This window comes from Micromonospora sp. NBC_00898 (assembly GCF_045207895.1).
Taxonomy (GTDB): domain Bacteria; phylum Actinomycetota; class Actinomycetes; order Mycobacteriales; family Micromonosporaceae; genus Micromonospora.
The window spans coordinates 2,215,657-3,125,751 of the sequence record NZ_CP108775.1 but is presented as its reverse complement, the minus strand read 5'-3'; the positions used below and the strand labels follow the sequence as shown (position 1 = coordinate 3,125,751).

The following is a 910,095-nucleotide window of genomic DNA, read 5'->3' as shown; positions in this document are numbered from 1 at the left end:
GTCCGCGCCAGCCCGCGAGTGACGGCCATCCGGGTGTCGCCGGTACGCTCGTACTCCTCACGGACCCGCGAGATCAGGAAGACCTCATAGTCCATGGACAGGCCGAACAGAACCGGGAAGATCATCATCGGCACCCAGGTCGTGATCGGCATGTCGGTGGGAAAACCGAGGGCCGAGCCCAACCATCCCCACTGCACGATCGCGACGATCACGCCGTAGGCGGCGCCGATCGACAACAGGTTCATCACGGCGGCCTGCAGCGCGATCGTGACCGACCGGACCAGCGCGATCAGCAGCACCAGGGACATCGCGATGACGACCGCGATCATCAGGGGCAGGTGGGAGTTGACCTGGTCGGCGTTGTCGATCGTGCTGGCGTTCGGGCCGCCGATGTAGACTCCTTCGCCGCCGGGTGCCTTGGGCAGCACGTCGTCGCGGAGCTGGTGCACCAGGTCCGCGGTCGCCTCGTCCTGGTATCCGGTCGTGGGGAAGGCCATGAAGGTGGCGGCCTGCCCGTCCTCGCTGATCCGGGGCTGGGTGACGTAGGCGATGCCCTCGGTATTCCTGACCGCTTCGACAACGGGACGCAGATCGGCGTCCTTGGAGTCGACCTCGGTGGCGAAGATCAGGGGTGCCCCGTAGCCGGGACCGAAGCCCTCGGAGAGGATCTTGTATGAGGTGTAGCTGCTCCTGTCATGGGGCTGGACGCTGGCGTCGGGCAGGCTCAGCCGCATCGACAGCGCGGGGGCGGCCAGCACCAGCAGGACCGCGCCGGCCAGAATCGCGGCGACCAGCGGCCTGCGCTGCACCACGCCGGCCCAGCGCTCGGCGAGGGTACGGCGCCGTTGGGACGCGGCACTGACGGGCTCGTACCGGCGGGATGTGCGACGGGGCAGGCGCAGCGAGTTGATCCTGTGGCCGGTGAAGCCCAGGAATGCCGGCAGCAGGGTCACCGCAGCGATCATCGTGACCAGTACGATCACCGACGTGGCGACGGCCACCCCGGTCATCAGCCTCTGTTCCATGACAACCAGGCCCAGCAACGCGATCACGACGGTCGTGCCCGCGAACAGCACCGCGTGACCCGCGGTGGTGATGGCCTTGACCGTCGCGCTCTCGGGCTCGTCGCCATCCTGCAGGCTTTCCTTGTAGCGGGTCACGATGAACAGTGCGTAGTCGATGCCGACGCCGAGCCCGATCATCGCGGCGAGGATCACCGTGAAATCCGGCGCGGGGACCATGTACCCCACCAGCTTCATCAGGGCGATGCCGCCGAGGATCGCCACCAGTGCGGTCACGATCGGCAGGCCCATCGCCACCAGTGAGCCGAAGGCGATGAACAAGATCACCGCTGCCGCCAGGATGCCCACGCTCTCGGCCGGACCCTGCTTGGGTGTCTCGGCCTTTTCTGCCTGACTCCCGCCCAGTCCCAGCGTCACGCCGTCGCCGGAGGCGTCCTTGACCGTGTCCACCAGGGGCTTGACCTCGGTCTTCTCCACATCCTTGTCGGTCAGCGGGATGATCGTACGGGCGATACGACGGTCCTGCGTCACCAGATTTTTGTCCTGATAGGGCGAGGTCACCGGTCCGGTAATGGGTGAGGCGTCGAGATCGGCGATGACCTTTTCGATCTTTTGCCGGGTGGCGGGGTCGTCGATCCCCTTTTCTGCCTTGATCGCGAGAGTCAGCGTGTCCCCTTGCTGCTCGGGGAAGTGTTTCTGGATCAGCGCCTGCGCCTTGGCGGACGAGGAATTTCCGCCGGAGAAGTCGTTGTCGGAGGCGGCGCCGAAGCCGAAGCCGGCGAACGCCACGGCGATCACGCCGACGATCCAGGTCAGGAGGACCAGGCGGCGGCGCCGGTAACAGAACCGGGCTAGTCCCGCCAGAGCTCCATCCGTACGGGGAGTCTCAGTTGTCATCATCGTCTCCTCAAGTCGTTGGGCCTTGCACTCAATCTCCTTGATCCGTTGCCTGTGTTACGAAGCTAGGGATCAAGGAAGCGCGCATCATCCCCGCATCAGTGAACTCGCCGCGCAGCGCCTCGATCTCGAATCGGTAAGCGATGGGCTGAGGGTCGCTCATCGTTCTCCGTCCTTGTCGTTTTCACCGCGGGTCCGCCACGTATCTGTGACGCCAGCATTTCCATTCTCTTGTCATCGGTATTCATTCCGGCACCGAAAATGCGCGTTAGCAGAAGCGCTGTGTCCCGTGGTGCGTTTCTCAGCGGGGCCCGAATCACCGACTCGGCGAGCTCTTCCAGCACCGTGTCGATGACGGCCAGGTCGGCAGGGGAGAGGGACGGGGCTCGACGGGCCAGCCGATGCAGTTCGGCGTCGATGACGGCCCGGGTGTGCCGGTGGACCAGGGCAAGGAGGTTCGACCTGAGATCGCCTGCGCACCCGGCGGGCTGACGAGCGGCGCCGGCTGGATCAGTGGCCATGGTCCGGGCTTCCGCCGTGCGATCCGCCGAATGGCGTCGCGACGCCGTCGTAGTGGAGGCGCAGCATCATGCCCTGATGCGCGTGGGGCAGGTTGTGGCAATGGTTCATCCAGATTCCGGGATTCGTGGCGCGGAATGCGACCTCCCATGTCTCGCCCGGCCGGACGTCGAACGTGTCCACCCACAGCGGACTGCCCGTTGACGGCGTCCCGTCCCTCGACAGGATCAGCACGGGGTGACCGTGCAGGTGCCAGGGATGCGTTTCCAGGCTTCGATTGACGACGGTGAACCGGACGATGTCGCCGTTGGCGACGAGCTGGTCGGGGATGGCGGGGTGGCCTCGGCCGTTGACGGTCTGCGCATACGCCGGCTGGCCGTCGACCATGGCCACCCCGCGGTCGAGGACCATGGTGAAATGCCGGTCGGCATTGCGGGTGTCGAAGGGCACGGCGGCCGGAGCTCCGTACCGCAGCAGGTCGAGCTCCGGCAAGTCGGACGTGTCCTCGACGCGCGCCTCGGGGGCATCGCCATGCGGGCGCAGGCGCAGTCCGCCGTCACGATCGTCGTCGACAACGAGTGCCACGGACCTGTCCGGCATGACGAACACCAGGTCGTATCGCCCGCCTGCGGGCAGGTGCAGTCCGACGTCGCTGACCTCGCCGGGCTGGTTGAGGTCTCGGCCGTCGACGGCCGCAATCCGGAACGGGTTTCCGGCGAGCACGATCCGGTGCGGATCCGAGTCGGTGTTGATCAATCGCAGCCGCACGGGAGTACCGGGTGGTGCGGGGTGTTCGGTTCGGCCGTCGCTGCCCGCGATCACGACGGTGCCGTCGAAGGTGTGCACGGGCAGGGTCAGGTCCACCTGCTCCGCCGCGGAGTGCTCGTCGGCTCGCTGTCCGTCGCGCGGCCGTACGACGAGGGTTCCGTACAGCCCCTTGTGGACGCCGACGTGGGACGCGTGATGGGTGTGGTACCAGTAGGTGCCCACCTGGTCGGCGCGGAACCGGTAGACGAAGTCCTCGCCGGGTCCGACGGCCGTCTGGGTCACACCCGGCACGCCGTCCTCGCCGCACGGTACGTCGTAGCCGTGCCAGTGCAGGGTCACGCCGTCCTCGATGTCGGCGTTGCGCAGCCGCACTTCGATCAGGTCACCCTCGGTCGCGGTGATCTCCGGACCCGGGACCTCGCCGTTGTAGGTCCACGCGTCGATCTCTCGTCCGGACGGGAGCCGTACGGTGGCCTTCTTCGCGGTGAGCACGTGCCGCCGCACCGTGCCACCCGACGCCGGTGAGCCGGAGCCCCGTAGGTCAGCCACCGACACGGCCGCTCGGGACGAGCGTCCGGGGCCGCCTCCCATGGTCACCGATTCGGCGGGGAGGAACGACAGCCCGGTGCCGGCGCCGGCCGCGGTCACCACGACCGCGCCACCGGTCCAGCCGAGGAACCGGCGGCGCGAGATCGCGCGTCGACCCTCCGGCGCCTGCGCGACACCCGCATCAGCGGTGTTCTCGGCGGGAGGCGCGACCACTCGCGCGGTCAGCAGCGCGCCGGCGCACACGAGCGAGATCGTGATGAAGGCCGTGCTCACGGTGAGCGGGTACCCGACCAGGAAGGTCACCACCAGACCGGCCAGCGCCGCGTACGCCGCGGTGAGCACCGAGACCACGCCGCCTGCCGAGCCACCGTCGCCTCGGCCCCGCCTCGCCGCGAGCAGTTGCGGGCCAGCGAGCAGCACGGCAGCGGCCCCGGCGGCCCCCAGCATCGGCAGCCCCAGTAGCACCTTCTCCTGTACGAACCACCAGCCCCGGTCGGCCAGTATCGCCACGGTGACCACTCGGACAAGCGTTACGAGCACCGCCGCGACGAGGACGGCGAGCGCCAGCCGGGTGCGCCGGAGCGCCAGTGTGACGCCGGCCGCGAACCACGTGGCGATGGTCAGCAGCGCGACGCCGTGGTCCAGGATGATCCAGAGTCCGGTGGTCATGGCGCCTGTCGCGCGGTGGTGGCTGGCCTGGCCAGCTGCCTGGCCTGGCGGATGATCCTCCCGGTCACAGCCACGATGGCGAGACCGTTGACCGCGTGCAGACCGAAGACGAGCTCGCCGGCGGTCGTGCTGCCGCCAGTGCCGTCGAGCGCGCCGGCGATCGCCTTGATCACGAACTGGACAACCGCGAGCCCGGCGACCAGGCCGCTCATCCCGATGAGCCGTCCGGGCATCCGGGCTGTCGCGGCGACGACGGTCACCAGGACCGCGATCAGGACGACCCCGGCGCCCAGCATGCGGTGTGCCTGGAAGGACTCATCGTTGGGTGCCGTGTCGAAGGCACCGCTGGCAGCCAGGAAGAACTGCGCGACGACGGCCAGCATCTGCAGGGCCGCCAGGCCGGCGAAAAATCTACGCATGGCGCGCTCCTCGGGGTGGGTGAGGGTGATCATTCATAGCGATGATCGTCGCGCCGGTGCGGCTGCCATCGCCTCTGACAGCGGATGGCAGCGGCTACGCAATCGGGCGTAGCCGGTCCGTGTCTCGCTACGCCTGTCGACGTAGCAGGTCGCGCGCCTGCGCGGAGCCGTCGCCTGTGCGCGAGGAACTAGGATCACGGCATGGAACATCGCGCCGTGTCGTTCCCCCTGCGTGTGGTGGCGCAAGACGTGGCGCTCGCGCTCTTCGTCACCGTGATGCAGGTGCAGGGCACGGTCGCCCGCGTGGCCGCCGAGGGGGCCCAGCATCCACTCACGGACTTCGGAAACCTCGGATTCGCGCTGCTGTTGGTGAGTGGCCTGGTCCTGACCGTCCGCCGCCGGTGGCCGGTTCCGGTGTTTGTCACCGCCGCACTCGCCAGCTTGGTGTACTACAGCCTCGACTTCCCGGACGGGCCCGGCTGGCTCGGGCTCTTCGTCGCCCTGTACACCCTCGCCGCGTACGGTGACGGGCGCCGGTCGCTGGTGGTTGCTGGCGTGGGCACCACGGTGCTCGCCGTCGGGTGGCTGGTGGCCGCTTCCGACATCGAGCCGCGCGCCGCCATCGGCTGGGTGTTCTTCCGGATCGGTGCGTCGGTCATGAGCGCAGCCCTTGGCGAGTCCGTCCGGTCTCGACGGGTCATCGCTGCCGAAGCTCAGGAGCGTGCTGAGCTGGCTGAACGGACTCGCGAGGAGGAAGCGCGGGCGCGGGTCGACGCCGAACGGCTCCGGATCGCGCGCGAGGTCCACGACACCGTCGCGCACGCCATAGCAATCATCAACGTCCAATCCGGTGTCACCGCGCACGTGCTCGACAAGAGGCCGGACGTGGCACGCGAGGCGCTGCAAGCCATCGAGCAGACCAGTTCTCGGGCGCTGCGAGAGATGCGGGCCATCCTCGGGGTACTCCGTGACGACAACAACGGGCGCGTGCCGTACCCCGGGCTCGGGCAGATCGACGAACTCGCCGCCAAGGCACGCGATGCCGGACTCGACATCAACCTCGAGGAGACCTCGCCCGCGACGCCGTTGCCGAGCGCGGTGGGGAGTGCTGCCTACCGAATCCTGCAGGAGTCGATCACCAACGTGATCCGCCACGTCGGCCCGACTCGGGTGACGGTAGCGCTGAACCCAGGGGTCGACGTCTTGGAGATCCGCGTGACCGATGAGGGCCGCCGTGCCGCCTCAGGTGATGACCCCGCGGACCCGCACCTACCGGCCCAGCATCCGACCAGCACCGGCAGCTCGGCCAAGCCCGGCCGCGGGATCCTCGGAATGCGCGAGCGCTGTCAACTGCTGGGCGGAGAACTCGACGCCAAGCCGACTCCGGGCGGAGGGTTCGAAGTCACGGCCCGGCTGCCCCTCGCGCCGACCGGGTCGCGCCTGTGAACGCAGCGGCCGCGTCACCGTTGACCAACGCTCCGATCAAGGTGCTGCTCGCCGACGATGAGGGTCTCGTGCGATCCGGGTTCAAGGTCCTGCTCGACCTCGAGGACGAGATCACGGTGGTGGGAGAAGCCACGAACGGCGCCGAAGCCGTCGAGCGGGCCCGCGCCACCCGCCCCGACGTCGTCCTCATGGACATCCGCATGCCAAAGCTGGACGGGATTCAAGCCACCACCCAGATCGCCGAGACGCACGGGTTGGAGCAGGTCCGAGTCCTCATCCTCACCACCTACGACACCGACGAGTACGTCTTCGAGGCATTACAAGCCGGCGCCAGCGGCTTCCTGCTCAAAGACGCCGGACCGGCGGAGCTCCTGCATGCCATCCGGGTGGTCGCCGCCGGAGACGCGCTGCTCGCGCCGCGGATCACCCGACGCCTCATCGGCCAGTTCACCGCGCAACGAACAGCTACCCAGGCTGCGGAGGACCGGCTCGCGGTGCTGACCCAGCGCGAGCGCGAAGTGCTAGCCCTGGTGGGACAGGGCCTGAGCAACAACGAGATCGGTACCGAGTTGTTTCTCAGCCCGGCCACCGCGCGCACCCATGTCAGCCACGCGATGGCGAAACTGGGTGCGCGCGACCGCGCGCAACTGGTTGTCATCGCTTACCAAACAGGACTGGTCAGCCCTAACAAGGCATGAATGCATAGCGCGCTACGACGCAGCGCGTTCGCGGCTGCCCGCAGCCGTTCGTGCTCGCCGTCGGTCTCCGGCGGAGGCCGACATCGCCTCGCGCGTCTACCCCTGCTCGACAATCGCGGTATCGCCGTCGTTCGGGAGCCAGGTGCGGATGCTGGCGAGCGCGGTAGGGCCGTAGTCCTCGTCGACGCTGCTGGCGAGGTCCGCGATGGATATCGCTTGCAGGGCGGCGCGCCAGGCGGCGTCAGCGCCGGCCATAGCGCGGGCGATGGGGCACGGCCGGGTGCAGGCCTCCTGCGGTGTCGCCAGGGGACCGCGCTGGCGGATCTCGGTGCACACGAACGCGGGCTGAGCGCCATCGACGGCGGCGACGACGTCGAGGATGGTGATCAGTTCGGGTGCCCGGGTCAGGACATACCCGCCCGCCTTGCCTTGGACGGAGGTCACGAGGCCGGCGCGGGAGAGTGCCTGCAGCTGTTTGGCCAGGTAGCTGCCGGAGACGTCATGTAGTTCCGCGAGCCGGGCGGCCGGCACCGGTTCCGTCGCCGTGGTCAGCACCACGCAGCAGTGCAGTGCCCACTCGACGCCACCTGACAGCTTCATACGCCCCCCGCTTGACTCGGACAAAGTCTATCCGGTTATTGTCTCGGACATAAAGTGTCCGAGTTCGGGGCCGCGTCCTCGACAAAGTCGGCGTGCCCTGCGGCACGCCGTGGAAGGGTGAGAGCCATGAAGCTCACAGTCATCGGCGGTACCGGACTGATCGGCTCGCAGGTGGTCCAGAAGCTGACCGCAGCCGGACACGAGGCCGTCCCCGCGGCGCGGTCGACCGGCGTCGACCTGCTCACAGGAGAGGGCCTGGACCAGGCGCTGAAGGGCGCCGATGTCGTTGTCAACGTCGCTAACTCGCCGACCTTCGACGAGGCCTCCCTGGGCTTCTTCCGTACCTCCATGACCAACCTGCTGGCCGCGGGGGAGCGTGCCGGGGTCCGTCACCAGGTGATCCTCTCGATCGTCGGGGTGGACCAGGTGCCCCAGCTTGACTACTACCGCGCCAAGACCCTGCAGGAAGACCTGCTCCGGCAGGGGCCTACGCCGTACTCCATCGTGCGTGCGACCCAGTTCTTTGAGTTCGTGAACGCGATCTTGTCCTGGACCTCCGACGACACCACCGTTCGCCTGCCCGCTACCCGTGTTCAGCCGATGGCCGCCACGGACGTCGTCGACGCGGTCGTCGACGTCGCCACCGGCACGCCGCTGAACGGCATCCGCAACGTCGCCGGCCCGGACGTCTTCGCCCTCGACGACCTCGGCCGGGTCACCCTGGCCGCACAGCAGGACGACCGGAACGTCGTCATTGACGACGGGGCGGGCATGTTCGCGGTCGTCGCCGGCGACGTGCTCATCGCGGGCCCGGACGCACACCTGGCACCCACGCACTACCAGGACTGGATCCAAGCGGCCCGCTAACCCGGGCACTCGGCCCTTCCGCGGATGAAGTCCATCGGACGGCGGCCGGCACGCGGAGCTGCTGCGACCGGCCCTGGCCGAGGTCCAGCACGCCCACCGAGATCCCCTACGCGCGGAGCAGTTTGGCCGCCGCCAGCGTCGGGTGGACCGGCGCGCTGGCTCTTCGCCCCTTCAAGGAGGCCCTCCTTGTAGGCGGACTCGCATTTTGCCCGCATCGTCGCGTCGGCCGCCGGGTCCCGCAGCGCCCTCTGGCAGGCTGCGGCGAAGTCGGCGGGGACCGTTCTGTTCGGCTGCGCGGTGGTGTCGTGCTGGCCGAGGGCCTTGTCGTCCTGGACGGTGACCTTGTCGGGCTTCGTCGCTGCCGGGTCGGGTAGGTTGGCGGCCAGCAGGCCGTAGGTGATCGCCACGACGATCGCGCCGCACGCCGCGAACAGGCCGGTGTACAGCAGCGTGAGCCGGACCCGGACGGTGAAGTGCGGCCGGGGTCGCCTCACAGCCGGTACCCCCGGCCGACGACCGTCTCGATCAGCGGTGGCGTGCCGAGCTTGCGCCGCCGCCGGGTGAGCGTCACCGACACGATGTTGCTGAACGGGTCGGCGTTGGCGTCCCACACGTGCTCCAGCAGCTCCTCCGCGCTGACCACGGCGCCGTCGGCGGCCGTCAGCATCTCCAGGACGCCGAACTCCTTACGGGTCAGCGACAGGACCCGCCCGGCCCGGCTGACCCGGTGCCGCGCCCGGTCCACGGTGAGATCGCCACGGCGGACCACCGGCGGTGCCGACGGCGCGGCGGGCCAGTGTCCGCACCCGCGCGATCAGCTCCTGCAACGCGAAGGGCTTGCCGAGGCAGTCGTCGGCGCCCAGCTCCAGGCCGTCGACCCGGTCGTCCACCGTGGCCGCCGCGGTGAGCATGAGGATCCGGGCGCCGTCGGCGGCCGCGAGCGACCGGCACACGTGGTCGCCGTGCACCACCTGCAGGTCCCGGTCCAGCACGACCACGTCGTACGCCGTGTCGTCGGCTGCGGTGAGCGCCGCCGCGCCGTCGTGGACGACGTCGACCGCCATCCCCGCGTCGCGGAGCCCCTCGCCGATCCGGGCGGCCAACGTCACATGGACCTCGACCACCAACACCCGCATGCCGCCCATTGTGCGCCGGTCGAGATGACATCCGTCCGACACGATGCGTAGCGCTGATGTCACCGCCACCTCGGTACACCTGTCGATGTTGTCGCACGTACGCATGACCGGGGGTGCGGAGTGAAGCTCAGACTGATGGCCGTCGCGGCCGTCGTGATCACGCTTACCGCGTGCAGCGGGGGACCGTCGACGCCCAGCGTGCCCAGCCTGCCGCAGGGCAGCGGTGGGGCCGGCGTCGATCCCAGCGGCAATCCCAGCACGAATCCCAACGGGGTCACCGGTGACGGCAGTGCGGCGCGCCGGACGGCTGCACAACGCCGCCGAGTGCATCCGCCAGCACGGTGTGCCGCGGTACCAGGATCCCATCCTGACCGCGGACGGCCAGGTGTACACCGACGCCCGTGCGCTGCAGGACACCGCCGACGACACGATCATGGCGGCCATCGAGACGGCGTGCGGCGAGCTGATCCGGGCGGCCAAGTTCGCCCCGGACGACCAGGCGCCGGCACCGCCGAAGCTGGTCCAGGCCGGGGTCAAGGTGGCCGAGTGCCTGCGGGCGCACGGGCTGCCTGGCGTCAAGGACCCGACGGCCGACAGCCGCTTCACCCCCGGGCACGGCTTCGGACTTTCACCCGACGAGGTGCCGGGCGGCAAGGACGACACGTTCCTGCGGGCCACGGAGCCGTGCAAAGGCCTCATAAACGAGGAAATCCGCCTGTCCAGCCTGGGGAACCTCGGTGGGTAGGCGGCCATGGACGTCCACCCGGCTCGATCACGCCGCGACCGAGAGGTTCACGATGAAGCTCAGACTGGTAGCCGTCGCGGCCTTCGCGATCACGCTCAGCGCGTGCACCGCGGAACCGTCGACGCCGAGCGTGCCCAGCGTGCCGCAGGCCAGCGACGGGCCCAGCCCCGATCCCACCGGCCGTCCCGGCCCGAATCCCAACGGGGCCACCGGCGACGGCAGTGCGGCGCGCCGGACCGCGCTGCACAACGCCGCCGAGTGCATCCGCCAGCACGGTGTGCCGCGCTACCAGGACCCGGTCCTGACCGCCGACGGTCAGGTGTACACCGACGGCCCCTCGCTCAAGGGCGGCGCGAGCGACACGGTCCTGGAGGCCATCGAGACGGCGTGCGGCGAGTTGATCCGGGCGGCCAAGTTCAACCCGGGCGACCAGGCGCCCCCGCCACCGAGGCTGGTCCAGGCCGGGGTCAAGTGGGCCGAGTGTATGCGGGCGCACGGGGTGGCCACCGTCAAGGACCCGACGGTTACCAGCGAGTTCAACCCCGGGCAGGGCTTCAACCACAGCGCCGACGAGTTCCCCGCCGGCAAGGACGACACGTTCAACCGGGCCCGGGAGGCGTGCTTGAGCCTCGAGGACGAGGAAGACCGGCTGTCCAGCCTGGGAAACCTCGACGGGTAGGCGGACGTCGATGTGCACACGACTCGATCACGATGCGACCGAGAGGTTCACGATGAAACTCCACCCGGTGGCCGTCGCGGCCACCATGATCACGCTCAGCGCGTGCAGCAAGGCGTCGTCCTCACCCGGTGTGCCCAGCCTGCCGGCGGGCAGCGGCAGGCCCAGCACCGGGTCCAGCGCCAATCCCAACGCCGTCACCGGTGACGGCAGTGCGGCGCGCCGGACCGCGCTGCACAACGCCGCCGAGTGCATCCGCCAGCACGGCGCACCGCGGTACCAGGATCCGGTCCTGACCGCGGACGGCCGCGTCTACACCGACGAGTTCGCTGTGTTCTCGTCCCTCAACGAGACGCAGCTCGACGCCCTCGAGACCGCCTGCGGCGAGCTGATCCGGGCGGCCGAGTTCGCCCCGGGCGACCAGGCACCCCCGCCACCGAAGCTGGTCCAGGCCGGGGTCAAGTCCGCCGAGTGCTTCCGGGCGCACGGGCTGCCCGACTACAAGGACCCGACGGTCAACAGCCACTTCATACCCGGCAAGGGCTTCGGTCTCGACGCCAGCGGGATTCCCGGCGCCGGTCAGGGCGACGCCAAGCAGAACCCGACCGTGCGGGACGCCATCACGGCATGCCGGAGCGTTCTCGACGAGGAAGCCCGGCTGTCCAGCCTCGGAAGTCTCGCCGATGCGTAGGCGGGCCGTACTGGCCGGGGCGGCCCTCACGGTCGCCGGGACCGCCGGGGCTGGGTGGTGGGTCCGGGGCCGTCCGGCGACGGTGCCCGCCGCCGTCCAGGTGACGACCGGTACCGCCACCGTGACCCGGACCGACCTGTCGACGACCGTCCAGGTCCCCGGCACCCTCGGCTACGCCGGGGCATACACCGTGTACCTGCAGGGCGAGGGCGGCACGGTGACCGCGGTCCCGCAGCCGGGGCAACTGATCACCCGGGGCAAGCCGGTGTTCGCCGTCGACAACCGACCGGTCCGGCTGTTCTACGCCGACCGACCCGCGTGGCGGCCGCTCGCCCTCGACGTCACCGCCGGCCCTGACGTGTACGCCGTGGAGAAGAACCTCGTCGCGCTCGGCCACGCCACCACGGCCAACCTGACCGTCGACGGGAAGTTCACCCGGGCGACCGCGGCGGCACTGCGGCGCTGGCAGCGCGCGACCGGCCAGCCGGTCACCGGCCGGCTCGAGCTGGGTGCCGTCACGTTCCAACCCGGCCCGCTGCGGGTGACCACCGTCACCGCGAGGGTCGGCGCGCCGGCCGGGGGCGGCGGGGCCGCCGGGGGTGCCGGCGAGCCGCTCCTGTCGGGCACGTCGACGACGATCGCGGTGACCCTCGCCGTGCCGGTGAACCGGACCCATCTGGTCCACCTCGGTGACGCCGTCACCGTCGTCCTCCCCGGCGGCGACGCCGCGCCCGGGAAGGTGACCACACTGTCGACCGTCGCGACCGCGCCCAACGAGAACGACCCCGGTCGGGGTCCGGGCCAGGCGAGTGTGCCGGCCACGGTCACGCTCGACAACCAGGTGGCCGCGGCCGCGTTCGACCAGGCGCCGGTCCAGGTCAACGTCACCGGCCAGACCGCCAAAGGGGTCCTCGTTGTACCGATCACGGCGCTGGTCGCGCTCGCCGGCGGCGGGTACGGCCTGTACCTGCGGGACGGCGACGCCCGCCGGCTGGTCGGCGTGACCCCCGGCCTGTTCTCCGACACCCTGGTCGAGGTCCGCGGCGACGACCTGCGCGAGGGCGCGACGGTGGAGGTGCCGGCCACATGAGCGAGCCGACCAGGGGCCCCGGCGACGCCGGAGACGACACCCGAGGCGACCTCGCGCCGGCGCTGGAGCTGCACGGCGTCAACAAGGTCTATCCGCCGCCGACCACGGTGACTGCGCTGGCCGACATCGACCTCGTCGTCGACGCCGCCGAGACGGTGGCCATCACCGGGGCGTCCGGCGCCGGCAAGTCCACGCTGTTGAGCATCCTCGGCACCCTCGACCGGCCGACCAGTGGCATGGTCCGCATCGCCGGGACCGACACCTCGGCGATGGCCGACCCGCAGCTGTCCGCGGTCCGCGCGACCCGCCTCGGCTTCGTCTTCCAGCAGTTCTACCTCCTCGAACACCTCAGCGTGCTCGACAACGTCGCAACCGGCCTGCTGTACCGCGGGGTGCCGGCAGGCGTCCGGCGGGAGCGGGCCGCCGAGGTGCTGCGCCAGGTGGGGCTCGCCGAGCGGATGCGGCACCGGGCCGGCCAGCTCTCCGGCGGCGAGCGGCAGCGGGTCGCGATCGCCCGGGCGATCGTCGGCCGGCCCGCGGTCCTGCTGGCCGACGAGCCGACCGGCAACCTCGACTCGGCCACCGGTACGGAGATCACCCAGCTGTTGGCCGGGCTCGCCGACGACCGCACCACCGTCGTGCTGATCACCCACAACGCCGACGTGGCCGCGGCGATGGGGCGGCAGATCCACCTGCGCGACGGCCGGATCGTCGAGGACTCCCACCCGTACCCGGCCGGAAGGGACCGTGTCCGATGACCTCACGGCTGCGTCTGCCCGACGCGATCGCCCTGGCCTCCGTCGGCCTGCGCGCCCGGCGGGACCGCTCGGCGCTGTCGGCGCTCGGCATCGCCATCGCCATCGCGGCCGTGGTCGCCGTGCTCGGCATCGCCGAGTCGTCCAAGGCCGACCTGCTCACCCAGCTCGGCGAGCAGGGCAACCTGCTCACCGTGGCCTCGGCGCAGGCGACCAACGGCCGCACAATCCCGCTGCCGGTCACCGCCGAGCCGATGATCGCGCGGATCCCGCCGGTCCGCACCGTCACCGCGGTCCGCAACATCGACGACGTGACCGTACGGCGCAGCGCGGCCATCCCGGCGGTGCGGACCAGCGGCATAAACGTCCTCGCCGCCCAGCCGTCCCTGCCGGGCACCCTGTCGGCGCGGGTGCTGCGCGGCCGGTACCTCGACGCGACCGCCGAGCACTACCCGGTGACGGTGCTGGGCTACGAGGCGGCCCGGGTCCTCGGCATCGGCACGCTGACCGAGCCCACCCAGGTGTTCCTCGGCGAGCGATACTTCACCGTCGTCGGGATCCTCGCCCCCGTGGCGGTCGCACCGGAGATCGACATGGCGGCGCTGGTCAGCTTCGGGACCGCTGACGGGGTGTTCGGGTTGGGGAGCAACCCCAGCCGCATCTACCTGCGGGTCGATCCGAACCAGGTGGCGGCGGTCGCGTCGGTGCTCGCGGCCACCGCCTCAGGAGCCCGGGACGGCGACGTGCAGGTGCGCCGGCCGTCCGACCTCCTGGTGGCCGGATCCAGGCGAAGGGCGCGTTCGTCGGGCTGTTCCTCGGCCTGGGCGCCATCGCGCTGCTCATCGCCGGGGTCGGCATCGCCAACATCATGGTGATCTCGGTCCTGGAACGGCGCGGCGAGATCGGGCTGCGTCGCGCGCTCGGTGCCCGCCGCCGCCACGTCGCCGTCCAGTTCCTCTTGGAGTCCACGCTCCTGGCCTTGATCGGCGGGGTGCTCGGCATCGGCCTGGGCGTCCTGGCGACGGCGGTCGCCGCGCGGCTGGCCGGCAACCCGGTGACCGTCCCGCCGCTCGCGCTGGCGGCGGGCCTCGGCGCCGCGCTGCTGGTCGGCGCGCTCGCCGGGGTGTATCCGGCGGCGCGGGCCGCCCGGTTGTCGCCCACCGAGGCGCTGCGCACCCTGTGAGGCGATGCGGTCGTGACGGTACCCGCCAGGGTGTGGCGGCACATCCCGCACACCCTCTGCCATTCGCGTCCTCTCCCACGCACCGTCATGCATCTGCGGTCCGACAAATCGGCCGGGACGAGGTCAGGGCGCGGTTCAGGAAAGTAAGGGCTCCTATCCTGATCCTCCGCGGTCCGACAGCCGCTGCCGGTCGGGTGTGAGCGCCCCCGGGGTGCTCGTCGCGCCGCGCTCCGGGCGACGGCATGGCCTTTGAGAGGCGGTGGACTGCGGCGCGACTCGGCGCTCCGCGAGCACCAAGATCGCCCATCTCGGGATGGTCGCTAAGGACTGGCGGCTGACGGGCAGCACAGGCTCGCGGCCACGGTTCGCGGCCCGGGGTTACCTGTTATCCTCTCGTGACATGCAGACAGGAAACCGCATTGATCGCGGTTCGCCGCTGCCCATGTACCACCAGCTCAAGCAGTTGCTGGTCAAGGACATCGAGCGACGACGACTCCAGCCGGGTGACCGCATCCTTGGCGATCACGAACTCTGTTCCCGCTACGACGTCTCGCGCACCGTCGTGCGCCAGGCGCTCGCCGAACTCGAGAACGAGGGCGTCATCGAGCGGGTGAAGGGCCGAGGCACCTTCGTGGCGCATCCTAAGACCGCGGAGGGACTGGTCCAGTCGTTGACGGGACTGTTCGAGGATGTGGCCGCCCGCGGCGGTCATCTGCGCAGTGAGGTGCGTCGCCTCGAGGTGGTGCCGGCCGACGATGCCGTCGCCGCCGATCTCCGGCTCCCCACCGGGACCCCGGTCATCCACCTCGAGCGGCTGCGTTTCGTAAACGACGAGCCGTGGGTCTGGACCGTGACCCACATTCCGGAGAGCATCGCTCCCGGTCTGATCGGCGAGGACCTGACCGACAGGTCGCTCTATGAGGTGCTGGAGTCGTCGTACGGTGTGCGGCTCGTCCGGGGCGTCCGCTCGGTCGAGGCCGCGGTGGCCAATGCCGGGCAGGCGCGACTGCTCGGGATTCATCGAGGTGACCCCGTGCTGGCGCTGCGCAGCGTGAGCTTCGGCGAGTCGGAGCGGCCCGTGGAGAGCTTCCTCGCGCTGCACCGTGGTGACCGCAGCCGGTTCCAGGTGGAGCTGAACCGGGCTGCGGATCGACGCGCGGGCACGCCGCTGCTTCTTGTCACCTCCTGACCGTCCGCCGACCCGACCTTTGTTTCGACGGGGTTTCCGGATCATCTCTTGACATCCTGTCATTACAGGACGACAGTGATCGGGACGCGAACGAAACGGAGCCCCTGTGACCAGCTACGCCACCCCGCCGATCTCACCCTTCGTGCTCACGCTCGACACGTCGAACGAGACGTTGGAACCGCAGGGACCGACCCTTGAGCGGCGGATGTCAGACCTCAGCGGGCTGTTCGCGGACGTGCAGGCGTGGGAGCGGGCGGTCGCCGACGGAGACCCCGTCGTCTACACGGTCGTCTCCTCTCCGGTGCCGGAGGTCCCGCGGGAGTTGCCCCAGTCGGTAACGACGATCTACCCGGGAGCGACCGGCGGCGAGTTCTGGATGACCAAGGGCCACCAGCACCCGGATCCGCAGGGTGAGATCTACCTGGGGCTCAGCGGCCGCGGTGGTCTGCTGCTCTTCGACGGCGAGCGGACCGAGTGGCTGGAGATCAGCCCTGGCGTCGTCGGCTACATCCCGCCGGGCTGGGCCCACCGGAGCGTCAACATCGGCGACGAGCCGTACCGGTTCCTCGCGGTCTACCCGGGCAGCGCCGGCCACGACTACGGCTGGGTGCTCGAACACGGAATGGGCCTGCGCGCGCGCAAGAGTGACGGGCAGGTCGAACTCGTCCCCTTCACCGCCACCGAGCTGGGCTGAGCCCGCTCCCATCCCTAGGAGAAACTGCATGGCATCGAAGAGTGTCTCGATCGGCGCCGCCGGGCTCGCTGCCGCCGTTGCCCTCGCTGCCGGCGTCGTCGGCGGCCGGCTTTCCGCCTCGGGCTCAACCTCGGGCAGCTCCGGCGACAGCGCCGGGGCGTCGACGATCTCCGGCACGAAGATCGACGTAATCGTCAAGGCGACCGAATCCGAGTTCTGGCAGTCCATGCTCGCGGGCTCGAAGAAGGCCGGCGCGGACCTCGGCGTGAACCTGACCCTGTTCGGGCCGACAGCGGAAGCCGACATCGAGCCGCAGGTGCGGCTGGTGGAAGACTCGATCTCCCGGGGGGCGAAGGCGATCGTACTGGCGCCGAACTCCTCCACGGCGCTCAACGGGGTGATCGACCGGGCCCGCGCGGCCGGCATCAAGGTCATCATTGTGGACAACGCGGTGAAGACCAAGAGCGACGGCTTCATCGGTACCGACAACGTGAAGGCCGGCGAGCAGGCGGGGCGGCGGCTCTGCCAGCTGATGACCGACGCGGGCAAGGCGAACGGCAAGGTTCTGCACGAGTCCGCCGTCTCCGGCATTCAGGTGCTCATCGACCGGTTCGACGGGTTCAAGCAGGGTCTCTCCGAGAAGTGCCCGCAGGCCCAAATCGTGCAGACCCTGGTCAATGACAACGACCTCAACAAGGCTGTCGGTCAGGTGAACGACGCGCTGACCCGGGTGCCCGACCTCGCGGGGATCTTCGCCGACAACAACACCTCTGGCGTCGGCGCGGCCAAGGCCGTGCAGGAGAAGGGCGCGGGCGACAAGGTCGCCGTGGTGGCGTTCGACTCCGACCCCGCCGAGGTGGATGCCGTCAAGTCCGGCGCGATCGACGCCATCGTGGTACAGAACCCGTTCTTCTTCGGGTACCAGGGGGTCGTCGAAGCGGCGATGGCCGCCGTCGGCAGTGACGCCCCGCAGAACCTCGACCCGGGCGCGGTGATCGTGGACCAGACCAACGTCAATGCCGACGAGCTGAAGGCGCTGCTCAACCCCCCGAAGGTCAAGGGCTGACCGGATCCGGTAGGCGGTCGAGGAGGCATGTCATGAGCGAACAGGACCCATCATCCGCCGTGCCCGTCGTGCGGCTACGAGGAGTGGGCAAGACGTACGGGCCGGTGACTGCGCTCGCGGACGTGGACCTCGACCTGCTCCCCGGCGAGGTGCACTGCCTCGCCGGGGAGAACGGGGCCGGCAAGTCGACTCTGATCAAGATCTTGACCGGCGCGGTGGCCCGCGACGGTGGTGCGTACGAGATCGGCGGCACGGAGATCGGTTCGCACCCGTCGCCGGTGGAGGCGCGCGACGCCGGCGTCGGCGCGGTCTACCAGGAACTCAGCCTTCTGCCGGATCTCAGCGTCCTGGACAACCTGACGATGGGCCGCTTCCCGCGTACGTTCTTCGGCGTCGTCAATCGCGCGGCGCAGCGACGTGCCGCGACGGAGCACCTGAAGCGGGTTGGCCTGGCCGACCTCGATCTGGACCAGCCTGTGTGGTCCCTGCCGACGGCCACCCGGCAACTCGTCGAGATCGCCCGGGTGCTCAGCAGCGACGCCAAACTCGTCATCTTCGACGAGCCGACGACGGCGCTGTCCGAGAAGGAGGCGCAGGCTCTGCTCGACCGCATCGCCGTGTTGCGCGACGCGGGCCACGCGGTCCTGTACGTGACGCACCGCTTGGAGGAGATGTTCGCGGTCGGCGACCGGGTCACTGTGCTGCGGGACGGACGCGTCGTCGAGACCCGACCGATCGGTGAGTACGACCACGACTCGCTCATCCAGTCGATGGTCGGGCGCCCCGTCGAGAACCTCTACCCGGGCGTCCGGCACGAGGTCGGCCCCCCACGGCTGGAGGTCCGCCACCTGCGCATCCCGGGGTTCGCCGCCCCGGTCGACCTGACCGTCCGTCGCGGCGAGATCGTCGGGCTGGCCGGGCTGCTCGGCGCCGGTCGGTCGGAGATCGTGCAGGCGATCTTCGGCGCCGACCGGACCGAGGGTGGAAAGGTTCTCGTCGATGGGAGCCGAGTGCCGCCCGGCTCGCCCCGGGTCGCCGCCCGGCACGGCATCGCACTGCTGACCGAGGACCGCAAGGAATCCGGCCTGCTGTTGGAGCTCTCCATCGAGGCGAACGTCTCCATCGCCAGCCTCGGACAGGTGTCGAGCGGGTCGTTGGTACGCACCGGTCTCGAGCGCCGGCACGTGGGGCGCGCCGTGCAGGGCCTGCGCCTCAAATATGGGTCCTTCGACGACCCGGTGACCTCGCTGTCCGGCGGCAACCAGCAGAAGGTGCTCCTGGCCCGCTGGCTCGCGACCGGCGCGAAGGTGCTGCTGCTCGACGAGCCGACCAAGGGCGTCGACGTGGGCGCGAAGGCCGATATCTACCAGGTGATCGTGGAGATGGCCCGCGAGGGCCTCGCCGTGGTCATCGTCTCCTCCTACCTGCCCGAACTGCTCGGCCTGTGCGACCGCATCGTCGTCGTACGCGACCGGGAGGTGGTCGGTGAGCTGCCCGCGGCGCACGCCACCGAGGAGGAGATCCTCCGACTGACCAGCCCCCTGGTGCCGCACGCGGACCTGTCGGCCCCGATTTCCGCCGAAGCAAACCTGGAGTCCTGATGGCCCTCGACAAGAATGTGCTCCGGTCCACGGCGCAGCCGGCGACCGGCAACGTGCCGCAGAAGGCCGAGAAACCGGCGACCGAAGAGCAGGAGGTCCTCGGGCTGGGCTCGCTGCTCGGTCGCGGGTTCGGCGGCCTGCCCGTACTGCTGGCCCTGGCCGTGGGGCTGAGCCTGGCGACGGACACGTTCCTGACCGGCACGAACCTCGAAAACCTCGGCCGTCAGGTGTCGATCTACGCGATCATCGCGATTGGTCAGCTTTTGGTGATCCTCACGGCCGGCATCGACCTCTCCGTCGGCTCGGTCGTCGGCCTCTCGGGCGTGATCGCCGCCAAGACGGTCTTCGAGACGGCGGGTACCGGGTCCGTGCTGCTGGCCGTCCTGCTCGCCCTGGTCGCCGGGGCGGCCGTGGGCGCGGTGAACGGCGTACTCGTCGCGATCATGAAGATGCCGCCGTTCATCGTCACGCTCGGTACCCTTGGCATGGCGCGCGGGCTCACCCTCCTCTACACGAGCGGTCGCACCATCCAGCCGCTGCCCCAGGGGTTCACGGAAATCGCTGGCGGCAGGCTGCTCGGCGTCGCCAACCTCATCTGGCTCACCGCCGCCATCGCCCTGATCGTCGGCTTCATGCTGCGGCGTACGGTGTGGGGTCGCTACATCTACGCGGTCGGCTCCAACCAGGAATCCGCGCGGCTCACCGGAGTGCCCGTCAAGGGCGTTCTGATCAGCGTATACGCCCTGTCCGGGACGCTCGCCGCGCTCGGCGGTGTGCTGCTGGCCTCGCGGCTCGGCAATGGTGTACCCACCGCCGGCACGGGCTACGAGCTGCAGGCGATCGCGGCGTGCGTGATCGGCGGGGCGAGCCTGTTCGGTGCCCGTGGCACGGCGTTCGGCGCGCTGGTCGGTGCGCTCATCGTCGGGCTGCTCAACAACGGCGGAACCCTGCTGGGTATCGACCCGTTCTGGCTGCAGGTCGCGATCGGCGCGCTCATCCTCGTCGCGGTCGGCATCGACCAGCTTCAGGGCAAGCGGCTCGCGCGCAGGGGAGCGTGAGCAATGCTCATCGCACATGATCTCGGCACGACCGGGAACAAGGCGTCGCTGCACGAGGACGACGGACGGCTGATCGGCTCGGTCACCGTGCCCTACCCGACCCGGTTCGCACCCGGTGGCGTGGCGGAACAGGACCCCTACGACTGGTGGGAGGCCCTGGCCACGGCCACCCGCTCGCTGCTGGTCCGGCACGGCGTCAGTGCGTCGGCGGTGCGGGGGCTGGCCGTCTCGGGGCAGATGATGGGGGCTGTCCTGCTCGACGCGCAGTACCGGCCGGTGCGGCCGTCGATCATCTGGGCGGACCGGCGCAGCACCGAGCAATGCGACGCGCTGACGAAGCGGGTCGGCGCGCAGCGGGCGTACGCCACGCTCGGTCACCAGCTCAACCCGACGTACTCGCTCACGAAGGTGATGTGGGTGCGCGACCACGAGCCGCAGGTCTTCGCCGCCGTGCGCCACGTCTGCCTCGCCAAGGACTACGTGGTGTTCCGGCTCACCGGAAGACTCGTGACCGACCCCTCCGACGCCTCGTCCACCAACGCCTACGACCAGACCCGCGGGACGTGGTCGAGCGAGATTCTCGCCGCCGCGGAGATCGACGCTGCGCTGCTGCCCGAGATCGTCCCTTCCACGTCGGTGGTCGGGACCCTGACGGCGCAGGCGGCGGGTGCGATCGGGCTGCTGCCTGGCACACCGGTCGTCATGGGCGGCGGCGACGGGCCGCTCGCCGCCGTCGGCGCGGGCGTGGTGTCCGAGAACGACGGTGCCTACTGTTATCTCGGCTCCTCGTCGTGGGTGTCGCTCGCCGCGCGGCGGCCGCTGCACGACCCGGCAATGCGCACGATGACCTTCGACCACGTGGTCCCGGGTCACTACGTGCCGACCGCGACGATGCAGGCCGGCGGAGCCTCCCTGCAGTGGATCACGGAGATCCTCGAGCCGGGGGAGGCTGGTGACCGGTTCCGGCGGGTGGTTGAGGCGGCGCGGACCGCGACCGCCGCCGAGGACGGGCTCTACTTCCTGCCGCACCTGCTCGGCGAGCGCTCGCCGTACTGGAACCCGGACGCCGCGGGCGCGTTCCTCGGGATCGGCCGCCACCACAACCGCGAGCACCTCACTCGCGCCGTGCTCGAAGGCGTCGCCTTCAACCTGCTGACCTGCATCGACGCCTTCCGGGAGAACGGCGCGGAGGTACGCAGGGTAGACGCGATCGGCGGCGGCGCGGCCAGCGACGTCTGGCTGCAGATCCTCGCGGACGTGTGGGGCTGCACGGTGCGGCGGCGCTCCATCGTTGAGGAGGCCAACAGCCTCGGCGCCGCGGTCACCGCCGCAGTCGGGCTCGGCCTCGTCGACGACTTCGGCGTCGTACGAGGTCTGTCCGAAGTCACGGCCGAGTTCACGCCGGAGCCGGGGCGCCACGCCGCCTATCAGGAAAGGCACACGGTGTTCCTCGACGCCTACCAGCGGCTCGAGCCGTGGTTCGAGGGACGGGGAAGTGCGCGATGAGCGGCACCCAGGTGCTCGTCACCTCCCGTTCCTTCTCCTCCGGCTCGCGGGACCTGGTATGCGAGCTGGAAGCGGCCGGCGCGACCGTGGTGCGGGGCCCGGCCGACCACGACCTGTGGGCGCTGCGGCCCCTGCTGCACGAATCCGTCGGGTGGATCGCCGGCACCGGACCGGTGACCGATGCTCATCTCGACGCCGCTCCGCGCCTGCGGGTGGTGGCACGGTACGGCGTGGGCGTCGACGCGGTCGACCTCGTGGCCGCGACGGCCCGCGGTGTCGTCGTCACCAACACCCCCGGAGCCAACAGTGACGCCGTCGCAGACCACACCGTCGGACTCCTGCTCGCGGCGCTGCGCGGCATCGCCGCCGGTGACCGGCGGGTCCGCGCCGGCGCGTGGACGGTGTCGCGGGGGCGGGAGCTGGGTTCACTGACGGTCGGGGTGGTCGGCTTCGGCCGGATCGGCCGCGGGGTCGCACACCGCCTGCAGGGGTTCGGCACCCGGATCCTCGCGTACGACCCGGCGGTGGACGACGCGCAGGTCCGGGCGGCGGGAGCCGAACCGGCCGCGCTGGCCGACCTGCCGGCGCGGTGTGACGCCGTCTCCCTGCACGCGCCGGGCGGCCGCACCCTGGTCGACGCCGCGTGGCTGCGGGATTGCCGGGCAGGTCTGATTCTGGTCAACACCGCGCGCGCCGATCTCGTCGACGAGCCGGTGCTCGCCGACGCGATGCGCGGCAACCGGGTCGGCGCGTACGCCGCGGACACGCTCGCCGGGGAGTCGGGTGGCGCCCCCTCCCCGCTGCTCGCCGTGGACCTCGCCGACCGGGTGGTCGTGACGCCGCACCTCGGTGCGCAGACCGTGGAGGCCGTGGACCGGATGGGGTCGCTCGCGGTGGCGGACGTCCTCGCCGTCCTCGCCGGGACCTCCCCGACGCATCCCGTTCTGTCGAAGAGCTGAAGGAGAAGACTGTGTTGTCCGCCCTTGAGACCGCCGCGGTGATCGCCGTGGTCCGCGCACCCGACCGGGACAGCGCGCTGCACGGTGTGGCCGCGCTCGTCGCGGGTGGCGTCACCGGAATCGAGATCACCTACTCCACGCCGGACGCTCCCGGAGTCATTGCGGAGCTCGACCGCCGCTTCGGAGACGAGATCTGTCTCGGCGCGGGCACCGTGCGCAGCGGCGAGGACGCCCGGCGCGCCGCGGCGGCGGGAGCGCGTTTCCTCGTCGCTCCCGGCACTACGCCCACCGTGGTAGCGGCCATGCGCGACACGGGATGCGCCGTGCTGTCCGGGGCGCTCACCCCGAGCGAGGTGATGCTCGCCGTCGACCTGGGGGTCGACGTGGTCAAGGTGTTCCCGGCTTCGCTCGGCGGACCCGGATACCTCAAGTCGCTGCGTGCGCCGTTCCCGGACGTCCCGTTCATGCCGACGGGCGGCGTGAACCCGGAGAACCTGCACGAGTGGTTCGCGGCGGGCGCGGTGGCCGTGGGTGCCGGGAGCGAGCTTTGCTCCGCCGCCGACCTCGGTCGTGGCGATTTCGCCGCCGTCGAGGCGAAGGCCCGAAGGTTCACCGCCGCGCATTCCGCCCTCACCACGGCGCGGCCGGCATGACGGGCAGCCGCGGCATCTCCTCGGCCGACGCGGCGAGCACGGCCGGCGGAGGGGCGGCCCGCGCCGGCGACCTGGGCTTCGTCGGGGTGACCACCGGCAACTCCTCGATCAACCGGGTGTTTCCGGCGTGGGCGAACATCCTCGGTCTGCCGACCGACCGGTTGGTCGGGCACGACCTTCCCCTCGACGCAGACGACGCGCAGTACCGGGCGCTGGTGCTTCAGATCCGGGACGACCCGGCGTACCGGGGCGCCCTTGTCACCACGCACAAGTTGCGCCTGTACGAGGCCAGCCGCGACCTGTTCGACGAGCTGGACGACTTCGCGCGGTTGTGCGGCGAGATTTCCAGCATCTCTAAGCGGGACGGCCGCCTGTACGGCCACGCGAAGGACCCGCTCACGGTGGGGCTGGCCCTCGAGGAATTCCTGCCCGCCGACCACTTCGCGGCGACCGGCGCGCAGGTCGTCTGCCTGGGTGCGGGCGGCGCCGGGACCGCGCTGGTCTGGCATTTGGCCCAGCGCGCGGACCGCCCGCAGCGCATCATGTGCACCGACACCGACCCGCGCCGCCTCGCCCACCTGCGGGACGTGGCTGGCCGGGGTGACATGCCCGACGGTCTCGTGGAGTACGTGTCGGTCAACGACCCGCAGGACGTGGCCGACCTGCTCGAGGCGGCGCCAGCCGGCAGCCTCGTGGTCAACGCCACGGGTCTGGGTAAGGACCGTCCCGGTTCGCCCCTCCCCGCCGCTGCCACGCTGCCCCAGCAGGGCTACGTCTGGGAGTTCAACTACCGGGGCAGCCTGGAGTTCCTGCATCAGGCGCGCGCGCAGCGCGAGGCGCGCGCGTTGACCGTCGTGGACGGCTGGCGCTACTTCATCCACGGCTGGAGCCAGGTCATCGCCGAGGTCTTCGACCTCGACCTGGACGCGCCGACGATCGAACGCCTCGCCGAAGCCGCCGAGGCCGCCCGGTGAGCCTTGTCCGCACCGTCCTCGGTGACGTCGACCCCGCGCTCCTCGGCCCGACCGACTACCACGAGCACCTTTTCCAGGTCACGTCTCTGCTCCCCGGGGACGACCTGGACGACGAGCCGGCGAGTCGGGAGGAGACGGCGCTGTTACGGGCGGCGGGCATGACGGCAATGGTGGAGGCGACTCCGGTCGGGCTCGGCCGCGACCCCGCCGCCATCGCCCGGATCAGCGCGGCGACCGGCATGCACATCGTGGCGACGACCGGCGCGCACCGTGCCGCCCACTACCCGGACAACCCCAGGCTCACCTCGTACGACGAGGCCACGCTGGCCGCGCGGTTCCTCGCCGACCTGGTGGACGGGTGCCCGCGCAGCGACGACGGGGACGGCTCGATCGCCCGCGGCCCGGACGGGAGGCCGGTCCGCGCCGGTCTACTCAAGGCTGGCATCGGCTACTGGTCCATCGGCCCCTTCGAGCGCCGGGTCCTGGCCGCGGTGGCAGCCGCCCATCGCGAGACGGGCGCGCCGGTGATGGTCCACCTGGAGCACGGCAGCGCGGGCCATGAGGTACTCGACGTGCTGCGCGACGCGGGGGTCGGGTCACGCCGGGTCGTGCTCGCGCACGCCGACCGCAACCCCGACCCTGGGCTGCACGTGGAACTCGCCCAACGGGGCGCGTACCTGGGCTACGACGGGATGTCCCGACACCGGGAGCGGCCGGACAGCGCGCTTCTCGACCTGATCGAGGCGGTGTGCGCGGGCGGGGCGGCCGATCACCTGCTGCTCGGCGGGGATGTCGCCCGGCGCAGCCGCTACCTGGCGTACGGCGGCATGCCCGGTCTCGCGTACCTGCCCACCCGCTTCCTCCCGCGACTTCGGACGCGCCTGGGCGACGACCTCGTACGGCGGCTGCTCGTCGACAACGCCGCCCGGTTGCTCGCGTGGCGGACGACGTGAGCGTCGGTTCCGTGGCACCAGCCGTCGGTGCCGTCGTGTTCGACTGTGACGGGGTGCTCGCCGACACCGACGACGCGTGGGCGGAGGCGGAGCGGCTGCTGTGTGAGCGGCACGGCGGACTCTTCAGCGACGAGCTGCGGGCATCCACTCACGGCCTCTCCATGCGCGACACCGTCCTCCGCCTGGCCGCGCACATGGCCGATCCGCCGGCGATTGCGCAGCTGGAAGCCGAGCTGATCGCCCTCGCCGCGCAGCGGATCCAGGCACACCTGGTCCCCCTGCCCGGGGCGGTCGACCTCGTCACCGCCGTCGCCGCAGCGCTGCCGGTCGCGGTCGCGTCGAACACGCCGAGGGCGATCCTGGACGTGATCCTCACGTCCATCGGGCTGCTGGAACTGCTGGACGCCTCGCTGGCCGGAGATGAAGTTTCCCATCCGAAGCCCGCGTCCGACATCTACCTCGCGGCAGCGGCGAGCCTCGGTGTGAGACCCGCCGAGGTCGTCGTGATCGAGGACTCGCCCACCGGCGCTCGGGCCGCGCGGCTCGCCGGCTGCCGGGTGCTCGGTGTCGAAGCGCCGGGCCGGTCACGGTTGACGGACGTCGAGGCCAGCTTCCCAGACCTGCCGGCGCTCGCCGTTCATCTGGAGGCCCTATTGCGGTCTGGTCGGACAACACGACAGGAAGTGGCGACCCAGGCTGGTGCGGTGTCCACCAACGTTCGCCGGGTCGGTCGCCGATGAGAAAGTGTCGTACCGGTGGTGTTGGCTTCGGTTCGTGCCTCGCCGTCGGGATCCCGCCGCGCCCTCGGGTTGTGCACCGCACCGCGCGTATCGCGTTGCGGGTGACGCCGGGGCAGCGGCGGCGGTGTTTCGGGCTGCTGCGCTCGGCCGGTGATGTGTGGGCGTGTGTGTTGGAGGTCAACGCGTGGCGGCGGCGCCGCCACGACGCGCCGCGCCGGGTGGTCAGGCATCGCGCTCCCCCGTCGGGGACGCCCGGCTGGTCCATGCGGCCGTCGACGACGCCCGCCTGCCACTCGTGAAAGCGGGTCGGGTCGATGGCGTAGGCGAACACGTCCTCCGCCGGCCGGTCGACCTCGGTGCTGACGGTGATCGGCGGCACCTCAGCTGCCCTGGGTGAACAGAGCGGCGTATCGAGTCAGGTAGAGGGGCCAGCCTTCGTCGTGGGCGACGCCGTCGCTGACGGATTGCCAGCCGGGGCCGTGGCGATCGAGGTGGCGGTGTTCCAGCTCCACCCGGGTGCGTTGCGGGGTTTCGGCGACGAAGCGGACCTCGACCTCGCTGGTGTTGTCCGGGTCGTTCTCGATCTGCCACTGCGGGCTGATGTCCCAGCTGAACACAACCCGGTCCGGTGGTTCGTAGGCGAGCACGCGGGCCCAGCGGCACTCGCTGCCGTCGACGGCCCGGTCGTAGATGTGGCCGCCGACCTTCGGTTCGAACACGGTCTCGGCGATCGTCGCGCCGAGCAGGTTGTGTTCCGGCGGCTTGAAATCGCCGAACCGCTCGGTGAACACGGTGAACGCCCGTTCGAGCGGCGCCTGCACGACGATCTGCCTGCGGACCACGGCGGTTGTTGTTTCGGTCATGGGATCTCCTCGGTCGGTTGTTCGGCGACGTCTTGATAGCTGTCCAGTGCTCGGTTCCAGAACGTCTCCAGCTGGTCGCGCAGCGCGGCCACGCCCGCCGGGTTGAGCCGGTAGACCCGGCGGGTGCCGGCCGCTTGGTCGGTGACCAGTCCGGCGTCCTTGAGGACCTTCAGGTGCTGGGATACCGCGGGCCGGCTGATCGGCAGCTCCTCGGCGAGCTCGCCGACAGCCCGGGGGCGCTCGGCCAGGCACGCGACGATGGCGCGCCTGCTGGGATCTCCCAGAGCGTCCCAGCCATCGTCAGCTTGGTAAGTAGCCACGAACGGTAAGCTACGACGTACGGATGCGGTGAGTCAAGAGCGCCGAGCTCGCGAAGGAAGCACCATGGTCAGGGGATCGGACCACCAGCCCGTCGAGCTGAGAGCCGTCGAGCGGGCCTGACGCGCGAGGTCGACAACGCCGTCACGACCAGCTTTGGCGGCATTGCTCAGCCGCCCGGACGGGGGTGAGTTTTGTACATGCGCGCCCAAGCCAGCAGGCCGGACACTGCGGTGAGGGCGGCCGCCACCCAGATGGCGGCGCGGATGCCGGCGACCTCGGCGACGACGGCAGGCGCGACCGGGGTGTAGGGGAGCGGTTGCGGCCGAGTACCGGGACGTATGGAGAGACAGCGGAGTCGCCGTGGCCTGGCTCCGGAAGGTGCGGGTACCTTCGCAGGTGGCCTTTGCGGTTTGCCGGATTCCACTCCGTGGGCGTGGTACGAGTGCTCAGTGAGTGCTGACGACCGCCGACCCGGCGTCAATCGGTCAACGCCTGATCGTGTGGCCGAGAACGTGAAGGGCACTGCGGCCAGGATCCGAAGTCAAAGTGGCCAGGCGGGCCGACTGCGCCTGCATCAGCTGGAGGTCGCTTTCGTGATCTCCGTGCAGGCTGGACTCGCCGCAGCTCTGGCCTGGTCGATCGGACACGATGTGCTGGGCAACCCGTCGCCGGTCTTCGCGCCCTCCGCCGCGGTGGGCACGATCGTCGCCGCGCTCGGCCAACGTGCCCGCCGCACCGCCGAACTGCTCCTCGGAGTCGGACTGGGTATCGCCACCACCGATTTCCTGCTGAAGCTCCTGGGCACCGGCTTCTGGCAGACCGGAGTCATCGTCGGAGCTGCGATCCTGGCCACGCTCGTGCTGTTCGGCAGCAGCGGGGCGGCCGTCGGACAGGCCGGCGGCACGGCGGTGCTCCTCGCGACCCTGGCTCCGGCCCAAAAGGACCTTGAGGTGCCGCGGATCGTCGAGGCGACGGTCGGCGCCGTCGTCGGCCTCGTGGTGGTGGCGTTGCTGCTACCGATCAACCCGATGCGGATCCTCGACCGCGACGCGGCCCCCATCTACCAATGCCTCGCCGGTCAGCTGAGGGAGGTCTCCGCCGCGCTGGCGACACGCGATCAGCAACGGGCGGTGCGAGCGCTGGACACGCTACGCGGCATGGGACCCGACCTCGACAGGATGCACCAGGCGCTCAGTGGCGCCGAGGAGGTCGTCAGCCTGGCGCCGGCCCGATGGCGACGCCGCCAGGACGTGGAACGTTTCGCCCGCGCGACCGTGTACATGGAACGAGTCATCGAACACAGCCGAGGGCTGGCCCGTCGGTCAGCGATGGCGCTGCAGTACAACGAGCGGATTCCCTCCGACCTGTCCGTCGGCGTCGGCCACCTCGCCGATGCGGTCGAGCTCCTGCGCGGTGAGCACCGTGCCGGGCGACCCACCGCAAGAACCCACCAGAAGATACGTGAGGCCGTGCAGAAGGCCGGCCGAGCCCGAGCGCTGGGAGTCAGCGACTTCGGAGATGCGGTGGTGACCCAGCTACGCACCGCCGCGAGCGACCTGCTCCGAGCTACCGGCTGCGACCCGACGTCGGCGAATGAGGAGGTACGGAGTGCGATGCGAGACGGCGAGGAATCCGTTCAGGCAGGCGGCGCGCCCGAATGAGTAGGCGCCGCCGGAATCGGCCCCGGTTGCCGGCCCGGAGCCCATACAGCCAGGCAGAGTGGCTGTCAGCCGAGCGGGAAGGCGCCGAGAAGGCGCAACCCGGGTGCGGATCTCATCGGTGGTCATGTGGCGGCGTTCGCCGAGGCGTCGGAGGGTGGCTGCGGCGCTGGCCGACGCCGGCGCGCTGCGTCCACGACTGGACCCGCACCCGGTTACGCTCGACACGGTCATGGACGCCCACCGGGTGATGACATCGTCGCTGGGCAGCGTGAACCGCTGCAGGCTCGACGTCGTGTCGTGGGTGCCGTGCCCGGCGCTGTTGGTGGGGCGGCGGGCGTCGATGCCACGGGTGTTGGAGACCAGCACGTCGTTGCCGACGGTGGTGATCTCGGCGGGGAAGTAGTCCGTCGGGAGCAGGCCGACGTAGCTGACCGGCTCCAGCGGGGTCGTGTACCGGTAGACGGCTACCGCGTTGGCGCGGCCGAGCGTCACCAGCAGGTGACCGTCGTCGGTGAGCGTCACCGCGTCGGGCTCGTAGCCCACCGTCGCCTCCGGCCACGGCTGGGTGGCGATGGTCTGGACCACCTTGTTGCTCGCCGTGTCGATGACCGACACGTCGTTGGTGGCGGTGTTGGCGACGAACAGCGCCCCGTTCTTGGCGTACAGGGCGGTCGGGTGCAGGCCGACGTCGATGCTCGTGACGGCGGCAGCCGGGTTCGCCAGGTCGATGACGCTGACCGTGCCGGTGGTGGTGGCAGCGGTCACCGGGTCGGCCGGCACCTGGGTGTTGTAGGAGTTGATCGTGGTGTCGCCGGACCTCGCCGGACGCCCGCCCTCGTTGCTGACGTAGAGCTTGGTGCCGACCTTGATCATGTCGCGGGGGGCGTTGTCCACGGCCCAGCTCTGCTGGATGGCCCCGGTCGCCGCGTTGATGGCGACCACCCGGTTCTGGCCGTTGACCGCGGAGTACACGGTGGAGCCGTCGGGCGAGAACACCGCCTCAGCCACCAGCGCGCGCTTGGGCCCGTCCTGCGGGACCCGGATGAAGGTCGGGTTGGCGAGCGTACCGTCCGGGTTCACGGTGAACTTGCGGTAGCCGTCGGCCTGGCCTAGCCACAGCTGCGAACCGTCGGGGGAGTACGTGGGGCCTTCCTGGCCCACGTCGTTGCCGCTGATGCGCAGATTCGCCGCCGCGTTGTTGCCGACGAGCTGCTGCACCTTCCAGTTTTTCAGGTCCACGATGGCGAGCGCCATCCCACCGTCGGCGACCGAGGCCGCGACGTGGGTGCCGTCCGGGCTGACCGAGGACGACATGATCTTGCCGTTGTTGATGACGAGGCGCTCGCCGATCGGGTTGAGGTACTGGTCGCTGGACACGACCAGGCCCTTGTCGGTGGTCTGGCCGACCTGGTCGGTGCCGAACTGGTGCGTTTGAGCGAAAGCGATGCCGGTGCCGGCGGCGACGACGACAGCGGTGGTGCCTGCCGTTACGAGGGGTATCCGGCGGCCGATGCGTCGACCGAGAAGGCCGGAATGGTCCTTCTCGACACGCCGGCGGCGGCGTGTTACCTGCATGGAGTTATCCCTTCGTGGTGGGGAGCAGTTCGACGTTGCCGTTGAACTGCCAGAGCGGGTTCGGTGCGTCCCCGGTCGGGGTCCGCACCAGGAAGTAGCCGTTCACTTCCTTCGGTCCGTCGCCATCGGCCACGAACCGCCCGTCTGCGGTGACGTCGAGCTGGTAGATGGCCGTCCCCGCGGCCTCGACGTCGGGGAGATGCCAGGAGATGACGCAACGCCAGTCGTTGCCGGGCCCCCGGGCGGCGACCTTGCCGCCGCCCTTGTTGCACGTCGCCGTGGCCTTCAGCTGCGCTTCGGTGACGTCGGGGCGGTTGAGCTGCCTGGTCTGGATGCGGTAGAGGTGGGCGAATGCCGTGGCGACCGAGCGCTGCACCTTGTCCTGTTCGATCCCGGAGCCCGTGGCCGGGGTCGCCGCGGCGATGACCGCGACCGTCACGGCGACCAGCCCGACGAGCGGCAGGACTCCGGCGGTGACCGCGTGGCGCCCCGAGCCGTCGTAGGTCAGGTTGGTGAAGTCGCGCCGCAGGAAAAGCAGGTAGGCCAGCGCTGTCGCGGTCACGGCCCACACCAGGCTGACCACGATGCCGATCAGGAGCGGGCCGAGCTGTGCCGGGCTGGTGAACAGACCGTTCCAGGCGATGAAGGCATAGCTGGGCAGGGCGAGACGTACGGCGACGGGGAGCGGCAGCAGCTGGGCGAGCTGCATCGCGAGCGCGACGAGCGCGGGCAGCAGCAGTCCCATCGGGGACCGCCCCAGCGCGACGGACCCGAGTAGCCCGATCGCGGCGAGGGCCAGAGTCGGGGCGAGTACGCAGACCCAGGCGAGGAGGACCTTCCCGGCGGCGTCCGCTGACGTCAGCAGGTGGCCGTCGAGGCCGACCAGCGGCTGGTTGCCGACCGCCACGACCCCGCCGGCCGCGCTGGAACAGGCGAGCCCGGCCACGAGCAGCAGGATGACGGTGAGGCTGGCCAGTGCCTTCGCTGCGAAGATCCGTCGAGGCGACCGGACCGCCACGAGCAGGTGGCGCCAGGTGCCGAGCCGGTCCTCGGAGGCGAACACGTCGCCGGCGACCAGCGAGGTCAGCAGCGGGAGCGCCCAGGTGCCCGCGAAACCGAGCATCACCAGCGGTCCGGCCCACCCCGTGGCATGCATCCAGCGACCGAAGAGGGTGTCGACGGGGAGCGAGCTCTGCTGGCTCACCGCGGCGACGAAGAGCGCCGGCGTGATCCAGCAGGCGAGGACCAGCAAGCGGATCCGCCATTGCGAGACCAGCTTGACCAGCTCGAACCGGTAGCCGCGCGCCACCGAGACGCGGCGGGCACCGGCGGCAGGGTCGCCGGCGATGGTCGCGGTCATCGGCTGGCCTCCTGCTGCTCGGTGAGGGCGAGGAACGCGGCCTCGAGCGGCGACACCAGGGGTGCGAGCTCGCGCACCGCGACGCCCGCGTGCACGAGCCGCACCACCAGTTCGTCGAGGGCGGGCACCAGCGCGCGTACGACGAGCACCTCGGCGTCGTGCCATGCCCCGGCGTCGACGACGCGGATCCCGGCCGTGTCGACAGCCAGCCGGCGGGCCGCCTGCGGGTCGGAGGTGAGCAACCGGTAGTCGAGTTCACGGTTCTCGGCGGCCAGCTTGCTCAGCGGGCCGGAGAAGACGACCCGTCCGGTGGCGACGATGGTGACCTCGGAGCACAGTGCCTCGAGGTCGTCCATGCGGTGGCTCGAGAGCACGACGCTGGTTCCGTCCGTCGCGAGCCGGGTGAGGACACCGTGTACGTGTTTCTTGCCAGCCGGGTCGAGGCCGTTGGAAGGTTCGTCGAGCACGAGCAGCCGCGGCATGGTGAGCAGGGCGGCGGCGAGCCCGAGCCGCTGACGCATGCCGAGGGAGAAGCCGTGGGCCCGGTCGTCGGCGACATCGGTGAGCCCGACCTGGTCGAGCACGTCGTCGATCCCCGCTGTCCGCGCGTCGCGGCCGCGGAGAGCGGCCAGTGCGGCGAGGTTCTGCCTGGCGGTGAGCGAGGGGTAGAGGCCAGGCCCGTCCACGAAGCCGGCGACACCGTCGGGAGCGGCGAGCGCCCGCCCGACCGGCGTACCCAGGATCTCGAGGCGGCCGCTGTCGGCGGAACGGTGCCCCGGCGAGTGCCAGCAGACCCAGGTCGGCGTGTCCCCGTCGGAACCGTCGCCACGCGCCGACGGCCGCCAGCCCCCAGACCGCCACGGTGAGGACGAGTCGCAGCAGCACCACCATCTGGTGCCCCGCGTCGCCCCGCACCCGTTCGACCGCGCCGTGGTTGATGGCGCCGCCGACGTTCCCGACGGAGCCGAACATGTCGTGCAGGTGCCCCGCCAAGTACGTGACGGCGCCGTAGCTGATGTAGGCCATCAGCACGACGGCGAGCAGGACCGGCAGCGTTCGGAGCGTGCAGCGGCGGACCAGCACCAGCGCGCCGACGCTCACCACGATCGCGATCGGGGTGAGCTGGTGGCTCACGGTGCTGGCCGCGAGCCTCGCCGTCAAGCGTGGATCGTGCGCGCCCTGAGGGAGTGGTCGTCGCCATAACCTCCGGCCGACCGGGTCGGCGACGGGAGCCGTGCCAGGAAGCGCGGCCGGGTGCGACACCCGTCGGTCACATGGTCTCGAGGTGCCCGATGACGTGGTCGCCGAGGCCGGCGATGAACCCGACCGGGTCGGTGCCGAAGGGCATCACGTGCACCTCGGTGATGCCGACCTCGGCGTACCCGGCCAGCTGGTCGGCGAACACCTTGCCGTTCTCGGCGTCGGGGGTCAACGGGCCGGCCCACAGCACCGTCTTGCGGATCCGGCCGAAGTCGGTGCCCTCGCGTTCGCAGTGCGCGGCGAGGACGTCGAGCTTCGCCTTCACCTGCGCCGGGCTGGACTGCGGCCCGGCGAACAGGTTGCTCGCGTCGGCGTAGCGGGCGAGCAGGCGCAGGGTCTTCTTCTCCCCGCCCCCGCCGACCATGATCGGCGGGTGGGGGCGGCGCAGCGGCTGCGGTGAGTTGACGGTTTCGGCGAGCCGGTAGTGCCTGCCCTCGAACGGGCCGTTGTCGTCGCTCCACATCTGGCGCACGATCCGCAGGGTCTCCTCCAGCCGCTCGAAGCGCTCCTTCAACGGCGGAAACGGCACGCCGAGCGCGGCGTGTTCGCGTTCGTACCAGGCGGCGCCCAGGCCGAGCGCCGCGCGGCCACCGGACAGCACGTCCAGGGTGGAGACGATCTTCGCCAGCAGGCCGGGGTGGCGGTACGTGACCCCGGTGACCAGCAGTTGCAGCTCGACGGTGCTGGTGTGCGCGGCGAGGAAGCCGAGCGTCGTGTAGCCCTCGAGCATGGGCGCGTCGGCATCGCCGAGGCCCATGCCCTCGATCTGAAGGTAGTGGTCCATCGCCGACAGGTTCGCCACTCCCGCGGCTTCGGCGGCGGCGCCGACCCGGGCCAGCGTCGGCCCGACCGACGCGGGGCCGCCCGGGAAGTCGAAGTTGATCAGGTGTACACCGAGCTTCATCGTTCTGCTCACTCCGACTGGGCGTGGATGGGGCCGGGACCCTACGGTCCCGGGCCTGACGCTAGTGCCGTGTTGGCCGGGTTGGTCGGGGTTGGGAAATGTCGTAGGGCTGGTGTTGGCTTCGGTTCGTGCCTCGCCGTCGGGATCCCGCCGCCCCGCGGGTCGTGCATCGCACCGCACGTGTCGCGCTGCGGGTCACGCCCGGCCAGCGGCGGCGGTGTTTCGGGCTGCTGCGCTCGGCCGGTGACGTGTGGGCGTGCGTGCTGGCGGTGAATGCGTGGCGGCGCCGCCGCCGGGACGTACCGCTGTCCGGTTATCAGGAGTTGTGCCGGGAGTTGGCGGCGTCCGGGCCGGGCACGTTCGCCGAACTGGATTCCACGGGTGCTCGGTCGGTGTTGCGCCGGTTTTCCGATGCGTGGTTCGCGGCGGCGAAACGCCGCAAGGACGGTGACCTGTCGGCGCGGTTCCCGCGTCGGCGGCGGGGTTTGGTGCCGGTGCGCTGGTATCACGGCACGTTCACCCTCGACGGGCGTCGGTTGCGGATCCCGACCGCGAAGGGCACGTCGCGGTTGTGGGTGCGTCTGGCGCGGGAGGTGCCGTATCCGGTTGAGCAGGTCCGGTCGGTCACGCTGCTGTGTGAGGGTGGTCGGCTGTTCCTCGACGTGACCGCTGAGGTGCCGGTGGCGGTCTATCCGCCCGGTGGACAACCGGATCCGGGCAGGGTGGCCGGGGTGGATCTGGGGATCATCCACCCGTACGCGGTGGCCGGCCCCGACGGGGAGAGGTTGTTGGTGTCGGGGCGGGCGATCCGCGCCGAGCATCGCATGCACCTGGCCGACACGAAGGCCGTCGCCGTGCCGTGGCACGGCGGGCGCCGAAACGTGGTGAGCGGGGTCGCGGCGGTGGCGGCAGTACCGCCGCCGGGCACGCCTGGTGGAGGGCCGGCACCGGCGGCGGGTCCGTCAGGCCCAACACGAAGCCGCCCGCACCGTCGTCTCGTGGGCGGTGGAGCAGCGGGTCGGTGTGCTGCACGTCGGGGATCCACGCGGGGTGCTCGACATTGCGGCGGGGCGGCGGCACCACCTGCGGTTGCGGCAGTGGCAGATCGGCCGGCTCCTGCAAGTTCTCACCGACAAGGCCACCCTCGCCGGCATCAGTGTTCGGCTGGTCGACGAACGCGGCACGTCGTCGACCTGTCCGGCCTGCAGAAGGCGGGTGCCGAAGCCTCGTGGGCGGACCTTGTCCTGTCGGCACTGCGCGTTCTCCGGGCACCGTGACCTCGTTGCGGCGGCCAGCATCGCCACTCGTGTTCCGGGCGGCGGATCCACCACCCCGGTGGCGGTCGTGCTGCCGGAGGTGGTCACGCACCGTCGAGCCGGCCGGCACCTGCCCGGTGCCGGGCGGTCCCGACGTGACCCCCGCCGTCCACCCGGGCCGGCGCGAGGGTCGGTTGGCCCGCGGAGGCCCGCCCCACCACCAGGTGGGGAGTCGCTCGCCCCCAAGGCGAGGATCCACAACACCCACCGCAAACCCGGTGAACGTTAGTGGACACCGCACTAGACGATCTATTCCAAGGGGTGCGGGGCAGCGAACAAGAGCGAGGGTGTCCATGATCGACGTTGCTGAGCAACGATGACCATGGAGGCCACGTGCACGTCGATCGGGACACCCTCGCCACCGCACTCTACGTGAAGATCGACGATGAGTTGAAGGCGTCACCCCAGCTCAACCGGTGGCGGCCAGCGGTCGGTATCGGTCCGAAGATCACCGACGCGGAGTTGATCACCCTTGCGGTGTTGCAGTCCGTGCTGGGGTACCACAAGGAAGCCCGGTGGATCCGCTACGCCCGCAACAACCTGCTCCACCTGTTTCCCGACCTGCCCAAACAGCCCGGATACAACAAGCGACTACGTACCCTGACCTCGCAGATCACCCACTTCATCCGGCTGCTGACCTTGGACACCGACCTGTGGCAGCACCCGGTGCGCATCGCCGACTCCACCCCGGTGGAGTGCGGACGCTCCCGCGAGACCGTGAAACGCTCTGACCTGGCCGGCTGGGCCAGCTACGGCTACTGCGCCTCCCACTCCCGCCGCTTCTGGGGACTGCGCCTACACCTGGTCACCACCGTGCACGGCCTGCCCGTCGCGTTCGCCCTGACCACCGCCAAGACCGACGAACGCGAGGTCCTGGTCGACCTGTTCGACCTGGACAACGGCCTGTTGACCCACCCCGACGGGCTGATCCTGATCGTCGACAAGGGCTACCGCGACGCCGCCAGCGAACAGCAGCTGACCGAACGCGGCGTCACCATGATCCGCCCCGCCTACCGCACCGAACCGCCACGCCCCGGACGGGCACTGCTACGCGCCCTGCGCCAGAGCATCGAGTCGGTCAACCAAACCTTCAAAGGCCAACTCGACCTCGAACGACACGGCGGACGGACCCCCGCCGGCGTGGCCGTACGCGTCTTGCAACGCATCCTCGCACTCACCGCCGTGATCTGGCACAACTGGCACACCGGCCAGCCAGTCCTACGGTCCCTGACCGCATACGACCACTGACCCCTTGGAATAGATCGTCTAGAGGGTGATCAGGGCCGCGGGGCGGGATTCGCCGACGGCGACCGCGATCAGGGCTGCACGTGGGCGTTCAGACCGACGAGGTCGGCGCTGGCCTGCCACAGCCGGGCCGCGGCCGCCGTGTCGTACGAGGACCTGTTCGAGGTCTTCGGTTTCCGGTTGGCGAAGTACCGACCGGTGACGCCCTCGACGTCGGGGGACGACGCGAGGTGGATCGCGGTGGCTGCACCCCGTTCGGGAGTCTTCATGAACGGGCGGGCGGCGAAGGTGAGGGCGCCCATCATCGCCGTGGGGTCCTCGGCGCCGAAGGCCGTGCGCACGACGCCGGGGTGCAGCACCGTGGCGGTGACGCCGGTGCCGTCCAGCCGTCGGGCCAGTTCGTAGGTGAACATGACGTTGGCCAGCTTCGACTGGTTGTAGGCCCGCTGGCCCGAGTACTTCCGCTCACTCATCAGGTCGTCGAAGTCGATCTTTCCCATGGCCTGCGCGCCCGAAGAGACCGTGACGATCCGCGCGGGGGCGCTCTGCTTCACCCGGTCCAGCAGCAGGTTGGTCAGGAGGAACGGGGCGAGGTGGTTGAGCGCGAACGTGCGCTCCAGCCCGTCGGCGGTCAGATGCCGGTGGGCCCAGAACCCGCCGACGTTGTTGACCAGCACATCCAGCCGCGGATACGCCTGGAGGACGTCGGCGGCCAGCCGCCGGACCTCGGCCTGTGACGACAGTTCGGCGATGAACACGTCGACCGCGTCGTTGCCCGACGCCGCGCGGATGTCCGCGGCGGCCCGCTCGGCGCGGGCTCGGTCGCGGCCGGTGACGCCGACTCGGGCGCCCAGCGCGGCAAGGCCGACGGCGGTGGCCTTGCCGATGCCGCCGGTGCCGCCGGTGACCAGGACGGTCTTGCCGCTCATGAGATCGGCCATCGTGGCTCCTTGACTGGGTCGGATTGTGCGACGGGGGTCGGCGCGGTCGCCGACCCCCGTGCCACTATCGAACGATCTTGAAGTTGAACATCGGGGTGTTCAGCGCGCCCATCAGCCGCAGCCACACCGGCAGCAGCATCTCGGTGCCGCGGGCGGTGGTGATGTCGCCGAGGTCGATGATGTCGGTGTGGCCGAACGACTCCAGCAGGCCGACCACGGTCTTCTTGGCGTCCGCGTCGTTGCCGGACACGAACACGCTGTGCTCGCCGCCGGCGAGCTGCGCCGGGATCACCATCAGCGCGGCGGTCAGCGTGTTGAGCGTCTTGACGACCTTCAGCTGCGGGAACGCGGCCTGGATCTGCTCCCCGAGCGAGTCGGTGTCCTTGACGAACAGGGTGGGCGGGAAACCACGGGAGAAGTCCAGCGGGTTGGCGATGTCGATCAGGATCTTGCCGGCGAGGTTGTCGGCGCCGGCCGCCTCCAGGGCGGCGATCGACACGTCGCCCGAGGTGGCGTTGACCAGCAGCTCGGCACCCTCAGCGGCCTCGGCGAAGGTGGCGAGCCGTACCGCCGGACGGGCGGCGGCCCACGCGGAGTAGGGCGGGTTGCCCATGCCGTCCGGTTCGGTGCGCGCCATCGTCGCCGCGATGTCGCGGGTACCGACGGTGACGTCGTGGCCCAGTTCCGCCAGGCGGCCGGCGAGGGCCTGACCGACCATGCCGGTTCCCAGGACTGCGATCTTCATTGCGAGCGCTCCTTGACTTTGTTCGGTGCGAGACATCCCGCCTCCAGGACAACCTAACAGACAGGTCTGTCTACCACAAGCGGCGGGCTGCACGAGATGGCCGCGATTGTCGGGTGACGCTAAACAGACTTGTCTGTAGCCTGGAGGTGCAGCGGCGGAAACTCACGACGTTCAACGAGCCGTAAGGAGCGAGGAGGCGGACCGATGGCCCAGGCAGCTGTGCCCCGGCAGTCGGCCCGCGAGCGCATCCTCGACACCGCGTTCCGGCTGTTCTACGCGTACGGCCCCCGCGGTGTCGGTGTCGACACCGTGACCGCCGAATCCGGCGTCGCCAAGGCCACCCTCTACAAACATTTCCCGCGCAAGGACGACCTGATCCTGGCGTATCTGGACACGGTCGACCAGGTCTGGTTCGGGCAGCTGCGCGCCGCGGCGCTCGCCGCGGGCGAGGACCCGCGCGAGCAGTTGGTCGGCATGTTCGACGCACTGCGTTCGGCGTGTCGGCGTGAGGGCTACCGGGGCTGCGCGTTCATCAACACCGCCGCGGAGTCGGCGGCCGGCCGGGATGTGCACGCGCGTACCGTCGAGCACAAGACGGCGGTACGCGCCTGGCTGACCGACCTGGCCCGCCGCGCCGCAGCCACCGACCCCGACCGGATCGCCTGTCAGCTAACCCTGCTCCTCGACGGTGGCCTGTCCGCGGGCGTCCTCGACGCCGATCCGGCCACCGCCGACGCGGCAAAGGCCGCCGCACGCGCCCTGGTCGACGCCGCCTGCCCCGCCCGGGGCTGACCGCCTCGGACCCGTAGCACTCTCAGAAGCTGTAGCCGCCTGCGCACAACAGCACCTCGCCGGTGATGTAGTCCGCTTCCGGCGTGCACAGCAGGTAGGCCGCCCCGGCGGCCTCCTCGACGGTCCCGGCGCGCCCCAGCGGGATCGACCGGTCCAGCGACGCCGCGATGTCGGGGTTGAGGCCGACGGCGAGCTGCCGCCCCTCGACGTCGATGCTGCCCGGCCCTGCCGGGTCGGTCAGCCGGGTGCGGATGACGCCGTACGCGACAGCGTTGACGTTGACCGCGTACCGGCCCCATTCCTTGGCCAGGGTCTTGGTGAGGCCCACGACCCCGGCCTTGGCGGCGGAGTAGTTGACCTGGCCGGGGTTGCCGGCCAGGCCGGAGATCGACGAGATGTTGACGACCTTGCGGTGACGTGTCGTACCGGCGGATCGGTCCCGGGCGGCGAGTTTCTTGATCACCGGCTGGGCGGCGCGCAACAGGCGAAACGGGGCGGTGAGGTGCACGTCGAGGATGTCTGCCCACTGCGCGTCGGTGGTCTTCTGGATGACCGCGTCCCAGGTGTAGCCGGCGTTGTTGACGATGATGTCGAGGCCGCCGAACGTGGACATGGCGGTGTCGACGAACCGTCCGGCGAAGTCGGGATCGGTGACGCTGCCGGCGACCGCGACCGCCTGCCCGCCGGCCTCCTCGATCAGCTCGACGGTTTCCGCCGCCGGATCGGGATCGAGGTCGTTGACGACGACCCGGGCACCGTGAGAGGCGAGCTTGCGGGCGATGGCCTGGCCGATTCCGCGGCCGGAGCCGGTGACCAGGGCGACTCTCCCACGCAGGTTGTTCATGCGGTCCGCTCCAGGAGGGTGACGACGCAGGCGCCGCCGAGGCCGACGTTGTGCGCGAGGGCCAGGTTCGCGCCCTCGACCTGCCGCGCGCCGGCGGTACCGCGCAGCTGCCAGGTCAACTCCGCGCACTGGGCGAGCCCGGTCGCGCCGAGTGGGTGGCCCTTGGCGAGCAGGCCGCCGGAGGGGTTCACGACCACCCGCCCGCCGTAGGTGTTGTCGGCATCGGCGATGAACTTCTCGGCCGTGCCTTCCGGGGTCAGGCCGAGGGCCTCGTAGCTGATGAGTTCGTTGGCGGTGAAGCAGTCGTGCAGCTCCACCACCGGCACGTCCAGCGGGTCGACTCCGGCTTCGGCGTAGACGCGACCGGCGGCGGTGCGGGTCATGTCGTAGCCGACCAGTCGCATCATGTCGGTGTCGTCGAACGTGCCCGGTGTGTCCGTGACCAGCGCCTGGGCGCGGATGGTCACGGTGGTGTCGAGGCCGTGCCGGCGGGCGAAGGCGGCGCTGCACAGCACGGCCGCGGCGGCGCCACAGGTGGGTGGGCAGCACTGCAGCCGGGTCAGCGGCCCGTACATCGGGGGCGAGGCCAGCACCTCCTCGACCGTGACGGGGTCGCGGAAGACCGCGTTCGGATTGTGGGCGGCGTGCCGGCGGGCCTTGACCGCGATCGCCGCGAACGTCTCCGGGGCGGTGCCGTGGCGGCGGGCGTACTCGGCGCCGGCGCCGCCGAAGTAGGCCACCGCGAACGGCACCCCCTCGTCGTCCTGAAGCCGGGAACGGGTGGCGTCACCGCGGGCCAGCGGGCTGTCGCGGTCACCGAAGGCCATACCGAGGGCGCCGCGGGTCATCTGCTCGAATCCGAGGGCCAGGACGCAGTCGGCGGCGCCGGTGGCGACAGCCTGCCGGGCCAGCCACAGGGCGCTGGATCCGGTGGCGCAGTTGTTGTTGACGTTGACGATCGGGATCCCGGTGGTACCCAGGCCGTACAGCGCGGCCTGCCCGCAGGTGGAGTCGCCGTAGACGTAGCCGACGTAGGCCTGCTGCACCAGCGCGTGGTCCACGCCCGCGTCGACCAGGGCGGTCCGCGCGGCCGTCTCGCCCATCACGTGGTACGGCAGGCTCTGCGACGGCCTGCGGAACGGGATCATGCCCACGCCCGCGACCAGGACCGGCCTCACGTCAGCCGCCCGATGTGGTCGGCGACGGTGCCGGCGCCCTTGTCGGACAGCAGGATCGTGTAGTGGTTGACGTCGGACACCTTCTCCACGGCGAGGCGACCGCGGTCGACCCCGGCGGCCTGGAGGTGGGTCTCGTCGTACAGGCCCTGCGGTTCGTCGAGGATGCCGCGTTCGCACCACAGCAGCGTCGCCGGGCAGTCGATCCGGTGCGCGGCGGTGGTCGTCTGCTCGTCCAGGAGGGTGTCGGTGGCGTCCTGGCGTACCGCCTCGAGGGAGCAGGAGGAGCGCAGCGCCGGCGGCTCGCCGACCAGATCGCGCAGCGCGTAGTCCCGGACCGCGGGCGACCAGGCCGCGGCGAGCGCGGGATGGACGCGCCAGAAATCGAGGTACGCCTGCTCGCTGTCGAACGTCATCTGCAGGCGGCGCATCGCCGGGCCGATGACCGCCTGCAGGATGGCGTCGATGTCCGCGCCGTCGGGCACCTGCAGCGTGATGCCGCCGTCGACGAGCAACACCGACGAGACCCGGTCCGGGTGGCGCAGCGCGGTGACGGCGGCGACGAACGCGCCCATCGAGTGTCCGACGATCGGCGCCCGGTCGAGGCCGAGGTGGTCGAGGACGGCGATGAGGTCGTCGGCGTGCTGGGCGAGCCCGTACGGGCCGGGCAGGGCGGCGCTCTTCGCGCGTCCGCGCAGGTCCGCGGCGATCAGCGTGGCGCGGCCGGCCAGGGCGTCGGCGACCGGCGCCCAGGACAGGGCGTTGGCGGTGATGCCGTGCGCGGCCAGCACGTTCGGGCCGGTCGCGCCGGGCCAGCGGCGCACCCGCAGGGTGCCGCCGGTGACGGGGACGTCGAGTTCTTCGGGGTTCACGGCTGCTCCTCGGAGGCGACCTTGGGACGGCGGAATGCGGCGTCGCGGTATGCGGCGAGTTCGGCGGCGAGGCGGTTCTTCAGTTCGAGGCGCTTGGCTTTGCCGGTCGCCGTGTAGGGCACGTCGTCGCCGAAGACGACCACCTTGGGCTGGTGGGCGAAGTCGAGGCGGCCCGCGCAGTGGTCGAGGAGCTCCTGCTCGGTCAGCGTCCCGTCGGCGACGACGTACGCGGCGATCTCGTCGCCGTAGACCCGGTGTTCGAACGGCACGGCGAGGGCGAACGCCACCCGCGGATGGGCGCGCAGCACCTCGTCGATCTCGAAGGGGGAGATGTTGTGCCCACCCCGGATGATCAGTTCCTTCATCCGTCCGGTGATGAAGAAGACCGGCCGCCCGTCCGGGCCGGGACGCCAGAAGCCCTCGTCGCCGGTGTGGAACCACCCGCCGCGGAAGGCCTCGGCGGTGGCGTCGGGGCGCCCGGCGTACCCGCGCATGATGATCGCTCCACGGACCGCGAGCTCACCGCGGACCTCGGCGGGCAGCTCCGCTCCGGTGACCGGGTGCAGCACGGCCATCCGCGCGTGCGGCAGCGCGCTGCCGATGCTGGGGAAGCCGGCGTCGGCGTGCCAGTGCCGGCGCTGCTCGTCGGGGAGAGCGGGCATGGCGGAGGCGACGCAGGTGGTCTCCGACAGGCCGTAGATGTGCCGGATCGGGACGGCGAAGCGATTCTCGAAGTCGAGGGCGGTCTCCACCAGCAGCGGTCCCGCGCCGCACAGCACCTCGGCGAAGCAGTCAGGCGCCTCGCCCTCGCCGGCGAGCAGGAACTCCAGCAGGGTGGGCACCAGGCTGGCGGTGGTCGCCCGCTCGGCGGCCACGTCCGCCCAGAAGCGCTCCGTGCGGAACCGGTCGGTCAGGACCGTGGAGGCGCCGGTGTGCCAGGGCAGCAGGCTGGAGATGACCAGGGCGTTGGCGTGGTGCACCGGCAGCACCGTGTGGACCCGGGTGGCGGAGTCCCAGCCAAAGGTGCTCGCGAGGGCGTCCAGGTCGGTCAGCAGGTTGCCGACCGTGGTGATGATGCCCTTCGGCTCTCCGGTGGTGCCGCTGGTGTAGAGCCGCAACGCCGCGACGTCGAGGCCGGCTGCGGTGTCCTCGACGGGTGCCGCGCTCCCGGTCGGCAGGTCGTCGGTGTGCAACGGCAGGGCGGTCGCCTCGGCGAGTGCGGTGGCCCGGTCGGCGTGCTCCGGTGCGTGGACCAGCAGGCGCGCCGCGGAGTCGCGCAGCACGAACACCTGCCGGTCGCTGGCCTCCTGCGCGTTCAGCGGGACGCAGCATGCCCCGACCAGCCAGCATCCGTACGCCACCGCGAGGGCCTCGGCGGTGTTGCCGGCGAGGGTCGCCACCGCGTCCCCCGGGCCGATGCCCTGCCCGCGCAGCCAGGCCGCCGTCGCCTCGACCTGGGACCGCCACTCGCCGACGGTCCAGGCGCGCCGGGTGTCCCGCGCGTGGTGCAGCTCGGTCAGGTACGGGGCGTGGAGGTCGGTGCGGTCCCGGAAGAACGCGGCGAACCCGGACCACCGCGGACGGAAGTCGTCGACGGGCGTGCGAGGGTCGGATGAGCGGGGCTCCATGTGCGAAAACCTAGGACGCGTTCAGCTCGCGGAGCGATGGATGATCCCCACACCCTTGGATCAGTCTGACGGAGGAACCCGCCACTAGGCGGAGTGCTGGTCGGTGAAGCTGACGATCCGGTGCAGCTTGACGGCCAGCCGGATCTGCAGTGCCTTCTCGCCGGTCCGCCACCCCTCACCGAGCAGTGCGGTGATGCGTTCGATGCGCTGGTAGAGCGTGTTGACGTGGATGAACAGCGCCGCGGCGGCGCGAACGTGGCTGCCGTCGGCGTCGAAGTAGGCCTCCACCGTCCGCAACAGCTCCGATCCGCGCTGCGCGTCGTAGTCGACCACCGCGCCGAGGGTGCGCTGCACGAACGCCGCCACCCGCTCACGCCCGGCCGGACCGAACAGCAGCCCGAACGCGCCGAGGTCGGCGGGACTGGCCGCCACGCCGGTTTTCCCGAGCGCGCACAGGACGTCGACGCAGTGCCGCGCGTCGCGGTGGGCGTCGCGCAGCCCCGCCGGCCCCGCACCGGGGCCGGCGGCACCGACGGTGACCGGCGCGGCGACGGCACGGCCGAGGCGTTCCACGGCCGCCGGCCCAGCCTGGGCCGGGTCAGTGCCGGGCAGCAGCACGACGACGGTGCGGCCGTGCTCGCCGCACAATCCACCGCACTGCGCCGCCCAGCTGCCCAGGGCGCTCGCCACGATCCGGCGGTCCTCGGCCCGTTCGGGGTGGGCCACGATCAGCGCGTGCGGCCGGTCCAGGTCCCAGCCGAGCAGCCGGGCCCGCCGCCGCAGCCCGTCCGGTTCCGGCTGCGCCTCGGCCAGCAGGTCGGTCAGCAGATCCCCGCGTACCCGGTGCTCAGCCTCGGTCAGCTGCCGCTCGGTCAGCAGCAGGATGGCCGCCACCAGGGCCGCCCGCTCGACCGTGCGCTGATCGGCGACGTCGAGACCTCGGCAGGCCACCAGGACCGCCAGGACCTGGGACCCGGCGACGACCGGTGCGGCGCATCCCGCCGGCGTGGCCGCGGTGGCCCGCGTGGCGATCGCCGACCGGCACGCCTTCGCCAGGTCACCGGTGACCGGACCGCCCGGAGCCGGCGTGACCGGGCCGGCCGAGGCGAGGACCCGCAGGGCGGGATCGGCCACGAAGACGCCGGCGCCGAGCACCTCCGCGACCACGGCCGCGACCTCGGGCAACTGACCGCCCTGGGCTGCGACGGTGGTGAGCCGCTCGTGCACGTTGGCGGCCCGCTCCATCAGGTCGCTGTGCGCGCGTACGTCGGCGAAGAGCGAGGCGGTCTCGATCGCGATCGCCGCGTGGGTGGCCAGGGAGATCAGCAGGGCGACCTCGGCGTCGGCGAACGGCCGCTCCCGCCGGTTGGCGGCGAAGAGCACTCCGATCACCCTCTCCCGCAGCAGGAGCGGTACGCCCAGCACCGCGATCAGCCCTTCGCCGACGACGACCTCGTCGACGGTGTGCCGGAACCGCCTGTCGTGCGGGTAGTCCGGGGTCGCGTACGGCTGACGCGTCTGTGCCACCAGTCCGCCCAGCCCCGCCCCCATCGCCAGCCGGGCCGCCTTGAACGCGTCGGTGTGGATGCCGTCGGTGACCCGCACATACGTGTCCCCGCGCTGCTCGTCGATGAGCATCAGATAGGCCGCCTCGGTGCCCAGCAGCCCTCGCGCGCGGGCGACGATCGCCTGCAGCACCTCCTGGACGTCCCGCAGCGACGACAGGTCACCGGCCGTCTCGTACAGCGCGGTCAGCTCGCGCTCGCGCCGGTCGCGCTCGGCCAGCCGCTCACTCACCGTCAGCGCCAGCTCGACGGACTCGCGTGCCCGCGCGTCGCCGGCCACCTCGGCGCGTAACCGGGCCAGCGGCTCGGCCGACCCGTTCCCGGGGCCGGCGAGCAGCCGCAGGGCGCGGCGAGCCACATCATCGTCGACCGCCGTCATGACCCTCCCGCTCCCGCGCCTGTGGTGGTGGCGGACGGTAACACGCCGTGAACGGAAACGCCGCCCGTCGCTCTGCCCGACCGAGCCGCCCGGCATGCTCGCGCACCGTTTCCCTCTCCGGGTGACGCGGACGGCGCCCCGCGGTCGGGTCGCGCCGAACGCCTCGCCACCGCGCCCGAGCCCGTTTGGACGGGGTGCACACGGGTAGGGCCGACACCGGCGTCGGACATGGAAGGCGGTACCGCGAATGAACGGTGGTCGACTGGGTGACGCGCTCGTCGGCGCGGCGGGCAACGTGGCCGGCACGGTCGTCGACCCGCGTCAGGGGCTGAGCCACCTCCGCGCGGCGCTCTCCGGGCGGACCCTGGTCACGGTGGCGGCGGGCCTGGTCGTCGGCTACCTGCTGGCGCGGTCCCGACGCCGGAGGTGACGCCGCGCGGATCGGGCGGCGGCGTGGTCAGGGGTGGCTGGCCAGCAGCCGGGTGATCTCCGGGGCGGCCGGGTGCGCCGGCGCGACGGTCAGGAAGCGGCGCAGGGTGCGCGGCGCCTCGGCGGGGCGGGTACGCCGCTGGGCGAGGCCCAGCACGAGCAGGCCGTCCGGCGAGTCCGGGGCGTGCGCCAGCACCTCCTGCGCGGCCTGCCCCGCGCCGGCCGCGTCCCCGGCCCGCAGCAGAGCGAAGGCGAGTCGCAGCCGGATCGTGTCGTCGGGCCGGTCGCGCAGCGCCTCCCGGTACAGCTGCGCGGCGGCGTCGTACCGGTCCTGTGCCTCCAGGTCGCGCGCCAGCCCGACCGCCACCGCGACCGGATCCGTCGGCGCCCGGTCGGGTGCGGGCCGTTCGAGGCCGCGGGCGGCCACGGCCACCGACACCACGACGGCGATCAGCCCGAGCGCGGACCACCGCCAGGCCCGCCGGGCCGCAACGCCGGGCGCCGGGCCGGCGGTCGGTGGTGCGGCAAGGTCGTCGGCGCGCCGGGGCCGGGGCCGCAGCGTGCGTCGGGCCGCGTAGCCGGCGGCCAGCAGGGTCAGCGCGGGTACGGCCCAGAGCAGCAGTTCCACGCCGTTGGCCGGCGGGTCGGTCAGCACGTCGCGGCCGTAGCGTTGGACGAACCAGCGGCGGATCTCGTCGCGGCTGCGCCCCTGGGCCACCTGGTCCGCCGCGGCCTGTCGCATCGCCGCGGCGATCGGTGACCGGGAGTCCGCCACCGACTCGCCCTGGCAGGCCGGGCAGCGCAGGCCGGCGGTGACCGCACGGACCGGGTCGTCCCGGCCGGTGCCGACGACCGACCGGGCCAGCCCCGCGCCGGCCGCGGCGAGCAGGGCCGCGAGGACGAGCGTCACCGCGGCCGGGCGCCACCTCATCCGGCCAGCAGCGGCGCCACCCGCTGCTCCAGCCACTGCCCGGTGACCACGCCCCGTCGCCGGTCGACGATGCGGCCGTCCCGGTCCAGCACGAAGGTCTCCGGCACGCCTCGGACGCCCCAGTCGACCGCCCGGGTGCCGTCCGGGTCCGGCAGCACGGTGAGCCCGGTCGCGCCGGTCTCGTCCAGCAGCGCGCGGACGGCGTCGGCGCCGTCCCGGACGTTCAGCCCGACCACCCGCAGCCCCTGCGGGGACCAGCGCCGCCCGGCGTCGACGAGCAGCGGCAGTTCGTCCCGGCACGGCCCGCACCAGGAGGCGAAGACGTTGACCAGCAGCACGTGGCCGTGGGCGTCGGCCAGGTCGAACCGGCCGCCGTCCAGCGTGGGGCCGGAGAGTGCCGGCGCCGGGACGGGTGGTCCCGGGGTGCCGGCGGCGCTGTCCGGGGGCGGCGGCCCCGACCGCAGGCCGAGGGCCACGACCACGCCGACCGCGACGGTGACCGCCAGGACCAGCGCCGGCCAGACCCGTGGCCGCCAACCTGGGAGGTGGCTCATCCCGCGGCTCCGGCGGGGACGGGGGCCGCCCGGGTCCCCTCGCCTGGCGTCCCGGGCCGTCGTCGCGGGCGGGCGGCGCCGAGCGCCGCGGCGAGTCCGCCGGCGGCGGTCAGCGCGCCGCCGGCCCAGAGCAGGCCGACCAGCGGGTTGACCGCGAGCCGCAGCGTGGCGCTGCCGTCGTCGGGGGAGACCGCGATCAGGGTGACGTAGGTGTCCCGCAGCGGCGCGGTGTCGATCGCCGGCACCGTGACGGCGGTGTCCCGGGCCGGGTGGTAGCGCAGGGCCGGGGTGACGGTCCGCTCCGCGCCGCCGGATCCGGAGAGCCGGAGCCGCGCGCGTACCGCCATGCCGTCGCGGTCGCCGGTCCGGTCCACGCCGACCAGCCGGACGCGCACGTCACCCACCCGCAGGCTCTCGCCGGTCCGGACGGTCCGCTCGGCGTCCCGACCGTACGCCGACGACCCGGCCACCCCCACCGCGACCAGGGCGATCCCGGTGTGCGCGACCAGCCCGGCGAGCCGGCGCCGACCCGGCGGGCGGAGCCGGTCCGGCAGTTCCCCGGCCAGGCCGGTGAGCACGAACGCGGCGGCGCCGAAGGCGGTCAGCGCGGGCAGGCCGGGCCGGCTGAGCAGACCCACCACGGCGACCGTGGCCAGCGCCACGCCACCCGGTACGACGAGCCGCCGCAGCGCCCGGGCCGGGTCGCGGACCCGCAGGGCCGGCGTCACCCCCATGGCCAGCAGCACCACGACCGCCAGCGGCACCGCCGTGCGCTGGTAGTAGTCCGGGCCGACGGAGGCGCGGACGCCGCCGAGCGGGCCGGACAGCAGCGGGAAGATCGTGCCGATCAGCACCACCGCCGCGATCGCCACCAGCAGCACCGCGTTGACCAGGACTGCGGTGGTGCGGGACAGCAGCGGCGGCGCGGTGCCGCCGGCCGGCTCGGGGGCCCGCCGACCGGTCAGCACCGTCGACGCGACGACCGCGAGCAGCACGAAGCCGAGCAGCATGGGGCCCAGCGGTGAGTCGGTGAACGCGTGCACGCTGGCCACCGCGCCAGAGCGGGTGAGGAAGGTGCCGAGCAGCACCAGCACGAAACTCGCGCAGGCCAGCACCCGGTTCCACCCGGCCCGGCGGCCGTTGCGGCCGGGGGCGGTGTGCAGGAACGCGGTGGCGGTCAGCCAGGGCAGCAGGGAGGCGTTCTCCACCGGGTCCCACGCCCAGTAGCCGCCCCAGCCCAGCACCGCGTACGACCACCAGGCGCCGAGCCCGATGCCGGCGGTCAGCGCCGCCCAGGCGGCCAGGGTCCAGGGCCGGGCCGCCCGCAGCCAGCCGCGTCCCTCCGGTCCGGCCAGCGGCGCGGCGAGCGCGAAGGCGAACGGCACGACCAGGCCGATGTAGCCGGCGTAGAGCAGGGGCGGGTGTACCCCCATCGCCGGGTGCTGCTGCAGCAGCGGGTTCGGGCCGGGCCCGTCGGCGGGCACCGGGTCCACGGTGCGGAACGGGTCCGCGGCGAAGCGGGACAGCGCGAAGAAGAACACGGTCACCGCGCTGACCACCACCATCGCGTACGCGCGCAGCCGGTCCGGGCGCCGCCGGCCGGCGAGCAGGGCCGCGTACCCGCCGAGGACCAGCAGCCAGAGCTGCAGCGAGCCGTCCAGGGCGGACCAGAGGCTGGTCACCGTGTAGTACAGCGGCACCCGGCGCCCGCCGTTCTCCGCCACGAACCGGACGCTGAAGTCGTGCCGGAGCAGCGCCGCCTCCAGGATGCCGCAGGCGACGGCGGCGGTGCCCAGGGTCGCGGCGGTCGCGAGGCGGGCCGCCCGGGCGGGCGTGCCGAACAGGGCCACCCGCAGCCAGAGCAGCGCGGTCAGGGTGGCGCAGAGCACCCCGACGGTGAGGCTCGACGTGCCGAGCTCACCGAGCATCGACTGGCTCCACGGGGGCGGTGGACGGGCGGTACTCGTTGCCGTGCCGGACCACGACGCGGTCGGAGCGGAACATCCCGTCCGCCGACAGGGTGCCCTCGACGACCGCCCCCTCGCCCTCCCGGAACGTCCCCGGCGGTGCACCGCGCTGCTCGACGGTGATCTCCTGTCCCCCCTCGGCGAGGCGGAACACCACCAGGTCGCCGTCGCGGTGCAGCGACCCGGGCACGACGTCACCGCCGAGGCGTACCCGTTCCCGGGCCGCGTCCGGGTCGCGCAGCACCTCGCCCGGGGTGCGGTAGTAGGTGAGGGTGCCGCGCAGCGCGCCGGTCACCAGCAGCGCGCCGGCGGCGAGCAGCACGACGACGAGGGTGGCGCGGCCGGCGCGGCGGCGGGTCATCCGACCCGGGCCGGGACGCGGTCGGGCGTGCGGGGGGCGACGGCGGCGAGCCGGCGTTCCAGCCGGACCACCCGGTGCAGCAGGACGCAGAGCGCGGCGAGGGTCGCGGCGGCCACCGCGAGCAGCAGGGCGGCACCCATCCGGGGGTCGATCGGCGGGCGCTGCGGGGCGAACACGGTGGCCTGCTGGTGCAGCGACCGCCACCAGACGACGGAGAAGTGCACCACGGGTACGAGCAGGAACCCCGCGACGCCGACCAGGGCCGCCGGTCGCGCCACCCGGTGGTCGCCCCCGTCGCGCCCGCCGGTCCGTTCGGCGACCGCGCGGCGCAGGGCCAGATAGCCGGCGTACGCGAGCAGCAGCAGCGCGGTGCCGACCAGCCGGGGGTCCCACGCCCACCAGGTGCCCCAGACCAGGCGCCCCCAGAGCGATCCGGTGGCGATGGCGACGGCGGTCAGCGTCACCCCGATCTCGGCGGCGGCCCGGGCGAACCGGTCCCAGCGCAGGTCGCCGCCGGCGAGGTAGGCGCCGCTGGCGGCCAGCACCACGGCGAACGCGGCGTAGGCGACCCAGGCGGCGGGCACGTGCAGGTACATCAGTCGCTGCGCGGTGCCCTGGACCGCGTCGGGCGGGGCGAGCCAGCCGCCGGCCACGGTCGCCGCCGTACCGAGCCCTACGGCGGTCCAGGCCATCGTCCGGCGGCCGGCGGTCGCTCTGGCGGTGTCCGCGACGAGGTCCACGGTGGAGGCTCGCATGATCTCCCTGTCCGCGCCCGGGCGCTTGCCGGCTGGGTTCGCTGCGCCTTCACCATAGGTCGCCGGAGCTCCCTTATACCCCCAAATGCCGTAAAAGCGGGCTAACCGACCGGAAGCGTCTAGTGTCGCTCCCGGTGGAGAAGACAGCGGACCCGATCGTGAGCGCCGCCCGGCACGCCCGGCGACGTGGATCGCCACGCCGTCTGCCGGTGCTGACCCCGCTGTCGGGCCTGCTCCTGCTCGCCGGCTGCGCCGGCGACTCACCGTCCGCGCTGAACCCCGGCGGGGCGGGAGCGTCCCGCGTCGCCGGCCTCTGGTGGGTGCTCTTCTGGATCTCGGTGGCCGTCTTCGCCGAGGTCATGGCGCTGTTGGTCTGGGCGCTGGTGTTCCGGCGGGGCAACGCCCGCGTCCGCCACGGCCAGCCGCTGCGCTTCGTCGCGGTCGCCGGCGCCGGCCTGCCCTTCGTCATCCTCGTCGCCGTCTACGGCGTGGGCCTGCGCGACCTCGCCGCGTTGGGCGACGGCCCCGGTCCGGACGCCCCCACCGTCGAGGTGACGGGCCACAAGTGGTGGTGGGAGGTGCGCTACCAGGGCGGGTCGGGGGCCACCGCCAACGAGATCCACATCCCCGTCGGGGAGCAGGTGCGCGTCCGACTGCGCACCGACGACGTGCTGCACAGCTTCTGGGTGCCGCAGCTGATGCCCAAGATGGACCTGATCGCCGGGGAGACCCGGGAGACCTGGCTGCGGGCGGAGCGGGCCGGCAGCTACCGGGGCCAGTGCGCCGAGTACTGCGGCACCCAGCACGCCCACATGGCCTTCCTGGTGGTGGCGCAACCCCGCGCCGACTTCGACGCCTGGCTGGCCCGGCTCGACGCACCGGCGCGGGAGCCACGCACCGACGCCGAGCGGCGGGGACAGCAGGCCTTCGCGCAGGGCACCTGCGGCGCCTGCCACGCGGTACGCGGCACCGGCGCGGAGGGCCGGGTCGGGCCCGACCTGTCGAACGTGGGCTCCCGGTGGAGCATCGGCGCCGGCGCGGTGCCCAACGACGCCGGTCACCTCGGCGGGTGGATCGCCAACTCCCAGACGGTCAAGCCGGGCAACGCCATGCCCCCGCAGCCGGTCGACGCGGCGCGACTGCCCGACCTCATCGCCTACCTGCGGTCGCTGGAGTAGGCGGGGGAGGGAAAGTCATGTCCACGACCACCACACCGCCGCCCGGGCTCAGCGCGCGGGACCTCGCGCGGCTGGCGGAGCACTGGGGCGAGCGCCCCTCGCTGCGGGGCTGGTTCAGCACCGTCGACCACAAGCGGATCGGCCGGCGCTACCTGGTCACCGCCGGGTTCTTCTTCGTCCTCGCCGGCCTCAGCGCGCTGGTGATGCGCACCCAGCTCGCCCGGCCCGAGTCGGGCGTGGTGTCGCCGCAGGAGTACAACCAGCTCTTCACCATGCACGGCACGGCGATGATCTTCCTGTTCGCCACCCCGATGCTCTTCGGCTTCGGCAACTTCCTGGTGCCCCTGATGATCGGCTCCCGGGACATGGCCTTCCCGAGACTGAACGCCTTCGGCTACTGGGTCTTCCTCTTCGCCGGGTTGTTCATGTGGGCCAGCCTGCCGTTCGGCGCCGCCCCCAACAACGGTTGGTTCGCCTACGCCCCGCTGAGCGAACAGCAGCACAATCCCGGCCTGCACATGGACGTCTACGCGTTGGGGCTGCTCTTCCTCGGCATCTCCACCACCGCCGGGGCGATCAACTTCATCGTCACCGCGCTCAAGCTGCGCGCCCCCGGCATGTCGCTCAACCGGGTGCCGCTGTTCGTCTGGGCGATCGTCGCCACCGCGTTCATGGTGATCTTCGCGCTGCCGGCGCTGAACGCCGACAACGCGATGCTCTTCCTCGACCGGCGGTTCGGCACCCACTTCCTCGACCCGTCCGCCGGGGGGAGCGTGCTGCTCTGGCAGCACCTCTTCTGGATCTTCGGCCACCCCGACGTCTACATCATCGTCATGCCGGCGCTCGGCATCGTCTCCGCCGTGCTGCCCGCCTTCACCCGTCGCGGCGTGGTCGGCTACCCGCTGATCGTGTTGTCCATCGTGTCGATCGCGATCATCTCGTTCGGGGTCTGGGTGCACCACATGTTCGCCACCGGGCTGCCCCAGCTGTCGTACAGCTTCTTCAGCGCGGCCAGCACGATCATCACCATACCGTCGGGCATCCAGATCTTCGCCTGGCTGGCCACCATGCTGCTCGGCCGGATCGTCCCGAAGGTGCCGCTGCTGTTCGTGATCGGCTTCGTGGTGACCTTCGTGCTGGGCGGGCTCACCGGCGCGATGTTCGCGCTGACCGCGTTCGACCAGCAGGTCACCGACTCCTACTTCGTGGTGGCGCACTTCCACTATGTGCTGATCGGCGGGGCGGTCTTCCCGATGCTCGCCGGCATCTACTACTGGCTGCCGAAGATCACCGGGCGGATGTACCACGAGCGGTTGGGCCGCTGGGCGTTCTGGCTGGTCTTCGCCGGCATGCACGTGACGTTCTTCCCGATGCACCTCTACGGCCTGTTCGGCATGCCGCGGCGGGTCTACACCTACCGCAGCGAGCCGGGCTGGGACGGGTGGAACCTGGTCAGCACCGTCGGGTCGTACCTGCTCGCCGTCGGGCTGCTGCTCGTGCTCGTCGGAGTGGTGCACGCGCTGCGCCGGGGCCGGCCGGCGCCGCCGGACCCGTGGGACGGCGACAGCCTGGAGTGGGCCACCGCGTCGCCGCCCGAGCCGTACAACTTCCCGGTCCTGCCCCGCGTGCACAGCCTGCACCCGGTCTGGGACGAGCGCACCGCCGAGTCCGTCGGCGCCGGCGCCACCGCGGACCGCATCCTCAGCGACGGACGCACCACCCTGGTCACCAGTGAACTCGACGCGCACCCCGAACGGGCGGTGCGGATGCCGGAGTCGACCCTCAAGCCGCTCCTGCTGGCCGGCGCGCTGCTGGTCTTCTTCACCGCGATGCTCCTCGCCTGGTACCCGGTGGCGGCGCTCGCCGCCCTGGCGGTGGCGGCGACGATCGCGGTCTGGCTCTGGCCGCCCCGCCGCCCCGACGAGGAACTGGGGGTGGCCCGGTGAGCGACCGTGGCGGGGTCGTCGCGGCGGCCACCAGCGCCGAGGCGCTGACCACCGAGCTGCCGGTCGGCCGGTCCGCCGGCTGGTGGGGCATGGTGATGTTCGTGGCCACCGAGGCCACCCTCTTCGCCTGCCTGCTCGGCAGCTACTTCTACCTCCGCTTCCAGTACGGCCCGACGTGGCCACCCGACGGCATCGACGACCCGAAGCTGCTCACGCCCCTGGTGATGACCGCGGTCCTGCTGCCCAGCAGCCTGCCGGTGGTGTGGGCGGAGCGCGGTATCCGGCAGGGCCAGCGCTGGCGGCTGCGGTCCGGGCTGGCCGCCACCATGGTGCTCGGGGTGACCTTCCTGGCCCTGCTGGCCGGCGAGTACGCCGAGACGCTGACGCAGTTCACCATGACCACCGACGTGTACGGCTCACTGTTCTACCTGATCACCGGCTTCCACGGGCTGCACGTCCTGGTCGGGCTGACCATGATCGGTTGGCTGCTGGCCGCCTCCCTGCGCGACGGCAGCTTCGGCTCCCACCGGCACGAACGGGTCCGCAACGCCGCGATCTACTGGCACTTCGTCGACCTGGTCTGGGTCGCCATCCTGTTCACCATCTACCTCTCGCCGCGGTTGTGATGAGCACCCGACCCGGTCCGCACGCGCGCCTGACCGGCGGGCTGCTGCTCTGGTACGGCGTGCTCGGCGGCGCGGTGGCATGGGCGGTGCACCTGCTCGCCGCCTGGAGCCTGGACGAACTCGCCTGCGCCGCCGGCTCCCAGCGGGTCGCCGCCGTACCGCTCTGGCAGGCCGTCGGGCTCGCGGTGGTGGTCCCGGCCCTGGTCACCATGGGGGCGCTGCTGGTCGCCGCGCTGGTGTGGCGGCGCACCGGGCGGGCCGGCGAGGAGGGGGTGGCGTTCGGCCGGTCCCGGCTGCTCGCTGTGATCGGGGTCTGGGCCAACCTGCTGTTCCTCGCCATCATCGTGCTCGGCGGGGTCGCCGTGCTGGTGCTGCCGCCATGTCAGCGCTGAGCGCGTACCGGGCCCACCCGCCCGGTGGAGACCCGGTGGCCGAGGGCCTGCTGACCATCCTCGCGGTCGCCACGCTCTGCCTGCTGGTGGCCGGCTACGGGCGGGGCGTGCAGGAGTTGTGGGCCCGGCGCGGGGTCGGCCGGGTCGTGCCGGGCTGGCGGGTGGCCGCGTTCGGCGCCGGGGTGCTGACGGTGCTCGCCGCCGTGCAGGGCCCGGTGCACGAGCTGGCCGAATCCTCGTTCGCCGGGCACATGGCGCAGCACATGCTGCTCGTGCTGGTGGCGGGGCCACTGTTGGCGGCCGGCGCGGCCGGGTTGCCGCTGGGCCTGGCCGCCCCGGTGCCGCTGCGCCGGCTGCTGGCCCGGTGGCGGGTGGCGCCGACCGTGCGCCGGCTGCGCCGCCCCACCACGTACGCCCTGCTGGCCGGCGGCGGGCAGACCGTCGTGCTGTGGTGCTGGCACCTGCCGGGGCCGTACGCCGCCGCGGTGGACCGGCCCGCCGTGCACGCCGCCGAGCACCTCAGCCTCCTGGCGGCGGCCTGGCTGTTCTGGGCGCCGGTGCTCGGCCCGCCGCGCCACCGCCCGCCCGCCCCGGTGACGGTGCTGCTGCTGGTCGGCGCCATGCTGCCAGCCTCGGCGCTCGGCGCGGTGCTCACCTTCGCCCCGGCCCCGGTCTACCCCCACCGGCTGCTCGGCGCCGACCCGCTGGCCGACCAGCAGCTCGCCGGCCTGCTGATGTGGGCGCCGATGGACGTGGTCGTCCTGGTGGTGGCGCTGACCGTGTTCCTGCGCTGGCTGTTGCGGATGGAGCGGGACCGGCCGGACGCCCTGAGCGGTGGCCCGAAGCGCGGCGGCGGCCCGGTGGCGACCGGGGCCGGAACTGAAGGGATGCTGCGATGAACCTGCCCGGTCGGGTCTGGGCGCTCGGGGCGGCCCTGGCGGTGCTGCCGGCGGCCGCGGTCACCGGATGCGCCTCGACCGCGCCACCGCCGCCGCCGGAGGTGCGGACCGGCCGGCCGGACCGGGGCGAGGCGCTGATCGCCCAGTACGGCTGCGGGTCGTGCCACACCATCCCCGGCGTCAGCCGCGCCGACGGCCTGGTCGGGCCGCCGCTGACCCGGTTCGGCGCCCGCTCGTACATCGCCGGTCAGTTGCCCAACAACGCCGACAACCTTCGCCGCTGGATCGCCGACCCGCAGGCGGTCGAACCGGGCACCGCCATGCCGAAGCTGGGCGTCAGCGCCATCGACGCGCAGGACATCGCCGCCTACCTGTACACCCTGGACTGACCGATGCGGCGACCACGAGCGGCGATCCACCTGCCCGGCCCGCACCCGCGCCGGGCCCTCGCGGTGGGCGCGGCGCTGCTGCTCGCCGCGGGACCGGTGGTGCTCGCCCCCGCCCGCTCACCGGCGGCCCCGACCGCCCCGACCCCGATGGCCGCGTCCGACCCCGCCGACCGCGGCACGCAGCTCTACCTGGAGCACTGCGCGAGCTGTCACGGCGAGCGGGGACAGGGCGCCCAGCGGGGGCCCTCCCTGATCGGCGTCGGCGCCGCCGCGGTGGACTTCCAGGTCTCCACCGGACGGATGCCGGTGTCGCAGGAGGTGCAGCAGGCCCACCGCGGGGAACCGGTGTTCTCGGCCGCGGACATCTCGGCGCTGGTCGACCACGTCGCCAGCTTCGGCGGTGGGGGGCCGGGGATCCCCCGCGTCGGGCCGGGCGAGGTGGGCTCCGGCCGGGAGATCTTCGCCGCGAACTGCGCGCCCTGCCACGGGGCGACCGGTGCGGGCGCCGCGCTGACCAACGGCTGGATCGCGCCGCCGCTGTACGACAGCACCGCCGTGCAGGTGGCGGAGGCGGTCCGGGTCGGTCCCGGGCTGATGCCGGTCTTCCCCAGCCAGGTGCTCGACGACCGGCAGGTCGACGACCTGGCCGCCTACGTGCAGCGGTTGCGCGGCGAGCGGCTGGACCGGGGCGGCGACCCGCTCGGGCGGCTGGGCCCGCTCGCGGAGGGACTGGTCGCCTGGCTGGCCGCGCTGGCGCTGCTGGTGGCCGCCGCCCGGTGGTTGGGCCGGAGGGCGGGGGAATGACCGCCCGGGGTCCGACGGCGGGCGAACGGGCGGCGAGCCGCCGGATCGTCGCCGCGTTCGGGGTCAGCGCCGCCGGGGCGGTGGGCTTCGCCGTGGCGTACGTGCTGGGCGGGAACACCCGGTGGGAGGGGGTCTGCCTCGCGGTGGCGTTCGCCGGGCTGGCCGTGGGCCTGGCCGTCTGGGGGCGACGGTTCGTGCCGGTCGGCGGGTACGTCGAGGAACACGAGGGTTTCCCGCCGACGCCGCGGGAGCAGGCGATGACGGCCGCCGTGCTGACCGCGCCGGACAGCCCGGTACGCCGGCGCGGCCTGCTCGCCGCACTCGGGCTGGCGTTGACCGCGCTCGGCGCCGCGGCGCTGTTCCCGCTGCGCTCCCTGCTGCCATCCGGCCGGGCCAACCCGGTACGGGCGCGCAAGGACACTCCGTGGGGGCCGGGCGTACGGCTGGTCGACGACGGCGGGCGGCCGGTGCGGCCGGCGGACGTGCCCGCGAACACGGCGCTCGCGGTCTTCCCCGAGGGCCACGTCGACGCCGGGGACGGCCCGGCCTTCGCGGTGCGCCTCGAACCGGAACGCTTCTCCCGGCCGCCCGCCGGTGGCCACCTCGACGGTCTGGTCGTCTGGTCGCTGCTCTGCACGCACGCCGGCTGTCCCGTCCGGCTCTACCTCAAGGGCACCGGGCGGGTGCTCTGCCCCTGCCACCAGTCCTCGTTCGACCTGCTGGCGGGCGCCCGGCCGGTGGCCGGTCCGGCGGCCCGCGCGCTGCCCGGCCTGCCGATCGAGGTCGGCCCGGACGGCTTCCTGCACGCCACCGGCGACTTCACCGCCCCGCCCGGCGCCGGCTTCTGGGGCTCGCCGTGATCACCGACCGGCTGGCCCGGGCGCTGGACGACCGGCTGCGGCTCTCCCCGGTCACCCGCCGGGCGCTGGCGAAGGTCTTCCCCGACCACTGGTCGTTCATGCTGGGCGAGCTCGCGCTCTACTCGTTCGTGGCGCTGCTGCTCACCGGGGTCTACCTGACCTTCTTCTTCGACGCCAGCAGTGCCGACCGGGTCTACCACGGCGCGTACGCGCCGCTGGACGGTCAGACCACGTCCGCCGCGTACGCCTCGACGGTGCGGCTGAGCTGGGACGTCCGGGCCGGCCTGCTGATCCGGCAGGTCCACCACTGGGCCGCGCTGGTCTTCGTCGCCGCGATCGTCCTGCATCTGGCCCGGATCTTCTTCACCGGGGCGTTCCGCAAACCCCGCGAGCTGAACTGGCTGGTCGGCGTGACCATGCTGACCCTGGCCCTGGCCAACGGCTTCACCGGCTACTCCCTGCCGGACGACCTGCTCTCCGGCGTGGGCCTGCGGATCATCACCTCGGTGGTGGAGTCGATCCCCCTGGTCGGGGCGTGGCTGGCCGCCCTTGCCCTGGGCGGGGAGTTCCCCTCCGACGCGATGATCCCCCGGATGTTCGTCACCCATGTGCTGCTCGTGCCGGCCGTGCTCGTCGCTCTGATCTCCGTGCACCTGGGCATCCTGGTGCGGCAGAAGCACAGCCAGTTCCCCGGGCCGGGGCGTACCGAGCACAACGTGGTGGGCTCCCGGCTGTGGCCGAGCTACACGCTGCGCTCGCTCGCCCTCTTCGCCTGGCTGCTGGCGGTGCTGTTCGCGCTCGGCGGGCTGGTCCAGATCAACCCGGTCTGGCTCTACGGCCCGTTCGCGCCGGCCCAGTCCACCTCGCCCGCCCAGCCGGACTGGTACGTGGCCTGGGGCGACGGGGCCCTGCGCCTCTTCCCGCCGTGGGAGTTCCGGATCGCCGGGCACCTGGTGCCGGCCCCGTTCCTCCCCGGCGTGGTGCTCGGCGGGGTGACCTTCCTGGCCCTCTACGCCTGGCCGTTCGCCGAGCGGCTCCGCACCGGGGACCGACGGCCGCACCACCTGCTCGACCGGCCCCGCGACCACCCGGTCCGGCTCGGCGTCGGGGTCGGCGCGCTGACCTTCTTCGGGGTGCTGACGGTCGCGGCGGGGGACGACATCATCGCCCGGCTGGCCCGGGTGCCCGTCTACGACCTGCTGGTGCTGTTCCGGGTGCTGGTGCTGGTCCTGCCGCTGCTGGCCGGACTGCTGGCGTTCCTGGTCGCGCGGGCGCTGCGGCGCGGCGAGGCCGCCGGTCTCGGCGAGCTCACCCGGGCGGACCTGCGTCGGGCCGCGCACCGCTCGGCACCCCCGTCCGACGTCGACTCCGGTGAGTCGGCGACGCCCGCCCGGGACCGGCCGGGGGAGCGGGTCGAGCTGTGGCCGGAGGGGGACCTGTGGCGGTGGCGCTACCGGGACGAGGACCGGCACCTCGTGATCACCGCCAACCGGGCGGTGCTCTCCGAGGAGGAGGCCGCCGAGGCCGCCCGGCTCGCGTACCCCGGGGTGGACCGGGTCGTGGTGCCCGGCCCGCCGCCGGCCGCGCCGCCCGGTCCGGTCCGCGCCGCGCTGCGCCGGTGGGGCCGGGCGGCGGCCGCCGGGTCGCTGCTGCTCGCGGCCCTGCTGGACCGCCGCCGGGACCGGCGGCGACAGGAGCGCGAGCACGCGGAGCACGCGGAGAAGACGCCGACCGGCGGCGGGCGGACATGAGACCTCGGTACGACCGCCTGGCCGGTCCGAGTCGCGGCCCGGGCGGTGTTCCGGTACGGCACGGGACGTTTACGGCGAAAAGGCGCGGGTAGCCGCCCGCCGTCGCGCCGCCCGACGGGCGGCGCAGTGCGGGCCGGGAACGTGGACCTCGCGGATCAGGAGGAGTGGCGTGCAGGAGATCGTGGGCGAGAGCCTGGCCCGGCGGCTGGTGGAGTGGGGCGTCGACACCGTCTTCGGGCTGCCCGGTGACGGCATCAACGGCCTGATGGAGGGCTTCCGGCGGCAGCGGGAGAAGCTGACGTTCGTGCTGGTGCACCACGAGGAGGCGGCGGCCTTCATGGCCACCGGCTACGCCAAGGCCACCGGGCGGCTCGGCGTCTGCGTCGCCACCTCCGGCCCGGGCGCCATCCACCTGCTCAACGGGCTGTACGACGCCAAGCTCGACCACGTGCCGGTGCTGGCGATCACCGGCATGCAGGAGACCTCGGTGCTCGGCCAGCACTACCAGCAGGAGGTGCACACCGAGCTGCTCTACCAGGACGTGGCGGACTACAACCTGATGGTCACCAACCCGCAGCAGCTGCCGGGGGTGGTCGACATCGCCATCCGCCACGCCCTGGCCAACCGGACCGTCGCGCACCTGTCCTTCCCCAACGACGTGCAGGTCGCCGCGGCGGGCGACGACCCGTACCGGCACGTCAGCCCGGGGGAGCCGCCGACGAGCAGCCCGGTGCTGTCGTTGCCCCCGGTGCCGGCGGCGCAGGCCGACCTGGCCCGGGCGGCGGAGGTGCTCAACGCCGGGCAGAAGATCGCCATGCTGGTCGGGGTGGGGGCGCGCGGCGCCCGCGACGAGGTGCTGGCGGTGGCCGAGGCGCTGGCCAGCCCCATCGTCAAGACCCTGCCCGGCAAGCTGGTGGTGCCGGACGACCACCCGCTCACCACCGGCGGCCTCGGTCTGCTCGGCACCCGGCCGAGCGAGGAGCTGATGGAGGAGTGCGACACCCTGCTGATGGTCGGCACCTCCTTCCCGTACGGGAAGTACCTGCCGTCACCGGGGCAGGCGCGGGTGGTGCAGATCGACATTGACGCCAGCCTGATCGGGATGCGGCTGCCGGTGGACGCGGCGGTGACCGCCGACGCCCGGCTCGCGCTCCAGCAGCTGCTGCCGCTGCTGACGGCCCGCACCGACCGGTCGTTTCTCACGAAGTACCAGCAGGAGCGGGACAGGTGGCGCTCGGAGATGGTCGCCCTGCAGGATCCGAGCCGCGACCCGATCGCACCGCAGTACCTGATGAGCTGCGTGGACGAGGCGGCCACCTCGGACGCCATCCTGACCTGCGACTCCGGCACCATCGCCACCTGGGCGGCCCGGCACTGGACGATCTGCGGCGGCCGGGAGTTCTACCTTTCCGGCAACCTCGCCACCATGGCGCCCGGGCTGCCGTACGCGATCGCCATGCAGCACGCGTACCCGGGCCGGCAGGTGATCGCCTTCGTCGGCGACGGCGGGTTCGCCATGCTGATGGCCGAGTTCCTCACCGCCGTGCGGCACCAACTCCCGATCAAGGTCGTCGTCAACAACAACAACTCGTACGGCCAGATCCTCTGGGAGCAGATCGTCCTCGGCTATCCCGAGTACGCGGTCCGGCACCGGCAGCCGGAGGCGGACTTCGCCGCGTGGGCGCGGGCCTGCGGCGGGCACGGCGCCAAGGTCACCGACTCGAAGGCGCTGCCCGGGGCGATCCGGGAGGCCCTCGCGCACCCCGGCCCGGCGCTAGTGGACTGCGACGTCAACCCGAACGAGCCGCCGATGCCCGGCAAGGTCAAGTACGAACAGGCGAAATACTTCACCGAGGCGTTCCTGCGCGGGCAGCCGCACAAGGCGGCGACCCTGGCGACCGTGGCCCGCGACAAGATCAACGAGCTGCGGTCATGAGCCGCCGCGGCAGCGGCACGGCACGAACGGCGGCGCCGACCACGAGCCGGGTGTCCCTGCCCGAGCCCGTCCTGCGCCCGCCCGAGCCGGCGCAGGGCATCGACCTGGCCGCGCTCGCCGCGGACCTGCGGGCCGAGGTGGACGGTGAGGTGCGCTTCGACGCCGGCTCCCGGGCGGCGTACGCCAGTGGTGGCTCCAACTACCGCGAGGTGCCGCTCGGCCTGGTGGTGCCACGTACCGTCGAGGCGGCGGTGGCCGCCGTCGCCACCTGCCGGCGGCACGGGGCGCCGGTGCTCTCCCGGGGCGGTGGTACCAGCCTCGGTGGGCAGGTCACCAACGTGGCGGTGATCATCGACTGGTCGAAGTACTGCAACAGGTTGCTGGAGGTCGACCGGGAGGCGCGCACCTGCCTGGTCGAGCCGGGCATCGTGCTCGACACGCTCAACGAACTACTGGCACCGGAGGGACTGGAGTTCGTCCCACGGCCGTCCACCCACAGCCACTGCACCGTCGGCGGGATGATCGGCAACAACTCGTGTGGATCGTCCGCGCAGCGCGGCGGCAAGGTGGTTGACAACATCGTCGACCTCGAGGTGCTGCTCTATGACGGCACCCGGATGTGGGTCGGCGAGACCACCGAGGAGCGGTACGCCGAGATCCAGCGGCGCGGTGGCCGCCAGGCCGAGATCTACCGCCAGTTGCGGACGCTGCGGGACGAGTACCTGGCGGAGATCCGCGCCCGCTATCCCGACATCCCGCGCCGGGTGTCCGGCTACAACCTGGACAGCCTGCTGCCGGAGAAGAACTTTCACGTGGCGCAGGCGCTGATCGGTTCCGAGGGCACCCTCGTCACCGTGCTGCGGGCGCGGCTGAAGCTGCTGCCGGTGCTCCGGGCCACGTCACTCGTGTTCCTGTCCTACCCGGACATCGCCGCCGCGGCCGACGACGTACCCCGGATCCTGCCGCACGACCCGATCGCGATCGAGGGCATCGACGACAAACTGATCAACTTTGAGAAGCGCAAGCACCTGCATCCGGAGGCCCTGCACAAGCTGCCGGAGCGCGGCGCCTGGCTGATGGTGCAGATGGGCGGCGGCACCATCGAGGAGGCGGGCGCCGCCGTCGAGCGGCTGGTGACCGCGCTGCGCGGCGACGACGCCCCCGGCGTGCACCGGTTCGACGACGAGGCCGACGAGGAGCAGATGTGGCTGGTGCGCGAGTCCGGGCTCGGTGCCACGGCGCGCGTACCGGATGTGCCCGACACCTGGGAGGGCTGGGAGGACTCGGCGGTCGCCCTGGACCGGCTGGGCGACTACCTGCGGGACCTGGACCGCCTGTTGCGGGAGTACGACTTCGGGCAGGCGTCGCTCTACGGGCACTTCGGGCAGGGCTGCGTACACACCAGGATCCCGTTCCGGCTGACGACCGCGGACGGGGTACGCCAGTTCCGCTCGTTCGTGGAGCGGGCCGCCGACCTGGTGCTGTCCTACGGTGGCTCTTTCTCGGGCGAGCACGGCGACGGGCAGGCCCGCGGCGAACTGTTGGTGAAGATGTTCGGCGACCGGCTCATCCGCGCGTTCGGGCAGTTCAAGGCGATCTTCGATCCGGACGACCGGATGAATCCGGGCAAGAAGGTCGCCCCCTACCCGCTGGACAGCCACCTCCGACTCGGCGTCGACTTCAACCACGGCGAGGTGGAAACCCACTTTCGCTACCCGGACGACTCCGGCAGCTTCGGTCGGGCCGTGCTGCGCTGCGTCGGGGTCGGCATGTGCCGTCGGCAACACGGCGGGGTGATGTGCCCGTCCTACATGGTCACCCGGGAGGAGGAGCACTCCACCCGGGGTCGGGCCCGGTTGCTCTTCGAGATGCTCGACGGCACGGCCCGGGGCGGCACCATCGGCGACGGCTGGCGGTCCGAGGCGGTCCGCGACGCCCTCGACCTCTGTCTGGGGTGCAAGGGCTGCAGGGCGGACTGCCCGGTCAACGTGGACATGGCGACGTACAAGGCGGAGTTCCTGTCCCACCACTACCAGGGTCGGTTGCGGCCCCGCGCGCACTACTCGATGGGCTGGCTGCCGGCGGTGGCCGCCGTGGCCGGCCGCGCGCCCGGGGCGGTGAACGCGCTGGCCCACGCCCCCGGCCTGACCCGGCTGGTCAGGCTCGCCGGCGGGATCGACCAGCGCCGGGACATCCCGGTCTTCGCCACCGAGTCCTTCCAGCGGTGGTTCAGCCGGCGGACGCCCGGCGGGGACGGCACCCGCGGTGACGTCCTGCTCTGGCCGGACACCTTCACCAACCACTTCCACCCCGGCGTGGCGCAGGCCGCCGTCGAGGTGCTGGAGGCGGCCGGCTGGCGGGTACGCGTGCCGGACCAGCCGGTCTGCTGCGGGCTGACCTGGATCTCCACCGGCCAGCTCGGCATCGCCAAGAAGGTGCTGAAGCGGACCGTCGACGTGCTGCGACCCCACGTGCGGGCCGGCACCCGGGTGGTGGGTCTGGAACCCTCCTGCACCGCCGTGTTCCGCAGCGACGCCCACGAGCTGTTCCCCGCCGACGAGGACGTCACCAGGCTGCGCGAGCAGGCCGTCACCCTGGCCGAGCTGCTGCACGACCACAGCCCGGGGTGGCGCCCGCCGTCGCTTCCGGCGCACGCGCTGATCCAGACCCACTGCCACCAGCACGCGATCCTCGGCACCGCGGCCGACCAGTCGGTGCTGCGCGACGCCGGGGTGCGGGCGGACTTCCTCGACTCCGGCTGCTGCGGCCTGGCCGGCAACTTCGGCTTCGAGCAGGGGCACTACGAGGTCTCCGAGGCCTGTGCCGAGCGGGTGCTGCTGCCGGCCCTGCGGGACGCCGCCGACACCGACGTCATCCTCGCCGACGGCTTCAGCTGCCGTACCCAGGTCGAGCAGGGCGCGTCCGGCGGCCGGGCGGCGATCCACCTCGCCGAGCTGCTCCGCGCCGGCCTGCGCTCCAGCGAGGTGCCGGCCCGGCCGGAACGCCGGTGGGCGCAGCGCCCGGCGCGGCCGTCCCGGGCCGCGCGGGTGCTCGCCGCCGGGGTGGTCGGTCTGGCCGCCCTCGGCCCGGTGGCCGCGCTCGCCGGGTGGGCCGCGCGGAAGGCGCGGTGACCGACGATGCGCCTGACCGCGGCGGCCTACCGGGTGCCGACCGACGCGCCGGAGGGCGACGGCACCCTCGGCTGGGACAGCACCACGCTGGTGCTGGTCCGGGCGGAGGCCGACGCGCAGGCCGGGGTCGGTTGGAGCTACGGGCCGGCGGCGGCGGTCCCGGTCGTGACCGACCTGCTCGCCCCGGTGGTCGCCGACCTCGACCCGGACGACGTGCCGACCATCTGGTCGACCATGCAGCGCCAGCTGCGCAACGCCGGCCGGCCCGGGGTCGCCGGGCTGGCGCTCTCCGCCGTCGACTGCGCGGTCTGGGACCTGAAGGCCCGCCGGCACGGCCTGCCGCTGGCCCGGCTGCTGGGCACCGCCCGCCGGCAGGTCCCGGTGTACGGCAGCGGCGGCTTCACCACGTACGACGCCGACCGGCAGCACCGGCAGTTGGCCGGCTGGGTGCACGACGAGGGCATCCCCCGGGTGAAGATCAAGATTGGTGAGTCGGGGGGCAGCGAGGTCTCCCGCGACCTCGCCCGGATGGCCGCTGCCCGGCGCAGCATCGGCGACGCCGAGCTGTACGTCGACGCCAACGGCGGCTACCAGCGCAAGCAGGCCGTGCGGGTGATGCGGTCCGCCGCCGACCTGGACGTGCGCTGGTACGAGGAGCCGGTCAGCTCCGACGACCTGCCGGGGCTCGGCCTGGTCCGCGACCGGGTGCTGCCCGACGTGGCGGCCGGGGAGTACGGCTACGACCTGGCCTACTTCCACCGGATGGCGCCCTACGTCGACTGCCTCCAGATCGACGTCACCCGGTGCGGCGGGATCAGCGAGTTCCTCCGCGCCGCGGCGGTGGCCGCCGCCGCCGGGCTGGAGGTGTCCGCGCACTGCGCGCCGCACCAGCACCTGCCGGTCGCCGCCGCGGTGCCGAACCTGCGGCACGTGGAGTGGTTCCACGACCACGTGCGCATCGAGTCGATGCTGTTCGACGGCGCCGTCGGGGCGACCGGCGGCGTCGCCCCGGTGAACCTCGACGCCCCGGGCACCGGGCTGGAGTTGCGGACCACGCTGGCCGAGCCGTACCGGGTGGCCTGACGGGGTCGGCGGGATCGCACAGGAGGAGACGGATGAGGGTTCAGGAGGTGCACCACCAGACCCGGCGGGTGCTGGTGGTGGTCTGCGACAAGGGCGAGGAGGCGGTGGCCACGATCGGCCGGGCCCTGACCGCGCAGGGCGTACGGTCCGGCCAGGTGACCGCCGTCGGCGGGTTCGCCGGCGGCGAGGTCGGCTACTTCGACCGGGACCGGGGCGACTACCTCCGGATTCCGATCGGCGGGCAGGTGGAGGTGCTGTCGCTGCTCGGTGACGTGGCCGAGTCCGACGGCGAGCCGGTGCTGCACGCGCACACGGTGCTCGGTCGACGCGACGGCAGCACCCTGGGCGGGCATCTGCTGCGCGGCGAGGTGTGGCCCACCCTGGAGGTCGTCATCACCGAGGTCGCGCCGGAACTGGCCAAGCGGGTGGACCCGGAGACCGGCCTCGCGCTGATCGCCGGCGCCCCGCCGCGCTGACCAGTCGATCAGCCGACGCGCTTGGCGAGGCCGCTCATCTTCACCCCGGTGAACACGGCGGCGGCCAGGGCGACGTCGGAGAGCAGCATCAGGCCGATGGCGTAGGAGCCCTGCGACCCGTACACCCAGCCCATCACCAGCGGGGGGACGAAACCGCCGAGGCCGCCGGCGGCGCCGACCAGGCCGGTGACCGCACCCACCTGGTCGGCGGGGGCGACCTTGCCGACGAGGGCGAACACCGCGCCGCTCGCCGCGCCCAGCAGCAGCGCCATGCCGAGCAGGGCGACGGTCGCCACCGGCATCAGGGTGGGCTGGAACGCCTGCACCACCGCGAAGGCGGCCACCCCGCCGAAGCACCACACCAGCACCGGCACCGGGTGCAGCCGGTCGGAGAGCCAGCCGCCCACCGGCCGGGCGGCCACGGCCAGGACCACGAACCCGGCCGTACGCAGCGCGCCGTCGGCGGCGCTCAGGCCGTAGGCGGTACGCAGGTAGGCCGGCAGGTACACGCTGAACGCCACGAACCCGCCGAAGCCGACCGCGTACAGGAAGCACAGCTGCCAGGTGACGGTCAGCCGGCCGACCGTGGCGAGGCGCTGCCAGGCCGACCCGGTCGGCCGGGCCCGTCCCGGCGCGTCCCGCAGCAGCAGGAACGACAGGACCGCGTACCCGGCGAGGATCGCGGCGACCAGCAGGAACGGCGTTCGCGCGCCGTAGGCGTCGGCGAGTCGCACGGTGGTGAAGTTGGCGATCGCCGTGCCGCCCATGCCGACGCCGAACACGCCGATCGCGAAGCCGCGCCGCGCGGGCGGGTACCAGCCGGAGACCAGGGGCACCCCGACGGCGAAGGCGGTGCCGCCGATGCCGAGGAAGAACCCGGTGACGATCAGCGCCGGGTAGGAGGAGACCACGCTCAGGGTCAGCACCGGCCCGATCGTGGCGACGGTGACCAGCGGGAACACCACGCGAGCGCCGTACCGGTCGGTGAGGGCGCCGACCGGGATCCGGCCCAGCGAGCCCACTACCACCGGCACGGCCACCAGCAGGGACTGTGCGGCGAAGCTGAGGTCGAGCCGCTCCTTGACGCCCGGCCCGAGCGGGCCCAGCAACGCCCACGCCCAGAAGTTGACCAGGAAGCCGAGTGTGGCCAGGGCGAGCTGGAGCGTGGCCCCGGACCGGTCCGGGCTCGACGGGCCGGGGGCCACGTCGGCGACGCCACCCGGCGTCGACTGGGTGTCCGTGTCCTGTCCGTCACGGGCGATGGTCATCGCTGCCCTCCGTCTGGTCGTCGTGGTGCCGGCTGAAGGTCGTCCGAACAGGAGTCCGGACATCCGCTTCACCGTTACGAGACTCGGCCCGCCGAGCCGCCCGGGGCAGGGTCGTAGGTCCCGCATCCGGGAGGCCGCCGGACCGGCGGTCGAGGACGCTCGCGCAGCTGCCCGGTGGTCACCGGCGCGAGCGGGTCCGGCCGCCGCGGGGGGTGGGCAGCCGCGGCGGTCCCTCCCAGCCCGGCCGGGTCGGCCGCAGTCCGGGCCGGTCGTCGCGGCTGCGGTAGACCACGTACGGGCGGGTGGCGTAGCCGACCGGTGCGCTGAAGGCGTGGACCAGCCGGGTGAACGGCCAGAATGCGAAGAGCGCGAAGGCGGCCAGGACGTGGATCTGGAAGCCCGCCGGGACCTCGGCCATCAGGTCCGGATCCGGGCTGAGGTAGAACAGCGACCGGAACCACGGGGAGACCGTCTCCCGGTAGTCGTAGCCGTCCCCGATCACGTTGGCCCGGACGGTGGCCAGCAGCCCCAGCACGATCACCCCGGCGAGCACCACGTACATCGCCTTGTCGTTGCGGGAGGTGGCGGCGAAGACCGGCCCGGTCAACCGGCGGCGGGCGATCAGGATGGCCAGCCCGATCAGGGTGCACAGGCCGGCCACTGTGCCGATGAACACGGCCATCAGGTGGTAGGTGTGCTCGGTGACGCCGACCGCCTCGGTCCAGGACTTCGGCACCACCAGGCCGCCGACGTGTCCGACCAGGACCATCAGCACGCCGAAGTGGAACAGCGGGCTGCCCCAGCGCAGCACGGCGCTCTCGTAGAGCTGCGACGACCGGGTCGTCCAGCCGAGCTTGTCGTACCGGTAGCGCCACATCAGCCCCCCGACCAGCACCGCCAGGGCCAGATACGGGTACACCACCCACAACAGCGTCTTCATCGACGGCCTCCGGTCGTGTCGACGAGTCCGAACGGTTCCAGGCCGACCTGCTCCACCGGTGGACCGGTGCGGGCCAGCCGGGCCGCGGCGGCGAGATCGCCCGGTTGGGCGGGCGGGAGCATCTCGCGGACGGCCGCCACCGCGTGCCGGTACGGCGACTTCTCCCGCCCCAGCGCCTCGACCAGTAGGTCGAGGCCGACCCGGTTGTCCCGCAGCAGACGCCAGCCGCCGTCGTCGACGGCGGCCAGGTCGAGCACCGCGGGCAGGAAGTCGGGCAGCTCGCCGTCGACGACGGCCAGCCCGGCCCGCCGGTACGCGCCGGCGAAGCCCACCAGCGCCTCCCCGCGGCGGCGGGTGTCGCCGCAGGTGTAGTACGTCAGGTGCAGGCAGCAGCGGCGCCGGAAGTCGAACAGCTGCACGTACGCGGTCCGCAGCTCGACCGGTTCGGTGCCCTCCCGGTGGGTGACCACCTCGCGCAGCGGGCCGGCCACCTCGGCCGGCAGGCCGTCGAGGGCGGCGCGCACGGTGGGCAGCGCCGCGAGCACCTCCTCGTCGGGGTAGCGCAGCAGCAGCGACGCCGCGCGGGCGGCCACCGCCCGCCAGGTCGGCTGGCTCACGGGTTACCTCCGTCGACGTGCTCGGGTTCGGGGCGACGGGGCGGGAAGAGACCCTTCGGGGTGCCCTTGCCGTCCCAGTTGAGCAGGTTGACCCGGCGCGGTTCGTCGCCCGGGTCGGTGAAACTCTCGGCGGTCTGCCGGTCGCGCAGCATGTGGAAGGTCTCCACCTGCACGGGCACCGGCGTGCCGGACGACTCCCCGAACGGCCCCTGCCCGTACGGGCCGCCACCGCCCATCCCGGGGCCGCCCTCGTAGTCCAGGCTGCACTCGGTGGCGATCTTCTCCAGCCGGTGGGCGTCCTCGGCGTGCGCGGCGGGGATGACGTAGCGCTGCTCGTACTTGGCGATGGCGAGCAGCCGGTACATCTCGTCCATCTCCGCGCCGGTCATCCCGACGACGGCGGCGATGGACTCGTCCCGCGTCTCGCCCAGGTTGATCCGGCGCTGGTACGCCCGCATCGCGGCGAGCCGGTTCAGCACCCCGCGCACCGGCTCCGGGTCGCCGGCGGTGAAGAGCTCGGCCAGGTACTCCACCGGGATGCGCAGCGCGTCGATGGCGCCGAAGAGGTTGCCGGCCTCCTCCGCGTCGTGGCCGGTGTCGCGCAGCACGTCGGCCACCGGCGACAGCGGCGGGATGTACCAGACCATCGGCATGGTGCGGTACTCCGGGTGCAGCGGCAGCGCCACCTCGTACCGCATGATCAGGTCCCAGACCGGGGAGCGTTGCGCCGCCTCGATCCAGTCGTCGGCGATGCCCGCCTCCCGTGCGGCGGCGACCACCTCCGGGTCGTGCGGGTCGAGGAAGACCGAGCGCTGCGCGTCGTACAGGTCGTGCTCGTCGGAGCTGGCCGCCGCATCGGCGACCCGGTCGACGTCGTAGAGCATCAGCCCGAGGTAGCGCAGCCGCCCCACGCAGGTCTCGGAGCAGATGGTGGGCTGGCCGATCTCGATGCGCGGGAAGCAGAAGGTGCACTTCTCCGCCTTGCCGGTGCGGTGGTTGAAGTACACCTTCTTGTACGGGCAGCCGGTGACGCACATCCGCCAGCCCCGGCAGCGGTCCTGGTCAACCAGGACGATGCCGTCCTCGGCCCGCTTGTAGATCGCCCCGGACGGGCAGGAGGCGGCGCAGGACGGGTTGAGGCAGTGTTCGCAGATCCGCGGCAGGAAGAACATGAAGGTCTTCTCGAACTCCTGCTTCACCTGGTCGGAGACCTTCGCCAGCACCGGGTCGCCGGCGGCGATCTCATTGCCGCCGGCGAGCGAGTCGTCCCAGTTCGCGCTCCAGGTGATCTTCGTGTCCTCGCCGGTGAGCAGGGACTTCGGCCGGGCCACCGGGGTGTCCTCGCCGGCCGGGGCGTTGATCAGGTGCTCGTAGTCGTACGTCCACGGCTCGTAGTAGTCCTTCATGGACGGCAGCTTCGGGTTGGCGAAGATGCTGAACAGCTTCTTCACCCGGCCGCCGGCGCGCGGCTTGAGCTTGCCGGAGCGGGTCCGCACCCAGCCGCCCTGCCAGCGCTCCTGGTCCTCGTACGTGCGCGGGTAGCCCTGCCCGGGGCGGGTCTCCACGTTGTTGAACCAGACGTACTCGACCCCGGACCGGTTGGTCCACGCCTGCTTGCAGGTCACCGAGCAGGTGTGACACCCGATGCACTTGTCGAGGTTCATCACCATCGCCATCTGCGCCATCACCCGCATCAGTACTGCACCTCCTGGGAGCGGCGGCGGATCACGGTGACCTCGTCGCGCTGGTTGCCGGTGGGGCCGAGGTAGTTGAAGGCGAACGACAGCTGCGCGTACCCGCCGATCAAGTGGGTGGGCTTGACCAGCAGCCGGGTCAGCGAGTTGTGGATGCCGCCGCGCCGGCCGTTGGTCTCCGACTTCGGCACGTCGATCACCCGCTCCTGGGCGTGGTACATGTAGACCGTGCCCTCGGGCATCTTGTGGCTCACCACGGCCCGGCAGACCACCACGCCGTTGCGGTTGACCGCCTCGATCCACTCGTTGTCCCGGACGCCGATCTTCTCCGCGTCGGCCTCGCTCATCCACATCGTCGGGCCGCCTCGGGAGAGCGTGAGCATGATCAGGTTGTCCTGGTACTCGGAGTGGATGGACCACTTCGAGTGCGGAGTGAGGTACCGGACGGTGATCTCCAGCTCCCCGTTGCGGCCGAGCCTCGGCTCACCGAAGAGCTTGTGCATGTCCAACGGGGGCCGGAAGATCGGCAGCGCCTCACCCGCCTCGTGCATCCAGTCGTGGTCGAGGAAGAAGTGCTGTCGCCCGGTGAGCGTGTGCCAGGGCTTGAGCCGTTCGGTGTTGATGGTGAACGGCGAGTAGCGCCGCCCGCCGTGCTCGCTGCCCGACCACTCCGGGCTGGTGATCACCGGCACCGGGCGGGACTGGGTGTCGGCGAAGGTGATCTGCTTGCCCTCGTGCTCGGCGGCGAGGTCGGCCAGGCGTACCCCGGTGCGTTTCTCCAGGTCGTGGAAGCCGGCGGTGGCGACGCGGCCGTTGGTGGTGCCGGACAGCGCCAGGATCGCCTCGCAGGCGTGCGTGTCCCGGGCCAGTGACGGCCGTCCGTCCGCGACCCCGCCGCGGACCGCGCCGTTCTTGTGGCGCAGGTACTCCACCTCGGGGCGGACGTCGACGGACACGCCCTTGCCGGTGGTGCCGAGGGTGTCCATCAGCGGTCCGAGCGCGGCCAGCTTGTCGGCGATCGCGCCGTAGTCCCGCTCGACGACCACCAGCTTCGGCATGGTCCGGCCCGGCACCGGCGTCTCGCCCTCGGCCGCCCAGTCGCGGACCCGGCCGTGCGGGGTCGCCATCGCGTCCGGCGTGTCGTGCAGCAGCGGCGCCGCGACCAGATCCTTGCGTACGCCGAGACGCGGCCCGGCGAGCGCCGAGAACGCCTTCGCGATGCCGTGGAACGCGTCGAAGTCGGTGCGGGTCTGCCACGGCGGGTTGATCGCCGGGGTGAAGGCGTGCACGAACGGGTGCATGTCGGTGCTGCTCAGGTCGTGCTTCTCGTACCAGGTGGCGGCCGGCAGCACGATGTCGGAGAAGAGCGTCGTGGAGGTCATCCGGAAGTCGAGGCTCAGCAGCAGGTCGAGCTTGCCCTCCGGCGCCTCCTCCCGCCACGTCACGTCCTTCGGCCGCAGCTCCTCCGGCGCCTCGTCGGCGCGCAGGTTGGCGTCGGTGCCGAGCAGGTGCCGCAGGAAGTACTCGTTGCCCTTGGCCGACGAGCCGAGCAGGTTGGCCCGCCACACCGTCAGCACCCGGGGCCAGTTCTCCGGCGCGTCCGGGTCGGTGCAGGCGAACTTCACGTCGCCCCGGCCGAGTTGCTCGGCGACCCAGCCGGCCGGGTCGTCCGGCGACGCGGCGAGGGCCTCGTCGGCCAGGTCGAGCGGGCTGCGGTCGAAGGTCGGCATCGACGGCATCCAGCCGGCCCGCGCCGACTGGGCCAGCAGGTCCATGGTGTGCTTGCCGGCGAAGGCGCCCGTGCCGGTGGGGGAGGAGACCACGTCGGCGGAGTACGTGTCGTAGCGCCACTGGTCGGTGTGGACGTACCAGAAGGCGGTGCCGATCATCTGTCGCGGCGGGCGGACCCAGTCCAGGCCGAAGGCGAGCTGCGCCCAGCCGGTCACCGGCCGGCACTTCTCCTGCCCCACGTAGTGCGCCCAGCCGCCGCCGTTGACGCCCTGGCAGCCGGTGAGCGTCACCAGCGCCAGGATCGCCCGGTAGGTGGCGTCGGAGTGGAACCAGTGGTTGGTGCCGGCGCCGAGCAGGATCATCGACCGGCCGCCGGACCGCTCGGCGTTGTCGGCGAACTCCCGCGCCACCCGGGCGACCTGCGCCGCCGGCACCCCGGTGATCGGCTCCTGCCAGGCCGGCGTGTAGGGCGCCTCGACGTCGTCGTAGCCGGTCGGCCACCGGCCGGGCAGGTCGTCGCGGCCGACCCCGTACTGGGCCAGCAGCAGGTCGAACACGCTCGTCACGAGCTGACCGGCGACCGTCCGGGTCGGTACGCCCCGGCGCAGCACCTGCGGGGTGTCGGTGTCGAACCGGGGCAGCTCCACCTCGACCGCGTCGCCGGCCCCGAGGCAGGTCAGCGCCGGCTCCAGGTCGCCCAGGTCGAGGTTCCACTGCCCCGGCTGCTCGCCCCAGCGATGGCCGAGGCTGCCGCGCGGCACGGCGGGGGCGTCGGTGGCCGAGTCCCAGAGCACCGTCTTGAACGCGGCCTCCTTGTCCGTCTCGCCGAGGTCCGCCGCGGTGAGGAACTTGCCCGGCCGCTGCGCCCCGTCGGCGCCCGGCTCCAGGGTCACCAGGAACGGCAGGTCGGTGAAGCGGCGGACGTAGTCGACGAAGCGCGGGGTGCGCCGGTCGACGAAGAACTCCTTGAGGATCACGTGCCCCATCGCCATGGCCAGCGCGCCGTCGGTGCCGGGCTGGGCGGGCATCCACTCGTCGGCGAACTTGACGTTGTCGGCGAAGTCGGGGCTGACCACCACGACCTTCTGGCCCCGGTAGCGCGCCTCGGCCATCCAGTGGGCGTCCGGGGTGCGGGTCACCGGGACGTTGGAGCCCCACATGACGAAGTAGGAGGCGTCCCACCAGTCCCCGGACTCGGGCACGTCGGTCTGGTCGCCGAAGACCTGCGGGGAGGCCACCGGCAGGTCGGCGTACCAGTCGTAGAACGACAGCATCGAGCCACCGAGCAGGGACATGAAGCGAGCGCCGATCGCGTGCGACACCATCGACATCGCGGGGATCGGGGAGAAGCCGGCGACCCGGTCCGGGCCGTACTCGGCGATGGTGTGCACGTGGGCGGCGGCGATCATTTCCTGCGCCTCGTCCCAGCCGATCCGCACCAGGCCGCCCTTGCCGCGCGCCTTCTGGTAACGGCGGCGGCGCTCCGGGTCGGCCTGGATGTCCGCCCAGGCGGCCACCGGGTCACCGCGGCGGGCCCTGGCCTCCCGGTACATCTCCACCAGCACGCCCCGGGCGTACGGGTAGCGCACCCGGGTGGGGGAGTAGGTGTACCAGGAGAAGGCGGCGCCCCGGGGACAGCCGCGCGGCTCGTACTCCGGCCGGTCGGGCCCGACGCTCGGGTAGTCGGTCTGCTGCTGCTCCCAGGTGATGATGCCGTCGGAGACATACACCTTCCAGGAACACGAGCCGGTGCAGTTCACCCCGTGGGTGGAGCGGACCACCTTGTCGTAGGACCAGCGGTCCCGGTAGAAGGCGTCCGCCTCCCGGCCGCCGATCTGGTGCAGCGTCCGGCCGTCGGCGGACACCTCCGCCCGGCGCAACAGGCCGCCCACCGCGAGCAGCGCCCGCCCCGCACCTTCGGTCGCTCGCGACATACGCCTCATTCCCTCGAATAGATCGCCGTGCTGCCCACGCTCCCGTCCGGCCCGCCGGAACGCAATCGCTGGCGGGGGGCGTCCCGGTCATCGTGCCGGCGCGCCACCTCGCGCAACCGGGCCGAAGGTCCCGAGATCATCCGGCGATGGTCGGGGTGATCCGATCCCAGACCGGGATCGGCAGCGCGATCACCGCGGCCGGGAAGAGCCCGTGCTCCTCGTTGTCGATGTGCCGGTGCAGCCGGTCGAGGGCGGCCAGCACCGCCGGCCAGTCCGGAGCCGCCCGGTCGACCCCACCGAGCACACCGTGGATGTCGTCGTGCTCGGCGCACAGCTGCTCCACCGCCTCGGCCAGACTGCCCTCGGCCCGCAGCTCCGCGAAGAGCCCCTGCTCCTCGACGGTGGTGTGCGGGATCAGCAGGGCGACCAGGGTGTCGAGCGCCGGCAGCGCGTCCGCGCCGCCGGCCCGTACGGCGGTGCGGAGCCGGCCGGCGGCGTTCGCGATCGCCTCGTGTTCGGCGGTGAGCCGGCCGACCAGTGGAAACTCCCGGCAGCCGCAGTAGTTGCACATGAGCGTTCATCTCCCAAGCAGCAATGGGTGTCCACCGTCATCGTGGGTACGGCGCCATCGCCGCCGGCAGGGCCGAACGGCCCGGCACGAGCGGGGACGGCGACCTGACCGGCCGGCCCCGAGGTTTTGACGACAAATGACGTTGTAATGTCGTGTGTCGTGGAAACCCCGAGAACGGGGCCGACCGGCGAGACGATCGACCCCCACCGGCACCGGGCCCTCGGCACCGCCAGTCGGGCCTCGATCCTGGAGATGGTGCGCGCCGCCGACACCGGCATGACCATCGCCGAGGTGGGGGAGCGGACCGGGCTGCATCTCTCCACCGCCCGCACCCACCTCGACCGCCTCGTCGACGCCGGGCTGCTGGTCAAGGCGCGGGCCAGCGGCGGCCAGCCCGGGCGGCCGGCGTGGCGGTACCGGGTGGCCGTGACGGAGGCGCCCGCCCCGGCGCCGTACCGGGCGCTCGCCGCCGCCCTGCTCGACCACCTGTCCCGGCGTGGCCGCGGCGACGTCCGGGCCGAGGCCATCCGCGCCGGCCGCGACTGGGGACGGCACCTCGCCGCCGCCACCGCGCCCGGTGACGAGCCGGTCGACACCCTGCTGGACGTCCTGCGCGGACTGGGCTTCAGCCCCCGTCGGCACCGCACGGCCGCCGGGACCACCGAGGTCCACCTGCACACCTGCCCCTTCTTGGAGCTGGTCAACCGCAACCCCGACGCGATCTGCGCCCTGCACGTCGGCGTGGTCCGCGGCGTGCTCGAACACGCCGGCGCGCCGCCGGCCGGGGCGGTGCTGGAACCCTTCGGCGCGTCCGACGCCTGCGTGGTGCGGCTGACCCTGCCCGCCGCCCGCGAAGCGGCGGAGTGAGGCCATGTCCACCGCCGTCAGCACCGCGCGAACGACGAACCCCCGCCGCCGCGTGCGCCGTTTCCTGCCGCCGCAGCACGGCGCCTGGGCGATGCTCCTGCTGCCGTACGCCGTCGGCATCATGCTGGTCGGCCCGCGCTGGCCGGACGTCCCGCTGCTCGGCGCCTGGTTGGCCGGCTAACTGCTGTCGTACTACGCCTTCCAGGCCGTCAAGTCCCGTCGACCGCGCCGCTTCGCCGACCAACTGCTGGTCTACGGGCTGGTCACGGCGCCGCTCGCGGCGACCGTGCTGATCGCCCGGCCGGCGGTGCTCGGGTACGCCCCGATCTACGCCGTGCTGCTGGCGGTCAACTGCCGGGCACGCCTGGCGGCGGCGGGAGCGGGCCCTGCTCAACGACCTCGCCTCCGTGGCGCAGAGCTGCCTGCTAGTCTTCGTCCTGGCCACCATCTCCCGGGTGCCGCTCGCCGAGGTCGTGCCCGCGTTCCTGGCGCTGGTGCTGTACCTCGTCGGCACCGTCCTGTACGTCAAGACCATGATCCGGGAACGGGGGGACGCCGGGTACCGCCGCCTCTCCGTCGGCTTCCACGCGGCCGCCCTGCTCGCGGCGGCCTGACTCGACGTGCTGCTCGTACCGGTCTTCGTGCTGCTCCTGGCCCGGGCGGTACTCCTGCCGGGCCGGCGGCTCCGGCCGGTCCAGGTCGGGCTGATCGAGCTGGCCTGCTGCCTGCTCGTCTACGTCACGGTGCTGCTCGCGCACTGAGCGGCCACCGCACCCGGGGCGGCCTCCGCCGCCCGCCGCCGGGCGGGGTCCACGACGCCCCCCGCGCCATGCGGGGTGTCAACCGAGCGTCACCGGACGCCTGCGGCTTTTGCCGCCCGGTGACGCTGCGGTGACGCCGGCACAGCAGACTCTCAGCTAGACGAGCGGTCCTTGGCCAGCTCAAGCCCCATCTCACCGGTCCAGGCGGCGGTCGGCGGGCCGACCGCGTACCGACGCGGTGTGGCAACGACGTTGGCCACCCTTCGCCGGGCCCTGACGCGGTGCGGTCGGGGTCGCCCGACGGCGACGTCGCGGACCGGCCACTCCATCAGGGCGGCGTTCGCCGACCAGGTCCCGGTGCAGGGGGTGCGATCGTGACCGCTGAGGAGAGCACGGGGTCGTCCACGACCGACGGGACCGGGCCACGGCCGCTGTCCGCCGCCGAGCCGAAGGTCCGCCTCCTGCTGCTCGGTGGCTTCCGGCTGCTGCACGACGGGCGGCCCGTGGTGGTGCCGCGCGGTCTGCAACGCGGCCTCGCCCTGATCGGCCTGCGCCCTGGGGCCACCCGCGCCATGCTGGCCGGCCTGCTGTGGCCGGAGGTGTCGGAGGAGCGCGCGCTGTCCTCGTTGCGGACGGCGCTGTGGCGGCTGCGCCGCGATCCGCTCTGCCCGGTGGTCACCGTCGGGGACACGGTCCGGCTGCACCCGGTGGTCGACCTGGACGTCGACGAGCTGACCAGGATCGCCGCCCGGGTCAACCAGGGCGGCGACCCGCGGCCGGCGGCGGCCGTGCTCGCCGCCGGGCGGCACGACCTGCTGCCCGGCTGGTACGACGACTGGGTGCTGGTGGAGCGGGAAGGGCTCAGGCAACTGCGGCTGCACCTGCTCGACGAGCTGGCCCGGGCCCACCTGCGCGCCGGCGAGCACGGCGAGGCGTTGCAGGCCGCGCTCGAGGCGATGGCGGCCGATCCGTTGCGGGAGACACCGCACCGCCTGGTGGTCGAGACGCACCTGGCGGAGGGCAACGCGTACGAGGCGCTGCACGCCTTCTCCGGCTATCGCGACCTGCTGCTGCGCGAGCTGCAACTGGAGCCGTCCGCGGCGATGTGCGCGCTGATCGGTGACGTGCTGACCCCGGTACCCGCGTCGGCGTAGCCGCACTCCTTCCCGCCCGGCCGCTGCGGCGGCGCACGCTCCACTGTGTCCGGGCCCCGTCCCGGCGGCGTCAACGGCCGTGGACTCGCCACCGGCCGCCGGTGACGGCGGCGTGACGCGACCTCCGGCAGGGTCGCAGCACGACATCGTCGTGGCCCGGGCGGCACCGGTCGGGACCTGGCCGGACAAGGAGAAGGAACCGCCATGGGGATCAGGAAGGAACTCGTCATGATCCGCAATCTGCTGCTCGTCGTCCGGGAGTCCTGCCGGATGGCTGTCGACGTCTTCCTGGTCGCGTCGCGCGGCTACGGCGGGCTCATCAGCCCGCTCGTCTCCCGCAGGCGTTCGAAGGGGAATTCATGATCAGGACGATGGTCCGGCTGCGGGCGCTGCCGGGGTCCGAGCACGCCGTGGAATCCGCGTGGCGAACAACCGCCGGCCAGCTCGGCCGGCTGGCCGGCAACCTGCGGCAGGAGCTGCTGCTCGACGCCACCGATCCGCGCTCGTTCGTCCTCGTCACCGAGTGGACCGACGAGTCCGCGCTGCGCGACTTCGAGAACGGGCCGGTCGCCGCGCGCCTCGCCGAGGCCGTGCGGGCGCTGTGCGAGACCTCCGGGGCGCAGAGCTACCGGGTGATGCGGGACGCCGCCGGTGCCAGGTCGAAGATCTTTGTGGACGTCGAGATGACCGTGCCGGCCGCCCGGCTCGCGGAGTTCGAGCGCGGGTACGTCGAGGTCGCCGCGAGGGTGGCCGGCGTGCCTGGATACCTGCGCGAGGAGCTGCTGCGCGAGCCCGGCACGGACATCTTCCACATCTTCGCCGAGTGGCGCAGCGAGGCGGAGTTCTACCGCTGGATCGGCAACCCGGCACACGCGCAGGAGGAGGCCGGGCCGATCGCGCCGTTCCTCCTCCGCGACTTCCGGCGCCGCCTCTTCCACGACGCGGCCCATCCCGAGAGCAGGCGAGAACCGAGTACGGGCAAGGAGATCACCGTGCACACGACAACGGACGTCCTCATCGTCGGAGCGGGGCCCACCGGGCTGACCGTCGCCGTCGAGCTGGCCCGGCGCGGCATCGACTGCCGGGTGATCGAGAAGCGGGCCACCCCGCCCACCCAGGCCGACAAGGCGATCGGCATCCACTGCCGCACGATGGAGATCTGGGCGGAGCAGGGCATCGTGCGGGAGGCGATGGACGCCGGCAGCTGGCTGACCGGGAACATGGTGTTCATCAACGGCGCAGAGGTCCACCGGATGAGCTGGGAGCTGCCGGAGCTGCCGTACGCGCACCTCGGCCTGCCCCAGTACGAGACCGAGCGGATCCTCACCGAACGGCTGGCCACCCTCGGGGTGCGCCCGCGACGCGGCGCCGAGCTGGTCGCGTTCACCCAGGACGACGACGGCGGGCTGGCCACGATCGCGACCGCCGACGGCGGCGAGGAGACGGTACGCGCGAAGTACCTGGTCGGCTGCGACGGCGCGCACAGCAAGGTCCGCGAGCTGCTCGGGTTGACGTTCTCGGGTGGGCTGGGCCGGTTCCCGCAGCTGTTCATGCTCGGTGACGTGGACGTGGACTGGGACATGCCGGAGGGCCACCTGCTCCGGTTCATGCACGAGACCGACGGCCGGATGGACGGGATGCTGGTGTGCGTCCCGCTGCGCGGCGAGTCCCGGTACCGGATCGCGACGCTGGCGCCGCCCCGGTTCTTCGCCCAGACCGGCGGGCAGGACGTCCCGCCGGGGTTCAGCGAGGAACTCGCCGAGCCGACCCTCGCCGACGTCCAGGCCGCGATCGACCACCTCGCCCCGCCCGGCACCCGCGCGTCGAACCTGCGCTGGTCGTCGGTGTTCCGGATCAGCCACGGCATCGTCGACCGGTACGGCGAGGGCCGGGTGTTCGTGGCCGGCGACGCGGCGCACCTGCACCCGCCCGCCGGCGGTCAGGGCATGAACACCGGCATCCAGGACGCCTGGAACCTGGCGTGGAAGCTGGCGCTGGCGGTGCGGGGGATCGCCGCGCCCGGGCTGCTGGACAGCTACGAGACCGAGCGGCGCCCCGAGGGCGAGGAGATCGTCGGCCGCGCGGTGCGGATGGCCTTCACCGACGAGCTGGACCGCAACGACCTGAAGCGGCAGTTCCTGCAGGAGATGTCCATGCTGCTCAGCTATTCGGACAGTCCGCTCGTCGGCGAGTCGCTGTCCGCGCCGGACGCTCTGCGGGACGGCCCCGGGCCCGGCGACCGCGCCCCCGACGTCGGTGGCCTGCACCGGCGGGGCGTCGGGCATCCGCTGCGACTGCACGACCTGACCCGCGGCACCCGGCACACGTTGCTGGTCTACGCGGACGGGTCGGCCGACCCGGGGACCCTGACCGCGCCGGGGAGCCTGTGCGCCGACGTCCGCCGCCAGACGTCCGGGCAGGTCGACGTGTACCTCCTGCTCAGCCCGGACGCCCCCGCGCCGGCGCTGCTCGACCCGCCGGTGGTGCGGGACGCCGGGGGCGAGTTCCGCGCCGCGTACGGCGTGACCGGGACCGCCCTGTACCTGGTCCGCCCGGACGGGCACGTCGGGTTCCGCAGCCAGCCGATCGACGCCGACGCGCTGGCCAAGAACCTGCAACTGGTGTTCGGAGGCGGGCGATGACGACCGTCCGCACCGTGCTCGCGATGCGTACCCGGGAGGGCTGCGAGGAACGGTTCGAGGCGGAGTGGCTCTCGGCGGCCGAGCAGATCCGCACGCTGGACGGATGCCTGCACCAGGACCTGGTCCGCGACGCCGACGACCCGCGCAGCTATCTGATCATCAGCGACTGGGCGGACCGGGAACGGCTGGACGCCTTCGGGCGCAGCGAGCACCGGGACCGGCTGCTGCGCCTGATCCGCGAGCTGCGCGAATCCGCCCAGCGGCACACCTACCAGGTGCTGCACAGCGTCCGCAGCGAGCCCGAGGAGTCCCGATGACCGAGGACGCCGTACCCGCGTCGGAGCTCTACACCGACGAATTCGCCGCCGATCCCTATCCCGCCTTCGCCCGGCTGCGGGCCGACAAGCCCGTGTGCCCGGTCAGTTCGCCGCGGTTCGACTCCTACCTGATCACCCGGTTCGACGACGCCAAGGCGGCGCTGACCGACCCCCGGCTCTCCAAGGACCTGTACGGCCCGGAGCAGCACTACCTGCGGATCTTCGGGCCGAACTCCGAGGGCTTGAACAAGAACATGCTCAACTCGGACCCGCCGGAGCACACCAGGCTGCGCCGGATCGTGTCGCAGGCGTTCGCGCCGCGCCGCATCGAGGCGCTGCGACCCCGGGTGGCCCGGATCGTGGACGACCTGCTCGACAAGATCGTGCCGCAGGGTCAGTCCGAGCTGATGCACGAGTTCGCGATCCCGCTGCCGATGCGGGTGATCAGCGAACTGCTCGGGATACCGGCGGCCGACCACGATCGGGTCCTCGACTGGACCCAGGTGATCAGAACGTCCGGGTCGTCCGGCCGCAGTCCCCAGGAGGATCGGGCGGCCGTGCAGGCGGCGCAGCTGCGGCTGCACCACTACTTCGCCGACCTGGTGCAGGCCAAGCGCGCGCACCGAGCCGACGACATGATCAGTGCGCTGATCGAGGCGTGCGACCAGGACGGGAAGCTCTCCGAGGCGGAGCTCGTCACCACCTCGTTCCTGCTGCTCTTCGCCGGGCACCAGACCACCGCGGACTTCATCGGCAACGCGACGGTGGCCCTGCTGACCAACCCCGACCAGCTCGCACTGCTGCGCGCCACGCCGGAGCTGCTGCCCGCGGCGATCGAGGAGCTGCTCCGGTTCGACGGCCCGTTGCCGGTGGCCAGCCCCCGGATCGCCACCGAGGACGTCGAGTACGAGGGGGTGTGCATACCCCGCGGGTCGATCGTCGGCGTGGTGATCAACTCGGCGAACCACGACCCGGCGCAGTTCGCCGACCCGGACCGGCTGGACCTCAGCCGCGAGCGCGGCCCGCACATCGGCTTCGGCCACGGCGTGCACTACTGCCTCGGGGTCTCGCTGGCCCGGATGGAGGCGCAGATCGGCATCGGGGCGCTGCTGCGCCGGCTACCGGAGCTGCAGCTCGGGGTGCCGGTCGCCGAGCTGCGCCGGCTGCCGGCGGCGTCGCCGTTCCGCGGCCTGCTGGAGCTCCCGGTCCGGTTCACCGCGTGGCGCGCCGAACCGCCCGCACCGATCGGCGCCCAGAGATCACCGTCCACTCCATCGCACGTCCACTCAGCTGAGGAGCAGTCATGGTCTTCCGAAACGTGATCGTCTGTCACATGGTGCCCGGTAGCGACGGCATCGTCGGTGACGTCTTCGGCTACTACGACAGGACGACCCGGCCGCAGGACCTCGGCGTGATCGGCCGGCGGCTGCTCAACCTGGACGACCTCTACATTCACGTGATCGAGCGCGTCGCCGACCCCAAGTTGACCGGCCAGACCCGGGGGCTGCCCGCGTTCCAGAAGATCGCCGAAGCCATCGCCCCGTACGTCACGCCGTACCCGAAGAACTGGCAGAACCCGTCCGACTCGGTCGCGAAGGAGTTCTACCGCTGGGTTCCGGAGGAGGACGCGCCGCCGGAGTCGGCCGGCCGGCATCTCAAGGTGATCGTGCAGCACCTCAAGCCCGGCGCGGAGGCCGACGTGGCGCGCATCTTCGGCGAATCCGACGCCGGGGAGCTGCCGGTGCGGCTGGGCGTCACCGGGCGCTGGCTCTACTCGATCGACGACGTCTTCGTGCACCTGTTGGAGCGCACCGACGAGGCGTTCGCCGACCGCGTGGGGCAGGACCACCACCACCCGGCCTTCGCCAGGATCATGGCGGACCTGAGCCCGTTCGTCAGCCCGTACCACCCGGAGACCTGGCGTGGTCCGGGAGACGCGGTGGCCAGGGAGTTCTACCGCTGGCAGGCCGAGGACTGAGGCCGGCCACCAGGCGCCGGGATCGGCGGGCCAGCCGACCGCGCCGGGCGCGCTGCCGGCCCACGCGTACCTGCTGCTCGCCGCCGTCACCGCGCTGATCGCCCTCATCGCCGCGTGGACGGTGGCCGCGGCGGCCCGGGACACTCTGCTGCCGCCACCCCCGACCCACTGATCGAACCGACACGCGATTCCGCGACGCGGAACCGGCCCGCCGCTCCGGCACCCTGGCCGGGGGCGACGGACAACTCGGGTCACCGCTACCTGCGAGAACCTTCCGGAGAGCGCGGGCTCCCGAGGTCGGATCGCGGGACGTCCGGCGTGACCGGCGTCCGCTGCTGGTGCGGTCGGTTGCGGATGACCGTGAGCGCGAGGACGGCGGTGACCAGGAAGACGAGGCCGTTGACCCGGAGGCCCGCCTGCACGCCGGCGGTGAGGGCCTCGGCGAGCGCGGTCCGGACCGGGGTCGGCAGCGGCGTGCTGCCGCTGGTGCCGGCGGCGACGGCTGCCCGGACGGTCGAGCGGGCGGGCTCGGGCACGCCGTGGGCGGCGAGCCGGTCGGGCAGTTCGGCGAGCAGCGTGCTGGTGAGCAGGGTCCCCAGCAACGACGTGCCCATGACCGCGCCCACCTGGCGGGCGGTGTTGACCGCGCCGGATGCCATGCCGGCCTGGGCGGGCAGGACGCTGGCGAGCGCGGCCGCGGTGGCCGGCGCGACGACGAGGCCGCAGGCGGCGCCGAACAGCGCGACGAGGGCCCAGCTGTGGCTGAGCGGGGTGCTCGGGTCCTGGGTGGACAGGCCCAGGCAGGCGGCGCCGCCGAGGACGAGGCCGACGGTGAGCGGCGCCTTGAAGCCGGTGCGGCGGATCGCCCGGCCCGCCGCGAAGGCGGCGACCGCGTAGACGCCGAACAGCACCAGCATCCGCCAGCCCGTCTCGAGCGGGCTGAGCGCCTGGGCCCGCTCGTGGAACAGCACGAGCAGGATCGCCACACCGGTGAAGCCGAACAGCGACACCGCGGCGACGACCATGACGGCGCTGAAGGACGCGGACCGGAACAGCCGGACGTCGAGCATCGGCGTGCGGGCGCGCAGCTCGACGAGGACGAAGCCGACGAGTCCGGCGGCGGAGGCCAGCCACGCGGTCGCCGCCAGCGGGCTGGTGTAGCCCGCGCGTCCGCCCTGGATCAGGGCGTAGACGGCGGCGGCGATGGTCAGCGTGCCGAGCAGCAGGCCGGGGATGTCGAGGCGGCTCGCGGGCTGCCGTGACTCGGTGACCCACAGCGCGGTGACCAGCAGCGTGACCACGCCGAGCGGGATGTGGGTCAGGAAGACGCTGTGCCAGGGGAAGTGCTGCAACAGCGTGCCGGCGATGAGCGGCCCGGCGGCCAGGCCGATGCCGGACGCGGCCGACCACGCGGTGATGACCTCGGTGCGGCGGTGCGGGTCGGTGAACGTCGCCCCGAGGATCGCCAGGCTGTTCGCCAGGATCAACGCCCCGCCGGCGCCGGCCAGCAGCTGTCCGGCGATCACCCAGCCGGGGGTGGCGGCCAGGGCGACGAGGGCGCCGCCGGCGACCATGGTGGCCACGCCGGTGCTGAACATCCGCTTGCGGCCGTAGCGGTTGCCGAGCGTGGCAGCGGTGAGCACCAGGCTCGCCACCACGAGGGTGTAGGCGCTCGGGATCCAGATGAGGGTGCCCGGGTCGACCCGCAGATCCCGCTGGATCGTGGTGAGCGCGGAAACGGTCGCGGTGATCTGCAGGAACGTCATCATCGCTCCCAGGCACATCGCAGCGAGGGTCGCCGCATGCGCGCGGTGTGCCCGGCCGTCCTGCCGGTGCGTCGCGGCAGCGGCGGCGGTCCGACGACGCGGCGCGGTGGGCGCGCCCTGGACGGGCTCATGGATCCCGGTCTGCTGGTCGATCACGAAATCTCCGAGGGGTGAGGGTGGGCGGGCCTCGCGGGAGGGCCACGCCTCGGCTGGCGAAGAACGTTGACTTTTGTCAAGGAAAGCCAGCATCACAGTGAAGCACGCTGACTAGCCTTGATGCAAGTCAGGGGGTAGCCTGGGGGCATGCAGGATCTACGGGAGGATCGGAGCGCCTGGTCGACGGCGAACTGCTCGATCGCGCGCGCCATGGACGTCGTGGGCAGCAGGTCCGCCATGCTCGTCATGCGAGAGGCAATGCTCGGTACGCGCCGTTTCGACGATTTCGTCCGCCATGTCGGCATCGGCGAGCCGGCGATGGCGGCCCGGCTTAAGGAACTCGTCGCCGCCGGGCTGTTCGAGCGGTTCCCCTACCGCGAGCAGGGGCAGCGCACCCGATACGAATACCGCCTCACCCGCAAGGGTCAGGAGCTGCTGCCCGTGATCACCGCGCTGCGCCAGTGGGGTGACAACTGGGCGGCGGACGAGGCCGGCCCGTCCGTGGTGGCCACCCACCGTGGCTGCGGCCACCCGGTACGCGCGGTGCTGCGCTGCGAGCAGGGCCACGACATCGCCGACGGTGAGATCGACATCGTCGCCGGGCCCGGCCTGATCCGTCGGGCGTGACCGGCGGCACCGCCACGGTGCTCGTGGTGTTCGGGCGAGGAGTCCGCTGCGACGGTTGATGCGCCCCGATCGGGGCGCGGCGGTGCGCCCGTCCGGTGACGTCCGGAGCCGGTGACGACACCCGGAGCCGGTGCCGCGGAAGACGCGCCGATGTACGTCGCCGACCCGTACCCCGGGCAGGACGTCTGGGTGGCGAACATGGTCGGCCAGCGCGGGACGAGGCGGGGCGGCGCGGGCCCGCCGATCCGCTACGACGCGGCGGTCAGGCCCGGTACGCCAGGTTGACCATCATGCCCGTCTCGGCGTGGTAGGCGTTGTGGCAGTGGGTCATCCACTGTCCAGGGTTGTCGGCGTCGAGGTCGACCGCGACGGTCCGCCCGGGCGGCACGATGACGGTGTCCTTGCGGGCGCCGCCGCCCGCCACCCCGAAGGTGTGTCCGTGCACGTGCATCGGGTGGAACATGGTCGTGGTGTTGACGAACTCCAGCCGTACCCGCTCGCCGCGGCTCACCAGCAGGGGATCGGCGTGGTCGAAGGTGGCGCCGTTGATGGTCCACCGGTAGGGCATCATCCCGCCGCCCAGCACCACCCGGTGCACCCGGTCCGGCCGGCGGTCGGTCAGGGCGACCTGCGGGGCGGCCCGGAGCGTGCCGGTGGTCAGTAGCCGGCGGTCCAGCTCCGCCGCGCGGACCGTCCCGTCGGGCGGGTCGCCGGCCCCGGTCCGCACCATGGCCAGCCCCTGCCCGGTCTTGCCCTCGGCGGCGGCGAACAGCGGGAACGCCCCGTCGCCCAGGGTGATCAGCAGGTCCGCGCGTTCGCCCATGCCGAGCAGCAGCGCGTCGGTGGTGGCGGGCACGACCGGGAAGCCGTCGGTGTGCGTCACGGTGAGCCGGTGCCCGCCGAGTGCCACCCGGTAGGCCGTGTCGGAGGCGGCGTTGACCAGCCGGATCCGGGCCCGCTGGCCGGGCCGGCCGGCCAGGGTGACCGGTGCGCCCGGCACCCGCCCGTTGACCAGGTGGTACGGGTGGGCGACGTCACCGGCGCCGCCGAGCAGCGGCGACGTCATCGGCGCCATGCCGCCCGACGACGGGCCGGGCATGCCGCCCATGCCGCCGTGGTCCATGCCGCCCATCGACCGCAGCGCCGCGAGCACGTCCTCGGGGGTACGGCCGGTGCCGTCGACCCAGTCGTCGAGCACCACGACCCACTCCTGGTCGTGGTCGCCGGCCTCGTGCGGGTCGTCGACCAGGAGCACCCCGTACAGCGCCCGGTCGAGCTGCACCCCGGAGTGCGGGTGGTAGAAGTAGGCGCCCGGGTCGGGGACGGTGAACTCGTAGGTGTGCCGGCCGCCGGCCGGGATCGGCCGCTGGGTCAGCCCGGGCACCCCGTCCATGTCGTTGCGCAGCGCGACGCCGTGCCAGTGCACGCTCGTCGACATCGGCAGGTCGTTGGCCACCTCGACGCGGAGCAGGTCGCCGGCCCGGGCCCGGATCAGCGGGCCGGGTCCGCTGTCGGCGTACCCCCAGGTGGCGACGGTGGGGCCGCCCAGGTCGTGGGTGACCGGCCGGGGGTGCAGCCACGCGGTGACGGTCGACGCTCCGGCCCGACGGCGGGCGGCCTCGGTCCGCGCGACCAGCGGGCCGTCTGGGGTGACCAGTCGCGGGTCGAAGGCTCCGCCCACCCACGCCGCGGCACCGGCCGACGCGGCCAGGCCGACGGCGCCGGCGAGACCGGCGAGCAGGCGGCGCCGGCGGACGCCGGCTGATCCGGGTACGGGCAGCTCCGGGAATCCCATCGCGGTCTCCTTCCGACCTCCCCGACCTCGACGATGCTCCGGTCGAGGGCTGGCGGACACGGAAAGATGACCGGTGAGCACGGGCCGAAGGTCGTGATCCGGATGGTGCGGTTGCCGCATACCCCCCGGGGGTATATGGTGGCGGCGGAGGTGGAGTTCGATGCAACACGGACACCAGATGCACGGGCAGCACGACGCCGCGGCGACGGGCGACCCCGGACACCACGGTCACGGCGGCGGGCACGACAAGCACGCCGGGCACGACCCCGAGCAGTTCCGCCGCAAGTTCTGGCTCAGCCTCGCGCTGACCATCCCGATCGTGCTCACCAGCCACCTGGTGATGGACTGGTTCGGCTACTCCCTGGACTTCCCGGGCATCAGCTGGGTCGGCCCGGTCCTCGGCTCGATCGTCTTCTTCTACGGCGGCTGGCCCTTTCTCGTCGGCGGCGTACGGGAGGTCCGGGACCGCGCGCCCGGGATGATGCTGCTGATTTCGACGGCGATCGTGGTCGCCTACGTGGCCTCCGTCGCCACCAGCCTGGGCGTCTTCGACCTGGACTTCTGGTGGGAGCTGGCGGCGCTGGTGACCATCATGCTGCTGGGGCACTGGCAGGAGATGAAGGCCATCGGTCAGGCGCAGGGCGCCCTGGCCGCCCTTGCGGCCCTGCTGCCCGACGACGCCGAGCGCCTCGACGACTCCGGCGGGGTCCACCGGGTGCCGGTCGCCGAGCTGCGCGTCGGTGACGTGGTGCTCGTTCGGTCCGGCGGCCGGGTCCCCGCCGACGGGCGGATCGTCGACGGGGCCGCCGAGCTGGACGAGTCGATGATCACGGGGGAGTCCCGGCCGGTGCCGCGCGCCGTCGGGGACCGGGTGGTCGCCGGCACCGTCGCCACCGACTCCGCCCTGCGGGTACGCGTCGACGCCGTGGGCGAGGACACCGCGCTCGCCGGCATCGGACGACTCGTCGCGCAGGCCCAGGCCTCCAGCGGACGCGCGCAGGTGCTCGCCGACCGGTTCGCCGCCCTGCTCTTCTACGTGGCCGCCGCCGCCGCCCTGGCCACCTTCGTCGCCTGGTGGGCACTGGGCAACGGCGACCAGGCGGTGGTGCGTACGGTGACGGTTCTGGTGATCGCCTGCCCGCACGCCCTCGGGCTGGCCATCCCGTTGGTGATCGCGCTCTCCACGGCGTTGTCGGCCCGGGCCGGCATCCTGGTCAAGGACCGCCTCGCCCTGGAACGGATGCGCACGGTCGACACCGTGCTGTTCGACAAGACCGGCACCCTGACCAAGGGCGCGCACACGGTCACCGGCCTGGCCGCGACCGGTGGGTTCGGCGAGGACGAGGCGCTGCGGCTCGCGGCCGCGGTCGAGGCCGACAGCGAACACCCGCTCGCCAAGGCCCTGGTGCGGGCCGCACAGGATCGCGGCCTGCGGGCCGGGGCCCGGGACTTCCGGTCGCTGACCGGCCGGGGCGTCCAGGCGGTCGTTGACGACACCACCTGGGCGGTCGGCGGCCCCGCCCTGCTGCGGGAGCTCGGGGTGGCGGTTCCCGACGAGCTGACCAGAGCCGCGGACGGCTGGTCGGCCCGGGGCGCGTCGGTGCTGCACCTGGTCCGGTTGCCGCAGGGCGGAAAACCGGAGGTGGTCGCCGGCTTCGCCTTGGAGGACGAGGTCCGGCCGGAGGCCCGGGCCGCGATCGCGGAACTGCGCGAGCAGGGGGTGAAGAAGCTCGTGATGATCACCGGGGACGCCCGGCCGGTCGCCGAGGCGGTCGCCGCCGACCTGGGCTTCCGTCCCGGTGTGGACGAGGTCTTCGCCGAGGTGCTCCCCGCCGACAAGGACAAGGCGGTCGCCGACCTGCAGGCCCGGGGCCTCACCGTGGCCATGGTCGGCGACGGCGTGAACGACGCCCCGGCGCTGGCCCGCGCCGACGTCGGACTGGCCATCGGCGCCGGCACCGACGTGGCGATCGAGTCGGCCGGGGTGATCCTGGCCTCCTCCGACCCGCGCGGCGTCACCAGCGTGATCCGGCTGTCCCGGGCGTCGTACCGGAAGATGCTCCAGAACCTCGGCTGGGCCGCCGGTTACAACGTGGTGGCCATCCCGCTCGCCGCCGGCGTGCTGGCCTGGGCCGGGATCGCGCTCAGCCCGGCGATCGCCGCGGTGCTCATGTCCGCCTCCACCATCGTGGTCGCGCTCAACGCGCAACTGCTCCGCCGGGTACGCCTGACCCCCGACTCGCACTGACCCGGGCACCGCGGGGCCGGCCGGTACGGCGGACCTGCCGGCCCCGGCGTCGCCGGGCGCACCCGGGCCCGCGGGCCGCCAGCCGCAGAGGCGGTCCGCATCAGGCTTCCCAGCCTGAAGATGCCAGGGCTCGGCCGTCTTCCCCATCGCAGGTGCGGGCCGTTAAGGTGATCGCGTGACGGTGTTCCGGATCGGCGAGGCCGCCGAGCTGCTCGGGGTCAGCGCCGACACGGTGCGCCGCTGGATCGACGCCGGTCGGCTGGCCGCCAGCCGGGACGACCACGGCCACCGGGTGGTCGACGGGCTGGACCTGGCCGCGTTCGTCCGCGCCCCGGGACACCCGGAGCTGTCGTCCGCCCGCAACCGGCTGCGCGGCATCGTCACCGCGGTCGTCAAGGACACGGTGATGGCGCAGGTCGACATCCAGGCCGGGCCGTTCCGCATCGTGTCGCTGATGAGCCGCGAAGCCGTCGACGACCTCGACCTGACCGTCGGGTCGGTGGCCGTGGCCGTGATCAAGTCGACGACCGTCGTGGTGGAACGCGCCACCGCCGCCAGGGGAAGGACCAACCCGTGACCGTACGGTGGATCCGCGCCGCCCTCGCCGGGGTCGCCGCCCTGACCCTCGGCCTGGCCGGCTGCGGTGGTGACGGCGGCGCGCCCGCCGGTGGACGGGTCACCGTCTTCGCCGCCGCCTCGCTGACCGAGACGTTCACCCGGCTCGGCCGGGACTTCGAGGCCGCCCACCCCGGCACGACGGTGGCCTTCAACTTCGCCGGCAGCTCGGCGCTGGCCACCCAGATCACCCAGGGCGCCCCGGCCGACGTCTTCGCCGCCGCCTCACCCGCCACCATGAGGACGGTGACCGACGCCGGTGAGGCCGCCGACACCCCGGTCACCCTCGCCCGCAACCAGCTCGTCATCGCGGTGCCGAAGGGCAACCCCCACCGGGTCGCCGGCCTGGCCGACCTGACCCGGCCCGGGGTGAAGGTCGCGCTCTGCGCCGAGCAGGTGCCCTGCGGGTCGGCGGCGCGCACGGCGCTCGACGCGGCCGGCGCCCGGCTCACCCCGGCCACCCTGGAACAGGACGTCAAGGGCGCACTGGCCAAGGTGAAGCTCGGCGAGGTCGACGCCGCGCTGGTCTACCGCACCGACGCCCGCGCCGGCGCGTCCGACCTGGACGCGGTCGAGTTCCCGGAGTCGGCCGGCGCGGTCAACGACTATCCGATCGTCGTGCTCAAGCGGGCGGGCGACCCGGCCGCAGCCCGCGCCTTCCTCGATTTCGTCCGCTCCGAGGCCGGCCGCGCGGTGCTCACCGCCGCCGGGTTCCAGGCCCCGCAGGCGTAGTGCCGGCCCGCGACACCGCCGCGAGGGCCGCCCGACCGCGACCCCGGCACCGGGTGCCCCTGGCGCTGCTCCTGCCCGCCGGGCTCGGGCTGGTCTTCCTCGTCCTGCCGCTGGTCGGGCTGCTCGCCCGCGCCCCGTGGACCACCCTGCCGCAGCGGCTGGCCCAGCCCGGCGTGCTCACCGCGCTGCGGCTGTCCCTGCAGACCGCCACCGGAGCCACGATGCTCTGCGTCGTCCTCGGCGTACCCCTGGCGTGGCTGCTGGCCCGGGTCGAGTTCCCCGGCCGGCGGCTGGTCCGGGCGCTGGTCACCGTCCCGCTGGTGCTGCCGCCGGTGGTCGGCGGGGTGGCGCTGCTGCTGGTCTTCGGCCGCCGCGGGCTGCTCGGGTCCTGGCTGGACGCCACCTTCGGGGTGACCCTGCCGTTCACCACCGCCGGGGTGGTGCTCGCCGAGGCGTTCGTCGCCATGCCGTTCCTGGTCATCGCCGTCGAGGGCGCGCTACGCGGCGCGGACCCGCGCTACGAGGAGGCCGCCGCCACCCTCGGCGCCGGCCGCTGGACCACGTTCACCCACGTCACCCTGCCGCTGGTCGCCCCCGGCGTCGCGGCCGGGGCGGTACTCTGCTGGGCCCGGGCCCTCGGCGAGTTCGGCGCCACCATCACCTTCGCCGGCAACTACCCCGGCCGGACGCAGACCATGCCGCTCGCCGTCTACCTCGCCCTGGAGACCGACCTGCCGGCCGCGATCGTGCTCAGCCTCATCCTGCTCGCCGTCTCCGTCGCCATCCTGGCCGGGCTGCGGGACCGCTGGGTCGGCGCCCCGTGACCGCTCCGCCCCTGCTCGACGCGCACCTGGTCGCCGATCGGGACGGCTTCCACCTCGACCTGCGGTTGCGGATCGCGGCCGGCGAGGTCGTCGCGCTGCTCGGCCCGAACGGCGCCGGCAAGACCACCGCGCTGCGGGCGCTCGCCGGCCTGCACCCGCTCACCGCCGGCCACCTCACCCTCGACGGCGTCGACCTCGACCACCCCGACCGGCGGCGCTGGGTGCCGCCCGAACGGCGCCCGGTGGGTGTCGTGTTCCAGGACTACCTGCTCTTCCCGCACCTCAGCGCCCTGGACAATGTCGCGTTCGGACCCCGCCGCCGCGGCGTCGACCGGCGGGCCGCCCGCGACCGGGCGCGGGGCTGGCTGGAGCGGGTCGGCCTGGCCGAGCAGGCCCGCCGCCGGCCCCGGCAGCTCTCCGGCGGGCAGGCCCAGCGGGTCGCCCTCGCCCGGGCCCTCGCCGTCGACCCGACCCTGCTGCTGCTCGACGAGCCGCTCGCCGCCCTGGACGCGGGCACCCGGCTGGACACCCGGGCCGAACTCCAGCGGCACCTCGGCGGCCACTCCGGCGCCACGCTGCTGGTCACCCACGACCCGCTGGACGCCTTCGTGCTCGCCGACCGGCTGCTCATCGTCGAGCACGGGCGGGTCGTCCAGGAAGGCGACGCGGCCAGCGTCACCGCCCGACCGCGCACCGACTACGTGGCCCGGCTGGTCGGGCTCAACCTGCACCGAGGCCGCGCCGACGGGCGCACCGTCCAGGTCGGCGAGCTGACCCTCACCGCGGCGGACCGGGTCGCCGGGGACGCCTTCGTCGCCTTCCCGCCCGCCGCCGTCGCCCTGCACCCGACCCGGCCCGACGGCAGCCCCCGCAACGTCTGGCCGGCCACCGTCGCCGGGGTGCAGCGGCACGGCGACAACCTGCGGGTCCAGCTCGACGGCCCGATCACCGTCGCCGCGGACGTCACCCCCGCCGCGGCGGCGCACCTGCGGCTCGCCCCCGGGCAGCCGGTCTGGGCGGCGGTCAAGGCCGCCGAGACGCACGCCTACCCGGCCTGACCGAGGGGCGGCGGCCCGACGTGACCGTCGTCTCGTGGACGCCGCCGCCCGCCTGAGGGAGGTTTGACCTGGTCCTGACGGGTCAGTCAGACCGAGAGCGACGACGAGAGGGGTGCGGCGTGCCCGACACGACACCCACCCGGTCCAGCCGCGACGCCGTCCTGCCGGACGACGTGACGGACCCGCTGCTGTGGCGGGCGGCGTACGACGTAGCCGCCGCGCACGAGCCGGACGAGGAGGGCCGGTGTCCCAGCCTGCTCTGCGGCCACCAGAGCGCCCCGTGCGAGCCGATGGTCAACGCCCGGCGGGCGATGCGCCTGGCTCGCGCCGGCACGTCGGCCGGCCGGGGGTCCGAACCCCGGGAGACGCCGGTGCCGCGGGCGCGGGACCGCCGCGCGGCGGCCTGACCGGCGCCGGACCGGTCACCGGGCGCCCTGCGGGCCGAACGCGGTGAGGAAGCGGTCCCGGAAGGTGTCCATCCGCCACACCGGGGCCTGCGCCCCGGGGCGCAGCCCGTCCTGCCAGCCCCAGCTCGCGATCCGGTCGAACACCGTCGGGTCGTGCGCCACGACGGTGATCGGCACGTCCCGGCTGGCGCCCGCACCGGTGACCGCCGTCGCCGGCTGGTGGTCGCCGAGGAAGACCAGCACCAGATTGTCCCCGCCGTACGTCAGCACGTAGGAGACCAGGGTGTCGAGCGTGTACTCGATGGAACGCCGGTAGTCGGCGCGGATCTGCGTGGCGCCGCGCTGCACCACGTCCCGGCCGCCGCCGGTGCTGGTGGACGCCTGGTGGAAGATCGAGCCGTCGCCGACCGCGTTCCAGCCGACCGGCTCGGGGATCGCCGACCAGGGGGAGTGGCTGGAGACCAGCGGGATCTCCGCCATCAGCGGGGCGTGCGGCCGGTCCCGCTCCAGCCGCTGGAAGGTGGCGAGCGTGTACTGGTCGGGCATCGGCGCGTAGCTGAACTTCGGGCCGCGGTAGGCCAGCTTCTCGGCGTCGTAGTAGCGGTCGTACCCGAAGAACCTCCCCTCCGGCCAGGGCTGGGTGGCCGCCGGCAGGACGCCCACCGTCTGCCAGCCGGCCCGGTGGAACGCGCCGTTGAGGGTCAGCCGGTTCCCGGCCAGCAGGTCCCGGTGGCGCTGGTCGTTGTCGATCCAGAGCCCGGACAGCAGCGTGGCGTGGGCCAGCCAGCTCCCACCACCGAAGGTGGGGGAGGTGAGGAAGCCGCTGCGCGCGTCGTACCCGGCCGCCCGCAGCCGGCGGTAGCCGTCATCGAGCACCGCGTCGACGTGCGGCGCGAACTCGGGGTCCTCGACCGCGTCCCGGCCGTAGCTCTCCACGAACGCGACGAGGACGTCCTTGCCGCGCAGCCCGGTGAGCAGCCGGTCGCCGGGGACGTTCCGGAAGGCGTCGGTGGCGGCCTGGCCGGCGAACACCTCCCGGTCCCGCAGCCCGGCCCGCACCTGGCCGGCGTGCGCGGCGACCAGCGTGGTCGCCTGCCGGTCCGCGACCGGGACGCCGGGGTCGAGCCGCACCCCGAACAGGGCGCAGCCCAGCCAGAGCACCGCCAGGGCCGCGACGGCGCGGACCGTGCCGGTGCGGTGCCGGACCACGAGCCGGGTCAGCCGCAGCACCGACAGGGTGAGCAGGGCGAGCAGCGCGACGGCGAGGAGCAGCACCCCGACCGCGGCGGCGACCGCGCCGCCCCGGCCGACCGAGTCGGTGAGGAAGCCGAAGCCGTCGTCGAAGAGTCCCCAGTCGAGCAGCACGTCGAAGGGTCGGTCCCGGGCCACGAAGAAGCCCATGTCGAGGAGCTTGAGCACGGTCAGCAGGCCGAGCGCCACACCGAGCGCCACCGCCACCGGGCGGCGGGCCCGGGCCGGCAGGACGAGCAGCAGCGCGACGGCGACCAGTCCCTCCACCGGGATCCGCAGGAACGCGCCGGGGCGGAGTCGGCCCACCTGGTCCGGCGCCACGAGCGCGGCCAGCACCAGCGCGGCGGCGAGTCCGGTGAGGGCACCCGCCAGGGCGCGACGGCTCCGGGGCGTGGGCACCGTGGGGGCGGCGTCGTCCGGCGGTTCCGCCGCCGGTCGACGGAAGCGGGTGATGAGTGACAATGCTCGGTCCTTCCCTCGCGGTGCCCGGAGCGGTCGGTTTCCGTTGGCTCAGACCGGCTGGTGGGCCGTCCACCGGGCCGCGACCGGCTCGCCGGCGGCCGCGACGGGCGTGGCCCGGGTGACGGTGACCCGCATGACGCGGGGCACGGCGACGCGCCGGCCGGCGATGTGCGGGACGGCGACGTGCGGAATGGTGACGTGCGAGACGGCCGCGCGCGGGACGGTGACCTGCGGGGCGCTGACCTGCGGCACGGCCGCGCGCGGGGCGGTGACCTGCGGGGCCGGCCCGGCGGTCGGGCGGTGCCGCCACAGCCAGGCGACGTCGTGGCCGAACGACTCGACCAGCATCGCCAGCGCGCCCACCACCAGCACGGTCGCCGCGGCCGGTGGCAGCGCGGCGGCGGACGCGGCGGCCAGCACGACGCCCTGCGCGGCCGCGACGACCTTGCGCCAGTACCGCGGCGGCAGGGTGCCCCGCATCCAGGGCAGCAGCCAGCTCGCGACGACGAAGGCGTACCGCATCCCGCCGATGGCCAGCACCCAGCCGCCGACCGTGGGCGCCAGGTGGACGCTGAGCACCAGGATCAGGAACGCGTCGACCTCCATGTCGAACCGCGCGCCGAGGTCGCTGGCGGTCCCGGTACGCCGGGCCACCCGACCGTCGACCGCGTCGAGCGCCAGCGCCACGGCGGTGAGCGGGAGCAGCACCGCCACCGGCGCCGGCCGCCCCCAGGCGTCCACCGCCAGGGCCAGCACGCCGCCGACCAGGACCGCCCGGGTCAGGGTCACCCGGTCCGCCGGGCCGAGCGCGTCCGCCCCGGCCGCCCGCAGGCCGCGCCGCAGCAGACCGCACAGGGCCACGCCGTACGCGAGGCCGGCCAGCCAGCCCGCCGCGCCGAGACCGACCGTGCCGGTGAGCCCGGCCAGCAGGACGAACTGGGCGATCAGCCCGAGTACCGAGCCATTTCGAACCGTGGACACCCTGCCTCCGTGTCTATGATCGACAACCCTGCCACTGAACACGGGAAATCCGGCCGTCCGGTTCGGTCCGGATGCGGAAAGAGGGAATTTCGTGACCCGCGACACCCGCGCCTTCTGGCTCCGCGCCCCCGGCGCGGGCGAGATCCGGTCGGTGACCCTGCCCGCTCCCAGCGCCGACGAGGTGCTGGTCCGCACCCGGTACTCGGGCGTCAGCCGGGGCACCGAGACCCTGGTCTTCGCCGGTCGGGTCCCCGCCGACCAGTACGCCACCATGCGCGCCCCGTTCCAGGAGGGCGACTTCCCGGCCCCGGTCAAGTACGGCTACCTCAACGTCGGGGTCGTCGAGGAGGGGCCTGACGCGTTGCGCGGCCGGACGGTCTTCTGCCTGTACCCGCACCAGACCGCGTACGTCGTGCCGGCGGACGCGGTGGTGGTCGTACCGGAACGGGTGCCGGGGGCCCGGGCGGTCCTCGCCGGCACGGTGGAGACGGCGGTGAACGCGCTCTGGGACGCCGCGCCGCTGGTCGGCGACCGGGTCACCGTGGTCGGCGGCGGCATGGTCGGCTGCTGCGTCGCCGCCCTGCTGGCCCGCTTCCCCGGGGTACGGGCCGAGCTGGTTGACGCCGACCCGGCGCGGGCCGCGGTGGCCGCCGCGCTCGGGGTCGACTTCGCCCTCCCCGCCGACGCGGCCGGCGGCCGGGACCTGGTGGTGCACGCCAGCGCCAGCGCCGCCGGCCTGCAACGGTCCCTGGAACTGCTCCGCCCGGAGGGCACCGTGCTGGAGCTGAGCTGGTACGGCGACCGCCCGGTCACGCTGTCCCTCGGTGGGGCGTTCCATTCGCGTCGGCTGCGCATCCACAGCAGCCAGGTGGGTACGGTGTCGCCGCGGCGGACCGACCGCAGCTATCGCGACCGGCTGGCGCTGGCCCTGGACCTGCTCGCCGACCCGGCCTTCGACGCGCTGCTCACCGGCCGCTCCCGCTTCGCGGACCTGCCCGACGTGCTCGACCGGCTCGGCTCGGGCCGGCTGCCCGCGCTGTGCCAGCTCATCACCTACGACGAGGAGTGATCCGTGTTCAGCGTGACCGTCCGTGACCACATGATGGTCGCCCACAGCTTCACCGGCGAGGTCTTCGGGCCCGCCCAGCGGTTGCACGGGGCGACCTTCGTCGTCGACGCCACCTTCCGCCGCCCCGACCTCGACGCCGACGGCATCGTCGTCGACATCGGCCTGGCGACCGAGCAGCTCAAGGCCGTCCTCGGCGAGCTGACCTACCGCAACCTGGACGACGAGCCCGCCTTCGCCGGGGTGAACACCACCACCGAGGTGCTGGCCCGCACGATCGCCGACCGGCTCGCCGAGCGGGTGCACGCCGGCCGGCTCGGCGCCGGCGCGCGCGACCTGGCCGGCATCACCGTCACGCTGCACGAGTCGCACGTCGCCTGGGCCAGCTACGAGCGGTCGCTGTAGCGGATGACCACGGTGCACGTGGTGCTGCCGGGCGACATCGACGACCCGGCCAGCCCCAGCGGCGGCAACGGCTACGACCGCCGGGTCTGCCGGGGGCTCGCCGCGACCGGCTGGACCGTCCGGGAGCATCCCGTGCCCGGCGACTGGCCGCGACCGGGGGCGGGGGAGCGGGCCGCCCTCGCCGGGGTGCTCGCGGGGCTGCCCGACGGCGCGCTGGTGTTGCTCGACGGGCTGGTCGCCTCGACCGTGCCGGAGCTGCTGGCGCCGCAGGCCCGCCGGCTGCGCCAGGTGGTGCTCGTGCACCTGCCGCTGGAGACCGACGCCGAGGCCGGGGCGCTGGCCGCCGCCACCGCCGTGGTCACCACCAGCGAGTGGACCCGCCGCCGGCTGCTCGACCGGTACGCGCTGCCCGCCGACCGGGTCCGGGCCGCCCCGCCCGGGGCGGACCCCGCGCCCCGGCCACCCGCACGGCGGACGGCGCGGCGCTGCTCTGCGTCGCGGCGGTCACCCCGCACAAGGGCCACGACGTGCTCGCCGCGGCCCTGGCCGCGGTCACCGACCTGCCCTGGAGCTGCGACTGCGTGGGCGGGCTGACCCGGGACCCCGACTTCGTCGACCGGCTGCGCCGGCAGCTCACCGCCGTCGGCCTCGACGACCGGGTCCGGCTGGTCGGCCCCCGCACCGGGCCGGCGCTGGACGCGGCGTACGCCGCCGCCGACCTGCTGGTGCTGCCGTCGCGGGGGGAGACGTACGGGATGGTGGTCACCGAGGCGCTGGCCCGGGGCGTACCGGTGCTGGGCACCGACGTCGGCGGGCTGCCCGAGGCGCTCGGGCGCGCTCCGGACGGCAGCCGACCCGGCCTGCTCGTGCCGCCCGACGACCCGGACGCGCTGGCCGGCGCGCTGCGCCGCTGGCTCACCGACCCCGTCCTGCGGGCCCGGCTGCGCCGGTCCGCCCGGGACCGGCGCGACACCCTCACCGACTGGGCGGTCACCTCGACCCGCCTGGCGGCCGTACTGATGGAGGCGACGGCGGCATGACCACGCAACTCCCGCCCGAATTCGCGGACTGGCTGCGGCTGCGCGAGCCCGCCGACGCCGCGGCCCGCGCCACCGACCTGGTGGACGCGGTCCGCCGCCGGCTGACCGGTGACCGGCCGCTGGTCGTGCACGATCTGGGTACCGGTACCGGTTCGATGGGACGGTGGCTGGCGCCGCTGCTGCCCGGGCCGCAGCACTGGATCCTGTACGACCGGGACGCCGGCCTGCTGGACCGGGCCGCCGCCGACCTGGTGCACGCCGCCGCCGACGGCAGCCCGGTCACCGTGGCGACCCGGTGCGCCGACATCACCCGGCTGGCCGCCGCCGACCTTGCCGGCGCCGGCCTGGTCACCGCGTCGGCGCTGCTGGACATGCTCACCGCCGAGGAGGTCGAGCGGGTGGTGGCGGCCTGCGCCGGGCACCCCACGCTGTTCATGCTGACCGTGGTCGGCCGGGTCGAGTTCACCCCGGCCGACCCGCTGGACGGGGAGTTCGCCGCCGCGTTCAACGCCCACCAGCGCCGTACCGTCGACGACCGCGCCCTGCTCGGGCCGGACGCGGTCGAGGCCACCCGGGCGGCGTTCGCCCGGCGGGGGGTCGAGGTGCTGGTCCGGCCCAGCCCGTGGCGGCTCGGCCCGGAGCAGGCGGCGCTGACCGGCGAGTGGCTGACCGGCTGGCTCGACGCGGCCGTGGAGCAGCGGCCGGAACTGGCCGGGCCGGCCGGCGCGTACCGGCGGCGGAGGCTGGCCGAGGCGGCCCAGGGCCGGCTGCGGGTGCTGCTGCACCACGCCGACCTGCTGGCCGACGGGTGAACCGGACGGCCGCCCGCTACGTGACACGGGGTGGACTGAGGGAGGACCACGTGTCGCACGGGACCATCGCCGCGTCCGCGCCGGCCACCACCGGCGGGCCGGCGTCGGCCCCGGCGGCACGGTCGCCGTGGCCCTGGATCCGCGCCCTCGCCGGGCTCGGGGTGCTGGCCGCCCTCGTCGGGTCCGTGGGCGCCGGGCCGTTCCTCGCCGGGCTGCGGCTGATCGACGCCCCGGCGCTCGGCGCGGCCCTCGCCATCGGCCTGGTCACCACCGTCTGCTGCGCCTGGCGGTGGGCGCTGGTCGCGGGGGGCCTCGGCGTACGGCTGCCGATGGGCGCCGCGGTGGCCCACTGCTACCGCGCGGTCTTCCTCAACTCGACCCTGCCCGGCGGGGTGCTCGGCGACGTGCACCGCGCGGTCCGGCACGGCCGGGATGCCGGCGACGCCAGCCGGGGTATCCGCGCGGTGGTCTGGGAACGCACCGCCGGGCAGGTCGTCCAGCTCGTCATCGCGGTGGTCGTGCTGGCGGCGCTGCCCTCGCCGGTCCGCCGCTACCTGCCCGCGGCAGCCGGTGCGCTGCTGGCCGTCGGGCTGGGTCTGGTCCTGCTCGCCCGGGCGGCGCCCCGCTCCGGCCCGTCCAGGTGGGGGCGGGCGCTGCGCACCGCGGCGGCCGACGTCCGGTCCGGGCTGCTCGCCCGGCGTACCTGGGCGGGCGTGGTCGTCGCCTCCGCCGTGGTGGTGGCCGGCCACCTGGCCACCTTCGTCGTCGCGGCGCGCACCGCGGGCGCCGACGCGCCGCTGGCCCGGCTGGTGCCGTTGACGCTGCTGGCCCTGCTGGCGATGGGGCTGCCCGCCAACGTGGGCGGGTTCGGCCCGCGCGAGGGGGTCGCCGCGTGGGCGTTCGCCGCCGCCGGCCTGACCGCCGCGCAGGGCGTCGCCGCGGCGACGGTGTACGGCGCGCTGGTGCTCGTCGCGAGCCTGCCCGGCGCGGCCGTGCCGCTGCTGCGCCGGTTCCCCGCACCGACGGCCAGCACCGGTCGCTGACCGCGCCTACGGTGGACCTTGGTGTGCGCTGCCGGCGCGTCCGGCGGCACCGGACGAAGGAGAGCAATGGACGAAGCGCTGCCGGTGGCGACGGTCCGGGCCCAGGTGACGGTGCCACTGCGGTTCCCCGACGGGTACGTCACGTCCGCCCGGGTCTTCTCGTTCGACGGCCTGGTGGACGGCCGGGAACATCTCGCGTTCGGCCTCGGTGACTGGGCGGCGACCGTGGACGGGCAGGCCACGGACGGGGCGCCGCCGCTGGTCCGGCCGCACAGCGAGTGCCTGACCGGGGACGTCTTCGGCAGCCAGCGCTGCGACTGCGGCCCGCAGCTGCGGGAGGCGGTCGAGCGGATCGCCGAGGCCGACGGTTTCCTGCTCTACCTGCGGCAGGAGGGGCGCGGCATCGGCCTGTACGCCAAGCTCGACGCGTACGCCCTGCAGGACGCCGGCCTGGACACGTACGAGGCGAACCTGGCGCTGGGTCGGGGCGCGGACGAGCGCGACTACACGGCGGCCGCGCAGATGCTGGCCGCGCTGGGCGTGTCCCGGGTCGCCCTGCTCAGCAACAACCCGGACAAGGCCGACCAGCTCGACCGGCTCGGCGTGACGGTGGCCGAGCGGGTCCCGACGGGTGTGCACCTGTCCCCGGCCAACGCCGGCTACCTGGCGGCGAAGGTCACCCGCGGCGAGCACGCCCTCGACCTGCCGTTCGTGCCGTGACCGGCCGGCCGTACGTGCTGCTCAGCTGCGCGATGTCGATCGACGGGTACATCGACGACGCCTCGGCCGAGCGGCTGCTGCTCTCCAACGCCGACGATCTGGACCGGATCGACGCGGTCCGGGCCGGCTGCGACGCCATCCTGGTCGGCGCGGGCACCGTCCGGCGGGACGACCCGCGGCTGCTGGTGCGCTCCGACCGGCGCCGCGCCGAGCGGGTGGCCCGGGGTCTGCCGCCGTCCCCGGTGAAGGTCACCGTCACCGCCAGCGGGGACCTCGACCCGGCGGCCCGCTTCTTCACCATGGGTGAGGCGACGAAGCTGGTGTACTGCCCGAGCGGCGCGCTGGAGAAGACCCGGGAGCGGCTGGGCGCGGTGGCGACCGTGGTCGACGCCGGCGAGCCGGCCAGCCCGGCCGCGCTGCTCGCCGACCTGGCCGCCCGGGGCGTGAGCCGGCTGATGGTGGAGGGCGGCGGCATCGTGCACGCCCAGTTCCTCGGCGACGGCCTCGCCGACGAGTTGCACCTGGTGGTCGCGCCGTTCTTCGTCGGCGACGGCCGGGCGCCGCGCTTCGTCGGGGACGGCCGCTTCCCCTGGCACCCGGGCCGGCGCGCCCGGGTGCTGGAGGTTCGCCAGATCGACGACGTGGTGCTGACCCGGTACGCCCTCTCCGACCGCTGCCCGGAGGCCTGAGCTCTGGGTTCGGACGCCGTGCGCTTGTCCGGACGGCGTCGTCCTGCTGAGCGATATGCCTGAGAGTCATAGATGTGCCTGTCAGGCATATCGCTCGCCAGGCACAGGCCGGGTCGGTGCGACATGCCGGGAAGCGACGCATGCGCCCCTGACCGGCCCGGGTCAGCAGGCCTGGGCCGGGCCGACGGGCGAGGTGGCCGAGGCTCAGACCGCCGGCATGCCGAGCGCCTCGTCGACCCGGGTCAGCACCGCCACGTCGTCCTTGCCCACGCCGCGCAGCAGGTCGATGGCGGTGGCCCGGATCTGACCGACGATCATCACCACTGGCAGCGACGGGTCGGACTCGAGCAGCTCGGCGCCGATGCGGACGGCCTCCAGAGCCGCCTCGTCGGCCCGGCGGACGTGCCGGTCGGCGTCGTCGCGGCCGGTCAGGTCGGTGGCCAGCGCCGCGCCGGCGGCGCGTACCGCCTGGGCGAGCGCGCGGATCGCGGCGCCCAGCTCCGGCGGCGTCGCCGTGTGCAGCCGGGCCAGGGCGACCCCGTTGCGGGCCAGCACCCGGATGTTGCGTACGGCGTAGTCGAGCTGCCGGGCGGTGGCCTCGACCTCCTCGATCTGGCCCAGGTGCCGGCGGCGGCGGACCCGTAGCCGCAGCGTCTCGCCGCAGGCCTGGACGGCCTCGCGCAGCCGTTCCACGCAGCCGTCCACCTGGCGGGCCCGGGCCAGCGCCGCGCGGGCGGCCGTCTCGTCGCACCGGCCGAGCGCCTCGTCGATCCGGTCGAGCAGCTCGGCCAGGTCGGTGAAGGTCTGCCGGGCCTCGGCGACCAGCGGGGCGAGCGGGTCGCGGGCCGTCACGAGCTGGCTCGCGGCGAGCGCCACCGCCCCGCCGATCAGCGCGTCGACGAAGCGGAACGGCGCGAACTCACCCTTCGGGGCGGCCACCACGACCAGGTAGAGCGCGGAGACCGCGGTCTGGATGATCAGCGTGCTGCTCGCCCCGGCGGCCACCGTGATGACGAGGGTCAGCAGCAGCACGATCAGCATGGTCCCGGTGCCCGGCCCGAGCGCGTGCACCATCAGGTCGGCGATGAGCACGCCGCCGGCCACCCCGAGGATCAGCTCGACGGTCTGCCGGACCCGCTGTCCCCGGGACTCGCCCAGGACGATCAGCGCGGCGCTGGGCGCGAAGAACGGGTCCGGGTGGCCGATGAGCCGCGCGGCGATCAGCCACGCGACGGTCGCGGCGAGCGCGGCCTCGACGACCGGGATCCAGCCGTCCCGCAGCCGCCCGACGGCGGCCTTCCACCAACCTCGCACTGTCCGCACCCTCCCTAGGCGGACCGGCGCACCACCGGACCGACGATTCCGGTCGCACGGGCTTGTACCCGGGACGTTGATCGTCGTAACGAGACCGTTCTCGCACCTGGCGGTGCGGCGGGCGGGTCAGAGCACCTGGGCGAGGAAGCGGCGCAGCCGGGGGTGCTCGGGGGATTCGAAGATGGCGGCGGGTCCGCCGGCCTCGAGGACCACGCCACCGTCCATGAAGGCCACCGTGTCGGCGACCTCGCGGGCGAAGCCCATCTCATGGGTCACCACCACCATGGTCATGCCGTCGGCGGAGAGGTCGGCCATCACCGCGAGGACACCCTTGACCAGCTCCGGGTCGAGCGCCGAGGTGGCCTCGTCGAAGAGCATCACCTGTGGTTGCAGGGCCAGGGCGCGGGCGATGGCCACCCGCTGCTGCTGACCGCCGGACAGGTGCGCCGGCCGGGAGTCGGCCTTGCCGGCCAGCCCGACCAGGTCGAGCTGGGCCCGGGCCAGCTGCGCGGCCTCGTCCGCGGAGAGCTTCTTGATCTTCCGCAGGGCGAGGGTGATGTTGCGCAGCACCGTCATGTGCGGGAAGAGGTTGAACTGTTGGAACACCATCCCGACCCGCTGCCGCAGCGCGTCCGGGTCGTCGCGCAGCACGCTGCGGCCGTCCAACAGCACGTCGCCGGCGTCCGGCTCGATCAGCCGGTTGATGGTGCGCAGCAAAGTGGACTTGCCGGAGCCGGACGGGCCGATCACGCAGGCGGTGGCGCCCCGGGCCACGTCCAGTGCCGCGCCGCGCAGCACCTTGTGCGTGCCGAAGGCGAGGTGCACGTCGCGGACGCCGAGGCTGACCGAGGTGGTGGTGGCGGTGCTGGTCGCGGTCATCGCTGGTCCTTCCGTCCGGTCGTGGGCGGCGCGGTCTCGCCGGCCAGGGCCAGGTGGTCGTCGGGATCGACGGTGACCGCCCGGCCCTGCCGCAGCCGCCGGTCGATGGCGTTGACCGCGTGGGTCAGCGGCACGGTCAGCGCCAGGTAGCACAGGCCGGCCAGTAGCAGGGCGGACTGGTTGCCGGTGTTCGCCGCGTAGTCCTGCCCGATCCGGAACAGCTCCCGCTGGCTGGCCAGCAGGCCGAGGAAGTAGACCAGGCTGGAGTCCTTGATCAGGGCGATCAACTGGTTCACCCAGGCCGGCAGCACCCGGCGGACGCCCTGCGGGACGATCACCAGGCGCATCGCCTCGCCCCAGGAGAAGCCGAGCGCCCGGGCCCCCTCCAGCTGCGCCACCTCGACGCTCTGGATGCCGGCCCGGAAGATCTCCCCGATGTACGCGGCGGCGATCAGCGACAGCGCGAGGATGCCCAGCGGGTACGGGTTGGGCCCCCAGACGTCCATGCCCAGCGGCGCCAGGCCGACGCCGATGAGCAGGATGGTCGCGGCGGCGGGCAGGCCGCGGAAGATGTCCGTGTAGACCCGGGCCGGCCAGCGCAGCCAGCGGGTACGGGAGATGCCGGCGATGGCCAGCAGGATGCCCAGCAGCGAGCCGAGCAGGGCGGCGGAGACCGCCAGGATCAGCGTGTTGGGCAACCCGACGGTCAGCATGTCCGGTAGCGCCTCGCGCATGGAGTCCCAGTCGAAGAAGGTCTCCCACAGGGTGCTCAACGGATCCATCGAAATCTCCTACCCGCCACGCTCGCTCGTGTCCGCGTACGTCAGGAAGCCGCCGACGCCGACGGCGCCGGAACGGTGCCGCTGCCCGGCTTGAAGTCGGCCGGGATCGGCCGGCCCGGGTAGTACTGCGCCTGGAGCTTCGTCCAGGTGCCGTCCGCGATCACCTCGTCCAGGCCCTTGTTCAGCGCCTCGCGCAGCGGGTCGTTCCCCTTCGCCACCGCGTACGCGGTCGGGGCGGGGCTGAGCTGCTTGGCCGCCACGGTGATCTTGCCGGTGCTGTCCGCGGCCGACTTCTCCCCGATCTCGGCGGGGGCGATCCACGCGTCGGCGGTGCCCGCCTTGAGCTGGTTGATCGCGCCGTTGTAGTCGGGCACCCGCACCGGGTTCAGGTCCTTGCCGGTGGCGTAGTCGTCCTGCACGGTGCCCTGCACGACCACCACCCGCTTGCCGGCGAGCTGGTCGAAACCGGTGATCGGCGAGCCGGCCGGCACGTCGAGTCCGAAGTAGCCGAAGTCGTAGCCGTTGCCGAAGTCGACGGTCTTCTTCCGCGCCTCGGTGATGGTGATCGACGAGCTGCCCACGTCGAACTTGTGGTTGTTGACCTGCGACAGCAGCGCCGAGAAGTCGGTGCCGACGAACTCCACCTTCAGGCCCACCTTGGCGGCGACCGCGGTGAGCAGGTCGTTGTCGAAGCCGGTGAACTTCCCGTCCTTCAGGTAGACGTTCGGCGGGGCGTCGGTGAGCGTGCCGGCCCGCAGCACGCCGGGCTGGAGCAGGCCGTACGGGTTGGCGGCCTTGCTGGTGGTGGCGTCGTCGCCGCAGGCGGTGAGCGTGGTCGCGGCGAGGACGGCGGCGGCGCCGAGCGCGGCGACGCGGGACAGGGCGGGAAGGAATCGCACGGGTGTCTCCAGGGTCCGGGGGCGGCGTGGGCGCACGCCGCCGACGGCACGCCCGGGGCGGGCGAGCCGGAGTGGGTGGTTCGAGGAAGGGAGTGGTGGCGCTCAGCGCGCGTCGGCGCGGCGACAGCCGTCGCTGCACACCCGCATCAGGTCGACGTGCCGGCGCTTGACCAGGGTGAAGTCGGCCGGGTACGCGGCATCGTCGGCGATCGGGGCGCGAAAGTGAGCAGACATGGTTCCCTCGGGTCGGTAATGACCTGGGTACCAGGCCACGCTTGCACCGGCGTGCTGCCGGTGCCCGGTCTTCACCCGGGGCACCCCACCGCGGAGGAGGGTTGCCGGCCAGCGAGCCGGGGCTTGACGCTGGCGCTCATGACCTGCCGAGAAGGCTAGCAGCAGCCCCGCAGTGATCGTCCAGTCGTTATGACCACGCTCACGTACCGGCCCTTACTGCGCTGTCATCTCCGGCGGCGGTGGGACAAGCGCACCTCCGGCGGCGGTGGGACAAGCGCCGTCGTGCGGCTCATGGTCGGCGCGCCGCCGCCGTCGGGGTGGCCGTACGGACCTTCCCGATCCGCCGGTGCGGGTCCGGGCGGGCCGGCATGATCGGCGCGTCCCGCCCGGTGCCGTGCCGGCCGTCGCCGCGCCCGTCGGCGGCCGGCGACGACCTCCGCTCGTGGTAGTCCTGCTCCACGTTGACCGTCCACACGTCGTGGCCGGCGGCGTGGGCGATGTTCTCGGCGGTCAGCATCGCGGTCAGCATCGAGTGGTCCTGGTTGTTGTAGCGGTGCATGCCGTTACGCCCGACCGGGTGCACGTTCGGCACCTCGCGGCCCAGCCAGTCCCGGATCACGTCCACGTTGTGCTGGTACCGCTCGTCGTACACCGGGTACGCCTTCGGCATCCGGACGACATGGCCGGCCTCCACGCAGCCCGGCCGGACCAGACCGAGCCGCTCCAGCTCCGCGGTGGCGAGCGCGACCAGATCCTCGTCCGACTTGCGCCACATCTCGTCGTCCTCGAAGACGAAGTACTCCAGCCCCAGGCAGGTGCGCCCGTCCTTGACCAGGTACGGCGACCAGGAGCCGAAGTTCTGGATCCGCCCCACCTTCGCCGCCGGGTCGTGCACGTAGATCCAGTTGTCCGGGAACGAGAACTCCTCGGGCACGACCAGCGCGACGGTCAGGAAGTCGCGGTAGCGCAGGTCGTCGGCGGCGGCGCGCACCTCGGGCGGGGCCGCCGGGCTCATCGCGTGCACCAGCGCGGAGATCGGCATGGACGAGATCACGTGATCGGCCGGCTCGATCCGGTCCCCGGCCGCGTCGGCGACGGTCACGCCGGTGGCGCGGTGGGCCCGCGGGTTCCGGTGCACCGTCGTCACCCAGCTGCCGGTACGCACCGAGCCGCCGAGCTTCGCCACCCGCTCGGTGCAGCGCTCCCACATCATCCCGGGGCCGAACTTCGGGTACTGGAACTCCTCGATCAGGCTAATCACGTCCTTGCGGTTGCGCCGGGGCAGCAGCGCGTTGAGCACCGCCTTGGACAGCGACAGGTTCTTGATCCGCTGCGCCGCCCAGTCGGCCTGCAGCTGGTCGGCGGGCATCCCCCAGACCTTCTCGGTGTAGGTCTTGAAGAACTTGGAGTAGAGCCGCCAGCCGAACCGGGCCGACACCCAGCCCTCGAAGTGCGACTGGTCCTTCGGCGGCCGCAGCCGCGCCCGCCCGTACGAGCCGAGGCAGCGCACCGCCTCCACGATGCCCAGGTTGCGCAGCGCGTTGCCGGCGTTGAGCGGGTAGTCGTAGAGCGCGCCCCGGTAGTAGATGCGGCTCATCCGCGGCCGGAGCAGAAAGTCCTCGTCGGGCAGGATCTCGTGCCAGAACGCCTCCACCCGGGAGACCTTGGTGAAGAACCGGTGCCCGCCGATGTCGAAGCGCCAGCCGTCCCGCTCCACGGTGCGGCTGATCCCGCCGACCACGTCGTCGCCCTCGAAGACCCGGACCAGCTCGCCGTGCCGGAGCAGTTCGTACGCGGCGGTCAGCCCCGCCGGACCCGCGCCGATGACGACGGTGCCGCTCTTCTCGCCCATGCTGTTCGAGCCCTTCGCCGCCGTCCGGTCAGTTGCGGCAGCGCGGATACCCGGTCCGCCCCCGATCTCACCTGCCCGTGCGGCGCGAATGTCCCCGGCGCGCCCGGCCTCCCAGGGACGCCGGACGATCAATCCGAGGCAGGTGTCAGCGGCCGCGAAACGGGGATCCCGGGCGACGGTTCGCGGTCCGGCGCGGCCGTGGGCGGGGCGACGCGTGGGGGACGGATGGTGGACGGGTGGCGGGCCGGCGTGACCGGCGCTCCCGCCACGGACCGGCCGGGACCGGGGGCCCGGCCCCGCCGCGCCGGCCGGGGGTTGTCCCGGCTCGCCGCCCGGGTGCCCGCCCCGTGGGGCTTCGTGCTGGCGGTCTTCGTCGGCTCGAAGGTCGTGCTCAGCCTGGTCGGCGTGCTGGCGTTGAGCGCCTGGGACGGCGTGCCCGGCGCGCCGCCGGCGGACGAGACGATGGCGCGTACGCAGCAGCACGCGATCTCGCCGCACCGGTGGATCTCGCTCTGGTTCGCCTGGGACTCGTTCCTCTACGACCACCTGGCCCGGCTCCCGCTGGACCGACCCTGGCCGGACTTCGGCTTCCCGCTGCTCTATCCGTTCCTGGCCCGGCCGGTCGCGCCGCTGCTCGGCGGGCACACCGCCTGGGCCCTGCTGCTGGTCAGCAACGTGGCCCTGGTGTTCCAGCTCTACTACGCCCACCAGCTCGGCGCCCGCCTGCTCGGAGCGGGCGGCGCGGCGGACGGCGGTCCCGGTGGCGCGGCGGACGGCGACGACCCGGCGGCGGGTCGCCGGTTCGTCCGCTACCTGCTGCTCCTGCCGACGGCCTTCCTGTTCCAGGCGGCGCTCACCGAGTCGCTCTTCCTCTGCCTCGCCCTGGCCGCCTTCTGGTATGCCGAGCGGCGTCGCTGGCTGCTGGTGGGGATCGTCGGCTACTTCCTGGCGCTGAGCCGCTCGGTCGGTTTCCTGGTGGTGATCCCGCTCGCCCTGGTCCTGCTGCGCCAGCACGGGTACCGGCTCAACCGCCGCACGCTCGGGCGGTACCTGCGGCGGGGCTGGCCGCTGGTGCTGGTACCGGCCGGCTGGCTGACCTTCATGGCATTCTGCCGCTGGCAGTCCGGTGACTGGTTCGCGTACAAGCACGCCCAGGAGCAGGGCTGGGGGATCACCGTGCAGAACCCGTTGGCGGTGGCGTGGCACGCGTTGACCGGTCACAACTCGGCCGACGCGTTGCGGGTCTGGTTCGCCGTCGCGGTGCTGGTCGTGGCCGTCGTCGGGCTGCGCCGGGCCGAGCTGCCGTACCTGGTCTACACGGTGATCGTGGTGCTGGTTCCGCTGTCGATGGGCCCGCCGGTGCACAAGAGCCTGCTGCGCTACCTGCTGGCTGCGTTCCCGGTCGGCCTGGTGCTGGCCCGCTGGGCCCGCCGGGTCACCCTCGACACCTGGCTGACCGCCGCGCTGGCGCTGCTCCAGGGGGCGCTCTTCGTGGTCTGGCTGACCTACTGGACGCACTTCATCATCTGAGGCCGGTCTTGTTATGCAACGAGTTGCATAGCAAGATGCTGGCATGTCGCTGGAGCACGCCATCCTGGTCTCGCTGCTGGAGCGCCCGGCCTCCGGGTACGAGCTGGCCCGGCGCTTCGACCGCTCGATCGGCCGCTTCTGGACCGCCACCCACCAGCAGATCTACCGGGTGCTCAAGCGGATGGACACGGACGCCTGGATCAGCGGCGAGCAGGTCGGCCAGGACGGGCTGCCCGACAAGAAGGTCTGGTCCGTCACCCCCGCCGGCCGGGCGGCGCTGGCCACCTGGCTGCGTGCCCCGGTGCAGCCCGAGGCGGTCCGGCACGAGCTGGCCGTCAAGATCCGCGGCGCGGCGTTCGCCGACCCGGCCGGCCGCGCCGCGCTGGTCGCCGAGGTCGAGCGGTACCGCGCCGACCACCAGGCCACCCTCGCCGGCTACCTGGCCGGCGACCGCCGCGACTTCCCGGACCCCGACGCGCTGGCCGCCCGCGAGTCGCTCCAGCACGTCGTGCTGCGCGGCGGCATCGCGTACGAGCGGATGGTGCTGGCCTGGCTCGACGACGTCCTCGCCACCCTCCGCGACCTCGACCCCCCACCAGAAAGGCGACCGGCGTGACCGACCCGCTGCTGCTCAACCCGCACACCTACGACCCCACCCACCTCGACGAGGCCTCCCGCCGGCTGTTGCGGGCCACCGTCGACTGGTTCGAGTCTCGCGGCAAGCAGGCGCTCGTGGACAGCTACAACCGCCGCGACTGGTACGGCGACTTCCTCGACTTCGCCGCCAAGTCCGGCCTGTTCGCCACCTTCCTCACCCCGGCGGCGGACGGCGGCGGCGACCCGGACAAGCGCTGGGACACCGCGCGCAACGCGGCGCTCAGCGAGATCCTCGGCTTCTACGGCCTCGGCTACTGGTACACCTGGCAGGTCACCGTCCTCGGGCTCGGCCCGGTCTGGCAGAGCGACAACGCCGCCGCCCGGGCCCGCGCCGCCGAACTGCTCGACGCCGGGCACGTGATGGCCTTCGGCCTCTCCGAGCGGCCGCACGGCGCCGACATCTACTCCACGGACATGCTGCTCACCCCCGACGGCGCGGGCGGCTTCCGGGCCACCGGCGGCAAGTACTACATCGGCAACGGCAACGTCGCCGGCCTGGTCTCCGTCTTCGGCCGCCGCGCCGACGTCGAGGGCCCCGAGGGGTACGTCTTCTTCGCCGCCGACAGCCGGCACCCCGCGTACCGGCTGGTCCGCAATGTGGTCAACGCGCAGATGTACGTCAGCGAGTTCCGGCTGGCGGACTACCCGGTGCGCGCCGAGGACGTGCTGCACACCGGGAAGGCCGCCTTCGACGCCGCGCTGAACACCGTCAACGTCGGCAAGTTCAACCTCTGCACCGCCTCCATCGGCATCTGTGAGCACGCCATGTACGAGGCGGTCACCCATGCCCACGACCGGGTCCTCTACGGCAGGCGGGTCACCGACTTCCCGCACGTCCGCCGGGAGCTCACCGACGCGTACGCCCGCCTGGTCGCGATGAAGCTGTTCAGCGGTCGGGCCGTCGACTACTTCCGCTCGGCCGGCCCCGACGACCGGCGGTACCTGCTGTTCAACCCGATGACCAAGATGAAGGTCACCACCGAGGGCGAGAAGGTCGTCGACCTGCTCTGGGACGTGATCGCCGCCAAGGGCTTCGAGGCCGACACCTACTTCGACAAGGCCGCCCGGGACATCCGGGGCCTGCCGAAGCTGGAGGGGACGGTGCATGTCAACCTGGCGCTGATCCTCAAGTTCATGGCCAACTACCTGTTCCAGCCGACCGACCACCCGTCGGTGCCGACCCGCCACGACCCGGCCGACGACGAGTTCCTGTTCCGGCAGGGCCCGGCCCGCGGCCTCGGCGCGATCCGCTTCCACGACTGGCGCGCCACGTACGACGCGCACGCCGCGGTGCCGAACGTGGCCCGGTTCCGGGAGCAGGCCGACGGGCTCTGCGCGCTGCTCGCCAGCCACGCCCCGGACGAGACTCAGCAACGGGACCTGGACTTCCTGCTCGCCGTCGGCCAGCTCTTCGCGCTGGTCGTCTACGGCCACCTCATCCTGGAGCAGGCGGAGCTGACCGGGCTGGACGGCGACGTGCTGGACGAGATTTTCGACCTCCTGGTCCGCGACTTCTCCGCGCACGCCACCGAGCTGCACGGCAAGGCGGCCACCACGCAGGAGCAGGCCGCGTGGGCGCTGGCGCACGTCCGCCGCCCGGTCCAGGACGCCGACCGCACCGCCCGGGTCTGGGAGCGGGTCGTCGCCCTCGCCGGTGCGTACGAGATGCACCCCTGACCGATCCGCCGGGTTCCTGTTCTTCCCGCCGGCGCACGCCGGGTCCGGCCCGCGTCGCGGCCCGTCAGGCCAGCGCGGTGGTGAGCCGGCGGGCCTCCGTCACCAGCCGGCTCCCGCCGCCCCGCGCCACCACGTCGGCCAGGCCCGGCACCTCGATCCGCACCCCGGTGGCGGTGGCGGTCTCCGCGGCCAGGGTGAGCAGGTCCGGGGTGCCCCGGGGCGGCGTCGGCGCGGCCAGCAGCGCCGGCAGCGCCGCGGCGAGCAGCCGCCAGGTGCTCAGCCGGGCACCGGCCGCGACCGCGTCGCGCAGCGGGGTCGCCGCCCGGGCGAGCGTCACCTGGCCGTCCGCCGCCAGCGCACCGAGCTGCACGCCCACGGCCGGCGCGTCCAGGTCCCTGGCCGCCGCCAGCATCAGCAGGGCGTCGAGCGTGGCGACCCGGTCCACCTCGTGCCGAGCGCACAGCCCGTACGCCAGCGCCAGGTCGAGCGCCGGGCCGCCCGCGCCCGTGCACTCGGCCAGCACCGGCAGGACCGTGGCACCCTCCCGCAGGTCCTCCTGCGCCGCCTTCGCGACCCCGGCCAGCAGGTGCGCGGCGACCAGCCCTCGGTGCCCGGGCAGCAGGGCCGGCCACAGGTCGCCCCAGCCGCCGTGCCCCCGTCCGACCAGGTGCGCCGGCACGGTGAGCAGCCCGAGCGGGTCGGCCACGCCGTCGGGTGGGGTGGTGGCGACCACGGTCCGCCGTTCCGGCATGCGGTCGTACCGGAAGTCGTAGTCGCCCATCCGCTCCCGCCGGCCGACTGTAACCACCCGGTGGACCGGTGCCGGGAGGACGTCCCCCCGCAGCCAGCCGGCCAGCTCGGCGCCGGCCGGCGTACCGAGCGCCGCCGCCCGCGCCGCCAGCGCCTCGTCCACGCCGGCAGGCAGCCGCAGCAGCGCCTGGGTGAGGTCCCACCGCCAGACCGGGCGGCCGCCGAGGGCGGCCAGCCGGTCGTACAGCGCAGTCGGGTCGACCGCGCCGGTGGCCGAGGTGGGCGCGGCGAGCAGGCCGGGATCGTCCCGCCTGTCCAACCGCTGCCCGATCTCGGCGAGCCGGGCGCAGTACAGCTGCGCCAACGCGGACCGGCGGGGCGGCTCGCCGGCCGCCCGGCCCCGGAACGGGCGCAGCGTCCGAGGGCGGGAGTCGGTGAGGATTCCGGCCCACTGGTCGCGGCGGGTGGCCGCCTCGGCCGGGGCGGCGGCGGCCAGCAGCACCCCGTGCAACTGGGCCGACAGGTTGAACACCGCCCACGGGTGGTCGAAGGCGCCGACCTGGTGGCGTTGCAGCACCGGCAGCAGCGCGGCCTCCAACCGGTCCCGGTCGGTGGTGCCCAACCGGACCAGCCCGTCGAGGACCCGCTCGACCGCCAGCGCCGGCCAACGCCGGCCGAGCAACGCCGACACCTCCTCGACCAACTCGTCCACCTCGACGATCGGGGGCGGGACGGCCGCCGCCGGCGCCGGGGGAGGCAGCTCGTCGCCGGCCAGCGTCACCGCGACGGCGGGGACCGGCCGGTGCCCGTGCCGCTGCGCCAGCGCCACCGCCCGGTCCCGCAGGTCCGCCGCCGGGTGTTCGGCGGCCACCACGAGCGCGGTGGCGATCTCCGCCGCCCGGTTCGGCTGCTGCCGGGCGAGCTTGTCCAGCCAGGACAGCTGCGCCCGCACCAGCGCCTTCTCCGGCCGGGTCAGCACCGCCCGGGCGGCGTCCAGCAGGGACTCCAGCTCCACCGCGTCACCCGGGTCGCGCAGCGCCCGCAGCGCCGTCGTGGCGACCGGCCCCGGCCCGTCGGCGAGCAACCGCAGGTACGCGCTCGCCCGCGCCGCCACCTCCTCCGGGGTCGGCGTCAGCAGGTCGTGCAGGGCCAGGAACGGGCGCAGCGCGACCGGCCGGTCCCCGCGCAGCAGCCGACCGAGGACCCCGTCCAGCAGGACCGCCCGGTCGACCCGCCCCTCCGCCGCCAGCGCGGCCAGGGCCCGGGGCGCCGCCTGCCGGTCGCCGCCGAACGTCAGGTCGGCTCCGACGCCGTCCACCTCGAACAGCCGGGGCAGCAGCACGTCCAGGAACGGGTCGGCGCGCAGCCGGTCGAGCAGGGGTGGCTGCTGCTGGCCGGAGGGCCGCTGCCACCACATCGCGTACGCCCAGCCGGCGACGAACGCGTCCCCGGTCGGCGGCGGCACCTTCTCCGCCAGCAGGAGCCCCGCCGTGAAGTGCCAGCCTTGCCACGGCTCGCTGCGGCGCATCCGGTCGGCCAGCTTGTACGCCAGGTCGGCCAGCCAGGTCACGCCCCGCTGCCGGGCCATGGCGACCACCGGCTCCGGGTCGGCGTCCCGCAGCATGACCGACCGCCGGCCGAGCAGCGCCGCCGCCTTCGTCGCGGTGCTGAGCGTGCCGACGGCCGCCAGCGCCAGCGCGGTCGCCTCCTTCCCCCACCACCAGTTGTCGCGCCGCCGCCGGACGTGGGCGACCAGCTCGTCGCCGAGCGCCCGGCGGGCCGGCTCGTCCAGCCCGTTCAGCACCGACCGGACGGCGCGCACGTCGCCCCGGATCAGGGACTCGAAGAAGTCCGTCACGCCCCCACCTCCGCCGGCGCCGCCACCATCGACACGGCCAGGGCGTGCTTGCAGGGCCCGCGCTGCCCGCGGTGCCGCCCCCACCACCGGCAGGAGCAGGTGTACGCCCCGTCCGGCAGCCGCCGCACCCGGTAGACCTCGTCGCCGCTGCGTACCGTGGCGTGCTCGCCCTCCCGGTGCACCGCGCCGCGCTCGACCAGCACCCGCGCCCCGACCAGGCGCGGGTTGTCCCGCTCGGCCCGCCCGGCGTCGTAGGGCATGACGCGGTGGAAGTACCCGCCCTCGGCCACGTCGTAGCCGACCCGCCCGGCGGTGCCGAGCTGCGCCAGCGTGGCACGGACCCGGTCGTCGGGCAGACCGGCCGCGTCGGCGAGCGCCGCGACGTCGATCGTCGGGTCCCAGGAGAGCAGGGCGGCCACCAGTTCCGCGTCGTCAACCACCTCGTCAGCGGCGAGTGCGAGCAGGGCCGCGCCCTCGCCGGAGAACCCCCGGTACGGCTCGGGGGAGAGGGTCAGCGACAGCCGCAGCGCCCCGGTGTCGAGCTCCCAGGTGCTCGGCACGGCGGGGGAGCCGGCTCGCACCGGTGGCCCGTACACCCGCAGGGTGCGCGCGTGCCGGAGCAGGCCGCGCAGCGCGGCGAGCCGGCCCGCACCGGCCAGGCAGACGGCGCCCGGCGCGGGCCGCGAGGTCAGCCGGAGCGTACGCCCGGCGGGCACCGCCCAGAGCACCGAACGGTCGGCACCCCCGGGGAGCCGGCGCAGGAACGCCGCCGCCTCGGCGGCGGGAATCTCGGCGCGTGGCTCGAACGCCGCGGTGAGCACCTGCACCTCGGCGAAGCCGCGTAGCCACCGTCCCGGCAGCGGGACCTTCCGCTCCACCACCGCGGCGTCCATCGTAGAGACCGTCAGGTCGTCCGGGCCGACGGCCACGTGCAGCGGCTCGATGCCGCCGACCCGGGCCAGCGCCTCCCGCAACGGCGGGTTGACGTCGACGTTGGTGGTGCCGTGCCCGACAATCTCGCCGTCGAAGCCGGCCGGCACGATGTCCATCCGGGCGTACACCCCGCAGCAGCCGGAGAACGACTCGAAGCGCAGGCGGTCCCGGCTGCCCGTCACCACCGGGTCCAGGCTCGCCGGGCTGACCGGCTGGTGGTAGCGGGTACGGGCCACCTCGGCGACGGCGAGCAGCCCCGTGGCCGCCGCCGCGGGGGTGGTCAGGTACCCGGAGAAGAACCGTGGGTTGGCCGCCGGGCCGCCGCAGGTCTGCAGGTCGAGACCGGCGGGGTGCAGCGCGGACGGCTGGCGGTATCGGTACGTCTGGACGGCGTTCACGGCGCACACCGTAGGGCGACGGACCGACATCCCCGCCCCCGGCCTGCTAGGTTGCTCCCCGTGTTCGCCCTTCCCCTGACCGACGACGCCGAGCTGCGGCCGCTCGAACCGTGGCACTCCGACGAGTTCCTCGCCAACCTCGACCGGTGCCGGGAGCACATCTCGCCCTGGGTGGGGGCGTCCTTCGTGGCCACCGACGCCGCCTCGGCCCGCAAGGTCCTGCAGAACTACGCCGACCGGTGGGCGCGCGACGACGGCGGCATCTGGGGCATCTGGCGGCGCGGCACCCTGGTCGGCGGCGTGCTGTTCGTGTCGCTCAACACCACCACGGGCGTCTGCGAGGCCGGGTGCTGGCTGGAGCCCGCCGCCGAGGGGCAGGGCCTGGTCACCCGCGCGGCCCGCGTGATCATCGACTGGGCGATCCGGGAACGCGGCATCCACCGGGTCGAGTGGGTGACCAAAGCCGGCAACGAGCGCAGCATCGCCGTCGCCCAGCGGCTGGGCATGCGCCGCGACGGTGTCCTCCGTGCGGCGGCCCCGACCTCCACCGGCCGGGCCGACATGGAGGTCTGGTCGGTGCTGGCCCCAGAGTGGACGGCCTGACGTTCTGTCGTACCCGGGCATCACCATGTGTCCATGGCTGCCCCTGCACTGGCCGACCGGTCTCCCCAGCCGCGTGCCCTGCCGCTCCGTGAGGTCCGCACCCGGCTCACCCAACTCGTCGCCCTCGCCGAACTGACCGACACCGTCACCGTCGTCACCCGCGACGGCGACCCGCGTCCGGTCGCCGCGATCGTGCCCGCGCCGGCCGCCCGGACGGCGGCACAGGCCCGGGCCGACTCCGAACGCATCGCCGCGATCAGCGCCGGCTGGTCCCGTCGCCTGGAGGAGCTGCACCGGCAGAGCGGCCGGCGGCACGCGGCCGAGCTGTGCGCGCTCACCGACGCCCTCGCCGAGGTCTGGGCGGAGCTGGACCGCCGGGCACCCGTCGGCGATCCGGTGCTGGCCCGGTTGCGCGCTGTCCACGCCGACCTGCTGCGTGACTGACCCGGCCCGGTTGGTCGGTCACCGACCACGATATTCACCGTCCGGCGCTGCTGAGCGGCTGATTGACTGAGGTTCTGATGATCGACTGGCGCACTGAGATCGACGAGATGTCGCTGGCGAGGCGGCTCGTGCAGGACGTCGACTCGGACGGGCTGTGGCGGTACGAGGTGGCTCGACCTCCAGCGGATCCTGGCACTCTGCGGGCCGTGGCGGAACGATCGGGTCATCCCCTCGACAGCGAACTTGAGTCGTTTCTGCGTCACGCCGACGGTTGGCCGGCGGTGTTTCAGAATGTCGATCTCTTCGGAACGCCTGAGCTGCTCGGCGCGGAGTTCGACGCCGCCCTTGAGCTCGTGTCGTACCTGGAACCGGAAGTGCTGGAGGAGGCAGCGGTAGAGCGGGATCGGCTGTTCCCGATCGCCATGTCAGCCGCCAGCATCGATGTCCATGTGATGCCGAGGGTGGGCAGCGAGTCGTCCGCACCGGTCATCTGGTTCGCGGGCGGGGAGGTGGAGCGCTACGACGGCTTCGTCGCGTTCTTCCGCGCCCTGCGGGCGCGCAATCTGAAGCAGGCTGAGCGTCTGCGGCGGAGAAGCTCGGAGACCTGAGTCGGTCAACGAACGGCCTGTCCGGAGTGACACCGCCGATGGCGACGACCCTCAGCGGGCCGCCGCCACCGGCACGTACGTCGTCAGTCCCGGCCGCGCTGGGCGCGGTAGCGGCGGATCAGCGCGGCGGTGGAGGAGTCCACGTCGCCCAGGTCCGGGCCGGTGCCGGTGAGCTTCGGCGCGAGCTGGTTGGCCATCACCTTGCCCAGTTCGACGCCCCACTGGTCGAACGGGTTGATGTTCCAGACGGTGCCCTCGGTGAAGACGATGTGCTCGTAGAGGGCGATCAGCTGGCCCAGCGTCGCCGGGGTGAGCTTCGGCGCGATGATCGAGGTGGTCGGGTGGTTGCCCGGCATCACCCTGTGCGGCACCACGTCGGCCGCGGTGCCCTCCGCCTCGACCTGCTCCTTCGTCCGGCCAAAGGCCAGCGCGGCGGTCTGCGCGAAGAAGTTCGACATGAACAGGTCGTGCATGTCGCCCAGGTCGTGGTTGGGCCGGCTGAACGCGATGAAGTCGGCCGGGATGAGCAGCGTTCCCTGGTGGATGAGCTGGTAGAAGGCGTGCTGGCCGTTGGTGCCGGGCTCGCCCCAGAAGATCTCCCCGGTCGGACAGGTCACCGGGGTGCCGTCGACGGTCACCGACTTGCCGTTGCTCTCCATCGTCAGCTGCTGCAGGTACGCCGGGAACCGGTGCAGGTACTGCGAGTACGGCAGCACGGCGTGGGTCTGCGCGCCGAGGAAGTCGGTGTACCAGACGTTGAGCAGACCCAGCAGCGCCGGCAGGTTCCGCTCGACCGGTGTGCTCCGGAAGTGCTCGTCGACGGCGTGGTAGCCGGCCAGCATCTCCCGGAATCGCTCCGGCCCGATGGCCAGCATGACCGAAAGGCCGACGGCCGAGGGCAGCGAGTACCGGCCGCCCACCCAGTCCCAGAAGCCGAACATGTTCTCCGGGTCGATGCCGAAGTCGCGGACCCGCTGCTCGTTGGTGCTGACCGCGACGAAGTGCCGGGCGATCGCCGAGTCGTCGGCGTCCAGCCCGGCGAGCAGCCAGCGGCGTGCCTGGTTGGCGTTGGCCAGCGTCTCCTGAGTGGAGAACGTCTTGGAGACCACGATGAACAGGGTGGTTGCCGGGTCCAGGTCGGTGGTCTTGTCGTGGATGTCGGTGGGGTCGATGTTGGAGACGAACCGGCAGCTGATGCCGGCGTCGCGGTAGGCCTTCAGCGCCTCGTACGCCATCACCGGCCCGAGGTCCGACCCGCCGATGCCGATGTTGACCACGGTGGTGATGCGCTCGCCGGTGTGCCCGCGCCAGGTGCCGGAGCGGACCCGCTCGGCGAAGGCGGACATCCGGTCCAGTACGGCGTGCACGTCGGCGACCACGTCCTGCCCGTCCACGACCAGCGAGGCGTCGCGCGGCAGGCGCAGCGCGGTGTGCAGGACGGCCCGGTCCTCGGTGGCGTTGATGTGCGCGCCGGAGAACATGGCGGCGATCCGGTCGGTCAGCCGGACCCGCGCGGCGAGGGCGGTGAGCAGCATCAGCGTCTCGTCGGTGACGAGGTTCTTGCTGTAGTCGACGTGCAGGTCGGCGACGTCGCCGGTGAGCCGTTCACCCCGCTGCCCGTCGACGGCGAACAGTTCCCGCAGGTGGGTGCCGCGCACCGCCTCGGCGTGCTTGCGCAGGGCCTGCCATTCGTCGGTGGTGGTGATGTCCACAGCCATCGGGTCGATCTTCTCCTTCACGACGGGTCTGTCAGCGGGGCGTCGGCGCGCCCGCTGCCGGCGACTCCACCAGCCTGCCACCCGGGACGGGCGGGCGCGACGGGACCCGACATCGCCCACGCCGTGGAACGACTCCCTGGACCGTTCACGGGCGACACGGACTTGGGACACCTGTTCGACATGCCCGTCACCCGGAGACAGCGTGCCGACGAGGACGACCCGTGTGACTACCAGAGTTAGTTGGCCACCACAGGAGTTAGTTGGCCACTGGTCGCGGCGGCGGGTTCGGCGGGTGGCCCGACCAACGTCGAACCACCGCCATTCAAGAACCACTCTCCGTAGTCAGTGCCTGAGACTGGGAGGTGCCGAGCCGCCCAAGCCCGCCCGTTATCTGCGGCAAGAGAGGAACGTTCAACTCCTGCCCCGCTCAGCCAACGGGAAGGTGGTATGCCTGGTCCAAGTGCCGCTGTCATCGGTCTGAACCATGAGCGTCACCTTCCGGGCACGTCCCGGGAGCGGCAGATGCTGTTCGAGGGACCGTTCTGCAGCTTGCATGTCCGCCAGGTCGCAGCCATCAGCCACCGTCAGGTGAGGCACGACGTCGTCAAACTGCCCCTCGTACGGCGGGAAAGCCGGGAAGGCTGTGTGCACGAGCTCGGTGAGGATCCGGAACGGCTGGGGATCCTCTGGCGCGAGCCACAGAACCTCGTCGCCAAACCATGCGGTGCGGGTCAGCCGAAAGTCGAACGCTGCGGTACCGGCGAGGATCCGTTGCAGCTCAGCTGCGACCACCGGGTCGATCTGAGCTGGAGGCACAAACGGAAACAGCACGGTGACATGTGCCGGGACCCCTAACTTGGCGCTGGCGTCGGGGACATCACGGTGGCGTCCCACTGCCGCTTCCGCCTCGGGGACCTCGAGGACTAGGGCACTTCGACGGAGTACCGGACCCATGGCACAAGCCTAGGTCTTGGCGTAACCGGGGAAGCACTGGACCCGGGACGAACTCGCGGATAGCGGCTATGAGCGGATGCGTAGGGGCTCGGCCGCCCCCCATCGACGCATCCTCCGGCGAGCAGGTACGGCTCTCCCGGGCCGGCAACCGACAGATCAACCGGGTGCTGCACATCATGGCCACAGTCCAGCTACGCAACCCCACCGAGGGACGCGCCTACTTCGACCGGAAGAAGGCCTCCGGCAAGACGTCAATGGAAGCGATGCGTGCGCTGAAACGACGCCTGTCCGACATCGTCTACCGACACATGATCAACGACGCCGTGGCCGCCGCGGCGGCGGGTCCGGAAGGACACCGGGGAACGACAACTGACTCCACCGTGACCAGCTCACATCCCCAAGCCGGCTCTTCGGAGAAGTCACTTCCCGGACCCGCCAAGACTCAGCTTAGAACCCCGCTCCCAGCGTTGTCTTGACACAGAGGGAGCCAGATCCGGATGTCGATTACGCCGAGCACGGTCAGCTGCCGATCATCGTCTCTGTGTCGGCATTGATGCACCACCATGACCCTTGAGGTCGGACAAAAATTCCCGACTACGCGGCGGCGTTACGGCTAACCTTGCGGCCGTGACGGGACATGACGTGCGACTGGAGCAGGAACACGATCACGCGGCGGTGCGGGAAGTTCACGCCCGCGCGTTCGGCCATCCAGACCGGGTGCCGGGCCTGGTTGACGACCTGCGGACCGCCCGAGCGCCGTTGCCACCACTGTCACTGGTGGCCACCGTCGACGACTCGGAAGGCGATCGGGTCGTCGGGCACGTGATGCTCAGCGGTTGCCGGTTGGACGCGTCGGAGCGGTTGGTGGCCGTGTACGCGCTGTCGCCGCTGGGCGTACTGCCGGAGTTCCAGCGATCCGGGATCGGCACCGCGTTGATCGGCCACGCCTTGTCCGCCGCCGACGCCCAGGGCATACCGCTGGTGTTCTTGGAGGGCGCGCCCGGCTACTACGGTGCGCGTGGCTTCGACGACGCCGAGCGGCTGGGCTTCCGGCCGCCGACGCTGCGGTACCCGCCGGGCGCGTACCAGGTCGCCCGGCTGTCGGCGTACGAGGACTGGATGCACGGCACCCTTGTCTACTCCGACGTCTTCTGGGCCCACGACTGCGTCGGCCTGCGCGGCGAACGGCTGCGTGCGCTCCAACGAGCCGGAGGCCGATGACCCATGGTGTCAGCGGTCCGGTGGCGCCGCGGTACGGCCGTCGCCAACTTGACCACTGATCGATGGTCAACAGCACGAGCCGGTAAAGATCAGCGCCGGGGCGGGCCGTCGGCCGTTCCCTATCGGGCACTCGACACCCGGATCTCGGCAGAGTCGGACGTGGCCCACCCGCCGAGCTGCCAACGCCCGACCAGCGGCATGAGAGTGTGGCTGGTCGTCATCGCGGGCAGGTCCCGCCCTCAACCGGGAGAACACCTTCGCATGAGTAGGTCACTGGTCCGGTCTCCGGGCGGCGTGTGCGGACACTCCCGCCTGACGTGGCGGTCTCCGGCCCCGCGGTCAGTCGTCGACCGCTTGGTAGACAGCGGTCCAGAAGTCGTGCGACCTCGGCAGCCTCTGGTCGCCTGCGTGCGCCCGCTGCATGATGAAGATCGTCGTCATGTCCTCGGCGGGATCGTTGTACCAGGCGGTGCCGTAGAAGCCGGGCCATCCGTAGCTCCCGACCGATGGGCCGAGGTGCGTACGGCGGGTGCGGACCGACATCCCGAAACCCCAGCCCATGGTGTCGAAGTACCCCGGCCAGAACCCGGAGACCGCCTTCTGCGCCGGGGTCAGGTGGTCGCTGGTCATCAGGGTCACCGATGGCCGCGAGAGCACCCGCTCGCCGCGGTGGGTGCCGCCGGCGAGCAGAGCCGTGGCGAAGGCGAGGTAGTCGTCGGCGGTGGAGACGAGCCCGCCGCCACCTGATTCGAACGCCGGCGGCCGACTCCACCGCCCGTCGGGGGCGTCTTCGACAACCGGCTCACCGGTGGCGGCATTGTCGCGCTCGTACGCCGTCGCCAACCGGCCGATGCTCTCGCCGCTCACGCTGAAGGCGGTGTCCTTCATCGCGAGCGGATCGCAGATCCGCTCGCGCAAGGCATCTGCGAAAGACATGCCGGTGGCCCGGGCGATGAGCACGCCCGTCACGTCGGCGGCGGTGTCGTACATCCAGCGCTCACCTGTCTGGTGGACGAGCGGAAGCGTGCCGAGCCGGCGGATCCACTCGTTCGGCGGCGGCTTGCCGAGTGCGTTCAGCGCGTCGGCGATCGGGACCGTTCCCGGCTCGGCAGGGACCATGCCGGTGCCGAGGGTGTAGGTCAGCAGATCCCGCAGCGTTATCGGGCGTTTCGCCGCAACGGTGTCTTCCAGTGGCCCGTTGGGATCGGTGAGCACGGTCATGTCCGCCAGCTCCGGGAGGAGGTCGTCGACCGGGTCATCGAGGCGGAAGGTGCAGTCCTCGATGAGCGTCATCGCACACGCGGCGACGATCGGCTTCGTCATCGAGGCCATGCGACAGATCGTGTCGCCTGCCATCGGTGTCCTCGACCCTGCGCCCTCGAACGCGAGATTGCCCGTTGCTTCGATGTGCACCTCGCCGTGGCGGGCGAGGACGGCCACCACACCCGGGACAAAGCCGGAGTCGACGTGACGCTCGAGCAGCTCTCGCACCCGAGCCAGCCGTTTCGACGAGAAGCCACCAGTAGCCACCTGTCTCCTCCTCATCTCGTCCGTCCGCGAGTTACATGTTGCGCGACGACCACACGTTCCGCGAGGACGTTGAGGAAGAGACCCCGTCGAGCAGTACCGGTCATCGGCAGAAGCGCTTGTCCTGGTCGCTACGTTCCAGAGGCCATGTAGGCGGCGAGGATGTAGTTGGGGTGGCGGTCGAGGTTCTTGCGGGCGCGGTCGTAGCGCATGGTGGTGCGGGGATCGGCGTGGCGGGCGGCGATCTGCACGTCGCGCAGGCTCACGCCGGCGTCGAGCATGTGGTGACGAAGGTGTGGCGCTGATGTGCGGGTGCATCCTCGGCATCCGGATCCCGGCGCTGGCGGCCAGGTGCTTGAGCCGGCGGGTTGCCGCGTGCCGGTCCATCCGCGATCCGAGGTTGTTGCGGAGGATCGGGCCGTCGATGCGGTCGTCGACCGCACGGTCCACGGCCCTGGCCACCGCGGGTGGCAGCGGGATGAGGACGACCTTGCCGCCTTTGCCGCGTACCCGCACGACGCGGTGTCCGTGTTCCTCGCCGAGGTCGCCGATGTTGGCGCCGCAGGCGTCGAAGATCCGCAACCCGAGCAGGCCGAGCATGGCGATCAGCGCGAAGTCGTTCGGGTTGGCCGATCGCCGCGCGGTGGTGATCCGGGCCTCGAACTGGAGGTGGCCCAGCCCGAGGGTGGGTGATTCGGGGGGGCACCACCGGTCTGCGGACGTAGTCGGCCGGTGAGTGCGGCAGGATGCCATCGATGACGCAGACACGGTAGAAGCCGACCATGACCGACAGGCGGCGGGAGACGGTTGAGGGCTGGAAGCGGCGGACGTCCTGGAGCCAGCGCACGTACCGCTCGATGTCCACGCGTGCGGCCGACAGCGGATCCAGATTCTGGCCGGTGCACCAGGTCAGGAAGACTCGCAGGTCGGACTCGGTGTGCAGCCGCGAGTCACCCCGGTACCGACCGAGATAGGCCGATACCGCCGCACGGAGAACGACACGATCAGGAGAGATGACACCGAGACCAGAAGTAAGAGAGGGTCATACCTCACGGTTCGTCACCAACCAAGTCGGCTCCAACGCCCTACAGGCGGCAGACGAGATAGTTGCGCCTGCGTCGGCTTTAGGGGCGATGTCTAGACTTCGCGTCGTGGCAGACACGGGAGCCTACGCCGACGAGTGTGTTGCCGCCGCGTGGGCGCGGATCGAGGTTGGCCTGAGTCGCGTCCTGCCGGCTTCCCTGCGGCAGTTCGCGGTGCCGGCCGAAGTACCGGCAATCGATGTGGTGGAGGCCGCCTTGGCGGTGGCGCTGCCACAGGATTTTCGCGCCAGTCTCCGCATCCACAACGGGACGAAGTGGATTTCCCCCGGCTCGGGTCAGCCCAGCCCGGTACCGCTGGATTACCTCTACGACACCGACCAGATCGTCGAGGTGACCCGGACGTGGCGCGACAACTATGCCGCGGACCCGGTCTTTGACGATCCTCGGGTCTGGGCGTACCTGGTCGACCAGGCGGACATCTGCCTGAACGGGCCGGTGCGGCCGATTGTGGGTTCGGCGGGCGCGGTGGTGGTGGGTGACATGAACGGCGACGTGCATTGGTTTCTCGACTTCGATCCGGCACCGGGGGGAACGCCCGGACAGGTGGTTCGGGTTGATGTCGAGTGCTCCTCGTGGGACGTGCTGGCCCCGTCCTGGACGCAGCTTCTCGTTCGCTATGCCGAGGATCTGGAACTGTTCGCGGCAGATCCTGACAGCTCGAGCCTCGTGATCGATCAGGACTTCGGACCGGAGTGCGAATGGGGCAGCACGCCGACGGACTCTTGGGGGACACGTCCCGCATGGCTTCGAGACGTTCAGGCTCGAAATCCGTACTCGTAGTGACCTGTGACCCTGCAGGCCAGCCGTCCTCACGGTCGAGTGTGCCGCCCACCGCCTACGTGATCCTCAAGAGAAGCGAATGCCCTGTCATCGGCAAGACCGAGCCCCGAGTTGATCGACCTACCGGTCACGCTGCGCGACGCGCGGCCAGCAGCGGAAGAGGCGCGCATCGCGGCAGATCCGGATACGTGACCTTGGCAAATCCGCACGGCGGCGGTGGTAACAGCCGTGACGGTGACAATCGGGTCGTGGATTCAGGCCGGTCAGGCGGCCGGTTCGCTAGTGGGCGACCGGTGGCCTCCGTGGCACGCGACCAACGCGTCTGCCACGATTTCAGCGTCAGCTTCTGCGACGTCCGCTGGGTACTCCGGTAGCAGGTCGTCCCAGACGACCAGCCACGACCCGTACAATTGGGCCTGCCCCTCGGGCCGAGCGAAGAACCAGACGTGCAGGTGGGCGCCACCATCTCCGATGCGGTAGACGTGGGCCCGCGAGATGTGCGGCAGTGCCTGCATGTGGCGGACGATGCGAGTGCTCAATAGCCCCAGTTCGGCGGCCAGTTCGTCAGGTAGATCCGCCATGTCGTAGTGATCGCGCGGATACAGCATGAGCACCAGCGGGACGCCCACTCCCGGAATCCGGACCAGGCGCCAGTGATCGTTGAACCAGATCCCTTCGTCCCGGTCGCGGCAGGCGTTGCAGTCCGACGGATCCTCGCCGTGCCGCGCGGGCTCCGGGAGCACCGGCGGGCGCAACGGCGCTACGCGCAGTCCGTCCGGCTCGAACGGGCTGATCTCCCATCCCGTCATGCGCGCCAACGGGAGCCGGCGTTCGCTGTCCGCGACGGCGACTGCGTGGTCATAGAACTCGTCCGGTCGCAAGGCCATGCGGCGAAGACTAGTACGACAAGATTCCAAGTGATCGACAGCCCCGTTGTGGCTGCCAGGCACCGCCCGATGGTCTCGTACTCGATGGTCCGGATGAACTCGAAGCATCCGCTCGTCGGCACGACAGCGCACTGCGCCGGGCGGGGCCAACGCGCGGACAGCGGCAGATCCGTGCAGGGGTTTGGTGCGAGAGACTTGGACTCGTGAGCGTTGACGACGTCGTTGCCCAGGTGCGTGACTTGTTGAGGCGGGTCCCGCGACCGCCGGACATGCCTGGCGCTGGCGGCGCTGACGAGGCGTCGATCGCCGATCTGACTCGCCGATTGGGTCACGAACTGCCGGCACCACTGCTGGAGTGGCTCCGTCTGTGCCGGGGCGATGCGGGCCACCTGGAACAACAGCCCGGCCGCCCGGGCCGGGTAGTCATCGGTTGGAACGTGCATCACCAACTCTTGGTGCAAGGCCCCGTCACTCGGCAGGTTGAGATGACGCCGCGACAGCCCGACGGTCACCAGGGTCGTGACCCCGCCGAACGGGACGTCGGGGCCAAACCATGCCACCTGAACGCCCTCCGGCGTCGTACCGTCGCCTCGGCTACCACCCGCGATGAGCCCGAGGAACGACTCCAGGTGTTCAATCAATCCAGCCACTCGGTGATCATCTCCGATCGAGCCACGTCAGGGTTGGCTGGTCAGGTGGTGCACAGACAGTTGGCCGGTATCGCCACCACAGGCAAGCAGGGTGCCGTCGGCGGAGAAGGCGATTCGGTGGGTGCGGCCGGTGTGCGATGGCGCCAGCGTCAGTGGTGAGGGTTCGCCGGTCGGCAGGTGCAGGGTGGCACCGAGTCGGCCGCCGATGGCAAGGAGGTCCCCATCTGGGGAGTACTGCCAGCTGAAGCAGGTGCCGTAGCGGTCGGTGCGGTGCGGGTCGGCCACGGCCCAGGCGAGGGTGTCGCCCTCGATGGGCAGGGCGAACGGTCCCTCGGCGAAGCCGCCGGTGGCGAGGACGAGCCGCTCGGTGGGGTCGAAGCCCAGGTGCCTGATCCCGGTGCGGCCGGTCGTGCTGGCGAACGGGAACGGGAACCGGGTGCTATGCAGCAGCCGACCGGTGTCGACGTGCCACAGCTGCACGGTGGCGTCGTGCACGCCATAGGTGAGGGCAAGCAGCCGCCCGGAGGGCGACAGGGCTCCAGCGCGACACTCGGGTTGGTCGGCGACGTGCAGGACCAGTACGTCATCGCCGGTGCTGGTGGCACGGACACGGACCCGGTCATCGGTGTCGAACAGCAGCAGCCGATGCCGGGTGGCGTCCTGGACCGGCCGGGCGCAGAAGGGGTTGAACCGGGCAGTGCTGAACTGTTCGTAGGCTGCGAGGATGCGGGTGGCGCCGGTGGTGAGGTCGAGGTGACGGGTCTCGTCGTTGAGCGCGTAGACCAGGCCGGTGCCGTCGGCGTCGAACAGCACGGTGTGGATGAACGTCTGCTTCGCTGGGCCGCTGCCGGGTGTCTCGGTGTGCACGAGTCGGCGCCGGCCGGTCGAGACATCGATGAGCTGTAGGTCTGCACCGTAGGCGCCACGGTGCAGCGAGGCAACGGCGAGGGTGTGGCCTTGCGGATGCAGGTCGAAGGTCTGTGGGCCGTCGCTGTTCGGCGGGGCGCAGCGCAGGACGGGCTCACCAGGTGGGGTGCCGGCTGAGTCGCGGACAAAGACGAAACCCTCGCGCATGCGAGCGGCGGCCTCACGTGCGAGGGCGTCGCGGGCGGCCTGCGGGTTGGGAAGATCGCGGCTACTGTGCCGCTCCTTGGCGGTGCCTCTCCACGAGCGGCGCAGCAGGCGGGCACCGTCGACCGCGAGGTGCAGGTGTCTGGGTGCGGGCGGGTCGGGATGGGTAAGCAGCACCTCGTCGGTCGGCACGGACGGACTGTAGCGAACCACCGGCCGCGTTCGAGGCCAGGACCGGTAGGCCGTCGAAGCGGGGTAACGCGCTCGCACATCGAACATCCGCTTCTCGGCAGATCCCCCCACACTCAGCGGCAGAAGCGTGCACCCGCCCATAAGCGCGGGCTCAAAAGACGGCCGGAAAGTTAGGAACGAGTGGTCTGCGATGCGGTTCGGCTGAAGCAGCGTTTACCGGGCGTTCGAGGGGCGCGACGCGGGGTCGTCAAGGTGGAGAGCCCAGGGGCAAAGCAAAGTCAGGTGATCATGTGGACGTGCTGCTGAGCGGCGGTTTCGCTGTCTGAGGCCGGTTCATAGACGCGGCCTTCCTAAGTGGATGATGAAGGTTCTCTACGCCAGCATCGTCTGCAAAGAAAGGCCGCTCGTGGCAGTCTCCCATGCCTTGACCGCTTGCGTCACTGACAGCGGCGCTGACATCGACGTTTCCGACGTGACCGCGTTGTACGAGGTGTTCTCCCAGGTCAGCGACCCACGCAAGCCTCGGGGAGTGCGTCACGGGCTGCCGGCGGCGTTGACCATGTTGGCGTTGGCGGTGCTCTGCGGAGCCCGCAACTTCCGCCAGGCCGCCGACCGGGTCGCCGAGCTGCCCGCGCTGCTGCTGGCCGCCGCGGGCGCCCGCGTGGACCCCCGCCACGGCCGGCGGATACCGCCCAGTCGGGACACCCTGCGCCGTGTGGCCGAGACGATCGACGCCGCCGCCACCGACCGCCTGCTGTGTCAGTGGATCGCCACCCGCATCCCACCCACCGACGGCGGGCGGCCTGGCCTGGCCTTGGACGGCAAGACCGTACGGGCCTCCCACGACGGCGACCCCGCCAACAACGTGAGACTGTTCTCCGCGATGCGCCACGACACCGCCGTCGTGATCGCTCAACTCCGGGTGCCCGACGACACCACCGAGGTCACCCAGGTCCAAGCGTTGCTGGACCCGGTCGAGATCGCCGGCGCGGTGATCACCGCCGACGCCGCGCACCCCTCGACCGACACCGCCACCTACCTGCACCACCGCGGCGCCGGTTACGTGTTCACCGTCAAGGGCAACAGACCCGCCCTCCTCGCGGCGATCTGGCAGCGCCTACCCGCCGCGACCAGCGACAGCGCCGCCCACACTCACCGCGAACACCGCTCGGGACTCATCATCGAGCGTCGGATCTGGACCGCCGACGCCGCCGGCATCGAGTTCCCCGCCGCCGCGCAGGTCTTCCGGATCCGCCGCGACACCTACGACCTGACCGGCCAACGCCTGCACAAGGACATCGTCCACGGGATCACCAACCTGGACGCCCAGGCCACCACAGCCGCGGACATCGCCGACTACACCCGCCGACACTGGGGCATCGAGAACAAGATCCACTGGGTCCGGGACGTCCTCTTCGCCGAAGACCACCACCATGCCTGGCTCGGTGCCGCCGCCCACACCATGGCCCTGTTCCGCAACCTCGCCATCGGACTGATCCGCCTCGCCGGCCACTCCAAGATCAAACAGGTCCTGGAGCGACTCCACGGCAACAAACTGCTGATCCTGCCACTACTCGCCGCATCCCGAACATGATCAACTGACTTTGCTTTACCTCTGGTGGAGAGCCAGAGCCGTCACTCATATCCCATGGCCGGGATGACCTTGCCGAGTGCTTCTTCGATGAACTCGCGGGTTTCGTCGTCGAATTGGTCGTTGCGGTTCGTCAGCTTGTGCGACTGAAACGTTGAAGGGGTGGCGAAGTCGTCGACGTCGAGCCGTTCGAACAGGGCGCGGCGCTGCCCGGGCCAGTCGGCTGCGAGATCTTCTGCTTTCACCTCGATGTATCGCCTGCCCGTCAGGTCGACCGTGTTCTTCCAGGTGAGCCATCGGTGGTAGACCGGCTTGAGGTAGGCGAGCGCGCCGTCGACGGTGGGCGGTGCCCATGGCTGGGCCAGGTGGGATGCGAGCACTGAGACCGGGTGACGCTTGATGTGCACGATGGTCGCTTCGGGGACCAGTTCCCAGAGGAACTCCATGCACAGCAGGTTGAACGGTGTCTTCTCGCACCAGGTCGGCTTGCCGGCGTCGGCGGCTGCTCCGCCGAACATGGTGTCGATCAGGCCCCGCAAGATTCCGAGCAGTTCGCCCCGGTCGCTGAAATACCTGGGAAGTACCCGCCGGCGGCTCAGCGGCTCGAACGGCCCGGCAGGCCGGTCGGCGTTCCCGAAGCCTTCCGCGGGCGCAGGTTCGTCGTATGTGTACGCGATCAACTGCGGCCAGAGCTGTTGCACCGCGTCCCGGTAGCGCCGCTCGCCGACCAGCTCGGGAACGGTTTTGCCGCGATCGTCGCGCCGGCCGGGCACTCGTACGGTGAGGAAGTCGCTCAGCCGGTGCAGGGCGTCCTCACCGACGGTGGGGTCGTATCGATCGGTGAGCGCGTCGGCCAGGTCCCGCAGGCCACCCGGGTCGATGAGAAACCGGGTCTCCATGGGAATCCGATGGATCAGCGGATGTTCGCCGATGATGTCGGCGATCCGTGACGTTCCCGAACGCCCCGTACCCGCAACGAAGATCGGTGAGGGGAAAGGCATGGCGAGCAGTCAAACTCTCAGCCCGGCGCCTGTGCAAGCCATTTATCCCCTTCACCCGCTGCTACGGGCCGGACCCGCACCCGCCGCGCCGAGTGCGTGCCGGACGGCCGCCTCCAACAAGCGAGCAACGAATTATCGACGCTTCCCAACGCGCCGCATCCCTCACACACTGATGCACTGATCTCGGCAGTTCAGGATGCCCGCTCGACTCAGTAGCCAGCTACCAACCGTGGCCGCTCCTGAACGGTCGGCACGCACGGGCAGCGGCAGAAGCGGATGTTGCTCATGGCGTGGATGAGCTGGGTCGCGGTTGTGGTACGACTTGCTCCGCGTGATCGGCTTGGTCGCGGCGGCTGCAGTTAGGGATGGTGGGCATGTTCAAGTGGCGCCGCGACGAGGTGCCGGATCCCGAGATCGAAATAGGGCCGGACGGGCTGCCGACGCCGCAGTCGGTGGCGGCCATCGAGCGGGCTGCACGAGCAGGGCACGTGGTGTCGATGGCCAACCTCGGTCTTGGGTTGTACCAGCGCGGCGAACACCGCGACGGGCTGCGGTGGTTGGAGAAGGCATGGCGATCAGGCAACGCTCCCGCAGGCTTCAATCTCGGCACCATCTATGCCCAGCAGGGTGACACCAACCGCGCCGACGTGATCTGGCAGAAGGCCGCAGACCTGGGCGACCCTGATGCCATGGTGGGCCTGGCGCGGCTCGCACTCGGGCGGGGCGACCACACGAGCGCCACGCGGTGGGTTCACCCGGTGCTCAACCAGGATGAGATGTTCCCCATCACGGCGTTGGGCGTCGCGTTCCGCGACTACGGCGACGAGAGCACTGCGCTGCGGGCGTTCACCCGCGCGATCAATCTCGGCGACCCGTACGCGATGGAGTACACGGCGCACATACTTGAGGCCCGAGGCCGCACCGGCGACGCTGCTCGGTTACGCGCACGCGCCGAAGCGGTCCGCGACGCCGCAGGCGGCGACGACGCTCCCTTCCGGTGAGCCGGCATCGCAGCCGACGCGCAGCCCCAGATAGGCAAACTGGCCGCCGACGCGATCAAGCGTGGACGTTCTCACTGACGCCTGAGTGCATCTAGAAGCCCCGTACCACTGGCCAATCCTGCCGGCCAGCGTGAACGTCCGGCTCTCGCCAAAGTCACGCGACTTGCGGCAATTGCGGATGTTGCTCTGGCGTCCGTCGGCGTCGCTTGTCAAGATTCCGTGTGTGCATGGCCACGACTGGCTGAACACGGCGGATCGCTTCGCCCCAGGCCGCGAGCTGTTCCGGTCATACCGTGGGTTCCATCTGTTGGCCCAGACGGTCAGCCATGGCCAGCTCCTACTCCGCTCGCCGCGATCCGCGGGGCAGCCGACCCGCATCGACGTGTTGTTCAAGCCCGTGTCGACGCAGAAGATCCGCCATAGCTACGACCGCCTGGTGATCCGCTGCGCCAGCAGCGAGGAGCAGGCCCGCATCCAGGAGCAGTTGCCCGACGGCACGCCCGGCCAGGACGAGCACCTATTCGTGCTGGAAACGGCGGACTCGCTGGACTGGGTCGTGGCGATGGCTGTCGGGTGGCACGAGGATGACGAGCCCGGCGACATCAGCCGTTTCGTCTGGCTCGACGAAGGCAGGAAGCCGGTGGTGCAGAGGCCACTCGATGGAGCCGACGGCGGCCTCAGTCACGGCCTCGCCTCCTTGGATGAGGTCGTCGCCGCGCTGCGAGCGGGCGAGCGACCACCCGACATTGCGGATCCACGTCACGCCTACCTGCATGTCGTCATGGTCAGGATCAGTTGGCCTGGTCAAGATGGCACTGTTGCGCCGGTCGGGGCGTTCCTGACGCGAGAAGCCGCCAACGACTACCTAACATCGCGGCATCCGTTCGAGGGTGCCGAGTTCTACGTGGAGACCGTGCCACTCAGCTTCTAGCGCCGTTCGCAGCTTGACCCGCGACTCCAGCAGGGGCGGCCGGCCGATCGCGCGCTCAGCGGCAGATCAGGATGTCGGCGGTGGTCGGCGGTGACGACAAGGCCCAAAGTCGGGTTGGCACATGTACGGCTGGGATGATCGTGGCCATGTGGTTGGAGTCGCGGTGGACGGCTACGTCGGATCGTGGAGTGGTGCCGGTACACGGTTCGTTGGCGGTCTATCCCGGTACGTTCGATCCGTTCACCCCGGGGCACCGCGACCTGGTGGCCCGTGCCCGGGTGATGTTCGACCAGGTCATCGTGTTGCTGGCGGTGAACGCCGACAAGCGACCAACCGCCGAGGCCACGACCAGGGCCGTACACGTGCGCGACGCCATGCCGGCAGCCTGGGGCAATGTCGAGGTGGACACCTGGACCGGCCTGACCACCGCCTACTGCCTGCGCCGCGGCGCCACGGTCATCGTCCGCGGCCTACGTACGGCCGCGGACCTTCGCCACGAGTACCAGCTCGCTGCGATGAACGAGCAACTCGGCATTCAGACCGTCTGGTTGCCGTCCCGTCCGCAGCTGGCCGCCACTTCGTCCACGGTCGCACGCGCATACCGCTCGGCACAGTCGGCCCGTCCGTCCTTGAACGCTGAAGAGTGACCCCCAGGGGTACCGGAATGTTGGCAACGCCTCGAGGTGGGATGCACTCTTCTCGGCATGTCCGCAAGGGAACCGCACCGAGGCTGACCGACGCAGCGTGACCGGTGTGCCGAGGCCCCAGCGCGCACGATCGGCGGCATGAGCGTGCGTCGCGGCGCGCTGTCACAAGCCGATGGGTCGGTAGGTCAATGCCGCGTCGACGATGGTCTCGGGTGGCGCGTTGACCAGCTCCGGTGGCGGCCAGAAGATCAAATCGGTGACTCGTGGGTGCAGGACGTTGGTCTCCAGCAGCAGAACGTAGTAGTCGGTGTCGTCGTCGGCTGCCTGTATCCGGCGGACGATCTCGATCAGCTCGTCGCGGGTGACGTTGGCGACCTTCGGCCTTGCGGGTCGGGCGGCCTCGAGCGCGAAGTCCTCGAGTTGCGAGACTTCCAGTAGGTGAGGAAGTAATCGGCGGTGTAGTCATGGCCGGTTTCGGCGTTGAACCCGGCGATCGCTGCGTCGGCCGACTCGCCGCGTTCAAGCAGCCCCGCGATGGTCGCGATGGCGGTACACAGCTCTGCGATGCGCTGTGGTCCGACCACCGGCGGGCAGAGCTCGGGGCGCGACTCCATCCGAACATTGTCCACGGGCCGGCCGGCGTCTTCTTCTGAGCACAAGCCCCACGCTCATCGGCCACGACCGAGCGCGACGCTTGACCAGCGGCAGTTGAGGATGTCGGCGGGGACGGCGAACATCATGGTGTGCCGATCGCACGCCGTGACCAGAGCCGTCTGGGCGCGTCGGGCAGAGACCCACGACTCGCGGGAGAAGAATGTGACTTCCGAGCTGTCGTTGATCGGTCTTTGGGCGGTCGCTGGGTGCAGCACACTGACCCTATGAACCGTCCGGCTGCGTTCCTCGCCGATCCGCCGCAAAGCCCGGCGGTGACTGCCGCCTACGAGGCTGATCTCACCTCCGACGGCTACGTCAACAACCTCACTCGTGTCTGGTGCTGGCGTCCTGATGTGCTGGCGTCTTTCCAGGCCCTGCGTGCTGATCTCCTGGCCGATTCAGGCCTGTCGCTCAGGGAAGTAGCCGTGATGGTCGCCGCCACCGCCGCTGCCCGCAGCGACGCTTACTGTGCGCTGGCGTGGGGTTCCAGGCTGGCCGAACTCAGTGACGAGGCGACCGCCGCAAGGGTGCTGCAAGGCGTTGATAGTGACCTGTCCGAGCGGGAGGCCGCACTGGCCGGTTGGTCTCGTCAGGTCGTCCGGGATCCGAATGCCACGACCGAGGCCCACGTGGAGCGCTTACGCGACGCGGGTCTCAATGACCAGGAAATCTTCGAGGCGACGACCTGGATCGCGTTCCGGCTAGCGTTCTCCACCGTCAACGACGCGCTGGGAGCACGGCCAGATCCGCAGCTTGCTGAGAAGGCACCTCGGCTCGTCCGGGAAGCCGTCACCTACGGCCGCCAAGTCTAGGCGCGACTGCTATGGCTACCTGATGCGCCGGCTCGCCGAGCGCGCCTCGAACGTGGTCTTCTTCGCCCGCGCCCTGATCCTCAGCGGTAGTCGGCTGGCTTGGGAGAGGGGTTGAGCGGAGCGGCACCAGCCGGGATGATCCATTAATGGATCTCGTCGCCTCGCTACCTGCCTTCGTTGTGGCCGTTGTGCTGATCTCGGCATCTCCAGGTCCTGCGATGGCGCTGATCATGCGTCGGGCCGCGTTGCGCGGATTCGCCGGAGCGGTGCCGACCGTACTGGGCCTGGAGGCCGGTCTCTACCTCTGGGCGTTGTTCGCCGCCGGTAACTGGATAGGTCCCTGAATCGAGGCGCGTTGGAGCCGGTGGTCAGGCGGTGGTGGGGATCCAGGGGTTGCCGGCGGCGGCGGTGATGAGGGCGTCGAGCATGCCGAGGCCGTTTCGGGTGGCGGTGGCTGTGTAGCTGCGGATCGCAGCGAAGTGTTCGGCTCCCGTGAGGGTGCGCATGCTGCCGGAGACTTTGATCCTCAGTTTCGGCATGCGGATGGTCCGCTCGGCCGGGTTGTTGTCGAACGGGACGGCGGGGTTGGTGACGAAGCGCAGGTAGTCGTCGCGGCGGTCACGCAGCCGGACGAACAGGGCGTGATGCTTGCGTTCGAGCTTGCTCGCGCGTTCGGCGGTGGCTTGGGCGCCGAGCACGACCGCGCTGCGCAACAGGTGCAGGTGGTAGGCGAGGTCGGCCTGATCAGGTGTGGCGTCGGCGGTGTGCGCGGTGCCGACGAGCTGGTTCAGCTGCCGCAGGGCGCTGATGGCCTGGCCGGCGAGGTCGGCGACCAGGCCGGTGGCGGTGTCGGTGACATAGATCAACTCGCGGAGCGCGTGGGCGTTGCACAGCGCGTGGACCGCGTCGGTGTAGGTGTCGTACGGCGCCCACGCGTCATGCACCGCGACCCCGCGGAACCGCGGGAGGATCCCGATCTCGTCCATCGCGATGGTGCCGCGTTTCGGGTGCACGGCGAGGAGCACGTCGGTGGGTGTGGAGGCGGAGTGCAGCCACGCGAGACGGCCTGCGGTGCGCATCCCGGTCTCGCCGAAATGGGCTACCGGTGCGGCGGCGACGCGTCCGGCGATCACCGGCAGCACGCGGTCGATGATGCCCAGGGCGGTGCGTTTCACCCAGCCGGCCACGGTGCCCGCCGCGACCGGCACCCCGAACAGGTCCTTGATCGCCGCCGCCGTGCGTGACACCGACAGGAACTGCCCGTGCAGCAGGTAGACGCCGATCCCGGCCAGACGCGGCCCGTACACGACCGGCGCGGACGCCTCTGGCGGCGCGGGCGCGGTGGTGTGATGCCCACACGCACAGGCCAAAGTGATCAGCTGATGCTCGGTCACCTGAGGCTTCGGCTCCGGAAGGTCGATCACCTGCCGCCGGGTCACCTCGATCTCGGTAGCCGCCGCCAGGCTCTTCCCGCACCCGGCGCAAACCGCGGGCCGGTGCCGGAGCACCACGTCCGGGTCCGCCACCCGTTCCAAGGTGACACCGTCCTGACCCTTCGGCCGTCCCGGACCCCGACCCGACCGCCCGCGCAACGACTTCGGCGCCGGCTTGGCCAACCCGTCCGACGAGGGAGGCTTCGACGAGTTCGACGACGACAACTTCAACCGGGCTTCCAGATCCGCAACCCGCGCGAGAGCCTGCTCCAACCGGGCGGTCAACTCCACGACGTGCGCAACCAGCTCGTCATACGACGGCAACGACTCGGCAGGCACAACCCGCCAAGCTACCAGCCTCCACAACAGACACCACAACCGCCTGACGACCTATCCAGTCACCGCCGCCGCAGGTCTGGCAGCCATGGTTGCCGCTTCGGAAGCAGCCTTCATTGTCCTCCGGGTGATCGGCGCGGGATTCCTGATCTACCTTGGAATCAAGGCGTGGCGGACCGCCTGGCAGAGCCGGAAGCTGGGGTCGGTCCAGGAGCCGACCGAGGACCTGCTGTCCAACCCGAAGCGGGGCTGGTGGAAGGCCTTCGGCGAGGGTGCGTTGGTGATGCTCGCCAACCCGAAGGCCGCCGTGTTCATGATCGCGTTCTACCCCCAGTTCGTGCCGGCCGACCGGCCGTTGTTCGCGACCACCGCCCTCCTTGCACTGCTCCAGGTAGCTGTCGAGATCGTCCTGTACCTCGGTCTGGCGGCCGTGGTCGGGCGAGCGGGCGCGTGGTTCCGCAGACCGGTGATCCGCCGTCGACTGGAAGCGGTCAGCGGCACCGTGCTCGTCGTCCTAGGGCTACGGGTAGCCGCCGCGACCCGCTGACCGCCGCGACCCGCCCAAATCCCCCATTGGCGGTGGCGCCGAGTCGGGCGTGTCGGCGGAAGAGGCCATGCTCGGTCGGGTGCCAGATGAGTGCGTTCTTCGCGTGCTCAGACGCCTTGGTGCACCCAGGTTGAGCGGTTCCACCGCGTGATCGGTGACCTTCTGGCCGAAGAGAACGCGGGGGCGGGCACTACCGCCAGCCGGCGGCGTAGACCCCGCCCGGCACGTCGGCATCGGGGTCGTAGGGCGTCCGAGTGAAGCGGAACGAGGCGAGGTCGAGGTGCGACACGGCCCCGTCGGTCCGGCGGACGACACGCAGCGGCTCGCCTGCGTAGTAGCCGTCGAGCCCGACCCACGCGTCGGCGCCGACCGGGCGGAAGCGGGAGCCGCGGGCGACCCCCGGCTCGCCGAGGACGAGGTGGCCGCCCTCGACCCGGGCCACCGTGACGGATGGTCCCCAGTGCCACGTGCCCACGAGCTCCAGGAGGGACGCGTCACCCGACGCGGACCACGGCTCGACGGATGCGGGCTCGTGCTGCTCGAGCCCGGCGAGCAGCGCGGTGACCAGGCGCCGGGGCGCCGGGCTGCTCGCCGTGTTGGTCAGCACGACGACGCTGTCTCCGGTGTCGCGGGCGACGCGCAGCTCGGCGACGAAGCCCGGCATCGACCCGCCGTGGCCGGCGTACCGGCGTCCGTCGACGTTGAACACCTGCCAGCCGAGCCCGTGCGCACCCGTCCAAGGGACACCCTGGTCGTCGACGACGAGGTGCGGCTCGCACATCTCCTCGAGCGTGTCGGCGGCGAGCAGCTCGCCGGTGTCGCCGGCGAGGAAAGCGGCCCACCGCGCGAGGTCCTCGATCGTGGTCCACAGCTGGCCCGCGGGGCCCATCGCGCCGGCGTCGTGCTCGGGCTCGGGCAGGAGGACGTCGGCAAAGGGGTGCACGGCGAGACCGCGCGCCGCGCGCCCGGTGGGCCGCGTCGTCGTGCGGCCCATGCCGAGCGGCTCGAGCAGGTCGCGGCGCAAGACCTCGAACCAGTCGACGCCGTGGGCCCGGGCGACGAGTTGACCCAACGCGCCGTAGCCGACGTTCGTGTAGTGGAAGCGACGCCCGGAGCGGAAACGCTGCCCGACGCCCGACGCGACGAGCTCGTCCCACGTGCCGCCCGGCGTCCGTTCCCACCACGGGCCGTTAGTCTCGGCCTGCAGGCCGGCCGCGTGGACGAGCAGCTGTTCGACGGTGACGTCGCCGAAGGACGTCCCCGGCACGTGGTCGTCGAACCGATCGGACAGGTGGAGCAGCCCAGCGTCGCGCAGCCGCATGACGGCGACCGCGACGAACGTCTTGGTGATCGAGCCCATCCGGTACTGGGTGTCGGTGTCAGCCGAGTCTCCCCCGGCGCGGCCGTCGAGCGTCCCCACCGCACCGGACCAGGCGAGCCGCCCGTCGCGCACCACACCAGCGGCCACCGACGGGAGGCGACCGGCCCGCTGCTCTGTCGACAGCAGGTGGTCGAGGTGGCGGGCGGTCGAAGCGGTGGTGGCCGAGCGGTCGGGGTTCGTGGTCACGGCCTCACCATAGGACCCGCGGTCTGGCGTGGCGCAGACCGGGCGTTACCGGATCTCGGGACGTCCGGACGCCGGCGACCGGCGCCGACGTCACTGTCGGTGACGAGCGCTTCGCGGCAGATGAGTGCACATGATCATGAAGATGCCGATTACGGCGAGTTCGAAGGCTTGGCCTTCTGCGGGTAAATCGTCTCGTGACGGGCCAGCATGGCAACGAACTCGCTGATCTTCCGCTCGCGGGTCTGCGCCCGTTTGACGGCATTGACGCGGTGGATGAGAGCGAACCGGTTGGTCTTGGTGAGTACGTCGAACATGGCCTGGGCGGCGGCGTCGGCGGCGATGGCGGCGAGGAGGTCGGCCGGCACCTCGGCTTCCGACGGCGGGGCGTAGGCGGCCGCCCACCGCCCGTCCGCCTTCGCGGCTTCCACCGCGACGCGGCCTGCGGGCAGCATTCGCCCCTGCGCCTGCAGCCGGGCCACGTGGGCGACGTTGCGTTGTGACCAGGAACTGCGGGGCCTGCGAGGGGTGAACCGGATCCAGGAGGTCTCCTGATCCCGTTTACGGGCCTGCCCGTCGATCCAGCCGAAACACAGGGCCTCGTCGACCGCCTGCTGCCAGGTCACCGTCGTGACTGTGCCGCCCTTCTTGGTCAGGGCGAGCCAGACGCCGGGCGACGTGGCGTGGTTGGCCGACAACCACGCGCGCAGCGCGTCGGCGTCCGCGACGATCAACTCATCCAGTTCGGCACTCGCCATGACGGCAGGCTATCGCTGCGCCGTGGCCGCAGCCTCTGCCTGTTCGACCGCCCGACTCGTCGGGCTGCCGGCGCGCCGGTCGCTCGGCGGACCGTCCGGGGCAGGACCTCGATGCTCAGGACGGTCTCGACGTCGGGCCGGCATGTCGGACTCCTCGTGCACGTGCCGGTTGCGGCGAGCGTCGTCCACGACCACGGGCCTCTGCCAATCGCCAGCGCCATCCACGGTGGCCGCCAGACGCCGTACGAGCCGGCGACGCCCGGCGATCCAGCCGCGACCTCAACCGCTCGGTCTGCGGCATAGAAAGACGTTCTGCGTGTCGATGCAGGACGTAGGAACGTCCCCCTGATGCGCTTGTCGGGCTTGGTGTCCCATCGCAGGAGGAGGACGTTCATGGGTAACGGTAGCGGTGTGTCCCGGGGTGATCGCAACCGCAACGCCCGGCTTGCTCGGCTGCGGGCGTTGGTGCCGGTGACCAACGCGATCGTGGGGATCGACTTGGCCGACGCGAAGCAGATGGTCGTGTCACCGATCACGACTCGAAAGTGTTGGCCCGTAAGACATTCCGCTGCCGGGCCTGGAATCTCGGGGCAGCGTTGGACTGGGCCGCCGAGCGGGCCGCGGCGAGGGGGTGGGCGGGGGTGACGGTGGCGTGCGAGCCGACCGGGCACCGCTGGCGGGTCCTCGGCCAGCTCGCTGCGGACCGGGCGATGCCGTTCGTGTGTGTGCAGCCGATGCTGACGTCGTGGGCGCGGCGCAGTGAGGACCTGACTTCGGACAAGACCGACGAGAAGGATGCGGTGCTCATCGCTCGGCTGACCGCGCAGCTGCGCTGCTACGTGCCGGAGCCGGTCGATGAGACCTGGGGCCGGTTGCGGCATCTGGGCGCCCGCCGCGAACAGCTCATCATCGAGATGGTCAGCCAAATCCAGCAGATACGCGCCCTGCTCGAGTGCGTGTGGCCCGCCGCGCTCGACACCGCCAAGCAGCCGTTCCGGTCCCGCACCTGGGCGGCGGCGATGACGGTGATCTGCGATCGTGACGGCGGTGACCTTGCCCGCACCCGACGCCTCGGCGCGGCCCGGTTCGAGCAGGCGGTGCGCCGTGAGATCACCCGCCGGGGTGGGTGCAAGCCCTCGCTGCGCATCCTGCGGCACCTGTTCACCGCGTTGGCCAACCCCACCGGGGTGACCGCCCACCGGCCCGGTGCGCTGGAGCGGGTCGCGTTCCTGCTGCAGGACTGGCGCACCGCCGCCGACAAGCTCACCGACACCGAGACCCGGATGACAGACGTCCTCGACGAGCTCAAGCTGACCGATCTGGTCACCTCCATCCCCGGCCTATCCGCGGTTGGCGCGGCGGCGATCCTCGCCGAGACCGGTGACCCGAACCGGTTCGCCACCGCCCGCGCCCTGGTCAAGCACGCCGGCCTCGCGCCGCGGGAGAAGCTGTCGGGCACGTTCGTTGGTCGCACCAAACTCACCGGCCAGGGCCGGCCCGCGCTGCGTCTGGCCGCCTGGCGGGCGGTCTGGGGCGCCCAACGCGGCAACGCCGTCTATGCCGCCCGCTACCAGCATCTGACGACGCGGGAGACCAACAAACTCACCGCAACCCAAGCCCAGACTGTGGTCGCCGCGGCGATCCTGCGCCAGTTGCACGCCGTGATCACCACCGGCCAGGCCTGGGATCCCCACATCGCAACTCACGGTGCCAACGGCCGTCGGCAGGTGGCTCTGGCCGCCTGACTCTGCCTTGCGGCGTTCAAGCTGACGGTCGGGGCGAGCCCTACGCGGCATTGAGACACAACGTGATCTCGACGCACATCATGGGCAGCCCCGGCCCGTCGTCTCATCAACCCGATTACACGTTGCTGGGGACCAACCCCATCACCGCTATGCAGGGACAGACGACGGCCGAGGCACCGACCAAAAGCTTGACACAAAACGACTTACGCTGATGTGCGGACGACTAGTCAGGATCTTCGTGATCGGTCGATCTGGTCCAGGAGCTTGTCCGCGCTGGGCGTGCTTGAGGAGGCGGAGCGCAGTCGCTGCGAAACTGTCGTGTTGTCGGAGCGATGACGTCCGGCGTCCCGGAAAATTCTTCAAAGAAGTCCGGGAGGCGGTGTCGGATCGGGGCGGCGGTGTTCGTAGCAGGGGTGAGGCCGCCCACAAGGGGCGGCGCCAAGGCAAAGGAACCGCGATCATGAAGCTGACGACCATGACCCAGGTCACCCTCGATGGAGTGATGCAGGGAAACGGCGCCGCGTCGGATGACCGCAGGAACGGATTCGAGCGCGGCGGATGGGCCCGGGGGGCGGGCGACGACGAGACCAGGACGTTCATCACGCAGACCTACCAGCGCGCCGACGCGTTCCTGTTCGGCCGGCGCACCTACGAGTTGTTCGCCGGCTCCTGGGGATCAATCGACCAGATGCGCGCACATCCCATCGGCGTGGCCTTGAACGAGGCCCCCAAGTACGTTGCCTCGACCACGCTCACCGCGCCGCGTTGGGAGGACACGACCGTTCTCCGCGGTGACCTCGCGGCGGCCACCAGTGAGCTGAAGGCCAAGCCCGGGGGTGAGCTGCAGGTGCACGGCAGTGGCGCCCTGACCCGGTGGCTGCTGGAGAACGATCTGGTCGACGAGATGACTCTGATCGTGATCCCGGTGATCCTCGGCCAGGGCGCGAGACTGTTCCCGGAGACCGGTCCGGATCTTGCGCTCGACCTGGTCGAGTCGCGGGTCGACTCGAAGGGCGTGACGATCCAGGTCTACCGGCCGGCCGGGCGCCCGCGGTATGCAACGGCCTGAAGTCCCTGACCACCGAACCACGCTGTCTTGACACCACAGGAGATGATCTTCAGATGCAATACCTGGTTTCCGTGATCGATGACAAGAGCAATCCCGGCAGCACGGACAGGCGGCCTGCCATCAGCGCGTTCAACGAACGACTGATCGCCGAGGGCTACTGGGTTTTCGCGGGCGGACTCGCGGACACCGACGCGGCCACGGTCATCGACAACCGGGGCGAGCAGGCGGTGTTCAGCGACGGGCCTTTCGTGGAGTCGAAGGAGTACCTCGCCGGCGTCTGGGTGTGGGAGGTCCCCGATCTGGATGTGGCGCTCAAGCTCGCCACCGAGGCGTCGAAGGTCTGCGATCGGAAGATCGAGGTGCGGCCGTTCCAGTGATCGACGTCGAGGAGGCGGTCACCCGGGCCCACCACGAGGAGTGGGCCCGGGTGGTTGCCTCGCTGACCCGGCGTTTCGGTGACCTGGACATCGCCGAGGAGGCGGCGGCAGAGGCATTCGCGACCGCCGTCGAGCGGTGGCCGGCCGACGGCGTGCCCCCCAACCCCGGCGCGTGGCTGACCACCACCGCCAACCGCAAGGCCATCGACCGGATCCGGCGCGAGAACAAGCGCGACGACAGGCACAAGGAGGCTCAGATGCTGCACGACAACACCCCACCCGAGCCGCTGGGCGCCATCGACGACGACCGGCTCCGGCTGATCTTCACCTGCTGTCACCCGGCGCTGGCGATGGAAGCCCGCGTGGCGCTGACGCTGCGCATGCTCGGCGGTCTGACCGTGCCCGAGATCGCCCGCGCCTTCCTGGTGCGGGAGACCACCTTGGAGCAGCGGATCACCCGCGCGAAGGCCAAGATCAAGGCGGCGCGCATCCCCTATCGCGTGCCGGCCGCCGAGGATCTCCCGGCACGCGTCTCCGGCGTACTCGCCGTGCTGTATCTCGTCTTCAACGAGGGCTACCTGGCGACCGGCCCCGACACCGATCCCGTACGTCACGACCTGACCGCCGAGGCGATCCGGCTCACCCGCCTGATCCGCGCGCTGCTGCCGGAGGACGGTGAGGTGGCCGGGCTGCTGGCGCTGATGCTGCTCACCGAGGCCCGCCGCACCGCTCGGGTTTCGGCCAGCGGCGAACTGGTCACCCTCGACGAGCAGGACCGTGGGGCCTGGGACAAGGCGCTGATCGCCGAGGGTCACCGGCTCGTGCGCGAGCGCCTCGCCGCTGCCGCCGCCGGGGTGGCTCCGGGCCGCTACCAGATCCTCGCCGCGATCAACGCCGTGCACACCTCCGCCCGCGACATCCGCGACACCGACTGGTCGCAGGTCGTCGCCCTCTACGACCAACTCGTCCACCTCGACTCCTCGCCGATCGTCGCCCTCAACCGGGCCATCGCGGTCGCCGAGCTCGACGGACCGGAGGTGGCGCTGGCGGCCGTCGACCGTCTTGAGGACAAGCTGGCCGGCTATCACGCCTACCACGCGACCCGCGCCGACCTGCTGCGCCGGCTGGGCCAAAGTCAGCAGTCGCGCGCGGCCTACGACAAAGCCATCGAGTTGGCCGGCAACACCGCCCAGACCGCCAACCTGATCCGCCGCCGCGACCAACTGCGGTAGCGCCCACGAATCCCGATCGAAACCCCGCGCGCAGCGGCGGCCGGCCCCGACGCAATCAGATCGGCCCGATACCCGCCTGAGATCGTCAGCTTCGACGGTCGGCACTGCACTGTCATCGGCAATTGAGGACGACGCAATCATCGGTCCGCTCGCCGTCACAGCCGGTTAACCGCGGCAAGGTCGGAGAATGTAGGTCTGGCCGGGATCGAGCGGTGAGCCGAGGCTGTGTCAATGTTCTCGACTCCGTTCCGGCCTCATCAGCGCCCGGGGGCGATGGCTACATCCGGGAACGGAGGCCATTGATGATCTTCTCTGCCGTAGTTCGGTCGTCGGCGGGCGTGGTCGCGAGGACCGCCACATAGAGGGCCTGTGCCGCCGATCCCGGCCCGAACGCACCCGCCGGCGCCGCCCAGACGTGCTCCATCATCAGCTCGACGAACCTGTCGCCGAAGAGGTTCGGCTCGGTCGTGCGGTCGGCGAGCCACGTCGTGTCGTCAACGGCCCGTACGGGCCCGAACACGAATGGCGGCCGCAGCCGAGACATGGCGTCGGAGTCGCACGGCTGCGCGCAGGCTGCCAGCAACACGCGGAGGCTGACCTTCCGTAAGTAGTCGGCGGAGTCCTCGGTGCATTCCCACTCGGCGGCCGACGCGGCGCCCACGCCGGGCAGGCTGAACACCACACAGTGCCACGAGGAGGCCCACGGCAGCATGAACGTGATCGGCAGCCCCGGCTGGCTGAAGGAGGTCGCCTCGTCCGAGGCGAAGCGCGCTCCGGTGCCGGTGCCCGAACCGAAAAGGGACGGCAGTGGCATCGGCGTCGATAGTGGATAGTGGGGGGCCGGTGGCATGGGGGGCATTGAGACCGGCGCGGCCGCCCGGTCCACGGCCGCGGCCTGAACCCGCCCCACCGGCGTCGCGGCGGCCTTACCCAGGGTGCAGCCGCCCCACGAGAGGGTGCCGACGATGAGGAGCACCGCAATCCAGGACCACTTCTTCCACCGGCGCAGCGACAGTTCGGCTTCCAGCCAGTTGCCGGGCGCCTCCTCATCCGGGCGGACCAGCCCGCTTAGCACCTTGCATAGCATCGCGCGGCGACCTCCTGCGCCACGATTCGCGTCGCCTCGAACATGACGTCCCGGGCCGCGTACGGCGTGTCCAGGTGTGCCTCGACCGTCACCGTGCCGATACGGACATGCACCTGCGCGAACTGCCGGACGTCCTCGTACGTCCAGCCGTACTCGAAGGACTCGTCGCCGATCCGGACGGGTGTCGGCTTCATGCGACAGTTGATGCAACTACCGCCGCGGACCTCGTACCGGGCCCAATCCTCCGCCGATGCCCCCCGCGATCGCGTCGACCGGACGTAACCGAACCACAAGTGCACCTCGGCCCGGCCGTCGCCCTCGCCCACCCAACCTGAGAAATCGCACCAGCTCTTCGTGGGATCGATCTCGGCCTGTGCTTTCGACGCATCCGGCAGCAGTCGGGCGATCGTCTCCGGGCGGACGAAACCGCACACGTCGATCGAGCGGTCCCGGCCTGGCACATCGGCGGTCACAGCCTGCCGGCCGAAGAGGCCCACACCGAGTGCACAGCCAGCTATCAGCGCGTTACGCAACCAGATACGGATCTGCCGCGGCATACCACCAAAGTGTAGGACCTCCCCGCACTCGTCCCCACCGCAAAGGCACCGACCCGACAAGCCGGAGGTGTAGCAACTTGCTTCGCCGATAGGAGCAGCATCCAAACGCTTGCCCCGGCCCGAAGCACGCTCATCGGCATGAGTGCGCACCCCGCCCGGCAGCACAAGTCCGCCTAGACCGCTACGCACCGTAAGGCCGGGCGACCGGGACGCCGGCCCGGTACTGCCCGAGATGGAGGACGGGGAAGCCACCGGCTGGCCGGCGCCGCCTTGACCTCGAGCGCACTCGAATTCCTAGGGTGGCCGGACCGGCCCCGCCGCCCGGCCAGCGCGGCGCACACCCTCGGGGAGGACCCATGCGTTACCGCGTGCTCGGCGGCACCGGCATCGAGGTCAGCGTCCACTGTCTCGGCACGATGATGTTCGGCGCGGTCGGCAACCCCGACCACGACGACTGCGTCCGGATCGTCCACGCCGCCCTCGACCAGGGCATCAACTTCGTGGACACCGCCGACATGTACTCCGCAGGCGAGTCGGAGACGATCGTCGGCAAGGCGCTGCGGGGCCGGCGGGACGACGTGGTGCTCGCGACCAAGGTGCACTTCCCGATGGGGGAGGGGCCCAATCGGGGCGGCAACTCCCGGCGCTGGATCGTCCGCGCGGTGGAGGAGAGCCTGCGCCGGCTGGGCACCGACTGGATCGACCTCTACCAGGTGCACCGGCCGGACCACACGACGGACGTGGAGGAGACCCTGGGCGCGCTCAGCGACCTGGTCCGGGCCGGCAAGATCCGGGCCTTCGGCTGCTCGACCTTCCCGGCTGAGGAGATCGTCGAGTCGCACCACGTCGCCGAGCGGCGGGCGCTCGGCCGGCTCCGCACCGAGCAGCCGCCGTACTCGATCCTGGCCCGGGGGGTGGAGACCGCGGTGCTGCCGGTCTGCCAGCGGTACGGCATGGGGGTGCTGGTGTGGAGCCCGCTCGCCTCGGGGTTCCTCTCCGGCCGGTACCGCCCCGGCCGGGCGGTCGACCTCACCGCCGGACGGGCCGCGCTCACCCCGGCCCGGTTCGACCCGGCGATCGCCGGCAACGCCGCGAAGTACGCCGCGGTCGAGGAGCTGCTCGCGCTCGCCGACGAGGTCGGCTGCACCCTGCCCGAACTGGCCGTGGCGTTCACCGTGGCACACCCGGCGGTCACCTCGGCGATCATCGGCCCGCGCACCATGGAGCAGCTGGAGGGGCTGCTCAAGGGCGCGGCGCTCACCCTCGACGACGCCGTCCTCGACCGGATCGACGAGATCGTCCCGCCGGGGGTGAATCTCTACCACCCGGACGGGGCGTGGTCGCCGCCGGTGCTCACCGACGCGGCCCGCCGGCGGCGTCCACTGTCGGACCGCGCCGCCGCCTGAGCCGGCCGGACGCGCCGGCCCGGCCGTCGAACGCGCTCGGGACGCTGGACGCCGCCGCCGGTCCTCGGGCAGGATCCCCGGGATGCCCCAGCCGACGATCCGCCGCGCCGGCCTCGCCCTGGCCGCCCTGGCCGTGCTCGCCGCCGGCTGCACGACGCCGGACCGTACGCCCGTCGCCGCGCCCGAGCCGGCCGCCACCGCCGCGGCCGGGGCGGCGGTCGGCGCGTCCGCCGCGCCGACCCCGGCCGCCTCCGGGCGGGCCGGCTTCGGCGGGCGGCCGCGTCCGGTGGCGCGGGCCTGTCCGGTGCTGCCGGCGGACAACGTCTGGCACGCCGACGTCTCCCGGCTGCCCGCGCACCCGCGGTCCGCGGCGATGGTCGGCGCGATCGGCGCCGGCGCCACCGTCCATCCCGACTTCGGCTCGGGCACCTGGGACGGGGCGCCGATCGGCATCCCGGTCACCGTCGTGGCCGCCGGGCAGCGGCGGGTGCCGGTCACCTTCTCCTACGCCGCCGAGAGCGACCCGGGGCCGTACCCGATCCCGTCGGACGCGGCGGTCGAGGGTGGACCGCGCGGCGACGGCGACCGGCACGTCATCGTCTGGGACCGGGCCGCCTGCCGGGCGTACGAGCTCTTCGACGCCCACCCGGCCGGCGGCGGCTGGCGGGCCGGCTCCGGGGCGGTCTTCGACCTCCGGTCGAACCGGCTGCGCCGGGCGGGCTGGACCTCCGCCGACGCGGCCGGGCTGTCGATCCTCGCCGGGCTGGTCCGGTACGACGAGGTCGCCGCCGGCCGGATCGACCACGCCATCCGGGTCACCGTGCCGCGTACTCGCACCGGCTGGACGTGGCCGGCCAGCCACTCCGCCTCGGACGCGGCCGATCCGGCGCTGCCGCAGCTCGGCCAGCGGCTGCGGCTCAAGCGGTCGGTGGACGTCTCCCGGTTGCCCCGGCAGGCCCGGATCGTCGCCGAGGCCATGCAGCGGTACGGCCTGATCGTCGCCGACCACGGCTCGGCGTGGTTCCTCTCCGGCGCGCCGGATCAGCGGTGGGACAACGACGCGCTGCGGACGCTGGGCGGCCTGCGCGGCAGCGACTTCGAGGTGGTCGACGCGTCCGGGCTGATGGTGAGCGCCGCCTCCGGCGCCACCCGCTGACCGTCGATATCCGTCGACGCTGCCGCCGCCCTGGGCGACACTGTCACCGTGGATCGTCGCGACCTGGTCCGGGTGAGCAAGAAGATGTCCCTGGCCCTGCGGCACCGGCCGGACCGGTTCGGGCTGACGCCGGATTCGGCCGGCTGGGTGCCGGTCGCCGACCTGCTCGCCGCGCTGCGGATCAGCCGCGGCGCCCTCGACGAGGTGGTCGCCGGCAACGACAAGCAGCGCTTCGCCGTCGAACGGGGGACCGACGGGGTCGACCGCGTGCGGGCCAGCCAGGGGCATTCCATCCCGGTCGACCTCGGGCTGGCCCCGACGCCGCCGCCGGACCGGCTCTATCACGGCACGAGCGCCGCGGTCGTACCGGCCATCCTGGCCGAGGGTTTGCGTCGCGGCGGCCGGCACCACGTCCACCTGTCGCCCGACCTGGAGACCGCCCGGCGGGTGGGCGCCCGGCGGGGCGGCCAGGTGGCGATCCTCACCGTCGACGCGGCGGCGATGGCCCGCGACGGCCACCTCTTCTACCGCAGCGCGAACGGCGTCTGGCTCGCCGACGCCGTCCCCGCCGCCTACCTGACCGCCTAATGGGAGCTACCGCGTCGGTCAGACTCGGTGCCGTAGCCGCCAGCAGGTGAGCACTCATGCCGCCGGAAGCGTTCGACTTCTGAGGTCAGACCGTGCCCTTGCTGGTCGGCCGGGAGGCCAGACCGCTGATGGGGTGGCGTGCCCGCCCCTGGGGGCGTGAGCACTGGATCCATTAGGCCGCGTGCCGCGCCTTCCGCAGGCTGCTGAACGAAGTGAATGACGTTACAGGGGAGGGCATGTTGCTGCTGATCGGCGACGATTGGGCGGAAGATCATCACGACGTCGAGATCCAGGACGAGGCTGGCTGCAAGCTTGCCGCCGCGCGACTGCCGGAGGGCGTGGAGGGCATCGCGAAGCTACACGAGCTCCTCGCGCGCCACGGCGGTGAGGACCTGGACGCGGCCCGGGTGATCGTCGGGATCGAGACCGACCGCGGCTCGTGGGTGCAGGCCCTGATCGCCTCCGGCTACCAGGTGTACGCGATCAACCCCCGCCAGGTCGCGCGGTTCAAGGAACGTTACGCCACCTCCGGCGCCAAGAGCGACAAGGGCGACGCGCACGCACTGGCCGACATGGTCCGCATCGACCGGGCCCAGCTGCGGCAGGTGGCCGGCGACAGCGACCAGGCCCAGGCCGTCAAGGTCGTCGCCCGCGCCCACCAGACTCTGATCTGGGAACGCACCCGCACCTTCCAGCGGCTGCGCAGCACCCTGCGCGAGTACTTCCCTGGCGCGCTGGGCGCCTACGCCGAGCTGGCGCTGACCAGCACGGACGCGCTGGAGTTGCTGATCAAGGCACCCACACCCGCAGCGGCGGCGAAGCTGACCCGCACGCAGATCACCGCGGTCCTGGCCCGGGCCCGGCGCCGCAACCGGGACGAGAAGGCGGCCGCGATCCAGGCCGCGCTGCGCGAGCGGCAACTGGGCCTGCCCGAGCAGGTCACGACCGCCTACGCGGCGGCCGCCGCCGCCCACGCCCGCGTGCTGATCGCGCTGAACGAGCAGATCGCGGAGATGGAAGGGCAGGTGAAGGCATATTTTCTCGCGCACCCGGACGCTGAGATCTACCTCTCGATGCCAGGCATCGCGGAGATCACCGGCGCCCGGGTGATCGCTGAGTTCGGAGACGATCCCGCCCGCTATGCCTCCGCCAAAGCCCGCAAGAACTACGCGGGCACCAGCCCCGTCACCCGGGCCTCCGGCAAAAGCCACACCGTCCAAGCCCGTTACGTCCGCAACAACCGGCTCGCCGACGCCTTGCAGACCCAGGCGTTCTCCGCCCTGCGGGCCTCACCCGGCGCCCGCGCCTACTACGACAAGCAGCGCGCACGCGAGGTCGGCTACAACCCGGCCCTGAGGCAGGTCGGCAACCGCCTGGTCGGCATACTCCACGGCTGCCTCAAGACCCGCACCCTCTACGACGAAGCGACCGCCTGGTCGCACCATGCCCAACCCCATGCCGCTTGACACTCAACGACATGGGGTGTCTGACCTCGACTCGCCGCTGTTCTCCCCGGCGCGGCGGGCGCCGGGTCAGACCACGGTCACCGGGTGCCGGACGACGCCGTCGAAGAGGTACCCGAGCTCGTTGTGCCGGGTCGTGTCGGGCTGGCCGGCCCCGGTCACGTCGGTGGCCCGGGCGCGCAGCGTCCACCGACCGGGGGCGGGCGGCCGCCAGACGGCCGTCCAGCGCTGCCACGCCCCGCCCCGGTCGGCGGCGACCAGCTCGGCGGGGTGCCACTCGTCGCCCGTGCTGACCTCGACCCGCGCGATCGGCCCGTGGCCGGACCAGGACCGGCCGCGCAGCAGCACCTCGGCGCCGGCCGGGATGCGGGCGTCCCAGGGCAGCTCGAAGGCGCTCTTCACCGACTGGGCGGCCAGCTCCCCGCCGCCGGCCGGCTGCCCAGGGCCGAACATCCGGTAGAGCTCGGTGTTCCAGGGCGAGAAGAGGGGAGTGGCGGAGACCTCGATCGCGCCCACCCACTTGATCGAGGAGATGCCGATCCAGCCGGGCACCACCACCCGCACGGGGAAGCCATGGTCGGCGGGGAGCGGCTCGCCGTTCATCTCGTACGCCAGCAGCACGTCGTCGAGGGCCTTGCCGACCGGCATCGGCCGGCGGACCCGGCCGAGGTTCACCCCGCCGGTCACGTAGTCCGGGTCCAGGCCCTCCGGCATCACATCGACCGCCGCGTCGGTGAGGCCGGCGAGCCGGAGCACGGTCGCCAGTCGTACGCCCCGCCAGCGCGCGACGCCGACTCCGCCGAGGCCCCAGGCCACCCCGGGGAAGTCGTCGCCCTGCTGCTCGGCGAAGTGGCGGCGTCCGTTGCCCGCGCACTCGACCAGCGCGGTGCGCTCCTCGGCGGGCAGCTGCCGCAGGTCGCGCAGGTCGAACTCGACCGGGTTGTCCCGGGTCGGCGCGCCGCGCAGGCCGGTGCCGAAGAGCCGCAGCCGCCAGGTCTCGGCGTCCAACCGGGGTGTCACGGTGTGGTTGCGGACGAAGAACCGGTCGTTGGGGACGACTTGCCCCTGCCCGGCCATCGCCTCCCACCGCATCTCCGCGTTGGTCTCCAACGGCTCGAGCAGCTCCGGCGGCAGCGGCTTGGCGATGGGCGCCGCGTCGGCACCGGCCGCGCCGGGGTCGACGCCGACGGGGGCGGGGGCGACGGCGACCGGTTCCCGTTCGGCGGCGGCGGCGGTGACGGCGGCCATGGCCGCGCCCAGCTCCAGCAGCTCCTGGCGAACGACCCCGTCGCAGCGGGCCTCCCCGGCGAGCCACTGCCGGGTCCGGCGGGCGTCGTGCTCGACTTCGTCCTGGGAATGCGGGCGTGACACGGGTGACCTCCGGGCTGGGCGACGCTGCATTCCTATTCAATCAGTGGAAATAGCCGTCGATCAGAGCCGGTGGTGACCCCCTCCGGTCGCGCCGGCTCGGCGAGCAGCACCGGCAGCAGCATCAGGCCCGCTCGCCGGCACGGACCGGGTCGCGGTGCTTGACGGGGATCAGACCGGGGGCTGACCGGCGAGGAAGTCGGCCAGCGCCCGGGTGTGCGTGGAGAAGGCCAGCTCGACCGGCTCGGTGAGGACCAGCCACTCGGTGGCCTCCTCGGTCGGCGCGGACGGGGGCAACTCCTCGGCCGCCCGCTCCGGCAGCACCCCGAAGACCATCATGGTGCCGCCGGCCGGCGCCCCGTGCACCGCGAAGAGCCGCGCCTGCTCCGGCTCGGCCAGCAGGCCGGTCTCCTCGCGCAGCTCCCGGACCAGCGCCTCCGACCATTCCTCGCCGTGCTCGATGAACCCGCCGGGCAGCGCGAGCTGGCCCCGGGCCGGCTCGATGTCCCGGCGGACCACCACCACCCCCAGGCCGATCGGCGTGCGTACCGGCAGCAGCGCCACCGCGACCGGCAGCGGGTTGCGCCAGACGGTCTGGCCGCAGACCGCGCAGACGCGCGGCCAGCTGGCTCGGGCCGGGTAGGCCGTGCCGCAGTACGAGCAGTGCGAGTACGGTGCGCCGGTCACGCCGCAGCACGCTACCCGCCGGGCCGGCGGAACGCTCCCGTCACCCGGCCCGCGGGTCGCTCAGGAGAGTGCGGGCCTCCATCAGCGCGAAGCCGAGCAGGTTCGCGCCCCGCCACCGGGTCGGGTCGTCGGCCCGGGGGTCGTCGGCGGCCAGGCCGATGCCCCAGATCCGGTCCACCGGGCTGGCCTCGACCAGCACCCGCTCCCCGGTGCCGAGCAGGTACGCCGCCAGCTCGTCGTACTGCCCGAACTTGGCAACGCTGCCGGCCACCACGATGTCGTAGCGGTGGGCCACCCAGGTCGCTTCGTCGAAGCCGCGCACCTGCCGGCCGAGGGATTTGACCCGGTGCGGGTGCGCGGTGGTGAGGATCCGCTCGGCGATCCCGGTGTCCCCGAGAGGGTCGCCTTGTGCCACATCATCCAGTGCTCGGCGGTCGCGTACGTCCGGCCGTCCACGGTGAACGGCGCCGGCCACCACTGGCTGAGGCAGCCGGCGCCGACGCTGCCGTCGCGCTGCGGCCGGTGCCCCCAGAAGTGCAGGTACTTCACCCGCTCCCCGCCTTGGACGGTGTCGACGAGATCGGCGACGGATCGTGGCGACATGGCCGACAGTCTGCCCGAGGCACCGACAACCCGCCGCCGTGTTTCCCGGCCGGCGAAACGGTTGGTGGGGCGGAGATCCCAGCCGACATCCTCGAACTCTGGGTGCCCGCCGAGGAGCTGGAGCTGTTCAACCGGCACATCGTGGGCCGGATCGAGGTCGTCCACGAGTTCCGCGCCGACCCGGCCACGGCCGGCTGAGCGGGGCGCCCGGGTCTCGGGGCGCCCCACGTCGCGGGGTCAGGAGGCCGGCACCCCGGTGTACGCGGCGGTGGTCCGTGCCGCGGCGGCCCGGGCCTCGTCGGCCGGGGTGCCGGCCGCCACGCTCGCCTCGCCCCAGCGCTCGCTGCTCAGCGTCATGAACCGGCGGCCCTCGTCGGAGCCCATCCAGGCGGCGGCATCCGCCGGGGCGACCCCGCTGCCGTCGGCCGCCAGGTGTGAGGCCAGCCCGAGCAGGCCCATGTCCCAGCCGACGCCGACGGCGCCCGGTCCGAACTCGGCCCAGCGCTGGTCGTCCACGTGCGCGACGTGCTCCAGCTCGAACCGGGTACGTCCCTCGCCCGCCGGGCTGAGCCGCACCTCGATCCAGCTCACCTCGTCGCCGTACTCCCAGGTGGCGGTGAAGCCGTGCGGCGGGTCGCAGCGCTCGATCGTGCCGCCCGCGTTCCCCTCCAGCTGGTAGCGGCCGCCCAGCCGCAGGTCGCCGGAGATCGGCAGGAACCAGCGGGGGATCCGCTCGGCGCTGGTGCAGGCGTCCCAGACGTCCTCCACCGGCGCGTCGTACGTCTGGCTGATGATGCTCACGCGCGCCTGTCCGGCGGGCAGCGTACGGCTGCCGACGGTGCGTTCGACGGCGCTGATCTGCCCGATCACGTCGATCATGGTGCTGTCCTCTCATCGGGGCCGCCCTCGCGCAGCCGCCGCTCCCGCCGCCCGCGGGCCAGCTCGGTGGCGAGCGCCTCCAGCGGAGGCGTCCAGAACCTGCGGAAGTGGTCCAGCCAGGCGTCGACCTGGCGCAGCGGTTGCGGGTCCACCGCGTAGAGGCGGCGGGTGCCCTCGGGTCGTACGGTCGCGAAGCCGTTGTCGCGCAGCACCCGCAGGTGCTGCGACACGGCCGGTTGGGAGATGCCGAACTCCCGCTGGACCGCCGCGCAGAGGGTGCCGGCGGTCTGCTCGCCCTCGGCCAGCAGTTCGAGGATCCGGCGGCGGATCGGGTCCCCGAGGACGTCGAAGGCGTGCACCCACCCTTCCTATCAGATCGCGCTTATATAAGCTAGCGGTGGTGTTGCCTGCGCCGGCGTGCCGCCCGGCGCAGCTCGTCGGCGCCCCAGACGATCGGCGGGAACGCCGGCAGCAGCGCCAGCATGGCCGGCTCCGGCGGCCGGGTGCCGAAGACGGCCCGCAACGGGGGCACGCCGACGATCAGCGCGGCGACCGCGAGCTCGAAGACGATCCCCCACAGCAGCAGCCGATTGCTGAACACGCCCACCGAACGCAGCGAGACGTGCTCGGTCCGCGCCGCGAAGGCGGTGCCGATCTGGCAGGACACGATGCCCAGGAAGGTCATCGTGGTGGCCTCCCGGTACGCGTCGTGCAGCGCGCTGCCCGGCCCGGTGGGCGCCCCCGGCCGCCAGCCGGCCCGCAGCAGCACGGCGAAGAACCCCGCCAGCACCAGTGCCGCCGAGATCAGCCCGAGGAAGCCGTAGCCCCGGGCCACCATCGGCCCGTTCACCACCTTGTCGCTTCGCCGCCGGGGTGGCCGCTCCATCAGCCCGGGTTCGGCGGGCTCCCGGCCCAGCGCGAGCGCGGGCAGCGTCTCGGTGCCCAGGTCGATGGCGAGGATCTGCATCACGGTCAGCGGCAGCGGCACCGCCCCGGCGGAGAGCGCGAAGATCAGGAACGGCACGACCTCCGGGGTCAGGTGGGCGAAGATGTAGAGGATGAATTTTCGGACGTTGTCGTAGACCCGGCGGCCCGCCGCCACGGCGGCGACGATCGTGGCGAAGTTGTCGTCGGTGAGGATCATCGTGGCGGCCTCGCGGGTCACGTCCGTGCCGGTCCGGCCCATCGCCACCCCGATGTCCGCCCGCCGCAGCGCCGGCGCGTCGTTGACCCCGTCGCCGGTCATCGCCACCACCTGGTGGTTGGCCCGCAGCGCCTCGGCGATGTGCAGCTTCGCCTCCGGGGAGACCCGGGCGAAGACCACCTCCCGGTGTTCGGCGAGCAGGTCCCGCAGCCGATCCGGGGACATCCCGTCCAGTTGATCGCCGGTCAGCACGGTGGGTTCGCCCCGGGTGATGCCGACCTGCCGGGCGATCGCGGCGGCGGTCAACCCGTGGTCGCCGGTGACCATGATGATCCGGATGCCCGCGGTGTGGCAGCGGGCGACCGCCTCCGGCACCTCCGGTCGGGGCGGGTCGACCATCGCGACGAAACCGAGGAAGGTGAGGTCCCGCTCGGCGTCCGCGCGGCCCGCCGGCGCCGTCGGCAGCGGGCGCCGGGCCACGCCGAGGACCCGCCGGCCCTGCCCGGCCTGCGCGGTCACCGCCGCGTCCAGCTCCTTCCGGTACGCCTCGTCGAGCGGCCGGTCCGTGCCGTCCGCCCCGACGACCCGGGTGCAGCGGCGCAGCACCTCCTCCGGCGCGCCCTTGGTGTGCAGCCAGAGTTGCCCGGCGTCGGAGTCGACGGTGGACATCAGCCGCAGCTTCGGGTCGAACGCGAACTGTGTCCGCCGCCCGGCGTGGTCGTCGGTGACGCCGAGGTCCGCGGCGAGCCGCAGCGGTGCCACCTCGGTGGGGTCGCCGCTGTCCAGGTCGGCGTTGTTGCAGGCCGCCACCGCGACGGCCAGCGCACGCAGCGCCGCGTCGGGTCGGGCGCCCCGCCCCGGGGCCGGGTCCAGCAGGGTGTCGGCGGCGCGGACCGCCACCACCCGCATCCGGTTCTCGGTCAGCGTGCCGGTCTTGTCGGTGCAGATCACGTCCGTCGAGCCGAGCGTCTCGACCGCGCTGAGCCGCTTCACCACCGCGCCCACCCGGGCCAGGCCGCGTACGCCGACGGCCAGGGCGAGGGTGATGGTGGGCAGCAACCCCTCCGGCACGTTCGCGACCAGCAGACCGATGGCGAAGGTGAAGGCGTCGGAGATCGGCATTCCGGCGACAAACACGCCGAGCGGGAAGAAGACCAGCCCGGCGCCGACCGCCACCCCCGCGATCAGCCAGGCGACCCGGCGGACCTGCTTCTCCAGCGGGCTCTCCTCGCGCCCCACCCGCTGCGACAGGGCGGCGATCCGGCCCAGCTCGGTCCGCATCCCGGTGGCGTGCACCAGGGCCCGGGCCTCGCCGCTCAGGCAGTTGGTGCCGCTGAAGACCAGGTTGGCGGCCTCGGTCGGGCCGCCTCGCGACGGTGGCGCGTCGGCCGAGCGGTAGACCGGCTGGGACTCGCCGGTGAGGGCGGAGAGGTCCACCTCGACGGTGCCCTCGATCAGCCGGGCGTCGGCGGAGACCCGGTCCCCCTCGGCCACCGCCAGCACGTCGCCGGGGACCAGCTCCGCCGCCGGGATCTCCTGCCAGCGTCCGTCCCGGCGGACCCGGGCGTGCCGGGGCAGGTAGCGGGTGAGCGCCTCGACCGCCCGCTCGGCCTGCCGCTCCTGCGCGGAGGCGAAGAGCGCGTTCAACGCGATCACCACCAGGATCGCCACGGCCAGCACGACGGTGCCGGCCACCCAGGCCAGCGCCGCGGCCACCCAGAGCAGCAGCGCCAACGGGTGGACGACCTGCCGGCCCAGCTCCCGCCACCAGCCACGCCGCCGCTGCCGCCGCAGCTCGTTCGGCCCGTACGCGGCCAGCCGCCGCCGGGCCTCGGCGGTGTCCAGGCCGTCGGGGCCCGCCGAGAGGGCGCGGCACAGCTCGGCCAGCGGCGCCCGCGGGTCCGGCCCGCCGGTCGTCGCCTGCTGCTCCACCACGGTCCCAGGCTGCGGTACGGGCCGGCCCCGGCGGGCCCGGTTCCGGGTTTCCGGCGGGCCGGCTCAGCCGAGCCGGGCGGCGACCGCGCTGCGCAGCTCGGGCAGCCGGTCGTGGAGGAGCCCGGGGCACTGCGTGTTGTTGAAGTCCTTGTGCCCGTAGATCTCGGTGGCCGGGATGGCGTACTGCTGGCAGGTGAACGCGCAGAACAGCACCAGGCTGTCCCAGAGCGCCTGCGGCGGCTGGACGTCGAGGTAGATGCCCTCGTTCTCGATGCCGATGGCCTGGCTGTTCTGCCCGACGCAGTGCGCGCCCTGCACCATGGTCTGCCCGTGCAGCAGCGCGTAGAGGCTGCCGTGCCGGCCCTCGGTCAGGTATCCGCCCCGGCTGTTGGTGAAGTGCTGCCCGGAGTCCAGCCAACCGTTGGTGTCCATGTGCAGGTCCTGGATGTCGCGGGAGTTCTGGTACGCGTGGGCCAGGCTGTAGTCGGTCGAGTTGGGGAACGCCGTGTGGTGGATGATGATCTTGTTGGGGCGGTTCTGCACCACGGTCACCGCCGACGACGGCGGGCGGGCGCCCCAGGTGGCGCAGTTGGCGATCGTCGGCTGGTCGACCCGGGTGGCGACCGCCCGGGCGCCGCGGTCGCCGGTGAGCTGGCCGAGCGCGGTGACGCCGGCGGCGGCGCCGAGCAGGACGGCGCCGCGCAGCACGGCCCGCCGAGGTACGGGGGCGGACATCGGAACCTCCTCGTCTCAGGGCTCCTCCGGTGGCGGGCCGGGCAGGCCCGCCACCGGTGCGGGATCAGCAGGGTCCGTTGCAGGCCGGCACCTTGAGCCGGTCCAGGGTGCCGTTCCAGACGTTCTGGTCGCCGGGGAAGACGCCGGAGGACGACCACTGCCAGAACGAGTACGTCGACCAGCCGGCCGGCAGGGTGCCCACGGAGCTGGAGTAGCGGGCGATCCAGAGCGGGTCGTTGGCGGCGAAGCCGCTGTAGTTGCCGGTGCAGGTGGTCCACCAGTCGGTGGTGGTGTAGATCGTCGCCCACCGGCCGGTGCGGGAGTGGTACTGGTTGACGAAGGAGGCGATCCAGCTGCGCATCGAGCTCTGGCTCAGCCCGTAGCAGGTCGAGCCGTACGGGTTGTACTCGATGTCGAGCGCGCCGGGCAGGGTCTTGCCGTCCTTGGACCAGCCGCCGCCGTGGTCGACGAAGTAGTTGGCCTGGGTGGCGCCGCTGGTGGTGTCCGGCCGGGCGAAGTGGTAGGAGCCCCGGATCATCCCGACGTTGTACGAGCCGTTGTACTGCTGGGCGAAGTACGGGTTGGTGTAGTACGTGCCCTCGGTGGCCTTGACATACGCGAACCGGGCGCCGTTGTTCCAGGCGGCGGACCAGTTGACGTTGCCCTGGTAGCTGGAGACGTCCATGCCGGGCAGCCCGGCCGGGGCGGCGCTGGCCGGCGTGGCGCCGAGGACGGTCGAGGCGGCCAGGGTGACCGTGGTGAGCAGGGCGGCGCCGGCGGTGCGCAGCGCCGTTCGGAGGGGACGGTTCATCTTTCCTCCCGGGGGGATGCCGCGTCGGCGGCGGGAGTGGGGGCGAAAGGAACTGTCAGTATTAGGTCACAGGATGAAGATTAACTTCAATAGATACATGGAAGATTTTCTTTATGTCTGAATCGGGTGGGCGAACGCGCTTGCCCGTGCCCGCGGAAATCATCCGGGCCGGCGTGTCGATCCGGCGGCGGCCCGTTCGTGTGGAGGGTGAAGGGGCCGGCAACGGACCGGCCGCCGGGCGAGGAGGAGACCGTGAAGCAGTACCTGATCAGCATGTACCAGCCGACGGGCGAGGGGATGCCCGACCCGGAGTTCCTGGCCGGGGTGATGCGCAAGGTCGACGCCATCCACGACGAGCTGGTCGAGGCCGGGTCGTGGGTCTTCGGCAACGGGCTGCACGCCCCGGAGACCGCCACCGTGCTCCGGCCGAAGGGCGACGAGGTGCTGGTCACCGACGGGCCCTACGTCGAGGGCAAGGAATACCTGGGCGGCTTCACCATCATCACCGCGCCGGACCTGGACACCGCCCTCGAGTGGGGCCGCCGGTACGCCCTGGCGACCACCCTGCCCATCGAGGTGCGTCCGTTCCAGGGTGAGGTCTGACCGTCGCCCACGCCCGACGACGTCGAACGGGTGTTCTGCGGCTTGAGCATGTCAACGGCGCGCGTGACAGTGCGCCGGGCCGACCCGTACTCGGCGGCAAGCTGGTCATAGGTCGGCAGGCGTTGCCCACGAGGAAATTCACCAGCGGCTATCCGCCGTTGGAGATCGTCCGCGACCTTCGCCGACGTCGGGCCGCGCATATCCCGCGTATCGCCCAAAGGACTGCCCTTTCGCGTTGATCTAGGGCGAATTCGCCTGCCTGGAGATCCACTCACGCGATTTCGCCCTAGATCGACGGCAGTGGAAGCGGCGGGGCCGTGACGGGCGGCAGGGCGGGGCGGCGAAGCAGCAAGGAGCCCGAAGGAAGTGCGGGTTTAAGAAAATTAAGATCAACTTCTTGAAAGTTGAGGGTGCGGCGAGTAAAACTTTAGATATGACAGAGCAGGCGATGGACTGGCAGGAACTCACGAACCTGACCCGGGGCCAGCCGTTCGTCGTCGAGCGGGTGCGCCTGGCAGGCGGCGGCGTCGCGATCGAGGGCGAGTTCGAGCTACCGCAACTGGCTCAGCTCAACGTCGAGGATCAGGTCTTCGTCACGGCGTTCGTGCGGTGCCACGGTTCCATCAAGGAGATGGAGCGGATCTTCGGGGTGAGCTACCCGACGATCAAATCACGACTGAACCGGATCACGCAGATGCTCGACTTCGTCGAGACCGATCCGGCGCCGTCGCGGGCCGACGTCATCGATCGGTTGCGCCGCGGCGAGATCACCGCACAGCAGGCACTGTCCGAATTGGAGGGTCGCACATGATGCCGCAGTTGTTGACCGTACGGGTCAAACGCCCGGACGGTCGTCCCATCCGGATCTGGGTCCCGGTACTCCCCGTAGTGCTCGTGTTCTCACCGGTCGTGGTCCTGGCCGTACTGGTGGCGGCCGTGGCCTGCCTCGTGTACCGCGTCAGTGTGGTGCGGGCACTCGGCACCGGTTGGCGCATCGTCTCCGCGTTGCCCGGCACCCGGGTCGACGTCGAGCAGGGCCGTACGGCTGTGCTCGTAACTATCCGATAGGAGAGGTTCCAATGAACGAACAGCGCAAGGACATCCTCGACATGCTGGCCGAGGGCAAGATCACCGCAGAGGAGGCGGAGCAGCTCATCGCCGCGCTCGAACGGGACCAGCCGCCGGCGGCGTCGAGTCTCGACGCCCGGCCGAAGGGCAAGGCGAAGTACCTGCGGGTGGTGGTGGACGCCCTTGAGAACGGCGAGCCGGCGCGGGTCAACGTGCGGGTGCCGCTGCAGCTGCTGCGGGCCGGCGTACGGCTGGCGGCCCTGATCCCGCCGCAGGCACTGGGTCAGGCCAACGCCGAACTGAACAAGTCGGGCGTGCCGTTCGACCTGACGCAGCTCAAGCCCGAACAGCTCGAGGCGCTCGTGGAGCACCTCGACGAGATGACCGTGGAGGTCGACCAGCCCGATGCCAAAGTACGTGTCTTCTGCGAGTAGGCGCCGTCCAGTTGGACGGACCCCCGAGAGGTGCTGGAACACCCTCCCGAGGCCGCGCCCGCTACAGCAGAGCACGGTTGAACTGCCAACCTGAAGTCTAGCCGCTCATCGGCGCGTAGCGGAGGGGCCACTCGGACGAGTGGCCCCTCCTTCCATTCAAACATCCACAGCGGTCAATGAAAGTCCGCGGGGCTCAGCTCGTCGATGAGGTCCCGGTAGGTGTGCTCGCGGAACCCGGTGACCACGCCGGTGATCGCCGCGGTGAGGTCCGGAACCGGTCGGAACACGTCAGGGAAACGGACTGGCTTCGGGGAGTCGCCGCGCTGGCACGACGGGCGGCTCTGGCTGGCCGACTGGGGCGCCGGGGAAGTGCTCAGCGTCGACGCCTACGGCCGGACCGAGGTGGTGGCCCGGGTCTACGGCCTGCCGATCTGCCTGGACTGGCTGCCCGACGGCCGGCTGCTGGTCGTCGCCGGCGGGGCCGGGCGGCCGCTGCGCCGGGAGACCGACGGCACCCTGGTCGGCCACGCCGACCTGCGGTCGCTGGTGGCGCACCCGTGGATCGAGGTGGTCACGGACGTCCGGGGCAACGCGTACGTCAACACCATCGGGTTCGACTTCCCCGGGGGCGAGTTCGCGCCGGGCGCGATCGCCCTGGTCCCGCCCGACGGCCCACCCCGCCTCACCGCGTACGACGTCGGCGCCGACGGCTCGCTGACCGGCCGGCGGGTCTGGGCCGAGGTGCCGGGCTCCGCCCCGGACGGCATCTGCCTCGACGCCTCCGGCGCCGTCTGGTACGGCGACGTGCCGAACCGCTGCGCCGTGCGGGTGGCCGAGGGCGGCCGGGTGCGGGACCGGATCGACCTGGACCGGGGCTGCTTCGCCTGCGCCCTCGGCGGGCCGGACGGCCGGACGCTGTTCCTGGTGGTCACCGAGTGGTCCCCGCGGGCGCTGGCCGGCGGCCCCCGTACCGGTCAGGTCCTGACGATCGGCGCGCCCGCGCCGGGCGCCGCCCGTCCGGTCAGCGCGGCGCCGCGATGAGCCGGTCCCGCGGCTCGGGGGAGTGCGGCGCCACCGGATCCGGTCCCGGCGGGCGCAGGCCGCCGAGGAACAGCGCGACGAGTTGATGGCCGACCTCCGCGAAGGTCAGCGGCCCGTCGGGATGGAACCAGGTGTGCGTGTTGCCCAGGGCGCTGAGGAACGCGTGGGTGATCACGGTGGCGGAGAGGTCGCCGCGCACCACGCCGCTGTCCTGCCCCTCGCGGACCAGGTCGCGGAACAGGTCGTGGTAGCGCCGCCGCTCCCGGCGGGTCGCCTCGGCCTGCTCGTCGTCGAGCAGGTGCGCCGAGCGGGCCCAGACGGTGAGCTCGGCGGCGTGCTCGGCGGTGTGCTCCACCACGTCGAGGGCCGCGGCGCGCAGCCGCTCCTCGACCGGCCCGGGGCCGTCCGCGATCTGTCGCAGCCGCTGGGTCTGCTCGGCGAGCAGCTCCCGGTAGATGCTGGTGAGCAGCTCGGACTTCGACCCGAACCAGTGGTACAGGGCGCCCTTGGTGACCTCGGCCGCGGCCACGATCTCCTGCACGCTGGTCGCCTCGTAGCCGCGCCGGGCGAAGAGTTCGGTGGCGGCGGCGACGATGCTGCGCCGGGCCGAGCCGCGCGGCGCCCGCCGCCGCCCGGCCGGTGCGGTCGTCACGGTCACCGCGACTCCAGCTGCCGGCGGATCTCGCGCCGGGCGACGTCGCGGACGTGCACCTCGTCGGGGCCGTCGGCGATGCGCAGCGTACGGGCGCCGGCGTACATCGAGGCGAGCGGCACGTCGTCGGAGACGCCGGCGCCGCCGTGCACCTGGATCGCCCGGTCGAGCACCTCGAGGGCGACCCGGGGGGCGATCACCTTGATGGCGGCGATCTCGGTGCGCGCGCCCTTGGCGCCGTACTTGTCGATCATCCAGGCGGCCTTGAGGGTGAGCAGCCGGGCCTGCTCGATCGCCATCCGGGACTCGGCGATCTGCTGCTGCACCACGCCCTGTTCGGCCAGCGTCCGGCCGAAGGCGACCCGCCCGGCGGCGCGGTGCACCATCAGGCTGAGCGCGCGCTCGGCCAGGCCGATGGCGCGCATGCAGTGGTGGATGCGGCCCGGTCCGAGTCGGGCCTGGGCGAGGGCGAAGCCGCCGCCCTCCTCGCCGAGCAGGTGCGACGCCGGCACCCGTACGTCGGTGAAGACGACCTCGCCGTGGCCGTGCTGGTCGTGGTAGCCGAAGACGGGCAGCGAACGGACCACCTGGACGCCGGGGGTGTCCACCGGCACCAGGATCATCGACTGCTGCCGGTGGGTGTCGGCCGACGGGTCGGTCTTGCCCATCACGATCATGATCTGGCAGCGCGGGTCGGCGATGCCGGTGGTCCACCACTTGCGGCCGTTGATGACGTACGAGTCGCCGTCGCGTTCGATCCGGGTGGCGATGTTGGTGGCGTCGCTGGAGGCGACGTCCGGCTCGGTCATCGCGAAGGCCGACCGGATCTCGCCGTCGAGCAGCGGGCGAAGCCAGCGCTCCTGGTGCTCGGCGGTGCCGAACATGTGCAGGATCTCCATGTTGCCGGTGTCCGGTGCCGCGCAGTTGGTCGCCTCGGGGGCGAGCTCGATGGAGCGGCCCATCAGCTCGGCGAGCGGGGCGTACTCCAGGTTGGTCAGGCCGGAAACGGCGGGCAGGAAGAGGTTCCACAGCCCGCGGCGGCGGGCCTCGGCCTTGAGGTCCTCGACGACGGCGGGCAGGTGGTGACGGTTGCCGGCCGCGGTGAGCTCGGCCCGCCGCGCGGCGTACACCGGCTCGGCCGGGTAGACGTGGTCGTCCATGAACTCCTGGAGCCGCTTCAGCAACTCGGCGCCGCGTGCTGTCGGTTCGAAGTCCATGGCTGCCTCCCCATTGACGCGCGTGTCGGCGGCTCGCTACCGTCGCCGGACGCCGAACATACCGTCTGGTCGGTATGCCGTCCAGGGTGCGGCGCCGCGACCGTGAGGAGTCCCAGGGTGAGCGTGATGGACCGGTTCCGCCTCGACGGGAAGGTCGCCGTGGTGACCGGCGCCTCGTCCGGCCTGGGGGTGTCGTTCGCCCGCGCGCTCGCCGAGGCCGGCGCCGACGTGGTGCTCGGCGCCCGCCGCGTCGAGCGGCTGCCGGACACGGGCGCGCTCGTCGAGGCGGCCGGCCGCCGGTACGCGGCCCGCGCCACCGACGTCAGCCGGCCGGAGGACTGCGAGGCGCTGATCGCCACCGCCGTCGAGCACTTCGGACGGGTGGACGTGCTGGTCAACAACGCCGGCGTCGGCACCGCCGTCCCCGCCACCCGGGAGACGCCCGACCAGTTCCGCTCCGTCGTCGACGTCAACCTGATGGGCAGCTACTGGATGGCGCAGGCCTTCGCCCGGGCCGCCACGAGCGGCGGTGCCATCGTCAACATCTCCAGCGTCATCGGCCTGCGCCCCGGCGGCATCCCGCAGGCGGCGTACGCCTCCAGCAAGGCCGGCGTGATCGGGCTGACCCGCGATCTGGCCGCACAGTGGACCGGCCGCAAGGGCATCCGGGTCAACTGCATCGCCCCCGGCTTCTTCCGCTCGGAGATGAGCGACCAACTGGAGCCGGCCACCTTCGAGATGGTCAGGGCGCTGGCGCCGGCCGGTCGCCTCGGCGAGCACGAGGAGCTCGCCGCCACCCTGATCTGGCTGGCCAGCGACGCCTCGTCGTACGTGACCGGTGCGACCGTGCCCGTCGACGGCGGCCTGGTCATGCCGTGACGTCGTCCACGGCGGAAACCCTTGCACCGTAAGTGCAACAGCCGCGCCTCCGTCGATCTCATTTGCGCCGATTGATCCCGCCGATGTCACAGCGTCGTAACGAAACATCGACGCCAACCGCTTGATCGATACACTCCCGGTGTAACAACCAGCCCCATGCTTCGCCCGAGTCGCCCCGCGCATCCCCCGCCGCCGCGTCCTCGCAAGAGGTGAACATGAGCCCTCCACCCACCGCCGGAATCGATCTGGCCCTCCACCACGTCGGCGTGCGGTTCGGTGGGCTGGTCGCCCTCGACGACGTCTCCCTGCGGGTGCCACCCGGCCGGATCGTCGGCGTGATCGGCCCCAACGGCGCCGGAAAGACCACCCTGTTCAACGTCGTCTGCGGGTTCGTCCCGCCGACCAGCGGCACGCTCACCCTCGACGGCCGGCCGTTCCGGCCCCGCCCGCACCGGCTCACCCGGCTCGGCATCGCCCGCACCCTCCAGGGGGTCGGCCTCTTCCCCGGCCTCAGCGTCGTCGAGAACGTGCTGGCCGGCGCCAGCCACGCCGCCCGCGCCGGCTTCGCCGCCGCCCTGTTCGGCCTGCCCCGCAGCGACCGCGACGAACGGCGGCTGCGGGACGAGGCCCACGACCTGCTGGCCGAGCTGGGCGTCGCGCAGCACGCCGCGGCCGCCCCCGCCACCCTGCCGTACGCCGTCCGCAAACGGGTCGCCCTCGCCCGCGCCCTGATCGCCCGGCCCCGCCTGCTCCTGCTCGACGAGCCGGCCGGCGGCCTCGGCACGGAGGACATCGCCGAGCTGGCCGCGCTCGTCACGGCGCTGCCCGCCCGGGCCGGCGGAGCCTGCTCGATCATGCTCGTCGAGCACCACATGGACCTGGTGATGTCCGTCTGCCACGAGATCGTGGTGCTCGACTTCGGCCGGGTCATCGCCACCGGCACTCCCGACCAGGTGCGGGACGACCCGCTGGTCACCGAGGCGTACCTCGGCGCCGACGTCCCGGCCGGGGCGGCGGCGCCGGGCCCGGGGGGCGACTCGTGAGCGCCCTGCTGGAGGTGGCGGCGCTCAGCTCCGGCTACGGCCCGGTGCCGGTGCTGCGCGACGTCACGCTCAGCGTGCCCACCGGGACCGTCACCGCCGTGCTCGGCGCCAACGGCGCGGGTAAGACCACCCTGCTGCGGACCCTGTCCGGCCTGCTCCGACCCACCGGCGGGCGGGTCCGCTTCGACGGCGCCGACCTGCGCGGCGTCCGCGTGGAACGCCTGGTGCGCCGCGGCCTGGCGCACGTGCCCGAGGGGCGCGGCATCGTCGCCGAGCTGACCGTCGAGGAGAATCTGCGCCTCGGCGGCCTGTGGCGCCGGGACCGGGCCGACGCCCGCCGGGCGCAGGACGAGGTGTACCAGCTCTTCGAGCCGCTGGCCCGGCGCCGGCGGCACGCCGGCCACCAGCTCTCCGGCGGGGAACGGCAGATGCTCGCCCTCGGCCGGGCGCTGATCGCGCGCCCCCGGCTGCTGCTGCTCGACGAGCCGTCGCTCGGGCTCGCCCCCCGGGTGGCCGCGCAGATCATGGCGCTGCTGCGCCAGCTCTGCGACAGCGGCGGGCTGACCGTCCTGCTCGTCGAGCAGAACGTGCGCAGCGCCCTGTCCGTCGCCGACCAGGGTGTGGTGATGTCCCTCGGCCGGGTCGTGACGGCCACCCCGGCGGCGCAGCTGCGCGACGACGCCACCCTCCGCCACGCGTACCTCGGGTTCTGACCGCCGCCCGGCACGTAGGAAGGATCCGCGCTTGGACCGGTTCTTGTTCCTCACCTTCGACGGACTGTCCACCGGCGCCGTCTACGCGGCGTTCGCCCTCGCCCTGGTGCTCATCTGGCGGGCGGCCCGTCTGGTCAACTTCGCGCAGGGCGCGATGGCGGTGGCGACCGCCTACGTCGGCTACGCCGTCGCCTCCGCCACCGGCTCGTACTGGCTCGGCCTCGGCGCCGCCGTCCTCGCCGGCCTCGCGCTGGGCGCGCTCGTCGAACGGGTGCTGATGCGCTTCGTCGGCCACGCCAACCCGCTCAACGACGTCATCGTCGCCCTCGGCCTGGTGCTGCTGATCCAGGCGGTGCTCGGCATGGTCTTCGGCAACGAGTACCGGCCGGCGGCCGCACCGTTCGACACCGACGCGCTCACCGTCGGCGGGGTCGCCGCGCTGTCCCCGTACGACCTGTGGGTCCTCGGCGCGGTCCTCGCGGTCGTGGTGCTGCTCGGGCTGCTGTTCACCCGGACGCCGATCGGCCTGCGGATGCGGGCGTCCGCCTTCGCGCCCGAGGTGTCCCGGCTGCTCGGCGTCGACGTCGGCCGGATGCTCACGCTGGGCTGGGCGCTGGCCGCCGCGGTCGGCGCCCTCGCCGGCATGCTGGTCGTCCCCACCGGGCTGGGACTGCACCCGCACGCGATGGACCTGGTCTTCGTCGTCGCGTTCACCGCCGCCGTCGTCGGCGGCCTGGACAGCCCGGCCGGCGCCGTGGTCGGCGGCCTGCTGGTCGGCCTGATCCTGTCGTACGTCACCGGCTACCTCGGCCCCGACACCACGCCGCTGGCCATCCTCGTCCTGCTGCTGGCGGTCCTGCTGGTCCGTCCCGGCGGGCTCCTGTCCAGCGCGAAAGCGAGGCACGTGTGACCGCCACCCGGCCATCCGACGTGTCCACGGCACCGTCGCCGCTGCGCCGGCTGCTGCCCGGCCCGCCCGGCGCCGGGCCGCGCGGGTCGACGCTGCTGCGCCACCTGGTCCTGGCCGTGCTCGCCGGGACGGCGGTCGTGCTGCTGACCAACCAGTTGCCGCCGTACCAGAACCTCCAGGTCGCCCGGGTCTGCGCGTTCCTCTGCGTGACCGCCGGCTACACCGTCCTGGTCGGGCTCAACGGCCAGCTCTCCCTCGGGCACGGGGCGCTGATGGCGACCGGCGCGTACACCGTCGCCCTGATGCAGCAGGGCTTCGACGAGCGGGCGGTGCAGGGCCGGTGGATCCTGCCGCTGTCGCTGCTGCTCGCCGTCGGGGTGACCGCGCTGGCGGGCCTGATCATCGGGCTGGCCGCCGCCCGGCTGCGCGGGCCGTACCTGGCCGGCGTCACCCTCGCCGTGGCGACCCTGGTCCCGGCGATCACCACGATCTTCACCGACGTGTTCAACGGTGAGCAGGGGTTGCGCTTCCCGGCGGAGACGCCGCCGGCGTTCCTCGGCGCGTACTTCCAGCCGGAGCGCTGGCTGGCCTGGGTCGCGCTGCTCGCCGCGCTGCTGACCATGCTGCTGATGGCGAACCTGGTCCGCAGCCGGTTCGGTCGGTCGCTGCGCGCCGTCCGCGACGACGAGGTGGCCGCCCAGCTGGCCGGCATCCACGTCGCCCGTACCCAGGTGCTCGCCTTCGTGGTGAGCGCCGCCTGCGCCGGCCTGGGCGGCGGGGTGTACGCGGTGCTCACCGCCACCGTCGCCCCGGGCAAGTTCTCCCTCGACCTGTCGCTGTTCCTGCTCATGGCGATCGTGATCGGCGGCCTGGGCAGCCTCGCCGGCGCGGTCTGGGGCGCGGTCCTGCTGGTGGCGCTGCAGGACCTGCCGAGCCTCATCACCGAGACCTTCACCCTGCCGTCGGGCCTGGCCCGGCGGCTGGAGGGCAACCTGGCCCTCGCCGTGTTCGGCCTGATCCTCATCGTCGTCATGCTCGCGGCCCCGGGCGGCCTCCAGGGCGCCGCCCGCACGCTCAACGCACGTCTGCGGGCACGTCTCCGGGCCGCGCGCCGCTGACCCACCCCGGTTCCACCCACCCGTTCGCCCCCGTCGCACCGGAATGGAGAACCATGCAACCCACCGCACGCCGCGCACTCGCGGCCGCTGCCGGCCTCGCGCTGCTGGTCGGCGCGTCAGCCTGCGCCAACGACGAGAAGCAGGCGGCCGAGAACGTCCCGGGCGTCACCGACACCGAGATCGTGATCGGCACCCACCAGCCGCTCACCGGCCCCGCCGCCCCCGGCTACTCCAAGATCTCCGCCGCCACCAAGGCGTACTTCGACCACGTCAACAGCAAGGGCGGGGTGAACGGCCGGAAGATCGTCTACAAGGTGATGGACGACGGCTACAACCCCGCGAACACCGACAACGTGGTCCGCAAGCTCGTCCTCGACGACAAGGTCTTCGCGCTCCTCGGCGGCCTCGGCACCCCCACCCACACCAACGTGCTGGAGTTCATCAAGGCGCAGAAGGTGCCCGACCTCTTCGTCTCCTCCGGCAGCCGCAACTGGAACCAGCCCGACAAGTACCCGACCACCTTCGGCTGGCAGCCCGACTACACCGTCGAGGGCAAGATCCTGGCCACCTTCGTGAAGCAGCAGTTCCCCGGTCAGAAGGTCTGCCACTTCGGGCAGAACGACGACTTCGGCCGCGACTCCCTGGTCGGGGTCGAAAAGGTCCTCGGACCGATGGCGGCCAAACAGACCTACACCCCCACCAACCAGCAGGTCGGCCCGGCGATCGGGGCACTGAAGGCGGCCGGTTGCCAGGTGGTGATCTCGGCGAGCATCCCCGGCTTCACCGCGCTGGCCATGGGCCAAGCCGCCGGCCAGGGATTCAAGGCGCAGTGGGTGGTGTCCAACGTGGGCGCGGACTACACCACGCTGTCCAAGCAGCTCGGTGACAAGAAGGTGATCCTGGAGGGGATGCTCGCCGACAACTACCTGCCGATGGCGGGCGACGCGGGCAACCCGTGGATCCAGGCGTTCACGAAGATCCACCAGCAGTACAACGCGGCCAACCCGATCGACGGCAACGCCGTCTACGGCTACTCGATGGCGTACACGTTCGTGCAGGCGCTGCTGGCGGCCGGCAAGGACCTGACCCGGGAGAAGCTGGTCGACGCGGTGCGCAAGGGCGGCTTCAAGGGGCCGGGCCTCACCCCGTTCCGGTACAGCGAGGACGTGCACGCCGGCTACAGCGGCGTACGGATGAACAAGGTCTCGGGCGGCGTACAGAGCTACTTCGGCCCGACCTGGACCACCGACGACGGTGACGGCGAGGTCAAGGAGTTCACCGAGACGCCGACCGCGCCACCGGCGGACACCATCCCGACGACCTGACCGGCGCGACCGCCGGCCACCGGCCGCGAACGGGTCGCCACGGCGCTGTGGCGACCCGGTTCCGGCGAGTCGCCGCGGCTCCGGAGCACCCGGCGGGCGTCGTTACGCTTCCGGTGCAGCTCTTCCCGGCGCCGCCGGCCGTACCGACAGGGGACCGTCAGATGATCGACGTGGACACCGACGCGCCAACGCGGGTGGACGGGCGGGCCGCGCGGGCCGAACGCACCCGCGGCGCCATCGTCGAGGCGCACCTGGCACTGATCGACGAGGGGGACCTCAAGCCCACCGGGGAGCGCATCGCCGAACGCGCGGGGGTGTCGCTGCGCACCCTGTGGACCAACTTCAAGGACATGGAGGCCCTGTACGCCGCCACCGGACAGCGGGTCAGCGAGCGGCAGCAGGAGTTGCTCCGTCCGGTCCCGCCGGAGTTGCCGCTCACCCGGCGGATCGAGGAGTTTTGCGCCCAGCGCGTCCAGATGCTGGAGGTGCTGGCGCCCTCGGCCCGCGCCTCCGCGCTGCGCGAGCCCTTTTCGCCCCAGCTGCGGCGCAACCGGGAGGGCAACATCGCCCGGGTACGCAGCGGGATCGAGAAGGTGTTCGGCCAGGAGCTGGCGTACGCGGGGGAGGGGCGCGAGCAGTTGCTCGACGCCTTGACCGTGGCGAGCACCTGGTCGGCCTGGTCGATGATGCGCGACGCGATGGGCCTCGACGTCGAGGCGGCCCGGGCCACCCTGGCGCGGATCCTCGGCGCGCTGCTGGTCGACGCCATCGCCGCCGGCCTGCGGTGACCCACGACGCTGCCGGACGTCTCAGCGCCCGGCGAGCTGCTTGATGGTGTCCAGCATCTTCGCCCAGTTGGCCTCGGAGTGCTCGCGTTCCTCCGCGCTGCCGGCGTTGCTCTGGCTGATCGTCAGCTCGGTGCGACGATCGGCGGGAGTCAGGTCGAACGTGAGCGTGTGGTAGTTCTCGGGCACGTCGGGCTGGCCGCTCAGCGGGCTGAAGTGCGTGAACCGCAGCATCCGCCCGGGTTCGACGGCCAGAATCTCGCCCTTGTCCTGAAAGGTCTTCCCGTCCCACTCACCGGTGAAGGTGATCGGGCTGCCGACCCGCCAGTCGGTCTCGACCTTCGCACCGAAGAACGCCCGGCTCAGCCGCTCCGGATCGGTCAGCACCTGCCAGACGGCAGCCGGCTCGGCGTTGATGACAGCGGTGCTCGTCGCCATCGCTTCCTGCGTCACGGCTCTCTCCTTCCGCTCCGCCGAGGACTTCACCGCCATGGTGCCCACTCGTCATCCGTTGAAACGGAGCAGCGCTGACCGGTGCGGAACGCCGTCGGATCCGTTGATGAAGGCAGGACGGTCATCCGTCCGCGCGTTGATCCGACCGGAGGGCCAAGTGCATTACGCCTCGTTCACGCCGGACACCAGACACACGGCCGGCATCCTGCTGCTGGCCGTGCTGGCGATCGAGTACGGCGGCACGTACGTGCTGCGTCTGGTGCGCGGCTCCGCGCCGGCGACCCCGTTCCAGCTCCGCTTCGCGCGAGCCGGCCACGCCCACGCCGGAATCCTGGTCGTCCTGGCACTGGTGACGTTGCCCTACGCCGACGTCGCACGCCTGTCGGGCGGGTGGGAGCTGATCGCCCGGAGCGGCGTCTGGTTGGCGGCGATTCTGATGCCAGCCGGGTTCTTCCTCGCCTCCGCCGGTCGCGCCGTGCAACGGCCCAATCGGTTCGTCGTGCTCGTCTACGCCGGGGCGGTGGTGCTCGCCGCCGCCGTCACCACACTCGGCGTCGGGCTGCTGCGTTCCTGACCGGTCGACGCCGGTCAGTCGCGCAGGGTCCGCAGGATGCGGGCCAGGTCGGCGCGGTCGGCCTCGCCGAGGTCGCCGAAGAACCGTTCCGCCTCGGCGTCCCGGGCGGCCCGGATGGCGGTGCCGACCCGGGTGCCCTCGGCGGTCGGTGCGACCAGGGTGGCGCGCCGGTCCTCCGGGTCGGGCCGGCGCTCGACGAGGCCGCGCTCCTCCAGGCCGTCGACCACCTCAGTGGTGGAGCGGGGCGCGATGTGCAGGTGCTCGGCGAGCGTGCTCAGCCGTACCGGGCCGTGCCGCATCAGCACGGCCAGCGCCCGGGCGTGACCGGGGTTGATCTCCCACGGTTCGAGGGTGCGGCGGGACTGGTGGCGCAGCCGCCGGGCCACCGCCCAGAACAGGTCGGCCAGGCTCTCCTCGTCGTTCCCGGTCACCGGAATACCGTAGCAGCGCTTCTTGTTGCCACCTCATGATGAGGTAACCTCAGGATTCCCTGAACAGGAAGCGAGCACCCCTTGGAAGCACCCCGTGAAGGCCGCGGTGGCGGCCCCCGCGCCGTCAGCGCCGCTGAGAAGGCGCAGGCCCGACAGGTGTCGCTGCGCCGGGTCGGCGGGCTGTTCTCGGCGCACCGCGGTCCGCTGGCCGTCGTCGTGGCGATCATCGTGGCGTCGTCCGTCATCGCGATGGCGTCGCCGTTCCTGCTCCGTACCGTGATCGACCGGGCCCTGCCGGAGCGCGACCTGACCCTGCTGGTCTGGCTGGTCCTGGGCATGGTCGCCGTCGCGGCCGTGACCTCGGTGCTCGGCGTCGTGCAGACCTGGATCTCCACCCGGGTCGGGCAGGAGGTCATGCACCGGCTGCGCACCGACGTCTTCGCCCACCTGCACCGCCAGTCGATCGCGTTCTTCACCCGCACCCGCACCGGCGAGGTGCAGTCCCGGATCACCAACGACATCGGCGGCATGCAGACCGTCGTCACCTCCACCGCCACGTCGATCGCGGCGAACCTCACCACCGTCGTCGCCACCGCGGTCGCCATGGTGGCGCTGAGCTGGCGGCTGTCCCTGGTGTCGCTGGTCGTGCTGCCCCCGGCGATCTGGCTGACCCGCCGGGTGGCCCGGATGCGCCGCGAGATCACCGCGCAGCGGCAGCGGGAACTGGCCGACCTCAACGTGACCATCGAGGAAGGGCTGTCGATCAGCGGCGTGCAGCTCAGCAAGACCCTCGGCGCCGGCCCCAAGCTGGTCGAGCGGTTCACCGCCTCCTCGGCCCGCCTCGTGGACCTGGAACTCCGCTCCGAGCTGGCCGGCCGGTGGCGGATGGCCGCGATGAGCGTCATCTTCGCCGCCATACCGGCGGTCATCTACCTCAGCGCCGGCCTGCCGGCGACCGCCGGCACGCTGAGCATCGGCACGCTGGTCGCCTTCACCGCCCTGCAGGGCGGCCTGTTCCGGCCGCTGATGGGGCTGCTCAACGTCGGTGTCTCGCTGACCGCCTCGCTGGCGCTGTTCGCCCGGATCTTCGAATACCTGGACCTGCCCGTCGAGGTGGACGACCCCGCCCGGCCGGTCGCCGTCGACCCGGCCCGGGTCCGCGGGCACCTGCGCTTCGAGGACGTGACCTTCAGCTACCCGGGCAGCGACACCGCCGCCGTCGCCGGCGTCAGCCTGGACGTCCCGGCCGGCACCAGCCTCGCGCTGGTGGGGGAGACCGGCTCCGGCAAGAGCACCCTCGCCGCGCTGATCACCCGGTTCCACGACCCGGCCGCCGGCCGGGTCACCATCGACGGCGTCGACCTGCGCGACCTGCGCCTGGCCGACCTGGCCGCCGTCGTGGGCGTGGTCAGCCAGGAGACCTACCTGCTGCACACCACGGTGCGCGAAAATCTGCGGTACGCCCGGCCGGACGCCATCGACGCGGAGATCGAGGACGCGGCCCGCGCCGCGCAGATCCACGACCTCATCGCCGCCCTCCCCGACGGGTACGACACGGTCGTCGGCTCCCGCGGGCACCGCTTCTCCGGCGGCGAGAAGCAGCGCCTCGCCATCGCCCGTACGCTGCTGCGCGACCCGCGCATCCTGGTGCTCGACGAGGCGACCAGCGCGCTGGACACCGAGACGGAACGCGCCGTGCAGCGGGCCTTCGACGCGCTGTCGGCGGGCCGCACCGTGGTCACCATCGCGCACCGGCTCTCCACCGTCCGCGACGCCGACCAGATCGCGGTGATCGACCACGGCCGGATCGTCGAGTCCGGCACCCACCAGAGCCTGCTCGACCGCGCCGGCCGGTACGCGGCGCTCGCCGCGTGACCGGCCACGGCCCGACGGGGCGTCCCTCGTGACCGCGCACGCCCCGACCCCGCGCCGATCCGGCCGCCGGGGCGGGCCGTCCGCGGGCTACCGGCCGGCTGCGGCGCGCACGCGCGGGTCCGCCAGGGCCCGCGCCATCGCGGCCAGCAGGCCGCTCGCGCAGAGGCCGGGCGCGCCGACCAGGAACTCCTCGCGCTCCATCCACTCGACCCGCTCGACGCCCGGCCGATTCAGCAGCGCCTGGTCCAGCGAATGCGCGGCGTCGTCGTCGTAGCACAGCCGGGCCTCGTCGCCGAGCCACAGCCCCCAGTGGAACGGGCCGATCAGCTCCGGTCCGCTGTCGGTCTCGTCGTAGATCTCCAGCCACCGGTCGCGCGACTGCGCCGGCGTGACGCCGAGCGCACTCGCCTCGACGAGGTCCTGGACCGTCAGCGGCTCCATGCCGCGTTCGGTGACCGGCAACACCAGGCCGGTCAGCTCGTCGTCGTGCTCCGGACACGAGCAGTCGGGCCGCTGCGGCGGCGTCCAGTCGTCTGTTCCATGTCGGTCGATGAAGGGCATGGCGGGATCGTACGGGTGGTGCGTGCTCCCGTGGGGTCCCCGGAACGCCCGGCGGCCGACGGGCCGGCGAACATCCGGCGGCCGCCCTGGCGCGGCCGCTCCACCGCCCGGCCGTGCCGGTTCAGAGGCCGTCGGGTAACCGGATGGTTACGTTGTGAAAAGTTGTTCGGCGTTGATGCGTCGAGCGGCTGCACGTTCGGCGGTGTTGGCCCATCGGGTCGGTTGACGGGCCAGGCGTATCGCCATGAGTCGAATCATTGCGACTTTGATCATGGTCTCGGAGTTGGTGGTGAGGCGTTCGTAGTCGCGGGCCAGGCGTCGGTTGCGGATCAGCCAGCCGAAGGTGCGTTCCACGACCCAGCGGCGGGGTAGGACCTGGAAGCCTTTGACGTCGTCGGTGCGTTTGACGATCTGCAGCAGGATGCCGAGTTGGGTCTTGGCCCAGGTCAGCAGACTGGTGTCGACGCTGTTGGCGTAGCCACCGTCGGCCCAGACGACGGCGATGGTGGTGAAGGTGGCGGCGAGGCGGTGCAGCAGCGCCCGTCCGCCGGGTCGGTCCTGTACCGAGGCGGAGGTGACCGCGACGACGAGCAGGAGTCCCATCGTGTCGACGATCAGGTGTCGTTTCCGGCCGGTGGTGCGCTTACCCATGTCGAATCCACGAGACTCACCTCCCTCACTGGATTTGATCGACTGGGCGTCCAGAACCGCCGCCGTGGGCTCGGGTTCCCGCCCGGCCTGCACGCGCACCTGCCGCCGCAGTTCGTCGTGGATGGCATCCCACGTGCCGTCTCGGCGCCAGGTGGTGAACCACCGATGCGCCGCGTCCGGCGGGGCCAGATCGTGAGGCATCAACCGCCACGCACAGCCCGACCGCAGCACATAGAAGATCGAGTTCAGAATCAACCGATCGTCGTACACCCGCGGACGTCCGCCTTTGCGCAGGTCACGCACCGGCATCAACGGAGCCAGGACAGCCCACATCGCGTCGGTCAGGCTGGATGAGTAGCATCTACGGGCGTCGTCCCCGCCAAGATCCCTGGTGACTGGATAGGTCGTCAGGCGGTTGTGGTGTCTGTTGTGGAGGCTGGTAGCTTGGCGGGTTGTGCCTGCCGAGTCGTTGCCGTCGTATGACGAGCTGGTTGCGCACGTCGTGGAGTTGACCGCCCGGTTGGAGCAGGCTCTCGCGCGGGTTGCGGATCTGGAAGCCCGGTTGAAGTTGTCGTCGTCGAACTCGTCGAAGCCTCCCTCGTCGGACGGGTTGGCCAAGCCGGCGCCGAAGTCGTTGCGCGGGCGGTCGGGTCGGGGTCCGGGACGGCCGAAGGGTCAGGACGGTGTCACCTTGGAACGGGTGGCGGACCCGGACGTGGTGCTCCGGCACCGGCCCGCGGTTTGCGCCGGGTGCGGGAAGAGCCTGGCGGCGGCTACCGAGATCGAGGTGACCCGGCGGCAGGTGATCGACCTTCCGGAGCCGAAGCCTCAGGTGACCGAGCATCAGCTGATCACTTTGGCCTGTGCGTGTGGGCATCACACCACCGCGCCCGCGCCGCCAGAGGCGTCCGCGCCGGTCGTGTACGGGCCGCGTCTGGCCGGGATCGGCGTCTACCTGCTGCACGGGCAGTTCCTGTCGGTGTCACGCACGGCGGCGGCGATCAAGGACCTGTTCGGGGTGCCGGTCGCGGCGGGCACCGTGGCCGGCTGGGTGAAACGCACCGCCCTGGGCATCATCGACCGCGTGCTGCCGGTGATCGCCGGACGCGTCGCCGCCGCACCGGTAGCCCATTTCGACGAGACCGGGATGCGCACCGCAGGCCGTCTCGCGTGGCTGCACTCCGCCTCCACACCCACCGACGTGCTCCTCGCCGTGCACCCGAAACGCGGCACCATCGCGATGGACGAGATCGGGATCCTCCCGCGGTTCCGCGGGGTCGCGGTGCATGACGCGTGGGCGCCGTACGACACCTACACCGACGCGGTCCACGCGCTGTGCAACGCCCACGCGCTCCGCGAGTTGATCTATGTCACCGACACCGCCACCGGCCTGGTCGCCGACCTCGCCGGCCAGGCCATCAGCGCCCTGCGGCAGCTGAACCAGCTCGTCGGCACCGCGCACACCGCCGACGCCACACCTGATCAGGCCGACCTCGCCTACCACCTGCACCTGTTGCGCAGCGCGGTCGTGCTCGGCGCCCAAGCCACCGCCGAACGCGCGAGCAAGCTCGAACGCAAGCATCACGCCCTGTTCGTCCGGCTGCGTGACCGCCGCGACGACTACCTGCGCTTCGTCACCAACCCCGCCGTCCCGTTCGACAACAACCCGGCCGAGCGGACCATCCGCATGCCGAAACTGAGGATCAAAGTCTCCGGCAGCATGCGCACCCTCACGGGAGCCGAACACTTCGCTGCGATCCGCAGCTACACAGCCACCGCCACCCGAAACGGCCTCGGCATGCTCGACGCCCTCATCACCGCCGCCGCCGGCAACCCCTGGATCCCCACCACCGCCTGACCACCGGCTCCAACACGCCTCGATTCAGGGACCTATCCAGTTACGATCCCTGTTGCACACACATCAAGATCATGGCGGGGATGACGCATTTGTCGAGCACCCGACATCGACGTTTCTCGCCGTAACAGCCCGCCCTCAATCGGTTACCCGACGGTCTCTCAGGCGCGGCGCACGTGGCGCCAGGGCCGGCCCTCGTCGTCGGTACGCAGGAAGCTGCCGTCGCCGAGCGGCTCCAGGTCGTACGAGTCCCGGGTCGGGGCGTCGAGGACGCCCCGGATCTCGCCGGTGCGGACGTCGACCAGGTGGTGCCGGTGCCACTCCTCCTCGGTCTCCTCGTCCTCACCGACGATCGTGACGACCACGGTGTCCGGGTCGAGATAGCCGCCGGCCCACTCCACCATGGCCTCGGGCCACTCCTGACCGAACGCCGCCACCGGGATCCGGACCACCTCCTCGCCGTCCGGCCAGGTGTGGAAGGCGACGTCCTCCTGCTCCTGCTGCACGGTCATCAGGTGCCGGCCGTCCGGGGCCAGGCCGACCACCACGCGGTCCTCCCATGGGTAGTCGGTCAGCTCGATGCCCGCCTCGGTGAGGTGGCCCCGGAACACCCGCGAGCCGTCCTGACCCTCGCCGACGTCGAGCAGCATGTGCACGCCGTCCGGGTGGGGGAAGTGTTCCCCGCCGTGGCCGACGCTCTGCAACTCGACGTCCGACCGGACGGCGCCCGTGTCCGCGTCGAGCGCCAGCCACCGGTCCAGCCCGTTGCCCCGCCCCGCCATCCCGTCCGGCCGGTAGACCCACACCAGCCGTTCGTCGAGGGAAAATTCGCAGGAGACCCGGGCGTTGACGGGCGCGGCCCGCTGCGAACCGAACTCCCGCCGCCAGCGCGCGCGGCCGTCGCGGTCCACGCACACCACGGCGTCGGTGGTCGCGTACACCGCCTGGCTCAGGTCCCGGCGTACCGCGCGGCCCTCGATCCGGGCAGTCTCGCCGCTCAGGTCGAAGGCGGCGTCGGGGGAGAGCGGCCCCGTCGCGGCCGGCGATCCGGAGAGGTCGTACGCGAGCAGCCGCCCGTCGACCAGGCGGGTGTGCACCGGGAGGATCACCGTCATGGCCGGTGACGTTAGCCGACCCGGGTGACACGACGAACTTCCGGAAAACCCGATCTCTAATACGCGAGTTGCAGGTTCTTCGTGGGTAGAGTGGCGCGGTGCATAACGGAGTGCAGGCTCAGGTGCCGGTGCTGTACGTCGCGGACGCCGACGCCGCGCGGCGGTTCTACGCGGTCTTCGGCTACTCCGAGCAGCGCTCCGGCGGCGAGGGCGAGTCGCGCTGGTCGTACCTGCAGTGCGGCGAGCTGACCCTGCTGCTGGCCGCGGTGAAGCCCCGTCTGGTCACCGTCGAGCTGCCGCGAGGTTGCACTGCGCTGACGCCCCGCGATCAGCCCTTTGGGGCTGCTTGTAGTTATGGCGACAACTGCTGAGCGCATTGAGGGCGTGGCATTCGAACATGTTGCGGTGCTCTCGCCTGGCTGGGTCCGCGCGGCTCTCTCTGGATATCCGGGGCGGTGGTAGGCGGCATCCCCAGCCGAAGAACTCGCCGAGGCGCTCCTATTCGGCGTTGCCGACAATCGAGAAAAGCGTGCGGACTATCTCTGAGCCCTGCTCCACCATTGCCGCCTGGGTCGTACTCCCATGGGGACAGTCTCCTTCGTCTCAATCGGTATCGTCCCGTTGAGATTTGCCAGGGTTAGATGCCTGCGCGGCCGCTGCGCCGCCCGGAGATCATTGAACCACCGCACGAAGGTGCCGACAAGTATGCCGTCCGGATCGTTGACGATGTAGATGCCGGTCAGCTCGACGATGTCCTTGCGCTCTTGGCCGTCGACGTGCTGGTGCATCTGCCAGATCAGCCGACCGCCGTATTTGCCGTCTGAGGGATTCTGCACCAGCACGAACGAGGTGGGGTACTTGGCGAGCACCGCCTCCAGTACGGCTTCCTTGCCTTGTTGGCCGGCTTTCACGATCTCCCGGTAGTGTGCCAGGTAGTTCTCGGCGACGAGTTTCGCGATGGATTCGTCGGCCTGGCGCTCCAGCCGGTTCATGTCATCTTCCGACAGCTGCACGATGCGGTGATAGGTTACTTTTCCGAGCTTTCGGTTGAGTGAGTCGAGGTAGCGGACACTGTGGTCTTTGACGTGAGCGTCGCCCGGCTGCATTCCAATCTCCACAAACGAGTTGACCGCGTAGATCCGGGTGTCACCGTCCTCGCGCGCCGACTCGATGACCATCCGCGCGGCCGCGTACAGGGCTCGTGCCTTCTCGTCCCTCTCTGGTGAGTGCTGGCCGGGGTCCAACGGGTAGTACCGGACGGACAGGCCGGCGCGCCTCGTCAGTTCTTCGACGCTACCTCGGAGCGAGACGAGGATGGCGATCGCCACGATGAGGCTGAAGATGAGGATCACCGTCAGCCATGTCGTCTGAGTGGCGGCCTTGTCGGCGACGCTCTGGCCCAGTTCGCCCAGCAACGTCTGACCGAGCACCGCGAGCGCGAACGCGATACCGGCGGTGAGGACGGCGACAAGAGGGTTATTTCGGAATACCAGCCAGGTTTTGCGCATCTGACCACCCGTTCTGGAGTTTTTATTGCGCGCGGTGTCGAATACAGGGCTCCACGGTGTCGCATCGTGATATTTGCATGCCGATCAAGGCGCCGAAAGTGACAAAGATCCGACAGTGGAGCCGTTCTCGGTGGCGGCAGCTAGTGTCGCCTGTCGTAAGTGCTTTGTGGACAGGTGGCGGCGTGTCTGGTGTAGCGGGCGAGGATGGTGTTGCTGGCCGCGGAGGGATGCCGAAGGGTGGTCAGCTTCTACCGGTCATTCACGCCGGTCTACGAGAGCGAATTCGAGTTCCACCGTCCGGACGGAAGGACACACGAAGGCCTGCTCCGGTTCGCCGACACCCACGGCTGCGATCTCTGACCGCAGCGGCCTCGGGACGCGATCCGGTCTCACCGTCGACTGCAGGCGAGGCCGAGCCAACTGGGCCATCCGCTGGAAGCCTGTCCTCAGCGGCTTCCCGACCACCTTCGAAGGCCGCATCGTCCCCAGCACCACCAACTGAACCTGCCGGACCGGTTACCCCGAAGTCGGGCACTCCCGGATCCGCGAAGCGCCACGGCCGGACGGAGCCGTTTCGTACGATCGACAGCGACCACCTGGACGCCGAGCCCGTTCGGTAACCCGGGCCCCGGCGCTCGTCGCCGCGCGGATCCCACCGCCGCTGCTCGCGGCCGCCGAGCCGCGTCACACCGCCGGGCCGATCGCCCCGGACCCGGGACGGGCCGCCCGACGGAGAGGAACAGGCGAGTGGACACCTCGTTCGAGACTCTGCGTGCGGAGCTGACCGACGGCGTCCTGACGGCGACGCTGGACGCGCCGCCGATCAACATGATCGGCCCGGAGTTGGTACGGGACCTGGTCACCCTGCTCGGCCGACTGACCAGGACCACCGAGGTGCGGGTAGTCGTCTTCGACAGCGCCGACCCGGACTTTTTCATCTCTCACGTCGATCTGACCAAGGTCGCCGAGTACTCGGCCGAGGCGGCCAAGGCGGGCGGGGGTCCGCAGGACGCCTTTCTCGGCATGGTGCTATGCAAGCTGAGCGAGGTGCCGGTCGTCACGATCGCGAAGCTGCGCGGACGGGCTCGGGGAGCGGGCAGCGAGTTCGTGCTCGCCTGCGACATGTGCTTCGCGGCGCGGGAGAACGCGCTGCTCGGCCAGCCCGAGTGCGGTTTCGGCGTGGCACCCGGGGCTGGTGGCGTACAGCACCTGGCGCGCCTGCTCGGCCGGGGGCGGGCCATGGAGATGATCCTCGGCGCGCAGGACGCGGACGCTGACCTCGCCGAGCGGTACGGGTGGATCAATCGGGCGCTGCCCGATGCCGAGCTCGATGAGTTCGTGGCCAGGCTGGCCCGACGGATCGCGTCCTTTCCCCGGGCGGCGATCCAGTCCACGAAGCGGGCCATCAACGAGCTGACGCTCCCGCCGGCTGACGCGGTGCGCGCTGACGGCCGCCGATTCCAGGAGCTGGTCGCCGCCCCGGAGGTACAGGACCGGGCAAAGGAGCTGTTCGGCCAGGGCTTCCAGACCCGGGGCCCGCTGGAGTTGGACCTCGGCGCACGGGTCGCCGAGTTGCCGGCCGCCGGGTGAGGATCCGCTGACCCTGCTGCTGGCGGCGGTGAAGCCGCACCTGGTCACCGTCGAGCTGCCCCTGCTGATCTACCTCTACGTCGACAACCTGGCGGTGACCATCGTCCGGCTGACCGCCGCCGGGCATCCCGTCGAGCGGGCCGGCTACCCCGAACAGGCGCCCGGCGGGGAGTGCCGGACCGCCGACCCGGACGGCAACGTCGTGGTCTTCGGGCAGCGCCGGGCCGTCCCCGGGCAGGCCCGGGTGGAGCAGTCCGGGGGCGAGGCACGCTTCTCGCTGATCCGCCAAGCGGCGGAGGCGGTCAGCCGGAGGGCGGCGCGCCGGCCGTTCCTCCAGGCCCGTCGCTTTCAGCGGAAGCGAGCCGTTAAGGGATGACGTCCGACCAACTGCGGTTTGCGCAGCTCGGTCGCCGGTGTCATGTCGTTGAACTCGTGCGCTTGCTGCAACTGCGGGTTGTGTGTCGACCGATCGAGGACCACTTCCGGCGGAGGCTGGCTGCCAGCATCGGCTAATCGGGTCAGGTCATTTAGCGGAGCCGCTCACCAGCTGGGCGACGGTACTCTCCTCCTGCCCGTCTTGATCAACGACAGAGTTAGGAAAGGCGCGATGGCGTTGCGTTTCAACACTCCTCCGGGCTGGCCCCCGGCTCCGCACGGCTGGCTACCGCCGGCCGGATGGCAGCCGGACCCCTCGTGGCCGGCACCTCCCGTGGGATGGCAGCTCTTCGTCGACGACGCCGCTCCTGCCGCACCGGCGAACCTGCCGGCCGTGCTAACCCCGGCAGAGGTCTCCGCACCGGAGACGCGTCCGCAGACCCTTGAGCTGCAGCCGGTCAGCCCCGCGCCCGTCTCACCGCCGGCCACGGCTGCGGTTCCGCCGCCGCCCGTGACGCCCAGCCCGGAGCCGGGAGTGCTGTGGGCGGCCACGGGCCAGCCACTCACCGGTATCGGTGCTGGTCGGTACAAGCTGACAGCGACAATGCTCTACTTCGAGCGGGGCGTCCTCTCGACGAACGCACAGCAGGTCCCGATCGGCGACGTGGTTGACGTGGATCTCCGGCAGTCGATCACACAGAAGGCTCGGGGCGTCGGCAACGTCATGGTCAAGGTGCAGCGCACCAATGGCTTCGAACTCGTGGTCCTCGAAGACATTCCGGAGCCGCGCAACGCGGTGTCGATCATCAACGAGACGGCTCACGTGGCCAGGCTGGCTCAGCAGGAGCGGGTGAACACCCGGCACTACTCGGGACTGCCCGCCATGGCTACGCCGCCGCACGCGGCCCCGGCCGCTGCGCCAGCGCCGGCACCGGTCGATCCGATCGCGCAACTCCGGCAGCTCGGCGAGCTTCGTGACGCGGGAATCCTCACGGAAGAGGAGTTCGCGGCGAAGAAGGCGGAGATCCTGTCGCGGCTCTGACCCCACCGCTCGGTCCGCGCCGGGTCCTGACGGCCTGGCAGGGCTCCGATGACCTGGTCACCTGGGCTTAGGATCTTCCGCATGCAGGAGGGCCGGTGGACGACGATCACGCCGTCGCAGTTCGCGCACGAGCGGGAGGCGCTGGCGCACGTCCAGGCGCTGTTGCCGGACACCGAGCCCTACCGGGCGTGGTCGAACTTCACCTTCACCGCCCAGACCGGTCACCCCTACGAGGTCGACCTGCTGGTGGCGGGACCGGGCGGGCTCTACCTGATCGAGATCAAGAGCCTGACCGGCCGGCTGGTCTCCAGCGGCTCCAACTGGATCCTGAACGGGCCCAACAGCACCCGGACCTTCGAAAACCCCCTGCACCTGGCGGACATGAAGGCCAAGAAGCTCAAGTCCCTGCTCCAGGTCGCCGCTACTCAGCGCAAGGGCCCGCCGGTCAAAATCCCGTTCGTGCAGGCGGCGGTGTTCCTGTCCAAGCCCGGCCTGCACATCGGCCTCTCCGACCACCATCTGCACGGCATCTACGGCCCGGAGCCGGCGGCCGGTCACCAGCCGGGCCCGCTGCCGGCGATCACCTCCCTGTTGCAGCGCCCGCCGCAGGACGAGCGGCAGCGGGTCACCAAAGAGATGTCCGCGGCGCTGCCGGACCTCCTCAAGGCGGTCGGCATCGCCCGGAGCCGCAAGCACTACGAGATCGGGTCGTGGCAGCTGGAGCCGCGCCCGTTCGACCTCGGCCCCACCTGGCAGGACCACCAGGCCCGGCACCGCGACCTGGAGCGGGAGCGCCGGCGGGTCCGGATCTACCTGGTCGAGCGCAACGCGGTGCAGGCCGAGCGGGCCAGCATCGAACGCGCCGCCAAGCGCGAGATGCAGGTGCTGCACGGCATCAACCACCCCGGCATCGTCCAGGTGGACTCGATGGAGTCGCACGAGGCCGGCCCGGCGCTGATCTTCCGGTACGACCCCCGCTCGATCCGCCTCGATCACTACATGGCCCAGTACGGCGACCGCCTCGACGCGCTGAGCCGCCTCGCGATGATCCGCCAGCTCGCCGAGACGGTCGCGTACGCGCACCGTCGCCGGCTGCACCACCGCGCCCTGTCGGCGCGCAGCGTGCTGGTCAGCCCGGGACGCCGGCGGCGGGGTGGCAGCGAGGACGAGGCGTGGCTGACTCCTCAGCTGCAGCTCAGCGACTGGCAGGCGGCGACCCGTGGTGTCGACGGGAGCGGCGGGGGCAGCAGCGGCGACCCGGTCACGCTCTCCACGCACGCGGCCTCGCACATCGAGCGCTCGGCCGAGGCGTATCTCGCGCCGGAGCTGACCGCGCCGAAGCCGGACGCGGTCGCGATGGACATCTTCGGTCTCGGCGCGTTGAGCTACCTGATCCTGACCGGCCAGCCGCCGGCGGCGAAGCGGGCCGAGCTGCTCACCCGGCTGGCCCGGGACAACGGGCTGCGCGCCTCCGCGATCGCCGACGGGATCACCGAGTTCGCCGACGAGCTGATCCAGGCGGCCACCGCCCCGGTGCCGACCCAGCGCCTCACCACCGTGGCCGAGTTCGTCGAGATGCTCCAGGTGGTCGAGGAGGAGCTGACCGCCCCGCCGCCGACGTCGGTGCACCCGGAGGAGCCGGAGCCCGAGCAGGTCGACCCCCTTGAGGCGCGCGGCGGCGACCGGGTCGGCGAGTGGAAGATCGTCCGCAGTCTCGGCACCGGCTCGACCTGCCGGGCGTTCCTCGGCTTCAACGAGCGCACCCGCCGGGAGGAGGTGCTCAAGGTCGGGCTCTCCGACGAGAAGGGCGCCCGGCTGGCACACGAGGCGAGGGTGCTCGGCCCGCTCACCGACTCGCGGGTGATCCGGCTGGCCCGGCCGGAGCCGCTGCAGATCGGCACCCGCACGGTCGTCGTGCTGGAGCACGCCGGTGACCGCACCCTGGCCCGCAAGCTGCGCGACGACGGCCGGCTCACCGTCGACGAGCTGGAGACCTACAGCGACTACCTCTTCGGCGCCCTGGACTACCTGGAGGGGGAGGGCGTCTACCACCGGGACATCAAGCCGGACAACATCGCCATCCGGGTACGCCCCAACCGCACCAAGCAGCTCGTGCTCTTCGACTTCTCCCTGGCCGGCGTCTCCGTCAAGGAGATCACCGCCGGCACCCCGCGCTACCTCGACCCGTTCCTCGGCACCGCGAACCGGCCCGGCTACGACAAGCAGGCCGAGTGGTACGCCCTCGGGGTCACCCTGCACGAGATGGCCTCCGGCGAGCTTCCCGTCTGGGGTGACGGCGGCACCGAGCCGCAGCTGACCGAGGGCCCGCCGGTGCTCGCCGTCGAAGCGTTCGACCCGGCGGTCCGCGACGGCCTGGTGGAGTTCTTCCAGCAGGCCCTGCACCGGGACCACCGCCGCCGGTTCGCCTCGCTCAAGGACATGCGCGACGCCTGGCAGCAGGTGTTCCGCCGCTCCGACGCGAGCGCCCCGGTCGGCACCGACCACCCCGAGATCGAGGCCGACGAGCCGGACGAGAAGGCCGCCGAGGCTGCCCGCGACGAGGCCGCCACCAAGGCGACCCGGGCCACCGCACTGGAGGCCGCCGGGCTCACCCCACGCGCCGTCTCCGCCGCCCACCGCCTCGACGCCACCACCGTCGGCGAGCTGCTCACCGTCGCCAACAAGCTCGCCCACCTGCCCGGCCTGGGCGCCAAGACCCGCCAGGAGTTGCAGCGTCGGGTGAAGGAGTGGCGCGGCCGGCTGGGGGAGCGGGAGACCATCCCCACCACGCCCGCCGCCCGCAAGGCCGCGACGGAGGAGGTGGCCTCCGAGGCCGCCGCCGGGGACGGCGACCCCGATCTGGTACGCGTCGGGCTGGACGCGATCGCCACCCTGCTCGTCCCGGCCAGCCGCAACCCCAACGACGTCGAGGCCACTCGGCTGGCGCTGCACCTGCCCGACGCCATCGGCGCCCTGCCGGACCTGCCGCTGTGGCCGCAGCACCCGCAGGTGGCCAAGCCGCTCGGTGTCACTCCCGCCCGGATCGCGCAGATCCTCGGCAAGCAACGCAAACGCTGGCACGACATCCCGGTGGTCGGCAGCGTGCGTACCCAGATCATCGAGCTGTTGCGCGACGGCGGCCGGGTGATGGGCGTCGCCGAGCTGGCCGCGGCGCTGCTCGGCAGCCGCGGCTCGGTGCGTACCGGGGATGCGCTGCGTCTCGCGGTGGCGGTCGCCGCGGTGCGGGCGGCCGTGGAGGTCGACGCGCTCGCCGACGAGCCGCGCCTGCTGCTGCGCCGGCACGCCCGCGCCGACATCAACGGCAAGCCGCACCCGCGCGGTGACCGGCTGCTGGTGGCCCTCGAAGCCGGCGAGGACGACGCGCCGGACACCCCGGCCGCGCCGGCGCTGCTCGACTACGCCGACGCGCTCGGCAAGGCCGCCGACAAGCTCGCCGCCAGCGAGGTGCTGCCCAGCCCGGCGACGGTGCTGCGTACCCTCGCGGCGGTGACCGCGCCCGGCGGGGCGGCCGACGCGATCGACGAGCGGCGGCGGGTGCTGCTCGCCGCGGTGGCCTCGGAGCGGGCGGCCGCGACCGCGCGGCTGGAGCTCTACCCGCGCGACCTCGATCCGGTACGCGCGCTGCGGCTGGTCCAGGCCGGCGTGGTGCCGCCGGCGACCTCGCCGGAGGCGGGTCGCGGGCTGACGCCGGAGCAGGTTACCCAACGGGTGCGGACGCGCTTCCCGGAGCTGGATCCGCTGCCGCCGCACCCGAAACTGGACCGGCTGCTCGCCGAGGCCGGCTTCGAGCTGCGCTGGGACCGCGACAAGTACGTCCCGCCGCCGCCCCGCGCCGGCTCGTCCTCCATGTCGATCATGCAGCGGCGCCCGTCGGTGACCGTCGCGCCGAGCCGGTGGACGGCCGAGTCGCCGGAGCTGGCGGCGGCGATGCGGGCCGAGGAACGGCTGACCGGCGCGCGGTCCGCCGGAGGGTTCCGCGCGCTGACGGTACGACTGTCGCGGTACGGCCTGGCGCGCGAGGAGCTGGCCCGGCGCTTCGACGCCCGGCCGGTCAACGTGGCGGCCCGCTTCCTGAACCACCTGCACGCCCTGGTCGACGCGCACCCCAAGCCGACGTGGGAGACGGTGGTCGGCGCGGACATCGCTCCGCCCGGCTCCCGGGGGGCCATCAAGCTGGGGGAGTACGTCGAGCGGGCGTGGCAGTTGGCCGCGCCGGAGCTGCGGGCCGAGCTGTCCGCCGAGGCGGGGCCGGTGCTGCTGCACGACGCGGCGGTGCTGGCGCGGTACCGGGCGATGAACCGGCTCTACGAGCTGGCCGATGCGGCGCGCGGCGGTGGGGGCGGCGTGTGGGTGCTCTGCCCGATGGAGGATCCGGCGCTACTGCCCAAGCTGGACGGGGCGGTGGTGCGGGTGGGCGACAACGAGTGGATCGCCCTACCGGACGCCTGGGTGGTCAACGCTCACCGCAGCACTGTCCCTGCCTGACACGGAACCCGCGCCGGGGGCCGAGGTCGGTCGTCCCGAAGCCGGTGGCACACTGGTCCCTCCCTCCGACCGCCCAGGTCGGAGGGTTGAACGACCAAGAGGGGCGGACTGGTGGCGAAGAACGCGGGGGGCGGAGGGGCGGCCGTTGTCGGAGTAGTGGTCGCCTTGGTGTTGGGCCTCTTCCTGTTGCCGGTCGTCGGAACGATCTGGGGCCTCTGGGTGATCCTCTGCTGGCTGGTCCGCAGGGGTGGCGAGCAGGCTCCCACGACGGGTAAGGCGGTCCTTGGAGCGTGCGTGGTCGTGGTGTCCGTCGCTCTCGGCGCAGCCATCTACCCTGCTGCGTTCAAGCAAGATGCGCCCGTATCCGCTGCCTCGGCGGGAACCACACCGACTCCGCTGGTTTCGATCTCTGCTGCTCCGGTTTCCGCCTCGCCTTCTCCGACGGTGCCCTACGTGGTCGGGAGCAACCTCTCCAGGGCTACCGGCATGCTCGTGCGTGATTTCGATTTACGAGCGGACTGGAAGGACCACTCACCGCTCGGACGGAACATCGTCAGCGACACCGACTGGACGGTCGTCGCGACGGACCCGCCGGTCGGCACTGCCGTCCCGCCGAAGACCCAGGTCACGCTGTTCGCCCTCAAGGAGAGTGAGGTGTTCTGGTTCTCGGCACATCCGGTGATGCCGCCGCTGCCGAAGAATGCACCGACCGACAGCCTGCTTGAGGGCAATGGTCTGCTGGCCGGGGTCCGCGAACTAGTCCTCGTTCGCTACGCGAAGGGCAAGGCGCCGGCAGGTGCTAAGGCCGCGGTCGACGCCCGCGTCGTAAAGGGCTCGGAGCCGGCTCAGGAGGTGAAGGCGCGGGCCGGTTTGAAGGTGGCGCACCCGTCCGATTCCGTCGTTGTCAGTAGCATCCCGAGCGCAGCGCAGCCCGTACGGCAGGGGCGACTGATCGTCGTGACGGTCAAGGACATGGAGCGGACGACCTCGTCGGGCGGTAACGGTGACGGCAACCTCCCGTACATTCCCGGCAATGATGATGACGACGACGACTTCAACGTGCCGGGGTGGCTCTGCCCGACCAGGTTCTGTTGATCAGAACCGCCTTCTGCTTCCGATGACAGCGAAGGTCGCCTTGGCTCGACGCGGTTGACCTGGATCCATTGCGGGCTGCGCTACCGTCCGGACATGACCTCGTCATGTCGCGCCCTCACTCCGACCTCGGCGGAGCAACCGTCGCCATGATCCTCACAAGCGACACCGACGTCACCGCCGGGCGTATCGCCGAACTCCGGCAGTACATGGCTGAGCACGTTCTGGGACCGTCGGGAGGATGCATCTGCCGAAGGCTCGGCAGCTGTCGACAGAGCGTTCTGAGCCGCCGACGTGGGGGGTCACGTCCGGAGGCTGCGTTCGCCGCAGGGCAGCTGTCCCATGTCGGCCACCACTACGACCTGGCAATCGGCGGGGTACCAACGCGTGTCCTGGTCATCGCGATGGAGACCGGACGAGCGCGAGAGAGCGTGACACTCGAGATGCGCCACGCCGAACTGATGCAGTCAGCGAGTGAGACGTTCACGAAGCGGAACGCGCACATGCAGGGTGTGACGAGCGCCCTCCGGCCCGTCCTCGGCCGGCAGCCCGGCCCCGATCGTGGAGGCGAACTGCTTCGTCTGAACGCCGTGCCTTCGCCCGTGCATCTCTTCGATGCTTTCGCCATGGCGAACATGCGGCTCTGCTCGGCGACTGACCAGGGCACGACGAAATCGCGAGGCAACGCGACGATGAGCCGCAACTGCGCCCCGCGCATGGCGGCGACCATCAAGGTCCTCGAGCCGACCCTGTGCATCGTTCAGGGAGCCCCGGTCCACACGGCGCTCGCCGCGCTGATGAGCCGCCGCCGGGAGCTTGGCCCGCGACTGGAGCAGGCGCGAATCGCCGGCGTCGACACGCTCATTGCCGCCTTCACCGACCCGTCGGCATGGGGCGTTCACCGCTGGGCGGGCCTCACGAATGTTCCATATCTTTATGAGACGGTCGTGCCGACGATCATGGAGGCGCGCCGGTTCATGAATCAACAACGAACCTCAACCGGCAACACCACGTTGCCGTCCCAGCGGAACCGGTGGGTCACCGGCCGTCAGCCGCCGGGGTAGCGGCTCCACCAGTATGGGTTGATCGCGGGGACGTACTCGCCACCAGATGGGCTGTCCTCGACCTGGGTTACAAGATCCCGGGCCAGGGTGTCGGCCGTCCAGGCCAACTCCAGCCGGGACAGCCAGTCGACCGGAAGGGCGTCGGTCCGTGCACCGTTCCTAGCAGGGCGCCAGCCACCCTCACGGCGTGGCCGCCGTCGCCAGCCGAGGCGGCGAACAGGAGTGCCTCTCGGACGGTCTCCGGCCCAGGAAAGGATGCGGCGGTGTACGCGCCACCGGCCAGCGCGGAAACCGCCCTCGCGTCGGGAGCGAGGCGGATGAGCTCGTGGAGCATACCCGGGCGCGACCGGGCCGCAGTCAGCGCTGGAGCCAGCGACCGCTCCGCGGCCTGGAACCAGCCCGCAGCGTGCAGCCGTGCACTCTCCAGGGCGTCGTTCAGGCGATTTCCTGCGGCGAGGAGGCGAACCACCGTGGCACCGAGCCAGGCGGCGCCCAGCGCTTCACCTGTGTGCGTGAGCGCGGCGATTTCAGCCGGGTTGCAGCTTGGGTATAGGCCGACCGGCAGGGTCCGCGAGAGGGCGTGTGCCCCGGTGCTCGTGCCGGCGGGCTTGTCGATCGTCCCCATCGTTTGCCGCTGCAATGCCGCCACCGTCGCTGGTGCTGAGCCGCGTCGCTCCGCCAACGCCGGCACCCTGGACAGCCAACCGGTGGGCGAATCCTCATCCGGCAACGGCTTCACGCCGGAGATGCCCTGGATCGTGGCCCAGCGATGGTACGAGCGCCAAACAACGCTGGGTGGGTGGCAGATTCCTCGGTGGGCGGCGCGTACGTCAGCGCGGATAAGGCCTTCGAGGGTGAAGCAGGCGAGCTGGCCGGCACTGGTGGCCCGAAGCGTCCCGCTGGCCGGTACGTTGCCGCCGGTCGCGCCGATCGCGTCACCGAGCATCAGCCCGAGCACGCAGCCCCGAGCGGTCGTGAGCTGCGCTGCCGTCACCTTGGTCATTCCGCGAAGCATAGGGGCGGGTCCAGCGGGAGCGGCTCGGGGCCGGGGTGCCGGTGGCGGGGCGGAGGCCGGCGAGCTGTACGTACACCTCGCGCTTGGCGGTCGCCTGGCCGCGCCGGTTGATGACGTAGCCGGTCAGCCAGACCCAGCCGGCGTACGTCGGGCGGTCGCAGACTGAGACGACCCGGAATGTGAGGGAGCGGTTCCCGGCGAACTGCACCGAGGCGCGGCCGTCGATCCGCAGCAGGTCGCCGGTTTGTGGGCGCACCGCTACCAGTGGCCCTCGTTCGGCGGCCGGCACTCGCGGGCGTGCATGGTCTGCCAGTCGCGCAGTGCTCGCTTGAGCCGGTCGTTCTCCTGGCTGAGCATGCGTACCTGCTGGTGGAGGTCGTTCAGCTCGTGGGCGACCAGGGTCTGGAACTCGCGTACCTGATCGGGGTCGGCGCCGCGACGGCGCGGGTCGAACGTGCGGGTCCGCACCTCGTGCGGGGTCAACCGGTCCGGGCGGCCGGTCCCGTAGAGCTGGCCACCTCGATACACCTGGGCCACGTCGGTCCTTTCCTGATCAGGCGGGAGCGGGGGAGGTCCTTGCGGTGGGTCTGGAAGGGCGGGCCGTCCGCACGCCGGCCGCGGGCGGCCCGCCCGCTCCGCCGCCGCAGCTCTGATCAGCGGTACGACGGCGGAGCAGTCCGGTGGGTCGGGACGGGCATGCGCACCCGCCCCGACCAGGGGGATGAGCCGTACTCGTTGCCACGCGAGGAGCGGCCCGGAATCAACATATCTAGACATGTCAGATGAGTCAACGCTGCTTGTTGGGCGCGTCGCGGTGTGATCGAATCGGATTGCCACGCGAGGAGTGCCATGCGAGAAGTGCCGGATTACTGGCGCATCGCCGATGATGTGATCGCCGACGTCAGGTCCAAGAAGCTCAAGCCGGGGGACAGGCTGCCTTCAATCAGCGAGCTGCGCGAGAAGTACGGCGTCAGTCACGGGACCGTGCAAATGTCCTACGCGCGGCTGGAGGCGCTGCGGGTGATCCGTCGGCAGCAGGGCAAGGGTGTCTTCGTCACCGACCCGAAGACCTGGATGCGGGAGCCGTAGGTAGCGACCCGTCGGCCAGAACGGGCCTTACGGGTACCTCCGTCCCGTGGGCGGGACGACTAGAGTCGTCGCGTGATCGACCGGAAGCTGCTCTTGTCCGACCTGCAGAAGCAGGTCAAGAACCTGGAAAAGGACCTGCGGGAGCAGGCCGAGTCGGTCGAGGAGGTGCGCTTCAGGCTGCGTGGCGAGTACGACCACGCCTTCAAGGTCGGGCGTACCGCCGCCACCTGGGTGGCCTGGCGGGACGAGCGGGTGACCCAGGTCGCCGTCGCCTGGGTGCTCGGCACCGTGTTCGTACGCTTCTGCGAGGACAACGGGCTGCTGGCCGAGCCGTACCTGGCCGGGCCGGGGGACCGGCTGGTGTTGGCCGAGGAGGCCGAGGCGCAGTTCTTCCGTGACCGGCCCGAGGAGACGCTGCGTGGCTGGCTCGAGAAGGGCTTCGACGCCATCGCCAGCACTCAGGCCGGCAAGTCGCTGTTCGAGGAGCGGCACAACCCGCTCTACCAGATCCCGCTGTCGCACGACGCGGCCAAGGAGTTGATCGGCTTCTGGCGCCGGCGCGGCGAGAGTGGCGGACTGGTGCACGACTTCACCGACCCGGAGTGGGACACCCGCTTCCTCGGCGACCTCTACCAGGACCTCTCCGAGGCGGCCCGCAAGACCTATGCCCTGCTGCAGACGCCGGAGTTCGTCGAGGAGTTCATCCTCGACCTGACCCTAACCCCGGCGATTGAAGAGTTCGGCCACGACGTGGTCAAGATGATCGATCCGACCTGCGGCTCGGGCCACTTCGTCCTCGGCGCCTTCCACCGGATGCTCGAGGAGTGGGAGCAGGCTGCCCCCAACCGTGACCCCCACGAGCGTGTGCGCCTTGCCCTCGACGCCGTCCACGGCGTCGACATCAACCCCTTCGCCGTATCGATCGCCCGCTTCCGCCTCCTAGTCGCCGCCCTGCGCTCCTGCCGTTTCAAGACTTTCGACGACGCGGCAGGGTACGCGTTCCCCCTGCACCTGGCGGTCGGGGACTCGCTCATCAAGGCTCGGCAACTCGACCTTTTCGGTGGCGTGGATCAACTGGCCGACTTCCACTACGCCACGGAGGACGTGCACGAGCATCCCGGCATCCTCGAAGAGCGCCGCTACCACGTCGTCGTGGGCAATCCGCCATACATCACCGTCAAGGACAAGGGTCTCAACGACCTGTACCGCCTGATCTACAGCGCGTGCGCGGGCACCTACGCTCTGTCAGTTCCCTTTTCCCAGCGCTTCTTCCAGTTGGCGAAGTCGGCCGATGCCGATGGCAGGAGTGCGGGTCACGTCGGTCAGATCACGGCGAACTCGTTCGCGAAGCGGGAGTTTGGCAAGAAGCTGATCGAGGACTTTTTCGCGCACGAGATCGACCTGACCCACGTGGTCGATACGTCCGGCGCCTACATCCCCGGGCACGGAACGCCGACAATAATCCTCGTAGGCAGGCACCGTAGGCGGTACCGAGCCGAGACGGTTCGAGCGGTGATGGGTATCCGAGGCGAGCCAACTGCGCCTGCCGATCCGAGTCGGGGGCTTGTGTGGCGAGCAATCGTCGATCAGGTTGGCAGGCCGGGATCAGAGAGCAGTTGGGTCAGCGTCGATGACATCGACCGGCCCCGACTTGGCAGCCATCCGTGGAGCCTTGGTGGCGGTGGGGCTGCAGCCCTAGCGGAAGCCATTCAGACCGCTACTAGCGAGGGTCTAACCCGAGAGATTGAAGCGCCGGTCGGACGGGCGATCCGAGCGGGTGCCGACGAAGCCTTCACGCGACCACTCAATCGCGGCCTGCGGACGAGGGTAAGCGCAATCGCGCTCCGGCCCCTGCTGACCGGCGATGCGGTGCGAGATTGGTACGCCAACCCCGAGGATGCGATTTGGTATCCCTACGAGCCTGCGCTCGGCGCGGACGGTCTTGCCGACGAACTGTGGCCGTGGCGGCATCTTCTCGAGGAGCGGCGCACCTTCCAAGGCAGCATGGCGGACGCCGGGCTCCGCTGGTGGGAATACATGCAACACACCGCCTCCGCCTATCGGACACCGCTGTCGATTTCGTTTGGGGAGGTGGCGACGCATAACCATTTCGTCCTGGATCGGGGAGGGAAGGTCTTCAAGCAGACCGCTCCCGTGATCAAGTTGCCGGGAGGGGCGTCGGAGGACGATCACCTGCGGTTGCTCGGGCTGCTCAACAGTTCGACCGCCTGCTTTTGGCTGAAGCAGGTTTGCCATAACAAGGGGAACGAGGGCTACCAGTCTGGGTTCAAAGCGGAAATGTGGGAGCGGTTTTACCAGTTCAACGGCACGAAGATTGAACGGTTTCCGCTGCCGTCGGCGTACCCGTTGGAACTTGCTCGTGGGATGGACGAGCTATCGCAGCGGTTCGCGACGGTGAGCCCGGCGGCGGTCGCGGCCTCCGGCGTGCCGACCCGCGAGCGGCTGGCTGCCGCCTACGGCGACTGGCACTCGGTCCGGGCGCGGATGATTGCGTTGCAGGAGGAGTTGGACTGGCAGGTCTACTCGCTCTACGGGCTGCTGGATGAGGAGTTGACCGTCCCGGCCGGCTCGGTGCCGGAGTTGAGGCTGGGGGAGCGGGCGTTCGAGATCGTCCTTGCCCGCAAGGTCGCCGCCGGTGAGGCGGAGACGCAGTGGTTCGCCCGGCACGGGTCGACGCCGATCACCGAGCTGCCGGCGCACTGGTCGGACGAGTATCGGTCCATGGTGGAGCGGCGGATCGCGGTCATCGTGGGCAACCGCAACATCGGGCTGATCGAGCGACCGGAGTGCAAGCGGCGCTGGGCCAGCGAGGGCTGGGACGCGATGCAGGCCAAGGCGCTGCGTGACTGGCTGCTCGACCGGTGCGAGGCGCGGGAGCTGTGGTACCAGCACGTCGACGGTCTGGAGCAGCCGCGCCCACTGACCACCGCCCAGCTCGCCGACGAGCTGCGCCGCGACGACGATGTGCTCACCGTCGCCAACCTCTACGCGCCTGGTCAGGATCTCGGCAAGGTGATCGCCGACCTGGTCGCCGACGAGCACGTGCCGCACCTGGCCGCGTTGCGCTACAAGGACTCCGGGCTGGCCAGGCGCGCGGACTGGGAGCAGGTGTGGGACCTGCAGTGGCAGGAGGACGCGTTGCCCGACGAGGCGGCGAAGCGGGAGTTCCGCAAGCAGATCCCGGTGCCGCCGAAGTACACCTCGGCGGACTTCCTCAAGACCAGCTACTGGCGGCACCGGGGCAAGCTCGACGTGCCCAAGGAGCGGTTCGTCTCGTACCCGGGTGCCAGCCGCGACGGTGACCCGTCGCTGCTGGTCGGCTGGGCCGGCTGGGACCACCGTGAGCAGGCCCAGGCCCTGGCCACCCTGATCGTCGCCCGCGAGCAGGAGGACGGCTGGGCCGCCGACCGGCTGCTCCCGCTGGTCGCGGGGTTGCGCGAGATCCTGCCCTGGGTACGCCAGTGGCACGGCGAGTTCGACCCCGAGTGGGGCGCCTCGCCGGCGGACATCTACGCCGGCTTCCTCGCCGAGACCACCAACCGCCTCCACCTCACCGACGCGGCGCTCACGTCGTGGCGCCCGACCAAGGCCACCCGTGGCCGCAGAGCTAAGCAGTGAACAGAGCAGAGATCGTCGCTGTGTACCCGTGCCCGCACGTCAGGAGTCGATAATGGATAACGAGATTCAGCTGATCAGTGACGGCGATGGGCTGGCGGTCATCGGGCATCCGGCGGCTGTCGAACGCTTCCTCGTCTCTGAGGGACTGCCGTCGAAGGACCTCGGACTGCACCGGCTCGGACCTGCCCTCGGTAAGGCCGCGGGAGTCGCACAGGCAGGTTCCGAATTCGCCGCCAACTCAGGTCGCTGGATGAAACTGACCGAGGAGTCCGCGAGGGTCGCGACGAAGTTCCCGCTAGTCAAAAACTCGTCCTCCGGCAACTTGCATGCCACGTTGAGGGCGCAGAATGGCCAATTCGTCAAGAACCTCCAGTTCGTGAAGGGACATGGATCGGTTGTGACCAACCCTGCGCTCCTGGCCGGCGCAGCGGGGCTCATGGCACAGCTTGCGATGCAACAGAGCATGAAGGAGATCACCGACTATCTCGCCACGATCGACGAGAAGGTCGACGATGTGCTCCGCGCCCAGAAGGACGCCGTGTTGGCCCGCATGATCGGGGTGGGCTTCGTCATCGAGGAGGCCATGACCATCCGAGAGGCGAGGGGCCGGGTCGACGAGGTCACGTGGTCGAAGGTGCAGGGCTCGCCGGCGACGATCGCGGAAACCCAGGCGTACGCGTTGCGTCAACTCGACGCGCTCGCGGAGAAGCTGGAGCGCAAGACCGCGATCGGTGATCTCGCCAAGGCGGCCAGGGAAGCAGAGTCCAAGGCACAGGAGTGGCTCGCTGTCCTGGCTCGCTGCTTCCAGCTGCAGGACGCGATCGCCGTGCTCGAACTCGACCGGGTGCTGGACGCGTCACCGGGGGAGTTGGACGGGCATCGCCTCGGACTGAAGGCTGCCCGGCAGAACCGGCTGGAACTCATCTGCCGGTGCACCGAGCGCCTGATGGCCCGCATGGACGCGGCTGCGGGCACGGCCAACACGAAGGTGCTGTTCCATCCGATGGACTCCCCGGCTGTGGTGCAGGCGAGCAACCATGTCTCGATCGCCGTCGTCGACTTCCACGGGCGGCTCGGGATCGAGGGCGCTCGCCAGTCGTCGGAGGCAAGGCGATGGATGGACGCGGCCATGGAGGCGAGGGATAAGGCGCTCGAGACAGGAGCAGACGGCGTTGGTACCGCCAAGCGCCTCGGCAACGAGACCTTCGACCGAGCCAAATCGGTGACGGGCAAGCTCTCCGGCCGGTTCGCCGAGCGAGCGCTCCGCTGGCGCGGGGACGACGAGAAACGCGACGAGAAAGACTGAGTGGGCGTCGACCGTCAGCCACGCGGGCTCTCCGATGGGACTGGACACGGCCAGCCGGTTGCTGCTGGAAGCCAACGGAATCAGGCCCCACCCACACCCTCGATTGCGGTGAGCCTGACAACTGAACCACTGGCTCCTGGCCCCTGACCCGCCCTGCTCTTGAGGGCGGGTCAGGGAGACCCGTACGTGAGAAGTCTCGTTGCCGAGGAAGGCAGGATGGCATCACGACCCCCCTCGGGGTACCAGATCAGGAAAGTGCACGCCACGCTGGGGAAGCTGCAGCGGTACACACTCAACAAGCCGCTGACGTTCCGCTGCGCGACCTGCCGTCGCACCAACGTGTCCAGCTCCGTCGTGACGGTCTCGGGCGACTGGTCCCAGCTGCTCTGTGGCGGATGTTACGGACGACAGGCAGCACCGCAGGTCAGCACGGCACGGACGCCGGCGCCCCGAGAACCCACCGGGCGGCCGCAGCCCGAGACGCATCGGACCGCCAGCCCGCTGCCCCGGGACATGGTCTGGCTCGCCGCCCTGCACCGTTCGGTTGTCGAGGGCAAGCAGCTCTCCCCGTCCGAGCGGGAGCTTCACCGCCGACGTGCCGGTGAGCCTTCCTCCATCGCCGCGATCAGGTACGCGGAGTTGCTTGTCGATCTCGAGATCCGGATCGCCGGACTGAACGGCAGTGCCGCCGAGGAACTGACGGTGACCCGCGAAGAACTCGGGCTCCGCCGGGAAGAAGCGGTCGACACCTTCCGTGCCGCCTCTCATGCCCGGAGTCAGGCGACATCCGATGGTTCGATCGAGGAACCGGTGGAGGCCCGGGTCATTCGTGAGGTCGCACCGCACACCTTCGACAAGGCGTTCGCGAAGGCGCTGCGTCGCAGGGGTGTACGGGTCGGTGCGCTTGAACCTCCGACTGCCGATGTGTGGACGTGGCTGCAGGCGTATGACGAGCACCCCGTCGAGCTGCCCGCCGAAGTGAAGCGGCTGAGGAAGCTGAGCCCGGAGGACTTCGCGCGCGAAGCCGTGGCAGAGGTCAACCGTTGGGAGTGCGACCAGGCAATGGCGCACCCCGCGGTGGCGGAGCAGTGGGCGGAATGCACGGAAGAGATCGTGACGGAACTTGTGCGCGCCCGCCGGTCGCTGGAGGCCGATCTGTCCGGTGGGGTAGGTCAGGGCGTCGTGCCGCGCCTGCGCCGCGCCGGTGAGGCGTACGCCCGGGGCAGCGCCCGCTGCCTGGAAGCTCAGCTTGTGATGGCGGAACTACGGGCACAGGCGAGCCGCCTTCACCGGGCGCGGAAAGTGCCTATGGCGCGCGCCGGCTCCGTGGCCGAGGCGACGATGGCCGTGCGGCAGGCCGATCCCGCCCTGGCACGACAGGTCGACCGGGCGTTGGAGGAGCACCGGAAGAGCTGCCCAAAGCGGACGCCTGGGGAGCGCCACGCCGGCTGCGCGTCGTCGATCGCACGAGTTGTGCGCTCGCGTCTGCAGCCGGTGGACCTACCCCGGAGTGCCCAACCCGAGACTCGCGAGCCCGAGGCTAGAGAGCATGCCACCGACGAGGCACGATCGAGTCTGCCGCCGCAGGGTGGGCATGAGCAGGCGGCCTTTCTCTGTCCCGAACTGCTCAAGCAGGTGCCGACCGATGTGGCACGCGTCGTCGGCGCGGTGGACGTCTCATACAACGACGCAGGACAGTTTGGCTTCGCCTGGGTGACCGAGCACGGTGAACTGGGCACCGGCACAGACCGGGCCGTCAACGACCATGACGCGTGCCTTCATGCGGTCTGCCGGGCTGTTCTCGACCTGGGCGGCGAGCTGTCGAGTGTGCATGTCGTCTGTCGGGACGAGCGGGCGGCGTCCGTGGTGCGGTACGTGGTGCGCAATCGGCTCGTACCCGAGGCCCTGGGGTTCCCCGTCTCGGAGCGCACCCGTGATCTGCTGCGGTCACTGATCTCGCGCTCCGGCAAGGCGTTCGTCACTGCCGACAACTGCCCGCAGCCCCATCGAGGCCCGGCGGCGGCGCGACGGCTCGCAACGGTTGCCCTTCAGTCGACGCGAGACTCTCGTGGCGCCCAGACGGTGAAGTCACTAGCGGACGAGATCTCCGATGAACTCCGCAGGGTGGCGGAGTCGCAAGCCTCGCGGCTGCCGAAGCAGACGGGCACAGCACAGAGGATCGCGGGCGACTTCGACGCTGGGCAACTCCGGTGGACGGTTGCGGTTGGGAGGGCGCAGATCGGCGGTGGGTGGTGTGCTCTCCCCGACGGGTTGACAGCGTTACCAACCGACCGAAAGCACATCCGGATAGGCGTCAACCATCCCGGCCAGACGAAACAGGGCCGGATCGTGGAGAGCGACGTCGAAGTCCGGCGGCTCGGCGGCCAGTGGGAGCTGCACGGAGTGGCATGGCCGCGAGGACTCCTGCCTGGGACCGTGGTCACCTTCCAGTGGCGTCCGAACGATGAACTGGTCCTGGCCACCACTGATCTACTGCCTCGACCGCAGCGGGTCGACGACCTGACCTACCGACACCGCTACGACATCCGGGTTGTCGTCAGGGAGAACGCGCCGGGCGCTGACGACGAGGGCGGGACGCCTGACCTCTCCGATACCGGGTGGGTCCTGCGCACGCTGCGGAAGCTGGGCCATCTCAGCCCCGACGGCAGCGCAATTCTGGCAGAAGCGGCGCTGTTGACTAACTGTCTCCAGCTTGGCCTGCCGCCGAGCCGCGCGAACCGGATCCAGCCTGCCCTGGAAGACCTGATCCGCGATCGACGTCTCGGACGTGTACGAGGAAGCCTGGACCAGGACGGGCTGCCCAGCTATCCGCCCCGAGCCGGTCAAAAACCGGCCGGACTCCTCCGCTTCGCCCCGAAGGTGGTGAGCCTTGCCCCGCATCCTGATCATCGGAAAGAGGAGCCAGTGCCACGCCGCGATCATTGGGTGGACGGCTTCGTACGGCGGCTTCCGGCAGGAGCGCACGCCTCACCGGAGCAGATCGAGGCGCATCGTGAGGCGGTACGCACCGCGAAGATCGTCGATCGCGCTCTTCCTGATGGCTTCACGTACGTCCGGCGCCACCGCCGTCGGGCCCGCTGACCAGGCGACGTTGAGAGGTGTAACAGTGATGGAAACAAAGGGAAAGTCGAATGTGGCCGAGTGGTGGGGTGTTTGCGGACGCTCATGAAGTGAGCTCAGTTCAGGCGCTCCGCCGGCAGCGCCGGTGCGACGGCACCGGCAGCTTTGCGCTGAGCTGCGTCGCGCGGTCGTACGTTTTCGGTACGGCGCGATGCTGCGCGGGACGCCGCCGGTCGCCATTTCATCGCCGAGGTGAAGAGCGTGGTCGCCGGCAACGAGGTCGAGCAGCTCCGGCTCGGTCTCGGGCAGGTCCTCGAGTACCGGTACCGACTCGCCGCACACGGCGTATCCGCCACACCTGTCCTGCTCACGCAGTGTACGGATCCGGCCTGGCTGGCGATCTGTGCCGACAGCGGCGTTCTGCTGTTGGCCGGTGACGAAGAGCCGACCTGGGCGCCAAGACTCACCTCGGCGGTCGTACAGCCGACGGCAGGTACGGTATTCCCGGCTGATCTATCCCGGACATGACGGGTATCTGACTCTCCACCCAGATCATCAGATGAAAAATATTCGATAGTGTCACCTAAAGCGCTGCTCTGACTCCTCGCTGTAGTGGCGGAGCGGATCACCTTTGGGGGTTCTGATGGCGCCGAGCAGGCGGTGGGCGGTCCTCATCGGAGTGAATCACGGCGGGCACGACGTGCAGCTGCCCGCTCTCCGCTATGCAGAGAGCGACGCCCAGGCGATGCGGAGTGTGCTGCTGGACCAGCGGATCGGCACCTTCGACGACAGCGACGTGGACCTCTACGTCGGTCCCAATGCCACCTGGGCTGAAATCAAGACCCGGTTACGGGAGATCGCACTCGACTCGAACCCGTCCGATGTCTTGCTCGTCTACTTCGCCGGTCACGCGCTGGTGCCCGAATGGAGCACTCAGCTCGACGCGTACCTCGTCACGGCCGACCTGGATCCGGACGGGCTGCGCCGCGAGCCGGATAACGGCCTCCGGATGGCGTTCCTCAAGCGGGACGTCTTCGAGGCCTTTGCCGGCACGTCGTTCCTCATCCTCGACTGCTGCCATGCCGGGATCTACCTCGACGCCGACCTGCGTCATGCCGAGGCCATGCAGACCTACCGCACTCAGGTTGACCGCCACAGCGCGCTGCTGGCCTGCCCGAACGGCTCTGCGGCGCGGGAGAGCGACGAGCATCGGCAGGGAGTGCTGACCCATCATCTGCTTCGCGCGCTTCGCGGCGAGGCCGCCGACGACAGCGGCCGGGTGTCGTTCGGACAGATGGCCACCTTCGTGGCCGAACAGGGGATCGAACCGCCGCCCGTTCAGCTCGTGCACATGTGGGGACCGACCACGGTGTTGACCCAGCCGCCGGTCTCAAGGCATGACCGACAGGCGCTGAGCTCGCCCGCCAACCCCGGCATTACCCGGCCGTGCAAGAGCCCGCTCGAGGAGCTCTCCAGCTCGATCGTGCAGCTGCTCGGTCGGGTATTCCGCTCGAAGGCACACCCGATGCAGCAGTCGCACCAGCAGGGTCAGGCCGAGCGCGTGGAGATCATCCGGTACGCCCTCGACGCCGACTCGGTTGCCGTGGTGGAGTTCTCCGGCCGGAGGATCGGCGTGGTCAACTCGACAGCCCGGTTCAACAAGGAGGAGCTGCGGCCGCTTCTCGAGCTGAGCGCCGCCGATGCCATCCAGTACCGGACCTCGATGCCCGGACACATCGTCTCGAACGATGCCGGCCGACGCCTGCTCTGCGTACCTCTCTCGTACGAGGACGACCGGACCCTCACGCTGACCGTGGTGGACCCCGCGCTCGCGCCACTCGACATGGGCGAACCATTGGCCGTCATGCTGCGGACGATCTGGGATTCCAACCCGCTCGCCGACCCGCTCGAAGCGGAGATGCGGGTGATGACCGCCCTGCGTACGAACTTCGGACGGCTGCCGCTGAACCTCTACCAGTACGCCTTCAGCCTCTACCAGAAGCTGATCGGCTCAATGATCATGGTGTTCCAGCCCGTCGTGGAACTCGACCTGCGAGCGGCCGGCGTGAGCATCCAGAGCTACGAAGCGCTGGCTCGCCGCGGAGATCAGGAGGTACGGGCGCCGCTGGTGGCCTTGCAGATGGCGCACGCCTGGGGCGATCGCTTCATCATCGAACGCGACGCCCTCCTCTTGGCCAAGGCGGTCCACTCGTACGCCGCCGCCGATGCCGAGGCACCCTGGCAGGGCACGAAGCCACTCTCGGTCAACGTCGCGGTCCGCTCGTTGCTCAGCGACTCCTACCTCACGCAGGTGAGCAAGGCCCTCGCCGAGGCCGATCTCAATCCGCGCACACTTACCCTCGAGATCTCGGAGCAGGATGCCATCCAGCCCGGGCCGGGTGAGCGATGGCCGCAGGAACCTCTTGCCTACTTCCACCGCCGGCTCACCGAGCTGGCCCGGGAGCTTCGCATCAGCTTCGCGGTGGACGACTTCGGCGTCGGCTACGCGTCGCTCGCACGCATGGCGGAGTTGCCACTGACCCAGATCAAGGTCGACCGGGCCGTCCTCCACCACCCCCTCGCGGTGGAGGAGCTCGAGCTCGTCGCCCGGGTTGCTCGTGACGGGCTCCACCGTGGGCACGCGCCCAACGCCCGCGCAGTGATCGTGGAGGGCTACGACGACGAGGCGCCGGTAGGTCTCAAGCAGATCTACGACCTGGGGATCCACCACGTCCAGGGCTACTTCTGCGGTGAGGTTGCGTCCACCTCACTGCGTCCGCTGAATCAATCAGTCCGGGAACGCATTGCAGCCCTGGTGAGAGGTGAGGTATGACCAGCGTCAAGCTGCTACTGCCGGCAGACGTCATCGAGGAACTGGACCTGCCGTACGAGGGCGTCCGGGGCGTCTCCGCCATCACCCTCGCCGTTGAGGGGGTGAGCGTGATGGCCAACCTCGCCACACTGGCCACCCTGCAGCCGCAGGTAAATGCTCTCGTGACGGCGATACGCAACTGGCGGCTGCGCGACCCGCGGCCATCAGTGACCTTGACGGTGAAGGGCCCCGACCTGGACCTGAAGGTCGATCTGCCGCGCAACGTCAGCAAGGCCCAGCTTCTCGATCAGCTTCGGCCGCTTTTCGCCGAGGAGGACTGATCCGGCCGGTACTCGACGACCTGGCGCACGAGGTCGGGGTGTGCCGTGAAGCCGGCGTCCCTCCATGCCCAGCACTGCACGTGTGTGCGGTCGCCGTTCGACCACCAGGCCTCGTATCGGTATGCGGACACTGGTAGGCCGCCGGGTACGACGGCCGCCAGCTCAGCGAGGGTGTACTGCATCTCGCGGGTCTGCCCCCGCAGTAGGTCGCGCAGTGTGTTGTACTTTGACAAGTCCCTACCTTTCCGGTCTTGTCTCGGCCCGACTCAGACGGTCCGCCACTCGTCTCTCGTCTGCCGCTGGTTGGGGGTGATCGGTCGTGACTGGCGTAGATCAACTTCGAACACGAAGGGCGTGGCGGCCCTAAGGGCGGCGTCCTTGCCGAAGAACTGCAGGGTCGGCTCGACCAGCGCCTTGGTGACGACGGCGAGCCGCCAACCCGGGTCCTCCCGCGCGGAGCGCTCCTCGTTGCGGGTCAGCAGCACCTTCGGGGCCAGGCCGCTGACCCCTTTGACCTCGACCCGGTGTACATCTCCGTCCGGGGATGTACAGGTCAGGTCCCAGCCCTCGTTCTGCTTGCTCACGTCCTGCACACGCCAGCCGGCGCGCTTGTAGTGCTTCGTCACCGCCTTCATCCCCGCTGCTTCCACCAGAGCATTGGTGCTCGGGTTGCCGAAGCCCGCGCCGGAGGCTGTCACCGTGATCTTCTGCGGGCGAGGAGGCAGGAGCTTGTCCAGTATGGCGAGTTCGGTCTTGGTAACGGCCAGCGGGTTGCCCATCTGCGGCTGCCGGAATACTTCCAGATCAACCAACCGGCGATTGCCCTTCAGCGTCTCGCGGGGAATCGGCTTGTCGAAGAGTTGGATGTCAACAGGCACGAAGTGTTTGGCCTGCCGCCGTTGGTGCTCGTCGCGCCAGTACCCCCGGTCCTCGTGCACGATGTCGATGTAGCCAGCTGGCCCGAGGACGGTCCCCCGCCCCCACAACCCGGGTCCTGGATAGGCCCGGCCCGGCCCGGTCACCCAGAACAGAACCTGCTGCCCTTCGGCCATGAGCGCACTGCGGTAGTTCGCGACGACCGACCATCGGTCCATGGTCTCCCCACCGTGCTCGATGAAGGCTGCCAGATCCCAGACCTCGGGGTTGCACTTCAGCATCCAGGCGCCCAGGTTCTCCACCGTCACCAGGCGATTCACGTTCCGGCCCCGGTGCTGAGCTGCCTCAAGAACCTCGCTGGATGTCGCGTCTCCGACTCTCATTGACCCATCCTCCTAAGGCTGTGGGCACGCTTCATCACCGGATCGGTCCAGGCTCTCTGGCTTCGGGACTTCTGCAGCAGCATGGGGGGGTGCCGTATGTCCTGCCAGAGCAAAGCCTCGTGTTACGAAGGCGTAGGCCTCAACAGCATTGGCTGAGTCGGCATTACCTGAGTCGGCGCGAGATCAGGCTGCGGGTGGCCTCACTGAGTTGGGTGCCGATGAAGTCGTTCAGCTTCTCGGGGTCCGGTGCGATCCGCTGGGCCTCTTCGAGCTCTTCCCAGGTGTCATAGTCGTATGGATTGCCGGCTGTCACCACCCCGATGCCGTGCATCCGGGCCGCCGTCGCCACCTCCTCGACGTCATGCTTGAGCACCGAAGCCTTCTCCGGCGGGATGTAGAACAGCACGTACGAGCGGGTCGCCGCGCGACGATGGGCCAGCGCCTCATAAACCGCCTGAACGTTGACCGCGCTCGGTGACTTGACCTCGAAGGTGTTCACGTCGAGATGCTTTCCGGGCACGTACTCGAACGTCCGCACCTCGACCGTCGTGATGTCCGGCCGCGTCCAGATGCCGTCAGGTCGGCCGCCGCCCAGAGCGGTGATCTCCACCGCGAGCAGGTCCTGGCGATGCTCCTGCGCCCAGCCGTGCTCGATCACCCCCCGCATCGGCCCGTACAGCTCTAGCTCGTTGGTGATGACCGCTTCGATCGTCTCGGTGTCCGGCGTGCCGCGCTGGACGACGACGGCGACCCGGTCAGCGTCGGCCGATGGCTCGGGATGAGAGCGGCGGACCACCCCGCCCCGGCCTCGGCCCCGGACGACCAGGCCCTTATCGACGAGCCCGTCACGCGCCAGGAAGTATCGATTTCTGTTCCACTTCAGATACTGACGGAGTGACGGATTGCTGACCGCTGACCCGTCCGTGGGCAGTGCGTTGAACAGGGCGCACTCGTCTTCCGGGAGCGCCGACAGGTCCACCGTCATCCTTCGACGGTATCGATGCCGCCCCATAGCAGGCAATGGGGCGGCGGTACGCCGGGCGGGATACCGAGGTGGGACGCCTCGACGCCGGCCAGGCGAGAATCGAACTACCCAGCGGCTGCGGTGGAATACCTGTCCACCTGCTTGCCGAGCAGATCAGCCACCACGTCTGCATCCGCGCTCATCACGCCAGCGGTGCCGGTGGTGACGAGGGTCGGTCCGACGAGGGCGAAGCCTTGCAGCGCGGTACCGCCCTGCAGTTCGATGCGTACGCCAAGGCTCTTCTCGCCGACATCGGGAAGGTTCATCAGGGCGTAGCTGACCTTCTGACCATCGGATGTGTCCTTGCGGCAGGTCTCGAGGGTCTTCGCCATCTTGTCGAAGGACGCCTTCGCCTGCGCGGGGCTGGCGTACTGCCGCAGGCTGACCAGGATCAGCTGGGCGCTCAATCCGCCACCCTTCTGGTACGACTTCGAGACCTTGACCTTGGCGACGTACGGCTGTCGGTAGTTGCAGAAGGTCTTGTCGGAGCTATCCGAGCTGTCGGACTCATCTTCGCTGTAACCGGTCGGAATGGCGTTGAGCGGCAGTAGCGCCTTCGTGAGTGCGGCCTTGCCGAGGATCTTGTACGTCGGTGCGGCAGGCGAGGGCTCGGGGGCCGGCGCTGTGGTCGGTGCGGACGCTCCCGATGCGGCTGGTTCCGGGCGCGGGGATTCGGCGCCACAGCCGGTAAGTGCGAGAGACGCCGCCATCACAACGGCCATCGAACGAGACATCAGCTTTCGGGGCATCGGTTTCCTTGCTCGGTATCGCCGACGAAGGTGGGAGCCGATCCGGGCGGGTCGGCAGGACCCTGGGCTCGGATGTCTTCACACCGTAGGGTCAGGCACCGACATTCTCCGGGTTGCCAGGTCACCTGACCGAGCGGGCACTGCGATCAGGCCGGCCGTCGGCCGTTGTTGTCGTACCCATGCCCTTCTCTTGAGCGCGAGTTGTCATCCAATCCGCTACGGAGCGGAGACCGGGATAACGAACAGCGGGCAGAAGGAGAAGGCATGGACAGAGTGGACTACGCGGCGGCCGACGCCGAGCGACTGGCTGCCTGTGTGCGAGAGGTGCTCGGCCCTCCCTCGACCTGGCGGCCGGCGCCGCCGGGCTACCCCGGCAGCCTGGCACTGTGCGTCATCGACTCCATCTGGTCCATGGGTGTTCGGTACAGGGCAGTCGAGAACGTCGTCGACTGCTTTCGGACATCACGGCGCGAGGAAGGCGGGGACCCGGGTCGGGACGGGGTCTCCGACCTGCTTCAGCACTACAAGCAGGTCGGAGGGCCGGAGCAGTTCGCGACGCAGGTGAACAATCGGCAGCGGGTGTCGACGCATCCGGCCGCGGTGCTGAAGGCCGAGGCGGTGTATCGGGCGGCCGTGGCACTGCACGAGGCCGGGATCGAGACCTGCGAGGACCTGCGCGCCGCCGCGACCGGCGCGGACGAGGCCCGGGTGAAGAGCGTCTGGCGGGCGGTGCCGGGGCAGGGCTCGGGCATCTCGTGGCGCTACCTGCTCATGCTGGCCCGCCTGCCCGGCGTGAAGCCGGACCGGATGATCCGCCGATTCGTCGCCCGCGCACTGCAGCAGGCGAGCATCGCTCCGGACGCTGCCGTTTGTCTGGTGGAGACGGCCGCTGAACTCCTCGACGTGTCGCCGACCTCGCTAGATCACGAGATCTGGCGACACGAACGCGGGATACGGTGATACGCCCGTCCTGACGTTCCGGGGCGACTCCGGGAAGCTGTCGCGACCCGCGACCAGCGGGCAACGCAGGGGCCAGGGCGATCGGTACGGTATGCAGCATGTCTTCGCCCACCCCTGCGCCGCTGCTCCGGGACTACATCGAGATCCCGGAGCGCACGAGCACGAGTGACTTCGTGCTCAAGCTCGCCGACAGTGTCGCCGACGCCGATGCCACCCTCCGCGACTACGTCGTCACGGACCGGCTGCTCGGCAACTTCGACGAGGCGCTCGGGCTGATCCGCTCCGCGGTCGAGGGGCACGCCTCCAAGGCCGCCTACCTGCACGGCTCCTTCGGCTCCGGCAAGTCGCACTTCATGGCCGTGCTGCACGCGCTGCTGCGCGGTGAGGCGGCCGCCCGTGGCCGCGACGAGCTGGCCCCGCTGGTCGCCAAGCACAGCGTCTGGCTGGACGGCCGCAAGTTCCTCCTCATCCCGTACCACCTGCTCGACGCCCGCTCGCTGGAGCAGCGGGTCCTCGGTGGCTACGTCGACCGGGTACGCGCGCTGCACCCCGACGCCCCCATCCCGGCGGTGCACCGCACCGACGCGCTGCTTGAGCAGGCCGCCTCGCTGCGCGAGAAGATCGGCGATGCTCAGTTCATCGACGGGCTGCCCGGCGGAGACGTCGAGGACGAGTGGGGTGAGAGCGAGACCTTCTGGACGTCGGAGCGGCTGAACCAGGCGTTCGCCGGCGCGTACTCCGACGAGCTGCGACGCAAGCTGGTCAACGACCTGCTGACCAGCTGGAACGTCGGCTTCTTCAGCAACGCCCGGGAGGACGCCGAGGCGTTCGTCTCGCTCGACCGGGGCCTGACCGAGATCAGCCGGCACGCCAAGGAGCTCGGCTATCACGGCCTGATCCTCTTCCTCGACGAGCTGATCCTCTGGCTGGCCAACTCGATCGGCGACCAGCAGTTCGTCTCCCGCGAGATCCAAAAGATCACCAACTTCGTCGAGGGCGGCGACACCCGCCGGCCGATCCCGGTGGTCAGCTTCATTGCCCGCCAGCGTGACCTGCGCGAACTCGTCGGCGAGGAGGTCACCGGCGCCAACGAGCTGAGCTACCAGGACACCCTCAACCTGGCCAGCGGCCGGTTCGACGTGATCAAGCTGGAGGACCGCAACCTCCCCGAGATCGCCCGCCGCCGGCTGCTCAAACCCCGCGACACCACGGCCGCCGCGGCGATCGGCAAGGCCTTCGACGCCACCACCAAGGTACGGCGGGAGGTGTTCGACACCCTGCTCGGCACCGACTCGGGCAGCGGCGCCGACATCGACGCCTTCCGGTCGACGTACCCGTTCAGCCCGGCCTTCCTCTCCACCCTCGTGCACGTCTCCAGCGCGCTGCAGCGCTCCCGGACCGCGCTGAAGCTGATGCGCCAGCTCCTGGTCGACCGCCGCGACACACTGCGCCTCGGCCAGCTCGTTCCGCTCGGCGACCTCTACGACGTGATCAGCAGCGGCGGCGACCAGCCGTTCACCGAGAAGCTCAAGGCCGAGTTCGAGATGGCCCAGAAGCTCTACGACCTGAAGCTGCGCCCCTACCTGCTCGGCCAGTACGACCTCACCGACGACGACCTGGAGGCCGCCCGTCGGGGCACCGCGCTGCCGGGCGACGTGGCCGGGCGGGTCCGCGCCTTCACCGGCGATGACCGGCTGGTGAAGACGCTGCTGCTCGCCGCGCTCGCGCCCAGCGTGCCGGCCTTGCGGAACCTGACCGCCCGGCGGCTCTCCGCGCTCAACCACGGCAGCATCACCAGCCCGATCCCCGGCGGTGAGGTTGCCCAGGTCAACCGCAAGCTCACCGACTGGGCCGGCCGGTTCGCCGAGATCCGCATCGGCGAGGGCGACGACCCGATCGTCTCGCTGGAGCTGGTCGGCGTGGACGTCGACAGCGTCCTCGCCACCGCCAAGCACTACGACAACGAGGGTGCCCGCAAGCACATCGTCCAGCGGCTGCTCTGGCAGCAGCTCGGGGTGCCGTGGAGCGACTCGTTCTTCGCCGAGGCCGGGCTGAGCTGGCGGGGCAGCCGCCGCGTCGTCGAGCTGGTCTACGGCAACGTGCGCGACGTCAACGACATCCGGGACGAGGCGTTCCACCCGAACGACCCGACCGGCTGGCGGATGATCATCGACTATCCGTTCGACGACGGCAGCCACGGCCCCGCGGACGACCGGCAGCGGGTCCAGGACCTGATCAGCCGGACCACCTCCCGCACGGTCTGCTGGATCCCCGCCGCGCTCACCGTGGAGCGCCTCACTGAGCTGGGCAAGCTCGTCATCATCGACAAGCTGCTCGAGGGGCAGCGCTTCGACAGCCACGCCGAGCACCTCAACCCGGACGACCGGCGCCGCGCACACGGCGCGCTGACCAACCAGCGCAGTGCGTTGCTCGCAAAGATGCAGGCCGTGCTCCGCCAGGCGTACGGGCTGGCCGGCAAGCTGGCCACCGACGTCGTGCTCGGTTTCGATGACCACCTCCAGTCGCTGACCCGGGCGCTCGAGCCGAAACTGCCGATGGGCGCCACCTTCAACGACGCGCTGCGCAGCATCGGCGACCAGATGCTCAGCCAGCAGTACCCGGCCCACCCGGACTTCGACCCCGACCGCAAGGGCGACCCGATCCGGCTCGCGGACGTCAAGGTGGTGCTCGACCACGTCCGCCGGGCCGTCGAGTCGCCCGAGGGACGCGTCGAGGTCGACCGTACGCACCGGCAGACCGTGCGCCGGATCGCCAACCCGCTCGGCCTGGGCACCATGCACGAGGCGGCCTTCGTCATCGAGGGGGAGTGGGTCCAGCACTTCCAGCGCAAGGCGTCCAGCGAGGGCATCACGGGTGAGCTGCGGGTTGGCGACCTGCTCCGCTGGATCGACGATCCGAGTCCGCGCGGCCTCGATCCGATGGTCGCGCAGCTCGTCGTCGCGACGTTCGCCGAGCAGACCGACCGCGCCTTCTACTTCCACGGCAGCGAGGTGATCCCGGCCCCCGAGCTGGGGAAGATCACCGCGGATCACACGCTCCGCGAGGAGCGGCTGCCCAGCGAGGAGGATTGGCAGGCGGCGCGGGCCCGCTCCGCGGCCATCTTCGGCGTCCAGCCGCTCGACCTGCGGCGGGGCCGGCTGGTGGCGCTGTTCGGCCGCGACCTGACAACCCATGCGAACCGCCATCGGGAAGCCGCTCACGGGCTGGTCGCCCGTCTGGACCAGCACGCCACCTGGCTCGGAATCGACAAGGAGTCCGGCAGCGGACGGCTGGCCACCGCCCGCGCCGCCGCCGACCTGCTGGAGGCGCTGGCCAACGGACGGTCGGCGGTGGAGGCCGTCGAACGGCTCGCACGCGCCGAACTCGCCGGCCCGGCCGACCGGACCGGTAAGAGCATCAGTAGTGCCGTGCAGGTATCTGCGGCGCTCGCAGCCGCGGCATGGGATAACTTCGAGACGATCGCTGGCCTGAAGGAGCCGCACGCGGCGGAAGCGGCGACGATCCTTGCCGAACTCCGCCGAGTGGCTCAGGCTGACGAATTGACCGCGCCACTCGCTCCGGCTCTGCAGCGCCTTCAGGCTGACGCGATCAGGCTTATACGTCGCGTCGTCGGACCGGGCCCAACGCCTCCACCCCCGCCTCCGCCCCCTCCGCTGCCCCGGGTTGACGGAAAGAAGCGCGTTCCGGTGAAGGCCCTCGACGACGCGGTGAAAGACCTGCGGGCCTTCGCCGCTGACCATCCCGACGCCACCCTCGAGGTGACCTGGAGAATCGTGCCGTGACTCAGGCACCCGCGCCGTCCCAGGCGCTGCGGATCAACCCGGTGGCGCTGCGGCAGAAGGTGACGCAGCAGCTCGACCGGCACCGCAACGGTGACGCGTACCCGGTGATGGTCGTGCGCGCCGAGCCGTCCTGGCCGCACGACCCGGCGATGCTGCTGCCCGGCGGGCGCCCGGCCCGGGTCGTGCCGTGCGTGTCGCCGCTGGCCATCTGGGAGCACCTCGCCGCCGACCGCGGCGACGAGGTGCTGGTCCTGCTCACCGACATCCCGGAGTCCAGCCTCGGGCACGGGGTGCGGAGCCGGATCTTCCGGCAGCGGGTGATCACCGTCGAGCCGTGGGACCTGGTCGTGGACGCCTTCGGTGCGCAACTGCCCGACAGCGCCCTCGAGCGGGAAAGCTGGGCCGGTGAGGCGCTGCTCGACGCGATGCCGCCCGCCGGTTGGCCGAAGCTCACCACCGCCGTGCTCACCCGCGACGTGGCGCTGCGGCACCTCGCCGCCGTACGCCTCGGTCTCGACCGCCGAGGTGACAGCCCCGACGACCTGGACGTGACAACGCTGCTGCGGTGGAGTGCCGAGCCGGGAGCGGTCGAGGCGTTCGGGCTGCTCCGGGAGGGGGAGCGCGACGGCCTGGCCGGGTGGCTCATCGAGCAGTTCGGGCGGCCCGCCAAGGCGCTCTTCGCGCTCATCGCCGCCGGGCATGGCGCCGACGCGCTTCCGCTCGGTCTGGTCTGCGACGCGCTCTGGACCACCGACACCGCCGAGGCGGTACGGGCGCAGGGGCGCATCGACCAGTACTTCGGCAACCTCAACGACGACACCACGCTCCGTGGGTTCGCCGACGCCGCGGTGCAGGTGGTCGGCGCGCTGCTGGCGGCCCGGGAGCCAGGTGTCCACCGGCAGGGCCAGGCCGTTCTGGACCGGGCCGAGGAACTGCTGATCCAGTTCGGCGCCGTCGGCAGCGCAGGACACAGCCCGATCCTGCGTACCGGCTTCACCCAGCGGATCAGCGCCGCCGCCGAGGCGCTGCTGGGTGGGCTGGGCAAGCCGGGGGACCCGGCGCTCGATGCGGCGGTCGAGAGTCTGGCCGGCCATCGGCTGGCCGATGCGGAAGCCGGACGGATCCGCCGGATCCGGATGGCCCACCGGCTCGTCCGCTGGCTCGGCGCCGAGGTGACCCCGCCCGTCAGCGTCGCCGACGGCGTGGACCGGCAGATCGCCGAATGGGGCTGGGTCGACCTCGCGCTCAACCACGCCTGGGCCGGCGAGGACGTCCACCCGCGACTGCAGCAGGCGTTCCGGGAAATCCACGAGCGGGTGCAGCGGCGGCGCCGGGACCTCGACAGCGCGTTCGCGAACCGGCTCGCCGCCTGGGCCACCGCCGGCCCCGGCAATGACGGCGAACTGCTCACCGTCGAGAACGTCCTCCCGCGCGTCATCGACCCGCTGGTCCGCGCCGACCGGCCCGTGCTGCTCGTCGTGCTCGACGGGATGAGCGCTGCCGTCGCCGTCGAACTCGCCGACGAGCTCACCCAGCACTGGGTCGAGTACGACCCGATCGCCGGCTCCGGCTCCGGCCCCGGCCGTCGGCGCGGCGTGGCGGCCGCGCTGCCCACCCTGACTGCCGTCTCGCGGACGTCGCTCTTCGCCGGCGCCCTGCGCAGCGGCACCCAGGAGAACGAAAAGCGGATCTTCGCCGAGGGCCGGTGGGGCAAGGGAGCCCGGATCTTCCACAAGGGACCCGCTCGCGGCGGGGCCGGCGAGGTCCTCGCCGCGGATCTCGCCGCCGCGATGTCCGACCGGACGTACCTGGTGGCCGTCGTCATCAACACCGTCGACGACTCGCTCGCCCACGGTCGCGAAGGTGACGAACCGGGATGGCAGCTCGGCGACGTCGGGTTCCTGCGCAGCCTGCTCGACCTCGCCCGGTCCAACGGGCGGGCGGTCGTCATCACCAGCGACCACGGGCACGTGCTGGAGCGCGGTGGCGAGCTGGTCAAGGCGACCGACGCCGCCTCCGCCCGACACCGCACCGGACGCGGCCCGGCGGGCCCCGGAGAGGTCGAGCTGAGCGGTCCGCGAGTGGTGGCACCGGGAAACCGGATCATCGCCCTCTGGGACCCGCTGCTGCGATACCGCCCCAGCAAGGCGGGCTATCACGGCGGTGCGTCGCTGGCCGAGGTGACCATCCCGCTGCTGGCCTTCCTGCTGCCGAACGTGACCGACATTCCGACCGGCTGGATGCCGGTGGAGGCACGCCAGCCCGACTGGTGGCAGGCGGAAGCGCCGGTCCCCGTCGTGGCGGCTGTGCCTCCGTCGGCGCCCCCGGCACCGAAGTCGCGCCGCAAAGCGCCCGTCGTCGCCGGAGACGCGCTCTTCGACGTACCGGAGGCGGCGCCGGTGTCCGCTCCCGCTCCCGCCCCAACCGGCGGTGACCTGGTCACCGCGCTGCTGGACACCGAGCTCTTCAAGGCCCAGCACGGTCTGACCCCGCGTCGCGTAGAGCTCAAGAAGATCGAGGCCGCGCTCCGAGCCCTGGTGGAGGCCAAGGGCGTGCTGGCCGTGGCCGTGCTGGCGCAGCGGGCCGGCGAAATGCCGGGCCGTGCGGTCGGGTTCGTCAGGACGCTCCAGCGGATCTTCAACGTGGACAACTATGCGGTGCTGTCGTTGATCGACAACTCCCGGTCCGCCCGGCTGGACATCGCGCTGCTCCGGGAGCAGTTCCAGCTGCCCGGAGCGGCCTCGTGAGCAGCGTCAGTCCGGCCCGACGGCGGGAGGTCATCGACGCGCTGCGCCGGGGCGCGGTGCCCTCCGCCGGGCTGGACCTCTTCGCCGTCGGCCTCGGCCGGTTCGTCACGGCCGTCGGCGAGGACCTCGACACGGTCGCCGCCGGTGGCTCGGTATTCAAGGCCGTCCGCGGTGAATACGGCTCCGGTAAGACGTTCTTCGCCCGTTGGATCGCCGAACGGGCCAAACAAGCCAACCTCGCGACCGCCGAGGTGCAGATCTCGGAGAATGAGACGCCGCTGCACAAGCTGGAGACCGTCTACCGGCGGCTCACCGAGCGGCTGACCACCTCGACGTTCCCGCCCAGCGCCATCCGACCCGTGGTGGACGGCTGGTTCTACGCCCTGGAGGAGGACGTCCTCGCTGCCGGGGAGGTCAGTCCCGACGACGCGGAAGCCCTCGACCGGGCCGTCACCGCGCTGCTCGACCAGCGGCTCACCGCGGTCAGCCGCAGCGCACCAGCCTTCGCCGCCGCGCTGCGCGGCTACCGCGCGGCCACCACCGCCGGTGATCCCGCCACCGCCGACGCCGTGCTGGCCTGGCTCGGCGGCCAACCGCACGTCGCCGCCTCCGCCCGCCGGGTCGCCGGCGTACGCGGCGACCTCGACCACTTCGCCGCGCTGAGCTTCCTGCAGGGCCTGCTGGCGGTGCTGCGCGACAGCGGCCACCCGGGTCTGCTGCTGGTGCTCGACGAGGTGGAGACGCTGCAGCGGGTCCGCTCCGATGCCCGGGACAAGGCGCTCAACGCGCTGCGCCAACTCATCGACGAGGTGCACTCCGGCCGCTTTCCCGGGCTCTATCTCGTCATCACCGGCACGCCCGCCTTCTACGAGGGGCCGCAGGGCGTGCAGCGGCTCGCACCACTCGCCCAGCGGCTCGCGGTGGACTTCACCACCGACCCGCGCTTCGACAACCCTCGGGCGGTGCAGATCCGGCTTGCCGGATTCACGGTCGACTCGCTGGTCGAACTCGGCGGCCGGGTACGGGATCTCTACGCCGACGGGTCCGCTGCCCCCGACCGGGTGCGGGCCCTGGTCGACGACGCGTACCTGGGGGATCTGGCCCGGGCGGTCGCCGGCGGGCTGGGCGGCAAGGTTGGCGTGGCGCCACGGCTGTTCCTCAAGAAGCTGGTGGGGGAGGTGCTCGACCGGGTCGACCAGTTCCCGGCATTCGACCCGCGGCGGGACTACGCGCTCACGCTTGCTGCGAACGAGATGACTGAAATCGAGCGCAACGCGACCAGGGCTGACGAGATTTCACTCGACCTGTAGGAAAGAATCAGATCATGAGCACCGACCTCGCCTTGCTCCTCGGCATCCAGGAGACCGCTGCCCTCGAGTTCAAGCGGGAGGCGACGGACCGGAACGCCATTCGTAAGGCGATCTGCGCCCTCGCCAACGACCTGACCGGCCAGGGCGGCGGTGATCTGCTCATCGGGGTCGACGACAAGGGTCGGCCGGTCGGTGGCATCGACACCTCCGACGCCGCGCTCTTGAAGATCACTGAGTATCGTGACCAGGGCCTGATCCTCGACCGGCCGTCGATGGTAGCGACCGCCGGGGTCTACCAGGGGGAGCAGGTCATCCGGGTACGGGTGAACGCGTCCCACACGCCGCCGGTGCGGTTCGAGAACGTGGTGTACGTCCGGCCGGGCCCCTCTACCCGACGTGCGAACCGCGACGACGAGCGGGTGCTGTCCGAACGGCGCCGATCTTTCGAAGTGCCTTTCGATGTCAGGCCGGCTACCGGGAGCACACTCGGGGACCTTGATATCGATCTGTTTCGCACCGAGTATCTCCGCCAGGCTGTGGCTTCCTCCGTGCTGGAGGAAAATCATCGCTCGACCGAACAGCAGCTTGCCTCCCTTCGTCTCGCCGACCTGGACGGCACGCCGACCGTTCTTGGCCTCCTGCTTGTCGGGGTCGATCCGACAAGCCGGATCCCCGGTGCCTATGTGCAGTTCGTGCGTTACGAGGGCGCGGATGTCGGTGGCTCGGTCCTGGACGAGCAGGAACTTCGGCTCAACGTCATCAACGCGGCCGAGCGGTTGGAAGCCCTGGTCAAGGGGCATCTGCGGACCCGCCTCGTCGAGGTGAGCGGCTTCCGCGAGGAGTCGCGCCCGAACTACCCGTTCGAGGCGCTCCGGGAGGTGTGCATGAACGCCCTCATGCACCGCAACTATGAGTCGTCGAACGCCCCCGTACGGATTGCCTGGTTTGACGACCGGATCGAGGTGACCAACCCCGGCGGACCGTTCGGCCAGGTGCGGGCGGACAACTTCGACCGGGTCAACGACTATCGCAACCCATCCCTGGCCGCAGCGATGAAATCGCTCGGATACGTCAATCAGTTCGGCCGGGGGATCGGCCGGATCAGGGCGTCGCTGGACCGCAACGGTAACCCGTCGCCTGATTTCCTGGTTGACGACGCGTCCTGGACCGTGACGTTGAGGAGTGCATCATGATCTCCGTCGCGCTGTTCAACAACAAGGGCGGCGTCGGCAAGACCACGCTCACCTATCATCTGGCCCATATGCTCCAGCGGCTTGGCCACCGCGTGCTCGCGGTCGACCTGGACCCGCAGTCGAATCTGACGGCAGCCTTTCTCGATGAAGATGCCCTCGGTGAGCTCTGGAACGAACCGGCTACGCCTGCCTGGGGCGGACCTCACCAACACCGGCTATGGTCCCCCTTAGAGCAGGGGCTTGGGACAGTAGTCACCGCCATCCGGCCAATCATGGAGGGCGTCGGCGATATCGAGGACGTCCGGCCGGTGACCATCACGCAGGATCTCTGGCTTGTGCCAGGTGATCTGGACCTGAGCGCCTTCGAGGATCGACTGTCCGACGCATGGCCACGCGGTTTCACCAAGGACCCGGCCGCGATCCGGGTAACGACCGCATTTCATCGAATCATCCGTCAGGCGGCCGAGGAGGTCGACGCGGAAATCGTCCTGGTCGACGTCGGCCCCAACCTCGGCGCCATTAACCGGGCTGCGCTGTTGGCGGCTGACACAGTGCTCATGCCCCTCGCGGCGGATCTCTTCTCACTGCGAGGGCTCAAGAACCTGGGTCCGACGTTGCGGAGTTGGCGCGCGATCTGGAGTGACGTGGTGCTGCCCAATGTACCGCCCTCCATCGCTGCACCGCAGGGCACGATGACGCCTCTGGGCTACGTCATCATGCAGCCGACCATGCGTCTGGATCGGCCTGTTCGTGCCTACCAGCGGTGGCTCGACCGGATCCCCAACGTCTTCGCCACCGCCGTACTGGACCGTCCGGACGCGGCGGACATTGGGCGGACGTACGAGATAGCCACGCTTCGTAACTATCAGAGTCTGATGCCTCTGGCGCACGATGCCCGCAAGCCGATGTTCGATCTCCGGTCGGCGGACGGCGCGCTGGGCAGCACCCAAACCCTTGTGCAGCGCTGCTACCAGGACTTCAGGGCACTGAGCGAAGAGTTGCTGCGCAGGCTTGCCGGCGTACCGACCGACAAATGATGAACGGCGCCGAACTGCTGCACCCCGTCGTCCTGCACCACGTGGTGAACTCGCTTCAGTGGCCGGCACTGCGGCCCCTGCAGGAGGCGGCCGTGCAGCCGCTGCTCGACGGCGACGACGCGCTGCTGCTCGCGCCGACCGCCGGTGGCAAGACCGAAGCGGCCATGTTTCCCCTGCTGTCCCGGATGGCGCAGGAGAACTGGTCCGGCACGTCCGTGCTCTACGTCTGCCCGCTGAAGGCACTGCTCAACAACCTGCTTCCCCGGGTGGAGAACTACACCGGGTGGTTGGGGCGGCGGGCGGCACTGTGGCACGGCGACGTGACCATGGGTCGCCGTCGAACCATCCTCCGGGAACGGCCGGACGTCCTGCTGACCACTCCCGAGTCGTTGGAGTCGATGCTGGTCAGCGCCACCGTCGACCACGACGAGTTCTTCCGGCACCTGCGGACGATCGTGGTGGACGAGGTGCACGCCTTCGCCGGCGACGACCGAGGGTGGCACCTGCTGGCGGTGCTGGAACGGCTCAGCCGGGTGGCGGGTCGGCCCGTCCAGCGGATCGGGCTTTCCGCGACGGTGGGCAACCCCGACGAGTTGCTGAGCTGGTTGCAGGGTTCCGGGCGAGGACAGCGACCCGCGCGGGTGGTCGCACCCGATCTGGCCGTCACGGTCACCTCACCGGTGCCCGCCGCCCCACCGCCCGGCGAGGTGGAGCTGGATTACGTGGGATCGGTGCACAACGCGGCGAAGGTGATCGCGGCGCTGCACCGGGGCGAGAAGCGGCTGGTGTTCTGCGACTCCCGAGCCCTGGTCGAGGAACTCGGCCAGAAGCTGCGGGCGCTGGAGGTGAAGACCTTCCTCTCCCACGCGTCGCTCTCCGTCGACGAGCGGCGCCGGGCCGAGGAAGCGTTCGCGCAGGAACGTGACTGCGTCATCGTGGCCACCAGCACCCTGGAGCTGGGCATCGACGTCGGCGACCTCGACCGGGTCATCCAGATCGACGCCCCGCGCAGCGTCGCCGCCTTCCTGCAGCGGATCGGCCGGACCGGCCGGCGACCCGGCAGCAGCCGGAACTGTCTCTTCCTGGCGTTGGACGGCGACGGCCTGCTGCATGCGGCGGGTCTGCTCAAGCTCTGGAGCGAGGGGTGGGTCGAAGCCGTCGTCCCACCGCCCGAGCCGCGCCACATCGTCGCCCAGCAGGTGCTGGCGCTCACGCTCCAGCAGCACCGGGTCGGTGATCAGTTGTGGCCGGAGGAGTGGAACGGCCTGGCGCCATTCGACAAGAGCGCCGACGTCATCGTGCGGCACCTCGTCGAACAGGGGTACCTCGACTCGGACTCCGGCATGCTGTTCATCGGTCCGGAGGCCGAGCTGCGGTTCGGTCGCCGGCACTTCATGGACATGCTCGCCGTCTTCACCGCTCCGCCGCAGTTCACCGTGCTGTCGGGGCGTACCGAGATCGGCCGTACCGACCCGGCGCTGTTGACGGCGAAGGTGGAGGGCCCTCGTCTGCTCCTGCTGGCCGGGCGGAGTTGGCGGGTCACCTACATCGACTGGAAGCGGCGGCGCTGTTTCGTCGAGCCGGCGGACGGCGGTGGGAAGGCGCTCTGGATGACCGGTGGCTCGCCGCAGGGGCTGTCGCACCGGATGGTCCGGGCGATGCGCGACGTGCTGGTCGGCGCGGACCCTCCCGTCGCGCTCACCGCTCGGGCGACCACGAGACTGGCCGCGCTCCGCGACGACGCCACCGCCACGGTGCATCCCGGCGGCCCGGTGGTGGTTCGCGACAAGGACGGCGAGGTGCGCTGGTGGACCTGGGCGGGCTTCCGCGCCAACGCCACCCTGATCGCCACCTTGGGAGAGCTGGCCGACCCGACGCAGCGCTACGACGACGCGAGCATCCGGCTGCGTCCGGACCTCGACCGGGAGATGTGGCGGGCGGCGACGGCGGACGCGGCGGAACGGATCTGCCTGCCGGACGTCTCCGAGAAGGCGCTCGCCGGGCTCAAGTTCAGCGACGCACTCCCTCAGCGCCTGGCCACAGCGACCCTCGCCGCCCGGCTGGCTGACATCGAGGGGGCCGCTGGTGTCCTCCGGGAACCGGTCAGGTTCGCCTATCTCTGAGATTCGCGATCGGCGACGTGACGTACGGCCAGCGCATGCTTGATGCCTCCGTCGGCTCCCGCCAACGCTAGATCGTGTCGCCGTCGCGCGGCGTCCGGCTGAGCAGGTCTTCGAGTCGCTGGGCGGTAGCCCTCAGCTCCGCCACCACCGGCCGCATTTCGTCGGCCAGGTTCTCACTGGTCGTCGGGGCGGCGGCGCCGGCGGCGGCGCCATCGGTGAGGTTCTCGTCGCTGGGCGCCCGCTGTCGACCTAGCCGGTCGGCGTACTCGGCCCGCCGCAGGTCCACGTCGAACTCGCAGTCGAGCTTGACCAACTCTTCCCAGTACGGCAGGACGACCTTGCGTACACGTTCGTCGACGTCCACCAAGACGTGGGGCTCACACGTGAACACCGTGTCACCCCGCCGGTAGCGCCACGGGCCGGCCTCCGACAACGCCCGCTCCAGGGCGACCTCCAGTTCCGCGGCCCGGTGCGCGGCGAAGTTGGCGGCGTGCTGGGCGGCGAGCGGCGTCAGCCTCCGGATGACGTCCGCCATGTAGTAGTGCGCGTGGCTGACCAGCGCCTCCCGGCGGAGGTCCTCTGATGACCAGACGCACCGGGCGTGGATGTGGAAGTTGAACGTCCGACCCTGACCCGACACCCGGATCGGCGCCGGCGCGTCCAGTCGTTCGATCAGCGGGCCGGCGGGGGCCGCGGGGGCCCAGGTCGCCCCCGAGACGGGTGCCGTCTCCTGGAAGGCGTCGATTATGCGCCGCCAGCGCTCCTTCGCCTTCCGGCGGAGCGGGGCGGCCCGTCGCCAGAGCGCCAGTGCCACCTGGACCAGGTGCTGCCGAAAGTCCTGGGACCTGGACCTGGACCGGGCGCCGGAGGCGTCGGTCATGTCGCTGTCCGCTCCGCGCGGACCCGCTCCACTTCGACCGTTCGGCTCTTCCACCTCGGGTGACGACGGGGCCGGCCCCCGGCCGGGGGAGCCGCGCGCAGGCGCTTCGTCCCCGTCCTCGGTGGGCGCTGCCAGACCGCCGTCCATGCCTCACGGTAGCCATTGCCTGACCGATTTGTCCGCCACGGTTGTCGGTGCCGCGCGGTGGCATCCGGATATTCCGACAAAATGACCTTTCATCGCTTCAGTTGGCCATCGACCTCGGCGCATGTGTGGATGTTCGGCCCATCCACAGGTCCACTGTGAGCTGGTCGGATGGCAGGACGGACATCGCCGTTCGACGACAGGAGGGACCGTGCGCACACCATCCCGTGCGTTGACGGGGACCACCGCGCTGCTACTCGCGGCCGGGCTGGTCCTGACTGCAGGAGCTGGCAGCCAGGCGGCACCCCGGGAACAGATCCCCACCCAGGCCCGCCCCGGCGACCTGCCGGGCGACCGCCACGACACCAAGACCAAGGACAACCGCCAGGGGCGGATCGCCCCGACCGACCGGCAGCGCGACCGCGCCGCCGCGCTCGGCGCGCGGGCCCGCTGGAGCACCTTCGGCACCCCCGCCACCCTCGCCGCCACCGACAGGCCGCTCGCCACCGGGCTGGCCGCCGACCCGGCCGCCGCGGCCAGGGCCTACGTGGCCGCCAACCGCGACGTGCTGGGGCTGACCGCCAGCGGCGCCGACGCCCTGGAGCAGCTGACCGTCGCCCCGATGGGTGACGGCGCCACCGTCCTGTTCCGTCAGCGCTTCGGTGAGTTGCCGGCCGCGGTGGACGGCGTCCTCGCGGTCGGTGTCCGCGACGGCGCGGTGTGGCACGTCAGCTCCTCCCTCGCCCGGGACGGCGGCGCGCCGGCACCGGCCACGCTCACCGCCGAGCAGGCGCAGCGGGCGGCGGCCGCCGACGCCGGCCTCACCGACCCGAAGATCCTGCGTACCTCGCTGGTCGCGGTGCCGACCGCCGACCGGGGCGCGCGGGCCGCGTACGAGGTGATCCTCGGCGCGGACCTCAGCGGGGCCGACCCGGCCGCCTTCTCCACCTACGTGGACGCCCGGGACGGCGCCGTGCTGGTCCGCGAGGACCTGGTCGACCACGACGCGGACAACCCGCAGTGGGAGGTCTTCCCGAACTCCCCGTCCGTCGACCACTCGTCGACCGACACCCGGGTGCGCTGGTGCGTCCAGGCCGGTGCCGGGTGCGACGAGGTCGTCGGCACCGCCGCCTCGCCGCTGCCCTGGGACGTCGACCCGGCGACCGGTGCGTCCACCCAGACGACCAAGGGCAACAACTCGATCGCGGTGCAGAACTGGAACAGCAACGACCCGTTCAGCGTGGGCACCGAGACGGCCACGCCGCGGCCGGACCGCAACTACGCCTACCCCTGGGCGAACCAGTGGTACGAGCAGAAGTGCAGCCCGGACACCTTCACCTCGCCGCAGGCCAACGACATCGACGCCGCCCGGGCCAACCTGTTCGGGATGCACAACCGGATGCACGACTGGTCGTACCACCTGGGCTTCACCGAGGCGACCTGGAACCTGCAGCGGGACAACTTCGGCCGCGGCGGGCTCGGCACCGACGCCGAGCAGGGCAACGCCCAGGCTGGCGGGATCAGCGGCGGCCCCCCGAACTTCGCCGCCCGGGACAACGCCAACCAGATCACCCCGGCCGACGGGGTCGCGCCGATCACCAACATGTACCTGTGGCAGCCGATCGCCGGCTCGTTCTACGCGCCCTGCGTGGACGGCGACTTCGACATGTCGGTCATCGCCCACGAGTACGGCCACGCCATCAGCAACCGCATGATCGCCGGCCCGAACGCCGGGGTCAGCTCCCCGCAGGGAATGAGCGAGAGCTGGTCGGACCAGCTCGCCATGGAGTACCTGTACGAGCACGGGTACGCCGCGCCCGGCCGGCGCGGGTTCACCATCGGCGAGTACACCACCGGCGACCCGGACGCCGGCATCCGCAACTACAACATGAGCGCCAGCCCGCTCAACTACAGCGCGATCGACTACGACTTCGTCGGCCTGCAGGTGCACGCCTCCGGGGAGGTGTGGAGCGCCACCAACGCCGACATCCGGGCCGCGATGATGCGCCGGTACGGCGCGGGCGACGCGGCGCTGCAGAAGTCCTGCGCCAATGGCGCGACGCCGGTCACCGCCTGCCCGGGCAACCGGCGCTGGATCCAGCTCGTCTTCGACTCGTTCCTGCTGATGGCCGTCAGCCAGGTGAGCATGGTCGACGCCCGGGATGCGATGCTCGCCGCCAACCGGATCCGCTTCGGCGGGGCGAACCAGGACCTGCTCTGGAACGCCTTCGCCGCCCGCGGCCTCGGCGAGGCCGCGGCCAGCGTCGGCAACGGCGACGTCAACCCGACGCCGGGCTTCACCTCCCCGTACGCGGACGAGGCCACCCTGACGTTCAAGCCGGTCGACGACGACGCGGTCGTCGCGGGGGCGCAGCTGTACGTGGGCCGTTACCAGGCGCGGGCGGTGCCGGTCGCCGACACCGACCCGGCCACCCCGCTCACCGACCAGGTGCGGCTGGTTCCCGGTACGTACGAGTTCGTGGTCCGCGCGCCCGGGCACGGGCACGTCCGGGTCGGTCCGGTCACCGTGCCGGCCGGTCAGGTCCGCGACCTGCCGGTCCAGGTACGCCTCAACCTGGCCTCCACCACGGCCGGGGCGACGGTCAGCGGCGACGGGGTCAACCTGGCCCGGATCGCCGACGACGACGAGGCCACCAACTGGGCCTCGCTGGGCAGCCCGGTCGCCGGCCGGCAGGTCACCGTCGACCTGGCCGGCGACGTCCGGCAGGTACGCCGGGTGCAGGTCAGCGCGATGCTCCGGCCGCCGGTCACCGGCGACCCGGACGCCGGTACGCAGAGCCGGTTCTCGGCGCTGCGGCAGTTCCGGGTGCTGGCGTGCACGGCCGACGGCGCGGTCACCTGTGCCGACGCCGCCGACTTCCACACCGTCTACACCAGCCCGGCGGACGCCTTCCCGTCGGTGGCGCCCCGGCCCCGGGCACCGGAGCTGATCATCCGGTCGTTCGACATCCCCCGGACGAAGGCGACCCACCTGCGCGTCGAGGTGGTGACGAACCAGTGCACCGGGGCGCCGGACTACGCCGGTGAGCAGGACGCCGACCCGCGGGCGGCGACCGACTGCGCGACCGCCAGCGTCCAGGCGAACAACGTCCGGATCGCGGAGTTCCAGGCGTTCGCCCAGTAGGCGACCGACCCGGGTGCGGGTGGGCGGGTCCGCCGCCCACCCGCACCGGCCCCGGTCGTCGCGGCTGATTCGACGACGTCGCGCCGCGGGCGGGCACCGAGGCGCCAGGTGAGAGCGCCTACTCGGCTGAGTGCCCGCGCCGAATCGGTCAGTTCGCCTGGTCGAGGATGGCGCTGAACCGCTCCTCGGCCAGGTCGAGCTGGGCGAAGATGTGCCGCTTCACCGGCGCGGACAGCGGCGTGTCCGGCCGGGCGATCAGGTCCCGGAAGACCGGCACCAGGGGGCGGTACTTGGCCGCGGAGCGGGCCACCTTCGGCCCCACCGTGTGGATCACGCCGACGCCGTTGTCGGTGAAGTCGGACATCTTGATCACCCGGGCCCAGGGCTCCCGGTCCAGGCTGGCCGCCACGTGCTCCCGGTACTGGACGTGCCGGTCCCGCTCCGGGTCGTACGCCGGGTTGGTGACCGCGGCGACCAGGCGGGCGACGCGCGGGCCGAACCGCGCGGCCAGCGCGGCCAGCGCCGCCTGGCTCGGGTCACCGGACGCGTCGGGGCCGGCCAGCTCCGCCGGGTGGTCCTCCACGGCGTCGTGCAGCAGGCCGGCGACGATCACGTCGACGTCACGCACCTGGTAGTGGTGCATCATCCGGATCGCCACCCGCAGCAGGTGGTTGAGGTAGGGCTCGCGTACCCGCCGGTCGTCGCGGTGCAGCTCGGCGGCCAGGTCGAGCGCCTCGGTGAGCCGCTGCCGGGCGGCGGCGTCGAACGCCCGGATCTCCAGCCGGAACCGCTCCAGCAACCCCGGTTCGCCGTGGATCTCGGTGATCGCGTGCATCGGCATGGTGGCCAGGTACGCCGGGAAGTCCATGCGTCACTTATAGCTGATCTTCACCGTCCGCCGTGCCCCGGCGTCGGCCTTGCGACGGGAGCTGGACACGCCCCCGCCGGCCCGTCCGAGGGGCCGGGCCGGCGATCGCGCAGGTGGCCGGCCCTCAGGACCCGCCGGAGAGCCGTTTCACCAGGCGGACCGTCGTTCCCTCGGGCGTGCCGACGATGGTCGCCTCGTCCATCACCCGCGCCATGATCAGCCGTCCCCGACCCCGGTCCGCGCCGTCGTCCCGCTCGCTCGCCCGCCAGCCGCCGCGATCGCGTACCTCGATCTCCAGCCGGTCCCCGCGCAGCTCTGCCCGGACGGTGGTGATCGCGCCGGGGGTGAAACGGTAGCCGTGCTCGATCGCGTTCGCGCACGCCTCGCCGGTGGCGATCAGCACCGTCTCGACGTCCCACTCGCCCACGCCGAGGTCGTGCAGCCAGGCCCGCAGCCGCTCCCGGGTGGGGGCGAGCTGGGCCGGGTCCGCGGGCACCTCGGCGGTGAAGACCGTCGGCGCCCGGTGCCGGTAGACCAGCACGGCGGCGTCGTCGCTGCCGGAGGCCGGCAGCAGGTCGCGGACCAGCCGGTCGACCAGCTCACCCTCGGAGCTGTCCCGACCAGCGGCGAGCACGTCCACCGCCCGGGAGATGCCCGCGTCGATCAGCTCCCGGCGCCGCTCCACCAGGCCGTCGGTGTAGAGCAGCAGCGTCGAGCCGGGCCGCACCCGGGCGACCGTCTCCGGACGCCGGTCGACCGCCACGCTGGCCAGCGGCACCGAAAGCGCCCCGGCCAGCAGCTCGGTGCCGCCGTCCCGGTGCATGAGGATGCCCGGCGGATGGCCGGCGGAGGAGTAGCGCACCTCGCCCCGGACGCGGTTGATGATCGCGCAGAAGAGCGTGGTGCAGGCGCCGCCGGGGATCAGCCGGGCGAAGCCGTCCAGCGCGGAGAGCACCTCGGCCGGGCTCTTGGCCTGGAGCAGCATGGCCCGGCAGGCGCTGCGCAGCTGACCCATCACCGTGGCCGCCGACAGCCCCCGCCCGACGCAGTCGCCGACCACCACGCCGACCAGGTCGCCGGGGAGCGGCACCACGTCGTACCAGTCGCCGCCGACCTCCAGCGGGCGGACCGCCGGCTCGTAGCGGACCGCGAAGCCGGCCGGCAGGTCGGTCGGCCCGAGCATGGCCCGCTGCATGGCCAGCGCCACGGCCCGCTGCGTCTCGTAGGCGTGGGCCCGGACCAGCGCCTGGGCCAGCGCCACGCAGAGCTGGCGGATCAGCGGCCCGTCCACCGCCGGCATTTGCCGGGGCTCGTCCGGCTCCAGCCAGATCCCGCCCGTGCCGACGCCCACCCCGATCCCGGCCCCGACGGCCGTCACCCGCCCGGCGTCGTCCCGGGCCAGGTACGGGTCGGCCTCCGGTCCGGTCGCGTCGAGGATCCGCCGGATCTCCGGGGTCAGCTCCAGCCCGGCGCGGACCACCACCGGTGTTCCGGCCGGGTCGGGGCTGACCGCCACCCCGCGCGCCCCGCCGAGCAGCTCGCCCAGCTCGGCGAGGCCACCTTCGAGTACCTCGGTGATGTCGCTGGCGCTGGCCAGCCGGGTGGCCAGCGCGGCCACCGTGGCCTGCCGGGCGGCGGCGCGCACCTCGGCGGTGACATCGCGCATGGTGGCCACGTGCAGCCGCCGCCCGGTGACCGGCTCCCGGAGCGCGTTGTAGACCGCCTCCACCCAGATCCGGTGCCCGTCCGCGTGCCGCAGCGGCACGGTCGCCCGGCCGCCGTCGGCGGTCCGCATCTCCCGCGCCGACGCCTCGAACCCGCGCCACTCCGCCGGCTCGGTCTCCGGGTCCGGCCACCACGAATGCGGGGCGGGCGCCGGCAGTTCCAGCCGGTCGAGGCCGAGCAGCCGGCAGAAGGCGTGGTTGGCCTCGACGAGGGTGAAGCTGGCGTCGTAGACGACGAAGGCGTCCTGCAACGAGTCGATCAGGGCGCTGCGCCAGGTCGCCTCCCGGTTGCGCAGCTGGGACAGCTCCAGGTGCGCCCGGACCCGGGCGAGCAGTTCGAGCGAGGAGAACGGCTTGGGCAGGTAGTCGTCCGCGCCGGCCCGCAGCCCCTCCACCGCGGCCTCGTCGCCGGCCCGGGCGGAGAGCAGGATGACCGGCACGCCGGCCGTGCGCCGGTCCTCGCGCAGCGCGGCCAGCAGGGCGAAGCCGTCCATCCGCGGCATCATCACGTCGGTGAGGACCAGGTCCGGCGGCTCGGTCGCGACCAGGTCCAGCGCCGCCCGGCCGTCCGCCGCCGCGAGCACCCGGTAGCTGGGCGCCAGCAGGCCGACCAGGAACGTCCGCAGGTCCCGGTTGTCCTCCACCACCAGCACGGTCGGGGCGTCCGCCGGCGGGGCCTGGCCGCCGGCCCGGTCGGTCGCCGCCGGGCCCGTCAGCGCCTCCGGCACCCAGCGCAGGGCCTGCTCACCGTACGCCCCGGGCCCGGCCTCCTCCGCGCCCGCCCGGCCGGCGGTGGGCCGCCCGTACGGGATCCGCGCGGTGAACGTGGAGCCCTCGCCCTCGACCGAGCGCACGCCGACCTCGCCGCCGTGCAGCCGGACCAGCTCCTGGACCAGGGCCAGCCCGATGCCGGCGCCCTCGTGGAACCGCCCGCCGCCGCCGCGTACCCGGTGGAAGCGGCGGAACAGCAGCGGCTGCTGGTCGGCCGGGATGCCGACGCCGGTGTCGCTGACCGAGAGGGTGACGGTCTCCTCGTCGCCCTCCAACCGCAGCCGCACGCTGCCTTCGAGGGTGTACTTCAGCGCGTTGGAGAGCAGGTTGACCACGACCTTCTCCCACATGTCCCGGTCCACGTACCCGGTGCGGGGCAGCGGCCGCACGTCCACCTCGAAGGCCAGGCCGGCCGCCTCCATCGCGTACCCGAAGGACTCGGCGATGCCCCGGGTGAGGGCCGCCAGGTCGGTGGGCACCCGCTCCGCCTCCAGCCGACCGCCCTCGATCCGGGCGAAGTCGAGCATGTCGTTGACCAGGTTGCGCAGCCGGCCCGCATTGCGGTGCACCAGCTCCAGCCGCTCCCGCTGGGCCGGCGGCAGCGGCTCCCGCTCGTCGGCCAGGCTCTCCTGCACCGGGCCGGTGATCAGCGTCAGCGGGGTGCGCAGCTCATGGCTGACGTCGGTGAAGAAGTCGGTCTTGGCCGCGTCCAGCTCGGCCAGCGCGGCGGCCCGTCGCCGCTGCGCCTCGTACGCCAGCACGTCGGTCAGCGCGGTGGCGACCCGGCTGGTCACCAGGTCGAGGAAGTGCCGGTACGGCTCGTCGAACGGCAGGTAGGGGCTGACCCCGAGGACCAGCACCCCGACCGGCCCGCTGCGCCCGGTGGCCAGCAGCGGCAGCGCCACCACCTCGTCGACCGGAGCCGAGTCCCCGACGCCGTCCGTGCGCACCATTGGCCAGGTCGTCCCGGCCAGGCCCGTGATCCGCACCGGCCGTCCCGTCCTGACCGCCTCCGCGACCTCGGGCGGCGGGGTGCCGGCGGCGGCCGGCTCGACGAGGCCGAACGACGCCACCAGGCGCACGTCATCGCCCTCCCGGCCGTCGACGTCGTCCAGCTGGTCTTCCCGCAGGTAGAACATGCCGGCGGGGAGATCGGCGGGCCCGTCGGCGAGGATCCGGGCGGCCGCCCGGACGGCGTCCGTCGCAGTGTCCGCCTCGGCGATCGACAGTTCACCGAGGCGCCGCAGCAGCGCCAGTCGACGATCGCCGACGACCCGGCCGGTCACCTCGCTGGTGGCCACGAAGACGCCGCCGACCCGTCCGTTGCTGTCGTCGATCGGGCTGTAGGAGAAGGTCCAGTAGGTCTCCTCCAGGAAGCCGTGCCGGAGCATGAAGAGCAACTGATCGTGGGAGTAGGTGGACTCTCCGCTCAGCGCCCGCTCGGCCAGCGGACCGACGATGTCCCAGATCTCGGCCCAGCAGTCCGCCGCCCGCTGCCCGACGGCCGCCGGAAACTTCTCCCCCAGCACGCTCGTGTACGGGTCGTTGAAGATCTGCACCAGCTCGTGGCTCCACCAGAGCAGCATCGGGATCCGGGACGGCATGACGGTGCGGACCGCGGAGCGCAGCTCGACCGGCCACGACTCGACGGGCCCCAGCGGGGTCGCCGCCCAGTCCGTCGCCCGGTGCGCCGCGCTGGTCGGGTCGTCGCCGGGAAACAGCTCGTTGGCGGTTGTCGCACCCCTCACGTCCGGCCCCCGTCCCGTCCACGTCCCGGGCCTGGGCGCTCGTTCGCGCTGTCACCGTCCCGTCCCGGGCCATTCTTCCCGGCACGCCCGCGATTCATTCCCCCGACCCGACCGGTTCCGGCCGTCTCGCATGATCATCTATCGTCCGGCACCAGCGGGCACGCGGGCAGTCCAGCAGCCAGCCCGCCCCCCCGGGTTCGTCGTCCGCCCCGCGTGACGCGTGTGCGGGCCCTCGGCGGCCGGGTGACAATCGCCGGATGGACCGGCTGGTGAATCTGCTGGTGGCGCTGCCGCCCGCCCTGGTGCTGGCGCTGGTCTTCCTGCTCCCGGCGCTGGAGGCGTCGACCTTCCTCGGCCTGCTCGTGCCGGGCGAGGTGGCCGTGCTGGTCGGCGGGGTCCTCGCGCACGAGGGGCGGCTGCCGCTCTGGGCGGTGGTGGTCGCGGCGGTGGTCGGGGCGGCCCTCGGCGACCAGATCGGCTACCTGGTCGGTCGCCGCTACGGTCGCCGGCTGCTGGAGCGGACCCCTCGCCGGTTCGTCCGCTCCGGGCAGGTGGGGCGGGCGTTCGCGCTGATCCGCCGGCGCGGTGCCATGGCGGTGGTGGTCGGCCGCTGGGCGGCAGCGCTACGAGCGCTGGTGCCGGCTCTCGCGGGCATGAGCGGGATACCGCAGCGCACCTTCACCCTGGCCAACGTCACCGGCGGGGCCCTCTGGGCGCTGACCGTGGCCGTCCTCGGCTACCTGGCCGGTGCCTCGTACCGGATGCTGGAGCGGCGACTCGGCCTGGGCGGGGAGGCGCTGTTCGCGGTGGTGCTGGTGGCGGTCGCGGTGCGGATCTGGTGGCGCCGGCGAGCGGCCCGGCGGGAGCGCGCTGCCGCGGCCCGGGCGGAGTGACGGCGGTCGGCGCGGGACCGCGGGCGCGCGTGGTCGGGCCGCCGCCACGCGGACGGTCCTGCCGGGGGCCCGACCGTCAGTCGGCGAACCGCCTGCCCGCGCTGCTCGTGCCGACGGATCACCGAGACCCGCCCGCCGGCCGGAGGCCGCTCCGCATGCCCTCCGGGCCGGTCAGTCGGGGGCCGGGCGACCGGCCAGTTGATCGCCGAGCGGGCTGCGGCGGTAGAGCACGTGTCGTCCGTCGCGGGCGCGGGTGAGCAGGCCGGTCGCGTGGAGCACGCGGAAATGCTGGGACACGGCGCTGGGCGTCACCGTGAGCCGGCGGGCGATCTCCACCGTCGGCAGTGGCTCGTCCAGCAGGCCGAGCAGACGTGCCCTGGGCGCGCCGAGGAGCGAGGTGAGCGCGGTCGGGTCAGCGTCCGGCGTCGGGGCCCACAGCGTCGCCACGCCACGGCTGGGGTACGGCAGCAGCGGCGGTTCCTCCGGGCTGAGCGGCGGGGCGGGCTTGTGGGAGAAGACGGACGGCACCAGCAGCAGACCTCGGCCGGACGCCACGACCTGGTGCCGGCCGATCATCTTGTCGATGTGCAGCACGCCGTCGTGCCAGCGCAGGTTCGGGTGCATGTCGGCGAAGAGCAGTCGCGCCCCGCCCACGGCGAGTTGCCGGGCCCGGTAGGTCATGTCGGCCTCCAGCACGAGTCGCAGCTGTGGCCAGGCAGGCCGGATCGCCACCTCCCAGTAACGCTGCAGTTCGTCGCAGATGGCGTCGCGAAGCGCGAGGACGGGCCCGTCGTCGTCCGCTTCGACCCCCCGCAGCACCTCGGGCGGCCGGACCCGTGGGTGGACCGCGAGCACGTCCCGGCGCACCAGCTCCGCTGGCGTCCGGCGGACCGCGGCCAGTTCCTCCTCGAAGGTCGCGGCGAACTTCGTCGGCCGGGGTGTGAGGAAGTCCGGAACGGCGCGGTCCGGCCCGACCAGGGAGATCAGCAGGTCGGCTGGCTGGGGGTGTGCGCGATGCTGGCGTTGCTGGCCGCGACAGCTCTGGTCCGCCACCTGACGGCGACCTCGGCGGCCCGGGCCCGGCTGGTCCGGATCGGCGACCGGGCGTCCGAGACGCGGTCCGGCAGGGATCTTGCGCCGACTATCCTGGATATGTAATATCCAGGATGTGAAGTTGACCGAGGGGGTCGAGTGGGCCCTGCACAGCTGCCTCAACCTGACCTGGCTGCCGCCCGGGCAGGCGGTGTCGGCGACCCGGCTGGCGGCCTTCTACGAGCTGCCCGCCGCGTACCTGAACAAGCAGTTGCAGGCCCTGGTCCGGGCCGGGCTGGTCACCTCCACCCCCGGGCCGCGCGGCGGATTCCGGCTGGCCCGCGCCCCCGAGGAGATCACCCTGCTCGACGTGGTCACCGCGATCGAGGGCCCGGAGGAGGCGTTCCGCTGCGAGCAGATCCTCCGCCAGGGGCCGGGCGGCAGCCCGGACGTCGACTACCGCCAGACCTGCCTGATTTCCCAGTCCATGCGCCGGGCCGACCTGGCCTGGCGGCGGGAGCTCGCCGGGCAGACGCTCGCCGAGCTGAAGGCGGCGGTCGAGCGGCGCTACCCGGACACCCCCGGCAACACCCGCGGCCGCTTCGCCGAACTGCTCTCCTGACTGCCGAAGCCACAACGAAGGGCGAGATCATGACCGCTACCACCGCACCCCTGCACGTCCGGGCGACCGAGGCCACCGTCCTCGCCGACGGGCCGACCAGCCTGATCACCCTGCTCGCCGACGCCGACGTGACCGGCGGCGCGCTCACCGCCAACCGGGCCACGCTGCACCGCGGCTCCCCGGGCGCCCCGCCGCACCTGCACACCAGCGCGGCCGAGAACTTCTTCGTCCTCGACGGCGTGCTCGACGTGCTGGTCGGCGAGGAGATCACCACCCTGCACCGCGGCGACCTGCTGGTCGTGCCGGCGGGCACGCCGCACGCCTTCGCCCCGGCTGCCGGTGAGTCCGCCGACGTGCTGGTGCTCTTCACGCCGGGCATCGTGCGCTTCGACTACTACCGCCTGCTGGAGCGGGTGTACCGGGGCGAGGCCGACCCGGCCGAGATCGCGGCGAGCGGCGAACGCTACGACAACCACTACGTCGACAGCCCCGTCTGGCGCGCCCGAGGCTGACCGTGGCCGCCCCGGCCGGGCTCAGTCGGCCCGGCCCGGGGCGGGCGGGATGTCCGGCAGGATCCGGAGGACCGGGAAACCGGCGGCGATCCGGGCGAAGTCGGCGGCCGGGGCGTGCCGGTCCACCGGCACGTGCGGCCGGGCACCGGGGGCGAGGGCCAGGTGCCGGCGCAGGATCGGCGCCCGGTCGGCCACCGGCACCTCCACCAGCCGGACCGGCTCCCGCCGGCCGTGGCGCAGCACCGCCCGGCCGCCGGCCGCTCGCACGTTGGCCACCCAGTTGGCGCGCTCGCCGAGCATCGCCACCAGGTACCGCCCACCGTCGTGGTCGGCGACCACCAGCGGCACGGAGACGAGCCGACCGGTACGCCGGCCCGGCACCTCCAGCGTCACCCAGTGCCCGGGCCCCAGCCCGGCCGCGTACTGCTGGGCGGAGAGGCCGTTGAGCAGCCGGGCCAGGGCGTTCGGCCGGGCGCCCCGGTACATCCACCGCACGTGCCGGTACCAGATCCCGGTGCGGTGCGGATCAGCTGTCGCGGGCATCGGAACCTCCTCGTGGCCGGGTGCCACCTTCCATTGGGGACCGCGGACCGGTCGCCCGGAAGGGCCGACCGACCCGGTCCGGCCGGGACCGCCGCGGCGGGCGCGGGGGCGTAGGTTGGCCCGATGCACCCGATCGCCTGTGTTCTGCTGGTCGACCGTGCCGGACGGTTGCTGCTCCAGCTCCGCGACGCGCACGCCCCGCGCCACCCGAACGTCTGGGGCCTGCCCGGCGGGCACTGGGAGCCCGGGGAGACCATCGACGAGACCGCCCTCCGGGAGCTGTGGGAGGAGACCGGGCTGCGCCCCGACGGGGAGCTGCGGCACTTCGCCACCCAGGAGCTGCCCGAGATCGACCGGGTCAAGCACTACTTCTGCGGCGCGACCCGGGCCGGGCAGCGGGACGTGGTGCTCGGCGAGGGCGCGGCGATCGTCTTCACCACCCCGGACGAGCTCCTCGACGGCCGGCCGTACACCCCGGGCACGGCGGAACTGCTCACCCGCTTCCTGACCTCCCCGGAGTACGCCCGCCTCGCCGCCGCCGACTGACCGTGGCCGCCCACCCGGTCCGCGTGGGCGGCCGGGCCGCGTGGGTCAGTCCACCGCCGACCGGGCACGGAAGGCGCGCGGGCTCACTCCGCGCTCCCGCCGGAACGCCGTGCTCAGCGCGAACGGGCTGCCGTAACCGACCCGGCGGGCCACCGCGGCGAGCGTCGCGTCCGGCTCGCGGAGCAGGTCCGCGGCGAGCGCCAGCCGCCAGCCGGTCAGGAACGTCATCGGTGGCTCGCCGACCAGCTCGGTGAAGCGGCGGGCCAGCGCGGCCCGGGACACCCCGACCTCGGCGGCCAGCCGGGCCACCGTCCCGGTCAGCAGCACGGTCGAGCCCCGGCCACCCCGGCCCGCGTGAGCCACGCCCGGTGGTACCCGGGAGGTGACCGGTGCCACCGGCGTGGGGCCGCCCCGGGCGCTGCCGTCCGGGTCGGTCCGGCGCACCATGGGTGGGTCGGTGCGGCGGAGGAGGCGGCAATGGCACGGAGGAGCTGGTTCCCGGAGGCGGCGGGGCGGCTGCGGCGGGGCTGGCTGCCGGTGGTGGAGGCCACCCTCGCGGCGACCGTCGCGTGGGTCCTGGCCACCCGGCTGGTCGGCCACCCGCAGCCGTTCTTCGCCCCGGCCGCCGCGCTGATCGTCCTCGGCCAGGCCCGCGGCCAGCGGATGCGCCGGGCCGTGGAGGTGCTGCTCGGGGTGGCCGCCGGGGTGCTCGTCGCGGACCTGGTCGTCCAGGCGCTCGGCCCGCGGACCACCTGGACGGTCTTCACCGTCATCCTGCTGACCGTCGCCCTGGCGGTGGCGATCGGCGCCAGCTCGGTCTCCGTCGTGCAGGCCGCCGTCTCGGCGCTCTACCTGGTGGTGGTCGCGCCGCCGGCCGAGTCGCTGATCCCGTTCCGGTTCGTCGACGCGCTGATCGGCGGCGCGGTGGCCGTCGTGGCGAGCCAGCTCATCGACGCCCGGCGGCCGCTCGCGCCGCTGGTCGCCGAGTTCCGGCACACCTTCCAGGAACTGGCCGGGCTGCTCGACGAGATCGCGACGGCCCTCGACCGGGGCGACGAGGCGGCCGCCCTGGCGGCGCTGGAGCGGGCCCGGCACGCGGACGCCGGGGTGGAACGGCTGCGCGGCGCGGTGCTCGCCGCCGGTGAGGCGCTGCGGCTCAACGTGCGGCGGCGCCGCCACATCGGGCGGCTGCGCTCGGTGGAGGGCTCGATCCGGCAGATCGACTACGCGGTGCGCAACGTGCGGGTGCTCGCCCGGGCCGCGGTCACCCTGGTCCGCGGGCCGGCGCCGGCGCCGCCCGACCTGGGCGCGGCCGTCCGCACCCTGGCCGAGGCGGTCCGCGCGGCCGGCGACGCGCTCGCCGCCGACCTGAGCGGGCAGGACGAGGTCGCCGACCGGCACGCCGAGCGGGCCGACGCGGCGGCGCTGGCGGCGGTCCGGGTCGCCGGCCGGCTCTTCACCCCGGGGCAGACCCTCCCACTCGCCATGATCATCGGTCAGCTCCGGGCCACCGCGATCGACCTGCTCCGCGGGGTGGGCGTGGACGACGACGCCACCGTGCTGGACCGGGTGGACGCGGCCGTCACCGGACCCGCCTGACCGACATCAACCGGCGAGCCAGGCCACTGCCCGCTGCCGGATCTCCGCCGGCACCTCGTGGCCGCCGGCGAACTCGGCGTACTCCACCGGGTAGCCGAGGGCGTGCAGCCGGGGCACCAGCCGCCGGCTGCACACGTCCACCGGCAGCACCCGGTCGTCGGTGCCGTGCGAGACGAAGGCGCGCGGCCGGCCGTGCGGCACCAGCGGCGCGGCGAAGCCGGGGGAGAAGGCCAGCACCGCGTCGACCAGGTCGCCGTTGGTCAGGCCCAGGGAGAGGGCGTACGACGCGCCGTCGGAGAATCCGCCGAAAGCCACCTCCGCCACCGGGTACGCCCCGAACACCGTGCCGAGCAGGCCGTCGATCCGGGTCACGTCCGTGCCGAACGCCTCGACGATCAGGTCCCAACTGCTCGCCGTGGCCTTCGGGGCGAGCAGCAGCAGCCGGTGCGCGTCGGCCAGCGGCAGCAGCAGGTCCAACCCCTGTTGCGCGGTCCCGCCGGCCCCGTGCAGCAGCACCACCAGCCGGTACGGCCCGTCGCCGGGCGGCGCGTACGCCAGCGCGGGCGGCCCGCCGTCCGGCGCGGTCACCGGCACCAGGCCGGTGGCGCCCCGGGTCGTCGGCGCGGCCGGCCGGGCGCTCAGCCGGCCGTGCCGCGGGCCCTCCTCGGGCTGCCGGTGCGGCGACGCGGGCTCGGTCACCTCGTCTCGCCCCCTCCCGTCGGCGGATCCCGGGCCGGTTACCCCGCTTCCCGCCGGCCAACCGCCCACCCGGCGGGGCGCTCCGGCCGGTCAGGCGCTCTCGCGGGCGACGAGCGTCGACGGGAACGCGGTGACCGGTGGCACCCGGCGGCCGTCCAGCACGGCCGTGGCCGCCGCCGTGGCGATCCGCCGGACCGGGTGGGTCGCGGTGGTGAGGGCGGGCGTGCTGACCGCCGCGTACGGGATGTCGTCGAAGCCGGCCACCGCGACGTCGCCGGGCACCCGGACGCCGGGCCCGCGCAGCGCGGAGATCGCGCCCAGCGCGGTGGCGTCGCTGGCCGCGAAGATCGCGTCGGTGTCCGGCCAGCAGGTCAGCACCTCCAGCGCCGCCCGGCCGCCCCGCGCGGCGGTGAAGTCGCCGGCCACCAGCCGCACCGGCAGGCCGGCCCCGCGCATCAGCGCCCGGTACGCGGCCACCGACCGCCCGGCGCAGGTGAGCCAGCGAGGGCCGGTGACCATGGCGATCCGCCGGCGGCCCGAGTCGTACAGGTGGCGCAGCACCGCGTCGGCGCCGCCGCCGTTGTCGACGTCGAAGGAGGGCACGGCCGGCGAGCCGATGCCGATCGAGGCGACCCGGCCGCGCAGGCCGGCCGGCACCGCGTCCAGCACAGCCTGGGTGGTGTTGACCAGCACCACCCCGCAGACGCCGCGGTCCTCGCCGAGCCGCCGCAGGCCCGTCGGTCCGCGCAGGGGCAGCCACTCCAGGGCCACCCCGATCCCGTGCGGCGCGCAGACCCGGGCGGCGGCGCCCACCACCCGGTCGACGTACGGGTCGTCGAGGACCGTGCCGTCGGCGCCGGACACGGCGATCACCAGCCGGACCCCGGCCCCGCGTACCAGGGCGCGGGCTGCCTGGTTCGGCACGTAGCCGAGCCGGTCGGCGGCGGCGACCACCCGGTCCCGGGCGTCCGGCGAGGCGAACCCGGTGCCGGCGATCACCCGCGAGGCGGTCGACCGGGACACCCCGGCCGCCCGGGCGACGTCGTCGAGGGTGGCCGGGCGTGCCGTCGGCGTGCTCATGTCGTCCTCCACCCGTCCCGGCCGCGCCCCCGTGCCCGGCCCACCACCGCATCATGCCGGTTCGGGGTGGTCGCCGGTAAGGGGCGGATCCGGCTTGTGGTGGTAGCGCTCTCAGGTGTGCGATCGTCGGCGAGGCAGTCCGCCCGGGGAGAGGAAGACAGCGCTGTGAGCAGCACCACCGACACACCGACCGCCGACCGGCAAGCGGTACCGCGACCGGTCCTCGCCGCCCGTACCGGGGTGGCGGTCGTGTTCGCCCTCAACGGGCTGGCGGTGGCCACCTGGTTCTCCCGCGTCCCGGCGGTGAAGGAATCCCTGGAGCTGAGCGCCGGCCGGCTGGGCCTGCTGCTGCTCGCGATGTCCGTCGGCGCGCTGCTGGCGATGCCGACCGCCGGCCTGGTCACCCAGCGTCTCGGGCCGGCCCGGACGGTGGCGACGTCGACCCTGCTCGTCGCCGTCGGCATGACGGTGGTGGGGCTCTCCGCCGGCCTGGCCGGCTCGCTGGCCGGCGTCGCCGTCGGGCTGTTCGCCCTCGGCTACGGCTCCGGCGCCTGCGACGTGGCGATGAACATCGAGGGCGCGGCCGTCGAGAAGCGGCTGGGCCGGACCATCCTGCCCCGGTTCCACGCCGCGTGGAGCCTCGGCTCGGTGGCCGGGGCGGGCATCGGCGCGGGGGCGGCCCGGGTGGGCGTACCGGTCGGGGTGCACCTGACCGTGCTGGCGACGGTGGTGCTGGTCGGCACGTTGCTCGGCGCCCGGTCCTTCCTGCCGGCCACCGCCGAGGCCGACAGCCCGGCGGAGCCGGCGGCCCGGCGGCGGGCGCTGCTGGCCGCCTGGCGGGAGCCGCGCACCCTGCTCGTCGGCCTGCTGGTGCTGGTGATGGCGTTCACCGAGGGCAGCGCGAACGACTGGCTGGCGGTCGCCTTCGTCGACGGGCACGGCGTCAGCGAGGCGGTCGGCGCGACCGTCTTCGGGGTCTTCGTCGTCGGCATGACGCTCGGCCGTACCGCCGGCACGGTGGCCATCGACCGCTGGGGGCGGGTGCCGGTGCTGCTCGGCACCATCGGCCTCGCCGCCGCCGGGGCCGCCCTGGCGGTGCTGGCCGGCTCCGGGCCGCTGGCGGTCGTCGGCGTGGCGCTCTGGGGACTCGGCGCCTCGCTCGGCTTCCCGGTCGGGATGAGCGCCGCCGCGGACGACGAGGACCGGGCGCCGGCCCGGGTCAGCGTGGTGGCGGTGATCGGCTACACCGCGTTCCTGGGCGGGCCGCCGCTGCTCGGCCTGCTCGGCGACCACGTCGGCACGCTGCGCGCCTTGCTGGTCGTGCCGATCCTGCTGCTGCCCACCCTCGCGCTGGTCCCGGTGCTGCGCCCACCGGCCCGCTGACCCCGGCGGGCCGGGCCGGGTGCCGCCGGGCCGGTCCGCCGGCGTGCTCGATTCGAGGTGCGGGACAGCGCGGTGACCGGACGACCGGACACCGCGCTGTCCGGTAGCCGGTGTCGATCGCCCAGCGCACACCCACCTGGCTCGCAGCCGATTTTCAGGCAGGGGTGCTGCACTGGGCGGGACGCCGAGGAGAGGAGCCGACATGGGCTGGTTCAGCCGGCGGCCCCGGGCCGCCGACCCGACGACCCCGACGAAGCTCGACCGCGAGGCGACCGGGGAGGACCTGGCCGCGCTGGAGGCGTTCGCCGCCAGCCGCCGGGGCGTCGAGTTCTACCTGGAGCCGGAGACCACGGCGACGGACACCACGGTGGTCGCGATCGCCCACGACGGCGAGTGGATCCGCCGCCGCACCGGCTCGCCGCGGGCCGCCGGGAAGATCGCCCAGAAGCACGCCATCCCGCTGTACGAGGCCGCCCGCACCGGCTACCCCGAGCGGATGCGGGCCTGGAACCGGGCCCACCCGGAGCGCCGCGCCCGCTGAGCGCCGGCCGGTCAGCCGGCCAGGGCCGCCCGCGTCTCGGCCCGGGTCAGCGGCTCGTCGTGGCCGGAGACGTACCACTCGACGTCGTCGTCGAGCAGCCCGTGCGCCATCGCCAGGTCGGGGCCGTCGGCCGGGCTCCTGAGGTGGGCCGGAGGCGGATACCAGCAGTCGCCGAGCAGCAGCACCCCCGAGTCGGGCACCAGCACGACGGACGAGTCCGGGGCGTGTCGACCCCCGACGTGCCGCACCCGTACGCCGGTCGGCAGGGTCAGCTCGTCGGTGAAGGTGCGGGTCGGGGGCCGCACCTCGAAGTCCGCCCAGGAGTCCATGGCCAGCGCCCGGGCCCGGAAGCTCGGCCCGAGCCGCGGGTTCGCGCGGACCTGCTCGCGCAGGTAGCGGTGGCTCCACGGGCGGGCCGCCTCGGCGCGCAGCGGCTCGACGCCGGCGACGTGACCGACGATCTCGACGTCCGGCCAGGCGCAGGCGCCCCAGACGTGGTCCCAGTGGTGGTGGGTGTAGACGAGCCACCGCGCCGCGGGCAGGCCGGCCGCGGCGAGCGCGCCCTGGATCTCCCGGGCGTGCGCCGGGCTCTGCCCCGCGTCGACGATCACACTTCCGCCGTCGTCGGCGACGACCGCCACGCCGGGCCGGATGTTGCCCGGGTCGGGATCGCCGGGGAACAGCCACACCCGGCCGGCGACATGTCGGAGGGTCACGGTGTCGATGGCGGCAAATTCCTCACTGGGCAGGCGGGCCGATGTTCCACTGTTGACGCCGATGCTAGCCGCTCCGGGCGCCCCGGACCGTCCCGCCAGGCGCGCTGCCGCCGGCGGCCGGCGGGAAAACCGCGCGGCGGGAATGGCGGACGCGGGGCGGCGGCTCAGCCGGTCAGGGCGCGGGCGAGGGCGTAGCCGAGCGACGCCGCGCCCAGGCCGGCGACGACGCTGGCCAGCGCGTTGGCCACGGCGTGGAAGCGGGCGCCCTCCCGGGTCAGCCGCAGCGTCTCGTAGCTGAGCGTGGACCAGGTGGTCAGCGCCCCGCAGAACCCGGTGCCGACCAGCGCGGTCACCGCCGGCGCGGCCGGCACCGCCGCCACCGCGCCGAGCAGCAGCGACCCGACCACGTTGACGGTCAGCGTCCCCCACGGAAACGGGGAGTCGTGCCGCGCCTGCACCGCCCGGTCGGTCAGGTAGCGCAGCGGCGCGCCGAGCGCCGCCCCGAGGGCGATCAGCAGGACGGTCACCGCGCCGCCCGCCTCGTCAGCAGGCGGGAGACCGCCGCGTCCCCGACCCCGACGGCGAGCAGCGCGCCGATCAGCGTCGCCGCGAGGTACGCCAGCGCGGTGCCCGCCGCGCCGGCGGTCACCGCCCGCTGCACGTCCACCACGTACGTGGAGAAGGTGGTGAAACCGCCGAGCACCCCCACGCTGAGGAACGGTCGGACCAGTGGGTGTGTCGGTCGGGCCCCGATCACCGCCATCAGCGCGCCGATCAGCAGGCAGCCGGCGAGGTTGATGCCGAAGGTGGCCCAGGGGAAGCCGGTCGGTCCGTGCGGGAACGCGCCCTGGATGCCGGCCCGGGCCAGCGCCCCGAGCACACCCCCGGCGGCGATCGTGCCGAGCACCGCCGCCGGGTGGGCGGCCAGCTCCGCCCGGTCGCCGGGTACGTGCAGGTCGACGTCGGGGTCGACGCGGAACTCGGGTGGTCGTGTCACGGTGCCTCCCCACCAGGACGGGCATCACTGGCAGGGACCGTTGGCGAGCGTGTCGCGGTTCTCCCGGCGTGACCCGGGACGGCGGGCCCCACCGCCGGTCTCCAGCCGAGGATAACCCCGCGCCCTACCCGGTTGTCCGCGGTGCCGGTCTGCCTGCCCGTGGGGTGGTGTGCCGACGGCTGATATGACTGCCAGGCATATTTATGACTGGCAGTCATATCGCTCACCGACGGGTCGGCCGTCGGCGTCGGTCACGGTGAGTGAACAGCCCGCAGTCCGACGGGTCAGGCCGCGGCCTCGACCAGCTCGGCGGGGGCTGCCGGGCGGGCCGGCGCGTGTCGGGCGAGCCGCTCGGCGACCAGGAGCACGCCGAGCCCGAGCAGGGTGAGGCCGGCGCCGGCCCAGATCGGCGCGGTGTAGCCGAGCCCGGCGCTGATGGTCACTCCGCCGATCCAGGCGCCCAGGGCGTTGCCGAGGTTGAAGGCGGCGATGTTGGCGCCGGAGGCGAGGGTGGGGGCCTGGTGGGCGTACTTCATGATCCTCATCTGCAGCGGCGGCACGGTGGCGAAACCGAACGCGCCCATCAGCAGCAGGGCAGCGACGGTCAGCACCGGGCTGGCGGCGGTCAGCGCGAAGCCGACCAGGACCAGGGTGAGCACCGCCAGCACGGTGACCAGGGTGCGGGACAGCGACACGTCGGCCGCCCGGCCGCCGGCCAGGTTGCCCGCGAAGAGCCCCACCCCGAAGAGCACCAGCAGCCACGGCACGGTCGCGGTGGCGAAGCCGCTCACCTCGGTCAGGGTGTACGCGATGTAGGTGAAGGCGCCGAACATGCCGCCGAAGCCGAGGATGGTGATCACCAGCGAGAACCACACCTGGCGGTGGGTGAAGGCGCGCAGCTCGCCGCGGAGCCCACCGGCGGGCGCGGCGTCGGTGGCCGGCCCGCGACCGGGCACCAGCAGGGCCAGCCCGATCAGCGCGACCACGCCGACGCCGGTGATCGCCCAGAAGGTGGCGCGCCAGCCGAAGTGCTGGCCGAGGAACGTGCCGAACGGCACGCCGAGCACGTTGGCGGTGGTCAGACCGGCGAACATCATCGCGATCGCGCCGGCCCGCCGGGCCGGCGCGACCAGGCCGGCCGCCACCACCGCGCCGATGCCGAAGAACGCGCCGTGGCAGAGGGCGGCGACGATCCGGCCGGCCAGCATCGTGGCGTAGTCGCCGGCCAGGGCGGAGAGCAGGTTACCGGCGATGAAGAGCACCATCAGGCCGAGCAGGACGTTCTTGCGGCGCAGCCGGGTGACCGCGGCGGTGAGGGCGACCCCGCCGACGGCGACGCTGAGCGCGTAGCCGGAGATCAACCAGCCGGCCACCGGCTCGGTGACCGCGAAGTCCGCCGCGACCTGGGGGAGCAGCCCCATGATCACGAACTCGGTCAACCCGATGCCGAACGCCCCGATCGCGAGGGCGATCAGGCCGCCGGGGAGGGCGGAGGTGCGCTGAGACATGACGTTCCCATCCGTGTGTCGGAATCCGTGCCCAGGAAGACAAGAAGCGCGTGCAATTACCCGCGCTAACAAGCAAATAGTTGCACGCGCCTGCTATCGGCGCAAGCGTGCTAGCCTGGAAGGCGTCCACGTCACATCGGAGGGGGCGTCATGGGCATCGGCGACGACGCGGTCGAGATCCGCGCCCAGGGCTGGCGTACGCTCGCCGCCCTGCACGGCCTGATCGAGACGGCGCTGGAGCGCGCCCTCCAGGCCGAGCACGACCTCTCGGTCGTGGAGTACACGGTGCTGGACGCCCTGTCCCGCCAGGACGGCTGGCACATGCGGATGCGGCAGCTGGCCCGGGCCGCCGCCCTCTCCGGCAGCGCCACCACCCGCCTGGTCACCCGCCTCGAGGACCGCGGCCTGCTGACCCGGATCCTCTGCGAGGACGACCGCCGCGGCATCTACACCGAGCTGACCCCGGCCGGCTCCGAGCTGCTCGCCCGGGCTCGACCCACCCACGACCGGGTGCTGGCCGACGCCCTGACCGAGGGGGAGCGGACCCCGGAGCTGGCGCCGCTGGTGGACGCGCTGCACCGGCTCCCCGCCGCCCGCTGACCCCGCCGTCGCTTCCGGGCCCGCCCCCTGACCTGGCACGACAACCCGGTACGGGCGTACGGTACGCAGCATCGCCCGGCGCCGCAGCCGCGTCGGGGACGCGTCGCGCAGGAGGCAACCGTGCAGGACCGCACCCCTCGTCCGGAGGAGCTGGAGCCCGTGGAGCGGGCCGGCGTCGACGAGCTGCGGGCGCTGCAACTGGACCGGCTGCGCCGGTCGCTGCGGCACGCGTACGACAATGTGCCGCACTACCGCCGCGCCTTCGAGGCGGCGGACGTCCACCCCGACGACTGCCGGGAGCTGGCCGACCTGGCCCGCTTCCCGTTCACCGGCAAGGCCGAGCTGCGCGAGAACTACCCGTTCGGCATGTTCGCCGTGCCCCGGGAGCGGATCGCCCGGCTGCACGCCTCCTCCGGCACCACCGGCCGGCCCACCGTCGTCGGGTACACGAAGGACGATGTGGCCACCTGGGCCCGGCTGATGGCCCGGTCCATCCGCGCCGCCGGCGGTCGCCCCGGCGACCGGGTGCACGTGGCGTACGGCTACGGCCTGTTTACCGGCGGGCTCGGCGCCCACTACGGCGCCGAGGAGCTGGGCTGCACGGTCATCCCGGTCTCCGGGGGCATGACCGAGCGGCAGGTGATGCTGATCCGCGACTTCGAGCCGGACGTCATCATGGTCACGCCCAGCTACATGCTGGCCATCGTGGACGAGATGGAACGCCAGGGTGTCGACCCGAAGTCCACCTCGCTGCGGGTCGGCATCTTCGGTGCCGAGCCGTGGACCGAGGACATGCGCCGGGAGATGGAAAAGCGGCTCGACATCCACGCGGTGGACATCTACGGGCTCTCGGAGGTGATGGGCCCCGGCGTGGCCGTCGAGTGCGTGGAGACCAAGGACGGCCTGCACCTGTGGGAGGACCACTTCTACCCGGAGGTCATCGACCCGGTCACCGGCGCGGTGCTGCCCGACGGCGAACAGGGCGAGCTGGTGCTCACCTCGCTGACCAAGGAGGCCATGCCGGTGGTCCGCTACCGCACCCGGGACCTGACCCGGTTGCTGCCCGGCACGGCCCGGACCATGCGCCGGATCGAGAAGATCACCGGCCGGACCGACGACATGATGATCGTGCGCGGGGTGAACGTCTTCCCCACCCAGATCGAGGAGCTGATCCTGCGTACTCCGGCGTTGTCGCCGCATTTCCAGTGCGTGCTGGACCGGCAGGGCCGGATGGACACCCTCACCGTCAAGGTGGAGCGCCGGGTCGGGGTGGCCGCCGACGAGGCCGCGCGGGCCGGGGCGGCGCTGGTGGAGCAGGTCAAGAACACCATCGGGGTCAGCGTCGCGGTGCAGGTGATCGAGCCGGACGGGGTGGAACGGTCGATGGGCAAGATGCGCCGGATCGTGGACCAGCGGCGGGGGCGCTGAAATGGCCGAGCGCGGCGACCGTACGGCGGCGCACGACATGTTCGACGCCGACGTGGCCTCCAAGGGGCTCGGCATCGAGCTGGTCTCCGCCGCCGACGGCGCGGCCGTGGCCCGGATGCGCGTCACCGCGGCCATGCTCAACGGCCACGCCATCGGCCACGGCGGCTTCGTCTTCCTGCTCGCCGACACCGCGTTCGCGCTGGCCTGCAACACCCACGGGCCGGTGACCGTCGCCGCCGGCGGCGAGATCAGCTTCCTCCGTCCGGTGCGCGAGGGTGACCTGCTGGAGGCCCGGGCCACCGAACGCACCCGGTACGGCCGCAGCGGCATCTACGACGTCACCGTCTGGCGGGACGACGAGGTGGTCGCCGAGTTCCGGGGCCGCAGCCGGACCCTGGCGTCCCGCGACGCCGGCCCGACGGGCAGCTGAGCCCCGGCAGCGGCCGGGCGGCCCTCCGGCCCGGCGCGGCCGGAGTGTCGGTGCCCTGCGGCACGATGACCCAATGGGACAGATCCTGCTCTTGCATTCCGTCTACGGGCTGCGGCCCGCCGTGCTCGCCGCCGCGGCCCGGTTGCGCGCCGCCGGGCACGAGGTGGTCACCCCCGATTTGTACGGCCTGCCGGCCGCGGACACCGTCGAGGAGGGCTTCGCCCTGCTCGACAAGGTCGGCCGGGACGTGGTGCTCGACCGGGCCCGCGTCGCGGCGCGGGACCTGCCGGCGGAGGCGGTGCTGGCCGGATTCTCGATGGGCGCCGGGGTGGCCGGGGCGCTGCTCGCCGAGCGGCCCGCCGCGGCGGCCCTGCTCCTGCTGCACGGCACCGCGGGCGGGCCCGAGGCGGTGCGTCCGGGGCTGCCGGTGCAGCTGCACCTCGCCGACCCGGACGAGTACGACCCGCAGGACGAGGTGGAGGAGTGGCAGCGGGCGATGACCGCCGCTGGGGCCGACCTGTCGGTGTACCGCTATCCGGGGCCCGGGCACCTCTACACCGACCCGGACCTGCCCGACCACGACCCGGTGGCCACGGGGCTCACCTGGGATCGGGCGCTGGCGTTCCTCGCCGCCCACTGACCTGCGCCGCCGGCCCGCGCCCGGCCCGCCGGCCCGTGCCGGCCGCCGCGTGGCTGCGCCGTCGGCGCGGGTGCGCTCCCCTGGGACCGGACCGCCCCCCGGTTCAGGCGGCGAGCGGGATCGGTCCGGCTGCGGCGAACCCGGTTCGACGGTGCCGGGTCGGGGCCTCGGACAACAGGATCGGTGAACCGGCCGGTGTGGACGGTGCCGCACCGGGGGCCGCGCTCGCGAACGGGGCGACCGGCCGGGGCCGACGGGGTGTCGGCCGCGGTGATCCGACGAGCGGGACGACGACCGCTCGGCCGGGGAGTCCGGCACCGTGGTCGCCCTGGTCCGCACCGAGCCCCGCCGGCCCGTCGTCGGCCGCGCCGCCGGTGGCCCGACGGTCGCCAGGCCGGGCGGGGTCACGGCGCCCAGCGCCCGGACCCGGGCCGGCGTGGACGAGCCCCACCGGGGTCGGCCGATCGGGGCGGGCGGGGCGAGGCCCGCGCGTCCCCCGGCCGCGCCCGCCCCCACCCGCTCCCGTTCAGTGCGACGCGGCGCGATGGCTCCGGACCCGGAGGGCCGGTCCCGCGGCGCCGACCGGACGCCGGCGCCGATGAGCGTTGTCCGCCGGGGCGTGACCGCAGCCGGGTGCCGCCGGTGCCCGACTGCCGCCGGCCGGGCGGCCTCGGCGCGGCCGTCCTGGCCCGCCGCACCGGAGACGCCGTCCGGGCGCGCGGAACCGGGGACGCCCGCCAGCGCTGCGGAACCGGGGACGCCGTCCAGCCGGGTGCCGGCGCCGACCGCGCACGCCGCGCCGACCTGCGCCCCGGCCCGCCGGGGAGAATCGGCACCGGGCTGCGCGCCGACCCGCCGGGTGGCTTCCGCACCGAGCCGCGCGCCGGCCCGCCGGGCGAACTCCGCCCGGATTGCGCGGGGCAGCCGGTGCCGCGCCACCTGGGCCACCGCCGGCTCGGCCACCGCGTACCCGCCGCGGCTCGGCCGGCGCAGCAGGCCGCCCGCGACCAGGTGACGCAGCATCGGCTCGGCGCGGCCCGGCGTCCAGCCGAGCAGTCGTTCGACCGTGGTGGCGGCGAAGCGCGGGCCGAGCGTCGCGCCGGCCATCAGCACCGCCCGGTGGTCGCCGTCCAGCCGGTCCAGCCGGCGGTCGACGATCCGGCGTACCGGGTCGGGCACCGGCCCGGCCGACGCGCCGCCGTCCGCGTCGAGCGCCCGCACGTACGCCTCGGCGACGGCCGGGTTGCCGCCGACCAGTGGAAGCAGGTCCCGGGCCAGCGCGGCGGGTCGGCCGGCCCGGCCGAGCAGGTGCCGCAGCAGCCGTCCGGTGTCGACCGTGCCGAGCGGGGGCAGCGGTACCCGGCGGCGCCGGTCGCCGGCGCCGGGCAGCACGTCCGCCCAGCCGGGACCGTGGGTGGCGACCACCGCCAGCGGCAGGCACCGCTCGGTCGCCGCGGCGAAGAGTTGATGCAGGAAGCGGTTCAGCGCCGGCGCCGCCCGGTCCAGGTCGTCCACCGCGACCACCACCGGCTGACCGGCGGCCAGCGCCAGCAGGACCTCCCGCCAGGCGTCGGCCCCCCGGCCCGCCGCGCCGTCGTCCTCGGGCGCGGCGAGCAGTTCGGCCAGCGCGTGCGCCACGGGACCGAGGCGGGCCGGTGCGAGCAGCCCCTCGAGCGCCGTGGCCAGCCGCCGGCGTACGACCGGGGGCAGGTCGGTGTCGCGGACCCCGGCGAACTTGCGGACCATGTCGGCCAGCGGCGCCAGGCCGCCCTGCGCGTACGGCGGGCAGTGCGTGACGCACCAGCGCACCGGCGTACCGTCCACCGTCGACACCGCGCGGGCCAGCTCGTGCAGCAGCCGGCTGCGGCCGCTGCCAGCCGGGCCGGTCAGCGACAGCCAGCGGGGCCGGCGGTCCCGGACCGCCCGGACGATCTCGTCGCCGGCGGTGGCCAGTTCCCGGCACCGGCCGACCAGCGGACCGTGGTGTCGGCCGGTGCGCGGCCGGCCCGTCCCGGTCACCCGCCACACGTCCAGCGGCAGCGCCTTGCCGGCGACCGTCATGGACGCCAGCGGCCGCTGCTCGATCAGGCCGGCGGTGGCCCGCCGGGTGGCGGCGCAGACCACCACGGCGCCGGGCGGGGCGTACTCCTGGAGGCGGGCCGCGGTGGTGATCACCGCGCCGCTGGCCGTGCCGTGCCCGCCGTCCCGGGTGGCGGCCAGGTCGACCAGCACCTCGCCGGTGGCCACCCCGACCCGGACCCGCAGCCGGGTGCCGGCCGGCACCCGGCGGTCGACGGCCCGCTGGATCTCCAGCCCGGCCCGCACCGCCCGGTACGCGTCGAAGCCGTCTGAGGCGTGCGCGCCGAAGAGCGCCATGACCGCGTCGCCGATGTACTTCTCCACCACGCCGTTCCACCGCCGCAGCACCCCGGCGACGGTGTCGAAGTACGCGCGCTGCAGGGCCCGCACGTCCTCCGGGTCGAGCCGCTCGGTCAGGCCGGTCGAGCCGACGATGTCGGCGAAGAGCACGGTGACCGTGCGTCTCTCCTCCGGCACCGGCCATCGTGCTGAACTGACGACCTCGCGACTTCCCAGCATCATGGACATTGGCATCGCACCCACCCTTCCCCCCGCTCCGGTGCCTGACGACCTCCGGAGACTCGCACCACCGGGTTCTCGGGGGATCGGCAGAACGACGTATGTCGGCCACCCGCAACCTTTAGTCGCAATGTCGACGCGAGGAGTACCACATGCGCCCTGAGCCCGTAGAAGGGTTCGGGAGTCTGTGATTAGGCTGCGAGCCATGGCCAGCGATGTGGACACCGCACCGCTCGTCGGCCGTGCCGACCAGCTCGCGGCGCTGCGGTCGGCGCTGCTCGACGACGTCCCGCAGGGGCACACCGCGGCGGTCTTCCTCACCGGCGAGAGCGGGGTGGGCAAGACCCGGCTGCTGGCTGAGGTCAGCGCGCGACTGCGGGACGCGGGCGCGCTGGTGCTCACCGGCACCTGCCTGGACATCGGCGACGCCTCCCCGCTGCACCCGCTGCGGCAGGCGCTGCGCCGGTTCGACGCCGAGCTGCCCGCCGCGCAGGCCCGCACCTCCTCGGCGGTGCGTGGGCTGCTGCAGATGTTCGACGACGAGACCCCGGACCCCGACGGCGCCGGCGCGCTGCTGGAGCGGGTCGCCCGCGGCCTGCACCTGGTCGCCGCCGGCCGCCCGCTGGTGATCGTGCTGGACGACCTCCAGTGGGTCGACCGGACCACCCGTCAACTGCTGCTCTACCTCCTCGCCGGCCTCGGTGACCTGCAACTGTCGGTGCTCGCCGCGATCCGGGCGGAGGCCCTGCAGGGCGCGCACCCGCTGCGCCGCGTCCTCACCGAGCTGCGCCGGCTGCGGTCGGTCCGGGTGGTCGACCTGGCGCCGCTGGACCGGGCGGACACCGACCGGCTGGCCGCGGCCGTCGTCGGCCGGCCGCTGACCGCCGAGTCCGCCGAGCTGGTCTGGCAGCGCAGCGGCGGCAACCCGTTCGTGGCCGAGGAACTCGCCCGGGACCTGCGCGACGGCCGCGACGGCCTCTCCGACACCCTCCGGGAGATCTTCCTGGCCCGGGTCGACGCCCTGCCGCAGCACGCCCACGCGGTGGTGCACGCGGTCGCCGCCGGCGTCGAGCCGGTCGAACACTGGCTGCTGGCCCAGGTCGTCCGGCTGCCCGAGGAGGAGCTGATCGACGCGGTCCGGGCCGCGGTGGCGCACCGGCTGCTGGTCGGCGCCGACGACGGCTACCGGCTGCGCCACCGGCTGGTCGCCGAGGTGCTGGCGCACGAGCTGCTGCCCGCCGAGCGGTCCGCCCTGCACCGGCGCTACGCCGAGGCGCTGACCTCGGCCACCGCGGAGCTGCACCAGGCCCGGCTGGCGCACCACTGGCGACTGGCCGGCGAGCCGGCCCGCGCGTTGCCGGCCGCGATGGCCGCCGCCCGGGAGGCCGAGCGGTTGCACGGTTACGCCGAGGCGCACCGGCACTGGTCGGCGGCGCTGCAACTGGCCGACGCCCCGGCCGTGGCCCCGCCCGACTCCGACCGGGCCATCCCCGTCGAGGTGGACCGCGCCGAGCTGCTGGAACACGCCGCGGAGGCGGCGCACCACTGCGGCGAGCACGCCCGCGCGCTGGCCCTGCTGGAGGAGCTGGCTCGGCACCCGGCCGGCCCACCGGCCTGCGCCCTGCACATCCGGCGGGCCCGTTACCTGGCCGCCGCCGGGCGGTCCGCCCCCGCCGAGGCGGAGTACCGGCAGGCGCTGGACGCCGCCGAGTGCACGGCCCGGGAGCGGGCCACCGCCGCCGCCCACCTGGCCGAGCTGCTCCTGCACCTGGGCCGGTACGCCGAGGCCGGCGCGCAGGCCCGGGAGGCGTTGCAGCTCGCCGGCGCGGTCGAGGGCTCCACCTCGGAGGTGGTGCTGGCCAGCGCCGCACTCGGCTTCAGCGAGGCCTTCCTGGAGGATCCCGACGCGGGGCTGGCGGTCATGCGGGAGGCGGTCGAGATCGCCGAGCGGTCCGGCCGCCCGGAGGACGTGGCCTGCGCGTACCTGCACCTGGCGGAGCTGTTGACCGGTCCGCTGAACATCCTCGAGGAGGGTGTGGTGGTGGCCCGCCGGGGCGCGGAGCGGGTCGCCGAGCTGGGGTTGGGCCGCACCTGGGAGACCCGGCTGCTGGCCATCGCCACCAACGGCCTGTTCCGGGTGGGGCAGTGGTCGGAGGCGGAGAAGGTGGTCGCGGCGGCCCTGCGGCACCGCCCGTCCGGCGCGGACGCGGTCGAGCTGCTGCTGGCCCGCTGCCGGCTCTCCGTCGGGTACGGCGACATCGAGGCCTCCGACCGGGACCTGGAGGCGGTGGCGACCGTGCTGGCCGGCGGCGGCGCCCGGCACGTGCTGCCGATGCTGATCCTGCGCGCCGGGCTGGCGATGTGGGAGGGGCGGCACGACCTGGCCCGGCAGGCCGTCCAACGTGGCCTCACCGAGAGCCGCTCCGACGACGTGATCGTGCTGGCCACGCTGGCCTGGCACGGCCTGCGGGCGGAGGCGGAGGCGCACGCCAGCCGCACCATCGCGGTGGACGAGACGGCGGTCCGCCGGCTGCGCGAGGTGGTCGACCGGGTGGGCCGCAAGAGCGAGCACGCCGGCCGCCCGGTGCGCTACATCGTCGACGGCTTCCTCGCGCTCTGCGCCGCCGAGCTGAGCCGGCTCGACGGCCGGGGCGACCCGGAGCTGTGGGCCCGGTCGGCGGCCGAGTGGGACCGCCGCAACCACCCGTACCCGGCGGCGTACTCGCGGCTGCGGCAGGCCGAGGCGCTGCTGGCCCGGCGCAGCCGGGTGGCGACCGCCGGCAAGCTGCTGCGCCAGGCGTACCAGATGGCGCAGGGCCTCGGCGCGTCGCCGCTGAGCCTCGGAGATCCGTACCCTGGCCGGCCGGGCGCGGGTGGTGCTCGAGGAGTGGCCGGTACCCGCCGGCGGCCCGCCGGCCCCGGCCCCCCGCCGGCCCGCCGTGGCGCCGCCCGCCGAGCCGGCCGTCGACGAGCTGGCCGTGCTGACCGCCCGGGAGCGGGAGGTGCTGGCCGCGGTCGCCGAGGGGCTGACCAACAAGGAGATCGGCCAGCGGCTGTTCATCAGCGAGCGCACCATCGGGGTGCACGTGTCGCACATCTTCGACAAGCTCCAGGTGCGCACCCGGGTGCAGGCGAGCGCGATATTCCTCCGCAGCCGCGCCGAACAGTCGTAGGACCGGCCACCCGACATACGTCGTTCTACTGATCCCGCCGACCGGCGCGGCTGGAAGGCTGTCCCACGTCACCGGCGGCACGGGGGTGACCGGCCACAGTGGAGGAGAGATGACCGAACCGGTCTGGGGCCCAGTGCACCAGGACATCGTCGGGCTGCTCGCCGACCACCCGGCCGACGTGCCGGCGGTCGTCGACCATCTGACCAAGCTGCAGGACATGCTGGTCCGGCTGCCGCCGTTGGAGGCGAGCTGTCCGCTCGCGGACTTCAACAAGCTCTACCTGACCATCACCAGCACCGTGCTGGACGGCCTCTACGACGACCGCTTCGTCGATCCGGCCTTCCTGGCCCGGCTGGACGTCGAGTTCGCCACCCGCTACTTCGACGCGCTGCGGTTCTGGACGGAGTCCAGCCCGAGCACGCCGAAGGCCTGGGCCTGCCTGTTCCAGCGGATGCGCGGCCCGGACGCCCGGCCGCTGCCGTCGGCCGCCGCCGGGGTGAACGCGCACATCAACTTCGACCTGCCGTTCGCGGTGGTGACCACCCTCGAGAGCCTGGAGTCCGAGCCGGTCGACGACAGCGACCAGCACCGCGACTACCTGGAGATCAACAAGATCTTCGCCGAGCGGATCCCCGAGCTGCGCCGGGGCTACCTGGACCACTGGCAGCTCATGATCGACATGGTGAACGGCGACATCGACGACTGGTACCAGGGCGAACTGGTGGAGTACACCCGGAACGTCGCCTGGCGCAACGCGCAGAAGATCTGGCGCTGCCGGCACGATCCGGAGGCCCGCGAGTGTGAGCGGACGCGGTTGGACGACAACGCCGCGCTGCTCGGTCGGCTACTGCTCTCGCCCCTCGGGGCGTTCCTGCAGTAGTCGGGACGGGGGGTCCCCGCGTTCCGTCGTCACGGCGGGACGCGGGGACGTCGACACGCGGGGACGTCGTCGTGCCGCCGCGTGGTGCGAGGATGGCCGGATGGTGGGGACCGAGCTGCCGCTCGCCGGCAACGTCACCGCGGGGGTGGTCCGGGTCGGGGACACCGTGCGGCGGCCGGTCGGCCCGTGGACCGACGGCGTCGACGCGCTGCTGGCCCACCTGCACGAGGTGGGATTCCCCGGCGCGCCCCGACCGCTCGGCCGGGACACCCAGGGCCGCCAGGTGCTGGAGTACGTGCCGGGGGAGCTCGGCGACCCCGCCGGCGCGTACGCGCCCCGGCCGAGCTGGCGTCGATCGGCGCACTCCTGGCCGATCTGCACCGCGCTATGGCCGGTTTCGTGCCGCCGGCCTCGGCGGTGTGGCAGCGGGTCATCCCGCCCGACGGCGAGGACTTGGTCTGCCACCACGACGCGGCGCCGTGGAACCTGGTCCGCTCGCCGCGCGGCTGGGTGCTGATCGACTGGGACGCCGCCGGGCCGGGCACCCGGCTGTGGGAGCTGGCGTACGCGGCACAGAGCATGGCCGGGCTGCGGCCGGACCGGCCGGTGCGGGAGTCGGCGCAGCGGCTGCGGGTCTTCGTGGACGGCTACGGCCTGTCCGGGGCGGACCGTCCGGCGCTGGCCGGGCTGCTGGGCCGGCGGGCTCGGGCGATGTGCGACCTGCTCCGCCGGGGCGCCCGGGACGGCGTGCAGCCCTGGGCCCGGATCCACGCCGAGGACGGCGCCTACTGGCGGGCCACTGCCGGGTACCTCGACGCGCACGCGGCGACCTGGGCCGCCGCGCTGTCCTGACGGGTCAGGACCGCCGGGTCCGGCTCCGGTACGCCGCCGCGGCGGCCCGGTTGTTGCACAGTTCGCAGCAGTACCGCTGCCGACCGGCGCGGGTCCGGTCGAGGTAGGGGGCCCGGCATCCGTCGGCCGCGCAGACCCCGAACCACTGATGGAGGTGGCTCGTGCGACGTCTGCCCGCACTGCTGTCCACGGCACTGCTCCTGGTCACCGGCGCGCTCGCCGCCGCGGGCGGGGCGCGCGCCGAGGTGTCCGCCGGCCCCGCGTCGACCCGCCGGGACGCGGTCCTGGTCCGGGACATCGAGATCCCGGTGCCGGGCCAGCCGGCCGTCCGGGCGTACCTGGTCCGGCCGGTGCACCCCGGCCGGCCGGACCGGCTCGCCGGCGTGCTGGCCCTGCACTGGTTCGAACCGGGGCGGGTCAACCAGGACCGCACCGAGTTCCTGGCCGAGGCGACCGCCCTCGCGGGGCGCGGCGTGGTGTCGGTGCTGCCTCAGCTGAGCTTCCCGTGGGCCGCCGACCCGGTGGGCGACGCCCGGGACCGGGCCGCGGTGAGCGCCCAGCTCGACGCCGTCCGGCAGGCCTGGCGCCGGCTGCTCGCCGAGCCCGGCGTGGACCCGGCCCGCACCGCGGTGGTCGGGCACGACTACGGCGCCATGTACGCCGCCGACCTGGCCGCCGTCGAGCCGGGCGTGCGGACCGCCGTGCTGCTCGCGCCGGACGCCACCTGGGCGAACTGGTTCGACCTGTACTGGCTGCAACTGCCGGCCGGCGAGCAGGCCGCCTACCGCGCGGTCTTCGCCGGGCTGGACCCGGTGGACCTGGTGGGGCGGCTGGGCGCCGGGGCGTACCTCCAGTTCGCGGCCGAGGACCGGTTCGTCGGCCCGGAGACGAGGGCGGCCTTCGCCGCCGCCGCGCCCGAGGCCCGGGTGTCGCTCTACCCCCGCGAGGAGCATGACCTGGCCGGCACGCGGGTCCGCGACGATCGGGTCGCCTGGCTCACCGACCGACTCGCCCTCGCCGGCTGAGCCCGGGGGAGCGGACCGGCCGGCCCGGGGGGTGCCGGCCGATCCGCGATCGCCGGGAAGGGGCGGGCGACCGGTGGGGGTGTCGGGCGTACCGGGCCGGGTACGCCAGGCGCATGACGACCAGCCAACCGGGCCGGCCCGCGCCGGCCCGCCCGACGACCGGCGCCACCGCCCGCCGGTACGAGTTCCGTTTCGACCCGGTGTTCCGGGTGCCGCTGGCGCTGCTCGGGGTCCGGCCGCGCACGGCCGTGGTCGAGCTGGACGACGACGCGCTGATGGTCCGGTTCGGCCCGTGGCGGCTGCGGACCCCCCGGAGCAACATCACGGGGGCGGAGCGAGCCGGGCCGTACCGCTGGTGGCGGGCTATTGGGCCGCGCCTCTCGCAGGCCGACCGCGGGGTGACCTTCGGCACCACCGTCGTCGCGGGCGTCTGTGTCCGCTTCGCCACCCCGGTGCCGGGCCTGCTGCCCGGCAACTGGCTGCGCCACCCCGGGCTCACGGTGACCGTCGCCGACCCCGACGGGCTGCTCCGCGCGCTGGGCACCCCAGGCTGACCCGGTTCGCCGCCGCCCCGGCGGTGCGATCCCTCGCGCCCTGATGATCTTCCCGGCTCGCCGGTTTCCGACGGGTGACGCCGTGGGTAACGCCTACGGTCGGGTCAGGGCCTGAAGGGGTGCACATGTCGGAGGGGCAGGACGGGGCGCAGCCCCGGCGTACGCGGGCGCGGCGCGACCAGGCGCGGTCAGGTTCCGGCCGCGCGCCGCGCGCGGCCCGTGATCGGGAGCACGGCGAGCGGGCCGGCCGCGGGCCGCTGGCCGTCCCGGAGTGCGTGGACACGCCCGTCCGGCTGGCCGAGCCGGCCAGCCCGCTGAGCCGGTGGCTGTTCGAGCACCGGGTGCAGCCGGTCGGCCCGGAAACGCGGGAGCCGGAGTCGAAGGCACACCCCTGGTGGCAGGTGATGTGCCTGACCGGCGTGGACTACTTCTCCACCCTGTCCTATCTGCCCGGCATCGCCGCGTTGGCGGCCGGCGCGCTCTCCCCGCTGGCCACCCTGCTGATCGTGGCGCTGACCCTGTTCGGGATGCTGCCGATGTACCGGCGGGTGGCCCGGGAGAGCCCGCACGGGCAGGGCTCGGTGGCCATGCTGGAACGGCTGCTGCCGTTCTGGCGGGGCAAGATCTTCGTGCTGGTGCTGCTGGGCTTCGTGGCGACCTCGTGGATCATCACGATCACGCTCTCCGCCGCCGACGCCACCGTGCACCTGCTGGAGAACCCGATCCTGCCGGCGTCGTTCCCGCATGGCACCACGGCCGCGGTCGTGGTGACCGTGCTGCTGCTGCTCGTTCTCGGCGGCGTGTTCCTGATGGGCTTCAGCGAGGCGGTGCAGGTCGCCATCCCCCTCGTCGCGGTCTTCCTCGGGCTCAACGCGGTGATCGTGGTGGTCGGGCTGGGTGAGGTGGCCGCCAACCCGGAGGTGCTGGGCGGCTGGACCGACGCGCTCACCGCCCGGGGCACCGGCCTGGGCGACCTGGCCGGGCCGGCGGTGCTGGCCTTCCCGCTACTGGTGCTGGGGCTGTCCGGTTTCGAGACCGGGGTCAGCATGATGCCGCTGGTCAAGGGCGACGCCGCCGACCCGCGGCAGCGGCTGGAGGCACGGATCCGCAACACCCGCAAGCTGCTCACCACGGCGGCGCTGATCATGTCCGTCTACCTGATCGCGACCACCTTCGTCACCACCGTGCTGATCCCGGCGAAGGAGTTCCAGCCCGGCGGGGCGGCCAGCGGGCGGGCGCTGGCGTTCCTGGCCCACGAGCACCTGGGCGAGGCGTTCGGCACCGTCTACGACATCAGCAGCGTGCTGATCCTCTGGTTCGCCGGGGCCTCGGCGATGGCCGGCCTGATCAACATCGTGCCGCGTTACCTGCCGGAGTACGGCATGGCGCCCGAGTGGGGACGAGCGGTCCGCCCGGTGGTGCTCGTCTACACATTGATCAGCATCGCCATCACCGTCGCCTTCCGGGCGGACGTCAACGCGCAGGCCGGGGCGTACGCGACCGGGATCCTGGCGATGATGGTCTCCGGCGCGATCGCGGTGACCATCTCCGCGTACCGGTCGCGGCGCCCGTTCGCCGGGGCCGGATTCACGGTGCTGAGCCTGGTGCTGCTCTACGCCCTCACCAAGAACGTGATAGAGAAGCCGGACGGCATCACCATCTCCGGCATGTTCATCGCCGGCATCATCGTCGTCTCGCTGATCTCCCGGGTCACCCGGACCACCGAGCTGCGGGCCGAGCGGATCGAGTTCGACGAGCCGGCCCGCCGCTTCATCGCCGAGAACCTGGCGCACGACGGTCGGCTGGACCTCATCGCCAACAAGCGGGACAGCGGCGCGGTGAAGGAGTACCGGGTCAAGGAGCGGATGCAGCGCGTGATGAATCCGGTGCCCAGCGTCGCCGACGTGCTCTTCCTCGAGATCGACGTGGTCGACCCGTCCGAGTTCAGCCAGGTGTTGCGGGTGCACGGGGTGGAGGTCGACGGGTTCCGGGTGCTGCGGGCCAGCAGCCCGGCGGTGCCGAACGCCATCGCGGCGATCCTGCTGGCGCTGCGTGACGGCACCGGGGTCCGCCCGCACGCCCACTTCGAGTGGTCGGAGGGGAACCCGATCGCGCACCTGCTGCGTTACCTGATCCTCGGCCGCGGCGACACCCCGCCGGTGGTCCGGGAGATCATCCGCAAGTCCGAGCCGGACTCCACCCGCCGCCCCGGCATCCACGTCGGCGGCTGAGGCCCGCGCCGGGCCGCCGGCTTCGGTCCCGGTCCGGCCCTCCGCCGGTACGCGCACCCCGCCGCCCACCGGGCTGCGCCCGGCTCCCGGCAGGCCGGTCGACAGACGCACCGATGGCCCAGCCTCCTAGGACGCCCTACGGGTGGTGACGCGGCCGGACCAGGACACGGAGCGGCCCGCGCCGCGGGGGAGCGGGCGCGGGCCGGGAGGTGCGGGGGTTACTTGGACGGCTCGGGGAGCTTGCAGTCCACCTTGGGGTTGGCGCCGATGTAGTTCAGCGGGCCGGCCACGATGGTCACCAGGATGGTGCCCGCCTCCGCGCAGTTGGTGTCGTCGTTGCTGTAGTAGCCGCGCTGACCGGCAGCGATCGCGCCGATGATCAGCCAGATCACGACCAGGACTCCGAGTATCGAGGTGCCGCGCATGGGTTGCCTCCACGGGGGTTGTGGTGGATTCGAGGTGCAACCCCTGTACCCAATCCCGGCGAACGGCTAACGGTGGCGGGGACCGGGCGGACGGCCGTTTGCGACCATGCCGGCGGATTCGGCGCAGGATGTCGGACGGCCCGGCGCGGCCGCCGGCTCAGTGCGGCGGTGACGGCATCTCCGGCGGTTTGCCCTGGCTGCGCCGGAAGTCGGCGACCGCCACCCCGGCGAGGACCAGCATGGCCCCGCTCGCGGCGACCAGGGGAGGCAGGAAGAGCACGGCCGGGGCGATGGTGAGCAGCGCCAGCAGCCCGCCGGGGCGGGACAGCGAGACCCGACTGAAGACCTCGTACTCGAAGAAGGCCCGGCCGAACAGGAACAGCGCGGGCCCACCCAGGATGACCGCCATCCAGGCCGGCTGGGTACGCCCCGTCGGCTCGTGCAGCACCAGGTCGAAACCGGCGGCGGTGGTCACCACCCCGGCCACCATCAGCAGGTGGGTGTACGGAGCGGTGTTCAGGAACCGGCTCGGCTGCTTCGAACTGGAGATCGCGTGCGGCAGCAGTTCCCCGGACTTGTGCACGTAGATCCGCCAGAGCAGCAGGGTGGTGACGAAGGCGGTCGCGAAGGCGGCGAGGTTCTCGGCCTCGGAGTGGTAGAGGCTGAACATGGTGCCGATGGACAGGATGGCGTCGCCCAGGGCGATGATGAAGAACTGCTGGTAGCGCTCGGAGAGATGTTCCGCGGTGACGGTGCGCTGGGCGTCCGGCACCGCGCCGAGGCCGGGCACCGGATAGGCGAGCCGGAAGCCGACGTAGTCGGTGGCCAGCGCCAGCGCCCAGAGCGCCTCCCGGGCATGGCCGTGGCCCAACCCGCCCGCGATCCACGGCACGGCGGAGACGGCGAACCAGATGAAGATCCGCGCCGCCCGGCGCTGGGACTGCCGGTGGCGCCGGACCGCCGGCATGAGGAACAGGCCGCGACCGAGATGGATCGCGACGTACGTCGCGGCGAAGACCAGCCCCCGGCCGGCGAACGCCTCCGGGATGGTGGTGGTCATCAGCAGCGCCCCGAACATCACCGCGACGATCAACAGCTTGATCTCGGGCCGCTCGGGGTCGTACAGGTCGGTGACCAGGGTGGTGATCGCCCAGGTCCACCAGAGCGCCATCAGGATGAGCAGGGCCTGCAGGGCGCGTTCCCAGTTGAGATCGACGACCATGCCGCGCGAGACGAGCGCCAGCGCGACCACGTAGACCAGGTCGAAGAAGAGCTCCAGCAGCGTCACACGACGGGGTGACTCCGGATCACGGACCGGAGGCTTGTTCCGCTTCGCGGGCTGCTCCGGCGTGGCCATGGGCACGAGCTGCTCCTGCGGTGCGGGATCGGCACGACGGGCCGGTGGTCCTCACCGACGGTAGCGACGACTGCGAAAGTCTGTGTCGGGTTTCGGGCTATCGGGGTGGCCTGGCCGACGGACCGCTGCCGCCGGAAACCGTTTGCGCGGCGGCGGGCGCCCGGGAACGCTGACCGGGATGACGTCCCAGGACGACAGCCCCCCCCCCCCGCCCCGGGTCCCGCCGATCGACGTGCCGCTGGTGCGCCGGCTGATCGCCGCGCAGTTCCCGCACTGGGCCGACCTTCCGGTCCGACCGGTCGCGGTCGGTGGCTGGGACAACCGCACCTTCCACCTCGGCGACGCGATGACCGTGCGGCTGCCCAGCGCTGCCGGGTACGTGCCGCAGGTCGACAAGGAGCACCGCTGGCTGCCGCTCCTTGCGCCGCGCCTGCCGTTGACCGTGCCGACGCCGCTGGCCCGGGGCGAGCCCGGCGAGAGCTACCCGTTCCCCTGGTCGGTGTACCGCTGGATCGACGGGGAGACCGCGCGCGTCGAGCGGATCGCGGACCTGACCGGGTTCGCCCGTACGCTCGCCGGCTTTTTGGCCGCCCTGCACCGGGCGGAGCCCGCGGGCGGGCCGCCGGCCGGGGCGCACAGCGCCTTCCGGGGCGCGTCGTTGACGACGTACGACGGGGAGACCCGGCGGGCGGTCGAGGCGCTCGGCGACCGGATCCCGGTCGGTACGGTCACCGAGATCTGGGCGAGGGCCGTGCTCGCCACCTGGGCGGGCCCGCCGGTCTGGTTCCACGGTGACGTGGCGTGGGGCAATCTGTTGGTGCGGGACGGACGACTGGCCGCCGTCATCGACTTCGGCTGCTGCGGGACGGGCGACCCGGCCTGCGACCTGGCGGTCGCCTGGACGATGCTGTCCGGCGCGAGCCGCGCGGCGTTCCGCGCCGCGCTCGCCGTCGACGACGACACCTGGGCGCGGGGGCGGGGCTGGGTGCTGTGGAAGGCCCTGATCACGCTCGACCATCCCGACCCGGTGCGCGCGGCCGAGGCCCGCCACACGCTCGACGCGGTCCTTGGCGAGTATGCGGAGTCCGTCACGCGGTGACCCCGGGCCGGTGGCGACGGATCGTCACCGGCCCGGGTGGGACCTCAGGCGTCCTCGCCGACCCCCGCCGGGAGCACCCGGTCGGCCTCCGCGCCGGCGCCGGCCAGCACCCTGGCCTGCTGCGGCCAGGTGGCCAGGCTCGCCGCGGCGCGCAGGCCGGCGGCGCGGACGCTCTCCCGCAGCGACGCCTCGTCCAGGTCGCCCAGCTGCCGGTACGTGCGGATGCCGGCGGCCTGGAGGGCGGCGGCCAGCTTCGGCCCGATGCCCTGGATCCGCCGGAAGTCGTCCGCGGTCTCGGCGGCGGCGGTGCCGTTCGTCGCCGCCACGGCGACCGTCTCCGACTCGACCGGGGTGGCCGCGGCGTCCGGCGTGAAACCGTTCTCGGCGGCGGCCCGGGGGGCCGGGACGACCGGTGCGGTCTCCTCGACCGCCGGCGCCGGCTGCTCGGCCGGGGCGGCCGGCTCGGCGTCGGCGACCACGGTGGCCGGACGCACGGTCTCGTCGTCCCCGGTCGACTCGACCTCGGCGGCCACCGGCGTCGCCGGCTCGTCGTCCGCCGGGACGGCCACGGCCGGCTCGGCCTCGACCTCGGCCGGCGCGGCCTCGGTGTGGTCGACCCGCTCGGTGTCGGCGTCGGCCGACGGCAGGGTGGTGGCGTCGGCGGCCAGGGTGGCGGCGGCCGGGGGAGCGTCGTACTCGGCCGGGGCCGGCTCCTCGGTGACCGCGGCGGGCGGGGGAACCTCGTCCACGACGGCCGCCGGCCGCTCGTGGTCGACGGTGGCGGTGGCGGGGGCGCTGACCTCGGCGGCTGCGGCCACCGGGTCACCCTCCACGATGGGCGCCGTCGGGCTGGCGGCCGCCTGGCGACCGCGCAGCACCCACCCGCCCGCGAGGCCCACCAACAGGGCCAGGATCAGGATCAGCCATTGCCCGAAAGTCGACGGCACGGCAAACCTCCCTCTTATGTACGTGAACGACAGTCGCGAGAAAAACCGGGGGCAGCTTCGCACACGTACGTCCTGGACGACAGAGAGGTCGGCGGCTTGCGTCCCTGCTGGGATGCGCCGTGCCGGCACGTGGTGACGGGATGACCGAGCGTGCGCCGCGGGACCGGCGCGGAAGGCGTCCCGGGCGGCGGTGCCGTTGCGGGTCCGGGACGCCGGTCTCAGCCCACCGGGCCCGACGCCGGCGCGTCGGCGGCGTCCCAGCTGTAGAAGCAGCAGGCGACGGCGTCCCGGGGGGAGCCCCAGGTCGGCAGGTATGGCGCGGTGTGCGCGGAGAGCCGCTCGTTGACCTGCCGGTAGAGCGGGTGGTTGCGTACCCCGGCCATCGCGTCCGGGTCGACGTCCACGGTCTCCATCACGTGTACGCACAGGTCGTGCAGGCAGTACAGCGACCGGTGCCGGACGCCCGTGAGGCCGGGCAGTTCCGTCGCGTCGGACTCGGCGAAGATCTGCGCGACCCGCCCCTCCGCTCCCGGGACGATGCGGCTGACGATCAGCAGACGACTCATCGGGGACCCCTCTCGCCGGTGGTGCCCCCTGATCCAGTCCGCGGACGTCGGACACCGTGTCGGCCACCATGCCCGGCCGCTGTCACCTGCCCGTCACGCCGGGAGTCCGGCCGGTGACGCCGGGGCGGGGCGAGCCGGGGCGGGGCGGGGTCGGGTGGGTGGCGTGCCGGATCGGAGCGAGGGTCTCGTCGAGCAGCGCGCACATCGCCCGGGAGGGCTCCAGGCGCAACTCCCGCAGCAGCAGGTCGCGGTAGACGTAGAAGGCGTGCACCGCCTCGAAGGCGTTGCCCTCGGCCAGGTGGATGCGCACGACCAGGCGGTGTGGCGTCTCGCGGAGCGGCTCGGCGGCCATCGCCTCCAGCGCCGCCTCCAGCGCTTCGCCGTGCCGCCCCGCCGCGAGATGGTTGCCGGCGAGCTGTTCGAGCATGTGCAGCCGGAGCTGGCGCAGCCGTTCGCGTTCCAGCAGGACCCAGTCGTCGTACCAGCCGGGGAGCAGGTCGTGGCGGCCGGCGGCGCCGACGGCGTCCGGCACGTCCCCGTCGCGGACCCGGGCCGCGACGTCGACCAGCTCGTCGGTGTCCAGGTGGACGGCAGGGTCGAGGCGAACGGTGTCACCGTCGGTCACCAGCGGACAGCACGGGTCCTGGCGCAGCCGCCACAGCGCGGTACGCAGCGACGACAGTGCCCGCTCCTCGGAGGTCTCCGGCCAGAGCAGTCCGGCCAGGTGACTGCGGGTCGCGCCGGGTCGCAGGCCGATCAGCGCGATGACCCGTTGCAGTCCCCGGGGCACCACCACCGGCACGTCGTCGTGCAGCAGCCGGAAACCGCCGAGCAGGTGGAGCGACACCCGCGGGTCGGGCCCGACGCCCGCCGTCGGCATCCTGGCATGACCGGTCATGGGCGCACCCCCAGCCCCGGAATCCTCGTCCCGACCGTCCTCGTGGCCCGGGTGCGCGGCTGCCCGCGACGCCGGTGTCGGAACGGCTCCGCCGCGGCGGCGGTGTCGGATACCGGCGCCGTCCGGGCTGACCGAGACGGAGATTATCAACGATGGTTACACTCAGTCAACCTATTCGTCGTTAATGTGACCGTCCAGTACGGTCGGTAACAGCGGTCCTGAACTGCGAATATTTGTCGCTATATGGCGGGCGTCGTAAGTGGGCGCATAGCCCGTGCACAGTTTCCGTCAACGCAGCGTCACGACTCCTCTACGGGCGGCGGCGCCAGGTGACGCTGCGGTGACGTCCCCGGCGGGATCGTGTCGGCAGTCGTCCGGCCGGACCGGAACCCGCCCTAGGGGAGACTCTTCATGGACCGTTCGCTCATCGTCGCGAAGGTGGTGCCCACCGCCGAGGACCAGGTCGCCGAGATCTTCGCCGAGTCCGACGCGACGGAGCTGCCGCGCCTGGTCGGCGTCCGGCACCGCTCGCTGTACCGGCTGCACGACCTCTACGTCCATCTGCTGGAGACGGAGCTGCCGGCCGAGGGCGCGGTGGAGGACGCCCGCGGGCATCCCGAGTTCGTCCGGGTGAGCGCCCGGCTGCGACCGTTCATCTCGCCGTACCTGCCGGACTGGCGCTCGCCCCGCGACGCGATGGCCCACTGCTTCTACCGGTACGACGCGCCCGGGCGGCGGCTGTGACCACCACCGCGCCCCGCGACGAGCAACTGTGGTCCCGCTGCGCCGGCTGCTCGTCGCTGCTGTACCGCAAGCGGCTGCTCCGCAACCTCGACGTCTGCCCCGAGTGCGGCACCCACTCCCGACTGGACGCGCCGACGCGCGTCGCGCAGCTGGTCGACCCGGACTCGTTCACCGCGCTGCCCGACCGGGCGGTCGAGGTGGACCCCATCGGCTTCGTCGACGCGCTGCCGTACCCGCACCGGCTGGCCGCGGCGCGGGCCGGCACCGGCCTGGACGAGGCCGTCGTCTGCGGCACCGCCGCCATCGGCGGGCACCGGATCGCCCTGGCGGTGATGGACTTCCGCTTCCTCGGCGGCAGCCTCGGCTGCGCGGTCGGCGAGCTGATCACCCGGACCGCCGAGCGGGCCCTCGCGGACGAGGTCCCCCTGGTGCTTGTCACGGCCTCCGGCGGCGCGCGAATGCAGGAGGGCGCGCTGTCGCTGATGCAGATGGCCACGGTCAGCCAGGCCGTCGCCGGGTTGCGCGAGGCGGGACTGCTCACGGTCAGCGTGATCACCGATCCGACGTACGGCGGGGTCGCGGCCTCGTTCGCGACGAACACCGACGTGGTGCTCGCGGAGAGCGGCGCGCGGATGGGCTTCGCCGGCCCGCGGGTGATCCGGCAGGTCACCGGAGCCGCGCTGCCGGAGGGCTTCCAGCGGGCCGAGTTCCTGCTGCGGCACGGCCAAGTCGACATGGTGGTGCCCCGGCACGCGCTGCGGGGGCGGCTGGCCGCGCTGCTCGCCGCCGCCCGGGACAGTCGCCGGGCCCGCGCGCGCCCACCCGTACCCCGGCAGGAGCCGGCGCCGCGACCCGCGTCGCCGGCCGACGCGTCGCTCCCGGCGACGGCCGCCGGCCCCGGGCCGTCCCCGGCGGACGGCGCCGGGGGGGACGCCTGGGAGACGGTGCGCACCGCCCGGCACCCGGGCCGGCCCACCACCGTGGACTACCTGGAGAGCGCCTTCGACGGCTTCGTCGAGCTGCACGGCGACCGGCTCGGCGCGGACTGCCCGGCGATCGTCGGCGGGCTGGCCCGGCTCGACGGCCGGCCGGTGATGGTGATCGGCCACCAGAAGGGACACACCACCGCCGAGCTGGTGGCCCGCAACTTCGGCATGGCCAGCCCGGCCGGGCACCGCAAGGCGCTGCGGCTGATGCGGCTGGCCGCCCGGCTCGGCCTGCCCGTGGTGACCCTGGTGGACACCCCGGGAGCGGACCCGGGGGTGGGCGCGGAGGAGCAGGGCCAGGCGGCGGCGATCGCCGAGAACATCCTGGCACTCAGCATGCTGCCCACCCCGGTCGTCGCGGTCGTCACCGGGGAGGGCGGCAGTGGCGGCGCGCTGGCACTGGCCGTCGCCGACCGGGTGCTGATGCTCGAACACGCCGTCTACTCGGTGATCAGCCCGGAGGGCTGCGCCGCCATTCTCTGGCCGGACAGCTCCGCCGCCCCGCAGGCCGCCCGCGCGCTCCGGCTCACCGCGCCGGACCTGTGGAGGCTCGGTGTGGTCGACGAGGTGGTGCCCGAGCCGGCGCCCGCCGCCCAGCACGACCCGGCCGGCGCCGCCGAGTTGCTGGCCCGGGCGGTCGCGGCGAACCTCGGCCCGCTGCTCGACGTGCCGCCGGCCACCCTGGTCCGCCGCCGGCGGCAACGCTACCGCCGGTATGGCGCGGCGCGCGCCGGCGCCCCGGCGGTACGGCGATGACCGCCGGCCAGGGCCCCGACGCCGTCCTCGACGGGCTGCGCCGGCACGCGCGCCGGCTCGTCGCCGAGCTGGCCGGCCCGGTCCGCCGGGTTCGGCTGCGCAGCGGCGAGACCGTCCTCGAGGTGGAATGGCACGTGCCGGCCCAGGCCGCGCCCGGGACCGCGGCCGAACCCGAGCGGGTGCCGGCCGCCGTCCCGCCGCCGCCCGAGCCCGACCGGCTCGCCGTGCGGGCGCCCGTCGTCGGCACCTTCTACCGGGCCCCGGAACCTGGCGCGCCGCCCTTCCTCGCGGTCGGCGACCTGGTCCGACCCGGGCAGGTGGTCGGCATCGTCGAGGCGATGAAGCTGATGAACGAGGTGACCGCCGACCAGGCCGGGCGGGTGGTCGAGGTGCTCGTGGACGACGGCCAGCCGGTCGAGTACGACCAGCCGCTGATCGCCCTGGAGCCAGCCGGGCAGCGGGGCTGATGATGTTCGAGAAGGTGCTGATCGCCAACCGGGGCGAGATCGCGCTGCGGGTGCTGCGGGCCTGCCGGGAACTGGGCGTGCGCACGGTGGTGGTGCACTCCAGTGCCGACGCCGACTCGCTGCCGGTACGGCTGGCCGACGAGACCGTCCGGATCGGACCGGCGGCGAGCCGGCAGAGCTACCTCAATGCGGCGGCGATCGTCGAGGCGGCCCGGCAGACCGGCGCGCAGGCCGTGCACCCCGGCTACGGCTTCCTCTCCGAGGACGCCGACTTCGCCGAGATCTGCGCCGAGAACGGGCTCGTCTTCGTCGGGCCGCCGCCGCAGGTGATGTCCGCGCTTTCCGACAAGTCCACCGCGCGGGCGCTGATGAGCCGGGCCGGGCTGCCGCTGCCACCGGGCAGCGTACGGACCCTGCCGACCGTCGCCGAAGCCCTCGGGGTGGCCGCCGAGGTGGGCTACCCGGTGATCGTGAAGGCCGCGGCCGGCGGTGGCGGGCGTGGCATGACGGTGGTCCGCTCGGCCGCCGCGCTGCCCCGGGCGTACGCCCGCACCCGGGCCGCCGCACAGGTCGCCTTCGGTGACGACCGGGTGTACGTCGAGCGGTACCTGACCGACGCCCGGCACGTCGAGGTGCAGGTGCTCTGCGACGGCCACGGCAACGGGGTGCACCTGGGCACCCGGGACTGCTCGGTGCAGCGCCGGCACCAGAAACTGGTCGAGGAGGCGCCCGCCCCGGCGCTCTCCGCGGCCACCGTGGACACCCTGACGGAGACGGCGCTGCGCGGCGTCCTGTCGGTCGGCTTCACCGGCGCGGGGACCGTGGAGTTCCTCGTCGACGAGGCGGAACGCTGCCACTTCCTGGAGATCAACTGCCGGATCCAGGTGGAGCACCCGGTCACCGAAATGATCACCGGCGTCGACCTGGTCCACGAGCAGCTGCACATCGCCGCCGGGGTGCCGCTGCGGCTGCGGCAGGAGGAGATCCGGCTGCACGGGGTGGCGGTGGAGTGCCGGGTCAACGTGGAGGACCCGGACCACGACTTCGCGCCCACGCCGGGGCGGCTGGACCGGTTCCGGCCGCCGGGCGGTCCGTTCACCCGGGTCGACACCCACGGCCACCCCGGCTACCTGGTCAGCCCGCACTACGACTCGCTGCTGGCCAAGGTGGCGGTCTGGGCGCCCGACCGGGCGTCCGCCCTGGACCGGCTCGAACGCGCGCTCGGCGAGTTCGACATCGCCGGCGCGGGCGTGCGGACCACCATCCCGTTCGTCCGGCGGGTGCTCGACGACGCCGCCTTCCGCAAGGCGCGCCACACCACCGCCCTGGTCGACCGGCTGCTCGCCGACCGCGCCCCGGCCGGCGCCCCCGTACCGGCGCCCGCCGCCCCCGCCGCCGTTCCCGGCGCGACCCCGGCCGCCAACCCGCCCGGCACATCCGTCAGGAGGAACCGATGACCGTCGCCCCCGACCGACCGCTCACCACGGAGATCACCGACATCCTGATCACGCACTGCGGCCTGGACGCCGCGACCGCCGTGCGGAGCCCCGCCGCGAGCCTGGAGGAGCTGGGCATGGACTCCCTGGCCCTGCTGGAACTCTCCGCCGTCGTCGCCGACCGGTGGCGGGTACGCATCCCGGAACAGGCCGGTCAGCTCAGCATCGCGGGCGTCGCCGACCTGGTGGCCCGGCGGGCCGACCCGCCCGGGCACACCGAGAACAGCGTGGTCATCGACGCGCCGTTGCCGCTGGTCTGGCGGGTCACCAACGACGTCGCCCGGTGGACCGAGCTGTTCACCGAGTACGCCGCGGTGGAGATCCTGGAATCCACCGGCGACACCGTCCGGTTCCGGCTCACCATGCACCCCGACGAGAACGGGATCTCCTGGAGCTGGGTCAGCGAACGCGCCGCCGAGCCGACGACCCGGCAGGTGCGGGCGTACCGGGTGGAGACCGGCCCGTTCGAGTACATGCGCATCCACTGGCGCTACGACGAGGTGCCCGACGGCACCCGGATGACCTGGGTGCAGGACTTCGCGATGAAGCCCACCGCGCCGGTCGACAACGCCGGGATGACCGACCGGATCAACACCAACAGCCGGGTCCAGCTCGCCGTCATCAAGGAGCGCATCGAGCGCCTGCACGCCGGAGGCGACGATGAGTGAGGTGGTCGCCGGTGTCATCGCCGCCCGCGACGTCGCCGCCGACCGGCGGCGTGGCGGGGAACTGCGGGTACTGCTCGGGCCCAAGACCGTCGGCAGCACCTCCGGCTTCATGGGGGTCGCGGCGCTCGCGCCGGGGGAGCGGATCGCCGAGCACTACCACCCCTACAGCGAGGAGTTCCTGTACGTCGCCCGGGGCGCCATCACCGTGGACCTGGACGACGAGCCGGTGCCGCTGGCGGCCGGGGAGGCGCTGTTCGTGCCGCGGCTGGTCCGGCACCGGCTGCGCAACACCGGCGACGAGCCCGCCGAGGTGGTCTTCCACCTCGGACCCCTCGCACCCCGGCCGGAACTCGGCCACGTCGACACCGAGCTGGTCGAACAGCGGGGACCGTCGTGACCGGCCGCCGCACCGTGGTCACCGGCGTCGGTGTGGTCGCGCCCGGCGGCGCCACCCGGGACCGGTTCTGGAAGGCCATCACCGAGGGGCGTACCGCCACCCGGCGGATCAGCTTCTTCGACCCGGCGCCGTTTCGCTCCCAGATCGCCGCCGAATGCGATTTCGACCCCGACGCGGCGGGGATCACCCTGGCCGAGCGGCAGCGCGCCGACCGGTACGTGCAGTTCGCCCTAGCCTGCTCGGCGGAGGCGCTTGCCGACAGCGGCCTGACCCTCACCGACGCCGAACGGGAGCGCGCCGGGGTGGTCCTCGGCAGCGCCGTCGGCGGGACCATGGCGCTGGAGAAGGAGTACGTCCGGGTCAGCGACAGCGGCCGGCACTGGCTGGTCGACCACACCCTCGGCGGGCCGCACCTGTACCAGGCGCTGATCCCGAGCAGCCTGGCCGCCGACGTGGCCTGCCGACACGGCCTGCACGGCCCCGCCCAGGTGGTCTCCACCGGCTGCACCTCCGGCATCGACGCCATCGGCTACGCCCACCAGCTCATCGCCGACGGCGAGGCCGACGTGCTGCTCGCCGGGGCCGCCGACTCGCCCATCTCGCCGGTCACCGTCGCCTCGTTCGACGCGATCGGGGCGACCAGCCCGGACAACGACGACCCGGAACACGCGTCCCGCCCGTTCGACGCCGACCGGCACGGCTTCGTCCTCGCCGAGGGCGCCGCGGTGCTGGTGCTGGAGGAGGCCGAACACGCCCGCCGCCGGGGCGCGCACGTCTACTGCGAGGTGGCCGGCTACGCCAGCCGCAGCAACGGCTTCCACATGACCGGGCTGCGCCCCGACGGGGTGGAGATGGCCCTCGCCATCGGGGACACCCTGCGGCAGGCCCGGATCGCCGCGTCGGACGTCTCGTACATCAGCGCGCACGGCTCCGGCACCCGGCAGAACGACCGGCACGAGACCGCGGCGTTCAAGCGGGCGCTCGGCCCGGCCGCGTACCGGGTGCCGATCAGCTCGATCAAGTCGATGGTGGGGCACTCGCTCGGCGCCATCGGCTCGATCGAGATGGCCGCCTGCGCCCTCGCCATCGAGTACGGCGTGGTGCCGCCGACGGCGAACTGGACCACCCGTGACCCGGAGTGCGACCTGGACTACGTGCCCAACGAGGCCCGGGAGCTGCCGGTGGACGTGGCGCTCTCGGTCGGCAGCGGCTTCGGGGGCTTCCAGTCCGCGATGGTCTTCCGCCGCCTGGCGGTGGCGTCGTGAGCGCGAGCGCACCCGCCGGTGGATGGTGCCGGACGGTGACGGGGTGACCGCGCGGGCGGTGGTGACCGGGATCGGGGTGGTGGCACCGAGCGGCGTCGGCGCCGACACGCACTGGGCGACCGTGCTGGCCGGCACCCGGCGCACCGGGCCGATCACCCTGTTCGACCCGGCGAGCTATCCCACCCGGATCGGCGGGGAGGTGCCCGGCTTCGACCCCACCGGGTACGCCGACGGCCGGCAGCGGGTGCAGACCGACCGGTGGACGCACCTCGGGTTCGCCGCCACCCGGCTGGCACTGGCCGACGCCGGCCTGCCCGAGCGGGCCCCCGACCCGTACGGCTGGGCGGTCACCCTGGCCAGCTCCTCCGGGGGGAACCTGTTCGGGCAGCGGGAGCTGCAACGGCTCTGGGGTGGCCCGACCCGGACGGTGGGGGCGTACCAGTCGATCGCCTGGTTCTACGCGGCGAGCGTCGGGCAGCTCTCCATCCACCACCAGTTCAAGGGTCCGTGCGGGGTGCTGGTCGCCGAGTCCGCCGGCGGGCTGGACAGCCTCGCCCACGCCGTCCGGACCGTCCGCCGGGGCACCCCGGTGGTGATCGCCGGGGCGACCGAGTGCCCGTTGAGCCCGTACGCGCTGGCCTGTCAGCTCCGCTCCGGCCTGCTCAGCGACGTGGCCGACCCGGAGCGGGCGTACCGGCCGTTCGACGTCGCGGCCACCGGGTACGTCCCCGCCGAGGGCGGCGCGGTCTTCGTGGTGGAGGAGCTCGGGCACGCGCTGGCCCGCGGCGCCCGGATCTACGGCGAGGTGACCGGGTGGGCGGCCACCCACGACGCCGCCGCCACCGACCCGCACGCCGGCCCCGATCCGACCCACTACGCGCGGGCGCTGCGGCTGGCCATGGACCGGGCCGGCGTGCGCCCGCACGACGTGGACGTGGTCTGGCCGGACGCGCTCGGCGTGCCCGCCCACGACCGGGCCGAGGCGGCGGCGCTGCGCGCGGTGTTCGGCGACCGGACCCCGCCGGTGACCACCCAGAAGCCGCTGACCGGCCGGGCCCACCAGGGCGGGTCGGCCCTGGACGCGGCGACCGCGCTGCTCGCCTTCCGGCACAACCTGCTGCCCGCCTCGGCCGGTCCCGAGCAGCCCGCCGACGGCTGCGAGTTGAACTTCCTGCGGGCGCCGCGCCGGCCGCGCAGCCGCATCGCGCTGGTCGGTGCCCGCGGGTTCGACGGTTTCAACAGCGCACTGGTGCTGCGCGGCGCCGCGCCTCCACCACCGTCGGGAGACGGGATCTGACCGGGCCGAGCGATGGGCTTATTGCTCCCGCCACATGAACTCGGTCATGAGTCGCGGCACGTCGTGGGCCAGCCGCAGCGCAGCCAGCCCGGTCTCGGGCCGCGCCATTGCGCCGGCCGGGACCGACGCCCCTTGCCCGCACAACCGCACACCCGCCTCCGTTGACCATGAAGTTGTTGTCACCAGCCGCGGCGTGTCGCGGGGACAACTTCATGATCAACGTGAGAAATGGGGGCGGGGGTGGACAACTGCTGGCGGTTGATATTGCAGTATGGATGTGTGAGTGAACTTGAAGCAGTGGGCGGAGCGGGAGGGTGTGCATCACGTCACTGCATACCGGTGGTTCCGGGAAGGCCGGTTACCGGTGCCCGCTCGCAAGGTCGGGCGGCTGATCCTGGTCGACGTGACGGCCGCCGGGAAGCCCCCGATTGAGTCGGTCGTGGTGTACGCGCGGGTGTCCTCGGCGGATCAGCGCGCCGACCTGGACCGCCAGGTGGCCCGAGTGACCGCATGGGCCACCGGCCAAGGGCTGACTGTGTCGCGCGTGGTGACCGAGGTCGGGTCCGCACTGAACGGACACCGCAAGGAGTTCCTCGCCCTGCTGCGCGACGCGGCCGTGACCACGATCGTGGTGGAGCACCGCGACAGGTTCGCCCGGTTCGGTGCGGAGTACGTCGAGGCGGCGCTCGCCGCGCAGGGCCGGCGACTGCTCGTGGTCGACCCGGCCGAGGTGGACGACGACCTGGTCCGCGACGTGACCGAGATCCTCACATCCTTGTGCGCCCGGCTGTACGGTCGGCGCGCGGCGGCGGATCGGGCACGGCGGGCCGTGGCCGCGGCGACCGGGTCGGGTGTCGAATGAGGCGCTACGAGCCGCCGCCGGGCTGGACGGTGCAGGCGTACAAGTTCGCGCTGGACGCGACACCGGCGCAGGTTCAGAATCTGCGTCGGTATGCCGGCGCGGCCCGGTTCGCCTACAACCACATGCTCAGGCGGCTGTCCGCGGTCAAGGCGCAGCGCGCGTCTGAGGCGTCGTACGGGGTCGCCGAGACCGACCTGACACCCTGGCAGAGTTGGTCGCTACCGAGCCTGCGGCGCACCTGGAACGACACCAAGCCGTGGGTGGCCCCGTGGTGGCAGGAGTGCTCCAAGGAAGCGTTCAACACCGGCCTGGACAACCTGTCCCGAGCGTTGACCAACTGGTCGGACTCCCGCAACGGCAAGCGCAAGGGCCGCAAGATGGGCTGGCCCACACTCAAGCGCAAGCACGCTGCCCGCTCTGTCCGGTTCACCACCGGAGCGATCCGGGTGGAGCCCGATCGACGCCACGTGGTCCTGCCTCGACTGGGGCGCGTCCGCACCGACGAATCGACCCGCAAGCTGGCCAGGCGGCTGGAAGCCGGCACCGCGAAGATCCTGTCCGCGACCGTGACTGAAACCTCCGGCCGGTGGTTCTGCTCCTTCCAGGTGGCCGTGCGGCGTGCCACCGGTCGACCCGCGCACGCACCCCGAACGGGCCGCGTCGTCGGGGTCGACGCCGGCGTGAAGCACCTCGCGGTGCTATCCACCGGCGAGATGGTGGAGAATCCGGCCCCGTTCAAGGCCGCGCTCAAGCGGCTCGGTAAGGCGCGCCGCGCCAACCGGCGGGTCGGCCCGTTCGATCCGGCGACCCGCGAGCGCCGTGACCCGTCGAACCGCTGGCGGCGGGCGCAGGACCGGGTTGCCCGGATCCAGGCGACAGTGGCCGCGGTACGCGAAGATTCGTGGCATCAGCTGACCACCCGGCTGGCCCAGCGTTACGACCTGGTCGTGGTGGAGGACCTGCACGTCGCCGGGATGAAGCGCAACCGCAGGCTGGCCCGCGCCCTGTCCGACGCGGCGCCGGCCACCCTGCGGCGGCATCTGGCCTACAAGACCAGTTGGTACGGCAGTGCGCTGCACGTCGCCGACCGGTGGTATCCCAGCTCCAAGACCTGCTCTGGCTGCAAAACAGTGAAACCCAAGCTGTCCCTGGCAGAGCGCACATTCACCTGCGTCGCGTGTGGCCTGTCCCTGGACCGGGACGTCAACGCCGCACGAAACCTTGCCGACCTGGCTCGGCATGTCGACCCGGAGTTGCCGGGCGACGGAAAAACAGGACGTGGAGCCTACGTAAGACCCGTAAGACCCGCACCCGTGCGGGCTGGGCAGTCGGGCGTGGAAGCGTCAAGACCGCTTGCGGTCAACGCCGTCAGGCAACTGACGGCTGCCGATCATGAGCTATCTATCGCTTCATGAGAGGTAACGGTGATGCCAGGTGGTGCAGGTGGCGGTGTGTGGGCCGGCGGACGCCACCCAGGTCGAGGTCGGCCACGCCCGGCGGGTGGGGGAGCTGCTGGCCGCGCGGGGCGCCACCGTGTTGTGCGGAGGCGGCGGCGGGGTGATGGCCGCGGTCGCCGCCGGCGCCCGCTCCCGGGGCGGCCTGGTGATCGGGGTACGCCCCGACGACGGCTCCGCGCCCGGGCCCACCGACGTGTCCGCGTCCGTGGTGACCAACATGGGTCAGGCGCGCAACGCGATCCTGGTCTGGAGCGCCGACGCGGTGATCGCCGTCGGCGGCTCGTGGGGGACGCTCAGCGAAGTGGCCCTGGCGATGCGGCGCGGCGGCATCCCGGTGGTGGTGCTGGGCGGCTGGCACGTCCTCGACGCACACGGCGTGCCGGTCTCCGGCCCGTGCCACGTCGACAACCCGGAGGAGGCCGTCCGCGCCGCGCTCCGCCGGGCGGGATGACCCGGCGTCAGGCCGTCAGCGCCAACAGGTCGGCCGGGATGTCGGCGGTCACGTCCGCCGGCGCAGCCGGGTCGTACTGGTGACCCCAGGCGGCGGCCACCGCCAGGGCACCGCTGTCCCGCGCGGCCCGCAGGTCGAGCGGCGAGTCACCCACGTACGCGGCCCGGCGCGGCGCGACTCCCAGCAACTCGCAGGCGAGGTCGACGCCGGCCGGGTCCGGTTTCGGGCGGGCCACCTCGTCCCCGCCGACCACGACCGCGAAGTGTCCGAGCAGGCCCACCCGGTCGAGCAGGATCTCCGCCGCCCGGCGGCTCGCCCCGGTGAACAGGGCGACCGGCATCGCCCCGGCGAGCCGCCCGAGCAGTTCGCTCACCCCGGGGTAGACCGTGACCTGCCCCGCGAGCGTCGCCAGATGGGTGTGGTAGCCCTCGAGATCCCGGTCGGTGGCCGGCCGCCCGAGCAGGTGGGTCAGCAGCGCCCCGGGCGGGCCGAGCGGGTACCCGGCGATGACCTCCGCATCCGTCAGCGGCCGTCCACCGCCGCCCAGGACGGCCGCCCGGTAGGCCGCCGGCACCACCGAGTGAGACTCGATCAGCGTCCCGTCCATGTCGAAGACGATCGCGTCCACCCGCTGCCCTGCGTGCACCATGGGTCGAGGCTATGGCAGCCGCCCCGCGCGGTGGTCGCAGCTCAGCCCTGCCGCGCCCGCAGTTCGGCCGCGAGCCGCTTCGGGGCGCGGGCGAACCACGCCTCGGTGACCAACTCGCTCAGCTCGTCGACGTCGATCCGGTCGAGCCGAACCAGCACCGCCGGGTACCCGTCGAAATGCGGGGTGGTGAAGTAGACCTGGGGATCGTCGGCGAGCAGCGCCTCCTTGGCGCCCAGGTCGGGCACCCGGGCACCCAGGACCGGGCCGTCCGGCGCGGCGTCGCCCAGCGCCGCCAGGTCACCCTTGCGCAGCGGTCGGTCCCACACGAACATCTTGTCCCGGACCCGCCACGCGGGCAGGTCGTCGTGGGAGCCGCGCTCGGTGGTCTCCGGCAGGGCGAGCGCGATCCGTCGTACGTCGTCCCAGGTCGCCATGGGCCGACCGTACCTCCGACCACCGACATCGGGGACCCGGTAGATTTCCGCCGTGGATCTCGCCGAGTTGCAGGCCCGGCCGTCGCCGAGCAATACGACCGGCACCACGTCGCCGCCGGCCGGACCCCGTGGAGCACCGGTGACCTGGCGCTGGGCTTCGTGGGCGACGTTGGCGACCTCGCCAAGCTGGTCATGGCGGTCGACGGGCGGCGTGAGATCGCGGACGCGCGGGAGCGGCTCGGTCACGAGCTGGCCGACTGCCTCTGGTCGGTCCTCGTCCTCGCCGACCGCTACGGCGTCGACCTGGTCGCCGAGTTCGACAAGATGACCGCGGGGATCGAACGGCACCTGGGCGCGGCGGCGGCAGCCAGCTAGGCCCGGCGCAGCAGGGCGATATCGTGGTGGTCCACTTCGCGCAGCGGGTAGCCCTCTCGGAAGCGGAGCTGCTGGGCCACCGACAGGCAGGGCGCCGGCCGGCCCGCGATGACGCCCTCGGCGAAGCCGTCCGCGGCGTACGCGAACGTCGCGCCGTCCAGGCCGGACTGGACGCCGCTGCCGTCCGGGCGGAACGCCACCGGGTGCAGGTCGACCTTCCGGCCGTCCGGCGCGGTCAGCTCGACGCGGACGGGCAGCCAGTCCACCGTGGTCACGAAGCCGAGCCGGCCGAGCAGCGCGAGCAGCTCCGCCTGCTGGCTCGCGTCGATCGCCAGGTCGAGGTCGGCGTGCGGCCGGGTCTGCCGGCCCACCACCGCGTCCACCGCCCAGCCCCCGGCCACCCAGCCCCGCAGCCCGCACGCGGCGAACTCGCGCAGCAGCGCGCTCACCTGATCCCCGTTCATTCCCGGATCTTGGCAGACTGACGGTCTGCCCCGCCAACGGGAAGGACCGTGATGAGCAGGATCATCGTCTGGATGTCGATCTCCCTCGACGGTTTCATCGAGGGACCGGACCGGGAGCTCGACTGGCACCGGGTCGATGAGGAGCTGCACCAGCACTTCAACGACGAGCTGCGGACCAAGGGAGCCTTCCTGGACGGCCGCCGCACCTACGAGCTGATGGCCGGCTTCTGGCCGACCGCCGACCAGGACCCGGCGGCCAGCGCGGCGACCCGTGAGTTCGCCCGGATCTGGCGGGACATGCCCAAGGTCGTCTACTCCCGGACGCTGGCGCACGCCGACTGGAACGCCACCGTCGTCCGGGAGGTCGTCCCTGAGGAGGTCATGGCCCTCAAGGCGCAGCCCGGCGGGGACCTGGTGCTCGGCGGCGCGGACCTCGCGTCCGCCTTCCGTCGCCACGGGCTGGTCGATGAGTACCGGCTCTACCTCCACCCGGTCGCGATCGGTCGGGGCAAGCCGCTCTTCCCGCCCTCGGACACGCCGGTCGACCTGCGGCTGGTCGAGTCCCAGCCGTTCGGCAACGGGGTGGTGCTGCTGCGCTACCGCTGAAGCGCTGTCAGGCGGGCGACGACACCGCCGGCTCGGGCGCAGGCCGGTCGACCCGCGGTCGACCGACCAGCAGCGGCCCGACGGTGAGCACCAGGCAGGCCACCGACATCACCAGCAACGCCGGGGTCAGCCCGAGCGCCGTAACCGACCAGCCGCCGAGCAGTGCCCCGACCGGCAGGCCGACTGCCTCGGCTCGGCGGTGTCCAGGCTGGGGGGACGGCTCGCCCTGCCCGGGAACGGGCCGCGTACGCCCGCAACCTGCGGCACCTGGTCGACGGGCGACGTCGTGCTGCCGGCCGAGCTGCCGCAGGGCCCGGATCGCCGCGATGGTGACGAGGTTCTGCGAGGTGAAGAGCGCGGAGGGCGGGGAGTCGGCGGACAGCAGCCGGTGGGCCGCCTGCTCCGATTCCCGCTCGGTGTGCAGGTCGTGGACGGCGGCGGACGGTCGGAGCCCGTGGTCGGCGAGGGCCTGCCGAAAACCCTGGAACCGTTGTCGGGCCGTGGGGATCGTCTGCAGATCGCCGAGGTAGGCGATGTTCCGGTGGCCGTGGGCGACGAGGTGGTGGACGGCGGACGCGGCGCCGTCGTGGTTGTCGGCGAGTACGGCGTCGACCGGCAGCCCGACCGGCGGCCGGTCGACGAAGACCACCGGGGTGCCGGCGTTGACCTCGCCGGCCAGGTAGCTCTGGTCGTCGCTGGCGGGCGCGACGACCAGGGCGTCGGCCTGCCGCATGGTGAAGGCGTGGATGAGGTCCCGTTCCCGGTCCGGGTTCTCGTCCACGCTGCCGGCGAAGATGAGCACGCCCCGCTCCCGTGCCGCGTCCTCCAAGGCGCGGTGCAGGGCGGCCGAGAAGGGGTTGGCCAGGTCCTCCAGCACGGCCGCGATCGCCGCGCTGCGGCCGCTGGACCGCCGGAGGCTGCTCGCGGTGAAGTTGGGTCGGTAGTCGAGCTGGGCGATCGCCCGCTGCACGGCGGCGGTCTTCGGGGCGGAGACGCCCGCCTCGCCGTTGACCACCCGCGAGACGGTCTTCGGGCTCACGCCGGCCAGCAGCGCGACGTCGCGGAGCGTCGGTCGGGCCTTGGCGCCGGCCGACGTGGCGGGGGCGCCAGCGTGCATGGGGCTCCTACCGGGCGGAATGCTGCGGGGGCGGTCGGGGTCGGACCGATGGTGATCGACCGCCAGGTTAATCCACCGTCCTCGAACCGGGCGCCGACGACGTGCTGGCGCTGGTCCTGGGACCGGCGGGCCAGGACGATGATCAGCTAGGACCCGAACTGTCGAGCCGCGCTGATGGGCGACCGGACCACGGCCCGGCAGCGGGTCGAGGAACTGGTGGCGGCCAGCGACGTCGTCAAGGTCAGCCTGGAGGACCTGGCCTGGCTGTACGCGGGCCGCGGGTACGAGGAGCTGGGGCGGGAGTGGCTGGTGTCGGGCGCCTCCGTCGTGGCCGGCGACCTGAGGCAGGGTCACGGTTCCGGCGCCGTGCCGCGGTCCGTCACAATGGACGGATGGTTGCCTGGGAGTACGCGTTGCTGGTCCGCCGCTATCAGGGGCAGGGCCGCAATTTCCACGTCTCGTTCGTCTGGTACGGCCCCGACGGCTCGCGTACCGACATCACCGCGTACGGCGACACGGCAGTCGCGCACCTCAACCGGGCCGGCCGGGAGGGCTGGGAGCTGGTGTCGGCCGCCGAGGACGTGAACAACGTCCAGGGCAGCACGGAGGTGCACCGCTACCACCTGAAGCGCCCACTCGCCTGACCGATTAGCGTCTTCTCCCACCACCGCCGCGGGGCCGGCGGTGGTGGGAGGAGGAACCGTGGGCCGGTACGTGGTCGGCGTGGACTTCGGCACGCTCTCCGGCCGGGCCGTGGTGGTCGGCGTGGCCGACGGCACCGAGCGGGGCAGCGCGGTGCACGCGTACCGACACGGGGTGCTCACCGACCGGCTGCCGGACGGGCCGGCGCTGCCGCCGGACTGGGCGCTGCAGGACCCGGCGGACCACCGCGAGGTCCTCCGGACCGCCGTGCCCGCCGCGGTCCGCGCGGCCGGCGTCGACCCCGCCGACGTGATCGGCATCGGTCTGGACGCGACCTCCTGCACGATGCTGCCCACCCTGGCCGACGGGACCCCGCTCGCCGAGCTGCCCGAGTTGCGCGACCGGCCCCACGCGTGGCCGAAGCTGTGGAAGCACCACGCCGCGCAACGGCAGGCCGACCGGATCAACGTCCTCGCCGCCGAGCGCGCCGAACCCTGGCTGGCCCGCTACGGCGGCCGGGTCTCCGCCGAGTGGCAGCTCGCCAAGGCCCTGGAGGTGCTGGAGGACGACCCGGCGGTCTTCCGCCGCGCGGAGCGCTGGATCGAGACGGCCGACTGGCTCGTCTGGCAGCTCTGCGGGCGGGAGACTCGCAACGTCTCCGCCGCCGGCTTCAAGGGGCTGCGCCAGGACAGCGCCTACCCGTCCGCCGGGTTCCTCGCCGCCCTCCACCCCGAGCTGCCCGACCTGCTGCCGAAGGTGGACGGGCCGCTCGTCGCGCTCGGCACCCGGGCCGGCGGGCTCACCGCCGAGGCGGCCCGGTGGACCGGCCTGCCGGCCGGCGTCGCCGTGGCCGCCGGCACCATCGACGCGCACGTCACCGCCGCCGCGGCCCGGTCCGTCGAGCCGGGCCGGATGCTCGCCGTCCTCGGCACCTCCACCTGCCTGATCATGAACTCGGACACCTGTCACGAGGTGCCCGGCGTCTGCGGCGTCGTCGCGGGCGGAGTCACCGCCCGCGGCTGGGGCTACGAGGCCGGGCAGAGCGGCGTGGGCGACATCTTCGCCTGGTACGTCGAGCGGGCCCTGCCCGCGTCGCACGCGGACGAGGCGCGGCGGCGCGGCATCTCGCCGTACGAGCTGCTGGATGCTCTCGCCGCCGACCAGCCGGTGGGCGGGCACGGACTGCTGGCGCTGGACTGGCACAGCGGCAACCGCTCGGTGCTGATGGACCACGAGCTCAGCGGCGTGCTGGTCGGGCTGACGCTGGCCACCCGGCCGGAGGAGATCTGGCGGGCGCTGTTGGAGGCGACCGCGTTCGGCGCGCGGACGGTCGTCGAGGCGTTCACCGCGGCCGGGGTGCCGGTGCACGAGTTGACGGCCGCCGGTGGGCTGACCGCGAACCAGCTGCTGCTGCGGATCTACGCCGACGTGCTGCGCCGGCCGCTGCACGTGCTGGACACCGACCACCCGGCGGCGCTGGGCGCGGCGATCCACGCGGCGGTGGCGGCGGGGGCGTACCCGGACGTGGAGACCGCCTCGGCGGCGATGGGCGCGCCGCACCGCGAGACCTGGCACCCCGACCCGGCCCGCGCCGCCGCCTACGACGACCTGTACGCGGAGTACCGCGCCCTGCACGACCACTTCGGCCTCGGCGGCACAGATGTTCTGCACCGCCTCCGCGCCCTGCGCAACCGCGCCCGGCACCCCGCTGACCCAACCGGCCGGCTCAGGCCGATGTCTTGGTGAGGAGGTCCTTGTGCTGGCGCCATAGCCACCGCAGGTACTCCTGTAGCTCCTCGAGCGTGGCAACCCACTGGTTGTTCATGTAGGTGAGGATGCGTTCCGCTTCGCCGGGCAGCAGATCGTAGGCGGTCGCTTGCGTTTCCGGGCTGGCGGTGTCGGGAGAGACGGTGACCGGGTCCGGGACGAGGGGGATGCGGATCCCACCCTGGCTGAGCGCTTTGAGGACTGTGAGGTAGACGCGGGGCAGGTGGTATGAGGAGACGGTGAGCGCGAGGCTTGTGATGCCGAAGTCTTCGACCTGGTCGGCAATCCAGGCGCCTTGTAGGCCGGTGTTGGGGGCCGGCTCGGCCTGGAGGAACACCCCGGAAAGGCGGCGGAGGCCGAGGCTGCGCAGGTAGGCAGGGGTGATTTCGAGGTACGTGTCTTCCGCCGGGTTGCCATTTGCCACCAGCAGGTAGCTGATGTGTCGGTTGGCCTCCCAACGACGGATCGCATGGGTGAGACGCCACTCCTCGCCCTGGCCGGTGGGTACGACGAGTGCGTCGACGTGGTCAGCGGCTGACTGAGGCAGGGCCAGGATCACCATGAACGCCTTCATCACGTCCATGACCTGACCGGCTGTGAGGGCAGCGAGATCTTCTGCCCGCACGACCCGAGGGGTGGGCCTGTTCGGATGAACCGGATGCACTGCTCTCGAATCTGATCTTGCTGGAGTCTGGGGCGTCACCGCTACTCCGCCTCCCCGCGTCGGTGGGACAACGCCGCGAAGTGAGCTTAGCCTCGATCCGTGGATCAGTATCAGGATGGTCCTTTGACTTTGCCGTGATGATCTTGGTTGGTGGAGGGCGCGTCTGACCGGCTGGCCCGGTGTCCAGCCTGCTCGGGTTCCCGCTCGTCGGGTGGTGTGTGGGTGCGGTGCTGGTGGGTGGTGCGTGCCGGGTGGTCGTTGGTCAGGTCGTGAAGACGGCTTTCCAGAAGGTGAGCCAGGCGGCGGCGCGGGGCCAGTGCGTGGGTAGGTGCAGCACGGGGCGGCGTTGCGGGCGGGCGAGCCGGGCCGCGACGTTGATCAGGTGGGTGCGCAGGGTGGCGCCGCGGGCCACCGCGTAGCGGCGTGTGGCGGTGAGGGTGCCAGCGGCGCGCAGCAGGTTGTGGGTGATCGCGGCCAGGATGTTCCAGGCGGCGTTGGCGGGAAACGACCCTGAGGGCTGGTGGGCCCAGGGGCCGTCGATGAGGTCGGACCAGACGGTTTCGCAGACGGCGTGGCGGCGGTGGGTGATGTCGGCCTCGGGGGCCGGTTCGGTGTTGTTGGTGAAGAACGGGTGGTAGCGCCAGACCGGGAACAGAGGGTCCTGGGTGTTGGCGTCGAGCACCCGGCGCACGACGAGCCAGCCGGTGATCTCGTGGCGGGTGCCGGCAAACGCGGTGAACTCCACTTCGGACACCTGGGCGTCGGAGATCAGCTCACCGGTGTCGGGATCGGTGACCGCGCCGGGGTAGTGCACCGGCGTGTACGCCTCGTCGGGGATGGTGGCGATCGCGGCGTCAACGGCGGGATTGCGGGCGATGGCGAACGAGAAGTTCGCTCCGGCTTTGACTACCGCAGCGATGACCTTGCCGCTGCAGTACGCGGAGTCGCCGCGTACCAGGATGTTCCCGGCCTGCGCGCCAGCGTCGGTGGCGGTATTGATCGCCTCGGTGACCATGCTGGCCGCGCCCTTGGCGGAGCCGGCGCGTCCGGCCCGTAACCGCACCCCGGCCACCACCGGCGCCGCGGTCTCGGTCGAGATGGTCACCGCGAGCGGCGACAGGCCCCGGCGCAGGATGCTCTTGCCCGCGACCTTCGTGTGCCCGAACGACGCGCCCTGCTTGGCGTGCCCGTACACCGGGCGCAGCAACGAGTCGATGTCGATGAAGACGCGGTCGCCGATGCCGGCCAGCACCGGGGTGCGCTTGGCCAGAGCGACCAGGTGCCGGCGCAGCACCGCCGACAGTTGCCGGGTGTGGCCATGGGTGAACTCCCGCAGGAAGATCCCCAACGTGGCGTTGGCGTAGACCCCGCCGAACAGCTCCTTCATCCCGCCGGAGCGGATTACGTCCAGGTCGTCGATGCTGTCCGCCCCGGCAGCCATCCCCGCGATGATCGAGGTCAGCTTCGGCGTCGAGTTGGCCGCGCCGGACTTCACCCGCTCATCGACGAACCGGACATGCTCATCCAACAGTCGCGACAGCCCGGCCTGCTCGGCCAACTCCAGCAGCGGCACCAGACCCGCATGCGACACGAGATTGTCATCATCGAACACCGCGCCGTCGCCGCGCCACGCATGAGATCCTTGCACCGAGAGTGTCCTTCCGAGCTGGTGTGATTCGAGTCCTAGACAAACCCGATCATCCCAGCTCAGAGGGCACTCTCGTCACATCTCCACGCCGCTTCCGCTCAGTAGTGCACCGATCCAGTCCACGGATCGAGGCTTAGACGGCGCCCCGCCCGGCCGGAGGCAGGGCGGGGCGCCGAGGGAGTCGCGGGTCAGCCGAGGTCGACGGCGGGGTAGAGGGGGAAGGTGGTGAGCAGGTCGCTGGCCTGCTTGCTGACCTTGTCGGCCAGGGCCGGGTCGAGGACGTACTTGGCCTTGGACTCGCCGGACGTGGTCTGCGTGAGCACGGTGTGGATCAGCTCGGCGGTGGCGTCCATCTCGGCCGTGCCGAGGCCCCGGCTGGTCAGCGCCGGGGTGCCGATCCGGATGCCCGAGGTGTACCAGGCGCCGTTCGGGTCCTGCGGGACCGCGTTGCGGTTGGTGACGATGCCGGAGTCGAGCAGCGCCTGCTCGGCCTGCCGGCCGGTCAGGCCGTAGCCGGTCACGTCGATGAGCACCAGGTGGTTGTCGGTGCCACCGGTGACCAGCTTCGCGCCCCGGCGGGTGAGCCCTTCGGCGAGCGCCCGGGCGTTGTCGACGATCCGCTGGGCGTAGTCGGCGAAGTCGGGGCGGCGGGCCTCGGCCAGGGCGACCGCCTTGGCGGCCATCACGTGCGGCAGCGGGCCGCCGAGCACCATCGGGCAGCCCCGGTCGACCTGGTCGGCGAGCTCTGGCCCGCAGAGCACCATGCCGCCGCGCGGGCCGCGCAGCGACTTGTGGGTGGTGGTGGTGACGATGTGCGCGTGCGGCACCGGGTCGAAGTCGCCGGTGAAGACCTTGCCGGCGACCAGGCCGGCGAAGTGCGCCATGTCGACCATGAAGGTGGCGCCCACCGAGTCGGCGATCTCCCGCATGATCCGGAAGTTGACCTTCCGCGGGTACGCAGAGTAGCCGGCCACCAGGATCAGCGGCTTGAACTCGCGGGCCGCCTCGGCGACGTTGTCGTAGTCGATCAGGCCGGTGGCCGGGTCGGTGCCGTAGCTGCGCTGGTCGAACATCTTGCCGGAGATGTTCGGCCGGAAGCCGTGGGTGAGGTGACCGCCGGCGTCCAGCGACATGCCGAGCATCCGCTGGTTGCCCAGCTCGCGGCGCAGCGCGAACCAGTCCGCCTCGGTGAGGTCGTTGACCTGGCGTACCTGGGCCTTCTTCAGCGCGGGGGACTCGACCCGGTCGGCCAGGATCGCCCAGAACGCGACCAGGTTGGCGTCGATGCCGGAGTGCGGCTGCACGTACGCGTGGGCGGCGCCGAACAGCTCCCTCGCGTGTTCGGCGGCGAGCGCCTCGACGGTGTCGACGTTCTGGCAGCCGGCGTAGAAGCGCCGGCCGATGGTGCCCTCGGCGTACTTGTCGCTGAACCAGTTGCCCATGGCCAGCAGGGTGGCCGGAGAGGCGTAGTTCTCGCTCGCGATGAGCTTGAGGGACTCGCGCTGGTCGGCCAGCTCCGCCCCGATGGCGTCGGCCACCCGCGGCTCGACGGCCCGGATCACCTCGAGCGCGCTGCGGAAGGCGGTGGATTCGGCGTTCAGCGACATGCGACCTCCTGGTGACGTGCGGAAGGCCCAGGCGCTCGGCATGCGTCCTCATGACGGGACCGCTTCCCGATGGTTCTCCATCCCCACGCGCCAGTCACGGCCCGCGCCGATCCTACCGGGTCGACCCCGGCCTGCTCTCGTAGGATCGGCTGGTGGGGGAGGACGGGGCGCTGCTCGCCATCAGCGACCTGCACGTCGGGCACGCCGACAACCGGGCGATCGTCGAGGCGCTGCGCCCGGAGTCACCGCGGGACTGGCTGCTGGTGGCCGGCGACGTCGGCGACACCGTGGCCCAGGTGGAGTGGGCGCTCGACCTGCTCAGCCGGCGCTTCGCCACGGTGGTCTGGGCACCGGGCAACCACGAGCTCTGGACGCCGCCGGCCGACCCGGTCCAGCTCCGCGGTGTCGCGCGCTACCGCCACCTGGTCGACCTCTGCCGCCAGCTCGGCGTGCTCACCCCGGAGGACCCGTACCCGGTGTGGCGCGGTCCGGCCGGGCCCGCGCTGGTGGCGCCGCTCTTCCTGCTCTACGACCACAGCTGGCGCCCGGACGGCCTGGACACCCCGGAGGCGGCGCTGGCCGAGGCGTACCGGACCGGGGTGGTCTGCACCGACGAGTTCCTGCTGCATCCCGACCCGTACCCGAGCCGGGCGGCCTGGTGCGCGGACCGGGTGGCGACGACGGCGGCCCGGCTCGCCGCGCGCGACCCGGCGCTGCCGACGGTGCTGGTCAACCACTTCCCGCTGGTCCGCGACCCGACCCGGATCCTGCGTCACCCGATCTTCGCGCAGTGGTGCGGCACCGAGGCGACCGCCGACTGGCACCGGCGCTTCGCCGCCGCCGCGGTGGTCTACGGCCACCTGCACATCCCCCGGACGACCTGGCACGACGGGGTGCGGTTCGAGGAGGTGTCGGTGGGCTACCCGCGTGAGTGGCGGCAGCGGTCGGCGCCGGCGGGCACCCCGCGCCGCATTCTGCCCGCGCCGGAGGGGACGCCGCCGACGGCCTGGTGAACACTCGCCGGGGCCCGACCGGCGGCCGGGCCCCGGGGGAGTCGCGGGGGTCAAGCGGTGGCGGCGTCGACCTGGCTCTTGCGGGCCTTCGGGTCGTCGAGGGTGCGCGGGGCGTCCTTGCGCATTGCGATCATCCGCTCGCCGATCTCCTGGAGCTGGTTGCGGCCGAGCGCCTCCCGCACCTTGGGGAACCACTCCTGCTCCTCCTCCCCGACGTGGTGCTCGACGTTCTCGATCAGCACCGTGGTCTTGGCGATGAAGCGTTCGTCGGACGCGTTCATGGCGGCCAGCTCGGCGCAGAGCAGATCCGCCACGTGGTGTTCCTCGTACGACTCGAGGATGTCGTCCTCCAGGTCCGGTACCTCCTAGGGTCTGGGCTGAGGCCTGAACCCCTACCCCGGCATGAGCTGGAAAAACGGATGGGCCCGGCGATGTTCCGCCGGGCCCCACCACTGGTCGTGCCGTGCTTGCTACTTCACCACGTTGTACGCGTCCACCATGCCGGCGCCGTAGAACCCGTTGCGCTCCCCGCCGGAGCAGGTCGCGTCGTAGGCGTGCGGGCCGGTCGAAATCAGCGGCACCGGGTTGTAGACGCCCTCCGGGCAGGACTGCGCCACCGCCGTGGTCCCGAGGAATGCCGCCAGCTGGCCGGGGGTCATCCCCGGGTGCGCCGACAGCGCCAGCGCCGCGACGCCGGTGGCGTGCGGGCCGGACATCGAGGTGCCCTGCTTGTAGCCCCACCCGTTGGTCCGGGTGACGGTGTTGAAGGTCGTCGACAGGATGCCGTCGGTGAGGGTCGACTTCACGCCCTGCGTACGGAACCGGGTGTCACCACCCGGGGCCGTCACGTCGATGACGCCCTGGCCGTACGAGGAGTAGTAGCTCTTCGCACCGGTCGGGCCGACCGCCCCGACGGTCACCACGCCCGGAGCCTCCGCGGGGAGGTCCATGCAGGCGTTGGTGAGGTTCTCCCGCGCCTCCGGCGTCCCGTCGTCCGGGCTGCCGTAGTCGGAGAGCTTGTGCGCCAGGTCGTAGTTCGAGTTGCCGGCGGACGCCACGTTGAGCACGCCCTGGCTGTTCGAGTAACGGATGGCGCGCTGCACGGCCTGCCACACCGGACGCTGACGGGCGTCGTTGCGGCAGTTCAGCTCCCACGGGTCGATGTAGTAGCTGTTGTTGGTGACCCGCATGCCGTGCGTGGCGGCCCACATGAACCCGCAGACCGCGGCCTCCGGGTAGATGTAGCCGGCGTCGTTGACCACCTTGACGGCGGCGACCTTGACGCCCGGCGCGATGCCGGTCACGCCGACGCCGTTGATGGCGGCGGCGATGGTGCCGGCGACGTGGGTGCCGTGGTCGCTGGTGGTCGGGTTCCACGCCGCTTCGGTGGTGTCGACGACACCGCCCAGGCAGGACGTGGACTTGTCCTTGGCGATCTGGGTCGCCAGGTCGGGGTGGGTGCTGGAGATGCCGCTGTCCAGCACGCCGACGACGACGTTCGGGCTGCCGGTGGTGACCGCGTGGGCCTGCGGGACGTGGATCATGTCCATGTCCCACTGGTTGGCGTACTCGGGCTCGTTGGTCGGGTCGCCGGTGGCGCTGGCGACGTCGGCCGCGGAGACCTCGACGGTCTCGCCCTCGTCGAGGGCGGTGCCCAGCCCGGCGGTGGACGCGACCGACTCGACGCCCGCCCCCGCCACCTGCGTGGCGAAGTCCGGGTTGGTCGACCGGACGACGAGCACGCCGATCTGGTCGTAGTTGGCCACCACGGTGCCCTTGGCGGCCGCCACGCGGGCGGCGGCCTTGTTGGTGTTGGCGCCCTGCGGGGCGAGGACCAGGAACGTGGTGTCCGTTCCGGCGGCCGCCGCCGGTGCCAGTCCGCCGGTGACGGCGAGACCGACGCCGAGCGTCACGACGGACGCGGCGGCCAGTGTCTTGCGACGGAGGTTCTTCACACAGACTCCCAGGGGGCCGTTCCGGCCGGGTCGCACTCCCTGGCGGGGAGCGGACCGGCGGGAAGCGGGCCGGCTGCCCGCTTCCGAGGGTTCAGCGTAGGGAGGCAATGTGTTGTTACACACACCCGAACGGACGAACAACAACCGTCAGACGGTGGCCAACGTGTGGGGGATCTCGTCGAGCAGCTCACGGGCCAGGAAGCCGATCCGGCCGTAGCGGGGGACCAGCCGTTGGCCGCTCACCGCGTGCGCCCAGTCCCGCAGCAGCGCGGGGGTGATGACCAGGGTTTCAGACCGGTTCGGCATGGACTTCGTCCTCCCTGGTCGATCGCGCGCCCTGCTGGTGCAGGTGGGCGACGTCGTTGAACCCGTCCGGGCTCAGCCGGCCGTCGGCGTCGGCGGACCAGCCGGTGATCGAGCAGTTCGCGATGACGTGCTCCCGGGTGAGCGCCATCAGCTCCGCCTCGGTGAGCCCCTCCACCAGGTAGCGCAGCAGGAAGACCAGCGCGTCGTGGCCGAACAGCAGCACCCGTCGCCCCTCGTGGTCACGGCGCAGGTCGCCGAGGAGGGCGCGCAGCCGCAGCGCCACGTCCGTCCACGACTCGCCGCCCGGCGGGCGGTAGTAGAACTTGCCCAGCCGGGCCCGGCGGTCCGCCTCCGCCGGGAACCGCCGGCGCACCCCCGGCCCGGTCAGCCCGTCGAGGATGCCGAGTTCCCGGTCGCGCAGCCGCTCGTCCCGGCTGACCGGGATGCCGGTGCCGGCGAGGGCCAGCTCGGCCGTCTGCACCGCGCGCAGGTACGGCGACACCACCGCCACGTCGGGCCGGCGCGCCGCGGGCAGGCCGGCCAGCCAGCGGCCGGTGGCCCGGGCCTGCTCCTCCCCGGTGGCCGACAGCGGTACGTCCGCGTCCCGGTGGGTCAGGTCGATCAGCTCGGCCCCCGACGCCTCCGCCGCGGTCGCCGCGACGTTCGCCGTGCTCTCGCCGTGCCGCGCGATCCAGAGCGTTGCCAGTTCCGCCATGGCGCACCCGGTACCCGGGCGCCGTGCCGGGTAACCGCTCCGGCCGACGGCCGGCCCCTGCCGGCCGGGCGTGAACGCGCCGACGCCGGGTAAGCGCGGGGCTGCACGCGAAGCCGACACATGGGGAGGTGTGCCGTGGCCACGATGGTCAGGCAACCGGTCAGTCCGGTCAAGGACAAGAACTACGACCTGATCCACGCGGTCCAGATGTCGCTGAAGCACATCTGGCAGATGGAGACGTACATCGCGGACGCGGAGGATCGGGGCGATACCGAACTGGCCACCTGGTTCCGCAAGATCCAGGAGAACAACCGCAAGGCCGGCGAGCAGGGCAAGAAGATGCTCATGGAGCGGATGCAGCGCGAGAACGGCTGACCCTGAGCGCGGTGGCCGGGTGGGTTTCGCGCTCACCCGGCCACGCCGCCGTGGCCGGGTGACGGCGCGGCGAGTCCCCGCGCGGCGTGGACGGGCGTCGTACGGTGTGGGGCGTGGCGACCACGGCGGCCGAGGAGATTCGGGTGGGGGAGCGGCTGGTCCGCGTCTCCAGCCCCGACAAGCCGTACTTCCCGGAGCGCGGACTGACCAAGCTGGACGTGGTCCGCTACTTCCTCGCCGTCGGCGACGGCATCCTGCGGGCGCTGCGGGATCGTCCGACCATGCTGGAGCGCTGGCCGCGCGGCGTGTTCGAGGGGGCGAAGATCGCCACCCGGCAGACCAACCGGGGCGACGCCTTCTATCAGAAGCGGCTGCCGGCGGGCGCGCCCGACTGGGTGCGCACCGCGCACCTCACCTTCCCCAGCGGGCGGACCGCCGACGAGGTGGCCCCGAGCGAGCTGGCGGTGGTGATCTGGGCGGCGAACCTCGGCACCCTGCGGTTCCACCCGTGGCCGGTCTCGGCGACCGACGTGGACCACCCCGACCAGCTGCGCATCGACCTGGACCCGATGCCGGGCGTCGACTTCGCGCAGGTGGTCCCGGTCGCGCGCGAGGTGCGGGCGTTCCTCGACGAGCTGGGGCTGGTCGGCTACCCGAAGACCACCGGCGGGCGGGGCCTGCACGTCTACCTGTCGATCGAGCCGAGGTGGAGCTTCGGCGAGTGCCGGCGGGCGGTGCTGGCGCTGGGCCGGGAGATGCAGCGCCGGCTGCCCGACCTGGTCACCACCACCTGGTGGCGGGAGCAGCGGGACCGGCCGGTCTTCGTGGACTACAACCAGATGGCCCGGGACCACACCATGACCTCGGCGTACTCGATCCGACCCACGCCGGCGGCGCTGGTCTCCGCGCCGCTGGACTGGGCGGAGCTGGACGACGCGCGCCCGGAGGACTTCGACGTGCTCAGCACGCCGGGCCGGTTCGCCGAGCGGGGCGATCCGCACGCGGGCCTGGACGGGCGCCGCTTCTCCCTGGAACCGCTGCTGGAGCTGGCCGACCGGGAAGGGCTGGCCGCCCCGCCGGAGCGTTGAGCCTCACTGCCACGGGCTCTGCGTGCCGGCGAACTCCTCGAAGACCAGCCAGGTCCGGGTCGACAGCACCCCGGCGATGCTCTGCACCCGGTCCAGCACCACGTCCCGCAGGGTGGCGTTGTCCGGCGCCCGGACCAGCGCGAGCACGTCGTGCTCGCCGCTGAGCAGCGCGACGTGCTCGACGTAGCGGACCTGGGCCAGCTCGGCGGAGACCTCCCGCCAGGTGTTCTGCTCGATGGTCAGCGCGATGTACGCCGACGTGCCCAGCCCGGCCGGCTCCGGCGCGACCAGCGCCCGGAACCCGGTGACCACCCCGTCCCGCAGCAGCCGCTCCACCCGGGCGTACGCGTTGGTCCGCGAGACGTGCACCCGTTCGGCCAGCGTACGGATGGAGAGGCGGCCGTCGCGGACCAGCTCGTCGAGGATCCGCCGGTCCACCTCGTCGAGCGGCCCGGCCGAACGTCCCGTTCCGCCCGCCCCGCCCGGTGTCGGGGTGAGCTCCTGGCTCATGAATCGCTCCTTGGCTCGCCATTCGTCCCACGTTCACCGGGGATCTTGAGTCAATCATCCAACAGCAGGAGCATAGGGCCACCACACGTCCAGGAGGTCCCCGCCGTGACGACCACACCCCAGGCGGTCCGCAGGGCATCCCCGCGCACCCGCCGGCCGGCCACCCCGGCCGCACCCGACCCGACGGCCGGCCTGCTGCCGACGACCGAGCCGGTCCGACTGCTGAACCCCGACGGCACCCCGCTGCCGGCCCGTGACGACTACCCCGAGCCGCCCGTCGAGGCGCTCCGCGAGATGTACCGGCGGATGGTCGTCGGCCGCCGCTTCGACGTCCAGGCCACCGCGCTGACCAAGCAGGGCCGGCTCGCCGTCTACCCGTCCTCGCGCGGGCAGGAGGCCTGCCAGGTCGGCGGCGTGCTCGCCGTCCGCGACACCGACTGGGTCTTCCCCACCTACCGCGAGTCGATGGCGCTGACCGCCCGCGGCATCGACCCGGTCGAGGTGCTCACCCTGCTGCGCGGCGACTGGCACTGCGGGTACGACCCGACACGGGTGCACACCGCGCCGCAGTGCACCCCGCTCGCCACCCAGTGCGTGCACGCCGCCGGGCTCGCCTACGGCGAGTCGTACCAGGGCCGGGACACCGTCGCGCTGGCCTTCATCGGCGACGGCGCCACCAGCGAGGGCGACTTCCACGAGGGGGTCAACTTCGCCGCCGTGTTCAAGGCCCCGGTCGTGTACTTCGTGCAGAACAACAAGTACGCGATCAGCGTGCCGCTGTCCCGGCAGACCGCCGCGCCGAGCCTCGCGTACAAGGGCGTCGGCTACGGCGTGCCCAGCGAGCAGGTCGACGGCAACGACCCGGTGGCCGTCCTGGCGGTGCTCACCCGCGCGGTCGAGCACGCCCGCGCAGGCTTGGGGCCGTACCTGGTGGAGGCGCACACCTACCGGATGGAGGCGCACACCAACGCCGACGACGCCAGCCGCTACCGGGACCCGGACGAGGTGGAGGCGTGGCGCGACCGGGACCCGGTGGCCCGCCTGGAGACCTACCTGCGGGCCCGCGGCGTGCTCGACGACGCCGCCGTCGCGGCTATCGCCGAGGAGGCCGAGGCGTACGCCGCGGACCTGCGCGAGCGGATGAACGCCCAGCCCACCGTCGACCCGCTCAGCCTCTTCGACCACGTCTACGCCGAGCCGACCCCGCAGCTGGTCGAGCAGCGCGAGCAGGTCCGCGCCGAGCTGGCCGCCGCCCGCGACTCCGAGGGGGACGCCTGATGGCCACCATGACCATGGCGAAGGCGCTCAACGCCGCGCTCGCCGACGCGATGCTCGACGACGACCGGGTGGTCGTCTTCGGCGAGGACGTCGGGCAGCTCGGCGGGGTCTTCCGGATCACCGACGGGCTGCAGGCCCGGTTCGGCGACAAGCGCTGCTTCGACACCCCGCTCGCCGAGGCCGGCATCGTCGGCTTCGCGGTCGGCCTGGCGATGTCCGGGCTGCGCCCGGTGGTCGAGATGCAGTTCGACGCGTTCGCGTACCCGGCGTTCGAGCAGATCGCCTCGCACGTGGCGAAGCTGCGCAACCGCACCCGCGGCGCGCTCAGCGTGCCGATCGTCATCCGGGTGCCGTACGCCGGCGGGATCGGCGGCGTGGAGCACCACTGCGACTCCTCCGAGGCGTACTACGCGCACACCCCCGGGCTGAAGGTGGTCACCCCGGCCACGGTCGAGGACGCGTACTCGCTGCTGCGCGAGGCGATCGACGACCCGGACCCGGTCGTGTTCATGGAGCCGAAGAAGCTCTACTTCTCCAGCGCCGAGGCGGACCTGCCGGCGCGCACCGCGCCGTTCGGCAAGGCCGTCATCCGCCGTGCCGGTACCGACGCCACCCTGGTCGCGTACGGGCCGGCGGTGCCGGTCGCGCTGGAGGCCGCCGAGGCCGCCCGTGAGGAGGGCTGGGACCTGGAGGTCGTCGACGTGCGCACCATCGTGCCGTTCGACGACGCCACGGTCGCCGCCTCGGTACGGAAGACCGGCCGTTGCGTGGTGATCCAGGAGGCGCAGGGCTTCGCCGGGGTCGGCGCGGAGATCGCCGCCCGGGTGCAGGAGCGCTGCTTCCACGCCCTGCACGCCCCGGTGCTGCGGGTGTCCGGCCTGGACATCCCGTACCCGGCGCCGATGCTGGAGCACACCCACCTGCCCTCGGTGGACCGGGTGCTCGACACCGTGGCCCGGCTGCAGTGGGACGACCAGCCCGACCCGCGCTGGCTGGCGGAAGGCAGCGCGGCATGAGCACGACCGTGGGTACCCGCGACTTCCTCCTGCCCGACCTGGGCGAGGGGCTGAGCGAGGCGGAGATCGTCGAGTGGCGGGTCGCCATCGGCGACGTGGTGACGGTGGACCAGAGCGTGGTCGAGGTGGAGACCGCCAAGGCGGTCGTGGACGTGCCCTGCCCGTACGCCGGGCGGGTCGTCGCGCTGCACGGCGCGCCGGGTGAGGTACGCCCGGTCGGCCAGCCGCTGATCACCATCGCGCCGGTGGACGGCGCCGGCGGCGACGAGCCCGCCGGGCACGCCACCTACCGCGAGGAGGAGCGCGCCGGCTCCGGCAACGTGCTGATCGGGTACGGCACCGGCCACGGCGGCTCCGGCCGGCGCCGCCGCCGGCCCCGCCTGGCCCTCGCGCCGGACGCCGCGACCGGCTCCCCGGCGGCCGGCGGACCCGGACCGGCCTCCGTCCCGGGTCCGGTCGCCACGGCGGTGCCCGCCGACACGAGCACCCCGACGGACGTTACCGGCCCGGCGGCCGACGGCCGTCCGGCCGCGAGCGGGCCCCGGCCGGCCGTCGCCGCGCTGGTCATCTCGCCGATCGTCCGACGGCTCGCCCGGGAGCGTGGGGTCGACCTCACGGCGGTGCACGGCACCGGGCCGGGTGGCGTGATCCGCCGGGCCGACGTGGAGGCCGCCGTGGCCGCCCCCGCCCCCCGGCTGGCCGCCGTGCCGGCCCAGCCGGCCCCGGCCGCGCACGTCGGGCTCGCCGACGGCGACGTGGTCATCCCGCTCACCGGCATCCGCAAGGCCATCGCCGACAAGCTCTCCCGCAGCCGGCGGGAGATCCCCGAGGTGACCATCTGGGTCGACGTGGACGCCACCGGCCTGCTGGCGACCCGGGCGGCGATCAACGCGGCCACCCCGGACGCCCCGGTCAGCATCCTGGCCCTGCTGGCCCGGATCTGCCTCAGCGGGCTGCGGAGGTATCCGCAGCTCAACGCCCACGTCGACACCGAGGGCCAGCGGATCGTCCAGTCCGCGGGGGTGCACCTGGGCATCGCCGCGCAGACCGACCGGGGCCTGCTGGTGCCGGTGCTGCGCGACGCCCAGCGGCTGACCACCCGGGAGCTGGCCGCCGAGCTGGCCGCCACCACCGCCGCCGCCCGGGCCGGCACGCTGGCTCCGGCGCGGCTCACCGGCGGCACCTTCACCCTGAACAACTACGGGGTGTTCGGTGTGGACGGTTCCACGCCGATCATCAACCACCCGGAGGCGGCGCTGCTCGGCGTCGGCCGGATCGTGGACAAGCCCTGGGTGGTCGACGGGCAGCTCGCGGTCCGCAAGGTCACGCAGCTCAGCCTCACCTTCGACCACCGGGTGTGCGACGGCGGGGTGGCCGGCGGCTTCCTGCGGCACGTCGCGGACTGCGTCGAGCAGCCCGCGCTGCTGGTCGCGAACGTCTGACGGCGCGGGGCCGGTCGCTCCTGCGGGCGACCGGCCCGGCTGCCGTCCGTCGGCTGCCCACCTCGGTGTCGCGGCGACCGGTCCCGCGCTGACCGGCCGGCGCGCCCCGCGAGGGCGAGGCGTTCCGCCGTCGTCCGGTCTGTCGCATCCTCTCCCCGTGGCCGTCCGGCGGTGTTAGCCGCCCGGGAGGCCGGGAATCCGAGGCCGTCGTCGCCCGGAGTCCCAGAGGAGCAGCCGTGTCATACCACGAACTGCCGTCCACCGTGCGGAGCCGCCGCCCGGCCGTCGCGGGCGCGCCGCTGTGGTGCGACGCCCGCCAGTACGGCCTCACCGGCGACGGGGTGACCAACGACCAGCCGGCGCTGGCCGCGCTGGTGGACCGGCTCGGCGACGGCTACGCCGCCGACGGGCGGGCGCGGGTGATCTACTGCCCGCCGGGGATCTACTCCGTCCGCGACGCCGGGACCGTCTGGCGCAGCGGGGTGTCGCTGATCGGCGCCGGCCCGGCGGCGACGCGGTTCCTGCTGAGCAACGAGGGCAACCGGGCCGACCCGACGCCGCTGGCCTTCTGGACCACCGTGCAGCACGGCGCGAACCGGGACCGGCACATCGCCGACTGCACCTTCGCCGACTTCGAGATCGACGGTTCGGGGGTGGCGATGGCCGAGTACAGCTACCTTGCCAAGGGGCTGGGCCTGCAGTACGTGGTCCGTGGGATCTTCCGCAACCTCTACATCCACCACACCGCCGCCACCGGGCTGGGCTGCGACTTCCTCCAGGACAGCAGCATCGACGGCGTGGTGGTGATCGGCTGCGGCCGGCTGGACAACGGGGAGGAGTTGGGTGGCGCCGGCATCGGCGTCGGCATCGGCGGCTGGGGGACGATCGAGCGGCTCACCATCACCAACTGCACCACCCTCGGCAACGGCACCAACGGCATCTTCCTGGAGCTGCAGAAGGCGTACTGGCCACCGCCGCGCGGGTACCGGATCGTCGGCTGCCACAGCCAGGGCAACCGGTTCGGCATCTCCGACTGGGGGGTCGACGGCCTGATCGTCACGGCCTGCACGATGACCGGCAACCTGGAGGCCGGCTACGACGTCTCGGCCAACGGCACCGCCGGGGTGGCCGGCCGGGGCGGGCTGCTCACCGACTGCGTGATCGACGGCAACATGGCCGACGGCGTCAGCATGGGCAACACGCCCGGCCCGTACACGGTGCGGGGCAACCGGATCAGCGGCAACGGCCGGTACGGCTATCACGAGCACAACCTCGGCCACGGATACCAGGACCCGGCGCTGGACGTGGTGATCGAGAGCAACGAGTTCTGGGGCAACGGCCTGGACGCGATCCGGGTGGACCGCCCGATGACCGACACCGTGCTGCTCAACAACCGCGTCCGCAACAACGGCCGACAGTGCGCCGGGGCGTACACCGGCGGCGGCGAGACCGTCCGCTACGGCGACACGAAGCTGGTCGACCGGTCGGCGGACTGGCCGCACGACGGCCACCGCGGCAAGGTGCTCCGGGTCGGCAAGAGCACCGCCACGGTCGCCGCGAACACCGGCACCGAACTCACCCTCGCCCCGGTACGCCCCGACGCCTGCACCGCGTGGAGCGGCGACACGCCGCCGCCCGGGACCCCGTACGAGCTGCCGGCCGCGCCGGACACCCGGGCCGGCATCGCCATCAACGCGGCCTTCGACGCGGCGACCGTCCGAGGAAACCGGGTCTGGGACAACCACGACGTGCGGACGCAGACCCACGGGCTGTGGATCACCGACCGGGGCAGCTGGGTGGACTGCCGGGTGGAGGACAACGACTTCGCCGGCAACGCCTCGGCGGCGACCCGGCTGGACACCCCGCCGCTCGGCGGGCGGTGGGACCGCAACCACGGCGACGAGGACTGGGACTGACCGGCCCGGTCCGGCACGTCCGGTACGCCGCCCCCCAGGGCCGCCGATCCCGGACGTCACGCCCGGCCGTCACCTGTCGGGCACACCCGACACCAAATTGCCGCCCCTTCGCCCACCATTTCCCCTAAAAGTGCGACCCGGCCCGAGAAGTGCCGTACAGAATGAGGCCAAGGGGACTGGAAAAGGGGTGCGGAATATGGACGTGAGGCGGCGATTGACGCTATTCGCGGTAACCATCGCAGCCACACCGTTGGTCATTGGCGCCTGCACCGCAGGCCAGCGGGAGGCGGCGAAGCCGGGGCACGGGAAGAAGGCGGCCGCCGGGCCGTCGGTGACCCTGACACCGGCCGACCGGACCAAGGGTGTGCCGATCAGCGCCGAGGTGGGCGCGACGGTCGCGGGCGGGAAGATCACTGCTGTCCGGCTGACCGACGACAAGGGTGCGCAGGTGCCGGCGGAGCCGCGGGAGGACCGGTCGAGCTGGGTGCCGACCCGGCCGTTGAAGAATTCGCGGACGTACACGGCGGAGGTGACCGCGACCGGCGATTCCGGGCGGACCACCACGCAGAAGACGACGTTCACCACGATGGCGAAATCGACCAAGCAGGCCATCACCAGCGTTTTGTATTTCGCCGGTAATCAGACGTACGGGACGGCGATGCCGGTGACCGTCGCGTTCGAGCCCGCAATTCCCAAAGAGGCCAGGGCGGCCGTGCAACGCCGATTGTTCGTGAAGACCGATCCGCCGCAGCCGGGCGCCTGGTCGTGGCTGGACGACGGCAGCCAGGTCTACTACCGGGCCCCCGACTACTGGAAGCCGGGCACCAAGATCAGCGTCCGGACCGGGCTGGAGGGGCTGCCGATCGGCAAGGACGCCGTCGGCGACGCCGACCACACCTCGGTCTCCAAGATCGGCCGGCAGGTCTCGCTCGACATCGACAACGCCACGAAGCAGATGTCGGTCTTCCAGGAAGGCAAGCTGATCAAGAAGATCCCGGTGAGCCTCGGCAAGGCGAGCACGCCGAGCTCCAGCGGCAAGATGGTGATCATGGAGAAGTTCGATCGGACCACCTTCGACACCCGGGGCGACCCGAACGGGGGCTACGTGGTCGACGTCGACGACGCTCAGCGGCTCACCTGGGGCGGGGAGTTCATCCACTCGGCCCCGTGGTCGGAGGGGGAGCAGGGCAACACCAACGTCTCCCACGGGTGCGCCAACGTCTCCGCCACCGCGGCGGACTGGCTGATGGGCATCACCAAGGTCGGCGACCTGGTCACCGTCAAGGGCACCGAGGTGCAGCTGCAGGCGGGCAACGGCTGGACGGCCTGGAACGTGAGCTGGGACGAGTTCGTCAAGGGCAGCGCGCTGCCCGTCCCGGTCGGGCTGAAGCCCACCCCCAGCAGCGTGCCGCACCCGGGCGCGGTGGCCGGCGGCTCGGCGCCCGCGCCGGCCCCCTCCGCCAGCGGGGGCTGATCGACCGGGGAGGAACGACCGGGCCGGCCCGCCACCCTGGTGGCGGGCCGACCCGGTCGTCACGCCGCGTTCAGCCGAGGCCCACCCGGGCCACGCCCGTCGCGGTCAGGCTGCCCAGCCAGAGCCGGTCGCCGTGCTGCCGCACGCCGGTGATCATCGAGTACGCGCCGGTCGGTCCGTGCAGCGTGCGGAGCACCCGCCCCTCGCCGTCGACCAGCGCGACCAGGCCGTACCGGCGGGGCTGCGGCTGCACCACGCCCGGCAGCAGGGCCACCAACTGTCGTACCCGGGGATGCGGCAGCAGCCGCTCCATGATCGGCAGCCGAGGGCTGGGCAGGGCGATCCAGTACGTCCCGTCGCCCACCGCGGCCACGTTGTCCGGGTACGCCGGCAGGTCGGTCAGCACGGTGGCCCGGCCGTCCGGCAGGTCGACCCGGAGCAGCCGGTGGGTGGCCGTCTCCACCAGCATCAGCGCCGACTCGTCCGGGGTGAGGGCGACCCCGTTGGGGAAGTAGAGCCCGCTCGTCACCACCTCGGTCCGCCCGGTCCGCCGGTCGTACGCGAGCACCCGGCCGTTGGGCCGGTGCTCCAGCAGGTCCCGCTTCCAGTGCGACAGCGGGAACCGGTCGCTGGAGTCGGTGAAGTAGATCGTGCCGTCCCGGGCCACCGTGGCGTTGTCGGCGAGGTGCACCGGCGGCGCCGTGCCGGTCAGCTCCTGCACCACGCCGTCCGGGGTGACCCGCAAAAGCCCCCGGTAGGCGTCGCAGACCACGAGGCCGCCGTCGACCGGGTCGAGCTCGATGCCCAGCGGCCGGCCGCCGGTCTCGGCGAGCAGCCGGGGTCGGCTGCCCGCCGGCGCGTGCGCCGGCCACCACCACAACCGGCCGTCCTCGTCCCCGCTGATCACCCGGCCGTCCGGGTCGATCAGCACGTCCTCCGGCCCGTGCGCGCCGTCGGGCAGCGGAAGCAGGTCGGCGTGGTCCAGCCGGAGGTCGGTGGGGGCCCACGGTCCCTCCAGCGGCGGGGGCACGGTGGCCGGCTCGCGGACCGGTCGGATCAGCAGGGGTGGACGCGTGCGGGGAACGACCATCCGGCCATTCTTCCCCGCCGATGTCGTCCGGGGCAGCCCTCGGCGGCGTGTCGTCGAGGGCCGCCCGCGGCGACGGTTCAGCTGACCCGGCGGCGGATCCGCCAGCGGCCGAAGCCGGCCAGCAGCCCACTGAGCGCCAGGTAGATCCCGGACTCCAGCCACTGGAACGTCCAGTAGCGGTGGTTCGGCTGGTACGACAGCCGCACGTGCAGGTCGAGCCGGCCCAGGCAGACCGCCGTGTCGCCGAACGTGCCGGTCGCCCCGGTGCGCGGCGGGTCCCGGAAGCAGCGGTCGAACCGGTCCGCCGCGAGCGGCCGGCCGTCCGCGGTGCGCAGCTCGCTGACGTCGCTGACCCAGGCATCGGGGACGCTCAGCCCCTTGACCACCGGAGCACCGGTGATGCTGCCCAGCGCCCGTGCCTCGTTGATCGCCTCGGCGGTCATCGGCCGGGAGACCGTGACCGGGGCCATCAGGTGCGGCCGGACCACGTTCGGCATGACGAACTGCACCACGGCGAACACGACCGCGGTCAACGCCATCGCCGGCAGCGTCCGGCGGACCAGCACCCCGACCACCGTGCCGAGGGTGAACGCGAAGGCGGCGTACGCGACCGGCGCGATGTTCCGCGCGCCGAACACGAGGGTGCCGAACCGGTCCCCGGCGAGCCGGTCGACCGGGCTCGCGGCCCAGGTGAGCAGGAGGCTGGCCAGGCCCGCGAGGGCCATCGCGGCCAGCCCGACGACCAGCAGCTTGACGGCGAACCACCGGGTCCGGGTGACGCTCTGGTTCCACACCAGCCGGTGCGTGCCCGCCTCCAGCTCACGGCCGACCAGCGGCGCGCCCCAGAACATGCCGAGCACGGCGGGCACCAGGGCGAGCAGCCCGGCGACGTACAGCAGAGTGTTCTGGTACTCGCCGAGGAACTGGGCGAGGGCGCTTCCGCAGTCACCGCCGGCCCGGCACCGGGACAGGTAGGTGTCCTCGTCGTGCCGGACGGCCAGCCCCAGGCGCACCAGGTACGCGGCGAGCAGGGCCAGCCCGGCCAGGCCGGCGAGGGCCTGGGCCCGGAACTGCCGCCAGGTCAACCGGATCACCGCCGCACCTCCAGGCTCGGCGCCGGCCCGGTCGGGTCGCCGGCCGCGCGGCTCAGGTACGCCAGCACCAGTTCCTCCAGCCCCACCGGCGCCACCGTCCCCGGCAGTGCCGGCGGGACGGTGCCGGTGCGCACCATGATCCGGTCGTAGCCGCCGGCCGACTCCCGCCGGACCGGCTCCACCCCGGCCGGGAGCCGGTCCAGCTCCCCGCGCGACGCGGTCAGCCGGTGGTGGCGGGACAGCAGGTCGGCCACGTCCCCGGCGAGCTGGACCCGGCCGCCGGCCAGCACCACCAGGTGGTCGCACACGCGGGCCACGTCCCCGAGCAGGTGCGAGGAGAGCAGCGCGCTGGCCCCGAGTTCGTCGACGAACTCCAGCAGGTGGTGCAGGAACCCGTCCCGGGCCAGGGGGTCCAGGGCGGCGGCCGGCTCGTCGAGGATCAGCAGCTCGGGACGCTTCGCGGCGGCGACGGTCAGGGCGAGCTGGGCGCGCTGGCCGCCGGAGAGCCCGCCCGCCTTCTGCGACCGGTTCAGCCCGACCTGGGCGATCCGCCGCTCGGCCAGGGCCCGGTCCCAGGACGGGTTGAGCCAGGCCCCCATCCGCAGGTGGTCGGCGACGGTCAGGGACGCGTACACCGGGGTGTCCTGGGCGACGTAGCCGACCCGGGCCAGGTGGGCCGCGTCGGCGGCGGGGCGGGAGCCGAGCACCCGCAGGGTGCCCTCGGTGGGGGTGATCAGCCCGCAGGCGAGCTGGAGCAGCGTGGACTTGCCGGCACCGTTCGGCCCGACCAGGCCGATCACCCGGCCGCGCGGGATCCGCAGGTCGCAGTGCGACAGCGCGACCCGGTTGCCGTACCGCTTGGTCAGACCCTCGGCGTGCAGCACCGGTGGGGAGTTCTCGTCGGTCATGCCCCGAGCCTTCGCCACCGGGGGACGCCCGCCATCGGTCCACGGCACGGTTCCCGGCCGCCGCGACCGTACTTTTGACCGGTTCGACCCGCGCCGCGATTCCCTAGCCTGGGCGGCATGGGAGATCCGGACCGGTGGGGCGTGGCGACCGACGTCGGGCTCGGGCTCGGCTGCGCCGCCGCGATCGCCGTCCAGGCGGCGGCGCTCGCGGGCAGCTGGGGCGGGACGTACTGGGTGTTCGACTGTGCGGTCGGCGTGGTGGTCACGCTGCTCGCCCTGGTCCGGCGGCGGCATCGGGGGTGGACGGCGGCCGTGGGCCTGGTGGTCGCGGCGGTCGCCGTCCTCGTCGCCGACCTGGCCGGGCTGCCGCACGAGCCGGGTCCGGCCACCGCGCTGCCGCTGGCCGTGGTGGTCGCCTCGGCGGTCGGTGCGCTGCCGCTCCGCCCGGCCGCGGCGATCGCCACCGGCGGCCTCGCCGTGGTGGTGGCCGCGATGGTCTCCGCCGGCCCGACCGCGGTGCCCGTCTGGAACGCGGTGGCCTGGCTGGTCGCCGTCGCGGCCGGCGCCGCGCTGCGGCTGCTCGACGCCCGCCGCCGGGCCACCGCCGAGCAGGTACGCCGGGACGAGCGCCTGGAGCTGGCCCGGGAACTGCACGACGTGGTCGCCCACCACATCACCGGCATCGTCGTCCAGGCCCAGGCCGCGCAACTGGTCAGCGGAGGGCAGCCGGAGCGGGCGCGGCAGTCCCTGGCCGGCATCGAGTCGGCCGGCTCCGACGCGCTCGCGGCGATGCGACGCCTGGTCGGGATCCTGCGGGACAGCGCAGACGCGGCCCCGGCCTCGGCCGGCCCGGAACAGCTCGCCGAGCTGGTCGCCCGCTTCGAGCGGCAGGGCGTGACCGTGCGGCTGGCCGTTCCGGACGACGATCCGGGCTGGCCGCCGGAGGTGACCGCGACCGTCTACCGGGTCGTCCGGGAGGCGCTGACCAACGTGGCCCGGCACGCGCCCGGCGCGGGCACGGTGACGGTCACGGTGGCCGACCGGGCCGGTACGGTGACCGTCGAGGTCGTCGACGACGGCCCGGCCGCGCCGACCCGGCATCCCCGGCGGCACGGCTACGGTCTGGTCGGGATGCGGGAGCGCGTCGAGGCCCTCGGCGGGACACTCGCCGCCGTCCCCCGCCCGGGCGGCGGCTGGTCGGTCTCGGCCGTCCTGCCCGCGTCGACCAGGGAGCGTCGTTGACCATCCGGGTGCTGCTCGCCGACGACCAGGCGATGGTCCGGGGTGGCCTGCGGATGATCCTGGAGGACCAGCCCGACATCGAGGTGGTGGCCGAGGCCGTCGACGGGGTCGACGCGGTGGAGCAGGCCCGGCGGCTGCGCCCCGACGTCTGTGTGGTCGACATCCGGATGCCCCGGCTCGACGGTCTCCAGGTCACCCGGGCGCTGGCCGGGCCGGGCGTGGCCGACCCGCTGCGCGTCGTCGTGGTGACCACCTTCGACCTGGACGAGTACGTCTACGGCGCGCTGCGGGGCGGCGCGGTCGGGTTCATCCTCAAGGACGCCGGTCCGACCCTGCTGGTGGAGGCGGTACGCGCCGCCGACAACGGCGACGCGCTGGTCTCACCCTCGCTGACCTTGCGGCTGCTGCGGCATCTGAACCCGCCCGCGCCCCCGGCCGACGGGCGGTTCCGCCCGGCGCTGTCCCACCGGGAGACCGAGGTGGTCCGGGCGATCGCGCGCGGCCGGACCAACCAGGAGATCGCGGCCGAGCTGTTCATCTCGCTGAGCACGGTGAAGAGTCACCTCTCCGGGATCCAGCGCAAGTTGGGCGCGCGCAACCGGGTGGAGATCGCCGCGTGGGCCTGGGAGAACCGCCTCGGGGAGAGCGGCTGAGGGATCACCCGGAGGCCCTCGGGGTCGCACCCGGGACCTTCCCGGATCCCGCGTTCCGAGCGGCCGGAAGTGTCGGTGCCGCGGGATAGGTTCGTCGACATGAGGCAGCACAGCGACCGGTTCCACGTGGAGATCGACGTGGCCGACCACGTGGTGGACGTCCGGGCGGTCGGCGAGATCGACATCGCCACCGTGGGGTCGTTCCGGGCGGCGCTCTGGGACGCCCCAGCGCGGCCGGTGCTGCGGGTGGACCTGTCCGGCGTGCGGGTGCTCTCCGCGGCCGGGGTGCGCGCCCTGGTCGCCGCGCACCTGCGGGCCCGCGCCCGCGGCGGCGAGCTGGTGCTGGTCGACCCGGACCCGGTGGTGACCCGGGTGCTGCGGGCCACCGGGCTGCACCGGGTCGTGCGGGTGGTGGCCGGTTCGGCGCCCGCCGGCTGGGAACCGGCGGCCGCGCGCGAGCTGGTCGCGGCCTGACCGGCCCCGGCACGCCAGGGCCGCCGGCGGTACCGCCGACGGCCCTGGGTAAGTCCGGACGGGTCAGCGGACGCCGAGCAGGTCGACCACGAAGACCAGGGTCTCGTTCGGCTTGATGACCCCGCCGGCGCCCCGGCTGCCGTAGCCCAGGTGCGGCGGGATGGTCAGCCGGCGACGGCCGCCGACCTTCATGCCCACCACGCCCTGGTCCCAGCCGGCGATGACCTGGCCGCCGCCGAGCGGAAACTCGAAGGTCTCGCCGCGGTTCCACGACGCGTCGAACTCGCGGCCCGTCGAGTGGGCCACCCCGACGTAGTGCACGCTGGCCAGCTGACCCGGCTGGGCCTCCTGGCCCTCGCCGACGGTGATGTCCTCGATGACGAGATCGGCGGGCGGCGCGCCCTCGATCGGGCCTACCTCGGGCTTGTCCATTCGCAAATCTCCTACCTCGGCGGGTGATGTGTCCGTTCCCGGTCGATCCTGCCGGATCGCGGCCCGCCGATACGCGGCGGTCCCCGACGCGGGGTGCGCCGGGGACCGGTGGGCGTACGAGATGGCGGGCGTCACCGCCGGTGACGCCCGCCCTGTGGGGTTACTGTCGGTTTCCTTCACTTCACTTGAGCCAGTCGAACCGGCGGACGATGGGGAGCTTCGCCCAGGCCCGGCCGAGCCCGAGGGTGTTGCCGGCGCCGACCAGGGCCAGCGCGGCGAGCAGACCCGCGTAGATCAGGTGGTCGTCCATGAACGGGTTGTTCTCGGGGGGCAGCACGACCGTCCACATCATGACCAGCAGGATCCCGCCGGCGACCGCGGCGATCCGGGTGCCGATGCCGAGCAGCAGGGCGACACCGAGGGCCGCGAGGCCGATCATGAACAGCCAGTCCGCCCAGGCCGCGCCCGCGATGTCGTTGTAGAGACCCTTGAACGGGCCGGCGGCCCCGAAGGTGAGGAAGCCCTTGGTGGGGCTGCCCCCGTTGATCCAGGCGTTCTTCGCGGCGGTCTCGTGACCGAGGCCGAACATCTTGTCCAGGAAGGCCCAGAGGAAGGTCCAGCCCAGCGCGATCCGGAGACCGGCGAAGACGTACCGGGCGGCCTTCTGGCCGGTGGTCTCGACGTCACGGGTGGTCCCGGCCGCCGGAGCGATGGTGTTGGCGGTGATCCGCTCGATTGTCGCGGTCATGGTTTCCACGTCCCTTCTGGTGCCTCGCACCGCGCTTCCCGGTGGCACCTTCATTCCACCTCCGTCCGGGCATCGCGAGCAGGGCCGACCGGGCCGCTCCTGACCGGGACCTTGGTCCCCTGTCCGCCCGGTCCGGACGGCCTTCCCGGTCCGGGCCAGCGCCTCTGACCGGGGCCGTCGCCGCGGTCCTACCGTCGCTGGTGGGAGTACCGGACCGAGGAGGCCGTGATGCGTACGTGGCAGGTGGGCGACGTGATGACCAGGGACGTCGCGACGGTCGGGGCGGAGACCCCGTACCGGCAGATCGTCGACGTGCTGATCCGGCGGGGCATCAGTGCCGTGCCGGTGGTGGACGGCTTCCGCCGGGTGCTGGGGGTGGTGTCCGAGGCCGACCTGCTGCACAAGGTGGAGCGGGCCGGGCACCCGGACGAGCGGCGGGTCTTCGAGGGGCGGCGCCGGCGTACCGCCCGGGAGAAGGCGGACGCGCTGCTGGCCGCGGATCTGATGACCGCGCCGGCGGTGACCACCGTCCCGGGGTCAGCGCTCCCGGCGGCGGCCCGACTGATGGACCGCGAGGCGGTCAAGCGGCTCCCGGTGCTGGACGACCTCGGTCGGCTGGTCGGCATCGTGACCCGCAGCGACCTGCTGCGGGTGCACCTGCGCAGCGACGCGGAGATCCGGGAGGACGTGGTGCAGGAGGTGCTGCGCCGGGTGCTCGCCGTGCGGGACGGCCTGGTGACCGTCCAGGTCCGCGACGGCGCGGTCACCCTGGACGGCCGGCTGGACCGGCGGTCCGCCGTCGACCTCGCCGGCCGGCTCGCCGCGCAGGTGAGCGGCGTGGTCACCGTGCACAACGCGATCGGGTACGACGTGGACGACACCACCCCGGTCGAGCTGGACCCGGTGCACCCGACCCCGATCGCCTGACCGTCGCCCTGCTGCGGGCCCCGCCCCCGTCCGGGGTCGGGGCCCGCGGTCGCGGAACTGGCCGCCCCGGACGGGGGCGGCCAGTTCCCGGTACGCCGGTCAGCCCCGCAGGGCCGGCTCGGTGGACGTACGCGTCGTCGGCGCGGGCACCGGCACGACCACGACCGGGCAGTTCGCCTTGCGGACGCACTCCTCGCTCACCGACCCGAGCACCGTGTGCCGCAGCCGGCTGTGCCCGTGACTGCCGAGCACCAGCAGGTCGGCGGTGCGCGCGGCGGCGGTGAGCACGTCCGCCGCCGGCCCCTCGACCACCTCGCCGGCCACCGGGCAGGCCGCTCCCTTGCGGAGGAACAGCCCGCGGATCTCGTCGTCGAGCAGCGTACGGGCGCGCTGCTCCTCATCGACCGGACCGGTAGCCTGCGTCATCGGTCCCACCTCGATCCGGTCCCACCGCCACGCGGCCACGGCCTGCACCGCGCCGCCGCGGACCGCCGCCTCGTCGGCCGCCCAGTCCAGCGCCCGCCGGCCACCGTCGGAGCCGTCGACGCCCACCACGATCAGACGATTGCTCTCCATCGCTGCGCTCCTCTCCTCCTGCCCGCAGTCCACACCGCCCGGCCGCAGGCGAACAGGCGCGAAGGGCCCGGCAGGGTGGGGTCGTTCGCCCCGGTTCAGCCCGCGTCGTCGAGCTGGGCGGCGAGCAGCGCGGGCGCCTCGGCGAGGGACGGGCCGTACCAGGTCAGGTGCCGGCCGGAGACCAGCGCGCAGGGCACGCCGGGAAAGGACTCCGGTCCGTCGTCGGCGGTGAACCGGTACGGCTCGTCCGGCAGCACCACCAGCTCCGGCCGGCGCTTCTTCATCTCGGCCAGGTCGGGGCGGGGGTAGCGCTCGGCGTGCTCGGCGTACAGGTTGGCCACGCCGAGCCGGCGCAGCACGTCACCGGCGAACGTGCCGCTGCCGAGCACCACCCACGGCCGGCGCCACACCGGCACCACCGCCCGGCGGAGCTCCCCGGGCTCGGGCAGGGCGGACCAGGCCCGGCGGGCCGCCACGAGCCAGTCCGGCTCGGTGGTCACCCCCAGCGCGCCGGCCAGCCCGGCCAGCTCGGTCAGCGCCTCGGGCACGGTACGCGGGAAGGTGACCCGTACCGGTACGCCGGCCGCGACCAGGGCGTCGGCGTCGGCCCGACGGTTCTCCTCCTCGTTGAGCAGCACCAGGTCTGGCCGGAGCGCGAGCACCCGGGCCAGGTCCGGGTACTTGCTGCCACCGACCCGGGTGACCTCCAGTCCGGCGGGGTGGGTGCACCAGTCGGTCGCCCCGACCAGCACCTCGGGGCGGGTCAACGCCACCGCCTCGGTCAGCGACGGCACCAGGGACACCACCCGCACGTCCGCTCCTCTCCGCCGCCGACTGACCCCGATCATGCCCCACGGCACCCGGACGCTCGTCGCGCCGGCCAACGGCTACCCGTCGAGCAGCGCGGTGACGTCCAGGTGGGCGGGGCGGCAGTCGACCGTCGCGGCGTACCGGCGGACGGCGGCGTCGACGTGTGCGCGGACGGCGGCGGTGCGGGCGCGCGGGTCGAGGTGCACCTCCACCCAGAAGTCGGGCCGCCCCGTCGGGCCGGTGAGCACCACCCGGGCCCGCCGTACGCCAGGTTCCCGGAGCAGGTCCCGCTCCAGCGCGCCGGTCAGCACCCCGCTGTCCACCCGGGTCCGCCCACCCCCGTCGCCGTGCACCAGGGTGCCCGCCAGCCGGCCCGGCACCCGCAGCTCCCGGGCGAGCAGCCGCTGGCCGAGCAGGGCCAGCAGCACCCCGCCGACCACCACCGCCAGGGCGCTCCACGGCGCGCCGGCCCGCCACCAGCCCAGCAGGCCCGCGCCGAGCAGCGGAGTGTCGGCGCCCGGCAGCCGGCCCAGGCTCACCGCCAGGCCGGTGCCGCCCAGAGCGGTCAGCAGCAGGGCGACGACCGTCCAGAGCAGCCGGTGCGCGGCGTTGCTCATGCCGGCCGCCGGGCGGGAACCAGCCGGACCTCGACCCGGCCGCGCGTCGGCGCGGCCAACCGGTCCAGCTCCCGGCGCACGGCGAACTCGACGTCGGAGCGGGCCGCCGGATCGCCGGTGGCGGTCACCCGGGGCCGCCAGGCGTCCCCACGCCGGCGGATCCGCACCCGGGCCCGCCGTACGCTCGGCACCGAGCGGACCGCGCGGGCCAGGCGTCGTTCGACCGAACGCCGGTGCAGGTGCCAGCCGTCGTTCCCGTCGAGCCGCAGCCGGGTCGGCCGCCACCGGCGCAGCTCGGCGGCGAGGACGACCAGGCCGAGCAGGGTGACGGCGGCGGCCACGCTCCGGGCCGGGGCGTCCTGCCAGCGGGTGCCGGTCAGGGCGGCGTGGCCGCGGGGGAGCAGCAGGCCGGGGCGGCCGAGCGCCGCGAGCGCCGCCTCCACCGCGACGAGGACACCGCCGGTGAGCAGGGTGACGGCGAGCAGCAGAGTGGCAACCCGGTTGACGGTCCGCACGTCAGCCTCCGCTCCCCGGCGGCGTGCTGCCGTGCCCCTCCGGCAGGAGCAGGTCCACCACGGTGACGGTGACGGCGGCCACGGCCAGGCCGGTGTGCGCCTCGACCTCGGCGGTCACCCGGCGGCGTACCGCCTCGGCGACCGTCGGAAGGTGCTCGCCGTGGTCGACGGCGAGGTCGAGGTCGACGCGGGCGGCTCGGCCGTCGGCGCGGACGGTCGCCGCCGGGGCGGAGACCCCCCGGACGTACCGGGCGGCGTCCTCGGCGAGCCGGGCGATCCGCTCCTCGGGCCAGCGGTCCGGGGTGGCGGGAGGCGCGGCGCGGCGCTCTTCGGGCCGGTGGTCCGGGGTGGTAGGGCCGGCGGGCGCGGTGCGGCCGCGGCGGGGCAGGGTGCCGGTCATCGGGGCTCCGTCAGCGCCGGCGTGGTGGGGCGGCCCGGTCGGCGAGCCCGGCCACGGTGACCTCGCCGTCGAGGACCCGGACCAGGAGCCAGCCCACGAGGCCGGCCAGGGTCGCGGCCGCGGCGGCGCCCGGCCCGCCGAGCGCCCAGACCGCCACCAGGAGGAATCCGGCGAGGAATCCGAACTGCTGCCGCGTCATGTCCACCTCCGCTCGCGCCGGTCGGCTCATGTGCGCGGCGTACCCGGCACCGCTCCTGCCAGTCATCTACAACGTTGCAATACTCGAATCGTCCGCGGGAGGGCCGATGATCAGTGTCCCGCCGGCGACGGGGAAGTGGCCGGCCGGCCAGCCCGCCACTGCTGCCGGGTCAGCGCGTACTCCACCTCGCCGTGCTCGGCCCCCGCGATCGCCTCCGGCCAGTCCTGGTGGAAGGTCCGCACGTAGCTCAGTCCGGCCTTCTCCAGCACCCGCCGCGACCCCCGGTTGACCGCCATGGTGGTGGCGACGACCCGGGCCACGCCCAGCTCGGCGAAGCCCTTGTCGACCAGCGCCCGGGCCCCCTCGGTGGCGTAGCCGTCGCCCCAGGCGGCCCGGCGCAGCCGGTAGCCCAGCTCGACCTCCCGGTGGTCGCCCTCCGTGGTCGGCCGGAACTCGAACCAGCCCAGGAACGCGCCGTCGTCCCGCCGCTGCGCCGCCCACCAGCCCCAGCCCGGCGGTCGCCGGTACGCGGCCAGCATCCGGGGCAGCACCCGCTCGCGGATCTCCGCCGCCGGGGTGGGGCGGCCCCCGGTCAGGTACCGCATCACGTCCGGGTCGCCGTCCAGCTCGGTGAGCAGCGGCGCGTCGGCGGCGGTGAACTCGCGCAGCGCCAGCCGGGTGGTGGTGAGGAAGACCGACACGGTCCCATCCCAGCGGCGCCGGCCGGTCCGGGCAACCGGATTCGGCCGCACCGGCGACGCGCTCACCATGATCGACGTCCTAGACTCGGCCCGGTCGACCGACCGACGGATGGATCTGGCGAAGATGACGAGCACAGGCAGCGTGGACGTGCCCTGGCTGCGTCCGGTCACGGCCGGGGGCGGGCCGCTGCTCACCCGGGCCGGGCAGGTCGTGTACGCGTCGCGCCGGCTCAGCGAGCTGGTGCACGGGCGGCCGCCGGGCATCACCGGGCACCAGTGGAGCACCGCCATCCGGGAGGGCTTCGACCAGGTGGTCTGCGCCGCGGACACCGGCCGGCCGCTGTTCGCCCTGGACATCGCCGCGCCGCCGGCCGCCGGCTCGCCGGAGCAGCGCGCCGAACGGATGAAGAGCGCGGTCTGCGCGGCGATCGGCCTGGCGGTGCTGCGGATCGAGTCGCCGACGTTGCGCGGCGCCGCCCACGGCCGCCGGATCGTCGAGTACGTCATCGACGCACGCGGCTACGCGGAAGCCACCGCGGCCGGGCCGGAGGGCGTCGAGCCGGTGGGCTTCCGGGACATCATCGGCCGGCTGCCCGACGGCCGCAGCGGGCACGTCAACGACCTCGGCGCGCTGACCCGGGCCGCCGCCGTCGAGGCGTACGTGGAGCGGCGGCTGGCCGACCCCATCGTCCGGGGCCTGCACGCCAGGTGGAAGGACGGGGCCGCCGAGGGGTGGAGCTGGGTCGAGGTGCGGTCCGGCCGGTGCCTGGTCGAGCGGATCCGGGTCGTCCCGCAGCGGTTCTCCTGCGGGGTCGATCCGGCGCGTCTCGCGGAGGACCTGTCCGCCTTGGCGGTGGGGGAGCGGCTGCGCGGCCTGGACGCCGGTGAGCCGCCGCTGGTGGGCCGCGACCAGCTCCGCGTCGACATCCGCCGGCTGGCGTCCCGCCGGGACGAGCTGGACGGCGACTTCGCCTTCGCGCACCTCTGCGCCGACTGACACCGCGCACCGCCGCGCCGGCATCCGCGCGAACGTTCGCCCCGCCCACCCACGCCGGCGTGCCGAATCGCCGGCCGTGACGACCCGCCACCCGTGACGCGCTGCCGCCCCCGAGTCGCCGTGGGCCGGGACGCGCCGCCGGTCGGAACGCCGTCGCTGGAATTTCCCGATCCGGGGTTGAACCTTCGCCGTCGCCGTTCCGTAACTAAGCGGGAATGGACCCAGATCTTCCAGCCGCGCCGGCAGGCGCGGGAGACGGTGCGGAAAGGGCATCGTCGGTAATCGACGTGCGACCGGAACGTCGCAGTGATCCTCACCCCGAATTCCGTCGGTCCGCCGGGGTCACGAGTCAGCCACCGGATCGAGAAGGAGAGCAATTCGATGCGCAGGTCCACACGGGCGCGCCGGCCATCCGGTAACGCGCGGAGCAAGCGACTGCTGGCCGTTGTCGGCACGCTCGCGGTCTTCGGCGGAATCGTCGCCGTGACCCAGATCTCGTCGGCCCAGGACCGGCGGACGTACACCCGCACCGCCTCGGCGTCCTGCCTCCCGCCCAGCCCGGGCGCCACCCCGCCGAGCGGCCGGGGCAGCACCACCCGGACGTGGCAGAACGGTCGCTGGGTGCGTAACCACTGGGGTGACGGGCAGATGTCCGTCGCCGAGTGCCAGGCGGTCAAGGCCGGCGGCGGCGCCGCGGCCGGCCCGCCCACCGTGGCCTGCCCGGACGTGAAGAGCAAGCTTCCGCCAATCCCCGACCAGGCGCGCAACGAGGTGGACCGCAACCTCGCCCTGTTGGACGCCCAGATCGCCGAGGCCAACCGGCGGCTCGCCGCCGACGGCGGCCGCAACGGCCAGGACTTCATCAACAACGCGATCCTGCGGCCGCTGGCCGACAAGCGGAAGGCGACGTTGAACCGGATCGCGACCGCGATCGGGCGGGTGGCGCAGCGGCCGCAGGGGCTCGACCAGTTCGCCCAGTGCGCCCTCGCCGACGCCGGCCAGAATGCCGGTGGCCAGAACGGCGGTGGCCAGAACGGCGGTGGCCAGAACGGCGGCCAGAACAACGGCGGCCAGAACGGCGGTCAGAACAACAATGGCGGCCAGAACGGCGGTAACAACAACGGCGGCAACAACGGGAACGGGCTGGGCGTCCTGGCCAAGGACTGCACCAACAGCAAGCTCCAGCCGCACGACGGTTTCCAGAACGGAAACCGCTGCGTGAGCACCGCTTTCGGTGAGGTGGGCGCGGCCGCGAACAATCCCTCGCTGCTCATCACGCAATTCCCGAACCAGGTCGGCCGGAACCAGCCGTTCACCCTCCGGGTCACCACGAAGAACCTGGTCCGGGACCGCTTCCTCGCGGCCGGCCAGGGCGGTTACTACCTGGAGAGCTCGCTGCTGAACGACCAGGGCCTGGTGCGGGGGCACTTCCACACCGCCTGCCGGATGCTCAACGACACCCGGCAGCCCCCGAACCCGCAGGACGTGCCGGCGTTCTTCGTGGCCACGGAGGACGGCCGGGGTGGCGCCCAGCCGGACGACGTGCAGATCCAGATCCCCGGGCTGCCCCAGTCGGGTCTCGCGCAGTGCGCGGTCTGGGCCGGTGACGGGTCGCACCGCATCCCGATGATGGAGCGGGCCAACCAGACCCCCGCCTTCGACGTGGTGCGGATCCAGGTCAACTGAGACCGGGTCGGTCGACGGCCGGAGCCGTCCGGGGGGTACGCCCCGGGCGGCTCCGCCGTTTCAGTCAGACCAGCGCGGGCGCCGGTCGGGCGGGTTCGTCGACCGGGGCCCGCAGCGCGCCGATCCGCCGGGTCCGGGCCGGCGCGGCGAGCAGGTTGCCGACCGCCACCAGCAGGGCCAGGCCGAACAGGCCCAGCCAGAGCGCGGTGTCGCCGAACCGGTCGGTGACCAGCCCACCGACGGTTGGGCCGCCGAAGGTGGCGAAGGCGTACCCGAGGGAGTAGACCCCCTGGTAGCGGCCCCGCTGGGCGGCGGGGGAGAGGTCGGCGGTCAGCGCCGAGTTGGCCGGCGTCATCATCATCTCGCCGAGCGTCCAGACCAGCACGGCGAGGCCGTAGAACCAGACGCTCTCCGCCAGCGCGGTCAGCGCGAAGCCGGTGCCGACCACCACCGCCGCCACCGCGATGGTGCGGGACCGGTCGAAGCGGCCGATCAGCCGCGGCACGAAGAGCTGCCCCACCACGATCATCACTCCGTTCACCGCGATGATCGGCCCGTACGCGGCCGCGGGCAGCCCGTCGGCCTGCAACGCCACCGGCAGCATCACGTTCGCCTGGATGCAGAGCCAGACCAGCCCGGTGAGCGCGGTGAAGGTCAGGAAGACCGGGTCCCGCAGCACCACGCCGAGCCCGCCCCGGTCCGGGCGGGCGAACTGTCCGACGGTGACCGGCGCCGGCCGGGACTCGGGCACCTTGACCGCGATCAGCGTGGCCGTGCCGAGCAGCACGGCGGCGTTGACCAGGAAGAGCAGCAGCGGGTCCACCCGGACCAGCAGGCCGGCCACGGTCGCGGCCACCGAGAAGCCGATGTTGATGGCCCAATAGTTGAGCGTCATCGCCCGCAGCCGGTCGCGTTCGCCGACCACGTCGATGATGGTGGCGGTGAAGGCCGGCCGGGCGACGCCGAGGAAGAGCCCGAGCAGCAGCGTCAGCAGCGCGATGGCGACCGGCTGGGTGCTGAGCCCGAGGGCGCTCGCGGTGGCCGCGGCAGTGACGTTGCCGGCCAGCATCGCCGGCCGCCGCCCCCACCGGTCCGCGACGATCCCGCCGAGCAGCGTGCCGGCCGCGCTGCCGGCGCCGTGCAACCCGATCACCATCCCGGCGTACGACGCGTCGAAGTGTCGTACCGAGATCAGGTAGACGCCGAGGTAGATGGCGACGAAGCTGCCCAGCCGGTTGATCAGGGTGGCGGTCCAGAGATACCAGAACGTGCGCGGGAGTCCGCCCGCCGTCTGCCGCCACCAGGTCGCCATGCGCCACTCCCGAGAGTCGTCTTGTGTAATGCGTGCTAACCACTCCGGTCATTACAGTCCAGGGGTACGACACTCGTGCGGCCCGGCGTCGATCATGGTGGCGCGGCTCACCTTCCGGGCCGTACCGTCGACGGATGTCGACCGAGCGCTTCCCGGCGCTGCTGGACGGGCCGGGCAACCACGTCAGCGACCCGCGCGAGCTGCTGCTCGGCTACCTCGACTGGTACCGCCGGGCGCTGGAGCGCAAGACCGCCGGGCTCTCCGAGGCCGCGCTGCGGACGCCGGTCGACGGCCTCGGTTGGGCGCCGCTGGGGTTGGTCCGCCACCTCGGCTGGGTGGAGCGGAGCTGGGTGGTCGGTTCCGCGCGCCGGAGGAGGCGCCCAGCCTCGGCCGGATCCTCTTCCACCTGCTCCAGGAGTACGCCCGGCACGTGGGTCAGCTCGACGTGGCCCGCCAGCTCCTCGACGGGAAGACCGGGGAGTGATCAGCCCGGCGGCGTGGACACGCAGGGCGGGAAATTGTGAACGGTTGAAAAAGCGGACCGGGGCCACGCCGATTTCTCAGCGTGACCCCGGCGTGCCCGAAGGTGATGCCGGACCGCTCAGCGGTTCTTGTACGCCTCCACCACGGAGACCGGGATGCGGCCCCGCTCGGAAATCTCGTAGCCGTTCTTGGCGGCCCATTCCCGGATGGCCCGGTTCTGCTCGCGGTCCATTCCGGAGGTGGCCGGGCGCCCCGGGCGGCGCGCGGCGCGGGCGGCCTCGACCGGTCCGCGGCCGATTCGCCGGCCAGCGCTGATGTACGGGTCCAGCGCCTTACGCAGCACACCCGCGTTCTCGTCGGAGACGTCGATGGTGTACGCCACGCCGTCCAGGCTGAACTCGACGGTCCGATCGGCCTTTCCGCCGTCCAGGTCGTCGGTCAGAACGGTGATTACTTTCCTTGCCATCGCCATTGCTCCCTGTGTCGGGCGGGGTGTGGCTAAGAGTTTGACGTATGGCGCGGCGAATTCGCAACAATACCCGCGGTTTGCCATTCGGCGGGTCGCCTAATCCGGTCGCGAAATCGTCCACCCCGGCCGGTGGCGGCGGACGGGACGGCCGCCGGTCGGTTCCGGGGACGTGGCGTGGGTCACAGCCCGGAACAAGGGGAACGCTTTGTTACTTGAGCCTGACACGCTCAATCTCAACGTGATAGCAGGTGTTCGATGGCAACTCTTCCGGTACTTCCGCTGACCGACGCCGTCCTGCTGCCCGGCATGGTCATCCCGGTGACCCTCGACCCGACGACCCAGGCCGCGGTCGACGCGGCCCGCGCCACCGGCGACAAGAAGCTCCTCGCCGTGCCCCGCATCGACGGCGAGTACGGCTCCGTCGGCACGGTCGCCATGATCGAGAAGGTCGGCCGCCTGCCCGACGGCGAACCCGCCGCCGTGGTCCGCGGCCTGTCCCGCGCCCGGATCGGCTCCGGCGTCCCCGGACCCGGCGCCGCCCTCTGGGTCGAGGCGACCGAACTCGACGAACCCGCCCCGGCCGGCAAGGCCCGGGAACTCGCCCGCGAGTACCGCGCGCTGATGACCTCGGTCCTCCAGCAGCGCGGCGCCTGGCAGGTCATCGACGCCATGGAGCGGATGACCGACCTCTCCGAGCTGGCCGACGCGGCCGGCTACGCGCCCTGGCTCAGCCTGGCGCAGAAGACCGAACTGCTCGCCGCGCCGGACGTCACCGCCCGGCTGGAGCTCCTCGTCGGCTGGGTGAAGGACCACCTCGCCGAGCAGGAGGTCACCGAGCAGATCAACAGCGACGTCCGCGAGGGGCTGGAGAAGTCCCAACGCGAGTTCCTGCTCCGCCAGCAGCTCGCCGCGATCCGCAAGGAGCTCGGCGAGGACGAGCCGGACGGCTCCGCCGACTACCGCAGCCGGGTGGAGTCCGCCGACCTGCCGGAGAAGGTCCGCGAGGCGGCCCTGCGCGAGGTCGGCAAGCTGGAGCGGGCCAGCGACGCCTCCCCGGAGGCCGGCTGGATCCGTACCTGGCTCGACACGGTCCTCGAGATGCCGTGGAACACGCGTACCGACGACAACACCGACCTGGCCGCGGCCCGCGCGGTGCTCGACGCCGACCACGCCGGCCTGGCCGACGTGAAGGACCGCATCCTGGAGTACCTGGCGGTGCGCAACCGGCGGGCCGAGCGCAACCTCGGCGTCGTCGGCGGTCGCGGCTCGGGCGCGGTGCTCGCCCTCGCCGGCCCGCCCGGCGTCGGCAAGACCAGCCTCGGCGAGTCCGTCGCCCGGGCGCTCGGCCGCAACTTCGTCCGGGTCTCCCTCGGCGGCGTCCGCGACGAGGCGGAGATCCGCGGCCACCGGCGCACCTACGTCGGCGCGCTGCCCGGCCGGATCGTCCGCGCCCTGCGCGAGGCCGGCTCGATGAACCCGGTCGTGCTCCTCGACGAGGTCGACAAGTTGGCCGCCGGCTACTCCGGCGACCCGGCCGCCGCCCTGCTCGAGGTGCTCGACCCGGCGCAGAACCACACCTTCCGGGACCACTATCTGGAGGTCGACCTCGACCTGTCCGACGTGCTCTTCCTGGCCACCGCCAACGTGGTGGAGACCATCCCCGGCCCGCTGCTGGACCGGATGGAGCTGGTCACCCTGGACGGCTACACCGAGGACGAGAAGGTGGCCATCGCCCGGGACCACCTGCTGCCCCGGCAGCGGGAGCGGGCCGGGCTGACCGCCGACGAGGTCACCGTGGCCGACGAGGCGCTGGCCCGGATCGCGGGGGAGTACACCCGGGAGGCGGGCGTCCGGCAGCTCGAACGCGGACTGGCGAAGATCCTGCGCAAGGTCGCCGTCGAACTCGCCACCGACCCGGGCCCGGTCCGGGTGGACACCGACGACCTGGCCCGCTACCTGGGCCGGCCCAGGTTCACCCCGGAGTCGGCCGAGCGGACGGCGGTGCCCGGCGTGGCCACCGGCCTGGCGGTCACCGGCGCCGGCGGGGACGTGCTCTTCATCGAGGCCACCAGCATGGAGGGCGAGCCGGGGCTGACCCTGACCGGTCAGCTCGGTGACGTGATGAAGGAGTCGGCGCACATCGCGCTGTCGTACCTGCGCTCCAACGGGCGACGGCTCGGGCTGGACCCGAACGCCCTCGCCGGGCGGCGGATCCACGTGCACTTCCCGGCGGGCGCGGTGCCCAAGGACGGCCCCAGCGCCGGCATCACCATGGTGACCGCGCTGGCCTCCCTGGTGACCGGCCGGCCGGTCCGCCCGGAGTTCGGGATGACCGGCGAGGTGACCCTCTCCGGCCGGGTGCTGCCCATCGGCGGGGTGAAGCAGAAGCTGCTCGCCGCGCACCGGGCCGGCCTGACCGAGGTGATCATCCCGAAGCGCAACGAGCCGGACCTGGACGACCTGCCCACCGAGGTTCGCGAGGCGCTGACCATCCACACCCTCGCCGACGTCGCCGACGTGCTCGCCCTGGCGCTGCGCCCGGCCGACGTCGACGCGGAGACCCTCGGCGGCCAGACGCTCAGCGCGGCCTGACCGCCACCCGCCCCGGCGGGACGCACCGAGGCCCCCGGTCCACCGACCGGGGGCCTCGGCGTGCGTACCTCAGCGCCGGTCGCGCCGGTCCCCGCCGAACTGTCGGTCGCGCCGCTCGCCGCCGAAGTCCCGGTCGCGGCGCTCGCCGCCCCCCTCGCCGTCCCGATCCCGCCGTACGGTGGTCTTGCGGCCCTTGATCGTGCTGCCGCGCAGCCCGGCGATCACCTCGTCGGCCACCCCGACCGGCACCTCCACCAGGGAGAACCGGTCGGCGATCTCGATCGAGCCGATGTCCCGGCCGTTCAGGCCGGTCTCCCCGGTGATCGCCCCCACCAGGTCCTGCGGGCGGACCCCGGCCCGCCGGCCCAGCCCGATGAACACCTGCGTGGTGTTGCCACCCGTACGCGGCCGGGCACCCCCGCCACGACGCTCACCGCCACGGCCCTCGAACCCGGGCCGGGTCTCCCGCTGCGGCCGGACCGCGACCTGCGGGATCTCCTCCTCGTCGGGGGCGCCGGGCAGGGTCGCCTCGTGGGCCAGCTTCACCGCGGCGAGGGCGACCTCCATCATGTCGAACTCGTCCGTCAGCGACTCCACGATCACCCGGAACGGGTCGAGGTCGTCCTCCAGCAGGCTCTCCCGCAGTGCGGCCTGGGTCAGCTCCAGCCGGCGGGTCCGCAGGTCGGCGACCGTGGGGATCTTGTCGATGGCGATCCGCTGGCCGGTGACCCGCTCGATGGTCTTGAGCATCCGGTGCTCGCGCGGCTCGGCGAGGGTGATGGCCACGCCCTCCCGGCCGGCCCGACCGACCCGGCCGATCCGGTGCACGTACGACTCGGGCGCCGACGGCACGTCGTAGTTGACCACGTGGGTGAGCTGCTCGACGTCCAGCCCGCGGGCCGCCACGTCGGTGGCCACCAGCAGGTCGGCGGTGCCCGACCGGAGCCGGCCCATCACCCGGTCCCGTTGCTCCTGGCTCATCCCGCCGTGCAGGGCCTCCGCCCGGTAGCCCCGGCCGTTCATCGTCTCGGTGAGCCGGTCCACCTCCTCGCGGCTGCGGCAGAAGACGATCGCCGCGGTCGGCGACTCCACGTCCAGCACCCGGCCCAGGGCAGCCGGCTTGTGCCCCCGGGCGACGATGTACGCGCTCTGCCGCACCCGGGGCGCCTCGCCGGCCACCGCCCGCTCACGCTCGATCTGGATGCGCTGCGGGTCGGTCAGGTGCTTGCGGGCCAGCCCGTCGATCCGGGACGGCATGGTCGCCGAGAAGAGCACCGTCTGCCGCTGCGCCGGGGCGTGCTCCAGGATCGCCTCGATGTCCTCGGCGAAGCCCATGTCGAGCATCTCGTCCGCCTCGTCGAGCACCACGGTGGCCACCGAACCCAGCCGCAGGGTGCCTCGGGCGATGTGGTCCAGCGCCCGGCCGGGGGTGGCGACCACCACGTCCACGCCCATGTCCAGGGCGCGCAGCTGCCGGCCGATCGGCTGGCCGCCGTAGATCGGCAGCACCCGGGTGCCGAGGTCCTTGCCGTAGCGGTGGAACGCCTCGGAGACCTGGACGGCCAGCTCCCGGGTGGGCACCAGCACCAGCGACACCGGGTCACCGGCGCTCCGGTCGTCCGGCATCCGCTGCAGCAGCGGGAGGGCGAACGCGGCGGTCTTGCCCGTACCGGTCGCCGCCTGCCCCAGCAGGTCCCGGCCGGCCAGCAGCGGCGGGATCGCCTCGCGCTGGATCGGGGTCGGCTCCTCGTAGCCGAGCGCGGAGAGCGCGCCCAGCAGCTCGGCGCGCAGCCCGAGATCCGCGAAGGCGGTCGCCTCGTCGGTGTCGGCGGTGGAGGTGGGGTCGGTCGGTGTTGGTGCGGAACTCATGCGTCAAGCCTTTCATCACCCCCGCCGGCCCGTCGCGGCGACCGGCACAACGGTCGCCCCCGACACGTTCAGCCGACGATGGCCAGCACCATGGTGAGCCCGACGACGGCGTCCAGGACGGCGCACCACTCGGCGTACCCGCGCGGCACCACCGCGCCGCGCCGGTGGTGCGCCACGTCCCAGCCGGCGTGCCCGAGCCAGCCGGCGGCCACCAGCCACCGCGCCGGCCCGTCGTCGGCGACGGCGGCCAGCACGGCCAGGGCCGTCCAGCCCGCCAGGCCGGCCAGCTGCGCCGGCAGCGCGCCCGGGGTACGCCACTGCCGGCGCAGCGTGCCGATCAGCAGGTAGCCGGCCGGCAGCACCAGCAGGCTCCACGGCGGTAGGACCACCGGGGCGACCCAGTTGTCGACCGTCATCAGCAGCGCCAGCCAGGTCGGCCAGCGGGCCGCCAGCGCGGCGACCACCGGGTGCCGGGGCGCCGGGGTCGGGTGCTGGCGCCGGTGCCGCAGGGCGACCAGGACCATCGCCGGCACCATCAGCAGGTGGCCGCCGAGCAGCAGGGCGTCCCCGCCGACCAGCCCGGCGGCGAAGGGCACGAGCAGCAGCAGGAACGGCACGTACATGGCGGCGACCATCTCGGCGGTGGCGCGGGCCCCGTGCCCCCGGTGCCACATCCACACCGCCATCCCGATCGACATGTCGGTCGCCATCACGAGGGCGGCGACCGCCGGGCGGGCCAGCCCGGCGGAGAAGCCCAGCGCCGCGCCGGCCGCACGCCAGAGCGGACCGAGCAGCAGCATCCCGACCACCATGGCGACGGTCATCTCGGCCAGGTGCCGCAGCAGGCGGAGGCCGGGGCGGTCCGCGGGGGTCGGCGGGGAAGCGGGTACGGCGAGCGTCTCGGACATGTCTCGACCCTGCGGCCCACCCGCGCCCGGGAACAGGCGCGAACGTCACGGGAAAGCCGGGTGGAACGCACGGGCGGTCCGTGACATTCCACCGAGGTGGACGGCACCGACCGGGGCCCTAGGATCGGCGGACATGACGGTCGGGACGGCGGGGGCGGACCGGCGGCTGCGCCGCGCCCGTCACGTCACCCTGGCGTCGCTGGCCACCAGCCTCTGGACCAGCCTGCTGCTGCCCGGCGTCGGCCTGACCCGGGAGCCCGATCCGCTGCGGCTGGCCCTCGGCGCGGTGGGCGTTGCCGCGTTCGCGGTCGCCCAGGCCGGCGTGCTCTACGCCGCGGTCACGCCCTGGCTGGCCCAGCGGTGGCGGCACCGGTCCGAGGTCGCGTTCGCCCTGGTCGCGGTGCTGAGCGTGCCGCTGGTCGGCCCGGTGGCGGCCGGCGGGTGGCCGACCTGGGCCTGGCTGGGCGCCTCGCTGGTCGGGATGACGCCGCTGCTGCTGCCGCCCGGCGCCGCGCTCGCCGCCGCCGCGCTGACCGTGGTGACCTCGCTGGCGGTGGCCGCCCGGACCGGTGGGCCGGTCGGCTCCGGGCTGGCGATCACCGGGGGCGTCGGGGCCGGGATCGCGGCGGTCAACTGGGTGCAGGTGTGGTTCTGGGACCTGCTCGTGGAGGCCCGGCAGGGGCACGACGCCCGGGCCCGGCTGGCCGCCGCCGAGGAGCGGCTGCGCTTCGCCCGGGACGTGCACGACCTGCTCGGGCACGACCTCACGGTGATCGCGCTGAAGGCGGAGCTCGCCGCCCGGCTCGCGCCGGTCGACGCCGGGCGGGCCGGTCGGGAGGCGGCCGAGGTGCAGCGCCTCGCCGGTTCGGCGCTGCACCGGGTCCGCGAGGCGGTGCACGGGTACCGGACGGTCGACCTGTCCGAGCAGCTCGCCGCGGTGCGGGAGGTGCTGCGCTCGTGCGGGGTGCGCTGCGACGTCGTACGGCCGCCGGGGGAGCTGCCGGCCGGCGCCGCCGTCGAGCTGGGGGCGGTGCTCCGGGAGGCCGCCACCAACGTGCTGCGGCACAGCCGGGCGGCCTGGTGCCGGATCGAGATCAGCTGGGACGGCGACGTGGCCACGGTGACGGTGAGCAACGACGGCGTCGACCCGCACGTCGGCCCGGACGGTCACAGCCACGGGCTGCGCGGCCTGGCCGAGCGGCTGGCGCCCACCGGCGGGCGGGTCGTCGCCCGCCGGGAGGGCGGTGTCTTCACCCTCCGGGCGACCGTGCCGGTGACCTCGTGATCCGCGTGCTGCTCGCCGACGACGAGGAGCTGATCCGGCACGCCCTCGCCGCCCTGCTCGGCCTGGAGGGCGACATCGAGGTGGTGGCCCAGGCCCACGACGGGCGTACCGCGCTCGGCGTCGCCCGGTCCCACCGGCCGGACGTCGCCGTGGTCGACCTGGAGATGCCGCCGCCGGGCGGGATCGAGGTCGCGGCGGAGCTCGGCCGGGCGCTGCCCGACTGCGCGGTGGTGATCCTGACCGGGCACGGCCGTCCCGGCCACCTGCGCCGGGCGCTGACCGCCGGGGCCCGCGGCTTCCTGGCCAAGGGCGCCCCCGGCGGCGCGCTCGCCGAGGTGATCCGCCGGGTCCATGCCGGCGAGCGCTACGTCGACCCGGCGCTGGCCGCCGACGCGCTGGCCCTGCCGCCCTGCCCGCTCACCCCGCGGGAGCTGGAGACGCTGCGGCTGGCCGAGTACGGCACCCCGGTCGCGGTGATCGCCCGGCGTACCCACCTGGCCGCCGGCACGGTCCGCAACCACCTGGCGGCCAGCGTGCAGAAGCTCGGTGCGGCCGACCGGGCGGAGGCGGTCCGGATCGCCCGCGAGGCGGGGTGGCTCTAGGACGACCCCTCGACCGGGGCGTCCATGCGGCCCCGCATTCCCGGGGGACATCCCCGCACAGCGGCGGCGACTAGCCTGACCGGGTGCGCACGGTCGAACTGGTCTGCTCCCCGCCGCTGGAGGAGACGGTCCGGGGGGTGTGGGACCGGCTCGCCGCCGCCGGGCTGCCCAGCCTGGCCCGCAACACCCACCCCACCAACCGGCCGCACCTGACCCTCGCCTCGGTCGACGAGTTCCCGCCCGGTGCCGAACAGCGCCTCGCCGACCTCTGCGCCGCCGCGCTGCCCCTGCCGGCCCGCCTCCAGCGGGTCGAGGTGCTCGACGGCAGCGCCCCGCTGGTCTGGCTGGTCCGGCCCGTGCCGGAGCTGGTCGCCCTGCACGGCGCGGTCTGGGACGTCCTCGCGGGCGCGCCGGGGAAGAACCCGTGGCACCTGCCGGGGCGGTGGATCCCGCACCTGAGCCTGGCGCTGCGGTTCCGGGACGCCGACCGGCGGCTGGCCCGGGCGCTGGCCGGCGCCGACCGGCCGAGCGGGGAGTTCGTCGGCGCGCGCAGCTACGAGGGCGACACCCGGACGGTCCGCGAGCTGGCCGCTGCCTGATCGTGGGCCAACGGCACGGGCCGCACCCGGGGCTGAGTCGGCCGGTGGGGGCCGTCCGCACGACGGCGGACGGCCCCCACCCGGCTCAGCGGTGGAACCGCAGGTAGTCGAACTCGGCGGTCACCGGCGGGTTGGCGCCGCCGTGCGCGACCAGGCCGATCCGGGGCGTGGTGTCGGCCGGGAAGGTCCACACCCCGCCCCAGGTCCAGTGCGTGCCGTCCCGGCTGGAACCGGCCCGGAACTCGTGTTGCCCGGTGGCCGGGTCGACGTGGTGGGCCAGCCGCAGCCAGGTGGTGGTGGCCGGGGTGCCGACGATGCTGCCGCCGTACACCGGGTGGCCGGCGAAGGGCAGCTCGTAGCCGTACTCGACCTGCCGGGTGTTCCAGATCGCCACCTGGGACAGCCGGGCGAACCGGTCGTCGTCCACGTACGCCACCAGGCCGGCCTGCTGGTAGTTGCGGACGGTTCCCTCGCCGAGGTCGAGGGTCACCTTCGTCTCCGCCACGTAGTCCCCGGTGGGGGCGTCGCGCAGCAGCACGCCCGCGGTGTTGCCGGTGCCGACCAGGTCGGTCGACTCCACCGGCCAGCGCAGCGCGCCGTCGGTGACGGTGGCCGCCGGGTTGCGCCGGATCCACTGCCAGGCCGGGTCGAGCCCGTCGTCGAACTCGTCGGACCAGCCGGTCAGTAACGGGCCGACACCCGGCGGCGCCACCGCGTGCCGCGCAGGCCGGCACAGCCTGGTCGCGCTGACGTTGTCGAACTCGCCGGTCCCGCCCTCGGCGACCAGGGTGAGCGGGCCGGCGACCGGGTGGGTCAGCCGCAGCGCGACCACGGCGAGCTGGTCGCCGAGGCGGGCCGGGCTCAGCTCGGCGACGAGCTGAGCGCCGCGGACCTCGACGGCCAGGTTGTGCCGGTCGGCGGGGTCGACACCGGCCGGCAGCGGGACGCTCGCCGTGGCGCCGCCGGCTTCGCGCGCGGTGAGCTGCCCGCCGCCCACCTGGACCTCCACCCGGCCGAGCCGCAGCCCGGCGGCGTCCGCCCCGGTCAGCCGCAGGTCGGCCTCCGCGCGCAGGTCGCCGCCCACCGCGGTACGACTCGTCAGCGCGCCGGTGCCGGTGAGCCGCCCGTCGGCCACCTGCCAGGCGCCGTCGCCGGCCCGCCAGCCGATCAGGGCGGGGGAGTCGAAGCGTTCGTCGAGCCGGGCGGTGGTGACCGGCGCGGGCCGCGGCTGCTCCGACGGGCCGGCGCCGGCGTTCACGGTCGGCCAGCCGTCGATCCAGTCGAGCCGGTCCAGCAGCATCGGCCGCTCGTTGATGCCGAACGGCTCGTCCAGGTACGGGTCGGCGCGGTCGATCGCGTGGTAGACGATCCAGTCCTGGCCGGACAGGTCGGTGAGGAAGCCGTTGTGGCCGGTGCCGATCCAGCGGTTGCCGTTCTGGGTGAGCACCGGGGTGCCGCCGGCCCGGGAGGCGTCCAGCCGCAGCCCGTCCCGGTCCACGAACGGCCCGCGCGGGCCGCGCGAGCGCCCGACCTGGACGGAGTAGCCGGTGGCCGGGCCGGCGCAGCAGTTCGCGGTGGAGGCGAAGAGGTAGTACCAGTCGTCGTGGCGCAGCACGTAGCTGCCCTCGAACTTGTTGTCGACGGCGACCAGGGTCGGCGCGCCGACCGCGCGCAGTCCGTCGGCGGTCAGCTCGGTGACCGAGACGCCGCCGTAGTAGCTGCCGAAGTAGAGGTAGGTGCGGCCGTCGACGTCGGTGAACTGGCTGGGGTCGATGGTCCACAGGTAGCCGCCGCCCCCGCCGGGGCGCGGGGCGACCACCGGCTGATCGGCGAAGGTCCACGGGCCGGTCGGGGTGGGCGCGGTGGCGGCACCGATGGCGGTGTCGAAGGTGTCGGCGGAGACCCCTGTGTCGGTGACCGTCACGTACATGACCCAGTGATCACCGACGCGGCGCACGTCGGGCGCCCAGAACGCCGCGCCGGGGGCGGCCCAGGACGGACGCTGGTCGGGGGCGAAGGCGTCGCCGACGTACGTCCAGTCGACCAGGTCCGCCGAGCGGGCGGTGGGTACCCGGTGGGCCTGCTTCTCGCCCTCGCGCAGCGGGTCGGAGGTGCCGTAGGCGTACCAGAGGCCGTCGTCGCCGCGGATGACGACCGGGTCGGCGAAGGTGTCGGCGAACCCGGCGGAGACCGGGTTGTGGTAGCGGTCGGGCCCGGAACCGGCGGCGGCCGGCGGGGACGCCGTCGTCGCCAGCACCAGACCGAGCACGGCGGCGAGCACGCCGCCACGGTGGAGATTTCCCATCAGACCTGCCTCGGGTCGGTGTCGACAGAGGTCACTGCGGTCCACCGTTTCTACAACGTTGGATACAACGATGTAAAGAGTGTCGACACCGTTCGATGGGCGCCGAACCGTGCCCGTGCCAGCATGGGGGCCATGACCACCACCAGCACCGACGGCGGTGCGGTCGCCGGCCTCGCCGCCCTGCTCGCCGACCGCACCCGGGCCAGCTTCTGCCTTGCCCTGCTCGACGGGCGGGCCTGGACGGCGGGGGAGCTGGCCCGCGCCGCGGGGGTGGCCGCCTCCACCGCCAGCGACCACCTCACCCGGCTGGTCCGCGGCGGCCTGCTCGTCGAGGAACGGCAGGGCCGGCACCGGTACGTCCGGCTGGCCGGCCCGTCGGTGGCCCAGCTCATCGAGGACCTGGCCGGCCACGCACCCGCCCCGGCCGCCCCACCCCGCACCCTGCGCGCCGCGTCGGCCGGCGCCGCCCTGGCATACGCCCGGACCTGCTACGACCACCTCGCCGGGCGGCTCGGCGTGCGGCTGTACGACGCGCTGCTGGCCCAGCGGGTGCTGGACCGGTCCGGCGGTCTTGCCCTCACCCCCGCCGGTCTGGACTGGCTGACCGGCATCGGGGTGCCGGTCGAGCCGCTGCGGGTTGCCCGACGGCCAATGGTGCGCGACTGTCTCGACTGGACCGAGCGCCGCCCCCACCTGGCCGGCGCGCTCGGGGCGGCACTCTGCCACCGCTTCCTCGATCTCGGCTGGACCGTACGCGGCACCGGCCGCGCGATCCGCCTCACCCCGGCCGGCGCCCCGGCCCTCGCTGCCGCCCTCGGTCTCGACCCCGCCGACCTGGCCCCCGCCCCACCCCGCGACGCCGGTGCCGGCCGCGCCTGACCCACCCACCCCACCCGTCCCGTCTCGCCCCCGCCCGCGACGGTTCGGCGGGGGCCGAAGGGTTCGGGGCCTAGCGTGCCGGTCATGAACTGGTCGACAATCGCCGCCACGGCCGTGTGCGGGCCGCCCGTCCCCGACGCCGAGGGCGGCTGGTCCGTCACCCGGCACGCCGACGTGACCGCCGTGCTGACCCACCCCGACTGCGTGGTGCCGGCAGCCCCGGGCGGGCCACCGGGCACCCTGGCCTGGCTGCGCGGCGCGGTGAGCCGGTTCAGCGGCCCGGAGCACCACCCGGCCCGGCGCGCGATCGGCGTGACCGCCCTCGTCGGGCTCGACCCGGACGAGCTGCGGACCGCCGCCGCCCGACTGACGGGCGACGAGATCGACCGGGCCGGCGGGCGGCTCGACGTGATGGCGCGGCTGGCGCGGCGCGTACCCGTGGTGGTGCTGGCCGACCGGCTCGGCCTGGCCGACCCGCCGGCGGCGGTGCCGGCGGTGGTCGCGGTGGCCGCCGCCTACCATCCGGGCGTGACCCCGGCGGCGGTGGCGCGCGCCGACCGGGCGGTCGGCACCCTGCTGGGGCTGTCGCCGCCCGCTCCGCCGGAGGTCACCGCGAACCGGCTCGGGCTGCTCGTGCAGGCCTGCGACGCCACCGCCGGCTTGATCGGCGCTGCCGCGTGGCAGGTCCTGCCAGGGCCGCAGGCCGCCGCGGACCGACTCGGTCCGTCGGCGCCGGCCGACACCGTCGGACGGGACGTCCGGTCGGTGCCCACTGGCGACCTGCTCGCCGAGGTGCTCCGGCTCGACCCGCCCGTCCGCGCCACCCGCCGGGTCGCCGGCGCCGCGCTGCGGCTCGGCGGGCGGGAGATCGCCGCCGGCGCCCCGCTGCTGCTCCGCTTCGACGCGGCCAACCGCGATCCGGCGGTCTTCGCCGAGCCGGACCGGTTCGTCCCGGGCCGGCCGGGCCGCGCGCTGACCTTCGGCGCCGGGCCCCGAGGCTGCCCGGGCGAGCGGCACGCCCTGGCCCTGGCCACCGGGGTGGTCGACGTGCTGCGCCGCCGCTGCCGCGCCACCGACGCCGAGATCCGCCACGACCCGCACCCGACGCTGCGCGTCCCCACCAGACTCGAGGTCATCACGAGATGAACGACCGGTACGCCGCCTTCCGCGCCCTGCACCGGCCGGGCCGTCCACTGCTGCTCCCCAACGCCTGGGACGCCGCCTCCGCCGCCGCGCTCGCCGCCCGGGGCCACCCCGCGATCGGCACCACCAGCCTCGGGGTGGCCGCGGCCGGCGGGAAGCCGGACGCGGCAGCGGCCACCCGAACCGAGAACCTCGACCTCGCCCGCCGGCTGCGCGGGCTTCCGGTGCTGCTCACCGTCGACGTCGAGGGCGGCTTCAGCGACGAGCTGGCGGAGGTCGCCGGGTACGTCGCCGAGCTGGCCGAGCTGGGCGTGGTGGGCGTCAACCTGGAGGACGGCCGCCCCGACGGCACCCTGGCCCCGGTGGAGCTGCTGGCGGCCAAGCTCACCGCGGTGCGGGCGGCGGCGCCCGGGGTCTTCCTCAACGCCCGCACCGACGCCTGGTGGCTGGGTGTGCCGGAGCCGCGGGAGCAGGCCCTGCACCGGGCCCGGGCGTACCGGGACGCGGGCGCCGACGGGGTGTTCGTCCCCGGTGCCCCGGACGACACGGTCGGGCTGCTCGCCGCGGAGGTGGGTGTGCCGCTGAACGTGCTGCACCGGCCCGGCGGCCCGGGCCTGGAGGAGCTGGGCCGGCTCGGGGTGGCCCGGGTGAGCACCGGGTCGCTGCTGTTCCGAGCCGCCCTCGGCGCGGCGCTCGACCTCGCCGACGCCGTCCGGGCCGGGCGGGACGGTGCCCCCGGCGGGGTCCCGTCGTACGGGTGGGTGCAGGAGCTGTCCGGGCGGTTCGGGGCGAACCTGAGCCGATAGGGCGTCGTTCGGGGGAGATAGGAGGATTGTTCGGGGATCCACGGGTTGCGGTGCTTACGGTGTGTTTCAGGTTCATCCACACCGTGTCCTGCCCGGAGAGAGGACCCGACCATGCGAGTGCCCAGCCGAAGCCCTGGCCAGCAGCCCGGGCCCGCCGTCGCGTCCGCCGCTCCCGTCCGCCGCCTGCCCACCTCGCCCCCGGGCCGCCGGTCCGCACCCGCCGAGCCCGACCTGGCCGCGTACCGGGCCGCGGTGGCGGAACTGCTCGTCGAGGTGGGCGCCCTGGCGGACGCCCCGTCAACGGCGGCCCGTCAGGTGCTGCTGGACCAGCGGCTGCGCGAGCCGGCGATCGCCGCGGTGCTCGACGCCACTCCGCAGGGGTTCGTCGGCGCCCGGGAGACGCTGCTGCTCGAGATGGCCCGTTACCAGCCGAACGCCCGCAGCTCGGCCGCCGACCTGAGCGCGCTGGTCCGGATCTACCTGCTCTCCCGGATCGACGTGATGTGGTGGCGGGACGCGCCCGTCTTCGCCACCGACGCGCAGGTCAACGGCAGCGTCGACCTGGTTGACCTGGAATGGTTGCGCCGCCGGGGCCTGCTCGGCTTCCGGTACCAGGAGCAGCCGGCCACCGTCCTCGGGCGGGGCCTGCGCGCGGTGCGCCGCCAGCTCCTCCCGGACGCCACCCCGCGCACCGCGGGCCTGATGTTCCGCCGGGCCCGCCGCGAGATCGTGGCCCTGCTCAACGACATCGCCCGGGAGTTCGCCCTGGCCACCCCGCCGGGAACCCCGCCGCTCTGGGTGACCAGCCTGGCCCGCAGCGCCGAGCACCAGTACCGGCTGCGCCGCCTCGGGTACGCCGCCATGGTGCCCAGCGGCCACTGCCTCGGCTACGCCGCCGACGTGGAGTTGGCCTGGTTCCGGCGCTTCGGCGTCCGGGACACCCTGGCCGGGCTGCTGCTGGCCCGGCAGGACGCCGGCGAGCTCAACGTGGTCGACGAGGGACAGGCCTGGCACCTCTGTCTCGCGCCCACCGCCCACCGCCGGCTGCGCCGGGCGTACGAGGCCGAGATGGGGGTCTGAGCGGGATGTGCGGCATCGCGCTCAGCGTCGGTCCGGAGGCCGATCCGGCCACCTTCCGCCGGATGCTCGCCGTCCTCGCCCCGCGCGGCGAGGTCACCGAGACGCGGCAGGAGAACGGCCTGCTGGCCGGCGTACGCCGGCTGCGGATCGTCGAGCGGGAGGGCGCGGCGCAGCCCTGGGTGTCGCCCGACGAGCGGTACCTGCTCTGCTACAACGGAGAGGTCTTCAACCACCGTGAGCTGCGCGGGGAGCTGACGCGGCTCGGGTACGCCTTTCGGGGCGGGAGCGACACCGAGGCGGTGCTGGCCGCCTTCCTGTGCTGGGGCGAGGACGCGGTGTCGCGGCTGCGCGGGGAGTTCGCCCTCGCCGTCGTGGAGCGGGCCACCGGCCGGGCCTACCTGGCCCGCGACCCGCTCGGGGTGAAGCCGCTCTACTGGTCCCGGGCCCCCGGCTGCCTGCACGTCAGCTCCGAGGTCAAGGCGCTGGTCGGGCACGCCGCGCCGATCAGCGAGGTGCCGCCCGGGCATCACGGCTGGGCCGAGCCGGACGGTCCGGTCCGGCTGCGCCCGCACGTCGACCTGCTCACGCTCGGCGTGGGGCTACCGGTGATCGACGACCCGGACGAGGCCGCCCTGCTCGTCCGGGTCGCGCTCACCGACAGCATCCGGATGCGGGTGGACACCGATCTGACGGTGGGTGTGGTCCTCTCCGGCGGGCTGGACAGCTCGCTGGCGCTGCTGCACGTCAAGGAGATGCACCCGGACTGCGTGGCGGTCACCGTCGGCGTCCCGGACAGCCCCGACGTGGCGTACGCCCGGCGGCTCGCCGCCGACCTCGGCGTGCCGCACGAGGTGGTCGAGCTGCGCCCGCGGGACATCCGGCTGGCCGACGTCCGGGAGGCGATCCGGATCTGCGAGCTGACCGAGTACGGCGACATCATCAACGCCGTGGTCACGGTGCCGATCTTCCGCCGGCTGCGCGAGCTGGGGGTGAAGGTGGTCCTCACCGGGGACGGCTCGGACGAGCTGTTCGGCGGCTACCCGATGTACCACCAGGTCGGCCCCGAGCCGTCCCGCCAGCTCTCCCTGCACAAGATCCGCAACCTGTGTCGTACGGAGTTGCAGCGGGTCGACCGGGCCAGCATGGGCCACGGGGTGGAGGCCCGGGTGCCCTTCCTCGACCTGAGCGTGGTGGAGCTGGCCATGCGGCTGCCGCTGGAGCTGAAGATGCGCGACGGGCAGGAGAAGTGGATCGTCCGGCGGGCGTTCGCCGATGTGCTGCCCGAGTACGTCCGGCGGCGGCCGAAGAACCCGATGTCGTACTCGTCCGGGCTGCACGAGCGGGCCCGGTTGTACAAGCCGTTCTTCGCCCGGCTGCACCGGTCGTTCGGCTACGACCTGCTCGAACCCGTGCGCCGGGACTTCGACAGCGTGCTCACCCGCTGCGGCAACGACCTGGACGCCGCGATCGCCGACGGGCTGGCCCGCCCCGACTACACGGTGCTGGAACACGCCCGGGACCTGGTCGGCGCGGCGAAGTGGAACGCCGCTCCGGTGGTCCGCCGGCTGGTCGGCCCGCGCCGGACTCCGGGCGGCGACGAGGCGGCGCTGCCCGGCTGAGCACTGGAACCCGGCGCTTGACTCTGACACCGTGTCAGGGCCGACCGTGAGGAGACCATGTTCACCATCGGAGATTTCGCCGCGCTCGGCCGGGTGTCGGTCCGGATGCTGCGCCACTACGACGGCATCGGGCAAGCGACGCCGGACATCAGCCCGGTGATCCAGCCGCTCTACCCGGAGCTGTTCCGCCAGCTGGAGGCCGCCCACATCTGCCCGACCGGGCCGGGGCTCGCCTGGTACGAGCCCGCCGGGGAGGGTGAGGCGGTCCGTGACGCGAGGTCCGATCGCCGCCAGCATCCCGGGCCGGACCGCGCCAGGGTGGGGTCATGACGACAGCCATCCACACCACCTTCCTCGTCCGCCCCCTGCCGGCCGGCGCGCTGGCCGCCGTCCGGGCCGCCGGCCGGGACGCGGCGGGGCAGCCGGTGGAGCGCTTCACCGCCGAGGGCGGGGAGCCGCTGCGCTGCTGCCTGCGCGACGCGACCCCGGACGAGCCGCTGCTGCTGTTCGGCTACCCGCCGCCCCCGGCGGCCGGGCCGTACCGGGAGGTGGGGCCGATCTTCGCCCACGACACGGACTGCCCGGGCGTGGACCCCGCCGGCGGCTACCCGGCCGGGTGGCGGGGGCGTCCGCAGGTGCTGCGGGCGTACGACCGGCGGGGGCGCATCCACGGCGGCCGGCTGCACGACGGCAACGACCCCGAGGCGGTCATCGCCGAGCTGCTCGCCGATCCGGCGGTGGTCGCGCTGCACAGCCGCAACGTGGTGTACGGCTGCTACATGTTCACGGTCGAGCGGGCAGACGACTGAGCCATCCCTTCGCGGGGCGTGACCGGCGGCGGCCGGGGTATCAGCCCGGCATGGCGGGACTGGACGCGATCGCGGTCGGGCAGGTGGCGCGGGACCTCGTGCTGCTGGTGGACGAGGTTCCCGGCGCCGCCCGGACGGCCCCGGTGCGGCGTCGCCGGGAGCTGCTCGGCGGCAAGGGCGCCAACCAGGCCGTGGGCCTCGCCCAGCTCGGCGCGCGGGTCGGCCTCCTCGGGGTGGTGGGGCTGGACGAGGTCGGGGACCGGCTGCTCGGCCAGGCGCGCAGCGACGGCATCGACGTCGCCCCGGTGCTTCGCCGGGAGGGCACGGCGAGCGCGCTCATCGTCGACGTGGTGGACGCCCACGGCGGCTGGCGCTACCTGGAGGACATCCCCGAGGAGACCCTGCTGACCGAGGCGGACGTGGCCGGCGCGGCGGATGTGGTGCAGGCGTCGCGGGCGGTGCTCGTACAGCTGCAGCAGCCGCTGCCGGCGGCGCTCGCGGCGGCGCGGTGTGCCCGGGCGGCCGACCGGCTGGTGCTGCTCGACGGCGCGCCGGACGACCCGCATGCGGCGGCGGAGCTGCTCGCCCTCGCCGACGTGCTGCGTGCCGACGCGCGGGAGGCCGGGCTGATCGTCGGTGAGCCGCCGAAGGACGCCGAGGCCGGCCTGCGGGCCGGCCGGGAGCTGCTCGGGCGGGGGCCGTCGCTGGTGGCTGTCGAGGTGGCGGGGGAGGGGAACGCCTTCGCCTGGCCGGGCGGGGAGCTGTTCGTGCCGCTCAGCGAGACGCCCACGGTGGACACTACCGGCGCCGGCGACGCGTTCGTCGCCGCGCTCACTGTCGGCCTGCTCCGCGGCGACCCGCCCGAGCGCACCGCCCGGTACGCGGTCGCGGCGGCCGGAGCCACCGTCGGTCATCCCGGCGGCCGGCCGGCACTCACCGGCGCGGTGATCGAGGGGCAGCTGGGCCGGATCCCGCCGCACTGAGGGCGGCCGCAGGCGGCCGGTGGTGCCGGTCGAGCTATGGACATCCGTCGCTGCCGTCCCTAGCGTCGGTGGCATGCGCAGGAGCCTGCTCGCCGCCACTGCCGCCCTGCTGCTCGCCGCCACCGGCTGCACGGGCCCCGAGTCCGCGACCTCGCCGGCCGCCCCGACCTCGCCGGCCGCCCCGCCTGGCGCGGCCGGCGTGCCGACCGCCTCCCGGCAGGACGCCGGGCAGGCCGAGCGGACCCTGGCCAGCCTGCGCAAGGTCGACGAGCTGCCGCTGTACGAGATGACCTACGTCGGTGACTACGACCCCACGCTCGGCACCTCCGCCACGACCGGGGCGACCCCCTTCGGCTGTTCCCTGTTCGTCGCGGCCGGCGACCGGAGCCGCCCGCTGTTCGCCCGCAACTTCGACTGGGAGGCCCATCCCGCCCTGGTGCTGCGCACCGACCCGCCGGACGGCTACGCCTCGATCTCCCTGGTGGACATCGCCTACCTCGGCGTCGGCGTCGGCGCCGACCCGGCCGGCGACCGCCGGCTGCTCAACGCGCCGCTGCTGCCCTTCGACGGGATGAACGAGCGGGGCCTCGCCGTCGGACTGGCCGCCGACGACACGGCGACCGCGCGCCCGGTGCCGGGCCGGCCGACGGTGGGCTCGGTCCGTATCCTCCGGCTGGTGCTGGACACCGCTGCCACCGTGGACGAGGCGATCGCGGTGTTCGAGCGGTACAACCTGGACTTCGGCGGCGACGCGCCGCTGCACTATCTGCTCGCCGACGCCAGCGGCGCGTCGGCCGTGGTGGAGTTCGTCGACGGCACCATGCGGACCGCGCGGGAGGGCGGCCCCTGGCGGGCGCTGACCAACGTGCCCGTCATCGGTGTGCCCGACCGGGAGCTGCGCGGGGACCGGCGCTACGGGATGATCGCCGCCGCGCTGGACCGGTCCGGCGGCGCGGTCGACGCCCCGGCCGCGCTGCGGATCCTCGACGCGGTACGGCAGCCGCACACCCGCTGGTCGGTGACGTACGGCCTGCGGACCGGGGAGGTCCGGCTGGTGACCGCGACCGGTGAGGGCGAGCGGCGCTACCAGCTGCCGATGAGCTGAACCGGCTCGGGCCCGGCCCCCGGGTGCGGGGACCGGGCCCGAGCCCGGCTGACCGTCAGTCCCGGTAGTCGGGCTGGGTCTGCACGTTGAGTCGGGTCAGGTGCCTCGTGTTCGCTCCCGGGATGGACTCCTGGTCGATCTCCAGCACGTCCAGACCCTTCTGGATGTCGCTGGAGAAGATGTTGCCGTTGTAGTAGTACGCCGACCAGGTGCCGCCGAGCACCAACTGGGTGTCGGAGATCGGGCCCCGCTCCCAGTAGCCGATCTCCCGCGGGGCCGCCGAGTCGGTGAAGTCCCAGACGGAGATGCCGCCCTGGTACCAGGCCTGGACCATGACGTCGCGCCCGGGCACCGGGATCAGCGAGCCGTTGTGGGCCACGCAGTTCTCGGTGCTGGAGTTGGCCCGGGGGATCTTGAAGTAGCTGCGGAACACCATCGTCCGGGCGTCACCGCTGCCGGTGATGTCGTAGATGGCGTCCGCGCCGCGGTTCGGCCCGACGGCCGTGTTGCAGGTCGCCGCGCCACCGCCACCCAGCTCATCGGTGAAGATGACCTTGGTGCCGGTGTTGTTGAACGTGGCCGAGTGCCAGAAGGCGAAGTTGGTCGTGTCCCGGACCTGGTTGATCACCCGGGGCGCCTCCCGGTCGGAGATGTCCATCAGGATGCCGTCGCCCATGCAGGCGCCGGCGGCCAGGTCCTTCTGCGGGTACGCGGTGATGTCGTGGCAGCCGGTGGTGGCCGAGCCGCCCGGGCGGCCCGGGTACCCGCCGTCGGCGAAGAGGTTCGGCGTGGCGACGACCGCCGCCTCGGTGGGCCGGTCCAGTGGCACCTTCACGATCGAGATCGAGTCGTGTGGCGGCTGGCAGTCGGGGAAGGCCGACGCCGGGCTGTACGAGGAGACGTACAGGTAGACGGATGTGCCGTCCTTTCCGGGCACCAGCGTGTGCGTGTGCGAGCCGCAGTCGGTCTCCACCGACTTGATGTAGCGCGGGTTGGTCTTGTCGCTGATGTCGAAGACCTTGATGCCCTCCCAGGACTCCTTGATCGACGCCGACTGGGAGACGCTGTTGCAGGAGTCGTCGCTGCGCGAGGAGTCGGTGGAGAGGAAGAGTAGGTCACCGTAGACGGAGACGTCGTTCTGGGAGCCTGGGCAGAGCACCTGCGACATGATCTTCGGCTTCGACGCGTTCGCGATGTTGTAGATGGTGAATCCGTTGTAGTTGCCGACGTACGCGAACGGCCCCTGGAAGGCCATGTCGGTGCCGAAGGAGCTCTCGGTGTCGAACGGCGCCTGCTTCGGCAGGTTGGCGATCTGCCGGAGGTTGGGGCTGCTGGAGATCTCGTCGACACCGAGCCCGGCGGTGTCCACCGTGGCGGGTTCGGCGGCGAGTCGTGGTGTCGCCTGAGCGCCTGGGGCGACGGCCGCACCGGCGACGAGGAGGCCGGCGGCGGCCAGGCTGACGATCCGGAGACGGCGGGCGGGAGGCGTACGGAATCTGATCATCGGCGAGGCCCTTCGAAAGGGGATGACGATTGCCCACACCTTACCGATGGATCACCGTCATCAATGTGATCTGGGTCACATCTAGCGCGGTTGGTCTATGGATAGGATCGCTCTCACCTCGATCGGAGGGAGTGGCGCATGACCGGCCGACGTGGACGCGTACTGATCGCCGTCACAGCAGCGGCCCTGATGCTCGTCGCCCTCGGCGTGGCACTGCGGAGCCGGGACGATCCCGCGCCGACGGCGGCCCGGCCGGTCGCGGCGGCGAGCCCGTCGTCCACCGTCGACGTACCGCCGGTCATCGTCCCCGGGCGGCCCGGTGAGTCGGCGGTGGCCCGCCCGGCGCAGGAGGTCCGCGACGCCGCGCCACCCCGCTTCAACAGCCTCGACGTCTGGTTCGTCCGGATGATGATCCCGCACCACCAGCAGGCCCTGGAGATGGCCGCGCTCGCCCCGGAACGGGCCGCCGACCCGCGGGTACGCGCCGTCGCCGACCGCATCCGGGCCGCCCAGGGGCCGGAGATCGGCCTGATGCGCGGCTGGCTCGCCGCCCGGGACCTGCCCGCCGAGGTGCCCGGCCACGACCACGGCACCATGCGGGGCATGCAGTCCCCGGAGGCCATGCGACGGCTCGCCGCCGCCCGGGGCGCGGACTTCGACCGGCTCTTCGTCCAGATGATGACCGAGCACCACCAGGGCGCCGTCGCGATGGCGACCGACCTGCTCAAGGTCGGCGCGGACCTGACCATGTCCGAGTTCGCCAACTCCGTCGCCACCGAACAGGGCGTCGAGATCACCCGGATGCGCGAACTGCTCGCCTCCTGAGCCCTCCCGTTTCGCGGACGAGAGGGACGCACGCCCCTGGCTGGCGACCGGGGCCGACGACACGATCGGGCCGGTGCTGCACGAACTCACCGCCGCCCTGCGCCGGGAGGGGCTGATCCCGGTGACCATCGAAAGGTTCGCCTGACGGCTCACCGGGGCCGCCCCTGGTAGGTCCCGCACTGCCTTTGGAGCTGACTCGTCTGCGATATCACGCCTCCGCGTCGCTGATACTGGTAGGAAGCGCCTCCGCTACGGGCCCCTCCGTGCCAAGGTCCTCCATCCCCACTCCGCAAGGTCCACCGTGGTCCACCGTCAGCGCGGGCGCGATGGCCGTGGTCGCCCGGATCGGCGGGGACTTCACCCTGGTCCTGCCGTGGGGGAGGCTCGGCCTGATCCTCGCGGTGGCGGTGCTGGCCGCGCTCGCCGCCTCCGTCCTGCCGGCCCGGCGGGCGCTGGCCCGGCCGGTGGTCGAGGCGCTCGGTGCGGAGTGACGCCGACCCCCGCAACGGCAACGCTCCGGCCCGCGGTCGCGGGCCGGAGCGTGGTCGGCTCAGCTCAGGTGGTGCCCTCGGCCGGCGGGTTCGGCGGGGTGCTCTCCGTCGTCGGCGGCGGGTTCGGCGGGGTGCTCTCCGTCGTCGGCGGCGGGTTCGGCGGGGTGCTCGTCGTGGTCGGCGGCGGGTCGACGGGCGCGGAGCTCGACGGGCTGCCCGACGGTGCCGGGTCGGCGGTCGCGCTCGGCACCGCGCTCGGCGTCGCCGAGGGCGAGACGGACGGCCGCGTGCCCGGGCCGATCGGGCGGTAGGTCCGGCCGTTCTGGTCGGTGGGCGTGACCTCGTTGACCACGGGTTCCTCGCCGGCGCCCCCACTGGGCGCGACCCCGGACGACGTGGGCGGGATGGTGGTGGCCGGGTTGTTGTTTACCGACTTCGCCGCGCCGAGCGCCGCGCCGAGGGCGGTCAGCGCCACCAGCACCGCGGCGAGCGCGCCGACCAGGGTGCCGCGTCGGCCCCGGCGGCCCACCGGGGGGACCGTGGCCAGCGGCGCCGCGGCCGTCAGGTCGTTCCGGGTGTTGGTCGGGCCGGTCGGCCGGCGCAGCGCGACCGGCACCGTGGCGGTGGGCGAATCGGAAACCGTGGCGCGGGCCGCCGCCGCCATCGCGGCGCCGGTCGGGAAACGGTCGGCCGGGTCTTTCGCCAGCGCCCGGGCGACCAGCTCGCGGACCGGCGCCGGGATGTCGGGCGACAGCTCCGGCGGCGCGTCGTCGAGATGGCGCACGGCGACCTGGAGCGGGTTGTCGCCGGTGAACGGCGGGCCGCCGGTCAGGCAGCAGTACGCGACCGCGCCGAGCGCGTAGATGTCGGTGGCGCCGGAGACCGGGCGGCCGGCGGCCTGCTCGGGAGCCATGTAGAGGGCGGTGCCGGGCACCGCGTTGGTGCTGGTGATGCTGGTGACGTTGGTCGACCGGGCCACGCCGAAGTCGACCAGCACCACGCTGCCGTTGTCCTGCACCAGCAGGTTGCTCGGCTTGACGTCCCGGTGCACGATGCCGCGGGCGTGCGCCGCGTGCAGGGACTGGGCCACCTGCGCCACGATCGACATCGTCTCGGCGACCTCGAGCTGCCCGGCGGCTTCGATCCGGCGGGAGAGTGGCTCGCCCTCGACGAACTCCATGACCAGGTAGTCGGCGCGGCTGCCGTCGGGCAGCTCGTCCATGCCGGAGTCGAAGACCTGCACGATGCCGGGGTTGCGCAGCGAGGCCATGATCCGGGCCTCGGCCCGGAACCGGGCGATGAAGTCGGGGTCGGACACCAGCGCCGGAAGCAGGACCTTCACTGCGACCTGACGGCCCAGCACCAGGTCCGTGGCACGCCAGACGTCGCCCATGCCGCCGGTGGCGACACGTTCGTCCAGGCGGTACCGACCGCTGAGTACGACTTCCGATGACAACACCCCAATACCGTACCCAGAGCGATCGCGGAGTATTTCCCGCGATCTCCCCGGTCGCGGGCGGCGGCCGGCCCCGGGTCGATCCGCCGAACGGTCACCGACACCCGCGCCTTTCGGTTGACCGTGACGGCACCGGTACGATCGGCCAGGAATGGGGGCCGAAGGGTTCGTATGTCCGACTTCCAGACACCTCCTTCGCTCGTTCGCCCCCTGATCCGAGCGCCGGAGCGTCCGGCGGGCGTCTGTCGTTACGCCGACTCGCCGTTGTCGACCGTAGATAAATCTCACTCTCTCCCGGTTGAACGGCAACTTGTCCCACCCCCGATCGACTCCTAGCGTTAGCCCGGCTCCGGGCCGCCCCAGGACGCCGGTACGGTATGTCCGCCGACGGCCGTGCTCCGCGGCGTTGTCCACATGTGCCGTCCGCCGCTGCGGCGTCGGACGCGATCAGGTCAGCGGGGGGCTGATGGTGCGGGTGGTGGTCCGATTGGCGGACAGGGCGGGCGTCGGCCACGCCGGCTCCGGCACGGGTCGACCCGCGGATTCGGGACGGCGGGCCCATGACGGCTGAGCTGAGCGAGGCGGTCGTCGCCGCGCAGGCCGGGGACGAGGAAGCCTTCCGCTTCCTCTACCGCAGCCTGCAGCCCGGCCTGCTGCGCTATCTCACCGCACTGGTCGGCGCGGACGCCGAGGACGTCGCCTCGGAGACCTGGCTGCAGATCTCCCGGGACCTGCCCAGCTTCACCGGCGGCGAGTTCCGGGCCTGGACGGTGACGATCGCCCGCAACCGCGCCATGGACCACCTGCGCCGGCAGCGCCGCAGGCCGTCGCTGCCGGTGCCCGTGCAGGCGCTCAGCGAGCTGGCCGGGGACGCGGACACCGCCGAACGGGCCGGCGAGACCATCGGCACCGAGGCGGCGCTCGCGCTGATCGCCACCCTGCCACCCAGGGAGGCCGAGGCGGTGCTGCTCCGGGCCGTGATCGGGCTCGACGCGGAGACCGCCGGGCGGGTCCTCGGCCGGCGCCCCGGCGCGGTCCGCACCGCCGCCCACCGGGGCCTGCGCCGGCTCGCCGCGTTGCTCGAACGCGCCGAACCGGACCAGCCGTCAAGCCCACCCCGCCCCCGTACCGGCCGGGGACGGCAGGCGCCCAGTGCGCCGCACGCCGAGCCGGCGGACGGATGACGTGAGGGGATTCCGATGAGCTTTCGCCGGTCCGACGGACCCGCCGACCGGGCGGAGTCCGAGCGTCTCCTCGACGCGGCCCGCGACCGCCGACCCGCGGCCGACGCCGACCCGCTGCGGCACCTGCTCGCCGCCGCCGCCGCTCCCGCGAACCCGGGCGAGCTGTCCGGGGAGGAACAGGCCCTGGCCGCGTTCCGGGCGGCCCGTACGGCGCCCGCGCCGGTGCCGGCGCGAGCACCCCGACCCCGGAGGTTGCGGGCCCACGCGGCGGCCTGGGTCGCCGGGCTCGCCGCCACCGCCACCGCCGGCGTCGCCTTCGCCGCGGTCAGCCTCGAGCGCCCCGAGGAGCCGACGCTCCCACCCGCACCCAGCTCGCCGGGCTGGTCCGGCTCCGGCGTCGACAGCTCGCCGCCGCGCACTCGGGACGCCGACCCGACCGGGAGCGAGCCCGGCGCTTCGGCCACCACGACCCCGAGCGCCACCGGCGCCGGGCCGGGCGAATCGGCGGGTACGCCGAGTCTGACCGGGCATTGCCGGGCGTACCTCGCCAAGTCTGCCCCGCAGCGCGCCAAGGCGCTGGAGACGCCCGGCTTCGCCGACCTGGTGACCGCCGCCGGGGGCGCCGACAACGTCGAGGACTACTGCCTGCGGCTGGTGCCGGAGGCGAGCCCTAAGGCCTCGACCAGCGCTGGTGCCGCCAAGTCGACCCGACCCACTCCCGCCGCGCCGACCGGGAAGCCGAGCACCGGCGGCGACGGCTGAGTCGCCGATCCGGACAAAAATTCATCTCTACGGGCGCGCGGAATCCGTCTGCTAGACAGAAGATGGTGGGACCGCGGGGAGCCGGTCGGGCACGGTCGGTGACGGTGTGGTCGACGCAGCGGTCGGGACCCGCACGGAGAAGGGAGCCGTCTCTTGGTGATGTCACCGGAGCTGGACCGGATCACCGTCCTGCGGGACACGGCCGGGGCGGTCGGGCACATCGCCAGGATCTGCTTCAAGACCGGCCCACCCCGGTTCACCGGCGTCGAACTGGAATGGACCGTGCACGACGCGGCGGATCCGGCCCGCCCCGTCGACCGTGAACGACTGCGCCGGGCCCTGGGGCGGCACAGCCCCGCCACCATCGGCGGGACGAGCCCCGCCGAGCCGCTCCCCGGCGGCGGCAGCGTGACCGTGGAGCCGGGCGGGCAGGTGGAGATCTCCACCCCGCCGCGATCGTCGGTCGCCGCGCTGATCGCGGCCACCGAGGCCGACATCGCCGGGCTGACCGCCGTGCTGGACGCCGCCGGCCTGGTCCTGGGCCACACCGGCATCGACCCCTGGCGAGCCCCCCGCCCGGTCGTGGAAACCCCGCGCTACCAGGCCATGCGCTGCGTCTTCGACCGGCGCGGGCCGGCCGGTCGGACCATGATGTACAGCACCGCCGGGCTCCAGGTCTGCCTGGACGCCGGCGAGCCGGAGCGGCTGGCCGAGCGGTGGGCGGCGGTGCACGCGGTGGGGCCGCCGCTACTGGCCGCGTTCGCCACCGCCGACCGGCACGCCGGCCGCCGTACCGGCTGGGCCTCGGCCCGGATGGCCGCCTGGCTGGCCATCGACCCGCCCCGGACCCGACCCGTCTGGTCCCCCGCCCGGCCCGACCGGGACCCGATCGCCGCCTGGACGGAGTACGTCCTCGCCGCGCCGCTGCTCTGCCTGCGCGACGACGGTCCGGACTGGACGCCGCCGGCCGGGGTCACCTTCGCCGACTGGCTCGCCGGGGCGCTGCCCCGGCCACCCACCACCGACGACCTGGAATACCACGTCAGCACGCTCTTCCCGCCGGTCCGCCCCCGCGGCTACCTGGAGGTCCGCTACCTGGACGCCCAGCCCGGTCGGGAGTGGACGCTGCCGGTCGCGGTGCTGGCCGCCCTGTTCACCGATCCGGGCACCACCCGGACCGCGCTGACCGTCGCCGCGCCGGTCGCCGACCGCTGGCACGCGGCCGCCCGGTACGGCCTGGCCGACCGGCCGCTCGCCGAGGCGGCGGCGGCCCTGTTCGACCTGGCCCTGGCGGCCCTGCCACGGCTGGAGCTGCCGGCGGGCCGGCACGAGGAGACGAGCCGAGGGATCCGGCGGCGCCGCGCCGCCGCGGAGAGGGGGTACCGGTGACGACGACCGAGCGGCCGGACACGGAGGCGGAGCGGCTGCGCACCCGGATCGCGGCGGAGCTGGAGCGGACCCGCGCCCGCACCGCCCGGCTCACCGAGGCGGTGGACGACGACGACCTGATGCGGCAGCACTCGCCGCTGATGTCTCCGCTGGTCTGGGACCTGGCCCACGTCGGCAACCAGGAGGAGCTCTGGCTGGTCCGCGACGTCGGCGGCCGCCCACCGGTCCGGCAGGACATCGACGACCTGTACGACGCGTTCAAGCAGCCCCGCAAGGACCGTCCGTCGCTGCCGCTGCTGCCGCCCGCCGAGGCGCGGGCCTACGTGAGCACGGTCCGGGACAAGGTGTACGACCTGCTCGACGGCATCCGCTTCGCCGAACGGGAGCTCGTCGCCGAGGGGTTCGCGTTCGGGATGATCGTGCAGCACGAGCAGCAGCACGACGAGACCATGCTGGCCACCCACCAGCTGCGCTCCGGGCCGCCGGTGCTGGACGCGCCACCGCCGCCGCCGCCGCGGGCCCGGGTGGCCGGCGAGGTGCTGGTGCCGGCCGGCCCGTTCACCATGGGCACCTCCACCGACCCGTGGGCGCTGGACAACGAGCGCCCCGCGCACACCGTCGAGCTGCCCGCCTACGCCATCGACGCCGCGCCGGTCACCAACGGCTGGTACCGCCAGTTCATCGCCGACGGCGGGTACGACGAGCCGCGCTGGTGGAGCGAGGCCGGCTGGCGGCACCGCACCGAGGCGGGGCTGACCGCGCCGATGCACTGGCGGCGCGACGGCGACGGCTGGGCGTACCGGCGGTTCGGCCGCTGGTCGCCGGTCCGCGACGACGAGCCGGTGGTGCACGTCTGCTTCTTCGAGGCGGAGGCGTACGCGGCCTGGGCCGGCCGGCGGCTGCCCACCGAGGCGGAGTGGGAGAAGGCGGCCCGCTGGGACCCGGCGACCGGCTGGTCCCGCCGCTATCCGTGGGGAGACGAGGACCCCACCGCCGAGCACGCCAACCTGGGGCAGCGGCACCTGTGGCCGGCGCCGGTCGGCGCGTACCCGGCGGGAGCCTCGCCGCTCGGCGTGCACCAGCTGATCGGCGACGTCTGGGAGTGGACCTCGGCGACCTTCCGGGGGCACCCGGGCTTCGCCGCGTTCCCGTACCGGGAGTACTCGGAGGTCTTCTTCGGCGACGACCACCGGGTGCTGCGGGGCGGTTCGTTCGGCACCGACAAGGCGGCCTGCCGGGGCACCTTCCGCAACTGGGACTACCCGATCCGGCGGCAGATCTTCAGCGGGTTCCGCTGCGCCCGTGACGCCCGGCCCGAGGAGGCGCACGGGTGAGCGGCGGTGCCGCCTGATGTGTCGCCACCTCGCGTACCTCGGGCCGCCGGTCAGCCTGCGGTCGCTGCTGTACGACCCGCCGTACTCGCTGCTGCGGCAGTCCTGGGCGCCCCGGGACATGCGCGGCGGCGGCACGATCAACGCCGACGGCTTCGGCGTCGGCTGGTACCCGGGCGAGGGCGAGCCGGTCCGCTATCGGCGCGCCCAGCCGCTCTGGGCCGACACCACCCTGCCCGAGCTGGCCGCCGCGACGGTGACCGGCGCGGTGCTGGCCGCCGTCCGCTCGGCCACCGTCGGGATGCCGGTGCAGGAGAGCGCTGCCGCGCCCTTCGCCGAGGGGCGCTGGCTGTTCAGCCACAACGGGGTGGTCCGGGGCTGGCCGGACGCGGTGGTCCCGCTCGCCGCCGAGCTGCCGGTCCGTGACCTGCTCACGCTGGACGCGCCGACCGACGCCGCGCTGCTCTGGGCGCTGGTCCGGCAGCGGCTGCGGGCCGGCGACGATCCGGCTGTGGCGGTGGCCGCGACGGTGGCGGCGGTCGCGGTCGCCGCCCCGGGCTCCCGGCTGAACCTGTTGCTGACCGACGGCCGGACGGTGGTGGCCAGCGCCGCCGGGCACGCGCTGTCGGTCCGGACCGCCGGGGATTCGGTGCTGGTGGCCTCCGAGCCCCTCGACGACGACCCCGACTGGCGGCCGGTGCCGGACGGGCAGCTGGTGGTTGCCACCCGGGCCAAGGTGCGCACGCGCGCGCTCACGGGCGGGTGATGGCGGAGTTTTTCGCAGGTGGGACAGGGACGTTCGCCAACCGAAGGGACACCTCATGAGCGCGGAGCCACTGGAGATCTACCTGGAGGAGCAGGACCTCGGCCGCAGTCTGCGGGAGGATGTGCGGTTCGGGCTGACCGCCGAACCGAAGTGGCTGCCACCGAAGTGGTTCTACGACGCCAGGGGCAGCCATCTCTTCGAGGAGATCACCCGGCTGCCGGAGTACTACCCGACCCGGGCCGAGCGGGCGGTGCTGGCCGAGCGGGCCGGCGAGATCGCCGAACGCACCGGCGCGAAGACGCTGATCGAGCTGGGGTCCGGCTCGTCGGAGAAGACCCGGCTGCTGCTGGACGCCTTCACCCGCCGCGGCGGGCTGGGCACCTTCGTGCCGCTGGACGTGTCGATCAGCGCGCTGCGGCAGTCCACCGCGGAGATCGCCGCCGACTATCCGGGGCTGCGGGTACGCGGGATCGTCGGCGACTTCACCCGGCAGCTGGACCGGCTGCCCACCGGCGGCCGGCGGCTGGTGGTCTTCCTCGGTGGGACGATCGGCAACCTGCTGCCGGTCGAGCGGGCGGAGTTCCTGACCTCGATGCGCGCGGCGCTGGAGGCCGGCGACTGGCTGCTGATCGGCACCGACCTGGTCAAGGACCCGAAGGTGATGGTGCCGGCCTACGACGACACGGCCGGGGTGACCGCGGACTTCAACCGCAACGTGCTCCGGGTGATCAACCGGGAGCTGGGCGCGAACTTCGACCCGGAGGCGTTCGCCCACGTGGCCGTCTGGGATCGGGAGCACGAGTGGATCGAGATGCGGCTGCGCGCGGAGCGCCCGATGCGGGTGCGGGTGCTCGACCTGGACGTCGAGTTCGCCGCGGGGGAGGAGCTGCGGACCGAGATTTCGGCGAAGTTCCGGCCCGAGGGGCTCGCGACCGAGCTGACCGGCGCCGGCTTCGCCACGGAGGCATTCTGGACCGACCCGGACGGCCTGTTCGGGGTCACGCTCGCCCGGGCCGACTGAACGGCGGCGCGGCCGGGCGCCGTCGCGGGTGACCCTGTTCACCCGCGACGGCCGGTGGCGGGCGGGGTGGGCTAGGCTGTCCGCCGCGAAGGGGAGTAGCCCCCAATGACGTGGTCGACATACTGGTGCGTTCCGCATCCGGCCACGCGGCCCCGGTTTCCGGGGCGGGCGAGACCTTCGACTCAGGCTGTCGCAGCCGGGTCGAGGGCGCCCCCGTACCTCCTCCCGGCTTGATCGGGAAGGTTCACATGGACGGTTTCCTCGTCGCGCTGGTGATCAGCTTCGGCGTCATCTTCGTCGCCGAGCTGGGTGACAAGTCCCAGCTCATGGCCCTGACGTTCGCCACGCGGTTCAAACCCGTGCCGGTGCTGATCGGCATCACCGTGGCCACCGCGGTCGTGCACCTGGCGTCGGTGGCGATCGGGTACGGACTCAACGCCGCCCTGCCCACCGCCTGGATCTCGCTGATCGCCGGCCTGGCGTTCCTCGCCTTCGGCGCGTGGACCCTGCGGGGCGACAAGCTCACCGAGGAGGAGAAGCGCAAGGCCGAGAAGACCGGCAAGTCGGCGATCGTCGCCGTCGGTGTCGCGTTCTTCCTGGCCGAGCTGGGCGACAAGACGATGCTCGCCACCATCACCCTGGCCACCAAGTACGGCTGGTTCGGCACCTGGCTCGGCTCCACGCTCGGCATGGTGGCCGCCGACGCGCTGGCCATCCTGGTCGGCCGGCTGCTCGGCCGGCACCTGCCGGAGAAGGCCATCCGGTACGGCGCCGCGGTGCTCTTCGCCATCTGCGGCCTCTGGCTGATCTTCGAGGCGGTCGCCGAGCTGCCCTGATCGCCCGGGCGGGTCGGGCTCCGCGCCGGCCGACTACTGCCGGCCGCGCCGGGTAACGCCCCGGGGTGCGGTGGTCGGAGGTCCTGCGCCACGGCGACGAGATCGTGGTCGCCGTGGTGGAGGTCGCCGGCGCGTTGATCATCTTCATCGGGGCGCTCTGGGCGGCGTCGCGGTTCGTGGCCATGGGCCTGCGGCACCGCGACGCCGCCCTGTTCACCCCGATCCGGCTCTCCCTGGGCCGGTTCCTCACCCTCGGGCTGGAGTTCCAGCTGGCCGCGGACATCCTGCGTACCGCGGTGTCGCCGACCTTCACCCAGATCGGGCAGCTCGCAGCGATCGCCACCATCCGGACCGCGCTGAACTTCTTCCTCCGCAGGGAGATCACCCAGGAGCAGCGGCAGGTTGGCCAGGCGGGCGGCGGGCCGGCGCCGTGACCGGCGCGCTGCCGGACCTGACCACCGGGCTGGCCTTCCTCGCCGGGTTCGCCGCGCTGGTCACCACCGGTTCCTGGCGGGCCGCGCTGCGGGTCCTGCTGGACCTGCTGGTGGCCGCCGGGCTGCTGCGCCTCTCCCTCGCGGGCGGCTGGTCGGCGCTGGCGGTGGCGGCGGCCGTCGTGGCGCTGCGGCACGTCCTCTGGGCGGTCCTGGCCGCCGGCGCGCCGGGCCCGGCCGCAACATCGCCGCCGCGCTGCGGGGGAGACGATCAGCGCCTAGCGTTGGCGGCGAGAGGCGAACACGGAGCAGACCGGAGGTCAACCGCATGAGCAGGCACGACGAGCCCAACGAGTACGGCTTCGCCGGTGACCCCACCGCCCCCGAGCCGCCGGCCGGCGGGCGTCCCGACGAGCAGGACCGGGCCGAGGAGATCGCGGTGCCGGGCGACGACTTCACGGAGCCGTTCGCCGACGCGCTGGAGGAGACCGAGGAGACCGAGGAGGAGCGTGCGGCCGAACGCCGGCGCTGAGCCGTGGCGTCCGGCCGGGTGCGGACCGGACGCGGTGGGACGCCCGGACGGCTGGGCCGTCCCACCGCGGGAGCCGGTCAGCGCGGGCCGTGGGTGACCGTGATCGGCACCCCGGCCTCGATCTGCGCCTGGAACGCGGTCAGCACCGATCCGCGGCTGCCGAGCACGTTGCCGAACCGGACACTGAGGTACGCCCCGTCGAGCTGGGCCGAGTGGGCGGTGAGTCGCTCGGTGATCCGCTTGGAGTAGCCGAGCACGCTGACCGGATTGGCCGCCTTGCCGGTGGAGATGTTGACGAACTTGGCCACCTCCCGGCAGGCCTCCAGGACGTTCAGGTGCCCCACACGTTGGTCTTGATCGCCTCGCCGGGCGTGCAGCGCCGACTCGTCCCGGTCCAGCATGATCAGCTCACCGGGCTCGCAGCGGGCGATCTGCCGGCACAGCTCCGAGCCGATGGAGCCACCCGCCCCGGTGACGAGGACCCGCCGACCGGCCAACCCGTTGCGTTCCACCGCCAGGTCGGCCACCCGCTCCCCCCGGCCGAGCAGGTCGGTGATCTGCATGTCCCGTACGTCGGTCACCGCCACCGGCCGGTCCAGCAGCTCGCGTACCGGGGGGAGCACCTTGAACGCGGCGTCCGCCTGGAGGGTCCGGCTGCGCACGTCGCGCAGCAACCTGGCGTCCGAGCCCCCATCGAGAAGATCACGGTACGCGCCCGGGCCCGGCGGACGGCCTCGGCGATCTCCTTCCGGCCACCCAGCACGCGTAGCCCCGCCAGGCGCAGGCGGTGGTGTCCGGAGTGGTCGTCGAGCAGTCCGACCGGGACGTACCGGCTGCGCGGGTCGCCGAGGAGCACCCGGGCGAGCCGTTCGCTGGCCTCGTCCACGCCGTAGACGAGACACCGTTCCGTGCCACGGACCGGGCGCCGCCTGGCGCTCCCGTTGGGCGCGCCAGGCGGCCCGGGCCGCCCCATCAGGAGCAGGGCGACGGCGGTGCCCACCAGCGGAGTGCTGGCCGGCGCGCATCGATCGGGTGCCGCGCGCCGACCCGGGAGCGGACCACGTTGATCGCGACGGGGACCGCCGCGCAGGCGAGCGCGGCGGACAGCACCCGGACGGACTGGGCCGGGTCAGGCCGAATTCGAAGCGGGTCTACGCGGCACCCAGGAAACCGGCGCACCAGGCGACCGTGTCCAGCGTTAACAGAGGCGGGGTGGCGCGCGGTGGGTGGCTCCGGCGCGGGGTGCTGCGGCTGCCTCGGCGGTGGTGGCTTCGCGATCCATGGTCTGCCCTCTACGTCTGATCCGAGAATGGGAGGATTTGGTACTTATATGCCGGTCTGATCGTCTACATTCGTTGAGTCGTTCACCGAGAAGGATGAGTGCTTTAGATCCTGGCACGTGTGCTGGTCGTCTTAGGGAGGTTTCGTGCGGTTTTTCCGGATAGCTGGCTCGACGCGAGGGGAGTTGTGATGGACGTTCGCAGCCACCTGCGCCTGATCCGACGCCACTGGTGGATCGTTCTGGTCACCCTGATGGTGGCGCTGGGTTCGGCCGCCCTCGTGACGGTCCGGACCCCACCCCGGTACGTGGCCTCGGTGACCTTCTTCGTCACCACGCCCAGCCAGGGCGTAGCCGACGCCTACCAGGGCGGGCTCTTTCTCCAGCAGCGCGTGAAGTCGTACGTCGACCTGCTCACCAGCGACCGGCTGGCGCAGAGCGTGGTGGCCGAGAACCCGGTCGGTCTCACCGCCGGCCAGGTGCAGCGGCGGGTCACCACTTCCACCGAGGCGGGCACGGTGCTGCTGAAGGCGACGGTCACCGACACCGACCAGACCCGCGCGCTGAAGATCACCGAGACCCTCGCCGCCAAGTTCGTGGAGCTGGTCCAGAAGGTGGAGACGCCACCGAACGCCACGGCCTCCCCGATCAAGCTGGAGGTGGTCAGCGGACCCCGGGTGAGCTCCAGCCCGGTCTCCCCCCAGCCGGTGCGCAACCTGGCCGTCGGGGGCGTGCTCGGCCTGCTGCTCGGCATGGCGCTCGCCGTGCTCCGCGGGCTGGCCGACGTGCGGATGCGGGACGCCGCCGCGCTCCAGCGGGTGACCGGCAGCCCGCTGCTGGGAGAGATCCCGTTCGAGAGCGACGCCCGGAGCGCCCCGCTGATCGTCGGCGAGGCGGCGAACTCGGCGCGCGCGGAGGCGGTCCGCAAGCTCCGCACCAACCTGCGCTTCGTCGACGTGCACGAGCCGGCCCGGGTCATCGCGGTGACCAGCGCCCTCCAGGGCGAGGGCAAGACCACCATGGCCTGCAACACGGCCATCGCGCTGGCCGAGGCGGGCTGGCGGGTGCTGCTCATCGACGCTGACCTACGCCGGCCCAAGGTCGCCGACTATCTCGCCCTCGACGGTGGCGTCGGCCTCACCGACGTCCTCGTCGGCGACGTCCAGGTCGGCGACGTCGTCCAGCGCTGGGGCGACAAGTCCCTGCTGGTGCTCCCCAGCGGGTCCACGCCGCCCAACCCGAGCGAGCTGCTCGGTTCCAAGGCGATGGCGGACCTGCTGCTCACCCTGCGGGAGTCCGCGGACATCGTGGTCATCGACACCGCGCCGCTGCTGGCCGTGACCGACGGGGTCGTGGTGGCGGTGCAGGCCGATGGTGCCCTGCTGATCACCCAGCAGGGGCGGACCTCGCGCCGCCAGGTGGCCGCCGCCGCCCGGTCGCTGCACTCGGTCTCGGTCCGGCTGCTCGGCTGCGTGCTGAACATGGCGAAGATGCCGAAGGCGGACGCCTACCAGTACGAGGCGTACCGGGTGACCTTGCCGCCCGCGCCGTCCGGGCCCGCCGACCGGGCGCCCGCCGCCCGGCGGGGCGAGCGCCGCGGGACGGGCCGGGGCAGCGATCCGACTCAGGAACTCACCCGGCTGTCCCGATGAGCGCCAGCACGGGTCTGATCGACTGCTCGATCTCCTCGGCGCAGCGCCGGAAGTCCGCCGGCGTGCCACCGATCGGGTCACGCAGATCGTCCGCGCCGGGGGCGGCGGGTTGCAGCCGCCCCCGGGCGCGGGCCGCCGCCTCGACCGCCGCCCGCAGCGGTCGGCCGGCCGGGTCCGTCGGCGGTTCCGCCGCGGCGGCCAGCCGGGCGAACTGGCGGAGCGTGAAGGTCCGGTGCAGCACCTCCGGGGCCAGCGCCGTGCAGAGCGAGCGCTGGCGCCGGGTCGCGGTCAGCACCACCGTGGCCGCCGTCAGGTGTTCCGGGCGCAGTTTTCGGGCGCGGAAACCGGTGGGGTCGGCGCCGGTCCCGGCCGCGACGTCGATCGCGTACGGGTGCATGGGCGTCCCGTCGACGGCGTCGGTGCCCGCGCTGGCCACCGTGACCGGGTGTGCGGCGAGCAGCCGGCGCGCGATGTACTCCGCCATCGGTGACCGGCACATGTTGGCGTGGCAGACGAAGAGCACTTCGTCGACCATCGGCACCCCTCTCGTCGACGCGGTCGCGGGACGGTTCGCCGCGACGGTGGTGCTCCGGCGGTCGCGGCCGGACGCGGAGGGGTTGTCGGCATCGTACGGGGTGCCCATGGCTCGGTGGCGGGCCGCCGCGCCGGGGGCCGGCGCATGAAGATCGGCATCCTGTCGTACCACTTCCCGCCGGAGCCGGCGTTCATCCCCGGCAGCCTGGCGGAGGAGCTCGCCGCCCGCGGCCACGAGGTCCGCGTGCTCACCGGCTTCCCGGACTACCCCGGCGGGCACGTCTATCCCGGCTGGCGGCAGCGCTGGCGGCACCAGACGCGCAGCGAGCGGCTGACCGTCCGCCGGGTGCCCCGGTACGCCGGGGGCGACGGGTCCGCCCGAGCGCGGATGGCCAGCTGGCTGTCGTTCGCCGGCAGCGTCGCGCTCACCGGCCGGCGTTACCTCGGTGACATCGACGCCCTGTACGTCTTCCAGCTCCCGGCGGTAACCTTCGCCGCCGCCGGCCTGCTGCGGCTGCTCGGCCGGGTGCCGACCGTGCTGCACGTGCAGGACGTGTGGCCGGAGGACGACGAGTCCCGCAGCGCCGACACCCGGCGCTGGTCGGGGCGGGTCGGCGCCACCCTGCGCCGGCTCTACTCGGAGGCCGACGGCATCGCGGTCAGCGCGCCGTCCATGCGGGACCTCGTCTCCGACGGCGGCGCCGACCCGGGTCGGGTCCGGATCGTGCTCAACTGGACCGACGAGCGGATCTTCCAGCCGACCCAGCCGAGTCGGGCCGCCAGGCGGCTGATCCGCCGGGACGGCCGGTGCGTGGTCATGCACGCCGGGACGATCGGCGTACGGCAGGGTCTGGAGACCGCGGTGCGCGCGGCGGCGGCCCTGGACGACCGGCTGGACCTCGTCCTGGTCGGCTCCGGCGCGGAGGAGCGGCGGGTGCGGGGGCTCGCCGCCGAGCTGCGGGCGGACAACGTCCGCTTCGTGGATCGGCGCTCACCGATCGACATGCCGGAGCTGTACGCGGCGGCCGACTACCAGCTGGTGATGCTGCGAGACCTGCCCGAGCTGCGCGGCATGGTGCCCGGGAAGCTGCAGGCCGCCCTCTCCTGCGCCTCGCCGGTGGTGGCCTCGGCCGGCGGTGACACCGTCGCGCTGGTCGAACGGGCCCGGGCGGGACTCTCCTGCCCGCCGGAGGACTGGGCCGCGCTGGCGGACCGGTTCTGGCTGGCCTCCGCGATTCCGCCGCCGGCCCGCGCGGACATGGGCCGCCGGGGACGCGAGGCGTACCTACGGGAGATGTCACTGCGGGCCGGGGTCGACCGGATCGAGCAGATGCTCTACGACGTCTCGGCGCGGGCCGCCCGGGCGGATCGGCGAGGCGAACAAACCTCGTAAAAAGCACTACACCCGTAAAGAGCGTTGATACGCCACTTGACCACCGGTAATATGTGGCAGAAATCGACCGAACGTCACTTCTATCCGTTTTTTGGAGTGGAGAGTGGTGTGGCGGAGCGCGGGGTGTCGCGTCGTCGACGGAGCGGTTCCCGCCGACGGACCAGGGCGCGGATACGCCGGGCCCTGCTCACCTGCCTGGTGGTCGGCTCGCTGCTGCTGCTGACCGGCGGGTGGGTCGGCTTCCGGGGCTGGCAGGCGCGGGCGCACCTGCTCAACGCCGCCGGCCTGGCCCGGGAGCTCAGCTCCGAGGTGGTCGGTGGGGACGCGGGTCGGGCCCAGCGCACCCTCGCCGCGCTCCAGGAGCAGGCCGGCGCCGCCCGCGGTGCGACCGGCGACCCGGGCTGGTGGCTCGGCCAGCGGAGCCCGTACGCCGGGGAAGACCTGACGGCGGTGCGCCAGATCGCGGTGGCGACCGACGACCTCGCCCGGCGGGCCTTCCCGACCCTGCTCCGGATCGACCTCGCCTCCCTGGTGCCCCGCGAGGGTCGTCTCGACCTGGCCCGGCTCCGTTCCGTCGCCACCGAGCTGTCGGCGGCCGACCAGGCGGTCCGGGAGACCGGGGAGCGGCTGCGCGCGGTACCCGTCGACGACCTCGTCGGGCAGGTGCGGGACACGCTCACCGGCCTGCGCGCGGAGATCGACCGGCTCGTGGAGCTCACCGCCGCCGCGGACCAGGGCGCCCGGCTGCTGCCGCCGCTGCTCGGCGCCGACGGCCCCCGGCGTTACCTGCTCGTCTCCCAGAATCTCGCGGAGCTGCGCGCCACCGGCGGCATGATCGGCGCGTACTCGGTGATCCAGGCCGAGGGCGGGCGGGTTCGGATGACGGCCCCGGGCTCCAGCGCCGGGCTGCGCCCCTTCGACCCGCCACTGCGCATCGACCCGCAGGTGCGGCAGCTCTGGACCGACCTGCCGGGCAGGTATCCGGCGGACGTGAATCTCGTCCCGGACTTCCCGACCGCGGCCAGCCTCTACCGGGAGATGGTCCGACGGCGTAGCGGGACCACGGTGGACGGTGTCCTCGCGGTGGATCCGGTGGTGTTGTCGTACCTGCTGACGGTGACCGGGCCGGTGCCCATGCCGGGCAACGCGCCCCTCGCGGGGAGCACGGTGGTCCGGGCGTTGCTCAGCGACGCCTACCGGGACCTCGACTCCCAAGCGCAGGACGCCTACTTCGCCGCCGCGGCGTCGGCGGTCTTCGACACGTTCCTCAACAGGAGCGTCAACCCCCGACAACTTCTGACCGTTTTCAACCGGTCTATTACCGAACGCCGGATGTTGTTCTGGAGTGCCCATCCCGAGGAGCAGCGCGTCCTGGGCGACAGCCGGTTGACCGGGACGCTCCCCGGGAAGGACACCGTGCCGACGGTCGGCGTGTTCCTCAACGACGGCAGCGGCGCGAAGCTCGGCTACTACCTGCGGTTCTCGGCGCATCTGACGGTCGGTGACTGCCAGTCCGACGGCCGGCGGGAGCTCCGGCTCCGGGTCGCCGTGCACTCCACCGCGCCGCGTTCGGGCCTGTCCAAGTCGGTCACCGGTCTGGCCCGCTCCAGCGATCCGTACACCGCCCGCACCCTGCTGTCGGTGTACAGCCCGGCCGGTGGGGCGGTGCTCGGCGGCCGCCTCGACGGGAGGACCGCCGCGATGAGCAGCGGGACCGACCGCCGGCGGCAGGTGGCGGTCGCGACGGTCGAGGTACGGCCCGGGGCCACCCGGACCCTCGACCTCGCGCTGCTCACCGGGAAGACCGGCGCCGGCACCGCCGAGTTGCAACTCACCCCAACCGCCACCCCGTGGACCACCCAAGTTATTACCGCAACAAGCTGTGATCAGTAGGAGGGGAGTATCACCGGCCAGGTCCTGCCGCCCTGCGCCACGCCGCCGTGAGCGCCTCGGGCTGGGTGGTCGCTGACCGATCGCACCGGGCAGGGCCCGGATCTGAACGCGGTGCCCGCCGGACAACCGTCCGGCGGGCATCCCGGCATTCGCGATGGCGGCACAATGGGAACGATGGCGGCGGAGTCCTGGGAGGACCGGGCCGGGCTGGTGACGCTGCCCGGTGGCGCCGTCGTGCGCGGACGGCGAATCGGTGACCGCGCCTCGCCGGCCGACTTCGCCCTGCTGCTCGCCCCCGGGCCGCTCCCCGCCTGGCCGCACCGGCGGATCCGCTGGCCGGACTTCTGGCTGCCGCTGGACCGCGCCGACGCGCTCGACGCGCTGTGCGAGGCACGGCGGCGGGCGTACGCCGGGCAGCGGGTGGAGATCGCCTGCCGGGGCGGTGTCGGCCGGACCGGCACCGCGCTGGCCGCGCTCGCCGTCCTCGACGGGCTGCCCGCGGACCGGGCGGTGGCCTGGGTCCGCGCCCGCCACCACCCGCGCGCCGTGGAGACGCCATGGCAGCGGCGCTGGCTCCGGCGGGTCGACCCGTCCCGCGACCGCACCGCCCGCTGACCAGGCTGCGGGACGGCCGGTCAGCCGGAGAAGTACCGGCGCAGGTGGCGGGCGGTGACGGTGTCGCCGTGCGCGACCAGGTCGGCGGGGGTGCCGGTGAAGACCACCCGGCCGCCGTCGTGGCCGGCGCCCGGGCCGAGGTCGACGATCCAGTCGGCGTGCGCCATCACCGCCTGGTGGTGCTCGATCACGATCACCGTGTTGCCGGCGTCGACCAGCCGGTCCAGCAGCGCGAGCAGCTGGTCCACGTCGGCCAGGTGCAGCCCGGTGGTCGGCTCGTCCAGCACGTAGATGCCGGCCTTCTCCGCCATCCGGGCGGCCAGCTTCAGCCGCTGCCGCTCACCGCCGGAGAGCGTGGTGAGCGGTTGGCCGAGACCAAGGTAACCGAGGCCGACGTCGGCGAGCCGGTCGAACACCGCGCGGGCCGCGCCCGTGGCAAAGAACTCCCGGGCCTCGGTGACCGACATGGCCAGCACCTCGCTGATGTTCTTCCCGCGCAGCCGGTACGCCAGCACCTCGTCGGTGTAGCGGCGCCCCTCGCAGCGCTCGCAGACCGTGGCCACGCCGGCCATCATCGCCAGGTCGGTGTAGACCAGCCCGATGCCCCTGCAGGTCGGGCAGGCGCCCTCGGAGTTGGCGCTGAACAGCGCAGCCTTGACTCCGTTGGCCTTGGCGAAGGCGGTCCGGATCGGGTCGAGCAGGCCGGTCCAGGTCGCCGGGTTGCTGCGCCGGGAGCCGCGGATCGCGGGACTGGTCCACCACGACCACGCCGTCCCGGCGCGGCAGCGAGCCGTGGATCAGCGAGCTCTTGCCCGAGCCGGCCACCCCGGTCACCACGGTCAGCACCCCCAGTGGCAGGTCCACACTGACCTCCCGCAGGTTGTGCAGGTCGGCGTTGCGGATCGGCAGGTGTCCGGTCGGGCGGCGGACCGGGTCGCGCAGCGCCGCCCGGTGGTCGAGGTGGCGGCCGGTCAGGGTGTCCGAGCGCCGCAGGCCGGCGACGTCACCGGCGTAGCAGATCCGGCCGCCGGCCGAGCCGGCGCTCGGCCCGAGGTCGACCACGTGGTCGGCGATCGCGATGGTCTCCGGTTTGTGTTCGACCACCAGCACCGTGTTGCCCTTGTCGCGCAGCCGCAGCAGCAGGTCGTTCATCCGGGCGATGTCGTGCGGGTGCAGCCCGACCGTCGGCTCGTCGAAGACGTACGTCACGTCGGAGAGGCTCGAGCCGAGGTGGCGGACCATCTTGACCCGCTGCGCCTCGCCACCGGAGAGCGTCGCGGACTCCCGGTCCAGACTGAGATAGCCCAGCCCGATCTCCACCAGCGAGTCCAGCGTCTCGCGGAGGTTGCCCACCAGCGGGGCCACCGCCGGGTCGCCGATGCCCCGGACGAACTCGGCCAGGTCGCTGATCTGCATCGCGGCGCACTCGGCGATGTTGCGCCCGGCGATCCGGGCGGAGCGGGCCGCGGCGTTGAGCCGGGCGCCGCCGCAGTCGGCACAGGTGGTGAAGGTGACCGCCCGGTCGACGAAGGCGCGGATGTGCGGCTGCATCGACTCGCGGTCCTTGGCCAGGAACAGCCGGCGCACCTTGACCGCGAGGCCCTCGTACGTCCAGTTGTTGCTGCCCATCTTGATCTTCGTGGCCGGCTTGTGCAGGAAGTCCTGCCACTGCTGCTCGGTGTAGTCCTGGAGCTTGACGTCGGGGTCGAACAGGCCGGAGCCGACGATCGTCTGCCAGTACCACGAGTCGACGGCGAAGTTGGGCACCAGGATCGCGCCGTCGTTGAGCGAGCGTTCCACGTCGACCATCGCGTGCACGTCCAGGTCGGAGACCCGGCCCAGCCCCTCACAGGTGGGGCACATGCCCTCGGCGAGGTTGAAGCTGAACGCGCCCGCCCCGCCGACGTGCGGGGTGCCGAGCCGGCTGAACACGATGCGGAGCATGGCGTACGCGTCGGTGGCGGTGCCCACGGTGGAGCGGGAGTTCGCGCCCATCCGCTCCTGGTCGACCACGATCGCCGGGGTGAGGTTGCGCAGCGAGTCCACCTCCGGTCGGGACAGGCTCGGCATGAACGACTGGAGAAAGGCGCTGTAGGTCTCGTTGATCAGGCGCTGCGACTCGGCCGCGATGGTCCCGAAGACCAGCGAGGACTTGCCGGAGCCGGAGACCCCGGTGAAGACGGTGAGCCGGCGCTTGGGGATGTCCACGGAGACGGCGGCGAGATTGTTTTCCCGGGCCCCGCGTACCTCGATCATGTCGTGGCTGTCGGCGGTGGACGGTGCTGGCTGCTGCATGCGGACCCTTCAGCGATCGGGGGCAGGGCGGAGCCCGACCCGGTTCCTGGGGTGGCCTGGCCGGTTTCAATTGTCCCATTCATGTCCTTAGGGAGACTTTCGTCGCTCACGCCGTGCGGGCCGAGGCGGTTGATGACGGGAAGTCTCAAACGGTGGTGAAGCAGTAGGGTGCTCCGGGTGCGGGTCGGAGCGGACGGCCGGCTGCGGGCGGTGGACCTGGCCGCCGGCGCCGGCATCTCGGTACAGCAGGTGCGCAACTACGTCGACCTCGGCGTGCTGCCGCCGGTCGAGCGGACCGCGAGCGGGTACCGGATCTTCACTGCCGGGCACGCCCGGGCGCTGGGGGTGGCCCGCCGGCTGGCCGAAGGGCACGGCTGGGCCCGGACCCGCGAGGTGATGGCCGCCGTCCACCGCGGCGACCTGGCGACGGCGCTGGCGGCGCTGGACGCCGGCCACGCCGAGCTGGACCGGGAGCGCGCAGAGATCGGGCGGGCGCTCGGCGCCTTCGAGACGGTGCTGGCGGCGCCGGCGTCCGGCGGGCCGGCGCCGCGCCGCCCGGTCCGGGTGGGGGAGGTGGCCGCCCTGGTCGGCGTCCGCACCTCCCGGGTGCGGCTCTGGGAGGAGCGCGGCCTGCTCCGGCCGACCCGGCAGCGGGGGACCGGCTACCGGCTGTACGACCCCGCCGAGCTACGCGCCGCACAGGTCGTCGCGCTGCTGCGCCGGGGCGGTTACCCCTACGAGATCGTCGGCGCGGTGCTCGACGAACTGCGGAGCACCGGCAGCGCGCAGCGGGTCCGGGCCGAGCTGGCCCGGCGCGAGCAGGAGCTGCACCGGCGCAGCCTGCGCCGGCTGCGCGCGTCGGCCGCCCTGCACGACTATCTCGTCGAGCGCGGGGCGACGCTGCCCTGACCGGCCCCCGCTCCCGGTCAGGCGGCGGTCGCCCGCAGCCGGGCGCGGACCACGGCCGGGTCCACGCCCAGTTCCTGGACGACCTCGGCCGCCGGGTCGGGCGGCGCGCACTCCAGGATGGCGAGCAGCAGGTGCGCCGGCCTGATCCGCCGGCTGCCCTGCTCGCGGGTCACGCCGACGGCCCGCCGCAGGGCGGTCCGCGCCGCGGAGGTGAACGGCGTCCGCTTGGCCGACAGCGGAGTGGGCGCCCGCTCGACGCCGTGGACGTCGATGCCGATCGCGGCGAGGGCGGCCACGTCCAGCGCCGCCAGGGCGGCCCGGGCCCGGGGCAGGTCCAGGCCCAGCTCGCCCAGTGGGTCGAGCTCGCGGGCGTGCAGCACGCCGAGGAGCAGGTGCTCGGTGCCGAGCCGACGGTCGCCGCGGTGCCGGGCCTCCTCGAGGGCGGCGGTCACGGCCGTCCGGGCGCCGGCGGCGAAGTGTTCGAACATCTCGGCCTCACTTTCCGTGCTTGCTGTGCACCGACTGGCGGGACACGCCGAGCGCGTCCCCGATCTGCTCCCAGGACCAGCCGTCCTGGCGGGCGCGCGCCACGGCCGCGGCCTCGACCTGTTCGGCCAGCCGGTGCAGCGCGCCGACCGCGCGCAGCCCGACGGCCGGATCCTGCGAGCGCAGCCGCGCGGCGAGCTCGGTCTCTTCCATGCCTGTCAGTCTGGCTTGACAGCTGCTGATTGTCAATCCAGACTGACGCCTAGCGTGGTTGTCAGGCCAGACTGACAACCCAGTCCGGAGGAGGACCGGAATGACCCTCGACGTGGTGATCGTCGGTGCGGGCCCGAACGGGCTGCTGCTCGCCTGCGAACTCCGACTGGCCGGCGTGCCCGTGCTGCTGCTGGAACGCGCCCCGACGCTCGGCGGCGAGCCGCGCGCGAACGGCCTGATGGGTCGGGTGGTCCAGGCGATGGACCTGCGCGGCCTGTACGAACCCCTGGCCGGGCGGCCCGGACCGCCGGCACCCACGCCCTGGTTCCAGTTCGGCGGCCTGCCGCTCGACCTCTCCGCCCTGCCCGACAACCCGCTCTTCGCGCTGCCCGTGCCGCAGGCCCGCATTCAGCAGGTGCTGGCCGAACGCGCCCGCGACCTCGGCGCGGAGATCCGGTGCGGGCACGAGGTGACCGGGTTTGCGCAGGACGACGACGGGGTGCTGGTCACCGTCCGGGCGGCGGAGGGCGAACAGCGGCTGCGGACCCGCTGGCTGGTCGGCGCCGACGGCGGCCACAGCCTGGTCCGCAGGCACGCCGGCATCGACTTCCCGGGCAGCACCGACGACCGGTTCGTCTCGCACCTGGGGCACGCCGTCCTCCCCGCCGACCGGCTCGGCCCCGACGGCGTCCTGGCCCTGCCCGACGGCCGGCGACTCCGGCCGTACGCCCACCACCGGCTTCCCGGCGGGGTGTTCACCTTCGCCCGGCTCGGCGACACCGGCGCGGCGCACCTGGTCGCCGCCATGGAGTGGATCGGCCCGCGCCCCGAGGACGCGCCCACCTTCGCCGACCTGCGGGACGCCGTCGACCGGGTGCTCGGCGGGGCGCTTCCGCTGGCCCCGCCGACCGGGCCGGCGCCGCTGCTGCGCCGCCTGACCGGCGTCAACCTGCGGCAGGCCGCCAGCTACCGGGCCGGACGCGTCCTGCTGCTCGGCGACGCCGCGCACGTGCACCCCGCGGTCGGCGGCCCGGGCCTCAACCTCGGGCTGCAGGACGCGCTGAACCTCGGCTGGAAGCTGGCCGCCGAGGTGCGCGGCTGGGCGCCGCCCGGGCTGCTCGACACGTACCAGGCCGAACGGGCGCCGGTCGGTCGACGCGTCGCGCTCCAGTCCCGCGCCCAGCTCGCGCTCCTCGCCCCCGGCGACGACGTGACCGCCGTCCGCGACCTGCTCACCGAGCTGCTGCGGCCGGAGCACACCCGGCGGGACGTGGCCGCCCTGCTGGCCGGCGGCGACCAGCCGTACGACATGGGCCAGGCCGACCCGCACCCGGCGACCGGCGCCTGGCTGCCCGACCTGCTGCCCACCCTGACGCGCGGGCGGGCGGCCGTGCTGGACCGGGTGCGGGCCGGCCGGCCGGTCGTGGTGGAGCTGTCCGACGGCGCCGGGACGGTGGCGGCCGGGTGGCACGACCGGGTCGACGTCGTGCCGGCCCGGGGCGACCTGGCCGCGAGCGCCCTGCTGGTCCGCCCGGACGGCCACCTGGCCTGGGCCGGCGACTCGGCCGACGGGCTGGCCGGGGCGCTGCGCCGGTGGTTCGGCTCGCCCCGGTAGCCCGTACCGTGCGGGAGACCCGGCGCGGCCGCCCCTCCGTCCGGGCCCGTCCCGGCGTGTCACAAGGAGGAGGTGGCCCGTGGATGCCGACCGGCAGTCGTTCGAGGCGTACGCGCGGGCGCGCGCGGCGGCGTTGTCCCGACACGCGTACCTGCTCACCGGCGACCACCACCTCGCCGAGGACCTGGTGCAGCAGACCCTGCTGCTGGTCGCCGGGCGGTGGCGTCGGGTGGTGGCCGGCGGCGACCCCGACCCGTACGTCCGCCGGGTGCTCTACCACCAGCACGTCTCCTGGTGGCGGCGGCGGACCCGGCGGGTGGTCGAGGCACCCCTGGACGCCGCCGACCGGCCGGTCGCCGACCCGGCCGACGAGGTGGCGGTGACCCTCGCGGTGCGAAACGCCCTGGCGCGGCTGGCGCCCCGGCAGCGGGCGGCCCTGGTGCTGCGCTACTTCGAGGACCTGTCCGAGGCCCAGATCGCGGACACCCTCGGCTGCCGGGTCGGCACGGTGAAGAGCCAGCTCCGCGACGGGCTGGCGCGGCTGCGGGTGCTCGCCCCCGAGCTGGCGGAGCTGCTGGAGGTGCGGTCGTGAGCGAGGGACGCCTGAGCGAAGTGCTGCACCGGATCGCGGCGGAGTCCCGCCCGCCCCGGCTCGCCGCCGACACCTGGGACCGGGGCCGCCGGCGGCGGCGGGTCACCGTCGCCGCGGCGGTGGTGGCGGTGACCGCACTGCTGGCCGGGGTGCCGCTGGCAGCGCCCCGGCTGCACGCCGCCCCGGCTCCGGCCGACGGTGGCGGCCGGCGGGTCGTGCCGGCCCGGGTCTACCCGCCGCTGCCCGGTCAGGACACCATCGGTGAGGATCCGCCCGGCCCGGCCGCCCTGGTCGTCTCCGGCGACCGCGAGTTGCAGGGCAGCGATCTCTGGACGTGGGAGGGACGCAGCCTGCTCGTCGGTCAGGACGGCGGCTACCGGCTGGCCCGTACGGTCAACCAGACCAGCGCGGGCCTGGATGACCTGCTGCTCTCGCCCGACGGCCGGTATCTGGCCGCCGAGCCGATGATCGAGGGCACCAACTGGCCCGACGATCCGGTCGGACAGACCGCGGTGGTCGACCTGACCACCGGCCGGATCCGCCAGTACACCGGCGGCCTGCCGGTCGCCTGGTCGCCGGACGGCCGCTCGCTGCTGCTCCGCCCGATGACGGTCGATGATCCGCGACTGGGCCGGCTCAACCTGCTCGACGTCACCACGGGCACACTGCGGGCGTTGCCCGAGATCAAGGAGAGGTTCCACAGTAACCTCGCCGCTTTCGCCCCGGACGGCACCCGGATCGCGCTGGCCACCACCGACGCCCTCTACGTGGTGGAGACCGCCGGGATGACGCTGCGCCGGCTCGCCCCCCTGACGCCTCGGGACCGACTCGCCGGCCCGGGCGCCTGGCTGCCTGACGGGGACCGGATCACCATGTGGACGTTGGCCGACTGCGAGGCGGGGGAGACCTGCGACGAGGACCGGCTCGCCCGCCGGCCCATCCGGTTCGGCTACCGGGACGCGACGACCGGGGCGGCTGCTCCCGGGCCGGCCCTGCCGGCCGCGCGGGGGCTGGCCGCCCGGCTGCTCGGCTGGCAGCGCGACGGCGACGCGGTGGTCGCCGAGTACCAGCCGGAGGCCGGCCTGACGAAGCAGCCCGACGATCCGCACTGGTCGGAGACCGACTGGTACGCCGTGGGGTCGGTCACGGTCAGCGAGTTCCGGCCGGACGGCTCCCGGCGTCGGGTGGTCGACCTGCCGCAGAGCGCGCTCTTCGTCGACGTGCCGGCGGACCTGCTGGACTCCTTCGGCGGCCCCGCGCCCTCCCGGGTGGAGGGTGCGGTGCGGTGGCTGCTCGCGCTCTGGTGGCCGCTGGGCCAGTTCGCCGTCGCCCTGGTGGTGTTGTCGGCGCTCGGCGTGCTCGGCGGGCGCTGGCTGCGCCGCCGCCGGGCCCGCCGCCGGGCCGCCCGGCTCGGGTGACCCGCCCGGCCCCCGGGCGCGCTCAGCTCAGCCGTCGGGTGCTGCGCCGGACGACCAGCGGGGTGGCCAGCTCGTCACCACCTGAGCTCCATTCCACCACTACCACCACCCGCCTGCGTCGCCGCCGGAGCCGGTACGACTCCGTGACCGGAGGACATTGGTCATGACATCCCGATCCCCGAACCGGCTCGGTCGTGCCGCGCCGGCCGTGGCCGCCGCCGGTCTCGCCCCGGCGCCCGTCGCCGGGGCCGACCAGGCGACCGCAGCCGCCGCTCGCCGCTCCCCGAACGCGTGATCGGCCCCGGCGAAGACGCCCGGCAGGGTCGGCCGTCGCCAAGTGATCTTGCGGGTTAGTCTGCGTGGTCATGAGAGCTCTGGTCCTGGCCATCGCCACCGCCGCCGCACTCGTGACCGTCGGGCCGACCGCGCCGGCACACGCCGCCACAGCCGCGCAGGCCGCTCAAGCCGCGCAGGCCGCCCCGGTCGGCCAGGCCGCGCCGGTCGCGTCGGCCGCCCGGGCGCCGCTGCCCTGCCCGAAGGCGCCGGCCCCGAAGGTGTCCCGGCCGCCCCGGCCGGTGCCGCCACCGGCCGTGCCACAGGACCGGGTGGTCGGCGGCGAGCAGCTCGACACGCCCGGACTGGTCGCGCCGGCCGGCGCGCCGGCCCCGCCGGCGGTCACCGCGACCTCCTGGCTCGTCGCCGACCTGGACACCGGCGCGGTGCTCGGCGCCTGTGGCCCGCACGAGTACGGCACCCCGGCCAGCACCCAGAAGCTGCTGCTGGCGGCGACCATGCTGCCGAAGCTCGACCCGAAGCAGGTGGTCACCGTGACCCGGGGTGACCTGGCCATCGCCCCGGGCAGCTCTGCCGTCGGCCTGCTCGTCGGCGGCCGCTACCCCGTGGAGACGGTCTGGTTGGGGCTGCTGCTCAACTCCGGGAACGAGGCGGCGAACGTGCTGGCCCGGCTCGGCGGTGGCAGCGAGGGCGTGACCGGCGGCGTCCGGGCGATGAACGAGGAGGCCCGCCGGCTCGGCGCCCGGCAGACCCACGCGGTCACCCCCTCCGGGCTGGACGGCAAGGGGCAGTTCACCAGCGCGTACGACCTCGCCCTGATCGCCCGGGCCTGCTTCGCCAACCCGCTGTTCCGCCGGTACACGCTCACTGAGCGGACCCAGATCCCGGCTCAGCCCGCGCTGAAGAAGGGCGGGTTCCAGATCCAGAACGAGAACCAGCTCATCTACCGCTACCCGGGCGCGCTCGGCGGCAAGACCGGCTTCACCGAGCTGGCCCGGCACAGCTACGTCGGCGCCGCCCAGCGCGGCGGTCGACGGCTCGTGGTCACCCTGCTCGGCGCGGAGGGCCGCCCGGCACGCGGCTGGCAGCAGGGCGCCCAACTGTTGGACTGGGGCTTCGCGCTGCCCCGGGACGCCTCCGTCGGCCGGCTGGTCGCACCGGGCGAGCTGGACGCGGCGGAGGCCGCCCCGACCGGCTCCCCGTCCCCGCCGACCGCGACCGCCCCCTGGCACGGCCCCGCCGCGACCGCCGTACGCCGGATGGTCGAGGGGGACTGGCGGGTCATCGGGCCGGTCGCCGGCGGCGGCGCCACCCTCGTCGGGCTGCTGGTGGCGGTGCTGGTGGCGCGCCGCCGTCCCCGCTCCATCGGCCGCCGCCGGGCCTAGGTGTCCTGCCGATCATGGGAGCCACATGACCGCACCGATCAGAACCAGGCTGGCGTGGTAGATCGCGGCGCGTTTCGCGAAGCGGGTCGCGAGATCACGCCATTGCTTGAACCGGTTGAAGCAGCGTTCCACGACGTTACGCCGCTTGTAGAGGACCTTGTCGAAGGTCGGCGGTCGCGTGTCCGGCCGCTTGCGTGGCGCGCCAGGCCCGGGCCGGCCGATCCGGATCCGATCCAGCACCGGCAGCAGCTGCGGGTTGTCGCCGGCCTGTCCGGGGGGTGAGCAGGATCGACAGCGGCCGGCCAGGCCCGTCGACAGCGAGATGGATCTTCGTACTCAACCCGCCGCGGGACCGGCCGATCGCCTCACCGATCTGCGCACCCACCGCCGGATCGGCGCCCCGCCCGATGCCGGTAGATCCCTTTTTGCGGGCTCCAGCCGAATGCTGATGCGCCCGCACGATCGAGGAGTCCACGCTGATCACCCACTCCACCGGCTGGGCGTCGTCATAGACCTGCGCCGCAGCCAGGATCCCGTCCCACGTGCCGTCGGCAGTCCACCGCCGCAACCGCTCATGACAGGTCTTCCACGGCCCATACCGCTCCGACACGTCCCGCCACGGCGCTCCGGTCCGGAGTTTCCATAGGATCCCGTTGAAGACCTGCCGATGATCACGCCACCGCCCCGACCGCGACCCGGGCTCCGGCAGCAACGGCGCGATCACCGCGCACGCCGCATCGATCAGCTCACCACGACGAACCACCGGCCAAGCCCACAGTCCCTGCCGCAGTGGCGTACCAACCGTCGGCTGTCGCTCAGTAACTGGTCTCAGACGCGACCTCTCCGGTACGTGACCTGCTCGACCCTCGCGTCGTCGCGGCCCTGCTCGCGCGTACGGACTTCGCAGCCGATCGTGCCATTGCCTACCTGGTCGGCCTGGACGCGTGGTTGCGTCTGCATCCGCTTGCCTACTCGAAGTCGTAGGGCGTAGCCCACCACGCCCGCGGAATCCACAGTCCGGCATCTGCGCCGCCATTACAATTGGGACTAGCGCCAATTGGTTTGTTATGGAAACCTGTTGGTATGACTACTCCCTCGATGGCCGCGGGGGGCGACCCTCGCCGGCTGCTCGCGCACGTGCGACACCTCACGCGCCGGGTCCGGGTCGCCCAGCGGGTGACCTGGCTGCCGCTGCTGGTGCTGGCCGTGGTGACGTTCGCGGCGATCCCGATCCACCGCTACGGCACCCAGGTCTACGGCTGCAAGGCGATCGCCGAAGAGGCCGACCTGCACGGCGAGGTGTGCCACGTGCGCAACGTCGCCGCGACCGTCTACTGGCCGGTGGCCCTAACCGTGTCGTACGTGGCGATCGCCTACGGCTACCTGCGGGCCGCCCGAACCCGGGGGCTGGGCGGCCGGGTGGTGCCGTACGTCGTCACGGGCATCGCGCTGACCGTCCTGTCCACCGCAGTGGTGCTGCTCGTCGTGCACGAGGGCTGGGGGCTGCCCGAGCCGCCCAACCGGCCGGACGGGCTGACGCTGTTCCTGTTCCGCGTCATCGACGTGGGCTCCGCGATCGGCGTGGCGCTGCTGGTGCTGGCCTGGCTGGAGCGCCACCTCGCGCTGCTGCTGTTCACCGCCGGATACCTGGCGGTGGTGCTGGTGCCGGTCGACGGCGGCTGGGGCGCCCACCGGGGCAACTGGGGGTTCCTGCCACCACTGGTCATCCAGGGCGGCGTGCTCCTGCTCGGCGGGCTCGGCTTCGCCCTGGCGCAACGACCGTGGCGGCACCGATGAGCGCCCCGCTCGACGAGCCGGAGCCGACCGCCGCCACGCACCCGACCACCGGGCTCGACGACGTGGTGCACCAGCGGGTCCGGCTGGGCATCCTCGCCATCGCCCACGAGGCGCGGCGGGTCGAGTTCGGCTTCCTGCGCACCCAGCTGGAGCTGACCGGCGGCAACCTGTCCCAGCACCTGGGCGTCCTCGAGTCGGCCGGGCTGATCGAGGTCGAAAAGGGGTACGCCGGCCGGCGCGCCCGCACCTGGATCACGCTCACCCCCGCCGGGGACGCCGCGCTCGCCGAGGAGATCGCCCGGCTCAAGCAGCTCATCGTCCGGGTCGAGACGGCTGACGGCCGGTAGCGACCACCAGCACCCCAGCACCCAGCACAGCAACCAGCACCCCAATACCGACACCGGCCTTCGCCCCGCGCCGAACGGCGCAGCGGCGCGCCCGATGCTGCCCACCTCACCTCGGGAGGACTCATGACCACCACGACGGGCGAGACCCGCCTCACGCGCCGGCGGCTCATCGGGGCCGCGCTGGCCGTCGGGGTCGCCGCGCCGATCGGCCTCACCGGCCGCGCGTCGGCGGCGCCGGCGGCCCCCGGTTCGGTGCGACTCACCCTGCCGCCGCCCACCGGCCCGTTCCCGGTCGGCACGGTGTCGCTGCACCTCGTCGACCGTTCCCGCCCCGATCCCCTGGCCGGCCCGGGGCGGCACCGCGAGCTGATGGCCAGTGTCTGGTACCCGGCCCGGGACGTCGGGCGGCATCCGCGGGCGCCGTGGCTGCCGGCCGCCGCGATGCGGGCGCTGCTGGCGTCCGGCGAGTTCGACAGCGACGCCGCGGTGGCGCCGCTCACGGCCGGCCGCGAGGGCGCCCCGGTACGGCACACGACCGGACGACTGCCCGTCGTCGTGTTCTCGCACGGCGCGCACGGCCACCGGGCCGAAGCCACCATCGTGGTGCAGGAGCTGGCCAGCCACGGGTACGCGGTGGTCACGGTGGACCACACGTACGACGCGTTCAGCGTGTTCCCCGACGGCCGGCTCACCGTCCCGGTCATCGGCGGCGAGCACTCGTTGGGCGCCCCGGACTTTGCCAGGGACATCCCGTTCGTCCTCGACCGCATCGAGGACCTCGCCGCCGGGCGCAACCCCGACGCCGAGCATCGGCCGCTGCCGGCCGGCCTGCGCGGCGCGCTCGACCCGCAACGCATCGGCATGTTCGGCTGGTCGAAAGGTGGCACGGCGACGGCCCTCGTCATGCGCGACGACCCACGCGTCCGCGCCGGCCTGAGCCTCGACGCCCCGCTGGAACCGATCATCACCACCGACCAGGCGCGGCCGTTCATGCTGATGACCGCCGAGTACACGCGGGCCGAGTTCCCGGTCGCCCAGTTCTGGTCGCACCTGACCGGCTGGCGGCTGAACGTGCAGGTCCAGGGCGCGGTCCACTCGTCGCTCGGCGACTACCAGGTGCTGGTCCCGCAGCTGGCGACGGCCGTCGGGATGAGCGACGAGGAGCTGCGCGGCTGGATCGGCACCCTCGACCCGGCCCGGGCGGTGCGGATCCAGCAGGCGTACCCGCTCGCGTTCTTCGACCGGCACCTGCGCGACTGGGGGCACCTGCTCGACGGCCCGAGCCCGGCGTTCCCGGAGGTGGTCTTCGTGCCGTGAGTTCCCGCCCTCGGTCCTCGCCCTCAGTCCCGGTGGAAGTCGTCCACCAGGGTCCAGATGTAGGCGTGCCAGAACGTGCCCTCGGCCAACGCCTCGGGATCCACCACGCCAGCCTTGTTCTGATCGCTGCGGTCATGTGGCTCCCATGATCGGCAGAACACCTAGCCCACGCCCGGACCGGCGGTGGTCGGACCGGCCGGACCGATCGCCCCCGTTGCGGCCCGCCGCGCACCGCCGTCGCCCTATGGTCGACTCATGCGGGACAGCGCGGCAGCCGGGCGGACGGGGTCGCAGCCGGACCCGGCCCCGCGTACGGGTGGCCCGCGCCGGCCGGGCGTCCGCTAGGGCCGGGGGTGCCCCGGGTTCACCGGCCGTCGCCGGCGCTGGTGTTCAGCCTGGCGGTCTCCGGGGGGCTGCTCGCCGTGGTCAGCCTCTGGGTCCGGAACCGGCCGCCCGGCCGCTGGGAACGGGACCTCTTCTCGCTGGTCAACCAGATCCCGGGGCCGGCCGGGCCGGCCTTGGCGCTGGTCATGCAGCTCGGCGCGTACCCGGCGGTGCTGGTGGCGGCGGCGGGGGCGGTCGCGGCCCGGCGGATCGGCCTGGCCCGGGACCTGCTGATCGCCGGCAATCTCGCGTACTGGTCGGCCGTCCTCTGCAAGGCCCTGGTCGCCCGGGAGCGACCGGCCGCGTTCCTGGCCGACATCCGGTTCCACGAGACGATCAGCGGGCGGTTCGGGTATCCCTCCGGGCACGTTTCGGTGGCGACCGCGCTCGGCGTGGTGCTCGCCCCGGCCCTGCCCCCTCGGCTACGCGGTCTGGTCTGGCTCGCGGTGGCCGCGGTCGGTACCGCCCGGATCTACGTCGGCGCCCACCTGCCGGTCGACGTGCTGGGCGGCTTCCTGGTCGGCTGGTTCGCCGCCAGCGTCACCCGGTTGATCGTCGGCGACGTGGGCCCCGGCGAATCGGCCGGGCGGCTCCGCCAGGTCCTCTTCGGCCGGGGCGTCGAGGTGGCCGAGCTGACGCCCGTCCCTGGTGACGCCCGCGGCTCCCGGCCCTGGCAGGTGACCACCACCGACGGGCGCCGCCTCTTCGTCAAGGTCACCGGTGGCCGCCAGCGGGACGCCGACTGGCTCTACAAGCTCTACCGCCGAATGCGCTACCGCGACATCGCCGACGAGCCGCCGTACGTGACGGCGAAGCAGAAGAACGAGCACGAGGCGTACCTGCTGCTGCTCGCCGAACGGGCCGGGGTGCGTACCCCGGGCCTGGTCACGACCGTCACCGACGCGGTCGGCGACGCGCTGCTGGTCCAGGAGTTCGTGCCGGGCCGGACGCTCGACGAGCTGGACCCGGCCGAGCTCGGGCCGGACGTCCTCGACGACGTCTGCCGGCAGGTGGCCCGGCTGCACCGGGCCGGCCTGGCCCACCGGGATCTGCGGGCGGCCAACGTGCTGGTCGCCGACTCCTCGGCCTGGCTGGTCGACCTCGGCTTCGGCACCGAGGGCGCCACCGCCGACCAGCAGGCCCGCGACCTGGTGGAACTCCTGGTCACGCTGGCCGCGCTGGCCGGCGTGCGGCCGACCGTCGACGCCGCGACCCGGCAGCTCGGCGCCGACCCGGTCGCCGACACGCTGCGCTGGTTGCAACCGGCGCTGCTGTCCCGGGCCGGTCGGGCCCTGGCCGAGACCCGCCCCGGCCTGCTGGCGGACCTCCGCGACGAGATCGCCCGCCGGTGCCCGGGCCGGCAGGACCGGCTGGCCCGGGTCCTCCGGATCACCCGTCGGGACGTGTTCCTGCTGGTCATGCTCGGCCTGCTGGTGCACTTCCTGCTGCCGCAGCTCGGCCAGGTGCGGGCCGCGCTGCACGCTGTGCTGCACGCCGACCCGCTGGCCGCGGCCGGCGCCCTGCTGGCCTCGGCCGCCACCTACCTGCTGAGCGCGCTGGTGCTGCGCCTCGCCGCCGCCGGCCGGGTGCCGCTCGGCCGGACGGTCGCGGTGCAGGTGGCCGCGTCGTTCGTCAACCGGCTCGCCCCGGGCGCCCTCGGCGGGGCCGCGCTGAGCATCCGCTACCTGCGCCAGCAGGGCCTGCCGGTCCCGGCGGCGGCCCCCGCCGTCGCCGTGGACCGGATCTCCGGCATCGTCTCTGTCGGCCTGCTGCTGCCCGTCCTGCTGCCGTTCGCCCGCGGCGCGCGCCGACACCTGGTGAGCGCCGCCACCGGTCGGGGCCTGGCCGTGCTGCTGACCGTGCTGGCGGTGCTGCTGCTCGCCGCCGCCGCGCTGGCCGTACCCCGGCTGCGCGCCCGGGTCGGCGCGGCCCGCCGCCAGGCGGCGCAGGCCGTACGTTCGCTGGCCCGCAGCGGACGGATCACCCGGCTGCTGGCGGCGAGCCTGGGGCTCACCCTGGCCTACGGCGCCGCGCTGTACCTGTCGCTCCTCGCCGTCGGCCTGCCGGTCGAGCCCGTGCTCGTCGCGCCGGTGCTGCTGGTCTGCGTCGTCGGGGAGGGGGTGTCGTCGGCAGCCCCCACCCCCGGCGGGCTGGGCGCCACCGAGGCGGCGCTGGTCTCCGGCCTGCTGTTGTACGGGATCGGGGTGGACACGGCGGTGGCCGGGGTGCTGGTCTACCGGCTGGCCACCTTCTGGCTGCCGGTGCTGCCCGGCTACGTGGCGCTGCGGCTGCTGGTCCGCCGGCACGTCGTCTGAGCGCCCGAGGGCGGCGGAGTGGATCCGTCGACGGGGGGTAAGCGCCGCGGCATGGAGGGCCCGGGCCGGATCGTCGTGGTCTCCGCCGACGTCGGCGCCGGCCACGACACGGCGGCCGCCGAGCTGACCCGGCGCCTGCGGGGCCGGGGTTTCGTGGTGGACCGGCTCAACCTGCTGGAGATGCTGCCGCGCCCGCTGCACTGGGCCGTCCGGGAGGCGTACCGGGGTCTGCTGCGGTGGGTGCCGTGGAGTTATGAGCTGCTCTTCGCCGTCACCAGCCGGTCCCGGATGTCCGTTTCGATGCTCCGGGCGCTGCTCCGCCCGGTCCGTCGCCGGATGCGCCGGTCCATCCCCCCGGACACCCGGGCGGTGGTGACCACCTATCCCTTCGCGAACCAGCTCCTCGGGCCGCTGCGCCGGCAGGGGCGACTGGCCGTCCCGGTCATCACCTACGTCACCGACTTCGTGGTCCACCCCACCTGGCTGGCCCCGGGAGTGGACCGCTACTGCGCGGTCCGGCACGCCGAGGTGCAGCCCGCCGGCGCGGGCGCCGGCATCGACGTCACCGTGGTGCAGCCGCTGGTGTCCCGAGCCTTCTCCACCGCCTCGCCGATCGGCCGCCGGCAGGCCCGGCAGCGGTTCGGCCTGCCACCGCAGGGCCGGCTGGCCCTGATCGTGGCCGGCGGCTGGGGCGCCGGCGACGTGGAGGGCACGGTGGCGGAGGTGGCCGGCACCGGCTGCGTGCTGCCGGTGGTGGTCTGCGGCCGCAACGAGGCGCTGCGCCACCGGTTGCGGGACAGCGGCGCGCACGTGTTCGGCTGGGTCGACGACATGCCGACGCTGATGCGGGCGGTGGACGTGCTGGTGGAGAACGCCGGCGGGTTGACCTGCCAGGAGGCGCTGGCCTGCGGGGTGCCGGTGGTGACGTACCGGCCGCTGCCCGGCCACGGCCGGGCGAACGCCTCGATCCTGGCCCGCTCCGGCCTCACCCGGTGGGTCCCGACGTCCGAGCAACTGCGGCCGGCCCTGGACGACCTCGCCGGCCAGGAGCCGGCGGCCGCCCGCACTGGACCCACGCCCCGGATCGACCCGGCGGGTCTCGTCGCCGAGGCCGCCGCCGGGACCGGGGGCGGCGCTGCCCACGACCGGTCGCGCCGATCCTTCGCCGACTCGCTGGGCGACGCGGTGGCTGTGGTCGCGGCGTTGCTCCAGGCGACCGGCGGTCCCCGGTGAGCCGCGGGCGGGCAAGGCGAGCCGGACTGGTCGCCGGCGCGCTGGCGCTGCCGGCGTTGCAGGTGGCGCCCGCGGTCGCCGCGGTGCCGGCCGTCCGGGCGCGGTTCCTCCCGGGCCTGCGGGGCGCCGGCCCGCCGGACCGGGTCGCGCTGACCTTCGACGACGGCCCGGACCCGGAGTCGACCCCGCAGTTCCTGGAGGTGCTGGCGGGCCACCGGGTGCGGGCCACCTTCTTCCTGCTGGGCGCGATGCTCCGGCGGGCGCCGGACCTCGGGCGGGAGATCGTGTCCGCCGGTCACGAGGTGGCGGTGCACGGTTGGGAGCACGACAACCTGCTGCTGCGGGGGCCGGTGGGCACGGCGCGGGACCTGGCCCGGGCGCGGGCGCTGATCGCCGCCGTGACCGGGCGTACGCCCCGGTTCTTCCGCCCGCCGTACGGGGTGCTGACCGGCGCCGCCCTGCTGGCCGCCCGCCGGCTGCGGCTGGAACCGGTGCTGTGGAGCTGCTGGGGGCGGGACTGGCGCGCGACGGCCACCGGAGAATCGGTGTTCGACACCGTCCGCCGCGGCCTCTCCGGTGGGGGCACCGTCCTGCTGCACGACTCCTCCCACGCCGCCGTGCCCGGCGCCTGGCGGGCCGGCCTGGCCGCCCTGCCCCGCCTGCTGGCGGAGTGCCGCCGCCACGGATGGACGGTGGGCCCGCTCGCCGAGCACCGGAAGCCGGCGCGGTGACCCTCGCGGTGACGGCCGCGCTCACCGCGGTGGCGGGTGGGTGGCTGGCCGCCAGTTCGCCGCGCGCCGCCGCCCGCTGACGCTCAGCGGGCGGGATCGGGCAGCCGGGTGTCGACGGGCTGCGCGCGGACCGGCTCCGGCCTGGGCGCGGCCGGCGCGGCGACGGGGGTCCGTTTCGGGCACGCGCAGACCGACGCGGGCGCCGCCGCCCGGCGCGGCGCCGACGACGACCCGGCCGCCGAGCGAGCCGGCGACCGCCCGGACGATGGCCAGCCCCAGCCCGGTGCCCGTCCGGGCCCGGTGTCCCGGCCGCTCGGCACCTTCAACCCGCAGACCGCGGCGGTCACCCTCTACCAGGCCCGCAACGCCTCCGGCGGGGCCTTGCCGGTGGTGCAGTACCGGCGCAGCAATGGCGTCAACCAGTTCCGGCTGGGGCTGCTGCGGCCGGCCGGCTGGGCGTACACCGGCTGGGTGGCGGCCTCCGGCGGGACGGTCCGCCTGGACTGGGCCTCGGCCACCGCGGGCTCGGCCACGCTGAAGGTCGGCGCGATCACCGTGGGGACGCTGACCGGCGACACCAGCGGCTACACGGGTGGGGTCGGCGGCCCTGGGCCTGGTGGCCCGGACCGCCACCACCAGCGGCTCGCTGAGCTTCGACAACTACGCCTCCACCCGCTACACCGCACCCTGACGTCGGACGGCCGCCCTGCTCGCGCTGCTCGTCGCCGCTGCCGCCGGGGCGCTGGCCGTACGGCGCCGGCGGCGGCGTCGGGCCGGCCCGGCCGTCGTGGGAGCGCCCCTGGTGCCCTCGCCCGAGCCGGAGGCCGGTGATCCGGAGCCGATGGGCGCGGGGGCAGGGTCCGGCCCGGGGCCGGCCGAACGTCCGTGAGCATCCGGCGCGGGCGGGGTCCCCTCCCGTCCGCGCCGGTCAACCAGTGCGGGTGAAGTCCGCGGTCCAGTTGGGTTCCCAGGTGCCGCCGCCGTCGACGGAGAAGGCCTGCTCCCACCGCGCGGTGATGGCGGTGATGTCGGACCACAGGAACCGCACCACGGTCGGGGTGCCTTCGTAGGTCTCCTCGGCGGTGAAGACGCCGCGGCCGTCCGGGCCGAACCGGCCGACGACCGGGGGCAGCGACAGGCCGCTGCGGGTGCTGGCCCAGTACAGCGACCATTCGTCGCGGGCCGGGTCGCGCAGGCGCAGCGTCACCCCGCTGAACCGTTGCTGATCCCATCGTCAGGTCTCAGCAATCCGTGCGTTTCCGCACGGAAGGTCCGTAACGGTGTCACCGCAACGTGAGGGTCGCGGTGTCCTGATGACGGTCTCTCGCTTCTGCCTGCCGCTGTCGTGGCAGGGTTGCGCCACCTGCCCGCCCCGCCCCGGCCATTCGGCTGGGGAGGGTGACGCGGGTCTTCTGGTCGGCTCCACGAGGCTTCGGCGCTTTCGCGCCCCGGTCTCCGGCCACTCCGGTACCGGTGGTGCTGGCCGCCGCAAGGGCGGCGAGGTTGCAGGCGGCGTTAGCGTCCCGGTCCATCACCAGGCCGCATACATCACAGCAGAAAGTGCGCGCGTGCAGCGGCAGTTTGGCTTTCACCGCGCCGCACCCGCAGCAGGTCTTCGAGGAAGGGAACCAGCGATCGGCGACATGGACCCGTCCACCGTTCCAGCCGGTCTTGTAGGTCAGTTGTCGCCGGATCTCTCCGAATCCGGCGTCGGCGATCTTCCTTGCCAGGCGCCGATTGCGGAGCATCCCAGCGACATTCAGGTCTTCGACCACCACCGTGCCGTACTCGGCGCTGATCGCGGTGGTGAGTTTGTGCAGCGCGTCGGTACGCAGGTTCGCCACCTGGTGGTGTACCCGGTTACGTTCCGCGTTGGCTTTCAGCCACCGTTTCGAGGGCGTCTGGCCGGTGCGCCGGTCCGGCCCTTGACGGCGGGAAACCCGCCGCGACAGGCGTTTGAGGGCCTTCAGGGCGGTGTCGTAGTGCGCCGGGTTGGGCACGTGGCGGATCTCGCCTTGACTGTCGGCGAGGACGGCGAGGCATTTCACGCCCAGGTCCACCCCGACCGCGACGTCCGGGCGGGCCGGGGTGCGCTCGGCGCGTTCGACCTCAACTTGGAAGGAGACGAACCAGCGCCCGCGCTCGAACCTCACAGTGGCGGAGAGGATGCGGGCGCTGCCGGCCGCGATACGGCGCTCAAGCTTGCGTATGGATTCGTGGGTGCGGATCGTGCCCAGTCTGGGCAGGGTGACATGACGGCGGTCCGGCTCCACGCGGATCGTGCCGGTGGTGAATCGGCAGGCCAAGCGCGCCTTGTGTTTCGACTTCCGGCGGGGCATACCCATCCGCCCGCCCTTGCGCTGCCCACGCTTGGACTTGGCGTAGTGGTCAAACGCCGCGGCGGCGTTGGCGAGGCCGGTGTTGTAGGCCTCCTTGGAGTTCTCCTCCCACCAGTCGGCAAACCGCGAATCGGTGCACTTGACCTGATTGAACGCCTTACGCAGGGCCGGCAGCGACCACGGCCGCCACTCAGTCAACTCCGGCCCGGCGAGCCCGTAGGACTCTTCGGCACGGCGCTGCCACCACGACGCCGACACCCAGCCCACCGCCCAGTTGTAGGCCGCGCGGGCTGCGCCGCAGTGCGAGCGCAGCGCCTGCTCCTGCGCGGCGTTGGGGTCCAGAGCGAACCGGTACGCCAGCACCACGAAGCCCGGCTGCGGCTGGAACTTCTTCACTCGGCCTCCGCTGCGGCGCGCAGTGCGGCGTCGGCCCGGTGTCTGGCCGACCGGCGCCCGTACAGGCGGGCGCACATCGAGGTCAGCACCTCGATCATGTCCCGCACCAGATCATCGCTGGCCTCCTGTGCATCGAGGATGATCAGGCGACGACCCGAGGCGGCCAGGGCGGCCTCCAGGTACTCCACACCGAAGCGGGCCAGGCGATCGCGGTGCTCGACCACGATCACCGCCGCTTCGGGGTCGGCGAGGACACGGGCGAGTCTGCGACGCCGGCCGTTCAGTCCGGAGCCGACCTCCGTGACGACTTCACCCACCGCACGCCCGACCCTGGTCGCTCCGGCGACCACCCGGGCAACCTGCCGATCCAGGTCAGGCTTCTGGTCAGACGAGGACACCCGGCAGTACGCCACCACCCGGCCAGCCGCAGGGTCGTCAGGCTCCTGCACCAGCCAAGTCCCGGTAGCGGTACGCACCACTGGCACGGGCATCTTGCCGTCCCAAGCCCACCGCCAAGCGGTCTGGTAGTGCACACCGTTGCGTGCCGCCCACTCGCCCAACCTCACACGACTATCCTATAAGGACACTGATAGAAGATGAAACAACGCGCAACAGCTAACAACCCCTGGGTGGGAAAGGTGACCTCGTCGACGTTCCCGGCGCCGCCCAGGACGCTCCAGCACCGGGTGACGCCGGGGAACTCGTACCACTCGTCGCAGCCGGTGAGCACGGTCCGCAGCCGGGACTGGGTGGACGTCCAGGTGCCGACGAACCAGTCGAAGGTGTTCTCCATGGCGGCACGCTAGGCCGCGCCCACTGACACCTGCTGTCAGTGGGCGCGGCCGGCGCGGGCGCGCAGCCCGGGGCGGTCCCGGCGGGCGGAGGCGCGCAGCGTACCGCCCGGTCCGTCCCGTCGGGCGCGAACGCCGGAGGAGACGACCCGATCGTGGCGGCGTGGCTAGCGTCCGTGGACATGAGAGGCCTGCCAGCCGCGCTGACCGCCGCCCTGCTCGTGCCGACGTTGGGCATGCCCGCGGCCGCCGCCGCGGCCCCCCGCGCCGGGACGCCGGCCGGCCGGAGCGCCCGTGCCGGGACGTCGGTCGCCGCGCCGTCGGTGCACTGCCCGAACGTGACCGCCCCGGCGACCCGGCCACCGCAGCCACCGCCGCCGGCGGACCCCGCCGCCCGGGCCGTCGGCGGGACCGCGCTGGCCACCGCCGGCCTGGTGGTGCCACCGTCGGTGCCCGCGCCGCCCGCGGTGACCGCCACGTCGTGGCTGGTCGCCGACCTGGACAGCGGCGCGGTGCTGGGCGGCTGCGGCCCGCACGAGTACGGCGTCCCGGCCAGCGTGCAGAAGCTGCTGCTGGCGGCCACGATGCTGCCCCGGCTGGACCCGCGGCGGGAGGTCACCGTGACGGCGGAGGACCTGGCCATCGAGCCGGGCAGCTCCGCGGTGGGCCTGGCCGAGGACGGCCGGTACCGGATCGAGACGATCTGGCTGGGCCTGCTGCTCAAGTCCGGCAACGAGGCGGCCAACGCGCTGGCCCGGCTCGGCGGCGGCGCGGCCGGCCAGGCCGGCGGGATCCGCGCGATGAACGACGAGGCGCGGCAACTCGGCGCCCTGCAGACCCACGCGGTGACCCCGTCGGGCCTGGACGGCCCGGGCCAGTTCACCAGCGCGTACGACCTGGCGCTGATCTTCCGGGCCTGCTTCGCCGACCCGGCCTTCCGCCGGTACACGGCGACCCGCACCGCCGAGATCCCCGGGCAGCCGGCGCTGCACGAGAAGCCGTTCCAGATCCAGAACGACAACCAGCTCCTGTACCAGTACCCGGGCGCGCTGGGCGGCAAGACCGGGTACACCGACCTCGCCCGACACACCTACGTGGGCGCGGCCGAGCGCAACGGCCGGCGACTCGTGGTGACCCTGCTCGGCGCCGACATCCCCACCCAGCGCGGTTGGCAGCAGGGCGCCGCGTTGCTCGACTGGGGCTTCGGGCTCCGGCGGGACGCCGCCGTCGGCCGGCTCGTCCGCCCCGGCGAGCTGACCGCCGCCAGCGCGTCGCCGGCCGGCACGACGCCACCGTCGGCCCTCGCCGGTGGCGCCGGACTGCACGGCGCCGCGGGCGGCGGCCCCGCGCCCTGGCCCTCGACCGGGCCGCTGCTCGGGATCGGCGCGCTGCTGGTGGCGGGCGGGGCGGTGCTGATCACGCGGCGCCGCCGGCACGCCGTGCGGGCCGTCAGCTCGGGCACGACCGGTCCGGGCCGGTAGCTCCGCCCGGCCCGGCCGGACCAGGCCGGGTCTGCGCATAGGCCCGTCGCCGCCGCGGTCGGTCCGGTAGACAGGGCAGCGTGAGCAACGGCGGACGACTGCCTGGCGCCACCCGGCGCGCCCGCGCCCGGCGCCTGGTGGTCGTGCTCGTCGCCGTGACCGCCGTCGCCGCGGGCTGCCAGCGACCCGGGCCGCACCCGCCACCGGCGACCCCGTCCGCCACCGCCACCGGGCCGCGGGCTCCGGCGGACTTCGTGCTGCTTCGCGATGTCGAGCCGAGTATCCGGACCGACATCCGGTACGCCACCGCGCACAACTTCGTCGGCCGGCCGATCACCGGCTACCCGGAACCGCTCTGCCTGCTCACCCGTCCGGCGGCGGAGGCGCTGCGCCGGGTCCAGGCCGCCGCGCTCGCCGAGGGCCGCAGCCTCAAGGTGTACGACTGCTACCGCCCGCAGCGCGCCGTCGACGACTTCGTGGCCTGGGCGAAGCTCCCCGGGGAGCAGCAGATGAAGGCCGAGTTCTATCCCGATGTGGCCAAGTCGAAGCTCTTCGCCGACGGGTACGTCGGCGCGCCGACCGCGCACAGCCGGGGCAGCACCCTGGACCTCACCCTGGTCCCCGTCCCCCCGTCCGATCAGCCGGCGTACCAGCCGGGGCTGCCGCTGGTCGCCTGCACCGCGCCGGCGGGGCGGCGCTTCCCCGACAACTCGGTCGACATGGGCACCGGGTTCGACTGCTTCGACCCCCTCGCGCACACCGCCGACCCCCGGGTCACCGGGGCGGCCCGGGACAACCGGGAGTTGCTCAAGCGGCTGATGACCGCGCAGGGGTTCGAGAACTACCCGAACGAGTGGTGGCACTACCGCTTCACCGCCGAGCCGTACCTGAAGACGTACTTCGACTTCCCGGTGGCCCGCTCATCGCTGCGGTGAGCGCCGTCCCGGCCGGCGTCCGGCCGGGACGGCGCCGCCGGTCAGAGGATGCCGCGGGCGACGAACGCCGCCTGGGTCGCCGACGCCGCGGCCGACCCGTAGCGCCGCTGCGCGGCGGCCACCGTGGCCAGCGCGGCCTGGTGGAACGAGGTGTCCGGGGCGAAGTCGAACTGCGCCTCCACGATCAGCGTGGTGGCCTCCTTGTCGCCGAGGGCGGTACGGATGTCCCACAGCGCGCGGGACCAGATCTCCCCGTCGGCGTGCACCTCGCCCCGCAGGTCCTGCGGGTACATCTTGTTGCCGTCGAGCCGGCGCAGGCAGTGCGGGGCGGTGCGGGTGTAGGAGACCGAGTCCCAGTCGGCCACGCAGGCCTCCGGGGTCTTCGTCGGCGTGCCGGTGGCCCAACTGGTCACCGCGACGGCCAGGTAGTCGCCGAAGGCCTCGCCGATCGACCCGGACTCCAGGTTGGTGCCGAAGCCGGGCACCTGCCCGTCCTGCACCGAGTGGCCGTACTCGTGGATGATCACCTCGGCGTCCTCGGCGTCGTCCACGCCGCCCTTGCCGAGGGTGATGTTGGCCTTGTCCTCGCGGAAGAACGAGTTGTCCCCGCCGTACTGGTCGATGCGCAGCTCGATCTGCCGCTGGTTGACCGGCCGCAGGGTGCTGCCGAAGCCGAGCGACTGCAGGTACGCCTGGGCGGTGTTCACCCAGTGGTAGCCCATCACCTGCTCGAACTGGTCGGCGTCGCGGTGCCACGCCGGGTAGGCGCCGTCCACCAGCCGGGCCGGGGTGCCGGTCTTGCTCTTGACCACCACGTACCGGCCGGTGAGGGTGCCGGAGCCGTCCAGGTTGGTCAGCAGCACCGAGCGGTACGCCCCGGCCAGCGCCGGGTAGTCGGCGTCCTTCTGGTCGGTCAGCGTCTGGTCGCCGAGCTGCTGCACCGGGCTCGGGGCGAAGACCGTCGCGGTGGCGGTGTGGTCGTAGGTGTCGCCGGCCGCCTGGACGGTCGTGCCGCCGGCGACCAGCGCCGCGGTGACCGCAGAGGCGACCAGCGCGGAACGTCTGATGTGGGGGTGCATTCCATGATCCCTTCGAGGGTGGATCCGTGGGGTGAGACTAGGCTCCCCGTCGACCCGTGCCAACCCTCGACGGGCAGGCCAGCGGCCCTCCCGTCAGCCGAGGAAGGACCCCTCGTGGACACCGAACGGATCGGCCCGCCCCTGCTGGCGGGGGAGCGGGAGACGCTGCGCGCCTTCCTCGACTTCCACCGCGCCACCCTCGCCATGAAGTGTGCGGGCCTCAGCGACGAGGAGCTGCGCCGGCAGTCCTCCCCGCCCTCCACCCTGTCGCTGCTCGGCCTGGTCCGGCACATGGCCGAGGTGGAGCGCGCCTGGTTCCGCCGCGTGATCAACGGCGAGGACATCCCGCTGGTCTGGTCGGAGACCGGTGACTACCAGGAGGCGTACGACGCGCGCACCGCCGACCGGTCCGAGGCGTTCGAGGCGTGGCAGCGCGAGGTCGAGCACGCCCGCCGCATCGAGCGGGAGGCGGAATCGCTCGACGTGACCGGCCACCAGGTGCGCTGGGGTGAGGACGTGTCGCTGCGCCTGGTGATGCTGCACATGATGCACGAGTACGCCCGGCACAACGGCCACGCCGACTTCCTCCGCGAGGCCATCGACGGCGCCGTCGGCGTCTGAGACCCCGTCGGCCGGGACCGACGTCCCCGCCGACGGGCCCTCCGGCCCTGCCTGCCGCCCACTCCCCGGAGAAACGTGGGAGGTGACAACGGCATAAGGAGGAGCCATGAAGGCACTCGTGTACGGCGGGCCGGGCGAGAAGACCTGGTCCGAGATCCCGGACCCCACCATCGCGGGCCCCCGCGACGCGATCATCCGCGTCGACGCGGTGACCATCTGCGGCACCGACCTGCACATCCTCGGCGGCGACGTGCCCGAGGTCCAGCCCGGTCGGGTGCTCGGTCACGAGGCGGTCGGCACCGTGACGGCGGTCGGCGACGGCGTCGCCAACCTCAAGGCGGGCGACCGGGTGCTCGCCTCCTGCATTTCCGCGTGTGGCGTCTGCCGCTACTGCCGGGAGGGCGCCTGCGGGCAGTGCCTCGGCGGCGGTGGCTGGATCCTCGGCCACCTGGTCGACGGCGTGCAGGCCGAGTACGCGCGGATCCCGTTCGCGGACCTGTCCACGTACAAGCTGCCGGAGACGGTCTCCGACGAGGCAGCCGTGCTGCTGGCCGACATCCTGCCCACCTCGTACGAGGTCGGCGTGCTCAACGGCCAGGTCCGCCCCGGCGACACCGTCGTGGTGGTCGGCGCCGGCCCGATCGGGCTGGCCGCCATCCTGACGGCGAAGCTCTACTCGCCGACGCACATCGTGGCGGTCGACAAGGCGCAGAGCCGGCTCGACGCGGCCAAGCAGTTCGGCGCGGACCTCACCGTCCTCGCCGACGACGACCCGCTGGAGGTCGTCCGCTCCCTCACCGGTGGGCTCGGCGCGGACGTGGTGATCGAGGCGGTCGGCACGCCGGCCACCTTCGAGCTCTGCACCGCGCTGGTGCGTCCCGGCGGCCGGGTGGCCAACATCGGCGTGCACGGCAAGCCGGCCACGCTGCACCTGGAGCAGCTCTGGATCCGCGACGTCACCATCACCACCGGCCTGGTCGACACCCGCACCACGCCGACGCTGCTGGACATGCTGGTCGCCGGTCAGCTCGACACGGCCCACATGGTGACCCACCGGTTCGGGCTCGACCAGATCCTGGAGGCGTACGACGTCTTCGCCCGCCCGGCGGAGACCGGCGCCCTCAAGGTCGTGCTGACCCGCCGCTGAGGAGGCCCGTGATGACCGGACGAACCGCGCGGACCGCCGGCGGGCTGGCGGTCATGGCGGTGGCCGCCGTGGTCGCGTACCCGGTGCCGCTGCGCCGCTGGTACCGGGCCTGGCGGGCCCGCGACGGCCAGCCGGCCGCCCGATCCTGAACCCCACGCCGCACCTCCGGTCCCGTCCGGAGGTGCGGCGCCCGCGTCCCCGGGGGCCTGCTCCACAATGGGGGCGACCGGAAGGGGCGTGGGCGCGGTGGGGGAGCGGAAGGTCGTCGTGTACGGCCCGTCCCGGGTGCCGTGGCTGCGTCCCCTGGCCCGCCCGCCGGTGCCCCGCCGGACCTACCTCGGTGCCGCCGCCGGCGGCTCCGTCGCCGGCGCCTTCCTGTTCGGCGGTCACCCCCATACCGCACTCGTGCTGTTCGGGGCGACCGCGCTGGCGACCACGCCGGTGCTGGCGGCGCTGGGCACCCGCCGGCACGTCACGCTGACCGGGACGTACGGCCGGCGCACCTGGACCCCGATCGGCGCGGCGTACGCGAGCCTGCTCCGGTCGCTGCCGGAGCTGCACCCGATGATCGAGCTGCGGCCGACCCGGCTCGCCCTGGAGCGGGCCCGCCTGGACCTCGCGGACCTGGTCGCCCGCCGGCAGCGGGCGCACGCCGCCCGGGACCTGGTGCGCCGCGCCGGGCACGGGCTCGCCCCCGACGACCCGGTCTGCGACGACCTGTCCCGGCGGGACCGGCTGCTCGAGGCCACCCTCGGCGGACTGGACGCCGAGCCTCGCGGGGCGGACGGAGTCGCTGACCATGCTGGCCGCCCGGTGGGCCGAGTTCGCCTACCGCCGGGGGGCCGGGCGCCGCGCCGCGCGGGCCAGCCGCCGGGCCCTCGGCACCCTCGCCACCGTCGACGCCGCGCTGGGCGCCGGCCGCCCGGCCACCGCCGGTGACCCGGTCCCCGAGCTGGTCGAACGGACGACGGCGGTGCTGACGGCGTACCGGGAGCTGACCGCGCCCGACGCCCCGCTCAGCGACCGCTGACGTCGTCGTCCCCGCCGCGCCGCAGCGGCAGCCAGGCCAGCACGTCCTGGATCTTCGCGTCCCAGTACGCCCAGTCGTGCGTGCCGGGGGAGAAGTCCACGGTGAGCGGCACGCCGCGCCGCCGGGCGGTCTCGACGAACCGGGTGTTGTCCTCGTACAGGAAGTCCTCGGTGCCGCAGGCGACGTAGAGCGCGGGCAGGTCGTCGCCGGCGCGTTCCAGCAGCGCGACCGTGTCGTCGTCGGTGCCGGGCACCTGCCGGTCGCCCCAGACGGTGTGCCAGACTGCCGGGTCCACCGGGCTGGTCGGGTGGTCCCGCCGTCGCGCCACGTCGAGCGCGCCGGAGAGGCTGGCCGCTGCGGCGAAGCGGCCCGGGTCGCGCAGCGCCCACTTCATCGCCCCGTAGCCGCCCATCGACAGCCCGGCGACGAAGGTGTCCTCCGGGCGGTCGGAGAGCCGGAAGAACGACCGGCAGACCTCGGGCAGCTCGGTGCTGAGGAAGGTCCAGTACCGGTTGCCGTGCTCCTCGTCGGTGTAGAAGCTGCGGCCGCCGTTCGGCATCACCACGGCCAGGCCGAGTGGCGCGACGTACCGCTCGATCGCGGTGCGGCGCTGCCAGATGGTGTGGTCGTCGGTGAGCCCGTGCAGCAGGTAGAGCACCGGCGGGTCACCCGCCGGGGCGCTGCCGGCCATGCCGATCTGCGCGGTGGTGCGTTCGGGCAGGATCACGGTCACCGACGTGTTGAGGCCGAGCGCCTCGGAGAAGAAGTCACACTGCACCAGCGCCATGGACGCCGATGTTATGCGACGTGGGCAGCGGTCGCGCCCGCCGGCGGGGCGGGCGCGACCACCGCCGGTCAGCGCGCGTACCGGAGCTGCCTGAGCCCGACCGCGACGGCCGCCACGGCGACCACGGCCGCGACCACGCCCGCGGTCAGGTTGGCCTCGATCCCGGCCGGGTCGCCGAGCGCGGCCTGGGCCAGCACCGGGAGCATGAGCAGCGCCGCCGCCAGCCCGAACACGGTCGTGGCGACCAGGGCCAGCGGCCCGGTCGGGGGCGCCCAGCGCGGCCCGCGCAGCGGCCCCCGCCGGCGTGCGGCAAGGTAGAGGGCGAGCGCGAGCAGCCCGAGCAGGCCGGCCGCCACCCGGTATTCCACCACCTCGCCCCAGTGGTGCAGCTCGGCGGCGCGAGCGCAGGTCGGCGCGCTGGGCGACAGCCGCAGGAAGTCGGCGCCGCGGTGTAGGTGACCGTTGCCTTTCAGTGAGCGAACGTGAGTTCGCGATCGGCAGTCGGCCGTTGCCGGCCGACGGTCCCCGGTCGGGGTGGACGCTTCACGGCCACCTGCCCCGCAAGCGGGGTCCTACGGTCGGCTTCACGTCCGTTGAAGCCTTGCGGCTCCGGGTCTCCGGCCACTCCGGTACCCGTCTCACGCTCAACCAGTCGCGCGAGATTCCTGGCCGCGTTCAAGTCCCGATCCAGGACCATCCCGCAGGCGTCACACTCGAACGTCCGGACTCGCAGCGGCAGCTTGGCTTTCACTACGCCGCAGTCCGAACAGGTCTTGCTCGATGGGAACCAGCGGCCGGCGGTGACCAGCCGACCACCGCTCCACGTTGTCTTGTGACCCAGCAAGCCGCGGATCGTGGCGAACCCGCAGTCGGAGATGGCCTTGGCTAGCTTGCGGTTGCGGACCATCCCGGCAACGTTCAGGTCTTCCACCACGATCGTGGCATAGTCGGCGGTCAGCGCGGAGGTGAGCTTGTGTAGGCCGTCGCGGCGCAGGTTCGCCACCCGGGCGTATGCCCGGGACCGGTCCGCGTTGGTCTTCTGCCAGCGCTTGGATGCCTCCTGGCCGGTGCGTCGGTCCGGGCCGACCCGGCGGGACACCCGCCGTGACAGCCGCCGCAGGTGCTTGGCCCCGCCCGCCAGATGCCGCGGGTTGTCGATCACGTCGCCGGTCGACAACACGGCCAGGTGCGTGATGCCGACGTCCACGCCGAGCACGGCATCCGACCGGGCGTGGTCGGCGATCTGCCGGTCGACCTCGCAGGAAAACGACACGTACCACCGGCCGCCGTCCAGTTTCACCGTCGCGGACAGGATCCGGGCGGTGCCCGCTTCCAGACGCCGGGCCAACTTGCGGGCCGACTCGTGCAGCCTGATCGTGTCCAGGCGCGGCAGAGTGACGTGCTCGCGGTCCGGCTCGACCCGGATGACGCCGGTCGTGAACGTGCACGACTTCGTCTCCGACCGCTTGTTCTTGAAACGCGGGAAGTTGACCTTCGCCCCTTTACGTTTGCCGGACTTGGAGTCGCGCCAAGCGTCCAGGCCACGGACCAGGTTGCGGATCCCGGCGGCGTCTTTGGAGTTCTCCGCCCACCACGGCGCTACGTCGCCCTTGGCCTCGTTCCATGCCTTACGCAGCGACGGCAGCGTCCACGGCACGGAAGCAGTGAGCCGGTCGCCGGTAAGGCCGTAGGTCTTCTCCGCGGCGCGCTGGTCCATCTGCGCCTTGACCAACCCAAGCGCCCAGTTGAACGCCTTGCGGCTGGCCCCGGCGTGCGATGCCAGCGCGGCCATCTGGGTAGCGTTCGGGTCCAGCGCGAACCGGTACGCCTGGTTGACGATCACGAGTCGTCCTCGGTGATTGCCGCGGCGACGGCCCGGTTGGCCCGGTTCGCGGCGGCCCGGCGGCCGTACAGCCGCGCGCACAGCGAGGTCAGGATCTCCGTGACGTCCCGCACGAGATCATCGTCGACCTCGGCCGGGTCCACCACCAGCAGCCGGCGGCCCTGCGCGGCAAGTGCCGCCTCGACGTACTCGGCGCCGAACCGGGCGAACCGGTCCCGGTGCTCGACCACGACCGTCACCACGGCCGGATCGCGGAGCAGGGCCAGGAACTTCTCGCGACGCCCGTTCAGCGCCGACCCTACCTCGGTCACCACCCGGGACACGCTCAGATGCTGGGCGGTGGCCCAGGCGGTCACCCGCGCGACCTGCCGGTCCAGGTCGGCCTTCTGGTCCGCCGAGGAGACCCGGGCGTACACGACGACCTGGTCCTGCGGGGCGGTGTCGGCAACGTCCACCAGGATCGTGCCGGACGGGAGCCGCCGAGCGGGCACCGGCATGGTTCCCTCACGGAACCACCGGTACGCGGTCTGCGGGTGCACCCCGTTGCGGCGCGCCCACTCGGCAAGCTTCACGGCCCCATCATAACAATTGCTCACAGATATGCACGGCTATGCACGAAAAAGTGAGCTGTCGTCACCCCCCGCCGTGTCGCCGGCGATCAGGTGTGGACCGAAGAGCCGGCCCAGCGCCTCGGCGAGCAGCCCACTCACGCCGATCGCCAGCAGGCCGACGGCGCCGAGCAGCCACCCGCCGGTGAAGGCCCGGCGCAGCACGTCGGCGGTGGTGGTGTGGGCGCGTCGCAGCCGGGCCGCGATGTCGGTGGCGTCGCCGAAGCGGGCCACGGCGAGCCGTTCGGCCTCGGCCGGGCCGGCCCCCTCGGCGACGGTCCGCTCCGCCGCGCTGCGCAGGTGGCCCTCGGCCTCCACCAGGGCCCGCCGCCCAGCGGCGCCGGTGCCGGCCAGTCGGTCGAAGAGCTGGTCGAGGTACGCGTCGATCGGAGAGTCGTTCATGCCGGTGCTCCCTGGGCCGGTGCGAGGATCGCGGCGACGCCGCGGACGAGGCTGTGCCACTCGGACTGTTTCGCCGCCAGTGCCGCGTGGCCCTGGTCGGTCAGCTCGTAGCACCGGCGGCGGCGGCCGGTGTCGTCGTTCCAGGCGCTGGCCACCAGGCCGGCGCGTTCCAGCCGGTGCAGCGCGGGGTAGACGGTGCCCTCCGGCAGGTCGAAGGTGCCCTCGGAGCGGTCCCGGAGGGCCTGGATCAGGGCGTAGCCGTGTGTCGGCCCGGTGTGCCGCAGCGCGCCCAGGATCAGCAGGTCCAGGTGCCCGCGCAGGTCCATGCTCATACCAAGGCACGCTATGCCTAGCCTTTCTGGGCGTCAAGGGTTTCGCCCCGATGGCGGCCGAGTCGCCGGTTCCTATTGCCCTGGCCGTCCAGGAGGGACAGGATGGCCACACGCGCGCCGGAAACCTCCGCGTAACCTGCGCGCCGCTGGTCTCTGTCACGAGGAAGTGGGAGTCAGTCATGAGCGACGTGTCGACGGCGCTGGGTGTGCGCCTCTATCCCGACCTGGTCGAACGGGGCGGGCTGGCGTCCGGGCTCACCGCGTGCGCCGCCCAGCACCAGCTCGACGTCGGCCGGGTGACCGCCCCTGAGCAGGGCCGCAGCCGCTTCACCTGCGCCGAGCTGACCTCCGAGCACGGGACGGTCTGCGTCGGGCTCGGCTCCCAGGCGCGATACTTCATGATCGACATCAGGGTGGCCGGGGAGGTCCAGGCCCGGGGCGACAGCACCGACCTGCTGCAGGTGGTCCAGGTGGCCGCCGCCTGGCGGGCCGGCGCGAGCCTCGCCGACCTCACCACCCGCTTCCGTTTCATGGAGCGGATCACGGTCCGCCCGACGGTCACTCAGGTCCAGTAGCGGACGCGCCAGGCCGACCGGCCGGGCGGGGCGATCGCCTGGGGGGCACGTCGACGACTGCACCACAGCCCTCGACCGCCTGCTGGCCGCCGGGGCCGCGGTGCACGACCCGCCGCGCGACCGGGGTCACGGCCTCGTCACCGCCTCGGTCGTCGACCCGTTCGGCAACGTGCTCGACGTGATGACCAACCCGCACCACATCGAGACGCACCGCCTGACGAAATGGCGGCGACAATGGACGGGCTCGTCCGCTAGCGTCCCCGCCGTCGACAGGTCAGCCGGGACGGGGAGTTGGATGAAGGACCGCGCCTCCGCCGCCGCCCTCACCACCCGGCTGCTGCTGCACCGGCGCGAGTGGCGCCACGCCGGCCGGGCGTACCAGGTGATCACCCTGCGTCCGACCGACCCGGTCCGGTACGCCGTCCGGGTGGAGCGCCACTACACCGTGGTCAGCTCCGACCTGACCGGCGCCCGGCTGCTCGGCCGGCTGCTCTGGGGCCTGGCGTACCAGCGCCGGCCGGACACCCTGCTCGTGCTGGAACCGGGCCGGATGGTGCCCGACCCCGAGGACGGGCGGCCAAGCCCGCCGGTGGTCTTCTCGGTGGCCGCCCGGACCGTGCTCACCCCGGCGGTGGCCCGAGGGCTGCGGGCCGCCCACCTGTGGCGATCCCGGCCGACCGGCGCCGTCACCTGGAACACCGCGGGGTTCCCCATCGCCATGGCCGACCTCCAGCGCTGGCACGACGCCCGTCGGGCCGGTCTGCTGCCGGACGGGTACGTTCCGACCTGGCCGACGCCCCACCTGCACGTCGACGCCTCCGTGGTGACCCTCTCGGCCGTGCCGGGGTTGCTGCGCCAGTGGGCGACCACGATCGGCCAGGCGGGCGGCTGGTGGTACGGCGACGAGTCGTGCACCGAAGCGGATCGGGCGGTCGGCTTCGACGTGCACGCGGTCCGACACTTCGACCGCCGGGTGTCGGCGGCCCGCCGGGCCCGGGCCGAGGTGCTCGCCGCCCCGGGCCTGCCGACCGAACCCGGCCTCGTGGCCGAGCGGGTCCGCGCACACGTCGACGTGGTGGCCGCCCGTCGCCCGGGGCCCTGGGACTTCGCCCCACCGTCCCGACCGGGCTGACCGCCGCGACCCCACCGGAAGCAGTTAATCGGTTGCCGGCCGCCGGGCCGGCTGCTGCAATCCGACCAGGAAGCCCCGAGCAGAGGAGCCAGGAAATGCGCGCACCGTCGATGTCCGACCAGAAGGGAATCGCCACCTACCCAGAGGACACGACGCTGCGTGAAAACTTTGAACTTGGGAATCCTGGCACATGTCGACGCCGGTAAGACGAGCCTGACGGAGCGGCTGCTGCACAGCGCCGGCGTCATCGACGAGCTCGGCAGCGTCGACGACGGCAGCACCCGCACCGACACGATGGCCCTGGAACGGCAGCGCGGCATCACCATCCGCTCCGCCGTGGTCTCCTTCGTCGTCGACGGGGTCACCGTCAACCTGATCGACACCCCTGGCCACCCCGACTTCATCGCCGAGGTCGAACGGGTGCTCGGGGTGCTCGACGGCGCGGTGCTGGTCGTCTCCGCGGTCGAGGGGGTCCAGGCCCAGACGCGGGTGCTGATGCGGACCCTGCACCGGCTGGGCATCCCCACCCTGATCTTCGTCAACAAGGTCGACCGCGCCGGCGCCGACCCGGAACGGGTGCTGCGCCAGCTCGCCGACAAGCTCACCCCGGCCGTCATCGCCACCGGACGGGTCGAGGCCCCGGGCACCGCGGCGGCCCGCTGCCACCCCTTCGACGCCGACGACCCGGAGCACACCGAGCGCCTCGTCGACCTGCTCTCCGCGCACGACGACGCGCTGCTCGCCGCGTACGTCGAGGACCCGCGCGCGCTGAGCCGGCGGCGGCTGCGCCGGGCGCTCGCCGCGCAGACCGGGCGGGCACGGGTGCACCCGGTCTTCGCCGGCTCGGCGATCACCGGGGCCGGCGTCGAGGCGCTCGTCGCCGGCCTCGGCGAGCTGCTGCCGGCGGCCGAGGGCGACGAGGACGCCCCGCTGCGCGGCACGGTCTTCAAGGTCGAACGCGGGCCGGCCGGCGAGAAGGTCGCGTACGCCCGGATCTTCGCCGGCACCCTGCGGGTCCGCGACCGGGTCCCGTTCAGGCGGGGCGCGGCGGCCAAGGTCACCGCGATCAGCGTCTTCGAGGGCGGCACGGCCGTACCGGCCCCGGCGGTGGGCGCCGGGCGGATCGCCCGGCTGTGGGGCCTGGCCGACGTCCGGATCGGCGACTTCCTCGGTGCGCCGCCCGACCGGCCGGTCGGCCGCCACCACTTCTCACCGCCGACGCTGGAAACGGTGGTGGTGCCGTGCCGAACCGCCGACCGGGCCGCCCTGCACCCGGCTCTGGCCCAGCTCGCCGAGCAGGACCCGCTGATCAACCTGCGGCAGGACGACCTCCGGCAGGAGATCGCCGTGTCGCTCTACGGCGAGGTGCAGAAGGAGGTCATCCAGGCCACCCTCGCCGACGAGTACGGCGTGCGGGTCGACTTCCGGGAGACCACGACCGTCTGCGTGGAGCGGGTCGTGGGGGTGGGCGCCGCAGTCGAGTGGATCGGCCGGGAGCCGAACCCCTTCCTCGGCACGGTCGGGCTGCGGGTCGAACCGGGCCCGGTGGACAGCGGGTTGGAGTTCCGCCTCGGCATCGAACTCGGCTCGATGCCGCTGGCCTTCCTCAAGGCCATCGAGGAGACGGTCCGGGAGACCCTGCGGCAGGGCCTGCGCGGCTGGGAGGTGATCGACTGCGTGGTCACCCTGACCCACGGCGGGTACTGGGCCCGGCAGAGCCACTCGCACGGCGTGTTCGACAAGAGCATGTCCAGCACCGCCGGGGACTTCCGCAACCTGACCCCGCTGGTCCTGATGGACGCCCTCGCCCGGGCCGGCGCCCGGGTGCATGAGCCGATGCACCGGTTCCGCCTGGAGGTGCCGGCGGACCTGTTCGGCGCGGTGCTGCCGGTGCTGGCCGGGCTCGGCGCGGTGCCCCGCGACGCCACGGCGCGCGGCCCGTCGTACCTGGTCGAGGGGGAGGTGCCGGCCGGCCGGGTGCACGCGCTGGAGCAGCGCCTGCCGTCGCTGACCCGGGGCGAGGGGATGCTGGAGTCGGAGTTCGACCACTACCGCCCGGTGCCCGGGCCGGCGCCGAGCCGGCCCCGCTGGGACCACAACCCGCTGCACCGCAAGGAGTACCTGCTGGCGGTGGCGCGCCGGGTCACCGGGGCGGCGCAGGACCGGTGACCCGGTGCGGCGCCGCACCGGGTCACCGACCGGTGGCCCCCGGCGGGGTCCGCCCCTGGCCGGCGGTGGCGCCGGCGACGAGGGAATCGGGCGTCGGGGGCTCGGCGGTGACCAGCGGGCGCACCGGGGTGCGGCCCAGCGCGGTGACCAGCCGGGTGGTGAGCGGGCGGGCGAGCAGCACGACGACGACCGCCACCACCGCGCCGAGGATCAGGCCGGCGAGGACGTCGTGCGGGTAGTGCGCGGCGATGTAGATCCGGGAGAAGCCCATGGCCAGGGCAGCGACCGCGGTGACCAGGCCGAGCCGTCGGGACACGAACCACAGCGCGGCGGCCGCCGCGCCGGCCATCACCGAGTGGTCGGAGGGGAACGAGAAGTCGGTGCTGCGGGTGGCCAGGACGAGGATGCCCGGGTGGCTGCTGTACGGCCGGGCCTCGTGGAACGCCGACACGAACGGCTGGTTCACGGCCACGGCCAGCAGGGTCGCCACCGGGGCCAGGACGGCCGCGGCCACCCGGGCCGGGTCGCTCGTGCCCCGGGCGTACCACCAGCCGGCCAGCATGAGGGCGGCGAAGAGCGCCACGCCGTACGCGGCGTAGCCGGTCACCGCGGCGTGCAGCCAGGGCGTGGCCACCGCGAACCGGTTGACCTCGTCGAACAGTCCGCCGTCCATCGCGCTCCCCGTCGTCGAGTGGTACCTACAATGTTTGTAGTTCGCAGCCTACTACTACAAACTTTGTAGTTCCTGGGGGACGGGTGGAGAGCAGACGTCGCGGGCACGGCGACCTGGAACACGAGATCCTGGCGGTGCTCGCCGCCGCCGACGCCCCACTCACCCCCGCGGCGGTCCGCGAGCGGCTCGGCGCCGGGCTGGCCTACAACACGGTCACCACGGTGCTGGCCCGGCTGCACGACAAGGGGCGGGTCACCCGCCACCCGGCCGGCCGCGCCTACGCCTACCAGGCGGTACGCGACCGCGCGCAGGTGACCGCCCACCAGATGCGCCGGCTGCTCGACGACGACACCGACCGCTCGGCCGTCCTGACCCGGTTCGTCGGCTCGCTCACCCCGGAGGACGAGGCGCTCCTGGTCACCCTGCTCCAGCGGACCGACCCCGACTCATGATCATCGCCCTGGTGGTGGTGCTGACGTCCGCCGTGGCCTGTGCCTGCTGCGGGCCCTGGCTGAGCCGTACCCTCCGACCGGCCCTCGCCGTCCGGCTCCTCACCCCGAGCGGCCTCCTCGTCACCGCGGCGGTGTGGTTCACCGCCGCGGTCGCCGCCTTCACCTGGATCGGCCAGGACGCCGAGATCGCCGCGCTCGGCGCCTGGTCGGCCCAGGCGCTGCGGTCGCAGGCGCCCGTGCCCTGGCCCGTCTCGGCCGCCGCCCTGCTCGCCCTCGCCGCCGCCGGGTCCCGCACCACCGTCTTCCTCATCCGGCGGGTGCGGGCGATGCGCGCCGCGCACCGCGACTGCGGCCGACTCGGTGAGCCCGGCTCCCTGGTGGTGCTCGACACCGAGACCCCCGACGCCTTCACCACCCCGGAGGCCACCGGACGCATCGTGGTCACCCGCGGCATGCTGCGCGCCCTGGCCGCCGACGAACGCTCCGCGCTCCTCGCCCACGAGGGCTCCCACCTGTCCCACCGGCACGCCTGGTGGACCGTCGCTGTCGACCTGGCCGCGACGGCCAACCCGTCGCTCACCCCCACCGCCCGGACGCTGCGCAACGCCGTCGAGCGGTGGGCCGACGAGGACGCCGCCGCCCGACTGGGGGACCGGCGGCTGATCGCCCGTGCGCTGGCCCGGGCCGCCCTGGCCCGGCAGCGGTACCCCCGCGACGTGCTGCCCGCCGCGACCGGCGGCGACGTGCCCGACCGGGTACGCGCCCTGCTCGACCCGCCCACCCCGCGACGCGGCCCGGCCGTGGTGGTGCTCGCCCTGCTCGTCGCCGCGCTGACCCTCGGCGCCGCGACCGTCCAGCACCAGGGCGAACGCCTCTTCGAACGCGCGGAGATCGCTCACTCGCAGCGCGGGTAGCGGGCCCGCACCGCGTCGACGCAGGTGTCCCGGGAGGTCAGCCCGCCGAACCGGAGCCGGTCGTACCCGGTGAACGCCGGCTCCAGCGCGTCCAGTTCGTCGACCAGCGCGTGCAGCCGCGCCGACCAGGCCACCGACCCGGCGTCCGGCGCCTCCGGCGCGGACCGGATCGCCGCCACCAACTCGTCCTTGCGCCGGATGGTGTCCGGGGTGACCGAGCGCAGGCAGACGTACCGGCCGCTGAGGTAGCCGTCCCACTCCGCCGCGCCCCGCGCCGGGTCCGCCCAGTGCCCGATGAACCAGGCCGCCAGCCGCTCCGGGCCGCCCGCCCGCTCGGCCAGCGCGAACAGGTCCGCCGGGACCATCTCCGCGCCGTCCGAGCGCAGATAGCCCGGCAGCGGCAGTCGCCGGTCCAGCATCAGCCGCCGTACGCCGTCCGGGTCCCGCCCGGTCGCCGCGCACAGCTCCTCCAGCACCACGAACTGCCGACTGACGTACCCGTCGTCCGCCGCCGTCATCGGATGCTCCCCGTTGACCTCGCGGAACCGCTCCGCCACCCGCTTCCTCAGCTCCATGCGCTTCCTTCCGGCCAACGGACCGGCCTCCGCGCGGTCGTCTCCGGCACGGTAGCCGCCGGACGGTTCGGCCCGCACCGAACCGTCACCGGTCGTCGAGCCGGGCGAGCGCGCTGCCGACCAGCTCGTCGGCGGCCGCCTGCCACCGGGCCCGGTTGCCGGGGGAGTCCCGTCGCCGACGCCATCGTCGTCGCGCCTCGGCACGGGGCGTCGCGATCAGCTCGAACAGCCCTGGTTCCCGGTACACGGAGACCGGAGGGTCCACCTCGGGATCGTCCGGCGGTTGCGCGTACCGCAGGAGGGTGTTCGCCGCGTGGTACCGCACCAGGTACTCGCTGTCGCGGACGGCCCGGCCGAGCGCGTGGACAAGGTCCGGGTTGGGCGCGAAGCGGGCCAGCGCGATCGCGGCATCCATCCGGTCGGTCCAGTGCCGCGCGCCGAGGACCGCCACGATCGCCGCCGCCCACGACTCCTCGGCGGTCAACCGGTGCAGGGCGGTGGCGACGCTGACCAGAAAGGTGTTCGACGCGGTGGGGACGGCGGCGCGCAGCAGCTCCCGAGCCCGAACCGGCGCGAACCCGGCCTCGCCGAGCACCGCCACGGACTCCGCGGCGACCGGGTCCCGGTCGTCGAGGCCGGCCGCCAGCATCCGCTCCACCATGACGGGATCAGACCGCGCCGCCCGCAGCAGCCTGGAGAACTCCGGCCCGTCGTGCCACACCAGGTACGGGTCGCCGAACACCGTCCGCCGCCACGCGCGCCATTCGTCCACGGTGGCCGGCCGCGGCGCCTCGTCGGAGGTCATGTCCGCATCGTGCACCCCGGCGGCGACCGCCGCAGTCCTCAACTCGGCGGGGGCGGACAACACCGGTTCAGGCCCACCCCTCGTCTCCCGGTTCGGATGCCACCAGACGCCGCCGGGCGTCCGCCAGGCCCTTGTCGTTCTCGGCGGGCCCATCGATGCCGGTGCGGTCGTCCGCGACGATCCGCCGCGCGAAGTAGTCCGCCTGGACCGCCCACCGGAATCGCAGCATCGGCCGCAGACCCCGGTCCACCTCGGCGCGGTCGAGCGCGCCTTCGCGCAGGTACGCCTCGACCAGCTCGCCGCCGCGATCCGGCCCGCCGACGTACATCACGGCCGAGGCCAGGTCGTACAGCAGCGGACCGTTCAGCGCGACGCTCCAGTCGATCACCCCGCACACGCCCGCCATGCGATCCCACCGGAACGCCTCCGGCGCCGGATCGGCGTGGAGCAGACCCCACGACAGCGTTTCCGGCGCCAACTCATCCAGCTCGCGCACCGCCGCGGTCACCGCCGGACGAACCCAGTCGCGTACCCCCAGGTGGCCCGCCGTGGGGTCGACCCAGTGGAACCGATCCGCGTCGCGGACCCGGACCTTCGCGAGCGCCCGATGGACCCGGCCGAGAGTCGACCCGATGACCCGCTGCTCCACCGGACCCTCGCCGGTCAGCGCCACCCCCGGCACCCAGTTCAACAACGCCAGCGGCCGGCCGCCCACCGTCACCACCGTCCGCCCGTCGACGGTGGGCACCGGCGCTCCCGCCGGTACGCCGGCCCCCTGCAACCGGTCGGCGATCGCCAACCCGCCCGTGAACCGCGCACCCGCCGTCGGCGCCACCGACTTCAAGACCCAGCGCCGCGCGTCCCGGTCGACGAACCAGGTCTCCGAGTTCATCCCGCCACCGTGATGGCTGAGCTGCGCGTCACCGAGCCGCCAGTGCCGTTCCAGCCAGGACCGCAGCGTCGCCTCGGGGACCATGGCCGCAGTCAACCAGCCACACGCCGGCATCGACCAGCCGAATAACAATTGCGGTCACCGTGCACTGGACCTACCTTGAACGGGCAACGTCAACCGGATCAACCCAGGGAGTACGCCGTGACGCAGTACCTGCGCACCAAAGCCACGCGGCCCATGCCGCGCGGTGGTGCCTTGCTGCCCACCGGCGAGCGAGGCCTGGGCCGCTGCCAGCGTCAGCGGTGGCAATCGGGGTGGCGGCGCGACTAGCGCCAGCGCGACACGCGCAGCCGCCCGCCCCGTGAAGGGACCGGGCGGCTTTTTCGTCACCCACTCCCGCTCAGGGGGCGTAGCTCAACCCGGTGGAGCACCGGATTCCAAACCCGACGGTTGCAGGTTCGAATCCTGCCGCCCCTGCTCGCCCTGTCCCGGCCCCGGCCGGCGACGCCGCATCTTCTCAACTCCACAGTGGATGAAAAGAGCACAATCCCGGCCGGCGCCCCGACGCGCCGGCCGGGGCGACACATCCGGGACGGTTCCCCGTCCCACGGGCCGTTGGAGCAATGGGCAGCTCACCCGGTTCTCAGCCGGGCGGTTACGGGTTCGAGTCCCGTACGGCCTACGTCCGTCCCACCTGGGACGACCACGCGGTTGTAGCGCAGTCAGGCAGCGCGTCACCTCGCCATGGTGAAGATCGCCGGTTCGAATCCGGCCAGCCGCTCGAACACACCCCCCGACACGAGGAGACGACGATGGGTTTCACCCCGCTGGCCGGCACCCGGGCGCCGGTACGGGTCTGGACCGACCCGTACGGCATCGAACCGCAGGCCGCGCAGCAGCTGCGCAACATCGGCGCACTGCCCTGGGTGCAGGGCGTCGCCGTCATGCCGGACGTGCACTTCGGCAAGGGCGCCACCGTCGGGTCGGTCATCGCGATGCGGCAGGCCGTCTCGCCGGCGGCGGTCGGCGTCGACATCGGCTGCGGCATGTCCGCCGTGCGGACCTCGCTCACCGCGGCCGACCTGCCCGACGACCTCGCCCCGCTGCGTTCGGCCATCGAGGCGACCATCCCGGTCGGGTTCGCCAAGCGCGACGACCCGGTCGACCCGCGCCGGGTCCGGGGCCTGCCGCACGCCGGTTGGGACGCGTTCTGGCGGCGCTTCGGTGAGCTGGACCGGAAGGTGGCACAGCTGGAGCACCGGGCCCAGCACCAGATGGGCACCCTCGGCGGCGGCAACCACTTCATCGAGGTCTGCGTCGAGCAGGGCGGTCCGGACGACGGGCAGGTCTGGCTGATGCTGCACTCCGGTTCCCGCAACATCGGCAAGGAGCTGGCCGAGCGGCACATGGCGGTGGCCCGCGGGCTGCCGCACAACGTCGACCTGCCCGACCGCGATCTCGCGGTGTTCCTCGCCGGCACGCCGGAGATGGACGCCTACCGCCGGGACCTGTGGTGGGCCCAGGAGTACGCCCGGCGCAACCGGGAGGTCATGCTCGCCCTGCTCTGCGGCGTGGTCCGGGACGAGTTCCCGCACGTCTCGTACGGCGAGCCGATCTCTTGTCATCACAACTACGTGGCGGAGGAGACGTACGACGGCGTGGACGTGCTGGTGACCCGGAAGGGCGCGATCCGGGCCGGCTGGGGGGACCTGGGCATCATCCCGGGGTCGATGGGTACCGGCTCGTACATCGTGCGCGGCAAGGGCAACCAGGACGCGTACTGCTCGGCCTCGCACGGGGCCGGGCGGCGGATGTCGCGGGGCCAGGCGAAGCGGACGTACAGCACCGCGGACCTGGTCCGGCAGACCGCCGGGGTGGAGTGCCGTAAGGACGCCGGGGTGGTCGACGAGATCCCCGGCGCGTACAAGGACATCACCAAGGTGATGGCGCAGCAGGACGACCTGGTCGAGGTGGTCGCGCACCTCAAGCAGGTGGTCTGCGTGAAGGGTTAGACCGACCGGCGCCCGAGGGGGGCGCCGGTCGTACGCCCCGGTGGCTCAGCGGAGAGAGCGTCGGCCTACGAAGCCGAAGAGCCCAGGTTCGAATCCTGGTCGGGGCACGGTCCGCATCCGCGAAGGCGGAGCGGAACCCTTGCGAGCTGGTGCAGTCGGCAGCACACCCGTCTCTGGAACGGGGAGAGGGAAGTTCGAGTCTTCCGCTCGCAGCACGAGCCCTCGTAGCCCAACTGGTAGAGGCAGCGGTCTGAGGGGCCGCGGGTTGCGCGTTCGAATCGCGCCGAGGGTACGCAGTGTTCACGCCCGGGTAGCCCAACTGGCAGGAGGCGCGGCTTTCAGGAAGCCGACAGTGTGCGTTCGAATCGCACCCCGGGTACGCGGATGGCGCGGTGGACGAAGTGGGAGAGTCGCCCGGCTTTCACCCGGGACACCTTGCGGGTTCGAATCCCGTCCGTGCCGCTCATGCCCCCGTGGCGCAGTGGAGAGCGCACCAGGTCCCGAACCTGGGGGTCGCTGGTTCGAATCCAGCCGGGGGCACGGTTTCCACCCTCCGACCGAGTGCCCGAGTGCCCGAGTGGCCGAAGAACGGTCTGCAAAACCGTCGACGCTGGTGTGACAGCCAGGTTCCCTTGTAGCCATGTGACCCGGCCTGCACAGGCAACATTGATGACCGAATGTCGGGAAGCGCAGAAGGGGGCCGTTGCGCGGGCGTCCGGTCACTCTGATCCCACGCACACCACGCTCGGCGACGCGACCGCGACGACATCACTGTTCCAACCCGCCCTGCGCCTCGCCGCCCCGCCGGACCTCGCATCACTGGGCTGCCGGCCAACCGAACTTCCGACACCATGGATCTCCAACAACGCTGGCATTCTCGCAGCGGCTTTTCCGCCCGGATTCGACCCCGCGAAGCAGGACCGACCGCATCCGGCGCCGCTGGCGAGGAACACGGCGCCCAGCACGTCGGCGAGCACCCTCGCCTGTCGTCCGACCGCTGCTCACGCTCCCGGCACCGGGCGCAGCCCGGGGGAGCGCCCGCTTGCGCACCTGGGCCGCCAAAGCGCGATGGCACGCAGCGCCGGCCCGCTTCCCGTACGCGGGCGGCGGAAACTCGACCTCCGGCGGCGGGGGACCGGGCAATTCGCTCACCGGCTCGACTATCCGGCACGGCGGCGGAGCTGGCGAGCGTTGGTAGCCCTTCCGGGATGGGCCAAGCCGATCCCTCTACGCTCGGTGCGTATGACGACTTCGCGCTCGCGTAACGCGAACCGCACTTCGCCCGACCGGGTGACCCCGGCGGAGATCTTCTTCGATGTGGTCTTCGTCTTCACGCTGACCCAGCTCACCCGGATCCTCGAGGCGGAGCTGTCCCCGGCCAGCGTCGGCCGGGTCCTGCTGCTCTTCGGAATGCTGTGGATGGTGTACAGCGGGTACGTGTGGCTGCCCAATCAGGTGTCGCCCCGGTCGGCCGCGCAGAAGCTGCTGCTGTTCGTGGGGATGGCGGGTTTCCTGATCGCCGCGGTCGGGACGCCGCGCGCGTTCACCGACACCGGTGTCGCCTTCGGCGTGGGCTACGCCGTGGTGACCTGCGTCCACCTGCTCATGTTCACCCAGGCCGACCGCCGGGCCCTGTGGCAGTTGTGGCCGTACAACATCGGCGCCGTGCTGGTGCTCGGCGGCGGGCTCGCCGGCGGCACCGCTCAGTACGTGCTGTGGCTGGCCGCGTTCGCGCTGCAGGCCGTCAGCCCGTATCTGGTGCCGGTCCACTCGCGGATCGGCGGTTTGTCCGCTGTCAACCTCGCCACAGCGCATTTCGTCGAGCGGCACGGGCTCCTGGTGATCATCGCGCTCGGCGAGTCGGTCGTGGCGATCGGCATGGGCGTCGACGTCGACCATCTCACGGCCGGCACCATCGCCGTCACGGTGTTGGCGCTGGCGCTGCCGGCCGGCCTGTGGTGGGCGTACTTCACCGACACCAGGGCCACGGAGGCCGTGCTGGACGGCGCCGAGGTCGGGCCGCGGGTCCGGCTGGGCGTTTGGATGGGCTTCGCGCACACCCCGCTGCTGCTCGGCATCGTGGTCGCCGCCGTCGGCATCCACGCCGCGGTTGCCCATCCCGGCGATCCGGCGCCGTGGCCGTCAGCACTGGCGCTGGCCGGTGGCGTCGCCATGTTTCTGGCCGGGATAGCAGCCGCCCGGCGTGCGCTCCGCACCGCTCCAGCGCGGAGCAGGCTGGTCACCGCCGCCGTCGTGCTCGCCACCGTGCCGATCGGCACGTTCACCAACAGCGGGCTGCACCTCGCCGTGCTGATCGTGGTGGTCGTGGCGATGCTGGTGCTGGACGCCCGGGCCCGCACGGCGGCGCGTCGCGAGCCGGAGGTCGGGTAACCGCCGTATGGACACGTGGTGATCCACCATCGAGCGTCAGCGATCATCAAGTTCGCGCCAGAGCGGGACTGTCGAACGAACGGTGGGTTTCCTCGCGCAGTACGACGATGTAGTCGAGGTCCAACTCGGGCCTCGGTCTCGAACCGGTACACGATCGCCGGCCTCCCCGGGGCGGGGAGGCCGGCGATCGGCAGTCATGAGCGGGCTCAGCCCATCTGCACGGCGTTGGCCGTGGACAGGTCCTCCTTGCGCACCTTGATCAGCAGCAGGGTGGCCAGCCCGGAGAGCACGATCAGCGCCGCACCCCAGGCGAACGCCACGGTGTAGCCGTGCACCAGCGCCTTCATCTGGGTCATCGGGTCGGGGACCCGGCCGACCAGGTACGCGGCGACCGCGCTGGTGTACATGGTGTTCAGCAGGGCTGTGCCGAGCGAGCCGCCGACCTGCTGGGTGGCGTTGAGCGTGGCGCTGGCGGCGCCCGCGTCGTGCTCCGGCACCCCGACCAGGGCGAGGCTGGACAGCGGCACGAAGGTGAAGCCGAGGCCGAGGCCGAGGACGACCTGCGCCGGCAGCAGGTGCGTGATGAACGAGGTGTCCACGTCGATCTGGGTCAGCGAGAGCATCGCCACGGCTGCGAGCACCGCGCCGGCCACCATCAGCGGCTTCGCGCCGAGGCGGGGCATCAGCTGGCTGGCCACGCCCGCGGCGACCAGGACACCGGCGGTGACCGGCAGCGAGGCGAGGCCCGCCTTGACCGGCGTGTACCGCAGCACCACCTGGAAGTAGAAGGTCAGGAAGAGGAACGCGCCGAAGAGGCCGGCGCCGATCAGGGTGGAGGCGATGTACGCCCCGCCCCGGTTGCGGTCGAGCAGGATGCGCAGCGGCAGCAGCGGGTGGCTGGAGCGCAGCTCGATCACCACGAACGCGGCGAGCAGGACCAGTCCGGCGGCGATGAAACCGATGGTGGCGGCGGCGTCCCAGCCGTCCTCGGCGGCCTTGGTGAAGCCGTACACGAGGGAGACCAGACCGGCGGTGACCACGACGGCGCCGGGGATGTCGTAGCGGGTGTTGCCGTGGGCACGGCTCTCCGGCACCAGCGGGATCGCGGCGAACAGGGCGACGGCGGCGATCGGGATGTTCACCAGCAGGCACCAGCGCCAGTTGGCGTACTCGGTGAGCACGCCGCCGAGGACCAGCCCGACGGCGGAGCCGCCACCGGCGATGGCGCCGTACACGGCGAACGCCTTGGCGCGTTCCTTCGCCTCGGTGAACAGCACGGTGAGCAGGGCCAGGGCGGCCGGGGCGAGCAGTGCGCCGAAGGCCCCCTGCAGGGCGCGGGCGGCGAAGAGCAGGCCGCCGGTGGTGGCGAGACCGCCGATGGCGGAGGCGAGGGCGAAGCCGACCATGCCCACGAGGAAGGTGCGCTTGCGTCCCCAGTAGTCGGCGATCCGGCCGCCGAGCAGGAGCAGGCCGCCGAAGGTGAGGGTGTAGGCGGTCACCACCCACTGCCGGTCGGCGTCGGAGATGCCGAGGCTGAGCTGGGCCTGGGGAAGGGCGATGTTCACGATGGTGGCGTCGAGCACGACCATCAGCTGGGAGATCGCGATGACCGCGAGCGCCAGCCAGCGCCGCGGGTGCGCCGCCGGCGCCATGGCGTCGGGTGCGCCGGGCGCGGTCAGGGTGTTTCCGGGCATGGTGAAGCCTTCCGTGTGACGAGAGCCGTGCGGTGCGGTTGACGGGCGGGACACCCGCGTCGTGACGGGCGCCGGTGGTGACGGTCAGTCGGAGCGGTGGCGGAGCACCGGGATGAGGACCTGGTCGACGAGCTGGGTGAGGAACGCGTCGTCCGCGGGGAGACCGTGGGCGACGATCCGGGACATCACCATCGCGGGGGCGATGTCATGGAAGAGGTGCCGCTCGCCCGCCTCGGCGGGGATCTCGCCGCGGGCGGCGGCGCGGACCACCACGGCGACGGTGCCGACCTGGTCGGCGGGCAGCACGTGCTGCCGGACCAGCTGGGCGAGCTCGGGGTTGGTCCGCATGGCGAAGATCAACGCCTGCATGAGGTCGCCGTCGGTTATGCAGATGGTGGCGGTGGCGCGGAGCAGCTCCAGCAGGTCACCGCGGAGTGAGCCGGTGTCGGCGGGGGTCTGCACGGCGACCTGCCGGTGCCGCAGCGCGGCGGCCACCAGCTCCGCCTTGCCGGGCCAGTGCCGGTAGATGGTGGCCTTGCTGACTCGGGCCCGGGCGGCGATGGCGTCGATGGTCATCCGCTCGTAGCCGGCCTCACGGAGCAGGTCGATGACGGTGGCCATCAACTCCGGGTTGCGCGCGGCCGGGTCGGTCTGGTCGAGGCCGCCCCGCCGTTCAGTCTGCACGCCACCCCCCGCGAAACGATGTCGTACTGATCTTAGTCCGCGCACTCAGATTCGCCTTGCAAATATGAGCCAGGTCGCAGCAAGCGGCGAAACGGGTCCGTTCTGGGGAGTCCGCGAAGATCCGCCGGGCCCCGCCTATGACCGCATCTCGGGCACAGCAGGCATCCGACTTCGCTACCGTCGGGGCGTGGCCGAGGTGAATCTGCGCCTGCGCGGCGGGCCGTACGACAGGCAGAACGTGAAGTGGGACGTGCCGGACGCGGACGACCCGCCGATGGCGTACGAGCTGAGACTCCACGGACCGCACGAGGCCGCGGAGACGTTCGAGTACCGCCGGGCGGAGCGCGCGCCGGACGGCGCCTGGATCTACGAGGCGCCCGACGTCGGGACGCGGTAGGACAGCGGCCGCCGTGACCGAGGTGCTGGAGGACGGCGACATCTACTTCCTCTACCGGCCGCGGGTGGGTGAGCGGCACGTGGAGTCGCTGGGCGAGGTGCAGCGGTTGCTGGTGGTGTTGCATCCGTGGCACGGACGGCGGCGGCTGCGGCTGCTGATCGTGGGCCGCAAGCGGCTACCCGAGATCGACGAGCACGACCGCTTCTGGGCGTTCGTCGACGCGGTGGTGAGCCGGCCGGCGGAGCTGTACGAAGCGCTCAGACCGCACCTGTACGGGACGAAGACCCGTGGTGAGCGGTTCCAACCCCCGGCTCGGCCGGTGGCCGAGGGGGCGTACTGCGTCACCCGGCACGACGACCACACCCATCTGGCGTATCAGCTCGAGCTGCCCCACCGTCCCGGTCCGCCGCAGCACGAGCTCCGGATCGAGCCGGAGGCGAGCTACGTCGTCACGGTGAAGAATCCCCGGGCGCCGTCGCCGCCCGGGGTGGGGCTGCCCGGCCCGGGCCGGGCGGAGCTCCCCGCCGACCTGCAGGAGCGCTTCGGCACCCGCCGGTTCGCGCCACTCGATCCGCCCCGGTTCCTCGACCACGCCGGCCTGGAGATGGTGCTGATCGGGGCGGCCCACGACGCGTCGGCGGAGCTCGGGATCGACCTCGATGCCGAGGTCGAGCGGGCGGCCCGGAACACGATCTTCGAGGATCTGCGCATCGGACGCGCGGAGCGGTCAGCCGCTCCGCTGCTCACCGCCCGGTGGCAGTGACGGCGTCGCGTGCCTCTCACCTGCCGGCGGCGACGAGGACCACCGGGATCGCCACCACGTTGACCCGGCTCCCGTCGCGCGGGGAGACCTCGTACACCTCGACGGTGCCGGGACCGGTGGCGGCCACCCGGTAGCCGACGGTGGCCCGGTAGTCGCCCCGGCAGCCGGAGCCGCAGGCGGCCGTGGTGAACGAGGTGCCGACCTCCCGACCGGCCGCGTCGAGCACCCGGACGCTCACCGTCGCCTCGAAGACCTCCGCGCTCCCGGTCACCGTCACCGGGCTGGTGACCCGGTCGCCGACTGTCGGGGTGGTCACCACGATCGCCGGCAGCAGGTCGGCGTAGTCGGCCCGGCCGGCCGGCGGGTCGTCGGCGAACGCCACCCGGCGCACGGTGGGGAACTGGGTCAGCGTCCAGACCACCTGGGCCCGGCGGAGCCGGGTGGTCGCCGCGCCGCCGTCGCCGAACCCGGCCGGCGGGGCCAGCGTGGCGACCCCGTCGGCGATGCGGACCACCTGCACGTCGGTGGGTACCCGGGTGGTCAGGCCGGCCGCCGCCTCGGCACGGGTCGGCCCGGCGGCCAGCTCGGTGAGCGCCAGCCGGGACGTGGCCAGGGTGGCCGGGAGCGTCCGCCGGGTCGGCGCCAGCCGGCCGTCCCGGGTGAACCAGAGCTGCAGGGTGATCGTCCCGCCGCCGCCCGACTCGTCGGGCGCCACCGGGGTCGTGCTGGTGGGGGAGGCCGGCGGGGGGCGCCGGCTCGACGGGATCGTCGCCGGTGTCGTGGCGGGCGGCGCGGTGGTGGCGCCGGTGGTCGGGGACACGCCGGCCGGCGCCGGCCCGAGCGTGCCCGTCCGGGCCGGGGCGCAGCCGGCGGCGAGCACGACGAACGCCACCAGCGGAGCGAGCAGGCGTCTCATGAGTCACCCCCCGGAGGGTGAACGGGCAGGTCGAGGCGGAACCGGGTGCCCCGGCCGACCTCGCTGCGCACGCCCAGCCGTCCGCCGAGCAGCCGGGCGTTCTCCCGGGCGATGGCCAGGCCCAGCCCGCTGCCCGGGCCGGTGCGGGAGGGGTCGACCTTGTAGAACCGGTCGAAGACGTACGGCAGGTGGCCGGCGGGGATGCCCGGCCCCTCGTCGCTGACCTCGACGGTGACCGACTCGCCGGGGTGCCGCACCTCGACCCGGACGGCGGCACCGCCGTGCTCGACGGCGTTGGCGACCAGGTTCGCCAGGACCCGTTCCAGCCGGCGCGGGTCGGTGTCGACCGGCGTCGCGTCCCCGGCCACGGTCACCCGGCCGGTCCAGCCGCGGGCGTCGACGATGCCGCCCAGCAGCGCGACGACGTCCACCGGCCGCACCGACAGGGCCTCCCGCCCGGCGTCCAGCCGGGAGATCTCCATCAGCTCCTCCACCAGCCGGCGCAGTCGGACCACGTCGGTGACGAGCAGCTCGGCGGCCCGGCGGGCGTCGCCGGGCAGCGCGTCCAGCTGCTCGTCGAGCAGCGACGCCGCCGCCACCAGCGCGGTCACCGGGGTACGCAGCTCGTGCGCGACGTCCGCGGTGAACCGCCGCTCCCGGGCCCGGGCCGCCGACAGCGCCTCGATCTTCGTCTCCAGTGCCTCGGCCATCTCGTTGAACGACGCGGCCCAGGCGCTGAACTCGTCCCGGCCGCGTACCGGCAGCCGGGTGTCCAGCAGGCCCTCGGCGACCGCCCGGGCGGCCCGGCTGGCCCGCCCCACCGGCTCCAGGGTCCGCCGGGCCAGGGCGTTGCCCACCCCGGCGGCGAGCAGCAGCACCGCCGCCCAGCCCACGAGCAACGCCGTGCGGAGCTGGCGCAGGCCGTCGACCAGGTCGTCCTCGACGGTCACCACGTACAGCTCGGCGGTGGAGCCGGGGATCCGGCCGCCCACCACGAGCAGGTGCGGCCGGGCGCCGTCGGGGGAGCGCTGGTAGCCGAGCTGCCCGGCGGCGACCGCGGCCCGCAGCTCCCGCCCGGGCGCCGGCGCGTAGCGCGGGTTCGACGCCGCGGTGTCCCCGGCGACGAGCAGGACGTGCCGCCCGTTGCCCTCGAAGCTGGCCAGCAGGTCCGCCCGCCGCGCGTCGGTCAGCGGCAGGAACTGCCCGGCGAGGACCAGCTGGTAGCGGGCGTCGGCCGCCGCGCGTTGCAGCGACCCGTCGAGCCGGGCCTGCCGCAGCATCAGGTACGACCCGCCGGCCAGCACCCCGGCGGAGACCCCGGCGACCAGCACGAACGCGATGACGAGCCGGCGCCGCAGGCGCCCCTGGGGTACGCGGCCGGCCATCGGAGTCACCCCGTCGACAGCTTGTAGCCGGCGCCGCGGACCGTCCGGATCAGCGCCGGCCGGCCGGGATCGTCCTCCACCTTGGCCCGCAGTCGCTGCACCGCCACGTCCACCAGCCGGGAGTCGCCGAGGTAGTTGTGCCCCCACACCCGGTCGAGCAGCAGCTCGCGGGTGAACACCTGCCCGGGCCGGCGGGCCAGCTCCAGCAGCAGCCGGAACTCGGTCGCGGTGAGGGTCAGCTCCCGGCCGGCCTTGCGGGCCACGAAGCGCGCCGGGTCGATCTCCAACGGGCCGGCCGTCACCGTGGACTCCTCGACCGGGGCGACCGCCCGGCGCAGCACCGCGCGGACCCGGGCGACCAGTTCCGGCAGGTCGAACGGCTTGCGGAGGTAGTCGTCGGCGCCGCACTCCAGTCCCACCACCACGTCGATGGTGTCGGTGCGCGCGGTGAGCATCAGGATGGGCACCTGGCTGGTCCGGCGGATCTCCCGGCACACCTCGAAGCCGTCCAGGCCGGGCAGCATGACGTCGAGCACGATCAGGTCGACCGGCCGGGCCCGCCAGCCGGCGAGGGCGGTCGGCCCGTCCACCGCGGTGTCCACCCGGAACCCGGCCCGGCGCAGCCCGAGGGCGGTGACCTCCCGAATGGAGGCATCGTCCTCGACGACCAGCACGCGACCCTCCATGACGACCTCAGGGTAAGCCCGGCGCGACAATGCGGGACCCTGGCGCAACGGTCGGCGATGAGGGCCGACCGGCCCTCATCACCGGTGTGGTCAGGCCTGCCACTTGTGCGCCACGTCGAGCACGATCCGGCTGTGCGTGCCCGGGCCGGCGAGCACGAACACCCGGTACGGCAGTTGCGCCCGGACGCCCACGGCGAAGGTGGTGTACCCCTCGAAGCTGCCGCCGAAGACCACGTCCCGCAGCGTCCGGTAGCCCAGCGCGTTGACGGCGTGGTCGCCGGTGCGGTACGGCACGGTGGCGACGCGGCTCGCGTCGTACGCCGGCGCCCGCAGGGAGACCCGCAGCAGCGCCCCGCCCGCGGTGTACGGCGACAGCGCCAGCCCCTGCCCCTCGGTGTACGTCTCGCCGTACGCGACGGAGAAACCGTTCGCCGGGCCGGCGAACTCGAACACCACCCGGTCCCAGCAGTCGTGCTGCCCGGCCCGGACCTCCACCAGCGGGGCACTGCTCAGCGCGCCGCCCGACTTCGCCGTGCTGCCCCAGGTGATCCCGCAGTACGGCGCGGTCGCCGCAGCCGCGCCGCCGGCGCCGGCGAGCAGGCCGCCGAGCAGCACGGTCAGCGCCACCAGTGCTCTCCTCAGTCTCATCGTGTCCTCCCTGTCGACTGTCGCGGGACCGGTGGTCCCGGCTCGACAGTCGGCGCGTCGTGCCACAGTGGCTTCGCCGCCGGGTAACCGTCGGGTAACAGCGGGCCGCCGACCGTCAGTGGTCGGCCGCCGGGAGCGCGGCCGGGTCGGCCAACGTCCGCACCGGCGACCCGAACAGCGGCAGCCAGGTCAGCGCCGCGCCGGCCGCGCCGACCCAGAGGGAGGTACGCGGGCCGACGTACTGGCCGAGCAGGCCGGCCAGCCCGGCGCCGACCGCGATCGCGCCGGTGAGCAGGAACCGGAAGGTGGCGTTCATCCGCCCGAGCAGCACGTCCGGGGTGACCCGCTGGCGCAGGCTGACCCCGATCACGTTGCCGATCCCGGTCCGCCAGGCCAGCGCCAGCCAGCCGAAGCCGGCCAGCCACAGCCACGCCCCGGTGTCGACCAGCGCGACCAGCGCCCCGGCCGGCGCCACCAGCAACCCGGGCAGCCACAGCGCGCGACCGTGCCCGATCCGGGCGGCCAGCGGCCGGGCCGTCACCGCGCCCAGCAGCGCGCCGACCCCGCCGGCGCCGAGGAAGAGCCCGAGCACGCCGGCGCCGAGCCCGAGCTCCCGCAGGAAGACCACCGGCAGCATGGTGGTCATCAGGTTGACCGTCAGGTTGATGCCGGCCAGCGAGACGGCGAGCGGGCGCAGCAGCGGGTTGCCCAGCACGTGCCGGAGCCCCTCGGCGAGCTGCCGGCCGAAGCCGCCGGCCGGCCGGTCCCGGCGCACGGCGGCCACGGCGGTGGGGCGGGCCCGGGTGAGGGCGAGCGCGGAGAGCAGGTGGGTGACCGCGTTGAGGGCCAGCGCGACCGGCGCGCCGACCCACTGCACGAGCAGCCCGCCGAGGCCTCGGCCGCCGATCTGGATGGTGGCGTTGGTGGTCATCAGCAGCGAGTTCGCCGCCACCAACCGGTCCCGGCCGACCAGCTCCGGCAGGAAGCTCTGCGCGGCCACGTCGCCGAAGACCGTGCCGACGCCGGTGAGCAGCACCACCGCGTACAACTGGCCGATGGTGAGCGTGTCCGCCCACCAGGCCAGCGGGATCGACGCGTACAGCACGGCGCGGGACAGGTCGGCGGCGACCATCACGGTGCGCCGGGGTGACCGGTCGACCCACACCCCGGCGGGCAGCCCGATCAGCAGGAACGCGGCGGTGCTGAGCACCGCGAGCAGGCCGACCTGCCCGGGGGTGGCGGCGAGCACCGACACTGCCAGCACCGGTACGGCCAGGTAGCCCACCTGGAAGCCCAGGCCCTCGGCCAGGCTCGCGGCGTAGACATAGCGGAACGGGCGGGGCCAGCGGGTCGACGCCGGCGGGGAGGCGGTGGTGGTCATGGCGTCGAGCCTGTCCGCCGCCGTCGTCCCGGGTCGATAAGTTTGAGCTGCGTCGAATCCATCGGGAGGTGTCGGATGCTGAGCGTGGCGCTGGGGGTACGGGACCTGGCCAACATCCGGTTCGCGGTGTCGCCGCTGTGGGAGGCGGTCGCCAGCGTCATGGTGGTCAAGAGTCCGGACTGGTTCCCGGCCCACCAGCCGTGGCTCCGCCAGGTCCGGCCGCGGCTCGCCACCGTCGACTGGCGGCTCTTCGCAGACCTGGTGCCGGTGCCCACGGTGGTGATCCCGGGGTTCGTCTGCCCGCCTCCGCTGACCTCCCAGCCCACCCTCGAGCTGGAACTGGCCGCGCTCGCCGCCACCCCGCCGGAGGTGGTCCGGGCGGGGCTGGACGAGCTGCCCGGGCCCCGCCCGCCCCAACTCGCCACCCTGTACGCCGACCCGTCGGCGGGACTGGCCGGCCTCGCGGAGGTGATCGCCGACTATGCCGACGCGGCGATCGCCCCGTACTGGCCCCGAATGCGCACCCTGCTGGAGCGGGAGGTGCTGGTCGGGGCCGGCCGGATGGCCGCCGACGGGGTGCGGGGCCTGCTCAACCGGATCGACCCGTACGTCTCCTGGGACGACGGGACCCTGCACGTCGACCACCTGACCCGAGCGGGCTCCGTCGCCGGAGACGGTCGAGGCCTGCTGCTGGTCCCATCGGTCTTCGCCGGGGCGCGGGTCTGGTCCAACCTCACCGAAGGCGCCGCGCAGCCGGTCCTGCGCTACCCGGCCCGGGCGATCGGCACGCTCTGGGAGCGCAGCACCGCACCGGCCAGTGCCGCCCTCGCCCGGGTGCTGGGGCGGACCCGGGCGACGCTGCTGCACGAGCTGGCCGTGCCGACCGCCACCACCGAGCTGGCCCGGCGTTGCGGGCTGAGCGCCGGCACCGTCTCGCACCACCTCACCGGCCTGCGCGACGCCGGACTGGTCGGCACCCACCGGGTCGGCAGGTTTCTGCTCTACGCCCGGACCAGCTCAGCGGAGGCACTGATCACCGGCGCCGGAGCGCCACCCGATGGCGCAGAATGACCTGATGTCCGACGGCTCCCCGCGTACCCCCTCGGTGTCCTGCGTCTTCGTCTGCCACGACGGCGCGGGACGGTTGCTGCTGGCCCGGCGAGGCGCCGGCGCCCGCGACGAACCCGGCACCTGGGACTCCGGCGCGGGCGCGCTGGAGTACGGCGAGACCTTCGAGGACGCCGTCACCCGGGAGGTCCGCGAGGAGTACGGGACGGCGCCGCTGGCGATCTCCCTGCTCGGGGTCCGCAACGTGCTGCGGGACGACCCGCCCTCGCACTGGGTGGCGGTGGTCTTCGCGGTCCGGGTCGACCCGGCCGGGGCGGTCATCGGCGAGCCGCACAAGTTCGACCAGCTCGGCTGGTACCCCCGGGGCGCGTTGCCCACGCCGCTGCACTCCCAGCTCCCGTCGACTTTGGCGCTGCTGCCGGACCAGCTGGACTGACCGCGGCGGCTACGGTTACCGGATGCTGATCACCCGACGTCGCCTCCTGCAGTCCCTCGGCGCCGCCGCCGGCGTCACCGGACTCGGCGCGGGCGGTGTCGCCCTGGTCGACGCCGAGGTGCTGCCCGGCCGGTCGGTGCTCAACCGCGCGCTGGGTCGCTGCGACGCCGGGCAGCCCGACGCGCCGCGCGGCGCCGCGCAGCCGCCGGTCACCGGCAGCTTCCGCTCCGCGGCGCGCCGCCGGGAGGTCGCCTTCGCCATCTCCTACCCGCCCGGGTACGCCCCCGGCGCGCAGCTCCCCGTCTGCCTGGCCCTGCACGGGTACGCCGCCGACGCCGGCACCGCGATCGCCGCCGCCCGGTACCCGGAGTTCCTGGCCGGTGCGCTGCGCGACGGCGTGGCCCCGTTCGCGCTCGCCGCGCCGGACGGCGGGAACGGGTACTGGCATCCGCACGCCGGCGACGACCCGCTCGGCATGCTGGTCGGCGAGTTCCTGCCGCTGCTCGCCGCGCGCGGCCTGCGTACCGACCGGGTCGCGGTGGCCGGTTGGTCGATGGGCGGGTACGGGGCGCTGCTGGCCGCGCTGACCCACCGCGACCGGTTCCGGGCGGTCGTCGCCACCTCACCAGCGATCTTCCACTCGTACGACGACGCCTGCGGCGTCAACGCCGGCGCGTTCGACAGCGCCGACGAGTGGGCCCGCTACGACGTGACGGCCCGGGCCCGGGAGTTCGCCGGGCTGCCGGTGCGGATCGCGATCGGCGCGGCCGACCCGTTCGCCCCGGCGGTTCGGACGCTGCGGGACCGGCTGCCCGATCCGGGTGTGGTGGCGATCGGCATGGGCTGCCACGACAACGACTACTGGGCCTCGGTCGCCCCCGACCAGGTGCGGGCGATCAGCGCGGCGCTCGCCGGCTGACCGCCTCACGTCCGGCGTCTTGAGCAGGGCCCGCTCCTCCGCGCTGCCCCAGTGGCACTCGCAGTTGCCGTCGTCGGGTCAGGACAGGCTCCGGCCCTGGTGGGTGCGCGACGCCTCGTCGCGCAGGGCGGTGCAGAGCCGGTGGTACTCGGTCTCGGTGCCGATCGCCGCCCGGTGTTCCGGGTGCGCCACGTAGTGTCGGATGACGTCGCTGAGGAACCACGGGTGCACCCACCCGACGGGGAAGCGGTCGAGGCGCCACGCTGGCCCGCGCCGCTGGACCAGCTCCGGGTGGGCGTAGGCGAGCCGCAGCGAGGTGTCGCTCAGCTTCGGCCGGGGCGGGCCGCCCGGTGACAGCGCCGCCCAGGGCACGACCACCGACTGGGCCGGGGTCCGCCACCACAGGCCGTCTGGCCCCAGCCGCGTCCGTAGTCCCTGCCACGCCACCACCAGGCACAGCGTCGCTACCGCTGCGAGGAGGACGGTCAGTGCTACGGCGATGATCTGCAGGTCCAAGGGCTTGTTCCGGTCGAACAGCGAGCCCGCCTGTCCGCCGGTCAGGAGCGTGACCGCCAAGGCGAGAGCGACGCTCGGCAGGCTGAGCGGAGACTCGAAGGACGGCACGTCAGGGCGTACCACGAGGGTCGGCGGCCTTTTCCGTCCCGTGGTCGCAAGCGTGAGCAGCACCGCGACCAGCACGGCGACCACGAGCCCGTCATACAGCAGCGCGAGGAGGAGTGCGTCGCGGGGGGCCGTGAGCCACCGCGACCCCGGGTAGGCGACGGCCACGGCCACGGCGGCGGCGAGGACGATGCGGCGCCGCCGGATCAGGGCGGCGGAGAGGGCGGACACGGGCGTCAGACTACGACCGGACCGCTGGCGGCCGGATTCGGTACCGGATGCGTGGCCTGGCAGGCGAGCCGGCGGTCCGCGTCGGCGGCGATCCGGTCGAGGATGTCGTCCAGTTCGAGGAACACCGCCCACCGCTCGCGGCCGGTGGCGTCGGCCAGCCGGTCCATGAGCAGCTCTTCCAGGTCGGTGACCCGCTTCCCCTTCCAGGCCTTGTCGGCCAGGCTCACCAGCAGGTCGTCGACCTCGATCCGGTCGCCCTGCCAGGCGGCGCGTGCAGCGTCTCCAACCGGGTCGCGACCTGGTCGGGCAGGGGCCGCAGCGGCGGGTCGCCGGGCGCGGTGAGGGCGTCGAGATCGACGCTGCGCTCGGGCAGGTGCCGGCTGGTGGCTTCGGCGAGGTCGGCTCCGGTGTGCGGAGTGACCGTCAGGAGCGCGGCGCCTCCGGCACCGACGGGCAGCGCGGGGTCGGCAGTCAGCAGAGGCAGCAGTTGTCTCTTCGTGGAAGCGGTTTCGTCCTAGCCAGGGAGGCGGCGCGGCCGGACCGCGGTGACCTGAGCCCTGCCAACTCACTGAATCGCCCGTAGCGCCTCGCGGAACTCGGCGGTGGCCGGCTCGTGCGGGTAGCGCCGGTGCAGCTCCGCGTCCACCTCACCGGCGACCAGGAGCAGCGAAGGCAGCGACCGTCGACCGGCGGCGAAGGCCGCCAGCCCTGTACCGACCGCCTTCTCCAGGTCACCGGCTCGCGCAGCGGTGGCGGCCAGGGTGAGCCGCGCCTCGGCCGTCCGCATGGGCGATCGGTCCGTGCCGCCCGGGGCGGTGGCCTCCCGGATGACCTCCGTGGCGAAATGCTCGGCGAGCCGGTCGTCCTTGGCGAACCGGTAGGCGTCCATGGCGTAGAACAGCCACTTGGCGGGATCGACCTCGAAACGGTGGATTCTGCACGATCTCGCCGTACGGCGTCGACTATGTGCGCAAGCAGTTGTATCTGCCCGGCACGCCGATCCTGATCACCCGGTTTCTCAGCGCGGACGGGGTCGGTGAGGTCGTCGACTTCATGCCGGTAACGGGCGAGGAGGCCACCGACCGGCACTGCATCGTGCGGATTATCCGGGTGGTGCGGGGGAGCATGCGCTTCCGGATGGACTGCCAGCCGCGGTTCGACTACGGCCGCGAGCCGCACACGGTGGAGTTCAGCCTCCAGGGCACGGCCTTCCGCAGCCGGGACCTCACCCTCACCGTGGACCCCATCCACCACGGCGACACCCCGCTCAACCCCCAGGACTTCCGGCAGGACGAGCAGGGCGGAAGCACTATCCTCGGCGTTCTCCACGAGGGCCACTCCGGTGGATTGGTCATCCACACCGCGTCGTCCGAGCCGCCCCGCGTCGTCTCGCCGGCGGAGGCAACGGAGATGTATGAGCGGACCCGGGACTTCTGGCGGCGCTGGCTCGACTGCTCCCGGTACACCGGGCGGTGGCGGGAGATGGTCGAGCGCTCGGCGATGACGTTGAAGCTCATGACGTACGCGCCGACCGGTGGGCTGGTCGCCGCCCCGACGGCCGGGCTGCCCGAGCAGATCGGTGGCGAGCGCAACTGGGACTACCGGTACACCTGGATCCGTGACGCGTCGTTCTCGGTCCGGGCGTTGCTCGGGCTCGGCTTCACCCACGAGGCCCGGCAGTATCTGGACTGGCTCAGCGCGCGGATCCAGGACGCCGAACGGGACGGTGTGCTTCCGCAGGTCGTGTACCGGGTGGACGGCTCCCGGGACCTCGCCGAGGAGAGGTTGGACCACCTGGAGGGCTATCGCGGCTCCAGCCCGGTGCGGGTCGGCAACGACGCCGCAGGCCAGCTGCAGTTGGACAGCTACGGCGAGGCACTGAGCTGCCTGCACCTGGCCGACGTTGAGGGCCTGCCCGGGTCTCACGCGGTGTGGCGGGACACGGTCGCGGTGCTGGACTGGCTCTGCGACCACTGGGATCAGCCGGAGGACGGCATCTGGGAGACCCGCGGCGGTCGGCAGGACTTCACGTACGGCAGGCTGATGTCCTGGGTGGCGTTCGACCGGGGGATCCGGCTCGCCCACCGGCGCGGCCGGCCGGCCGACATCGCCCGCTGGGCGCGCGCCCGGGACGCGGCGTACGACCAGATCATGACCCGAGGCTTCCACTCCGGACGGCAGGCGTTCGTCCAGCACTACGCCAGCGACATCCTGGACGCGTCCCTGCTCGCCATGCCAGGGGTCGGCTTCGTGACCCCGACCGACCCGATGTGGCAGTCGACGCTGCGGGCGATGGACGCGGAGTTGGTCTCGGACAGCCTCGTGTACCGCTACGACCCGGGGGCCTCGCCCGACGGGCTGCGGGGCAGCGAGGGCACCTTCACCATGTGCACCTTCTGGTACGTCCAGGCGCTCGCCCAGTCCGGCCGGCTCGACGACGCCCAGCTCACCTTCGAAAAGATGCTCACCTACAGCACCAGCCTCGGTCTCTACTCAGAGGAGATCGCGCCGACGGGCGTGCAGATCGGCAACCTCCCGCAGGCGTTCAGCCACCTCTCCCTGATCAGCACCGCGATGGCCCTCGACGAGTTGCTCGACGCCCGCCGGTGAGGGCGCCGGTGGAGAGCCCGCCGGCGCCCACGACGTCACTCCTCGGCGTCGTGGACGGCGCTGAGGTCGACGAACCGGCGGACCACCACGCCCTGTCCGACCGGCCCACCCGGCTCAGGCTGGTCGTCCGATGGAGGTGGAACCCTCCCTTCTAGAGGGTGGAGCGAAGTCTCTTCACACGGGGGTCCACATCATGGAAATGAAACGACGGACGATGCTGCGCGGCGCGGCCCTGGCGGGAGCTGCGGCGGCGACCGGGCTGGCCGGCGGACTGGCCGGAGCGGCGTCGGCGAGCGCAGCCGACACCACCGACGTGGTCAACGGGCCGTGGCTGGTCAGCGTCGGCTGGGGCGTCCTCCAGGTCAACCCGGGGCGCACCACCCCGCAGCAGCTGCTCACCGAGGGCAACGACGCCACCACCTCGCCCGACGGCCGGTACGTGGCCTTCGTCAACAACGCCTGGTCGAGCGACGGTCGGCTCACGCCGTACGTGTCGCTGCTCGACCGGGTCACCGGCGGGATCCGGCGGCTGCTCGCCGACCCGCCCGGCGTCATCTACGGCGCCCCGACCTGGTCCCCGGACGGCACACAGCTCGCCCTGGTCATCGGGAACGACACCCTGATCGCCGTCGACGTGGCCACCGGCGGCCGGCGGGTGCTCGTCCAGGGGCATTCAATGTCCGGTCCCAACTGGTCCCGGGACGGCTCCATGATCGTTGTGCGCTGGGTCAGCCGCTCCGAGGGCCCACAGTTGCGCATCCTGGAGGTTTCCACCGGCAAGCTACGGCGGATCTACCTGCCCGAGGCGGCCGGCGAGATGTTCGACGGGCCGGTCTTCATGCCCAACTCCGAGAGGGTGGTGTTCTGCACCAACCGCTGGACCCGCGACACCGAGGTCCCGAGCGGCCGGGCGCTCGGGTCGGTGCGGATCGACGGCACCGGGCTGAAGCGGCTCACCGACACCCCGCGGCTCTACCTGTCGCCGGTGTTCTCCCCCGACGGCCGCTACTGCGCGGCGCTGTCCGTGCCGCCCACCAACGAGTACCCGGACGGCGGCAACATCATCGTCTCCACCAGCGGCTTCGGCGAGCCGTGGTGGATCCCGGGCGACGAGTACGTCGACAGCAGCCGGCTGGACTGGGCCCGCGCCATCTGATCCCACCCATCCTCCGAAGCGGCGGCCCGCCGGCCGCCGCTTCGGCGTCTGCCGACACCGTCGCGCCGTCCGCGCCGGTGCTGGCCTGGACCCAGGGTCACGAGGTACGCCGGGACGACAGCACCGCCCGGGCGTTGAAGGCTGTCAGGCAGGGGGGCTTCATCAGTTCTCACGTCGCTGATCGGTGGATGCGTTGACCCGCATTCCGAGCTCAGCGGCCAGCTGCCTGTTCCGTTGGGTCGGTGCGGGCCGGTGGGTCCGGGGCATCCGGCGAATCGCCGGCACGGCCAGGCCGACCAGCACCAGCCCGACGCCGGCCCATACCCCGAAGGCGAACGGGGTGGACCGGTTGTCCGCCAGCACTCCGAGCGCGGGGCGGGCCACGGCGATGCCGGCCCCGCCCAGGCACGCGGTAAGCCCGAAGACCATGGCGCGTACCGCCCGTGGGGCGACCTCGTTGGTGAAGACCTCCAGCACCGTGGTGCCCAGGGCGTACCCGAGCCCCATCACCGGCAGGAACAGGAACGGGCCGAGCCACTGCGCCTGACTGGTGGCCACCAGGGTGGCGAAGACGAGCACGAACGCCGTGGTCACGGCAACCCGACGGCGTCGCGCGTCCACGTATCCGGCCACCAGCCCACCCAGCACCGAGGCGGCCGCGAACGCCGCGTACATCCACCCGGTGACCCGCGGGGTCAGGTCAAGTTCCAGCGCCAGCGGCTGGAACAGGATGCGTGGGCTCCAGCCGAAGAAGAGCAGCAGGGCGCCCAGCCACACGGCCCGGCGGACTCGAGCGTCGGCCGCCGCCCACCGGATGTCCGCCACCACGGAGGAGAACGTGGAGACCACCCGCGACTCCCTGATCTCCGGCAGCGTCAGCGCGAGCAGGAACGCCACGCCGCCCATGGCGGCGGTGACGGCGAACGGTAACCGCGGGTCCACCTCGTACAGGTAACCCGCGGCCAGCAGTGAGAGCAGTACGGAGACGTTGCCCACCGCTCGCACCAGACCGAACGCCTTGGCCGGGCTGAGGTCCGGCTCGGCGGCGCACAGTTCGTACAGGTAGGTGCTGGCCGCCCCGGACGCCAGCGCCCACAGCACCCCCCACAGCACCCATGCGCCGAACAGCACCGTCCCGGATCGGATCTGGGTGATCGCCGCGAAGGTCAGCACCGTCCCGCCGGCCAGGGCCAGGTACGTGCGCCGCCGCCCGATGAGGTCCGCGACCACCCCCAGCGGGAATTCGCAGACCACCGAGACAATCCGGAACACCCCGTCCGCGAGCACCGCCGTCGTCAACGGGAAACCCAGGTCCAGGAGGTAGATCAGCCAGACCGGGAACCAGAACTGCACCTCGAGCAGGAACTGGGTGATCGCGAATGTGCGTATCGCACGGCTGCGGAGCGCTGCCCTCATCAGCTGTTGTCGCGGCGGAAGAAGAGGTAAACGACCACCAGCAGCACCGACACCACCCCCGAGGTGACGAGGATTGCGTCCGCCGGCTGCGAGGCGACCCACTCCACGATGGAGGAGCGCCCCAGGTCGTAGATCGCCATGTCGGGATCATTGGCGATCGACCGGCCGAACTCGGTCACCGACAAGGCGGTGCCGAGAATCGACGTCACGGCGATGCCCAGCAGGATGAGGTCGGTGAACATCACCGACCGAGCCGTACGTCTCGCGGCGAGTTCGGCCAGCCGCCGGTCGCAGACACCGACCTTGAACCGCACCGGCTGCGCCAGAAGGTCCTCGTAGTCCCAGAACTCGAGGATCGCATCCATCTCCACGCGTACGGCTCGCTTCAGGTACTTCGACAGGTTCTGGCGCTCCATGATGATCAGCTCGGCCCGCTGGCTCAGGCTCACCAGCTGTCCCTTCAGCTGCTCGAGTTCCCACCGCGAACCCGCCGCCGCCGCGGAGTCCGCAAGGATCTTCGACAGCCGGGTGTCGATCCGGTCGAGAACCCCGTAGAAGACCTGGGCGTAGCGCAGGGCGTCCCACTGGTCGCGGAACGGGTCACCGGGCAGCATCCGCCCGCCCGCGCCCGTCCGGTCGACGAAGATGTAGTTCAGCCACCGGACCAGGTGGTTGATCTCGCCGTCCAGTAGCCGCTCCGCGGGCGCCCGGCTGTCCCCGGCCATCACCACGTCCTTGATCCAGTGCCGCACCACGTGCTCGGCACCCGGTTCCGACGGGTCCACCACGAGGCTGCGGGTGACCCACAACGGCTCGCCGAACTCCGCTGTCACCGGGTCGTCCTCAGGTGTTGCGGCGACCAGTATCCGCTCGTCCCTGTCCGCCGCACGCAGTAGCCGCAGGATCGGATCCAGGTACCGGTGTGCGGTCTCCCGCGCGACCCGCTCACCCATTGCCACGGCCTGGGCCTGGAGGTCGTCGAGGCGGGCATCGAGGCCGTCGGTGTGCTCGGTGAGTGACGGTGCCACGTCCGCCAGCATCTCCAGCAGCATCAGGCCGTGGTCGTAGAGACGGAAACTGATCTCGACGACGCCACGGTGCAGGGCATCGGTGGCCCCGTCGAACTCGTCCGGCAGGTGCCGCGGTCGCAGCACGCCGGTGAGCACGTGCAACGGGCGTTCCACCGCGTGGTCGCTGATGGTGCGGTAGAGGTTCAACGAGCTGGTGGCTCGCGCGTGCTCCAGCACGACGGTCGAGGGCGGCCCGGGCCCGTCGGTCCCCGGCCCGGGGGCCAAGCCTTCCAGCAGCGCGTCCAAGGCCGGCTGCTGCTCGGCCCAGAACTGCGCGTACGCGGTGGGATCGCGCAGCGACGCTCCAGGGACGGCGTAGTAGTCCACCACCACCGGGGCGAGGATCCGCAGTTGGGTCATGACCCTCCCGCCCCGAGTTGCAGGGCGCGCGCGTCGACGTGGAGCACCCGGCCCTGCGCCGGTCCGTTTGCGACCTTCACCTTCACGAGGATCCGTCTGGATGGCACCGTCCCGAGGCCCTGGCTTGACCGTGCGCCGGCGGAGCCGACGAACTCCTCGGGCCAGGCGAGCACCCGTGCCCGGGTACCCTGCGGGGCGAGAAGCACCAGCCTCCCGCTGCTGTCCAGCAGCTCCACCAGGCCTGTCTCGCCCACGGGAGCGAGCGTGACCTCCTGGTACGCGGACGGCGTGAGCTCCGCGACGATCGTCTCGTACTCGTCGCTCTGACGCATGCTCGCCAGCATCTTGTTGAACTTCTTCATCACGGCGGCGGCCTCGGCGGTCTCCGGCATCATGAAGTAGAGACCTTCCACCGAGTGCACCAGCGGGCTGTCGCCCGGCAGGTGGCCGAAGTCCGCCGCGTCTCCGGCGAAGGATGGGTCGGTCAGCACCGCTCGGCCTGAGAGCAGCCCCTCGGCGAGTAGGTCGATGCGGCCGTCGGCCAGGGCCCGGAAGCCCTCCTGCGCCGTGTCGAACTCCACGAAGTTCCCGACCGCGGACTCCAACTCGTCCCAGTACTCGTACCCGGCTATGCCGCCTACCCGCAGGGCGCCCAGATCGGACGCGGAGGAGACCCTCGGCTCGCCGCCACGACGGTTGTAGAACAGCACGTATTCGAAGTCGATGAGCCGGTCGGAGAGCAGGAAGTGGGCGCGCCGCGACTTGCTGCTGACCAGTGGGAACACCCCGACTGAGGCCCCGGAGGTGACCTGGTTCTCGGCCAGGGACCACGACGTGTAGCTGACCTGGGGGGCGTATCCGGACCGCTTGAGGACCTCGACGACCAACTTGGTGATCGGTCCGCCATCGGGCAGCGTCTGGCCCACGAAAGGCGCCCAGGAGCCGCTCGAGACCAGTACCGGCCGGGCCGGTGCGATGGGGGAGGTGCGCAGTCCGGCCGACACGATCACCGCCGACACGACCACCACCAGCGACAGGACCAGCACCGGTCCCCAGGCGTGGAGCGGCTTCATCAGGGCGGCTAGCCGGCGTGACGTCGGAGGCATGGTTGATCATCCTATCCGGACGACACAAGCCACGATCCACTGTCGCGACGCGGGGAGCGTGCTCGTCGGGAGGATGACACCGCACCGCGGAAGGCCGCCCGCCAAGCCGCCGAAGGCGCCCGCTACCCGATGAAATAGGGCTCACCGGTCGGGCCCCGCCCGCACGCGTCCTCCGGGGTCACTCCCGCCCAGCGCCGCCACGCTGACGTTTCGCCCTGGCGATCTCGCCCGGGATCGGCAGCCGGTACAAGGGGATCAACGCGGTGATCACGGCCACGCCGAGGACGGGGAGCAGGGCGCCCAGCAGGGTTCCGGCGGCGATCCAGAAGGGTGCGAGCAGGAAGCGCCTGCTGATGGCTCTCGTGCCGACGGGATCGACGGTGGTGCCGAGCAGCCGGTGACCACGGCGCGCGTACGCCCAGATGGCGTTGAACACACAGGCTGCCAGTAGACCTCGGCCACCGACGATTTGATTCCGACCCTGTGCAGGATGTCCACCACTTTCGGTTCTTCCTTCCAGGTTGGTTCTCGTCTGGCCTTCATGAATTCACTGCTGTGTGCCGCGCTGGTCTTTCCTGCGCTGAACCGTCTCGGCGATCCGCTTGATGCGCCGGAGCCTGGCGTCCCACGCTGCCCCCACCGAGGACAGCTGCGCGACCGCGCGAGCAAGTTGCGTCTCGTCCACCCGGTACCTCCTCTCTCGCCCGGCAGGCGTGGTGTGCACCAAGCCGACGCGGTCGAGCACGCCGAGATGTTTCGAGATGGCCTGCCGTGACACGGGCAGTTGCTCACTGAGGCTGGTGGCCGTGCCATCGCCATCCGTCAGGGGCAGGTCGAGCATCCGCCGACGAATCGGATCCCGACCGCGGACCACAGGTCGTCGTCGACGGCGGCGGTCATGGGGTTGACACCAGCCGCGCGAGGTACTCCCCGAGTCGGGGAACGAAGGTGTCCCAGCCGATGCTGTGTTCGCGGTACTGCTCCGCCAACTTCGCGGCCTCCCAGCCCATCTCCCGGAACCCGGTCTCGGTGAGCCGGATCCTGGTGCCCGTGGCCATCGGGCTGCCCGCGTACGTGGTCGGCATCGCGTTCTGCGAGCGGGGCTCGCCGGTGCTCGGCGTGGTCCACGACCCGGTCGCCGGCCGCACCTGGCCGGCGGTGCGCGGGCAGGGCGGCTTCGTGCATGCCGCCGGGCCGTCCGGTCGGCCGCTGCGGGCGCCGCGCCGGCCGGTGCCGTCCGCGCCGGTGCTGGCCTGGACCCAGGGTCACGAGGTACGCCGGGACGACAGCACCGCCCGGGCGTTGAAGGTGGTGCTGGACTCCACCGCCCGCCGGGTGTTGCAACTGTGGGCGCCGCTGCTGTCCTGGGTGATGCTGGCCCGCGGCGACATCGACGGCATCGTCGGCTACCGCCCGGAGGCGGTCGACCTGCCTGCCGGGATGCTCCTCGCCGCTGAGGCCGGCACGGTCGTGCGGGCGCTCGACGGGGGGTGTTTTCGACGACCGGTACGGCTGCCCGGCCGAGCGGCGCAGCTTCGTCGCCGGCCCGCCGGAGAGTATCGACCGGCTGGTCAAGCTGGTCACCGCGGCGCAGTGGATCGAGCCGCAGGTCCGCCACCTCACCCCGATCAGCCTCACCACCGTCGGCTGGTGAACCTTTGTCGCACCGAAGAGGGCTCTGGCTCGGTGCCGTTGTCGCCCGCCGTGAATATTTGCGGGTAAGAGGCTCGTTGCCGGAGTTGCCGATGACGGGCTTCTGCGCTCGGCTGGAGCGGGTTCCGCCGCATGGCGCGCCGGCACTGGCGCACCGGCGCACGGGAGATTCTCGGGTCCCTGAGCCGGCGGTACTTCCTCGAGCAGGCCAGGCGCTACCTGCCGGAGCTCGCGCGCCGAGATCTCGTGGCCGCGCCCGCCGGGGTCCGCGCCCAGGCGCTGCGCCGCCGAGGGTCGCTTGTGGACGACTGCTGCATCACGACGCGTCAGCGTGTGACGCTGGTCCGCAACGCTCCGTCACCCGCAGCGACATCGTCGCTCGCCATCGCTGAGCACATCTGCCACGGGGCGCTCGCGGCGTCGGTGTCAAGACCTCGCGTAGACCCAGGTTGCTGACGATCGGCTACCAGGCCGTACCGCGAACGAGCTGATCGCCGAACTGAGTGCGGCGGCGGTGACGGAAAATTTCGCCGCGATCGACGAGTGGCTCTGAGCGACTTTGAGAACTCCTCCCACCCGGCGACGTCACTGGTCGGACTCGGTCACCGGAGTCGGCGGGCGGCCGTTGTTGGTGATCCCGATGCCGCTGAGGACCGGTGTCCTGCCGGCCGCGGTCGTCGACATCTCGACCCGGTACTGGATGTACCGCGAGCTAGCGTCGACACGTCCGCCCTGGTCAACCGTCACCCAGCCGGTCCAGGACCCGTCCGGTGTGGCGGTGTTCCCGGTGCGCACGCTGATCCGCAACGACGTTCCCCGCGGAACGTCCGCCCGGTAGATCAGGCGATCCCACGTCACCATCTGCCGAGCATCCAAGACCCGCGAGAACTGACTGCCGCGCTTGGTGTAACCCGACAGGCGCACCCAGTCGATGAGGAGCTGCCTTCCGTCGGCTTCCGTGTCCCGGGTCACGGCGCGCATCGACGACGCGGGTGCCGCCTTCGAGCCCACCAACTTGCCGTCGACGTAGAACGAGAACCCGGTGCTCGTCCAGTCGATGCGGTAAACGTGCGGAGTCCCGATCAGGCTGGCGGGTAGCTGGATGGTCTGCCGCCCGGAGGCATTGACGCCGGCGTACAGGGTCCCGTTCCGGACGCCGAACGTCGCCCACGGGTCGCTCCGGGTACCGGCGGCCAGACCGGCCCACTGCCCATCGTGACCCGTGAAGGTGGCCCGGAAGACCAGCGATCGACCGGGGCCGAAGGTGGCGCGCGTTGCGGCGGATCGGCCGTCGAGGACGAGGTTGCCCCGGACGAATGTCGCCGCACCGCCGGGCGCCTCGACCCCCTCTTGCCAACCCGACGACAGGGTCGAGGTGGTGAACTCGGCCCCAGCGGCGGGTGCCAACGACAACTCGCCCAGGTCGTCCTGTTGGACGTACGTGGCGTTCGCGCCGTTGGTCGTCCGGAACTGCGCCGCCGTCCGGTCCGCGACGCCGTTGCCTGCGGAGACGAATGCGGCCGGCGACTTGCCTGCGGCAGGCCACTCCGAGACGTTGCCCGCCGCGTCGACGCTCCTCACGCGGTAGTAGTAGGTCGTGCCCGTCTTGAGCCCGCTGGCCACCACGGTGTGCGTGGTGTCGCGCCGGTCGCTGTAGAGCCTGACGAGAGCCTCCGGAGTCTCGCCGACCAGCAGAGCGGCGTCCGCATTCTCGTCCGTGCGCCAAGTCACCGCGGCTGTCCCGTCGGGAAGCGGGAAGGCGTCCACGCCGGACAGCAGGGGAGCCTTCCTGTCGAGCGCCGTCGTGGTGAGGCTCTCGACACCCGAAGTCGCCGTTCCGGTCGGCCCGTGGACCTTAACCCGGTAGTAGTAGGTCGTAGACGGCTTGAGTCCCTCCAGGGTGAAGGTGCGACGCCCACCCTGCGTCCCGTCCAGGACGCGTCCCGTCAGCTCGACCGGTGAGATGCCGTAGACGACCTCGGCCGCGCTCGCCGTGCTGCCGGCCACGTCGAGCGTCGCCGTGCTCGCCGTGACCGTCCGCACGGCGGTCGTCGCCATGGTAGACCCCGAGTTGCCGTAGTTGGCGACGTAGGTGCCGGGCGCGGCGAGGAACATCGCGTACTCCACGCCCTTGATGGTGGTCTTCGTGTACGCCACGGCGCTGCCACCGCGCGTCAGCCCGGTCAACGTGCTGCCGTTGGGGCCGAGTGTCGGCACCATGCCGGTGAGTCCGTTCGCCCCCGAACCGACGTTCACGGTGAATGACAGCGTGTTGGCAGCCCACGAGACGCCGCTGTACGACGAGCCGTTCCGGCCGTTCAACCACGTCAACATCTGTCGGGCGGTCACCACCGGCACGCCGTGCGCGGTGGCCGAGGCCAGCAACTGGTCGCTTTGGAAGGTCGTGGCGTTGTCGGTATGCATGTTGGCGGTGAAGGCACCGTAGTAGCCGAGCGGGCCGATCGCGTTCTCGAGCAAGGTGTCGGGTGTGAACGGGTAACTCTGGTCGGACTCGTCTGTCATCTGCGTGGCGACCTGGTAGACGTCGATGAAGCTGCCGGTCTTGTCGGTGAAGCGCATCGGCATCCCGGATCCGGTCATGAAGCCCGGCCGGTCGCTGATCCAACTGCCCGGCCAGTAGTAGTAGTTCGTGTCCAATCGGATCCCGTGGGCCAGCTCCGTGGCCGGTTGGCTGGACCAGTCGGACCAGACGATGCAGTGGTAACGGTTGGTGATCGGCGTCGGCAGGCTCGAGTACTTCTGCGACCAGGCGCTGAGCTGGTCGGCGTAGTCCGACTCGAGCGAGGCGGGGGTGAAGTTGTTGCAGTTGTTCCCCACGTGCAGGCCGACCTCGAACCCGGCGCTGTTGTACGCGGCGGCCTGGGAGTTGCTCAACGGGGTGTTCGTGTAGACGTACGACGTGAAGCGCAGGCACTGCCAGTCGTCAACCACGCAGCCCGGCGCGCTGTTCGCCAGGTACTGGTCGAACCGGCCCGCCGTGCCTCCGTTCGCATGGTCGTCACCGGTGGCCACGACCACCGCCTTGGCGCTGCGCGGGAAGTACCAGAAGCGCGGCAGCGGCTTGCGGTCCAGGTTCATCATTCCGATCAGGTTGGCCAGGAGCCGTTGCTGCTCGTCGGCCTGAGGGATCGCGGCCTTGGCGAGGTTGACCCAGTCGGTGCTGTTGCCGCCGAAGTACAGGTCGTCCGATCGGATCGGCGACTGGCCGTCGCGTTCCTGCTTCTCCCACGCTGGATTGCCCTGCCGGGTGTAGACGATCGACCGAGGCAGCTCGTACGTGAACGAGGCCGCCTGCCCTCCGCCGGTGCCGACGTTGACCAGCGACACGGCGGGGTTGCTCGTCGCTGTGCTGGCGTTGGAATACAGCGTCGCCACCGCCCGGGCGCCGTTGAGGGTGTAGCGGTCGGCGGTGCCGTGGAACTGGATCGTCTGGTTGGTGATCCCCGCACCCGGAGCGACGGTCGAATCGACCTTGAGATAGCCCTCGGCCAGCGTGTTCGTCGTGGTGGCCAGCCCCAGGAGCGGGGCGAGCTGCTTGTCGGGCCGGAAGGCGATCAGGTTGCCGCCGGCGGTCACCCAGTTCGCGAACATGGTGACCTGGGCGGCGGTCAGCGGCATCGACCCGAGCAGCACGACGTCGTACTGGTTGAGCGTGGTCGCGGAGACGGTGGACAGATCGGCGGTGGCGAACTGGTTCAGACCTTCGGCGCGCAGGATCTCCGCCGTGTAGGGGCTGAACTGGCTGGCCGACGTCGAGGAGTTGGTGATCACGAGCAGTGACCCGCCGGGGCCCTGTCCGGGCCCGGGTGGTGGCGGCGCCGCCGTGGTGAAGGACCAGCTGACCGGCGACATGACGTTACCCGCCGCGTCCCGCGCTCCGCTGACGGTCGCGGTGTACGACGTCGAGCTGGACAGGGCCGAGGAGGGGGTGAACGTGGCCGTGGTGGTCGCGGGGTCGTAGCCGACGGTGCCCGACACCGCCCCGCCGGGACCGGTCAACGTCATGGCGATGGATGATGCCGTGACCGCCTCGCTGAACGTGGCGGTGACCTTTGCCGAGGTGGGCACGCCGATCGCGTCGGGCGCGGGGGCGCGCGAGGTGACTGTCGGCGCGGTCCCGTCGGCGGCCGTGGTGTCGAAGACGACATCCACCCAGTAGTTGCTCGCCTGGTACGTGTTGGTCGGGAAGCCGCCGCCGCCGTACAGGTAGACGCCGTTCCCACCGTCGACCCCGTTCGCCAGGGCCGTGAGTGGGCCGCGGGACACCGCGGACGCCAACCCGTTGTTGGTGGCCGAGTAAAAGCCGACGTTGGTGTGATACGAGGCGACGTAGGTCGTGTTGGCGGCGATCTGGACGGGCGCGGGCAGGGTCGCCGTCTGCCAGCCGGAGGCGCTCTCGCCGCTGAAGGTCACGGTCGCCAGCCGGGTGCCGGTGCGACTCCACAGCGAGCCGGTGTGCGCGCCGGTATTGCTCGATCCCTTGTAGAACCGCAGGCCGGTGATGTATCCGGCGGTGGAAGTGCGGAACTTGACCCCCAGCTCCACCGCCGAGCTGTCGTTGACGTTGACCACCGCCGGGACCGTGGAGTTCGGCCAGATCGTGCACGGGCAGGCGGACCCGGACGCCGCCGTCGTGAACGACCAGGAATAGGGGGCCATGGCGTTGCCGCTGGCGTCGGTGGCACCGCTGACTCGGGCGGTATGGCTCGTCGAGGGCGACAGGGCGGCGCCGGGTGTGAAGGTCACGATGCGACTGGTGGCGTCGTACGCCGTGCTGCCGGGCACCGCGCTGCCGTTGGCGGTCACGTCGAGCCGCACGCTGCCGGCCTGCACCGGCTCACTCAGCGTTGCGGTGACCGTCGTGGTCAGCGGAACGCCGGTGGCGTTGCTCGCCGGGCTCGTGCCGGTGACGGTCGGCGCCGTGGTGTCCGCTGCCGCCGAGTCGAAAACGACATCCACCCAGTAGTTGGCCGACTCCCACGAGTTGGTCGGGAAGCCGCCGCCGGTGCCGTACCGGTAGACGCCATTGAAGCCGTCGACGCCGTCCCGCAGCGCGTGCAGCGGCGCGTTGTCGACGCCCGACGTCGCGAAGTATCCGCTGTCGGCGGCGTAGCGACCGTTCGGGGCGTAGTACGAGATCACGTACGTGGTGTTGCCGTTGATCGGGATCGGGGCGGGGAACAGCGCCTGCTGCCACCCGGTGGCGGTCTCACCGGTGAACGTGACGGCGCCGAGGTTCGTGCCGGTGCTGGTCCACAGATGTCCAACGTGCGTGCCGGTGTTGCCGCTGCCCTTGTAGAAGCGGACGCCGGTGACGAAGCCGTCGACGTCGGACCGGAACTTTGTGCCGATCTCCACCGCCGCGGTGTCGGGATCCGACGGGGTGCCCGGAGTCGTCGTGGCGCTCCAGATCGAGCAGGGGCAGGTGGCGGCGGCGACCGGGCTTGCCGGGGCCAGGACGACCGGCGTCCCGAGGGCCAGTACCAGCGCCAGCACCGCCGCGACGCGGTTGCGTACCCGAACGGCGCCGCCGGCGCGCGAGCGCCCGAACCCGGCGGTGAACGCACTCTTCAGCATGAGAATCGCCTATCAGCTCGCCGTGGTGAACACCACGTCCACCCAGTAGTTGCTCGACCGCCAGGAGTCGGTGGGGAACCCGCCTCCGTAGCGGTACACGCCGTTCGGGCCGCCCTGCCCGTCGGCCAGGGCGTGCAGCGGCGCGTTGTCCACGCCAGAGGTTGCGAAGTAGCCGCTGTCCCCGGCGTAGCGACCGTTCGGCGCGTAGTACGAGACGACGTACGTCGTGCCCGCGGTGACGGACACCGGCGTCGCCAACGTCGCCTGCTGCCAGCCGCCGGCGGTCTCGCCGCTGAACGTCACGGTTCCGAGGAGCTGTCCCGCGCTGCTCCACACGTGGCCGACGTGGGTGCCGGTGTTACCGGTCCCCTTGTAGAACCGGATCGCGGTGATCTGGCCCGCGACGTCCGACCGGAACCTGACCCCGAGCTCCACCGCGGCGGTATCCGGATCGGACGCCGTCGTCGGCGTCGACGAACTGCTCCAGATACTGCACGGGCACGCCGGGTTCGGCGTCCCAGCGGCGGTGGTGAACGACCACGACACCGCGGACATGACGTTTCCGCTCGGGTCGGCCGCGCCGCTCACCGTCGCCGTGTAGGTCGTTCCCGCTGCCAGGGCAGCCGACGGCGTGAACGTGGCGCGCCGCGCGGTGGCGTCGTAGGAGAGGCTACCCGTCAGGCTGCTGCCGTTCGGGCCCCTGAGCGACATCGAGATGGTGCTGCTCTGAACCGGCTCGCTGAAGGTGGCAACTACCGTCGTGTTGGTCGGGACCCCCGTCGCGCCCGCGGCAGGCGAGCGCGCCGTTACCGTCGGGGCCGTCGTGTCCGGCCCGGACGGGGTCGTCGTGAACACGACGTCCACCCAGTAGTTGGCCGACTGCCACGCCAGGGTGGGGAAACCGCCGCTGGCGAAGTAGCCGTAGACGCCGTTCGGCCCGTTCGAGCCGTCCTTGAGCGCGTGCAACGGCGCGGCGTCTCTCCCCGAATTCGCAAAATAGCCGGTGTCAGCGGAGTAGCGCCCGCTCGGGGCGAAGTAGGAAACGACATATGTTGCGCCGGCCGTCAACGGCACCGGCGTCGACAGGTTCGCCTGCTGCCACCCGGTGGCCGACTCTCCGGTGAAGGTGACGCTCGCCAGCAGTTGCCCGCTGGCGGTCCACAGGTGACCCACGTGGGTGCCGGTGTTGCCGGCCTGCTTGTAGAAGCGGACCGCGGTCACCTGCCCGGCCACGTCGGAGCGGAACTTGACCCCCACTTCGGTACCGGCGGTGTCGGGGTCCGGTCCTGAAGCAGGGGCTTCACCAGTGCCCCAGATGCTGCACGGGCACGTACGCGCCTCGACCGTGACCGACACGGACGCCGGGCTGCCCATGTTCGCGCTGTCATCGGTGGCCCGCGCCATGACTGTCGCGGTCCCCGTTCCACCCGGAGTCCACGAGTAGCTCCACGCTGACCGGCCGTTCGCCGGGTGCCAGCTCGCTCCGCCGTCCGTCGACACCTCCACGCCGCCGACGATGCCGCCGCCAGAGTCGGTCGCCGTCCCCGAGACGGTGACCGTCGAGCCGGCCGGCACCGAGGAGCCGCCGGCCGGAGCCGTGATCGTGGTGACCGGAGCGGTCGCGTCGGTGGACGGGCTCGCCGCGGTGAGCCCGGACTGAAGCGTGGCCGGCTGCACCCCCATGTCCGCCAGGAGGTTGACGGTGACCTGCCGCATCGGGGTGCTGGCGGCACCGGAGCCCCGGTCGTGGTTGCTGTCCAGACCCCAGGACCATTGGATGGTGCCGGCTCCGAAGACGAGGGCGCCGCTGGGTGCGCGGTAGAGGGTCAGGTGGTGGGTGGCGTTGCCGGTGCCGTACGTGGACCCGTAGTCGAGCAGCACCTGAACGCCGGTCGCCGTGGTCGTGGACAGGCGGATCAGGCCGTCTGGCCGGAACCCGTTGTCGGCGTCCTGGTCCCACTCGTATCCCACGGTGCCCGAGCCGAGGGTGGCCGTGGTCCCGGGCGCGAGCGAGGCTACGGACGTGCCACGCCAGAACCGCAGCTTGCCGTCGGCGGCGGGAACCTGCAGGGGGACCGTACCCGAGTTGACCTTGAACATGGTCCCGGTCAGCGCATTCTCGGGGCGACCGCCGTCGGCCGGTGGGCTGAACCGAGGGTCGCGCCAGGTTCCCGTCCAGGTCGGCGGATCCGCTGGGTCGATGGCGGCGTTGGCGTGGGTCTCCTTGTAGGAGACGAGGGTGCGGTAAGGCGTGCTCGAGCCGTCGATGCTGTTTTCCCAGCGCGTCTTCCAGAACACCTCGTTACCGCTGAAGAAGGCCAGGTGCACGCCCGCGTCCCGAGCTGCCTCGACGTTGGCCCGCTGCGGGCCCGACCAGTATTCGTCGTGGCCTACCGACAGGAACACCTTGTGGTTCTTGAGCAGCGCGCCGCGGGCATCGGTGTCGGCGCCGGACAGGTAACTGACGTCGTAGCCGTTGGCCTCCAGGAACCGGACCATCGGGTATTCCGCGTTGAACACGAAATCCTCGGGGGCATTGCCGCGGGTCGCGAACGGCCGGTTGTAGCTGACCTTGTAGGCGCGACCCGCGGGCGAACCGGCATAGAGGCTGTTCCCGCCGTACTGGTTGTAGGCCTGCCAGGTGGTGTCGGACGTCTGGAAGAGCACGTCCGAGCGGCTGTTGTCGTTTCGGACGACGAAGAACACGTGGCTCGCGCCGCTGGTGCCATCGGTGCGGACGAGTTTCGCGAAGTAGATGCCCGAGACGGCGTCGGTCGGCACCGTCCAGGAGGCGGAGACGGCCCAGTTCCCGCAGTCGATGAGACCCGTTGTGGCGGCGGTCAGACAGGCCGGCTGGGACTGGCGGCCGACCGGGCTGACGGAGGTGATCAGCCGTGCCCCGTTGCCGGCGTAGTAGCCCATGCGGTAGATGTCGAGCCGGTACGACATCGCGCTGGTTTTGACCTTGAAGCTCTCGGTCTCTCCGACGTTGACACTCATTCGGGTCGCGAAGCCCTGGATGGACGAGCTACCGGAGCCGGAGATGCCCCAGGTGCCGCTCGGCGTGCCCGGCTTGCTGTTCTCGCAGGCCACCGGATTGACGAGCGGGGCGCAGGGATCCGCTGCCACGGCGGGCCCGGCGTTGACCGGCAGCGCGAGGGTAACCAGCAACAGCGTCACGACGATGGCGGAGCGAGCCCTGAGCGCAGGGAAACTGGTCATTTCGGTCGCCTCTCGGCCGGCCCCGCGACGGGTATCGTCGTCTGGATTCAGTTGCTCTGGCAACGGCCAGGCCATAGCGCTTGCCCAGACCCGACCTGGGGCCACGCCCGTCGATCGAGCCTGGGGTGGACGATGCGCTCACCGCCTAGATGGGATGCATAGAGGCTGCTACCAGGCCTGTCGGGTGTCAATCGTTGATCTGACAGACCGGTGTCGAAGACGATCATTGACACAAAACTGGCATGCGGTACTTTCCGTGCACCCAGACCGCGTCAGTGGCGACAGCATCGACTGGATCCGATCGGAGGTGGTGGAGGACCTGTGGCCCCGCAGCGGGGCCAGTTCGGCCGGCATTGACGTACGGCGGAGCTGTCAGCGGGCCACCGCGATCAGCGACTTGGGCAGGCCCATCAGCCGCTCGGTCCCGATCTGCGACTTCGGGAAGAGGTGCTGCATCTGCGTGTAACCCACCAGCTCCGTCCACAACACCTCGACCACCGCATCCTCGCGGCTGGCCGCGGCCGAGTGCGTGAGCGGCCACCGGTAGGCCAGCGCGGCACGGGCTCACACCGGCAGGAACTGCATGCCCGGTGCCAGCCAGTGCGGCTTGATCGGAAAGTAGCGGTAGGGGGTCTGCACCCGGTGCCGGTCGGCGAGCGCGTGCACCGACTCCGCGAAACGCAGCCGCCGTTCATGCCCCCCCCCGACGTGCTCGAGCGGGGAGTTGGGGGAAAGCGAGATCGTGACCGCGGGCCGCAATGTGGGCGGGCAGGTTGCATGCGTCGCCGTGATCCACCTCGGCCCACGCGGGAAGGTCGGCGGGCGGCGGCTCCAGGTTGACCACGTGTATGTGCGCGGGCCGGACGGCTGCTCTGGTCCAGGTGTCCACGCGACCGCCGAGGTCGATGACGGACATCTCCGCGAGGTTCGGGAACGTCTCTGACAGCCAGCCGGCGCGGGCTTGTCGACGCCTGGCCCCCCAGGATTCCTCGCCGTCTACGAGGCGGTTGCGCAGCGCGTTGACATCCGACGGGTCCTATCGGCGGGGCGGGTTGGTCATTGCCAGATTCGCTGCCTTGAGGTTGCCCTCTTGACTTGACGATCGCGCTGACTGTGACGGAGGCGAGGTTTCGCTGTCCATGTGGGACGCAGAGGGCGCCAGTGCCTGGGCCAGGGCTGCGTGCCAGTCCGGCAGGGGTTGCAGGCCGGCGGCGGTCCAGCGTTGGTGGGCCAGGACGCTGTAGGCCGGGCGGGGTGCTGGGCGGGGGTACCGGTCGCTGGTGGTGGGCCGGATGCGGTCGGGGTTGAGGCCGCGCAGGTTGAACGCGGCGCGGGCGAGGTCGTACCAGGTGGTCTGTCCCGAGCAGGTGCCGTGGTAGATGCCTGGTGGGGCGTGGTCGGCGAGGGCCGTGCCGGTCAGCGCGAGGAGTTGTTCGGCCAGATGGTAGGTCCAGGTGGGTTGGCCTCGCTGGTCGTTGACCACGTCGAGCCACTGGCGTTCGTGGGCCAGCCGGAGGATGGTGGTGATGAAGTTGGGTCCGTGTTGGCCGTAGAGCCAGGCGGTGCGCACGATGTAGCCGGTGTGGGGGAGGAGTTGGGTGATGGCGAGTTCGCCGGCGAGTTTGCTGCGTCCGTAGGCGTTGATGGGGGAGGTGGGGGCGTCTTCGGGGTATGGCTGGGTGGCGTCGCCGGGGAAGACGTAGTCGGTGGAGATGTGGATCATCCGCGCGTTGGTGGTGGCGCAGGCTGTGGCGAGGTGGGCGACGGCGTTGCCGTTGACGGCGGTGGCGGCCTCTTCCTGGGTCTCGGCGGCGTCGACGTTGGTCCATGCTGCGGTGTTGATGACGAGGTCGTGGCCGGTGACGGCGGCGCGGACGGCGTCGGGGTTGGTGATGTCGAGTTCGGTGCGGGTGGTGGCGGTGACGGACAGGTCGTCTCGGGTGCGTAGGACGGCGAGGAGGTCTCGTCCGAGCATGCCGCCGGCGCCGGTGATGAGCAGCCGGCTCATGCAGTGATGCCCAGCTTGGCGCCGGCTTTGAGTGGTTCCCACCAGGCTCGGTTGTCTCGGTACCACTGCATGGTCTGCGCGAGGCCGTGGTCGAGGTCGATGCTCGGCGTGTACCCGAGTTCGTTTCTGGTTTTGGTGATGTCGAGGGAGTAGCGGCGGTCGTGGCCCTTGCGGTCGGCGACCGGCACGACCCGGTCCCAGCCGGCGTCGCAGGCTTCGAGGAGCCGGGCGGTGAGTTCTTTGTTGGTGAGTTCGGTGCCGCCGCCGATGTGGTAGACCTCCCCGGCGCGGCCCTTCTGGAGGGCTAGTGCGATGCCGATGCAGTGGTCGTGGACGTGCAGCCAGTCTCGGGTGTTGCCGCCGTCGCCGTAGAGGGGCACGGTGGCGCCGTCGAGCAGGTTGGTGACGAACAGGGGGATGACTTTTTCGGGGTACTGGTAGGGCCCGTAGTTGTTGGAGCAGCGGGTGATCACGACGTTCATGCCGTGGGTGCGGTGGTAGGCCAGGGCGAGTAGGTCGGAGCTGGCTTTGGAGGCGGAGTAGGGGGAGTTCGGTGACAGCGGCCAGGTCTCTGTCCAGGAGCCTTCGTCGATGGATCCGTACACCTCGTCGGTGGAGACGTGCACGAACCGGTGGGTTCCGTGGCGCAGGGCGGCGTCGAGCAGGGTCTGGGTGCCGAGCACGTTGGTGGTGACGAACGGGGCGGCCCCGGCGATGGAGCGGTCCACGTGGGACTCGGCGGCGAAGTGCACGATCACGTCATGACCGGCAACGACCTCGTCGACGAGCGCCGGGTCGCAGATGTCGCCCCGCACGAACCGCAGCCGCGGATCGTCGCGCACCGGTGCGAGGTTTTGCAGGTTTCCGGAGTAGGTCAGCTTGTCCAGCACGGTGACCGCGGTGGGTTCGAGGTGCGGGTCGGCCGGGAAGCTCCCCGGCGCATTCAGCAGCATCCGCACGTACTCAGACCCGATAAACCCGGCTCCGCCGGTGACGAGGATCCTCACGGGTACTGGAGTCTACGCGACGTTCGGTAGCCATATCGCCGCATTGCGACACCAACCGGGTGTTTCCGCAGGTAGCCTCCCGCCATGCGCGGAATTCTTCTTGCTGGCGGTACTGGGACTCGCTTGTGGCCGCTGACTCGTGCGGTGTCCAAGCAGCTGATGCCGGTCTTCGACAAGCCGATGATCTACTACCCGCTGTCCACCCTGGTCATGGCGGGGGTGCGGGAGATCCTGGTCGTCACCACGCCGGAGGATCAGGACCAGTTTCGCCGCCTGCTCGGTGACGGCGGCCAGTTCGGGCTGCGGCTGGAATACGCCGTGCAGGCCCGGCCGGAGGGGATCGCGCAGGTCTTCCTCGTCGGCGCGGACTTCATCGGCGCCGAGTCCGTGGCACTGATCCTGGGCGACAACATCTTCCACGGCGTCGGCCTGGGCCGGCAGCTCGCCGGCCACGGCGGGCTGGTGGGTGGGCGGATCTTCGCCTACCCGGTGGCCAACCCCGCCGCGTACGGGGTGGTGGACTTCGACGCGGCCGGTCGGGTGCTGTCGATCGAGGAGAAACCTGCCCGCCCCCGCTCCCGCTACGCGGTGCCCGGTCTCTACTTCTACGACAACCGGGTGGTCGACATCGCCGGCAAACTCACCCCCAGTGGCCGGGGCGAGCTGGAGATCACCGCGGTCAACGAGCACTACCGGGAACTGGGTGAGCTGTCCGTGACCGTGCTGGACCGGGGCACCGCCTGGCTGGACACCGGCACCGTCACCTCCATGATGCAGGCCGCCGAGTTCGTCCGGGTCATCGAGGAACGCCAGGGCCTGAAGATCGGATGCATCGAAGAGGTGGTCTGGCGGGCCGGCCTCATCACCGACGAGCAACTACGCACCCTGGCCGAACCGCTGACCAGGAGCGGATACGGCACCTACCTGCTCGGCCTGCTCGACCAGCAGCAGGACGGGGATGTGCGGGGATGAAGATCCGGCCGCTGAGCATCGACGGGGGCTGGGAGATCACCCCCCAGCAACACGGCGACCCACGCGGACTGTTCACCGAGTGGTACCGCTTCGACCGGCTCGCCGCCGCGGTCGGACACCCGCTGCGGCTCGCCCAGGCCAACCTCTCCGTCTCGGCCCGCGGCGTGGTCCGTGGCATCCACTTCGCCGACGTGCCACCCGGCCAAGCCAAATACGTCACCTGCGTACGCGGAGCGGTCATCGACATGGTCGTCGACCTCCGGACGGGCTCACCGACCTTCGCCCAGTGGGAGTCCATCCGCCTCGACGACGTCGACCGCCGCGCCGTCTACCTCGCCGAAGGCCTCGGGCACGGCTTCTGCGCGCTCACCGACGACGCCACTCTCAGCTACCTCTGCTCCACCACCTACAACCCTGGGGCCGAGCACGCCGTGCACCCCCTCGACCCGCAACTAGAGATCGACTGGCCGACGGAGGCGCCGCTGCTGTCCACCCGCGACGCCGCCGCGCCGAGCCTCGCTCAGGCAGCCGAATCCGGACTGCTGCCCGACTACGAAACCTGCCGGTCATTCGTGGCCAGCCTGGATTCAGGCACAGCACCCTTCCTCGAGCGAAGGTAGTTTTCCGTGCCGCTGCTACGGGTGGAGCCTCACGCGCCCGGCACCGGCACTTTCTGACACCTCCTGCAACCCGGGTGCACGACCGCCGCCAAGGATGGTAGGCGGCAGCTGGGGGGCCCACTGGGTAAACCAGGACAATCTCCCTATCCGGCGCGTTTAGCCGCCAACGTTGTCGATTGGGACGCAGAGCTCAAAACCGGGAACTATGCTGGCGGAGCGGGCCTGGAGCGACATCCTCGTCGAGCCCCGGTCTGTCTCGCACGCGCTTCCTGGAGCCTTCCTCCAGGAAGCGCAGTTTTCGCGTGTACCACATCATCTCGATCCGAGATCACCATCCGTACGACGGGTGGTTTATCGACGTGCGCAAATGGAGGACGGAGTGCAGTCGGTTGACCTCACAGCGGTTCTCGACCGTACAGCCATCCGAAACGGCTCGACAACGCCGACGGATCCAGCTGGGCGGCCGCGGAGTGGCTGGCAGTTCCGTTACGTCGTCACACTGTGTCTGGTCGACCTTCTGGTGGGACTTACGTCGGCGGCCGCAGCCATGGGCCTTCGATTCGGTCCCCAGACCGCCGCGCCGTACAACCGCGTCCATCTCTGGCTCACCGTTGCTCTGCCATTCGCCTGGATGGTCGCTCTGACCCTGAACCGCGCATATGAACGACGCCATCTTTTCGTCGGGAATGATGAGTACGCTCGGGTGTTTCGATCGGGTCTCGCTCTTACCGCCACCGTGGCAATTGTTTCGTATGCGTTCGAATTCCGACTCGCCAGAGGCTACGTGATCATGGCGATGCCACTGGTCATCCTCGCCGGCGTCGGGTTGCGGTACCTCCTCCGTCAGCGCCTGCACCGCTCGTGGGCACGCGGTCAACGCTTGCACCGGGTGATTCTGGTCGGGCACGAGTTCGCCGTCGCCGAAATGGCCAGAAGGTTGCGCCGCGAGCGCTTCCACGGACTCGGCGTGGTCGGCGCCTGCCTGCCGCGCCGCCCGGACGAGTCGCCTCGCGATGGCTCGCTGCCGCCGGTCCTCGGCACGTTCGAGGACGTGTCGAATGCCGTCAGTAGGGCAGGCGCTGACACCATCGTCGTACTCTCCTGCCCTGAGATCGCGGGGACCGCCCTGCGTCGGTTGGCGTGGCAACTGGAACGCGACGACGTCGATCTCGTCGTCGCCAGCAGTCTCGTCGATGTGGCCGGCGACCGCACCACCGTCCGGCCGGTGGACGGGTTGCCGATGCTGCACGTCGAGCACCCTCGTCTCAAGGGCGGCCGGCGGGTCGTGAAGACGGTCTTCGACCATGTGTCGGCGCTGCTGCTGCTGATTCTCGCCGCCCCGCTGCTGCTGGCGATCGCCCTGCTGATCCGGCTGAGCCCGGGTGCCGGTGGTCCCGTGATCTTCCGGCAGGAACGGGTGGGCAGGAACGGCCAACCGTTCGTCATCTACAAGTTCCGGACGATGTACGTGGACGCCGAAGACCGCATGGTGGAGCTGCTCGACCGCAACGAGACCGACGGCGAGCTGTTCAAGATGCGCCACGATCCTCGGGTGACCCCGGTCGGGCGCTGGCTGCGCCGGCTGTCGCTGGACGAGCTGCCGCAGCTCGTCAACGTACTCAAGAGCGACATGTCGTTGGTCGGACCTCGGCCGCCGCTGGAGCGCGAGGTCGCCAACTATCCGTCGGACATGCGCCGCCGCCTGGTGGTCAAGCCCGGCCTGACCGGGCTGTGGCAGGTCTCCGGCCGCTCCGACCTGTCGTGGGAGGAGTCCATCCGGCTCGACCTGTCGTACGTGGAGAACTGGTCGTTGACGATGGACATGGTGATCTTGTTCCGCACTTTGAGCGCCGTCGTCAGAAGTTCCGGAGCCTACTGACAGCGCCGCCTCTGTCATCCACAACAGATGCGCGGGCGTTAGCGGTTGGTCCAGATCCGTTTGGAGGAAGTCATGGAAACCGGATTCACCGAACCGGTCGATGTCAGTGGCCCCAAGCTCACCGTCATCGGCACCGGCTACCTGGGGGCCACGCACGCGGTGTGCATGGCCGCGCTCGGCTACGAGGTGCTCGGAGCCGATGTCGACGCCGGAAAGATCGAGCGCTTGGCCGCGGGTGAGGTGCCGTTCTTCGAGCCTGGGCTGCCCGAGTTGCTCGTCAAGGCGTTGGACTCGGGTCGGTTGCGCTTCACGACGTCGTTGGAAGAGGTGGCCGAGTTCGGCGACGTCCACTTCGTCTGTGTGGGAACGCCGCAACTGCCCGGCTCGTTTGCCGCCGACCTGAGCTATGTCGACGCCGCGGTGACCACGCTCGCCCGTAACCTTCGGCGCCGAGCGCTGGTTGTAGGCAAGTCGACGGTGCCAGTGGGCACGGCGGCGCGACTTGCCGAAGTGATGAAGTCTGTGGCACCGGCTGGAGACAGGGTGGAGTTGGCCTGGAACCCGGAGTTCCTCCGCGAGGGGTTCGCCGTCGATGACACGATGCGCCCGGACCGATTGGTGTTCGGCGTTGCCTCGCGGTGGGCCGAGCAGCGGTTGCGCGAGGTGTTCGCCCCCATGATCGGCCAGGGCAGCCCGGTACTGGTGACGGATCCGCAGACCGCAGAGCTGGTCAAGGTTGCCGCAAACGGCTTCCTGGCCACCAAGATCTCGTACATCAACGCAATGGCCGAAGTGTGTGAGGCCAGCGGCGCGGACGTCCAGGACCTGGCCTTGGCGCTCGGTCTCGACGATCGGATCGGCAGCCGGTTCCTTCGACCCGGCTTGGGCTTCGGTGGCGGATGCCTGCCCAAGGACATCCGCTCATTCGTGCATCGGGCCGAACAACTGGGGGTGGGGCAGGCAGTGGCCTTCCTTCGGGAGATGGACGCAATCAACCAGCGCCGGCGGGAGCGCATGGTGGATCTGGTACGTGAGGTCGCCGGTGACCTTCGCGGTGTTCGGGTGGCGGCGCTGGGTGCGGCATTCAAGCCTGACTCCGATGACATTCGGGACGCGCCCGCTCTCGATGTCGCGAGCACCCTGCACCAGGCGGGGGCACGGGTGCGGGTTTTCGACCCGGCCGCCATGGATAATGCCCGGCGGGCATATCCGGCACTCGAATACGGTGAAAGTGCACTCGATGTGGCAACGGATGCGGATGTGGTTGTGCTGCTGACCGAGTGGTCGCAATTCCGGGAGATCGACCCGGTGGCGCTGGGCTCCGTGGTGGCGAAGCGGCGGATCGTCGACGGCCGGCACGCCCTAAACCCGGCACAATGGCGCGCGGCGGGTTGGGAGTACCGGGCCCTGGGCCGCCCGCGAGGCACCTGCGAAGACAGCTGATCTGATGCAGATCTCCATTGTCCGTCCGAGCGAGCTCGGTCCGGCTGAGGTCGCCGAGTGGCGCCAGATGCAGGAGTCCCTGCCGAGGCTGCGCAATCCCTTCCTCGCACCGGAATTCACCCTCGCGGTCGGTCGTAACCGCCCCACCGCGCGGGTGGCGGTTCTGGAGGATGGCTCGGAAATCGTCGGCTTCTTTCCCTACGAGGTGCGGCATGGAGTCGTCGGTGTGCCGATCGGCTTCGGTGTATCCGACTGTCAGGGCCTTGTACACCGTCCCGGCCTGGACTGGGATCCGGTCGGGCTGTTGAAGGCGTGCCGGCTTGCCGTGTGGGAGTTCGATCATCTGATGGCTGACCAGGTGCCCTTCACGCCGTACCACGCTCGTCTGGCCGGATCGCCCATCATCGACGTGTCGAAGAGCTACCAGAGCTACGTCGACGACCGCATGACCGACGGCAATCTGATCCGCCAGGCGCTGCGCAAACAGCGCCGGCTAGCGCGCGAGGTGGGGGAGGAACGGTTCGAGTGGGAGGACCGCGGTGACGGCGCGATGCTCGCGCTCCGGCGCTGGAAGTCGGCTCAATACCGCAGGACGCAGCAGTACGACCGGTTCAGCACGCCGTGGATCCAGGCGGTGCTGGAGGAACTGCGCCATTCGTCCTCGCCCGACTGTCGGACCGTTGTCTCGACGATCTACGCGGGTGACCGGCTCGTCGCGGGGCACCTGGGGCTGCGGAGCCGCTCCGTCCTCGCGTACTGGTTCCCGTCGTACGACGTGGACCTTTCGCGGTACTCGGCCGGCATTCTGCTCTGTCTGCGGATGGCGGAAGCCGGCGCAGCCGACGGCATCGAGCACATCGATCTTGGCAAGTCCGAGGCGCACTACAAGCACCGGCTGAAGAACGACGAGTTGCCGGTGGCCGAGGGGCGCGTCGGCAGGTCGCGCGCCGTGGCGACCGCGCGCCGGGCACAGTCTGCGCTGGCGCGCTCCGTGCGCACAGGTGCCGTCGGTGATCGGCTCCGCACCGGTCACACGGGCCGATTCCTTCGCGGTCTGCGCTCCCGACTGCAGGAGCGGTGACATGCGGAATCTCACGGTTGGGAGCATGTGATGAGCGTTTCCGAGGTAACGGTTGCCGTTGTCGTGGTGACCTACAACAGTGAGCGCCTGCTACCCGAGTTCCTTACCGCGCTGGGCCCGGGGCTGCGCGGGCTGTCCTGGCACCTGACGATCGCAGACAACGCGTCCGCCGACGGGACCGTTGCCACCCTGCGCCGTCTGGCCTCCGACGCGACCGTGGTCGAGATGGGGCGCAACGCTGGCTACGCCGCCGGTATCAACGCGGCAGTAGCCGCCGCACCGCCGTTCACCGCGGTGCTGGTGCTCAACCCCGACGTCCGGCTGGAACCGCGCTGCGTCGAGACGTTGCTGGCCGCCCTGGACACCACCGGCACCGGCATCGCGGTCCCGCATATCGTCGACGGCGCCGGCACACTCATTCCGACGTTGCGGCGCGAGCCCACCATCCTCCGCACACTCGGCGACGCTTTTCTCGGTGCCCGGCGAGCCGGTCGGTACCCGTCCCTAGGCGAAGTGGTCACGGACGAGGGGCGCTACCTGACCGAGGCCGTCACGGACTGGGCCGAAGGTTCCACGATGCTGATCAGCGCCGAGTGTTGGCGGCGCTGCGCACCGTGGGAAGAGAGCTTTTTCCTCTACTCTGAGGAAACGGACTTCGCCTTGCGCGCTCGGGACGCCGGCTTCGCGACCCGGTACACCCCGGCGGCCCGCGCGGTGCACCTGGAAGGCGACTCACGGCAGTCACCCAAGCTGTGGGCGCTACTCACCCTCAACCGGGTGCGCCTCTACCGGCGGCGCCACGGCGTGCTGCCGGCAATCGGTTTCTGGGGAGCATTGCTGCTTCGCGAGACCACCAGGGCGGCGCTTGGCCGGCAACCCAGCGTCATGGCCACCCGAGCCCTGCTCAGCCCGGCAAGGCTCCGCGAGGTTCCGGGACCGCACACCGTCCACCCGGTCGGGTAGCGGCTTCGCCGACGAACCAGCTCGGTGCAGCCCTTCACGATGCCGACGGCGGCCAGCTTTGCGCGCTGCGCGAACCGGCCCTGCCTGGGCTCCGAGGTCAGAACCCGATCTCGGTACCGTTACCGGTGAGGTTGTCCCTCCACTCGAGGAAAGCGCCGGGTCTCGCCCGGTCTCTGGACGCGGGCCACGATCCATACCCCGTGATGATGTTGCCCGTGACACGGTAGGTGGCGGATTCGTGGAGGCGCAGGGTATATTCGCCACCTGCCAGCCAGTTGTCACGTATCGTCAGCTCTCCGCGCGAGTCGTCCGCGATGAATATGGCGGCGTTGCCCAGAGTTCGTGGCGCATTGACAGGCCTTGAGTCAATGTTGGATCGCAGGATCACACCACCCTCGCTTGCCCGGTACGCCTGGACGCCGTCGTTGTGGTCGGCTGAGCTTTCTTGCCGCACCCGGATGTACGACTCGACGATGGATGTGCCGTTGAGGCGAACCCCGTCGCTGCCGTTGATCAACTGACAGCGATAGGCCTTGACGTGGCCTCCGATCGCGTAGTCCCCGTCGGTGGCATCTACCGTGGACCAGTTCAGGGTGAGCAGTGCTCCGCTGGACTCAACCTGAGCGTCGATGCGCGTCGCGGTCAGCGTGATGGGGGTGTCCACGGCAAGGCCGCCTTTCAGCCACACGCAGGAGGCGTTGCCCAGTTGGCTGGCGCTGACCCTGGTCGAATACACCTTCAGCGTCGCATCGGTGCAGCGCTCGCCAGTTGCGCCGGTCCAGGAGAGGTGCCCGGTGTTTGCCGGGCTGATGTCCTTGCCGTTCACGACGGCTGGGCTGGAATCATCGGAGCCGGGTGCGACAACTTGTTTGAAGATCAGGATTGCCGTCCCGCTGACGACAAGCAAGCTCAGGATCACTCCCCCGATCGCGCGACGCCGGATCCATTGAATCACCGCATGTGGTGCCGTCATCGTCCTCCTGTCGGGGTCCGCTGACCGATTCATCCATCACCAAGTGCCGCAATGAGAAGCCTGGCGGCGCGCAATGGCGCATCTCCCGGGACGTGCGCTCGCCCGCTACGCCACAAACGGTCGACGAGCGGCATTGTCGCCGCTCGTCGATCCATGGCAGCACGCGTTCGCGCTCACCGCCAACGCTTGATGCTGGCGGCGAGACGGCGCCGTGTGCGGGTGGCGAGGTCGGGGCCGGTCAGGGCTTCGGCTCGCAGATTCTCCGGCGTGTCCTGATTGCGCACACTGAACCTGGGCTGAAACCAGGCCCCGGCGCGAGCCCGCCGTCTGTCGCTGGTGTACACCCGACGATAGCCCAGCGTCCGCAAGGAGTTCAAAGCACGGCGATCGTAGCGGCCGAGCGGGCAAGCGGCGATCTCCACGGCCGTCCTCGACGCCTCGGCGAGTCGCTGGCGGGCCGTCACGAACTCCTCGAACCGTCTGGCGGCGCTCAGACCACGCCAGGATCGATGCCACATACCGTGAGTCCCGATGCCCATGCCGTGTCGGCGCAATTCCCGGACATCGTTGCTGCTGAGGCTACCGGCGGTGTCGAGCCGTCCGGCGAGCACGAAAAAGTCGGCCGTCAGCTCCCGTTCGAGCAGCGCTGGTAGGCCCAGCTCGATATCGGACGCGTTGCCATCGTCGAAGCTGATCTGTACCGAGGGCCACGTTGCTATCTCGTCGAGGATCCGAAGGTACTGGTCCGCGCCGATCCAGTAGGCGTCCTCACCGGGTTCCAGGTCGCGTTTCGGCGTACCGATGCCGTGGAAGCAGATGTTGACCAGCGGCTTACCCGGCATCGCCGTCACCGGAGATCGATGCCGCCACGACCTGACGCGACGATTCATCCCGGCCCCATGACGTCGGGGCGTCATTCACCTGTCGCGCCAGGTGACTCGCGACCAGCGTAAGCGTGACGTAGCACAAGGCGGCGGGCAGCAGCCAAGGACGTGGTAGGACCACGTCGGCCAGCCACGACAGCCGCGCTGCCCGACGGACAGTCGCTGGTGCGTTGGCCGAACCTGCTGCGGCGCGCATCGCGGCGTTGCCGGCTCGAACCCGGATGAGTCGCCGGAGAAGATCGCGCGTGGTTCGGGGCGTGCAAATTGTTGCGGTCACCTGGTCCACCTGGCACTTCTCCGTGGCGGCGAACAGCGAGTCGAGGAAGAGGTCGTCGGCAACCATGTTCGGGAACTGTGTGAACCGGGCGCGTCCCTGTTCCGCCAGCGCGATCACACCGCGTCCGAACAGTCCGTCCCGGTAGACGGGCAGCCTCGAGTTGATTGCGTAGAAGGCGCGTACTGCCAGCGGCGATCCCTTGAGGTCGAGCTCGCGCCGCGGCGCCGCTGCGAGCAATCCCGCTCCACCGGCCGTGGGAGCCCTGACCGCACCTGCCATCTCGCGCAGATCCGCAGAGGTCAGGGCCACATCGGCATCCAAATAGAAGCGCGGGAACCCCCGGGCGGCGGCATCTCCGGCGTTCAGCGCGCCCGCCTTCCCCGGCTCGACGCGATCGATGACGCGCACGTCGCGGCGCGAAGCCGCAATGCGGGCAGTGTCGTCCGTGCAGCCGTTCGCCACCACGACAATGTCGAACTCCCCAAGCTCGGCGTTCGCCAACAGCGAGTCGAGGCAGCGGCCGAGGACGGCAGCCTCGTTGCGGGCCGCGATCACGACGCTCGTCACGATGCTTTGCCTGCCGTTCGTTCGGCGGGTGCGGGGACAGTCCCGGTTGCGGCGTGAGACGAAATGTGAGCCCTGCGGCGACGCTTGGCCAGTACACGATCCCATACCCGAACGTATGCGGTCGCCTGGTGTTCCCAGGACAGCAGTTCATTGAACCGAGCCAGGGCGATCGTTCGCATGCGTCGCCGGGCCGGGGCGTCGTCGAGGAGAGTGTCGAGGACCGCGGCGAACTCGGCGGGCGTACCGGTGGGAACGAAGGCCGCTGCGTCTCCGGTTGTGCGTCGAGTTTCGATGAGGTCGACGGCCACAACCGGCACACCGCGGGCCAGATACTCGACCGTCTTGGCCATCGTGGACAGCTGGTTCATCCTGGTCGCCAAATCCGGCTGGATCGCCACGGTAGCGCCGCGCAGGACCTCGTCAACCGCGGCAGCCTCCAGCCAGCCAGTGAACGTCACGAGGTCGTTCAGCCCCTTCTCGGCGACGAGCTTCTCGAGCGCGGGCAGCTGCTCGCCGTCGCCGGCTATCACCATCTGCCAGCCGGTTCGACCGCGCAGTCGCGCCAGATGCTCCGCCGCCAGGACGGCGCCCTCGACGTTGTCCTGGGGACCGAGCACGCCCAGGTAGACGATGCGCTGGCCGCGGTCGCCGGGGTCATCGTGGCCCCCGACCGTTACCTCGGCAGCGGCGGGCCCGTTGCGCACGACCGTGATCCTCTCCGGGAGGACGCCTCGCTTCAGCGCGTTCTCCCGGTATGACTCGTTGGTGGCGACGACCTCGGTCGCGGTGCGCAACGTCAACCACTCAAGCGCCACCAATGTGCGGTAGACAAGCGGATTGGGCCGGCCGCCCATGCGGGTCGCGTAGACCTCTGGGCTGAGGTCGTGATGGTCGAACACCCACGGCCTGCCCAGGGCACGCAGTACCAGAGCCATCGGCCAGTAGATGTCAGGCGGGTTGCAGACCTGTACGGCCTGCGCGCGGCCGCGTAGCACCTCGCCGAACAGACGCGTCGAGATCCACGCGAAGGACCAGGCGAACTCGATCGCGAACGAGGCGAATCCGCCACCCTGCACGAAGACCGGGTATGGCTTCAGGCGAGTGTTCCGACTGCCCGGAAGGATCTTGAGCCTCTTGTCGCCGCGAGGAGCGATCACCGTGACGTCGCAGCCGTGGGCTTCGAGGGTGAGGCACTCCCGGATCACCCGGCGATCCCGCTCGGCGGGCAGGTTGGCGACAAGGATCGTGATCTGTGGTCGAGCCGATTTCATGGTCAATTACCCGTTCCACGAGCGCAGCCCGTTGAGGTTGCGCGGCCGCTAGCTTCCCCCAAGCTACCGTCTTGCACTCTTTGTCGGGTTTGTTCCACGGACAAACCGATCGCCTTGCCGACCAGCTCGGCCCGCTGACACCACGAATGGTCGGCTGCGAACTGGCGCCGGCGAACCAGCATCTCGGGCGTTCGAGCCTCAAGCGTGGCCTGCCGGACGGCGGTGCCGAACTCGCCGGCGGCGGCGACCCGGATGAGGTCGGTGCCGAGCCAGCGCACCGCAGGAAGATCTGTGCTCACTACCGGTCGGCCCGCCGCGAGGTACTCGAGCGTCTTAAGTGGGAACGAGGCGCGGTTGAATGCGGTGTCGACATAGGGCGTCAACCCCACATCGATAAGACGAAGGTATGAGGGCAGCTCGGCGAAGGGACGATGTCCGACGTGCCGGACCCTCGGGTGCTTCAGTAGCCGGTCGAACCGCACGGGCTCCCACTGTGGATCCACTGTCCCGACGAGCAGCAGCGAGCAGCCGGCAGCGACAACTTCCTCGAGGAGGCCGATGTCGATGCGCTCGGAGATGTGACCGACGACGCCCGCGACGGGTCCCGCCAGATCAATGTCGGGCGGTCGCGGTGCTGAATCGACATCGGAGTACGCCTCGCTCAGCACGCCACCGGGCACGAGCAGGGGGTCTGCGCCGAGCCCACGCCACTTGTCAGCGAGCACGGGGGAAACGGTGATGACGAGATCGGCGCGGGCCAGCGCCGTGGCTTCTTCCCGGGCAACCTCCGCCGCCTTGATGTCCATCAGGTCGGCGCCGGCGAGATAGTCATCGGTGACGTAGAGGACGTCGAGCACGTTGTCGCCCCACCGACCGAGCAGATCACCGGCGGAGAACGACAGCGCCGCCACCGGACGGATCTGCCGTGCCCGCAGGGCGTGACGGACTTGGGCGCGGACGAGCATCGGCGTCACGCGTCGAATGCCGGGCCTGGTATGGAACGGCGGTGCGACCGTCATGAGCCTCGTCACCCTTGGCGCAACCGTGACCAGCCGCGGCAGCACTCGGCGAGGCTCACCAAACCGGTTTGACGCCGGCGTCACCATCGAGGCCGGCGGATCGACCCAGAGGATCCGCGCGTGGCTCGTGAGGTGAGTGGCGATGTGATGATCCGTGCGAGCCGTGCCGTTCCAGCTGTTGACCGCGAGGAACAAAAGCCAAGGCAGACCCTGGTCGTCAGGCGCGGTCATCGCTTGAACCAAGCCCATTGCTCGATCCGGCCGCCGCGTGCCACCTCACCTAGCGAACGGCCCGACAGGCCGCGCTCGCGTAGCCCGGTCAGCAGGAGCGTGGCGAGCCGCCCCCGGTCGAACGTCGGGGCTGGCCCGGATTCGCCGCCGTCGGCCGCGTCCACGAAGCTGTCGTGGCAGAGGATGATCTCCCCCGGCGCTGCCCGAAGCAGGCCTTCTTCAGCAAGCTCCGGCTCTGGGACGTCTCGCCAGTCGGCCGGCGTCGGGCCCCAGGCGACGGGAATGAGCCCGATCCGGCGGATCTCCAACCAGTGCGGGAAGAGCATTGCTCCATAAGGCGCTCTGAACCACTTCACTCGTCGGCCGGTCCGCTGCTCGAGTTCGGTACGGGCGTCGCGCGTGCGTCGCCGCGTGTCCTCTGCAGTGAGCCTGGTGAGTCGAGTGTGATCAAAGCCATGAAGCGCGATCTCATGCCCGCCGGCCAAAATTTCGCCGAGCAGTGACGGGTAGCGGCGCGCCCGTTTCACCAGCACGAAGAATGTCGCCGTCGCGTTGAAATCGGCGAGGGCCTGCAGCACCGCCGGTGTTCCCACCGGGTCCGGTCCGTCATCGTACGTGAGTGCAACTTCAGGTCGGCTGGTCGCGACTCGACGCACCGTCCCAACCGGACCGGTCGCCCAGCGGCCGGCGGCTCGCACCGCTCTGGTCGCGGATGTTGTCGTTTGCATTCAAGATCCTCCTATCTGCCAAGAGCGGTCGAGATCGCGCCAACGGTCTGCCGCGCGGCGTGCTCCCACGAAAACCAGGAAACGACGTCTGGGATGCGCGAGCGGCATGCCGCGTAAAGGTCGTCGTCCGCCAGTACGCCGGCGATGAGGCGGGCGAGCTCCTCGGGGTCGTCCTTGCTCAGTAACGCGCCATTAAGCCCGGGCCTGATCATTTCGGGCATGGCGAAGTCATCCCGGCCGATGCAGGGCAGGCCACGCGAGAGCGCCTCGAGGAACACAAAGCCAAAACCCTCGACGCGGGTGGGCATGACCAGCAGGTCATGGCAGTCGTACAGCGATGCAACCTCCGCCAGCGGCAGCTGCCCGAGAAAGTTGACGCCGTCCGGGATGGCACCGCTCAGGGGCCACCTCGGTAGACCCGCGATGGTGACGGTGATGTTCGGGTCCATCTCTCGCCGTAGGATCGACAATGCATCCAGCACCAGGTCGCCCCCCTTGGCCCGAAAGTTCCGGCCGACAAAGAGAAGCCTGCGGCGCGGAGCGGGCCGCTCCCGAAGCGCGGCAGCCCACGCGACGCCCTGTTCGACATGCAGGCCTGGGTGCACAACATGGACCTTCGAGGCAGCCAGACCGGAAAGCTGCACCAGACTTCGAGCGAGCCAATGGCTCATGGTCAGGACGCCCGTTGCGTTTTCATAGATCTCCCGCTGACGCTCCTGACGCCGGCGCAACTCGCTCATAGAAATCTTGCGGAAGATCGGCTGGCCGGCCTCAAGCATTTTGATCAAGGCGTCCCAGCTCATGTCCTGGTACAGGAAGTAGGGCCGATCTATCGCGGCGATGTCCTGGATCTCGAGTACCGCGTCGCACTCGAGTCGTTGCACGTTGCGGGTGATGACTCGCCGGCAATACGCGTCGGTAATTCTCGACTCATCCCACGACGAACGCAAACGTCCGTCATGCCAGCGCGGGTGCAGGCCCCGCAGAAACATTCTCGTCATCGTCGGCATCTCTACGCCGACATCGACCACCGACGCATGGCGTCGCATGGCGGAGCGTAGTTGCCAGGGCGTGCGCGACCAGGTCTGTGCGGGTGCGGGATCCCAGAAGCATGCGAATCCGATTCGCATCAACACCATCTCTCGTCAGGGCGTGCCGGCTTTGGGCATCACCTCGCGCCAGAGGGGGAGGCGCAATCCTTTCCATTTTCGCGACTGTAACCGTCCGAGCCGCGCTACGTTGTGTGTTCCGAGCGGACACGACGCTGAGTCGGCAGCCATTGGAGGGGCGGATGGATCTCTGGGACGTAGTCAAACTGTTGTGGAGGCGCTGGTGGATCTCCCTGCCACTGATGCTCCTGACCTTGGCCATGGCGTCCTACGTTGCCACCGCCATGAAGCCGAATTACAAGGCGACCGGACACGTGACACTGCTGCCCCCTACGACGACCAATCCCGACGGGCCCGATCGCCCTTCGACGGTAAGTCCATGGAACGTGTGGTCGGCTTTGGATGCTCTCGTGATCTACGCTGGCCGCGCGGACGTCAAGAAGGAGTTCGCCCAGGCGGGCCTGTCGGAGGCGTTCACCGTCGAGGTGTTCCCGGACAGCGTCACAAGGGGCAGCAGCCTGCCCATCATTGAAATTGAGGTCGTGGCGTCGACCCGACCGGCTGCTGATGCCACTCTGAGGCGGCTGGTGGACGTACTGACGAGCCAGCTCGCCGATCTGCAGGCGCCCTACGAGACGCGGAACCAGGGGGCGATCACGACCAAGGTCTTGGACGTGGGTCAGAACGGCGAGCTGGTCACGTTGAGCATCAAGCGTGCGGTCATCGCCGTCGTCGGGGTAGGCCTCATCGTCACCGCCGCCGCGAGCATCTTGGTCGACGCGATCGCACGGCGCCGCACCCGCCGGGCAGAGCGCGAGGAGTTCAAGCCGCTGGAGTCCGCACCGAAGTCCCCGCCTGTCGGTCGGGCGGCGTCCGCCACCGTCGTGCCGGCAGGTCTGTCCACGCGCCGCCCGACCTCGCTGTTCCCGGCCCTGCCCGACGAGGCGGAGACGCGCGAGCCGATAACAGTGGTCATGCGGCGGGGACCGTTCACTGAGGCCGGCGCCGAGCAGAGGCTCGATACCGCGACCGACAACAGCCCGCTCGCCGGGAGCGAAGCGACGGTCGCTGTACCCGTTACGCGTGCGAGTTGGTCGAACGGGAACGGATACCCGAAGAAATCGGATGAGTCTTGAGCGCTCTCCTGTCTGCCGATTTGGATCCAACTCTCGTCGACACCCGCACTTACGCGACGAGGCAACGACGTCATTTTTTTGATACCGCCTACCTGCTCAGCTTGGTAGCCGTGTTCGCGTGCGTCATCCCTGCTGGGCAGTTCGTCCCCCAACTGACGGATCTCGGCCGGCCGAGTACGTTGGTGGCGCTGTTGCTTGCCGTTATCTGGTCGGTGTCCCGGCTTCATCCGGAGATGACGACGAGAGGGCCGCAGCCGATGCGCTGGGCCGTCATCTTCTACCTCGTCGCGGTGCTGTTGTCGTACGTCGCCGCGGTTTGCCGGGGCTTGCCCATCATCGAGGCCAATGGCGCGAACCGCGCGCTGCTGTTCACTGCGGCGCTGGTCGGTCCGATGCTGGCGTTCGCCGACGGGGTGCCAAACCGGAGTCGGCTGGACGCGGTGTTGCGTGCCTTGGTCTACTCGGCTGCGATCATGGCGTTCATTGCCATCGTCCAGTCGAGCCTGCGCTTCGATCTCACGCAGTACATGAAAATGCCGGGACTGAGCAGCCGGCACTCCGGCACCGGCATTCCCGACGCGGGGGCGGCGCGTGACGGGGTCGCCAGCACCGCGGCACACTACATCGAATTCGGCACGATCATGGCCTTGGCGTTGCCCTTCGCGGTGCACGTCGCGCGATTTTCTGCCAAGAGAGTCGAACGTCAGTTAGGGTCGGTGTCAGCTGCGCTCATCTTTGTGGCGATTCCGATGGCGGTGTCGCGTACTGCTGTTCTGGCACTCTTCATAGTGTTTCTGGTAATGATACCTACGCTTCCCTGGCGAATGCGATTCAATCTCGGCATACCGATGCTGGCTCTTGTAGCGTTGCTATTTATCATCCGTCCTGGCTTGCTCAGTTCTGTCCAGCGTCTGTTTACAAGCTGGGACCACGACAACAGCATCAAGGGCCGAACCGACGACTACGGCGTCATCGAGTACCTATTTGAACAGCGGCCTTGGCTTGGCCGTGGCCAGGGAACATTCATACCGACAGAATATATCTTTCTCGACAACCAGTGGCTTGGCCACGCGGTGAGCGGTGGGATTATCGGCGTGACCTCACTGCTTGCCCTGCACGTGACGGCCATCGTGCTCGCCGCCGCCGCGATGCGTCGATCTTCGATGGCCGCCGACCGTAGCCTTTGTGTCTGCCTGATCACGGTCCAGTTGGTCGCCATCGCCGTCGAGTTCACCTTCGACGCGCTCGCCTTCACCACGTTCGTCGCGGTGTTTTCGCTGCTGACGGGGTGCGCTGGTGCGGCTTGGCGATTGATGCACCGCGAGCGAGACATCCGCACCATCGCCGTCGGGCGGGCCGAGTAGCCGCCGCGTGCGCTAGCCCCGCCACGAAACCTTCGCCATCTCGCCGATCAGATTCGGCGGAGGTCGTGGCGGATACCGAGGAACAGGGGAGAGCATTGAAAGCGAGCCACGAGGGCACCATTGCCACTCAGCCGGACAGCATCACGCAGGATGCCGCTGAGTCAGGCGGCACAACGGCAGCCGCGACGTTTCCCTCGAACTCCCTGTCCCGGAAGGCCGGCCGCGCCCTCGGGTGGAGTTTCGCCAGCAACATCCTCGGGCGCCTGAGCACGCTGGTCATCGGTATTGCGATCGCGCGACTGCTCGGCCCGGGCGACTTCGGGACGTTCGCGGTCGCCGGTGTGGCGCTGACCGCGGTGTTGAGCTTCAACGAGCTCGGCGTGAGCCTCGCGATCGTCCGCTGGCCGGGAGACCCACGTGAGATCGCCCCGACCGTCATGACCATCTCGATGGTCTCCAGCTCGATCATCTACGTCGGCTGTTTCCTCGCCGCTCCTGCGTTCGCGGTGGCGATGGGGGAACCCGGAGCGACTGGCGTCGTCCGGCTGTTGACGTTGAGCATCCTCATCGACGCGCTCGTCGCGACCCCGGTGGCGATGCTCCAACGCCAGTTCAAGCAGGGCCGAAAGACGATCGCCGACCAGACCAACCACTGGCTCGGATCGCTGACCTCGATCGGGTTGGCCATGCTGGGTATGGGCGCAATGAGCCTCGCCATAGGGCGCCTGGCCGGTTCGGCCGCCGGCGCTACGCTCTTCATCTGCTTCGAACCGCGTTCAGTGCGGTTCGCCTTCGACCCGCACAGGGCGAAGGCGCTGCTCAGGTACGGCCTGCCGCTTGCCGGGTCGAGCATTGTGACGTTCGCGGTATACAACGTGGACAAGATAATTGTCGGCGCCGCGCTGGGCCCGGTCGCGCTTGGCTACTACGTCCTGGCGTCGAACTTGTCGGCATGGCCGATCAATTCCTTCTCTCAGCCTGTCCGAGCGGTGGCCCCCGCCGCGTTCTCCCGGCTCCAGGACCGGGCCGGGCTGCTGCGGGACACCTTCACGTCCGCCGTCGCTCTGCTTGCGGGCGTGTCGCTCCCGGCCTGTGTGCTGCTCGCCATGGCAGCCGAGCCACTGATCCGCTTCGTCTACGGTTCGGAGTGGTCATCGACGTCGTCCATCCTGCCGTGGCTCGGCCTACTGGCGGCGGTGCGAATCCTGTTCTCGCTCGTCTACGACTACTTTGTCGTGCTGGCGAACAGCCGCGCAGTGCTGACCGTCCAGGTCGTCTGGTTCACTGCGCTGGTGCCAGCGCTGGCCCTGGCCTGCCAGCGGTTCGGGCTGAGCGGGGCAGGCGCGTCGCAGCTCGCCGTTGCGCTCCTGGTGGTGCTCCCGCTGTATGTGATCGAATTGAACCGCGCTGGTATCCCGCCCCGCGCGCTCATCGCGAAGTTGTGGTCGCCGCTGGTTGCGGCTGTGGCAGTGGCCGCGCTTGTCTTCGTCGTGACACAGATCGTCACGATGGACCTACTCGCACTCGCCATCGCCGGTGTCATCGGTCTCGCCGGCATGGCAGCCGTGACCTACGGCAAGCGGCGGACCCTGGGGGAGCTGCGCACGGTCGGCGTCGATTAGGGCCTGTCCTGTCGATCATGGATGCCAGAGGACGGCGGCGATCAGGACGAGGCTGACCCGGTACAGGGATGCGCGTTTGGCATAGCGGGTGACCAGGTCACGCCACTGTGCGCTGGGCGTCACGCCTGCCCGGGGGTTGACTGCCGTCTCGTCCGGAACCGCGTTCGCGGCGATTGTCCTGGCAGCCGGCCAACGCCTTCGCCTGCCGCAGCAATTTCCGTCCGCGCAATTTCTGTCAGTCAGCCTTGCAGTCCGCCGACACTCTCTAGAATGGGCCTGGCCGAGTTTTCACGGCTATGAATCCGATAAACGTTCATGATCCGATTCAACGGGGGCGTCCGTGTGCAAGATGGACTGGTGCGGAGCGGTTGGGAAAGTCGATGGCGGCGGTGATCTCTGGTCGGACATCGCCCTCCAGAATGAATTGGCGACCGACCTTTCCGAGACAGGCTCGCTCAGCGGGACACTGACGGCTACCTGGAACGGTAGGTCGTGACGGACGCCCGTTACCAGTCGGCGAGCGACTGGCGCTTCGATCGACTCGAGGGCGAGCGGCCCCTTCTCGGTGCACACCTGCTGGCCGTTAGCGTGGCGCCTGGTCGTCCCGGCCCCGTCATGTCGGCCGGGAGTCCGTTTGGGCCAGATACGACGGCGCTACGGTTCGCGGGAGGGACACTGTGGCTCCGGCCTGCAGAGTCAACGGCGCAGCTGGACTCACCATCCGTGGATCAACCGCTGGTCGTCGCTCTCTCGCGGGGCGTACGAGACCACGACGGGACGCCCCTCGATGCGCTCGATTTGGCGCGTCGAATAAGCAGCGGCGTGGGCATGGACACCGTCGCCGCGCCCTTCGCAGCGGCGCTCGTCGGTGACGATCTTCTCGTTGGTGCGGACCATTTGGGTCTGCGCCACATATATGCCGTACAGGGCACGGGCTGGGCGGCCATTTCTACGTCTTCCATGCTGTTGGCCCAACTCGGGCAAGCCTCACTCGACAGTTCGGCGCTAGGGTCGTACTGCATCACCGGCCAGTACCTCGGCCTCGCGACGCCATTCGAGGGCGTCGCGAAACTGGCGCCGGGGCACCGGTGGCGGCTCGCGGACGGGCGGGTTACATCTCACGTCGACTCCGTCTCGACCGACCCGACCACGGCTCACCACTGGTCCCCGAGGGCCGGCGCCCAGCTTCTGCGTGACCTCGTGGAGGCCCACCTGGCCCGGCATCCCGAGACGGTCCTCGAGCTTTCGGGTGGGATGGACAGTCGCCTGATCCTGGCCGCGGCGCCTCACGTCCGCCGCGGCGGGATCACCGCACTCACGCTCTCGAGTCCAGGCAGCGCAGACGTTCCGCTGGCCCGAGAGATCGCTTCCCTCAACCGTCTCCGTCACAAGGTCGTCGATCTGAGCCCCTTGGCCGAGCTCGACCCCGCCGAGGCGCATCAGCGGGTGCTCGACAGCGCGACGCGGCATGACTGCAGCGGCAACCCGGTTACTCTCGGTGTCCTCGACTGGGCGGAACAGCAGGTCGAGCCGGGCGTACGGCTCACCGGTCAGGCGGGCGAGATGATTCGCGGCTTGTACTTTCTGGAACCGCGCAGCTCGCAGATCAAGCCGGCCCACGTGGACCGGTTCGCTCGTTGGTGGTTCACCAGCAACGAGGCCGTACCGGCAGCGTGCCTGGTGCCACACTTCGCCGCGCAGTCACGTGCGGCCCTTCGCGCCCAGCTCCAAGCGAGCTTCGGCTCGTATGACCTGGACTGGCGATCGGCGCGCGACCAGTTCCTCCTGCGTGAACGGGTGCACAGGTGGTCTGGGATCAATTACTCCGACGCCTGCCTCCGCCGAACAATCGGCTCGCCCTATTTCGACACCCGATTTCTGCGCATGTGCCAGGACCTGCCGGCTCAGGCCAAGTCGTCGTCCAGGTTCGCGGCGCGCATGCTCGAGGTGCTCGATCCCGAACTCGCCAATATGCCGCTCGCCTCCGGGCTTCGCCCGGTCGACTTCCCGCGGCCGCTCGCCGAGTACACCTTCTCCAAGGTCGTCACGTCGATAACACGCAAGCTCGTCCAACGGGTCAGGCCCGTCAGCCGAGCGCCCATCGGCGCAGATGCACTTGCCGAGCAGGTGGTGAAACATTGGCGGGCGCACCCCGACGTTCTCGCACCAGCGGCGATCTCGGGCGTCGTACGGGAGGAATGGCTGGCCGGCCTCCTGACGGGAGCGCATACCGCAGGACCGGCAACCGTGGGCCTCCTGGCCAATCTCTTGGCGATCGGCGAGGCCAAGGTGGCAACCGGTTTGTCGGACGCCGGGGTGATGGGACGGTGACCCGCCCCGAGCTGACGGGGCAGGCTGCTGGGGGTTCCGGCGCGGCTGGGACGGAGGTCAGCGTGGAGGCGCCGACGCGGCGCACGGTGATAGCGGAGCCGCGCGCCGGGTGGGTGGAGGCAGAGATTCCACCGACGGATGTGGTACCTGTGGCCCACGGCGTGTTCACCGTCCAAGGGCGCCGGTTGTGCAGGGTCACCGACGGCCGCCCCGCCCACCCACGCACCCGACTGCTTCATGACAAGTTTCGAGCCGCGGTCCTGAGCAGTGCGTACCCTTGCGTGATGGGGGCATCAGTGATGCGCGCCGACAACTGCGCCTTCGCTGTCTACGACGAGCTGGGGGCAGAAGAATCGGCCCGTCGCCTTGCCATGGATCTCGAGTGGTTCGTGCAGAGCTACGCGATCCGTCGCACGCCTCAGGAACCTTTTGTAACGTTCATCTCGATGTATGAACGCCCGATGGTCGACGATGAGGCCGACTTCGAACGCTTGCTGTGGCGTCACTTGAGTTTCGTTCACGAGTGGGACAGGCGGAAGTGGCCCTGGGATCCAACTGTGTCGAGGGATCCGGACGACCCGCGGTTTTCCTTCAGCGTCTCCGGTCAGGCTTTCTTTGTGGTCGGTATGCATCCAAAGGCATCCCGCATCGCGCGGATCGCTCCAGTCCCCACGCTGGTCTTCAACCTACACGCACAGTTCGACGCCCTGCGACAGCAGGGGCAGATGGATCGGGTCAGCCGAACTATTCGCGCCAAGGACGGACGTCTGCAGGGCCGCCCCAACCCCATGCTCATGCAGTTCGGCGAGGGCTCCGAAGTGCGACAGTACGCGGGGCGCGAGGTCGAAGCCGACTGGCAATGTCCCTTCGCTGCAACCACCACGAGCACCGGCGGCGCCTCTTATCCGAATGGAGCAGACTGATGACGGATACCACCACCACCCAGCGTCTCGCGCCCCAGACCGGCACAGCGTTTGAGCTACCGGCCGGGGCATATCTCCGTGTCATCGATCCGAGCGGAGAACAGGTCAGCGACCTGTACGCCGTATCGGCCCATGATCGAGCGGAGCATCTCTCGTCCGGCCGCAGCCTGGACTACGCCGGGCAGCTATGGCTTACCACCGGTGACGTGCTCTACAGCAATCGCAGCCGGCCAATGCTACGGATCATCGAAGACACTGTGGGCAGGCACGACTTCACCCTCACTCCCTGTTCTCAGCAGACCTTCGACCTCCTCTATCCCGACCATGAGGGCTATCACCCGAGCTGCGAACAGAACATCGCTGACGCCTTGGCTCCGTACGAGGTCGCCGTTGACCACATCGGCGTGACCTTCAACATCTTCATGAATGTGGTCTACGATTGCAGTACTGGGAAAATTCTGCTCGGGCCCCCGATGAGTCGACCGGGGGATCATATCCTTCTGCGCGCCGAGTCCGATCTCATTGTTGCACTGACGGCATGCTCGGCCGAGAACTCCAACAACGGAACCCTGAAGCCTATAGATTTCACAGTGGACCATTAGACGAACGGCGGTGAACGGGGGAGTGTCATCCCTGAATGAGCGGGGCCGGTCAAGGGATAGGTCTTGGGTGTTGTGCGGCTTTTTGTGGCCCGGTCCGGCCGGTTTCTGGCGCGCGTCGTCTCGCTGCCGGGGTCAGGGCCGGCCGTAGGCCATCCCCCGCAGGGGGGCTTGGCCTTGACGCCGGCGAGAACGACGCGACACTGGGCGGCGCCGGAGCGGGCTGAAGTTGTGGGGGTCGTCGTCTCCATATCCCACGACACTGGTGGGGTGGGCAGGCCACGGGTTGGGCTGCCGGTCATCCCTTCGCCGCGCGGGTTGGCGGGCATGGAGCGGTGCGCGGTGGTCGGTCGCCGGTCGGTGCCGCCGTCGGTGGTGGCCACGGTGATGGTGCTGCAACGCCTCGAGGGGTTGTCGGACCGGGAGGCGGTGGACCGGTTCATGTTCGATGCCCGTTGGCGTTACGCCGCGGGGGTGGGCGGCTGGGACGGCGCGGGTCGGGTCGGGTTCGCCCACACGGTGCTGGTCGACATGCGCGAACGACTGCGTCGCTCGGACCGCCCGGACCGCATCTTCGAGGTGGCGTTGGCCGCCGCCCGGGCGGCTGGGCTGCTGGGCCGGCGGCGGGTCCTTGATTCCACACCGTTGTATGACGCGTCGCGACGATGGACACGATCACGCTGATCCGCTCCGCGGTCCGGAGTCTGCTCGTCGCCGCCGACGGCGAGTTTCACACCAGTCACCTAGTCACTGCCTGGCGCGGAGGGCGTTTGCAGCCGACCCCCAGATGTTGTCTCTATCGACACCTGGGCCAGGTGCGCCGCATTGAAGTCATCCCGAGCTGCCTTGCCGTTCAACCGCTTCACTCGTTCACGAACCTCGTGTTTCACAAGGCCACTAGCGCTGCGCAGCCCTTCCCACACGACCCGGGCGCGGTGTGCGCCGGCAACGCGACGCTGCTCTATCGCGGTCAGGTAAATCTGTTCCTGCAGCGCTGCGGCGCTCTGCAGACTGAACCGTTCTACTGCCAGGCGGCGGCCGAAGGCGCCAAGCTCGGCGCGGCGAGTCGGGTCGCCAACGAGCGGCCGGAGGATGCCCGTCAGAAGTTGGGCGCCATCACCGCCGTCGCCGAGGCCGTACCAGCCCTGCCGCAGGAACGTTGGGCAGCTCTCGGGCGTGAGTAGTCGCCAGAAGCCTCGCTCTCCCTGTACGACGAGGGGCCGGCCGAAGGCGATGGCCCGCAGCGCAGAACCGCCCATGCCGAGCATGATGTCAGCAGATCCGTACGCTGACCGCGGATCGAACAGCTCTCCAGTGAGCACGACGGCGCGGCGGCCGACGCTCGCGTTCACCTTCGCTGCGCGCTCCTCGACCGTTGCCCGGGCAACGCCGTCGCCTGTGATGATGAGCCGGATCGGCAGGTCCGCCAGCAGCTCAACGGCGTCGATCGCGCTGAGCACTCCTTCGAGCTTCAGCTCGGTCGCGAGCCGAGTCACCATGACGATGTTGACCGGGTTTGCCAGGCCACCGTCGTTGAGCCCAAACCTGGCCACGAAGTCGGCAACCGGGTACCCGGGAGCGTTCGCGGCTACGTCAACCGGAGGTTCGATCAGCCAGACCGGGCCAGGACGGCGCGCCGCGGCATGCGCCTGGATCGCCTCGGTTCCCACCACGAGGGGCATTGAGGCCGGCAGAAATGGCGCTACCGCCATCGACATGATGGTGCAGACCGCAACGGCTGAGCTTCCCGGCATTGCGCTCGCCGCAGCCGCTTCCAGCGCTGGCGGCCACTCGTACCCGTGCAGAACATGGAGCCCACGCCGGCGGGACAGGTCCTGAAGGCGGCGCGCGACCACCGGCGACGGACGGTGGCGACGAGCGTTGATGGCGATGTGTTCGAGGCCCATCGCCCGCACCCGCTCTACCAGTGGCCCGGGCTCGCCCACCACCACGACCTCGTGCCCGCGATCGGAGAGCGCACCGGCCAGCTCAACCGCGTTGAGCTGGCTGCCGCCAATGTGCATGGCGTGCGGATAGACGGCGACTCGTAGTGTGGCCATTACCAATCCAGCGCCGATGCGAGTGCAGCGACCACCCGCTCCTGATGAACTGCGGTGATCTGCGGGTAGAGCGGCAGCGACAGGATCTCGGCGGCGGCCCGCTCGGCGTGCGGGAAGCTGCCGGGGCCGCGGTCCAGGCCGGCGAACGCGGGCGTCAGGTGCACCGGCACCGGATAGTGGATGCCGGCACCGATGCCCTGCGCGTTCAGGGCGGCGAGGATCTCGTCGCGGCGGGCGGCCGGCACCCGCACCACGTACAGGTGCCACACGTGCACGTTGCCCGGCGCGGTCACCGGGCGCACGACGTCGATCCCGGCGAGCAACCCGTCGTACCGGCCGGCCGCTGCCCGGCGGGCGGCGTTCCAGCTGTCCAGCCGGGCGAGCTTGGCCCGCAGCACGACCGCCTGCAGCGCGTCGAGGCGACTGTTGACTCCGATCACGTCGTGCACGTACTTGCGCAAGCCACCGTGGCTGCCCAGGGTGCGCACCTTCGAGGCGAGCGCCTCGTCGTCGGTGACGACGGCGCCGGCGTCACCGTACGCCCCGAGATTCTTCCCTGGGTAGAAGCTGGTGGCCGCGATGCCGCCGGCACCGGCCGGGACGCCGAGCCGGGTGGCGCCCTGGCTCTGCGCGGCGTCCTCCACGATCGCGATGTCGCGCCCGTCGAGTGCGGCGCGGAGCTGCTCGACCGGCGCGTGCTGGCCGTACAGGTGCACCGGCACGACGGCCCGCGTGGCAGGGGTGACGGCGGCGCACGCCGCGTCGACGTCGATCAGGTAGGTCCCGGCGTCGATGTCGACCAGCACCGGCCGCCCACCGGCCCGCGCCACCGCCTCGGCCGTGGCGATGAACGTGTTGGCCGGGAGGATCACCTCGTCACCGGGTCCCACGCCAACCGCGCGCAGCGCCAACTCCAGCGCGTCGGTGCCGTTGGCGACCCCGACGCAGTGGCCCACGCCGGCGAACGCCGCGTACTCGCGTTCGAAGGCGGTCACCTCGGAACCGCCGATGAAGGCGGTCTCCGCGAGGACCCGCTTGAAGCCGGTCGAGACCTCCTCGGCCACTTCGACGTGTGCGGCCTGCAGATCCACCAACGGAATCGCGATCATCGTGGGAGCACTCCCTGTAGAGCTGGCTGACGGACAGGACGGAGGAACCGGGCCGGGTTGCCGGCCCACACCTCACCGGGGGGTACGTCGCGGAGCACGACCGAACCCATGCCGACGATCGACTTCCCCCCGACGGTGAGCGACTCGCGGATCAGCACACCCGTCCCGAGATAGGCGCCCGGCCCGATCCGCACGGAACCGGCGACCCGCACGCCGGAGGCGATCGTGGCATGGTCGGAGACGACGTCGTCGTGGGTCAGCACGGTCTGCGGCATGATGGCCACGTGTGCGCCGACCGTGACGTCGGCGGTCAGGACGACCTGGGCCAGCAGCACCGAGCCGGGTCCGACCGTGCAGCCAGCGGGCACCTCGGCCGACGGGTGGACGAGGGTCGCGTACCGTGTGGGCGGCAGGCCCAGCCGGTGCACCACCTGTTCGCGGGCGGCGGGGTTGCGTGGGTTGGCGACGCACACCACCACGGCGGCATCGGGCAGGTCGGCGATCGCGTCCAGCGGGCCCAGCACCGGCAGCCCGGCACGGATCACCCCGTGCAGGGCCGGGTCGTCGTCGAGAAAGCCGCGCAGCCGCCAGGTCGGCGCCACCGCGTTGATCGCCGCGACGGTGGTCGCCGTCTCCCGGGCCAGTCCGCCGGCGCCGGCGATGATGAGATTCATGGTCATCGGCGGGCCAGTCGACGGAGGGTTCCGACGATGTGGTCCTGGTCGTCCTCGATGAGCGCATGGTGCAGGGGCAGGATCAGCGAGTCGCGGGTGATCCGCTCGGTCACCGGCAGCGGGGCGGGGCTGACGTCGGCGTACGCCGGCTCCAGGTGCGCCGCCATGATGCCGCGCCGGGCGGACACCCCGGCGGCGGCGAGCGCGGCGAGGGTCTCGTCCCGCCCGACGCCGAACTCGTCGGTCAGCAGCACCCAGAAGGTCTGGAAGTTGGTGCGGCCGTGGGCCGGGTCGCGGACCGGGACCGCACCCGCCACGTCGGCCAGCAACTCGTGGTACCGGGCGGCGAGGCGGCGGCGCTGCGCCACGATCTCCCCGAGCCTGCCGAGCTGGACCAGACCGATGGCGGCCTGGATGTCGGTCATCCGGTAGTTGTAGCCCGTCTCCAGGTACGCCTCGAGGATCGGTTGGCCGCTGGCGTGGCGGTCCGCGGCCGACACGTTCATCCCGTGCTCGCGGAGCCGGCGCAGCCGCGCCGCCCACTCGGCGTTGTCGGTGGTGATCATCCCGCCTTCGCCGGTGGTGAGGAGCTTTCGCGGGTGGAACGACCACGCCGCGAGCAAAGCCCCGGCACCGACCGGTCGGCCGTCCATCACTGATCCTGCCGCGCACGCCGCGTCCTCGACCAGCGCGACGCCCCAGCGGTCGGCGGCGGCCCGCAGCGCGGAGACCTCGGCCGGCACGCCGCCCTGGTGCACCGCGATGACGGCCCGGGTGCGCGGCGTGCGCACCGCGTCGATCGTCGTCACCGTCAGGTTGCCCGTGCTGAGCTCGACATCGGCGAAGACCGGGGTGGCTCCGACGTAGCGCACGGCGTTGGCGGTCGCGATGAACGACAGCGACGGGACGATCACCTCGTCACCGGGCCTCACCCCGACCGCGATGAGCGCGAGGTGCAGCGCCGTGGTGCACGAGCTGACCGCGACACCGTGCGCCGCGCCGACACTGGCGGCGAACGCGGCCTCGAACGCCGCGACCCGAGGGCCCTGAGCAACCCACCCCGAGCGGACTGCCTCCGCGGCGGCGAGGGCCTCCTGCTCGCCGAGCGCGGGCAGCATCACCGGAATGCGGCGCGGCGCCGCCTCGATGGTCACCGCGCCCCCTGCGACTCGCCGCGGGCGGGCTGCTCGGCGCGCCACCACTCGACCAGCTCCTGCAGGCCGTCCCGGAGACCGATCTCGGCCCGGAAGCCGAGTGCCTGCGCGGCGGCGAAGGTGTCCGCTAGCCGTCGGGTGACCGCGTTGACCTTCCGCGCCGGGCCGTACTCCAGGGACAGGTCGCTCTTCATCACCGCCAGAAGCGTGCGGGCAAGCTCCTCGAGGCTGGTCTCGACCCCGCTGGCGACGTTGAGCACCTCGTCGGTACGGGCGGACTCGGCGGCCAGGATGTTGGCCCGGGCGATGTCGACCACGTGTACGAAGTCCATCGTCTGTTGGCCGTCGCCGAGGATCAGCGGGGGGACACCCGCGTCGATGCGCTCCATCCAGCGGATGAGGACCTCGGTGTACAGGCCGTGGACGTCCATCCGCTGGCCGTACACGTTGAAGTAGCGCAGCGCCAGGTAGTCCAACCCGCACATGCTGTGGAAGCTGCGCAACATGCCCTCGTTGAATGCCTTCGCCGCGCCGTAGAACGTGTCGTTGTTGTACGGGTGGTGTCGCTCGGTGGTGGGGAACACCTCGGCGAGCCCGTACACGGACGCCGAAGAGGACGCGATCACCTTGCGGACGCCCGCGGCGGCCGCGGCTTCCAGGACGTTGAAGGTGCCGTCGACGAGCACCTCGTTGGCGAGACGGGGCTCCTCGGCGCACTGGGTAATGCGGATCGCCGCCAGGTGGAAGACCAGATCCTTGCCGGCGCTCAGCTCATGGACCAGGGCCGCGTCGCGGATGTCGCCCTCCACCAGGCGTACGGGCCCGTCCCGCAAGGCCGCGTCGAGGTTGGCGATTCTGCCACGCACGAGGTTGTCCAGCACCAGGACCTCGGCGGCGCCGCGGCGGACCAGCAGGTCGACCACGTGCGATCCGATCGTGCCGGCGCCGCCGGTCACGAGAATCCGGCTGCCCTTGATCGGAACGGCGGCGTTCATACTGTCTCCTCCAAGTTCGTCAGTGGGATCGTCGCGCCGCCGGCGGCCAGGCTGGCCGACGCTGCCTGCAGGATTTCCAGTACGCGCAGGCCCGAACGCCCGTCGGTGAGCGCCGCCGTCCGGGTCCGGATCGCGCGCGCGAACTCCTCCACCATCGCCCGCAGTGCCTCCCGTTCGGGGAGCGCCGGCGCGACCATGTCACCGGAACGGTAGGACACGAGCATGTCGCGGCGTTCCTCGAGCCCCAGCTCGTCGGGGGCCGTCACATCGACGCCGCGGTCGTACACCGCCAGGCGCTGCGACGGGTTGAGGTCGTCCCACACCAGAGTGCGCTTGGAGCCGGCCACCATGGTCGTGCGCACCTTGATCGGCGACAACCAGTTGACGTGCACGTGTGCGATGGCGCCGCCGGTGAGCTGGAGCGTGAGGTATCCGACGCAGGGCCGGCCGGCGCCGATCGGGTCGACGCCGTGCGCGCTCACCGCGACCGGCCGTACCCCGGGGGGAAGGATGGAGTCGAGGATCGACAGGTCGTGCGGCGCCAGGTCCCAGATCACGTCGATGTCGCGCTGGACCAGGCCCAGGTTGATCCGCACCGAGTCGAAGTAGTGCACGTCGCCGAGGTCGCCGGCGTGCAACATCTCCCGGATGCGCGTCACGGCTGGTGTGTAGCAGTAGGTGTGGTCGCACATCAGCGTGAGGCCCCGGCGTGCGGCCTCCGCGGTCAGTTGCCGGCCTTCGGCGCACGTCGAGGCGAGCGGCTTCTCCACCAGCACGTGTTTGCCCGCGCGCAGCGCCGCCATCGCCAGTTGCGCGTGGGTGCCGGCCGGCGTGGCGATCGCCACGGCATGCACCTCGGGATCGTCGAGCAACACAGTGAAATCGTCGGTCGCGCGCACCGTGGAGTAACGCCCCAGCAGTCCCTGAGCGCGGTCGAGGTCGAGATCACACAGCCAGCGGAGGTGGAAATTCGGTGGGCCCTGGAAATTGCGGACCAGGTTGGGCCCCCAGTATCCAGCGCCAACGACGGCGACTCCGATCGGCTGGCCGGCGTCTATTGTGACAGCGGTTGACGTCACCCGGATCCTCGTTTCGTCGAGACGCTCACGTTCGGTGGGCATGCATATCTCGGGTGAGACCCCACGACCCCCTGTGCGAACTACAGCCCGCACATGGGATGGGCATTTGGCCAGCCGACCGATGCTCGCCTAAACGCGAGCCACCGTTTCCTGTGCCAACGGTCCAGATCGTCTCCGTACGGACGATCGCGGCAGCCGAACCGGCTTTCACCGGTGTCCTATCCCAGACAGCATTACATGCGCGATGATAGTCGGCCCCGGGCGGCTCCGAATGCGAACGTCCACAACGGCGTCGCCTTTTTTGTCATCTCCTCCGAAATCTGAACTGCTCTCGCCACCAGTGGAATGGTGCCCGCCCTCGCCGCCTTCGTGATCGCCGGGTCCGTCCGTCGCGGCTGCCCCGGCGGTCATCGGCGTGACATACCAGGGTTACGGGCCGGGCGGTTTGATTACCGCTAGCCTCTGCGTCGGCGCCTTCTTCGGTCTCGTCGATGGGCTCGGCCTCACTACACCGGGGCCCGCAGCCCTTCAGCCTGGCCGCACTCGCCGAGGCCACGCATGTCGGCGACCTGTCGAGCGTGTGCGCACACCCGTAAGACCCGGGAGGAGATCACCGCATGAGTTCCAACATCGAGCACTTCATCGGCGGTCGGTGGACCTGCGCCGACGCCACCGTTCGGACTGAGGACCCCAACCCCGCCGACCAGCGCGACGTCAACGGCACCAGGGCCGGGTCATGAGGGTAGCGGTCGTCGGCGCGGGCATTGTGGGTTTGGCGGTGGCCAGGCAGCTGTACCTGCAACGACCTGACTGGGACGTCGTCGTGGTGGACAAGGAGCCGGATGTCGCGCGGCACCAGACCGGCCACAACAGCGGCGTCATCCACGCGGGGATCTACTACCCGCCGGGATCGTTGAAGGCGCGGCTGTGCCGGCGCGGTGTCCGGCTGCTTGAGGACTTCTGCGACGAGCAGGGCGTCCCGTACGCGAAGCTGGGCAAGCTGGTGGTGGCCCTCGACGACCGCGAGTCGGTGCGGCTGCGCGACATCCACGAACGGGCGCTGGCCAACGGCATCTCCGACGTGACGATGCTCGGCCCGGCCGGCATGAGAGACATCGAACCGAATGTCGCCGGTGTCGGCGCGCTGCACTCGCCGTCGACGGCCGTCGTGGACTTCGTGGCCGTCGCGCGTGCGCTCGCCGACGACCTGCGCCGGCGCGGCGGCACGGTCCGCCTGTCGTCGGAGGTGACGGCCATGCGGGAGACCGCGTCCGGGGTCGTTCTGGAAACGACATCCGGCGATCTGCGGGCCGACCGCGTCATCGTCTGCGCGGGCCTGCAATCCAGTCGGATGGCCGCGCTGGCCGGCGACGACGAGGATCCGAGGATCGTGCCGTTCCGCGGCGAGTACTACCGACTCACCGAGCGAAGCTCCGGGCTGGTGCGGGGGCTGGTGTATCCGGTTCCCGACCCGCGGTACCCATTTCTCGGCATCCACCTGACCCGGCGCATCAACGGGTCGGTGGACGTCGGCCCCAACGCGGTTCTCGCCTTCGCGCTGCAGGGGTACAGCCGCACGGACGCGTCCCTGCGTGATCTCGCCGAGGTGCTCGGCTGGAGCGGGTTCCGCCGCATGGCGCGCCGGCACTGGCGTACCGGGGCACGGGAAATGCTCGGGTCCCTGAGCCGCCGGTACTTCCTCGCGCAGGCCAGGCGCTACCTGCCGGAACTCGCACGTCGGGATCTCGTGGCCGCGCCCGCTGGGGTCCGCGCCCAGGCTCTGCGCCGCGACGGGTCGCTCGTGGACGACTTCCGCATCACGACGCGGCAGCGCGTGACGCTGGTCCGCAACGCCCCGTCACCCGCAGCGACATCGTCACTCGCCATCGCCGAGCACATCTGCCACGAGGCGCTCGCGGCATCGGCGTCATGATCTCGCGCAGACCCGGGTTGCTGACGATCGCTACAAGGGCCTTCCCGCGGAGGAGCTGATCGGATCGCCTGCGACACTCCTCGATGTCGCGCAGCGACGAAAGGACCCCAGCCGTCTCGTACAGCGCGGTCAGCTCGCGTTCCCGCCGGTCGCGCTCGGCCAGCCGCTCACTCACCGCCAGCGCGAGGTCGACGCTCTCGCGTGCCCGCGGGTCGTCGCCGACTTCGGCGCGCACCGGGTCAACCGCTCGGCCGACGCTTTCCGGGCTCGGCGAGCAGCCGCAGGGCTGGCCGTTCCCGCTCCCGTATTCGTGGTGGCGGACGGCAGCAAGGCGGAAGCGGAGGCTCGGTCAGGCCGACCTACATCAGTTGCAGGATTCCGACCGGGACCTGCGGCGGCGGGGGAATGGTTCGTGTTGCCCCGCCTAGCTGAGCCCCCACGGGTGTCCAACGATGATCGGGGAGCGGGTCGGGAGCAGCGGGTGCGCCGAATGGCGTCGAACTGCATCGAAATGCCCTTAACTGTACTCAACGGCACCCGTCCTCACCTGCCGGTCCACGTTCTTCCCCGGTCAGAAGCGGTGCGCGTCCCGGTTCACATCGAAGGGGTCAGGTGGATGGTCGATGTCGCGTACCTATCCGGAATCGATCTTTCCATGAGCAGAAAGTTGGCCGTCGAGGCGGCGAAAGAGCTCCTCCGTTCATGAAGTCGGTCGAGCCGGGCGAGCGGTTACCCCTCCGGAACTCAAGCGATCGCCGGGGGAGGTCGATACTGGCCGGGTGGCGGAGGAACAGGCAACTGAGCTGACCCGGTGGACGATCCACGGCGAGCGGGTCGTCGACGACTGCCGACGGGCTCGGTTGAGCATCGCCGAGGTGGAGTTGCCGGACGGCGTCCGGTGGCTGCGTCGCGCCCTGGCCGTGCCCGATCCGACGGCGTGAGCTGCGCGCGGAGTTCGACGGCGCGCCGGTGTCGCTGGCCCTCTACGTGGGTGCGCAACTGGCCCGAGCCGCCGAGGATCTGACCTGGCTGCCGGCCGGCGCGCTGCGCCGGCGCTTCCTCGGCTGGGTGCGGTGAGCATCGGGGTGCCGGGGACGAGAAGGTCCACCACTGCGACGGGTAGCGGTGTTGCGGCCGCTGACCGGCTGCCGGGACAAGACCTCCGCCACTGACAGCCGGCTCCGCCGCCGTGCGGCCTGGCCGCCGGCGCCCGGGCGGCTGTCCGTCAGATTCACGTCCTACTGTTCGTGCTGGGACAGGTGGACCTTGGCGTCCTCGTAGCCGGCGGTGCCGGCCGACTCGGCGGGGGCGTAGACGAGGTTCAGCACACCGGTCTTGAAGGGCTGCGCCGAGACCAGGGTGAGCGGGATCGAGTGCTCTCCCTCGTCGAACAGCCGCATGCCCTTACGGACGGCGATCGGATGCACCAGCAGGTGCAGCTCGTCCAGCAGCCCGGCGGCCAGCAACTGGCGGACCACGGAGACCGAGCCGCTCATGCCGATCGTGCCGTCACCCGGTTCCTTCTTCAGCGCGGTGACGGCCTCGACGAGGTCGCCCCGCAGCTGTTCGGAGTTCCGCCAGGTGAAGTCGAGTTGCTGGTTCGACACCACGATCTTGCGGGCGTCGCCGAGCTTCTTGGCGAAGTGGGCGTCCTCCCCGCCGGCCGCTTCCCGCTCGGGCCAGGCCCCGGCGAAGCTGTCGTAGGTCTTGCGACCGAACAGCATGATGTCGGCCGCGCCGAGGGTGGCGTCCACCGCAGCACCCATCTCCTCGTTGAAGTACGGGAAATGCCACTGGTCGGGCGCCTCGACCACGCCGTCGAGCGAGATGAACAGTCCTGCGATGATCTTCTTCATGATGCTTCTCCTACTCGGTCGCTGAACGTTTCGTCTTCAGTCAGGACGACGCGAGCCCGATGAACTCATCGGTCGCATCTGGAGCGGCTGCGGCCAAGCCTAAGGGACGTCGGGCAGCCCGACGTTCGTGTTGCCCGCAGCGCGGGCCGGCTGCCGGTGGGGCCAGGCGGCCAGCGATCCGTACGGACGCTCCGGCGACGGCCGTCCGGCATGGTTAGACGTCGTCGGTCAGCACGGACACCCCGGCGTAGGCATTCGGCGAGACGAACGGCGACTCGTCCGTCCGGATCGAGGCGGGGGTTGAAGATCGTCCCGTCGAGGCCGACCGCTTGGCCGCTGGACAGGGCCACGCGCAGCACGGTCTCCAGTTCGGCCCAGCTCAGGCCGCCGGGCAGGCGGTAGTCGACGGTGGGCAGGACGGCGTCGTCGAGCACGTCGACATCGAGATGCACCCAGTAACCAGCGGTTCCACCGCCGCCCAGCCAGTCGACCGCCTGCCGGGCAGCCGCCGCTGCGCCGGCTTCGCGCACAGCATCCAGGTCGATCGTCATCATGGACCTCGGCCTCGGCCTTCCCATCAGCAACCCGGGCCGCCTGCTCGACGGGGCCCGCCGGGCGGAAGCCGCCCGCTTCGACACCCTCGCCCTGCTCGACCGGCTCGCCTTCGACAATCCCGAGCCGCTCGTGGCGCTCGCCGTCCTCGCCGGCGCCACCAGCCGCATCCGCCTCCAGACGGAGGTGCTGCTCGGCCCGCTGCGCGCCACCGCGCAACTCGCCAAGCAGGTGGCCACCCTGGACCGGATGTCCGGTGGGCGGTTCCTGCTCGGCATCGGCGTGGGCGGGCGTGAGGACGACCACGCCGCCGCCGGTCTGCCGATCGGGCGGCGGGGCCGGCTTCTCGACGAGCAGCTCGCCGCACTGCGGGCGATCTGGCGCGGAGAGCCGTACGCCACCGCGCTCATCGGTCCGCGACCGACCGCGCCCGACGGCCCGCCGATCCTCATCGGTGGCTTCGCGCCCGTGGCGCTGCGACGCGTCGCGACGCACGGTGACGGCTTCATCTGCGCGGCGCCGCTGGACTGGGCCGGGCTGCTGCTGCGAACGGTGCACGAGCAGTGGGACGCCGCGGGTCGTACCGGCCGGTCCTGCCTGGTCTGCCAGGTCAACGTGGCGGTCGGGCCGCCCGAGACGGTCGAACGAGCCCGGCGGGCCGTCGCCGACTACTACGCGTTCACCGGCCGGACCGGCTGGGGCGCGCCGTTGAGCGATCCAGCGCAGCTCGCGGACACCGTCGCCGCGTACCGGGACTTCGGCGCCGACGAGCTGTGGCTGTACTGCTACGCCGACGATCCGGCGCAGGTCGAGGAGCTGGCCGCGATCCTGCGCTGAGCCCCAGCCTCGCGAACGGGGGACTGGCGGCCGGACGTCTGGCCGCCGGCCCCCGACCTGCTCCGGGGCGCCTCCTCAGCTCCACCGGCCGCGTCGCTCGGAAGTGAGCTGTCCGATAACGTCCGCTTTGAACAGGACATCATTCGCGTGCCTGGCTCGGCGACTATCGCGGCACATGGGGAATGTCTACACAGGAACCTCTGCGGTGGTGACCTCCCCCGGTGCGTCGCGGCGCGACTGGCGTCGGCGGATGTGGGCCGGCCTGGCGTCGGCGAGGGCCCTGCTGGCCGCCACCGTCATGCCGGCGAGCCCGGCGCAGGCGTACGGCACCGTGGACTATCGGGCGGCGGTCGTCGACACCGACGACTGTCACCGCATCTCCGGAGTGCTGACGGTCTACGCGGAGTCGGGCGGCTGCCGGCTCTACGACTCGGCGGACGACACGTACTTCGTCAAGGATGCGGGCGGGGCTTAAGCCTCGATCCGTGGATCAGTATCAGGATGGTCCTTTGACTTTGCCGTGATGATCTTGGTTGGTGGAGGGCGCGTCTGACCGGCTGGCCCGGTGTCCAGCCTGCTCGGGTTCCCGCTCGTCGGGTGGTGTGTGGGTGCGGTGCTGGTGGGTGGTGCGTGCCGGGTGGTCGTTGGTCAGGTCGTGAAGACGGCTTTCCAGAAGGTGAGCCAGGCGGCGGCGCGGGGCCAGTGCGTGGGTAGGTGCAGCACGGGGCGGCGTTGCGGGCGGGCGAGCCGGGCCGCGACGTTGATCAGGTGGGTGCGCAGGGTGGCGCCGCGGGCCACCGCGTAGCGGCGTGTGGCGGTGAGGGTGCCAGCGGCGCGCAGCAGGTTGTGGGTGATCGCGGCCAGGATGTTCCAGGCGGCGTTGGCGGGAAACGACCCTGAGGGCTGGTGGGCCCAGGGGCCGTCGATGAGGTCGGACCAGACGGTTTCGCAGACGGCGTGGCGGCGGTGGGTGATGTCGGCCTCGGGGGCCGGTTCGGTGTTGTTGGTGAAGAACGGGTGGTAGCGCCAGACCGGGAACAGAGGGTCCTGGGTGTTGGCGTCGAGCACCCGGCGCACGACGAGCCAGCCGGTGATCTCGTGGCGGGTGCCGGCAAACGCGGTGAACTCCACTTCGGACACCTGGGCGTCGGAGATCAGCTCACCGGTGTCGGGATCGGTGACCGCGCCGGGGTAGTGCACCGGCGTGTACGCCTCGTCGGGGATGGTGGCGATCGCGGCGTCAACGGCGGGATTGCGGGCGATGGCGAACGAGAAGTTCGCTCCGGCTTTGACTACCGCAGCGATGACCTTGCCGCTGCAGTACGCGGAGTCGCCGCGTACCAGGATGTTCCCGGCCTGCGCGCCAGCGTCGGTGGCGGTATTGATCGCCTCGGTGACCATGCTGGCCGCGCCCTTGGCGGAGCCGGCGCGTCCGGCCCGTAACCGCACCCCGGCCACCACCGGCGCCGCGGTCTCGGTCGAGATGGTCACCGCGAGCGGCGACAGGCCCCGGCGCAGGATGCTCTTGCCCGCGACCTTCGTGTGCCCGAACGACGCGCCCTGCTTGGCGTGCCCGTACACCGGGCGCAGCAACGAGTCGATGTCGATGAAGACGCGGTCGCCGATGCCGGCCAGCACCGGGGTGCGCTTGGCCAGAGCGACCAGGTGCCGGCGCAGCACCGCCGACAGTTGCCGGGTGTGGCCATGGGTGAACTCCCGCAGGAAGATCCCCAACGTGGCGTTGGCGTAGACCCCGCCGAACAGCTCCTTCATCCCGCCGGAGCGGATTACGTCCAGGTCGTCGATGCTGTCCGCCCCGGCAGCCATCCCCGCGATGATCGAGGTCAGCTTCGGCGTCGAGTTGGCCGCGCCGGACTTCACCCGCTCATCGACGAACCGGACATGCTCATCCAACAGTCGCGACAGCCCGGCCTGCTCGGCCAACTCCAGCAGCGGCACCAGACCCGCATGCGACACGAGATTGTCATCATCGAACACCGCGCCGTCGCCGCGCCACGCATGAGATCCTTGCACCGAGAGTGTCCTTCCGAGCTGGTGTGATTCGAGTCCTAGACAAACCCGATCATCCCAGCTCAGAGGGCACTCTCGTCACATCTCCACGCCGCTTCCGCTCAGTAGTGCACCGATCCAGTCCACGGATCGAGGTTAAGGTCGAGCTCGTGGTCTCGGGCGTGATGGTGGGGAAGGCGGAGTTCCACCCGTACGGGGAGAAGTTCTGGTACTACGACACCCGCAATGACGGCGACGGCCTGTACTACGAGCTGTGCACCGGGATCAGCCAGGACGTCTGCTACGGGCCGTACAGCCCGCCGGGGACCGACAACGTCATCGACTACGGCACCAGGAGCTTCTCGTTCGCCGAGGGCACCCGCGTCACGGTGCGGGTCTATGAGGGCAGCGGTCGAACCGACCTGATCGGCTCGTTCGGCTGGGCGTACGCCTGATCGGCGCCGGATCGGCGGCAGGCCCGATCCCGACCTGCCGGTGCGGCCAGGATGAGGCGGCTTGTCACGGGGTGAGCAGCAGCGCGGCGACGGTGGCGGTGGTGGCCAGGGCGGCCAGGGCCGCGCTGGTGGCGATGAAACGCCCCAGCGGCACCGCCACCCCGGCCGCCCGGCAGCGCTCGTACCAGATCAAGGTCGCCAGCGAGGCCCACGGCGTGGCCAGGGGGCCGACGTTGGTGCCGACCAGCAGCGCGAGCAGTTGGGTGTGGTTGGCCGGGGCGATGACCGCCTCGCCGGCGACGTACGCGGGCAGGTTGTTGACCACGTTGGCGAAGAGCGCGCCGACGGCGCCGGCCCGCAGTGAGCCCTCGGTGCCCGGGTCGCCGCCGACGAGGGCGCCCATCACGCGGTCCAGGCCGTGTTCGCCGATGGTCTGTACCACCAGGAACAGCCCGGTGACGAAGACCAGCAGCCGCCACGGGATCAGCGCGGGCCGCAGGCTGGATCGGGCCCGGACGGCGAAGCCGGCAACCAGGATCGCGGCGGCCACCCCGGAGGCGAGGCCGATCTCGACGCCAGCCAGGATGCCGGCGACGAAGAGCAGTCACGCGACCAGCGCGGTGCGATAGAGCAACGGGTCGGGCGGCACGTGCGGGGGTGGCGGGACGAACGGGTCGGCTCCGGCCCGGGCCGGCCGCCAGTACCACCACCAGAGCAGCAGCATGGTGATGGCGATCGCCACCAGTTGCGGCCACCACATCCGGGCCGCCCAGGGCAGCGGGTCCAGCCCGATCCGGTCGCTGGCCAGAATTTTGGTCAGATTGGACACCGGCAGCAGCAGACTCGCCGTGTTAGCCAGCCACACCGTGGTCATCGACCGGCGGGTGGACCTGCTGCACGACACCGACGGCGACGCGTGGATCGGCGGCGCCACCTCGGCGCCCATGCCGTACGCCGGGCTGACCGCCGGCGCGGGTGACTACATCCGCGGGGGCGCCAGCGCCGACAACATCCACGGCGGCTTCGGCGACGACGTCGCCAACGGCGACAGCGGCGGCGACGAGCTGTTCGGTGCGGAGGGCTCCGACGTGCTCTGGGGCGGCAGGGGCTGCGACCCGGTGCTCGACGCGACCAACCCGCAGTGCCTGGTCGACGGCGTCTTCAGCGCCGCCGCCCGGGGCGACCACGACCAGTACGTGGACCACCTCTTCGGCGGCGCCGGCGCGACCGGGGGCCCGGCGGTGAGCGCGGTGCTCGGCTCCGACCTGCTGGACTTCCGCCCGCGCGGGTCGTACCCGGACAACTGCGCGGCGGGAGCCTGGCCGGTGACCACGGCGTCGGGGACGGTCGACCCGTGCCGCTGGTTCGAGATGACGAACCTGGACAACGACGTCCTGGCCGACAACCAACACCACCACGGCACCGACTGGGTGTACGGGGGCTGGGACCGGGACGTGTTGCAGGGTGACGTCACGGCGAACGGGCCGAACAACGGTGACCGGCTCTTCGACTGGAACGGCGCGTACAACCTGTTCACCCACTGCAACGCGGCGTACGGCGGGTTCAACGACATCCGCCAGCACAGCCCGGCGCTGCAGGACTTCCTCACCAGGCTGGCCTGGGCCACCGGCGCGGGTCGCAGCCCGTCCGACGTGACCACCGCGGGCACCTCGGCCTTCCTGGAATTGTCCTACGTCTACCCGCGCGACAACGCCGAGCAGGGGGCCGGCTCGGCGTTCCCCACCACCCCGGGCCACTTCGACGAACCGTCCTGCACCGACTGACGATCCACCGGCCGAGGCCCGGTTCCCCCTGGTGGGGGGCCGGGCCTCGGCGTGCCGGGCCTCACCGGGTGGGCCGGCGGGCCCCCTTGAGGCGTCGGCCCAGCTCGCGGGCGATCTCCCGGTTGGCGTCCCGCTCGGCCATGGCCTGCCGCTTGTCGTACGACTTCCTGCCGCGGGCCAGGCCCAGCTCGACCTTGGCCCAGCCGTTGGCGAAGTACATCGACAGCGGCACCAGGGTCAGCCCGCCGCCGCCCTCGCGCAGCTTCTCCAGGATCCGGGCGATCTCCACCCGGTGCAGCAGCAGCTTGCGGGTACGCCGGGGCTGGTGGTTGGTCCAGGTGCCGAATCCGTACTCGGCGATGTGCAGGCCGTACAGCATGAGCTCGCCGTCACGTTCCTGGGCGAACGCGTCGACCAGCGACACCCGCCCCTCGCGTAGCGACTTGACCTCGGTGCCGGCCAGCACGATCCCCGCCTCGTAGGTCTTGAGGATCGTGTAGTCGTGACGGGCCTTCTTGTTCGAGGCGACGAGCTTGCGCCCGGTCTCCCTGGCCACGCCCACCTCCCCGCTCCCGCGACCGACCCGGTGCAGGATACCCGCCGGTGTCGGTTCGAGCCGACGCCGGCGGGTGTCAGGGGGTCAGGCCCGGCCACTGGTCGGCCCAGCGGGTGTCGTCGGGGGTGATGTCGGGACGCAACCGGGTCTCCGGCGCGGCCCAGGTGACATCCACGCGTTCGCGCAGCCGGGTGAGCACCGCGTCGCATCCGCAGCGAGAATGGCATCCGCTGGGGAGGCCGCCCCATTACCCAGGCGGCGTGATCAATCCAGATGAAGTCGGTGGGGCAGCCCCGTAGTCTCCGCGGTATGACCGATCGTGCTCTTGTCCCCGACGACTTCCTTGTTCCCCATCACCTGGTCACCCCCCTGTTCCACCTGGAGCCACTGGGGCCGCAGCACAACCCTGCCGATCATGCCGCATGGACGTCCAGCATCGAGCACATCCGTGCGACGCCTGGCTTTCAGGACTGGGGGTGGCCACCTCCTGCGAGCATGCCCTTGGCCGACAACCTTGCCGACCTGAAGCGTCACGCCGAGGACTTCTCCCGTCGTATCGGTTTCACCTACACCGTTATCGAGACTGCCAGCGGCGAGGTCATCGGCTGCGTCTACATCTATCCCTCCCGCAGCGACGATCATGTCACCGATGTGCGCTCCTGGGTGCGGGCGGACCGGGCCGAACTCGACACGCCGTTGTACGAAGCCGTGACTGCCTGGCTGACCGCAGACTGGCCTTTGGGAACCCTCAACTATCAGCCCCGCCCAGCACCCGACGCGACTCACCGCGACAAGTCCCGCTGGCCCCGCGAGCTGCCCTGATCGCGGGAATTTCGCAATGCACGGGCAGCACGGCCGGGCCGCGCATCGGTTACGGCCGCGTGCCCTGCCGGAGCAGCGCTCCGATGACCCCGAGGACCAGCCCGAACCCGGCCGCCAGGAGCCCGAAGAAGCGGCCCGAGGCGGCGATGGTGTCGTCACCGTCGACCAGCAGCTACTGCGTCGTCCCGGCGCGGTCGGTGCCGCCCGGGAAGTCAACCGTCGCCTGGTGCTGCTGGCCGTCCTTCGTCCAGACGACCGCGCAGTGCTGGGTACGCGTGACGGTGCTGCCGCTCACCTTCGACGTCATCTTGCGTCGGCGACGGTGGTCGTGGCCAGGACCCAGCCGGTGGTGATGAACAGCAGCGCGGCGATGTACGTCGTCATCACCAGCAGGCCCTGGCCGGGCAGGTCGACCCCGGCCGCGCCCACCCCGATCAGCAGGTCGGAGACGAGGAAGAGCGCCCCGCCGGTCGCCGTACGCCGGGACACCCCGGTCGCGGCGGCGGCCATCAGGGACAGCGCCAGGCTGTAGCCGAGCACCGGCAGCCGCAGCGGACCCAGCGCCTCCCACAGCAGCGCGTTGGCCACCGCCCATAGCGCGAGGTACGCCACCACGGCCGGGACGGGCGGCCGGCGGTACCGGACGAAGGCGGTCAGGAACGCGAGCTGGGTGACCAGGAAGCAGCCCATCCCGACCAGGAACGCCGTCCGCCCGTCCGCCAGCAGCGCCACGTCCCCGGCGGTGGCGAAGGCCAGCCCGACCGCCACCGGATCGACCCGCCGCCCGGCACTCCACAGATATCCCAGCACCAGCGGCGCCAGCAGCGGCTTGGCCAGCCACTGCAGCGGGGTCGAGGCGATCCCGACCCCGACCAGTTCGACCGCGGCGGCGACGCCGAACAGCGGAAGCCAGGGGCGCCTCACCGGGCGGGCTGCCAGCCGGGCCGGCCGAAGACGTAGCCGAGCCAGTGCCGCCAGGACGGGGCCGCCCGCGCGTCCGCCCAGATCGCCGCGTACTCGTGGGTGGCGACCCGCAGCGGGTTGTAGGTGGTGATGTTCTTGGTGAGCCCGTACCGGACGGTGGCGCGCTCCGGCTCGAAGGAGCCGAAGAGCCGGTCCCAGATGATCAGGATGCCGGCGTAGTTGCGGTCCAGGTACTCGGCGTTGGAGCCGTGGTGCACGCGGTGGTGCGACGGCGTGTTGAAGATCCATTCGATCGGCCGGGGCAGCACGCTGACCCGCTCGGTGTGCAGGAAGAACTGGTAGAGCAGGCTGATCGACTGCTGGAGGAAGATCATCCACGGCGGGATGCCGAGCAGGGCGAGGGGCAGCCAGAACGGCAGCGAGGTCATCGGCGTCCAGCTCTGCCGCAGCGCGGTGGAGAGGTTGAAGAAGACGCTGGAGTGGTGCACCACGTGGCTGGCCCAGAGCACGCGTACCTCGTGGTGCAGCCGGTGGAACCAGTAGTAGGCCAGGTCGTCGGCGAAGAACAGCAGCACCCAGGTCCACCAGTGGCCGGGGGAGAGGTGGATCGGGGCGAGCGTCCACAGCCCGGCGTAGAGGCCGACGGTGGCCAGCTTCCACGGGAAGCCGATCACCTGGCTGCCCAGGCCCATGGAGAGGCTGGTGGTGGTGTCGCGCAGCTCGTAGCCGCGCTCGTCGTCGTCCGGCGCGAACCGGTAGGACAGGGCCTCGACGATGATGAGCAGCAGGAACGCCGGGACGGCGTAGAGCACGGCGGGAATCACGTTCGGGCTTCCCTTCCGGACGGGGTGGTGGGGGTGGTGACCGCGGCGGTGAGCAGGGCCCGGGCGTGCCGGGCGGCGGCGGCGCCCTGCCCGGCGGCGATGGCCGCGGCGAGCCGGCGGTGGCCGGCGATGTCGAGCAGTTCGGCGGCCCGGCCGTCGGGCGGCACGTCGCCCACCGCGAGCGTGCCGGCCACCAGGCTGTTGAAGGACAGCAGGTAGGCGGTGTTGCCGGAGCCGCGTACGATCAGCCGCCACATGGCGATGTTGGCCTCGGCCATCCGCGGCAGGTCGGGGGCGAGCGCCGCGTACTCCTCGGCGGCCCGGACCACCGCGGCCGTGACCGCCGGGTCGCCGCGCTCGGCGCAGAGCCGGGCCGCGTCGGTCCCGACGCAGGCCCGCATCTCCAGCATGTCGCGGACCAGCGTCTCCACCGGGAGTACGTCGCCCGACTGGGTCAGCGACAGCGCCAGGTCCAGCCCGGCGTGCACCCGCCAGTCGAGCACCCGGGTCGCGCCGCCCTGGCTGACCCGGACCAGGCCCAGCTGCTGGAGCCGGCGCAGCGCCTCCCGGACGGCGTGCCGGTTGACCTCGAACGCGGCGGCCAGCTCCCGCTCGCCGGGCAGCGTCTCGTCCGGCTGGTAGCGGCCGCTGACGATGGCGTCGCGGAGCTGGCCGAAGACGTGGTCGGAGACCGAGGCGCGGGGGACGGGGGCGAAGGCCATGGGCAGCAGTGTGGCCCCGGCCACATCAACCCGTCAACTGGTTGGACCAGATCCGACGGTGGCCACCCTTCGCTGCCCGCGCCGGCACGGCTCGTATCCTTTCGCCGAAGCCCCGCACGGAGGAAGGGAGTCGGTGTGAGCGACCGGGTCGAGACGTTGGAGTTCCAGGCCGAGGCCCGTCAGCTGCTCCAGCTGATGGTCCACTCGATCTACTCGAACAAGGACGTCTTCCTGCGCGAACTCATCTCGAACGCGTCGGACGCGCTGGACAAGGTCCGGCTGGAGTCGCTGGTCGACAAGGATCTCGCGGTCGACACCGCCGACCTGCACATCGAACTCGAGGTCGACAAGGACGCCCGCACGCTCACCGTGCGGGACAACGGCATCGGCATGTCTCGCGACGAGGTGGTCGGGCTGATCGGCACCATTGCCAAGTCCGGCACCGCCGAGCTGCTGCGCAGGCTGCGCGAGTCGAAGGATGCCGGCGCCTCGCAGGAGCTGATCGGCCAGTTCGGCGTCGGCTTCTACGCCACCTTCATGGTCGCCGACAAGGTCACCCTGCTGACCCGGCGGGCCGGACAGCGCGGCGGCACCCGGTGGGAGTCCACCGGCGAGGGCACCTACTCGGTCGAGGCGGTCGACGACGCCCCGCAGGGCACCTCGGTCACCCTGCACCTGAAGCCGGCCGACACCGAGGACAACCTGCACGACTACACCGCGGAGTGGACGGTCCGGGAGATCGTCAAGCGGTACTCCGACTTCATCGCCTGGCCGATCCGGATGACCGTCGAGCGCCCCGGCGAGGACGGCGCGACCAGCCGTGAGACGCAGACCCTCAACTCGATGAAGGCCCTGTGGGCCCGCTCCCGCGACGAGGTCGACGAGGTCGAGTACAAGGAGTTCTACAAGCACGTCGCCCACGACTGGGCCGACCCGCTGGAGACCATCCACATGCGCGGCGAGGGCACCTTCGAGTACGAGGCGCTGCTCTTCCTCCCCTCGCACGCGCCGCTGGACCTGTTCTCCCCGCAGGGTCGCCGGGGCGTGCAGCTCTACGTCAAGCGCGTGTTCATCATGGACGACTGCGACGCGCTCATGCCCAACTACCTGCGCTTCGTCAAGGGCGTGGTGGACGCGCACGACCTGTCGCTGAACATCTCCCGGGAGATCCTCCAGCAGGACCGGCAGATCCGCGCCGTGCGCCGTCGGCTGGTCAAGAAGGTCCTCGCCACCCTCAAGGAGATGTCGGCCGAGTCGTACCGCACCTTCTGGGGCGAGTTCGGCGCGGTGGTCAAGGAAGGTCTGCTCGAGGACCCGGACAACACCGAGGCGCTGCTGGACCTGGTGCGGGTCGCCTCCACCCACGACCCGGCCGAGCTGACCACGCTGCGCGACTACGTCGGGCGGATGAAGGACGGCCAGTCGGAGATCTACCTCGCCACCGGCGAGTCCCGGAGCACCATCGAGAACTCGCCGCACCTGGAGGCGTTCCGCGCCAAGGGCTACGAGGTGCTGATCCTCACCGACCCGGTCGACGAGGTGTGGGTCGAGCGGGTCGGCCAGTACGACGGCAAGGCCCTGCGCTCGGTCGCCAAGGGCCAGGTCGACCTGGAGACCGACGAGGAGAAGGCGAAGGCCGAGGCGGAGCGGAAGGACTACGCCGAGCTGCTGACCTGGCTGACCGGCGCGCTAGCCGACAGCGTCAAGGAGGTCCGGCTCTCCTCCCGGCTGACCACCTCGCCGGCCTGCGTGGTCGGGGACGCGCACGACATGACCCCGACGCTGGAGAAGATGTACCGGGCGATGGGGCAGGAGGTGCCGAAGGTGAAGCGGATCCTGGAGCTGAACCCCGGCCACCCGCTGGTGACCGGGCTGCGCGGGGCCCACGAGCAGGGCGCCGACCCCGAGGCCCTGACCGAGACCGCGGAGCTGCTGTACGGGATGGCGCTGCTCGCCGAGGGTGGGGAGCTGGCCGACCCGTCCCGGTTCACCCGGATCCTCGCCGACCGGCTCGCCCGTACGCTGTAGCGCCGGCCGGGCCGCCCGGCGTCCCACCGGACGCCGGGTGGCCCGGCTTCAGGGCAGCTGCGGGTAGAGGGCGGCCACGCCCCCGGCCAGGCCGGCCTGGACCTGCCGGGAGGTGTCGTCGGTGACGATCTCGTACCGGTCGGCCTCGATCCCGTCGACGGCGATCCGGGCGATCTCGGCGGGGTCGGACTTCGGCGCGGTCACCCCGGCGGTCATGTCGGTGTCCATGTAGCCGACGTGCAGGCCGGCCACCCGGACGCCCCGGTCGGCGAGCTGCGTGCGCAGCGCGTTCGTCATCGACCACTCGGCGGACTTGGCCGCGCTGTACGCCCCGGTCTGCGGGAAACTCACCCAGGACAGGGCGGACAGGATGTTCAGGATGGTCCCGCCGCCGTTCGCCGCGATCGTCGGCGCGAACGCGCGCACCACCGACAGCGTGCCGAAGTAGTGGGTCTCCATCTCCAGCCGGATCGTCGCCAGGTCGGCGTCGAGCAGGTCCGCCCCGGTGCTGATGCCGGCGTTGTTGACCAGCAGCGTCACGTCGCCGGCCAGCCGTGCCGCCGCGGCCACCGAGGCGGGATCGGTGATGTCCAGCCGGACCGGGGTGACGCCCGGCAGGTCGACGCTGTCGGGATTGCGGGCGCCCGCGTAGACGGTGGCGCCGCGGGCCACCAGTTCGGCGGCGAGGTGGCGGCCGAAGCCGCGGTTGGCCCCGGTGACCAGGGCGGTACGTCCAGCGATCTTCATGTCCTGCTCCTGCGTGTGGTGAGGGGTGTCGGCCGGTCACGCGCGCCGCACCGCAGACGCTACCCCTCTGACTTCGGGAAACAAAAGTCAGCTAGGTCACGCGGGTCCTCGGGAATGCCTCGGCCGGTGCCTCACACCTGCCCGGCGTAGAAGCCGTACCGGGCCAGGGGCTCGACGATGACCCGCTCCTCGTACGACAGGTGCGACAGCAGCGTGTCGGTGAGCAGGTCCACCGCCTCCCGCACCGCGCTGAAGTCACCCGGCTCCCGGATCAGCTCGACCAGCGCCCGGTCCACCCCCTCGACCACCCCGTGGATCGCCACGTGCTCCTCCTCGAGGCGGTCCAGCACCGGGCCCAGCCCGGCGTCGACGCGCCGCAGGTGCGGGAAGATCGAATTGTCCTCCAGCCCGTGATGCTGGCTCACCACCGTGCAGTACGCCGCGCAGTACGCCCCCAGCGTCCAGTTGTTCTGCCGCATGGTCATTTCGTTGAGCGCCGCGCGGGCGTCGTCCGCCGACACCGCGCCCCGCCGGACCTGCTGGAGCAGATCCCGCAGCTGCCCCAGCTCCTGCCGTAGGTGGTCGTGCACGTCGACCAGGTGCGCGCCGACGGCCTGGGCGTGCGGGGTGTAGACGTGCCCGGCCGGCGCGGCCGGCGCCACCGGGCGGGTGGTCTCGTCCCAGAGGCGGCGCCCGCTCAGCCGTACCCCCGGATCCGGGGTGGCGGTGACGGCGAGGGCGGTCGCGCCGCCGGCCTCGACCACCTCGCGCTGTTCCTCGAGGGCCCGGGCCCGGCTGCCGGGCTCGGCGCGTTCGGCGGCGACCAACTCCCGCACCGCGGGCGCCACCTCCTGCGCGAAGAGCTGGATCGCGGTGGGGTCGTCGGCGCCGAGGATGAACCCGGACGTGCCGTGGTCGAGGGCGAGCCCGGTCAGCTCCTCGACCCACTGTTCCGGTGGCCCGTCCAGGAAGTCGGACCGGGACCGGCCGAACCGGCCGGAGACGTTGAGCAGCCGCCGCACCGACCGCGGCTCCCGCCCGGCCGCCTCGGCGCCCTCGTCGACGAGCGCGTTCAGCTCGGCCAGTTCCCCGGGCCCCTTGGCCAGGTACGCCAGTGACGGCAGCCAACCGTCCGCCACCCGACCGACCAGCCGGAGCATCCGCGGCTTGTACGCGCCGACCCAGATGCCCACGTCGTGTGCCGGGGCGGGCCCGCGCTTCGCGCCGACCACCCGGTAGTGCTCGCCCTCGACCCGCACCATGCCGCGCCGGTCCGCCGCCCACACCTCGCGGATCACCCGGACCGCCTCGTCCAGCGCGTCCACCGCCTGGCTGGGCGTGAGCCGGCGGCCGCCGGCGGCCTCGATCGCCTCCCAGAACGCGCCGGCGCCGAGGCCCAGCTCCACCCGGCCGCCGCTGAGCAGGTCCAGACTGGCCACGCTGCGGGCCAGCACCACCGGCTGGCGCAGCGGCAGGTTGAGCACGTTACCGGCGAGGCGGATCCGGCTGGTCGCCGCCGCCAGGTACGACATCAGCGTCCAGGTGTCCAGGTGGCCCGGCTGGTAGGGATGGTCCTGGAAGGTGACGAGGTCCAGCCCGACCTGCTCGCAGAGCTTGGCGAGAGCCACCACCTGCTCGGGTTGGCCGGCGGTGGGGGTGAGGAAGCCGCCGAAGATCAACTCGTGCCCGTAGTCGGTCATGTTCCCGCCGCCACCTCGCCCGCTCCGCCGTCCGTCGCCGCCGGGGAGCGCCCGGTGCGTCGTGCCGGCGGCCCCCGCCACCGTAGCCCGGACCGGATCCCCGGGGCTCAGCGGTCCCGAGGAATCGACCGGACCGTTCACTGCTCACGCTGGACCATCTCCTGGCAGGGCTCCTCCGGCAACATCACCCCGGGCACCACTATCCTGCAGGGCATCCGGGCCGCGGCGGGTCCGACCACGACAGTCACCTACAACCAGCGCGGCACCGGCATCGACCGCACCTACCGGGCCGCGATCGCGGTGGTGGGCGAGACTCCGTACGCGGAGGGCCCATCAACGCGGGTGACGGGCAGGTGCCGCTGTTTGCACAGGGTTACGGCCTGACGTACTGACCGCCACTGAGGAGGCCGCCGGGCAACCATCCGGCGGCCTCCCTATTGCACGCTCGGGAGTGTCGCAACTCGAAATTCCGCGCCTTCGCCCGGCCGGGTGAAGAACTTCACAAGAAGTGGGCGATCACCCGAAACCGTTCCTAACGTCGTATCCGTTCGCGATCGCGGACACCACGGGCCGGCAACGCCTAATCCCGCCGCCGGCCAGGTGGTACCTGGACCTCAGGCGGGAGCGGGGGACCCACACGTTCCTCGGTGCTCGACACCTCGGGGTGAAGCCGCCGACCGGCGGCCGGGCTCCTCGGCCCGAACCCGACAGCTCACCTCGTCGGCGTGGAGGAAACCATGGCAACTGAATACACCGCACGCCACCGCCGGACCGGCCCGCGTCGGATCGCCGCCGGGGCGCTCGTCGTCGGCGCGGCCACCGGCGCCGCCGCGATCCTCGGCCCGGCCGAACCGGCCAGCGCGGCCAGCGTCAACTGGGACGCCATCGCCCAGTGCGAGTCCGGCGGCAACTGGCACATCAACACCGGCAACGGCTACTACGGCGGCCTGCAGTTCTCCAAGGGCACCTGGAACGGCTACGGCGGCCAGAAGTACGCCAGCCGGGCCGACCTGGCCAGCCGCGGCGAGCAGATCGCCATCGCCGAGAAGGTCCTCGACGGGCAGGGCATCGGCGCCTGGCCGGTCTGCGGCAAGGAGGGCGGCTCGACCAAGCACTACTCGTCCAAGTCGGACTCCGGGTCGGCGAAGAAGTCCCGCTCGGACTCCGGGTCGAAGTCGACGGCCGGCTCCTCGCGCGGCGACCAGCCGGCGACCCGCAGCCACCGGCGTACCGCGCCGGCCTCGGGCGGCTCCGGCAGCTACGTGGTGAAGCCGGGCGACACGCTGTCGGTGATCGCCGACGTGCAGGACCTGGCCGGCGGCTGGCACGCGCTGTACGAGCGCAACAAGCGCGTGGTCGGCGACGACCCGGGCCTGATCTTCCCGGGTCAGCAGCTTCGCCTGCGCTGACGTACCTCCGGTCGCGGCCCGTCCCCGGCAGGCCGCGACCGCACCACGCGACGAGCGCCCGGCCGGCATCCCGGCCGGGCGTTCCGCGTCTTCCCGCAGTGGATGCCGCTGCGGGAGCCTGCGGAGGTCGATGACGACCTGGCTGTGTTCGCCCAGGCTCAGCCGCGCCTGCACCAGGTCCTCGAGGACCGCGAGTCGCTGCTGCTCCAGGCCGACCCGGCCCCGCGCGGCTTGCGGTACGGTCGACCGATGATCTCCTGATGGGGGCGGACGGTGGACGACGTCTCGGGCGGGTTGGCCGCGTTGGGAATCAACGTGCCCGAGCTGGCGCCGCTGCCGCTGGCCGACGGCGTACGGGTGCTGGGTTTCCCGGCCGAAGGCGACGACGCGCTGGCCTGGTGGCGGCGGCTGCGCGCGGTGCACGAGCGCACCGGCTGGCGGCCGGTGCTGATCCCGTCGGTGGACGAGGCGTACGCCTCGCACGGCCTGGTGGAGCCCGACCCGGCGGCGCGAGTCGCCCGCTCCGCCGGCCTGGACGCCGTCGCGCTGCTGAACCCGCAGGGCACGTTCGAGTCGCAGCCGGACGGAACACGCGCCGACATGCTCGACCGGTGGCCCGACGAGCCGCTGCGGCTCGACGAGTTCAGCCTGCCCTACGAGCCGGACGGGCGACCGGCGTCGGTGCTGGTGGCCCTGGTCGAGGCGGCGCGCGGATGGCAGGTGCTGACGCTGCTGGACTATGGATACTGGAACGACTGCCCGGAGCCGGCGGTGCACGGTGCGGTGCTGCGGTACTGGGGTGAGCGCTGGGGTGCCGAGCTGGTGAGCCTGACCCGGTCGGGTCTGGAGTTGGCGATGACCCGTCCTCCCCGCACCAGGCCGGACGCACTCGCGTTCGCCTGTGAGTACCCGGTCTACTGCCTGGACGGGATGAGCGTGTACGACGCCGACGATGTTCCGGACCTGGCCGGCTGCGTCATCGACGCCGAGGTCGTCCGGTTCTGGTGGGACTGACCGGTCGGCCGGCCGGCTGGCCGGGACTGAGCGACATGGCGGAGCGGATCGTCCTCGCGCTGTGGTGAGCTGGGCGACGGTGTCCAACATGCCGCTCGCGCAGATCGAGGCGTACAAGGAGCGCAAGGGGTGGACGCTGCCGTTCGTCTCCTCGCACGGCACGTCGTTCTCGGACGACTGCGGGGCGGGTCGGGGATTCATGCTGAGCGTGTTCCTGCGGGGCGGCGAGGACGTCTACCGCACCTACTACACCCAGGCGCGGGGGGTGGACCGGCTGCTGTTCATCAACAGCTTCCTCGACCTCACCCCGTACGGCCGGCAGGAGGACTGGGAGGACTCGCCGCCCGGCTGGCCGCAGCGCCCCACCTACGGCTGACATGGCGCAGCGGCCGGCCGTCGGGAGGACGACGACCGGCCGCTGCGTCTTCGATCAGCTCAGGTTGAGCGCGGTGTCGTCGACGACGAAGGAGGTCTGCAGGGAGCTGTCCTCCACGCCGCTGAACGAGATGGTGGCGGTGGTGCCGGCCAGCGACGAGACGTCGAAGGACCGCAGGACGTAGCCTGCGGCGGCGTTGACGTTGGAGTACGTCGCCAGGGTGGTGCTGCCGGCCTTGACGGTCAGCTTGTCGTACACCGTGCTGCCCGACTCGGCCGTGTCGATGTGCAGGTAGAAGGAGAGCGTCGCGCGGCATCCGGCCGGGATGCTCACCGACTGCGACAGGGTGTCGGTGTGGGTCGAGCCGTACCCGTCGAGCCACGCCTTGTACGAACCGCCGTGCGCGGGCTGGCTGGACGAGTTGGTGATGACGCCCGAGGTGGCGCTCCAGCTCACCGCGCCGGACTCGAAGCCGGGGTTGGCCAGCTTCTGGCCGGAGCAGCTGCCGGTGGGCGGCGGGGTGGTGGTGCCGCTGCAGGTCGGGTCGCCGGACTGGGCCGGCACGCTGACCGCGTCCCAGGCGGCCTTGACCGTGTTGAACTCGGTGCAGCCGGTGCTGCCGTAGAGGTTCTTCGCCGCCTGCAGCGTCCAGGTGCGGTACTTCAGGTACGACGAGGACGACGTCTTCAGCAGCATCGCGTTGTACATGATCTTGATGGCCTTCTGGATGCCCAGGCCGGTCACGGCGCTGCCGTTGCAGGTCGAGCTGGTCGGCTGGCCGTTGGTCGGGTTGCTGCCCATGGCCAGCAGGTAGAACCAGTGGTTGCCCGGGCCGGCCGCGGCGTGCACCTCGGTGCTCGGGATGCTGCTGGAGTAGCAGTTCGGGTCACCCAGCGCCGACGGGTTGTACATGTTGCGGATCGGGCCGCTGCCGACCAGGTTGATCTTCTCACCGACCAGGAAGTCGGGGGCGTCGTAGGTGGACGGCTCGTTGGCGAACCACTCGGTCGCGGCGCCGAAGGTGTCGGCGACGAACTCCTGGGTCCCGCTGCCGGAGATGCCACCCGGGGTGTGGTCGTCGATGCCGTGGCCGATCTCGTGGGCGACCACGTCCATCGAACCGATCCACTGGCCGGAGGTGTTCTTGCCGATCTGGACCTGGGTGCCGTCGTAGTAGGCGTTCTGGTCGTTCAGGCCCACCCGGATCGGCCAGGCGCCGCCGGCGCCGTCGGCGCCGTTGCGGCCCAGCCACTGGGAGAGCATTTTGTGCTCGGTCTGCGCGCCGAACAGCGCGTCGACGCAGCCGGTCTCCTTGTTGGTGGCCGTGCCGTTGCCCCAGACGTCGTCCGAGCCGGAGAACGTCGTGTTGGTCGCGGCGTCCTGGCAGCTCTGGTTGGTGACGCCCGGGTCCTTCATCGAGTACGTGCTGCCCGACAGTGTGGTGTTGAGGGTCAGCGGGCTCGGCCCGTTCCACGCGCCGGTGCCGCTGCCGCGCACGACATGCTCCTGCTTGCGCAGCACCTTGCCGGTGAGGGCGTCGACGTCCACGGTGAGCCGGCTCGGGCCGTCCGCGGTGGTGCCCCGGACGGTGGTCTCCCACGCCAGGGCCGGCGTGCTGTCGAGGGTGTAGACGACCAGCGTGGTGCCCTCGACGGTGGTCACCGTCTTCAGTTGGGCGCGGGCGGTCTTCTCCGCGGCCGTGGCCTTGAGCTTCGGCGTCGTGGCGAGGCTGCCGATGCTCTGCTGCTGGGCGACGGAGGCGTACTTCAGGTTGCCGGCGGAGTCGGTCGCCAGAACGAAGTCGCCGCCGGTCACCGGCAGGCCCTTGTAGGTGCGCTCGTAGGGCACGTACTGGGTGCCCTCGGAGCTGATGACGGGCTGCTGGACGAACGCCTCGTCCGAGCTGGCGTGCAGGTACTGGGGGCGGCTGGCGACCAGCGCGCTGGCCGAGCTGGCGGCGAGCGCGCGGGCCTGGGCCGCGTCGGGGGCGGGGCTGGAGGGCGCGGCCTGTACGGCCGCGGCGGTGCCGGCGGCGACCAGACCGGCCGCTGCCGCGCCGGAGAGCGCGACGAGGCGGGGTGAGAGCTTCAAGGGGGTGTGCTCCTGTTCTCAGGCGGCGCACGGAGCCCGGTAGGGGCGCGCGCCGCGGTCAAGCTGCGGGGCGGGCGATGGTGGTCTTCCAGGGCTGCCGGCGTTGCCCCGGATCGACTGACCGATCATCCCGAGCCACCGGGGGCGGTGACTCGTGGCAGCACGATCACACGGGCAGCGGTGCAGATCAATGGGTGACCGGGGCAACCGTCTTCTTCCGGTCGCCTCGCCGACATCGATGACTCAGGAAGCCATGATCTTCAATAGCCCCTGATCAGCCCTTATGTTCGCGGCACCGAGAGAAGGCGTACCCGATCTGCGGCTAATGCCGCTGTGTGCTGATGGCGCGTCTTCGTATTCCTGCGAGGTGCCCGCCGCTCCGGCCCGTACCGGTCGTCGTTGCCTGCCGAACGAACCGTGATCATCCGCCGTGCCGCCGGCGCGGACCCGCCGTTCGGGCGACGCCGACTTCGAGGGCGTAGCTCCCGGGCCACGCCGGCGTCCCGGTCAGGCCGGTTCCAGGTGGGCCCGGCTCAGCGCGGTGACCAGCGCCGCCGGGTCGACGGTGGCCGGGCGGTCGCTGACCTGGCCGTCGCCGAGCTCGACCACCCGCCACCGTCCGTCGGCGTGCCGGACCAGGTCCACCGTCACGAACCGCAGGTCGAGCGGAGCGACCAACGGGATGAGGAAGCCGAGATCGACCTCGCCCGTCGGGGTGGCGCCCGGGGTGTCCGGATGCGGGCCGACGAGGGCGCAGCGGCCGTCGACCCACCAGGTGCGCACCTCGGCGCCGGTGAACCGCTCGAACCGGCGCAGCACGAAGCCGCCGGTGAAGTCGTCCTCGCGCAGCTCGCGGAGCCGGGTGGCGACGCGCCACGCGGCGTCGCCGTCGGCGAGATCAGGGATGAACGCCGCCTCGTGCCAGTGGTGCTTGGCCGATTTCGACCAGTCCCGCAGGACCGCCGGCCCGCCGCCGAGTGCCTGCCGGGCCGTGTCGAACGCGGGCCGGTCCGCCCCGGTGGTCCAGGCCGAGTCCGGCGTGACGCTTCGCAACGACTCGTACCAGCCGGGCAGCTCGTGGGCCCGGCGGTACTGCTCCGGCGTCGTTTTCAGCCGGACGTCGCGGGCGGCCAGGGCGACCGCGAGGTCGGCGTACCGGTCGGCGCGCAGCATCCAGCCGCGGTAGACGGCGACCCCGCAGGTCGGTACGGCCGCCACCGCGCGGGCCGGGTCCTGACCGGAAGCGAGCAGGTCGTGGTCGACCAGGGCGACCGGGACGCCGGCCGCCCGGGCGGCCGCGGCCTCCGCGGCGAAGTGGTCGTCCGGGCGGCGCGGGCGCAGCGGATCGGCGGGGAACAGCAGCATCACGTCGCCCATCCTGCCGGATCGACGTGCCGGCGTCCGTCCCTTGTGGCGTGACCGTCCGACACTTTCGTCCGCGCAAGGGAAAAGTACCTGCGGGATGAACGAAAGCTATGGACACCCTGAGAGGAAGTTAGTAGGGTCGGTCACTGTCAATATGTTTCGTCGAGCACCACCGGCACGGTAGTTCTCGACGACGGCCTTCAGGCGGCGCAACCCGTCCGGAGGCCATGACCGGCCAGGAATGGCCGTCCCCGGGTCAACGCCGCACCACGGCGACCCGGCGCGGGCACGCGCCGACGGTCGACCGATGTCCGCCCGTACCCGACGAGACCCCGTCAGCTCCGACGCGAAACCGCGTCCGATGCCGCGTGCGATCCGGCTCGCCGCCGACACCGGACCACCACCCCAGAAGGACGACCGTGGCGAGCCGCCACGGCCGGGGATCCCGCGCGGCCAGGGAGGGGCCACCGGGCAGCTGCGACAACTCCTGACACGACGGGCCGACGCACGCTCCGCCCGGTGTTCCCCCCGGACCGTGAAAGAGGCATCCATGAACTCACACCCACCGCGCGGCCGGCTCGCCGTGAGCCGGCTCAGGAGACCGCTGGCGGCCATCGCCACGATGGTCCTCCTGCTGACCGCCGCCGTGGCTGCGTCCCCGGCGAACGCGCGTCCGATCGACCCGGAACGGCGGGCGACGGCCTCGTCGTCGCAACTGCAGGCCCAGGTCCTCACCTGGACCGCCGGCGACAACTTCCTGTCGTACCGGTCCGCGCCGACGACCGCCACGGCCGGACCGACCACCCTCGTGTTCGAGAACAGCGCGGCCACCGGCAACACCACCGGCATGCAGCACACTCTCACCTTCGAGACCGGGAACCCGGCGTACAACAGCGACGTCGACGTGAACATCCTGGCCGACCCATCGGACAGCAACGGGGGCCGGTGGACGGTCGACGTGGTTCTCACTCCCGGCACCTACCGGTACTTCTGCTCGATCCCCGGCCACGGCGGCATGACCGGGCTCCTGGTCGTGAGCGACGGCGGGTCGGACACCACGGCCCCGACGGTGACGGCCGCGGTGACCGGGCAGAAGGACGCCAATGGCGCGTACGTGGGCAGCGCGACGGTGACGCTGTCGGCGACGGACAGCGGTTCCGGGGTGTCCCGCGTCGAGTACTCCCTCGACGGCGGCACCTACGGCACCTACTCCACCCCGGTGACGGTGAACCAGCCGGGCCAGCACACGGTCAGCTACCGGGCGACGGACAAGGCGGGTAACACGTCGTCGGCGCAGTCGGTGTCGTTCACGGTGGTGCAGACGCCGCCGGCGGACACCACGCCGCCGACGGTGACGGCGGCGGTGACCGGGCAGAAGGACGCCACCGGCGCGTACGTGGGCAGCGCCACTGTCACGCTCTCGGCGACGGACACCGGTTCGGGCGTGGACCGGGTCGAGTACTCCCTCGACGGGGGCGCGTACGCCGCCTATGCCGCGCCGGTGACGGTGAACCAGCCGGGTCAGCACACGGCGTCGTACCGGGCGACGGACAAGGCGGGTAACACGTCGTCGGCGCAGTCGGTGTCGTTCACGGTGGTGCAGACGCCACCGGCGGACACCACGCCGCCGACGGTGACCGCCGCGGTGACCGGGCAGAAGGACGCCACCGGCGCGTACGTGGACAGTGCCACGGTCACCCTGACCGCGACGGACGCCGGTTCGGGCGTGGATCGGGTCGAGTACTCCCTCGACGGGCAACCCTACGCCGGCTACTCGGCGCCGGTGACGGTGAACCAGCCGGGTCAGCACACGGTCAGCTACCGAGCGACCGACAAGGCGGGTAACACCTCGTCGGCGCAGTCGGTGTCGTTCACGGTGGTGCAGACGCCACCGGCGGACACCACGCCGCCGACGGTGACGGCGGCCGTGACCGGACAGCGGGACGCCACCGGTGCCTATGTCGGCAGCGCCACGGTGACCGTGTCGGCCACGGACACCGGCTCGGGCGTGGACCGGATCGAGTACTCCCTCGACGGCGGTGCCTACGCCGGCTACTCCGCGCCGGTGACGGTGAACCAGCCGGGCCAGCACACGGCGTCGTACCGGGCCACCGACAAGGCGGGTAACACCTCGCCGGCGCAGTCCGTGTCGTTCACGGTGGTGCAGACCCCGCCGGCGGACACCACGCCGCCGACGGTGACGGCGGCGGTGACCGGGCAGAAGGACGCCACCGGCGCGTACGTCGGCAGTGCCACGGTCACCCTGACCGCGACGGACAGCGGCTCGGGCGTGGACCGGGTCGAGTTCTCCCTCGACGGGCAGCCCTACGCCGGTTATTCGGCGCCGGTGACGGTGAACCAGACCGGCCAGCACACGGTCAGCTACCGGGCCACGGACAAGGCCGGTAACACCTCTTCGGCGCAGTCGGTGTCGTTCACGGTGGTGCAGACCCCGCCCGCCGACACCACCCCGCCCACCGCGACCGCCGCCGTTACCGGCCAGCTCAACGACGACGGCGCCTACCTGGGCAGCGCCACGGTGACCCTGTCGGCCGCCGACGCCGGCTCCGGCGTCGACCGCATCGAGTACTCCCTCGACGGGCAGCCCTACAGCCGGTACTCGGCGCCGGTGACCGTGGACCGGCCCGGCCAGCACACGCTCAGCTACCGGGCCACCGACAAGGCCGGCAACACCTCCGGCACCGCGTCGGTCACGTTCACGGTGGTGGCGAGCGGACCGGGGCCGGACTGCCCGGTGAAGGACACCCGCCCGACCGTGTGGCTCGGCACCGTGGACAGCGGCGTACCCAACCGGGTCGTCGAGGGCGACTGCACGATCAACAACGTCATCCCCGACGAGCGGGCCTGGCCCAACCACGGCGAGTTCGTCTCCTACGTGACGGCGGTCGCCGAGCACCTGCACCACCTGGGCGTCATCACCCACCAGGAGCACGGGCGCCTGGTGAGCGCCGCCGGCCGCTCCGGCGTCGGCAAACCGGACGAGAAGAACGACTACCAGCCGATCCTCGACTCCACCGCCGCGTCGTTCGGCCGCTGGCAGCACGTGGGCGCGGGCGGCTTCACCCGCAACGCCGACGGGTCGATCAGCAGCCGGCCGGAGCCCGGACTGGGCATGCTGTGGTTCCCGGTCACCGCGTACGGCGACTTCTCCCTGAAGCTGCGGTGGCGCGACGACGCCCCCGGCGACGGCCGGGCCAACAGCGGGGTCTTCGTCCGCTTCCCGGACGTGCGCCAGCACCCCACCGAGTCCCGCCCGGAATGGGTGGCCATCAAGTACGGCCACGAGCTCCAGATCCTCGACCGGCCCGACGGCGACCAGTACAAGAGCGGATCGGTGTACGGCTTCGACCGGGTCGACCTGGCCGGCGCCCACGCCAGCCCGAAGGGCACCTGGAACGACTACGAGATCCGGGTGGTCGGCCAGCACTACTCCGTCTTCCGCAACGGAGAGCTGATCAACGACTACGTGAACAGCCCGGACGCGGTCTTCAGCCCGCCCCGGTCGGACGACCCCGGCGGGGCCGGACGGCAGAACGCGCGCGGATACATCGGCCTGCAGAACCACGGCACCGCCGACGTCATGAGCTTCCGCGACGTGCGGATCGCACCGCTGAACCCGTGCTGCCCCGACGGAGCGGCGGCCGGCAACTCGACCACCTGCTGCTGATCGAGCGAAGGGAACCACCACCATGGCAAGGAACAGAATCGACCGCCGTACGCTGCTGCGCGGGCTCGCCGGTTCGACGGTCGCGGTCAGCGCGGCCAGCCTGACCGGCGCCCTGCCCGCCGCGGCGGACGACTCGAACGGCCGGCTCGTCCCGCGCGGCCACCTGGGCATCCAGCTCTACAGCGTCCGGGACAAGATCGCGCAGGTCGGCTTCGCGGCGGTCTTCGAGGAGCTCTCCCGCATCGGCTACCGGGAGGTGGAGTTCGCCGGCTACACCCAGGGCGCCGTCGGCCCGATCACGCCGGAGCAGATTCGGCGGCTGCTGGACGACAACGGCCTGAAGGCGGCCGGCAGCCACCGCGGGCTGAACGACTTCCGGACCAACCTGGAGTGGGAGCTCGACGTCGCCGAGACTTTGGGCATGCCGGCGCTCGGCACCGCCCAGGCGCCCACCGGAGACCGCACGATCGCCGGGTACCAGGCGGCCGCCGCGGAGTTCAACGCCTGGGGCGCCGCCGCCGCGGCCCGGGGAATCAAGCTCTACCAGCACAACCACACCATCGAGTTCAGCTTCGCGGTCGACCGCCCCGACGTCCGGCTGTACGACCTGTTCCTGGAACTCACCGATCCGCGGTACGTGTACCTGGAGATGGACATCCTCTGGGCGTACGGCGGGGCCCGCAAGTACCCCGGCTTCCGGCCGGTCGACTACGTCAACGCCCAGCCGCACCGGTACCCGCTGTTCCACGTGAAGGACGGCGTCCCGCTGCCCGACCCGCAGCAGGGCAACTCCTACCTGGACGTCGAGTTCGGCGCCGGGGTCATCCCGTTCGCCGACTTCTTCACCGAGCTGAACGGCGGCGGCCGCTTCGAGTACCTGTGGGAGCAGGACTCCGGGCCGAACGCCCAGCCGAACCCGCCGGGCTCCCTGGGCGCCGCCGAGCGCAGCTACCAGCGCATCATCGAGCTGCGGGGTGCCCGGTGAGCGCCTGGCGGCTGGTGGAGGACGACCCGGCGCCGGAGCCCGGGCCGGTGACCCGTGCCGACCGCCCCCGTACCGGGGCGCGGCGGATGCTGGTCGTCGCGGCGGTGGTGCTGCTCAGCCTGGTCGGTGCCGGCGGGCTGGCGGCCGCCGGCACCGGGATGTTCGCCGAACGCCCGGACGGCTGCAGCAAACCGGACCGCAGCCTCCAGCTGTACGCGGTGGAGCTGCCGCGCGACGGCACCCAGATCCGGCTCGGCTACGGCCTCACCCCGGAGACGGCCTCCTACCCGGGGCCGACGATGGAGATGATGGAGGGGGAGTGCCTGGCGATCACCCTGCACAACCAGGTCCCCGTCGAGACCCTGACGGCGCTGCGCACCAACCCGGCCCACCCGCTGGGCGTCTCGCTGCACGTGCACGGGGTCAAGTACACCCAGCAGTCCGACGGCACGGTGCAGAGCGCGTCGTACGTCCCGCCGGGTGAGTCGCGCACCTACACCTGGTACGCCGCGCCCCGCAACAACCGGACCGGATCGCCGGGCACCGCCGGCTACTGGTGGTACCACGACCACGTGGTGGGCGGCCCGCACGGCACGCAGGGGCTCTCCGCCGGGCTCTTCGGCGGGGTGGTCGTCCGCCGGCCGGGCGACCCGAAGCCGGACCGGACCTACGTGACCGCCTTCGGTGACCGGCAGAGCATCAACCTGCGCCGCGGCGAGGCCACCGACACCTGCGACGCGGTGAACCCGCAGCCCGGCCCGACCTGCCTGGTCGCCCGGAAGGGTGAGCGGGTCGAGTTCGTCGTCATCGGCATCGGCAACGACATGCACACCTTCCACCTGCACGGCCACTCCTGGGCGGACACCCGCACGGGCATGGTGAGCAACGGGCAGCCGTTCGCCGACTCCGTACCGATCATCGACAACAAGACGCTCGGCCCCGGCGACTCCTTCGGAGTCCAGGTGGTGGCCGGTGACTCGGTCGGACCGGGGCACTGGATGCTGCACTGCCACATGCAGTTCCACTCCGACGCCGGCATGTCGACGATGCTGCACGTCCTCGACGAGAACGGGCAGATGCCGCCGGGGATGGACCACGAGCACCCGGCAGCCGCGCCGGCCACCGCCGATACCGCCTCCGCGCCGGCCACCGACGGCGCCGCGCACCAGCACAACTGACCTGCGGTCCGGTCCGCGGTCACCGACGCCCGCGGACCGGGTGGCTGCTGGTCCCAACCTGCTCCGGTGAGCGCCTCACCCCACCGGCAGCGGGACGACCCGGAAGATCCTGTCCCTCAAATCAGGAGGAGTCGAGATGGCTCACAGACGCCATTTCCGGTTCTCCCGCTGGGTCGGACGCCTTCGCGCCGACTCGACGGGTCCCACCACACCCACCACGTTCACCCTCACCACTCCGCGTCGCGTCCCCGCGCCGCGCCGCATCGGCGCCCTGGCGTCGAGCGCCGCGCTGGCGCTCGGCGTGCTGGCCCTGCCCGCCCAGGCCGTCAGCCCCACCCCGGCCGCCGCCGCCGAGGCCGCGGCGGCGGTGAAGGTGCTGGTCTTCCACGGGCCGACGGACAAGCAGGACGACCCGGTCGCCAAGGCCACCGCCACCATCCGGCAGCTGGGCGAGCAGCACGGCTTCACCGTCGACGACTCCGCCGACCCGGCGGTGTTCACCTTCGGCAACCTGGCCCGGTACCGCGCGGTGGTGTTCCTCTCCGCCAACGGGGTCACCCTCGACGACGCCCAGGAAGCGGCCTTCCAGGCGTACGTCAAGGGCGGCGGTGGTTTCGTCGGCGTCCACGACGCGGCGCGCGCCCAGCCGGAGTCCTCCTGGTTCACCGGGCTGATCGGCAGCCGGCCGGCCGCCGGCCTGCCCAACGCCGAGAAGCCGGTCTCGGCCACGGCGAGCGCCGACAACCCGCCGAACGAGACCGCCGCGAAGGCGATCGACGGGTCGACGGGCACCAAGTGGCTGACGTTCTCCCCGACCGGCTGGCTGGCCGCGAAGCTGGCAAATCCGGTCGTGGTGAGCCGCTACGCGTTGACCTCGGCCAACGACTTCCCGGGCCGGGACCCGAAGAACTGGACCCTGCAGGGCTCCCAGGACGGCACCACCTGGACCGACCTGGACACCCGGACCGGGGAGACCTTCCCGCAGCGGTTCCAGACCAAGCAGTACAGCTTCACCAACAGCACCGCGTACCAGCATTACCGGCTCAACGTCACCGCGAACAGCGGCGAGCCGCTGATCCAGCTGGCCGAGCTGTGGCTGATCGGCCCCGACAGCGGACCCGCCCCGGACAGCACGGTGCAGAAGGCCACCGTCGACGTCACCGACCGGCAGCACCCGGCCAACAAGGGGCTCCCGCTCACCTGGACCCGCTCCGACCAGTGGATCAACTGGGACCCGAGCCCGACCGGCAAGGTCCACACCATCGCGCAGGTCGAGGAGGGCACCTACAACGCGGGGCTGAGCGGCAACGGGGCGTTCCACCCGATCTCCTGGTGCCAGGACTACGACGGCGGCCGATCGTTCTACACCGGCATGGGCCGCACCGAGGAGAGCTGGACCGCCGACAAGCAGTTCCAGGGCCACCTCGCCGGCGCCATCAAGTGGACCACCGGCATGGTGCGCGGGGACTGCCAGGCCACCATCGCCTCGAACTACCGGATCGAGCGGCTCACCGCCACCAACCAGGCGGGCCAGCTCGACCAGATCGGTGAGCCGCACGGCCTGACCGTCGCGCCCGACGGCGCGGTCTACTACATCGGCAAGGCCGCCTGCCCGACCGGGCCGATCGCCAACTGGGACGACCCGAAGGTCGGTCTCGGCTGCGGCACGATCCACCGGTGGGACCCGAAGACCAAGCAGGTCAAGCTGCTCACCACCCTCGAGGTGATGGGCAACCGGGGCAGCGGCAGCGAGCTGGTGAAGAACGAGGAGGGCCTGGTCGGCATCACCCTCGACCCGAAGTTCGCGCAGAACGGCTGGGTGTACGTCTACTGGATGCCGCACGAGTCCATCGACCGGGACCGGCGGATCGGCCAGCGGACCGTCTCCCGGTTCACCTACGACGCCGCGAAGCAGACCATCGACCAGGGCACCCGCAAAGACCTGCTGCACTGGGACACCCAGATCCACAGCTGCTGCCACGCCGGCGGCGGGATGACGTTCGACGAGAGCGGCAACCTGTACATCGGCAGCGGCGACAGCAACTCCTCCGGCGGGTCCAACGGCTACTCCGGCAACAACTGGACCCAGGACTACCAGGGCACCTCGTTCCAGGACGCCCGGCGTACCGCCGGCAACACCAACGACCTCAACGGCAAGATCCTGCGCATCCACCCGGAGGCGGACGGTACCTACACCGTCCCGGCGGGCAACCTGTTCACCGGCAAGGAGGAGGGCGGCGGCAGGACCCGCCCGGAGATCTACGTGATGGGTGTCCGCAACATCGCCCGGATCGCCTGGGACCCGGTCAACCACTGGCTGACCGCCGCCTGGGTCGGCCCGGACGCCGGCGGCCCCAGCCCGGACCTCGGACCGGCGAAGTACGAGACCGCCACCATCATCACCTCGCCGGGCAACCAGGGCTGGCCCTACTGCATGGGCAACCGGCAGCCCTACCGGGACCGCAGCACCACCGACGCCAACGTGCTGACCGGCTGGTACGACTGCGACAACCTGAAGAACGAGTCGCCGCGCAACACCGGCCTGGTCAACATCCCGCCGGCCCGGGACAACATGATCTGGTACTCGCCGCAGGGCGGCGGCCCGGTCTACCCGAAGCGGACCGACGGCAGCGGCCTGCCCACGTACGTGCCGGGCGAGGAGAAGTTCACCCAGCCGTACCTCAAGGGCGGCGGCCAGGCCATCATGAACGGCCCGACCTACCAGCGGGAGAAGGTGGACACCGACAGCGGTGTCGCCTGGCCGGCGTACTGGGACAACAAGTGGTTCATCGGTGACGAGTCCAACGCCAACAACCGGGTCGCCGTCACCGTCGACCCGGCCAAGGTCGAGGACCACGCCCCGCCGGCCTTCGCCGAGGACCTGCGCCAGATCATCCGCTCCGGCAACGGCGCCAACCAGCTCCAGTCCTGGATGGACGCCAAGTTCGGCCCGGACGGCGCACTGTACATGCTGGACTACGCCGGTGGCTTCTTCAGCCTGCACCCGAACCAGAAGCTGATCCGGATCACCTACCAGGGTGGCCCGGCGACGCCGCGGCCGAGCGACGCGATCGCCCGGGCGGTCGCGCAGAGCAGCCCGAAGACGATCGCCTTCTCCAGCGCCAAGGCCGGCGGCGTCGCCTGGGAGTGGAACTTCGGTGACGGCAGTGTGCCGTCGCACGAGGCCAACCCGACGCACACCTACGCCGACTACGGCACCTACCAGGCCACGCTGAAGGTGACCTACGCCGACGGCGAGGTGGCCACCGCGAAGATCGAGGTCGTCGCCGGCTGCACCGCGCCGGACGCCCGCAAGACGGTGCAGCTGCTCGACAAGGACACCGGCGTGGCCAACCGCCAGGCCGGCGGCAACTGCACCGTCAACGACCTGATCGACGACGAGCGCAACTGGACGAACCACGGCCAGTTCGTCAGCCACGTCGCCGATGTGGTCAACGACCTGCGCGCCGACGGCCTGCTGGACAACCGGGAGGCGACGAAGATCAACACTGCGGCGGCCCAGTCCGAGATCGGCAAGGTCGCCGGGTACCGGGCGCTGTTCGACGGCACCGCGGAGTCGCTGGCCGACTGGCGGCAGGCGCCCGGCGGGTCGTTCGCGCTGCGGCCCGACGGGTCGATCCGCAGCTCCGGTGGGCTCGGCATGCTCTGGTACGCCAAGGACGAGTTCGCCGACTTCTCCCTGCGGATGAAGTTCCGGGACGTCTCCGCCGACGGCGTCAACGCCAACAGCGGCGCCTTCACCCGGTTCCCCGATCCGCGGACTCCGGTCGACCAGCGGCCGGCCGGCAGTTGCGGCACGGTCGGGTCGGCCCGGACCTCGCAGGCCTGGGTCGCCATCTACTGCGGACAGGAGATCCAGATCTACGACGGGTCCCCCGGTGAGCCGCAGAAGACCGGGTCGATCTACAACTTCGACCCGGTCGGGCTGGACCAGGCCGGGGTGACCCCGAAGGGTCAGTGGAACGACTACGAGGTCCGGGTCGTCGGACAGCACTACACGATCATCCGCAACGGCGCGGTGATCAACGAGTTCGACAACACGCCGGGCAAGGCGTCGTCCCGCCAGGGCGACCCGCCGACCGACCTGCGCCAGTTCCTCAGCGGGTTCGTCGGCTTGCAGAACCACGGCACCAACGACCTGATCGAGTTCCGGGACGTGCGGGTGCGCGAGCTGTAACAGCACAGGTGCCGGGTACGGGGGTGCGGCCTCCGTACCCGGCACCTCGCGCGTCGGAGCTCAGCTGACGGCGGCCGAGCCGCCAGCTACCCGGCGGGCAGGACCGCGGCTTCCTTCCTCAACCGATCGCTCCGCGAGGGGTCGGACGGTCTCCTGCCAGTCGATGTGGTGTCGGTGGACGGGCGCGAACATCTGCTCGGGGGTTGGCATGGCAGGTCGGTCGCCGGCCTGGCCCGCCTTGGCCCGGTTCTTCACGGCGGCGTCGCCGCCGATCATCTCGACGCGTGGCCGACGCAGCCGCTCGTACGCGGCGAACGCCTCCGGATGGGGCAGGTCGCGCAGGCAGCGGGCGAGCTCGACGGCGCTTTCCACCGCCAGGGACGCCCCCTGCCCGGAACTCGAGGAGGGGGCGTGGGCCGCGTCGCCGACGAGGACCATGCGCCGCCGGTGCCAGCGCGGCACAGAGGGCATTCGCTCCATGGGTCCCACTGCCATCAGCGTGGTCGGATCAGCGGCGGCGAGCAGCGCCTCGCCGGGGACGTGACCGGCGTAGCGGGCGCGCAGCCGGGCCAGCCAGTCGGCCGGGGAGACGCGGCCGACCTCCGCGGTCGTGAGTGGCTCGGTACGGGGCAGGCTGGCGAACCAGCAGATGCGTCCGTCCGGCACCCGCCAGTAGCCGATGAAGGTGCGGCCGAACGCGAAGTACATCGTGCCGGGTTCCGCTTCCGCCGCTGTCTCGGCGCTGTAGCCGCCGAAGCTGAGGACACCGCCGTACTCCGGTCCGGGCGCCTGCGGGTCGATGAGGGTCCGGACGGTGGAGCGGATGCCGTCGGCGCCGATCAGCACGTCCGCCGTCGCGGTGGTGCCGTCGGCGAAGGTGGCGGTGATGCCATCGGGGGCGTCCTCGGCGGCGACCAGTGACTTGCCGTACTCGACGGGTACGCCAGCGGCCGTCGCGTGGTCGGCCAGTGCGCGGAACAGGTCCATGCGGGCCATCGCGAGGGTGGCCGGCAGCTCGGGAAAGCCGTCGAACGCGGCACGGTGGGTTCCCGCGCCGTCGGCCATCACCACCCGCGGCACCGGGTGGCCGACCGCCCGCACCGGGCCGTCCGCTCCGATGATTCGCAGGGCGGCCAGGCCGTTGGGAGCCAGGCTCAGCATCGCGCCGACGTGGTCGGCGGCACCGGGGTGGGCCTCGTAGATCGTCGCTCGTATGCCGGCCCTGGCCAGGGCCAGCGCGGTCGCCGGTCCGGCGATTCCGCCACCGATGACCAGCGCCGTCGTTGCTCTGCGCATGTGATTTCTCCTTCCCGGGCGGCATGCAGATAGTTTCAGTGATACTAGTTGCATGTCAACTAGTAGCCGGTCGTAGGATGACGGCCATGACCTCTTCCGCGCGGAGTTCGCCGCTGGCCCTGACCGTGCTGGCGCTGTTGCACGCCGGGCCGTTGCACCCGTACGGCGTGCAGCGACTCATCCGGCAGTGGGGCAAGGATCAGGTCGTCAACGTCAACCAGCGCGCCAGCCTCTACCGCACCATCGACAGGCTGCTGGCAGAGGGCCTCATCGCCGTCCATGGCACCGGCCGCGACCAGGCCTACCCGGAACGGACGGCGTACGAGATCACGGACGCGGGGCGACGAACCGGCCGCGACTGGCTCGAGCAGATGCTGTCGGTGCCGAAGCAGGAGTTCCCCCAGTTCCCGGCTGCTCTGTCGTACCTTCAGATGATCAGCCCCGAGGAAGCCACGCGGTTTCTCCAACGCCGTGCCGACCGGCTCGAGGTCATCCGGGAGGAGTTGCGGTCGCAACTGTCCCACCGGCCCGACGGGCTCTCCCGCGTCTCCTATCTGGAGACCGAGTACCTGCTCGCCGTGGTGGAGGCCGAGGACAGGTGGGTGCGATCGGTCACCGACGACCTGCGCACCGGCCGTCTTACCTGGCCCGATGAACAGGACCGACCCGAGGCGGGGGACCGAGGCGGATCCGCCGCCGGAGTGTGAGGCGGCCCGTGCGCGTCCGCCGTGGTCGCTATGCTCCCGCCGTGTTCCGAAATCTCTTCAACCGTGGTCCGCAGCCCGTCGAGCCGGCCGCCGACCTCGACCCGGCCCTCGACGACCACGACCTGCGGGCCGCCCGGGACAAGGCGCTCGCCGGCGATTGGCAGGTCGCCCGGGACATCGTCGACGCCGCCGGCTCCGACTGGGAACGACGGGGCCGCCGGGTGGCGGCGCTGAGCGTCGCGGCCGCGGACGACGGAGCCTGGCTCGACGCCTGGCACGCGGCGATCCCGGACGACCCGACGGCGGCGGCGATCTGGGCGTCGACTCTCGCGGAACGGGCGAGCCGGGCGCGCGGCGCGGCCCCGGCGGCCGACACCACCCGGGAACAGTTCGTCGGTTTCGCCGAGCTGTCCGCCCAGGCAGCCGAGGCGGGACGGCAGGCGATCGCGCTGGCGCCGCACGACCCGGTGCCCTGGGTGGACGTGCTGTGGGCCATTTTCGCCGGCGGCCGCACCCGGCACGAGGAGTTCGCCGAGGCGCTCGCCGAAATCCGGCGCCGGGACCGGTTCCACTTCGCGGCCCACCTGGCAGCGGTGAGCTTCCACTGCGAGAAGTGGTTCGGCTCGCACGACGCCATGTTCGGGCTGGCCCGGGCGACCGCCGCCGCCGCGCCGCCCGGCGCCGGCGTGACCATGCTGCCGGTCTTCGCCCACTTCGAGTACGCGATGCGCGAGTTCAACTGGGGCACGCCGACGCCGAAGGGGCTGCTCGCCTGCCGCCGCTACTTCCAACGCCCGGAGGTGCAGCGGGAGCTCGACGCGTGCGTGGCGAAGTGGCAGGCGGCCGGGCCGCCCACGCACGCCGCCGCGATGGTGTGCCGCAACTGGATCGCCCTCGCCTACGCGCTCTCCGACCGGCGGGTCGAGGCGAAGGCGACGTTCGACGAGATCGGACCCTACGTGGCGAGCCCGGCGTGGTCCTACTTCTTCGGGGGCCGTGCCCACGGCTTCCTGTCGAACTGGCGGTGGGCCAACCGGCTGCGCTGAGCCGCGAGCCCCGCGGCGGACGTCAGCTCGGCAGCCACGCCGGGGGGTCGGCGCCCCAGGGCGACGGGGGCGTCGCCCACGTACGTGGTCCGCCGGGCAGGCAGACCGGCGGCAGGGCATACCGGAGACGACCGACCGCAGCGTCCCGCTCCGCGCACCAGCGGCTCGGATCCGGCGCGCTCGCCGGGCCCGCCGAACCCTCCGCCGGAATTTCGTGCAGCAGCCACCGCGCGGTACGGGCCAGGGAGAGTTCGACCGACCAGGCCCCGCCCCGCTCGCCCCGCAGCGCCAGGGCCCGCAGCACCGCCGCCGCCAGGAGGTAGCCGGTGCCGTGGTCGAGGGCCTGGGCCGGCAGCGCTCCCGGCGCGCCGTCGGCCCGCCGTTCGACCTCCGCGATGCCGGTGGCGGCCTGCACCAGGCTGTCGAATCCGCGCCGACGCGCCCACGGCCCGCTGAAGCCCCACGCCGACAGCCGCGCGACCACCAGACCGGGACGCCGCCGGCGCAGCGCCTCGGGGGAGAGTCCGAACCGGTCCAGCGCCGCCGGACGGTAGCCGGTGACCACCACGTCGGCGTCGGCGACCAGCTCGTCGAAGCGCGTCCGGTCGGCGGGCCGGCGCAGATCCAGCAGGGTGGACCTCTTGCCGAAGCCGGTGTCCAGGTGCTGCGCCCCGATCTCCGGCAGTAGGGGGTCGTCGACCCGCAGCACGTCCGCGCCGAGCAGGGCGAGGACCCGGGTCGCCACCGGGCCCGCGATGACCCGGGTCAGGTCGAGCACCCGGACACCGGCGGCGGGCAGCAGCGGACCCTCCGGTGGCGGCGGCAGCCGCCGTGGCGCGGCCGCGTCGTCGAGACACAGCCCGACCAAGGGCTCCCGCGCGACCGCCAGGGCCTGCGGGTGCGCGGACCACTGCTGCGGTGTGCGCACCGCGACGGCGAGCCCGCCGACGGTGGTGACCGCCTCCTCGACGCCGACCGCCGGCTCCGCGCGGATCCGGTCGGCGACCTCGGCGGCCAGCGACGCGTCGTCCGTCCGGGACGGGTCGCACCCCAACGCGGTCAGCAGCCGGTCGCGGTGGTGCGGGTAGTTGGCGTGGGTGCGTACCCAGCCGTCGGCGGCCGGCCAGAACCGGGACAGCGGCGCGAAGCCCTCGAAGGCCGTCCCGTCCACCCGCAGGTGCCGTTCGCTGGTGAAGGCGGTCGCCACGGCGCCGGTGTGCACCGGGACGGCGTCGGCCACCCGCAGCCCCCGGCTCCGGGCCAGCTCGGCTGCGGCCAGCCCGGCAGCGGCGACGGTCGCCACGGCGAGCTCCGCGACCGGCAGCCGAGCCGCCAGGACGCCCGCCGGACCGTGCCGGGCCACCGCACCGTTGGCCGCCTGGTCGCCGCCCAGCGCGGTCCATGCCGCTCGGACCGCGTCTCCGCTCGCCTGCTCCACGAGCTGATTATTCGCCGGCCGGCGAACGGGCCCCGGTCGGGTGGGGGGCCGCCGCCGGGCGGCGGCCACCCACCGTCACCTCGGTGCCTTGGTGCGCGACGGCGACAGGCTCGGCAACGGGCTCAGGGAGGGTGACAGGGTCGTCGTCGGCTTGGGCCGGCCGGTCGGGCTGGAGCTGGGGGTCGGCCGCTCGCTCGGCGTCGGTGACGCGGTGGTCGGCGTCGGTGACGGGGTCGTCGGCTTCGGCGCCTCCGGGGTGGGCGACGGCGTGTCGTCCGGGAACTCGGGCGTGCCGAACCGGTACTTGTCCGCGTCGAGCTTGAGCGCGGCGGTGGCCTGCTCCATGAACTGCCGCCAGATCGGCCCCGGTCCGCTGGACCCGTACACCTCGTAGCTGCCGTCCTTCGTCTTCAGCGGCTTGCCGTCGGTGGTGCCGAGCCACACCGCGGCCGCCAGCGCTCCGGTGTAGCCGACCATCCAGGTGTGCACGTTCTGGGTGGTGCTCTGGCCGGCCTGCCAGGTGCCGGTCTTGCCGGCCGAGTCCCACCCGTTGTCGAGCTTGGCCGCCTTCACCCGGCTCAGCGTCCAGTCGAGCTGGTTGATCGCCTCCTTGTCCAGCCCGAGGTCGGTCTGCACCAGGCGTTCGGCGAACAGGCGCTCGTCACCCTTGCTGACCGACCGGACGAAGTGCTGCTCGGCCCGCTTCCCGCCGGCGGCGAAGGTCGCGATCCCGTTGGCGTGGTCCTGCACGGCGATGCCGTACTGGCCGATGCCGACCTCGGTGGAGAAGCGTCCCGCCATCTCCTCGGCCGGCTGGCCGCGCAGCTCGACCCGTTGCGGCCGCGGGTTGCCCTTCTCGGTGGCCCACATCGAGTCGACGCCGGCCCGGGTGGCCATGTCGATCACCTTCGCCGTGCCGAGCTTCTCGGTCAGCTCGAAGTAGGTGACGTTGAGCGAGGCGACGGTGGCCTCCCACAGCGCGCAGTTCGGCTGACACGGCGCGTGCTCGGCGTTGCGGATCGGCCCGGCCGGGCTGGCCTTGGTCCGGCCCGACGCCGGGAACTCCTTGGTCTCCGGAGAGTCGAAGTGCTGCTTCACCGAGATCTTGTCGCCTACGGCGGCGGCCAGGTCGTAGACCTTGAACGACGAACCCGGCGGGTGCTGGCCGAAGCCGCGGGCCGCACCGCTCTCGTCGTAGTACCACCCGGCGTAGTCGGCGCCGTTACCGTCGTTGCCGCCGTAGTAGCCGAGCACCCGGCCGGTGCCCGGTTCCACCGCCACCAGCGCGGCCTGCCAGTTCTTCGGCTGCCCGCGGACCGCCTCCGGGGCGCTGTCGCGCCGGATGTCGGCGGCCGCCTCGGCCGCGTCCTGAACCCGCTTGTCGATCGTGGTGACGATCTTGAAGCCGCCGTTGCGGATGAAGTCCGCTGGTTTGCCCTTGAACTCGTCGGTCTGTCGCAGTTCGCTCAGCACGTGGTTGACCACCAGGCCGGCCGGCCCGTCGAGCCCGGACCGGCCGGCGTTCGGGTCGACCGGCTTCACGTCGTCCGGGTACGCCAGGTTCGCCGCGTCCTGCGCCGACAGGTAGCCCAGCTTCACCATGCCGTCCCGGATGTAGTTCCACCGGTCGATCGAGTTCTGCCTGGCCTGGGCGTTGCGCCGCGGGTCGTAGCCGGGCGAGCCCTCCGGGTCGTTGGGGTCGGCCTCCGGCTGCTTCACCATCGCGCAGAGCACCATCGCCTCCGCCGGGGTCAGCTGGTTCGCCGGCGGCGCGTCCCGGCGCACCGTCTTGCCGAAGTACGTCTGCGCCGCCGCCTCGATGCCGTACGCGCCCCGCCCGAACGGCACCGTGTTCAGGTAGAAGCCGAGGATCTCCTCCTTGGAGTACTTGTCGTCGAGCTTCCAGGCGATCACCGCCTCGCGGAGCTTGCGGGAATAGGTGACGCCCCTGAGGTCGGCGGCCACCCGCGCGTACTGCTGGGTGATGGTCGACGCGCCCTGCCGCTGGCCGCCGGTCACGTTCGACCATGCGGCGCGCAGCACACCGGAGAAGTCGATGCCCTTGTTCGTCCAGAAGCTGCGGTCCTCGGCCGCCACGATCGCCTGCTTGGCGGAGTCGTTCATCTGCTCGTACGGCACGATCGTCCGGTTCTCCGCGCCCAGCGTCGCCAGCTTCGTGCGGCCGTCCGCGTAGTAGACCGTGGTCGACTCCGGCAACCTCAGGTCGGTGGGGGTGGGCACGCTGTCGAAGTAGTAGCCGCCGGCCACCAGGCCGGAGCCGGCGAGCAGCGCGAACACGGCAAGGAAGATCAGCACGCGATGGCGCCGGCGCTTCCGTCCCGCGGGGGCGACCCGCGCTCCGGAACCGTCGGCGGCGTTGTTGTTGTCACCGGTAGGAAGCACCCGCACTCGATACCCTCCGACTGCTCGGCTGAATCTTGAGCCCGTCCGGGGTGCAGGCTATCGGAGCCGGCGATCACGAGGTGGCGGTGCTGCTGGAGCCGGACGGCTTCGGCAGCATGCCCCTGGCACACCACCCGGCCCGGTCGCGTCACCCCGCGCCGCTCAGCCCCGCCCGGCGCGGGTCCGTCACGGGTGGACGTACCCGCCCAGGCGGTCGTTGCGCACCCGGACCAGGGACTGGCGGGCGGACCACCGGGCGACGGTGTTGCCGCTCATCCGGCCGGCCCAGAACGGGGAGAACCGCCACATCGGATGCGCCGCCCCGCCGCCCGGCAACGGGAAGGGCGCCCGGCTGGCGTACCCGTGCCGCTGGTGGAGGTACCGGTCGGCCGTGGTGAACACCTCCGCGTAGGTCGGCAGGCTCAGCGTGTCCATCCGCCGTTGACTGCCGGCGAGAACGGCGGCGGCCCGGCGCCCCCGGTCCGGGCCGGGCGCGGCCAGGAACGCCAGGTGGTTGTGGGCCTCGACCGGCCGCCGCGCGGCGAGGGCGCGACCGAGCAGGAGGAACCGGTCGCGGTGGGCCCCGCACGCCGCCCCCAGGCGTTCGGCGTACCCGGCCGGCTGGGGGATCGGCCGGTAGCGGTGGAACCAGATCGTGGCGGCGGTGCCGTCCTGGAGGAGGAACGCGTCGCCGAAGAGCAGCGCGTGCTCCGTCCAGATCCGCGCCACGGCGGCCAGCACGCCGGGTCGGCACGGTTCGTCCGGCACGAGCCAGGCGCCGAGGTCGGTGGGGGAGAGGGCGTCGGTGATGAGATCGACGATCCGGTCGATGTCGCGCCATCGGGCACGCACGACGGATGTTCTCGCGGTCATGGAAAGCTCCTGCTCACGCTCACGATCGGAGGTGACGCGGACCCGGCGCCGCACATCCGGTGCGGCGGTGCACGGGTCGGCCACGGGGGCCGCTGGGGCCGTCGGGGGCAATGATCCGCACGACTGGCCGGAGTCGCCCGCGGGCGCGCTCCGGCGGATCGGTGCTCAGGCGGGTCTGGTCCCCGGGCGGGGCGATCGGGAGGAGAGGGCGGCCGGGCCGGCCGGTCGGCTGGGCTGTCCCCGTACGGCCGGGGGCGCCCAGGCCGCCGGGGGCGTGTCGGCGGCGTCGCCGTGCGGAGCGCCGGCGGAGCTGGCGCTGCTCGGGGAGGGGACGGGCGGCACCGGCAGGTGGTCAGCGTGCGACCGCAGCGGGTGTGTGGTGCGGTGGGGCGTGCCGCCCGCCCGCGGCGGTGACCCGTGGCGCGCGGTGGCGGCCGGTTGCTTTGTGGCGCCGGCGCTCGGGGCCGGACGGAGCCCGGCGGCCACGGGCGCGACCACGCCCGCGGCGACCGGGTCGAGGATGCCGGCTCCCGGCTCCGCCGGCCCGATCCGGCTCGGCTCGCCGCTCCGGGACGGGGCCCTCGTCGCGCGATCGGGTGGCAGGCCCGGGCGCGCCGACCTGGCCGCCGGCCGGCGGTGCGGTGGCGCGTGCCGGGTGACCCGGCGCGGTGGCGCGTCCCGCGTCGTGCGCCGCGGCGCGTCCGGCGCGGTGCGGTGGTCGGAGGTCCGGGGAGCGGGCCGGGTCGAGGCGGTCGGTGGGGGGGCCGGGTCGGGCTGCGCCCCGCCGGTCCCGGTCCGCGGCGCGGTGGGGCCCGTCGTGGGCGTCGTCGGCAGGACGGCGGAGAGCGCGTCCCGGAGCATGGTGACCGGGTCGGTGACCGTGACGGCGGGAGCCGGGTCGGCGGCGTACGCGGCGTGGCCGGTGACCGCGTCGTAGGCGCTCCACGCGCCGGTCACCCCGGCCAGCAGCAGGCCCAGACGCAGCGCCAACCGCGTCAGCCGCTCGCCGCGTCGCGTCATCCCGGCAACCTCTCCGAGCCCCGGCCAGCGTCGGGGCCAATGCCCGCACTCTACCGAAGGCGTTCGCCCGATCACAGAGTGCGGCTGATCGAAATCGGGCGCGTCGTGCCGGGGCAGGAGTGGGATCCGGCCGCCCTGGGTACCTCGGCGGCCATGAGCACGAGCACGGTCGACAGCCCCGCCACCGACCCGGCCGCCGCCCGGTCGGTGGGCACCGTCGCGGTCGTCGCCCACCGGAAGAAGACCCTCGGCGGTGGCCTCGACGAGCTGCGGGCCAGCCTGGTCGCCGCCGGCGTCGGGCGGCTCCTCTGGTACGAGGTGCCGAAGAGCCGCAATGCGCCCGAGCGGGTGCGCAAGGCGTTGAAGAAGGGCGCCAACCTGCTCCTGGTCTGGGGCGGGGACGGCATGGTGCAGCGCTGCGCCGACACTTTGGCCGGCACGGACGTCCCGATGGGCATCCTGCCCGCCGGCACGGCCAACCTCTTCGCCACCAACCTCGGCATCCCGCACGACCTGCCGAAGGCGCTCGGGATCGCGCTGCACGGCCGGCGCCGCACCCTCGACCTGGGCCGGCTCAACGGCGAGCACTTCGCAGTGATGGCCGGCGCCGGCTTCGACGGCGACCTGATCCGCGCGGCCGACCGCAAGCTCAAGGGCCGGCTGGGTCGGATCGCGTACGTCTGGACCGGGCTGCGGCACGTCCGCGGCGAGCTGGTGCGCACCCGCATCCGGGTCGACGGCGCCGACTGGTTCGACGGCGAGGCGAGCTGCGTGCTCTTCGGCAACGTCGGCACGATCACCGGCGGCATCCCCGCCTTCGACGACGCCCGGCCGGACGACGGCGCGCTGGAGGTCGGCGTCGCCACCGCCAGCGGCGCCGTCGACTGGGCCCGCACCCTGGGTCGGATGGCGGCCGGGCGGTCGGAGGACTCGCCGTTCGTGCGGATCACCCGGGGCCGCAAGGTCACCGTGCGCTTCGCGGCGCCGAAGACGTACGAGCTGGACGGCGGGGCCCGGACCACGGCGAAGCGGCTGAAGGTGAGGGTGGTGCCGGGCGCCCTGACGGTCTGCTGCCCGGATCGCCCGGCCTGAGCCGCCGTCCGCCGGGCCCCGACGCCGCCCCCGGTGGGCGGGCGGGCAGGATGGCCGGCATGGACGACGCGGTACGCGGCTATCTGGCCGAGCTGGTCGACCGGGCGCGGGGCGTGCTCGGCGACGATCTGGTCGGCGCGTACGCGGCCGGCTCGATGGGCCTGGACGCGTACCAGCCGGGGCGCAGCGACGTGGACGTGGCGCTGGTCGTCGCGCGGACGCTGGCCGGGCCGACGAGGCGGACGCTGGTGGACCGGCTGCGGCACGAGGCGCTGCCCTGCCCGGCCCGCGGCCTGGAGCTGGTGGTCTACCGGCGCGACGTGGCCGCCTCCGGCACCCCCGAGCCGGGCTTCGAGGTCGAGCTGAACACCGGCGCGGCCATGTCGTTCCGTGCCACGTACGCCCCGGGGGACCGCCCGGGCGCCGACGGACACTTCTGGTACGCCCTCGACCGGAGCATCCTGCACCAGTCCGGGCTGGCCCTGCTCGGCCCGCCGGCCGCCGAGGCCTTCGCCGACCTGGCCCCGGGTGACCTGCGGCGGTTGCTGGCCGAGGCGCTGGCCTGGTGGTTGGCGCTGCCCACCCCGCCCGGCGACGGCCCGGCGCCGGGTGCGGAGGACGCGGTGCTGGGTGCCTGCCGCGCGCTGGTGAAGGTCCGCGACGGTCGCTGGCTGTCCAAGGTGGACGCGGGGCGTCGGCTGCGGGGCCGGGGCGAGCACGCCGACCTGATCGACCGGTCGATCGCGGCCCGCCGGGGCGGCCCGCCGCCCGGCGGCACCGAGGCGCGGGCCTTTCAGCGGTGGGTGCTCGCCGAGGTCGCTCCCACGCATTGACGCGGATGAGGGCCTTACTGTAAACAAGGCGTACTGATCAGTCGGGGAGGTCCCCATGCGACGCTCGGTACTCCTGCCAGTCCTCCTGCTCACGCTCGCGACGGCCACGCCGGCCGGCGCCGCGCCACCGCCCCGCGCGGCCCCGGTGACGCTCGCCGCCGCCCCGGTCCAGGTCTACGGCGCCTGGCACTGCGGCAACGACTTCTGCACCTGGGGAACCGTCCGCACCGTCACCGAGTTCGACAGCCAGAACCACTGGCTGGTCGACCGGGGCGACGGTCGCCCGTCGGTCAACCTGGCGGTGCTCAGCTTCGTCAACCCGCTCGCGCTGCTGCACCAGACCACCGACGCGAGCACGCTCGACGGCGTGCCCAGGGGCATCACCCCCGAGATCGTCGGCTACTTCACCTCGCGCGGGGTGCGGGTCATGCTCTCCATCGGCGGCATCACCTACACCGACGACTGGGACGCGGCGCTCGCCGAGAACCCCACCCTGCTCGGCCAGCGGGCCGCCGCGGTCGCCAGCCGACTCGGCGTCGGTATCGAGATCGACTACGAGCAGAACACGGGCCCGAACCTGGCCGGCCTCCAGTCCTTCATCGACGCCTATCGGGCCGTCCACCCGTACGACGCCACCGGCGCCAGGCCCGAGGCGCGGCTCACCATCGACGTGGCCGCCGGCGACCGCTGGCTGATCGACCTCAACCGCAAGGCGACCGCCGACTGGCTGCGCACCGACGCCCCGGTCCTCGACTACGCCAACGCGATGGTGTCCGCGCGGCCCGTCTCGGCCAGCACCGCACAGGCGAGCTGGCAGGAGCACGTCGACGGCAAACCGCAGTACAGCCCGCCGGTGCCGCCGCTGGCCCCGGCGAAGTTCAGCGGCGGCCTCTACCTCGCCTACGGCGGCAAACCGCTGCCGGAGTGCGTCGACTACGCCACCTCGGTGCAGCGCGCCGCCGCGCCGTACGTGCAGACCGTCGCCCCGAAGGGCGCGGGCGTCACCGCCGGCATGCTCGGGTTCATGTTCTGGGCGGCGGAACGCCCGTCGACCCGGGGCATCGGCACGGTGCCGCCGAACACCTGCGAGGGCGGGGCCGGCGCCGGGGCGACCGCGCTCGCCGTCCCCGTTCCGATGCCCGCCCTGCGCCAGAGCTGACCGCTGCCGGCCGGTCCGGGCGGCAAGGTGGGCTGAGCGGCGCCGTCCATGATGTTCCGACCCCGCCCGGAGCGGGGCGTTGATGCCGTCGCGACGACGGCCGCCTAGGCTGGCCCGAACCCACCAGACACAAAGGAGCGTCGGTGACGGACAAGCCCTCGACCACCACGGCACGCGCGGACGCCCTGGACACCAGCGTCCCGCACTCGGCCCGGCTGTGGAACTATCTCCTCGGCGGCAAGGACAACTTCGCCGCCGACCGGCAGGCCGCCGAGCAGGTGCTCGCGTTCATGCCGGAACTCGTCCAGTCGGCCCGGTTCAACCGCGAGTTCCTCGGCCGCGCGGTCCGTCACCTCGCCGGTGACCTCGGGGTCCGGCAGTTCCTCGACATCGGTACCGGCCTGCCCACCGCGAACAACACCCACGAGGTCGCCCAGGCCACCGCCCCGGAGTCCCGGGTCGTGTACGTCGACAACGACCCGATGGTGCTCGTGCACGCCCGGGCCCTGCTGACCAGCAGCCCGCAGGGTGCCACCGACTACCTCGAGGCGGACCTGCGCGACCCCGAGCGGATCCTCGCGGAGGCCCGCCGCACGTTGGACTTCGGGCAGCCGATCGGCGTCATGCTGCTCGGCATCCTGAACTTCATCGTCGACGACGACGAGGCGGTGCGGATCGTGCGGCGGCTGGTCGAGGCCGTGCCCGTCGGGAGCTACCTGGTCGTCTCGCACCCGACCCGGGAGGTCAACCCCGGGGCGGTCGACCGGGCGCTGGCGATGTGGAACGACGGCGGTGCCGCGACGATGAGCGTCCGGACCCCGCGGGAGATCGCCCGCTTCTTCGACGGCCTGGAGGTCCTCGAACCCGGTCTGGTCACCTGCTCCCGGTGGCGGCCGGACGGCAACGACACCACCCCCACCTCGGAGTACTGCGCCGTCGCCCGCAAGATCGGCTGAGCCGCCTGGGGCGCTGCCCGTCGGGAAGCTGGTAGCGGTAAAGCCCGCCGGCCGCGACCGTCGGGCGGCACGCCGAAGACCCGCACCGAGGTGGCTCGGTACGGGCCTTCGGGTGGTCGGCCGGCGGGTCGGGGACGGGTCAGTACACGGTCACGCCGTACGCGCCGGCGGCCTCGGTGACGGGCTGGTAGAAGGTGGTGCCACCGGAGCGGCAGTCGCCGCTGCCGCCGGAGGTGATGCCGAGCGCCTTGGTGCCGTCGTAGAGCGGGCCGCCGGAGTCGCCGGGCTCGGCACAGACGGTGGTCTGGATCATGCCCTTGACGGTGCCGCTGCCGACGTAGCGGACCGTGACGTTGAGCGCGGTCACCGTGCCGCTGTGGGTGCCGGTGGTCGACCCGGTCCGCTTCACCGACTCGCCGACGAATGCGTTGGCGGCGGTGTAGCCGCCGGGGTGAGTCAGCGAGGTGTTGTCGTAGCGGACCAGCGCGTAGTCGTTGCCCGGGAAGCTGGAGCCGACGGTCGGGCCGATGAGAGTGGTCTGGCTGGAGTTGGTGTACCAGGTGTTGGCCACGTCGCCGCAGTGCCCGGCGGTCAGGAAGTAGTAGGTGCTGCCCTTGACCACGTTGAAGCCGAGCGAGCAGCGGTAGCCACCGCCGTAGATGGCGTTGCCAGCGGAGAGCATCGGGCGGAAGACCCCGCGGGCCCGGTCGATCCGGATCGCGCCGGCGTTGCTGCCGGCGCTCTTCTTCAGCGTGGCGAGTTCGGCGGCGGAGACGGTGTCGTCGGCGGTCACCACGACCCGGCCGGCATCGACGCGCCAGGCGATCCCGTCGACGCCGGAGGCCGCGACGGCGTGGTCGACCTGGGCGAGCTGGCTGGCACTGTAGCTGGGCGGGGCGGCCGAGGCGGGGCCCGGCACGGTGAACGCGCCGGCGGCGACGAGGCCGACGGTGGCGGCGAGCAGTGGGGTGAGCCGGCCGGAGATGGGTCGGATTCTCACGGTCTCCTCCTCGGAGGGCGGCGGGCGACCGGTGCGGGCGGCACCCGTGAGGCGTCGCCGTGGTCCCGGCTCGGGGTATCGACCTCGACGAACGTGATAGCGGCGAGTATCCACCAGGGTCGATGCTGCCGCAAGGGGGCTCGCCCGCGGTGGCCGGCCCGCCGCTAGGGTGTCAACCTGGGGAGGTAGGCCATGACATCGCAGCTGACCGGGGCCACACGCCCGACCGCCGGCGCCACCGGCGGGTGCCTCCGGTGAGCCGCCCCGCCGACCCCGACCTCGCCGCGCTCGACGCGACGCTGCCCGGCACCGTGGCGACCAGGGCGGCCGACCGGCTGCGGCTGGCCCACGACGCCTCGCACTACCTGCTGCATCCCCGCGCGGTGGTCACCCCGGCCGACGCCGGGCAGGTCGCGGCCCTGCTGCGGCACAGCCGTCGCAGCGGCACGCCGCTGACCTTCCGCTCCGGCGGCACCAGCCTCAGCGGGCAGGCGGTCACCGACCACCTGCTCGTCGACACCCGCCGCAACTTCCGCGAGCTGACGGTCCTCGATGACGGCCGTCGGGTCCGGGTGCAGCCCGGCGTCGTGCTGCGCGGGGTCAACAACCGGCTCGCCGCGTACGGCCGCAAGCTCGGCCCCGACCCGGCCAGCGAGTCCGCCTGCACCATCGGCGGCGTCGTCGCCAACAACTCCAGCGGGATGACCTGCGGCACCGAGTTCAACACCTACCGGACGCTGGAGTCGCTGGAGCTGGTGCTGCCCAGCGGGACCATCCTGGACACCGGCGCCCCGGACGCCGACGAGCGGCTGCGGGCCACCGAGCCGGAGCTGCACGCCGGCCTGCTGCGGCTGCGCGACCGGGTGCGCGGCAACCCCGACTCGGTCCGCCGCGTCCGGGCCCAGTACGCCATGAAGAACACCATGGGCTACGGGGTGAACGCCTTCCTCGACCACGATTCGCCCAGCGAGCTGCTGACCCGGCTGGTCGTCGGCAGCGAGGGCACCCTCGCCTTCGTCGCGGCGGCGACCTTCCGCACCGTACCGGTGCACCGGCACGCCGCGACCGGCCTGCTCGTCTTCGACGACCTGGCCCGGGCGATGGCCGCGATGCCGGCGCTGGTCGCCGCCGGCCCGGCGGCGATCGAGCTGCTCGACGCCGCCGCGCTGCGGGTCGCCCAGCTCGACCCGCGGGCGGACGCCGCGCTGCGCGGCCTGGCCGTCCGGGAGCACGCCGCGCTGCTGGTGGAGTGGCAGGAGGCCGACCCCGACACGCTCGCCGACCGGGTGGCGGCGGCCCGGCCCGTCCTCGCCGGCCTGCCGCTGTCCGCCCCGCCCCGGCTCAGTGGCGAGGCGGCGGCCCGGGCGGCGCTGTGGCACATCCGCAAGGGCCTGTACGCGGCCGTCGCCGGCGCCCGACCCTCCGGCACCACCGCCCTGCTGGAGGACATCGCGGTGCCGGTGGAGGCGCTCGCCGACACCTGTGCCGAGCTCGCCGACCTCTTCGCCCGGCACGGCTACGAGGAGAGCGTCATCTTCGGCCACGCCAAGGACGGCAACCTGCACTTCATGCTCAACGAGCGGTTCTCCGGCGGCGAGGCGCCGGAGCGCTACGCGACGTTCACCGAGGAGATGGTGGACGCCGTCCTCGCCCACGGCGGCACCCTGAAGGCCGAGCACGGCACCGGCCGGGTGATGGCGCCGTACGTCCGCCGGCAGTTCGGCGACGAGCTCTACGAGGTGATGCGCGAGCTGAAGACGCTCTGCGACCCCGACGGCGTGCTCAACCCCGGCGTGCTGCTCAGCGACGACCCCGACATCCACCTGCGCCACCTGAAGACGGTGCCGACGGTGGAGCCCGAGGTGGACCGCTGCGTCGAGTGTGGCTACTGCGAGCCGGTCTGCCCCAGCAAGGACCTCACCACCACCCCTCGGCAGCGGATCGTGCTGCGCCGGGAGATCGCCGCCGCGCAGGCGGCCGGTGACGAGCGGCTGGCCCGCGAGCTGGCGGACGACTACGACTACGACGCGGTGGACACCTGCGCGGTGGACGGCATGTGCGCGACCGCCTGCCCGGTCCTGATCAACACCGGTGACCTGGTGAAACGGCTGCGCGCCGAGCGCAACGGCGGGGTCGCCCAGGCCGGTTGGCGGGGCGCCGCCGCCCGCTGGGGCGCAACCACCCGCGGCATGGCGCGCGGCCTGGACCTGGCCGGCGCCCTGCCGCCCGCGCTGCCCGAGGCGGCCACCCGGGCGGCCCGCGCCGTGCTGGGCCCCGAGCGGGTCCCGCAGTGGCGGCGCGACCTGCCCCGGGGCGGCGAGGTTCGCCGTCCCCACCCGGTCGACGAACCGGACGCGGTGTTCGTCCCGTCCTGCCTGGGCACCCTGTTCGCTCCGGCCGAGGGCGGCCCGGGGGTGGCCGCCGCGCTGCTGGCCCTCGCCGAGCGCGCCGGGGTCCGCCTGCTCGTCCCCGACGGGATCGCCGGCGTCTGCTGCGGCACGCCCTGGTCCTCCAAGGGCCTCACCGCCGGCTACCAGGCCGTCCACGACCGGGTGTCACCCGTGCTGATGGAGGCCAGCCGCGGCGGGACGCTGCCCGTGGTCAGCGACGCCGCGTCCTGCACCGAGGGCTTCGCGAAGCTGGTCGCCGACGGCGGCGACGCCGTCGCGGTGGTCGACGCCGTCGCCTACGCCGCCGCCGAGCTGCTGCCCCGGCTGACCGTCCGGCGCCGGCTCGCCTCCCTCGCCCTGCACCCGACCTGCTCGTCCACCCGGCTGGGGCTCGACGAGGCGCTGGTCACCGTGGCCCGCGCGGTCGCCGACGAGGTGGTGGTGCCCGACGGGTGGCAGTGCTGCGGCTTCGCCGGCGACCGGGGCCTGCTGCACCCCGAGCTGACCGCCGCCGCCACCCGCGCGGAGGCCCGCGCGGTGTCGGAGCGGTCCTTCGACGGGTACGCCTCGGTCAACCGCACCTGCGAGATCGGGATGGCCCGGGCGACCGGCCAGCCGTACCGTCATCTCCTCGAACTCCTGGAACACGCCACCCGCTGACCGGTCCCGCCGTAGCCTGTCTCCGCATGGGCGACGCGGGCGGCGGCCGGCACGGGGACGGGGGAGGGCCACCGTGAGTGGACTCGCCTCGCCGCTGCTGCTGGTGATCTTCCTGGCCTGCGCCGGAGTGATCTGGGGCGCCGGTGTCATCCTGTCGGACAGTACCGACGTGCTCTGCCGGCGCCTGCGCCTCGGGGAGGCGCTCGGTGGGTGATCCTGCTGGCCGTCGCCACCAACCTGCCGGACGTCGCGATCACCACGAGCGCGGCCCTGGCCCAGCAGGTCGACGTCGCCGTCGGCAACATCCTCGGTGGCATCGCCATCCAGACCGCGGTGCTCGCCGTGCTGGACGCGGCCGGCGTGCGGCCGCGCAGGCCATTGACCCACCTCGCGGCCTCGCTGACCCTCGGCGATGACCGCCCTGTCCGAGGTCACCACCGGGCTCGCCGCCACCGGCTCGGCGACTACCAGCTGGCGGTGAGCGACATCCTCGGCGGGAACGCCTTCCTGCCGGTGCTCTTCCTGCTCGCCACCCTGCTCACCAGGGAGGCGGTGCTGCCCCGGGCCCACCACACCGACATCTACCTCACCGCCCTCGGCGGCCTGCTCACCATCGTCTACCTCGCCGGGCTGGTGTTCCGGCCGCGTCGACAGTGGCTGCGGATGGGCCCGGACTCGATCACCGTGCTGATCCTCTGCGCGGTCGGCATCGCCGGGCTGGCGCTGATACCGGCCTGAACGCTCAGAGCGTCCGGGTCAGCTCCTCGATGATCTCGGCGGCCGGTGCGGCCCGCGCGGCGCGGTGACCGGTGCCGGCCCAGAGGTGCAGCCGGTCGGCGTCGCCGGCCTCCGCCGCGGCCCTGCGCAGCGGCCGGGTCAGGTGGTGCAGCGCGGGATAGCCCAGCGGGGCGTCCGCCTCGTACCGGTCGATGAAGTCGTTGCGCAGTCCGCGGGCCGGCCGTCCGGTGAAGGCCCGGGTGACCACGGTCCGATCGCGGCGCGGGTCGGCCAGCGCGTCCCGGTGGGTGCGGCTGGCGCCGCTCTCGTCGGCCCGGAGCAGCAGCGTGCCGACCAGGACGGCGGTGGCGCCGGCGGTGAGCGCCGCCCGGACGTCCCCGACCCCGCCCACGCCGCCGGCGGCGAGCACGGGCAGGCCGGTACGGGTGCCCACCAGGCCGACCAGCTCCGCGAGGGGCCGGACGGACGCGGGCGCGTCCGGGGTGAAGGTGCCGTAGTGGCCCCCGGCGTGCCCGCTCTGGGCGACCAGCCCGTCCACTCCTAGCTCCGCCGCCGCCGCGGCCTCCACCGGGTCGGTGACGGTCACCAGCACCCGGCTCCCGGCTCGCCGCAGGTCGTGGACCACGGCGGCGGGCGGCACCCCGAAGGTGAAGCTGACCACCGGCACCGGATCGCGGACCAGCAGCGCGATCTTCTCCGCCCAGTGGTCGTCGTCCTCGGTCCGCGGGGCCGCCGCCAGGTCGAGCCCGTACGGCTGACCCTCGCCGGCGATCCGGGCGGCGTAGCGGCGGAACGCGGCCTCGTCGACCGGCACCGGGGTCGGCACGAACACGTTCACGCCGAAAGGCAGGCCGGTGGCCCGCGCCGCGGCGATCTCCTCCGCCACCGCCGCCGGCTCCCGGTACCCGGCCGCCAGGAAGGCGAACGCGCCACCCCATCCCACGGCCGCGACCAGCCGGGGGGTGGTGGGCCCACCCGCCATCGGCGCGGCGACCACCGGCAGGTCCACCCCGAGAAGTGCGTTCCGATCGGTGTCCACCGACCCAGTCTGCCAAGCCCATGACGCGGTGCGGTGCGGGTGGCCGGTACCGCGTGGCGGATCTCCGGCGCCGACGGGACCGCCGGTCTATGTTGCAGGAGACGACCGAGGCCCCGCGGTGGCGGCCGGGGCGACCGGGAGCACCGACGGCCGCGACGCGGAGGTGAGGGCTGATGACCGCAGGCACGCCGCCGGCGCGACCGCTCAGCGGGCGGGTCGCGGTGGTGACGGGCGCGGCGCGGGGCATCGGGCGAGCCGCCGCCCTGGCGCTGGCCGAGGCCGGCGCGGACGTGGCCGGGCTGGACGTCGCGGGACCGGTCAGCACCGTCCTCGACTACTCGCCCGCCACCCGCGAGGACCTCGCCGGGACCGGCCGGCTGGTGACCGCCGCAGGCGCCCGGTGGCAGGAACACGTCGTCGACCAACGCGACATCGCTGCCGTCCGGTCGGCCGCGGCCGGCGTCGAACAGACGTGGGGCGGGGTGGACGTCGTCTTCGCCAACGCCGGAATCCAGGCGTTCCGGCCGCTGCTGGAGATGACCGACGCCGACTGGCACGACCAGATCGACGTCAACCTGAGCGGCACCGCGAACGTGCTGCGCGCGTTCGCCCCGCTGCTGGTCCGGCGTGGGGGCGGGCGGATCATCGTCACCTCGTCCACACAGGGACAGCACGGCACGAAGAACGGGGCGGCGTACTCGGCCTCGAAGTGGGGCATCCTGGGCCTGATGAAGTCGGCCGCGCTGGAGCTGGGCGCACACGGGATCACGGTGAACGCAGTGATCCCCGGCCTCGTCGACACCGTCCTGACCCGGCACGCCGACCGGTACGCCCAGGCGATCACCGAGGGCGGGCGGACGCCCTCCGGCGACGTCGGCGAGGACGAGCGGACCGCGATCGCCCTGCTCCGCGCGAAGACGCCGCTGAGCGTCCCGTGGGTGCAACCGTCGGAGGTGGCGCCGCTGGTGGTGTTCCTCGCCTCGGACCAGGCCCGGATGGTCAGCGGCACCTCGTTCGCCGCGACCGGCGGCGACAGCGCCCACGTCACCGCCTGACCGGCGGGTCAGCCCCCGGATGGCGAGGGCCAGTTGATGTGCCGCCGCCGGGGCGGGCGCTTCCGCCCGCCCCGACGTCATGAGCGGTGCGTCACCGTTTCGCCTGCTTCGCCATCTGCTTCGCCATCTGCGGATCCATGCCCTTGCCGACCTGGTTGAGTGCCTTGCGCAACTCGCCCTCGGTCATCTTGGAGTTGCCCTCGATGCCCTTGTCGTGGGCCTGCTGACGCAGCTCGTGAAGTTGCTCCCGACCTGACATGGTCACCTCCTGGTACTCGATCCGGAGCCCCACGCTTACCCGCGAGAGCGGCGAACCAACGCGGCGGAGCCGGCCGGGTCACCCGGCGGCGACCGAGGTCAAATAGCGGTCGGCGGCCCCCGGCGTCATGAACCAGTCGGAGAAGTCGTTCGGGTCGCTGAAGCCGTTGGCGAAGCGCCGGGCGATCGTCGGGTTGCCCGCGGCGGCGCCCAGGAGCTGCTGCACGTGCGGCGGCAGCGGTTGCAGCATCGCGTTCGTCCAGCCGGTGACCGCCTGGCCGGTGTCGGCCCAGAACCGCTCGAAGGTCTGCTCCATCCACCCCCCGTCGAACGGCCGGTCACCGCGCTCCACGATGGACCCAAGGTAGGAGTGGGCGCACTTGGCGGCGGTGTTGCTGCCCTGGCCGGTGATCGGGTCGTTGGCCACCACCACGTCCGCCATGCCGAGGACCAGGCCGCCCGAGGGCAGCTCCGCGACCGGGCGGCGCACCGTCGGGGTGTACCGGCCGGACAGGGTGGCCCGCCCGTCGGTCAGCTCCACGTCGACGCACCGGTCGTAGATCCACGGCGTGTAGCGACGGGCCAGGTCGAGGGTCAGCTTGAGGTGCTCGGCCGGATCCCGCCGCTCGGCCCACAGGTCGAGCGGCCCGCCGGGCGCCGCCTCCCAGAACAGGATCTCGCACGGCCCGGACAGGGTGAGGGCGGGGATGACGAACAGTTCGCCCAGGCCCGGCACGGCGTTGAAGCTGACGTGCGGCGCCGGCAGCAGCGGGTCCGGGGTCATCCCGTGCACGTAGGCGACGGCCAGTCCCCGCTGCGGGGCGGTGTGCACCGAGCGCTGCGGGTCCCGGTCGAAGACGCCCACCAGGTCGCCCTTGCCGGCGGCGACGACGGTCAGGTCGTACCGGCCGAGCCGGGTCAGCCCGTCCAGGTCGGCGGTGGTCACCCCCTGGTAGTGCACCGTCCCGCCGCGCTGTTCGAACAGCTCCAGCCAGGTGGCCATCTTCACCCGCTGGTCGGTGCTCTGCGCCGGCTCGTCCAGCGGGCAGGGGATGCGCAGCGCCCGCTCACCGGGCGGGGCGGACAACGACACGTGCAGGCCGTCGATCCGGGGCGCCTGGTCCTGCCACAGGTCCAGCCCGTACCGGCGCTCGGTGCGCAACGCGGCGTCGAACATCGCCTGGGTGCTCATCACCCAGCCCCGGCGGATCTCGTCCGGCGTGCGGGCGGACATGACGGTGACGTCGTAGCCCTCGGCGAGCAGGCTCAGGCCGAGCTGCAGTCCGGACTGCCCGGCCCCGACGATAAGGATCTTGCGCATGGGTTCCTCCAGGTTGGACTATCGGACCGCGAGCGCGCCCGCGGCGGGTCGGGCGGTGCGGGCCATCGTGTGTTCCACGACCGCCAGCAGCGCCCGGGCCACCGAGGACGGGTCGCGGGCGTCGCAGGCGATCAGCGGTACGCCGGCGGGCAGCGCGAGCGCGTCGCGGACGTCCGCCAGCGGGTGGTGCAGCACCCCGTCGAACAGGTTCACGCAGACCACGAAGGGCACCTCGCTGTCCTGTTCGAAGTAGTTGACCGCCGGGAACGACGCCGCCAGGTTCCGGGTGTCGGCGAGCACCAGGGCACCCACCGCCCCCCGGCACAGGTCATCCCACATCGGCCAGAAGCGGGGCTGGCCGGGCGTGCCGAACAGGTACAGCACCAGGTCGGCGCCGATGGTCAGCCGGCCGAAGTCCATCGCCACGGTGGTGGTGGTCTTGTCGATCCCCGGGTCGAGCCGGTCGACCGGTTCGCTGGCCGCGGTCATCCAGGCCTCGGTGTTGATCGGCGGGATCTCCGAGATGGACCGGACGCAGGTCGTCTTGCCGACGCCGAACCCACCGGCGATGACGATCTTCGCCGAGGTCGGCGACGGGTTCTCAGGCAAGCTGGCGGAGTCCATCGCGCAGTCTCTCCAGGAGGCGGAAGTCGAGCGAGTAGGTGTCGGCGTGGATCCGTAGGCGGTCGGTGGCGGCGAGGTCGTCGACGACCACCCGGGTCACCCCGAGCGACATCCCGCACACCGCGGACAGTTCGGCCACCGACCGGGCCCGGCGGGCGTGCTCGTACAGCGACCGGGCCTCCGGCAGCAGGCCCGAGGCGAAGACGGCGTCGTAGTACGGCACCGACACCAGCGTGTGCACCAGCAGCGGTTGCCGGGTGCGGGTACGGCCGGCGGTCAGCACGTACGGCCGCACCTTCCAGTACGTCATCGGCATGATCAGCCTCCTCGGCTCCGGTCGGTCAGCGCGGCTGGCTGGCGGTCATCCGATGCAGCTCGTGCCGGACCTGCGGGGTCAGCGCGTGCCACACCGCGCCGACGAACTGGGTCATCCGGTAGGAGACGACCCGCAGGTCGCAGCCGGGCGCGGCGGCGACCGCCAGGCCGGCGGACTCGCCGACCCGCATGAAGAGCAGGTGCCCGCGGGGCAGCCGCACGGTCAGGTACTCGGCGGCGCCGAGGTCCAGCAGCGAGGCGCTGCGGTCGGCCATGCTCAGCAGGCCGGCGGTCAGCGCGGCGAGCTGGTCGCCGAGGTCCCGGGAGACGTCCCGGGAGGCGGCGAGCTGGAGGCCGTCGAGCGACACGATCAGGGCGTGCGTGATGCCGGGTACGTCGTCGGCGAACTGGCGGACCAGCCAGGCGCAGTCGGGCAGCCCCTGCCCCGCGGCCGCCGGGCCGTTGCCGTTGCCGGGGAAACCGTGGGTCATCGCAGCCGTCCTTCGTCGTCGCTGGTGGTGGTGGCCTGGGCGTCGTGGACACCGGCGGCGAAGGCCGCCGTCTCGTCCGGCCAGGCCTCGGGAGGCGATCCGGCCTCGGTCGCGGCCTGGTGCGGAGTCGTCGTGCCGGGCCGGTGCGCCCCGGCCGTGGGGTTCTCGGCGCGCACGCTCTCGGCTACCCGGCGGGGCAGCCCGCCCCCCGTCGTCGGTCGGGACTCGTCCGGTGGGTCGGCGGACCGGCCGCCGAGGGTGCTGAGGCGGACGGTGGGCGCGTGCGTGCTGTCCGGGGCCATCGGCGTACTCCATTGGTGGACCCGGCCCTTGTCGTCCGGCGGCGGGGGCGGCCAGGCCGGCGGTGGCGCGGACCCGGCGGGGGCGGGCCCGGCGGGGTCCGGCCCCGCCGGGGTGCGGTGCTCGCAGAGCAGCGCGCCGGGGACGAGGACCGTCGCCGTCGTGCCGCCCGAGGGCCGGTTGGTCAGGGTGACCCGCAGCCGGTGGGCGACGGACAGGTGGGCCACGACGGCCAGTCCCAGGTGGGCCGCCGGGTCACGGGTGGTCGGGGTGCCTGGCTGGCCGCCGAGCAGGGCGTTGAGGGCGGGCAGGTGGTCGGGGTGGATCCCGACGCCGGCGTCCTCCACGCGCACCAGGACGCTGCCGTCCTCGGTGATGTAGGCCGACACGATCACCGGCGAGGTGGGCGGGGAGAAGCGGGTGGCGTTGTCCAGCAGTTCGGTGAGCACCCGGATCACGTCGTCGGCGGCGAACTCGACCACCGCCAGCTCCACGACGTGCCCCACCCGGATGCGCGGGTAGTACTCCACCGCCGAGGTGGCCGCCCGGACCACGTCGACCAGGGTCACGGTCTGCGGGTCGGCGTCCTCGACCCGACGGCCCAGCAGGACCTGGAGGTTCTCCGCGTGCCGGCGGATGCGGGTGTTGGCGTGGTCGATCCGGTAGAGCCGTTCCAGGCGCTCCGGGTCCTGCTCGTCGGCCTCCACCGCCTCCAGGTGGGAGCCCATCTGGTACGCCGAGGCGAGGGTCCGCATCGCGAACTGTTCGCAGATCGCCGGCCACGGACCGGGCGAAGGTTCCGCGGGCGGTGGGGGAGGGGGCGTCTCCGGTGGCGCGACGGCCCACTGGGCGACCGTCGGATCCAGCCAGCGTGCCGCTCGCTGCCGCCAGGTCACGCGCCGTCGACCCGCCGATTGCACCGGCGAGATATCGGTGCTTTTCACGAAAATACCGATCTATCAGTAATCAGCGGCTGTGGCATGGTGCAGCAGTCAACCACCGTCTTGTGCCGATAGCAACGGTCAAGGTCAACTTAGGGTGGTTTTCACACCCGTCCCGGCCGGCTCCCACCGATGCTTCATCGGTCCCGACGGCGGAAACGCAACAGTCGGACCCCGGGATCCGGGGCGGCCGGGGTGTGACGTCGGCCGTCGGCGACGGACAAGCCCGCGGGTCACGGGGCATGATCATGACGGCGGGTGGCGACGAGGGAGCGGAGACGAACGGATGACGGTGGACGTGCCCCGCGGTGGGCGGGTGCTGCTCATTGGCGACAGCATCACCGACGCCGGACGGGACCGGGCCAGCGAGGACCTGGGCTGCGGGTACGCGATGATGGCGGCGGCCTGGTTCACCGCCCGCCACCCCGAGCACCAGGTCACCTTCCACAACCGGGGCGTCAGCGGCGACCGGGTCCGCGACCTGCGCGCCCGGTGGGACAGCGACTGCCTCGTCCTCGCCCCGCAGGTGGTGTCGGTGCTGATCGGCGTCAACGACACCTGGCGCCGCTACACGCGGAACGACCCGACGGGCGTCGCGGAGTTCGAGCGCGACTACCGGCACCTGCTCGACCTCACCCGGCGCCGCCTGGACGCGGCGATCGTGCTCGTCGAGCCCTTCCTCATCCCGCTCGACGACGCGCAGCGCGCCTGGCGGGCGGATCTCGGCCCGAAGGTCGAGGCGGTCCGCCGGCTGGCCGCCGACTACGACGCCACGCTGGTCGCGGTGGACGACCTGTTCCAGGCCGCCGGGGTCGACGAGCGGGTGTGGACGAACGACGGGGTGCACCTCACGCCGTTCGGCCACGCGCTGCTCGCCCAGCAGTGGCTGCGCGCGGTCACCCCGGTCGCCTGAGACCCGGGTGCCGGTGCGCCGCCGGCGACGGCGTCCCGGCCGCCCCGGACCGGCGACGCGGCTGCCCCGTCAGCCCGGGCCGGCCAGGTCGAGTTGCACGGTGGCGATCTCCCACGCCCGCAGGGGCAGCCGGACCAGGCCGTCGCCGCCGACCGGCAGCGACTCGCCCGGCCGGCCGACCAGGTCGGCCCGCCACGCGCCGCGTACGCCGCGGCCGGCCCCGATGACGGCGCTGGTGTCCCGCGTGGCCACCATCCGCGCCTCGACCCGGCCGTCCCGGTCCCGGAGGCTGGTCAGCGCGACGCCCTCCCCGTCGACGGTCAGTCCGGTGACCGGCGTCGGCAGCCCGGCGGAGGGATCGCCGGTGCCCGGGAAGCCCAGCAGTTCGTGCCGGTACGCCTCGGCCGCCGCCAGCACCCCGGCGGAGTCCCAGTCGCCCCGGAACGGCAGCACCGCCAGCTCGACGCTGCGCTCGCCCCGGCACTGGGCCAGCGGCGTGGGCAGCTGCGGGCCGGCGGGTTCGTCCCGCAGGGCGTGCCGGTTGCGGGACAGCATCCCGATCGCGCGCAGGACGGTGACGGCCAGTTCCCGGCCTGAGTCGGTCAGCTCGTACTCGGTCGGCTGGGTCAGCAGGACGGCGAGCGACCCCTTGGCGCCTCCGGCGGCGACGAACCCGGAGGCGGGGAACGTCGGCAGCGGCACCTCACCGCCGCCGCCCTCGGCGGTCAACCCGCGCTCGACGACCGCGAACTGACCCTCCGCGTATGACGTGCGAGCCGCCGCCGGCAGCGGCAGGTGCAGGCGGACCCGGTGGTCGTCGCAGCGGTTGTCGAAGTTCAACCGCAGCCGGGCGAACGGCTCACCGGCCCGAAGCTCCACCCGGGTGGTCACGGTGACCGTCTCCCGGTCCACCCGGCGTGAGCCCGCGTCCACGTCGGCGCCGACCGGCCAGCGGTACTCGCGGACCACGTCGAGGACGGCGACCACCGGGCCGTCGTGCACCACGGCCGTCCGTACCGCGCGCGGCTTGTCGACCAGCTCGTCCGCGGCCGGCGGGGCGTAGTTGTAGCTGTCGCCCACGTCGCCGCCGTCGACGATCCGGGCCACCCCGTCCACGCTCAGGCCGTCCGGCGTGGACAGCCGCAGCGTGCCGTCCTCGGTCACCTCGACCCGGAGCAGGCCGTTGTCGACGGCCCGGCCGTCGACGGTCACGGGCGTCGGCGTGGCGGTGGCGCCGGGCTCCGGCGTGGCGGCGTCCGTCCGCGCCGCCGGGCCGTCCGACGGTAGGGCCACCGGGCGTACCGCAGCCAGGCCGAGCGCCGGCACCTCGACCAGCGCGGCGACGGTCAGCCGCGGGGCGGCGACGATCCGCACCCGCCACCGGTCGGCGCCGGCCGCGGCGGCGAGCGCCAAGCGTACGTCCTCGACGTCGAAGGTCGGGTCGCCGTGCCGGGCCACCTCGAAGGTGAGGGTGGCGTCGTCGGGCGACACCGACCAGGCGGTGATCTCCTGCCCGTACAGCTCGCGCCCGTGCACCCGGGCGAGCACCGCCGGCAGCTCGGCGGCCGGCACCAGGTCGTCGGCGAGCAGCGTCCGGGCCCGGTCGAGGACCTGGGCGGGCGCGACCCGGCCGTCGGCGCCGGCCAGGCCGATCGCTCCGTCCCCGGGCGCCTCGACGTCCAGGCGGACCAGGGCGGTCCGGGCCGCCGGCGTCGGATTGAACAGCAGGTGCCCGTCGCGCGGCACCGCGCCGGCCAGTCGCGCCCCCACCAGGTCGCAGACCGCCCGCCCGAGCTGGTCCGCCTCGGCCAGCCGGGCGGCCACCTGCTCGGCGGTCTCGTCGCAGCCGCAGCCGGTCACCGAGTCGTGGCAGCTCGCGTCGATCAGCCGGGTCCAGGCCATGTCGAGGAACCGCTGCACGGACGGATCGTGGAAGAGCGCGGCGAGCGGTTCGGCGTACCGCTCGACCCGCCGCTCGGCGCGGCCCATCGCCTGCTTCAAATGGGCGCGTACGGAGATCACGCCGGGCAGGATGTTCGCCCGGGCGTGTGAGCGCAGCTCGCCGGCGACGGTGGGCAGGCCGTCCACCGTGGTCGGTTGGCTGGTGAAGTACTCCGCGAGGGTGCCGAGCCGCAGGCGTACCCCGTCGACGCCGGCTGCGGCGAGCAGGTCCGGGGCGTCCGGCGCGGGCGCGGCATGGTCGGCGCCGTACATCGCCAGGATCGGGGTGGCGTCGTCGCCGTCGGGCCGCCAGCCGCGCAGCCGCTCGGCCAGATCGGTCGCCCGGCGGGTGACCAGGCGCCGGTCGTCCATCAGCCCGGCCGCGTTGCCGTAGCCGCCGGGCAGGTACTCGGTGCGGACCGTGGTGCCGTCCGGCGCCTGCCAGGCGAACGCGTGCGACCGGACCCGGTCGGGTACGCCCCGGAACACGCAGGCGTGGGCCAGCCCGGCTCCGGCCAGGAGCTGCGGCATCTGCGCGACGTGGCCGAACATGTCGGGCAGGTAGCCGACCGGCATCGCCCCGCCCAGCGCCGCGCTGCGGGCCAGCCCGCGTTCCAGATTGCGGACGATGTTCTCCCCGGAGCAGAGGAACTCGTCGAGCAAAATCTGCCACGGCCCGACGGCCAGCCGCCCGGCCCGCACCAGTGCGACCACCTGCTCCCGGCGCTCCGGCCGGACCTCCAGGTAGTCGTCGACCGCGGCGAGCTGCCCGTCCAGGGTGAACCGCTGGCGTTCGTCGTGCGCCATCCGGTCGAACACCTCGTCGAGCAGCGCCACCAGCCTCAGCCGGAACCGCTGGAACGGCTCGTACCACTCCCGGTCCCAGTGGGTGTGCGGCACCACGATGATCTCGGTCGGTCGGTCCATCAGCTCGCCGCCTCTCCGCCGATCGCCGCCCCGGTCAGCTCCCCGTAGCGGCGTACCACCTGTTGGCTGGTCCGTAGGTCGGCCGCGCCCTCGGCGATGCCGGTCAGCGGGCGCGCGCCTTCGGTCACCATCGCGTGGAAGGCGACCAGTTCCTGTTCGAAGGCCTCGGTGACGGACCGGAACTCCGTCCGCCGCTCGCCGTCGCCGTGCCGGTCGACCGCGGTCAGCGTGGTCGGCGCGTTCAGCAGGTACGGCGACGGGAACACCAGCTCCAGCGCGCCCCGGGCGTGGTGCAGCGTCACGGTCTCCCGGTAGGCCGGGCAGTCCGGCAGGTTGAGCCACCGGATGCCGTACCGGCCGCCGTGGGGCAGCCGGCCGGAGATCTCCACCGACGGCTCGGCCGGCCCGTCGGGCGCCAGCGGCCAGGTCGCGACGTGGTCGACCGTGACCGGCGCGCCGGTGAACAGCCGCAGCAGGGACAGGTCGTGCGAGACGCTGTTGATCAGGATCTGGTAGAGGGTGCGCGCCGCGGCGTCCCCGCCGACCGCCGCGTCGAGCAGCCGTTCGTCGGCCTCCCGCAGCCGGGCCAGTTCCGCGGCCGGCACGTCCCGTGGCGCGGGCGGCAGGTTTGCGAAGGCCAGCTGCTGGTCTCCGGCGGCGTGCAGGACCGTCACCTCGACCGCGTGCACCGCCGCCGGGCCGCCGATCTCGTCGAGCAGCCGGGCGGCCTCGGCCACCGCCGGGTCGTACTGTTTCATGTAGCCGACCATCAGCGGTGCGGTGCCGGAGCCGGTCAGCCGGTCCGCCTCGGCGAGGGTGTAGGCGAGCGGCTTCTCGCAGAGCGCCGGCAGCCCACGGCCCAGCGCCGCGGCGGCGAGGTTACCGTGCGAGCCGGACGTCGCCAGCAGCACCGCGTCGCAGCCGCCCGCCGCCAGCATGGTCGTCGCGTCCGGGTACCGCCGGGCCGGCTCGACGCCGTATCGGGTGCCGAGTTCGGCCAGCCGCGACGGGGACAGGTCGCTGAGCGCGACGATGTCGAACAGGTCGGCCCGTCGTCGCAGCAGCGGCAGGTGCACCGTACGGGCGATGACGCCCAACCCGGCCACCGCGATCCTGATCCGCTTGCCCGCCTCGGTCATGGCAGCGCCTCCGCCAGCCACCGCCGGTTGTCGTGCTGGTCGGCGCGGATCCGGTGCAGGTCCCGGCCCTGCGCCGGCGCGTCCTGCTCGATCACCAGCCAACCGGCGTAGCCGATCTCGTCGAGGCCGCGCAGCACCCCGGCGAGGTCGACGTCGCCGGTGCCCAGGGCGCAGAAGCCGCCGGCGGCGACCACCTCGGGCAGGCCGCCCCCGGCGTCGCGGACCCGCCGGTGGGCGGCCAGGTCGGCGTCCTTGAGGTGCACCTGGCCGATCCGTCCGGCCCACTTGTGGACCGCCGCGACCGGGTCGCCGCCGGCCAGCGCCAGGTGTCCGGTGTCCAGGCAGACCGCGACGTCGGTCAGTTCCAGCAGCCGGTCGGCCTCCGCCTCGGTCTCCACGTCGGTGCCCAGGTGATAGTGGAACACCGGTTCCAGCCCATGGCCCCGGCACCGGTCGACGGCCTGCTGCACCCGCGCGGCAAAGTCCGGCCAGGCGCTGGCGGGCAGCGCGGAGGCCAGGTCCGGCGGGGTGCCCGGGCGGGCCATCCGGGCCGGGTTGCCGGGACAGGCGAGGGTGGGCCGGGGTGCGAAGCGGGGGTCGTCGACCGGCGCGGCGGTGAACACCGCCAGCGCCGCGTCGAGTCCGGCGAGGTCGTCGGCGAACCCGTCCGGGTCGGCGAAGCGCAGGTCGACCCAGCCGCCGGCGAGCCCGATGCCGCTCGTGGCCAGCCGCCGGGCCAGCACGTCGGCGGTCCCGAGGTAGCCGATCGGCCCGGAGTCCACGCCGGTGTAGCCGTCCGCGGCCAGCGACGCGAGCAGGTCCTCCGGACCGACGAACGGGTCGTCCGGCTGGTAGATGCCGTAGTTGCACGGGGCTCCGGCCACTCTGGTGCGTCCGGTCAGCTGCACAATGCGATCACCTCCATGCGGTGGGACTCCAGGACGTGCAGCCCGTCGGCGGCCGGCAGCAGGCACCGGTCGCCGCGGACCACCCGGTGGCGGCCGTCGGGATAGCCGAGCAGCGCGCCGTCCGCGTCGAGGGCCAGCAGCTCGTCGCCGAGCCGCAGCAGCAGGGGAGCGTCGGGGCCGGCGGAGACCGCGGTGCGGCCGGCGGCCAGCGCATCGCGTACCGTCGCCTCGTCGGCCGGGTCGCCGTCGACGAGCACCCAGGTGGTCGGCGCGCCGGGCAGCGCGTCCGCGCCGGGCCGGTGGAAGTCGCTGCCCCCGACGGGTACGACGTCCGGCCGCCACGCCTGCGCCCACGCCAGCGGCGCCCCCCAGGTGCGGTCCCACCAGCCGGAGTGCCACACCTCCACCAGCCGGGTGCGGGCGGTCACCGGCTGCCGCCAGGCGCAGTCCCCGCCGAGCGGGTGGTTGACCGACAGCAGTCCGCCCGCCCGCTCGGCGGCACCGAGCCACTCGTCGGCCGGTCGCCGGAAGTCGATCCAGCCCACCGGGCCGAACACGTTGGCGTGTCCCCGGTCGGTGGTCACCTCCTGGCCGGGCAGCAGTGTGATCCCGTACCGGCGGGCCGACCCGGGTAGCCACGGGTGGTGGCTGACCGTGTTGTGGTCGGTGACGGCGAGGAAGTCCAGGCCCCGGGAGACGGCCAGGGCGGCCAGCTCGTCGATGGTCTGCACGCCGTCGCTGTGCACGGTGTGGGCGTGCAGGTCCCCGGCGAGCCAGCGCTGCCCGTCGACCTCCGGCACCGCGGGTCGGGCCGGGCGCTGCGGCCGGGGCGGCGCGACGGGCGCGGGCTCGGCAGCGGGTGGGGTGCTGCTGGTGGTGGCGGTGAGCTCGAACTCGAGGCCCTCGGGCGGGACGCGGTGCAGCCGGAGCAGCACCTGCCACTCGCCGGGCTCCAGCTCGCCGGGCAGATATCCCGGGGTGGCCCGGTCCGCGGCGATGGTGAACGTGTCGCGGGCTCCGCCCGACCAGCCCCGGAAGCCGGCCGGCCCGACGCAGCCGAGGTCCAGCACCCCAGCCGCGCGCGGGTAGTCCAGCCGTACGGTGAGCGCGGCGGTGCCCGGCGCGACCGTGACCGGCAGGGCGCGCATGATGTCCTCCGCGCGGTCCCGCAGGCTCCAGCTGCCCCGGTGCGTGACCATGGTCAGGCGTCCACCTCGACGCCGGCACGCGGTGCCGGCACCGGTGGCGCCGTCCCGCCGACCAGTTCGCCGTCGCGGTAGACCAGCGAGCGGCCGGGTCGCGGCACCACCCAGGCGGTGTCGCCGGGCTCGGGTTCCCGCCCCTCCGGCACCACGACCTGCACGCTGGCCGTCGTGTCGTCCTCGGCGGGCACGTCCAGCGACACCAGGGAGAAGCTGCCGAGGTTCTCCACCACGACGACCTGGCCGGTCAGCGCCGCGGGAACCGGGTCGGCGGAGTAGTCGAGGTATTCGGGCCGGACCCCGTAGACCACCTGCTCCCCGTCGGTCAGCTGGCCGCGGACCTCCTCGGGCACCGGCAGCCGCACCCCGGCGACGGCCAGCTCGTCGCCGTGGACCCGGGCCGGGACCAGGTTCATCGGCGTCGAGCCGATGAACCCGGCGACGAAGGTGTTGGCCGGGCGGCGGAACACCTCGGTGGGGGTGCCGACCTGCCGGATCCGGCCGCCCTCCATCACCGCGATCCGGTCAGCCAGGGCCAGCGCCTCGGCCTGGTCGTGGGTGACGAAGACGGTGGTGACGCCCAGCTCGCGTTGCAGCCGCTTGAGGAACGTCCGCGCCTCCAGCCGCAGCCGGGCGTCCAGGTTGGACAGCGGCTCGTCGAGCAGGAAGACCTGCGGGTGGCAGGCCATCGCCCGGGCGAGCGCGACCCGCTGCTGCTGGCCGCCGGAGAGCTGCCCGGGGCGGCGGTCCAGCAGCGCCGACAGGCCCAGCTCGTCGGCGGTGGCCGCGGCCTTGTCCTGCCGGGCGGTCTTGCCGACCTTCTTGATCCGCAGCGGGTACGCGATGTTGTCCCGCACCGTCATGTGCGGGAAGAGCGCGTAGTCCTGGAAGACCATCGCCACGTCCCGCTGGCCGGGCGGCAGGTTCGTCACGGCCCGCTCGCCGATGCGTACGCTGCCGGCGGAGGCGAGTTCCAGCCCGGCGATGGTGCGCAGCAGGGTGGTCTTGCCGCAGCCGGACGGGCCGAGCAGGGCGAAGAACTCGCCGTCGGCGATCTCCAGGTCGAGGGCGTCCAGGGCGCGTACCCCGTTGGGGTAGACCTTGGTCAGCTCGCGCAGGGTGATGGCGGACATCAGCGCTTGATCCCTCCGTGGAAGCGGAATCCGTACCTGCTGCTGACGAAGACGAACATCAGCGCCACCGGCAGCGAGTAGAGCAGTGAGAAGGTGGAGAGCAGGCGCAGGTCGGCCTGGCCGCCCTCGGTGTAGAGGGTGTACATGATCACCGCGGCGGGCGCCTTGTCCGGGCCGCGCAGCAGCAGGAACGGCACCAGGAAGTTGCCCCACACGTTCGCCACCGCCCACACCCCGACGGTGGCCAGGCCGGGCCGGACGACCGGCACCACGATGTGCCGCATGATCTGCAGCGGGCTGGCGCCGAACACCCGCGCGGACTCCTCGTAGGAGGTGGGCGTGGCGTCCATGAAGTCCTTGAGGATGAAGATCGCCGCCGGCAGCAGGCCACCGGTGAGGATCAGGATCACCCCGAGCCGGGAGTCGATCAGGTGGAGCCGGAACGCCAGCTCGAACAGCGGCACCATGGTGGCCGTGCCGGTCACGATCGACGACAGCAGCAGCAGCCCGTAGAGCAGCGCGTCCCGGCCCGGCACCCGGACCCGGCTCAGCGCGTACGCGGCGAGGGCGGCGAACGTCACCACCAGCACGGCGGTGCCCCCGGCCAGCCAGACCGAGTTGACCAGCGAGGTCAGCGCGTACGGGTTGTCCAGCAGGGCCCGGAAGTTGTCGAGGGTGAAGTCCGGCAGCGAGATGCCGATCGTCGGGGTGTCGTCGAACGGCGCGGTGGCCAGCCAGAGCAGCGGCAGGGCGAAGAAGGCGAGCACGAGGCAGAGGAAGACGTAGCGTCCGATCCGGGCCAGCACGTGCCGCACGGCCACCCTCGGCGCGTCGACGCGGGCCTGGTCGGCCGTAGGGGTCACGGTGCTCATGCCCGCTCCTTCCGCCGGCCCAGCATGCGCAGGTAGACCAGCGCGATGACCAGGTTGATCAGCAGCATGATGAACGAGATGGCCGCGCCGAAGCCCAGCTCGCCGCCGGAGAGCGCCACCTTGTAGACGTAGACCGCCAGCACCTCGGAACGCTGCTCGGGACCGCCGGCGGTGATCAGGAACGGCGTGAAGTCGTTGAACGTCCAGAGGCTGATCAGCAGCAGGTTGGTCAGCACGTGACCGCGGATGCGCGGGAACACCACGTCGCGCAGCTGCTGCCAGGTGGACGCGCCGGCCAGCCGGGCGGTCTCCAGGTGCGACCGGGGCACGTTCTCCAGCGCGGCGGCGTAGAGCATCATCGAGAACGCGGTGCCCCGCCAGGTGTTGAAGATGATGATCGACAGCATCGGGTGGTCGAGCAGCCAGGCCATGCCGGGCGTGTCGAGCAGGGCGTTGAGCGTGCCGGCGTCCCGGTCGAGCAGGGCGATCCAGAGGAAGGCGACGACCGAGCTGGGCAGGATCCAGGACAGCAGGATGAACGCCTCGACCACCCGGCGCAGCGGACCCCGCCGGTCGCGCAGGGCGAAGGCGATGGCGAAGCCGAGGCCGGCCTGGCCGATCACCGCCGAGCCGAGCACGAACTGCAGGGTGAGCAGCAGCGACGCGCGGAAGCGTTCGTCGCCCAGCGCCCGCGTGTAGTTGTCCAGCCCGACGATCTCCGGGTTGGCCGCGGCCAGGCCGGTGAGCCGGTAGTTGGTGACGCCCAGGTAGATCGTCCAGGCGGCCGGCACCACGAGGAAGAGCAGGATCAGCACCATGCTGGGGACGAGGAACCCGGCGGCGCGGGCCCGGCCCAGCCCGGCGGCGTCGGGGGCGGGGGAGGCGCCCGCAACCGGGCGCGCTCCCCCGACCGTCTCGTCAGGACGAGACGTTACCTGGACCACCGACGATCCCTTCGACCTTCTTCTGGTACGCCGATGCCGCCTCGTCGGCGCTCTTGCCCGACGCCGCGGCGGCGGTCGCCTCCTGCAGCGCCACCGACACCTGCGGGTAGACCGCCAGCGGCGGCCGGTACGCGGTCAGCGGCAGCACCTTCTCGGCGACGAAGTTCAGCATCGGGTCGCCCGCGAGGACCTCCTTGTTGACGTCCATCCGGGAGGTGATCCGCGCCGCACCGGCGAGCTGCGCCTTGGTGGCCTCCGCCGAGTGCATGAACGCGAGCAGCTCGAACGCCTGCGCCGGGTACTTCGAGTTCGGGTTGAGCACGTCGACGCCGCCGCCGGACATGCTCACGAAGTCCTGGCCCCGGATGCCCGCGCCGGGCTGCTTGGCCGGGATCATCGCGTACCCGACCGTGGTGTCCCGGTCGGGCATCTTGGCGATGCCGTCCTTCGGGTTGATGACGCTGCGCCAGAAGTAGTCGCCCTCGCCGAGGATGCCGATCTTGCCGGCGGCGAACTCCTCGAAGGACTTGTCCCGACCCTTGGCCTCCTGCTGGAGCTTCGGGTCGCCGAGGCCGCCGCCGTAGACCTTGGTGTAGAAGTCGAGCACGTCCTTGACCGGCTGGTTGGCGCCGGCCCACTTGCCGTCCTTCCAGATCTCGCCGCCGGCGCCGACCAGCAGCGGCAGCGCGCCCTGCATCGTGGTCGCCTCGCCCATCGCCGTGCCGGCGTTGATCTGGATCGGGGTCACCCCGGGCAGCGCCTTGAGCTTGGCGCCGGCGTCGAGGATCTCCTGCCAGCTCTTCGGTTGCCAGTCGGCGGGCAGGCCGGCCTGGGCGAAGAGCTTCTTGTTGTAGTAGAGGACGCGGCCGTCGGTGCCCTGCGGGATGCCGTACCGCTTGTCGTCGAACGTGCCCAGGCCCTGCACGCTCTCCGGGATCTGCGACCAGCCGTCCCACTTGTCGACCTGGTCACCGGCCACATCGGAGAGTGGCTTGAGATATCCGGCCTGGGCGAACTCGCCGACCCAGATGCCGTCGACGGACACCACGTCGGCGCCGCCCTTGGAGCGCAGGTCCAGGGCCAGCTTGGTCTTGTACTGCTCGTCGTCGACACCGCTGGGCACGAACGACACCTTGGCGGTGACGCCCTTGGCCTTCTGGGCCTCGACGAACCGGGGGATGACCCACTTCTCGATCCACTCGGCGCCGGTGGCGTTCTTGCCGCCGGCGATGGCGTTGGAGGCGATGGTGAGGGTGATGTTCTTGGCGTCCTTGCCGGCGGGCTCCGAGTCGCCACCGCAGGCCGTGGCGGCGAGGGTGACGGCGGTGAGCGCGGCGAGCACACCCGTGACGCGTCTCGGTGTGACTGACATGGGCTGTTCCCTTCGCAAGGAGTGACTTCGAAGAGACTCGCGGGTCGCCCCGCCGGCCGCAGGTCCGTGCCGGCGGTGCTTGTCGGCCACAATGTCATGACAGCCTGACGACGTAAATACCTGTCACTGAAATCAGCGTGAAACAGTTCGCGTCACCGCTCGGCGACGGTCACCTCCAGCGCGTACCGGGAGGCCCGGTAGAGGTGCGCGCCGTGCTCGACGTAGCGGCCCTGGTCGTCGTACGCCGTCCGGGTCATGGTCAGCAGCGGGGCGCCGCGCCGCTCGCCGAGCATCTGCGCCTCCGCCGCGGTCGCGGCCCGGGCGCCGATCCGCTGCTGGGCGCCGCGCACCCGCAGGCCGGCCGCGCGCAGGATCGCGTACAGGCCCCGGCTCTGCAGGGCGTCCAGGGTGAGCCGGACCAGGTCGAGGGGGAGCCAGTTCTCCATCACCGCGAGGGGCTCCCCGTCGGCGAAGCGCAACCGGCGCAGGTGCTGCAGCTCGCTGCCGGCGGTGACCCCGAGCGCGGCCGCCACCTGCGCCGGGCAGGCCACGGTGGCCAGTTCGAGCACCGAGGTGGACGGCTGCCGCCCGGCCCGGGCGAGGTCGTCGTGCAGGCTGGTCAGCTCGACCGCACGGCGTACCTCGCCCCGCACCACCTGGGTGCCCACGCCGCGGCGGCGCACGATCAGTCCCTTGTCGACCAGGTGCTGGATGGCCTGCCGGACGGTGGGCCGGGACAATCCCAGCCGGTCGGCGAGCTGCAGTTCGCTGTCCAGCCGGTCTCCGGGCGCCAGCTCGCCGCGCTGGATCGCGGCGGTGAACTGCTCGGCGACCTGGAAGTAGAGCGGGACCGGGCTGCTCCGGTCGACCGCGATCTCGGGGCCGGTCACGGGGGACCTCCTCGTCACGGATGCCCAGCGTCGGGGGCGCGCTGATGGGCGCCACTGTACCGAAGCGGTCACCGAACATGCCTGCCGGATGTCAGGACAACACATTGACACAACTCGCGGCCACTGTTACCAATCAGGGACCAGGATCGAGCTGGCGGTCACGCCGTCGCCGGCCCGGACAAAGGACGCCGCATGCTCGATGTGCTCACCATCGGCCGGGTCGGAGTGGACATCTATCCGCTGCAGATCGCCACGCCGCTGGCCGAGGTCGAGACCTTCGGCAGGTTCCTCGGCGGCAGTGCCACCAACGTCGCGGTCGCCGCCGCCCGGTACGGCCTGCGCGCCGGGGTCATCACCCGGACCGGCGCCGACGCCTTCGCCGACTACGTGCACCGGGCGCTGCGCGACTTCGGCGTCGACGACAGCCAGGTACGCCCCGTCGACGGGCTGCCCACCCCGGTGACCTTCTGCGAGATCTTCCCGCCGGACCACTTCCCGATCTGGTTCTACCGCACGCCCACCGCCCCGGACCTGCAGATCCAGCCGGACGAGCTGGACCTCGCCGCGATCGTGGCGGCCCGGGTCTTCTGGCTCACCGGCACCGGGCTCTGCCAGCGACCCAGCCGGGACGCGCACCTCACGGCGCTGGCCGCCCGCGCCGGCCGCCCGCATACCGTCCTGGACCTCGACTACCGGTCGATGTTCTGGCCCGACCCGGCCGCCGCCACGGCCGCCTACGCCGAGGCGCTGCCCCGGGTCACCGTTGCCGTCGGCAACCTCGACGAGGCCGAGGTGGCGGTCGGCACCCGGGACCCCGAGCGGGCCGCCCGGCTGCTGCTCGACCGCGGGCCGCGGCTCGCCGTGGTCAAGCTCGGCCCGGACGGGGTGCTGGCCAGCACCGGCGAGGAGACGGTCCGGCTGCCGCCGGTGCCGGTGGAGGTGGTCAACGGGCTCGGCGCCGGGGACGCCTTCGGCGGCGCCCTCTGCCTGGGCCTGCTGCGGGGCTGGCCGCTGGAACGGACGCTGCGCTTCGCCAACGCCGCGGGCGCGATCGTCGCGTCGCGGCTGGCCTGCTCGTCCGCCATGCCCGACGAGGCCGAGACCGAGGCGCTCGCAGCCCGGGCGGAGCCGGCCCCCGCGACGAAAGGAGACCGTTGACTGCTCCCTGCCTGAACGGAGGGGATTCCTGGCTCACGCTGCCTGGTCGTCCTGCGGACGATCAGATCTTACGCGATCAACACCAGCCGGGTACAGACCAGCCCGGACCAGCATCACACGGGCAGAGTTCTTGTCCCTCGGCGAGACAACCCCACACGCAGTGCACGTGTACGTACGTTCGGAAAGGGGAAGTGCGTGCTTGGCTCTCGCTCCGCACTGCGCGCAATCCATCGTGGTATGCGCAGGATTGATCGCGTGCACGGTGCGGCCGTGTTTGCGGCCCATCTCGATCAGGGCCCGTTTCGTCGCACCGACTGCCGCGTCAGCGGCCTTATGGGCCATCGTCGTCTTTGCCAGGAACTTCGGACGGAAGTCCTCTACCGCGATCACATCATGATCACGGGCAACCTTCTTCGCCCACTTACGGCCGGTGTCCTCACGCTGCCGGGCGATCTTCTTGTGGACCTTCGCGGTCTGCCGGGCCGCCTTACGGTAGCCGCGTGTGGCGGGTTTGCCCTTCGGGCATTTCCGCCTGGCCATCATCCGCTGGTACCGGGCCAGCTTGCCGGCCAGTTTCTTGCCATGCCGGGGGTGGGGAAGATCGTGGACGTCGGAGGTGGTGGTCGCGATCTGCCGCACACCCCAGTCAACGCCGATCACCGCGCCGGTGGCAGGCAACGGTTCGCTCGGGGCTGGGACAACGAACGAGGCGTACCAGTGGCCGAGGCCGTCCCGGTAGACGCGCACCGAGCTGGGCTGCGCGGGCAACTCCCGGGACCACACGACCGTCACCACGATCCCGCCTGCGAGGTGCAACCGCCCGTCGCAGAGGCGGAATCCACGCCGCGTGTAGTTCAGGCTCGGGCCGGACAGATCCTTCTTCTTGAACCTCGGCATCCCGGCGCGCCGTCGCATCGGAAGCCTGTCCCTGATGTCCTTAAGCGCCTTGGACCGAGACTTACCGAAGTCACGGATGATCTGCTGCTGCGGCACGCTAGCACCTTCGGCAAGCCACGGGGTGATGCGGCGGGCGTCGGTCAACATCTTGTCCAGCTGCGCCGGACCACAGGTCAGCTTGTCCTGCGGGTGGGCCTTGCTGCGCTGGTGCACCGCCTTGGACTTTGCGACGCACTCGTTCCACACCCACCGGCAGCGCCCCCACTCGGCGAGCAGAGCGACGCGAGCGGTGGCGGACACCCGAATCCGGTAGGTGTAGCGAGCGTGCCCGCTGTCTGCACCAGCCGGCGTCGTGATCATGGCGCTGACCGTAGCGGCAGGGTACGACAAGCTGGCGTCCCCGCTCTGCGGGGACCCGCATTCCTCCCCGCATTGAGGGACGGGCTTCCCGAGGGGCTGCGGTGAGCACCGAGTACGAGGCGTTGACCCTCACCCGCGCGCACCGGCCGCAGGCGATCGCCGAGGCCGCCGCCGGGCGGACCCGCCGACCCTGGCCCGACCACGGCCGGCCGCTGTTCCTCATCGCCGCCGATCACCCCGCCCGGGGCGCCCTCGGTGTCCGGGACCGGCCGATGGCCATGGCCGGGCGTACCGACCTGCTCGACCGGCTGCGGCTCGCGCTGTCCCGGCCCGGGGTCGACGGGGTGCTCGGCACCCCGGACATCCTGGAGGACCTGCTGCTGCTGGGCGCGCTGGAGGACCGGTTGGCGATCGGCTCGATGAACCGCGGTGGCCTGTTCGGCGCCGCGTTCGAGCTGGACGACCGGTTCACCGCGTACGACGCCGACAGCATCGCCGCGATGGGCTACGACGGTGGCAAGATGCTCTGCCGGATCGACCCGGACGACCACGGCACGGTCTCTACGCTGCAGGCCTGCGCCCAGGCGGTCAGCGCCCTCGCGGCACACCGCACGGTGGCGTTGGTGGAGCCGATGTGGGTGGGGCGCACCGACGGGCGGGTCCACGTCGACCTGACGCCGGAGGCGGTGATCAAGAGCGTGAGCGTCGGGCAGGCACTCGGCACGACCTCGGCGTACACCTGGTTGAAGCTGCCGGCGATCGACGAGATGGACCGGGTGGTGGCCGCGACCACCCTGCCCGTCCTGCTGCTCGGCGGCGACCCGACGGAAACTCCCGACGTGGTGTACGGCCGCTGGCAGCGGGCGCTGCGCCAACCCGGCGTCCGGGGACTGGTGGTCGGCCGGGCGCTGCTCTACCCGCCGGACGACGACGTGGCCGCCGCGGTCGACCTGGCCCACTCACTGCTGCCCACCTGGCAGGAGGCATGACCGGCCGACCGCACCTGCCCTGGGGGACGACCGCTCGGGCGCCCTGGGCGCTGGAGCTCACCCCCGAGCGGGCCGGCTGGACGTACGCGGGCCTGCGGATGCTCACCCTGCCCGCCGGCGGTGAGGTCACCTTCGCCACCGGCGAGGAGGAGATGCTGGTCCTGCCGCTGGCCGGGGCCGCCACCGTGCACTGTGACGGGCTGCGCCTGGAGCTGACCGGTCGGGCCTCGGTCTTCGCCGCGGTCACCGACTTCGCCTACCTGCCCAGGGACGCGACGGTGACGGTCCGCGGCGGGGGGCGCTTCGCAATGCCCTCGGCCCGGGCCACCCGCCGGCTGTCGCCGCGCTACGGCGCGGCCCGGGATGTGCCAGTGGAGCTGCGCGGCGCCGGGTCGGCCAGCCGGCAGGTCAACAACTTCTGCGCCCCGGAGGCCTTCGACTGCGACCGGCTGGTCGCCGTCGAGGTGCTCACCCCCGGCGGCAACTGGTCGTCCTACCCGCCGCACAAGCACGAGGACGATCGGGTCCACGACGACGGCCGGGTCGAGGCGGCGCTGGAGGAGATCTACTACTTCGAGGTGTCCGGCGCGGCGCCGGGCGACGGCGGCGGCCGGGTCGGCTACCAGCGGGTGTACGGCACCGACCGGCGGCCGATCGACGTGCTCGCCGAGGTGCGCAGCGGCGACCTGGTGCTCGTCCCGTACGGCTACCACGGCCCGTCGATGGCCCCGCCCGGCTACCACCTCTACTACCTCAACGTGCTGGCCGGGCCCGGTCCGACCCGCACCACGGCCTGCGTGGACGATCCACGGCACGCCTGGATCCGGGGCAGCTGGGCCGACCAGCGGGTCGACCCGCGGCTGCCGCTGACCGGCCCACCGACGGGAGGCAGCTGATGCGAAGGCTCACGGTGGCGCAGGCCCTGGTGGCCTTCCTCGCCCGGCAGTGGTCCGAACGCGATGGTCAGCGCCGCCGGTTGATCCCGGCCTGCTTCGGCATCTTCGGCCACGGCAACGTCGCCGGTCTCGGCGAGGCTCTGGCCGGCGCCGCCGCTGCGGGCGTCGACCTGCCGTACTGGTTGTGCCGCAACGAGCAGGGGATGGTGCACACCGCCGCCGCGTACGCCCGGATGACCGACCGGCTGAGCACCCTGGCCTGCACCACCTCCATCGGCCCGGGCGCGACGAACCTGGTCACCGGCGCCGCCGGCGCGACGATCAACCGGCTGCCGGTGCTGCTGCTGCCCGGCGACATCTTCGCCACCCGACCGGCCAACCCGGTGCTGCAGGAACTGGAGGACGTCCGTTCGTACGACGTCAGCGTCACCGACGCGCTGCGCCCGGTCTCGCGGTACTGGGACCGGATCAACCGGCCGGAGCAGCTGCCGGCCGCGCTGCTGGCCGCCATGCGGGTGCTCACCGACCCGGCGGAGACCGGCGCGGTCACCCTCGCCCTGCCGCAGGACGTGCAGGCCGAGGCGTACGACTGGCCGGAGGAGCTGTTCGCCGACCGCACCTGGCACGTGCCGCGCCCCCGCCCGGACGAGGCGGCCGTCCGGCGGGCCGCCGGGATCGTCACCGTGGCCCACCGGCCGGTGCTGGTGGCCGGCGGCGGCGTCATCTACAGCGGCGCGACGGACGCGCTGCGCGGCTTCGCCGAGCGGCACGGCGTGCCGGTGGTGGAGACCCAGGCGGGCAAGGGTGCCCTGCCCCACGACCATCCCCTGGCGGCGGGCGCGGTCGGGGTCACCGGCACCGCCGCGGCCAACGAGGTCACCGCGAACGCCGACGTCGTGATCGGCCTCGGCACCCGCTACAGCGACTTCACCACCGCCTCCGGCACCCTCTTCGGCGACGCCCGGTTCGTCAACCTCAACATCACCGGCTTCGACGCCGCCAAGCTGTCGGGGGTGCAGGTCGTCGGCGATGCCCGGGAGAGCCTGACCGCGCTGAGCGCGGCCTGCGGCGCCTGGGCCACCCTGCCTGCGTACCGGTCGATGGTCGCGGACCTGGGCACCCGGTGGGCGGCCGTGGTGGACCGCGCCCGGCACGCCGACCCGCAGGCGCCGCCGGCGCAGGCCGCGGTCATCGGCGCGGTCAACGACGCCGCCGGCCCCCGGGACGTGGTGGTCTGCGCGGCCGGGTCGATGCCCGGCGACCTGCACAAGCTGTGGCGCAGCACCGACCCCAAGGCCTACCACGTCGAGTACGGCTACTCCTGCATGGGCTACGAGATCGCCGGCGGGATCGGGGTCAAGCTGGCCGCCCCGGACCGGGAGGTCTTCGTGCTGGTCGGCGACGGTTCCTACCTGATGCTGCCGAGCGAACTGGTCACCGCGGTGGCCGAGGGGGTCAAGCTGGTCGTGGTGCTGGTCGACAACCAGGGTTTCGCCTCGATCGGCCGGCTCTCCGACAGCGTCGGCGCGCAGCGGCTCGGCACCGCCTACCGCGACCGCGCCGGTGCGCCGCTGCCGGTCGACCTCGCGGCGAACGCGGCGAGCCTGGGCGCGGAGGTGATCCGGGCGGGCACCATGGCCGAGCTGCGCGCCGGGCTGGCTGCGGCGAAGGCCGCCGACCGGACCACCGTCGTGTATGTCGCGACGGACCCGATGGAACCGGGGCCGGACGGCGGGGCGTGGTGGGACGTGCCGGTCGCCGAGGTCTCGGCCACCGCGGCGGCGCAGACCGCCCGGGCCGCGTACGAGACGGGGCGCAAGGCGCGCCGCGCGCGCCTGCACCCGTCCTGACCAACAGCGGCGCTCGCCGACGAGCCAGTGGTCTGATCCGTCGATACGCTCCCCGCATGCACCGGTCCCGGCTCCACGCCCTGATCATCGACGTGCCGCAGGACGGTAGTGCTCCCAGCCGTTGACCGGGTCGGTGGCGTAGTAGTTGTACGTCTCCACCCGGTCGAAGCTGCCGTCGCTGGTCAGGTCGTAGGAGACCCGGACGTGGGTGCCGTTACCCACGCCGGTGCCGGCGTCGAGGAACAGGTCGAACCGGGTCTGCCCGCCGGAGTACGTCGCGTTCACCCCGGTGGCGGTGTAGACCAGCGGGTTGTGCGGTGTACCCACCCAGTTGCCGTTGGCGGCGGCGACGGTCGCCGTGCCCGCGGCGCCGGAGAGCGCGCTGCCGCCGGCCAGGTACAGGTCCGCAGTGAAAGCGGTCGGGTCGCCGGTGGGCGGCGGAGTGGTGGGGACGGTCCCGGTGTACGGCAGGACGAGCTGGGAAGCGTTGCCGACGCCCAGGTTCGTCGCGCCGCCGCCGATGGCGTTCCAGACCTCCACCGTGACGGTGCCGCCGGCCAGGTTGCCGAGCGTGCCGGTGGCCGACTTCAGCCCCTGGGTCTGCCGGTAGTGCTCGACCCCGCTGACCGGGTCGGTGGCGTAGTAGTTGTACGTCTCCACCCGGTCGAAGGTGCCGTCACCGGTCAGGTCGTACGACACCCGGGCCTGGACGCCGTTGCCGACCGCCGTGCCCGCGTCCACGGCCAGGTCGAAGCCACTGGTCCCACCCGTGTAGGTGCCGGTCAGTCCGGTGGCGGTGAACACCTGCGGGTTGGTCGGCGTGCCGTCGTGGTTGCCGTTGGCCGCGGCCACCGACACCGTCCCGGCGGCGCCGGCGGTACCAGCCAGCGCGCCACCGGAGAGCAGGTACTGGGTCGGGCTGAGCGGTTGCCCCGGCGGGGTAGTTGTCGGGCTGGGGCTGGTCGGGCTCGGGCTGGTCGGGGTCGGCGACGGGGAGTCGGTGGGCGACGTCGGCGGGGTGGTCGGGACGACCACGCCACCGGTGGCGCTGCCGCCGCTCCAGGTCAGCGCCCCGGAGGTGGCGCTCCTGCCGGCCGGCACGGTGAGCTTCGTGCCGTCCGAGAAGGTCACCGTCAGCGGCTGGGAGGTGATGTTGGACGCCACGTAGGTGCGGGCGATGCCCTTCTTGAAGACCTTCGCGAGGGGGTGGTTCGCGGTGACGCTGGTGTCCACCGTGCCCAGTGCGGCGAGGTTGCGGATCCAGTGGAAGGTGTGCGCCTTGCTCTCGCCCTCCTGGCTGGCGAAGGTGCTGTTGGCCCGGAAGTTGGCCAGCGCCTTGTCGCCGTCGCCGAGGGCCAGGAACTCCCAGATGACGTCCTGCCACACGCTCGGCGGGCCGCCCTTGTTGGCCACCAGCTCGTTGTAGTTGGCCGTCACGTAGGCCGGGTCGCTGCCCAGGTAGAAGTGGCCGCCGGTGACGGGCAGCATGTTGATGCCCTGGATCATCTCCGGGGCCGAGGAGAACCAGGTGGCGTACGCGCCGCCGTCACCCCACACCATGCCGACGGTCTTGTGCCCGAAGGCGGACGGGAAGTTCTCGTCGTGCACGTCGAACCAGTACTCGGAGATCGCCGCGGACTGGGTGGTCCAGATGTAGACCCCGGCGTCCCGCACGGCGGTGTTGCCGGTCGCCTGGCCCCACTGGATCAGGGCGTTGGCGAAGTTCATCCCCTCCGACGAGGACTCCTGGTTGTTGCCGGCGAAGAAGCAGGCCAGGCCGGAGGCCCAGTCGTGGCCGGCGTAGATGTCGAAGTCCCGCAGGTAGGGGAAGCGGGCGTCGCTCCGGTCGTAGTTGTTGGCGTCCCGGATGAGGATGTCGACCATGCCGCCGTACTGGGTGTCGGCCGCCCAGTTCGGGTCGAACTTGGCCAGCGTGGCCGCCGCGGCGATGAAGTAGCCGTAGTGGAAGTGGTGGTCGTTGAGGTCCTCGTCGGAGAAGTACGAGGCGGGGTAGCCGATCAGCGTGCCCCAGTTCCTGTCGTAGTAGAAGAGCTGGCTGGTCTCCCCGGAGCCGGCGGTCAGCCAGTTGGTGAGCCGGGTCTTCATGGCGTTGACCGCCGCATCGCGGACGGCGGTGAGGCCGAGCTGGTCGGCGATCTCGGCGACCCGCGCCGCCCGGCCGAGGCCCTTGCCCGCCCAGTAGGTGTCCTGGCCGCTGATTCCCTCCGGGTTGGCCAGCTCCGCGTTGAGGTAGTTGGTGACGGTGCTCAGGTCGGCGCCCGAGGAGTCACCCACCGCCGGCACCTCCGGCAGCACGCCGGTGTACTTCATGCTGGTGGTGAAGGACGAGACGCCGGTGAGCGTGCGCATCGCGCCGCGCGGCGAGACGTACGTCGGGGTGATCGGGGCGCCGCCGGCGAGGCTCCGCCACTGGTGCGGGTAGAGCGACACCACCGTCTTCGTCTCGGTGCCCTCGCGGGGGGTGGTGGTGAACGCGTACGTGGTGCGCACCGTGCTGGTCGCCGGGTCGTACGTGTAGGTCATCTTCGTGCCGGTGACGTGCGCGTGGGCGTACCTGCCGTACTCGGCGGCGAGGGTGGCCCGGTCGGCGCCGCCGGGCAGCACGGCGACGGAGAAGTAGCCCTTGCCGTTCAGCGTGGAGCTGACAGCGTCAATGGCTCGTTACGCAAGAGAGCGCTCTCTTGGGCTTCCTTGCAATCCGCCTGCCGGACCGTCCAGCGGCCCTGGAACAGCGAAGATGGCCGATCGTCCGGCCCGGCGACCCGGCCCGCGCGGCCTCGAAACAAACCGGAAATTCATCGACCCATGATCATGGCCGTCGAGCCTGGGCGCGCTCCCGCGACGCCACCCCGGCGGCGGCCGTCGCGTCCGGCCGGCCGACCCGCCCGCAGTGTTCCCATAGTACGACGATCACCGTGGCCGTCGCGGTGCCGGCCGCGGGCGTATCCGGCCTCAGGCGGCCGAGGCCGCCACCGCGCCGTCCCGTCGAGCGGCCGGCGCCGGCTGCGTACGGTGGGACGCGGCCGGCCGGCCGCTCCCGGCGTCGGTGGCCGGGCGGGCGGCCGCCTGCGCGGCGCGCATCCCCTCCTGGGCGTTGTTCCAGGCGGCGCAGGGCCAGGCCGCGCCGACGCAGCTCGGGCTGACGCAGGCGCCGTCCTCGTCGGCCTGGTGGGCGTCGGCCACCGCGGTGGCCAGGCCCCACAGCAGCGGGTCGGTCACCTCGGCCGGCCGGTCGGCGCGGTCTGTGCTGGCTTCGGACACGTTCGGTCCCCCCTCTGACGAGCGGCCCCCACCATTTCCAGCCGCGCAGTCGATCAAACCTCCGGCCGGGATCTTTTCGGCCCCCGCGCCGGACGGGCCCTGCGGGGTGGCGGCATAGGCTTACCGCTGTGGCGAGGTACTACGACCTGCATCCGGACAATCCGCAACCCCGGGTTCTGCGGCAGGTCGTCGACCTGCTCCGCGACGACGGCCTGATCGCCTACCCGACCGACTCCTGCTATGCCTTCGGCTGCCAGCTGGGCAACCGCGGCGGACTCAACCGGATCCGGGAGATCCGGCGGCTCGACGACCGGCACCAGTTCACCCTGGTCTGCCGGGACTTCGCCCAGCTCGGCCAGTTCGTCAAGGTGAGCAACTCGGTCTTCCGGCTGGTGAAGGCGTGCATCCCCGGCAGCTACACCTTCATCCTGCCGGCCACCGCGGAGGTGCCCCGCCGGCTCCAGGACCCCCGCAAGCGCACCGTCGGCGTCCGGGTGCCGAAGCACACCGTCACCCAGGCGCTGCTGGCCGAACTCGGCGAACCGCTGCTCTCCAGCACCCTGCTCCTGCCCGGCGAGGACGAGCCGATGACCCAGGGCTGGGAGATCAAGGAACGGCTCGACCACCTCCTCGACGCCGTCGTCGACGCGGGCGACTGCGGCCTGGAGCCGACGACCGTGGTCGACCTGTCCGGACCGGAGCCGGAGATCCTGCGACGCGGGGCCGGCGACACCGCCCGCTTCGAGTAGCCCCCGCGCCAATTACCCGGTTCCACCGCGCGTCCCGCGCCCGCCGTTCCACGATGTTGGGGCGGCGGCCGGCACCTGATCCTTCCGCCGCCCTGCGGGCGGCGATCGGATGACGGGAGTGCGACGTGAGCGGGCTCGTGCTGATCGCGGTGCTGGGCATGACGGTGCTGATCGGCACCACTATCGGCGGCCGGTACAGCGTCGCGCCGCCGGTCCTGCTCATCTCGATGGGCGCCCTGCTCGGCCTCCTCCCGGCCTTCCAGCACGTGGTGCTCGAACCGGACGTGGTGCTGCTGCTCTTCCTGCCCGCGATCCTCTACCGGGAGAGCCTGGTCATCAGCCTCCGCGAGATCCGGGCCAACTTCGGGGCCATCGCCCTGCTGGCGGTCGCGCTGGTGGTGCTCACCATGGTCGCGGTCGCGTACGCTGCGCAGGCCCTCGGGGTCGAGCCGGCGGCGGCCTGGGTGCTCGGCGCGGTCCTCGCGCCGACCGACGCCGCCGCGGTCGCCGGGCTGGCCAAACGGATGCCGCGCGGCATCCTCACCACCCTGCGCGCCGAGAGCCTGATCAACGACGGTACGGCCCTGGTGCTCTTCTCCGTCGCCGTCGCGGTGATCGCCGGCGGCGCGCTGCCGGGCGCGCCCGGCCTGCTCGGCCGGTTCGTCGGCTCCGCCGCCGGTGGGGTCGCCGCCGGCCTGCTGGTCGGCGGGGCGGTCATCCTGATCCGCAAGCACGTCGACGACCCGCTGCGCGAGGGCGGCCTGAGCATCCTCACCCCGTTCGTCGCGTTCCTGCTCGCCGACTCGGTGCACGCCAGCGGCCCGCTCGCGGTGGTGGTCGCCGGTCTGCTGCTGTCGTACGCCGGGCCGCGGGTCATCCGGGCCCGCTCCCGAATCACCGCGTACGCGTTCTGGGACCTCTCCACCTTCATGCTCAACGGCAGTCTCTTCGTGCTGCTCGGCATGCAGGTCCCACGCTCGTTGCGCAGCATCACCAGCCACTCGCCGACCCAGTCGCTCGGCATCGCGGCGGCGGTCACCGTCGTGGTCGTGGTCACCCGGATGGGCTGGCTGCACCTCGCCATCCCCGCCCTGCAGAGCCTCGACCGCCGCGAGTCCCGCCAGGGCCGCCAGTTCAACTGGCGGGTCCGCACCGCCGCCGGCTGGGCGGGCTTCCGCGGGGCGGTCTCCCTCGCCGCCGCCCTCGCCGTCCCCGTGGCGACCAGCGCCGGCACGCCCGTCCGCGAGCGCGACCTGATCGTCTTCGTCACCGTCACCGTCATCGTGTTGACCATGCTGATCCAGGGCACCACGCTGCCCGCCGTGGTCACCTGGGCGCGCCTGATGGGCGACGAGGAGCGGGCGGACGAGGTACGCCTCGCCCGGATCCGGGCCACCGAGGCCGGGCTGGCCGCCCTGCCGCAGGTCGCCGCGGAACTCGGCGCGTCACCGGACGCCGTCGACCGGCTCCGCAGCGACTACCAGGAGCACCTCGACGACGTCCGCTCCGCCGAGGACCGTCGGACGGCGCAGGAACGCGAGATCGCGCTTCGGTTGCGGCTCGCGGTGCTCGAACACAAGCGCCGCGAGATCACCCGGCTGCGTGACAACAACGAGATCGACGACGCGGTGCAGCGGGAGGTGCAGGCGGCCATCGACATCGAGGAGATCCGGCTGATCGGCCCGACCGTCGAGGACTGACCGCCCGCTCCTCGCCGTCGGGCCGGCTCAAGGGCAAACCGCGGACGTGATCCGCCGGCTACTCGCCGCCGGGGACGGCCATCTCGCCGAGCCGGGACCAGTCCTGCTGCGGGACGGTCACGTTGACGATCCGGGGCGTCTCGGCGAGGTGCGGCGGCAGGGTCCGCTGCGCCGCGCGGAAGTGTTCGGACTGCACGTGCGCCGCGCCGGCCTCGTCGTCCCGGAAGGCCTCCACCAGCACGTACTCCGTCGGGTCAGCCAGATTGCGGGACCAGTCGAACCACAGGCAGCCCGGCTCAGCGCGGGTGGCTGCGGTGAACTCCTCGGCGATCTGCGGCCAGCGGTCGGCGTGCTCCGGCCGCACCCGGAACTTGGCGGTAATGAAAATCATGGGTCGAGGCTACCCAGCCGGCCGCGCCCCGGTCCGCGTGAAGGAACCTCCACCCACCGCTCATCGCCCGGAACCCGCCGGTCGCCGCTCCCGCCCGTCCGCTGGCCGCTCACCGGCGACCGGAAGCTTTGCCCGCGGCGACCCGACGAGAAGCATCAAGGTCATTCGATCGATCGCTTCGACGGGGAGGCACCATGACCAGCATCCGGAGGCGGGAGAACCCATGAGGACACGACTGGCGACCAGCGCCTTTCTCACCGCCGTACTCACCGCCGCCGGCCTGTCGGCGCCCGCCTGGCCGGCGGTCGCGGGCGGGCCGCGGTCCGCGGAGGTGACCCTCACCGGGTCGGCGCTGCAGGGCGTGCACGGCATCGCGCCCGACGCGACCGTCCGCAACGTCCTGACCGTGACGGCAAGGGGGGAGCAACCTCGGGTACGCCTGTCCAACCCGTTCGGGGCCACCGCCGTCACCGTCCGCGCGGCGTCCGTCGGCCGGCAGGCTCGCGTGGACGATCCCGCGCTGCTGCCCGGGTCGCTCCGGCCGGTGACCTTCGCCGGCGCCCCGGGCGTCACGATCGCGCCGGGCGCCAGCGTCTGGTCCGACCCGGTACGACTGCGCGTGCGGGCCGGCGACCACCTCGCGGTCACCGTGTACGCCCCCGGCGCGCCGGTCAACGACCACACCTTCCCGCCGCCGCAGACCGACACCCCCGGCTCGTTCCTGTCGGTGGGGGCGGGCGACGCCACCCGGGACGAGACCGGCCAGGCCTTCGGCGCGTTCCGGGGCGGCACGCTGTGGTGGGTGGACGCCGTCGCCGCGCGCTCCCCGGCGCGGGGCACCATCGTCACGCTCGGCGACTCCATCACCGACGGCTACCAGGCGGTCGGCGGCGGACCGCGGTGGACCGACGTGCTCGCGCAGCGGATCGACACCCTTCCGCCGGGGCACCAGCTGTCCGTGGCCAACGCCGGCATCAGCGGCAACACCGTCAGCGTCCAACCCAACCCGTACGACCCGACCAACCAGTGCTGCGGCCCGCCGGCCCCGCTGCGCCTCGACCGCGACGTGCTCTCCCTGCCCGGCGTCGAGTACGTCATCCTCCTGGAGGGCACCAACGACATCGGTGGTGGTGCGTACGCCCCCTCGGCGCCGCCCGAGCAGGTCATCGGCGCGATGCGGGACGTCGCCGCCCGGGTGCACGCCGCCGGTCACCGGATCGTCGGGGCGACCATCCTGCCGATGTGCAATCCGGCGGGCAGCGTCAAGGAGCGGACCAGGCTCACGGTCAACCGGTGGATCCGCACCTCCGGCGCCTTCGACGCCGTCCTCGACTTCGATGCCCTGCTGAAGGATCCGAACGACCCGACGGTGATCTACGGACCCTGGCGGTACGACTGCTACCACCCGAACGCGGCCGGCGACGCGATCCTCGGCCGGTCCATCCCGCTGGACGTCTTCGGGCTCCACGAGGCGAAGGCCGCGGCCTGACCTCAGGTGGCGTGGCGGTGCCCGGGCACCGCCACGCCCACCCCGGGCGAGTCGGCAAACCGACAGCCTCCACTGTGGCACGTCGTCTTTAGAATGAGCCATGGCTCCGCCGGCGATGAACCGCGCGACGATCGACGTGCTCGGTCTGCTGTTCAAGGCGTGGGAACAGCAGACCGAGGTGCACGGCTGGCAGTTGATGAGGTCGCTGCGGCGGTCGGGTCCGACGGTCTACGCGGTGCTCGACCGGCTCGAGGACGCCGGCTGGGTCACCGGTTCGTGGGAGCGACCGGCCGACCGCGCCGACGGACGTCCGAGGCGCCGCTACTACCGCCTCACCCCGACCGGCGCCGAGGCCGCCCGGCAGCACGCCGTCGCCCCCGCCGCCGCGCCGCCCCCGCGGCCACGACCGGGACATGGTGGAGGCGCTCACCTCGTTCTGCGCTCGCCTGTATGGCCGGCGGTCGGCCAGCCGCAAGGCGAGGGCCGCGATGGCGGCCGTTGAGGCGACCGCGTGAGCCGCGCCAAGCAGGGATTCCGGGTTGAGCTGAACCCCACGGATGGGCAACGCGTCCGGCTCGGCCAGCACGCCGGCCTGTCGCGGGTGGTGGAGAACTTCTGCCTCGCGCTGGTCAAGGCGGCGCTCGGCCAGCGGGAGGCCGAGCGTTCCTACGGCATACCCGACGAGGTGCTGACACCCGTCCCATGGTCGGCGCCCGCGATGGAGAAGGCGTGGCGAGGCACCCATCCCACCATGTTCGCGTGGTTCGCCGAGGCGGGTTTGTCGTCGCGGGTGCCGAAGGAGGCGTGCCGCGTTCGGGCGGCGGGGCTGAAGAACTGGGCGGATTCCCGCAAGGGCGCCCGCCGTGGACGCCGGATCGGTTTCCCGACCTGGCGCAAACGCAAGCACGGATCACGGTTCCGCTACGACGCCGACCGGGCCCGACCGGCCAACCCGCGCACGGTTGCCCTGCCCGGTATCGGCCCGGTGTCCACCCGGGAGGACATGTCGTGGCTGACCGACCGGCTCGGCGACGGACGTGCCCGGATCATCGGCGCGACGGTGCGCGAGCAGGCCGGCCGCTGGTGGGTGTCCTTCCAGGTCGACCTCGACCGCACCGACGTCAACACCCGGCGAGCGGTGCGGGCGGACGCGCCGACCTGCGGCATCGATCTCGGACTCAAGACGTTCGCGGTGATCGTTGACGACACCGGCGCCGTGGAGGAGGTGCACGCGCCTCGCGCGTTGAAAGCGGCGCAGCGCAAGCTGCGACGGGCGAACAAGTCCCTGGCCCGATGCCAGCGCGGGTCGAAAAACCGGGCTGAGGCCGTCGGCAAGGTCGCCGCTGTGCATCTGTCCGTGGCGCACAGGCGGACTGATTTCCTGCACCAGCTCACGACGAGGCTCGCGAGAACCAAGCGCGCCATCGCCGTCGAGTCGCTGAACGTCGCCGGGATGGTCCGTAACCGCCGCCTGGCCCGCGCCGTGTCCGATGCCGGGTTCGGCGAGTTCGTGCGGCAGTTGGAGTACAAGACCGGCTGGTACGGGTCGAAGGTGTGGGCGGCTGACCGCTGGTACCCGTCAAGCAAGACGTGCGGCGACTGCGGGGCGATCAACTCCGGACTGACCCTCTCCGGCCGGGTATGGGCATGCCAGTGCGGCAGCATCCACGACCGGGACCACAACGCGGCCCGGAACCTGCTGGCCGCCATGCACGCCGCCGCCTAGCGGTGCAGTCGCCGGGCAGTTCCCCGGAGACACGAAACGCCTGTGGAGGACCTGTAAGTCCCCGGCTTGCCGGGGCGCGGACCTGCGAAGCAGGAAGAGAATCACTGAGATTCTCCGAACGGATGATCCCGCTGCTGCAGGTGACCGACCTGCGCTACGTGCAGTCGCCCCTCGGCCGGCTGCTCAACTACGGCACGTTCCGCCTGGAGTCGGCCAGCCGGCGGAACGTGCTCCGTACCATCGCGGACCTGCCCAACCCGAACGAGCTCTACCTGCGCCTGGTCGAGGAGCTGTACGAGCCGGAGGCCGTGGAGGCGCGGCTGGGTTACCACGTCGACGAGGAGCCGGACGGCGATCCGTCCGCCGAGGTCGACGAGGAGGCGGTGGGCGGCCCGCCCGGCTGGCCATTCCTCGACAGCCGCCCGGAGCCGGCCCTGCCGGCGACCGGTCCGCGCGACCCGGCGTCGGTGCGGCAGGAGGTCATCCTGCGCGTCGGCGAGCTGGCCGGTCACCTGGCCGCCCTCACCGAGGCGATCACCCGACTCGAACCCGCGCCGCCGGCGGCGGCACCTCCGCGCGAGATGCCGGTGTCCGATGAGCTGTCCGCGCCGGCGTTCCTGGACGAGCAGCCGGCCGTGCCGGACGGCCGACTCGGAGCGCTCGCCCGATCACCCGTTGACGAGCAGGAGACCGGTCGGCCGATCCCGCACCGGCGTCGCCCGACCTTGGCGGACCCGTTGCCGGACGTCGCCGACTGAGCCTGCAGCGGGTCGGACCTCGGGGTTCATCCGGGCTGCTGAGGGCCGTCCCGGCGATTGACGTTCTAGGCTGGTCGGTGGCGAGGGAGTCACGAGTGCGGGAACTGGCGATCGTCGAGGCGCCGTCGGTGCTGGGGTTGCGGCCCTCCGGCGTGCAGGACCTGCCGGCGGCGCTGCTCGGCGCCGGTCTGCGCGACCTGCCCGGGGCGGTGGCGGCCGGCCGGGTCGACGCACCGCCGTACGACCCGCGTCGGGACCCGGAGACGGGGGTCCTCAACCCGCACGGGATCGTGCGGTACGCCACCAGCCTGGCTGATGTGGTCGGCGCGGTCCTCGCCCGCGGTTCGTTCCCGGTCGTCCTCGGGGGCGACTGCAGCATCCTCCTCGGTAACCTGCTCGCGCTGCGCCGGCGCGGGCGCTACGGCCTGCTCTTCGTCGACGGTCACACCGACTTCTACCAGCCGGCGGCGGAGCCGACGGGAGAGGCCGCCTCGATGGACCTCGCCCTGGCCACGGGCCGCGGACCTCGGGTGCTGACCGACATCGAGGGCCGTGGGCCGCTGGTGCGGGACGAGGATGTCGTCGCCTTCGGCTTCCGCGACGCCGCGGAGTCGACGGAGGCCGGGATGCAGCCGTTGCCGCCGCGACTGCGCACGATCGATCTCGACCGGGTGCGCGCAGCCGGCGCAGCCGAGGCGGCCCGGCAGGCGGTCGACTGGCTGGGGGCCGGTGGCACCTGCGGCTACTGGGTCCACCTCGACGTCGACGTCCTCGACGATGCCGTCATGCCCGCCGTGGACTACCGCCTGCCCGGCGGCCTGACCTGGGCCGAACTGGAGACCGTGCTGCGCACGGCGATGTCGGGCGGCCGGGCGGTCGGCCTCGATGTGACGATCTTCAACCCCCGCCTCGACCCCGATGGGCAGATCGCCGCGCACCTCGCCGGGTGTCTGCGCCAGGGGCTGTCGGTTCTGACCGACCCGGTCTGACCTTGCGCCCGGTCAGCCGAACGTCATCCTGACCGGCGCCCGATCGGCTGACCGGATGGTCACGGTGACCGTGGCGCCATCGACATCCACCTGCCCCCGGTCGGCCCGCACCCTCCGGTCGGTGGAGAACACCGCGAGGTCCTCGGCCTGCGTGGGCCGCAGCAGCACCTCGCTGTCCGACCGGGAAACCAGTTCGCAGCTCGTCTCCACCAGCGTCGCGGCTCCCACCCGCACGCCGGCTGGCAGGATGAGCCCGGTCCGCGCCGGGATCCGCAGCCGCCGTCCGGACAGGACGGGCCGGTCCCGGTGGCGCAGGCCGAACTCGACGGCCGACGGGGCGACGTTGAGCAGATGCAGCAGGCGTTGGCCGGCACGGTCGACGGTGGAGGTGAGCACCAGGCCGGGTTCGTCGGCATCGTGGCGCAGCCGACGTCGCACCCCCAGCCGGTCCAGGGCCGCGCGCCAGAAGTCGAGGTGGCAGGGATGGTCCGCCGCGATGATCAGGGCCAGCCCGGCGCCGACCGTGACCTCCATCCCGCACGGCCGGCCGGAGCCCACCTCGACGAGCACCGGCTCGCCCGCGCCGGCGAGCAGTTGGGCGTAACCGACGCGGACCTCCGCCGGTCCCGCCGCCCAGTCGTGGCCTACCACGGAGGGGTGGTAATGCGGGCCACCCTCCATCCACCCGTCGGCGGTCAGGCCCAGCGCGTCGGCGAGCAGCACGCAGCGGGTGCCGTCATGGTCCCGCTCCGGTAGCGGCCCGTGCAGCAGCAGCCGCCCACCGGCCCGGAGGTGGTCGACGAGCCGGCGCTGCACGTCCGCGCCGAGCGTCGGTGCGCTGGCCAGGGCGATCACGGACGGGGCGTCGGCCGGTGGCGGCGTTTGAAGGTTCAGCGCGGGGAAGGAGAATCCGCCGAGCAGCAGGGCCCGGGCCAGCACGTCCCGCGAGCCCATGCCGCGGAACCGCTCCAGTTCGCGCACCTGGGCGGCCCGGGCGGTGGAGGCGGGGTGGGCGTACTCGGTGAGGTAGTGGTCGGGCACGAAGCCCAACGCCAGACCGTCGTGTTCCTCATCTCCGTCGGCCAGCAGGTCGGCCACGCCACGGACGGCGTGCAGGGCGCGTCGGGCGGCGTGGTACGTCGGGTTCAGCCGTCCTTCCGGATCGACCGGGGCGGCGAAGCCGTGCCGTTCGCCGGTGAAGGCGATCCGGTCGTTGCCGTCGCCGACCGGCTCGGCCAGCGGCGGGTTGTGGCCGCCGGCGAAGAGGTAGAGGTTGAGCAGCCGGTTGCCCTGGGCCACGCAGAGCCGGGCCTTCAGCTCGATCGCCTCGGGTGGGTAGCGCACCGCCAGGTCCTCGCCGTAGTCGCCGTTGCCGGCTTCGAACTCGAGGCAGGTCAGCGGCTGGTCGGTTCCGTGCGTCGCGGCCAGGAAGGCATTGGAGACGTACAGGTCGGCGACGTTGGTGACGGTCAGGTCCCCGAGGTAGTAATCGGAGCCGGAGGTGAGCTGTGGCTGGCCGCGATAGGACTCGAAGAGCTGGCTGATCCCGACGGGAAAGGTGCGGCCCCGGCCGCCGCCGGTCCCGTGCACGTTGACCAGCAACGGCACCCCCCGGACGCCGTGCCGCTCGGCGCTGTCGCGCAGCGCGGCCACGTAGCGGCGGTAGCGGTCCCGCATGTAGCGGCCCAGGTCGTCATGGAGCGTGAGGGACTGTTGCTCCGCCGGGGTGCGCAGGGCGGTCGCCCAGGCCCGGGGGTCGGTGGGGTCGGCGCCGACACGGGCGGCGGCGCCGTCCTTGCCGTACCGGTCAACGGCCCAGCGGGCCAGGTCGGCGCAGAGCCCGTCGGTGAGGTCGGGGGAGTTGGTCACCCAGGACAGCATCCCGATCTCGTTGTCCAACTGCACCGCCACCACCGGGCCGTCGCGCCCGGCGAGCCGATCGGCGATCACCGGCATCACCTCGGCGTACCAGGCGTCGGCCGCGGCGAGGAACTCCGGCGCGAGATAGTCGGTTGTCCGGGTGCTGATCGGTGCGCCGCCCCAGGTGGTCGGCAGCAGGTGCGGGTGCTGCTCGTACACCCGGTAGGGGATGCCCTCGTTCTTGACCTCGGCCATGATGAACGGGCCGGGTCGGACCACCGCGCGCAGGCCGCGCCGGTGCGCGAGGTCCAGGAAGCCGGCCAGGTCCCGCTGCTCGTGGGTACGCCCCGTCAGGTCGACCGAGCCGTCCGGCAGCTCGTGCCACAGCCATGGGACGTACGTGGCGACGGTGTCCCCGCCGCAGTCCCGCAGCCGGTCGAGCCGGTCGGCCCAGTCGGCTCGGGCCAGCCGGAAGTAGTGCACCTCGCCGCAGAGCAGCAGCTGGGGTCGGCCGTCGATGACGATCCTGCGGTCCTCGAGTAGCACGGTGGACATTTGGCCTGCAGCTCCCCCCGCCGACGATTGTGGACCGGACTCTTGTGAACTTCCGCTCGCCTGCCTATGGTCGCCTGAAACCGGTTTCTGTCAATCGCACGCTACGGATCGGGGGAGTCATGGGCAACAGTCGGCTCACCGTCCGGGAGATCGCCCGGCTGGCGGGCGTCTCGGTCGCCACCGTCTCCCGGGTCTCCAACGGCACCGGCCAGGTGTCGGAGGAGATGCGCCGCCGGGTACTCGACGCGATCGAGAAGCACGGCTACCGCCCCGACCACCTCGGCCGTGCGCTGGCCGCCGGCCGGCACGGCGCGCTCGGCCTGGTCTTTCCGGGCCTGTCCGGCCCGTACTTCACCGAGTTGATCCAGGGCTTCGAGTCCGAGGCCGTTCCGTCGCGGGCCAGCGTCCACATCCTCTGCACGCATCTGCGGTCGGACTCCGACGCGCAGGTGCTGGAAATGGGCCGGCGGGTGGACGGGGTGGCGGTCATCGGCGGCACGATCTCGGACCCGACCCTGCTCCGGCTGGCCGAGATGGTGCCGGTCGTGGTGGTGGCAGGGCACGGCCCCGACGGCGTGCCCTCGGTCCGGGCCGAGAACGTCGCCACCATGGCCGAGCTGACCCGGCACCTCCTGCTCGACCACGAGTTGACCGACCTGGTGTTCGTGGGCAATCCCGAGGGGTCGCCGGACGTCAGCGAACGCTGGGCCGGATTTCTCGCCGCCCACCGGTCGGCGGGGATCACGCCGCCGTCCGCCCCCGTCGCGGTGGCTCTGCAGCAGGCGGACGGCGTCCTCGCCGCCGAACAACTGCTGCGCGCCGACATCCGCCCCGGCGGCGTCGTCTGTGCCAACGACGAGACGGCCCTCGGTGTCCTCGTCGGAGCGCTCGGTCGGGGCCTGCGGGTGCCGCAGGACCTCGTCATCACCGGGTTCGACGACGCCCCGATCGCCGCTCTGGTCAACCCGGCGCTGACCACTGTCCGCCAGCCGGTCCGCGAACTGGCCGCCGAGGCGGCCCGCCTGATCCTCACCGCGGTCGAGGAGCCCGAGCGCCCCCGCGCCGGCGACATCGTGCTGCCCACCGAACTCGTCCTGCGCCGCAGCTGCGGCTGTCCGGCGGACCCCGGGACTGGAGGTACCGGCCCGTGAGGAGAACCCTGTTCGGGTGCGCTGGCCGCAGGCCCGGTCAGAGCAGCTGAGCGGCGCCGGTCAATCCGTTGACAATCATTGTGACCGATGCCACAGTCAGTCCATTGTAAGCGCTTCCGGTAGGTGTAACCGCTTTTCGTTCCGTTTTGGGAGCCCTGGTGAAGCCACAGGATCGATCGCAGGTGACGATCTACGAGGTCGCGCGGCGGGTGGGCGTCTCGATCGCGACGGTGTCCCGGGTGGTGCGGGGTCATGGGGAGGTGGCCAACGAGACCCGTCGTCGGGTGCTCGAGGCGGTGGAGGAGCTGCAGTTCCGACCCAGTCGCCTGGGGCAGTCGCTGGCGGAGGGCCGGCACGCGGCCAACGGCATCGTCTTCCCGGATCTGTCCGGCCCGTACTACGCCGAGGTGATCCTCGGGTACGAAGAAGTCGCCGCGGAGCTCGGCAGCAGCGTCCTGATCCTGGCCACGCACGGGCGGACGGATCCGGGCCGAAAGGTGCTTGATCTGGCCCGTCGCGTCGACGGCATGGCGATCATGGGCCGGACCGTGTCCGACGGCGTGGTCGCCCAGGTCGCCGCGACCGGCATGCCGACCGTGCTGCTGGCCCGGCCCCCGGTCGGCGAGCTGGACACCGTCACGACGGACAGCGATGCCAGCGCTCGCGAGATGGTCGACCACCTGCTGGGTCACGGCTACCGGCGGTTCGCCTACCTGGGCGACCCCGCCGAGTCGTCCGACGTGACCGCCCGCTACAACGCCTTTCGCGCAGCGCTCGTGGACTCCGGAATCCGGTTTCCTCGCGCACCCGTGCGGTGCGCCTTCGATCTTCCAGCAGGGCAGGAGGCCGCGCAGCGGGCGCTCGCGGTTTCGCCCCGGCCCCGGGCGTTGGTCTGCGCCAACGACGAGGTCGCGCTGGGTGCGCTGGCAGCGGCGGGACAGCTGGGCCTGTCCGTCCCCGACGACGTCGCGATCGTCGGCTGGGACGACGTGATGGCCGCCCGGTATGCGGGGCTCACCACCGTGCGCCAGCCGATGCGCGAGCTGGGTGCGACGGCGGCGCGATGGCTGCAGGACCGCATGGCCGGCACCCGCCTGCCGCTGCGGCGAGAGGTGCTGCGAACACAGCTCGTCATCCGCACGAGCTGCGGCCAACATCCGATTGAAATGGAGGTTCCATGATGAGAACAGGGACCCGCAGGGGCGTCGCCGTGGCCCTCGCGGCGGTACTCGCGCTGAGCGGCTGTGGCCGCGACAGCCGCGGCGGCAACCAGGACGCGGCCAAGCCCGTCGGCGAGGGCAAGGCGAAGGGCGACATCACGGTCTGGGCCATGGGCGCCGAGGGGGAGAAGCTCTCGGCCCTCGCGGACGACTTCATGAAGGAGAATCCGGACGCGAAGGTCACCGTGACCGCCGTGCCGTGGGACGGCGCACACGACAAGCTGGCAACCGCGATCGCCGGTAAGCAGACGCCCGACGTCAGCCTCATCGGCACCACCTGGATGGGGGAGTTCGCCAAGACCGGCGGACTCGACGCGACCCCGTCCGATCTGGTCAAGAAGGACGACTTCTACGAGGGCGCGTGGAACACCACGGTCGTCGACGGCACCTCCTACGGCGTGCCGTGGTACGTGGAGACGCGGCTGCTCTACGTGAACAAGGCGGCCGCCACCAGGGCCGGCGTGAGCACCCCGCCGAAGAGCTGGGACGAGCTCAAGTCGGCGATCAGGGCGCTCAAGGACAAGGGCGGCGCCAAGTGGGGCGTCAACCTCCAGCCCGGCCAGACCGGTTCCTGGCAGACCGTCATGCCGTTCGTCTGGCAGAACGGCGGCGACGTGGCCAAGGACGGGAAGTTCACCCTCGACAGCCCGCAGGCGGTCGAGGCCCTCGCCTTCTACAAGTCCTTCTTCGACGAGGGCCTCGCACCGAAGGATCTGCCGCAGGGCGCCCTCGAGCCGGCCTTCGTCAAGGGCCAGATCGGGGCGTTCGTCTCCGGCCCCTGGCACATCTCGGTCCTGAAGGACCAGGGCGGCGTCGGCAAGTACGACCTCTGGCCGATGCCCACCAAGCAGTCGGGCACGTCGTTCGTCGGCGGTGGCGACCTGGCGGTCTTCAAGGACGCCAAGAACCGCGACGGCGGGTGGAAGTTCGTCTCCTACCTGTCCCGGCCCGAGGTGCAGGCCAAGTGGTACAAGACGGTCAACGACCTGCCCGCGGTCAAGAAGGGCTGGGACGACCCGGCGCTGAGCGGTGACCCGCAGCTGTCGACGTTCGGCAAGCAACTCGAGGACGCCAAGTCGCCGCCCACCATCGCCACCTGGGAGCAGGTGTCCGCGGCGATCGACGCCGAGGTCGAGAAGATGTGCAAGACGGGCGAGAAGGCGGAGGACGCCGCCAAGGCCATGCAGCAGCAGGCCACCTCGATCGGCACCGGGGCCTGACATGACCGCGGTCGCGTCCGACGCGTCCACCCGGCGGGGGCGCAGTGTCCTGCGCCTCCGCCGGGCCGCGGTCGGCTGGGGTTTCGCCCTTCCCTTCACCGTCCTGTTCGTGGTCTTCATGGCCGGGCCTGTGCTCGCCTCGCTGCTGATGAGCTTCACCGATATCCGCAGCGCCGACCTGCGCAACCCGCTCGGCGTCAACGTCGTCGGGGTGCACAACTACAGCCGGCTGCTGCATGACGAGGTGTTCGTCAAGGCTGCGGTGAACACCGCCATCTTCGTGTTCGCCGGTGTGCCGCTGACGATGGTGGCCGGACTGGCGGCGGCGCTCGGGTTGAATTCGGGCCTGACCCGGTTCCGGTCCCTGTTCCGGGTCGGCTACTACCTACCCGTCGTGACCAGCATCGTGGCGATCTCCGTGGTCTGGCGCTTCCTGCTCCAACCGGACTCCGGTCTGGTCAACGGCCTGCTCGGCCTGGTCGGCGTGCACGGGCCGAACTGGCTCTACGACACCCGGCTCGCCCTGCCGTCGCTGATCGTCATGGCCGCCTGGCGCAACCTCGGCTACCAGATGGTGATCTTCCTGGCCGGTCTGCAGGCCATCCCGCAGGAGCTGTACGAGGCGGCGCGCATCGACGGGGCGACCGCCTGGCAGCAACTGCGGTACGTGACGCTGCCCGCGCTGCGACCCACGCTGCTCTTCGTCGGAGTCATCTCCACCATCGGCTACCTGCAGTTCTTCGAGGAGCCGCTGGTGATGACCCGGGGCGGCCCGCTCAACTCCACGCTGTCCGTCTCGTACCACATCTACAACCAGTTCGGCTTCGGAAACTACGGCTACGCGTCGGCGATGAGCTACGTGCTGTTCCTGGTGATCGTGTTGATGTCGATCCTGTGGTTCCGGCTGCTCCGTTCCGAAGAGGGAAGGTGACCCGATGTCGACATCGGTGACCACGCCCGGCCGGCGGCAACATTCGCCCGGGACGCCGGAGGCAGTCGGGCGACGGAGGGCTCGGCGCCCTCGCGACCGGGTCGCCACCATCGTCCTGCACGTGCTGCTGGTGATCGGGCTGATCGTCATGGTCGGCCCGTTCCTCTGGATGCTGCTGTCGTCGCTGAAGCCGGAAGGCGAGATCCGGCTCGTGCCACCGACCTGGTGGCCGCACCATCCGACGCTCGACAACTACCGGGAGTTGTTCGCCCGCCTCAACTTCCCGACGTACTTCCTGAACTCGGCAATTGTCGCCGCGCTGATCACCCTCGGGAATCTGCTGTTCTGCTCGGCGGTCGGCTATGCCCTGGCCAAGCTCCGCTTTCCCGGCCGGCGGGCCCTGTTCGGGCTGGTCCTGGGCTCGGTGATGGTCCCCGGCATGGTGACTTTCGTCCCGCTGTTCGTGCTGGTCGCCAACATGGGCCTGACCAACACCTACGCCGGCCTGGTGCTGCCGTTCCTGGCCTGGGCGCTGGGGGCGTTCCTGATGCGTCAGTTCATGCAGTCCATCCCCGACGAGCTGATCGAGTCGGCGCGGGTGGACGGCGCCGGCGAGGTCCGCATCTTCCTGCGCGTCGTCCTGCCGCTGTGCCGTCCGGCGCTCGCCGCACTGGGCATCCTCAGTTTCCTCACCTTCTGGAACAGCTTCCTGTGGCCCCTCGTGGTGGCCACGACCGAGGACAAGTACACCCTGCCGGTCGCCCTCGCCCTGTTCAGCGTGGGCCAGAACCAGACCAGGTTCGGGCTGCTGCTCGCCGGCTCCGTCGTGGTGGTGCTGCCCGTGCTGATCGTCTTCCTCCTGCTGCAACGGCACTTCGTACGTGGAATCGCCACCACCGGCCTCAAGTAGTGGACCCGGAACTCATCTCCGGAGGTAGCCAATGATCCGTCCCGCCCGCGTCGCCCTGGCGGCGGCGCTCGCCCTCACCCTCGCAGCGTCCGGCGCGGCCAGCGCCGCCGCCGCACCACCAGCCGACTCGTCGGCCGGGGCCGGCCTGCCCGGCTCCGTTCCCTGGGCGGCCGACACCTGGCGGTCCATGGCCGCGATGGCCGACCCACGTACGGGGCTGCCGGCCGACAACATCGGTGGCGACCTCTCGGCCGCCAGCCGCGCCCGGTACACCTCGCCCACCAACATCGGGGCGTACATCTGGTCGGCGATCGCCGCTCGGAAGCTGCATGTCATCTCGGAGCAGGAGCAGGTGCAGCGCATCGGGCGCGCCCTCGACTCGCTCGCCGGGTTGGAGCGGCACCCCGACTCCGGCATGTTCTACAACTGGTACGACCCGGCCACCCTGCAACTGCTGCGGACCTGGCCGGAGAACGGCTCGACCGTCTATCCCTTCGTGTCCAGCGTCGACAACGCCTGGCTCGCCGCCGCCCTGATGATCGTGCACAACGCAGTGCCGCAACTGCGCCACAAGTCGGACCCGCTGCTCGACGCCATGGACTTCGGCTTCTACTACGACTCGCAGGCGCGGGGGCCGGACGTGCCGGTCGGGCTGATGCGCGGCGGCTTCTGGGTCGAGCCGCCTCCCGGCTGTTCGACCAAGGGCAACTACGAACACCGCGGTCCGGACGTCTACTACACCTGCCACACCTACGGGGCTTTCAACAGTGAGACCCGGATGATCAGCTACGTGGCGATCGCGCTCGGCCAGGTGCCGCCCGCGCACTACTTCGCGCCCTGGCGTACCTTCCCGGACACCTGCGACTGGTCCTGGCAGGAGATGCGTCCGGTCGGACAGTGGCGGGAGTACCAGGGCGTGCCGGTCTTCGAGGGTGCCTACCGCTACCAGGGGCTGCAGTTCGTGCCCACCTGGGGCGGTGACATGTTCGAGGCTCTGATGCCGGACATGTTCGTGCCCGAGGAGCAGTGGGGCCCGGACAGTTGGGCCCGGAACCACCCGGTCTACGTGCGCGGTCAGATCGAGCACGGCATGAACGACGCGAAATACGGCCACTGGGGCTTCTCGCCGGCCTCCGATCCCCAGGGCGGCTACCGGGAGTACGGAGTCGACGCCATGGGGCTCGACACGAACGGCTACGCGAGCGACGAAGAGCGCACCAGTGTCGACTACGGCTTCGAGGGTTGCCCCGGCCGGCCCGCCCAGCCGCTGCCCGCCGCGTACGGCGATGGTGTGGTGACCCCGCACGCGGTGTTCCTCGCCATGCGCTACGCGCCGGACGATGCGCGGGCCGAACTGACCAGGCTGCGGACCCAGTTCGACAGCTACGGGCCCGGCGGCTTCTACGACTCGGTGGCGGTGCGCAGCGGCACCGTCGCGAAGCGGTACCTGGCGCTCGACCAGGGCATGATCATGGCCGCGCTCGGCAATCTGTACGGCGGCGACATCCTTCGGGAGGAGTTCAGCCGGGGCGGTGCCGAGCGGCTGTTGCGTCCGGTGATGCGGATCGAGGAGTTCTCCGTACCGGCGCGGCAGTAGCGGGTCCCGCGGCCCGTCCGACCGTCGGTGTTCCGCGGCCGGAGCCTAGCCGGCTCCGGCCGCGGACAACGACCGGTCCGCGGTGCCGTGACCCCGACCGGCGTGGGCGCGAGGGGTCGCGCTGCTCCGGTCAGGCGCCGGCGACCTCAACCAGCACCACGCCGGGTTGCGGCAGCGCGAGGTCGATGACGCAGGCGTCGCCGTCGATCGTCGGCCGCACCTCCTCCGCCAGCAGGGTGTCGGCGGCGCGCAGCGCCTCCCACTGCTCGTCGGTGGGCCAGTCGCCGAGCCCGAGCCGTTCGGCGAGGGTGGTGACGTCGCCGTGTTCCCGGTCGAGCCGGGTGACCATCGCCGCCCGACCGGCGGCACCGTCGACGGTCAGCCTGACCCGGCGGGCCAGCGCCGCGCTGCCGTCCCGCTTGGACTGGTCCAGCGTGCTGTTCCAGACGAGGATCGCCAGGCTGCCGTCGTCGCGCCGGCTGGCCCAGGTCTGCACCAGGCCCGCCGCGCCGTCGCCGCCGGCGGTCACCGGCAGCTCGGTGTCGCCGAGCTGGGCGAGCAGCCACAACGCGTGGTAGCGGGGCTTGGCGATGCCGCCGACCGTGATCAGCCCGAAGCCGCCGTGCAGCAGGCGGGGCGGGCGGCCGAGTTCCTCGAAGTGGTCGCTGGCCACCCAGTACGACAGCGCGTCGACCCGGCCCGCCGCCGACCGCATCCCGGTGAGCAGGAACGCGGCGGCGGAGGCGCCGTCGTTGACCGGGTGGAAGTGGGTGGGGGTCACCCCCCACTCGGTCCACAGGATCCGCGCGTCCGGCACGCCCAGCCGGGCCAGGGTGGGGCGCAGATCCAGCGGGGGACTGCCGTAGGTGTGGGTGGAGACGAAGTCGACCGGCGTGCCCGAGACGGCGACATGCTCCAGCAGCGCGTCGACCCAGCCGGCCGCCGCCGAGGACGGGCCGCCCACCGGGATGCGCGGGTCGACGTCCTTGACCGCGCGGGCCGTGACGTCGTACAGCCGCATCCACTCCTCGCGGCTGCCCGACCAGAACACCTCCAGGTTGGCCTCGTTCCACACCTCGAAGTCCCAGCCGAGCACCTGCTCGCCGTAACGGTCGAGCAGGTGGGTGACGAGGGCGCGGACGAGGTCGCCCCACCGGTCCCAGTCCCGCGGCGGGGAGATCACGCCGCGGTAGTCGAACACCGTACGCCCGGGATCGGTGGCGAGGTCGCGGGGCATGAATCCGACCTCGACCACCGGTCGCAGGCCCACGGACAGGACCAGGTCGTAGACCTCGTCCACGCGACGGAAGTCGTATACCGGCTTTCCGTCCACCTCGCGGTAGACGCCGAGGTCGTCGTGCAGGATCGCGTGCGCCCGAACGGTCTCCACGCCGATCTCGTCGTGGACCCGGCGCAGCGCGGCCAGCAGTTCGGGACCGATCTCCCGGCCGCCCGACAGGTCCCGGCACAGCAGCTGGGACAGTCGCTCACTGCCGATCATCGGCCGCCACGGCCGGGGTAGCGGCCGGCCCTCGGCGGCGGCGTCGAGCCGCAGCGACACCGTCGGAGGGTCGGCCCCGGCCGGTTGGGCGGTGCCCGGCGCCGGTTCGCTCAGCGGGCCGGTGAGGGTCACCTCCGGCACGGCGGCGACGGCGTAGGCGTACTGCCGGCCGGGCTCGCCGGTGGTGTCGACATACCAGGTGTCGGGCACGGCGAGGACGTCACCGCCGAGGTGGTCGACCGGAGTGAGATCACCGTCCGGAGTGCCGTCGACCAGCGGGGCGCGGTGCACGAGGTAGCCCACGGCACCGTCCACCGGCTGCCAGGAGATGCGGACGTGGCCGACGCCTTCGTCGACGGTCAGCCCGGCCGGCGACGGGAGCTGCGGTGCGGGTCGTCCGCCGCTGTCGCCGCTATGACGGGCGATGCGGGCCTCCCAGTCGGATCGGGCGGACGGCTGCTGGTCGTTGACGTTCGTCACCGGGACACCTCCAGGCCTCTCGGTTGGTCCGATCCGAGCACTGTAACCGGTTACCGCACCGAGTTCGAGCGGTGCTCGTCACCGGTGTCCGGCGCAGCAGGGCCGGCCGACGTGCCGAGAGGTGCCGGCTCGGGACGCCCCGGGCGGTCACCGCCGTGCCTCGCGAACGACCGCTCAGCAGGCGATAGGCCGGCCCGCCTCCGTCCTGAGTGGTGGGTCGACGGGTGCGTCGCCAGGCCCGGAGGACGCCACCACCACCGGGTTGCGCAGCAGAGCGTTGCGGCGTCAGGCCGGGGCGGCCGCTGCGAGCCACGGCAGCGGGTCCACGGGCCGGCCGCCGAGACGCACCTCGAAGTGCAGGTGCGGTCCGGTGGACGCGCCGGTCGACCCGACCAGGCCGATCACCTGGCCGGCGCGTACCCGCTGCCCGGGCGAGACCAGCAGTCGGGACTGGTGGCCGTAGCAGGTGGACAGCCGTTGCCCGTCCGCCCGGCCGTGGTCCAGGCAGGTGTAGTTGCCGTAGCCGCCGTACCAGCCGGCGCGGGAGACCCGGCCGTCGGCGGCCGCGACGATCGGGGTGCCGACGGGGGCGGCGAGATCCACCCCCGGGTGCAGGTGCCACACGTGGTAGTACGGGTCGAACCGGTCGCCGAACTCGCTGGTGAGCCGGCCCGACAGCGGACGGCCGACCTTGCCCGCACCGGCTGCGGCGATGCCGCGGGCCGGTGCCGGCACGGCGGGCATGGTCCGTACGCGACGGTTGATCTCCTGCCGGAGCCGCGCCTCCTCCTGCTGACGACGGGTGAGTTCGGCCTGACCGGAGGTGATCGCGCCGGACAGGGCGACAGCCCGGCCGGTGGGGGTGTCCACGACGTCCGCGGAGTCCGCCACGGCGAAGGGCGGCGCCGCGTCGGCGTCGCCGCCGGTGGTCAGCGCGGTCAGCAGTTGCAGCACCGGATCCGGCCCGTGCTGCACCCTGGCCAGGTCGTCGCGCGTCCGGGCGAGGATGTTGTGCAGGTACTGGATCCGGTGCTGGACGTCGCCGAGGGCGGCCACCTGGCGGGCCTGCGGCGTGCCGGGGATGTCCACCGGCGGCTGCGGATACAGGTCGGCGCCGGGGTCGGCGGCGATCAACGCCGCGGCCGATCCGGGGCTCACCATCGGGCCGCCGGGGCCGGGGGAGACCGGGCCGCCCACCCGCGGTGGAGTGCGGGCGGCCGGCGGGGTGGTCGCGGGCGGCGCCGGCTGCCCGGTCGACGGAGTGGCCGACGGGGCGGTCGGCGGCTTCAGGGTCGGCAGCTTGACCGTCGGCAGCGTGCTGGGCGGCAGCGTCACCGGCGGCAGCGACACGCTCAGCGACGGGCTGGGCAGGGTCGGCAGGGGCAGCGGACCCTGCCCCGAGGTCTGCGGCGCAGCGGTCGCCGCCCCGGGCTCCACGCAGAGGGACGTCATCATCAGCGCCGCCGCCCCGGCGACGGTCGCCAGCGTGCCCTGCCGCCGCCACCGTCGGTCCATGCCGTACTCCTGCCGCCGACCCGTTTCGCGTTCCTCTGCTACATCGGATCCCGGGGCCTGTTCGTTACAGCGTGCCGTGCGGCGGCGGGTCGTGCCGCCGAAGCCGCCGCCGACGCGTCAGCAGCGCACCCACGGCGATCGCGCCGGCCACCATCACCGCCGCGACGGCCGGCACCCACGTCGATCGGCCGGACGGCGTGACCTCGCTCGCCACGGCCGGCGACTCCAGCGCCGGGTCGGTGGGCGTGGCCGTCGCCCCCGGGAGCAGATATGCGTTGCTGGCGAACTGGGCGCCCGTCGCGGCCGACTCCAGCGAGGTGACACTGACCCGGTTGCGCACCACCGTGCCCGGCGGCACACCCGGACGGACCCGTCCGGTGATGGTGATCCGCGGCACCGCCGGTGCGCTGCCCAGCCGCAGGTCGCCGAGCTCGCAGACGACGGTACGAGGCGACGCCGTGCACCGGCCCGGTTCGGCCCGGGCGGTGGCACCGTCGAGATCAGCCGTGGTGGTGAACGTGACCCGGGTGTTGGTGAGGGTGCCACCACCGGAGATCGTGATGGTGTGGGTCACCCGCTGCCCGGGCAGCGCGCCGAACGGGGTCGACGTCAGCACCGGCGCGGCGTCCACCGGCGGGACGGGCGTCGGCGTCGGCGTTGGGGCAGTGGTGGCCAGGGCGGCCAACAGGCTCACCACGGGTGCGGCAACCGACTCCCACATTCCCACACTGTAGGCCGCCCGCCGGGCGTCCGCCGGGCGTTGTCCGTCCTGTCCCTCCGGTGGGTTTCATCGACGCCGACTGTTGCGCCTGCGGCACCGACCGACTGCGCCGGCGACACGCTGGTGACGGTGCTGGTGGCCAGGGCCCGACCGGGCGGCCTGCCGGGGACTGACGAATGTCCTGAGGGTATATACGCGAGGTATACCCTGAGGGTAGTCTGCTGGCATGAGCGTTCCCATCACCCTTCTCGGCCTGCTCGAACGCGAGCCCAGCCACGGGTACGACCTGAAGCGCGACTACGACGCCTATTTCGGGCGGGGCAGGCCGCTGCCGTACGGCCAGGTCTACTCGACCCTCAGCCGCCTGGCCCGTGACGGCAAGGTGGTGATCAGCGAGGTCGGCCCCGGCGCGGGGCCCGACCGGAAGCGCTACATCATCACGGACCTGGGCGCGACCGAGGTCGAGCAGTGGCTGACCCAGCCGGTCGAGCCGGAGCCGCACCTGCAGACGGTGCTCTTCGCCAAGGTCGTGCTCGCGCTGATGCTGGACCGTCCCGCCGGCGAATACCTCGACACCCAGCGCACCGCACACCTGCAGCGGATGCGCGAGCTCACCGAGATCAAGCGCACCGGCAGCCTCGTCGACGCGTTGCTCGCCGACCACGGCCTGTACCACCTGGAGGCGGACCTCCGGTGGATCGAGATGACCGGCGCCCGACTGGACGCCCTGAGGAAGACGGTGCGGCCATGACCATCGTGATCGAAGCCCGGAACGTGGAGTTCTCGTTCGGCCATACCCCCGCGCTGCGGGGCGCGAGCATCGCCGTGGACCAGGGCGAGATCCTCGCCGTCATGGGCCCCAGCGGCTCGGGCAAGTCGACGCTGCTGCACTGCCTGGCCGGCATCCTCGTGCCCGATTCCGGCGAGATCCTGTTCGGCGGGGCCCGGCTCGACGCCATGACCGAGAACGAGCGCAGCACTCTGCGCCGGGACCGTTTCGGGTTCGTGTTCCAGTTCGGCCAGCTCGTCCCCGAGCTCACCGCGGTGGAGAACGTCGCCCTGCCGTTGCTGCTCAGCGGGGTCCGTCGGACGGAGGCGCTGCGCAAGGCGTACGGCTGGTTCGAGCGCCTCGGCCTGGACGGCATGGAGCAGCGCCGGTCGGGTGAGCTGTCCGGAGGGCAGGCGCAGCGCGTCGCCCTCGCCCGCGGCCTGGTCGCCGGGCCGGAGGTCCTTTTCGCCGACGAGCCGACCGGTGCGCTCGACTCACTCACCGGCGAGCAGGTCATGGACCTGCTGGTCGCCGCGGCCCGCGAGCAGGGCACCACGGTCATCCTGGTCACCCATGAGCCACGGGTCGCGGCGTACGCCGACCGCGAGGTCATCGTCCGAGACGGGCGCGTGAACGCGCCGGACCGGATCGCGTCATGATCGGCTTCGGGCTACGCCTCGCCATCGCGGGCGGCCGGGAGGCGCTCACCCGCCTCGTCATCATCGCCGCCGCCGTCGCGGTGGGCGCCGGGTTGCTGCTGGTCACCCTCGCCGGGGTCAACGCCGTCAACGCGCAGCTCACCCGGTACGCGTCGATGTACCCCCAGGCGTCCACCGGCGGCGACGCGGATCCACTGTTGTGGTCGACGCGGGAAGACTACTTCCACGGCAAGCAGATCATCCGCATCGACGTCGCCGCGACCGGACCGAACGCGCCCACCCCGATCGGCGTTCCGACGACCCCGGGCCCGGGGGAGTACTACGCCTCGCCGTCGTTGCAGAAGCTGCTCGCCGCCCAACCGGCCGACCAGTTCGGCGACCGCTACCCCGGACGTGACCTGGGCACGATCGGTTCCGCGGCGTTGACGTCGCCGGACGTGCTGCTCGTCATCGTCGGCGGCACCCCCGACGCGGTCGCCAAGCTACCCCAAGCGAAGCAGCTCACCAGCATCGGCGACAACATTCCCGCGCTCCCCGAGACCACGGTGGACCTCATCCTGGGCGTGGTCGCCGGCGGGCTGCTGTTCCCGGTGCTGATCTTCATCGGCATGGCCACCCGGCTCAGCGCCGCCCGCCGGGAGCAACGGTTCGCCGCGATGCGCCTGGTCGGCGCGACGCCAAAGCAGATCTCGGTGGTCGCGGCGGTCGAGGCGGCCGCCGCGGCCGTCGCCGGGACCGCCCTCGGCTTCATCCTGTTCTTCGCGTGCCGTGGCTGGCTCGCGAGCATCCCGTTCACCGGCATGTCGTTCTTCCCCGACGACATGTCGCTGGGCGTGCTGGACGTCGTGCTCGTTGCGCTCGGCGTCCCGGCCGGAGCGGCGGTGGCGGCGCAGGTCTCGCTGCGCCGCGTGCGGATCTCGCCGCTCGGCGTCACCCGGCGGGGCACCCCACGCGCCCCGCGCGCGTACCGGCTGATCCCGCTCGTGCTCGGCGTCGCCGTGCTGGCGTTCGCCATCGGTCACCGGCCCGAGACATCGGACGGACAGACCGCGGTGTTCCTGCCCGGGCTCCTGCTCATCATGGCCGGGCTGGTCCTCGCCGGCCCCTGGCTGACGATGGTCGGCGCCCGGGTCATGGCGCGGCGCGCGAGCCGGCCCGCCACCCTCATCGCCGCGCGCCGCCTCGCCGACAACCCGAAGGCCGGCTTCCGGGCGATCAGCGGCATCATGCTCGCGCTCTTCGTCACCAGCGTGGCCGTCGGCGTGATCACCACGATCGTCGCCAATCGTGGCCCGGCGCCGATCGGCTCGACGGATGCCGGCACCATATCCACCGCCTTCTACGGGGACCCGCCCTCAGTGCCCGACACACTCCTGCCCGAGCTGCGCTCGATCCCGGGCGTCCAGAGCGCCACCGTGATCCACCTGAACCCAGTCAGGGACGGCGAGCCCGGCGTGATCGCGTGCACCGACATCCCGAAGGCCTACGGCCGGTGCACCGACGGCGCCACCGTGGCCACCGTGGCGGACAATTTCATCCCCTACCGCGAGTCGGCGTCCTCCACGAGGATCTGGCCCGCCGCATCCGTCTCCGCCGAGGACCTCCAGCGGTTGCCGGTGGTATCGATCGTCGTCGGCACGGACGGTTCGGCGGCCGCACTGGAGCGGTCGCGCACGGTCCTCTCGCTCGCGTTTCCAACCTTCTGGGTGGCCCCGCACGCTCCCGGTGATTTCGAGTCGGACTTCGCCGATCAGCTGCGTGGCTGGGAACAACTGGCCAACGTCATCATCATCGCCAGCCTCGCGCTCGCCGGCTGCAGTCTCGCCGTCAGCGTGGTCGGTGGTCTCACCGAGCGCAAGCGCCCGTTCAGCCTGCTCCGCCTCAGCGGTGCGCCCGTGCGGGTCCTGCGCCGCGTGGTCGCGCTCGAGAGCGCCGTACCGATGCTCGCGGTCGCCGTGGTCGCGGTCGGGATGGGCTTCCTCGCCGCGCAACTGTTCCTCAAGGCGCAGATGCACTACACGCTCACCGCGCCGAGTGTGGGGTTCTACGTGATCGTCGTCGTCGGGCTGGCGGCCTGCCTCGGCATCATCGCCTCCACCCTGCCGCTGTTGGAACGCATCACTGGACCGGAGACCGCCCGCAGCGAATAGTTCCGGGGCCCGTCGCCGCCGCAGCCCTGACCGGCTGCGGCGGCGACGACGCGAGAGACTGCCGCCGTCAGACGCCGGAAGGGTACGTCTCGGGCTCGGCGATGCTGACGGGCCGGACGCGCAGCGGCCGGACGGCCTGGGACTCGTCCATCCAGCAGAAGGCGTCGTAGCGGTCGCCGAGCACGGTCGGGACGTAGTTGCCCCAGCTCTCCCGTTCGGGGTGGTAGACGACGCCGATCGCCCGGTGGTCGAGCTCGTGGGTGAGCAGGTCGGGCCGGCCGTCGCGGGGGAAGACGAACAGGGCCTGCGACGGCGCGGCGCCGTGCAGGGCCTCCTCCAGCGAGTGCCGACGCCCGGGCGGCACCGGCATCACCTCCATCGGCGCGCCCCAGGCGTCGCCGGCGACGACCGTGCCGTGGTGGGTGCCGAAGCCGACCAGCACGACCTGGTCCGCGCCGTACCGTTCCCGGGCCAACTGGCCGATGTTGACCTCGCCGGCATCGACCATGTCGGTGGCGCGGGCGTCACCGACATGCGTGTTGTGCGCCCAGACCACCGCCTTCGCACCCGGCCCGTACTGCTGCAGGAGCCGGTCGAGCGTGTGGTCCATGTGCCGGTCGCGGACGTTCCACGACTCCCGGCCACCGCGTGCCATCGTCCGGTAGTAGCGCTCGGCCCCGGCCACGACCTCGGCGTTCTGCCAGGCCCCGAAGCGGCCCGCGCCGTCCGCCGCGGCCCGCTCGCGGAGCCGGACGAGCAGGTCCACCACCTCATTCTCGCAGTTGGTCGGCACGAGCCGGGTTGCCAGCGCGTACTGCTGCGGGTCCTCGTCGTAGGGCTGGAAGCAGCCGTAGGCGGCCAACGCCACCGGCACCTGTTCCGGGTCGTGCTCGCGCAGCCAGGTGAGGATCTCGCGCAGCGACTCCCACAACGAGTACACGTCCAGACCGTGGAAACCGGCCCGGGCAACCTCGTCCACCCGCGCGTTGCGGGCGCGCAGCCAGCGGGTGAAGTCGACGACCTCCTCGTTGGCCCACATCCACGTCGGCCAGCGGTCGAAGGTCACGAGCGCCTCCCGCGGGTCGGTGGGCGCGTCGGGCAGGCAGCGCACGCTGCGGTCCACCCGGTCACAGTCGGGCCAGTCGCCCTCGACGGCGACGAACGAGAAGCCCTTCTCCTCGATCAGCCGCCGGCTGATCGCCGCGCGCCACGTGTAGAACTCGTGCGTGCCGTGGCTGGCCTCGCCGAGCAGCACCACCCGGGCGTCACCGACCCGGTCCAGCAGCACGTCCAGGTCCCCCGGGTCGACCAGTGGCGCCGCGAGCCCGGTCACCTCGTCGTCGTAGCGTCCCATCGTCCCCGGCGTACCCGTTGCGGCGTGGGCCATGCGAGCCACCGTCGACCGGCACCGGCGGGAATGACCGGTGTCCTGTCGGGTACGCCGGCCGCGACACGCGAGGAGGGCGACATGACCAGCACCGTTCCCGACGTGGTCGATCGCTACTACCGGCAGATCGGCGAAAGCGACATCGACGGCTTCATCTCCTGCTTCACCGACAACGCGATCGTCGCCGACGAGGACCGGACCTACCAAGGCCCGGCGGCGATCCGGGCCTGGCGCGAGCGGACCGCGGCCGAGTTCGACTACAACGCCGTACCGGAGTCGGTGCAGGAGGAGGCCGGGGGCAACGTCGTGGTGACCACCCTCGTCTCGGGCACCTTCCCGGGCAGCCCGGTGCGGCTGCGCCACCGGTTCACGATCCGCGACGGCCTGATCGGCGCCCTGGACATCCGGCCGTAGTAACTCGCCCGCGATCCGGGCCTACAGCCGGTGCCTGACCCAGACGTTGGGCTCGACGTAGACGGAGTGGTCGTGCGCCACGTCGCAGTGCACCGGCACGAGCGTCCCCGGCACGCGAACCGGCCCGCTGGTGTCGAACGGCAGGCCGTTCCAGCGGCGCCACTCCGCGAGAATTCCACTGATCATCATCGATCTGGTGGCGACCCGCTCGATGCGTCCGCCGGCGCGTAGGTGCACCCGCAGCCACGGATCGACCGGCAGACCGTCCTCGCGGACCTGCGCCGCGTACTCGCTCATCGGCAGGTCGGGTCGGGTGTGCTTGCCGCTCGGGCAGACCGGCGCGACCAGGGTGTCGTAGCCCAGTTTCGCGACGGCCTGGCGCATGGCCGCGAGCATCAGCGCGGACAGCCCGGCGGCGCGCCGGTCGGGTCGGACGCAGATCTCGATGGCCGAGACGATGTGCGGGGTGGCGCCGGTGAGTCGGGTGATGGCGGCCCGCTGGATCGCCCGGTCCCAACCGCCGTCGGGAAGCTCCGGCTCCGTCCAGCGCAACGGCACGGCGTACGCCCGGGCGACGGCGCGACCCGGGTCAGCCGTGTCGACGGCGGCGAACACGAACTCGGGGTAGAGGTCGTGGGCGCCGAGCCGTGCACCGCACCTCATTTCGCGGTCCCGGCTGTCGGCGGGCACCTGATCGAGTGTTCCGCATCAGCGCCTGAAGGGACAGTGCCGATGAAGGCTCCGCCGTCGCCGATGGTGGCGCGACCCGTGATGTGTCACCGGTGGAGCTGGATAACGTTCATCCACTGGCGCTGTCCGCCGTCACTGCTGCAGTCGATGCTGCCGCCCGGGCTGGCGGTGGAAACCTTCGACGGGTCGGCCTGGGTCGGGTTGACGCCGTTCCTCATGCAGGAGGTTCGGGCGCCGGCGCTGCCGGCCGTACCGTGGTTGTCGAGCTTTCCCGAGACCAACGTCCGGACGTACGTCCAGGACCGGCGGGGCCGGAGTGGGATTTGGTTCCTGTCGTTGGACGCGGCCCGCCTGCCCGCGGTCCTGGCCGCCCGGGCCGGCTACCGGTTGCCCTACTTCCTGTCGAAGATGGCGGTACGGATCACCGGCGACCAGGTCGCCTATGCCTGCGAGCGCCGCTGGCCCGGCCCGCGAGGGTCGCGGTGTGACGCCGAGGTGCGGCTGGGACCGGACCTGGAGGAGACCCAGCGCGACGAGTTGACCCACTTCCTCACCGCCCGGTATCGCCTGTTCACGGTTGTCTCCGGTCGGCTTGCCACCGCCGAGGTGGCGCACCCCGAGTGGCCGTTGCGCGAGGCCGAGTTGCTTCGGCTCGACCAGGACCTGCTGAGGGCGGCGGGACTGCCCGCGCCCACCGGTGATCCCCTGCTCCACGCGTCTACTGGCGTGCCCGTACGGGTGGGAAGGTGGCATCGGCTGGACGGGCGCTGATCCTGGCCTTCAGGACCTGCACCTGCGGTCTGGTGCCGGCTCCATATGCCTGACTAAAGTCAGGTATATGGAATCGGAGCTCATCGCCGCCGTCCGGCGGTTCAACCGGGCGGTCACACAGCGGGTAGGGGCGCTCGACGACGAGTACATGACCCGTGGACGCTCCCTTGCTCAGGCACGCCTGCTGTGGGAAATCGGCCCCAGCGGCGCCGAAGTCGCGGCACTACGGGCCCGGCTCGGGCTGGACTCGGGGTATCTCAGCCGGCTCCTACGCACCCTCGAAAGCGACGGTCTCGTCACCGTCGGGCCCGCCGACCAGGTCGGCGGCGACGGGCGGGTACGAGCCGCCGCCCTCACCGACGCCGGCCGGGCCGAGTGGACTGAGCTCGACATGCGCTCCGACGAGTTCGCCTGGTCGATCCTCGAGCCGCTCACCGAGCACCGCCGCGAACGGCTCGTCGCGGCGATGGCCGAGGTCGAGCGGCTGCTCATCGCCTCGATGGTGATCGTCGAGCCGTGCCCGCCGGGCGACCCGCGGGCCCGGGCGTGCGTGCGAGCCTACGCCCGGGAAGTCGCGCGGCGGTTCGACGACGGGTTCGACCCGGCACTGAGCAAGCCGGTCAACGACGAGGAGCTCGTCCCGCCCGCCGGCGTGTTCCTGCTCGCCACCCTCAACGCCGAGCCCGTCGGCTGCGGCGCGGTCAAGCTCCACCGCGGCGCACCCGCCGAAATCAAGCGTGTCTGGGTGGCAGACACCGTACGCGGGCTCGGGATCGGGCGGCGGTTGTTGGGCGAGCTGGAACGATACGCCGCCGAGCGTGGCTGGACCGCCGTCCGGCTGGACACCAACCGCAACCTCACCGAGGCGATCGCGATGTACCGCTCGGCTGGCTACCGCGAGATCGAGCCGTACAGCACCGAGTACTACGCCCACCACTGGTTCGGCAAGCACCTCGCGCCGTGACGGCGCACGTGGCCCTCCGTCGCGCAAGCACGAGGAAAGCCGCTGGAACGCTGGCAAGGACCTGTCGTTCGTGCTGCCGTCGAGCAGGCCGAATACCTTTCGCCAGTTCATCGCTCACTCCGGCTTTGTGCACCGGTCACCCGGCCAAATGTTTCGCCCATGGGCCCCATCGATGTCTTGGCCCGCGCCGGAGAGAATCCACATATGTCCACGGTCGTCCAGGCCCGACGATTGCAGCGCCTGCCTCAGATAGACAACCTCAAGACCGCCATGGTCGCGTGGATCATCGCCGGACACGCGCTGCTCGGCTATTCGTCGATCGGCGGCTGGCCCTACGACGAGGTAAACGAGGTCACGTTCGATCGTCGACCAGAGTGGGTGCTGGCCATCCTGATCGGCCCGTCAGCACTCTTCGTCGTCGGCACATTCTTCTTCTTGGCCGGGCTGTTCTCGCCTGCCGCCGTTGCTCGCAAGGGGCCGGCACGGTTCGCGGGCGATCGGACCCTGCGGCTCGGTGTGCCGTTCCTGTGTTTCATGGGACTGATCTGGCCGCTGTTCATGTGGGCTGCGTACCGCGCGGCCGCCTACCGCGTGTCGTACTGGTGGGCCTTCACGCACCGCCAACCCTTGCTGGATTCCGGCCCACTGTGGTTCGCCGAAGTGCTGCTGTACTTCTCGCTCGCATACGCGGCATGGAGCTGGGCCGCTACCCGGCTGCGTCGGCAACCTCGTCCCGAGCCAGGGCCGTTCGGCGGTGGCCAGTTGGTTGCGCTTGCCGCCGCCGTCGCGGTCGCCTCGTTCGTGATCCGGCTGTGGTTCCCCGCCCGGAGCACGCAGATCCTGGATCTGCACCTGTGGCAGTGGCCGCAATGCCTTGCGATGTTCGGGTTGGGCGTCGTGGTCGCGCGGCGCGGGTGGGTCGGCAGCGTGCCGGAGGGCGTACGGCACGCCTGCGGCCTCGCCGTGGCGGTCACGCTGGCGGCCGTGGCGGTACTGGCTGTCGCGCTGGGTGTGTCGAGTCTCGCCGAGGCCGCCACCCCGTTCCTCGGCGGCTGGCATTGGCAGGCGCTGCTGCTGGCCTGCGTGGAGGCCTGCCTGGTGGTTGCGGGATCGGTGTGGGCGCTCGGCGCGGCGCAGCGTCACCTACTGAACGGCGGACGGCTTTCGGTGGCCTGCGGCCGCGCCTCGTACGCCGCATTCGCCTTGCAGGGACCCGTGCTGCTGATCTTGGCGATTGCGGGCCGGCCACTACCCCTGCCGGCTGAGGCCAAGGCCCTCGCGGTGGGGGCGCTAGGCGTTCCGGCTTGCTTCTGGCTCGGATGGCTGATCATCGCGCGCACTCGGCTCGGCCGGCTCCTGTAGCCGACCGTCGCGCAGCCGCTGCAGTCGATGACGGCGGCGGGACTGCCCGCGCCCACCGGCGATCCCCTGCTCCACGGGTCTGCTGGCGTGCCCGTACGCGTGGGAAGGTGGCATCGGGAGTGGCTGGCGCGAGCGGACCGCGGCCGAGTTCGACTACAAAGCCCTACCGGAAACCGTGGAAGACAGGCCGGTGGCAACTTCGTGGTGACCACGCTCGTGTCGGGCACCTTCCCGGGCAGGCCGGTCCGGCTGCGCCACCGCTTCACCACGCGGGATGGCCTGATCGGCGCCCTGGACATCCGGCCGTAGGAACGTGGCGGCTGATGGCGGGTCGCGGCGCGGAATCAGCCGTCGGCGACGGGGGTGCGGCTCGTGCCCGGACGGGGTAGTCGTCGGCGGCCGCGGCCAGGGCGGACGGCGTGGTCGCGTTGCTACTGCCAGCGGCCGTACAGGGCGCCGCGCCGGGAGAGACGGTCGACCCCGGTAATCGTCTCCGGGGCCACGTCACCGGGTGGCGCGCAGCAGGGCGTCGGCCGACTGGAGGCGGATCTCGCTGACCTCGGCGACCGCCATTCGGAGCCGGTATCCGAAAGTCCCTGTGCGGTTGATGATCTGGCAGGTGCCGATCGCGTGCGCGGCGCCGGCACGGTCGACGGCGAGGACCGCGTAGGCGCCGTCGGCGGGCGCGGCGGCGACGGTGACCAGCAGCCAGGACGGGTTCCCCTGGTAGAGGAAGACGGTGCCGGCCGGTCGTGCGTCTGCAGTGGTGAGGGCGGTTGCCTTCAGGTAACGACCGTTGGCGACAGCGAGCGTGTGCCGGTACTGGTCGGCGAGACGCCGGTCCTCCGCGGTGCGCGACTGCACGAACAGCGCCCCGCCGCCGGCGGCGACCAGCACGGAAACCGCAAACGCCAGGGCCGCCACGACTCGCCGACGGGCCAGGAGCCGCCGCCGGGGTGGCGGCGTGGCAGCCGCGTCCAGCCGGGCGAGGACGGTGCTCTCGAACCGCGGCGGAGGATCGACGGCGGGCGCGAGCAGCAGGACGGCATCCGCGGTCGTGGTCAACTGGTCGAGTTCTCGGCGGCAGTCGTGGCAGCGCGAGACGTGGTCCAGCGCCCGTGCCCGATCATCCCCGGCGGCCGCGCCGGTCGCGAGCTCCGGGAGCAGGCCGTGCACGTCGCGACACGGTGGCAGCTCACTCATCACGTACCTCGAAATGATCGCGCAACCGGGACATGCCCAGCCTGATCCTGGTTTTGACGGTGCCCAGCGGCACGCCGCGCCGCTCGGCGATCTCTTTCGCGGTGAGTCCGTGAAAGATCGCCAGGACGACGGCGGTGGCCTGTTCGGGCGGCAGCCCGCGCAGGGCGACGCGGATCCGGTCGGCGTCGGCCACCTCGTCGGACGGTTCGGTGGCGGCACTTTCGGCAGTGGTGAGCAGCGCCAGCAGCACCTCCGGCTCGTAGGGGCGATCGCGGCGCAGCCGGATCGCGTCGATCGCTGCATTCCGGGTGATGGACAGCAGCCACGGCAACACCGCGCCGCGGCGGGGATCGTAGCCGCCGGCGTACCGCCAGGCCCGCACGAACACCTCCTGGGCGACGTCCTCGGCCGTGGCCGTGCCCCCGACGATGCTCACCGCCAGGCCGAAGACCCGGGCCTGGAAGCGGCGCACGAAGTTCGCCGTTGACTGCGGGTCGCCGGCCGCCATCCCGGCGACGAGCGCCTCGTCGCTGACACCCACACCTAGTACTACGCACGACAGTTCAACGCGGGATCTCTCACGTTGGAGAAATCCCGCACCCGGGGGGCGCGGGTAGTACTGGTATGAGACTCAAGATTGCGACAGGCGTGGCAGTGCTTGCCACACTGGCAGCCTGTACCTCAACGAACGGCGCGACCGGGGGCGACAGCGGCAAGGTGTCCGTCATCGTCGTCGAGCCCGTCAGCGGCGCGACCGTGTCCAACCCGTTCACCGTCAAGGTCGACAGCAGCGTGCCGCTCGGCCCCAGCGAGTCCGGCCAGCACCACGTGCACATCTGGTTCGACGACAACGAATCCGACTACCTCATCGTCGAGTCGGACACCACCCAGATCACCGACGCGCCCGCCGGGCAGCACACGATGCACGTGTCGCTGCGCAACGCCAACCACTCACCTGCCGGGGCCGAAGCCACCACGCCGATCACCGTCGGGAGCGGCGGCGGGCCGGCGCCCTCGCCCAACGCCGGAGGCGATGGTACGTCGCCCACGTCCGGCACCGACCCGTACAGCTACTGACGGCATGGCCACCGACCCGGGCACCGTTCGGCGTTACTCCCGCACCACGCGGTGGTTTCACGCGCTCACCTATCTCACCGTGCTGGTCCTGCTGGGTACCGGCTGGTGGCTGGTCGCCGGGCGGGAGGGGCAGCCCAGTGCTGTCGCCCGGCTGACCGGGGTTGCCGACACCAGCCTGCACCGGTATGCCGGCTGGGTGCTGACGGCACTGGCTGCCGGCGCGGTGACGCTCGGGGTACGGGCCACCCGCACGTTCGTCCGCGAGTCGCTGCGCCGTGACCACGGGGATCTGAGGTGGTTCGTCCGCTGGCCGGGCGCACTCGTGACCGGCCGGTTCGCCCGCCACGAGGGCCATTTCGACCCGGGACAGCGGGTCGCGAACCTGCTGATGGTCGGGCTGTTCGTGGCCCTGATCGGCAGCGGCATCGGGTTGACACTGGTCACCGGCGGCCCCTGGTTCGTCTGGCTGCAACGGGTGCACCGCTTGGCCACGTACCTCATCACGCCGGTCCTCATCGGACACATCGTCATCGCCGCCGGCCTCCCGCCCGGATACCGCGGCGTGGCCCGGGCCATGCACCTCGGTGGCCGCCTGCCACTGCGGGTCTCTGAGCGGGTCTGGCCGGGCTGGCTCGATCGGCAACGCGGAGTACACCATGAGAAATGAGCCAGTGTGCACTTTCGCGTCCTCGGTCGCCTCGCTGCTCATCGGCGCCCTCGACCCGATCGAGCGACCGGAGGTCGAAGCCCACCTGCGGCAGTGCCCGGTGTGCCTGGAGGAACTCATCCTCCTCGCGCCGCTGCCCGGCCTGCTGCACCGAGCGGTGCCGCTTGGTCTGTGCCCCCGATGCGATCCGTGATCGACTGAAGGGAAGCGTCGGCTCCCTCACGTTCTTCGCATAGCGTCAGCCACCATGAACGAGGTCAACGAGGATCCCACTCGCACCGGCTTTCCTGCCCGGCGATTCGCCGGGATGCACCTGATCTCCGGAGGCGCCGTCGGGGAGATCCCGATCCGGGACGCGGTTGATGCCTTGGAGACCGCCCTTCGCGGCGGCCTCGATCCCGAGCAGGACATTCCCCGTTCTCGGGCGGCCACCCAGGCCGGCGAACTGCTCGTCATGCCGTCCACCCTGGGCGGCTTCTCGGGCGTGAAGGTGCTCTCCAACACCCCGGACAATCCCCGCCGCGGACTGCCGCTCATCCAGGGGGCCTTCCTCCTCTTCGAAGGTCCGGAGCAACGTGCGGCCGCCATCATCGACGGCGTCGCCCTGACAAACCTGCGCACCCCTGCCGTCTCCGCGCTCGCCGTACGACACCTCCTGCCCGGCACGGTGGCCGGACCGCTCCGGCTCACGGTCTTCGGCACCGGACCGCAGGCGCGCGGACACGCCGAGGCCATGCTCGCCCTGCACGAGATCAGCGAGGTCTCGTTGGTGGGACGCGACCGCGCCCGCCGCGACCGCCTCGCCGCGCACCTCGCCGACACCGGCGTCCTGGTCCGGGCGTCCGGCCTCGACGCGTCCGCAGCGGCGGTGGCGCAGGCGGACGTCATCTGCTGCTGCACGAGCGCACCGGCGCCGCTCTTCGACGGCACCCTGGTCAAGGCGGACGCCGTTGTCGTCGCGATCGGTTCCCACTCCCCGCGTATGCGCGAGGTCGATGACACGCTCGTCAACCGCGCGAGCGTCGTCGTCGAATCCCGTGCGAGTGTCCTGCGCGAGGCGGGTGACGTCGTCATCCCCCTGGCTGCCGGGGTCGTACGCGAGGAGGATCTGTACCGGCTGCGCGATGTCGTGACCGGCAGCGTGCAGCTACCCACCGGTGGACCCAGGCTGTTCAAGGGGACCGGCATGCCGTGGCAGGACCTCGTCGTCGGCGCTGAGATCTACCGCGGCTACGTCACCGCGCACGGCGGCACCCCCTGATGCGGCGAGGTGCGGTCAGCCGGCGTGTTGGCCGCATGGGTGAACGCCGCGGAAGCGATGTGATCCTTCTACGGGGGCGAGCGGTGACCGTTGTTGTCCCGCTGTCCGTCAGGGCCGGCGGGCGGGCCGGTTCAGCCCGATTGTCGCCGGGGCCAAGAGTTGCTTCGCAGCGAGTTCGCCCAGTGCGTCGCACCGACCCCGGCCGGCTGCGGTCCGGTGCCCACGGTCGAGTCGGGCTGCGGGGTCTGGCTTGCCGCCGTCAGGCCGAGCCCTTCGGCACCTAGCGGGCGATCGCGCTCTGGAGTGGCAAGCGAAGTAAATTCGTCCGAAGGTTCCTTGTCGGGCGCGTCGACGGCTGGCTGCGGCCAGCGCCGCCAGCGCTGAACGCTGAGCACGGCGACCAGCATCGCGGCCCCGATCAGCAGCGTCGTGCCGGTCCGCACCGGCATGGCCAGGTCGGCGTGCAGCCCTGCCACGGTCACCTTCTGGCCGAGGAGGTGCAGCAGCCAGGTCGGGCGGGGCAGCATGGCGAGATAACTGCCCGCGTACACGACCCCGGTCAGCACTGCGCCCACCGGAGAAAATCGCAGGGTGGCGATGAGCCCGAGGAGGATCCCACCCGCCAGCAGCAGCAACGCGGTCCTAGCGAAGTCACCAGTGTCGAAGACACCGCTGGTCTGCGCCGCGGTGAAGGCCTGGACCGAGCGGTCCTGTCCGATGGCGAGAAGAATCCAGGCCGAGGGACCGATGACGATCGCGGCTATCAAGGTTCCGATATGTCGCATCCGGGGACCGTACCTCTGCGGCAGGAAGATGAAAACCCCCAGCGCGGGCAGTCGTTTCTCGCTCACGATGCGGTGTCGCCAAAGGGTCAGGCCCGGGCCCACCGGCGATGGCCGACGTCCTGGCACAGCGGCCCTCGGCGCGAAATCAGTAGACCCTCATCCGACTATGGGCGATTCGTCCGCCGCGTCAGCGCCCCAGGTCTTGGCGATGCCAGTACCGCCCGGCAGGCGGCGTCCGATTTGTCGGTGGCTACGCTCGAGTGCATGGGAGATCCGTTCCGGGTGCGCATCACCGTCCGCGGCTATGAGCTGGACACCCAGGGCCACCTGAACCAGGCCGTGTACCTGCAGTACGGCGAGCACGCCCGGTGGGAGTGCCTGCGTGCTGCCGGCATCTCACAGGACCGGCTCATCGCCAACGGAGTGGGACCCGTGGCCCTGGAGGTCACCCTGAAATATCTGAGAGAGCTGCGTGGTGGGGACGAGCTTGACGTGTCCTGCGAGTTCCGCTGGGGCGAGGGCAAGACCTTCCAGATCGACCAGGACTACACCCGTCCGGGCGGCACTCAGGTCGCGACGCTGACCGGGGTCGGCGGGCTGCTCGACCTGTCAGCCCGGCGGCTGGTGCCCAACCCGCGGGAGCGGTTCAAGGAACTGGCCACCGACCTGGGGCCGCTCAACCTCTGAGGTCCGGGCCAGGTCAACGTCCGAGGTCGACCTCGATCTCCACCTCGACGTCGTCACGGACCTTGAGCGCGCCGAGAAAGGCCGAGTACGGCTTGATTCCGTACGCCGACTGGGTCACCACCGTGACGGCGCGGTACCGGTCGGGCGTCACCTCGCGTACCTCGACGTCGATGGGGGCGGCGACCCCGTGCAGAGTGAGCGTTCCGCTGATCGTGGCGTGGTCGTCGCCGGTGACGACGCGGCTGGACTCGAAGGTTGCCGTCGGGTGGCGACCGACGTCCAGCGTGCGCCGGGCGTTGTTCTCGATTTCGCCCCGGTCCCTGCCGGTCAGCGGTCGCGCACCGCCGGTGCCCTCCCGCACGGCCAAGGATCCCAACTCAACGCGGGCCGTCGCGGTGGCGTCCACCGGCCCGGTCTCGGGAACGTCCAGCTCCACCGACCAGTCGGTCACCTCAATGGTCAGGTCGTGCCCGACGGTCGAGCCGACACCCTTGCGGCTGGTGTGCAGTAGCATCCGCCCGTTGTTCGAGCCGAACCGCAACCAGCCGGTTGTGAATGCCACCCGCCAACTGTACGCGGAATCACCGCCGCCCTCATCGCATTCAGGTCGAACTCTGCTGGTCGCCGCGTTCCTGCCGGTCCAGGGCATCTTGGCGGCCTACTACCTGGACGGCGGCCGGGTGGCCCAGGGGGTCGGTTCAGCCGGGCGGGCCGGTCCGGGCGGGCAGGCTGACTGTCACGCTCAGCCCGCCGTCGGGCAGTGCCCCGGCCGCTGCTTCGCCGCCGTGTGCCGTCGCGATCGAGGCGACGATCGCGAGGCCGAGCCCGAAGCCGCCGTCGCCGGTCCGGTCCCGCAGCCGCCGGAACGGCTCGAACAGGCCCGCGACCGCCTCGGGCGCGATGGGTGCATCCGTGTGATTCCGACTGACCTGAACTGGCAGCCCAGCCCCGAGGCCGCCACCGCGGCCGTGACCTACGTCGCTCGGCTTTTCTCCGACCCTGGCGACGCCGTCGAGCATGTCGACCACGAGTTCTACGACCGGGTCACCCTGATCGACGCCGGCGAGAACACCACCCGGATCACGTGCTCGGGTTGCGACGGGGACATCGACCTAGAGTGGCTCTACGACCTGATCGAGGAAAATGGCGAGAGCTTCGACAACCTGGACGTCACGGTGCCGTGCTGCGGCGCGGTCGTCTCGCTGGATGCGCTCCGCTACGACTGGCCGGTCGGCTTCGCCCGATTCGAGGTGAGCGCCATGAACCCGACTCGCGCGAAATACGAACTCGACGACCAGGAGCTCGCCGACGTGGCCGTCCTTCTCGGCCACCCTGTCACACAGATCCTGGCCCACTACTGATCACACGGGCCTCATACTCGAGTCGAAGCTTGATCGAGCGCACCCTCAGCCGCGAATCGCGCTGCGTGCGCTCGCGTGTCCTGGTGACGAGGGACGGGCCCCGAAGGGCCACGTAGACGGGTATGACTAGGGCGTGTCTCCTGGAAGCTGGCGCGAGGTGCCCAACTCGTTGAAGATCTCTTTGGCTTGTTTGACAGCCCGGTCGAAGGCGCCACGCGGCAGGGACCACGGGGAGTCTTGGGGTTCGCCGAGCCGGCGTAACGCTGGCGGTATGGCATCGATCCAGCCGAACAAGCCGTGTCGCTTCATGCGTTGTCGATAGAGCGTCCGGCCTGCGTCGGTGTGCCAGTAGCGGTCGGCGTTGGCGTCGGCGCCGATGAGGCCGGCCGCGACCAGGCGGGGCACGGCACGGGTGAATTCGGCCTGGGTGAGCGCGGCATGGTTGATGCCCTCCGCCTTGACCAGAATCTGGGTCAGGGTGTAGCCGTCGTGCGGGCCGGTACCTTCGACGCAGGCGAAGACCCAGGCGTCGGAGATCGTCCATGCGGCGGTCACGGTTGCCACAGTAGGAGCCGCCGGCCGATACGAGCGGAGGCATGGGAGACTGCCACGAGCGGCCTTTCTTTGCAGACGATGCTGGCGTAGAGAACCTTCATCATCCACTTAGGAAGGCCGCGTCTATGAACCGGCCTCAGACAGCGAAACCGCCGCTGAGCAGCACGTCCACATGATCACCTGACTTTGCTTTGCCCCTGGGGTCTGAAGGCAGCGCACGCTCAAGCCGCTGGTCGGGCATTGGCAGCTCAGCGGGTGAGGCACATCCGACCATGCCGAATTGAGTGCGGTCAGTGTGTTTGGGTCTCCCAGACCGGCAGCTGGGGCTCGTCGTTGTGCACGATGATGTTGGCGTGATGGGTCGGGCGGACCGTAGCGAAGTAGAACTGTTGGGAGGGGATGTAACGCTCACGCCAGCGCCGTTCGACTTCGGCCCGAGATGACACCCGGCGCTCTCGGATCACGGCACGATCCACGGTCTTCTCGAGTGCCGTCGACACGAAGATGCGCAGGTCCCACCGATCAATCAGTTCCGGGCGCATGAGGAAGACGCCGTCGAAGACCAGCACGGCGTCGGCTGGGGCAGTCGTGACGGGCGGGGACAGTGCAGTATCCGCGGTGCGGTCGTAGACCGCGTGTTGGAAGCGTCGATCTCCGCCCGGGCCGAGCGGATCGAGCAGAACCCGGTTCAGCGCGTCGTAGTCGTGGGTGTCGAAGTAGCAGCCTTCGGCCGAGTACTCGCCGCGCGGATAGCGCTGTGCCCGGGGAAAGAGGAAATCGTCGATCGTCGCGCGGATGACGTCGCGGCCCTGTTCGTGCAAGACGACGGCCAGCTCGTCGGCGAGGGTGGTCTTGCCTGCGGCGGGCGGTCCGTCGATGGCAACCCGCGTCGGGTGTGCGACTGTGACGGACCCGACTGCCTCAGCCAGGCGGCCGAGCAGCTCGTCGCGGGTGCCTTGGTCCATGTCCTGCCCGTCCTAGTCTCGCGAAGGTCACCGTGTCGGGCCGACCTTATGCGCGCGCCAGCCCTTTCGCGCCTGCCACTGCCCGAGTGAGCGAGATTGCCGCATGCGGAAGTGGCTGCGGTCGTGGCGCAAACGCACTGTCATGCCGGCGCTGGTCGCTCGGTATAGCGTGACCACTCTGCCGCGTCCCGCGCGGCCATCCGGTTCTGCCGCCGACCGGGCGTGGCTCTCAGTAGTTGATCGCTGCGGCCGAACGTCCGGACGCGCCCGATGAGAGTCCATCGTTGCTGAGAGTGCATCGTTGGGGATCAGGCTGTGGGTGCTGACGCTGGCCGCCCTACACGACGCGGATGTGCATCGCCGTGGTGTCCGGTTCCGCGGCGAACCGCGCAGCGAACTCGTCCTGCAACGAGAACAGCTCGGCCATGGGCGCCGGCCGCCGGGTGGTGCCAGCGAGGTCCTGGTGCGCTTCGCGCGACCAGAGAAACGGGTAGACCGTCATGCCGTGCGACAAGGGCAACTGGCGTGTCTCCTCCTGCCAGCCCGGCCAGCGCAGGGACTCGTAGAACTGGCCGGTACCACCCTCGGCGATCCACGACAGCCAGGCGCCGTGACCAGCGCCGAGCGACTCCCACTCCAACGTGTCCGGCCCGAAGTAGCACACCTCGCCGGGCTCCCCGGGGCGGCCGATGCTCGCCGGATCGGGGCCGTTGACCTCGAACCGTCCGCCGAGCACGTCGTAGCCGACCACCAGCGCCGCAGGCGCCTGCTCATCGCCCGGCAGGCCGTTGACCTCCGCCAGCGAGAGCAGACCGCGCTCACCACCGCCGCCGAGCACACGCAGCCAGCCGTCGTCGACCAGCAGACCACCGGTGTGCAATGCCAACGCACCCAGCCGCGACCGCGTGGAGACCTGCAGGCGGTACAGGCTGTCCCGCCCGACGGCTGCAGAGACCGGCAAGACGGTGATCTGCGGATTCGACAGCAGTTCCATCTCGAGCGCTGGCCACGCCGGATCGGATGTAGCCGTCAGCTCCTCTACGGTGCGCATCCGATCATCATGCCCCGGCCGCTGCACGCCGGCGAAGTGCGTCCCGCTGACCCGCTGACCCCGGTCGAGCAGCCTGACTGCCACCAGGTGGAGTTGGTTCGTGGGGTCGTGCGGGGACGCCCTCATCTGGCCGCCGACCGAGCGCCGGCGCTTGGCCGTCCCATGACCGTCTGCAATCGCCCTACGGCTGCACGCTCGCGGTAGCTGTGTGCGAAGAAACCGACTCCCGGAGGGCACCCGGATCAGCGATACGGTTCGGGAGTGCTTCCCAGCCTCGCTCAACAACCGCTGATATTTCTCGACGTAGACGGCGTGCTCATCCCGTTCAGAGGCCGGCCGGCGAGAAGGGATCGCCCTTCGACCGGGGTCGAGGCGAACGCAGAGGCACCCGACGGCTGGGGCAATCCTCTCCTGGATCGGCTTGACCCCGATGACGGACGGCGCCTGCTGGCCCTGGGATGCCGGTTGGTCTGGGCCACGACATGGATGGCGGAGGCAAACGAGATCCTCTCGCCACGGCTGGGCCTTCCGGCGCTCCCAGTGGTGGAATGGCCGGACTCCGATGAGGAACCAGAGCACGGTCTGCACTGGAAGACGGTGTTCCTCACTCGGTGGGCGGCAGGCCGCCCATTCGTCTGGCTTGACGATGAGATAACCGATGCTGCCCAGACTCCCGCGCGGATGATGGCCACGCCGGCGGTGACCAGGCCGGCCCCGGTCAGGATCGGCGAGACGCTGAACAGCACGTCGCCGAGGTCCCGGTTGCTCGGCCAGATCACCTCGGCCGCGGCGATGATGAGCTGACCGACGATCGCGCTGGCCAAGCCCACCGGGCGACGCGGCCGTGGCCACCGGCGTCTGAGAGTGCCAGGGCGCTGCGGCGGTCGTGGGGGTCCGGCACCCGCCGGAGATACCCGGCACGCTCCAGGCGGTCGAAGGATCTCAGCCCGCGGCGGACGACAAAAGCAAAGGCAAGAAGATCTCACTCCTTGCCACTTCTAACGTATAGCGCACAGGGGGGCTTGCGGCAAGACCCGGGTCTTGCCGCAGAATCGGCGGCCGGACACAGCACCGACGAGGAAATGGGGGGCACGACGTGGGTGTGTTGTCGATGTACGGGGGACGCGGCGACCTCGAACCGCTGATGAGATTGGCGGTGCAGTTGCGGGCGCTTGACACGGAGGTGCGGGGGTGCGCGCCGGCCGACCGGGCGCAGCGGCCGGCCGACTCGTCAGAGGGAAGCCAACCAGACATGAGGCGGACAACTTCACCAAGCAGACCGGCATCAAGGTCAACTACACGGTGCTGCCGGACGTGCCCAACAAGAGGTTCGACACAGCTCGAGGCGCCGGTGATTCGACCGGCCAGTGCAGTGCAACGGAGCACGGCTGCCTCGGAGGTATCGCAATGATCGAGCAGTACGTGTTGGATCTTCAAGCGGTTGACGAGATGCAGGTCGCGGTCGCTGGCGGCAAGGCCGCGCACCTGGGCGGGCTGTCGCGGATCGAAGGCATCCGCGTGCCGGCTGGGTTTTGCGTGACGACGGCCGCCTTCCGGCGGATCATGGCGGAAGCGCCGTCTATCGACGATCGGCTCGATCAGCTGTCGCGCCTGAACCCGGATGACCGGGACGCGATCCGCACGCTCAGCGCGGAGATCCGCCGGACCATCGAAGGGATTGCCATCCCGGGTGATCTGGCGGCGGCGATCACCCGCGCTCTCGCCCAGCTCGGCGAGCAAGCTGCCTACGCCGTGCGATCCAGCGCGACGGCAGAGGACCTGCCGACGGCCTCCTTCGCGGGCCAGCAGGACACGTACCTGAACGTCGTGGGGCCGGCGGCGATCCTCCAGAACGTCAGCCAGTGCTGGGCGTCGCTGTTCACCGAGCGGGCCGTGACCTACCGCCTGCGAAACGGCTTCGACCACCGGAAGGTCCACATGGCCGTGGTCGTGCAGCAGATGGTCTTCCCGGATGCGGCCGGCATCCTGTTCACGGCCGACCCCGTCACGGGCAACCGGAAGGTCGCCACCGTGGACGCCAGCTTCGGCCTCGGCGAGGCCCTGGTTTCCGGCCTGGTGACCCCGGACGTCTTCAAGGTGCGCGACGGCGAGGTCGTCGCCAAGGCGGTCGTCGCCAAACAGCGTGCCGTTCACGCCCTGCCGGCTGGCGGGACGCAGGAAGTGGCGATCGACCCGCAGCGGCAGGAGCAGCCGGCGCTGACGGATGCGCAGGTCGTGCGGCTCGTGCAGCTCGGGCGGCGGATCGAAGCGCATTTCGGCCGCCCGCAGGACATCGAATGGTGCCTGGTCGACGATGACTTCCAGATCGTGCAGAGCCGGCCAATCACCACGCTGTTCCCCATCCCCGCGGCCCGCGACCGGGAGAACCACGTCTACCTCTCCGTTGGTCATCAGCAGATGATGACCGACCCCATGAAGCCACTGGGGCTCTCCGTCTGGCAGCTGACGGCCATGGCGCCGATGCACGAGGCCGGCGGGAGGCTGTTCGTCGACGTCACCCGGCGCCTGGCCTCGCCCGCGAGCCGCGCCGGCCTCCTGGAGATGGCGGGGAGGTCCGATCCGCTGATCAGGGACGCGCTGGAGACCGTCCTCGACCGCCACGACTTCGTCCCGGCGCTCCCGGACGGCGGTCCCGGCGGGCCGCCGGTCGGCGGCGCGTCCGCCCCGATCGAGACCGATCCGGCCATCGTCACCGAGCTGATCGAGCGCAGCCAGGCGTCCATCGCCGCCCTGCGGCGCGACATCCGGACGAAGACCGGACCGGCGCTGTTCGACTTCCTGCTGGAGGCCTTCCAGGAGCACAAGCGGGTCCTCAGTGATCCATTGAGCATGCAGGCGATCATGGCGGGGATGGAGGCCACCTGGTGGCTCAACGACCGGCTGCGGGAATGGCTGGGCGAGAAGAACGCGGCCGACACCCTCACGCTGTCCGCCCCCGGCAACGTCACGTCGGAGATGGGACTGGCGCTGCTCGATGTCGCGGACGTGATCCGCCCGCATCCGGAGGTAGTGGCGTTCCTGCAGGGCGTCGAGGACGACGGCTTCCTGGACGAGCTGCCGAAGTTCGCGGGCGGGACCGAAGCGCGCGACGCCATCGAGGCCTACCTCGACCGGTACGGCATGCGCTGCGTCGGCGAGATCGACATCACGAGGCCGCGTTGGAGCGAGCGCCCCACCACGCTCGTGCCCGTGATCCTCGACAACGTCAGGAACTTCGAGGCGGGCGCCGCCAAGCGGCGCTTCGAGCAAGGGCGGCAGGAGGCGCAGAAGAAGGCGCAGGAGGTGCTCGAACGCCTGCGGGCACTGCCGGGCGGGGAGCAGAAGGCCGACGAGACCAAGCGGATGATCGACCGGGTCCGGACCTTCATCGGCTACCGGGAGTACCCGAAGTACGGCATCGTCAGCCGCTACTTCGTCTACAAGCAGGCCTTGCTCGAAGAGGCCGAGCGCCTCGTGCAGGCCAACGTGCTCCCCGAGAAGGAGGACGTCTTCTACCTCACGTACCAGGAGCTCCACGACGTCGTGCGCTCGAACCAGGTGGATGACAAGCTAATCCAGCACCGCAAGGACGCGTTCCGGTCGTACCACGCGCTCACGCCGCCCCGGGTGCTGACATCGGATGGCGAGGTCATTGCCGGGGCGTACCGACGCGACGACGTGCCGACCGGCGCCCTGATCGGCCTACCGGTCTCCGCCGGGACCATCGAAGGGCGCGCCCGCGTCATCCTGGACATGGCCCAGGCTGATCTCGAACCGGGTGACATCCTCGTCACGGCCCACACGGACCCGAGCTGGACGCCCCTCTTCGTCGCCATCACAGGCCTGGTGACGGAGGTCGGAGGATTGATGACACACGGCGCAGTGATCGCACGGGAGTACGGCCTGCCGGCTGTCGTCAGTGTGGTAGATGCCACCCGGCTGATTCCCGATGGGCAGCGGATCCGCGTGCACGGAAGCGACGGGTACGTCGAGATTCTGCCTTGACTGACCACTCACCGAGAAGGCCCGTCTGCCTTGCCAAGCACATATTTTCCAAGCGGCACTGAGCTTCCACCCTCGGACCGGACACCCTGATACCTGGCAGTAGAGCCAGGAGCAAGGATGTCCAGGTGGCACGCCCCTCGCAGTACCCCGAACAGTTCCGCAAGGACGCCGTCGACCTCGTCCGGTCGTCGGATCGCCCGCTCCGGCAGATAGCCCGTGACCTGGGCGTCAACCATGAAACCCTGCGCGGTTGGGTCCGCGCGGCCGAGAAGCAGCCAGGCCGGCGGGCCGCGCCGACGGACCTGAGCGTCGCCGAGCGTGACGAGCTGCGCAAGCTTCGCGCGCGGGTCCGGGAACTGGAGTTGGAGAAGGACATTCTCCGCAAGGCAGCCCAATATTTTGCCAAGGAGTAGTCCGGTCGCGGAGTTCACGCGACGCCCCGATTCGGGGAAAATGTGGCGGGGCTGTCGCGCGATTTCGCATCCATCTGGTGCCGGTGAGCCCGTGAAGGAGTATGAACCGGAGATCCTTTCAGGTCCCCCGCATTGTTGCCGTGAGCACGCGAGTCAGATTCTTGAGCCTGCCGGGTCTCCCGCGACAGCCCCACCTTCCTGTCTCGATGGGTCTTGGAGGTGGCGACCACGATGGATGTGGTGCATGAGCGGGTGGCAGGTATCGACATCAGCAAAGCCGACGTGAAGGTGTGTGTCCGGGTCGGGCGTGCGAGACGGGTGGTGCGAACGTTCTCGACGATGACCAAGGACCTACTGCAGATGCGGGACTGGCTGCGGGAACTCGGCATCAGCGTGGTGGGCATGGAAGCGACGGGCGCGTACTGGAAGCCGGTGTACTACTTGCTGGAAGACGAGTTCGATGTTCAGTTGCTCAATGCCCGGCACGTGCACAACGTGCCCGGACGTAAAACCGATGTGATCGACTCCGACTGGATCTGCCAAATGGTTCGCCATGGGCTGATCCGGGCAAGTTTCGTGCCGCCGGAGCCGGTGCGACAGCTGCGTGATGTGGCCCGATATCGGGCGGTGATCGTGCGGGAACGAGCCGCGGAGGAGCAGCGCCTCGAGAAGCTCCTTGAGGATGCTGGGATCAAGCTGTCGGTCGTCGTGTCCGATCTGCTGGGTAAATCGTCACGGTCGATGCTCGAGGCGATGATCGCCGGTGAACGCGATCCGGAAGTCCTTGCCGGTATGGCGCTGCGCCGGATGAAGTCCAAACGCCCACAGCTTGTTGAGGCGTTGACCGGCCGTTTCGCCGAACATCACGCGTTCCTGGCCCGGGCCATGCTCGACCGGATCGATGCCTGCACCGTGATCGTTGACCGACTCAGCGAGCAGATCGACGCAATGATGACCCCGTGGCGTAATCAAGCCGAGCTGCTGACCACGATCCCTGGAGTCGGCACGCGAGTCGCGGAGGTGATCCTCTCAGAGATCAGCACGAACATGTCCTGGTTTCCCACCGCGCGACACTTGGCCTCATGGGCCGGTGTCTGCCCAGGCAACAACGAATCCGGTGGCCGGCAACGATCCGGACGGGCCCGCCCCGGAAACGCGTGGCTGCAGGCGGCCCTCGGCGATGCCGCACTGAACATCGCCCGCAACAGAACCTCATACCTCTCGGCCCTCTACCGGCGGATCGCTTCCCGCCGAGGCAAACGACGAGCCATCGTCGCCGTCCAACACTCGATCCTGGTATCGGTATGGCACATGCTTCGCGCCGACACGCCCTATCAGGAACTCGGCCCGGACTACTTCACCACCCGCCACGGCGCCGAACGCAAAACCCGAAAGCTCATCGGCCAACTCAACGACCTCGGGTTCACCGTGACCCTCAACCCGCTGGAGGCCGCCTGATCACCGCCGTGGTCAATGAATTTTCGAGTCAGTAGTCCGGTCGCGGAGTTCACGCGACGCCCCGATTCGGGGAAAATGTGGCGGGGCTGTCGCGCGATTTCGCATCCATCTGGTGCCGGTGAGCCCGTGAAGGAGTATGAACCGGAGATCCTTTCAGGTCCCCCGCATTGTTGCCGTGAGCACGCGAGTCAGATTCTTGAGCCTGCCGGGTCTCCCGCGACAGCCCCACCTTCCTGTCTCGATGGGTCTTGGAGGTGGCGACCACGATGGATGTGGTGCATGAGCGGGTGGCAGGTATCGACATCAGCAAAGCCGACGTGAAGGTGTGTGTCCGGGTCGGGCGTGCGAGACGGGTGGTGCGAACGTTCTCGACGATGACCAAGGACCTACTGCAGATGCGGGACTGGCTGCGGGAACTCGGCATCAGCGTGGTGGGCATGGAAGCGACGGGCGCGTACTGGAAGCCGGTGTACTACTTGCTGGAAGACGAGTTCGATGTTCAGTTGCTCAATGCCCGGCACGTGCACAACGTGCCCGGACGTAAAACCGATGTGATCGACTCCGACTGGATCTGCCAAATGGTTCGCCATGGGCTGATCCGGGCAAGTTTCGTGCCGCCGGAGCCGGTGCGACAGCTGCGTGATGTGGCCCGATATCGGGCGGTGATCGTGCGGGAACGAGCCGCGGAGGAGCAGCGCCTCGAGAAGCTCCTTGAGGATGCTGGGATCAAGCTGTCGGTCGTCGTGTCCGATCTGCTGGGTAAATCGTCACGGTCGATGCTCGAGGCGATGATCGCCGGTGAACGCGATCCGGAAGTCCTTGCCGGTATGGCGCTGCGCCGGATGAAGTCCAAACGCCCACAGCTTGTTGAGGCGTTGACCGGCCGTTTCGCCGAACATCACGCGTTCCTGGCCCGGGCCATGCTCGACCGGATCGATGCCTGCACCGTGATCGTTGACCGACTCAGCGAGCAGATCGACGCAATGATGACCCCGTGGCGTAATCAAGCCGAGCTGCTGACCACGATCCCTGGAGTCGGCACGCGAGTCGCGGAGGTGATCCTCTCAGAGATCAGCACGAACATGTCCTGGTTTCCCACCGCGCGACACTTGGCCTCATGGGCCGGTGTCTGCCCAGGCAACAACGAATCCGGTGGCCGGCAACGATCCGGACGGGCCCGCCCCGGAAACGCGTGGCTGCAGGCGGCCCTCGGCGATGCCGCACTGAACATCGCCCGCAACAGAACCTCATACCTCTCGGCCCTCTACCGGCGGATCGCTTCCCGCCGAGGCAAACGACGAGCCATCGTCGCCGTCCAACACTCGATCCTGGTATCGGTATGGCACATGCTTCGCGCCGACACGCCCTATCAGGAACTCGGCCCGGACTACTTCACCACCCGCCACGGCGCCGAACGCAAAACCCGAAAGCTCATCGGCCAACTCAACGACCTCGGGTTCACCGTGACCCTCAACCCGCTGGAGGCCGCCTGATCACCGCCGTGGTCAATGAATTTTCGAGTCAGATGGGGCAATGACCCACCGCTACCGCTTCATCTCCACCCACCGCGCCACCTACGGCGTCAAGCGGATGTGCCGGGTCCTCAATATTCGCAGGCAGGGCTACTACGAGTGGCTCGAAGCTGCTCCCGCCCGGGCCGAACGCCAGCGCGCCGAGGACGATCTCGCCGCCGAGATCACCGAGATCCACACCGCGCACAGGCAGGCGTACGGGTCCAAGCGGGTCACCGTCGAGCTGCACCGGCGCGGCCGGCGGGTCAACCGCAAGAAGGTGGAGCGGATCATGCGCGAGCGTGGCGTCGTGGGCTGGACGCGGCGACGGCGCCGGAGCCTGACCAAGCAGAACGTCACCGCGCCGCCGGCACCGGACCTGATCGGCCGCGACTTCACCGCCGCAGCGCCGGGTGAACGGTTCGTCGGGGACATCACCTGCCCACCGAGGAAGGCTGGCTCTATTTGGCGACCGTCATCGATCTGCACAACCGGGAGGTAGCCGGGCACGCGATGGCCGCCCACATGCGTACCGACCTGATCAGTGCAGCCATCGACCTGGCCGTCCGGCGTGGCCTGACCAAGCAGAATGCGATCTTCCATTCGGACCGCGGATCCCAATACACGTCGGCCGACTTCCGCCGCAAACTCAAGGCCTGCAAGCTGCGGGCCTCGATGGGCAGGACTGGATCTTGTTTCGATAACGCCGCCGCCGAAAGCTTCTTCGCGACCCTGAAAACCGAGATCGGCACGAAGGTGTGGCCGACCCGCCACGCGGCCCGGCGAGCAGTGTTCGAGTATCTCACCTACTACAACCGTCACCGTCTACATTCGACCAACGGCTACCGCACACCGGTCGAGACCCGCATCGGGTATCGTCAGGACCACGCCCTCGCGGCATGAAACTCCGGTGTCCGGTCCCGGGGTGGAACCTCAGCACTGATGTGACCTGCTCGGCATCCGGATCTGCCGCGATCCGCTCGTCACATCGCGTAGCGGAGGTGGCGGCACTGGCATCCGGTCGTGCCGATGAGCGCGCGTTGGTTGCTCGGCAGCGGCCCACCGGCGCGACAAGGTTTCGCACTGCGTCGACTGCAACGGGCTGCCACATGAGGCTGTGAATGCCTTGCGGTTTAGGCGATCTGGTCGCCCCAGCGCTTCCAAGCGTCGTCAGTTACGGCATCGATGCTGCGGCCGACTTCCCGCATGTCCGCCGCGGAAAATGACTCCTCTTGACCGGTGCGCCACTGGACCGCCCGGTGGGCTAAGCCTCGATCCGTGGACTGGATCGGTGCACTACTGAGCGGAAGCGGCGTGGAGATGTGACGAGAGTGCCCTCTGAGCTGGGATGATCGGGTTTGTCTAGGACTCGAATCACACCAGCTCGGAAGGACACTCTCGGTGCAAGGATCTCATGCGTGGCGCGGCGACGGCGCGGTGTTCGATGATGACAATCTCGTGTCGCATGCGGGTCTGGTGCCGCTGCTGGAGTTGGCCGAGCAGGCCGGGCTGTCGCGACTGTTGGATGAGCATGTCCGGTTCGTCGATGAGCGGGTGAAGTCCGGCGCGGCCAACTCGACGCCGAAGCTGACCTCGATCATCGCGGGGATGGCTGCCGGGGCGGACAGCATCGACGACCTGGACGTAATCCGCTCCGGCGGGATGAAGGAGCTGTTCGGCGGGGTCTACGCCAACGCCACGTTGGGGATCTTCCTGCGGGAGTTCACCCATGGCCACACCCGGCAACTGTCGGCGGTGCTGCGCCGGCACCTGGTCGCTCTGGCCAAGCGCACCCCGGTGCTGGCCGGCATCGGCGACCGCGTCTTCATCGACATCGACTCGTTGCTGCGCCCGGTGTACGGGCACGCCAAGCAGGGCGCGTCGTTCGGGCACACGAAGGTCGCGGGCAAGAGCATCCTGCGCCGGGGCCTGTCGCCGCTCGCGGTGACCATCTCGACCGAGACCGCGGCGCCGGTGGTGGCCGGGGTGCGGTTACGGGCCGGACGCGCCGGCTCCGCCAAGGGCGCGGCCAGCATGGTCACCGAGGCGATCAATACCGCCACCGACGCTGGCGCGCAGGCCGGGAACATCCTGGTACGCGGCGACTCCGCGTACTGCAGCGGCAAGGTCATCGCTGCGGTAGTCAAAGCCGGAGCGAACTTCTCGTTCGCCATCGCCCGCAATCCCGCCGTTGACGCCGCGATCGCCACCATCCCCGACGAGGCGTACACGCCGGTGCACTACCCCGGCGCGGTCACCGATCCCGACACCGGTGAGCTGATCTCCGACGCCCAGGTGTCCGAAGTGGAGTTCACCGCGTTTGCCGGCACCCGCCACGAGATCACCGGCTGGCTCGTCGTGCGCCGGGTGCTCGACGCCAACACCCAGGACCCTCTGTTCCCGGTCTGGCGCTACCACCCGTTCTTCACCAACAACACCGAACCGGCCCCCGAGGCCGACATCACCCACCGCCGCCACGCCGTCTGCGAAACCGTCTGGTCCGACCTCATCGACGGCCCCTGGGCCCACCAGCCCTCAGGGTCGTTTCCCGCCAACGCCGCCTGGAACATCCTGGCCGCGATCACCCACAACCTGCTGCGCGCCGCTGGCACCCTCACCGCCACACGCCGCTACGCGGTGGCCCGCGGCGCCACCCTGCGCACCCACCTGATCAACGTCGCGGCCCGGCTCGCCCGCCCGCAACGCCGCCCCGTGCTGCACCTACCCACGCACTGGCCCCGCGCCGCCGCCTGGCTCACCTTCTGGAAAGCCGTCTTCACGACCTGACCAACGACCACCCGGCACGCACCACCCACCAGCACCGCACCCACACACCACCCGACGAGCGGGAACCCGAGCAGGCTGGACACCGGGCCAGCCGGTCAGACGCGCCCTCCACGAACCAAGATCATCACGGCAAAGTCAAAGGACCATCCTGATACTGATCCACGGATCGAGGCTAAGGCTTTCCATTCGGGGAAGGTCTCGGCAAGGTACGCTGCGGCGCCGGCCTTCGAGGTGATGTCTTCGTACGCGAGCGTGTAGTGCAGCCGGGCTGGACCGAGAATGCACCACGCTACGGCGTTAGCATCCACAGGGGCGTCTGCGGGTAGCTCGGCAACGTCCTGATAGATGCTTGGGGCCGCTGGCTTCCAGTAGTCACGAAGGTTCTCAAGGTTGTAGCGGCGCAGCGCCGCTGAGTCGACGTGTATGCCGAGTTCGTCAACCTCCGGCCCGCGAACCCGGATTCCGTACCGCTGCAGGGTCAGCCAGAGCACAGGAGTCAATTCGCCGCATGGCTTGTCAGTGCGAGGCTCGCCATTGACTACGAACGGAACCACGCGAGGATCAATGGGGAACTCCTCGAACGTCGCCTGATCGAGGTACACGCCGTCCAGGTGCGGCTTGGCTGGCATGGCCTCGTGAACCTTCGCCAGCGCAGCCAGGTCACTTGGGCTCGCGACGCGTGATGTCACGATGACCGTGTCGACGTCGCTGGCGTTGGGCACCCAGGCTCCGAGTGCCGCCGAGCCCACGACGTAGAGCTTCTCGACGAAGCCCGGCAGGGCCTCGTCCGCCGCTCGGAGGTACGCGCCCGTCAAGTCCTTGATCATGCCGGCACCGTATCAGTGGGCGCTAGCTGACCAAGCGCACTCATTTGCCGCATTGCGGGCGTGCAAACCGTCGGGCAGCATGCGTTAGCGCCTTTGCAGTACAACCACGGGGATCTGGCGGGTGGTCTTCCGCGCGTACCCGTCGTAGCCCTTGTACATGTCGGCCATCTGCTGCCACAGGCGCTCGCGGTCCTCGCCAGCGGTTTCGACGGCGGTGACCAGGTACGTCTGCCGGCCGATCTGTACGGAGGCGTCCGGCTGCGAGCGCAGGTTGAGCCACCAGGCGGGGTGCCTGGCGCTGCCGCCGTTGGACGCGATGATCACCCATCGGTCGCCGTCGGTCTGGTACATCAACGGTACCGTCCACGACCGCCCCGACTTGCGCCCGGTCGTGGTCAGCAACAGCACCGGTGCGCCGAACATCTTGCCGCCGAGCTTCCCGCCGCTGCGCCGGTACAGCCACACGGCCGTACGCAGAAACCCTCGCATGAGCGCTCTACCGAATCCGCCAGACCGTTTCGCCATGGTCACTACCTACCAGACCAGGGGGTCGGTGGATAGCCGGCTTAGGTCGCCAAACGCGCCTCGTGGCGCAAGTCGCGCTCGCCAGCTCAGGCCTTCCAGTCGCCCGACTTTGCCGAGAAGCGGACGTGGTAGCGGGGCGCCCCGCGTCGTGAGGTCGCGGAGCTGGGGCCCGCAATTCCCCGTGATGGTCGGTTCGATCTTCGCGGGTCAATGCCGACGTGGACTCACCAATCCTGACTCGTATGCGATCATGACGAGTTGAGCGCGGTCGCGTGCGCCGAGTTTTGTCAGTACCCGGCTTACGTGGGTTTTCGCCGTGGTGTGACTGATGTGGGCCTGGCGGGCGATGTCCTCGTTGGACAGTCCGGCTGCGATGAGGGTGAGTATTTCCCGCTCGCGCGGGGTGAGCACGTCGAGTTCGGGTGCGCGGCCAGGTCCGGCCGGGGTCGCCACGAACTCGGCGATCAGGCGCTTCGTCACCACTGGGGACATGAGCGCGTCGCCGTTCGCCACCACTCGTACCGCGTGCAACAGCTCGGCCGGTTGGGTGTCCTTGACCAGGAATCCGCTCGCGCCGGCCCGCAGCCCCGCGAACACGTACTCGTCGAGCGCGTAGTTCGTGAGGATGACGATGCGTACGCCGTGCAGGGCGGGATCGGCGGCGATCCGCCGGGTGGCCTCGATACCGTCCGTGCCGGGCATTCGCACGTCGACGAGCACCACGTCCGGCTTCAGGCGCGCCGCGGCCGCGGCCGCTTCCGCACCGTCGCCGGCCTCACCGACCACCTCGATATCGTCCTCGGCGTTCAGCAATGCCCGGAAGCCCGCTCGGATCAACGGCTGATCGTCGGCGAGCAGGACCCGGATCATGCGGCGTGCCCCGTCGCATCTTCGGCCGGCGCAGGGTGCTCCAGCGGCAGGCTCGCGTGCACCTGGAAGCCGCCACCCGGCCGGGAGGCGGTCGCTACCGTGCCGCCGAGCGCAGCCGCGCGCTCGCGCATGCCCCGCAGGCCATATCCCTCGGTGACCGGTGCGGCGGCGCCCGGACCGTCGTCGTCGACGCGCAGGTCCAGACGCGCCGGCTGGTAGGTGAGCTCGACATCCACCGTTGCCGGCGCGGCATGCCGGGCGGTGTTGGTCAGCGCCTCCTGCACCATCCGGTACACAGCGCGCTCAGTGTTCGGTGGCACCGGCCTTGTCTCGCCACGCACGTGCAGCCGGACCCGCAGTCCGGACCGCTCGAACCGGGCGGCGAGCAGCGGCAGTTGGGCGAGGCTCGGCGGCTCGGCGGTGTCGGCGACGCGGAGTACACCGAGGGTGGCGCGCAGTTCCCGCATCGCTTCCAGACTGGCCTCGCTGATCGCGAGGAGGGCTGGCTCGATGAGCTCGGGCTTGCGGTGCAGCAGGTGCAGCGCGACGGAGGACTGTACGTTGACCACGGAGATGGCGTGGGTCAAGGTGTCGTGCAGCTCTTGGGCGATGCGCAGTCGTTCCTCGTCGGCGCGGCGCTGCGCGGCCTCCTCGCGGGTCCGCTCCGCGTCGATCGCGCGTTGGTGCACCTCGTGCAGATACGCGCGGCGGTGCCGGGTCACCTCGCCCCAGATGAGGATCGCGACCAGCCAGCCGCTGACCCACAGCATCTCGGGCACCGAGTGCAGCGGGTCGCCGCTGCGCACCCAGCCGGCGACCAGCTTTCCGACGCTCAACGCGGCCGTCGCGGCCACCGCCGGCCAGCGGTAGCTCAGGCTGGCGAGCGTGTAGATGGTGATGGTGGCCGGGAGGGCGGCCAACACCGGCACGGGGTAGTCACGCCCGTAGTAGACGAGGAACGCGGCGGTCGCGACCACGGTCGCCGGTACTGGTGACGCGCGGCGTGCTGCGAGCGCCGACGCGGCCACGATCAGCAGCAGACACCCGGCCGCGTCCAACGCGTGCGTTGACGGTTCGGTGGCGGACGTGGCGCCTGCGCCGACGATGACGCCGAGGACGACACCGACGGCCATCGCCGCCGCGAGGACGCCGTCGAACCAATTGCGGCCTCGCGTCCCTCGGCCCTCAAGCAGCCCGGACATCGGCATTCCGTGAGCGTACGTCAGCGGCGCAGGGCCTACGTCGCGCCGGAGACTGAGGTCGGCAGTACTTTCCGGGAAGTATGCGCATCAGGTACCGGGACCGCCACGGCACCCCGGCAGTACGCCACATTTGCTTCCCTGGCGCGATGCCCTGACCGGCACCCGACCCCGATCGTCGTAGGGACGTGACACGAGGGGAGATTCGGGTGTACCGGTTGCTGACATTGCCCTCCGGCCGGCGGGCCAAATGGGTCGTGCTCGCCTGCTGGCTGGCGGCGCTGTTCGTGGCGACACCGTTGGCCGGGAAGCTGTTCAGCGCGGCTGAGGACAGCACGGCTAGCTTCCTGCCCCGCAACGCGGAGTCCACCCGCGTCGCGCAGGCTCGCCAGGCGTTCCCCGGCGGGGACGCCAGCCCGGTCGTGGTGGTGTACCAGCGGGTCGGCGGGCTCACCGCCGCGGACCGGGACCGGGTCGGCGCCGACGCCCAAATGCTGCGGCAGCGATACGCCCCGTCGGCCGAACCGTTCGTCCCGGTACCCGCACACGATGGCACGGCGCTGCTCTACCAGGTGCCGATCTCGACCACGGGTGCGCAGGACGCCGGCACGGTGATCATCAATGCGGTCAAGGACATCCGGCACACCGTCGGCGGGGACATCGGGGAGCTGACCGTGAAGGTGACCGGCCCGGCCGGATTCACCGCGGACAGCGTGGAGGTCTTCGACGATCTGGAGTTGACCCTGCTGCTCATACCGCTGGCGGTGGTCGCGGTGCTGCTCCTGCTCATCTACCGCAGCCCGGTGCTGTTCCTGGTGCCGCTGTTCTGCGTCGTGGTGGCCAACCAGGTCAGCTCCGCCCTCGTGTACGGCCTCGCCGCGGGGCCCGGGCTGCGGCTCAACTCGATGGCGGCCACGGTGCTCGGCATCCTCGTGTACGGCGCGGGCACCGACTACGCCCTGCTCATCATCGCCCGGTACCGGGAGGAGCTGCGCCGCCACGCCGACCGGCACGACGCGATGCGGGAGGCGCTGCGATGCTCCGGCCCGGCCGTCCTCGCCTCCGCCGGGACCGTCGCGGCGGGCCTGCTGTGCCTGCTCGCCGCGAACCTCAACTCGACCAGCGCGCTCGGTCCCGTCGGCGCGCTCGCCGCCCTCGGCGCCGTCCTGGCCATGCTGACGCTGCTGCCGGCGCTGCTGGTCATCCTCGGCCGGTGGGTGTTCTGGCCGTTCGTGCCCCGCCCGGTCGGGCAGGGGACCGAGCCCGGTGGCCGTGGGTGGCGCGACGTCGGCGCCGCGATCGGCCGGCGGCCCCGGGTGACGTGGGTTATCACCGTCGCGGTCATCGGCGCGTGCGCGTTCGGCCTGACCGGCTTCTCGACCCCGCAACGGACCCTGTTCGCCGACCCACCGGACTCGGTGCAGGGCCAGCAACTCATCGCGGCGCACTACCCGGCCGGTGCCGGCCACCCGCTGGAGATCGTCGCGCGGGCCGGCTACGCCGACGCGGTGCGCGACGCCGCACGCGGCACCGCCGGCGTCACCGACGTCCAGCCGGCCGGTCGCACCGCGGATCTGGTGGCCTTCCAGGCGACGCCTTCGGCCGCGCCATCCAGTGACGCCGAGTACGACACGGTCACCCGGCTCCGCGACCGGCTGCACGCCGTCGAGGGGGCGGATGCGCACGTCGGCGGACCGGGCGCCATGGAACTCGACCTGAACGTGACGAACACCCGCGACGCCACGGTCGTCATCCCGCTCGTCCTCTTTGCGATCTTGGCCATCTTGTGCCTGCTGCTGCGTGCGCTGGTCGCCCCGCTCCTGCTGGTCGCGACCGTCATCCTGTCCTTCGCCGCGGCGCTCGGGCTGTCCGTGGTCGTCTTCGAAGACGTGCTCGGCTGGCACGGCCAGGAGGCCTCGCTGCCGATACTCGCGTTCGTATTCCTCGTCGCGCTCGGCGTGGACTACAACATCTTCCTGATCAGCCGGGTACGCGAGGAGGCGGCCCGCCTCGGTACCCGGCAGGGCACGTTGCGCGGGCTCGCGGTGACCGGCGGCGTCATCACCTCCGCCGGCATCATCCTCGCCGCCACCTTCGCGGTCCTCGCCACGCTGCCGGTGCTGAATGTCGCGCAGCTCGGCTTCGTGGTATCGCTGGGCATCCTGCTGGACACGTTCATCGTCCGATCGATCCTGGTGCCTGCACTGACGATCGACGTGGGCCGGCTGACGTGGTGGCCGAGCCGGCTCGCCCGCGCGGTACCAGGGTCGCAGGCAGCCGCCGGTCCATCGCTGGCCCGAGCCGCATCGAGCGCGGCACCCGACCGCCTGCACTGACCCGAGCCGCAAACGCCGAACCCGCATGTCAGGAGGACAGAATGCCCTACTCGGAACCGACGACAGCACGAAGGACTGCCCGCCGTCTCCTGCCGCTGGCATTGGCACTGGCCGCACTGTTGGCCGCCGGTGGCATGCTGCGGCAGGGCCGAGCCGAGGCGGCAGACCAGGGGATCGCGAAACTCGGGATGTACCTGGGCAAGTGGAACTACGACCAGCCAGATCGCGTCAGCATGACAAACATCGCGGTGATGAACGTACCGGGCGGCGGACTCCAGGCTCCCCAGATCGGGGACATCGTGTTCACCGCGGAGGGCAGGGACCGCGTCGTCGGCCGGACCGACGTCGGATGTACCTGGAGGTTCAGGGCCACCGCCCGATCGCTGGAACTGGATCCGCCATCCCAGCTCTGCCACAACCCCACCCTGAACGTTTCCTACACCATCATCAGGTGGACGGTCACGGTTTCGGGACAGCATGAGAAGGAGACCATCACCGCCAAGAGCCACCGCGCCGGACGCGACTACGACTTCGTCCTGGAGAAGGGAGCCCGGACCAAGGTCAAGGAGTATGACCCGCACGCCGCGACGAAATTCACCGGTATCTGGACGTACGACCCGTCCGCCCCGAAGACCCGGGTGAACATCCGGGTCACGCAGTACCCGGCGCCGGAGGGCGCACCGACGGTGGTTGAGTCGCCGCAGCAGGGCCGCGTCACCATCGTCAAGGACTACGACAACAGAGTCACCGCACGAACCGACGACGGCTGCACGTGGTCACTGCTGAGCCGTGGAAACACGGCCAAGCTAGACCCCCCGACCCAGACGTGCACGCTCCGCACATCCGCCGCCATCACCCTCAAATACTGGACCATCACCACCGACGGCAGACAACAGACCTCCATGATGATTGGCATCGATGAACGTGGCGGCAACTTCGTCCTCAGCACCGGCAGCCTCACCAAGCACTGATCCCGGCTCTCCCGCTACCCCAGCTCGGACGGTGCGGCGCAGGTGGTCGAATCGTCGCAGCAGGGTGTGGTGACGGGGCCGGCACGTTCACCCTCGGCGTCGGCGGTCTCACCGGAACCGTCATCGCCGAGTCGCGAATACTGAAACCGCCAGCCGCAGCCGCTGGCGGGAGGCGACAGCCGAACCTCCCGCCAGCCGGGGCAACACCCGACTTGACCGCATCGCACGACGCAAATCTTCATTGGTGGTGTATCAGCATGCGCGGAACGGCAAAGATCGTCGGCGGCGGCATCGGTGGACTCGCAGCAGCCAGCGCCTTGCACCAGGCTGGCTGGGACGTGACGCTCTACGAACGGGAAGTCGGGCTCTCCGGCGCCGGTACCGCGCTCGGGATGTGGCCCTCGGCCGTGGCCGCGCTGGACCACATCGGGACCGGCGACGACGTGCGTACCCAGGGGACCGAGCAGACATCGGCCGAGTTTCTGCGCGCTGACGGGACGTTGATCGGGAAGCTGGACACGACGCGGTTGCGACGGCGCACCGGTGATCCGGTCTACCTGCTTTCACGTCCCGCTCTGCTGAACCTGCTGTACAGGGCGGCACAGAACACCGCAACACACTTCGGTCATCCCATCGCCGACATCACTTCGCTGCAACGCGAGTGCGACGTCGTGGTCGTCGCTGATGGCATCTTCAGCCGGACCCGTGCCGCATTGTTCGGAGACCGGTACCGGGCCCGCTACATCGGCGTGACGGCTTGGCGGGGATGGATCGACAACCGGCCAACCCGCACGATGACCGAGACCTGGGGTAGGGGCGCCAAGTTCGGCATCACCCCTCAGGAGGGCGGGCGCACAAACTGGTACGCCACAACGGTGGCGCCGGAAGGCGCCCCCTCGCCGGACGGGGAGCTCGCCCGACTCCGCGAGTTGTTCGGATCCTGGGGCGGCCCCGTCCGTATGGTCCTCGACACCATTGCCGAGGAGGCCATCCTGCGTCACGACCTGCATGTCGTACCGCCGTTACCGACGTTCGTGAGCGGCAATGTGGCGCTCATCGGAGACGCCGCACACGCTATGCCGCCCGATCTGGGCCGGGGCGCCTGCGAAACGCTCATCGATGCGATCACGTTGGCCCGCTGCCTACGCGAGAGCCCCATGATTGACGCCGGTCTGCACGCGTACGACCGCCGACGCCGACGGCCCACCCAGCGCCTCGCCGCCGCAGCCGCCGGCGCCTCCCGCCTGACCCGCTGGAACCGCAACCTCTGGCTGCGTGACGGGCTGCTGCGAATGAGCCTCCTCCTACCGCCGCCGGCCTAGCTTCGGTAATGCATCCGGGAGGCTGACCTTGGAGTGTCGCTGTGTCTGGTCAGGCGCAGAACGTCGATGTGCTGGAGGGACAACCGGTGTTGGGTCGGGCACTGGGAGACGACGCTGAGCTGCGTCCGTTGGAGCCATGGCAAGCGGCCGAGTTCGCCGGGTACGTCAACCGGACACGTGATGCACTCAAGCCGTGGATCCCCTGGGCCTACACCATCGTCGACGAGGCGTCGGCCCGCGCTTTCCTGCAGAGCTACGCCGACCGGCAGGCCGCCGACACCGGCCGTATCTTCGGCCTTTACGTCTCAGGAGTCATGCAGGGCGGTGTCCTGTACCGCGTCTTCAACACCGCTCAGGGCGTCTGCGAGATCGGCGTCTGGCTCGCTCCCGAGGTACGCGGACGGGGTCTCATCAGCCGCGCCTGCCGCGTCCTCATCGATTGGGCCGTTGACGCGCGTGGCATGACCCGCGTCGAATGGCAGTGCGACCCGCGGAATGCGTCCAGCATCGCTGCCGCACGACGCCTCGGCCTCACCCACGAGGGCACCCACCGCAAAGCCTTCTACCTTAACGGTGAACACCGCGACGTCCAGGTCTGGGCCATCGTCGCCTGAAGCACGCCACCCTCTTATCCGGATCTGCCGCCGACAGCGCGACGGAAGGTAACGGCAGGACTCAAGTCGGCGTCCGGTCGTGGCCGATGAGAGGACGCCTTTTGCAGCGATGCTGCCCAGCAGCGCGATGCCCAGCACGATGCCGAGCTCGCCGCTGGTGGACTTCCGCGCCAGCAGAGGTGCGGAACATCAACCGCGGGTCGGCGGTCGGCACGGCGAAGTCGCCGTCGCCTGGCTGGGCGCGCTCATCGAATCCGGAGAATCGTCTTGTCCCCTGCGACGTGCCAATCCGTGCTCCCGCCACCGGTGCACCTGCCCGAGTACGCCGTAGACCCGCTCCATCGCGCCGTCCTACAGTTCCCCCATGCGGATCCGGGTCATCGACGCGTTCACCGACCGGCCGTTCGCCGGCAACCCCGCCGCCGTCTGCCTGCTCGACACCAGCGCCTGGCCCGACGAGGCGTGGATGCGTCGGGTCGCCGCCGAGAGGGTCACCTCCCCCGTTCCTTGGCGGTTGGCATTGGCAGGCGCTGGTGCTGTCTTGCGTCGAGGCGTCCCTGGTGGTTGCGGGATCGGTGTGGGTACTCGGCACGGCTCAACGCCGCCTGCTGTGCGGTGGCCGGCTTTCTGTGGCGTGCGGCCGTAGCGCGTACGCCGCCTTCATCCTGCAGGGACCCGCGCTGTTGACCTTGGCGATTGCGGCCCGTCCGCTGGCCCTGCCGGCTGAGGCCAAGGCCGTGCTGGTGGCCGCGCTCGGCGTTCCGGTCTGCTTCGGGCTGGGATGGCTGGTCATCGACCGCACGCGGCTCGGCCGAATCCTCTAGTCCGCCCCGCTTTTGACGGCAGAGCACAGGGGTACATCAGGCTCACCGCGTTCAGCGGCGCGGCCATCGACCGCGACCGGCTCATCGGCCGGATGACCGGCCTCTCGGAAATCGACGATCGATGCTACTGACGACGACCGCCGAGCTTCCCGCCTAGGAGCTGCTGGATGCCCGAGCTGGCCGGCGTCTATCCGGTTCGCCTCGACCGTTGACCGTTGGCCCCGAGGGCGCCCAGCAAGTCGATCGCGAGGCAGACGAACAGGGCCACACCCCAGTTGTTCCAGGGACCCCACGACTGGACGGCCGGGGTGTCCGCGATGAGCCAGACAATGAGCCAGATGAACGTCATCGTGACCACCTCAATGCCCAGGCTACGACGCATTCCCGGCGAGGAGCCAGGGCTACAGGGCCTGCCGACACCCGGCTCATGGCCTCTCCCTCCGTCCGCTGTGGCTTGGTGGGCGTCGATGTCGTGCCGGTCGAAGACGGGCAGCGCCGCGGCCTCTCGGGCTGTGTGATCGTCAGCCCGCCTCGGCCTGCCAGCTCATCCGCCGGGCCACGAGCATTCCCGCCACGCCCCACGCGGTCAGGACGGCCAGGTCGCCCCACGCGAAGCCCGCGCCGGTCGATGCCGACGAGAGCGCCTCGCCCAGTGCGTGCGCGGCGTGCTTGAGCGGCAGGATGTCGCCGAGGACGTCGAGGGTGCTCGGGAGATCGGCGCCGATCACGAACACATCGGAGATGAATGCGAGCGGCAGCAGCGTACCGAGGGTCAGGGCGGTGATTGCCTGCGACCGGCGGGCCAGCGTCAACACGGCGAATCCCAGGGCGGCGAAGCAGCCGACCGACACGGCGAACGCGATGAGCGTCGCCGGCAGCCGGCCGATCTCGATCCGCACGCCGTAGCCGACGACGGCCACCGCGGCCGCGCCGAGAATGGTCGCGGCGGCGACGAGCAGCGCGGCGGTGACCCGCCCGGCGACATACGCCCAGGGCGGCATCGGGGTGCCGCGCAGGCGGCGCAACGCACCGCGCTCCCGAGCCTCTGCCACGCCGCTTGGCAGGATGACGTACGCGGTGACGGCGATGCCGTAAGCACTCATCCCTGGCAGCAACAGTCGCGCAGCCTCGGTTTGCTGACCGGCGCCGCCGGTCGTCAGCGCGGGCATGAGCGCGACCAGCAGCACCGGGAAGATGACGGTGAAGAAAACCGCGGTCGCGTCCCGGATCAGCCCGGTCAGGGCGTAGCGGGCTTGGATGCGCACCGACGTCCACGGTGCGGGGCGGCGAAGGCGCACCGCATGCAGCGGCTTGGCGGTGCTCCGTTCGGGGGCGGCGACCGCGCTGGCGACCGCGCTGCCGCAGCCGCGAGGTTCCCAAGCGAACCAGCGCCAGGCGACCAGGCTGGCGCCGATGCCCCAAGCCGCGAGGACGGCGAGGTGGTCCGCGGGGAGGCCGGTGCCGGACGCGGACGGACCTACCGTTTGGGCGAACGCGGTGGCGAAGTGTTTCAGGGGCAGCGCCGAGCCGAGGTGCTCCAACCAGACCGGCATGGAGGTGTTCATCGCGAACACGTCGGAGATGAACGCCAGCGGGATGAGGATGCCGTTGGTCAACGCCTGTGCCGCGACCGACGTGCGCACGACCGCCAGTACGGCCAGCCCGAGAGCCGCGAAGCAGGCGACGCCCAGCAGCAGGGTCGCAAACGCAGCGGGGAGGGAACGCCAGCTGACCCGCACGCCGTACAGGATGACCCCGGTGGCGACCACGACGGCGGCCGAGACCATGGCCACGACGGCGGCCGCCCCGATCCGCCCGGCGAGGATCACCCACGGCGGCGCGGGCGTGCCACGCATCCGGAGGAGGATGCCGCGCTCGCGGAGGAGTGCGGTGTCCACCGCCAGCACGCAGAACGCCGCCTCCACTGCCCCGAACACCGCCATCGCCGGGGTGAAGAACTCGGCCAGCCGGACGTCGCCATTCGGGCCGACCCGCACGTCACCGAACAGCGCACCGATGATCGCCAAGAAGAACAGCGGCATGGCCAACGTGAAGAACAGCGCAATCGGGTTGCGCGAGAAGGATCGCAGGCCCTGGCCGGTGAGCGTCGCCACCAGGCCCACTACTCCCAGGCGCTTGACGGCTCGCGCTGGCGGCACCTGCAAAGCCTCAGTTGCCATCTCCGGCCTCCTCGATCAACCGGAGGTATACGTCCTCCAGCGTCGGGTGGCCGACGGTGAGCCCCGCCAGCTCGACGTCACGCTCCAGCGCCCAGCCCGTCAGGGTATGCACATCCTTTGTCGCCCAGGCGGTGGTGGCCTTGACGACACCGTCCGTCGTGACGACCTTTCCATCGAGGGTGGGCAGGTCGTCGGCGGAGATTCCGGTTGGCAGCCGGAACTGCAGAGTGCTCACCGGCCGACCGCCGTCGCCCAGTTCGTCCGGGCGTCCGATCGCCACGAGCCGGCCGGCGCGCAACACCGCCACCCGGTCGGCGAGCTGCTGGGCCTCCTCCATGTAATGGGTGGTGAGCAGGATGGTGGTACCCAGGTCACGCAATCGGTGGATGAGCTCCCAGGCGCGGTGGCGGGCCGACGGGTCGAAGCCGGTGGTGGGCTCGTCGAGGAAGAGCAGCTCGGGCGCCCCCACCAGGCCCAGAGCCAGGTCGAGCCGACGGCGTTGCCCGCCGGAGAGGGTCTTGACGCGGGCATCACGCTTGTCGGACAACCCGACCAGCTCGATCACCTCGTCCGGCTGATATCTGCGGGGATACAAGGACGCGTGCAGCCGAGCCAGCTCACGCACCGTGAACTCCTCTTCGAACCCGGCGCTCTGCAGGACGATGCCAATCCGCTCCCGGTATGCCCGTCCGCCGGTCGCCGGGTCTACACCCAGCACGCTGACCCGGCCCGCGGTGCGGTCGCGGTAACCCTCCAGGATCTCCACCGTCGTCGTCTTGCCAGCTCCATTCGGTCCGAGTAGGGCGAGGACCTCGCCTTCGGCGACCGTGAAGCTCAACCCATCGACGGCGCGTAACCGCCCGTACTTCTTTGACAGCTCTTCGACAACGACCGCGGACATGGCTTCACTCTGGTGGTGCCGCCCCCCGACCGGCAGTGCGGTAAGACCCGTCAGCGGCGGTCGGAGGTCCCGACCGCCGCCAGGTGACACCGGCTCCTCGTCGTACCGGATCGCACCGGCGTCCGGTGAAACCCGGGCCGCCCGCCGGCGACATCGTCGTCATCGGTCATCCGGCGGCCGAACGGCCCACCCGCGCGGGTGGTTCGGCACTGTGCCGCCGGGCGGCGAGGCAGGAGCCTGAGGGGGAGAGCGGAGGTGGTGGGACGTGTTCAGTCGGGTAGTGCTACCGGTGATGGTGGGTGTGGACGGCTCCCCGGCGAGTATCGCCGCGGTGGATCTGGCTGCGGACGAAGCCGCGGCTCGCGTCACCCCGTTGGTGATCGTGCACGTTGATGCCGGGTCACCCCGGCGACCCACCGAGGCCGGTGCGCCGGAACGGGTCGACCCCGTGGCCGCGCAGCGGCGGCTGCTCGACGTGACGGTCGGCGGCGTGCGCGCGCAGCATCCGGCTCTCGCGGTCACCGCGGAGCTGCTGGCTGGTGATCCCGCCGAGGTCCTCGCCCGCCGTTCGCTGGAGGCATGCCTCCTGGTACTTGGGCATCCGCGCGGATGTGGCCTGTCGATGGCGTCGGTCGCGACATCGGTGCCCGAACGAGCCCACGCCCGGGCGCTCGCCGATTTGGCGCAGAAGCTGCGGGTTGCCTCGGGAGCGGATGTAAAGCAGCTCACGCCAGAGGGCGCCCCGCACGGCCGGTGATGGACTACCGAACGCCGGAGGGCGAGATGAGCATGCAAGTGGGCGCGGCGCCCATTGGGGGCTGGCTCGTCGAGTCGGAGCCAGACCGCGCGGCGCGGCGCTCGACGCGGCCGGACCGCTACCCCGATCTTGGAGCCACACTGCGGCGTGCGGGACGCGCCCGAGGTGCCCAGGCGCCGGATGCCGTGTCGATCGGATCGGCGCTCTTCACCGGACGGTGGGCATAGCGTTCAGCGCCGACACCTCGCATACCGGAGCACCGGCACGCCGTGTAACCGAGCAGGTGACGGCTCACCGAACCACGCGATCCGCTGCGGTCTTCCAACCGCCTGCGACTGCGGTCAAACGACCGTGGCGACCGCTGTAGGGGCGAACGTCACATCGACTGTGCCCCATCTGGCCCGGGGCCCAGTCACCACTCGCGCGCCAGGCTGAAGGGCGAGGAAGGGAGGCCGCGCCATGCGCGCTCTCGTTGTGTACGAGTCGATGTACGGCAACACCAAGGAGGTCGCGGAGGCCGTCGCCGGCGGCCTCGCCGAACTGGGAGACACGGTCGTGATGGAGGTGGGTGACGCCCCGGACGACCTCGATCCTGGCCTCGACCTGCTCGTTGTCGGCGGCCCCACGCATGCGCACGGCATGAGCCGCCCGCAGAGCCGCCAGAGTGCGGCGGACGAGGTGCCGGCCGGGGTCGTCCCGAGCCGCACCGGGCTGCGGGAGTGGCTTGGCGCGCTGGGTCGCAGCCGGCCGGGATTGTCGGCCGCCGCATTCGACACCCGGTTCGACAAGCCCCGCTGGCTCACCGGGTCGGCGGCGGTCGGCGCGGCCCGGCTGCTCGGCCACCATCATTGCGTGCTGGTCGTGCCGCCGGAAAGCTTTTACGTCGAGCACGCGGCGGGCCCGCTCGCGCACGGGGAGCTGGACCGCGCCCGCCGGTGGGGCGAGAAGCTCGGCACCCGACAGGCCAGCGCGTCGGGTCACCATCCGGTGCCGTGATCCAGCCGGAAAGGCGTGCCCACCGGCCCGGGCGGTCGGGGCGGACGGCTCTGCCAGAGTGCCCCGGCCGACCGTTGTCCTAGAGATACCGACGTGGCCGGAGGTGACGCGACTTGCGACGTCGGAGACCGCACGGGGGTGGGGAGCAGTGCTCGAGCCTCGGTGGCTACCGCCTCCGCCGTCGTGATGACCAACCGCCCTTCGGCCACGCCGCCGGCCCGGCATACTCAGGCACTCGGCGCGCCCGCAGAGGTGCTCGCCTCGCTCGGGGCGTTCACCGTGGTCCTGCTGGCCGGTGGCTGGCGGTGGGCCGCCTCGCCGGACGCCGGCCTGCTGGCGGCGGCGTCCGGCGCCGCCTTCACCGCCATCGTGCTCGGACAGCTCGCCAACGCGTTCGCGTGCCGCAGCGCGGTGGGGCCGGCATGGCGGATCGATCCGCGGCGAAACCCGTTGCTGCTCGGCGCGGTGGCGGTCGAGCTGGTGCTACTCGGGGTCTTCCTGACCGTTTCCACCGCTGCCCGGGCTCCTCGATGGCGACCTACCGACCGCGTTGGGCTGGCTGCTGGCTGCCACGACCGTGCCAGCCGTGCTGCTGTTCGACGCGGCCGCAAGGCGGGCGCGGCGGGCCGACGCCCGGCTATAGTGCGCCCCGTCGGGACGCGCCAGCGTAGATCAGCGCGAGCGCGGCAAGGGCCGCGATCACCCCGCCGACCAATAGGGCGACACCCAGCGGGGTGAGGTCGGGGATCCGGGTGGCGGCCTGCACGCCGGCGGCGAGGTCCGGACTGCCGTCGACGTTCGCCAGCACCACCACGAAGCGCCCGTCGGTCAGCGCCCGATCCAGGACCACTGCGCCGGTGCCCGACGCGGACGCCAGCCAAGACGTCTGCTCGGCCGGCGCAGAGACCGCCCCGGCGGCGCCGCCGACACGTCGCAGCAGGACGCCGGACTCGCCGTACGGGTCAATCAGCTCGTCGTGCCCGGCGCGCGCCAGCCACCGGTCCACATCGTCCTCGGCGGCGATGACCACGCCGCCGGTGACCAGCCCGGCCGGCGCTGCAGAGCACCGGACGTGCCCCGGCCCTACCTTCCCGTGCGGGAGATCGAGCGATGTTCAGGGCCGGACGGTCGCCTTCGGGCAGGTCGGCCAGCGGATGCACCATGGGAATGGACTCCTGCCGCCCGCGCGGCCAGCAGGAGTCCACGATTTGCTGCGCGGTCACTCCCGCGACAGCGCGACCTTCAGCGCGCCGGTGTCGGCTGGCCGGGAGAAGACGTCGTACGCCTGCATGATGTCCCCGAGCGGGAACCGATGGGTGATGATCTGGCCGGTGTCCAGCTGCCCCGCAGACACCATCTTCAGCAGGGTCGGCGTGGAGTAGGTGTCCACCAGCCCCGTCGTGATGGTCACGTTGCGGGTCCACAGGTCTTCCAGGTGCAGGGTGGCTGGTTTACCGTGCACACCGATGTTCGCTACCCGGCCGCCGGGGCGAACCAGGGTGGTGCACAGCTCGAAGGACGCGGGCGTGCCAACCGCCTCCATCACTACATCCGCGCCGAGCCCGTCGGTGATCGCGCGCACCACCTCGAGCGGGTCGTCGTCGGCTTTGACAGCCACGTCGGCCCCGATTTGCTTGGCCGCCTGCAACCGGCTGTCGGCCTTGTCGACCGCCACGATGTGCGCCGGCGAGAACAGCCGTGCGGTCAGGATGCCGGCCAGGCCGATCGGACCGGTACCGACCACGACGACGGTATCGCCCGGGCGAACCTGGCCATTGAGCACGCCGACCTCGTAGGACGTCGGCAGGATGTCGGCCAGCAGCACGGCGGCCTCGTCGGTTATGCCTTCCGGCAGCGGGTAGGTCGAGAGGTCGGCGAATGGCAGTCGCGCGTACTGCGCCTGCACGCCGTCGACGAGGTGGCCGAGGATCCAACCGCCGCCGCCGCGGCACTGTCCGTAGCTGCCCTCGCGGCAGTAGCGGCAACGGCCGCATGCGGAGATGCAGGACGCCAGGACTCGGTCGCCCGGCCGGACCGTGGCGACCGCCGAGCCGACGGCGACGACCGTGCCGACCGCCTCGTGGCCAAGAATTCGGCCCGGCTGCACCGCCGGGACGTCGCCGCCCAGAATGTGCAGGTCGGTGCCACAGATGGTGGCGGTGTCAACCTGAATGATGGCGTCGCCGGGATCGATGATCTGCGGGTCGGGAACCTCGGTCCAGGACCGCTGTCGCGGGCCGCCGAAGACGAGTGCTCTCATTACTGGACCTCCTTGTCCATGCGTGCGGGTTCCATCCGCATCGGTAGTTCGTACAGCCGCGTGAGGCGGATCCGGGCCGCCTGTAGGCGTTCGACCAGCACGCTCATTAACCAAGCTGCTGAACTCGCGACCCAGCTCGGCGTCGTCCACGATGAGCCGGCGTACGTCCGCCGCGTCGAGCTCGACGGCGAACCTCTCCTCGACCTGCAGCGCACCGAATTGCCATCGGTACGGCGGGAACAGCCATGGTCAGCCAAGGACGCTGTCCGCCTCGATGACGATGTCACCGCCATCGGCTAGGCCCATGTCCAAATCGACGCGCCCGGACCTCAGCAACCAGAAGCGGTCGGCGGATCGCCCCTCGTGGAACAGCCGCTGGCCGGCGTGCTGGACGACCGGGTGGGCCTGAACCGAGAGCCGTTCCAACCACGGCCCGGGCAGCCCCCGCAGGAACCGATGGGCGGGACAGCAGGTCCGCCGTTCGCAACGTCCCGCACCTGCGGTGTGGGCGGAAGCCGGGGCCGGCTTGCGGCCGGCCCCGGAACTCGATCAGCTCTTTTTCCCGTTCTCGACCTTGATCGGGATCTCCTTCGCGCCCGGCTTGATGTCGCCGACCTTCGCGGTGATCTCGAGCATCCCGTCCGCGTACCGGGCGGCGATGGTCTTCTCCGTGACCCCCGCCGGTAGTGGGATGGTCCGGGAGAACGATCCGTAGTGGAACTCGGAGCGGGTCTTGTCGGGGCGGCTGGTCTCCTTGCGCACCACGTCGAGCCGCAACTCGCTGTCTGCGAAGGTGATCCGCACGTCCTTGACCGGATCGATGCCCGGCATTTCGGCGCGGATGACGTACTGGTCGCCGTCCTGGTAGTCCTCAATCCGGATACTCGGCGCGAGCAGCGGGAACAGGGACAGGTTGGTCCAGTCGAACGGCGCTAACGCGCCGCCGGTGAAGCGTGTGATGGTCGACATCGCGACCTCCTTGTTTCGTCACTTCCATCTGACCCCGCCGCCCGCGGGCTGGTCAGAGTCGACCGGCCTGACTCGGCAGGCCCTTCGGCGGAACGCGACGCGGGCAGCGACCGGGCCCGGCCGAGCGGAGCGCCGAGTCGGTGATGTCACGGGTGCTCGACGCACCGACGTCGGACGAGATCGTCCTGATGCACACGAAATCGCATCCGACCGAGCGCTCCACATCGGATGCCTTCTGTCATCACCGGGCTGCGCCAACGCGGGTACGGCTTCGCTGCCGGTCTCGCGGGCGGAGTCAGCGACCCCGTCCTGGCCGAGCGGACCATGATCCCGCGGTTCCTACCGCTGGTCCACATCCTGACCCGGGCCTCAGCTTGTCGGTACCAGCAGCACGGGGCAGGTGGCGTGGACAGCGATGTCCTGGCTGACCGTGCCGAGCAGGAACGGGGATCGGTGGCCGATGCCGCAGGTGCCGATGACGATGAGGTCGGCGTGCCGGGCGGCGGAGAGCAGCACGGTGGCGGGGTCGCCGTGCCGCACGTCGTAGTCGACCACGATGTGCGCACCGAGATCGTCGGTGGTCTTCGTGAGGTGTCGGCGCAGGTCCTCGGTCGCTATTTGGTGGCGGGCCTGCCGGTCGGCGGACCAGGCAGCCCTGGTCGCGGCGTCGATGTGGTCGCTGGCGGCCGCAGTGTCGGGCGGTATGGCGTGCACGACACGGATCGCCGAGGCGGTGTGTCGGACATGGTCCAGCGCCGAGGCGAGTACGACATGATCATGCCCGCTACAGTCCAACCCTACGATGATGTGTCCAGTGCGGTGTGGCTGTGTCACCTTCGCTCACCTCCACCTCCACGGTGGCGGGTACGGGTGGCGATGGAGTAGAGCCGAAGGTCACCGACGCAGGCTGGCCGCGGTGGGCAGGCGTCAGGCGGTGCTGCCGTCGGGGTCGGCCGGCTGGTCCGCTGGCGCGGGCGCTCCGCTCGCTGGCTGGCTGAGGGAGAAGACGGCGGCCCGTATGTCACGGATGATCGCGTCGACTTCGTCGATCTGGGTCTCGATGGCGGTACGGGTCTGCGGGTTGCTGGCCCGGGAGGCGGTGGCCTGTAGGGCCAGCCCGTGGCCGAACAGTCGTTGGATGACGCGGTGGCGGAGGTCTTCGGCGATCTGTTGGCGGTCCTCGATCAGGCGCACTTGTTCGTTGTCTCGGCGGACCTGGGTCAGGTGCAGGACCAGCCCGGCCTGCGCGGCGACCGCGGTGATCAGGTCGCGGTCCAGGTCGTCGAAAGGTTCGTCGCCGGGGCGCCGGGAGACGCTCAGCACGCCATTGACGCCGCACTCGCCGATGACCGGTATCGCGGCCGTCTCGCCGATCATGCCGTCGGAGCCTTCGGCTGTTGCCGGGGTGCGTGGGTCGCTGCCTGGGTCGGTGATCACGATGAGGCCGCGTGCCGCGATCGCGACGCCGGTGACCGTGCCTTCTATCGGGATGGCGGCGCCTTGCCACGGATGGTAGGTGCCCTCGGTCGTGGCCATGTGCAACAGGTTGGGATCGTCGGTGGGCACGCTCACGCCCGCCCCGTCGCCGCGCAGGGTCTGCCGGGCGTGATGGACCAGCCGGCGGAGCACCTCGTCGGGGTCGGCACCGGCCAGCAGTTGAGTGGTGACCTCGACCATGGCGGTCTGCCAGGTGTGGCGGCGGCGGCTTTCGGTCAGCAGGGTGGCGTTTTCGATCGCTGCGGCGGCTGCGGCGGCCAAGGCCTGGGCCAGTTCCTCGTCGTCTTTGGTGAACTCGTCCGCGCCCTGTTTGTCGGTCAGGTAGAGGTTGCCGAAGACCCGGTCGGCGACCCGGATCGGTACGCCGAGGAACGAGCGCATCGGCGGGTGGTGCTCGGGGAAGCCGACCGAGGCGACGTGTTCGGCAATGTCGCGCAGCCGCAGCGACTGGGGGTAGTCCACCAGCGACCCCAGCAGGCCCTTTCCTTCCGGCAGGTGCCCGACCCGGGCGACCACCTCGGGGTCCATACCGGTGTGTATGAACCGCACCAGCCGGCCGCGGCGGACCACGCCGAGTGCGGCGTAGCCGGCGTTGACCAGTTCGCGGGCGGCTTCCACGATGTGGCGCAGCACCGTGTCGAGGTCATCGGCGCGGGCGACCGTCAGGTAGGCGTGCAGCAGACCCCGCAACCGGCCCTGGGTGTCCTGCACGTCGCGGGCTCGTGCCACCAGCTGCTCGAGCAGTTCGTCCAGCTCCAGCCGGGCCACCTGCGCGAATACCATCCCCGCGGCGGGATCACCGACCAACCTTGCGGGGCTGGCGTCGGGCTGGCGTCTGCGGACATCCTCACTCACGTCCATCACCGTCCGCGGACCCGGAGCTCGTGGGCCCCGTGCGGTATGTCCGGCGGTCGTTCGTGGCTCCGCCCCAACGCGTTCGCGCCGCCCACGCAGCGTCCACCGTCTTCATGCCGCCACGCCGGCCCGAGAAGCGCCGCCCCCACCCCAGTCCGGGTCCAGCAGCAGGGCGCGCCGTTGGTGCACTGGCCCGGCCAGAAAGCGGTGGGATCTGCTCGATCACGATGACCCTCGATTCATGGACGGCATCGCCAGCACGAACTGGTGCGCCACCGGGGTCCCGAGCGACAAGACAACCGTACGCGCCCTATCGGGGCGTGTTCAATGCCGAACCCTCTCCGGCCGCCCGTAGGTGAGGATCCCTACCCCGACCGGTCGGCAGTTCGCGCGTCCACAGAAAGCCGCAGAACGGCGGCCTCTTCGCAGGCTGAGGAATTGCAAGCTACTGGCATCGAAGTTGATCGCCGAGGCAACGAGCCGCCCGCGCGGCGATGCACTGCGGCCTGCGACGCGTCGGGATGGCTCAGTGGGGTCACCGCGTCGCAACGAACCCGCGCTGCGGGCGGACGTCGCTTTCGCTCGGGCACCTTAGTTTTGGATTAGGGACGTTAGGCCCTGCCGCGGGCAGGGGGATCGGGCCACGGTTGGCTCATGGCGGGACCGGGACCTCTCGGTCGCCGTGAATGCTTCGATCAACTGAATGCGCCCCTATTAGACCCGTTTGGGTGCGTGGCCCGTTTGTCGGCAAGCCTGCTCGGGATCGTCCTCGCGCCGCCGAGCGCCACGACAGAGGGGCTCTTGTCACTATTTCGACCGATCCAACGAAGGGTGTCAGCGCCTCACGGCTTCACCGGACACATGCTCTACATGTCGCGGACAACGACGTGATCTCCATCCTGAGCGGAGCAAGTAGATGAATACCCTGATCGTCGTCCTCGTCGTTGTCGTCCTTCTAGCTCTAGTGCTGGCGCTCGTGGTGCGGGTCGTCAAGCAGTACGAACGGGGAGTGGTGTTCCGTCTGGGCCGGGTGGTCGGATCCCGGGAACCGGGGCTGCGGCTGCTGATCCCCATCGTCGACGTCCTGCACCGGGTGTCGCTGCGCATCGTCACCATGCCGATCCAGTCCCAGGGCATCATCACCCGGGACAACGTCAGCGTCGACGTGTCCGCGGTCGCCTACTTCCGAGTGGTCGACGCGGTGAAGTCGGTCGTGGCGATCGAGAACGTGAACGCAGCGATCAGCCAGATCGCCCAGACGACACTGCGCAAGGTCGTCGGCCAACACACCCTGGACGAGACGCTGTCCGAAACCGACCGCATCAACGTCGATATCCGGGAGATCCTCGACGTCACGACTACCGACTGGGGCGTCGAGGTGACCCTGGTTGAGCTCAAGGACATCCAGCTGCCTGAGAGCATGAAGCGGGCGATGGCCCGCCAGGCCGAAGCCGAGCGGGAGAAGCGGGCGAAGATCATCAACGCTGAAGGGGAATCCCTCGCGGCTGCCGCACTCGGTGACGCCTCGGACACCATGATGGCCCACCCCCTCGCACTGCAACTACGCAACCTGCAGAGCCTCGTCGAGATCGGCGTGGACAAGAACACCACCGTGGTGTTCCCGGCCCCCCTGATGAGCACCATCGGCGAACTCGGCTCCTTCCTAGCTCGGGAGGCGGCCGCCGCCGCACCCCCGACCGCCCCCTCCAACTTGCCCAAGCTGACCGCGGTCGCCACCCCCAACGGAAGCTCCGACACCGCCACCACGTCAGCGAATTAAGCACCTGTGGACGTTGACCGGCGCACGACAGGCGCGACCCCAGGCGATCACGCTGCCGGTTCGCGCCTGTCGGCATGCCACCGGTTTTCGCCGTGTGGTTCGGGCAACGCCGAGTGGGATCGACGCCCGAGGCGCACGAGACCATAGTGGCGACGCCGCACGCGGCCGAGAAGCTCGCCCAGATCGCGCGTCTGTGGAGCACCGGCGAGGTCACCAAGGAGCAGGCCCAGACCGATGGCAGGGCCCCGGCAAAGTCGTGGCGCGTGTCCGGCTTGAGTTGGTTGGTGTAGACGCGCCTGGGTGGGGAGTTGCAGGGCGGGCATGACCGCTTCTGAAGATCATCGAGGTTCTCGAGGCCTTGTTGATCTGTTCGAGTGAGCCATGCCCGCGTTGCCATCATCGCTGATCTCATCGTTGTCGACCGCACCGGCTGGGGTGTCTGCGCCGGCTCATGCTCCCGGGCTGCTCGCGGCGTTGGCGGACCTGCCCGATCCGCGGGCCCCCCGGGGAGTGCGCCACGCTCTGTGCACGGTGGTCGCGGCGGCGGTCTGCGCGGTGGTGGCCGGCTGCCGCTCGTACGCGGCCATTGGTGAGTGGGTCGCGGACCTGCCGGCGGACACCGCACAGATGCTGGGTATCGACCCGCAGCGGCGTCCGTCGGAGGCGATGCTCCGCCGGCTGCTGCAGGCACTGAATCCGGACCAACTGACCGCGGTGATCGCCGCGTGGCTGACCATCCGCAGCCCCGCGACGGGTGTGAGGCGGGCGATCGCCGTTGACGGCAAGAGTATCCGTGGGTCCCGCACCGCAGACAGCGCCGCCCGACACGTCCTGGCCGCCTGCGACCAGGCCACCGGCGCCGTCGTCACCGCCGACGCCCCGCACTGCCAGCGCGACCACGTCGCCTACCTCGCCCAGCGCGGCGCCCACTGGATCCTCACCGTCAAAGGCAACCAACCCCACCTACACGCCCAACTCGCCTCCCTGCCCTGGCGGGCCGTTCCCGACGCCGACCGCACCAGCGACCGCGGGCCCGGTACCGGATCCCATCGGTCCTGGCGCGGTCCGCTGCCGCCACTCGCCTGGTGACAGGTGGCATGTCGATGAGACGTACGTCAAGGTCAACGGCGTATGGCGGTACGTGTACCGGACGGTCGACCAGTACGGGCAGGTCATCGACGTGCTCGTCTCGGCCCGCCGTGATGCCGACGCGGCCCGGCGGTTCTTCCGCCGGGCGCTGTCGACGTTGAAGGCGACACCCGCAGAGGTGGTGACCGACGCCGCCGCGATCTACCCCGGCGTCCTCGCCGAGCTGATCCCGTCCGCGTGGCACCACGTCGAGCAGTACGCCAACAATCCGATCGAGGCTGATCACAGCCAGCTCAAACACCGGTTGAAACCGATGCGCGGGCTGCGAACGGAGAAAGACAGCACATGCGCGGGCTCCGGACCGACCAGACCGCACAAGTGATCATCGCCGGACACGCCTTCATGCAGAACTTAGGACGCGGTCACTACGAACTTTCCGTCGATGTCCCGCCAGCGAAGAGGGTCACTGCCGCGTTCACCGAGCTGGCCCACGCGATCTGACCGCGGACCCGAAACGGGCTCGCCATCTCCCTTGACCCGCAACGCAACAGCGCCCCCCTGGCCCCTACGAGATCGAGAGGCGGCTCACTGGGGGACCTTCGCCTCTATCCGACCCGGGTTGCGGCAGGGATTGTCGAAGTGCCGCCAGAGGATTGGGGACTGCCCCACGGGAGGGTTGAAGTGAAGCCTCAGGACTATTCCGCCCGTACGGAGTACCGGCCTCCGGCCGGCTGGTATCGGCGCCTCAACTGGCTCGGTGTTCTGCTCACCTCCGTGGGGCTGGCCCCTCGAGACGCCGTGGCCCTGCAGGTGCGGGGCCGCACCTCCGGCAAGTTACGACGGGTGCCCATCCTGCGAACTCGCTACCAGGGAAAGAATTACCTGGTAGCGCTCGCTGGGGAGTCACAGTGGGTCAGGAACGTTCGGGCAGCTCGCGGCGACGCGGTGATCCGCCGCGGCAGAGCGCGGCACGTCCGCCTTGAGGAACTTGCCCCGGCCGACCGGCCAGACATCATCGCGGAGTATCTGCGCGCTGGCCGCCGACGCAGCGGCGCCGACGCCAACGCGGACCAGGCGCGCTTCTATTTCGGCCTCGGCCCGGACCCGTCCATCGACGATATCCGGGCAAATCGTCGACCACTACCCCGTGTTCCGTCTGATCTACACAAGCTAGATCGAATCAAGTGGAGTATGCGAGGAGGGGAGCGGATATGGCGAAGATCCAGGGCTCGACCGTTATCGCTCGACCGATCGAGGACGTTTTCGACTTCGTTGCTGACGAGCGCAACGAGCCGAAGTACAACCCACGCATGGTTCGGGTCGACAAGATGACGCCCGGGCCGATTGCCGACGGGACATGCTGGTCGGCCACGATTGAGTCGCGAGGACGATCCGTCGATATGGAAATCGAAGTGACCGACTGCACCAGGCCACGCTGCCTGGCTTCCACCACGCGCATGTCGACAGCAGAGATCCACGGCGCCGTGACTTTCGAACCTGATCCTGCCGGAACCAGGATGCGGTGGTCTTGGGAACTTCAGCCCAAGGGTGTGTTCAGACTTATGGGTCCTGTCATCGCTCGCATGGGCCGGCAGCAGGAAGCGGAGATCTGGGCGGGTCTCAAGCGGTACATGGAGAGCACGGCACCACCCGCCACCGGGAGTTGATGCCTAGCAATGGGTCCATGACGAGCAGGTCTTCAGGGGACACATGCCGCTGACCGCGCGCGTTGGCGTCCGCCCCCTCCTGGCTGGCGGCTGACAGCACCGAACGCAGCAGCCGAGCGTCCGCGGGCCGGTCAGGGCGCCACGGGATGTGCCTTTTGATGGAACGCTTCGGCAAGAACGACGGCCAGCGCAGCCCGTGCACGTTGGGTGACGTCGTGCCGGTTGCCGCCGGTGAGGCTGACCACCAGTGGGATGCCCGCGCCGTGACTGGATAGGTCGTCAGGCGGTTGTGGTGTCTGTTGTGGAGGCTGGTAGCTTGGCGGGTTGTGCCTGCCGAGTCGTTGCCGTCGTATGACGAGCTGGTTGCGCACGTCGTGGAGTTGACCGCCCGGTTGGAGCAGGCTCTCGCGCGGGTTGCGGATCTGGAAGCCCGGTTGAAGTTGTCGTCGTCGAACTCGTCGAAGCCTCCCTCGTCGGACGGGTTGGCCAAGCCGGCGCCGAAGTCGTTGCGCGGGCGGTCGGGTCGGGGTCCGGGACGGCCGAAGGGTCAGGACGGTGTCACCTTGGAACGGGTGACGGACCCGGACGTGGTGCTCCGGCACCGGCCCGCGGTTTGCGCCGGGTGCGGGAAGAGCCTGGCGGCGGCTACCGAGATCGAGGTGACCCGGCGGCAGGTGATCGACCTTCCGGAGCCGAAGCCTCAGGTGACCGAGCATCAGCTGATCACTTTGGCCTGTGCGTGTGGGCATCACACCACCGCGCCCGCGCCGCCAGAGGCGTCCGCGCCGGTCGTGTACGGGCCGCGTCTGGCCGGGATCGGCGTCTACCTGCTGCACGGGCAGTTCCTGTCGGTGTCACGCACGGCGGCGGCGATCAAGGACCTGTTCGGGGTGCCGGTCGCGGCGGGCACCGTGGCCGGCTGGGTGAAACGCACCGCCCTGGGCATCATCGACCGCGTGCTGCCGGTGATCGCCGGACGCGTCGCCGCCGCACCGGTAGCCCATTTCGACGAGACCGGGATGCGCACCGCAGGCCGTCTCGCGTGGCTGCACTCCGCCTCCACACCCACCGACGTGCTCCTCGCCGTGCACCCGAAACGCGGCACCATCGCGATGGACGAGATCGGGATCCTCCCGCGGTTCCGCGGGGTCGCGGTGCATGACGCGTGGGCGCCGTACGACACCTACACCGACGCGGTCCACGCGCTGTGCAACGCCCACGCGCTCCGCGAGTTGATCTATGTCACCGACACCGCCACCGGCCTGGTCGCCGACCTCGCCGGCCAGGCCATCAGCGCCCTGCGGCAGCTGAACCAGCTCGTCGGCACCGCGCACACCGCCGACGCCACACCTGATCAGGCCGACCTCGCCTACCACCTGCACCTGTTGCGCAGCGCGGTCGTGCTCGGCGCCCAAGCCACCGCCGAACGCGCGAGCAAGCTCGAACGCAAGCATCACGCCCTGTTCGTCCGGCTGCGTGACCGCCGCGACGACTACCTGCGCTTCGTCACCAACCCCGCCGTCCCGTTCGACAACAACCCGGCCGAGCGGACCATCCGCATGCCGAAACTGAGGATCAAAGTCTCCGGCAGCATGCGCACCCTCACGGGAGCCGAACACTTCGCTGCGATCCGCAGCTACACAGCCACCGCCACCCGAAACGGCCTCGGCATGCTCGACGCCCTCATCACCGCCGCCGCCGGCAACCCCTGGATCCCCACCACCGCCTGACCACCGGCTCCAACGCGCCTCGATTCAGGGACCTATCCAGTTACCCCGCGCCTTCGGTGATCACATGGTGTTTCGAGCCGCGGTCGACCGGGCTCGGACCGGTTTTGGGCCGCCCTTGAGTGCCCGAACACGGCATTCCTTGCCTGCGGCCTGTCGGTACCGCGCGCCGGTCGAGTCGCACAGATCACCCGTCCTCGTCGCGCACACCGACGCAGTCGTGCCTCCAGAACGTGTCCGAATAGACGAACGTTCCGGTCATCCAGGGCTCGTATGCCGACAGCCTGACTACCTGAAAGGCCCAGTCAGGAATACGCAAGGACGGCTTACGGAAGCCGTGTTCTCCCGCGGGACCGAAGCCAACACGGGAGTAGTAACGCGGGTCACCCTCCAAGAACACCAGCGGCACTCCGCGTTCATCGAGTTCCTGCAAACCACGGCGGATAAGCGCCGAACCGATGCCGCGGTGCTGCCACTCCGGGGCGACGGCGAGCGGACTCAGTGACGTGACGTCCACGAGTCGCCGCGGGGCGTCGAGCAGGCACCGGCTGAACATTACGTGCCCCACGACCTCGTCCGTCTCCTCGGACACGAAGGACACAGCGGTGGGATCGTCGCGGCGCAGGGCGTCCACCAGCTCAGCCACGGTGTCGCCATGTTCGCCGCCGAAGGCACGCCGGTGGATGGAGCGAACCGGTTCACGGTCGTGGGCTTGTTCTTTCCGAAGAGGCATGGTCGGGACCGTAGGCGGCGCCGCCATGGGCCGACAAACGAATAACTGCTCGGCCAGTCGTGCGGCTAAAGTCGTCCTAAGAAAATGGTGTTGGGTGTACCCGGTGGACGTGAGGATCTGATCTCGATCATCTCGACCGGCTGGCCGTCGAGTTCAACCTGCTCATCGCGCACCTGGCCCAGAGCACCGCCCGAATGGCCGGGCAGGCCGCATCCCGCGGCGCGACAGACCTGACGGCGCTGACTCCCCGCCAGCGCCCGATTCTCGCCGAGGGACTGGCCGCAGCAGCGGCAGCTCGGCGACGACCTGCTCGTCGCCCCGGTCACCGAACCCGGTGTCACGTCGTGGCGGTGCGGCTGCCCGCCGGGGAGTGGGAGGACTTCTTCACCCGCGAGGGCCACCCGGTCCGGTCGCGGTGCATCGGAGTGTGCCGATCGACGAGATTCCGGTCTACCGCCGGTTGACGTAACCCACGATGGCCTCCGCCGGCGAATCCGTGTGCCTGCATGGACACCGCCGGCGGCCGCGGCACTCTCGGTCAGCCCACCTTCGGCGTGGCGCGGGAGATGATCGTGGCGAAGTCGACACCGGTCGGCAGTGTGCCAAATGCCTGGCCGTGGTCGCCGCCGAGCCGGGAGGCGCAGAAGGCGTCGGCGATGGCGGGGTGGCCGTGCCGCACCAGCAGCGAGCCCTGCAGCACCAGGGCGAGCCGTTCTACGATGCGGCGGGCCCGCAGTTCGGGGTCGCCGTGGTCGGACAGGTCGGCCTGCACCTGCCGGACCGCGGCGTCGAGCCGCGCGTCGGCGCCGGCGGCGGCGTTCACCTCGGCCTGGAACGCCTCCATGACCTGGGGGTCCTTGGCGAGAGCGCGCAGTACGTCCAATGCGGCGACGTTGCCGGAGCCCTCCCAGATCGAGTTCAGTGGCGACTCGCGGAACAGCCGCGGCATGCCCGACTCCTCGACGTAGCCGTTGCCGCCCAGGCACTCGAGGGCCTCGGCGGCGTGTGCCGGCCAGCGCTTGCAGACCCAGTACTTGCCGACCGCGAGGGCGAGCCGCTTGAACGCGGTCTCGCCGGCGTCGCCGCGGGCGGATCGGTCGGTCGCTCCGGCGAGGCGGAGCATGAGAATGGTGGCGGCCTCGGATTCGACCGCGAGGTCCGCCAGCACGTTGCGCATCAGCGGCTGGTCGACGAGGTGCCGGCCGAAGGCCTGCCGGTGGGTGACGTGATGGGCGGCGGTGATCACCCCCTGGCGCATCCCGGCCGCCGCGCCGATGACGCAGTCGAGGCGGGTCAGGTTGACCATGTCGATGATCGTGCGGACGCCACGGCCCTCGTCGCCGACGCGCCAGGCGACCGCGTGCTCGTATTCGACCTCGGACGAGGCGTTGGATCGGTTGCCGAGCTTGTCCTTCAGGCGCATCAGCCGCATCGGGTTTCGTGCGCCGTCGGGAAGGACGCGCGGGACCAGGAAGCAGGTGAGCCCGCCTGGCGCGTGGGCGAGGGTGAGGAAGATGTCGCACATCGGCGCCGAGGTGAACCACTTGTGTCCGACGAGCCGGTAGGTGCCGTCCGGCTCGGGATGGGCGGTGGTGGTGTTGGCGCGCACGTCCGAGCCGCCCTGCTTCTCCGTCATCGACATGCCCGCCAGCAGCCCTTGTTTCGTCAGCGGCGAACGCAGCCCGAAGTCGTACGTCGTGGCGGTGATCAGCGGCTCGTACTGCGCCGCGAGCTCCGGATTGTGCCGCAGCGCCGGCACCGCCGCGTAGGTCATCGAGATCGGGCAGCCGTGGCCGGCGTCGGGGCGCCACGTGTAGAACTTGGCGGCCCGGGCCACGTGTGCGCCCACCCGGTCGTCCGCCCACGGCGCGGCGTGCAGGCCGTGCGTGATCGCGGTGCGCATCAGCTCGTGCCAGGCGGGGTGGAACTCCACCTCGTCGATCCGATGGCCGTAGCGGTCGTGGGTGCGCAGGACCGGCGGATGCTCGTTGGCCAGCCGCCCGTACTCGATGGCCTGCTCGGTGCCGCCCAGCCGGCCGAGCTCGTGCAGCTCGGCGGCGGCCCAGCCGGCGCCCTCCCGCTCGAGCCCGTCGAGCAGTGCCGGGTCGTCCGCCGCGTCGTAGCCGGCGAGCGGTGGAACCTGGTTGAACACCTCGTGCGTCGTCACGGCGATACTCCCAGCGCGCGGTGGATGAAGGCGATCAGGGCGGGGATGGTCTCCGGGCCGGCGACGCCGGCGGCCAGCGGACCGACCATGGCCTCGGCCAGGGCGCCGACGAGCGCGGTCGCGGTCAGGTCGGGGTCCTGTGGGGGAAGTTCACCGTTCGCCACACCGGCCACGACGTGGCCGGCGATCAGTTCGGCGTACGCACGACGGAAGACGAGCCGCTCGGCGTCGACCGCCGCGTCGACCGGCTCGGCGAGCAGGGCGTACGCCAACCGCGGGGACTGCAGCGCGCGCCCGGCGAACGTCTCGACGACGGCGGACATCTGCTTGGCGGCGGTGGTCTCCAGCGCTGCGGCGCGCGCGACCGCGTCGACCTCGCGCTGCGAGGCCGTGCGGAACACCTCGGCGAACAGGTCGGCCTTGGTCGGGAAGTGGCGGTAGACGCTGCCGGTCGCCAGGCCGGCCCGCTCGGCGACGGCGGCGATCGAGCAGCCGGCATACCCGTGCTCGGCCATGATTCCCAACGCCGCGGCGATGATCCGCTCCCGGGAAGCGTTCAGCCGAGCCTTCACCCGCTCGGTGCTCCGGTAGGCCACGCAAGGATTGAACCATCATTCAATCCTTATCGGCAAGGTGTCGTGTCGGGCCGGCCGGCCTCGGAAATTGCGGTTCTTGAGCGATGATCGGCGATGATGCCGCGGTGGGCGCGCCCACCGCGCATTCGCGCCCTGGGATTAGACGTGCGTGATCACATCCTTGCCGTACGAGGTGAGGGTCTTCTCCTTGTCGTCGTGCATGAGGTAGAGGGCGAAGTTGTGGACCCCGATCTCCTTGAGCTCCTGCAGCCGGCCGACGTGTGCCGACTCGGGTCCGAGCAGACAGAACCGGTCGACGATCTCGTCGGGGACGAAATCCGTGGACCGGTTGCCGGCGCGGCCGTGGTGTGAATAGTCGTAGCCCGCGCGGCCCTTGATGTAGTCGGTCAGCGCCTTCGGCACGACCCCGGAGTCGCCGTAGCGGGCGACCAGGTCGGCCACGTGGTTGCCGACCATGCCGCCGAACCAGCGCAGCTGATCCCGCTGGTGCGCGAGGTTCGTTCCCACGTAGGCGGGCGCGGCCACGCACATCGTGATCGAGTCGGGATCCCGGCCTGCGGCGGTGGCCGCGTCGCGTACCGAGCCGATCGTCCAACGGGCGATGTCGGGATCGGCCGTCTGCAGGATGAAGCCGTCGGCCTGCTCGCCGACCAGCCGCAGCGCTTTCGGGCCGTAGGCGGCCATCCATATCTCCAGCCTGCCGTCACGCACCCACGGGATGCGCACCGGCGTGCCGTGGTGTTCGACCTCGTCGCCTTCGGCCAGCTTCTTGATCACGTGCATGGCCTCTTTCAGTGTGGCCAGGCTCGCCGGCGGCTGGCCGATGACCCGGCGGGCCGAGTCGCCGCGGCCGATCCCGCACACCGTGCGGTTGCCGAACATGTCGTTGAGCGTGGCGAAGAGCGACGCGGTGACCGACCAGTCGCGGGTGCTCGGGTTGGTCACCATCGGCCCGACCATCAGGTGCTTGGTCGCGGCGAGAACCTGGGAGTAGATGACGAACGGCTCCTGCCACAGCACGCAGGAGTCGAACGTCCACCCGTAGCGGAACCCGTTGTCCTCGGCGGCGGCGAGGCCCGCCACGACGTCGCGAGCGGGCGGGTCGGTCTGCAGTACGACACCGAAGTCCACGGCTCCTCCTTGTCAGACCAGGTATTGACTGAGGTCGCGCTTCAGGAACCTGCCGTGCCCGGCCGCGCCGTGGAAGGCGTCGTCGTCGACGACGACCCGACCACGGGACAGCACCGTGGAGACCTTCCCGGTCAACTCCATGCCCTCGTACGCGGAGTAGTCCACGTTCATGTGGTGGGTGCTGGCCGAGATGGTCTGCCTGGCCGTCGGGTCGTACACCGTGATGTCCGCGTCCGCGCCCGGAGCGATGACGCCCTTGCGCGGGTAGAGGCCGAACATCCTGGCGGGCGTGGTCGAGCTGATCTCGACCCAGCGCGGCAGGGTGATTTCGCCTTTGACGACGCCCTGATAGAGCAGGTCCATCCGGTGCTCGACGCCCGGCATCCCGTTCGGGATCTTGGAGAAGTCTCCGCGGCCCAGCTCCTTCTGGTCCTTGAAGCAGAAGGGGCAGTGGTCGGTGGACACCAGCGACAGGTCGTTGGTGCGCAGGCCCCGCCACAGTTCCGCCTGGTGCTCCCTGGGCCGCAACGGGGGAGAGGCCACGTACTTCGCGCCCTCGAAGTCGGGCTTGGCCAGATCATCCAACGACAGGAACAGGTACTGCGGGCAGGTCTCGGCGAACACGTTCTGGCCCGTGTCCCGGGCCCGGGTGACCGCGTCCAAGGCGTGCGCGGCGGACAGGTGCACGATGTACAGCGGCGAGCCGGTGACCTTTGCCAGCGCGATCGCCCGCGAGGCGGCCTCGCCCTCCAGCTCGGGCGGTCGGGTCAGCCCGTGCTCCACGGGTTCGGTGCGCCCGCTGGCCAGCGCCTGCAGGATGAGCTGGTCGATCGCGATGCCGTTCTCCGCATGCATCATGATCATCGACCCGGTGTCCCGGGCCTTCTGCATCGCCCGCAGGATCTCCCCGTCGGTGGCGTAGAAGACACCCGGATAGGCCATGAACATCTTGAACGTGTTGACGCCCGCGTCGATGCAGGCCTCCATCTCCTTGAGAGACGTGTCGTTGACGTCCGAGACGATCATGTGGAAGGCGTAGTCGATCGCGCAGTTACCGTCGGCCTTGCTGTGCCACTTGTCCAACGCGGACAGCAGGGACGTTCCCTTGGCCTGCACGGCGAAGTCGACGATTGTCGTCGTGCCGCCCCAGGCCGCCGCGATCGTCCCGGTCTCGAAATTGTCGGCCGAGAACGTGCCGCCGAACGGCATCTCCATGTGGGTGTGGCCGTCGATGCCGCCGGGCACCACGTACTTCCCGGCGGCATCGATCACGCGCTCGGCGCCGGACGCCCACTGCTCAGCCAGACCCGAGTCAGGCGCGGCGAGCGCCGTGATCCGCTCGCCCTCCACCAGCACGTCCGCCGGGTAGGCCCCCGTCGCGTTGATGACTGTTCCGTTGCGGATGACGATGCTCATGGCTTCACCAGCGACTCGTAGGTTTCGGGCCTGCGGTCGCGGTAGAACGCCCACAGGTCGCGGACCTCGGCCAGCCGGTCCATGTCCAGATCGCGCACCACGACCTCTTCTTCGGTGTCCGACGCCGCCTCGCCGACCAGTTGCCCGCGCGGGTCGACGAAGTACGACTGGCCGTAGAAGTCGTTGTCGCCCAAGGGTTCCACGCCGACTCGGTTGATCGTGCCGACGTAGTATTCGTTGGCGACCGCGGCGGCGGGCTGCTCCAGCCGCCACAGATACTCGGACAGGCCGCGGCTGGTGGCGGAGGGGTTGAAGACGATCCTCGCGCCGGCCAACCCCAGTGCGCGCCAGCCCTCAGGGAAGTGCCGCTCGTAGCAGATGTAAACGCCGATGCGGCCCACGGCGGTGTCGAACACCGGATAGCCGAGGTTTCCGGGCTTGAAGTAGAACTTCTCCCAGAACCCCTTCACCTGCGGAATGTGGTTCTTCCGGTGCTTGCCGAGGTAGGTGCCGTCGGCGTCGATCACCGCGGCGGTGTTGAAGTAGACGCCCGGCTGCTCCTGCTCGTACATCGGCACGATCAGCACCACGCCGTGCTGCTCGGCGACCTCGCGCATCAGCGCGGTCGTCGGCCCGTCCGGGATCTCCTCGGTGTACGAGTAGTAGTCCGCGTCCTGGATCTGGCAGAAGTACGGGCCGTAGAACAACTCCTGCAGGCAGACGACCTGTGCGCCCTGGGACGCGGCGCTGCGGATGGCCTCGACCGCGTTGGCGATCATCGAGTCCTTGTCGCCGGTCCACTTCTGCTGCACCAGCCCGGCTCGGATGATGTTGCTCATCGGATTTCCCCCTTGGCGTGGGCGGTGCGCGGTAGCGACAGCGCCAGGTAGACGACGAACCCGCCGATCAGACCGGCCACCCAGCTGTAGTCGTAGAGCGGCTTGAGGAACGGGATGAGCCCGTCGGAGGGGAACGGCCCCTTGCCGGGAGCGGAGTAGGCGCCGCCCACGGCGAGGACCGCGCCGACGGCGGTGGCGAGAACCGCTGCCCAGTTCCAGCCGCCGGAGAACCAGTACCTGCCCTCGGGGCGGTAGAGGGCGGGCAGTTGGAGGCTGGTGCGGTAGCGGACCCAGTATCCGGCGATGAGTACGCCGGCGACGGCGCCGAGCAGGCCGCCGTAGAACCCGAGCCAGACGAAGATGTAGATGTTGGGGTCCTGCACCAGGCGCCACGGTTGGATCAGGATGCCGAGCACGCCGGTGATCAGGCCGCCGGTCCGGAAGTTGACCAGTCGGGGTGCGGCGTTGGAGAAGTCGTACGCCGGGCTGACCGTGTTCGCCGCGACGTTCACCGACAGCGTGGCGACCACGACCGTGAACAGGCCGAGTGCGACGACCAGCGGGTTTTCGAACTTGGCCGCGAGCTGGATGGGGTCCCAGATCGCCTCGCCGTAGATCACGGCCGTGCCCGAGGTGATCATGATCGACAGGAGGGCGAAGAACGACATCGTGGTGGGTAGACCGAGGACCTGGCCGTACGCCTGCTGCCGCTGGCTGCCGCCGAACCGGGTGAAGTCGGGGATGTTCAGCGAGAGCGTCGCCCAGAAAGCGATCATCGCCATCAGTGACGGGGCGAACAGCTTCCAGAAGTCGGCGCCCCAGCCCAGCTTCGACGGCTCGGACAGGATCGGGCCGAGCCCGCCCGCCTCGACCATGACCCAGATCAGCAGGGCGACGGCGACCACGATGACGAACGGCGCCGCCCAGTTCTCGAAGCGCCGCAGCGTGTCCATGCCCCGCCAGATGATCGCCATCTCGATCACCCAGAACAGGAAGAACGAGGCCCACAGCGTCCACGGGTGGTCCATGACCGTCGCCGCATCGACCCACCAGGAACCCAGCAGCTTCCCGGCGATGGCGTAGATCGCCTCGCCGCCGATCCAGGTCTGGATGCCGAACCAGCCGCACGCGATGAAGGCGCGCAGCAGAGCCACGAGGTTCGCGCCGCGCACACCGTAGAACGCGCGGGCGAAGACCGGGAACGGGATGCCGTACTTCGTGCCCGCGTGGCTGTTCAACAACATCGGGATCAGGACGAGCAGATTGCCCAGCGTGATCGTGAGGAACGCCTGCACCCAGTTCATGCCGAGCTGGATGAGCCCGGCGGCGAGCAGGTAGGTGGGGATGTTGTGCGCCATGCCGATCCACAGCGCCGCGAAGTTGTACGTGGTCCAGGTGCGCTTCTCGATGGGTACCGGAGCGAGCTCTTCGTTGAAGTACGGGCTGTCGGCGATCGTGGAGAAGTCACGCAGCTCGACTCGGCCATCCGGATGGGTGATCTGTGTGCCCGGCTCGACCGCGGTGGTTTCGGCGGGGGGCAGGGGTTCAACGGCCATCGCTCACCTCGCTGTTACGCTGCCGCAACAGTGGCCGGACAACCGGCGCGGGTGCTGCGGGTGGGGGCGGATAAGCTCGATCTTTATCTCGGAATGGTGGGTGTCCCGGACCCGCCACGGGCAGCGGCAAAGTGTCCACGCTTGGCATGATCGGGGCACACTGTGTCCACGGCATGCCCGCACCGGGCTGTCAATCGGCGCGGCGGATGGATTGGGGCCTCCTGCTGGCCCCTTGACCGGTCAGGCGTCGTCGAGTTCGTGCACCAGAAGCGCGACGTACAGCGACAGCATCGACTCCGGGTCCTCCAGCGACACCCCGAGCACCTGCGCGATCCGCGACAGCTGCTGGTAGTAGGCCGTACGCGACAGGTGCGCGGCGGCGGCCGCCGCCGACTTGTTCCCGCCCTGCTCGCAGAAGCAGCGCAGCAGCTCCACGAGCCGGCTGCGCTGGTTGGCGTCCCGCGCCAGCAGCGGACCCAACTCGCGGTCCGCGAATGCCCGCACCCGCTCGTCCTCCCGCAGCAGATGCAGGAGGCCGCGCAGGCGCACATTGTCCAGCTTGTGGTAAAGCTGCGTGGCGGGGGAGCGTAGGGCCGCCCCCGCCACATGGGCGGCCTCGCCCAGGCTGCGGCGCACCTCGGCGACGTGTGACACCGTGGTGCCGACCGCCACCAGTACCGGACCGGACGCGGAGCGGTGCACCTCCCTGGCCAACCGGCGCAGTACCCCGTCGACCCCGGCCTGCGCGGGCAGCGACAACAAGGCGCGAACGCTCGTGTCGTCCACGATGCCCACCAGGGCGGGCACGGCCACCCGCCGCGCGGCCAACGCGGTCGCCTCCGCGAGGTCGCGCAACACCTCCTGCGTGGCCAGCGCAGGGACGCGTGGCGTCACGATCCCGGGACGGATTGCCACCCCGATCAGCTGCCGCCGATCGAGGCCAACGCCCAGCGCGGCCGCCCGGGCGGCCAGATCCGGGGGCGGTACTGCCTGACCGAGCAGTTGCGCGAGCAGCATCCGGTGGGTCTGCCGCTCCAGACTCTCTCGATCGCGCGCCACGAGCCGATGCACTGCCAGCGCCGACGCGGCCCGCTCCGCGACCACCACGTGCCGGTGTGGCGGAGGATCCGGCGAGAGCAGGACCAGGCGCCCCCAGTCGGCGCCCTGCGCGCCGATCATCGTGACCAACCAGCCGGCCTCCTCGTCGTGGGCCGTCCGCTCGGGCGCGGCCACGGACCGCGACCGCTGACCCCAGTCCGCCAGCAGCTCGGTGGGATTCTGCCCGGCCGCGTCGTACGCGAGCACCTCGTGCCCCAGCGTCTCCAGCACCACCGGCAGTCCGGAGATCCTGGCCACCTCGCGCAGCACCTCGGCCGGCTCCGCCCCGGCCACGGTGAGCGACGTGAACGTCTCGTGCACCTGCTCGGCGGCCCGCAGCTCGGCGAGCTGCGCGTCGACGATCAACGCCACCACCGCCTCGGTGACGGACACGAACCGCGTCTCCTCCGCGAGCGTGATCAGTGGGAGCCGGTGCCGGTCGGCCGCTGCCACCAGCGCCTCTGGTAGGTGGTCACTCCACCGCCGGACCAACTCGATCACCAGTCCCGCCGCCCGGACCGCGGCCAGGTCGTCCACGTACCTCGTGAGCGCCGCCGTTTCGTCCGGCAGCGCGATTCCGGTGGTCAGCACCAGCTCACCGCCGCGCAGCAGGTGCGCGATGTCGGCGACCTCCGCCACGTGGACCCAGCGGACGCGGCCCTGCATGCCGGCCGACCCGGCGACCACCTGCGGCTTCGCGCGCCGGATCACCGGCAGTGCGATGGCTTCTGCGACGGAGGGGTACATCCCTGCCTCCCCACTGGCGGGAATGCACACAACGTAATGGCATTGCCCCCAGAGCGGCACAGGTTGTGCATAGCGGTTGGACAACGATTGCCGCCACACTCGCCGTACGGACGAGAGAGGGAGGGCGCGATGGCGCACCGCGAGCTGCTGGCCAGACACCGGTCCGTGATGCCGAAATGGCTGGCGCTGTACTACGAGCAGCCGATCGAGATCGCCAGCGCGCAGGGCCGCCGGGTGACCGATCGCGAGGGACGGACCTACCTCGACTTCTTCGCCGGCATTCTCACCAACGCCATCGGCTACGACGTGGCCGAGATCAGCGACGCGATCCGGTCGCAGGTCGACACCGGCGTGCTGCACTCCTCCACGCTGTACCTGATCAAGTCGCAGGTCGAGCTCGCGGAGAAGATCGCGAAACTGTCCGGCATCCCGGACGCGAAGGTGTTCTTCACCAACTCGGGCACCGAGGCGAACGAGACGGCGCTGATGCTCGCCACCCAGCACCGGCGCAGCGAGCAGGTGCTCGCACTACGCAACTCCTACCACGGCCGCGCATTCGCCACCGTCGCGATCACCGGCATCCGCGGGTGGTCGGCCAGCGCCCTCAGCCCGATCAAGGTGAGCTGGGTGCACGGCGGCTACCGCTACCGCAGCCCGTTCCGCGATCTGTCCGACGCGGACTACACCAAGGCCTGCGTCGCCGACCTGCGCGAGATCATCGAAACGACGACGGCGGGAGACGTCGCGTGCATGATCGTTGAGCCGATCCAGGGGGTCGGTGGCTTCGCCACCCCGCCCGACGGGTTGTTCGGCGAGTTCAAAAAGGTGCTCGACGAGTACGGCATCCTCCTCGTCTCCGACGAGGTGCAGACCGGCTGGGGCCGCACCGGCGAGCACTTCTGGGGAATCCAGGCGCACGACGTCGTGCCCGATGCGATCACCTTCGCCAAGGGCCTGGGCAACGGCCTCGCGATCGGCGGCGTGGTCGCCCGTCCTGACCTCATGGACTGCCTGCGGGCCAACTCCATCTCCACCTTCGGTGGCAACCCGCTCGTCACCGCCGGCGCTCTCGCCTCGCTGAACTATCTGCTGGAGCACGACCTCCAGGCCAACGCCGCGAAGCTGGGCAGCCGCCTGCTCGACGGCCTGCGCGCCGTCGCCGCGGCGCAACCCGTGGTCGGCGACGTACGCGGCAAGGGCCTGATGATCGCGCTCGAGTTCGTCGGACCCGACGGCGCGCCCAACCCGGCGGCCGCCGCCGCCCTGCTCGAGGAGACGCGTGAACGAGGGTTGCTCGTCGGCAAGGGCGGCCTGTACGGCAACGTCATCCGCCTGGCGCCGCCGATGACCCTGACGCAGGCCGAGGCGGAGGAGGCGCTCGAGATCCTCACCCAGTCGATCGAGGCCGTGGCCAAGGAGGTGCAGCAGCGATGAGGACCACCCACTGGATCGGCGGCAAGCCATGGAACGGTGTCGCCGAGCGCACCGGTGACATCTATGACCCCGCCACCGGCCAGGTCACCGGACAGGTCGATCTCGCGACCGCCGCGGTCGTCGACGAGGCGGTCACCGCCGCCGGCGAGGCGTTCTCCCGATGGCGCACCGCATCCCTCGCTCGGCGCATGAGCGTGATGTTCTCCTTCCGGGAACTGCTCAACGCCCGCCGGTCCGACCTCGCCGACATCATCACCGCCGAGCACGGCAAGGTGCTCTCCGACGCGGCGGGGGAGATCCAGCGTGCGCTGGAGAACGTCGAATTCGCCTGCGGCATCCCGCAACTGCTCAAGGGCGGGTTCAGCGAGAACGCCTCGACCCAGGTGGACGTGTACGCCATCCGCCAGCCGCTCGGCGTGGTCGGGGTGATCTCCCCGTTCAACTTCCCGGCCATGGTGCCGCTGTGGTTCGTGCCGAACGCGATCGCGTGCGGCAACACCGTGGTGCTCAAGCCGAGCGAGAAGGACCCGTCCGCGTCGAACTTCCTGGCGGAGCTGTTCGCGGAGGCCGGGCTGCCGGACGGTGTCCTCAACGTCGTGCACGGCGACAAGGAAGCGGTCGACCGGATTCTCGAGCATCCCAGCGTCAAGGCCATCTCGTTCGTGGGCTCCACCCCGGTCGCCCGCTACGTCTACCAGACGGGCACCCACCACGGAAAGCGGGTGCAGGCGCTCGGCGGCGCGAAGAACCACATGGTCGTCCTGCCTGACGCCGACCTCGACCTCGCCGCCGACGCGGCCGTCTCGGCCGGCTTCGGCTCGGCCGGCGAGCGCTGTATGGCCATTTCCGCCGTTGTGGCGGTCGACCCGGTCGGTGACGAGCTGGTCGGCAAGATCAGCGAGCGGATCGCCGGACTGCATGTCGGAGACGGCCGTCGCCCGGGCTGCGAGATGGGACCGTTGGTCACCGGTGCTCACCGCGACCGGGTGGTGTCATACCTGGACGCTGGTCGGTCCGCGGGGGCGCGGCTGGTGGTCGACGGGCGGAGCCACCCGATCGACGGTGAGCAAGCCGGCTTCTGGCTCGGACCGACCCTCTTCGACCACGTCGACACCGACATGTCCATCTACAGCGACGAGATCTTCGGGCCGGTGCTCTCGGTGCTGCGGGTGCCCAGCTACGACGCCGCCGTCGAGCTGGTGAACGCCAATCGGTACGGCAACGGCACGGCAATCTTCACCAACGACGGCGGCGCAGCCCGCCGGTACCAGAATGAGGTCGAGATTGGCATGGTCGGGGTGAACGTCGCGATCCCGGTCCCGGTGTCGTACTACTCCTTCGGGGGCTGGAAGGACTCACTGTTCGGTGACGCTCACGCGTACGGGCCGGAGGGGGTGAACTTCTTCGTCAGATCCAAGGTGGTCACCAGTCGGTGGCTCGACCCGTCCCACGGTGGAGTGAACCTCGGCTTCCCACAGAACACCTGAACACCGGAAGTGGAGCCGGTCTTGAACCCGTACGTAGCAGGGAGCAATGCTCCCTGCTACGCGGGAAAGGGCCTGCCCGGTTTCGTCAGAACCGCAGCTTGCGCAGGTAGCGGTAGCCGACCTCGGCCGTCTGCTGCGGTGTCACATCGGGGGTGTCGTTCTCGACGATGTACTCGAGCACCGAGTGCTCCTGGAAGATCCGGGCAAAATCGATCATCCCGGTGCCCAGGTCGGCCATGTCGCCGTCGGACGCGTGCCGGTCCTTGACGTGGTACTGCAGGACCCGCTGCGGCGCGGAGCGGATGACGTCCAACGCGAAGCCCTCGGGGTCGGCCACTCCGTCGCCGGAGTTGATGCCGCCGGTGACGGCCCAGTAGAGGTCGACCTCCAGGTGTACGAGGCTGGGATCGAGCTCCTCGGTCAGCACGTCCCAGGGGCGCCGGCCACCGCCGAGGTCGATGGTGAACTCGTGGGCGTGGTTGTGGTAGCCGTAGCGCAGGCCGGCAGCGGCCGCCGCCGCGGCCTCGACGTTCATCTGTTCCGCCCAGCGCTTCCATTCGTCCTCGCGCTCGGAGTACAGGTACGGCACCACCATGAACGACTGGCCCAGGGTGACCGCGTTCTGGATCTTCTGCTCCAGCCCGGCGGCGTCCCCGCTGATCCCGTCGTGGCTGGAGCTGGCCTTGATGCCGATGCTGTCCAGGAACTGGCGCAGCTGGGCAGCGCTACGCCCGAAGTAGCCGAGTGCCAGCTCCACCTTCGGGTAGCCGATCTGGGCGAGGCGGGTGAGAGTCGCGTCGTACCCGGGCGAGCCCCACAGCGCGTCGCGTACCGTCCAGAGCTGAATGCTGATCAGGCCCGGGGGTACCTGCTGGCGTCCGGTGGTGCGGGTGGTGGCCGACGCGGCCGTTGCGCCGATCCCCGACGCCGCGAGGCCGACACCGGCGACCGCCGCCAGTGAACCGCGCAGCAGGCTCCGTCGGTCGATGACGGACCGCCGCAGGGCGGCTTCTCCGTCGAATCCGTAACACATGATGACTCCCTGTCGTGGGTCTAGGCGGTGGGGACCAGGACGACCTGGTCCGTTCCGGTCAGGGACGGCAGGCCGTCCCCACCCGGGTCGGTGTAGGACGCGACGAACACGGCGGTCAGGTTGTCGTGCGCCGGGTCGTGGCCGGATGGCACGGTGGTCTGGATCGTGCCGGTGCAGCCGTTGGCGGTGGTCTGCGGGTGACCGTGCTGGTCGTGGCCGAGGACGTACGTGACGCTGACCGTCGCGCAGTCCACCGGCTGGTCGTCGGTCACCCGTACCTCGAACTGGACAACGTCGCCGAACTTGAAGGGCTGGCCCGCGACCGGCTTGACCAGCTCCACCACGGGCTGGGCGTTGCCGACCACCACCCGGACCGATGCGGCGGCCGACAGTCCGCCCGGGTCGCTCACGTTCAGGGTGGCGTTGTAGAGGCCGTTCTTCTGGTACGTGAACGTCGGGTCCGCCGCGCGCGAGTCGACCTTGCCGTCGTTGTCGAAGTCCCACGCGTACGACAGCCGGTCGCCGTCGGCGTCCGTGGTGCCCTCGCTGGAGAACGTCACGGTCAGCGGCGCGAGCCCGTTGGTGGGCGTGGCCGAGACCTGGGGCGCCGGGGTGTGGTTGCCCTTCCAGCCGGTGTAGTCGATCCGGGCCAGTTGCGCGTCCGGGTTCTCGCTGAAGAAGCCGTCGCCGTACTCGAGCACGTAGAGCGCGCCGTCCGGGCCGAACTCCAGGTCCATCGGGTTGTCGAAGGTGAACGAGGGGAGCACCGGCTCGATCCCGCTCAGGCTGCCGCTCGAGTCCTGCCGGAAGCCCTTCACGTAGTCCCGGGTCCACTCGTAGAACAGCGGCGTGCCGTCGTAGTACGCGGGCCAGGCCACCGGTGCGCGTCCCCGCGTGGTGGGAGAGACGAACTGGTACGCCGGACCGGCCATCGGTCCGATGCCGCCGGTCCCCAGCTCCGGGAACTGCGCCGAGGGGCCGTAGCCGTACCACACGTCCGGCTGCGCAACCGGGGGAAGCTCCCGCAGCCCGGTGTTGTGCGGCGACTCATTGACCGGCGCCGAGCAGTTGAACGGTTGCCCGGACTGGCCGGTGGCGAAGTCGTAGTCCACGTACGGCAGCTGCGCGGTGGCGCAGTAGGGCCATCCGTAGTTGCCGGCCTTGCGGACGGCCGCCCACTTGCCGTGCCCGGCTGGCCCGCGCAGCGGATCGGCCTGGCCCGCGTCGGGCGAGTAGTCGGCGACGTACAGCTCGTCGGTCTGGCGGTTCAGCTCGATCCGGAACGGGTTGCGCAGGCCCATCAGGTAGATCTCGGGCCGGGTGCGGGCCGTGCCCGCCGGGAAGAGGTTCCCGGCCGGGACGGTGTACCCGCCGTTGGCGCCGACCTTGATGCGCAGGATCTTGCCGCGCAGGTCGTTCGTGTTGGCCGCGGTGCGCTGCGCGTCGTACGCCGGGTTGCGGCCGGGGCGCTCGTCGATGGGGGCGTAGCCGTCGGACTCGAACGGGTTGGTGTCGTCACCGGTGGACAGGTACAGGTTGCCCTTGGCGTCGAAGGCGATGTCCCCACCGACGTGGCAGCAGATGCCCCGGTCGACCGGTACGTCGATGATCTGCTGCTCGGTGGACAGGTCCAGCTTGTCCTTGACCAGCCGGAACCGGGACAGCCGGATCGCCCCCTTGAACTTCGCGAAGTCCTCCGCGGTGCCCCAGCCCGGCGCGTCGCCCTCGTTGACGTTCGGGGTCGACGGGTCGTCGACCGGGGTGTTCATCGGCGGCGAGTAGTACAGGTAGACCCAGTTGTTACCGGCCTTGCCGAAGTTGGGATCGATCGCGACGTTCTGCAGGCCCTCTTCGTCGTGCCGGTAGACGTCCAGCGTCGCGGCGACGGTGTTCCGGCCACTGACACGGTCGTGCAGCCAGACCTCTCCGGGGCGGGTCACGTGCAGCACCCGGCTGTCGGGCAGCACTGCGAGGTCCATCGGCTCGCCCGGGTGGTCGTTGAGGGTCACCTTCTGGAAGTTCGTCTCCGGCGGGGCGCTTGTCGCGCCTGGCTCGGCCATCGAGACGGTTGGCGTGGCGACAAGGGCGGTGGTCGTCAGGCCCGCTACGGCGAGCGCGAGTCGTCTCTTCATCTGCCTCTCCTTTCACTGAGGACTGATCGGGGCAGGTCGGGGACGTACGGCTTCTTTGCTCCTCTGTGGGCGGTGTGGGTGTCTGGGCACTACTGAGTCGCCCGTCGCAGCTGCTGCTCGGCGACGGGCGAAGGATCCTGGGAGGTAGGGGGTCGGTGTTGAGTCAGGTGGTGACCGGCTGCGAGCAGCCGTCGTTGCGTGCCGATGTCTCGACCGCGGTCTGGCCCCTGAAGCCGCGCCTGCCGTGTCGGTTTGCCTCGGCGAACCACATCGTCACGCCGCTGAAGCTACAAAACATATGTTCATATGTCCATGGCTTTCGTCAAGAGGAGGCCTGACTTTTCTCCACCTTGACGAAAGCTGGTGTCCGTGCTGGCACAACGGCCGACTCGCCGGGTCCAGACCAGCAGCGGGCGCGACTGTGCGGTCAGGCTTCGCGGATGTCCGCGGGTATGTCGATGTCGCCATCGTCGGCGACGTCGACGCACGGCACGACCTGCACCTCGGCTGCGTGCCGCCGTAGGTACGGCCGGGCACCGACGTCGCCGACGGCCGTCCGGGCGATGCCGGTCCAGTGCGAGCGGCCGAGCAGCACCGGCTGACCTTGCCGCTCGCCATAGCCGGCCATGGCGAGCGCGTCCGGGTCGGCGAGCTGTTCATCCTCTGGATGCTGGCCCTTTCCGCCGGGCTGTGGCGCACTGTGCCAGCTGATACCGCACCAAGCCCTGCCGTGATGACGTAGGTGTGGGGCAGCAAGTGGATGCATCCTGGGCAGACGAGGGCCTGCCGAGCGCGCCGGACACCGGTTACCTCGCTCGGGCGGCCACCAACCCTTCCGCCGACTACGGGTCCGCGCGATACCCTCGGCATCGTAGTGTTCCGAGGATGGCCGGCCGAGGCCCTGGAGTTCTACGAGGGACTTGCGGCCGACAACTCAAAGACGTACTGGACCGCGCATAGGACCATCTACGACGACAAGGTGCGCACTCCGATGACGGAGTTGCTCGCCGAGCTGGAGCCGGCGTTCGGCAAGGGCAAGATCTTCCGGCCAAATCGAGACGTCCGGTTCAGCGCCGACAAATCACCGTACAAGACCGCTATCGGGGCGGTGCTTGAGCACCGCGGGTACGTCCAGCTCTCCGCCGACGGCCTGGCCGCCGGCAACAGGATGTGGATGATGGCCACCGACCAGCTGGAGCGGTACCGCCGGGCGGTGGCCGACGACGCCAGCGGCGGAGAGCTGCAAGGGATCATTGCGGTGATTGAGCGTCACCGGATCGAGGTCGGTGGCCACGAGACGCTCAAGACCGCGCCGCGGGGATATCCGCGCGATCACCCGCGGGTCGACCTGCTCCGTAACAAGGGTCTGGTTGCCTGGAAACAGTGGCCGGCGGCCAGCTGGCTGGGTACGGCCGCGGCAAAGCGCCGGATCGTGGAGTTCCTGCACACAACGCGGACGCTCGGCGACTGGCTCGATCGGCACGTAGGACCTTCCACGATGCCAACGCGGGAGCGCTGAGCCCGCCCCGCAACTCAGCGACACGTCGCCCCGGCCGGTGGGCAAGACGATTGTCCGACGGCCCTGCGGGTCCAGGTGCCGCTGGCCGGGGAAGAATCGCTACCCTGGCTGGTCATCTGCGGCCTCGGCTTGCTGCTCGACCGGTTTGCCGACCTGGTTAGCGACCGGCTTCAAGGCTGCCGTCCTGGACTCTTGGGGCCGCCGCCGGTGTCGCTTTCGCCGGCTGTGGGTGCACCCGCCGGCCGGGTGGTGCTCGCAGGTCTAAAGGCATGCAGGCGGCGGGCCAGCCCGACGACGACGGCCAACGTAGCCGCGACGGTGTAGGCGAGGGCGAGTCCCAGGGTGGGGTGGCTGTCGAAGAGTGCGCCGCTGCCGTAGCCGAGCAGCGCCGCCCAGACGGCCCAGACGGTGACCGCCAGCGCGGTGAACCGCTGGAACCGGCCCAACGGGTAGCCGACCAGGCCGGCGGTGACCGCGGTCGCCGAGCGCCCACCCGGCAGGTAGCGGCCGAAGACGATCAGCGTGCGACCGCGCCGGTGGATAACGCGATGTGCCAGCTCGGCCATGGCGCGAGTTCTCGGACGCCGCCGTAGCCGGGCGGTCATCGCCGGGCCTAACCGGCGGCCCACGCCGTACGCCAGCCGGTCACCACCGTATGCGCCGAGCGCCGCCGCGACCACGACGACGACCAGCGGTGGGCGCCCGGTGGCGGCTGACGCCACGGCGACCGCGATCACGGTGCTCTCGCTCGGTGCCAGTGGGACGAGTGCATCTACCGCTGCCACAAGCGCCACGACGAGCAGCACCCAGGGACTTCCCGCGACCGTGGCCAACGTCGCGTCGACCGTGTCGAACACCTAGTCAGGTTCGGCCGACAAGGCATCGGTCGCCGGACATCGGCCTGACGTCGCGGTGGCTACTGGGCGGCCAGTTCGTCATGGCGTCGACGCCGCCCGAATCCTGACCATCGGGTGTGGGGGGGCTCAGTTTCGGCACGGCCGTGATGGCCGAGATCCGGCGACCGCCGGATCTCGGCTCGACAGGGTTGCCCCCGGCACCGGCAGGCCCCGGTCGCTGGCGGGCGCCAATGATCTCAGCTGCCCCCCGGCCATGCCGGGGCGGTCCTCATGACTTGCCCCGCAGGACGGCTCGGCGCTGCTTCAGCTCCTCCTCGCTGATCTCACCGCGAGCGTAGAGTTCGGCGAGGATGCGCTCTGCCGCGCTCCGCGCTGACCGCACCGGCGACCTGCGGTAGATCAGGTAACCGAGGGACGACAGCACGACCAGCCAGAACAGGACAGGGAAGATCAGCCACCAGCCCGGCCCGCCGTCCCAAGGGCCGTGCCCATCCGCCCACCCCGGGCCTGGGTGGGCGTACACCCCGTAGCGCATTACTTCCGCCAACATCACAATCTCCCTCGGCATCGGGCTCGCTCCTACTTGCCGTATGCCCCGAGCATCGCCCGCAGGCAATGCTGCCGTCTCGGTCACGCAACGACACCGGAAGTACGCCGCAGAACGTACATGGCTCCCACATCGCGCTACCGCGGACACCACCTGGGAGCTGCACGGCAACGGCCTTTCGCTCGGAAACCCCACATCCAGCAACGTCCGGCCGTCACCATGCAGGTCGGAGGGGCGAACCGCGGCGGCAACGGCCGCACCGTTGCCGCCGCCCGAGTCGGGCCGGGCCATGGCCGAGTACGCGCAACGGCAGCTTCCTAATGAGCTCCGAGCTCGACCGTAGGCCCGTGGCCTGTGGCCTGTGGTTTCTTGTTTCTGGGTCTCGATTTTTGGGTCGCGAACGGCCGTCCGCGTGCTCCCTAGCTGAAGATCAGCCGGGCGTTCTTCGAGCGGTCGGGTCAAGCCTAGGAAATCCGACTCGAACGGGTTCGGTGACCGCGTCTCGGGTTGAACGCGGTCAGCTTCAGGGCCGTGGGGCGCGCCTGGGAAGAGTGCCCGGTTGCAAGCATGACCGGGTTTCGAGCTGGCTTGTACGCGGGTGTCTGTTCGGCGGAACTCAGCAACGATTCGTCCCGGTCGAGCAGCGAGCGCACAAGTAGGCCGGCGTCCTGGTCGCGCAGCACCACCCGTCGGTCCTGTCGGCCGGCCTCGCACTGCGAGACAATCGCGGCCGCGAGTTCCGCGTCGTCCTGCGGCCACGGCACCAGCCCCGCCCGCGCGAGCAGCTCGGCGTTGGCACGACCGTGCGCGGGGATCGGGCGGAACGTCACGGCCGGTAGGCCGGCGGTCAGCGCCTCGGTCAGTGACAGCCCGCCCGCGTTGTGCACCAAGACATCCGAGGCGGCCATCAGCGTGGCCACGTCCGAGCGCCAGCCCAGCGCCACGACCCGGTCCCGGCCGGACAACTGGCGGCGCAGCTGCTCGTTTCGTCCGCACAGGACCAACACGTCGGCGACCCCGGACGCCACGATCGCGTCCACGGTGGGAACCACCTCGCCCATGCCCTCGGAACCGGCTACCAGCAGCGCCACCCGCCGGTCCACCGGGAGGCCGACTGCCCGGCGCGTCGCGATCCGTTGCGCCGCCGTGTGTTCCTGCTCGAACGTCGGGGACACCAGGCCGCCGACGGCGCGCATCGGCACGCCGAACTCGCGCGTGCCCATCGCCGCCGTCGCCTCGGTGACCGTCACGTGGTGGTCGACGTCGGAATGCACCCACAGCCGGTGTACGGCCGGGTCGGTGAGGTACGTGACGACCGTGGCGTCCAGCCGCCCGGTCCTGCGCAGCTGGCCGAGGGACTGGCTGGCCAGGGGATAGGTGGACACCACGACCGGGAAGCCCTCCGCCCAGCGGCCCACCCGCCGCTGCGCGACCCGGCACATCCCGTCCACGACCCGGTTCACCCACGTGCCGCGCTCGACGCCCTGGAACACCCATTCAAACAGGGCCGGCGCGTAGCGGACGCTGCCGGTATATCCCTTGCACAGCACCAGCCGGCAGAACCAGGGCACGGCGTCGAGGAAGTCGCGTACCTCCGCCCGGAGGCCGGCCCGCTCCAGCCGGGCGCGCAGCTCGGCCGCGGCCCCGTCGTGGCCGGCACCGACCCCGCCGGTGACGATCAACACGTGGTCGGGGGCGTCCCCCTCGCGGGCGCTGTGGCTGGACACCAAGTCTCCTTCTGCGGTGCGGGGTGCGGGGGACGCTGCGGTCCGGGTCCGACCCGCGGGCGGTGTCAGGACAGTAGGCGGTGATTGCTTACAACCGGCTTAAGGCTGGATGGTCGCCGGGCCAATTTCGGGCATCCCGGCAGAGGAGCGCCATGGCCCGCCGGACCGTCGTCCGGCTCAGGCCGTACTCCTGAGCCAGCCGCAGCTCGCTCGGCGACGACTGACCTGCGCTGACCGTCGGCGCGGCACGTCACCCGGTCGGGTGGGTGTGCGGAGTCGTCGAGCGGGAATGTCGCTCGCCCCGCGAGGCCCGCGGGGTGAGGAGCCGCAACCGTGACCACCGTCCGCCCCGCCGTCGGGCGCCCGATCGAGGCCGCAGCCGTCGTCGACGTCGGAGGCGCCGTGACCGTCGGCGCCGATCCAGACCTTCCGGCCCGTGCCACCCGCGCGGCCGGCCTCTGCGCGCCCGCGTTGAGCATGCTGCTGTTCGGCGTCCTGCATGTGACCGCCCACCGCGTCCACCCGGTGCGGGACACCCTGAGCGACTACGCGCTGACCCGCGACGGGTGGCTCTTCGGCGCGGCCGTGCTCGCTTTGGCCGCCGGGTCCGCACTGCTGCTAGCCCCGTTCGCCGGACCGGCGGCGCGGCGCACCGGGCGGCTGCGGGCCCTCGCCGCCCGGGTCGCCTTCGGCGCGTGGTGCCTGGGCCTGACCGTGCTGGTCGCGTTCCCCCGCGACCCGGTCGGCGCGCCGGCCACTGTCGCCGGCGACATCCACCGGTTGGCCGCGGTCGCCGCCCTGTGCGGGCTGCCGGTCGGCGCGCTGCTGACCGCCGTCCGGCACCCGGGGCGCTGCGCCGGCGCCGTGCTCGTGGCCTCGGCGGGCTGCCTGCTGGCCCTGCTCCCCTTCGTGGCCGCGTACCTGGTCGCCTCGCCGCTGCGCCCGGCGGTGGGGCTGCTCGAACGCGCGGTCAGCCTCGGCGAGGTGGTCGTGCTGCTGCTCACCGCGCGGCTCTGCCGGACCGGCGGCGAGCCGTCCCGGGGTGCCTCGCCGGCCGCCGACGGCGGGCGCTAGAGCGGCTGGACACCCTCGGAAGCCGAGTCAGGATCACTTCACAGAGACTCACCGCTCTTGATCTCGCCACGGGACGTGACCGGTTCATCCACGGTGTCGTCCTGGTGAGCCGGCCGACCATCCCCTACTGGTAGGAACAGCAGCATGCCGAGGGCGAGCAGGACATAGCTGTTGCCACCGACATAGGGAACGACCCCGCGGTCGTCCCCCGACCACAGCCAGACCAGGCTGCTGGCGAGTAGTACGTAGGCGCCGATGCTTGCCCACAACCGGCGCCGGGCCTGCGGGTCGCCGCTGTCCAATGGCGGCGCCGCATCTGCAAGCACCACCAGCGCCGGCGCCAGCCAGACCAGGTGGTGCACCCAGGTGATCGGGCTTATCAGGCAGGCGGCGACCCCGGTGAGAGCGAAGCCGGCACGGTGGTCGCCGAGCCAGGCTACCCGCCGGGCCCGGCGTACCCAGACGGCGGCCACGACGCCCACCAGGGCTACCCATAGCAGGCGGTCGGGATGTGCTGGGTTGAGGCGCGCGACCATCCCTAGCAGTGACTGGTTGGAGACGTAATCCAGCACGCCGACGCGCCCGGTGTCCCACAACGCGTCGGTGAAGTAGGTCCGCGAGGCGCCCGGTGCCAGGACCGCGGTCAGCGCCGTCGCAGCGGCGGCGGTACCGCTGGCCACCGCGGCGGCCCGCCATTGGCGCGTGACAAGCAGATATCCGATGAAGATCGCCGGCGTCAGCTTGATCGCCGCGGCAACGCCGCTGCCCACGCCCGCCAGCCAGTGCCTCCGCTCCAGCAGCCACAGGTCGAGGTAGACCAACGCCATGAGCACCAGGTTGATCTGCCCGAAGCTGACCGTGTCGCGCACCGGGCCGAGCATGGCGAACAGACAGCCGGCAAGCGCGAAGCTGAACCAGCGGCTCCATCCCTCGCGGCGGGCGATCGGATCGATCAGCACGTACAGCACGAATGCAGTGGCGGCCACGGTAACGGCGAGGTTGACCGCGATCGTCGGATACCAGCCCAGCAGCGCCATCGGCAGCATGCAGACGGCGGCGAACGGCGGATATGTGAAGCCGTACTCGGTGCCAGGACGGACGTAGTCGTACAGTTGGCCGTGGCCGCGTACCCAGTGGTTGACCGCCCCGTGGTAGACGCCCACGTCGAACCAGCCGCGATGTCCGGGCAGCAGTGCGATGGCGGTGCCGATCCCCAGCACCAGCCCGGCAAGAAGGAGAACTCGCCACCGAGACGCCCGCAGTCCGTTCATTCGGGCGCACCTTGCAGGGCCGGGGTGGAAGTCACGAGGAACTGGTAGTAGGCCACGGCGACGAGCCCGAGCAGCACGCCAGCCGTGGCGAGGAGGATCTGCGACGTGTCCGGTCCGAACCCGCTCGGCAAGGTCACGAAGGCCAGGCCCATGGCGCCGACCGCGGCAATCGTACGCACCAGTCCTTCCGGCGCCGCGGCGGCGATGAGGATCAGTCCCCACAGCGCGTACCAGGGCCGGGTGGCCGGGCCGAGCAGGGCCACTGCGGCCATGGCCAGGCCCAGTGCGTACGCCGGACCCAGCCGGTGCCGGTGCCACCAGGCGAAGGCGGCCGACACCACCGCGGCCAGCACGCCGGACCAGAGCCAGAACCGCATCGGCGCGTCGCCGAGGTCGACGCCTACCGCTTGCAACGCCATGCCGGACGCCCGGCCCAGGGCGCTGGTCACCGACCAGCTGTGCTTGGAGATCGGGGTGCGCAGCGCGGTCAGCCAGCCGTATCCCGTGCCGGTCGCGGCGGTGACGGCCACCGTCGTGAGCACCGCCGTCCCGGCCGTGCGAAGTGCGGCGGACACGCGCCGCCAGCGGGATCCCGTGGCCGACAACGAGATGACGACCAGGAGGCCCGCCGCCGCCGGTGCCTTGACCAGGGCGGCGAGCGTGATCAAAACCGTCGCCCAGGCGAACCGTCGTTCGTAGGCCAGGCAAAGTCCGGCGACGGACAGTCCCAGCATCACCGCCTCGTTGTGTGCCCCGGCGATCAGGTGCAGCGGCACCAGCGGGTTGAGCACGCCCAGCCACAGCGCTGCGGATGGTTCGACGCCGCAGTGGCGGGCCAGTCGCGGCAGGAAGACGACCAGCAGGCCGACGCCCAGCAACGCCACCACGCGCAGGCCGACGATGCCGGCGACCACTTTGGTGCCGGAGACGGCGGCGACCAGCGCGGCCAGCCCGAGGAAGACGGGCCCGTACGGTGCGGGCGTCTGCTGCCACACGGCCGGGACTTCGGCGGCCAGCCGGCCGCCGAGCCGCGCCACGCCGAACCCGTACACGTCGATGTCGGCCAGAACCATCGATCCCTGAGCCAGGTAGCTGTAGACATCGCGGCTGAACAACGGCGGACCGATCAGCAGCGGGGCCGACCAGAGGCCGAGCGTCGTCACCAGGCTGCGCCGATCGAGGCCGCCCTCGCGCCGGATGACCCGACCCGACCACCACCAAGCGACCACCAGCAAGGTGAGCCCGAAGTAGCCGCACAGCAGGGCCGGCTTCGGATAGTGGCGCCACGCGGCCAACCACAAGCCTCCGTGCGCCTGATCGACCGGCAAAGCCCCTGCGGCCAGACCGGCACACGCCAGCACCGCCGCTCCGGCGATGCCGACGATCCGGAAGGCGGCTACCTCGGGCAGTCTCAGCACCCGCGCAGCATGCCTGCGGCACGTATCTGCAAGGCAGACGGCGGATATTTTTCCGATGGCCCGCATGTATCACCGCGGCAGGTTCCGGCGCATTATCTGGTCTGGGCCGTCGCCCGGATCGTTTCCGCTCAACAGCCGTTGCACTGGGGGACGAACGCCCTACCAGGGCAGGACGGCATTTGCGGGCTGAGTGCGTGCCGGGCCAGCTCACCGAGTACCGACAACGCGATCACGCTCTTCCCGCTGCCCGGCCCCCCGGAGACCACCACGACCGACTTGCGGTCCACGGCACGGGTACGCTCCACCGCGTGCAACACCAGTTCGAACGCCAGGCGCTGCTCGTCGAGCAGCGTGAAGTGCGACCGTTCATTCAGCTCCTGTGCGGCCGAGAACACCCGCACCGCCGACAGTGAGGCGGGCGCTGGCTGATGGCCGCTCAGACCGGCTTGCGATTTCCACAGCGAGCAGCTCCCCTGGCGGCGCCGAGCAACGCCGGTTCGATCAGCGTGTCTGCGCGCCGTACTGCCCGGACAGCGCCAGATGTCTTGCCTCTTCCCGCAGCCTGGCAACCGGGTCGTAGCCGGAACCGATGATGCTGCTTTCGAATCCGGTCAGGCCGGACAGGTGGATGTGGCCGCGGTCGGTGCTGTCCCGGCGGGCGTACTGGGGTTGCCACGACTCGTGGTAGCACGGGCCACCGCCGTCCCGCTCTGGCTCCCAGTTCATGTACTTCAGCCAGCTGATCCCGGAGACCACCGCGTTGCGGTCGGCGAGGAGCTGGGCGCCAAGCTGCTGAAGCGAGGGCAGACCGGCGGACCCAGGCGGCATGACGTCGATCGCGTAGCCGATGCCGTACTTGGCGTCGTGCGGATATCCGGTCCGGGAGTACGGAGTGTGGTCCTGGGGCGGCTCCGCCTCGAGGTGACGCCGGTCGCCGATGTCATAGACGGTGTAACCGTAGCTACGCAACACGTCCCGCAAATCGCACGCCGGCTGCATCAGCCTGAACGGGGAACCCCGCCTGATCCAGTTCTCTCGGTCATGCACCGACATGTTGCCGCCTCCTTCAGGGAGTGGCAGACCTCAGTCGCCTGATTGGGACGTGCCTCGACGGCCCGGCGCTTACCCGTCGGCCCGTGGCCCAAACGGCGCCGAATAGTGCCCGTTCGCCGGTCCTGGTGTGGCCCCCGCGGTCCCGGCCAATCAACCATGCGGGATCTCGAAACCGGCCTTGACCTAGGCATTCGCCGACCTGCGGTGGGCCAGGGGGTGCCATGAGCGAGATCGCGACCAGCACAGCACCGAGTGGGCTGCAACATCAGCCGGCGGCGGTCACCGGCTTCGACGGTCAGCGGTTCCTGGTCGTCTGGAGCGACAGTGAGGTGATCTCAACAAGGGTCGGGGCGCCGATCGGGGCGACACGGGCATTACGTCCATAGCGGACGGTGGTGGATATGGGCGTGGAGCCATCGGTAGACAGGTCTTTGCGACAAGATCAGTCTCCGAGAGGGCTCCACGTGATCACGTATTCTGCCAGGCTCGACGTCCCCAGGGAACTCGTGCGGCACGTCGCGTCGCTGCTACGCGCCCAGCGCCGGGCGGTGGGCACCCGTCCGGGAACCCGCGCCTTGACCTGCTTCTACCAGGCGTTGCTGGTCCTGGTGTGGTTCCGCAAGGGCGAGGACAAGACCACCCTCGGCGCCGGGTTCGGCGTGTCGCGCGCCACCGCCTACCGGTACGTCGGCGAAGCGGTGCGCGTCCTGGCGGCGCAGACCCCCACCCTGCACGACGCCCTGGCGCGGGTCGCCGCCGACGGCTGGTCACACCTGATCCTCGATGGCAAGCTGTTCGACACCGACCGCCTCGCCGAGACCACCACCAGCGTCAAAGGCGACACGATCGACGCCTGGTACTCCGGCAAACACCGTGACTTCGGCGCGAACATTCAAGCCGTGATGCGCCCCGACGGGCTACCAATCTGGACCTCGGACGCGATGCCCGGACACCTGCACGACCTGACCTGCGCCCAACGCCTGGATGTCACCGGCGCCCTCTACTGGGCCGCTTCGCAACTGGACCTGCCCACCCTGGCCGACTCCGGCTACGCAGGCGCTGGCCAGGGTATTCACACCCCCTACAAGCAACCCGCCGACGGCCGCCGCCTCGCCGTCGACAACCGCACCCACAACAGCCTGCTTCGATCGCTGCGCTGCCAAGGAGAACGCGGCTTCGCGATCCTCACCGGCCGCTGGCGCACCCTGCGCCACAGCACCGTCAGCCCCCGCAGAATGGGCGCGATCGTCCGCGCCGCACTTCATCTCACGCACTTCGAGTACCGCTACCTACCCGAATCTTGTTGAGATCACTTCAGTAGCGATGCGAACATCAAGGGGCAGATCTTCCGGGCGGATGGCACGTGGGTCGGGGACGCGTTCGCCGTCAACACGCCAACCCCGGATGCCACGAACACGGATCGGCACCTGCCGGCCGCCGCCAGCGCTGGTTCGGGTCTCGCTGTCGTCTGGATCGAGCAACCGTTCAACCCGCCCGGGCCGCCCGTCCCGCAGGTGAAGATGCAGCGGTCACTGGATGGTTGACGGCGCTGCCTCACGGCGAATGTCGCCATGGCGATGGCGGATCCGGTCGCTCCTGGCGCAGCACGGCTTGGCGGCGACGATGGATGTGGCGGTGGTCTGCGGGGTGTCGCAGCTGACGGCTCAACGGGACCTGGCCCGGCTGCACGAGGCGCGGCTGGTAAGGCGGCTGCGCTCGGAAGAGGGCCGCACCCACACCTGGTGGTCCGAGGTGACCGCCCAGGGAGCCGAGCTGCTCAGCCGCGAACTGGCGGCCTCGGGACGACCAGTACCCCTCCAGTTGGGCCGACGGCACACGAGCGCGGCGGACAATCTGCGGTTCCTGCCGCTGGGGGCCGAGCAGGCGGGAGACCACGGGAGACGCCAGCCCAGAGGAGTCTTGATCTTTGCAAATGTGGGGGCCGGTGGAAGGCTCGTAGCGTGACCAGCAGCTACTTCGAAGGCACCGAGCTCGACTTGGACGAGATCAACCGGTTGCACCGACGGATCTTGGTCGCGGACCATGCCTACGAGGCGGCGGCCGACCTCTGGGATGAGTTGGGGCCTCCGGCGCCCGACGCGCTGGGAACCAGCCTGTACCTCCTGTGGGCGGCGCTCACTGACTGGGTGGAACTCAAGCCAGAGGAAGGGCAGGCGGCGAGTCTGATGGTTCGTGCGGCTCAAGAGTGGCTGGCTCTGGACCTCGCGGACGACGCTGCGTTGAACCGGTACTTCGATCACTGGCTACACGAGGTTCTTGAGTACGCCCGCGACGGACCCCAGTCGACGTGACATCGACTGAGTTGACGCTCGTCGAAGATCAACTAGTGCAGCGCCAGTACAGATGAGCGCCGCAGAGGCTGTCAAGCGTCGCTGCCGCTCCTGCCCAGTGCCAGCGAGATAGGTGTCCCGGCCCTGCCGCAGGATGCGCGGCCCTGAGGCGAAGCGCACGGCGGGCCCCACAGGGGGCCCGCCGTGACGGCTCGTGCTTTTGCCGGTTATCTGGGTGGGAACTGCGACTTGTGGGCTGGTTCTGCGAGGTTGGCGGTGGGTGCCTCGGCGGTGAAGCCGATGACCGCGCAGTTGATGTCGACGCCGACCGAGCCGTAGGGTGCGGGCTCGCCGGTGGCCGGGTCGACGCCGGTCAGGAGGTCGGGTCGGGTGGCCGCCAGGTTGAAGACCTCGACCTCGTCGGTTTGGCGGGTGTTGAGCCCCTGCTCGACGGCCTTCTCGGTCCACAGGCCGAGCTGCGCGTCCCACAGCGGGCTGTAGGCGTGGGAGTGACGCGGGTCGGCCAGGGTCGGGAAGTCACCGAACACGTTGAGCAGGTCACCGCCGTTACGCAGCGCGTTGATCAGGCGCTCGTTGTCGGCGCGGGCGTCCTGGGAGATGTGCCCGTCTTCGGCCAGGTGGACGAAGCCTTGCGCCTCGGGGTTGTCGGCCCCGGTCTGGCCGTTGATGAAGCCGAACAGCCGTTCGCGGGCGGAGCCGAGGAAGTCGTCGCCGCCGTTGAAGGCCGCCCTGTCCAGCGCGGGCACGAAGGTCGAGCGCTCCAGCACTGCGGTCAGCGGCTGACCGGCGTCGGTGCTGAGGTAGAGGATCGGCTGGCCGGCGTCGAAGCCCTTGACGAACAGCATGTCGACCCAGGACTCGTTGAACTGGCCGGGCGGTGAGGGGGGTGCGATGTGCACGCCCAAGACCCGGTCGCCCGTGTCGGTGTGGTGCTTGACGTCGAAGTCGGGGCCGTCGCCGGTGGCCACGATCGGGGCGTTGTAGACGACGTTGGATCCCTTGATCCGGATGAACGGGCTGTACCCTTCGTTGGCCACCGCTCCGGGTTGGAATTCGGCGAGCGGGAAGCCGTTGGGCCCCGGTTCCGCGATGCGGGTCGGGCTGAAGTCCGGCACGCCCTGGAAGTTGACCACCGCGGGTCCGAACCGGTTCTCCTGGGGGGTGGGCGAGTCGAGGGTCACCGTCTGCACGCACTCGCGGCAGCTGATGGCGAGGTTGGCCAGCTTGGGCGCGAAGTTCACGCCCAGGTCGTCCGCCAACCCCTCATCGGAGGCGTCCATCAGCACGAACCACACCGTCTCGCCGTCGGGGCCCCTGCCCGGGTACAGCGGCAGGCGCACCGACTCCTTGCTCAGATCGACCTGGATTGCGCTGCCCAAGGTCAGCTTGTCCCGGGGCAGCAGCCCGTTCAGCTGCCCCAGGCCCTCAGCTGCACCTGGCCGGCCATGGGTGGGCGGGGGGCCTTGGTCCCCGTCATGTCTGGGCCCATCATCGGCGAAGACAGGCTCAAGGATGGGTGGTCCAGCAGCGGACAGCACCGCAGCAGCCGCCAACACAGCCAGCCCGGCGATCCGTTTCCTTCGCATGATGCTCCTTCCCTAGCCTATGACGGCTAAGCGAGAAAACCTCCGGTCTGGAGGCTATGGGAAGGATCGGTCAGCTATGCCGGAGAAGCGACCAATGCACTAGAACGATAGTCGACGCGAGCGAAATGTCCGTTCCGGTGGAGTGGACGATGCCTGTAAGGCTGGACAGGTGTTCGAGGCGTTACGAACGGCGCCACGGCTCTGACCGGATGTGTACCTGCCGGTAGCCGGGGTGGCCCAGGGCCGATCACACGCAAGAACCGAGCTACCGACGGCGTGGTCACGTACTGACCGCAGAGGCCCGTGCGAACGACTCTCCTACAGCTCCGCCATCCGGCCGCCGGGACGGGTCGGACGCGCAGGTGGTGCTGCATGGACTCGGGCGGGTTCTTCGGCACCGGGTCCATCCTGCACGCCCGCCGCACCGGCACGCCATGATCGTCTCTTTCGCCGTGACGGGGTTGCGAGGTGCGTGGCGGGGATGGGTGCGGCGGTCGGGGTGGAGCTGGACGCGGCGGCGCGCGAGCGTCTGACACGTGTGGCGGTGTCGGCGAAGGGGCAGGTCATCCCTGAAGGAGTGGGGCCGTGTCAACCCCGCGAGTTCGGGGTGGCGTGACCGATTTCTCCTGGTTTCCGGCTGGGTGCTGCCAGACGCCGCCGAGGGGTCGGGGTCAAGGCTCGACCGTAGGTCGACCCCGTCAGGGGCTTGGCCTTGACGCCGGCTCCGGGTGGCGCATGATCGTGGCGCCGGGGAAGGGGGTGTTCGGTTGTGGGTTGGGCCGTGTTCTCCACCGTCCGGTGTAGACGAGTGGCAGCTGTCAGAGCGGGTCTGGTTGCCGGTCATCCCTTCGCCGCCGGCGAGGGCGGCATGGAGTGATACGGCCGCAACCAGGCGGGGTCAATCAGAGACGTCGACCGCGCCACCGGCCGGTGGGGGTCAGACCTGCGTCGGCCTCGCGTCCTGGCTGCGTCCAGATGGTGCTCACGCCGGCCGGGCCAGGCAACGGATGTGTCCGTCGCGTAGCCCCCAGTAGACCAGCGTGAGGAGTATGCGGGCGGCGGCGACCTTGCCGATGTTCGCGCCGCGGTTGCCGCCGATACGCGCCCGGGTGGCGGCGATCGGGCCGCGGCGTACCCGCTGCACCGCCTCCACGGCGGCCCACCGCACGAGGGTGGAGCCCTGCTTGGTGATCCGCCCGCGCCGGATCTTGGTGTCGGACTCACGGTGGCGTGGGGTCAGCCCGGCCCAGGAGCACAACTGTTCGGGGCGGGTGAAGCGGTGCACGTCACCGATCTCGGCAACGAACAGCGCGGCCAGGATCGGGCCGACACCGTCGATGGCCTGCACCGCGACATAGCCGGGGTGAGTGGACAGGCGGGCGCTGGTCATCTTGGCGTACAGGTCGATCTCGAACCCGAACGCGTCGATCAACCGCCGCAGCGAGGCGACCCTGCCGGCATAGACATCGGGCAGGCGCAGCTCGGCGAGCAGCTGCTGCCCGGCAACGCCGAACAGGTCGCTCATCGGCACGCTCACACCGCATTTGGCCAGGACGCCGTGCACGCCGGCCTTCAACCCTGACCGCAGGGCAACCAGCCTGGCCCGGTGACGCACCAACTCGCGTAGCTCGCGGGTGGCCGGTGGCGCGATCCACGCCTCGGGCAACCGGCCCATCCGCAGCAGATCCGCAAGGTCAGAGGCGTCACGCACGTCGTTCTTGACCCACCGGTAGGCGAACCCCTTCACCCCCAGCGGGTGCGCCAGGTGCACCTGCGCACCCGCCTCGGCGAGCACGTCAGCGGCCCAGTACCAGCCATCGGTGGTGGCCTCCAACACCACCTGCGGGGACTCACCCCAGCCGGCGACCTGCTCGGCCAGGGTGAACGGGTCGTTGTCGATGCGCGTGACACCCAGCCGATCACCGGCCTCGGTCTGCTGCACGAGGACCGTGCGCCGCCGGTGCAGATCGATACCCACCACCTGCCGGCCGTCGTAGTCTGTGTTCACAGGGGCCTCCAACGTCGTGCGGACGTGAACACCTCCGAGTGAACGCCCAACGGCACGCCCAGAGCGACATTCACGAGGAGCGGAGGCCCCGCTCCTTCATCGCATCAGAGCGGTTCTGCGGGCGCGGAACGTGCTGGCCGCGGCCGATGGTGACAGCAATGGGGCCATCGCGCGGAAGCTGGACGTCCATGTGAACATGGTGCGCAAGTGGCGTGGCCGGTTCGCCGCCTCGGGCCTGGACGGACTGCGGGACGCCGCCCGCCCGGGCCGTCCCAAGACCTACGGCCCCACCATGCGTGTGGCGATCGTGGCCACGGCCACCAGCGCACCGGGGCCGGCGCGGAGATGCTGCCGGACCGCCCGCGCAAGGCGATCACCACACCCGGAGTCGACCTGGTCGCACCGCACCATCGCCGCCAAGGTCGCGGGCACCGTGTCCGCCACGGTCTCCACCTCCCAGGTCGGCCGGATCCTGGCCGGCCTGGACCTCAAGCCGCACCGGGTGCGGGGCTGGCTCACCCGCCGCGACACGCCCGACTTCTGGCAGCGGGCCGCCGACATCTGCGCCCTCTACCGCAACCCGCCCGAAGGCGCCGTGGTGCTGTCCATCGACGAGAAGACCGCGATCGCGGCCCGCTCCCGGCGCCACCCCGGCCGCCCCGCCGCACCCGGCCGGCCCGCCCGGGAGGAGTTCGAGTACCGCCGCCACGGCACCGCCTCCCTGGTCGCAGCCCTGGACGTGCGATCCGGCGAGGTCCTCACCGAGATCATCATCCGCAACAACGCGGTGACCTTCACCGGCTTCCTCGACCAGCTCGACGCGGTCATCACCCCAGGCCTGGACATCCACGTCGTGAACAACGGCTCCTCCCACACCGCCAGGCACACCAGGAAGTGGCTGGCCGACCATCCCAGATGGACCGTGCACTGGACCCCACCGCACGCCTCCTGGTTGAACCAGGTCGAGCTGCTGTTCTCCGCGATGACCCGTCGGGTGCTGCGACACGGCGACTTCTCCAGCCGCGACGACCTCATCGCCAAACTGGACGCCTACGTGATCAACCACAACACCACCGCCAAGCCCTACCGCTGGACCTACGACGGCACCCCGCTCAAGGTCACCTGATGAAGGCCTGAGCAAGGAGATTCTGGGGCGACACCTGTAAACCCTTTGCTCCTTCCGAGTTGGAGCGGCTACCTTCTCCGGGCCGCCGGTCGCCCCAGGCCGGCGCCGTCGCCAAGGAGGTGTGCAGCAAATGCGCACGAACGGTCAGCAGTCAAACCCAGGCCCTGACACCTTCCCCCTCCCCACGACGGAGACACCTTGTCCGTTCGCATCACTCCACTGATCGACCCCGACGGCGGCCCGTCCACCCACCGCCTGGCGTGGCTGGCATCCGACACCGACGGAATCCCCGTCGGGTCGGCATTCCTGCGTCTTTTCACCAGGATTGGGCAGGACCACCTCGCCGAATTGGACCTGCGTGTCCATCCGGCCAAGCGGCGAAACCGCACCGGCTCCCGGCTCCTGGAGGCGGCCGTGGCCGCTGCACGCCAGGACGGCCGACGCTGTGTCATCACCCAGACCGAGGCTGGCTCTCCCGGCGACCGATTTCTGCCGGCGCGGGGCTTCCGCAGGGTGCTGGCCCTGACCTTCACCCGCCTCCCAATGGCCGAGGCGGACATCACGGCTCTCACCGAGATCACCGAACAGTCACATCCCGGCTATCGGCTGGCGTCATGGGAGGGTACGGTTCCTGACGGCCTCGCCGAGACGTTTGTCGCGTCGCGTCACGCCATGGACGACATGCCGATGGGCAGCACCGACTTCGGCTCGGTGACCTGGGACCTGGAACGGCTCCGGTCCGCAGCCGCGGCCATCGAAATGCGGGGTGACCTGCTGCACACTGTCGTTGCCATCGACGAGTCGGACGGCTCGATCGCTGGGTTCACTGAACTGGTGGTCCCCGGCGACGGCAAAGGTAATGGCCAGCACTACGGCACCGGCGTCCTCCCTGAGCACCGCGGGCATGGCCTCGGCCGCTGGATGAAGGCCGCCTCGATCCGGCAGGCCTTTGAGCGGCACCCGGACCTCGGCGGCCTGCTTACCGACACCGCCGACAACAATCCGTATATGAGGCACATCAACGACGCGCTCGGCTATGCGCCGACGCACACGACATTCCAGTACCAGCTCGATCTCTAGGAACGACGGGGGCCGGGCCGAGCCATCGTCCTGACCCGGCCCCCACAACCGCGAGTTCTCCTGGGGCTCCGATACGTGCTTGCCCGGACTCCCCTTCGGCTCGCCCGAGAAGCCGTGGACTACGTCTTCGGCCTCTATCTCGGCGATCCCATGCCCTGACCAACACCCTCCATGAACTAACGTGGAGCAGCACTAGCCGCTACCAAACCCGGGGCGGTCCAGGGGTGGGCGATCCGGTTGGTGCCAGCGTATTCGGCGGAGTAGTTGCACCGGCGGCAGCCGCCGGAGCCCGGCGGCCCCGAGGCGCAGGCGGGCGAGCCGACCCCGCCCGTTGGTCCGACCGATGCCGGAACCGCAGCGGGGGGCGTACCGGCGTGGCACCCGTCCTGAATCGCGGCCACGACGAAGCCCAGCGACCGGCCTGAGACGGTGTAGCTCCCGCGATCCGGGTGCCGTCAGTACGTGTCGACGGTGACGGTCGGCGGCGCGGCCAGGGTGTTGTGCACGGTGCAGTGCGACGCCACCGCCAGCAGCGCCTGCTTCCGAGCCTCCGGAAACCCCTCCGGCAGCCGAAGGCACAGCCGGATGTCCGCCACCCGTGCCGGCCGGTCCGCCGCCATCCGGTAGGTGACCGACACCCCCAGACCGTTTCGATCCAACCCGTGCCGCGTCAGATAGCGGCCGGCGTAGAACGCCACGCAGGTCGCCAGCGACGCCACGAACAACTCCGTCGGCGTCGGCGCCTCGTCGGCGCCGCCCGCGTCCGCAGGCTGGTCCACCCGCATCCGGTGTCCCCGCACCGCGAACTCGTACGCCTCACCGGCCGTGAAACGGACGTCCACCGTCCCAATCTGCCCGTCGACCGCCTGCACGTCGGTTTGGCCCATTCCTACTCCTTCCCGTGCTATCGATTCAGCCAACACCCGCAGCGTGTGTCAGCCATAGTCCCGTCCGGCCCTGATGCGAGGACCTTGGGCCCTGCTGGGAGGCTGCGCCGCCTCCCGCCGACGAGGAATCGAATCCCAGGTCAACGACCGGGAAGAAGAACCTCCCAGGCGAGCAGGACGAGGACGAGCCGCAGGCGGGTCCAACCACCCGGGCTCGCGCGGATGACCAACCGGGCACCGAGATCTGCGGTGGACACCGCCAGGACGGTGTACGCCAGTGCGACCCGCCAGGCGACGTGCCCACGCAACGACTGCAGGACCACCAGGTAGGGCGGGGCCAGCAGGAATCGCCGCTGTTCGCCAGCACATCCGAGGGGAATCCCAGCCTGGCACCGATCAGGATGATCGCCCACCACGTCATCTGGCGACCAGCGGAGCGCCGGGGCGATCAACGGCGCTGTCTGCTCCGGCTGGCTTCGTGGAATCGGCGGCCGGACAGTGGCATACCGAACAAGGGCCCCAGGGTGCAGAAATCGAAGAGCCCCGCCGCCAGCGGAAGCAGGCCCAGGAGCGCCAGCAGCCACCACCAACGGCCCAGCGACACGCCGATCACGATGAGCACCAACCCGAGGACGATCCGTACGACCCGACCGGCTGGCGAGTTGAAGAACTGCAGGACGGGCATGACCACCCCCTGAGCCGAATCGGGAGTATCTCCCTGCTTCGCCGTCAGCCTACCGGCAGAGCAAGGGCCCCGCGCCCCGTCGCGGAAACCCGGCCCCCGACGGGACCAGTCATCCTCTCCGCCCATCAGCATGCATCGCGATGCGAAGAGGCAGGGCGGCGCAGCGAGGCGGCGCTGCTATCGCGCCATCAAGGTCCTCGGACAAGAGTCGATTCAGCGGTACGCCCTGGCCGACGGTTGTCAACGGGCGGCCAGAAGCAATTCGCCGCAGGCGATGACCATGGATGTCCGGTTGAGTTCGGGCCTCGGACACCACGAACATCGACGGTGCGAGCCAGGGCGCTCGCACCGTTCGCGTTTACGGGTGGTAGGTCAGCCGCGGGCCAGCTGAGGATAGGCCTCGGCTTGCCGGCGGGTCGGCGTCGCGGGGGCACGCTGACGATGTCGCCGAGTGCTTGCACGAGGTTCGCGATCTCGGTCTGACTCATCCGGTTTCGTCCCGGCGTCAGTGTCGCCTGAAGATCGGCTTCAGCCCGTGCCCGTTCGGCCTGCGTCTGGGCTATCGAGCCGGGTGACTACCCCGGGGTCCGTCCCCTCTCCCCGGCGTCGAGGGCTGCCCGGTATTGCTCGAGCTGTCGGTCATAGGAGCAGGTCTGGGCGGCCCTGGCGCTGCCTACCAGAACGGCGGCGGCTGCTCGCTGGGCACCTCAGGTTCCGTCAGCTCCCGCAGGCCGATCGGCTCGTCGGCCTGGTGCAGCGAGATCTCCGGCACACGGGCCACCGGCGCGAGCCGGGCGTAGGACCGCACGAACACCGCCGCGGTCGGACACCAGCCGATTCTCCCCAGCAGCCCAGGCGCTCAAGAGAGCAGGCGGTCCAGCACGAAGGCAAGGATCTCGGCCTCATAGCGGTAGTGCGCGTACCGACCGGATGGGCCGGTGTGCGCTCCGGCGCCGAGCTCGACCCGGAACAGAACCGGCGCGTCGTCGGGCTTGGCCGTCGCACGCAGCCGGGCCACCCATTTCGCCGGCTCGTGGACCATGACCCGCGGGTCGTGTACCGCCGCCGTCGCCAGCAGCGCCGGTCGCGGGCCGCCGGGCAGGCTGTCGTACGGCGAGTACGCGCGCATCCAGGCGTACGCCTCGGGCTGCCGGGGGTCGCCCCACTCGTCCCACTCGTTGGCGGTGAGCGGGACGTTCGGGTCGAGCATGGTCGTGATGACGTCAACGAAGGGCACCTCGGCGACGACCGCGCGCCACCGGTCGGGCCGCGCGGTGAAGACCGCAGCCTGCAACAGCCCGCCCGCAGACAGGCCGCGGGTGGCGATCCGGTCACCGTCGACCAGCGCCCGGCGGGCATCCGGGGCGTCGCCGGCGAGCGCATCGGCGACCGCGACGTGGTCGGTGAACGTGTTTGCCTTCCGCGCGAGCATGCCGTCGCGCCACCACCGGCGGCCGTTCTCCCCGCCGCCGCGCGGATGGGTCAGGGCATAGACGACGCCGCGGTTCAGCAGGCTCGCCAGCATCGGATCGAACTCCGGGTTGTCGCACGACTCGTACGCGCCGTAGCCCCACAGCAGGGCGGGCGCGGTGCCGTCCAGCGGGGTGTCCGCGCGCCACGCCAGGGTGTACGGCACGCGGGTGCCGTCCGGGGCGATGGCCTGCCGCCGCTGGGTGCGGTACGCCGTCGCGTCGTAGCCGGGGACCTCCCGCCGCTTGCGCAGGGCGCGCTCGCCGGTGCATAGGTCGACGGCGTACCACGCGGGCGGTTCGACGAGCGACTCGACCTTGACGGTCACGCTGTCGGCGTCGTACTCGGTCGGGGTGGCGATGGTGATGGTGCCGGCGGGTATCTCCGCGGAGATCTCTCGCTCGGCGCCCGTCGCCCGGTCGACGACCCGCAGCAGCGCGAACCCGTCGCGGCGCAGCTCGAGCACGAGGAATTCGGCGAGCACGTGGCAGGCGCGCAGCCGCTCGCCGTCGCGGGCGGGCGCGACCTCGCTCCACGGCTCGGCGGCGTCGGCTCCGCAAGAGGCGACGGGCGCGCGCATGAGCCGGAACTCCTCGGCGCCGTCGTTGGTGACGATGAACAATTCGTCGCCCTCCCGCGCGTGGTCGACGCGGTACTCCACGCCCTTGCGGCGCGGCCGCACCACGACCGGTGCGGCCGTGGGCTCGGCCGCCGGGATCAGCCACGCCTCGGTGGTGTCTCGGCAGGCGCTCTCGATCACGACGTACCCGCCGCTGCGGATGGTGTGCACGGTGACCTCGTAGCGCGCGTCATCCTCGACGAAGACGAGCACGTCGGCGCCGGCCGGCGTGCCGATGACGTGCCGCCAGACCTGGTACGGCCGGTAGAGCTCGTCGTGCACCGTGTAGAAGAACGTCGACGAGTCCGCGCTCCAGGCGCCGGTGTAGTAGGTGCGTGGCGCGGTGTCGGGCAGATCGGTCAGCGTGGTGAGGTCGCGGAAGCGCAGCGCGTAGACCTCGTCGCCGCGGGTGTCGATCGAGTACGCGAGCAGGCGGCCGTCGGGGCTGACCTCCCGCACGCCGATCTCCACAAATCCGTCCGGACCGGCGACCTCCGCGCCATCCAGGACCACGGTTCCCGGTCCGTCCGGGTCACGGCTTGTCAATAACTGCTCGTACTCCCTACCGGTGACCGTGCGCGTGTAGTAGAAACAGTCACCACGCTTCCAACTGACTGATGACTCAGTCGGCAGGATGCGCTGTTCCACCTCGGTAAACAGCATGTTTCGGAGGCGTTCCAGATGTCCGGTGGTCGCATCGTAGTGCCGGCGCTCCGCGCGCAGGTACGCCGCGAGCCGGGGGTCGTCGTGGTCGCCCATCCACGCGTACTCGTCGGTCCACCGCACGCCGTGCAGCTCGTGCTCGGTGCGGACGGTGGGAGCGACCGGCGGGGCGATGAAGCTTTCGAGATCGTGCGGCATGGCGTCGTCCGGCATGCCCGGACCCTAGCCGCCCGCACCCGGCCGTCCCAACGGAGGAACCGATGAGCAGCACCTCACCGGAAAGGCTGACTGTTCAGTCAGCCAGCTTCCGGCCCACCCGAGTCCGGCGCGGGCGGCTGCGGCGAGGCGCGGTCGCGGCGATGGTCGCCGCCGCGCTCGCCGCGCTCGCCACGCTGCCCGCGATGCCGGCCGCCGCCGAGGAGACGGCGTCGCCCACGCCCACCGCCGAGGGCTCCGCGCCGCCGCATACCCGCACCAGCTTCGTGCTCGGCATCAAGCAGGACATCGACTCGCTCAACCCGTTCGTCGGCCTCGTCGCGTCCGCGTACGAGTCGTACCAGTTGATGTACGACTACCTCACCGGCTCGAGCCAGACGGACTTCTCGCCGGTGCCCGGCCTGGCGGAGAAGTGGGAGACCAGCGCCGACGGCAAGACCTGGACCTTCCATCTTCGACAGGGTGTGAAGTGGTCCGACGGGCAGCCGTTGACCGCGAAGGACGTGGTGTACACGTTCAACCGGGTCAAGGACGGCGAGCAGGAGAACTCCGCCTACGGCAACTACATCACGAACCTCACGAAGGTCCAGGCGACCGACGACTACACCGTGGTGTTCACGACGAGTGAGCCGAGCCCGAGCATGCTGCGGATGGCGGTACCGATCGTGCCGGAACACGTGTGGCGGAACACGCCTTCGGCCAAGGTCAAGGACTTCCCCAACACCGACAACCCGGTTGGCAGCGGCCCGTTCCGGCTGGTCGAGGCGAAGAAGGGCCAGTACTACCGGTTCGCCGCCAACAAGGAGTACTGGGGTGGCGCGCCGAAGATCGATGAGCTGATCTTCCGCGTCTTCGCCAACGACGAGGCCATGGCGAACGCCCTGAAGAAGGGCGAGATCGACATGCTCAACGACATCAACTCCGGCGTGTTCGAGTCGCTGCAGAACGTCCCGGGCATCACCGCCAGCTCGTCGAAGTACTCCGGTTTCAGCGAGATCGCGTACAACCTGGGCGCGCAGACGGTCGAGGGCAAGAAGATCGGCGACGGCCACCCGGCGCTGCGGGACAAGCAGGTGCGCCTCGCGATCGACTACGCGATCGACCGCAAGACGCTGCTGGACAAGGTGTTGCACAACCGCGGCACGGCGGAGACCAGCGTGATCCCGCCGATCTACCCGAGCCTGCGCTACGACCCGGGCTCCGAGCTGCGCCAGTTCGACCTGGCCAAGGCCAACCAGATCCTCGATGCGGCCGGCTACGCCAAGGGCGCCGACGGCATCCGGGCCAAGGACGGCCGCAAGCTCGAGTTCCGCCTCTTCGGCCGGGAGAGCTCGGAGGAGAGCAAGAAGGCGGTCGAGTACGTGCGCGACTGGCTCGGCGAGATCGGCATCAAGGTCAACGTGCAGATCATGTCCGAGGACAATCTGACCGAGACCATCGGGCAGGGTAACTTCGACATGTTCCAGTGGGGCTGGGTCGTCGAGCCCGATCCCGACTTCGAGCTCTCCGTCTTCACCTGCGAGCAGCGCTCGTACGAGGAGGACGGAAAGGTCGCCGCGGGCTGGTCGGACAGCTTCTACTGCAACCCGGAGTACGACAAGCTGTACGCCAAGCAGAAGACGATCCTCGACCCGGCCTCGCGGGTGGAGGTCGTCAAGCAGGCCCAGAAGATGCTGTACGACGATGTCGCATACTCGGTCACCTGGGCGTACGACAACCTCGAGGCGTACCGCAACGACCGGTTCACCGGCTTCCAGCGCCAGCCGAGCGATGGCGGCTCGATCGTGTTCCAGTACGGCACCTACACGTACCGGATGATCGAACCCGTCGCCCAGCCCAAGCGCGACGACGCCAACCTCGGCCTGTACCTCGGCGTGGGCGCGGGCGCGGTCGTGCTGGCCGGCCTGGCCAGCCTGATGCTGCGCAACCGCCGCCGGTCGACCACGGACGAGCGGGAGTAACCAGTGGCAATCTCGGTGGCGACCTTGGCGACGGCATCGAGCTCGGAGGACGGGGGCGGCGCGCGGCGGCGCCGCCTCCGGGCCGGGATCGGGACCTGGGTGGTGCGCAAGCTGGCCGGCGCGACGCTCACGCTCGGCTTCGTGCTGGTCTTCAACTTCGTGCTCTTCCGGATGATGCCCGGCGACCCCGCCAAGACCTTCCTGCGCGGCCGGCAGGCCAACCCGCAGCGGCTGGCACAGCTGCGGAGCCAGCTCGGCCTCGACGACCCCTGGCCGGTCCAGTTCGGCAAGTACCTCAAGGAGACGCTGCGGGGTAACCTCGGCGATTCCTGGTCGCAGGGCAACCGGCCCATCGTGGAGCTGCTGGCCGACCGGATCTGGCCGACCCTGCTGCTCTCCGGCACCTCGCTCGTGCTCGCCGCCGTGATCGGCATCTGGTTGGGTGCGCGGTCGGGCTGGCGCCACGGCCAGGCGTTCGACAAGGGCACCACGAGCGCGGCGATCGGGCTGTACTCCTTGCCCGAGTGGTGGTTGGGGCTGCTCCTGCTGCTCGTCTTCGCCTCGCCCGCGGCGCTGAACATCTTCCCCGGGGGCGGCCTGACCGACCCGCGCGGCGGCGTCAATCCGGTGCTCGACACGGTGTGGCATCTGGTGTTGCCGTGCACCACGCTGACCCTGGTCTACATCGCTCAGTACTCCCTGATCATGCGGTCGTCCGTGCTCGACGAGCGGTACGCGGACTACCTCACCACCGCCCGCGCCAAGGGGCTCCGCGATGACCAGGTGCTCACCCGGCACGCGTTGCCCAACGCGCTGCTGCCCACGCTGACCCTGTTCTTCCTCAGCCTCGGCTTCGTGGTCTCCGGCGCGATCACGGTTGAGACCGTGTACAGCTGGCCCGGGCTGGGCCTGCTGTCGTACGAGGCGCTGCGCGGGCCGGACATCCCGCTGCTGCAGGGGCTGTTCCTCGTCTTCTCCGTGGCGGTGATCCTGATGAACCTGCTTGCCGACCTGCTCTACCCGCTGCTCGACCCGCGGGTCAGGCTGTCGTGACCGGGCACACGGCCATACCGCCGTCGGCGCGCGCGCTCGCCTGGCAGCGACGCACGCAGGCGCTGAGCGAGTTCTGGGCGGCATACCGCCGCGACTGGGAGGGCATGGTCGGGCTCGTCCTCATGCTGTTCTGGATCGTCCTGGCGCTCGCCGCGCCGCTGCTGGTCAACGAGGACTCGCTGCGGGTGACGCGGGCGCCCGGCCCGTCGATGGGCGCACCGTCGCTGGACTACCTGCTCGGCACCGATGAGGATGGGCGCTCGATCCTCGGCCTGATCATCTGGGGGAGCCGGATCTCCCTGCTGGTCGGCCTTACGTCGACCGTCATCTCGATGGTGATCGGCACCGTGGTCGGGGTTGCCGCCGGCCATTTCCGCGGCCGCCCGGGCGGGTTGCTCGACCGGATGACCGACTTCTTTCTCGTGCTCCCGTTCCTGCCGCTGGCGATCGTGCTGGCGACGGTGCTCCGGGAGCGCTGGCCGGACCTGCCCCAGATCATCGCGGTGATCGTCGTCATCGGCATCACGTCGTGGCCGGGCACCGCGCGCCTCGTGCGAGCCCAGGCGATGGCGGTGGAGGGTCGGCCGTACCTGGAGCGGGCCCGGGCGCTGGGCGGCGGTCACTGGCACCAGGTCACCCGGCACATCCTGCCCAACGTCATGCCCGTCGTCTTCGCCAACACGACGCTCTGCGTGTCGCTGGCGATCCTGGCCGAGACCACGCTCTCCTTCCTCGGCCTGGGCGACCCGTTGCGCCCGTCCTGGGGCACGGTCCTCGACGGCGCCTACTCGGCCGGAGCGGTCAGCCGGGGCGCCTGGTGGTGGGCGGTCTTCCCGGGCGTGGCGGTGGCGTTGACCGTGCTGGCGTTCAATCTGTGCGGCCGCGCGACCGAGCGCATCCTGGACCCGCGGCTGAAGGGGCGAGCATGAGCCTGCTGGAGATCAGAGACCTGCACGTCACGTACCGGAGTGGCGGGGCGGACCTGCCCGCCGTGCGCGGCGTCGATCTCGACGTACGGGCGGGCGAGACGGTCGGCATCGCCGGCGAGTCCGGCTGCGGCAAGTCCACGATGGCGGGCGCGGTCCTGCGGCTGCTGCCGACCGGGACGAAGGTCACCGGTGCCGTTCGGCTGGCCGGCGAGGACGTGCTGACCATGTCGTGGGGGCGACTGCGCGCCGTCCGCTGGAGCGCCGCGTCCATCGTGTTCCAGGGCGCGATGCACGGGCTCAACCCGGTGCGCCGGATCGGTCAGCAGATCGCCGAACCGATCCTGCTGCACCGCCCCGGGACCCCTGCCAAGAAGGCCGCGGCCCACGCCGGGGATCTGCTCGAGCAGGTGGGCGTGCCGGCCTGGCGGGCCGGGTCGTACCCGCACGAGCTCTCCGGCGGGCAGCGCCAGCGGGCGATGATCGCCATGGCGCTGGCCTGCGAGCCGCAGCTGGTCATCGCGGACGAGCCCACCACCGCGCTCGACGTGATGGTGCAGGCGCAGGTCCTGGCGCTGCTGCGCGACCTGGTCCGGGACCGCGGGGTGGGGATGCTGCTGATCAGCCACGACCTGTCCGTGCTCGCCGACATGTGCGACCGGGTCGCCGTGATGTACGCGGGCCGGATCGTCGAGGAGGGGCCGGGTGAGCGGCTCTTCACCGACGCCGCCCACCCGTACGCCAAGGCGCTCGCCGCCGCGTTCCCGGTGATCGGGGACATGGCGTCACGGAGGGCGCCCCGGGGGCTGCCCGGCGATCCACCGGACCCGCGTGAGCTGCCGTCCGGATGCGCGTTCCACCCGCGGTGTTCGGTCGCGGTACCGGAGTGCGAGCGGATCGACGTACGGCTGCGGCCGGCCGGGCCGGAACGTGCGACAGCCTGCGTCCACATCGGAGCACCGAGCGAGCTGGAGGTTGCGCAGTGAGCGAGCGAGCTGGCGAGGCGGCGTCGGGACCGGGCAGTCAGCCGGATGGTGCGGTGCTGGAGGCGCGCGACCTGCACGTCGGGTTCGGTGGGCGCTCTCGCAATGCCGAACCACCGATAAAGGCGGTCGACGGCGTCGAGCTCACGGTGGGTCGGGGTGAGATCGTCGCGCTCGCCGGCGAATCCGGCTGCGGCAAGACCACCCTCGCCCGCACGCTGCTCGGCCTCGAGCGGCCCTGGCGCGGTGAGGTGCGGCACAACGGCACGCCGCTGCAGTACGGCAGCCGCGCGTTGAAGGCTTATCGCCGGCAGGTGCAACTGGTGCTGCAGGATCCGACCGGCGCGCTGAACCCGCGCCGCACGGTCTACGAGGCGGTCGCCGAGGGGCTGCGGGTGCACCGCCTGCCCGGCGGCGAGCGCGAGCAGGTCGCCCGAGCGCTCTCCCTCGCCGGGCTGCGGCCGGCGGAGCGCTTCTTCGCTCGCTACCCGCACGAGCTCTCCGGCGGGCAGCGTCAGCGCGTCGTCATCGCCGGCGCGCTCGTGCTCAACCCGGACGTCATCGTCGCGGACGAGCCGGTGTCCTCGCTGGACGCCTCGGTGCGGGGCGAGATCCTCGCGCTGCTGCTCTCGCTGCGTGACCAGCTCGGGCTCTCCGTGCTCGTGGTCACCCACGACCTCGGGCTCGCGTGGAACATCGCCGACCGGCTGGCGGTCATGTATCTCGGCCGGATCGTGGAGTCGGGCCCGACCGAGCAGGTGCTCGCCGCGCCGCGGCACCCGTACACCGCGGCGCTGCTGTCGGTGCTGCCCGAGGCGGTGGGCCGCACCCCGGTCATCCTGCGCGGCGAGGCTCCCGACCCCAGCCGGGTGCCGGTCGGTTGCCGGTTCCATCCACGCTGCCCGGCCCTGGCCGACGGCACGGCGGCGCGCGCCGGGGTGGCCGACCGGTGCCGCACCGAGGCGCTGCCGGTGCTGGCGCCGACCGCCGGTCACTCGGCCGCCTGCCTGCTCGGGTGTCCTGCGGGCGAGGGCATCGTGGGAGTCCCCGGCGGGGAGCCCGTCGCGACGACCACCGACCCGTGACGGCATGACCACCCGGGATCGCGACGGGCTGGGCAGCGGTCAGCGGCCGTGGGCGCGCAGCAGCGCGGCGACCTCGTCGGCGGGCAGGCCGTACGAGATGTTGCCCGAGCGACCGGTGACCGTCGGCGCCTGCAGCAGGCTGTTGAGCACCGACTCCTCGGTCGCCTCCACGACCGCGGCGAAGAACGGATCCAGCTCGCGCCCCGGCAGCGGGCTGCCGGGCGGGGTCGCGCCGCGCGGCGCGCGCAGACCCGTCGCCAGGGCCAGGAAGATCTCGCCGCTGGCGTGGTGGGCGGTGGAACCGGTGCGGGCCAGCCCCAGCCCGGCCCGCCGCGCCAGCCGGGCACAGCCGGCCGGGTCGATCGGCGCGTCGGTGAGGACGACGACGATGCAGGACCCGGCGGGCGGCGCGGCCGGCTCGCCCGGCGGCAGCGGCGGCAGCAGCCGGCCGACCGGCACCCCGTCGACCGTGAGCCGCTCCCGCTCCCCGAAGTTCGTCATCGCCAGCACTCCGACGGTGTGGCCCGACGGCACCACCCGAGACGCCGTACCGATGCCGCCCTTGAAGCCCAGGCAGCTCATCCCCGTACCGGCGCCGACCGCGCCCTCGGCGGGCGCCGCGCCGGAGCCGGCCGAGGCGCGGGCCGCGGCGAGCGCCGCCGCGACGTCGGCGCGGTCGACCTGCATCCGCCGGGCGTCGTTGAGGAAGCTGTCGTCGCACTCGGCGACCACCGGGATGATCACATCCTCCGCGCCGATCGCCGGCTCCTCCTCGATCAGCACCTCGCAGGCGGCGTCGAAGACCCGGCCGAGCTGCATCGTCGAGGTCAGGAAGATCGGCGTCTCGACCAGGCCCCACTCGGCGGCCGCCAGCAGGCCGGTGCACTCGCCGGCGCCGTTGAGCACCGCGCCGCCGGCCGGGACAGGTTCGCGGAAGCAGTTGCCGCCGGGGTCGATGACGGTGACGCCGGTGCGCGCGACGCCCCGGCCGGCCGGCGGGCCGGCCTCGTCCCGCCAGACCGTGGCGTGGCCGACGCCCACCCCGGGGACGTCGACGATCGAGCCGGTCGGGCCGCTGGGCAACAGCCCGATCCTGATTCCCAAGTCAGCCGCATGGGGCCTGTCAGCCAGCATCGGCGCAGCGTAGCAAGGAGGAAGCTCATGCTTGATCTGCCCGTGGTGTGGGCCGAGGACTGCCTGGCGCACCTGCCCGGCGCGGAGATCTGGGTCGGGGTCCGCACGCCCGGGACCGAGCTGCCCGAGCGGGCCACGACCCTGCGGGACGCCGTGCTCGCGGCCGGGGGCCGCCTGGTGCCCGCCGCCGGCCACGACGACGCGCTGGTGCGCACTGTGCACGACCCAGCCTTCCTCGACCACCTGGCGTCGGTGCACGACTCGTGGCTCGCGGCCGGCTTCGACCAGGACCCGGGCCAGGACCGGGTGGTGCCGTACGTGTTCCCCACGCCGGCGATGCTCGACGGGCTGCCGGTACGCGAGCCGGTCGCGATCCACGCCCGCGCCGGCCGCTACTGCTACGACACGATGACGCTGGTCGGGCCGGGCACCTGGGCGGCGGCCCGGGCCGCGGCTGACGCGGCGCAGACCGCCGCGGACCTCATCGCCGCGGGGGAGCGGGCGGCGTACGCCATCTGCCGGCCGCCGGGCCACCACGCCACCCGCGGCGGATACGGCGGCTCGTGCTACCTCAACAACGCCGCGGTGGCGGCGCAGGCGCTGCGGGTCGCGGGTGTCGAGCGGGTCGCGGTGATCGACGTGGACGCCCACCACGGCAACGGTACGCAGGCCATTTTTTACCACCGGGCGGACGTCTTCTACGGCTCGGTGCACGTGGACCCCGGCGCGGGCTGGTTCCCGCACTACGCCGGGTTCGCCGACGAGACCGGCGCCGGCGACGGGCGCGGCGCCAACCGCAACGCGCCGCTCGCACCGGGCACCGGGGACGCGGGCTGGCTGGCGGGCCTGACCGAGATCTGCGCCGCGGTCGCGGCGTTCCGGCCCGGCGCAGTCGTGCTGTCACTCGGGGTGGACGCCGCGCAGGACGACCCGGAGAGCCCGCTGCGGGTCAGCGTCGACGGGTACGCCTGCAGCGGTGGGCTCGTCGGCGAGCTCGGCGTGCCGGTCGTCGCGGTGCACGAGGGGGGCTACCATCTGCCCACCCTGGGCGCGCTGACCGTGGCCACCTTGCGCGGCCTGATTGACAAGTGACGCGCAGCGCCGTTGACTGAGTGATCAGTCAGGATGAGATGGCTCCGGAGGTCTTTCCATGGTGCGGCTGCCCACCGAACTCGTGCCGCTCACCGAGGAGCAGCAGGCCATCCTGGAGCTGTGCCGGCAGTTCGGCCGGGACGTGATCCGACCGGCCGCGCGCGCGGTGGACGAGGCCGACATCGAGACGCCGTGGGAGGTGTGGCGGGCGGCTGCGCGGGTGGGCATCACCGGGTTCATGCTCCCGGCCGAGTACGGTGGCGGCGGCTTCACCGACGTGTTAACCCAGTGCCTGGTGCAGGAGGAGCTCTCCGCCGCCGACGCGGCGATCGGCAACCTGCTCACCTCCGGCGGGTTCTTCGCCGACCCGGTGCTCGAGCTGGGCACCGCCGAGCAGTGCGAGCGCTGGCTGCGTCCGCTGTGCACGGACGATCCACCGATGACCGCGCTCGCCGTCACCGAGCCCGGCGTCGGGTCGGACTCGGCCGCCATCACCACCCGGGCGACCAGGGTCGACGGCGGCTACCGGCTCACCGGGCAGAAGGCCTGGATCTCCAACGGCGGCGTCGCCGAGTCGTACGTCGTCTTCGCCACGCTCGACCCGGCGCTGCGCTCCCGCGGCGTCACCGCGTTCCTGCTGTCGCGCGGGACGCCGGGCCTGTCGTTCGGCGCGCCGATGCGCAAGATGGGCCAGCGGGCCATCGTCAACACGGAGATCTTCCTCGACGACGTGTTCGTGCCCGGGGCCGACCGGCTCGGCGCGGAGGGGCAGGGCTTCTACGGACTGATGCGCACCTTCGACATCTCCCGCACCGTGCTCGCCGCCTCCGCCACCGGCCTGGCCCGCGCCTGCCTGGAGCTGGCCGTCGACTACGCGCGGGAGCGCACCCAGTTCGGCAAGCCGATCATCGAGCACCAGGCGGTCGGCTTCCGGCTCGCCGACATGGCCGCCCGGGTCGACGCCGCCCGACTGCTGGTCTGGCGCGCGGCCCGCCGCCTGGACGCGGGCCTTCCGTGTACGGCCGAATCCGCGATGGCCAAGCTCACCGCCGCGGAGACGGCGATGTTCTGCAGTTGGGCGGCGGTGCAGACGCTCGGCGGCTGGGGCTACTCGCGGGAGTTCCTCGCCGAGAAGTGGATGCGCGACGCCAAGCTGGAGGAGATCGAGGAGGGCACCTCGGACATCCAGCGGATGATCATTGCCCGGTCGCTGAGATGAACCGGCCGCTCGAGTCGCTCTTCGCCCCGACCTCGGTGGCGGTCGTCGGCGCGTCGGAGCAGCCGACCAAGTGGGGCTACTGGCTGTCGGTCGGAGCGCTGACCGGCCGCGACCGGCGCAGCGTGCACCTGGTCAACCGGCGCGGTGGCGCGCTGGACGGAGTGTCGTTCGCGCCATCACTCGCCGCGCTCGGCGAGCCGGTGGAGCTCGTCGTGGTCGCCACTCCGGCGGCACAGTTCCCGTCGACGGTGGACGAGGCGCTCGCCGCGGGCGCCAGGGCCGTCGTCGGGATCACCGCGGGGCTGTCGCCCGCCGCGCAGGCCGAGGTCGCCGCCCGGGTACGCGCCGCCGGCGCGGTCCTGCTCGGTCCCAACTGCATGGGGGTGGCCGACGCGGCCGCCGGGCTGCGGCTGCTCTGGGGAGAGCTACCCGCCGGCGACATCGCGCTGGTGTCGCAGAGCGGCAACCTGGCCCTCGAGCTCGGCGCGATCGCCCGTCGGGGCGGGCTGGGCTTCTCACGCTTCGCCTCGCTCGGCAACGCGGCCGACGTGACCGCCGTAGAGCTGCTGCGGGTGTGCGCGGCCCACCCGGCCACCCGCGCGGTGGCGGTCTATCTGGAGGACGTCGGCGACGGGCGGGCGTTCGTCGCCGCCGCGGCCGACGCGGTGGACGCGGGCATCCCGGTCGTGCTGCTGACGGCCGGGCACTCGGCCGAGGGCGCGCGGGCCGCCCGGTCGCACACCGGCGCGCTCGCCGGCGACGCCGCCGTGCTGACCGCCGCGTGCCGCGCCGCCGGCGTACGGCTCGTGGCCACCCCCACCGAGCTGATCGAGGCCACCCGCGTCGCGGCGATCCCGGCGAGCGTGCGCGCCGCCGTCTTCCCAGCAGCACCCCGTCGCCTGGGCGTGGTCGCTGACGGCGGTGGGCACGGCGTGATCGCCGCCGACCTCGCCGTCGCCGCCCGGCTCGCGGTGCCAGGCTTCAGCGACGACCTCGCCGCCCGACTCGCGGCGCTGCTGCCGCCCTCCGCGACGACGGGGAATCCCGTGGACCTGGCGGGCGGCGGCGAGCGGGACATCACCTCGTACGCGGCGGTGGTGGCCGCCGTCCTCGAGTCGAGCGAGGTGGACGCGGTGCTGCTGTCGGGGTACTTCGGCTCCTACTGCGAGCAGGGGGCGGGGGAGCTGGCCGCGGCCGAGGGCGAGGTCGCGGACGCCATCGCCGCGGCGGTGCACCGGACGGGCCGCCCGGTGTACGTGCACAGCATGGCGGCCCGGTCGTCGACCGCTGCCCGGCTCGCCGCCGGCGGCGTGCCGGTGTGGTCGGCGATCGAGCAGGCGGTCGCCGCCGCCGTGCCAGCCCTTCGCCGTCCCGGCCCGCCCGAGCTGCCCCGCCCGGTGGGGGCGGTCGCCGGGGACGCCTACTGGGCCGGGCGGGAGCTGCTCGCCGCGGCGGGGGTGGCATTCCCGCCGGCCCGGGCCGTGCGAAGCCGGGACGACGCGCTGGTCGCCGCGGGTGAGCTGGGCTACCCGGTCGTGCTCAAGGCGCTGGGCCTGGCGCACAAGTCCGACGTCCGGGGCGTCGCGCTCGGGCTGGGCGACGCGGCAGCGGTCGCGGCCGCGTTCGACGACATGGCCGGCCGCCTCGCGCCGGCAGGCTACGCCGTCGAGACGATGGTCGAGTTGCGCGAGGGCGTCGAGCTCATCGTCGGTGCCAGGCGGGATCCGCGATTCGGCCCCGTGCTGCTGGTCGGGTTCGGCGGCGTGTACGCCGAACTCATCGCCGACACCGCCGTGGACCTGGCGCCGGTCGACCGGGACGGCGCTCGCGACCTGCTCGCGCGGCTGCGCGGCGCCGCGCTGCTCGCCGGCTTCCGCGGCCGGCCGGCGGTCGACCTGGACGCCCTCGCGGACGTGATCGTCGCCGTGTCCCGGGTCGCCGCCGCCCATCCCGAGATCGCCGAACTCGACCTGAACCCGGTGCTCGCGACGCCACACGGCGCCGTCGCGCTCGACTGCCACTGGGAGTTGGCGCGATGAACAGCACAGCGGGGGAGGTGCTGGTCGCGAGCCTCGCCGCGCACGGCGTGGACGTCGTCTTCGGCATCCCGGGCACCCACAACCTGGAGATCTACCGGCATCTCACCGGGTACGGGATCCGGCACGTCACCCCGCGGCACGAGCAGGGCGCCGGCTATGCCGCCGACGGGTACGCGCGCACCACGGGCCGACCCGGCGTCGCGATCGTCACGACCGGCCCGGCGTTGCTCAACATCGCCACCGCCGTCGGCCAGTCGTACTCCGACTCCGTGCCGGTGCTGGTGGTCTCACCCGGAATGCCGCTGCACCACCCGCAGCGGGGCACCGGGCTGCTGCACGAGATGCGCGACCAGCGAGCGGCGATGTCGACGGTGACCCGGATCGCCCACCGCGTGACGAGCCACGCCGAGCTCACCGAGGCGGTGGCCCAGGCGTTCGCCGAGTTCGCCGCGGAGCGGCCCCGCCCGGTGCACCTCGAGGTCCCGCTGGACCTGCTCGCCGAGCCCGCCGAGGTCGAGATCGCGGCGCCGCTGCGGGTCGCCCGCCGATCGCCCGACCCGTCGCTGGTCGCCGGGGCGGCCGACGCGCTGGCCCGGGCGGAGCGCCCGGGCATCCTCGCCGGCGGCGGCGCCCGGGGCGCCGCGGGGGAGCTGCGCGTGCTCGCCGAGCGGCTCGGCGCGCCCGTGCTGACCACCGCCAACGGCAAGGGCGTGCTGCCCGAGGACGACCTGCTCGCGCTCGGCTCGGCGCTGCACCTGCCGGCGGCCGCGGAGTTCGTCGGCGACTGCGACGTGCTGCTCGCCGTCGGCACCGAGCTGGCCCCCACCGACTGGTGGTACGGCCCGCCCGCGCGCCCCGCCAGCTTGATTCGCGTCGACATCGACCCGGCGCAGCTGCTCGTCAACGCCCGCCCCGAGATAGCGATCGCGGCGGACGCCGCACCCGCCGTGGCCGGGCTGGGCGCGGCACTGCGGGGCGTACCGGCCAGGGAGGATGACCGGGCGTGGGCCTGGCGCGCGCGGCTGCGGGCGCAGGCGCGCGCGGAGGGCGCGCGCTGGCTGCCGTGGCTGGACGCCGTCGCCGCAGTGCTCGCCCGCGACGCGATCGTGACCGCCGACAACGCGATGGGCTGCTACTACGGCGCGCTGGGCAACCTGCCGGTGCGCGTGCCGGCCGGCTTCTGCTTCCCGACCGGCTTCGGCACGCTCGGCTACGCGGTACCCGCGGCCATCGGAGCGGCCATCGGGCAGCCGGCCCGCCAGGTGCTCGCCATAGCCGGCGACGGCGGGCTGATGTTCTCCGTGCAGGAGCTGGCCACCGCGGCCGCGGAGGGCATCCCGCTGCCCGTCGTCGTCTTCGTCAACGGCGGGTACGGCGAGATCCGGGCGGAGATGCGCGAGGCTGGCATCGCCCCGCTCGGGGTCGACCTGGCCGTGCCCGATTTCGCCGCGCTCGCCCGCGCCCTCGGCGGGTACGGCGTCACCGTCCGCGATCCGGATCACCTCACCGCCGAGCTGCCCGACGCCTTCGGCCGCCCCGGCCCCTCCCTGCTCCTCGTCCCGGAAGACGATGCACCCTGATGTCGTTCCTGGAGATCGTGTGGACCGACGAGGTGACCGGGAAGCGCGGCTACCTGATCCTCGACCGGTTGGTGCGCGGCGCCGCCAGCGGTGGGCTGCGCATGCGCGAGGGCTGCACCCTCGACGAGGTGCGCGACCTGGCCCGGGGCATGACGCTCAAGGAGGCGGTCGTCTACTCGCCGGGCGACACGTACGTGCCCTTCGGCGGGGGCAAGGGCGGCATCGACTGCTCGCCGTACGACCCGGAGGCTAGCGGCGTGATGCGGCGGTACCTCGCTGCGATGAAGCCGCTGCTGGAGACGTACTGGTCCACCGGCGAGGACTTCGGGGTGCGGCAGGACGTGCTGGACGAGGTGGCCGCCGAGGTGGGCCTGCGCTCCACGATCGAGGCGGCGCTGCGCCTGCTGCCCGACCCGGACGCCGCGCTGGCGCTGGTGAAGGCCGGCTTCGCGGTCGAGGTGGACGGGGTCGGGCTGGCCGACCTGGTCGGTGGATACGGCGTGGCCGAAGCGACGCTCGCCGCGGCGGAGCGCCTCGGGCTGCTCGGCTCCGGCGCCGGCGCGCGGGCGATGGTGCAGGGCTTCGGCTCGATGGGCGGCGCGACGGCGCGCTACCTGGCCCGGGCCGGCGTGCCGGTGGTCGGCGTGTGCGACGCCCAGGGCGTCGTGCACAACCCCGACGGGCTGGACGTCGAGCGGCTGCTGCTCTCGCGCGACGCGTACGGCTGTGCGGACCGCGCGGCGCTGCGCCCAACCGATGTGCGACTGCCCCGCGAGGAGTGGCTCACCGTCGAGGCGGAGATTCTGGTGCCGGCCGCGATGTCGTACGTCATCACCGAGTCCAACGTGGCCGGGGTGCGGGCGCGCCTGGTAGTCGAGGCCGCGAACGTGCCCACGACGCCGGCGGCGGAGGCGGCGCTCGCCGCCCGGGGCGTGACGGTGGTGCCGGACTTCGTGGCGAACGTCGCCACCAACGCCTGGTGGTGGTGGACGCTGTTCGGCGACATCGAGCCGACCGCGCAGGCATCCTTCGCCAAGATCTCCACAGTCCTGCGCGGGCTCGTCGCCGAGATGCTCGATCGGGCCGGGTCGGCGGGCGTCACGCCGCGCACCGCCGCGCTCGCGATGTCCGCCGAACGGGCCGAGGCGGTCGCCGCCCGGTTCCGCTGACGCACGCCGGACAGCGGGACCGGTAGGAGGCGCGGGCGAAGGAGGCCGCGGACGGTCAGGTGAGCTGGTCGGGCTGCAGACCCAGCTCCCGGGCGGCGCTGAGGCGCACCCAGTCGGCCATCTGACGGCGGGAGATGACCCGCTCGTGCACGGCGATCTGCACGGCCAGCCCGTCGATGAGCCCGCTGATCCGCCACGCGGCGCCCCTCGCGTCTTCGCAGGTGAAGGAGCCGTCGGCGACGCCCGCCGCGATGACGTCGGTCAGCGCCTCCTTCCACCGCAGGTCGAGCCGCCGGGACACCTTCTCCAGCTCACGCACCCGCAGCGACTCCGACCACCCGTCGATCCACATCGCCCAGGCATTCGAGCGACCGGTCGGCGCGTACAGCTTGAGGATCTTCCTCAGCTTCTCCAGCGGCGTCGCGGCGGAGCCGACGACCGCGTCGAGCCGGGCGAGATCCTGCTCGGCGGCGTAGGCGAAGGCCTGTGCGAGCAGCCGCTCCTTCGTTGCGAAGTGGTAGAAGACCAGCGCCTGGCTGACACCCGCGGCCCGTGCCACGTCCGCGGTGCGCGTGTTGGCCAGGCCACGCTCAACAATCACGTCGCACGCGGTACGCAGCAGCGAGTCCAGGCGTACCTCGGCCGAACCTCTCGTCACGCTCGATACGGTATCCCATCACCGGGAGCGAATACTTCCGACTTGACTGACGGAACAATCAGTGGCGAGGCGGCGGCGGTAGGCGACGGTGAGTGCGGCGCCGACGAGCACCAGGGCGGTGGCGACGACCGTCGAGACCGTGAGCCCGCGAGCGGTGGCCAGCGTCGAGGACAGCACACTGCCGGCCAGCGCGCTGCCGGCCGCGAAACCCAGGTAGACCGCGGTGCCCGCCCAGGTGAACGCCTCGGTCTCGGCGCCTTTCGGGGCGAGCGCGGTCACCAGCGCGTACTCCACCGCCGTGGTCGGTGAGATCACCAGCCCGGCGAGGAAGAGCAGCACGCCGAGGCTCGGCAGCCCGGTGGCGAGCAGCAACGAGCCGAAGCCGAGCAGGTTGGCGCACATGAGGATCGCGTACTGCCGGTTCGGCGGAATCCGGAAGGTCTGTCCGGAGTACCAGAGCCCGCCGATGATGCTCCCCGCGCTCCACACCGCCACCAGCACACCGGCCGAGTCGGGCTGGCCGAGGTGGCCCGCGTGCGCGGGGATGGCCACCTCCAGCACGCCGTACGCCGCCGCCTCGAGGCCCGCCACGGCCAGCACGACGATCATGCCGCGGGTTCGCAACGGGCCGCGCCGACGCCCGCCGCGGTGCCGGCGGCCCCGCGGCGTAGGAACGGCCGGGCGGGGGACCGCGTACGCGCTGCGGACCGCGGGCGCGGTCGCCAGCGCGACGGCGCCGGCCGCGGTGATGGCGGCGGCGAGCAAGGCCGCGGCGTCCGGATCGAGGACCGCCGCCACGACGCCGACCACCGTCGGACCGAGGACGTAGGTCAGTTCGACGGAGATCGCGTCGAGGGCGAACGCGGTCTGCACCGCCTGCGGGTCTGGCGCGAGACGGGGGAGCACGACCCGGGTCACCGCGCCGATTGGCGGGTTGACCGCGCCGGCCAGCCCGGCCAGCGCGACGACCAGCGGTAGGCCGGGGTCGGACCGCAGCGCGAGGACGAGCGCCACGAGCAGGGCCGCCTGGGCGAGGCCGGTGCTCACCAGCACCGCGACCGCCCGGCCGCGGTCGGCGAGCCGGCCCAGCGCCGGGGCGGTCACGGCGGTGAGCGCCGAGTTCGCCGCGGTGGCCAGCCCCGCGGCGCCGTACGAGCCGGTGCCGGCGTACACCACCAGGACGAACAGCAGGGTGGACATGCCGATCGGCAGGCGACCGAGCAGCGACGGCAGCGCCACCCGGAGCACGCCCGGGGTGGCGAACAGAGCTCGGTAGCGGGTTACGGCGGTGCGCACGGCGGGGAACCCGAGCTCTCGTCAGCCGAGCCGGCGCGGGACGGCCTGAGTCCAGGTCCGCTTGGCCAGTACAGTGTCGCCTTCGGCCGCTTCGACGGTGACGGTCACGTCGAACCGCTCGGCGCCGGCGGTGAAGTCGACGGTGGCCGCGGTACGCACTGTCGCCGCCGGCCAGGCGATCTCGAAGGAGGCCGACGACGAGGCGGTCTGCGTCCACCGCCGGCGGTCCACGGTGACGATGCCGGCGTAGTGATCGGTGCACGCGCCCTCGCCGACGATGCCGTACGTCGAGCCGTGGTCGACCTCGCACGTGGTGACCCGGGCGAGCACGTCGTCGCTGATCCGCCAGGCGATCCCGGGGTGGTCTCCGTCCTCGCGCCGCGGCGGCGGGAGGTGCCGCAGCGCCGCCGGCACCGCGGCCGCCGACGGGCCTGTGGCGACCGGCAGGACCAGCGTGCTCGCGTCGCCGTCCACGCGGAGCGTCACCGGGGCGGGCGGGGCGACGGTGTTGGGCCAGTCGACGCCGGTGACCGCCAGCCGCAGCCGGTGCCCGGGCACCACGGTCCAGGCCGTCGCCTCCAGCTCCACCCCGACCTCGACGAACTCGTCCGGGGTCAATGGCCGGGGCTCGCGGTGGCCGTGCCGGTGGGTGAGGTTGAGCAGGCCGCGGGTGATGAGGGTGGAGGTGCCGTCCGCCGCGACGTCGCACAGCTTCACCGAAACGGTCGCGACCGGCCGGTCCGCGGCGACCCGCAGGGCCAGCCGGGCGTGACCGAGCAGCTCCAAGCCGTCCGGCTCGTCGACCGGCCATTCCCACGTCAGCGATGCCACGTCGTCGTACCGCTGGTCGGTCGGCTGGCCGTACGGCAGCTGGCCGGCGCAGCTGTTCCAGGCCGCGGTGCCGGTGTCCGGCCGTACCGGATGGGTGTGCAGCCCGCCGCCCAGCACGCGGACGTCCGCGCCCACGCGCCGGGAGGGCCAGTCCGACTCGGCGCGCCACTCGCCGGCCACCAGTGGCGCGTCCGGCTCGGGCGGATCGGAACGCCGCGCGAAGTAGACGATCGGTGCCTCGCCGCCCGGCGGGTCGCCGCTCGCACCGATCGTGCTACCACCGCCGCCGCCGGTGCCGTCACGCAGCCAGCGGTCGAACCAGCGGGCCATCTCGGCGACCAGGTCCAGGTGTGGGCCGGGCCGGGAGGTTGCGGTGGACATGTGGCTCCACGGGCCGGCCAGCAACCGGGCCGGCGTACCGGCCGCGGTGAGCGCCTGGTAGGTGCGGAACGAGTTGTTGCGGTAGCCGTCGGCCCAGCCCGCCACGAGCATCGTCGCGGCGGTGAAGCGCGCGTAGTCGGCGCCGCCGAGGCTCCGGTCGTGCAGCGAGCCGTGCCGCCAGTACGCACCGTCGGTCTGCTCGGCGATCCAGCGCAGCAACCAGGGCGCCACGTCGGCGTCGAGCCGGCGCCGCCACTCGTCCCGCCAGCCGGCCCCGTATACGCGCGGCACCGGCGGCAGCGCGTTCATCGCGACCATGTAGGTCGGGTAGTCGATCAGGTCGAGCAGCCGGAACGAGCCGCCCATGAAGTGCACGTCGTCGGTGTACCGGTCGTCGGTGGCGTAGATCGGCACGATCGCCTTGAGTGCCGGCGGGCGGCGCATCGCCACCTGGATGGCGTTGAACCCGGAGTACGAGGTGCCGAACATGCCGACGCTCCCGGTGCACCAGGGCTGCGCGGCCACCCAGGCGATCACCGCGACGAGGTCGTCCTGCTCGCGGATCGGGTACTCGTCGGTGGCGCGCCCCTCGCTGGAGCCGGTGCCGCGCAGGTCCACCCGGCAGACCGCGTAGCCGTACTCGTCGCGGAGGCGCTCGTACTCGCTGATGTAGGCGGCGGTGACGTCGTCCTTGCGATACGGCAGCGCCTCGAGCAGGCACGGCACGGGTTGTGGGTGGGGCAGGTATAGCGTCGCGGCGAGGCGCACGCCGTCGTCCATCGTGATCCACACGTTGACGCTGGTTCCCTCGGGCGCTGCCATCCCTCACCCCCGTGCGTCAGGCTAGAGGCTGGTGTGGCGGCCGGGCAAGAGTCTGACTGAGCCATCAGTCAGGATGGTTGTCGACCGAGAACCGCGAGCACGCACCGCTGGCTGAAGATCGCCGACGTTGACGATGGGATCCGCCCCGGCACGACCAGCAGCGAATCCGCCGAGCTGCGGGAGGTGCGCAAGCGCAACAAGCTGCTCGAGCAGGAAAACGAGGTCCTGCGCCGGGCGGCGGCGTTCTTCGCCAGGGAGATCACCCCAAAATGACGTACCCGCTGGTCCTCGACCTGGCCGCGGACGGGATCCCTGGCGAGCGTGGGCCCGGGCCGCGCCCAACGCAGCGAGCATCTCACCGTCCAACGTCGACAGCAGCCGCCAGGCGTTCGGGTCGGTGGCCACCGCAACGAACAGGTCCGCCTGGTCCCGCAACACCGCCAGATCAGCGATCGCCTCACCCCCCGTCGGCGATCATCACCTCCAGCTCGACCAGGGCGAGTGATTGGACCGCGGCACGTGAGGCGGGTAGCCGAACCAGGGCGCGTGGACCGAGGTCAGAGCGGCCGCGTCGATCACTCGGAGCGCCGGTAGTGACGGTTGCGCTTACGGGCGACGTCGAGCAGCGAGTTGAGGGATTCCTGCGACCTGCCCGTCGCCGTGGCGAGCGACCCGAGCGGGTCGGCGTGTCCGCGACCGGCCAGGTCGACGAAGACGGCGAGCAGGTCGGACTCGAAGCCGTCGGCTTCCGCACCCCGTTCCTGGGCGAGCTCGGCGAGCCGGCCCTCGATGTAGCGGCGCACCATCACCTGGTACGCCCCGACGCTCGGCAGCACGTGGAACTCGGCCACCATGTCGTCGACCTGCCGTCCCATCCGGTGCAGGACCGCCGACGTGATGCCGCGTTCCCGGACCTCGGGCGCCGCGTCATCGGCGACCCGGATGACGACCTCGTCCGGTCCGTTGATGCCGGCCGATCCGACGTCGCTGTGCCACCGGGCCGTGATGACCCAGCCCGTGTCCTCGCGGGACAACTCAACGGACCGGTCGGGCACCGCGCGACCGCGATTCTCCTGGAACATGGCGCACCTGTCTTTCCGGCGCCTCGTGGCACCTACCTGACCGGCCGCCGAGGCGCGGCCGGTATCGTACTGCCCGGCTCGGGGCGGGGGTCAGGGAGTCGGGGTCGGGGTGGCCGCCCCGACGACGCTGCCGAAGAAGACCATGACCGTGAAGGCGATCATCGGGCCGACGAACACGTAGCCCAGGACGAGACCGGCGACCGCCATGCCGTGCCCGGACCTTGTGCCGTCCCGGGTTTCCCGCAGGCCGAGGTGGCCGAGGATGACGGCCAGGATGCAGGGCAGCCCGAACAGGCACCAGCCGCCGAGCACGCCGAGGATCCCGAGCACCAGCGAGGCCGTCGCCATGCCGGACGTGAGCGGCGGCTGCACGGCGATCCGCTGCATGGCCGGCAGGTAGCCCCCGGGCTGGTAGGGCCTGGCCGAGACCGGCGGGTACGCGCCGGGAGGTCCGTACGCCGGCGGGTACGGCCCGGGAAGGGCGGAAACCGGCGGGTACGGCCTCGGGACGGCGGGGACCGGCGGCTGTGGGCGGGTGGGGTCGGGGCCGGGCTGCGGGTACGTCATCGTTCGGGTTCCGTTCTTCTATCGAGTTGGGTGAGCAGGACACTCACCTCGGTGTGCAGGCGACGCAGCTCGGCGGCCGTCGGCGCCAGCTCGTAGCAGTGGTGGTGCGTGGCGGCCGACAGGGTCGCCCACGTGAACGCGACGCGGCGGGCGACGCCGGCGTCGGGCCCGAGCCGGCCGCGCAGCATGAGCTGCTTCGCCCGGCCCTGCCGGCACGCGGCCACCGTCGGCTTGACCCGCCGCCAGTAGGCGTCGATGCCGCCCTCGAGCGCGAGCCGGATCAGGCAGGCGCACGCCCGTGGCCACCACCCGGCGGTCACCGCGCCCGCGCCGAGCGCGCCGGCGCCGCGCAGCAACTGGTCGGCCGCCGCCAGGCAGCGCTGCGGCGTCGGCGCGGTCACGACAGGGCCGCCGCGAGGTGGCGGGCGTCCGCGACCATGCCGGGCAGGTCCGCCAGGTACGCCCCGTGCACGCTCTCCTTGCACGCCTTGTACGCGCCCACCGCCCGCGACCCGTACCGGCGGCTCAGATGTCCGAGCACGTCACCGCCCCGGTCGGCGTCGTCGAAGAGCGCCAGCGCGACCGTGGTGGTCAGCCGCCGCGACGCGGCCACGATGGCCGCCTCGATCTGGTCGTGCGGCACTCCGCGGGCCACCCGCTGCCGCCACACGATCCGGTGGCAGGCCGCCTCCAACGCCGAGCGGCACAGCTCCGCCACCACCGGACCCCGCACCTCGGCGGCGATCTCCTCGTTGCGCGACAGCGCGTACGCGTCGTCCAGGTAGCGGGTCACCGGGTCGGAGCCCGGCCGCAGGGTCACCACCGACCGCTCGGCGCGGGTCACCTCGACGATCCGGGCCTGGCCCAGGTTCAGCCGTTCCACCGCCTCGGGCAGCCGGGTGTCGTGGGTGAATACCACCACCTGCCGCTGCTCGGCCAGTTCGGCAAGGACCCGCGCCAGCCCGTCGACCTTCGACGGGTCCATGCTCTGCACCGGGTCGTCGACCACGACGAACCGGAACGGGCTCTCCGGCGCGCAGCTGCGCGGCAGGAACGTCGCCAGCCCGAGCGCCTGCATCTCGCCCTGGCTCATCACGCCCAGGGCGGTGCCGTTGTCGGTGCCGTCCACGCTGACCGGGAAGACCACCCGTCGCCGGGTGTTCGCCCCCTCCAGGGTCATCGCGCCCAGCTCGACGTTGCTCTCCTGGCGCAGCTGCGCCCAGATCCGCTGCGAGTGTTCGGCGAACGGCGCCACCCGCTGGTTGCGCAGCTCGGTCGCCGTGGCCTTCAACCAGCTCCGGGCGGCCTTCAACCGGGCGAGGGTCCGCTCCCGCTCCGGCAACCGCCCGGCGGCGACCAGCCAACCACGCAGGTCCGCCGCCGCGGCCAGCCAGCCGGTGTCCCGCTGGCGGAGCAGTGCCTTCGCGTACGAGCGGAGGTCCTCCGCCGCCGCGACGACCGCCGGGTACCGGGCGCTCAGGTGCTCGGCGAGTTCCTCCGGTCCGCCGGGGGCCAGTCGCAGCGCCGTCACGGCGTCGCGCAGCCTGGCCAGCGGCACGTCCGGCGCGTCGGCGTCGGGTACGTCCAGGTCGTCGATCAGGTGGTAGGCCCGCTGCACCAGCGTGTTGAGCCGGGCGGCGGTGGCCTGCGCGGCGAGGGTCCGGTCGCGCAGCTCGTCCAGCGCCGCGGCGGCCCGGGTCCGCCAGTCCCCGTCGAGCCGGCCGGTGGCGCAGACCGGGCACGCGTCGTCGCCCCGGTCGTCGTGGTGCTCGATGGCCAGCCGCAGCAGCTCCGCGCTGCGCAGCGACGCCCGCGAGCGTCCCCCGTCGTGGCGGCGGGCGTTCGCGGCGGCGTCCCGCAGCTGCCCGGCGAGCCCGGCCACCTGGTGGACGTCGGGCAGCGACAGGGCGGCCAGCCGCCGGCACATCAGCACGGTCACGTCGGCGGTCGGATCGTCCGGCTCGTCGAGGATCGCGGCCAGCGCGGTCAGATCGGGCCGGCTGGCGGTGAGCAGGGTGGCCGCTCTGCGAGCCCGGTCGTCATCCACCTTGGCGAGCGTCGCCGCGCCGGCGGCGCGCCGGGTGCGTACCTCCTTGATGGCCGCGTCGACGGGCCGGGCGGCGGCCATCAGCCGCCGGTCGGCGTCGATGATCGCCTCCAGGCCGAGGATCGCGGAGATCGCGTCGAAGAGCTGACTCTGCGTGCCGGCGGTGAGCCGCCCCAGCTCGGCGGCGGTGAGGAACGGCCGGTACAGCTCCAGCGGCCGGGCCAGCCCCAGCTCGGCGAGATCCTTGTGGGTGCCGCGCCCACTGGTGACGGTCACCTCGGCCTCGCCTAGCTCCGCCCCGGACGGCCAGGACCGGACCACCCGAGTGGGCGTGGCGACCCCGTCGACCCGCAGCTCGACGGCGATCCGGCACGGGTCGCCGGCGTGCAGGTTGCGCCACCCGGTACGCCAGACGCTGTTGCGGTCGGCCCAGCGGGCGCTGTCGCCGGTCAGGGTCAGCTCCACGGCCTCGGCGAAGCTGGACTTGCCGGAGCCGTTGCGGCCGACCACCACGGTCAGCCCCGGGCCGGGTTCGACGGCGAGGCTGCGCTCCGGGCCGACGCCGCGGAAGCCGGCGACGGTGACCGAGGAGAGCCAGATCCGCTCCCGCGGCTCGGCCGCCGCCGTACGCTGCGGCTCCAGCGCGGTCGGCTCGCCGGCGAGCGCCGCGTCCAGGTCGGCCTCGTCGTTGAGCGCGGCGAGGACCACCTCGGCGATGTCATCGGGTACGCGGTCTGCGGCGAGCCGCTCGAAGATCAGCTCGACCAGGGGTTCGGTGCGGTTCATCAGGCGACCTCCGACTGGTGCTGATGCGGGTTTGGGGAGGGCGTGCGGTGCCGGCGGCTCCGGCTCGTGCCGGTTCGCTGGCGGTGGTGGCGCGGCGACGCTGTGAAGTTGCTCTTATCTATGGATCGGCGCCCAGGCCGCCAGCGCAACATGCCAGTCGCGGAGGAACGCCTCGACCAGGTCGTGCGCCCGGGGGCGTACGTCGAACGGCTCCTCGACCCGGCGGCGCGCCATGTGCGCCAGGCTGTCGGCCGCCTCGTTCAGGGCGTGGTGGGCGTGCGCCTTGACGTGCGCGAACGTCAGGTCCGGGCGGCCGGCGACCAGCTCGGCGAGCCGGACCAGCGTCGGGTTCATACCGGCGTGACGAGGGCGCAGGTCGTAGCCGGCGGGCATCGCCCCGGACTCGCCGCTCTGCCAGCGGTGCAGGTAGTTCAGGGCCGGCAGGCTGTCCACCAGCACCGTCATGCCGACCGGCGGCGTGTCGTACGCGGTGAACAGGAACTCGACCGCCCGCAGCTCGCTGACCAGCACCCGGGAGAACCCCGTCGGGTCGACGCGGCCTGGGCGCCGGCTGCGCAGGCCGTAACGGCCGTCGCTGGCGACGTACCCGATGCCGCCGGCGCGCCCCTTCCAGCTGGCGTCGGTCGCGGCGATCAGCGGCGCGGACGTCTTCGCCCAACGGCGGACCTGGCCGCGGCCGGGCTGGTGCTGCGGCCGGCAGGCGTGGTGGTGCCGGGTGGTGAGCTGCTCGGCGGTGTCGAGCAGCTGCGCCGCCGACTCGAACTCGTCGTAGTGGATGGCGGTCAGCGCCACCCGAACCGCGTCGCCGACGGCCTGGCAGGTCTCGCAGCGGCGGGGCTTGACGTAGCCGCGGAGGGCGAGGGCGCGGTCGTGCAGGGGAGTGGGGAGCAGGTCCAGGGCGCGGAGGAATTCATCGGGACGCACGACGCCTCCTGACGTCTTGTTGTCGGGCACAAGGGCTGGCCGGGGAAACGGCGTCAGCGAGCGGGGCGCCACTCGCCGCAGTTCTCCGAGTGGAAGGCGTAGTCGGAGGAGCGGATGGTGACCTGCACGCGGCGGGCGCTGTTGGTGAAGTAGTTGTCGATGATGTCTCCGGAGCTGTTCTGGCGCTCCCAGTAGCAGCCATCGACGTCGTGGGTGACGTAGGTGCCGGGCTTGATCTCTTTGCCGACCCGGTAGGTGCCGGAGTCGAACAGCCGCCCCTGGGCCTCCAGGTCCGCGTCGACCTGGCCGCGCTGCACGGCCTGCCGCCAGCGCTTGGCGTACGGGTGGGTGGGGCAGAGGGTCAGCGCCGCGTTGATCTCGGGGATCTGCTCGCTGCTCGCGGCAAACCCCGCCTCGGCGTATGGGTCGTCGGTGTCGACCTCGCCGCACATCTCGTACAGGACGGCGATGTTGCCGTCGTCGTACTTCGAGGTCTTGTAGGCCGCCTTCTCGACCGGGCTGACCGGCTGGATCTCCTGACCCACGTCGCAGGAGACCGCCTTCGCGACCCAGACCTCCGTGAAGTCCGGCCGGCCATCCTTACCGGTGAGGATGGTGAACGGCGAACTCTCGCTGAAGTCATCGGTGACGTAGCAGGTGAGGACGAAGGGTTCCTGCTGAGGGACGTTCTTCGGGTCGTCGGGATAGGTGTCGCTGCTGTCGGGGATGCCGTCGCCGTCCCGGTCCGCGGACGGCGTCGGGCTCGGCGTCGGGGTCGGGGATGCGCTCGCCGAGGCCGAAGGGCTGGCCGATGCGGTGGGTGGGCTGGCGGTGGTCCTGTTGTCGCCTCCGCAGCCGGCCAGGCCGACGGTCGCCAGCGTCGCGGCCAGCAAGAGTCCGGCCGGCCGGCGTGGGCAGAGACCGGGACCGGCCCAGACTGTGCGTACCGAGTTGGGACGGGGGAGAGTCATCGTCGCCTCCAGGCGCGTGGTGTCCGCGGGCCGACGGCTCGTCGGCCCGCCCGGTGGGCGGTGGCTGAGGAAGGAATTGCCGCTGGCGCGGTGTGGAGCTGATGTCGTGAACGAATCAACCGCCAGCCGGCCGCGCGCCGCAGGGATGGGACCGGGTCAGATCAGTCGGAGAGGGTGAAGACCATCTGCAGACCGCTGTCCGGGTGGTAGCTCCAGGACGCGTGGACGCCGTCCCAGTCGCCGCTCTGCCGGCCGTCGAGAGCGCGGGTGGCCAGGAGTTCCTCCTTGACCGAGTCGGGCATCTTCAGTTCCGACCAGTAGCACTCCAGCTTGCCGAAGCTGAGGCCGTTGCTCTCCTCGCCGTCTCCGTGCAGGGTCAGGGTTCTTCCCTCGTCGCCCAGCTCGACGTCGCTGCCGATGGTGCTACCGCACTTCTCCTTGGCCAGTACGAACGGCGACTTCCTCTCGACGAGAGGTGACGGGACTGGACTCTTCTCGGAGAGGGCCAGGAAGAGGCCAGTGCCGGCGACCATCAGCGCCACCAGAGCGCCGGCCGCGATCAGCAAGATGGTGCGACCGTTCAGGGCAGGGGCGGGCCGGTGATCGACGCTGTCCGGCTCGGCCGCGTCAGCGAGGTTTGCGGCCTCCGCCGGCGGCATGAGTTGAATCGAAGCGGCGGAGTGCTCGGCGGGCTGGTCGGGCGGCATCGGGTCGGTCATGACGGTCTCCTCTGTGAACTGACGTGGTGGGCGGTGTGCCCGGGGGAGCGGGGCGGGCGGTGGCGCCCGCCCCGGGTCGAGCGATGGATCAGGCGAGGGAGACGGTCACGCCGCCGGAGAACGCCGAGTCGTGGAGTTCGAGCTTGGTGAGCTTCACGTTCTTCGGGATGTCGAAGACGAACACGCCGGTCACCTGGTTGCCGGGGTTGATCTCCTCGAAGAAGGTGCTCTGCTCCTTGTTGGCGTAGAGGCCGGCCTCGGTGTCGGAGGAGTATTCGGTGCCGTTGGCGGTGTAGGCCTTCTGGCTGCTGCCGTCGAGGGTCTGCGGCTCCTTGCCGATGTTCTTGACGTTGATCGTGATCAGGCAGAACTGACCCTGGGCCTTGTCGCCGAGCATCGAGGTGCCGACCTTCGCGACGCCGCACTTTGACGACTTGACCGTGAACTCGAACTTCCCGTCCCGGGCCGCCTGGCCGATCTTCGCGGTCTTCGCCGGCTTGTCCTCGCCCTTGGCGCCCCCGGCGTCGGCCTTGCTGCTGGTGGCGTCGTCGGTGGCGCCGGAGCCGCAGCCCAGGGCGACGAGGCCGGTGGCGATCAGGGCGAGGGTGGTGATCTTGCGCATGGTCATTGGCTCCCTTAAGAGGTTTTGTGGGTGTCAGCCGGTCCGGCGGTGATGGCTGTCCCGGTGCTGCATCCCATGAGAGCCGAGGAGGGGGCCGACGAGCGATAACCTGTTCCGATAACCCTTCCTACCATCATCAGCATCCATGAGGCCGGTAACACCCGTTATCACCTCAGCACTTGCGAGTCCGGTTCCCTTGCTTGTAGCCTCACCGCGGAGGCGAATCGAGACCGGCCGGATGGAGGTGAGGACGATGCCGACAGTGACGCTGGCGCAGATCGCGAAGTTTGCCCAGGTACGTCGCCCTAGCGTCAGCAACTGGCGACGCCGGCACCCCGACTTTCCTGGCCCGGTCGATGGTTCGCCCGTTCGGCCGCTCTTTGATGCAGACGAGGTGGCTCGGTGGCTGGACCAGCGACCGGTGCCGGCTCGGAGTGAGGGCGACGGCTTGGCGGTCACCACCTACGGAGACATCTTTCGAGCGTCCATGCTGCGTGGTGGCAGCATGGACGGATCCCAGCTCGATCCGGACAGGTTTGCTGACGTCGCGCTCGAGCTGATCGCGCTGCGGGCGGCCCATCAACGCCCACTGCCCACCGACCTGTCCACGCTGGCGGACCTTTGCGTCAAGGCTGAGGCTGCGCACCCCGATCTCGTCGGCCTGCTCAGCCATGTGCGTGCTCACGACCAAGTGGCGTTGTCGATCCTCGTAGACGTGGAGCGTCTGGTGGCAGAACTCGGCGCGGTGGGTGCGGCCGAGGAGTTGCTCGCCGCAGCCGGTCGTCGTGGCTGGTCCGGTGGCCCGGTTGAGACGCCAGCCGAGATCTGCGACCTGGTCGTCCGCCTGACGAACGAGATGCTGGGCGATCCCACCGAGCTTGCCGTTGCCGACCTCGCGGCCGGGCCAGGGCGCCTGCTCACCACGATGCTGGCTGCCGGCCGCCCGCGCGACATCCGGTGTGCCGAGGTAGATCCGGTGATGGCGAAGTGGCTGCGTCTTAGACTCTTCTGCCACGGCCACGACACGGTCGCGTTCCATGCCGATGGCCAGGAGACCGCCGACTTCTCCGGCTCGGACATTATCTTTGTCGACCCGCCGTTCCAGCCGGGCGAGCAGGACCACCATGAGGAACACCCGCTGTCCTGGGCCTCACGGGTGGTGGAGTGTCTCAGCGACGAGGGGCTTGGGTTCGCTGTCGTTCCGGAATGGACGCTGACCCGTACGGCGACATCGCGCCGGCTTCCGGTCACGTGGGTGCGCGAGCAACTCGTTCGTCGAGGCTGTGTGCGCGCGATCATCCAGCTGCCCCGTAGCATCCACCGCTTCATCACGGGCACAGACCTTGTGCTGCTGGTGCTCGCGCCAGATGAGGGCGAAACGTCGCGAGACGTCGTTGTCTGCGACGCGAACCAGATCCGAGCCCGGTCCGGCGGGTCATGGATCGAGCAGACGGTGCGGCTCGTGTGCGGGACGCGGAACTCGCGCGAAGCTGAGCCGTGCAGCGCGATTCCGGTGTCCAAGCTGGTAGGCAGGCGGTCGCTGCTGCCGTCACATCTGTTGGCGCCCGAGGCGGCACCTGAGGACCACGTGGTGGGGGCGGTTCGGGCACGTGAGTCGGCGGCGGCAACTTTCAAGACGGACGCGGATGACGCGATTACGACGCTGGAGCGGATCGCGGTGATCACCCGCCCGCAGGGCGTCGCGTACCGCACTATTGGCGAGCTGCTGCGCGGCCGGCAGCTCATCCGCCTGCCCGGCCATCGCATCTCCGGAACCAACCTGGGGCGCAGTGGGCAACGGGTCCTGGGCTGCGAAGAGTTGCTCGGCGAGCTGCCCGTAGGTGAGCGCCGGATCGACGTGCTGACACTCGGCCAATACGCCGCCGCTGCGATCACCGAACCGGGCGACGTGGTCATCATGGCCGGCAACCAGCTCCGTGCGATGGTGGACGAAATCGGCGGTAGCGTTCTGCTCACCCCGGTGCAGGGGTTGCGCATCCCCGGCTACGTCAAGCACTCCTCGCTGTACCAGGACGAGCCGCAGCAGGCCTGGATCGGGCCGCACGCGCTGGCCGCGCTGCTCGGTGCGGCTCGCAACGCGGCGCGCACCGGGCCACGCGTGCGCAGCGTAACTCTCCAGCAGCTGGAGATCCCCGTGCTGACCGCTGCCGAATACGGCCATCTCGACCAAGCGTCCATGATGCTCAACGAGTTGGCTGAGGAGGCCCGCAACCAAGCTGCGGCGTTGGATCTGGTCCGGCGGCGGATCGCCGCCGGCGTTGCCGACGGGGCGATGAGCCTGCGCTTCAAGCCCAACATGTCAAACATGAACACCTGAGGAGAAGAGATCGTGCCCCCACGCGCGCGCAAGCCGGTAGAGCGGCAATCGGCCGACCTGAAAGACACCCTCTGGAAGTCAGCCGACAAGCTGCGCGGCAGCATGGACGCCGCCGAGTACAAGCACTTCGTGCTGGGCCTCATCTTCCTCAAGTACACGTCGGACGCGTTCGACGAGCGGCGGGCGCAGATTGAAGCTGAGCTGGAGGCAGAGGGCATCCCCGAGGCGAACCGGCCCGCACTGCTGGAGGACCAGGACGAGTACGCCGGCCGCGGTGTTTTCTGGGTGCCGCAGGCCGCCCGATGGGAGTCCCTTGCGCACCGCGCCAAGACCGCCGCCGGTCAGACCAGCATCGGCCAGCTCCTCGACGGCGCGATGAAGGCCGTCGGCGACGCCAATCCCGACCTCAAGGGCGCGCTACCACAGGGCCTCTACAACGGGCGCGGCGTGGACGAGCGCCGCCTCGGCGAACTCGTCGACCTCATTCACAAGCTCCGCTTCCGCGATCAGTTCGGCGCCGACGGCAAGCGCCGCCGCGCCCGCGACGTCCTCGGCGAGGTCTACGAATACTGCCTGGAGAAGTTCGCGCTGGCTGAGGGCCGCCGAGGCGGCGAATACTTTACGCCGAAGAGCATCGTCAAGCTCATCGTCGAGATCCTCGAACCACAGCCCGGGGAGCGCGTCTATGACCCGGCATGCGGTTCCGGCGGCATGTTCGTCCAAGCCGAGAAGTTCATCGAAACCCACGGTGGCAAGGCCTTCGACATTTCGGTGTTCGGCCAGGAACTAAACCAGAACACCTGGCGGCTGGCGAAGATGAACCTCGCCATCCACGGCATCGAAGCCAACCTCAGCACCAGGTGGGCAGACAGCTTCCACGAAGACCAGCACCCCGACCTGCGCGCCGACGTTGTCATGGCCAACCCGCCGTTCAACATCTCCGACTGGGGTGGCGACCGACTCGTCATGGACCCCCGCTGGGAATACGGCATCCCGCCCGTTGGCAACGCCAACTACGCCTGGCTGCAACACATGGCCCACAAGCTCTCTCCCAAGGGGCGCGCCGGCATCGTGCTCGCCAACGGCTCGATGTCCACCAAGCAGTCTGGCGAGGGGGACATCCGCCGAGCGATGGTCGAGGGCGACCTCGTTGCCTGCATGGTCGCGCTCCCTGGTCAACTCTTCCGCTCCACCCCGATCCCGGCCTGCCTCTGGTTCCTTGCTCGGGACAAGAGCCCACAAGGGTCGAAGAGGCTTGCCAACCGCGTCAATCAGGTGCTCTTCATCGATGCCCGCAACCTGGGCGTCATGCGTAACCGCACCGAGCGTGAACTCACCGGCGAAGATATCCGCCGCGTTGCTGAGACGTATCACGCCTGGCGTGGCACGGACAAGACGATCCAGTACATGGACGTGGCGGGCTTCTGTAAGTCAGCAACTTTGGACGAAGTGCGGGAACACGAATTTATCCTCACGCCCGGCCGCTACGTCGGCGCAGCGGAGGCCGACACTAGCGACGACGAGCTACTCGAGGAAAAGATGTCCCGGATCACGAGAGAGCTGTTCGCCCACTTTGACGAGTCGGCTCGGCTCCAGGCAGTGGTCCGCGACCACCTCGGGAGGATCGATGCTTAGGGAGGTCGTCGGCCCGACGCCTAGCGGCTGGGAGCTTGCTCGTTTGGGTGATCTAACGAGCAAGATTGGCTCCGGTGCGACGCCACGCGGCGGAAAGCAAGCATATGTCGCTCAGGGAATTAGTTTCATTCGTTCCCAGAATGTGCTAGATCACCGAATGACGAGAGAAGGCTTAGCGCTAATCAACGCAGATGCAGCAAGAGCGCTGCAAGGTGTCGAGGTTTATGCGGGCGACATTCTGTTGAACATCACTGGGGATTCTGTAGCTCGCTGTGCTCTTGTTGATGAGGAGTTTCTCCCCGCAAGAGTTAGCCAGCATGTCGCTATCATTCGGCCTATCGGCCGTCTAAGCTCCGTCTATCTCCAGAAGTACCTCACGCATCCCTTGTTTAAGGCATTCATGCTCTCGTTAAGCGACGGCGCTACCCGGCCGGCTTTAACCAAAGCGCAGATTGAGTCGTTCCCGGTAATGGTGCCGCCGCGCCCTGTCCAAGATGCAATTGCAGCGCTGCTCGGGGCGTTGGACGATAAGATTGCGGTCAACGAACGGATCGCCGATACGGGCAGCGAGTTGGCTCTGTCTCTCTTCTCGGAAGAGAGGTGGCCGTCTCGGACCAGCCTTTCATCGCTGTGTAGCCTACGAAAAACACAGGTGACCCCATCTGCCCTCAATGTCTCAGCGGTCGCGCATTATAGTCTTCCAGCCTTCGACAACGGTCAGATTCCAGATATCTGCGCTCCGGAAAACATCTTGAGCGCAAAATTCCTGATCGATGAGGCCGGTGTCTTGCTGTCCAAGCTCAATCCCGATATTCCGAGAGTTTGGCGGGTTGAGCCGAAGGTAGGTATGCCGGCCGTCGCGTCAACCGAGTTTCTCGTGCTTGCGCCAAACCCGACCGTCACTGCCGCAGAACTCTGGGCCGTGGCTCGGCAGCCTGAATTCCTCTCCCATCTCGCCGCACGCGTGACAGGAACCTCAAAGAGCCATCAGCGCGTGCGTCCAGAGGAGGTTCTTGCCTCTGAGGTAGTCGATCCCCGGGCTATCGACGAGGTGAGGAGAGAGCAGGTTTCGTCGCTGGTGGCACGGGCCGGGCAGGCTCGCGAGGAAAATACTTCTCTCGCTCAACTTCGAGACGTACTGCTGCCGCAGTTGATTTCGGGAGAGCTACGGATCAAGGACGCTGAGCGGTCGGTTTCCGACGCCGTCTGACACCCCGGATGAACAACTTCCCCGCCACGCAGCACCCGCTCTTGGAGGAGCCATGACCTTGTCGGACGACCCTGCCTACCCGCACGACGACTCCGAGGCTGAGTGGGAGCAGCACGTCAAGGATCAGCTTGGCGAGTGGTGGCGCCCCATGACTGGCGTCGAATTGGCGCCTTCTCGCAAGGGTGACGGCACGCGGAAGTCGTGGGAAGACCTGATCCTCTACAGCGGACTTCGGGAGGCGGTCGCCCGGATCAATCCGCAGTTGCCGCTCGACGCCGTGGACGAGGTGGTGGCCGAGTTCGAGAAGCGGACTTCGGCGGACGCGTTCACGGAGCGGTACCGTCTCCACACACTGTTGACGCGTGGAGTCAAGGTCGGCTACGTCGATCCGGTGTCGGGGGAGAACCGCACCGACACCGCGTGGGTCATCGACTTTCTCGACCCGTATGGCAATGATCTGGTCGCCGCCAACCAGGTGACAATCAAGGATGCCCGCTCCAAGCGCCGGCTGGATGTAGTGGCCTACGTGAACGGTCTGCCGCTGGCTGTGTTCGAGCTCAAGAAGGCCGGCGCGACCGACGGCACTCGCGAGGCGTATGACCAACTTATGACGTATCGACGTGAGTTCGGTGCGACCGCCCTCGCGGTGCCGGTCTTCGCGGTCGCTAGCGATGGGATAACGGCGCGGATTGGGACGCTATTTACCCCATGGGAGCACATGGCCCCGTGGGATGTCGACGAGCACGGCGAGCCCGTTGACGTCACCGATGGCCGGGCGCTGGAGACGCTGATTGGTGGGGCGTTCGACCCCAAGATCTTCTTGGACCTGCTGGTCAACTTCGCCGCCTTTTCTCGAGAGCGGGGTGGCGCGATCGACACGGTACGGCTGGCCAAGGCTCACCAAATGTTTGCGGTCAATACTGCGGTTGACAAGACGATCACCGCGGTGGGCGGCGACGGCAAGATCGGCGTCGTTTGGCATACCCAGGGCTCCGGCAAGAGCATGGAGATGGCGTACTACACCGCTAAGGTGATGAAAGAGCCAGCACTGCGCAACCCGACGATCGTGGTGCTCACCGATCGGATCGACTTGGACAGTCAGCTCTTTCTCACCTTCGCGGCCAGTGACCTGCTTCCGGAGACGCCCGCACAGGCGGATACGAAGGAGCAGTTGATGCAGCTGCTGGACCGGCCGTCCGGCGGGATCATCTTCACCACCCTGCAGAAGTTCAACCGCTCCAAGGCGGACAAGGAAGCGAACATCGACTTCCCGCTGCTATCGAAGCGGCGCAACGTGCTCGTGGTCGTGGACGAGGCGCACCGCAGTCACTATGACTTCCTCGACGGCTATGCCAAGAACCTGCACGACGCGTTGCCCAGCGCGGCGTTCATTGCCTTCACTGGCACGCCGATCTCTAGGGCCGAGGCGAACACCCGTGCCGTCTTCGGCGACTACATCGACGTATACGACCTGACCCGTGCGGTCCGCGACGGCGCCACGGTGCGGGTCTACTACGAGAACCGCCACCTCCCCGTGCACCTGCCCGAGGGCGTGAACCCGGTGGAGTTGGACGAGGAGGCCGAGGACCTGACCGTCGACCTCGACGAGGACGAGATCAGCCGCGTCCGACGGGCGTTCGCGCAGTATGAGGACGTCGTCGGGCACGCCGATCGGGTACAGAAGCTCGCTGCGGACATCGTCGGGCACTGGGAACGGCGCCGGACCGAGATGGTCAAGCTGACCGGCAAGCCCGGCAAGTGCATCATCGTCTGCTACTCGCGGAAAGTTGCCGCTGACCTCTACAAAGAGATCGCCGCGATCCGTTCAGAGTGGCACGACGAAGACGACGACCAAGGCCTGATCAAGGCCGTCTACACCGGCAGCGCCAAGGACCAGGAACCGATCGCCGCGCACGTCCGGTCGACTGGTGCGATCAAGAAGATCCAGCGCCGGGCCACGGACGCCGACGACCCGCTGGAGCTGGTGATCGTCCAGTCGCTGTGGCTGACCGGGTTTGACTCGCCGCCGCTGCACACCATGTACCTGGACAAGCCGATGCGTGGGGCAGCTCTGATGCAGGCCCTTGCGCGGGTCAACCGCCGGTGGGGCGAGAAGCCCAGCGGTCTGGTGGTGGACTTCCTCGGCATCGCCGACGACCTTACTAAGGCGCTCGCGGAGTACAGCCGGACCGATATCGACGAGAAGCCGATCGGAAAGGACATCAGCGCGGCCGTCGACATGGTTGTTGAGCTGCACGGCGTGATCGGCAGCCAGCTTCATGGCATCAACTGGAAGGCCAAGCGCGACTCGGGCAGGCCCCGTGCGTTCTACCAAGCGGCGCTCGATGTCGTGGATTACCTCCGCAGCCCCGAACCAGACCTGGAAGACGGCAAGCCCACCCTCGCCGATCGCTACGCCGACACCGCCCGCAAGATCGCTCGCGCCTACAGCAACTGCCCGCGTGAGGACAAGCTTCGGCCATTGCGGACGGACTTGGAGTTCTTCGAGGCCGTACGCCTGTATCTGGCCAAGTTGAGGGCCGAGGAGCGGGCGGAGCGTGGGCTCGCCACAGCGGCGGACGTGGAGCTGGCAATCCGGCAGCTTACGGCGAGCGCGATCGCGGTGGACGAGGTGGTCGACATCTACGAGGCGGCTGGCATCCAGCGCCCCGACTTGTCGCACCTGGACGAAGACTTCATGCGTCGACTGCGCGAAAGCCAGCGCCCCAACCTGGCCATCGAGGCGCTGCGTCGAGCGATCGAGCGCGAGGTGCGGTCCGCCCATCCACACAACGTGGTCGCCCAGGAAGGGTTCACCGCGAAACTGCTGAAGACCATGCAGCGCTACACCTCGGGCGGGCTGACCGCCGCCGAAATCATCGCGGAGCTGGTCGCGCTGGCCAAGGAGGTCACCGCCGACCGCGGCAAGGCCGCCGAGATGGGCCTGACCGAAGACGAGTACGCCTTCTACACTGCTGTCGCACAGAACGAGTCGGCAACGGAGTTGCTCGGAGACGTCGTGCTTGGACAGATCGCCAAGGATCTCGTCCGTGAGCTCCAGAACCTGCCGGTCGACTGGTGGATCCGGGAACAGGCCCAAGCGCTGGTCCGCAGCAAGGTCAAGCGGCTGCTGGCCCGGTACGGCTACCCACCGGACGCCCGCCCAGAGGCCGTCGATCTGGTGCTCAAGCAGACCCGCACCTACGTCGAAGACCAGGCGTAGCGCCGCGACGTCTGAACGCATCCAACGGCGCATGTCTTGCGGTGCGAGGCGGCCGAGGGCTGTCAGCTTTTTGTCTCCCAGACGGTACTTGAACGGATCTTCAATTTGGCGGCGCGTTGTGGTCTTCTCGTCTTGTGGCACTGGCGGAGAGGGGTCCTGCCGGACGGTGGGCTAGGGCTGCGTGGTTCCGCCCTCGCCGCCACGATGACCAGTAGGGGACGGTCAGCTGAAGTGAGGCATTGGTGAGTAGGTGAACGGGTGAGTGAACTACATGACGCCGTCAAGCAGTGCGTCGACCTATTGGAACGCCATCGGCGGCGTGCGCAGCGGATCGGTGAGCAGAACACCAAGGCGGGCTTGATCGAACCCGTCATCGGCGCCCTGGGGTGGGACTTGTTCGACCCCGATGAGGTGCACCGTGAGTATCGACGTCGCGGTGCCGATAACCCCGTCGACTACGCCCTCCTACTGTTACGCACGCCGCGGCTGTTTATCGAGGCAAAGGGGCTTGGCGAGAACCTTGACGATCCACGGTGGGCGAACCAGACGATCAGCTACGCCGCCGTCGCGGGCGTCGAGTGGGTGGCGCTCACGGACGGCTCGGAGTGGCGGGTCTACAACGCCCACGCTCCCGTGCCGATTGAACAGAAGCTCTTCCGGGCAGTCCGGCTTGAGGACGACGTCGACGCGGTCGTCGAGCTGTTGAGCCTACTCAGTAAGGACAACATGCGGGACAACCGGATCGAGGAGCTGTGGAAGGGTTTCTTCGTCGACCGACAGGTGCACGCCGAGCTCGTCGAGCTATTCGCCGGTGGGGAGCCTGCCTCCGACCTTGTGGCGCTGCTCGACCGTCGGCTGTCCAAGCTCACTCGAGACGACATTCGCTCCAGCCTAGTGCGAGCGCGGGCGACCTTCGACTTCCCCGCGGCGGCCACGCCGCTGGCCTCACGACCGGCTCCGGCAACCTCCTCGCCGCTGATAGCCGAAAGGCCAAAGAGCAGCCTTGTCACGCCGCGAGGTGTCCCGGCTGCCGAAACTCAACGCGGACCGAATTCCAGCGCTGGCAAAGTCCGACCCCGCAAGCCGCGGGTCAGCCCCGAAGAGCGGCGGCTTCATCTTCCCGACATGATCGACGTAGGCCGACTGCGGCCGGGCTGCGCGCTCGTTGCCAGTTACTTCGGCAAGCAGCACCAGGCTGAACTTCTGGACGACGGCACCATCCGGTATCGCGGCCAGGTCTACAACTCGCCATCGGGTGCGGGGGAGGCGGTGAAGATTGTCGTGCACGGTCCGAGCGTATCGGCCACCACGAAGGCGACCGATGGCCTGGACTTCTGGCACACCGAAGACGCGCGCACCGCGGAAGTCGTGTCCCTCAAGGAGATCCGCCGTCGGACCCTGGCGGATCTGTCCGCTTAACATCTGCTGCCGCCCCGGCCGACGGCCGCATCGGCCGCCACAGAACAGCGAGAGGTTGATGATAAGCCCCCGAGGGCTGGATCTTGCAGCGCTACTCCGAGTCCCGCCACATGCGGCGGCAACTTGCCATCCGAGCGCTTGGCCCCGACCCCACACCGCGGCACCGCCGCGTCGACCGCGTCGCGCGGCACCGAGGTGACCAACACCCCGACCGACACCTGATCCGGCCGAACCTCCACACCCGACACCATGGGCAGTGATCAAATCAGACAGCCCTTGGGTAAGCCACAAAGCCACACCGCACCAACCCGAGACCCCAGCCCCACCAACATGATCAACTTAAGTTAGGCGGCATTGGGCCCTCGACACGCGGCGACGCCGGCCAAAACGACAGCCGGATAACCTCTCCGCAGCCCGCCTCCAAGAGCGACATTCCTGGGGCAGGTTTCGCGCTTATGAATCCCGCTCTGAAGTCTCCGCCACGAAAACGCCGATGCCCATGCGACCGACAAGCTCACCGAGCTCAATCATGGAGTCCAGCGCACGTCGGACAGTCACGTGGCTTGTCTCGTACTCCTCCGCCAAGAGACGAGCAGAGGGAAGTTTGCTCCCGGGTGGGTAGATACCGGCCCGAATCTTTGCGCGGAGATCATCCCTGATCTGGCGCCAAAGCGGCTGGGCGTACGGCATGTGATCAGGGAAGCACCCGGTCACGAAAGCATGTAAAGGAACCCCTTCCTGTATTTACAGGCTTTATAGGTGTGCTAGGCTCACCCGGACCAGTACCGCAGCAGAGCGGGAGGGGACATGGGCAGGCGGTGGAAGTGGTTCTTGCGGCCGCGGAGGGTTGTGATCGACCTGACCGGGCAGGCGCTGCCGGACGGGGACGTGCCAGGACGCTTCCGGCGGCTGACGGTCGAGAACCTCGTACCCGATGGTTTGGCGACATCGCCGTGCGACGGTGCGGTCGTCTTCGAGGCGCCCGAGCGGCGGCGGGCGGCCCGCGCGGCAAGCCAGGGCGCGGAGCGCGACCGGCCGAAGCTGCCCGGCGAGCGGAACCCGGGGGCGGCGCTGGTGCCTGTCGGGCACGTGCGGACGCCCGAGGGCGGTCAACGGTCAGCGACGAATGCCAGCGAGGTTGAGGGGCGGGGATCGGATGGCTGAGGACATCGGGTCGACGGTGCCCCGACGGCAACTCGGGCGGGCGTTGCGGGAGCTGCGGACCGAGGCGCGGATGACCTTGGACGGTGCGGCGCAGGCGCTCGAGTGCAGCCGGCAGAAGGTGTGGCGGATCGAGGCGGGCCTGAGCGCGGCGCGCGGGCTCGACGTGCGCGCGATGTGCGACCTGTACGGCGCGACGCCCGAGCTGACCGGCGCGCTGACCGGCCTGGCCGGCGAGACGCGGGCGAGGGGCTGGTGGCACGCGTACGGTGACACCGTCCCCGACTGGTTCGAGCTGTACGTCGGCCTGGAGTCCGCCGCCGGCCGGCTGCGGGAACACGACGACACGCTGGTGCCCGGCCTGCTCCAGACCCGGGACTACGCGTCCGCGGTGTGTCAGCACCGGTCGTGCATGACCGACGACGAGCGGGAGCGCCTGGTCGAGGTGCGGCTGCAACGGCAGGCCCTGCTGCGACGACGGCTGCCTCCGCCGCCCCGGTTCGACGTCATGCTCTCCGAGGCGGTGCTGCTGCGGGTCGTCGGCGGCCCGGCGACGATGGCGGAGCAGCTCCGGCACCTGGTGGAGCTGGGCCGGCTGCGCCACGTCTCGATCCGGGTCGTGCCGCTGGCCGCCGGCCTGCACTTCGGCGCCGTCGCGGGAGCGTTCGTGCTGCTCGAATTTCCGCCCGGCAACCGCGTGGAGCCCGAGCCGTCGGTCGTCTACAGCGAGTCGCTGACCGGTGCGCTCTACCTCGATCGGAAGGAGGAGTTGGCCGCCTACGAGCGGATCTGGGCGAGCCTCGACTCGCTGGCCTTGGACGAGCGGCAGTCCCGACACCTGATCACCAAGATCTCCGAGGAGGTTCATCATGGCTGAGCTGAGCGGAGCCCGGTGGCGCACCAGCACCCGCAGCGGCGACAACGGCGGCAACTGCGTCGAGGTCGCCGACAACCTGCCCGGCGTCGTCGCCGTACGCGACAGCAAGGACCGCACCGGGCCGATGCTGAGCTTCACCCACGACGCCTGGGCGGCCTTCGTCCGTGCTGCGTGGTCGTCGCACTGAGAGACGCCGACCGGCGGCAGGCCCGGGTTTGCGCCGGGCCCAGCGTCGGCCGACGGAATGTGATCACGGTCTGTACCGGCCGAGGTGGACGGGGTAAGCTGCCCCGCGATGAACACCTCTCTCACCAGATTGGGGGACCGGTTCACGCAAGGTGAGTGCTGATGCACCACTTGACCGTGACCGGGAGTTCCCGCCTCTCCCTCTGGCGGCACGTGCGCGAGTTCGCCGTGCCGCTCTCCATGATCGAGTCTGCGACCGCCCGCCGTGCCGTCGGCGACTGGGCCGGGGCGTGCGCCGCCGCGCGCGTCGACGTCGACCTGGACCTGCGCTCGCTCGGCCGCACCTACGGCCGGGAACTGGCCTCCCAGCTCCGGACAGATCTTCGTCACCTGGCACCGGATCTGTTGCGCTGGCACCTGCCGAGGATCGCGCCGGACGGGCTGCTGCGCCCCGGACTGACCGTGTCCTTGGCCCGGTACGACCTGACCGGGCAGGCGGCCGGCGGCACGACGTGCCCTGAACGACGGCACGACCGCGCAACGGTGCACCTGGTGGTCCGCACCCCGCCAGCCTGGGCGGACGCCGGCCAGCGGATCAGCCTCGCCCTCTGGGACGCCTCCCGTCCCGGGGCCGGTCGCGGCCGCCATCCGCATCCCCGCCCCGGCCGGCGGTTCCGCCTCGACCTGCACCGCCACCTCTGGGATGCGCGCCGCGCCGGGGACCTGCGGGCCCGCTCCGGAGCCGACCGGACCCCCGGCTCCACCCTGGAGCTGAACGTGCTCCAGGACCGGAGCTGTGCCGTGGACCGCTGGGCGGACGAGGCACGCCTGCTGCTGCGCGCGGACGGGCAGGCCGACGGCGCCGTGGCCGTACGGCTCGGTGGCCGGCGGCGGTTGGTGCTGGACCTGGGAGCAGGGGCCGACGGGGCGGGAACGCCGCGGCTCACGGCGGCGTCGGGCTCCCGGTTGCCGGTGCTGCCCGACGCGGCGACCTGGGTGCTACCCGACCTGGCGTTGTTGCGCGCCGGGCTGATCGACGCCGACCGGCTACATCCGTTGGTCGCGGCTGCGCTGACGCCCGACCGCTTGCCGGCCGCCCCGCCACAGACGACGGACGACCGGGCCGGCGCCCACATCGTCGAGTGTCGCGGCGCCCGGCACCGGATCGGCCTCGTCGACGGGGTGCTCGTCCCGCTGGACCACGATGCCGCCGAGATTCGCCGTGAGGAGCTGCTGGCCGCGCTGACCGGCACCCCGCTGCCTTGCCTGCGGGTGATCGACGAGGTGCACCGCCACCCGGAGTGCCTCGTCGACGTCCGGGCTCGGCTGGACCACGGTGACACCGCGGGTGCCCTGGCCGTCGTCGAGGACCTACTCGGTCCCGGCGCGCTGCTGCGCGGCGGCGCCCTGCGAGAGGAGCTGGAAACAGCGGCGCTCCGGCGGGTCACGCACGGGCTATTCCGGGCGGGGCTGGTCGGGCACAGCCCTGCCCGCGGGCCGAAGGACCGCCGCCCCCGCGACCATCGCACCCACCCACGCCACGCGGCCCGCCCCTGACCTGCAGGTCTCTCCTTTCTTCCACGGCCCAACGGCCCCACCCGACCCGACAGGTGATTGCTCATGCCCTCGTACGCCCCGTCCGCCGCCACCGCCTCATCGCACACCCCGCAGCTCGACGTCGCCGCCGACCTGCTCGCCCTGCTGAACGACACCACCACCGAACCGCGCCCCGACGCGCAGTTGGAGGCCCTGACCCTGGCCGTGGCCGCCGATCTGCCGGTGCTGCTGTGGGGGGAACCGGGGATCGGCAAGACCGCCGCCATGACCCAGCTCGCCGCCGCTCTCGACCTGCCGCTGACCACGGTGATCGCCAGCGTTCACGAGCCGTCGGACTTCGCCGGCCTGCCCGTCGTCGGAGACGATCCCGCAGGGCAGGGCGTCCCGATGGCCCCGCCGGACTGGGCCGTCCGCCTGGCACAGACCGGCCGGGGGTTGCTCTTCCTGGACGAGCTGTCGACCGCGCCACCGGCCGTCCAGGCCGCCCTGCTGCGTCTCGTCCTCGAACGGCGGGTCGGCACCCTGCGGCTGCCCGACGGCGTACGGATCGTCGCCGCCGCCAACCCGCGCGCCTCCGCCGCCGACGGGTGGGATCTCAGCCCGCCCCTGGCCAACCGGTTCGTCCATCTGCAATGGACCCACGACCACGACGTCGTGGTCCGCGGCCTCGGCGGCAGCTGGCCACGCGCGTCGCTGCCCCGGCTCGACCCACGCCGGCTGACCGAAGCTGTCGCCTTCGCTCGCCGCGCGGTCTGCGGGCTGCTCGCCGTCCGTCCCGGGCTCGTGCACCGGCTGCCCACCACCGAGACCAGACGGGGCGGCCCCTGGCCGTCGCCGCGCACCTGGGACATGACGCTGCGGCTGACCGCCTTCGCCACCGCGGCCGGTACCTCCCGGGAGGTGCTGTCCATGCTGGTTCGCGGCACCGTCGGCGACGGGCCGGGACTGGAACTGCTGGCCAGCATGGACCGGATGGACCTGCCGGACCCCGAGGACCTGCTGGCCGACCCGACAGCGGCCGACCTGCCCCAGCGGGGGGACCTGCGGCAGGCCGCGCTCGACGGCGTGGTCGAAGCGGTCCGGCAGCGCCCGGACAAGGCCCGCTGGGACGCCGCCTGGGCGCTGCTGGTGCGGGCGCTGGAGACCGGGCCCCCGGACCTGGTGGTTGTCCCCGCGACCACGCTCGCCGCCCTGCGGCGGGAGGACTGGGACGTCCCGGCCTCGATCGAGCGCCTCGCCGGGGTGGTGTCGCTGACCCGGCGGGCCGACGAGGCCGCGGCGCGGGTGGCGGCCGCTGCGGGGGCCGGCCGATGACCCCTTCCGGTATGGGGACGCTGGACCTCGACAAGCTCTTCGCCGCCCGGCTGCACGCCGCCCGGGTCCGGCCCTACCTGGCCACGGCGCTGTTCGCCCTGCACCCGGTGGCTTCCCGGCGGGTGCCGACGATGGCGGTGGACCCGTACTGGCGCTGCTATGTCTCGCCGGCGTTCGTGGCCCGCACCCCGGTCGAGGAGCTGGCCGGGGTGTGGGTGCACGAGGTCTCGCACCTGCTGCGCGACCACCACGGCCGCGGCGACCGGGTCGCTCGGGAACGCGGCCTGACCGGGCCGGGGGAGCGGCTGCGGATGAACATCGCCGCGGACTGCGAGATCAACGACGACATCTACGGCGACGGGCTGGCCCGACCTGACGGCGCCGTCGATCCAAAGCTGCTCGGACTGCCCGAGGGTGAGCTGATGGAGGACTACCTGCGGCAGTTCCGCCTCGGCCCGTACACCCAGGGACTGGTGTGGCTGGACTGTGGCAGCGGCGCCGACGGCCTGGAGCGGGAATGGGACCTCGGACCGGACGGCGCGCACGGACTCAGCGCACAGGAACGCGACGCGGTGCGCTTCCGGGTGGCAAACGGCATCACCGGCCGCCCCGGCGACGCCCCGAAGGGATGGCAACGGTGGGCGGAGCAGGCGTTCCACCCGCCGCAGCCGTGGCGGCAGCTGCTGGGCGCGGCGGTCCGCTCGGCGGCTTCCAGCTCCGGTGCCGGCCAGGACTACACCTACGGCCGGCCGTCCCGGCGGTCCGCGAGCCTGCCCGGCATCGTCCTGCCCAGCCTGCGGCGGCGACCGCCCCGGGTGTCCGTCGTCGTCGACACGTCCGGCTCGGTCAGCGACGCCGAGCTGGGCAGCGCTCTGCTGGAGGTCGCGGCGATCAGCCGCGCCGTCGGTGGACGACGCGACCTGGTCACGGTGCTGTCCTGCGACGCGGCGGCCCAGGTTGTGCACCCGTTGTGCCGCGCCGAAGGAATCCCGCTGGTCGGAGGCGGGGGCACGGACCTGCGGGAGGGCTTCGCCGCGGCGCTGCGAGCTCGCCCCCGACCGGACGTCGTGGTGGCCCTGACCGACGGGCAGACACCGTGGCCCACCTCGCCGCCACCGTGCCGCACCGTGGTCGGCCTGTTCCCGCGACGGCCAAGGGGCTCATGGGCCGACGAGGACGACCACAGGCCGGAACCGCCGCCGTCCTGGGCGCAGGTGGTGGTCATCGGATGATGATTGCGAGGCTCAGGTGCTCTTCCATCGCAAGACGGCTATATGTCGGATAGTCGACGAGGGATCGCATTGTTTTGAGGGCGGTTTCGGCCCGGCGTAGGTTGCTCGGTCCGCTGTTGATCTGGTTGTCTTGCTGACTTAGGGTCAGGTCCGAAGGCGACGGGAGCTGGGTTTTGGTCGCGGCAAGCGAGACGACGCTGCAGGAGTTGCTGGAAGGCGCGAAGCAGTACCACGTACCGCTCTACCAGCGCACGTACTCGTGGACGACCGCCCAGTTGCGGCGGCTCTGGGACGACATCCTGAAGTTGGCCGACGACCGGGGCGAGGATCCGAACGCCACGCACTTCATCGGCTCGCTCGTCCTCGCGCCGAGCCCCACCAACGGGCCGGCGGGAGTGGCCGAGTACCTAGTGGTGGACGGGCAGCAGCGGCTCACGACCCTGACCATCCTGCTCTGTGCCATCCGCGACCACCGCGCCCAGCACGAGGACCCGGTGCACCGGGATCGGCTCAACCAGCAGTACCTGATCAACCCGTGGCGGCCGAAGCAGCGTATGAAGCTGGTCCCCACCCAGGCCGACCGTGACTCCTACCTCGCCTGTCTGGACTCCACCCCGCAGGCCGGCGGTGCCGACCCGGTGGGCGCTGCGTACCGGTTCTTCGTGGCGCAGCTCGCCGCCGCCGACGACCCGGACGACCTGCTCGACATCGAACGCATCGAGAGTGCCGTCATCTCCGGCCTGGCGCTGGTGTCGGTGACCGCTCAGCCCGGCGACAACGTGCACCGGATCTTCGAGTCGCTCAACAACACCGGCCTGAAGCTCACCCAGGCCGACCTGCTGCGCAATTACCTGTTCATGCGACTGCCCAGCCGGGGTGAGAGCGTCTATCAGTCCCTCTGGTTGCCGCTGCAGAAGCAGCTGTCGTCGGAGGAGATGGAGCTGCTGTTCTGGCTCGACCTGGTGCACCGCGATCCCCGGGTCAAGCAGAGCGACGTCTACTCGGCTCAGCAGGCCCGCCTCAACCGCCTCCGATCCGAGGACGAGATCGAGACGGAGGTGCAGCGTTTCAGCCGCCTCGGCGCACTGCTGCGGGTCATCCTCCACCCGAACGAGGAGCAGGACGCGGGCGTACGGCGGCGGCTGGAGCGGCTCAGCGCCTGGGGTACGACCACTGTCTACCCACTGCTGCTGCACCTGCTCGACCGGCGGCAGCAGGGCACGGCGACCTCCGAGCAGATCGCCTCGGCGATGCTGTACGTGGAGAGCTTCTTCGTCCGACGACTGCTGACCGGCCGCCCCACCAACAATCTCAACCGGATCCTGCTCTCCGTCGTGACGGAGATGAGCACCGAACTGGCGATCGACGAGGCGGTCCGGGCGTACCTCTCGGTCGGCCGCAAGTACTACTCCACCGACTCCAGCGTGCGTGACGCGGCGCGCTCGATGCCCTTCTACCTCAACGGTCGCGCGCGTCACCGCAAACTGATCCTCCAGTGGCTGGAGGAGTCGTACGACAGCAAGGAGCCGGTGGCGCCGGAATCCCTGACCATCGAGCACGTGCTGCCGCAGACCCCCACCACGGAATGGCGGCAGGCGCTCGCCGCGGACCTGGGCCCGGAGGAGAACTTCCGCGAGGCACACGAAGCCCTGGTCCACACCCTGGGAAACCTCACCCTCACCGGATACAACTCCGAGCTGAGCAACAGCTCCTTCGCGGTGAAGCGCATCCAGCTGGCCAAGAGCGGGATCGTGCTCAACCAGGAGATCGCCGCCCAGGAACGCTGGGGACGTCCCGAGATCCATACCCGCGCCGACGCCCTCGCCGACCGCATCGTCTCTCTGTGGCCGGGGCCGAGCTCGCAGGCGACCGACCAGTCGGACGTGCCGTGGGACGTCATGACCAAGGCCCTCGCCGAGCTGCCCGCCGGCTCCTGGACCACCTACGGCGACCTGGCCGCGCTGATCGGCAGCCATCCGGTTCCCGTCGGTGCCCGCATCGCCGCTCATCCGGTGCCGAACGCCCATCGGGTGTTGCAGGTCGAGGGCACCGTCTCGCCGGGGTTCCGGTGGCTCGACCCGGACCGCACCGACGACCCGCGTGAACTGCTGCGAGCCGAGGGTGTGGAGTTCGACCAGTACGGCCGCGCCGACCAGGCGCAGCGCATCGGCACCGAGGAGCTCGCGCAGCTCGCCGGGCTGACGCCGGACGAGATGCCAGAGCGCCTGCCCCGACCGCGCTCCGACGACGATCTCACCTTCGCCGAGCGGTTCGTCGAACAGCTGACCGCCCTGCAATCCCCTGCGGTCGCCACGGCGACGCTCGTCGTGCTGGAGACCTGGACCTCGATGGGTGGCACCCTGCTCTACGGCACGGGAGGAGAGACCTCCTGCTTCCTGATGGCGCGGGGCAAGGAACACGACCAGGGCGACATCTGGCCAGCGGCGATCTACCCCAGCGGCAAGTTCGAGGTGGTGTTTCAGCACCTCAGCGTGCGCCCGCCGTTCGACGACGTCACCCTGCGCGAGGAGCTGCGCCAGCGGTTGAACCAGCTGCCGGGCGTGGACATCGCCGCCGCCAAGATCGCCCTGCGTCCCGGCTTCCCCCTAGGGGTCCTCGCTGATGCCGACGCCCGGGAGGCGCTGCTCGACCACCTCCGGTGGTTCCACGACCAGGCGCAGACACCGGCACCGGCCGGGCTCGTCACGGCCTAGCTAAGCTTCCGGCGCTGCGGCACCTGACCCTCCGTCAGGTGCCGCAGGAACCATCCGCCGTCGCGACCGATAGGGTCGCGGTCGCCTGCTGCCACCTGGGAGGTCGGCCCGTGCCGCAACTCGCCTTTGCCAACAGCTTCTGGGAGAGCTACGACGTCCTGGAGAAGCCGGTCAAGGCCGGCGTACGCAAGGCGATGGCGAAGTTCCAGCAGTTCACCATCGCCGAGCTGCACGCCGACAAGGGCCTGCATCTGGAGTCGGTGAACAACGCACGCGACCCGCGGATGCGGACCATCCGCATCAACGACTTCTGGCGCGGGGTGGTGCTGGCCCCGGACGACGGCAGCGACACTTTCCTGCTGCTGAGCGTGGTGCCGCACGACGGCGCGTACACCTGGGCGGCGAAGCGTCTCTACACCGTCAACACGGCGACGCGGGCACTGGAGGTCCGCAACGTCGTCGCCATCGAGCAGCTCACGCCGGCGCTGGAGAAGGCGGCGGCGCAGGCGCCCACCCTGCTGTTCGCGAAGCACTCCGACACCGTCCTGCGGGACCTCGGCATCGACGACCAAGTGCTGCGGGCCGTCCGGACGATCGTCGACAAGCCGCAGCTCGAAGCGTTCGGCACGCTGCTGCCCGAGGACCAGTTCGAGGTTCTGCAGTACCTCGCCGAGGGCTTCTCACCGGAGGAGGTCCATCGCGACCTCGTCGTCGAGCGCCGGCCGGCGGCCGCGACGCCGGAGCCGAGCGAGAGCCTGGCGGCGGCGATCGCCAACACCACCAGCCGCATCATGCTGGTGACCCGGCCCGACGAGCTGGCCGAGATCCTCGACAAGCCGTTCGCCGCCTGGCGGGTGTTCCTTCATCCGTCGCAGCGGCGCCTCGCGTACCGGGTGTCGTACAAGGGGCCGGCGCAGGTGACGGGTGGTCCGGGAACGGGGAAGACGGTGGTTGCCCTGCACCGGGTCAAGCACCTGCTGTCCCGCTCGGCCGACAGCCGGGTGCTGCTCACCACGTACACCAATGCCCTGGCCGCCGCCCTGCGGGTGAACCTGGCGCTGCTCCTCGGCGACGAGAAGCAGTTGGCGCGGGTGGAGGTGACCACGGTCAACGCCTTCGCCAACCGCGCGGTGCGCGCCCTCGCCGGGCGAGTGCCCGCCCCGATCGGGGACGCGGACGAGCGGCAGGTCTGGCGGCGGGTGTGCCGGCGGCTGACGCTGCCCTGGACCGAGCAGTTCCTCGCCCAGGAGTACCGGCACGTCATCCTCGCCCAAGACGTGCGCGACCGCGGGGAGTATCGCGAGGTCAGCCGGCGAGGGAGAGGGTCGGCGCTGGGCCCGCGCCAGCGTGACCGGCTGTGGGACGCGGTGGAGATGTTCTCTGCCGAGCTGGCGGCTGCCGGCACGATCACGCACCTCCAGGTGTGCGCGCGAGCTGCTCGAGTGCTCGGGGAAGGCGACCTCGGCGTCCACGGCTTCGACCACGTGGTGGTGGACGAGGCGCAGGACCTGCACCCGGCGCAGTGGCGGGTGCTGCGCGCCGCGGTGGCGCCCGGCCCCGACGACCTGTTCATTACCGGCGACCCGCACCAACGGATCTACGACTCTCGGGTGTCGCTCAACGCCCTCGGCATCTCCGTCGCCGGCCGCAGCAGCCGGCTGCGCATCAACTACCGCAGCACGGAGGAGATCCTCTCCTGGTCCACCGGCGTGCTCGTCGGGTCGCGGGTCGAGGACCTCGGCGGTGAGGGCGAGGACAGCCTCACCGGCTACCGATCGCTCCTGCACGGCAAGCGGCCGCACGCGCAGGGGTATCCGACATCCCAGGCCGAGGTCACGGCGCTCGTCAAGCGGGTGGGGGAGTGGCTGGAACAGGGCGTCCAGCCGGGCGAGATCGGGGTCTGCGCGCGGTTCAACACGGTTCTCAGCAGCGTGCACGACGAGCTGACCGGGGCCGGGATCCCGGCCGTGCGGGTACGGGACCAACCTGGCGCGGACGTCGACGGAGTGCGGCTCGCCACCATGCACGCGATGAAGGGGCTGGAGTTCCGGTGCGTAGCGGTGATGGGGGCGACAGCACGCGCGGTTCCCTTCGCCAACGAGGTGACGCCGAGCGAGGTCGATCAGCTGCAGCACGAGAGCGACATGCTCCGGGAGCGCTGTCTGCTCTTCGTCGCGAGCACTCGCGCCCGGGAGGCGCTGCACGTGTCGTGGTGCGGGACACCCAGCCCGTTTCTCTCGTTCGCTGCCGACCACCGCTGAGAAGGTGGCGGCACCGGACGGGTGCCGACACCCGAGGGGCCAGCGGGCGAGTAGGCGGGTGCCGCCGCGTAGCAGCGTTCGCATTTGAGCAACCGGGCGGCGACCGCGAGCTGGCCGCCAGCCGGCAGAGAACGTGAATCGATGACCATTGCGAGGTGGCTGTGGAATCCTCCACTCCCTGCTGCGCGCCTTCGCTCACCGAATCGCAGAACTTGATAAGTTGAATTAGCCGCCGAAATCCTGTGACAAGTTTCGTTCATCGATATACGAACGGCGGACAGCTGAGAAGAGGTGCGCGTGGTCGGTAGAGGGCGTCCAAGCCGGGCCACCGTCTACCTGCGTCTCGATCAGGCGTTGGGCGAACTGAACCAGCGTCTCGGCGGCCTCCCGAGCCCGAAGGAGGCCCAGACGATCTGGGACGACATCTGGCACCAGGAGGCCCATCACTCCACCGCGCTGGAGGGCAACACCCTCGTGCTGCGTGAGGTGCAGGCGCTGCTCGAACGGGGTCGAGCCGTCGGCTCGAAGCCGCTGAGGGAGTACAACGAGGTCCGCGGCTATGCGGACGCCGTTGCCTTGCATCGCTCCGACGGCGACCGCCGGGATCAGTCAACAAGTTCTCCTCGGCGGACAGCGGTAAGGAACGCAGACCAGGTCTGTGGGGCGAATGTCAGGGCGTGCCGGGTGGGGTCCTTGGAGTCGCGGACGGCGACGATGCCGGGGAGGTTGTCGGCGACCTCGACACAGTCACCGCCGTTGCCTCCGCTGCGGGTGCTCTTGCGCCAGCGGGCGCCGGTCAGGTCAGTCATGCCGCATCTCCCCGAGGATCCTCTTGATCATGTCCATGGATTCTCCCTCATCGAGTGCGAGAGTCTCTACGCCCTTCCACGCGTCCTCGTAGGCACGCAACTCGTCGGGTTTGTCGAGGTAGAGCGCTCCGGTGAGTGACTCGCTGTAGACCACGGAGGGTTCGGGCGCGGCGCGACCGCCCTTCGAAGCTGGGAAGTCGAGGATCACGAAGGATCCAGCCACCGCCCCCGGCGGGGGCCCAGCGGACAGCGGCAGCACGCGCACGGACACGTTTGCCAGATCGCTTACTTCGAGCAGCCGTCGGAGCTGAGTGGTCATGACCTCTGGCCTGCCGACGGCCCGGCGCAGAACTGCCTCGGAGAGAATCTGCTTCACCTGAGGGGCCGCGGGCAGCCGACGCGTCAGCAGGGATTGCCGCTGCAACCGCACTTCAACGGCTCGCTCTCGGTGCTCCTCGCTGGACTTTGGCCGGTCGAGTCGGTAGATGGCCTGCGCGTACTGCCGAGTCTGAAGCAGGCCGGGGATCAGGGACTCGTCATAGCGGCGAAGATGCGCGGCGGCGGATTCCAGGCCGACGTACAGCTCGAACCAGCTCGGCACCGCGTTCCCGTACGCGTGCCACCAGCCCTTCGACTTCGTCTCCGCGGCCAGCCCGCGCATCGCCTCGGTCATCTCCGCCGACACGTTGTACAGCTCGCACATCGCCTTGACGTCGAGCACCCGGACCGCGCCCAGGCCGCACTCGATGCGCCAGATCTTCTGCCGGCTGTATTCGAGCGCCTCGGCGGCGGCGTCGAGCGTCACGCCGGCCTCGGTGCGGAACTGGCGTAGCAGCCGGCCGAGCTGCCGGCGCGGCACGGTCGATCCGATGTCCTCTGCCATCCGAGCACTCCCTGATTCCGTCCTGCAACACTGCGTGATGCCGCACTGCAACACATACAGATTTCAGTAAAGAAAGTCAATACTTCTGGCAAGAATTCTGCCGTGGAACGTTGCGCTTCCACTTCGCACTGTCACATGCTGACTACAAGGACGCGGCTCGGTGCGGCGCCGACGGTAGCTACCAGGACCGACAACACGATCCATGAGCAGCCCTGGTGCCGTACTGCTGATCGAAGTGCGTAGCGCGCAGACCCCCGGCTTTGGCCGTGGGGTTAGCGCCTCAACTTCGGACGGACAGTAGATAGCACTGCGCTGTATACTGGTCAGGTGTCCGTCACGCTGCGGTCGAACAGCAACGTCGTCTTCCAGTGCGCCTTCCATCTGGTGTGGTGCCCGAAGTACAGGCGCAGGGTGCTCGGCGGCCGGATCGAGGAACGGCTCAAGCAGCTCATCCGCGAGATAGTTGAGGAGAGAGGGGCGTGGCTGGTGGCCCTGGAGGTCATGCCGGACCACGTCCATCTGCTGGTCGAGGTTGACCCGCAGTACGGCGTCCACAAGCTCGTCAAGGCGGTCAAGGGGCGCACCTCGCGGGTACTGCGGGAGGAGTTCCCGTCGCTGCGCTCCCGGCTCCCGACTCTGTGGACCAACTCGTACTTCGTGGCGACCACGGGCGGTGCCCCGCTGGCGGCCGTGAAGCGGTACGTCGAGCAGCAGAAGGGCCGCTGAATGCTGACCGGCCGCCGTTACCTGCTCGCGTTCACCGACGAGCAGGCCGCCTACGCCGAGAAGGTGGGGGCGGCCTGCCGGGCGGTGTGGAACACTGCGCTGGAGCAGCGCCGCGAGTACCGCCGACGTGGCGCGTTCATCGGCTACGTCGAGCAGGCCCGGCAGATGGCCGAAGCCAAGAAGGACCCGCACTGCGCGTGGCTCGCCGACGGCCCGTCCCACACGCTTCAGCAGACGCTGCGGGACCTGGAACGGGCCTGCAAGACGCACGGCACGTGGAAGGTGCGGTGGCGGTCCAAGGCGCGCACCGCACCGTCGTTCCGGTTCCCCGACCCCAACCACATCGCGGTGCGCCGGCTCAATCGGCGGTGGGGTGAGGTGCGCCTGCCGAAGTTCGGGCCGGTGCGGTTGCGCTGGACCCGGCCGCTCGACGGCACCATCCGCAACGCCACCGTCAGCCGGTCCGGTGGGCGCTGGTATATCTCGTTCTGTGTCGAGGACGGCGTGGCCGAGGTGGCCCCAAACGGCAAGGCGCCGATCGGAGTCGATCGAGGTGTGGCCGTGGCGGTCGCCACCTCGGACGGCGACCCGTACGACCGGGAGTTCGTCACCCTCGGCGAGGCGGTGAGGCTCAAGCGGTTGCAGCAACGGTTGTCCCGGTCGCGGCGCGTTCACGGCCGCAACCGTCGATCGAGCCGCCGCGACGCGGTCCGCGCCGAACTCGCCCGCCTCAACGCCGGCATCCGTGACCGGCGGGCCGACTTCGCCGCGCAGACCGCCGTGCGGCTCGTCCGCGACCACGGCCTGGTCGCCGTCGAGGCCCTGCGAATCAAAAACATGACCGCCAGCGCCAAGGGCACTGCCGAGCAACCCGGCCGCAACGTACGGCAGAAGGCCGGCCTGAATCGGGCCATCCTCGCCAAAGGCTGGGGCGGGTTCCTGCTCAAGCTGGAGCACGCCGCCCGGTACCACGGGGCGGAGGTCGTCAAGGTCAACCCCGCGTACACGTCGCAGACCTGTCACGCCTGCAAGCACATCGCCCGGGAGTCCCGCGAGAGCCAAGCGGTCTTCCGGTGCGTAGCCTGCGGGCACCAGGACAACGCCGACGTAAACGCGGCCAAGAACATTCTCGCCGCCGGGCTGGCGGTGACAGGGCGTGGAGACCTCGCCGTTGGGCGGTCTGTGAAGCGCCAACCACCCGAACGGCTCGCGGCGTGAACGCGCCTCAGCCACGGGAATCCCCCGGCTTCAGCCGTGGGGAGGAGGTCAACGAAGCTGCGGTGGCAGGGCGGGGTGGGTCCGCCCGTGCGGGGAGGGCGGGTGGCCCCACCCCCTCCAGACGAGAGGCAGGCCAGCGAATGAGCGTCCGCAATCAGCGACCGACGCGGGGGAGCGCAGCGACCTACCGCTCCGGCGCGTACACCAGTCTGCTGCCGTGGCAGGTGCGCGAGCGCCGCTTCAAGCCCGCCGGGCTCGGACGCCGCGGCCTGGACCCCGACGACGTGTACGCCTTCCTCGACCGGGCCGCCGGCGACCTGGCCGCCGTCCACGCGGCCCTGGCCGCCAGCCGCCGGGAGACCGCCGTCATCAAGGACGCGCTGCGCCGCTGGCAGTCCGACCAGGCCCGCGCCCGCACCGACCGGGGCCACGAGCGGTGACCCAGCGGTACGTCATCCACCTGCCGGTCGTCGCGAACGACCTGCTCGCCGCGCAGCGCCTGGCCCGGGTGGTCGGCCGCTGGCTGCTCGTCCTGCCGCAGACCGACCCGGGGGAGACCACCGTCTCGGCCGAGGACGACCAGAACGTATGCCATCGGGTCTTCTGCGACCTGCTGCTGCCCGGCGGCCGGCGCTGCACCTCGGCCAGGTCATAGCGTCTGGTGATCGGTACGCGCAGTCGACCGGCTACGACGTCGCCGGCGAGCCGGTCGAGGGTTGCCGGCTCCGGGCTGGCCATGATCGAGGTGGCGGCCGGGTGCTGGTCCGGGCCGAAGCCGATGGTGGAGGCGAGGCGCCCGTCGGGGGTGAGCAGCCCGGCCAGCTGCGCGCCGTCGCCGGCCAGGTGCACCACCGCGGGTACGCCGTCCGGTGCGACCGCCCGGACCTGGCCGCTGAGGTCGCCGGTGTAGTCCACCGCCTCGGCAGCGCCCAGCTGTCGTACGAAGTCGGTGGCGGCACCGGGGCGAGCGGTGGCGATGACGCGGGCGCCGGCCGCCGCGGCGTACTGGATCGCGAGCGCTCCTACACCGCCGGTCGCGCCGGCGATCAGGACGGTTTCACCCGGCTTGGGGGCGACGGCGTCCACCGCGTCGACCGCGGCGGTGCCCGCCAGCCCGAGCGCGCCCGCGGTCGGCAGGTCCAGGTCCTCGGGGACCCAGGTGATCCCGTACTGGTCGCCCACCGCCAGGAGCTCGGCCCACGCGCCGTCTCGCAGGTACGGCTTCATGACCACCCCGAACACCGTGTCACCGATGCCGAACCGGGTGGGCCCGTCGCCGACCGCCTCCACCGTGCCGGCGAAGTCCTTGCCGAGCGCGACCGGGAAGCGGTACTCCATCCTGCCCTTGAGCATTCCGGCCGCCGCCATCTCGTCGAAACCGTTGACGGAGGACGCCCGCACCCGCACGAGCACCTCACCGGGGCGAGGGCCGGGCTGGGGCAGGTCGCCGGCCAGGGCCGGTGCCGCTCCAAGCTCCTGAAGTGTGATCGCCCGCATACGCTGGTTCCCTTCTCGAGACGCCTGTCGGATTGCGGCAGTTTTCGCCCGGTGACGTATCGGTCCCCGGGTCCGGGTTCCGGCCTTCCTGTACCGACCGCACCCAAACTGTGTCGTGACCACCGCTCTGGGTCGGCGGCATGAGGTCCGCAGCTGACCGGCCAGCGTCGCTGGACATGCCGGTGGCCGGGCGCTGGTGCGCGCCGGCCACCGTGTTCGCTCGCCCCGCTGTAGCAGGCTCAGCGGTGTCTTCCAGATGCCACGACCGTGAGTGGCCGCGTAGAGGTAGCCGTCCGCTCCGATCGCGAGATCGAAGACGGTGGTGATCGGCAGGGCGCCGGCAGCGCGCTGCGAAAGGTGCCGATGTCCTGGTTGGTCGGGCTCGGCGGACCGCATCCGGACCCTCATGCGGCCCGCTGTCCGTATATCGTCGGATGCTGTGACCGCACCTGAGATCACTATGGCCACCCCGGAAGACCGTGGACGGGCGATCGGCTCGCTGGTCGCCGCGTTCGCCAACGACCCGGTCCTGCGGTATCTGTTCCCTGACGCTGCCACTTATCCGCGGTACGCCGCCGCGTTCTTCGGGCGTCTCTTTGACAAGCGGGTGGGCCAGGGAACGGTCTGGACGATCGGGCGCGGCGCGTCGGTCGCGATGTGGGACGCCCCCACAGCCGAGGACGGGCCGCCGGACGACACTCTTGCGGCGCAACTCCCCGCCGACGCACTGGCCCGCGTCTACGCCTACGACGAAGCCGTACACGCCGCACTACCGACCACCCCGTTCTGGTACCTCGGCGTCTTGGGCACCCATCCCGACCACGCCGGTCGTCGCTGGGGCCACGCCGTCATGGGGGCCGGATTGCGCCGCGCCGCGGCGGACGGCGTGCCGGCGATCCTGGAGACCAGCAACCCGGCCAACGTCGAGGTGTACCGCCGTGCCGGCTGGGAGGTGGCGCTCGTGGTGACCGTCGAGCCGCTGACCATCTGGATCATGCAACAGTCGACTGGCTGACCGCGGGCGGAATGATGGACCCGGCGGCGATCGATCGACCGACAGGCCGCTGAGAAGTCCACCGCCGGTGTTCGGCTGGACGCGCGCGCAGACTCGGCCACGACACCGGCATCAATGCCTCCCGGCGAACGCCGGTCGGCAGGTCCGGTACCCCGGCGGAGGTTGCCACCGTGGTCGCGTTCCTGGCTGCCCCGGACGCCAGCTACGTCACCGGGCAGCTGGTCATCGTCGATGGCGGCAACTCGATCGCGGAGCAGTCTCCACTGGACGGTTCACTCGGATCAGCGAAGACAGGTGGTCGCGTGTCTCCGGGTCGGTGAGCTGCGGTGGCAGGGCGGGGTGGGTCCGCCCGTGCGGGGAGGGCGGGTGGCCCACCCCTTCCACTCACGATGAGAGGCCGGCCAGCGAATGAGCGTCCGCAATCAGCGACCGACGCGGGGGAGCGCAGCGACCTACCGCTCCGGCGCGTACACCAGTCTGCTGCCGTGGCAGGTGCGCGAGCGCCGCTTCAAGCCGGCCGGGCTCGGACGCCGAGCCCGACGACGTGTACGCCTTCCTGGACCGGGTCGCCGGCGACCTGGCCGCCGTCCACGCGGCCCTGGCCGCCAGCCGCCGGGAGACCGCGGTCATCAAGGACGCGCTGCGCCGCTGGCAGTCCGACCAGGCCCGCGCCCGCACCGACCGGGGCCACGAGCGGTGATCCAGCGGTACGTCATCCACCTGCCGGTGGTCGCGAACGACCTGCCCGCCGCGCAGCGCCTGGCCCGGGTGGTCGGCCGTTGGCTGCTGGTCCTGCCGCAGGCCGACCCGGGGGAGACCACCGTCTCGGCCGAGGGCGACCAGAACGTACGGCATCGGGTCTTCTGTGACCTGCTGCTGCCCGGTGGCTGGCGCTGCCTGCTCCGCGCCGACCACGACGGCCCCTGCTCCCGCCGCATCAGGCACTGAAGGTCCGGGCTGCGTCGGCTGTCCCTCACTTCGCTGCTCGCCGCCGGGAGTGGTTCTCTGGAGAGGTCAGCGTCGGGACCGGCCGATGCGCGCAGAGCGGCGAGGGCCGGAGCGTGAGCGGCTAGCGAAGGCGATTGCGGCGACTACACCGAGGCCGAGCACGATCGCGGCGACGCCGAGGAGGGTGTGCGATCGAGACGAATCCTCGGCAGCCAGGTTGCCCGCCGTCGTTCTCGTCGGGCTCGGGTGGCGGGGGTTCGGTTTCGCGACCGGCGGCGGACCGGACGACGTGAGCGTGGTCGTGGTCCGTAGCTGACCTCCGTCGGACACGGTGACCACCCAACTGCCCTCGGGCAGCGCTGACGGTCCGGTGGCGTAGTGGCCCGGGTGCTCCGCGTCCGCGGCGAGCTGCCGAGGACCGACGATCGACCCGGTCTGCGACCGCGCAAGCATCGTCAGCGACAGGCCGCTCACGGGTGCGCCGGACGCGTCCGTGGCCGTGGCGACGACGGCTCCGTCGCTGCTCTGCGTGACGGTGAGCGTCTTCGTTCCGTCCGCCACCGCGGGCGTGGAGGGCAGGATCGCGAGCGCGATGCACGCGAGCCCCACGATGGCTGCTGCCGCCCAGCGCGCGGCACCCCGGACGTCGCCCAGTCGAGTCCCTGGATGGTTGGCTGTATTCATCGGGACCTGCCGATCGGTTGGCGGGAGCGTGGAGCGCGCTGTGGCGGCTCGCCGGCTGGGCCGGCGGAGCCGCGCAGGCGCGCGATCAGGAGGCTCAGCCCGCCCACGAGCGTGAGGGCCGCGAGCCCGCCAGCGACGAGGGGAAGACTCGAGGACCGACGTGCGCCACTCGCTCCCTTCTGGGCGCTGTGCGGCTGAGCGATGGCCGTCGGTGTCACGACGGGCCGGGAGGCTGGCGCCCCGGGCGCCTTCACGTCCACGGTGGTGGTGGCCGCGCGCACCCGCTGGGCGGAGGTGCCCGTCACGGTGACCGTCCAGCGGCCGGAAGGCAAGGCGCCGGGGCTCAGGACGTAGAACCCCTCCCCTTCGCCCGCCGCCCGGAGCGGCAACGGGCCTCGACGAGCGGTGCCGGCGGTGGCCGTCGCGGTGAGCGCCAGACCGCGCGCCGGGTGGCCGTCTTCGACATAGGACGCGAACACGGTCAGTCCCCCGGCGCCGTCGGGTCCCGCGCTCAGCTGGACGGGGCCGCCGTGGGCAAGAGCTGGGTTCGCATCGAGGACGGTGACGAACAGGATGGCGGAGAGGGTCACCACGTGCCCCAACCGGATCATGATGTTACGCATCAGTCAGAGTGCCCTTCGGGTTCGCTGTCGGCGGTCAGGGCGCCGGTCCCCGGCGCGGCGGGCAGGAACACGTGGGCGTGGCCGAAGCCTTCGTCGATGTTGACGACGTCGAGTTGCGTCGCGGTGGTCGACCAGGCGGCGACAGCGAGGTCGCGTTGCTCAGCCGCGAGCGCGACGAGCCCCGGCCGGATCGCGGGCGGGGCGGACAACGACGTCTCGTACATGCGCACCGCCGCGTCGAGCGCGCGGACCGCGTTCGCCAGGCCGGAGCGGGCGACGTTGACGGCGGTTCCGCCGGATGGCGGGTGCGCGAACCGCTCGACGGCGGCACCGGTCACCGCCCGCCAGGCGGAGACCTGGGCTGCGGTGGCGGGCTTGGCCGTTGCCAACGGGTCGACCGGGAGAGCAGCGCTCATCTCGTTGAGCACCGGAAGGAGCCGGCCCTGCACGTCGCGTGCGGTCGCGGTCAACTCCTTGGTCTGGGCCTTGTCCCGCGCCGCATCCTGCTCCTGCAGCTTGTGCACCTCCACCTGGACCGGGTCCGGCCGGGTGGCGGCGTAGCCGACCCCACCGGCGAGCAGCGCGCCGGCGACGAACGCCAGACACCCCGCGATCACGGCCGAGCGCCAGGGCCGCGCGTTGCCGACCCGAAGCGGGGGACGTGCTGACCTCGACCGACGGGTGTTCGACATGGGGACGTTCCTTCCTCGCCAGGAGGTGGCCGGGAACCCGCGGGAGGGCCCCCGGCCACCCCATTCGTCACTCGTCCGGGTCGCAGTTGAACTTGGCCTGGCCGGCGGCCATCTTGATGCCACCCAGCAGGTGCTTCAGGAACAACGGCTCGGTGTACGAGGCGCTGGTGTGGCCGAACGCCGTGTACACGGCGCGCCCACCGTCGTACCGGTGGCACCACGCCATCGGGTGGTCCGACCCCATGGATCCGCCGGTGTAGCCCACCGGGTTGTAGGTCGACTCGTCGATCGTGGCGAGCACCCTTACCGCGGCACGCGGATTGCTCTGGAAGTTGTACCACTCGTCCGTGCGCCACCACTTGTTCGGCAGGTCCCGGGTCGCCTCCGTACCCTGTCCGGCAACGCGGACCAGAGCCTGCTGGATGGGCGGGTGGTCCCGGAAGTAGGCGCCGACGAGGCCGCCGTACCAGGCCCAGTTGTAGCCGCTGTCCGAGGCGGCGTGAACACCGAGGTAGCCGCCGCCGGACTCGATGTACCGCTGGAACGCGGCCTTCGCCTCCGGCGTGGTGACCGGGTCGCCCGTGGTCGACAGGAAGATGACCGCCTGGTACTTCGCCAGGTTCGCGTCGGTGAACTGCGTGTCGTCCTCGGTTGCGTCAACCGCGAAGCCGTTGTCCTGGCCCAGTTTCTGGATCGCGGCGATGCCGTCAGGAATGGAGGCGTGGCGGAACCCGGTCGTCTTCGAGAAGACCAGGACGCGACATTGCGCTGCCTCCGCCGCGGCCGGGACCGCGGGCGCGACCAGTCCGGCAACGAGCGCCAACACAGCTAGGAGTCTTGACGATGTCTTCATGACCTTCCTTCTGCTCTGCGGATGATTCGGCACGCTCGCCCTCGGGCGAACGCCGCGTTCGACGGGGGAGAGCCTCCCTTCTCCGGCTGCGGGGGCGGGCGACCCCAGCCCCCGCAGCCGGACGTTGACTACCGGCGAGTGACGGACTTCGCGTCGCCGTCCAGGCGGCCGTAGCTGCCGACCGTCTGGTCCGATGTCCGCGCCGCCTTACCGTTGGCAGGAGTTCCGCCGAGGCGGACGATCATCGCGTCGGTGTCGCGGATCAGGACATCGTGGACCTCGGCGTCCGTGACCTTCCCGTCGACCGTCTTCTTGAACTCCTCCAGGAGCTTGACGGCCTCCTGGTCCTTGCCCTTGGCCTCCTTGAGCCGAATCGCTGTCAGCTGACCCTGCAGCGACTTGGACGTCGAGTGGGACAGCCGGCCAGCGGCCTCGAAGCGGTCGATCAGGCTGGCCATGTCACGGAAGGACGTCGTGACGTAGAACCGCACGGTGGACGTGGTGGTGTTGCCGGCCCTGTCGCTCGTGGTGACCGTGAGTGTGTGCTGGCCCAGGGCCAACGCGTACAGCGGCTGGTCCGGGCCGCTGGCGTACGGCGCGCCGTCGAGCGTGCCCACCGTGCTCTTGATCCCGGAGGTCGCGTCCGTCGCGGCCCACGAGATGTGCACGTCCTGGCTGTCGCCGTAGAGCTGGCCGTCGGCGACACCCGAGACGAGCAGGGTCGGAGCAGTGGGGTCAATCTTGATCGTGGCGCCCTTTTCCTGCTCGATGTTGCCGGCCTTGTCCTTCGAGCGGTACAGCAAGGAGTGTTCGCCGTCTCCGCTCACGTCGACCGGCCCGGTGTAGGCGGTCCAGCCACCACCGTCGAGGTTGTACTCGGACCCCGCAACGGCCGACGTCGCGTCGGTTGCGGAGATGGTCACCGGCACCTTCCCGTTGTGCCAACCGTCGTCGTTCGCCGGGGCGAAGGACGCCGAGCTGACGGGTGCGATCGCATCGATGTTGATCGCACGGGACGTGTCGACGGTGTTTCCGGCCTTGTCGGTGGCGTGCACCACGAGGGTGTGCGCCCCGTCGCCGGACACGGTGACCGGCCCGGCGTACGGCTGGCCGGTGTTGCCGTCCAGGTCGTACGTCACCTTGTCCACGCCGCTTGTCGCATCCGTCGCGGTCGCGGTGACGGTGACCGCCGAGGTGTACCAGCCGTTCTCCCCATTGGGCGTCGCCGGCGACTGGGTCGTGTCGAGAGCCGGTTTCGTGGCGTCCATCTTGATCGACACGGACTTCGCCGTCTCCGTGTTGCCCGCCTTGTCGGTCGAGCGGAACGCCACCGTGTGGGCGCCGTCGCCCGCCACCTCGAACGGCGCGGTGTACGGCGTCCAGGTGCCGGCATCGTCGAGCTGGTATTCGGTCTTGTCGACCCCGCGGCCGCCCTGGTCGTCGGTCGCGGCAAGCGTCACCTGGGCAGGTGCCGTGTACCAACCGTTCGCCCCGGTCGGCGCCGCCGGCGACAGGGTTGCCGTCGTCGTCGGCGCCGTCGTGTCGGCTGCGGGGCCGGTGACGTGGAAGTAGTCGAACTTCGCCGTCTTCGACGCGGTCTGGTTCACGCCGAAGGCGAACACCCCGACCTTGGGGCCGCTACCGACCGCGGTGTTGCTGACCTTGGCGGGGGCGCCGTTGGCGTCCGTCACCTCGGTCCAGGTCGTACCGTCGCTCGAGTAGAAGCCGTGGTAGTCGTTGCCGATCTTTTGCAGCTTGAGCCACCAGACGCCCTGGGTGAGGTTGGTGGCGTCGGCCCCGCCGGCCGGGGCCTGGTCGCCGGTCTCGCTGCGCAGCTCGATCCGCCGCGCGACCGCCGAACCGGGATCGTTGTCGGTGATGTAGTCGAACTTCACGTAGTTGGCGTCGTCCTTGTAGACCATCAGCCCAGCCTGCTGGTAGTGCTCGTTGAAGGCGCTCCCGTCGACCTTCGTCTCGATGGTCCAGTCACCGCCGGGTGCGGACTGCAGCATGAAGTTCTTCGGATCGCTGTTCGGGGTGCCGTAGATGTCACCGGCCGACGTGTCGATCTCGAGCTGACCGTTCGCGAGCCGGTATCCGGCCGGGTCCTCCCGGACGATCGTGCTCCACCGGCACTTGTTCACCGTGGCGTCGCCGAACTCGTCATCCGGCGCGGGGGCCGTGATGGTGGGGTCCGGGGTGAGCTGGAACCAGTCGAACGCCGCGTCGATCACCGGGCGGCTCCCGGTGCCCGACAGGGAGAGCAGGCCGATCTTCGGGTTGGTGATGCCGGCGAGCTTCTTGTCCGTCTGCGGCATTGACGTCCAGGTGGCGTTGTCCTTGCTGTAGGCGGCGGTGATGTTCGTGCCGTCGCTGGTCAGCCGGACGTAGGCGGTGTCCGGGTAGGCCGAGCCGAGTGTGGGAGTGTTGCTAGCCGCCACCTCGTTCGGAACGCCGTTCTCCTCGCGGATGAACTGGAAGATGCGGTTGTTGGCGTCGTTCGTCCCGCGAGCCTCCAGCACCATCTTCGCGTAGTTGTCGTCGTCGCCGTACACGATCAGCCCCGCCTGTTGGAAGGCGTCACGGGCGGCGGCGAGGGTGACCTTCGTGGTCGCCTGCCATGGGCCGCTCGGGGCGTTCTGCAGCACGATGTTGGGTGTCGTGCCGGTTCCCGCGCCGTAGATGTCCGTGTTCGACGTCGGGATGTGCAGCGCGCCGTTGCTCACCGTCAGGTTCTGGTCACGACGGATGATGGTCGTCCACCGGCTCTCGTCCAGCGACGTGCCGGAGAAGTCGTCGGAGAGCTGACCGAGGCACGCGGTGTTGGGGGCGTCGACATGGACCCTGCTCGGGACCGTGGTCGCCGCGTTCTTGCTGTCCTTCACCGTCAGGGTCGCCGTGTAGTCACCAGGCGCCGTGTAGGTGTACGAGGCGGTGGGCGTGGTGGGATGCGGCGAGTTGGGTACGCCGAAGTCCCACGAGTAGGTCAGCGGGGTGTCGCCCTCCGGGTCGGTGGCGGTGCTCGCGAAGTCGACCTTCAACGGCGCCGTACCCGACTGCGGGTTGGCCGTTACCGTCGCCGTCGGCCGCTGGTTCTCGGTGACGCCCTTGCCGTTGAAGTCGACCCAGTTGACGTTCAACAGCGACGTGTCGGCGCCACCGGCCGGCTTGCGGACCACGAAGAACAACGGGCCACTGGTCGTCGGCGCGTTGCTGACCGGAGCGGTGACATCCTTGTACGTCTGCCAGCCGCCCGTGTTGCCCACCGCGGCACTGCCGACGAGTTGGCCGTCGGGTGCGCCGGAGTGCATCTCGATGGTGCCGCCCGCGGTCGCCGAGGCGACGCGGAAGCCGACCGAGGTGATGTCCGTCAGGTTCGTCGGGTCGAACGACCAGTAGTCGCCGTCCTCGATGTACCCGATGTCCAACCCGCCACCCTGAGGATCGTCGGCGGTCTCGGCCTGGACGCCGGGATCACCGACGGCGCTGCCGCCCGGGACCCGGCCCGTCGTGGTGTAGAACTCGGCTTGCCTGTGCTTCGGCTGCAGGATCACCTGGTCGCGGCCGGTGAGGGTACGCGCGCCACCCACGCCGCCCTGGTCGGTGTAGGTCGCCTCGAGTACGTAGAAGATGTTGTCCGTGTCGTCGTGCCCGCTGGAGAGCGCGGTCTGGACCGTGCCCTCGCAGCCGGTGTACTGGTCGAGCGGGTGTCCATGCGTGTCGTGGCCCAGGATCGCCTGCAGCTTGACCTGGCCACAGTCGATGGTCCCGTCCTCCGGGTCACTCACCGTGATCTTGTACTTGATCTGGTCGCCCCACTCGAAGAAGCCACCTGCCGGAGGCAGCTCGATTCTCACCGTGGGCGTCGTGTTGCCCGAGGTGATGGGCACGCTGGCCGTCGCCATCCTGCCCGCGGCGTTGGTCACCGTGAGCGTGGCCGAGTAGTTGCCGGGAGTGCTGTAGGTGTGGCTCGGGTTCGGGTCGGTGGAGTCGGTCGTGCCGTCACCGTCGAAGTCCCAGGCGTACGTGATGGCGCTGCCGTCCGGGTCACGCGACCCAGCGCTTGCGAACTGGACTGTCAGCGGTGCCGGGCCGGACGTCTTGTCCGCGCTCGCCCGGGCGATGGGCGCCCGGGTGCCCTTGACATAGTCGATCCGGTATACGCCCGAGTCGGCGTTGTTGCCGCCGAAGCCGGAGCCCCACTCGATCAGGTACAGGGCGCCGTCCGGGCCGAAGGTCATGTCCATCGGCTTGAGGAAGCTGAAGCTCTTGAGGATCTGGTTGATCTTCACGAGGTCATGGTTGTTCTCCGCGAGCTGGAACGAGAACAGTGAGTTCGTGTTCCACTCGCCGAAGATCGCCTTGCCGTCCCAGTACGCCGGCCACTTGCGGTCGGACGTGAGGCTCGCGTCGTACCGGTAGACCGGGCCCGCCATCGGGGCGCCGCCGTGCAACTCGGGGAAATGCGCGGGGTCGGTCTGGTAGTGGTACCAGACCTGCGCCGGGACTGCGGGCGGCAGGTTCGTCAGGCCCGTGTTGTTGGGCGAGTTGTTGACCGGGGCGGCGCAGTTGAACGCCGGACCGGACTGCCTGGTGGCGAAGTCGTAGTCGATGTAGGGCTGGTTGGGCCCGATGCAGTACGGCCAGCCGTTGTTCTGGGCCTGATCGACGACCTCCCACTCGACGGCGTTCTCCGGGCCACGCGCCGGGTTCGGAGACTGTGCGTCCGGCCCGTAGTTGGCGATCAGCAACCTGCCGGTCATGGGGTCGATGTTGATCCGGAACGGGTTGCGCTCGCCCATGGTGTAGATCTCGGGCTTTGTCAACGCGGTACCGGGCGGGAACAGGTTGCCGCTCGGGATGGTGTAGGTACCGTCGGGCTGCGGGTGGATCCGCAGGACTTTTCCGGACAGGTTGTTCGTGTTGCCGGAAGTGCGCTGGGCGTCCCATGCCCCGCGGCCCGGCTGCTCGTCGGTCGGCGCGTAGCCATCGGACGCGAAGGGGTTGGTGTTGTCGCCGGTAGCCAGGAACAGGTTCCCCGTGTTCCGGTCGAAAACCAACGAGCCGCCGTGGTGGCAGCACTCCGCGCGCTGCACCGGCACGTCGAGCACCACCTTCTCGCTCGTCATGTCGATGATGTCGCCGGTGACCGTGAAGCGGCTGAGCCGGTCCACGTTCGCACCGCTCGGTGAGTAGAAGAGGTACATCCAGTGGTTGGAGTCGAAGTTCGGGTCGAGCGCCAACCCGAGCAGCCCGCTCTCGTTCGCGGTGAACACGTTGAGGTGCCCGGACAGGAGGGTCCCGCCTGCGGGCTTGATGACTTTGACGTCGCCGTTGAGGTCGATGTAGAAGACCCGACCGTCTTTGGCGACGTCGAGCATCATCGGGTTCGACGTGTTGTCGTCGAGCGTCACCTTCTGGAAGCTGCCGTCCAGCGAGGCCGAGCAGTCGGCCTTGACCGCCCCGGCGGTCGTCTCGATGCCGCCCAGGATCAGCTTCAGGAAGTTCGGCTCGCTGAAGGAGTCGATCGAGTGGCCCAGCCCGGTGTACCAGGCGCGGCCGCCGTCGTAGTCCTGGCACCAGGTGTTCGGGTGGTCGATGCCCATGGTGCCGCCGGTGTAGGACGCCTCGTCCAGCGAGGTGAGGACATGCACGTTGCTCCGGGGGTTGCTCCGGTAGTCGTACCACTCGTCGGTGCGACTCCAGGACGTCGGCAGGCTCTGCGTCGAGGGGTGGGCACGGTCTTCTACCTTGACCGTCGCCTGCTGGATCGCCGGGTGCTGCTTGAAGTAAGCGCCGACGAGGCCGCCGTACCACTGCCATGCGTAGCCGCTGTCGGCTGCTGCGTGGATGCCGACGAAGCCGCCGCCCGCCTCGATGTAGTGCTGGAACGCGTCCCTTTCGGACTGCTGGTCCAGCGGATCGCCGGTGGTCGACAGGAACACGACCGTGTCGTACTGCGCCAGGTTCGCGTCGGTGAACTGGGTGGCGTCCTCGGTCGCGTCGACGGCGAAGCCGTTGTCAGCGCCCAGCTTTTGAATGGCCGCGATGCCGGCCGGGATGGAGTCGTGGCGGAAGCCCGTGGTTTTGGAGAATACGAGCACCTTGAAGGGGGAAGTTGCCGCCTGAGAGGCCGTCGGGTAACCGGATGGTTACGTTGTGAAAAGTTGTTCGGCGTTGATGCGGCGAGCGGCTGCACGTTCGGCGGTGTTGGCCCATCGGGTCGGTTGACGGGCCAGGCGTATCGCCATGAGTCGAATCATTGCGACTTTGATCATGGTCTCGGAGTTGGTGGTGAGGCGTTCGTAGTCGCGGGCCAGGCGTCGGTTGCGGATCAGCCAGCCGAAGGTGCGTTCCACGACCCAGCGGCGGGGTAGGACCTGGAAGCCTTTGACGTCGTCGGTGCGTTTGACGATCTGCAGCAGGATGCCGAGTTGGGTCTTGGCCCAGGTCAGCAGACTGGTGTCGACGCTGTTGGCGTAGCCACCGTCGGCCCAGACGACGGCGATGGTGGTGAAGGTGGCGGCGAGGCGGTGCAGCAGCGCCCGTCCGCCGGGTCGGTCCTGTACCGAGGCGGAGGTGACCGCGACGACGAGCAGGAGTCCCATCGTGTCGACGATCAGGTGTCGTTTCCGGCCGGTGGTGCGCTTACCCATGTCGAATCCACGAGACTCACCTCCCTCACTGGATTTGATCGACTGGGCGTCCAGAACCGCCGCCGTGGGCTCGGGTTCCCGCCCGGCCTGCACGCGCACCTGCCGCCGCAGTTCGTCGTGGATGGCATCCCACGTGCCGTCTCGGCGCCAGGTGGTGAACCACCGATGCGCCGCGTCCGGCGGGGCCAGATCGTGAGGCATCAACCGCCACGCACAGCCCGACCGCAGCACATAGAAGATCGAGTTCAGAATCAACCGATCGTCGTACACCCGCGGACGTCCGCCTTTGCGCAGGTCACGCACCGGCATCAACGGAGCCAGGACAGCCCACATCGCGTCGGTCAGGCTGGATGAGTAGCATCTACGGGCGTCGTCCCCGCCAAGATCCCTGTTGCACACACATCAAGATCATGGCGGGGATGACGCATTTGTCGAGCACCCGACATCGACGTTTCTCGCCGTAACAGCCCGCCCTCAATCGGTTACCCGACGGTCTCTGAGCCGGTGCCGGTTGCAGCGCGCTTGATATGGGTAGCGCGATGGCGAACGCGGCGAGGGCGGCGAGCGACCTACGCCAGATCGGTAACACTGTCAGCTCCTTGCTTTGTGCGTCTGCCCGGATGGAGGGTTGGTGCCGTTCGGGGGAACGCGACCTCCTCGGCGTCAACGCGGCTGTCCCGCCCGTTCAAGAGGCTGGGACTGAGCACGAAGTGGCCGGGGGTGTCGTTAGCCGGTAGCCGTTGAGTGAGCAGTGATATCTGCTCCGAGTACGGGGGCACGAGCCCCTACTGCGAAGCGGCGGGAACTCGTGATCCTCTGCGCGGTGGGCCTCCCCTCTGCCGGGTATTGCCCGCCGACGCGTTGGGGGGACGGGAAGGGGTAGGTAGGGACGCGGTCATCTGGTCTCGCTGCTGACAACCGCGACCAGGGGAACACTCGTCGGATCTTCGAGCACACCCTCGATCGCGACGCCGCAGCCACCGCGTACAGCGGCCTCGAACCCGAGAGTGGAAGCTTCGATCCGGCACATTCCCGCTTGGCCGGCGATGACGAGTCGGTCGAGCTCAGCCTGCGCGGTCGGGATCACGAACTCCGCGACGCGTGCGAAGTAGCCGCCGAGGACCAGCACGTGTGGGTTGAACAGGTTGACCAGGATCGAGCAGCCGAGGCCCAGCCACCGGCCGACCTCGGCGAAGGCGAGATGCGTCCGTTGGTCGCCGGCCGCGGCCAAGTCGAGGATGCCCGCGAGCCTGACCTCGGGATCCGGTACGGGACCGGGCGTGGCGTAACCCTGGTCGGGCGTCGCGAGCCGCACGAGGGCGGCCAACCCGACCTTGGTCTCCCAGCACCCGCGCCGGCCGCAACCGCACTCGATGCCAGTTGGGTCGACCGACATGTGGCCAACCTCGCCGGCAAAGCCGTCGGGACCACGCAACAGCCGGCCCCCGACGATGACTCCGCCGCCGCCCCCGACCTCTCCGGTGAGATAGACAAGGTCAGCGGTCCCGGCTGCGCTCCCCTCGCGGAACTCGGCGAGCGCCGATAGGTTGGCGTCGTTATCCACCCGCACCGGTACGCCCGCATCGAGCTCAGCCGCCAGGCGCGCCGCGACGGGGACCTCGCGCCAACCCAGGTTGGGGGCCAACAGCACGTGGCCGCGAGCGACGTCGATGAGACCCGGGATCGCGACGGTCACTCCCGCGGCCACCGCCCCGCGTCGCGTCATCTCGGCCAGCGCCTCGCGGGTTATGACGGCCAGCCGCGAGAGCGCTTCGTCAGGTGTCGCGTTCATGGCGTCAAATGCGATGCGGCGCTCGACGAGGATCTGGCCGCCGAGATCACGACCGAACGCGGCGATGTAGTCGACGTTGACTTCGAGGCCGAGAGCACCAACCCGCGAACCGTCGACCTCGAGAAGCCGCGCCGGCCGACCGATCGCCCCCTCCTGCCGTAGCGCACCCTCGCGCACCAGACCCCGATTGACCAGCTCCGCGACCAGACTCGAAACTGTGGCCTTGCTCAAGCGCGTCTCGACCGCGACGTCCGCCCGCGAGCGTGGCCCTTGGTCCTGCAGGTGCCGCAACACGAGCGCGAGATTGCTCCGCCGCATCGTTGCCGAGTCCGCTGGCACGGCCGGTCCGATCGGTGTGGGAAGAGGCGCCGCAAGGGTCACATCGGACTCCCGAGTTTGTCTGTTCGCCGGACAAACTATTCTGCCATCGCTTTGCCCACAAGAGACAGATTGCCCGTGTTCGGACCGGTTGCAAGGAGGCCACGACTTTTGCCGGAAGAGGCTTCCATCAATAAATGACGACCGTCGGCGCACGGGTGCGAGGGCCGGGCTCGGACGCCGCGGCCTGGAGCCCGCCGACGTGTACGCCTTCCTCGACCGCGGCGCCGGCGACCTGGCCGCCGTCTACGCGGCCCTCGCCGCCAGCCGCCGGGAGACCGCCGTCATCAAGGACGCGCTGCGCCGCTGGCAGTCCGACCAGGCCCGCGCCCGCACCGACCGGGGCCACGACCGGTGACCCAGCGGTACGTCATCCACCTGCCGGTCGTCGCGAACGACCTGCCCGCCGCGCAGCGCCTGGCCCGGGTGGTCGGCCGCTGGCTGCTCGTCCTGCCGCAGACCGACCCGGGGGAGACCACCGTCTCCGCCGAGGACGACCAGAACGTACGCCACCGGGTCTTCTGCGACCTGCTGCTGCCCGGCGGCCGACGCTGCCTGCTCCGCGCCGACCACGACGGCCCCTGCGCCCGCCGCCTGCGCCGCTGACGCGGCGTCGCGATGCCTGCCCAGCAAATTCGCGGCGGGCCCACCGCCGGCTTCAGGCGACGGGCAGAAGTCTCTGCCGTCGAGCACGTTGATGACTTCGTCGTCGCGGGTGACCTCGTAGCGCGCCGGCACAGCTTCGCCAACAGCTCGCCCTCCCGTCCCGGTCCGTCGGAATGTCGAGGATGTCGCCGTAGGGCGTCTTCGTGATTCGCCCGATCGGGATGAGGCAGGGTCACCCCCCGTCCCGGAAGGCTGTCGAGGTACCAGTTCGCTGCGCGACAACCAGTTGAGGATCACGGATGAGATCAAGCAGCGGGAACGCAGGGGGATCCTTCCTCCGTCGCCGGGAACGCAGGGTTGGCCAGTTCGAACACGTCCTGACGCTGCCGGGCGACGTCGACCCGAACAGCGTCGGCGCGGGTCTTTCCGGCGGGGGTGCTGACCGTACGCGTGGGCAAGGCGCACCGAACCGAACCGCGGCGCATTGAGGTCAGGGGCTCATAACTGGCGGTTCGACGGCGATCGGGCCGGAGAGGAGAATCAGGTGGAATACCAGGACTTCATCAACGCAGTGGCCATGCGGGCTAAGGTGTCGACCGATCAGGCGGCGACACTCACCCGCGCGACGTTGGAGACATTGGCAGATCGGATCAGCGCCGGCCAGGCTGAGGACCTTGCCTATCAGCTTCCGGAAGGGCTTGACGATCCCCTGCGCAAACCGCCACCGCTCAGAGGTAGAGGGGAACATGCCAAGTCGTTCGGGCTCGAAGAGTTCGTGCGGCGGGTGGCGGACCGCCCGGCCGTCGACCGTGCGCTCGCCGGTGCCGGGGTCCGCGCGGTGCTCACCACGCTACGTGAGGCTGTTTCCCGTGACGAGTTCGAGAACGCGGTGGCCCAGCTTCCGAAGGAGTTCCGGCAGGTGATCGAACCGGTGGGTGCCGGTGGCGGGCAGCGCCCCGGCTCGTAGCACGCACAGCTGAGGCAGGAGCAGGTGTGCCCGCGTCGCCACGCGGGTACGCCGCTGCCGACTGGATCGGGGAGGCGTGGACGGCGACCGAGGCGCCGGACTACTTCCAGCCCGAGGGTGGACTGGTGCTCACCCACCTGCTGATCGTGCGACGCTCAGCGGCGCGATGAACATGCGGGTGGCCGACCTCTATGAGCAGTGGCGGTCACGGGGTGGGGGAGTTCCTGACCGAGGCGAAGGATCATGGCGTCGAGATCCGGTGCTACCTGCGGGATCCGAACGGCCTGCCCCGGTTGACCCGGTCGAGGAAGGCGTAGACGTCGTCGGGGTTCAGGCCGCGGCGTCCGGTCCCGACCGGCTTGAAGCGGCGCTCGCGCACCTGCCACGGCAGCTGGTGTACGCGCTGGGGCGGTAGGTCACAAGTTCATGGCCTCGGGAGAAGCTGCGCGAGCGGTACGGGTCGGCCCATTCCGGCTCACCGAGCGGAGCCCGGCGGCCCATGCGGCCAACGGGGGTCGACCCGGAGCCGCCGCCGACCTGGCCGCCGTCTACGCGGCCCTGGCCGCCAGCCGCCGGGAGACCGCCGTCATCAAGGACGCGCTGCGCCGCTGGCAGTCCGACCGGGCCCGCGCCCGCGACGCCCGGGGAAACGAGCGGTGACCCAGCGGTACGTCATCCACCTGCCGGTCGTCGCGAACCACCTGCCCGCCGCGCAGCGCCTGGCCCTGGTGGTCGGCCGCTCCTGCGCCCGCCGCCTGCACCGCTAAAGCGGTACGGCCGGTACCGGGCGGGTTGAGCGCTTCCGGCGGCGGGATGGAGAACCCTTGCTGCACCACGCTGTGGTTAACCACTCAACGCGGTGTCTGCCTCGGGCTGGGAACCCAGCCCGGGGCAGGCACGTCGTAGGACGCATGACAGGTAGCAGCGTCCACGTACCGCATCGACCGGCCGCCACCGGTATCCCCCGAGTCATGACTCCAGCCCGAGTCATGGGACTGGCCCTGGTCGCCAGCCTGGCCCTGGTCACCGGCTGTACGGCGGAGCCGGTCCCCGCGCCACCACGTGACCGGGGAGTGCCGGCCGGCGGGTTCCGGCTCGTCGCGTTCGACTCCTGTGCGGAGGCGCTGCAGCAGCTCAGGACAGCTGCCAAGGCGTACGTCGGGCCCTGGGGGTTCGGGCCGAACGGGGACATGCGTACCTTCGGCGGCGCGGAACAGGCCGGGGCGCCCGCCGGAGCGAAGCGGGCGGATGCGGCGCCCGGGGCCAACGCGGCAGCCCTGGGCGACGCGGCGGCCGGGGCTGCCGCCCCCGGCTACTCGGGCACCAACACCCACGAGGCCGGGGTCGACGAACCGGACCTGGTCAAGACCGACGGCAAGCGGATCGTCACCGTCAACCAAGGCAAGCTGTACGTGGTCGACCCGGCCACCCGCCAGCTGACCGGGGAACTGAAACTGGCACCCGACGGGTTCGGCGGGGCCGAAAACAGCCTGCTGCTACAGGGTGACCGGGCGCTGGTGCTGCTCCGCGAGGGGTGGGTTGGAACGGCGAAAGACGCCGTCCCCGAGGGAGGCGGGCGCCCCGCCCCGGCAGCCGGGGGCTCTGCCCCGATGCCGGACGGCATCGTCGGCCCCCGGCTGATCATGGTCGACCTTTCCGCCGCGCCGAAGGTCATCGGGGAATACCGGATCGACGGCGATCTGGTGGACGCCCGCCAGGTGGGCACGACGGTCCGTGTCGTGGTCCGCTCCGCGCCGCGGCTGAGCTTCCCGTACCGGGAACGGGCCACCGACGAGCAGCGCACCGCCGCCAACCGCGAGATCATCGACAATGCCACCGCCGACGACTGGCTGCCCCGGTACGAGGTCACCTCCGGCGGGCGAACCAGCACCGGACGCGTCGGCTGCGACCGGGTGAGCCGGCCGGCCAGCTACTCCGGCACGTCGCTGGTGACCGTGCTCAGCTTCGACCTCGGTGCGGCCACGCTCGGCGGCGGCGACCCGGTCACCGTGATCGCCGACGGCGACACCGTCTACAGCAACGGACCCCGGCTGTACGTCGCCAATGACCAGCGCTGGCGGGTGCTGCCGATGCTGAGCGCGCGGAACGTCGCACCCGGTCCCAAGGACCAGACCACCGAGATCTACCAGTTCGACACCGCGGGAGCGGGTGCCCCGCGGTACGTCGCCGCCGCGTCCGTACCGGGCTGGCTGATCAACCAGTACGCCATGTCGGAGTGGGACGGACACCTGCGAGTGGCCACCACCAGCGGCCGTACCTGGGGCGATAGGCCTGACTCGACGTCCACCGTGTACGTCCTGCGCGCCGACGGCACGACGCTGACCCAGGTCGGCCAGGTCACCGGACTGGGCAAGCGGGAACGGATCCACGCCGTACGGTTCGTCGGCGACACCGGGTACGTCGTCACCTTCCGGCAGACCGACCCGCTCTACACCGTCGACCTGCGTGACCCGACGGCGCCGAAGGTGAGCGGCGAACTGAAGATCAACGGGTATTCGGCGTACCTGCACCCGGCCGGCGAAGGACGGCTGCTCGGCGTCGGGCAGGAGGCGTCCGACCAGGGCCGTGTCCAGGGCACCCAGCTCTCGCTTTTCGACGTCTCCGACCCGGCCAAGCCGACCCGGATCGCCCAGTATCACGTCAAGCAGGGGCACTCCGAGGCGGAGTTCGACCCGCACGCGTTCCTCTACTGGCCGGCCGAACGCCTGGTAGTGGTCCCACTGACCGTCTATGGCACAGGCGCCGTGAGCAAGCGTGGTGCGGTGAACGACCAGAGTGTCCTGGGCAGCCCGGGCCTGCCGAGCAACGTGGCGCTGGCTCTGCGGGTCGGAGACGGCGGGTTCACCGAGGTCGGCACGGTCGGCCACACGCTGGGCCCGGGGCGTCCCGAGGGTCTGACGCCGATCCGCCGGTCACTGGTAGTCGACGGAGTGCTCTGGACTGTTTCCGACGCTGGCCTCAAGGCGACCAGCCTCTCCACCATGAAGACCCTCGGCTGGCTGCGTACGGCGTGACCGGCATGGTGGTGTCCGGGGTGGCCCGCCGTTGGACGGCGCCGCCGTGCATCGTGGCCAGCCACAGTCACGGCCTCGTGGTCGCCACGATGCTCGGCCTCGTCGCCTCGCCATAGCGTCTGGATGGATCGCTGCGACCTGCCGCGAGCCTCGTGATGCTGTCGGTAGTGTCCGGATGTTGATGGGATGTTCGGGACCTGAGGCGGCTGTGGCGGGCAACCGCAGAGAGGATCGCCGTGAGCGAACGACAGCAACCGAGTACGTCGGATTCTGGACCGGCATCGCGGTCGTTGCGGCCCCACGGTCCGCTTTCAGGCGAGACAGTGCGACTCGCGGTGGTGGTTGGTGCGCTCGGGGTGGTGTTCGGTGACATCGGCACCAGCCCGATCTACACCCTGCAAACGGTGTTCAATCCGAGCGATCCGCATCCGGTTCCGGTCACCACCCAAAACGTGTTCGGGGTGGTGTCCCTGGTGTTCTGGTCGGTGATGATCATTGTCACCGTCACCTACGTATTGCTTGCGATGCGCGCTGACAACGACGGCGAGGGTGGCGTCATGGCCCTCATCGCGCTGCTGCGGCGACTGAGCGCCCATCGCGGCCGGCGGGCAGCTACCGTGTTGGCCGCGCTGGGCATCTTCGGTGCCGCGCTGTTCTTCGGCGACAGCATGATCACCCCGGCGATCTCGGTACTGTCCGCGGTCGAGGGCCTCAAGGTCGTCCAACCGTCGCTGCAGGAACTCGTAGTTCCGATCACCGCGGTGATCATCATCGTGCTGTTCCTGGTACAACGTCGGGGCACCGCAGCCGTCGGCCGCTTGTTCGGACCCATCATGATCCTCTGGTTCGTGACTATCGGTGCGTGCGGCGTGGCCGGCATCGCCGATCACCCGGCCATCCTCAAGGCGTTGTCGCCAAGCTATGCATTGCAGTTCCTGGTCGGCCATTTCGGTGTCGCGTTCTTCGCCCTCGCCGCGATCGTGCTCGCGGTCACCGGCGCCGAGGCGTTGTACGCCGACATGGGTCACTTCGGCCGCCGGTCGATCACCCGAGCCTGGCTTTCCCTGGTGTTCCCCGCATGCGTGCTGAGCTACCTCGGCCAGGGTGCGCTGATCCTCAACGACCCCGATAACATCAGCAGCCCGTTCTTTCTGCTCGTGCCCGGGTGGGCGCGCCTCCCGCTGGTCCTGCTGGCCACGGCAGCAACGGTGATCGCCTCCCAAGCGGTGATCACCGGCGCGTACTCCGTCGCGTCACAGGCGGCCGAACTTGGCTATCTGCCCCGGCTACGGGTCACGCACACCTCGGAATCCACCGTCGGCCAGATCTACGTCCCGTGGATCAACTGGCTGCTGATGGTCTCGGTGCTCACCTTGGTGTTCGCCTTCCGTAGCTCAACGGCACTGGCGTTCGCGTTCGGCATGGCAGTGACCGGCACCATCACGATCACCACACTGATCTTCTTCTACGTTGGCCGCTGGAGGTGGAACGTCCCGCTGTGGCTGCTCGGCCTCGGCGCGATCCCGCTGCTGGTGGTCGACCTGTTGTTCGTCGGGGCCAACGTGACCAAGCTGGTCCACGGTGCGTGGCTACCGCTGCTCATCGGCCTCACCGTCTTCACCGTCATGACCACCTGGCAACGGGGCCGCGAGATCGTCACCGCGGAACGCCAACGGCGCGAGGGATCGCTCCGTGATTTTGTCGACGAGCTGCGGAACGACATGACGGTGCGTGTCCCAGGCACAGGCGTCTTCCTCAACCGCGGCAAGCAAACCGCCCCGCTGGCCATGCGGGCCAACGCCGAGCACAACCACGTGCGCCACGAACACGTCCTGATCCTCTCGATCGAGACCGAGCCAGTGCCCCGCGTTCCCGCGGACCAGCGGGTCACCGTTGATGACCTCGGCTACGCCGACGACGGGATCACTCATGTCAGCGCCCGGTTCGGCTACATGGAAACCCCGGACGTGCCCGAGCTGCTACGGATGCTCGACCCGGCGGTAACGGAGGGCCAGCTGCAGCTGGACCAGGCGTCCTACTTTCTATCGAAGATCGAGCTCCGGCCCGGAAACAGGCCAACGATGTCTCCGTGGCGCAAGCGACTGTTCATCGCCACCTCCTACATCACCGCCGATGCCGCCGAGCACTTCTGCCTGCCACGCGACCGCACGGTCATCATGGGCTCGCACATAGAGATATAGGCGTCATGACGCGGCATTCCAGCGCTTGACCAGCACGCCGCAGCCCTGCCACGTGCCGTGACCGATCAGGTCGATGTCGCGGAAGCCCAGCCGTGGGACCTGAGCTGGCAATGGCCTGTAGCCGCTGAGGACGTCCGGCGCCTGCAGACCGCGCTTGCGAGCTGTCCCGACCTCCTGCAGCCGTCGTGCCCTGCCCTGTCCATCAGTCGTTGCAGGCGAATGTTCGGGCTTTCCCGTCGCGCGATGCGACAGCGATGATCGTGCAAGCCGACGATGGCCTGCCTCAGCTGCACTTTCCAATAGCAGTCGATCTAACCCCCTTTTCCCAGGTCGGCGTGGTTTCGTTGGGTCTGATCGGGTTCGCGATAGCGCGTCAGTCGTGGCGATGGATGGGCAGTCCGATGTGGAGGGAGGCCGTCGGGTCGGTTGACGGATCACAACGCCGGGGCCCTGCCACCCGACCGCACTCCTCGTGGCATGAGTCAACCAACCTGACTCCACCAGATCCGGGGCATATCAAGGTCTCCACCAGCACCGGGGCGGTTCAGACATTGGAGCGGGGAGATACTGTCTGGCATGGGCAAAACGAACCGTACCGAAGCCTTCAGTGACGGCGTGCTCGCCATCGCCATCACGTTGCTCGTGCTGGACCTGCGTGTACCGGCGCGAGATATGCTCGAGGGTTCACTCGCGCACGCGCTCGGACACGAGTGGCCAGCACTGTTCGCCTATGTCGCGAGCTTTCTGGCCATCGGCATCATTTGGGTTAATCACCACGCCGTCTTCAACCTGATCGGCGTCGTCGACCGGCTGGCGATGTTCCTGAACCTTCTGCTATTGATGTGCGTCGCCGCGATACCTTTCACCACGGCACTGTTATCGGAGTACCTGACCGCAGGATCGGACGGCCGGACCGCGGCTCTGGTCTACTCGTTCGTCATGCTCGCGATGGCGTTGTGTTTCGGGGCGCTACATCGATATGTGGCCCACCGTCCGGCGCTGCTGGCCCAGGGCGTCGACTCGGTCGTGGTGCGTGCTTCGCTCGTACGGTTCACGGTTGTCGGTCTTACGTTGTACGGGTTGACGATCGTTGTCGCCTTGATCAGTGCCATCGCATGCCTGGCATTGCACCTGATCATCGCGCTGTACTACGGCTTCGAGCAGACCAGCCGCGCCCCCCGACCCAACGAGTAACCCCGCCTCCTCCAGCAGGTCCCGGTGGAACCGGGCCGCCAACACTCCCAACCCGATCTGATCCGTCAACCGACCCGACGGCCTCCCTCCACATCAGACTGCCCATCCATCGCCACGACTGACGCGCTATCGCGAACCCGATCAGACCCAACGAAACCACGCCGACCTGAGAAATCACCACGACCGCCAAGCCCGCGCCGCTGGTGAGAGCCATCGGCACCATCGTGGTCGCAGCCACCAAGGCGCATTCGTGGGATTGCTCGCCAGTCAACCAGATCTTGACACTCGGGCCGCGACCACGGTTGCACTGCGGCAACGTCGCACCGAGGGCATCGCCCTCACCGGTGACAAGCTCGTCGGGGTGGCCAGCCTGGTCAAGGTGGAGCGCCCTGCCGGACGTACGACCTTGACCAGGCCGGCCACCCTGCTCGTGAGGATGGCGGCGGGGAGGGTGGTGCCCCACCCGCAGCGGTCGCAGCGACCCGGTCCTAAGGCGTGTCCGGGTCGCTTGCGACCCCCGAAGGCGGCCAGCTCGCCACGGTGCGCGCCGCGTCAGCGGCGTGCCTTGATCCCATACAGATCAATTCGGCAACGCAACGCCCGCTGCCGCTGTCTTGTTCCGGTACATGCTTGACAGGGCGGTCCCATCACATGCTTGACCGGCGTCACATGCATGGCTGCGTTCGCTCACGCTCTGTGGCACGACCGCGTTCATCGCGGCTATGACCGGATGTTGCTGCCCGGATGGCACTACCGTCTGATACGTGGAGGAGAACCTGCGCCAATCACCTTTCGTCGAGGATCTGCAGCTGTTCCACGTCGGCGATGTTGAACGCCGCGAACAGGCTGGTGGTGCCGTGACGGAAACTTTTCGCAGGTGGGCCCTGAGCCGCCCAGCAATTCGCGGCGGGCCCACGGTTGGCCTCAGGCGGTCGCCGGGTCCTCAAGCCTGTCAGACGGCCGATGGCAGGTGTGCCGGCGCCGCAGGCGGGTACGCGCCCTGGCGATTGGGACCCGGGAGGCGTGGATGGCCATCGAGGCGCCGGACTACTTTCAGCCCGAGGGTGGGCTGGTGCTCACGCATCTGCTGATCGTGCGGGATGTGGACCGTTCACGGGAGTTCTACCGGCGGGTGCTGGGAGCGACGGTGGTGCGGGACCGCCAGCCGGCGATCCTGCGGTTCCACAACAGCTACATCGTGATCAACAGCGAAGGCGGTCCGACCGACGACAAGCCGGGCGTACAAGCACAGGCGCCGCCGGATCCGAACACGCTCAGCGGCGCGATGAACATCCGGGTCACCGATGTCCGCGCGGTCTATGAGCAGTGGCGGTCACGGGGTGGGGAGTTCCTGACCGAGCCGAAGGATCATGGCGTTGAGATCCGATGCTACCTGCGGGACCCGGACGGCTACCTGATCGAGCTCGGTCAGGGCACCGGGATCCTCGCCGAGATGGGTCGGACCCCGTCCGCCTGATGGGTCGTCGGCGCACGAGGCAGAACCCGACGCCGGTCGCGGACGCCGCCGGGCACCCGGAAGGAGAACCTGTGAACTACGCCGAGTTTCTCGAAGTGGTGGGAAAGCGGGCGCGCATGCCAGCGGCGGAGGCGGCGAACATCATCCGAGCCACGCTCACGACCTTGGCGGAAGGGATCAGTGGGGGCGAGGCCCACGACCTGGCCACACAGCTCCCGGAGGAGGTCCGCGGGTACCTGCACAAGGAAGTGGACTTCGCCGAACGCCTCGATCTCGTGGAGTTCCGCAATGAGGTAGGGGCGCGTGCGGGCATGGATGACCAGCGGGCCGGTGAGGCCGCCCGCGCGGTGTTGACCACCCTGCGCGAGGCGGTGAGCGCCGAAGAACTCGAGGACCTGGAAGCCGAGCTGCCAAAGGACATCCGGCAGCTGCTTCATCCGGTGGGCCGCGGAGTCGGGGCGTGACCGGAGCCTGGCCCGGGGGCGGGTCGGCCCGATCGGCCAGCGCGGATCCGGGGAGCGGCACAGCGGTCCGGTGCCTACCGCTCCTCAGGCTGCTCGGTGGTGGTTGGACCGTCCCACCCGTTGGATGAGGTGCTCCACCCACCGCTCGAACTTGCTGCTGGCCCCGCCGAGCAGGCCGGTCAGCTCCTCTTCGGTCACGCCGCCCCGGGCGGCCAGCGACTCGACCAGCGTCCGCAGCTTCCGGTGGTCGTCGTCGTCCGACCCGCCGCCGGAGCTGCCGGTTCCCAGGTGACGCTGCAGGTCCTGGAGGATGTCCATCATCTGCGGCAGCGTCTCGATGATCTGCGACAGGCCGGCCTCGTGCGGGCTGGACGATCCGCGCAGGTCCTGCAGGGTGAGGGCGACCGACATCGGGGTGACGATGTCGGCGTCCCGGCTGATCGCGTCGATGGCCCGTCCGAGCTGCTCCTTGGCGGCGTGCACGCTGTCGAGGTCGGTGTGGTCGACCAGGATCGTCCGCATCCCCTGCACGTCGAAGGGCAGCTGCTGGTCCTTCGCCATCAACTGAACGAAGGGTTTGCGCAGCGCGTGCCGGACCGCCAGCTCGTAGAAGACGTTGGCGTTCTGGTCGGTCAGGTCGGCGATGACCAGGTCGTTCTGGATGATGCGGTCCAGCACCTGCGAGGTGATCAGGCCGGCGCGTTCGATCTCGTCGCCCCGCACGGCGACGAAGCCCCGCTCCTCCACCACCGGGCGGATGACGTGCTTGAGGATCTGGTCGCTGCGTTTGCGGATCTCGGAGCCGTCTGGGCCGATCGGCGCGATGACGAAACACTCACGACGGGTGGTCTGATCGTTACCCTCCCCCATGGAGGCAGCGTAGTGGACCAGCGAAGCTCTGTGTCACCCCGGTTCGCGCCGGTGCCCGCTCCCAGCGAGCCCGGTGCGCGCCCAGCAGCCGGCTGGCCTCGGCGGCCGCCTCCGGCGTGACCGGCTCCCGGACCCACCGGTCGAGGACGCCGGCCATGCCGTCGACCAGTCGCCGGCCCACGGCGGTCAGCCGCCGCTGCGTGCCCAGCATCCGTACGGTGTCATCGGTTGCCCTGGTCCACCGCGCGAACTCGACCTCGGCGCGGTGCCGTTCCGCGCGGGTACGCGCCATCCGTCGCTGCCGGCGCCAGAAACCCGCCACTCCCAGATGGGCGTACGCGCCGTGCAGCAGACCGTCCAGCGGCCGGGGATCCGTGCGCCACGGTGCGTAGTGGAACTCCGGCGGCCCCGGCTCCACCAACGCGAACATGTCCGTCAGCGCGGCCAGCTTGAGGTGCTGGATCTCGTGCGCCAGCGTGACGGCCGCAGACCGGGAGTCCGGCGGCATCGACATGGCCACCGACCCGAAAGCGTGATGGAAGGTGCCGCTTCGGGTCCCGGCCCGGGGAGCGGGGATCGGCATCAGTGCGCGCAGCGCCGCGGAGATCTCCTCGGCGATCGGCCGGTGACCGTCGACCAGGATCCGCCACGCCCCGTCGAGGCGCTGCTGCCAGCGGTGCGGATCGGTGCTGCCGCCGCCGACCCGGTGGCCCGCGCCGGTCCCGGGAACGTGCCGCCACGTCCGGGTGTCCAGCAGCAGGGACAGCGGCAGCCCGTCGTGCGCGAGCTGCAGCCGGGGTACGGGCAGCCACCGAGGGTCGGCCGACCGGCCGTCGCCGATCTCGATCCGCTCGCCCGCGCAGTGCACCTCTGCCCGCCCGCCGACGCACCGGACCCGGACCCGGGTCGCGTGCACCGGTAGCACCGCTGTGCCGAGGCCGGGCAGGTCCAGTCGGCCCGGCGCGCTGGGGGCGAGCGGGACGTCGAGGTCAGCCTCGCTGCCGGATCGGACGGCCGCAGCCACCGCCACCGCCGCCAGCAGCCCCGGGTACGTCGCGGACCGGTCGCCCCGCCGCAGCAGCGACGCGGTACCGAACGCCCACGCGGCGACCGGAGGATGGCAGAGCGCCGCCGCCCCGTCGTCTGGGGGCATCCTCATCAGGACGCGGTACGCCGCCTCGACCGCCGCCCGGTCCGGATGCTCTGTCTCGTGCAGAAGCAGCACCAACGTCCGTACCAGCATCAGGGTCTTGCTGCGTTGCGCCGACCGCAAATGTTCGACGCCGCCCACCCCGCCCCGGCCGGCGCAGAGTTCGTCGAGGACCGACCTCGGCAACCGGTGCACCGGCGGCTTCATCGCGATGCCGCCCGCAGCGCCGCCACGTCCCGGCGCACGGTGCGCCGGATGTGGCCGATGAGGGTGTACAGGTCGGCGCAGTAGACCGACGGGTTGTCGAAGCCGTTACCGGCGCGGTACCGGTGCGTCCGCAGCCCTCCGCCGCACACCCGGCGCAGTTCGCAGGCGCGGCAGGTCGGGCAGAGCCCGTCCACGCCGGACTGCTGCCCCCGAATCGCCGGCAGGTCGAGGGCGACGTCGAACGAATCCCGGGCCACGTGCAGCCCGGTCCGGGCCGCGCTGGTGTATGCGGCGCCGAGGGTGTCGTCCATCTCGATGGCGCCGTCGGTCTGCACCACCACCACCGCGACCGGGCTGGTGCCCACCCCAGCCAGCCGGGAGGTGCCGCCGAGCAGCACCTGGATGATCTCGTCGAAGAGGCGGATCCGGGTTCGCTGCCCGGGCGTGTGGTACCACTCGTCGAAGACCGCGATCAACCACTGTGCGTACGGCGCCTGCCGGGGGTCGGCCGGCCGGCCAGGCGGGGGAGTGCTCCAGGTGCCGTGCGGCAGCAGGAAGTCGACCGCCGGCGGCCGGTGCGCCAGCAGGCTCCGGTACGTGCTGACCGGGTCGTTGCGGAGGTCGACCGTGCACAGCAGACCGTTGAACAAATGCTGGTATTTTCTGGTCAGCCGACGCAGCGCCGCCTCGACCCGGTCGTGGCTGCCCCGCCCGTCGGGTCCACGCCGGTGACGGTCGTGCGCGGCACGGTCACCGTCGAGACTGACGCTGACCCGGATTCCGAGCCGGTCGAACAGGCGTAGGAACGCCTCGTCCAACCGGGTGCCGTTGGTCTGCACCGTCACCCGGACCGGCACCGGTGCGGCGTCCTGCCGGATCGCCCCCACGGCCCGCTCGATCCGGGCCGCCCCGGCCAGCAGCGGCTCGCCACCGTGCAGGATGACGTCCACCCGGTCGAGCCGGTGCGCTCGGACGTGCTCGCCGATCCGCTTCGCCGTCCAGTCGAGCACCCGGTCCGGCATGGACCGCGGCAGGGACCGCCAGCGCTGGTCGGTCGTGGTGTAGACGTAGCAGTGGTCGCAGGCCAGGTCGCATCGGCTGTGCAGTTTGACCACGAACTGTCGGAACGCGACGGGAGGCGCGGGGCGGGACACCGCGCCACCGGCCGGCCGGTGGCCGTCATCGGGTCCGGGCATCAGACGCTCCGCCGTCATGTCGGCGGCCGATCCGGCCACCGTTGAAGACGCCCAGCATACATCGACGCGCACCGCTCGGCCGGCCGTCGTCGGCCCGGGCGCCCGCCGGTGTCGGTGTCCTGTTTAGACCGGGGCGGCCCGGAGCGCCCGAATGCGCGCCGTCGCCGCAGGCCCCGGGTGATGTGCGGTGCGCGGTTATCATGAGCACACGCAGCGGATCTGGCCACCGGTTGATGTCCGGCTTCGTGGCAGGCGACCGTGGTGTGAGACGCAGACAGGCGGTGATCGGGGGATGGACACCGGGGAGGAAGTGTTGCGCTCCGACCTGATCGATCTCACCGATGTGGATCTCGCCGCGCTCGACGCCCTACCGCGTGCGGTTCTCGTGGCCGCGCTGCGCCGGCTGGAACGCCGCAGCGCCGCCCCCGGTGACCAGTACGCGGGCTTCGAGAGCGCCCTCGATGGCGACGACTGACCCCATGGGTGGCCCGTCCACCCTGGCCGGCGTACCGCACCACCGCCCCGCGCCCGGGAGAGCCATGAACGTCAGCAGCGACGAGTCACCGGGCACCTGCACCATCGTCTCCTTCGTGTCACCCACCAACGGCACCGGGCGCAGCAGCGCCGTCGCCAACGTCGCCTGGATCCTGGCCGGAAACGGCAGACGGGTTCTCGCCGTCGACTGGTGCGCCAGGACACCGAGGGTCTACGACTACCTGCGCTCGTTCCAGGTGGACGCCGTCCCGGCGGCCGGCGTGCTCGGCGCGGAGCTCGCCACCCTGATCAGCCCGCACCCGGACGGGCCGTCGCACCGGGCCCCCGCGGTGATCGCCCCGCCCGCGCCGGAGCAGGGCACCCTCTACCGGTACGCGGTGCCGGGGTCGAGCTTCGGGTTCGCCATGGTCGGGGTCGGCGCCGACGCCGAGGACCCACCCGAGGGTGACCCGGCGCGGGTCCGGCAGCTGCTGCAGCACGCGGCGTACGACTACGTCCTGATCGACACCCCGGTGGACCTCACCCTGCCCGGCATCACCTACGCCGCGGTGCTCAGCGACGTCGCGGTGGTCTGCATGCCGCCCCGACGCCAGGCGATGCAGCAGGCGGCCGAGCTCGCCGGTCAGCTCCAGCGGCAGGCCACCGGCGGCATCCGGGTGCTCGCCGCGCCGACGCTGCGCGACGTCAGCCAGCCCTGGTACGGCGAGGCCCGCGATTCGGCCCGCAGGGCCTTCGCCAAGCTGCTCGACGAATCCGCCAGCGGCGCGGCGCCGTCCGTGGAGATCGTTGAGGTGCCCGAGCAGGCATACGACACCTACGACGACGTGCTGGCCGTGCTGGCCGACCCGCCCGGCGACGAGACCAGCCTGCTGGCGTCGTACGAGCGGATGGCGGCCTGGATCAGCGGGGGCGCCGTCGTCCGCGCGGCCGCCGTGCCGGAGCGGATGCGCCGCCGCTACCGGCGGGGCGTGCTGCTGGAGCGGGCGGAGAGCGCGGACGACATCATCGTGCTGTACGACCCCGTCGACCGGCCGTGGGCCGACTGGATCGGCGGACAGCTGCGGCGGGCCAGCGTCCGCGTCCACCGCCGCGCCGTGCGGCCCGGCGCCCAGCCGGTGTTCGGGGCGGACGTCACCGTCCTGGCCGTCCTGTCCCCGGGCGTCCTCCGCGCGGTCGGCGCCGGACTCTCCGCCCCGCCGGGCGCCGACGCCGCCGAGGTGCTCGGCGTGCTGGCGAACGGCCGCGAGCCGGAGCAGCGGGTGGACCCGAGCCGGGTCGTCGACCTGCGGGCGGCCGATGCGGCCCGGGCGCAGTCGCTGCTGCTGAGCCGGCTCGGTCTCATCGCGCCCGCCCAGCCCGCCGGCGACCTGCGGGCCGCACCGCGGTTCCCGGCCGACCCGGACCGTCGGCTGCGGACCAACCTGCCGCCGCGCAACGAGTCCTTCGTCGGCCGCGGCGAATACCTCGAACGGCTGCGCGACCACCTGACCGACGACAGCGGTCCGGTGACCCTCAGCGGAGGCGCCGGTGTCGGCAAGAGCGAACTCGCCCGCGAGTTCGCCCACCGCTTCGCCTACGACTACGACGTGGTCTGGTGGATCCCGGCGCAGGACCGGGAGACGGTCCAGGCGGGTCTCGGTGAGCTGGCTGACGAGATCAACGCCGTCGATGGCGCGGGGGCGGCGGAGGCGGCCCTGGCGGCGCTGTCGGCTCCCCGCGGCGCCGTCGCCCGCTGGTTGCTGATCTACGACAACGCCGACGACGCGAACGTGCTGGCCGCGCTCATGCCCCGCCCCGGCGCCGGGCACGTGCTGATCACCTCGCGGGACGACGGATCCTCCAACCTGCCCTCGCCGCTGGAGGTCGCGGCGTTCACCGGCGACGAGAGCGTCGCCATGCTGCGGCGGGTGCTCGGAATCAGCACAGACGACGCGCGATCCATCGCGGTCGCGCTGGAGCACCTGCCGCTGGCCCTGCGGCTGGCCACCGCCTGGATCCGGGAGAGCACCAGAGCCCTGGAGCGCGACGGCGTACCCAACCTCGAAGCGGTGGGCCGGTGCGTCGTCGAACTGCTGACCCGGCTGCGACAGCGCCCCGACGAGGACCCGGCCGAGCGGATCCCCGGATCGCACACCGCCACCGTCGCCCGGGTCCTGGACATCACGCTGGCCACCCTCCGGCACACCGAATTCGGCGCGCTGGCGATCCGCCTGGCCGAACTCAGCGCGTTTCTCTCGCCCGAGGGCATCGGCCTGCCCCTGCTGCGGTCGACGTCGATGCTGACCCAGCTCGCCGTGGCAGCCGACGTCGACGCGGAGGAGCTACTGCTCAACGCCGGAGAGACAGATCTCGTACTGACCGTCGGCGCCCGCTTCGCGCTGTACGACGTTGACTGGGGGCACGGCGCGGCCCTGCGGATGCACCGAGCCATCCAGGTCCTGCTGCGCGAGGGAATCCCCGAGCCGGAGCGGCGCGAGCGGCACCGCCAGGTCCTGCACGGCCTGGCCGGGTACGCGCCGACCGACCCGGAGGCCGACGACCCCCGCCACGCCGACATCTTCGACGAACTGCAACGGCACCTCGTGCCGTCCGGCGCCTTGGAAGCCGACGACCGGCAGGTCCGGCACTGGGTCGTCAAGCAGATCCGCTACCTGTTCCTGCTCAACGACAGCGACGCGTGGCAGTCCGCGTTGCAGTTGGCGGGGCCGGCGTGTCAGCGGTGGACGGCCACCGGCGACTTCGACCAGCTGACCATGCGGCTGTTCATCCAGACCGCGAACCTGCACCGGGCACTGGGCCACTACCAGGATGCCCTGCGCCTCGACGAGCAGGTGCTCAGCGAGCAACGCCGCCACTACGGACTGCAGCACTTCCGTACCCTGATCGCCGGCCGGGGCCGGGGCGGGGACCTGCGCGGGCTCGGCCATTTCGAGGACGCCCTGGTCGAGGACCAGGCCACCTTCACCGGCTTCCAGGAGGTGGTCGGCGACGACCATCCCAACACCCGGATGGCGGTCAACAACCTTGCGATCTCCTTCCTGCTCACCGGGGACGCGCGGGAGGCGCTGCGGCTGGCCCGCCAGGAACGCGACCGGCGGATGTCGCTGTTCGGACCGGAGGATCCGCGTACCTGGCGGGCGTCGTGCCAGGTGGGCACCGTCGAGCGGGAGGTCGGCGAATACGACCTGTCGCTGGCCACCCTGCGCGAGGCGCTGGAGCGGATCCACGAGCTGCAGTCCGCCGGCCACCTCGACGAGCTGCGCGTCAACCGCAGCCTCGCGGTCACCGAGCGTCGGCTCGGCCTCACCATCCCGGCCAAGAAGCGCAGCACGGAGACGTTCCGCGGCTACCGGGACCACCTCGGCGAGGACCATCCGCTCACCCGGGGAAGCCTGCTCAGCATGGCGGTGGACTACTACCGGGCCGGGGACCCCGGGATCGCCGTCGAACACGCCATCCGCTGCCTGCGCGGCTACGAGCGTCAGCTGGAGACCGGCCACCCGTTCACCGCGGTCTGCTCGGTCAACCTCGGGCTGTTCCAGCGCGGCGTGGGCGAGTACGACCAGGCTGTCCGCGACGGTGAACGAGGCCTGCGCGCGCTGCGTACCAGACTCGGTGACGCCCACCCCTGGACCCTGACGGCGATGACCGCCCACGCCGGTCACCTGGCCGCCCGGGGCGACCTGGACGACGCCGTCCGGATCCAGGAGGAGTCGCACCTGACCTCCCTGCGCTACCTCGGCCGGCGCCACCCGTGCAGCACCGATGCCGCCGCCAACCTGGCCGCGATCCTCGCGCTGCGCGACGGCGTCGACGACACCGGTCTCTCCGCATTGACCGACACCGACATCGATGTGCCGCAGAGCTGAGGGAGTGACGAGGTGACGGATCCGCAGCTGCTCGACGCCCTGGTGGAGGAGTCGGCCGAGCAGGACGTCCCAGGGTTCCTCAAGAAGCGAAATCTGTGCCGGGGACTGCTGCTCAGTGGGTGCGGCGTCTACCACGTCGCCCACTACACCGCCGGCGTGCTCGACTTCGCGCTGGACCTGCTGGCGCACGGGTCGACTCCGCCCGCGGTAGACGACGCCGATCCGCGGCAGCGCCGGGATGCCCACCGCCGGGTGGGCGCCCAGCTGGTGTACCGCGCGACCGAGCTCAACCGGCGGCTGTGGGAGCTGCAGAGCGGGGCGTTGATCCGGACGGTCGTCCAGACCCGGGCCGGTCTCGTCTTCTGCAACTCCGTCGTCGGCAGCGAGCACGTGGTGGGGTTCGGAGCGGTCCCGGACGCCGCTGCCGGCGCGGTGGCCGACCCGGCCCGGGTGAGCGAGATCGACCGGGCCGCCGCCCGGCTCGCCACCGACCTGCGCCGGCTGACGCGGCAGCGGTCGCAGAATCCCGGCGGCTGGCTGACCGCCGGAGACGGGGAGGCGTCGTCGGACCCGCAGGTATCGTCCGGTGAGGCCTTCCCGCCGTACGTGCGCGGGTCGACGGGTCCCGACGGGATCTTCGCCGCGGCGCTGCGGCCCGCCGGGCTGCACTACCTCAGCCACTACCGGTCGGGGGAGCAGGCGGCGGCGGTGGACATCCTGGAGCACCCGGAGCTGGCGGCGTTCTTCAACCGGGGCGTCGCCGTGGCCGACCGCCGCACGCGCTACCGGCGCCTCGCCGGCGACCTGTCACTGCTGGTGCTGCAGGTGAGCCGGGACCTGCGCCGGGCCGTGGCCGGCGACGTCGCGCGACTGGTGCTCGACGTGGAGATGGGGGCGGTCTACTACTACCGGCTCTCCCCGGACGACTACCTTTTCGGCGTCACCCTCGACCAGGATGCGGTCAGCCAGGCGGATCACACCATGTGGACGGTGGCGCGGCAGCTCATGGAGAACTCGGCCTGAATCGCCACGTGTTTCGTGATCGATCCAGTTTGTGGCCACGGTATCCTCCGTACGAATCAACCAGCGTCGACTCGCCGTGAGGATGGCCGTGACCGCCCTGGCAAGATCAGCGGCCGTGGTCGGCGCCGGACTGGCCGGCCTGCTGCTGGCATGGGCCGGCGACCTTCACGGGCTGGAGAAGTCCCCGGCGTACCTTCTGCTCGCCTCGACCCTGTTGGCGGTGGGGCTGGTCGGCAGCACCCGGGACATCAGCCTCGCCGACGTCCGCGCCCACCTGCCCACGGTGCTGCTCGCCGTCACGGTCGGGGTGATCGCCAAGGCGGCGCTCATCGCCGGGGTCATGTTCCTGATCTTCCGCGACCCGGCGATGCTGGTCCTCGGCGTGGCCGTCGCGCAGATCGACCCGCTGGCGGTGGCCGCGATGAGCCGCCCGGATCGCACCTCGCCCCGGGCCCGCTCGATCCTGTCGATCTGGGCCTCGTTCGACGACCCGGTGACCGTCCTGCTGACCGTCTACTTCTCCGCGATCGCGCTGGACCTGCGCGGCGGCACCAGCGGCAGCGCACCCGGCATGCTCGGCAACCGTCCACTCGACCTCCTTCTCGGCCTGGGCGCCAACCTCGCCTTCGCCGCGCTCGCCTGGCTGCTGTGGCGGCTGCTGCTGGCCGCCGGCCTTCGGGACGGCGCCGCCGTCGGCCCCCGCATCCGGTCGACCCTGCGCGCGACAGCCGTCGCCCTGCTGATCGTGCTTGTCCTCCTCGCGGCCTGGCAGTTCCTCATGCTCGGCCTGGCGATCGCCGGGCTCTTCTTCCGGCCACGCCTCGGCCCCGTCGTCGGCCGATCCACCCAGGCGGCCTACCTCATCGCCACCTTCCTGCTCGGCCTGCTGCTCGTGCAGGGCGTCGACGTGGTCGAAGGAGTGGTGCTCGGCCTGGCGGCGGTCGCCGCCCACCTGCTGGTATCCGCACCCATCTCGCGGGGCCTGCCAACGGCCGATCGGCGCTACCTCGCCTGGGGGCAGCAGAACGGGCTGACCGCGGTGATCCTCGCCCTCGTGCTGGAGCGGAACTTCCCCGGCACGGTCGGGGTCGTCGCCACCGCGATCGTCGTGATCAACTCCATCCACGCGCTGGCCACAGTGCTGCTCGACCGGCACAGACCGCCCGGGCACCCCGAGGCGGCGCCGTCGCGGCCGGACGCCGACCCGACCGGGCTGCCCCACATGCGCGAGATCCCCTCGACCAGGACGCTCGAACCGGAACGGTGAACCTGGGTGCCGCTCCAACTGGTGCGGTGTGCGCAGCGACCAGGGTCACCGCGCTGGCGGCGATCAGCCGGCCACCATCAGCTGGCGCACGCGACCGCTCAACCCGTCGAAGACCGACCGGGCCTCCGACCAGCTGCGTGACCGGTCCGTCAGGTCGACGGCGTCGTCGCCGCCCTCACCCGGGGTGGCCAGGTCGCCCAGCGCGTCCAGCTGGAACAACGGCAGGTACTCGGCGATTCCGTCGTAGGTCTCGCAGAGCTGGTCCAGCCGTTCCAGGTCTGTCGGTTGCGGGTCGCGGAGGTGGATGCCGTACCACTGTTCGATGCCGTCCCGGAACGCCTCGATCAGCCGCCGCAGCACCATGGACGTACCCAGCGCGCGCTGCACGTCCCGGGAGCGCAGCCGCGACCGCAGCGGCGTCCCGCCCTCGGCCAGTCGCCCCGCCCCGGCCAGGGGCGGGGCGAAGGCGCCGCGGAGTCGGCGTTCGAACCCGGTTAGCTGATCGAGGGCCTGGAGCGCCTCGACGAAGACGCGGGCCACCCGGCCCGGCAGCGGAGACGTGACGACCGTCGCCGCCCTTCGCTGGGCCCCGGCGTCGCTGTCGAGCCGGTCCGCCGACCCTCTGAGGTCCTGGCGCAGCTCACCCCGGATCTCGTCGAGCTGGTACGACAACCGCTCGATGGACCGCTGGGTGTTGGTCTGCTGGCTCTGGATGCGTTCGACCCGCTGCCGCACCGAGGTCAGCGCATCGGCGCCGACCACCTGTTCCAGCCGACGCATCGAGGCCTTGACGATGCCCGACAGGTCCTCGGCGAACGACTGCGGGTCGTAGACGATCGGCTCCACGCTGAACGTCGCGGCGAGGTCGGCGGCGAAGTCCGCGGGCAGGTGCCCGACGACGACCAGGATCACCTCGCTGTCCGGCACCGCCGCCCGGATCGCCACGACCCGACGGTTGAGTTCGTCGACCTCCTCGGACTTGAGCACCGACTCGGACAGCAGCACGCAGCAGCCGGCGCCCTGCTCCTCCAGCGGTATCCAGAAGTCGACCGGCAGGTCCCGCATCGAACCGACCAGATGATCTCGCTGGTACGACCAGCCGTCCTGGGTGAGCACCCGCCGCACGTCGGCGGCGACGTCCTGCCGGCTGGCCAGGTCGAACTGGACCCGGACCGCCTCGCGCACCATGACGTGGGTGACCGGCGTGCCGGCCTGGACCGCCCGTTGGTAGAGGTGATAGCAGAGCCGGATCATCCGGCGTGGCACCCCGTCGGCCAGGTTGGTCAGGTACTCGGTGGTCTCCACCGTGAACGGCGCCAGCCGCGCCTCGCCGAACGCCCGCAACTGGCTCTGCCGGATGAAATCCCGCACGTCTTCTGCGGTCAGCGCGGACATCCGCACGATCGGCCCGATTCGCTGTCGCACGTCTGGGCTGAGCAGATGGAGCATGTCGGGCAGTCCGGCGATCACCAGGAAAGCCCCGGCCGACGCGAAGACCCCGATCATCCGCGCGAACCGGGTCATCGTCTCGTCCCCGGGTCGTCCCGCCGTAGAGAGAATCTTGTCCAGCTCGTCGAGCACCAGGACGAATCGTTCGTGCCGGCGCCCGTGCAGCAGGGCGAGTACCCCCATCGTCTCCACCGCGCCGGCCTCCACGTCCGCCCGCGCCGTGACGCCGGCGGCCACCAGGGCCGGCCCCGGCGGATAGCCCATCAACCAGTCCCAGGCCATCGCCTCGGTGGCGGGATCGAGCAGCATCGCAAGTACGGTGCCGAAGGACGGGTTGGTGGTGACCTCGACCAGCTCCTCGCGCAACCGTCCGGCGAGCAGGTCAATCGCCGTCCCCGCCGGGTCACCGGCGCGCGCCGCCAGCGCGGCGGGGGACTCCGACCGGCAGTCCTCGAGGAGGGCGCGTACCGCGTCGCGGGACAGCCGGCCCAGGAACTGACGGCTCAGCGACAGGAACGTGTCGGCCGGCGCGTCGAGGTAGATCGCCCTTCCTGCCGGGCCGGTGACCCGGCGGGTGTGGGCCAGCAGCTCGACCGCGAGATGCGTCTTGCCGGTGCCGTAGTCACCCACCACGGCGACGGTCCCGCCGTCGCCCGTATGCAGGTAGTTGTCCAGGTGGGCGATCGCGTCGCGGATGGCCACCGTGACCACGGTGGTCGCGTCCGTGCCGTCCTCGGTCACCCGGGCGACGGCCGTCGGGGAGAAGGGATTGACCGGACCGGCCGCCGGTGGACCTGCGATTGCGTCCATCTTCCTGATCCTTCGGTAGCTCCGGTCTGGGCACCAGGCCTTCCCGTACCGGAGGCCGGCTCCGCTCGTGCGCCACCTCCGGCCCGTCTTCAAATCGTAGCCGTCCGTAGCCACCGAGGCCGACCCTCACCGACCACCAGCTCGGGCTCACCTGCGAAAAGAGCCGAATGGTCAGGTACGGCCAGTGCCTGCCCGATCGACTACGTCCAATACCATAAGGCTCATGGTCGCAACCCGGTGGCCGCGACGCCCATCCAGGCGCCCCGGCGTGGTAGGCCCGTGCCACCACGGTCCCGCCGACGATAGAGCTGCTCGATGACGGACCCGGCCGCCGGTTCCTCCCGCCCCGCCGGATGGTGGCTGCGCGTGGTGTTCGGAGTCATCGGACTGCTCGCCCTCCTCCTCGGCTACATCGGCTTCGAACACCTGCTGCGGGTGCGGCCGGGCACGGCCCACGATCCGTACGACGTGATCTACTTCGACCTTCAACTCTTCGTCCTCGGCGCCGAGCCCCTGCAGAACCCGGGCCCCTACCCGTGGCAGTTGCAGGTCGCCCGGTTCGCCGCCCCGCTGTTCACCCTGCTCGCCGTGGCCGAGGCCAGCCGGCTGCTGCTCGCCGCCGAGATCCGCCGCCTGCGCGCCCGACGAGCCCGCGGTCACGCCCTGGTCTGCGGCGACTCCCAGTTCGCCCACATGCTCGCCGACCGGCTCTTCGCCGACGGCGAACGCGTGGTCGTGGTGCGCTCCGAACCGTTCGGACCGCTGGAGTACCGCCAGCGCCGGTACCTCGGAGTCATCGGCGACCCCACCAGCGCCGAGGTGCTGCGCGGCGCCGGCCTGCCCCAGGCCCACACCATCTACGCCTGCACCGACGACGACGACCGCAACCACGCGATCGCCAACACCGCCAGCCGACTGATCCAGGACCGACGGCAACCACCCGGGGTCTACATACAGGTCCACGACCCCGAGATGTGCCTGTCACTGCAGGCCCGGCGGCTCGGCGCCGCCGGATCCAGCCGGCTACGGCTCGACTACTTCCACGTCGACGACGTCGCCGCCCGCGCCCTGCACCGGCACCACCCGCTGCCACCCGCGCCCGGCCGACCGACGAAGGTCCTCATCGCCGGGGACGGCACCTTCCGCCGAGCCCTACTGGTGGAAACCGCCCGTCACTGGCGAGCGCGCCGGGCCGACACCCCGTCCGAGCTCGTCCCACCTCTGCGCGTGGACCTCGTGGCCCCGGACGCCAGCACCGAACTCGCCCTCGCGGCGTCCCGTTACCCGTTCCTGACCACCGTCTGCCAGGTGTCCGCGTACGACCTGGACCTCGACGGCCTGGTCGGGCTGGACCAGCTGGGCACCGGCCGCTACGACCGCATCTACATCTGCGCGCCGGACGAGAGCAGCGGCCTGCAGTTCGCGCTGGACACGCCCGCGCTCTGGCAGGGGGCGGCGAGCTCGGTCTTCGTACCGGTCTACCGGCAGGCGGCGCTCGCCGCCGCCTTCCACGGCGATTCCCGCCACGACCTGCTCGACGAGGTGCACGGCAAGCTCCGCCTGTACCCGGTGCTGACCCGCGCCTGCGACGCGCGACTGATCGCCGAGGATCTCACCGAGCGGCTGGCCCGGCAGATCCACGACCGGTACCTCCACGCCCAGCAGCGGGCCGGGGTACGCCCCGGCGACGCGCCCGCGATGGTGGCCTGGTCGCGGCTGCCCGAGTCGCTGCGGCGGGCCAACCGCGCCCACGTCCAGGACATCGCCGCCAAGCTGTTGGATCTCGGCTGCGTCGTGGCACCCCGGCACGGCAGCACCGGCGACGCCTCGGCCGCCGGGCAGGCCATCGACGACCGGATCGACGAACTCGCCCGACTCGAGCACGAACGGTGGTGCCGGGAACGACGAGGGGAAGGCTGGACGTACGGCGAGCCGCGTGACGACGTCCGGCGGCGACACCCCGCGCTGCGTCCGTGGGACGAACTGCCCCCGGGCGTCCAGGAGCAGAACCGCGAGGGGATTCGGGCGCTGCCCGACGTGCTGTCCGACAGCGGGTTCGAGCTGATCCGGCTGACACCCGCCGTGCCCGCGCAACGGACAGGATCGGCCGATGGCACCTGATCCCACACCGGTGCGCGTCGGCATCACCGGGCACATCAACCTGACCCCCGCCACCGAGCGGCTCATCGCCGACGCGCTCCGCGTCGAGTTGCGCCGGATCAGCGACCGGCCGGTGCGCGGCATCACCTGCCTGGCAGCCGGCGCCGACCAGATCTTCGCGCGCACGATCCTGGCCACCGGTGGCACGTACGAGGTGATCCTGCCGGCCCGGGACTACCGGGCCACGGTGATCCGACCCGAGAGCCGGGCCGCCTTCGACGAGCTGCTCGGACGAGCGGCGCAGATCATCCACACCGGACACCGCAGCTCCGGCACCGCCGCCTACGTGGCCGCCAACCGGGAACTGCTGCGACGGGTGCAGCGGCTCGTGGCGGTCTGGGACGGCGAACCCGGCTGCCACGCGGCGTCGACGGACCGGACCATCGAATGGGCACGGCAGCGCGGGATTCCGACCACGATCCTGTGGCCCGTCGGCGCCCGACGAATGCCCACCGGACATTGACGGGTCAGCGCCGCGTTCAGAAACCGTCCCGCATGACGAAGGCAGCAACTAGACCACCCGTCGGGCGGCACCTCGGTGCCGCCCGACCCGCCCCTTCGGGCGGCCGCGGTCATCAAGGACGCGCAGCGCCGCTGGCAGTCCGACCAGGCTCGCGCCCGCGCCGCCCGGGGACATGAGCGGTGACTCGGCGGTACGTCATCATCCACCTGCCGGTCGTCGCCACCGACCTGCCCGCCGCGCAGCGCCTGGCCCGGGGGTGGTCGGCCGCTGGCCGCTCGTCCTGCCGCAGGCCGATCCGGGGGAGACCACTGTCTCCGTCGAGGACGACCAGAACGTACGCATCGGGTTTTCTGCGACCTGCTGATGGCCGGCCGGCGCTGTCTGCTCCGCGCCGACCACGACGGCCCCTGCTCGCGCCGGCCGCGCCGGCCGCGCCGCTGACTGGTCCGCGCCGTCAGATGCCCGAGGTAAGGGCCAGTGTGATCGCGGATCATCGGGCTACCAGGCGTTCGGCAGCCATAGAAGAAGGTCTTGCGCAGTCATCGTATACAACATACGCTCCCCCGAGTCGCCGACTCGAGGAGCTGCCAATGACTAACCACTCCTTCAGCGAAACGAACCCGCGGAGGCTCCGTCCACTCCGGGCAGCTGTGGCGGCGGTTGCTGTCGCCTGCACCGTCGTAGCCTGCTCGCCGGTGTCGGACAGCGGAGGCGGCGCCAACTCCGGCGAGGACCAAGCGGCAGGTCAGGACTTCTTCGGTACGCCGGCGGACCCCGCCGCGGTGAAAAACGGCGGCAAGCTGGTCATCGCCCTCTCCGCCGAGCCCGACGCGCTGGACCCGACCCTGTCGCGTAGCCTCTACTCACGCTACGTCTTCCAGGCGATCTGCCAGAAGCTCTACGACGTGAACGAGCAGGCGCAGGTCGTGCCGCAGCTGGCAACCGCGCTCCCCACCACCAGCGGCGACGGCAAGACCGTCACCATTTCGCTGCGCCAGGACGCGCGCTTCGCGGACGGAACGCAGTTCGACTCCGCCGCGGTCAAGGCCACTCTGCAACGCCACCTGACCAACGCCCGGTCCGCGCGCAAAAGCGAACTCGGTCCGATCGAGAGCATCGACACGCCCGACGCAAACACCGTCGTCGTCCACCTGAAGCAGCCGTTCGCGCCCCTGGTCGGGGCGCTGGCGGACCGGGCCGGCATGATCATGAGCCCGAAGGCGCTGCAGAGCCTGGGCGACAACTTCGCCTCAGCGCCGGTCTGCGTCGGGCCCTTCAAGTTCGCCAAGCGGGTGCCGCAGAACTCCATCGACGTCGTCAAGGACCCGAACTTCTACGACGCCGCCAAGGTCCACCTCGATGCCATCTCGTGGCACATCCTCAGCGACGCGAGCATCCGTGCCGCGAACCTGCGCTCCGGCGACGCCCAGGTCGCCGACAGCATCTCCACCCAGGACGTCGCGGCGCTGCAAAAGGACTCCTCGGTTTCGGTCCTGCAGTCGAATTCTCTCGGCTACCAGGGGCTCACCTTCAACATCGGCAACGTCGACGGCGTCGGCGCCGCGCCCAAGCCCATCAACCGCCCCATCGCGCAGAACGCCAAGGTCCGGCAGGCCTTCGAGTACGCGATCGACCGGAAGGCCCTGGTCCAGGCAGTCTTCAACGGGATCCCCGGCGTCGCCTGCTCACCGATCTCGCCCGGGAGCCCGTTCTCGTCCCCCGAGGCGCAGACCTGTCCGGCGCACGATCCGGCCAAGGCCAAGCAGTTGCTCGCCGAAGCGGGCGTCCAGACGCCGTACCCGGTGACCATGCTCGCGTCGAACACGCCTGACACGCTGCGCCTAGCGCAGGCGCTCCAGGCGATGGTCAAGGACGGCGGTTTCGACCTCAAGATCAACCCGGTGGAGTACTCCTCGCTCCTCGACGAGCAGGACCGCGGCAACTTCGAGCTGCTGCAGCTGGGCTGGAGCGGGCGGATCGACCCGGACGCCAACATCACGAACTTCGTCGGCACCGGCGGGAGCCAGAACGTATCCGGCTACAGCAACCCTCAGCTCGACGCCGTACTGACCCAGGCTCGGCAGTCGAACGACATTGAGGAGCGCAAGAAGCTGTACGGGCAGGCGGTGACGATCCTTCAGCAGGACGACGCGCTGATCTACCTCTACCGGCAGCGGAACCTGACCGCCGTCTCCAAGCAGATCCAGGGCCTGCAGGTCTTCCCGGACGGCGTGATCCGCGCGGCCTTCGCCGGATTCAGCAAGTAGGTCGTCGGTGGCCCGATATCTACTCACGCGCGCCTGGCAGTCAGCGCTGACCCTGCTGTTGTCGACGGTCGTGGTGTTCCTCGGGGTGCGGGCGCTTCCCGGGGACCCAGCGCTCGCCCTAGCGGGTGAGGACCGGTCCCCGGAGGCGCTGGAGGCCATCCGGCACCACTATGGCCTGGACCAACCGCTGCCATTGCAATTCGCGCAGTACGTGGAACGCGTGGTGCAGGGCGACTTCGGCGAGTCGATCCGCACCGGGGTACCGGTCTCGTCCATGCTCACCACCGCCCTGCCCGTGACGGCCGAACTCTCCGTCCTGGCGATCCTCATCGCCGCGGCGCTGGGCGTCGGCGCCGGGGTGCTCGCGGCAGTACGCCGCGGGCACCCGGCGGAGTGGCTGGCCAACGGGCTGGCACTGGTGGGCCTGTCGGTGCCGCACTTCTGGCTCGGACTACTCGCGATCCTCTACCTCGCCGTGGCCACGGGACTCTTCCCGGCCTCCGGATTCGTGCCGCTGCTGGAGGATCCGGTGGACAACCTGCACCACATCGTCCTGCCGGCCGTGATCCTCGGCACGGGCCTCGCCGCCATCATCATGCGGCAGACCCGTTCCGCGATGCTGGACTCGCTCTCCTCCGACCACGTCCGTACGGCGAAGGCGAAGGGCCTTCGGCCCCGAGCCGTCATCACCCGGCATGCGCTCCGCAACAGCCTCATCGTGGTGGTGACGATCGTGGGCCTTCAGCTCGGGGGGCTGATATCGGGGGCGGTCGTCACCGAGCAGATCTTCGGACTTCCCGGCTTCGGCAAGATGACCATCGATGCGGTGTTCCAGCGGGACTATCCCGTGATCCAGGCGGTCGTCCTGCTCACCGCAACGGCATACATCGTGATCAATTTCCTCGTGGACCTGCTCTACTCGGTTATCGACCCCCGTATCCGGGTGACGGGGGATCCGGCATGACCGTGCTCACCGTTCCGGCGGTGGAGACCGGTCCCGCCGGCATCAGCCGGCGCACCCGCGTCCTCCGGCGATTGAGAAGGAACCCGCTCGCCGTCGTGAGCTTCGTCGTGCTCGCGCTCGTGGCCATCGTCGCTCTGCTCTCGCCCTGGATCACCCCCTACTCGGTGGATCAGACCGACTTCGCCCACACCTTCTCGCCTCCGGGCACTCCCGGCCACGTGCTGGGGACCGACGACCTGGGCCGTGACGTCCTGTCCCGCATCATGCTGGGGGCACGGGCCTCCCTGCAGGTGGCACTCCTGGCGGTGGCCACGTCCTTGATCGTCGGCGTGCCGCTCGGACTGGCGGCAGGCTACTTCCGGGCCTGGGACGCGGTGATCTCGCGCTTCACCGACCTGCTGCTCGCGTTCCCGTTCCTGATCATGGCCGTAGGGTTGGCCGCCATCCGGGGCGCCAGCCTCGCCAACGCCGCCGTGGCCATCGGGATCGCGCAGATTCCGGGGGTGATCCGCGTGGTGCGCTCGGATACCCTGCGGCTCAAGTCGCTGGACTTCGTCGCCGCGGCTGTGGTGGACGGCGCGAGCGACCTGTGGGTGCTCGCCCGGCACATCCTGCCCAACGCGACGTCGGTGATCCTGGTGCAGGCCACGGTCGCGATCCCGGCCGCGATCCTGGGCGAGGCGGTGCTTTCGTTCCTGGGCCTCGGCATCCAGCCCCCGGCTCCCAGCCTCGGCACCATGCTGGCCACCGCCCAGCAGTTCGCCGCCCGCGCGCCGTGGGCGGCGGTCCTGCCCGGCGTCGTGATCATGGGCCTGGCGCTGGCGTTCAACGTCTTCGGCGACGCCCTTCGTGACGCCTTGGACCCGAAGGGAGACCGGTGATGACCACGGTCGAGCGGGTGGGCACCGGCTCCTCCGCGGTCGGCACACCCGTCCTGGAGGTACGCGACCTCTCGGTCTCGTTCACCACCGAGGGCGGAACCGTCTCGGCGGTCGACCGGGTGAGTCTTGATCTGGCGCTCGGTGAGATCGTCGGGATGGTGGGCGAGTCGGGCTGCGGCAAGAGCGTCACGGCGATGAGCATCGCCGGCCTGCTGCCCGACAGCGCCCGGATCTCCGGCTCGGTGCGGCTGGAGGGAACCGAGCTCGTCGGCACCCGCGAGTCGGTGCTGCGCCGCGTGCGCGGCAAGGAGATCGCCTACATCTTCCAGGAACCGATGACGTCCTTGAACCCGGTGCTCACCGTCGGGCGTCAGATCGGCGAGGTCCTGCAGGTTCACGAGCGGATGTCCCGCCGGGCCGCCCGCGCCCGCGCTGTCGAGCTGTTGTCGCTCGTCGGGATCCCGTCCGCCGCGAAACGTGTCGACAACTACCCGCATCAGCTCTCCGGCGGCATGCGCCAGCGCGTGATGATCGCGATGGCGGTGGCCTGCGGACCGAAGGTGCTGGTGGCCGACGAGCCCACCACCGCCCTGGACGTCACGGTCCAGGCCGGCATCCTCCAGGTGCTCCGCGACCTGCGAGACAGGCTGGGCACGACCATCCTCATCATCACGCACGACCTCGGCGTGATCGCCGACATCGCGGACCGCGTCGTCGTCATGTACGCCGGGCGGGTGGTGGAGCGGTCACCGGTCACCGACCTGTTCGCGCATCCGTACCACCGGTACACGGCCGGGCTCCTGTCGGCTTCACCGACGCCCGGCGTACACGCCGGCGCCCAGCGGCTGCAGGAGATTCCCGGTCTCGTGCCTGTCTTGTCGACCCAGCCGGACGCCTGCACATTCGCGGACCGCTGCCCGGCTGCCGATTCGCAGTGCCTCGACTCCGCCCCGCCCCTGGAGGTGGTCAGGACCGGGTCCGCGGTCCCGGTGACGGACCACCTCGCGGCATGTTGGCATCCCTGCCCGACACCGCGGATGCAGCCCCAGGAGACAACCGCATGACGCCGCAACCGAACGCCCTCGAACTCGAGGACCTGGTGATGCACTTCGGGCCGGTACGAGCCGTGGATGGGGTGTCCCTCACGATCCCCAAGGGCCGGGTCACGGCGCTGGTGGGGGAGAGCGGCTCGGGGAAGTCGACCGTGGGCCGGTGCGTGGTGCGGCTCGAAAAGCCCACCGCGGGCGTGGTCAGGATCGCCGGCACGGATGTCACGCACCTGTCCCGGCGACAGCTACGCCGGCATCGGAGTGACGTGTCGATCGTCTTCCAGGACCCGGCCGGCTCGCTGGACCCGCGCATGCTGGTGGGCGAGATCGTGGCCGAGCCGTTGCGGCTGTCCGGCAAGCGGATCTCCCGGCGCGACCGGGAGGCCCGCGTCGCCACGGAGCTCGGCAGGGTGGGCCTGCGGGCTGAAGTGGCGCGCCGGTATCCCCATGAGCTCTCCGGAGGGCAACGCCAGCGGGTCAGCATCGCCCGGGCACTGATCTCCGAGCCCATGCTGCTCATCGCGGACGAACCGACGAGCGCACTCGACGTGTCCGTGCAGGCGTCGGTGCTCAACCTCCTCGCCGACTTGCAGCGGGACATCGGGTTCGCCTGTCTGTTCATCACCCACGACCTGTCCGCGGTCGAGTACCTGGCGGACGACATCGCCGTCATGTATCTCGGTCAACTCGTGGAAAAGGGCCCGCGCGAGCGGATCTTTGCGCGACCGGCCCACCCCTACACACAGGCGTTGCTGGCGGCCGCACCGGTGGCCGACCCGGTCCGCCAACGGCAGCGTCAACCGGTGCTGCTCGGCGACGACCTGCCGTCCGCGCTGGATCCGCCATCCGGCTGCCGCTTTCGTACCCGGTGCCCGCTGGCGTTCGACCGGTGCGCGACCGAGGTACCCGCGCAGGTGGAGTTCGGCGGCGGCATGGCCGCATGCCACCTGGTCCAGCCCGACGGCACCCGACCCGACGTCCGGGCTGCTGAAACGAGTGAGGTGTTGCCATGACGTTGACCACCAGGCCGACCCTGCAGGGAACCTTCGGGATGGTGTCCTCGACGCACTGGCTCGCGAGCCAGTCCGCCATGGGGATCCTCGAGCGGGGTGGGAACGCCTTCGACGCCGCGGTCACCGCCGGGTTCGTCCTGCACGTCGTCGAACCTCACCTGAACGGGCCGGGCGGTGAGGCGCCTGCCATAGTGGCAACGGCTCAGGACCGGAGCCCGAAGGTGCTCTGTGGGCAGGGGCCGGCGCCGGCCGGCGCCACCATCGCGCACTTCCGGTCCCTCGGGATGGAACTCATCCCTGGGTCCGGCCCACTCGCGGCCGCCGTGCCCGGCGCCGTGGACGCCTGGCTTCTGCTGCTGCGGGACCACGGCATGCTCTTCCTCGAGGAGGTGCTGGAGCCGGCGATCGGCTATGCCGGCGCCGGCCACCCGCTGGTCGGCAGGGTCGGTGACACGGTGGCCGCGGTGCAGTCGCTGTTCGAGGAACATTGGCACACCTCTGCACAGCTCTGGCTGCGCGACGGCAAGCCGCCGGCGGCGGGCGAGGTTTTCACCAACTCGGCCTACGCGCGGACCCTGCAGCGGCTGGTTGACGCCGGTCGGGCAGCCGGCTCCGACCGTGCGGCGCAGATCGAGGCCGCACGCCGTGCCTGGGGTGAAGGTTTCGTCGCCGAGGCGGTCGACCGGTTCAGTCGGGAACCGTTCCAGGACTCCAGCGGACGTCCCCATGCCGGCCTCGTCACCGGCGGGGACATGGCTGCCTACTCCGCCACCTGGGAGGAGCCGGTCGTCCTCGACTGGAACGGCTACTCGGTGGCGAAGACGGGTTTCTGGGGCCAGGGCCCGGTGCTGCTGGAGACCCTGGCGGTCCTCGACGCGCTCGACGACCCCCGGGTGTACGACCCGTCGACCGCGGCCGGCATCCACGCCCAGGCCGAAGCGCTCAAACTCGCCTTCGCCGACCGGGAGGCCTGGTACGGCGATGGTGACGTGCCCGCGAAGGCGCTCCTCTCCCGGGAGTACGCGCGGGAGAGGGCGGGCCTGATCGGCGGACGAGCGTCAGCGGAGCTGCGACCCGGCCGCCCCGATGGCGCGGAACCACATCTCCCGGCCTACGTGCGAGGCAGTGCCGGACGCCGTGCCGACCTGGTGGACCCCACGACGGGGGAGCCGACGGTGAAGTCGGACGGGGTGACCCGCGGCGACACCTGTCACGTCGACGTGGTCGACCGCTGGGGCAACATGATCTCCGCTACGCCGAGCGGTGGCTGGCTGCAGAGCTCTCCCACCATTCCGGAGCTCGGTTTCCCCCTCGGCAGCCGGCTCCAGATGTTCTGGCTGGAGGAGGGCCTCGCCTCGTCGCTGGCCCCGGGACGCCGGCCGCGTACCACGCTGAGCCCGACCATGGTGCACCGCGACGGGGAGCCCGTCCTGGCGTGCGGCACTCCCGGTGGCGACCAGCAGGACCAGTGGCAGCTGCTGTTCCTGTTGCGCCATCTCGTCGGGGGTCGGTCCCTGCAGGAGGCCATCGACGCGCCGATGTGGCACACGGTCAGCCTGCCGGCGTCCTTCTACCCGCGCGACATCGAGCCCGGCGTCCTCGTGGTGGAGGACCGGCTGGACGAGGATGTGCTGGCGGCACTGCGTGCGTACGGGCACGAGGTGCGGCTGTCCGGCTCGTGGACCCTCGGCCGCCTGTGCGCCGTGACCCGCGACCCGGGCACGGGCGTGCTCGCGGCCGGAGCGAACCCGCGTGGCATGCAGGGCTACGCCTGCGGCCGTTGAATGTTAGCGGGCGCCGTACCGGCCCTCGGCGTTCTCGTACGCCGCGGCGGAAGCGGCATCGAGGTGGGCCAGTGCGGCTCGCTCGGCCCGGTCACCGTCACCCGACTCGATGGCGTCGACCAGCTGAATGTGCTCGGCCCACGAGTGTGGTGCCCGTTCTGCGGCACCCAGCCGGAAGACCCACTGCACATGGAGGTACAGCGCCTTGGCGATCGACGACAGCCAGGGGTTTCCGCTGATCTCGAGGATCCGCAGGTGGAGGACACTGTTCAGCTCGGCGACCCGGCGCAGGTTCTGCTGCTCCGTCGCCGCGCGGCCCTGGTCCAGCAGTGCCCGCAGGGCGGCCACGTCCGCCGCCGTCGCCCGCTCGGCCGCCAGCCGGGCGGCCAGCGCCTCCAAGCGCAGGCGAACGGCGAACATGTCCGCGACGGCCTCGCTGCTCGGAGAGGCGACCACCGCCCCGCGGCGGGGCAGGATCACCACGAAACCCTCCGCCTCCGCGACGCGCAGCGCCTCCCGGACGGGGTTACGGGAGACGCCGAAGTCCTCGGCTAGCCGGTCCTCGGTCAGCCGCTCCCCCGGAAAGTAGTCGCCGTCGATGATGGCGGTCCGTAGTGCGGCGAGGACCTGGTCGCGTAGCGGCAGGTGTTGAGCGCCGAGTTTGCCCCGCAGGTCTTCAGCCAATCTGATCGCCTCTCCGTGAAACATCCCAGACGAAGCGTATACGAAGAACAATTTGCGAAGGATAGCCGACAGTGCTGAGAACACTTCCGAACGTCGTACGTTTTCGCGCCGCGGCGAAGGGCAACCAGAACCTCCTGCGGCGCAGGCACGCCCTCGTTGTCGTGCTCACCTTCCTGACCGGGAGCGCCGACGCCGTCGGATTCCTCGCCCTCGGTGGAGCCTTCTCGAGCGTCATGACGGGCAACATGGTCCTGCTCGGGCTCTCGGCGGGCAGCGGCCATGCCGACCTCGCCCTGACCTCAGGCTGTGCCATCGTCAGTTTCATCGCCGGCGTCCTCGCGGGCGCCCACCTCGTCGGTGCGGCGCAGCCGGACGACCCGGTCTGGCCACGCCAGGTCACGCGGGCGCTCGTCCTGGAACTCCTGGTGTTCGTCGCGTTTCTCGTCGTCTGGGAGGTCAACCCGCCCAGTCGTTCGGCGCATGTCGGTCTTGGGCTCCTGATGCTGTCGGCAGCGGGGCTCGGCATACAGAGCAGCGCCATTCAACGGTTCGGCGTACCGGGCCTCTCCTCCACATACCTGACCGGCACTCTGACGAGTCTGATCGCCGGTGTCGCTGCGCGAAGCCCATGGCGCAGCCTCCGGCCCAAGGCTCACGTCCTGCTGGCCCTGATGAGTGGCGCCGCTGTCGGTGCCCTGACTGCCCTACACCTGCCCGCATGGTCGCCGGTGCTGCTGATCGTGCCACTCGTGTTCGTCATCGCCGTGTCCTCGCGCATGGCGGAATAGTCGTCCATCAAACGTGCCGATCACCTGGTAGGCACGAGAGTCGCTACCGTTGACGTCTTCAATCTGACAAGAAAGCATCTGCGATGCGGTCAAGAGACAACGACGTGGCCCGCCACGAGCTGATCCGGCAGGAGGTCGCCCGGCAGGCCGGCGCCTTCGAGGATCCCCGTCTCAACGACGCCTTCACCAGACATCCCCAGCGCCCCGTCGACTTCGCGCAGCCGAGCCCCGAGGACGTCTGCCTGGACGTCGCCTGCGGCACGGGACTGGTCGCCCGCGCACTCGCGGCGCGCACCCGGCACGTGACCGCGCTCGACGCCACGCCCGAGATGCTGGCGACGGGCAAGGCGCGGGCCGACGTCGAAGGCGTGTCCAACGTGGTGTTCCAGCGGGGCGACGCGGCGCGGCTGCCGTTCCTCGACGGTTCGTTCTCGCTCGTGGTCTCCCGGTTCTCGCTGCACCACGTGGCCGAGCCGGACCGGGTCGCGGTCAAGATGGTACGGGTGTGCCGGGCGGGCGGGCGGTGGTCGCCGAGATGGTGGTCAGGCCGGAGGTGCCCGGCGATCCCGACCGGGTGGAGCGGCTGCGTGACCCCTCCCACGGAGTGATGCTCGGTGGGAGGGGATCGTCCGGCTGCTCACCTCGGCCGCGGCCGTACTGGAAACGGCTGATGTCTTCGACGTCGAGCGTCCGCTTCGTCCCTGGCTCGAACAGGTCGGTACGCCCGGCGCCGTCGCTGGTCAGATCGAGGACGAGCTGTCCCGCGAGCTTGCCGGCGGCGCCCCGACCGACATGCGCCCGCTCATCGTGGACGGCGAACTCTGGTTCACCCAGACGTGGGCACACATCTCCGTCACCGTGCCGGGCTGACCGGCTCGGTCTCACCCGCCGGCGAGCAGCTTCTTCTGCACCTTGCCCATCGCGTTGCGGGGCAGCTGCTCGACCAGGTGGATCTGCCGTGGGCGTTTGTGCGCAGAGATCCGACCGGCCACGAACTCGATGAGCTGCGCCTCGGTCACCGCGTCGGCGACCACGTACGCGACCACCTGCTGCCCGAGGTCGGGGTGGGGCGCGCCGATCACCGCAGCCTCCCGGACCGCGGGGTGGGCGAGCAGCGCATTCTCCACCTCGCCCGCGCCGATCCGGTACCCGCCACTCTTGATCATGTCGACGGAGGCGCGGCCGATGATCCGGTGCCACCCGTCGGCGTCGATGGTCGCGACGTCCCCGGTACGGAACCAGCCGTCGGAAGTGAACGACTCCCGGTTGGCTTCCGGCCGGTTGAGGTACCCGCTGAACATCATCGGCCCACGTATCTGGAGTTCGCCCGGGGACTCACCATCGGGCGCCACCGGGGTGCCGTCCTCGCCGACCAGCCTGCTCTCCACCCCGGCAAGTCGCGTGCCGACGAACCCGGGCCGGCGCTGCCCGTCCGCGCGACTGCTGACGGTGATCAGCGTTTCGGTCATCCCGTAGCGCTCGACGGGCGGTTGTCCGGTGAGCTCGGCGAGCTGCTCGAAGACGGGCAGGGGTAGCGGTGCGCTGCCGGAGACCAGCAGCCGGGCCGAAGACAGGGCTCGGGCGGCGGACGGATCGGCGCAGACCCTTGACCACACGGTCGGCACGCCGAAGTACAGGGTTCCGGCGGTGGCGGCGTAGGCGTCCGGCCTGGGTCGACCGGTGTGGGCCAGCCGGGACCCGACCCGGAGTGCTCCCAACACACCGAGCACGAGGCCGTGCACGTGGAACAGGGGGAGACCGTGCACCAACAGATCGTCGGGAGTCCACGACCAGGCGTCCGCGAGGGCGTCCAGGTCGGCGGCGATCGCCTGCCGCGGGATGAGCGCTCCCTTCGGTGCTCCCGTGGTGCCGGAGGTGTAGAGGATCAGTGCGGTGCTCTCCGGCGCGGGTTCGGGATAGCTGGTGCCCGAGCGTGCACTCAGGTCGACAGCAGCGACGGGGACCCGCACCTCCGCCAGTGGCGCGGTGCCCTCGCTCGGCGGGGGGACGAGCAGCAGCGAGGCCGCGGAGTCCCGCAGCACGTAGTCCCGCTCGATGGGACCGGAGTCCGGTGGCACCGGCACGACGGGCACCCCGGCGAGCAGGCCGGCCACGACCGCCACCACGGTCTCCATGCTGGCTGTCGCCCAGACCGCCACCGCGTCGCTGCCGGCGATGCGGTCGGCGAGGGCGGTGGCGGCGGACAACACCGCTTCCCGGGGGGCCCGCTGGTCCCCAACCCGGATCGCGTCCGCGTCGTCACCGAACGCCCCGGACAAGGCCGGCAGCAGCACCTCTCCGCTCCCTCGTCGCATCGTGGTCACCGTCCCGTCCATGTCGTCGGCTGCTTGGCGGTAAAGGCCCGGACGGCGGCTCGGAAGTCGTCGCTGCCGTAGACCCGGGAGACGATGTCGTCACCGTCGGCGCGGCCCCGGCGCAGCCGTCGGATCGCCTCCTTCGTCGCCCACATGGTCAGCGGGGCGTGCCCGGCCAGGCGGTCGACGGTCTGCTGGACGGCCGCGTCGAGATCCTCCGTGGACTCGGCCACGAATCCCGCCGCGTGCGCCTCCCGACCGGAGTAGAACCTCGCGTTGAGCAGCAGATCCAGGGTACGGGCCGGCCCGAGGTGGTGCAGCAGCAGCGCGTAGGTGGGCATCGACAGGCAGTTTCCCAGGGTCCTGGCGATGGGGATCCCGAACCGCGCGTCGGGTGTGGCAAGTCGTAGGTCGCACCCGGCGGCAATCGCCAGGCCTGCGCCGACGCAGTATCCACGGATGGCCGCGACCGTCGGCACGTTGACGTCCTCCAGGCGGTCCAGCACCCGCGTGATCTTCCGTTCGTATTCGACCCCGTCGGCGCCGCCGGTGAAGTCCGCGAACTGTCTGATGTCAGTGCCGGCGACGAAGGCGTCCTCGCCCGCCCCGCGCAGCACGAGCACCCGCACGTCGTCGTCCGCGTCGGCCCGTTCACACGCCTGGTACAGGTCGTCGTACATCGCCCACGTCATCGCGTTGCGCTGCCGGGGTCGGTTGAAGGTCACGGCGAGGGCCGGGCCCTGCTTCTCCACCAGGATCTCGAAGCGGGAACCGGGCGACGAGGACATGGCCTACCTCCTGGTGGTCGTTGTCGCGGCGGAGCTCGTGGTCGTGGCGCCCGCCGCGCAGCGCCTGGCCCGGGTGGTCGGCGGCTGGCAGGTGGTGCTGCCGCACGGCGACCCGGCGGAGACCACCGTCTCCGCTGGCGACGACCAGAACGTACGCCATCGGGTCTTCTGCGACCTGCTGATGCCCGACGACCGGCGCTGCCTGCTCCGCGCCGACCACGACGGCCCCTGCACCCGCCGGCTGCGCCGCTGACCCGGCCTCGCGACGCCGGCCCAGCAATTCCGCGGGTGTGCCGGCGCCGCAGGACCACCCTGCGCGAGGCGGTGAGCGCCGAGGAACTCGAGGACCTGGAATCCGAGCTGCCAAAGGACATCCGGTGACTACCCGCGAGCGACGGCGATCCTGAGCGACGTCGGGGTCCGAAGCCATGGGTGGACACCAGCGCTACCGCCTGCCCCGACTGCGGGCAGGCGGACATACTCTGCCGGACGCGGTGAGCTGCTCGGAATACGGTCACAACGTGCTGTTGGAGTACTAGGCTAGGGGACGTGGTCGTCTGATCATGTTTCTTGACTCAGCGTGGCCAACCGGCGGGCATCGTCTGTTGTCCATGGTTTCGTCCGGCGGATCGCGGTTGGCAGGGCACCGAAGTCGCCGCCGCGGACCGCCATCCTGGCGTTGTATGGGAAGGGTCGACATGTCCGACAAGTCTCCCCAGAAGAGCAATATGAAGAAGCCAGCCATGACTTTGAAGGAAAAGCGCGCGGCGAAGAAGGCCAAGCAGGCGGACAAACCTTCGGCGATCCCGCCAACTGGCCACTGAAAGAACGGTACGGCCGCCGCTTGACGTTCGATCGACTCGGTCCCGGTGAGGACTTGGGGCGGCCCGGGCTGATCAGCCAGCGCGTGCCCGTTCAGGAAAGGGTGACCCCGAGTTTGCCGAGTGCACCGGAGAAGTCGGCGAGTGCCTGGGGCACCTCGGCCAGGTCATAGCGTCTGGTGATCGGTACGCGCAGTCGACCGGCTACGACGTCGCCGGCGAGCCGGTCGAGGGTTGCCGGCTCCGGGCTGGCCATGATCGAGGTGGCGGCCGGGTGCTGGTCCGGGCCGAAGCCGATGGTGGAGGCGAGGCGCCCGTCGGGGGTGAGCAGCCCGGCCAGCTGCGCGCCGTCGCCGGCCAGGTGCACCACCGCGGGTACGCCGTCCGGTGCGACCGCCCGGACCTGGCCGCTGAGGTCGCCGGTGTAGTCCACCGCCTCGGCAGCGCCCAGCTGTCGTACGAAGTCGGTGGCGGCACCGGGGCGAGCGGTGGCGATGACGCGGGCGCCGGCCGCCGCGGCGTACTGGATCGCGAGCGCTCCTACACCGCCGGTCGCGCCGGCGATCAGGACGGTTTCACCCGGCTTGGGGGCGACGGCGTCCACCGCGTCGACCGCGGCGGTGCCCGCCAGTCCGAGCGCGCCCGCGGTCGGCAGGTCCAGGTCCTCGGGGACCCAGGTGATCCCGTACTGGTCGCCCACCGCCAGGAGCTCGGCCCACGCGCCGTCTCGCAGGTACGGCTTCATGACCACCCCGAACACCGTGTCGCCGATGCCGAACCGGGTGGGCCCGTCGCCGACCGCCTCCACCGTGCCGGCGAAGTCCTTGCCGAGCGCGACCGGGAAGCGGTACTCCATCCTGCCCTTGAGCATTCCGGCCGCCGCCATCTCGTCGAAACCGTTGACGGAGGACGCCCGCACCCGCACGAGCACCTCACCGGGGCGAGGGCCGGGCTGGGGCAGGTCGCCGGCCAGGGCCGGTGCCGCTCCAAGCTCCTGAAGTGTGATCGCCCGCATACGCTGGTCCCTTCGCAAAGCGCCTGTCCGGATGACATGGGTTTCCGCCTGTTGACGTCTCGGTCCCCGGTCCGGTTCCGGCCTTCCCGTACCGACCGCACCCAAACTGCGTCGCGACTACCGCTCCGGATCGGCGGCATGAGGTCCGCAGCTGACCGGCCAGCGTCGCTGGACATGCCGGTGGCCGGGCGCTGGTGCGCGCCGGCCACCGTGTCCACTCGCCCCGCTGCAGCAGGCCGACGCCGTCCTCGGCCGGGCCGCGGACGGCGGGGGTTCGGCCCTCGGCTGCGCGACCCCGGCCGACTACGCGCTGCGAAAGGTGCCGATGTCCTGGTTGGTCGGGCTCGGCGGGCCGCATCCGGCCCCTCATGCGGCCCGCTGTCCGTATATCGTCGGATGCTGTGACCGCACCTGAGACGCGTCGGTCGCGATGTGGGACGCCCCCACAGCCGAGGACGGGCCGCCGGACGTCACTCTTGCGGCGCAACTCCCCGCCGACGCACTGGCCCGCGTCAACGCCTACGACGGAGCCGTACAGTGACCCGAGAAGCGGCTGTCGGCAGGGGTGGCCCGCCGGCTGTGGCCCACCCTGGCTGGAGCGAACCCGGAACAACCGCACCGATGGGTCCATGTGTCCGTACCGGATGTGGATCGGGTCCTACCTGCTCGGCGCACTGGCTCCTGGCGAACGCCATGAATTCGACAAGCACCTGCCGACCTGCCACGACTGCCGCACCGAGCTCATCAGTCTGGCTGCCCTGCCCGGCCTCCTGACCCGCGTGCGCAAGCTGTGAGCCTACGACTGCCGCACAAAGGCCGTCAGGCTCAGCCTTTCGTAAGCCGGGCGACGTGGTCCACCAGCGCGGCCCGGAAGCCCTGATGCCCCGACAGGTCCGCGCCACAGACCGGTGAGGTGGACGCGCCTGGGCAGGTGGCCGGTGCCGCGGCCTCGGTCGAGGTCGGTCAGCCGTTGAGCGCGGGGGCGGGGCCGGTCGAGTCGCGGACGATCAGGGCGTGGCCGGTGGACCGACGCCTGGGGCGGGCTGATTTCGGCTTCAGCGCCAGGCCGAGCGCCATCCGCCCCATCTCGGTCATCGGCAGGCGTACGGTGGTCAGGCCCGGTGCCAGGTCGGCGGCGACCGACACGTCGTCGAAGCCGACCACCGACATGCGTTCCGGCACCGGGATGCGCCGAGCCCGCAGGGTGGACAGGACGCCGATCGCCATCGCGTCGTTGAGCGCGATGATCGCGGTGGTCTCCGGGTGGTCGCTCAGGATCCGTTCGGCCGCCACCCGGCCGCCGTCGCGGGTGAAGTCGGAGTGCACGACGGGCAGTTCGTCGAGGGAGAGCCGGTGCGCGGCGAGCGCGCCCGCCACGCCGGCGAGCCGGTCGGCCACTGTGGTCAGCCCGGGGGTGCCGGCGGCGACGGCGATCCGGCGGTGGCCGAGTGCCAGCAGGTGCGTGCCGATGGCGCGGCCGCCGGCCTCGTTGTCCGGCACGACCGCGTCGACGCCCAGGGCGTGCCGACCGATGACGGCGACCCGGCCGCCGCCGCGCTGGAAGCCAGCGAGCTCGGTGCGCGCCTCGGCCTCCACCCGCGGGTCGACGTAGCCGGAACCGGCGATCAGGATGATCCCCACCTGCTGGGCGATGAGGTGCCGCAGCTGACGCAGTTCGTTGTCCGGGTCGCGTCCGGAGTGGGCGATCTGGACCAGCAGCCCTTCCTCGGCGGCGACCTCGATGACCCCGCTGGCGATCTCGGAGAAGTAGGGGTCGTCGATCTGGTGGACGATCAGGCCGACGGTGGAGCTGGCGCCGCCGGCGAGGGTGCGGGCGTACGGGTTGGCGACATATCCGAGTTCGCGGGAGACCTGCCGGACGCGGTCGGCCACCTCTTCGCTGACGCCCTCGCGACCGGCCAGCGCGCGGGAGGCGGTCGCCAGCGAAACGCCGGCGCGTTCCGCCACATCGACGAGGCGCAGCCGGGGACCGGGTCTGGGCATCCGCAACTCCTGAGAGACATTGATCCGCAACGCGCTCTTGCCTGTGGCGTGAGCCACAGCATAGGCTACGTAAGCGCTTACGTAAGCGCTTTCGTACATGCGGCACCACCGCTGTCCGGCCGCCGTCGGGCGAACCTCACCTCGGCCGTCCGGTGGCCGGACGGCGCTCCGTCCTGTCCAGACTTACCCCGACTCCAGCGAACCCGAGCACCGTCCTGTGCCTCTCGCGTAAGCGCTTCCCGCAGCGCCCGCCACCGCGTACCGACGAAGGGAGCACCTCCCCATGAAAAGATCCGGACGGGCCGCCGCCGCGGCCACCGCCCTGCTCGCGCTGGCCCTGACGGCCGGGGCCAGCCCCGCCCGGGCCGACCGGCCCGGCCCGTACGACGTCCACCCCGCACTGTGGTCGCACCTGGTCGCCTTCTACGACTTCGACCACCCGGTGGCCGGCGATGCCGCGCGCGAGCAGGACCAGGGCCGCTCCGGCACCGAGATCGAGCTGGTCAACGGCGGCGCGGCCATGCGGGTCCCCGACGAGGCGTACAAGGGCAGCGGCAACGCGCTGCAGACCGGGCAGGTCAACCCGACGGTCGCCGGCAACGACGACTGGAAGGCCGGGACCTGGTCGTCCAGTGGCGTGCAGACGCTGCACGCGTTCAGCGGCGCCGAGAGCGCGACCGTGATGGGCTGGTTCAAGCGGGACATGGACGGCCCGGCGCTCAACTCCACCACCGCCAACCCGTCCGACCGGTTCAACGCGATCGGCCTGGCCGGCGTGCTGACCGGAGACTCCGACGGCCACGCCGTGCGGGCCCTGCTGGAGCTCATCGACGTCAACGGCGAGCTGCGTCTGGTCGCACTCGGGCGGCGCATCGACGGCGGGTCCTCGCAGACGTTCGCCGCGAGCGAGGACTGGCGGACCCTGCTGCCGAAGGGGGAGTGGGTGCACCTCGCCGCCACCTACGACTTCACCACCGGCACCATGGTGCTCTACCGCAACGGGGAGCCGGTCGACGGCTTCTACACCATCACCGGCGATCCGTGGCAGGTGTCCGGGCCCGGCCCGCACGTCACCAGCGCCACCGACCCCCGCGGCATCAAGATCGGCGGGAGCTTCCCGCAGAACACGCTGGAGCGCAATCCCTGCGACTGCCGCATGGACGGCCTCATGTTCCTCGACAGCGTCATCCCGGCGAGCGACATCGCCAAGCAGTACCGGTACATGGCCCGCTGACCGAACCTCGGCACCGTCCCACCGAGAAGGAGAATCCGCGTGCTCATTCGCGCAGGCAGCCCCGGCAGGCTCCGTAGAGCCGCGCTGACCGCCGGAGTCACTGCCGCCACCCTCGTCCTGTCCGCTCTGGTCGCGGCGCCCGCCCGGGCCGCCGGGGCCGTCTACGACCCGATCCCCGACACGCCGATCCAGTCCCAGCTCGGGCTGGTCCTGCAGGAGTACGCCAGCTTCCCGCAGTCGAACCCGAACCCGGCCCCGGTCGACCAGCGGCTGATGCGCAAGGCCCGGATCAACACGATCACCGAGCTGCCCGACGGCTCCGGTCGCCGGGCGGTGCCGGACCTCAACGGCAACCTGTACCTCGTCGAAAACGGCGTGCCGCACGTCTACCTCGACGTCGCGGCGACGTTCGCGCCGCAGTTCTTCTCCGGCCGCGGCCTCGGCCAGGGCTTCGGGTACGTCGCGTTCCACCCGGACTTCGCGCACAACGGCCGCTTCTACACCATCCACACCGAGCAGGCGTCCCTCGCCACGAGGGCCCCGGACTACGCCCAGCCGAACACCATCTACCAGGGTGTCATCACCGAGTGGACGGCCACCGACCCGGCCGCCGACACCTTCTCCGGCACCCATCGCGAGGTGTTGCGGATCGGCTTCGGCGGGCAGGTCCACGGCATCCAGGAGATCAACTTCAACCCGACCGCCCATCCGCAGGAGAGCGACTACGGGCTGCTCTACCTCGCGGTCGGCGACGGCGGGCAGGGCTACCGCAACGGCGACCCGCAGAACATGGGCCTGCCGCACGGCAAGCTGCTGCGCATCGACCCGCAGGGCAGCAACTCGCCCAACGGCCGGTACGGCATCCCGGCGTCCAACCCGTTCGTCGGGCAGGCCGGCGCGCTCGGCGAGATCTACGCGGTGGGCTTCCGCGACCCGCACCGGTTCAGCTGGGACCGGGCCACCGGCCGGATGTACCTCGGCCACATCGGCGAGCACGCCATCGAGTCGATCTACGAGGTCCGCGCCGGGGACAACTTCGGGTGGAGCGAGCGCGAGGGCTCGTGGGTCTTCGACAAGACGGCCACCAACCCCTGCGACAAGCTCTACCCGCTGCCGGCCGACGACGCCAAGTACGGGTACACCTACCCGGTGGCCGCGTACGACCACGACCCGGCCCCGGGCTGGAACTGCACCTCGGACGTCGGGGTCGCGGTGGCCGGCGGGTTCGTCTACCGCGGACACACGCTCCCTGCCCTGCAGGGCAAGTACGTCTTCGGCGACCTCGTCGCCGGCCGGGTCCTCTACACCGAGGCGAGCGAGATGCGCCGCGGCGCCGGGCTCGCCCCGATCCACCAGCTCGCCTTGTACACCGACGCCGGCCAGCCGGTGCGGATGCAGGACCTCTCCAGCCCGGGCGCGCCCGGCGACCCGAACCGGGTCGACCTGCGCTTCGGCACCGACCAGGCCGGTGAGCTCTACCTTGTCGCCAAGGCCAACGGCAAGATCTGGAAGGTGGTCGGCACGAGGAAGGTGGCGGAGGGCGCCGTGGGCAACACCAAGGTGGTCGACACCGGCGGCGCGGAGAACTGGGCGCCGGTGACCCCGTCGAAGTGGCAGTTCGACGGCGACGAGGTGATCCTCGCCGAGGCCGGCGTGAGCCGCCCCGGCCCGCGCCGGCCGTTCGAGTACGCCGTCCTCAACAAGGGTCCGGCCTGGTCGTCGGTGCAGATCGACGCCCGGGTACGCCTCGACACGCCGGTGGAGATCAGCAACCGGGACATCATCATCGTCTTCGGCTGGCAGTCGGACACGCAGTACTACTACGCGCACCTGTCCACCGACAACACGATCTACCCGCACAACGGCATCTTCAAGGTCAACAACGCTGACCGGGAACGTCTCGACTACCAGTGGAACGGGCGCTCCCGCGGCGCCAACCCGGCGATCACCGACGCCGACTGGCACAAGGTGCGGGTCGTGCACCAGCCCGCCACCGGCGAGATCGCCGTCTACGTCGACAACGACCAGGATCCGCTGATGACCGCGAAGGACACCACCTTCACCTCCGGTCGGGTGGGCTTCGGCTCGTTCGACAACATCGGCCGCACCCGTCTCTTCACGGTGACGGGCACGCCGGCCTGACGAACCGACCGCGTGGGGACGGCGGCACCCGGCCGCCGTCCCACCGGCGGTCCGTGGATCCAGGAGCCAGTACGACGATCGGAGATGGCGGGCTTCTCAGCGGACCATGCAGGTGCTGAGGGGTACGGCGAGACCGGTTGACGCTTGGAGCGGGTCGGCGAGGAACGTGTCGACGGCGGCGCGGAAGGCGGACGGGTCGTCGAGCCACGGGTAGTGGCCGGCGCCGGGCAGCACGGTGACCGTCACGTCCGCGAAGCGCGCGGCTGCTCGGCAAACCGACTCGGACCGACGCCGCGCTGGTCATCCGCGCGACTCGCGGCGGGAGTGGGCGTCGACTCGCGTGAGAATATGCGTCCATGAGCAGCGACATCGCCCTCGAGGTGAGCGCCCTGGCGATCAACGTCACGATCCCGGAGGGGCTCCGCTGGACCGACAATCGACGCGGTGAGGAGTTCACGCTGACCACACTCAACGTCCGGCTCCTTCCGGACGGGCGCCTCGCGGCGAAGGCCTACGGCCGACCGACCGGCGGCGGCCGCGGCACATACGTCACGTTCCCCGTGCCGAACAGGCCCGAGCTGGTGGCCCTAGTCGACAAAGCTGCCAGCCGCGCCGGCGCGCTGTGGGCCGCCCACCGTGGTCTCAGCTGAAGGTTCGACTGCTGTGACGCGGCAGGCGCGTCGACTCACCAGTCTCGTAGGCGCACAGGCTGCAGCAGACGCAACCTGAACCGTGCCGAGCGCGCTCGCTCGGCGGCAGGAGGGTGCACCGAAGCAAGGGCGCGGCCTTTACAGGTGATTCAGCGTGCACGGCTGTTAGGGTCCCAAGATGAGTCAGGGCAGCGAGCATGAGGGGGAGCAACCCTTGGCCGGAGGCCGTTTGACGGCTGGCGTGGTCCGGGTTGGAGACACGGTGCGCCGCCCCGCCTCGCCTGCGTCGCGTTTCGTGGCGCGACTGCTGACTCATCTCGCCAAGAAGGGTTTTGACGGCTGCCCTCAGCACCACGGGCGTTTCAAGATCATTGATCTTGGGCTGGTGGGGTCGGTGAGCTGCTCGGGACGGGTCGCGTGTGGACGGTGATGTCTGCCGCGGTCTGCTCGTCGGCGGTGTGTCGCTCAGTCGATAGGGGCGAAGCTCCGGTATGACATGGGGTCCTCTCACAGATCCACGTCACCCCGGAGCTTCGTTGTGGACCAGTCTGCCATCAGGGTCGTCGAGGCGCCGGCCCTAGCGTCCGAGGTTTGCCTTCCCGCGACGGCGGGGCGGGTTGGACTGCTCGAACTGTTCGCCGCGGTGTCGGACGGGCGCTCGGAGCAGGGCCGGGATCACCCGGTCGCGGTGGTCCTGGCGTTGGCCGCGGGAGCGGTCGTGGCCGGGATGCGTGGCTACACCGCGATCGCCGGCTGGGTCGCCGACGTGCCCGAGGCGCTGCGGCGGCGCCTGTACGAACGCGGCGGTGGCAAGCCCACGGTCAGGTTCCCGCCGTCGAAGGCGACGATCTGGCGGGTCGTCACCGACACGGACGCGCAGACATTCGACCAGGTGGTGGGGACCTGGCTGATGACCCGAATGGCCGATGAGCGCCCGGATACCGCACCCGACGCCGCCGGTGAGCCCGACGGTAGTGGCCCGTCGGGGTTGATGCAGGTACGCCTCGACGGCAAGGTGGTCCGCGGCGCCACCGACGCCGACGGCACCCAGGTTCACCTCCTCGCGGCGTTGGCCGGCCGGCCCGGCGACGTCACGGTCGTCGCCGCGCAGACCCAGATCGACACCAAGTCCAACGAGGTGCCGCACGCCACCGAGGTTCTGGACCGGATCCGGGATCTACGCGATGCGGTGGTCACCGCCGATGCGTTACACACCGTCAAGGCGACCGCGGCGCACATCCACGCCCGCGACGGCTTTTACGTGTTGCCCGTCAAGGAGAACCGCCAAGCCCTCTACACCGCGGTCAACGCCCTGCCCTGGTCGCAGACCCCGATCACGTACTGCCACACCGACATCGGCCACGCCCGGATCACCCGACGCACGATCCGGGTGCTTCCCGCGCCACCCGACCTGCCGTTCCCCCACGCCGCACAGGTCTACCTCGTCGAACGCTACGTCACCGACCTGGCCGGAGAGCACCCCAGCGCCGCCGCCGCGCTCGGCGTCACCAACCTACCCGCCACCGTCGCCAGCCCCGCCGACCTGGCCGGCTACACCCAAAGCCACTGGGGCGTCGAGTCATTGCACTGGCTGCGCGACACCCTCTACGCCGAAGACGCCTCCACCACCCGAACCCGCTCCGGCCCCCGCATCATGGCCACCCTCCGCAACCTCGCCATCGGAGCAATACGCCTGGCCGGACGCCACGACATCACCGAAGCCACCCGCTGGGCCAGCCGCGACATGCACCGACCCTTCACCATCCTCCAACTCACCACATGATCTTGAAACGACCGTGCCCTCAGCACCTGGGGTGGGACCAATACGGTCGTGACATCTTGTCGTTCGTGCCCGGCCATGTTCCTCCACGATGGCAGCACTTCACCGACGACCAGGTCTCTCAGGCGGCGAGGCTGCTGCGAAAACTGGCTGACGCCACGCGAGACTTGGCGTCCAGCCTCCGGGGTGAGGTGGTCTGCCATCACGACCCCGGTCCGAACAACACGGTCTTCGGCGACCGTCAGCCGGTCGCGTTCATCGACTTCGACTTTGCGGCGCCTGGCCACCCGCTAGAGGATGTGGGGTACATGGCGTGGGCCTGGTGCATCTCGTCACGGCCCGACCGGGGATCCGCGACCGGTCAGGCCCGCCAGGTGCGGACCCTGGCGGACGCCTACGGCTTAAGCCCGGCCGACCGCGACCGCCTACCAGCCGCCATCCGCGAACGCTTACGCCGCAACGAGGCGTTCTGGCGAGACCTCCTCGACGACGAAGCGGCCCCGATCCCTCGCGCACGCTCTGCGGAAATGCTCGCCTGGACCCAACGCGAACTCGCCTACACCGAGGCCAACCAAGAGACGTTCATCGCCGCACTGAGTTCGGGATGACCGCGCGGATCGCGGCAGACAGAGTGCGCGGCTGCGTGGCCGGTGTCGCTCTGGAGTGCGGACTCTCTTGGATCTCAGATATTCGAACGTTTGATTGGCAGCCAGCTCGTCAGCAACGGCGCAAGTACTTTGACGAGCGGTTCGCCGAAGACGCAGAGTGTCTGCTCCCATGGATGACCGAAGGTTCCGCAAGACATGTCCGGCGTGAGGAAGATGTAGTAGTCCCCGTCGGGAAAGATCTCGATCGGCCACTCCTGATCGGGTCGGCAGGCCTGCCGGTGGGGCCAGAAGTGATAGCTGGTGTGTTGCCAATCCAGCACCAGCAGCCGGGTGTCGGTAGGGAACGCCCGGGTCATCGCGGGCAGGCCGAGGGCGTTGACCGCGTTCTGGGCGGCACTGAACTGGCTGTGGCCGGTGGAGCGGAACACTGGCCCCAGGTCGAGCGCAACGGCCCGGCCGGGGTCCGGGCGGACGTCGCGATCGGGATCAGCCTCGATTTATGTCGTTGGCTATTTCTGTGTCCATTGTCCGGACAAAACGCAGGCACCCGGCGTTACTGGGCGGTTGGATTGGAAGGGTGCGCGCCGTGCCAGGCTTGGAGGATTTCAGGTCGAAGCTTGCCGCGGTCTGCCACTGCTCGGTAGTCCGAGGTGTCGCCGACCTCACGCAACTTGTGCGGGTCGAACCGCTGCCGGATGACGGGGAACGCAGCATGATTGTCGCCGTGCGCTACTTGATCTCTCACCCCGACGCATTGGCCGAGCTTGGCGATCTGGACGTCGCGCTGTACGACGGCACTCAACCCATGCCCGAAAATCTGGACGATGTCGAGTTTTATGCGGTTCCGTACGGGATTATTGATCCGCGCTTCTGCGAGCCGATCACCCGGATGCCCCGGCTCAAAGTGGTGCAGACCGTGACCGCCGGCTACGACCATGTCCTGCCGTACCTGCGGCCCGGCCTGACTCTGGCCAACGGCCGGGGCGTGCACGACGCGGCCGCCGCCGAGCTGGCCGTGGCGCTCACCCTTGCCGCCCGGCGCCGGCTGCCGGACTTCGTCCGGGCGGGGGGCGAGGGCCGCTGGGCCTCGGGTTGGTCGACCGGGCTGGCTGACGCCCGGGTGCTGATCGTCGGGTACGGCTCGATCGGCGCCGCGATCGAGCGCCGGCTCGCTGGGTTCGAGGTGGAAATCAGCCGGGTGGCACGGAGCGCCCGCCCCGGCATACGGCCAGTTTCCGAAATTTCGGAGATGTTGCCACGAGCGGATGTTGTTATCCTGGCCACGCCGCTGACCCTGGAGACCGAGGGCCTGGTGAACAAGGATTTCCTCGCCAGGATGGCCGACGGCGCCCTGCTGGTGAACGTGTCACGGGGGCGGGTGGTGGACACCGAGGCGCTGCTCGCCGAGCTCAGCGCGGGCCGGCTGCACGCCGCCCTGGACGTCACCGAACCCGAGCCGCTGCCCGCCGACCACCCGCTGTGGTCCGCACCGAACGTCCTGATCAGCCCGCACGTCGGCGGCCTGACCGCCGCGTTGGCGCCCCGGGCCCGCCGGCTGCTGGTCGACCAGGTCCGGCGGTACGCGGCGGGCGAGCCGCTCGCGAACGTCGTTATCGGGCCGTAACTTTCGGACCCCACCGGGGGCGAACGTAGGCTTGAACTGGCACGTCCCGAGGGCTGCTTCGCTGTTGCCCGTGACCGAACTTCAAACGCCGCGACTGTGCTTGCACGCCATCGACACAGCAGAGGGTGAACGCATCGTCGGGCGGCGCGCCGGAGCCGGGGATGCCTGGGCTGAGGATTTTCCTTTCGACGGCGACGTCATCGGCGTCACGGCTTTTCTCACAGCTACGGCCGCCCACGGGGACCAGCGTCCTTTCGGGCACTACCGGATCACCCGGACCGCCGACGGGAAGGCCATCGGTGGAATCGGTTTCAAGGGTCAGCCGGACGACGGATGTGTCGGGGTCGGTTACGGCCTTGCCCCATCAGCCCGTGGTCACGGCTATGCAGCGGAGGCACTCGTCGCCCTGCTGAACGTCGCGGCCGATCACGGATTGTCCCGAGTTGTCGCCGACACCACCGGGGACAACGTCGCTTCCCAGCGGACCCTCGAACGTGCCGGGTTCCGCCACATAGGCACCAACGGTGACCTCTACCTATACGAGGTACTCCTCGACGCCCCTTCGCGACCGGCTCAGACGCAGTAGCCCGATCGCCCGTTGGGGCAGCCCGTAGCTCCCGCACGATCGGTGGTCTTTCGGAACCGTCTATCGCTCATCGGCAAAGCCACGAGCGGCTGGCTATGTCCCGGAGGCCATGTACGCGGCCAGGATGTAGTTGGGGTGCCGGTCGAGGTTCTTGCGGGCCCGGTCGTAGCGCATGGTGGTTCGCGAGTCGGCGTGGCGGGCGGCGATCTGCACGGCGCGCAGGCTGACGCCCGCGTCGAGCATGGTTGTCACGAACGTGTGGCGCAGCATGTGGGGATGCATCCTCGGCATCCGGATTCCTGCGGCCTGGGCTAGGTGCTTGAGCCTGCGGGTGGCGGCGTGCCGGTCCATCCGCACGCCGAGGGTGTTGCGCAGGATCGGCCCGCTGGTGCGGTCGTCGACGGCCCGGTCGATGGCTCGGGCCACTGCGGGTGGTAGCGGGACGAGCACGAGCTTGCCACGCTTGCCGCGCACGCGCAGTACCCGGTGGCCGTGCTCCTCGCCCAGGTCGGCGATGCTGGCCCCGCAGGCTTCGAAGATCCGCAGGCCGAGCAGGCCCAGAAGCGCGACCAGGGCGAAGTCGTTCGGGTTGGTCGACAGCCGGGCGGTGGTGATCAGGGCCTCGAACTGCAGGTGACCCAGCCCGAGGGTCGGCGACTCGGCCGGCACCGTGGGCCGGCGGACGTAATCGGCCGGCGAGTGGTCCAGGATGGCGTCGATGACGCAGACCCGATAGAACCCGACCACGACGGACAGGCGCCGCGAGACCGTCGAGGGCTGGTACCGGCGTACGTCCTGCAGCCAGCGCACGTACCGCTCGATGTCCATCCGTGCCGCAGCCAGCGGGGCGAGGTCCTGGTCGGTGCACCAGCGTAGGAAGATTCGCAGGTCGGACTCGGTATGGACGCGAGTCTGGCCACGGTAGCGGCCCAGAAAGGCGGACACCGCGGCGCGCAAAACGAGCTGATCGGCAGGTACGACACCGGAAGCGCGAGCAGGAAAGACAGCCATACATCACCGTGCGTCCCCAGCGGCGATGAACGCCAGCACGCCCGGAGCGGCAAATCCGTGCAACTTCTTGTGTAGTTGATGCGTCAGCTGCGACTGCCGTCTCGCTCGGCGGCTCCGCTCGTCGTGGTGCCGCGAGCGGGCTGTAGGCCGTTGGCGGCCGGTCAGGTTGGTGTGGATTGGAGGGCGTCGGCGACCGGGCGGCGGGTGGCGGCCAGGGCGGGGATGGCGGTGAGTGCGGCAACGGTGAGCAGGACCGTGAGTGCCAGGGCGAGCATCCAGGAGGCGGGTGCGTACTGCTGGTCGCCCGGACTGGCGACCAGATACAGCCCGATGCCGGCCGGGACCCCGAGGGCGACGCCGGGTATCGCGGGAAGAAGCTGCGCCACCGCCATGCCCACGGTTACCTGTGCGGGTGTGGCGCCGAGTGTGCGGGCGACGGCCAGGGGGTGGCGGGCATCGAGGACCGCGGTCCAGGTGCTCACGATGGCGTTGATGAGCGCGAGGACGCACAGTACGACGATGACGAGGAGCATGGCCTGGAGGGTTCGCGTGTTCTGGGGGCTGGCCAGCTTTGATTCGCCGAGCTTGACCTGCCGGTCCTGCGTCAGGCCCATGAGCAAGGCGGCGAGCGCGGTCGTGGTGATCAGGGTGTTCACCATGACGAGGCGGGCGCGGCGGGGACGGCGGGCGTTGATGCGTATCCCGATCAGTAGGGCGGTGGGCATTCGGCGGGACAGCCAGACGCGCCACCCGCGGCGTCGGGGTGGTGTGGCGGCGTCGGCCAGCGCGTGGACGGTGTCGGTGGTGGCGGCGCGTAGCACGGGTGCCAGGGTCGCCGCGGCGGCGATGGCGAGGGCGAGGGCGGTGGCGGCGAGCACGGTGCGTAGCGCGGGTGGGTGGGTGCCGGTGGAGCCGAGGAGTCCGGCGCCGGGGTTGGTCAGTGCGGGTGCGGTGAGCCAGCCGGCGGCCAGTCCGGTACCGGCGGCGGCGAGCCCGATGACGAGGTATTCGGCGAGGTGGACGGCGGCGATCATGGCTGGTCCGGCGCCGACGGCCTTGAGTAGTCCTACCCGGCGGCGTTGGTCGACGACGCGGCCGGCGACGATGTTGGCGACGCTGGCCACCGCGAGGGCGGTGAGCAGCCAGCTGCCGACCACCAGTGCCAGGTGGGCCTGTTTGACGAGCTTGCCGTCCGCATCGGCGATCGCTTTCCAGCTGGTGTATTCGATCCCGCCTTCGCGCTTGTGGTCGAACGAGGTGCTGGCCCGCGGGTCCGCGTATCTCAGGTTCAGGGTGTATGACAGCGGCCGTGCGCCGGCCAGCGCGCCGATCTGGCTACGGTCGACCCATACCAGGCCGGCGCTTTCAGTCAGGGGGCTGCCCGCATCGGCGCGCCAGTCGGCGCGCGGGTAGACGGCCCTGGCGGCGGTGACCGCGGTCCCGACCACGCGCAGCGGGTGGCCGTTGATGTCGACGGTGTCGCCGATGTGCACGCCGAGGGCACCTGCGAAGGTGGGCTCGATGACCACGCCGCCGGGGCGTACCCAGGTGCCGGCGGTCACCGCGGGCCGGTCGAGCGCCGCCGGGGAGTTGTCCCGGCCCTCGACGACCGCGGGCACGGTCTTGCCGTGGGCGGTCAGCATCGGATAGGCGATCGGGTACGGTCCGCTGTGTGCGGTGACACCGGGCGCGGTGGCCAGCGGCGCGAGGGCGGCCAGAGCCTCCGGGCCCGCCGCTCCCGGCATCGCCACCACGTCGGGGCCCGCGGTGGCGGCCCGGGTCCGCTCGTACGGACGGGCGAGAGCATTGTTCAGCGCGAGGCCGAGAGTCAGCATCGCGGTCGCGGCGCTGATCGCGAGCAGCAGCAATACTGTCTCGGTGCGCCGCCGGCGCAGGTCCCGCACCATCAGCCGGCACACGAGCAGCAGACGCCCGGCCATCTCAGCGCCACCCGCCGTAGACCGTGCCCGTGCCCGTGCCCGTGCCGGTGGTGGTACCGGCGAGCCGGCTGTCGTCGGCGAACGACCCGTCCCGCATGGAGATCACCCGGTCGGCGACCGCGGCGATGCGCGCGTCGTGGGTGACCACCATCAGCGTCTGCCCCGCCGTACGCAGCTCCTCGAACAACCGCAGCACCTCCAGGGTGGCGGCGCTGTCCAGGTTCCCGGTGGGCTCGTCGGCCAGCACGACCAGCGGCTCGTTGCTCAACGCGCGGGCGATCGCGACCCGCTGGCGCTGACCACCGGACAATGCCGACGGCAGGTGCTTGGCGCGGTCGGCGAGCCCCACCCGGTCCAGCAGAGTCATGGCGCGCTGCCGAGCCCGGCGCGGCGACTGGCCGGCCAGCAACGCGGCCAGCTCGACGTTCTCCACCGCGGTCAACTCGTCCATGAGGTGGAACGACTGGAAGACGAAGCCGATGTGATGCCGCCGCAGCCGGGCTAGGCCGCGCTCGCTCATCTCGTCGATCCGGTGCTCGGCCAGCCAGATCTCGCCGTCGGTCGGGCGTTGCAGCCCGCCCAGCAGGTGCAACAGGGTCGACTTGCCGCAGCCGCTGGGACCCATGATCGCGAGCGTCTGCCCGGCGGGCACCTCCAGGTCGACCTCGTCGACCGCGCGGACCAGTGCGCTTCCCCGGCCGTACCACCTGGTCACCCCGCGCGCCCGTAGCAGCGCCGACCCGGTCATGCTGCACCACCGGGCATGCCCTCGCGGCCCTCGCTCCGCTCGGTCATCGGTTCCCCTTCTGTTCAGTCCGGTCGCGTTCGGTCCACATGCGTTCGCACGCTTCCAGCCACTCGAGGTCGGCCCGTAGCCGCAGCACGACCCCTTCCAACAACAACCCGACGACCGGATCCACCGACCGCTCCAACGCAGCCCGCTGGGTATCCCGCAGCCGGCGCAGCAGCTCGCGCCGCTGCGCATCGACCAGGGCCACCGGATCGGCCAGCCGGGCAGCAGCGGCGGCCACCAGCTTGAGATGGAACTCGCTGAGGTCCGGCTTCGGCCAACTCACCTCGGCCAGCCACGCGGCGACACGCTGCTGCCCCGCCGAAGTCAACGCGTACACCCGCCGGTCCGGCCGGTCCGGCAGTCCCTCGGCCCGCTGCGAGGTCACCAGCCCCGCCTTGGCCAGCCGGGCCAGCGTCACGTAGATCTGCCCGGCGTTCATCGCCTCGCCGAGCGGGCCGAGCGCGCCACGCATCCGGCTACGCAGCTCGTACCCGTACGCCGGCTCCTTCGCCAGCATGGCCAGCACCACGTCCTGCACCCAACACACCCTCCGTAGGTCAACAATAGATAACCGCTATCCATAGCGATGTCAAATCGGAAGGGGCGGGGCGCAGCAGACAGAGCCGGCCGCCTACCTCAATGGTGTTCTGCGCGGATGTGCTAGAGGCGGCGAGGATCACAGCCCTCGCTGATCAACGACGCCACGTGCACGCACATCGGCACGTCCGGACGCCGGCGACCGGCGCCGACGTCACCTTCGGTGACGAGCGCTTCGCGGCATGAGCGTGCGCTCGCGTCGCGTTTAGAGTTCGCCCGTCTGCGTTCGCCTTGCGATGATCCAGTGGTGACCTCCTACGTGTCCCACACCACCGTGGACTGTGCCGACGCCTACGCCTTGTCTCGTTGGTGGCAAGCCGTTCTCGACTACAGCGAGGACCCGGACGATCCGAACGAGCCCGGCCACGAGGAATGCATGATCTACTCCCGTGACGGGCGGCACCGTCTGCTCTTCATCGAGGTACCGGAAGTAAAGCAGGTCAAGAACAGGATCCATCTCGACTTGCGTCCTGTCGAAGGCACGCGCGACGCGGAGCTGGCGCGGCTGACCGAGCTCGGTGCGGCCGTCGTGGCTGACCGCCGCAACGCCGACGGAACGGGGTGGGTTGTGCTTGCCGATCCGGAAGGCAACGAGTTCTGCATTCTTCGAAGCGACGCCGAGATCGCTGACGGACGGCCATGACGGCGTTGGGCTCGCCCATGCAGCCGGTCGCTACGTCCGCTCCTCGGCGTCCCTACGGCATCCGGGCCAGCTTCGGCGTGACGCTACGTAGCGCGAGGATCGCGGCAGATCCGTGCACCTGGTCTTGAGCCCTTGCTCTCCCAGGATCTCGCTGAATCGAGGCCAAGCGAGGACGGGGGTTTCCTCGAGATGCGCCGATAGGTCAGGGCGGGCTGGGCACGTGGTGCACGGACAGTTGGCCGGTGTCGCCACCGCAAGCGAGCAAGGCGCCGTCGGCGGAGAAGGTGACGCGGTGGGTGCGGCCGGTGTGCGACGGTGCCAGCGCCATCGGTGAGGGCTCGCCGTTAGGCAGGTGAAGGCTGGCGCCGAGACGGCCGCCGATGGCGAGGAGATCCCCGTGTGGGGAGTACTGCCAGCTGAAGCAGGTGCCGTAGCGGTCGGTGCGGTACGGGTCGGGCACGGCCCAGGCGAGGGTGTCGCCGTTGACGGGCAGGGCGAACGGTCCCTCCGCGAAGCCGCCGGTGGCGAGAAGGAATCGTTCGGTGGGGTCGAAGCCCAGGTGGCTGATCCCGGTGCGGCCGGTCGTGCTGGTGAACGGGAACGGGAATCGGGTGCTATGCAGTAGCCGGCCGGTGTCGACGTGCCACAGCTGCACGGTGGAGTCGTGCACGCCGTAGGCGAGGGCAAGCAGCCGCCCGGAGGGCGACAGGGCCCCAGCGCGGCACTCAGGTTGGTCGGCGGTGTGCAGGACCAGCACGTCATCGCCGGTGCTGGTGGCACGGACACGGACCCGGTCATCGGTGTCGAACAGCAGCAGCCGATGCCGGGTGGCGTCCTGGACCGGCCGGGCGCAGAAAGGGTAACCGAGCCGTTCTGAACTGCTCATAGCGTGCGAGAACGCGGGTGGTGCCGGTGCTGAGGTCGAGGTGACGCGTCTCGCCGTTGAGCGCGTACACCAAGCCGGTGCCGTCGGCGTCGAACAGCACGGTGTGGATGAACGTCTGCTCCCCGCGGCCGGTGCCGGGTGTCTCGGTGTGCAGGAGTCGGCGCCGACCGGTCGTGACGTCGACGAGGTGCAGGTCAGCGCCGTAGGCGTCACGGTGCAGCGAGGCAACGGCGAGGGTGTGGCCGTGTGGATGCAGGTCGAAGGTCTGTGGGCCGTGGCGGTTCGGCGGGGCGCAGCGTAGGACGGGCTCACCGGGTGGGGCGCCGGCCGAGTCACGGACGAAGACGTAGCCTTCGCGCATGCGAGTGGCGGCCTCACGTGCGAGGGCATCGCGGGCGGCCTGCGGGTTGGGGAAGTCGCGGCCACTGTGCCGACCTTTGGCGCCGCCTCGCCATGAGCGGCGTAGCAAGCGGGCGCCATCGACCGCGAGGTGCAGGTGTCTGGATGTGGGAGGGTCCGGATGGGTGAGCAGCAAGTCCTCGGTCGGCACGGGCGGACTGTAGCCACCGGCCGCATCCAAGCCCAAGACTGCTAGGCCGTCGAGCGGGGCAACGTGCTCTCACACCGACCATCCGCTTCTCGGCAAAGTCGCGCGGTCAGCGGCAGTTTCGGATGCCGAGGGGCAGCCTCCGCCGTCACGATACGTGTCGCGCGGATCGCGGCAGATGCGGATGCCTACGAACAGCCGCCAAGGGTCTGATCATCTTCGATGGTTATGCACGTTCCCTGGCTACGAGGATCTGGTGTAGGTGATCAGCTCCAGCAGGGAACCGTCTGGGTCCCGGAAGTAGACACTCACGCCACGACCACCCCCACCGCTGCGGATAGCCGGCCCTGCCTCCATCTCGATGCGATGGCGTCGAAGATGAGCGATCGCCTCCTCTGTGGTGCCCGTCCAAACGAAGCACAGGTCGCTGCCACCAGGTGCAACCGGCGGGCGCGCCACCAGCGTTCCGATATCCAGGCCCGGTCCATGGACGTTGAGCTGTTGATCGCCAAACCGATAGGCGACGCGACCGTCGGGGTGGTCAACCACTTCGGCTCCCAGGACATCCCTATAGAAGGTCGTCGAGCGTTCCCAATCGCTGACCGCGATCACGCAGTGGTCGAGCCTGATCTTCGCGTCAGCCACGCCCGGACCCTACCGCGTGCGCGATGAGCGGACGTCAGCATCCGCAACTCGGCACGACCGGGCGCCGGCTTGATCCGGTTGTGGTGACACTGCGTAGCGCCCGGCCGGCGGCAGATGAGCGCCGTTGATCTTGGAATTGCTGCGGCGTGGCGCCTCGACGTATGGACCCTCGACGAACTCATCGACCGCACCTATCCGGCCTCTGACCTCGTGTGAGAGCCGAGGCCGACCGCGCCAAGCAGGCGTTCGACCGCATGCACGGCACCAAGCACGGCTAGAGCCGGTCGACGGCGAGACGCACCCCGAGCCCGACGAACACGACGCCGGTCGCCCGCCCGAACCATAGCTTGACGCGCGGCCGCATCAGCACCGTCCGCACCCGGTCCACAAGCAGGACCAGCACCCCACACCACAGGACGCCTTCGACCAGGTGCACGCCTACCAGGGCGACCGAGGCTGGCAGCGGCGCATAGCCGGGCGGGATGAACTGCGGCAGCAGCGACAGGTACACGATGCCGACCTTTGGGTTGAGCAGGTTCGTCACGACGCCCTGGCGGAACGCTCCCCCGACGGTGACCCGCGGCTGCTCGGCCGGATCGAGCGTGGCGATGGCTGCGCGGCTGCGCAGCGCCTGGATACCAAGCCATAGCAGGTAAGCGGCACCGGCGTAGCGCACCGCATCGTACGCGAGTTGGGAGGCGGCGAGCAGGGCGGTGAGCCCGACCGCGCTCGCGATGCCCCAAACGAGGCAGCCGAACGAGATGCCGGCGTTGGCGGCGAACGCTACCCGCCGGCCAGAGACGGCCGCAGTGCGGACCATGAGGAGCGTGTCGACGCCCGGAGTGACGGTGAGGACGGCCGCGACGGCGGCGAATGCGAGTAAGGAGGCAAGCACGGAACCCCATCCAACCATGCCCCTGTTACCCCCCGGGTCACGCCCTCGGAGCCACGCAACGAACCAGGCTCGCCCCGATGACAGCTGCCAACGTCGAGCAACGCCAACGATCCAACGCCGCGGGCGGACGTTTCAGTCGCGCAACCATGCCGAGGCATGCGACATCCGCGTGAGAAGGGCCGCAATGACAAACCGTTGAGCCACAGTGCCAAGCCTGCAGGCCCGAGACGACATGTCTCGGGCGTCGTCGGAAGGGGACCCGCTATCAAGATCCGATATCCGCTCTTCGGCATGACCGCGCGGATCGCGGCAGATCCGGACGCCGACTCGATTCGTTGACTGATCACCGATGGGAGGATCGGCGGTGTGATCGAACTGCCTGAGGGATCTTGGTGGGATTGGGACGCGCTGCACTTCGACGGCTCCCAGCTTCGGTTGGCCGCGGGACACGACCTGACCTACCACCACGGTCTCGAGGTGGTCTTCACAGACGTCGCATACCTGGGCTGCCCGACCCAGTTCCGGGATCCTCGGTTCCGGGAACCCACCCTCGACGAGCGCGCACTGGTGCGTCGGCACGTCGGTGAAGAACCACCGGTGATAGTTGCCTTCGACGTCGACGCACCGGCCGGGGGTGATCTTCTTACCTGTCTCGTCGCAGCAGGGTCGGTTGAGGTGGTACCCGGCCTGGTCTACCGCTACTGGCGCGACAACCTCGCTGCTGGAGAACGCCTGGCTCCGCACGTGCGGCCGCCAGAGCAATCGTAAGGTCCGCACCTCGCCGGAGCCGCGGCTGCTACTGACGGCGACGCCCACCGCAGCGGAGAGCGCGCACGATCGGCGGCAGATCCGTGCACGTGACCTTGGATGATGCGCGTGCGGGTCGCCTGTCTTGGCAAGGAGTAGGCCCAGGTTGAAGGCCGCCATCGGTACACCGTCAGGATGGCCCGAGTCGATGACGGTCTGAAAGGCAGCACGCGCACCGCTCGAATCGCCCTGCTCGGCAAGGAGTACGCCGAGATTCACGGCGGCTCTCGGAGTCTGCTCAGGGTCGTCGGCGTCGATGGCGAGTTGGAATGCCCCCCGCGCACCTTCAGATCGCCCTGTTCCTTGGCGAGGGCGCCAAGGTTGCAGGCCGCCGCCGGCCCGGCCTCCGGCTGCGTGGAGTCGATGGCAAGTTGGAATACGGCTCGTGCACCCTCCGGATCACCCTGCTGTTTGTGCAGCAGGCCCAGGTTGAGCGCCGCGACCGGCGATGCGTCGGGGTGGTTGGAGTCGATGACAACTTGAAACGCGGCGCGCGCACCATCTAGATCACCCTGTTCGGCGAGGTCTACGCCGCGGTCGAGCATCGCCAGTGCCGGAACCTGAAGCTGCCGTCGAGCCGGGTGTGACTTATCCATTCAAGATCACGTTCGTGACGAAGCCGATCTCGTAACCCATGCTGAGACACCAAATGGGACGCCCAAGGCGCCGCATGTGCGTTAGGCGTCGGGTCGAGTGGCTGACGACGCCTGCCGAGGGCTCATGCCGACAGCGTGAGCCCCCGATTCACGGGCGGAACTCAGCCGGTCGGTCAGCCGGCCGCCGGCCTCGTGCAGCCATCTCGCCGGGTCGTGTAGCGCCGCGCCGACCGAGCCGGCGAGCTCCACCAGGGACACCGCCGCCGACACCGAGGCCGGGGCGGGCCCGCCGACCTGCCCGGCGGCCAACCCCACACGTACGCCGGCGGCGGCCGCCGACTCCAGCAGCGAGCCGACAACCTTGCCGGTCAGCGAGGTCTCGTCGAACCGCCCCTCGCCGGTGAGCACCACGTCCGCGCCAGCCAGCGCGTCCACCAGCCCCACCAGCTCGGCGATCGTCGACGCACCCGGCGTGATCCGGGCCCCCCACAGCGTCGCCAGCCCGTACGCGGTGCCGCCCGCCGCACCGGCCCCCGCCTCGTCGGGGTCCCCGCCGGCAAGCTCGGCGAACCGGCGCAGCGCCGCGTCCAGCACCGCCACGTCCACCGGTCCCGCGCCCTTCTGCGGCCCGAACACCGCGGCGGCCCCGGCCGGGCCGATCAGCGGCGCGGTCACGTCGACCAGCAGCTGCGTCCCGCCGGGCGGCGCGGGGATGAGGCCGGTGGTGTCGAACTGGACCAGATCGGTCAGCGCGGCGCCACCGAGCGGCAGGTCCCGGCCCCGGGCGTCGCGCAGCCGCAGCCCGAGCGCGCGCAGCGCGCCGGTGCCGCCGTCGGTGGACGCCGAGCCGCCGAGCCCCACGACGAGGCGGGTGGCACCGGCGTCGAGGGCGGCCCGCGCGACCGCGCCGAGCCCGTACGTGTGGGCACCGAGCGGATCCGGGGCGCGCATCAGCGGCAACCCGCTGGACTGGGCGAGTTCCAGCACGGCTGCCCCGTCGGGCAGCAGCAACCAGGCGGCCGACACCGCCCTGCCGTCGGGCCCGGGCACGGTCACCGTGCGCCGCTCGGCGTCGGGCAGGGCGGCGGCGAAGGCGTCGACCGTGCCTTCGCCGCCGTCGGCCAGGGGGACCAGCCGTACGTCGTCGCCGGGCCGGTGGGCGAGCCAGCCGCGGGCCAGCGCCCGGGCGGCGTCGTCGGCGGCCAGACTGCCCTTGAACGAGTCGGGTGCGACGACGACGCGCATATCAGTCGGCGAGCACGAGCTGGACGTAGCGGTCCTTCGTGGTGGCCAGCACCTCGTCGGGGTCGGTCGCCCACACCTCGGCGTTGAAGATCTCCACCTCGGTGTCACCGGTGTAGCCGGCCTGCTCGACCGCCCGCCGGAACGGCGGGAAGTCGATGTGGCCGTCGCCCATCATGCCCCGCCCGAGCAGCACGTCGGCCGGGAGCGGGGTGAGGAAGTCGCAGACCTGGAAGCTGGCGATGCGCGCGCCGGCCCGGGCGATCTGCCGCCACACGTCCGGGTCCCACCAGAGGTGGAAGGTGTCGACCACGACGCCCACCTGCTCGACCGGGAACTGTTCGGCGAGGTCGAGCGCCTGCCCCAGGGTGGACAGGACCGCCCGGTCGGCGCAGTACATCGGGTGCAGCGGCTCCAGGGCCAGCCGTACGCCGCGCTCGCCGGCGTACGGGGCCAGCTCGGCGAGGGCATCGGCCACCCGCTGCCGGGCGCCGCGCAGGTCGCGCGAGCCGGGCGGCAGGCCGCCGACGACCATGACCAGGCAGTCCGTGCCCAGGCCGGCCGCCTCGTCGACGGCCCGCCGGTTGTCCTCCAGCGCGGCCCGGCCGGCGTCGCCGGTGGCGGTGAGGAAGCCGCCGCGGCACAGCGACGACACCCGCAGCCCGGCGTCGGCGACGAGTTTCGCAGCGGCAGCCACCCCGATGTCGGCCACCGGCTCGCGCCACAGCCCGATCGCCGGGATGCCGGCGCGGACGCAGCCCTCGACGGCCTCGCGGACCGACCAAGACTCGGTGGTGCGCTGGTTGAGCGACAGGCGCGCCAGGCGGGGGTCGACCGCTGCCGGTGCGGCGCTCACGCGGTCACCCCCGTGACCGACAGGTACCGGCTCATCCGCTCGACCGCCAGGTCGGGGTCGAGCAGCAGGCCGGCGGCGTCGGCGAGGCGGAACGCCGTTACCAGGTGCGGGACGCTGCGCCCGCTGTGCAGCCCGCCCACCATGGTGAACCCGGGCTGGAAACCGTTGAGCCAGGACAGGAACGCGATGCCGGTCTTGTAGTACTGCGTCGGCGGGGCGAACACGTGCCGCGACAGCGGCACGGTGGGATCGAGGATCTCCCGGAAGCCCGCCGGGTCGCCCGCGTCGAGGCGCTGCAGGGCGGCCGACGCGGCGGGGGCGACGGCCGCGAACGCGCCGAGCAGGGCGTGGCTGAACTGCCGGCCGTCGCCGGCGATCAGCTCCGGGTAGTGGTAGTCGTCGCCGGTGTAGACCCGGACGGTCGCCGGCAGCAGCTCGCGCAGCCGGACCTCCCGCTCGGCGTCGAGCAGCGACACCTTCACCCCATCGACGACGTCGGCATGGGCCTGCACCAGCGACACGAACGTCTTGGTAGCCGCGTCGAGGTCGGTCGACCCCCAGTAGCCGGCCAGGGCCGGGTCGAACATGTCGCCGAGCCAGTGCAGCACGACCGGTGCCGTCGTGCCGGACAGCACCTGCTCGTAGACCCGCAGGTAGTCGTCCGGGCCGGTGGCCAGCGTGGCGAGCTGCCGGCTGCACATGACGACCGCGGTGGCGCCGCATTCCTGCACGAAGGCGACCTGCTCGGCGTACGCGGTGACGACCTCGTCGAGGGTGTCGGGCAGGCCGGTCAGCTGGTCGGTGGCCGCCCCGGCCACGATCCGCCCGCCGCAGGCGGCCGCCTCGGCGGCGCTGCGCCGGATCAGCTCCCGGGTGGCGGCCCAGTCGAGCCCCATCCCGCGCTGGGCGGTGTCCATCGCCTCGGCGACGCCGAGCCCCCAGGACCAGAGGTTGCGCCGCACCGCGAGGGTGGCGTCCCAGTCCAGCCGGGCGGGCTGGCCGGGGGCGTTGTCGGCGTACGGGTCGGCGACCACGTGCGCCGCCGCGTACGCGATCCGGCTGGCCGGCGGCCCGGCCGGCCGCTGCCAGCCGGCCGGCTCCCGCAGCGTCAGCATCTCGGTGCCGCCGCCCGGGGTGGGCAGGGTGATGCGGGCGGTCACAGCGTGATCTCCTCGATCTCGATCCGCCGCCCCTCCCGGGCCGAGCGCAGCCCGGCCTCGGCGAGCTGCACGCCGCGTACGCCGGCCAGGAAGTCCCACGGGAACGGCTCGTCGTCGACGACGTGGCGCAGGAACGCCTCCCACTGCACCTTGAACCCGTTGTCGAAGTCCTCGTTGTCGGGGACGGTCTGCCACTGGGCGCGGAAGTCCTCGGTGACCGGCAGGTCCGGGTTCCACACCGGCATCGGGGTGGCGCCGCGGTGCTGGATGCGGCACTCGCGCAGCCCGGCCACCGCGCTGCCGTGGGTGCCGTCGACCTGGAACTCCACCAGCTCGTCCCGGTACACCCGCACCGCCCAGGAGGAGTTGATCTGCGCGGTGATGCCGCCGGCCAGCTCGAAGATGCCGTACGCGGCGTCGTCGGCGGTGGCCCGGTAGGTCTGGCCGTTCTCGTCGACCCGCTCGGGGATGTGGGTGGCGATGTGCGCGGTCACCGCGGTCACCGGGGCGAAGATCTGCTCCAGCACGTAGTGCCAGTGCGGGAACATGTCCACGACGATGCCGCCGCCGTCCTCGGTGCGGTAGTTCCAGCTCGGCCGCTGGGCGGTCTGCCAGTCACCCTCGAACACCCAGTAGCCGAACTCGCCCCGGACGGAGAGGATCCGGCCGAAGAAGCCGCCGTCGACCAGCCGCTTGAGCTTGCGCAGCCCGGGCAGGAAAAGCTTGTCCTGCACGACGCCGTTCTTGATGCCCTTGGCGGCGGCGAGCCGGGCCAGCTCCAGCGACCCGGTCAGCCCCTCGGCGAGCGGCTTCTCGGTGTAGACGTGCTTGCCGGCCTCGATCGCCGCCCGGATGGCCTTCTCCCGCTGCGCGGTCACCTGCGCGTCGAAGTAGATCTGGTGGGAGTCGTCGGCGAGCGCCGCGTCCAGGTCCGTCGTGTACGAGGTCAGCCCGTGCCGGGCGGCGATCTCGGCGAGCCGGGCCTCGTTGCGGCCCACCAGGGTCAGCTCCGGCCAGATGCGGCTGCCGTCGCGGGCGGGCAGTCCGCCCTGCTCGCGGATGGCGAGCAGGGACCGGACGAGGTGCTGGCGATACCCCATCCGTCCGGTCACGCCGTTGAGGATGATCCCGATAGACGTGCGCTCCACAGTGTTTCCTTCCCAGTGGTTATTCGGCGGTCGTCGTCGCACCGAGCAGTTCTCGGATGCGTCCCGTGGCGCGCGCGAACTCCGGCTCGGACATCGTCTGGCCGTAGTCACGCTCGACGGGGAGGTCGACGTCGATGACCTCGGCGACGGTGCCGGGTCGAGGGGTCATGACGATCACCCGGTTGGCCAGGTAGACCGCCTCGGCGATGGAGTGGGTGACGAGCAGGACGGTGGTGCCGGTCTCCCGCCAGATCCGCCGCAGCTCGACGTTCATCTGCTCGCGGGTGAGGGCGTCGAGGGCCCCGAACGGCTCGTCCATGAGCAGGACCGGGGGGCGGTGCAGCAGCGCGCGGCACAGGGCCACCCGCTGCTGCATCCCCCCGGACAGTTCGTTCGGGTACGCGTCCTCGAAGCCGGTCAGCCCGGTCATGGCGATCAGCTCGTCGACGCGCTGGCGTGCCTGCGCCTTGGGCATGTGGCGCATCTCGGCTTGGAGCAGGATGTTGCGCCGGGCCGTGCGCCACTCCAGCAGCGCGGCGCGCTGGAAGACGTACCCGATGTCGCGCCGCGGCCCCCGCACGTCCTCGCCGTGCAGGCGGACCTGGCCGGACGACGGCCGCAGCAGGCCGGACACCAGCTTGAGCAGCGTCGACTTGCCGCAGCCGGAGGCGCCGACGATCGAGACGAACTCGCCCGGCTCGATCCGCAGCGAGACGTCGCGCAGCGCGGTGACGTCCTTCTTCTTGGTACGGAAGCGGACCGCGACCTGGTCGATCTCGACCGCGGCGCCGGTGGTCGTGGCGTCGTCGGGCCGCTGCGTGGTGGTGTTGCCGACCGTCATCGGGTTCATCCCTTCGGCGCGAAGCTCGCGTCCCAGTAGGTCGCCGGCGAGTCCGCCTTGCTGATCACGCCGGCCTCGGCGAAGACCTGGATGGTCTTCGTCCAGTCGGCCTCGTCGTTGATGCCGGGGGCCTGGCCCTTGGTGGCGTCGGTGTGCAGCAGCTGCAGCGTGGCGTTGAACTGATCGGTGAGTACCTTCTCCGACGGCAGTTGCTGGGAGGCGCCCGCCATCGCCGCGACGGCGCCGGCCGCGTCCTTCTCGGCGGCGGACCAGGCTTCGCTGGTGGCCGCGACCATCCGCTTGACCAGGTCCTGCTTGTTCTTGATGGTGTCGGTGGAGGCGATCAGGCCGTTGCTGTAGAAGCTCAGGCCATGCTCGGCGAACTTCAGGTAGGAGACCGGCTTGCCGGCCTTCTCCTGCATGGTCGGGCCCTGGTCGGTGGCGAAGCCGAGCAGCGCGTCGGTCTTGCCCGACATGACGGCGGCCATCTTGCCGGCCGGGTCGGTGTTCTGCAGGGTCACGTCGGTGGCGCTCATGCCGTTGGCCTTGAGGAAGGCCGGGAAGGTCTTGCTCAGCGCGTCGCCGGCGGTGGAGGCGATGGTCTTGCCCTTGAGGTCGGCGGGGGAGTTGATGGCCTTGTCGCTGAAGAACTGCACCGACGACGGGGTGGTCTGCAGGAAGACGCCGACGCTCTTGACGTTCATCCCCTGGCCCACTGCGGAGAGCAGGGCCGGAGTGTCGGCCCAGCCGAAGTCGGTCTGCCCGGCGGCGGTCGCCTGGACGGTCTTCTGCGAGCCCTGGCCGGCCTGGATGGTCAGGTCGATGCCGTGCTTGGCGAAGATGCCCTGCTTCTTGCCGAAGTAGAACGGCGCGTGCTCGCCGTACGGGTACCAGTTGAGGGTCAGGGTGACCTTGTCCTGGCCCTGGGGGTTCTTGCTCTGCTCGCCCGAGGACGAGCCGCAGGCGGTGACGGCCAGTATGAGCGCCGGCACGAGCGCGGCGGCGAGGGTACGCAACTTCATGCGAGTTTCTCCTATTCAGAGCGACGTCGTAGCGGCGTCGGTGCGGCGGCTGGCGTGCCAGGGAAGGACGAAGTACTCGAGCAGTTCCACGACCACGAACAGGACGACGCCGAGCAGCGACATGATGAGCAGCCCGGCGAAGAGCGTCGGGGTGTCGAGGTTGCCGTTGGCCTGCAGGATCACGTAGCCGAGGCCCTCGTTGGCGCCGACGAACTCGCCCACCACGGCGCCGGTGACGGCCATCGTGGCGGCGACCTTGAGGCCGGCGAACAGGTGCGGCAGGGCGGCCGGGAAGCGGATCTTCCGGAAGGTCTGGGCCGGACCCGCGCCCATGGTCGCCGACAGTTGCAGCATCTCCGGGTCGATCGACTTGAGGCCGGTGACCGTGGAGATGACGATCGGGAAGAAGGCCATCAGGACCGCGACGACGACCTTCGGCGAGAGCCCGAAGCCGAGCCAGACGATGAACAGCGGCGCGATCGCGATCTTCGGGATGACCTGGGCGAACAGCAGCAGCGGGTAGAGGCTCTTCTCGACCGTCGGGGAGTACACCATGACGACGGCGGAGAGGACGCCGACCAGGATCGCGATCGCGAAGCCCAGCACCGTCTCGTACGTGGTGATCCAGGTGTGGTGGGCGAAGTAGCCGGGCTGGGCGAGGACGACGTCCAGCGTCCTGCCGGGCGACGGGACCAGGTAAGGCTTGACCAGGCCCGCCGCGGTCACCGCCCACCAGACGACGAAGATCGCCGCGAGGACCGCGGCGGGGCGCCAGGTGCTCTGGACGAACCGGAGCAGGCCGGCGCCGCCCCGACCCGGGCGGCGGGCGGCCGGCGCGGGGGTGCTGGCGGGAGTGGTCGACTCCCGTTGGTCGATGGTGCTCTGCGCGGCCATGACCCTCCGTTCTCCTTGGCTGGCTGGCGGTTTCCGGGTGCCCAGCCGCTGGGTAGGCGCGTGCCGTCGGGCAGGGCCGAGGAAGCCCCGCGAGCTGCGGGACCCGGCCCTGAATGCGCTTTCAGTAAGCGCTTTCAGGGTGCTACGGTAACCACGCCGAAATAATCCGGTCAAGGAGTCCGCAGGGGGAAAGTCCATGCAGCCACGAGCGCACGTGACGCTGGAGGACGTGGCCAAGGCCGCGGAGGTCTCGCTGGCCACGGCTTCCCGGGCGCTCAACGGGATGCGGGTGACCCCGCAGCTGCGGGACCGGGTGCTGGCGGCCGCCGAGCAGTTGGCGTACACGCCTAACGCGCACGCCCGCGCCCTGGCCGGCGCCTCCCACCGCACGGTCGGCGTGATCTGCCACGACGTCAGCGACCCGTACTTCGCGGCGGTCGCCGGCGGCGTCATGCGGGTCGCCGGGGACAACGACCTGCTGGTGATGCTGGCCAGCACGTTCCGCGACCCCGAGCGGGAGATCGCGTACGTGTCGATGCTGCGCGCCGAGCGGGCGCCGGCCATCCTGCTCATCGGCTCCGGGTTCGAGGACGCCCGCTGGGAGCGGGCCCTGGAGGCCGAGCTGAAGCCCTACCTCGACGGCGGCGGCCGGGTCGCGGTGGTCAGCCGGCACCGCAGCCTCAAGGTCGACAGCGTGCTCCCGGAGAACCGGGCCGGCGCGGCCGCCATGGCCCGTGCCCTGCTCGACCTGGGCCACCGCCGGTTCGCGGTGCTGACCGGGCCGCCGGCGCTGACCACCGTCGCCGACCGGCTGGGCGGCTTCCGCGACGAGCTCACGAAGGCCGGCGTGCCGCTGAACTCGACCGACATCGTGGAGGCCCCGTTCACCCGCGACGGCGGGTACGGCGCGATGACCGAGCTGCTGACCCGCGGGCTGACCGCGACCTGCGTGTTCGCGCTGACCGACGTGATGGCCATCGGCGCCTGCGCGGCGCTGCGCGACCACGGGCTGTCCGTGCCGCAGGACGTCTCCGTCGCCGGCTTCGACGACATCCCGATCGTCCGCGACCTCACCCCGCCGCTGACCACGGTCGCGCTGCCGTTGCAGCAGCTCGGGGAGAAGGCGATGGAGCTGGCGCTCACCGAGAACACCGGGCGGCGGCGCCGGATCCTGCGAATGGGCGGCGAGGTGGTCGTCCGGGCCAGCACCGCCAAGCTGGCCTGACGGAAGGTTGCCCGTGACCCCGCTCGCCGCCGATCTGGCCGGGCTGACCATCGACTCGGTCGAGACGTACGCCGTCGCGCTGCCCACCGTGCGCTCGTTCGGGGTGTCCGGCGGGTCGGTCGCCGTCGCCGGCACGCCCAGCATCCGCGTGCTGGTCAAGGTCACCGCCGACGGGGTCGCCGGCTGGGGCGAGGCCACCCCGATCCCGGCCTGGACGTACGAGACGGCGGAATCCATCGTCACCACCGTCGACCGGTATCTCGCCCCGGCGATCCTCGGCCGCCCGGCCTGGGACCTCGACGGGGTGACCGCCGCGTTCGACCGGGCCGTCAACCGGGGCTTCACCATCGGCGCGCCGCTGGCCAAGTGCGCCGTCGACGTTGCGCTGCACGACCTGCTCGGCCGGGCGCTGGGGGTGTCGGTGGGCGTGCTGTGGGGGCAACGCCGCCGGGACACCATCGAGCTGGGCTGGATCGTCTCCGGGCAGACAGCCGCCGAGGTGGCCGACGCGGTGGCGGAGGGCCACGCCCTCGGCTACCGGGCGTTCAAGGTGAAGGTCGGCCTGCACGCCGAGACCGAGGACGCCGCCGTGGTGCGGGCGGTCCGCGAGGCCGCGCCCGACGCCGCGCTGTGGGTGGACGCCAACCAGGCGTACACCGTGGACGCCGCGCTGCGGATGGCCCGCCGGCTGGCCGACCTCGACGTCACCGCGTTCGAACAGCCGCTGCCCGCCAACGACGTCGCCGGGCTGCGCCGACTGCGGGAGGCGTCGCCGGTGCCGGTCGCCCTCGACGAGTGCCTGCGCCACCCGAGCGACCTGGCCACCTTCGTGAAGCTCGACGCGGTGGACGTGGCCATCGCCAAGGTGCAGCGCAGCGGCGGGTTGACCCTGTCGCGGCGGCTCTGCGCCCTCGCCGAGGACGCCGGCGTGCGGCTGATGGGCTCCGGGCTCACCGACTCCGACCTGGGCCTGGCCGCCTCACTGCACCTGTTCGCCGCGTACGGCATCGACACGCCGGTCGACCTCAACGGGCGGCAGTTCCTCACCTCGTCGTACGCGACGGGGGCGACCGTGGAGGTTCGGGACGGCGTCGCGCGGGTGCCGACCGGGCCGGGGCTCGGCGTCGACGTCGACGAGTCGGTGGTGCGGGAGCTCGCCGTCGACGTGCTCGCCCGGTAACTCACTTGTCAGGAGCGTGAAGCTATCGAGCCGTCGTCGCCCTTGGTCGCCGCCGAGGTCGGCGTTCACCGGGTTCCGTTTCCCGTCCGAGGTGATCGTCGTCGCGGTCCGCTGGTACCTGCGCTCCGACCTGTCCTACCGAGACGTGGAAGAACTCCTGGTTGAGCGCGGTGTCGAGGTCGACCACGTCACCGTGTTCCGGTGGGTGCAACGGTTCATCCCGCTGTTGGCCGACGCCGCCGCGGCCCGGCTGTTCTTCCGACGTGCGCTGCGGACGCTGAAGGTGACACCCAGCGAGGTCGTCACCGACGCCGCCCCGGTTTACCCCGCCGTGCTCGACGACCTCGTCCCCTCGGCCCGGCACCACGTCGAGCAGCACGCCAACAACCCGATCGAGGCCGATCACGGCCAGCTCAAACACCGGCTACGACCCATGCGCGGGCTCCGGACCGACCAGACCGCACAAGTGATCATCGCCGGACACGCCTTCATGCAGAACACCGACACGGACACTACGAACTCGGGCTCGACAATCAGCGCGAGCTCCGAGTCGCCACGGCGTTCAGTGAGCTCGCCCAGGTGATCTGACCACGGACCCCGACCCGGGCGTCACACGTCTCCCGATCAGATAACGCAACGGACCCGTCGATCTCCACGAGGGCCTACGGTGAGATTCGGACCTCCACCGAGCTGATGAACCACCGAAAGTCGGACGTGCTGTCAATGGACACGTCGTTTGTGCCACTCTTGTCGAACGAGCGAGTGCCGGCGCACACGACCACGGACTGACCAGCAGGCACCGGCCCCGCGCTGAACAACTGCGCGAAGTAGTGGGTACCGCGGGTCAACTTCTCCTGCAGGAAGCTCTCGTCGTCGTCGGTCTCCTCGTCGAGGTTCGACATCTCGGCATATGAGGGCTCGGACACGTTGGGATGCAGGACGTCGAGCATCAGGAAGTTTCGCTGCGCCGTGTGCGAGTTCGACCAACCCCATTCGTCCTCAGTGTCCAACCGGTGCGTTGCCTCGACGCACTGCGCGTCGATGAGAACCTCGACCAGACCTGTCGTCGGCGGCACGAAAGCGAATGCTATCGCGCTGAAGGCGTCGCCGGAGGCGTAGTCGAAGTCGCCGGCGTCGCTGTCCTCCATGCTGATGGAGATGCCGACGTCCCCGACCGACGGGTTCAGCGTGTGAATCCGGTCGACGACGAAGTTGTCATTGTGTACCGGAACGAAGCCGAAGTTGAACCCGAAGAACGGTGGCCGGAAGACCTCCCACCGGTGCGGGCCCTGGCTGTCGTCAGGTTCGAAGACTCCCCATGGCAGCGCGCGATCGTGGAACGGAGACAGGCTGAGCCACTTGTCGAGGTTGTTCGAGAGGTGGAACCCGGGGCTGATGTTCTCGTCGGCCGTGAACACGTCGGCAATCGCCTCATGGTAGTCCTTGGCTATGGCGAGGATCGCGTCACGCCGGACGCCTCGACTCCGCAGGAATGCGTCGACCTTCCGTTTCCTGGCTTTGTTCAGCTTGTCGTAGCTGGACTCCAACCCTGGGGGTGGCTGAAGCAGGTCACGAAGAGTCATCCGTTCCTGCTGCATCAGTTCCCTCAGGTCCGCCCAGTTGTCGTTCCCTAGTAGGCGCCGCAGCCGGTGGCTTGCCTCAGCCGACAGTTTCGCGGCCTTGCTGCTGCGCTTTCTGGTGATCGTCCGGAGGCGCTGCTCTCGCTCTTCGGCTGCCACGTCAGCCGATCGCTGGGCTTCCAGTGGGAACTGGCGAAAATTCCGGACTGCCTTGCAGGTGCTGACCACGGGAACCACCCCATTAGAGCCTTGCCTACATGCTGCTGCACATCTCTGCGGGTGGCCATACGGGTTGTGCCATGCTTGCAACGCCACATCTGCCGACAAAAGGTACTAACCGGCCTTCCTTGGTGAGCACGTGTGCGAACGCCGCTCGCGGATCCGCCAGCGCGTGACACCTGGGCAGGCTCCTCCTAGTTCGCCGGCAGCCCTGGACAGGCGGGCCGGAGCCGGTCGAGTATCTCGGGGTGGGCACCTACCGGGCCAGTCACGCACGCGGCGCTACCGGCCCCTCCGACATGCTTCGCCCGTCGTGCTGTTCGGCCCACCGCTACTTCCACAGTTTTGTCGACTTCGAAGGCGCCGATTCGTCGTACCCGGCGAGTACGACTGGCCGAGACCGACGAGTTTCGGCGAGGCGGACGGTCTCACCTCAATACATCGTCGAAGAGAGCGGAAGGATGAGGGTATGAGTGGCGTACGGGTGCTGGTAGGCACGCGCAAGGGCGCGTTCACGTTGACGTCGGACGGCAGGCGCGGCGACTGGACGGTCGAGGGACCTCACTTCGGCGGCTGGGAGATCTTCCACCTCACCGGGTCGCCGGCCGACCCGAACCGGCTCTACGCCTCGCAGTCCGGCGGCTGGTTCGGGCAGTTGATCCAGCGCTCGGACGACGGCGGCAGGACCTGGGCCACGGTCGGCAACGACTTCGCCTACTCCGGGGAGGTCGGTGAGCACCTCTGGTACGACGGGACCCCGCGCCCGTGGGAGTTCAAGCGCATCTGGCACCTCGAGCCGTCCCGCGACGACCCCGACACCGTGTACGCGGGTGCGGAGGACGCCGCCCTCTACGTCACCACCGACGGCGGGCAGAAGTGGACGGAGCTCACCGCCTTGCGGACGCATCCGACCGGGTCGGCGTGGCAGCCCGGCGCCGGCGGCATGTGCCTGCACACGATCATCCTGGACCCGGTGCACCAGGGCCGGATCTACGTCGCCATCTCGGCGGCGGGCGCGTTCCGCAGCGACGACGCCGGCGCGAGTTGGCTGCCGATCAACAAGGGCCTGCGCTCGGGAGAGATCCCCGACCAGGACTCCGAGGTCGGCCACTGCGTGCACCACATCACCCAGCACCCGTCCCGGCCGGACACCCTGTTCATGCAGAAGCACTGGGACGTGATGCGCAGTGACGACGCCGGTGCTAACTGGCGTGAGGTCAGCGGCAACCTGCCGTCGGACTTCGGGTTCCCGATCGCGGTGCACGCGCACGAGCCGGAGACCGTCTACGTCGTGCCGATCAAGAGCGACTCCGAGCACTTCCCGCCGGAGGGCAAGCTGCGCGTCTACCGCAGCCGCACCGGCGGCGACGACTGGGAGCCGTTGACAAAGGGCCTGCCCCAGTCCGACTGCTACGTCAACGTGTACCGCGACGCGATGGCGGTCGACACGCTCGACCCGTGCGGGATCTACTTCGGCACCACCGGTGGCCAGGTCTACCACTCGGCCGACGGAGGTGAAAGCTGGGCGCCGATCGTCCGGGACCTGCCGGCCGTGCTCTCCGTGGAAGCCCAGGTGCTGCCGTGATCCGGGTCGTTCTCCCGGCCCACCTGAAGAACCTGGCTCACGTCACCGGCGAGGTACGTCTCGAGGTGGCCGGTCCGGCTGGGCCGGCCACCCAGCGCCTGGTGCTGGACAAGCTCGAGGCGCAGTACCCGATGCTGCTCGGCACGATCCGCGACCGCCACAGCGGCAAGCGGCGCGCCTTCATCCGCTTCTACGCCTGCGAGGAGGACCTGTCCAACGAGTTGCCCGACGCACCCCTGCCCGATCGGGTCGTCGCCGGCGAGGAACCGTTCATCATCCTCGGAGCGATGGCCGGGGGATAGCTGACCGCGGTCCAGCCCATTCGGCCACGAGCGCGGCCGACGGCGCCTGCCGACCCACGGCCCGGCGCTAAACCGCCGTCCACGTCGACGGGCGTCCCGACCTGCGGCTGGTGGCGCCTGGCCGCCGCTGCCTGCTCCGCGCCGACCACGACGGAGAGTGCTCCCGCCGGCTGCGCCGCTGACTCCGCTCCCGGCCGACAGCGTGGCCTCCGGCGCAGTCCACAGAGGACGCTGTGACGGTTGCTTTCCGTTGCTAGGGTTTCCGTTGGCCGGGGACGGGGAGGCTACGGGATGCCAGACGACGCCGACGACTTCGGGGCGCGAGTCAGCGCCTACCGCCGGGAACTCGCCGAGCTGCGGGTAGACCGGTCCAGGCCCGAGAGGGCTGCGGAGAGCCGCGGCGAGGCCGCGGACGGACAGGTCAGCGTCGTGGCGGCGGCGGGTCGCCTACGCTCGGTCGAGCTGGCTGCCCAGCTGATGCGGTTGTCCGGTGAGGATCTCGCCCCCCTGATCGTGGCGGCGACGAACAGCGCACTCGCCGATGCCCGCCCCGACCTGGTGAGCGCCGACCCCGCCCCGGATCTGTCCGGCCTGACCGGCAGCCTGGCGACGGCCCTCGCCGAGAGCGAGCTGGCGCTGCACCGGGTCCAGGGGGCGCTGAACGAGGCGATCGCCAAGGTGGGCCCCCGCACCGGGCTCGGTGGTGACCTTCCGGCTCACGAGGCGTCAGACCTGCTGTACGGAGTCATGGACGCGCTGCGGTCGGCGCACGGGGTCCCACCCGACCCGGATCAGCCCGACGAGCCCGAGCGGCGGGGGATCGGCTCCGACGACGCGGGACACGTCTCGGCGGAGGTCGACGGTACCGGGCGCCTCGTACGCCTGGTGCTGGAGCCGCGCGCCGGCCGGCTCACCTCGGTGGAGCTCGGCGAGCTGATCGTCGCGTCGGTGAACCGGGCGCTGGACGAGATGGAGCCGGCACCGCCGGCGGACGGGGCACCGGTCGCGGGAGAGCTCGGCCGCCGGGTGGCCGAACTGCAGGACGCCAGCGTCCGGCAGATGTCCGCGCTGACCGGGGCGCTGACCGGCATCATGGCCCGCATACGGGAGCCGTGACGATGATCGACGGTAGGGGTGAGGCGTAGTGGCCGGCGATATCGAGATCAACCCGGAAACGATCATCGACGCGGGGGACAACATCCTCGCCTCGGCTCAACGCATCCGCTCCGCGGTGTCCGCCTTCAACGCCGAGCTTGCCGCTTTCGGCGCGCCGTGGGGCGGCGACGACCTCGGCTCACTCATCGGAATGGTGTACGAGATGATCCGGGACCTGGCGCTGGAGAGCTACGACGGCAACCTGGTCGAGATCGAGGACATCGGCAAGCTGAGCCGGGTGATGGGCATGAACTATCAGGAGACCGAGCGGGCCATCGTAGAGCAGCTCGGCCGCTTCCGGGAGATGTTGGGCTGACACATGGGACTGATGCTGCCCGCCGAGTTGGTGTCCCTGCTGGGCGTCCTCGGCTACACCTGGCCTGAGGCCGACGAGACGAAGCTGCTCGAGATGGGCCAGGCGTGGTTGGCCTTCCCGGACCGCCTGGCCGCTCCCATCGCCGAGGCCGATGGGTGGGCGCGACACGTGTGGACCGAGAATCGCGACTCCGCCATCGAGCGCTTCCAAGCGACCTGGCAGGCCGGCGACTCGGCGAAGACGAACCTCGACGACGGGGCCACCGCAGCCGGGCTGATCGGCGCCGGGCTGATGGTGTGCGCCGGCATCGTGCTCGCCCTGAAGATCAACGTGATCGTGCAACTGACGCTGCTGGCCATCCAGATCGCGCAGGCCATCGCGACGGCAGTGGCCACCTTCGGGGCGTCGTTGCTGGAGATCCCGATCTTCAAGCTCATCACCGGCGTCATCATCGACCAGTTGCTGAACCTGGCGACCGAAGCGGTGCTCGGTGGGTAGCCGCGGCAAGGCTGGCCTGTTCCGGCCGGTCGAGAAGTGGCTCAGGGCGCGGATGCGCCACCGCCGCTACGAACACATCTTCCGCGGCCACGTCAACGCCAACGCCAACCCGCCGCGCGGCACCGGCTTCCACCACCGCTTCATGGGGGAGAACCCGCCGGGATCCAGGGTCCGCGTCGATGCCAACGGACGGGAGATGATCCTCGAACGGTACGTCGACGGCACGTACCGGGCCCGGGTCGACGTGCTGGACGCGAACGGCGTGTGGCGCCAGAAGCGGGGCGCCAGCACGTTCTTCCCCGACAACTGGACCCCGCAACGCGTCGACGAGACGATTGAGGGCGCGTTCCGGACGGGGGGTCCGCACCCGGCGGATCCGAACAAGTGGCAGGGTAGGGCCAACGGGCTGCTGGTGGAGGGCTTCTACAATCCCGGCGGTACAACGTGGTATTCGGCCTGGCCGGTGGCGGGGGGCAACTAGTATGCAGGACAGCATCGAGTTCCAGCGGAACCAGTACGGTGCGCCGTCCGTGAAGACCCGGAACGGGCACTTCCGGGACCTGGGTTCCCAGTTGGTCAGCGACATCCAGACGTACGCCCCGGACTGCCTGGAACTGCTGCAGTGCATCGACGACGTGGTGTCCGGGCGCTCCGAGTACGAGGAGTTCGAGGGCAACTCCGCCGTGGTGCGCTGCACCCCGGACGGCGTCACCGTGGAGAGCCTCGGGCCGGTGCCGTCGGGGACGACGTACACGGTCGACGAGGCCCGCGACGTGATCGTCCGGTACTTCGACTTCCTGGCGCCGTCCGCCGACGACAAGAAACGGCATCTCGCCACCTGGGAGCGCGAGAATGGCCGGCCGTTCCCCGGCCGGGCACTGCTGCGCCTCGCCGATTGAGTTTCAGGGCCCCTGGTCGGCGAAACGCCGCGCCGATGGCCCGGATGTCACTCGGCGCTGCCTGCTCCGCGCCGACCACGACGGCCCCTGCGCCCGCCGCCTGCGCCGCTGACCCGGAGCCCTGGCCGCCAGTCCAGCGGCGCCCTGGCCGAGCGGGGTGACGCTGCGGCTGGTCCGGACCGGACCTGACACGGCACGCCTCGGGCGCGGGTTGCCCGAGTCAGGCAGGCGTCAGGCGCCGCTGACCTTTGGTCGCTGGTGGTCGGTCAGCCGGAACCCGACACCGCGCACCGCATCGATGGTGACGCCCGTGCCGAGCTCGTTGAGCTTGCGTCGCAGCCGCTTCACCAGGGACTGCACGTCCGCCCTGCGCTGCAGTTCCTCGTCACGCCAGACCGTCCGGTGCAGCTCGGCGTAGCTCCAGACCCGGACCGGTTCGGTGGTCAGGCAGGTCAGCAGGTCGTGCTCAAGTCGGGTCAGGTCGATCTCGCGGTCCCCACAGCGGGCGGTGGACCGGGCCGAGTCGATCAGCAGTGTGTTGTCGGGTTTCGGGGGCATGGTGGTGGGCGCCTGCGCGGACGACGCCCCGGGAAGCTGCTGCGGGACCGCGATCAGCTTGCGCAGCTCGCCGAGGTCGGCGACCAGCAGCAGTGGCGCGACGCCGTCAAGCCGCTCCGCGAGCCGGATCCGCTCGGCCGGCGACGGGGTCACCGCGATCAACAGCGGGAACAGTTCCTCGGCCGGATCGGAGGCGCCCGGCACAGTGCTTTCGTCGTCCTCGGCCACAGCACCCCACCCGGAACGATGGGCAATTTCTGCCCAGCTTCGTCATGACCGTGACAATAATTGTCAAGCTTGCCGTCAGCCAGCCAACCGTTAGTGACAAGTTGCTCACGTCATGTGCTTGATCGTTCTTTCGCCTAGATCATAGTGTCCACACAGGCAGCCGGCGTGACCCGCGGCGCCTGGGGGGCATGGGGGGTTCGTCAGTTCCGGTTTCATCCAAACGGGTGATGAGTCTCCTGCACCCTCCACCAGGGCTCGATCAACTCTGGGTCGTTCTGGAGGAGGCAGCACCGATGCTGAGACGTCCACACAGGAGGCGGACAGCCAGATCTCTGGTGAGCGCCGCCGCGGCGATGGTTCTCGCCGCGACAAGTTTGGCCACAACCGGTACAGGCGCACAGGCCGCCTTGGCCGGGACAGGACAAGGTGCAGCTACCGCAGGGGACAAGATTCGCCCCGAACTCGAGAAGCAACTCCAAGCCAAGAGCGAGGGCGACTTCTGGATCCGCTTCACCGACAGGGCGGACCTGAGCCAGGCCGGTGCGATCAAGGACTGGACCAAGCGTGGCACCGCGGTCGCGGACGCGTTGAAGAAGACCGCCGCCGACAGTCAGGCCAAGATCCGGGCCGAACTCGACGGTGCCGGAGCGAAGTACCAGACCTTCTGGGCGGCCAACGCCATCAAGGTCAGCAGCGGCTCCCTGGCGATGGCGCAGAACTTCGCCGCTCACGCCGAGGTCGAGGGCCTGTACGCGCCGGTCGAGTACAAGGTGCCCGAGGTCACCAAGGGCACCGACGAGAAGACCGTGAACGCCCTCGAATGGGGCATCGCGAACATCAACGCCGACGACGTCTGGTCCCAGTACGGCGTCAAGGGTGCGGGCATCACGGTGGCGAACATCGACACCGGGGTCCAGTTCGACCACCCGGCGCTGGTGAACTCCTACCGCGGCAACAACGGCGACGGCACGTTCGACCACAACTACAACTGGTTCAACGCCGCCGGGACCTGCGCCGCCGCGCCCTGTGACAACAACGGCCACGGCACGCACACCATGGGCACGATGGCCGGTTCCGACGGTGCGAACCAGATCGGCGTCGCGCCCGACGTCAAGTGGATCGCGGCGAACGGCTGCTGCCCCAGCGACGCCGCGCTCATCTCCTCCGGCCAGTGGATGCTCGAGCCCACCGATCTCAACGGTCAGAACCCGGACGCGAGCAAGCGGCCCAACATCATCAACAACTCGTGGGGAACCACGTTGCCCTCCAACGATCCGTTCATGGAGGACGTGACCCTGGCCTGGGCCGCCTCGGGCATCTTCGGAGTCTGGTCCAACGGCAACAACGGTCCCGGGTGCCAGACCAGCGGCTCTCCGGGCAGCCGGACCAGCAACTACTCGGCCGGCGCCTACGACATCAACAACAACATCGCCAGCTTCTCCTCCCGTGGCGCGGGGCAGGACGGCGAGATCAAGCCCAACATCTCGGCCCCCGGCGTGAACGTCCGGTCGAGCGTTCCAGGCAGTGCCTACGCCAGCTTCAACGGCACCTCGATGGCCGCCCCGCACCTCGCGGGCGCGGTCGCGTTGCTGTGGTCGGCGGCACCAGCGCTGGTCGGTGACGTCAACGCGACCCGTGCGCTGCTGGACAACTCGGCGGTCGACAAGGCCGACACCCAGTGCGGTGGCACCACGGACGACAACAACGTTTACGGCGAGGGCCGGCTGGACGCCCTCGCGCTGCTCAACTCCGCCCCGATCGGCGACACCGGCACCCTGGCCGGCACGATCACGGACGCGGCCACCAATGCGCCGATCGCGGGCGCCACGGTGACCCTGACGGGCGCGGCGAGCCGCCAACTGACCACCGGGGCCGACGGGAAGTACTCGTCGCTGCTCCCGGTCGGCGATTACCAGGTCGCCGTGTCGGCGTTCGGCTACCAGAGCAGGACGGTGTCGGCGACGGTCACCAAGGATGCGACCACGACGACCAACGTCGCGCTGACGGCGGTGCCGAGCGTCACCGTCAGCGGAACCGTCACTGACGGCTCTGGCCACGGCTGGCCGCTCTACGCGAAGGTGACCGTCGAGGGTCCGTCCGGCGTGTCCGACTACACCACGCCCGCCAACGGTCGCTACAGCTTCAAGCTCCCGACCGGGGCGACGTACAGCGTGAAGGTCGAGCCGCAGTACCCGGGCTATCAGACCGTGACCAAGGAGGTCGTGGTCGGGTCGAGCGACGTCACGAACGACGTCGCCGTGCCGGTCGACACCAATGCCTGTACGACGGCGCCCGGATACCGGTACGGCTCCGACGGTGTGTACCAGACCTTCGACGGCACCACCGTGCCGACCGGCTGGTCCGTGGTGGACCACCTCGGCACCGGCCAGGTATGGAAGTTCACCGACGACGGCAACCGCGGCAACCTGACCGGCGGCACCGGCAACTTCGCGGTCATCGACAGCGATAACTACGGCTCCAGCGGGCGACAGGACACCTCGCTCGTCAGCCCGGTCGTCGACCTGACCAACGTCACGGCACCGGTGGTCCGGTTCAACCAGGACTACAACTGGCTGGGCTCCGACCGCGCGGATGTCGACCTCAGCCTCGACGGCGGCACCACCTGGGCCAACGTGCTCCGGCAGGCGGCCGACTTCCGCGGACCACGGGTGACCGAGGTCCCGATCCCGCAGGCCGCGGGTCAGGCACAGGTCCGGGTCCGGTTCCACTACTACGACGCCCAGTGGGAATGGTGGTGGGAGGTCGACAACGTGCTGATCGGCAGCCAGGTCAGCTGCCAGCCGACCAACGGTGGCCTGGTCCTCGGTCACGTCCGTGACAAGAACGACGACGGCTACATCAACGGCGCCACCGTCACCAGCGACGACCGGCCCGCTGAGACGGCCACCACCGCGGCGACGCCGGACGACACCGAACTGGCGGACGGCTTCTACGGGATGTTCTCGTCGCTGACCGACCAGCACAAGTTCACCGCGAAGGCCGGCAACTACGTCAGCCAGACCAAGCAGGTCGACGTCCGGGCCGACGGGGCGACCGCCGCGGACTTCCAGCTCGCGGCCGGCCGGCTGTCGGTGCAGCCTCCCGAGGTGAGTGGGACGGTCCAGATGCCCACCGGCAAGGTCAACAAGACGTTCACGGTGACGAACACCGGCGGGGCGCCGGTTGACGTCGAGTTCGGTGAACGGGACGGCGGGTTCGTACTCCTGCGGGCCGACGGGTCCCGGATGAACAACCAGGAGGTCCTCGCGTCCGCCGGCGCACCGGAGCAGCGGCTCAACGTCCCGACGTCGTTCGCCGCGACGGCGTCCGGCAAGGCGGCCACGGCAACCTCCACCGCGGTCGGCCCGCAGGCCGAGCCCTGGACGGACATCGCCGACTACCCGGCGAACGTGATGGACAACCGGGTGGTGAACCTGGACGGCAAGGTGTACTCGATCGCCGGCGGCAACGGATCGGCGTCCTCGGCGAAGAACTACGTCTACGACCCGATCGCACAGAGCTGGACGTCGATCGCCGATCTTCCCGGTGCGCGTAACGCCATGACCGTGGGCGTCGTGGACGGGAAGATCCTCGCGACCGGCGGCTGGGGGGCGTCCGGCCCCGACGGCACCACCTGGTCGTACGACCCGGCGGCCAACACCTGGACGAAGAAGGCCGACAACCCCGCGCCGCGGTCCGCTGCCGGGCAGGCGGTCGTCGACGGCAAGCTGTACGCCATCGGCGGTTGCACGACGGCGAGCTGTCTGCCGATGTCCAACGCTGTCGTCCGGTACGACCCGGGCGCCGACACGTGGGAGACGTTGCCCGCCTACCCGAAGTCGGTGGCGTTCCTGTCCTGCGGCGGGATCGACGGCGTCGTCTACTGCACGGGCGGTAACGACGGGTCTGCGGTACTGAAGGCAAGCTATGCCTTCGATCCGGGCGCCAACGCCTGGACCGCCATCGCCGACGCGCCGGTCGACAGCTGGGCCAGCTCGTTCGCCGTCGCGAACGGCAAACTCCTCGTTGTCGGCGGCGTGCAGACCGGAGCCATCACCAACGCCGGCTTCGCCTACGACCCGGCCACCAACGCGTGGTCCAACCTGCCGAACGCCAACACCCCGCGGTACCGCGGTGGCGCCGCGTGTGGCTTCTACAAGGTCGGCGGCTCGTCCGGCAGCTTCAACGCCATGCCGGACAGCGAGGCGCTGCCCGGGCTCGAGGAGTGTGCCGAGGGCCCCGCGGACGTCAGCTGGATGACAATCGACAAGACGGCAGCCACGCTGGCACCGGGTGAGAAGGTCACGGTCACCGTCGGGATGACGGCGAACGTCGACCAGCCGGGCACCTACTCCGGGTCGGTTTCGATCAAGGAGAACACGCCGTACACGGTGCAGCCGGTGGCGGTGACGATGAACGTGCAGCCTCCGAAGTCGTGGGGCAAGCTGATGGGCACGGTCACCGGGACGAGCTGCCAGGGCGCCAGCTCACCGCTCCCTGGTGCGGTCGTCCAGGTCAACTCGTCGGCGATGTCGTGGACATTCGCCACCGACGCGGCGGGTAAGTACGCCTACTGGATTGACCGCAAGCACAACCCGCTGACGATCATCGTCGCCAAGGACGGCTGGCAGCCCCAGACCCGTCAGACGACGATCGCCAACGCCCCGCGGGTGGAGAACTTCGCACTGTCCCCTACCCGCTGCTGACAGCTGACGCCAGCTGACAGATCCGGCCCGTCTGGTTTCCGACCAGGCGGGCCGGACCGGTTCCGAAGGTTGCGAGCCGCGGCCTCAGACGCGACTGGCGGTCAGGCCGAAGCGAGGCGGAAGCCGACCCCACGGACCGCGTCGATCGTCGCCGACGCGTCCAGCCGGGCGAGCTTGCGCCGTACCCTCCGCACCACCGAGTGCAGATCGGAGCCGCGGCCGAGGTGCTCGTTACCCCAGACCTCGAGGTGCAGCCGCTGGTAGGTCCAGACCTGTCCGGGCGCGCCGACCAGGCACACCAGGAAGTCGTGCTCCAGCGGGGTCAGTTCGATCTCGCGGTCCAGCCAGCGCAGCACCCGCCGGTCGGAATCGACGCTCAGGTCGGGTGGTGGTGGCGTTCCGGTGTTTCCCACCGCCTCGGCCGTCACGGTCTGGACGGGCTGAGCCATCGCCGCGGCGTCGGGCGTCCCGGCCACGTCGAGGAACTCCCGCGCCTGATCGACGCTTGAGACGATCAGGAACGCCGCTGTCCCGCCGAGCAGTTGCGCGAGCTGTCTGCGTTCGGCCGGCGAGGAGGCAATGCCGATGACCAGGGAAGCGGCCGGGATCCCCCTCATCCCCCACCCCTTCCGGGATATTTCCTGCATGACGCCGATCAATCTGCGTCCGGACCCTGGCAGTGGCGGTTCGGCAAAAACAGCTGCGGGTGAGTGCCAGCGAATTGATAGTCCAGGACGGACGGTGTGGGAAGCGTGATCTTCAACCTCTGAGGCGGGAAGCGGCTTGCCGGACGTGTACGGTCTCGTCTTCGCGGTGCCTCGCCGGGCAGTTGACTTGGGCCGCCCCGCGTCTTCCGAACAGTCGCTACGCCTTATCCCTGTGCTGCGAGCTGTCGGTTCAAGTACTCGTGATGGATGTCGTCCGGCGTCTTATAGCCGCGCCCCGAGTGAGACGGTTGATATAGTAGTGCACTTCGATGTAACGGGCAACGTCTCGATTTGACTATCGCATTGTCGTAGCAGATCCCAGACAGAGGCTCCCGGGATGGACCGGGAGCCTCTGTCTGGGCGGGATTCAGCGGTAGATGTGCACCGGTGTGCCGACGCCGATGATTGACCACAACCGGTTCATGGCCGGTACGGTGACCCGCACACAGCCGTGACTGGCCGGGTAGGTCGGGACGGAGTTGGCGCCGTGCACCGCGTAGCCGTAGTAGAAGTAGTTCGGCCGCCACAGCAGGCCGAGCGAGCTCTCCCGCCAGCCGTCGATCCGGCGCTGGACCTTGTAGTTGCCGGTCGGCGTCGGGGTGCTGGCCTTGCCGCTGGAGGCATCCAGGATGCGCACCACGGACCCCTGACGCGCCAGGTACACCACCTGCTTGGTCAGGTTCGCCTCGACGGAGTAGCCCGAGTGCGTGTACTTCGGCTTCGGGATCAGCGGTCGCGCGAGGGCTCCCCAGGTCTGCGGCCCCACGATCCCGTCCCGGGTCAGGTTGTTCACCTTCTGGAAGGCGACGACCCCATGGTGCGTCGAGGGTCCGAAGATCCCGTCGATGGGGCCCACGTCGTAGTGCAGCGCGGCGAGCCTGCGCTGAAGGTTGGTCACGGCCGTGCCGCGCGAACCCTGCCGCAGAACAGGTTGAGCCGTTGTCGTGGCGAAAGCCTGGGCGGCGGCAGGAGCCGTCCTGACTTCTGTGCTGGTGCGGACGCCAGCGGACGCTGAACTGGCGGGGATGACCAGGCTGGCGGTGGCCACGAGGGTTGCCACCCCGAGAGCGGTGCGTGAACGACGGTGGCGGTGGTGAGTGGTGCGTCCTGAGAAGGAAATCATCGTCCCTCCTTTCCGAACTGCCGGGATTTGACGGTAGCCCGTGGAGGCAAGGGACGGCTGCCGTTACCTTTCAGTGTGCTCTGGTGAGCATGTGATTGGCAGTCCCGTCTTGCGGGACGGTCCCGGCCTTACCCACCTGGGTGGTGCCGGGTTGACGTTTCACGGCCACCGGCCCGCCGGGGCGGGTCTTACGGTCGGCTCCACGTCCTGCCACCGGGCCACTCCCGGCGGTTGTCGCCTGGCGCGCGAGCGCGGCGAGGTTGCGTGCGGCGTTGACGTCCCGGTCGAGGACCAGGCCGCAGGTGGTGCAGGTGTAGGTGCGCGCGGACAGGGCAAGCTTGGCTTTCACCGTGCCACAGGCCGAGCAGGTCTTGCTGGAGGGATACCAGCGGTCAGCCACCACGAGGTGGCCGCCGTTCCATGTGGTCTTGTACGCCAACTGGCGGCGTAGTTCGCCGAAGCCGGCGTCGGCGATGCGGCGAGCGAGGCGCCGGTTGCGGAGCATGCCGGCCACGTTGAGGTCTTCGACCACGATGGTGCCGTACTCGCGGGCCAGCCGGGTGGTGAGCTTGTGCAGGCCGTCGCGGCGCAGGTTCGCCACCCGCGCGTGCGCCCGGGCCACCTGCCTGCGCGCGCGTTCCCACCGCCTCGAGGGCTGCTGGCGGCTACGCCGATCCGGGCCGACACGCCGTGACAGGCGCCGGGCGAGACGCCGCATTCGACGGGCCGCGTCCTCAAGGTGGCGGGGGTTGGGCTCCATCGTGCCGGTGGACAGCACCGCCAGGTGCTTCACCCCGACGTCCACGCCGACCACCGCCTGCGGGCGCGCCGGTGTGCGCTCGACCCGGTCGACCTCAACGGTGAACGCGACATGCCACCGCCCGGCGTCACGGCGCACGGTAGCCGACATGATCCGGGCGGTGCCCGCTTCCAGGCGGCGGGCGAGCTTGCGGGCGGACTCGTGCAGCTTGAGCCGGCCCAGCCGGGGCAGCACGACGTGCTTGCGGTCCGGCTCCACCCGGATCGCGCCCGTGGTGAACCGCACGGACGGCGTGCTGCGGCGACGGGACTTGAACCGGGGAAACCCCACCCGCCGCCCCGCCCGCTTACCCGTGCGCGAATCGGACCAGCTGTTCACACCGCGGACCAGGGCGTCGAGGCCGGTGTTGAATGCCTCCTTGGAGCACTCGGCCCACCACGGCGCCACGTCCGGCTTGGCTGCGTTCCACGCCTTGCGCAGCGCCGGCAACGACCACTCGATCGTCGGCGTCAAGCCCGACTCCGCGATGCCGTAGGAGCGTTCGGCGCCACGCTGCTCCATGACCGCCTTCACCCGGGCCAGGGCCCAGTTGTACGCCACCCGACCCGCGCCCGCGTGCGCCAGCACCGCTCGTTCCTGACGCCGCGTCAGGTCCAGGGCGAACCGGTACGCCCGCACGACCATCACATCAACCACCATCGTCCGTCGCCGCCGCGACGGCCCGCCGAGCCCGGTCGGCGGCGGCCCGACGCCCGTACAGACGGGCGCACAGGCTGGTCAGGATCTCCGTGACATCCTCCACCAGGTCGTCGTCCACCTCCGCCGGGTCCACCACGAGCAGCCGACGACCCGCAGCGGCCAGGGCCGCCTCGACATACTCGGCGCCGAAGCGGGCGAACCTGTCCCGGTGCTCTACCACAATGGTCGTCACCGTCGGGTCGCGCAGCAGGGCGAGGAACTCCTTGCGATGCCCGTTCAGCGCGGACCCGACCTCGGTCACCACCCGGGACACGACCAACTGCCGTCCGGTCGCCCACATAGTCACCCGCGCCACCTGCCGATCCAGGTCAAACCGCTGGTCAGCCGACGAGACCCGGGCGAACACCACCGTCTGCCCGCCACCGGGCGCCGCCGCGGCGAGAGGTTCGCCCACCATGATGAGCCGACCCAGCCGGTACGTGGGAACAGGCAGCGTCCCAGCCGCGTACTGCCGCCGCGCGGTCACGTACGCGACACCCTGGGACGCCGCCCACTCCTTCAAATTCACGTTGCTCACTATAGCAGGCTTAAGAACGCTAAAGGCGATCACAGCGCCATCTGTTGTCTGCCCCGTCGCGTTGATCATCCCCAGCCCGGGGACTCCCCGGTCGCCCGCCGAGCATCTGTTCAGCTGATGCTCACCGTGTAAAGCCTGCAGGCTGTTCACGCTGGTGGGTCGCGCGATAGGGTCCCCGCCAGTCGTCCAGCCAGGAGGTTCCCGGTGCTCAGGAAGCATGTGCTTCGCGTCGTCGTCGGTGTTGCCACTCTCTCGCTTGCCCTCACCGGCTGCGGGCGCTCGACGAGCGGTCAGACGCCGCAGGCCGGTGGCTCCGCCTCGGTCGCCGCCGACGCCAAGGCCACCGACCTCGTGCCGGCCGCGCTCAAGGAAAAGGGTGTGCTCCGGGTCGCCACCGCCGAGGGCTACCCCCCGATGGAGATGTACAAGGAGGGCACCCAGGACCTGATCGGCGTCGACCCGGAACTGGCCGCGGCGATCGCCGGGCGGCTCGGCCTGAAGCTGGAGATGACCAATGCGAGCTTTCCTGGCCTGATCCCGGGCCTGCAGGCCGACCGCTGGGACCTGGCGATGTCCTCGATGAGCGACACCGAGGAGCGGCGCAAGGCGGTCGACTTCGTCGACTACTTCCAGGCCGGCGGCGCGATCATGGTGGCCAAGGGCAACCCGGCCAGCGTGAAGGACCTGGCGGACCTGTGCGGTCGGGCGGTTGTGCTCGCGAAGGGCAGCTCCAACCTCGCCATCGGCGAGGGGCAGAACGCCAAGTGCGCGAAGAAGATGACGATCTCGCAGAGCGAGGACGCCCCCACCGGCCTGCTGCAGATCGACGCCGGACGGGCCGTGGCCACCATCGTCGACTACCCGGTGGCCAAGATGCTGGCCCAGGAGAGCGGTAAGTACGAGGTGCTGGAGGCCCAGTACGAGGCCGGCCCGTGGGGCATCGCGCTCGACAAGAAGGACAGCCAGCTCCGCGACGCCGTGCGGAAGGCGCTCCAGGAGCTGATCGACAGCGGGGAGTACGCCAAGATCATGGAGAAGTGGGGCGTGCAGGGCAGCGCGGTCAAGGCCGCCACCGTCAACGACCAGAACTGAGCACACCGGTGGATGCGACCGTCGTGGGCCCGGCTCCGGCCGAGCCCACCGGGCCGGAAGCGCCGGAAGCGAACCGGATCAGCCATCCCCTCCGGCCCGGACGCTGGCTGGCCGCCGGGGTGACGGCACTGGTGCTGGTCTGGCTGGGGTGGACCATCGCCATCAACCCCAACCTGCACTGGGACATCGTCGTCAAGTACCAGTTCGACCGGGTCATCCTGGAAGGCCTCTGGGTCACCGTCCAGCTCACCGTCGCCTCGATGGTCATCGGTGTGGTGCTCGGCGTGGTGGTCGCCCTGATGCAGGTCTCCGACAGCCGCATCCTGCGCACCGGCGCGATGGCGTACGTCTGGTTCTTCCGCGGCACGCCGCTGCTGGTGCAGCTGATCTTCTGGTTCAACATCGCGCTGATCTTCCCCGAGATCGGTCTGGGCGTGCCGTTCGGCGGCCCGAAGCTGCTCACCTGGGAGACGAACACACTCGTCACCGGTTTCGTCGCGGCGCTGCTCGGGCTCGGTATCAACGAGGGCGCGTACATGAGCGAGATCGTGCGGGCCGGTCTGCGGGCCGTCGATCCCGGTCAGCAGGAGGCCGCGGCGGCGCTGGGTATGTCCCGGATGAAAATCATGAAGCGGGTGGTGCTGCCCCAGGCGATGCGGATCATCGTCCCGCCGACCGGCAACCAGTTCATCTCCATGCTGAAGACGACCTCGCTCGTCTCGGTGATCGCCGGCGCCGACCTGCTCACCGTCGCCCAGCGGCTCTACCTGACGAACTTCGAGGTGATCGCCCTGCTCATCGTCGCGTCCATCTGGTACCTGGTCCTCACCACGGTCGCCAGCGCCGGCCAGTACCACCTGGAACGCCGGTTCAGCCGCGGCTTCGGCACGACAGTGCCCGGCACGCTGGGCGGGCGGATCGCCCGAAACCTGCGGTTCCCGAGGAGCGCGCGATGACCGCGCCAATGGTGCAGTGCCGGGCCCTGCGCAAGAGTTTCGGCCGCCTCGAGGTGCTGCGCGGCATCGACCTGACCATCGAGCGCGGCCAGGTGGTCTGCGTGGTCGGCCCCTCCGGCTCCGGCAAGTCAACCCTGCTGCGCTGCCTCAACCACCTCGAGGAGCCGCAGGCCGGCCGGGTGTACGTCGACGGCGAGTTGATCGGCTACGAGGAGCGCGACGGGCGGCTGAGGCCGCTGCCGGACGCCCGGCTGCGCCGGCAGCGCGAGTCGATCGGCATGGTGTTCCAGCGGTTCCACCTGTTCCCGCACCGTACCGCCCTGGAAAACGTGATGGAGGGCCTGGTCGCCGTGAAGGGCGTCGGGGCGGCCGACGCCCGCAGGCGCGCCGGTGACCTGCTCGACCGGGTCGGGCTGGCCGACCGCGCCCACCACTACCCGGCGCAGCTCTCCGGGGGGCAGCAGCAGCGGGTGGCCATCGCGCGCTCCCTGGCGATGTCACCGAAGCTGATGCTCTTCGACGAGCCGACCTCCGCGCTCGATCCCGAACTCGTCGGGGAGGTGCTCGAGGTGATGAAGGACCTCGCGGCCAGCGGGATGACGATGATCGTGGTGACCCACGAGATGGGCTTCGCCCGTGAGGTCGGCGACCACCTGGTCTTCATGGACGAGGGCCTGATCATCGAGCAGGGGACACCCCGCGACGTGCTGGCCGCGCCACGGCACGACCGTACCCGCGCGTTCCTCTCCAAGGTGCTGTGATGCCGCGGCTCGACCTGCTGGTCACGGGCGGGGACGTGATCGACGGCACCGGCTCGCCGGCCCGCCCGGCCGACGTCGGCGTTCGGGAGGGACGGCTGGTGCTGTTGCCACCGTCCAGCAACACTCCCGCCGCCGAGGTCGTCGACGCCGCCGATCTGGTCGTCACACCGGGCTTCATCGACGTGCACACCCACTCCGACCTGCTGGCCGGCGACGACGAGCAGCGGGAGGTGCTGCGCCGGGCGCCGCTGCTCCAGGGTGTGACCACCGAAATCTGCGGCAACTGCGGGATCAGCCCCTTCCCGGTCCCGCCCGAGCGCGGCGGGCCGGTACAGGAGTTGATCGCCGCGACCTTCGGCCCGCCCGCGTCGGCGTACGCGTCGTTCGCGGAGTTCGCCGAGGCGCAGGGAGCGGCCCGGCGCAATCACCTCGCCGCCCTCGTGGGACACGGGACGCTGCGCGCCGCGGTGGTCGGCTTCGCCCAACGGCGGGCCACGCCGGAGGAGACCCGGCGGATGTGCCGGCTGCTCGACGAGGCGCTCGCCGCGGGCGCGGCCGGCCTGTCGACCGGCCTGATCTACTCGCCCGGAGTCAACGCCGGCACCGACGAGGTCATCGCCCTGGCCCGGGTCGCGGCGGCGCACGGCAAGCCGTACGTGACGCACCTGCGCGACGAGATGTCCCAGGTCGAGTCGGCCCTCGAAGAGGCGATCGAGATCGCCGCCGCCGCCGGGTCGGCGCTGCAGGTCTCCCACCACAAGACGGGCGGCCGGCGGGCCTGGGGCGCCACCGTCCGCACCCTGGCCCGGCTCGACCGGGCGCGGGCCGACGGGCTGGACGTGACCTGCGACGTCTACCCGTACACCGCCGGCAGCACCGCCCTGCTCGCAATGCTGCCCCCGTGGGTGATCGCCGACGGGGTGTCGGCGATGCTCGCCGCCGTCGCGGACCCTGCGGTCCGCGACCGGATCCGCGCCGACCTGGTCGCCGGAGTGCCGGGCTGGGAGAACACCGTCGGCAACGGCGGCTGGGACCTGATCCGCGTCGCGTCCGCCCCGAACAACCCGGACGCCCAGGGGCACACCATCGCCGACCTGGCCGCCGCCAGCGGTGCCGACCCGGTCGACTACGCCTGCGACCTGCTCGCCGCCGAAGGCGGTGACGTCACCATCCTCAGCCACTCCATGCACGAGGACGACGTCCGCCGCGTGCTGGCCAGCCCGCTCACCATGCTCTGCTCCGACGGCGTACCGAAGGGGGGTCGCCCGCATCCGCGCTGGGCGGGCAGCTTCACCCGGGTGCTCGGGCACTACGTACGCGACGTGGGTCTGCTGCCGCTGGCGGACGCGGTACACAAGATGACCGCGATGCCCGCCCGCCGCTTCGGCCTGCGTGACCGAGGTCTGCTCGCCGACGGGTACGCCGCCGACCTGGTGGTCTTCGACCCGCAGCGGGTCGCCGACGGCGCCACGTACGACGATCCGCTGGCACCGCCGCGCGGCGTCCGCTGCGTGGTGGTCGGCGGCCGGGTCGTCGTGGACGGCGACGAGGTCACCGACGCCCGGGCGGGCCGGGTGCTGGCCGTGACCGGTCGGGAGCCGGCCGTGCCGGGGCGGCGATGAGCGCGGCCGGTGGCGGCCCGACCGCCGGCGTGCGGATCGGGGCGATGGTGCGGCGGCTGGACGACGAGCGCAGCATCTCGATCGACCCGGACCTGGTCCTCCGGCTGGCCAGCGTCGGCAAGGTGCTGCTGCTCGGCGAGGTTGCCCGACGGCTCGCCGACGGCACGCTCGCCGCCGACCAACCGGTCGAGCTGCTCGACCCGGACCGGGAGGTCGGCGGCACCGGCCTGCTCGGCCAGCTGTCGCCCCGCTGGTGGACGGTCGCCGACCTGGCCACGGCGGTGGCCGCGGTCAGCGACAACGCCGCCACCAACGCGCTGCTCCGCCTGGTCACGCTCGACGCCGTCCAAGGACCTGGCCCGCCACACCGGCCTGCGGGACACGACCGTGCACGATCGCATCCGGGCCGAGCGCGGCCCCGGCGTACCGAAGACCTTCGCGACCGGCACCGCCCGCGAGCTCTGCGCGTTCCTCGCGGACGCGGCGGCCGGAACCTGGCAGAGCCCGCGGGCGTGCGCGCTGCTACGGGACTGGCTCGCCGGAAACACCGACCGCACCCTGGTCGCCGACTCCATCGGCCACGACCCCTGGTCGAGCGACGACGTCCGGGTGCTGAACAAGACCGGCACCGACACCGGCGTACGGGCCGACACCGGGATCGTGTCCGGCCGGCACACCGTCGTCTACGCCGTGATCGCGGCGTTCGAGCCCGGAGCCGAGCGGGCCGCCGTGGCGGAGCTGCGGCGCTGGGGCACGGCGGTCGACCGGCTCGCCGGCGCCCATCGCTCGGACAGCTCCTGACTGAGCTTCGCGGCGGCGTCGGCCAGCCGCTCGACGAAGCTGCCCACCACCGGATTCGGATTGCCGGGACGCAGCGCCACGCCGATCTCCCGGTGCAGCCTGCCGTGCGTGAGCTGCCGGACCGCCACCTCGCCGGGGTTGCGCAGGCCGAGCGACGGCACCAGCGCGACGCCGACGCCGGCCCGGACCAGGCCGAGCACGACCTCGTAGTGGTCGCTGCGGCACCGGATCCGCGGCTGGAAACCCTCGGCCCGCGCCGCCAGCTCCAGCACCGACACCTCGCCCTGCACGCCGAGGGTGGTGATCCACGGCTCGGCGGCGAGGTCCGCGAGCCGCAGCCGCCGCCGGCCGGACAGCGGGTGGTCGGCGGGAAGCACCACCAGCTGTGGGTCCACCATCAGCGGCTCGACCTTCGCGTACGGCGAATCCTGGGCGGGACTCAACGGATGGTCGAACACCACCACGAGATCCAGTTCGCCCTGGTTGAGCCGGGGCAGCAGCTCGTGCGGCTGCCCCAGGATCAGCGCCAGCTCGACCTGCGGATGGTCCCGGGTGAAGCTCGACAGCGCGCGCGGCAGCAGCTCCGCGCCGGCGGTCGCGAAGAACCCGATGCGCAGCAGGCCCCGCCGGCCCTCGCCGTGGGCGGACAGCTCGTCGCGGGCGGCCGACATCAGGTCGGCGATCTGCTGCGCGTAGTCCGCGAGGCGCTGGCCGGCGACGGTTAGCCGCAGGCTGCGCGGTCCCCGGTCCACCAGCGCCACCCCCGCCTCCTGCTCCAGCGTGGCGAGCTGGTGGGAGACCGCCGACGGGCTCAGCCGGAGCTGCTCCGCGGCGGCGACGATCGTGCCGTGCCGGGCGATCTCCAGCACGACCTGCAGGTGTGCGGTGTTGAACATCGGCGGACCGCCTTCCCTGCTCAGGGGCGTTGCGGGCGGCCGTCGACACCCGCCCGCCCGGCCCACACTCTCGCATGCCGGCGATGCCTGCTCCGCGCCGACCACGACGCCCCCGCGCCCGGCGCCTCCGCCGTTGACCGACGTCCGGAGAAATGACCTTCAAGATCAAGGGTCGCCGCGCGTCTCGGGACCGGGCGTGCGGCGACCCCGCGGCGTCATGCGGCCAGCACGAACTGGTGCTTCGCGTTCAGGGCTGCGAGGTGCAGCAGTCGGTAGCCGAGGGCGATGCCCCGAGCCGAGAGCAGCTTGTCCTCGTCGGCGTCGACCGCGACGGCTCTGCCGCCCATGCTGGTCGACCGGAGCGGCGCCGCAGCGAGCCGCTGGATGAACGCACGCGCTCGACGCCCGGGAGTGGGCTGCGGCGGGGCGAGACGCGCGTCCAGGGCCACCGCCGACAGCAGGGCTTCCCACTGCTCGGCCAGGGTCTGCGGGTCGTCGTAGACCTCCAGCAGCACCGGGTGACCGGCCGCCCCGATGAGCACGCCGCGCTGCCCGTACAGCGGTCGGGTCGTGCTGAGGACGGTCTTCAACTCCGCCGCCTGGCGGTTCTGCAGGTCGACAAGGGACGCGGTAGGGGAGTTGCCGAGATCGCGCTCGTAGCGACCCACCCTCCGCCACACGTCGCCCTGGTCGACGTTGGTCCCACGGACGCCGGGGCTCTCCGCGCGCAGGCCGCGCAGCGCACCGCGTACGGCCAGCGGCGCGCGGTGTCGCGCCAGGCGCTGGACCTTGCCGCCCGCCCAGCGGTTCTGCTCGACGCAGGCGACCTGCACGTCCTGCCGGCCCTGGGCGTCGACCAGCACGCTGCGGGTCACCACCCGGTGTTGCCATCCGCCGTCGAGCAGCGCGCCTTCCAGCAACAGCAGGGGAGTGCCGCCCGGGTTGGTGACCCGCAGCTTCCCCACCACCGGAGTGGGCAGCTCGTCGATCCGGGCGTCGGCGGGCAGGGAGGTGCGACAGGCGGCCGGAGCGATCGGGGCGTCCGTCCACACCGGAAAGACGGTGAGGGGTCCGGCCTGGGTCGGGGCGCCCAGGTGCAGGGCGGGCAGAGCGTTCACGGAAACCTCCGGGATGGTACTTATCTCGCTGGGCGCGCTAAAGCTAACAGGAGTTTTCGCGGTAAGCAAGATAAGGTTGGTGGCGTGAAAGCCGATGCTCACCCCGCATGGCGCGACAGCCACGGCCGGCGCCTCGTCGACTACCCTCGTCCGTCGCTCGCCGTGGACGTCGCACTGATGACGGTGACACCGCACACCGGCCAACTAGCGGTCCTGCTGGTACGTCGTGACGAGCCCCTGGACGGCCGGCGTTGGGCGCTGCCCGGCACCTTCGTTCACGAACGGGAGCGGCTGGCCGAAGCCGTGCTACGGCTGCTGCGCGACAAGTGCGACATCTCCGGGCTCGCCCCGCGTCAGCTGCACGTCTTCGACGACCCCGACCGGGACCCCCGGGGATGGGTCATCTCGGTCGCGCACGCCGACACCGTTCCGTACGACCGGATCAGCCGGCAGGTCGACGAGCGGCCGGATCTCCACCTCGCGCCCGTGGCCCCACCGGGCGGATCCCGCCCGGCGCTGCCCGACCGGCAGGCCACACTGCCCGCGGACCACGAGGAGATCCTCGCCCGCGCCGTCCGCGACCTGCGAACCCGCTACCGCAACGCGGCCGATCCGGACCGGCTGCTGAACGACCACTTCACCATCCGCCAACTGCAGCAGATCCACGATGCCGTCGACGGCCGGGTCAGTCACAAGGACGCCTTCCGCCGATTCGCCGACGACAAGATCGAGGGCACCGAACACGTCGACCGGAGCGGGCCGGGACGACCGGCACAGCTCTACCGCCGCAGAGACACAACTGCCGCTTCCCTGGCCCCGGCCCCGGCCGGGGAGGCAGCTTACTCGGCTGACGACCTGCTGGCCGCCATCGCCGAGTACGCCAAAAGCGTCGACCGGGTCACCATCCAGGGCTACGCCTCGTGGGCGCGCTCCACCGGTCGTCCCAGCGAGGCGCTGATCCGCCGACGACTCTCCGTCGAGCTGGGGGGCTGGTCCGGCATCGTCCGGGCCGCGACCGGCGCCGCTGGCTCTCGTCCGCATCGGTGAAACGGTCCGCTGAACACTCGGACACGATTAGTGTCCGCTGGGTGACTGTGGGCCTGGAGGGTTCGCGGTAGAGAGGCACTGAGAGTTGCGGTAGCGCCGGAGGTGGAACATGGGCGGCTACGTGAACCAGGACGGCGGGGGCTGGACCGAGCTGCGGGTTCACGGCGTGTCCGGAACTCCGCCCGAGCGCATGCTGGCGCATCCGCACGTGGCGCTGGTGGCGGGGGATGCCGAGGCGGGCTTCTACCGCCGAGAGTGGGAAGCGAAGCAGACCTCCGCCGATACGGCGGATGAGCGGTTTGAGGCGTACTCATGGGGCGGGTTGACGGCGGGCAGCGGGCAGCGGGCCCTGTGGCTGCTGCTGACGCCGTTCCTGTTGGTCAATGTCGCCTTCTTTGCTCTGCCGTACGCCGGCGTCGATGACGAGCGCAAGGCTTCCCGGCGTACGGCGGAAGTGGTGCAGCGCTTGTTCGCGCTGTCGATAACGCTCACGTTCGTCCTGGCCGTCGTTCTGGTCTCCATGGACTTCTTCGGCTGGCAGTGTGTGCGGCAGTCGCGCAACTGCACGGACCGGGTGTCATGGCTGGGCTTCCTGTCCTGGTCGTGGCTTGACCTCCCTGGACGACGCATCGCCGTGACCGCCGCGCTGCCACTGGCCGTGGTGGGCTTGTTGTGGTGGTTGGCGAACGAGACATGGCGGGAGCTGGAGGCAGCGGACGTGCCGCCCGCTCCGCGGGAGGAGCAGCAGCAGACCCCGCTGGAGAACCGCCGGATGTGGAATGGCGAGAGCCAGGTGCGTCGGCTGCGGGCCGCCCACGTCGCGGCGGGCTTCGCGCTGGTCGGCGTCTTCCTGCTAGCGCCTTTTGCCGGTCACGGTCAGGGCCTTCGCGCTGTGAAGTCGGGGGCGGCCGTGGATTCGGCCTGGGCTGGAGCGGGGACTTTCCTGTTCGGGCTGGCGTTGGGCCTGCTCGGACTGACCGTCGTGCTGGTCTGCCTACCTAATGAGCGCAAGCAACCGGACGGGGACGGTCAGCATCGCGACCGGCGCGACCTCTACACGCTGTTGCCGTGGCTGGCCCTGGTCGTGAGTGTCCTCGGAGCGGTGGTGGTCTGGCAGCCCGGCGTCAACGCAGCGGTGCCCGTGCCCGGCGATGCACGTTCGCAGCTGCCGTGGCTCGCCGGGACGGTCCAGGTGCTGGCGGCGGTTCAGGTTGTCCTGCTGCTGGGCATGCTGGTCCTCCTGCTGACGCGAGCGCGATCAGAGGCCGGACAATCACCGGCGTGGTGCGGCCTCGCGGCGCCTGCATTGATGATGGCGGCTGTGGTACTCGCCGGCGTCTTCGCCGCCGGCCTGGCCCTGGCGGTGGCACATGTTCTGGGCAAGCCGGCGCCGACCGACCTTGGGCCCGACGCGTTCGTCGTCCCGCTGGTGTACTTCTGGGGAGCTGCGCTTGCAGTTCCGGTGGCCGCGATGGCCCTGCTGCTGGTGGGTGTCGGGCTGTGGCTGGTGCGCCGCAACACCGACACGATGCTGCGTGACCACGTCATCCCGGCCTTTCCCACGGCCAAGATCGCCGAGGCCCTCGACGCGCCTGATCTCCCCGAGCATGCACAGACGCTGCGACGGGCGCGCCACATCGCTGCCGCTTGGTCCCGCGCAGCTGTCAGCGATGTGGGTGGACGGGTCTCCGGCGCGTTCGCTGTCCTGCTCGCTGTTCTGACCGCAGCCGGCGTGGTGGGTTACCTGGTCGACCGGAGCTGGGTCTACACACAAGCCCGCTGGGCGGTCAACATCGGCGACCTGCTCGTCGGTGGCTTCGTGGCCGGCCTCCTCTACGTCGGGCGCCAGGCATACCGCAACCCCCGGTTCCGCCGGACCGTCGGCGTTCTGTGGGACGTCGGCACCTTCTGGCCGCGCGCCACGCATCCACTCGCGCCGCCCTGCTACGCCGAGCGGGCCGTCCCGGACCTGATCAAGCGCATCAACTACCTCGGCTGCACCTGCGGCGGTCATGTCCTGCTGTCGTGTCACTCCCAGGGGACGGTCATCGGCGCGGCTGTGGTCATGCAACTGACCTACCAGGAAAGCGCCCGAGTTGCCCTGCTCACCTACGGCAGCCCGCTGCGTCGGCTCTACGCACGCTTCTTCCCCGCCTATTTCGGACCTGTCGCGTTGCGCCGTACCGGCGCCTTCCTGCTAGGCAAGGACAAGCCGCTGGACACCAGTGACGGCGCTCGGCCGCGCTGGCCGTGGCGCAACCTCTACCGGCCCAGCGACCCGATCGGCGGGTGGATTCTGCGCGACTTCGAGGCGGTCGAGATCAGCGCCGGCGAGTGGGCCGCCGATGGCCGCGTTGGCGACAACCAGGACATTGACCGGCGAATGATCGACCCGATGTTCGCCAGGACGGCAGGGGACAGCTCGTATCCGGCCATGCACGGACACTCCGGCTACGCCGACGACCCTGCTTACCGAGCGTCGGTCGAGATCCTCCGCGAGCTACGCATGTGATCGGCAGGCCGCGCAGGTGATGCATTGAGCGAGCGCTCCCGCTTGGCGGGCGCTCCCGTCGTCGTCTCGGCCCGCCGTAACGTCGACGCGGCCCGGTGGTTCTTCCGCCGGGCGCTATCGGCGTTGAAGGCGACACCCAGCGAGGTGGTCACCGACGCCGCCGCGGTCTACCCCGCCGTGCTCGACGAGCTGATCCCGTCGGCTGGCACCACGTTGAGCAGTACGCCAAAATCCGATCGAGGCTGATCACAGCCAGCTCAGACACCGGTTGAGACCGATGCGCGGGCTACGGACCGGCGAGACAGCACAGGTAATCATCGCCGGGCACGCCTTCATGCAGAATCTGCGCCGCGGACACTACGAACTCGCCATCGACGCCCCGCCGACAACGCGGGTCGCCGCTGCGTTTACCGAACTCGCCCAAGCGATCTGACCGCGGACCCGTCTCGAGGTGCCCGGTCCGGGTGCCGGGCTTCGTCCTCGGAGCGATGGCCGGAGGATAGCTGGCGGTTCCAGTGTCCGGCGGGGACGGTACTGGGTACCGTGCCGGGGTGGAGGTTGGATTCGCCCCGCCGATCTCCGGATCGTGGGCCACACCGGACAACATGATCCACGTCGCCCGCCGTGCCGAGCAGCTCGGATACCACTCGCTGTGGACGTTCCAGCGCCTGCTGGCGCCCGCCGACCTCGGCTGGAGCGAGACGTACCACAGCGTCCAGGATCCGCTGACCACGCTGGCGTTCCTGGCCGCCCACACCACGCGGATCCGGCTCGGCGTCGCGGTGCTCAACATGCCGTTCATCTCCCCGGTGGTGCTGGCCAAGCAGACCGCGACTCTGGATATCCTCGCCGGCGGGCGGCTCGACGTCGGACTCGGCCTCGGTTGGGCGGACGAGGAGTATCAGGCGACGGGTGCGAGCAAGCATCGGCGGGGCCATCGGGCCGAGGAGTTCCTCGCCGTTCTTCGCGCCCTGTGGCAGAACGACGTCGCCGAGCATCGCGGCGAGTTCTACCAGGTCCCGCCGACCCGGATGGAGCCGAAGCCGGTGCAGCGGCCGCATCCCCCGATCCTGCTGGGCGGGCACGCGCCCGCGGCGCTGCGCCGGGCGGGCCGACTCGCCGACGGCTGGGTCAGCGGCAGCCAGGCGGACTTGACGGACATCGGCGAGTCAGTCGCGGCGGTCAAGGCTGCCGCGGCGGACGCCGGGCGCGATCCCCGCTCGTTGCGGTTCGTCTCCCGCGGTGCGGTCCGCGTACGCCCGGCGGGCCCGGCCGAGCGCAAGCCGCTCACCGGCACGCTTGAGCAGATCCGGTCGGATCTCGGCAGACTTGCCGAAGCCGGCATCACCGAACTGTTCGTCGACCTCAACTTCGACCCGGAGATCGGCTCACCCCGCGCGGGCGCGCAGGCGTCGCTGCGACGGGCCGACGAGGTGCTCGACGCCCTCGCCCCGGTCGCCTGAGCCTCCGACGGGGTCTCACTCGGCCGGGCCCGCCGCCGACCACGCCGACCAGTGGGTCACCCGCAGCGCGACCACCGGCCCGGCCGGTGGCTGCTGGACGTACTGCGGATATTTGTCGGCCAGCGCTGCGCGGGCCGCGGCCTCCTCGGCGCGGTCCTCCACCAGGCAGCCGTGCCCGTCCAGCCGGACCCACCACAGCCGCGACCAGTCCTCGTCATACTCGTCGATCAGCAGGCAGGCATGCCCTGTCGCCTGGATGTTCTCCAGCCGGCGTAGCCGCCGGTGGCGCTTGGGTTTCTCGTCGACCGCGTGGTAGGCGACGTCGCCGAGCAGGACGAAGCACACCGGCACCAGGTGCGGACGGCCGTCGGCGCCGACGGTGGCCAGCCGGGCCACCCGGGCCGACCCGACCGGATGCCGGATTTTGTCGGCGGGCACGGGCCTGACCGTAACAGTGCAGGCCCGCCAATGTGACTCGTTGTGTCCGGGCATCGGACTTTCCTTGTGGGCGGCGGCAGCGCCTGTCCCTGGAACGGCCGAGGAACGGCAGCGTCAGCGCCTCCGTCGTCGGCGGTCGACAGGCGTTGGCCAACGGTTGGCGCTCGGACGCGAGTCGCCAGATCCTTGTCCGGCCACGGATGATTCATCACTAAAATCCCGGTAATGAACGTCGAAGCGAGCACCCGGCTTGAACGCATCCTCGGCATACCGCTGGCGGAGGATGCGGTGCGTCAATGGCCGCAGTCCGGCGAACTGATCCGGGGTCGGGCGCGGATCGCGGAGGTGGAGTCGCACTTCGTCGGGCTGCGGCTCGGCGTGGGCCGGCGGCACGCCTGCGGGAACACCATGGTCGTCGAGTGGAGCAACGACTACGGCGACGGCCGGATCTATCGCAATGTCTCGATCGCCGAGGTGCGCGACGGTGAGGCGGTCACGGTGACGGACTATTGGGGCGAGCCGTTTGCCGCGCCCGAGTGGCGGCAGGCGCTCGGGGAGCATCTGGACATGCCGGCGGGTGGCGTATGGCCCGCGTCGGACGACCTCACCGTCACGTGACGCGGTCCGGACCTGGTCGAGCCCGGCAGGCGGGCGGCCCCCCGTCGGCGGTCGCGCGCGGGACGTCCAGCGACGCACCCGGCATCGTCGCCCGTGGTCAGCCGGAAGGCGACGGCAGGGAGTCCGCGAGTTCCGCGATCACCTCGGCGTGACAGCGTTCCGGCACGCACCAGCAGCCCAGCCTGCGCCCGCGTAGATCGGGGAGGAGGGCGAGGAGTTCGGGACGGTCGAGCAGGTACGCGCGGTACTTTTCGACGACCTCGTCCCGGGTGCCGTCGGGGCCGGGCCGGTACGGGCTGGACAAGGGAGAGCCGGGGAGACGCCAGCCGCCGCGATACATGGCGCGCCCGACGTAGACCACGTCGGCGTACGCCGGGTCGTCGCGGTGGCCCTTCAGGTTGACGACTGTGGTTGCCCGCATGGCTTGGCTCCTCAGGTTCCGCCAGCAGCGTCAGTGCCGCCGGGTCAAACGGGGTGCGCAACTGTTGGCTGATTAGCTAAGCGAACCTATGTGGTATTTTCTTGATCATGTCGTTGCTGCGTCTGGGTCCGGCCGCTGAGTACATCGGTGGGACCGTTGCCGCGCTGCTGGCCACGTGGCCGGCTGATCCGTCCGCCCGTACCGATGACGAGTGGTCAGCGTTGCGGGCGGCGTTACCCGAAGGAACCGGTAGCGCGACGATCCGCAGCCGCACCCGACAGATCACCGGATACCTCGGCGTGTATGGCCGGCCGCCGGCGGACCTGTGTGAGCTGGAGGGTCCGCCGGCCGTGGCTCGGCAGGTGAGCCTCGCTGCGGCCGACCGGCAACAGGTCGCCGTCGACCGGGTCGACGACAGGATCGTGCGGGTGTGGTCGCAGCTTCCGATGTGCGCTGCGCCGGTCTCGTACCGCGACTGGGTGTGGCATGCCTTCGACGTGGTGCTGCCGGCGATCGTGCCGGCCGGGGTGAAGGTGTGCACTCCGACGCTGCGTCCCGGCGATGGCAAGGTTCGCGTCGACCTGCCCTGGCAGACCCCGCACACCCCGCCCCGGTTGGACGGCCACACTCGTGCGCTTGGTGTTGACTGGGGTGTGAACACCCTGCTGACCGCGACCGTGGCTGACCTCGACCCCGACGGCACTGTGGTGGTGCAGGGCCGCCCGTTGCGGTTCGACGCGACCGGGGTGTCGGCGAAGCTGGTGCGGCTACGCCGTCACCGCGAACACCTCAACACCAAAGTCGACCATGTGATCCGGCTGCGTGACGGCCGGCCTGCCCACACCCCAGCCGAGCAGGCACTGACTGCGAAGCTTGTCCTCCTGAAGGCCGAGCACTCGGCGGTGTGCGCCCGGATCCGGCATCTCAACAAGGCTCTTGCCTGGTCGGCGGCGCGGTGGCTCGTCGACCAGGCGACCGCGGTCGGCGCGACCGTCATCTACGTGGAGGACCTCGCCACGCTCGAGGGCCGTGGTGGGTCACGCAGCCTCAACCGGCGGATCTCTGGCGCGGTACGCGGCACCGTGTTCACCGCCATCGCCCACCTCGCCGCGAAAGAAGGTGCCGCAGTCGTCACAGTGCCGGCGCGTGGTACCTCGTCCGGCTGTCCCCGCTGCGGCGGTGCGGTCAAGCACGTCAAAACGCCGCAGCGCAGCGTCGCCGGGTACCGGTGGGCCACCTGCTCGTGCGGCCTGTCGATGGACCGTGACCACGCCGCGGCGCAACGGATCGCGGCCAGGGGCCTAGCCAACCAGGCCAAAACCCGCCGCGGCCGTAACGGCAACGCCGCGATCCGGACAGCCACCGACACACCGGTCCGTCACCGGACACGTCGACCAACCCCAGCCGCCACGATCCCGCCACTGCGGGATCGACGCAAAACCGTACCCACCCCGAAGCAGACCCGACCTGCAACGGTCAAGACCTCACGCCTGCTGCCCTTGCGACGGCAGGTTCCCGCCCCGGCAGACTCCCCATCGCGATCCGCCGGCCAGCGTCCGGCGGGACGGACACCCCAGGATACCAACCCGCAAGGGCCGGTCAGCCAGGTGCCGCACACGATTCCCACCACCGCCCCGCGACACCCTCACCGGGTCCGCGGGGCAGCCCTCGGTCGCGGCTTCCACCGCCACGTGCACGCCACCCCCGTAACCAACCGGGACGGTAGCACCAGCCGGACGTCCGGCTTGCCGAGGATCGCATAGGGAACCAGAGACGCTGCCCACCTGCTGCGGACCTCTCGGCGCGCTGACCGTGCTGGCGGGTTCCAGTCCGCGTACACCCGACGGGCCCGGCCGAGCGCGAGCCGCTCACCGGCACGCTCGAGCAGATCGTAGGTCTTGGTGACGCTCCGCCCAGAGAACGGCACTACCTGGGCAGATCAGCCGATGAGCGGACGTCGCCGGACGCCCGCTCATCGCAGAGCGACTTCCGCCGCAGGGACGGTCGCCGGCCCTCACTACCGCTAGTTCTTCTTCTTGTGCTTGGGCGGCAGCGTCGCGACGTACGCCTGAGCCTTGTCGACCCACACGGCCGCCTGCTCGGTGGTGAACGACTCGGGCAGCGACAGGTATCCACCCATCGGTCGCTCGGCCGGGCCGAACGGTCCCGCACCTTCGATCGCCGCCAGCTCGGCCAGGTCGTCGGCGGCGAGCTTCACGCCGACCGACGAGCCGAACAGCCCGGCGAACATGTTGCCGTTCACGAACCCGCCGAGGTTGCCGAACATCGGCTTGACCTCGACCCCTGGGGCCTCAGGGATGACGGACCGGAAGAACTGCTTGTCAGCGTCGGTGGGTTTGGGCATCTGCATTGCCGGATCCTGTCATTCAGCCACGGGGCGACGGCCGGTGAAAGCGGCCAACCGCTCCATCGGGTCGGCACCGGTGGGCGGGGCGACCTCGTCGGCGAACGAGGAACCGCGGGCGCCGGGGACGATCTGCTCGGCGAGCTTGTGGACGTAGGTCACGACCTCGTCAGTGACGACCAGGGGCGTGCCGCTGCCCTGGGCCATGTCCCAGGCGTGCAACAGAAACTCCACCGACATGATGCCCGCCGCGAACGTGGCCGGCAGTTCGCCGCCGCCGGGAGTGGGGACGGTGCCGTCGAGACCGCGGGCGCGCCATGCCTCGATGGCCTGCGCCGCCATGGTGGCCACCCGGTTTTCCAGCGAACCCGTTCCGGGGTTCACGACCTTGACGCCGGCCATCGAACCGAAGGCGACCATGGAACCGAACAGGTGCTCGGCAAGATCGTGGCAGGTGAAGTCCGCGCATGGGGTCTGCTTGGCGCGGTCCTCGGAGGTGAGCTGGCGCAGGACCGTCTGCAGCACGGCCAGGGTGGCGTCGGCGGCGGACAGCTCGTCGAGCCGCTCGGGAGCGGCGGACCACTCGTCCGGGCCGGCGTCCCCGGCGACGGCGGCCTTCTCGAGACGGCCGAAGTAGTGGTTCCAGCCCTCGGCGTGCATTGCCGCCTGCTCGTCGGTCAGCCCCTCGTGGGTGAGGGTGACCCGGGTGCCGTCGGCGACCGGCTCGATCGTGATCGAGACGGTCGAGGCGTCGGGGACGAGGTCCGGGTTGCCTTCCCAACCCCAGCCGAACACGACACGCTTGCCGGGCTCGACCTCCCGGAACGTGCCGGCCGCCACGTGGCCGGGGGTGATGGTCCAGCGGTAGTCACCACCCACGCGGAGGTCGACGCGGGCCGACACGGTCTGCCAGCGGCGCAGCCGCTCCGGCTCGGTGATGAGGGCGAATGCCTCGTCGATGTCGACGGGGAGGACGACGGTCTTGGTGAACATCAGTGGTCTCTCTCGATCCGTTGAGACTTCAGGGCGTGTGCGTCGGCGACCAACAGGTCGAGCTCGGCCGTCCAGAACCGGTCGATTTCTGCCTGCAGTTGGCGGAGTCCCTCGGGAACGACCCGATAGATGCGCTCCCGGCCGACCTTCTCGGGTTCCACCAGGCCAACTTCCGCCAGCAACAGCAGATGCTGGGAGATCGCCGACCGGGTGACCGTGAACTCCGCCGCGATGCTGCTCACGGTGCGGGGCTGCGACGCGAGCAGCTGCAGGATTCGTCGCCGGGTGGGCTCAGCAGCGGCAGACAACGCGTCGATCACTCGAAACACGTTAGCTGCGACTAACGCATCTTGTCAAAGAGCACGTCCACTTCCCCCGAAGGGGTGCGGCGGCTGCTGCGAGGCTGACGCGGCGGCCGCCGCCGCCGCGCCGGCGCTGGCGTGACTGCCGGCAGCTTCCGGCGCAGCCGGACCTCGGGCTCGCCGTACGCCTCCTCGACCTGGGTGCCGGTGTCGGGCGTCCAGCCCTGCGCCGCATAGAACCGCCGGGCAGCGTCGTTCCGGGCGAACACCCACAACGTCGCTGTGTCGTACCCGGCAGCCCGCAGCTTTCCGGCTGCAGCGTGCGACCCAACCCGAGAGCCTGGGCGTCCGGGTGCACGTACAGGCTGAACACGTGTCCGTGATGCGTGTCGTCCGGTGAGCTTCCACCCCGGGACCGGACACCGGGGTTCTCACGCTGCGAGGGCGTGGGTGTGACGATACCCGAGGCGGGCCTCGGTGGGTGTGCGGTATCCAATGGTCGAATGTAGACGGTTTGTGTTGTAGTAGGCCAGGTAGGCGAAGACCGCTTGGCGAGCGGCGGCGCGGGTGGGCCAGACCTTGGTGCCGACCTCGGTTTTCAGGGTCGCGAAGAAGCTTTCCGCGGCCGCATTGTCATAGCAAGATCCAGTACGGCCCATCGATGCCCGTAGCCGATGTCTGCGCAGGCAGCGGCGGAACTCGGTGGAGGTGTACTGCGATCCGCGGTCCGAGTGGAAGATCGCGCCCTTGCCGGTCAGGCCCCGGCGGGCGGCCAGGGTGATCGCGTTGCAGGCCAGCTCGGCGCGCATGTGCTCGGCCATCGCGTGCCCGACCACCTCGCGGGTGTGCAGGTCGATGACGGTGGCCAGATACAGCCAGCCCTCCTCGGTGGGCAGGTACGTGATGTCGCCGACCAGCTTCTCGCCCGGCGCGGCGGCGGTGAAGCCCCTGCCGAGCAGATCCGGGGCCGGTGGCGCGGTCACATCCTGCTTGGTCAGCGATCGGCGTCGCCGGCGCGTGAAGCCCACGATCCCGCGCTGACGCATGATCCGCTCGACCTTCTTGCGGTTGACCCGCCGGCCGCGCCGGCGTAGCTCCACCGTCACGCGCGGGGACCCGTACGCCTGTCGGTGCGCCGCGTGGATCGCGGTGATCTCCGCAGCGAGCGCGTCCTCGTCCTGCTCACGCTGCTCGCGGGCCTCCGCGGCGTGCAACCACTCGTAGAAGCCCTGGCGGCGCACCCGCAGGACTCGACACAGCCGCGTGACGCCGTAGGTGGCGCGCTCGGCGGAGATGAAGCGGTAGCGGCTGGTCAATGCCCCATCTCCTTGGCAAAATATTGGGCTGCCTTGCGGAGAATGTCCTTCTCCAGCTCCAGCTCCCGCACCCGAGCACGCAGCTTGCGCAGCTCTTCGCGCTCGGTGAGCGTCAACTCGGGCTCCGCGGACCGGCCGCCGGCCTCCCTACGCTCCTCGGCCCGGACCCAACCACGCAGCGTCTCATGGTTGACGCCCAGGTCACGGGCTATCTGCCGCAACGGCGAGTCCGACGAACGGACCAACGCCACCGCGTCCTTACGGAACTGCTCGGTGTACTGCGAGGGACGTGCCACCAGGGCATCCTTCCTCCTGGCTCATCTGCCAGGGATCAGGGTGTCCGGCCCGAGGGGGGAAGCTCACGGGTCCGCGCCGAATCGCACGACGCCGCGGACCCCGTGCCCTGTCACATCGGCGACGAGGACGCCGTCGGGCGCGGCCGCGAGGACGCGTCGCCACAGCGCCACAGCGCTCCGTTCAGCCGAGTGGCGCCGGGCGCGGTGTTGGTCACCGGGGGAGGGGAGGCTCAGTGAACGTCGACCAGGAGCTGCGCATCCTGGCGGTGCACGGCCGAAAACTCGATGACATGTGCGTCGGCTGCCGTGCCTGGTGGTCGCGCCTGACAGTGCCCGTACCCGTGCTGGCAGGTCGACCGGGCGACCAGTCGGCAGGCCCGGATGATCACCACACGCTTCCTCGAGGGTGCGCAGTGACCGCCCACGGCCCGGTCATGCCGATCTGGAGCTGCGGCGGCTGCAACGGCCCTGGCCCTGCCCGACTCGCCGGCGGAGCTACGAGCCGAGTTCGCCGACGCCCCGGTCTCCCTCGCCCTCTACCTCGGCTCCTACCACCGGCCCGCTTGTCGGCGCCTGCTGGGGCGCCACCCTCGTCGCCTCCCACGCCTGGAGCTGGCCGTTTTCCCCCACCGGCCGCGGCCGCCTTCGGGCTACCGCTGCTGGCCGTGGTCGCCCTCTTGATCACCTCGGCGACCAGCCGGCGCAGCTACCGCCGCGCTCGCCTGGGGGGTCGCCGGCGGGCTCGGCCTCGTCGCCCTGGACGTGGCGATGGTGGCAGCCGTTCTGCTTGTGGCCCCGGCCCTGGTGTGGCCCATGCTCGTGGCGGTTCCGGTCAGCCTGACCCGCATCGGCCTGACCCTGCGCACAGCACACGCACACTGACCGACCTGATCCGTGCCGGGGCGGGCAGCAGGTCGCGTAGTTCGTTGAAGCGCAGGGTCTCGACTGTGACTCCGATGGCGTCTGCCACTTACCCGGTCCGCGTGGTGCCAGTGTGCCCAGCTGTGGCCTTGATCCTGTAGTCGGATACAGGGTTCACACTGGTGGGGTGATCGTCGAACTTCGCTCGGTGCCGGACTGTCCGAATCTCGCCTCGGTCAGGGAGGCGCTGTACACGTCGTTGGCCGCCCTCGGGCTTCCGGCCGAAGTGACCGAGGTGGTGGGGGACTATCCGTCGCCGTCGGTGCTGGTCAACGGCGTGGATGTGATGGGCGGGGTCGTTGACGACGGGGCGGCGTGCCGGCTGGACCTCCCGACCGCCGAGCACCTTCGGGCAGCCCTGCAACAGGCGATGACGTCGGAATCAGCGGCGGTCCCGGCTGGGGCGGACCTGCAAGCGGTGGATTGCTGCGCCGAGCTGGGCAACGCCGTCCGAGTTGACCGGCCCCGCCGCGCCGCGCAGTTGCCGGATGGTTTGCGTCAGGTGCATCGGGCGGTCCTGCGCCATTTCGCCGCCACCGGGACCGCCCCCGGCCCTACCGAAATCAGCTCAGCCGCCGAAGCGGTCGGCCTCGATGGGGCAGCCGCCCTACGTCAACTTACTGCCGTGGATCTGCTCGCTGTCGACGACGGCGGACGGCTGATCGCCGCCTACCCGTTCTCCCCGGTGCCGACACCGCATGTGGTGTCGCTCGGTGACATCGACGTGTTTGCGATGTGCGCCATCGACGCGCTGGGCATGGCGTTCATGCTCGACACTGACGCGGTCATCACCTCCGCAGACCCGCACACCGGCACACCCATCCAGGTCATCGTCCAGAGAGGCGCGGCCACCTACCAGCCGCCGGAAGCGGTGGTGGTGTACGCGGCAAGCCGGACGACCGGCCGCTCGGTAGACACCTGCTGCTCCACCATCAACTTCTTCACCTCAACCGAAAACGCCCAGGCGTGGATCACCGCCCATCCCACCCTCGCAGTCACCGTCCTCGACCAGGACGAGGCCCTCACGCTGGCTCGCGACATCTTCGAGCCGCTGCTCGCCTGAGAGTCGACAACCGCCCGCAGCGGCGAGGAGGACCGCGGCGAGGCTGTTCATGCGGGCAGCCGGCGTGGTTGTCAGACTATCGCCGCGCCTCTGAGTTGCTTCGCAGGGTGTTCGCCCGGTGAGTAGCACCGGCCCTGATCGGCTGCGGTCCGGTGTCGTTTTGGGTGGTCGCGTCGGGCTGCGGAAGCTGGCTTGCCGTCGTCAGGCCGAGCCCTTCGGCGCCGAGCGGGCGATCCTGCGCCGGAACGGCAGGCGAAGAGAAGCTCTCCGGAGCCTCCATTTCGGCTGCCTCGGCGGTTGATCGTGGCCAGCGCCGCCAGCGCTGGACGCTGAGCATGGCGAGCAGCATCGCGGCACCGATCAGTAGCGTCGTGCCGGTCCGCACCGGGGTGGCCAGGTCGGCGTGCTGGCCGGCCACGGTCACCTTGTGGCCGAGGAGGTGCAGCAGCCATGTCGGGCGGGTCAGCATGGCGAGGTAACTGCCCGCGTACGCGACCCCGGTCAGCACGGCGCCGAGCGGGGAGAATCGCAGTGTGGCGATGAGCCCGAGTAGGATTCCCGCCGCTGCCAGTAGCAGCGCGGTCCGAACGAAGTCACCCGTGTTGAAGGCGCCGCTGCTCTGCGCTGTGGTGAAGGCCTGGACCGAGCGGTCCTGGCCGATGGCGAGAAGGATCCAGGCCAACGGACCGATAACGATCGCGGCGATCAAGGTTCCGATATGTCGCATCCGGGCACCGTACCGGTGTAACGCAACGATGAAAACCCCTGGCACCGACCTTCGTTGCTCGGTCACGGCGGGGGTGCGGCAGGGGGTGAGCATGCAGCCGTCCTGCCCCCGCGAGACACAGTTCCATGTAACGGCACCGGCGTCCGTGACGCCTGCTTTGGTGGCAGGGATGAAGGTCGGCCAGGGGCGACGTCGTGGTCGGATGTCGGGCCGGCAACATCTGGATCGCAGAGTCCCGGTGGCGGTGGCAGTGTTATGGGAACTGGTGCCGGTCAGCCCGGGCTGAAGGGCGTTTATGGTGCTTGAGCTGTCCGCGATCGCACGCGAACGTGTGGTGCTGGCGACCGTTGCTGACGTAATCGCGGCGGCAGCGGTCGGTAAGGACTTGCGGGTGGCCGTAGCCTGCCCCGACTCGCAGGTCACCGTCATTGGCTACCTGGCCCGTGCGCTGCACGCCCGGGGCCGGGCCTGCCGCTGCCTGGTCTCCAGACCGGCCCCCGCAAGCGCCGCCCGCCTGCCTTTAGCTGACCCCGAGGCGAGCGACTTGACGGTCATGGTGATCACAGATGGGACGTGCGCGCCGAGCGACGACGAGGTTTGCCGCGTCAACATTCGCGTGACCACGGATGCCCCGACCACAGCCGCAACGCGCACCTCCCACCAACAGGCGAGCGACCTGCACCCGGATGCTGACCCTCACCCGGACATTGTTCTCGACTATCACGATCCGAGCGGGCCGACGATCCGCCATATCGTGCCCCAACTGTCGCCGCCACTCGCCCCTCAGTAGCCGCCGTCGCTGTCGTGCTCGCAGCTGCCGTGACAACTGCCGCCGCACTTGGCACCTGGCCATCAATGCCCTCCATCTGGACCGGACAGCGCGACGCCGCGCAGGTACACCCTGCGGATCTGGTGCAGTGCCACCGGGTCGTCGAGCGGATTGCCGTCGATGACGAGCATGTCCGCGTCATAACCGGACACCAGCCGGCCCTTGCGGTCGCCGAGCCCGCAGGCGGCTGCCGCTCGGGCGGTGCAGGAGTGCAGTGCTTCGGCCGGGGTCATGCCGAGCTGCTGTAGGTGAGCGAATGCCCAGCGCAGCACGTCCGGCGGCTTGATCGGGCTGATGCCGGCGTCGGTGCCGGCGATCATCGACGCGCCGGCCCGGTACATCCGTTGCGCGTTGGCGATCATGGCCGGCATTCGGGCGATCATGCCGGGCGGCGGAGCCGCGCCGGGTGCGGGGGCGATGCCCAGCGTCATGCCGAGCGTCACCGGGTTGCTCACCAGCGCGACCAGCAGTTCCTCGGAGATCTCGTCGACCCCGTCGGCGGTCATGAACGAGACATGCTCCAGGCCGTCCACACCGGCGGCCAGGGCGTCGGCGATGGCCTGCGTACCGTGCGCGTGCGCGGTGATCGGCAACTGAAGCCGGTGGGCTTCCTCGACTGCCGCGCGAAGTTCCGCCAGCCCGTACTGAGCCAGTTCGGGCCGGCTGCCCGGAGTGAGGTTCCCGCCGCTGGCCATGATCTTGATGACATCGACCCCGCGGTCGGCTCGCTCGCGGATCGCGGCCCGGATGCCGGCACGGCCCACGGCCGGCTCACCCAGATAGTGGCAGTGGCCGCCGGGTGTGGTGATCGGCGGTCCGGCGGCGAGGATCTCGGGCAGGGACGGGTCGGTGTGCGCGGCCTCGCGCAGACCCAGCGACAGGTACCCGCGGTCACCCAGATCCCGCACCGTGGTGACGCCGCCACGGGCGGCTGTGCGGGCCGTGCTGGCCATCGCGGCGAACGCCGCGGCGTCGTCCCGCTCGGCCAGCCGTGCGACCGGATCAGCGGAGGAGTCGAAGGCCAGGTGGACGTGGCTGTCGACGAGGCCGGGCAGGATCGTCGCACCGGCCAGGTCGACCACGGTGGCTCCCTCCGGTACGGGAACGGACGGGCCGACCGTGATGATCGTGTCGCCGTCGATGACCACGGTGGGGTTTGCCATCAGGGTGGGGCTGGTTCCGTCGAACAGCCAGGCGGCCCGCAGGGCGGCGAGCCGGCGGCGCGGCGTGGCTGTGGTGCCTGCAGCTGTCATGCGCACAGCGTGCGATCGCCGTCCCCGGCCGGGCGTCGGTGGTCCTACTGATCCGGGGTACGTAACCGGTGTTGGGTGCCGCCGGTGGCGATCCAGGTGGCGACCTGGGACCGGGTGCCGAAGCCGAGCTTGGTGAAGATGTTCCGCACGTGGGTCTCGACGGTCCGCTCGCTGATGTGCTCGGCGGCGGCGATCTGCCGGTTGGTCAGACCCTGTGAGACAAGGGTGGCGACCTGCAATTCGCGTCGGCTGAGCGGACCAGCGGTGTGTCCGGCCAGGGATGCGGCAAATTCGGTGGCGGCATGAGCCAGCGGGGCCATGCCCAAACCACCGGCCAGCGCGACCACCGAGGTGGCCACCGCCGAGGCCTCGTCCCGGTCGCCGGGTCTGCGCCGCCGTGCCAGCACCTTCGCCAGCTGAAATTTGGCTACCACAACTCTGGGCGGCAGGCCGGCCCTCTCATTGATCTGGACAGCCGCGCGCAGGTGCCGGGCCGCGTCGTCCAACCGCCCGATCGTCGCCGCGGCCACGCCGAGCCCAAGGTGAGCCGATCCGTCGATCAGGATGGCCCCGGCGCCGCCACAGATGAACAGGTCGGCGTACGGGGACAGCATCCGGTACACCTCGGTGGCGGTGGACCGGTCGTCGAACTCAGCGGCCAGTTCGGCCATGCCGGCGAGCGCGGGCAACAGCACGAAGGCGGGTAAATCGGCAGGCGAGGGCAGGGTCCGGTAGATCCGTTCTGCCTCGTCCCGCTGCCCGAGGGCCAGTCTCCATCTGGCGAGCACGGCACGCATCGACGTCGTCGGGATGTTGTGGGAATGCAGCCGAAGCAGCTCGTCCGGCTGTTCGTCCAGGTCCCCGGTCTCCGCGCGTACCAGGATCAGAAAGCCCAGCGACGGCAACAACGAGCCTTCGTGGCCAGCTCGGCGGGCCAGTGCCTCCGCTTGCTCGCCGTAGGCGATGGCTTCGGCGAAGCGACCACGCGCGGCCGCAATCGTCGCCCGGCACCGCACGGCGTGCCAGCGGGCCAGCGGCGACCGCAACCGCCGCGCGACCGCGCTGATCGGACTCAGCTCTGCCTCGGCGGCGCCGACATCACCCAGTTGGGCCAACGCGTCGAAGCGCCACAGGTGTCCCCAGAGCGCCGCGTCCTCATCACCGTCCGCGCCGATGGTCAACAGGCGGTTGCCGAGAGCAAGCCGGTCCGCCGCCCCGTCCGGTCCGCTGCGGGCGATCTGACCGGCCCGCAAGCCTTCAACGATGGCTCGCCGATCACCGACTCGCTCCGCCATCGCCAGAGCCGTCGCGGCGCGCGGCTTGGCATCGTGCAGGGACCGCCACGTGTCGGCGATGACCAACTGGGCCAGCAACCGCGCCCGCAGCCCGCTGTCCACCTCGGGGATGCCGGCCAGGGCCTCTTCGCACAGCGCCCGGCCGGTGGCATCCCACAGGAAGTCGGTGACGCCCTCCATCGTCAGCGCTGCATACGCGATGGTGTGGGCGTCACCCAGGTCGCGGGCGATCTCGGCGACCGTCAGGACCGACTGCCGCGCGCCCGCCACGTCGTAGCAGCGCACCTGGGCACCCGCCCTCGCGAGCAGCAGCCGGCACCGGTCGGCCTGGCTCAGCTGGCTGGTCGCCAGGGCCGCCAACGCCCGCCGGCACAGCGACTCAGCTTCCTCCCAGGCAAGTTGGGCCATTGCCTGCGCGACCGCCCGTTCCACGGCGGCTACCGCCTGAACCGGGTCGCCGGCCGGCAACGCCTCAAGCCAGTGGTGGGCCACCTTGGCCGCTCGGCCGGCGGCATCGCCGCGCTCGGTCAGATATCCCGCCATCGCCTGGTGCAACACCAGGCGCTCGGCGGTGGAGACCTCCAGCCTCGCCGCCTCGCGGATCAGATCGTGGGTGAACCGGTGCCCGGGCCCCTCACCGACGATGCCGGCGGCCACTGCTTCGTCCACCGCAGCCAGCACCACGCCAAGGTCCCGCCCCCGCACCCCGGCCAACGCCGCAGGATCCATCTCCGAACCCAACGCCGCGGCGGTCGACACCAGCGCCCGACACTCCGGCGACAGCCGAGCAAGCCGGCCCCGCACCGCATCGCGTACGCCGTCAGGCAGCTTGCCATCGGCGGAACTGGCCAGCACACTGCCCATTTCCTTGACGAAGAACGGGTTTCCCTGGGTGCGTCGGCACACGGCCGCGGCCACCGAAGGCGGGACCGTCCAGCCGGTCACCTGAGCCAACTGCATGCCGACCTCGGCCTCGGTCAGGCCGACCAAGCGCAGGCGGGTCACGGACGACTCGCGAGCCAACGCGGCCAACGCGGCCAGCAACGGCTCCTGCCCGGCAGTCTCGGTATCCCGGTACGTGGCAACCACGGCCACTCGCGAATCCGACACTCCGCGAGCCAGGTGTGCCAGCAGCTGCAGCGACGCGCGGTCGGCCCACTGGATGTCATCCAGGACCAACAGCAGACCGGCTGGCTCGGCGGCCGACCGGAACGCGTCGGTGACCGTCTCAAAGAGTCCGAACCGTGCCTGCGCCGCGGTTTCCGCCCGCGCCGTACCGGCCGTCGGACCAAACAGCACCGGTCCGGAGCTGTCAAGCATCCGCATAATCTGCCGGAATGGCCAGTACGGCGGGCTGCCCTCCTCCTCGCTGGCCCGGCCCCAACCGCAGCGCGTCCCCTCGGCTCGCGCCAGCGCGGCAGCCTCTTCGGCGAGCCGTGTCTTGCCGACCCCTGGCTCACCGGAAATCAACACCAGGTGGCCGGTGCCGGCCCGGGCAGCGCGAAGCGTGACGTCAAGCAGATCCCGCTCCTGCTCACGCCCCACGAACTGACCGCTGCCCGGCCTGGTAGCTGCGCCCATTGGCCATCCTGCCGCCCGCTGAAGTGCCTGCTCATCGTAATCCGCGACGTGCTCGGATCCGTCAAACAAGGTCTTGCCACTCTGCCGGGCTCGCGCCAAACGAGGGCGCTGGCGCGGCAGTGACGTTGACGAGGGGTTCGGCACCGGCGGTGCCAGCCGGGCGAGGGCATCGACGCTGCGGTTATACGTTCAAACGCTGCGAGCGACGCGGTGGCCAATCGAGCCCGGCCGCAAAGAAGGGCCTGGGCAACGTCTCGGCGTGGTGTTCGCAGGTCGGGTGGCTGATGCTCCGTCCTACCGCAGCGTCGGCACCTGGGAGGCGCCGGCGAGGGGCGTTGCGGTCAACCGTCGACGCCGGCACGGCCTCCCTCGCAGGTCCGTGGGGGAGAGGGACGTGGTGAGGCACTGCGATGACTCACTTACGGACGTCGGCCTCGGCCAGGTTCCGGCGCAGCCGCACCTCGGGCTCGCCATACGCCTCCTCGACCCGGGTGCCGGTGTCGGGCGTCCAGCCCTGCGCCGCATAGAACCGCCGGGCAGCGTCGTTCCGGGCGAACACCCACAACGTCGCCATGCCGTGACCGGCGACCCGCAGCTCCCGAGATGCGGCGTGCAGCAGCTTTCCACCCAACCCGAGACCCTGGGCGTCCGGGTGCACGTACAGGCTGAACACATGTCCGTGACGCGTGTCGTCCGGGTCCGCGCCGAATCGCACGATGCCGCGGACCCCGTGCCCTGTCACATCGGCGACGAGGACGCCGTCGGGTGCGGCCGCGAGGACGCGTCGCCACAGCGCCACCGCGCTCGCCTCGTCGTAGCGGGCCTGCACCTGCGGTGACAGCAGGTCCGCGTACGAGCGGTGCCAGCACGCCAGGAAGACGGCGCCGACGGCGTCCGCGTCGGCCGCCACCGCCCGGCGAACCCGCACCGGAGCGGTCACGAGCCGGACGGGGCGAGCTGCGCCGACCGGTCGCTCACCTGCTCGGCGGCCACATGGCAGGCCACCTCGTGGCCGGGGCCCAAGGGAAGCGGCAGCAACGCCGGGTCGAGCCGCCGGCAGTCGTCCTGCGCCAGCGGGCAGCGCGGGTGGAAGGGGCAGCCGGGCGGCGGGGCGGCCGGGTTGGGCACCTCACCGGAGACGGTGGCCTCGATCGGCTGGGAAAGCTCCGGGTTGGGTGCGGGTACCGCGGCGCACAGGGCGGCGGTGTAGGGGTGCCGAGGGTTGTCCAGCACCGACTTCCAGTCGCCGATCTCGACGACGCGGCCGAGATACATCACCGCGACCCGGTCGCTGATGTGCCGCACCATGGCCACGTCGTGGCTGATGAACACGTAGCTGAGGCCCAGTTCGCGGCGCAGGTTGACCAGCAGGTTCATGATCTCGGCCCGGACCGAGACGTCGAGCGCCGACACCGGCTCGTCGAGCAGCAGAACCTTCGGCTCCACGGCGAGGGCCCGGGCAATGCCGACCCGTTGCCGCTGCCCGCCGGAAAGCTCGTGCGGGTAGCGCGCGGCGAACGCCGCGCCCAGCCCGACCATCTCCAGCAGTTCGCCCACTCGCCGCTCGCGCTGCCGGCCGTCGGCGAGCCGGTGCACCGCCAGCACCTCGCCGAGCGCCTGGCCGACGCGCAGCCGCGGGTTGAGCGAGGAGTACGGGTCCTGGAAGAGCATCTGGATGTGCCGGCGCTGCTGCCGCAGCGCCGGACCCCGCAGCTCGGTCAGGTCCACCCCGTCCAGCTCTACCCGGCCGGATGTCGGATCCTCCAGCCGCACCAGCAGTTTGGCCAGGGTCGACTTGCCGCAGCCGGACTCGCCGACGACACCGAGGGTCTCTCCGTCCCCGACGGTCAGCGAGACTCCGGCGAGGGCGTGCACCACACCCTCCCCGCCCCGCACTGGATACTGCTTGACCAGGTCGGTCGCCGTGAGCATCAGTTTCTGCTTCCTACTAGTTGCTCATTGGTGAGCGGTTCGGATGGTTCGCTCTCCGCCCGGCGATGGCCGGGCTGGAGTCCTGGACCGGCAGTCTGGTCCGGTGGCGATCGGTCCTGTCCTGCAGGATCTGCTTCACCACGCGGTAGGGGGTGTGCAGGGCGATGTCGGGGTCGCCTGCTCGCTGCAGGATGTTGATCGCGGCGTTCACGTCGGCCTGCCACACCACCCCGCACGGGGTGCAGTGAAACCGGTCCCCGCTGCGTCGGCCGAGCCGGCCGCAGCGGTGACAGGTTTGTGAGGTGTAGGCGGCGTTGACACGCACGAGCGCAGAACCTCTGCGCTCCGACACGTTTGTTAGGGCCTCGGCGGTAACCCCTTTGGTCCACGCGGCGAGGCGCCGGTTGACGTTACGGCCGAGCGTCTTGCGCCCGGCGAAGCTTTTGGTGAGGTCTTCGGCGACCACGGTGGCGGCCTTGTCGACGACCCGGTGCACGGCGGTGAAGATCTCCGTGCGCACCAGGGCGCGGTGGCGGGCGGCCCGTCGGTCCCGCTTGACCGTCCCGAGGTTGTTGACCATGATCCGGTGCGCTTTCGCGTGATTCCCGCGTAGGGCGGCGTTGTTCGCTATCGAGCGCAGCTTCGCCCGCCGCCGGTTCCGCTCTTTCAACCGGTCCGACTCGCTGGTCAGCAACGCGCCGAGGCGGCTACCGTGGTGGCCGCCGTCGGAGTCGGTCAGGGCTTCGGTGTAGCCCTTGTCGACACCGACCGTCCGCTGCCCGCACGGCCGCTGCGACGACCGCATACGCGACGCGTCGATCTGGTGGTGCACCTCCACCCGGCCGCCACGCAGGATCAGCCGCAGCGTGCCCGTCGGAGCGACGGTCGTGGACAGCGGGATTCTGACCATCTTGCGGCGTTGCAGACCGGGGACCGCCAGCCACAACCGGCCCCGTGCGTCGGCGACTGTGTTGTGCTGGTCGGCGCGCACGACGATCTGATCATGCGTTCGGCTCTTGCCACGCTTCCAGTGCTTGCGCATCTGCAGAGCCAGGAACGGCTCACTGGCCCACTGGTTAGCCTTCAGCGCGGTGAACATCCGCTTGCGCCCGACCGGATCGTTGGTGCGCCGGGTGATCGCCCGCCGGATCTCGACCTTGGCCGACGCCAGGTTCGCCGCGATGTCGGCCATAGCGTCGCGGACGGTTTCCTTCCACGCGTTCGCCAGCACGCCGAACTGGATGTGCGTGCCGTCAGCCAGCCAGCGGTCCCGAACCTGCCGGTCTGTCAGTCCGGACCCGACGCCGGCGATCGAGCCGTACCGCTGCCACACCTCACTGCGAACCCGACCCAACCGACGGGCCTGCTCCGCCAGGGCGGCGTACTTGCCCGGGTTCAGGCGCTCGGAGTACGCGATCCGGGTGACCTTCACCGGCCACCCTCCACGGTCAGACCCGCCCCTTTGACTTCTCTGTCCAAACATCGCAGCCCGGGACAGCACTTCGTAGTCGTCGAAATGCCGCTGTCCACAACAGGCAACGATAGACAGGTATGCGGAGGAACTCGACAACTAGCTACTCCTCCACTCGTGCGGGGGCAGCCAGCACGCGGCCCGTCCCTGCATCCGCGTCTGCAGCGCGGGGCGGGTCGCGCACGCGTCGACGGCCTGCGCGCACCGTGGCCGGAACGGACACCCTTCCACCGGGTCGGTGGCGGCCGGCGGCCGTCCGGGGATCTGGGCCAGCGGCGGCCGGTCGTCGTCGCTCGGGTCGGGCAGGGCGGCCAGCAGCGCCTTCGTGTACGGGTGCTGCGGAGCGCTGAACACCTGCCGTACGGGTGCGTCCTCGACCACGTGGCCCGCGTACATCACGACGACCCGGTCGACCAGGCGTGCCACCACACCGAGGTCGTGGGTGACCCAGATGGTGGTCATGCCGAGTTCCCGGCGCAGTTCGTCGATCAGCGCCAGGATCTGCTGCTGGATGGTCACGTCCAGCGCGGTGGTCGGCTCGTCGGCGATGAGCAGCCGGGGGCGCATCGCCAGCGCGCAGGCGATCATCACCCGCTGACGCATCCCGCCGGAGAACTCGTGCGGGTAGGCCCGCGCGGTGCGCTTCGGATCGGGGATGCCGACCCGGGCCAGCAGGTCCAGCATCCGCCGGCCCGCCTCGGCCTTCGGCACCCCGTGCGCGGTCATCGCCTCGATGACCTGGTCGCCGACGCGCATCAGCGGGTTGAGCGACGTCATGGGGTCCTGATAGATCATCGCCGCGTCGTTGCCGCGGACCGCGCGCAACTCCCGCTCGGACAGTGCGGTCAGGTCGCGGTCACCGAGCCGCACGGTCCCACCGGAGACGTGCAGCGGCTCGACGAGCAGGCCCATCACGGCCAGCATGGTCAGCGACTTGCCGGAGCCGCTCTCGCCGACGACGGCGACGGTCTGCCCGGCTTCGACCGTCAGGTCGACCCCGTGCACGATCTCCCGGTCGGCGCGGCCGGACCGCGCCGACACGCGCAGGTCCGCAACCTCGAGAAGGGCGGTCATCAGGCGGCTCCGCTCAGGCTCAGCGCGGTGGGGGCGGTGGCCAGTGGTTCGGGCAGGCGCAGGGGTGTGGCGCCGGGCACGACGGCGCCGAGCACCCGGGCGCCGGTGGCACCCGTGCACGACGGCACGGTGGCGGGCAGGCCGTGGGCGGTGTGCCAGCCGATCAGCGCGAAGGCGACAGCCTCCTTGGTGTCGGTCGGGGCGCCGAACTCGGCGGTGGTCGTGACCCGCACCCCGGTCAACCGCTCACGCAGCATCGCCATCAGCGTCGGATTGGCGCAGCCCCCGCCGGAGGCGACGAGGGTGTCGACCCGGTGGCGGCGAACCTGGTCGGCGACGGTCTGCGCGGTCAGCGCGGTCAGGGTCGCGGCGATGTCCGCGTCCGACAGGCCGGGGTGCGTCGTCAATGCTTGTTCCAGGTAGTCGGCGTGGAACAGTTCCTTGCCGGTGGTCTTCGGCGGGTCGAGTCGGTAGTACGGTTCGGCGAGCAGCTCGGTGAGCAGGGCGTCGTCCACCGTGCCGCCGGCGGCGAGGAGGCCGTCCTCGTCGTAGCGCAGTCGGCCCCGACTGGCCCGCACGACGGCGGCGTCGATCAGCGCGTTCGCCGGGCCGGTGTCGTAGGCCACCGGGCCGCCGCCACCGAGCGGCCGCAGCACGGTGATGTTGGCGATCCCGCCCAGGTTGAGGCCCGCCGGCCGGCCCGGCAGACCGGACAGCAACATGACGTCCATCATCGACACCAGCGGCGCACCCTGACCCCCGGCGACCACGTCCCGCACCCGGACGTCGGCGACGACCGGAAGCCCGGTGCGCTCGGCGATCCAGGCCGGCTGCCCGATCTGCAGGGTGCCATGCACCTGTCGCCCCTGCACCCAGTGGTAGACGGTCTGTCCGTGCGAACAGATCAGGTCGACCCCGCCGGCCCGCTCGGCCGCGTCGGCGGCCACCTCGGCGAACGCCTGACCGATCAGCGTGTCCAGCTCGCACGCCTCGGCGAAGGTCAGCGCCGACGGCGGCAGGGCCGCCATGAGCCGGGCTCGCAGCTCCTCCGGGTAGGGCGAACTCGCCGTGTAGCCGACCGCGCCATGCAGCACGCCTTCGTGCAGCGTGAAGTCGACGGCCGCCACGTCGATGCCGTCGTGGGACGTACCGGAAATCATGCCCAGGACCTTCACGCGCCCGCCTCCAGCGCCTCGCGCAGCCGCCCGCCGCTCGCCGCCAGCCGCTGGCGGGGGTCCGCCCCGGTCGAGCGGTCGAGCATCAGGATCGCCGTCTTCACATCGAGCCCGGCGCCGTCGAGCGCCACCTCGGCAACGGCGCGGGAAACCCCGGTGACCTGACGGATGATGCGGACCGCCCGGTCGCGAAGCTTCACGTTGGTCACCCGCAGGTCGACCATCAGATTCCCGTACGTCTTGCCCAGCCGGACCATCGAGATCGTCGAGATCATGTTGAGCACCAGCTTCTGCGCCGTGCCCGCCTTCAGCCGGGTCGAGCCGGCCAGCACCTCGGGGCCGACGAGCACCTCGATCGCCCGGTCGGCGGCCGCGCTCAGCGGCGTGCCGGCGTTGCACGACAGCCCGACCGTCAGCGCGCCACGCGCGCGGGCCGCCCGGACCGCCGCCAGGACATAGGGGGTACGGCCGCTCGCCGAGATGCCGACGACCGCGTCGGCGGCCGTGATCCCGCATTCGGCGATCACCGCCGCGCCGGCCGCCTCGTCGTCCTCGACGCCCTCCTGCGAGGCGAGCAACGCCTCGGGGCCGCCCGCGATGACGGCGCGCACCAGTTCCGGTGGGGTGCTGAACGTCGGTGGGCACTCCGACGCGTCGAGCACCCCCATCCGGCCGGCGGTGCCCGCCCCGACGTATAGCAGCCGACCGCCGGCTGCCAGCCGGTCGGCGACTCCCTCGATGGCCGGCACGATCTGCGGCAGCGCGGCACGCACGGCGCCGGGCACTGTCGCGTCGGCGTCGTTCATGACCGCCGCCAACTGCGCGACCGACGCGGTGTCGAGGCCGGCGTACCGGTCGTCGACCTGTTCGGTCAGCAGGTCACCAAGCCGGTCCGTCATGCGTTGCGTCCATTTCTCGGGTCGAGGGCGTCGCGCAGCCCGTCGCCGAGCAGATTGAGCCCGACCACGAAGACGACGATGACGGCGCCCGGCGCCGCCAGGTTCCACCAGGCCGTGCCGGCCAGAATCTTGGCGTCGAACACCATCGACCCCAGCGACGGCGCGGGCGGTGGGCTGCCCAGGCCGAGGAAGCTCAACGCGGCCTCGGTGAGCACCGCCCACGACAGCGACAGGGTCACCTGCACGATGACGATGGCGGCGAGGTTCGGCAGCAGGTGACGCAGCAGGATCCGCCAGGTCGGGATGCCGAGCACCCGGGCCGCCTTGATGAAGTCGGTCTCGCGCAGCGACAGCACCGGCCCGCGGCTGACCCGGACGAAGATCGGCACATAGACGATGGCGATGGCGATGGCGATGGTCAGCCAGTTGCGGGTGAACGTGGCCGCGAGGGTCAGCGCGAGCAGCAGCGGCGGGAAGGCGAAGAGCACGTTCGTCACGGCCAGCACCGGCCCGCGTACCCGGCCGCCGTAGAAGCCGGCGCAGATACCGGCGGTGGTGCCGACGAGGGCGGAGAGGAAGACCGCGACGACGGCGACGCGCAGGGAGTTGCCCACGCCGGCCAGGGAACGGGAGAAGACGTCGCGGCCGAACTGATCGGTGCCGAACCAGTACTGGGCCGACGGCGGCTGCAGGCGGGCCTGCGGGTGCTGGGCGATCGGATCGTACGGGGTCATCCCGAGCAGGGCGGTGCCCGCGGCGACGACGACGAGCGCCACCAGCACCGCGCCGACCAGACCGGCGGGGCTGCGCAGCAGTCGCCGCCACGCCGCCGCGCGGGCCGGCGGTGCGGCCACCGGCACCTGCTGCCCGGCAACGGCGGCCGTCATGCCGGCACTCCGCCGCGCCTCGTGCTGTGCCCGCTCACGCGGCACGCACCCGGGGGTCGATGACCCGGTAGAGCAGGTCGGTGAGGAGGTTGACCACGACGAACGTGGTCGCGATCACCAGCACGGTGCTCTGCACCACCGCGTACTCCTTCTGTTGAATTCCCGCGAGGACCTGCCGCCCGAGGCCCGGTACGGAGAAGATCTGCTCGACCACGACGGCGCCGCCGAGCAGGTAGCCGAACTGGATGCCGGTCATCGTGACGATCGGGTTCAGTGCGTTGTGCAGCACGTGCCGCACCCGCAGCCGCCACGGTGCGACGCCCTTGCCGCGGGCGGTGCGGACGAAGTCCTGGGTCTGCACCTCCAGCAGTGCCGACCGTGCGGTGCGCATGATCGGGGCCGCGAGGCCGAAGCCGAGGATCAGCGCCGGAAAGAGCATCTGCTGAAGGTTCAGCAGCGGGTCCTGGGTGAAGTGGGCGAAACCCTGGGCATTGGGGTTGTAGTGCGCGTACCTGGAGATCACGGTGAGCAGCGCGGCGCCGAGCAGGAAGTTCGGCACGGACAGGGCAGCCAGGCCGACGAGCTGGCCGAACCCGTCGCGGATGCCGTTGGCGCGGGACGCCGAGAGCATGGCCAGCGGCACCCCGATCAGCAGACCGATGACGGTGGCCAGGACCGCCAGCTCCATCGTCACCGGCAGGGCGCTCGCGGTCATATCCAGGACGGAGGCGCCGGCCCGGCGGGAGAAGCCGAGGTTGCCGGTGAGCACGTTGCCCAGCCAGGAGAAGAACTGCAGGACCAGCGGCTTGTCCAAGCCGTAGTACGCGCGCAGGGACTCCTGCTGCGCGGCGCTGAGCCCGGCTGCCTCGGTGCCGAGGGTGGCGGTGATCTCGTCGCCGGGAATCGCCCGCAGGGTGGTGAAGACCAGCACCGCGACCCCGAAGAGGGTGAGCACCGTCTCCACGAGTCGGCGGGTCAGCGGGTGACGTGCGATGGACCGCACCGGCACCTCCTTGTGTGAAGGGTCCTGCCGGGCGGTGCGTGCACCGCCCGGCAGGTCGTGCGATCACTGCAGCGAGACCTCGCGCAGGTTCTGCAGGGAGCCGTTCGGCATGGCGGTGAAGCCGGAGACGCCCTGGGTGGTGGCGGTGTAGCCGTAGCTCGAGAACAGCCACACCCAGGCCGCGTTGTCCTCCAGGTGCCGGGAGACCTGGGTGTAGATCTCCTTGCGCTTGGCGGGGTCGGTGGTCGCCTTGCCCTCGGCGAAGAGCTTGTCCAGCTCGGGCGAGGAGTAGCCGGCGACCTTGTTGAGGTTGCCGCCGCTGGTGAAGTAGCGCCCGTACATGCCGTCCGGGTCCGGGCGGCCGCCGTTGAGCGCCACCGCCGCGCTGAAGTCGGCGGCGACCCACTTGTCCACGTACGCCCCGGACTCCAGCGTCTGCAGATCGAGGGTGATGCCGGCTTCCTTGAGCTGGGCCTGCAGGTTCTGCGCCTCGTTGACGGAGGTGGCGTACTCGCCCTGGGAGACGATCGCCGGGATGGTGACGCCGTTGGCGAGGCCGGCGCCGGCCAGCAACTGCTTGGCCTTGGCCACGTCCCGGGTCGGACAGGGGCGCGCGTTGGGGTCGGACTTGTACGCCGGGGAGGTGATCGGCCCGGTCACTTCGCCCTCACCGAGGGCGGCGGTGTCCAGAACCTGCTTGCGGTCGATGGCGCAGGAGATGGCGAGCCGTACGTCCAGCTTGTCCAGCGGCGCCTTGCGGGCGTTGAGTTGCAGCACGTGGTAGGACAGGCTCGGCGTCTTGGTCACCTTGAGCCCGCTGCCCTCGGCCGACTTTGCCACCAGCGGATCGTCGAGCGTGGCGAACTGGACGTTGCCGGACTGCAGGGCCGCGACGACCGAGGTCTGGTCCGGGATGATGCGGAACTCGAGGCCGCCCACCTTCGGCTTGCCACCCCAGTAGTCGCCGTTGACGGTCAGCTTCACCGACTGGCCGGCGGTGCGGCTGTCGAACTTGAACGCGCCGGTGCCGTTGGGCTTCTGGCCGACCGCCTCGGAGGTGTCATCCTTGGACAGCATCGCCAGGTTGGTGGTGGCGAACCCGGCGAGCAGGCCCGCGTCCGGCGCTGCCAGGTGCAGCACGACGGTCTGCGGGTCGGGCGCGTCGACCGACTGGATCGACTTGACCGTGGCCGCAGCCACCGCCGCGGTCTCCGGCTTCTGGATGCGCTCGATCGACGACTTGACGTCGGCGGAGCTGAACGGCTTGCCGTCGTGGAACTTCACGCCCTGACGCAGCGTCAGGGTCAGGGTCTTGTTCTCGTCGGCGTACTGCCACTTCTCGGCCAGACCGGGCTTGACGTTGAGGTCGCCGTCGAGCTCGGTGAGCGTGCCGTACACCTGCTCGAGCAGATGCACCGCCTGGAACTGGGTGGCCTTCCACGGGTCGAGCGTGTTGGGGTCGGCGGTGTAGCCGACGACCAGGGTGCCGCCGCCGGCCGACCCGTCCCTGCCGGGTGTGCCGCTGGAGCAGCCCGTCGCGACGAGGGCGGCGGCCGCGACGGCCACCAGACACCTGGTCGCTGGTGAGCTCAGCGCGCTGGGGAGCTTCACGTTCCTTCCCTCCGGTTTGCCACGGCCGCATCGCCGCGAGTGCCACGGGCGCCGCATTCTCCGCCGCCGTCGACGGCCGTACGCCTCGGCGACCGAGTATCGAGGGGTTACGAAAGCGGTGTCAATAGTTTCCGATGCAACGGTGCCGGATGAAAGAAGTTGCCGGCTGCGCTATGGTCATCTCCGTGTCCAGACTGACGACGTTGCTGCTCAGCGGCTTGGAAACCGGACACCGCCCGCTCTACAGCGCGGCCGTCGCTCTTATTTCGAGAGGTGGTCGCACGGCTGACCTGGTTACTGTCGGTCACCTGTCCCGGTATGCGGACGCGGACGGCATCCTGGTCGCACCGGAAACCCTCCAGCCCGCCCTGGAGTCCACGATCTTCGACCTCGCCTCGGTGACGAAACTGTTCACCACGGCCGTCCTGCTCACCCTCGTCGACGAGGGCAGGGCGAGCCTCGACGAGCCGATCGCCGCGTGGCTGCCCACCTTCGACGACGGCGAGCGACGGCGGATCACCCTGCGCCACCTGCTCACCCACACCTCCGGGCTGCCGGCGTTGCTGCAACTGTGGACCGACTGGCCGGACCAGGCGTCCCGGGTCGAGGCGGTGCTGCGCGCCCCACTGGTCAACCGACCCGGCGAAACCTTCGAATATTCCTGCGTGGGCTTCATGGTGGCCGGGCTGCTGGCCGAGCGGATCACCGGCCACCGGCTGCCCGACCTGGTGCACGAGCGGATCTGCCGGCCCCTGGGACTGACCGACACCGGCTTCCTGCCCGAACCCGCACGCGCGGCCCGGGCCGCAGCCACCGAACACCAGCCCCACATCGGCCGTGGCATGCTGCGCGGCAGCGTCCACGACGAGAACTCCTGGTCCCTCGGCGGGACCGCGGGCAACGCCGGGTTGTTCGGCACCGCCGCCGACGTCGCCCGCTTCGGCGAGATGCTGCGGCAGGGCGGCGCCGTCGACGGGGTCCGCGTCCTTCGCCCGGACACCGTGGCGGAGGTGACCCGCGATCACCTGCCGCCGGCCATCGACCCGGGCTTCCGCCACGGTCTCGGCGTACGCATCGGCGACCCGCACTGGATGGGCACGCTGGCGGCGACCGGGGCCTACGGCCACACCGGCTTCACCGGCACATCCCTCCTGGTCGACCCCAGCCGGGACGTCGTGGTGGTCCTGCTCACGAACCGCGTGCACCCCAGCCGCGCATGGTCTGACATCGCGGAGATCCGACGGGCCGTGGCTGAGTTCGCCGCGGATACCTGACCGGCGCCTCGGTCTGGCCTCTCTCGACCAGGAGATCACGGGCCACGTCGGCGACCGGGATGTAGCACTCGGGGCAAGCGGTCGTGACGTGCGGTCGACGCGCCGGGTCAACTATCGCTGATTGTCGCTGGCTCGTACCCGGCCGCTGGGCGCGTGTGCAGGCTTCTCCTCACCCTGGCTGAGCGGCACGGCGTTCAGCGATAGGGTCTGGCCGTATGCGGACGAAGCAGGAACTGGGCGTGGCCGTCCGGCGGGAGCGACGCGCGGCGCTCGTCGTCAACGCCCACTCCCGCCGGGGCCGCCGGCTCTACGAGGGCGCCCGGTCGCGGCTGGTGGCGGCCGGCTTCACCCTGCTCGGCACGTACCCGGTCGAGCGGCCCGACGAGCTCGAACAGCACTTGGCCGAGGCCGCCGACCTCGGGGTGGACCTGCTGGTCGCGGGCGGTGGCGACGGCACGATCGGCACCGCCGCACGCCTGCTCGCCCACCGCGACATCGCGCTCGGCCTGCTGCCGCTGGGCACCACCAACAACTTCGCCCGTACGGTGGGCATCCCGCTCGACCTCGCCGCCGCGGTCGCGGTCCTGACCGACGGCAAGGTGATCGACGTCGACCTCGGGCTCGTGGGCAACATGCGGTTCACCAACCACGTCGGCATCGGCCTGTCCGCCGACGTGATGCGCGCGGCGCCGCCACGGCTCAAACGGGTCAGCGGGCGGCTCGCGTACCCGGTCACCGCCCTGGCGCTGCTGGCCGGGCACCGGCCGCTGCGCGCCACCATCCGCGCCGAAGGGCGGGAGCACGAGTTCGTCACCCACCAGCTGTACGTGGCCAACGGCGGCTTCCACGCCGGCCGGCCGATCACCGCGGACGCGAACGCCGACGACCGGCTCCTGGTCGCGTACCCGGTGGGCGGTCCGACCCGCCGCGAGCTGCTGCGCGACACCGCCCGCAACGCGGCGACCGGGCACCGGCGCACGCTCGGCGACGAGCCGTTCCTCGCCGTCCGCCAGCTCTGGCTGGAGACCGACCGGCCGGCGCGGGTCGAGGTCGACGGCGAGCTCTACGGCGAGACCCCGATCCGGATCGGCCTGGATCCCAACGCGCTGCGCGTGATGGCTCCCGCCGACAGCCCGGACCGCTAGGGAGCCGGGACGGCCGCTCAGCCCCGGCGGTCCTCGTCGGGGACGGGAATCGCCTGGTTCTGCTCGAGGACGTCGGCCGGGTTGGTGTCGCCCGACAGCGAAGCGGGCACGTCACCCGGGCCACCTGGCGTCAAGGCGCCCTGCTCCGCCAGGTCCGCCTCGGACGCCTCCGGTACGGCGTCCGACACCGTGTTTGGCGGGCCGACCTCGACCTCGTCCTGCTGTTGCTCCAGCGCGTCGGCTTCCGGCGGTCGACGGAGCGGATCAGCCTGCTCGTCCCAGCTTGCGGTCATTCCGGCCTCCCGCGGTCGCACTGTACGTTCACCTGCGCGACCCCCTGCCTACCCGCGTCCGGCCCGGCTAGACGCGCGCCAGCCGCCTGGTTCGAACCTGCGTACCTCGTACTTCCAGCGACGGTTGCAGCTGCTCTTCGCCATCACCGCCATCGCCGGGGTCGTCGGGCTGTATCCGGCCGCGTACGACCTCGACACCGCCGGTGGATGCGCAGCTGACCGCGGGCCCGCTCCACGGCAAGGATCACCCGCCGTCACGGCCGGTCAGGAGAAGTGCGTCTTGGGGCGGGCAAGCCGCTCCCCGCCGACGATCAGATCGACCTTCTCGTTGTAGAAGGCGATCAGCCCGGCGATCGGCAGGAGCGCCCCGGTGGGGAAGTCGTACGACCAGGCCAGGTCCGGGTGGTCCGTGCCGTCGACCCGCACGGACCAGTAGGCGCCGGTCCGGCCCTTGTACGGGCAGGCGGTCGTCGTCGCCGACGGCACGAGCTGCCGGAAGTTCACGTCGGTGCGGTTGAGGTAGTAGCGGGTCGGCAACCCGGTCTCGAAGACCAGCACGGGCGACGTCGACTCGGCCAGCACCGTCCCGTCGAGTTCCACCCGTACGGGACGGGTGGAGCGCAGCGCGTCCACCCGGGCGTACGGGCTGCGGGGGTGGACGAAGACCTCCTCGTCCTCCTCGAACCAGCGGTCCATCGCGCCCCAGTCGAACCGGATCGTGTCCCTCAACCCGGGCAGCGCGTCGTCCCCGTACCACCGCCCGCACGACGGACGGGCGGTCTCGCCGACCCGCAGCCCGTGCAGCCGGGCGGTGCCGCGCCGGGACCCCTCCGTGCGCTCCTCGTCAACCAGGAGATCGCGGGCCACGTCGACGATCGGGATGTAGTACTGCGGGTAGAACGGCCACTCCCACACGTACCGGGCATGGGTGCTGTCCAGCACCTGCTCACCGGCGAGGAACGCGCGGATCCGGCGGGGCGCCGGCTCGATGTGGTCGACCGGGGCGATCGCCTTGGGATAGTCCGGCACCTCGTCCTCCCAGCGCAGCAACGTACCTCTGCCCTACCCTGCCCGCGCCGATGCGGGCCGACCCCGCGAACGTCGGTCCAGGCGCTACCCGCGCGTGCGCTGCACGAAGGGCGCGGTCGGGTCGGCGACCTCCCCGAACTCCGCCGGGAGCTGGGACACGACGTCGTCGTACCCCTCGGGAGTGAGGGCCTCGCGGAGGACGTCGAACACCGCGGTCACCCCGTCCTTCGCCTGTGTCACGTCCACGTCGGCGCGCCCGCTGACCCGTTGCACGAACACGTCCAGTCCGAACCGCTCGGCGGTCTCGCCGGAGCCGAAGGCGTACGCCCGCAGCCCCTCGGGAAGCTGGCCGGCGAGGTCACGCGCCTCGCCGCCGTCGATCCGTTCCGCCAGGGTCGTCAGCGTGGCCCGCGTGACCGCGGTCGCCTGCTCCGATGACGTCCCTGAGCGCTTCGCCACCAAGCCGATGAACTCGTTGTCGTCCACCTTCAGGGCCTTTCTCTCGGATGTCAGCGGCGTCTTCCCGCGCACCGCCGCCCTCAAACGGGAAAGCGCGCCAGTGCCACCGGGCGGCCCGTTCCGGCATCTCGTGGGGATCTCACTAGGGTGGGCGACTGCGCCAGGACGCCGCCGCCGATCACGCCACCGCGTCGCAGTCGTGAGGGAGTGGACCGTATGACCGGGTCTCTTGACGGGGTGCTCGTCGCCGACTTCAGTCGGGTTCTCGCCGGGCCGTACGCCACCATGCTCCTGGCCGATCTCGGCGCCGACGTGGTGAAGGTGGAACGGCCCGGCGCGGGTGACGACACCCGCGCCTGGGGTCCGCCGTACGACCACGACGGCACGGCTACCTACTACCTGTCCGTCAACCGCAACAAGCGGTCGGTGACGCTGGATCTGACCGATCCGGACGACCTGGCCGTCGCTCGGGACCTGGCGCACCGGGCGGACGTGATCGTGCAGAACTTCCGTCCCGGCACGATGGAACGCCACGGCCTCGGTCACGCCGACATCGCCGCCGCCAACCCGGGTGCCGTCTACTGCTCGATCACCGGCTTCGGCTCCGGCGCGGGCGCCGACCGGCCCGGATACGACCTGCTCGTCCAGGCCGTCGGCGGGCTGATGAGCGTCACCGGCGCCCGGCCGGGGGAGCCGGTCAAGGTCGGGGTCGCCCTGGTCGACGTGATCACCGGGCTGCACGCCACCGTCGGCATCCTGGCCGCGCTGCGCCACCGCCAGGCCACCGGCGCCGGCCAGCACGTCGAGGTCAACCTGCTCTCGTCGTTGCTGTCCGCGCTGGTCAACCAGGCATCCGGCTACGTCTCGGCCGGCGTGGTCCCGGGCATCCTGGGCAACGCGCACCCGAGCATCGTGCCGTACGAGCTGCTGCCCACCGCCGATCGGCCGCTCGCGGTGGCGGTCGGCACCGACGCGCAGTTCGGCGCGCTGTGCCGGGCGCTCGGCATCCCCGCCGTCGCCGGGGACCCGCGCTACGTCAGCAACGCCGACCGGGTACGCAACCGGGAAACGCTCATCACCACCTTGTCCGAGCGAACGGCGCTGCGGTCCGCCGACGACCTGGCCGCGGCGCTCGGCCGACTCGGCGTGCCGTGCGGGCCGGTCGACGACCTGGCCGGAGCCTTCAGCCTCGCCACGAAGCTCGGGCTGGCGCCGGTCGTGGAGATCCCCGGGCCGGAACGGCCGCAGCCGGTGCGTCAGGTCGCCAACCCGATCACGCTGTCAGGCGCGCCCGCGGTCTACCACCGGCCACCGCCCCGGCTCGGTGAGCACACCGCAGAGGTGCTCACCTGGCTGACTTCCGACCAGCCGAGCGGCCCTGCCTCCCAGGTCAGCGGCCGGTGAACGTCGCCCTGCCCGATCCCTCGTCGAGGAACGAGCGCACCGCCCCGCGCAGGTCCACCGTGCGGTACAGGTCGGCGGCGATTCCCGTGACGTGCCGGTTGGCCTCGGGCACGCCACCCTCGGCGAAGTGGTCCAGCACCCTCTTCGTGGCGGCGTGGGCGCGCGTCGGGCCGGCGGCGAGCTGCCCGGCGAACGCCCGCGCCGCCGCGTCGAAACCCGCGTCCGGGAGGACCCGGTTGACCACGTTCCACCGTTCCAGCGCGGCGGCCGAGTAGCGCTCGCCGGTCATCACGAACTCCTTCGCCCGGCCGACGCCGGCCCGCGCCGCGAGGCGCTGGGTGCCGCCCATGGTGGGGGTCAGCCCGACCACCTTCTCCACCAGGCCGAAGCTCGCCCGCTCGGCCGCCAGGATGATGTCGCAGGCCACCGCCACCTCGAACGCCCAGGTCAGGCAGAGCGCGTGGGCGGCGAAGACGGTGGGGAACTCCAGCGCGGCGATCCGGTCAGGCAGCGTGAGCATCCGGTCGAAAAGGATCTTCGCCTGTTCCGGTGACTGCTGGGCGGCGAAGAGACTGACGTCCACGCCTGCGCTGACCACCCGGCCATCGAAGCGGATCAACAGGGCCCGCGTGTCGACCGGCAGCCGGTCGAGTGCCGCATCGAGCTGTTCGTGCAGGTCGAGGGTGTAGAGATTGAGCGGCCCGGCGTCGATGGTCAGCACGGCCAGCCCCGAGGGCTGGATCTCCAGGCGGGTGAGGGCAGGCGGTTCGGTCACCGACGCAGCCTAGCCGCGGCAAGGGGCTGCTTCCGGGACGGCCGGCGGGGGGAGAGCCGGGCTAGGCTATCGCGGTGACGCGTTGGCGCCCCGCCGCTACGACGGATGTCGATCGTCTGACGGCGCTCTTCGCCGCCTGCGAGCAGGCCGATCCCGTCGGCCTCGACGTCGATCCCGACCAGTTCCGCGCCCGGCTGGCCCTGCCCGGCCTCGACCTCGCCCGGGACACCCTCGTCGCCGAGGACGCCGCCGGCCGGCTCGTCGCCTACGCCGAGGTCGCCGACATGGGCCCCGGCCCGGGCGTGCTGCGCATCCGGCTCACCAGCGCGATCGATCCGTCGGCGCGCGACACCGCCACCCCGCACGTCCACGACTGGCTGAACGACCGGGCCGCGCAGCTGCGGCGGGAGCGCCGACCGGACCTGCCCGGGATGCTCGGCACCCGCTGCGGCGCGAGCGACCAACGCCGCCTCGACCTGCTCACCGCCGCCGGCTTCGCCGCCGTGCGCTGGGAGCAGACCCTCGTCCGTGACCTGGACCAGCCGGTCCCGTCGGCGCCGGCCCCGGCCGGCGTATCGCTCGTCCCCTTCGACCCCCGGTACGACGAGCAGACCCGGCTCACCCACAACGAGGCGTACGCCGACAGTCCGACGGCGATGATCCCCGGCCGGGAGAGCTGGCCGGCGCACGCCACCGGCCTGCCGGCCTTCCTGCCGGAGGCGTCCGTCCTGGCGCTCGCTTCGGACGGGCCGGACGGCAATCCCGTCGTCGGCTTCCTGTTCACCCTGGACCATGTGGACGCCCGCGGTCGGGCGGCCGCGCTGCTGCACTGCCTCGGCACCCGACCGGCATGGCAGGGCCGGGGCGTGGCCAGCGCCATGATCGCCCAGACGCTGGTCACGTCCCGCGAGGCCGGTCACCGGCGGGCGGAGCTGCACGTGGGCAGTGACAACGGGGTGGCTGTCCGCCTTTACGCCCGGCTCGGCTTCAGCGACACCGGCCGGGGACACGCCATTCTCACCCGGCAGCTCCCGGCCGACTGATCCGTCACGTCGCCGTCACCCTGTGGGCGGCTGGCCGAAGACGGGCCGCCAGCATCCAATGGGCCGCGGCCAGCGGTGCCACGCCGACGGGATACCAGAGCAGGTCCGTCGGGTCGAACTGGACGCCCAGCACCAGCCGGGCCAGCAGGCTGCGCGCCGACAGCGCGGCCGGGATGCCGCTCAGCTGCGCGCACTCGACGGCCCAGCAGAAAGCGACCGCGACGGCCGCCGCCGGCAGCGGGGACATCCGTGGCCACAGGAACAGCACGCCGGCGTAGACCATCGACGCGTAGAGGGCGGTGCCGGAGTACTGCTCGAGACGGCCGTCCGAGAGGGCCCGGATGGTGAGCGCGACCCCCAGGAACAGGGCCGCCGCCACCAGCATGAGCGGTCGGACCACCGCCGGCCGGATCGACATCCCGCCGATGCTACCGGCGGGCGCCGATCGACGCGACGATGGTGGTGCAGCCGCCCCAAGGACTGGGGCAAGCTGGCCGGCACCGCCACCGGGGTCGACTGCCAGGGCAACAGCGCCCGGTGCGCGGCGCCACGGTCCAGGTCAACGACAAGAGGGGGTGGACGTTCACCCTGAAGGCCGACGCCAACGGCCGGTACGGCCCCTCGGCAGGCGCTAGGCCACGCTCGGCACGGGCAGGATCGGCAGGGCGGCGCGGTGGCGGGTACCGGAGATGTCGCCGGTCTGGTCGACGGCCGGCACCGGCGGCACGGCCTCGCCGGCGACGGCGGTCCCCGCCGCCGGTCCGCCGCTCGCCGGGACGGACGACGACGCCGCCACCGACGCTTCGATCTCGGTGAGCAGGGTCGTCAGCTTGCGCACGTCGTCGACGGGCATCCGGAAGGAGCCCCGGCAGACCGGACCGCTCCACAGGGACACCACCACGGCGCCCCGGTCCGGGTGGTAGCTGACGCGCATCATCCGGTCGTCGCCGCGCAGGTCGGTGAACAGGTCACCGAAGCTGGGCATCGGTCGCACCTCTCCCATCCACCCAGCATGCCCCAGCCACCAGTGTGGAGCCAGAGGTCAGACGCGGTGGGGCGTACGGCGTGGATGGCGTCGACGCCTCCTCGCGGGTCACCTGACGGGACCGGCGAGGAGTTTTCACCAACGCGCGCTATTGAAATTTCGGCCCCGGGGGTGCAGCATAGCGATTAAGAGCAACGATCATTGTCGAAAATTGGGGCGGCAGCGTGGAACCCTTGACGCAGGCGAAGAAGCCGGTCACCGTGCTGGCCGGCCCGTATGGGCACCCGCTGCACCCCGCGCTGGCGGCGGTGCCGATCGGCGCGTGGATCGCCAGCTTCGTCTTCGACGTGGCATCACGCGTCGTCGGTCAACCCGGCTTTCTCACCTCGGGGTCCCGCTGGCTGATCGCCATCGGTGTGCTGGGCGCCCTCGCCGCGGCCACCGTGGGTTTCCTGGACCTGATCGCCATCCCGCCACGTACGCCCGCGTTCCGCACCGCCCTGGTGCACATGTCCGTGAACCTGGCGGTCACCGCGGCGTACGCGATCAATTTCCTGACCCGCGGTGGCCAGCCTGCCGCGGCGCCGGTGGGCTGGGTCGCCCTGACAGTCTCCGCGGTCAGCCTGGCGGCGCTGTCGGTGTCGGGGTATCTGGGCGGAAAGCTCGCCTACCGGTACGGCGTCCGCGTCGCCGACGAATCCACACAGGCCGAGGGCTACCGAGTAACGAAGGAGAACCTCTGATGGGTATCGCCGCGCTGGTGACGTGGCTGGTCACGGCCGTGATCGGTTTCACGATGCTCGGCATGTGGGTGGCCCGGGGCGGCCTGCGGGCCGTCGGCGACCGGGCCGCAGCGACGAGCCGCTTCGCGCCGGGGCTGGTGTTCGGGCACTTCCTGCTGGCCGCCGCCGGCCTGGTGGTCTGGATCGTCTACCTGGTCGCCGACGCCGAGGCGTTGGCGTGGCTGGCCCTCGGGCTGCTCGTCGTCGTCGCGATCCTCGGTGACGTGCTCTTCGTCCGCTGGTACAAGGGCCGCGGTCTGGGGATGGTTGAGTCCGGTCTGCCCAAGGCCCTCGTCTACACCCACGGTCTGTTCGCCGTCACCACCGTGATCCTGGTGCTGCTCACCGCGCTCGGTGTGGATGGCAGCTGACGTGACCATCACATCGTCCCCACGTCGCGTCGACCAACGACCGGAGCGCGACCTGGTCGCGGCCGAACACGCCGCCGCGCGGTTTCTGACCGCACTCGGCATCGACCTGGAGTCCGAGAGCCTGCGTGACACGCCGGGCCGGATGGCCCGGGCGTACGCCGAGCTGCTGACCGCGCGTCCGTTCGACCTGACCACGTTTCCCAACGACGAGGGCTACGACGAACTGGTGCTGGCCCGTTCCATCCCGATCCGGTCGGTGTGTGAACACCACCTGTTGCCGTTCGTCGGTGTCGCGCACGTCGGCTACCTGCCGGGCGAGCGGATCCTCGGATTGTCCAAACTCGCCCGCGTCGTGGAGCTCTTCGCCCACCGTCCGCAGGTGCAGGAGCGGCTGACCAAGCAGGTGGCGGACTGGCTGGCCCTCGAACTGGCGCCCAAGGGCGTCGGGGTCGTCATTGAGGCGGAGCATCTGTGCATGACGTTGCGCGGGGTGCGGGCCACCGGTGCCACAACCGTGACGTCCACCCTGCTGGGGACCCTGCGCGATGACGCCCGCTCCAGGGCCGAGTTCTTCTCCCTCACCGGAACCCACTGACACGATTCGGAGACGCGGCATGGAGAACTTCGTCATCGTCGGAGCCGGCCTCGCCGGCGCCAGAGCCGCCCAGACAATGCGCGAGGAGGGCTTCGACGGCCGGGTGATACTGCTCGGCGAGGAACCCGAACGGCCCTACGAGCGGCCACCGCTGTCCAAGGGCCTGCTGCTGGGGACCACGCCGCGACGCGCCGTGCACGTGCACGACGCCGACTGGTACGAGGCGAACCACGTCGAGCTGCGTACCGCGACCCAGGTCACCGGCATCGACCGCGACGCCCGCCAGGTCGTCCTGGACGATGGCGAACGGCTCGGATACGACAAGCTGCTGCTGACCATCGGCTCGACGCCCCGCCGCCTGGATGTTCCCGGCGCCGACCTGGACGGTGTGCGGTATCTGCGGACCTTAGCGGACTCCGATCGGATCGCCGAAGCCCTCACCGACCAGGCCCACCTTGTGGTGATCGGTGCGGGTTGGATCGGTCTGGAGATCGCCGCCGCCGCCCGCCAGCAGGGCGCCGCCGTGACCGTGGTGGAAGTCGCCGACCTGCCGTTGCAGCGGGTCCTCGGCGATCAGGTCGCCCGGGTCTTCGCCGACCTGCACCAGAGCCACGGCGTCACCTTCCGGTTCGGCGCCGGGGTCCGGCAACTGCGGGGTAGCGGGCGGGTGTCCTCGGTGCTGCTGACCGACGGCACCGAACTGCCCGCCGACACCGTCGTCGTCGGCGTGGGCATCCAGCCCAACGTGCAGTTGGCCGAGGCGGCGGGCCTGAAAGTGGAGGACGGCATCGTCACCGACGCCCGGCTGCTCACCTCCGACCCGCACATCTACGCCGCGGGCGACGTGGCCAACGCCTACCAGCCGCTGCTGGGCCGGCACATCCGCGTGGAGCACTGGGCGAACGCGCTCAACGGCGGCCCGGCCGCGGCGCGGTCCATGCTGGGCCAGCAGGTCGAGTACGCCCGACTGCCGTACTTCTTCTCCGACCAGTACGACCTGGGGATGGAGTATTCGGGGTGGGCGGCCCCGGACGGCTACGACCGGGTGGTGTTCCGTGGCGATCCCAGCGTGGTGGATGGCAGGGCGCCGGAGTTCCTGGCGTTCTGGGTCTCCGACGGTCGGGTGCTGGCCGGGATGAACGCCAACGTGTGGGACGTGACCGACCAGATCCGGGCGCTGGTGCGTGCCGGCCACAGCGGCAGGGCCGTCGACCTGGCCAAGCTCTCCGATCCGCAGGTGCCGCTCGGTGACCTCGTGAGTTGAGCTGGCCTGGCGCTGAGCACCGCGGGCAGCTGGCGGCTCAAGATTGAGGGCGGCGGCCGACCGAACCGAAGACGGTCGTCACTGTCGCGTCGCCGGCCGCGGGGTGGTCCCGGCCGGACGGATCTGCACACAGCAGGCGCCGGGACTGGGGGCCAGCCGCGCATGGAGATCCGTTCGGCCGAGCCCGTCGAGCAGGCCACCGATGAAGGCATGGTTCAGGCCGCACACCAGCTCGGTCTGCTGGGCGGCGAGCTCGTGGAAGGGGCAGTTGCGCAGCCGGATCCGCTCATCGTCGTCGGCCGGATCGAAGCCGAGTTCGGCCAGCACGGCCACGACCGACCCGCCACCGTCGACCCCATGACCGATGGCCACGCCCCGTTGCTCGGCCAGGCGTAGCGCCGCCGACCTGGCGTCGGCGGGATCCTGTGCCACAGCCTGCGCGAGGATCTCACCGATGAGGTCGTAGCGGCGCTCGGGGATGGTCAGGGAGATGCAACCCGGGGCCGCCTCGTACACCTTCGGCGTTCTGCCACGGCCGCGTGCCTGGTCGGTCGGGGCCTCGTACCGGGTCTGCAGCAGTCCCGCGCCGACCAGCTTGTCGAGGTGAAACGCGGCCAGGCTGCGCGAGATGTGCTGCGCGTCGGCGGCTTCCTCCCGGGTCACCGGATGGTCCTGGCTGCGGACGTAGTCATACAGCGCCCGTCGTACCTGGTCGACGAGCGCGGCCACCGCCTGCCAGGGGGCCCTTGCCATGTCGGCACTTTATCACCAGCACATCTTGTCGAAATTTGTCGCCGACGTCATGGCCGCGCAGCCGCCGCACCAGGTCGTGGTCGGCCGCCGCGGCCCTCAGGTCCGGAGAGCGGATGTCGGCGGGTAGCGTTCCGGCGAGACGACGCGATCCGCGAGGAGTTTCCGGGTGCAGACGACGGTGCAGGTTCCGACCAGCGATGGCGTCGCCGACGCCTACCTCGCCCAGCCGGACGGGGACGGCCGGTTCCCGGCGGTCCTGATCTTCATGGACGCGTTCGGGCTGCGGCCCCGGCTGGCCGAGATGGCCGAGCGGATCGTCTCCCGGGGCTACCTCGTGCTGGTGCCCAACCTGTTCTACCGGGCCGGCCGGGCGCCGCTGTTCGACCTGTCCGGCCTCGACGACCCCGAGCGGCGGGCCGGGTTGTTCGGGCAGCTGATGCCGTACATCGGGGCGCTGACCCCCGAGGCGATCACCCGGGACGCCGCGGCGTACCTGGACTTCCTCGCCGCCCGCGACGACGTCGCGCCCGGGCCGGTCGCCATGGTCGGGTACTGCATGGGCGGTACCAACGCGTTGCGCGCGATCGAGGCGTACCCGGACCGGATCGCGGCGCTGGCCAGCTTCCACGCCGGCCGGGTCGTCACCGACGCCCCGGACAGCCCACACCTCGGTGTCGGGTCGATCACCGGCGAGGTGTACCTCGCCCACGCCGACCACGACCAGTCGATGACCGCCGAGCAGATCGCCACCCTGGAGAAGGCGCTCGAGGCCGCCGGGGTCACCTACCGCTCCGAGCTGTACGCGGGCGCCCACCACGGCTTCACCATGGCCGACACCGCCGCGTACGACGAGCAGGCGACCGAGCGGCACTGGGCCGCCCTGTTCGACCTGCTCGACCGCACGTTCCGCCGCTGACCCGACGCGCTCGGCACCCGGCGCGGACGACCCGACCGGGCACGATTCACCCGTCCCCGGTGGGGTAACCGCCGCCATGCCCGAGGACCGCCCCGCCGCCGACTCCGTCCGGTCGCCGCTCGACGAGGCCGCCGAGCGGGGCGGTCGCGTGGTGGCCCGGGCCCGGCGGCGGGGCGAGCAGGCCGGTCGGGTGCGGCTGCGCCAGCTGGAGATCACCCTCGTGATCGCCGTGCAGGCGGGGCTGGCCGCCGCGCTGGCGGCGCTGGTCGCCCAGCGAATGCTCGGCCCCGGCGCGCACGTCTTCGCCCCGGCCGCGGCGGTCGGCACGATCGCCACCGCCATCGGCCAGCGGGCCCGCCGGACGTTCGAGCTGCTCGTCGGCGTGGGACTCGGGATCGTCGTCGGGGATCTGCTGCGCTTCCTGCTCGGCACCGGGCCCTGGCAGACCGGCCTGGTCGTCGCGCTGGCGATCGCCACCGCGCTGCTGGTCGCCGGCCGGGGCGGCGCCCTGGTCGGCCAGGCCGGGGGTACGGCCGTGCTGATCGCCACCCTGGCCCCGACGCAGCCCGGCCTGGAGGTGCCCCGGATCTTCGACGCTGTGGTCGGCAGCGTGGTCGGCATCCTGGTGGTGGCCCTGCTGCTGCCGATCAACCCGCTGCGGGTGCTGGACCGGGCGGTGGGGCCGGTCATCGCCGGCCTGACCGGCCAGCTGGACGCGGTGGCGCGGGCCCTGTCCGCGCGGGACGCCGACGCGGCGATCCGTGCCCTGGACCAGCTCCGCGGCCTTGACGCCGACGTGGCGCGCCTGAACGAGGCGCTCAGCGGCGCCGACGAGGTGGTCACCCTCGCGCCGGTCCGCTGGCACCGCCGGGCGCAGTATCAGCGGTACGCCCGCGGTGCGGAACACCTGGAACGCGTGATCCTGTACGCCCGGTCCGTGGCCCGCCGGTCGGCCACCGCCCTGCAGTACGGGGAGCCGGTTCCGGCCCAGCTTCCCGCCGCCATCGAGCGGCTGAGCGAGGCCGTTCGGGCGCTGCACCGGGAGCGCCGGAGGGGTCGGGACCCGGAGCGTGCCCGGCAGCTCGTCCGGGAGAGCGCCGAGCTCGCCGGCCGGGCCTGGGCCGAGGGGGTGCGGTCCTACGGCGACGCGCTGATCACCGACGTGCGGACGGCGGACAGTGAACTGCTCCGGGCGACCGGGTACGAACCGGACGACGCCAACCGGATGGTGCGGCAGGCGGCCGGCCGGGGCCAGGCGGCGGTGAAACCGCCGGCCCGGGCCCACCTGCGCACGCCGCGCCGGCACCCGGGGGCGCCCCGCACCCGGCGGCACCGAGGGTCGACCCGCCGGACCCACGGCCGACGCCGGGACAGTCCACGACAGTGAAAGTGGCCCGCCACCCGATCCGGCCGGCTGACTACGGTCGGGCCATGAGCCTCGACCCGCACGAGTTGCGCCAACGATTCGCGTCGCTGACGACCGCGCACGTGGCCGACGCCTGCCTGCGGGCGGCGGTTCCGGTCCGCTGCGCGCCCGCCGCCGTCCGGCCCGTGCTGCCCGGTGCCCGGCTGGCCGGCCGGGTCGCGCCCAGCCGGCACGTCGGCAGCGTCGACATCTTCCTGGAGGCGATCGACGGGGCGGCCCCCGGCGACGTGCTGGTCGTCGACAACGCCGGCCGGGTCGACGAGAGCTGCGTCGGTGACCTGGTGGTCCTGGAGGCGCAGGCCGCCGACCTGGCCGGCGTGGTGGTCTGGGGCCTGCACCGGGACACCGCCGACATCCGCGCGGTCGGGCTGCCGGTGTTCAGCGCCGGCGTGACACCCACCGGCCCGCAGCGGCTCGACCCCCGTCCGTCGCCTGCCCTGGAGTCGGCGGTGGTGGGGGAGTGGACGGTGGACGCCACCGATGTCGCCCTGGGCGACGACGACGGGGTGCTGTTCGTCCCGGCGCAGCGGATCAATGAGCTGTTCGCCGTGGCCGAGGGGATCCGCGACACCGAGCGGCGGCAGGCCGAGCGGATCCGGGCCGGCGTGCCGCTGCGCGAGCAGGTGGGCTTCGGCGCGTACCTGGCCCGCCGGGCGCAGAATCCGGCGCTGACCTTCCGCGAGCACCTGCGGACCGTGGGTGGGGCGATCGAGGAGTGACCGGTCAGCCGACCGCGGTCGGGGACGGCGGGGCGCTGCCGCCGCGTGGCGCCTCGCCGGTCATCAGCCGGGCGATCTCCGTCCGGTCGGCCGCCGACGGCAGGCCCCACCCGGGCCGGTAGCCGTACACGTCGCGCAGCGGGGTGGAGGCGGTCCGGCCGTCGAGGAACTCCACCGCGTCGGTGTCGATCAGGCCCGGGTGTTCGACCCCGCAGGCCTCGGCGACCTTGACCAGGTCGCGGCGCAGCGAGTCGGTGAAGATCAGCGGCGCGGCTCCGGTGCCGCCCTCCCCGCCGTCGACGTTCACGAAGTCCACGCCCCGACCGGTGTCCCGCATCAGCGTGGTCAGCTCCGCCCAGAAGCCCAGGTCGCCGACGGCGGACTTGATGCCGACCGGCAGGCCGGTCTCGGCCGCGAGGAGTTCCACCCAGTCGAGCAGGCTGTCGCAGTCGGAGAACTCGGCGTGCCGGGACGGGCTGACACAGTCCTGCCCCTGCGGGATGCCCCGGGTGGCGGCGATCTCCGCCGACACCTTCGCCCCGGGCAGCAGCCCGCCGAGGCTCGGTTTCGCCCCCTGGCTCAGCTTGATCTCCAACGCCCGCACGGGCGCGCCGGCGACGAGGTCCTTGAGCCGGTCCAGGCTGAACCGCCCCCGCTCGTCCCGGCACCCGAAGTACGCGGTGCCGAGCTGGAACACCAGGTCACCGCCGTTGCGGTGGTACGGCGACAGCCCGCCCTCGCCGGTGTTCTGCAGGCAGCCCGCCAGCGCGGCGCCCTTGTTGAGGGCCTCCACCGCCCGCCCCGACAGCGAGCCGAAGCTCATCCCGGAGATGTTGACCACCGAACCCGGCCGGAACGCCTTCGCCCGGCCCCGCGGCCCGCCGAGCACCTTGGCGCAGGGCAGCTCCACCTCGTGCCCGGCGGTCGGCGTCGACGGCGGCACCGCCCGGCCGAAGGTCCGGTGCTTGATGATCGGATACCCGGGGGTGTACTCGATGTCGTTGTCCGTGCCGAAGCCGAAGTAGTTGTTCTCCTTCTTCGCCGAGGCGTAGATCCAGCGGCGCTGGTCACGGGTGAACGGCCGCTCCTCGTTGTTGCCGGCCACGATGTACTGCCGCAGCTCCGGGCCGATCGCCTCCAGCAGGTAGCGGGCCCGCCCGATGACCGGGAAGTTGCGCAGCAGCGCGTGGTCGCGCTGGAGCAGGTCGCGCGCGGCGAGCGCGGCGACGGCGGCGGAGACGACGGGTACGGCGCGGCTGGCCCACTTCATGCCCGCCTCTCTTTCCGCAAGCCGCATCGCCGAAACGCCTGCGGCTCGCGGACGCAGGCCTCACCGGACAGCGGCGTCTCAGGCAGGCGTCCAGTCGCACTGAGTGGTTGGTGGTTGCTGCCACGATGCGCGATGGTCGGGCAAGCCTTTGGTGGGTCGTTCCCCTCCTTTGCTCTGCTGCCCTCCCCGCAACACCATGGCTGACCAGGGCAGACGCTTTTCACGTGCGGTGAGGGCCGGTTGCCGTCGGTGACTGTTGCCTCCGCTGCAGCAGAACAAAGGCGGTGGTGTGAGTTTCCCGGGCCGGGGCGAGGAGAGCGGAGAGTGAGGTTTCGCGGCGGCCGAGGCGCAGCGCCCGCCGAGCCGGCCGAGCAGCGTGGGTGCGGCAGCCAGCGGCGGGCGTCCGCGGATGTCAGGCCGGCAGGTGCTGGACGATCTGAATCGGGTTGCCGTCCGGGTCGGCGGTCCAGGCGATCAGCAGCCGCCCGAGCCAGGTGTGCGGGGCCTTCAGGGCGGGCGCTCCGTCGGCGGTGACCCGTGCGTAAGCGGCGGCGGTGTCGTCGGTCCAGAGGATCACCGCCGCCCGCTGGCCCGACGGGACGGGGCTGAGACCATGGTCGTTCCGGGTGGAGTCGACCGACGCGATGCCGATCTGGTAGCCGTCGAGGGCGAGGTCGACGTGGATCGGCTCGCCCTCGGTGGGCACCCGGAAGCTCTCGGTGAACCCGAGCCTCGCGTAGAAGGCGGCCGCCCGGGTGACGTCCTCGCTGAACAGGATGACCTGCGGCGTGCGGAACATCGACACCCGTGGACCATACCTCTGCCGGCTCGGGGTGTCAGTCCGGCAGGCGAGGCATCTCCGGGCCCGGGTCAAGGCCGAGCAGCACCGCCCGGGTCAACGCCGCTGAGCCGAACCGGTCGCGGACCGCGTCGACCGCGGCGTCGAGGTCGGCGCCCGGGTCGCGGTCGAACGGCAGCGGCGGCTGCTCGTGCCCGTCGTCGAGGTTGCCGATGGACACCCCGATCAGCGTGACACCCCGGGCCTCGATCTCCGGCAGCGCCGTCCGCAGCAGCGCCCGCGCCGCCGCCAGCAGCGGCCCGGTCTGCGCGGTCGCCTTGACCAGGGTGTGCGAGCGGGTCGCCCGGGTGTAGTCGGCGAAGCGCAGCCGCAGCACCACCGTGCGGCCGGTCCGCCCCGCCGAGCGCATCCGCCGGGTCACCCGGTCGACGAGCCCGCCCAGCGTGGCGTCGAGGTCGTCGGGGGAGTGCGGCTCCCGGCCGAGCGCGTGCTGCGCGCCCATCGAGGAATGGCGGCGGCCGACCTGCACCGGGCGGGGGTCGCGGTTGTGCGCCAGGGCGTGCAGGTGCCGGCCGGCGCCCGCGCCGAGCAGCGACACCAGGGTCGCCTCGCCCAGCCGGGCCACCTGCCCGACGGTACGGATGCGGCGCTCGCGCAGCTTCGCGGCGGTGACCGGACCGACACCCCACAACCGCTCGACCGGCAGCGGGTGCAGGAACTCCAACTCCCGGTCCGGCGCGACGACCAGCAGGCCGTCCGGCTTGGCCACCCCGCTGGCCACCTTCGCCAGGAACTTCGTCCGGGCCACCCCGACGGTGATCGGTAGGCCGACCCGTTCCCGGACCTCGCGGCGCAGCCGCGCGGCGATGTCGGCCGGCGGGCCGGCGAGGCGGCGCAGGCCGCCGACGTCGAGGAACGCCTCGTCGATGGAGAGCCCCTCGACCAGGGGAGTGGTCCCCCGGAAGATCTCGAACACCGCCCGGCTCGCCGTCGTGTACGCGGCCATCCTCGGCGGCACGACGACCGCCTCCGGGCAGAGCCGGCGCGCCTGGCGCCCACCCATCGCGCTGCGCACCCCGCGCGCCTTCGCCTCGTAGCTGCACGCCAGCACCACGCGACCGCCGACGATCACCGGCCGGCCGCGCAGCCGCGGGTCGTCCCGCTGCTCGACCGACGCGTAGAACGCGTCCAGGTCGGCATGCAGGATGCTGGCGTCGCTCGACACGAACACATGTTCGCATGGCCGGCTCGCCGTGCTCCGTTGAGCTGCCGAAACGGTGACCGGTGGCGGACCGGAACGCTCGACGATGATGTGCCATTTCCGCCCGCGCCGGCGGCGGATCGCACACAGTGGGAGCGTGAACCCGTACGAGCCCGGCAGCGGATGCGCTCCGGCGCGGGTGGTGGTCGCATGACCGGGTTGCGTACCGACCTGTACGAGCTGCGGATGGCGGCCAGCTACCTGCGCCGCGACATGATCGCACCCGCCACGTTCAGCCTGTTCGTCCGCCGCCTGCCGCCCCGGCGCGGCTTCCTGGTGGCCGCCGGGCTGGCCGAGGCGCTGGCGTTCCTGGAAGGCTTCGGGTTCGACGACGACGAGCTGGGCTACCTGCGCGACGTGGTCGGCCTCGACCAGCCGACCCTGGCGGCGCTCGCCGGGCTGCGGTTCACCGGGGACGTCCGGGCGGTGCCGGAGGGGCGGGTGGTGTTCGCCGACGAGCCGCTGGTGGAGGTGACCGCGCCGATCGCCGAGGCGCAGCTGGTGGAGACCGGCGTGCTGAACCTGCTCACCTTCCACACCACGGTGGCCAGCAAGGCCGCCCGCTGCCGGCTGGCCGCCGGGGACGCGGAGCTGGTGGACTTCGCCTTTCGCCGTACCCACGGGATCGAGGCGGGGGCGGGGGTGGCGCGGGCGTCGGCGATCGCCGGCTTCGCCGCCACCAGCGACGTCGAGGCCGCCTGGCGGTACGGCCTGCGCCCGTCCGGGACGATGGCCCACTCGTACGTCGAGGCGTTCCCCGACGAGCGGGCGGCGTTCCGCGCGTTCGCCGCCGACTTCCCCACCAACCCGGTGTTCCTCGTCGACACCTACGACACGCCGGCCGGCGTACGGGCCGCCGTCGACGTCGTCACCGAGCTGGGGCTGACCGGCCCGCTCGGCGTCCGGCTCGACTCCGGTGATCTCGCCGCGCTGGCCCGACAGACCCGGGCGATCCTGGACGACGCCGGGCTGACCCGGGCGACGATCGTGGCCAGCGGCAGCCTCGACGAGGACGTCATCGCGGCCCTCGTCGCGCAGGGCGCGCCGATCGACGCCTACGGCGTCGGGACCCGGATGGGCGTCTCCTTCGACGCGCCGTCCCTCGACAGCGCCTACAAGCTCGTCGCCTTCGGCGACCGGCCGGTGCTCAAGCTGTCGCCCGGCAAAGCCACCCTGCCCGGCCCCAAGCAGGTCTTCCGGGACCCCGCCGGGGCCAGCGGCGACGTGGTCGGGCTGCGGGACGAACCGCCACCGGCGGGCCGCGAGCCGCTGCTCGTGCCGGTGATGCGCGGCGGTCGCCGGCTCGACACCGCCGACCCGGCCGCCGAGGTAGGGGCCGCCCGCCGCCGGTTCGACGCGGACCTCGCCTGGCTGCCCGACGCGGCGCGCCGGCTGGCCGACCCGACCCCGCTCGCCGCCACGGTCAGCCCGGGCCTCGCCGAGCTGCGCGACCGGCTGACCGCGCAGCTGGGGCGAGGCGGCGCGTACTGACCGGGCGGCGTTTGCCGACCGAACCGTCTGCCGGCGCGGCCGCGGAGAACAGTGGCACCTGGCGGCCCTCCGGCCCTGGGCCGTAGGTTGACGCCATGACCGACTCGGTGGATGTGCTGATCGTCGGCGCCGGACCCACCGGCCTGGCACTGGCGGCGCAACTGGCCGCCCACGGCGTCCGGCCGCGCCTGATCGACCGCAGCCTCGACCGGGTCCACGAGTCGCGTGCCCTGGCGATCCAGCCGCGCACCCTGGAGGTGCTGGCGCGGTTCGGTGTCACCCGCCAGCTCATCGCCGACGGCAACCCGGCGGTGCGGCTGCTCGTGCACGTCCGGAATCGGGTGCTGACCCTGCCGATGTTCGATCTGGGCCTGTCCGACACCGCCTACCCGCACCTGCTGTTCCTGTCCCAGGCCGAGACCGAACGCATCCTCGCCGACCACGTGCGGACCTCGGGCGTGACCGTCGAGCGCGGCGTGGAACTGGTCGACCTGCGCAGCGCGGCCGAGCAGGTGACCTGCCGGCTGCGCCACCGCGACGGCCGCGAGGAGACGGTCGCCGCCCGGTACGTGGTCGGCTGCGACGGCGCGCACAGCGCCGTTCGCCGCGACGCCGGGATCGCCTTCGAGGGCAGCTCCTACCCGCAGACGTTCGTGCTGGCCGACATCGAGGCCGACCGCCTCGCCACCGGGGCGGCGCACGTGTTCCTCTCCGAGGCCGGGATGCTGTTCTTCTTCCCGCTCGGCCTGCCGGCCAGCTGGCGGCTGCTGGTGATGCGGCCACCGGCCGATCCGACCCCGCCGGACGCGACGGTGACCCTCGATCAGGTGCAGGCGCTCACCGACGGGTACACCGGCGGAACCGTTCGGCTGCACGACCCGGTCTGGATGACCAACTTCCGGCTGCACCACCGCGCCGCCCGGCGCTATCGGGCCGGGCGGATCCTGCTGGCCGGCGACGCCGCCCACATCCACAGCCCTGCCGGAGCACAGGGCATGAACACCGGCATCCAGGACGCGATCAACCTCGGCTGGAAGCTCGCCCACGTCCTCCACGGCGGTGCCGCAGCCGGGCTGCTGGACACCTACGGACCCGAACGCGCCCCGATCGGGCGGATGGTGCTGCGCTTCACCGACCGGGCCTTCACCATCGCCACCTCCACCAACCCGCTCGTCCGCTTCGCCCGTACCCGCATCGCCCCCGTCGTCATCCCGTTGGCCGCACGGGCCCGGGGCGGCCGGGCGTTCGCGTTTCGCACCGTCGCCGAACTCGACGTCCGGTACCGGCGCAGCCCCCTGTCGGTGGAGGGGCCGCGCCCGCCACGGCGCGGGCCCCGAGCCGGCGACCGGCTGCCCGACGGGCCCGTGATGCGCGACGAGCGATCCACGACACTGCACCAGGTCACCGCCGCGCCGGGCTGGCACCTGCTGCTGTGCGGGCCGGGTCGGACCTGGGGCGCCGAACGGGTCGAGCAGCTCTGCCGGGGCCGCAGCCTCACGGTCCACCGCCTCGGCGTCGGCGACGAGCCCGGCACCCTGCACGACCCGGATGGACACACCATGCACCGGCTCGGCCTCGGGGCCGACGCCGCCGCGCTCTACCTGGTCCGACCGGACGGCCACATCGGTTTCCGGTCCGGCGGCCAGGGCTGGGCCGCGCTGGTCGACTACCTCGACCGGTGGCTCCCACTTTCGTGAACAGTCGACGCCCGGGTTGACTCTCCAGTGGGGGGAGGCGTGAGGGTGGGGGCATGAACGGCGACACGCTCTACTCGATCGGTGAGCTGGCCCGGCGGACCGGGCTGACGGTCAAGGCCATCCGCTTCTACTCCGACCGCGGGATCGTGCCGCCGACCGGCCGCAGCCCGGCCGGGTACCGCCGCTACGACCTCGACGCCCTGGCCCGCCTGGAGCTCGTGCGGACCCTGCGCGACCTGGGACTGGACCTGACCACCATCAAAAAGGTCGTGGACCGGGAGGTCACGCTCGCCGAGGTCGCCGCGGCGCACGCCGAGGCGCTGGCGGTGCAGATCCGCACGCTGCGGCTGCGGCGCGCGGTGCTGACGGCGGTGGCCAGGCGCGGGTCGACCCCCGAGGAGATGGATCTCATGCACCAGCTGGCCAAGCTCTCCGAGGAGGAGCGCCGGCGTCTCGTCGGCGAGTTCCTCGACACCGTCTTCGGCGGCCTGGACGCCGACGCGGGATTCGTGGGGATCAGGCGCTCGATGACCCCCGAACTGCCCGACGAACCCGGGGCCGAGCAGGTCGAGGCGTGGGTGGAGCTGGCCGAACTGTCCCAGGACCCGGATTTCCGCGCGAGCATACGACGCATGGCCGAGCAGCACGCGGCCGAGCGCGCCCGGGTTGACGACCCAGTCGTGCGCCGCGACGCCGCCGCGCTGGTCCGCGACCTGGTCGGCCCCGCCCTGGCCGCCGGCCTCGATCCGGCCTCGCCCGAGGCCGATCCGGTCGTCGCGGCGGTCACGGCGCGGTACGCGCAGCTCTCCGGTCGTCCCGACGACGTCGACCTGCGGCGCCGGCTGACGACCCTGCTGGAGACCGCGAACGACCCGCGCCGGGAGCGGTACCTCCAGTTGCTCTCGGTGATCAACGGCTGGACGGCCCCGGAGAGCCTGGCGCCGGCGCTCGACTGGTTCATCCGGGCCCTGCGCGCCCGGATCCCGCGATAGAAAGCCGGGCCGGATGCGCTCGGCCACCACGATCGTCGAGAGGTGCGACCGGCGTCGGCGGTGAGCCGGGCTGCGAGCAGGCAGCCGGCGGTGCCGCCGCCCACCACGACGACGTCGGGCGACCGCCGCCGAGGGGGACGGTCACTCGCGGGACGGGGTCAGACCCCGCGGGCGCGGGGCCGGCCGGTGGACCGGCGCGACAGCGAACTCGACGCGTTGACGCCCGCCTCCTCGCTCACGCTGACCCCCAGCCGCTCGACCAGTTCACCGCCGAGCCAGCCGGTCACCCCGGCGAGCAGGATCCCCGCGAAGCTGCAGATCAGCGCCAGGGCATTCGGGTCCCAGTTGTCGGCGGAGAGCCGCAGCAGCCAGCTCACCGCGAACAGCACCAGGACCACCACGTTGCCCAGACCGTGCGCCGCGCCGACCCGCTTGGCCCGCGTGCCGGTGGGGATGGCCCGCCAGTCGATCAGGCCGAACACCGCGGCGACCAGGCCGCCGATGATGCCGGCGCCGATCGTGTACGCGGCGGAGATCTGAAAACCGGGCCGATCGGTGATCAGGTACAGGATGTCGAAGATCACCGAGGTGGCGAGCAGCCCCAGCGGGAACACGATCAGAATCGGGTGGATCCCGTGGCCCATGGCCTTCGCGCGACTCTCCATGCCAGCACTCCCTGTCTCCCCCCAGGCGGGGCCGGATTCCCCGTCCCGGCGGCACTACACCTGTGGGTGAGGCCGACGTCCCGCCCGGGCCGGTCAGCGCCGGTGGCGGGTGGCGAATGCCTGCAGCGTCGGCCGGCGGACCACGGCCAGCCGGTCCCCGCGCGCGGTGATCGACGTCCGCCCGCCGCGGCGGCGCCGCACCGTCAGGTCGACGGTGGCCCCGCCGACCTGCACGCCCTCCAACCTGAGGTCGGGCAGCCACTCGGGCAGGTGCGGATCCACGAAGATCGTTCGCAGCGGTGCGGCCGGGCGCAGCGCCAGCAGCGCCTGTACCAGCGCGATGGTCGAACTGGCCGACCAGGCCTGCGGGGAGCACGAGTTCGGGTACACGCCGGGGTGCGGGTGGGCGGCGTCGCGGGGCAGGCCGCTGAGCACCTCGGGCAGCCGGTGCTCCTCGAACAGCGCCGCCGCGGCGAACATCCCCTCGGCCAGCCGGTGCAGGTGCGGCCAGCAGCCGTACCGGGCCAGCCCGATGCCGATCGTGCCCGCCTCCACGGGCCAGACGCTGCCCCGGTGGTAGCTGAACGGGTTGTACGCCGGATGCGCGGCCGACAGCGTCCGTACGCCCCAGCCGCTGAACATGTCCGGCGCGAGCAGCCGGTCGGCGACCAGCGGGGCGACCCGCGCCGGCACGATGCCGGTGGTGAGCAGGTGCCCGTCGTTGGAGTTGACCGAGCGCACCGGCCGCTTGTCCGGCCCCAGCGCCATCGCGTAGCAGCCCCGCTCGGGCAGCCAGTACGCGCGGTGGAAGCGGCGACGCAGGGCGTGGGCCCGGGCCAGCAGGGCGGCTCCCCGGGCGGGGTGGCCGGTCGCGGTGAACACCACCGCGGCGTGCCGCAGCGCGGCGTACCAGTAGGCCTGCAGCTCGCTGGTGGCGATCGGGTTGGGCACCACCCGCCCGTGCTCGTCGACGATGGCGGTGTCCGAGTCCTTCCAGCCCTGGTTCTTCAGCCCCGCCCGGGACCGGCAGTGGTACTCGAGGAAGCCGTCCCCGTCGATGTCGCCGTACCGCTCGATCCAGCCCAGGGCGCGCCGCGCCGTCGGCAGCAACTCCCGCACGGTGCGCAGGTCACCGGTCCAGGCGAGGTACTGCCCGAGGAAGACCAGGAAGTCCGGTGCGGTCGACCAGTCGCCGTAGTAGCCGGTGAACGGGTCGAGCCCGAGCACGGAGACCGGTCCCCGGCGGGCCTCGTGCAGCGGCTTGCCGGGCTCCTCGTCCCGCCAGTCGTCGATCCGCCGTCCGAGGTGCCGGGCGTTGAGCCGGAGGCTGTCGGCCAGCATGGTCGGCCCGGCCAGCAGCGCCTGCCAGGAGGCGGTCATGGTGTCCCGCCCGAAGATCTCCTGGTAGATCGGCAGCCCCGCGATCGGCGCCGTCGGGCCGGCCGGCTCCCCGAGCGGGAGCACCGACAGGTCGTCCACCGCGCACCGCCAGGCGGCCGTGACGTCGAAGTTGCTGCTGCTCAACCGGGTCAGCTCACCGGCCAGCCGGGCACGCGCCGACCCGGCGGCGTCGTCCGGCTCGGCGAACGTCGCCGGCGGCGCGACCAGCCGGTCGCCGTCGAAGACCGGCTCCACGACCACGTCGATCCGGGCGCTGCCGCGCGGCGGCACCACCACCTCGACGGCGATGGCGCCGCCGGCGTACCGGACGGGGGCGTCGTCGGCGCGTACCCGGACGGCCACCGCGCGGTCGATGTCGTCGCGCAGGTAGCGCAGCCGCAGCTCCCCGGAGGCGGCGTCCCAGCTGGTGCCGACGTCGCCGACCTGCACCCGGCGGCCCTGCTCCGCCTCGCTGGTGTCCGCGAAGTCAGCGCCGAGGTGGAGCTGGACCGCGATCTGCAGCGGCTGCTGGGCGTAGCTGACCACGGTGAGCCGGGTGCGCAGCCCGTCGCCGACGAACCGTTCCGTCAGCAGGTACGCGGCCCGCGACGGCAGCGTCTCACCGGCGCCCAGCTCGGCGTACGAGAGCTGAGCGTGTCCCTGCACGTTCGCGGTGCTGAACGGGACCGGCTCGCGGCCGTCGACGGTGATCCGCTCGACGCTGAGCACCCGGGTGTTGCGGGCGAAGAAGCCCTGCGGGTCGGTGCCGGTGATCCGGCCGCGCACGTCGGTGACCAGCGTGCTCCAGCCGCTCGCCACGTACAGCAGATCGGGCCGTACCCGCAGGTTACGGACCCTGGTCATCGCGCACGCGGCCATTGCCCGGTCACCCCGCGCCGGTACCCCTTTGCCGCGCCGGTACACCCGCCACGGCCCGGCTCGTCGGGGCCGCCGCCCGGATTCAGGGCTCGGCGCGGGCCCGGGCGCGGACGAGCAGTTCGACGGCGAGCGCGATCGCCACCGCCTCCACCGCCAGCAGGGTCAGCAGGATCAGCAGCTGGGTCGCCCCGGCCTGGATCGGTCCGGCGCCGCCGAGCAGCACCCCGACGAACGCCCCCGGCAGGGTGACCAGCCCGACCGTGCGGGTCTGGTCCAACGCCGGGATGAGGGCCTGCCCGGCGGCCGGCCGGCAGATCTCCAGTGCGGAGTCGCGGGGGAGCAGCCCCAAAGCCAGCCCGGCCTCGTACTCGCCGTGCCGGGTGCGCAGCTCGTCCAGGGTGCGCCGGCCGGCCAGGCTCGTCGCGGTCATCGCGCCGCCGATCAGGATGCCCGCCGTCGGCAGCACCACCAGCGGCGTCGCGGGCAGCGCCCGGCTGGCCAGCAGTACGCCGAGACTCGGCGCCACCCCGGCCGCGATCGCCAGCGGCGTGACCCGGGCCGGGCAGGCCGGCCCGATCCGGCGGCGCGCGGTGACGCTGGCGACGACGTACATGACCAGGATGAACGCGCCGGTGCTCCACCAGTGGCGCAGCACGGCGACGATGACCAGCGAGACGGCGCCGAGCTGGACGGTGGCCCGGACGGCCGCGCCGAGGATCGCCCGGGCCCGGCCCAGGCCGCTCAGCCGGAGCACCGCGGCGCCGGCGAGGGTGAGCCCGAGCAGGGCGGCGACCAGCGCCGGTCCGATCGGCACCGCGCCGCCGCTCATCGCCGCACCGCGGACCGGACCGAGCGCTCGTCGTCCCTGGGGTCTTCCGCGCCGGTCACCTGCGGATCGTATGCGCGCGGCTCCGGCTCCGCGCGGATCGGGCGCCCGCCGGCCGGCCGCCGGAGGCGCCGGGGTCCGGATCGAAGGCCTACGGCAGAGCGAGCACCGCCAGATGGCCCAGATGATCCGAGGCCCAGCGGCCGTCCGGGGTCTGCCGCTCCGTGCCGAAGACCTCACTCGCCACCGGTACGACCACGCCCCGGATCATGACCATGTCGATGCGGTGCTCGACGTCGTCGGCCGGCTCGGTCAGGTCGTCGCCCAGCCCCGCGGTGTATCCGGGGTCGCCGGGGTGCAGGATCGGCCAGGTGTCGACCATTCCGCCGGCCACCAGGGTGAAATAGGCGAGCCGGTTGTTCGGATCGGGCAGCTCAGGGCCGGTGTTGAGGTCCCCGACGAGGATCACCCGGCCCGGCACGTTCAGCGGGCCGCGCAGCAGCTCCTGTGCCTGCAGCACCCGGACGCCGGGGTGGAACGCCTCCAGGTGGGTGTTGACGAACCGGAACGCCCGCGTGCCCAGCACCGCGTCCACCGCCGTCCAACCGCGGGTGCTGGTGGCGGTGCCACCGGTGGCCGCGAGCGGGAACACCAGATTCTGGACGAAGTTCCCCGACGACGTGTCGGTCACCTTCACCCGACCGCCGTGCCGGACCAGGACGACGTCGCGCATGGTGAGGCGGACGTCCACGTTGTGCGGCGCGCCCGCCGGGGCTTCCAGATCCGCCTCGTCCTGCACCACGGCGACGTCGTACGGGTGACCGGACGCGGTCAGTTCGGCCCTCAGCAGCGCCAGGTAGTCGTACCGGACCTCGGTGGCCGGGGCCGGGTCGCCGAGCCGCCCGGTACGCCAGAGCGCCACCTCCTGCAGGCCGACCAGGTCGGGCTTGCGTTCGCGGATCTCCTCGGCGATCAGCGCGGCCCGGGCGGGAAAGTCGACCAGGTCCACGTGGCTGAGCAGGGCCGCGTTGGCGGCCAGGAACGCCGGCAGGGTCGGCGCGCCGATCGACGGCGTGAGGTCCCCGCCCAGGTAGAGGTTCCGGGTCAGCACGGCGACCTTGGGCCCGGCCTCCGCGTACGCGGGCGGGGCGAGGAGCCCCACGCCGGCCACCACGAGGGCGGCGGTGACCAGCCGGGTCAGTTGCCAGCGCTGCGAGCGCCTTCTGCCGTCCATGCCTCTGGTCCTCTCCGGCCGGGGTCCGCCTGGGCGGGAAGCCTGCGTACGGTAACGCCGGGAAGGACACTGTGGATAGCGTCGTTCGGGGCGACATTCCCGCTGGTCGTTAGTGGATCAGGACGAGGGCTGGCTGATGTTGACCAGCCAGCCGATGCCGAACCGGTCGACGCACTGCCCGAACTCGTCGCCCCACATCTGCTTCTCCAGCGGGACCGAGACGGTGCCGCCCTCGGAGAGCTTATGCCAGTAGCCCCGCAGCTCGTCGACATCGTCGCCGCTCAGGCTGACGGTGATGTTGTCGCCGGGGTGGTGTTCCATGCCGGGCGGGGTGTCGGAGGCCATCAGCGTGTAGCCACGGTCGGTCTCGAGCATGCCGTGCATGATCTTGTCGGCGAGCTCGGGCTCCGGGCTGCCGAACTCACCGAACGTGCTCAGCGTGAGATTGCCGCCGAACACCTCGTGGTAGAACTCCATCGCCTGGCGGGCGTTGTTGCGGAAACTGAGGTACGGGTTGAGCCGAGACGTCACAGCGTCCTCCTCGGTCGGAGACCAGGTCCTGGTCGTGTCCTGACCCGGGTCATGCTCGCAGACCTCCACGGGGTGGACAACGAGGCTCGCGGGTGCGCGCGGCGCACCGGCGAACGGACGGCAGCGGTGGAGGTGGCGCCGTTGCCACCTCCACCGCTTCCCCGCCGGTGCGTCGTCAGTCCTTGTGGAACGACTGACGCACCACACCCCCCACCAGAGCACACCAGGTGGTGGTGCTGACCTTGCCGTTCGGGTCGAGGCCGTGCAGCTCCTGCAGGTCCTTGAGGGCCTTCTTGGTCACGTAGTCGTACTCGCCGGTGACGGCGACGTCGGCATAGCCCTTGGAGTGCAGCATGAACTGCACGGCGCTGACCGGGATGCCGGTGGCGTCCTTGTCGAGCTCCGGCGCGAGGGTCTCCCAGGTCGGCGCGGTGAGCGTGGCGTCGATGTCGACCGGGATGTTGTTGCGGGCCTGCCAGTCCTGCACGGCCGCCACGGTGGCGGCGTCGAAGACGCCGGTGACCGGGACGGTGTAGCCGCGGAAGGTGAGCAGGTACTGCGCGACGCGGACGACCGGGCCGCCGACGAAGCGCCAGATGTCCGGCCAGCGGCGGGCCGGCACGTCGGCCAGGTCGGTGCCGAGCTTGGCGAAGACCCGTCGGCGCAGGGCGGGGAACTCCCGGTAGAACATCGCGCCGGGGCAGTCGGTGGCCCGGAAGTCCCAGTGGCCGAAAATGTCGTGGGCGTGCAGGCCGTACTGCTCGCAGACGGTGGTGCAGAGCGTGACCAGCGAGTCGAGCAGCTGGTCCGGCGGGGTCTCGGTGACGTAGGTGCCCTCGTTCTCGATGCCGATGGCCCGGCCGTTCTCGCCGGGGCAGTGCGCGGAGATCATCTGCCGGTCGCCGGCCTGCAGTCGTTCCAGGCTGCCGTGCCGCCCCTCGAGGACGTGGCCGCCGCGGCTGACCGTGAAGTGCTGCCCGGTGTCCGACCAGTGGTTGACGTCCAGGTGCAGGTTCTGGCAGTCGCGGGCGAGCTGCTTGGCGTGTTCCTCGGAGTAGTCGGTGCTGTTCGGGAACGCCATGTGGTGCACGATGATCTTGTTGGTGGCGATCGCGCTGATCGACAGCGGGTCCGCCGGCGGGCGGGCGCCCCACTCGTCGCAGCTGATGATCCAGTCGAGGTCCGCGCCCGGCTCGGCCTGGGCCGCCGCCGGAAAGGCGAGTTCGCTCCCGACGACCGCGACCGCGGCGGCGCCGAGGCCGGCCCGCAGCAGCGTACGGCGGTCCAGCTCGGGGTGGTCGAAGTGCATGGTATCTCCTCTGTGGCCGGTCAGGGGCGGCCCACGGCGGCACGCGGGGGTGGGGCGGGAGTCCGACAGGTGTGAAAAGGAACTCCAAGTGCTTTGCGTGCTGTGGAGGATATTGCCAACCTCGACCGGAGCGCTAGAGGCGGCTCCGGATCGATGTGGACCGTTCAGCGCAGCGCGATGACGGCGGCGTGCCCGAGGTGGTCGGCCGGACGGCGGGCGCGGGGAACCGCGGGCGTTGTGGCACGCTAGGGCGGTGCAGCAGCAGCCCACCCTGACCGGCGTCGTGGTGGTGGTGGCCGTGCTCGCGCTCGCCAGCGTCCTCGGCTGGTGGCGGAGGCGTCGCGACGGTCGGTTCCGTCCGGTCGCCGCACCCGTCGACAGCCTTGGCCCTCCGTCAGGCGGCGCCTCGGGTTCCGCTGCGCTGGCCGCGCTCGGCGTGCCCGCCGGGACGGTCACCCTGGTCCAGTTCTCGGCTCCGGTCTGCGCCCCGTGCCGGGCCACCCGTCGCGTCCTGGCGGACGTCCAGGGGCGGGTCGACGGGCTGCGCCTCATCGAGGTCGACGTCGAGGAACGCCTGGACCTGGCCCGGGAGCTGGACGTCTGGCGTACCCCGACGGTGCTGGTGGTGGACGCGGCCGGACGGATCGTGCAGCGCGCCTCGGGGGTGCCGGCGAAGGGGGCGATCCTCGCGGCGGTCACGCCGCTGCTCGCCGAGGCGCGGCGGTGACGGGCGTGGCGCTCACCCGGCGGCGGGTGGTGGACCACGGGTGGCTCGCGGCGAGCCTCTGTGCGTCGGTCCGTCCCGCCTGACCGACCCGCCCCGCGGCTGCGGCCGCGCCCGCCGAACGGAACTCCCTCATGCTGCTCGACCCCCGTGGGCCCCGGTTCGCCGCCGCCCTCACCACCCTCGTCCTGGCCGTCGCGCTGATCACCGGCTCGGGCCTGCTCGTGCTGGCCCAGGCCGCGGTCTTCGCGGTGACCGCCGTCAACCCACGGTTCGGCCCGTACGGCCTGCTCTACCGCGCGCTGGTGGCGCCCCGGCTGCGCCCACCGGCGGAGCTCGAGCCGGTGGCGCCCGTCCGCTTCGCCCAGCTCGTCGGCCTCGCGTTCGCCGCGACCGGGGCGACCGGCTTCCTCGCGGGAGTCCCGGTGCTCGGGCTGGCCGCCACCGGCGCGGCGCTGGCCGCCGCCTTCCTCAACGCCGCCTTCGACCTCTGCCTCGGGTGCGAGGGTTACCTGGCGTTCCGGCGGCTGACCGGTCGTCCGGTGGTTGCCCGGGTGCCCGTCGGCGGCCGCTGACCGACGGCGCCAGCCCGAGCCGACCGCCGGTCTGCTGGTCGGCTCGGTTCAGCGGCGGTTGGAAACGTTTTCGTAACGAGCCCTTGACCTGACCGTCGGCTCAGGCGCAGACTCCCGGAAACGTTTACAGCGAGCAGGTGGAGGTGGCGGTCGTGGGTCGTAAACGTTTACAGGAAACGGTCGACGGTCGACCCACCGTGCACACCGTCGCCGCCCGGGCCGGCGTCTCGATCGCCTCCGCCTCCCGGGTGCTCAACGGCGTCGGCGGCAGCCCGGAGACCATCCGCAAGGTCCGCGCCGCGGCGGCCGAGGTCGGCTACGTGCCCAACGCCATCGCCCGCTCGCTCCAGTCGCAGCGCACCGGCCTGATCGCGCTCGCCGTCGAGGACATCGGCAACCCGGTGTACGTCGAGATGATGCGCGCCATCGAGTCGGTGGTCGCCGCCTCCGGCCGGCAACTGCTGGTGCACGCCACCGGCGGCCAGGTCGCCAACGAGACGGCCCTGCTGCGCCGGCTCGCCCACCGCTACGTCGACGGGATGATCGTCTCGCCGATCCGGGTCACCGACGACCACCTGGCCGCGCTGGTCGACAGCCCGGTGCCGGTGGTGGTGGTCGGTCAGCTCGGCGCCGACGCCCCGGTCGACAACGTCCGCACCGACTCACGCGCCGGCGTGGGGCTGGCGGTCGACCACCTGGTCGCCGCCGGACGCCGGCGGATCGGCTTCGTCAACGGCCCGCTCGACACCGTCCCCGGCGCCGCCCGCGACGCCGGCTTCCGGGCCGCCCTCGCCGGTCACGGCATCGACCTCGACGAGCGCCTCGTGGAGGTCGGCGACTTCCAGTACGCCGCCGGCCGCGCCGCCGCCGAACGGCTGCTCACCCGGGCCCGCCCCGACGCGCTGGTCTGCGCCAACGACCTGATCGCCGTCGGGGCGCTGCACGCCCTGCTCGCCGCCGGCCACCGGGTCCCCGCGGACGTGGCGCTGGTCGGCATGGACGACACCGAGCTGGCCCGGATGATGTTCCCGCAGCTCTCCAGCGTCTCCCTCGGCTCGGCCGAGCGCGGTCGGCGCGCCGCCGGGCTCCTCCTGCAACGCATCGCCGACCCGGCCCTGCCGCCCCGGCGCGAGCAGGTCGCCCCCCACCTCGCCGTCCGCGCCTCCAGCGCCGCACCGGCGCTGTTCGTACCCGCACCGGCGAGCACGACCGACCCGGCGCCCGCACCGCGTACCCCGGAGGTGACCGCGTGACCACCGTGGCCGAACGGCCGGACGTCGCTCGCGCCGACGGCCCCCGCGCCGCCCGCTCCCGCTCCGACCGGGTGGGCATCTACCTGCTGCTCCTGCCGTCGCTGCTGCCCATCGTCGTGCTGTCGGTGTTCCCGCTGGTGCGCGGCATCTACCTCGGCTTCACCGACGCCCGCGCCGGCCGGCACGCCGAGGTGAGCTTCACCGGGCTGGCCAACTACCGGGAGCTGCTCGGCGACGAGCTGTTCTGGAACTCGTTCAAGATCGGGCTGCTCTGGGCGGTCGGGGTGACCGTGCTGCAGTTCGTGCTCGCCCTCGGGCTGGCCCTGCTGCTCAACCAGCAGCTGCGCTTCCGGGGGGCCGCCCGGGTGCTCGCCGTGGTGCCCTGGGCGATGCCCCCGGTGGTGGTCGGCATCCTGTGGAAGCTGGTCTACCACCCCGACGCCGGCCTGCTCAACGAGTTCTTCCACCGGGTCGGCGCGGACGGGATGCGCACCAACTGGCTCGGCGACTTCAGCACCGCCCTGCCGGCGGTGATCATCGTGGGCGTCTGGGCCGGCATGCCGCAGACCACGGTCGTACTGCTGGCGGGGTTGCAGGGCGTGCCGCGCGAGCTGCACGAGGCGGCCGCGGTGGACGGCGCCGGCACCTGGCACCGGTTCCGCAACGTCACGCTGCCCGCGCTCGCGCCGGTGATCGTCGCGATCACCTCGCTGGACTTCATCTGGAACTTCAACTCGTTCGGCCTGGTCTACGTGCTGACCACGGGCGGGCCGGGCGGCAAGACCATGCTGCCGATGCTCTTCGCCTACGAGGAGGCGTTCCGCTACGGCAACTACGGCTACGCCGCCGCGCTCGGCAACGTCATGGTCGTGATCATCGTCGCGCTGCTCGCGGTCTACCTGCGCCGCCGGCTGAGGGAGGCGAACTAGACATGTTCGGAAAGCCGAGCCGCACCGGGCGGACGTTGCAGTACCTCGCCCTCAGCGGCTACCTGATCTTCCTCGGGTTCCCGCTGGTCTGGCTGGTCTCCACCGCCTTCAAGCCGCCCCGGGAACTGGTCCAGCTGCACCCCACGCTGATCCCCACCAACCCGACGGTGCAGAACTTCGTCCAGGCCTTCACCGAACAGGAACTCGGCCGGGCCGCCCTGAACAGCCTCAAGGTCTCGCTCGCCTCGGCGGTGCTCACCGTGCTCGTCGCGATGCCCGCGTCGTACGCGCTGGCCCGGTTCAAGACGAAGCTCGGCACCGCGGCGCTGGGCTGGGTGCTGCTGTCGCAGCTGTTCCCGTTCGTGCTGCTGATCATCCCGATCTTCCTGATCCTGCGCGAGGTCGGGCTGGCCAACAGCCACGCCGGGCTGGTGCTGATCTACGTGGTCTGGGCGCTGCCGTTCGCGCTGTGGATGCTCCAGGGCTTCGTGCGCAACATCCCGCGCGAGCTGGAGGAGGCGGCCAGCGTCGACGGGGCCAGCCGCCTGCAGATCCTGCGCCGGGTGGTCTTCCCGCTGCTCGCACCCGGCATCGTCGCCACCGCGCTGTTCTCGTTCATCTCCGCCTGGAACGAGTTCTTCTTCGCCCTCGTGCTGCTCAAGACCCCCGAGCTGGCCACCCTGCCGGTCACCCTGGCCCGGTTCGTCGGCATCGAGGGCACCGCCCGGCTCGGCCCCCTGGCCGCCGGATCCCTGCTGGCCACCCTGCCCAGCCTGATCTTCTTCGCGTTCATGCAACGCCGGCTCTCGTCCGGGTCGCTCGCCGGCGCGGTCAAGGGCTGACACCGTCCCCCACCCACCACCCAAGGAGGAATCCCCCATGCTCCGTAGCAGATTCCGTCGACTCGCGGCGGCCGCCGCGGTCGCGGTCGTCGGCCTCGGCGCCCTCACCGCCTGCGGTGACGGCGGCGGCTCCGACGAGGCGTCGTCCGGCCCGGTGAAGCTGCGCTTCCTCAGCCTGGCCTGGCAGAAGGAGTCGCTCCAGGCCAACAAGGACCTGGTCGCCAAGTGGAACGCCGAACACCCCGACATCCAGGTCGAGTACGTCCAGGGCGACTGGAACTCCGTGCACGACCAGCTGCTCACCTCGTTCGAGGGTGGTGACGCCGCCGACATCGTGCACTACGAGGCGGCCGCCATCGGCGAGTTCAGCAAGCAGGGCTACCTGGCCGACGTCTCCAAGCTGCTCAGCGACGACTTCAAGGGCCAGATCGACCAGGGCGTCTGGGACACCGCCACCTTCGACGGCAAGGTCACCGGCGTGCCGTTCCTGCTGGAGTCGCAGGTCGTCATCGCCAACAAGAAGCTGCTCGACGCCGCCGGGGTCACCGTGCCGCCGGCCGACGGCGGCTGGACCTGGGACGAGTTCCAGGCCAACGCCCAGAAGCTCACCAAGCCCGGCCAGTTCGGCGTGGCCTGGGCGCTGAAGTCGCCCACCAACCGGGTGATGAACCTGGCGCTCAACTACGACGGCAAGTTCTTCTACACCGACGGCGGCAAGACCGAGGTGAAGGTCGGCGACGCCGAGAAGGAGGTGCCGAAGCGGATCCACGACATGCTCTACACCAGCAAGTCCGCCTCCCCGGAGGCGCTGGGCATGAGCGGCGCGGACACCCTGCCCGGCTTCTTCGGCGGCAAGTACGCGATGCTGCCCGGCTCGGTGTCGCTGCGCCAGCAGATGGTCGAGCAGGCCCCCGCCGGTTTCGACTGGGTGACCCTCCCGCCGATCAAGGGCATGTCCACCAAGCAGGCCGCCAACCCGCAGACGCTGTCCATCTCCGAGGACAGCAAGCACAAGAAGCAGGCCGCGCAGTTCCTGGAGTGGTTCCTCAACCCGACCAACATGGCCACCCTCGCCAAGGGTGACTGGCTGGTGCCCACCGGCAAGCAGGCCAACCAGGAGCTGGTCAAGCTGACCGGCGGCAAGCAGGGCTGGGACGTCGCCGCGGACAGCGCCGCCGACCTGACCGTCGCCCCGTTCCAGAAGGTCGACGGCTACCCGGAGTGGAAGACCAAGTACGCCACCCCGGCCCTTCAACAGTACTTCGCCAACAAGATCACCCTGGACCAGCTCGGCACGCAGCTGGTCGACGGTGGCAAGCAGGTTCTGAGGTAACCATGTCACTCTTGCTCGACACGTCGGTCGGATGTCTGGTCGGTGCCGCCGTCGGCGACGCCCTCGGCGGGGCCACCGAGACAGCACTGCCGGAGCAGATCCGCGCCCGCTACGGCGGCTGGGTCGAGGGCATCGTGCCCCCGTACCACGCCGACTGGGCCACCGCGCGGCCACTCGCGCCGTACCACAAGGGCGACGGGCACATCACCGACGACACGTTGATGACCCACGCCCTGGTCCGGGCGTACGCGGCCAAGCGGGACCACCTCGACGCGTACGACGTGGTGGAGCGGCTCGTCCCCGACCTGATCGAGCGGGTGGTCTACATCCCGGACCTGGAGCGGGAGGGGGTGACCTTCCACCGGCTGGCCGCGGCCGAACGGTGGCTGGTCACCCGCCTGCACCACGCGCACGCCGATCCCCGTGAGGCCGGCGTGGGCAACATCGTCAACTGCGGCGCCGCCATGTACATGGCCCCGGTCGGCATCGTCAACGCCGGCGATCCGGCCGGGGCGTACGCGGAGGCGGTGGAGATCGCCGGGGCGCACCAGCACAGCTACGGGCGGGAGGCCGCGGCGGTCTTCGCCGCCGCGGTCGCCGCCGCCGCGGCGCCCGGCGCGGGCGTCGACGACGTGGTCGCCGCGACCCTCGACCTGGCCCGCGACGGCACCCGCGCCGCCATCGACGCGGTGGTCAAGGAGGCCCGGGGGTACGACGACTGGAAGATCGCCATTCCCGCGCTGCGCGCCGCGGTGGCCCCCTACGACACGGTGGGGGAGGAGTACCGCAGCCCCGGCCTGGGCGCCCGCCGCCCGAGCCGGCTGCACGCCATCGAGGAGCTGCCGGTGGCCCTCGGCATGCTGGTGGTGGCCGGCGGCGACTACCGGGCGGCGGTGCTCGGCGCGATCAACTACGGCCGCGACGCCGACTCCACCGCCACCATGGCCGGCGCGATCGCCGGGGCGCTCGGCGGCGCGGCGGCAGTGCCCGCCGAGTGGTCCGACGTGGTTGCCGAGGCGTCCCGCACCGACCTGGTCGAGCCGGCGCGGGTCCTCGCCGAGGTGGCCACCGAGGTCTTCGACCGGGACCGGGAGCGGTTCGCCCGGCGCGCCGAGCGCTTCGGCGGCCTGGCATGAGCGCTGCGGGTGGGCTGCGGCTGACCTGGGTGCAGCCGGAGGACCTGCTGCCGCACGAGCTGGCGGCCAGCCGGGACGAGGGCCGCGACGTCACCGCCCTCGCCGACCGCTGGGCGGCGGCCGGCGGCGACGTCACGGCCCCGGTCAGCGGCGCGTCCGCCGTGCCGGCGTCACCCGAGCTGCGCGCCCTCGCCGGCGAGCTGCTCGACGCCGCGGACGCGCTGCCCAGGCCCCACGCCGCGGACGAGCCGGACGACCTCGCCGCCGTCCGGGCCACCTGGCCGGCGACCTGGGACCTGCCGACGTCGGTGACGCGGGACCGGCTGCACGGCGCCTGGCTCGGCCGGGCCGTCGGCTGCCTGCTCGGCAAGCCCGTGGAGAAGATCCCCCGACACGGGATCCGGGAGATCCTCACCGCCACCGGCCGGTGGCCGCTGCGCGGGTACTTCACCGCCGAGGGGCTGCCCGCCGAGGTGGCGGCCCGCTGGCCGTGGAACCGGCGCAGCGCCCCCACCAGCCTGGCCGAGAACATCGCCGGCATGCCCGAGGACGACGACCTCAACTTCGCGCTGCTGGCCCTGCGGATCCTGGAGACCCACGGGCCGGGCTTCACCAGCGCCGACGTGGCCCAGGCCTGGCTGGACTGGCTGCCCGCCGGGCGGGTCTTCACCGCCGAGCGGGTCGCCTACCGCAACCTGCTGCTCGGGCACACCCCGCCGGAGACCGCCCGCCGGCACAACCCGTTCCGGGAGTGGATAGGCGCGCAGATCCGCACCGACCTGTACGGCTGGACCAACCCTGGCCGGCCCGACCGGGCCGCCGAGGCGGCCTGGCGGGACGCCGCCGTCAGCCACGTCAGGGCCGGGGCGTACGGGGCGATCTGGGTGGCGGCCCTGGCCGCGGCGGCGCCGGTGGCCGGGAGCATCGACGAGGTGCTGGACGCGGGCGAGTCGGTGCTGCCGCCGCGCAGCCGGTTCACCGCCGCCGTCCGGGAGGCGCGCACGCTCGGCGCCGGCACCGACGACTGGGAGACCATCGTGGACACCCTCTACCAGCGGCACGGGCACCTGCACTGGGTGCACGTGCGCAACAACGCCGCGCTGGTCGCGGCGGCGCTCGCCTATGGGCGCGGCGACCTGGAACGGTCCATCTGCGCGGTGGTCGCGGGCGGCTGGGACACCGACTCGACCGGCGCGACCGTCGGGGCGGTCACCGGGGCGCTGACCGGCGCGTCCGGGCTGCCCGAGTGTTGGGTCGCCCCGCTGCGCAACCGGCTGGCCAGCAGCATCGCCGGCTTCGACGGGATCGGCTTCGACGCCCTCGCCGACCGTACCCTCGCCCTGGCCGCCGGGGGTGCGGCGTGAGCGCCCGGGTGGTCGTGGTCGGCAGCGCCAACCTGGACCTGGTGGTGACCACGCCGCAGCTGCCCCGGCCGGGGGAGACGGTGCTCGGCGGCGACTTCCGCACCGTGCCCGGCGGCAAGGGCGCCAACCAGGCGGTGGCCGCCGCCCGGGCGGGCGCGGACTGCGACTTCGTCGGTGCCGTCGGCACCGACGACTTCGGCACGCTGCTGCGGGACAACCTGATCGCCGCCGGCATCGACGTGCGGGGCCTGCGTACCGTCGACGGGCCCTCCGGCGTCGCGCTGATCGCCGTTGACGACGCGGCGGAGAACTTCATCGTCGTCGCGCCCGGCGCCAACGCCGCCCTGACCGGGCTGGATGACGCCGAACGTACGGCGGTGGCGGCCGCCGACGTGCTGCTGCTCCAGTTGGAGGTGCCGCTCGCGGCGGTCGGTCAGGCCGCCGGCTGGGCCCGCGCCGCCGCGACCACCGTGGTGCTCAACGCCGCCCCGGCCCGGCCGCTGCCCGCCGAACTGCTCGACCTGGTCGACGTGCTGGTGGTCAACGAACACGAGGCGGCGATCGTCGGCGGCGTCTTCACCGAAGAGCCCGGCGCGCTGCTCGACGCCCTGGTGGCCCTGGTGCCCCGGGTGGTGCTGACCCTTGGCGCGCGTGGCGCCGCGTACGCGGATCGGCATGGCGTCCGCGTCGAGGTCCCGGCGCCGAAGATCGACGCGGTCGACACCACCGCGTCCGGTGACGCGTTCACCGGCGCCCTCGCGGTCGCCCTCGCCGAGCGCGGTGGCACCCTCACCGCCGACACGGCGACGGCCGTGCTGCGCTGGGCGTGCGCCGCCGGCGCGGCCTGCGCGCAGCGCGCCGGCGCGTCCACCGCCCTGCCCGAGCGGGCCGCGATCGACGCCCTGTACGCCGCGACCTACGGAGCTGCCGCGTGAGCCTCAACCCCTACGTGCCGCGACCGATCGACCGGCCGACCGGCGTGCCGCTCGGCGCGCACGCCGACCTGGCCACCCTCGACGAGGCGAAGGTCTTCGCCGCCCCCGACGACCCGGCCGACTGGCCCGCCTGGCGGGACCAGCTCACCCGGTGGCGGGCCGACGCGCGGGCCCGTCTCGCCTACACCGGCAGCCACTACGACGCGATCACCACCGACTGCTTCAGCGTCTGCCTCGCCTGGCTCTGGGATGAGACCCTCTACGACCACGAGCGGGGCGTCTTCACCGTCGAGGCGTTCCTCGAGGCCGCGCGCCTCGACTTCGGCGGCTTCGACGGGGTGGTGCTCTGGCACGCGTATCCGGTGATCGGGCTGGACGAGCGCAACCAGTTCGACTGGTACCGGGACGTCCCCGAGCTGCCCGACGTGGTGCGCGCGTTCCAGGCGCACGGCGTCCGGGTGTTCATCGACTACAACCCCTGGGACACCGGCACCCGGCGGGAGCCCGGCGCCGACGCGGAGGAGGTGGCCGCGCTGGCCGCCACCCTCGGCGTCGACGGGGTCTTCCTGGACACCCTCAAGGAGGGCGCCGGCGAGCTGCGCAAGGCCCTCGACGCGGTCCGCCCCGGCCTCGTCCTCGAAGGGGAGAGCCGGGTGCCGCTGGCGCGCATCGAGGACCACGCGATGTCCTGGGCGCAGTGGTTCGCCGACTCCGAGGTGCCCGGGGTGCTGCGGGCCAAGTGGTTCGAGCGGCGGCACATCCTGCACCACACCCGACGTTGGCACCGCAGCCACCTCGACGAGCTGCACTCGGCCTGGCTCAACGGCTGCGGCGTGCTGGTCTGGGAGAGCGTCTTCGGCGTCTGGGTCGGCTGGAACGACCGGGACAGGGCGGTGCTGCGGGCCATGCGGCGGGTGCAGACCAGCCACGCCGCCTGGCTGCGCGCCGAGGACTGGGTGCCGCTCGCCGACCACCCCGGCGGTGGCCGGGTCTACGCGTCGCGCTGGACGCACGACGACCAGCCACTCTGGACGGTGGTCAACCGGGGCGACGACCACGACGGTCCGTGGCTGGTCACCGACCCCCGGCCGGGCCGGCGCTTCGTCGACCTGGTCACCGGCGCCGAGCTGACCGTCAGCGAAGCCGGTGACGGCCGGGTCGCCGTCGGCGGTCCGCTCCCGGCCGGCGCCGTCGCCGCCGTGGTCGCCACCGACGCGCCCGTCGCCCGGCACGAGCCGCCGACCGGGGACCCGTCCTTCCCGGCCCGCGCCGCCGTCCGCGCCCGCACCCCGTGGTCGCCCCTCGCCGCCCTGCCCGACGGCATGGTCACCGTCGACGGTGGCCACCACGAGCTGACCGTCCGGCACCGGGTCCGGGAGACCGGCCTGTACGGGGAGGCGCCGTACGTCGACGAGTGGAAGCCGCTGCCGCCCCGGCTGCACCACACCGGCACCCTGCTCCGCCCGGTCCGGCTCGGCCGGTTCGCCATCGACACCCACGAGGTCACCCACGGCCAGTACGCCCGGTTCCTCGCCGCCACCGGCTACCGACCGATCCGACCGGAACGGTTCACCGCCGGCCGGGGACCCGACGACGCCCCGGTCACCGGCGTCGACCTCGCCGACGCCCGCGCGTACGCCGACTGGGCGGGGCTGCGGCTGCCCACCGAGGACGAGTGGCAGGTGGCCGCCGAGGCGGGGCTGCTCGCCCGACGAGAACCCCTCGTCTGGAACCTGACCGAGAGCGAACACTCCGACGGGCGTACCCGGTTCGTGATCCTCAAGGGTGGATGCGCGTACCGGGCGGAGGGCTCCGACTGGTACCTCGACGGCGGCCCGCAGCCGCCCGAGGTGTCGGTGAAGCTGCTGCTGACCGGCGCGGGGCTGACCCGCTCCGACTCGATCGGCTTCCGCTGCGCCGCCGACCTGCCGAGGGAGGTCCGATGACCGCGCCGCTGTACGGGGTCAAGGTCGTCGACCTGGCCACGCTCTTCGCCGGCCCGCTCGCCGCCGCGTTCCTCGGTGACTTCGGCGCCGACGTGGTCAAGGTCGAGCACCCGGCCAAGCCCGACCCGTCGCGCGGGCACGGCCCGGCCAGGGACGGCGTAGGCCTGTGGTGGAAGGTGCTCGGTCGCAACAAGCGGACCGTCACCTGCAACCTGTCCGACCCGCAGGGCGCGGAGCTGCTGCGCCGGCTGATCGCCGACGCGGACGTGCTGGTGGAGAACTTCCGCCCCGGCACCCTGGAACGCTGGGGCCTCGGGCCGGCCGAGCTGCACGCGGTGAACCCGCGCCTGGTGATCGCCCGGATCAGCGGGTTCGGCCAGCTCGGCCCGTACGCGTCCCGGCCCGGCTTCGGCACCCTCGCCGAGGCGATGAGCGGCTTCGCCGCCGCCACCGGGGAACCCGACGGGCCACCCACCCTGCCCCCGTTCGGGCTCGCCGACTCGGTCACCGCACTCGCCGCCGCGTACGCGGTGATGCTGGCCCTGCGCGGCCGCGACCGCACCGGCCAGGGCCAGGTGGTCGACCTGGCCATCATCGAACCGATCATGGCGATGCTCGGTCCGCAGATCACCTGGTACGACCAGCTCGGCTACGTGCAGCCCCGGCTGGGCAACCGGTCCAACAACAACGCCCCCCGCAACACCTACCGGTGCGCCGACGGGCGGTGGGTGGCGGTGTCCACCAGCGCGCAGAGCATCGCCGAGCGGGTGCTGCGGCTGGTCGGCCGCCCCGAACTGATCGACGAACCCTGGTTCGCCACGGGCAGCGGCCGGGCCGCGCACGCCGACGAGCTCGACGCCGCCGTCGGCGCCTGGGTGGCGAAACGCGACCGGGACGAGGTGGTGGACGCGTTCGAGGCCGCCCAGGCTGCCATCGCCCCCGTCTACGACGTCCGCGACATCCTCGCCGACCCGCAGTACGCGGCGCTGGGCACCGTCGTCACCGTCCCCGACGAGGAGCTCGGCCAGGTACGGATGCAGAACGTGCCGTTCCGGATGTCCGCCAGCCCGGGGGAGATCCGGCACGCCGGGCGGCGGCACGGCCAGGACACCGACGAGGTGCTCCGGGCGCTCGGCGTCACCGACGACGAACTGGCCGCGCTGCGCGAACGTGGGGTCATCTGATGCTGCTCACCCTGCTCTACGTGCCCGGGGACCGCCCGGACCGGTTCGCCAAGGCGGTCGCCTCCGGCGCCGACGCGGTCATCCTCGACCTGGAGGACGCCGTCGTCGCCGGGCGCAAGGCGTACGCCCGCGCGGCTGTCGCCGAATTCCTCGCCGCGCCGCAGCCCGTGCCGGTGCAGGTCCGGGTCAACGAGCTGACCGGCCCGGACGTCGACGCCGACCTGGCCGCCGTCGTCGGCGCGCCGGGGCTGGCCGGGCTGCGACTGCCCAAGGTGGAGTCCGCGGCGACCGTCGCCGCGCTCGCCGCCCGGGTCGACGCGCCGCTGCACCCGCTGATCGAGTCCGCCGTCGGGCTGGAGGTCGCGTACGACATCGCGGGCGCGCACCCGGCGGTGGCCTCGCTCGGGCTCGGCGAGGCCGACCTGCGCTCCGACCTGGGCGTCGCCGACGACGACGGCCTGCTCTGGGCGCGCGGCCGGATCGTGGTCGCGGCCCGTGCGGCCGGCCTGCCGCCGCCCGCCATGTCGGTCTACGCGAACGTCGCCGACCTCGACGGACTCGCCGCCTCCTGCGCGGCCGGCCGGCGGCTCGGCTTCCTCGGCCGCGCCGCCATCCACCCCCGTCAGCTCCCGGTGATCGCCGAGGCGTTCCGTCCGGCCGAGCGGGAGGTGGACCGGGCCCGGGAACTCCTCGCCGCGATCGCCGACGCGCAGGCCCGCGACTCCGGCACGGTGGTGCTGCCCGACGGCCGGTTCGCCGACCGCGCGATGGTGGCCGCCGCCCGCCGCGTCGTCGACCTGGCCGCCCGGTACGCCGCCTGAACGTCACAGTCAGTCGAGGCGCCCGCATCCGAAGGCGTCGGCGCGGCCCCACCGCCCTGGAATGTTCCGCAGTTCGATCCGACCGACTTTTCGGGGCACCGCCGGTCTGGTCACGAGGTGCTCCCCGCGCGGCTCCATGCCGAGCATGGTCCGCAGCAGCAACAAGGGGGTGCCCGTCGACCACGCCTGTGGACTGCAGGCCGTCGGGTAGCGCACGGGGTACCGGGTCAACTCCCGGTCGTGTCCGGCGAAGGCCTCCGGCAGTCGACCGTCGAAGTAGTTGGCGGCGTCGATGATGCCCTGGGCGATGTGGGCGGCTTCCTGGGTGAAGCCGTAGCGGCGTAGTCCCCAGGCGATGAAGGAGTTGTCGAAGGGCCAGACGGTGCCGACGTGGTAGCCGAGCGGGTTGTAGCGGGCTTCTCCTTCGGCGAGGGTGCGGACGCCCCAGCCGGAGAAGAGTCGGGGGCCGAGGAGGTGTTCGGCGATCTTCGCGGCCCGGGACGCCTCGACGATGCCGCTCCACAGCAGGTGGCCGATGTTGGAGGACAGCGCGTCGACCTGGCCGCCGTCGGCGTCGATCGCGAGCGCGTAGTATTCGCCGTCCTCGACCCAGAAGTCCCGGTTGAAGCGCTCCTTGAGGTCGGCCGCTTCCCGTTCGAGGCGGTCGGCGTAGGCCGGGTCGTTCCAGAACTCGCGGGCCAGCCGGGCGCCGCGGATCTTGGCGTCGTAGGCGTAGCCCTGCAGCTCACAGGTGGCGCGGGGCAGGCCGGGCAGCCGGCCGTCGCGGTAGGAGATGGCGTCCCAGGAGTCCTTCCAGCACTGGTTGTCCAGGCCGGTCTGCTCGTTACGGCGTTGGTACCAGATGTAGCCGTTGCCCATGATGTCGCCGTACTCGTCGATCCAGTCAAGGGCCGCCCGCGCCGAGCGCTCGAGTCGCCGCACCGCATCGGCGTCTCCGGTCCAGCGCTCGTATTCGTCGAGCAGGATGACGTAGAGGGGCGTCGCGTCGGCGCTGCCGAAATACGGTGAGTGCGGCTGTTCCTCGAAGCCGACCGTCTCCCCGTAGCGCAACTCGTGCATGATCTTTCCCGGCTCTTCTTCGCGGAAGTCGTCCAGCACGATGCCCTGCACCAGCGTCAGCAGGCGCAGCGTCGTAGCGGCGAGATCCGGTGCGAACGGCAGCGCCTGCAGGCTGGTGAAGATGCTGTCACGACCGAAGATGGCCATGAACCACGGCAGGCCGGCGGCAGGAAGGCTTCGTCCGCCGCCCGTCAGCGGCGTGAAGCGCAGCGCGGCGAGGTCGACGAGGCTACGCCGGTAGGTCATCATCAGTGACTCGGAGTCGCACGTCAGGCGGGGGGTCTCGGCGAGCCAAAGGTCCAGATCCCGGCGAATCTCCGTCTTGACCCGGCCGGGCCTGCCCTGGAGGCTCTCCCGGAGACCACGCCCGTTCACGCCCAGTGTCGCCACCTGAATTTCGGTCACCCATTCGCCGTGCGGTCCGATCCGGACGTCGTACGTCAGCCCGTGCTCGTCGATCCGGGCCGGCTCGGTGCTGGAGACGACCGTCTCCCGCTGGAACGCCTCGCGGCGGTACCCGAGCCGCAGGCACCCGTCTTCGACCCGCGCGTAGTATTGCCCCTTCTTTTCCTGCACGTCCTTGATCTCGAACAGATCGGCGAAGTCGCTGGCAACCTCGAACCGGATCCGCAGGTCGACCGGCTCGCTTCGGTGGTTGACCACCGTCAACCGCTCGCGGAAGCTGCCACCGATCGAGCGCTCGCGGATGGCCGAAACCTTGGGGTCGGCGGGCGTCGCAGCAGCGGGGACGAGAAAGAACCGCGTCTCGAAGTACTCGAGGTCGTCGACGGTGAGCGCGCTGAGTCGATCCCCGTCGATGCTCAGCAACCACTTCGACAGGAATCGGGTGTCGAACGAGAACAGGCCGGTCGGGATAGTGGGAGACGCGTCGATGTCGCCGCTCGCCTCACTCACCACGAACGTGTTGCCGTCCAGAAGCCGGACGAGGTCCTCGGTCATGCCTGCCGTCTCCGCTCGCGGGCGAACATCCGCGGGTGGTGCGCGCCGGGCGGCCCCGGAAAGACCCGCTGCATGAGGCGGGCGAGCCGCACCTCGCCCTCGGCCCTGAGTTCGTTGCGCACCCACGCCGCGTACAGATTCTCCTCGCCGCTGACGATCCGGTCGAAGAGTCCCTTCTCGGCGCGGACGACCGAGTCGGACTCGCGCTCATCTCGCGAAACGCGGACATCACCCTGTCGGATCACCACAAACCAACGGTCGAGCCCGTGATCGTGCTTGAGGTCGAAGCGTATGGTGCCGGTGGCCTCCTCGAGCAGGGGTTCGTGGCCGCGGCGGCCGAGCCCGTCGAAGAACTCCGCCGTTGGATCTGACATCAGACTCCCTCGGTCAGTTCTGACCAGGACAGCATCACCCGGACCTGGGCACCTCGGCATCACCCGGATCGGATGAGATTGGCGCGGCCGACACCGTTGTTCCAATCTCACCCGCTACGGGTGATGCCACGGCACCAAGGGTTGAGCGACGCTGCCTGTTGAGCCGGTCGACTTGCGAGGGGTGGCGCTGATGTCGGATGCGACCAGAGAGTTCTTCGACGAACTCGACCGCCGCGGGTCCGAACGCCTGCTGAAGAAAACCAACGGCACCGTACGCTTCGACCTCGAACACGACCACGGGATCGACCATTGGCTAGTCATTATCACCAATGGTGATGTTCGGGTGTCGAGGGAGGAGCGCGACGCCGACTGCGTCATCCGTGCCGACAACGCGTTCTTCGACCGGATGGTGCGGGGCGAGGAGAAACCGTTGCCGGCGTGGCTGCGGAACGAGATCACGAGCGAAGGCCAGTACCGGTTCATCGTCCTGCTGGAGCGGCTATTCCGCGAGACGCCCGGCGCGCGCCATCCGCGGACCTTTGCCCGCGAACATGGGGTGCGCAGATGAGTGGCGAGCTCGTCAGGATCCTGGACGGCAACATCTTCGTGTTGAGCTTCGACAGCGGCGACATCGAAGCGTCACCCGCTGTCCCGTGCGGGTTCTTCTCGTTCGACACCCGATTCCTGTCGCTGTGGCGGCTGAGCATCAACGGCGAACGGCTGCACGCGCTGGCCATGGACGACTCGCGGTACTTCGACGTGCGTTTCTTCCTGGTCCCGGGCGCGCCGACCCACTACCTGGACGCCAAGGTGTCGGTCATGCGGGAACGGTCGGTCGCCGGCAGCTTCGAGGAGCGGTTGACGGTCTTCAACCACACCAGCGAACCAGCCGAGTTCACCGTCCGCTTCGAGGCGGACTCCGACTTCATGCCGCTGCTCGCGATCGCGCAGCCGGAGAAGGCGGTGGGCCGGACCTACAAGCGCGTCGAGGATGGGTCCCTGCACCTCTGCTACGAGCGCGAGAAGTTCCGGCGCGAGACGGCCATCTCGACGAGCGAGCCGGCGCAGGTCGACGAGCACGGGCTGACGTACCACATCCAGGTCGGCGCGCACGAGCAGTGGACCACGACCCTGCACGTTCGTGGACGGGTGCTGCGCCCGGACGGCCAGGATGTTCGCGACCACGTGTATCCCGCGCGCCGCAGGCGGAACAAGGTGCACCTCGAGCAGGACCTTGAACGGTGGCTCGACAAGGCACCGCAACTGAACTCCGACTCGGCGTCGCTGACAAGGACGTACCGTCGTAGCCTGGTCGATCTTGCGGCGTTGCGATACTCGCCGCTGACGCTCCCGAAGGAGGCAATGCCCGCCGCCGGCCTGCCGTGGGCCGCGACCCTCACTGGACGTGATTCCATCTTCGCCAGTCTGCAGGCGCTGCCCTTCGCCTCGGAACTCGCCGTGGCCACGTTGCGCATGCTCGGGATCGACCAGGGCTCGGTGCTGGACGACTTCCGGGACGAGGAACCGGGAAAGATCCTGCGCGAGTTCCGCTACGGCGAGCTGGTCGCGTTCGAGCAACGCCCGCAATCGCCGTATTACGGCAGCGCCGACGTCACCCCGCTCTACGTGATCCTGCTCGACGAGTACGAGCGGTGGACCGGGAACGCCGCCCTGGTGCGGGAGTTCGAGGACGAGGCCCGGGCGGCCCTGCACTGGATCGACGAGTACGGCGACATCATGGGCAACGGCTACGTCTGGTACCAACGCCGCAACGAGCAGACCGGCCTGGACAACCAGTGCTGGAAGGAATCGCCGGAGGCGATCTCCTACCGCGACGGCAGGCTGCCGGGCCTGCCCCGGGCCACCTGTGAGCTGCAGGGCTACGCCTACGACGCCAAGATCCGCGGCGCCCGGCTGGCCCGCGAGTTCTGGAACGACCCGGCCTACGCCGACCGCCTCGAACGGGAAGCGGCCGACCTCAAGGAGCGCTTCAACCGGGACTTCTGGGTCGAGGACGGCGAATACTACGCGCTCGCGATCGACGCCGACGGCGGCCAGGTCGACGCGCTGTCCTCCAACATCGGCCACCTGCTGTGGAGCGGCATCGTCGAACAGTCCCGGGCCGCGAAGATCGCCGAACACCTCCTCGGCCCCCGACTCTTCTCCGGCTGGGGCGTCCGCACCCTCGCCGAAGGAGAAGCCCGCTACAACCCGCTCGGCTACCACGTCGGCACCGTCTGGCCCTTCGACAACTCCTTCATCGCCTGGGGACTACGCCGCTACGGCTTCACCCAGGAAGCCGCCCACATCGCCCAGGGCATCATCGACGCCGCCAACTACTTCGACGGTCGACTGCCGGAGGCCTTCGCCGGGTACGAGCGGAAGCTGACCAGACACCCGGTGCAGTACCCCACCGCGAACAGCCCTCAGGTCCTGTCCACCGGCGCGCCACTGCTGTTCTTGCGGACCGTGCTCGGCTTGGAGCCGTACGGAGAAGACCTGGTGGTGGCGCCGGCGCTGCCCGCGGGATTCGGTCGGATCGAGCTCCTCGACATTCCTGGCCGCTGGGGCCGGATCGACGCCATCGGGTACGTGTAAATCGGCGCTCAGAAGAGCGATGAGGCAGAGCTGAGTGCGCCAAGCGGGTTGATCGGGCAGGTGGTGTCAGCCGACGAGGTCGGCGAGCGGGGCGGGCTGCCGACGCGGCCGCCGGTGGTGGGCGCGGGCCCGCACTCCGTCAGCTCCGCTCCGAGCTGCGGATGCTCGCCGCGCTGCCCGTGGCGGACCTGCGGGCGCAGGCCGACGCGCTCGCGCGGGAGCTGCGGGAACTCGACGTGTTGATCCAGCGGACGAACTGGGAGGCCGACCTGCTGGACTGAGCGATGTGGAGCAGGTAGCCGTCGCGGAGGCGTGCACACCAGGGCCGGCTGCTACCCGGTCAACCTTCCTGGCGCGCGGAGGGCAGCGCGGGGTTCGACTCCCCGGCAGCATCAGGCAGCCCCGCAACCGGGCACAGGTAATGGCGCACGAAGCACTACACATCACCACGTGCAGATCCACGACGACGAGGGTGGGCTCGGGGCACTCCACATCCAGCGGATCCTGGCGATCGCCGCCGCCTGCGGTCCCGTAGGCTCGCGGCACCCCTCTTCTGGAGCCGTCATGTCCGAGCCGCCGCCTCGCCTCCGCCGCCGGACGGTGCTCGCCGCGGCCGGCGGTCTGGCGGTGGCGGGTGTCGCGGGCCCCGTCGGGCTCGCCCTGTCCTCCGGGTCGACGCCGACGCCCCGAGCCTCCGGCCGGCGCCCGATCAGCATGGCGATGCACATCCACGCCTCGTTCAGCGAGGGCATCGCCAGCTACGCCGCCCACCTCGACCAGGCCCGCCGCAACGACGTCGACGTGATCTGGTGGACCGACCACGACTTCCGGGTCGCCGCGCACGACCACCGCCGAATGGTGCACTTCGACGGCGCGGAGGAGCGGGAGGGCGGGCTGGCCTGGACCTGGCGAGCGTCCACCGAGGGCCGGCTGACCGCGTCGGCCGCCGACTTCGTCGACAGCCCGCACGCCACCGACGACCCGGCGAGGGCCCTGCGGCTGACCGCCACCGGCGCGGGCATCCTCTGGTACGCGGGCCAGGCCTGGAACTGGACGCACACCGGCAACATCTCCGACACCACCCTCCACCTCGACGTGCTGCCCGAGGCGTCCGGGCCGGACGCGACACTGCTCGTCGAGATCGCCCTGTCCCACCACCCGGCCCGGGCCGGCCGCCCCGGCGGCCAGTACGTCCTGCGCTACCGCATCGGGGCCACGGACCGCACCGGCCACTCGACGGACGGCCTGCTCGGCACCGTCGATCTGCCCGCCCCGGCGGGGGAGTGGCGCCGGCACACCCTGCCGCTGGTGGCGGACGTCCGGCGGCTCTGGCCCGACCTGGTCGCGGGGGACAACTCGCTGCGCGGTCTGCGCCTCGGGGTGAGCGTGCGCGCGTCGGCGCGGGCCAGCTTCGTCGTCGACCGGCTGGCCTTCGACCGGGCCCGCCGCGCCGGTCAGGCCGGCGAGGACCTGCGGGCCGAGGTGCTGCGCGCGTACGACGGAGCGTTCCCGGGCGTGATCCACCACCGGGCGTACGAGGTGTCGCTGGTGCGGCACCTCAACTGGTTCGGCGGGGACCAGACCCTGCCGGAGTTCCCGTCGCCGCCGTACCGGGACAACGACGTGACCCGCACCGAGCGGATGATCGAGTTCCTGCACTCGCACGGTGGCGTGGTCTGCTGGAACCACCCGCTCGACGTGGAGAACCGCGAATCGCTGGCCCGGCTGATGGTGGAGCGGAACAACCTCGGCGCCGACCTGGTCGAGATCGGTCGCGGACCGCTCGACGACCACCTGTGGGCGCTCGACGTCGCCGCCCGCAACGCCGTCTTCTTCACCGCCGTCGGGGTCACCGACGACCACGACGGCACCGACTGGCGGGGCCGCGACGACCGGCACATCACCTACGTCTGGGCGCCGTCCACCGACCGGGACGCCCTGGTGGCGGCGCTGCGCGCCGGCCAGGCCTGGTTCACCGACCTGGCCCGCTACCGGGGCGCGATGGACATCGAGCTCGACGGTCGGACGGCGATGGGCGCGGTCGCCGTCACCGACGCGTCGGAGCTGACCGTCCGCCTGCGCGCCACCGAGCTGCCGGCCGGCGCGTCCCTGGAGGCGGTCATTGGGACGGTGGACCTGGCCGGCGTCCGCGACCTCACCCCGGCCACCCGGACCACCCGGGTCTCCGCCCGGCAGCTCCGGCAGGGCTGGTACGACCTGCGGGTCACACCGGGCGACGGCACCTACCTCCGCACCCAGGTCCGGGGGAGAGACGGGGCGCTCCTGGGGGTAAGCAACCCGGCGTGGTTCCTACCCGGCCGGCAGACGCATGACATTTCGCCGGGTCGCCGGTTCTGACCATCGAGTTCGACAGGACCGCTTGGTGGCCAGGCGGAAGTTGGGAATGCGGGGAACTCGCTCCTCCTCGGGCGTCTCGATCGCGGGAGCGGTGACGCCGGGAGGTATCAGCGCACGGCAGATTAGCGCGCCCTCAAGGCAGGTGCTGCACCACAGCGACGCGTAGTCGACATCGCTGCCGCGTGGTCCGGTGAAGACGATACGGAGCGCTGACCGGTTGAACCCGCCAGCATTCCTTGCCCAGCAACCCTGACCTCTATCGGTAGAGCCGGATCTTGTCCGGCCTCAGAGCGATCGTCGTCAGCGTACGGCCTTCGTTGTCGGTGAACTCGACTTCAAACGCCTGCTCGGGTGCGGTGAACACGTGGACGATCGTTCCGACCGATCCGGCGGCGAGCTGTTCCTCGGGAAGGTCAGAGAGGAGTTCGACCACGTCAAAGAGGTTCACGGAAGGTCCTCAGGGGAACGAGATGGTGATCAGTCGGGGCGTGGCTGATCCCGCTTCGAGCATCCAGGCAGTTCGGACCATGATAGTTCCGTTGGGGCCCGTCAGGGGGACGTCCACCGACCACCTTTGCCCGTACTGGTCAGCCTTGCCCAGCATGGGAGCGCCCTCACGTACGCCGTTTCGGATTTGGTCTTCTATCAGGGCGGCGTCCCCGACCTCCAGTCCAGTTGCCGAGTTGATGACGCGGTACTTGTTCTTGCCGACCGGGTGATCCGGGTTCATCGCGTAACTCGTGATCTTTCGAGAATCGATTTCTGGATCGGTGAAATCGGGGGCGGACGTACCGCCAGGAGCGGGCGGCGGCCGTTCGGGCTCCTGGTGCGGTGGCTGGGGCTCTTTCCCGCTCCTGCTGAGTCGGTTGAGGATCTGCTTGAGTTTGCCGATCAGGGCGCCGAGTTGGTGCAGCTCCGGGATAAGGCGCCGCAGGCTGGCCAGCAGCCCGCGCAACCACTGCGCGATCTTCGCGCCCCACGCCGCCACCGTGGTGGTGACCTGCTCGACCACCAGCGGAGTGGCGAAGCCGAAGCTGGCCGCCTCCTCGACGGCGTACACGATCAGGCGGGAGACGCAGGTGGCGATGGCGTCGCGGACCATGAGCCGGACGGCGGCGATGAGGATGCCGGCGGCCTCGGTGGCTAGCGCCATGGTGTCGGCGGCCCGGCTCAGGCCGGCGACGGCCTGCTGCTGCTCGCCGGCCCGGGCCCGGTAGGCCGGGCCGGCGCTGCCGCTCCACTCGGCGACGTCCATGCGTACCGCCCGGGCCAGGCTCTCCGCCTCGTCGCGGAGGGAGCCGGCGACGTTGCGCCAGGTCTGGACGTGTGCGGCGATCTGCGCGGGGTCGCCGGCCAGCCAGTCGAGCGCCTCGGTGAGGGGCCGGACGTGCTCGATGATCCAGGCGACGCCGTACTGGAGCAGGGAGCCGACCGGGTCGGAGACCAGCGCCAGGCCGTCCAGGCTGGCGCCGACCACGCCGAGGGTGCCGTCGATCCAGCTACCGTTCCTGATGCCGTCGCCGATGAGCTGGATATCCTCGGCGATCCAGACGCCGGCCCACGGGTTGGCCGGGCCTTCGACCGGGGCGGCGACCAGTGGGTTGGTGGTCACCGACGCTGCCGGATCCGGTCGAGCGTGGTCGCGGCCCGGGTGTCGGCCTCCCCGTACCGCGCGGACACCGTGCGTAGCCGGTCGGCGGTGTCGCCCACCGAGCGGGCCGCCGCGTCGACGCCGTCGACCAGGACCCGTTGCACCTGGTCGAGCAGCACCGGCATCAGCCCGCAGAGCTGGCCGTACGCGTCCGCGCCGAGGCGGACGGACGCGCCGGCCTGCCGGGCGACCGCCAGGGCGTCGGAGATCCCGTCCAGGTGACCGGCGTGCGCGATGAGGTCCGCCGGTACGACCTCGATGCCCTCACCGGCCGGCACGGTCGCCGTCCGCGTCGGTCACGCCGAGTCGCCGGCCGTACGAGTCGATGATCGCGCCGGCCACCGGGTCGTCCGGTCCCAGGGTCTCCCGGGTCGCCTCGGTGATCTGGCGCAGCAGTTCGGCGTACGCGGTCCGGGTGGTCGCCAGCACCTGCTCGGCCGTCCGCGCCGCCGGGCGGGCCCGGATCCGCTCGTCGAGCCGCAGGGCGATCAGCGTGCCGGCGGTGTCCACGGTCGCCTCGACGGCGCCGTCCGCGCTGGTCGCGCTGGCGGTCAGGCCCGACAGCCGCTGGGACAGCGCCCTGCCGCGCTCTGCCCGCTTGGCGAGCGACGACTCCCAGTCGTCGATGCGCCGTCCCGCCGCTGCGAAAGCCGCGTCGTCCGTCCACATGTCGACCCTCCCCAGGGGACACCGCCCGGGCGTCGAGGTGAGCCGGCCGCCGCGGGCCGGCGACACACTACCAAGTGCAGGCGACCCGTCGCTGCCCGTGAATCCCGGGCCGCCACGGCCGCCCGGTCAGACGGCCTGGCCGGTGGGGCGGGCGGGGTCGCCGTCGGCGAGGGTGTCGTGGGTGGAGAAGCCGGCGTTGGCGACCACGTTGTCGAGCCGGCCGTACCGCTCGACGGCGGCCTCGACCGCCGCCCGCACGTCGTCGGGTTCGGTGGCGTCGCCGGCCACGGTGAGCAGGCCGCCGTCGCCCGCGTCGGCCTCCTTGACGGACGCGGCGAGGCGGGACTGCGTCCGGCCGGTGGCCACCACCTGGTGCCCGCGGGCGAGCAGCTCGCGTACGGTCGCGGCGCCGATGTCGGTGGCGCCTCCGGTGATGAGCGTGACCGGCATGTCCCATCCTCACTCGGGCCGGCGGGCCCGTCGTCGCCGCGCCGTCGCCGGACGGGTGCCGGCGGCGTCGTCCACGGCGATCCTAGGCGTACGGAGCGTCAGGGCGGGATCCCGTGGGAGTGAGTGAACGGCCCCGGAACGGGTAGGCGCGGCGCCGGGAGGCGGGCGCCTCCGGGATCGAGGGGGACAATGGGAGCCGCCGTCGTCGTCGGCCTGGTCATCGTCATCGCGATCGTGGTGCTTGTGCTGTCGCTGAGCGTGCGGCTGGTGCAGCAGTACCAGCGCGGTGTCGTGTTCCGCTTCGGCCGGGTGCTGGATCGCATCCGGCAGCCCGGTTTCCACCTGATCATTCCCGTCGCCGACCGGATGGTCCGGGTCAGCATGCAGACCACGGTGATCGGGGTGCCCGCGCAGGGCGTCATCACCCGGGACAACGTCACCCTCACTGTCGACGCGGTCGTCTACTACCGGGTGGTCGACCCGGTGAAGGTGCTGGTCAACGTGCGGGACTACCCGTCGGCGGTGCTCCAGGTGGCCCAGACGGCGCTGCGGTCGGTGATCGGCAAGGCCGACCTCGACACCCTGCTGCGTGACCGGGACCGGATCAACACCGAGTTGAAGGCGGTGATCGACGCGCCCACCGAGAAGCCGTGGGGGCTGCTCATCGAACGGGTCGAGGTGAAGGATGTGTCGCTGCCCGAGGGGATGAAGCGGTCGATGTCCCGCCAGGCCGAGGCCGAGCGGGAACGCCGCGCCCGGGTGATCGCCGCCGACGGCGAGTTCCAGGCGTCCCGCCGCCTCGCCGACGCCTCCCAGGCGATGGCGAACACGCCGGGGGCGTACCAGCTGCGGTTGCTGCAGACGGTGGTGGAAGTCGCGGCGGAGAAGAACAGCACTCTGGTCATGCCGATCCCGGTGGAGCTGCTGCGCTTTTTCAGCGAGTTCACCCGGGGTGCCCGTGAGCAGGCGGCTCCCGGTGGGCCGGGGCTGAAGGAGCAGGCCACGCCGGTCGGGCCGGTGCTCGGCCCGGTCACCGAGAGCGTGGCCGCCGCAGCCGAGGGCGACGGCCACCGCGGTCGGCAGGAACCGCCGCACTGACGGGGCACTGCATATGCCGACAGGCGGTATATGCTCCTCGGCATGACCGACAGTCCACTCCGGGAACCCACGTTCCTGGTCCTCACCGCGCTGGCCGAGACACCCCAGCACGGCTACGCCGTCATCGAGGACGTCCTGCGCATCTCCGACGGGCGGGTGCGGCTGCGCGCCGGCACCCTCTACGCCGTCCTGGACCGGCTCCGCGCCGACGGCCTGATCGAGGTGGAGCGGGAGGAGGTGGTGCAGTCCCGGCTGCGCCGCTACTACCGGCTCACCGCGCTGGGCGCGACCCGGCTCGCCGACGAGGCCGCCCGGCTGCGCCGCAACGCCGAGGCCGCCGGCCTCCGGCTGCGCCGCGCCGGCCTGCTCCCCGAGGAGGGAGCGGCGTGAGCGACGCGGAACTGGAACGCCGCTACCGCCGGCTGCTCGCCGTCTACCCCTGGGAACACCGCCGGGCGTACGAGGAGGAGATGCTCGCCGTCCTCCTCGCCGACGCCCGGCCGGGGCAGCGCCGGCCCACCGCGGCGGACGCGGTCAACCTGATCGGCGCCGGCCTGCGGGCCAGGCTGCGGGTGAGCGCAGGGGGGTTCACCGAACCGGCCTGGGCCGACGCCGCCTCGGTGACCGGCCTGCTGGTCGCCCTGGTCCTGCTCGCCCTCGCGACCAAGGGGCTGGCCGATCAGTCGTTATTCGACCCGTCCCTGCCGCCGCCGCTTCGACCCAACGGCCCCGACCTGGTCGACTGGGTCCGAGTGGTCGGCTGGGCAGGGGTCGCCGTCGCCGCGCTGGTCGGGCTGCGGTGGATCGCCGCCGGACTCGCCTGGGCCGGGGTCGCCGGGTGGGTTGTGCTGGTCGCCCCGGGCGTCGTCGACCAGCCGACGTACGTGGTGGACACCCTGCCGCAGCTCGGGCTCGCCGTGGTGGCGGCCGCCGCCCTCACCGTTCCGGCGCCGCGCCGGGCGGTGGCGGTGCTGGGGGTACGCCGGCTGGCGGCAGTCGTGCTGGCGGCGGTGGCGGCGGTGTCGATCCTGGAGACCGCCCGGCTGTTTGCGCCGTCCTTCCGGGAACTCGGGCCAGGCGACAGCTACACCTCCTATGTCCTGTACGGCCTGGAGGCCAGCAGCGAGGCGTTGATCTGGCTCTACGTCGCCGGGCTCGCCGTTGCTGCCCTGGTGGTTCTGGTCGGTCTGGCCACCCTCACCCCGGAGATCCGGCGGCGGGTCGTCGTAATGCTGGCGCCGGTCGCCGCGCTCGCCCTGGTGATCGACACCGCGCTGGCCGGTTGGGCGGTGTCCACCGTCCACATGGGCCACACGATCCCCCTCGTACCGGCGCAGTGGGCGATGCTTGTGCTCGTGCCGGCGGTGACGTTCCTGGCCGGGGTGCTGCTCGTCCGCCGTCGGGAGGAGACGCTGCGGATGGTCGCGCTCGGCCGCGACGCCGACCGGGAGCGACCCGCGGCCTGAGCCGCCGGCGGTCCCGCGCTCAGGCCGGGACCGCCGGCGCCCGCTCCCTGGCGGAACTAGGTCTTGTCTCGCGGATCTTGGGTTCGCTTCGTTGAGCGGGTATGGCTCGTGGAGATCTGAGCCCGAGTTGGCTGTGCCGGAGCTGTTGCTGCCCGGCGCAACCTGCTGGACCGGGGCCTCTGCGGGTGGTGCACCGGCTCGGCGAGGCCAGTCTGGCGCGCCGTTATGGCTCCACGCCCACGACGTCCTCGCCCGACACCGCGTCGACGAGGTACACCTGCTCGCCGGCCCGCGGGTCGCGGGCGTGCAGCACGTGGAAGAGTGGGGAGGCCGGGCCGCCGAGATCGACCACGGTGGCTCCGGCGCCCAGTACCGCGCGTTCCCACCGAGGCGGCGCGGTGAAGTCGATGCGGGTGACTACGCCGGGCGTCACCCACACCGGTATGCCCCGCAGCAGGCCGGACAGCTGCAGGTGGAAGTGGCCGCACAGGATCGCCTGGACGTCGGTGTCGTGTACCGCATCGGCGAGATCACCGGCGTTACGCAGGTTCGCGGTGTCCATGATCGGGGAGGTGGGCACGGCGATCGGGGGGTGGTGCAGCACGAGCACCGTGCCCGCCGCAGCGGGTTCGGCCAGCACGTCACGCAGCCAGGCCAGCTGGGCTGGGTCGAGGTGCCCGTGCACGTGGCCGGGCACGAGGCTGTCCAGTGTGATCACACGCAGCCCAGCAACGCGGCTGATGGCGGCGCGCTCGCCGGACGCGCTCGCCATGGTCGTGCCGATGTCGGTGCCGTCGGCCGCCAGGTGCCCGGAGCCGAGGGTGGCCGCGAACGCCTCACGGGTGTCGTGGTTGCCCGTGCAGTAGACATGCGGGATGCCCCGCTCGGCGCAGAACCGGCCCACCTGCTCGCGCACGCCCGCGCAGCCTTCGGCGGAGCCGTCGTCGGCGATGTCGCCGCTCACGACGACCAGATCCACTTCCGGCACGAAGCGCGCGTCGTACAGGATGCGCGCCAGCGCTGCGGAGGCATCGACGTCAGGGCTGTTCAGGTGGGTGTCGGACAGGTGCAGGATCCGGTGGCGGACGGTCACGGGCGCGTCTCCTCGTCTCATCGACAAGGGGCACCCAGGCGGTCGACGCCCCGACCTTCACTCCCCGGTGGTCGCCCACCCGCGCCAGTTGTGTGTGCACAAACCTACGCCCGACGATGATCGCGCGGCAATCGCATTGTCTGGATGATCCGCGAGACAGAACCAGCCACCCGAGACGGACATAACCTCACGAACCCGAGCCAGATGCCCGCTTTGCGCCGGCCGTTGAGCGCGGACCCCACCTCGGTCACCACCCGCAACACCGTGGCGCCCCGCCCGGTCGCCCACGCCGTGACCCGCACCAGCTAACGATCCAGGTCCTGCCCCTGACCGACCGACGACACCCGCGCATACACCGCAACCGACACCTGGTTCGACACCGCCGCAGTGTGCGACAGGGCCGCCGCGCCGACCGCTCCGCCGGTCAGCACCAGCACCGTCATCGTCGTGGCGCTCAGCCACCGGCTCGTCGTCATGCGCATCGGCCGGCCGATGGCGGTCTCGCCAGCCGTCGTTGTGCCTCACCGGGAACGGAGAGCGGGTGCGCCGGCGCGCGACAGCATCCGGCGTCGGGTCGACCCGGGGCGGGTCCTCGCCGACAAGGAGCGGCCGGAGGCGGAGGCTCAGCCGAGCAGGCCGCTGGTGGGCAGCGGCAGGGGCAGGCCCGGCAGCGGCGACAGCAGCGACGGGCTCGGGGCCGGTGGCAGCGGCAGCCGGGGCAACGGCAGCAGCGGGTCGCCACCACCGCCGGTCGGGGAGGTGCCGGGCGTCGGCCCGGCCCCGGCTTCGTCGGCGCCGGCGCCGGCGCCGGGGCCTGCGTCGTCGCGCCGGCGCTCGGGCGGGCACCGGGGGCCGACGGCGCCGGTGAGACCGGGGGAGCGGCCGGCGGCGTGGCGTCGGCCCGCGCGGCGGTGAGCTGGCGGCTCACCGCGTCGAGTTGGTCGCGGAGCCGGTCCACGGTGGCCGGGTCGGTGATGTCGGCCAGCTCGCGGCGCGCCTGGTCGACGAGCCGCTGGGCCTCGTCGAGCCGGCCGGCGGTCAGCGCCGCGCGGGCCCGCGCGATGGTCTGTTCGACGCCGCGCACCTCGGCCTGCTGCGGATACAGCAGCTTGGTCAGGGTCCACAGCGGGCTGCTCGGCCCGGCGTTGCGGCTGCTGATGCCGAGCCCCGACACCAGCGCGAGCAGCGCGATCACCGCGGCGGCCAGGCGCAACGCCCAGCGGCGGGGCCGGCGGGCACGGGCGGCCGGTCGCAGCGGCGCCGGCGGCCCGGGCGTCCCGCCGTCAACAATCGGGGTCGGGGGTCGCAGCTCCGCCAGCTCGGGCACATCGGCGGCGACGTCGGCGCGCCACGCGGCGAGCAGGGCCGCGATGCCGTCGTCGGCCGGCGCCTCCTCGCCCCGGCCGAGCGCGTCGAGCAGCAGGTCGTCGCGGGCGATGACCTCGAGGTCCATCGCCTGCTCGTCGCCGCCCGGCCTCCGCTCACTCATGCCGCCACCTCGTCCAGTGCGTCCCCGGCAAGGGTACGGAGCCGGGCCAGGGCCCGGGACTGGGCCACCCGTACCGCGGCCGCCGTCATCCCGACGATCGCCCCCACCTCGTCGGCGGGAAGCCCCACCGCGACCCGCAGCAGGATGATCTCCCGCTGCGTCTCCGGCAGCTTCTTCAGCAGCACCGACAGCCGCCGGGCCAGGTCGGTGGCGACCGCCTGCTGCTCCGGCCCGGGAGCGGCGTCGGGCTGCTCCAGCGGCGCGTCGGTGGGGGTGACGGCGGAGTCGCGGACCGCCGCGCGCTGCGCGTCGGCCACCTTGTGCGCGGCGATGCCGTAGACGAAGGCGGCGAAGGGCGAGCCCTGGTCGCGGTAGTGGGGCAGTGCCCGCAGCACCGCAAGGCAGACCTCCTGGGCGACGTCGTCGGCCGTGGCGTACGCGCCGCCGATGCGACCCAGGCGCGCCCGGCAGTACCGGACCAGGCCGGGGCGTACCTCGGTGAGCAGCGCCGACGTCGCCGTCCGGTCGCCCGCGGCGGCCCGACGGACGAGGTCTGGCTCGATCACACTGGTCATGGCGTTCGCGAAGCACCTTCATTACCGGCCGGTTACCGGCACGCTATCGAGCCCCACCCCGTTTTGCCTAGTTCGCCGAGGGTGACGGGGCGCTGACGCAAAGAAAGCTGTTGCGCCGGCGGACCCTTCCGCGATGTCCCAGATGACGACGGAGGGAGGGGTCGATGGGTGTCGAGGTGACCGTGCAGGGGCTGACCAAGTCCTTCGGCGGGCAGCCCGTGTGGTCGGACGTCTCCCTCACGCTGCCGGCGGGCGAGATATCCGTGCTGCTGGGACCGTCCGGCACCGGCAAGTCGGTGTTCCTCAAGACGCTCGTCGGCCTGCTCCGGCCCGACCGCGGCTCCATCGTGATCGAGGGCCAGGACCTGCCCCGCCTGTCCGAGCGGGCGCTGTACGAGGTGCGCAAGCTGTTCGGCGTGCTGTTCCAGGACGGCGCGCTGTTCGGCTCGATGAACATCTACGACAACGTGGCGTTCCCGCTGCGCGAGCACACCCGCAGGTCCGAGTCGCAGATCCGCGCCGTGGTCACCGAGAAGCTCGACATGGTCGGCCTGGTCGGCGCCGAGAAGAAGCTGCCGGGCGAGATCTCCGGGGGCATGCGCAAGCGGGCCGGGCTGGCCCGGGCCCTCGTCCTCGACCCGCAGATCATCCTCTTCGACGAGCCGGACTCCGGGCTGGACCCGGTGCGCACCGCATACCTCAACCAGCTCATCATCGACCTCAACCAGCGCACCGAGGCGACGTTCCTGATCGTCACCCACGACATCAACACCGCCCGGACCGTGCCGGACAACATCGGCCTGATCTACCACGGGCACCTGGCCATGTTCGGTCCCCGGGAGATGCTGCTGTCCAGCACCGAACCGGTGGTGCGCCAGTTCCTCAACGCCCAGCGGGTCGGGCCGATCGGCATGGCCGAGGAGAAGGACGCCGAGGAACTCGAGGCCGAGGCGCAGGCCGGGGTCGAGCTGCCGCCGCTGCCGCCGATCCCGCTGCAACTGCCGCCGTCCGACGGGCTGCCGCGGCGGGCCGAACGCCCGCCGGGCCAGTGGTGTCAGGAGCACGGAGTCACCCCGCCGCCGGGGTCGTTCGCGGGCCGGCGGGACGCGGAGCGACCCACTGTGGAGCTGTCCACCGCGGAGCTGCGAGGGGTGACCAGATGAGCGCCGCGGTGGCCGCGCTGCGCCGCTCCGGCGAGTTCTTCGCGTTCTGCCTGGACACGCTGCGGGGCCTGGGCCGCCGGCCGGTGCAGGTCCGCGAGTTCGTCCAGCAGGCGTGGTTCATCAGCTCGGTGTCGATCCTGCCGGCCGCGCTGGTCTCCATCCCGTTCGGCGCGGTCATCGCCCTGCAACTGGGCTCCCTGGTCCGGCAGCTCGGGGCGCAGTCGTTCACCGGCGCCGCCTCGGTGCTTGCCGTCGTCCGCGAGGCCGGCCCGATCGTCACCGCGCTGATCATCGCCGGCGCCGGCGGCTCGGCGATCTGCGCCGACCTGGGCTCCCGCAAGATCCGCGAGGAGCTGGACGCGATGCAGGTGCTCGGCATCGACCCCATCCAGCGCCTCGTGGTGCCCCGGGTGCTCGCCTCGGTGCTGGTCGCCGTGCTGCTCAACGGGCTGGTCAGCGTCGTAGGGGTGACCGGGGGCTACACCTTCAACGTGGTGCTGCAGGGCGGCACGCCCGGGGCGTACCTGGCCAGCTTCCAGGCCCTCGGGCAGCTGCCCGACCTGCTGGTCGGCGAGGTCAAGGCGGCGCTGTTCGGCGCCACCGCCGCGCTGGTCGCCTCCTACCAGGGCATGAACGCCAAGGGCGGCCCCAAGGGCGTCGGCGACGCGGTCAACCAGAGCGTCGTCATCACCTTCATGCTGCTGTTCGCGCTGAACTTCGTCGTCACGGCCGTGTACTTCCAGGTCGTACCGCAGAAGGGGAGCTGACGTGGCCGTGCTGCGCTACCTCGACGACCTGGGCGGGCAGCTCGCCTTCTACCTGCGCGCCTTCGCCTGGACGCCGCGCACCCTGCGCCGCTACAAGCGCGAGGTCATCCGGCTGCTGGCCGAGGTCAGCTTCGGCTCCGGCGCGCTCGCCGTGCTCGGCGGCACCGTCGGGGTGATCTGCTTCCTCACCTTCTTCACCGGCACCGAGGTCGGCCTGCAGGGCTACCAGGCGCTCGACCAGATCGGCAGCAGCGCCTTCACCGGCTTCGTCTCGGCGTACTTCAACACCCGGGAGATCTCCCCGCTGGTGGCGGCGCTGGCGCTGTCCGCCACGGTCGGCTGCGGGTTCACCGCCCAGCTCGGCGCCATGCGGATCTCCGAGGAGGTCGACGCGCTCGAGGTGATGGGGGTTCCATCGCTGCCGTTCCTGGTCACCACCCGGATGATCGCCGGGTTCATCGCGGTCGTCCCGCTGTACGTGGTGGGCCTGCTCGCCAGCTACGTCGCCACCCGCACCATCGCCGTGGCCTACTTCGGACAGTCCGCCGGCACCTACGACTACTACTTCCACCTCTTCCTGCCGCCCGGCGACGTGCTCTGGTCCTTCGCCAAGGTGCTGGTCTTCAGCGTGATCGTGGTGCTGGTGCACTGCTGGTACGGCTACACCGCCAAGGGCGGGCCGGCCGCGGTGGGCGTCGCCGTCGGCCGGGCCGTCCGCACCGCCATCGTCGCGATCAACGTCGTCGACTTCTTCCTGTCCCTGGCCATCTGGGGCGCCACCACCACCGTCCGGATCGCGGGGTGACCATGAGACACCGCATCCTCGGCATCCTCTTCATCGCCGTGCTGACCGCGGCGTTGACCGCCTCCGTGCTGCAGTACCGCAAGGCGTTCACCCCGGTCGAGCGGGTCACCCTGCGCGCCGACCGCGCCGGGCTGCAACTGCTCACCGGCGCCGACGTCAAGGTCCGCGGCGTCGTCGTCGGCGACGTCCGATCGGTACGCAGCGACGGCGGCGGCGCGGTCATCGGGCTGGCGCTCGACCCCGCCACCACCGGCCAGATCCCCGCCGACGTGACCGCGCGACTGCTGCCCAAGACCCTCTTCGGCGAGCGGTACGTGGAGTTGGTCCCGCCGCCGGCCAGCGCCGCCGGGCCGATCCGCGACGGCGCGGTCATCACCCAGGACCGCAGCCGCACCGCCATCGAGCTGGAACGGGTTCTCGACCAGGCGCTCCCGCTCCTGCAGTCCATCCGGCCCGACCAGCTCGCCGCCACCCTCGGCGCCATCTCCACCGCCCTGGAGGGGCGCGGCGACCAGCTCGGGGCGAACCTGACCCGGCTCGACGGGTACCTGCGGCAGCTCAACCCGGCCATGCCCACCATCGCCGAGGACGTGCGCCAGCTCGCCGTCGTGCTCGACAGCTACGACGCCGCGCTGCCGGACCTGCTCGCCCTGCTGCGCGACGTCACCGTCACCGCCGGAACGGTCACCGACCAGCGCACCCAGCTCGCCGCGTTCCTCGCCGACACCACCGACACCGCCGACACCACCCGCGGCTTCCTCGACCGGCACGGCGACCAGCTCATCCGGCTCGGCGACGTCAGCCGCCCGGTGCTGGAACTGCTCGCCACCTACGCTCCCGAGTACCCGTGCCTGGTGCACGGCCTGGTCGCCCTGCAACCCCGGGTCGAGCAGGTCTTCGCCGGCGGACGGATGCACATCACCCTCGAGGTGACCCGCGATGGCGGCCGGTACGAGCGGGGGCGCGACGAGCCGGCCTACGCCGCCCACGACGGCCCGGACTGCCGCGGCCTGCCCGACCCGCGGGTGCCCGCGCCCGAGGTGCCCGTCGCCGACGGCTACGACCACCGCGGCGCCCGTACCCGGCCGCCCCTGCCGGTCGGCACGCCCGCCGGCCCGGCCACCGGCCCCGCCATGGGCCGGGCCGGCACCGGCGAGGAGAGCGCCCTGGTCAAGCCGCTCGTCGGCGGGCTCACCGACACACCCCCGGCGGAGGTGCCCGACATCGCGGTCCTGCTCTGGGGGCCACTGCTGCGCGGAGCGGTGGTGAACGCCCGATGACCGGAAAGACGACCTCCTCGCTGGTCAAGCTGCTGCTCTTCGCCGCCGTGACGCTGCTCGCCACCGGGCTGCTCGCCCAGACCCTCGGCGCGTTCCCGCCCGACGGGGTCACCTACCGGGCCCGGTTCACCGACGTGACCGGTCTGCTGCCCGGCGACGACGTCCGGATCGCCGGGGTGCGGGTGGGCAAGGTCAGCGACATCGCCGTGGTCGACGACAGGGTCGCCGAGGTGGCCTTCACCGTCGACCGCGACGTGCCCGTGGCCACCAGCGTCCGGGCGAAGATCCGCTACCGGAACCTGGTCGGCCAGCGGTACGTGGCGCTGAGCGAGGGCCCGGGGGAGGGCCGGCCGCTGCGCGCCGACGGGCTGATCCCGCTCACCCAGACCACGCCCGCGCTGGACCTGACCGTGCTGTTCAACGGGTTCCGGCCGCTGTTCACCGCGCTGAACCCGGACGACGTCAACAAGCTCGCGTACGAGATCATCCAGGTCCTGCAGGGCGAGGGCGGCACCGTCACCAGCCTGCTGCAGCGCACCGCCTCGCTGACCAACACCCTGGCCGACCGCGACGCCGTCATCGGCCGGGTGGTCACCAACCTCAACCGCGTCCTGGCCACCCTGGCCACCCGGGACCGCGAGCTGGACCAGAGCATCGCCCAGTTGCAGCAGTTCGTCTCGGGGCTGGCCGCCGACCGCACCGCCATCGGCGACGCCCTGGTCAACCTGGGCGAGCTGACCACCACGACCTCCTCGCTGCTGGGCCACGTGCGGCCGCCGCTCGCCGCCGACGTGCGCGCCCTCGACGACCTGGCCGGCACCCTGAACCGCAACTCCGCCGTCATCGACGGCACCCTGGGCCGGCTGCCGCAGCGTTACGAGTCGCTGACCCGGGTCGCCTCCTACGGCTCCTGGTTCAACTTCTACCTCTGCGACTTCGACGGGCGGGTGGCCGTCGCCGGCCGGGCCCCGCTGAACCCGGCCACCTTCAGCGCCCCCGCCGCCCGCTGCGCCACCGGAGGCAGCCAGTGAAACCCTTCCGCGAACGCAACCCGGTGGTGGTCGGCGCGACCGCGCTGACCCTGATCCTCGCCGCGCTGCTCGGCGCCTTCCAGCTCGACCGGCTGGCCGCCCTCACCGGCCGCACGTACCAGGCCGCGTTCCGCGACGCCAGCGGCCTCGCCACCGGCAACGAGGTCCGGGTCGCCGGGGTCCGGGTCGGCGCGGTGACCGGGGTGGAGCTGGCCCGCGGCGCCCAGCCGTACGTGCGGGTCCGCTTCCGGGTCGACGACGACGGGGTACGGCTCGGCCGCGACACCGGCGCCGCCATCCGGATCAAGACGGTGCTCGGGCAGAAGTACCTCGCCCTGTCGCCGGCCGGGCCGGGGAAGCTGCCCGAGGACGGGCGGATCCCCCTCGCTCGCACCGCCGCCCCGTTCGACGTGGTGCAGGCGGTCACCGGCCTCGCCGACACCTTCGACAAGGTCGACACCGAGCAGCTCGCCCAGGCGTTCACCACTCTCTCCGAGACCTTCGCCGACACTCCGGCCAGCGTCAGCACCTCGCTGACCGGGCTGTCCCGGCTGTCCCGGACCGTCGCGAGCCGCGACGCCGAGCTGCGTACCCTGCTCGCCCGGACCCGGGACGTCACCGGCGTGCTGGCCGAACGCGACGAGGAGTTCCGCAAGCTCGTCACCGACGGCGAGCAGTTGCTCGCCGAGGTCAGCCGCCGCCGCGACGCCATCCACCGGCTGCTCGTCGGCACCAACGACCTCAGCATCCAGCTGTCCGGACTGGTCGCCGACAACCGCGCCCAGCTCGAACCGGCCCTGCGCAAGCTGCGCGACGTGGTGGCGATCCTGCAACGCAACCGCGACGACCTGGAGCAGACCATCAGGCGGATGGGTCCGTTCGTCACCGCGTTCGCCAACGTGGTGGGCAACGGCCGCTGGTTCGACTCGTACGTCGACGGCCTGCTCCAGCCGTACGTGCCGACGACGGGAGGCCGCTGATGCCCGGCCCGATCCAGCGCTGGCGCCGCCCCCTGGCCGCCGCGACCGTGCTGCTCACCGCCGTCACCGTCGGGGTGGTGCTGTGGCGCCACGAGCCACCCCAGCGGCGGGTGGTCGCCTACTTCACCAAGGCGGTCGGGGTGTACCCCGGCTCGGACGTACGGGTGCTCGGCGTCCGGGTCGGCGAGGTCGAGGCGGTCACCCCGCAGGGCCGCACCGTTCGGGTCGAGCTGCGCTACGACCCCGCGGTGGACGTCCCGGCCGACGCCCAGGCGGTGATCGTTCCGCCCAGCGTGGTCAGCGACCGGTACGTCCAGCTCACGCCGGCGTTCACCGGCGGGTCGGCGCTGGCCGACGGCGCGCAGATCCCGGTCGAGCGGACCGCTGCCCCGATGGAGATCGACGACATCTACCAGGCGCTCGACGAGTTCAACCGCACCCTCGGCCCGGAGGGCGCCAACCGCGACGGCGCGCTGTCCGACCTGGTCGCCACCAGCCGGGCCAACCTCGAGGGCAACGGCGGAAACCTGCACGACACGCTGGACGGGCTGTCCCGCGCGCTGACCACGCTCGCCGACGGGCGGCAGGACCTGTTCGGCTCGGTGGCCAACCTGCAACGCCTCACCACCGCGCTGGCCCGCAGCGACCAGCAGGTACGCGGCTTCAACCAGCAGCTCGCCGACGTCGCCGAGCAGCTCGCCGGGGAGAAGGAGGAGCTGGCCGCCGCGCTGCGCAACCTCTCCGCCGCGCTGGCCGAGGTCACCACCTTCGTGAAGCAGAACCGGACCGCGCTGACCTCGAACGTGGCCGCGCTGACCGACATCACGAACGTGCTGGTCCGTCAGCAGCAGGCGGTGATCGACATCCTCGACGTGGCGCCGCTGGCGGTGGACAACCTCAGCCTCGCCTACAACCCGCGCTCGGGCACCCTCGACACCCGCGACAACGCCCTCGGTCCGTACGACCCGGCCACCTTCGTCTGCTCGCTGATGGTGGACCAGCTTCCCGCCGGCCAGGTGCCCGTGAAGTGCACCGCGCTGGCGCAGACCCTGCGCTCCCGCGGCCTGCCCCTGACCGATCAGCTGCGCAAGCTGCTCAAGCTGCCGCCCGGCGCCCCGGCGGCCGGCGGGTCCCCGCCGGGCTCCGTCAGCTCCCCCGGTGCGCCGACCGCCGATGTGGCGCCGGGCGGCTCCACCACCACCAGCGACCCGACCCTCGGCGGCATCCTGCGGGGCCCGGCGTGACCGCCCGGGCGCTGCGGATGCTGGTCGGCGTCGTCGTGGCGGCGCTGCTGCCCGCCGGCTGCGGGCTGCCCGAGGTCGCCGACCTGCCGCTGCCCGGCGGAGCGCCGGCCGGCGACGGCTACACCGTCACCGCCGAGTTCAGCGACGTGCTCGACCTGGTGCCCCGGGCCGCCGTCAAGGTCGACGACGTGACCGTCGGCACCGTGGAGAAGATCTCCCTGTCCGGCTGGCACGCCCGGGTCCGGCTGCGCATCGACCGCGCGGTGCGGCTGCCGGCGAACGCGACCGCCGCAGTACGCCAGAGCAGCCTGCTCGGCGAGAAGTACGTGACGGTGGCGCCGCCGCCCACCGGGCCGGCCGGCGGGCGCCTCGGCGACGGCGACGTCATCCCGCTGTCCCGCACCACCCGGGGCGCCGAGGTGGAGGAGGTGCTCGCCGCGCTCGGTCTGCTGCTCAACGGCGGTGGCCTGGCCCAGCTACGGACGATCAATCAGGAACTCGGCAAGGCCCTCGACGGCCGCGAACCCGACGTCCGGGACACATTGCATCAGCTCGACACCTTCATCGGCGGGCTCGACCGGCAGAAGACCGACATCGTCCGCGCCATCGACGCGCTCGACCGGCTGACCGGCCGACTCGACCGGCAGCGGCAGGTCGTCGGCGACGCGCTGGACTCCCTGGCCCCCAGCCTGACCGTGCTGGCCCAGCAGCGGGCCCAGCTCACCAGGGCGCTGACCGCCCTCGGCGAACTCGGCAAGGTCGGCACCCGGGTGGTCGACCGCAGCCGCGACGACACGTTGGCCAGCGTACGAGCGCTGCAACCGATCCTGGAACAGCTCGCCCGGGCCGGCGACGACCTGCCGAAGTCGCTGGACTTCATGCTGTCGTACCCGTTCCCGCCGAACGTCACCGGCGCGATCGTCGGCGACTTCGTCAACCTCTCGGTCACCGCCGACCTCGACGCGGCCAGCATCCTGGCCAACCTGGTCGCCGCCGCGCCCGCTCCGGTCCGGCAGGCCACCCGGCCGAACGCCCCCGCCGCGCCCCGGCCGCCCGCCATCGCCGGCGGCGCGAAGCCCTCACCCGGCGGGCTGCCCGGCGGCGGCACCGGGCTGCCCGACCTGCCCCTGACGAAGTGCCTGCCGGACCTGAAGAACTTCCCGGCGACGTGGACGCCGCCGGCGGACTGCGGGCTGCCGAAGGGGTGCGTCCTGCTCAAACCCGGCTCGGAGGTCCCACTGGGCGGGCTGCTCCTGCCCACGGGGATCGTGCCGCCGGGCACGGCGTTCCCCGCCAACACCAAACTGCCGCCCAACACCGTCATGTCGGCCGAGTGCGTGCTGCCGGTGACCGGGGCGGTCACCGGCCAGATCGGCGGGCTGCCGGACGTCCTGGGAGGAGGGCTGATCCCGTGATCGGACGCACCGCGAAGCTCCAGGTTCTCGCCTTCGTGCTGGTGAGCGTGCTGGGCATCGGCTACGTCGGGTTCCGCTACGTCGGACTCGGCGACCGGCTGCTCGGCGGCGGCTACGTCGTCCACGTCGACCTGGCCCGGGCCGGCGGCATCTTCGCCAACGCCCCGGTCACCTATCGCGGCGTCCCCGTCGGCCGGGTCACCGCCGTCGGGCTGCGCGGCGACGGCGTCCGCGCCGACCTGCGGCTCGACCGGGGCGTACGGGTGCCGGACGCCCTGCGGGCCGTGGTCACCCAGCGCTCCGCCGTCGGCGAGCAGTACCTCGACCTGCGGCCCGAACGCGACGGCGGCCCGTTCCTCGCCGACGGCGCGCAGATCCCGGTCGACCGCACCGGCGTCCCGCTCGCCCCCGAGACGCTGCTGACCAACCTCGACGCCCTGGTCCGCTCGATCGACCCGGACGACCTGACCGTGCTGATCAGCGAGCTGGGCACCGCGTTCGAGGGCAACGAGCAGGCCCTCGCGCGGATCCTCGACGCCGGTGACGCGCTGCTCACCGACGCCGACGCCCGGCTGCCCGAGACGCTGACCCTGATCCGCGACGGGCGGACCGTGCTCACCACCCAGGCAGAGTCCGCCGAGGCGCTGCGCCGCTGGTCCGCCGGCCTGGCGGAGCTGGCCGCCACGGTCCGCGCCGCCGACCCCGACCTGCGCCGGCTGCTCGCCACCGGCCCGCCGGCCGGCGCCGAGCTGCGGGCCCTGCTGCGCGGACTCGAACCCAGCATCGGCGCGCTGCTCGGCAACCTGGTCACCGTCAACGGCATCGCCGCCCGCCGGCTGCCCGGCATCGAGCAGCTGCTGGTGGTCTACCCGGTCGCGGTGTCCGGCGGCTTCACCGTCACCCCGGGCGACGGCACCGCCCACCTCGGCCTCGTCGTCAATGTGAGCGACCCGCCGTCCTGCGTCTACCGCGGCGGCGGCACCCGGTGCAGCGCCCAGGAGCGGGGCGCCGGCGCCGCCGTACGCGGGGCGCAGAACGCGCCGCGGCCGTCCGGACGCGAGCCCGCCCCCGCCCCCGCCACGTCAGACCAGGGCGCCCCGGGCGGGTACGACCCCGCGACCGGCCTGGTGCTCGGCCCCGACGGGCGGCCGTTGCAGTTCGGCGGGACCGGTGGGCAGTACCGGACCGCCGGTGACCAGTCGTGGAAGCAGTTGCTGCTCGCCGGAGTGACCCCGTGACCGGCGTACCGGAGGAGGTGCCCGTGCAGGGCCGCAAGGATCCCAACCTCAGAGTGATCAACGGAGCGAAGGCGGGGGCGCCCGGTCGCCCCCGGCAGCGCCGACTCGTCACCCGCGCGGTGCCGCGGCCGGCCGAGCCGATCGAACGGGTGCTGGAACGCCTCGACCGGGAGCCGGTGGAGGACCCGACCGGGACCGAGGACCTCACCCTGATCGGCGACCCGGCCGAGGTCGAGGACCTGCCGGCGGACGACGAGACCGGCGACGCTGACCTCAGGACGAAGGACGCGACCACCGGGAAGACCAGGAACGCGGCCACCGACGAGGACGGCAAGGCCGACGACGCCGGTACGCCCGGGCGGCGACGGGCGCTGGTCGCCCTGCTCGTCGTCCTGCTGGCCGCGGCCCTTGCGGGAGCCGGGGTGTACGGGCACCGCTGGTACGTCGACCGGGCGACCGACCAGGCGCGACAGGATGCCGTCGCCGCCGCCCGGCAGGCCAGCGTCAACTTCGTCTCGGTCAGCGCCGCCAGCGTCGACCGGGACCTGCAACGCATCGTCGCCGGCGCCACCGGCGACTTCAAGGAGGAGTTCACCCGCGGCCAGGCGCAGGTGCGCAAGGCGGTGGTGGAGAACAAGGTCCAGTCGCAGGGGTCGGTGCTGCGCGCCGGACTGGTCTCCGGGGACCGGCGGCACGCCGTCGTGCTGGTGGCCGTCGACGCCACCGTGCGCAACGTCAAGGCCCCCGACGGCCGTCCGTCGCACTACCGCATCCAGGTGGACCTGGTCCGGGACCGGGACTCCGGCGACTGGCTGGTGTCCCGCCTGCAGTTCGTCGGCTGAACCCCGAGGAGGAATCCGATGCGTGTCCCCACCGTGCCGCGCCCCGGCCGGCTCCCGCTGCTGCCGACGCTCGTCGTCGCGCTCCTGATCGCGGTGGCCGTCGCCGTCGCCGCCTGGTACGGCGACCACCGCGCCGCCCAGCGCGACCGGGCCGTCCGCCAGGCCCTGGCCACCGCGCCCGCCGCCGCCAAGGCGATCTTCTCGTACGACTACCGCACCTTCGACGACAGCGTCGCCAACGGGCGCACCTTCGCCACCGGTGACTTCGCCGACGAGTACGCGCGGACCACCGCGACCCTCAAGCAGACCGCGACCACCCAGCAGGCGGTCGTCCTGGCCGAGGTCTCCGCGACCGGGGTGGTCACCGCCGGCACCGACCGGGTGGAACTGCTCGTCTACCTCAACCAGTACCGGCGCAACGTCAGCACGGCGGGGGAGAAGGTCGACCAGAACCGGGTCGTGCTCACCATGGTCCCGGTCCATGGGGAATGGAAGGTCGGTAAGGCGACAGCGATCTGACGCCGGAGCGTCGCCCGCTTGCCGGGGTCTGCTAACAGTGGCGGCGTGTCCGTAACCGACCATGCTCCGTCCACCTCGCCCGGCCGGCCCCACGCCGGCGCCCCGCACCGCCGCCACGACCGGTCGTGGGGCGACGTCCGGGTGCCGGAAGCAGCCGTTGCGCCGATGGACGACCGCCCCGGCGGGACCACAATGATCAGCGGGGCCGTGACCGACGGCCGCCCCTGGATCGCCGTGGAGTCCGTCGCATGAGCGCCAGCTGGCAACTCTCCGGCTACACGCCGGTTCGTCGACTCGGCGCCGGCGCGTCGGGCAGCGTCATGCTCGCCACCCACGACGACACCGGCACCCCGGTCGCCATCAAGTACCTCATCAAGAGCGTCGGCGAGGACCCGTCGTTCCGCACCGCGTTCCGGTCCGAGGCGCGGCTGCTGGGGGAGATCGACGACCCGCACGTCTCCCGGCTCTACGAGTACGTCGAGTCGCCCGACGGCGCCGCCATCGTGATGGAACTGGTCAACGGGGTGTCGCTGCGGCAGATGCTGCGCGCCCACGGCCCGACCACACCGGAGTCGGCACTCTGCGTCCTCAAGGGCTCCCTGGCCGGGCTCGCCGCCGCGCACGCCCGGGGCGTCGTGCACCGGGACTACAAGCCGGAGAACGTGCTGGTCAGCGGCGCTGGCCTGAGCAAGCTCGCCGACTTCGGCATCGCCATGCCGGTCGGTGCGGGCTCCGACACCACCGTCACCGGCACCCCCCGCTACATGGCGCCCGAGCAGTGGACCGGCGCGCCGGCCAGCCCAGCCTGCGACATCTACGCCGCCACCGCGACCTTCTTCGAATGCCTCACCGGCCACCCCCCGTACGACGGCCGGGATCTGCTCACCCTGCGCCAGCAGCACGCCACCGCGCCGATCCCGACCGACCCGGCGCCCGCGCCGGTGCACGAGCTGCTGCGCCACGGCATGGCCAAGCAGCCCGCCGACCGGCCGCAGCCCGCCCATGTCTTCCTCGAGGTGCTGGAGCGGGTGGCCGCCGGGGCGTACGGCGCGGACTGGGAGGAGCGCGGGGTGCGGGAGCTGGTCCGCCGGGCGGCCCTGCTCGCCGCGCTCTGGCCGTTCCCGGACGGGTCCGGCGGCGCCACCAGCCTGGCCAGCACCGTCCTCGGCGAGACGGTCGGCGTGCGCCGGTCGGCGTTCCGGCAGGGCCGCCGGCGGACCGCCGTGCTCGCCGGTGCGGTGCTGGTCGCGGCGCTGCTGGTGGGTGGCGCCGGCTACAGCTACGCCTCCCGCAGCGAGCCCGCCGTCGCGGGTGGCCCGACCAGCCCGCCCGCCGTCGACCCGACCGACACCGCGTCCGAGACCCCGGTGGAGCCGCCGAGCGCCACGCCGACACCGTCGGCCACCCCGACGGTCGCCGCGACCGCGTCCCCGAGCGCCACGCCGAGCCGGTCACGGTCCGCCGCACCCACCCGTTCCCCGGTACGCACGACCGCCCCGGCGCCCCGGCCGTCCACCACCACCTCACCGCCGCCCCCGCCCGACGTCACCGCCCCGACGGTCGGCGGCGTCAGCGCCAACCCGACCCAGATCGAACCGAAGGGCTGCCTGTACGGCCCCACGTCGAGCACGGTCTCCGCCACCGTCACCGACGACCGCACCAGCGCGGATGCGCTGCGGGTGAGCTTCCGCTACACCCTGCAGGACGGAACCACCTCGACGGTGCGGATGAGCTGGGTAGGGCGCAATCTGTTTCGCGGGACCCTGAAGGACTTGCCTGCGCCGAAGGGCTATTTCCGTGTCCCGATCTACGTCACCGCCGTCGACGCCGCCGGCAACACGACCACCTCGCCGTCACCGGTTTATGTGACGCTCCAGTACTTCTGCACTCCGGGCTAGGAGCTGACGTGGGTTTTGTCAGGAGGTTCACCACCATGATGAAGAGTTGGCCGGCGTGACCCGGTCGGAGGAGCCCACCGAGGCGCTGCCCACCCGGGCGGTGCCGCTGCCCGCCGCGGCCGTCGACCCGGACGCCACCCGCACGCTCGGCGCCACCGACAGCACCGTGCACCTGAACGCCACCGACGCGACCGTGCACCTGCGCCCCGCCGATGCCACCGTGTACCTCGGCGCGCCCGATGCCACCGTGCACCTGGACGCCACCGACTCGACCGTGCGCCTGGGCGGCGCCGACGCCACCGTCCACCTCGGTCCGGCGCATCCCGCCACGGGGACGACCTCGGCGTACCCGGCGGCGGGGGCGACCTCGGCGTACCCCGGCGTGACGGCCGACGGGCGGGCCGCGACCGGCCGGTCCCAGCCGGCGCCCGGCGGCGAGGTCCGCTTCGGGCCCGGCGTGCCCGCCACCCCGCCGGCCGCCCCCGCCTGGCCCGCGGCGGCGCCGGCCCGCCCGCTGTGGCGCCGCGTCGTCTCGGTGCTCTCCACCCTGCTCACCGTCGTCCTGCTGGTGGCGGTCGGGTTCTACCTGTGGCAGCGGATCAGCCCGCTGGAGGTCGAGGGCGTGACGGTGGCCGTGCCGCAGCCGGCCGGCGACCGGTGCGACGTCACCGTCGACGTGGTGGCGACCGTCCGCACCAACGGCCGGGGCGGGGTGCTGCGCTTCCAGTGGTTCCGGTCTGACGCCGCCCCCGGCAGCCTGCTCAGCGAGCGCGTCGGCCGTGGTCAGCGCACCGTCCTGCTGACCCTCAAGTGGACGTTCAGCGGGGTCGGCGCGACGAAGGAGACGGCCACCGTCAACATCATCGAGCCGTCGCCGGTGCAGGCCGGCACCGAGGTCGGCTACCGCTGCCGGCGGGGCTGACCGCGTTTCCCGCGCGCGGCGTTCGGGTAGGTCCCAGGCGGACCGACCTGAATCCGCGTGTGGAGGCCCTTCGATGAAAGACAACTTCGGGAACGCGGTAGGCGACGCGTTCCGTTCGGTGATGCTGTTCCTGCCCAAGGCCGTCGCCTTCATCGCGATCCTGGTGGTCGGCTGGCTGATCGCCAAGGCCGTGCTGAAGATCGTGGACAAGGTCCTGGAGCGGGTGCACTTCGACAAGGCCGTCGAGCGCGGCGGCATCAAGACCGCCCTGGCCCGGTCGAAGTACGACGCCAGCGACATCGTCGCGAAGCTGGCCTACTACGGGGTGCTGCTGGTGACCCTCCAGCTCGCCTTCGGCATCTGGGGGCCGAACCCGATCTCGGACCTGATCGCCGGCGTCATCGCCTGGCTGCCCCGCGCGTTCGTCGCCATCGTCATCGTGGTGGTGGCCGCCGCGATCGCCAAGGCGGTCAAGGACATCATCTCCAGCGCCCTCGGCGGCCTGTCCTACGGCCGGGTGCTCGCCAACATCGCCTCGGTGTTCATCCTGGGCCTGGGCGTCATCGCCGCCCTGAACCAGATCGGCGTGGCCACCGCGGTGACCACCCCGGTGCTGATCGCCGTGCTGGCCACCATCGGCGGCATCCTCGTCGTGGGCGTCGGCGGCGGGCTGGTCCGGCCGATGCAGAGCCGCTGGGAGAACTGGCTGACCCGCGCCGAGCAGGAGTCGCAGGCCATCGCCACGCACGCCCGGGCGTACCAGGCCGGCCGACGGGACGTCGAGGCCCGGCTGAGCCAGCCGGTCGCCCCGTACGCGGAGGCCGAGCTCACCCAGCCGGTCGCCCCGTACGGCGCGGCGGAGCCCACCCAGCCGGTGCCGCCGTACGGCGACTCGGAGCGCACCCAGCCGACCACGCCCCGGCAGCCCGCCGCCGAGCAGGCGGTGGACAACGAGTCCACGATGGTCATCCCGCAGGGGGACGTGGAGAAGTTCCGCCGCTGACCTGTTGCGCGTCGGGGTGGGGCCCAGCCGGGTCCCACCCCGACGCCTGTTCCGGACCGCCCCGACGGGCGTTAGCATCGGCGCATGACCTGGCGATGTTGATCCTGTCCTGAGAGCCGAGGCCGCGGGCCGCCGCGGACGCCGTACGTCCGGTGTCCGTTCCGTCCCCGTGGGAAGGCCTCATGATCATCTCTCCTGCGCGCGTACCCGCGCCCCGCCGGCTGGCGGCCACGCTCTACGGCTACGCGTTCCTCACCGACCTCGTCCTGCTCTACCCGGTGTACGTGCTGCTGTTCAGCGACACCGGCCTGTCGGTCGGGCAGATCTCCTCGCTCTTCGTGATCTGGTCGGCGACCGGCATCGTCCTGGAGGTGCCCTCCGGGGCGTGGGCCGACGCCGTCTCCCGGCGGCTGCTGCTCGTCCTGGCGCCCCTGCTGCCCGCCGCCGGCTTCGCCTGCTGGGTGCTCGCCCCCTCCTACCCGGCGTTCGTCGTGGGTTTCCTGCTCTGGGGCGCCGGCGGGGCGCTGCGTTCCGGGGCGCTGGAGGCGCTGGTCTTCACCGAGCTCGACCGGCTCGGCGCCACCGACCGCTACGCCCGCCTGATGGGCCGGGCGCGTACCGCCGAGGTGCTGGGCGCGGCGGGCTCCGGGGCACTGGCCGGGCCGGTCCTCGCCGTCGGCGGCTACCCGGGGGTGGCCGCGGCCAGCGTCGTCGCCTGCCTGCTCGCCGCCGTCGTCGCGACCCGGTTCCCCGAGCACCGGCCGGCGCGGCCCGCCGCCTCCCCGGTGGTCCCCGAGCCGGCCGCCTCCCCGGTGGTCCCCCAGGACCCGCCGGCGGGGCCCGCCGCGTCCCCGGTGCTCGCCGGGCCGGGCGCGCCGGAGGGCCGGGCCGAGGCGGAGGGCCCGGACCGGGCGGACGGCGACGACGAGTCGGGGTGGCTGGCCGCCCTGCGCGCCGGGCTGACCGAGGCCCGCGCCGACCGCGCGGTACGCGGCGCCCTGCTCCTCGTTCCGGCGGTGACCGCCGTCTGGGGCGGGCTCGACGAGTACACCCCGCTGCTGGCCCGGGATACCGGCGTCGCGGCCGCGGCGGTGCCGCCGCTGCTCCTGCTGCTCTGGGCCGGGATGACCGCCGGTGGGCTGCTCGCCCCGGCGGGGGAGCGGCTGACCACCCGCGGGTACGCGGGCCTGTTGGTGCTCGCCGCGTCGGCGCTGGCCGTCGGCGCTCTGGTCGGCCACCCGGCGGGCTTCGGGCTGCTCGCGGTCGCCTTCGCCGCGTTCCAGCTCGCCACAGTGCTCGCGGACGTGCGCCTGCAGGCCCGGATCTCCGGGCCGGGCCGGGCGACGGTCACCTCGGCGGCCGGCATGGCGACCGACCTCACCATCATCGCGTTCTACGGCGGGTACGCCGTGCTGGCCGGCGCGG

Annotated in this window: 833 protein-coding genes, 9 tRNA genes, 42 pseudogenes and 3 riboswitches (2 of these 887 cut by a window edge); of the genes and pseudogenes, 500 read left to right on the top strand and 384 right to left on the bottom strand. The window is 71.7% G+C overall.

Translation table 11 applies throughout. From position 1 onward, the window contains the following. The 4 genes from OG799_RS15285 to OG799_RS15270 all read right to left on the bottom strand — a co-directional run. Nucleotides 1-1,820: the 5' portion of an MMPL family transporter gene (locus OG799_RS15285; RefSeq protein WP_406045698.1), read on the bottom strand. It extends 259 nt beyond the left edge of the window; the window shows 1,820 of its 2,079 coding nt (coding positions 1-1,820); the start codon lies at nt 1,818-1,820; the stop codon falls past the left edge of the window. 130 nt (nt 1,821-1,950) lie between these two features. Next, a complete protein-coding gene (locus tag OG799_RS15280; protein WP_406045697.1) occupies nt 1,951-2,082 on the bottom strand; it encodes a hypothetical protein in 132 nt (43 codons plus the stop codon). Between the two features lie 347 nt (nt 2,083-2,429). Next, the gene (locus OG799_RS15275; protein ID WP_406045696.1) at nt 2,430-4,424 is read right to left on the bottom strand and encodes a multicopper oxidase family protein; all 1,995 of its coding nucleotides are present in this window, start codon (nt 4,422-4,424) and stop codon (nt 2,430-2,432) included. Further along, nucleotides 4,421-4,876, bottom strand: coding sequence for a DUF6220 domain-containing protein (locus tag OG799_RS15270; protein WP_406045695.1), 456 nt, complete (start codon nt 4,874-4,876; stop codon nt 4,421-4,423). Before OG799_RS15270 ends, OG799_RS15275 begins: the two co-directional genes overlap by 4 nt. Before the next feature lie 168 nt (nt 4,877-5,044). Between OG799_RS15270 and OG799_RS15265 the strand changes: the two genes are divergently transcribed. Both OG799_RS15265 and OG799_RS15260 read left to right on the top strand, forming a co-directional pair. Further along, nucleotides 5,045-6,289, top strand: a complete 1,245-nt coding sequence (locus OG799_RS15265) for a sensor histidine kinase (protein WP_406045694.1) — start codon at nt 5,045-5,047, stop codon at nt 6,287-6,289. Next, nucleotides 6,286-6,987 carry a response regulator gene (locus OG799_RS15260; protein ID WP_406045693.1) on the top strand — a complete coding sequence of 234 codons (702 nt, stop codon included), beginning with the start codon at nt 6,286-6,288 and terminating at the stop codon, nt 6,985-6,987. Before OG799_RS15265 ends, OG799_RS15260 begins: the two co-directional genes overlap by 4 nt. A 96-nt stretch (nt 6,988-7,083) precedes the next feature. Here the strand turns inward: OG799_RS15260 and OG799_RS15255 are convergent, their stop codons facing one another. Then, nucleotides 7,084-7,587: an RrF2 family transcriptional regulator gene (locus OG799_RS15255; protein ID WP_406045692.1), complete on the bottom strand. Its 504-nt coding sequence runs from the start codon at nt 7,585-7,587 to the stop codon at nt 7,084-7,086. A gap of 126 nt (nt 7,588-7,713) precedes the next feature. On the opposite strand from OG799_RS15255, the gene OG799_RS15250 reads away from it, so the two are divergent. Continuing rightward, entirely contained in the window at nt 7,714-8,454 is a 741-nt protein-coding gene (locus OG799_RS15250) for an SDR family oxidoreductase (RefSeq protein ID WP_406045691.1), read from the top strand. On the opposite strand, the gene OG799_RS15245 is transcribed toward OG799_RS15250, so the two are convergent. Beyond that, entirely contained in the window at nt 8,451-8,948 is a 498-nt protein-coding gene (locus tag OG799_RS15245; protein ID WP_406045690.1) for a hypothetical protein, read from the bottom strand. The genes OG799_RS15250 and OG799_RS15245 overlap by 4 nt on opposite strands. After that, a pseudogene (locus tag OG799_RS15240) lies at nt 8,945-9,590 on the bottom strand (response regulator transcription factor). Before OG799_RS15240 ends, OG799_RS15245 begins: the two are co-directional and overlap by 4 nt. A 280-nt stretch (nt 9,591-9,870) precedes the next feature. On the opposite strand from OG799_RS15240, the gene OG799_RS15235 reads away from it, so the two are divergent. The 18 genes from OG799_RS15235 to OG799_RS15150 all read left to right on the top strand — a co-directional run bounded on the left by OG799_RS15235 (nt 9,871) and on the right by OG799_RS15150 (nt 26,123). Further along, complete coding sequence (locus tag OG799_RS15235) at nt 9,871-10,335, top strand: hypothetical protein (RefSeq protein ID WP_406045689.1); 465 nt, start codon at nt 9,871-9,873, stop codon at nt 10,333-10,335. A gap of 52 nt (nt 10,336-10,387) precedes the next feature. Then, entirely contained in the window at nt 10,388-11,014 is a 627-nt protein-coding gene (locus OG799_RS15230; protein WP_406045688.1) for a hypothetical protein, read from the top strand. Between the two features lie 52 nt (nt 11,015-11,066). Further along, nucleotides 11,067-11,702 (top strand): hypothetical protein, encoded by a 636-nt coding sequence (locus OG799_RS15225; RefSeq protein WP_406045687.1) that lies wholly within the window; start codon nt 11,067-11,069, stop codon nt 11,700-11,702. Continuing rightward, nucleotides 11,695-12,792 carry a peptidoglycan-binding protein gene (locus OG799_RS15220; RefSeq protein WP_406045686.1) on the top strand — a complete coding sequence of 366 codons (1,098 nt, stop codon included), beginning with the start codon at nt 11,695-11,697 and terminating at the stop codon, nt 12,790-12,792. The genes OG799_RS15225 and OG799_RS15220 overlap by 8 nt, the downstream gene beginning before the upstream one ends. Continuing rightward, a complete protein-coding gene (locus OG799_RS15215; protein WP_406045685.1) occupies nt 12,789-13,550 on the top strand; it encodes an ABC transporter ATP-binding protein in 762 nt (253 codons plus the stop codon). Before OG799_RS15220 ends, OG799_RS15215 begins: the two co-directional genes overlap by 4 nt. Further along, nucleotides 13,547-14,422, top strand: coding sequence for an ABC transporter permease (locus OG799_RS15210; RefSeq protein ID WP_406045684.1), 876 nt, complete (start codon nt 13,547-13,549; stop codon nt 14,420-14,422). The genes OG799_RS15215 and OG799_RS15210 overlap by 4 nt, the downstream gene beginning before the upstream one ends. Then, entirely contained in the window at nt 14,416-14,730 is a 315-nt protein-coding gene (locus OG799_RS15205) for an FtsX-like permease family protein (RefSeq protein ID WP_406045683.1), read from the top strand. The genes OG799_RS15210 and OG799_RS15205 overlap by 7 nt, the downstream gene beginning before the upstream one ends. Nucleotides 14,731-15,130: 400 nt before the next feature. Next, nucleotides 15,131-15,919 carry a GntR family transcriptional regulator gene (locus OG799_RS15200; RefSeq protein ID WP_406045682.1) on the top strand — a complete coding sequence of 263 codons (789 nt, stop codon included), beginning with the start codon at nt 15,131-15,133 and terminating at the stop codon, nt 15,917-15,919. 106 nt (nt 15,920-16,025) lie between these two features. Further along, nucleotides 16,026-16,613 carry a glucose-6-phosphate isomerase family protein gene (locus tag OG799_RS15195; protein WP_406045681.1) on the top strand — a complete coding sequence of 196 codons (588 nt, stop codon included), beginning with the start codon at nt 16,026-16,028 and terminating at the stop codon, nt 16,611-16,613. Further along, complete coding sequence (locus OG799_RS15190; protein ID WP_406045680.1) at nt 16,564-17,679, top strand: ABC transporter substrate-binding protein; 1,116 nt, start codon at nt 16,564-16,566, stop codon at nt 17,677-17,679. Before OG799_RS15195 ends, OG799_RS15190 begins: the two co-directional genes overlap by 50 nt. Before the next feature lie 32 nt (nt 17,680-17,711). Next, a complete protein-coding gene (locus OG799_RS15185; RefSeq protein ID WP_406045679.1) occupies nt 17,712-19,280 on the top strand; it encodes a sugar ABC transporter ATP-binding protein in 1,569 nt (522 codons plus the stop codon). Beyond that, nucleotides 19,280-20,338 (top strand): ABC transporter permease, encoded by a 1,059-nt coding sequence (locus OG799_RS15180; protein ID WP_406045678.1) that lies wholly within the window; start codon nt 19,280-19,282, stop codon nt 20,336-20,338. The genes OG799_RS15185 and OG799_RS15180 overlap by 1 nt, the downstream gene beginning before the upstream one ends. Nucleotides 20,339-20,341: 3 nt before the next feature. Then, on the top strand, nt 20,342-21,844 hold the full coding sequence (gene xylB, locus OG799_RS15175) for a xylulokinase (RefSeq protein ID WP_406045677.1): 1,503 nt from the start codon (nt 20,342-20,344) through the stop codon (nt 21,842-21,844). Beyond that, a complete protein-coding gene (locus OG799_RS15170; protein ID WP_406045676.1) occupies nt 21,841-22,803 on the top strand; it encodes an NAD(P)-dependent oxidoreductase in 963 nt (320 codons plus the stop codon). The genes xylB and OG799_RS15170 overlap by 4 nt, the downstream gene beginning before the upstream one ends. 11 nt (nt 22,804-22,814) lie before the next feature. Further along, on the top strand, nt 22,815-23,456 hold the full coding sequence (locus OG799_RS15165) for a bifunctional 4-hydroxy-2-oxoglutarate aldolase/2-dehydro-3-deoxy-phosphogluconate aldolase (RefSeq protein ID WP_406045674.1): 642 nt from the start codon (nt 22,815-22,817) through the stop codon (nt 23,454-23,456). After that, a complete protein-coding gene (locus tag OG799_RS15160; RefSeq protein ID WP_406045673.1) occupies nt 23,453-24,430 on the top strand; it encodes a shikimate dehydrogenase family protein in 978 nt (325 codons plus the stop codon). The genes OG799_RS15165 and OG799_RS15160 overlap by 4 nt, the downstream gene beginning before the upstream one ends. Further along, the gene (locus OG799_RS15155) at nt 24,427-25,383 is read left to right on the top strand and encodes a phosphotriesterase (RefSeq protein ID WP_406045672.1); all 957 of its coding nucleotides are present in this window, start codon (nt 24,427-24,429) and stop codon (nt 25,381-25,383) included. Before OG799_RS15160 ends, OG799_RS15155 begins: the two co-directional genes overlap by 4 nt. Continuing rightward, complete coding sequence (locus tag OG799_RS15150; protein WP_406045671.1) at nt 25,368-26,123, top strand: HAD family hydrolase; 756 nt, start codon at nt 25,368-25,370, stop codon at nt 26,121-26,123. The genes OG799_RS15155 and OG799_RS15150 overlap by 16 nt, the downstream gene beginning before the upstream one ends. 380 nt (nt 26,124-26,503) lie before the next feature. Here the strand turns inward: OG799_RS15150 and OG799_RS15145 are convergent, their stop codons facing one another. Beyond that, complete coding sequence (locus OG799_RS15145) at nt 26,504-26,986, bottom strand: SRPBCC family protein (protein ID WP_406045670.1); 483 nt, start codon at nt 26,984-26,986, stop codon at nt 26,504-26,506. After that, the gene (locus tag OG799_RS15140; protein WP_406045669.1) at nt 26,983-27,306 is read right to left on the bottom strand and encodes an ArsR/SmtB family transcription factor; all 324 of its coding nucleotides are present in this window, start codon (nt 27,304-27,306) and stop codon (nt 26,983-26,985) included. The genes OG799_RS15145 and OG799_RS15140 overlap by 4 nt, the downstream gene beginning before the upstream one ends. Nucleotides 27,307-27,807: 501 nt before the next feature. Between OG799_RS15140 and OG799_RS15135 the strand changes: the two genes are divergently transcribed. Beyond that, entirely contained in the window at nt 27,808-28,968 is a 1,161-nt protein-coding gene (locus OG799_RS15135) for an FUSC family protein (RefSeq protein WP_406045668.1), read from the top strand. Between the two features lie 573 nt (nt 28,969-29,541). Here the strand turns inward: OG799_RS15135 and OG799_RS15130 are convergent. The 4 genes and pseudogenes from OG799_RS15130 to OG799_RS15115 all read right to left on the bottom strand — a co-directional run. Beyond that, nucleotides 29,542-29,841, bottom strand: a pseudogene (locus tag OG799_RS15130) (phosphoesterase); the annotation flags it as partial. A 706-nt stretch (nt 29,842-30,547) separates the two neighbouring features. Continuing rightward, nucleotides 30,548-31,903 carry an ABC transporter permease gene (locus tag OG799_RS15125; RefSeq protein ID WP_406045667.1) on the bottom strand — a complete coding sequence of 452 codons (1,356 nt, stop codon included), beginning with the start codon at nt 31,901-31,903 and terminating at the stop codon, nt 30,548-30,550. Further along, nucleotides 31,900-32,661: pseudogene (locus OG799_RS15120) on the bottom strand (ATP-binding cassette domain-containing protein); the annotation flags it as partial. The pseudogene OG799_RS15120 and the gene OG799_RS15125, both read right to left, overlap by 4 nt. A gap of 512 nt (nt 32,662-33,173) precedes the next feature. Next, complete coding sequence (locus OG799_RS15115; RefSeq protein WP_406045666.1) at nt 33,174-34,067, bottom strand: LLM class F420-dependent oxidoreductase; 894 nt, start codon at nt 34,065-34,067, stop codon at nt 33,174-33,176. Nucleotides 34,068-34,327: 260 nt separating this feature from the next. On the opposite strand from OG799_RS15115, the gene OG799_RS15110 reads away from it, so the two are divergent. The 3 genes from OG799_RS15110 (at nt 34,328) to OG799_RS15100 (ending at nt 36,631) form a co-directional block, all read left to right on the top strand. Then, complete coding sequence (locus OG799_RS15110; RefSeq protein ID WP_406046536.1) at nt 34,328-35,344, top strand: hypothetical protein; 1,017 nt, start codon at nt 34,328-34,330, stop codon at nt 35,342-35,344. After that, on the top strand, nt 35,232-35,612 hold the full coding sequence (locus tag OG799_RS15105) for a zinc ribbon domain-containing protein (RefSeq protein WP_406046294.1): 381 nt from the start codon (nt 35,232-35,234) through the stop codon (nt 35,610-35,612). The genes OG799_RS15110 and OG799_RS15105 overlap by 113 nt, the downstream gene beginning before the upstream one ends. Nucleotides 35,613-35,716: 104 nt before the next feature. After that, nucleotides 35,717-36,631 carry an IS982 family transposase gene (locus OG799_RS15100; RefSeq protein ID WP_406045665.1) on the top strand — a complete coding sequence of 305 codons (915 nt, stop codon included), beginning with the start codon at nt 35,717-35,719 and terminating at the stop codon, nt 36,629-36,631. Between the two features lie 68 nt (nt 36,632-36,699). Here the strand turns inward: OG799_RS15100 and OG799_RS15095 are convergent, their stop codons facing one another. Both OG799_RS15095 and OG799_RS15090 read right to left on the bottom strand, forming a co-directional pair. Continuing rightward, a complete protein-coding gene (locus tag OG799_RS15095) occupies nt 36,700-37,569 on the bottom strand; it encodes an SDR family oxidoreductase (RefSeq protein ID WP_406045664.1) in 870 nt (289 codons plus the stop codon). A gap of 64 nt (nt 37,570-37,633) precedes the next feature. Beyond that, nucleotides 37,634-38,314, bottom strand: coding sequence for an NADPH-dependent F420 reductase (locus OG799_RS15090; protein WP_406045663.1), 681 nt, complete (start codon nt 38,312-38,314; stop codon nt 37,634-37,636). A 204-nt stretch (nt 38,315-38,518) separates the two neighbouring features. Here OG799_RS15090 and OG799_RS15085 point away from each other — a divergent pair, with 204 nt between their 5' ends. After that, nucleotides 38,519-39,106: a TetR/AcrR family transcriptional regulator gene (locus tag OG799_RS15085; protein ID WP_406045662.1), complete on the top strand. Its 588-nt coding sequence runs from the start codon at nt 38,519-38,521 to the stop codon at nt 39,104-39,106. A gap of 22 nt (nt 39,107-39,128) precedes the next feature. Here the strand turns inward: OG799_RS15085 and OG799_RS15080 are convergent, their stop codons facing one another. From OG799_RS15080 to OG799_RS15060, 5 genes are all read right to left on the bottom strand, one after another. Then, the gene (locus OG799_RS15080) at nt 39,129-39,950 is read right to left on the bottom strand and encodes an SDR family NAD(P)-dependent oxidoreductase (RefSeq protein WP_406045661.1); all 822 of its coding nucleotides are present in this window, start codon (nt 39,948-39,950) and stop codon (nt 39,129-39,131) included. Continuing rightward, complete coding sequence (locus tag OG799_RS15075; RefSeq protein WP_406045660.1) at nt 39,947-41,128, bottom strand: lipid-transfer protein; 1,182 nt, start codon at nt 41,126-41,128, stop codon at nt 39,947-39,949. The genes OG799_RS15080 and OG799_RS15075 overlap by 4 nt, the downstream gene beginning before the upstream one ends. Further along, the gene (locus OG799_RS15070; protein WP_406045658.1) at nt 41,125-41,997 is read right to left on the bottom strand and encodes an alpha/beta hydrolase; all 873 of its coding nucleotides are present in this window, start codon (nt 41,995-41,997) and stop codon (nt 41,125-41,127) included. Before OG799_RS15070 ends, OG799_RS15075 begins: the two co-directional genes overlap by 4 nt. Then, a complete protein-coding gene (locus tag OG799_RS15065; RefSeq protein ID WP_406045657.1) occupies nt 41,994-43,625 on the bottom strand; it encodes a class I adenylate-forming enzyme family protein in 1,632 nt (543 codons plus the stop codon). The genes OG799_RS15070 and OG799_RS15065 overlap by 4 nt, the downstream gene beginning before the upstream one ends. Before the next feature lie 84 nt (nt 43,626-43,709). Beyond that, nucleotides 43,710-45,569: a helix-turn-helix domain-containing protein gene (locus OG799_RS15060; RefSeq protein WP_406045656.1), complete on the bottom strand. Its 1,860-nt coding sequence runs from the start codon at nt 45,567-45,569 to the stop codon at nt 43,710-43,712. 247 nt (nt 45,570-45,816) lie between these two features. Here OG799_RS15060 and OG799_RS15055 point away from each other — a divergent pair, with 247 nt between their 5' ends. Continuing rightward, nucleotides 45,817-45,999, top strand: coding sequence for a hypothetical protein (locus tag OG799_RS15055; RefSeq protein ID WP_406045655.1), 183 nt, complete (start codon nt 45,817-45,819; stop codon nt 45,997-45,999). 27 nt (nt 46,000-46,026) lie between these two features. On the opposite strand, the gene OG799_RS15050 is transcribed toward OG799_RS15055, so the two are convergent. The 5 genes from OG799_RS15050 to ccsA are packed head-to-tail and all read right to left on the bottom strand — an operon-like array spanning nt 46,027 to nt 50,566. Next, a complete protein-coding gene (locus OG799_RS15050; RefSeq protein ID WP_406045654.1) occupies nt 46,027-46,929 on the bottom strand; it encodes a cytochrome c-type biogenesis protein CcmH in 903 nt (300 codons plus the stop codon). Beyond that, the gene (locus OG799_RS15045; RefSeq protein WP_406045653.1) at nt 46,926-47,483 is read right to left on the bottom strand and encodes a TlpA family protein disulfide reductase; all 558 of its coding nucleotides are present in this window, start codon (nt 47,481-47,483) and stop codon (nt 46,926-46,928) included. The genes OG799_RS15050 and OG799_RS15045 overlap by 4 nt, the downstream gene beginning before the upstream one ends. Next, nucleotides 47,480-49,411 carry a heme lyase CcmF/NrfE family subunit gene (locus tag OG799_RS15040; RefSeq protein ID WP_406045652.1) on the bottom strand — a complete coding sequence of 644 codons (1,932 nt, stop codon included), beginning with the start codon at nt 49,409-49,411 and terminating at the stop codon, nt 47,480-47,482. Before OG799_RS15040 ends, OG799_RS15045 begins: the two co-directional genes overlap by 4 nt. Continuing rightward, a complete protein-coding gene (locus OG799_RS15035; RefSeq protein ID WP_406045651.1) occupies nt 49,401-49,811 on the bottom strand; it encodes a cytochrome c maturation protein CcmE in 411 nt (136 codons plus the stop codon). Before OG799_RS15035 ends, OG799_RS15040 begins: the two co-directional genes overlap by 11 nt. Next, nucleotides 49,808-50,566, bottom strand: a complete 759-nt coding sequence (ccsA, locus tag OG799_RS15030) for a cytochrome c biogenesis protein CcsA (protein ID WP_406045650.1) — start codon at nt 50,564-50,566, stop codon at nt 49,808-49,810. Before ccsA ends, OG799_RS15035 begins: the two co-directional genes overlap by 4 nt. A gap of 134 nt (nt 50,567-50,700) precedes the next feature. Between ccsA and coxB the strand changes: the two genes are divergently transcribed. The 13 genes from coxB (at nt 50,701) to OG799_RS14965 (ending at nt 66,037) form a co-directional block, all read left to right on the top strand. Beyond that, entirely contained in the window at nt 50,701-51,744 is a 1,044-nt protein-coding gene (coxB, locus tag OG799_RS15025; RefSeq protein ID WP_406045649.1) for a cytochrome c oxidase subunit II, read from the top strand. Nucleotides 51,745-51,761: 17 nt separating this feature from the next. After that, nucleotides 51,762-53,690, top strand: a complete 1,929-nt coding sequence (gene ctaD, locus OG799_RS15020) for a cytochrome c oxidase subunit I (protein ID WP_406045648.1) — start codon at nt 51,762-51,764, stop codon at nt 53,688-53,690. Then, nucleotides 53,687-54,316, top strand: a complete 630-nt coding sequence (locus OG799_RS15015; protein ID WP_406045647.1) for a heme-copper oxidase subunit III — start codon at nt 53,687-53,689, stop codon at nt 54,314-54,316. The genes ctaD and OG799_RS15015 overlap by 4 nt, the downstream gene beginning before the upstream one ends. Continuing rightward, on the top strand, nt 54,316-54,708 hold the full coding sequence (locus OG799_RS15010) for a hypothetical protein (protein ID WP_406045646.1): 393 nt from the start codon (nt 54,316-54,318) through the stop codon (nt 54,706-54,708). The genes OG799_RS15015 and OG799_RS15010 overlap by 1 nt, the downstream gene beginning before the upstream one ends. Next, nucleotides 54,696-55,607 carry a cytochrome c oxidase assembly protein gene (locus tag OG799_RS15005; RefSeq protein WP_406045645.1) on the top strand — a complete coding sequence of 304 codons (912 nt, stop codon included), beginning with the start codon at nt 54,696-54,698 and terminating at the stop codon, nt 55,605-55,607. Before OG799_RS15010 ends, OG799_RS15005 begins: the two co-directional genes overlap by 13 nt. Then, nucleotides 55,604-55,996, top strand: a complete 393-nt coding sequence (locus tag OG799_RS15000; RefSeq protein ID WP_406045644.1) for a c-type cytochrome — start codon at nt 55,604-55,606, stop codon at nt 55,994-55,996. The genes OG799_RS15005 and OG799_RS15000 overlap by 4 nt, the downstream gene beginning before the upstream one ends. A gap of 3 nt (nt 55,997-55,999) precedes the next feature. Next, nucleotides 56,000-56,800, top strand: coding sequence for a c-type cytochrome (locus tag OG799_RS14995; RefSeq protein WP_406045643.1), 801 nt, complete (start codon nt 56,000-56,002; stop codon nt 56,798-56,800). Then, nucleotides 56,797-57,660 (top strand): ubiquinol-cytochrome c reductase iron-sulfur subunit, encoded by an 864-nt coding sequence (locus OG799_RS14990; protein ID WP_406045642.1) that lies wholly within the window; start codon nt 56,797-56,799, stop codon nt 57,658-57,660. The genes OG799_RS14995 and OG799_RS14990 overlap by 4 nt, the downstream gene beginning before the upstream one ends. Beyond that, entirely contained in the window at nt 57,657-59,411 is a 1,755-nt protein-coding gene (locus OG799_RS14985; protein ID WP_406045641.1) for a cytochrome bc complex cytochrome b subunit, read from the top strand. The genes OG799_RS14990 and OG799_RS14985 overlap by 4 nt, the downstream gene beginning before the upstream one ends. Before the next feature lie 169 nt (nt 59,412-59,580). Then, the gene (locus OG799_RS14980; RefSeq protein ID WP_406045640.1) at nt 59,581-61,347 is read left to right on the top strand and encodes a thiamine pyrophosphate-dependent enzyme; all 1,767 of its coding nucleotides are present in this window, start codon (nt 59,581-59,583) and stop codon (nt 61,345-61,347) included. Beyond that, nucleotides 61,344-64,478, top strand: coding sequence for an FAD-binding and (Fe-S)-binding domain-containing protein (locus OG799_RS14975; RefSeq protein WP_406045639.1), 3,135 nt, complete (start codon nt 61,344-61,346; stop codon nt 64,476-64,478). Before OG799_RS14980 ends, OG799_RS14975 begins: the two co-directional genes overlap by 4 nt. Nucleotides 64,479-64,484: 6 nt before the next feature. Then, nucleotides 64,485-65,561, top strand: coding sequence for an enolase C-terminal domain-like protein (locus OG799_RS14970; RefSeq protein WP_406045638.1), 1,077 nt, complete (start codon nt 64,485-64,487; stop codon nt 65,559-65,561). 32 nt (nt 65,562-65,593) lie between these two features. Next, complete coding sequence (locus tag OG799_RS14965; RefSeq protein WP_406045637.1) at nt 65,594-66,037, top strand: PPC domain-containing DNA-binding protein; 444 nt, start codon at nt 65,594-65,596, stop codon at nt 66,035-66,037. An 8-nt stretch (nt 66,038-66,045) separates the two neighbouring features. Here the strand turns inward: OG799_RS14965 and OG799_RS14960 are convergent, their stop codons facing one another. The 6 genes from OG799_RS14960 to OG799_RS14935 form a co-directional block, all read right to left on the bottom strand. After that, nucleotides 66,046-67,305, bottom strand: a complete 1,260-nt coding sequence (locus OG799_RS14960; RefSeq protein ID WP_406045636.1) for a nitrate/nitrite transporter — start codon at nt 67,303-67,305, stop codon at nt 66,046-66,048. Between the two features lie 178 nt (nt 67,306-67,483). Then, nucleotides 67,484-68,245 (bottom strand): respiratory nitrate reductase subunit gamma, encoded by a 762-nt coding sequence (gene narI, locus OG799_RS14955; RefSeq protein ID WP_406045635.1) that lies wholly within the window; start codon nt 68,243-68,245, stop codon nt 67,484-67,486. Continuing rightward, the gene (narJ, locus tag OG799_RS14950; protein WP_406045634.1) at nt 68,242-68,862 is read right to left on the bottom strand and encodes a nitrate reductase molybdenum cofactor assembly chaperone; all 621 of its coding nucleotides are present in this window, start codon (nt 68,860-68,862) and stop codon (nt 68,242-68,244) included. The genes narI and narJ overlap by 4 nt, the downstream gene beginning before the upstream one ends. Next, nucleotides 68,859-70,556 carry a nitrate reductase subunit beta gene (narH, locus tag OG799_RS14945; protein WP_406045633.1) on the bottom strand — a complete coding sequence of 566 codons (1,698 nt, stop codon included), beginning with the start codon at nt 70,554-70,556 and terminating at the stop codon, nt 68,859-68,861. Before narH ends, narJ begins: the two co-directional genes overlap by 4 nt. Next, nucleotides 70,556-74,221, bottom strand: coding sequence for a nitrate reductase subunit alpha (locus tag OG799_RS14940; RefSeq protein ID WP_406045632.1), 3,666 nt, complete (start codon nt 74,219-74,221; stop codon nt 70,556-70,558). The genes narH and OG799_RS14940 overlap by 1 nt, the downstream gene beginning before the upstream one ends. A 136-nt stretch (nt 74,222-74,357) precedes the next feature. Next, nucleotides 74,358-74,792 (bottom strand): hemerythrin domain-containing protein, encoded by a 435-nt coding sequence (locus tag OG799_RS14935; protein WP_406045631.1) that lies wholly within the window; start codon nt 74,790-74,792, stop codon nt 74,358-74,360. 159 nt (nt 74,793-74,951) lie between these two features. Between OG799_RS14935 and OG799_RS14930 the strand changes: the two genes are divergently transcribed. From OG799_RS14930 to OG799_RS14890, 9 genes and pseudogenes are all read left to right on the top strand, one after another. Further along, on the top strand, nt 74,952-75,659 hold the full coding sequence (locus tag OG799_RS14930; RefSeq protein WP_406045629.1) for a helix-turn-helix transcriptional regulator: 708 nt from the start codon (nt 74,952-74,954) through the stop codon (nt 75,657-75,659). A 4-nt stretch (nt 75,660-75,663) separates the two neighbouring features. After that, nucleotides 75,664-76,420: pseudogene (locus OG799_RS14925) on the top strand (YwiC-like family protein). 431 nt (nt 76,421-76,851) lie between these two features. Further along, complete coding sequence (locus OG799_RS14920) at nt 76,852-77,574, top strand: BTAD domain-containing putative transcriptional regulator (protein WP_406046293.1); 723 nt, start codon at nt 76,852-76,854, stop codon at nt 77,572-77,574. A gap of 204 nt (nt 77,575-77,778) precedes the next feature. After that, nucleotides 77,779-77,937, top strand: coding sequence for a hypothetical protein (locus OG799_RS14915; protein ID WP_406045628.1), 159 nt, complete (start codon nt 77,779-77,781; stop codon nt 77,935-77,937). Then, nucleotides 77,934-80,216, top strand: a complete 2,283-nt coding sequence (locus tag OG799_RS14910; protein ID WP_406045627.1) for an FAD-dependent oxidoreductase — start codon at nt 77,934-77,936, stop codon at nt 80,214-80,216. The genes OG799_RS14915 and OG799_RS14910 overlap by 4 nt, the downstream gene beginning before the upstream one ends. Next, the gene (locus tag OG799_RS14905; RefSeq protein WP_406045626.1) at nt 80,213-80,533 is read left to right on the top strand and encodes a putative quinol monooxygenase; all 321 of its coding nucleotides are present in this window, start codon (nt 80,213-80,215) and stop codon (nt 80,531-80,533) included. Before OG799_RS14910 ends, OG799_RS14905 begins: the two co-directional genes overlap by 4 nt. Then, entirely contained in the window at nt 80,530-81,855 is a 1,326-nt protein-coding gene (locus OG799_RS14900) for a cytochrome P450 (RefSeq protein ID WP_406045625.1), read from the top strand. Before OG799_RS14905 ends, OG799_RS14900 begins: the two co-directional genes overlap by 4 nt. After that, a complete protein-coding gene (locus OG799_RS14895; RefSeq protein ID WP_406045624.1) occupies nt 81,837-82,511 on the top strand; it encodes a TcmI family type II polyketide cyclase in 675 nt (224 codons plus the stop codon). The genes OG799_RS14900 and OG799_RS14895 overlap by 19 nt, the downstream gene beginning before the upstream one ends. Continuing rightward, nucleotides 82,456-82,683 (top strand): hypothetical protein, encoded by a 228-nt coding sequence (locus OG799_RS14890; protein WP_406046535.1) that lies wholly within the window; start codon nt 82,456-82,458, stop codon nt 82,681-82,683. The genes OG799_RS14895 and OG799_RS14890 overlap by 56 nt, the downstream gene beginning before the upstream one ends. A gap of 85 nt (nt 82,684-82,768) precedes the next feature. On the opposite strand, the gene OG799_RS14885 is transcribed toward OG799_RS14890, so the two are convergent. Then, a complete protein-coding gene (locus OG799_RS14885) occupies nt 82,769-84,433 on the bottom strand; it encodes an MFS transporter (protein WP_406045623.1) in 1,665 nt (554 codons plus the stop codon). 147 nt (nt 84,434-84,580) lie between these two features. Between OG799_RS14885 and OG799_RS14880 the strand changes: the two genes are divergently transcribed. Both OG799_RS14880 and OG799_RS14875 read left to right on the top strand, forming a co-directional pair. Then, nucleotides 84,581-85,060, top strand: a complete 480-nt coding sequence (locus OG799_RS14880) for a winged helix-turn-helix transcriptional regulator (RefSeq protein ID WP_406045622.1) — start codon at nt 84,581-84,583, stop codon at nt 85,058-85,060. Nucleotides 85,061-85,171: 111 nt separating this feature from the next. After that, entirely contained in the window at nt 85,172-85,345 is a 174-nt protein-coding gene (locus OG799_RS14875; RefSeq protein WP_406045621.1) for a hypothetical protein, read from the top strand. On the opposite strand, the gene OG799_RS14870 is transcribed toward OG799_RS14875, so the two are convergent. Next, the gene (locus tag OG799_RS14870) at nt 85,323-86,855 is read right to left on the bottom strand and encodes a multicopper oxidase family protein (protein ID WP_406045620.1); all 1,533 of its coding nucleotides are present in this window, start codon (nt 86,853-86,855) and stop codon (nt 85,323-85,325) included. The genes OG799_RS14875 and OG799_RS14870 overlap by 23 nt on opposite strands. A gap of 160 nt (nt 86,856-87,015) precedes the next feature. On the opposite strand from OG799_RS14870, the gene OG799_RS14865 reads away from it, so the two are divergent. The 6 genes from OG799_RS14865 (at nt 87,016) to OG799_RS14840 (ending at nt 92,739) form a co-directional block, all read left to right on the top strand. Continuing rightward, complete coding sequence (locus OG799_RS14865) at nt 87,016-89,103, top strand: heavy metal translocating P-type ATPase (RefSeq protein WP_406045619.1); 2,088 nt, start codon at nt 87,016-87,018, stop codon at nt 89,101-89,103. 175 nt (nt 89,104-89,278) lie between these two features. Then, complete coding sequence (locus OG799_RS14860) at nt 89,279-89,680, top strand: molybdopterin-binding protein (protein ID WP_406045618.1); 402 nt, start codon at nt 89,279-89,281, stop codon at nt 89,678-89,680. A gap of 11 nt (nt 89,681-89,691) precedes the next feature. After that, complete coding sequence (modA, locus tag OG799_RS14855) at nt 89,692-90,450, top strand: molybdate ABC transporter substrate-binding protein (protein WP_406046292.1); 759 nt, start codon at nt 89,692-89,694, stop codon at nt 90,448-90,450. Then, the gene (locus OG799_RS14850) at nt 90,450-91,274 is read left to right on the top strand and encodes an ABC transporter permease (RefSeq protein ID WP_406045617.1); all 825 of its coding nucleotides are present in this window, start codon (nt 90,450-90,452) and stop codon (nt 91,272-91,274) included. The genes modA and OG799_RS14850 overlap by 1 nt, the downstream gene beginning before the upstream one ends. Beyond that, on the top strand, nt 91,271-92,332 hold the full coding sequence (locus tag OG799_RS14845; RefSeq protein WP_406045616.1) for an ABC transporter ATP-binding protein: 1,062 nt from the start codon (nt 91,271-91,273) through the stop codon (nt 92,330-92,332). The genes OG799_RS14850 and OG799_RS14845 overlap by 4 nt, the downstream gene beginning before the upstream one ends. A 119-nt stretch (nt 92,333-92,451) precedes the next feature. Continuing rightward, a complete protein-coding gene (locus OG799_RS14840; RefSeq protein WP_406045615.1) occupies nt 92,452-92,739 on the top strand; it encodes a hypothetical protein in 288 nt (95 codons plus the stop codon). 15 nt (nt 92,740-92,754) lie between these two features. Here OG799_RS14840 and OG799_RS14835 read toward each other — a convergent pair. Then, a pseudogene (locus OG799_RS14835) lies at nt 92,755-94,467 on the bottom strand (sulfatase-like hydrolase/transferase); the annotation flags it as partial. A 249-nt stretch (nt 94,468-94,716) separates the two neighbouring features. Further along, nucleotides 94,717-95,433: pseudogene (locus OG799_RS14830) on the bottom strand (CDP-alcohol phosphatidyltransferase family protein); the annotation flags it as partial. Between the two features lie 91 nt (nt 95,434-95,524). Here OG799_RS14830 and OG799_RS14825 point away from each other — a divergent pair. The 7 genes and pseudogenes from OG799_RS14825 to OG799_RS14795 all read left to right on the top strand — a co-directional run bounded on the left by OG799_RS14825 (nt 95,525) and on the right by OG799_RS14795 (nt 101,208). Beyond that, nucleotides 95,525-96,502, top strand: a complete 978-nt coding sequence (locus tag OG799_RS14825; RefSeq protein ID WP_406045614.1) for a zinc-binding alcohol dehydrogenase — start codon at nt 95,525-95,527, stop codon at nt 96,500-96,502. A 3-nt stretch (nt 96,503-96,505) separates the two neighbouring features. Beyond that, entirely contained in the window at nt 96,506-96,904 is a 399-nt protein-coding gene (locus OG799_RS14820) for a 6-pyruvoyl trahydropterin synthase family protein (RefSeq protein WP_406045613.1), read from the top strand. A gap of 3 nt (nt 96,905-96,907) precedes the next feature. Continuing rightward, nucleotides 96,908-97,944 (top strand): annotated as a pseudogene (locus OG799_RS14815) (glycosyltransferase family 4 protein). Continuing rightward, nucleotides 97,941-98,756, top strand: a complete 816-nt coding sequence (locus OG799_RS14810; RefSeq protein ID WP_406045612.1) for an SAM-dependent methyltransferase — start codon at nt 97,941-97,943, stop codon at nt 98,754-98,756. Before OG799_RS14815 ends, OG799_RS14810 begins: the two are co-directional and overlap by 4 nt. Nucleotides 98,757-98,893: 137 nt before the next feature. Further along, entirely contained in the window at nt 98,894-99,799 is a 906-nt protein-coding gene (locus tag OG799_RS14805; protein ID WP_406046291.1) for a lysylphosphatidylglycerol synthase domain-containing protein, read from the top strand. Between the two features lie 66 nt (nt 99,800-99,865). Further along, the gene (ribA, locus tag OG799_RS14800; RefSeq protein ID WP_406045611.1) at nt 99,866-100,519 is read left to right on the top strand and encodes a GTP cyclohydrolase II; all 654 of its coding nucleotides are present in this window, start codon (nt 99,866-99,868) and stop codon (nt 100,517-100,519) included. Then, complete coding sequence (locus OG799_RS14795) at nt 100,516-101,208, top strand: RibD family protein (RefSeq protein WP_406045610.1); 693 nt, start codon at nt 100,516-100,518, stop codon at nt 101,206-101,208. Before ribA ends, OG799_RS14795 begins: the two co-directional genes overlap by 4 nt. 204 nt (nt 101,209-101,412) lie before the next feature. Here the strand turns inward: OG799_RS14795 and OG799_RS14790 are convergent, their stop codons facing one another. From OG799_RS14790 to OG799_RS14765, 6 genes are all read right to left on the bottom strand, one after another. Continuing rightward, nucleotides 101,413-102,522 carry an FUSC family protein gene (locus OG799_RS14790; RefSeq protein WP_406045609.1) on the bottom strand — a complete coding sequence of 370 codons (1,110 nt, stop codon included), beginning with the start codon at nt 102,520-102,522 and terminating at the stop codon, nt 101,413-101,415. 126 nt (nt 102,523-102,648) lie between these two features. Then, on the bottom strand, nt 102,649-103,401 hold the full coding sequence (locus OG799_RS14785; protein ID WP_406045608.1) for an amino acid ABC transporter ATP-binding protein: 753 nt from the start codon (nt 103,399-103,401) through the stop codon (nt 102,649-102,651). Then, nucleotides 103,398-104,183, bottom strand: a complete 786-nt coding sequence (locus OG799_RS14780) for an amino acid ABC transporter permease (protein WP_406045607.1) — start codon at nt 104,181-104,183, stop codon at nt 103,398-103,400. Before OG799_RS14780 ends, OG799_RS14785 begins: the two co-directional genes overlap by 4 nt. Nucleotides 104,184-104,224: 41 nt before the next feature. Next, the gene (locus OG799_RS14775) at nt 104,225-105,082 is read right to left on the bottom strand and encodes an ABC transporter substrate-binding protein (RefSeq protein ID WP_406045606.1); all 858 of its coding nucleotides are present in this window, start codon (nt 105,080-105,082) and stop codon (nt 104,225-104,227) included. A 102-nt stretch (nt 105,083-105,184) separates the two neighbouring features. Further along, nucleotides 105,185-105,316: a hypothetical protein gene (locus OG799_RS14770; protein WP_406045605.1), complete on the bottom strand. Its 132-nt coding sequence runs from the start codon at nt 105,314-105,316 to the stop codon at nt 105,185-105,187. 32 nt (nt 105,317-105,348) lie between these two features. Next, a riboswitch (SAM riboswitch) is annotated at nt 105,349-105,460 on the bottom strand. A 145-nt stretch (nt 105,461-105,605) separates the two neighbouring features. Further along, complete coding sequence (locus OG799_RS14765; protein WP_406045604.1) at nt 105,606-107,168, bottom strand: NAD(P)/FAD-dependent oxidoreductase; 1,563 nt, start codon at nt 107,166-107,168, stop codon at nt 105,606-105,608. A 225-nt stretch (nt 107,169-107,393) separates the two neighbouring features. On the opposite strand from OG799_RS14765, the gene OG799_RS14760 reads away from it, so the two are divergent. Genes OG799_RS14760 through OG799_RS14750 form a run of 3 tightly spaced genes read left to right on the top strand, consistent with a single transcriptional unit; the run spans nt 107,394 to nt 111,032 of the window. After that, the gene (locus OG799_RS14760) at nt 107,394-108,698 is read left to right on the top strand and encodes a hypothetical protein (protein ID WP_406045603.1); all 1,305 of its coding nucleotides are present in this window, start codon (nt 107,394-107,396) and stop codon (nt 108,696-108,698) included. A 43-nt stretch (nt 108,699-108,741) separates the two neighbouring features. Next, the gene (locus OG799_RS14755; protein WP_406045602.1) at nt 108,742-109,314 is read left to right on the top strand and encodes a PadR family transcriptional regulator; all 573 of its coding nucleotides are present in this window, start codon (nt 108,742-108,744) and stop codon (nt 109,312-109,314) included. Beyond that, nucleotides 109,311-111,032, top strand: a complete 1,722-nt coding sequence (locus OG799_RS14750) for an acyl-CoA dehydrogenase (protein ID WP_406045601.1) — start codon at nt 109,311-109,313, stop codon at nt 111,030-111,032. Before OG799_RS14755 ends, OG799_RS14750 begins: the two co-directional genes overlap by 4 nt. A 64-nt stretch (nt 111,033-111,096) precedes the next feature. Here the strand turns inward: OG799_RS14750 and OG799_RS14745 are convergent, their stop codons facing one another. Beyond that, a complete protein-coding gene (locus OG799_RS14745) occupies nt 111,097-113,640 on the bottom strand; it encodes a DUF6493 family protein (protein ID WP_406045599.1) in 2,544 nt (847 codons plus the stop codon). After that, nucleotides 113,637-114,971, bottom strand: a complete 1,335-nt coding sequence (locus tag OG799_RS14740) for an SWIM zinc finger family protein (RefSeq protein WP_406045598.1) — start codon at nt 114,969-114,971, stop codon at nt 113,637-113,639. Before OG799_RS14740 ends, OG799_RS14745 begins: the two co-directional genes overlap by 4 nt. 60 nt (nt 114,972-115,031) lie before the next feature. On the opposite strand from OG799_RS14740, the gene OG799_RS14735 reads away from it, so the two are divergent. The 3 genes from OG799_RS14735 (at nt 115,032) to OG799_RS14725 (ending at nt 116,626) form a co-directional block, all read left to right on the top strand. Then, nucleotides 115,032-115,574 (top strand): GNAT family N-acetyltransferase, encoded by a 543-nt coding sequence (locus tag OG799_RS14735; protein ID WP_406045597.1) that lies wholly within the window; start codon nt 115,032-115,034, stop codon nt 115,572-115,574. Nucleotides 115,575-115,607: 33 nt separating this feature from the next. Continuing rightward, entirely contained in the window at nt 115,608-116,018 is a 411-nt protein-coding gene (locus OG799_RS14730) for a type II toxin-antitoxin system Phd/YefM family antitoxin (protein WP_406045596.1), read from the top strand. A gap of 77 nt (nt 116,019-116,095) precedes the next feature. After that, nucleotides 116,096-116,626 carry an SMI1/KNR4 family protein gene (locus OG799_RS14725; protein ID WP_406045595.1) on the top strand — a complete coding sequence of 177 codons (531 nt, stop codon included), beginning with the start codon at nt 116,096-116,098 and terminating at the stop codon, nt 116,624-116,626. Between the two features lie 83 nt (nt 116,627-116,709). Here the strand turns inward: OG799_RS14725 and pgi are convergent, their stop codons facing one another. Both pgi and OG799_RS14715 read right to left on the bottom strand, forming a co-directional pair. Next, a complete protein-coding gene (gene pgi, locus OG799_RS14720) occupies nt 116,710-118,344 on the bottom strand; it encodes a glucose-6-phosphate isomerase (protein WP_406046290.1) in 1,635 nt (544 codons plus the stop codon). A gap of 411 nt (nt 118,345-118,755) precedes the next feature. Beyond that, nucleotides 118,756-119,298, bottom strand: a complete 543-nt coding sequence (locus OG799_RS14715; protein WP_406045594.1) for a 2'-5' RNA ligase family protein — start codon at nt 119,296-119,298, stop codon at nt 118,756-118,758. A 164-nt stretch (nt 119,299-119,462) separates the two neighbouring features. On the opposite strand from OG799_RS14715, the gene OG799_RS14710 reads away from it, so the two are divergent. Together OG799_RS14710 and OG799_RS14705 are read left to right on the top strand one after the other, a co-directional pair. After that, entirely contained in the window at nt 119,463-119,774 is a 312-nt protein-coding gene (locus tag OG799_RS14710) for a hypothetical protein (RefSeq protein WP_406045593.1), read from the top strand. Nucleotides 119,775-119,925: 151 nt separating this feature from the next. Beyond that, nucleotides 119,926-120,519: a GNAT family N-acetyltransferase gene (locus OG799_RS14705; protein ID WP_406045592.1), complete on the top strand. Its 594-nt coding sequence runs from the start codon at nt 119,926-119,928 to the stop codon at nt 120,517-120,519. Nucleotides 120,520-120,858: 339 nt separating this feature from the next. Here OG799_RS14705 and OG799_RS14700 read toward each other — a convergent pair whose 3' ends face one another. Then, nucleotides 120,859-122,049, bottom strand: a complete 1,191-nt coding sequence (locus OG799_RS14700) for a serine hydrolase domain-containing protein (protein WP_406045591.1) — start codon at nt 122,047-122,049, stop codon at nt 120,859-120,861. Nucleotides 122,050-122,177: 128 nt separating this feature from the next. Then, a complete protein-coding gene (locus tag OG799_RS14695; RefSeq protein WP_260428394.1) occupies nt 122,178-122,327 on the bottom strand; it encodes a hypothetical protein in 150 nt (49 codons plus the stop codon). A 25-nt stretch (nt 122,328-122,352) separates the two neighbouring features. Here OG799_RS14695 and OG799_RS14690 point away from each other — a divergent pair, with 25 nt between their 5' ends. After that, on the top strand, nt 122,353-122,739 hold the full coding sequence (locus OG799_RS14690; RefSeq protein WP_406045590.1) for a hypothetical protein: 387 nt from the start codon (nt 122,353-122,355) through the stop codon (nt 122,737-122,739). A 458-nt stretch (nt 122,740-123,197) separates the two neighbouring features. Beyond that, entirely contained in the window at nt 123,198-123,929 is a 732-nt protein-coding gene (locus OG799_RS14685) for an SMI1/KNR4 family protein (RefSeq protein WP_406045589.1), read from the top strand. A gap of 263 nt (nt 123,930-124,192) precedes the next feature. Here the strand turns inward: OG799_RS14685 and OG799_RS14680 are convergent, their stop codons facing one another. Next, nucleotides 124,193-124,816 (bottom strand): hypothetical protein, encoded by a 624-nt coding sequence (locus tag OG799_RS14680; protein WP_406045588.1) that lies wholly within the window; start codon nt 124,814-124,816, stop codon nt 124,193-124,195. Nucleotides 124,817-125,493: 677 nt separating this feature from the next. After that, entirely contained in the window at nt 125,494-126,729 is a 1,236-nt protein-coding gene (locus OG799_RS14675) for a WD40 repeat domain-containing protein (RefSeq protein WP_406045587.1), read from the bottom strand. 472 nt (nt 126,730-127,201) lie between these two features. Between OG799_RS14675 and OG799_RS14670 the strand changes: the two genes are divergently transcribed. Then, nucleotides 127,202-128,323, top strand: a complete 1,122-nt coding sequence (locus OG799_RS14670; RefSeq protein ID WP_406045586.1) for an ISAs1 family transposase — start codon at nt 127,202-127,204, stop codon at nt 128,321-128,323. Nucleotides 128,324-128,364: 41 nt separating this feature from the next. Here OG799_RS14670 and OG799_RS14665 read toward each other — a convergent pair whose 3' ends face one another. Then, the gene (locus OG799_RS14665) at nt 128,365-129,093 is read right to left on the bottom strand and encodes a sulfotransferase (protein WP_328423274.1); all 729 of its coding nucleotides are present in this window, start codon (nt 129,091-129,093) and stop codon (nt 128,365-128,367) included. Between the two features lie 27 nt (nt 129,094-129,120). On the opposite strand from OG799_RS14665, the gene OG799_RS14660 reads away from it, so the two are divergent. From OG799_RS14660 to OG799_RS14625, 8 genes are all read left to right on the top strand, one after another. Further along, entirely contained in the window at nt 129,121-129,270 is a 150-nt protein-coding gene (locus OG799_RS14660; RefSeq protein WP_341477406.1) for a hypothetical protein, read from the top strand. Between the two features lie 425 nt (nt 129,271-129,695). Continuing rightward, nucleotides 129,696-130,322 (top strand): tetratricopeptide repeat protein, encoded by a 627-nt coding sequence (locus OG799_RS14655; RefSeq protein ID WP_406045585.1) that lies wholly within the window; start codon nt 129,696-129,698, stop codon nt 130,320-130,322. Between the two features lie 130 nt (nt 130,323-130,452). After that, nucleotides 130,453-131,253 carry a hypothetical protein gene (locus OG799_RS14650; protein ID WP_406045584.1) on the top strand — a complete coding sequence of 267 codons (801 nt, stop codon included), beginning with the start codon at nt 130,453-130,455 and terminating at the stop codon, nt 131,251-131,253. A gap of 188 nt (nt 131,254-131,441) precedes the next feature. Further along, nucleotides 131,442-131,900, top strand: coding sequence for a pantetheine-phosphate adenylyltransferase (coaD, locus tag OG799_RS14645; protein WP_406037453.1), 459 nt, complete (start codon nt 131,442-131,444; stop codon nt 131,898-131,900). Between the two features lie 138 nt (nt 131,901-132,038). Continuing rightward, nucleotides 132,039-132,338: a hypothetical protein gene (locus OG799_RS14640; RefSeq protein WP_406045583.1), complete on the top strand. Its 300-nt coding sequence runs from the start codon at nt 132,039-132,041 to the stop codon at nt 132,336-132,338. A 26-nt stretch (nt 132,339-132,364) separates the two neighbouring features. After that, nucleotides 132,365-132,553, top strand: coding sequence for a hypothetical protein (locus tag OG799_RS14635; protein WP_406045582.1), 189 nt, complete (start codon nt 132,365-132,367; stop codon nt 132,551-132,553). Nucleotides 132,554-132,778: 225 nt separating this feature from the next. Continuing rightward, nucleotides 132,779-133,366, top strand: a complete 588-nt coding sequence (locus tag OG799_RS14630; protein ID WP_406045581.1) for a carboxymuconolactone decarboxylase family protein — start codon at nt 132,779-132,781, stop codon at nt 133,364-133,366. 218 nt (nt 133,367-133,584) lie between these two features. Beyond that, the gene (locus OG799_RS14625; RefSeq protein ID WP_406045580.1) at nt 133,585-133,710 is read left to right on the top strand and encodes a hypothetical protein; all 126 of its coding nucleotides are present in this window, start codon (nt 133,585-133,587) and stop codon (nt 133,708-133,710) included. A gap of 24 nt (nt 133,711-133,734) precedes the next feature. Here the strand turns inward: OG799_RS14625 and tnpC (OG799_RS14620) are convergent, their stop codons facing one another. Continuing rightward, nucleotides 133,735-135,090, bottom strand: a complete 1,356-nt coding sequence (gene tnpC, locus OG799_RS14620) for an IS66 family transposase (protein ID WP_406045579.1) — start codon at nt 135,088-135,090, stop codon at nt 133,735-133,737. Between tnpC (OG799_RS14620) and OG799_RS14615 the strand changes: the two genes are divergently transcribed. Further along, nucleotides 134,975-135,682 carry a LysE family translocator gene (locus OG799_RS14615; protein WP_406045578.1) on the top strand — a complete coding sequence of 236 codons (708 nt, stop codon included), beginning with the start codon at nt 134,975-134,977 and terminating at the stop codon, nt 135,680-135,682. The two genes, tnpC (OG799_RS14620) and OG799_RS14615, sit on opposite strands and share 116 nt — an antisense overlap. A 190-nt stretch (nt 135,683-135,872) precedes the next feature. On the opposite strand, the gene OG799_RS14610 is transcribed toward OG799_RS14615, so the two are convergent. Further along, nucleotides 135,873-137,249, bottom strand: a complete 1,377-nt coding sequence (locus OG799_RS14610; RefSeq protein WP_406045577.1) for a serine hydrolase domain-containing protein — start codon at nt 137,247-137,249, stop codon at nt 135,873-135,875. Between the two features lie 149 nt (nt 137,250-137,398). Beyond that, nucleotides 137,399-138,004, bottom strand: coding sequence for a YdeI family protein (locus OG799_RS14605; protein ID WP_406045576.1), 606 nt, complete (start codon nt 138,002-138,004; stop codon nt 137,399-137,401). Between the two features lie 518 nt (nt 138,005-138,522). Between OG799_RS14605 and OG799_RS14600 the strand changes: the two are divergent. The 4 genes and pseudogenes from OG799_RS14600 to OG799_RS14585 all read left to right on the top strand — a co-directional run. After that, nucleotides 138,523-139,749, top strand: a pseudogene (locus tag OG799_RS14600) (IS110 family transposase); the annotation flags it as partial. Nucleotides 139,750-140,128: 379 nt separating this feature from the next. Beyond that, nucleotides 140,129-140,818 carry a dihydrofolate reductase family protein gene (locus OG799_RS14595; protein WP_406045575.1) on the top strand — a complete coding sequence of 230 codons (690 nt, stop codon included), beginning with the start codon at nt 140,129-140,131 and terminating at the stop codon, nt 140,816-140,818. 53 nt (nt 140,819-140,871) lie between these two features. Then, nucleotides 140,872-141,195 carry a YciI family protein gene (locus OG799_RS14590; protein ID WP_406045574.1) on the top strand — a complete coding sequence of 108 codons (324 nt, stop codon included), beginning with the start codon at nt 140,872-140,874 and terminating at the stop codon, nt 141,193-141,195. Then, complete coding sequence (locus OG799_RS14585) at nt 141,192-142,427, top strand: RNA polymerase sigma factor (protein WP_406045573.1); 1,236 nt, start codon at nt 141,192-141,194, stop codon at nt 142,425-142,427. The genes OG799_RS14590 and OG799_RS14585 overlap by 4 nt, the downstream gene beginning before the upstream one ends. Nucleotides 142,428-142,704: 277 nt before the next feature. Here OG799_RS14585 and OG799_RS14580 read toward each other — a convergent pair whose 3' ends face one another. Together OG799_RS14580 and OG799_RS14575 are read right to left on the bottom strand one after the other, a co-directional pair. After that, nucleotides 142,705-143,502 carry a hypothetical protein gene (locus tag OG799_RS14580; protein ID WP_406045572.1) on the bottom strand — a complete coding sequence of 266 codons (798 nt, stop codon included), beginning with the start codon at nt 143,500-143,502 and terminating at the stop codon, nt 142,705-142,707. Next, nucleotides 143,496-144,071: a hypothetical protein gene (locus OG799_RS14575; protein WP_406045571.1), complete on the bottom strand. Its 576-nt coding sequence runs from the start codon at nt 144,069-144,071 to the stop codon at nt 143,496-143,498. The genes OG799_RS14580 and OG799_RS14575 overlap by 7 nt, the downstream gene beginning before the upstream one ends. Before the next feature lie 356 nt (nt 144,072-144,427). Between OG799_RS14575 and OG799_RS14570 the strand changes: the two genes are divergently transcribed. From OG799_RS14570 to OG799_RS14555, 4 genes are all read left to right on the top strand, one after another. Further along, nucleotides 144,428-145,477: an aldo/keto reductase gene (locus OG799_RS14570; RefSeq protein WP_406045570.1), complete on the top strand. Its 1,050-nt coding sequence runs from the start codon at nt 144,428-144,430 to the stop codon at nt 145,475-145,477. A gap of 82 nt (nt 145,478-145,559) precedes the next feature. Then, entirely contained in the window at nt 145,560-146,633 is a 1,074-nt protein-coding gene (locus OG799_RS14565) for a hypothetical protein (RefSeq protein ID WP_406045569.1), read from the top strand. Nucleotides 146,634-146,681: 48 nt separating this feature from the next. After that, a complete protein-coding gene (locus OG799_RS14560) occupies nt 146,682-147,221 on the top strand; it encodes an RNA 2'-phosphotransferase (RefSeq protein ID WP_406045568.1) in 540 nt (179 codons plus the stop codon). A gap of 239 nt (nt 147,222-147,460) precedes the next feature. Beyond that, nucleotides 147,461-148,687: an IS110 family transposase gene (locus OG799_RS14555; RefSeq protein WP_406045567.1), complete on the top strand. Its 1,227-nt coding sequence runs from the start codon at nt 147,461-147,463 to the stop codon at nt 148,685-148,687. 66 nt (nt 148,688-148,753) lie between these two features. Here the strand turns inward: OG799_RS14555 and OG799_RS14550 are convergent, their stop codons facing one another. The 3 genes and pseudogenes from OG799_RS14550 to OG799_RS14540 form a co-directional block, all read right to left on the bottom strand. Then, nucleotides 148,754-150,055 (bottom strand): sulfite oxidase, encoded by a 1,302-nt coding sequence (locus tag OG799_RS14550; protein WP_406045566.1) that lies wholly within the window; start codon nt 150,053-150,055, stop codon nt 148,754-148,756. A 168-nt stretch (nt 150,056-150,223) separates the two neighbouring features. Next, nucleotides 150,224-150,739 (bottom strand): NUDIX domain-containing protein, encoded by a 516-nt coding sequence (locus tag OG799_RS14545; RefSeq protein WP_406045565.1) that lies wholly within the window; start codon nt 150,737-150,739, stop codon nt 150,224-150,226. A gap of 40 nt (nt 150,740-150,779) precedes the next feature. Then, nucleotides 150,780-151,342 (bottom strand): annotated as a pseudogene (locus OG799_RS14540) (NADAR family protein). A gap of 84 nt (nt 151,343-151,426) precedes the next feature. Between OG799_RS14540 and OG799_RS14535 the strand changes: the two are divergent. Further along, nucleotides 151,427-151,540: pseudogene (locus OG799_RS14535) on the top strand (ADP-ribosylation/crystallin J1); the annotation flags it as partial. A gap of 39 nt (nt 151,541-151,579) precedes the next feature. Here the strand turns inward: OG799_RS14535 and OG799_RS14530 are convergent. From OG799_RS14530 to OG799_RS14510, 5 genes are all read right to left on the bottom strand, one after another. Next, nucleotides 151,580-152,221: an SRPBCC family protein gene (locus OG799_RS14530; RefSeq protein ID WP_406045564.1), complete on the bottom strand. Its 642-nt coding sequence runs from the start codon at nt 152,219-152,221 to the stop codon at nt 151,580-151,582. Continuing rightward, nucleotides 152,218-152,580 (bottom strand): ArsR/SmtB family transcription factor, encoded by a 363-nt coding sequence (locus tag OG799_RS14525; RefSeq protein WP_406045563.1) that lies wholly within the window; start codon nt 152,578-152,580, stop codon nt 152,218-152,220. The genes OG799_RS14530 and OG799_RS14525 overlap by 4 nt, the downstream gene beginning before the upstream one ends. A 32-nt stretch (nt 152,581-152,612) precedes the next feature. Then, nucleotides 152,613-155,300, bottom strand: coding sequence for a cation-translocating P-type ATPase (locus OG799_RS14520; protein WP_406045562.1), 2,688 nt, complete (start codon nt 155,298-155,300; stop codon nt 152,613-152,615). A 63-nt stretch (nt 155,301-155,363) separates the two neighbouring features. Beyond that, nucleotides 155,364-156,035, bottom strand: coding sequence for a peptidoglycan recognition family protein (locus OG799_RS14515; RefSeq protein ID WP_406045561.1), 672 nt, complete (start codon nt 156,033-156,035; stop codon nt 155,364-155,366). A 64-nt stretch (nt 156,036-156,099) separates the two neighbouring features. Further along, on the bottom strand, nt 156,100-156,846 hold the full coding sequence (locus tag OG799_RS14510) for a lysozyme (protein WP_406045560.1): 747 nt from the start codon (nt 156,844-156,846) through the stop codon (nt 156,100-156,102). Nucleotides 156,847-157,098: 252 nt separating this feature from the next. Between OG799_RS14510 and OG799_RS14505 the strand changes: the two genes are divergently transcribed. Then, on the top strand, nt 157,099-157,449 hold the full coding sequence (locus OG799_RS14505) for a YciI family protein (RefSeq protein WP_406045559.1): 351 nt from the start codon (nt 157,099-157,101) through the stop codon (nt 157,447-157,449). Between the two features lie 50 nt (nt 157,450-157,499). Here OG799_RS14505 and OG799_RS14500 read toward each other — a convergent pair. Further along, a pseudogene (locus OG799_RS14500) lies at nt 157,500-157,649 on the bottom strand (GntR family transcriptional regulator); the annotation flags it as partial. A gap of 233 nt (nt 157,650-157,882) precedes the next feature. On the opposite strand from OG799_RS14500, the gene OG799_RS14495 reads away from it, so the two are divergent. The 4 genes from OG799_RS14495 to OG799_RS14480 all read left to right on the top strand — a co-directional run bounded on the left by OG799_RS14495 (nt 157,883) and on the right by OG799_RS14480 (nt 159,992). Next, nucleotides 157,883-158,260: a DUF2089 domain-containing protein gene (locus OG799_RS14495; protein WP_406045558.1), complete on the top strand. Its 378-nt coding sequence runs from the start codon at nt 157,883-157,885 to the stop codon at nt 158,258-158,260. Nucleotides 158,261-158,343: 83 nt separating this feature from the next. Continuing rightward, nucleotides 158,344-158,517 (top strand): hypothetical protein, encoded by a 174-nt coding sequence (locus tag OG799_RS14490; protein ID WP_406045557.1) that lies wholly within the window; start codon nt 158,344-158,346, stop codon nt 158,515-158,517. Nucleotides 158,518-158,528: 11 nt separating this feature from the next. After that, nucleotides 158,529-158,951: an SHOCT-like domain-containing protein gene (locus OG799_RS14485; protein WP_406045556.1), complete on the top strand. Its 423-nt coding sequence runs from the start codon at nt 158,529-158,531 to the stop codon at nt 158,949-158,951. A gap of 369 nt (nt 158,952-159,320) precedes the next feature. After that, on the top strand, nt 159,321-159,992 hold the full coding sequence (locus OG799_RS14480) for an SMP-30/gluconolactonase/LRE family protein (protein ID WP_406045555.1): 672 nt from the start codon (nt 159,321-159,323) through the stop codon (nt 159,990-159,992). Here OG799_RS14480 and OG799_RS14475 read toward each other — a convergent pair. Continuing rightward, nucleotides 159,973-160,650, bottom strand: a complete 678-nt coding sequence (locus OG799_RS14475; RefSeq protein WP_406045554.1) for a TetR/AcrR family transcriptional regulator — start codon at nt 160,648-160,650, stop codon at nt 159,973-159,975. The two genes, OG799_RS14480 and OG799_RS14475, sit on opposite strands and share 20 nt — an antisense overlap. Then, the gene (locus OG799_RS14470; protein ID WP_406045553.1) at nt 160,647-161,861 is read right to left on the bottom strand and encodes an acyl-CoA dehydrogenase family protein; all 1,215 of its coding nucleotides are present in this window, start codon (nt 161,859-161,861) and stop codon (nt 160,647-160,649) included. The genes OG799_RS14475 and OG799_RS14470 overlap by 4 nt, the downstream gene beginning before the upstream one ends. A gap of 126 nt (nt 161,862-161,987) precedes the next feature. Between OG799_RS14470 and OG799_RS14465 the strand changes: the two genes are divergently transcribed. The 7 genes from OG799_RS14465 (at nt 161,988) to OG799_RS14435 (ending at nt 168,637) form a co-directional block, all read left to right on the top strand. Beyond that, the gene (locus OG799_RS14465) at nt 161,988-162,740 is read left to right on the top strand and encodes an SDR family NAD(P)-dependent oxidoreductase (RefSeq protein WP_406046289.1); all 753 of its coding nucleotides are present in this window, start codon (nt 161,988-161,990) and stop codon (nt 162,738-162,740) included. A 215-nt stretch (nt 162,741-162,955) separates the two neighbouring features. After that, a complete protein-coding gene (locus tag OG799_RS14460) occupies nt 162,956-163,783 on the top strand; it encodes an ABC transporter ATP-binding protein (protein WP_406045552.1) in 828 nt (275 codons plus the stop codon). Then, nucleotides 163,780-164,496 (top strand): ABC transporter ATP-binding protein, encoded by a 717-nt coding sequence (locus OG799_RS14455; protein WP_406045551.1) that lies wholly within the window; start codon nt 163,780-163,782, stop codon nt 164,494-164,496. The genes OG799_RS14460 and OG799_RS14455 overlap by 4 nt, the downstream gene beginning before the upstream one ends. A 31-nt stretch (nt 164,497-164,527) precedes the next feature. Further along, on the top strand, nt 164,528-165,406 hold the full coding sequence (locus tag OG799_RS14450; protein WP_406045550.1) for a branched-chain amino acid ABC transporter permease: 879 nt from the start codon (nt 164,528-164,530) through the stop codon (nt 165,404-165,406). After that, nucleotides 165,403-166,524 carry a branched-chain amino acid ABC transporter permease gene (locus tag OG799_RS14445; RefSeq protein WP_406045549.1) on the top strand — a complete coding sequence of 374 codons (1,122 nt, stop codon included), beginning with the start codon at nt 165,403-165,405 and terminating at the stop codon, nt 166,522-166,524. Before OG799_RS14450 ends, OG799_RS14445 begins: the two co-directional genes overlap by 4 nt. 53 nt (nt 166,525-166,577) lie before the next feature. Further along, complete coding sequence (locus tag OG799_RS14440; RefSeq protein ID WP_406045548.1) at nt 166,578-167,849, top strand: ABC transporter substrate-binding protein; 1,272 nt, start codon at nt 166,578-166,580, stop codon at nt 167,847-167,849. A 161-nt stretch (nt 167,850-168,010) separates the two neighbouring features. Further along, a complete protein-coding gene (locus tag OG799_RS14435; RefSeq protein ID WP_406045547.1) occupies nt 168,011-168,637 on the top strand; it encodes a TetR/AcrR family transcriptional regulator in 627 nt (208 codons plus the stop codon). A gap of 21 nt (nt 168,638-168,658) precedes the next feature. On the opposite strand, the gene OG799_RS14430 is transcribed toward OG799_RS14435, so the two are convergent. Continuing rightward, nucleotides 168,659-169,087 (bottom strand): SRPBCC domain-containing protein, encoded by a 429-nt coding sequence (locus tag OG799_RS14430; RefSeq protein ID WP_406045546.1) that lies wholly within the window; start codon nt 169,085-169,087, stop codon nt 168,659-168,661. Nucleotides 169,088-169,244: 157 nt separating this feature from the next. On the opposite strand from OG799_RS14430, the gene OG799_RS14425 reads away from it, so the two are divergent. After that, nucleotides 169,245-169,661: a hypothetical protein gene (locus OG799_RS14425; protein ID WP_406045545.1), complete on the top strand. Its 417-nt coding sequence runs from the start codon at nt 169,245-169,247 to the stop codon at nt 169,659-169,661. A gap of 14 nt (nt 169,662-169,675) precedes the next feature. Here the strand turns inward: OG799_RS14425 and OG799_RS14420 are convergent, their stop codons facing one another. Further along, nucleotides 169,676-170,092 (bottom strand): MarR family winged helix-turn-helix transcriptional regulator, encoded by a 417-nt coding sequence (locus tag OG799_RS14420; protein WP_406045544.1) that lies wholly within the window; start codon nt 170,090-170,092, stop codon nt 169,676-169,678. A gap of 156 nt (nt 170,093-170,248) precedes the next feature. Between OG799_RS14420 and OG799_RS14415 the strand changes: the two genes are divergently transcribed. Then, nucleotides 170,249-171,967 carry an ABC transporter ATP-binding protein gene (locus tag OG799_RS14415; protein WP_406046288.1) on the top strand — a complete coding sequence of 573 codons (1,719 nt, stop codon included), beginning with the start codon at nt 170,249-170,251 and terminating at the stop codon, nt 171,965-171,967. Nucleotides 171,968-172,054: 87 nt separating this feature from the next. Here the strand turns inward: OG799_RS14415 and OG799_RS14410 are convergent, their stop codons facing one another. Further along, on the bottom strand, nt 172,055-172,528 hold the full coding sequence (locus OG799_RS14410; RefSeq protein ID WP_406045542.1) for a hypothetical protein: 474 nt from the start codon (nt 172,526-172,528) through the stop codon (nt 172,055-172,057). A 225-nt stretch (nt 172,529-172,753) separates the two neighbouring features. Further along, nucleotides 172,754-173,590, bottom strand: a pseudogene (locus OG799_RS14405) (IS5 family transposase); the annotation flags it as partial. 43 nt (nt 173,591-173,633) lie between these two features. Between OG799_RS14405 and tnpC (OG799_RS14400) the strand changes: the two are divergent. Continuing rightward, nucleotides 173,634-175,037, top strand: a complete 1,404-nt coding sequence (gene tnpC, locus OG799_RS14400) for an IS66 family transposase (protein WP_406043274.1) — start codon at nt 173,634-173,636, stop codon at nt 175,035-175,037. A gap of 158 nt (nt 175,038-175,195) precedes the next feature. Here the strand turns inward: tnpC (OG799_RS14400) and OG799_RS14395 are convergent, their stop codons facing one another. Then, nucleotides 175,196-176,149: a hypothetical protein gene (locus OG799_RS14395; protein ID WP_406045540.1), complete on the bottom strand. Its 954-nt coding sequence runs from the start codon at nt 176,147-176,149 to the stop codon at nt 175,196-175,198. Nucleotides 176,150-176,247: 98 nt separating this feature from the next. Between OG799_RS14395 and OG799_RS14390 the strand changes: the two genes are divergently transcribed. Next, nucleotides 176,248-176,520 carry a VOC family protein gene (locus OG799_RS14390; RefSeq protein ID WP_406045538.1) on the top strand — a complete coding sequence of 91 codons (273 nt, stop codon included), beginning with the start codon at nt 176,248-176,250 and terminating at the stop codon, nt 176,518-176,520. A gap of 165 nt (nt 176,521-176,685) precedes the next feature. Here the strand turns inward: OG799_RS14390 and OG799_RS14385 are convergent, their stop codons facing one another. After that, entirely contained in the window at nt 176,686-177,657 is a 972-nt protein-coding gene (locus OG799_RS14385; RefSeq protein ID WP_406045536.1) for a hypothetical protein, read from the bottom strand. Nucleotides 177,658-177,894: 237 nt separating this feature from the next. Here OG799_RS14385 and OG799_RS14380 point away from each other — a divergent pair, with 237 nt between their 5' ends. The 7 genes from OG799_RS14380 (at nt 177,895) to OG799_RS14350 (ending at nt 187,326) form a co-directional block, all read left to right on the top strand. Next, nucleotides 177,895-178,017 (top strand): hypothetical protein, encoded by a 123-nt coding sequence (locus tag OG799_RS14380; RefSeq protein ID WP_406045534.1) that lies wholly within the window; start codon nt 177,895-177,897, stop codon nt 178,015-178,017. Nucleotides 178,018-178,404: 387 nt separating this feature from the next. Further along, nucleotides 178,405-179,247 carry an enoyl-CoA hydratase/isomerase family protein gene (locus OG799_RS14375; protein WP_406045533.1) on the top strand — a complete coding sequence of 281 codons (843 nt, stop codon included), beginning with the start codon at nt 178,405-178,407 and terminating at the stop codon, nt 179,245-179,247. Nucleotides 179,248-179,275: 28 nt separating this feature from the next. After that, nucleotides 179,276-179,623, top strand: coding sequence for a VOC family protein (locus tag OG799_RS14370; protein WP_406045532.1), 348 nt, complete (start codon nt 179,276-179,278; stop codon nt 179,621-179,623). 333 nt (nt 179,624-179,956) lie between these two features. Beyond that, entirely contained in the window at nt 179,957-180,664 is a 708-nt protein-coding gene (locus OG799_RS14365; RefSeq protein WP_406045530.1) for an SHOCT domain-containing protein, read from the top strand. Between the two features lie 81 nt (nt 180,665-180,745). Further along, nucleotides 180,746-185,170, top strand: coding sequence for a BREX system serine/threonine kinase PglW (gene pglW / locus OG799_RS14360; RefSeq protein ID WP_406045528.1), 4,425 nt, complete (start codon nt 180,746-180,748; stop codon nt 185,168-185,170). Between the two features lie 111 nt (nt 185,171-185,281). Beyond that, nucleotides 185,282-186,265, top strand: coding sequence for a hypothetical protein (locus OG799_RS14355; protein WP_406045527.1), 984 nt, complete (start codon nt 185,282-185,284; stop codon nt 186,263-186,265). A gap of 428 nt (nt 186,266-186,693) precedes the next feature. Next, nucleotides 186,694-187,326, top strand: a complete 633-nt coding sequence (locus tag OG799_RS14350) for a hypothetical protein (protein WP_406045526.1) — start codon at nt 186,694-186,696, stop codon at nt 187,324-187,326. Nucleotides 187,327-187,393: 67 nt separating this feature from the next. On the opposite strand, the gene OG799_RS14345 is transcribed toward OG799_RS14350, so the two are convergent. Further along, a complete protein-coding gene (locus OG799_RS14345) occupies nt 187,394-188,329 on the bottom strand; it encodes an ADP-ribosylglycohydrolase family protein (protein ID WP_406045525.1) in 936 nt (311 codons plus the stop codon). A gap of 270 nt (nt 188,330-188,599) precedes the next feature. Next, entirely contained in the window at nt 188,600-188,878 is a 279-nt protein-coding gene (locus OG799_RS14340; RefSeq protein WP_406045524.1) for a DivIVA domain-containing protein, read from the bottom strand. Nucleotides 188,879-189,190: 312 nt separating this feature from the next. Between OG799_RS14340 and OG799_RS14335 the strand changes: the two genes are divergently transcribed. The 7 genes from OG799_RS14335 (at nt 189,191) to OG799_RS14305 (ending at nt 200,609) form a co-directional block, all read left to right on the top strand. Further along, nucleotides 189,191-189,430, top strand: coding sequence for a winged helix-turn-helix domain-containing protein (locus OG799_RS14335; RefSeq protein ID WP_280840481.1), 240 nt, complete (start codon nt 189,191-189,193; stop codon nt 189,428-189,430). A gap of 72 nt (nt 189,431-189,502) precedes the next feature. Further along, on the top strand, nt 189,503-193,069 hold the full coding sequence (gene pglX, locus OG799_RS14330; protein WP_406045523.1) for a BREX-2 system adenine-specific DNA-methyltransferase PglX: 3,567 nt from the start codon (nt 189,503-189,505) through the stop codon (nt 193,067-193,069). Between the two features lie 52 nt (nt 193,070-193,121). Further along, nucleotides 193,122-194,375 carry a hypothetical protein gene (locus OG799_RS14325; RefSeq protein WP_406045522.1) on the top strand — a complete coding sequence of 418 codons (1,254 nt, stop codon included), beginning with the start codon at nt 193,122-193,124 and terminating at the stop codon, nt 194,373-194,375. Between the two features lie 255 nt (nt 194,376-194,630). Continuing rightward, entirely contained in the window at nt 194,631-197,477 is a 2,847-nt protein-coding gene (locus OG799_RS14320) for a hypothetical protein (RefSeq protein ID WP_406045521.1), read from the top strand. A gap of 231 nt (nt 197,478-197,708) precedes the next feature. Continuing rightward, the gene (locus tag OG799_RS14315) at nt 197,709-197,984 is read left to right on the top strand and encodes a hypothetical protein (protein ID WP_406045520.1); all 276 of its coding nucleotides are present in this window, start codon (nt 197,709-197,711) and stop codon (nt 197,982-197,984) included. 217 nt (nt 197,985-198,201) lie between these two features. Beyond that, nucleotides 198,202-200,289 (top strand): EAL domain-containing protein, encoded by a 2,088-nt coding sequence (locus OG799_RS14310; RefSeq protein WP_406045519.1) that lies wholly within the window; start codon nt 198,202-198,204, stop codon nt 200,287-200,289. After that, complete coding sequence (locus OG799_RS14305) at nt 200,286-200,609, top strand: hypothetical protein (RefSeq protein ID WP_406045518.1); 324 nt, start codon at nt 200,286-200,288, stop codon at nt 200,607-200,609. The genes OG799_RS14310 and OG799_RS14305 overlap by 4 nt, the downstream gene beginning before the upstream one ends. A gap of 266 nt (nt 200,610-200,875) precedes the next feature. Here the strand turns inward: OG799_RS14305 and OG799_RS14300 are convergent, their stop codons facing one another. From OG799_RS14300 to OG799_RS14290, 3 genes are all read right to left on the bottom strand, one after another. Further along, entirely contained in the window at nt 200,876-201,793 is a 918-nt protein-coding gene (locus OG799_RS14300; protein WP_406045517.1) for a protein NO VEIN domain-containing protein, read from the bottom strand. 238 nt (nt 201,794-202,031) lie between these two features. Next, nucleotides 202,032-202,853 (bottom strand): hypothetical protein, encoded by an 822-nt coding sequence (locus tag OG799_RS14295; RefSeq protein ID WP_406045516.1) that lies wholly within the window; start codon nt 202,851-202,853, stop codon nt 202,032-202,034. A 104-nt stretch (nt 202,854-202,957) separates the two neighbouring features. Then, entirely contained in the window at nt 202,958-203,641 is a 684-nt protein-coding gene (locus OG799_RS14290) for a hypothetical protein (protein WP_406045515.1), read from the bottom strand. A gap of 273 nt (nt 203,642-203,914) precedes the next feature. On the opposite strand from OG799_RS14290, the gene OG799_RS14285 reads away from it, so the two are divergent. The 7 genes from OG799_RS14285 to OG799_RS14255 all read left to right on the top strand — a co-directional run bounded on the left by OG799_RS14285 (nt 203,915) and on the right by OG799_RS14255 (nt 216,814). Beyond that, nucleotides 203,915-204,601, top strand: a complete 687-nt coding sequence (locus OG799_RS14285; RefSeq protein ID WP_406045514.1) for a hypothetical protein — start codon at nt 203,915-203,917, stop codon at nt 204,599-204,601. Between the two features lie 98 nt (nt 204,602-204,699). Beyond that, nucleotides 204,700-208,404, top strand: a complete 3,705-nt coding sequence (locus OG799_RS14280) for a hypothetical protein (RefSeq protein WP_406045513.1) — start codon at nt 204,700-204,702, stop codon at nt 208,402-208,404. After that, on the top strand, nt 208,401-211,151 hold the full coding sequence (gene pglZ / locus OG799_RS14275; protein WP_406045512.1) for a BREX-2 system phosphatase PglZ: 2,751 nt from the start codon (nt 208,401-208,403) through the stop codon (nt 211,149-211,151). Before OG799_RS14280 ends, pglZ begins: the two co-directional genes overlap by 4 nt. Continuing rightward, nucleotides 211,148-212,461 carry a BREX system ATP-binding protein BrxD gene (brxD, locus tag OG799_RS14270; protein ID WP_406045511.1) on the top strand — a complete coding sequence of 438 codons (1,314 nt, stop codon included), beginning with the start codon at nt 211,148-211,150 and terminating at the stop codon, nt 212,459-212,461. Before pglZ ends, brxD begins: the two co-directional genes overlap by 4 nt. A 14-nt stretch (nt 212,462-212,475) precedes the next feature. Further along, nucleotides 212,476-213,654: an ATP-binding protein gene (locus tag OG799_RS14265; protein WP_406045510.1), complete on the top strand. Its 1,179-nt coding sequence runs from the start codon at nt 212,476-212,478 to the stop codon at nt 213,652-213,654. Next, a complete protein-coding gene (locus tag OG799_RS14260; protein ID WP_406045509.1) occupies nt 213,651-214,691 on the top strand; it encodes a ParA family protein in 1,041 nt (346 codons plus the stop codon). Before OG799_RS14265 ends, OG799_RS14260 begins: the two co-directional genes overlap by 4 nt. Then, complete coding sequence (locus tag OG799_RS14255; protein ID WP_406045508.1) at nt 214,688-216,814, top strand: DEAD/DEAH box helicase; 2,127 nt, start codon at nt 214,688-214,690, stop codon at nt 216,812-216,814. The genes OG799_RS14260 and OG799_RS14255 overlap by 4 nt, the downstream gene beginning before the upstream one ends. Nucleotides 216,815-216,881: 67 nt before the next feature. Here the strand turns inward: OG799_RS14255 and OG799_RS14250 are convergent, their stop codons facing one another. After that, nucleotides 216,882-217,694: a hypothetical protein gene (locus OG799_RS14250; protein ID WP_406045507.1), complete on the bottom strand. Its 813-nt coding sequence runs from the start codon at nt 217,692-217,694 to the stop codon at nt 216,882-216,884. 376 nt (nt 217,695-218,070) lie between these two features. Here OG799_RS14250 and OG799_RS14245 point away from each other — a divergent pair, with 376 nt between their 5' ends. Continuing rightward, complete coding sequence (locus OG799_RS14245; protein WP_406045506.1) at nt 218,071-220,983, top strand: M36 family metallopeptidase; 2,913 nt, start codon at nt 218,071-218,073, stop codon at nt 220,981-220,983. A 148-nt stretch (nt 220,984-221,131) separates the two neighbouring features. Here OG799_RS14245 and OG799_RS14240 read toward each other — a convergent pair whose 3' ends face one another. Together OG799_RS14240 and OG799_RS14235 are read right to left on the bottom strand one after the other, a co-directional pair. Then, a complete protein-coding gene (locus OG799_RS14240) occupies nt 221,132-221,851 on the bottom strand; it encodes an HD domain-containing protein (RefSeq protein WP_406045505.1) in 720 nt (239 codons plus the stop codon). A 124-nt stretch (nt 221,852-221,975) separates the two neighbouring features. Continuing rightward, nucleotides 221,976-226,094: a SpoIIE family protein phosphatase gene (locus OG799_RS14235; protein ID WP_406045504.1), complete on the bottom strand. Its 4,119-nt coding sequence runs from the start codon at nt 226,092-226,094 to the stop codon at nt 221,976-221,978. A gap of 257 nt (nt 226,095-226,351) precedes the next feature. On the opposite strand from OG799_RS14235, the gene OG799_RS14230 reads away from it, so the two are divergent. After that, the gene (locus tag OG799_RS14230) at nt 226,352-226,987 is read left to right on the top strand and encodes a DedA family protein (RefSeq protein WP_406045503.1); all 636 of its coding nucleotides are present in this window, start codon (nt 226,352-226,354) and stop codon (nt 226,985-226,987) included. A 171-nt stretch (nt 226,988-227,158) separates the two neighbouring features. Here the strand turns inward: OG799_RS14230 and OG799_RS14225 are convergent, their stop codons facing one another. After that, nucleotides 227,159-228,040, bottom strand: a complete 882-nt coding sequence (locus OG799_RS14225; RefSeq protein WP_406045502.1) for an ArsR/SmtB family transcription factor — start codon at nt 228,038-228,040, stop codon at nt 227,159-227,161. Between the two features lie 115 nt (nt 228,041-228,155). Between OG799_RS14225 and OG799_RS14220 the strand changes: the two genes are divergently transcribed. After that, a complete protein-coding gene (locus tag OG799_RS14220; RefSeq protein ID WP_406045501.1) occupies nt 228,156-228,641 on the top strand; it encodes an RrF2 family transcriptional regulator in 486 nt (161 codons plus the stop codon). 29 nt (nt 228,642-228,670) lie between these two features. Beyond that, nucleotides 228,671-229,153 carry a cupin domain-containing protein gene (locus tag OG799_RS14215; RefSeq protein ID WP_406045500.1) on the top strand — a complete coding sequence of 161 codons (483 nt, stop codon included), beginning with the start codon at nt 228,671-228,673 and terminating at the stop codon, nt 229,151-229,153. A gap of 21 nt (nt 229,154-229,174) precedes the next feature. Here the strand turns inward: OG799_RS14215 and OG799_RS14210 are convergent, their stop codons facing one another. Then, entirely contained in the window at nt 229,175-229,696 is a 522-nt protein-coding gene (locus OG799_RS14210; protein WP_406045499.1) for a nitroreductase/quinone reductase family protein, read from the bottom strand. Between the two features lie 123 nt (nt 229,697-229,819). Here OG799_RS14210 and OG799_RS14205 point away from each other — a divergent pair, with 123 nt between their 5' ends. After that, complete coding sequence (locus tag OG799_RS14205) at nt 229,820-230,242, top strand: NUDIX domain-containing protein (RefSeq protein ID WP_406045498.1); 423 nt, start codon at nt 229,820-229,822, stop codon at nt 230,240-230,242. 45 nt (nt 230,243-230,287) lie between these two features. On the opposite strand, the pseudogene OG799_RS14200 reads toward OG799_RS14205, so the two are convergent. Then, nucleotides 230,288-230,554 (bottom strand): annotated as a pseudogene (locus OG799_RS14200) (helix-turn-helix transcriptional regulator); the annotation flags it as partial. Between the two features lie 165 nt (nt 230,555-230,719). On the opposite strand from OG799_RS14200, the gene OG799_RS14195 reads away from it, so the two are divergent. Next, nucleotides 230,720-231,841 (top strand): FUSC family protein, encoded by a 1,122-nt coding sequence (locus tag OG799_RS14195; RefSeq protein WP_406045497.1) that lies wholly within the window; start codon nt 230,720-230,722, stop codon nt 231,839-231,841. Nucleotides 231,842-231,847: 6 nt separating this feature from the next. On the opposite strand, the gene OG799_RS14190 is transcribed toward OG799_RS14195, so the two are convergent. Beyond that, a complete protein-coding gene (locus tag OG799_RS14190; protein WP_406045496.1) occupies nt 231,848-232,540 on the bottom strand; it encodes an alpha/beta hydrolase in 693 nt (230 codons plus the stop codon). A gap of 90 nt (nt 232,541-232,630) precedes the next feature. Further along, nucleotides 232,631-233,620 (bottom strand): LacI family DNA-binding transcriptional regulator, encoded by a 990-nt coding sequence (locus OG799_RS14185; RefSeq protein WP_406045495.1) that lies wholly within the window; start codon nt 233,618-233,620, stop codon nt 232,631-232,633. A gap of 165 nt (nt 233,621-233,785) precedes the next feature. Here OG799_RS14185 and OG799_RS14180 point away from each other — a divergent pair, with 165 nt between their 5' ends. Then, complete coding sequence (locus OG799_RS14180; protein WP_406045494.1) at nt 233,786-235,003, top strand: MFS transporter; 1,218 nt, start codon at nt 233,786-233,788, stop codon at nt 235,001-235,003. A gap of 202 nt (nt 235,004-235,205) precedes the next feature. Next, on the top strand, nt 235,206-235,544 hold the full coding sequence (locus OG799_RS14175; protein WP_406045493.1) for a hypothetical protein: 339 nt from the start codon (nt 235,206-235,208) through the stop codon (nt 235,542-235,544). A gap of 11 nt (nt 235,545-235,555) precedes the next feature. On the opposite strand, the gene OG799_RS14170 is transcribed toward OG799_RS14175, so the two are convergent. The 4 genes from OG799_RS14170 to OG799_RS14155 form a co-directional block, all read right to left on the bottom strand. Next, the gene (locus OG799_RS14170; RefSeq protein WP_406045492.1) at nt 235,556-236,260 is read right to left on the bottom strand and encodes an MBL fold metallo-hydrolase; all 705 of its coding nucleotides are present in this window, start codon (nt 236,258-236,260) and stop codon (nt 235,556-235,558) included. Between the two features lie 164 nt (nt 236,261-236,424). Beyond that, complete coding sequence (gene crcB / locus OG799_RS14165) at nt 236,425-236,787, bottom strand: fluoride efflux transporter CrcB (RefSeq protein WP_406045491.1); 363 nt, start codon at nt 236,785-236,787, stop codon at nt 236,425-236,427. Beyond that, nucleotides 236,784-237,257, bottom strand: a complete 474-nt coding sequence (locus OG799_RS14160) for a FluC/FEX family fluoride channel (RefSeq protein ID WP_406045490.1) — start codon at nt 237,255-237,257, stop codon at nt 236,784-236,786. Before OG799_RS14160 ends, crcB begins: the two co-directional genes overlap by 4 nt. Nucleotides 237,258-237,541: 284 nt before the next feature. Continuing rightward, nucleotides 237,542-238,765 (bottom strand): MFS transporter, encoded by a 1,224-nt coding sequence (locus OG799_RS14155; protein WP_406045489.1) that lies wholly within the window; start codon nt 238,763-238,765, stop codon nt 237,542-237,544. Nucleotides 238,766-238,915: 150 nt separating this feature from the next. Between OG799_RS14155 and OG799_RS14150 the strand changes: the two genes are divergently transcribed. From OG799_RS14150 to OG799_RS14135, 4 genes are all read left to right on the top strand, one after another. Continuing rightward, a complete protein-coding gene (locus OG799_RS14150) occupies nt 238,916-239,365 on the top strand; it encodes a MarR family winged helix-turn-helix transcriptional regulator (RefSeq protein ID WP_406045488.1) in 450 nt (149 codons plus the stop codon). A 120-nt stretch (nt 239,366-239,485) separates the two neighbouring features. Beyond that, nucleotides 239,486-240,793 (top strand): phenylacetate--CoA ligase PaaK, encoded by a 1,308-nt coding sequence (gene paaK, locus OG799_RS14145; RefSeq protein WP_406045487.1) that lies wholly within the window; start codon nt 239,486-239,488, stop codon nt 240,791-240,793. Nucleotide 240,794: 1 nt separating this feature from the next. Continuing rightward, nucleotides 240,795-241,223 (top strand): hydroxyphenylacetyl-CoA thioesterase PaaI, encoded by a 429-nt coding sequence (paaI, locus tag OG799_RS14140; RefSeq protein WP_406045486.1) that lies wholly within the window; start codon nt 240,795-240,797, stop codon nt 241,221-241,223. A 73-nt stretch (nt 241,224-241,296) separates the two neighbouring features. Continuing rightward, a complete protein-coding gene (locus tag OG799_RS14135) occupies nt 241,297-241,863 on the top strand; it encodes a dienelactone hydrolase family protein (RefSeq protein WP_406046287.1) in 567 nt (188 codons plus the stop codon). A gap of 1,482 nt (nt 241,864-243,345) precedes the next feature. On the opposite strand, the pseudogene OG799_RS14130 reads toward OG799_RS14135, so the two are convergent. Continuing rightward, nucleotides 243,346-244,461: pseudogene (locus OG799_RS14130) on the bottom strand (adenylate/guanylate cyclase domain-containing protein); the annotation flags it as partial. A 205-nt stretch (nt 244,462-244,666) separates the two neighbouring features. Here OG799_RS14130 and OG799_RS14125 point away from each other — a divergent pair. From OG799_RS14125 to OG799_RS14115, 3 genes and pseudogenes are all read left to right on the top strand, one after another. Then, nucleotides 244,667-247,634, top strand: a pseudogene (locus OG799_RS14125) (helix-turn-helix transcriptional regulator). Nucleotides 247,635-247,743: 109 nt separating this feature from the next. Continuing rightward, nucleotides 247,744-248,514, top strand: a complete 771-nt coding sequence (locus tag OG799_RS14120) for a DUF5995 family protein (protein ID WP_406045485.1) — start codon at nt 247,744-247,746, stop codon at nt 248,512-248,514. A gap of 387 nt (nt 248,515-248,901) precedes the next feature. After that, a complete protein-coding gene (locus OG799_RS14115) occupies nt 248,902-249,366 on the top strand; it encodes a phosphotransferase family protein (RefSeq protein WP_406045484.1) in 465 nt (154 codons plus the stop codon). 4 nt (nt 249,367-249,370) lie between these two features. Here OG799_RS14115 and OG799_RS14110 read toward each other — a convergent pair whose 3' ends face one another. Beyond that, nucleotides 249,371-249,556, bottom strand: a complete 186-nt coding sequence (locus OG799_RS14110) for a CGNR zinc finger domain-containing protein (protein ID WP_406045483.1) — start codon at nt 249,554-249,556, stop codon at nt 249,371-249,373. On the opposite strand from OG799_RS14110, the gene OG799_RS14105 reads away from it, so the two are divergent. The 3 genes from OG799_RS14105 to OG799_RS14095 all read left to right on the top strand — a co-directional run bounded on the left by OG799_RS14105 (nt 249,528) and on the right by OG799_RS14095 (nt 253,176). Further along, nucleotides 249,528-250,391: an alpha/beta hydrolase family protein gene (locus OG799_RS14105; protein ID WP_406045482.1), complete on the top strand. Its 864-nt coding sequence runs from the start codon at nt 249,528-249,530 to the stop codon at nt 250,389-250,391. The two genes, OG799_RS14110 and OG799_RS14105, sit on opposite strands and share 29 nt — an antisense overlap. Nucleotides 250,392-250,504: 113 nt before the next feature. Then, complete coding sequence (locus tag OG799_RS14100) at nt 250,505-250,945, top strand: hypothetical protein (RefSeq protein ID WP_406045481.1); 441 nt, start codon at nt 250,505-250,507, stop codon at nt 250,943-250,945. Between the two features lie 125 nt (nt 250,946-251,070). Further along, nucleotides 251,071-253,176, top strand: coding sequence for an amino acid transporter (locus OG799_RS14095; RefSeq protein ID WP_406045480.1), 2,106 nt, complete (start codon nt 251,071-251,073; stop codon nt 253,174-253,176). 218 nt (nt 253,177-253,394) lie between these two features. On the opposite strand, the gene OG799_RS14090 is transcribed toward OG799_RS14095, so the two are convergent. Continuing rightward, nucleotides 253,395-253,601, bottom strand: coding sequence for a hypothetical protein (locus OG799_RS14090; protein ID WP_046564384.1), 207 nt, complete (start codon nt 253,599-253,601; stop codon nt 253,395-253,397). A 157-nt stretch (nt 253,602-253,758) separates the two neighbouring features. Continuing rightward, a complete protein-coding gene (locus OG799_RS14085) occupies nt 253,759-254,958 on the bottom strand; it encodes a low temperature requirement protein A (RefSeq protein WP_406046286.1) in 1,200 nt (399 codons plus the stop codon). Between the two features lie 178 nt (nt 254,959-255,136). Between OG799_RS14085 and OG799_RS14080 the strand changes: the two genes are divergently transcribed. Then, nucleotides 255,137-256,057 (top strand): aminoglycoside phosphotransferase family protein, encoded by a 921-nt coding sequence (locus OG799_RS14080; RefSeq protein ID WP_406045479.1) that lies wholly within the window; start codon nt 255,137-255,139, stop codon nt 256,055-256,057. 44 nt (nt 256,058-256,101) lie between these two features. Here the strand turns inward: OG799_RS14080 and OG799_RS14075 are convergent, their stop codons facing one another. The 3 genes from OG799_RS14075 to OG799_RS14065 all read right to left on the bottom strand — a co-directional run bounded on the left by OG799_RS14075 (nt 256,102) and on the right by OG799_RS14065 (nt 258,468). Then, nucleotides 256,102-257,004, bottom strand: coding sequence for a hypothetical protein (locus OG799_RS14075; protein ID WP_406045478.1), 903 nt, complete (start codon nt 257,002-257,004; stop codon nt 256,102-256,104). A gap of 218 nt (nt 257,005-257,222) precedes the next feature. Next, nucleotides 257,223-257,570, bottom strand: a complete 348-nt coding sequence (locus OG799_RS14070; RefSeq protein ID WP_406045477.1) for a TcmI family type II polyketide cyclase — start codon at nt 257,568-257,570, stop codon at nt 257,223-257,225. 82 nt (nt 257,571-257,652) lie between these two features. Further along, nucleotides 257,653-258,468 carry a BTAD domain-containing putative transcriptional regulator gene (locus OG799_RS14065; protein ID WP_406045476.1) on the bottom strand — a complete coding sequence of 272 codons (816 nt, stop codon included), beginning with the start codon at nt 258,466-258,468 and terminating at the stop codon, nt 257,653-257,655. A gap of 411 nt (nt 258,469-258,879) precedes the next feature. Between OG799_RS14065 and OG799_RS14060 the strand changes: the two genes are divergently transcribed. From OG799_RS14060 to OG799_RS14010, 11 genes are all read left to right on the top strand, one after another. Continuing rightward, on the top strand, nt 258,880-259,212 hold the full coding sequence (locus OG799_RS14060; protein ID WP_406045475.1) for a TcmI family type II polyketide cyclase: 333 nt from the start codon (nt 258,880-258,882) through the stop codon (nt 259,210-259,212). Beyond that, nucleotides 259,209-260,954, top strand: coding sequence for an acetyl-CoA carboxylase carboxyltransferase subunit alpha (locus OG799_RS14055; RefSeq protein ID WP_406045474.1), 1,746 nt, complete (start codon nt 259,209-259,211; stop codon nt 260,952-260,954). The genes OG799_RS14060 and OG799_RS14055 overlap by 4 nt, the downstream gene beginning before the upstream one ends. After that, complete coding sequence (accB, locus tag OG799_RS14050) at nt 260,951-261,421, top strand: acetyl-CoA carboxylase biotin carboxyl carrier protein (protein WP_406045473.1); 471 nt, start codon at nt 260,951-260,953, stop codon at nt 261,419-261,421. The genes OG799_RS14055 and accB overlap by 4 nt, the downstream gene beginning before the upstream one ends. 2 nt (nt 261,422-261,423) lie before the next feature. Next, nucleotides 261,424-262,878, top strand: coding sequence for an acetyl/propionyl/methylcrotonyl-CoA carboxylase subunit alpha (locus OG799_RS14045; protein WP_406046285.1), 1,455 nt, complete (start codon nt 261,424-261,426; stop codon nt 262,876-262,878). After that, a complete protein-coding gene (locus OG799_RS14040) occupies nt 262,875-263,585 on the top strand; it encodes an SRPBCC family protein (RefSeq protein ID WP_406045472.1) in 711 nt (236 codons plus the stop codon). The genes OG799_RS14045 and OG799_RS14040 overlap by 4 nt, the downstream gene beginning before the upstream one ends. Beyond that, nucleotides 263,578-263,982 (top strand): cupin domain-containing protein, encoded by a 405-nt coding sequence (locus tag OG799_RS14035; protein ID WP_406045471.1) that lies wholly within the window; start codon nt 263,578-263,580, stop codon nt 263,980-263,982. Before OG799_RS14040 ends, OG799_RS14035 begins: the two co-directional genes overlap by 8 nt. Beyond that, nucleotides 263,979-265,247: a beta-ketoacyl-[acyl-carrier-protein] synthase family protein gene (locus OG799_RS14030; RefSeq protein ID WP_406045470.1), complete on the top strand. Its 1,269-nt coding sequence runs from the start codon at nt 263,979-263,981 to the stop codon at nt 265,245-265,247. The genes OG799_RS14035 and OG799_RS14030 overlap by 4 nt, the downstream gene beginning before the upstream one ends. A gap of 43 nt (nt 265,248-265,290) precedes the next feature. After that, nucleotides 265,291-266,544 carry a beta-ketoacyl synthase N-terminal-like domain-containing protein gene (locus OG799_RS14025; protein ID WP_406045469.1) on the top strand — a complete coding sequence of 418 codons (1,254 nt, stop codon included), beginning with the start codon at nt 265,291-265,293 and terminating at the stop codon, nt 266,542-266,544. Between the two features lie 283 nt (nt 266,545-266,827). Beyond that, on the top strand, nt 266,828-267,406 hold the full coding sequence (locus OG799_RS14020; RefSeq protein WP_406045468.1) for an IS607 family transposase: 579 nt from the start codon (nt 266,828-266,830) through the stop codon (nt 267,404-267,406). A 29-nt stretch (nt 267,407-267,435) separates the two neighbouring features. Beyond that, a complete protein-coding gene (tnpB, locus tag OG799_RS14015) occupies nt 267,436-268,821 on the top strand; it encodes an IS607 family element RNA-guided endonuclease TnpB (RefSeq protein WP_406045467.1) in 1,386 nt (461 codons plus the stop codon). Between the two features lie 19 nt (nt 268,822-268,840). After that, the gene (locus tag OG799_RS14010) at nt 268,841-269,314 is read left to right on the top strand and encodes a dethiobiotin synthetase (RefSeq protein ID WP_406045466.1); all 474 of its coding nucleotides are present in this window, start codon (nt 268,841-268,843) and stop codon (nt 269,312-269,314) included. 7 nt (nt 269,315-269,321) lie between these two features. On the opposite strand, the gene OG799_RS14005 is transcribed toward OG799_RS14010, so the two are convergent. Continuing rightward, on the bottom strand, nt 269,322-269,963 hold the full coding sequence (locus OG799_RS14005; RefSeq protein ID WP_406045465.1) for an HAD family hydrolase: 642 nt from the start codon (nt 269,961-269,963) through the stop codon (nt 269,322-269,324). A 41-nt stretch (nt 269,964-270,004) separates the two neighbouring features. Next, nucleotides 270,005-270,397, bottom strand: a complete 393-nt coding sequence (locus tag OG799_RS14000) for an MmcQ/YjbR family DNA-binding protein (RefSeq protein WP_406045464.1) — start codon at nt 270,395-270,397, stop codon at nt 270,005-270,007. 159 nt (nt 270,398-270,556) lie between these two features. Between OG799_RS14000 and OG799_RS13995 the strand changes: the two genes are divergently transcribed. Further along, entirely contained in the window at nt 270,557-270,772 is a 216-nt protein-coding gene (locus OG799_RS13995; protein WP_406045463.1) for a hypothetical protein, read from the top strand. On the opposite strand, the gene OG799_RS13990 is transcribed toward OG799_RS13995, so the two are convergent. Further along, nucleotides 270,769-271,236, bottom strand: coding sequence for a nucleotidyltransferase domain-containing protein (locus tag OG799_RS13990; RefSeq protein ID WP_406045462.1), 468 nt, complete (start codon nt 271,234-271,236; stop codon nt 270,769-270,771). The two genes, OG799_RS13995 and OG799_RS13990, sit on opposite strands and share 4 nt — an antisense overlap. A gap of 51 nt (nt 271,237-271,287) precedes the next feature. Between OG799_RS13990 and OG799_RS13985 the strand changes: the two genes are divergently transcribed. Beyond that, a complete protein-coding gene (locus OG799_RS13985) occupies nt 271,288-271,842 on the top strand; it encodes a dihydrofolate reductase family protein (protein WP_406045461.1) in 555 nt (184 codons plus the stop codon). A 340-nt stretch (nt 271,843-272,182) separates the two neighbouring features. On the opposite strand, the pseudogene OG799_RS13980 reads toward OG799_RS13985, so the two are convergent. Beyond that, a pseudogene (locus OG799_RS13980) lies at nt 272,183-272,959 on the bottom strand (LacI family DNA-binding transcriptional regulator); the annotation flags it as partial. Between the two features lie 392 nt (nt 272,960-273,351). Here OG799_RS13980 and OG799_RS13975 point away from each other — a divergent pair. Together OG799_RS13975 and OG799_RS13970 are read left to right on the top strand one after the other, a co-directional pair. Further along, nucleotides 273,352-273,603, top strand: coding sequence for a hypothetical protein (locus tag OG799_RS13975; RefSeq protein WP_406045460.1), 252 nt, complete (start codon nt 273,352-273,354; stop codon nt 273,601-273,603). A 58-nt stretch (nt 273,604-273,661) separates the two neighbouring features. Beyond that, nucleotides 273,662-275,347, top strand: a complete 1,686-nt coding sequence (locus OG799_RS13970) for a ribulokinase (RefSeq protein WP_406045459.1) — start codon at nt 273,662-273,664, stop codon at nt 275,345-275,347. Here OG799_RS13970 and OG799_RS13965 read toward each other — a convergent pair. From OG799_RS13965 to OG799_RS13955, 3 genes are all read right to left on the bottom strand, one after another. Next, entirely contained in the window at nt 275,328-275,951 is a 624-nt protein-coding gene (locus tag OG799_RS13965) for a hypothetical protein (protein ID WP_406045458.1), read from the bottom strand. The two genes, OG799_RS13970 and OG799_RS13965, sit on opposite strands and share 20 nt — an antisense overlap. A 343-nt stretch (nt 275,952-276,294) precedes the next feature. Continuing rightward, the gene (locus tag OG799_RS13960) at nt 276,295-277,680 is read right to left on the bottom strand and encodes an IS1380 family transposase (RefSeq protein ID WP_406044060.1); all 1,386 of its coding nucleotides are present in this window, start codon (nt 277,678-277,680) and stop codon (nt 276,295-276,297) included. A 188-nt stretch (nt 277,681-277,868) separates the two neighbouring features. Beyond that, nucleotides 277,869-279,287, bottom strand: coding sequence for a glycine hydroxymethyltransferase (locus tag OG799_RS13955; protein WP_406045457.1), 1,419 nt, complete (start codon nt 279,285-279,287; stop codon nt 277,869-277,871). Nucleotides 279,288-279,305: 18 nt separating this feature from the next. Then, a riboswitch (ZMP/ZTP riboswitch) is annotated at nt 279,306-279,395 on the bottom strand. A gap of 41 nt (nt 279,396-279,436) precedes the next feature. Here OG799_RS13955 and OG799_RS13950 point away from each other — a divergent pair. Then, nucleotides 279,437-280,300 carry a metallophosphoesterase family protein gene (locus tag OG799_RS13950; protein ID WP_406046284.1) on the top strand — a complete coding sequence of 288 codons (864 nt, stop codon included), beginning with the start codon at nt 279,437-279,439 and terminating at the stop codon, nt 280,298-280,300. A gap of 50 nt (nt 280,301-280,350) precedes the next feature. Here the strand turns inward: OG799_RS13950 and OG799_RS13945 are convergent, their stop codons facing one another. The 4 genes from OG799_RS13945 to OG799_RS13930 form a co-directional block, all read right to left on the bottom strand. Further along, nucleotides 280,351-280,614 carry a hypothetical protein gene (locus OG799_RS13945; protein WP_406045456.1) on the bottom strand — a complete coding sequence of 88 codons (264 nt, stop codon included), beginning with the start codon at nt 280,612-280,614 and terminating at the stop codon, nt 280,351-280,353. Between the two features lie 156 nt (nt 280,615-280,770). Continuing rightward, a complete protein-coding gene (locus tag OG799_RS13940) occupies nt 280,771-282,255 on the bottom strand; it encodes a S8 family peptidase (RefSeq protein ID WP_406045455.1) in 1,485 nt (494 codons plus the stop codon). Nucleotides 282,256-282,402: 147 nt separating this feature from the next. Then, nucleotides 282,403-282,561: a hypothetical protein gene (locus OG799_RS13935; protein WP_406045454.1), complete on the bottom strand. Its 159-nt coding sequence runs from the start codon at nt 282,559-282,561 to the stop codon at nt 282,403-282,405. Beyond that, nucleotides 282,545-283,276, bottom strand: coding sequence for a histidine phosphatase family protein (locus tag OG799_RS13930; RefSeq protein ID WP_406045453.1), 732 nt, complete (start codon nt 283,274-283,276; stop codon nt 282,545-282,547). Before OG799_RS13930 ends, OG799_RS13935 begins: the two co-directional genes overlap by 17 nt. 144 nt (nt 283,277-283,420) lie before the next feature. Here OG799_RS13930 and OG799_RS13925 point away from each other — a divergent pair, with 144 nt between their 5' ends. Together OG799_RS13925 and OG799_RS13920 are read left to right on the top strand one after the other, a co-directional pair. Next, nucleotides 283,421-283,651 (top strand): hypothetical protein, encoded by a 231-nt coding sequence (locus OG799_RS13925; protein WP_406046283.1) that lies wholly within the window; start codon nt 283,421-283,423, stop codon nt 283,649-283,651. 104 nt (nt 283,652-283,755) lie between these two features. Further along, nucleotides 283,756-284,739 carry a DNA polymerase domain-containing protein gene (locus tag OG799_RS13920; RefSeq protein ID WP_406046282.1) on the top strand — a complete coding sequence of 328 codons (984 nt, stop codon included), beginning with the start codon at nt 283,756-283,758 and terminating at the stop codon, nt 284,737-284,739. 3 nt (nt 284,740-284,742) lie between these two features. Here OG799_RS13920 and OG799_RS13915 read toward each other — a convergent pair whose 3' ends face one another. Then, on the bottom strand, nt 284,743-285,249 hold the full coding sequence (locus OG799_RS13915) for an Lrp/AsnC family transcriptional regulator (RefSeq protein WP_406045452.1): 507 nt from the start codon (nt 285,247-285,249) through the stop codon (nt 284,743-284,745). A 72-nt stretch (nt 285,250-285,321) separates the two neighbouring features. Between OG799_RS13915 and pdhA the strand changes: the two genes are divergently transcribed. The 5 genes from pdhA (at nt 285,322) to OG799_RS13890 (ending at nt 292,375) form a co-directional block, all read left to right on the top strand. Then, complete coding sequence (pdhA, locus tag OG799_RS13910; protein ID WP_406046281.1) at nt 285,322-286,527, top strand: pyruvate dehydrogenase (acetyl-transferring) E1 component subunit alpha; 1,206 nt, start codon at nt 285,322-285,324, stop codon at nt 286,525-286,527. Further along, nucleotides 286,527-287,543: an alpha-ketoacid dehydrogenase subunit beta gene (locus OG799_RS13905; protein ID WP_406045451.1), complete on the top strand. Its 1,017-nt coding sequence runs from the start codon at nt 286,527-286,529 to the stop codon at nt 287,541-287,543. The genes pdhA and OG799_RS13905 overlap by 1 nt, the downstream gene beginning before the upstream one ends. Further along, nucleotides 287,540-288,985 (top strand): dihydrolipoamide acetyltransferase family protein, encoded by a 1,446-nt coding sequence (locus tag OG799_RS13900; RefSeq protein ID WP_406045450.1) that lies wholly within the window; start codon nt 287,540-287,542, stop codon nt 288,983-288,985. The genes OG799_RS13905 and OG799_RS13900 overlap by 4 nt, the downstream gene beginning before the upstream one ends. 236 nt (nt 288,986-289,221) lie before the next feature. Continuing rightward, nucleotides 289,222-290,901 carry a right-handed parallel beta-helix repeat-containing protein gene (locus OG799_RS13895; protein WP_406045449.1) on the top strand — a complete coding sequence of 560 codons (1,680 nt, stop codon included), beginning with the start codon at nt 289,222-289,224 and terminating at the stop codon, nt 290,899-290,901. 196 nt (nt 290,902-291,097) lie between these two features. Then, nucleotides 291,098-292,375, top strand: coding sequence for an Ig-like domain-containing protein (locus OG799_RS13890; protein ID WP_406045448.1), 1,278 nt, complete (start codon nt 291,098-291,100; stop codon nt 292,373-292,375). A 70-nt stretch (nt 292,376-292,445) separates the two neighbouring features. Here OG799_RS13890 and OG799_RS13885 read toward each other — a convergent pair whose 3' ends face one another. The 3 genes from OG799_RS13885 to OG799_RS13875 all read right to left on the bottom strand — a co-directional run bounded on the left by OG799_RS13885 (nt 292,446) and on the right by OG799_RS13875 (nt 295,467). Then, on the bottom strand, nt 292,446-293,465 hold the full coding sequence (locus OG799_RS13885) for an SMP-30/gluconolactonase/LRE family protein (RefSeq protein ID WP_406045447.1): 1,020 nt from the start codon (nt 293,463-293,465) through the stop codon (nt 292,446-292,448). A gap of 77 nt (nt 293,466-293,542) precedes the next feature. Continuing rightward, nucleotides 293,543-294,559 carry an ABC transporter permease subunit gene (locus OG799_RS13880; RefSeq protein ID WP_406045445.1) on the bottom strand — a complete coding sequence of 339 codons (1,017 nt, stop codon included), beginning with the start codon at nt 294,557-294,559 and terminating at the stop codon, nt 293,543-293,545. Beyond that, the gene (locus OG799_RS13875; RefSeq protein WP_406045444.1) at nt 294,556-295,467 is read right to left on the bottom strand and encodes an ABC transporter ATP-binding protein; all 912 of its coding nucleotides are present in this window, start codon (nt 295,465-295,467) and stop codon (nt 294,556-294,558) included. Before OG799_RS13875 ends, OG799_RS13880 begins: the two co-directional genes overlap by 4 nt. Nucleotides 295,468-295,584: 117 nt before the next feature. Here OG799_RS13875 and OG799_RS13870 point away from each other — a divergent pair, with 117 nt between their 5' ends. The 3 genes from OG799_RS13870 (at nt 295,585) to OG799_RS13860 (ending at nt 297,836) form a co-directional block, all read left to right on the top strand. Beyond that, nucleotides 295,585-296,709, top strand: a complete 1,125-nt coding sequence (locus OG799_RS13870; RefSeq protein ID WP_406045443.1) for a sensor histidine kinase — start codon at nt 295,585-295,587, stop codon at nt 296,707-296,709. After that, nucleotides 296,706-297,362, top strand: a complete 657-nt coding sequence (locus OG799_RS13865) for a response regulator (RefSeq protein ID WP_406045442.1) — start codon at nt 296,706-296,708, stop codon at nt 297,360-297,362. The genes OG799_RS13870 and OG799_RS13865 overlap by 4 nt, the downstream gene beginning before the upstream one ends. Nucleotides 297,363-297,461: 99 nt before the next feature. Next, the gene (locus OG799_RS13860) at nt 297,462-297,836 is read left to right on the top strand and encodes an STAS domain-containing protein (protein ID WP_406045441.1); all 375 of its coding nucleotides are present in this window, start codon (nt 297,462-297,464) and stop codon (nt 297,834-297,836) included. Between the two features lie 63 nt (nt 297,837-297,899). Here OG799_RS13860 and OG799_RS13855 read toward each other — a convergent pair whose 3' ends face one another. Beyond that, nucleotides 297,900-298,268: an FKBP-type peptidyl-prolyl cis-trans isomerase gene (locus OG799_RS13855; protein WP_406045440.1), complete on the bottom strand. Its 369-nt coding sequence runs from the start codon at nt 298,266-298,268 to the stop codon at nt 297,900-297,902. A gap of 181 nt (nt 298,269-298,449) precedes the next feature. Beyond that, on the bottom strand, nt 298,450-299,025 hold the full coding sequence (locus tag OG799_RS13850; RefSeq protein ID WP_406045439.1) for a hypothetical protein: 576 nt from the start codon (nt 299,023-299,025) through the stop codon (nt 298,450-298,452). A 219-nt stretch (nt 299,026-299,244) separates the two neighbouring features. Between OG799_RS13850 and OG799_RS13845 the strand changes: the two genes are divergently transcribed. Continuing rightward, on the top strand, nt 299,245-299,943 hold the full coding sequence (locus OG799_RS13845) for a CBS domain-containing protein (RefSeq protein ID WP_406045438.1): 699 nt from the start codon (nt 299,245-299,247) through the stop codon (nt 299,941-299,943). A 99-nt stretch (nt 299,944-300,042) separates the two neighbouring features. Here OG799_RS13845 and OG799_RS13840 read toward each other — a convergent pair whose 3' ends face one another. The 7 genes from OG799_RS13840 to OG799_RS13810 form a co-directional block, all read right to left on the bottom strand. Next, a complete protein-coding gene (locus tag OG799_RS13840) occupies nt 300,043-300,519 on the bottom strand; it encodes a universal stress protein (protein ID WP_406045437.1) in 477 nt (158 codons plus the stop codon). A 95-nt stretch (nt 300,520-300,614) separates the two neighbouring features. Then, complete coding sequence (locus OG799_RS13835; RefSeq protein ID WP_406045436.1) at nt 300,615-301,331, bottom strand: helical backbone metal receptor; 717 nt, start codon at nt 301,329-301,331, stop codon at nt 300,615-300,617. A gap of 75 nt (nt 301,332-301,406) precedes the next feature. Continuing rightward, nucleotides 301,407-301,946 carry a hypothetical protein gene (locus tag OG799_RS13830; protein ID WP_406045435.1) on the bottom strand — a complete coding sequence of 180 codons (540 nt, stop codon included), beginning with the start codon at nt 301,944-301,946 and terminating at the stop codon, nt 301,407-301,409. Beyond that, nucleotides 301,943-302,461, bottom strand: a complete 519-nt coding sequence (locus OG799_RS13825; RefSeq protein WP_406045434.1) for a hypothetical protein — start codon at nt 302,459-302,461, stop codon at nt 301,943-301,945. Before OG799_RS13825 ends, OG799_RS13830 begins: the two co-directional genes overlap by 4 nt. A gap of 1 nt (nt 302,462) precedes the next feature. Beyond that, entirely contained in the window at nt 302,463-302,861 is a 399-nt protein-coding gene (locus tag OG799_RS13820) for an Asp23/Gls24 family envelope stress response protein (RefSeq protein ID WP_406045433.1), read from the bottom strand. Nucleotides 302,862-302,871: 10 nt separating this feature from the next. Beyond that, a complete protein-coding gene (locus OG799_RS13815; RefSeq protein WP_406045432.1) occupies nt 302,872-303,060 on the bottom strand; it encodes a hypothetical protein in 189 nt (62 codons plus the stop codon). A gap of 110 nt (nt 303,061-303,170) precedes the next feature. After that, nucleotides 303,171-303,761: a GNAT family N-acetyltransferase gene (locus OG799_RS13810; protein WP_406045431.1), complete on the bottom strand. Its 591-nt coding sequence runs from the start codon at nt 303,759-303,761 to the stop codon at nt 303,171-303,173. Between the two features lie 124 nt (nt 303,762-303,885). Between OG799_RS13810 and OG799_RS13805 the strand changes: the two genes are divergently transcribed. Further along, nucleotides 303,886-304,758, top strand: coding sequence for a hypothetical protein (locus OG799_RS13805; protein ID WP_406045430.1), 873 nt, complete (start codon nt 303,886-303,888; stop codon nt 304,756-304,758). Between the two features lie 381 nt (nt 304,759-305,139). Continuing rightward, nucleotides 305,140-306,444, top strand: coding sequence for a hypothetical protein (locus tag OG799_RS13800; protein WP_406045429.1), 1,305 nt, complete (start codon nt 305,140-305,142; stop codon nt 306,442-306,444). A 64-nt stretch (nt 306,445-306,508) separates the two neighbouring features. Here the strand turns inward: OG799_RS13800 and OG799_RS13795 are convergent, their stop codons facing one another. Continuing rightward, complete coding sequence (locus tag OG799_RS13795) at nt 306,509-307,756, bottom strand: MDR family MFS transporter (protein WP_406045428.1); 1,248 nt, start codon at nt 307,754-307,756, stop codon at nt 306,509-306,511. Between the two features lie 134 nt (nt 307,757-307,890). On the opposite strand from OG799_RS13795, the pseudogene OG799_RS13790 reads away from it, so the two are divergent. Beyond that, nucleotides 307,891-308,097 (top strand): annotated as a pseudogene (locus OG799_RS13790) (DUF664 domain-containing protein); the annotation flags it as partial. 89 nt (nt 308,098-308,186) lie between these two features. Further along, on the top strand, nt 308,187-308,240 hold the full coding sequence (locus tag OG799_RS13785) for a hypothetical protein (protein WP_406046280.1): 54 nt from the start codon (nt 308,187-308,189) through the stop codon (nt 308,238-308,240). 117 nt (nt 308,241-308,357) lie between these two features. On the opposite strand, the gene OG799_RS13780 is transcribed toward OG799_RS13785, so the two are convergent. Continuing rightward, nucleotides 308,358-308,705, bottom strand: coding sequence for an Lsr2 family protein (locus OG799_RS13780; RefSeq protein WP_130337113.1), 348 nt, complete (start codon nt 308,703-308,705; stop codon nt 308,358-308,360). A gap of 258 nt (nt 308,706-308,963) precedes the next feature. Between OG799_RS13780 and lon the strand changes: the two genes are divergently transcribed. Beyond that, nucleotides 308,964-311,300 carry an endopeptidase La gene (gene lon / locus OG799_RS13775; RefSeq protein ID WP_406045427.1) on the top strand — a complete coding sequence of 779 codons (2,337 nt, stop codon included), beginning with the start codon at nt 308,964-308,966 and terminating at the stop codon, nt 311,298-311,300. A 69-nt stretch (nt 311,301-311,369) separates the two neighbouring features. Here the strand turns inward: lon and OG799_RS13770 are convergent, their stop codons facing one another. Next, nucleotides 311,370-313,169, bottom strand: coding sequence for a DEAD/DEAH box helicase (locus OG799_RS13770; protein ID WP_406045426.1), 1,800 nt, complete (start codon nt 313,167-313,169; stop codon nt 311,370-311,372). A gap of 68 nt (nt 313,170-313,237) precedes the next feature. Beyond that, nucleotides 313,238-314,077, bottom strand: coding sequence for a hypothetical protein (locus OG799_RS13765; RefSeq protein WP_406045425.1), 840 nt, complete (start codon nt 314,075-314,077; stop codon nt 313,238-313,240). Between the two features lie 133 nt (nt 314,078-314,210). Here OG799_RS13765 and OG799_RS13760 point away from each other — a divergent pair, with 133 nt between their 5' ends. The 3 genes from OG799_RS13760 (at nt 314,211) to OG799_RS13750 (ending at nt 316,563) form a co-directional block, all read left to right on the top strand. Then, nucleotides 314,211-315,362: a sensor histidine kinase gene (locus tag OG799_RS13760; protein ID WP_406045424.1), complete on the top strand. Its 1,152-nt coding sequence runs from the start codon at nt 314,211-314,213 to the stop codon at nt 315,360-315,362. After that, nucleotides 315,359-315,964: a DNA-binding response regulator gene (locus OG799_RS13755; RefSeq protein WP_406045423.1), complete on the top strand. Its 606-nt coding sequence runs from the start codon at nt 315,359-315,361 to the stop codon at nt 315,962-315,964. Before OG799_RS13760 ends, OG799_RS13755 begins: the two co-directional genes overlap by 4 nt. Nucleotides 315,965-316,047: 83 nt before the next feature. Then, complete coding sequence (locus OG799_RS13750; RefSeq protein WP_406045422.1) at nt 316,048-316,563, top strand: 2'-5' RNA ligase family protein; 516 nt, start codon at nt 316,048-316,050, stop codon at nt 316,561-316,563. Nucleotides 316,564-316,648: 85 nt separating this feature from the next. On the opposite strand, the gene OG799_RS13745 is transcribed toward OG799_RS13750, so the two are convergent. Next, nucleotides 316,649-318,868 (bottom strand): family 43 glycosylhydrolase, encoded by a 2,220-nt coding sequence (locus OG799_RS13745; protein ID WP_406045421.1) that lies wholly within the window; start codon nt 318,866-318,868, stop codon nt 316,649-316,651. A 132-nt stretch (nt 318,869-319,000) separates the two neighbouring features. Between OG799_RS13745 and OG799_RS13740 the strand changes: the two genes are divergently transcribed. The 9 genes from OG799_RS13740 to OG799_RS13700 all read left to right on the top strand — a co-directional run bounded on the left by OG799_RS13740 (nt 319,001) and on the right by OG799_RS13700 (nt 327,292). Next, the gene (locus tag OG799_RS13740; protein ID WP_406045420.1) at nt 319,001-319,747 is read left to right on the top strand and encodes an ArsR/SmtB family transcription factor; all 747 of its coding nucleotides are present in this window, start codon (nt 319,001-319,003) and stop codon (nt 319,745-319,747) included. 84 nt (nt 319,748-319,831) lie between these two features. Beyond that, a complete protein-coding gene (locus OG799_RS13735) occupies nt 319,832-320,893 on the top strand; it encodes a cytochrome P450 (protein WP_406045419.1) in 1,062 nt (353 codons plus the stop codon). Next, complete coding sequence (locus OG799_RS13730; RefSeq protein ID WP_406045418.1) at nt 320,890-321,696, top strand: isocitrate lyase/phosphoenolpyruvate mutase family protein; 807 nt, start codon at nt 320,890-320,892, stop codon at nt 321,694-321,696. Before OG799_RS13735 ends, OG799_RS13730 begins: the two co-directional genes overlap by 4 nt. A gap of 111 nt (nt 321,697-321,807) precedes the next feature. Further along, nucleotides 321,808-322,776, top strand: coding sequence for a hypothetical protein (locus OG799_RS13725; RefSeq protein WP_406045417.1), 969 nt, complete (start codon nt 321,808-321,810; stop codon nt 322,774-322,776). 5 nt (nt 322,777-322,781) lie between these two features. After that, nucleotides 322,782-324,395: an asparagine synthetase B family protein gene (locus OG799_RS13720; protein ID WP_406045416.1), complete on the top strand. Its 1,614-nt coding sequence runs from the start codon at nt 322,782-322,784 to the stop codon at nt 324,393-324,395. A gap of 57 nt (nt 324,396-324,452) precedes the next feature. After that, the gene (locus OG799_RS13715; RefSeq protein WP_406045415.1) at nt 324,453-324,725 is read left to right on the top strand and encodes a hypothetical protein; all 273 of its coding nucleotides are present in this window, start codon (nt 324,453-324,455) and stop codon (nt 324,723-324,725) included. Further along, entirely contained in the window at nt 324,722-325,204 is a 483-nt protein-coding gene (locus OG799_RS13710) for a DUF1203 domain-containing protein (RefSeq protein WP_406045414.1), read from the top strand. Before OG799_RS13715 ends, OG799_RS13710 begins: the two co-directional genes overlap by 4 nt. A 50-nt stretch (nt 325,205-325,254) precedes the next feature. Then, nucleotides 325,255-326,187 carry a PfkB family carbohydrate kinase gene (locus OG799_RS13705; protein ID WP_406045413.1) on the top strand — a complete coding sequence of 311 codons (933 nt, stop codon included), beginning with the start codon at nt 325,255-325,257 and terminating at the stop codon, nt 326,185-326,187. Between the two features lie 73 nt (nt 326,188-326,260). Further along, on the top strand, nt 326,261-327,292 hold the full coding sequence (locus OG799_RS13700; protein ID WP_406045412.1) for a linear amide C-N hydrolase: 1,032 nt from the start codon (nt 326,261-326,263) through the stop codon (nt 327,290-327,292). Between the two features lie 55 nt (nt 327,293-327,347). Here OG799_RS13700 and OG799_RS13695 read toward each other — a convergent pair whose 3' ends face one another. Next, complete coding sequence (locus tag OG799_RS13695; RefSeq protein ID WP_406045411.1) at nt 327,348-328,796, bottom strand: LVIVD repeat-containing protein; 1,449 nt, start codon at nt 328,794-328,796, stop codon at nt 327,348-327,350. Between the two features lie 138 nt (nt 328,797-328,934). Between OG799_RS13695 and OG799_RS13690 the strand changes: the two genes are divergently transcribed. Beyond that, nucleotides 328,935-329,621 carry a DUF305 domain-containing protein gene (locus tag OG799_RS13690; protein WP_406045410.1) on the top strand — a complete coding sequence of 229 codons (687 nt, stop codon included), beginning with the start codon at nt 328,935-328,937 and terminating at the stop codon, nt 329,619-329,621. 311 nt (nt 329,622-329,932) lie between these two features. Beyond that, a pseudogene (locus OG799_RS13685) lies at nt 329,933-330,112 on the top strand (hypothetical protein); the annotation flags it as partial. Between the two features lie 64 nt (nt 330,113-330,176). On the opposite strand, the gene OG799_RS13680 reads toward OG799_RS13685, so the two are convergent. After that, nucleotides 330,177-331,571: a serine/threonine-protein kinase gene (locus OG799_RS13680; RefSeq protein WP_406045409.1), complete on the bottom strand. Its 1,395-nt coding sequence runs from the start codon at nt 331,569-331,571 to the stop codon at nt 330,177-330,179. A 557-nt stretch (nt 331,572-332,128) separates the two neighbouring features. Between OG799_RS13680 and OG799_RS13675 the strand changes: the two genes are divergently transcribed. The 10 genes from OG799_RS13675 to OG799_RS13630 all read left to right on the top strand — a co-directional run bounded on the left by OG799_RS13675 (nt 332,129) and on the right by OG799_RS13630 (nt 339,820). After that, a complete protein-coding gene (locus OG799_RS13675; protein ID WP_406045408.1) occupies nt 332,129-332,752 on the top strand; it encodes an RNA polymerase sigma factor in 624 nt (207 codons plus the stop codon). A 15-nt stretch (nt 332,753-332,767) separates the two neighbouring features. After that, entirely contained in the window at nt 332,768-333,514 is a 747-nt protein-coding gene (locus OG799_RS13670) for a hypothetical protein (RefSeq protein WP_406045407.1), read from the top strand. A gap of 153 nt (nt 333,515-333,667) precedes the next feature. Then, a complete protein-coding gene (gene egtA / locus OG799_RS13665) occupies nt 333,668-334,903 on the top strand; it encodes an ergothioneine biosynthesis glutamate--cysteine ligase EgtA (protein WP_406045406.1) in 1,236 nt (411 codons plus the stop codon). After that, on the top strand, nt 334,900-336,237 hold the full coding sequence (gene egtB, locus OG799_RS13660; RefSeq protein WP_406045405.1) for an ergothioneine biosynthesis protein EgtB: 1,338 nt from the start codon (nt 334,900-334,902) through the stop codon (nt 336,235-336,237). The genes egtA and egtB overlap by 4 nt, the downstream gene beginning before the upstream one ends. A 16-nt stretch (nt 336,238-336,253) precedes the next feature. Continuing rightward, nucleotides 336,254-337,000, top strand: a complete 747-nt coding sequence (egtC, locus tag OG799_RS13655) for an ergothioneine biosynthesis protein EgtC (protein ID WP_406045404.1) — start codon at nt 336,254-336,256, stop codon at nt 336,998-337,000. A 55-nt stretch (nt 337,001-337,055) separates the two neighbouring features. Continuing rightward, nucleotides 337,056-338,021: an L-histidine N(alpha)-methyltransferase gene (egtD, locus tag OG799_RS13650; RefSeq protein WP_406045403.1), complete on the top strand. Its 966-nt coding sequence runs from the start codon at nt 337,056-337,058 to the stop codon at nt 338,019-338,021. Between the two features lie 248 nt (nt 338,022-338,269). After that, the gene (locus tag OG799_RS13645) at nt 338,270-338,857 is read left to right on the top strand and encodes a TMEM165/GDT1 family protein (protein ID WP_406045402.1); all 588 of its coding nucleotides are present in this window, start codon (nt 338,270-338,272) and stop codon (nt 338,855-338,857) included. A gap of 65 nt (nt 338,858-338,922) precedes the next feature. Next, a complete protein-coding gene (locus OG799_RS13640; protein WP_406045401.1) occupies nt 338,923-339,291 on the top strand; it encodes a DUF1622 domain-containing protein in 369 nt (122 codons plus the stop codon). Then, nucleotides 339,288-339,620: a hypothetical protein gene (locus tag OG799_RS13635; protein ID WP_406045400.1), complete on the top strand. Its 333-nt coding sequence runs from the start codon at nt 339,288-339,290 to the stop codon at nt 339,618-339,620. The genes OG799_RS13640 and OG799_RS13635 overlap by 4 nt, the downstream gene beginning before the upstream one ends. Then, entirely contained in the window at nt 339,617-339,820 is a 204-nt protein-coding gene (locus OG799_RS13630) for a hypothetical protein (RefSeq protein ID WP_406045399.1), read from the top strand. Before OG799_RS13635 ends, OG799_RS13630 begins: the two co-directional genes overlap by 4 nt. Nucleotides 339,821-339,897: 77 nt before the next feature. Here the strand turns inward: OG799_RS13630 and OG799_RS13625 are convergent, their stop codons facing one another. After that, nucleotides 339,898-340,482 (bottom strand): polysaccharide biosynthesis protein, encoded by a 585-nt coding sequence (locus OG799_RS13625; RefSeq protein WP_406045398.1) that lies wholly within the window; start codon nt 340,480-340,482, stop codon nt 339,898-339,900. A gap of 808 nt (nt 340,483-341,290) precedes the next feature. On the opposite strand from OG799_RS13625, the gene OG799_RS13620 reads away from it, so the two are divergent. Then, a complete protein-coding gene (locus tag OG799_RS13620; RefSeq protein ID WP_406045397.1) occupies nt 341,291-342,751 on the top strand; it encodes a polysaccharide biosynthesis tyrosine autokinase in 1,461 nt (486 codons plus the stop codon). Here the strand turns inward: OG799_RS13620 and OG799_RS13615 are convergent. Further along, nucleotides 342,732-343,286: a low molecular weight phosphatase family protein gene (locus tag OG799_RS13615; RefSeq protein ID WP_406045396.1), complete on the bottom strand. Its 555-nt coding sequence runs from the start codon at nt 343,284-343,286 to the stop codon at nt 342,732-342,734. The two genes, OG799_RS13620 and OG799_RS13615, sit on opposite strands and share 20 nt — an antisense overlap. A 144-nt stretch (nt 343,287-343,430) precedes the next feature. Between OG799_RS13615 and OG799_RS13610 the strand changes: the two genes are divergently transcribed. From OG799_RS13610 to OG799_RS13600, 3 genes are all read left to right on the top strand, one after another. Beyond that, nucleotides 343,431-344,678, top strand: a complete 1,248-nt coding sequence (locus OG799_RS13610) for a glycosyltransferase family 4 protein (protein WP_406045395.1) — start codon at nt 343,431-343,433, stop codon at nt 344,676-344,678. A 96-nt stretch (nt 344,679-344,774) separates the two neighbouring features. Further along, complete coding sequence (locus tag OG799_RS13605; RefSeq protein ID WP_406045394.1) at nt 344,775-346,571, top strand: DUF4012 domain-containing protein; 1,797 nt, start codon at nt 344,775-344,777, stop codon at nt 346,569-346,571. A gap of 174 nt (nt 346,572-346,745) precedes the next feature. Continuing rightward, nucleotides 346,746-347,186, top strand: a complete 441-nt coding sequence (locus OG799_RS13600; protein WP_406045393.1) for a protein-tyrosine phosphatase family protein — start codon at nt 346,746-346,748, stop codon at nt 347,184-347,186. Nucleotides 347,187-347,206: 20 nt separating this feature from the next. Here the strand turns inward: OG799_RS13600 and OG799_RS13595 are convergent. Beyond that, nucleotides 347,207-349,481 (bottom strand): annotated as a pseudogene (locus tag OG799_RS13595) (ATP-binding cassette domain-containing protein). Between the two features lie 177 nt (nt 349,482-349,658). Here OG799_RS13595 and OG799_RS13590 point away from each other — a divergent pair. Beyond that, complete coding sequence (locus OG799_RS13590) at nt 349,659-350,390, top strand: MerR family transcriptional regulator (protein WP_406045392.1); 732 nt, start codon at nt 349,659-349,661, stop codon at nt 350,388-350,390. A 17-nt stretch (nt 350,391-350,407) separates the two neighbouring features. Here OG799_RS13590 and OG799_RS13585 read toward each other — a convergent pair whose 3' ends face one another. Together OG799_RS13585 and OG799_RS13580 are read right to left on the bottom strand one after the other, a co-directional pair. Next, nucleotides 350,408-350,878, bottom strand: coding sequence for a Clp protease N-terminal domain-containing protein (locus OG799_RS13585; RefSeq protein WP_406045391.1), 471 nt, complete (start codon nt 350,876-350,878; stop codon nt 350,408-350,410). A gap of 7 nt (nt 350,879-350,885) precedes the next feature. Next, on the bottom strand, nt 350,886-351,089 hold the full coding sequence (locus OG799_RS13580; protein ID WP_406045390.1) for a helix-turn-helix domain-containing protein: 204 nt from the start codon (nt 351,087-351,089) through the stop codon (nt 350,886-350,888). Between the two features lie 100 nt (nt 351,090-351,189). Between OG799_RS13580 and OG799_RS13575 the strand changes: the two genes are divergently transcribed. From OG799_RS13575 to OG799_RS13555, 5 genes are all read left to right on the top strand, one after another. After that, nucleotides 351,190-352,704, top strand: a complete 1,515-nt coding sequence (locus OG799_RS13575) for an FAD-dependent monooxygenase (RefSeq protein WP_406045389.1) — start codon at nt 351,190-351,192, stop codon at nt 352,702-352,704. 79 nt (nt 352,705-352,783) lie between these two features. After that, nucleotides 352,784-353,296, top strand: coding sequence for a SigE family RNA polymerase sigma factor (locus tag OG799_RS13570; RefSeq protein WP_406045388.1), 513 nt, complete (start codon nt 352,784-352,786; stop codon nt 353,294-353,296). Next, a complete protein-coding gene (locus OG799_RS13565; RefSeq protein ID WP_406045387.1) occupies nt 353,293-354,714 on the top strand; it encodes a TolB family protein in 1,422 nt (473 codons plus the stop codon). Before OG799_RS13570 ends, OG799_RS13565 begins: the two co-directional genes overlap by 4 nt. Nucleotides 354,715-354,877: 163 nt before the next feature. Continuing rightward, nucleotides 354,878-355,009 carry a hypothetical protein gene (locus OG799_RS13560; RefSeq protein ID WP_406045386.1) on the top strand — a complete coding sequence of 44 codons (132 nt, stop codon included), beginning with the start codon at nt 354,878-354,880 and terminating at the stop codon, nt 355,007-355,009. A gap of 70 nt (nt 355,010-355,079) precedes the next feature. Next, nucleotides 355,080-356,393 (top strand): D-alanyl-D-alanine carboxypeptidase family protein, encoded by a 1,314-nt coding sequence (locus tag OG799_RS13555; protein WP_406045385.1) that lies wholly within the window; start codon nt 355,080-355,082, stop codon nt 356,391-356,393. Between the two features lie 12 nt (nt 356,394-356,405). Here OG799_RS13555 and OG799_RS13550 read toward each other — a convergent pair. After that, nucleotides 356,406-357,156 (bottom strand): annotated as a pseudogene (locus OG799_RS13550) (IS5 family transposase). A gap of 320 nt (nt 357,157-357,476) precedes the next feature. On the opposite strand from OG799_RS13550, the gene OG799_RS13545 reads away from it, so the two are divergent. The 3 genes from OG799_RS13545 to OG799_RS13535 all read left to right on the top strand — a co-directional run bounded on the left by OG799_RS13545 (nt 357,477) and on the right by OG799_RS13535 (nt 359,854). Next, the gene (locus OG799_RS13545) at nt 357,477-358,190 is read left to right on the top strand and encodes a hypothetical protein (protein WP_406045384.1); all 714 of its coding nucleotides are present in this window, start codon (nt 357,477-357,479) and stop codon (nt 358,188-358,190) included. Beyond that, nucleotides 358,187-358,537, top strand: coding sequence for a transcriptional regulator (locus tag OG799_RS13540; protein WP_406045383.1), 351 nt, complete (start codon nt 358,187-358,189; stop codon nt 358,535-358,537). The genes OG799_RS13545 and OG799_RS13540 overlap by 4 nt, the downstream gene beginning before the upstream one ends. Before the next feature lie 123 nt (nt 358,538-358,660). Then, nucleotides 358,661-359,854 (top strand): alpha/beta hydrolase family protein, encoded by a 1,194-nt coding sequence (locus OG799_RS13535; RefSeq protein ID WP_406045382.1) that lies wholly within the window; start codon nt 358,661-358,663, stop codon nt 359,852-359,854. A gap of 23 nt (nt 359,855-359,877) precedes the next feature. Here the strand turns inward: OG799_RS13535 and OG799_RS13530 are convergent, their stop codons facing one another. Continuing rightward, nucleotides 359,878-360,015: a hypothetical protein gene (locus OG799_RS13530; RefSeq protein ID WP_406045381.1), complete on the bottom strand. Its 138-nt coding sequence runs from the start codon at nt 360,013-360,015 to the stop codon at nt 359,878-359,880. Between the two features lie 192 nt (nt 360,016-360,207). Here OG799_RS13530 and OG799_RS13525 point away from each other — a divergent pair, with 192 nt between their 5' ends. Genes OG799_RS13525 through OG799_RS13515 form a run of 3 tightly spaced genes read left to right on the top strand, consistent with a single transcriptional unit; the run spans nt 360,208 to nt 364,517 of the window. Then, complete coding sequence (locus tag OG799_RS13525; RefSeq protein WP_406045380.1) at nt 360,208-362,553, top strand: lysylphosphatidylglycerol synthase domain-containing protein; 2,346 nt, start codon at nt 360,208-360,210, stop codon at nt 362,551-362,553. 51 nt (nt 362,554-362,604) lie between these two features. Beyond that, nucleotides 362,605-363,786, top strand: coding sequence for an MGDG synthase family glycosyltransferase (locus tag OG799_RS13520; protein WP_406045379.1), 1,182 nt, complete (start codon nt 362,605-362,607; stop codon nt 363,784-363,786). After that, the gene (locus OG799_RS13515) at nt 363,783-364,517 is read left to right on the top strand and encodes a polysaccharide deacetylase family protein (RefSeq protein ID WP_406045378.1); all 735 of its coding nucleotides are present in this window, start codon (nt 363,783-363,785) and stop codon (nt 364,515-364,517) included. Before OG799_RS13520 ends, OG799_RS13515 begins: the two co-directional genes overlap by 4 nt. Nucleotides 364,518-364,538: 21 nt before the next feature. Here OG799_RS13515 and OG799_RS13510 read toward each other — a convergent pair whose 3' ends face one another. The 5 genes from OG799_RS13510 to OG799_RS13490 form a co-directional block, all read right to left on the bottom strand. Beyond that, nucleotides 364,539-365,150 carry an ATP-binding protein gene (locus OG799_RS13510; RefSeq protein ID WP_406046279.1) on the bottom strand — a complete coding sequence of 204 codons (612 nt, stop codon included), beginning with the start codon at nt 365,148-365,150 and terminating at the stop codon, nt 364,539-364,541. Nucleotides 365,151-365,445: 295 nt separating this feature from the next. Continuing rightward, nucleotides 365,446-365,724: a hypothetical protein gene (locus OG799_RS13505; RefSeq protein WP_406045377.1), complete on the bottom strand. Its 279-nt coding sequence runs from the start codon at nt 365,722-365,724 to the stop codon at nt 365,446-365,448. Between the two features lie 76 nt (nt 365,725-365,800). Beyond that, nucleotides 365,801-367,252 carry an IS607 family element RNA-guided endonuclease TnpB gene (tnpB, locus tag OG799_RS13500; protein ID WP_406045376.1) on the bottom strand — a complete coding sequence of 484 codons (1,452 nt, stop codon included), beginning with the start codon at nt 367,250-367,252 and terminating at the stop codon, nt 365,801-365,803. Beyond that, a complete protein-coding gene (locus tag OG799_RS13495; protein WP_406045375.1) occupies nt 367,249-367,818 on the bottom strand; it encodes an IS607 family transposase in 570 nt (189 codons plus the stop codon). The genes tnpB (OG799_RS13500) and OG799_RS13495 overlap by 4 nt, the downstream gene beginning before the upstream one ends. Then, entirely contained in the window at nt 367,815-368,045 is a 231-nt protein-coding gene (locus OG799_RS13490) for a hypothetical protein (protein ID WP_406045374.1), read from the bottom strand. Before OG799_RS13490 ends, OG799_RS13495 begins: the two co-directional genes overlap by 4 nt. A gap of 180 nt (nt 368,046-368,225) precedes the next feature. Here OG799_RS13490 and OG799_RS13485 point away from each other — a divergent pair, with 180 nt between their 5' ends. Then, nucleotides 368,226-369,524, top strand: coding sequence for a D-alanyl-D-alanine carboxypeptidase family protein (locus OG799_RS13485; RefSeq protein WP_406045373.1), 1,299 nt, complete (start codon nt 368,226-368,228; stop codon nt 369,522-369,524). Nucleotides 369,525-369,661: 137 nt separating this feature from the next. After that, nucleotides 369,662-370,459 carry a M15 family metallopeptidase gene (locus tag OG799_RS13480; RefSeq protein ID WP_406046278.1) on the top strand — a complete coding sequence of 266 codons (798 nt, stop codon included), beginning with the start codon at nt 369,662-369,664 and terminating at the stop codon, nt 370,457-370,459. Between the two features lie 41 nt (nt 370,460-370,500). Here the strand turns inward: OG799_RS13480 and OG799_RS13475 are convergent, their stop codons facing one another. Then, on the bottom strand, nt 370,501-371,538 hold the full coding sequence (locus OG799_RS13475; RefSeq protein WP_406045372.1) for a M36 family metallopeptidase: 1,038 nt from the start codon (nt 371,536-371,538) through the stop codon (nt 370,501-370,503). Nucleotides 371,539-371,652: 114 nt separating this feature from the next. Here OG799_RS13475 and OG799_RS13470 point away from each other — a divergent pair, with 114 nt between their 5' ends. The 4 genes from OG799_RS13470 to OG799_RS13455 all read left to right on the top strand — a co-directional run bounded on the left by OG799_RS13470 (nt 371,653) and on the right by OG799_RS13455 (nt 374,245). Beyond that, on the top strand, nt 371,653-372,159 hold the full coding sequence (locus OG799_RS13470; RefSeq protein ID WP_406045371.1) for a DinB family protein: 507 nt from the start codon (nt 371,653-371,655) through the stop codon (nt 372,157-372,159). 106 nt (nt 372,160-372,265) lie between these two features. Continuing rightward, entirely contained in the window at nt 372,266-373,306 is a 1,041-nt protein-coding gene (locus tag OG799_RS13465; protein ID WP_406045370.1) for a zinc-dependent alcohol dehydrogenase family protein, read from the top strand. A gap of 11 nt (nt 373,307-373,317) precedes the next feature. Then, nucleotides 373,318-373,455 (top strand): hypothetical protein, encoded by a 138-nt coding sequence (locus tag OG799_RS13460; RefSeq protein ID WP_406045369.1) that lies wholly within the window; start codon nt 373,318-373,320, stop codon nt 373,453-373,455. Between the two features lie 97 nt (nt 373,456-373,552). Continuing rightward, a complete protein-coding gene (locus tag OG799_RS13455) occupies nt 373,553-374,245 on the top strand; it encodes a hypothetical protein (RefSeq protein ID WP_406045368.1) in 693 nt (230 codons plus the stop codon). A gap of 77 nt (nt 374,246-374,322) precedes the next feature. Here OG799_RS13455 and OG799_RS13450 read toward each other — a convergent pair whose 3' ends face one another. The 6 genes from OG799_RS13450 to OG799_RS13425 form a co-directional block, all read right to left on the bottom strand. Further along, on the bottom strand, nt 374,323-375,123 hold the full coding sequence (locus tag OG799_RS13450; protein WP_406045367.1) for an alpha/beta hydrolase: 801 nt from the start codon (nt 375,121-375,123) through the stop codon (nt 374,323-374,325). Between the two features lie 68 nt (nt 375,124-375,191). After that, nucleotides 375,192-375,491 carry a hypothetical protein gene (locus OG799_RS13445; protein WP_406045366.1) on the bottom strand — a complete coding sequence of 100 codons (300 nt, stop codon included), beginning with the start codon at nt 375,489-375,491 and terminating at the stop codon, nt 375,192-375,194. Nucleotides 375,492-375,592: 101 nt separating this feature from the next. Continuing rightward, a complete protein-coding gene (tnpB, locus tag OG799_RS13440) occupies nt 375,593-376,966 on the bottom strand; it encodes an IS607 family element RNA-guided endonuclease TnpB (protein ID WP_406045365.1) in 1,374 nt (457 codons plus the stop codon). Further along, nucleotides 376,963-377,538: an IS607 family transposase gene (locus OG799_RS13435; RefSeq protein WP_406037000.1), complete on the bottom strand. Its 576-nt coding sequence runs from the start codon at nt 377,536-377,538 to the stop codon at nt 376,963-376,965. Before OG799_RS13435 ends, tnpB (OG799_RS13440) begins: the two co-directional genes overlap by 4 nt. Before the next feature lie 36 nt (nt 377,539-377,574). Continuing rightward, nucleotides 377,575-377,976 (bottom strand): permease prefix domain 1-containing protein, encoded by a 402-nt coding sequence (locus OG799_RS13430; RefSeq protein WP_406045364.1) that lies wholly within the window; start codon nt 377,974-377,976, stop codon nt 377,575-377,577. Next, entirely contained in the window at nt 377,973-378,308 is a 336-nt protein-coding gene (locus tag OG799_RS13425) for a PadR family transcriptional regulator (protein WP_406045363.1), read from the bottom strand. The genes OG799_RS13430 and OG799_RS13425 overlap by 4 nt, the downstream gene beginning before the upstream one ends. A gap of 179 nt (nt 378,309-378,487) precedes the next feature. Between OG799_RS13425 and OG799_RS13420 the strand changes: the two genes are divergently transcribed. The 3 genes from OG799_RS13420 to OG799_RS13410 all read left to right on the top strand — a co-directional run bounded on the left by OG799_RS13420 (nt 378,488) and on the right by OG799_RS13410 (nt 382,184). Then, nucleotides 378,488-378,883 (top strand): hypothetical protein, encoded by a 396-nt coding sequence (locus tag OG799_RS13420; RefSeq protein ID WP_406045362.1) that lies wholly within the window; start codon nt 378,488-378,490, stop codon nt 378,881-378,883. A 100-nt stretch (nt 378,884-378,983) separates the two neighbouring features. Beyond that, on the top strand, nt 378,984-380,015 hold the full coding sequence (locus OG799_RS13415) for a hypothetical protein (RefSeq protein ID WP_406045361.1): 1,032 nt from the start codon (nt 378,984-378,986) through the stop codon (nt 380,013-380,015). Between the two features lie 174 nt (nt 380,016-380,189). Continuing rightward, the gene (locus OG799_RS13410) at nt 380,190-382,184 is read left to right on the top strand and encodes a GTP-binding protein (protein ID WP_406045360.1); all 1,995 of its coding nucleotides are present in this window, start codon (nt 380,190-380,192) and stop codon (nt 382,182-382,184) included. 22 nt (nt 382,185-382,206) lie between these two features. Here the strand turns inward: OG799_RS13410 and OG799_RS13405 are convergent, their stop codons facing one another. Continuing rightward, nucleotides 382,207-382,857, bottom strand: a complete 651-nt coding sequence (locus OG799_RS13405; RefSeq protein WP_406045359.1) for a phosphatase PAP2 family protein — start codon at nt 382,855-382,857, stop codon at nt 382,207-382,209. An 83-nt stretch (nt 382,858-382,940) separates the two neighbouring features. Here OG799_RS13405 and OG799_RS13400 point away from each other — a divergent pair, with 83 nt between their 5' ends. Then, nucleotides 382,941-383,309, top strand: coding sequence for a BlaI/MecI/CopY family transcriptional regulator (locus OG799_RS13400; protein ID WP_406045358.1), 369 nt, complete (start codon nt 382,941-382,943; stop codon nt 383,307-383,309). Then, on the top strand, nt 383,306-384,223 hold the full coding sequence (locus tag OG799_RS13395; RefSeq protein WP_406045357.1) for a M56 family metallopeptidase: 918 nt from the start codon (nt 383,306-383,308) through the stop codon (nt 384,221-384,223). The genes OG799_RS13400 and OG799_RS13395 overlap by 4 nt, the downstream gene beginning before the upstream one ends. Here the strand turns inward: OG799_RS13395 and OG799_RS13390 are convergent. From OG799_RS13390 to OG799_RS13380, 3 genes are all read right to left on the bottom strand, one after another. After that, complete coding sequence (locus OG799_RS13390; RefSeq protein ID WP_406045356.1) at nt 384,205-384,798, bottom strand: DUF6058 family natural product biosynthesis protein; 594 nt, start codon at nt 384,796-384,798, stop codon at nt 384,205-384,207. The two genes, OG799_RS13395 and OG799_RS13390, sit on opposite strands and share 19 nt — an antisense overlap. A gap of 85 nt (nt 384,799-384,883) precedes the next feature. Then, nucleotides 384,884-385,603 (bottom strand): hypothetical protein, encoded by a 720-nt coding sequence (locus OG799_RS13385; protein WP_406045355.1) that lies wholly within the window; start codon nt 385,601-385,603, stop codon nt 384,884-384,886. A 67-nt stretch (nt 385,604-385,670) separates the two neighbouring features. Beyond that, nucleotides 385,671-386,579, bottom strand: coding sequence for a phosphotransferase enzyme family protein (locus OG799_RS13380; protein WP_406045354.1), 909 nt, complete (start codon nt 386,577-386,579; stop codon nt 385,671-385,673). Between the two features lie 319 nt (nt 386,580-386,898). On the opposite strand from OG799_RS13380, the gene OG799_RS13375 reads away from it, so the two are divergent. From OG799_RS13375 to OG799_RS13325, 11 genes are all read left to right on the top strand, one after another. Continuing rightward, nucleotides 386,899-386,972, top strand: a tRNA-Trp gene (locus OG799_RS13375). Nucleotides 386,973-387,104: 132 nt separating this feature from the next. Next, nucleotides 387,105-387,177 (top strand) — tRNA-Glu (locus OG799_RS13370). Nucleotides 387,178-387,202: 25 nt separating this feature from the next. Then, nucleotides 387,203-387,276, top strand: a tRNA-Gly gene (locus OG799_RS13365). 31 nt (nt 387,277-387,307) lie between these two features. Then, nucleotides 387,308-388,507 carry an RtcB family protein gene (locus OG799_RS13360; protein WP_406045353.1) on the top strand — a complete coding sequence of 400 codons (1,200 nt, stop codon included), beginning with the start codon at nt 387,308-387,310 and terminating at the stop codon, nt 388,505-388,507. 34 nt (nt 388,508-388,541) lie between these two features. Next, nucleotides 388,542-388,614, top strand: a tRNA-Arg gene (locus tag OG799_RS13355). A gap of 33 nt (nt 388,615-388,647) precedes the next feature. After that, a tRNA-Gln gene (locus tag OG799_RS13350) sits at nt 388,648-388,720 on the top strand. A gap of 5 nt (nt 388,721-388,725) precedes the next feature. Next, a tRNA-Leu gene (locus OG799_RS13345) sits at nt 388,726-388,799 on the top strand. 12 nt (nt 388,800-388,811) lie between these two features. Next, nucleotides 388,812-388,886: transfer RNA gene (locus OG799_RS13340), tRNA-Leu, on the top strand. Nucleotides 388,887-388,893: 7 nt separating this feature from the next. Then, a tRNA-Glu gene (locus tag OG799_RS13335) sits at nt 388,894-388,969 on the top strand. Between the two features lie 5 nt (nt 388,970-388,974). Next, a tRNA-Arg gene (locus OG799_RS13330) sits at nt 388,975-389,047 on the top strand. A gap of 702 nt (nt 389,048-389,749) precedes the next feature. Beyond that, nucleotides 389,750-390,898, top strand: coding sequence for a low temperature requirement protein A (locus OG799_RS13325; protein ID WP_406045352.1), 1,149 nt, complete (start codon nt 389,750-389,752; stop codon nt 390,896-390,898). 206 nt (nt 390,899-391,104) lie between these two features. Here OG799_RS13325 and OG799_RS13320 read toward each other — a convergent pair whose 3' ends face one another. Further along, nucleotides 391,105-392,592: an MFS transporter gene (locus OG799_RS13320; protein ID WP_406045351.1), complete on the bottom strand. Its 1,488-nt coding sequence runs from the start codon at nt 392,590-392,592 to the stop codon at nt 391,105-391,107. An 84-nt stretch (nt 392,593-392,676) separates the two neighbouring features. Continuing rightward, nucleotides 392,677-393,276: a TetR/AcrR family transcriptional regulator gene (locus OG799_RS13315; RefSeq protein ID WP_406045350.1), complete on the bottom strand. Its 600-nt coding sequence runs from the start codon at nt 393,274-393,276 to the stop codon at nt 392,677-392,679. Between the two features lie 187 nt (nt 393,277-393,463). On the opposite strand from OG799_RS13315, the gene OG799_RS13310 reads away from it, so the two are divergent. Together OG799_RS13310 and OG799_RS13305 are read left to right on the top strand one after the other, a co-directional pair. Then, the gene (locus OG799_RS13310) at nt 393,464-393,673 is read left to right on the top strand and encodes a hypothetical protein (protein WP_406045349.1); all 210 of its coding nucleotides are present in this window, start codon (nt 393,464-393,466) and stop codon (nt 393,671-393,673) included. Between the two features lie 13 nt (nt 393,674-393,686). Then, entirely contained in the window at nt 393,687-394,436 is a 750-nt protein-coding gene (locus OG799_RS13305) for a hypothetical protein (protein ID WP_406045348.1), read from the top strand. A 16-nt stretch (nt 394,437-394,452) separates the two neighbouring features. Here OG799_RS13305 and OG799_RS13300 read toward each other — a convergent pair whose 3' ends face one another. From OG799_RS13300 to OG799_RS13280, 5 genes are all read right to left on the bottom strand, one after another. Then, nucleotides 394,453-395,352 carry a Gmad2 immunoglobulin-like domain-containing protein gene (locus OG799_RS13300; protein WP_406045347.1) on the bottom strand — a complete coding sequence of 300 codons (900 nt, stop codon included), beginning with the start codon at nt 395,350-395,352 and terminating at the stop codon, nt 394,453-394,455. Further along, nucleotides 395,349-396,737 (bottom strand): ATP-binding protein, encoded by a 1,389-nt coding sequence (locus OG799_RS13295; protein WP_406045346.1) that lies wholly within the window; start codon nt 396,735-396,737, stop codon nt 395,349-395,351. The genes OG799_RS13300 and OG799_RS13295 overlap by 4 nt, the downstream gene beginning before the upstream one ends. Nucleotides 396,738-396,742: 5 nt before the next feature. Beyond that, nucleotides 396,743-397,423, bottom strand: a complete 681-nt coding sequence (locus OG799_RS13290; RefSeq protein WP_406045345.1) for a response regulator — start codon at nt 397,421-397,423, stop codon at nt 396,743-396,745. Nucleotides 397,424-397,513: 90 nt separating this feature from the next. Then, complete coding sequence (locus OG799_RS13285; RefSeq protein WP_406045344.1) at nt 397,514-398,071, bottom strand: hypothetical protein; 558 nt, start codon at nt 398,069-398,071, stop codon at nt 397,514-397,516. A 115-nt stretch (nt 398,072-398,186) separates the two neighbouring features. Next, a complete protein-coding gene (locus OG799_RS13280) occupies nt 398,187-399,452 on the bottom strand; it encodes an MFS transporter (protein WP_406045343.1) in 1,266 nt (421 codons plus the stop codon). A gap of 75 nt (nt 399,453-399,527) precedes the next feature. Between OG799_RS13280 and OG799_RS13275 the strand changes: the two genes are divergently transcribed. The 3 genes from OG799_RS13275 to OG799_RS13265 are packed head-to-tail and all read left to right on the top strand — an operon-like array spanning nt 399,528 to nt 401,875. Beyond that, the gene (locus OG799_RS13275) at nt 399,528-400,523 is read left to right on the top strand and encodes an ArsR/SmtB family transcription factor (RefSeq protein WP_406045342.1); all 996 of its coding nucleotides are present in this window, start codon (nt 399,528-399,530) and stop codon (nt 400,521-400,523) included. Nucleotides 400,524-400,527: 4 nt separating this feature from the next. After that, entirely contained in the window at nt 400,528-400,956 is a 429-nt protein-coding gene (locus OG799_RS13270; protein ID WP_406045341.1) for an NUDIX domain-containing protein, read from the top strand. A 22-nt stretch (nt 400,957-400,978) separates the two neighbouring features. Continuing rightward, nucleotides 400,979-401,875, top strand: a complete 897-nt coding sequence (locus OG799_RS13265) for an alpha/beta hydrolase (protein WP_406045340.1) — start codon at nt 400,979-400,981, stop codon at nt 401,873-401,875. A 78-nt stretch (nt 401,876-401,953) separates the two neighbouring features. Here OG799_RS13265 and OG799_RS13260 read toward each other — a convergent pair whose 3' ends face one another. The 3 genes from OG799_RS13260 to OG799_RS13250 form a co-directional block, all read right to left on the bottom strand. Next, a complete protein-coding gene (locus tag OG799_RS13260) occupies nt 401,954-402,727 on the bottom strand; it encodes a hypothetical protein (protein ID WP_406045339.1) in 774 nt (257 codons plus the stop codon). 5 nt (nt 402,728-402,732) lie between these two features. Continuing rightward, complete coding sequence (locus tag OG799_RS13255; protein WP_406045338.1) at nt 402,733-402,954, bottom strand: hypothetical protein; 222 nt, start codon at nt 402,952-402,954, stop codon at nt 402,733-402,735. 338 nt (nt 402,955-403,292) lie between these two features. Beyond that, nucleotides 403,293-403,616 carry a tetratricopeptide repeat protein gene (locus OG799_RS13250; RefSeq protein ID WP_406045337.1) on the bottom strand — a complete coding sequence of 108 codons (324 nt, stop codon included), beginning with the start codon at nt 403,614-403,616 and terminating at the stop codon, nt 403,293-403,295. Nucleotides 403,617-403,693: 77 nt separating this feature from the next. On the opposite strand from OG799_RS13250, the gene OG799_RS13245 reads away from it, so the two are divergent. After that, complete coding sequence (locus OG799_RS13245) at nt 403,694-405,337, top strand: glycoside hydrolase family 15 protein (protein WP_406045336.1); 1,644 nt, start codon at nt 403,694-403,696, stop codon at nt 405,335-405,337. A gap of 193 nt (nt 405,338-405,530) precedes the next feature. After that, nucleotides 405,531-406,493, top strand: coding sequence for a hypothetical protein (locus tag OG799_RS13240; RefSeq protein ID WP_406045335.1), 963 nt, complete (start codon nt 405,531-405,533; stop codon nt 406,491-406,493). Between the two features lie 162 nt (nt 406,494-406,655). Here the strand turns inward: OG799_RS13240 and OG799_RS13235 are convergent, their stop codons facing one another. The 5 genes and pseudogenes from OG799_RS13235 to OG799_RS13215 form a co-directional block, all read right to left on the bottom strand. After that, nucleotides 406,656-407,909, bottom strand: a complete 1,254-nt coding sequence (locus tag OG799_RS13235) for an MFS transporter (protein WP_406045334.1) — start codon at nt 407,907-407,909, stop codon at nt 406,656-406,658. Then, nucleotides 407,909-409,339, bottom strand: coding sequence for a hypothetical protein (locus OG799_RS13230; RefSeq protein WP_406045333.1), 1,431 nt, complete (start codon nt 409,337-409,339; stop codon nt 407,909-407,911). Before OG799_RS13230 ends, OG799_RS13235 begins: the two co-directional genes overlap by 1 nt. Next, the gene (locus tag OG799_RS13225) at nt 409,336-410,445 is read right to left on the bottom strand and encodes a substrate-binding periplasmic protein (RefSeq protein WP_406045332.1); all 1,110 of its coding nucleotides are present in this window, start codon (nt 410,443-410,445) and stop codon (nt 409,336-409,338) included. Before OG799_RS13225 ends, OG799_RS13230 begins: the two co-directional genes overlap by 4 nt. 178 nt (nt 410,446-410,623) lie before the next feature. After that, nucleotides 410,624-410,881, bottom strand: coding sequence for a hypothetical protein (locus OG799_RS13220; protein ID WP_406045331.1), 258 nt, complete (start codon nt 410,879-410,881; stop codon nt 410,624-410,626). 111 nt (nt 410,882-410,992) lie between these two features. After that, nucleotides 410,993-411,345, bottom strand: a pseudogene (locus OG799_RS13215) (ArsR/SmtB family transcription factor). A gap of 60 nt (nt 411,346-411,405) precedes the next feature. Here OG799_RS13215 and OG799_RS13210 point away from each other — a divergent pair. Further along, nucleotides 411,406-412,167 carry an inositol monophosphatase family protein gene (locus OG799_RS13210; RefSeq protein ID WP_406045330.1) on the top strand — a complete coding sequence of 254 codons (762 nt, stop codon included), beginning with the start codon at nt 411,406-411,408 and terminating at the stop codon, nt 412,165-412,167. A gap of 516 nt (nt 412,168-412,683) precedes the next feature. Here OG799_RS13210 and OG799_RS13205 read toward each other — a convergent pair. The 5 genes from OG799_RS13205 to rfbB all read right to left on the bottom strand — a co-directional run bounded on the left by OG799_RS13205 (nt 412,684) and on the right by rfbB (nt 423,933). Further along, nucleotides 412,684-417,696, bottom strand: a complete 5,013-nt coding sequence (locus OG799_RS13205) for a DUF4082 domain-containing protein (RefSeq protein ID WP_406045329.1) — start codon at nt 417,694-417,696, stop codon at nt 412,684-412,686. A 12-nt stretch (nt 417,697-417,708) separates the two neighbouring features. Continuing rightward, on the bottom strand, nt 417,709-420,918 hold the full coding sequence (locus OG799_RS13200) for a N,N-dimethylformamidase beta subunit family domain-containing protein (protein ID WP_406045328.1): 3,210 nt from the start codon (nt 420,916-420,918) through the stop codon (nt 417,709-417,711). A gap of 372 nt (nt 420,919-421,290) precedes the next feature. After that, on the bottom strand, nt 421,291-421,416 hold the full coding sequence (locus OG799_RS13195) for a hypothetical protein (protein WP_406045327.1): 126 nt from the start codon (nt 421,414-421,416) through the stop codon (nt 421,291-421,293). Between the two features lie 538 nt (nt 421,417-421,954). Then, nucleotides 421,955-422,926 (bottom strand): dTDP-4-dehydrorhamnose reductase, encoded by a 972-nt coding sequence (rfbD, locus tag OG799_RS13190; RefSeq protein ID WP_406045326.1) that lies wholly within the window; start codon nt 422,924-422,926, stop codon nt 421,955-421,957. Beyond that, nucleotides 422,923-423,933, bottom strand: a complete 1,011-nt coding sequence (rfbB, locus tag OG799_RS13185) for a dTDP-glucose 4,6-dehydratase (RefSeq protein ID WP_406045325.1) — start codon at nt 423,931-423,933, stop codon at nt 422,923-422,925. Before rfbB ends, rfbD begins: the two co-directional genes overlap by 4 nt. An 84-nt stretch (nt 423,934-424,017) precedes the next feature. On the opposite strand from rfbB, the gene rfbA reads away from it, so the two are divergent. The 6 genes from rfbA (at nt 424,018) to OG799_RS13155 (ending at nt 430,891) form a co-directional block, all read left to right on the top strand. Beyond that, a complete protein-coding gene (gene rfbA, locus OG799_RS13180) occupies nt 424,018-424,905 on the top strand; it encodes a glucose-1-phosphate thymidylyltransferase RfbA (protein WP_406045324.1) in 888 nt (295 codons plus the stop codon). Next, entirely contained in the window at nt 424,902-425,525 is a 624-nt protein-coding gene (locus tag OG799_RS13175; protein ID WP_406045323.1) for a dTDP-4-dehydrorhamnose 3,5-epimerase family protein, read from the top strand. The genes rfbA and OG799_RS13175 overlap by 4 nt, the downstream gene beginning before the upstream one ends. A 367-nt stretch (nt 425,526-425,892) precedes the next feature. Next, nucleotides 425,893-427,404 (top strand): sugar transferase, encoded by a 1,512-nt coding sequence (locus tag OG799_RS13170; RefSeq protein ID WP_406045322.1) that lies wholly within the window; start codon nt 425,893-425,895, stop codon nt 427,402-427,404. A 72-nt stretch (nt 427,405-427,476) separates the two neighbouring features. Next, on the top strand, nt 427,477-428,847 hold the full coding sequence (locus tag OG799_RS13165) for a UDP-glucose dehydrogenase family protein (protein ID WP_406045321.1): 1,371 nt from the start codon (nt 427,477-427,479) through the stop codon (nt 428,845-428,847). A gap of 4 nt (nt 428,848-428,851) precedes the next feature. Beyond that, entirely contained in the window at nt 428,852-429,928 is a 1,077-nt protein-coding gene (locus OG799_RS13160) for a GNAT family N-acetyltransferase (RefSeq protein WP_406045320.1), read from the top strand. Nucleotides 429,929-429,958: 30 nt separating this feature from the next. After that, nucleotides 429,959-430,891 (top strand): glycosyltransferase, encoded by a 933-nt coding sequence (locus OG799_RS13155; RefSeq protein ID WP_406045319.1) that lies wholly within the window; start codon nt 429,959-429,961, stop codon nt 430,889-430,891. Nucleotides 430,892-430,988: 97 nt separating this feature from the next. Here the strand turns inward: OG799_RS13155 and OG799_RS13150 are convergent, their stop codons facing one another. From OG799_RS13150 to OG799_RS13120, 7 genes are all read right to left on the bottom strand, one after another. Continuing rightward, entirely contained in the window at nt 430,989-431,864 is an 876-nt protein-coding gene (locus OG799_RS13150) for a hypothetical protein (protein ID WP_406045318.1), read from the bottom strand. Between the two features lie 173 nt (nt 431,865-432,037). Further along, nucleotides 432,038-432,706, bottom strand: a complete 669-nt coding sequence (locus OG799_RS13145) for a polysaccharide deacetylase family protein (protein WP_406046277.1) — start codon at nt 432,704-432,706, stop codon at nt 432,038-432,040. Beyond that, a complete protein-coding gene (locus OG799_RS13140; protein ID WP_406045317.1) occupies nt 432,696-433,592 on the bottom strand; it encodes a glycosyltransferase family 2 protein in 897 nt (298 codons plus the stop codon). The genes OG799_RS13145 and OG799_RS13140 overlap by 11 nt, the downstream gene beginning before the upstream one ends. Then, the gene (locus OG799_RS13135; protein ID WP_406046276.1) at nt 433,589-434,863 is read right to left on the bottom strand and encodes a glycosyltransferase family 4 protein; all 1,275 of its coding nucleotides are present in this window, start codon (nt 434,861-434,863) and stop codon (nt 433,589-433,591) included. The genes OG799_RS13140 and OG799_RS13135 overlap by 4 nt, the downstream gene beginning before the upstream one ends. Before the next feature lie 2 nt (nt 434,864-434,865). Next, complete coding sequence (locus OG799_RS13130) at nt 434,866-436,113, bottom strand: glycosyltransferase (protein ID WP_406045316.1); 1,248 nt, start codon at nt 436,111-436,113, stop codon at nt 434,866-434,868. Then, nucleotides 436,110-436,841 carry a polysaccharide deacetylase family protein gene (locus tag OG799_RS13125; protein WP_406045315.1) on the bottom strand — a complete coding sequence of 244 codons (732 nt, stop codon included), beginning with the start codon at nt 436,839-436,841 and terminating at the stop codon, nt 436,110-436,112. The genes OG799_RS13130 and OG799_RS13125 overlap by 4 nt, the downstream gene beginning before the upstream one ends. 11 nt (nt 436,842-436,852) lie before the next feature. Then, on the bottom strand, nt 436,853-437,971 hold the full coding sequence (locus tag OG799_RS13120; RefSeq protein WP_406045314.1) for a glycosyltransferase family 4 protein: 1,119 nt from the start codon (nt 437,969-437,971) through the stop codon (nt 436,853-436,855). 161 nt (nt 437,972-438,132) lie between these two features. Here OG799_RS13120 and OG799_RS13115 point away from each other — a divergent pair, with 161 nt between their 5' ends. The 3 genes from OG799_RS13115 (at nt 438,133) to OG799_RS13105 (ending at nt 442,072) form a co-directional block, all read left to right on the top strand. Beyond that, complete coding sequence (locus tag OG799_RS13115) at nt 438,133-439,086, top strand: hypothetical protein (RefSeq protein WP_406045313.1); 954 nt, start codon at nt 438,133-438,135, stop codon at nt 439,084-439,086. Further along, nucleotides 439,083-440,450 (top strand): O-antigen ligase family protein, encoded by a 1,368-nt coding sequence (locus OG799_RS13110; protein ID WP_406045312.1) that lies wholly within the window; start codon nt 439,083-439,085, stop codon nt 440,448-440,450. Before OG799_RS13115 ends, OG799_RS13110 begins: the two co-directional genes overlap by 4 nt. Before the next feature lie 65 nt (nt 440,451-440,515). Next, nucleotides 440,516-442,072, top strand: a complete 1,557-nt coding sequence (locus OG799_RS13105) for a lipopolysaccharide biosynthesis protein (RefSeq protein ID WP_406045311.1) — start codon at nt 440,516-440,518, stop codon at nt 442,070-442,072. A 15-nt stretch (nt 442,073-442,087) separates the two neighbouring features. On the opposite strand, the pseudogene OG799_RS13100 reads toward OG799_RS13105, so the two are convergent. After that, nucleotides 442,088-442,180, bottom strand: a pseudogene (locus OG799_RS13100) (IS5/IS1182 family transposase); the annotation flags it as partial. A gap of 720 nt (nt 442,181-442,900) precedes the next feature. On the opposite strand from OG799_RS13100, the gene OG799_RS13095 reads away from it, so the two are divergent. The 4 genes from OG799_RS13095 to OG799_RS13080 all read left to right on the top strand — a co-directional run bounded on the left by OG799_RS13095 (nt 442,901) and on the right by OG799_RS13080 (nt 446,609). Continuing rightward, entirely contained in the window at nt 442,901-444,403 is a 1,503-nt protein-coding gene (locus OG799_RS13095; RefSeq protein WP_406045310.1) for an asparagine synthase-related protein, read from the top strand. Beyond that, a complete protein-coding gene (gene gntA / locus OG799_RS13090) occupies nt 444,400-445,326 on the top strand; it encodes a guanitoxin biosynthesis heme-dependent pre-guanitoxin N-hydroxylase GntA (protein ID WP_406045309.1) in 927 nt (308 codons plus the stop codon). The genes OG799_RS13095 and gntA overlap by 4 nt, the downstream gene beginning before the upstream one ends. Beyond that, a complete protein-coding gene (locus OG799_RS13085; protein ID WP_406045308.1) occupies nt 445,326-445,928 on the top strand; it encodes a DUF1989 domain-containing protein in 603 nt (200 codons plus the stop codon). Before gntA ends, OG799_RS13085 begins: the two co-directional genes overlap by 1 nt. A 324-nt stretch (nt 445,929-446,252) precedes the next feature. After that, on the top strand, nt 446,253-446,609 hold the full coding sequence (locus OG799_RS13080; protein WP_406045307.1) for a transposase: 357 nt from the start codon (nt 446,253-446,255) through the stop codon (nt 446,607-446,609). Between the two features lie 59 nt (nt 446,610-446,668). Here the strand turns inward: OG799_RS13080 and OG799_RS13075 are convergent, their stop codons facing one another. Genes OG799_RS13075 through OG799_RS13050 form a run of 6 tightly spaced genes read right to left on the bottom strand, consistent with a single transcriptional unit; the run spans nt 446,669 to nt 453,038 of the window. Next, a complete protein-coding gene (locus tag OG799_RS13075) occupies nt 446,669-447,985 on the bottom strand; it encodes a glycosyltransferase (protein WP_406045306.1) in 1,317 nt (438 codons plus the stop codon). After that, a complete protein-coding gene (locus OG799_RS13070) occupies nt 447,985-449,094 on the bottom strand; it encodes a DegT/DnrJ/EryC1/StrS family aminotransferase (RefSeq protein WP_406045305.1) in 1,110 nt (369 codons plus the stop codon). Before OG799_RS13070 ends, OG799_RS13075 begins: the two co-directional genes overlap by 1 nt. Continuing rightward, nucleotides 449,091-449,774, bottom strand: a complete 684-nt coding sequence (locus tag OG799_RS13065; RefSeq protein WP_406045304.1) for an acetyltransferase — start codon at nt 449,772-449,774, stop codon at nt 449,091-449,093. Before OG799_RS13065 ends, OG799_RS13070 begins: the two co-directional genes overlap by 4 nt. Further along, complete coding sequence (locus tag OG799_RS13060; RefSeq protein WP_406045303.1) at nt 449,771-450,922, bottom strand: DegT/DnrJ/EryC1/StrS family aminotransferase; 1,152 nt, start codon at nt 450,920-450,922, stop codon at nt 449,771-449,773. Before OG799_RS13060 ends, OG799_RS13065 begins: the two co-directional genes overlap by 4 nt. Then, nucleotides 450,919-451,917, bottom strand: coding sequence for an NAD-dependent epimerase/dehydratase family protein (locus tag OG799_RS13055; RefSeq protein WP_406045302.1), 999 nt, complete (start codon nt 451,915-451,917; stop codon nt 450,919-450,921). The genes OG799_RS13060 and OG799_RS13055 overlap by 4 nt, the downstream gene beginning before the upstream one ends. Further along, nucleotides 451,914-453,038 (bottom strand): Gfo/Idh/MocA family protein, encoded by a 1,125-nt coding sequence (locus tag OG799_RS13050; protein ID WP_406045301.1) that lies wholly within the window; start codon nt 453,036-453,038, stop codon nt 451,914-451,916. Before OG799_RS13050 ends, OG799_RS13055 begins: the two co-directional genes overlap by 4 nt. Before the next feature lie 575 nt (nt 453,039-453,613). Between OG799_RS13050 and OG799_RS13045 the strand changes: the two genes are divergently transcribed. From OG799_RS13045 to OG799_RS13035, 3 genes and pseudogenes are all read left to right on the top strand, one after another. Beyond that, complete coding sequence (locus tag OG799_RS13045; protein ID WP_406045300.1) at nt 453,614-453,736, top strand: hypothetical protein; 123 nt, start codon at nt 453,614-453,616, stop codon at nt 453,734-453,736. Continuing rightward, nucleotides 453,733-454,929, top strand: coding sequence for an L-2-hydroxyglutarate oxidase (gene lhgO / locus OG799_RS13040; RefSeq protein ID WP_406045299.1), 1,197 nt, complete (start codon nt 453,733-453,735; stop codon nt 454,927-454,929). The genes OG799_RS13045 and lhgO overlap by 4 nt, the downstream gene beginning before the upstream one ends. A 779-nt stretch (nt 454,930-455,708) precedes the next feature. Further along, nucleotides 455,709-455,855 (top strand): annotated as a pseudogene (locus tag OG799_RS13035) (NUDIX hydrolase); the annotation flags it as partial. Between the two features lie 312 nt (nt 455,856-456,167). Here OG799_RS13035 and OG799_RS13030 read toward each other — a convergent pair. Then, nucleotides 456,168-456,785, bottom strand: coding sequence for a dihydrofolate reductase family protein (locus OG799_RS13030; protein WP_406045298.1), 618 nt, complete (start codon nt 456,783-456,785; stop codon nt 456,168-456,170). A 65-nt stretch (nt 456,786-456,850) separates the two neighbouring features. After that, nucleotides 456,851-457,339 (bottom strand): arginase family protein, encoded by a 489-nt coding sequence (locus OG799_RS13025; RefSeq protein WP_406045297.1) that lies wholly within the window; start codon nt 457,337-457,339, stop codon nt 456,851-456,853. Between OG799_RS13025 and OG799_RS13020 the strand changes: the two genes are divergently transcribed. Both OG799_RS13020 and OG799_RS13015 read left to right on the top strand, forming a co-directional pair. Further along, nucleotides 457,338-458,174, top strand: coding sequence for an LLM class flavin-dependent oxidoreductase (locus tag OG799_RS13020; protein ID WP_406045296.1), 837 nt, complete (start codon nt 457,338-457,340; stop codon nt 458,172-458,174). The two genes, OG799_RS13025 and OG799_RS13020, sit on opposite strands and share 2 nt — an antisense overlap. A 175-nt stretch (nt 458,175-458,349) precedes the next feature. Continuing rightward, nucleotides 458,350-458,649, top strand: coding sequence for a hypothetical protein (locus tag OG799_RS13015; protein WP_406045295.1), 300 nt, complete (start codon nt 458,350-458,352; stop codon nt 458,647-458,649). Between the two features lie 173 nt (nt 458,650-458,822). Here OG799_RS13015 and OG799_RS13010 read toward each other — a convergent pair whose 3' ends face one another. After that, nucleotides 458,823-460,208, bottom strand: a complete 1,386-nt coding sequence (locus tag OG799_RS13010; protein ID WP_406044060.1) for an IS1380 family transposase — start codon at nt 460,206-460,208, stop codon at nt 458,823-458,825. A 146-nt stretch (nt 460,209-460,354) separates the two neighbouring features. Between OG799_RS13010 and OG799_RS13005 the strand changes: the two genes are divergently transcribed. Further along, the gene (locus tag OG799_RS13005; protein ID WP_406045294.1) at nt 460,355-460,639 is read left to right on the top strand and encodes a hypothetical protein; all 285 of its coding nucleotides are present in this window, start codon (nt 460,355-460,357) and stop codon (nt 460,637-460,639) included. Between the two features lie 64 nt (nt 460,640-460,703). On the opposite strand, the gene OG799_RS13000 is transcribed toward OG799_RS13005, so the two are convergent. Continuing rightward, entirely contained in the window at nt 460,704-461,189 is a 486-nt protein-coding gene (locus OG799_RS13000) for an ArsB/NhaD family transporter (RefSeq protein ID WP_406045293.1), read from the bottom strand. Nucleotides 461,190-461,243: 54 nt separating this feature from the next. After that, a complete protein-coding gene (locus OG799_RS12995; protein ID WP_406045292.1) occupies nt 461,244-461,513 on the bottom strand; it encodes a hypothetical protein in 270 nt (89 codons plus the stop codon). Between OG799_RS12995 and OG799_RS12990 the strand changes: the two genes are divergently transcribed. Further along, nucleotides 461,506-462,423 (top strand): hypothetical protein, encoded by a 918-nt coding sequence (locus tag OG799_RS12990; protein ID WP_406045291.1) that lies wholly within the window; start codon nt 461,506-461,508, stop codon nt 462,421-462,423. The genes OG799_RS12995 and OG799_RS12990 overlap by 8 nt on opposite strands. 61 nt (nt 462,424-462,484) lie before the next feature. Here the strand turns inward: OG799_RS12990 and smpB are convergent, their stop codons facing one another. Together smpB and OG799_RS12980 are read right to left on the bottom strand one after the other, a co-directional pair. Then, nucleotides 462,485-462,979: an SsrA-binding protein SmpB gene (gene smpB / locus OG799_RS12985; RefSeq protein ID WP_406045290.1), complete on the bottom strand. Its 495-nt coding sequence runs from the start codon at nt 462,977-462,979 to the stop codon at nt 462,485-462,487. Between the two features lie 76 nt (nt 462,980-463,055). After that, nucleotides 463,056-463,178 (bottom strand): hypothetical protein, encoded by a 123-nt coding sequence (locus OG799_RS12980; RefSeq protein ID WP_406045289.1) that lies wholly within the window; start codon nt 463,176-463,178, stop codon nt 463,056-463,058. A gap of 110 nt (nt 463,179-463,288) precedes the next feature. Here OG799_RS12980 and OG799_RS12975 point away from each other — a divergent pair, with 110 nt between their 5' ends. Then, on the top strand, nt 463,289-463,801 hold the full coding sequence (locus tag OG799_RS12975; RefSeq protein WP_406045288.1) for a GNAT family N-acetyltransferase: 513 nt from the start codon (nt 463,289-463,291) through the stop codon (nt 463,799-463,801). A 172-nt stretch (nt 463,802-463,973) separates the two neighbouring features. Here OG799_RS12975 and OG799_RS12970 read toward each other — a convergent pair whose 3' ends face one another. The 4 genes from OG799_RS12970 to OG799_RS12955 are packed head-to-tail and all read right to left on the bottom strand — an operon-like array spanning nt 463,974 to nt 466,271. Further along, entirely contained in the window at nt 463,974-464,108 is a 135-nt protein-coding gene (locus tag OG799_RS12970; RefSeq protein ID WP_406045287.1) for a hypothetical protein, read from the bottom strand. Further along, on the bottom strand, nt 464,105-464,725 hold the full coding sequence (locus OG799_RS12965) for a lysoplasmalogenase (RefSeq protein WP_406045286.1): 621 nt from the start codon (nt 464,723-464,725) through the stop codon (nt 464,105-464,107). The genes OG799_RS12970 and OG799_RS12965 overlap by 4 nt, the downstream gene beginning before the upstream one ends. After that, entirely contained in the window at nt 464,722-465,549 is an 828-nt protein-coding gene (locus OG799_RS12960) for a sterol desaturase family protein (protein ID WP_406045285.1), read from the bottom strand. Before OG799_RS12960 ends, OG799_RS12965 begins: the two co-directional genes overlap by 4 nt. Continuing rightward, nucleotides 465,546-466,271 (bottom strand): FadR/GntR family transcriptional regulator, encoded by a 726-nt coding sequence (locus tag OG799_RS12955; protein ID WP_406045284.1) that lies wholly within the window; start codon nt 466,269-466,271, stop codon nt 465,546-465,548. The genes OG799_RS12960 and OG799_RS12955 overlap by 4 nt, the downstream gene beginning before the upstream one ends. Before the next feature lie 135 nt (nt 466,272-466,406). Here OG799_RS12955 and htpG point away from each other — a divergent pair, with 135 nt between their 5' ends. After that, nucleotides 466,407-468,299 (top strand): molecular chaperone HtpG, encoded by a 1,893-nt coding sequence (gene htpG / locus OG799_RS12950; RefSeq protein WP_406045283.1) that lies wholly within the window; start codon nt 466,407-466,409, stop codon nt 468,297-468,299. A 48-nt stretch (nt 468,300-468,347) separates the two neighbouring features. Here htpG and OG799_RS12945 read toward each other — a convergent pair whose 3' ends face one another. Next, nucleotides 468,348-469,046, bottom strand: a complete 699-nt coding sequence (locus OG799_RS12945; RefSeq protein ID WP_406045282.1) for an SDR family oxidoreductase — start codon at nt 469,044-469,046, stop codon at nt 468,348-468,350. Nucleotides 469,047-469,177: 131 nt separating this feature from the next. Beyond that, complete coding sequence (locus OG799_RS12940; protein WP_406045281.1) at nt 469,178-470,746, bottom strand: LLM class flavin-dependent oxidoreductase; 1,569 nt, start codon at nt 470,744-470,746, stop codon at nt 469,178-469,180. 567 nt (nt 470,747-471,313) lie between these two features. After that, nucleotides 471,314-471,487, top strand: a riboswitch (cyclic di-AMP (ydaO/yuaA leader). Between OG799_RS12940 and OG799_RS12935 the strand changes: the two genes are divergently transcribed. The 3 genes from OG799_RS12935 to OG799_RS12925 all read left to right on the top strand — a co-directional run bounded on the left by OG799_RS12935 (nt 471,484) and on the right by OG799_RS12925 (nt 473,545). Beyond that, on the top strand, nt 471,484-472,155 hold the full coding sequence (locus tag OG799_RS12935; protein ID WP_406045280.1) for a transglycosylase family protein: 672 nt from the start codon (nt 471,484-471,486) through the stop codon (nt 472,153-472,155). Its footprint overlaps the riboswitch before it by 4 nt. 273 nt (nt 472,156-472,428) lie before the next feature. Then, on the top strand, nt 472,429-473,169 hold the full coding sequence (locus OG799_RS12930) for a DUF4253 domain-containing protein (RefSeq protein ID WP_406045279.1): 741 nt from the start codon (nt 472,429-472,431) through the stop codon (nt 473,167-473,169). Then, entirely contained in the window at nt 473,108-473,545 is a 438-nt protein-coding gene (locus OG799_RS12925) for a DUF899 family protein (RefSeq protein WP_406045277.1), read from the top strand. Before OG799_RS12930 ends, OG799_RS12925 begins: the two co-directional genes overlap by 62 nt. 54 nt (nt 473,546-473,599) lie before the next feature. On the opposite strand, the gene OG799_RS12920 is transcribed toward OG799_RS12925, so the two are convergent. Together OG799_RS12920 and OG799_RS12915 are read right to left on the bottom strand one after the other, a co-directional pair. After that, nucleotides 473,600-475,636: a M4 family metallopeptidase gene (locus tag OG799_RS12920; RefSeq protein ID WP_406045275.1), complete on the bottom strand. Its 2,037-nt coding sequence runs from the start codon at nt 475,634-475,636 to the stop codon at nt 473,600-473,602. Between the two features lie 507 nt (nt 475,637-476,143). Beyond that, a complete protein-coding gene (locus OG799_RS12915) occupies nt 476,144-477,001 on the bottom strand; it encodes an ATP-grasp domain-containing protein (protein ID WP_406046275.1) in 858 nt (285 codons plus the stop codon). 550 nt (nt 477,002-477,551) lie between these two features. Between OG799_RS12915 and OG799_RS12910 the strand changes: the two genes are divergently transcribed. The 4 genes from OG799_RS12910 to OG799_RS12895 all read left to right on the top strand — a co-directional run bounded on the left by OG799_RS12910 (nt 477,552) and on the right by OG799_RS12895 (nt 487,050). Beyond that, entirely contained in the window at nt 477,552-480,689 is a 3,138-nt protein-coding gene (locus OG799_RS12910; RefSeq protein ID WP_406045273.1) for an OmpL47-type beta-barrel domain-containing protein, read from the top strand. Nucleotides 480,690-480,711: 22 nt separating this feature from the next. After that, nucleotides 480,712-481,674: a sugar phosphate isomerase/epimerase family protein gene (locus OG799_RS12905; RefSeq protein ID WP_406045272.1), complete on the top strand. Its 963-nt coding sequence runs from the start codon at nt 480,712-480,714 to the stop codon at nt 481,672-481,674. After that, complete coding sequence (locus OG799_RS12900) at nt 481,671-482,852, top strand: multicopper oxidase domain-containing protein (RefSeq protein ID WP_406045271.1); 1,182 nt, start codon at nt 481,671-481,673, stop codon at nt 482,850-482,852. The genes OG799_RS12905 and OG799_RS12900 overlap by 4 nt, the downstream gene beginning before the upstream one ends. A gap of 136 nt (nt 482,853-482,988) precedes the next feature. Further along, nucleotides 482,989-487,050, top strand: coding sequence for a ThuA domain-containing protein (locus tag OG799_RS12895; protein ID WP_406045270.1), 4,062 nt, complete (start codon nt 482,989-482,991; stop codon nt 487,048-487,050). A 60-nt stretch (nt 487,051-487,110) separates the two neighbouring features. On the opposite strand, the gene OG799_RS12890 is transcribed toward OG799_RS12895, so the two are convergent. Next, entirely contained in the window at nt 487,111-488,346 is a 1,236-nt protein-coding gene (locus OG799_RS12890) for an FAD-dependent monooxygenase (RefSeq protein WP_406045269.1), read from the bottom strand. 86 nt (nt 488,347-488,432) lie between these two features. Here OG799_RS12890 and OG799_RS12885 point away from each other — a divergent pair, with 86 nt between their 5' ends. Further along, the gene (locus OG799_RS12885) at nt 488,433-489,053 is read left to right on the top strand and encodes a PadR family transcriptional regulator (RefSeq protein WP_406045268.1); all 621 of its coding nucleotides are present in this window, start codon (nt 488,433-488,435) and stop codon (nt 489,051-489,053) included. Between the two features lie 41 nt (nt 489,054-489,094). Continuing rightward, complete coding sequence (locus tag OG799_RS12880) at nt 489,095-490,099, top strand: hypothetical protein (protein ID WP_406045267.1); 1,005 nt, start codon at nt 489,095-489,097, stop codon at nt 490,097-490,099. A 22-nt stretch (nt 490,100-490,121) separates the two neighbouring features. Here the strand turns inward: OG799_RS12880 and OG799_RS12875 are convergent, their stop codons facing one another. The 4 genes from OG799_RS12875 to OG799_RS12860 all read right to left on the bottom strand — a co-directional run bounded on the left by OG799_RS12875 (nt 490,122) and on the right by OG799_RS12860 (nt 495,833). After that, a complete protein-coding gene (locus OG799_RS12875; protein ID WP_406045266.1) occupies nt 490,122-491,537 on the bottom strand; it encodes a CoA transferase in 1,416 nt (471 codons plus the stop codon). 75 nt (nt 491,538-491,612) lie between these two features. Next, the gene (locus OG799_RS12870) at nt 491,613-493,940 is read right to left on the bottom strand and encodes a transglycosylase domain-containing protein (protein WP_406045265.1); all 2,328 of its coding nucleotides are present in this window, start codon (nt 493,938-493,940) and stop codon (nt 491,613-491,615) included. 186 nt (nt 493,941-494,126) lie between these two features. Further along, entirely contained in the window at nt 494,127-494,813 is a 687-nt protein-coding gene (locus OG799_RS12865; protein WP_406045264.1) for a hypothetical protein, read from the bottom strand. 165 nt (nt 494,814-494,978) lie between these two features. Continuing rightward, entirely contained in the window at nt 494,979-495,833 is an 855-nt protein-coding gene (locus OG799_RS12860; RefSeq protein ID WP_406045263.1) for a hypothetical protein, read from the bottom strand. Nucleotides 495,834-495,986: 153 nt separating this feature from the next. On the opposite strand from OG799_RS12860, the gene OG799_RS12855 reads away from it, so the two are divergent. The 4 genes from OG799_RS12855 (at nt 495,987) to OG799_RS12840 (ending at nt 499,873) form a co-directional block, all read left to right on the top strand. Beyond that, a complete protein-coding gene (locus tag OG799_RS12855) occupies nt 495,987-496,925 on the top strand; it encodes a diacylglycerol/lipid kinase family protein (RefSeq protein ID WP_406045262.1) in 939 nt (312 codons plus the stop codon). A 59-nt stretch (nt 496,926-496,984) separates the two neighbouring features. Next, nucleotides 496,985-497,758, top strand: coding sequence for a nucleotidyltransferase domain-containing protein (locus OG799_RS12850; RefSeq protein WP_406045261.1), 774 nt, complete (start codon nt 496,985-496,987; stop codon nt 497,756-497,758). A 55-nt stretch (nt 497,759-497,813) separates the two neighbouring features. Further along, nucleotides 497,814-498,917 carry a hypothetical protein gene (locus OG799_RS12845; protein WP_406045260.1) on the top strand — a complete coding sequence of 368 codons (1,104 nt, stop codon included), beginning with the start codon at nt 497,814-497,816 and terminating at the stop codon, nt 498,915-498,917. A 143-nt stretch (nt 498,918-499,060) separates the two neighbouring features. Further along, nucleotides 499,061-499,873 (top strand): SAM-dependent methyltransferase, encoded by an 813-nt coding sequence (locus OG799_RS12840; protein WP_406045259.1) that lies wholly within the window; start codon nt 499,061-499,063, stop codon nt 499,871-499,873. A gap of 139 nt (nt 499,874-500,012) precedes the next feature. Here the strand turns inward: OG799_RS12840 and OG799_RS12835 are convergent, their stop codons facing one another. Continuing rightward, nucleotides 500,013-500,873 carry a S1 family peptidase gene (locus tag OG799_RS12835; protein ID WP_406045258.1) on the bottom strand — a complete coding sequence of 287 codons (861 nt, stop codon included), beginning with the start codon at nt 500,871-500,873 and terminating at the stop codon, nt 500,013-500,015. Between the two features lie 254 nt (nt 500,874-501,127). Between OG799_RS12835 and OG799_RS12830 the strand changes: the two genes are divergently transcribed. The 3 genes from OG799_RS12830 to OG799_RS12820 all read left to right on the top strand — a co-directional run bounded on the left by OG799_RS12830 (nt 501,128) and on the right by OG799_RS12820 (nt 504,661). Further along, nucleotides 501,128-503,923, top strand: a complete 2,796-nt coding sequence (locus OG799_RS12830; RefSeq protein ID WP_406045256.1) for an FAD-binding and (Fe-S)-binding domain-containing protein — start codon at nt 501,128-501,130, stop codon at nt 503,921-503,923. A gap of 73 nt (nt 503,924-503,996) precedes the next feature. Further along, entirely contained in the window at nt 503,997-504,137 is a 141-nt protein-coding gene (locus OG799_RS12825) for a hypothetical protein (protein ID WP_406045255.1), read from the top strand. Then, nucleotides 504,134-504,661: a hypothetical protein gene (locus OG799_RS12820; RefSeq protein WP_406045254.1), complete on the top strand. Its 528-nt coding sequence runs from the start codon at nt 504,134-504,136 to the stop codon at nt 504,659-504,661. Before OG799_RS12825 ends, OG799_RS12820 begins: the two co-directional genes overlap by 4 nt. A 4-nt stretch (nt 504,662-504,665) precedes the next feature. On the opposite strand, the gene OG799_RS12815 is transcribed toward OG799_RS12820, so the two are convergent. After that, on the bottom strand, nt 504,666-505,700 hold the full coding sequence (locus OG799_RS12815; RefSeq protein WP_406045253.1) for a nitronate monooxygenase: 1,035 nt from the start codon (nt 505,698-505,700) through the stop codon (nt 504,666-504,668). 173 nt (nt 505,701-505,873) lie between these two features. Here OG799_RS12815 and OG799_RS12810 point away from each other — a divergent pair, with 173 nt between their 5' ends. Then, the gene (locus tag OG799_RS12810; protein ID WP_406045252.1) at nt 505,874-506,755 is read left to right on the top strand and encodes an SDR family NAD(P)-dependent oxidoreductase; all 882 of its coding nucleotides are present in this window, start codon (nt 505,874-505,876) and stop codon (nt 506,753-506,755) included. A 91-nt stretch (nt 506,756-506,846) separates the two neighbouring features. Here the strand turns inward: OG799_RS12810 and OG799_RS12805 are convergent, their stop codons facing one another. The 6 genes from OG799_RS12805 to OG799_RS12780 all read right to left on the bottom strand — a co-directional run bounded on the left by OG799_RS12805 (nt 506,847) and on the right by OG799_RS12780 (nt 510,819). Beyond that, on the bottom strand, nt 506,847-507,014 hold the full coding sequence (locus OG799_RS12805) for a hypothetical protein (RefSeq protein ID WP_406045251.1): 168 nt from the start codon (nt 507,012-507,014) through the stop codon (nt 506,847-506,849). A 78-nt stretch (nt 507,015-507,092) separates the two neighbouring features. After that, complete coding sequence (locus OG799_RS12800) at nt 507,093-508,334, bottom strand: styrene monooxygenase/indole monooxygenase family protein (protein ID WP_406045250.1); 1,242 nt, start codon at nt 508,332-508,334, stop codon at nt 507,093-507,095. A gap of 18 nt (nt 508,335-508,352) precedes the next feature. After that, complete coding sequence (locus OG799_RS12795) at nt 508,353-508,958, bottom strand: GTP-binding protein (protein WP_406045249.1); 606 nt, start codon at nt 508,956-508,958, stop codon at nt 508,353-508,355. After that, nucleotides 508,936-509,274, bottom strand: coding sequence for a DUF742 domain-containing protein (locus OG799_RS12790; protein WP_406045248.1), 339 nt, complete (start codon nt 509,272-509,274; stop codon nt 508,936-508,938). Before OG799_RS12790 ends, OG799_RS12795 begins: the two co-directional genes overlap by 23 nt. Nucleotides 509,275-509,299: 25 nt before the next feature. Then, on the bottom strand, nt 509,300-509,764 hold the full coding sequence (locus tag OG799_RS12785) for a roadblock/LC7 domain-containing protein (RefSeq protein WP_406045247.1): 465 nt from the start codon (nt 509,762-509,764) through the stop codon (nt 509,300-509,302). Continuing rightward, nucleotides 509,761-510,819 (bottom strand): sensor histidine kinase, encoded by a 1,059-nt coding sequence (locus OG799_RS12780; RefSeq protein ID WP_406045246.1) that lies wholly within the window; start codon nt 510,817-510,819, stop codon nt 509,761-509,763. Before OG799_RS12780 ends, OG799_RS12785 begins: the two co-directional genes overlap by 4 nt. Before the next feature lie 472 nt (nt 510,820-511,291). Here OG799_RS12780 and OG799_RS12775 point away from each other — a divergent pair, with 472 nt between their 5' ends. Further along, the gene (locus tag OG799_RS12775) at nt 511,292-511,918 is read left to right on the top strand and encodes an SGNH/GDSL hydrolase family protein (protein WP_406045245.1); all 627 of its coding nucleotides are present in this window, start codon (nt 511,292-511,294) and stop codon (nt 511,916-511,918) included. A 69-nt stretch (nt 511,919-511,987) separates the two neighbouring features. Here OG799_RS12775 and OG799_RS12770 read toward each other — a convergent pair whose 3' ends face one another. The 9 genes from OG799_RS12770 to OG799_RS12730 form a co-directional block, all read right to left on the bottom strand. Then, nucleotides 511,988-514,786: a hypothetical protein gene (locus OG799_RS12770; RefSeq protein WP_406045244.1), complete on the bottom strand. Its 2,799-nt coding sequence runs from the start codon at nt 514,784-514,786 to the stop codon at nt 511,988-511,990. Beyond that, nucleotides 514,786-515,925: a Gfo/Idh/MocA family protein gene (locus OG799_RS12765; RefSeq protein WP_406045243.1), complete on the bottom strand. Its 1,140-nt coding sequence runs from the start codon at nt 515,923-515,925 to the stop codon at nt 514,786-514,788. Before OG799_RS12765 ends, OG799_RS12770 begins: the two co-directional genes overlap by 1 nt. Further along, nucleotides 515,922-516,833, bottom strand: coding sequence for a sugar phosphate isomerase/epimerase family protein (locus tag OG799_RS12760; protein ID WP_406045242.1), 912 nt, complete (start codon nt 516,831-516,833; stop codon nt 515,922-515,924). Before OG799_RS12760 ends, OG799_RS12765 begins: the two co-directional genes overlap by 4 nt. Beyond that, on the bottom strand, nt 516,824-518,032 hold the full coding sequence (locus tag OG799_RS12755) for a CehA/McbA family metallohydrolase (RefSeq protein ID WP_406045241.1): 1,209 nt from the start codon (nt 518,030-518,032) through the stop codon (nt 516,824-516,826). The genes OG799_RS12760 and OG799_RS12755 overlap by 10 nt, the downstream gene beginning before the upstream one ends. A 2-nt stretch (nt 518,033-518,034) precedes the next feature. Continuing rightward, entirely contained in the window at nt 518,035-519,168 is a 1,134-nt protein-coding gene (locus OG799_RS12750; RefSeq protein ID WP_406045240.1) for an ABC transporter ATP-binding protein, read from the bottom strand. Beyond that, nucleotides 519,168-520,040, bottom strand: a complete 873-nt coding sequence (locus OG799_RS12745) for a carbohydrate ABC transporter permease (protein WP_406045239.1) — start codon at nt 520,038-520,040, stop codon at nt 519,168-519,170. Before OG799_RS12745 ends, OG799_RS12750 begins: the two co-directional genes overlap by 1 nt. After that, the gene (locus OG799_RS12740) at nt 520,037-520,984 is read right to left on the bottom strand and encodes a carbohydrate ABC transporter permease (RefSeq protein ID WP_406045238.1); all 948 of its coding nucleotides are present in this window, start codon (nt 520,982-520,984) and stop codon (nt 520,037-520,039) included. Before OG799_RS12740 ends, OG799_RS12745 begins: the two co-directional genes overlap by 4 nt. Further along, entirely contained in the window at nt 520,959-522,356 is a 1,398-nt protein-coding gene (locus tag OG799_RS12735; RefSeq protein ID WP_406045237.1) for an extracellular solute-binding protein, read from the bottom strand. The genes OG799_RS12740 and OG799_RS12735 overlap by 26 nt, the downstream gene beginning before the upstream one ends. 152 nt (nt 522,357-522,508) lie before the next feature. Then, nucleotides 522,509-523,246, bottom strand: coding sequence for a GntR family transcriptional regulator (locus OG799_RS12730; protein WP_406045236.1), 738 nt, complete (start codon nt 523,244-523,246; stop codon nt 522,509-522,511). 192 nt (nt 523,247-523,438) lie between these two features. Between OG799_RS12730 and iolC the strand changes: the two genes are divergently transcribed. Further along, entirely contained in the window at nt 523,439-524,404 is a 966-nt protein-coding gene (gene iolC / locus OG799_RS12725) for a 5-dehydro-2-deoxygluconokinase (RefSeq protein WP_406045235.1), read from the top strand. 33 nt (nt 524,405-524,437) lie between these two features. On the opposite strand, the gene OG799_RS12720 is transcribed toward iolC, so the two are convergent. Further along, a complete protein-coding gene (locus OG799_RS12720) occupies nt 524,438-525,661 on the bottom strand; it encodes an RNA-guided endonuclease InsQ/TnpB family protein (RefSeq protein WP_406045234.1) in 1,224 nt (407 codons plus the stop codon). A gap of 101 nt (nt 525,662-525,762) precedes the next feature. On the opposite strand from OG799_RS12720, the gene OG799_RS12715 reads away from it, so the two are divergent. The 3 genes from OG799_RS12715 to iolD are packed head-to-tail and all read left to right on the top strand — an operon-like array spanning nt 525,763 to nt 529,396. Next, entirely contained in the window at nt 525,763-526,650 is an 888-nt protein-coding gene (locus tag OG799_RS12715; protein WP_406045233.1) for an aldolase, read from the top strand. Beyond that, nucleotides 526,647-527,546, top strand: coding sequence for a 5-deoxy-glucuronate isomerase (gene iolB, locus OG799_RS12710; protein ID WP_406045232.1), 900 nt, complete (start codon nt 526,647-526,649; stop codon nt 527,544-527,546). Before OG799_RS12715 ends, iolB begins: the two co-directional genes overlap by 4 nt. Beyond that, a complete protein-coding gene (iolD, locus tag OG799_RS12705) occupies nt 527,546-529,396 on the top strand; it encodes a 3D-(3,5/4)-trihydroxycyclohexane-1,2-dione acylhydrolase (decyclizing) (protein WP_406045231.1) in 1,851 nt (616 codons plus the stop codon). The genes iolB and iolD overlap by 1 nt, the downstream gene beginning before the upstream one ends. An 84-nt stretch (nt 529,397-529,480) precedes the next feature. Here iolD and OG799_RS12700 read toward each other — a convergent pair whose 3' ends face one another. Then, entirely contained in the window at nt 529,481-532,021 is a 2,541-nt protein-coding gene (locus tag OG799_RS12700) for a glycosyl hydrolase (RefSeq protein ID WP_406045230.1), read from the bottom strand. 348 nt (nt 532,022-532,369) lie between these two features. Next, on the bottom strand, nt 532,370-532,678 hold the full coding sequence (locus OG799_RS12695) for a hypothetical protein (protein ID WP_406045229.1): 309 nt from the start codon (nt 532,676-532,678) through the stop codon (nt 532,370-532,372). 128 nt (nt 532,679-532,806) lie between these two features. On the opposite strand from OG799_RS12695, the gene OG799_RS12690 reads away from it, so the two are divergent. Together OG799_RS12690 and OG799_RS12685 are read left to right on the top strand one after the other, a co-directional pair. Next, a complete protein-coding gene (locus OG799_RS12690) occupies nt 532,807-533,427 on the top strand; it encodes an L-threonylcarbamoyladenylate synthase (RefSeq protein ID WP_406045228.1) in 621 nt (206 codons plus the stop codon). Between the two features lie 125 nt (nt 533,428-533,552). Beyond that, entirely contained in the window at nt 533,553-535,127 is a 1,575-nt protein-coding gene (locus OG799_RS12685; RefSeq protein WP_406045227.1) for a Na+/H+ antiporter, read from the top strand. A 58-nt stretch (nt 535,128-535,185) separates the two neighbouring features. On the opposite strand, the gene OG799_RS12680 is transcribed toward OG799_RS12685, so the two are convergent. Beyond that, the gene (locus OG799_RS12680; RefSeq protein ID WP_406045226.1) at nt 535,186-535,518 is read right to left on the bottom strand and encodes a putative quinol monooxygenase; all 333 of its coding nucleotides are present in this window, start codon (nt 535,516-535,518) and stop codon (nt 535,186-535,188) included. Nucleotides 535,519-535,741: 223 nt separating this feature from the next. Here OG799_RS12680 and OG799_RS12675 point away from each other — a divergent pair, with 223 nt between their 5' ends. The 6 genes and pseudogenes from OG799_RS12675 to OG799_RS12650 all read left to right on the top strand — a co-directional run bounded on the left by OG799_RS12675 (nt 535,742) and on the right by OG799_RS12650 (nt 540,480). Further along, nucleotides 535,742-537,007, top strand: coding sequence for a GDSL-type esterase/lipase family protein (locus OG799_RS12675; protein WP_406045224.1), 1,266 nt, complete (start codon nt 535,742-535,744; stop codon nt 537,005-537,007). Between the two features lie 100 nt (nt 537,008-537,107). Next, nucleotides 537,108-537,356: pseudogene (locus OG799_RS12670) on the top strand (PadR family transcriptional regulator); the annotation flags it as partial. 58 nt (nt 537,357-537,414) lie between these two features. Next, a pseudogene (locus OG799_RS12665) lies at nt 537,415-537,522 on the top strand (IS607 family transposase); the annotation flags it as partial. Continuing rightward, nucleotides 537,519-538,733 (top strand): RNA-guided endonuclease TnpB family protein, encoded by a 1,215-nt coding sequence (locus tag OG799_RS12660; protein WP_406045222.1) that lies wholly within the window; start codon nt 537,519-537,521, stop codon nt 538,731-538,733. The pseudogene OG799_RS12665 and the gene OG799_RS12660, both read left to right, overlap by 4 nt. Before the next feature lie 122 nt (nt 538,734-538,855). After that, nucleotides 538,856-539,089 (top strand): annotated as a pseudogene (locus OG799_RS12655) (PH domain-containing protein); the annotation flags it as partial. Nucleotides 539,090-539,586: 497 nt separating this feature from the next. After that, nucleotides 539,587-540,480, top strand: coding sequence for an arginase family protein (locus OG799_RS12650; RefSeq protein WP_406045221.1), 894 nt, complete (start codon nt 539,587-539,589; stop codon nt 540,478-540,480). A 12-nt stretch (nt 540,481-540,492) separates the two neighbouring features. Here OG799_RS12650 and OG799_RS12645 read toward each other — a convergent pair whose 3' ends face one another. Further along, nucleotides 540,493-542,895, bottom strand: coding sequence for a beta-galactosidase (locus OG799_RS12645; RefSeq protein ID WP_406045220.1), 2,403 nt, complete (start codon nt 542,893-542,895; stop codon nt 540,493-540,495). A 119-nt stretch (nt 542,896-543,014) separates the two neighbouring features. Here OG799_RS12645 and OG799_RS12640 point away from each other — a divergent pair, with 119 nt between their 5' ends. From OG799_RS12640 to OG799_RS12615, 6 genes are all read left to right on the top strand, one after another. Further along, nucleotides 543,015-544,046 (top strand): LacI family DNA-binding transcriptional regulator, encoded by a 1,032-nt coding sequence (locus OG799_RS12640; protein WP_406045219.1) that lies wholly within the window; start codon nt 543,015-543,017, stop codon nt 544,044-544,046. Between the two features lie 182 nt (nt 544,047-544,228). Then, nucleotides 544,229-545,227 (top strand): LacI family DNA-binding transcriptional regulator, encoded by a 999-nt coding sequence (locus OG799_RS12635; RefSeq protein ID WP_406045218.1) that lies wholly within the window; start codon nt 544,229-544,231, stop codon nt 545,225-545,227. Next, a complete protein-coding gene (locus OG799_RS12630; RefSeq protein WP_406045217.1) occupies nt 545,224-546,486 on the top strand; it encodes a sugar ABC transporter substrate-binding protein in 1,263 nt (420 codons plus the stop codon). Before OG799_RS12635 ends, OG799_RS12630 begins: the two co-directional genes overlap by 4 nt. 1 nt (nt 546,487) lies before the next feature. Beyond that, the gene (locus OG799_RS12625; RefSeq protein ID WP_406045216.1) at nt 546,488-547,417 is read left to right on the top strand and encodes a carbohydrate ABC transporter permease; all 930 of its coding nucleotides are present in this window, start codon (nt 546,488-546,490) and stop codon (nt 547,415-547,417) included. A 4-nt stretch (nt 547,418-547,421) separates the two neighbouring features. Beyond that, nucleotides 547,422-548,327 carry a carbohydrate ABC transporter permease gene (locus tag OG799_RS12620; RefSeq protein ID WP_406045215.1) on the top strand — a complete coding sequence of 302 codons (906 nt, stop codon included), beginning with the start codon at nt 547,422-547,424 and terminating at the stop codon, nt 548,325-548,327. 31 nt (nt 548,328-548,358) lie between these two features. Next, nucleotides 548,359-549,924, top strand: a complete 1,566-nt coding sequence (locus OG799_RS12615; RefSeq protein WP_406045214.1) for a glucoamylase family protein — start codon at nt 548,359-548,361, stop codon at nt 549,922-549,924. A 130-nt stretch (nt 549,925-550,054) separates the two neighbouring features. Here the strand turns inward: OG799_RS12615 and OG799_RS12610 are convergent, their stop codons facing one another. From OG799_RS12610 to OG799_RS12600, 3 genes are all read right to left on the bottom strand, one after another. After that, entirely contained in the window at nt 550,055-551,905 is a 1,851-nt protein-coding gene (locus tag OG799_RS12610; RefSeq protein WP_406045213.1) for a GH39 family glycosyl hydrolase, read from the bottom strand. 285 nt (nt 551,906-552,190) lie between these two features. After that, entirely contained in the window at nt 552,191-553,420 is a 1,230-nt protein-coding gene (locus OG799_RS12605) for a M23 family metallopeptidase (RefSeq protein WP_406045212.1), read from the bottom strand. Between the two features lie 64 nt (nt 553,421-553,484). Beyond that, nucleotides 553,485-554,141: a hypothetical protein gene (locus OG799_RS12600; RefSeq protein WP_406045211.1), complete on the bottom strand. Its 657-nt coding sequence runs from the start codon at nt 554,139-554,141 to the stop codon at nt 553,485-553,487. A gap of 226 nt (nt 554,142-554,367) precedes the next feature. On the opposite strand from OG799_RS12600, the gene OG799_RS12595 reads away from it, so the two are divergent. Genes OG799_RS12595 through OG799_RS12585 form a run of 3 tightly spaced genes read left to right on the top strand, consistent with a single transcriptional unit; the run spans nt 554,368 to nt 557,719 of the window. Next, nucleotides 554,368-554,892: a PadR family transcriptional regulator gene (locus OG799_RS12595; RefSeq protein WP_406045210.1), complete on the top strand. Its 525-nt coding sequence runs from the start codon at nt 554,368-554,370 to the stop codon at nt 554,890-554,892. Next, nucleotides 554,889-555,569, top strand: coding sequence for an ABC transporter ATP-binding protein (locus tag OG799_RS12590; RefSeq protein WP_406045209.1), 681 nt, complete (start codon nt 554,889-554,891; stop codon nt 555,567-555,569). The genes OG799_RS12595 and OG799_RS12590 overlap by 4 nt, the downstream gene beginning before the upstream one ends. Continuing rightward, nucleotides 555,566-557,719, top strand: coding sequence for an FtsX-like permease family protein (locus OG799_RS12585; RefSeq protein WP_406045208.1), 2,154 nt, complete (start codon nt 555,566-555,568; stop codon nt 557,717-557,719). Before OG799_RS12590 ends, OG799_RS12585 begins: the two co-directional genes overlap by 4 nt. Nucleotides 557,720-557,786: 67 nt before the next feature. Here OG799_RS12585 and OG799_RS12580 read toward each other — a convergent pair whose 3' ends face one another. Beyond that, nucleotides 557,787-559,073 carry an erythromycin esterase family protein gene (locus tag OG799_RS12580; RefSeq protein WP_406045207.1) on the bottom strand — a complete coding sequence of 429 codons (1,287 nt, stop codon included), beginning with the start codon at nt 559,071-559,073 and terminating at the stop codon, nt 557,787-557,789. A 114-nt stretch (nt 559,074-559,187) separates the two neighbouring features. Between OG799_RS12580 and OG799_RS12575 the strand changes: the two genes are divergently transcribed. Next, complete coding sequence (locus OG799_RS12575) at nt 559,188-559,520, top strand: nuclear transport factor 2 family protein (protein ID WP_406045206.1); 333 nt, start codon at nt 559,188-559,190, stop codon at nt 559,518-559,520. A gap of 21 nt (nt 559,521-559,541) precedes the next feature. Here OG799_RS12575 and OG799_RS12570 read toward each other — a convergent pair whose 3' ends face one another. Continuing rightward, the gene (locus OG799_RS12570) at nt 559,542-560,183 is read right to left on the bottom strand and encodes an N-acetyltransferase (RefSeq protein WP_406045205.1); all 642 of its coding nucleotides are present in this window, start codon (nt 560,181-560,183) and stop codon (nt 559,542-559,544) included. A gap of 69 nt (nt 560,184-560,252) precedes the next feature. Here OG799_RS12570 and OG799_RS12565 point away from each other — a divergent pair, with 69 nt between their 5' ends. The 3 genes from OG799_RS12565 to OG799_RS12555 all read left to right on the top strand — a co-directional run bounded on the left by OG799_RS12565 (nt 560,253) and on the right by OG799_RS12555 (nt 563,307). Further along, entirely contained in the window at nt 560,253-560,981 is a 729-nt protein-coding gene (locus OG799_RS12565; protein ID WP_406045204.1) for a YqjF family protein, read from the top strand. 67 nt (nt 560,982-561,048) lie between these two features. After that, a complete protein-coding gene (locus OG799_RS12560; protein ID WP_406045203.1) occupies nt 561,049-561,945 on the top strand; it encodes a GNAT family N-acetyltransferase in 897 nt (298 codons plus the stop codon). A gap of 204 nt (nt 561,946-562,149) precedes the next feature. After that, complete coding sequence (locus OG799_RS12555; RefSeq protein WP_406045202.1) at nt 562,150-563,307, top strand: acyltransferase; 1,158 nt, start codon at nt 562,150-562,152, stop codon at nt 563,305-563,307. 504 nt (nt 563,308-563,811) lie between these two features. Here the strand turns inward: OG799_RS12555 and OG799_RS12550 are convergent. Together OG799_RS12550 and OG799_RS12545 are read right to left on the bottom strand one after the other, a co-directional pair. Then, on the bottom strand, nt 563,812-564,510 hold the full coding sequence (locus OG799_RS12550) for a hypothetical protein (RefSeq protein WP_406045201.1): 699 nt from the start codon (nt 564,508-564,510) through the stop codon (nt 563,812-563,814). Continuing rightward, nucleotides 564,503-565,018: an RNA polymerase sigma factor gene (locus OG799_RS12545; protein WP_406045200.1), complete on the bottom strand. Its 516-nt coding sequence runs from the start codon at nt 565,016-565,018 to the stop codon at nt 564,503-564,505. Before OG799_RS12545 ends, OG799_RS12550 begins: the two co-directional genes overlap by 8 nt. A 209-nt stretch (nt 565,019-565,227) precedes the next feature. Between OG799_RS12545 and OG799_RS12540 the strand changes: the two genes are divergently transcribed. From OG799_RS12540 to OG799_RS12525, 4 genes are read left to right on the top strand one after another with little or no spacing between them, the layout of a single operon-like run. Further along, the gene (locus OG799_RS12540; protein WP_406045199.1) at nt 565,228-565,587 is read left to right on the top strand and encodes a hypothetical protein; all 360 of its coding nucleotides are present in this window, start codon (nt 565,228-565,230) and stop codon (nt 565,585-565,587) included. A gap of 4 nt (nt 565,588-565,591) precedes the next feature. Continuing rightward, complete coding sequence (locus OG799_RS12535; RefSeq protein WP_406045198.1) at nt 565,592-566,254, top strand: cytochrome b/b6 domain-containing protein; 663 nt, start codon at nt 565,592-565,594, stop codon at nt 566,252-566,254. Then, nucleotides 566,244-566,447: a zf-HC2 domain-containing protein gene (locus tag OG799_RS12530; protein WP_406045197.1), complete on the top strand. Its 204-nt coding sequence runs from the start codon at nt 566,244-566,246 to the stop codon at nt 566,445-566,447. The genes OG799_RS12535 and OG799_RS12530 overlap by 11 nt, the downstream gene beginning before the upstream one ends. 54 nt (nt 566,448-566,501) lie before the next feature. Further along, nucleotides 566,502-567,515, top strand: coding sequence for an ornithine cyclodeaminase family protein (locus tag OG799_RS12525; protein ID WP_406045196.1), 1,014 nt, complete (start codon nt 566,502-566,504; stop codon nt 567,513-567,515). 131 nt (nt 567,516-567,646) lie between these two features. Here the strand turns inward: OG799_RS12525 and OG799_RS12520 are convergent, their stop codons facing one another. Further along, complete coding sequence (locus tag OG799_RS12520) at nt 567,647-568,366, bottom strand: hypothetical protein (RefSeq protein WP_406045195.1); 720 nt, start codon at nt 568,364-568,366, stop codon at nt 567,647-567,649. A 198-nt stretch (nt 568,367-568,564) separates the two neighbouring features. On the opposite strand from OG799_RS12520, the gene OG799_RS12515 reads away from it, so the two are divergent. After that, a complete protein-coding gene (locus OG799_RS12515) occupies nt 568,565-568,987 on the top strand; it encodes an acyl-CoA thioesterase (protein WP_406045194.1) in 423 nt (140 codons plus the stop codon). A gap of 13 nt (nt 568,988-569,000) precedes the next feature. Here the strand turns inward: OG799_RS12515 and OG799_RS12510 are convergent, their stop codons facing one another. Next, nucleotides 569,001-569,549: a YceI family protein gene (locus tag OG799_RS12510; RefSeq protein WP_406045193.1), complete on the bottom strand. Its 549-nt coding sequence runs from the start codon at nt 569,547-569,549 to the stop codon at nt 569,001-569,003. A gap of 136 nt (nt 569,550-569,685) precedes the next feature. Then, nucleotides 569,686-570,006 carry an ATP-binding protein gene (locus tag OG799_RS12505; RefSeq protein WP_406045192.1) on the bottom strand — a complete coding sequence of 107 codons (321 nt, stop codon included), beginning with the start codon at nt 570,004-570,006 and terminating at the stop codon, nt 569,686-569,688. Between OG799_RS12505 and OG799_RS12500 the strand changes: the two genes are divergently transcribed. After that, nucleotides 569,956-570,348, top strand: coding sequence for a hypothetical protein (locus OG799_RS12500; RefSeq protein WP_406045191.1), 393 nt, complete (start codon nt 569,956-569,958; stop codon nt 570,346-570,348). The two genes, OG799_RS12505 and OG799_RS12500, sit on opposite strands and share 51 nt — an antisense overlap. 126 nt (nt 570,349-570,474) lie before the next feature. Here the strand turns inward: OG799_RS12500 and OG799_RS12495 are convergent, their stop codons facing one another. The 3 genes from OG799_RS12495 to OG799_RS12485 all read right to left on the bottom strand — a co-directional run bounded on the left by OG799_RS12495 (nt 570,475) and on the right by OG799_RS12485 (nt 572,919). Further along, the gene (locus OG799_RS12495) at nt 570,475-570,903 is read right to left on the bottom strand and encodes a hypothetical protein (protein ID WP_406045190.1); all 429 of its coding nucleotides are present in this window, start codon (nt 570,901-570,903) and stop codon (nt 570,475-570,477) included. A gap of 290 nt (nt 570,904-571,193) precedes the next feature. Continuing rightward, nucleotides 571,194-571,868 carry a cytidylate kinase family protein gene (locus tag OG799_RS12490; RefSeq protein WP_406045189.1) on the bottom strand — a complete coding sequence of 225 codons (675 nt, stop codon included), beginning with the start codon at nt 571,866-571,868 and terminating at the stop codon, nt 571,194-571,196. Nucleotides 571,869-572,205: 337 nt separating this feature from the next. Continuing rightward, complete coding sequence (locus OG799_RS12485; protein WP_406045188.1) at nt 572,206-572,919, bottom strand: DUF2625 family protein; 714 nt, start codon at nt 572,917-572,919, stop codon at nt 572,206-572,208. Nucleotides 572,920-573,180: 261 nt separating this feature from the next. Between OG799_RS12485 and OG799_RS12480 the strand changes: the two genes are divergently transcribed. The 8 genes from OG799_RS12480 (at nt 573,181) to OG799_RS12445 (ending at nt 583,093) form a co-directional block, all read left to right on the top strand. After that, on the top strand, nt 573,181-573,723 hold the full coding sequence (locus OG799_RS12480) for an HAD domain-containing protein (RefSeq protein WP_406045187.1): 543 nt from the start codon (nt 573,181-573,183) through the stop codon (nt 573,721-573,723). A 603-nt stretch (nt 573,724-574,326) separates the two neighbouring features. Further along, entirely contained in the window at nt 574,327-576,924 is a 2,598-nt protein-coding gene (gene rph / locus OG799_RS12475; protein WP_406046274.1) for a rifamycin-inactivating phosphotransferase, read from the top strand. 125 nt (nt 576,925-577,049) lie between these two features. Beyond that, nucleotides 577,050-577,337, top strand: a complete 288-nt coding sequence (locus tag OG799_RS12470; RefSeq protein WP_406045186.1) for a transposase — start codon at nt 577,050-577,052, stop codon at nt 577,335-577,337. A 231-nt stretch (nt 577,338-577,568) separates the two neighbouring features. Further along, complete coding sequence (locus OG799_RS12465; RefSeq protein ID WP_406046273.1) at nt 577,569-578,795, top strand: IS110 family transposase; 1,227 nt, start codon at nt 577,569-577,571, stop codon at nt 578,793-578,795. A 266-nt stretch (nt 578,796-579,061) separates the two neighbouring features. Next, nucleotides 579,062-580,288: an IS110 family transposase gene (locus OG799_RS12460; RefSeq protein WP_406046273.1), complete on the top strand. Its 1,227-nt coding sequence runs from the start codon at nt 579,062-579,064 to the stop codon at nt 580,286-580,288. A 40-nt stretch (nt 580,289-580,328) separates the two neighbouring features. Further along, nucleotides 580,329-580,808 carry an IS3 family transposase gene (locus OG799_RS12455; protein WP_406045185.1) on the top strand — a complete coding sequence of 160 codons (480 nt, stop codon included), beginning with the start codon at nt 580,329-580,331 and terminating at the stop codon, nt 580,806-580,808. Then, nucleotides 580,772-581,209 carry an IS3 family transposase gene (locus OG799_RS12450; protein WP_406045184.1) on the top strand — a complete coding sequence of 146 codons (438 nt, stop codon included), beginning with the start codon at nt 580,772-580,774 and terminating at the stop codon, nt 581,207-581,209. Before OG799_RS12455 ends, OG799_RS12450 begins: the two co-directional genes overlap by 37 nt. A 498-nt stretch (nt 581,210-581,707) precedes the next feature. Continuing rightward, nucleotides 581,708-583,093, top strand: a complete 1,386-nt coding sequence (locus OG799_RS12445) for an IS1380 family transposase (protein WP_406044060.1) — start codon at nt 581,708-581,710, stop codon at nt 583,091-583,093. A gap of 95 nt (nt 583,094-583,188) precedes the next feature. Here the strand turns inward: OG799_RS12445 and OG799_RS12440 are convergent, their stop codons facing one another. From OG799_RS12440 to OG799_RS12425, 4 genes are all read right to left on the bottom strand, one after another. Further along, the gene (locus OG799_RS12440; RefSeq protein ID WP_406045183.1) at nt 583,189-583,920 is read right to left on the bottom strand and encodes a nucleotidyltransferase domain-containing protein; all 732 of its coding nucleotides are present in this window, start codon (nt 583,918-583,920) and stop codon (nt 583,189-583,191) included. A gap of 84 nt (nt 583,921-584,004) precedes the next feature. After that, nucleotides 584,005-584,409, bottom strand: coding sequence for a nitroreductase family deazaflavin-dependent oxidoreductase (locus OG799_RS12435; RefSeq protein ID WP_406045182.1), 405 nt, complete (start codon nt 584,407-584,409; stop codon nt 584,005-584,007). A 243-nt stretch (nt 584,410-584,652) separates the two neighbouring features. After that, on the bottom strand, nt 584,653-585,315 hold the full coding sequence (locus tag OG799_RS12430) for a response regulator (RefSeq protein ID WP_406045181.1): 663 nt from the start codon (nt 585,313-585,315) through the stop codon (nt 584,653-584,655). Further along, entirely contained in the window at nt 585,312-586,517 is a 1,206-nt protein-coding gene (locus tag OG799_RS12425) for a sensor histidine kinase (RefSeq protein ID WP_406045180.1), read from the bottom strand. Before OG799_RS12425 ends, OG799_RS12430 begins: the two co-directional genes overlap by 4 nt. 206 nt (nt 586,518-586,723) lie before the next feature. Between OG799_RS12425 and OG799_RS12420 the strand changes: the two genes are divergently transcribed. The 6 genes from OG799_RS12420 (at nt 586,724) to OG799_RS12395 (ending at nt 592,581) form a co-directional block, all read left to right on the top strand. Beyond that, complete coding sequence (locus OG799_RS12420) at nt 586,724-588,850, top strand: MMPL family transporter (RefSeq protein ID WP_406045179.1); 2,127 nt, start codon at nt 586,724-586,726, stop codon at nt 588,848-588,850. A 41-nt stretch (nt 588,851-588,891) separates the two neighbouring features. Then, a complete protein-coding gene (locus OG799_RS12415) occupies nt 588,892-589,821 on the top strand; it encodes a hypothetical protein (RefSeq protein ID WP_406045178.1) in 930 nt (309 codons plus the stop codon). A 257-nt stretch (nt 589,822-590,078) separates the two neighbouring features. Further along, nucleotides 590,079-591,143 carry an FAD-dependent monooxygenase gene (locus tag OG799_RS12410; RefSeq protein WP_406045177.1) on the top strand — a complete coding sequence of 355 codons (1,065 nt, stop codon included), beginning with the start codon at nt 590,079-590,081 and terminating at the stop codon, nt 591,141-591,143. Between the two features lie 41 nt (nt 591,144-591,184). After that, a complete protein-coding gene (locus OG799_RS12405) occupies nt 591,185-591,757 on the top strand; it encodes a GNAT family N-acetyltransferase (RefSeq protein ID WP_406045176.1) in 573 nt (190 codons plus the stop codon). A 364-nt stretch (nt 591,758-592,121) separates the two neighbouring features. Beyond that, nucleotides 592,122-592,403 (top strand): PhzF family phenazine biosynthesis protein, encoded by a 282-nt coding sequence (locus OG799_RS12400; RefSeq protein ID WP_406045175.1) that lies wholly within the window; start codon nt 592,122-592,124, stop codon nt 592,401-592,403. Continuing rightward, on the top strand, nt 592,318-592,581 hold the full coding sequence (locus tag OG799_RS12395) for a hypothetical protein (RefSeq protein ID WP_406046534.1): 264 nt from the start codon (nt 592,318-592,320) through the stop codon (nt 592,579-592,581). The genes OG799_RS12400 and OG799_RS12395 overlap by 86 nt, the downstream gene beginning before the upstream one ends. A 187-nt stretch (nt 592,582-592,768) precedes the next feature. Here the strand turns inward: OG799_RS12395 and OG799_RS12390 are convergent, their stop codons facing one another. The 3 genes from OG799_RS12390 to OG799_RS12380 form a co-directional block, all read right to left on the bottom strand. Further along, entirely contained in the window at nt 592,769-592,930 is a 162-nt protein-coding gene (locus OG799_RS12390; RefSeq protein WP_406045174.1) for a hypothetical protein, read from the bottom strand. A gap of 172 nt (nt 592,931-593,102) precedes the next feature. Further along, nucleotides 593,103-594,761 (bottom strand): ABC transporter permease, encoded by a 1,659-nt coding sequence (locus OG799_RS12385; RefSeq protein ID WP_406045173.1) that lies wholly within the window; start codon nt 594,759-594,761, stop codon nt 593,103-593,105. Next, complete coding sequence (locus OG799_RS12380; RefSeq protein WP_406045172.1) at nt 594,751-595,662, bottom strand: ABC transporter ATP-binding protein; 912 nt, start codon at nt 595,660-595,662, stop codon at nt 594,751-594,753. Before OG799_RS12380 ends, OG799_RS12385 begins: the two co-directional genes overlap by 11 nt. Before the next feature lie 292 nt (nt 595,663-595,954). Between OG799_RS12380 and OG799_RS12375 the strand changes: the two genes are divergently transcribed. The 3 genes from OG799_RS12375 (at nt 595,955) to OG799_RS12365 (ending at nt 598,153) form a co-directional block, all read left to right on the top strand. Continuing rightward, a complete protein-coding gene (locus OG799_RS12375; RefSeq protein WP_406046272.1) occupies nt 595,955-596,419 on the top strand; it encodes a universal stress protein in 465 nt (154 codons plus the stop codon). A 459-nt stretch (nt 596,420-596,878) separates the two neighbouring features. Beyond that, nucleotides 596,879-597,415, top strand: a complete 537-nt coding sequence (locus OG799_RS12370) for a flavodoxin family protein (protein WP_406045171.1) — start codon at nt 596,879-596,881, stop codon at nt 597,413-597,415. A 186-nt stretch (nt 597,416-597,601) separates the two neighbouring features. Continuing rightward, nucleotides 597,602-598,153, top strand: a complete 552-nt coding sequence (locus tag OG799_RS12365; protein WP_406046271.1) for a cation transporting ATPase C-terminal domain-containing protein — start codon at nt 597,602-597,604, stop codon at nt 598,151-598,153. On the opposite strand, the gene OG799_RS12360 is transcribed toward OG799_RS12365, so the two are convergent. The 5 genes from OG799_RS12360 to OG799_RS12340 form a co-directional block, all read right to left on the bottom strand. Further along, the gene (locus OG799_RS12360) at nt 598,053-598,445 is read right to left on the bottom strand and encodes a hypothetical protein (protein WP_406045170.1); all 393 of its coding nucleotides are present in this window, start codon (nt 598,443-598,445) and stop codon (nt 598,053-598,055) included. The two genes, OG799_RS12365 and OG799_RS12360, sit on opposite strands and share 101 nt — an antisense overlap. 189 nt (nt 598,446-598,634) lie before the next feature. After that, nucleotides 598,635-599,825, bottom strand: coding sequence for a zinc-dependent alcohol dehydrogenase family protein (locus OG799_RS12355; protein WP_406045169.1), 1,191 nt, complete (start codon nt 599,823-599,825; stop codon nt 598,635-598,637). Nucleotides 599,826-600,224: 399 nt separating this feature from the next. After that, the gene (locus tag OG799_RS12350) at nt 600,225-600,644 is read right to left on the bottom strand and encodes an Hsp20/alpha crystallin family protein (RefSeq protein WP_406045168.1); all 420 of its coding nucleotides are present in this window, start codon (nt 600,642-600,644) and stop codon (nt 600,225-600,227) included. Nucleotides 600,645-601,013: 369 nt separating this feature from the next. Next, the gene (locus OG799_RS12345; protein WP_406045167.1) at nt 601,014-601,478 is read right to left on the bottom strand and encodes a universal stress protein; all 465 of its coding nucleotides are present in this window, start codon (nt 601,476-601,478) and stop codon (nt 601,014-601,016) included. Between the two features lie 93 nt (nt 601,479-601,571). Then, the gene (locus OG799_RS12340; protein ID WP_406045166.1) at nt 601,572-602,996 is read right to left on the bottom strand and encodes a GAF domain-containing protein; all 1,425 of its coding nucleotides are present in this window, start codon (nt 602,994-602,996) and stop codon (nt 601,572-601,574) included. Between the two features lie 916 nt (nt 602,997-603,912). Between OG799_RS12340 and OG799_RS12335 the strand changes: the two genes are divergently transcribed. The 6 genes and pseudogenes from OG799_RS12335 to OG799_RS12310 all read left to right on the top strand — a co-directional run bounded on the left by OG799_RS12335 (nt 603,913) and on the right by OG799_RS12310 (nt 607,532). After that, nucleotides 603,913-604,776 (top strand): slipin family protein, encoded by an 864-nt coding sequence (locus OG799_RS12335; RefSeq protein ID WP_406045165.1) that lies wholly within the window; start codon nt 603,913-603,915, stop codon nt 604,774-604,776. A gap of 146 nt (nt 604,777-604,922) precedes the next feature. Further along, on the top strand, nt 604,923-605,066 hold the full coding sequence (locus OG799_RS12330) for a hypothetical protein (protein ID WP_406045164.1): 144 nt from the start codon (nt 604,923-604,925) through the stop codon (nt 605,064-605,066). Nucleotides 605,067-605,157: 91 nt separating this feature from the next. Next, nucleotides 605,158-605,865 (top strand): transposase family protein, encoded by a 708-nt coding sequence (locus tag OG799_RS12325; protein WP_406045163.1) that lies wholly within the window; start codon nt 605,158-605,160, stop codon nt 605,863-605,865. Beyond that, a pseudogene (locus OG799_RS12320) lies at nt 605,846-606,366 on the top strand (DDE-type integrase/transposase/recombinase); the annotation flags it as partial. The gene OG799_RS12325 and the pseudogene OG799_RS12320, both read left to right, overlap by 20 nt. Nucleotides 606,367-606,504: 138 nt before the next feature. After that, nucleotides 606,505-607,197 (top strand): nitroreductase/quinone reductase family protein, encoded by a 693-nt coding sequence (locus OG799_RS12315; protein ID WP_406045162.1) that lies wholly within the window; start codon nt 606,505-606,507, stop codon nt 607,195-607,197. Next, entirely contained in the window at nt 607,086-607,532 is a 447-nt protein-coding gene (locus OG799_RS12310) for an SRPBCC family protein (RefSeq protein ID WP_406046270.1), read from the top strand. The genes OG799_RS12315 and OG799_RS12310 overlap by 112 nt, the downstream gene beginning before the upstream one ends. A gap of 131 nt (nt 607,533-607,663) precedes the next feature. Here the strand turns inward: OG799_RS12310 and OG799_RS12305 are convergent, their stop codons facing one another. Next, nucleotides 607,664-607,903 (bottom strand): hypothetical protein, encoded by a 240-nt coding sequence (locus OG799_RS12305; protein WP_406046533.1) that lies wholly within the window; start codon nt 607,901-607,903, stop codon nt 607,664-607,666. Here OG799_RS12305 and tnpC (OG799_RS12300) point away from each other — a divergent pair. Beyond that, on the top strand, nt 607,859-609,262 hold the full coding sequence (gene tnpC, locus OG799_RS12300) for an IS66 family transposase (RefSeq protein ID WP_406037485.1): 1,404 nt from the start codon (nt 607,859-607,861) through the stop codon (nt 609,260-609,262). The genes OG799_RS12305 and tnpC (OG799_RS12300) overlap by 45 nt on opposite strands. A gap of 184 nt (nt 609,263-609,446) precedes the next feature. Here the strand turns inward: tnpC (OG799_RS12300) and OG799_RS12295 are convergent, their stop codons facing one another. The 8 genes from OG799_RS12295 to OG799_RS12260 all read right to left on the bottom strand — a co-directional run bounded on the left by OG799_RS12295 (nt 609,447) and on the right by OG799_RS12260 (nt 619,542). Beyond that, complete coding sequence (locus OG799_RS12295) at nt 609,447-609,992, bottom strand: GNAT family N-acetyltransferase (protein ID WP_406045161.1); 546 nt, start codon at nt 609,990-609,992, stop codon at nt 609,447-609,449. Nucleotides 609,993-610,530: 538 nt separating this feature from the next. Then, complete coding sequence (locus OG799_RS12290; RefSeq protein WP_406045160.1) at nt 610,531-612,159, bottom strand: isovaleryl-CoA dehydrogenase; 1,629 nt, start codon at nt 612,157-612,159, stop codon at nt 610,531-610,533. Further along, complete coding sequence (locus tag OG799_RS12285; protein ID WP_406045159.1) at nt 612,156-612,755, bottom strand: TetR/AcrR family transcriptional regulator; 600 nt, start codon at nt 612,753-612,755, stop codon at nt 612,156-612,158. Before OG799_RS12285 ends, OG799_RS12290 begins: the two co-directional genes overlap by 4 nt. A gap of 138 nt (nt 612,756-612,893) precedes the next feature. Further along, complete coding sequence (locus OG799_RS12280; protein ID WP_406045158.1) at nt 612,894-613,886, bottom strand: TIGR03842 family LLM class F420-dependent oxidoreductase; 993 nt, start codon at nt 613,884-613,886, stop codon at nt 612,894-612,896. A gap of 12 nt (nt 613,887-613,898) precedes the next feature. Further along, nucleotides 613,899-615,302 (bottom strand): dihydropyrimidinase, encoded by a 1,404-nt coding sequence (gene hydA, locus OG799_RS12275; RefSeq protein WP_406045157.1) that lies wholly within the window; start codon nt 615,300-615,302, stop codon nt 613,899-613,901. Further along, complete coding sequence (locus OG799_RS12270) at nt 615,299-616,141, bottom strand: nitrilase-related carbon-nitrogen hydrolase (RefSeq protein WP_406045156.1); 843 nt, start codon at nt 616,139-616,141, stop codon at nt 615,299-615,301. Before OG799_RS12270 ends, hydA begins: the two co-directional genes overlap by 4 nt. Next, nucleotides 616,138-617,697 (bottom strand): NCS1 family nucleobase:cation symporter-1, encoded by a 1,560-nt coding sequence (locus OG799_RS12265; protein ID WP_406045155.1) that lies wholly within the window; start codon nt 617,695-617,697, stop codon nt 616,138-616,140. Before OG799_RS12265 ends, OG799_RS12270 begins: the two co-directional genes overlap by 4 nt. A 240-nt stretch (nt 617,698-617,937) precedes the next feature. Next, nucleotides 617,938-619,542 (bottom strand): PucR family transcriptional regulator, encoded by a 1,605-nt coding sequence (locus OG799_RS12260; protein ID WP_406045154.1) that lies wholly within the window; start codon nt 619,540-619,542, stop codon nt 617,938-617,940. A gap of 129 nt (nt 619,543-619,671) precedes the next feature. Here OG799_RS12260 and OG799_RS12255 point away from each other — a divergent pair, with 129 nt between their 5' ends. Both OG799_RS12255 and OG799_RS12250 read left to right on the top strand, forming a co-directional pair. After that, nucleotides 619,672-620,976 (top strand): aspartate aminotransferase family protein, encoded by a 1,305-nt coding sequence (locus tag OG799_RS12255; protein ID WP_406045153.1) that lies wholly within the window; start codon nt 619,672-619,674, stop codon nt 620,974-620,976. Then, nucleotides 620,973-622,463, top strand: coding sequence for a CoA-acylating methylmalonate-semialdehyde dehydrogenase (locus OG799_RS12250; protein WP_406045152.1), 1,491 nt, complete (start codon nt 620,973-620,975; stop codon nt 622,461-622,463). The genes OG799_RS12255 and OG799_RS12250 overlap by 4 nt, the downstream gene beginning before the upstream one ends. Before the next feature lie 85 nt (nt 622,464-622,548). Here OG799_RS12250 and OG799_RS12245 read toward each other — a convergent pair whose 3' ends face one another. The 3 genes from OG799_RS12245 to OG799_RS12235 all read right to left on the bottom strand — a co-directional run bounded on the left by OG799_RS12245 (nt 622,549) and on the right by OG799_RS12235 (nt 626,223). Then, nucleotides 622,549-623,496 carry a sugar phosphate isomerase/epimerase family protein gene (locus tag OG799_RS12245; RefSeq protein ID WP_406045151.1) on the bottom strand — a complete coding sequence of 316 codons (948 nt, stop codon included), beginning with the start codon at nt 623,494-623,496 and terminating at the stop codon, nt 622,549-622,551. Nucleotides 623,497-623,516: 20 nt separating this feature from the next. Continuing rightward, nucleotides 623,517-625,628, bottom strand: a complete 2,112-nt coding sequence (locus OG799_RS12240) for a PQQ-dependent sugar dehydrogenase (RefSeq protein ID WP_406045150.1) — start codon at nt 625,626-625,628, stop codon at nt 623,517-623,519. 427 nt (nt 625,629-626,055) lie between these two features. After that, nucleotides 626,056-626,223, bottom strand: coding sequence for a hypothetical protein (locus OG799_RS12235; RefSeq protein ID WP_406045149.1), 168 nt, complete (start codon nt 626,221-626,223; stop codon nt 626,056-626,058). 279 nt (nt 626,224-626,502) lie between these two features. On the opposite strand from OG799_RS12235, the gene OG799_RS12230 reads away from it, so the two are divergent. Next, complete coding sequence (locus OG799_RS12230; protein WP_406045148.1) at nt 626,503-627,147, top strand: DUF2461 domain-containing protein; 645 nt, start codon at nt 626,503-626,505, stop codon at nt 627,145-627,147. A gap of 170 nt (nt 627,148-627,317) precedes the next feature. Here the strand turns inward: OG799_RS12230 and OG799_RS12225 are convergent, their stop codons facing one another. The 4 genes and pseudogenes from OG799_RS12225 to OG799_RS12210 form a co-directional block, all read right to left on the bottom strand. Further along, nucleotides 627,318-628,004, bottom strand: a complete 687-nt coding sequence (locus tag OG799_RS12225; protein WP_406045147.1) for a DedA family protein — start codon at nt 628,002-628,004, stop codon at nt 627,318-627,320. Between the two features lie 268 nt (nt 628,005-628,272). After that, nucleotides 628,273-628,554: an SHOCT domain-containing protein gene (locus OG799_RS12220; protein ID WP_406045146.1), complete on the bottom strand. Its 282-nt coding sequence runs from the start codon at nt 628,552-628,554 to the stop codon at nt 628,273-628,275. Between the two features lie 461 nt (nt 628,555-629,015). Beyond that, nucleotides 629,016-630,278, bottom strand: a complete 1,263-nt coding sequence (locus OG799_RS12215; protein ID WP_406045145.1) for an MGDG synthase family glycosyltransferase — start codon at nt 630,276-630,278, stop codon at nt 629,016-629,018. Between the two features lie 88 nt (nt 630,279-630,366). Next, nucleotides 630,367-630,501: pseudogene (locus OG799_RS12210) on the bottom strand (hypothetical protein); the annotation flags it as partial. A gap of 110 nt (nt 630,502-630,611) precedes the next feature. Between OG799_RS12210 and OG799_RS12205 the strand changes: the two are divergent. After that, nucleotides 630,612-631,352, top strand: coding sequence for a DUF998 domain-containing protein (locus OG799_RS12205; RefSeq protein ID WP_406045144.1), 741 nt, complete (start codon nt 630,612-630,614; stop codon nt 631,350-631,352). Between the two features lie 38 nt (nt 631,353-631,390). Here OG799_RS12205 and OG799_RS12200 read toward each other — a convergent pair whose 3' ends face one another. From OG799_RS12200 to OG799_RS12185, 4 genes are all read right to left on the bottom strand, one after another. Further along, entirely contained in the window at nt 631,391-632,623 is a 1,233-nt protein-coding gene (locus OG799_RS12200; protein ID WP_406045143.1) for a glycosyltransferase family 87 protein, read from the bottom strand. After that, a complete protein-coding gene (gene mptB / locus OG799_RS12195) occupies nt 632,620-634,107 on the bottom strand; it encodes a polyprenol phosphomannose-dependent alpha 1,6 mannosyltransferase MptB (RefSeq protein ID WP_406045142.1) in 1,488 nt (495 codons plus the stop codon). The genes OG799_RS12200 and mptB overlap by 4 nt, the downstream gene beginning before the upstream one ends. Before the next feature lie 62 nt (nt 634,108-634,169). Further along, nucleotides 634,170-634,442 carry a DNA/RNA helicase domain-containing protein gene (locus OG799_RS12190; protein WP_406045141.1) on the bottom strand — a complete coding sequence of 91 codons (273 nt, stop codon included), beginning with the start codon at nt 634,440-634,442 and terminating at the stop codon, nt 634,170-634,172. 100 nt (nt 634,443-634,542) lie between these two features. After that, nucleotides 634,543-635,094 (bottom strand): hypothetical protein, encoded by a 552-nt coding sequence (locus OG799_RS12185; protein WP_406045140.1) that lies wholly within the window; start codon nt 635,092-635,094, stop codon nt 634,543-634,545. A 548-nt stretch (nt 635,095-635,642) separates the two neighbouring features. Here OG799_RS12185 and OG799_RS12180 point away from each other — a divergent pair. From OG799_RS12180 to OG799_RS12170, 3 genes are all read left to right on the top strand, one after another. After that, nucleotides 635,643-636,401 (top strand): transposase family protein, encoded by a 759-nt coding sequence (locus OG799_RS12180; RefSeq protein WP_406045139.1) that lies wholly within the window; start codon nt 635,643-635,645, stop codon nt 636,399-636,401. A gap of 229 nt (nt 636,402-636,630) precedes the next feature. Beyond that, nucleotides 636,631-637,059, top strand: a complete 429-nt coding sequence (locus tag OG799_RS12175; protein ID WP_406045138.1) for a DeoR family transcriptional regulator — start codon at nt 636,631-636,633, stop codon at nt 637,057-637,059. After that, a complete protein-coding gene (locus OG799_RS12170) occupies nt 637,056-637,406 on the top strand; it encodes a hypothetical protein (RefSeq protein ID WP_406045137.1) in 351 nt (116 codons plus the stop codon). The genes OG799_RS12175 and OG799_RS12170 overlap by 4 nt, the downstream gene beginning before the upstream one ends. A 206-nt stretch (nt 637,407-637,612) precedes the next feature. On the opposite strand, the gene OG799_RS12165 is transcribed toward OG799_RS12170, so the two are convergent. Continuing rightward, the gene (locus OG799_RS12165; protein WP_406045136.1) at nt 637,613-638,785 is read right to left on the bottom strand and encodes a hypothetical protein; all 1,173 of its coding nucleotides are present in this window, start codon (nt 638,783-638,785) and stop codon (nt 637,613-637,615) included. Nucleotides 638,786-639,974: 1,189 nt separating this feature from the next. Continuing rightward, nucleotides 639,975-641,000 carry an IS110 family transposase gene (locus tag OG799_RS12160; RefSeq protein ID WP_406045135.1) on the bottom strand — a complete coding sequence of 342 codons (1,026 nt, stop codon included), beginning with the start codon at nt 640,998-641,000 and terminating at the stop codon, nt 639,975-639,977. Nucleotides 641,001-641,103: 103 nt separating this feature from the next. Here OG799_RS12160 and OG799_RS12155 point away from each other — a divergent pair, with 103 nt between their 5' ends. Both OG799_RS12155 and OG799_RS12150 read left to right on the top strand, forming a co-directional pair. After that, nucleotides 641,104-642,126 (top strand): IS630 family transposase, encoded by a 1,023-nt coding sequence (locus OG799_RS12155; protein WP_406046269.1) that lies wholly within the window; start codon nt 641,104-641,106, stop codon nt 642,124-642,126. Nucleotides 642,127-642,324: 198 nt separating this feature from the next. Beyond that, nucleotides 642,325-643,206, top strand: coding sequence for a GNAT family N-acetyltransferase (locus OG799_RS12150; RefSeq protein ID WP_406045134.1), 882 nt, complete (start codon nt 642,325-642,327; stop codon nt 643,204-643,206). A gap of 455 nt (nt 643,207-643,661) precedes the next feature. Here the strand turns inward: OG799_RS12150 and OG799_RS12145 are convergent, their stop codons facing one another. The 4 genes from OG799_RS12145 to OG799_RS12130 form a co-directional block, all read right to left on the bottom strand. After that, nucleotides 643,662-644,093: an OsmC family protein gene (locus OG799_RS12145; RefSeq protein WP_406045133.1), complete on the bottom strand. Its 432-nt coding sequence runs from the start codon at nt 644,091-644,093 to the stop codon at nt 643,662-643,664. 448 nt (nt 644,094-644,541) lie between these two features. Further along, nucleotides 644,542-644,778: a YgaP-like transmembrane domain gene (locus OG799_RS12140; RefSeq protein WP_406045132.1), complete on the bottom strand. Its 237-nt coding sequence runs from the start codon at nt 644,776-644,778 to the stop codon at nt 644,542-644,544. A 673-nt stretch (nt 644,779-645,451) separates the two neighbouring features. Then, the gene (locus OG799_RS12135; RefSeq protein ID WP_406045131.1) at nt 645,452-645,592 is read right to left on the bottom strand and encodes a hypothetical protein; all 141 of its coding nucleotides are present in this window, start codon (nt 645,590-645,592) and stop codon (nt 645,452-645,454) included. Nucleotides 645,593-645,637: 45 nt separating this feature from the next. Next, complete coding sequence (locus tag OG799_RS12130) at nt 645,638-647,743, bottom strand: S9 family peptidase (protein ID WP_406045130.1); 2,106 nt, start codon at nt 647,741-647,743, stop codon at nt 645,638-645,640. A gap of 47 nt (nt 647,744-647,790) precedes the next feature. Here OG799_RS12130 and OG799_RS12125 point away from each other — a divergent pair, with 47 nt between their 5' ends. Genes OG799_RS12125 through OG799_RS12105 form a run of 5 tightly spaced genes read left to right on the top strand, consistent with a single transcriptional unit; the run spans nt 647,791 to nt 653,754 of the window. Next, nucleotides 647,791-649,707, top strand: a complete 1,917-nt coding sequence (locus tag OG799_RS12125) for an ABC transporter substrate-binding protein (protein WP_406045129.1) — start codon at nt 647,791-647,793, stop codon at nt 649,705-649,707. Nucleotides 649,708-649,731: 24 nt separating this feature from the next. Next, nucleotides 649,732-650,760 carry an ABC transporter permease gene (locus OG799_RS12120; RefSeq protein WP_406045128.1) on the top strand — a complete coding sequence of 343 codons (1,029 nt, stop codon included), beginning with the start codon at nt 649,732-649,734 and terminating at the stop codon, nt 650,758-650,760. Further along, nucleotides 650,757-651,689 carry an ABC transporter permease gene (locus OG799_RS12115; RefSeq protein WP_406045127.1) on the top strand — a complete coding sequence of 311 codons (933 nt, stop codon included), beginning with the start codon at nt 650,757-650,759 and terminating at the stop codon, nt 651,687-651,689. Before OG799_RS12120 ends, OG799_RS12115 begins: the two co-directional genes overlap by 4 nt. Continuing rightward, nucleotides 651,686-652,672, top strand: coding sequence for an ABC transporter ATP-binding protein (locus OG799_RS12110; RefSeq protein WP_406045126.1), 987 nt, complete (start codon nt 651,686-651,688; stop codon nt 652,670-652,672). The genes OG799_RS12115 and OG799_RS12110 overlap by 4 nt, the downstream gene beginning before the upstream one ends. Further along, nucleotides 652,669-653,754: an ABC transporter ATP-binding protein gene (locus tag OG799_RS12105; RefSeq protein ID WP_406045125.1), complete on the top strand. Its 1,086-nt coding sequence runs from the start codon at nt 652,669-652,671 to the stop codon at nt 653,752-653,754. Before OG799_RS12110 ends, OG799_RS12105 begins: the two co-directional genes overlap by 4 nt. A gap of 39 nt (nt 653,755-653,793) precedes the next feature. Here the strand turns inward: OG799_RS12105 and OG799_RS12100 are convergent, their stop codons facing one another. After that, a complete protein-coding gene (locus tag OG799_RS12100; protein ID WP_406045124.1) occupies nt 653,794-654,837 on the bottom strand; it encodes a P1 family peptidase in 1,044 nt (347 codons plus the stop codon). Nucleotides 654,838-654,915: 78 nt separating this feature from the next. Here OG799_RS12100 and OG799_RS12095 point away from each other — a divergent pair, with 78 nt between their 5' ends. From OG799_RS12095 to OG799_RS12075, 5 genes are read left to right on the top strand one after another with little or no spacing between them, the layout of a single operon-like run. Then, nucleotides 654,916-655,980 carry a histone deacetylase family protein gene (locus OG799_RS12095; RefSeq protein ID WP_406045123.1) on the top strand — a complete coding sequence of 355 codons (1,065 nt, stop codon included), beginning with the start codon at nt 654,916-654,918 and terminating at the stop codon, nt 655,978-655,980. A gap of 58 nt (nt 655,981-656,038) precedes the next feature. After that, complete coding sequence (locus OG799_RS12090) at nt 656,039-657,199, top strand: acyl-CoA dehydrogenase family protein (protein ID WP_406045122.1); 1,161 nt, start codon at nt 656,039-656,041, stop codon at nt 657,197-657,199. Further along, the gene (locus OG799_RS12085) at nt 657,196-659,238 is read left to right on the top strand and encodes an acetate--CoA ligase family protein (RefSeq protein WP_406045121.1); all 2,043 of its coding nucleotides are present in this window, start codon (nt 657,196-657,198) and stop codon (nt 659,236-659,238) included. Before OG799_RS12090 ends, OG799_RS12085 begins: the two co-directional genes overlap by 4 nt. Further along, nucleotides 659,235-660,818, top strand: coding sequence for a 5-guanidino-2-oxopentanoate decarboxylase (locus OG799_RS12080; RefSeq protein WP_406045120.1), 1,584 nt, complete (start codon nt 659,235-659,237; stop codon nt 660,816-660,818). The genes OG799_RS12085 and OG799_RS12080 overlap by 4 nt, the downstream gene beginning before the upstream one ends. After that, entirely contained in the window at nt 660,818-661,987 is a 1,170-nt protein-coding gene (locus OG799_RS12075) for a Glu/Leu/Phe/Val dehydrogenase dimerization domain-containing protein (protein ID WP_406045119.1), read from the top strand. The genes OG799_RS12080 and OG799_RS12075 overlap by 1 nt, the downstream gene beginning before the upstream one ends. A 55-nt stretch (nt 661,988-662,042) precedes the next feature. On the opposite strand, the gene OG799_RS12070 is transcribed toward OG799_RS12075, so the two are convergent. From OG799_RS12070 to OG799_RS12060, 3 genes are read right to left on the bottom strand one after another with little or no spacing between them, the layout of a single operon-like run. Beyond that, nucleotides 662,043-662,645, bottom strand: coding sequence for a TetR/AcrR family transcriptional regulator (locus OG799_RS12070; RefSeq protein WP_406045118.1), 603 nt, complete (start codon nt 662,643-662,645; stop codon nt 662,043-662,045). Nucleotides 662,646-662,663: 18 nt separating this feature from the next. Next, nucleotides 662,664-663,941 carry an MFS transporter gene (locus OG799_RS12065; RefSeq protein ID WP_406045117.1) on the bottom strand — a complete coding sequence of 426 codons (1,278 nt, stop codon included), beginning with the start codon at nt 663,939-663,941 and terminating at the stop codon, nt 662,664-662,666. A 21-nt stretch (nt 663,942-663,962) separates the two neighbouring features. Beyond that, nucleotides 663,963-665,975, bottom strand: coding sequence for a CocE/NonD family hydrolase (locus tag OG799_RS12060; RefSeq protein ID WP_406045116.1), 2,013 nt, complete (start codon nt 665,973-665,975; stop codon nt 663,963-663,965). 105 nt (nt 665,976-666,080) lie between these two features. Here OG799_RS12060 and OG799_RS12055 point away from each other — a divergent pair. Continuing rightward, nucleotides 666,081-666,289, top strand: a pseudogene (locus OG799_RS12055) (IS3 family transposase); the annotation flags it as partial. Between the two features lie 261 nt (nt 666,290-666,550). Here OG799_RS12055 and OG799_RS12050 read toward each other — a convergent pair. The 8 genes from OG799_RS12050 to OG799_RS12015 all read right to left on the bottom strand — a co-directional run bounded on the left by OG799_RS12050 (nt 666,551) and on the right by OG799_RS12015 (nt 673,714). After that, a complete protein-coding gene (locus OG799_RS12050; protein WP_406045115.1) occupies nt 666,551-667,057 on the bottom strand; it encodes a hypothetical protein in 507 nt (168 codons plus the stop codon). A gap of 90 nt (nt 667,058-667,147) precedes the next feature. Continuing rightward, nucleotides 667,148-667,624, bottom strand: a complete 477-nt coding sequence (locus OG799_RS12045) for a DUF4190 domain-containing protein (RefSeq protein WP_406045114.1) — start codon at nt 667,622-667,624, stop codon at nt 667,148-667,150. After that, nucleotides 667,621-668,025 carry a hypothetical protein gene (locus tag OG799_RS12040; RefSeq protein ID WP_406045113.1) on the bottom strand — a complete coding sequence of 135 codons (405 nt, stop codon included), beginning with the start codon at nt 668,023-668,025 and terminating at the stop codon, nt 667,621-667,623. Before OG799_RS12040 ends, OG799_RS12045 begins: the two co-directional genes overlap by 4 nt. Then, a complete protein-coding gene (locus OG799_RS12035; RefSeq protein WP_406045112.1) occupies nt 668,022-670,457 on the bottom strand; it encodes an AAA family ATPase in 2,436 nt (811 codons plus the stop codon). Before OG799_RS12035 ends, OG799_RS12040 begins: the two co-directional genes overlap by 4 nt. Nucleotides 670,458-670,571: 114 nt before the next feature. Further along, entirely contained in the window at nt 670,572-671,402 is an 831-nt protein-coding gene (locus tag OG799_RS12030) for a hypothetical protein (protein WP_406045111.1), read from the bottom strand. Nucleotides 671,403-671,455: 53 nt separating this feature from the next. Further along, a complete protein-coding gene (locus OG799_RS12025) occupies nt 671,456-672,373 on the bottom strand; it encodes a hypothetical protein (RefSeq protein WP_406045110.1) in 918 nt (305 codons plus the stop codon). A 161-nt stretch (nt 672,374-672,534) separates the two neighbouring features. After that, nucleotides 672,535-673,092, bottom strand: coding sequence for a hypothetical protein (locus tag OG799_RS12020; RefSeq protein WP_406045109.1), 558 nt, complete (start codon nt 673,090-673,092; stop codon nt 672,535-672,537). An 88-nt stretch (nt 673,093-673,180) separates the two neighbouring features. Continuing rightward, a complete protein-coding gene (locus OG799_RS12015; protein ID WP_406045108.1) occupies nt 673,181-673,714 on the bottom strand; it encodes a DUF4352 domain-containing protein in 534 nt (177 codons plus the stop codon). 262 nt (nt 673,715-673,976) lie between these two features. On the opposite strand from OG799_RS12015, the gene OG799_RS12010 reads away from it, so the two are divergent. The 5 genes from OG799_RS12010 to OG799_RS11990 all read left to right on the top strand — a co-directional run bounded on the left by OG799_RS12010 (nt 673,977) and on the right by OG799_RS11990 (nt 683,539). Next, nucleotides 673,977-676,052, top strand: coding sequence for an N-6 DNA methylase (locus OG799_RS12010; RefSeq protein WP_406045107.1), 2,076 nt, complete (start codon nt 673,977-673,979; stop codon nt 676,050-676,052). A 12-nt stretch (nt 676,053-676,064) separates the two neighbouring features. After that, nucleotides 676,065-677,687, top strand: coding sequence for a type I restriction-modification system subunit M (locus OG799_RS12005; protein ID WP_406045106.1), 1,623 nt, complete (start codon nt 676,065-676,067; stop codon nt 677,685-677,687). Beyond that, entirely contained in the window at nt 677,680-678,897 is a 1,218-nt protein-coding gene (locus tag OG799_RS12000) for a restriction endonuclease subunit S (protein WP_406045105.1), read from the top strand. Before OG799_RS12005 ends, OG799_RS12000 begins: the two co-directional genes overlap by 8 nt. 52 nt (nt 678,898-678,949) lie before the next feature. Beyond that, nucleotides 678,950-682,120: a type I restriction endonuclease subunit R gene (locus OG799_RS11995; RefSeq protein ID WP_406045104.1), complete on the top strand. Its 3,171-nt coding sequence runs from the start codon at nt 678,950-678,952 to the stop codon at nt 682,118-682,120. A gap of 258 nt (nt 682,121-682,378) precedes the next feature. Continuing rightward, the gene (locus OG799_RS11990; protein ID WP_406045103.1) at nt 682,379-683,539 is read left to right on the top strand and encodes a hypothetical protein; all 1,161 of its coding nucleotides are present in this window, start codon (nt 682,379-682,381) and stop codon (nt 683,537-683,539) included. 453 nt (nt 683,540-683,992) lie between these two features. Here the strand turns inward: OG799_RS11990 and OG799_RS11985 are convergent, their stop codons facing one another. Beyond that, a complete protein-coding gene (locus OG799_RS11985; RefSeq protein WP_406045102.1) occupies nt 683,993-684,229 on the bottom strand; it encodes a GntR family transcriptional regulator in 237 nt (78 codons plus the stop codon). A gap of 159 nt (nt 684,230-684,388) precedes the next feature. Here OG799_RS11985 and OG799_RS11980 point away from each other — a divergent pair, with 159 nt between their 5' ends. The 8 genes from OG799_RS11980 to OG799_RS11945 all read left to right on the top strand — a co-directional run bounded on the left by OG799_RS11980 (nt 684,389) and on the right by OG799_RS11945 (nt 694,841). After that, complete coding sequence (locus OG799_RS11980; RefSeq protein WP_406045101.1) at nt 684,389-684,703, top strand: hypothetical protein; 315 nt, start codon at nt 684,389-684,391, stop codon at nt 684,701-684,703. Further along, the gene (locus OG799_RS11975; protein WP_406045100.1) at nt 684,696-685,577 is read left to right on the top strand and encodes a helix-turn-helix domain-containing protein; all 882 of its coding nucleotides are present in this window, start codon (nt 684,696-684,698) and stop codon (nt 685,575-685,577) included. Before OG799_RS11980 ends, OG799_RS11975 begins: the two co-directional genes overlap by 8 nt. Then, nucleotides 685,570-685,764: a DUF397 domain-containing protein gene (locus tag OG799_RS11970; RefSeq protein ID WP_406045099.1), complete on the top strand. Its 195-nt coding sequence runs from the start codon at nt 685,570-685,572 to the stop codon at nt 685,762-685,764. The genes OG799_RS11975 and OG799_RS11970 overlap by 8 nt, the downstream gene beginning before the upstream one ends. 161 nt (nt 685,765-685,925) lie before the next feature. Then, on the top strand, nt 685,926-687,320 hold the full coding sequence (locus tag OG799_RS11965; RefSeq protein WP_406045098.1) for a hypothetical protein: 1,395 nt from the start codon (nt 685,926-685,928) through the stop codon (nt 687,318-687,320). 63 nt (nt 687,321-687,383) lie between these two features. Next, complete coding sequence (locus OG799_RS11960; RefSeq protein WP_406045097.1) at nt 687,384-688,634, top strand: AAA family ATPase; 1,251 nt, start codon at nt 687,384-687,386, stop codon at nt 688,632-688,634. A gap of 11 nt (nt 688,635-688,645) precedes the next feature. Beyond that, nucleotides 688,646-689,866 (top strand): DUF2201 family putative metallopeptidase, encoded by a 1,221-nt coding sequence (locus tag OG799_RS11955; protein WP_406045096.1) that lies wholly within the window; start codon nt 688,646-688,648, stop codon nt 689,864-689,866. A 173-nt stretch (nt 689,867-690,039) separates the two neighbouring features. Continuing rightward, nucleotides 690,040-692,580 (top strand): DUF262 domain-containing protein, encoded by a 2,541-nt coding sequence (locus OG799_RS11950; RefSeq protein WP_406045095.1) that lies wholly within the window; start codon nt 690,040-690,042, stop codon nt 692,578-692,580. Nucleotides 692,581-692,690: 110 nt separating this feature from the next. Further along, entirely contained in the window at nt 692,691-694,841 is a 2,151-nt protein-coding gene (locus tag OG799_RS11945; RefSeq protein WP_406045094.1) for a UvrD-helicase domain-containing protein, read from the top strand. A gap of 605 nt (nt 694,842-695,446) precedes the next feature. Here the strand turns inward: OG799_RS11945 and OG799_RS11940 are convergent. Beyond that, nucleotides 695,447-695,650: a DUF397 domain-containing protein gene (locus OG799_RS11940; protein ID WP_406045093.1), complete on the bottom strand. Its 204-nt coding sequence runs from the start codon at nt 695,648-695,650 to the stop codon at nt 695,447-695,449. Beyond that, a complete protein-coding gene (locus OG799_RS11935; RefSeq protein WP_406045092.1) occupies nt 695,643-696,533 on the bottom strand; it encodes a helix-turn-helix domain-containing protein in 891 nt (296 codons plus the stop codon). The genes OG799_RS11940 and OG799_RS11935 overlap by 8 nt, the downstream gene beginning before the upstream one ends. A 327-nt stretch (nt 696,534-696,860) precedes the next feature. Here OG799_RS11935 and tnpA point away from each other — a divergent pair, with 327 nt between their 5' ends. From tnpA to OG799_RS11915, 4 genes are all read left to right on the top strand, one after another. Continuing rightward, nucleotides 696,861-697,259 carry an IS200/IS605 family transposase gene (tnpA, locus tag OG799_RS11930; protein ID WP_406045091.1) on the top strand — a complete coding sequence of 133 codons (399 nt, stop codon included), beginning with the start codon at nt 696,861-696,863 and terminating at the stop codon, nt 697,257-697,259. Continuing rightward, entirely contained in the window at nt 697,260-698,477 is a 1,218-nt protein-coding gene (locus OG799_RS11925; RefSeq protein WP_406045090.1) for an RNA-guided endonuclease InsQ/TnpB family protein, read from the top strand. A 140-nt stretch (nt 698,478-698,617) separates the two neighbouring features. Further along, nucleotides 698,618-698,917: a DivIVA domain-containing protein gene (locus OG799_RS11920; RefSeq protein ID WP_406045089.1), complete on the top strand. Its 300-nt coding sequence runs from the start codon at nt 698,618-698,620 to the stop codon at nt 698,915-698,917. After that, entirely contained in the window at nt 698,914-699,132 is a 219-nt protein-coding gene (locus OG799_RS11915; RefSeq protein WP_406046268.1) for a hypothetical protein, read from the top strand. The genes OG799_RS11920 and OG799_RS11915 overlap by 4 nt, the downstream gene beginning before the upstream one ends. Nucleotides 699,133-699,260: 128 nt before the next feature. Here the strand turns inward: OG799_RS11915 and OG799_RS11910 are convergent. Next, nucleotides 699,261-699,974 (bottom strand): annotated as a pseudogene (locus tag OG799_RS11910) (alcohol dehydrogenase catalytic domain-containing protein); the annotation flags it as partial. 439 nt (nt 699,975-700,413) lie between these two features. Here OG799_RS11910 and OG799_RS11905 point away from each other — a divergent pair. The 4 genes and pseudogenes from OG799_RS11905 to OG799_RS11890 all read left to right on the top strand — a co-directional run bounded on the left by OG799_RS11905 (nt 700,414) and on the right by OG799_RS11890 (nt 701,937). Further along, on the top strand, nt 700,414-700,989 hold the full coding sequence (locus OG799_RS11905) for a GNAT family N-acetyltransferase (protein ID WP_406045088.1): 576 nt from the start codon (nt 700,414-700,416) through the stop codon (nt 700,987-700,989). A gap of 128 nt (nt 700,990-701,117) precedes the next feature. Further along, nucleotides 701,118-701,309 (top strand): annotated as a pseudogene (locus tag OG799_RS11900) (SDR family oxidoreductase); the annotation flags it as partial. Between the two features lie 88 nt (nt 701,310-701,397). Continuing rightward, a pseudogene (locus OG799_RS11895) lies at nt 701,398-701,689 on the top strand (DivIVA domain-containing protein). After that, nucleotides 701,686-701,937: a hypothetical protein gene (locus OG799_RS11890; RefSeq protein WP_406045087.1), complete on the top strand. Its 252-nt coding sequence runs from the start codon at nt 701,686-701,688 to the stop codon at nt 701,935-701,937. The pseudogene OG799_RS11895 and the gene OG799_RS11890 overlap by 4 nt, the downstream one beginning before the upstream one ends. 66 nt (nt 701,938-702,003) lie before the next feature. On the opposite strand, the gene OG799_RS11885 is transcribed toward OG799_RS11890, so the two are convergent. The 7 genes and pseudogenes from OG799_RS11885 to OG799_RS11855 form a co-directional block, all read right to left on the bottom strand. Further along, on the bottom strand, nt 702,004-702,546 hold the full coding sequence (locus OG799_RS11885; protein WP_406045086.1) for a hypothetical protein: 543 nt from the start codon (nt 702,544-702,546) through the stop codon (nt 702,004-702,006). 71 nt (nt 702,547-702,617) lie between these two features. Continuing rightward, nucleotides 702,618-703,244 carry a hypothetical protein gene (locus tag OG799_RS11880; RefSeq protein ID WP_406045085.1) on the bottom strand — a complete coding sequence of 209 codons (627 nt, stop codon included), beginning with the start codon at nt 703,242-703,244 and terminating at the stop codon, nt 702,618-702,620. Next, nucleotides 703,244-703,861, bottom strand: coding sequence for a hypothetical protein (locus OG799_RS11875; protein ID WP_406045084.1), 618 nt, complete (start codon nt 703,859-703,861; stop codon nt 703,244-703,246). The genes OG799_RS11880 and OG799_RS11875 overlap by 1 nt, the downstream gene beginning before the upstream one ends. A 142-nt stretch (nt 703,862-704,003) precedes the next feature. Then, a complete protein-coding gene (locus OG799_RS11870; RefSeq protein ID WP_406045083.1) occupies nt 704,004-704,762 on the bottom strand; it encodes a ThuA domain-containing protein in 759 nt (252 codons plus the stop codon). A 155-nt stretch (nt 704,763-704,917) separates the two neighbouring features. Then, complete coding sequence (locus OG799_RS11865; protein ID WP_406045082.1) at nt 704,918-710,893, bottom strand: ThuA domain-containing protein; 5,976 nt, start codon at nt 710,891-710,893, stop codon at nt 704,918-704,920. Between the two features lie 126 nt (nt 710,894-711,019). After that, nucleotides 711,020-711,844: pseudogene (locus OG799_RS11860) on the bottom strand (IS5 family transposase); the annotation flags it as partial. Between the two features lie 496 nt (nt 711,845-712,340). Beyond that, nucleotides 712,341-713,531: an ROK family protein gene (locus OG799_RS11855; protein ID WP_406045081.1), complete on the bottom strand. Its 1,191-nt coding sequence runs from the start codon at nt 713,529-713,531 to the stop codon at nt 712,341-712,343. A gap of 256 nt (nt 713,532-713,787) precedes the next feature. Between OG799_RS11855 and OG799_RS11850 the strand changes: the two are divergent. From OG799_RS11850 to OG799_RS11830, 5 genes and pseudogenes are all read left to right on the top strand, one after another. Further along, nucleotides 713,788-713,973, top strand: a pseudogene (locus OG799_RS11850) (DivIVA domain-containing protein); the annotation flags it as partial. Further along, on the top strand, nt 713,970-714,221 hold the full coding sequence (locus OG799_RS11845) for a hypothetical protein (protein WP_406045080.1): 252 nt from the start codon (nt 713,970-713,972) through the stop codon (nt 714,219-714,221). The pseudogene OG799_RS11850 and the gene OG799_RS11845, both read left to right, overlap by 4 nt. A 544-nt stretch (nt 714,222-714,765) precedes the next feature. Further along, nucleotides 714,766-715,188 carry a DUF2267 domain-containing protein gene (locus OG799_RS11840; protein ID WP_406045079.1) on the top strand — a complete coding sequence of 141 codons (423 nt, stop codon included), beginning with the start codon at nt 714,766-714,768 and terminating at the stop codon, nt 715,186-715,188. A gap of 26 nt (nt 715,189-715,214) precedes the next feature. Beyond that, nucleotides 715,215-715,358: a hypothetical protein gene (locus OG799_RS11835; RefSeq protein WP_406045078.1), complete on the top strand. Its 144-nt coding sequence runs from the start codon at nt 715,215-715,217 to the stop codon at nt 715,356-715,358. A gap of 21 nt (nt 715,359-715,379) precedes the next feature. Further along, on the top strand, nt 715,380-715,505 hold the full coding sequence (locus OG799_RS11830) for a hypothetical protein (protein ID WP_406045077.1): 126 nt from the start codon (nt 715,380-715,382) through the stop codon (nt 715,503-715,505). On the opposite strand, the pseudogene OG799_RS11825 reads toward OG799_RS11830, so the two are convergent. After that, nucleotides 715,484-715,579 (bottom strand): annotated as a pseudogene (locus tag OG799_RS11825) (DivIVA domain-containing protein); the annotation flags it as partial. The gene OG799_RS11830 and the pseudogene OG799_RS11825 sit on opposite strands and share 22 nt — an antisense overlap. Before the next feature lie 137 nt (nt 715,580-715,716). Here OG799_RS11825 and OG799_RS11820 point away from each other — a divergent pair. The 6 genes and pseudogenes from OG799_RS11820 to OG799_RS11795 all read left to right on the top strand — a co-directional run. Next, nucleotides 715,717-715,848 (top strand): annotated as a pseudogene (locus OG799_RS11820) (DivIVA domain-containing protein); the annotation flags it as partial. A gap of 311 nt (nt 715,849-716,159) precedes the next feature. Beyond that, on the top strand, nt 716,160-718,223 hold the full coding sequence (locus tag OG799_RS11815) for a beta-propeller domain-containing protein (protein WP_406045076.1): 2,064 nt from the start codon (nt 716,160-716,162) through the stop codon (nt 718,221-718,223). 323 nt (nt 718,224-718,546) lie between these two features. Next, nucleotides 718,547-720,424: a potassium transporter Kup gene (locus OG799_RS11810; RefSeq protein ID WP_406045075.1), complete on the top strand. Its 1,878-nt coding sequence runs from the start codon at nt 718,547-718,549 to the stop codon at nt 720,422-720,424. A gap of 576 nt (nt 720,425-721,000) precedes the next feature. After that, nucleotides 721,001-721,618, top strand: coding sequence for a TMEM175 family protein (locus tag OG799_RS11805; protein WP_406045074.1), 618 nt, complete (start codon nt 721,001-721,003; stop codon nt 721,616-721,618). Nucleotides 721,619-722,645: 1,027 nt separating this feature from the next. Further along, complete coding sequence (locus OG799_RS11800; RefSeq protein ID WP_406045073.1) at nt 722,646-723,095, top strand: VOC family protein; 450 nt, start codon at nt 722,646-722,648, stop codon at nt 723,093-723,095. Nucleotides 723,096-723,166: 71 nt separating this feature from the next. Then, nucleotides 723,167-723,559, top strand: coding sequence for a DUF2267 domain-containing protein (locus OG799_RS11795; protein ID WP_406045072.1), 393 nt, complete (start codon nt 723,167-723,169; stop codon nt 723,557-723,559). An 84-nt stretch (nt 723,560-723,643) separates the two neighbouring features. On the opposite strand, the gene OG799_RS11790 is transcribed toward OG799_RS11795, so the two are convergent. Genes OG799_RS11790 through OG799_RS11780 form a run of 3 tightly spaced genes read right to left on the bottom strand, consistent with a single transcriptional unit; the run spans nt 723,644 to nt 726,982 of the window. Further along, a complete protein-coding gene (locus OG799_RS11790; protein WP_406045071.1) occupies nt 723,644-724,429 on the bottom strand; it encodes a hypothetical protein in 786 nt (261 codons plus the stop codon). Beyond that, the gene (locus tag OG799_RS11785; protein ID WP_406045070.1) at nt 724,416-725,774 is read right to left on the bottom strand and encodes an HEXXH motif domain-containing protein; all 1,359 of its coding nucleotides are present in this window, start codon (nt 725,772-725,774) and stop codon (nt 724,416-724,418) included. The genes OG799_RS11790 and OG799_RS11785 overlap by 14 nt, the downstream gene beginning before the upstream one ends. Nucleotides 725,775-725,782: 8 nt before the next feature. Next, on the bottom strand, nt 725,783-726,982 hold the full coding sequence (locus OG799_RS11780) for an FxsB family cyclophane-forming radical SAM/SPASM peptide maturase (RefSeq protein ID WP_406045069.1): 1,200 nt from the start codon (nt 726,980-726,982) through the stop codon (nt 725,783-725,785). A gap of 292 nt (nt 726,983-727,274) precedes the next feature. Here OG799_RS11780 and fxsA point away from each other — a divergent pair, with 292 nt between their 5' ends. The 4 genes from fxsA (at nt 727,275) to OG799_RS11760 (ending at nt 733,636) form a co-directional block, all read left to right on the top strand. Further along, complete coding sequence (gene fxsA, locus OG799_RS11775) at nt 727,275-727,457, top strand: FxSxx-COOH cyclophane-containing RiPP peptide (RefSeq protein ID WP_406045068.1); 183 nt, start codon at nt 727,275-727,277, stop codon at nt 727,455-727,457. 64 nt (nt 727,458-727,521) lie between these two features. Next, nucleotides 727,522-731,346 (top strand): FxSxx-COOH system tetratricopeptide repeat protein, encoded by a 3,825-nt coding sequence (fxsT, locus tag OG799_RS11770; RefSeq protein WP_406045067.1) that lies wholly within the window; start codon nt 727,522-727,524, stop codon nt 731,344-731,346. A 12-nt stretch (nt 731,347-731,358) separates the two neighbouring features. Further along, complete coding sequence (locus tag OG799_RS11765) at nt 731,359-732,369, top strand: hypothetical protein (protein ID WP_406045066.1); 1,011 nt, start codon at nt 731,359-731,361, stop codon at nt 732,367-732,369. 76 nt (nt 732,370-732,445) lie between these two features. Continuing rightward, entirely contained in the window at nt 732,446-733,636 is a 1,191-nt protein-coding gene (locus tag OG799_RS11760) for a hypothetical protein (RefSeq protein ID WP_406045065.1), read from the top strand. Between the two features lie 63 nt (nt 733,637-733,699). Here OG799_RS11760 and OG799_RS11755 read toward each other — a convergent pair whose 3' ends face one another. After that, the gene (locus tag OG799_RS11755; protein ID WP_406045064.1) at nt 733,700-735,895 is read right to left on the bottom strand and encodes an AAA family ATPase; all 2,196 of its coding nucleotides are present in this window, start codon (nt 735,893-735,895) and stop codon (nt 733,700-733,702) included. Nucleotides 735,896-736,210: 315 nt separating this feature from the next. On the opposite strand from OG799_RS11755, the gene OG799_RS11750 reads away from it, so the two are divergent. The 9 genes and pseudogenes from OG799_RS11750 to OG799_RS11710 all read left to right on the top strand — a co-directional run bounded on the left by OG799_RS11750 (nt 736,211) and on the right by OG799_RS11710 (nt 746,476). Continuing rightward, nucleotides 736,211-738,016 carry a RyR domain-containing protein gene (locus OG799_RS11750; protein WP_406045063.1) on the top strand — a complete coding sequence of 602 codons (1,806 nt, stop codon included), beginning with the start codon at nt 736,211-736,213 and terminating at the stop codon, nt 738,014-738,016. Beyond that, a complete protein-coding gene (locus tag OG799_RS11745; protein WP_406045062.1) occupies nt 738,006-738,518 on the top strand; it encodes a hypothetical protein in 513 nt (170 codons plus the stop codon). Before OG799_RS11750 ends, OG799_RS11745 begins: the two co-directional genes overlap by 11 nt. Before the next feature lie 179 nt (nt 738,519-738,697). Beyond that, a pseudogene (locus tag OG799_RS11740) lies at nt 738,698-738,959 on the top strand (hypothetical protein). Nucleotides 738,960-738,997: 38 nt separating this feature from the next. Further along, nucleotides 738,998-740,785 carry an ABC transporter substrate-binding protein gene (locus OG799_RS11735; RefSeq protein ID WP_406045061.1) on the top strand — a complete coding sequence of 596 codons (1,788 nt, stop codon included), beginning with the start codon at nt 738,998-739,000 and terminating at the stop codon, nt 740,783-740,785. 7 nt (nt 740,786-740,792) lie between these two features. Further along, nucleotides 740,793-741,749 carry an ABC transporter permease gene (locus OG799_RS11730; protein ID WP_406045060.1) on the top strand — a complete coding sequence of 319 codons (957 nt, stop codon included), beginning with the start codon at nt 740,793-740,795 and terminating at the stop codon, nt 741,747-741,749. Then, a complete protein-coding gene (locus OG799_RS11725) occupies nt 741,746-742,630 on the top strand; it encodes an ABC transporter permease (protein WP_406045059.1) in 885 nt (294 codons plus the stop codon). The genes OG799_RS11730 and OG799_RS11725 overlap by 4 nt, the downstream gene beginning before the upstream one ends. Beyond that, entirely contained in the window at nt 742,630-743,694 is a 1,065-nt protein-coding gene (locus OG799_RS11720) for an ABC transporter ATP-binding protein (protein WP_406045058.1), read from the top strand. The genes OG799_RS11725 and OG799_RS11720 overlap by 1 nt, the downstream gene beginning before the upstream one ends. Beyond that, a complete protein-coding gene (locus OG799_RS11715) occupies nt 743,691-744,692 on the top strand; it encodes an ABC transporter ATP-binding protein (protein WP_406045057.1) in 1,002 nt (333 codons plus the stop codon). The genes OG799_RS11720 and OG799_RS11715 overlap by 4 nt, the downstream gene beginning before the upstream one ends. Then, nucleotides 744,689-746,476, top strand: coding sequence for a gamma-glutamyltransferase family protein (locus tag OG799_RS11710; protein ID WP_406045056.1), 1,788 nt, complete (start codon nt 744,689-744,691; stop codon nt 746,474-746,476). Before OG799_RS11715 ends, OG799_RS11710 begins: the two co-directional genes overlap by 4 nt. Nucleotides 746,477-746,479: 3 nt before the next feature. On the opposite strand, the gene OG799_RS11705 is transcribed toward OG799_RS11710, so the two are convergent. After that, a complete protein-coding gene (locus tag OG799_RS11705; RefSeq protein WP_406045055.1) occupies nt 746,480-747,160 on the bottom strand; it encodes a GntR family transcriptional regulator in 681 nt (226 codons plus the stop codon). A 71-nt stretch (nt 747,161-747,231) separates the two neighbouring features. On the opposite strand from OG799_RS11705, the gene OG799_RS11700 reads away from it, so the two are divergent. Together OG799_RS11700 and OG799_RS11695 are read left to right on the top strand one after the other, a co-directional pair. After that, a complete protein-coding gene (locus OG799_RS11700; RefSeq protein WP_406045054.1) occupies nt 747,232-747,948 on the top strand; it encodes a YoaK family protein in 717 nt (238 codons plus the stop codon). Nucleotides 747,949-748,031: 83 nt separating this feature from the next. Continuing rightward, nucleotides 748,032-748,556 (top strand): class I SAM-dependent methyltransferase, encoded by a 525-nt coding sequence (locus OG799_RS11695; RefSeq protein ID WP_406045053.1) that lies wholly within the window; start codon nt 748,032-748,034, stop codon nt 748,554-748,556. A gap of 273 nt (nt 748,557-748,829) precedes the next feature. Here OG799_RS11695 and OG799_RS11690 read toward each other — a convergent pair whose 3' ends face one another. Next, nucleotides 748,830-750,263 carry an acyl-CoA synthetase gene (locus OG799_RS11690; protein ID WP_406045052.1) on the bottom strand — a complete coding sequence of 478 codons (1,434 nt, stop codon included), beginning with the start codon at nt 750,261-750,263 and terminating at the stop codon, nt 748,830-748,832. A 5-nt stretch (nt 750,264-750,268) separates the two neighbouring features. After that, nucleotides 750,269-751,051, bottom strand: a complete 783-nt coding sequence (locus OG799_RS11685) for an enoyl-CoA hydratase/isomerase family protein (RefSeq protein WP_406045051.1) — start codon at nt 751,049-751,051, stop codon at nt 750,269-750,271. Between OG799_RS11685 and OG799_RS11680 the strand changes: the two genes are divergently transcribed. Both OG799_RS11680 and OG799_RS11675 read left to right on the top strand, forming a co-directional pair. Next, entirely contained in the window at nt 751,050-751,304 is a 255-nt protein-coding gene (locus OG799_RS11680) for a hypothetical protein (RefSeq protein WP_406045050.1), read from the top strand. The two genes, OG799_RS11685 and OG799_RS11680, sit on opposite strands and share 2 nt — an antisense overlap. A 445-nt stretch (nt 751,305-751,749) precedes the next feature. Then, the gene (locus OG799_RS11675; protein ID WP_406045049.1) at nt 751,750-751,875 is read left to right on the top strand and encodes a hypothetical protein; all 126 of its coding nucleotides are present in this window, start codon (nt 751,750-751,752) and stop codon (nt 751,873-751,875) included. Nucleotides 751,876-751,966: 91 nt separating this feature from the next. Here the strand turns inward: OG799_RS11675 and OG799_RS11670 are convergent, their stop codons facing one another. After that, nucleotides 751,967-752,887 (bottom strand): NADP-dependent oxidoreductase, encoded by a 921-nt coding sequence (locus OG799_RS11670; protein ID WP_406045048.1) that lies wholly within the window; start codon nt 752,885-752,887, stop codon nt 751,967-751,969. A 629-nt stretch (nt 752,888-753,516) separates the two neighbouring features. Here OG799_RS11670 and OG799_RS11665 point away from each other — a divergent pair. Continuing rightward, nucleotides 753,517-753,681, top strand: a complete 165-nt coding sequence (locus OG799_RS11665) for an anti-sigma factor family protein (protein WP_406045047.1) — start codon at nt 753,517-753,519, stop codon at nt 753,679-753,681. 169 nt (nt 753,682-753,850) lie between these two features. Here the strand turns inward: OG799_RS11665 and OG799_RS11660 are convergent, their stop codons facing one another. After that, nucleotides 753,851-754,891, bottom strand: coding sequence for a LacI family DNA-binding transcriptional regulator (locus OG799_RS11660; RefSeq protein WP_406045046.1), 1,041 nt, complete (start codon nt 754,889-754,891; stop codon nt 753,851-753,853). A 283-nt stretch (nt 754,892-755,174) separates the two neighbouring features. On the opposite strand from OG799_RS11660, the gene OG799_RS11655 reads away from it, so the two are divergent. Together OG799_RS11655 and OG799_RS11650 are read left to right on the top strand one after the other, a co-directional pair. Beyond that, nucleotides 755,175-756,125: a LamG-like jellyroll fold domain-containing protein gene (locus tag OG799_RS11655; protein WP_406045045.1), complete on the top strand. Its 951-nt coding sequence runs from the start codon at nt 755,175-755,177 to the stop codon at nt 756,123-756,125. Between the two features lie 39 nt (nt 756,126-756,164). Continuing rightward, a complete protein-coding gene (locus OG799_RS11650) occupies nt 756,165-758,267 on the top strand; it encodes a PQQ-dependent sugar dehydrogenase (RefSeq protein WP_406045044.1) in 2,103 nt (700 codons plus the stop codon). Between the two features lie 96 nt (nt 758,268-758,363). Here OG799_RS11650 and OG799_RS11645 read toward each other — a convergent pair whose 3' ends face one another. After that, nucleotides 758,364-758,513, bottom strand: coding sequence for an alpha/beta fold hydrolase (locus OG799_RS11645; protein WP_406045043.1), 150 nt, complete (start codon nt 758,511-758,513; stop codon nt 758,364-758,366). 110 nt (nt 758,514-758,623) lie between these two features. On the opposite strand from OG799_RS11645, the gene OG799_RS11640 reads away from it, so the two are divergent. The 3 genes from OG799_RS11640 to OG799_RS11630 all read left to right on the top strand — a co-directional run bounded on the left by OG799_RS11640 (nt 758,624) and on the right by OG799_RS11630 (nt 761,305). Continuing rightward, nucleotides 758,624-758,917 (top strand): hypothetical protein, encoded by a 294-nt coding sequence (locus OG799_RS11640; protein ID WP_406045042.1) that lies wholly within the window; start codon nt 758,624-758,626, stop codon nt 758,915-758,917. A 538-nt stretch (nt 758,918-759,455) separates the two neighbouring features. Beyond that, the gene (locus OG799_RS11635) at nt 759,456-760,700 is read left to right on the top strand and encodes an ISAs1 family transposase (protein ID WP_406037500.1); all 1,245 of its coding nucleotides are present in this window, start codon (nt 759,456-759,458) and stop codon (nt 760,698-760,700) included. A gap of 65 nt (nt 760,701-760,765) precedes the next feature. Beyond that, nucleotides 760,766-761,305, top strand: coding sequence for a phosphotransferase family protein (locus OG799_RS11630; RefSeq protein WP_406046267.1), 540 nt, complete (start codon nt 760,766-760,768; stop codon nt 761,303-761,305). Nucleotides 761,306-761,379: 74 nt separating this feature from the next. On the opposite strand, the gene OG799_RS11625 is transcribed toward OG799_RS11630, so the two are convergent. Then, nucleotides 761,380-761,733 carry a DUF2716 domain-containing protein gene (locus OG799_RS11625; protein ID WP_406045041.1) on the bottom strand — a complete coding sequence of 118 codons (354 nt, stop codon included), beginning with the start codon at nt 761,731-761,733 and terminating at the stop codon, nt 761,380-761,382. A gap of 296 nt (nt 761,734-762,029) precedes the next feature. On the opposite strand from OG799_RS11625, the gene OG799_RS11620 reads away from it, so the two are divergent. Continuing rightward, a complete protein-coding gene (locus OG799_RS11620; RefSeq protein WP_406046266.1) occupies nt 762,030-762,929 on the top strand; it encodes a 2-hydroxyacid dehydrogenase in 900 nt (299 codons plus the stop codon). Nucleotides 762,930-762,999: 70 nt separating this feature from the next. Then, entirely contained in the window at nt 763,000-763,515 is a 516-nt protein-coding gene (locus OG799_RS11615; protein WP_406045040.1) for a GNAT family N-acetyltransferase, read from the top strand. 93 nt (nt 763,516-763,608) lie between these two features. On the opposite strand, the gene OG799_RS11610 is transcribed toward OG799_RS11615, so the two are convergent. The 4 genes from OG799_RS11610 to OG799_RS11595 all read right to left on the bottom strand — a co-directional run bounded on the left by OG799_RS11610 (nt 763,609) and on the right by OG799_RS11595 (nt 767,797). Next, nucleotides 763,609-764,343 (bottom strand): tyrosine-type recombinase/integrase, encoded by a 735-nt coding sequence (locus OG799_RS11610; RefSeq protein ID WP_406045039.1) that lies wholly within the window; start codon nt 764,341-764,343, stop codon nt 763,609-763,611. 344 nt (nt 764,344-764,687) lie between these two features. Further along, nucleotides 764,688-766,466, bottom strand: a complete 1,779-nt coding sequence (locus tag OG799_RS11605) for an FtsX-like permease family protein (protein ID WP_406045038.1) — start codon at nt 766,464-766,466, stop codon at nt 764,688-764,690. A gap of 1 nt (nt 766,467) precedes the next feature. Then, nucleotides 766,468-767,214, bottom strand: a complete 747-nt coding sequence (locus tag OG799_RS11600) for an ABC transporter ATP-binding protein (protein ID WP_406045037.1) — start codon at nt 767,212-767,214, stop codon at nt 766,468-766,470. Between the two features lie 43 nt (nt 767,215-767,257). Beyond that, a complete protein-coding gene (locus OG799_RS11595) occupies nt 767,258-767,797 on the bottom strand; it encodes a PadR family transcriptional regulator (RefSeq protein WP_109943854.1) in 540 nt (179 codons plus the stop codon). Between the two features lie 306 nt (nt 767,798-768,103). On the opposite strand from OG799_RS11595, the gene OG799_RS11590 reads away from it, so the two are divergent. Further along, nucleotides 768,104-768,499: a VOC family protein gene (locus tag OG799_RS11590; protein ID WP_406045036.1), complete on the top strand. Its 396-nt coding sequence runs from the start codon at nt 768,104-768,106 to the stop codon at nt 768,497-768,499. Between the two features lie 202 nt (nt 768,500-768,701). On the opposite strand, the gene OG799_RS11585 is transcribed toward OG799_RS11590, so the two are convergent. From OG799_RS11585 to OG799_RS11570, 4 genes are all read right to left on the bottom strand, one after another. Further along, nucleotides 768,702-769,385 carry a WD40 repeat domain-containing protein gene (locus OG799_RS11585; protein WP_406045035.1) on the bottom strand — a complete coding sequence of 228 codons (684 nt, stop codon included), beginning with the start codon at nt 769,383-769,385 and terminating at the stop codon, nt 768,702-768,704. Beyond that, a complete protein-coding gene (locus tag OG799_RS11580; RefSeq protein ID WP_406045034.1) occupies nt 769,294-769,935 on the bottom strand; it encodes a hypothetical protein in 642 nt (213 codons plus the stop codon). The genes OG799_RS11585 and OG799_RS11580 overlap by 92 nt, the downstream gene beginning before the upstream one ends. A 240-nt stretch (nt 769,936-770,175) precedes the next feature. Continuing rightward, the gene (locus tag OG799_RS11575) at nt 770,176-770,577 is read right to left on the bottom strand and encodes a VOC family protein (RefSeq protein WP_406045033.1); all 402 of its coding nucleotides are present in this window, start codon (nt 770,575-770,577) and stop codon (nt 770,176-770,178) included. Nucleotides 770,578-770,851: 274 nt separating this feature from the next. Next, the gene (locus OG799_RS11570; protein WP_406045032.1) at nt 770,852-771,490 is read right to left on the bottom strand and encodes a LysE family translocator; all 639 of its coding nucleotides are present in this window, start codon (nt 771,488-771,490) and stop codon (nt 770,852-770,854) included. A gap of 348 nt (nt 771,491-771,838) precedes the next feature. Here OG799_RS11570 and OG799_RS11565 point away from each other — a divergent pair, with 348 nt between their 5' ends. Continuing rightward, complete coding sequence (locus OG799_RS11565) at nt 771,839-772,240, top strand: hypothetical protein (RefSeq protein ID WP_406045031.1); 402 nt, start codon at nt 771,839-771,841, stop codon at nt 772,238-772,240. 126 nt (nt 772,241-772,366) lie between these two features. Here OG799_RS11565 and OG799_RS11560 read toward each other — a convergent pair. From OG799_RS11560 to OG799_RS11520, 9 genes and pseudogenes are all read right to left on the bottom strand, one after another. Then, nucleotides 772,367-772,537, bottom strand: a pseudogene (locus tag OG799_RS11560) (tetratricopeptide repeat protein); the annotation flags it as partial. Then, nucleotides 772,495-772,875 (bottom strand): tetratricopeptide repeat protein, encoded by a 381-nt coding sequence (locus tag OG799_RS11555; protein WP_406045030.1) that lies wholly within the window; start codon nt 772,873-772,875, stop codon nt 772,495-772,497. The gene OG799_RS11555 and the pseudogene OG799_RS11560, both read right to left, overlap by 43 nt. Before the next feature lie 81 nt (nt 772,876-772,956). Further along, nucleotides 772,957-774,120 carry a glycerate kinase gene (locus OG799_RS11550; RefSeq protein ID WP_406045029.1) on the bottom strand — a complete coding sequence of 388 codons (1,164 nt, stop codon included), beginning with the start codon at nt 774,118-774,120 and terminating at the stop codon, nt 772,957-772,959. A gap of 1 nt (nt 774,121) precedes the next feature. After that, nucleotides 774,122-774,973: a sugar phosphate isomerase/epimerase family protein gene (locus OG799_RS11545; protein ID WP_406045028.1), complete on the bottom strand. Its 852-nt coding sequence runs from the start codon at nt 774,971-774,973 to the stop codon at nt 774,122-774,124. Further along, nucleotides 774,970-776,133: a dihydrodipicolinate synthase family protein gene (locus tag OG799_RS11540; protein ID WP_406045027.1), complete on the bottom strand. Its 1,164-nt coding sequence runs from the start codon at nt 776,131-776,133 to the stop codon at nt 774,970-774,972. The genes OG799_RS11545 and OG799_RS11540 overlap by 4 nt, the downstream gene beginning before the upstream one ends. Continuing rightward, the gene (locus OG799_RS11535; protein WP_406045026.1) at nt 776,130-777,281 is read right to left on the bottom strand and encodes a Gfo/Idh/MocA family protein; all 1,152 of its coding nucleotides are present in this window, start codon (nt 777,279-777,281) and stop codon (nt 776,130-776,132) included. Before OG799_RS11535 ends, OG799_RS11540 begins: the two co-directional genes overlap by 4 nt. Nucleotides 777,282-777,300: 19 nt before the next feature. Then, entirely contained in the window at nt 777,301-778,122 is an 822-nt protein-coding gene (locus tag OG799_RS11530; RefSeq protein WP_406045025.1) for an ABC transporter ATP-binding protein, read from the bottom strand. Between the two features lie 5 nt (nt 778,123-778,127). Beyond that, nucleotides 778,128-779,144: an ABC transporter substrate-binding protein gene (locus tag OG799_RS11525; protein WP_406045024.1), complete on the bottom strand. Its 1,017-nt coding sequence runs from the start codon at nt 779,142-779,144 to the stop codon at nt 778,128-778,130. A gap of 15 nt (nt 779,145-779,159) precedes the next feature. Continuing rightward, entirely contained in the window at nt 779,160-780,038 is an 879-nt protein-coding gene (locus OG799_RS11520; protein ID WP_406045023.1) for an ABC transporter permease, read from the bottom strand. A gap of 196 nt (nt 780,039-780,234) precedes the next feature. Between OG799_RS11520 and OG799_RS11515 the strand changes: the two genes are divergently transcribed. From OG799_RS11515 to OG799_RS11505, 3 genes and pseudogenes are all read left to right on the top strand, one after another. Then, a complete protein-coding gene (locus OG799_RS11515) occupies nt 780,235-781,263 on the top strand; it encodes a LacI family DNA-binding transcriptional regulator (RefSeq protein ID WP_406045022.1) in 1,029 nt (342 codons plus the stop codon). Nucleotides 781,264-781,276: 13 nt separating this feature from the next. Next, nucleotides 781,277-782,443, top strand: a complete 1,167-nt coding sequence (locus tag OG799_RS11510) for a mandelate racemase/muconate lactonizing enzyme family protein (RefSeq protein ID WP_406045021.1) — start codon at nt 781,277-781,279, stop codon at nt 782,441-782,443. A gap of 16 nt (nt 782,444-782,459) precedes the next feature. Next, nucleotides 782,460-783,031: pseudogene (locus OG799_RS11505) on the top strand (transposase). Nucleotides 783,032-783,105: 74 nt separating this feature from the next. Here OG799_RS11505 and OG799_RS11500 read toward each other — a convergent pair. Continuing rightward, nucleotides 783,106-784,251: a hypothetical protein gene (locus OG799_RS11500; RefSeq protein ID WP_406045020.1), complete on the bottom strand. Its 1,146-nt coding sequence runs from the start codon at nt 784,249-784,251 to the stop codon at nt 783,106-783,108. A 460-nt stretch (nt 784,252-784,711) separates the two neighbouring features. Between OG799_RS11500 and OG799_RS11495 the strand changes: the two genes are divergently transcribed. From OG799_RS11495 to OG799_RS11465, 7 genes are all read left to right on the top strand, one after another. Beyond that, nucleotides 784,712-785,827 carry a WD40/YVTN/BNR-like repeat-containing protein gene (locus OG799_RS11495; RefSeq protein ID WP_406045019.1) on the top strand — a complete coding sequence of 372 codons (1,116 nt, stop codon included), beginning with the start codon at nt 784,712-784,714 and terminating at the stop codon, nt 785,825-785,827. Next, complete coding sequence (locus OG799_RS11490; RefSeq protein ID WP_406045018.1) at nt 785,824-786,129, top strand: MoaD/ThiS family protein; 306 nt, start codon at nt 785,824-785,826, stop codon at nt 786,127-786,129. The genes OG799_RS11495 and OG799_RS11490 overlap by 4 nt, the downstream gene beginning before the upstream one ends. Nucleotides 786,130-786,420: 291 nt before the next feature. Further along, a complete protein-coding gene (locus OG799_RS11485) occupies nt 786,421-787,245 on the top strand; it encodes a hypothetical protein (RefSeq protein ID WP_406045017.1) in 825 nt (274 codons plus the stop codon). A gap of 28 nt (nt 787,246-787,273) precedes the next feature. Then, complete coding sequence (locus OG799_RS11480; RefSeq protein WP_406045016.1) at nt 787,274-787,600, top strand: WXG100 family type VII secretion target; 327 nt, start codon at nt 787,274-787,276, stop codon at nt 787,598-787,600. A 12-nt stretch (nt 787,601-787,612) separates the two neighbouring features. Continuing rightward, nucleotides 787,613-788,098, top strand: coding sequence for a hypothetical protein (locus OG799_RS11475; protein ID WP_406045015.1), 486 nt, complete (start codon nt 787,613-787,615; stop codon nt 788,096-788,098). After that, on the top strand, nt 788,091-788,579 hold the full coding sequence (locus OG799_RS11470; RefSeq protein ID WP_406045014.1) for an EndoU domain-containing protein: 489 nt from the start codon (nt 788,091-788,093) through the stop codon (nt 788,577-788,579). Before OG799_RS11475 ends, OG799_RS11470 begins: the two co-directional genes overlap by 8 nt. A 49-nt stretch (nt 788,580-788,628) precedes the next feature. Continuing rightward, nucleotides 788,629-788,997 (top strand): hypothetical protein, encoded by a 369-nt coding sequence (locus OG799_RS11465; protein WP_406045013.1) that lies wholly within the window; start codon nt 788,629-788,631, stop codon nt 788,995-788,997. A gap of 231 nt (nt 788,998-789,228) precedes the next feature. On the opposite strand, the gene OG799_RS11460 is transcribed toward OG799_RS11465, so the two are convergent. Next, the gene (locus OG799_RS11460; protein WP_406045012.1) at nt 789,229-789,783 is read right to left on the bottom strand and encodes a winged helix-turn-helix domain-containing protein; all 555 of its coding nucleotides are present in this window, start codon (nt 789,781-789,783) and stop codon (nt 789,229-789,231) included. 407 nt (nt 789,784-790,190) lie between these two features. Here OG799_RS11460 and OG799_RS11455 point away from each other — a divergent pair, with 407 nt between their 5' ends. Then, entirely contained in the window at nt 790,191-794,489 is a 4,299-nt protein-coding gene (locus OG799_RS11455; protein WP_406045011.1) for a S8 family serine peptidase, read from the top strand. Between the two features lie 101 nt (nt 794,490-794,590). On the opposite strand, the gene OG799_RS11450 is transcribed toward OG799_RS11455, so the two are convergent. The 4 genes from OG799_RS11450 to OG799_RS11435 form a co-directional block, all read right to left on the bottom strand. Further along, a complete protein-coding gene (locus OG799_RS11450; protein WP_406045010.1) occupies nt 794,591-795,148 on the bottom strand; it encodes a winged helix-turn-helix domain-containing protein in 558 nt (185 codons plus the stop codon). Between the two features lie 415 nt (nt 795,149-795,563). Continuing rightward, the gene (locus tag OG799_RS11445; RefSeq protein ID WP_406045009.1) at nt 795,564-796,094 is read right to left on the bottom strand and encodes a L,D-transpeptidase family protein; all 531 of its coding nucleotides are present in this window, start codon (nt 796,092-796,094) and stop codon (nt 795,564-795,566) included. A 295-nt stretch (nt 796,095-796,389) separates the two neighbouring features. Further along, complete coding sequence (gene tnpB / locus OG799_RS11440; RefSeq protein ID WP_406046265.1) at nt 796,390-797,763, bottom strand: IS607 family element RNA-guided endonuclease TnpB; 1,374 nt, start codon at nt 797,761-797,763, stop codon at nt 796,390-796,392. Nucleotides 797,764-797,767: 4 nt separating this feature from the next. Beyond that, the gene (locus OG799_RS11435) at nt 797,768-798,346 is read right to left on the bottom strand and encodes an IS607 family transposase (RefSeq protein ID WP_406046264.1); all 579 of its coding nucleotides are present in this window, start codon (nt 798,344-798,346) and stop codon (nt 797,768-797,770) included. A gap of 213 nt (nt 798,347-798,559) precedes the next feature. On the opposite strand from OG799_RS11435, the gene OG799_RS11430 reads away from it, so the two are divergent. The 6 genes and pseudogenes from OG799_RS11430 to OG799_RS11405 all read left to right on the top strand — a co-directional run bounded on the left by OG799_RS11430 (nt 798,560) and on the right by OG799_RS11405 (nt 803,587). Continuing rightward, a complete protein-coding gene (locus OG799_RS11430; RefSeq protein ID WP_406045008.1) occupies nt 798,560-799,447 on the top strand; it encodes an ABC transporter substrate-binding protein in 888 nt (295 codons plus the stop codon). Nucleotides 799,448-799,455: 8 nt separating this feature from the next. Then, nucleotides 799,456-800,403, top strand: a complete 948-nt coding sequence (locus tag OG799_RS11425; RefSeq protein ID WP_406045007.1) for an amino acid ABC transporter permease — start codon at nt 799,456-799,458, stop codon at nt 800,401-800,403. Beyond that, nucleotides 800,400-801,164 carry an amino acid ABC transporter ATP-binding protein gene (locus OG799_RS11420; protein ID WP_406045006.1) on the top strand — a complete coding sequence of 255 codons (765 nt, stop codon included), beginning with the start codon at nt 800,400-800,402 and terminating at the stop codon, nt 801,162-801,164. The genes OG799_RS11425 and OG799_RS11420 overlap by 4 nt, the downstream gene beginning before the upstream one ends. After that, nucleotides 801,164-802,786: an amidohydrolase family protein gene (locus tag OG799_RS11415; RefSeq protein ID WP_406045005.1), complete on the top strand. Its 1,623-nt coding sequence runs from the start codon at nt 801,164-801,166 to the stop codon at nt 802,784-802,786. The genes OG799_RS11420 and OG799_RS11415 overlap by 1 nt, the downstream gene beginning before the upstream one ends. After that, nucleotides 802,783-803,124, top strand: a pseudogene (locus tag OG799_RS11410) (serine hydrolase); the annotation flags it as partial. The gene OG799_RS11415 and the pseudogene OG799_RS11410, both read left to right, overlap by 4 nt. 49 nt (nt 803,125-803,173) lie before the next feature. Then, a complete protein-coding gene (locus OG799_RS11405; RefSeq protein ID WP_406045004.1) occupies nt 803,174-803,587 on the top strand; it encodes a serine hydrolase in 414 nt (137 codons plus the stop codon). On the opposite strand, the gene OG799_RS11400 is transcribed toward OG799_RS11405, so the two are convergent. Then, nucleotides 803,470-804,483 carry a LysR family transcriptional regulator gene (locus OG799_RS11400; protein WP_406045003.1) on the bottom strand — a complete coding sequence of 338 codons (1,014 nt, stop codon included), beginning with the start codon at nt 804,481-804,483 and terminating at the stop codon, nt 803,470-803,472. The two genes, OG799_RS11405 and OG799_RS11400, sit on opposite strands and share 118 nt — an antisense overlap. 215 nt (nt 804,484-804,698) lie before the next feature. After that, complete coding sequence (locus OG799_RS11395; protein ID WP_406045002.1) at nt 804,699-805,601, bottom strand: ARPP-1 family domain-containing protein; 903 nt, start codon at nt 805,599-805,601, stop codon at nt 804,699-804,701. An 84-nt stretch (nt 805,602-805,685) separates the two neighbouring features. On the opposite strand from OG799_RS11395, the gene OG799_RS11390 reads away from it, so the two are divergent. From OG799_RS11390 to OG799_RS11370, 5 genes are all read left to right on the top strand, one after another. Next, nucleotides 805,686-806,648 carry an NrtR DNA-binding winged helix domain-containing protein gene (locus OG799_RS11390; protein ID WP_406045001.1) on the top strand — a complete coding sequence of 321 codons (963 nt, stop codon included), beginning with the start codon at nt 805,686-805,688 and terminating at the stop codon, nt 806,646-806,648. 109 nt (nt 806,649-806,757) lie between these two features. Continuing rightward, complete coding sequence (locus OG799_RS11385) at nt 806,758-809,160, top strand: hypothetical protein (protein WP_406045000.1); 2,403 nt, start codon at nt 806,758-806,760, stop codon at nt 809,158-809,160. Nucleotides 809,161-809,184: 24 nt separating this feature from the next. Continuing rightward, nucleotides 809,185-809,406: a DDE-type integrase/transposase/recombinase gene (locus OG799_RS11380; protein WP_406044999.1), complete on the top strand. Its 222-nt coding sequence runs from the start codon at nt 809,185-809,187 to the stop codon at nt 809,404-809,406. A gap of 31 nt (nt 809,407-809,437) precedes the next feature. After that, nucleotides 809,438-809,593, top strand: a complete 156-nt coding sequence (locus OG799_RS11375) for a hypothetical protein (RefSeq protein ID WP_406044998.1) — start codon at nt 809,438-809,440, stop codon at nt 809,591-809,593. A gap of 118 nt (nt 809,594-809,711) precedes the next feature. After that, a complete protein-coding gene (locus OG799_RS11370; protein ID WP_406044997.1) occupies nt 809,712-810,623 on the top strand; it encodes a TIGR03619 family F420-dependent LLM class oxidoreductase in 912 nt (303 codons plus the stop codon). A 15-nt stretch (nt 810,624-810,638) separates the two neighbouring features. Here OG799_RS11370 and OG799_RS11365 read toward each other — a convergent pair whose 3' ends face one another. After that, on the bottom strand, nt 810,639-811,061 hold the full coding sequence (locus OG799_RS11365) for a TIGR03668 family PPOX class F420-dependent oxidoreductase (protein WP_406044996.1): 423 nt from the start codon (nt 811,059-811,061) through the stop codon (nt 810,639-810,641). A 225-nt stretch (nt 811,062-811,286) separates the two neighbouring features. Between OG799_RS11365 and OG799_RS11360 the strand changes: the two genes are divergently transcribed. Next, on the top strand, nt 811,287-811,679 hold the full coding sequence (locus OG799_RS11360; RefSeq protein ID WP_406044995.1) for a hypothetical protein: 393 nt from the start codon (nt 811,287-811,289) through the stop codon (nt 811,677-811,679). Between the two features lie 97 nt (nt 811,680-811,776). Here the strand turns inward: OG799_RS11360 and OG799_RS11355 are convergent, their stop codons facing one another. Then, nucleotides 811,777-812,100, bottom strand: coding sequence for a DUF4326 domain-containing protein (locus OG799_RS11355; RefSeq protein WP_406044994.1), 324 nt, complete (start codon nt 812,098-812,100; stop codon nt 811,777-811,779). Nucleotides 812,101-812,207: 107 nt separating this feature from the next. Between OG799_RS11355 and OG799_RS11350 the strand changes: the two genes are divergently transcribed. Then, entirely contained in the window at nt 812,208-813,863 is a 1,656-nt protein-coding gene (locus OG799_RS11350; protein WP_406044993.1) for a zinc ribbon domain-containing protein, read from the top strand. A 260-nt stretch (nt 813,864-814,123) separates the two neighbouring features. Here the strand turns inward: OG799_RS11350 and OG799_RS11345 are convergent, their stop codons facing one another. The 6 genes from OG799_RS11345 to OG799_RS11320 all read right to left on the bottom strand — a co-directional run bounded on the left by OG799_RS11345 (nt 814,124) and on the right by OG799_RS11320 (nt 817,372). Beyond that, entirely contained in the window at nt 814,124-814,471 is a 348-nt protein-coding gene (locus OG799_RS11345; protein ID WP_406044992.1) for a TfoX/Sxy family protein, read from the bottom strand. A 12-nt stretch (nt 814,472-814,483) separates the two neighbouring features. Next, nucleotides 814,484-815,458: a TIGR03086 family metal-binding protein gene (locus OG799_RS11340; protein ID WP_406044991.1), complete on the bottom strand. Its 975-nt coding sequence runs from the start codon at nt 815,456-815,458 to the stop codon at nt 814,484-814,486. Next, entirely contained in the window at nt 815,458-815,778 is a 321-nt protein-coding gene (locus tag OG799_RS11335) for an ArsR/SmtB family transcription factor (protein ID WP_406044990.1), read from the bottom strand. Before OG799_RS11335 ends, OG799_RS11340 begins: the two co-directional genes overlap by 1 nt. A 20-nt stretch (nt 815,779-815,798) precedes the next feature. Beyond that, nucleotides 815,799-816,029, bottom strand: coding sequence for a hypothetical protein (locus OG799_RS11330; RefSeq protein WP_406044989.1), 231 nt, complete (start codon nt 816,027-816,029; stop codon nt 815,799-815,801). Nucleotides 816,030-816,191: 162 nt separating this feature from the next. Next, the gene (locus OG799_RS11325) at nt 816,192-817,076 is read right to left on the bottom strand and encodes an IS3 family transposase (RefSeq protein WP_406036413.1); all 885 of its coding nucleotides are present in this window, start codon (nt 817,074-817,076) and stop codon (nt 816,192-816,194) included. Further along, entirely contained in the window at nt 817,073-817,372 is a 300-nt protein-coding gene (locus tag OG799_RS11320; RefSeq protein ID WP_406036412.1) for a transposase, read from the bottom strand. The genes OG799_RS11325 and OG799_RS11320 overlap by 4 nt, the downstream gene beginning before the upstream one ends. Nucleotides 817,373-817,605: 233 nt before the next feature. On the opposite strand from OG799_RS11320, the pseudogene OG799_RS11315 reads away from it, so the two are divergent. Continuing rightward, nucleotides 817,606-817,789 (top strand): annotated as a pseudogene (locus tag OG799_RS11315) (hypothetical protein). 631 nt (nt 817,790-818,420) lie between these two features. Beyond that, nucleotides 818,421-819,356, top strand: a complete 936-nt coding sequence (locus OG799_RS11310) for an alkylmercury lyase family protein (protein WP_406044988.1) — start codon at nt 818,421-818,423, stop codon at nt 819,354-819,356. 76 nt (nt 819,357-819,432) lie between these two features. Here the strand turns inward: OG799_RS11310 and OG799_RS11305 are convergent, their stop codons facing one another. Further along, nucleotides 819,433-820,083 carry a hypothetical protein gene (locus tag OG799_RS11305; RefSeq protein WP_406044987.1) on the bottom strand — a complete coding sequence of 217 codons (651 nt, stop codon included), beginning with the start codon at nt 820,081-820,083 and terminating at the stop codon, nt 819,433-819,435. A 295-nt stretch (nt 820,084-820,378) separates the two neighbouring features. On the opposite strand from OG799_RS11305, the gene OG799_RS11300 reads away from it, so the two are divergent. Then, nucleotides 820,379-820,873 (top strand): hypothetical protein, encoded by a 495-nt coding sequence (locus tag OG799_RS11300; RefSeq protein WP_406044986.1) that lies wholly within the window; start codon nt 820,379-820,381, stop codon nt 820,871-820,873. A 62-nt stretch (nt 820,874-820,935) separates the two neighbouring features. On the opposite strand, the gene OG799_RS11295 is transcribed toward OG799_RS11300, so the two are convergent. The 11 genes from OG799_RS11295 to OG799_RS11245 form a co-directional block, all read right to left on the bottom strand. After that, nucleotides 820,936-822,165 (bottom strand): amidohydrolase family protein, encoded by a 1,230-nt coding sequence (locus OG799_RS11295; protein ID WP_406044985.1) that lies wholly within the window; start codon nt 822,163-822,165, stop codon nt 820,936-820,938. A 44-nt stretch (nt 822,166-822,209) separates the two neighbouring features. Next, nucleotides 822,210-825,005, bottom strand: coding sequence for an ATP-binding protein (locus OG799_RS11290; protein ID WP_406044984.1), 2,796 nt, complete (start codon nt 825,003-825,005; stop codon nt 822,210-822,212). Nucleotides 825,006-825,456: 451 nt separating this feature from the next. Further along, complete coding sequence (locus OG799_RS11285) at nt 825,457-825,981, bottom strand: GNAT family N-acetyltransferase (RefSeq protein ID WP_406044983.1); 525 nt, start codon at nt 825,979-825,981, stop codon at nt 825,457-825,459. Beyond that, nucleotides 825,978-826,973: an ABC transporter ATP-binding protein gene (locus tag OG799_RS11280; protein ID WP_406044982.1), complete on the bottom strand. Its 996-nt coding sequence runs from the start codon at nt 826,971-826,973 to the stop codon at nt 825,978-825,980. The genes OG799_RS11285 and OG799_RS11280 overlap by 4 nt, the downstream gene beginning before the upstream one ends. A 16-nt stretch (nt 826,974-826,989) precedes the next feature. After that, complete coding sequence (locus OG799_RS11275; RefSeq protein WP_406044981.1) at nt 826,990-828,405, bottom strand: RNA-guided endonuclease TnpB family protein; 1,416 nt, start codon at nt 828,403-828,405, stop codon at nt 826,990-826,992. A gap of 138 nt (nt 828,406-828,543) precedes the next feature. Next, nucleotides 828,544-829,518, bottom strand: coding sequence for an ABC transporter ATP-binding protein (locus tag OG799_RS11270; protein WP_406044980.1), 975 nt, complete (start codon nt 829,516-829,518; stop codon nt 828,544-828,546). Further along, nucleotides 829,518-830,678: an anhydro-N-acetylmuramic acid kinase gene (locus OG799_RS11265; RefSeq protein ID WP_406044979.1), complete on the bottom strand. Its 1,161-nt coding sequence runs from the start codon at nt 830,676-830,678 to the stop codon at nt 829,518-829,520. Before OG799_RS11265 ends, OG799_RS11270 begins: the two co-directional genes overlap by 1 nt. An 11-nt stretch (nt 830,679-830,689) precedes the next feature. Continuing rightward, nucleotides 830,690-831,592, bottom strand: coding sequence for an N-acetylmuramic acid 6-phosphate etherase (gene murQ, locus OG799_RS11260; RefSeq protein WP_406044978.1), 903 nt, complete (start codon nt 831,590-831,592; stop codon nt 830,690-830,692). Continuing rightward, the gene (locus OG799_RS11255; protein ID WP_406044977.1) at nt 831,589-832,479 is read right to left on the bottom strand and encodes an ABC transporter permease; all 891 of its coding nucleotides are present in this window, start codon (nt 832,477-832,479) and stop codon (nt 831,589-831,591) included. The genes murQ and OG799_RS11255 overlap by 4 nt, the downstream gene beginning before the upstream one ends. 34 nt (nt 832,480-832,513) lie before the next feature. Beyond that, entirely contained in the window at nt 832,514-833,482 is a 969-nt protein-coding gene (locus OG799_RS11250) for an ABC transporter permease (RefSeq protein WP_406044976.1), read from the bottom strand. A gap of 63 nt (nt 833,483-833,545) precedes the next feature. Beyond that, on the bottom strand, nt 833,546-835,093 hold the full coding sequence (locus OG799_RS11245) for an ABC transporter substrate-binding protein (RefSeq protein WP_406044975.1): 1,548 nt from the start codon (nt 835,091-835,093) through the stop codon (nt 833,546-833,548). Between the two features lie 185 nt (nt 835,094-835,278). On the opposite strand from OG799_RS11245, the gene OG799_RS11240 reads away from it, so the two are divergent. Together OG799_RS11240 and OG799_RS11235 are read left to right on the top strand one after the other, a co-directional pair. Further along, nucleotides 835,279-836,367, top strand: a complete 1,089-nt coding sequence (locus tag OG799_RS11240; protein WP_406044974.1) for a serine hydrolase domain-containing protein — start codon at nt 835,279-835,281, stop codon at nt 836,365-836,367. A gap of 215 nt (nt 836,368-836,582) precedes the next feature. Continuing rightward, the gene (locus tag OG799_RS11235; RefSeq protein WP_406044973.1) at nt 836,583-837,512 is read left to right on the top strand and encodes a diacylglycerol/lipid kinase family protein; all 930 of its coding nucleotides are present in this window, start codon (nt 836,583-836,585) and stop codon (nt 837,510-837,512) included. Between the two features lie 17 nt (nt 837,513-837,529). Here OG799_RS11235 and OG799_RS11230 read toward each other — a convergent pair whose 3' ends face one another. From OG799_RS11230 to OG799_RS11220, 3 genes are all read right to left on the bottom strand, one after another. Continuing rightward, a complete protein-coding gene (locus OG799_RS11230; protein ID WP_406044972.1) occupies nt 837,530-837,805 on the bottom strand; it encodes a hypothetical protein in 276 nt (91 codons plus the stop codon). A gap of 264 nt (nt 837,806-838,069) precedes the next feature. Further along, complete coding sequence (locus OG799_RS11225; RefSeq protein WP_406044971.1) at nt 838,070-838,855, bottom strand: DUF427 domain-containing protein; 786 nt, start codon at nt 838,853-838,855, stop codon at nt 838,070-838,072. Nucleotides 838,856-838,918: 63 nt separating this feature from the next. Then, nucleotides 838,919-839,320 carry a DUF2267 domain-containing protein gene (locus OG799_RS11220; protein ID WP_406044970.1) on the bottom strand — a complete coding sequence of 134 codons (402 nt, stop codon included), beginning with the start codon at nt 839,318-839,320 and terminating at the stop codon, nt 838,919-838,921. 189 nt (nt 839,321-839,509) lie between these two features. Between OG799_RS11220 and OG799_RS11215 the strand changes: the two genes are divergently transcribed. Beyond that, nucleotides 839,510-840,697 carry a CaiB/BaiF CoA transferase family protein gene (locus tag OG799_RS11215; RefSeq protein WP_406044969.1) on the top strand — a complete coding sequence of 396 codons (1,188 nt, stop codon included), beginning with the start codon at nt 839,510-839,512 and terminating at the stop codon, nt 840,695-840,697. Here the strand turns inward: OG799_RS11215 and OG799_RS11210 are convergent. Next, the gene (locus OG799_RS11210) at nt 840,684-841,472 is read right to left on the bottom strand and encodes an enoyl-CoA hydratase/isomerase family protein (protein ID WP_406044968.1); all 789 of its coding nucleotides are present in this window, start codon (nt 841,470-841,472) and stop codon (nt 840,684-840,686) included. The genes OG799_RS11215 and OG799_RS11210 overlap by 14 nt on opposite strands. A 74-nt stretch (nt 841,473-841,546) precedes the next feature. Here OG799_RS11210 and OG799_RS11205 point away from each other — a divergent pair, with 74 nt between their 5' ends. Continuing rightward, entirely contained in the window at nt 841,547-842,515 is a 969-nt protein-coding gene (locus OG799_RS11205) for a GNAT family N-acetyltransferase (protein WP_406044967.1), read from the top strand. Between the two features lie 4 nt (nt 842,516-842,519). Here the strand turns inward: OG799_RS11205 and OG799_RS11200 are convergent, their stop codons facing one another. Together OG799_RS11200 and OG799_RS11195 are read right to left on the bottom strand one after the other, a co-directional pair. Further along, on the bottom strand, nt 842,520-842,933 hold the full coding sequence (locus tag OG799_RS11200) for a DUF2809 domain-containing protein (RefSeq protein WP_406044966.1): 414 nt from the start codon (nt 842,931-842,933) through the stop codon (nt 842,520-842,522). 213 nt (nt 842,934-843,146) lie between these two features. Continuing rightward, nucleotides 843,147-843,518, bottom strand: a complete 372-nt coding sequence (locus OG799_RS11195; RefSeq protein ID WP_406044965.1) for a hypothetical protein — start codon at nt 843,516-843,518, stop codon at nt 843,147-843,149. A 215-nt stretch (nt 843,519-843,733) separates the two neighbouring features. Between OG799_RS11195 and OG799_RS11190 the strand changes: the two genes are divergently transcribed. Genes OG799_RS11190 through OG799_RS11175 form a run of 4 tightly spaced genes read left to right on the top strand, consistent with a single transcriptional unit; the run spans nt 843,734 to nt 846,512 of the window. Further along, nucleotides 843,734-844,243, top strand: a complete 510-nt coding sequence (locus OG799_RS11190) for a DUF2231 domain-containing protein (protein WP_406044964.1) — start codon at nt 843,734-843,736, stop codon at nt 844,241-844,243. After that, nucleotides 844,243-844,653: a hypothetical protein gene (locus OG799_RS11185; RefSeq protein WP_406044963.1), complete on the top strand. Its 411-nt coding sequence runs from the start codon at nt 844,243-844,245 to the stop codon at nt 844,651-844,653. The genes OG799_RS11190 and OG799_RS11185 overlap by 1 nt, the downstream gene beginning before the upstream one ends. Nucleotide 844,654: 1 nt before the next feature. After that, nucleotides 844,655-845,248, top strand: coding sequence for a GTP cyclohydrolase I FolE (gene folE, locus OG799_RS11180; RefSeq protein ID WP_406044962.1), 594 nt, complete (start codon nt 844,655-844,657; stop codon nt 845,246-845,248). 19 nt (nt 845,249-845,267) lie between these two features. After that, entirely contained in the window at nt 845,268-846,512 is a 1,245-nt protein-coding gene (locus OG799_RS11175; RefSeq protein WP_406044961.1) for an NAD(P)/FAD-dependent oxidoreductase, read from the top strand. 78 nt (nt 846,513-846,590) lie between these two features. On the opposite strand, the gene OG799_RS11170 is transcribed toward OG799_RS11175, so the two are convergent. Further along, the gene (locus OG799_RS11170; protein WP_406044960.1) at nt 846,591-847,241 is read right to left on the bottom strand and encodes a helix-turn-helix transcriptional regulator; all 651 of its coding nucleotides are present in this window, start codon (nt 847,239-847,241) and stop codon (nt 846,591-846,593) included. Nucleotides 847,242-847,431: 190 nt separating this feature from the next. On the opposite strand from OG799_RS11170, the gene OG799_RS11165 reads away from it, so the two are divergent. From OG799_RS11165 to OG799_RS11155, 3 genes are all read left to right on the top strand, one after another. Further along, nucleotides 847,432-848,181: a dienelactone hydrolase family protein gene (locus tag OG799_RS11165; protein ID WP_406044959.1), complete on the top strand. Its 750-nt coding sequence runs from the start codon at nt 847,432-847,434 to the stop codon at nt 848,179-848,181. Between the two features lie 76 nt (nt 848,182-848,257). Next, nucleotides 848,258-849,568 (top strand): FUSC family protein, encoded by a 1,311-nt coding sequence (locus tag OG799_RS11160; protein WP_406044958.1) that lies wholly within the window; start codon nt 848,258-848,260, stop codon nt 849,566-849,568. 44 nt (nt 849,569-849,612) lie between these two features. After that, nucleotides 849,613-850,326 carry an RraA family protein gene (locus OG799_RS11155; RefSeq protein ID WP_406044957.1) on the top strand — a complete coding sequence of 238 codons (714 nt, stop codon included), beginning with the start codon at nt 849,613-849,615 and terminating at the stop codon, nt 850,324-850,326. 4 nt (nt 850,327-850,330) lie between these two features. Here OG799_RS11155 and OG799_RS11150 read toward each other — a convergent pair whose 3' ends face one another. From OG799_RS11150 to dinB, 3 genes are all read right to left on the bottom strand, one after another. Next, nucleotides 850,331-851,596 (bottom strand): glutamate synthase-related protein, encoded by a 1,266-nt coding sequence (locus tag OG799_RS11150; protein ID WP_406044956.1) that lies wholly within the window; start codon nt 851,594-851,596, stop codon nt 850,331-850,333. Between the two features lie 412 nt (nt 851,597-852,008). Further along, a complete protein-coding gene (locus tag OG799_RS11145) occupies nt 852,009-852,395 on the bottom strand; it encodes a VOC family protein (protein WP_406046263.1) in 387 nt (128 codons plus the stop codon). 37 nt (nt 852,396-852,432) lie between these two features. Continuing rightward, the gene (gene dinB, locus OG799_RS11140) at nt 852,433-853,620 is read right to left on the bottom strand and encodes a DNA polymerase IV (protein ID WP_406044955.1); all 1,188 of its coding nucleotides are present in this window, start codon (nt 853,618-853,620) and stop codon (nt 852,433-852,435) included. Between the two features lie 186 nt (nt 853,621-853,806). Here dinB and OG799_RS11135 point away from each other — a divergent pair, with 186 nt between their 5' ends. The 3 genes from OG799_RS11135 (at nt 853,807) to OG799_RS11125 (ending at nt 857,836) form a co-directional block, all read left to right on the top strand. Beyond that, nucleotides 853,807-855,147 (top strand): nicotinate phosphoribosyltransferase, encoded by a 1,341-nt coding sequence (locus OG799_RS11135; protein WP_406044954.1) that lies wholly within the window; start codon nt 853,807-853,809, stop codon nt 855,145-855,147. A 95-nt stretch (nt 855,148-855,242) separates the two neighbouring features. Beyond that, a complete protein-coding gene (locus OG799_RS11130) occupies nt 855,243-856,844 on the top strand; it encodes an FAD-dependent monooxygenase (protein ID WP_406044953.1) in 1,602 nt (533 codons plus the stop codon). Nucleotides 856,845-856,897: 53 nt separating this feature from the next. Further along, nucleotides 856,898-857,836 (top strand): MerR family transcriptional regulator, encoded by a 939-nt coding sequence (locus tag OG799_RS11125; protein ID WP_406044952.1) that lies wholly within the window; start codon nt 856,898-856,900, stop codon nt 857,834-857,836. 158 nt (nt 857,837-857,994) lie between these two features. Here the strand turns inward: OG799_RS11125 and OG799_RS11120 are convergent, their stop codons facing one another. The 6 genes from OG799_RS11120 to OG799_RS11095 all read right to left on the bottom strand — a co-directional run bounded on the left by OG799_RS11120 (nt 857,995) and on the right by OG799_RS11095 (nt 864,660). Continuing rightward, nucleotides 857,995-858,501, bottom strand: coding sequence for a DUF2231 domain-containing protein (locus OG799_RS11120; RefSeq protein WP_406044951.1), 507 nt, complete (start codon nt 858,499-858,501; stop codon nt 857,995-857,997). A gap of 93 nt (nt 858,502-858,594) precedes the next feature. After that, on the bottom strand, nt 858,595-860,745 hold the full coding sequence (locus tag OG799_RS11115; protein ID WP_406044950.1) for a glycogen debranching N-terminal domain-containing protein: 2,151 nt from the start codon (nt 860,743-860,745) through the stop codon (nt 858,595-858,597). Nucleotides 860,746-860,842: 97 nt separating this feature from the next. Next, nucleotides 860,843-861,589 (bottom strand): ABC transporter permease, encoded by a 747-nt coding sequence (locus tag OG799_RS11110; RefSeq protein ID WP_406044949.1) that lies wholly within the window; start codon nt 861,587-861,589, stop codon nt 860,843-860,845. Between the two features lie 148 nt (nt 861,590-861,737). Continuing rightward, nucleotides 861,738-862,820, bottom strand: coding sequence for an endonuclease/exonuclease/phosphatase family protein (locus OG799_RS11105; protein WP_406044948.1), 1,083 nt, complete (start codon nt 862,818-862,820; stop codon nt 861,738-861,740). A 117-nt stretch (nt 862,821-862,937) separates the two neighbouring features. After that, complete coding sequence (locus tag OG799_RS11100) at nt 862,938-863,351, bottom strand: VOC family protein (RefSeq protein ID WP_406044947.1); 414 nt, start codon at nt 863,349-863,351, stop codon at nt 862,938-862,940. Between the two features lie 175 nt (nt 863,352-863,526). Further along, nucleotides 863,527-864,660, bottom strand: a complete 1,134-nt coding sequence (locus OG799_RS11095; protein ID WP_406044946.1) for an N-acetylmuramoyl-L-alanine amidase — start codon at nt 864,658-864,660, stop codon at nt 863,527-863,529. A 253-nt stretch (nt 864,661-864,913) separates the two neighbouring features. Between OG799_RS11095 and OG799_RS11090 the strand changes: the two genes are divergently transcribed. The 12 genes from OG799_RS11090 to OG799_RS11035 all read left to right on the top strand — a co-directional run bounded on the left by OG799_RS11090 (nt 864,914) and on the right by OG799_RS11035 (nt 877,702). Continuing rightward, on the top strand, nt 864,914-865,387 hold the full coding sequence (locus OG799_RS11090; RefSeq protein ID WP_406044945.1) for a TlpA family protein disulfide reductase: 474 nt from the start codon (nt 864,914-864,916) through the stop codon (nt 865,385-865,387). Between the two features lie 131 nt (nt 865,388-865,518). Beyond that, on the top strand, nt 865,519-865,959 hold the full coding sequence (locus OG799_RS11085; RefSeq protein WP_406044944.1) for a DUF4395 domain-containing protein: 441 nt from the start codon (nt 865,519-865,521) through the stop codon (nt 865,957-865,959). A 152-nt stretch (nt 865,960-866,111) separates the two neighbouring features. Next, nucleotides 866,112-867,212, top strand: coding sequence for a LacI family DNA-binding transcriptional regulator (locus tag OG799_RS11080; protein ID WP_406044943.1), 1,101 nt, complete (start codon nt 866,112-866,114; stop codon nt 867,210-867,212). Further along, on the top strand, nt 867,209-868,141 hold the full coding sequence (locus tag OG799_RS11075) for a carbohydrate ABC transporter permease (RefSeq protein ID WP_406044942.1): 933 nt from the start codon (nt 867,209-867,211) through the stop codon (nt 868,139-868,141). Before OG799_RS11080 ends, OG799_RS11075 begins: the two co-directional genes overlap by 4 nt. Nucleotides 868,142-868,143: 2 nt before the next feature. After that, a complete protein-coding gene (locus OG799_RS11070; protein WP_406044941.1) occupies nt 868,144-868,983 on the top strand; it encodes a carbohydrate ABC transporter permease in 840 nt (279 codons plus the stop codon). 37 nt (nt 868,984-869,020) lie between these two features. Further along, complete coding sequence (locus OG799_RS11065; RefSeq protein WP_406044940.1) at nt 869,021-870,316, top strand: ABC transporter substrate-binding protein; 1,296 nt, start codon at nt 869,021-869,023, stop codon at nt 870,314-870,316. Between the two features lie 2 nt (nt 870,317-870,318). Then, nucleotides 870,319-871,452: an ADP-ribosylglycohydrolase family protein gene (locus OG799_RS11060; protein ID WP_406044939.1), complete on the top strand. Its 1,134-nt coding sequence runs from the start codon at nt 870,319-870,321 to the stop codon at nt 871,450-871,452. Beyond that, on the top strand, nt 871,449-872,816 hold the full coding sequence (locus OG799_RS11055) for an ADP-ribosylglycohydrolase family protein (protein ID WP_406044938.1): 1,368 nt from the start codon (nt 871,449-871,451) through the stop codon (nt 872,814-872,816). Before OG799_RS11060 ends, OG799_RS11055 begins: the two co-directional genes overlap by 4 nt. After that, nucleotides 872,813-873,751, top strand: a complete 939-nt coding sequence (locus tag OG799_RS11050) for a ribokinase (RefSeq protein ID WP_406044937.1) — start codon at nt 872,813-872,815, stop codon at nt 873,749-873,751. Before OG799_RS11055 ends, OG799_RS11050 begins: the two co-directional genes overlap by 4 nt. After that, nucleotides 873,748-875,697 (top strand): SUMF1/EgtB/PvdO family nonheme iron enzyme, encoded by a 1,950-nt coding sequence (locus tag OG799_RS11045; protein WP_406044936.1) that lies wholly within the window; start codon nt 873,748-873,750, stop codon nt 875,695-875,697. The genes OG799_RS11050 and OG799_RS11045 overlap by 4 nt, the downstream gene beginning before the upstream one ends. Beyond that, a complete protein-coding gene (locus OG799_RS11040; protein ID WP_406044935.1) occupies nt 875,694-876,881 on the top strand; it encodes a CaiB/BaiF CoA transferase family protein in 1,188 nt (395 codons plus the stop codon). Before OG799_RS11045 ends, OG799_RS11040 begins: the two co-directional genes overlap by 4 nt. Next, a complete protein-coding gene (locus OG799_RS11035; protein WP_406044934.1) occupies nt 876,881-877,702 on the top strand; it encodes an HpcH/HpaI aldolase/citrate lyase family protein in 822 nt (273 codons plus the stop codon). Before OG799_RS11040 ends, OG799_RS11035 begins: the two co-directional genes overlap by 1 nt. A 9-nt stretch (nt 877,703-877,711) precedes the next feature. Here the strand turns inward: OG799_RS11035 and OG799_RS11030 are convergent, their stop codons facing one another. Together OG799_RS11030 and OG799_RS11025 are read right to left on the bottom strand one after the other, a co-directional pair. Beyond that, entirely contained in the window at nt 877,712-879,742 is a 2,031-nt protein-coding gene (locus OG799_RS11030; RefSeq protein ID WP_406044933.1) for a glycogen debranching N-terminal domain-containing protein, read from the bottom strand. Further along, a complete protein-coding gene (locus OG799_RS11025) occupies nt 879,739-880,116 on the bottom strand; it encodes an SCP2 sterol-binding domain-containing protein (RefSeq protein WP_406044932.1) in 378 nt (125 codons plus the stop codon). Before OG799_RS11025 ends, OG799_RS11030 begins: the two co-directional genes overlap by 4 nt. A 190-nt stretch (nt 880,117-880,306) precedes the next feature. Between OG799_RS11025 and OG799_RS11020 the strand changes: the two genes are divergently transcribed. From OG799_RS11020 to OG799_RS11005, 4 genes and pseudogenes are all read left to right on the top strand, one after another. Beyond that, nucleotides 880,307-880,684: an SCP2 sterol-binding domain-containing protein gene (locus OG799_RS11020; protein ID WP_406044931.1), complete on the top strand. Its 378-nt coding sequence runs from the start codon at nt 880,307-880,309 to the stop codon at nt 880,682-880,684. Continuing rightward, the gene (locus tag OG799_RS11015) at nt 880,681-882,714 is read left to right on the top strand and encodes a glycogen debranching N-terminal domain-containing protein (RefSeq protein WP_406044930.1); all 2,034 of its coding nucleotides are present in this window, start codon (nt 880,681-880,683) and stop codon (nt 882,712-882,714) included. Before OG799_RS11020 ends, OG799_RS11015 begins: the two co-directional genes overlap by 4 nt. 110 nt (nt 882,715-882,824) lie before the next feature. Next, nucleotides 882,825-882,995, top strand: a pseudogene (locus OG799_RS11010) (hypothetical protein); the annotation flags it as partial. 283 nt (nt 882,996-883,278) lie between these two features. After that, nucleotides 883,279-885,072, top strand: a complete 1,794-nt coding sequence (locus tag OG799_RS11005; RefSeq protein WP_406044929.1) for a hypothetical protein — start codon at nt 883,279-883,281, stop codon at nt 885,070-885,072. A gap of 256 nt (nt 885,073-885,328) precedes the next feature. Here OG799_RS11005 and OG799_RS11000 read toward each other — a convergent pair whose 3' ends face one another. The 5 genes from OG799_RS11000 to OG799_RS10980 all read right to left on the bottom strand — a co-directional run bounded on the left by OG799_RS11000 (nt 885,329) and on the right by OG799_RS10980 (nt 887,842). Next, entirely contained in the window at nt 885,329-885,520 is a 192-nt protein-coding gene (locus OG799_RS11000) for a DUF4926 domain-containing protein (RefSeq protein WP_406044928.1), read from the bottom strand. A 9-nt stretch (nt 885,521-885,529) separates the two neighbouring features. Then, nucleotides 885,530-886,684, bottom strand: coding sequence for a WXG100 family type VII secretion target (locus tag OG799_RS10995; RefSeq protein WP_406044927.1), 1,155 nt, complete (start codon nt 886,682-886,684; stop codon nt 885,530-885,532). Next, nucleotides 886,681-887,001: a type VII secretion target gene (locus OG799_RS10990; RefSeq protein WP_406044926.1), complete on the bottom strand. Its 321-nt coding sequence runs from the start codon at nt 886,999-887,001 to the stop codon at nt 886,681-886,683. Before OG799_RS10990 ends, OG799_RS10995 begins: the two co-directional genes overlap by 4 nt. Further along, nucleotides 886,988-887,392 (bottom strand): YbaB/EbfC family nucleoid-associated protein, encoded by a 405-nt coding sequence (locus OG799_RS10985; protein ID WP_406044925.1) that lies wholly within the window; start codon nt 887,390-887,392, stop codon nt 886,988-886,990. The genes OG799_RS10990 and OG799_RS10985 overlap by 14 nt, the downstream gene beginning before the upstream one ends. A gap of 126 nt (nt 887,393-887,518) precedes the next feature. Next, a complete protein-coding gene (locus tag OG799_RS10980) occupies nt 887,519-887,842 on the bottom strand; it encodes an SDR family oxidoreductase (RefSeq protein ID WP_406044924.1) in 324 nt (107 codons plus the stop codon). Between the two features lie 189 nt (nt 887,843-888,031). On the opposite strand from OG799_RS10980, the gene OG799_RS10975 reads away from it, so the two are divergent. The 3 genes from OG799_RS10975 to OG799_RS10965 are packed head-to-tail and all read left to right on the top strand — an operon-like array spanning nt 888,032 to nt 890,406. After that, nucleotides 888,032-888,940: an SPFH domain-containing protein gene (locus OG799_RS10975; protein WP_406044923.1), complete on the top strand. Its 909-nt coding sequence runs from the start codon at nt 888,032-888,034 to the stop codon at nt 888,938-888,940. Between the two features lie 42 nt (nt 888,941-888,982). Beyond that, nucleotides 888,983-889,330, top strand: coding sequence for a PadR family transcriptional regulator (locus OG799_RS10970; RefSeq protein ID WP_406044922.1), 348 nt, complete (start codon nt 888,983-888,985; stop codon nt 889,328-889,330). Then, on the top strand, nt 889,327-890,406 hold the full coding sequence (locus OG799_RS10965; protein ID WP_406044921.1) for a hypothetical protein: 1,080 nt from the start codon (nt 889,327-889,329) through the stop codon (nt 890,404-890,406). The genes OG799_RS10970 and OG799_RS10965 overlap by 4 nt, the downstream gene beginning before the upstream one ends. Nucleotides 890,407-890,629: 223 nt before the next feature. Here OG799_RS10965 and OG799_RS10960 read toward each other — a convergent pair whose 3' ends face one another. The 4 genes from OG799_RS10960 to shbA all read right to left on the bottom strand — a co-directional run bounded on the left by OG799_RS10960 (nt 890,630) and on the right by shbA (nt 893,563). Continuing rightward, nucleotides 890,630-891,499 (bottom strand): metallophosphoesterase family protein, encoded by an 870-nt coding sequence (locus OG799_RS10960; protein ID WP_406044920.1) that lies wholly within the window; start codon nt 891,497-891,499, stop codon nt 890,630-890,632. A 305-nt stretch (nt 891,500-891,804) separates the two neighbouring features. Beyond that, on the bottom strand, nt 891,805-891,981 hold the full coding sequence (locus tag OG799_RS10955; protein ID WP_406044919.1) for a hypothetical protein: 177 nt from the start codon (nt 891,979-891,981) through the stop codon (nt 891,805-891,807). Beyond that, nucleotides 891,972-892,988 (bottom strand): anti-sigma-D factor RsdA, encoded by a 1,017-nt coding sequence (locus OG799_RS10950; RefSeq protein WP_406044918.1) that lies wholly within the window; start codon nt 892,986-892,988, stop codon nt 891,972-891,974. Before OG799_RS10950 ends, OG799_RS10955 begins: the two co-directional genes overlap by 10 nt. Further along, nucleotides 892,985-893,563: an RNA polymerase sigma factor ShbA gene (gene shbA / locus OG799_RS10945; RefSeq protein WP_406044917.1), complete on the bottom strand. Its 579-nt coding sequence runs from the start codon at nt 893,561-893,563 to the stop codon at nt 892,985-892,987. The genes OG799_RS10950 and shbA overlap by 4 nt, the downstream gene beginning before the upstream one ends. A gap of 164 nt (nt 893,564-893,727) precedes the next feature. On the opposite strand from shbA, the gene OG799_RS10940 reads away from it, so the two are divergent. From OG799_RS10940 to OG799_RS10870, 15 genes are all read left to right on the top strand, one after another. Next, nucleotides 893,728-894,726 carry an ABC transporter ATP-binding protein gene (locus OG799_RS10940; RefSeq protein ID WP_406044916.1) on the top strand — a complete coding sequence of 333 codons (999 nt, stop codon included), beginning with the start codon at nt 893,728-893,730 and terminating at the stop codon, nt 894,724-894,726. Next, entirely contained in the window at nt 894,723-895,493 is a 771-nt protein-coding gene (locus OG799_RS10935) for an MlaE family ABC transporter permease (RefSeq protein WP_406044915.1), read from the top strand. Before OG799_RS10940 ends, OG799_RS10935 begins: the two co-directional genes overlap by 4 nt. 10 nt (nt 895,494-895,503) lie before the next feature. After that, complete coding sequence (locus OG799_RS10930; protein ID WP_406046262.1) at nt 895,504-896,298, top strand: MlaE family ABC transporter permease; 795 nt, start codon at nt 895,504-895,506, stop codon at nt 896,296-896,298. A 2-nt stretch (nt 896,299-896,300) separates the two neighbouring features. Beyond that, nucleotides 896,301-897,578 carry an MCE family protein gene (locus OG799_RS10925; protein ID WP_406046261.1) on the top strand — a complete coding sequence of 426 codons (1,278 nt, stop codon included), beginning with the start codon at nt 896,301-896,303 and terminating at the stop codon, nt 897,576-897,578. Beyond that, nucleotides 897,575-898,609, top strand: coding sequence for an MCE family protein (locus OG799_RS10920; protein ID WP_406044914.1), 1,035 nt, complete (start codon nt 897,575-897,577; stop codon nt 898,607-898,609). Before OG799_RS10925 ends, OG799_RS10920 begins: the two co-directional genes overlap by 4 nt. Continuing rightward, a complete protein-coding gene (locus OG799_RS10915; protein WP_406044913.1) occupies nt 898,606-899,589 on the top strand; it encodes an MCE family protein in 984 nt (327 codons plus the stop codon). The genes OG799_RS10920 and OG799_RS10915 overlap by 4 nt, the downstream gene beginning before the upstream one ends. Next, nucleotides 899,589-900,833 (top strand): MCE family protein, encoded by a 1,245-nt coding sequence (locus OG799_RS10910; RefSeq protein ID WP_406044912.1) that lies wholly within the window; start codon nt 899,589-899,591, stop codon nt 900,831-900,833. Before OG799_RS10915 ends, OG799_RS10910 begins: the two co-directional genes overlap by 1 nt. Beyond that, nucleotides 900,830-902,248, top strand: coding sequence for an MCE family protein (locus OG799_RS10905; protein WP_406044911.1), 1,419 nt, complete (start codon nt 900,830-900,832; stop codon nt 902,246-902,248). The genes OG799_RS10910 and OG799_RS10905 overlap by 4 nt, the downstream gene beginning before the upstream one ends. Next, nucleotides 902,245-903,486, top strand: coding sequence for an MCE family protein (locus OG799_RS10900; protein WP_406044910.1), 1,242 nt, complete (start codon nt 902,245-902,247; stop codon nt 903,484-903,486). Before OG799_RS10905 ends, OG799_RS10900 begins: the two co-directional genes overlap by 4 nt. Further along, a complete protein-coding gene (locus OG799_RS10895; RefSeq protein WP_406044909.1) occupies nt 903,483-904,328 on the top strand; it encodes a hypothetical protein in 846 nt (281 codons plus the stop codon). Before OG799_RS10900 ends, OG799_RS10895 begins: the two co-directional genes overlap by 4 nt. Before the next feature lie 18 nt (nt 904,329-904,346). Next, nucleotides 904,347-904,847: a hypothetical protein gene (locus OG799_RS10890; RefSeq protein WP_406044908.1), complete on the top strand. Its 501-nt coding sequence runs from the start codon at nt 904,347-904,349 to the stop codon at nt 904,845-904,847. A 248-nt stretch (nt 904,848-905,095) separates the two neighbouring features. Beyond that, a complete protein-coding gene (locus tag OG799_RS10885) occupies nt 905,096-906,745 on the top strand; it encodes a protein kinase domain-containing protein (RefSeq protein ID WP_406044907.1) in 1,650 nt (549 codons plus the stop codon). A 55-nt stretch (nt 906,746-906,800) separates the two neighbouring features. After that, nucleotides 906,801-907,667, top strand: coding sequence for a hypothetical protein (locus tag OG799_RS10880; protein ID WP_406044906.1), 867 nt, complete (start codon nt 906,801-906,803; stop codon nt 907,665-907,667). 73 nt (nt 907,668-907,740) lie between these two features. Continuing rightward, entirely contained in the window at nt 907,741-908,670 is a 930-nt protein-coding gene (locus tag OG799_RS10875; protein WP_406044905.1) for a mechanosensitive ion channel family protein, read from the top strand. A gap of 182 nt (nt 908,671-908,852) precedes the next feature. Beyond that, nucleotides 908,853-910,095, top strand: the 5' portion of a protein-coding gene (locus tag OG799_RS10870; protein WP_406044904.1) for an MFS transporter. Its footprint extends 104 nt past the window's final position; the window shows 1,243 of its 1,347 coding nt (coding positions 1-1,243); the start codon lies at nt 908,853-908,855; its stop codon lies off the right edge, out of view.

Excerpts from the sequence above, each read along its gene's own strand:
- OG799_RS15280 (WP_406045697.1), bottom strand. The coding sequence starts at position 2,082 with ATGAGCGACCCTCAGCCCATCGCTTACCGATTCGAGATCGAGGCGCTG.
- OG799_RS15275 (WP_406045696.1), bottom strand. The coding sequence starts at position 4,424 with ATGACCACCGGACTCTGGATCATCCTGGACCACGGCGTCGCGCTGCTG.
- OG799_RS15270 (WP_406045695.1), bottom strand. The coding sequence starts at position 4,876 with ATGATCACCCTCACCCACCCCGAGGAGCGCGCCATGCGTAGATTTTTC.
- OG799_RS15265 (WP_406045694.1), top strand. The coding sequence starts at position 5,045 with ATGGAACATCGCGCCGTGTCGTTCCCCCTGCGTGTGGTGGCGCAAGAC.
- OG799_RS15255 (WP_406045692.1), bottom strand. The coding sequence starts at position 7,587 with ATGAAGCTGTCAGGTGGCGTCGAGTGGGCACTGCACTGCTGCGTGGTG.
- OG799_RS15250 (WP_406045691.1), top strand. The coding sequence starts at position 7,714 with ATGAAGCTCACAGTCATCGGCGGTACCGGACTGATCGGCTCGCAGGTG.
- OG799_RS15230 (WP_406045688.1), top strand. The coding sequence starts at position 10,388 with ATGAAGCTCAGACTGGTAGCCGTCGCGGCCTTCGCGATCACGCTCAGC.
- OG799_RS15225 (WP_406045687.1), top strand. The coding sequence starts at position 11,067 with ATGAAACTCCACCCGGTGGCCGTCGCGGCCACCATGATCACGCTCAGC.
- OG799_RS15220 (WP_406045686.1), top strand. The coding sequence starts at position 11,695 with ATGCGTAGGCGGGCCGTACTGGCCGGGGCGGCCCTCACGGTCGCCGGG.
- OG799_RS15215 (WP_406045685.1), top strand. The coding sequence starts at position 12,789 with ATGAGCGAGCCGACCAGGGGCCCCGGCGACGCCGGAGACGACACCCGA.
- OG799_RS15210 (WP_406045684.1), top strand. The coding sequence starts at position 13,547 with ATGACCTCACGGCTGCGTCTGCCCGACGCGATCGCCCTGGCCTCCGTC.
- OG799_RS15205 (WP_406045683.1), top strand. The coding sequence starts at position 14,416 with ATGGTGATCTCGGTCCTGGAACGGCGCGGCGAGATCGGGCTGCGTCGC.
- OG799_RS15200 (WP_406045682.1), top strand. The coding sequence starts at position 15,131 with ATGCAGACAGGAAACCGCATTGATCGCGGTTCGCCGCTGCCCATGTAC.
- OG799_RS15185 (WP_406045679.1), top strand. The coding sequence starts at position 17,712 with ATGAGCGAACAGGACCCATCATCCGCCGTGCCCGTCGTGCGGCTACGA.
- OG799_RS15180 (WP_406045678.1), top strand. The coding sequence starts at position 19,280 with ATGGCCCTCGACAAGAATGTGCTCCGGTCCACGGCGCAGCCGGCGACC.
- xylB (WP_406045677.1), top strand. The coding sequence starts at position 20,342 with ATGCTCATCGCACATGATCTCGGCACGACCGGGAACAAGGCGTCGCTG.
- OG799_RS15170 (WP_406045676.1), top strand. The coding sequence starts at position 21,841 with ATGAGCGGCACCCAGGTGCTCGTCACCTCCCGTTCCTTCTCCTCCGGC.
- OG799_RS15160 (WP_406045673.1), top strand. The coding sequence starts at position 23,453 with ATGACGGGCAGCCGCGGCATCTCCTCGGCCGACGCGGCGAGCACGGCC.
- OG799_RS15145 (WP_406045670.1), bottom strand. The coding sequence starts at position 26,986 with ATGACCGAAACAACAACCGCCGTGGTCCGCAGGCAGATCGTCGTGCAG.
- OG799_RS15125 (WP_406045667.1), bottom strand. The coding sequence starts at position 31,903 with ATGACCGCGACCATCGCCGGCGACCCTGCCGCCGGTGCCCGCCGCGTC.
- OG799_RS15115 (WP_406045666.1), bottom strand. The coding sequence starts at position 34,067 with ATGAAGCTCGGTGTACACCTGATCAACTTCGACTTCCCGGGCGGCCCC.
- OG799_RS15095 (WP_406045664.1), bottom strand. The coding sequence starts at position 37,569 with ATGGCCGATCTCATGAGCGGCAAGACCGTCCTGGTCACCGGCGGCACC.
- OG799_RS15090 (WP_406045663.1), bottom strand. The coding sequence starts at position 38,314 with ATGAAGATCGCAGTCCTGGGAACCGGCATGGTCGGTCAGGCCCTCGCC.
- OG799_RS15085 (WP_406045662.1), top strand. The coding sequence starts at position 38,519 with ATGGCCCAGGCAGCTGTGCCCCGGCAGTCGGCCCGCGAGCGCATCCTC.
- OG799_RS15080 (WP_406045661.1), bottom strand. The coding sequence starts at position 39,950 with ATGAACAACCTGCGTGGGAGAGTCGCCCTGGTCACCGGCTCCGGCCGC.
- OG799_RS15065 (WP_406045657.1), bottom strand. The coding sequence starts at position 43,625 with ATGGAGCCCCGCTCATCCGACCCTCGCACGCCCGTCGACGACTTCCGT.
- OG799_RS15060 (WP_406045656.1), bottom strand. The coding sequence starts at position 45,569 with ATGACGGCGGTCGACGATGATGTGGCTCGCCGCGCCCTGCGGCTGCTC.
- OG799_RS15055 (WP_406045655.1), top strand. The coding sequence starts at position 45,817 with ATGAACGGTGGTCGACTGGGTGACGCGCTCGTCGGCGCGGCGGGCAAC.
- OG799_RS15050 (WP_406045654.1), bottom strand. The coding sequence starts at position 46,929 with ATGAGGTGGCGCCCGGCCGCGGTGACGCTCGTCCTCGCGGCCCTGCTC.
- OG799_RS15045 (WP_406045653.1), bottom strand. The coding sequence starts at position 47,483 with ATGAGCCACCTCCCAGGTTGGCGGCCACGGGTCTGGCCGGCGCTGGTC.
- OG799_RS15040 (WP_406045652.1), bottom strand. The coding sequence starts at position 49,411 with ATGCTCGGTGAGCTCGGCACGTCGAGCCTCACCGTCGGGGTGCTCTGC.
- OG799_RS15035 (WP_406045651.1), bottom strand. The coding sequence starts at position 49,811 with ATGACCCGCCGCCGCGCCGGCCGCGCCACCCTCGTCGTCGTGCTGCTC.
- ccsA (WP_406045650.1), bottom strand. The coding sequence starts at position 50,566 with ATGCGAGCCTCCACCGTGGACCTCGTCGCGGACACCGCCAGAGCGACC.
- ctaD (WP_406045648.1), top strand. The coding sequence starts at position 51,762 with ATGTCCACGACCACCACACCGCCGCCCGGGCTCAGCGCGCGGGACCTC.
- OG799_RS15010 (WP_406045646.1), top strand. The coding sequence starts at position 54,316 with ATGAGCACCCGACCCGGTCCGCACGCGCGCCTGACCGGCGGGCTGCTG.
- OG799_RS15005 (WP_406045645.1), top strand. The coding sequence starts at position 54,696 with ATGTCAGCGCTGAGCGCGTACCGGGCCCACCCGCCCGGTGGAGACCCG.
- OG799_RS15000 (WP_406045644.1), top strand. The coding sequence starts at position 55,604 with ATGAACCTGCCCGGTCGGGTCTGGGCGCTCGGGGCGGCCCTGGCGGTG.
- OG799_RS14995 (WP_406045643.1), top strand. The coding sequence starts at position 56,000 with ATGCGGCGACCACGAGCGGCGATCCACCTGCCCGGCCCGCACCCGCGC.
- OG799_RS14990 (WP_406045642.1), top strand. The coding sequence starts at position 56,797 with ATGACCGCCCGGGGTCCGACGGCGGGCGAACGGGCGGCGAGCCGCCGG.
- OG799_RS14975 (WP_406045639.1), top strand. The coding sequence starts at position 61,344 with ATGAGCCGCCGCGGCAGCGGCACGGCACGAACGGCGGCGCCGACCACG.
- OG799_RS14970 (WP_406045638.1), top strand. The coding sequence starts at position 64,485 with ATGCGCCTGACCGCGGCGGCCTACCGGGTGCCGACCGACGCGCCGGAG.
- OG799_RS14965 (WP_406045637.1), top strand. The coding sequence starts at position 65,594 with ATGAGGGTTCAGGAGGTGCACCACCAGACCCGGCGGGTGCTGGTGGTG.
- OG799_RS14960 (WP_406045636.1), bottom strand. The coding sequence starts at position 67,305 with ATGACCATCGCCCGTGACGGACAGGACACGGACACCCAGTCGACGCCG.
- narI (WP_406045635.1), bottom strand. The coding sequence starts at position 68,245 with ATGAAGACGCTGTTGTGGGTGGTGTACCCGTATCTGGCCCTGGCGGTG.
- narH (WP_406045633.1), bottom strand. The coding sequence starts at position 70,556 with ATGCGGGTGATGGCGCAGATGGCGATGGTGATGAACCTCGACAAGTGC.
- OG799_RS14940 (WP_406045632.1), bottom strand. The coding sequence starts at position 74,221 with ATGTCGCGAGCGACCGAAGGTGCGGGGCGGGCGCTGCTCGCGGTGGGC.
- OG799_RS14935 (WP_406045631.1), bottom strand. The coding sequence starts at position 74,792 with ATGTGCAACTACTGCGGCTGCCGGGAGTTTCCACTGGTCGGCCGGCTC.
- OG799_RS14915 (WP_406045628.1), top strand. The coding sequence starts at position 77,779 with ATGGGGATCAGGAAGGAACTCGTCATGATCCGCAATCTGCTGCTCGTC.
- OG799_RS14910 (WP_406045627.1), top strand. The coding sequence starts at position 77,934 with ATGATCAGGACGATGGTCCGGCTGCGGGCGCTGCCGGGGTCCGAGCAC.
- OG799_RS14905 (WP_406045626.1), top strand. The coding sequence starts at position 80,213 with ATGACGACCGTCCGCACCGTGCTCGCGATGCGTACCCGGGAGGGCTGC.
- OG799_RS14900 (WP_406045625.1), top strand. The coding sequence starts at position 80,530 with ATGACCGAGGACGCCGTACCCGCGTCGGAGCTCTACACCGACGAATTC.
- OG799_RS14895 (WP_406045624.1), top strand. The coding sequence starts at position 81,837 with ATGGTCTTCCGAAACGTGATCGTCTGTCACATGGTGCCCGGTAGCGAC.
- OG799_RS14880 (WP_406045622.1), top strand. The coding sequence starts at position 84,581 with ATGCAGGATCTACGGGAGGATCGGAGCGCCTGGTCGACGGCGAACTGC.
- OG799_RS14870 (WP_406045620.1), bottom strand. The coding sequence starts at position 86,855 with ATGGGATTCCCGGAGCTGCCCGTACCCGGATCAGCCGGCGTCCGCCGG.
- OG799_RS14865 (WP_406045619.1), top strand. The coding sequence starts at position 87,016 with ATGCAACACGGACACCAGATGCACGGGCAGCACGACGCCGCGGCGACG.
- OG799_RS14810 (WP_406045612.1), top strand. The coding sequence starts at position 97,941 with ATGACCACGCAACTCCCGCCCGAATTCGCGGACTGGCTGCGGCTGCGC.
- ribA (WP_406045611.1), top strand. The coding sequence starts at position 99,866 with ATGGACGAAGCGCTGCCGGTGGCGACGGTCCGGGCCCAGGTGACGGTG.
- OG799_RS14785 (WP_406045608.1), bottom strand. The coding sequence starts at position 103,401 with ATGACCGCGACCAGCACCGCCACCACCACCTCGGTCAGCCTCGGCGTC.
- OG799_RS14780 (WP_406045607.1), bottom strand. The coding sequence starts at position 104,183 with ATGGATCCGTTGAGCACCCTGTGGGAGACCTTCTTCGACTGGGACTCC.
- OG799_RS14770 (WP_406045605.1), bottom strand. The coding sequence starts at position 105,316 with ATGTCTGCTCACTTTCGCGCCCCGATCGCCGACGATGCCGCGTACCCG.
- OG799_RS14765 (WP_406045604.1), bottom strand. The coding sequence starts at position 107,168 with ATGGGCGAGAAGAGCGGCACCGTCGTCATCGGCGCGGGTCCGGCGGGG.
- OG799_RS14760 (WP_406045603.1), top strand. The coding sequence starts at position 107,394 with ATGGTGGACGGGTGGCGGGCCGGCGTGACCGGCGCTCCCGCCACGGAC.
- OG799_RS14755 (WP_406045602.1), top strand. The coding sequence starts at position 108,742 with ATGTCGCTGGAGCACGCCATCCTGGTCTCGCTGCTGGAGCGCCCGGCC.
- OG799_RS14730 (WP_406045596.1), top strand. The coding sequence starts at position 115,608 with ATGGCTGCCCCTGCACTGGCCGACCGGTCTCCCCAGCCGCGTGCCCTG.
- OG799_RS14725 (WP_406045595.1), top strand. The coding sequence starts at position 116,096 with ATGATCGACTGGCGCACTGAGATCGACGAGATGTCGCTGGCGAGGCGG.
- pgi (WP_406046290.1), bottom strand. The coding sequence starts at position 118,344 with ATGGCTGTGGACATCACCACCACCGACGAATGGCAGGCCCTGCGCAAG.
- OG799_RS14715 (WP_406045594.1), bottom strand. The coding sequence starts at position 119,298 with ATGGGTCCGGTACTCCGTCGAAGTGCCCTAGTCCTCGAGGTCCCCGAG.
- OG799_RS14695 (WP_260428394.1), bottom strand. The coding sequence starts at position 122,327 with ATGCTCGACGCCGGCGTGAGCCTGCGCGACGTGCAGATCGCCGCCCGC.
- OG799_RS14680 (WP_406045588.1), bottom strand. The coding sequence starts at position 124,816 with ATGGCCTTGCGACCGGACGAGTTCTATGACCACGCAGTCGCCGTCGCG.
- OG799_RS14655 (WP_406045585.1), top strand. The coding sequence starts at position 129,696 with ATGTTCAAGTGGCGCCGCGACGAGGTGCCGGATCCCGAGATCGAAATA.
- OG799_RS14640 (WP_406045583.1), top strand. The coding sequence starts at position 132,039 with ATGAGCGTGCGTCGCGGCGCGCTGTCACAAGCCGATGGGTCGGTAGGT.
- OG799_RS14635 (WP_406045582.1), top strand. The coding sequence starts at position 132,365 with ATGGCCGGTTTCGGCGTTGAACCCGGCGATCGCTGCGTCGGCCGACTC.
- OG799_RS14630 (WP_406045581.1), top strand. The coding sequence starts at position 132,779 with ATGAACCGTCCGGCTGCGTTCCTCGCCGATCCGCCGCAAAGCCCGGCG.
- OG799_RS14625 (WP_406045580.1), top strand. The coding sequence starts at position 133,585 with ATGGCGCTGATCATGCGTCGGGCCGCGTTGCGCGGATTCGCCGGAGCG.
- OG799_RS14605 (WP_406045576.1), bottom strand. The coding sequence starts at position 138,004 with ATGGCGAGTGCCGAACTGGATGAGTTGATCGTCGCGGACGCCGACGCG.
- OG799_RS14590 (WP_406045574.1), top strand. The coding sequence starts at position 140,872 with ATGCAATACCTGGTTTCCGTGATCGATGACAAGAGCAATCCCGGCAGC.
- OG799_RS14575 (WP_406045571.1), bottom strand. The coding sequence starts at position 144,071 with ATGCCGCGGCAGATCCGTATCTGGTTGCGTAACGCGCTGATAGCTGGC.
- OG799_RS14570 (WP_406045570.1), top strand. The coding sequence starts at position 144,428 with ATGCGTTACCGCGTGCTCGGCGGCACCGGCATCGAGGTCAGCGTCCAC.
- OG799_RS14565 (WP_406045569.1), top strand. The coding sequence starts at position 145,560 with ATGCCCCAGCCGACGATCCGCCGCGCCGGCCTCGCCCTGGCCGCCCTG.
- OG799_RS14530 (WP_406045564.1), bottom strand. The coding sequence starts at position 152,221 with ATGATCGACGTGATCGGGCAGATCAGCGCCGTCGAACGCACCGTCGGC.
- OG799_RS14515 (WP_406045561.1), bottom strand. The coding sequence starts at position 156,035 with ATGTCCGCCCCCGTACCTCGGCGGGCCGTGCTGCGCGGCGCCGTCCTG.
- OG799_RS14510 (WP_406045560.1), bottom strand. The coding sequence starts at position 156,846 with ATGAACCGTCCCCTCCGAACGGCGCTGCGCACCGCCGGCGCCGCCCTG.
- OG799_RS14495 (WP_406045558.1), top strand. The coding sequence starts at position 157,883 with ATGACAGAGCAGGCGATGGACTGGCAGGAACTCACGAACCTGACCCGG.
- OG799_RS14485 (WP_406045556.1), top strand. The coding sequence starts at position 158,529 with ATGAACGAACAGCGCAAGGACATCCTCGACATGCTGGCCGAGGGCAAG.
- OG799_RS14470 (WP_406045553.1), bottom strand. The coding sequence starts at position 161,861 with ATGGACTTCGAACCGACAGCACGCGGCGCCGAGTTGCTGAAGCGGCTC.
- OG799_RS14465 (WP_406046289.1), top strand. The coding sequence starts at position 161,988 with ATGGACCGGTTCCGCCTCGACGGGAAGGTCGCCGTGGTGACCGGCGCC.
- OG799_RS14460 (WP_406045552.1), top strand. The coding sequence starts at position 162,956 with ATGAGCCCTCCACCCACCGCCGGAATCGATCTGGCCCTCCACCACGTC.
- OG799_RS14440 (WP_406045548.1), top strand. The coding sequence starts at position 166,578 with ATGCAACCCACCGCACGCCGCGCACTCGCGGCCGCTGCCGGCCTCGCG.
- OG799_RS14435 (WP_406045547.1), top strand. The coding sequence starts at position 168,011 with ATGATCGACGTGGACACCGACGCGCCAACGCGGGTGGACGGGCGGGCC.
- OG799_RS14410 (WP_406045542.1), bottom strand. The coding sequence starts at position 172,528 with ATGCCCTTCATCGACCGACATGGAACAGACGACTGGACGCCGCCGCAG.
- OG799_RS14395 (WP_406045540.1), bottom strand. The coding sequence starts at position 176,149 with ATGACGGTGATCCTCCCGGTGCACACCCGCCTGGTCGACGGGCGGCTG.
- OG799_RS14385 (WP_406045536.1), bottom strand. The coding sequence starts at position 177,657 with ATGCGCAAAACCTGGCTGGTATTCCGAAATAACCCTCTTGTCGCCGTC.
- pglW (WP_406045528.1), top strand. The coding sequence starts at position 180,746 with ATGCAGGAGGGCCGGTGGACGACGATCACGCCGTCGCAGTTCGCGCAC.
- OG799_RS14345 (WP_406045525.1), bottom strand. The coding sequence starts at position 188,329 with ATGACCAAGGTGACGGCAGCGCAGCTCACGACCGCTCGGGGCTGCGTG.
- OG799_RS14335 (WP_280840481.1), top strand. The coding sequence starts at position 189,191 with ATGCGAGAAGTGCCGGATTACTGGCGCATCGCCGATGATGTGATCGCC.
- OG799_RS14325 (WP_406045522.1), top strand. The coding sequence starts at position 193,122 with ATGGATAACGAGATTCAGCTGATCAGTGACGGCGATGGGCTGGCGGTC.
- OG799_RS14310 (WP_406045519.1), top strand. The coding sequence starts at position 198,202 with ATGCGGAGTGTGCTGCTGGACCAGCGGATCGGCACCTTCGACGACAGC.
- OG799_RS14305 (WP_406045518.1), top strand. The coding sequence starts at position 200,286 with ATGACCAGCGTCAAGCTGCTACTGCCGGCAGACGTCATCGAGGAACTG.
- OG799_RS14295 (WP_406045516.1), bottom strand. The coding sequence starts at position 202,853 with ATGACGGTGGACCTGTCGGCGCTCCCGGAAGACGAGTGCGCCCTGTTC.
- OG799_RS14290 (WP_406045515.1), bottom strand. The coding sequence starts at position 203,641 with ATGCCCCGAAAGCTGATGTCTCGTTCGATGGCCGTTGTGATGGCGGCG.
- OG799_RS14280 (WP_406045513.1), top strand. The coding sequence starts at position 204,700 with ATGTCTTCGCCCACCCCTGCGCCGCTGCTCCGGGACTACATCGAGATC.
- OG799_RS14265 (WP_406045510.1), top strand. The coding sequence starts at position 212,476 with ATGAGCACCGACCTCGCCTTGCTCCTCGGCATCCAGGAGACCGCTGCC.
- OG799_RS14260 (WP_406045509.1), top strand. The coding sequence starts at position 213,651 with ATGATCTCCGTCGCGCTGTTCAACAACAAGGGCGGCGTCGGCAAGACC.
- OG799_RS14255 (WP_406045508.1), top strand. The coding sequence starts at position 214,688 with ATGATGAACGGCGCCGAACTGCTGCACCCCGTCGTCCTGCACCACGTG.
- OG799_RS14250 (WP_406045507.1), bottom strand. The coding sequence starts at position 217,694 with ATGACCGACGCCTCCGGCGCCCGGTCCAGGTCCAGGTCCCAGGACTTT.
- OG799_RS14240 (WP_406045505.1), bottom strand. The coding sequence starts at position 221,851 with ATGGACTTCCCGGCGTACCTGGCCACCATGCCGATGCACGCGATCACC.
- OG799_RS14230 (WP_406045503.1), top strand. The coding sequence starts at position 226,352 with ATGGACCGGCTGGTGAATCTGCTGGTGGCGCTGCCGCCCGCCCTGGTG.
- OG799_RS14215 (WP_406045500.1), top strand. The coding sequence starts at position 228,671 with ATGACCGCTACCACCGCACCCCTGCACGTCCGGGCGACCGAGGCCACC.
- OG799_RS14210 (WP_406045499.1), bottom strand. The coding sequence starts at position 229,696 with ATGCCCGCGACAGCTGATCCGCACCGCACCGGGATCTGGTACCGGCAC.
- OG799_RS14205 (WP_406045498.1), top strand. The coding sequence starts at position 229,820 with ATGCACCCGATCGCCTGTGTTCTGCTGGTCGACCGTGCCGGACGGTTG.
- OG799_RS14195 (WP_406045497.1), top strand. The coding sequence starts at position 230,720 with ATGGCACGGAGGAGCTGGTTCCCGGAGGCGGCGGGGCGGCTGCGGCGG.
- OG799_RS14185 (WP_406045495.1), bottom strand. The coding sequence starts at position 233,620 with ATGAGCACGCCGACGGCACGCCCGGCCACCCTCGACGACGTCGCCCGG.
- OG799_RS14175 (WP_406045493.1), top strand. The coding sequence starts at position 235,206 with ATGGGCTGGTTCAGCCGGCGGCCCCGGGCCGCCGACCCGACGACCCCG.
- OG799_RS14155 (WP_406045489.1), bottom strand. The coding sequence starts at position 238,765 with ATGTCTCAGCGCACCTCCGCCCTCCCCGGCGGCCTGATCGCCCTCGCG.
- OG799_RS14150 (WP_406045488.1), top strand. The coding sequence starts at position 238,916 with ATGGGCATCGGCGACGACGCGGTCGAGATCCGCGCCCAGGGCTGGCGT.
- paaI (WP_406045486.1), top strand. The coding sequence starts at position 240,795 with ATGGCCGAGCGCGGCGACCGTACGGCGGCGCACGACATGTTCGACGCC.
- OG799_RS14135 (WP_406046287.1), top strand. The coding sequence starts at position 241,297 with ATGGGACAGATCCTGCTCTTGCATTCCGTCTACGGGCTGCGGCCCGCC.
- OG799_RS14120 (WP_406045485.1), top strand. The coding sequence starts at position 247,744 with ATGACCGAACCGGTCTGGGGCCCAGTGCACCAGGACATCGTCGGGCTG.
- OG799_RS14115 (WP_406045484.1), top strand. The coding sequence starts at position 248,902 with ATGGCCGGTTTCGTGCCGCCGGCCTCGGCGGTGTGGCAGCGGGTCATC.
- OG799_RS14100 (WP_406045481.1), top strand. The coding sequence starts at position 250,505 with ATGACGACCAGCCAACCGGGCCGGCCCGCGCCGGCCCGCCCGACGACC.
- OG799_RS14095 (WP_406045480.1), top strand. The coding sequence starts at position 251,071 with ATGTCGGAGGGGCAGGACGGGGCGCAGCCCCGGCGTACGCGGGCGCGG.
- OG799_RS14090 (WP_046564384.1), bottom strand. The coding sequence starts at position 253,601 with ATGCGCGGCACCTCGATACTCGGAGTCCTGGTCGTGATCTGGCTGATC.
- OG799_RS14085 (WP_406046286.1), bottom strand. The coding sequence starts at position 254,958 with ATGGCCACGCCGGAGCAGCCCGCGAAGCGGAACAAGCCTCCGGTCCGT.
- OG799_RS14080 (WP_406045479.1), top strand. The coding sequence starts at position 255,137 with ATGACGTCCCAGGACGACAGCCCCCCCCCCCCGCCCCGGGTCCCGCCG.
- OG799_RS14070 (WP_406045477.1), bottom strand. The coding sequence starts at position 257,570 with ATGAGTCGTCTGCTGATCGTCAGCCGCATCGTCCCGGGAGCGGAGGGG.
- OG799_RS14065 (WP_406045476.1), bottom strand. The coding sequence starts at position 258,468 with ATGACCGGTCATGCCAGGATGCCGACGGCGGGCGTCGGGCCCGACCCG.
- OG799_RS14060 (WP_406045475.1), top strand. The coding sequence starts at position 258,880 with ATGGACCGTTCGCTCATCGTCGCGAAGGTGGTGCCCACCGCCGAGGAC.
- accB (WP_406045473.1), top strand. The coding sequence starts at position 260,951 with ATGACCGCCGGCCAGGGCCCCGACGCCGTCCTCGACGGGCTGCGCCGG.
- OG799_RS14045 (WP_406046285.1), top strand. The coding sequence starts at position 261,424 with ATGTTCGAGAAGGTGCTGATCGCCAACCGGGGCGAGATCGCGCTGCGG.
- OG799_RS14040 (WP_406045472.1), top strand. The coding sequence starts at position 262,875 with ATGACCGTCGCCCCCGACCGACCGCTCACCACGGAGATCACCGACATC.
- OG799_RS14035 (WP_406045471.1), top strand. The coding sequence starts at position 263,578 with ATGAGTGAGGTGGTCGCCGGTGTCATCGCCGCCCGCGACGTCGCCGCC.
- OG799_RS14005 (WP_406045465.1), bottom strand. The coding sequence starts at position 269,963 with ATGGTGCACGCAGGGCAGCGGGTGGACGCGATCGTCTTCGACATGGAC.
- OG799_RS14000 (WP_406045464.1), bottom strand. The coding sequence starts at position 270,397 with ATGGCGACCTGGGACGACGTACGACGGATCGCGCTCGCCCTGCCGGAG.
- OG799_RS13990 (WP_406045462.1), bottom strand. The coding sequence starts at position 271,236 with ATGAACGGGGATCAGGTGAGCGCGCTGCTGCGCGAGTTCGCCGCGTGC.
- OG799_RS13985 (WP_406045461.1), top strand. The coding sequence starts at position 271,288 with ATGAGCAGGATCATCGTCTGGATGTCGATCTCCCTCGACGGTTTCATC.
- OG799_RS13975 (WP_406045460.1), top strand. The coding sequence starts at position 273,352 with ATGGTTGCCTGGGAGTACGCGTTGCTGGTCCGCCGCTATCAGGGGCAG.
- OG799_RS13965 (WP_406045458.1), bottom strand. The coding sequence starts at position 275,951 with ATGGACGTGATGAAGGCGTTCATGGTGATCCTGGCCCTGCCTCAGTCA.
- OG799_RS13955 (WP_406045457.1), bottom strand. The coding sequence starts at position 279,287 with ATGTCGCTGAACGCCGAATCCACCGCCTTCCGCAGCGCGCTCGAGGTG.
- OG799_RS13935 (WP_406045454.1), bottom strand. The coding sequence starts at position 282,561 with ATGCCGAACCGGTCTGAAACCCTGGTCATCACCCCCGCGCTGCTGCGG.
- OG799_RS13930 (WP_406045453.1), bottom strand. The coding sequence starts at position 283,276 with ATGGCGGAACTGGCAACGCTCTGGATCGCGCGGCACGGCGAGAGCACG.
- OG799_RS13925 (WP_406046283.1), top strand. The coding sequence starts at position 283,421 with ATGGTCAGGCAACCGGTCAGTCCGGTCAAGGACAAGAACTACGACCTG.
- OG799_RS13915 (WP_406045452.1), bottom strand. The coding sequence starts at position 285,249 with ATGAGCCAGGAGCTCACCCCGACACCGGGCGGGGCGGGCGGAACGGGA.
- OG799_RS13905 (WP_406045451.1), top strand. The coding sequence starts at position 286,527 with ATGGCCACCATGACCATGGCGAAGGCGCTCAACGCCGCGCTCGCCGAC.
- OG799_RS13900 (WP_406045450.1), top strand. The coding sequence starts at position 287,540 with ATGAGCACGACCGTGGGTACCCGCGACTTCCTCCTGCCCGACCTGGGC.
- OG799_RS13890 (WP_406045448.1), top strand. The coding sequence starts at position 291,098 with ATGGACGTGAGGCGGCGATTGACGCTATTCGCGGTAACCATCGCAGCC.
- OG799_RS13885 (WP_406045447.1), bottom strand. The coding sequence starts at position 293,465 with ATGGTCGTTCCCCGCACGCGTCCACCCCTGCTGATCCGACCGGTCCGC.
- OG799_RS13875 (WP_406045444.1), bottom strand. The coding sequence starts at position 295,467 with ATGACCGACGAGAACTCCCCACCGGTGCTGCACGCCGAGGGTCTGACC.
- OG799_RS13870 (WP_406045443.1), top strand. The coding sequence starts at position 295,585 with ATGGGAGATCCGGACCGGTGGGGCGTGGCGACCGACGTCGGGCTCGGG.
- OG799_RS13860 (WP_406045441.1), top strand. The coding sequence starts at position 297,462 with ATGAGGCAGCACAGCGACCGGTTCCACGTGGAGATCGACGTGGCCGAC.
- OG799_RS13855 (WP_406045440.1), bottom strand. The coding sequence starts at position 298,268 with ATGGACAAGCCCGAGGTAGGCCCGATCGAGGGCGCGCCGCCCGCCGAT.
- OG799_RS13845 (WP_406045438.1), top strand. The coding sequence starts at position 299,245 with ATGCGTACGTGGCAGGTGGGCGACGTGATGACCAGGGACGTCGCGACG.
- OG799_RS13840 (WP_406045437.1), bottom strand. The coding sequence starts at position 300,519 with ATGGAGAGCAATCGTCTGATCGTGGTGGGCGTCGACGGCTCCGACGGT.
- OG799_RS13830 (WP_406045435.1), bottom strand. The coding sequence starts at position 301,946 with ATGAGCAACGCCGCGCACCGGCTGCTCTGGACGGTCGTCGCCCTGCTG.
- OG799_RS13820 (WP_406045433.1), bottom strand. The coding sequence starts at position 302,861 with ATGACCGGCACCCTGCCCCGCCGCGGCCGCACCGCGCCCGCCGGCCCT.
- OG799_RS13815 (WP_406045432.1), bottom strand. The coding sequence starts at position 303,060 with ATGACGCGGCAGCAGTTCGGATTCCTCGCCGGATTCCTCCTGGTGGCG.
- OG799_RS13805 (WP_406045430.1), top strand. The coding sequence starts at position 303,886 with ATGACGAGCACAGGCAGCGTGGACGTGCCCTGGCTGCGTCCGGTCACG.
- OG799_RS13800 (WP_406045429.1), top strand. The coding sequence starts at position 305,140 with ATGCGCAGGTCCACACGGGCGCGCCGGCCATCCGGTAACGCGCGGAGC.
- OG799_RS13795 (WP_406045428.1), bottom strand. The coding sequence starts at position 307,756 with ATGGCGACCTGGTGGCGGCAGACGGCGGGCGGACTCCCGCGCACGTTC.
- OG799_RS13780 (WP_130337113.1), bottom strand. The coding sequence starts at position 308,705 with ATGGCAAGGAAAGTAATCACCGTTCTGACCGACGACCTGGACGGCGGA.
- lon (WP_406045427.1), top strand. The coding sequence starts at position 308,964 with ATGGCAACTCTTCCGGTACTTCCGCTGACCGACGCCGTCCTGCTGCCC.
- OG799_RS13770 (WP_406045426.1), bottom strand. The coding sequence starts at position 313,169 with ATGAGTTCCGCACCAACACCGACCGACCCCACCTCCACCGCCGACACC.
- OG799_RS13765 (WP_406045425.1), bottom strand. The coding sequence starts at position 314,077 with ATGTCCGAGACGCTCGCCGTACCCGCTTCCCCGCCGACCCCCGCGGAC.
- OG799_RS13760 (WP_406045424.1), top strand. The coding sequence starts at position 314,211 with ATGACGGTCGGGACGGCGGGGGCGGACCGGCGGCTGCGCCGCGCCCGT.
- OG799_RS13745 (WP_406045421.1), bottom strand. The coding sequence starts at position 318,868 with ATGGGAAATCTCCACCGTGGCGGCGTGCTCGCCGCCGTGCTCGGTCTG.
- OG799_RS13740 (WP_406045420.1), top strand. The coding sequence starts at position 319,001 with ATGACCACCACCAGCACCGACGGCGGTGCGGTCGCCGGCCTCGCCGCC.
- OG799_RS13735 (WP_406045419.1), top strand. The coding sequence starts at position 319,832 with ATGAACTGGTCGACAATCGCCGCCACGGCCGTGTGCGGGCCGCCCGTC.
- OG799_RS13730 (WP_406045418.1), top strand. The coding sequence starts at position 320,890 with ATGAACGACCGGTACGCCGCCTTCCGCGCCCTGCACCGGCCGGGCCGT.
- OG799_RS13725 (WP_406045417.1), top strand. The coding sequence starts at position 321,808 with ATGCGAGTGCCCAGCCGAAGCCCTGGCCAGCAGCCCGGGCCCGCCGTC.
- OG799_RS13720 (WP_406045416.1), top strand. The coding sequence starts at position 322,782 with ATGTGCGGCATCGCGCTCAGCGTCGGTCCGGAGGCCGATCCGGCCACC.
- OG799_RS13715 (WP_406045415.1), top strand. The coding sequence starts at position 324,453 with ATGTTCACCATCGGAGATTTCGCCGCGCTCGGCCGGGTGTCGGTCCGG.
- OG799_RS13710 (WP_406045414.1), top strand. The coding sequence starts at position 324,722 with ATGACGACAGCCATCCACACCACCTTCCTCGTCCGCCCCCTGCCGGCC.
- OG799_RS13705 (WP_406045413.1), top strand. The coding sequence starts at position 325,255 with ATGGCGGGACTGGACGCGATCGCGGTCGGGCAGGTGGCGCGGGACCTC.
- OG799_RS13700 (WP_406045412.1), top strand. The coding sequence starts at position 326,261 with ATGCGCAGGAGCCTGCTCGCCGCCACTGCCGCCCTGCTGCTCGCCGCC.
- OG799_RS13695 (WP_406045411.1), bottom strand. The coding sequence starts at position 328,796 with ATGATCAGATTCCGTACGCCTCCCGCCCGCCGTCTCCGGATCGTCAGC.
- OG799_RS13690 (WP_406045410.1), top strand. The coding sequence starts at position 328,935 with ATGACCGGCCGACGTGGACGCGTACTGATCGCCGTCACAGCAGCGGCC.
- OG799_RS13675 (WP_406045408.1), top strand. The coding sequence starts at position 332,129 with ATGACGGCTGAGCTGAGCGAGGCGGTCGTCGCCGCGCAGGCCGGGGAC.
- OG799_RS13670 (WP_406045407.1), top strand. The coding sequence starts at position 332,768 with ATGAGCTTTCGCCGGTCCGACGGACCCGCCGACCGGGCGGAGTCCGAG.
- egtC (WP_406045404.1), top strand. The coding sequence starts at position 336,254 with ATGTGTCGCCACCTCGCGTACCTCGGGCCGCCGGTCAGCCTGCGGTCG.
- egtD (WP_406045403.1), top strand. The coding sequence starts at position 337,056 with ATGAGCGCGGAGCCACTGGAGATCTACCTGGAGGAGCAGGACCTCGGC.
- OG799_RS13645 (WP_406045402.1), top strand. The coding sequence starts at position 338,270 with ATGGACGGTTTCCTCGTCGCGCTGGTGATCAGCTTCGGCGTCATCTTC.
- OG799_RS13630 (WP_406045399.1), top strand. The coding sequence starts at position 339,617 with ATGAGCAGGCACGACGAGCCCAACGAGTACGGCTTCGCCGGTGACCCC.
- OG799_RS13620 (WP_406045397.1), top strand. The coding sequence starts at position 341,291 with ATGGACGTTCGCAGCCACCTGCGCCTGATCCGACGCCACTGGTGGATC.
- OG799_RS13615 (WP_406045396.1), bottom strand. The coding sequence starts at position 343,286 with ATGGTCGACGAAGTGCTCTTCGTCTGCCACGCCAACATGTGCCGGTCA.
- OG799_RS13610 (WP_406045395.1), top strand. The coding sequence starts at position 343,431 with ATGAAGATCGGCATCCTGTCGTACCACTTCCCGCCGGAGCCGGCGTTC.
- OG799_RS13600 (WP_406045393.1), top strand. The coding sequence starts at position 346,746 with ATGGCGGCGGAGTCCTGGGAGGACCGGGCCGGGCTGGTGACGCTGCCC.
- OG799_RS13585 (WP_406045391.1), bottom strand. The coding sequence starts at position 350,878 with ATGTTCGAACACTTCGCCGCCGGCGCCCGGACGGCCGTGACCGCCGCC.
- OG799_RS13580 (WP_406045390.1), bottom strand. The coding sequence starts at position 351,089 with ATGGAAGAGACCGAGCTCGCCGCGCGGCTGCGCTCGCAGGATCCGGCC.
- OG799_RS13575 (WP_406045389.1), top strand. The coding sequence starts at position 351,190 with ATGACCCTCGACGTGGTGATCGTCGGTGCGGGCCCGAACGGGCTGCTG.
- OG799_RS13560 (WP_406045386.1), top strand. The coding sequence starts at position 354,878 with ATGACATCCCGATCCCCGAACCGGCTCGGTCGTGCCGCGCCGGCCGTG.
- OG799_RS13555 (WP_406045385.1), top strand. The coding sequence starts at position 355,080 with ATGAGAGCTCTGGTCCTGGCCATCGCCACCGCCGCCGCACTCGTGACC.
- OG799_RS13545 (WP_406045384.1), top strand. The coding sequence starts at position 357,477 with ATGACTACTCCCTCGATGGCCGCGGGGGGCGACCCTCGCCGGCTGCTC.
- OG799_RS13540 (WP_406045383.1), top strand. The coding sequence starts at position 358,187 with ATGAGCGCCCCGCTCGACGAGCCGGAGCCGACCGCCGCCACGCACCCG.
- OG799_RS13535 (WP_406045382.1), top strand. The coding sequence starts at position 358,661 with ATGACCACCACGACGGGCGAGACCCGCCTCACGCGCCGGCGGCTCATC.
- OG799_RS13520 (WP_406045379.1), top strand. The coding sequence starts at position 362,605 with ATGGAGGGCCCGGGCCGGATCGTCGTGGTCTCCGCCGACGTCGGCGCC.
- OG799_RS13490 (WP_406045374.1), bottom strand. The coding sequence starts at position 368,045 with ATGGAGAACACCTTCGACTGGTTCGTCGGCACCTGGACGTCCACCCAG.
- OG799_RS13485 (WP_406045373.1), top strand. The coding sequence starts at position 368,226 with ATGAGAGGCCTGCCAGCCGCGCTGACCGCCGCCCTGCTCGTGCCGACG.
- OG799_RS13475 (WP_406045372.1), bottom strand. The coding sequence starts at position 371,538 with ATGCACCCCCACATCAGACGTTCCGCGCTGGTCGCCTCTGCGGTCACC.
- OG799_RS13465 (WP_406045370.1), top strand. The coding sequence starts at position 372,266 with ATGAAGGCACTCGTGTACGGCGGGCCGGGCGAGAAGACCTGGTCCGAG.
- OG799_RS13460 (WP_406045369.1), top strand. The coding sequence starts at position 373,318 with ATGACCGGACGAACCGCGCGGACCGCCGGCGGGCTGGCGGTCATGGCG.
- OG799_RS13450 (WP_406045367.1), bottom strand. The coding sequence starts at position 375,123 with ATGGCGCTGGTGCAGTGTGACTTCTTCTCCGAGGCGCTCGGCCTCAAC.
- OG799_RS13430 (WP_406045364.1), bottom strand. The coding sequence starts at position 377,976 with ATGAACGACTCTCCGATCGACGCGTACCTCGACCAGCTCTTCGACCGA.
- OG799_RS13425 (WP_406045363.1), bottom strand. The coding sequence starts at position 378,308 with ATGAGCATGGACCTGCGCGGGCACCTGGACCTGCTGATCCTGGGCGCG.
- OG799_RS13420 (WP_406045362.1), top strand. The coding sequence starts at position 378,488 with ATGAGCGACGTGTCGACGGCGCTGGGTGTGCGCCTCTATCCCGACCTG.
- OG799_RS13405 (WP_406045359.1), bottom strand. The coding sequence starts at position 382,857 with ATGGACGGCGGACTGTTCGACGAGGTCAACCGGTTCGCGGTGGCCACG.
- OG799_RS13395 (WP_406045357.1), top strand. The coding sequence starts at position 383,306 with ATGATCATCGCCCTGGTGGTGGTGCTGACGTCCGCCGTGGCCTGTGCC.
- OG799_RS13390 (WP_406045356.1), bottom strand. The coding sequence starts at position 384,798 with ATGGAGCTGAGGAAGCGGGTGGCGGAGCGGTTCCGCGAGGTCAACGGG.
- OG799_RS13385 (WP_406045355.1), bottom strand. The coding sequence starts at position 385,603 with ATGACCTCCGACGAGGCGCCGCGGCCGGCCACCGTGGACGAATGGCGC.
- OG799_RS13380 (WP_406045354.1), bottom strand. The coding sequence starts at position 386,579 with ATGGTCCCCGAGGCGACGCTGCGGTCCTGGCTGGAACGGCACTGGCGG.
- OG799_RS13360 (WP_406045353.1), top strand. The coding sequence starts at position 387,308 with ATGGGTTTCACCCCGCTGGCCGGCACCCGGGCGCCGGTACGGGTCTGG.
- OG799_RS13325 (WP_406045352.1), top strand. The coding sequence starts at position 389,750 with ATGACGACTTCGCGCTCGCGTAACGCGAACCGCACTTCGCCCGACCGG.
- OG799_RS13320 (WP_406045351.1), bottom strand. The coding sequence starts at position 392,592 with ATGCCCGGAAACACCCTGACCGCGCCCGGCGCACCCGACGCCATGGCG.
- OG799_RS13300 (WP_406045347.1), bottom strand. The coding sequence starts at position 395,352 with ATGAGACGCCTGCTCGCTCCGCTGGTGGCGTTCGTCGTGCTCGCCGCC.
- OG799_RS13295 (WP_406045346.1), bottom strand. The coding sequence starts at position 396,737 with ATGGCCGGCCGCGTACCCCAGGGGCGCCTGCGGCGCCGGCTCGTCATC.
- OG799_RS13290 (WP_406045345.1), bottom strand. The coding sequence starts at position 397,423 with ATGGAGGGTCGCGTGCTGGTCGTCGAGGACGATGCCTCCATTCGGGAG.
- OG799_RS13285 (WP_406045344.1), bottom strand. The coding sequence starts at position 398,071 with ATGAGACTGAGGAGAGCACTGGTGGCGCTGACCGTGCTGCTCGGCGGC.
- OG799_RS13280 (WP_406045343.1), bottom strand. The coding sequence starts at position 399,452 with ATGACCACCACCGCCTCCCCGCCGGCGTCGACCCGCTGGCCCCGCCCG.
- OG799_RS13275 (WP_406045342.1), top strand. The coding sequence starts at position 399,528 with ATGCTGAGCGTGGCGCTGGGGGTACGGGACCTGGCCAACATCCGGTTC.
- OG799_RS13270 (WP_406045341.1), top strand. The coding sequence starts at position 400,528 with ATGTCCGACGGCTCCCCGCGTACCCCCTCGGTGTCCTGCGTCTTCGTC.
- OG799_RS13265 (WP_406045340.1), top strand. The coding sequence starts at position 400,979 with ATGCTGATCACCCGACGTCGCCTCCTGCAGTCCCTCGGCGCCGCCGCC.
- OG799_RS13250 (WP_406045337.1), bottom strand. The coding sequence starts at position 403,616 with ATGGACGCCTACCGGTTCGCCAAGGACGACCGGCTCGCCGAGCATTTC.
- OG799_RS13240 (WP_406045335.1), top strand. The coding sequence starts at position 405,531 with ATGGAAATGAAACGACGGACGATGCTGCGCGGCGCGGCCCTGGCGGGA.
- OG799_RS13235 (WP_406045334.1), bottom strand. The coding sequence starts at position 407,909 with ATGAGGGCAGCGCTCCGCAGCCGTGCGATACGCACATTCGCGATCACC.
- OG799_RS13230 (WP_406045333.1), bottom strand. The coding sequence starts at position 409,339 with ATGACCCAACTGCGGATCCTCGCCCCGGTGGTGGTGGACTACTACGCC.
- OG799_RS13225 (WP_406045332.1), bottom strand. The coding sequence starts at position 410,445 with ATGCCTCCGACGTCACGCCGGCTAGCCGCCCTGATGAAGCCGCTCCAC.
- OG799_RS13210 (WP_406045330.1), top strand. The coding sequence starts at position 411,406 with ATGCTGTGTTCGCGGTACTGCTCCGCCAACTTCGCGGCCTCCCAGCCC.
- OG799_RS13205 (WP_406045329.1), bottom strand. The coding sequence starts at position 417,696 with ATGCTGAAGAGTGCGTTCACCGCCGGGTTCGGGCGCTCGCGCGCCGGC.
- OG799_RS13200 (WP_406045328.1), bottom strand. The coding sequence starts at position 420,918 with ATGACCAGTTTCCCTGCGCTCAGGGCTCGCTCCGCCATCGTCGTGACG.
- rfbD (WP_406045326.1), bottom strand. The coding sequence starts at position 422,926 with ATGAGCCGGCTGCTCATCACCGGCGCCGGCGGCATGCTCGGACGAGAC.
- rfbA (WP_406045324.1), top strand. The coding sequence starts at position 424,018 with ATGCGCGGAATTCTTCTTGCTGGCGGTACTGGGACTCGCTTGTGGCCG.
- OG799_RS13175 (WP_406045323.1), top strand. The coding sequence starts at position 424,902 with ATGAAGATCCGGCCGCTGAGCATCGACGGGGGCTGGGAGATCACCCCC.
- OG799_RS13170 (WP_406045322.1), top strand. The coding sequence starts at position 425,893 with ATGGAGGACGGAGTGCAGTCGGTTGACCTCACAGCGGTTCTCGACCGT.
- OG799_RS13165 (WP_406045321.1), top strand. The coding sequence starts at position 427,477 with ATGGAAACCGGATTCACCGAACCGGTCGATGTCAGTGGCCCCAAGCTC.
- OG799_RS13160 (WP_406045320.1), top strand. The coding sequence starts at position 428,852 with ATGCAGATCTCCATTGTCCGTCCGAGCGAGCTCGGTCCGGCTGAGGTC.
- OG799_RS13155 (WP_406045319.1), top strand. The coding sequence starts at position 429,959 with ATGAGCGTTTCCGAGGTAACGGTTGCCGTTGTCGTGGTGACCTACAAC.
- OG799_RS13150 (WP_406045318.1), bottom strand. The coding sequence starts at position 431,864 with ATGACGGCACCACATGCGGTGATTCAATGGATCCGGCGTCGCGCGATC.
- OG799_RS13145 (WP_406046277.1), bottom strand. The coding sequence starts at position 432,706 with ATGCCGGGTAAGCCGCTGGTCAACATCTGCTTCCACGGCATCGGTACG.
- OG799_RS13135 (WP_406046276.1), bottom strand. The coding sequence starts at position 434,863 with ATGAAATCGGCTCGACCACAGATCACGATCCTTGTCGCCAACCTGCCC.
- OG799_RS13130 (WP_406045316.1), bottom strand. The coding sequence starts at position 436,113 with ATGACCGCGCCTGACGACCAGGGTCTGCCTTGGCTTTTGTTCCTCGCG.
- OG799_RS13125 (WP_406045315.1), bottom strand. The coding sequence starts at position 436,841 with ATGCAAACGACAACATCCGCGACCAGAGCGGTGCGAGCCGCCGGCCGC.
- OG799_RS13120 (WP_406045314.1), bottom strand. The coding sequence starts at position 437,971 with ATGCGAATCGGATTCGCATGCTTCTGGGATCCCGCACCCGCACAGACC.
- OG799_RS13115 (WP_406045313.1), top strand. The coding sequence starts at position 438,133 with ATGGATCTCTGGGACGTAGTCAAACTGTTGTGGAGGCGCTGGTGGATC.
- OG799_RS13095 (WP_406045310.1), top strand. The coding sequence starts at position 442,901 with ATGGACACCGTCGCCGCGCCCTTCGCAGCGGCGCTCGTCGGTGACGAT.
- OG799_RS13085 (WP_406045308.1), top strand. The coding sequence starts at position 445,326 with ATGACGGATACCACCACCACCCAGCGTCTCGCGCCCCAGACCGGCACA.
- OG799_RS13080 (WP_406045307.1), top strand. The coding sequence starts at position 446,253 with ATGGAGCGGTGCGCGGTGGTCGGTCGCCGGTCGGTGCCGCCGTCGGTG.
- OG799_RS13075 (WP_406045306.1), bottom strand. The coding sequence starts at position 447,985 with ATGGCCACACTACGAGTCGCCGTCTATCCGCACGCCATGCACATTGGC.
- OG799_RS13070 (WP_406045305.1), bottom strand. The coding sequence starts at position 449,094 with ATGATCGCGATTCCGTTGGTGGATCTGCAGGCCGCACACGTCGAAGTG.
- OG799_RS13065 (WP_406045304.1), bottom strand. The coding sequence starts at position 449,774 with ATGACCATGAATCTCATCATCGCCGGCGCCGGCGGACTGGCCCGGGAG.
- OG799_RS13055 (WP_406045302.1), bottom strand. The coding sequence starts at position 451,917 with ATGAACGCCGCCGTTCCGATCAAGGGCAGCCGGATTCTCGTGACCGGC.
- OG799_RS13050 (WP_406045301.1), bottom strand. The coding sequence starts at position 453,038 with ATGCCCACCGAACGTGAGCGTCTCGACGAAACGAGGATCCGGGTGACG.
- OG799_RS13045 (WP_406045300.1), top strand. The coding sequence starts at position 453,614 with ATGAGTTCCAACATCGAGCACTTCATCGGCGGTCGGTGGACCTGCGCC.
- lhgO (WP_406045299.1), top strand. The coding sequence starts at position 453,733 with ATGAGGGTAGCGGTCGTCGGCGCGGGCATTGTGGGTTTGGCGGTGGCC.
- OG799_RS13030 (WP_406045298.1), bottom strand. The coding sequence starts at position 456,785 with ATGAAGAAGATCATCGCAGGACTGTTCATCTCGCTCGACGGCGTGGTC.
- OG799_RS13020 (WP_406045296.1), top strand. The coding sequence starts at position 457,338 with ATGGACCTCGGCCTCGGCCTTCCCATCAGCAACCCGGGCCGCCTGCTC.
- OG799_RS13025 (WP_406045297.1), bottom strand. The coding sequence starts at position 457,339 with ATGATGACGATCGACCTGGATGCTGTGCGCGAAGCCGGCGCAGCGGCG.
- OG799_RS13015 (WP_406045295.1), top strand. The coding sequence starts at position 458,350 with ATGGGGAATGTCTACACAGGAACCTCTGCGGTGGTGACCTCCCCCGGT.
- OG799_RS12995 (WP_406045292.1), bottom strand. The coding sequence starts at position 461,513 with ATGACCACGGTGTGGCTGGCTAACACGGCGAGTCTGCTGCTGCCGGTG.
- OG799_RS12975 (WP_406045288.1), top strand. The coding sequence starts at position 463,289 with ATGACCGATCGTGCTCTTGTCCCCGACGACTTCCTTGTTCCCCATCAC.
- OG799_RS12970 (WP_406045287.1), bottom strand. The coding sequence starts at position 464,108 with ATGACGTCGAAGGTGAGCGGCAGCACCGTCACGCGTACCCAGCACTGC.
- OG799_RS12955 (WP_406045284.1), bottom strand. The coding sequence starts at position 466,271 with ATGGCCTTCGCCCCCGTCCCCCGCGCCTCGGTCTCCGACCACGTCTTC.
- OG799_RS12945 (WP_406045282.1), bottom strand. The coding sequence starts at position 469,046 with ATGAAGATCGCTGGACGTACCGCCCTGGTCACCGGGGCCAACCGCGGC.
- OG799_RS12940 (WP_406045281.1), bottom strand. The coding sequence starts at position 470,746 with ATGACCGACTACGGGCACGAGTTGATCTTCGGCGGCTTCCTCACCCCC.
- OG799_RS12935 (WP_406045280.1), top strand. The coding sequence starts at position 471,484 with ATGGCAACTGAATACACCGCACGCCACCGCCGGACCGGCCCGCGTCGG.
- OG799_RS12925 (WP_406045277.1), top strand. The coding sequence starts at position 473,108 with ATGTTCCGGACCTGGCCGGCTGCGTCATCGACGCCGAGGTCGTCCGGT.
- OG799_RS12915 (WP_406046275.1), bottom strand. The coding sequence starts at position 477,001 with ATGCTGCTGTTCCCCGCCGATCCGCTGCGCCCGCGCCGCCCGGACGAC.
- OG799_RS12910 (WP_406045273.1), top strand. The coding sequence starts at position 477,552 with ATGAACTCACACCCACCGCGCGGCCGGCTCGCCGTGAGCCGGCTCAGG.
- OG799_RS12905 (WP_406045272.1), top strand. The coding sequence starts at position 480,712 with ATGGCAAGGAACAGAATCGACCGCCGTACGCTGCTGCGCGGGCTCGCC.
- OG799_RS12895 (WP_406045270.1), top strand. The coding sequence starts at position 482,989 with ATGGCTCACAGACGCCATTTCCGGTTCTCCCGCTGGGTCGGACGCCTT.
- OG799_RS12890 (WP_406045269.1), bottom strand. The coding sequence starts at position 488,346 with ATGCGCAGAGCAACGACGGCGCTGGTCATCGGTGGCGGAATCGCCGGA.
- OG799_RS12885 (WP_406045268.1), top strand. The coding sequence starts at position 488,433 with ATGACCTCTTCCGCGCGGAGTTCGCCGCTGGCCCTGACCGTGCTGGCG.
- OG799_RS12865 (WP_406045264.1), bottom strand. The coding sequence starts at position 494,813 with ATGACCGCGAGAACATCCGTCGTGCGTGCCCGATGGCGCGACATCGAC.
- OG799_RS12860 (WP_406045263.1), bottom strand. The coding sequence starts at position 495,833 with ATGACGCGACGCGGCGAGCGGCTGACGCGGTTGGCGCTGCGTCTGGGC.
- OG799_RS12855 (WP_406045262.1), top strand. The coding sequence starts at position 495,987 with ATGAGCACGAGCACGGTCGACAGCCCCGCCACCGACCCGGCCGCCGCC.
- OG799_RS12850 (WP_406045261.1), top strand. The coding sequence starts at position 496,985 with ATGGACGACGCGGTACGCGGCTATCTGGCCGAGCTGGTCGACCGGGCG.
- OG799_RS12845 (WP_406045260.1), top strand. The coding sequence starts at position 497,814 with ATGCGACGCTCGGTACTCCTGCCAGTCCTCCTGCTCACGCTCGCGACG.
- OG799_RS12810 (WP_406045252.1), top strand. The coding sequence starts at position 505,874 with ATGACCGCAGGCACGCCGCCGGCGCGACCGCTCAGCGGGCGGGTCGCG.
- OG799_RS12805 (WP_406045251.1), bottom strand. The coding sequence starts at position 507,014 with ATGTCAGGTCGGGAGCAACTTCACGAGCTGCGTCAGCAGGCCCACGAC.
- OG799_RS12800 (WP_406045250.1), bottom strand. The coding sequence starts at position 508,334 with ATGCGCAAGATCCTTATCGTCGGGGCCGGGCAGTCCGGACTGCAGCTC.
- OG799_RS12795 (WP_406045249.1), bottom strand. The coding sequence starts at position 508,958 with ATGGACTCCGCCAGCTTGCCTGAGAACCCGTCGCCGACCTCGGCGAAG.
- OG799_RS12790 (WP_406045248.1), bottom strand. The coding sequence starts at position 509,274 with ATGCCGATGACGTACTGGAAGGTGCGGCCGTACGTGCTGACCGCCGGC.
- OG799_RS12785 (WP_406045247.1), bottom strand. The coding sequence starts at position 509,764 with ATGACCCACGGTTTCCCCGGCAACGGCAACGGCCCGGCGGCCGCGGGG.
- OG799_RS12780 (WP_406045246.1), bottom strand. The coding sequence starts at position 510,819 with ATGCGGACCCTCGCCTCGGCGTACCAGATGGGCTCCCACCTGGAGGCG.
- OG799_RS12775 (WP_406045245.1), top strand. The coding sequence starts at position 511,292 with ATGACGGTGGACGTGCCCCGCGGTGGGCGGGTGCTGCTCATTGGCGAC.
- OG799_RS12770 (WP_406045244.1), bottom strand. The coding sequence starts at position 514,786 with ATGGACCGACCGACCGAGATCATCGTGGTGCCGCACACCCACTGGGAC.
- OG799_RS12765 (WP_406045243.1), bottom strand. The coding sequence starts at position 515,925 with ATGACCGAGGCGGGCAAGCGGATCAGGATCGCGGTGGCCGGGTTGGGC.
- OG799_RS12755 (WP_406045241.1), bottom strand. The coding sequence starts at position 518,032 with ATGGTCACGCACCGGGGCAGCTGGAGCCTGCGGGACCGCGCGGAGGAC.
- OG799_RS12750 (WP_406045240.1), bottom strand. The coding sequence starts at position 519,168 with ATGTCCGCCATCACCCTGCGCGAGCTGACCAAGGTCTACCCCAACGGG.
- OG799_RS12745 (WP_406045239.1), bottom strand. The coding sequence starts at position 520,040 with ATGAGCACCGTGACCCCTACGGCCGACCAGGCCCGCGTCGACGCGCCG.
- OG799_RS12735 (WP_406045237.1), bottom strand. The coding sequence starts at position 522,356 with ATGTCAGTCACACCGAGACGCGTCACGGGTGTGCTCGCCGCGCTCACC.
- iolC (WP_406045235.1), top strand. The coding sequence starts at position 523,439 with ATGCTCGATGTGCTCACCATCGGCCGGGTCGGAGTGGACATCTATCCG.
- OG799_RS12720 (WP_406045234.1), bottom strand. The coding sequence starts at position 525,661 with ATGATCACGACGCCGGCTGGTGCAGACAGCGGGCACGCTCGCTACACC.
- iolB (WP_406045232.1), top strand. The coding sequence starts at position 526,647 with ATGACCGGCCGACCGCACCTGCCCTGGGGGACGACCGCTCGGGCGCCC.
- iolD (WP_406045231.1), top strand. The coding sequence starts at position 527,546 with ATGCGAAGGCTCACGGTGGCGCAGGCCCTGGTGGCCTTCCTCGCCCGG.
- OG799_RS12680 (WP_406045226.1), bottom strand. The coding sequence starts at position 535,518 with ATGATTTTCATTACCGCCAAGTTCCGGGTGCGGCCGGAGCACGCCGAC.
- OG799_RS12675 (WP_406045224.1), top strand. The coding sequence starts at position 535,742 with ATGAGGACACGACTGGCGACCAGCGCCTTTCTCACCGCCGTACTCACC.
- OG799_RS12645 (WP_406045220.1), bottom strand. The coding sequence starts at position 542,895 with ATGTCCACCGTGCTACTCGAGGACCGCAGGATCGTCATCGACGGCCGA.
- OG799_RS12640 (WP_406045219.1), top strand. The coding sequence starts at position 543,015 with ATGGGCAACAGTCGGCTCACCGTCCGGGAGATCGCCCGGCTGGCGGGC.
- OG799_RS12630 (WP_406045217.1), top strand. The coding sequence starts at position 545,224 with ATGATGAGAACAGGGACCCGCAGGGGCGTCGCCGTGGCCCTCGCGGCG.
- OG799_RS12625 (WP_406045216.1), top strand. The coding sequence starts at position 546,488 with ATGACCGCGGTCGCGTCCGACGCGTCCACCCGGCGGGGGCGCAGTGTC.
- OG799_RS12620 (WP_406045215.1), top strand. The coding sequence starts at position 547,422 with ATGTCGACATCGGTGACCACGCCCGGCCGGCGGCAACATTCGCCCGGG.
- OG799_RS12615 (WP_406045214.1), top strand. The coding sequence starts at position 548,359 with ATGATCCGTCCCGCCCGCGTCGCCCTGGCGGCGGCGCTCGCCCTCACC.
- OG799_RS12605 (WP_406045212.1), bottom strand. The coding sequence starts at position 553,420 with ATGGACCGACGGTGGCGGCGGCAGGGCACGCTGGCGACCGTCGCCGGG.
- OG799_RS12600 (WP_406045211.1), bottom strand. The coding sequence starts at position 554,141 with ATGTGGGAGTCGGTTGCCGCACCCGTGGTGAGCCTGTTGGCCGCCCTG.
- OG799_RS12595 (WP_406045210.1), top strand. The coding sequence starts at position 554,368 with ATGAGCGTTCCCATCACCCTTCTCGGCCTGCTCGAACGCGAGCCCAGC.
- OG799_RS12590 (WP_406045209.1), top strand. The coding sequence starts at position 554,889 with ATGACCATCGTGATCGAAGCCCGGAACGTGGAGTTCTCGTTCGGCCAT.
- OG799_RS12585 (WP_406045208.1), top strand. The coding sequence starts at position 555,566 with ATGATCGGCTTCGGGCTACGCCTCGCCATCGCGGGCGGCCGGGAGGCG.
- OG799_RS12580 (WP_406045207.1), bottom strand. The coding sequence starts at position 559,073 with ATGGGACGCTACGACGACGAGGTGACCGGGCTCGCGGCGCCACTGGTC.
- OG799_RS12575 (WP_406045206.1), top strand. The coding sequence starts at position 559,188 with ATGACCAGCACCGTTCCCGACGTGGTCGATCGCTACTACCGGCAGATC.
- OG799_RS12570 (WP_406045205.1), bottom strand. The coding sequence starts at position 560,183 with ATGAGGTGCGGTGCACGGCTCGGCGCCCACGACCTCTACCCCGAGTTC.
- OG799_RS12565 (WP_406045204.1), top strand. The coding sequence starts at position 560,253 with ATGAAGGCTCCGCCGTCGCCGATGGTGGCGCGACCCGTGATGTGTCAC.
- OG799_RS12560 (WP_406045203.1), top strand. The coding sequence starts at position 561,049 with ATGGAATCGGAGCTCATCGCCGCCGTCCGGCGGTTCAACCGGGCGGTC.
- OG799_RS12555 (WP_406045202.1), top strand. The coding sequence starts at position 562,150 with ATGTCCACGGTCGTCCAGGCCCGACGATTGCAGCGCCTGCCTCAGATA.
- OG799_RS12550 (WP_406045201.1), bottom strand. The coding sequence starts at position 564,510 with ATGAGTGAGCTGCCACCGTGTCGCGACGTGCACGGCCTGCTCCCGGAG.
- OG799_RS12545 (WP_406045200.1), bottom strand. The coding sequence starts at position 565,018 with ATGGCGGCCGGCGACCCGCAGTCAACGGCGAACTTCGTGCGCCGCTTC.
- OG799_RS12535 (WP_406045198.1), top strand. The coding sequence starts at position 565,592 with ATGGCCACCGACCCGGGCACCGTTCGGCGTTACTCCCGCACCACGCGG.
- OG799_RS12530 (WP_406045197.1), top strand. The coding sequence starts at position 566,244 with ATGAGAAATGAGCCAGTGTGCACTTTCGCGTCCTCGGTCGCCTCGCTG.
- OG799_RS12525 (WP_406045196.1), top strand. The coding sequence starts at position 566,502 with ATGAACGAGGTCAACGAGGATCCCACTCGCACCGGCTTTCCTGCCCGG.
- OG799_RS12515 (WP_406045194.1), top strand. The coding sequence starts at position 568,565 with ATGGGAGATCCGTTCCGGGTGCGCATCACCGTCCGCGGCTATGAGCTG.
- OG799_RS12505 (WP_406045192.1), bottom strand. The coding sequence starts at position 570,006 with ATGCTCGACGGCGTCGCCAGGGTCGGAGAAAAGCCGAGCGACGTAGGT.
- OG799_RS12490 (WP_406045189.1), bottom strand. The coding sequence starts at position 571,868 with ATGGACCAAGGCACCCGCGACGAGCTGCTCGGCCGCCTGGCTGAGGCA.
- OG799_RS12485 (WP_406045188.1), bottom strand. The coding sequence starts at position 572,919 with ATGCGCACCGTAGAGGAGCTGACGGCTACATCCGATCCGGCGTGGCCA.
- rph (WP_406046274.1), top strand. The coding sequence starts at position 574,327 with ATGATCGAGCAGTACGTGTTGGATCTTCAAGCGGTTGACGAGATGCAG.
- OG799_RS12465 (WP_406046273.1), top strand. The coding sequence starts at position 577,569 with ATGGATGTGGTGCATGAGCGGGTGGCAGGTATCGACATCAGCAAAGCC.
- OG799_RS12460 (WP_406046273.1), top strand. The coding sequence starts at position 579,062 with ATGGATGTGGTGCATGAGCGGGTGGCAGGTATCGACATCAGCAAAGCC.
- OG799_RS12455 (WP_406045185.1), top strand. The coding sequence starts at position 580,329 with ATGACCCACCGCTACCGCTTCATCTCCACCCACCGCGCCACCTACGGC.
- OG799_RS12440 (WP_406045183.1), bottom strand. The coding sequence starts at position 583,920 with ATGATCAAGGACTTGACGGGCGCGTACCTCCGAGCGGCGGACGAGGCC.
- OG799_RS12435 (WP_406045182.1), bottom strand. The coding sequence starts at position 584,409 with ATGCGAGGGTTTCTGCGTACGGCCGTGTGGCTGTACCGGCGCAGCGGC.
- OG799_RS12430 (WP_406045181.1), bottom strand. The coding sequence starts at position 585,315 with ATGATCCGGGTCCTGCTCGCCGACGATCAGCCGTTGATCCGAGCGGGC.
- OG799_RS12425 (WP_406045180.1), bottom strand. The coding sequence starts at position 586,517 with ATGTCCGGGCTGCTTGAGGGCCGAGGGACGCGAGGCCGCAATTGGTTC.
- OG799_RS12415 (WP_406045178.1), top strand. The coding sequence starts at position 588,892 with ATGCCCTACTCGGAACCGACGACAGCACGAAGGACTGCCCGCCGTCTC.
- OG799_RS12410 (WP_406045177.1), top strand. The coding sequence starts at position 590,079 with ATGCGCGGAACGGCAAAGATCGTCGGCGGCGGCATCGGTGGACTCGCA.
- OG799_RS12400 (WP_406045175.1), top strand. The coding sequence starts at position 592,122 with ATGCGGATCCGGGTCATCGACGCGTTCACCGACCGGCCGTTCGCCGGC.
- OG799_RS12390 (WP_406045174.1), bottom strand. The coding sequence starts at position 592,930 with ATGACGTTCATCTGGCTCATTGTCTGGCTCATCGCGGACACCCCGGCC.
- OG799_RS12385 (WP_406045173.1), bottom strand. The coding sequence starts at position 594,761 with ATGGCAACTGAGGCTTTGCAGGTGCCGCCAGCGCGAGCCGTCAAGCGC.
- OG799_RS12380 (WP_406045172.1), bottom strand. The coding sequence starts at position 595,662 with ATGTCCGCGGTCGTTGTCGAAGAGCTGTCAAAGAAGTACGGGCGGTTA.
- OG799_RS12375 (WP_406046272.1), top strand. The coding sequence starts at position 595,955 with ATGGTGGGTGTGGACGGCTCCCCGGCGAGTATCGCCGCGGTGGATCTG.
- OG799_RS12370 (WP_406045171.1), top strand. The coding sequence starts at position 596,879 with ATGCGCGCTCTCGTTGTGTACGAGTCGATGTACGGCAACACCAAGGAG.
- OG799_RS12365 (WP_406046271.1), top strand. The coding sequence starts at position 597,602 with ATGACCAACCGCCCTTCGGCCACGCCGCCGGCCCGGCATACTCAGGCA.
- OG799_RS12350 (WP_406045168.1), bottom strand. The coding sequence starts at position 600,644 with ATGTCGACCATCACACGCTTCACCGGCGGCGCGTTAGCGCCGTTCGAC.
- OG799_RS12335 (WP_406045165.1), top strand. The coding sequence starts at position 603,913 with ATGAATACCCTGATCGTCGTCCTCGTCGTTGTCGTCCTTCTAGCTCTA.
- OG799_RS12325 (WP_406045163.1), top strand. The coding sequence starts at position 605,158 with ATGCCCGCGTTGCCATCATCGCTGATCTCATCGTTGTCGACCGCACCG.
- OG799_RS12295 (WP_406045161.1), bottom strand. The coding sequence starts at position 609,992 with ATGCCTCTTCGGAAAGAACAAGCCCACGACCGTGAACCGGTTCGCTCC.
- hydA (WP_406045157.1), bottom strand. The coding sequence starts at position 615,302 with ATGAGCATCGTCATCCGCAACGGAACAGTCATCAACGCGACGGGGGCC.
- OG799_RS12270 (WP_406045156.1), bottom strand. The coding sequence starts at position 616,141 with ATGAGCAACATCATCCGAGCCGGGCTGGTGCAGCAGAAGTGGACCGGC.
- OG799_RS12265 (WP_406045155.1), bottom strand. The coding sequence starts at position 617,697 with ATGGCCGTTGAACCCCTGCCCCCCGCCGAAACCACCGCGGTCGAGCCG.
- OG799_RS12260 (WP_406045154.1), bottom strand. The coding sequence starts at position 619,542 with ATGTACCCCTCCGTCGCAGAAGCCATCGCACTGCCGGTGATCCGGCGC.
- OG799_RS12255 (WP_406045153.1), top strand. The coding sequence starts at position 619,672 with ATGGCGCACCGCGAGCTGCTGGCCAGACACCGGTCCGTGATGCCGAAA.
- OG799_RS12250 (WP_406045152.1), top strand. The coding sequence starts at position 620,973 with ATGAGGACCACCCACTGGATCGGCGGCAAGCCATGGAACGGTGTCGCC.
- OG799_RS12245 (WP_406045151.1), bottom strand. The coding sequence starts at position 623,496 with ATGTGTTACGGATTCGACGGAGAAGCCGCCCTGCGGCGGTCCGTCATC.
- OG799_RS12240 (WP_406045150.1), bottom strand. The coding sequence starts at position 625,628 with ATGAAGAGACGACTCGCGCTCGCCGTAGCGGGCCTGACGACCACCGCC.
- OG799_RS12220 (WP_406045146.1), bottom strand. The coding sequence starts at position 628,554 with ATGTTGGCGGAAGTAATGCGCTACGGGGTGTACGCCCACCCAGGCCCG.
- OG799_RS12200 (WP_406045143.1), bottom strand. The coding sequence starts at position 632,623 with ATGAACGGACTGCGGGCGTCTCGGTGGCGAGTTCTCCTTCTTGCCGGG.
- mptB (WP_406045142.1), bottom strand. The coding sequence starts at position 634,107 with ATGCGGGCCATCGGAAAAATATCCGCCGTCTGCCTTGCAGATACGTGC.
- OG799_RS12185 (WP_406045140.1), bottom strand. The coding sequence starts at position 635,094 with ATGTCGGTGCATGACCGAGAGAACTGGATCAGGCGGGGTTCCCCGTTC.
- OG799_RS12175 (WP_406045138.1), top strand. The coding sequence starts at position 636,631 with ATGGTTGACGGCGCTGCCTCACGGCGAATGTCGCCATGGCGATGGCGG.
- OG799_RS12145 (WP_406045133.1), bottom strand. The coding sequence starts at position 644,093 with ATGGGCCAAACCGACGTGCAGGCGGTCGACGGGCAGATTGGGACGGTG.
- OG799_RS12140 (WP_406045132.1), bottom strand. The coding sequence starts at position 644,778 with ATGCCCGTCCTGCAGTTCTTCAACTCGCCAGCCGGTCGGGTCGTACGG.
- OG799_RS12130 (WP_406045130.1), bottom strand. The coding sequence starts at position 647,743 with ATGCCGGACGACGCCATGCCGCACGATCTCGAAAGCTTCATCGCCCCG.
- OG799_RS12125 (WP_406045129.1), top strand. The coding sequence starts at position 647,791 with ATGAGCAGCACCTCACCGGAAAGGCTGACTGTTCAGTCAGCCAGCTTC.
- OG799_RS12110 (WP_406045126.1), top strand. The coding sequence starts at position 651,686 with ATGAGCCTGCTGGAGATCAGAGACCTGCACGTCACGTACCGGAGTGGC.
- OG799_RS12095 (WP_406045123.1), top strand. The coding sequence starts at position 654,916 with ATGCTTGATCTGCCCGTGGTGTGGGCCGAGGACTGCCTGGCGCACCTG.
- OG799_RS12090 (WP_406045122.1), top strand. The coding sequence starts at position 656,039 with ATGGTGCGGCTGCCCACCGAACTCGTGCCGCTCACCGAGGAGCAGCAG.
- OG799_RS12085 (WP_406045121.1), top strand. The coding sequence starts at position 657,196 with ATGAACCGGCCGCTCGAGTCGCTCTTCGCCCCGACCTCGGTGGCGGTC.
- OG799_RS12080 (WP_406045120.1), top strand. The coding sequence starts at position 659,235 with ATGAACAGCACAGCGGGGGAGGTGCTGGTCGCGAGCCTCGCCGCGCAC.
- OG799_RS12075 (WP_406045119.1), top strand. The coding sequence starts at position 660,818 with ATGTCGTTCCTGGAGATCGTGTGGACCGACGAGGTGACCGGGAAGCGC.
- OG799_RS12060 (WP_406045116.1), bottom strand. The coding sequence starts at position 665,975 with ATGGCAGCGCCCGAGGGAACCAGCGTCAACGTGTGGATCACGATGGAC.
- OG799_RS12050 (WP_406045115.1), bottom strand. The coding sequence starts at position 667,057 with ATGTTCCAGGAGAATCGCGGTCGCGCGGTGCCCGACCGGTCCGTTGAG.
- OG799_RS12045 (WP_406045114.1), bottom strand. The coding sequence starts at position 667,624 with ATGACGTACCCGCAGCCCGGCCCCGACCCCACCCGCCCACAGCCGCCG.
- OG799_RS12035 (WP_406045112.1), bottom strand. The coding sequence starts at position 670,457 with ATGAACCGCACCGAACCCCTGGTCGAGCTGATCTTCGAGCGGCTCGCC.
- OG799_RS12025 (WP_406045110.1), bottom strand. The coding sequence starts at position 672,373 with ATGACTCTCCCCCGTCCCAACTCGGTACGCACAGTCTGGGCCGGTCCC.
- OG799_RS12020 (WP_406045109.1), bottom strand. The coding sequence starts at position 673,092 with ATGACCGACCCGATGCCGCCCGACCAGCCCGCCGAGCACTCCGCCGCT.
- OG799_RS12015 (WP_406045108.1), bottom strand. The coding sequence starts at position 673,714 with ATGCGCAAGATCACCACCCTCGCCCTGATCGCCACCGGCCTCGTCGCC.
- OG799_RS12000 (WP_406045105.1), top strand. The coding sequence starts at position 677,680 with ATGCTTAGGGAGGTCGTCGGCCCGACGCCTAGCGGCTGGGAGCTTGCT.
- OG799_RS11995 (WP_406045104.1), top strand. The coding sequence starts at position 678,950 with ATGACCTTGTCGGACGACCCTGCCTACCCGCACGACGACTCCGAGGCT.
- OG799_RS11985 (WP_406045102.1), bottom strand. The coding sequence starts at position 684,229 with ATGCCGTACGCCCAGCCGCTTTGGCGCCAGATCAGGGATGATCTCCGC.
- OG799_RS11975 (WP_406045100.1), top strand. The coding sequence starts at position 684,696 with ATGGCTGAGGACATCGGGTCGACGGTGCCCCGACGGCAACTCGGGCGG.
- OG799_RS11970 (WP_406045099.1), top strand. The coding sequence starts at position 685,570 with ATGGCTGAGCTGAGCGGAGCCCGGTGGCGCACCAGCACCCGCAGCGGC.
- OG799_RS11965 (WP_406045098.1), top strand. The coding sequence starts at position 685,926 with ATGCACCACTTGACCGTGACCGGGAGTTCCCGCCTCTCCCTCTGGCGG.
- OG799_RS11960 (WP_406045097.1), top strand. The coding sequence starts at position 687,384 with ATGCCCTCGTACGCCCCGTCCGCCGCCACCGCCTCATCGCACACCCCG.
- OG799_RS11955 (WP_406045096.1), top strand. The coding sequence starts at position 688,646 with ATGGGGACGCTGGACCTCGACAAGCTCTTCGCCGCCCGGCTGCACGCC.
- OG799_RS11940 (WP_406045093.1), bottom strand. The coding sequence starts at position 695,650 with ATGACTGACCTGACCGGCGCCCGCTGGCGCAAGAGCACCCGCAGCGGA.
- OG799_RS11935 (WP_406045092.1), bottom strand. The coding sequence starts at position 696,533 with ATGGCAGAGGACATCGGATCGACCGTGCCGCGCCGGCAGCTCGGCCGG.
- OG799_RS11925 (WP_406045090.1), top strand. The coding sequence starts at position 697,260 with ATGCTGACCGGCCGCCGTTACCTGCTCGCGTTCACCGACGAGCAGGCC.
- OG799_RS11920 (WP_406045089.1), top strand. The coding sequence starts at position 698,618 with ATGAGCGTCCGCAATCAGCGACCGACGCGGGGGAGCGCAGCGACCTAC.
- OG799_RS11880 (WP_406045085.1), bottom strand. The coding sequence starts at position 703,244 with ATGCGTAACATCATGATCCGGTTGGGGCACGTGGTGACCCTCTCCGCC.
- OG799_RS11830 (WP_406045077.1), top strand. The coding sequence starts at position 715,380 with ATGAGCAGTGGCGGTCACGGGGTGGGGGAGTTCCTGACCGAGGCGAAG.
- OG799_RS11815 (WP_406045076.1), top strand. The coding sequence starts at position 716,160 with ATGACTCCAGCCCGAGTCATGGGACTGGCCCTGGTCGCCAGCCTGGCC.
- OG799_RS11805 (WP_406045074.1), top strand. The coding sequence starts at position 721,001 with ATGGGCAAAACGAACCGTACCGAAGCCTTCAGTGACGGCGTGCTCGCC.
- OG799_RS11800 (WP_406045073.1), top strand. The coding sequence starts at position 722,646 with ATGGCCATCGAGGCGCCGGACTACTTTCAGCCCGAGGGTGGGCTGGTG.
- OG799_RS11790 (WP_406045071.1), bottom strand. The coding sequence starts at position 724,429 with ATGGGGGAGGGTAACGATCAGACCACCCGTCGTGAGTGTTTCGTCATC.
- OG799_RS11780 (WP_406045069.1), bottom strand. The coding sequence starts at position 726,982 with ATGCCCGGACCCGATGACGGCCACCGGCCGGCCGGTGGCGCGGTGTCC.
- fxsA (WP_406045068.1), top strand. The coding sequence starts at position 727,275 with ATGGACACCGGGGAGGAAGTGTTGCGCTCCGACCTGATCGATCTCACC.
- fxsT (WP_406045067.1), top strand. The coding sequence starts at position 727,522 with ATGAACGTCAGCAGCGACGAGTCACCGGGCACCTGCACCATCGTCTCC.
- OG799_RS11755 (WP_406045064.1), bottom strand. The coding sequence starts at position 735,895 with ATGGACGCAATCGCAGGTCCACCGGCGGCCGGTCCGGTCAATCCCTTC.
- OG799_RS11750 (WP_406045063.1), top strand. The coding sequence starts at position 736,211 with ATGACGGACCCGGCCGCCGGTTCCTCCCGCCCCGCCGGATGGTGGCTG.
- OG799_RS11745 (WP_406045062.1), top strand. The coding sequence starts at position 738,006 with ATGGCACCTGATCCCACACCGGTGCGCGTCGGCATCACCGGGCACATC.
- OG799_RS11725 (WP_406045059.1), top strand. The coding sequence starts at position 741,746 with ATGACCGTGCTCACCGTTCCGGCGGTGGAGACCGGTCCCGCCGGCATC.
- OG799_RS11720 (WP_406045058.1), top strand. The coding sequence starts at position 742,630 with ATGACCACGGTCGAGCGGGTGGGCACCGGCTCCTCCGCGGTCGGCACA.
- OG799_RS11715 (WP_406045057.1), top strand. The coding sequence starts at position 743,691 with ATGACGCCGCAACCGAACGCCCTCGAACTCGAGGACCTGGTGATGCAC.
- OG799_RS11710 (WP_406045056.1), top strand. The coding sequence starts at position 744,689 with ATGACGTTGACCACCAGGCCGACCCTGCAGGGAACCTTCGGGATGGTG.
- OG799_RS11695 (WP_406045053.1), top strand. The coding sequence starts at position 748,032 with ATGCGGTCAAGAGACAACGACGTGGCCCGCCACGAGCTGATCCGGCAG.
- OG799_RS11690 (WP_406045052.1), bottom strand. The coding sequence starts at position 750,263 with ATGCGACGAGGGAGCGGAGAGGTGCTGCTGCCGGCCTTGTCCGGGGCG.
- OG799_RS11680 (WP_406045050.1), top strand. The coding sequence starts at position 751,050 with ATGGCCTACCTCCTGGTGGTCGTTGTCGCGGCGGAGCTCGTGGTCGTG.
- OG799_RS11685 (WP_406045051.1), bottom strand. The coding sequence starts at position 751,051 with ATGTCCTCGTCGCCCGGTTCCCGCTTCGAGATCCTGGTGGAGAAGCAG.
- OG799_RS11675 (WP_406045049.1), top strand. The coding sequence starts at position 751,750 with ATGTCCGACAAGTCTCCCCAGAAGAGCAATATGAAGAAGCCAGCCATG.
- OG799_RS11670 (WP_406045048.1), bottom strand. The coding sequence starts at position 752,887 with ATGCGGGCGATCACACTTCAGGAGCTTGGAGCGGCACCGGCCCTGGCC.
- OG799_RS11665 (WP_406045047.1), top strand. The coding sequence starts at position 753,517 with ATGTGTCCGTACCGGATGTGGATCGGGTCCTACCTGCTCGGCGCACTG.
- OG799_RS11660 (WP_406045046.1), bottom strand. The coding sequence starts at position 754,891 with ATGCCCAGACCCGGTCCCCGGCTGCGCCTCGTCGATGTGGCGGAACGC.
- OG799_RS11655 (WP_406045045.1), top strand. The coding sequence starts at position 755,175 with ATGAAAAGATCCGGACGGGCCGCCGCCGCGGCCACCGCCCTGCTCGCG.
- OG799_RS11640 (WP_406045042.1), top strand. The coding sequence starts at position 758,624 with ATGAGCAGCGACATCGCCCTCGAGGTGAGCGCCCTGGCGATCAACGTC.
- OG799_RS11610 (WP_406045039.1), bottom strand. The coding sequence starts at position 764,343 with ATGGACATCGAGCGGTACGTGCGCTGGCTGCAGGACGTACGCCGGTAC.
- OG799_RS11605 (WP_406045038.1), bottom strand. The coding sequence starts at position 766,466 with ATGGCCGGGCGTCTGCTGCTCGTGTGCCGGCTGATGGTGCGGGACCTG.
- OG799_RS11600 (WP_406045037.1), bottom strand. The coding sequence starts at position 767,214 with ATGACCGGGTCGGCGCTGCTACGGGCGCGCGGGGTGACCAGGTGGTAC.
- OG799_RS11585 (WP_406045035.1), bottom strand. The coding sequence starts at position 769,385 with ATGAGCAGTTCAGAACGGCTCGGTTACCCTTTCTGCGCCCGGCCGGTC.
- OG799_RS11570 (WP_406045032.1), bottom strand. The coding sequence starts at position 771,490 with ATGGTTGGATGGGGTTCCGTGCTTGCCTCCTTACTCGCATTCGCCGCC.
- OG799_RS11555 (WP_406045030.1), bottom strand. The coding sequence starts at position 772,875 with ATGGATAAGTCACACCCGGCTCGACGGCAGCTTCAGGTTCCGGCACTG.
- OG799_RS11550 (WP_406045029.1), bottom strand. The coding sequence starts at position 774,120 with ATGCGCGTCGTCGTCGCACCCGACTCGTTCAAGGGCAGTCTGGCCGCC.
- OG799_RS11530 (WP_406045025.1), bottom strand. The coding sequence starts at position 778,122 with ATGACGGTCGGCAACACCACCACGCAGCGGCCCGACGACGCCACGACC.
- OG799_RS11525 (WP_406045024.1), bottom strand. The coding sequence starts at position 779,144 with ATGAAGTTGCGTACCCTCGCCGCCGCGCTCGTGCCGGCGCTCATACTG.
- OG799_RS11520 (WP_406045023.1), bottom strand. The coding sequence starts at position 780,038 with ATGGCCGCGCAGAGCACCATCGACCAACGGGAGTCGACCACTCCCGCC.
- OG799_RS11515 (WP_406045022.1), top strand. The coding sequence starts at position 780,235 with ATGCAGCCACGAGCGCACGTGACGCTGGAGGACGTGGCCAAGGCCGCG.
- OG799_RS11495 (WP_406045019.1), top strand. The coding sequence starts at position 784,712 with ATGAGTGGCGTACGGGTGCTGGTAGGCACGCGCAAGGGCGCGTTCACG.
- OG799_RS11485 (WP_406045017.1), top strand. The coding sequence starts at position 786,421 with ATGCCAGACGACGCCGACGACTTCGGGGCGCGAGTCAGCGCCTACCGC.
- OG799_RS11475 (WP_406045015.1), top strand. The coding sequence starts at position 787,613 with ATGCTGCCCGCCGAGTTGGTGTCCCTGCTGGGCGTCCTCGGCTACACC.
- tnpB (WP_406046265.1), bottom strand. The coding sequence starts at position 797,763 with ATGGTCGTGCGGGCGTACCGGTTCGCCCTGGACCTGACGCGGCGTCAG.
- OG799_RS11420 (WP_406045006.1), top strand. The coding sequence starts at position 800,400 with ATGACCGCGCCAATGGTGCAGTGCCGGGCCCTGCGCAAGAGTTTCGGC.
- OG799_RS11415 (WP_406045005.1), top strand. The coding sequence starts at position 801,164 with ATGCCGCGGCTCGACCTGCTGGTCACGGGCGGGGACGTGATCGACGGC.
- OG799_RS11400 (WP_406045003.1), bottom strand. The coding sequence starts at position 804,483 with ATGTTCAACACCGCACACCTGCAGGTCGTGCTGGAGATCGCCCGGCAC.
- OG799_RS11385 (WP_406045000.1), top strand. The coding sequence starts at position 806,758 with ATGGGCGGCTACGTGAACCAGGACGGCGGGGGCTGGACCGAGCTGCGG.
- OG799_RS11375 (WP_406044998.1), top strand. The coding sequence starts at position 809,438 with ATGCGCGGGCTACGGACCGGCGAGACAGCACAGGTAATCATCGCCGGG.
- OG799_RS11360 (WP_406044995.1), top strand. The coding sequence starts at position 811,287 with ATGAACGTCGAAGCGAGCACCCGGCTTGAACGCATCCTCGGCATACCG.
- OG799_RS11355 (WP_406044994.1), bottom strand. The coding sequence starts at position 812,100 with ATGCGGGCAACCACAGTCGTCAACCTGAAGGGCCACCGCGACGACCCG.
- OG799_RS11350 (WP_406044993.1), top strand. The coding sequence starts at position 812,208 with ATGTCGTTGCTGCGTCTGGGTCCGGCCGCTGAGTACATCGGTGGGACC.
- OG799_RS11345 (WP_406044992.1), bottom strand. The coding sequence starts at position 814,471 with ATGCAGATGCCCAAACCCACCGACGCTGACAAGCAGTTCTTCCGGTCC.
- OG799_RS11340 (WP_406044991.1), bottom strand. The coding sequence starts at position 815,458 with ATGTTCACCAAGACCGTCGTCCTCCCCGTCGACATCGACGAGGCATTC.
- OG799_RS11305 (WP_406044987.1), bottom strand. The coding sequence starts at position 820,083 with ATGCGACATATCGGAACCTTGATCGCCGCGATCGTTATCGGTCCGTTG.
- OG799_RS11300 (WP_406044986.1), top strand. The coding sequence starts at position 820,379 with ATGGTGCTTGAGCTGTCCGCGATCGCACGCGAACGTGTGGTGCTGGCG.
- OG799_RS11295 (WP_406044985.1), bottom strand. The coding sequence starts at position 822,165 with ATGACAGCTGCAGGCACCACAGCCACGCCGCGCCGCCGGCTCGCCGCC.
- OG799_RS11280 (WP_406044982.1), bottom strand. The coding sequence starts at position 826,973 with ATGCTCACGGCGACCGACCTGGTCAAGCAGTATCCAGTGCGGGGCGGG.
- OG799_RS11270 (WP_406044980.1), bottom strand. The coding sequence starts at position 829,518 with ATGACCGCCCTTCTCGAGGTTGCGGACCTGCGCGTGTCGGCGCGGTCC.
- OG799_RS11265 (WP_406044979.1), bottom strand. The coding sequence starts at position 830,678 with ATGATTTCCGGTACGTCCCACGACGGCATCGACGTGGCGGCCGTCGAC.
- murQ (WP_406044978.1), bottom strand. The coding sequence starts at position 831,592 with ATGACGGACCGGCTTGGTGACCTGCTGACCGAACAGGTCGACGACCGG.
- OG799_RS11255 (WP_406044977.1), bottom strand. The coding sequence starts at position 832,479 with ATGACGGCCGCCGTTGCCGGGCAGCAGGTGCCGGTGGCCGCACCGCCG.
- OG799_RS11235 (WP_406044973.1), top strand. The coding sequence starts at position 836,583 with ATGCGGACGAAGCAGGAACTGGGCGTGGCCGTCCGGCGGGAGCGACGC.
- OG799_RS11230 (WP_406044972.1), bottom strand. The coding sequence starts at position 837,805 with ATGACCGCAAGCTGGGACGAGCAGGCTGATCCGCTCCGTCGACCGCCG.
- OG799_RS11215 (WP_406044969.1), top strand. The coding sequence starts at position 839,510 with ATGACCGGGTCTCTTGACGGGGTGCTCGTCGCCGACTTCAGTCGGGTT.
- OG799_RS11200 (WP_406044966.1), bottom strand. The coding sequence starts at position 842,933 with ATGTCGATCCGGCCGGCGGTGGTCCGACCGCTCATGCTGGTGGCGGCG.
- OG799_RS11195 (WP_406044965.1), bottom strand. The coding sequence starts at position 843,518 with ATGGGAGAGGTGCGACCGATGCCCAGCTTCGGTGACCTGTTCACCGAC.
- OG799_RS11185 (WP_406044963.1), top strand. The coding sequence starts at position 844,243 with ATGGGTATCGCCGCGCTGGTGACGTGGCTGGTCACGGCCGTGATCGGT.
- OG799_RS11175 (WP_406044961.1), top strand. The coding sequence starts at position 845,268 with ATGGAGAACTTCGTCATCGTCGGAGCCGGCCTCGCCGGCGCCAGAGCC.
- OG799_RS11160 (WP_406044958.1), top strand. The coding sequence starts at position 848,258 with ATGCCCGAGGACCGCCCCGCCGCCGACTCCGTCCGGTCGCCGCTCGAC.
- OG799_RS11155 (WP_406044957.1), top strand. The coding sequence starts at position 849,613 with ATGAGCCTCGACCCGCACGAGTTGCGCCAACGATTCGCGTCGCTGACG.
- OG799_RS11150 (WP_406044956.1), bottom strand. The coding sequence starts at position 851,596 with ATGAAGTGGGCCAGCCGCGCCGTACCCGTCGTCTCCGCCGCCGTCGCC.
- OG799_RS11145 (WP_406046263.1), bottom strand. The coding sequence starts at position 852,395 with ATGTTCCGCACGCCGCAGGTCATCCTGTTCAGCGAGGACGTCACCCGG.
- OG799_RS11135 (WP_406044954.1), top strand. The coding sequence starts at position 853,807 with ATGACCGGGTTGCGTACCGACCTGTACGAGCTGCGGATGGCGGCCAGC.
- OG799_RS11130 (WP_406044953.1), top strand. The coding sequence starts at position 855,243 with ATGACCGACTCGGTGGATGTGCTGATCGTCGGCGCCGGACCCACCGGC.
- OG799_RS11125 (WP_406044952.1), top strand. The coding sequence starts at position 856,898 with ATGAACGGCGACACGCTCTACTCGATCGGTGAGCTGGCCCGGCGGACC.
- OG799_RS11120 (WP_406044951.1), bottom strand. The coding sequence starts at position 858,501 with ATGGAGAGTCGCGCGAAGGCCATGGGCCACGGGATCCACCCGATTCTG.
- OG799_RS11115 (WP_406044950.1), bottom strand. The coding sequence starts at position 860,745 with ATGACCAGGGTCCGTAACCTGCGGGTACGGCCCGATCTGCTGTACGTG.
- OG799_RS11110 (WP_406044949.1), bottom strand. The coding sequence starts at position 861,589 with ATGAGCGGCGGCGCGGTGCCGATCGGACCGGCGCTGGTCGCCGCCCTG.
- OG799_RS11105 (WP_406044948.1), bottom strand. The coding sequence starts at position 862,820 with ATGGACGGCAGAAGGCGCTCGCAGCGCTGGCAACTGACCCGGCTGGTC.
- OG799_RS11095 (WP_406044946.1), bottom strand. The coding sequence starts at position 864,660 with ATGCACTTCGACCACCCCGAGCTGGACCGCCGTACGCTGCTGCGGGCC.
- OG799_RS11085 (WP_406044944.1), top strand. The coding sequence starts at position 865,519 with ATGCTGCTCGACCCCCGTGGGCCCCGGTTCGCCGCCGCCCTCACCACC.
- OG799_RS11070 (WP_406044941.1), top strand. The coding sequence starts at position 868,144 with ATGTTCGGAAAGCCGAGCCGCACCGGGCGGACGTTGCAGTACCTCGCC.
- OG799_RS11065 (WP_406044940.1), top strand. The coding sequence starts at position 869,021 with ATGCTCCGTAGCAGATTCCGTCGACTCGCGGCGGCCGCCGCGGTCGCG.
- OG799_RS11060 (WP_406044939.1), top strand. The coding sequence starts at position 870,319 with ATGTCACTCTTGCTCGACACGTCGGTCGGATGTCTGGTCGGTGCCGCC.
- OG799_RS11055 (WP_406044938.1), top strand. The coding sequence starts at position 871,449 with ATGAGCGCTGCGGGTGGGCTGCGGCTGACCTGGGTGCAGCCGGAGGAC.
- OG799_RS11040 (WP_406044935.1), top strand. The coding sequence starts at position 875,694 with ATGACCGCGCCGCTGTACGGGGTCAAGGTCGTCGACCTGGCCACGCTC.
- OG799_RS11035 (WP_406044934.1), top strand. The coding sequence starts at position 876,881 with ATGCTGCTCACCCTGCTCTACGTGCCCGGGGACCGCCCGGACCGGTTC.
- OG799_RS11030 (WP_406044933.1), bottom strand. The coding sequence starts at position 879,742 with ATGACCGAGGACCTCGTCCGGCTTCTGGACGGCAACACGTTCGTGGTG.
- OG799_RS11025 (WP_406044932.1), bottom strand. The coding sequence starts at position 880,116 with ATGTCAGATCCAACGGCGGAGTTCTTCGACGGGCTCGGCCGCCGCGGC.
- OG799_RS11020 (WP_406044931.1), top strand. The coding sequence starts at position 880,307 with ATGTCGGATGCGACCAGAGAGTTCTTCGACGAACTCGACCGCCGCGGG.
- OG799_RS11015 (WP_406044930.1), top strand. The coding sequence starts at position 880,681 with ATGAGTGGCGAGCTCGTCAGGATCCTGGACGGCAACATCTTCGTGTTG.
- OG799_RS11005 (WP_406044929.1), top strand. The coding sequence starts at position 883,279 with ATGTCCGAGCCGCCGCCTCGCCTCCGCCGCCGGACGGTGCTCGCCGCG.
- OG799_RS10985 (WP_406044925.1), bottom strand. The coding sequence starts at position 887,392 with ATGTGGACGGACGACGCGGCTTTCGCAGCGGCGGGACGGCGCATCGAC.
- OG799_RS10980 (WP_406044924.1), bottom strand. The coding sequence starts at position 887,842 with ATGCCGGTCACGCTCATCACCGGAGGCGCCACCGACATCGGCGCCGCG.
- OG799_RS10975 (WP_406044923.1), top strand. The coding sequence starts at position 888,032 with ATGGGAGCCGCCGTCGTCGTCGGCCTGGTCATCGTCATCGCGATCGTG.
- OG799_RS10970 (WP_406044922.1), top strand. The coding sequence starts at position 888,983 with ATGACCGACAGTCCACTCCGGGAACCCACGTTCCTGGTCCTCACCGCG.
- OG799_RS10955 (WP_406044919.1), bottom strand. The coding sequence starts at position 891,981 with ATGCGCATGACGACGAGCCGGTGGCTGAGCGCCACGACGATGACGGTG.
- OG799_RS10950 (WP_406044918.1), bottom strand. The coding sequence starts at position 892,988 with ATGAGTGAGCGGAGGCCGGGCGGCGACGAGCAGGCGATGGACCTCGAG.
- shbA (WP_406044917.1), bottom strand. The coding sequence starts at position 893,563 with ATGACCAGTGTGATCGAGCCAGACCTCGTCCGTCGGGCCGCCGCGGGC.
- OG799_RS10940 (WP_406044916.1), top strand. The coding sequence starts at position 893,728 with ATGGGTGTCGAGGTGACCGTGCAGGGGCTGACCAAGTCCTTCGGCGGG.
- OG799_RS10935 (WP_406044915.1), top strand. The coding sequence starts at position 894,723 with ATGAGCGCCGCGGTGGCCGCGCTGCGCCGCTCCGGCGAGTTCTTCGCG.
- OG799_RS10925 (WP_406046261.1), top strand. The coding sequence starts at position 896,301 with ATGAGACACCGCATCCTCGGCATCCTCTTCATCGCCGTGCTGACCGCG.
- OG799_RS10920 (WP_406044914.1), top strand. The coding sequence starts at position 897,575 with ATGACCGGAAAGACGACCTCCTCGCTGGTCAAGCTGCTGCTCTTCGCC.
- OG799_RS10910 (WP_406044912.1), top strand. The coding sequence starts at position 899,589 with ATGCCCGGCCCGATCCAGCGCTGGCGCCGCCCCCTGGCCGCCGCGACC.
- OG799_RS10890 (WP_406044908.1), top strand. The coding sequence starts at position 904,347 with ATGCGTGTCCCCACCGTGCCGCGCCCCGGCCGGCTCCCGCTGCTGCCG.
- OG799_RS10885 (WP_406044907.1), top strand. The coding sequence starts at position 905,096 with ATGAGCGCCAGCTGGCAACTCTCCGGCTACACGCCGGTTCGTCGACTC.
- OG799_RS10875 (WP_406044905.1), top strand. The coding sequence starts at position 907,741 with ATGAAAGACAACTTCGGGAACGCGGTAGGCGACGCGTTCCGTTCGGTG.